We start from the raw sequence: 922,746 nt of genomic DNA, 5'->3' as shown, positions 1-922,746 counted from the left end.
GGCGATGGGGGCGGCGATCCGGGCGAGAGCGGCATGCTCTTCCACCATCCAGCTCGCGCGGAAATCCCACCAGCGCACCGACGAGAACACGCTGTCAAAGCCCGCGCCGTCGAGGCCGAGCAGGTCGCCACGGGCGAGACCCGGCGTGGCGGCGAGGAAACGTATGTGAGGATGCTTCGCGCGAACCGCGTCGCCGAGTTGCCGCCACACGGCGGCCGGCACGCGATGCGGCGAATCGAACCGGACGCCGCCAACCCCCGCGTCGGCCAGCGCCAGCAGTTGCTGCGTCCACCAGCCGACTAGCGCGGCGCGGCTGGCGGCGTCGTTGAAGTTGGCATACGCGACGTTGTCCTCGTGATGCACGTGGCGCGGATCGAGCCGCGCCTCTTCAGACTCGAATGGGTGGAACCAGCCGGTATGTTCGGCGTACAGCGCGCCATCGGCGGCCATCCGGTCGATCACCAGATCGATCAGCAAGGCCAGGCCGTTCTGACGGGCAGTGTGCGCAAGCGAGCGGATGGCCTCCGTAGCCGGTTGCCGGGTTTCGAACACCGGATGCATCCGGCCGTGATTGCCGACCACCTGTGCGTGACCCGCCCGGCCCGGCTCGAAAACGCCGCCGATCAGCGCGTGATCGAAACCCAGTCCGGCTGCGTGAGCGAACTGCGCGGGCCATGCATCGAGCGGCCCGACGAGAAGTGAATGAAGAAAATAAATCCGTGGCGCGTACCCGTTTGGAGATTCCATCGGTCGTTTCCAGATTCGTCCTGCTGCGGTGTGGATGCAATTGACATGCGATCACAGCGCTCATTGGGCTTCCAGAGCCGGATACCGCGCGACGCGTGAAGCCAGGGCGCGTACTGGTCAATGTAGTGCAAAGATCGTCACGCCGCTGGCCAGTTGCGGGTGCTTTGACGCCAGGCGTCGATGGCACGGGGCCGGCCAGAACTATTCGCAAGACGCAGCAAACGGTGTGCCAGTTGTGCCCGTGCGCTTTGGATTGAGGCGATGGAACGGGGGGAGGCGCGCCCAGCAGGAAGGGCGGAGGGAGGACGGCGGAGGGAGGCCCCAGGGCGGAGTAGCCCGTGGGCGCGGACGGCCCGCGTGTAAAACGGGCGGGCGTCGTCCGGGTTTTTACATGGCTAGGAGCCGAGCAAGCCCGCCGCGATGTTCACGCACAAGCCGAGCACGGCAACATTGAAGTAGAACGACAGGATCGACTGCGCGAGCGCCGCGCGGCGAATCGACCGCGAGCGCAGCACCACGTCCGAGGTCTGCGAGGCCACCGCGATGGTGAACGAGAAGTACAGGAAGTCCCAGTAGTTCGGCTGGAGCTTGTGGTCGGGAAACAGCAGGGCGGTCTCCGTGGCATCGGCGTCGTAGTAAAGCCGCGCGTAGTGCGACGTGAAAATAGTCGGGATCATGAACCATGCGCCGAACATCGTGAGGCCGGTCAGCAGGTAGTGCCATGCAGTCGAGGCACCGGCGGTGCCCTTCGCCGAAGCCAGTTCGAGCACGATCGCCGCAATACTGGCGACCGTCGCGACGCAGATCACGACCAGCACCACGCCCGCGTTTTCGTCGTCGCGCCGCGCGAATTCGCGGACATGGCCTTCGTCGGCGGCGGCCATGTGTATCCAGATCAGCACGAGATAGCTCCACACGGCGGCATCCCAGCCGGCCAGAACACGCACCATGGGGCGCGTGTGTTCGGGGAGCGCCAGCGCGGCCACGAGACCGACGGCGAGGCCGATCAGCATGCGTGGTCGATTGCGAAGAACCTGCGGATAAATTTTTGTGAGCATGGGATCAGGAGTGGAGGGCCGTCTGTTCGCGGATTCTACTCGCGCATCGGGCGCCGTTTGTCGAATGGGGGAATCACAGGCTATAGTCTTTCGCAACGGCCTTGCGTGTCGCTTTCAGTTGAAAGGCGATTGGCAGGCGGCGTGTTTTTTGTCGTGCGCGTTGAAAATGACCCACGATCGACTCACCATCTGGAGTCCCCATGACAGATGTTCCTGAGAGCAAAGAGACGCACCCGGCCGGGCTTTCGTCGTCAACTTCGTCTTCGCTGCGTTCTTCTCAGAGCTCTTCGCAGTCGCCCTCGTTTCAAGCTTCACGTTCGTTTTTGATTTCCGCCCCGCGCAGAGCATGGGTGCTCGGCGCATGCGCCACTGCCGCCGCGCTGGCATTTGCCGGCGCGGGCCGCTCGCTCTCGTGGATTGCCCCAGCGTTCGCCGATGCGCCCGCCGGCGGCGGCCTCGATGCCTTCCTCGCGCTCTCGCAACGTCTGACCGGCCGCACGGGCTTCGACGCCGTGCTCGGCAAACGTGTCTACGATGCCCTCGCCAAATCCGACAGCCAGTTCTCCCAGAACGTCGCCGCGCTCAACACGTGGCTGCAAGGTCATGGCGGTGTACCGTCCGATACGGTCACGCAGGCATTGCAGGTCGATCAGCCGGCGCTCGCCAGGTTCGTCAGCGCGATCACGCGTGCGTGGTATCTCGGTCTCGTGGGCGACATGCCGCATGTGGAGGTGGTCGCTTATGAAAAAGCGCTGATGTTCGAGCCGGTCAAAGACGTGCTGACGATACCGTCCTATTGCCGCGACGTACCGTTCTATTGGACACAGAAGCCGGTGAGCGCCTGAACGACGTTCCTCTCGCGCGTGCCGGTTTGTCGTAGCGTCGTATTGCCTGATTGAGCTGTTCGACGAAACGCCGGGACGCGAGCCCAGCAAGTAACGATAAGCAAGAAGAGGGCAGCAATGGCAAACTCAAATTCCGCCGATATCGTCGTGGTCGGGTCCGGCGTGGCAGGTGGGCTGGTTGCGTATCAGATGGCGCTGGCCGGCGCGTCGGTGATTCTGCTCGAAGCCGGGCCGCGTATTCCGCGCTGGCAGATCGTCGAGAATTTCCGCAATTCGCCGGTCAAGTCCGACTTCGCGACGCCCTATCCCTCCACGCCGTACGCACCGCATCCCGAGTACGCGCCCGCCAACAATTACCTGATCCAGAAAGGCGACTATCCGTACAACTCACAGTATGTGCGACTGGTCGGCGGCACGACGTGGCATTGGGCGGCCGCTGCGTGGCGGCTGTTGCCGTCCGATTTTCAGCTGCACAAGCTGTACGGCGTGGGACGTGATTGGCCTTATCCGTACGAAACACTGGAGCCGTGGTACCTGGCGGCTGAAATGGAATTGGGCGTTTCCGGGCCGGACAGCACGATCGATCTCGGTTCGCCGCGCTCCAGACCTTATCCGATGAGCGCGTTGCCGCTGTCGTACATGGATCAGCGCTTTAGCGATGTGCTCAACGCACAGGGCTTCAAGGTGGTACCCGAACCGGTCGCGCGTAACAGCCGCCCGTACGATGCGCGGCCCACCTGCTGCGGCAACAACAACTGCATGCCGATCTGCCCGATCGCCGCGATGTACAACGGCGTGGTGCATGCGGAGAAGGCCGAACAGGCCGGCGCGAAGCTGATTCCCCAAGCGGTTGTTTACCACGTCGAAGCGGACAACAAAGGGCTCATCACGGCCGTCCACTACAAGGACCCGAACGGCAACAGCACACGTGTGAGCGGCAAGCTGTTCGTGCTCGCCGCCAACGGTATCGAAACGCCGAAGCTGATGCTGATGTCGACCACCGACAAATTCGCGCACGGCATCGGCAACAGTTCGGATCAGGTGGGCCGTAACCTGATGGACCATCCGGGCACGGGCGTCACCTTCCTCGCCAATGAGCCGCTGTGGCCCGGACGCGGGCCCATGGAAATGACCTCGATCGTCAACTTCCGCGACGGCGCGTTCCGCTCGGATTACGCCGCAAAAAAGCTGCATCTGTCGAATGGCGTGCCGACCATGAGCGTGACCGCCGATTTGCTGAAACAAGGCCTTACCGGCGCCGAGCTCGACCGGCAAATTCGCGATCGCGCGGCACGCACGCTAAGCATCAACAGTTTTCACGAGCATCTCGCGGAGCCGCAGAACCGCGTGGTGCCCTCGGCGGATCACAAGGACGCGCTCGGTATTCCGCAGCCCGAGATCTACTACTCGATCAACGATTATGTGAAGAAGAGCGCGGCCAACACGCATGAAGTGTACGCACAGATTGCCGCGCTATTCGGTGGCGCCGAGGTCTCGTTCGACGATACGTTCGCGCCGAACAATCACATCATGGGCACCACGATCATGGGCAGCGATCCTGGGGATTCGGTCGTCGACGCGGACTGCCGCACGCACGATCACTCGAATCTGTTCATCGCCAGCAGCGGCGTGATGCCGACTGCCGCCTCCGTGAATTGCACGCTGACGATCGCGGCCTTGTCGCTGAAGCTGGCGGACAAGCTCAAGCGTGAAATCTGAGCCTGAACGGAGAGCCACAATGACGAAGAACACCTCTCGCGTGCAGCCGGCCGATGCGCTGGTTCAGAGCGCGCGTCGCCGCCGCTTCCGGGTGGCGACGCTGGCGGCGGCCTTCTCGCTGTTTGCGCTGTATGTCGCCTGGCACAAAGCGCACGTGCCGGCCGCGCGGCATAACGACGAGCTGCCGATCGCGCAGGCTCGCGCGGACGACGCCTCGCAACCGGCCAATGCAGCGGCCCAAACAGCGGCCACACCGACGGCGGCGACCAGCAGCGATCTCGTGAAACGCGGTGAATACCTCGCACGCGCCGGCGATTGTGTTGCCTGCCACACGGCCGACAAGACACGCCCGTTCGCGGGCGGCCTGCCGATCAACACGCCGTTCGGTACGATCGTGACACCGAACATCACGCCCGACCCGGATACCGGCATCGGCCAATGGAGCGACGCCGATTTTCTGCGGGCGATGCATGAAGGCATCGGCAAGAGCGGCGAGCGGCTGTATCCGGCCTTCCCGTATGCGGAATACACCAAGGTCACCGATCAGGACGTGCTCGCCATTCGCGCGTATCTGAACACGCTGACGCCGATCCACTACGCGCCGCCCAGCAATACCCTGAAATTCCCCTTCAACCTGCGCTGGCTGATGGTGTTCTGGAATCTGTTCAATTTCGACGAAGGCCGTTTCGTCCCCGACCCGAAGCAAAGCGCCGAGTGGAATCGCGGCGCGTATCTGGTCGTAGGACTCGCGCATTGCGAGGAGTGCCATACGCCGCGCAATTTCACGCAGGGTTTGAAGACGAGTTCGCGCTTTTCGGGCGCCGTACAGGCCGGCTGGCATGCGTACAACATCACGCCGGACAAGAACAGCGGCGTGGGCAACTGGAGCGACGACGAACTGGCCGCGTATCTGTCGACCGGCGCGGCGCCGGGCCGCGCCAATGCGGCGGGCCCGATGGCCGAGGTGGTGACCGACAGCACGCAGTACCTGACGCACGAGGACATCCGCTCGATCGTCACGTACCTGCGCTCGGTGCCGCCGATCAACGGTGGAGAATCGCGTCCGCGCGATCAGTGGGGCAATCCCGCCGTCGACGACGTCACCGCGATGCGCGGCACCACGATCAATGCGGTGAACGGCGCGCAGCTGTTTATCGCCAATTGCGCGACGTGCCATAACTGGACCGGCCAGGGCGTTGGCGCAAGCGCGCCGGGCGCGTATCCGTCGCTAATCCACAACTCGGCGGTCGGTGCGAGCGACGCCAACAATCTGGCGATGGTGATCCTGCACGGCGTAAGTCGTACGACGAAACAGGCTGACGTGCTGATGCCCGCGTTCGCCACCCAGCTCACCGACGATCAAGTGGCGGCTATCACCAATTACGTGACCAGACAGTTCGGCAATCCGCAGTCCACGGTGACGGTAGATCAGGTCGCCAAGCTGCGCACACAGCAATAATGACCGCGTCAATGGGGTATTTTCCGGTAACTTCTGCTGGGGATACACCATTTTTGCGTCGTTTTTACGTGATTTCGGCGGCGCGGGGCGCCAGGAAAAGATCGGCAACGCGCATACGCGTTTGCGGATGCCGAACTATCATGAGCGAATGGATTCCGTACTCGTCAACTCCGTTCAGCATCACCCGGCCAATCAGAGCGGCCGCGACTTTGTCGTCGGCGATTTGCATGGCTGCGTCGATGCGTTGCGCTATCTGCTGCGCGATATCGCGTTTGAGCCCGCGCGCGACCGGCTCTTTTCGGTCGGCGATCTGGTGGACCGCGGCGAGCATTCCGAGCAGGCGTTGGCCCTGCTCGACAAACCGTGGTTTCACGCAGTGCTCGGCAATCACGAAGACACCTTGTGCGCTGTCGCCGATGGGCGCATGCGGCGCCAGTGGTGGTATGGAATCGGTGGGATATGGGCGGCGGATGTGTCCGACGAACGCTTGCAGCACTACGCTGAACGTCTGCGCACGCTGCCGCTCGTGCGTGTGGTCGGCAGCGGTAAGGAGCGCTTCAATATTCTGCATGCCGAATTCTTCGGCACGGACGCCGAGCTCGACGCCGGAAATTTTTCCGACGAAACGCGCCAGCGGTTGCTGTGGGGGCGCGATCTGGCCTTGGGCAATGGTGATCCGCAGCGGCAGCAGGGCCTTTCGCTGACCTATTGCGGCCATACGCCGATGCGCGACATCCAGCAGATCGGCTCACAGATTTTCATCGACACCGGCGCATTCGGGCCTGGCGGCAAGCTGACGATCGTGGAGCCGCGGGCATTGCTGCGCTGGTCGATCACGGTCGAGGCGGCGCGGGAGAGCGGGGCGGCGGCGCTGGCCTTGCCCTGATTCTTTCGTGACGTTTCGTGACGCTTAGCCTACCTGATTGAGTTCGAACACGATATCGATGCTCGTGCCGTTCCAGTTGTATTCCAGATACGCCGCGTGATGGCAGTCGCGCAGCAGTGTGGTTCTGAACGCGGCAAGGCACTCGCCTTCGTCATCCCGCACCGACGGATACACGATGCCTGGCGCACCGGCCTCGCGCACGGCACGGCCGAGCGATTGTCCGGCGAGATAGTCGTCGGGCGACAGCACCGCGAGATCGAGCGAGACGTCGCCGCGAATATCGACCACGTTGCCTTGCGCCACCACGGTGTAGAGGCGCATTTGCTGCCGCATGGGCGGCTCGGCGGTTGCCTCCAGAAACTTCCCCGTGTGATAGCGCGTCTCGGCGATCGCGGTGGCACGCGAGCGGGCGCAATAGAACACGCCATATGTGCCGTCCGAGAAGCGGCTGCCGAGCGGATTCAGGTGCGTCAACGCCGCCATGATCGGTCCGTACCCCGGGCCGAAACGGCGCTCTTCGCGTGGCACGAGATCGAGCTCGCCGACTTCGGTGCGCAAGCGGTCGTTGGTCATTGCTTCGAGCGCGTAGAGGGCGTCGAAATCTTCTGGTGATGCAACCCGGTCGAACAGATTGACGGCCGGAAAGCGCGTCGGAATCACGCGGTACGCGGGCGGCCAGTCAAGCGGCGCGCTGCGCCAGCGGTCCTGCCAATGCGGTTGTGTCACGCCCAGCCGCCTCGCATCGCGTCGAGATACTGGCGCACGGCCACGAGGTCGCTGATATTACCGGCTAGCATGCGGTCCAGCGCGCGGCGGCCGCCGAACGGCGGCGCGCTGTTGGGGCGCTTGATCCAGGCGTCGGCGGCGCTGGGTTGCGGCAGCAGGATTTGCAGGGCCTTATAGATGCCAAGCAGCAGCGACAGGCGTTCCAGCGTGTCGCGCCCGAGACGGGCTGTTGCCGGGGCGGATTTCCATTTGAAGTAGGTGGAGCGGCCCGGCGAGCCAAGCAGCACGATCTGCTCTTCGGCGCTCAAGTCCCAGTCTCGCGCGATGTTGAAGAACGCGCGCAGGCCTGCCGCCGACATGTCCGTCAGCGTGGGTTCCGGAACCGGCCGGCGGATTGGCGGTTCGGGTTGGGTGGCGCGGGCAGCGTGAGCCATGATCGGGTGAGTCCTTATCTGTACTTGAAGTTTATATTAGTCTAAAAATGGATTTTTGCAAGAGAATATAATCCTGGCTCGTTATGAAGCCGAAGATCAGGAGAAGCAGGAGATGTGGGTTCGAGCAGTAGCAACAGCAGTTGCAGTGTGGTGTGTGTCTGGTGCGGCAATGGCGGCCGGTTATGCGGAAGTGTGGAATCCGCCCGAGTCTTCCGGGCATGCGGCGAAGCATGTCAAGAAAACGACGGGTGCTCCCAAGGTCAAGGCCACGGCTGGCGCGAAGCCGGGTTCGACGCACGCGACGAGCGGTCAGCATGGCGCGCAGCGGGTGGCTTCTGCGTCAAAGAACAGCGGCAAGCCGGTGGCGCACGGCGGCGTGAAGAAGGTTGCGGCCAGCAATGTGACCCACGGCGGCGTAGTCAAGAGTGCAGGCAAGCCTAAGTCGAAGGCAGCCGTGGTGGCGCAAGGTAAAAAGCCGCCCGCACACATTGCTCAGGCGAAACCGGGTCAAGCCAGGATCATGCGCGCCAACCTGGTTCAAGGTCATACAGCGCGTCCCCACGTGGTCAAGGTCGCGGCGAAAACCGGCGCGGCCAAACCGGCTGTCGTCCACACGAGCGCGCCTGCCAAGGCCGCAAACATCACAGCGAGTCCCGCGGCCACCACCGCCAATCCTGCTACCGCCAGCAGCGGCTCGTTGCCGCCGATCCTCCACTAAGCGCGGGTTCAGGCGGCGCGTTTGCGTTTGGTCCTGGCGCCCGGCTGACCCAGGGCCGCGCGGCCCAGTTCGACGATGCGTGCCGAGAGCTTTTCGAGCCGGGGTGACTGGACCTTCCAGGCGTGCCAGTACAACTCGACATCCGTGGGCTGCTTCGGCGCAAGGTCGACCAGTTCGCCGCGCTCCACGGCGTCGCCGAATTCCAGTTCGGGCACCATGCCATACGCCAGGCCGCGCTGGATTGCCATGTAGCGCGGCACCGGCGCGGGCACGTAATGGCACGGATAGGCTTCCGGCGGTAGGCCCGAAGCGCGTCTCCAGAAAGCGCGCCTGCAACGCGTCCTTGCGTGAGGACAGGATCACCGGCGCGCGCCGCGCGCTTTCTCGCGTCAATCCATTCGGAAACCATCGCTCGACGAAGGTTGCCGAAGCCACCGGCCGGTAGCGCATCGCGCCGAGCCGCTCCGCGAAACAGCCGCGCATCGGTGCCGGTTCAGTGGTGATGCAGCCGATCGCGAGGCCTGAGGCGAGGAGCGCGTGGGTGTGGTCCTGATCGTCGACGGTTAGATCCAGCAGGACGTTTTCCCGCAGCAGAATCTCGGAGAGCGCGGGGGAAAAACCATGTGGACAGCGTATCCGCGTTCACGGCGGCGGCAACGTTCAGCAGCGCTTCGTTGGCGCCCGCCAGATCGCTGGCGAAGTCGTCTTCAAGGAGGGCGGCGCGCCGTAAATACTGCAATAGACGCTGGCCCATCTGCGTCGCGCGGCGCGGGCGCGTGCGTACGATCAGCGGATTGCCCAGGCGCGTTTCGAGCGCTCGCACACGCTGCGATACCGCCGAGGACGTGATGTTCAGTCGCGCGGCGGCCTGCTCGAAGCTGCTGGTTTCGATGACCGCGCGGACGGCGGTGGTTTGTCGGGGGTCGAGGTCCACTGAGTGCCTTTGGGGGTGATAAGCCTCACGCAGCCTTTCGCGGACGGCCGCCTTTCTTGCCGTTCTCGCGGGCTGCCGCCGATTTCGCCTCGGATTTCGCACGGCCGCCGCTGCGGCCGATATCGCGCATCCATGCTTTGGAGCCGAATACACCGTCGATCAGGCCGTGCACCGACACGACCACGTCAAGCGCCGGAAAAACGAGCGCTGAACCGAGACCGAATATCTCGATCGAGCGTAAATCCGCTGCCGACGCGTTGTGCAAACCCTCGATATAGGCGGCTGGCACCAACAGCGAAATGTCATTGGTCAGCGTGATTTCGAGCCGTTTCGTGCGTGGCTTGTAGCATGCGCTGCGCGCGGCGGGACGCTTGGCGGTTTCGGCGCCACGTTCCCGCGCGAGCCGCCATTCTTCGCTGCTGTTCATGCGTGGATTCCTTTCCATGCGGAGCACAGGAATATACCGTAGCCGCTTGGGTTTTTATAATGAAGCGTCTGAATGTCTCAGCCGCTTGCCAATCCATTCGTCACCAACCGCAACGTTTCCATCGACCGCGTATCTCTCACCCGCGAATGCAAAGTTACGCGCGATTCCGGCAACTGAGGCAAACCCAGCCGGGCACCGACATCCACCAACCCTCGCGGCGCCACTCTGCGCGCCAGCGGCGACACGGCGAGACCCGCCGCAACCGCTGCACCGACCGCCGCCACTCCGCCGCCAACGAACACTTCCTGCCAGGCAATCCCCGCCTGATTCAGCGTGTGCAGCGCGATGTCGCGCACATTGCACGGCGGACTCAGCAATGCCAACGCCAACGGCTCGCCGACACGCGGCAGCCATTCCGGCGTCGCGAGCCAGCCAAGCGGCTCGCTGAACAGCGCCTGCGCGTCGTCACGCGGCGGCTCGTCGGCGCCATAGCGAACGATCACCGCGTCGAGGCGCCGTTCGTCGAATTGCGCGAGCAGCGCCGCTGACGTGCCCAGATGCAGTTCGACCACCAGACCCGGATCGTGCGCGTTGAGACGCGCAAGCAACTGCGGCAAGTTCGTACCCGCGACGTGCTCGCTCAGCCCCAGCGTGAGCCGCCGGCGCTCCACCGACAGCGCACCCAGCGCCCGCTCATGCGCGCTCAGCAGGTCGCGGGCCGCGCCAAGGAATGCGTTGCCGTCCGCGGAAAGACGCACGACGCGCGGTGTGCGTTCCACCAACTGCTTGCCGAGGTACGCCTCCAGCCGCTTGAGTTTCAGACTGACAGCCGATTGCGTGGTGTCGAGTGCGTCGGCGGCTCGCGTGAAGCTGTGCAGATCGGCGACCAGCACGAAGGCCCGCACCGCATCGAGATCGAGGACTTTCATTTCGAGTGAATATAGATGAAATAATCAATGATGACTGTTCATTATGACGGAGTGCGCCTAAGCTGTGTTTACCCAATCACTTCAACCAAGGAGTTTCACCATGCCGCTCACTCGAATTGCATTGCGCGCCGGCAAGCCGGCGGAATACCGGAAGGCGCTGACGGACAGCATTCAGCGTTCGCTGGTGGACACGTTCAATGTGCCGAAAGACGACATCTTCATGCTGATCAACGAGCACGAAGCCGCCAATTTTGTGTACGACAAGCAGTATCTGAACGTCGAGCGCAGCGACGATCTCGTGATGATTCAGATCACGTTGAACAATACGCGCACGCTCGAACAAAAGAAGGCGCTGTACAAGCGCATGGCGGATGAGCTGGCGAAGTCGCCGGGGCTGCGACGAGAGGACGTACTCGTCAATATCGTCGAAGTACTGAGGGAGAATTGGTCGTTCGGAAACGGGATCGCGCAGTACGCGCTGTGAGGTTGGCGGCGTGCCATGTGGGCAGCCGTTAAAGGACGGTGCGTCGCTATAATGATTCGCTGTCCTTTCCTCCCACATCGACCCCTGCCGCCATGACATCCGACCGCAACGATCCGTCTCACGAAGCCCTTGAACTCGGCGGCTCCCTCTGGTTTAAGGCGGGCGCGCAAACGCTCGGCGGCGCGGCGCGCATCGCGCTGCTCGCGGCGATCGGCGAGACCGGCTCGATTACCAGTGCGGCGAAAGCCGTCGGCATGAGCTACAAGGGCGCGTGGGACGCCGTCGATACGATGAACAACCTCGCCGGCGAACCGCTCGTCGTGCGCTCGACCGGCGGCAAAGGCGGTGGCGGCACCACGCTCACGCCGCGCGCGGTGAAGCTGATCGAGACGTTTCGGGCGGTCGAACGCGAGCATCGGCGTTTTCTCGAACGCGCGGGCGCGGCGATCGAAGGTTTCGCGACAGACTGGGATCTGATTGGCCGCATCGGCGTGAAAACGAGCGCGCGCAATCAGCTGTATGGCACGGTGTCCGCGATCACGCGCGGGACGGTCAATGACGAAGTGTCGCTGGCACTGCCGGGCGGCCATACGATCGTCGCGGTCGTCACGCATGAAAGCACCGAGACGCTGGGCCTCGCGAAGGGAGAGGCGGCGTTCGCGTTGATCAAGGCGTCGTGGGTGGTGCTGCTCGTGGAGAACGCAAGCGGTGCGCCGCTGAAACTGTCCGCGCGCAATCAGTTGCGCGGCACCGTGCTGAGCGTGAAGTGCGGGGCGGTCAGCGCGGAGGTGTCGTTGGTGCTGGACGGCGGTGCGGTGATCACCGCGGTCGTCACGAATGAAAGCGTCGATACGCTCGGCCTTGTGGAAGGCGGAACCGCCGTCGCGGCATTCAAGGCGTCGAGTGTGATTCTTGGGGTGAAGGACTGAATACTTTGCCGCTGTTCTCGCGCACGCACCCGTCGCTGACCTGCACGACCTGATCGCCGAAGGCGGCGACGTCGTCGGGATCGTGCGTGATCAACACCATCGGAATATCGAGCCGCGTTTGCAGGTCTGACAGCTCGCGCCGCATACGCTGACGCAGCGCGCTATCGAGCGCGGAAAACGGCTCGTCGAGCAAGAGCAACCGGGGTTGCGCGACCAGCGCCCGCGCCAGCGCCACGCGCTGCTTCTGTCCGCCCGAAAGCTGCGCCGGATGATTGCCTGCCACGCTTTTCAACTCGAGCGCATCGAGCCAGTAGTCGACTTGCGGGTGCGAGATCCGCGCGCGCGGATTGAGCCAACCCTGCTGCAGCCCGAAGCCGATGTTCTGCCGCACATTCAGGTGAGGAAACAGCGCGTAGTCCTGAAACAGATACGCGATCTTGCGCGCCTGCGGTTTCTGATCGACGCCGCGCGCGCTGTCGAATAAAGCGTTTCCATGCAGCGTGATCGCGCCTTCGTCGGGGCGCAGCAAACCCGCGATGGCCTGCAGCGTCAAGCTCTTTCCCGCTCCGGATGGCCCGAACAGCACGACGCGCTGCGTGGTCGTCCTGAACGAGACGTCGAGCGTGAAACGGCGCTCGGCGCTCTCGAAGGTCTTGCGGATGTCGACGGCGAGCGGCATATCAGCGGGACGACAAAAGCGTGTGCTGCGGCACCAGACGGCCCGCGAGCAACAGGATCACGACACACGTCACCGAAGTCACGAGCACGAGGAAATTGGCGGTGCTGTCGTCGCCGGCCTGCACGGCCGAATAGACCGCAACCGAAAGCGTCTGCGTGCGTCCTGGCAAGTTGCCCGCGATCATCAGCGTCGCGCCGAATTCGCCGAGCGCTCGCGCAAAGGCCAGCAATCCACCGGCGAGAATGCCGCGGGCGGCGAGCGGCAGCGTCACGCGAAAGAAGATGGCCGTTTCGCTGACGCCGAGCGTGCGCGCGGCCCGCTCGAGCTGCGGATCGACCGCTTCGAAGGCGGCGCGCGCAGACTTCAGCACGAGCGGAAACGCCACCACCGTCGACGCGATCACGGCGCCCTGCCAGGTGAACACTAACTGGATATCGAAGCGGTCGAGCCATGCGCCGATCACGCCGCGTCGGCCGAGCAGCACGAGCAGGTAATAGCCGAGCACGGTGGGTGGCATCACGAGCGGCAACATGAACAGCGAATCGATCACGTCGCGCGCGCCCGAGCGCCAGCGCGACAAACCGAAGCCGGCCGCGACGCCGAACACCAGATTGAGCGCGGTGGCCCAGCCTGCCACTTTCAGCGACAGCAGGAGCGGAATCCAGGCCTGTTGCATGAGCGTGCAGGTCCTAAATCAATGCGCGGGCTTGAAACCGTACTTCGCGAGCACGGCCTGGCCGGCCGGCGAGAGCACGAAGATCATGAAGGCCTGCGCGTCGGCCGCGTGACGGCTGCCTTCGACCTGCGCGATCGGATAGGTGATCGGCGTTTGCGTCGGCACGTTCATCGCGACCTTGACCTTGTCCGGCATGACCGCGGCGTCGGTGCTGAACACGAAGCCGGCGTCGACTTCACCGCGCGACACGTAGTCCAGGCTCTGGCGTACGTTCGATGCCAGCACAGCCTTCGCGCTGACCGCGTCCCACACGCCCGCGGCTTGCAGCGCGCCTTGCGCATAGCGGCCGATCGGCACCGAAGCCGGATCACCGTAAGCCACACGCTTCACATTCGCCGAGGCCAGATCGGTAAGCGAGGCCGGTGCGAAATGGCTGTCGGCCGGCACGATCAGCACCAGCGAATTCGCGGCGAAATCGCGGCGCGTGGCGGGAACGATCACTTTTTCCGCGACGGCCTTGTCCATCGCTTTCTGATCCGCGGAGGCGAACACGTCGGCGGGCGCTCCCTTGGCGATTTGCTGCATCAGCACGTCGGACGCGCCGAAGTTCAGCAGGACCTTGGTGCCGGGATGCTGCTGTTCGAACACCTCGCTCACTGCTTTGAACGCGTTGGTCAGGCTGGCGGCAGCGGAGACCACCAGTTCGTCGGCACGCGCATTTGCGCTGACGGCAACGGAGAGGGCGCTGGCGATGAACAGCGCATGTTTCGCGAGGTGGCGGGACAGTGTCATGAAGGTCGGGATGTCCGGCGTGCGCCGGAACGGTGGGTTAAAACGCTATCGTAATATATGAAAGGTTATAACGGTACCCATGACGATTATTCAATTGCGCGCATGACGTGGCGCGCGGATCTGCGGGCGAGGGCTTCAGTTGCCGGACCCGCGATCGGTGGACGTGCTTCAGACGCGCGAGGATTGCGGCGGCGTAAGCGTGTTGAGTGTCTGCGACAGCGGCGCCGTGGCGGGGTGGACGTCACGCACGGCTCTCCACTTGGCCCGGATGAACGGTCGCTCATGACCGGACACCTTCAGCGCGATATGCGTGACCCAGCGTTGTGTCGGCACATGCACGCCGTGCATCAGCACCGCGAGAATCATGAGACTCGCGGTGACGGGCAACGCCGACAACCGGCCCGGCTCGAGATTCCACGCCATGCGCACGAAAATCAGCGCCGCCAGCGCGCCGACCAGGCAGCCGGTGACGGCCTCGGACGGTGAGTGAGCGCTCAGTACGACGCGCGACAAACCGACCGCGATGCCCGCGGCCAGACCCAGCATGACGCCCAGCACACGAATTGCCGGACGCGCCGGTAGCAACATCAGGAACAGCGCGACCGGATAGACGGCGGTAGACAACATGGCGTGACCGCTGACGCCGGTGAAATCCAGTTCGCGTATGCCGACCCCCCAGCCGAGGAAGGCCAGCTTGGTCACGGTCACAACGCCGATGGCCGCACCCAGCAGCAGCAGCCAGCCTGCAGCCATGCGCCACGTGTAGCCGACCGCCAGCCAGAGTGCGATGGCGAACGCGAGCGGCAGCGTCATACCGGCGCCGCCGAAACTGGTGATCGAGTACCACAGATGGGCAGGTAAATCGGGCATGGCAAAAAGCGCGACCAAGGCCGCGTAGAATCGGGTTGGTAGTGGTTTAACGCGCGAACGGCGTGAATCGCCGACGGCGCAATGGCGTGTTCCGACATTATTTACCCGCCAGTATAGACGGGTGCTTCGGGCCAGGCTTGCCGCGCGCCAGGCTTTTTGTCGCAGGACGTTGGCTGGCGAACAAGCTTTGCAACGATTTGACGTTGTTGCTGCTGCAAGGTTCGCTGACCGGAAAAATCGGTGCTCGACAGGGGCTCAGGCTTCCAGCATCGCATGAGGAATGGTGTTATTGTGCATTGCACAACAAAGCGTCGTTCTATCGAGCGTCACCTGTCCCTTTTTGCGAGGTTACCCGCCGATGGCAAAAAGTCTCTCGAAAATCTGGCTGCGCGGTCTCAAGCGGTTGCTCGCCATTCAAACCGAGCATGCCCACGCAACCACCAAGCGTGCTCCCACGCGGCCGGCACGCGCTCCGACCAGCAAGCCTTCGGCCAAGGTCCGTCCTGTCAAGCCGGTGGCCGCTTTGCGCGCCTCCGCGAAACGCGAGGCGCCGCGCGCCGCCCCACGGGAGTCGCGGGTTCGTCCGCGCGCTTCGGCTTGGGCGAGCGGTTCATGGACGCGCTCGTTCCATTCGGCGCCTGTCTCGCCGGGGCGGCTCGTCAACCACCTTCAGTATGGTCTGTATATCCCGACCGGCCACGCGCACGAGGCGATGCCACTGGTGGTGATGCTGCACGGCTGCACCCAGTCGATTGAGGAATTCGCGGAAGGCACGCGGATGAACGTGCTCGCGGACCGGTTCGGCTTCGCCGTGGTTTATCCGGAACAGTCGAAGCACGTGCATTCGCATCGCTGCTGGCATTGGTACGACGCCAGCGATAACGCGGGCGGCGCTGAGACGCGTGCGGTTGTGTCGCTGGTGGATTCGCTGGTTGCCGAGCATGGCTTTGACAGCGAGCGTGTGTATGTCGCCGGAATCTCCGCAGGCGCCGGGCTGACCGCGCTTCTGGCCGCCAACTATCCGGAGCATTTCGCAGCGGTCGCGCTGCATTCCGGCCCCGCTTTCGGGGAGGCGCGTTCCGGCATTACCGCCATGGACGTCATGCGGCGCGGCACGCGACGCGAGCCCGCCGAGTTAGTCGACGAACTCGTTAATGTGGCGGATTACCCTGGCATGCCGGCCATCATTCTCCATGGCGATGCCGATCATGTGGTCGCGCCGGTCAATGCGGACCAGTTGGCGGAGCAGTTTCTCCGCCTGAACCGGATCGTCGACGAGAAAGGCGTGCGCAAATCGGGTGAGGTCAAGGAAGAGCGCAAGGGAGGCGTGGTGATGCGCGACTATTTGCGCGGCGGACGGCGTGTGGTGCGGCTGTGCCGTGTGCAAGGTCTCGCGCACGCCTGGAGCGGCGGCGACGACGCGGTACCGTTCCACTCCGCCAAAGGTCCCGACGCAAGCGCTATGGTGTGGGAATTCTTCCGGCACCAGCGCCGCACGGGCACCGGTTGTATCGCTGAAAGCACTGTCACAGAAGCCTCGGCGGACGAACGGTGAACTTGGAACAACACCTCGAAATGAGTGATGGCGCAATCCTAGGGTTTTCCCTATAATACGGGTTATTCCCTAGGCGTTAACGCCTAAACTCATTGTCGAGGTTGACCATGTATCTGCTTAGCCGCCTGTTTCTGTTCTTGACCAAATCGCCCGATCAACTCGCGAAAGAACGCGCTGACGCTTTCCTCGCAGAGGCAACCGATCTGTACGATCTGGAATTCCGTATGCGCAAGCTGGATCGTGAGGCGACCACCCGCCATCCGTCGTGGATGACCCAGCACTAAGCTGCGCGAGTTTGAAGCATCGGCGGGTATTGAAGAACGCCGGTGCTTGGGGCGGCGTGCCCAAGCGATCAGCGCTAAAACACGAGTAGCGACGGCAAACGGCGCTTTTTACAGCGCTTCTTACAGTATTCCCAGACACTCCGATCACAACAACGTGAGCGGGTACTTACTTGCCGAAAAGGGCAAACGTACGCTGCCGCGCTTCGTCGGGATCGACGATTGGTGCAGGACAATCCTTGCCCAATATCCCGCCGCATTCCTCTCGATTCCCGTTCCGCACCCGGCAGCCACGGCGCCCGCATCAGATGCGCTCGCATTGCTTGAGCGCATGGTATAGCGGGGCGTTGTCCATGCTGTACAGGTCATGGCGAACCCAGGCCAGGCCGATATCGAAGGCGTCGACGAGGCGCTGAACGCGTTTAATCGGAATTCCACATTGCATGCCGAGCCCGTAAAACGGCGCAGCGCCCATCCCCGTTTTGCAGGGCATGGGCGCTGTTTCAGGTGCCGCGATTCTGCCGCGCGGCGTCAACTATTCATCCGCGAGCCGTTCAGGCCACCGCTTACGCGATTTGCAGGCGCACTGCGACGTTGTTGCGCGTGGCGTTCGAGTACGGGCAGACCTGATGCGCTGCGTCGACCAGTTCCTTGGCTGCGTCGGCAGCGAGGCCCGGCAACGAGACGCGCAGATCGATGTCGAGCGCGAAGCCACCGTTGTCGTTCGGGCCGATACCCACTTCTGCCGTCACTTGCGTGTCAGCCGGCAAAGTTTGCTTGTGCTGGCTGGCGACGAATTTCATCGCGCTCAGAAAACATGCCGAGTAGCCGGCTGCAAACAGCTGTTCCGGGTTTGTGCCCGCTGCGCCGTTGCCGCCCAGTTCACGCGGTGCCGCCAGCTTCACGTCCAACGCATTGTCCGACGATACTGCACGGCCGTCACGGCCACCGGTGCTGGTTGCGCTTGCTTTGTAGAGGATGTTCATGGTGATGCTCCATTGTCTCGGTTATCAGGGATTGCATGCTTGCCGTTGCTTGCCCACCTTTCCGGCGGAGCCGCATCGAAGCGGCATGTGATAAAGATAGTACACAAATCATTTGTGTGCAAATGAATTTTTGTATCGTATCGATAGTGCGCTTTTCAGGCAGACCGGCTAGTGGTCCATGTAATCGTTGAGCGTGGTGCGCAGGCGCGTCAGATCGTTGCGCAGACGGAGCAGGAATTCAGGCGTCTGCTGGGTCGCGCAGAAGATTTCTGCCGGCACTTCGCGAGCCTGGCGCTTCAGGGCGGTGCCCGCTTTGGTGAGCCGGATATAGACGAGCCGCTCATCTTCGACACCGCGTACCCGTTCCAGGTATCCCTGCGCTTCGAGACGTTTGAGCAGCGGCGTGACCGTTGCCGAGTCGAGATTCAGCCGCGCGGCGAGGTCTTTGACCGCGACGTCGTCGGCTTCCCAGAGCACCAGCATCGCCAGATATTGCGGATAGGTGAGGCCGAGCTTGTCGAGCAACGGTTTGTACGCTTTCGTCATCGCAAGCGAGGTCGAATAGAGCGCGAAGCAGAGTTGTTCGTCGAGCGTGAAGGGCAAGGCGGGGCGCTGGGTCATGGTGCATCTCGCATAAAAAGAGCGTGCAAATCGATTGCGCGCAAACTATTGTGCCGCAAATCGAGGCAAGTTGACGAGTGCGGTTGGGATTTGGCGAAGCAACTGGCGGCGTGGCGCCCTAAGACAAAGCTACGGCAGAACTACGGCCGGGCGCCAGAAGAGCGCCCGTGCCTGCACAGGGTTCAGGCCGCCGGGGTGGTCGGCAGGTCCGGCGCTTCGGGCGTTTGCACGCCGAAGCAGCCGCGATAGGTCGCGTAGAACGAGCAATACAGCATGGTCGTGACGATCATCGTGGCAGGCATCAGAATCGCGAACGCGAAGTCGGCCGCGCCCAGCGCCTGCATCAGCGCGGTGAGGCCGAACGAGACCGTTGTCGCCACCGCGAACCACAATGCGCCGAACACGATGAACGCGCCACGATTGCGCCAGCAACTGACCACGCTGAAGAACATTGCCTTGACGGGCGGCACGTCGTGCCACGCGGTAAGAACCGGCGAGAACCAGAAAATCATCGCGACCGGAATGTAGAGCGCGAGCGCGGTGATCACCGCCAGCGGAATATTGCTGTTGGCGATCGCGTCCTGATCCACCGTGGTCACGCCGAGCATGACCTTCAACAGCATGCCGCCGTCGGCGAGCGCCGAGCCGGCCAGCACCAGCGCCATCGCGACGACGTACAGCACGCCCATCAGCAGCAGACGTTTGGCGACCGCCGGGCCGTACGAGTGAAAGCCGTCCACCAGAATGGTCGGGAACACCGGCTTGCCCGCGATGGTATTGCGGCATGCGGCCATGAAGCCGACCGCAACGCCTGGAATGAAGACCAGCGGCAGTACGCCGCCGACGACCGGAATCTGCGCCGCCAGCGTCATGACCAGCAGATAGGTAAAGAACAGCGTCAGAAACGCGAGCGGGTTCTTGCGGAACAGCCAGATACCCTGCCGGAACCAGATATAGCCGGTTTTCGCGGGGACTTCGATCAGTTGCATGAGGTATGAATGCCTGGAAGTGCAACGCCGGTCAGGCGTTCGCGCAGGATGCGCTCGAAATGGCCGGGGTCGTGCGGTTTGAGCAGTTCGGCCGCGCGCGGCAAATGAAAATCATACAGGCGCGAGACCCAGAAGCGGTAGGCGCCCGCACGCAGCATGTCGCCCCAATGGCGGTTTTCTTCAGCGGTGAACGGGCGCACGGTTTGGTAGGCGCGCAGCATGGCTTTGGTGCGCGCGTCATCCAGCTTGCCGGTGGCGAGGTCGACGCACCAGTCGTTGACCGTTACCGCGACGTCGAACAGCCACTTGTCGCAGCCGGCGAAATAGAAGTCGAAGAAGCCGCCCAGCCGCACCTCGTGGCCGGTTTCCGGCGCGGCACGCGCGAACAGCACGTTGTCGCGGAACAGGTCGGCGTGGCAGGGGCCCTCGGGCAACGCGGCGTAATCCGCCGACGCGAAGAACGCCTCCTGATGCGCCAATTCGGACGACAGCAGGTCGCGCTGCGCGCCGGCGAGGAACGGCAGGATGGTCGGCACGGTCTCTTGCCACCATGGCAGGCTGCGCAGATTCGGCTGATATCGCGGGTAGTCGCGTCCCGCCAGATGCATGCGCGCGAGCATTTGGCCGACTTCGACACAGTGTTCGACTTTCGGCGTCAGCTCCGGCCCGCCTTCGAGCTTGGTCACGATGGCTGCGGGCTTGCCGTGCAGCGTGCCGAACAGCGCGCCGTCTTCGCGTAGCATGGGATCCGGCACCGGCACGCGGTGTGCGACTAAATGCTGCATCAGATCGAGATAGAACGGCAATTGCTCGGCCGTCAGCTTTTCGAAAATCGTGAGGACGTATTCGCCGCGCGTCGTCGTCAGAAAGAAGTTGCTGTTCTCAATACCGGACGGGATGCCGCGAAACTCGACGACTTCGCCGAGATCGTAGTGACGCATCCATTCTGCTAGTTGGGGTTCGGTGACAGCGGTGAAGACAGCCATGCGGGAAACGTCGGATCAGGTTAGTCGGGCTGGCGCGATGCGACCAGTGCGAGATGTGGGGTGCTGGAAATCGGCAAGCAGGCTGAAAACCCGCGGGCGACGCCCGCGGGCCGCACAGAACCAGGGGAGCGGCTGACGCCGCGCCGCCACCCCAGCATGCATCAATAAGTCAGGTTCACCGACGGCAAACGCGTGCTTGCGCGGCCGTTGTCGCGCACGGTGGGCGACGTGTCGAGCGGCGCGCTCATCTGATAGCGCGTGCCGAGATTCGAGCGCACGTTGATTTCAACGGGCTTGCCTTTGTCGCGGTATTCGGTGATTTCGGTCCCGTTGGGGCTGCGTTCGTGAAAGCTTGGCGTGCGCGGGACGTTGATTTCGACCTTCGAGCTGACCTCGGCGGCCGGACGATTGATCTTCTCCAGGTCAGGCAGGCCGGCCCGTTCGTTGGCGGACTGGGGCACGCCGGGGGGCGGAGTGTCATCGACAGGCTGGGCAGCCATCGCGGCGTTGCCAAAGGCGAGGGCCAGTGCAACGGCGACGGGAAGGAGCGGCTTCATGGTGATTCTCCAAAATGGTGCCCCGATTCTAGCAAATCCAGCCTTGCCTACGGGCGCGATGGCCTTATTTTGCGCCGCTTTCGCGCCACGTGCGCGCAATCTTGCGGCCGCTGTCGAGGCGGTTGTGGTAGGCGCCGCGAGGTCATTTGGCGATCCCGGGTTCCGTGGTAATGTCATCTCATCAATAGGGGCGAACGAAGATGAACTACGATACCAATCAACGCGCGGTGCAGATTCCCGCCAACAGCTTCCCAACCGAATCCTTTGACGACGCGACCGAGGCCGTCACGCGTTTGTCGGCGATCTACGAAGCGAACACCTCGTTCCTGCGCGACGCCTTCGCGCGCTACCGCCGCAACGAACTGTTCGAGCGACGGGTACGCGCCTGCTATCCGTTCGTCAGAGTGCGCACCGAAGTCAACACGCATATCGACTCGCGCCGCTCGTACGGTTTCGTTGCGGGCCCCGGCGTGTTCGAGACAACTGTCACGCGGCCCGATCTGTTCGGCAACTATTATCGTGAACAACTGCGCCTGCTGGCGAAGAACCATCACGTGAAGATCGAAGTCGGGGTGTCTGAACAGCCGATTCCGATTCACTTTGCCTTTGCCGAAGGCATCCATCTTGAAGGCGATCTCGATCGCGAACGCCTGTTCCTGATGCGCGACGTGTTCGACACGCCGGACCTGGCGCTGCTCGATGACCGCATCGTCAACGGCACGTATGAGCCGCCGCCGGGCGAGCCGCATCCGCTTGCGCTGTTCACGGCGGCGCGGGTGGATTTCTCACTGCATCGGCTGAAGCATTACACGGCCACCTCGCCCACGCATTGCCAGAACTACGTGCTGTACACGAACTACCAGTTCTATATCGACGAGTTCGTCAAACTCGGCCGCACGATGATGGCCCATACCGACGACGAAGAACTGCGCGCCTATCGCAGCGAATATACGTCGTTCGTCGAACCGGGCGACGTGATCACGTACAACGAAAATCTCGGCGAGCAGGCGCAGGAAGGCACGGCGCCGCCGCGTCTGCCGCAGATGCCCGCGTATCACCTGAAGCGCGCCGACGGCAGCGGCATCACGATGGTCAACATCGGTGTCGGGCCCTCGAACGCGAAGACGATCACGGACCACATCGCCGTGCTGCGTCCGCATGCGTGGATCATGCTTGGCCACTGCGCGGGTCTGCGTAACACGCAGCGTTTGGGCGATTACGTGCTGGCGCACGGCTATGTGCGCGAGGATCACGTGCTCGACGACGACTTGCCGCTGTGGGTGCCGATTCCTGCACTTGCCGAAGTGCAGGTGGCGTTGGAGCGTGCGGTTGCTCAGGTCACGCAACTGGATGGTGTCGAGTTGAAGCGGGTGATGCGCACGGGCACGGTGGCGAGCGTGGATAACCGTAACTGGGAGTTGCGCGATCATCGCGAACCGGTGCAGCGGCTGTCGCAAAGCCGTGCGGTCGCACTCGATATGGAAAGCGCGACGATCGCCGCCAATGGGTTCCGCTTCCGCGTGCCTTACGGCACGTTGTTATGCGTGTCGGACAAGCCCTTGCATGGCGAATTGAAACTGCCCGGTATGGCGGATCAGTTCTATCGCGCGCAAGTCGATCAGCATTTGCAGATCGGTGTGAAGGCGATGGAGTTGTTGCGCATGAACGGTTTGCATCGTTTGCATAGCCGCAAGTTGCGCAGCTTCGCGGAAGTGGCGTTTCAGTAAGCGCTTTTCGATAAGGCGAGGGCGAGCGTCTGCTTCGCTCGCCCCGCCACCTCAAGACTCAAAACTGCCCAAACCCCGTCAGCCCAATCAAGCTCCCCGCCGCCAGCAGCCACAGCGGATGAATGCGCGTTTTCAACGCCAGCACAGCGGTAAAAACGGTGATCGCCCATGCAATCGACGTCGGGTTCGACGCTTCGGCGATCAGGGCCGCACTTGCCGCAACAATGCCCGCCGTCACCGACACCAGCCCCATTTGCGCGTAACGCCGCCACGGACGGTCCTTGAATCGATCCCACGCATGCAGCGCAAGAATCGTTACGAGCGAAGACGGTCCGAACTTCGCCACCGAAGTCACCAGCATCCCCGCCCAACCCGCCACGTGCCAGCCGACCAGCGTCACGATCATCAGATTCGGCCCAGGCGCCGCCTGCGCGAGCGCGAACAGCGCGCTGAATTCGCTGGCCGGCATCCAGTGATGCACATCCACCACCTGACGCTGCATCTCCGGAAGAATCGTGTTGCCGCCACCGAACGCGAGCAGCGAAAGCTGGCTGAAAATGATCGCAAGGGAAGCGAGTGTGTCGTTCATCGTGCGGCCCTCGACGCGATGTAGATGCTGAGCGGCGTGAGCACCAGCATCGTAGGCAGAAGCGGCAGGCGCATGATGGCGATCGCGATGAAACCGAGCGCCGCGATGAGCGCGGCCATGGGTTTGTCGCGTAACGGCAGCAGGATCTTCACGGCCATCGAGATCAGCAGGCCGGACGCCGCCGCCGCGAGACCGGCAAACAGATGGCGAACATGCGGGTCGTTTTGCGTGTGCTCATACAGCACGCCAAGGCCGATTACTATCATCGACGGCCCCGCGATCAATCCGAGCAAACCCGCCAGCGCACCCGGCACGCCGCGAAAGCGCATCCCGATCGCCACAGAAAGATTGATCACATTGCCGCCTGGCAGGAATTGGCAAAGGCCGAGCAGGTCGGTGAATTCCGCGCCGGTCAGCCAGCGCCGCTGTTCGACCACGGCGCGGCGCGCCAGCGGCAGTGCGCCGCCGAACGAGATCAGCCCGAGCCCGAGAAAGCCGCCAAAAATTTCCCGCAATGTGGGCGTGGGCGCCAAGGCGGCCCCGGCCGAGGTGAGATCGTGATCCATATCGCCAAGCTTCCCGTTCAAGCCCAGAAGGTTAGCGCCGAATACGTAGTGAGCAAAACGATTTTTGAGCACGCCTTTGTGATCTAGAATCACAAGCATGGCTCGTCAACTACCTCCTTTTCCTGCGCTGCGCGCCTTCGAAGCTGCGGCACGGCACGAAAGCTTCACTGCCGCGGCGAACGAATTGCATGTGACGCACGGTGCAATCAGCCGGCAAGTCGCGGCGTTTGAAATGTGGCTTGGCGTGCAGGTGTTCCATCGCCGCGGCAAGCGCGTGCGTTTGACCGACGACGGGCGCCGCTATCTGGCTACCGTGCAGGCCGCATTCGACAGCATCGCGCTTGCCACGGACCAATTGCGCGACACCGGCGTCGTTCATGTACTGCGGGTGAATGCATTGCCGACCTTCGCGATGAAATGGCTGCTGCCGCGGCTCCATCAGTTCCAGCGCAAGGTGCCGAATGCGGAGCTGCGCTTATCGACTTCTAACGCACCGGTCGAAACGCTGGATAGCTTCGACGTCGCGGTGCGGCGCGGTCCCGCGCATTGGCCTAATTGCGTGAGCGGTCATTTCCTGGGTGAGAGCGAGACTCCAGTGTGCAGTCCCGCGCTCCTGCAACGCTCGCCGATCAACACAGCCGACGATCTGGCGAAGCATGTGCTGCTGCATTCGGACACGCGTCCCGATGCGTGGGGCAACTGGTTATCCGCCGCGGGCGTAACGGCGAAATGCCGGAAGAAGCAGTCGTTCGATCACTTCTATCTGGCCTTGCAAGCCGCGGTGGATGGACTCGGCGTGGCGCTCGGCCCGTTGCCTTTGCTGGCGGATGAGCTGGCATCGGGACGGCTCGTCGTGCCATTGGCCGGACCGCGTATTGATGCACGCGGCTATTGGTGGGTGGCGAGGCGGGAGGTCGCGCAGGCGCCGCTAGTGGCGCAGTTCTGCGAATGGCTGCAAGCGCAGGGTGATCAGACCGATGTAGCGGAAGCGAGCGACCTGGGGGCCGCCCGCCAGAACTCGCGCGCGTTGTTCAATGCACATTCAACAACGCATACTTAATTCGCACACCGGGCGCGAAGGTTCAGCATTACAGATAGAACATCCGGTCTTCATCCGATTTGACCGGATGCGGTTCGGCTTCTTCGCGGTCTTCATAGAACTTCAACACCGCTTCGAGTACCTGGTCCGGATCGTCGATCACCTGCATCAAGTCCATATCCGTCGGATTGATCAGGCCCATTGGCGTCAGCGAGTTCTTGAACCACGCAAGCAGGCCTTCCCAGAACTCGCCGCCCACCAGAATGATCGGCACGTGGCGCGACTTCTTGGTTTGAATCAGCGTGAGGACTTCAGCGAGTTCGTCTAGCGTGCCGAAGCCGCCCGGCATCACGATCACCGCGTCTGAGTTCTTCACGAACGTGACTTTGCGCGTGAAGAAATGGCGGAAACGCAGCGAGATGTCCTGCCACTGATTGCCCGATTGCTCGTGCGGCAGTTCGATGTTCAGGCCGACCGACGGGGCCTTCCCCGCATGGGCGCCCTTGTTGGCTGCTTCCATGATGCCGGGGCCGCCGCCCGAGATGACCGCGAAGCCCGCGTCCGAGAGCTTGCGCGCGATTTGCGTGGCAAGTTTGTAATACGGCGAGTTCGGTTTCAGGCGCGCTGAACCATAGATGCTGACAGCCGGACGAATCTCCGAGAGGTACTCGGTCGCCTCGATAAACTCTGCCATAATCGTGAACATCTGCCACGATGCGCGGGCCTTCTTAGCCGTTGCGCGCTCTTGATCTGCGAGTGATCGCAGACTCGGAATCACTTTTCTCTTAGTCATAATGCCTGAAGAACGAAGCCTAGAAGGTAAGACCCTGCTATTGGTCGACGGTTCGAGTTATCTGTACCGGGCCTACCATGCGATGCCTGATCTGCGCGGACCCGAAGGTGGTCCGACGGGTGCGCTCTATGGAATGATCAACATGCTGCGGCGCATGCGCAAGGAAGTCACAGCAGAGTATAGCGCGTGCGTGTTCGACGCCAAGGGCAAAACATTCCGTGACGACTGGTATGCCGACTATAAGGCGAACCGCCCGTCGATGCCGGACGACCTCTCGCGTCAGATCGAGCCGATTCACGTCGCCGTGCGCGCGCTCGGCTGGCCACTCCTGATGATCGAAGGCGTCGAAGCCGACGACGTGATCGGCACGCTCAGCACCGAGGCGGAAAAACGCGGCATGAATGTGATCGTGTCGACTGGGGACAAGGATCTGGCGCAGCTCGTGTCGGATCATGTCACCCTCATCAATACGATGACTAATGAGAAGCTCGACCGCGAAGGCGTGATCGCCAAATTCGGCGTGCCGCCGGAGCGCATCATCGACTACCTGTCGCTGATCGGCGATACCGTCGACAACGTGCCAGGCGTCGACAAATGCGGGCCGAAAACGGCGATCAAATGGCTGACGCAGTACGAGACACTCGATGGCATCGTCGCACATGCGGACGAAATCAAAGGTGCGGTAGGAGACAATCTGCGACGTGCGCTCGATTTTCTGCCGATGGCGAAGAAACTCGTCACCGTCGAGCGTCAGTGCGATCTGACCGGCCATATCGTGTCGATCGAAGAAAGCCTGGAAAGCCGGCCGGAATCGCGCGAAGAACTACGCGACGTCTTCACGCGCAACGGCTTCAAGACCTGGCTGCGTGAGGTGGAAGTCGCAGAAGCCGTGGAAGGTCCCGAGACCGATGTGCCGCCGGCGCTCACTGTGGATCACGAACGTCACTACGACACGGTGCAAACCTGGGAGCAGTTCGACTCCTGGCTTGAGAAAATCAATGCCGCCGGGTTGACGGCGTTCGATACCGAAACCACCTCGCTCGATCCGATGACCGCGCAAATCGTGGGGTTGTCGTTCTCGGTCGAACCTGGCTATGCCGCTTATGTGCCGGTTGCGCATCGTGGTCCGGACGCGCCCGTGCAACTGCCGCGCGACGAAGTGCTGGCGAAGCTGAAGCCGTGGCTGGAAAGCGCCGAGCACAAGAAGGTCGGCCAGCACATGAAGTACGACGAACAGGTGCTGGCGAACTACGGCATCGAAATGCGCGGCGTCGAACACGACACGCTACTGGAATCGTACGTGCTCGAATCACACCGCACGCACGACATGGACAGCCTCGCGCTGCGCCATCTCGGCATCAAGACGATCAAGTACGAAGAGGTCGCGGGTAAAGGTGCGTCGCAAATCGGCTTCGACGAAGTCGCGCTGGAAACGGCCGCCGAATACGCGGCTGAAGACGCCGACATCACCTTGCGTTTGCATCAGGCCTTGTATCCGCAAGTGGCCGCGGAGAAAACACTCGACTACGTGTATCGCGACATCGAAGTGCCGACCTCGCGCGTCTTGCGCAAGATGGAGCGTACCGGCGTGCTGATCGACGCCGAGAAGCTGCGCGCGCAAAGCACTGAAATCGCCGCGCGTCTGATTCAACTGGAGAGCGAAGCGTACGTGCTGGCCGGCGGCGAATTCAATCTGGGTTCGCCGAAGCAGATCGGTCAGATCTTCTTTGAGAAGCTCGAATTGCCGGTGATCAAGAAGACCCCGAGCGGCGCGCCGTCCACCGATGAAGAAGTGCTGCAAAAGCTTGCCGAAGACTACCCGCTGCCGAAGATCCTGCTCGAACATCGCGGCTTGTCGAAACTGAAATCGACCTACACGGACAAGCTGCCGCGCATGGTCAACGCCACCACCGGCCGTGTCCATACGAACTATGCGCAGGCCGTGGCGGTCACGGGCCGGCTGGCGTCGAACGATCCGAACCTGCAGAACATCCCCGTGCGCACCGGCGAAGGCCGCCGCATTCGCGAGGCGTTTATCGCGCCTCCGGGCCACAGGCTCGTCTCCGCCGACTACTCGCAGATCGAGTTGCGCATCATGGCGCACATTTCCGGCGACGAATCGCTGCTGCGTGCCTTCTCGCAAGGGGAAGACATTCACTGCGCCACGGCGGCGGAAATTTTCAGCGTGACGCCGCTCGAAGTGTCGAACGATCAACGGCGTGTGGCGAAGGTCATCAACTTCGGCCTGATCTACGGCATGAGCGCGTTCGGCCTGGCCGCCAATCTCGGCATTACGCGCGATGCGGCCAAGCTGTATATCGATCGCTACTTCGCGCGTTATCCGGGCGTCGCGCGTTATATGGACGAAACGCGTCTGAGCGCGAAGGCCAAGGGCTACGTGGAAACAGCGTTCGGCCGCCGCCTGTGGCTGCCGGAGATCAACGGCGGCAACGGTCCGCGCCGTCAGGCAGCGGAGCGCGCGGCAATCAACGCGCCCATGCAAGGCACGGCCGCCGATCTGATCAAGCTGTCGATGATCGCGGTGCAGAAGTGGATCGAAGAGTCGAAGGTCGGTACGCGCATGATCATGCAGGTGCACGACGAACTGATTCTCGAAGTGCCGGACGCGGAATTGTCCGATGTACGCAAGCGCTTGCCGGAACTGATGTGCGGTGTCGCCGCGCTCAAAGTGCCACTGGTCGCTGAAGTGGGCGCCGGTTTGAACTGGGAAGAAGCGCATTGACGTGAATGTGACGGCGCGCTTGAAAGACGATAACGTCGTGCGCATGTCACATATGCGTTTTGATAGCTTGTGACAACCCGTGCCGCTCGCGGACAATCGCCAGAACAGACGGCGCGCGCTTCATGTTTCAAGCGCGGCTTCATGCGCGCCGTCGAGACGCACAACCCATCGGCAAATACGGAGAGTTCAATGCATCGATTTATCGTCGTTGGCGGGGGCGCGGGGGGATTGGAGCTGGCGACGCGCTTAGGCGACCGCTATGCACGCAATAAAAACAAAAGCGGTATACGCGCGCAAGTCACGCTCGTCGACCGTAATCCAACCCATATCTGGAAGCCGCTGCTGCATGAAGTGGCAGCCGGCAGCATGGACCCGTTCACCCAGGAACTCGAATATGCGGCACAAGCGCGCTGGCATGGTTTCGAGTTTCAGCAGGGTGAGCTGACCGGTCTGGACCGTGCGAACAAACGTCTGACGCTCGGCACGGTGCTCGACGACGATGGCGCAGAACTGCTGCCCGAACGCCAACTCGAATACGACACGCTGATCGTCGCGATCGGCAGCACCACGGCGTTCTTCGGCGTGAAGGGCGCGCCCGAGTTTTCTCTCGCACTCGATACGGTCAGCCAGGCCGAGCGTTTCCGCAAACGCCTGATCGCGGCCTGTATGCGGGCCGAGCATCAGGTGCATGAACCTGTCGAATCGAACCCGGGCACGACGCCTTCCTCCGAGCCGCGCATCCAGGTGGCGATCGTCGGCGGCGGTGCGACGGGCGTCGAACTCTCAGCTGAGTTGCGCAATACGGCTCAGGTGTTGTCCGCGTACGGCCTGCATAAGCTCGATCCGCGGCACGACGTCGGCATCGTGCTGATCGAGGCAGGCCCGCGCATTTTGCCGGCCTTGCAGGAGCGTGTGTCGACGGCCACCGCGGAATTGCTCACCAAGCTCGGCGTGAAGCTGATGATCGGCGAGACCGTGGCGGAGGTCGCGCCCGGCATGATCCGCACGGCCAGCGGCAAAACCGTGCGTGCCGATCTGACGGTGTGGGCGGCGGGCATCAAGGCGCCCGCCATCCTGAGTGAGCTCGACGGCCTGCCGGTCAACCGTCTGGGGCAACTCATCGTGCGCCGCACGCTGCAAACCGAGGTCGACGACAACATCTTCGCGCTCGGCGATTGTGCGGCCTGCCCATGGCCGGGCAACGAGCGCAACGTGCCGCCGCGCGCGCAAGCGGCGCACCAGCAGGCGAGCTTCCTGATGAAGGCGCTTGCGGCCCGGCTGGAGAACAAGCCGCTGCCCGAATTTACCTACCGCGATTTTGGCTCGCTGGTGTCGCTCGGGCACTTCAGCGCGGTCGGCAATCTGATGGGCGGTGTGATCGGCGGCAATATGCTGATCGAAGGGCTGTTCGCGCGCTTCATGTACATGTCGCTGTACCGGCTGCATATCGCGGCGCTGCACGGCTACGCGCGGATGGTGCTCGATACCTTCGCGCACTGGTTGCGGCGCACTACGCTGCCGCGGGTCAAGCTGCACTAACGTCCTGGCCGCGCTTGAGAAGGTTGGTTGCTTCTGCAACAGGATGCGGGTGAAGCGTATCCTGTTGCATCCAACCTTTGCCTGAGGAGCGCCGCATGCTGAAACCTGACATCGACAGCCTGGTCCCGCACGTTCCCTTCAATCGCCGTACCTTTATCAAGGCCGCACTCGGCACCGGATTCGCCGCAGCCGTGCTGCCGGTGTCGGCGCAAACCATCCATACCGATAGCGACGGTCTTGAAGCCGGCGAGATCGGCGTGCGTTCGGGCGATACGCTCGTGCCGGCCTATCGCGCGCAGCCGAAGGGCAAGACGCATCTGCCGGTGATCATCGTGATCCATGAGGCGTTCGGCGTGCACGAGCATATTGCCGACGTGTGCCGGCGCTTTGCCAAGCTCGGATATCTGGCGATCGCACCGGACCTGTTCGTCCGCGAGGGCGATCCGATGATGCTGCCGACCATCCAGCAGATCAGCAATCAGATTCTCAGCAAGGTGCCGGACGAGCAGGCGCTGGACGACCTCGACGCTACCGTCGCATGGGCGGGCGAGCACGGCGGCGACCTGAACCGGCTGGGCGTGAATGGCTTTTGCTGGGGCGGGCGGATTGCGTGGCTGTACGCGGAGCACAATCCGCGGCTCAAGACCGCGGTCGCCTGGTACGGACGCGTGAGCGGAGATCACAGCGCGACCACGCCCGCGAACCCGCTCGATCGTGTTGGCGATCTGCATGCGCCGGTGTTGGGGTTATACGGGCGGCAGGATCAAAGCATTCCGCAAGACACGCTTGCGCAGATGAAGCAGGCCATCGCGCAGGGTCCTCAAGCGGGCCGCGGCTCACAATTCGTCGTGTACGACGATGCAGGCCACGCGTTTTTCGCCGACTACCGGCCGAGTTACAAAAAGGCCGATGCCGAGGACGGCTGGCGGCGGGCGCTGCTCTGGTTCAAGCAGCACGGGGTCGCTTAGGGATTCGGACCCGTTGCAACCGGCCGCTTCGGATCGGAACTCCATTCGCTCCACGATCCCGCATAGAGCGCCGCGCCATGCATGCCGGCGACCTCCATCGCGAGCGCGTTCACGCATGCTGTCACACCCGAGCCACATTGCAGGACGACGTGTTCCGGTGACGTGTCGCCCAGCAATGCGCGGAACTCCTCACGCAGCGTGTGCGCCGGTTTGTAGCGGCCGTCGGCCGTGAGGTTGTCTTTGAAGAACCGGTTGAGCGCGCCAGGAATATGGCCGCCGACGCGATCCAGCGTTTCGTTCTCGCCGCGATAGCGATCGTTCGCGCGCGCATCGACCACGACGCGTTCTTTCGTGCCGAGATTGCGCTCGACGGTCTGCGCGTCGACGGTGACGGAAAGCGGTGCGCCCGCTTTGAAGTCGCCCGTGTTCTGCGCCGGTGCGTCTTGCGTCAACGGGTGGCCGGCGGCCTGCCAGGCTTGCAATCCACCGTCGAGCAGCGCAACCGCGTCATGGCCGAGCCAACGCAGCAGCCACCACGCGCGCGCGGCGTACATGCCGCCCTGTGCGTCATAGGCGACAACCTGCTGACCCTGCTTGAGCCCGCGAGACTCCAGTGTCTCCACTAGCCGCGCGCGGTCCGGCAGCGGGTGGCGGCCATTGAGGCCGTTCTTTGGCCCTGACAGATCGCGATCGAGGTGCAGATAATGCGCGCCCGGCAAATGCCCGGCCAGATAGGCTTTCTCGCCCGCCTCGGTGTCGGCCAGATCGAAACGGCAATCAATGACGAACACGCTGCCCGGCGCGGCGGTTAGCCGTTCCGCGAGGTTGGTCGCGGAGATGAGAGTGGTGTAGTGAGTGTGCGGCATGACGTCTCCGGTCCCATGCAAGATGGTTGTAAAGCGGGCGATTGCGGCGCTTGCCCGGCGGCTTGGCGCCGTTAGCGAATGGCCGAACGATACTGATAGTCTAAACAAAAAAAGACGGGCCGAAGCCCGTCTTTCCATGCTTTGATGCGCTTTGAGCAAAGGTCGGCTCAAACGCCGGTCAATGCGGAGCGCGCGGATCAGATTGCGCCGAGTTCGCGCCGCAAGAATTCATGGAAGTGCTGCATGCCGTCTTCCATCGGACTTTGATACGGGCCGACCTGGGATTCGCCGCGTTGCATCAGCGCGCGGCGGCCTGCGTCCATGCGCTCGGCGATCTCGTCGTCTTCGCGGGCCGTTTCCATATAGGCGGCGCGCTCTGCCTCGACGAACTCGCGTTCGAACAGCGCGATTTCCTCAGGGTAATAGAACTCCACCACATTGGTGGTTTTCTGCGGACCGCGCGGAATCAACCACGACACGACCAGCACGTGCGGATACCACTCGATCATGATGCCGGGGTAGTACACCATCCAGATCGCGCCGAAATCGGGCGGATTGCCGCCGCGGAAGCGCAGAACCTCGTCGTGCCATTTACGGTACGTAGGGCTGCCTGGCTGCTCCAGATCCTTGTGGACGCCCACCGTCTGCACGCTGTACCACTCGCCGAATTCCCACGTCAGGTCGTCGCAATTGACGAAGCTGCCGAGGCCCGGATGGAACGGCGCGACGTGGTAGTCCTCCAGATAGACCTCGATAAAGGTCTTCCAGTTGTAGTTGCACTCGTGCACTTCGACGTGATCGAACATGAAGCCCGAAAAATCGAAATGTTGCTTGGTGCCGAGGCGCGCCAGATCCCGTGCGACGTCGCGCCCCTGCGCTTCGAACAGCAGGCCTTGCCAGTTCTGCAGCGGCGTGGCGCCGAGATTCAGGCAAGGGTTATCCGCAAAATGAGGCGCACCGAGGAGCTGGCCGTTCAGGTCGTACGTCCAGCGGTGCAGGGGGCAGACGATGTTCTCCGTCTGGCCGCGGCCGTTGAGCATGATGGCTTGCCGGTGGCGGCACACGTTCGACAGCAGCTCGACTTGCGACTGCTGGTTACGGACGAGCACACGCCCTTCGCTCTCGCTCGGCAAAGCAAAATAATTCCCCGCTTCGGGCACCATGAGATCGTGGCCGATGTAGCGAGGACCTTTCTTGAAAAGGGTTTCGATTTCGCGCGTTAGAAGCGCTTCGTCAAAGTAAGCCGTGACTGGCAGCTGGCTGTGGACAGACCGCAACTGCAATGCATTGCTCAGATTGGACATTCCCACTCCCGTGAAGACGTGAAAGCAGTGAACAACCCAACCATCGATAGATTCGATTTAGGGAGCCCGCGATTATACCCGATTCCCCTTCCTTGGGGCGCTTAAGTGCCTGATTTGGGTCAAAAATGTCAAGGAAGTTCAAGGTTTTCGCCGCAGACCAATCGTTTTTTTTCTGCGAGACTGAGGGCCGGACACGGAGGGCAATAGCGGGGCCTGGGCTGGCCACCGGATCGGAAATGTCGCTTTTGCCGTAGAATGTCCGACTTGTTTTAATTTTGCGACTATTCATGGCGAAGACCGCGTCGAAAGATACTGCTGCCGCGCCTGCTGAAGGCGTCGATACCCCGCCGCTGCCCGAGAACTACGAGGCGGCCCAGGCCGAGCTGGAGGGGCTGGTTGCGCGCATGGAAGGCGGCAATCTCAGCCTCGAGGAGTCGCTCGCGGCCTACCGGCGCGGTGCGGCTCTTGTGGCGTTTTGCCAGCAGCAGCTCGAGAAGGTCGAGCAGCAGGTGCGCGTGCTCGATGGCGAGACGCTCAAGCCGCTGCCCATGAATACCGCAGGCACAGCCGCTACTGAAAGCGGGGACGACCTATGACATTCGAACAATGGACACGCGCGGTACTCGAACGTGTCGAATCGGCACTAGAACACTATTTGCCCACGGAGACGACCGAGCCGGCCAAACTGCACGAAGCCATGCGCTATGCGGTGCTGGGCGGCGGCAAGCGGGTGCGCCCGCTGCTGTGCCATGCGGCCGGCGAGCTGACCGGCGCGCGCCCCGAGTGCCTCGACGCAGCAGCAGCGGCGCTGGAAATGATCCACGTGTACTCGCTCGTGCACGACGACATGCCCTGCATGGACGACGACGCACTGCGTCGCGGCAAACCCACGGTACACGTCAAGTATGACGAAGCCACCGCACTGCTGGTCGGCGACGCGCTGCAGGCGCAGGCATTCGTCGCGCTGACATCGGACGTGCTGGCGCCGCAGCAGCAGGCATCGCTCGTGCGTGAACTGGCGTTGGCGAGCGGCTCGATCGGCATGTGCGGCGGCCAGGCCATCGATCTCGCGAGCGTCGGCCATACGCTGACGCGCCCGCAACTGGAAACCATGCACCGGATGAAAACCGGCGCCTTGCTGCGTGCTGCGGTGCGCATGGGCGCGCTGGCGGGCGAAACGCCGAATGCGGACGCAATGCGTTCGCTCGACGCGTATGCGGCCGCTGTCGGCCTCGCGTTTCAGGTTGTCGACGATATTCTCGACGTCACGACCGATTCCGCGACGCTTGGCAAAACGGCGGGTAAAGATGCGAAGGACGGTAAGCCGACCTACGTGTCGATTATTGGGCTAGATGCGTCGCGTGCGCTCGCAGCGCAACTGCGCAGCGACGCTCATGCTGCGATTGCGCCGTTTGGCGCGCGTGCGCAGCGTCTTGCCGAATTGGCCGACCTGGTGGTGAACCGGGTTAGCTGAACGCGAAAGCCCGCCGCCGCGCACCTTTTGCTACGGGGTGCATGTATGAAGTGCGGGCGCGTAAGTTTTCCTACAATGGAACGACGATGTACGACTTGCTGAAAACCATCGACGACCCGGCAGCCCTGCGCCGCCTTGATCGCCGCCAATTGCAACCGCTTGCCGACGAGTTGCGTGCTTTTGTGCTCGACAGCGTATCGCAGACGGGCGGCCATCTTTCGTCCAATCTCGGCACGGTCGAGTTGACCATTGCTCTGCACTACGTGTTCGATACGCCACGCGACCGGATCGTGTGGGACGTCGGCCATCAAACGTATCCGCACAAGATCCTGACCGGCCGCCGCGACAAGATGCACACGCTGCGTCAGCTCGGCGGCATCTCGGGCTTTCCGAAGCGCGACGAGTCGGAATACGACACCTTCGGCACCGCGCACTCCAGCACCTCGATCTCGGCCGCGCTCGGCATGGCGGTCGCGAGCAAGCTGCAGGGCGAAAATCGCATGGGCATCGCCGTGATCGGCGACGGCGCGATGACGGCCGGCATGGCCTTCGAGGCGATGAACAACGCAGGCGTTGAAGACGACGTGCCGCTGCTGGTCATCCTCAACGACAACGACATGTCGATTTCGCCGCCGGTCGGCGCGCTGAATCGCCATCTGGCGCGCCTGATGTCGGGCCGCTTCTATGCTGCCGCGCGTGCGGGCGTCGAACGCGTGCTGCGCGTCGCGCCGCCTATGCTCGATCTGGCGCGCAAGCTCGAAGAGCACGCGAAGGGCATGATCGTGCCGGCCACGCTCTTCGAAGAGTTCGGTTTCAACTACATCGGCCCGATCGACGGTCACGACCTCGATTCGCTGATCCCGACGCTGCAGAACATCAAGGAACTGCGTGGTCCGCAATTCCTGCACGTCGTGACGAAGAAGGGGCAGGGCTACAAGCTGGCTGAAGCCGATCCGGTGCTGTACCACGGCCCGGGCAAGTTCAACCCGGCTGAAGGCATCAAGCCGGCCACCACGCCGTCGAAAAAAACCTACACGCAGGTGTTCGGCGAATGGCTGTGCGACGCGGCGGAACTGGACGCGCGCGTGATCGGTATCACGCCGGCCATGCGTGAAGGCTCGGGCATGGTCGAGTTCGAGAAGCGTTTCCCGGATCGCTACTTCGACGTCGGCATTGCCGAGCAGCACGCCGTGACGTTCGCCGGCGGTCTGGCCGCGGACGGCATGAAGCCGGTGGTCGCGATCTACTCGACCTTCCTGCAACGCGCGTATGACCAGCTGATCCACGACGTCGCGCTGCAAAACCTGCCGGTGGTGTTCGCCATCGACCGTGCGGGTCTGGTCGGCGCGGACGGCGCCACGCATGCGGGCGCTTACGATCTGGCGTTTATGCGCTGCATTCCGAACATGACCGTGATGGCGCCATCGGACGAAAACGAATGTCGTCAGATGCTGTACACGGCGTTGCAACAGCCGAATCCGACGGCGGTGCGCTATCCGCGCGGCGCCGGCACTGGCGTGGCAACCGTCAAGCAGATGACCGCACTGCCGCTTGGCAAGGGCGAGATCCGTCGCGAAACCGCGCAACCGGCCGGCAAGCGGATTGCGATTCTGGCGTTCGGCACGATGGTTGCGCCGTCGCTGGCCGCTGCTGAGCAACTGGACGCCACAGTGGCGAACATGCGCTTCGTGAAGCCGCTGGACGCCGAGCTGGTTCGTCAACTGGCCGAAACGCACGACGCCGTCGTCACGGTCGAAGAAGGCTGTGTGATGGGCGGCGCGGGTTCGGCTTGCGTCGAAGCCCTGCTTGAAAGTGGGGTTATGCGGCCCGTACTACAATTGGGTCTTCCGGATCGCTTCATCGATCATGGAGATCCGGCCAAGCTGCTCGCCGCGTGTGGTCTCGACGCCGCAGGCATCGCCAAGTCGATTCGCGAACGCTTTCTTTCGAGCGGCGCGGTCGCCGGTCAATCCTCGGTGAAGCGCGTCGCTTAACGGCGTCGATTAGCTGCGTCGATTGACGGAGTCGTTCAGCCGCTCTGCCGTGCGCTGTGCCGCGGCTATGGCGGTCATAGCAATCTCCAACTTGAATCGATGGACCTTCGGGTCCATCATCCAACGCCGGCAGGGGCCGGCGTTCGCCGTTGTGCGCCCTGATTCGCACGGCCGCTGAGCGCCCCCCAATCTGTCGCTTTGCGACACTTCCCCAAGGGGCAGTCCCCTAATCCTCCAAGGACTTCCTTCGGGGCGGGGGATTTCCCGCGGAGCGGAAAACGTGGGACGGCCCGGCGTTTTCTTGAAAGGACAAGAATATGAACCAGATGAACCCCGCCTTTGTGATGCCCGACGTGCAGAGCACGCCCGATACGCGTCAGATTCCGATTCAACGAGTCGGCGTCAAGGCAGTGCGTCATCCGTTGACGGTGCGCACGCAAAGCGGCGAAGTGCAGCCTTCTGTGGGCACGTGGAATCTCGACGTACATCTGCCTGCCGATCAGAAGGGCACGCACATGTCTCGCTTCGTTGCGCTGCTTGAAGAGAACAAGGCGCCGCTCGAGGCGGCCACGTTCCGCACCATGCTCGCCGCGATGCTCGAAAAGCTCGAGGCCGAGGCGGGTCGCATCGAAGTGTCGTTCCCGTACTTCATGAATAAGACCGCGCCGGTGTCGGGCGTGCAAAGTCTGCTGGACTACGAAGTAACGTTGGCAGGCGAGACTCGCAACGGCGCGACGCGTTTGTTCCTGAAGGTGCTGGTGCCGGTCACGAGCCTGTGCCCGTGCTCGAAAAAGATTTCGCAGTACGGCGCGCACAACCAGCGTTCGCACGTCACCATCAACGCCGAGCTGGCGGGCGACGTGGCGGTGGAAGAACTGGTTCGTATCGCTGAAGAAGAAGCCTCGTGCGAACTGTGGGGCTTGCTCAAGCGCCCGGATGAGAAGTTCGTCACCGAGCGTGCTTACGAAAACCCGAAGTTCGTCGAAGACCTGGTGCGCGACGTCGCGCAGCGTCTGAATGCGGACGAGCGCATCGTCGCTTATGTGCTTGAAGCTGAGAACTTCGAATCGATTCACAATCACAGCGCGTATGCGGTGATTGAGCGGGATAAGCGGGCGGCGTGATTCGCTTGTCTGACACGACACGGCTCAAATAGAAAAGCCGCTCTTCCGAGCGGCTTTTTTTACGCCATCAGGTCGCGACTCAGCGTGCGAGGGACGTCAGATCCCAGCGCGGCTTCACCGTGAATGCGTAGTCTTTGCACGATTGATCGGGCCAGCGTTGCAATCGCAATGCGCCGGCCAGCGCGATCATTGCGCCGTTGTCCGTGCACAGAGAGAGGTCCGGGTAGTGCACGAAAAAATTGCGTTTCTTCGCCGCGGCGGAAAGTGCCTCCCGCAGTTGCCGGTTCGCACCGACCCCGCCCGCGACCACCAGTCGATTGAGCTTGGTCCGTTTGAGCGCGGCCAGCGATTTCGCCGCCAGCACTTCCACGGCCGCGTCGACGAAACCGCGCGCCAGATCGGCTTTCGCCTGCTCGCAGATATTCGTGCCGCCCAGCTTCTTGGCATGCGTGAGGACCGCGGTCTTCAGGCCGCTGAAGCTGAAATCGAGGTCGCCGGAATGCAGCATCGGGCGCGGCAGGACGACTGCGCCCGGGGTGCCGAATTCAGCCATTCGCGACACTTCCGGGCCGCCCGGATAACCGAGGCCGAGAAGCTTTGCGGTTTTGTCGAAAGCTTCGCCAGCGGCGTCGTCCAGCGTTTCGCCGAGCGTTTCGTAGACGCCCACGTCCGTTACGCGCATCAACTGCGTATGGCCACCTGATACCAGGAGCGCGACGAACGGAAACGGCGGCGGCTCGTCCACCAGCAGCGGCGACAGCAGGTGCCCTTCGAGATGGTGGATGCCGATGGTCGGCTTGTCCCATGCCATGGCTAGCGAATTGGCGACGCTCGCGCCGACCAGCAGCGCGCCCGCGAGGCCTGGGCCCTGCGTATAGGCGATCGCGTCGATGTCGCCGCGCACCGCGCCCGTGCGTTCCATCACCTCTTCGAGCAGCGGCAGCGCGCGCCGGATATGGTCGCGCGACGCCAACTCCGGCACCACGCCGCCGTATTCCCGGTGCATCGCAATTTGCGAATGCAGCGCGTGCGCGAGCAGGCCGCGCTCTGTGTCGTAGAGCGCGAGACCGGTTTCGTCGCAGGAGCTTTCGATGCCGAGAACGAGCATGATGGGCGATTTGAACGGGCGCACGAGTGAAGCCACTCCAGCGCCCAAAAAGTGAAAAGGCGAGCGTTAAAGTATAGCAGCGCGGACAGGGCGCCGCAGACGCGCGGGTACAATGCGGCCCCATGGAATCCTTTGATATCGCAGTGATCGGCGCGGGCGCGGCCGGCATGATGTGCGCGGCCGTGGCCGGGCAACTTGGCCGTCGCGTGGTGCTGATCGACCACTCGCAGCGCCTCGCGGAAAAAATCCGCATTTCCGGCGGCGGCCGGTGCAACTTCACGAATCTGTATGCCGGACCGGCCAACTACCTTTCGGCCAACCCCCATTTCTGCCGCTCGGCGCTGGCGCGCTATACGCCGCGTGACTTCATGGCGCTCCTCAAGCGCCATCACGTGACGTGGCACGAGAAGCATAAGGGGCAGTTGTTTTGCGATCAGTCGAGCGACGCAGTCATCAACGTACTGAAGAACGAATGCGACGCGGGCCGTATTGCATGGCGCACGCCGCTCGCGGTCGAACAGGTGCGCCATGATGCCGAAGGATGGTTCACGCTGGACACCCACTCGGGCCCGATCACGGCCCGCGCGCTCGTGGTGGCGACCGGCGGCCTGTCGATTCCCAAGATTGGCGCCACCGATTTCGCCTACCGCGTCGCCAAGCAATTCGGCCACAAGCTGATCGACACGCGTCCCGCGCTAGTTCCGCTGACCTTCGCGCCGACCGACTGGGAGCCGTTCTCGGCGCTCTCCGGCGTATCGCTCGACGTGCAACTGGCGACCGGCAACAAAAAGACCGGTGCCGAGTTCAACGAAGACCTGCTGCTTACGCACCGCGGCCTGTCGGGCCCGGGCGTGCTGCAGATTTCGAGCTACTGGCAGCCTGGCGAGCCGATTCACATCAATCTGCTGCCCGAGCAGGACGCCACGAGCGCCTTGCTGGAAGCCAAAACCGGCACCAGGCGCCAGATCGCCAATCTGCTCTCGGAATGGGTGCCGCAACGGCTCGCCCATGTCTGGCTGGAAACCCACCAGATTCCCGCCGAAGCGCGCGTGGCCGATCTGCCGGACAAGACGTTGCGCCGCGTCGGCGAGGCATTGTCGCGCTGGACGCTCACCCCGAACGGCACCGAAGGCTACCGCAAGGCCGAAGTCACGCGCGGCGGCATCGATACGCGCGACCTGTCATCGGCGACGATGATGAGCGCCCGGGCGCCCGGTTTGTACTTCATCGGCGAGGCGGTCGACGTGACCGGCTGGCTCGGCGGCTACAATTTCCAATGGGCGTGGGCCTCCGGTGTGGCGGCCGGCCAGGCGGCTGCGGAGTACGTTTTCTAGGGGCTTGACGGCGCATTAGCTTTGTGAGAAAGCTCTGCTATACTCCTGAACCTTTACAAAGTTCCGTTATTGAAAAATGACGATCATCCGCGTAAAAGACAACGAGCCGTTTGAAGTTGCCATGCGGCGCTTCAAGCGCACGATGGAGAAAAACGGGTTGCTGACGGAACTTCGCGCCCGCGAGTTTTACGAAAAGCCTACGGCTGAGCGCAAGCGCAAGAAGGCGGCTGCGGTTAAGCGTCATTTCAAGCGTCTGCGTGGCCAGATGCTGCCAAAGAAGTTCTACTGATTCTGGCGTTGCCGCGGTTCCCGTTGAACGGAGCGGCGACATCCAACGGTGACGGCGCAGCAGGTGCCGTCGCGGAAAACACGGCCCTTCGGGCCAGCCGGCAGGGTCGCATCCACTACGCAAATTCGCGCCAACCCGCTTGAGGAAGCAGTCCCAAGCGGGCGTTTGTGTTGGATGCGGCGTGTTGATACAGGGCTTGGGTGCAGTTAGCCGGCCGTTTTTAAATTTTCAACGCATTCAGGTGAGTGATGAGTCTCAAGGACCAGATCAACGACGATATGAAAGCTGCCATGCGGGCGCGTGAGACCGAACGTCTCGGCACGATCCGTTTGCTGCTCGCCGCGGTCAAGCAGCGCGAAGTCGACGAACGCGTCACCCTGGACGACGCGGCGATCACCGCCGTCATCGACAAGATGATCAAGCAGCGCAAGGACTCGATCAGCCAGTTCGAAGCCGCTGGCCGTACGGATCTCGCCGACAAGGAAAAGGCCGAACTGGCTATCCTGTCCGCCTATATGCCGGCGCAAATGTCCGAAGCGGAGATCGTTGCCGAAGTTCAGGCCGCGGTCGCGCAAACCGGCGCTGCCGGCCCGCAGGACATGGGCAAGGTGATGGGCGTGCTCAAGCCGAAGCTGGCGGGCCGCGCCGACATGACCGCTGTCTCGGCACAAGTCAAAGCCGCGCTCGCGAAGTAACCCCTGTGTTTCCGGTCTGCGCGCGCTGTTGATCGACGGCGCGCGCAGCCTTGAGTTTTTTTAGGTAGCGTCATTCACTGTGATTCCACCGTCATTCCTGCAGGACCTGCTCAACCGCGTCGATATCGTCGACGTGGTCGGCCGGTATGTGCAGTTGAAAAAGGGCGGCGCGAACTTCATGGGGCTGTGCCCGTTTCACAACGAGAAAAGCCCTTCGTTTACGGTTAGTCCGACTAAACAGTTCTATCACTGCTTCGGCTGCGGCGCCCATGGTACGGCGATCGGCTTCCTGATGGAGCACGTCGGCTCCACGTTTCCGGAGGCGGTCAACGAACTCGCGCAGTCGGTCGGGTTGACCGTGCCGAACGAACCTTCGCCGGGCTATGGCGGTGGGGGCGGCGGTGGTTCCGGCGGGTATTCGCCGGCCGCGTCCAAGGTGGTCACCACGGCGCTGTCCGATGTCATGCAAACCGCCTGCGATTTCTACCGCAAGCAGCTGCGCGGCGCGCCGGTCGCGATCCAGTATCTGAAGAAACGCGGCCTGACCGGCGAGATTGCCGCGCGCTTCGGCCTCGGCTATGCACCGGACGGCTGGCAGAACCTCGAGCCCGCGTTCCCCAACTATCGGGACGATTCGCTGGTCGAGTCGGGTCTTGTGATCGTCAGCGAAAAGGCGGATGCACAAGGCCAGAACCGCCGATACGACCGCTTTCGCGAGCGGATCATGTTCCCGATACGCAATGTGAAGGGGCAGGTGATCGGCTTCGGCGGGCGCGTGCTGGACGGCGGTGAACCGAAGTATTTGAATTCGCCGGAAACGCCACTATTTAACAAAGGCAGCGAGCTGTACGGGCTGTTCGAGGCGCGTCTGGCGATTCGCGAACAGCATTACGTGCTGGTGGTCGAAGGCTACATGGACGTGGTCGCGCTGGCCCAATTAGGGTTCCAGAACGCGGTAGCCACGCTCGGCACGGCCTGCACGCCGATTCATGTGCAGAAACTGATGCGCCAGACCGATACGGTCATCTTCAGCTTCGACGGCGATTCGGCGGGCCGCCGCGCGGCGCGCCGGGCGCTGGATGCCTGTCTGCCGCATGCGGCGGACAACCGAACCATCCGGTTCCTGTTTTTGCCGACCGAGCACGATCCGGACAGCTATGTGCGCGAATTCGGCACGGACGCGTTTGCCGAACAGGTCGAGCGCGCCATGCCGCTGTCGCAGTTCATGCTGAACGAGGTGCTGACCGGCAAGGAGCTGGACCAGCCGGAAGGCCGGGCCCGCGCGCTGTTCGACGCGAAACCACTGCTGCAGCAACTGCCGGCCAATGCGCTGCGCGCGCAGATCATGCATATGTTCGCCGACCGGCTCGATGTGCCGTTCGACGAAGTGGCCGCCTTATGCGAAGTCGATGCCCGGATCGCGGCGGCCACCCGATCGGCGCCCGCCCGCAAGGACCGGCGCAGTGTGACCGGGATCGAAGAAAAGACGCTGCGCAATCTGGTGATGTATCCGCGGACGGTGGCGGTGCTCGACGAAGAAGCCGAACAGGCGCTTCTGAGCGTCACGCGGCACGGCGAGTTGTTCGAAGAAGTGACGACGCATGCGCGCGCGCTGGGCGATTCGGCGGAGTTTCAGTTGCTGTCCGACCTATTGCGAAACGGCGCAAATGCCCCAACTTTCGAGGAAATCTTTCGCAAAATTCTAGACTATGATGAAAACGTCCGGGATTTGCTGCTGAAGGACCCGGAGGATGCGACCGTCATCGAGGAGCGGCGCGAGCAGGAACGGATCGTCGGAGAGGAACTGAAGGCGGCGATTCTGAAGATGCGGTACGACGCTTACTGTGATCGTCTCGAGCAGCTTTCGCGGCAATCCCGGCACACGCCGGAGGAGTTTGCGGAGCTGACGGGTCTGAATCAGAAGCGGGCTGAGATGAAGCGCCAGCTCGGGCTGTAAGCGGGATGGCAGGAACCTGGATGCTATAATAAAAGGTTTCTAGCGGTTTGTTTTTTCAATGGTTTTCCTAGCAAAGGCGAAAAGGCGATTGCGATGGCAAAGACACCAGGCGGAAAAAAAGCAACAGGCACAGGCTCGAACGAGCCGACCCGAAAGGTCACCGAGGCCAAGTTAGCTTCTTCCCCAAGGAAAACGTCTGCCGCAAGCGTCACACCTCCTGCCGGGAAGAAATCCTCGACCACTTCCGCTGCGCGAGCGGAGCCGGTCAGGGCGGCGAAAGCTGTACCACCACCGGCCGCAAAACGGCCGGGTGTCAGAAGCGCAAGGGAAGCGCCTGCCGTGCGGGATGAAGCGGTAGAGCGCGAGACTCCAGTATCCACGGTTCAACCGGCTGTTGTCCAACAGCCGCGAGTCGAGACTACAGCCGGTACGACGAACTCCATGACGAAAAAGCTGAACGAAACACCCGTCGAAGACGATGCAATCCAAAGCGAGGAAACCCCTGCGGCCGTTCCCGGCAAGGTGGAAAAGGTCAAGGCTCGCGATCGTCGCGCAAAGGAAAAAGCACTGCTGAAAGACGCGTTCGCGTCGTCGCAGCCGGGCACCGTCGAGGAACTCGAAGAGCGCCGCTCCAAACTGCGCGCGCTGATCAAGCTCGGCAAGGAGCGCGGCTTCCTCACGTACGCCGAAATCAACGACCACCTCCCGGACAACTTCACCGAGACCGAGGCGATCGAAGGCATCATCAGCACGTTCAATGACATGGGCGTGGCGGTGTATGAGCAGGCGCCGGACGCTGAAACGCTGCTGTTGAACGACAACGCACCCGCTGCTTCGTCGGACGACGAAGTGGAAGAGGAAGCGGAAGTCGCGCTCTCCACCGTCGACTCCGAATTCGGCCGCACCACCGACCCGGTCCGCATGTACATGCGTGAAATGGGTACGGTCGAGCTGCTTACGCGCGAAGGCGAAATCGAAATCGCCAAGCGGATCGAAGACGGCCTCAAGCACATGGTGATGGCCATCTCCGCCTGCCCGACCACGATCGCCGACATTCTGGCGATGGCTGAGCGCGTCGCGAACGAGGAAATCCGTATCGACGAACTGGTCGACGGCCTGATCGACGCCAACGCGGAAGATGCGGACGGCTTCTCGGTGCAGGAAGCGGAAGCGATCGAAAGCGAAGACGAGGAAGCCGAAGAAGAAGACGCGGACGACGAGGAAGAAGACGACGGCACGGCGCAAGCCACGGCCAACGCTGCGCAGATGGAAGCGCTCAAGCGTGCGTCCCTCGAGAAATTCGCCATGATCAGCGAATGGTTCGACAAGATGCGTCGCGCGTTCGAAAAGGAAGGCTATAAGTCCAGGTCGTATCTGAAGGCACAGGAAACGATCCAGAACGAACTGATGACGATCCGCTTTACCGCGCGTACCGTCGAGCGTCTGTGCGACACGTTGCGTGCGCAAGTAGACGAAGTGCGTCAGGTCGAGCGTCAGATCCTGCATACCGTGGTCGACAAGTGCGGCATGCCGCGTGCGGAATTTATCGCGCGTTTCCCGGGCAGCGAAACGGATCTGGAATGGGCCGACAAGATCGTTGGCGAAGGCCACGCGTATAGCGCGATTCTCACGCGTAACATTCCGGCCATTCAGGAACAGCAGCAACGCCTGCTCGATTTGCAGGCGCGTGTTGTGCTGCCGCTGAAGGACCTGAAGGAAACCAACCGCCAGATGGCGGCCGGCGAACTGAAGGCGCGTCAGGCGAAACGCGAAATGACCGAGGCGAACTTGCGTCTCGTGATTTCGATCGCGAAGAAGTACACGAACCGTGGTCTTCAGTTCCTCGACCTGATTCAGGAAGGCAACATCGGCCTGATGAAGGCGGTGGACAAGTTCGAATATCGTCGCGGCTACAAGTTCTCCACGTATGCAACGTGGTGGATCCGTCAGGCCATTACACGTTCGATTGCTGACCAGGCGCGTACGATCCGGATTCCGGTTCACATGATCGAAACGATCAACAAGATGAACCGCATCTCGCGTCAGATCTTGCAGGAAACCGGTCTCGAGCCGGATCCGGCCACGCTGGCGGAAAAGATGGAGATGCCGGAAGACAAGATCCGCAAGATCATGAAGATCGCGAAAGAGCCGATCTCGATGGAAACGCCGATCGGTGACGACGACGATTCGCATCTGGGCGACTTCATCGAAGATACGAACACGGTCGCGCCGGCCGACGCCGCATTGCACGCCAGCATGCGCGACGTCGTGAAGGACGTGCTCGACTCGCTGACGCCGCGTGAAGCGAAGGTGCTGCGTATGCGTTTCGGTATCGAGATGAGCACCGATCACACGCTCGAAGAAGTCGGTAAGCAATTCGACGTGACGCGTGAGCGGATCCGTCAGATCGAGGCGAAAGCGCTGCGCAAGCTGCGTCACCCGAGCCGCTCGGATAAGCTGAAGTCGTTCCTCGAAGGGAATTGATCGAGGTTGGCGGTTGCGGGAAATGACGTGAGAAAAGATGGTGCAGTTTGAAGGGGCCTCCCGGCTGTTTCGCTTGAGTGAAGCGGTTGCGGAGGCCCTTTTTTCGTGTAGTATGTCGGCCAATCAACGAATTGGCCCGGCCTTCATGACCGGGTCTTTTTCTTGGGCCGGACGCCGTGCTGGTTGCAGGCAGCGGACTCATAATCCGCCTCCGAAAGGACACCGTCGGTTCGACTCCGACCCGGCCCACCAAAGTTGTAGAGAAGGGTTCCGAGTTTTCGGAACCCTTTTTGTTTTATGGTGAGAAGCCAATATCAGATGCGGCAATATGTCGCTTATTAAGCGTCGTATGTCCCTCGCGGCAAAATATCGTGGTTCGCAATTTGGATGTGGCATTGGAATGAGATCAGCGAACTTGCTGCAAGCATGCGCTTGAGATTGACTCTCGCTCTTGCGCTTGGCCGGTTCCATGGCAAGCCATATGGAGCGAGCGGTGACCGGGAGTTAGGGAAACTCCGTGTAAAAAATGCGCACAGCTGTGCCGTTAAATGAATACGGAAGGCTGTTCGCTGTATGCCGTCCGCTTTCAGCACGGGTTATTGTCACGCGGCGGCCGGCGCCGCAACTCACCTCCGGGCAACGCCCGTGCTGAAGGCTTCACTCACTTCGCTTCATCAAGCCACGCGCCCGAGCACCGATTCGCGACCCGCCCCCCGCTTTTTTAATTGCAGTTAATGCGAATACCCGTTTTTATCTTTTCTATCTGTTCCCTCAGTATATTCAGCGCTAAATCGCCGACCGCATAAAATCAATTAAGTTCCCACTTTTCAGAAATAAATTTACAGTGCTTCGAATTGCGCCTCTCGCAATTGCCCGATTTTCGAGCAATCAGACGTCTTTCACTTTTCAATCGCTCCGACCCGATTACGTCACGCATATTAAATGCTGTTGCATTCACACAACTTTAATATTGAAATGTTGAAAATAATTTTTGGCCAGAGCAGGCACGTCGGTGCTGCCATTTTGCGATAAACGTCTGAAAAACAAAGACTTAATGCCTATCTTGATTTGATTATTGCGAATTCCGAAAGATCATGTTGCGTAAATTGCGGGCGTTGCTACTAGGGTCTCCACCTACACTCACGCTTCGTTTAAAGGGTGCCCGGCTGATCCGAAACGGTTCGGCGAACAGGGCGGCAGCGAGTGATGCATGCGCTGTCGAGGCAGGTCCCGCTCCCCGCGTAAATTTATCGAACTGGAGTCCCACGCATGAAAAAGAGTCTCATCGTCGTTGCAGTTGCCGCATCGTTCGCTTCCGTCGCTCACGCACAAAGCAGCGTGACCCTGTATGGTCTGCTGGACGCAGGCCTGACGTACACCAGCAATGTCAACCACAACGCAAAGTGGGCAGCTGGTAGCGGCGGCATCAACCAAAGCATGTTTGGTCTGCGCGGTTCGGAAGATCTGGGCGGCGGTCTGAAGGCAATCTTCACGTTGGAAAGCGGCTTCAACATCAACAACGGCAAGTTCGCTAACAACAACGGCATGTTCAACCGTCAAGCGTTCGTCGGTCTGTCGAGCGCGCAATTCGGTACGGTCACGCTGGGTCGTCAGTACGACGCAGCACAAGACTACCTGGCACCGCTGACCGCAACGGGCAGCTGGGGCGGTACGTACTTCGCGCACCCGTTCAACAATGACAACCTGAGCACGAACGGCGGCTACGCAGTCAACAACTCGATCAAGTACTCGAGCGCTAACTACGCTGGCTTCACGTTCGGCGGCACGTACGGCTTCTCGAACCAGGCTGGTGCATTCGCAAACAACCGCGAATACAGCGTTGGTGCTGCATACCAGTGGCAAGGCCTGCACCTGGGTGCTGCTTACGCACAGCAGAACAACCCGGGCGCAGCTAACGGCGGCGCTTCGGACGGTTCGTACGTCAACGCTCTGGCAGGCAACGTCGGCAGCTTCCGTCAACGTGAATTCGGCGTTGCTGGTTCGTACGCATTCGGCCCGGCTACCCTCGGTCTGGCATGGACGCAATCGCGTTCGGACAACTTCGTCGGTGGCACGCAATCGCTGCGCGCTAACAACTACGAAGTCAACGGCAAGTACAACGTGACCCCGGCTCTGGGCCTGGGCGTTGCTTACACGTTCACCGACGGCAAGGGCTATGGCGTTGGCGCGAACGGTGGTTCGGAGTCGGTTCGCTACCACCAGATCGGCCTGCAAGCTGACTACGCGCTGTCGCGTCGTACGGACGTCTACGCTCAAGCCGTGTATCAGCACGCAATGGGCGACGGCGGTGTCGCTTCGATCTACAGCGGCGACGTAACGCAACTGCCGTCGTCGTCGAAGAACCAGACGGCTGCTACGGTCGGTCTGCGTCACCGCTTCTAAGCTTCAGCAGAAGCAGGTTGTTGTATAAAAAGGTGCCGTTCGCGGCACCTTTTTTTATGGGCGCGCCACCTGGGTGGTCGTCGCCACTCATCCGTTGATGCGATAACGGATTGCGGTTTCTGACAATTGCGCACACGCGCCTGACAATAATTGACTTTCTTGAAAGCGTGCTTGGGGTAGTCTGAAAACGATCGATTTATACACACTACTTTTCGCAGCAACGCTAGCACGTGTGCTGCAGGTGCGCGTTTTTACTGCATGGATACTCCCTTTTCAAACCCGCGGGCTCGCTCGCCAGCCATTCAGGATCTCACCGACGAGCAATGGCATCGCATCGTGCCGCTCCTGCCTGAGATGAAGGACCACGGACCTCGGCGTGGCCGTCCCTGCATCGACATCCGTTGCGTGGTGAACAGCGTGCTGTGGGTGTTGCACACCGGCAAACCGTGGCACGCGATGCCCGACCGGTATGCGCCTTATCAGACTGCGCATCGCTACTATCTGCGCTGGAAGAATTCAGGTGTGCTGGCAAACATCGCTTTAACGCTATTCGACACGGATGCCATGCTGGCGCGGCCTATTACGCGCAGGAGCGACCCGCGCACTGTGTAACCTGCTCAGGGCTGTTCTGGCGTGACAAACAGAAGGCCGTCCACCCGATTAACGGATGACGGCCTTTTTCAATCGGCTGCACTAACCGGTTGCATCAGCTGGCTACCATAGCCGGCGCGCATAAGCGCGCTACTCAATCAAGCATGTTGTTCGATCTTGAACACGGCAACTGCATTTCGCAAACGTTCGGTTTGCTCATCGAGTGAACCTGCCGCGGCCGCTGCCTGCTCGACCAGCGCGGCATTGCGCTGCGTCACATCGTCCATCTGGCGGATCGCGAGATTGACCTCGCCGATACCCGAACTCTGCTCTTTCGAAGCGGCCGAGATCTCGTTCATTATCGCGGTCACGCGGTGCACGGCGTCGACCACTTCGCCGATCGTGCTGCCGGCCTTGCCTGCCAGAGTCGAGCCTTCGCCAACCTGCGCGACGGACTGATTGATCAATACCTTGATCTCTTTGGCGGCCGTCGCGCTACGCTGCGCGAGATTGCGCACTTCGCCCGCAACGACCGCGAAGCCGCGGCCTTCTTCACCGGCGCGCGCCGCTTCCACCGCTGCGTTCAGTGCCAGGATATTGGTCTGGAATGCGATGCCTTCGATCACGCTGATGATCTCGCCGATTTTGCGCGAACTATCGGTGATGCCGGCCATTTTCTCGACCACGTCGTTGACGACCTCGCCGCCGCGCGCGGCAATGTTCGATGCATTGGTCGCGAGTTCCGACGCGGTCGCAGCATTGTCGGCGTTCTGCGTGACGGTCTTGGTGAGCTCGTCCATGCTGGCGGCGGTTTGCTGCAATGAAGCCGCCTGCTCTTCGGTGCGGCTCGACAAATCCAGGTTGCCGGCGGCGATCTCTTTCGAGGCAACCGTGATCGTCTCGGCGGACGTCTTGATCCGCGCGATGGTTGCGGCCAGTTGATTTCGCATCTCGCGCAGCGAGAACAGCAGGCTTGATGTGTCGTCGCGACGCAGGTCGATGCGAGTGGCAAGATCGCCGCGTGCGATCTGCATGGCAATCGCCGCCGCAGTGGAAGGCTCTCCGCCGATCGAACGCGATACGTTGCGCACCACGCGCGAGGCCACGAACGACACCACCACACCCAGCAGCACCAGCATGCCGGCCGAGCGCGCGAGGGTTGCGTAGAACTGCGCCTGAATGTCGTCCATATAGGCACCGGCGATAAAGTCCCAATTCCATGGGCCGTAGCGTTTCACATAGCCGATCTTTTCGCTCGGCGCCGTCTCGCCGGGTTTCGGCCACCAGTAGCGCAGATAGCCCGCGCCGCCCGCGGAGCCGCCTGCCTGCGCGATGTCGTGGTACAGCGCATTGCCTTTGGCGTCGCGGAAACCGCTCATGTCCTTGCCGTTCAGTTTTGGGCTCATCGGATGAGTGACCATCACCGAATCGCTGCGCACGATCGTCACGTAGCCCGATGCGCCGTAACGCTGCGCGTTGATGCGGGCGATGGCCTGTTGTTTGGCCTCATCGACCGGGAGCTTGCCCGCGTCGGCCTGCTTCGCATAGTCCGCGCCGATCGACACCGCCATATCGGTGACGTCGGCCAGATCTGCGCGCCGTGCGTCCATCTGGGCGTTTCGCGCATCGAACGCGTTCACAACGGTAACGATCAGGAGCGCCGCCCAGCACAGCAGTATCGGCACCCACAGTTTCTGTTTCAGTGTCAGACGGTTCATTATCGGCTTCGACTATACGTTGGGCTCGGAATAGGGAGGGGCTGCAATCTGCGTTGCATAGTCGGCATAACGGCCGTTGCTGAGGATTCTTTATTCCGGCGTCCGAAATGCCGGCTTGGCAAGGGAGCGCGCAGACCGAGGCGGCAGGTGAAGCGTGGGGAACGTCGAGGAAAATCAGGGAACGTGGCGCCAAGTCCGGAGAAAATCGCGGGAAACCGCAGGCGAGCTATGGCAGGCGCACGCCTTCGCCCTGGAGGACCTAGATCTGCTCCTGACCAAACGCACTCAGGCGTTCGAGGTCCAGCACGTCGATCTGGTTGTACGAGAGGCGCAAAATCTGCAGCTTTTCGAGGTTTTGCAGCGCCTGGTTGATCCGTTGCCGCGACACGCCTGCTAGCAGGCCGACTTCTTCCTGCGAAATGGCCAGTGTGCGTCCGGTGTCGGGATAGAGGTCGGGATTGAACAGTTGCGCGAGCGACTGGGCGACGCGCGCCTCGACGTCCAGCAGACGGCTATTCTGGATCGTCGCGATGAATTCGCCCATGCGGTTGTTCAGTTGCCGGATCACGAATCCGGTGAATGGCAGACTCGACTCCAGGAGTGCGTGGAATGTCTCCGACGGCACGAACATCACGAGCGAGGGCTGAATGGCGGCCACGTCGTATTTGCGCAATTCACGCTTGATCACGCTGCCTTCGCCGAACCAGCCGCCGGGCGGCACGCCGGAGAGCGTGCAACTGCGGCCCGAGGCGTTGTAGATGGCGAGTTTGATGAGGCCGGAATACACGCCGATCCAGTAGTCCGACGGCTCCTGGCGGCGCGCGATCCATGCGCCCCCTTCCAGATGCTCCGCGTGTGCGCTGGCAAGGATCATGGCCTGATGTTCGGCGGCGAGTGCCCTGAACCACGCGCACGTGCCGAACAGTCGCGGCAGATCGGCGCGCGGCACCCGTTCAGGGCGGTGCGAGCGGGCGTCTGCGAGGGCAGTGAACGAAGTGTCATCCATAAGCGGTTGGCGGCGCGTAGGCGGGTGAAGCCGGTTGAGTAGCGTCAAGGCGTGTCACTCTGTCATTTGAATGACAGACAGTTCACCATGACAGTTGCTAGGCTAGTTCATCAATCAGAACGAGCGACGGCGCGGCCGACGCCTCAGGAGACAAAGCGATGAAGCACATGTTCGAAGAAGGCCTCCAGCGCCGCGAGGCCAATTATGTCCCGCTAACACCGATCGATTTCATCGTACGCGCAGCGGAAGTCTACGGTGAGCGGCCGGCGGTCGTCCATGGGGAGATTCGCCGCAACTGGCGCGAAACCTACGAGCGCGCAAGGCGACTGGCGAGCGCGTTGCGGCAGGCCGGTATCGAGCGCGGCGACACCGTTGCCGCGCTGCTGCCAAACATTCCTCCGATGATAGAAGCGCATTTCGGTGTGCCGATGGCCGGAGCCGTGTTCAATACGCTGAATACGCGGCTCGACGTGTCGTCGCTGTTGTTCATGCTGCGCCATGGCGAGGCGAAGGCGCTGATCGTCGACACGGAGTACAGCGAATTCGCGCACCGTGCGGCGCTGGAATTCCCCGAGTTGCGCGTGATCAGCGTGGCCGATGCGATGCCCGCCGACGCGGACAAGTTCATCCGCGCAACCGACTATGAAGCGTTCCTGCAAACCGGCGACCCCGAGTTCGCCTGGACCCTGCCTGCTGACGAATGGGATGCTATCGCGCTGAACTACACCTCGGGCACGACGGGCGACCCGAAGGGCGTGGTCTACCACCATCGTGGTGCTTATCTGAATGCGCTCAGCAATATTCTCGAATGGGATATGCCCAAGCATGCGGTCTACCTATGGACCTTACCGCTCTTTCACTGCAACGGCTGGTGTTTCCCGTGGACCGTCGCCGCGCGTGCCGGCGTCAACGTCTGCCTTCGAAAATTCGACGCGAAGACAGTGTTCGAACTGATTCGCCGCGAAGGCGTCACGCATTATTGCGGCGCACCGATCGTGCAAAGCGCGCTGGCGAATGCGCCCGTCGAATGGCGCGAAGGCATCACGCATCGCGTGTCGACAATGGTGGCGGGCGCAGCGCCCGCGCCGGCGGTGATCGCCAAGATGAAGGAGATCGGTTTCGATCTGACGCACGTGTACGGACTCACCGAGACCTACGGCCCGGCCGCGGTCTGCGCAAAACAGTCGGAATGGGACACGCTTGACGACAACGCGCGCGCCGAAATGAATGCGCGCCAAGGCGTGCGCTATCACTTGCAGGCAGCCGTCACGGTGCTCGACCCGGACACGCTCGCGCCCGTGCCTGACGACGGCGAAACGCTCGGCGAGATCATGTTCCGCGGCAACATCTGCATGAAGGGATATCTGAAGAACGAGCGCGCCACGGAAGCGACCTTCCGCGGCGGCTGGTTCCACACCGGGGACCTCGGCGTGCGGATGCCTGACGGCTATATCCGTATCCGCGATCGCAGCAAGGACATCATCATTTCGGGCGGCGAGAACATCTCGAGCATCGAGGTCGAAGACACGCTGTACCGTCACCCTGCGGTCTCGGTTGCCGCCGTGGTGGCGATGGCCGATCCGAAGTGGGGTGAGGTGCCGTGCGCCTTTATCGAGCTCAAGGAAGGCGCTCAGGTGAGCGAAGCAGAGATCATCGCGCACTGCCGGCTGTTTCTTGCGGGATACAAGTTGCCCAAAGCGGTGCGCTTCGGCGAATTGCCGAAGACGTCGACGGGAAAAATTCAGAAATTCGAACTGCGCGCGCGGATCAAGGCGGAACAAACCGAATAGACCGCGCGCGATGGTCTAGCGCACCGAATGGCGCGCTATGGGGTGCTGAACGATGCAAGCGCGGGGTTCCGCGCGCATCGGATTCGACTCGCGCTTAACCGCGCGTGTCGACCCAGCGGCGTGCCCAGCGTGCCGAGTGCTGCAGTGCCTGTTCTTCGTTCGGAAAGTAGTCGAGCGAATAGAACTGGTAGCGCCCTTCGGTACGCGCGCTGTCAGCGCGTTCGAGCAACAGGTTGGATGAAAAACTACCGTCGGGCAAACGATGCGCCGAGGGTTTGACGGCATAGCCGTTGTAATGATGAATATGTTTGTTTTGCATTTTATATTTTAATAATGTGCGAGTGCGCGCCTGCCGTGCGAGCCGTTATACGGGTCACGCGGACGAGCTGATTCAAGCCATTGCGAGCCGAATCCAGACGCAGTCGGAAAGCTAAAAAGGGCGTTAAAGCCGGAGGGGAGAATGAGGTGCAACGAGGCGTTTGGCGCTTGGGGCTTGCTGCTGAACAACGCATGCAGCTAAAAGCGATCGCGCCAACTGTGGGAGACAAAGCTCCGCGAGGATGTCGCTGCAACCCGATGTCCGTTGCCGGACACCGAGCCCTTCAAACTTACAGCGGCTTGATGTTAGCCGCTTGCAGACCCTTCGGGCCTTGCTTCGTTTCGAAGCTCACCTTCTGATTCTCAGCCAGCGTCTTGAAGCCGTCGCCGCTGATTTCGGAGAAGTGCGCGAACAGGTCGTCGCCGCCCTTGTCCGGGGTGATGAAGCCAAAGCCTTTGCTGTCGTTGAACCACTTAACGGTACCGGTATCCATGAAGAATCCTTGAGTAAAAATAGAAAAATTTGCTCTGTTGAGGAGCGCGTGAAGCATCAAGGAGGGAGAGGACAACGAATACCGCTGAGGAGCGAGACATTGATGAACAGCAATCGAACTTCTTGAACTTCGGACGCCACAGTAACCGCCGGGGCATATCAGCGTCAACATTTATCTTGTAACTGTTTTGTTATACGCGCGGCTTGCGCATGCCCGGCGCACGGCGATGCGGCCCTCGTTATCAGCTTGCCGTGTCGCGCGGCACGGCAAGCCGCTCAAACGGGGCTTCTGTTTCAGATACCCACTTTATGCGCTGTCAGGATGAGGCGTAATCCGAGCGCGGCAACTGCGGTTGCGGCGACGCGATCGATCCAGGCTTTCCATTGCAGATAGATTTCGCGTGGCCGTTTGCTTGAAAAGCACAACGCAACCACGGTGTACCAGCCGGCTTCGATAGCGAAGATCGCGGGCGGCAAGGCAAAGTAACACCACAGCGGCGGATGTTGCGGAAGCAGGGCCGCGAAGATACTGCCGTAGTAGACCGCAGTTTTCGGATTGCTGAGTTGTGTGCTCAAACCGATCCAGAAGGATTTACGCACATTGGTGGTGGCGGCTTGCGCGGCATCGAACGCGAGAGGTTTGGCCGCACCGCGCCAGATTTTCGACGCAAGGTAGATCAGATAAAAGCCACCGGCCACTTTCAAGCCGACGTACAGCCACTCTACGGTCGCCAGCAAGGTGTACAGGCCGAGCAACGCGATGCCGCTGAAGAACACGCCGCCGATGCCCATGCCCGCCGCTGTTGCGAGACCGTCGCCGCGCGAGAGTCCGATTGCATTGCGGGCAACGATGACGAAGCTCGGTCCAGGGCTCATGGCACCGAGTAGCAGTGCGGCCAGGATTGTGGCGATGGCTGTCGAGGCGGGCATTTTTGTGTGTTTCCTACGGTCGGCGATGCGGGTCCGTGAAACATAGCATGAGCGGGCGGGGTTTTGTTTTTGATCGGGAGAGGCATCATGCGTTCGATCGTGTGGATCCCATTGATTCGGTATCCATACTGATGGGCGCTCAGGCGTAAAAACAAAAAAAAGCCCGCGCGGGGCGGGCTTAACTACTCGGAGTTTCGCGATCCAGTCGCTAGACGGATCATCTCCAGTGTAGGTGAAAGCTATATGAAAGCATAGAAAATCCGCGATCACAGATCGAAAAAAACGGTTTCCTTGTCACCCTGCATATAGATATCGAACCGGTACACATTGGCCGCATTCGGCTCGCGGCGCGCGATCAGCGTGCCACGCCGGTCCGCCGGCACCGCTGCCAGCACGGCATCCCGTTCGTTAGCTTCGGTTTCGTCTTCGAAATAGATGCGCGTGAACGTGTGCAGCAGCATGCCGCGCATCGTCACGATCACATTCACGTGCGGCGCTTCATCCGGGCTCGAGCGGCCCGGTTTCACCGTTTCAACGACAAAACGCTTCTGCGGATCCGTCCCGGTACCGACGCGGGCGAAGCCGCGGAAGCCCGTCTTCAGGGTTTCCTCACGTGACTCCGGATAGTGGCCTTGCGCGTCCACCTGCGACATTTCCAGCATTGCATCGCCGATCACGTTGCCGTCGCCGTCGAATACCTGGCCGACGATCGTGATGTGCTCGGCGGCCGCTTCACGGTCCGCCAGAACCGGCGTAAACAGGCTCTTGAAGTCGAAGTCGTATTGCTGCGGGCACAGGCCATAGGCGAAGTACGGTCCAACCGTTTGCGAAGGCGTTTGCTTGAGGGTCGTCATGGCTTAGCGCTCCATCGGAGTTTCGTTGCGGCCGCGCAGCACGATGTCGAAGTCGTAGCCGAGCGCATAGGCCTCTTGCGTCGTATCGAGCGAGAAGTTTTGCGATCAGGCGGTCGCGTGCGTGCTCGGGCGTGCCCTGGAAAATCGGGTCGAAGGCCAGCAGCGGATCGCCGGGGAAATACATCTGCGTGACGAGGCGCGAGCCGAAATAGTCGCCGAACAGCGAGAAGTGAATATGGTTCGGACGCCACGCGTTCGGGTGATTGCCCCACGGGTAAGCGCCCGGTTTGATCGTCAGAAAGCGATAGCGGCCTTCGTTGTCGGTGATACAGCGTCCGGCGCCGAGGAAATTCGGATCGAGCGGCGCGTCGTGCTGATCGTTTTTGTGCACGTAGCGGCCGGCTGCATTGGCCTGCCAGATCTCAACCAGGGTATTGCGCACCGGGCGGCCGCCTTCGTCGAGCACACGGCCGGTCACGATGATGCGTTCGCCTAGGGGCTCGCCGTTACGCACCGCATTGCGCGTCAGATCGTGATCGAGCGCGCCGAGGTCTTCGGTGCCATAGACTGGCACGCGCTGGTCGCGCAGCTTTTCCTTCAGTGGAATCAGCGGACGCGTCGGGCCGCGTTTTACCGATGAACCGTAGCCGGGATAGACATAGGCAGGGTGGGACGCGAAATCGCGCGCGGTGAGAAAGGACTCGTCCATCAGTGTCTCCTTCGGGAATTGTGGGATGCAGCGTATGGAGCGACTTTATCCAACCTGAGAGGTTATGCAAAATGACGTTTTCGCCCATTTCGTATAACCTCTCGTTATGCAACGCAGCCTCGCGGACAGCCGCGTCAAATTCCGTCATCTCCAGTGCTTTCTGGCCGTCGCCCAGTTCGGCGGCGTGCAGCGGGCCGCCGAAAGCCTGTCCATTACGCAGCCCGCGGTCTCCAAGACGGTTGCGGAACTGGAGGCGATTCTCGGCGTGAAGCTGTTCGAGCGCGGCCGCCACGGCGCCGTGCCGACCCGCGAGGGGCAGCTCTTCATGCCGCATGCGAGCGCCTGCGTCAGTGCGTTGCGCCAGGGCGTCGATTTGCTGGCGTGCGCGGAAGGCGCAGCGGCCGCCACGCTGGAAATCGGTATTCTGCCGACCGTCGCGGCCGCGCTGGTGCCGCCGGTGCTGAAGCGCTTCGCCGCACTTTGGCCGCGTGTGATCGTGCGCCTGGCCACGGGCGCCAACCCCGAATTGCTCGAACGTCTGAAGGCCGGCACGATCGAATTCGCGATCGGGCGTCTGGCGGACCCGGAAAGGATGGTCGGGCTCAGTTTCGAGCAGCTTTTCAGTGAGCCGTTGATTGCCGTCGTGCGCGCCGGACATCCGTTGGCGCTCGTGGCCGGCTTGCCGGCCACGTCGCTGGAGGAATTTCCGGTGGTGCTGCCGCCGTTCGGCACACTGATCCGGCAATCGGCTGAAAGCCTGTTGAGCGCGTGGGGCGTGCCGCCGTTGTCGGGGTTTGTCGAAGTGCTGTCGGTGTCGACGGGACGCGCATTGACGCTCGAGAACGACGCGGTGTGGTTCGTGCCGCTGAGCGCTGTCGAATACGAACTGGCGCACGAGGTGCTGGTACGTTTGCCCTTGCCGTTCGCGGGCACCGGCGAGCCCGTGGGGCTGATCCGGCGCTCGGATACGCAGCCCACGCCGGTGGGACGGGCGTTCATCGATGCCGTGCGCGAGGTCGCGCAGCAGCGCATGGCGGCGGCTGCCGGGAAGCCTGCGGTCAAGCGGGCGTCCAAACGCGGCCGCGGCGGGGTGCTCAGGAGCTGATGCATCCGATGCAACGGTGCTGCGGTGCAAGAGGCTCGAGAGTTGCAAGCATGGCAAGAGACGCAAGGGAAGCATCCCCACTCACCACCCGTGAACCATCCAGTACAAAATGAAGATTGCGAACGCCCTGCTAGCCGGTGTACAAACACGGTGCGAAAGCCGTCGCGGGTTGCATCGCCGCGGCACATCGCGCCCGCGGTGTCACACTACAAGCGAACGACGCCTTGCGCCGAACGGCGGAAACACCACGAACACCCGGAACAGCGTACAAAGTTCTGTACAAGGAGATAGCCATGCCCAGCGACTTGCCCACTCCAGACGCCGCGCTGCGCGCCGTGTCGGCGCCTGAGCACAATCCGCTCGGCACCGCCGGCCTTGAATTCGTCGAGTTCGCCTCGCGCGAGCCGAAGGCGCTCGGCGAAACCTTCACGAAACTCGGCTTCAAGGCGATCGCGCGCCATATCAGCAAAGACGTCACGCTGTATCGCCAGGGCGAGATGCATTTCCTGATTAACGCCGAGCCGGATTCGTTCGCCGAGCGCTACGCCGAGGAATACGGCGCGGGCATTTGCGCGATCGGCATTCGCGTGGCCAACGCGCAGCGCGCTTTCGACCGTGCGATCGAACTCGGCGCATGGGCGTTCGAGGGCGAGCGCATCGGCGCGGGCGAACTGCTGATTCCGGCGATCCAGGGCATTGGCGATTCGCACATCTATTTTGTCGACCGGTGGCGCGGCCGTGGCGGCCAGCGCGGCGGCCTTGGCGACATCTCGATCTTCGACATCGACTTCCGTCCGGTCGAGATCGATACCGCAGAAGCCGATTTGAATCATGCCGGCACCGGCCTCATCGCGGTCGATCATCTGACACAAACCGTCGGTGAGGGTCGCATGCAGGAATGGCTCGACTTCTATCGCGACCTGCTCAACTTCCGTGAGATTCACGAGCTGCACGCGAACTGGCATGTGTCGGCGGAATCGCGCGTCATGGTGTCGCCTTGCGGCGCGATCCGCGTGCCTTTGTATGAAGAGGGCACGCGCCGCACGAATCTGATGCACGAGTATTTGCCGGATCATCCGGGCGAAGGCGTGCAGCACATCGCGCTCGCCACCGACGATATTTTCGCGTGTGTCGAGCAACTACTCGCGAACGGCGTCGAATTCGTCGAGCCGCCGCCGCGTTATTACGAACAACTCGATGCGCGCCTGCCGGGGCATGGGCTCGACGTCGAGCGGCTCAAGCGCACGCATGTTCTGGTGGATGGCGAGATCGACGCCAAGGGCGTGCCGTTGCTGTTTTTTCAAACCTTTGCGCGACGCGGTGCCAGCGAGATCTTCTTCGAGATCGTGCAGCGGCAAGGCCATCACGGCTTTGGGGAAGGCAATCTGAGCGCGCTGGCGCAGGCCCGCGAGCAAGCCGGCGCCTAGTGCGGAATCAATCAATCGGTATCGGGATCTCCGGCCAGCGCCGGATTCACCGCACCGTATGCGGCCGCTTCCCGCAACAGCCATTCGCGAAAGCTCGTGAGCGGCTTGCCGTGGCTCAACTCGGTCGGATAGACGAGGTAATACGCCGAGTCGGCGACTGCCGGCGCGTCGAGCGGCATGACGAGTCCGAGCTGTTCGAGCTGTGCGTCGACGAAAAAATGCGGTACAAGCGCGATGCCGAGACCGGCCGCGGCTGCGCTGATCAACATGGTGTGGAGTTCGTAGCGGACGCCTTGCATCGTCCGGTTATCGTCGACACCGAGCGTGTCGAACCACGACGCCCAGCCGTCCGGCCGGGTGGTGGAATGCAGCAGAGGGTAGTCCAGCAGATCGGCCGCTGTCTCGACGGGCCGCGTCAGCAGACTCGCCGCGCACACCGGCACGACTTCCTCGCTAAACAGAAAATCCGCCGACGTGCCTGGCCATGTCGGTTTGCCGTAGTGAATCGCTGCCTCGAAATGCGTATCGGCGAACGGAAAAGTGCCGGTGCGCACGCCCATATTGACCCGCACGTCCGGATACTGCGCGTTGAATGCGGCCAGCCGCGGAATCAACCATTGCGAGGCGAAAGTGGGCAGCACCGCCAGTTCCAGATAACCGCCGCCGCTGCCATGCGCGATGATCGATAGCGTGTCGCGGTCCAGTTGTTCCAGTGAACGCCGCACCTGCGCGCTATAGACCTTGCCCGCCTTGGTCAGCACCACCCGCTGCTTGACGCGCACGAACAGCCGCACGCCAAGATTGCCCTCCAGCGTATTGATCTGCCGCGACACGGCGCTTTCGGTGAGGAAGAGCTCGCGCGCCGCATGCGTGAAACTCTCGTGCCGCGCGGCGGCTTCGAAAGCCAGTAGCGCACCCATGCTGGGGATTTTGAACTTTCGCACGTTAATTCCAAAAACGCATCAAGTGGCGATTTTATCTCGCTTTACGGCGGCGCCGCGGATTTGAATAATCTCGCATCCAACGATGCCGTGTTTGCGTCCTGAAGGCGCACCGGCAGGCCATCTTCCAATACACGAACGCGTGCTCACCGCACCTCGCCCGGAACCGATATGCGAAACATCAAGAATGCGAATGTCGAACAACTGCTGCTGAAACTGCTCGGCGCCGAGAAAACCGCGAGGCTGTTCGCCACGTTGAACCATCCGCGGATTCTCAACGAATGGGAAGACGGCACCGTCACGCGGGCCGAACTGGCGCAAGCGATGAACATGGCGCTGTTGGAAGACCTGCTGGCGCGCTCGGCGAATGGCCGCCAGTACACCGAGGAGACGATCGCCGCCGGCGGCAGCGTCTATTTCGACCACGGCGCGTTGCGCACCGTGCGCTGGGCAGAAAGCGGCGCGCTGCCGCCGGGCGAAGCGGCTTTCGCGCGCATCCTGCGGCCGCTCGGCTTCAGTATCAACGGCCGCTATCCGCTCGACCGTCTCGGCATGACAGGTCGAGCTTGGGCGCACGACGACGCCCCCGATGAGATCGCACAGTTTTTCGTCAGCGAATTGCACCCTGAACGGTTTTCGGCGGAATTCCAGCAGGCGGTGACGAACGTGATCGGCGCCTCGCGCGATCCGTTGACGCCGCAAGCCGCCGGCCAGTTGTGGGAGCTCGAACGCGAAGGCGTGCTGCCGCTCGAGGCGGCTCATGCGTTGCTGCCGGCAATCGTCGGTGCGTTCGCGCGCCAGCACGAGACGCCACGCGAAGCCGATTACGCAGTATTGTTGAAGGAGTCGGCGGAAATGGCGTGGATCGCAACTGAAGGCAACGCCTTCAATCACGCTACCGATCGCGTCGCGGATGTGTTCAAGCTGTCCGACGACGAGAAGGCGAAGGGACGTCCGATGAAGCCCGAAGTCGAGCGTTCTCGTTCGGGCCGCGTGTTTCAGACCGCGTACCGCGCGGATATCGTGCGGCGCGAGTTCCGTGCGGCCGACGGCAGCATCGTGACGCGCGAGGTGCCGGGCTCGTTCTACGAGTTCATCACGCGCAAGCGGACTTTCGATCAGGACGCGCGCCGCTGGGAAACGGACCTGCGTTTCGACGCGGGCAATGCGCAGGGCATCTTCAAGATGACCGCGAGCCAGGCTGCGTGATGCGTCATTCAGGCCATCACGCGGGCGTTGGATACGAGACGTGAGGAGCGCGGTGGGAACGTCATTGGATGAAGAGCAGGGCGCGGGCGTGAACGCTTCGGTGAGCGGCGCAACTCACGACACCTTGAAAACGCCGCGCGTTGCCAGGCCCTTTACTGGCACCGCCGCCGTGATGCAGGCACTCGAAGCCGACTTGCGCCGCAACGTGCGCGGCGAAGTGCGTTTCGATCAGGGATCCAAAGCGCTGTATGCCTCGGATGCGTCGAACTACCGGCAAGTCCCGCTCGCCGTGATCGTGCCGTCAGATGTCGACGATCTGCTCGAAACGCTCGCCGCCTGCCGCCGGAATGACGTGCCCTTCCTGCCGCGCGGCGGTGGCACCTCGCAGAACGGCCAATGCGTGAACGTCGCCGTGGTGGCCGACGCGAGCAAGTATGTGAACCGCGTCGTGTCGGTCGATCCTGTAGCGGGTGTCGCGATCGTCGAACCGGGCGTGGTGTGCGATACCTTGCGTGACGCCGCCGAAGCGCACGGTCTCACGTTCGCCCCTGATCCCGCAACGCACAGCCGTTGCACGCTCGGCGGCATGATCGCCAACAACTCGTGCGGCGCGCATTCGGTGATGGCCGGCAAGACGGTCGAAAACGTCGAGGCGCTGGAAATCGCGACCTTCGACGGCGCGCGTTTCTGGGTCGGGCCGACTTCGGACGACGAACTCGAGCGCATCGTCGCAGCAGGCGGCCGCCAGGGCGAAATCTACGCCGCGCTCAAGCAACTGCGCGATACCTACGCCGATCAGATCCGCGCGAAATTCCCGCAGATCAAGCGGCGCGTGTCGGGCTTCAACCTCGATCAACTGCTGCCGGAAAACGGCTTCAATGTCGCGCGTGCACTGGTCGGCACCGAGGGCACGTGCGCCGTGACGTTGCAAGCGAAAGTACGGCTCGTGAAAAGTCCTGCGAAACGCGTGATCGTCGTGGTCGGCTTCACCGATATCTACACCGCCGCGGACGCCGTGCCGCATTTCATGCGCTTCGGGCCGATCGCGGTCGAGGGACTCGACCGCGCGATCATTCGCGGCTTGCAGGCGCGCGGTTTGAAGAAGGACGAGATTGCCTTGCTGCCGGACGGCGATGCATGGGTCGTGCTCGAATTCGGCGCGGATACGCAAGACGAAGCCGTGCGCCAGGCGCAAACCGCTGCGGCGTATTTTTCGTCGGGCGAAGGAGGTCCGAATGTCTCGGCGATGCTCGTTGAAGATCGCGCGTTGCAGGCGAAGGTGTGGTCGATCCGCGAGACGGGGGCGTCGGCGGTGGCGTTGTCGGTGGAGGCGGGCACGCCCGATCCGGTGGTCGGCTGGGAAGATGCGGCGGTCGATCCGCTGCGCCTCGGCGATTATCTGCGTGCGTTCCAGGCGCTGGTGGATCGCTACGGCTACGAGACGAGCCTGTACGGTCATTTTGGCGACGGCTGTGTCCACGCGCGCATTACCTTCGATCTGCGCAGCGTTGAAGGCGTCGCGACGTGGCGCAAGTTTCTGCGCGAAGCGGCGGAACTGGTGGTCGAATTCGGCGGCTCGCTTTCAGGCGAACACGGCGACGGCCAGGCCAAGGCCGAGTTCCTGCCGATCATGTACGGTCCTGAACTGATGCAGGCGATGGAGCAGTTCAAGGCGATCTGGGACTCGGCCAATCGATTGAATCCTGGCAAGGTCGTGCATGCGTATCGCGCCGATGAAAATCTGCGCATGGGTCCGGCGTACAAACCGGTGACCCTGCAAACGAAGCTCACGTTCGCGAGCCAGGAGGGTGACGGCTTTCAGCGCGAGATCGAACGATGCATCGGCATGGGCAAGTGCCGTTCGCTCGAAGGCGGCACGATGTGCCCGAGCTATCGCGCGACACGTGAAGAGAAATACTCGACGCGTGGCCGCGCGCATCTGTTCTGGGAAATGCTGCAAGGCGACGTGATCGCCGACAGCTGGCAAAGCCGCGAAGTGCAAGAGGCGCTCGATACCTGCCTCGCGTGCAAGGGCTGCAAATCCGATTGTCCGACGCATACGGATATGGCTTCGTACAAGGCGGAATTTCTTTCGCATTACTATGAGACGAATCGCCGGCCGCGCCAGGCGCTGTTCATGGGGCGAATCGGCGAATGGGCGCCGTGGGCGGCAAGATTTCCGCGTCTGACGAATTTTATGACGTCCGCGCCGGGATTGGCGGCGGTTGGAAAATGGGCCGCCGGGGTGGCGCAAGCACGGGAATTGCCGAAGTTTGCCACGCGGACTTACCGGCAGATTGCGCGGCGATCGCTTATGGCTGAGGGTGACGTTCAACGTCGTGAGGTTAAGAAAGTCATCTTGTGGGTCGATACGTTCAACGATCACTTCACACCCGAGATCGCGCAGGCCGCTGCCGATGTGCTGACGCAAATGGGTTGGCACGTCGTGCTGCCGAAGAAGCGATTGTGTTGCGGGCGTCCGCTGTATGACTACGGTTTGCTCGACCGGGCGCGTGAGTTGCTGACCACCATTCTTGATGGCCTCGGAGACGATATCGCCGCCGGCGTTCCGTTGGTCGGCCTCGAACCGGGTTGCTTGTCGGTATTCAAGGACGAGTTGCTGAAGCAGCTCCCCGGTCATGCGTTAGCGAAGCAGCTCTCGGCACAAACTTTTCTGTTCTCCGACTTCGTCGCGCGTCAGCCGTTCGAGTGGCCGACGCTTGCCGCGAACGTGATCGTGCATGGGCATTGTCATCAGAAGGCGCTGTTCGGTATGCAAGGCGATACCGCGCTGTTGAACAAGCTCGGCGTGAATTGGAAACTACTCGATACAGGATGCTGCGGGATGGCGGGATCGTTCGGCTTTAACGACAAGCATTACGCGCTTTCGGAGAAGATCGGTGAAGACAGCCTGTTTCCCGCGGTGCGTGCTGCGACCGCTGCAAACGCGGAAACGATTGTGCTGACCAACGGCTTCAGTTGTCGTGAGCAGATCGAGCAGGGGACAGGGCAACACGCGATGCATATCGCGCAACTGGCGCAGCGGGCGTTGGCGGCGCGCCGTTAGCGTGTGCACCGGCGGTGGCTTTCGTCTTTGCCTTGAGCGGCTGGGTTATTTCTTCGCCGGTTCTACTGCGGCCGATGTCTGCGGGATGTCGGCGCTGGTCGCCATCCACAACACTTCGGCGTCTTCTTCGCTCGTGGAAACCGCGGCGTGGCCGGTGCGGCTGTCGAAGTAAAGGCTGTCGCCGGCGTTCAGATGCGTCGGCGCGTACAACTCGGAATACAGGCAGACGCTGCCGCTGATCACGTACAGAAATTCTTCGCCTTCGTGACGGCCCCAGTCATCGAAGGCGTCCAGCGTGTGCGCCGAGATGCGGATGCGGAACGGCAACATCGCTTTGTGCGCCAGATCCGTGGCGAGTAACTCCATCTGATAGCCGCGGTAGGCGTGGCGCTGGCCTTCGTTTTTGCGGGTCAACGCGCGGCGGCCGCTGGCGCTGACTTTGGGTGTCGAGCCAAAAAGCTCGCCGATTTCGATCTTCAGGCCGAGTACGATTTTCTGCAGGACGTCGAAGGTGGGGGACATCAGGCCGTTTTCGACTTTGGACAGCGTAGAGCGGGAGACGCCGCAGAGGCGGCTCGCGGTTTCGAGCGTCAGGTCCTGCGCCTGGCGGGCGGCGCGCACGCGCCGGCCGAGGTCGGTTGTGGATGCGTCGGCGGGTTTGGTGAGGTGGGTGTCCATAAGCGTGTAGCTCGAATGCGCGCCCTGGCGAGGCGTCAGGTGTTTCCGATCATAACATTTGAGTGAGCGGGCAGAGGCTTGAGAGGCTTCCGTGGGGGACCGATGGCCGCTTTGAGGCGGGTTGTCCGCTCGGCCGAGGGTGGCCTGAATAGCGATGAACGGGTTAGGAAGGCATCGCTGGCGGAACCCCCCCCACGAATTTTTCCCATCGGAAACGAGCGAAAGGGAATATCTCGATCCGCTCGACGACCTGTCAGATCGAGTTTCGGCGAATACAGGTCATCCAGACGAACGGCCGGAGTTGACCGATCTGCGCCGAAGCGATCCCTTCGAATCGTTACAATCGTCCGGATGAATCAATCCTCTCAACCGCATCGCGTGCCAGACATGCTGACCTCCTATTTCTGGAGTGGCGATGCCATCCGCAGCCGATGCGTAAGCGACATCGTGCTCACAGGCACGGTCGACGTGCCTGCGCCCCCTGCACGTCTGCTTGCCGATTGGGAAAGGGAGATCTCGTCGCGCATGGTTCTCGAGCCTGGTGACGTCGAGGCAATGCCGTTGGCGCGCGCGCGGGCGCGCTGGCCGGACTACTCGCGCTGCGTGCAGGCGGTGTCCGATTGGACGGCCGCGCTTGGAATGCCCGCGGTGCTTGCCGCCAGCGACGTAGCCCTGATGGCCTGCCGCGGCGCGAGGTACCACCATGATGGTGCGCAATATGGCGGTGCGGCCTTCTGTAATCTTTTCCTGAGTGAGGATAGGGGGTTGGACGTGCATTTCCCCGCTTTGGACCTTCGCATTCCCCTGACCCGGGGCACGGCGGTGATATTCGATACTTGCCAGCCTCATGGCGTCATTCAGCGCCACAGCAGCGGTTTTGATGCGGCCGACTTCACGCCGGACCAGGATTACGTCCAGATATTCCTGACCTGGGAGCTTCCCATTGAAGACGCCCATGTTGGGAACGCACTTAAGGTCGCTTTCGACATCGCCCCTACGGCCTCGTTGCAACCGGACGCAGAGGATGCAGAGCAAGTTCGGCTGAACGGCGAATTGGTCACTGTGTGCCCCAATTCTGGTCGTTGGTGCCCAGTCGACTAATCGTCGGGATCACACTGCGGTAGTGCTCTGACAGGGCCGCAATTGGACGAGGGCCAATGACTGGCACCCCCGGCCGCCTGTATGATTGCGGGCTGGCGCGAGACCGAAAGCTCGCGCAGATCGCACACCGCCCGCTGCCGCCACGCGGCGCCAACATCCATTCACGATGATCCAGAGGAAGACCGCCATGACGGCCGCAACGCAATTCGATCAGGTTTCCGTTATCAAACGCGCCAACGTCTATTTCGACGGCAAGTGTGTTTCGCACACGGTTCTTTTTGCCGACGGCACGCGCAAGACGCTTGGCGTCATCTTGCCGGGCGTGCTCAACTTCGGCACTGACGCGCCGGAACTCATGGAAGTGCAGGCTGGCCAATGCCGTATCCGCCTCGAAGGCAGTGACGAGTGGAAGACGTATGGTGCGGGCGAGTCGTTCTCGGTGCCCGGCAAGAGCCGCTTCGATATCGACGTGATCGACACGCTCGACTACGTCTGCAGCTATCTGTAAAGCCGGACTTTAAGCCTTCAACTCAGGGCGCCGCCTTAAGAAGCCAAGAAGCACATTCGGCATTCAGCTACGCGCCATCGCCTTTCCGACATGTTCGGCGAAAGCTTTGACCTTGGCCGAATGCCGGCGCTCTAGCGGGCTCACCAGATGGATCGGGATGGGGATCGTTTCCCAGTCCGGCAACATCCGCTGCACTTCGCCACTGGCCAGTTCGTGATCGAACAGCCAGGTCGGCGAATAGCCGATCCCCATGCCCGCGAGGACCGACGCTCGCATCACCTCACTGCTGTTGGTTTGCAGATTGCCTTCGACCCGCACAATGCGCGTGGTTCCCACCGGATCCGAAGCGCCGGGCCCCGCCGTAAAACGCCACGCGTTGCGCATCGCCAGTTCGGTGTAGACGATACAGTTGTGCTCGACCAGGTCGTCGGGCACGCGCGGCGCCCTGGCTCCTTTGAGTCGCGAGCGGAGGTAATCGCGATGGGCCATCAGCATGCGTTGGGCCGTTCCTACGCGACGCGCGATCAGGCTGCTGTCCGGCAGATCGCCGAGCCGCACCGCGACGTCGATCCCCTGTTCCACGAGATCGACGAAACCGTCGTTCAGGCGTAGATCGATCTTCACATCGGGATGCTCGGCCAGAAAAGACTGAACCATGGGCATGAGCTTGAGGCGGCCGAAGCCGACCGAAGCGGCGATCCGCAGCCAGCCCGTCAGTTGCTGCTCCCCGCGCCGGAGTGTGGCTTCGGCCTCCGCGATCTCCGCGACCAGGCGCCGCGCCTGGTCGAAATAGTGTTCACCTTCTTCTGTCAGCGCAAGCGAACGCGTGGTTCGCGTCAGCAACCGCGCGCCCAGCTCGCGCTCGAGCGCCGCGACCTGTTTGCTCACTGCGCTTTGCGTGGTGTCGGTCTCGTGCGCGACCGCGGAAAAACTGCCCGCTTCCACCACGCGCACGAAAGTCTTCATGGCCCGCAGCTTGTCCATTTTGCTCGATATATTCCTGTGTGGAATGAGTGATAGGAGTATACACCGTCTATATCGCTGATCTGGAATCAGTCAAAGTTCAGTCATCGCAAACGCGATTCGATGCAACCCAACTCAAGGAGTACGGACATGAACTCACCCGTCGTTCTGATCACTGGCGCGCTGACCGGCATCGGCCGCGCTACCGCTCTTGCCTTCGCTCGCGAAGGAAACCGCGTGGTCGTCAGCGGCCGTCGCGAGGAGACCGGCCAGGCGCTTGCCGCCGAACTGCGCGCCCTTGGCGCCGAAGCCGAATTCCTGCGCGCCGATGTGCGCTTCGAAGCCGAAGTGCGCAGCGTCGTCGAGCAGACCGTGGAGCGTTTCGGCCGTATCGATGTGGCGGTCAACAACGCCGGGACCGAAGGTCAACTGGCGCCGATCGTCGAGCAGACGGCGGCCAACTACGAAGACACGTTCGCGGTCAACGTGCTCGGCACGCTGCTGTCGCTCAAGCATGAGATGCGCGTGATGCTGGCGCAGGGCGCGGGTTCGATCATCAATCTTTCGTCGATCGCGGGACAGGTCGGCATTGCGGGCGCGTCGGTCTATGTCGCCAGCAAGCATGCGGTCGAAGGCCTCACGAAGAGCGCGGCGCTCGAAGGCGCTACGGCGGGCGTGCGCGTCAACGCCGTGGCGCCGGGTCCTGTCGCCACCGAAATGCTCGACCGCTTTGCGGGCGGCAGCGAAGAAGGCAAAGCAGCTTTCCTCTCGACGATACCGGCGCGCCGCGCCGCGACTCCGGACGAGATCGCCCAGACCATCCTGTTCCTTGCGAGCGATAAGGCGCGCTACCTCACCGGGCAGAACATCGCAGTCGACGGCGCTTACACGGCGCAATAACGCACGGATTTTTCCACGCAGCTTTATTCGTCTTCTTGCCAGGGAGCATCACCATGACCACCATCAATGTCCCGACACGCGTACCGGTGGATTTCCCCGCTGCACCTCAACTCTCTGCGTGACAAAACCGGGCCGCGGCTACAGCCAGCGCCAGATGCCCGCGGCCCAACCGGTGAGTGGTATATGAGCCCAGGTCGCGACGAGCCAGACGACGAGGCCGCCCAACAGGGCATGTAAGCCGAACCCACCCAGCCGCGCGCGGCCGGCGGCGATCGCGGCGAACGGCAGGTAGCTCGTCTTCGATTCCCATACAGGCCAGAGATCGGGCTGGAGCCGCTCCTTCTTCCGATCCTGCAAGGCTGCGCCGACGAGCGCGAGGATGACGATAGCCGTCGCGACGATGATGCTCTTGGCCACCGGAAACACCGCGATGTGGCACAGCCCCCAAAGCGCGAACGACCACATCATCGGGTGGCGCGTCACCGCGTACACGCCGCGCGCCGTTTCCGGGAACGCGCCAGGACGGCCGCCGGTGGGGAGCGCCGGGTTGCGGATCAGCGAGCCCAGCAGGAGGATTGACGCAATCAGCATGACGACGGTCGCCACCGCCCAGAGCCCATCTCCTACCGGCCATAGTGGCGCCGTCAGCGGCGCCTTTCCGTAGGAAAAGATCAGCCAGCCGAGCGTCACGAACGCCACCAGCGAATAGATGCCCTGGAACCCCGCTTCGCCGATGGCGCTGACCAAACGCCCGCGCAGCGGATGGGACAGGAGAAAGTGACTACCCACGAAGGCGACTGCCGCCGCCGCAACTGCGTTGATGCTTCCCATTGGCCCGGCTCCTCAGGTTGTATCGTCGGCTGACCGTATTGCCCCTGTTTCACGTCCCGTACCGAAGAGTACTACTGACGCATGACGATCGGCCAGTTACGTGGGAATCGGCGGCCTGCGACGCGTCGAGCACGACCTGGAGCACTCTGCGCTACATTGATTACTATGTCCGATAGAGACGCCTCGCGACCGCTCCGTGGTTGCGAGGCGTCTTCGGGGCAATCAGCAGTGCAATGCCGTGAATGCGATGCCTGCCTGGTCAATCGGGCACGCCTTTCATTTTCATGTGCAAGGAGCGAGAGCTTGGACGATCGCGTTCATAAGGCGGCCAAACCGGCGACGAGAACCGAGCGCACAACGCTTGCGGTAAGAGAGGTATTGGAAGGCCGCCGCCGCGGCGCGCTGATGCTTCTGCCGTTCGCCGGACCGGCAGTGGTGGTTTCTGTTGCCTATATGGACCCGGGCAACTTTGCGACGAATATTCAGGCAGGCGCCAAATACGGTTACGCATTGCTCTGGGTGGTGCTGTTGGCAAACCTCGTGGCGATGCTGTTTCAGGCGCTCTCGGCGAAGCTCGGCATCGTCACCGGGCGGAACCTCGCGGAGCTGTGTCGCGAACGGTTTTCGAAACCCGTTCTGTTGGGCATGTGGGGTGTCAGCGAAATCGCTGCGATGGCAACCGATCTGGCCGAATTTCTCGGCGGAGCGATCGGACTGTCGTTACTGTTTCACATGCCCTTGCTCGCGGGCATGATGGTCACCGCGGTAGTGACATACGGCCTGCTGTTGTTCGAGAGCGCTGGTTTTCGTCCCCTTGAGCTGGCGATTGGCGCACTCGTCGGCATCATTGGGTTGTCCTATCTTGCCGAGTTGTTCATCACGCCGATTGCGTGGCCGAGTGTCCTCGCCCATACGTTTTCCCCCCAATTACCCGACGCGAATGCGCTGACGATTGCCGTCGGTATTGTGGGGGCAACCGTGATGCCGCACGCGCTTTTCCTGCACTCCGGGCTAACGCAACAGCGAGCACCCGCGCGAACGGAGCCCGAGCGGGCCAAGCTGCTGAAATTCTCGAATATCGAGGTCGTGATCGCACTGACCATTGCCGGTCTCATCAATATGGCGATGGTTATCATGGCCGCCGGTGCATTCCATCACGGGCACCCTGAAGTAGCGGAAATCGAAACGGCCTATCACACGCTGGCGCCGCTATTGGGGATTGGGGCGGCCGGGATTTTCCTGTTGTCGTTGATTGCTTCGGGCATATCGAGTTCCGTGGTCGGCACCATGGCGGGTCAGATGATCATGCAGGGGTTCGTGGGCTTTCGTATTCCGCTCTGGTTGCGCCGGGCCGTCACGATGGTGCCGAGTTTCGTCGTGGTTGCGCTTGGGGTCAACGCGACCCAGGCTCTCGTCCTCAGTCAGGTTGTATTGAGCCTCGCGTTGCCGCTGCCGATGGCGGCGTTGTTGTGGTTCACTTGCCGCGAAGACGTGATGGGCCCATACAAAAATCGCGCGTTCGTCGCTGTGCTCGCCACGCTGGCGGCATTCGTCGTCTTATCGTTCAATGTCGTGCTGATCCTGCAAACGTTCGGCGTTGAGATTCCTGGTTTGCCGGGCTGAAGCAACGGCGCGGCATCAGTTTGCCGCTGTGCGCATTGCCCGATATTCGCGTCGCACGATATCCATCAACTCTTCGACCGATGTGCTGGCCGCTTCCCGCTGGTAGGTGACACGTCCGCGCTGCATCAGCATCACACGATCCGCGATGTCGAGCGTCTGAGCGTAGTTGTGCATGATCATGACGATGGACAGCCCCCCTTTATTCTTGAGTCGAAGGATCAGGTCGATGATCAGTCCGGCCTCGCGGGCGCCCATCGCGGCGAGCGGTTCGTCAAGCAGCAGAATCCTTGAATTCGAATTGACCGCGCGAGCGACCGCGATGGCCTGCCGCTGTCCGCCGGAAAGTTGCTCGACTGGCAGATCGACTGAAGGCACGTGTACGCCGATTTCCTCAAGACACTCGGCGGCGCGCTCACGCATTGCGCGATGGTTCAACAGGCGAAATGGCCCCCGACGGATGATTTCCCGGTTCAGGAACATGTTGTGATAGATGCTCAGCGAATTGGCGAGCGCCAGATCCTGGTAGACGCATTCAATGCCGAGTGACCGGGCGTGGTCAACTGAGCGAAGCATGGTTTCCTCGCCACCGACAAAAAGCTTGCCGCTGGTCTGCTGATGAAATCCGGTCAGGATTTTGATCAACGTCGATTTGCCCGCGCCATTGTCGCCGAGAATGCCAAGGATCTCACCCTGTCTCAGCGTCAGTGATACGCCATCGAGCGCGGTGACCGCGCCGAAACGCTTGACTATATCTTCGCCGCGCAGCGCCTCCAGCACCTCGGACATCACAACTCCCCTTTGCGCGCGAGACGAACCACGTGGATGTTGAAGATCATGGCCCCGAGGATCGCCGCGCCGAGAATCATGTTGAAGGTGAAGGCGTTGATGCCGATCAGCGTGAAGCCGTCGTTAAGAATGCCAAGCACCGCCGCACCGATCAGTCCACCGATGATCGTGCCCGATCCACCGGCGAGCGGCGTGCCGCCGATCACGGCTGCGGCAACCGCAAGAAACATGATCTGGTTGCCGCCCGCTTGCGGATCGATCGACGTGATACGAAAGCCCTCCAGGATTCCAGTAAAGCCGGCTAGCACCGCGGCAAGAATAAAGTTGCCGAGCTTCAGACGCCTGACCTGTATCCCCGCTTCGCTCGCGCCCAGTGGATTCGCTCCTGACGCGATCGTATGCAAGCCCCAGCGTGTATGACGAAGCAGCACGTGCATGACTGCGGCAATCGCAATCGTCCAGATGATTTCGCTATATCCCCATCCCCCCATGAATGCTGAAAATGCCGAGTCCTCCGGCGGCGAAACCGGTGTGCCGCGCGAGATCGTCAGCGTAAGGCCGTTCACGAAGAACAAGGTACCGAGCGTCGTCACGAAGGAGGGGATGCGCAGGTAGACCGTCACCGCGCCGTTAATGAGCCCAACGAGGCCTGCCGCAATGACGCCGATGAGCATCGCGAGCCAGGCTGGCAAGCCGGCTTCGAGAGAAAAATGCATGATGAAAGGCGCAAACGCAAACACCATCCCGGCGGAGAGATCGATCTCTCCACCGATCATCAGCATGATTTCACCAAAAGCAATGATCGCCACCGGGGCGATGAACTGCGAGAGATTCTGCAGACTCGCACCAGTCAGCAGAAAGTCATGGTTGACCGTCTCGAAGTAGATGCAAAGGATCAGTGCGACTGCGAGGATGCGGATCTCGCTGGAACGTCCGAGCGCGCCTGACCAGCGCCTCGGACGTCTAGCGGTTTTTCGAACGTCCGTCACGGCAGAGGTCACCCTTTGATTGCGCCTGTGCGTGGCACGATCTGGGCTTTCGTGCTCTTGCCTTCATAGCGTGTCGACGTGTTCAGATAGGGATCGACTGTGCCCTTGGTGACGAACTTCAGGCCCGTGTTGATATTGGCCGGCCCAACGAGCCCACCGGACGCGAGAAAGATGAAGGCCTCAATCACCGTGTAGAAACCCTGTACGTAGGGCTGCTGATCGATCGTGAAGTCCAGGAAACCTTCGTGGATCAGGTCGACCGTGCGCGGCAACAGATCGAAGCCGCCGCCGTGGACACCTTTAGACGGCAGGTTGGATTCTTTCATCACCTCGGCGACGCCCTGGGTGCTGCCCGCATCCACCGCGAACATGCCTTTGAGATCCTGATGACCGAGATAGAAGGATTTGATCTTGGATAATTCTTCGTTGACGGTCGCGCCGGTAGCGATCGTCTGCACGTCGATCTTCTTGCCCGATTTCTTGATTGCAGCCGCTGCACCGTCAAGCCGCGGCTGAATGTTGAGCTGACCGGGTGTCGCGATAAAGAGTGCAACGAGACCGCTATCGATGAGGTTGGCGATTCGCTCGCCCATCTGGTAGCCGGACAGATAAAGATCCTGGCCGATATAGGCAAGGCGCGGATTCGTCGACCCCGAGGGCGCGTCGGCGTTATAGGCGAACACGGGAATGCCGGCGTCGAGCGCGGCCTGAATGGGTTTGTCGAACGCCTTGGGGTCAACGATCGGTACGGCGATTGCGTCGGCTTTCCCGGCAATCGCCGCGTTGACCGCGTTCACCATTTCGCTAATGTCGGCATTGGCCGAACCGGTCCATTGATAGTCCATGCCCAGCAACGCGGTCGCGTCCTGAATGCCGTATTGCGTCGGAACGAAGAACGGATTCGTGGTGACATGGTTGACGAATACGATCTTCCACCGCTTGTGCGCCGGAAACGAACCGGCTTCTGCCGCCTGGGCCGGCGTGATCATGCCACCCATTAGCGCCAGTGCTGCGGACAGGCCCGCGCCCTGCAGCAATCCCCGACGCGCGACCTGCACGTCGTCCTTGTCTTCCTTCGCTTGCGCCATGTCAATCTCCCGTCTCTCTGTTGTTGAACACTTCACTGTCCATAACGGCGCAAGCAGGAAAAGCCCCGGCAAGAACAGCACCGGAGCCGGGCATCACTTCCTTCATGAAACCCACTTGCATGCGCGTGCGCATGACTACCCTCCAGAAAATGCTATATCACGCCCTTTTGCCTACTAATCGATGTATACCCTTAACTAGTCCGACTAATTAATTTTTTGCGGTGCGGCGCAGCTTTCCCTATGCGTATCCAACCGTGCGGCGCGACACGATGACGGGATAGACCTGGCTCATTGGGCATGAGTCATCCGCTGAAGAAATGATCTGCACAATGTGCCGCTTGAATAGTATGACTATCGAATCAATGCCTGGAAGACGAGAGGCGTGAAAAGCGGTAAGCGCCCGCTATGCGCTGCCCAATGGTTCGGCTAATCCGCCACGCCCGGATTAGGGGTGTGTCTGAAATTGGCTGCCGGCTTCCAGAACGCTTTCGGCGTCCGCGCGCGCATTGTCGAGCTGGACGAGACTTGCGTGCCGCGCGCCCAGCGGGTCACGGCTCTGGATCGCAGTGAGAATCGCCTTGTGCCGCGGCAACGAAAGCGCATGCGTGTCAGGATGGCGACTCGTCAGCTTGATCGATTCCGACAGGGCAAGCGAGAGCATGTTGCCAATATAGGCCAGTAGATCGTTATGAGTGGCCGCCATGATCGCGCGGTGAAACTCGAGGTCGGGATCCAGTAGCGCGCTTGCGGTTTGCGCACGTTCCATCTGGTCGTAAGCCGATGCAATGCGCGCAACATCGTCGCTTGTGGCCGCGGTGGCGGCGAGTGCGGCCGCCGCGGGTTCGATAACGCGGCGCACGGTCAGGAGCGAACTGAAGAACTCGCCTTCCGGAACACTGTTGATCGTCCAGAACAGGACGTCGGGGTCGAGCATGTGCCATTCCCCGCGAGGCTTCACAACACTGCCGACACGCGGTTTCGACACGACCAGCCCTTTTGCCACGAGCACCCGGGTGGCCTCACGCAGCACAGGGCGGCTCACGCCGTAGCGCTCGCACAGGACCGCCTCAGCAGGCAACCGCTGGCCCGGCTGGACCTTGCCGCCGACGATATCCATGCCGAGCTCCTGCACAATGCGGCCGTGCAGGCTCTTGCGCTGTTGCAGATGACGGTAGTCCATGGTCAGCGATCGCGGTCGCGTCGGGCTCGTTTCTGTGCCGATCGGTGCAGCATTCTGGATGAAGCTTAGCTTGGCGTCGACACGGATACCGGCTTGTTTCGTTGAGAGACGTTGCCGATTTAAGCATAGCACGCGACATTGGGCATGACCCGGGCGTGCGCTCGACCAAGGCTGTGGTGTTATCGCCGTCGTGCCGCTTCACGACGAAGGTGTCGCTTGATCGCTGCATGAGCGCTGCTTGAGCGCTAATACACAATACAGCGCAGGATGGTGGCCCGTAGCGCCGGGCCACCGCATTCATCATCTGCAGAATGAAAGCTTGTTTTCAGTTCGGAAAGCTATCGATTCCCGTTTGCCTGGTTAGTGCCCGGAAAGCAGAACGTTGGCAATGACACCAGTGGCGACGGCGGCGAGTACATAGTCCCCGTTCACCCCGACCCACTGATACCCGCGCGGCGGTGGTTGCAGGCCGTGTTCGTGCCAGTTGTCGACAACGTAATTACGATCGCGGTATTCCGACGGAAGCCGCTCGCCCTTGTGCCAGTCGTTGTGCGGAACGGGACCGCCAGGACCGCCCAAAGACGCATCATGCGGCCCCTGCCCGTGACCATACCCATGCTGCGGGCCACCGTGACCCGGATTCTGTTTTTCGTGCGGAGGCTGACCGCCGCCGTGATTGTCGTCGTGTTTCTGCGCAAAGACGGCAGTGGACGTACCGAGTAGCGAAATGATCAAAAGTGGTGCGACGATTGTCAACTTCATGACTTTGCCTCAGAGAGAATGACTCGATAACGGTTTGGCGTTCGAAGGTGTGTCTGCCGCGAAGCGCATGCTGCGTGTTGAATGCATCGCTACGTGACGCGGTTCGCTCATTAACGCGCAAAACGTATGCGCCGGCAAATAATGTCATAAGAATACCCATTCGCCAAAACCGCGTGGTTGCGTGACAGGTTCGAGCCATGTGACACAGTGGCGTCACAGGATGGCGATAGCCGGACGGGGTCCGCAGCCTGCGTTTCTTACGATTCGATTTGCCCTGCTGCAATATCCTCGAGTGATCTGCCGCGAGTCGGCACCCCCATGAGTACCACGGCCATCGCGCCGGTCAGCAGCACAAGCGTCGTAGCACCGAACACGCCTGCAAAGCCCAGCAGCGGATAGACGTACCCGACGAGAATAGGCGCGGCAATCGCGCCCAGGCGGCCAATTGACGAAGCCAGCCCCGTGCCCGTTGCGCGCACGTCGGTGGGGAAAACCTCCGGGGTATAGGCATAAACGCCGGCATAGGTGCCGTTCATGAAGAACGAAAGCAGGATGCCCGACACCATGATGCCCGCATCCGTGCGCGTCAATGCAAGCCCAAGCGCCGATACGCCGCCCAATATCATGTATGTCGCGATCGTTGCCTGCCGGCCGATCTTTTCATTGAGCCACGCGCCTGAAAAATATCCCGGGATTTGGGCAATGTAAATCACGAGCGAATACGAAAAGCTCCGCGTGATCGTCATGCCGTTCTGAACCAGCAGGCCGGGAATCCACGTGAAAAAAGCGTAGTAGCTGAACGTGATGGATAGCCACATGAGCCATGTCATTGCCGTGATGCGCGCGAGCTTCGCCGCCCACAACGCCTTGACGTTCGCGACGATTGAGGCGCGGCCGGCTGCGAGTGGAACGGTGCCTTCGCGCACGGGAGGTAGCGGCTCCAACTGCATGCCCGTCTGGATTACATCCGCCTCCATCCGCGACACGATTGCATCGGCCTCCTCAATCCGCTCGCGTGCCTCGAGCCAGCGCGGCGACTCGGGCAATGCGCGGCGCCACCAGAGCAGCATCAGAATGGGCAGTGCAGTGATGACCATGACCGCGCGCCACGCATTGGGCGCGAGCGGGATCACGAGATAGCCGAGCAGTGCGGCCGCCACAAAGCCAAAGGAGAAGAACCCCGCAAGGCTGCCAGTGAAACTCCCGCGATACCGCCGCGCCACGAACTCCGAGAGAAACGGCGCGACGATGGCGCTTTCCGCTCCCGTCCCCAAGCCGGCGACAATACGCGTCGCAAGAAAAAATCCCCAATCGTTCGCCAGCGCGCTGGCAAGAGACGCTACACAGTAAATCACAAGCGCGTACATCATGACCTTGCGTCGGCCGATAATGTCGCCGAGCATCCCCGCGAGCATGGCGCCGAAGAAATAGCCCATGAACGTGCCGCTTCCCAGCACGCCCGTCTGAACACTCGTCAGCCCCCATTGCGTGCGTAGCACCGGCAGCAGGAACGCGAGCACGGCGGCGTCCATCGCATCGAAGGTGTAGCCGAGGCCGCCCATCAGCAGCAGGCGGCGGTGAAAACCCGAAAACGGCAAGCGCTCGATGCGAGCGGCGATCATCGACATGGGCAAGCTCCAGTAGGGACTGTGAGGCGCCAAAGATGCAGCGTCATGCGGCCAACAGCTTTAGAGCTCGTTGAAGAAGATCCGGCCGTCCTTCATCACGAGCGGAATATGCTCGCCCTGACCTAACAGGCAGTCGACGGACTTCAGCGGATTGCCATCGACCACCAGTACGTCGGCGTGGGCACCCGGCATGATTCTGCCGAGCTTGTCCTGCCTACCTAACACTTCCGCACCGACGAGGGTCGCGCTCGCGATCACTTCGGCGGGGGACATGACTTCAGCCAGAAGCCGGAATTCGTCGCTCTGCAGACGCTGCGCCTCGCCGAGCAAATCTGTGCCGAAGCCCATCTTGACCCCGGCGCGCTTCATGATTTCGATCGAGTGCATACCGGCGCCATGCACGTCCGCGACTTTGGCAATGCTTTCAGGCGGCAATCCATACTTTTCGCCTTCGCTTGCAAGGGCGTCGTAGGTGACAAGGGTTGGCACGACATACGCGCCGTGCTCCGCAACGAGGCGGGCGGTCTCATCGTCGATCAGATTGCCATGTTCGATCGTGCGCACGCCGCAGCGCACCGCGCGCGCGATCGTCGCAGGTGTATAGGCATGCGCCAGCACATAGGTGTCGCGCCCCTGAGCTTCGGCTACGATCGCGCGGATCTCATCTTCGGAGTAGCCGAATGCGCCGACCGGATCGGTTGGTGAAGCAACGCCGCCCGAAGCCATGATCTTGATCTGGTCGGCGCCCATCTGCAGTTCCTCGCGTACGGCCCGGCGCACTTCATCGACGCCGTCCGCCACGCGGCCCAGCGCGCCCACGCGCACGCAGCATCCGCAGGGTGAATCGGGCGGCATGTAGTCGGTGCGGGCGCGCGAATCGGCATGACCACCTGTCTGACTCAACGCGCGGCCGGAGACGAAAAGACGCGGCCCCTCGACGAGCCCCGACTCGACCGCCTGCTTGAATGGATGACCGGCACCTCCTGCATCTCGCACGGTGGTGAAACCGCGGCGCAGCATTGCGCGCATGATCGGCACGGCGCGCAGCGTAACCAGCACGTTGGGTAGCGTCGCGACGCGCGGCAGGTTGAACTCGACCGCAACGACATGCACGTGCAGATCGATCAGACCCGGCATGATCGTTTTGCCTTTGACGTCGATGACGTTCGCGATGCCGCTTTTTATCGGCTTATCGGAAACCTCGCGGACGAAGCCGTCCTCGATGAGGACTTCGAAGCCTTCTAGCAGATCAGGACGGGTGGGATCGAGAAGCGCGCCGTTACGTAGGAGGAAGGTGGTCAACGGTTGTCTCCTTCAGGTTTCGATCGTGGCGCCCGGCACCCGGGCTTCGGTTCGAGTATGCAGGCCGGCTAATGGAAGCGCTGCCAGGATATTCATCAGGATCAGACTGGTACGCATCAAGTATGTGCGCTGACGAACACGTCGCGCGACGCGATACGCAATCACTGGCCGACGGTTCATGCTGCACTGCGACGGCTTCATGGTGGTGCCGTAAAAATATCGAAAAAAGCTTTTCCCACATATTGATCTATTGGATACCTCAGCATTAAGATGGGCGCCTTGGCGCGCGATATGCCACCTGAAAATGAGGTGACAGCTCGCGGCAGCCATCCCCGAATTGATCCTGCTCGCGAAGCGCGGTCAACGGATCGGATTCCCAGCGAAGCACCAGGCTCAGCCAGGAGACGGAGATGCTCAGTCCACATGAATTCGCGACCCTCATGCTGCTCAAGGATGCGCCGGATCTGCTGAGTCTGGACGGTGCCGATCTGGAAGCGCTTCTGGATCGCCAGCTCGTTACGCTGGAAAACCTCCCCTCCGGGCAGCAACGCCCTCTCATTACCCATGACGGACAGATGTTTCTGAAGGCTGCCGCTCGTATCCTGAACGACGAATGACACGTATCGCTTGATCGGTTTTACAGTCAAGGAGTATTCCATGGCCGAATCGTGGACAGGAATCGTTTTGGGTCTATGTGGGCTAAGTGTTGCCGTGCTGCTGGTCGCCGTTCATTATTGGCGCGAAATGACGCGGCGGCGGAAACTCAGGCGGATGGATCATCTCGAGTGCTGGGAAGTGATGCGCCATAGGCGCTGAAGTCGCGCTTCCGGATTGATCGGCTGACGCGTTCAAACCTGTTTGATTCAATCGGACCCGCAGCGAAGCAGGTCACAAAAAAGCCGATCATGATCTGGCTAGCCAATACGGTGCTTGTCGTGCACGCGCTGCTTGCGGTTTTCATTGTGTACGGACTCCTCGCGATCTGGGTGGGTGCCGCTCTCGGCTGGAAGTGGATACGCCATAGGGGTTTCCGACTCACACACCTGTTCCTGATTGTTATCGTGTCGGCGCTCTCGCTGCTGGGTATCGCGTGTCCGTTGACGACGCTGGAGGACTGGCTGCGCACGGGTTCGCTGGAAACGAACGGATTCGCGCAAGGGTTTATCCAGCGTTGGGTGAGTCGTTTGCTCTACTACGATTTCCCCGTGTGGGTATTCACGCTCCTGTACGTCGCTTTCGGTCTGGTGGTGGTGCTGACCTGGCGTTTGGTTCCACCGCGGAACGCATCTCATGCGAAGGCAACACGCCGGTGAGCTTCTCGCGACCGTAACCGATTGAGGCAGTCGATTTCCATTTCTGTATTTATCCGCTGCCTATTCAAAGTCGCATTGAATATCTCTTGGAATATCTCTTTCACCGCGACGAATGAATTGTCGATGTCATCGAGAATCACCGGGAAGTGACATCGCGTTGGCGCCTCTCAGGAAACCGGAAAAATCGCTCGAATCTCGCAACCGCGGGCACTCACAACTGGAAAAAATTAACGCGCTTCTGACCATGGTTGTTATCGAAGCGTAAGCGAAAGCGCGGCCCTGAACGATGCATCGCCCGTTGACCTGATGCCACCCTCCAATACGCTGCGCAAAGCACGCGGCCTTTCTTGGGGTCAAAGTCAGAAAGATCCGATCATCCAATCCTCTGATCATCATGAGAAAGCAGAGATGTTTGCGATGTGACAAATTATTAGAAAGATTCTTACTATTTGTCCGAAAAGCACTATTCCTTGTGGGATCGAGCAGGTATTGCGGGTACGATTTACCCTGGTCACGACGACTGCGCGGAAGAAATTGCGAGTGGCAGCAGGAAGGCTATTCGTCAGGTGAAACGTTTGCGCATCGCGTGGTGACAGAATTTTGAGCAGCAGTGGGTATCGTAGTTACGTAGTCTTCCATCGTTTTCAAAAGCAGCCGGACGCGCACATCGACTCGCGTGGCGATCGGTGACGCTCGTTCGCTGATTGCCGCATCTAATCGAGCTCCACCTCGGACCGTTTAATCAGGCTTTGAGCTGCAACCTGGATACGTAAGAAAATCTTTCCTACGTAATTAGGATGACGAAGTAAAGCGAGCTACCTGTAAGTATTTACTCATTTGAAAACTTTAAGAACCAATATTTGTATTTTTTATCGACAGTGGAAAATAATTAGCCATGGTAAAACGACGTCAATTTATTGGTGGGCTAGCAGCCCTCAGTGGAAGTTATCTTTTGAGCGCCTGCGGTGGAGGCTCGCAAGACGGTAGCAGCGGCACCGCGGTATCTGCTGCCAGCAAAGCAACGGCCCATGCCAGTGCCGCATCCGCGAGCGGCACGTCAATGCCGCCTGCCGCCTCGATTACCGATAGCGCGGGCGCCGTATGGACGCTGTCGGGCGGGGTGGTCTATAAAAACGGTGCGGTAGCCGGAAATAACTACAATGTGTCGCTCGCGCTCTGGTACAACGGAAGCATCTACCACGAAAACACAAGCGGCAACTTCTACCAATGGACCGGCTCGGCATGGGTGAGCGCCATCGATCCGCGTCTGGGCAGCGTTTCTGCGGACGGTACTACTCTGCCTTCCGCACCGTACATTCTCGATAAGTCGGGCGCGAAATGGACCCTTGTTAACGGCGTCATTTACAAAAACGGCACGGTCGTAGGCACCAATTTCAACGTCTCGCTCGTACTCTGGTACGGCGGCAAGGTCTATCATTGCAACTCGAGTGGTCATTTTTACGCGAACGCGGAAGTGGCCGCTCAATGGTTGGCGTGCACAGATCCGCGTATCTCCGGCGCTCCGACCGCGGGTAGCTTCTATGGTGTCAACGGGCACTACGACTACACCTACTCGCCGACGCAACTGGTCTCGATTCTGAAGGCGATGGGCTGCACCAGTTATCGCGTCGGCTGCACGTCCGATCCGACCCAGATCAATGCGGTAGCCAAACTGGCGCAAACTTTCCAATCGGCTGGGATTCAGCTGCTTGTATTGATTAACCAGGGTCTCTACGACAGCAGCGGCAAACTCTTCAGCGGTGAGTCGACCGCCTACAGCGCGGGATACTCAGCAGGCTCAGCGGTTGCGCGTGCGCTGATGTCGTATGGCGTAACCATGTATGAGTGCGGCAATGAGCTGACACGCGACGGCGCCATCATTCTGGATTCCACCAACGCAGGGACGAAGGCTCTCGATTTCAACAATGCGAACTGGCCGGTCTTGCGTGGCGTGATGCGCGGCATGATCGACGGGGTGAAATCGGTTCAGTCTTCCGCGAAATGCGGCATCAACTTCTGCGTGAACGATGTTGGCGCGGCCGACGCGTTGTGGGAGGGTACGCAACCAGACGGAAGCAGCGGCTATTCAACGGTGCGCTGGGACATCACGACCTGGCACAATTACGAAGTCTACGGCGATATCTTCAACATCGGCACCGACGGTTCGGGTCCGGGCTTCGATCTGCCGACGTATTGCAAGGCCCGATACGGTGTGCCTTTCATCATCTCCGAGTGGAACACAGGACCGGAACAAACCGAGGCTTATCGGGCAAATTACATCACCACGCAACTGGGCGAGTTCTATCAAGCGCGAAAGACGCACAACATCCAGTCTGTGATGTACTACGTGCTCGATAGCGGAAACAATACGTTCGGCATTATGATGAACGGCTCGGCCATCAACCCGTCGTACAGTGCATTCACGAGCTTCACTTCGGGAAATCCGGACAACTAAGCCGGCAAGCATCTAATGGTGCCGTGGATCTGGTCTTCCATCCTGGATGGCTAAGGGGAGACCAGATACCTTCGTTCTTTCTGCAACTCAGGACTTCTACCCGTTTCCAGTAGTCGATCGATATCGATCGCATTGAACTGAGCGATGATCGCCTCCGAATCATTGACGCCGAACCCGACCGCTACGGTTCCATCGTGAACCGCCAACCCGCAGCAGAATTCCACGCCATATTCTTTCCAGTAGAACGGCTCAGAAAGGACAACATCCCAGCTCCGATCAAAATAGACAAACCGGTGCTTATAAAGATGCTTTTTCCCTCGACTGCGCTCGTGTACGACGCACAGCCAACCCTCCTTCCATTTGACTAGCTGAGATGAGCCGAGTAGATCTTTCGGTACCTTCAATGGCTTCCGGAGCGACACGGTTGCACCGCGCTCGTTGATCTCGAGAATCGTCAACGGATTCATGGTGTGTATTGCCATGAGCTTCCCATCGGAAACGAAAGGCATCCAGTTCTTCTCACGACTCGAACCAACCGGCGATTCTATAAGGTAACTTTCTACAATACGGTTTTCGGCTACTTTCTGCAGCGCCATCGTGTTCGTGTCGTCCGAGTTGCTGCGCGCGCTACTCAGGCACCACAAATCTTCTCTCCAGAAGAACGTTCGCAAATCTTCAAATCCGTCGCCTGACTTGCCGGATGCGCGCCTGAAAGCCGTGTCTTCCAGAGCATTCATGTTCAGAACACTCAGGTTCGTGGACAAGTTGCCGATGTAGTTGATGGTGTCGTAGCTTTCACCATGCAACCTGACGCCGCCGCTCTCCATTAATTCATAGTTAACGGATCTAACAACCACGGCATAGCCGTTCCCGTCAAAACACAATGATGGATTGCAGGGGCGGTATTCACCCGGGATCTTCATCGAAACGAACTTTGGGCGAAGTGTTTGGAACAGTCTTTCTTCCTGAGGACGCTCGGTAACATACCTGTATAGAAGGGTCTTGAGCCGTCCCGGAACCAGTTGTGACGTGAGCATTCGGGTCTTTCTCCTGCGGGCGGGTTTGCCGAATCTAAAATGGGAAACTTCAATGCCTTGCGGCAACAACGGTCACCGAACGAAGACCGCCTCGCCTTCGCTAAACAACGGGCTTTTGCACCGCGTTCCGGTGGCCCCCAACGGCTTCAAAGAACTGCTCGTAGCGCCGACGACAGGCATTCCAGCCGAATTCATCGATAGCCAGATTGCTCTCCTGACGAGCAATCGTCGGCCACGATTCGTTAATCGAATGAACGATCTTGGGAAGCTCGGAGATGTCGTCGAACAACATGACGTTGTCGAACTTTCTGGCGGCCCAGACCATGAATGGTGTGGCGCGCGCGATCAGCAACGGCACGCGTCCGATGGCCTCGAAAAACGCGCCACTCACCAGCATTGAATCGGCTGCGTGCGGCAGGATCAGCACGTCGCTATCGATAATGCTTTGTGCAAACTCCGCATCGGATAGGAACTTGGCGTCGAGGTGCACAACGTTCCGGAGCGATCGCTTGTCGATGATTTCATTTAGCGTCGCGAGGTAGGCTTCCGTGCCGTGCCCGGCGATATGCAGCTTGCACTCGTTCGGCCAGACATTGAGCAAAGCGTCGATCTGCTTGTACAGGCGAATCACGCCGAGCAGCGAATACAGTGGCGTCGCGCTATCTTTTTTAGGCGTGGTGGGTGCCTGTCCAGGCGCATCCCAATAGAGTGGATGCGGCAGATAGTGCGCGTTGTACTGCGCCTGGAAATCCGGCGCGTGAACCACGCGGAAGTCCGCAAGGCGACGAACGAGTGCCATGATCCGCATCGAGAGACGTCTGTTGAAGCCGATCGTATCGTGGACCACGTGATCGTGTACGAAATAAACAACCTTCGCCCGACCGATCAACATGAGCGAACAGTAGAACGCGAAGAGCAGGGATCCCGTCAAGCTCAACCGGGCAGTGCCTTTGTCGCGCTTGAATGGCCGGTACTCAAGCCAATGAAAAGCGAGAATGTTGTCGGGTTTGAACAGTTGGGAGAACCCGCCGTTCAGTAAGCCCTTGATGGAAAGCGGCACGACGTCATAGCCGATCGAGGCATAGAGATCTTTCTGAATCTGTATGTAGCGATTCGTGGGGTTGGTGAAGGGACACATCAGTACCCGGGGCCGCGACCCTTCTGCCGCTTTGTCGTCGATCGTGCTGCGTGCCTCCGTGGGTGCTTGCGTCATGGGTACTTCTCCGGTCGCGTTTGGGGGGGCGCAAAGACATTGGGTGAACCACGCACAGAGGTTGGAAAATGCCCGCTCAACTCAGCAGTTTTCCCCACTCGTAGTCAATGCTGTCAGGCGTAAAGGGCAGCACTCCGGCGCCCGGCGTGAAGGTCAGCTCGCCGAAGAAAACCTGGTTATCTGGCGCATATAAGTCCACGCGGACATAGTCGAAGTCTTCGCAAAGGGTGACTGCGGTGTCCAACACGGATTCCAGGTTATTCGGGCGCGGGGCCGGTGCGGCACTCCGCTTGTAGTGGCCGATGGCCACATCGAGATGATTCCAGTCGACGTCGTACACATCGCCATGCGTCGCGCTCCCGAACCTGTTGGATATCACCAGTATGTAGATGATGGGACGTCCCGGACGGCCGCCAAAGCAATGCAACTTGTAATCGGCGGGTATCTGACCCGATTGGTCCAGCAGCAGCTGCTCAAAGAAGATGCGCGGCTTGATAGTGCGGTAGTGCTTCTCGCGTGCGATGTAGTAGAAGTCGGTGGACAACCACTGCGCGGCGAGGAGTTGCAATGTCTCGAACGAGGTCTCGGACTTGTTTCTGACCACCTCGACGAAGCTGCTGCCGTGATTCGCCTTCATGACGAAGGAATCAGGCAGCGCGTCGAATACCTCACGCGTCAACACATCCGGCGCCGATATCAACGGGATGAGATGCCTCTCTCCTATCTTGGCCGCAACATATTCGCGTACCGAAAGTTTGTCGGTCAGGCTAATGTAGCGGGGATCCGGGCTGAGGCTTCGTTGCAGGATCTTTTCGTTGAAGGTGGCTGGACGGAGAAGATTCGGATAGCGGCCAATACACTTGTGATGTAGCAGACTCACGAAGACGGAATCCGGCAGCATGCACTTTGCCGCCTCCTTGAGCCGCCTGACTACGGAAACTGACTGCTGCGTTGGCCGACACGGATCTTCTGGCGTAGATGTAGCGATCTCCTGCTCGAACGGTGCGGACTTGGAGGTGGGCATATTTCGATCCATGGCGGGTGGAGTCGCGAAGCTGAAGTCGGGATCAGGGTGCTTATCGCGGACTCTCCGTCGCGCTATTCCACGCTTCTTCGGGTGTCAGCCATCGCTCCTCGGACTCGATGTGCTGCTGCGCACGGTATTGCGTGGGCGACACGCCGTAGCGCTCCTTGAACAGCCGGCCGAGTCGATTGCCGTCGCCCATTCCGCACCGTCTCGCGATTTTGTCGACAGGCAGATCGGTATTTCTGAGCATCGTGCGAACAACTTCAAAGCGCGTGCGCAGCAGATACTCGAGCGGAGTGATGCCAAACTCGCATTTGAAGCGCCGCTGAAAATTGCGTTTGCTCATCGCGGCGGATTCGGCGGCCTGCGCCACCGAGATGGCCTTGCTGTAGTTCTCCCTGATCCAGCGTGCCGACTCGCGGATTTTGTCGGTCGTCGTGACGATGCTCGCGTCATCCAATTCCGACTTGTTCTGCTCGACGTAATTCGTTTGCAGTTCACGGGCGATCTTTCGCGCAGTGTCCGAATTCAGGTCGCGCTCGATCTGCGCAAGGACCAGGTCGGTCGGCGTCACGCTGCTGCTGGCGCTTGCACCAACGCCGCCGTCGTCAAAGAAAAAGATGGGCACGGTCGATTGCAACGGGTTCCTGCATACGACGGCCAGACTCGCTCCTTGCTGAATACCACGTGAAGCGATCGATCCGTGGCGCGAGATCCACGAGAGAAAGCGGCCGTTGGACCCCATCGTTTCATTGCCGTCACGGCAAGCGACAAAGAACGCATGGAAATCGGCCAGGCTATATCGTTCGAGGTTCTGCGTCCAGATCAGGATGCTGGATGAGCTTGGCACCAGGCCGCCTTCGTCGGACAGCACCGAGAGCCGATAGGGAGGCTCATCGCCCCCTGCTTTTTCAAACTCGTTGGCAAGCCGGAAAGCATCTCCCACCGCTCCGGTGGTCAACATGGAACAGTTCTGGAAAATCAGAAGGCCAATGTGTTTCACCTCTTTCCATCCACTCTGACGGTCATTGACACACGACGTAAGAAAACCAGTGGAAGTCATCACGCTTACTTCTCCCAACACGTAATCACGATACGTACCGAGATTAACGCATTGAAACTTGCAGAACCGGTTTGGCCGTATTCCAGGGTGTTTTGGCGTAATTGTCATGATCGGGGAAATTCTTACCTTGAAATTCGAAGGAAAAATGTTTAAATATCAATTCTGGTCAGAAACTTTTTCCGTATGCAAGGAGCAAGATCGCGCCTGGCTGGATTGCCGGTTGATGGTGCTCCTGTCACACCAGGTAAGGAGTTCTGACCGTCACTCCTGTTCAAACGTGCGTTTTCATCGCGTGAACTGTCACTACGCTTTTGTTGCAGCACCGCCGACGAACTGTACAACTCTGTTACAGCGGTTACAGATGGCAACAACGCTTTCTAAATTAACCGTATTGGTAATGCGCTCAACTTAATCGGCCATTAATACCCGAATTTATGCCGTCGACGATATGACGCGTTTTTTGCGGGCTATGCTTCACCGCAACATGAATAGATAAATTCGCCTGGTGATTCGGCGAATTGTGAATCTGTTCACAGAGTAATTGGCTCGAAGATGTTGTCCGGCCGCTGTGGCAAAGACATACCCATGACCGCTTTGCGAGACCGCTGGACGCCTCGTAGAGCTGGCGTGCGCGATTGCGTGACGCTGGTTCGCCCGGCTCCAAGGGTGTTGCGTTCGTCGTATCGCGCTGGACGCCCATGACTTCGGGTGTCGGGCCTGCCACACCTGCCTACAAAAGATTGACCTTGCAAGTCGAGATCGGCAGGAGACGGCCGTCCGTGGTAAAGCTCGGGCAGCTCCGATAGCAAGGCTTTCTCATGAGATGTCCGCGCAACTGGGCCGACGTCGTCGATATCAGGTAGCTCAAAAAATATCCGTCCGTTCGAGAGACAGCGTGACCGCCTGTTCGTCATGCGCAGTGAGGCCGGATTCTGAATCTATTTTTTAAACATGTAGTAGTACGAATGCATAGGAGATTCATATGCAAAGAACTGACTATTTCATCGCCGCCAGGAACGAAGTGTTTCTGGGCGGATCGGCGCAACCGCCGACGAACGATCACAGGCCGTACCGCGCTGTGTCGCCCACGAAGTCCTGAATGCGGGCTCTTCGAGCCAACCTGACCCAGCACGTAACTCCGAGGTGCCACCGGCCATGCCACATTCAGGTTCGGCGGCGGTTCCAGATCTCGAACGGGTGGTGCAGTAGAGCGGCAACGCGTCGTTACTCTGCCCATCGAACATGCAAGGATCAAGCCGGTGGACTACTACCCTGCAAATTCGTTCTCTCCCGCTCCCAACACGGAGCGTGGTCAACTCAGCGCGGGTGCAATGCTGACGCTGATGCGGGATCACATCTGGGAAATCGTGGGTACAGCAGTCGTCGTGCTGGGCCTGGCGGTGGCTTATCTACTCATTGCAACGCCGATCTACTCCGCCGACGTGCTGTTGCGTGTCGACCCACCGGAACCTAATGCGCTCGGTCTTGCCTTGCAGAATCAGGAATCTCTGCCACCGCCCTCGCCATCGCCGGTGACTGAAATGGCCGTGATACGCAGCCGCGCGGTACTCGAGCCGGTCATTGAGAAATTCCGCTTCGACGTATCGGTGACGCCGCACAAGATTCCTTTACTGGGGGACATCGCGGATAAATTTGCCACGCCGGGAGAGCCGGCGGCGCCCTGGCTCGGTTTGAAGTCGTATGCATGGGGCGGAGAGCGCGTTCAGATCGGTTCGCTGGATGTGCCGCAGGATATCGAGGAAGAAAAACTGACCCTGATCGCCCGCGCAAATGGCGCGTACGAGTTGCGAGGTCCGTCGAATCATCTCCTCATAACGGGCACAGTGGGCGCGGCCGTCCGGAGCAATGGGATTTCCATGCTCGTTAAGCAGTTAGACGCGCGACCAGGCACGAAATTTCAGGTCATTCGCTGGAACGAGCTCGACGCAATCAAGCAGTTTGGCAACCTGGTGAAGGTCGGCGACAAGGTGAAGGACTCCGGCCTTATTCAGATTGAGTACGCGGACAAGAGTCAGGGCAAGGCCACTGAAGTCGCCAATGCGTTGGGAGAGCAGTACCTGACTTATGCCATTACCGCCCGGCAAGCCAATGACACGACCACGCTGGCCTTCATTAACGGCGAGCTTCCCGGTTTGCTGGCAGACCTCAGAAAGGCTGAGGATGCATTGAAGCGTTTCCGTGGGGCGTCGCAGTCCATGCAGCCGACGAGCGAAGCACAAGCGTATCTCCAGGGCGGTTTGGACATTGACAAGCAGATCGCGACGCTGCAGATACAGCGTACGCAACTTCTGGATCGCTACACGGCGGATAGCCGCTGGGTGCAGACTGCCGACCGGCAAATCGCGCAATTGCAGGATGCGAAGGCGCAATTCGACGGCCATTTTAATAGTATGCCGTCGTCCGAACGTCAGAGCGTCGATCTGCTCCGCGCGCAGAGAGTGGCGGAGACGATCTACCTCGGGATGGTCCAGAAAGCCGAGCAATTGCAGGTTCGGCGCGCCAGCACGACCGGTGGCGCGCATATCCTCGACGGCGCGATCAGACCTCATCGTCCGGTCAAGCCGCAGCCCGCAATCGTGCTTTCTGGGGGCGTGGTACTCGGACTCCTGGCCGGTGTCGCACTGGTTTTCATGCGCCGCCATGTGATGACCGGCGTGACCGATCCGAGGTACGTGGAAAGTCGCATGAGCGTGCCGGTCTTCGGCGAGATCCTGTTCAGTCAGCAGCAGTTGCTGCTTGACCGCCACGGCGCAGCGCGCAAAGCATTGCCGGGTTCGGGAGGACGTACTAGTGAGCCAATTCCGCGAAGTGCAGCCGATATTCAGTTTGTTGGCGGTGCAGCCGGAATGGGGGGCGCCGCATCTCGTATGGCCGACAACACCAGAGTTCTCGCTGCGCGGTTTCCGAACGACACGTCGGTCGAGGCGCTTCGCGCCGTGCGCACAGCGGTGGCGCGCGACCTTGCCCACGCGCGCAATAACCTTCTGATGGTTATCGGCCCGACCCCTTCCGCGGGAAAGAGCTTTGTTGCGGCGAACCTCGCGATCCTGCACGCGGAGATCGGCTCGCGCGTCCTCCTGATAGACGCCGATATGCGCCGGGGCCACCTTGCCTCGTTGTTCGGCGGAAGCAATCGTGGCGGTCTTTCGGAGGTGCTCTCGGGCCGGTTAGGTGTACGTCAGGCATTGCGCTCAACAGGCATCGACGGTTTGACGTTCCTGTCGTGCGGCATACGACCGGAGAATCCTGCCGCGTTGCTCATGAAATCGCATTTTAAAGAGCTATTGGCGCGACTCGCCGGGCAGTACGACATGGTGATCATCGATACGCCGCCATTTCTCGCGGTCACCGACGCTTCCATCATCGCGATTGAAGCGGGCTCGTCCTTGCTGGTCTTGCGCTCGGGGATGCAGAGCGAGCAGGAAATTGCGGACACAGTCAAGAAGATGGAGCGCGCCGAAGGGCGCATTGCCGGTGCCGTCTTCAATGGTATTCCGCTACTGCGAAGCACACGAAATTACGATTACGTGACGAACTATGCCAGCGATTTTGGCGATCTCGAAGCAACGCATTGATCGTGCCGGCCGCAGGTGATTTTCGGCCAGATGTTGCGTGACGCCGTCAAACGGAGAAGCCGATGTCCTTTGCAATTAACGGAAAGTTCACCTCTCAGGCCGTGACCGGCGTTCAACGTGTGGCGTACGAACTCACCCGGGCCATGCAGATGAGCGCAACGCCTGGAGGCGAACTGGACGTTTTCGTGCCTCAAAACGTAGTCGAGCCCGGCACGTCCCTCAAGCGGAAACGGTGCTTCCCGTGGCTGCGCGGCACGCTTTGGGAGCAGATCACGCTGCCCATTGCAGCGAGAGGAATGACGCTTCTCAATCTGTGCAATACCAATCCGCTTTTCAAGCGTGGGCAAGTCGTGATGGTTCATGACATGGCGATCTACGATGTACCGCAAGGCTTCTCCAGGAAGTTCCGGCTCTGGTACCGCGTTTGCTTCGCGATGCTGCGGCGAACGGAGCCGATGATTCTGACGGTCTCCGCCCACTCGAAGATGCGGATCTGCCATCACCTGAAGGTTGATGAGTCGCGTGTCACGGTTATAACGCCCGGTGCGGATCATCTGGACCGGGTCATATCGAATCCGGCCGTCATGAGGCGTTTGAACCTTGTAAAAGACGCGTACTGCGTCGTTGTCGGCAGCCTTGATCCACGAAAGAATCTGCAACGTGTTCTGGATGCGACCGATAGGCTTGGGCATTTGAAGGACGTGAAGTTCGTCATTGTTGGCGGTCGAAATCAATGCATCTTCAATAGCGAGGAAATGGAGCTTCGGACCCATTCCAACCAGATTGTCTGGGCGGGTTTTGTGTCGGATGGCGAGTTGAAATCGCTGTATGAGAACGCGGCTTGCCTAGTCTTTCCCTCCTTGTACGAAGGGTTTGGACTGCCGCCTCTCGAAGCGATGTACTGCGGTTGTCCGGTGATCGCTTCTTCGCGGACCTCGATACCGGAAGCGTGCGGCGACGCCGCCATGTATTGCGACGCGACCTCGGCGGACGATATCGCGGCGAAGATTTCCCGCATGATGGCCGATGCGGAACTGCGGCAGCGTTACCGAACAATTGGCGTGGCCCACGCGCGTGAGTTTCGCTGGGAATACTCCGCGAGCAAGGTGCTGCAGGTTCTGTACGGCCATGCCGGGGGGCGCTTGTCGGACCTGGCGCCCAGCGCGTCGGTGGGCTAGTTCATGTTCGTGGCCAGGCGAATGGACCGAGTCTCGAGCGTTGCCGGCAGACGGCGGGCGTTGCGCACACTCGCCGCACTCGCGGGAGCGGTGATACCGCTCGCAAGTAGCAAGACTGCGCTGTCATTGACGTCCGAGTCGCGGTCCTTGAGCGTGCGTGGTCGCAGGATGACGGAATTGATCGGCTCGAATGGTTGGGCTGGCGCGGCCAGCGATGTTCAGATGTGGCGTGCAATGGGTATCAGTTGGGGGCGAGGCTCGGTTGGCCCTGGCCAGCCGGATGGGCCACAAGACGTCATGCGCATCGACAAGACCAGTTCTGCGTTCGATAGCGAATTGCCGCCAGCCTTGATCGCGAATGACCGCAATGGAATCGGCTCGCTCCTGCAACTCGGCTATACGCCGGGGTGGAACGCGAGCGTGCCGGGTGACCCCAATTCAGCGCCGATGGACGTGGAGGTGTGGGAGCGATATGTCGATGCAGTAGTTCGTACGTACTCCGCACCGCCTTATAACCTGCGCCATTTCCAGATCTGGAATGAAGCAGCGGGCAGGTTGTCGGGCGGACTGGCTCAAGCGACATTCTGGCATGGCCCGGATGCCGATGGGAACGAAAAGAGCTCGAAGCCGTACGAGCGCGCCATGCAGGATTACGTCGAGCGCATTCATATTCCGGCTGCGCGCATCATCCGCCGTTATCACGCGTACGTTGTCTACGGTGGATGGCCGGACCAGGGCGGCCTCGACAACTTCCGGAGATGGCTTGAGTACAGGAGCCCGGTGCTGAAGGAGCGGATGCTGGATTGGGTCGATTACATCGACACGCACTATCTCCCCGTCGCCGATCTGGATTCCCTGTATCAGCAGTACGTCAGGAACGGGCCCGCGCGAGGTATCTGGCAAACGGAAATCGGTGACGGGTACATGAAGGATCCGCACTATTTGCCGCGCTATTTCTTCGACTTTGCGGTGTGGGCGCTCGACAGAAACTGGGACGACCCGAACAAATATCTGTCCATGGTTTACCACTGGGATGGTTATGAACCTTTCCGTCTGACGCATCGTGGCCCGCCCACGCGGACTTACAACGTATCCGGGCGAAGCCTGGTCGTTCTGAATCGGACGGCGAACGGATCGTTAGCAAGTTTTTCGAAACCGTTGCAATTCGATCCAGGCGCCTCTGGAAGTGCATTGCTTTCTGGCCATGACGTCGTGATGCAGGTCAGCGCGGATCCCGGTTGGCAATCGGTCACCGTTGGCGGACTCAAACCGCCGTCTTCAGGTAATGCACGAGTGGATTTCATCGACGCGCTGAACGGTACGGCAAGTGCCCGCGACGACGTTGCCCTGGCGTGGAACGACCAGAGCCTGAAGGTTCGCTTCAAGGTGCCGGATCGAGTCAATGGGGCCGACAACAAGCCGCCTAAGCACCTTGCCTATGTCGTTGTTCGTGGAGTCGCGTAGCGAATCGGATCACTCAAGGTGCTCCTCAACGCGTGTGCATTTGAGTGCTTGCAGCATGTGTCGGTCGTTTCACGGTCGTCGAATCTCGATTGATCGAACCTTTGGATGGCGTCGAAATATCATGAACCACGTCACTGTTGTGATCTGCAATTACAACTACGAGCGTTATCTGGCCATGGCGATCGAATCGGCGCTCGCGCAGGACTATCCGGCGACGCATGTCGTGGTCATCGACGATGGCTCGACCGACGGGTCGCGCGCGATCATCGAGAAGTTCGGGGCACGCGTCTCATCGATACTCAAGGAAAACGGCGGCCAGGTGTCCGCTTACAACCAGGCGATCGAGGTGCTTGCAACGGAATATGTGATTTTCCTCGATTCCGACGATGTCCTGTATCCGGGGGCGGTCTCCGAAGTGATGCGGCGCTTTGCAACCGGTGATTGGACAAAGGTGCAGTTTCGCCTGGACGTCATGGATAGCACGGGTGCGCTGACGGGCGCTTATGTGCCCCACGTCGAGCCCCCCGCGGATTGCGGAAAGCTGTTGCTGGGCGGCTGGCTCTATCCGTCGCCGCCTGCCTCGGGTAACGCATACAGGGTGAGCGCACTCAGACGCATTTTTCCGGTTCCGGAAGCGGACATCAATCGCTACGGCGCGGACTTCTACGCGATCTACGGCGCGGCACTGGTAGGTCGTGTCGCCGCGGTGCGAAAGTCGTTGGGGGGTTACCGCGTGCATAACGCGGGCAGCGCGACGGTGTCGTTCGCAAACTCGGAGCAGCTCAACAGAGCGCCGGAAGCCGTCAACCTGAGATGGGCAATCTTGCGGAATATCGCAAGGACCCGGCTCCAGATGGAGCTTGCGCCCACTTTTCACGATTTTGCACTCGAGAAGGCTCGCTTCTGTTCAGGCGTCTATCGGGCGACGCTCCAAAACCGGTGGCGCTGGATGATGCGGGATTCTCGTCACTATTTGCACACCATCGTTGCGAATCCATTCTGGAGTCGTAAGAAAAAGCTCGGCGCGCTTGTCCTGTCGAGTCTGTGTCTCGTCCCTTACTCGCCACTTTCTGACTTTGTGGTGCGGTATATCGCCAACCCGCTTGCCCGCCGTCGCGTGGCTGGGCGCTGAAGTCCAGAACGCGTGCATGGAGGGCGGCATGGATAGACGAAAGAGCGTTCGGATTATCGGGTTTGTCTACGGTGGCTATTTGATGAGGTACGTGTACCTCATCATCGTGGTGCCGTTTTACGGCAGGATGCTCGGTGTAGCCGGGTACGGTCGGGTACTGGCGTCGATGTCGCTCATGAACGTGATATGGATGCTCGTTAACTACGGCTTTAGCCCCGTCGGCATGCGCGACGTATCGAAAGCGCAATCGGAGCAAGAATGCAACGACATCTTCTCGTTGCATGTGAGCGCGCGCATTGTGCATGGCGTGGTGGGTGGATGCATAGGCGTGGTTGCCACGCTGTGTTCGCCTGTCATGTCCGAACGTCCTCTGATCGGTGTGCTGGCTACGCTGCTGGGGATCGTGTCCGGCATGAACCTCGGTTGGCTGTTTCAGGGGCGTCATCAGTTTCGAACCCCGATCATCATCGAGGTGTTTGGCTTTCTCCTGAGTCTTGTGCTGGTCTTGACGCTCGTAAAAGGACCCGATGACGCGGTATGGGTGCTTGCGAGTCTTCTGATCGCGGGTGTGGCGTCCTCGATCGTTTCCTACGGGCTCACGATCTATCAACTGGGCTGGCCGCGTCTCAGGTTGGCAGGCATCGTTCCTCTCGTGCGAAATTCGACGATGCTTTTCCTTTACTCGTCCGGGTCGGTCGTATTCACGGCATCGTCCACCTACCTGTTGACGTTGTTGTCCACGCCCGATCAGGTTGGCTATTTCGGCGCGGCTGAACGCTTCGCGACGATCGCGCTCGCGCTGATGGGACCGGCCGCACAGGTGTTCATTCCCACCATCACGCGGCAACTCGCACAGGGCGACGTGCAGGGCGCGCATGAAACGACCCGGCGTGGCGCGACCCTGCTGATGGGATACGGATTGCTGATTTTCTGTGGCGCGCTAGCGCTGTCACCGTTCGTGCTGCCTTTGATCCTCGGCGCCTCCTTTGAACCCAGCGCGCACGTCCTGCAAATTTTTGCGTGGATGTTCCCGTTCGCTGCGTTTAACGAGTTCGTGGCGGGTTACGTATTTGTACCGCGAAGGAAGGATCGTCTGCTTGCCGCCGTGGGCATTGCGTCGGGTGTGATCAATCTTGTTGCGGCGCTCGTCCTGGCGCCTCTGTACGGCGCGATTGGAATCGCACTCGCTCGAGTGATTGGCGAGGCGATGTTGTCGGTCATGCTGATGGGCGTCGTGATTCGCCTCGAGCTGGTGGGTCTCGTACCGGGCGGCGAGCGGGCGCTAGGAATGATTCGGGGTGCATGCGGTTTCCGACCCCCGACACGTGCTGCAAAAGACGAGTGAATTTCGGGGGTGGAAGGAAAAGGATGTCGGTCGCAATCTCACAGGAGGTCGAAGTGAAAGTCGCTATTGTTCACGATTGGTTGGTGGTTTCGGGCGGTGCGGAAAAGGTGCTGAAAAATATCATCGAGTGTTTCCCGAAAGCGGACATCTTTTCGATCGTCGATTTTCTGGAGGACCGGGATTGCGTGAAAGGGAAATCCGTCAAGACCTCCTTCATTCAAAACATGCCTCTAGCGCGCAAACGTTATCGTGCATACCTGCCGTTGATGCCGATCGCGATCGAACAAGTCGACCTGTCTGGCTACGATCTTGTCATTTCCAGTTCGCACGCGGTTGCGAAGGGTGTGCTGACGGGACCGAACCAGGTCCACATCAGCTACGTCCATTCACCCATTCGCTATGCCTGGGACCTACAGCATCAATACCTCAACGAATCTCATCTGAACAGCGGCATCAAATCTGTGATGGCGCGCATTCTGCTTCACTACATTCGTGGCTGGGATTCGCGCTCGGCCAATGGTGTGGATCATCTTCTGGCGAATTCGCAGTTCATTGCCCGGCGGATCAGAAAAACGTACCAGCGTGAAGCAACCGTCATCTACCCGCCGGTCGATCTGGCAAACATGACCATGGGCACGCAGAAGGATGATTTTTACGTGACGGCGTCACGCATGGTGCCGTATAAACGTATCGATCTGGTGGTACGAGCCTTTTCACAAACGCCTGAGCGCCGGCTCGTGGTGATTGGCGACGGCCCCGACATGAAGAAGGTCAGGGCGGCGGCTGGCGAGAATGTGACGATCCTGGGTCACCAACCGTTCGAAGTCCTTGTCGATCATTTGCGACGCGCTCGTGCGTTTGTGTTTGCCGCGGAAGAAGACTTCGGTATCTCCGTGGTGGAAGCCCAGGCATGCGGAACTCCGGTCATCGCATTCGGCAGAGGCGGTGCGCTCGAGTCTGTTATCGGTCTGCCGCTTGAACGGCCAACCGGCGTGTTCTTTGGTGAACAGACGCCGGAGTCTTTATTGGCAGCGGTCGGCCGGTTTGAGCGCAATGCCAATCTGTTCGATCCTCGGGCATGCCGTAGAAACGCGGAGCGTTTTTCGTCGGAGAACTTCAAGACGGCGCTGACGAACTTCATCGACTCCCGACTCCCATACGGGGGCCTCGAACACTTTCTCCCGTACCCGGTCATGGGCCAACTACCCGTCAATCAACGTCATCATGCCGACGTCGTGTCATGAGCGAAAATGAATGCGCTAGCGGATCCGACCCAGGATGGCCCTGACAGACGGCATATGGCGATGGATTGCTGGCGAGTGAGCATCGATCAAGCCCTGAAGCGGCGCCTCGTGCCCATAGGCAAGCGTTGAGACGAGCAAAAGGCTGAAGGTGAACCCGACCGGCCTGAAGCGCTCAAACTCGACGTTGATGGCGGCTCGCAAAAAGAATACGGCGACAAGCGTGCCGAGAACCCAGCCGGTAATTGCTTCCGGAAACGAATGGGAGTGATCCATGACCCTGGCGAAACCGGTAAGCGCCCCAATGGCCATACCGGCACCGACGCCTGGGAGCGGCGGCAAACGCCACCATTTCATCTGGAGGGTAATCGCTACCGTCCACACGGAAGTCGACAACATGGTGTGCCCGCTAATCACGCGGAAATCGGTAGCCGGGATGGATATGCCCCAACCGGCATAAAGCAGAGATTTTTTTGGTTGGCGATCGCGGCTACTGAGGCGTGAACTGGCCGGTCGGGGCCAGTCCGCGATCGGTAATCAAAAAAATGTTTGTGCTAAACCGCTCCGCATGCGTTCGCTTCTATGGGCATTGAATGAACGGCGCGGTGATTCGCGATAGCCGGCGCGTGGCCATCGCACGCCGGAAGTGGGCGGTCTGAGAGAGCCGGTTGCGCGAAGACAGCGGGAATGCGCGGGTCAGCGGGCAGACAGTGCGCAGTTTCGCGGCATTGTGATGGGGCGATGACGCCAACGCGCGAGCCGGTTCGCGTTGGCCGCAGGAGGAAGACCAACGTGCTGGGGGCTGATGCTGATGCCGGTCAGTGTCCATGGCTGGGATCGGGTGGCGCCCGCGGCATGATGCCAGGCGTGTCGCCAGGCAGCGCGCCTTCGATGCGGACCATGTGGCCCTTGCCACACACGGGGCAATCGCGCAGTGACCTGCCGGTGAGCCGCTGGTAATGGTCACGGTAGTCTTCTGCGAGGACGGGTGACGCAGCGGCGGGCGGCTCGACGCCGAGCAGCCGCCGGCAGGTGGCGAGGCGCGCCGCCCGGTGGCAGTTGGCGAGCCACCCGTAGCTGCGGATGCGCTTGAAGCCGGTGGGCAGCACGTGCAGCAGGAAGCGGCGGATGAACTCGTCGGCGGTGAGCGTCATGGTCCTGTGGCGGGCTTCATGACGGTAGTCCTTCCACTGGAACAGGACCGAATCGCCATCAAGGCGCAGCAACCGGTTATTCGAGATGGCGACGCGATGCGTGTAGCGGCCCAGGTAGTCGAGTACCTGGGCGGCGCCGCCAAACGGTGGTTTCGCGTAGACGACCCACTCCGCGTGGACAGCGGGCGCGAGCCAGGCGGCAAACGCTCGCGGTTCACGCAACGGCTCGAGCTGGCCATGCAAGCGCAGCGCGCCGGCGTCGAACGCGCGACGCAGCTGGTCGAGAAAGAGCCGCCGGAAGAGCCGCGAGAGCACCCGCACGGGCAGGAAGAAGCCTGGCCGGCAGGCGATCCAGCGGTCACCGTCCGGGGCAATGCCGCCGCCGGGTATCACGCAGTGCACGTGCGGATGGTGCAGCAGGTTCTGCCCCCACGTGTGCAGGACCGAGAGGAAGCCGATTTCCGCGCCCAGGTGCTTCGGGTCGGCGGCGATCGTGCGCAGCGTTTCGGCGCTGGTGCGAAACAGGATGTCATAGAGCACCTTGTTGTTCTGGTACGCGAGCGCGGCGACGGCCTCGGGGAGTGTGAAGACGACGTGGAAGTACTCGAGCGCGGGAAGCAACTCGGCGCGCCGGCGTTCGAGCCATTGCGCGCGGGCAAGCGACTGGCACTTCGGACAGCAGCGATGGCGGCACGAGTCGTAGGCAATGCGCTGATGGCCGCAGGTATCGCACTGCTCGACATGACCGCCCAGCGCGGCGGTGCGGCACAGCTCGATGGCGCTCATCGCGCGGCGCTGGGCACGACTGAGGGCGCCGGCATGGGTCTGCCGGTACTTTGGGCCGCAGCGGCGGAAGATGTCCGCCACCTCGAGCGCCGGTCGCATCGCCGGCCTCAGAAGTACTCGGGCGCGCTCGGCTGGGAGGGAACGGGTGCGGGATGCGGCAGCAGGTCGAAGGGACTGGTGGTGGCGCACACGGTGCTCGTGGCCAGTTTGAGATAGCGCGCCGTGGTCGCCATGCTGCGATGCCCCATGAGCAGCTGGATCCGGCGTACATCGGCACCGGTTTCCAGCAGATGCGTGGCGAACGCGTGCCTCAAAGAATGTGGCGTAACGGGTTTCGTGATGCCGCTGCGCTCACGTGCAAGCTGGCATGCGTCGCCCACGGCATGGCGGCTGATGGGCCGCCCCGGAATGCTGCCTGGAAAGAGCCATTCCCTCGGATGGGCGTCGTGCCAGTACAGTCGCAGCACCTCGAGCAGACGCGGCGAGAGCATTACGTAGCGATCCTTACGGCCTTTACCCTGACAGACACGGATCATCATCCGCTGGCTGTCGATATCGGTGACCTTCAGATGCACGACTTCGGAGACACGCAGGCCGGCCGCATAGGCCGTCATCAGGATGGCGCGCTGCTTCAGGCTGGGAATCGACTCGAAGAAACGCGTGACTTCCTCAAAGCTCAGGATGACGGGCAACTTCACGGGCCGTTTGGGCAACGGGAAATCCTCGTCACTCCAGTCCCGCCTGAGCGTGATGCGGTACAGGAAGCGCAGCGAGCCTACGGCCAGCTGGACACTGGCTGGCGCGAGCTTGCGTTCGTTGGTCAGGTGGATAATCCAGGCGCGGATCTCTTCGGGACCGAGCACCTCGGGTGAGCGCCGAAAGTGTCGGGCGAAACTGGAAACCTGCAGGAGATAGGTCTTCTGCGTGTTGACAGCAAGGTTGCGGATCTGCATGTCGTGCAGCATGCGTTGGCGGAGCAGTGTCATGGCGAACCTCCAGGAGACAGGGGATGGCATGCCCGGTCGGGCACCTCCATGCTGCTCCTGGCCGCCTGCTCGTCCCTTCCTCGTGGCCCGGCATCCGATAACCGTCCTGACCGAACGCCAGGCACTGACCTCCGCTTCCCTCCCACTACCGCGTCAGCGGTTTAGTACAGATAATCTTGGTTGCACCGACGATAGCCATTCCCCCGGCGAGCGCACCGACCAACTGCCATGCCAGGCGGACGTTGAACCGCGCCAGCCAGCAGATACAGATCGCGGCGACGGGCAACGTCACGGCGGCATCGCCTATGTTGGTGAACAGGGTCCACATGGGATTTTCTCTTCTGCGTTTTCGCCGGCGCGTGGTTGCGCTCAGCGTGGTACGCCGTCGTTCGACTTCTGCTGAAGATGGTTGATCGCGGCGGTGTTGACCGACCGCGCTGCCAGCAGCAGGGAGATAACGAGAGCAAGGATCAGTACATTCGACGGCGAGACTAGGCGATGTTCGGTCGCGGCCATGACAAGCAGGCAAACTGATGAAATTTCAACAAACCTGAAGGCGGCGAAGTTCTGTCCGCCGCCAAACAGCGCAGCGGCGGCTGCACCGTGTTTGCTCCATTCGATCAGTTTCCAGTAGAAGCTCAGCATCAGAGCAAGACCGACTACGCCAAGTTCCGCAAGGAAGTTCAGGTATGAATTGTGAGCGTGCGAGTCGCTATGTTCGATGATCATGTCCGACGGTACGCCCAACAGATGAAAGTAAGAAGTCACACTGCCGATATGATCGTCGAATGAGCCGAAACCGAGGCCTACGATCGGGCTCTGCTCGAAGTACGCAAGCGCCCGCGGCCATAGCCATTCGTAGCGAATGTCCAGGTTGGCGACCTTGGCATCCTGATTCTCGATGGTGAAGGTGTAGCCCATATAGTCGACTCTTGGATCCGTATGGTAGATCGCCATTGCGATAGACCCGGCGATCAGACCGGCAATCAGGGTTGCCAGCATCCAGCGTTTGCGGCCGAAGTAGAGGTAGGGAAGGACGACAAGAGCACCCAGCAACGAGCCTCGGCTATAGGTGGAGAACAACATGAGTGCATTGGCTCCGAGCAGGGCCAGCAGCAGCTTGCTGCGCCTGTGCAGGTAGCATGCGATACCCAGGCAGAACAGCATGGCGAAGAACCCGCCTGCCGCATTGCGTGCAATGAAGTAGCTTCCAAAACTGTCGTCGGGACGCGCCAGGATGCTGAGCAAGCCATTGTGGATGACGTAGTAAGCGTAGGGCGGCAGATTGATCAGCACCGCGAACACGAAAAACGTGCGAAGGACTTTATTCAGGTCCCAACGGTGCGTATACAGGCAGCCGGCAAAAATAGGTGCGTACGAGATGAGAAAATTGCCGTCGCGCCGATAGAAATCGAATTCCAGGAACGACCTGGGATCGTAGAGCAGCGTGGAGATCACAACCAGTAAAGTGAACGCGGCGAGCGGCGTCATGAACGTGGGGTAGCTGCGTCCAAAAAAGCGCCAGGGACAAAAGACGAGCGGGACGAGTCCGGCCGCGCTTACGGGGACCAGATTGGTGACCGTCAGGAACAGTGCAAGGAGCGATATGTAGGCCATTGCGGCTCCAGAGAATTGTCCAGATAAGCGTCAAGGTAAGCGTCCAGATAAGCCGGTGGCGTGCGGTCTTCGAAGGCCACGCCGAGCCCGTAGCACAAACATGGAGTCGGACGCCAAAAGTCAGCATGTTACGGACAACAGACAATATCGGTGCACTACCGTTCACACCAAAGTATCAACTCGTTCACATGAACGGTATCACGGCTATAAATTGATTTCCAACCCGCTCGTCTCGCGCAGCGTGTAAATCGAGCCTGTTTCGTGCGCTTGCGAAAGCAGGTCCAACGGCCACGGCCAAAACCTCCACGGTTCGCGCCAGAAATGTTGTGGTGCAGCGTAGCCTGACTATGATGAAACACATCGAGTACTGCTCTGCGGCGTCAGCTTGCCGGTAGAAAGCCGATGCGTGGCGTTACTGTTGAACGTCATGCAGTTGCGATCGGCCGCGATGCTGACCACGCTTTCCGGTCGGGCCAGATTGACGGTCAACGCGTGCACCTTTGTCACCGCGAACTGAACCGATGGCTTTGTCCGTCTGATACGGTCGTTCTGTCATTGATCACACAAGAAGCCTGCAGCGCGATTGACGATGCAATGCATCGCGCGTGGACGTGAGGATTTCGTTCGCCAGCGGGTTTCAATGTAAAGGAGCTTTAAATGAGCAAGGTTACGGTAAGTGCTGGCGAGATAGATCACGAAGCGATCGATCAGGTTGTGGCGGATTATCCGCCGCTCGTGCAAGTGATTCTTGCGGGTGGCTCAGGTACGCGTCTGTGGCCGGTGTCGCGTGAGCAGTTTCCGAAGCAATTGATCGACGTGATCGGTAACCAGACGTTGCTACAGGCCACGATGGGACGAATGGCGGGCTTCAGCTCGACGTGGGAGATCGCCGCGGATCCTCTCATCGTGTGCGGGGCAGAGCATTACTTCGCGACTTACGAGCAGGCTCGGGAGATTGGGGTGAATGCGCGCATTATCGTAGAGCCGGCTCGTCGGGATACGGCACCGGCTCTCACGCTTGCCGCGCTGGCGGCATGTACGGGCGGGCAGGATGCCATTCTGGTCGCCATGCCCGCGGACCACGCCATTGCGAATCTCGATGCGCTTCATCAGTCTATCGATATTGCCGCACGTCATGCGTTGAACGGCAAGATCGCGACGCTAGGCATTCCGCCCGATCGCGCCGACACGGGATTCGGTTATATCCGCCTCGGTGACGCGTTCCCGGATGGGGCGCATCGTATCGAGCGTTTTGTCGAGAAGCCGGCCGTGGAACTCGCTGCGCAATATGTTGAATCCGGCAATTACTGGTGGAACAGCGGCATGTTCGTGGTTCGATCGTCAGTCTGGCTGGCTGTTATCGAACGGTTCCAGCCCGAGATGCATGCTGCGTGTGTCCAGGCTTATCAAGGTGCCAAGAAGACGGACGAATGCGTCATTCCCGATGCCACTGAGTTCCTGCGTTCGCCATCCGATTCGATCGACTACGCTGTGATGGAGCAGGTTTGCAAGCCTGATTCGCCATTCAGCGCAATCGTGGTGCCGCTCGAAGCGGGCTGGTCGGATCTCGGTTCATGGGACGCGGTCTGGCAGGCGATGGAAAAGGACGAGTGCGGCAACGCTTCGAATGGGCGCGTGGTGTTCGAAGGCGCAACCGCCACTTATGCGCGCTCGCAGGGTGGCAGGCTGGTTGCGTGTGTCGGCACGAACAACATGATCGTGGTCGATACCGACGACGCCGTGCTGGTTGCAGACCGCTCACACGTGCAGGACATCAAGGGACTGGTGTCGCGCATCAAGCGCGAGAAGTCGCCAGAAGCCGACGCGCATAGAAAAGTCCGTCGGCCATGGGGCTTCTACGATTCGATCGACCATGGCGACCGTTTCCAGGTGAAGCGAATCGTCGTGATGCCGGGCGCGCGCCTGTCGCTGCAGATGCATCACCACCGCGCGGAGCACTGGGTCGTCGTGAGCGGCACGGCCCTTGTCACTCGCGGAGAAGAGCAGTTCCTTCTCGGCGAAAACGAGTCGACCTACATCCCTCTTGGCATACGCCATCGTCTGGAAAATCCCGGCTGCGTACCGCTTCAGATCATTGAGGTTCAGTCGGGCACGTATCTCGGCGAAGACGACATCGTCCGGTTTGACGACCAGTACGGACGGTGCGGCTGAATCAGCTCGCGTGACTAGGTGCGTGTCTTTAGGGGGCTGCGATGCGGTTGATTACTGGTCTAATGGCAAGACTGTTCGACGTGGCGATGATCCTGACCGGCGCACTCGTGGCCTCGCGGATCCGCTTCGACGATGCTTCTCAACGAGGTTTCTATTTTGCGTTCGTGGCTTTCGCCGCGGCGTTTTCGTTGGCGGTGTTTCCGACGCTCGGCGTGTATGAATCCTGGCGCGGGCGGTCCAAAAGGACGCTGGTGGGGCAAGTCGCGCTCGGCTGGCTAGTCGTGCAGGCCTGCGCGATGGTGCTGATGTTCTCGTTACATCGCATCGACTTTGTCTCGCGGCTCTGGTTTGCCTACTGGACGGGCATTTCCGGCGGGTTGATGATTGCCGGCCGCATGGCGACACATGCGCTGCTCGGCCGGGCGCGCAATGCGGGCCTGAATTTGCAGCAGGTTGCCGTGGCAGCGTGCGGAGAGCATTGCGACGAGGTCATTCGCAAGATGGAGAGGAATCCGGCGGCTGGCTTTCGGCCTAATGCGCTGTATAACGTACGGTCTGATACCACGGCAGCAACCACAACAGCGGTGCGTGTCTTTGACGAGCATGCGAGCTTTGCTCGACACGTTCGTGAAAAACAGATCGGCGAAGTCTGGTTGGCATTGCCGCTGACCGAGGAGCGCACGATTCTCAAACTGGTCAATGAGTTTCGCAATGATCTGATCAACATACGTTTCATGCCCGATGTGCGTACGTTGGCTCTGTTTGAAGGAAGCGTGACAGACCTGTTGGGTGTGCCGACCATCAATCTGGCCGCCTCGCCGTTGCCGCCCAATGCCATAGTGCAAAAGGAATTGTTCGATCGCCTCTTTGCACTGGGTGCGCTGATTGCGGTGTCGCCCATCCTGCTTGCGTGTGCAATCGCGGTTAAGCTCAGTTCGCCCGGACCGGTATTTTTCAAACAGCGCCGGAAAGGCGCGGACGGACGCGTCTTCACCATCTTGAAGTTTCGCACCATGCGCCTGCATGAACAGAAGCACGGCGTGCTCGAGCAGGCTACACGCGGCGACCCGCGTATCACCAAAGTGGGTGGATTCCTTCGTCGCACGAGCCTTGATGAATTACCGCAGTTCTTTAACGTGCTACGCGGCGACATGTCCGTAGTGGGGCCTCGCCCTCATGCGCTTGAACACGACGATCTCTACCAGAACATTGTCTCCGGCTACATTCATCGTTACCGCATCAAGCCCGGCATTACTGGCTGGGCGCAGATCAACGGCTTTCGCGGCGAGACCGATCGCCTCGAAAAGATGGAGGGCCGTGTCGCACATGATTTGTATTACCTCAGGAACTGGTCATTCAGACTTGACGTAAAAATCATTTTCGCGACTGTATTCAAGGGGCTTCATCATCCTAACGCTTACTGAGCTTAGATCGAGGTCCCAGTAATACAGTACAGGAAGTAGGCATGAGTCGAATAGCTGCGGGATCGAAATGATGTCATTCGATGTTGAGCGCGTAGTCAGACGGTCGTTAAAAAGGGCCGCGCAATTCAAGTTTCACCGGGATCAAGGCGCCCAGGCCGGGCGAGTTCTGCAGTCTCTGGAGCAGAAGTACGGAAAGGCCGACCCGGCGAATCTGAAGCTGGCCGATACCTATGCGCGCGACGTGTTTGGGAACGCCGTCTACGCGCCGTGGCTCCGCGTCTACACCGCGTTCAGTAGAACGTTCAAGGAAGGGTGGATTCCGGACAACTACTACGGGAGCGTGGTGGTGCCCAGCATGAAAGGCTCTTACGGAAAGCTATCCGACCTGAAGTCGATATCGCGGCCGATCTTCGGCAGCGACGCGTTTCCAGACGTCGCCTATTTCGCCAATGGCCTGTTTTTCACGGACAAAAACGTTGTGATTCCAGAGCGTGAACTCGAGAGCGTCGTGTTCGGGCAGGGCGAAAGAGTCGTGTTCAAGCTGGACGGCTCCGGGCAAGGCAAGGGTGTGACCATCTTCAATAGAGAGGACTTCGACCGCGAAGCCATCAAATCGCTTGGCAATGGCGTTATTCAGAAATTCATCACTCAGCACCGCGTGTTCAATGTCTTTGCTTCAAAGCCGGTTGCCACGTTGCGCTTTACCACGGTTGTGGACAACGCCGGCGGTATCACGATTCGAGCCTGTTTTTTGCGGCTCGGAAGAGCGGAAGATACGCATGTTCAAAGTGATCGCGATGTCTGCGTACCGGTCGATCTGACTACCGGCGAACTGGGTCGTGAGGGTTACATGAATGACTGGGGTGCGACTGAAGCGCATCCAGATTCCGGAGTCCGCTTCTCGGGCGTCAAAATCCCGGCATTTGCGCAATGCGTTGCGATGGTCCTCGATCTGCATCAGAAGATCCCCTTCGCCCGATGCATAGGATGGGATGTGACCGTCGATGCGGACGAAAATGTTCAGGTCATGGAATGGAACGGCGAACACAACGACGTGAAGTTCAGTGAAGCCACGCAAGGACCGTGTTTTTCGGACTTGAAATGGGAGCGGCTAATCACTGTGGCTTGATTGGGCAAGCCGCGAGGGCGTGGTCACTGGCGATTCAAAGCCCCATACGGAGACAGGACGTGAGCGAACGGTTATGGTGCGTCCATATCGAAGGACTAAACGATTTCATTGTCGCCGATTCTCAGCGAGCGGCCGAGCACGAGGCGTCGGCGATTAACGCGTACCTGGACAGCGCCGAGACGGGCCCGCGCGCGACAGTCTTGAGAGCGGTGGTGGTCGAGTGGCCATTCGACGCCGCCGATCATGCGCGTGCGTTGGAAGAAGACTGGCGTGACCTCCAGCAGATGCCGCACAGACGACCGTCTGTGAAGAAGTCCGACGGTGTGTTCGTGAACATGGCGCGACGTGTAAAAAAACTGGTGTCGGTGGCGCGTAGTAAGTAGCGCCTGACATTCATCCGCAATGCCGTTCTTTTCTGCAACGGCCTCGACGCTTGCCCGGCAACGCGCGGATAAAAAGGACAACCAGCATGGCCACATTCGATTTGAACTCCGGTGCAACAGCGCCCGTTGTTGACGAAGTCGAACTTGTCGATCTTCCCGTTATTGGAGCAATTCCGCGAGAACTGAACGGCGTACTGGTACGCAACGGGCCGAACCCCTTGCGTGGGCGCTTCATAGGAAACAACGTGCTGGACTGGTGGTCCGAAGCTGCCATGCTGCATGGCATCTCGTTTCAGGACGGTCGCGCAACGAGCTACAGGAATCGCTGGGCGCGCACACGGCGTTGGGCAGACGTACACGACCCGGATGCCGCACGGGCTCTGCTCGATACGAATCCAAACGTGAATGTGCTCAATCACGCCGGCGAAATACTGGCGTTGTCCGATGGCGGTGCCCCGCTCGCCATGACGGCCGAACTTGAAACGCTCGGCGCAACCCGCCGTCACAAGGGACTGGCAATCGGCATGACGGCCCATCCCAAAGTTGACCCACAGACCGGCGAGCTCATGAGTTTTCGCGTCGATTGGAAGAAACCGTTTTTGCGCTATGAAGTGACGGACGCGGAAGGTGTGCCAGGCGTCGACGTCGCCGTCGACATGTCATCACCCTCAATGATGCACGACATGGCCATCACCGCTACCCACAGTATCTTTCTGGACCTCAACGTCGGGTACGACTTCTCGATGCTATCCCGTGGCTTTCGGATGCCATTACGTTGGCGCGACGACCATAGGGCTCGGCTGGGTGTCATTCCTCGCCATGGCGGCGAGATGCGCTGGTTTGAAATAGCGCCGTGTTTTATCCAGCATGTGGTGAACGCATACGACGCGGATAAGGCGACAGTTGTTCTGGATGCCGTTCGATATCCGAAATATTTTCGTCTGGAGGCCGATGGCTTCGTGTTTGAGGAAAACCCACCTGGCGTTCTGTGGCGCTACGTCATTCACCTCGACAAGGGGACCGTGACTGAACGACAAATCGCGGATATCTGTATCGAACTGCCTCGCATCGATGAACGGCGAACCGGCCGTTCGTATCGATTTCTCTACGCTGCGGAGCAACCGACAAACACGGAGATTCGGGGTGTCGTTCGCTATGATCTCAGGTCCAATTCGATACAGCGGTACAGGGTCCCGGAAGGCGACCAGAACGGTGAACCGGTATTCGTGCCGCGCTCTGTATCCTCTGGCGAAGGCGACGGCTGGTTGCTCGTCTGCGTTTATCGCCAGGCAACGGATACCACGGATCTGGTCATTCTCGACGGCAAGAATATAAAGAGCGCGCCGATCGCAACCGTACCGTTGCCCAGGCGCATTCCCGCTGGTTTTCACGGGGTATGGTTGCCAAAGAGCTGATAAGCCGCGGCGACGTATGCCGGTCGGTTATGTGCGAATTCCTGAATGACCGCTGGCGGGAAAACGGGCGTCCGCCCTTCCTGACGGAGTCATCAGGAAGGACGAAAAACCACCGGGATCCGTTACATTAAGCCGTTGTCGACACCAGGCTCCCGACCGTTTGCATATGCGAATTTCCCTTAAGGTTGTTCGCGAGCGTCTGCACGAACGACTGCAACGACGTGCCTGAGCTGCTATCGCCGAGTGAGCTCAACAGCGCCTGAAAATCCGTCTGCAGCGTCGACGACTGTGAAGAAGACGAGGAGGAATTGCTGCTTGAGTCCGAGGTACTGGACGTAGTACTCGAACTCGCCGTGCTGCCAGAGCCTGACCCGAGTTCCTGCGCGAGCGCGTTCAGCGCCCCACCAATATCCCCATAGGAAGAAGTCGCGATCGAGTTCGTCGAGCCGCTCGTGCTGTTAGACATGGAACTGTCGCTATTGCCCGGTTGCTGAAGCGATCCTAGTGCCTGAAACAGCGCCCCGAGAAAAGCCTGTAATGATTCGGAAACCGAACTGGTCGACGATGAATCGATCGTGGCGGCGGTGGAAGCAGTGGAAGAGGCTGCGGTACTGGACGTGCTCGAAGAAGCCGTCGTGCTCGACGTACCCGACGTAGCCGTGGTCGACGACGTGCTGCCAATCCCGAGCGCCGACAACGCCGCCTCGAGTGCCGACAACAGCGGATTCGTGTCCGTCGAATTGGCCGAAGAAGACGACGAGGACGTCGCCGCTTCACAGCCACCGCTAGTCGAGCGACGCGTGGCGCCGACAGACAGCAGATTCGTGGTTGCTTGTGAACCACTCACACTTTGTATGCTCATGCTTGATCTCCTTACAAGTTGAGCACTCAGCGTAAGTGATGAAAATATTTCCAAATGCCTGGTAAGGAGGGGATTTCCCTCCCAACTCGGTCATCGGTAAGGCGCGGAAAGTTTCGGTTGGAAAATTCTACTTGCCACGGTATTTAACGTGCTCGATGAATGCGCGCAGTTTGGGCAAGACCTGGTGTCTTCCTGAGTGGTACAGAAAAATCCCCGGCGCTGTGGCGGCGAAGGGCGTCAGCAGCGCTTGCAACCGGCCGTCGGCAATCGGCGCAGCCGCAAGCGGCCCGGGCAATTGCGCAAGTCCCACGCCTTGAATCGCCGCGCCGAGGATCGTGGGGTAGTCGTGCGCGATTAGCGTCCCGGAGACGATTGCCTCAACGGTCTTATCGCCGTCGACAAAGGGCCAAGGTGCGATCGAGCCGTTCGAGCGACGTATGCGCAGGCAGGTGTGGTCACGCAGATCGTCGATGCGCTCCGGCCGGTTTCGTCGACGCAGATAATCGGGGCTGCCAACAACCTCGAATCGGAACGGCGGCGTCAGTCGTACAGCAACCATGTCGGCGGCAATGAACTGGCCCATCCGCACGCCTGCGTCAAACCCTTCGGCCGCGATGTCGATCAACTCCGCGCTGGCGACGATCTCAACCTCGACCTCGGGATAGGCCTGACAGAAGGATGCGATCAGGGGCTGCAACACAGTCGGCACAGCCGCGCTCGGCACCGAAAGGCGCAGCAGTCCGGTCGGCCGCTCCCCGAGTTCGCGCGCAACCCCGCTTGCCGCAACGAGTTCTTCGAAGGCGGGCTTGGCTCGCAAAAGGAATTGTTCGCCGGCTTCGGTCAGGCCGACACTCCGCGTTGTACGTATGAACAGCGCCACGCCTACGCGCGCCTCGAGTGCGCGTATCGTCTGGCTGATCGCCGAGGGCGTCACGCCGAGATCCGCAGCCGCTCTGCGGAAACTGCGGTGCCGGGCAACGCTCAGGAACGCCTCGACACCGTCGAGCGCGCCTTGGCGGACTGTGAAGTTTTGCTTCATAACCCATCAATATTATCGCGAATAGTCGCTCGTCGGATGCGGTCCTAGAATCGGCTTGTGAATCAGGAGTCTCGCCAATGTCGAGGCCGTCGACGCCGATGGCCTCCCAATAGGAGTTCTGCATGTCACCCGAAACCGTCTTCCAGATACATCTCGTTCTAGGTTACGTCGCGTGGCTGCTTTGCTTCGCCACGTACATGCTGCCCAAGCTTAAGTCGATGGACCGTCCCGACGCGCAACGCGCTATCGCTACGCTGCACAGCTTCCGCTTCTTCGGACTGATCTTCCTCCTGCCCGGCGTAGTCGGCCCCAGTCTGCCTGCCAGCTTTGCCCAGTTCGTCGCCTATGGTGACTTCCTAACCGGCGTGCTGGCCATGCTGGCGCTGCTCACCTTCAGGATGCGTCCGCTCTTCTGGTTTTTCGTGGTCGCCTTCAATCTCGCGGGGGCCGTCGACATCATCGTCGACTATTACCACGCTGTCCGGATTGACCTTCCTGCAATGGCGGGGCAACTGGGCGCCGCCTACGCGATCCCGATCATCTACGTGCCTCTGCTGATGATCACGCACTTTGTCGCGTTCTATTTGCTCTTGCGTCCTCAGCCCAAAGCGGCTTGGGCTTTCGCTGGCGATGCACCCGCATCCTAGATCGGACTAGACCTGCGGCATAGCTTACACGTGTACTGTGGCGTAGCCGGAGGTCCCACCGATGCCCGTGTCGTCGTGGTTGCTGATTCCAGCAGCGGCAAGCATGTCCCGCCGATCTCCAACCGTAAAGACGGCGACCGACTCCCGCAGCACGCTCGCCCGTCCGGCCATGATCTGCGCGCCCGCCGTAACCTGCTCAACCAGCACCGAATTCTGCTGCGTCACTTTTTCCATTTCCGCAACCGCCTGATTGACGTGCTCGATACCCGTTCTTTGCGTGGTGGATGCGAGCGCGATCTTGCTCACGAAGTCGCTTACTTGACGCACCGATCGCACGACCTGCTCGATCGTGGCACCCGCATCGGCCACCAGCTGCGAGCCGGCCTCAACATGATCGGCCGACTGGCCGATCAGCACCTTGATCTCCTTGGCCGCATCCGCGCTGCGCTGCGCGAGCGTGCGCACTTCGCTCGCTACCACGGCGAAGCCGCGCCCTTGCGAGCCTGCGCGAGCCGCCTCGACGGCAGCGTTGAGCGCCAGAATATTGGTCTGGAAGGCGATGCCTTCGATCACGCCGATGATCTCAGTGACCCTCGACGAACTCGTCGAGATGTCCTGCATGGTCGTCACCACCCGCTCGACGACCTGGCCGCCCTGGACCGCGGTGTCGGAAGCCGCGTTCGCGATTGCGCTGGCCTGCATCGCGTCCTCGGTGTTCTGCCTGACGGTGGAAGTCAATTCCGCCATGCTGGCGGCGGTCTGTTGCAATGACGCCGCCTGTTCCTCAGTGCGCTTCGAAAGATCGGTGTTGCCGTCGGCGATCTCCCCGGCGTGTACGGCGATCAATTCGGCCGAGGTCTTGATCTGCGTGACCATGGACATCAATTGCAGACGCATCGCCTCGAGCGACGCCATCAGGCTATGCGCGTCGCCCTTGCCCAGTTTGACCGTCACCGCGAGATTTCCGCCGGCGATCTCGCTGGCAAGGCGCTGCGCCTCGGCCGGGTCGGCGCCGAGCTGCCTGAGTATGCTGCGTGTGATCAGCACCGCTGCCGTGAGGCCGATCAGCAAGGCAACGATTACCGCACCCGTGGTCACCGCCTGCAGCGTGGCATAGGTTGTTGCGGCATCGTTCGCTGCGTCACGGCTGCGGGTTTGTTCGAGTGCGAGCAACGCGTTGAGGGTGGTCAGCCAGGCAACCTGCTTCGGACGCACTTCGTTGACGAGCACCTTGACCGTCGCGTCCGGATCGTTCGCTAGCGCCCAGTTCATGGCTTCCTTCTCGACCAGCGGCAAGGTCGCCGCTTCTTCCTGCTTCAGCTGGGCGAGGAGACGGCGCTCGTCGTCGGTCGTCAACGGCGACGCGCTGAACATGCGACCCAGCGCCTGATAATTCTCGGCATACACCGCTTCCTGCCGCTTGATGGACGCTTGCTCCTTGGCCACTTGATTCTCGTCGGTCAGCAGCGCCATGTTGCGGATCGAGATGGCGATGCCGTTGACCGCGCCGCGCAGGTTTGTCGCGAATCCCGTTTCGGCGTTGTGTACCTGAACGATGTCGTCGAGTTTGCCGCGAATGCTGGCAACGCCGGCCATGCCCATTAAGGAAGTGGCCACGAGCAGCACCAGGACGGTACCGAAACCGAGTGCGAGTCGGGTGGAAACGTTGATTTGAGCCATGGCAGGGTTTTTGTCGACGGAAATAGGGCGTGCGGATGCACACGCGTTGCTTTTTAAGTCAGCGAGCAGGTGAGTCTTCGAAATGCCAGAAGTGGCGAATGGAACCGCGCGATCGGCGCCGCGGCTCAGGACAGATAGCAGTGCGACCGCACGATGCAAAAAACGGCGATTTCCATCATTGCCCCCAAGATTCGTCGAGCGGCCGCGCGTCGATTGAGGTTCTTTAGTGCGCTACGCCGGCCGGATTATTGTTTTGTTCGGAGGCTATGCTAGTGCAGCAGTCGTAGCTGAAATAACTGTTTTTTTGAAGATTGCAGCAGGTAAACACCGTGGCCCGGAGGCGAAGCATTGCCGTGCGCGGCATTGGGCCAAGCTGAAGTCGGGGAGATAACCGAGCGGCCACGCGGTGCTCCGAGAATGGCCGCGCCCGCGCGCTAACCTTGCTGCGCTTGCCAGCCGATGCCGAGGCTTTTCTGTAGCGACACAAAGTCCTTGAGCAACTCGGCCTGTCCCGCGACGACATTCTGCTGCGCAGTGAATTCTTCGCGCTGCGTGTCCAGCAGATCGATCAACGTGGCTACGCCTGCGGAATAGCGTTGCCGCATCAGCGTGGCCGAGTGACTTGCGGATGCCTCCACCTTTTGCAGCGTGACGACACGCTCGCGCTGATGCCCATAGCGCGAGAGCGACGAGTTCGCGTCCTGCAGCGCGCCGAGCACGGCCTTCGTATAACGAGCCTCGGCTTCGTCACGCGATGCTTCAGCCGCGTGCACGCTGCCCAGCGTGCGCCCAAAATCGAGCGCGTTCCATTGCAGATATGGCGCGGCTAACCAGCTGAAATTGTTCTTTCGTACGAGGTGACCCGGATCGCCGGCGCTGAAGCCGATATCGCCAAACAGCGTTACCTTCGGGAAAAAATCCGCAATGTGTTCGCCGATCTGCGCATTGCTCGACGCAAGCCGCCGTTCCGCCGCGCGAATGTCGGGACGCTGCTGCAACATCGCCGACGGATCGCCAATGGCGACCGTCTCGGGCAACGCCGGCAGCGGCCGCGTGCCGGCCAGCTGTTCGTCCAGCGCGCCGGGCGCACGACCGGTCAGCACGGCGAGGCGGTCGAGCGAATCGGTCACTTGCGCGTCGAGCGGCATCAGCGTCGCGCGCGTGTTCTCAACCTGCGTGGTCAGGCGTTCGACATCGACATCCGCTGCCGTGCCGCGCTCCCGGCGCTGCTGCGTGAGTGTCAACATTTTCTGTTCGGTCTCCGCCTGACGCTGCGCGAGTTCAAGCCGCGTTTGCTGATCGCGCAGTTCAACGTAGGTCTGCGCCACCTCGGCCGCGAGCGACACCTGGGTGTCCGCAAGATCGGCATCGACAGCTTCCGCATCCGCCGATGCCGCTTCGATGGCGCGCCGCGTGCCGCCGAACAGGTCGATTTCCCACGTGGCATCGAAGCCCGCGGTATAGAGCTGCAGCGGGCCGTGACCCGACGATGTACTACTGGCGCTTCCCGAACTGAGCGAGCTCGGATCAGGCGAGCGCATGCGCAGCGCGGCAGCATCCCCGGAGACTTTCGGTAGAGCGTTGGCACGTTGCGTCTGCAACTGCGAACGCGATTCCCGCAGTCGCGCCTGTGCGATATGCACATCGGGACTGTGTGCAAGGGCTGCGGCGATGAGGTCGTTCAGCTGCGGGTCGTTGAGTGCGAGCCACCACTGGTTCGGCGCGGGCGTCGAAGTCGTGCCGGAGGCCGGCGCACGCACGAAGGTCGCGCTGCTTTGGGCGTCCCGCGCAACCGGCGGCGCCCCGTGATAATCCGGGCCGACCGTGCAACCCGACAAGGCGGACAGAAGCGCGGCGGCGGCCAGTGCGAAACACGAAAGGCGGTTGAACATCATGGTGTGATGAAAAGACATTAGTGTCCGGCGGACGGAGGCGGCGCATTCCTGCGCGGCGTTTTCAGAAGCAGCGCAAGCGGAATGCAGACGAGCAGCGCGATGCCGAGCAGATAGAAGGTTTCCGAATAGGTCATCACGATGGCCTGCTGCTGGATCTGTACCCCGAGTTGCCCAAGCGCGCGCATTTGCGAGTACGCCATGTCCCCCGTATGGGTGAACCAGTTCGCCGCGTTCGCCGCGAGGCTCTCCTGGCCGATCAGCGAATTTGCGCTGACAGACTCGCGGATCGCCGCGGTATGAAACGTCGTGCGCCGGTCGATCACGGTACCGATGATCGCAAGGCCGATCGACCCGCCGAGGTTGCGCGCCATGTTGTAGAGACCGGCGGCGTCGCCGGAATCTTCGCGCGACACGGCCGCCATCGACGCCTGATTAAGCGGCATCATCGCGAGCATCTGTGCGGTTCCGCGTATCAGTTGCGACCAGACGAAATCGTGCCCGACGCTCTGCGCCGTGAGGCCGATATCGATCATGCAACTGATCGCGTATAACAGCAGCCCGGTGATCACCAGCACGCGGAAGTCGACTTTGCCAAGCAGCCGGGGCAGCACCGGCATGATCATGAAGGCGGGCAGCCCGGAAAGCAGCATGATCGCGCCGGACTGTTCCGCGTTGTAACCCGCGACCACGCCGAGAAACTGCGGCACCAGATACGACACGCCATACAGCGCTGCGCCGACCGCCGATACGATCACGATCACGCTGGCGTAATTTGGATTGCGCATCAGGCTCAGACGCACGATCGGCTTCTTCGCGGTCACTTGCGAGGCGGCGATCAGGATCATGCCAAAGAGCGACACACAGGTGAGCGCCACGATCATCGGCGATTCGAACCAGCGCTCGCGCTGACCTTCCTCGAGCACGACCGTGAGCGAACTGAGGCCAATCGCGAGACCGACAATGCCGAGCCAGTCCGCCTTGAGAAACGCTTCCCAGTGAGGCCGGTCCGACGGCAGGCCGACGATCAACAGGGTCATCAGCGCAAGGCAGATCGGCAGATTCATGAAGAAGCACCAGCTCCAGCTGACGTTCTCCGCGAGCCAGCCACCGACAACCGGTCCAAGCAGCGGCCCGAGCAATACGATCAAGCCGAACATGGTCATGCCGACCGGCAACTGCGATAGCGGCAGGCGCGTGCGGATGATGGTCTGCGCCGTCGGGATTAGCGCGCCGCCCGTGAAGCCCTGCCCGATGCGGCCGGCGATCATCATGGGCAGCGTATGCGACCAGCCGCACATCATCGAGAATGCGATGAAAAGCGCTGAATTCGTCAGCAGGAAATTGCGCAGGCCGAATACGCGCGTGAGCCATGCCGCCAGCGGGATCATCACGATTTCCGACATCAGATAGCCGGTCGAAATCCAGGTGCCTTCGGTACCGGTGGCGCCGATTTCGCCCTGGATCTGCGGTAGCGCGGAATTCGTGATGGAGATGTCGAGCGTCGCCATCAAGGCGCCGAGCGCACCCGCGGCGACCGCGATCCAGTCGCCGACGCTGGCACGCTCTTCGGCGTGCGGTGCGGCTGGTGGTGCGGCCGGTGATGCGGCGGTCGAATCAGCCACGATGATTCTCGGAATCGATACGTGCGTCGCGATCGCGTGCGGAACGCGTGTCGACATCTACCGTCACCGACAGCCCCGGCAAGAGCACGCTACGCGTCTCCGCACCCGTGTCGACACGAATCCGCACGGGCACCCGCTGCACGATCTTCGTGAAGTTGCCGGTGGCATTTTCCGGCGGCAGCAGGGCGAATTGCGAGCCCGTGCCGGGCGAGAAACTGTCGATTACGCCGTGCAGGGTGTGACCCGGCAAGGCGTCGACGTGCATCTCCACTGGCTGACCGGCGCGCATCCGGCCTACCTGCGTTTCCTTGAAATTAGCCAGTAAATAGGTGCTTTGCACCGGCACGACCGTCAGCATCCGTGTGCCGGGTTGCACGTACTGACCCACACGCACGGTGCGATCGCCAACCTTGCCGCCGAGCATGCTGCGCACCACGGTGTTGTCGAGATCGAGTTGCGATTGCTGTGCGCTCGCCTCAGCAGCCTCGAGTTGCGCTCGTGCCTGCGCGAGCTGCGCGGTGGCCGAACCGATCTGCGAGCGTGCGGCTTCGACCGCCGCGGCGTTCGCGGCGAGCGTGGCATTGGCCTGATCGCGGCTACTGGTCAATTCCGCCAGCCGTTCACTGCTTTCAGCACCGGTTGCAACGAGTGGAGCGTAGCGCCGCACTTCGTCGCTCGCGTGCTGCGCGCTCACGCGCGCCACCTGCTGCTGCGCCTGTGCCTGCGCTATGTTGGACTGCTGCTGTTTGATGTCGGCCTGCGCGCGTTCAATGTCGGCTTTGCGTGCATCGATGGTGGCTCGCGCCTGGTCGAGCGCGACCTGATACTGGCGAGCGTCGAGATGCACAAGCGGATCGCCCGGCTTCACGACCTGATTGTCCGCGACGTAAACGTCCGTCACGTAGCCTGCGATCTTGGGGGCGACCGTGACGCTGTCAGCCTGCAGATAGGCATCGTCGGTGCTTTCAATGAAGCGCCCAACCGTCCACCAGCGGGCGAGCCAGACCGCTCCGACAATCAGCGCGACAACGCCGAGTGCGATCAGGACGGTTCGCCGGCTGGGACGCCGGGCCTGTGATGCAGGAGGGTCTTCAGCAGGTATTGGGCGGGAAGGAGAGCCTGCGGTCGTTGACATCTTATGAGTCCAATTATTTCCAGTTGGAAAAATTATTCCACTCGATACACTTGTGTCAAGTGATATATTTCGAAAGAAGTCTGTCAAGGGAATTTCCGTGGGGGTGCTTCCCAAGGGGTCTGCCTTCGGGGCTTAATGAAGAGAAACGAAGAGAAACGCGGAGAGCAATGCATGAACACCGCAAAGAAGCTGCGCCGTTCGCCGGAGGGCGGCTATGCGCGCGGCGACGAGACGCGTCAGCGGATCATCGAGGCGGCGATCGAGCTGTTTGGTGAGCACGGATTTGAGGGCGCGTCGACGCGCGATATCGCGGCCCGCGCCGGCGTCAACGCGCCCGCGCTGCAGTATTACTTCGAGAATAAGGAGGGGGTATATCGCGCGTGCGCCGAAGCACTTGCTGACGATGCATGGAAGATATTTGGGCCGGCCATCGAGCATGCGCGAGAAGCGTTGCTTGAAAACGCCAATACCGCGGTGTTGATCGATGCCTTCATCCGTATTCAGGAAGCGATCGCGGACGGCGCCTTCGCGAAAGTGAACAATCCCGGCCCGCGGCTTTTTTTTCGCGCGCGAGCAGGCTGGGCACGAACCCGAAAGTGCGACGCAGATTATTGCCTGCCGGATCCGCGCGCCGCTAAACACGACGAGCGCGGCGCTCGTGGCGCGAATTTCTGGACGCGCGGCCGACGATCCGGTCACGCTGATCCGCACCTTCAGTCTGCATGGGCAAATGGTCATTTTTCACGTCGCGAGCCCTTCGAAGCTGTCGATGCTCGGCTGGAAAAGCATCGATGCCGAGAAGGCCGAACTGCTCAAGTCGGTCATACTCGAACAGACGCGCACGCTGCTTGAGCAATGGGGCCGGCAACGTGACGAGGAGCGCGCCCCCGCCGTGCAAAGCACAGGCAAGGGAAAGTCACGCAAGCAACAGTGATCCCGTCGCCACGACAAAGGGATCGCACGGACGCGAGTTCAGCGCGTCCAGATTCGCTACGTTCGGGAATGCTAATGAAGCGCTACGATTTTCCTCCGACGCGCACCGCCGGCCTGAGTCCCTGGCCATGAATCCCGCCGACCTGCGAGCGCGTGCGGAGGTGAGTCGCTGGCTACCCGCCTACCTGGAAGGCTCACTCCCCTCGCAATTCGACCGCTCGTAAGCTTTTGATTCTTCAGAGGAAATCGTGGTCGGCCCACAAGGGTATACCCCGGTGAAGACCGCCCACTGCCGCGCGCCCTCACTGCTATTCTGTTGAAGATGATCGTCGGAGCCCATGGCACGAGCGGTCCTTTTCCCATTGGCGAACCCGGTATCGCGTTGATCCTTGCAGGCCATACATCGACCGGCAGCAATAGCCGTTCCACAAATTCCACTACTAGTGGCCACAGAAGCAAAAGGATTCCAACTGTACCTAACAAGTGAACAGAAGGAGTTTTCATGTCTTTACTTCAACGAGTTGGTCGACTACCCAAGAAGTCCTACGATTTGGTCAAGAACGCTACCGTTATTGACCAGCGAATGCTCTATGCGACTTGGGAACATATTCAACTGAAGAAACTGCTGGCCTATCTGGATGTCGATTGTGTTTTCGATATCGGTGCCAGCCAGGGCGAATACGCCGAGATGCTGAGAAAGAAGGCCGGTTATAAAGGCTATATTTTTTCGTTTGAACCCAATCCGCACGACGCCCTTATTGCTCGAAAACGCGCCCACGGCGATGACAAGTGGATAGTGACTGAGCTGGCCATTTCAGAATTGGATGGCGAAGCACAGTTCAATGTGATGCGAGCAAGTCAGTTCAGCTCGCTGAGCACGCCAAAGAATGATGATGTTGAGCTGTTTCGCCATGTGAATTCGATCGCGGAGATCATTACGGTGAAAACAGAGCGCCTGGAAACCACCCTAAAACGCTTGCGTGCCGAATACGGATTCAAACGACCATTTTTGAAAATGGATACGCAAGGCTTTGATGTCAAAATTGTTCAGGCCTCGGCCGACATCATGCGAGATTTCGTTGGAATGCAAAGCGAGTTGGCGATCGCGAAGCTTTACGAGACCTCAGTCGACTTTCGTGAGGCTATTACAGAGTATGAATGCTGCGGATTTTCGCTCAGCGCTTTCGTTCCGAACAATTCGGGACATTTCCCATGTCTTCTAGAGATCGATTGCGTGATGATTCGCTCCGATCTGGCGCCAAGTTGGCTCGCTCTCGGTCATGCACCCGAGAGTTCGACCTTCCCTGTGTTTGACCCCAACCACGTTTGGTGGACATCCTAAAAGGGCACTCTGGCTCGGGTGGAGCGCGGTCTGCCTTCGACGACAGATAAGGTCGGCGTTTCAACCGGCGCTCAACCATTGCCAACAATCAAGGTGCGACGAACGAGTGTCCGTTCCTGGCTGGATACTGTCCTATGCGAACGGCATGCTTCGCCTGATTCTCGGGGATTAACTCCGCCGGCGCACCAGTCCGTAAATGATCAGCAGGACGATCGCGCCAATCACCGACGCGACCCAGCCCGCCGCCTGGCCTGGTTGATACCAGCCCAGCGCACGCCCGACGTAACCCGCAATCAGCGAGCCGGCAATGCCGAGGATGATGGTCATAATGATGCCCATGCTGTCGTCTCCGGGCTTCACCGCCCGCGCAATCAATCCGACGACCAGCCCTACAATCACCGTAGCAATGAAGGAAAGCATGCCGACCTCCCAAGAGTGTGAGTACTAACGTTTGCTTTTATTGCTGGCTACTGTTTCGCTCCGATGCTTTTCGGAGCATACGCGCTCTATGCGGCAGTTGCCACCCTATCTGAATGTCCTCTAAAGGAGCCACTGGTGAACTCCGTCACTCATCTCATTCATGAATTTCGCGAACGTCAATCGTCTCGTCAATCGCCGCTTGGCAATGTTCTCCAGAACGGTCAGCAAATTGGCACTGCTTTGCAAAAATGCGCGTCCTACAACGCGCCGAGTGGGATTTTCAGATAACGCATGCCGTTGTCTTCCGGTTCAGGCAATAAGCCTGCACGAATGTTGACCTGGACAGCCGGAAGAATGAGCGTAGGCATATCAAGCGTCCGGTCGCGTGCGGTGCGCATCGCAACGAACGCATCTTCCGAGTTGCCGTCATGCAGATGAATATTGCCCTTGCGTTGCTCTGCCACTGTGGTTTGCCATTGTGGTTGACGCGACTGCGGCGGGTAGTCGTGACACATAAAAAGCCGGGTCTCGTCAGGTAGCGACAACAGGTTGCGTGCTGAGCGATAAAGGGTATGTGCGTCACCGCCCGGAAAATCGCACCGTGCGCTACCTATGTCCGGCATGAACATCGTGTCGCCGACAAAAACCGCGTCTCCGATCTGGTACGCCACGTCAGCCGGCGTATGCCCTGGCGCATGTATGGCACGCGCGCTCAGCTCGCCGATCTGGAACGTCTCGCCGGCAGTGAACAGATGGTCGAACTGCCGACCGTCGTCCGGCACGTGCTCCCCCAGGTTAAAGACGCGCCTGAATACACCCTGCACTGCGCGAATGCTCTCGCCGATGGCAATCCTTCCTCCGAGTCGTGTCTTCAGATATTGCGCGGCCGACAGATGGTCCGCGTGGGCATGCGTTTCCAGCAGCCATTCAACACGCGGCCCCCGCGCCTGTACAAATTCCACGACCTTGTCGGCCGATTGAGTCGAGGTACGGCCGGCCTTCGGGTCGTAGTCGAGCACCGAATCGATCACAGCACACGCAGAGCCATCGCCAGCATGAACGACATAGGTAACGGTACAGGTGGTCCGATCGAAGAACGCTTCTACCAGTGGCTTCATCGCATGCTCCAGTCGATACATTATATAACAATATATATTGTTATATAATGTTGGTAAATATATTGTCAGGCAGAGAGGCCCCCATCGATGACCGCGTCGTTATCTCCCGCCGCGCTTGACGCGCTGCGGCAATCCGCGACGAAATGCTGCGCCCTTCTCAAAGCCATGGCGCAGGAAGACCGTCTGCTGCTGCTGTGCCAGTTGATCGAAGGCGAACACAACGTCGGAGAACTGGAAGAGGCGGTTGGCGTGAGTCAACCGAGCCTTTCGCAGCACCTTGGCGTGTTGCGCGAGGAAGGTCTCGTCAGCACGCGGCGCGAGGGAAAGTACATGTACTACAGCCTTGCAAGCGTCGAAGTCCTGAGCATTATGCAGACCTTGTCGAGCCTCTATTGCGGCAAAGTCAAAGGGCGCCTGAAATGAGCATTGACCTCGTCCACTTCACGCCGCTTCCCGCGCTCGCCGGCGGCTTATTGATCGGCTTGGCGGCAGCGCTGCTCGTGCTCGGAAATGGTCGTATCGCCGGCATCAGCGGGATTCTTGGCGGCCTGCTCGACACGAGATCCAGCGATCATGTCTGGCGCGCCGCATTCGTGCTTGGACTCCTTGCCGCGCCCTGGATGTTCAGGCTTTTCACGGCACTGCCGGCTGTTACGATCGCGTCATCGCCACCTGTGCTCGTTGTGGCCGGCCTGCTCGTCGGCGTCGGCACCCGCTATGCGTCCGGTTGCACCAGCGGTCACGGCGTGTGCGGCCTCTCACGCGGTTCGGTCCGCTCGCTTGCCGCCACCGCGACGTTCATGGCAGTGGGCTTTTTCACCGTTTTCGTGACCCGTCATCTGCTGGGGCTTTGACATGCTGATTCTCAACGCGCTGCTGGCCGGTCTGATATTCGCCACGGGACTGATTGTTTCCGGCATGGCCAACCCAGCGAAGGTGCTGGGCTTTCTCGATATCGCCGGCAACTGGGACCCGTCACTGGCGTTCGTCATGGCCGGCGCGATCGCAGTTGGCAGTGTCGGCTTCGCGATTGCACGCAGGCTCAAGCGGAGCCTGTTCAACGCGCCCATGTCGCTGCCGACCGCGACGCGCATCGACCGCCGCCTGCTTGCTGGCAGCGCCATGTTTGGTGCCGCCTGGGGCCTGGCAGGATTCTGCCCGGGACCGGCCCTCGTGAGCGCCGGCAGCGGCGAGTTCAAAGCGATGTTGTTCGTCATTGCCATGCTCGTTGGCATGAAGATTTTCGCTCTGGCCGAGCGACGCGCTACCCAAACCAACTGACCGTCACCTCGCACACATTCGCGTGTTCGCTCGCAATAACGACGCGGCGGGCCGCCGTGACGGCGGGTTTCCTCAACGCTGGGGGCGAGAAAATATGTTGACGAGATTCCGGTCAGGGTCGCGCAGCAAGAGCGAGCGATTGCCCCACGGCATCAACGTCGTCGGCATCACGATGTTTGTCCCGGACCCATTCATCCGTTCGAACACCGCGTCAACGTCCTCCACTTCAAACTCCAGGATCGCCGACTGATTCGCAGCCGCTGTGGCAGCACCGACATTAAAAAGCTTAATCAGGTGCTCAGACGAAATCGCAAGCGTCGCTCCGTCGAACCGCATTTCGGCAAATCCATCAGCCGGACGTACAGCCTCGATACCTGAAAGCCTTTGATAAAACTCCACCAGCCCATCGATATCCCGGGTAACAACACGAACCGATGCGAACTTCATTTTGAGCTCCTCGCCAAGAAAGGAAGCTCAGTCTAATGGTCGATACTGTCAGATTCTGGCAGTATTGTGCGGCTCGCGAAGTGATTGAGCCTGCGCCACTCACGAAGCAGTGTTGACCGTCTTTTGGGGTAGCGCTCTTCCAACTGCTCGACGTTCGAGATCCGGTCCGAACGGAAATTCCGAAAATCAGCTCGAAGCTCGCACCAACACATCAGGACCCGCGCCTGGTCGAAATACACCAGGGCAAAGGGCCAAACGACACGCTGCGAGTGAATACCACTGGCGTCCACGTAGGTAATATTGAGCTTCTGCTCTTCTCGGACTGCGGCACGCAGAAGGTCAGGCGAGACTTTGTGGGCAGGTCTCTTCAACGGCGCGCCGACCAGCAGCGAAGACTCTTCCAATTCGCGACGCAGTTCAGTGGGCAGTATGGCGGCTATCTTCGCAAGCGCGCTCAGCGCACCGGATGATAGCGGCTTGTCGCAGCGATCGGCCACCCAGCGCATGCCAAGAACCAGGGCGTCGAGTTCCTCTGAGCGAAACATCATGGGCGGCAGCATGAAACCCGGTTTCATAACGTAACCAACGCCCGGTTCCCCCTCGATCATTGCTCCTTGCGCCTGCAAACTGGCGATGTCCCGGTATAGCGTGCGGATGCTCACGCCGAGCTCCTCGGCCAGGGCTTGGCCACGCACGGGACGTCGATAACGACGTAACACTTGCAGGAGATGAAGGAGACGTTCGGAGCGGGACATACGTGAATCCTGATATCGACACTAGAGTAAATCGACGACCGGTTCTCGATCTGAAACAGACACTGCAACTGTGCTCGAGCGCGTGTGTGAATTGGCCGGGATCAATACATCTTGAAGTTTTCGCTGCGTGCCATCCATGCCAGTCCAATAACGGCTATACCCGCGAAGAGCGCTGGCAGCAGGAAGACATTGGGAAGGCCCAGGAACGCGGCCCCGAAGCCGCCCGCGATGCCTCCTAACGCCGAGGCGAGAGCCGTCGAGCTCATGAAGATTGCCGACGCCGTCCCTACCGCGTTGGGGAGCAGGCGTTGAGCGACGATGATGCCCAGAACCATAAAGATGCCCCAAACACCACCCATGAGGATCTGTCCGGCGAACATGCCCGCTGCGGACGACCAGAGCGCAAAGCAAAGATTGGCAAGCACCCCGATAGCGGCCGCGATACACATCAACCACACGTTGCCAAGCTTGCGGCCCAGCCCGATGCTGAAGGGCATGATGAGTAGCTCGATGAATGGCTGTATCCCGATGACCGTTCCCCGTACGGCCGGACTTAGCTTGAGGTGTTCTTCCATGTAGATCAGCAGGAGTCCGTACTTTGCCGGCTCCCCCGCGTAGACCATGACGAAGAGTCCTGTGAACGTCAGCAGTGGAAGCATGGCACGTAGGTTGGAGTGGTGTGCGGGCTGACGCGCCGACTCCGGCTTGAGCTTGACAGTTGGGTTCAGCGTTCCGAGAGGTGCGATCTGTAGAAGCATTCAGAAGGCGGTCATCCAAAGCATGGATCGCAGGCCATAGGCCGCCGCCACCCACGCGCCTAATGCAGGCCCAACGATCCATCCGCCGGTGAGCGCCATACGGGCGATGGCAACGACACTTTCATTTGCGTCGTCGGGCTTGTCGTTGAGTTTATCGTGGCCAGCCGCAAAAATTTGCGAGGCGGTAGCACCGGAAACGGCCAGCAAAGCGACGGCGATGATGAACGGCATCCAGACCGAAGTGGAGAGGGCGAGGCCCGCCCAGCCCACAAAGCCCGCTACAGCACACAGGCGGAAAAGACCGAGGCGATTCCCTGTGTGATCGGAATAGTGGCCGACGAAATACCCCGCGACTGGCGTTGCAAGGCTGGTCAAGTAATAGAGTCCCGCCAACGGCAGCGAGGCGCCGAGTTCCTTCACCAGGAACGGAACAATCTGTGGTGCAGCAGCTGACGCGCCGAGACCCGACAGAAACATCGCAATCGTTGCGCCGAGAAAAAGCCTCGAAGCTGCAACTTGACGCAATGCAGATTGACTACCGGTTCGGTCAGACATCGTGACGGATTGACTACCGTTTTGGTCAGACATCTTAAAAGGAACCCCTGGTTATGTTCCTGAACGTGTTCGGTTTTCATGGCGCACTCCGACCGAAGAGAGGGGAGTGCGATTGTGTTGCTCGCCCCGGTCGTCCGCTCAAGGCGCATACGCATATTACGGGAACTCACAACCGGCCATGCCTTGATTCTATAAACCCCGGATCTGAGTGCCGCCAGCCCTACTCTCCAAACTCCACCACGTTCCGGCGCCTTAGCTGCACCACGTCGCGAAGGGGAGGCGCCCCAAACAGCCGGCTATATTCGCGGCTGAACTGGGAAGGGCTGTCATACCCGACTCTGATCGCCACCGACGCGACATCCCCGTTCTGTCCGAGTAACAATTTCCGGGCCTCATGCAGCCGCAGTTGCTTCTGATACTGCAGCGGACTCAGCGTCGTGACGCTCTTGAAGTGATGATGGAGCGACGACACGCTCATGTTCACCTCCTGCGCCAGCATCTCCACCCGCAAAAGCTCGGTGTAGTGATTCTGGATCCACTCGATCGCCCGCGCGATCCGGTACGTCTGGCTCCCGTTCACGGCGATGTGTCGCAGTCGCTTCCCCTGCTCGCTTGTCATCAGCCGGTAGAGCAATTCCTTCTCGATGAGCGGCGCGAGAACGGGGATGTCACCCGGAGTATCGAGCAATCGCACGAGCCGCAGCGCTGCATCGAAAACCGGTGCCGACAGCGAGCCCACGGCGATGCCTTCGCCCGCCGACACGGCACCCGGTTCCGGCAGATGCAGCTGCGTCGCCAGTTCGACAATGCGTTGCGGATCAAGCGTGAGCTTCACGCACAGATAAGGCGCGTCGGACGACGCTCGCGTAACCTGCGACGTCATCGGCAAATTGACGGACGTCACCAGGCAATGCAGATGATCGTAGTCGTAAGCCTGTCCCGCTACCACGACCCGCTTGGCGCCTTGTGCCGCGAACACGAACGCGGAGCTCGTTACGCCGCAGCCGAGATCGGCGCGCGCCGAGTATCGGTAGAAAGTCAGCGAGGGAATGGCCGTCTGATGCGCGCCGTCCACTGGCGCGAAGCGGCTGATGAGCGCGGCGAGTTCGCGACGCGCCGTTTCCCGCGAGGCCGAAGGATCGAACCATGAAGAATTCTGTTTCATGTGCATTGAACTCCGTGGACGGAATTGAGCATACCCAACCGCTACCGGGCAGCCACAGTTGACCGGTTCGATTTGCAGCATTGTTCAATAATTTTGCAGGATTGTGTAAGCGCAACGGCAGGCGGTCGGTCACACTCCCGCGTACACCCGGCGCCAAGTTCGGGCTTTCCCCACGGAGAGGTTCCATGTCTACATCGTTTGTCCTCAACGGCAAGAACGTTACGCTCGATGCCGATCCCACTACGCCGCTCCTCTGGGCGATCCGCGAGAATGCTGGCCTGCACGGCACGAAGTTCGGCTGCGGCATGGCGCAATGCGGCGCCTGCACGGTTCATCTGGAAGGCGAAGCCACCCGCTCGTGCGTGCTGCCGATCGCGGCTATCGCTGGCAAGCGCATTACAACTATTGAAGGCATCGAAGGACGGCCCGCAAAAGCCATCCAGGCTGCATGGGTCAAGCTGCAGGTCCCGCAGTGCGGCTACTGTCAGTCTGGACAGATCATGTCCGCAACCGCCTTGCTTGAACATAACGCGACGCCTACCGACGCTGACATCGATGCCGCGATGAACGGCAATCTCTGCCGCTGTGCGACCTACACCCGGATTCGCGCGGCCATCCACGAAGCCGCTGCCACCCTGATGGCCTGACCATGACGACCGATCTCGATCTCACGGATGCGGTACGCCCATCCCGCCGGACCTTCCTGAAGGCAGCCGGCGCCGTTGCGGCAGTCGGCCTCACCATTGGCTTCGAATGGGCGGGCACGGGCCGGCGCGCGCTCGCTGCCACGATGCCCGAGGCGACGTTCGCACCCAATGCATTCCTGCGCATCGCGCCCGATAACAGCGTCACGGTCATCGCCAAGCACGTCGAGATGGGCCAGGGCGCGTACACCGGTATCGCGACGATCGTCGCGGAAGAGCTGGATGCGAACTGGCAGGACGTGCGTGTCGAAAGCGCGCCAGCCGACGCGAAGCGCTACGCGAATCTTGCCTTCGGCACGATTCAGGGCACGGGCGGCAGTTCGGCGATGGCGAACTCGTGGATGCAATTGCGCGAAGCCGGCGCGAAAGCACGCGCGATGCTGGTCTCAGCCGCCGCTGCGCAATGGAAGGTCCCCGCCTCCGACCTGACGACGCGCGACGGCAGCGTTCATCACGCGGCCACGAACCGGACCGCGACCTACGGCTCGCTCGCGTCGGCCGCGGCCCGCTTGCCGGTGCCGGATAAGGTCACGCTCAAGTCGCCGAAGGATTTTCGATTGATTGGCCATCAACTGCCGCGTGTTGACGTGCCACCGAAAACCAACGGCACCGCGCAGTTCACGCTCGACGTGACATTCCCCGGCATGCTGGTCGCGCTGCTGCAGCGTCCGCCGCTCTTCGGTGCGACGGTCAAGTCATTCGATGCAGCGGCCGCGAAAGCGGTGCCGGGTGTCGTCTCGGTCGTGCAGGTGCCGGGTGGCGTTGCTGTGGTCGCGAAGGGCTTCTGGGCAGCGAAGCAGGGTCGCGATGCGCTGAAAGTCGAATGGGACGATTCGAAGGCCGAAAAGCGCAGCTCGGACGCGATCATGGCCGAGTATCGACAGCTCGCGGAGCAGCCCGGCGCATCCGCCCGAAAAGACGGTGATGCGACGCAGGCGCTCGCGGGCGCGGCGAAGAAAATCTCCGCCACCTATGCGTTCCCGTATCTCGCCCACGCGCCGATGGAACCGCTCGACGCGGTGATCAGGCTCACCGCCGACAGTTGCGAAATCTGGGCAGGCGATCAGTTCCAGACGGTCGACCAGGGCAACGCCGCACAGACGGCGGGGCTCGATCCGCAGCAGGTCAAGATTCACACGCTGTATGCGGGCGGCAGCTTCGGGCGGCGCGCGAACACGCGGTCGGACTATATCGTCGAGGCCGTGTCGATCGCGAAGGCGCTGGGTGCGAACGGCACGCCGGTCAAGCTGCAGTGGACTCGCGAGGACGATATCCACGGCGGCCTCTACCGGCCGATGTACTTCCACAAGCTCGACGCGGGCCTGAGCGCCGACGGCAAGCTTGTCGGCTGGCGACATCGCATCGTCGGTCAGTCGATCCTTGCCGGCACGCCGTTCGCGAGCGTGATGATCAAGGACGGAATTGACGGGACGTCCGTCGAGGGGGCCGCTAACGTGGCCTACGCGATTCCGAACATCTCGGTCGAACTCACTACCACGCAGACCGGCGTGCCCGTGTTGTGGTGGCGGGTAGTCGGCAGCTCGCACACGGCATTCGCGGTCGAGGCATTCATCGACGAAGCCGCACACGCCGCGGGCAAGGATCCGTTCGTGTTCCGCCGCGATCTGCTTGCGCATGAACCGCGCATGCGCGCCGTGCTCGAACTCGCCGCGGAGAAAGCGGGCTGGGATCCGGCCAAACCGCTGCCGAAAGGCCGCGGGCGCGGCATCGCGGTGGCCGAGGCGTTCAAGACGTTCGTCGCGCAGGTCGCGGAAGTCTCCGTCGACAAGGACGGTAACGTGAAAGTGGAGCGCGTCGTCTGTGCGGTGGACTGCGGCACGCCGATCAATCCCGACGTCATCGCTGCACAGATGGAAGGCGGTATCGGCTTCGGGCTCGGCGCGGCGTTGCACAGCGCGATCACGCTGAAGGACGGCAAGGTCGAGCAGAACAACTTCGACGGCTACCAGGTGCTGCGGATGGCCGAGATGCCCAAGGTCGAGGTGCATATCGTGCAGTCGGGCGAAGCGCCGACCGGCGTCGGCGAGCCGGGGGTCGCACCGGTCGGGCCGGCGGTCGCGAACGCGATTTTTGCGGCCACTGGCAAACGGGTTCACAGTTTGCCGTTTCCGGCCGCTGGGGAAAAGAGCGCCTGACGGTCGTTTCTTCAGGGCCGTTCGACATGCGCCGTTCCCCGTCGGGGGGCGGCGTTTTTTGTCGGGCATGCCCGGACCGCTTTCCTGTATCAACTGAATTCCGATGAGCCAGCGAACAAACGGGTGTACGTGCTGAGATACGAACATCGTTGCAGCTCGGTAAAAGTCGTGATTGACTCCGCTGGCTGTGTTTAGGTCGTGTTGACTTGGGCGAACTGGCGGAGTCTCTCACCAAAATTATGCTCGCCTCTTATAGAGCGTTTTCAACTGTGACAACTCTTCCATAAATTTATTCTTGAGTTCCTGCGGCCCTACGATTTTCAAATTTGAACCGTATTCCAGCAGCTTCCGCGCACCGTGCTCGATGGATTCGATGGGCATCAAAAACTCTTTCCATCCCAATGGCACCTCCGCACTACCTGCACCCTGCAAAACTGGAGCGGTTTTAATACGCGCGTTGACCAACCAATTCTCGCCGCGCGGCGACACGGCGATATGTGCCGTCAACCGATAAAGATCAGTCTCGTACCGGTTTATGGCGTCACGCCAATGCTTCGCCAGATCAAATCGAGCAGGGCGCTTGAAACGACGGCGGGAGGACTTGAGTTCACTAATATTCGCTAGCCGAAAGGTCAGTGCGCCGGGCTTGCCCACCATCCTGGCAATCAGGTACCAGGCACCTCCCTTGAGCACCAAACCGAGCGGCTCAAGTTCGCGGCGGGATAAACCACGCCAACTCTCATACTTCACTTCGATACGGTACGAGCTCCACACGGCATTGGCGATTTCACGCAGAAATAACGGCGTTTCTTGCGTACGGTACCAATCCACTGTGTCAACGTGCAGTCGGCTGGCGACACGATCGGCCTGCTCGCGCAAGTCCGGAGGCAGGCTGGCAATCATCTTTAGCCGCGCCGAGGTTGCCATGACGTCCAAGCCCAGTTCTGTCGCAGGCCCAGGCAAACCTGCCAGAAACAGCGCGTGCGCTTCGTGCTCCGTAAGCCCTGTGAGATCGGTACTCCAACCCTCGCGCAATTGAAATCCCCCATTGCGACCTCGATCCCCCCAAATGGGTACGCCAGCAGTGGAGAGCTGATCGATATCGCGCAAGATCGTGCGCTCGGATACCTCCAGTGCTTCAGCCAAAGCCGGTGCGGTCATACGCCCGCGCGCTTGCAGCATCATCATGATCGACAAAAGGCGGCTGGCTTTCATAAACGACACCTTATTTAAAATACATGCCATAAGGTGTCATGTTATCGGACTTATGATCTGCCACATCCCTAATCTGCGCGATGCGACTTGTTGATCGATCTCTTCGATCGTGAGTTTGTCGAGACGCAAGATCAAATGAAGAGAGACAAATGAAAATAATTTCCGGACTCCTGAGCATGTTCGGTGCCAAGGTCGAGATCGCGGCGCACGAGAAGGGCATCGACTTCGAACTGGTGATGGTTCCGTTTGACCAGCTGCGCGGTTACGCCCCCAAACATCCAGATGTATTGCGCGTCAATCCGAAGCATCAGGTGCCGGTACTGATAGACGGCAAACTTGAGATTTTCGATTCCACGCAAATATTTGAGTATCTTGAAGACTTGAAGCCCAATCCCGCCTTATGGCCGGCGCATCCAGAGGCGCGCGCCATGGCGCGTCAGCTCGAACACTGCAGCGATGAAATCTATTTTCCCCACATTGTCCGACTGATGGGTCTTGAAGATGCGCTGGACGATCCTGCGGCGCAGACTGCGCGCAACGAGGCGTTGCAATATTATCGACGCATGGAACGAGTTCTTGCGAATCGAGAATTTCTGGCCGAGACCTATTCCTATGCCGACATTGCGTTTTACATGGCGCAGTTGTTCGGCGCGCGCAAGGGCGCGCCGATGACAGGAGAAACGCCCAACCTGCTGGCTTGGCGTGAACGGATGACCACACGTCCTGCCGTGCGAAAAGTTGCCGGTGCTATGGCGGGATATCTTGCCTCGATTGGAAGTGCGATCCCCGATTTTCTTCAAGGACTTAACTAGTCTCACTGTGTCACAAAAATCATTTGCAGCGAAGCGATACCTGGTAGTATTGAATAATGCAGACTTCGGGCGATCGCGATGAGAGAAGATGTCGACGAATTTGACGTGTATCTGAATCATCTGGCGCAGGCGTTAGGGCACGCCGATCGTCATGCCGGCCTCAAGGGTTACTGTTCGGGCCTGGTGTTGCCGCTATCGCGCAAGAGCGTCGAGCCGATGGCCGCGCACATTGACCCACTTCACGCGAGTGCGAAGCACCAGTCACTCCACCACTTTGTGGCCAAGGCAGACTGGTCTGATCGTGCGGTCCTGCAGCGGGTACGCGAATGGGTGATGCCCGCGCTAGACGCACATGCTGCTGAAGAAACCGGCTACTACTGGATTATTGACGACACCGGTTTTCCAAAGAAGGGACGTCATTCGGTCGGGGTGGCACGTCAGTACTGCGGGCAGCTCGGAAAACAGGATAACTGTCAGGTCGCCGTGAGCCTGTCGATCGCGACGCAACGCGGCAGCCTGCCGATTGCCTGGCAGCTGCATGTGCCCAAGGAATGGATTGACGACCGGGAACGTGCCCGTCGCGCTGGCATTCCCGACGATCTGGCTTTTCAGACCAAGCCGCAGATTGCGCTGGCCCAGCTTCGCGAGGCTATAGCATCCGGCGTTGCGCCGGGCATCGTGCTGGCCGATGCTGGGTACGGCGACGAAACCGCTTTCCGGGATGGCTTAACGGAACTGGGATTGTTGTACGCGGTAGGGATCCGGCCGGGCACCTCTGTGTGGGCTCCCGGTACGGCGCCGCTTCCGCCCAGGCCCTGGAGCGGGCGCGGCAAGCCGCCAACGTTGTTGCGCCGTGCGCCCGGCCACGAACCGATCGTGGTGAAGGAACTGGCCATGCAATTACCCGTGAACGCCTGGCAAGCCGTTACCTGGCGCGAAGGCAGCAACGCCGCACTTTCCTCACGCTTTGCCGCCGTACGGGTTCGTCCCGCACATCGCGACTATTGGCGAAGTACCGTTCGCGACGAACAATGGCTGCTCATTGAATGGCCTGATGGCGATTCGGAGCCGCTCAAATACTTTCTCAGTACCGCTCCCGAAGAGGCGGCACTTGAGCAGCTTGTGTTCGTGACCAAGATGCGCTGGCGCATCGAGCGCGACTATCAGGACCTGAAACAGGAGTTCGGGCTTGGTCATTATGAAGGGCGAGGCTGGCGTGGTTTCCACCACCACGCCACACTGAGTATCGCTGCGTATGGGTTTCTGATGGCTCAGCGACTCCGAATGCAATCAGATGGACGCGATAAAAAAAACTTCCTTGAACGTGCGCTGCCTGCCCTTCCCCCGGATTACGTCCCCCGGGGCAGTCCAGCGCGCTCAACGCCACGTTCCTGATTCCATTACCACGTTGCGCATCCTGCTTGGACTACGCCTCATGCAACGATGGCATGCTTCCTGTACGGCAATCGAGCGCGCAACTAAATATGTGACACAGTGAGACTAGCCGCCTGTTGAAAAACCTCGTGCTACCGCCATTCCGATCCTTTGCGGACATCCGGCGCTCGGGAGACAATGCCCTTGCGAATCTCTTCCGAGGCTGCGCAACATGGCTAAATTTCAACCTGATGGATGGCATACCGTCACGCCCCGAATCGTCGTACGGGATCCGGAAAACCTGATCACATTCATCAAGACGGTGTTTTTGGCACAGGGCGAATTCCGTCACGGGCTGCCTGCCGAAATCATGATCGGCGATTCCGTCGTGATGGTTAGCGGCGGCGACGGCCTTCGCGATCCGATGCCGGCATTTCTGTATGTCTACGTTGAGGACGCCGATTCGACCTTCCAGCGAGCGATTGCGGCGAATGCGATCTCGCTCGAGGTTCCGGCCGACATGCCATACGGCGACAGGCGAGCGATGGTCAGAGATCCGTGGGAAAACACATGGCAAATTGCCACACATCAGCGCGACCTCTCGGCTGCCGAGATCCGGTCAAGGTTGGCCAACGAAGGATAGGGCGATATTGGGAGAGCAGGAGCGATCTGGGCGCCTCGTCTGCCGTCCGCAGGCCGGGAGCGGAAGATCCGCTCCTCGCCGCCTTTCGTCAGATGCCTTCGACGAGAACGGCCCGATAGCGCGCGCCCTTGAACCGGTGCTGCGCGCTCTCCTGATACGCCGGGCTGTCGTACCATGCGCGCGCGGCCGCCGTCGACGGAAACTCCACGATCACGACGCCTTCTGGCGCGTCGCCCTCAAGGACCTGCTGAGGTCCGTAAGCAGCGAGAATCTTGATGGGATGACCTTTAAAGGTCTCGCCCACCTTGCTTTGGTAGATGTCGAGTTCACCCTGATCCTGCGTGCTTTCCCTTGTGAATACAATATAAGTCGCCATGGCGTAAGCTCCTGCGGTGGTGTGAAGGTGCACACGATGATGCCATGGAACCGCATTGGACCTCGATACGCGGCGTCGGTGCAGGTGTTGCCCCGTTGCTTGGACGAGAGCCCCCGGTCCTCGCAAACAGACATTCGCGAGGCGATCGTAGGGGGCTGTTTCCCCGCCGATCTTTTAACTCGTGTCGGACGGGTATTGACCCTAAGGCGACGATCGGCTTTACCGAGAGTGGCCTCTCGCCGATGGTTAGCCTTCAGGCGTTGCCAGCGCAGTATTGCGTGCCTTGGCCAAGGCACCTCAATTTCTAACGGCTCACAAAACCTGCGTCGTTAGGCCGGCACGTTCACTCCAACGTCGCACCACGCCGTCTGAAACCTCTTAAAGCGAAACATTGAACCGTTGCGCAGGCTAGAAAAATCACGAATAGCGCCCCATCTATCATTTGCAAGGCTGGTACGTCGGGGTTTGCGAAAAGGGGGTTACCCGAAGGAAGTCGCAGTCCCGATTCAGTGATTCCCGGAATGAAGTGAAAGAGTATGGTTGCGCTGTAGCAGATCGTTTCTACATATCGCGACAGCGGCTTTGTACTGAATTTGCTTCCGGCCGCAGCAGCTACGACCAGAACAACCAACGTCAGGATACTTAGAACGTGCGGCTTACCAAACCCGCCATGATGAAATATAAATAGCCCCGTGGTGGCTGTTATGGCTGTGGTGAAGGCATAAGCCTTTCCCAGCCCAGTTTGAGTACGGATGTATCCAGACCGAAAAAGGGAAGCGAAGCCGCAAATCAGCGCCACAAGGCTCACGCACGTGTGAAATATACCGAACGGCGATAGCATTGACATCATTTTCTCCCAGTTGCACGCGCGCTTGGTCGCGGCTTCGATTCACAGCAGACGGGGACCTTTAGCCGGCCTGGACGAATTCAAGCAGTTCTGCGTTGATTTGCTCGGGGTGAGTTGTCGCCATGCCGTGCGGGAACCCCGGATAAATCTTCAGCGTTGCCCGTTTAAGTAGTTTCGCCGAAAGCAACGCTGAGTCGGCGATTGGGACGATCTGGTCGTCGTCTCCATGCAGGACCAACGTGGGCACTTCAATGCGTTTCAGATCTTCGGTGAAATCCGTTTCGGAGAAGGCCTTGATGCAATCGTATTGGGCTTTAGCACCTCCCATCATGCCCTGCCGCCACCAGTTGTCCACGATCCCTTCGGATATCTTCGCATTCGACCGATTGAATCCATAGAAGGGACCCGCAGGCACGTCGTGGAAAAATTGCGCCCGGTTTTGAATCATTGCCTGCCGGAAACCATCGAACACTTCGATTGGCAGTCCGCCCGGATTGTGTTCAGTCTTGACCATTATCGGCGGGACGGCACCTATCAGCACCGCTTTGGCGACCCGCCCTTTGCCATGCTGCGCTACGTACCGCGCGACCTCGCCGCCGCCGGTTGAATGTCCGATATGAATGGCATCGCGCAGATTGAGTGCCATTGCCAGTTCGGCGACATCTGCGGCATAGGTGTCCATCTCGTTGCCGCTCCAGGTCTGGGTCGAACGGCCGTGGCCCCTGCGGTCGTGCGCGATGACTCGATAACCATGCGCGAGGAAAAACAGCATCTGCGCATCCCAGTCGTCGGCAGAAAGCGGCCATCCATGATGGAATACTACCGGTTGCCCGGTGCCCCAATCCTTATAGAAGATTGTCGTACCGTCCTTCGTCTTGATACTTTTCATTTCGCTATCCTGTTGAAGTTGCGGGACACGCTCAAGCCCGTAAGCGTTCAGGACCGGCAATGCGCCTGCGGCCACTAAAGCAGCGCAGTCGACGAGAAAATTTCGCCTGCGTGGCTGATCCGGACTATCGCCGTCCGTCGCGGACATTTTCATTCGATGTTTCCTGCAAAGCTGGCAATCAGATCAGCGCAGAACTGCGGCTCCTGATGGTGCGGGCCATGTCCCGCTTGAGGAATCACGACGAGGTGCAGGGTGCGCCATGCCGGAATCACGGCGAACCAGTTTTGGACGGGAAAGACGATTTCGTGGTCCCCCGATATGACGAGGATTGGAATCGATGTAGAGGCCAAGGTGTCGCGATACCCACCTCGATCGATGAACAATTCGTCAGGCGGACCCGCGTCGCCGCCCAACAATCGAAGATAGGTTTCCTCCGGGACGACAGGGCTGCGCTCTGCTTTTCGCTGTGCGATGCGTTCCCGCGACGCGCTCGCGGCCGCACGGCTACGCTCGGATTTCGGTTCGAAAAAAAGCACCGTTTCGTCGTCGAGATCATTGTCGAACTTCAACGCGCGCTCAAAGAAGACTGCTTCAGGACCATGCTGTACTTTGCCGGGAGGGGTCGTCCCGATAAGAATCAGTTTTCGTACTCGCTCGGGGTGAAGTATTGCTGCCGCCTGCGCGGCCTGACCGCCAAGCGACCAGCCTGCAAGATAGAACGAATCGAGCCCGATCGCGTCCGCAAGATCCATCGCGTCTTTCGCGAGCGCACGTGGGTCGTAGCTCGCTTCTCCAGTCGATAATCCAAGGCCGGAATAATCGAACGTGATTACGCGGAATGTCTTTGCAAGCGCATCGAGAAACGCCGGGTCCCAAACGTCCAGGACGCCTCTGAAGCGAACACACAAAATTAGAGGCTCTCCGTTACCGATCGATCGGTACGCAAGAGTCCGACCGTTCGTTTCTGCATAAAGAGTCGGGGCGTCGACGGCTCCACTATGGTGGTTGGTCTGAATCATGTGCTTCTCCAGTCAGTGGTTCAAATGTCGCGAAAAGAACGCATAGGTGCGTGCGTTCGCTGTGGAGGCGGACAGTTCGTCGTAGTGGTTGCCACTGTGACGAGCGAACGCATGGTGACAACCGGGATAGGTGTGAATTTCGATGAGGGAATGGCCGCTCGCCGCTTCCCGGATCTGCGTCTGAGCTGGTTTCGGGATGAATTCGTCCTCATCTGCCAGATGCATGAGCAGCGGAGCACGAACCGCTTGCATCTCACCAATGTAGGCCTCAGTCCCGCCGCCATAAAAAGCACAGGCGGCATCGGAGTTAGTCCGCGCTGCGACCAGGAAGGTCATCAGGCCGCCAAGACAGAAACCCATAACGCCAACTCGCCCCGACCCGCCTTCCAGCTTGCGCGTTGACTGCACCGTAGCAGCAACGTCGCGAACGCCGCGGTCTCGGTCGTACCGGCCGTACAACTCCAATCCCCGCTGCCACTCTTCTTCGCTCCAACTGTTGAGATCGAGGCCGGGAGCGTCGCGCCAAAAAAGATCAGGTGCCACGGCAATGAAGCCTTGCTGAGCAAGCTCGTTGCATGCTGCGCGCACGTCGGCATTGACACCGAAAATTTCCTGTAGCACAAGGACCACTGCCGCAGTGGACGTCTGTGGACGAGCGACGTACGCCTTCATCTGCCCGTCGGGTAGGTCGATTTCTATATAGGCGCGGTTTGAGCCCATCGCTGCTCTCCTTAAGAATTGAGAACAGTATTTCCCGATGGGTGTCGCGCGTATTGCACGAATTCGCTAGTTTTGTACCAGAGCACTGTGACCTGACGTCACCTTCCCCGCATACGTCGGTAAGCACCAGGCGTCACGCCATGGGTGCCCGCGAAAACGCGATTCAGATGACTCTGGTCCGCAAAGCCGCATATCTGCGCAATCTCCGCCAGAGACAGCGCAGTAGAGTCAAGCAATTCGCGGGCGCGACGGGCGCGCTGGCTTAGGCGCCAGCGATGCGGCGGCATACCGGTCGTCGTCTTGAACGCCCGCTCGAACTGACTGCCTGAAAGTCCGCACGCAGCAGCAACTGCCTCGATGCTGACGTCTGCACCCAGGTCATCGAGCATGATTTCCTTCGCTCGCCGTTCCTGCCAGCCGGCGAGCCTTCCTCCCCGCCGCCTCTCAGTGATGCGCAAGCCGCCGTACCTCACGGCAAGGTGCAATCGCACAGCACCGAACAGGTAGTCCGCCAGAAGTGCTGAAGCTTCGTGCGGTCGGGAAAGGATAGGTTGCATCGTCGCCGCGAAGCCGAGAGCGTGTGGATCGACGTCCGCCTGAAGGGAAGCGGGACACGATAGCGAGTCGATACGGTGGCCGCCGAGTTCATCGGTCAACTCGTTGAATGAAGACAGCGGAACGAAGAAATTCATCGTTTCGAAAGGTGTCTGCAAATCGGCAGCCCAGCTTTGGCGCCAGTCCAGATAGCCGACCGACCCGGCCGGATGGGCCGGAAATTCGACCCGACGGCCATCCAGCCAGCCTCCATGCGCCGGCGTTGCCTGCATCGGAATCACCACCATGAAGGTTTCACTAACCGGATTCGGGTCGAGCGGCTTGGTGTCGTGCCAGGTTCGAAGAAAGTGGGCACAGGACATGCCTCGATATGCGAATGAGCTTGCTTCGATTGTCTGGAGTTCGTCCATGCGTTGGCTCGGGACGAAATTCGCAGCAGTTACCATGGCAAGGTCTCCTCGTGGTGATTTGCGAACAACTCAGGCCAACCGCTTCGTTTGTTTATCGAGTGATGGCGGGCCACCGGGATCGGCATTCTTATGCGCGGCAGTTCGAAACGAATTTCTTTAATCCGGTAGCCGATCTCTGGAGACGGCGACGTCTGTCAGGTACCACTGACTGGAAGCGATATCCATCCTTCCCGGTCCGTCAAACTTCCTTACAAACGAAAGCATCGAAACTTTTGCTTGTCCCATTGTGACGCCATTGCTCCCCTATTATCGCGCCATTGGACTTCTTTTTTATGACCCGCGGCGGGTCGTCTGAGCTGATACCGCGACCTAATGATGGCAACTCGCGGCAGCGCGTTGCTTCGATCGAACCCCGGCGGTCGCCACCGGAAGACCCCCAGCCACAATCATCCTGTTGGCGCTTTCGCAGCGGGGCGGATTGTCGACGATTTGGATCTGAGTATCCACCGTCGGCTTGTGGCCGCACCCGGTCCGACGTAGACGTCGGGGGATCGCCGTTACGCGAGTGAAATAAGGCGACCCGGAGCGGTCGGCCTCCCTGTCAAGGGGTTCAACGGCGGGTAACGGAGTGAACCTGACGTTTGAGTATCCGTCTGAGCGCTCTGGTGAAGGGCCGTCGTTGGCCGATGCTGTTGAAAAAGTCGCTGCACGGCTTTTTCAATCCGACGGCGAAAAAATCGACCTCTTAGATCGGTCTACAAACCGCTCGCGAACGTCGGCTAAGGGTAAGAAGACACCTGAAAACCTCGCGGGAAAGACGGTGATCGACTTTTTCAACAGCATCGACCACGCCCGGTCCCTCGCGAATTTCCAAGGCGACCTGTTTCAGCCGCTGAATGCCGTAATATCTGGCTGACGGCCACGCGGAACCAGGCGGCCATTCGTGCTGCTTCCCCGTCAACCAGCGAATTGCGGGTCGTTGTGCCGAGATTGGCATCCACAGCGCAGCCCATCGCCCGCATTAAAAAAAAGAGTAAATCCATGAAAAAATTGGCATTTTCAGATATTCGCTATTGGATTGCGTCGTTCATTCTTGGGTTAATGGCTATAAGCGCTCCGATAGTACGAGCCACTGAGCCAGCCCAGGCACTCGACTTCGAGACCCATGCGGCATTTTTCTCCAAGGAGACCAAGCAGAAGACAGCGTTGGATCCGCAAGTATTCGTCAAGGAATCATCGGCTGTAGCTGCAGTAGGGCCGCAGGGGATTCGCCATGTGGCAGGCTTGAGGAACGCGCTCGTGTCTGATGATGCCAGCCTTCCCCTTTTTAACGCAGAGGGCCGCTCTCTCAACATGTCCCTCGGCCAGTGGCTAGCTCCGAAAGGTCAAGCTGTGCTTTCTCCGCTGCCAACCGGGGCCGAGCGCATCACTGTTGCCTTTTCCCGACTCAAGCCTGGCGGCCACTATAGCCTGTTCGAGAACCATTTCGACCAGAAGCCGGTTGGATTCACTCCTCTAGATGCCAAAGGCACCGAAAACAGTTTCGTTGCCGACTCGAATGGCCGCGGTGTAGCTACGGTTATCGCGCCCTCCGCGCTTACTCACGACAATGCTGTGTTGCTTGTCTATCATTCCGATAACATGGCGCATGGCAAATCTCGAGGCGATATCGGAGTGAATGCACATCATCAATTAATTGCACGCCCGAAATAATTCGGGTGGTTTCTGCATAAATCATGATGAACGTATTGACCCTCCCCTCGACGGGAAAGCAACCGATAGGAAACGACCATGACCATGCAGGCGCTCGTCCTCAATCGCTACAACGGCCCGCTCGAATTGACCGAAATCTCGATGCCCGAGCCCGCACACGGCCAGGTGCGCGTGCGCATTGCCGCAAGCGGTCTCAATCCGCTCGACGCCAAGATCCGCGCTGGCAGCGCACCGCATGCGAAGCATCCGCTCCCGCTGGTGCTCGGCATCGATATGGCTGGCGTAGTCGATGCCGTGGGGCCCGGCGTGACCGCTTTCAATGTCGGCGACGAGGTCTACGGTATGACGGGCGGCGTTGGTGGCATTCAGGGCTCGCTGGCCCAGTATGCGGCGGTCGATGCTGACCTGCTTGCGATCAAGCCGGCCAACCTGTCGATGCGTGAATCCGCGGCGCTGCCCCTCGCGTTCATCACCTCCTATTCCGGCATTGTCGACCGGGCCCATCTGCAAGCGGGCCAAACTGTGCTGGTGCAAGGCGGAGCAGGCGGTGTCGGGCATGTCTCGGTGCAACTGGCGCGCGCACTCGGCGCCCGGGTCTTTGCAACAGCGAGTGCACGCGACCACGATCTCGTTACGCGTCTGGGCGCTACGCCCATCGACTACCGGTCGCAATCGGTCGAGCAGTATGTCGCATCGTTGACGCAGGACACAGGCTTCGACGTCGTGGTCGACACCGTCGGCGGCCCTTCGCTCGATGCGTCGTTTGCGGCAGTCAAGCATTTTGGCCATGTCGTCAGCGCCTTGGGTTGGGGTACGCATGCGCTAGCTCCCCTGTCGTTTCGAGAAGCGACGTACTCAGGAGTCTTCACCCTCTACCCGCTCCTGACGGGCATGCATCGCGCGCATCACGGAGCGGTGCTGCGCGAGGCCACACGGTTGACCGAGGCCGGCAAGCTCATGCCGAATCTCGATCCTCGCCGGTTCGACCTGCGGTCCGCGGAACTCGCCTACGACGCCATCACGAACGCCACCGCACGCGGGAAAATCGTGGTGGACGTCGCGTGAGATCGAACGTGCCAGCTTCGCTGTGTCGTCACGACTGTCCGACGGGACGGGTGCAGGCGGCCTTCAATCTATGCAGAAGCAAAAAGGGCGCTATCCGAATGAACCGGACATTCGAGTGTCCGTCGCAGCGCGCGAGCGGATGACCGAAACTGGCCGGCTACTGCCCCACGCGTTTGACGCTACCTGACCCGGAGCCGTCAAACGCGAACCAGAAAAGCGGCCATCCGCGCGGGAGTTTCCAAGAGGTGGGCACGGAAAAGGGATATGACAATTTAGTTCAGGTATATTCCGTGTCCCAAAACGCTACTGAGGTTGAGAGCATGGCGGTTCCGACGTTATGCCTTCCCACGGAGATAGTCCACACTGCGCGCTTGGTTCTGCGGGCTGCTAGCGAGCGCTACGCTTGCGATTTGCAAGCTTATTACCTTGAAAATCGGGAGCACCTTCAACCATGGGAACCGCTGCGACCCAGCGGTTTTTTCGAGGCCGATGCCATAGCCCAACGCCTTCGGTTAATGGAGCAGCACAACGCCGCCGGAAACGCTCTTTATCTACTGGTACACAGACCCGAAAGCGGCGAGGTGATTGGCGACTGCAACTTCACCAATATCGTCCGTGGACCGTTTCAAGCTTGCCACCTCGGCTTTTCGATCGCGAAGCAAGCCGAAGGTCAGGGGCTGATGCGTGAGAGTCTGACGTTTGCGATCGAGCATGTCTTCAAGAATTTGAAACTGCATCGAATCATGGCCAATTATCAACTGGAGAACACTCGCAGCGCGCGCCTGCTCGAACGAATTGGTTTCGAGCGCGAGGGACAAGCACGCTCGTACCTGAAGATCAACGGATCGTGGGCAGATCACGTTCTCACGTCGCTGCTCAATCCGGAGGAGGTCGAATGAGACGATACAGCTTAACGGCAGCATGGGCTCCCTTGAACGACTGCTTATAGCGATGCCGCTGGCTGGCCGGTGTTGGCCGCCTACCGCCTTAAATCATCAACCCCTGATATCCGTCGTCCGTCGCCGATCTGCCTCAAATCTTTTCCGGCGCGCCGTGTCCAACCCTCATGCATCGCATCGCGCACGAGGCTCGGCATGACACGGCGCAAATCGCGGGTCGGCTGTCCACATGAACGTCGCTTACACGTGTGGCGCTTCACGCTTACTTTTGCATTGACACTTGCCTTGAGCGCCTGCGTTCAACCATGGGATCGCTTCAAGGCCGGCGAGCCGGAATCCGCCGTGACTGCCGCACTAGGCCAGCCTAAAGAAACCTATGACCTTCCGAATGGCGGCAAGCGTCTGATGTGGCCGACGCAACCGATGGGCGAAACCACCGTCGCCGCGGATATCGACGCGGACGGCAAAGTCGTCGACGTCCGCCAGGTGCTGCAGCCGTTGGAGTTCTATCGCGCGGAGCCGGGAAAATGGACCCGAGCGGATGTACTCGTCAATTTCGGCCGTCCCGAAGAAACGATGTACCTGCCGCTCGTCAAGCGCGAAGTCTGGACCTACCGGTACCTGGAAGACAATACGTGGTACCAGCTCTTTCACTTCTATTTCGACGACGCAGGCGTGTTGCGCTCGACGCAAAAGAGCCCGGACCCGCTTCACGATCACGCCGACGATCATCCGTCGAATTGAGCGGCATGGGCGCCAGGCGCGTTGCCATGCGATCGCGAAGCGGTGGCGGGCGAAAGGCGTTCAATCGCTAATGGTTATCCGGCGGATGATTACGGTCTTCATTGCCGCCGCGCGCCTCGCCGCCGTGCTCACCGGACGGACCGCCCGGGTGCACGGCAGCCTGTCCCTGAGGACCGCCCATCATTTGCCGGGGCGGCTGCGCACGTCCGTGCGCGTATCCCGGCTGCGGCTGCACCGGCCCATGAGCGTACCCCGGCTGGGGTTGCGGCTGCGGGCCGCCGTGCATGACCGGCCTCGGGTTCATGGCCGGACCGCCCGCTGCCGGCGGACCACCATGCGGCGGCGGACCGCCCCGCATCGGCGGCGGATGATTCGCCCACCGGTCCCGGTCGTGATACCAAGGCTGGCCGCGATAGTAGTGATCCCAGTAAGTTCCGAACGAGAACGCCACGATCGGCAGCCCGATCTGCAAGCCGTAAGACATGATCGGCACCTCGGTACCCTGGTACGGATAGTCGAGATATTCGCCGTAGACCCAGCCGCGCAGTCCGGGCGCTCCGACGTCGCACCAGCTGTAATCGGAAACGCAGCCGTACACCGTAAGCTCCGAGCTCGGCGGCATTTGCGCGACCACCGGATAGTCCCCGGACGGACCCGCATAAACGTCCACGGGCTGATTCGAATACGCCAGCGATTGAGCGAACGCCGCGCTGGATAGCACCATCAGGCAAACGCCTCCCGCGATGGCTCGAATGACGATTTTCTTTTGCACGATTCCTCCCTCGGAAAGAGCGGCCCATGCCTGAGGTGCGCTATTCGTTTCGTCCCGGCCATAACGGCGCCTCGATAGCAGGGCCACATTGCTTGGACAAGCCTGGTGGCGTTTGAATTGCACCCGACTGGCTGCGCAATTACGGTTTGTCAGCGTTCTTACCGGTCAGCAACTTTCATGCTTTGCCGCTCGTGCGTCGAGCCGAGCAAAGAGCCGTTCCTGGAAGCTGCGCAGTTTGGGCAGGTCCGTGCGCGATTTGGGGTGCCCTTCTGCCCGACGGTTAGCGGCGAACGCGTGCTATCGACCCGGAGCTGCCATTCGGGCCAGTCTGGTCTCAACGGCAGGTTTCAAGGCGGAACGGCCGTCGTCACATTTGGCATCGTGGCCTCCGGTTCCGAAAAATGGGTCTTCGTTGCTCGGCGGCCCATCCTATACTGGTTCACATACCCAAGGTTTTGACCCTCGGGCAGTTACGCGCCTACTTCATTCGAACCACAACTACGGTCGTCTCGGTCTCACGGCTCGCGTTGTCTATTCCCGCGAAGGTCGCCAACGCCGTCGTTCCGTTTCTTAAATCTCTATTGAAACATGCTGATGTGCGGCCTGGTGCATGACAGGTTCATGCGCTCGCTCTAAGTGGAGGACGAGAGATGGCGCTTCCAGAGATCGATCAACATAAACCCTTCGCCCGAAAAAGCGAGGACATCACGAGTTTTTCGGACATCCTGCATCATTCGCGCAAGCCCCTTGATGGCGGTAGCGGCCCAGCCTATCTCGGAGACGTCTCCAGAAGCGACATTGAGAGGGCATCCGAGTCGATGCGGGGAACCGTGGTACGCGCCCCTCTGTTAAGGTACGCAGATGCCACAGATCGGAGCATCTTCCTCAAATCCGAGAACCTTCAGCCGCGCGGGTCGTTCAAGATACGCTGTGCGTTTAATGCCGTATCCAGACTCACACCTGCTCAATTGTCGAACGGTGTTTTCACCGCGAGCACGGGGAACTTCGCTCTTGGTGTGACGGAGGCAGCGAGGGTCCGAGGCGCGGAGGTCAGGGTTTACGTGACCAATACAGCAGGGCGAAGCAAGATCGAGGCACTTCGCACGCTGGGAGCCCGCGTTATTGAAGTCGATTACGAAAGCTGGTGGGCAATACTTCGCGGTGAAATACCTGCTGGCGAAACCGGTACGTTCTTGCATCCATGTGCGTGCCGCGACGTCGTCGTTGGTGACGCGACTATTGGCCAGGAAATATTGGAAGACTTGCCAGATGTTGATGTGATACTCGTACCCTTCGGAGGCGGGGGGTTGATCACAGGGATCGCGCTCGCGTGCATGAATTGGGGCTCGCATGCGCAACTCTATGCGTGTGAGACTGAGGCGGCGGCCCCGCTTTATTCTTCTCTTTCGGCTGGCGCTATTGTCGAAGTACCAGTCGACTCAACCCCCATGGTCTCGGGCATCGGTGTTCCGACCGTGCTCGATGCAAATTGGCCATACCTCAACGCGTTGGTGGACGGCGTTGTCGTATCGACACTTGAGGATACGGCAGAAGCCATCCGCTGCCTGGCGAAGAGCAATCACATCGTCGTCGAGGGCGCGGGCGCCGTCGCACTTGCCGCAGCACGGCATCCATACTTTGCTGGAAAGCGCATCGCCGCGGTATTGACTGGAGGGGGGATCGATATGCATGTTTTGGCTTCGGTGTTGAATGGTGAGCGATCGGGGTATCTCCCACCGTCACGGCTTCGTACTTTTGAGTGACACGGGGCCGTACCGCGGGCATAGCAACCGGCCTGGTTAGCAAGAGCGCAGCGGACAGCTAGAGACCCGCTTGTGCGGCAAGGGAAAACGCGCTGATGTCGACTGTTACCTTACATCAATGGGAGAGGTCCCCGTTCTGTGCGAAGGTGCGAAAGGTGCTGCGGCACAAGGAGATCGAATATTCGGTGGTGGACTATAACGGTCTGCTTGGTCGCAAGGCGGCATCGCTTTCACCTGTCGGGCAATTGCCAGTCCTGGACTTTGACGGAGAACGTGTACAAGACAGCACGGACATTGTCGCTTTTCTGGAAGCCCGTGTCCCTCTCCCATCGGTCATACCAACGGAACCAAAATCGCGCGCGTTCGCGATGCTGATAGAAGACTGGGCTGACGAGTCGCTCTTCTGGTACACGATGGCAACCTTTGAAATGGGTGACCCGATCGCGCTGGGCGAACATATTGAAGCCCTTTGCTTGGGCCGCCCGCGCTGGGAACGCTTCCCAGTCGGAGTTGCCGTTAAAGGTATGTATCGGAGAAAACTTCGCAATCAGGGACTCGGCAGGCAACCGTTGTCGAAGGTGCTCAAGCGGCTTGATACGCATCTCGCGTCGATTGACACACTCCTCTCGCAAAACCAGTGGCTTGCGGGTACCGCGAAATCGGTCGCTGACATTTCGGTTTCCTGTCAGGTCGACCTGCTCATGAGAACGCGGCTTGTAGCGCAGCGCATTCACGAATACCCAAACCTTATCGAATGGCTAGGGCGCTGTGCATGAGTGATCAATACAGCCTTTGTTGGCCAGTGGATTCTGAACGTCTGCGAGGAAGTAGATGCTTGCATAGTGCATCCGACGGCTTTCGAATGTACACCTGCCGATCGAATGACTGCTTTGTCATATAGGCGACCGGCAACAATTGGCCGGGTGCCACCTCATGCAATTTGCATATTCGCTTTGGCCTTGCACGACTACGACCGGCAGCACGCGACCCTTCTCGGCCGTTCACCGACCCGGCCTCCTTATTTGCGCTTTTGGAGCTGAAGCGGTCATTCGCTCTATAGACTGCTTGCGGGCGCGATATCGATGGATCACGTTATCGTGATTGATCTACTTTCGGGATCTTGCTGCCCATCGATCTCCGAATCGTCAATGTCTTCACGGTAGCCAACGCTAAACCTGTCCGACCAAAAAATTCTCAAGGGACGTCAACACCTCATTCGGCGCATCCTCGGGCAGCAGATGGCCGCCGGGCAATCCCTTGCCCGTCACGTTCGCTGCCCATCGGGACCACGCGTCGAGGGGCAGAGTGCTTCTCGCCTTCTGTTCGCTCTCGCTCCACAGTACCAGGACCGGACAGGCAAGCCTTCGGCCTGCAGCCAAATCGCTCGCATCGTGCTCCAGGTCCTCGGAAGCAGCGGCGCGATAGTCTTCGCACATGGCGTGGCGCACGTGCGGATTCCTGAACGCGCTTCGATAAACGTCGAGGGCCAAAGGATCGATCCGCTCCAGACCGCCCGCCATCTTCGCCAGTGCAGTGTCGAGATAAACATCCGGATCAGCCGCAAGCATCCGCTCCGGGAGATCGCCCGGCTGTGCCAGGAAGAACCAGTGCCAGGCGTTCAGCGCGAACGTCTTGTCGATAGTTGCGAATGCATCGAGCGTCGGTATCACGGTCAACGAGGCATACGCGGCGACGCGTCGAGGATGGTCGAGCGCAAGCCGGTATCCTGCCCGAGCGCCCCGATCATGCCCGACCACTGCGAAGCGCGCGTGCCCGAGCCGGCCCATCAGCGCGACCAGCGCGCTGGCTACGCGACGTTTGGTCCATCGCGGCTGATCGTTGCGGGTGCGGCTGTCGCCGTACCCTGGCAAATCCGGCACGATGACGGTGTGCGACTTCGCGAGCGTCGGCGCAATCAATCGCCACGCGACGTGAGTTTGCGGGTACCCGTGCAAAAGCAAAACCGGCGATCCGCTCCCGCCGATCCTGCCGCAAAACGAGACATCGTCTGCTTCGACGTCAAGCCTCGCGAAGCCCGGAAAGAAGTCCTTCCCGACTTCATGCTCCATGGTTATCTCCTCGTAAAACGTGACTTCATTGCTGCGACGCCGACCTGACGAACTCGGCCAGATCGCGATTGAAACGCTCGGCTTCCTCGATGAACGGCGCATGCCCCGAGTCCGCATAGACCTTGCTGACGATGTGCGGATTCAGCGCGGTCGCGCGGGCCAGCGTCGCGTGAGTGTCGACCAGCGCGTCATGACCGCCGTAGATAAAAAGCAGCGGCACACGCGCCTTGCCGAGCCCCTCCGCGGCAAAAACCGTCATCGTCGGCACTTCCTTCTGCATGTCCCACGATGCCATGGCGGCGTTCGCGAGCAGCCGGTCGAACGTGTCGGCGTCAGGCCGATGGTTGAAACAAAGGCCGACGAAGGTGCGCTGACCGTCCAGATGCGTCTTCAGATCGGGCGAATTCATTTCCCGATAAATGTCGGGCTGATCGACGATCTGACCCGGAGCGAGCTCGACCACGCCATCGACATACACGGCGCCCGCGATCGCGTGGTCGCCATACCTGGCGAGGTAGTTTGATATCACCACGCCGCCGAGCGACCAGCCGACTACGACGGGCTTGCGAGCGTGTGAACCCTGGATTACCGCTGCGAGGTCGTCCCCCCAACGGATCCCGTCGTGATATGCCTGCGGGCCGGATGGCTTGTCCGACAGACCGTGGCCGCGCAGATCGTATGTAATGATCCGGTATTGGCGTAATTCTGGACTGCGGACCTGCTCCTCCCAGTTCAGGCGGCTGCCAAGCAGACCGTGCACCAGAATAATTGGCGGGCCGTTCGGGTTACCGCTTTCCTCAACCGCCAGCCTTACGCCATCCGTCGATGCAATTGTATAGCTGGTCGGTGCTGCGATGGCGTCGGGTGCGGACGCGAACGAGGTCGCCGCCGAAAGCGTGGAAACCAGAAAGTGAGGGAACGTTCGTAAGCTCATTGCCCTTCCTTGGAGAGTGTCAGTGCGCCGAGTCTCAACCCTCACACTGATGTAAGAGTCAAGCGAATTGTGTTAGCCTGCTTTTCATGAAAGACAAGCCTCCACAGGAACTGCTGACGATCGGACAACTCTCGCAACTCACCGGCGCGAGCGTGCGATCGATCCGGCACTACGACGAACACGGTCTGCTCACCTCGGTACGTGCGAGCAATGGCTATCGCATGTTCCCCGGGAAGGCAGTCACGCAGGTCAAGCAGATTCAGCGCATGATCTCGACCGGTTTCACCATCGACGATATTCGCGGCTTTCCGGACTGCATGCTTCTGATCGAAGGCGCACGCTCGTGCGACCAGATCACCGACGTCCAGCGGATACGGCTCGAAGCCATCGATCGTCAGATCGCGGACCTCGAAAAGCGTCGCGCGCGGCTCATCAAGACCTTGGTCGAAGGTGCGGTACCGCCCGTCGACTGACGCGGACGGCGCTAACAGAAATCGCGTTAAACGGGAACGTTGGACGCAGTTTTCTTCCTGCGAATGTCCGTGCGCAGGCTGTCGTATTCCTCCTGACTGACCGGTGCTGCATCTCGCTGGCCGAGCGCGTTGACGGGCAGCCGGTAGGTTTCGCGCGCTGTCCATGCGCCTAGCGCGCCGATGCCGCAGACGACCAGCGTGATCGTCCCCACGATCAACGGGATGTGCTGTGTGCCGGGCGGCACGGCGGCCGCGATGAACGCCGGCAGGATCGCGGTAATGGCCGTGCCGATGTTCTGGCCGATCGCCATGGCGGTAACCCGGATACGCGTCGGGAACAGCTCAGGCATGAAGCTCGGATAGACCGCGTTGAAGCACTGATACACCACGCCCCACATCACGATCGCGATGACGATCGCCAGCATGGCATTGTGCAGACTGATCGCATAGAGATACGCGTAAGACAGCAGACCCGAGGCAAGCGCGCCGAATATGATGAGCGGCCGGCGTCCCCATCGATCGGACAGACTGCCTGCGAAGGGAATGAAGAACATCGCGGTCAGATTGGCGAGCAGCGGAATCCAGAGAAAGAATCCTTTCGAAAGACCGATGCCGTAAGCGGGCTGTACCGCATAGGCCGCGCCGAAGATAGAGGTCACCGCGAGGATGATCGCAATCAACGCGATTGCGGCGATGCGGACGATATCACGCCAGCCATCGCGCAATGCTTCCTTGACGGGGGACGCGGGAATCTGTCGCTGTTGCGCTTCATCGACGAAAGCCGGTGTCTCAGACACTTTCCGCCGAATCACATAACCGGCTACGAGCACGAGCACACTCAGCAGGAACGGTACTCGCCAACCCCACGCCAGGAACTGCTTCTCGGGGAGATAGTAGGCGAGCGGCATGAAGATGGCCGCCGCGAACACCTGGCCGGCGGTCACGCCCTGCATCGCGTAACTCGCAAAGTAGCCGCGACGGCCGAGCGGCGCATGCTCCAGCACGAGGGAACTGGAACCGGAGATCTCCCCGGCGACCGCGAAGCCCTGGATGAGCCGCAGGATCACGAGCAGGATCGGCGCTGCGAAGCCAACTTGCGCAAATGTCGGCAGAAGACCCACAGCGAGCGTCGACAACCCCATCATGAACATGCAGGTGAGAAGCAGGTTCCTGCGGCCATGCGTATCGCCACGACGGCCGAGCACAAATGCGCCGACTGGTCGTGCGAGATAGCCGACGCCATACGTCGCGAGCGACGCGGCGATCGCAACGCGACTGTCTTGGGAAGGAAAGAAAAGTTGCGGAAAAACCAGCGCGGCGGCTTGCGCATAAATGAAGTAGTCGTAGTACTCCAGCGCCGAGCCTATCCACGCGCTCGCGGTGGCGGTTCGTGCCTGATTACTGCTCTGCTGATGCGTTGCTGTCATTTCGTCTCCTGCGTGTGTCTTGTCGGCGGTCGGGAACAGGGCTCGCGTACCGTCGTGCGCTCAATACGTCGCGCGGCCGCCTGACAGGTCGAAGGTGAAGCCGGTCGTGAAGCTGCATTCGTCGCTTGCGATTCATGCCACCATGGCGGCGATTTCCGGAACGGTCAAAAACCGCCCCATCGGAATGCGTGCTTTACTGGCCTCGATGTGCTCCTCCGTCATCTCCCGGAAAAGATCCGTTTCGGTGATCGCAGGCGCGATGCCATTGACCGTGACGCCCGTTCCGGCCAACTCGCGCGCGATCGATTTCGTCAGACCGATGACACCCGCCTTCGCTGCGGCATAAGCGCAAATGTTCGGATGTCCTTCCTTGCCGACGATCGACGCCACGTTGACGATGCGTCCCGCGCCACGTCCGCGCATGTGTGGCACGCGAGGCGACAGGTGTGGAAGACGCTGTTCAGATCGACGGCGAGAACGCGGTTCCATGCGTCGACCGGATAGTCCTGGATCGGCACGACCGGTCCGTTGATGCCGGCGTTGTTCACGAGTATGTCGACATGACCGAACGACTTGAGCGTGACAGCGAACGCGGCCTCAACGGAACGCGCGTCGGCAAGATCGACGGCCTGAACAAGCGCCGCGAACGAGTCGCCGCCTGTTTCGAGCGATGAACAATCGATATCCCAACAGGCGATCCGGCAGCCTTCGTCCGCAAGACGCTCTGCGATACCGCTCCCGATGCCACGCGCGGCGCCCGTCACGATGGCCGTGCGTGATTCAAATCTTCGTTGTGTTATCGATTGGTTTTCCATGTCCGTTTGTTCCTATATATAACGTAGTTCCTATCCTAGAAACGATATTCCGGCTCGTCAACGGCAATCCCACCATTCATTCACATAGGGGAACAAACCAGGGAATGTCCCGGTTCGCGATAAAAACCGCTTGACCGCGCAGCGTCATGAGTACCAATATAGAAACGGATTCCTATACGGGAACACAGAGGAGCGATAGATGGAACAGGCGATGATTGATCGATTGACGATCCGCGAGACGATCGAAAACTGGGCGGTATGGCGAGATGCGGGAGACTGGGAGCGTTTCGCGACGCCTTGGCATCCGGACGGCCGCATGATGGCGACGTGGTTTCAGGGAAGCGGCCGCGAGTTCATCGAAGTGACGAAGGCCGGTTGGGCCAACGGCGTGAGCATCCTGCATTTTCTGGGCGGCTCGTCGATCGAAGTGAGCGGCTCGCGTGCCGTCGCGCAGACCAAGATGACCATTTCGCAGCGTGGAGAAGTCGAAGACACGTTATGCGACGTCGTGTGCACCGGCCGCTTCTACGACTTCTTCGAGAAGGTCGACGACCGATGGCTGCTGTTGCTTCGACAGCCCATCTACGAAAAGGATCGTCTGGATCCGGTCAAGCCGGACGCACGTCCCGTTCTCGATGCGGCGCTGCTGGCCGAGTTCCCCGTTGGCTACCGGCATCTCGCATATATGCAGACCCGAATCGGCTACAAGGTCAAACGCGACATGCCGACACTGACGGGCCCGGAGGTAGAAGCGCTCTATGCGCGCGGCCGCAAATATCTGCAAAACGGAGCGCTATGATGGAGGACGTCTCGCCGATGCGCTTCGATTACCAGGCGCTGCCGGCGCGCGTGCTGTTCGGCGCGGGCAGGCGTCGGGAAACGCCTGAAGTCGCCCGGCAACTGGGCTGCACGCATCCGTTGATCGTCTCCACACCGGAGCAGAAGGATTTGGCCGATGCCATCGCGTCGTTGTTCACCGGTTCGCCGGCGCATATCTTTTCCGAGGCCGCGATGCACACGCCGTGGAACGTGACATCGCGTGCACTCGCGGTCACGCAGGAGACCGGCGCGGACTCCCTGATTGCTGTCGGCGGTGGTTCGGCGATAGGCCTCGCCAAAGCGCTTGCACTGCGCACCGGCCTGCCGCAAATCGCGCTGCCCACCACGTACGCCGGCTCTGAAGTCACACCAATCATCGGCGAAACGCAGGACGGCGAGAAACGTACGCGTCGTACGCTCGACGTGCTGCCGGAGGCCGTGATCTACGATGTGGAACTCACCCTGACGCTGCCCGCGCGCTTGTCGGCGACCAGCGGTCTGAACGCGATGGCTCACGCGGTGGAAGCGCTCTATTCCGTCGACGCCAATCCGGTCACGTCGATCATGGCTGAACAGGGTATCGCGGCCCTCGCCGCTGCGCTGCCCGAGATTCTCGCCAATCCTGCCAGTCGTGATGCGCGCAGCCGCGCCCAATACGGTGCGTGGTTGTGCGGAACGTGCCTCGGCTCCGTCGGCATGGCGCTGCATCACAAAGTCTGTCATGTGCTGGGCGGCACCTTTGATCTGCCGCATGCCGACACTCATGCGATCATGCTTGCGCACGTCGTTGCCTACCAGGCTGGCGCGGCGCCGCATGCAATGCGCCGCATCGCACACGCGCTTGAAGCCGATGACGCATGGTCTGGGCTGCACGCGCTCGCTGCAAGGCTGCACGTTCCCCAGTCTCTTGCGGAGATTGGCATGCCGCACGATGGTATCGGGCGCGCGGCCGATCTGGTGCTGCAACAGACCTATGCGAATCCGCGCACGCCGGGCTATGACTCGATCAGGGCAATGCTCGAAAGGGCATGGCGCGGCGCGGCACCACAACCCGATTGCCTGTGAGGAACACGCGATGCGCAATTTCGACGAAGACAACATCACTGCAGCGGTCATCGAGCGCCTTGCGGGAAGCAAGAGCGAACGCGTGCACCAGATCAGCGACGCGCTGGTTCGTCACCTGCATGCGTTCGTGAAGGAGATCGAGCCTACCGAAGACGAATGGGCTGCCGCGATTCGCTTTCTCACCCAGACGGGGCAGATGTGCACCGACACCCGGCAGGAGTTCATTCTGCTCTCCGACACGCTCGGTGTATCGATGCTGGTGGACGCGATCAATCATCGCTATCCGGGCGACGCGACGCAAACTACCGTGCTCGGTCCGTTCTATGTAGAAGAAGCGGCTATTCTGCCGCTAGGCGCTTCGATCGCCGATGGCGAGCCGGGCGACCCTCTGCTGGTGGAGGGCACCTTACGCGATCTGAACGGGAAACCGATCGCGGGCGCACTGATCGAGACGTGGCACGCGGACAGCCATGGCTTCTATGATGTGCAGAAGGCGGCGGGCAAGGAGAACCTGCACATGCGCGCGCGCTTCCTGACCGATCCAGAAGGCGCATTCTGGTATCGCTCGATCGTACCCGCGGCCTATCCGATTCCGAACGACGGCCCGGTTGGCCGCATGCTCGATGCGCAGGGGCGGCATCCCTACCGCCCCGCTCACGTGCACTTCCGCGTCAGTGCACCCGGCTTCCAGACACTCGTTACGCACGTGTTCGTGAGCGGCGACATCTTCCTGGACTCGGACGTCGTGTTCGGCGTGAAGGACGCACTGATCGAACCACTGGTACCGCTCGCACCGGGCCTGAGTCCGGCCGGTCATCTCGTCGATGTTCCGAGTGCCCTGCTTGCCTATGATTTCGTGCTGCCGCTGCAGAACTGACCGCTGTGCGCCACGAGCCATTTTTATGTTACGGACGTGTTCCCATGCATGAACTGTCGTTGCATCATCTGACCATTCTGGGCGCGCGTCCGCTGCAACTCGTCGATGCGGCCGCCGCTGCGGGATTTGAGTTTTGCGGCTTGCGGCTGGTCGCGCCCACCGGTGCCGATGCGATCGAGGATGTCGCGAACCATCCCGCACTCATCCGCGAGTTAGGCGCGCGACTCCACGCAACCGGCGTCAGGCTGCTGGACATCGAGGCCATCTGGCTGAGTCCGCAGACGGATGTCGTGTCACTACTGCCTGCACTCGAAGCGGGTCGTATGCTCGGTGCGCGGCACGTGCTCTGCGTCGGCAACGACAACGAACGCGGTCGCCTGCGGGACAACTTCGGCCGCCTGTGCGAAGCGGCCGACGGCTTTGACCTTTCGGTCGGGCTCGAAGCGATCACATACTGCGCGGTGGGTACGCCCGCCGACGCGCTCGAGGTCGTGCGAGACAGCGGACAGGCGAACGCGCGGATACTCATCGACGCTTTGCAATTCTTCCGTTCGGGCGCGACGTGCGAGCAGATCGGTGCAATCGACCCGGCGCTGATCGAATACATCCAGATTTGCGATGCACCGAGCGTCGCACCGCAGTCCCTCGAAGCACGGCGACAAGAAGCGAGGACGGCCCGGCTGCTGCCCGGCGATGGTGAATTGCCGCTGCGCGAACTGCTGTCGAAACTGCGGTCCGATCTTCCACTCGCCGTCGAGGCGCCGACGCTCGCGCTGCGTGGCCTGTCGTTCGACGAACAGGCGAGACGCATCCACGCGCGCATGCGAACGTTCCTCGCTGATCCAGTATCCTGATGCTAGTATGTTTCCGTACGTAAACAGGAGCCGGATATGCTGTTGGAAGACGAATCGAATGCAGTGGTCAAATCGGCGGATCGCGTGCTCGACGTGATCGAGTTGCTCGCGAGATGGGGACGCGAGATGTCCCATACGGAAATCGCGGAAGCGCTGGATATACCGAAGAGTTCGCTGACCAAGCTGCTCAAGAATCTTACGGCTCGTGGTTTTGTCGAATTCGTCCCTGTCACCAAGGGTTATCGCCTCGGCGAAGCGCTAATCCGGCTTTCGCAGCAATCCACGCATAGCCGCTCGCTCGTCAGCTGCGCGCAGCCGGTGCTGGCAGAGATCACACAGCAGACGCTGGAGTCTTGCGCGCTCAATCAGATCAAAGGCGATCAGGTGGCAGTCGTTGCGACAGTGACCAGCCCGCAACGATTGGTATCGCATCTGCGACTCGGCGATCTTGCACCGCTGTATGCAGTGTCGGGTGGAAAGGTGATTCTCGCGTTTCTTCCGGATCAGATGCGTAGCGAGTACATCAAGACCGTGAAGATGCAAGCCATCACGCCGAAGACGATCACATCAAAGAAGGCGCTGCTTGCACAGATTGAAACCATCCGACAGACCGGGGTCGCCTATTCGATGGATGAATATACGCCGGGCATCGTCGGCGTCGGCGTGCCAGTGTTGTCATCGTCGGGCTTTCCGCTCGGCTCGCTGAACGTCGCGATTCCGTCGGTGCGTTTTTCGGAACGTGTCGGCGCGCGGGCCGTCGCCGTTCTCCAGGCCTCCGCGGAGCGCGTGCGCCGCGATTACATCGCCGCAAACGAACATACCAGGTAAGCGTACTGACACATTTTCGGCGGCCCTCGTCTTTGTGGTCGCCACTAAATTGATTGTGATTCTCTGAACTGTTGATCAAGGATATCGAATTTGATGAACGCGCGAATTTCAAAGCCGAATGGAATCGTTCAGTTTCCTCGGGTAGGAGTCGGAGCCGGCAGCCTCGCAAACGCGGCGGGCGAGCAGGCGTTCTTCAACATGATTCATGCCGCATGGGCGAGTGGCGTTCGATATTTTGATACCTCGGCAGCTTATCTTGGCGGTAAAAGCGAGCAACGGCTTGGCGCGGCGCTGGCAGCGTATCCGCGAGACGAGTTGTATGTATCGACCAAGCTCGGCAGGTACTTGAGTCAGCCTGGCGCAAGCTCCTTGCCAGGCGGTAGCGACTTTTACCTGGACTACACGTACGATACGACGCTCCGATCGGTCGAGCGCAGCCTGTCGCGACTCAATGTCGATCGTCTCGATATAGTTTTTATTCACGATCTCGATCCCGGTTTTGCCCGGACGGCGTATCGCGAAGAACTCAAAACGGCCGTCGAAGGTGCGTTTCCCGCGTTACAGCGCCTAAAGGATGAAAAAGTGGTCGGCGCGATAGGCGTCGCCAGTATGGACTGGCAGGCCTGCCTGGACTTCGCCGAACTGGCCGACGTAGATGTCGTCATGCCGGCGGGAGAGTACTCGTTGCTTCGCACGCGCAGCACCGCATTGCTGGATCACTGCGTCGAGAAAGGCATTGCCTGGATCGCGGCGTCGCCATTCAACTCGGGCATTCTCGCGACCGGTTCGCGTCCCGACGCCTTCTACAACATGCGGCCCGCGACGCGGCTAGCCCTGTTGCAGACGGAAGGACTCGAACGCATTTGCCGGCGCCATCACGTGTCGCTGGCTACCGCTGCCCTGCTTTTTCCTCTGCGACATTCTGCGGTCAGCACGATCGTTTTCGGGGCAAAGACCGCCGATGAATTCAAGCAGTCCTTCGCCCGTCTCTCTGAAAATCTTTCGGATCAGTTTTGGCAGGAGATGGACGCATTCCTGATCGAGACGAAGGATTGGGAAGGACGATTAAGCGGAGGTTGCGAGGGAGCTTAATCGCTTCCATTCGAGAAGGACACCGGTCAAGACGCTGTTTGCCGCAGCCCCGTCGACGGCGGCGCTCGCCAACCTGAGGCGGTGACTTTACGGCCTCTTCGGTCTCATGTTCGAGGCTCCGTAGCGGGCCTCTTCGCAGTCGCTACTTTCTCATTTCGGCTCCCCCCGACTGAACAACACGCGCTGGAATGTCTCCTTGCAGATGACATTCCGACGTTAGGACGAGTCCCCCTGCGGCAAGGTGAACGGCTGGAAATGGCCGGGTGCGGAAATTCAGCAGCAGCCGGCGATCGCCCGTTGTCACGCACGCTTACAAATTTCGAGTGAAAGTCGGTCAGCGTGAAGCATGTGCGGAACGTTGTCCCTTAGGTGGATTGCCATCGTCTGGAAATCCTTTATCTGGAGATTCACGTTTATGAAAGTCAAAACACTCCCCGTGCTCTTGTGCGCCGCTCTTGTCGCCAATGTCGCGTTTGCCGATGAACTTCACAATAAGGCGATGACTGCAACTCACGATTTGCAGAACGCCATTAATGAAATGCATGTTATCCAAGCCGAGCACGGCGGTCAGTTTGGTGGCCACATGGCTCGTGCTGAACAACTGGCTCGGCAAGCTGATCAGGAACGGAATGCCGCCTTGGAATACTATCGGGCCAGCCATCCCGGCTGGCAGTAAGCTACCGCTCAATAGCTAGTTTCCGCACTTAAGCAGGCGGCTACGCCGCCAAATGACAACGGCCGGGTCCTAAGCTTATAGGCGCTGCTCGACCGGTCACCGCCCCCATAGTGCCGTTCGGGCGCGTTGGCCAATCGGTAGCGTCCGATGTGCTTGGTCGAACCCGGAAGTCCGGCCGCCGCAGACGATCGCCGGTCGCACCGTCCTGTCGAACTTCCGTGGCCGACCCACAACGGCCTCTAAGCTTTTCCGGAAGCGGTCATTCGTTAACGCAAAATCGATTTTTCGAAAAGGTAAGATAACGCGCATCTCGTTAGATGCCTGCCCGCGACCGAGACAGAGGTTCTCACACCGGGTTACCAGGGCAATCGCATGAAAAATTGTTTACCCACAATGGGTTACGAATGGGGGTTGTAAGCTGCTGCGAAGAAGCGTTAGCTCCTGGTTTTGCCAGGAGCCGGGAGTGGTGTGGACGACGAATACGAGCCGTTGAGTTTGCAAGACGCGTTTGGGGACCTGAAGGACCCGCGTGTACGCACCCCGGAGCATGATCTGACGGAAATGCTGGTGGTTGCACTGGCGGCGATCCTGTCGGGCGCCGACGGCTGGGTGGGGATCGCTTTGTGGGGGCAAGGACAACTGGAGTGGCTGCGCCGGTACTTGCCGCTGCGCAACGGGATTGCCTCGCACGACACGTTCGGACGCGTATTCGCAGCGCTTGATGCGCGGCAGTTCGAGGCCTGCTTTGTGCGGTGGGTAAGCGGTATCTGTCCTGCCGTCGCGGGCCTGGTGGTGGCCATTGACGGCAAGACAGTACGGCGCTCGCACGGCATGGGGCGTAGCGCGATCCATCTGGTATCGGCCTATTGCGGCGCGTTAGGGGCGACCTTGGCTCAGGTCAGGACTGCCGCCCAAAGCAACGAGATCACCGCGATCCCGGTGTTGCTGGATGCCTTGCTGCTCAAGGGTGCGATCGTGACGATCGACGCGATGGGTTGCCAGCGGGAGATCGCGGCGAAGATTGTGGCTGGAGGTGCCGACTATGTGCTTGCGGTCAAAGGCAATCAGCCTGCCTTGCATGAAGCAATCGTGCAGCTGTTCGATGCACAGCGCACACAGCCTCTGCGCAGCGTGCGCTTCGTTGAGCACTGTCAGACAGGCAGGAAAGTGCACGGAAGAATCGAGACGCGCCGGTGCGTTGCGACCGACATGATTGACTGGCTGGATGAGGACGGTAAATGGGCCGGCCTGCGTTCGGTGGGGGTGGTTGAGGCCACCCGCGAGATCGACGGCCGCGTTTCGCTGGAGCGGCGGTACTACATCAACAGCCTGCCCGCTGACCCGAAACGGATCAACGAGACGGTGCGCGCTCACTGGGCCATCGAAAACAGCATGCATTGGGTGCTCGATGTCGCGTTCGGCGAGGATCAATGCCGCGCCCGGGTGGACAATGCAGCACAACACTTCGCGATCCTGCGCCGCATCGTGTCGAATCTACTGCGCGCTGACAAAGCCACCAAGGTCGGCATAAAGAACACGCGGCTCAAGGCCGGATTCGATGAACACTATCGGGCTCGAGTGCTTGGAATGCAGGTCTCCTGATGCGATTGCCCTGACCGGGTTACGCCGAAGCATTGACACTAGATGTGTACAACACCAAGTCTAGGGAGCGCGCATAGGATGCCTCCCAACAATTTATTCGAGAGAAGTACAACACGACGCGGCTACATTCTTCATAGGGCTACATGCCGCCCAACGAATTTGAGCAACGTCACCTCGCCTGGCAGTTGGGCGTCATGAGCGGGCTTCCACCAGGGGCGGCTTGTGCGCCGATATTCACCCGAACTGGCCTCTCAGGACATTTCAGCTCTTTTATGGACTTTATGTGCGGTGCCTTCTTTACACTGCACTAAACCTCGTCGGGCTGTTTTTCAGCGCGACGCAGGCCTCTATGGGACCGACCGCGGGCGCCCTCGCCAACGCGCTATTCGATGCGACCGGCAAGCGACTGCACGACGTCCCATTGGGCGGTGACAAGCTGCGCCGTCCTATCGACGCTTGAACATTCGACCCAACGTCTTCCACTGACAGGAGTATGCAATGCCCCACTTCACGACAACCGACGGCACCCATTTGTACTACAAAGATTGGGGCACCGGTCAGCCCGTGGTCCTCGTTAGCGGCTGGCTGGTGAGCGGCGACATGTGGGAATACCAGGCGCAATTCCTCGCCGCCAACGGTTTTCGCGTTATCACCTACGACCGGCGGGGATTCGGCCGCTCCAGCCAGCCATGGTCGGGCTATGACTACGACACGATGACGAACGATCTGAGCGAACTGATCGAAAGTCTCGATCTGAACGACATGGTGCTGGCCGGGTATTCGATGGGTGGCGGTGAGGTGGCGCGATATATTGGCACACGTGGATCGAGACGCGTCGCCAAAGTCGTTCTGCTCAGTTCGATCACCCCCTTGCTGATTCGCCGGGAAGACAATCCCGACGGCGTCCCTCCCGAAGTGTTCGATGGCCTACGTGCCGGCGTCATGAACGATCGCGCCGACTTTCTCGTCCGGTTCGGACGCGTCTTCACGGGCGCTGAACAACAGGAATCGGTTGTTTCAAAAGCCATGCTTGACTGGACGTTCGGCATGGCGATTCAAGCAAGCATCAAGGCCACGTATGATTGCATTGCTACTTTTTCGGAAACAGACCTCCGCGCAGACCTGAGGAAGTTCGACGTTCCGACGCTGCTCATTCAGGGCGGCGCCGACCCGGTCGTGCCGATTAATCTGTCGGGCGATGTGTCCGCGGCCCTGATTCCGGGCGCGAAGTACACGGTGTACGAAGGCGGTTATCACGCGCTTTATTACACCCACAAAGACCGGCTCAATCAGGACATTCTCGAGTTTGCGAAGTTCTGACCGGTAGCGGACCTGCGCCGTTCACCCGATCTTGCCACGCGGTCCGACTTAAAGATCGATGTCCATGATTTCGCGAGCTTCCATCGCGCTTGTTTCCAACACTCGCAAAGATGATCTTGGCTGCATGGCGAGCGAGGCTCGAAAGAATGCTCATACCAGAAGCGCCGACCTAGTGTCGTGACTTCCGTGAACTGTCGGTAAATATGGGGCCGGGGAAAGACGTTGTAACCACGAGCACGCTGCGCGAAAATCGGGGAATGGAAAAATACATCGTTACCCTGACGGCGAAAGAAAGAGAGCAACTCGAAGCGATTGTGAGCAAAGGTTCGCACCAGTCCCAGAAGGTAATCAACGCTCTCATTCTGTTGAATTGCGACACCTCTTCAGGGCGCTGCCGTCGCTCCGGGCAAGAGGTCGCAGCGGTGTTGCACGTGAGCGCGCGCAAGATCGACCGGGTGAAGAAACGTTTCGTGGAGGAAGGCTACGAAGCCGCGCTTGTCAGGCCGCCGGGCCAAAGGGTCTACGACAGCAAGATTGACGGCGAGCTTGAGGCCCGCCTGATTGCGCTGAGCTGCGGCGAGCCTCCCGAGGGCCAGGCGAACTGGTCGCTGCGGCGATTGGCGCAGCGTGCCGTAGAGCTGGAGTACGTGGATAGTCTCTCGCACGAAACGGTGCGGCGTGCGCTCAAAAAAACGAACTCAAGCCGTGGCGCAAGATAGGCTGGATTATCCCGCCCAAAGCGAACGCGGAGTTCGTGGCGGCCATGGAAAACGTGCTCGATGTGTACCACCGGCCCTACGACGCGACGCGCCCCGTGGTGTGCATGGACGAGACGCCGCGGCAGTTGATTCGCCAGACCCGCGAACCGATCAAAGCGGCACCAGGGCGTCCTGCGCGGGAGGACTATGAGTACGAGCGCTGTGGCGTGTGCAATGTCTTCATGGCATCGGAACCCCTTGCCGGACTGCGTCTGACGAAAGCCACCGACTCCCGGACCAGGGTGCAATGGTCCCGCTTCGTACAGGACATTGCCCAGGCCTACCCGGATGCGCAACGAATCACCCTCGTGATGGACAACCTGAACACCCACACGGCCGCCGCGCCCTACGAAACCTTCCCGCCATCGCAGGCCAAAGCGCTGTGGGACCGGTTTGAATTTGTCTACACGCCCAAACATGGCAGTTGGCTGAACATGGCCGAGATCGAACTCAATGTGATGATCAAGCAGTGCCTCGACCGGCGCATCGACAACATCGACACGGTGGCTAACTTTGCGCGGTACCCTTCGTGTTCCATTGGAACATCTCCTTCCTGTAGGTTCGGGAAGGCCTCATTTTTCCGGCCTCCGGGACGTGGATGCCGGTCAGAACGACGTCGTAGGCCTCAAATCACTATAGAGCAATACCGGCGGCACAATGGGCAGCTGAATACGCGTAGCGGAAGCCGCAAGTAAGCACAGTCTGAGCGGACCCCCGAAAGAAGTGCGGGTACAGCAACGCTGGGCCATAAATCACTGGCGATACTTCTTGCATGAATGTCCGGTGTCGCGACGGCGGCTGACGGTCGAGCGGCCGGCAGGCTGGCCGGTGACCCCGGCTGGCTGGACGTGGCCGAACTGAGTCGATTGAACGACCGGCTCAGGCCGACCCGCTCCGGCCGGTGGACTAAACCGCTCGCGCGGTAGGCGCTACGATCCGACGCTGGAGGTGAAGGTCAAGCCGGTCGCGCGGTTTATGTTGGCGAATGAGGCAATCCGCCTCGTTCTCCAGCAGGAGCCGAATCATGACCTCCTCACCGGCAAACGCCAGCCCACTGCGCCAGCGCATGATCGACGACATGCGCATGCGCCAGCTTGCCCCCAGGACGCAGGACATCTATCTGCACATCGTGCGTGAGTTCGCCCGGTTTCTCGGGCGCTCACCTGCCACCGCCACCGTCGAGGACCTGCGCCGCTACCAGCTCCATCTGGTCGACCACGGCACATCGGCCGTATCGCTGAACCACGCGATCACCGGCCTGAAGTTCTTCTTCACAGTCACGCTCGACCGCCCCGGGCTGATGGTCAGGATGCAACCGGTGCGCGTGCCCCGCATATTGCCCGTCGTGCTCAGTCCCGATGAAGTGCGGCGACTCATCGAGGCAGCCGGCAACCTGAAGCACCAGACCGCACTGTCGGTCGCATACGGTGCCGGGCTGCGCGCCAGCGAAGTGGTCGCGCTGAAGGTCACCGACGTCGACAGCGAACGCATGACACTGCGTATCGAGCAGGGCAAGGGGCGCCGTGACCGCTACGCCATGCTCTCCCCGGTGCTGCTCGAGCGTCTGCGTGTGTGGTGGCGCGTGGCCTGTGCGCAGGGCAGGATGCCCGATGGTGGGTGGCTGTTTCCCGGGCTCGATCCCCTCGACCAGTTAAGCACGCGACAGTTGAACCGTGCCATTCATGCCGCCGCCGAGGCTGCGAACATCGACAAGCGCGTATCCATGCATACCTTGAGGCACAGTTTTGCGACACACCTGCTCGAACAGAAGGTGGACATCCGCGTGATCCAGGTACTGCTCGGCCATGCGAAGCTCGACTATCTCCCGCGCGGAACTATGTCCCGTGACGCACGGGACTGACGGGACGACATCAGCCGGCCGTGCGCAGCGGGACATAGGCATGGCCTACAGGCCCTTCAAGAACGCCAGCAATCGGTCATCGGGTCGATACCGTCCTGGCTTGCCTTTAGGGGGCGTGGTCCTGTCCAGAACCGCCTGCTTTAATGTGAGGTTGGCGTCCAGGTAGACCTGTGTGGTTTCCACCGATTCGTGACCGAGCCAGAGTGCGATGACTGAGGGTTCGACGCCTTCTTGCAACAGATCCATCGCTGTCGTGTGTCGCAATACATGCGGGCTCACGCGCTTGTTCTTCAGCGAAGAGCATTCCTCCGAGGCCGCCAAGACATACTTGTGAAGCAGGTAATGGACGCCGTGTGCGCTCAGCCGGCCGCCGCGCGCATTTGGGAACAGTGGCTGATTCGCGGCCCGCGGTGGCTCTCGAACCCACGCGACCAATACGGCGCGAGTGCTCTTGCTCAATGGTGTGCAACGCTCCTTGCGCCCCTTGCCAAACACGCGAACATGCGCGCCGGCGCCAACGTGCAGGTCCTCGCGCTGAAGGCCTGTCAGTTCAGACAGGCGTAACCCCGTCTGCACCGCCAACAACAATAGAGCGTGATCGCGACGACCAGACCAAGTCTGCTGGTCCGGCGCGGCCAGCAATGCATCGACCTCTTGTCGGCTCAGGAATGGGACCAATGCGCGGCTAAAGCGCTTGGCCGGGATGGCCAGCACGCGCTGGATGTGCGCTGAGTGTGACGGCATCTCGAAGGCCGCATAGCGGAAGAACGAGTGCACTGCCGTCAAGCGGAGGTTACGCGTTCGAGCTGTGACGCCACGAACCTGCTCCTGTTCATCGAGGAAGTCCGCGACCAGCGGCGCATCGATGTCTTCCAGTGCGAGAATGGATGGTGTTTTATGCAGGCGTCGCTGTACAAATTCCAGCAGTAACCGGAATGTGTCGCGGTACGAGGCGATCGTATGCACACTGGCCTGGCGCTGGTGCATCAGGCGCTGGATGAAGAACTTCTCCAGCAAGGCGGCGAAGCTGGGCTCCCTAGTCATGATGACTCTCCCCAGCGGCGTTCCAGGAGATCCATCGCTTGTGCCATCAACTCGGGCGACCCGCTCAGATACCAGTACGTGCCGGCCACATAGATGTGCCCAAGATAGGTCGACAGCACCGGCATCAAGCGCCAGGCGTCCTCTCCAGACTGATACCAACGTATCAGCACTTCAACGGCGAAGCGATGCCGGAAGTCATGCAACCGTGGACCCTTGCTTTCGCCTTCGGCACGCAGTCCCGTTTGCCTTGACAGCGCGTAGAACGTCCGATGAACGCGTCCTATGTCGAGCCGGGTGCCGCGACTCGTGATGAACACGTTGGACGAGACCTGGCGTCCGAGGAACTGTTTGCGGCGCCTGAGGTAGTCAGCCAGGACGGTACAGGTGGTCGGATGAATTGGGACCAGGCGCGATCGACCGAGCTTGGCACCGCGAATCGTCAGGACGGCGTCTTCGAGGTCCACGTCACCAAGCTCGAGGTTTAGCGCTTCGCTGATACGCAGTCCTGTAACGCTGAGCAAGCCGATGAGGCAATGGAACACCCAGGGCCGCAGCGGCGTCGACGGCCACGCCACCGGCAACTCCAATGCCGCGTCCAGCAAGCGCCGTACTTCCACCTCCGTGTATAGATGAGGTCTGGCTCGCGTAGACCTATGGGGCAACATCCCGACCGGTGGAATTTCTGTGCGGATGTCGGTGGCACTGCGGTGGCGGGCAAAGCCGCGCACGAAGCAAAGGCGTCTGGCCCATTCTGCGGGTTGAACCGACGGATTTTGCGCCCACTCCAGAGCGAGGCCGGTGCTGATATGCTCGGCATGCCGCGTCTCCATGAAACTGACGAACCGGGGCAACAGCAAGCCGGCCTCGCGCATCTTGAAGCCGAGGCTGCGGCGCAGGTCAAGGTACTCCTGGAGTGCCTCTCGAAGCGTGTTCATCGTGCACCTCCTGGCCAGGCCATGGCTAATTTCCGGAGGGCGCTGACATCCACCCTCGCATAAAGGCTCGTGGACTGCGGGCTTCGATGGCGAAGAACCTGGCCGATCTCCGGGAACGACGCACCGAGTTGCAACATGCGAACAGCCAAGGCGTGCCGGAACTGGTGCGAGCCGCGGTGCGGCGCGTCGACTTTGGCGCGATTGAGCGCGTGGCGCACGATCGTGCCGATACCGTCCGACCCTTCCATCAGCCCGCGTATCGGTGCCAGGGATCGAAGGAAGAGGTGCCGATCTGGACTGGTAGGACGCCCGCGCTCGAGATAGGCGGCGATCGCCTCGCCCACGTCGGCGGTCAATGGCAGGAGACTCTCGCGGCCACCCTTGCCACGCACACGCAATTGAGCACAGTCCCAGTCGACGTCGTCCAGCGTCAGCCTGACGATCTCGCAAGCTCGTAGTCCCAGTCTTGCCAGAAGCAGCAGCACGGCTCGATCGCGTCGGCCCACCGCGCTCCGCCGGTCGCAACTGTCGATTGCGCGCTGCGCGTGCTCGCCGGCAATGGCTCTGGGGATAGGGGGTGTGCTTGCCCAACTGGCTACCGCTGGCACGCTTGCAGCAAGTCCCGCGGTGACCTCGCCGCGAAACTGGGCGTAACGAAGGAAGGACCTCAGTGCCGTGACAACGTTCTTCAGGGCGGCCGGCGCCATGCGCTTTGCCTCGCTCTTAACGAAAGCGCTGGCGTCGGTCACGCGAACGTCCCGCAAGCAGACTTCTCCTTGGCCGAACCGCCACACCAGAAATTTGCGTGTCCATCTTGCATAGGACTCAACGGTCACAACGGCCAAACCCTGATCGCGTTTTAAGGATTGCGCAAACCCCTCGACAACTTCGTCAGCGGCAATAGCGTGCGTTTGAGCGACATGACACACGCCGCGATCGCGCAAGAAACGCGTCAACAGTTCCAATGCGTGTAGTTCCCGGCGTCTCGTCTCGAAGCATCGCGATCGACGTCGCGAACGAAGGCGCTGATACCGCACGATGTCGTCGTCCTTCAAGGCATGGAAGGAAATGCAGCTATCCTCGCACCAGTGCCCAAACGCAAGCGCGTGTTGTGCCAACTGGCATACATAACTGACCGAGTATTGCTGCCCGATCAGCGAACCGACGAACGCATTAAGGTGCTCCCCAGTTGCACCTCTGATGGTGCAGACCAGCGCGGCAGCGCTCTCATAAGAATCACCCATGGTCTTCTCCTATCAGGCGAAAGTGCCTGCAAAGGGAGAATGCCAATGTCTAGCGTCGATGCGGGAAAGCCACACCGGACAGGGGTTCTCAGTGAGCACCGGACATAGTTTCGCGCGGGAGATAGTCAAGTTTGCCTGCAGTCAATAGGCTCGAGAACACCGCGCTCTACGTCCAGGTGGCCACCGACCTGCTGCACGAGGTCACGAGTCCGCTGGACCGCCTGCCTGCCGGGTAAGCTGCGCGCTGTAGCGCCTCATGCTGGAGGTTGCGGATATCTTCCGCAGCCACGGGCCAGCGTGGCGAGCCACGACACATCTGAGCCTGGGGCAGCTGAAGGTCATGTCGGCCATCGAACGGTGCCGCACGGCGGCACTGGGCGGACATGTGCTGCGCTGTTCAGGCTGCGCAAGGACAGAGGTGTCCTTCAACTCGTGCCGGGACCGCCATTGCCCAAAGTGCCAGGCCAGCGCCGCACACCGCTGGCTGGAGGCACGCCAGGTCGACCTGCTGCCCGTCGAGTACTTCCACGTCGTCTTCACGCTGCCCGCGCCCATCAGTGCGATCGCCTGGTAAAACAAACGGATCATCTACGGCCTGCTGTTCGACATCGCCGCTGACACGCTGCGCACGATCGCCGGTGATCCCAGGCATCTCGGCGCCCAGATCGGCGCCACGCTCGTACTGCACACCTGGGGCTCGGCGCTCACGCATCACCCGCATGTGCACGGCATCGTGCCCGGTGGCGGGCTGTCGCCTGACGGTGAGCGCTGGATCGCCTGCCGGCCCGGCTTCTTCCTGCCCGTGCGCGTCCTGTCACGCCTGTTCCGGCGCCGCTTCCTCGAGGCACTCCAGTCGGTTCACCCCCGCGGCGACCTGCAGTTCTTCGGCGAGTACACCGGGCTCGCTGACCCCGCCACCTTTGCCCGGTGGCTTGCGCCGCTACGTACCTGCGAATGGGTGGTCTACGCCAAGCGCCCGTTCGCCGGACCGAAGGCGGTGCTTGAGTATCTCTCACGCTATACACATCGCGTCGCCATCTCCAACCAGCGACTCGTCGCCTTCGATGAGCGCGGCGTGACGTTCCGCTGGAAGGACTACCGCGCGAAGGGACACACCCGCTACAAGACCATGACCCTCGAAACCGGCGAATTCATGCGCCGCTTTCCTGCTGCATGTGCTGCCGGGCGGCTTCCATCGCATCCGTCACTACGGACTGCTCGCCAACCCGGTGCGCCGCGCCAGCCTCGCGAAGGTGCGTGAGTTGCTGCACGTCGTACCCGAGGTCGCCACCCAGCCCGACGATCAAGAGGTCGCTGCCGCTCCGGTCTTCGTCTGCCGGCACTGCGGTGCACCAATGATCGTCATTGAAATACTGGAACGCACTGCTCCCATTCGCGGACCACCCATACGACGAGGCGAGACTTGAGCGGAACGCTTCCTGCACCTCCAACCCGACCGTCGGCTTTGCGGCAACGCGGCCCACGAGCGGACGTCTGCGCCTGTCGCCTCGCGCAGTCCCTCGCACGTCCGCTTTACCGTCACAACTGCGCCACTGCACCGCTTCATCGCTGCGTCAACGCGCATCCAGAATCCCACCGCACCACGCATCCATCAACTTTGCTGGCCATCCCGGCCTATCAATCGCCATAGCCCAGGACTCCGACCGTATCGGGGCACTCCGCGGTTTCCTCCATCGAGGCTCGTTCAACGCCTGCCAGCGAAGCGCGGTGGCGCAGTCACATTCCTGCGGGCGTTGGCAGGCATCGACCAACCCTAAACGAACTCAGCCGGATGACGAGCGACGCAGTTCGACCCAGTGAAGCGGACATTCTTGACCATCGGATCAATTCATACCGGGGGTGGCATGGAAACCAGACGTGAGCGAGCGTTGGTCCTCCATGGTGGTGGATCGGCCGGCAATGCGTGGGAGATCGGCGTCGTCGCCGGCCTGTTCGATGCCGGGTTGGATGTGACCGAGGCCGATTTGATCATTGGGACGTCGGCTGGATCGACGGCTGCGGCCCAGATCACTAGCGCGCCCCCGACCGAACTGTTTGCCGCCATCCTTTCCGCTGCATCCCAGCAACGGACTGGCCCGAGCGGACCCGAGGGCGGACGCGTTCCCATTGGGCCGGCAGCGAACCATATGGAAATAACGAGTCGGATCATCGCCGCCGCTGAGGATGCGGCCGACATGCGCCGCAGAATGGGTGCGGCGGCGCTCGAAATGGACGCGGCGTCGGACGGCTCCGGGCAAGCGCCGTGGCGCGCTGTCGTCGCCGCTCGGCTGCCCAGTCAGCGCTGGCCGGAACGACCGTTGCTCATCACAGCGGTCGATGCCCATACCGGTGAACCGATCGTGTTCGATCGCCACAGCGGAGTCGACCTCGTGGATGCCGTCGCCGCCAGCACGTCCAACGGCTTCGGTGTCCCTCCCTACAGCATCGGCGACAACAGATACATCGACGGCGGCTACCGACGCAACGAGAACGCCGATCTGGCAGCCGGATACGCACGGGTGCTGGTGCTGTCGCCCATCGGCGGCAGATCACGGCATCCGGTGGAGTGGGGCATGCACCTTGCGGCACAGGTCGACGAACTCCGCGCGGGCAACAGCAGAGTCGAGACGATCTTCCCGGACGGCGACTCGCTCAGCGCGTTCGGTGTCAACATGATGGATCTGTCGACCCGTCCGCCCGCCGCTCAAGCCGGTTACAACCAAGGCAGAGCCCTTGCCGATCAGCTCACCGAATTCTGGCGCTGACGCCTGACATCCGCTTTCGATCCTGAACGGTCGTCAGGCAGCTTCCAGGTGTACAGCGGCCGTTGCTACACCGTCGAGGTAGACGAAGCATCGGCCAAAGGTCTAGTCCCAAATGGCCTCAGCGACTCACGACGCCCGCAACTCACGTACCCCCTTACCTATCCGCCGCCGCAGCAACGTTCGCAAAGTGACGCCGTCCGCATACCCGACCTGCTCGGCAATGCGATCAACGCTGAGCTTGCTCGTCTTCAGCAGATGGACGGCGCGCTCGACTCGCAGATCCTGAATGTACTCGACAGGCGTTTTACCGAGCACTTCATTCAAACGTCGCGTCAATGTCCGCGTGCTGGTCGCCAATGCATCGGCGACGACGTTGAGCGCGATTGCCGTGTCGAGGTGTTCACGCACCCAACGGTCGAAACGCTCGACGAGCGGGTCCGAATGGGAAAGGTGATCGGAGATCGCATAGGCAGACTGCGACGGCCGCGAATCGAATACGAGGTAGTTGGCCACGAGCGCCGCAAGCTCAGGGCTGTTGTTGCGGATCAACCAGAGTGCAAGGTCGAGGTGGCCCAGGGCTGCCCCTGCCGTCACCGTGCTGCCGCTGGGGACGACGATGCGATGCGCATCCAGGTGCACGGCGGGGTAACGCTGCCGGAATACCGGTGAGAGCCACCATGTGGTCGTGGCTTCGTAGCCGTCGAGCAAGCCGCTTTCAGCCAGCACGAACGTACCCGTGCAGGCGGCTGCAATTTGGGCGCCGGCACTGCGCCACGAGCGCAAAGCGCCTAGCGCATCGATCACATCGTGTCGGCCAAGCGCAGGCACGAGCTCTTCGGCCGTCGTGCAGTTGAGCGCCGGCACGACGACCCAATCCGGGGCGGGGGCGTCGGCCATATCGCGGACGGGCACTTGCAAGCCAAGCGCGGTGCGCACCTGGGGCTGCATCCCCACCACGGTGATGTCGAAGCCCGGTGTCGCCATCCCCGTCGCGTCCGCAAGTCTGTTGGCCATCGTCAAGGCATCGAGCACGCTAGCGAGACCGGTATCGAACACCCCTTCGAGCGCGAGGACAAAAATTCGCATGGCGGAATTGATATCAAAGTTGTCGATTGAGACAGTGTTTCCCAACTCACTCCGTTTGTAAAGTGTGACTCACCGCATGAACCCCTCACGCGGACACTGGAGAACGAAGATGATCAAGCACGCACTATTTGTCCGACTTGAAGCCAAACCGGGAAAGGAGCAGGCGGTCGCAGACTTCCTTGCCGCAGGCCTTGAGATGACCAATCGGGAGGCGACCACGCCGATCTGGTTCGCCCTCAAGCTGTCGCCGACGACGTTCGGCGTCTTCGACGCCTTTGCAAGCGAAGAGGATCGCCAGGTACACCTGCACGGCAGTATGGCCAATGCCCTGATGACGCAGGCCGACGAGTTGCTGGCAAGCCCTCCGTCGATCGAGGCGATCGACGTCCTGGGCATGAAGAACAAACTCGGCTGACGTCTTCGCACTCCGGTACGCCAGCGCGCAAATGCGACCCGCAGCGTCCGTATGTCGATATGTCCGACGCCAGATGGCTTAAGCAAAACGTCGGGCACATAGTAATATCCATGGAGATTGAAATGTATGCACTACGAAATAAGCTTGTCGTTGCCTTCCTGCTTGCTTTGGGTGGCACGATGGCTCACGCCGAGACGAAGCCCGCGGCGAACGATATCGTCATTGTTCACGGAGCACTCGTGGATGGCTCAGGCTGGCGAGCCGTCTACGACATCCTGACCAAGGACGGTTTCCATGTGACGATCGTGCAGGAACCGCTCACTGGCCTCGCCGAAGACGTCGAGACCACCAGGCGCGCCATTGATCAGCAGAGCGGTCCGGTCGTGCTGGTCGGTCACAGCTATGGCGGCTCTGTGATCACGGAGGCAGGCGCCGACCCGAAGGTCAAATCGCTCGTCTATGTGGCTGCGCTCCAACCCGATAAAGGGGAAGCCAGTGGTCAACTGCTGTCGAAGTTCGCCGCGCCCAACGATGCCATGCGAGCAACACCGGACAAGTATTTCTTCATCCCTGCCGCAAGATTCCCTGGGACCTTTGCACAGGATGTCTCGCCGTCGGAGGCTCAATTCATGGCGGACTCGCAGGTGCAGCTTAATCAGCAAGCGTTGGGGACACCTGTTTCTGTGGTGGCATGGCGAACCAAGCCGAGCTACGCAATCCTGACTACCCAGGATCGTGTGGTGAGCCCTCAGCTTCAGCGCTGGATGTATCAACGCTCGGGTGCCAAGGTCACTGAAGTGAGCGCAAGCCACGCTGTCTTCATCTCACAGCCGGCCAAGGTCGCTCAAGTGATTGAGACGGCAGCAAGGCAGGCAAATTAACCGCTGATCACCTCAATAGGGGACGTTTCCCCTTTGAGGCGATGACCGGCATCACCGCAAATCGGCACGCCCCCATTGCAGGTACACACATTGGTTGTCGAATCGCGGCCGTGAGGCTGACCCAGAATCAGGGCCGTTCTGAAGTGTGATATCGACCACTGGAGTAAAGATCATGTCACGCACCCTGACGTCCTTGTTGCTTGTTGCTTGTTGCCGGCGCAAGTCTTGCTGCCACCGCGCTCGTTGTGGTAACTGCAGTCCTCTCAGCACCGGCATTCGCAAGGATTCTGCCGCAATAATGAGGCGAGGTAGCATTGGGCGGGCACCGCGAACGGCGGCTTCTGGCCGAACTCTGCTCAGTCATGGACGGATGAATCGAGCCGCCGCCCCAATCGCGGCGACTCAGGCGCATCGTCAATTCACGCTGAAGGGCGACACCATCATCGTCTTCGTCTTCGTCGCATTCACCCCGGTCCCGGTCAATGCAGGCGGCGTCCAGCGATACACCACAATGCTCGAGTTGTTGTAGTTGTCTTTCGTCACCTCATATTCGCCGGTCGAACGCCGATAGGCCCGAAGTCCATACATTGAGTCCACGTCGTTGCCGACGTCGACTTTGTTTGGATTGCTATTGACGAACGTGGTGTCGAGCTGTCCCGTCGTGAGGTTGAAGGCATCAATATTCGGCACGGTATGTACGTAGCCGACAAACAGATAATTGCCGGCGGCCACAATGGATTTGGCATTCGCGCTAGTGATATTGATCACTGGGTTCGGCGCGCTCCTGTTGCCGGCCAGCCAGCCGTGATAGACCTCGACGCGCGATCCGACCGCGGTCCAGTCCGTGCTGCCGGTTGCCCATTGCGTGAGAATCATCGTGTCGCTGTCAGGTAGGTAGATGATCCGCGTCAGTTGCGAGATTGTGCGCGGGATCGGCATCGTGATCGCGGCACCCCAGACCGGTTTGCCGCTCGCATCGAAACCGGTCAGCGGATAGTGAGAAATGACGTTGGTTTTGTCGAGACCCGCCCAGATATCTCCCTTGCTATCCAGGCAGAAACCATTGCGGACTTTCGCCGCCGTACCGAACGACGTTCCCGGCAACGTGCTATCCGGAATCGCAATGTACCCGCTCGCCCGGTTGAAGTGGAAAAAGTAGAAGGTATCCGGGTTCTGGCTCGCGGCGACGAGTATCCGGTGGTCGCCCACGCTGGCGATCTGAGCGAAATGTTCGCCGCGTTCGTGATCGGCGAGATTGATCCGGGGATCGGACGGATAGGTGATAGGATCGATTGTGTTCGCAATGAAGTTGCCTCCCACGGTGCCCGAATAGATGTTCGTTCCGCCGTAGAAGATCGCCCCGTCTGTGGCTGGGTCCGGTGCCGCGTTGCCCTCAAAGTTCACCGACTGGAGCTGCCAGCGCAGAACCCCGGTTCCGTCGTACGCGTGGATGTCGGTGCCGCCGTTGCGGCCGAGGTCCCATGACCCGCCCCACGGATTGTTCAGGACGTAGAGGTTGCGCGCGGAATCCCTGCCGATGCCGGTGACGCGCGTGAAGCGCCTGTCGCCTACCCGCCCCTTGATGCCAGTGACCGTATTGAGGAAGCCGCCTTGAACACCAAACGTACCCACGCCATAAGGTGCGCCGGACACGTCATAGATCTTGATGTTCATGTCCGGACCCTCGTCGCCGATCCATAACTGCCCGCTGGACGAGTCAAAATACAGCGAAGAGGGTTGCCCTTTGGCCGCCAACAGGATGGTGTTTCGCCGTTCGCCGGTCGGGCTGAACTGGATCACCGCGCCCGTGCTTTGTTGCGCGACCCAGATGTTGGCGTCCGCGTCCACCGCGAGCGCGCCCGGCGTTGCCACGCCGATATCGCGCAGCCAGACACCGGACGTCGTGAACACGCGCACGCGGTTGCCTGGGAAATCGCTCGCGTAGAGCAGCGAGCCGGACGTCGCGAGTCCGGTGACGACATCCGCGAGGCGTTCGGTGGTCGTCGCGCTTACCGTGATGAGCAGGTCGCGCGTGCGGCTTGTCCGGTTGTATCGGCCAACCGTGCCGCTTCCATACGTGGCGTTGAACTGCAGCGCAGCGAATAGCGAGGTCGAGTTGCCGGTGATCGCGCCACCCTGAAACTCGGCGTGCGCCCCGATTGAACCGATGTTCTGTCCATTCTGATAGATCGCGATGCCGCCTTCGTCTTCGTCCCACATTGACGCGGTATAGATCACCCCGTCTGATGCCACCCACATCGAGCGGGCCACATTGCCCACTCGCGTCGTGGCCGTGCCATGCGTGTTGGCTATCCAGCCGGTGGAGTATTGGGCTTCGCAAACGGACGCAGCCGCTGCGCTCAGCACTACCGCGACGAACGCGGTACAGAGTCGTTTGAAAACCATGAGGGATGTTTCTTTGATCGCTCGCCGTGCAGTACAGGCGTCCATAGTGCGGTGTTGCCAACCTTGGCAAACCTGGAGGCCGACCCTGACGAATTGAGCCAGTGCGTCGCGAAGCGTGCGACGTGACGCGTCGAATTGGTCTGGGATGTCGTCTGAGTTAACGGCGGTGCGCGGCGCGAGTTGAGCGATTTTTTATCGACTGGACCATGATGACGGCGTGCCAAGCGGGTGCCTTGCTGATCGCTGTCAGTCGGGAGGCGATAAAAAGGTAAAGCCCGAGGTCCAGGTCAAACGGCGGAGATGCGAGCTTTAAGGCGCGGTGACATGAAGTCGGGAAAAGCTCGCAACTTGAGCGGCAGCGGCGCCTGCCCGGCATGGACTAGATGGATCGGCAAAGGTGCCAACTTGAATCTCTCCAGTACGAACTGCAAGCGGCCTTCGCGTAAGACATCGGCAACCTGATATGACAGAACCCGCGTCAGCCCGACTCCGAGCGTCGCGGCGTCGATGGCCGATTCTGCCGTGTTCGTGACCAGTCGAGGGTGGACCTGCACGGTCTGCTCCGATTTCCCGGCGGAGAACGTCCACGCTCCCGGCGAAGTGAGTCCGTCGAAGCTGATGCACGCATGGTTTGCGAGTTCAGCCGGGGTGACCGGCGTGCCGTGAGCCGCCAGATAGTCGGGGCTTGCGCACACAATGGGACGCGTTTCACCGACGCGCATCGCAACGAGTGTGCTGTCCGGCAACTGACCGATACGTACCGCCACATCCACATGTTCTTCGAGAAGATGAACGTTGCGATCTGTCAGAAACAGGCGGGCGTCGATCTCCGGGTAATGTGCAAGGAACGCTGCCATGACGGGGACAACGTGCAACCGCCCGAAGACCACGGGAGCCGTGACCACCAGATAGCCTTTCGGGGCCGCGTATTCGCCGGTCGCTGCCCGCTCGACTTCCCCGACTTCCTCAAGGATGCGCCGGCAGGATGCGACGTAGGATTCGCCGGCCTCGGTCAGCGAAAGTTGCCGCGTAGTGCGATGGAGCAGCCGGGTCTTCAGGTGCGCTTCGAGCTCGCCGACTTTGCGGCTGACCGTCGCCAACGGGATGGCCAGCTGCCGGGACGCCGCCGACAGGCTGCCTGCATCAACGACCGCGACGAGGATGGACATCGCTTCGAGACGGTCCATGATCCTCTCGATTAATGGAAGAAAGATTCCCGATGTTAACGGATTCTCTCCAGATTCGGGAGTAGATAGCATACAGGTCAGTTGCTCCACTCCAGTGCAACTCAATCTCAAAGGAGAGAGTTATGACCCGTATTGCTACCCCGGCCACCGTCGCGGACGCCCCTGCTGCATCCCAACCGTTGCTCGAAGCTGTCAACAAGCAACTGGGCGTCGTGCCCAATCTGTTCCGCATGGTCGGCAACAGCCCCACCGCCCTCGAAGGCTATCTGAGCCTGATGGGTGCGCTTGGCAAAGGCGAGTTGTCTGTACAGACGCGTGAGCGCATCGCGCTCGCGGTTGCAGAAATCAATGGTTGCGACTACTGCCTGTCCGCTCACACCTACCTCGGAAAGAACGTCGCAAAACTCGACGACTCCGAAATCACCGCGAACCGCAGTGGTGGCTCGAACGATCCGAAAGCCGCCGCCGCCGTGCTGTTTGCGAAGAGAGTAGCCGACGCGCGTGGCCGCGTTTCGGACGCTGATCTTGGCGCGGTCAAGGCAGCAGACTATAGCGACGCTGCTGTAATCGAAATCGTGCTGAACGTGGCGCTCAACATCTGGACGAACTGCATCAACACGGTCGCCGGTACCGAGATCGACTTCCCCGTTGTACACGCTGTACACGCCAAACAGGCGTGACACGTCGGGACGGAGTGGATACCGCTGATGCGGCGAGCGACAGCGGTATTTCATGCAAGGCTGGGATTGAACGTGATGGAGGGCAAGATGAGCAATTCGCGCAGGTATCCCTGCGACGTGGTCTTCACGCCCTCCGTCAAGTCGATCCAGTCCCGTCGTGGATCGCGCTACGCTTACGTACGCCGCGAGCAGGACGGCGGATGGGAAGCATCCATCACACGGGAGTGCGCGGATTCGCGAACTGGAAACTGCGGTCGAGCGCCTGCGCAGCAAGGTGAAGAGTTGATATTGCGGGGTGCCGCGTACGGTGGCACAGGGGGTATCCGTCTGTTGAACATTTACGAAGCGGACATTCAACGGACGGCTCGAACTCGCTCGCGAAAGGCCGGAATTGGCTAAAATCACCCACTGGCAGGCGCGAAACGTAGCGGGATAGCGAATGGATAAACCACCTCGGGCGATGGCGACAATTAACTGTGTGTGCGGGCAGGTCGCCTATGAGGCTATCGGCGCACCGATTACCAGCGTCATCTGCTACTGCGACGATTGTCAGGAGCTCGACAGATTGAGTCGCTACCCCATGCGGCTTCAGTTCAGGACCCGGATGGAGGAACGGCATACCTCGTGTATCGGCGGGATCGGGTGAGGTGCCTGAAAGGCACCTCACTGTTGAGACATCACAAGATCAGAGAGGGCTCTGCGACGAATCGAGTGATTGCGACCTGCTGTAATTCGGCAATGCTTGTCACTTTTGATGATGGCAAACATTGGGTGGATCTGTATCGATCTCGATGCAAGGATGATGTCTTGCCCGTGCAAATGCGCGTTTGCACCAAGTTCAAACCCGACGGCCGGACAATTCCAACCGATGTTCCCTGTTACTCTCGCTATCCGATGTCGCTCATCATGAAGCTGGTTCTTGCCAAGGTGGCAATGTTGCTTTATCGAACCGCCGACGCTTGAACATCAATGCATCGGCCCTCGCATGCGATCAATCTGATCATTCAGGCGAGCGACCGATTTGGCAAGAAACACCACTCTGGCATCGAGTCGGGAAAGAACCAGTGTCACGGTGAGAATCGCGAACGCGAACGGAATGACGGCGGCCGCGAGCCATTGAGGCTTGACGCCATTCGCTGCGCCGCAAATCGATCCAACGGGGAAATTCGCCGCGGCCATGCCGGTGTAATGCATGCCTGCGATCGCAATGAGAATTGATCCAGCAAAGATTTTTGGCTCGTAGCGAATCGCGGGGTTCATTCCTGAGTCTCTTTTGCCGCCGAATCACATCCGCGATATAGGAAATGCCGAAAGTAGTTAACGCTCGTTCTTTTTTGCCTGTGCAGCGACCATCCAGCAGACCACCGCACCCGCAGCCCAGCCGCATGCGAACATCAGTTCGAGATCGAGCAAGCCTTGAAAATTCGACGCATTTTCGAAGCTGCATGTCTGATGAGTTCGGAACTGGATGCAGCCAGATTGCGCATCGTTTGCGACAGTGAACAATTTATACAGGCCAAGTGCCGTCAATGCCAGGGCAAGAAGAGCAAGTTTCTTCGATTTGTTCATCTCACGTTCCGTTAGTTCGGTCTGGCACGACGCCCATTGTCGACGATCGAGACTCCTAGGTCCACTGACCATCAACGGGCCGAACGCTTATTCAATTCCACCGCCGCCTGAATCAGTTGAGTCAGCGCTAACTGATTCACCTCTGCGCCTTCGCGGAAGTCGATGGCTCGACGTACCTTGCCGTCCAGGCTCGAATTGAAAAGGCGGGCCGGGTCTGGCAGCGAGGCACCCTTCGCGAAGGTGAGCTTGACGACCTGTTTATAGGTTTCGCCGGTGCAGATCAGGCCGTCGCTGTACCACGCCGGGGTGCTCCACTTCCATTCCTCGACGATTGTGGCGTGGGCCGCTCGGATGAGGCTCCGCAGGCTGGCGAGCAGATCGCCTCGCCAGTCGGCCAGCGACTGAATCCGGGCGTCGATGAGTTCGGACGCAGGCTCGTCGGTGCTCACTATAGGGGAGTTCTTCGTCACTGTGATACCTCCTGGTCACCTAGAGAACGCTTCGACGAACCATGACGGGCACGGTCGCGGCTGAAGTAGGGCAGCGCAAACAGATAGAGCCCCGTGAACAGCAGGAGGGCCAGCGGCAGCAGCGGCGCATAGGTGATCCAGGGCGGCGGGACGCCGTGCCGCACGGCCATGGCGACGAAGTTCGCGATCACCGTCAGCGTAAAGAGGATGGATATCCATCGGTGAAACTGACGAATCCAGGCGCTGGTGTTCATGCCTTGCTCCTCGGTGCCTGGATCATCTTCCAGCCGTTGCCGGCAGGGTCGCGGAAACCGGCATCGACGCTGCCGAAGCGGTCGACCGGCTCCTGCGTGAATTCCACCCCGCGGGCTTTCAGCTGGGTGTAGCTGGCGCGACAGTCGTCCACAGAGAGGACGAGAGGTGGCATGGCTCCCTTGGCGACCATCGCGCGCAGGATTTGCGCGGTGGCTTCGTCGTGGATGGGCGGGCCGGGTGTGAACAGGCCGAGCTGGAACGACGGCTGATCCGGATGCTGGACCGTGAGCCAGCGGTAGGGACCGTTGCGCACGTCCGTGTGGACATTAAAACCGAGCTTGTCGACGTAGAACGAGAGCGCTTCGTCCTGGTTGTCGACGTACAAACCCACCACATTGATACCTTGGTTCATGACTCCTCCCTGGTTGATGGCTGGAATGTATCTTCGGCCACGCGGCGGCGCTTCTCCAAAACTGCGATGTTGAGGTCGGGGCGCTGCGCGGCCTTCAGGACGCAAGCGGGCACGCGGTCGAGTTGAAGCACGTTGGCCTGGGACTCGCGGCGCAAGGCGCTGGGGCTTTGTCCCGTGATGTCGTGAAAGGTGCGGCCGAAAGCGCCGAGGCTCTCCCAGCCGGTGGCGAAGGCGATTTCCGTGATGCTGAGCTCGGTGTCGCGCAGCAGGGTGGTGGCCTGCTCGATGCGCCGCGTCAGCAGGTAGCGATGCGGTGGGAGGCCGAAGGCCCGTTTGAAGGAGCGCGCGAAATGGGCTTCGGAGACACCGCTGACCTCGGCTAGCCGCTTGACGGGCCAGGCCTCGTGCGATGCGGCGTCCATGCGGTCTTTGGCGCGTAGCAGACGGCGCAGCAGGGCGGGGTCTTGCAATGCCTCGGCACCGACCCATGCAGGCGGCGAGGCAAGTGGTTTGGCGTTAGGGGCGTCGCGAAGGGGCATGTGTTCCGAGCGGGCTGGCCGAATGCGGTAGTTTAGGCTGGACACGGGTGCCCGCATAGCGGCGCGCGGCCGTGATCCGCTTGCGCCAGTCCGCATCTTGACCAGGGTTAACCCATTCGAAACGACGCGGCAAAGCACGTACATTTCTGACATACCGGCTGGCTTCAGACGCGGGGGCATCTCGACCCAGGAGTGCCCGGCGGTATTTCCTCAGTTCCGCGAACTCAAAGGAGATGACAGATGGAAATCCGCGATCCTTCCCCCGGCCTCTACAACGAAGATCTCGCGCCCGCCAGGCAGCGCAACTGGGGCGCCTTCAGCATCTTCAACGTCTGGACCTCGGACGTGCACAGCCTCTGGGGCTACTACCTCGCCGCCAGCCTGTTCCTGCTGTGCGGCAGCTTTATTAACTTCGTGCTGGCGATCGGGCTCAGCTCGCTGGTGATCTTCGCGCTCATGAACCTGATCGGCTACGCCGGCGAGAAGACCGGCGTGCCGTATCCGGTGCTGGCGCGCGCCTCCTTTGGCGTGTGGGGCGCCAACCTGGCGGCACTCGTGCGCGCCGTGGTGGCCTGCTTCTGGTACGGCGCGCAGACGGCAGCCGCGTCGGGCGCGATGGTCGCGCTGCTGATCCGCAGCGATAGCATGATGGCGTTCCACAAGGGCACGCAAGTACTCGGACACTCAGGGCTGGAGGTGATCTGCTACGTGATCATCTGGGCGCTGCAACTGCTCATCATCCAGAAGGGCATGGAGACGGTGCGCAAATTCCAGGACTGGGCCGGTCCGGCGGTGTGGGTCGCGATGCTGATTCTCGCGATCGGCCTGTGCGTCAAAGCGGGCGGTTTCTCTTTCAGCCACGGCATTCCGATGGACGCGCTGCTCGACAAGACCCGGGACGCCGGCGTCAGCGGCGAGCCCGGTTCGTTCTGGGCGCTCATGGCCGTGGGCGCGACCTGGATCACCTACTTCGCAGCCCTCTACCTGAACTTTTGCGACTTCTCGCGTTACGCGAAAAATCGCGGCGCAGTGAAGAAAGGCAATCTGTGGGGCCTGCCGATCAACCTGGTCGCCTTCTCGCTGGTTGCCGGCGTGACCACCATCGCCGCCTTCAGGGTGTACGGCGAAGTGCTGCTCCACCCCGAACAGATCTCGGCCAAGTTCGACAGTTGGGTGCTGGCGCTCATCGCGGCGCTAACCTTCGCGGTCGCCACGCTGGGCATTAACGTGGTGGCCAATTTCGTCTCGGCCGCGTTCGACATCTCCAACACGTTCCCCAAGCAGATCAGCTTCAAGAAGGGCGGCTACATTGCCGCGGCCATCGCGCTGGTGCTCTATCCGTTCGCGCCGTGGGAAGGCAACGCCGCGCACTTCGTGAACGCCATTGGCGCGACGATGGGCCCGCTGCTGGGGATTATTCTGGTGGACTACTACCTGGTGGCCAAGGGCAACATCAACGTCGCGGCGCTCTATCAGGAGCACGGCGAGTACCGCTACGAAGGCGGCTGGAACGTCAACGCGCTGGTCTCCGTGGCGGTCGGCGGCGTGTTTTCGACCTTCCTGCCTAACTTCACCAACCTGCTGCCCGTCTGGTGGAATACCTATGGATGGTTCTTCGGCGTGGTGATCGGCGGCGGCATGTACCTGATCATGGCGACGCTGCGGCCGCGTGCCGCGATTGCGCCGACCCGCGCGTGAGCGCTAACTTGGGGAGCGGGCAGCGGTGATTCCCACCCGCTAGCGCGCGGAGCAGGTAGGGCAACAATGCCGATGGTTGACCGTCGGCAGTCATGCTAGGATTTCTCGCAAACAACTCCGGAGACTGCTATGCCGTTCATCTGCGAAAACGTTGAATGTCGCGCCGTGCTTGCCCGTGGGCAGGTCAGAACTGTTAGCGAGAACGAGGGGTGGTGCTTCTACTGCCCAGACTGCAAAACGAGGAACGCGTTGAACGATATCGGCGCGCCGGGCGGTCCAGTTGAGTTGAGGCAGCCGGAGAGACCCGATTTACCGCACAAAGTGATTGCAACGGCTCGACCCCTGGAGGACGGCAAGTACGCCGCGCAATTGCGCGTACAAAGGGCACTCGGTATAAGGGGCACTTACGCGGTCGAAGAGCATTGGGAACAGCTCGGCGTATTCCCTAATCCGAACGAAGCCGTCGCGCATGCGAAGTCTATTGCCGCGGACTTGCTGAACCAGAAGGCATAGTCCCGAGAGGAACGCTGGATTGATCCGCGCACACGGCGCGCGGATCTTTACGGTCGGCTTGCGACTGTCGATCCGCGCGACAACCGGATGCTTGTCGGCGCCGGTTCCGTGAAAGTTGGCATCACTTACGAAGCTTCGGCGGCAGTGAGTTTGACAAATAGTTTGGCCGCTTCGTTGCCATGAGACAAAGCGCGCTGTGCAAGAGCGAGCGCTAGCTGCGCGTCGTGGGTGGCTGCGCTACGGTCCTGATCGAAGAGCTTGACTGCGTGGCGCATATGCTGCGCCGCCTGCTCGTGAAGCTCCGCTGCCAGTTCGTGATGTTTTGCTGCGTTTGCGTTGTCTGCGCCGGAGCCGGGCGATGCAGGCGCGACCGGCGGCGTATTGGCGCTGTGTGCACCCGCAACGTGTGCCTGATCGATCGCGTGCAAGGTGTGACCATGGGCGATCATCGCCTGGTGTGCGGCGTGGGCATAGTCTTTCCCCGCCTCGAAATGCCGCGACGCTCCGTGGTGATATCGCGCTGCCTGCTCGTGATGTGACGCCGCGGCTTCAAGATGTTCTTTTTTGCTGTGCTTCGTGCTCATACAGGCTCCTGTACGACTGTCGGACCGACTCCGATAACGACCGATTCGAAGACGCTGTGGCGGGTCGGAAACCACTAGATCCGAATTTACACGCACTTGCACTCACGATCACGTTTTCGTCGAGCGGAAAACGAGCCGTGCCGCTGACGCAAGGTAAAACGGCGATGGCTGGCGACGGTCCTCGCAAAGACACGTGTAGGCCATCTTGATCACATGATCATCGTTCGATGCCACCGCCATCCGGCACACATCGCTCCAGCTAACGGTGACGTCAGGCGAATCTGTTTCGACGTTCGAGGGTCGGCGCACCGTTGCATATGCTGCGCACAGCGCAATCCACAAGCTGGGCAGCAGTTGCGCTGCAGCCGTGTCAGGCAATTGCGCCAGAAGGATTCGCGCCGCGTGTGTGGCTGTCACCGTATGAAGCACCGTAAAGTCTGGCGAGCGCCAGTAGGCGTGAATCGTCGCCCGCGCCAGATCGTCGAGTAAGGGCACCGCGGCTGGAGGCGCAAGGATGGCTTGCCTGAACCGCACATCGTTTGCAACAGTGCGCAAGCGTGACGTGATCGAGTTGCCCGGGACACCATCATTGCCCATTGCGCGGACGACGTGGTCAATCCCCGCCTCGACGCTTTCTGCCATGCGACTCTCGTCGAAATGGGCATCGATATGCAGATGCGACGAGATTAACGCGGCCAGGCCGGAGGCGATCTCGCCGGGATGCGCCGCCTGAATACCGTATGCCAACCGGATAAGCGCGTGAAAGGCCTGCGTTGCGGGTGCGAACGGCACCTCTTTCAGCACGGCCGCGATGACCGGGACGGAGCCGGCCTCGGCGATCCAGTCCAGAAAACAAACGCGCGAAGCGCCGAATGCGGCGGCATTGCCTAGTTGCCGCGACCATTCGTGGCGGCTGACGATTGTGTCGACGGGTGGTGCAGTCAACGCGTATTTGCGCTCCCACATATCGAAGAATTTCTGCAGTCGATCGGGCGACGCCCCCATTTCGGCCAATGCGACAAGCGCCATTGGACAATGGTTGGTCGTACCTCTAGCTATCAGATCGAAGCGAGCGTTTGCATCTAGAAGCTGGTTCAACTTGATCCTAACGGAGTCCTTACGCATCGTGCCGTCTCTCAATCAAAGGAACCAACGCATTGTGAAAGTTCAAGTAAACTTGAAGTCAAGCAAAAATTTGCGGGAGCGTCATGAACGAGACGGCGATTTCAATTGGTGAACTGACGAAGCGCTCGGGCGTAGCGGCGAGTGCGATTCGTTTCTATGAGGAACAGGGGCTGATTAGCAGTACCCGAACAGAAGGCGGTCAACGGCAGTATCGAAGGGATGTCCTTCGCCGCGTCGGGTTCATTCGCGCCGCACAGACTGTCGGCTTGAACCTTTCGGAGATTCGTTCTGCTCTTGAAACGCTGCCCGGGCAACGCACGCCGACCAAGCAGGATTGGCAACGTCTCTCGCGCGCGTGGCAACCGCTGCTTCAAGAACGGATCGATGGTCTGATTGCATTGCGCGATCAGCTTGCATCCTGTGTCGGCTGCGGGTGCCTTTCGCTGAAATCCTGTTCTCTCTACAACCCCGAAGATGTTGCCCGACGGCGGGGAAGCGGCGCGCGATATCTGATGGGCGACACCTCGCGCGCTGTGTTGGCAGACGATCAATAGCGGCAGCTTTCCGATTGCCGCCGGTGATCCAATCAGTTCGGCATTGCCCGTCTACGTGAAGCGAGCCTGTGCTGCGTGTTCGCGCTGGAGCAACGGCGCGTACTCGTGCAAATCGCGTGGCGCGATGTTGAAGGCGCGACGGAATGCACGTGTAAAGCTCGACGCCTCATTGAAACCCAAGCCCGCGGCAATGTCCTGCACCTCCATATGCGGAAAGCGCACCAGTTCATCGGCCGCCATTCGCAGCCTGCGGCTACGGATATACGCGGCCAGGCCACCTTCATGCTCAAAAATGCGATACACGCTGGCGCGCGAGAGATGCAGCGATGCCAACACGCTGTCAGGCGACAAATCCGGATCGTGCAGATGGGTCTCGACATACCGCCGCACTTGTCCATAGACTGCGGCGCGTACCGCCGCGCGGCTGTTGCCGGCAAGACCCGCTTGACGGCTGAAAGCGGCGACGAGTAGTTCTACCGCAGTGAGAAAGGACTGATGCGCTTCCTCCTTGCTCAGTCCGACGATTTGCCGCTTGAGCGCCACCAGATGCTCAATGATTAGGCGTGTCAAAGGCGTGGTGGCGTGGACCCAGCGGCCATGTAGCGAGGCAGCATCGGGGAACGAGCTTTCCACCAGCGCGCGCGGTACAAAAAGGAGCAGTAGCCGACCATGAAAACTCCGGATTGTGCACGGCTGATCCATGTCCAGCGCGAGGATGCTTGGCACTTGCGGTATGTGCGGCGCATCGAGTTGTGGCTTGCCGCCGACGAACTGCGACGGCGGCCCTTCAAGGAACACGCTGAAGCTGATGTCGCGAATGCTCTCGGTCGAAACCCGACCCAACGATCGCACGGCCAGGTTTGGCGCGGTGCGGAAGTCGAAGAGGCTCAGGTTGTCGATCGTGTAACGGGACAGCGATGAATCGAACGTGTCCGCAGCCTGCTTTGACGAAGGCTGGATGTCGTAGACCGGATTCATACGCTCCTGCCAGGCCAGGAAGCTTTGACGGGCGTCGCCTTGAACGCTGAAAGTGCTGTGCACGATGCCCGGAGCAAGCGTTGGCGGCTCCGGTGGCAACAACAAGCGGCTTAGCGGTATGGCAGTGTGTTGCGGGTCGTCGATCAATGCAGGGCTCGTCGCTGATTTTCGTCCAGTTTTGATCCGTCCCGTGCGGCTGAACTTTATTTTGAGCCACTAGCCCGCTCGGAACGCACTAGTGTCGTTATTCCAGCATATCAGGAACGAGCGCTTATTGAGACGGGTGGTCAAGTGCGTTAGAGTGTGGCTGCAATAATCGTCAAGGAACGACATGAAAAATATGAAAAAAAGGCCTGAGAGACTATGCATATCGAAAGCAAATGGGGACGGGGCATTCACCAAGGAAAAGTCATTTCCGTTGTGGACGGGAAGCGGCTTTTCATCCATCTACACTCCGCTGTTGAGACGCTCTCGCTGGGCAAGATAGCAACTCGTCGAAGCCAAAGTGTGCTGACCGTCGCGATCGACAATGTGCAGAAAATAGCGGATCACATGAGTGAGCCGTTTACTCATGCGAAACGAGATGATGTTGTGGTGCTGCTGTGTGCGAGTGATGAGACTCGGAGAGCGGCGCTGGCGGTGCTTGGGTTGGGTGATGCATGAGTTGGTGCGGCTGGAAATGATTGCAGCGGTTGCCAAGGGTTTGTTCTAGCGCGACTGGGTATTTTTGGTATCATCAGTCGGCATTTCGGCCGTTGCCGTCATTCAAGTATCGACGTTGGTCAGGCGGCTACCTCTGCACGTCTATATTTCAATGGGCGGCCCGTGGTGGGTCAGGGCAATCGCATCAGGAGACCTGCATTCCAAGCACTCGAGCCCGATAGTGTTCATCGAATCCGGCCTTGAGCCGCGTGTTCTTTATGCCGACCTTGGTGGCTTTGTCAGCGCGCAGTAGATTCGACACGATGCGGCGCAGGATCGCGAAGTGTTGTGCTGCATTGTCCACCCGGGCGCGGCATTGATCCTCGCCGAACGCGACATCGAGCACCCAATGCATGCTGTTTTCGATGGCCCAGTGAGCGCGCACCGTCTCGTTGATCCGTTTCGGGTCAGCGGGCAGGCTGTTGATGTAGTACCGCCGCTCCAGCGAAACGCGGCCGTCGATCTCGCGGGTGGCCTCAACCACCCCCACCGAACGCAGGCCGGCCCATTTACCGTCCTCATCCAGCCAGTCAATCATGTCGGTCGCAACGCACCGGCGCGTCTCGATTCTTCCGTGCACTTTCCTGCCTGTCTGACAGTGCTCAACGAAGCGCACGCTGCGCAGAGGCTGTGTGCGCTGTGCATCGAACAGCTGCACGATTGCTTCATGCAAGGCAGGCTGATTGCCTTTGACCGCAAGCACATAGTCGGCACCTCCAGCCACAATCTTCGCCGCGATCTCCCGCTGGCAACCCATCGCGTCGATCGTCACGATCGCACCCTTGAGCAGCAAGGCATCCAGCAACACCGGGATCGCGGTGATCTCGTTGCTTTGGGCGGCAGTCCTGACCTGAGCCAAGGTCGCCCCTAACGCGCCGCAATAGGCCGATACCAGATGGATCGCGCTACGCCCCATGCCGTGCGAGCGCCGTACTGTCTTGCCGTCAATGGCCACCACCAGGCCCGCGACGGCAGGACAGATACCGCTTACCCACCGCACAAAGCAGGCCTCGAACTGCCGCGCATCAAGCGCTGCGAATACGCGTCCGAACGTGTCGTGCGAGGCAATCCCGTTGCGCAGCGGCAAGTACCGGCGCAGCCACTCCAGTTGTCCTTGCCCCCACAAAGCGATCCCCACCCAGCCGTCGGCGCCCGACAGGATCGCCGCCAGTGCAACCACCAGCATTTCCGTCAGATCATGCTCCGGGGTGCGTACACGCGGGTCCTTCAGGTCCCCAAACGCGTCTTGCAAACTCAACGGCTCGTATTCGTCGTCCACACCACTCCCGGCTCCTGGCAAAACCAGGAGCTAACGCTTCTTCGCAGCAGCTTACAACCCCCATTCGTAACCCATTGTGGGTAAACAATTTTTCATGCGATTGCCCTGCGTGGTGGGGGAGCCGCAAGGCTCGCAGGTTCGTACGATCCCTGTCTGTCAACCCGACTACGTGCCCGCTCACCCCCAGCAAGCGAGTGTCGGGCGATCCAAGCAGTACCCGGGAGGTCGCACCATGAGCAGCAAACCAACAAAACAGACTCAACCCGCTTCACGCCCGCCTGTCGACGCGCTCCAGTACGAGAAACTTGCATTTCAGGCCTTCGATTTCTGCAACCGTCACGTCAGTCAACTGGAAACGCTTGTCACTTTTGCGGCCACAATATGTAGGAGTCCTGCCATAACAATAGAGGAACGTCGGAACCATCGAACGTTGCTTGAATTGCTGGTGCACACTGCGGAGCAATATCAGCAGCAGTTGGCCGGTGACCGCGAACTGTTCCAGGTGATCGCGCTTGACGCGAAGGGCGTGGCTCAGAGCCGCATCACAGCAGACCGAGCGGCGCGCCTGCTCGAAGAATCCGCGCAGATAGCAAACGGAACACCGGCCCCCGCAGAGCCCGGTGAACGCGATGAAGCGACTGAAACGTTCGCAACCGATGTGAGCGCAGACGCGCAACAGTTGACCGCCACCAAGCACTAAACGCTCAAGCGCGATCAACATCGCCACGTCAACAAGTTCCGCCGCAGTAGACAAACCGCTCCCCGTAAACTTTGGACATCTGTCCTCGCTAACGGGGGCGCGGTTAATCGCTCGCGCCACATTCTCCGCCTACAACGTCACCACCGCCGCAATCGCACCGACGCCACAACCTACCACTTAAACTCAACCGAAACAAAAACCTTCTTGCACGGTTCCACCACTTCCCACGTCCCCTTAAACCCCGCCGGAATCAAAAACCGATCCCCAGCGCGCACCGTCTTCGCCGTCCCGTCCGCATCGCGAATCACGGACACGCCCTCTAGAATCTCGCAATATTCATTCTCGGTGAAGTTCACCGTCCATTGACCGCAAGCCCCCTCCCAAACCCCCGCCACAAGCTGCCCACACGGACTGGCAAAATGCGTGTGAACGGCTTGCGAAGGATCGCCCGTCAGCACCGCTTCCGCCTTCGGCATGTACTCAACACTTTCCTTGGCAGGCTGCGCAAAATCTACGATGTTCAAAATGCTCATAATGGCTCGAATGCAAACAGAGTTAAAAATCAAAGCTTCAAAAAGGGCGTAGCGCACACACCCACTGCATGCGCCACGCTCAAAAGGAATCAACCAACTTCACCAAAGATCACCAAAGTTCACCCAGGCACAACACCACAACTCACGTTCAACCCCCCGACTTCAACTGCGCCCACAGCCGGTTCTCAAGCCGCATGATCGGCGCAGGCTGCGGCCGCATCAGTGTCATCTTGCGCAGCACCGCCTCCGGCGGATACACATTCGTATCCTGCTCAATCTCCGGCGTCACAAACTGCCGTGCAGCCCGGTTCGCGGTCGGATAGAAAACTTCGTTGGTAATCGCCGCGCTCACCTTCGGATCTTCGATGTAGTTCATCCACTTTATCGCCGCTTCCGGATGTGGGGCATCTTTCGGAATCACCATCACGTCCATCCAGAGCAAACCCGCGTCCTTGATGTTCGAGAACCGCACCTCATACGAGCGCTTCGCTTCCGACGAGCGTCGCCGCGCAATCCCCACATCGCCCGAATAACCGAGCGCCACGCAGATATCGTTGTTCGCCAGATCGTTGATGTAGCCGGACGAATTGAACTGCGTGATATACGGTCGCACTTTCTTCAGCACTTCATACGCGGCCTGGTAGTCGCCGGGATTGGTGCTGTTGGGGTCCTTGTGCATGTACTGAAGCACGGCCGGGAAAACATCCGCCGCCGCGTCGAGGAAAGACACGCCGCAGCTCTTTAGCTTCGAAAGATTCGCCGGGTCGAACAACAGCGACCAGTTATCAACCGGCGCATCGGCGCCGAGTGCTTTTTTAACGGCCTGAACGTTATAACCGATACCATCGGTGCCCCACGCCCAAGGCACGCCATATTGATTGCCGGGGTCCGCATCGGCAATCAGCTTCATCAAACCCGGATCGAGATTCGCGAGATTCGGCATCTTCGATTTGTCGATCTTCTGATACACGCCGGCTTCGATCTGACGCGCCATATAACTCGATGTGGGCACAACGATGTCGTAGCCGGAGCTGCCTGCAAGCAGCTTGGCCTGCAGTGTGTCGTCGCTATCGTAGCTGTCGTATTTCACCGTGATGCCGGATTGCTTTTCGAAGCCGGAGATCGTGTCTTTGGCGATATAGTCCGACCAGTTGTAGACGTTGATCGTCGTGTCCGCTGCGCGTGCAGCGTTCATGGGGGATAAAGCGGTCAGCGAGCACAGCATCGTACCGGTGAGCGAGAGAAGCTTGGCATGACGAATTTTCATTCTTCTATCTCCTTGGTTTCAATCTTCAGTTTTCGCCGCAGCGCAAGCGAAGATGCACGAGCGTGACGACCCACACGTCCGTCTATCCCGCATGAATGCGGACGAGAACGGGACGCGACGCGACGCGACGCGACGCCGCCTGCCGCAGCGCAAGCGCACAGCAGAGCTAATAGGGACGTGGATAGGCGAGCGCTATAAGCCGGCCAACGCTAGCAAGACACCTTGCAAAGCGCGGACGGACAAACGCATAGCAGGTGTTCGAGCGCTAGATAAAGCGGCTCAATCGCATGCAACACGGGCGCGCGAAAAGAGAGGGGGACTAAGGCAGAAGCGACGCGATTTCGTCAGTTCGCACCCCAATGGCTGCGGGGGCTGCAATGACGTTGTGCCGACGGACGGAGCGCCGCGACAACACGGTATCGATGGACAGGGGGCGGGATGGCGAAGCGCAGTTGCTCCCCTGATGAGCGATCGAACAGCCGGACAGGAAAGTTCTTTCCCGACCTGGCTGGTATCTCACCAATGGACCACGGACTTTCACGATGGAACCCGAAGCGACGTTGAGTAGAAGTCCTCGCTGATGCGAATTCACCGCACTGCGAGAACCACCAAACTGCCGCCCTAGGATATATGAGCCATTATTTTCGTCAAAGGATTTTCTGACACTGTGCCGTCATAGTCGCGCACAGTGCAGCGCGTTCATGCGAGCGCATGCTTCAACGAGCATGGCTCGCATCGAACTACGTAACGGCAAACACCAACACCGTTGGCGTTTTATTGACCGCCCATCGGCTCGGGCTGAACCGCGGGCGCAGCGGGTGTGGTCGTGCCGGTTTGCGACGACCCGTTAGCCGACGAACCATAGCCGGTGGCGTCATGCTGTGCGGCTACGCGTGCTTCGGCTGCCTGAATGTCGGCAGGATAGGTCGAGTCGGTTGCAACGGCGGGGTTGTAGCCGGCCTGTTCAATCTGGATCAGTTGCGCCTTGACCTCCGCGCGGGTCAACGGTTGTTCCGACTGCGCGAACGAAGCCACCGGCGCTGCGATGACGACGGCCAGGACGACTGCTTTGATCAGCGAATTCATGATGCTTCCCTCCGAGAATGGTTCTATCCGACACCGCAACATGGGTTCGGCGACCTATGGAGAGATTCTAGGAAGCGGGTGAGCTAGGGAAAACCCCTAAACCGGTAATTCAGTCTTGCCGCAAATGATAAGTCGGCAATCTGTAATGCTCTTCGTAAGATATGAAAAATTGCTTCAGACTCCAGAACGTACGCCCACGCGATACGCGGTCACCTGCCGGTAGGCGCTGCCTGGCCGTACGATCACCTGTTTCTGTTCGGCCATATTGACTTCGTTTGGAAAGCCGCCCGCTTCGAGACACAGTCCGGCGTGCGGTTGGTACTCGATGCCGCCGCGTCCGGTGTCGCCACTCAGAAAATTGCCGGTATAGAACTGTAAGCCGCGTTGGTCGGTCGAGACGATCAGTTCGCGTCCGCTGCCGGGGTCATAGGCGCATGCCACCCGGCGTACCGGCGTCTCGCGTCTGGCCATCGTGGCGTCAGGCGCGTCGCGCAGCACATAGCAGTGATCGAAGCCGCCAGCCCTCGCAAGTTGCGCATGCGGCCAATCGAGCCGTGCGCCGATCGGCGCGCTCTGCCGGAAGTCGAATGCATTGCCCGCTACGTCGGCAAGCTCGCAAGGAATCATCGATGCGTCGACTTCGAAGAATCGATCAGCATCGATCGACAGCACATGTCCGCGAATGTCCGAGCCCTGCCGGCCCGTCAGGTTGAAGTAGGGATGGCTCGTCAGATTGAGGGGCGTCGCTGCGTCCGTGATGGCTTCATAGGCGATCGTCAAGGTGCCGTCGTCGTCGAGCGTGTAACGCACTTGCACCGTGACGTTGCCGGGAAAGCCGGCGTCGCCTTCGGGCGATTCCAGACGCATAAGCAGCGCGCCGTTATCTTCGCTTACGTCCCACAGTGTGCGATGAAAACCCTGCGTGCCTCCATGCAGCAGATTCGCGCCTTCATTGCGGTCGAGCGTGTACTCGATACCGTCGAGCGTGAAGCGCGCATTGGCAATGCGGTTTGCCCACCGGCCGATCAGTCCGCCCATATAGGTGGTGGCCGCAACGTATTCGGCAGGCGTGTCGTGGCCGAGCAGGATGTCGCCGAGCCGGCCCGCGCGGTCCGGCGCGTGCCACGAGACCAGCGTCGCGCCCAGGTCGCTGATGGCGACCTTCATGCCGTGTGTATTGCGCAGCGTGAAGAGCCGCACGGGATCGCCGCCGGGCAGCGTGCCCCATGGCTCAGAAGAAAGAGGTGCAATGCTGATCATGTCGTCGGTGGAGATAGAAGATGAAGGGCATGCTCAGCCGGGCGTTGCGGTCGAATTCACACGTTCCTGGTATTCGCGCGGCGTACAGCCGAGTTCACGGCGAAATACCGCGTACATGTATTGCAGCGACGTGAAGCCGCAACGGATCGCCACTTCGGCGCTCGACGCATCGCGCTTCGCAAGCAGCGCTTTCGCGACGTCGAGCTTATGGCGCAGAATTTCCTGATGCACGGTGCACTGCCGTTCGCGCCGGAAGTACTCTTCGAGCGACGATCTCGACACGCCCACATAATCGGCAACCTGTTCGGTGCGAATACCCTGGCAGGCGTACTGCCGGATGAAATGCCGCGCACGCATCACATACGGACTCGCGAGCGGCTGGTGCTTCGTCGATTCGAGCACGTTGATGCCAACCGGCGGCACGAGAATGCGCCGCCCCGGAAAGCGTGCCCCATGCAGCATTTGATGTAGCAGGTGAGCCGCGGTGCGGCCCATTTCTTCCGTGCCTTGAATCACGGAAGAAAGCGGAATGCGGGTCAACGTACGCGTGAGCGGATCGTTGTCGATGCCGATGATCGCCACTTCTTCCGGCACGGGAATGCCTGCGATCAAACAGGCCTGCAGCAGATGCCGCGCGCGGGCGTCAGTGACGGCGATGATGCCGACCGGCTTCGGCAGTTGGCTCAGCCACGCGGTGAGCTGCTCGGTGGCCTGATTCCACGAAGGCGCGCTGGTCGACAAGCCGCGATAAATCTCCGTGCCGATCTGCTCGGCGCTGTGGCCATCCGCACTGCGCAGATGAGAAAACGCCAATTCACGTTGCTGCGCCCAGCGATTCTCCTGCGCTTGCGGGAGGCTATACAAGGCGAAGTGTTCGAGACCCGCGCCGATCAGATGCGTGTAGGCGAGCGAAACGAGCTTGGCGTTATCCGTGGCGATATAGGGTAAATCCGGGGGATAGTGCGCCGGATTTTCAAACGACGAACCGACCGCCACCACCGGCAACGGACAATCGCGTAGCGCTTCGCCGACAGCGGGATCGTCGAAATCCGCGATGATGCCGTCGCCGTCGAAACGCTCAATACCCGTCAACCGGCAACGGAAATCTTCTTCGAGGAAGAGATCCCATGCCACGCGCGTGGACAGCAGGTAATTGCCGATACCGGTGATGATCTCGCGGTCGTAGACCTTGTTCGCGTTGAACAGCAGCGCGATCCGGTGGGTCGTCTGGGGTGTTTGCGGACGGGTCATGGCGGTGGGCGGCGTGCGGGTCGGCGGGACTCGCAGTGCCTTCGTCTCCTGTTAGGTGCGCGCCGGAGGCGGCACCGTTTTTAAGCGTCTGGTTATTCTAGGCCGCGACGATCGCGCCGGTGTGAAACAAACGCATGGGCAGTAAGAAACATTACGCGCGCTGCGCAATTTCGCAATTGCCGATGCATCTTGCAAGCGGCAGCATGGCGTCACCTTGTCAACCGGCGCGGCGATGTCGCACGGGTTGCAGTGCAGCATAAAACTGGAGACGCAGATGTCCTATTTCGAACACATTCCCGCTATTCGTTACGAAGGCCCGCAATCGGATAACCCGCTTGCGTATCGCCATTACGACAAGAGCAAAAAGGTGCTCGGCAAGACACTCGAAGAACATCTGCGTATTGCTGTGTGCTACTGGCATACGTTCGTGTGGCCGGGCGTCGATATCTTCGGGCAAGGGACGTTTCGTCGCCCATGGCAGCAAGCCGGCGACGCGATGGAGCGGGCACAGCAAAAGGCCGACTCTGCTTTCGAGTTCTTCTCGAAGCTTGGCACGCCGTATTACACGTTTCACGATACCGACGTCGCGCCGGAAGGCGACAGCCTGAAAACCTATAGCGAGAACTTCACGCGCATTGCCGACTATCTTGCACGCAAGCAGCAGGATACCGGCATCAAGCTGCTGTGGGGCACGGCTAATCTGTTTTCGCATCCGCGTTACGCGGCCGGCGCGGCAACCAGCCCTGATCCGGAGATTTTCGCATTCGCGGCAACACAGGTCCGTCACGCGCTCGACGCCACGCAACGGCTCGGCGGCGAAAACTATGTGTTGTGGGGCGGCCGCGAGGGCTATGACACGTTACTCAATACCGACCTCGTGCGCGAACGCGATCAGCTTGCCCGTTTCCTGCACATGGTGGTCGATCACAAGCACAAGATCGGCTTCAACGGCGCATTGCTGATCGAGCCAAAGCCGCAGGAGCCCACCAAGCATCAATACGATTACGACGTGGCGACCGTACACGGCTTCCTGCTGCAATACGGCTTGGAGAAAGAGATTCGCGTGAACATCGAGGCCAATCACGCGACGCTGGCCGGCCACTCGTTTCATCACGAGATCGCCACCGCCTATGCGCTCGGTATTTTCGGCAGCGTCGACGCGAATCGCGGCGATCAGCAGAACGGCTGGGATACGGACCAGTTTCCGAACAGCGTCGAAGAACTGACGCTGGCCTTCTACGAAATCCTCAAGCACGGCGGCTTTGCGACAGGCGGGATGAACTTCGACGCCAAGGTACGGCGGCAGAGTGTCGATGCGGAAGATCTGTTTTTCGGCCACATCGGTGCAATCGATAACCTGGCGCTCGCCGTCGAACGTGCCGCGACGCTAATCGAAAACGACCGGCTCGAACAGTTCAAACGTCAGCGCTACGCAGGGTGGGAATCGGAGTTCGGTCGAAAGATTCTCAAAGGCGATTATTCGCTATCGACATTGGCCTCGGATGCATTGACACGCGGCCTGAATCCGCAGCACGCAAGTGGCCGGCAGGAGCAACTGGAAAACGTTGTGAATCAGGCGATATACAGCAGGCGCTAAAAGGCAGTCACGAAGTCACGCCCAAAACAGGGCACCCGGTAAGGCATAAAAATCGCGCGGCCACGCTGACCGCGCGAATAGAGAAGCTTTGGGTTGTCGCTTGTCCGGCTCTGTGGCTCGCAGCGCAGACCGTCCAATCCGGTATTCCGGCTATCAGAACAAGGAGTGAGACATGAAATTCGCAACGCGTCGTACCGTACTGAGTTCGCTCGTGTGTGGAGCGATGCTCGCCAGCCTTTCGCTTGTCGCGCCGCTCGCGCATGCAAGCAAGGATCATCCGGAAATTGGTTTCTGTATCGACGATCTGCGTGTCGAACGCTGGTCGCGCGATCGCGATTATTTCGTTGCAGCAGCAGAGAAACTCGGCGCCAAAGTATCGGTGCAATCCGCCGATGCGAGCGAAGAGCGACAGATTTCGCAAATCGAAAACCTGATCTCGCGCGGCGTGGACGTGATAGTAATCGTGCCGTTCAATTCGAAGACGCTCGGCAATGTGGTCGCCGAAGCCAAGAAGGCGGGCATCAAGGTCGTCTCGTATGACCGCCTGATTCTCGACGCCGACGTGGATGCCTACATCTCGTTCGACAACGAGAAGGTCGGCGAACTGCAAGCGCAAGGTGTCTACAACGCGCAACCGAAGGGCAACTACTTCCTGCTCGGTGGCGCGCCGACCGACAACAACGCGAAGATGCTGCGTGAAGGCCAGCTAAAAGTGTTGAAGCCCGCGATGGACAAGGGCGATATCAAGATCGTCGGTCAGCAGTGGGTGCCGGAGTGGAGCGCGTCAACCGCGCTGCGTATCGTTGAAGATGCGCTCACGGCGAACAACAACAAGATCGACGCCATCGTCGCGTCGAACGACGGCACCGCGGGCGGCGCGATCCAGGCGCTTGCCGCGCAGCACATGGCGGGCAAAGTGCCGGTGTCGGGTCAGGATGCCGATCTGGCGGCAGTGAAGCGCGTGATCGCCGGCACGCAAACCATGACCGTGTACAAACCGCTGAAACTGATCGCGGGTGAAGCGGCGAAACTCTCCGTCGCACTTGCGAAGGGTGAGAAGCCGTCCTTCAATGCACAGTACGACAACGGCAAGAAGAAGGTTGACACGGTGCTCCTGCAACCCACGTTGCTCACCAAGAGCAATGTTGATGTGGTCGTCAAGGACGGCTTCTATACCCAGGCCCAGCTCGCGAGCCAATGAGCGTAACGTGTGTGCGGTTCAAGCCGGTGTGCCGGGCAGGCGCCAGGCACATCGGCGCCACCGCGCGCCTTGCAGCGAGGCATAGCGAATGACGCAACCCTTACTGACGATGCGCGGCATCGTCAAAGCGTTTTCCGGCGTGAAGGCGCTCGATGGCATCGACCTGGCGGTGGCGCCAGGCGAGTGCGTGGGCTTGTGCGGAGAAAACGGCGCGGGCAAATCGACGCTGATGAAAGTGCTGTCCGGTGTCTATCCCCACGGCACCTGGGATGGCGAAATAATCTGGGAAGGCGAACCGCTGAAGGCGGCGAGCATCAAGGACACGGAACGCGCGGGCATCATCATCATCCACCAGGAGTTGATGCTGGTGCCTGAGCTTTCGGTCGCGGAGAATATCTTTCTCGGCAACGAGATCACGCTGCCCGGCGGCAGAATGAATTACGCCGCGATGTACCAGCGCGCCGATGAACTGCTGCGCGAACTCGGCATCAGCGGAATCAACTCGGCGCAACCCGTGATGAATTACGGCGGCGGCCACCAGCAACTGATCGAGATCGCGAAGGCGCTGAACAAGCGCGCGAAACTGTTGATCCTGGATGAACCTTCGTCGTCGCTGACCGCGACTGAGATACATATCCTGCTGGATATTGTGCGCGATCTGAAACGGCGCGGCGTTGCCTGCGTGTATATTTCGCACAAGCTCGACGAAGTCGCAGCCGTGTGCGACACCATCAGCGTGATTCGCGACGGCCGCCACGTCGCGACCGAGCCCATGCGCGCGCTAACCACGGATCGCATCATCTCCTTGATGGTGGGCCGCGAGATCAAGAACCTGTTTCCGCGTGAAGCGCATCCGATCGGCGACGTGATCTTCGAAGCGCGCCACGTGACCTGTTTCGATGTCACCAATCCGCGCCGCAAGCGTGTGAACGATGTGTCGTTTACGTTGCGACGCGGTGAGATTCTCGGCGTTGCCGGTTTGGTCGGTGCAGGGCGTACGGAGCTGATGCAGGCGATCTTCGGCGCGTATCCCGGTGTGAGCGAAGCGACCGTGTTGATGGAAGGCAAGCCGTTGAAAATCCGCGCGCCCGTCGACGCGATTCGCGCCGGCATCGGCATGGTGCCGGAAGATCGAAAGCGTCACGGCATCGTGCCGGGGCTGAGTGTCGGCCACAACATCACGCTTGCGGTGTTGCAACGCTTCGCGAAGGGGGGGCGGATCGATTCCGCCGCGGAACTCGATACGATTCACACGGAGATGAAGCGGCTTTCAGTGCGCGCCGCGAATCCGATGTTGTCTATTGCGAGCTTGTCGGGCGGCAATCAGCAGAAGGCCGTGCTGACGCGCATGCTGCTGACCGACCCGAAAGTGCTGATCCTCGACGAACCGACGCGAGGTGTCGACGTCGGCGCGAAATTCGAAATCTACAAATTGATTTTTCAGCTGGCACAGCGCGGCATGTCGATTGTGATGGTGTCGTCCGAATTACCCGAAGTGCTTGGCATCAGCGATCGCGTGCTGGTGATCGGCGAAGGCGAATTGCGCGGCGATTTCGTCAACGACGGCCTGACGCAAGAGGATATTCTCAGCGCTGCGATCCGTCCTGTGCAGCGATCCTTAAACCCACCCGCGTCAACCGCACCAACCACAGCGAGTGCCGCATGACTCCCGACGTCACTTCCCAATCCGCAGAAGGCGCCGTATCGCGAGGCGCATTCGGTGGCCGGCAGCGCATTCAGCAACTGTTCGCGCGCTACAAGATTCTCGCGTTGCTGATCGCCGTGGCCGTGATCTGGATTTTCTTTTCCTTCCTGACGCACGGCGCGTTTGTGACGCCGCGCAATCTGTCGAACCTGCTGCGGCAGATGTCGATTACCGGCATGCTCGCGTGCGGCATGGTGTTCGTGATCATCGCGGGTGAAATCGATCTGTCGGTCGGGTCGTTGCTGGGTCTGCTTGGCGGTGTCGCGGCGATTCTCGATGTGAACCGCCACTGGCCGATCGGCGTGACCGTGCCGGTGGTGATGCTGCTCGGCGTGCTAGTCGGCATGTTCAACGGATGGTGGTCGACATACCGGCGTGTGCCGTCGTTCATTGTCGGCCTGGGCGGCATGCTCGCGTATCGCGGCATTCTGCTCGGCGTTACAGGTGGTTCGACGATTGCGCCGGTTTCAGACAGTTTCGTGTTTGTCGGTCAGGGCTATCTGCCGCGTCTTGCGGGCGATACGCTTGCCGTCGTGCTGTTTGTGGTGCTCGCCTTTCTCACGGTGCGGCAACGAAGCAACCGCGAGCGTTATAAGTTGCGCGTCGTGCCGATCTGGCAGGACGTCGTGAAGGTGGTCGGTGCGGGCGTGATTCTGGCCGCGTTTGTCGCCACGCTCGATCGTTATGGTGGGATTCCCGTGCCGGTTCTGCTGCTGCTCGCGTTGCTGGGTATTTTCACGTGGATCGCGACGCAGACCGTGTTCGGGCGACGCATCTATGCGGTGGGTTCCAACCTGGAAGCGACGCGGCTCTCCGGCGTGAATACGAATCGCGTGAAGCTGGCCATTTTCGCGCTGATGGGGTTGATGTGCGCGTTCGCCGGGATCGTTAATACGGCGCGGCTCGCGGCTGGCTCGCCATCGGCGGGATCGATGGGCGAACTCGACGCGATCGCCGCGTGCTTTATCGGCGGCACGTCGATGCGTGGTGGCTCCGGAACGGTCTACGGCGCGTTGATCGGCGCGTTGGTGATGGCGAGCCTGGATAACGGCATGTCGATGCTCGACGTGGACGCGTACTGGCAGATGATCGTGAAAGGCAGCATTCTGGTGCTGGCTGTGTGGATCGATGTGGTGTCGGGGTCGAACCGGCGGTGATGAGGGGGAGGTGCGTCTGGCGAACGCGTGACGCACCTCCCGCTGCGCAATCAGACACGCAACGTTGCTAAAGCCTTGTTCAGTTCACGCCGAGAAGGGACTTCGGCTCCATGAAGGCTTCCAGTCCGAACGTGCCATATTCGCGTCCGATACCCGATTGCTTGAATCCGCCGAACGGCGCGGCCGGTTCGTGCGCCAGTGTGTTGACCATCACGCGCCCTGCATCGAAACGCGCGGCGACCGCGCGAGCACGCGCTGCGTCGGTTGAAAGCACGTACGCTTGCAAACCGTAACTCGTGTCGTTGGCAATGGCGACGGCTTCGTCGGTGTCGCGATACGCGATGATCGACAGCACCGGCCCAAAAATCTCCTCGCGGGCAATCGTCATGTCGTTGCTAACGCCGCTAAATACGGTGGGCCGCACGAACCAGCCGCTCTGCAAACCGTCCGGGCGGCCTTCGCCGCCGGCGATCAGTCTGGCGCCTTCGTCGATGCCGATTCGGATATAGCGCTGTGCACGTTCCCATTGCTTGGCGCTGACCATCGGGCCGATCTGCGTAACCGGGTCGCGCGGATCGCCGGCTTGTACGCGGGCCACTTCATCGCGTATGCGCGCTTCGAATTCCGCGAGACGGCTTTGCGGCACCAGAATGCGCGTGCCGGCGATGCACGCCTGGCCGCTATTCATGAAGCCGGCCTGGAGCGCCAACGGCACCGCTTCGGCGAAATCGGCGTCGTCGAGTATGAGCATCGGCGATTTGCCGCCCAATTCCAACGTGACGCGCTTCAATGTCTCGGCACCGGTGCGCAGAATCGTCTTGCCGACAGCCGTCGAGCCCGTGAAAGAAATCTTCGCCACGTCCGGATGCGCGCTGATTTCCGCACCAACGGTCTCGCCGCGACCCGTCACGATATTGAAGACGCCCGCCGGCAAACCCGCTTCGTGCAATGCCTCGGTGATGATCTGCGTCTGGATCGCGCTCATCTCGCTCGGCTTGATGACGGCGGTGCAGCCCGCTGCAATCGCCGCCGCCAGTTTTCCGCAGATAAAACCGCCATTGCTATTCCACGGCGTGATCAGACCGGCGACGCCGAGCGGTTGCATGACGACGTCGGCGGTGCCGGCGCGGCGCGTGAAATCATAGGTCCGCAAGACCTTGATGACGTTCGCCAGCACGTCGGCCGCATGTTTTGCCATCCAGCGCGCGCGTGACACCGGCGCGTCGTATTCATCGACGATCGCTTCGAAGAGGTCGTCTTCTCTCGCTTGAACGACGTCGTGCATGCGCTCGAGCAGCGCAATCCGTTCTTCTTTGCTGGTGCGGGAAAAGGCCGGGAAGGCGCGTTTGGCGGCGGCGATCGCGCGACGGGCGTCTTCCGCGTCGGCCAGACGCACCTTGCCGATTACGGTTTCCTTAGCCGGGTTGTGAAGATCGAACCACTCCTCGCCGTGCGGCGTAACGAACTCGCCGTCGATATAAACCTTGTCGATTTGCTGCATGAAAGCTCCTACCTGGAAGTTGTCTTGCCGCGAAGATAGGCTCAATGGATTAGGCTGACTAGCCATATAATCAAGGATGATTCGTTGAGCAGGATGGGATAATGAAAACGCCCGGTTTGAGCGAACTGGAAGGCGTGCTGGCTGTGGCACGCCACCGCAGCTTCCGCGCGGCGGCGACGGAACTCAGCGTGTCGACGTCGGCGCTCAGTCATGCTATTGCGGCGTTGGAGGCGCGCATCGGCGTGCGGCTTTTCAACCGCACGACGCGCAGCGTGTCGCTGTCAGAAGCGGGCGCGCAATTCGTCGACAGCGTGGCGCCCGCTTTATCGACCATACGCGTGGCCATCGAGCAGGCCGGCAGCTATCGCGACACACCGGCGGGCACGCTGCGCATCAACTCGTCGGCAGGCGCGGCGCGGCAAGTGATGCCTTTCCTGCTTGAATACCTGCGCCGCTATCCGGAGATGAAGCTGGATCTCGTCACCGAGGGGCGCATGATCGACCTCGTGGTGGAGGGCTTTGCCGCCGGCATTCGTCTGGCCGATTCCGTGCCGCAGGACATGATCGCCGTGCCGTTCAACCAGCCGCAGCGCTTTGCGGTAGTTGGGAGTCCAGCTTATTTCGTCGATCATCCGAAGCCGCGCACGCCAGACGATTTGCGAGCGCACCGCTGTATCCGGCTGCGTATGCCGAGCGGACGCATTTATCACTGGGAGTTCGAGCGACGGGGCGAAGCGACCAGTGTGGACGTGCAGGGCATGCTGACGCTCGATGAACCGTCGCTGGTGATGGAGGCGGCCCGCAAGGGCTTTGGGTTGGCGTATATGACCGAATGGAACGTGGCCGCGGACCTGGAAGCGGGCACATTGCAGCGCGTGCTGGAGGATTGGACGCCGCCGTTCGACGGGCTGTGTCTTTACTATCCGGGGCGCCGCCATGTGCCGGCGGGACTGAGGGCGTTGATTGAGATGATTCGGGGGAGTGGATGATTCCGGGTGCGTTCAGCGCCCGAGCGTATCGAGCCTTGACGGACAAGGCTCGATACGCATGTTCGCCGCTGCCGCCATATTGACCAATGCATCGAGCGCGAACAGATGATCTTGCCGCGCATGAGATCGGACACGCGTGGCTGGGTGACACAGAAATGCTGTGCGGCTTCTGCCTGGCTCATTCCGGCACGGGTGATGTGGTCCTTGAGTGCCATCATCAAGACCGAGCGAAGTTTCATGTTTTGCGCCTGTTCAGGCGTGTCTTCGATGGCGTCCCAGACGCTCGAATATGTTTGGTTGCTCATGGCTTTACCTCTTTCAAGTCTCGATAGCGCTTGGTCGCCAGATCCGGTTCTGCCTTGCAGGGGCTACCGCGGGATTGGTCAGTTCTGCCCCATCATGCACAAGGCTGGATAAGAATTTGTTTAGAAAGGTAATCGGTGACTTGGCCCGCTAGCAAAAATCCGCCATCTCCTGCATTTCTCTCCGTTCAGGCCAGTTGCACTGCAGCGTGCCGCCACGCGACGAATAACATTAAATGAACTGACGTACGGCACGCACCTGCCCGTTCCGCCAGCGCCGCACAGATCGACTGAACCGCTGGCTTTCAGTCCCACACTCGCTCTTCCGTCTTATTACTGTTCCGACGAAGCAAACCCCCGCGCCTGGCCGCGCTTTCACAGCTTCCCCGCCACCGCGCAAGCTGATCGAGTCACACGATGCTAAAGCGCAGAACCTTCCTGCTAGGCGGCGCCAGCGCGCTCGGTGCGTTACTGGTCGGCTGGTCGGTGCTGCCACCGGGGCAGCGCCTGACCACTTCCACGCCGCTGCCGGAAGAAGGCAACCAGGCCGCACTCAACGGCTGGGTCAAAATCTCCGCCGACAACACCGTCACGATCATGATGTGCAAAGCGGAAATGGGGCAGGGCATTCACACCGGCCTCGCCATGCTGCTGGCCGAAGAACTCGACGCCGACTGGTCGCAGGTTCGCGTCGAAAACTCGCCGATCGACAAGATTTACAACAGCGTGCAGAACGTCATCGACGATCTGCCGTTTCGTCCGGACGACGACAGCACGGTCAAGCGCGCCACGGTCTGGATGACCAGCAAGCTGGTGCGCGACGCCGGCACGATGATGACGGGCGGTTCGTCGAGCATCAACGATCTATGGGTGCCGATGCGCGAGGCAGGCGCCTCGGCGCGCGCGATGCTGATCGGCGCGGCGGCCGCGCAATGGAAGGTGCCAGCTGGTGAATGCCGTACGGAAAGTGGCTATGTGCTGCACGCATCAGGCCACAAGGCGAGTTTCGGTGAACTGTCCACGCTGGCCGCACAGCAACCGCTGCCCCGCAAGGTCGCGCTGAAAGATCCTGCGGACTTCAAATTGATTGGCAAGCCGATGCGGCGTATCGAAGCCGCATCGAAAATTAACGGCACGGCGCGCTTCGGCATTGACGCGCTACCCGACGGTCTCATCTATGCAAGCGTGGTGATGTGCCCCACGCTGGGCGGCACGGTAGCGCATTTCGACGCTTCGTCTGCCAGGACCATGCCGGGTTTCATCAAGGCCTTCGCGTTAGCGCCGTACGCAGGTGGCAGCGGCGGCGTCGCGGTGATCGCGGACAACGCATTTCGCGCGATGAACGCAGTCAGCGCCATCAACGTGGCGTGGAATGACGGGGCTGCAGCGAATCTGTCGAGCGCAGGCGTGGACACCCAACTTGCCCAAGCGCTGGACGACAGCGACGGCCACGCCTACTACGATCGCGGCGACGTCGACGCCGCATTGAGCCGCGCGGCGCGAACCCTCAGCGCCGAGTACCACGCTCCGTACCTCGCGCATGGCGCGGTCGAACCGGTGAATTGCACGGTGCAGGTCGCGGACGGCGCGGCCACCGTCTGGGTCTCGACGCAGATGCCGACCCTCGCGCGGCGGCACGTTGCGAAAGTGCTGGACATCGACGCCGACAAGGTCGACGTGCAAACACAACTGCTCGGCGGCGCTTTCGGGCGACGTCTCGAACTCGATTTCATCGCGCAAGCCGCGGCGATTGCGCGCGAGGGCGGCGGTCGTCCGGTGCAAACGATCTGGTCGCGTGCGCAGGATTTCACCCACGATTTCTATCGGCCAGCGTGTGTGTCGCGACTCAAGGCCGGTCTGGACAAAGACGGCAAGCTGGTCGCGTGGCATGCCACGTCCGCGAGTCAGGCGATCGTGCCGGAATCGCTCGTGCGTTACTACGGCGTGCCGCGCATGCCGATCGACAAGACCACGTGCGAGGGGGCGTTCGATCAGCCCTACGAATGGCCCACCGCGCGCGTGGCGCACAAGATCGTCGAATTGCCGGTGCCGGTTGGATTCTGGCGATCGGTCGGCCATTCGCATCAGGCGTTTTTCACCGAGTGTTTTACCGACGAAGTCGCCGTCGCTGCCGGCCAGGACCCGATTGCGTTTCGCGCGTCGCTGCTCGCGCAGCATCCGCGCCATCTGGCGGTGTTAAGGCGTGTTGAAGCTTTATCGGATTGGCGGCATCCCATGACGCATGCCGCCTACGGCACCCGGCGGGCACGCGGCGTTGCGCTGCACGAAGCGTTTGGCAGCGTCGTCGCGCAGGTTGCTGAAGTATCGGTCGGTCCGGACAAACAGATACGCGTGCACCGAGTGGTCTGCGTGATCGACTGCGGACTGCCGGTGAATCCCAACCTGATTCGTCAGCAGATGGAGAGTGGCATCGTATTCGGACTCTCGACTGCGTTGCAGGACGAAATCACCATCGAAGGCGGCGTGGTGACGCAGAAGAACTTCGTCGATTTCCCCGTCGTGCGGATGAACGATTGTCCGGTGATCGAAACCGACATCATGCCGAGCGGGATGCACCCGCAGGGCGTCGGCGAACTGGGCGTGCCGCCGGTCGCACCGGCGGTGGCCAACGCGGTGTTTGCGCTGACCGGCCAACGCTTGCGCAAGCTGCCGTTGAGGCTCGCATAAAAGCATCGGATTGACGGAGACAAGCATGGGATCGCTAAACATCAACGGCCGGGCGGTGGCCGTGACAGCAGAACCGGATATGCCACTCCTGTGGATACTGCGCTGTGACCTCGGCATGACCGGCACCAAGTTTGGCTGCGGCGTGGGCATTTGCGGCGCATGCACGATTCATCTGGACGGCAAGGCGAGCCTCGCCTGCCAGACGCCTATGTCGAGCTTGCACTTGCAGAAGATCACGACCATTGAAGGCGTGCAGGGCGCGGAAGCGCACGCGCTCAAAGCGGCGTGGATCGATCTCGACGTGGTGCAGTGCGGCTATTGCCAAAGCGCGCAGCTTATGGCCGCCTGCGCGCTGCTCAAGCAGAAGCCCAATCCCACCGATGCGGACATCGACGCGGCGATGTCTAACATCGTGTGCCGTTGCGGCACGTATCCGAGGGTGCGGGCCGCGATTCACCAGGCGGCCGCGAAGCGGCGGCCCGCTTAGGCACAGGTGCCTGGGAGCGGGTTGGTCGCGAGTGAATCGGGCTCAGTTCGCCAGCATCTCCATGACCGCGACGACTACCGTAAAAACGCCGATACAGCCGCCCAATGTGGCTGCGCCTTGCATGAAATTCGACATACGTGACCTCGTAACGTGGAGTTGAGGCTCGTATTTAACCTGAATTGAAAGGTAAAAGAAAGCTTGTCAATAATAGAGATTTACCCGAACGCGACAGGCACAGATGGCGGACGTAAGCCTGCAACACAGGAGTCGATCGAAACGTCAGTCAGGGTGCTTTGGTGGCCGCCGTCGGCACGGCCTTGGCCGGTGGTGCCACCGCAGCCCCGGGCGTCGCAGCGCTAGACACCGCTGCCCCAGGCGTCGTCCGCGCGTCGGTCTCCCAGCCGCCGCCGAGCGCGAGGAACAGGTTGACCTGATCGATCGCCACCTGACCTTCCGCGGCCGCTACCTGAGACTTCGTCGAAGTGAGCGTGCGGGTTGCATCCAGATCCGAAATGAAGGACTCGCGGCCGGCAAGATACAGCTGATGCGTTTCATCCGCCGACTCCGTGGCCGATTTCAACGCGGCACGCAACGCGTCGGCGCGTGCGGAGTCGGAGGCATAGGTCGCGAGGCTGGTTTCGGTTTCGCGCAACGCGGTCAGCACCACGCCGTCGAACTTGGCCAGCGCGACGTTGCTCGACGCTTCCGCTTCGCGCACGCGGCCGCGTGCGCCATTCGTCGGGAAGGTCCAGCTGATCAGCGGACCGAAGGCCCAGCGCGCTGTCGGCTGCGTGCCGAGGTCTTCCAGAATCCCGGTCAAACCCGCCGATGCACCGATGCTCACAGTCGGATACAACGCACCCGTTGCGACGCCGATGCGCGCCGTCGAAGCCGCCAGTTGACGCTCGGCCTCGCGCACGTCCGGACGGCGCTTGAGCAGCGCGGCGCCGTCGCCGACCGGAATCGGCTGACGGATTTCCGGCAGCCTGCTGCAGGCCAGCACGGCCGGCGGCAAATCGGACGGTGCGCGGGCGAGCAGCGCCGCGAGCCGGTATTGCGCGATCTGGCGGCGCGCCGTGTAGCGGGGAATATCCGCCGCCAGGGTATCGACCTGGGTCTGGCCACGCGTGACATCGGGCTGATTGCCGCGGCCCGCGTCGCGCAGGCGTCGTGACACATCCACGCGCTGCTTCTGCAATGCCAGGGACTGCTGCGCGATCCTGAGTTCATCGGCGGCCGAGCATTGCTCGACGTAAGAGCGCACCACATCCGCAACCACCGTGATCCGCGCGAGGTCGCCGGCCGCCTGCACGGATTCCGTATCCGCCGACGCCGCTTCGACGCCACGCCGAAGCTTGCCGAACAGATCGATTTCGTACGAGATGCTGATACCGATGTCGCCTTCGTTAGCGACGGGTAGTTTGTTGAAGAGCAGATACTGCTCGGCCGATTCCTGCGCGCGTTCGACGACCGCCGACGTCTTGCCGGAGAAGCCGCCCTGCGCCTGAGCCACACCCAGCGCTTCGCGCGAACGCGCGAGGTTCGCCGCCGCGACGCGCAAGTCAGTATTTGATTGCAGCGCTTCGTCGACGAGGTTGTTCAGCACCGGATCGTCGTAGAGCTTCCACCAGACCGCGGGCACGTTCTGCCGCGTGGTCAGCCTGGCGTCGGCGCCTTCAATCGGCGCATTGGCGAGCGGGGCGTTGACCAACGCCTGCTTCGGCAACGCGTAATTGGGGCCGACGTTCATGCAGCCGCTGAGCGCGACGGCTAATGGCAAGAGCGGCAATAAGGGCAGGGCGCGCGGCAGCTTCATTGCGAGGCGCCCGAGATGACGGCAGCAGATGCCGGTTGCGCAACAGAAGCAGCAGACGTAGCCGAAGCCGACGACGCATCCACCGCGCCCGAAGCGCCCGCAGCCGGACGCGGCTTGCCGGTCGGCGACAGATCGCGCACCGACACCGTCGCCGTGCGTCCGGCGATCAGGCGGAAGTCGGCGGGAACTTCGTCGAGCGCAACGCGCACGGGAATCCGCTGCGCGAGCCGCACCCAACTGAACGCCGGATTCACGTTCGGCAGCAGATTCGATCCTTGCGTGCGGTCGCGATCTTCAATCCCCGCGACGATGCTTTGCACGTGACCGCGCAGCACCTTCGGCTCGCCCATCACCTGGATATCGACTCGCTGACCGATGTCGATGCCGCGCATCTTGGTTTCTTCGAAATAACCGTCGACGCGGAACGAATGCATATCCACCACCGCCAGCACCGCCCGGCCCGCCGAGACGAACTCTCCGGTACGCGGCGCGCGGTCGTTCAGATAACCGTCGACCGGACTCACGATCGTGGTGCGTTGCAGATTGAGCCTGGCGGTATCGATCGCGACGTTCGCATCGGCGAGTGCGGCTTCCGCCGTTTCGACACGCGAGCGGCTTTCTTCGGCGACCTCCGCGGCGACGAGGTTGCCGAGCTTGCGATTGCGCACGTCTTCGCGGCGCGCCTGATCGAGCGTGGCGCGGCGTTGCTGCGCGGTGGCCTGAGCCTGACGCAGAGCGAGCGCATAGCGGGCCTGGTCGATCACGAACAGCACCTGGCCTTGCTTGACCTGCTGGTTGTCGGCCACCTCGACCGACGAGATCAGCCCAGAGATATCCGGCGCGACCTGGATCACGTCGGCGCGCACGTGGCCGTCGCGGGTCCACGGGGCGAACATGTAATAGGCGACCAGTTTCCACAGCACGAAGGCTGCCACCACGACGACGATCAGGGTCAGCAGGATTTGACCGACGGAGAACCAGGTTTTTTTCACGTTATTAGTCTGTGCGAAACAACGACGACAAGGCCCAGCACCAGCACATAGATGCCGAGATCGAGGATGGAACGGTGCCAGACGAAGCGGTAAAAACCGACGCGCGCGAGCACCGTGCGGATGGCCAGGTTGATCAGATAGGCGACGAACATCAGCACGAGCACGGCCGGCACGAACACGCCGAAGATATCGATTTCACCGATCATCGCGGGAACCGGGAAAGAGGTGGATCGGGTTGTGAGACGGGCGCATCAGGCGGCGGCCTCCGGTTCGGGCGGCGTCGGCGTGACTAGCGTGGCCGGAAACAGCGAAAGACGCAAGCCGACCAGCGCGTGCAACGCGTCGCGCAATCGGCGCGCCGAGAGTTGCGAAGTCGCGCTCGGGGCGCCGGCGTTGGCGACCCCTTGTGCGGTGACGCGCACCACGGCTGCGTCGATCGACGACATCAGGCTCGCCGGGACCGGTTGGCGCGCGTGCAGGTCGATGCAGGTTTCGTAGTATTGACGCACGTCTTCGAGGACATAGTCGATCGCGGCCGGCGCTTCGCCGCCGAGTTTGCGCATCGCGCGGCGCAGATCGAGCGCGTTGAAGGCGATGCGCAAATCGCGAAAACTTTCGATCGACGGATGGCGATGGTCGTCCGTCGCGGCAAGGCGCGGGATCAACTGCATCAGCCGGTCGAGCATGCGCGCGGCGAGATTGCGCGGGTCTTCGATGGTTCGTGTGGACGCGGTCAGCGCCACGTCGGCCCAGCTCGAACGCAACAGCCGGGAGGCAGCGAGTTCAGCGCCGAACGGCCGCGTCGCGCGGGTCCACAAATACGCATAGAGCAAGCCTGCGAGGCCGGCGAGATTGCTGTTCAGGAAGATCAGGAAGTCGGCCGAGTAGGCGTCCTGAATGCTGATGAAGGTGGCGGTATTCACGGCCACGAGCACGGTCACCATATTGAACTGCGGACGCGGGATCAGCGTGCCGACCAGAATGAACGGCGCGGCGAACAGAACGACGAGCATCGGGAAATCATGCACATGCGGCAGCACGGCGAACAGATAGATGCCGGCGGCCACCACGCTGACCGCCGTGGCGATGAAGAACTTGAACACCAGGGGCGCGGGTTCGTCGAGCGCCGCGAAGAAGCAGCAGGCGACCGCCGCCAGCGTCACCGCACTGGCGCCGTCCGCCCAGCCCGAGCTGATCCACAGACTGCACGCGAGGACGACCGCGGCGCCTGCTGAAACCGCCGAAAACAGCATGATGCCGCGGTCGAAAAACCGCTCGGTGCCGCCCAGCCGCCAATGGCGAAACCGCGGCCGCCACGAACCTTCTTCGCGCGTGATGATGATGCGCAGCGACCGGCAGTCCTGCCAGACGTCGATCACCTGTTTCATACGCCACAGCGCGTTCGAAAGCAGCGCGACGTCCCAGGCCGCCAGCGCGGCCGGCGGCGGCTGCATGGCGGCGATGCGCTCGCGTAACGCGTTGGCTTCCGGGTCGGGGTGATAGCCCTCGCTGACTGCGGGAAGCGGCGCATTGAACCACTTGATGACGTCGTTGAGCAACGCTTCGAGACCCTCTGGCCAGGTCTGGCGACCGCTGTTGTAGAGGGCGACCAGCGGATCGGCCAGCGCAGACATCATCGGCAGCAGCAGCTGCATGCGCCCGCGCAGCTCGTGGGTACGTGCCAGGATGTCCGGCCGGGTGTGGTCGTAGGCAAGCTGGCTCAGCAGCAGTTCCAGACCGTTGATCGTGGTCGCGATCCGCTGGCGAGCCCCCGAGATCGCCGCGCCCGCGATGCGGCCTGACAGTGTTTCGCTCGCATAGAACGCGGCATCGCGAAACCACGCGTCGGTCCGCTCGATGATGGTGGGCGCGAGTCGGCTAGGAAACAGTGAACTACCGACGATGCTCGCGCACACGATGCCTAGCAAGATCTCTTCGGTGCGGCTGATCGCGAGATCGAACACGCCGCCTGGATTGGTGACCGAGGGCAGGGCGATGATCGGCATGGTGTAGGCCGCCAGCATGAACACGTAGCTGCGCGCGGTGCGGTCGGCCACCGCCAGATACAGCAGCGCGCCGGTCCACAGCGCGACGACCACGCTGAACAGATAGGGCGATTCGACGAACGGCGGCACCAGCAGCACTGCGGCCGACGCGCCGAGCGCGGTGCCGAGCGCACGATAAAGCGCCTTGGAGCGGGTCGCGCCAACAAACGGATTCGATACGATGTAGACGGTGGCCATCGCCCAATACGGGCGCGGCAGCTCGAGCGAAAGACCGATGTAGAGCGCGATCATCGCCGCGGCAAACGTCTTGACGGAGAACAACCAGTCGCGGATGGAGGGATAGACCATAAGCGCTTACTCGGCATCCCCGGCGTTGTGCGGCGCAGGTGCTTCGGCCGTGAACGCGGCCAGCACCCGCAGGGTCGCTTCGAGATCGCTGCGCGAGATGCCTTTCAAAGCTTGCGCCCGCAACGTATTGAGCTCTCCTTCCATTTTCGCGGTGACGGCGCGGCCTTCGTCGGTGAGTACGACGGTCTTGGCGCGCCGGTCTTCGGGATCTTCGTCGCGGCGCATCAGGCCGGCCGCGCACAGTTGATCGAGCAGCCGCACGAGTGAGGGCCCTTCAATACCGATGTGATCGGCCAGCGTGACCTGCCGCACCGCTTCGCCAATCCGGCTGGCGGTGAGTAGCGGCGTGGCGCACGCTTCGGAGACGTTAAAGGCCGCGAGTACGCCATGGCTCGTGCGCCGCCATTTTCTGGCGGCGACGACCAGGGTGCTGCTGACGGTGCGGCGCAAGGCATCGAGATTCGACATGGCCGGTATTGTATTTCGAAAATATTCGTTAGCAAACTATTGAATTGTGAGTTTTGTGCGGATGGGCTTTGCAGCAGCCTGCCGCTGCAATGTGACAACATCGATGTTGAACAACGCGTGACGCTTGGCCTTCGCCGCCGGTTTTGAGCTTCGATGCTCTTCAACGACGGATTCGGCAATGCGCCGCGTTCAAGATAGAGCACCGTGATCAGGAGCGGCCTGCATGACATTCAATCTTTCACGACGTTTGGCGATGGGGTGCGCGGTAGCCGGTGCCGCTATGTTGGCATTGCTAGCGCAATCGGCATTCGCGGTGCATACCCACGATGCCCACGAGTCTCATCTGAAACCGGTGGCGACGATCTCGGATATACGGTTCGCGATCGACACGCCGCAAGGGCAAGCTGAATTCCCGCTGTATCTCTCGAAGGATTGGAACGTCGCGCAACCGCAGGTGACGCGTGCGGTGATCGTGATTCACGGCAAATTGCGCAACGCGGACGTGTACTTCCGCACTGCGCAGAATGCACGCGACGCCGCTCACGTGGACCCCGACAGCACGCTCCTGATCGCGCCACAGTTCCTCGCCACGCTCGACACACGCGAGCATCACGAACCGGCCGATCTGCTGCGCTGGAAGGGCGACGCGTGGATGGGCGGCGAAGCGGCGCGGGCACCGCTGCCCATCAGTTCATACGAAGTGCTGGACGCGATTGTTACGCGCCTCGCGGATCGCAAGCAGTTTCCGAATCTGCAGCACGTTGTGTTCGCGGGACATTCGGGCGGCGGACAGGTAGTGCAGCGTTACGCTGTGGCGGCGCGCAACATCGACGTGCTGACTAGTGAAGGCATCGACGTGCGCTACGTGGTGGCGAGCCCGTTGACGTATGCGTATTTCGATGCGCAACGGCCGAATGCGCAAGGCGTGGCGGCGCCGTTCGACGCCGCGCAATGCGTTGGCTTCAATCAATGGAAATACGGCATGGACAATCGGCCTTTGTACCTCGACGACCGCTCGCCCGCGCAACTCGAAGCGACGTATGTGTCGCGACGGATCGACAACCTGGTCGGTGGCGCGGACGACGATCCGCAGCAAAGCGCCCTCGATAGAACCTGTGCTGCCGAAGCGCAGGGTCCGCAGCGCGACGCGCGTGCGGAAGCGTATTACCGGTATATCCAGGCGCGTCATCCGGAAGGGCTGAAGCAGAGCTTTCATATCGTGCCGGGTGTGGGCCATGACGGCGCGCGCATGCTGACGTCGGTCTGTGCGCTGTCGGCGATATTTGACACCCGGGGATGTGAGCAATGAGTGAGGCGTTGTTGGTCGGGTGCGGCAGACATCGCGGCCGCCGTTACCGTGACGCCGGCCACCATGTCCAGCCGCGTTGCGAGCGTCGCAACTCGACCACCGAGAGTGGTGCGATCTCGATGCGCGGAAACACGGCCGGCAACGCTCCGAGTGCATGAACAATGGCGGCCCTGATTACCGGCGCGTGCGTGGCGGCGACGATATTTTGCGTTGTACGAGTTGGCACGCCGCTCAACGTATCGAGCCACTGTCCTATCCGCTTCACGAGTCGAGTGAATGACTCGCCGCCATGCGCGGCAGCGTCGGGATCGTGCGTCCATGCGGCGAGGTCTTGCGGCGCTTCGACGGCGAGATCGGCGAGGCGGCGGCCATGCCATCGACCGTAGTCCATATCTGCCAGCTCCTCGTGGACGGTTGCAACGAGGCCCAAGGCCGACGCCGTCTCACGTGCGCAAACCGCAGGGCTGACGAAAGCCGCCGCGTCGTCCGGAATCGACAGACGCGCACGCGCGGCGCCTGCTTCGGCGAGGCCGCGTGCGTCGAGCGGATCGTCGGCGGGGAAGCGTGCCGCCCGCATCGCCGCGGTCGATGCGTGGCTGATCAGTAACAGCCGTGTGTCCATTCAGTTGATTCCATCATAAAGGCCGGACTGAAGCAGGAGGCGTGCGACCATGCTTTGCCTTGCCGGGAGGCAAAGTTTAGCGCGTAGAATAGCGACACTGCGAAGCACGGAAGCCGGTGAGAGCCCGGCGCGGTCGCGCCACTGTAATCGGTATTTACAAGCCGAAAGCCAGACCTGAGCTTTGCACCATCCCTCTTCAATCGACTATCGGGGCGCGTTACCCCCAGGAGATGTCCATTATGTCCAACGCTGTTTTCGATTCCGCGACTCAGCCTGTCGCCCAACCCACGCCGATTCCGCTGCGTGAACTGCTGCCCTGGATCGTGTTCGGCGGTTTGCTGCTGTTGCTCGCGATTTATTTCGTGGGTGCCGAAGAAGGCGCCACGTCTCTGGTGCCTGGCATGTATGTGCACGAATTCGTGCACGACGGCCGCCATCTGCTCGGCTTTCCCTGCCACTAACGGAGTCGAACATGGTTGGTAAATTGTTGGTACGCGGGATGCTTGCAGGCATCGCCGCGGGGTTGCTCACGTTCGGCTTCGCCAAATTGGTGGGCGAACCGCAGGTTGATCAGGCGATCTCTTTCGAGGAAAAGGCCGATGCCGCCAAAGGCGACGCGCCCGAACCCGAACTGGTGAGCCGCGGCACGCAAGCGGGCTTGGGATTGTTGACGGGCGTCGTGACGTATGGCGCCGCGTTCGGTGGGCTGTTCTCATTGGTGTTCGCGTTTGCGTACGGCCGCGTCGGCGCATTGAGTGCGCGCGCCTTGTCCGCATGGCTGGCGCTTGGCGCGTTTATCACGCTGGTGATCGTTCCAAACATCAAATATCCGGCGAATCCACCCTCGGTGGGCGACCCGGAGACGATCGGGATGCGGACCGGCTTATTCTTCCTGATGATCGCAATCTCAATCGCTGCGATGGTGTTCTCCCTGAAGGTGCGGCGCCGCGCTGCATTGAAACTGGGTGCGTGGAATGGCTCGATCGTGGCCGGTGTGCTGTTTGTCGTGATCATTGCGGCCGTGCAACTGTCGATGCCCGTGATCAACGAAGTGCCGGCGGCCTTCCCGGCGGTACTGTTGTGGAAGTTCCGCGTTGCCGCGATCGGGATGCAGGTGATTATGTGGACGACCATTGGGCTGCTGTTTGGCGCTATGGTTGAGCGGAGCAAACTGATGGCTTCCGCGGAACGTGGTGTGGCGAAGTCTGCTTATCTTTGATGTGAGAGGTGAGGCGGCGTAGGTTGCCGCGAAGCCTTTTACTTTTTGGCGCGTGAGGCGTGACCGTTCATGCGGTCACGCCGACGTGCAGCGCAACAGAAACCAAATACATCAAGTACTTGGCGTGCTTGCCAGAATGTTATCCACAGGCTTGCGAACAAAAACTGGGGATAACTTTGCGGCCGCCGTTCGGACGGCTAGCCGGTGAGGTTTGGCCCGGTTTTTGACGGGGCTGATTTTTGAAATCGCACTTGGTATTGCGATTAATCTCGTAGCGCTTTCTTGCGCTACTCATCTCCCTTTCGGGCGACGCTCTACGCGGCCCTTCTCTTCCCTTCCAATCTGCCTTGGTTTGGGTGCCAGCGTCCAATTACTTCACGTACGGGTATCCAGCGTCTGACGTTCCAGTTTTTTTCACTGCGATGCGTTGATGACTGACGAGCTCTTTCGTAAATCCCTACGGACTGCGTAAGGGGCGTGACAGTAACGTTTGTACAGACACAGGGAAAATGTAATTTTAGGAATTGTCGGATAGCGACGATGGAATGCTCCTTATAGGGTGCTTGGGCTTCAAACAAGTACAACCAATAAGGATGACTATGAAAAACAAAAGAATCAATGAGGGACCGGCGGGCATGGCGGCCCGCCTGCTGGCCGCATTCATGCTGCTTATGGTCGCGTTCGGTGCAAACGCGGCCGAATACATGCAATGCATGCAGACGTATCAGAAGTCCCTCGGGATTCCCGGCACTCCGACCTGCGCTGTCCAGGTCGCAGGAACATCGCCTATGTCGACGGGTGCTGACGACCCGTATGGCCCAATGAATTACTACAACTGTCCTAATGCATCGAATTGGATAGCGGACTATTGCCGTGGCGTCCCGGTTCCGCCTCAGTCTGACGACTCTTGCCCGGTGGCGGACCCGGTGTTGCCAGCAAAGGGCATCGTCACGCTTTCCGAGGCTGATTTTGCCAGCGGCGATACGCTTCCACTCGTCTTTAAACGCACCTATCTTTCGAAGCCCTATGACGCCACGCAGACAACGATGGGGCACAACTGGGTCAACAACTGGCAGCGAAGGCTTGATCTGCTTGGTGCCAACGCGAGCGAGCCGCACATTGTTGCTTATCGAGGTGACCAACAAGTTCTGAATTTCAAGTGGATTGGCGGAGCTTGGGTCGTGCCAGGACATCGCGAGCTCTCCCTGACGAAAGCTGGCGGCGGGTACTTCCACCTGAGGGACGAACTGCTTGGTACGACGGAAGCCTACTCGGATGCCACTGGCAAGTTCTATTCCGAAACAACCCGTACGGGTGTGATCCGCAAGGTCATATATGACGGTAGGCAGCGGCCGTCAACTATCGCCGAGTGGCCAACCGATAACGTAATACAGGCAACGGCGACCTCAATCAGGTTGGAATACGACAGTAACGACCGTGTCGTTACCCTGGTCGATCCTTTGGGAATGCCCACATCCTATGCTTACGATGGAAAGGGCAATCTTGCTTCGGTAACTGCACCATATGGCTACGTTCGTCAGTTTTTGTACGAAGATGCCCGCTTCCCCAACGCATTGACGGGCGTAAAAAATGAATCCGGCTCGCGGACTGCAACGTGGACATGCGATGCCAGCGGACGTGCAGTTTCGGTCACCCATCCCGACACGACGCGTAATGTCTCATTCAGCTAAGGTCGCGGCGTGACGACGCTCAACGACATGTCCGGCACGACCACGTACAGCTTGGATGTCGTCGACACGTTGCGTCCTCGTTCAATTGCTACGCCAGGCGGCACGGTTTCGCGGACGTGGGATGCAGCAGGGAATCTGAAGCAGCGGCAGACGCCCGATGGAAGTGTCCAGTACACCTGGGATAGCGCCAACCGGCCAACGAAGGCAATTGCAACAGTTGCTGGGAATAAGACGGTAACGACGATTGAGTACACCGATGCTAGTTCGTTGCGTCCGCATTTCGTCGCAACGCCGGGCAAGATCCGTGCGTTCGTTTATGACGCGCAAGGCAACGCGACTGGCTACGCAGAGGTGCAAACGACTGACCTGACAGGCGAACAGGGGATGCAGGCGGTCGGGACGGGCAGCAAGATGACGGTCGGCGCTAGTTACGATGGAGCGGGGCGTCTCTTGTCAGCCACAGTCATCCAGGACGGCCAGAAACTTGAGGACTGGACCTATACCTACGACGCGAAGGGAAACATCGCAACGACGAACGATGCCGTGTCGGGTTGGGCGATGCGAACGCTTGAGCGAAACGCCGCGAACCGTGCAACACAAATAGCGGGTAACAGCGGTCAGGCAAGTATCGCTTACGATGAACGTGGCCGCGTAAAGTCTTTCCAGTACAACGAACCAGCAAGTTCGGTAAATGGCGGACTCTTCCGTGTACTGGCGGTCGACTATCAATATGCTGCGAATGGCACGGTGTCGTCACATTCAGCGAAGGTCTCAACTAACGGCGCGTGGCGGCAGCCGATCAGTGACGCTGAGCTAGGTGTGTGGCTGACCAACTGGGAGTTGGGCAATGATCCGGTTGGGCCGCCACCTATGCTTACAGGAATCAGCGCTGACGCCGGAGCCTTCGTTCCAAAAATGTGTGTTGAATGCTACATGGCGTGGAAGGCGAAGTTCACAGGGAAGCTTTTTGATAGTGACCTGAGCGATACACTGCCGGATTGGGGCGAGACAATGGAGCTGATGCTGAGCGATCAGTCGCAGGTTCCTTATCCTGCTCTTGTACCGGACCTGACTGGCTCAGCGAAGAGGTCAATGCTTTACAGCGCTCTCTTTGGAGCCGGAAGCGGCGACGCTGGAATGGTTAAATGTGGGAGCGGCGGTGGTAAGGAGTGGCGTGAGGGGGATTGCTTTGCAAAGTATCAGTACGATATGCAAATTTGCAATTCGCTTGGCACCATAATGGGCAAAAAACGAGGCCGTGCGCTGTGCAAGCAGCAGGGATTCCAAGATTACCAAGAGTGTAGAGGTCATTGATGGATAACTATCCCCCGCGTTCAGTGGTCGTAACCTACGACGAAGATAGTCAACAGTTGGTTTTACAGTTAGTTGACCCTGCAAAGCTGGCGCCGCTCTTGGCTCGAACGCTTAAAGCACCGATCCTGTTGGACGAATTCGATTTCAAGCTTGACGACGAATTCGCGCGTCGGTTTGGGGGGGGGCGTGCTCAATCTGATTGCACTGGGTCAGCCGGAGATCAAACAATACATGACGGTCACGCAGCACCCAATCGACAAGCCGTCAGAAGAGTAACAATCAGAGGGTAAGTACCATCCGACCGACGTTTTGTCATGGCACCGAGGGGACAGAAGCGGCGCCGCTGATGCCCGGAGGCGAAGTGCAATTGTCCCCTATCACGATCGTCCGGCGGCGCGCAATATCGTGCCTGCCGGATGCCTATCAATTTCCCGGAATAACTGGAACGGCACGGCCGTCGGCATCATCCCGTCTGGCTACCTGTTCTTGAAGACCCGTGTCGTTCGCTAAGGAAGTCGCTGGAGGATGGCGGTGCAGCGGGAAGCGCGCGCTTCTTTACCCACACAGCGTGGACAACTCACTTGTCTGAACAACAAATCACACCTGCACACCTAATTCCTTGGCGAACGGGAGGCGCGGCGGCCATGCAAAGGCCGTCATACCTCCCGCCTTGCGCTGCGCGCTTGCCGGAACGGTATGCCCTGAGTACCGGTGGTTGCGTGAAGGCTTGATGGCGTTTCGGACGGCCGGTAATTGAGATAGTCTTGAGTGAGCTGCCGATATATATAATGCGCCGCACCACCTATGTCACGAAGAGCCTTCATGCGAGTCGCCGTCATTAGCGCCTACTACAAAGAGCCGCGTCACGTCTTACGAAGATGTCACGAAAGAGTCCTTGCGCAGCTAGGCGACGTGACCCACTTTATGGTCGCCGATGGATTTCCCGCCTCCGAAGTTGATAGCTGGACGGGTGTGGTCCACATCAAGATTCCCAATCACGCCGACTACGGGGATACTCCTCGCGGTGTAGGTGCCGCTTGCGCAGCCGCCAATGGATTTGACGCGATTTGTTTTCTTGACTCCGACAACTGGTTTGAGCCAAACCATGTCGAAACGATGCGCATGATCGTCGAGAAAACGGGGGCGCAAGTCGTCACGGCGGCTCGAAATATTTTCACTGCAGACGGTCGTATGCTCGGCATCTGTAAAGAGTCCAACGGCGTCGATTTTAGCGACACCAATTGCTATCTCCTTACGCGCACTGCCTTTCCCGCATGCACGGCGTGGCTCTTCAAGGACACGCGCGAAAGCATCGTGGGCGACAGGCGATTCTGGGACGCCGTGCAAACCGGAGGCTACATGCGTGTCCACTCAACCGTTCCGACGGTCAACTACGTGAGTACGCTCGCATCTCACTACGAGATGTTCGGAGAAATTCCGCCTGACGACTCAAAGATGATTTTACGATTGACCGGCCGCCAGCATTTTCAGATGATCAGTTACGCGCAATTCAAGGCAATGGGCGGAGTGCCTGGTTGGTAATAGCGGTCGTGTGCCCCAATTCATAGTAGTAGCGAGCGTGTCGCGTCCGTCCGCTTCGCCGTTAGCTTGAGTCTCGCATGAGACACTTGTCTAATCCATAAGGCCAACAGACCCAAACCCCATCGCCACCTGCGCAAGACCGATGCATACCGCGTCGAACTCAATCAAGTCGCGTCATGAAAAATCACCCCAAGCGTGTGCCGGTGACCCGACCGCAACCGGCTCACGCCGTGCCGCAGATTCACGCGATACACGCCCCGCGTGCCCTGCACCGGCCGGTGATGAACCGCAAACACCACCGCGTCGCCCTTGCGGAGCGGCACGACTTCCGTGCGCGACTGCATCCGCGGACGCTGCTCCATCATGACGAACTCCCCACCCGTGAAATCCTCGCCGGGCTCGGATAGCAGAATCGCGACCTGAAGCGGGAAGACGTGCTCGCCATACAGATCCTGATGCAGGCAGTTGTAGTCGTCCGTGGCGTATTGAAGCATCAGAGGCGTGGGGCGCAGCTGACCGGCGGCGTGGCAGCGTTCGACGAATTCGTCGTGCGCGGCCGGATAGCGCACATCGATTTTCATCACCTCGTTCCAGCGATTTGCGACCGGTGCGAGGTGCGGATAGAGTTTCGTGCGCAAATCACCAATCAGATGCGGTAGCGGATACGCAAAGTACTTGTATTCACCACGGCCGAAACCATGCCGCGCCATCACCACGCGGCTGCGATACAGATCGTCGCGCGGATAGAGTGCGGTCAACGCGTCGCATTCCCGCGCGGTGAGCAGATTGCGCAGCATCGCGCAGCCATGTCCGTTCAGCTCTTCTTCGGCATCGAACCAGTCGATCGCGTCGACACGCTGCGTTAGCGAATCGGAGGCAGTGCCTGGCTCCAATACCCTCGCGTGTTTCGGATTGGGCTCGAACCCCAGGTCCAACTCGGGCGACAGCGAGTGCGGGTCCTTCGCGACCGTATTCATGAGCATTCTCCGTAAGGCGGTTCATCGAGTGATGACTGAGTGTAATGACGCAACTAAGATCATGCACTCCGACTCTTGCTCTTCAATTCCCGTATTGTTATGGCCGCACCGCTCGAAGTCTGAGCAAGAGCAAAGGCTTGACTCGACAATGCAAACTTCGCGAAACGTGCCGCGAGGTTCATAGTAAGACCCTATTTAGCGCAACACGCATATTCGGAGGCCTCACCCATGTCTGCCTCTCCAGAGAAACTCGACGACTGGCTCAACAAGGAGGCGGTGACCGAAGACGACATCACCGCGTTCCCGCTGACGGCAATGGCCGCGACCCTGGACCGGGAAGAAAGTGGCGATACGGTGCCACCGCTCTGGCACTGGCTGTACTTTCTGCCGATCGCGCCGCTGTCCGAGGTCGGTCCGGACGGACATCCGAAGCGCGGCGGATTTCTGCCGCCGGTGCCGCTGCCGCGCCGCATGTGGGCCGGCGGACGCCTGACGTTCCACGCGCCGCTCAAAGTTGGCGAGCATGCGAAACGCACGTCGACCATCGCCAATATCGAAGACAAGACCGGCCGCTCGGGCCGACTCGTGTTCGTGACGGTGCAACACACCGTCGAAGCCGGCGGTGAACTAAAGCTCGAAGAAGAGCACGACATCGTCTACCGCGATGCGCCGCAAGAGGGCGCCCGGCCGCCGCAAGCGGCGCTCGCGCCGGAGGGCGAAACGTGGCGTCGCACTGTCGATGCGGACGTGGTGATGTTGTTCCGCTACTCCGCGCTGACCTTCAACGGACATCGCATCCATTACGACTACCCGTATGTGACCGAGGTCGAAGGCTACCCTGGCCTGATCGTTCACGGACCGCTGATCGCGACACTCCTCGTCGATCTGGTGCGCCGGGAAAAACCGGATGCAACACTGGAAAGCTTCGCGTTCACGGCGCTGCGGCCCACCTTCGCTGGCCAGCCTTTTACGGTATGTGGCAGACCTTCTGCCGATGGCAGGACTGTCGACCTGTGGGCTAAAGACCACGAAGGCTATCTGACCATGCGGGCTACGGCGGCGCTTGCATGAACGCTGCGAAATGGGTTGTTCCGATCGCTACCTCAGAAAATTAAAAAATTCGAAAAGGGGGCAGCTTTCAGAGCGAGCCGCAGCCGAATCGCGTCCGTCGTCGGTCGTCGGCGAACTGCAACCTGGCCCAGGCTGGAACTATTAATTTCCAATAAGAAACGGTTGGGCGAGTTGCACGACGCCACCGAGGCCCCGGCGGCAGCGGCCTGCAGCACCGCCCGACGCCATGCCATCCCTACGGTGCATCAAACTCACAAACCCCTACAGCCCCACCCGGCGCCCCGCCCCGGGCAAATACCCTTGCCGCCATAAACGCCCGCGTGTATAGTTTCCGAACTTACTCTTGTTTCGCATCGGAAATTAAAGGGACTCTCATGAACGCTTCCACCATCCTCGCCGACCTCGGCATTGCCCACGCGGCGCAAGCCGGCGATATCGCGGTTCATTCGCCGATTACCGGCGAACTCATCGGCCGTGTGGCCAGCAACACGGTGGCGGAAGTCGATACGGCCCTCGCCAATGCGAAAGAGGCGTACACGGCCTGGCGCAACGTCCCGGCACCGCGCCGTGGCGAGCTGGTGCGTCTGCTCGGCAATCGTCTGCGTGAAAAGAAGCAGGCGCTCGGCAGCATCATCACGCTCGAAACCGGCAAGATCCTGCAGGAAGGGTTGGGCGAAGTGCAGGAAATGATCGACATCTGCGACTTCGCGGTCGGTCTGTCGCGTCAGTTGTACGGTCTGACGATCGCCTCGGAGCGCCCTGGCCATCGCATGGCTGAAACATGGCATCCCATGGGGACGTGCGTCGTCATCTCGGCGTTCAACTTCCCGGCAGCGGTGTGGTCGTGGAATGCGGCGCTGGCACTGGTGTGCGGCAACGCGGTGATCTGGAAGCCGTCCGAAAAGACGCCGCTGACCGCGCTTGCCGTCAACCAGATTCTCGGCGAGGCGCTGCAGGAATTCGGCGACGCCCCGGCCGGCCTGACCGCGCTGATCAACGGTGGCCGCGACGTCGGCGCGAAGCTGGTGGCCGACCCGCGTGCGTCGATTGTCAGCGCGACGGGCAGCACGGAAATGGGCCGCACGGTCGGCATTGAAGTGGCGAAACGCTTCGGCCGCTCGCTGCTCGAACTCGGCGGCAACAACGCCGGCATCGTCGCGCAAACGGTGGATCACGAACTCGCAATGCGCGGCATCCTGTTCTCGGCGGTCGGCACGGCGGGGCAGCGTTGCACGTCGCTGCGGCGTTTGTTCGTGCACGAGAGCGTGTACGACAAGACCATCGAACGTCTTAAGCAGTTGTACAGCAAGGTGCCGATCGGCAATCCGCTCGAAAAGGGCACGCTGATGGGACCGCTCATCGACAAGCAATCGTACGCTCGCATGCAGGAAGCGCTGCAGCAGGCCACGGCCGAAGGCGGCAAGGTGTTCGGCGGCGAGCGCGTCGAAGTGAAAGGCTATGAAGGCGGTTACTACGTGCGCCCGGCCATTGTCGAAATGCCGTCGCAAACGTCGGTGGTGCTGAAGGAAACATTCGCTCCGATTCTCTACGTGTTGCGCTATTCGGATTTCGCGGACGCGGTCGAGGCGAACAATGCGGCGGTTCACGGTTTGTCGTCGTGCGTGTTCACGACGGATCTGCGCGAAGCCGAACGCTTCCTGTCCGACTCGGGCAGCGACTGCGGTATCGCTAACGTGAACATTGGACCGAGCGGCGCGGAAATCGGCGGCGCGTTCGGTGGCGAGAAGGAAACTGGCGGCGGTCGTGAATCGGGTTCGGATGCATGGAAGGCCTACATGCGCCGCGCGACCAACACGGTCAACTATTCGTCGGCATTGCCGCTCGCACAGGGTATCGATTTCAACATCGACTGATCGGGTTAGTGGCAGTACGGAATAAAAGCAATCAAACAGTAGAGCATGCAGCAGAAAACAGCGGCGCATTCACGCGCCGCTGTTCACAACCTTCTTCAGCAATCCGTTTGCGCCGCCCGCCTTTTCTGAGCGGCCACGCTACTCGTGGAGTAAGACGTGAGTTCCAAAGTCGTGATCGTCGGCGGTGGGGTGATCGGTAGCTCGATTGCGTATTTCTTGCGCCTGTCCGATCCGACAGTCAGCGTCACGGTGATCGAACGCGATCCGACGTATGCGCGTTCGTCGTCGGCATTGTCGGCGGCATCCATTCGCCAGCAATTCTCCACCCCGCTTTCCATTCAGATGTCGCTGTTCGGTATCGAGTTTCTGCGCTCGATTGGCGAACGGCTCCAGATAGACGGAGCGAAGCCGACGATCGAGCTGCACGAAGGCGGTTATCTGTTTCTCGCCACGCCCGCCGGTGAGGCGACGCTGCGTGAAAATCACGCGCTGCAAAAGAGTCTCGGCGCCGATATCAGTCTGCTCGACCAGGGCGCATTGCAAGCGCGCTTTCCCTGGCTCAATACGGAGGATCTTGTCGCCGGTGCTTTGGGTGAAAGCGGTGAGGGCTGGTTCGACGGTTACGGCCTCGTGCAGGCGCTGCGCAAGAAAGCGCAGGCGCTCGGCGCGCGCTATGTTGCCGCCGATGTCACCGCGCTGCATCGCGACGGCAAGCATGTCACACAAGTCCAGACTGCGAATGGCGAGGTCTACACCTGCGACGTCGTGGTGAACGCCGCGGGCGCCTGGGCGCGCAAAGTCGCGCAGATGGCCGGCATTGATCTTCCGGTGTTCGCGCGGCGCCGCAGTATTTTCAATGTCACATCGCCCGCGCGGCTCGAGCGGTGCCCGTTGCTGATCGATCCGAGCGGTGTGTATTTCCGGCCTGAAGGCAAGTCGTTCATTTGCGGTGCATCACCGTCGGCGGACAACGATCCCGACGATTTGCCGCTTGATGAAGTCGATCACGCCATTTTCGACGACGTGATCTGGCCGGCGCTCGCGCATCGCGTGCCGCAATTCGAAGCGCTGCGCGTGCAGAACTGCTGGTCCGGCTATTACGAATACAACGTGCTGGATCAGAACGCGATCATCGGCCATCACCCGGACGTCGATAACTGCATTTTTGCCAATGGTTTTAGCGGGCACGGTTTGCAACAAGGTCCGGCAACCGGGCGCGGCATCAGTGAATTGATTCTGCATGGCCGCTACACGACGCTCGATCTGGGTTCGCTGAGCTTTACTCGCGTACTCGAAAACCGGCCGATCGTGGAGAAGAACGTGGTTTAGCCGATATCGAAATCGGCGTGCAAAGAATGCAGCAGGCATTCGCAAAGCAGTAAGAGCAATACTTGAAATAACCCGGCGAGCACGCGATGCGCAGCCGGGTTTTTTTATGCAAGTGCTAAATCGCAAGGATTTAGCACAAACATCCCGATCCGGCAAAGCGGCATAAGCTCACACGCGGGGCCGGCTATGCGCATGGGCTCTGCCCACGCCAGCAACCGGGCGCCTGCCGCCTTCTTCGCATCCCGTTTAAACTCAAGCTATTGCTTCGCATGGATGCATTTTTCTAATAGTTTAATTCCTCACGTTCCATATTTTCGTCAAACTCCTGAAACATGGGTGAATGTTAAATAGGGAGTGCCACTGGTTTTGCGCTAAAAATATCGGTTATCATCGCTGTCTGTCGCGAATGATCCTGATGAGTTAATCCATCGGGCCATCCACGTTAATACCGTCGCATCGAACCAGAAAAAATCAGATGAAGATGTCGCGCAAAAAAATTGCAATCCTGGTAGTCGGTCTTCTGGTCGTGGCTGGCGTGGTCATTCAGGCGGTGTGGCGTCCCTTCGCGCATCGCAAAGCAGCCGGGACCAGCGAAATCGTGCTCGATATTCATCACCCGGACGCGGTGATCGACAGCGAAGCGCTCTCGCGTTTGCCGCGCGACATCTTGCGCGTGTCGCTGCTGCACGACGTGCTGACACAGGACTTCGTTGACTATTACGAATCGAACGACACGCGGCTGTCCACGGAAGGCGCGCTGCGGCGTCTTGCATTCGAACATCAACTGGACTGGCGCGATGAGTTGATCCGCCGCGTATTCGACGAACCCGCGCATGTGCTGCTGTGGCGTTCGCCGGATGGCCGCCTTGGCTATTGGGTGATGTCGATGCACCGTAACGGTCTGGCGAAGTTGCTGCAAAGCTTCGGCAACGTCGCCGCGAGCGACTCGCAGTTGAGCCAGGTCGCCAAACTCTCCGGCGACGTGCCCGTCTATGCGTTGAAGCTGGCGGTCGGCCGCACAATCCTGTTCGCGACGAAAGACGACCGTCTTGTCGTGATGTCCGCACCCGGCGTGCTGCTCGACGCGAAAGGCGGCCTGCTGAACGAGCGCGCCGACGCCGTGTCCGAGATGCTTTCGTCAGACCGCGACGACGCAGCGCGCGCCTATCAACTGGACGCGCCCGGCGATGCGCCGAAGGGGCACCGGCTGGTGGTGTCGGCGAATTATTTGTCGTTTGGTTATCAGGCGTTTTTCTCCGGAATCGACGCACTGCGATTCGATTTTTCGCCGGATGGCAACTCAGCGGCGAACTGGCAAACTTCCGCGCTGATCGAGCCGGGCAAGTTGCCTCAGGCGTGGAATAGCGCCGACTTGTGGCGCGCCTTGCCGGCCAATCCGGCGGCGTGCACGAGCTTGCCGGCCGACTGGAAAGAAGCGTCGGGTCTGTTGGGCAAGGTTGCGGATGTCGGCGCGGAGGGCGCTGCAGCAATCGGCGATCAGCTCGCCGGCCCCGCGGCCGTCTGCTGGTATGCGAAGTCCACGCTGATCGCGCCGGTGTTCGTCGCTCGCGTGAAGACGCAGGACGCGGCGAGCATCGCTGCGCTGAAAACCGCGCTCGGCAAGACCTTTGGTGACGTGATCGGCGCGTACGAGGCAAAGGCCGCCAAATCCGGCGACGCCGACGCGAGCTATCGCCGCTTGCCGGTCACGAAGCATGACCAGGGCGCCAGCGTCACCGTGTGGCAGCGGCCGGTCAGTGCACGCTCGGGCACCGCGTTGTCCAGTGCGGCGTCGTTCGCGTCGCAACTGTCGGCGGAGCGTTATTTCCCGGTAACGCTCGCACTGGCGCACGGCTATCTGATTTTCTCGCCTGATTCGCGTCTGGTCGACGACACGCTCGCCGTGCTCGACAAGCGCTATCCGGCCCTTGCCGATACGCTCGCGCCGCAGCGGCTGCCGCGCACGATTCTGACGTTGACGCCTTCGTCTGCCGCCGCGTTGATCGAACGCGAGGCGGGCGCGGCGCTGCCGGCGGATCAGGAAGCAGTGTTCCGCAATGCCTCGCGCACGCATCTCGTGCCGAAGCTGCATGCACTCGCACACTACCCGCCGGTTTCGTTGACGCTGCCGGAGAACTTGCCAGGTTCGACGGGCTGGGTGCCGGTGGAGTGGTGGTTCGATCGCGCGAAGGCGGGTGCGGACGCCGGTATGGCCAATGCGCCCGTCGATCAGCCTGGCACCGAGGGCGATTGAATGCGCCGTCTTCACGTCTCTGAGGTGACATCCACGACGCATGGGCGTGTCATGGCGCATGCGCCTGAGCGTGCGCCCACAGCGCATGCAAGCGCTCACGTGTACGGCACGTCGTCCGCCGCTCGCCGTATGTGGCTCGCGTGCGCTGCGTCGGCGCTCCTCATGGCCGGCCTTGCGCCCTATGCGAATGCGCTGACCAGTACCACCGCATCGCCGGATCCCGACGCGCTTTCGCCGCAGCAATCTGCCGCATTTCGGGCCTGGTTCATCCGCATCGTCGACCAGCAAATGCGCCGTGGCCCGACGCCGCGCTGGACGCAACGCGATTGCGCGGGTCTCGTGCGCTTTGCCGTCGGCGAGACGCTCAAACCGCATGACAGCAAATGGCTGCGCGCCAACGGCATGACCAGTCTCGCGGACACCAGCAGCATGCCGCCCGAATTGCAGTTGTCCGCATCGCAACGCGGAATCGCGAATCGCTGGACTCAACTCGACGGTTCCACCGGCGCGTATGCCTCGGCGATCGCGCTGATTCAACGCAATAGCCGGTTCGTTTCGAAGGACGTCAACCAGGCGCTGCCCGGCGACCTGCTGTTCTTCGACCAGGGCGACGACCAGCATCTGATGATCTGGCTGGATCGCTACATCGCTTATCACACAGGCACCGTTACGCCGACCGATACCGGTCTGCGCGCCGTGGCCGTCTCCGACCTGATGCAATGGAAAGATTCCCGCTGGCAGCCGCTCGACGGCAATCCGAATTTCGTTGGCGTGTTTCGTTTGGACTTTCTGACACCATGACCCGAATGAATTCCGTCACCGCGTCGCGCGCCTGGCTCGGCAAGTTGCATCGTCGCATCGGTTTTACCGTGGTCGCGCTTGTCGCGGCCATGACGCTTGTTATCGCACCAACGGCCTATGCCGACGACGACGCATCCAGCACCGCCGCCGATACCAACATCGCCGCGAACCCGACGTTGCAAGCCGCGCCGTCGAGCAACTTCGCTTCGCAGAAGGTTGACGGCCAGCCGTTCTTCCTGCTCTCGGATGCGAGCTTCGGCAGCGATCAGTTGGCGCAGGTGCGGCTTGAGGCGCCCGGCCGCGAGTTCAAGGATGCGCTGCAAGCGTATGGCGGCGCGGACATCGTCGTATATCGCGTGCCGAAGCCGTTGGACTTTTTGAAGGCGCAGAAGAATCTGCATCGCTTGAATGTCGCGCCGAATTATCAGGGCGAAGGGCTGGCGAATACGCTGGCTTATCTGTGGGACCGTTGGTTCACCGAAGCACGCCGCGCCTGGCAGCGCGTGCTGTCGTTCGCGACGCGCAGCAAGGCGACCGAAGCCGCGCCGCAATTCAAACTCGGCGAGCAGACCGGCAAGCAGACGCAATTCCAGCAGAACTCGCAGTTCGCGCCGCTGAAAGGCTATGACATGGTCGCTCGCTTTCGCTATCCGATCTGGGACGCGAAGGTGATCGAGCCGCCGAAGGGCGTGAATCTCCAAGGCAGCAGCAGTAACTTCATCGAAGCGAGTTCGGGCAACGTGATGATTCCAGTCGGCAAACTGCCGCCGGGGCTGTATATCGTCGAGGCCGTGATCGGCAACTATCGTGCGCATACCTTATTGTTTGTGTCGGACACGGTCGCGGTCGTGAAAGCGGCGTCGAGCGGCATGCTGGTGTGGACTGCACGGCGCGATAACGGCAAGCCGGTCGCGAATACGGACGTGAACTGGACTGACGGTGTAGGCGTGCTGCAAAGCGGCACCACCGGCAACGACGGCGCGCTGATGTTGCAACACGTGAGCCCCGAGCGTAGCTACGTGCTTGGCATCGATCCGCAAGGCGGCGTGTTCGTCTCGGAGAATTTCTATTACGACAGCGAGATCTACAACACCAAGATCTACGCGGTGACCGACCGTCCGATGTACCGTCCGGGCGACGCGGTGCATGTGAAGTTCATCGGCCGCACGTTCCAGAACGCGACGCAATCCACCGCGCCCGCCGAGGCCGATATCAAGCTCGACGTACTCGATCCGAACGGCTCGCCGGTGGCGACCAGCAAGGTGCATTTTGCTTCCGACACTGGCGCGGATGCGTCCTTTACACTTCCCGCCGATGCCACCGCCGGCGGCTATACGCTGCGCTTCGACTACAACGGCGATGTATACGGCAGCGCATTTCGCGTCGCTGAATATGTGAAACCGCATTTCGACGCCAATCTGTCGATGGATAAAGCCGACTACGCAACCGGCGAGCAATTGAAGGGCAAAATCCAGTTGCGCTATCCGGACGGCAAGCCAGTGCGTGACAGCAAGGTCTCGGTCACGCTGCGTGCGCAGAAAGTGACGATTGTGGATGGTGAGCTGCGTTATGCAGGGTTGTTTCCGGTCAAACTGGAACAGCAGGAACTCACCACCGATAGCGACGGCAACGCGAGCCTCACGCTGCCCGCCGCCAAAGAACCGAGCCGTTATGCGTTGACGCTGTTCGCGCAGGATGGTGCGGCGTACAAGGTGCGTGTGACGCGTGAGGTGTTGATCGCGCGCGGGGCGACGCCTTATCGCCTGTCGTCTGCCAAGTCGTTTTCACAGCCGAAGGAAGCGGTCAATTTCGATCTGCAAGCGCTCGGGTCGATCGATCCGTCTGCGCATGCGCCGGCCAAGTGGGAATGGACGCGACTCGAATCGCAAACGCATGGCGAAGGCGCACTCAAAGGTGCAACGCCAGGCGGCAAGCTGTCATTCCCGGTGCAATTCGACGAGCCGGGTTCGTACATGCTGTCCGTCAAGGACGACACCGGCAATCTGCTCGCCGCCGCGAGCCATTGGGTGGCGGGCGATGGTCTGAAGGCGATTCCGGGCAGCGTCGAGATCGTATTCGATCGCGACAAGTACAAGATCGGCGATACCGCTGAAGCGCTGATCACCTTCCCGATCCCGGTCGACGATGCGTTGCTGACGCTCGAGCGCGACAACGTCGAACATCGGGCGTTGCTGACATCAGGCGGCGACTGGCTGCAACTGCAACGCGTGGCGCCCTCGCAATGGAAAGCACGCATCAAGGTCGGTCAGGAATTCGCGCCGAACATGACTTTCTCGGTGCTGTACGTGCATGCCGGCGAATACGTGTTCCAGAACGCGGGCATCGTGGTCGCGCAGCCGCAGATCGAACTGAACGTGAAGAGCGACAGGCCGGTGTACGGTCCGGGCGATACGGTCACGCTGAACTTCGACAGCACGCTGAACGGCAAACCGGAAGCGGCGAACCTGACGGTGAGCGTGGTCGATGAAATGGTCTACGTGTTGCAGCCGGAAATCGCGCCGAATATCGTCGACTTTTTCTATCATCCGCGTCGCAACAATGTGCGGACGTCGTCGAGTCTGTCGTTCATTACGTACGACCTTGCGCGCTCGCCATTGAAGGGCGCGCCGGGCGGCCCGCAACGCGCGAACTACAACGAGCGCGGCGTGAAGGTGCTCGAACGGCCGCGTCGTGACGATCAGGACACGGCCGCGTGGGAAGGCACGCTGAAGACCGACGCGAACGGTCACGCCACCATGACCTTCAAGATGCCGGACTCGCTGGCCCGCTGGCGCGTCACCGTGCGCGCGGCGGCGCCGGACGGCATGGTCGGTCAGCGCACCGCCTACGTGCGCTCGGACAAGGCGCTGTATCTCAAGTGGAGCGGGCCTTCGCATTTCCGCGTGAACGATCAACCGGCCATCGACATGATCGCCTTCAATCAGACCGACGCGGATATGGAGGCCGAGTGGGTGGTCGACGGCGGCGGTCTCTCGTTGAATCAGAAGGTCACGCTCAAGCGCGGCGCCCACTATCTGCGACTGCCGACGGGTGCGCTGAAGGCGGGTGAGGTCAACGCGACCCTGCGCCGTGCGGGTAAGGATGTGGATCGCTTGCAGACCACCATTCATCTCGATGCGAGCGGTTGGCTCGATCTGCATCAGAACACGGTGGCGCTCGACGGCTCGAATAAGCCGCTCAATCTGCCGCAAGATGCGCAGGACGTCAGCGTGCGGTTCATCGGCAGCGCTGCGAGCCAATTTGCGCGCGTCGCCGACGATCTGATCAATTACCCGTACGGTTGCGCCGAGCAGACGTCGAGCCGCCTGATTCCTTTGGCGCTGGCGCACGATGCCATTGGCCGCGGCGACAATTCGAGTTCGACGCAGGGGCTTGAAGCGCTGCTGCGCAATCAGCGCCAACGTCTGGCGATGCTGGCGGGTGTCGGCGGCACGTTCGGCTGGTGGGGCGATACGACCGGCGGCAGTTCGCTGATAACCGCCTATGCGTACTACGCGGACTGGCTCGCGAGCCGTAGCCTCGGCATTACGCTGCCCGCGGACAACTGGCAGCACGCGATGGACGTCTATCGCGATGCCGGTGCGAAAGAGCCGCTGTTGCATCGCGCGCTGGCGTTGTGGTTCATGCAGCAGATGGGCTTGCCGGTCGCGACGCCGGTTGCGGGTGTCGCGGCGGATTTGACGAGCGACGCAGCGGCTTCGGCCAAGGCTGCTACGCCTGCTCGCAATGGCACATATGGCGCGTCGGACAGCATCGTGTTCGCGCAAGCCGATTCGCCGCGCGGCAAGCAGATGGCGACGCTGCTGATCGCCAACTTGGCGCGCAGCGTGAGCGCTCAACTGCCGGATGGCTTCGATGCTGCGGCGAGCGCCGCGCGTATGGCGTTGGCTAACGATCCGGCACCGCTCGTACAGAGCTTGCTTTATATGACAGGTGGCAACGGCGGCGCGGCGGTCGATGCATCGGCCTTGCTCGCGAAGAGCAGCGCAGACTATCCGACGCTCGATCGTGCGCTGACATTGCTGTGGGTGCGTAAGGCGCTTGGCGGCGACGCGGCGCCGGCTTCGCTGCCGTCGCTGCAAGGCGCGGGTTGGACGCGCACTGTGACGCCGACCGGCACGCCGCTCTGGAAGTGGGTGGGTGTGGCGAGTTCCGGAGGAAATCCCAGTGGGGGATTACCAACCACGCTCGATGCAGGCGCCGCGCGCACCGACGTCAACGCACTGGTCTCCTTCCGCAGCCATACGAGCGAAGACAGCCGTCTCAACATCACCGTCGAACGCCGTTTCTACAAGCTGGAGCCGCTCGAAGTGAAGGTCGATCCGAAGAAGGCGGGGGGCGCCGAGAGCCAACTGGGTCGCTCGGCATTCACCGCGCGTCTCGTGAAGCAGGGTGATGCAATCGACAGCAATGCGCTGTACGTCGACGAAGTCACGCTCACGCCGCGCTCCGGCAACGCGTACCACTACGGTCTGCTCGATGTGCCGCTGCCGCCGGGCGGCGATGTCGAGGCGACGAGCTGGGGCGTGTCGATCGACGGTTTGCCTGGCGCGAAAGAAGGGGTAAGCGGTCCGCAGCCGTTCGCGCGTGCCGCGTCGTATGAGATGGGTGAGTTGGCCTATCACCAGCCGGTGCCCTTGCTCGATCGTCCGGTGACGCTGCGGCAACTGGTGCGCTTTGCGTTGCCGGGCACGTTTGCGTTGCCGCCAGCGCGCTACTTCCGCATGTATCAGCCGGACGCCAAGGCGTTCGAAGGCGGCAAGAGCGATCGCATGACGACTCTGCGTATTCAGTAAGCGAGACTGTTATGTTCTCCGCTCTCCGGCACTCGCGCGATCGTCTGGCAGCTACGCTGCGGATTGCGCTTGTCGTGGGAGCGGGGTGTGTTTTTAGTAGTGCGGGGGCGACGGCGGCGGCTGCATTGTCGTCGACAGTGTCTCCTGCGGCTGCGGCAAGCTCGTCGCCGATCGTGTCATCGAGATCGACGACGAACTCATCGTTAAATGTGCCGTCACAGTCGTCGCCAAGTTCATTGCCAAAGTCGACGTCAATCGCATCGCCAGGCTCGCCGTCAGCCGCTCCCTCGGCGCAATTGCTGCGCTTCGCCTGGTTGCACGACGGCCAATCGCAGTTGTGGCAGTTCAACGCCGGCGCCGCCGCAGACAGCCTCACGCCTCAGTCCGCACGTCCCTTACCTACAACGCTGGAGACGCCGCTCGGCAGCGTCTGGAAACTGTTCGTCTACGGCTATCTGGTTGACCGCAATATCGCCACGCCGGACTACACCTGCCGCGGCGGCGATCCGGAAGATGTGTATTGCTGCATGACGGGCGGCCACGTCGACCGTGAACATGCGCTGGTGCAATCGTGCGGACGCTTTTTCGAGCCCGCGCGCCTGCAGCTCGATCCCGCCGATTGGCGCAAATACTGGACAGCCGCGCATGCGCCCGCCTGGCTGCGCGACCTCCACGCGATGGCACCGACGCGCCGCGTGCCGGTAGCCGACCTGCTCGCCGCCTTGCAAGCGATGCCGGCACGGCCGCGCGAAGCGGCGGCGAGCACGCTGGTGTCGGTGCTGACCAGCGGACGCGGTGAGGGCACCGTGTCGCTCTACGGCAGCGTGCTGCGTGCCAAAACCTGGACCATGCCGGACCCGGCCCGGCCCGGCGCCTCGATCGGCGGTGCGGCAGGCTGGCTTGCCGACGGCACGCCGGTGTGGCTGGGCGGCCCCGGCGGCAGCGCGCGCGTGCTGGCGGACGCCGCGCCGCGCATCGCGCCGTTGCTCACGCAAGTCGCCGTGCCCGACGACAACGCGTGCGTACTGGTCGATTTCTTCAGCCGCTATCCGATTCGTCAGGTGCTCGGCGACAAGGGGCCGGCAGCGGTGCCAGACGGCCCGCTGCGTGGCGATTTCCGGATCGGCTTCGTCAACGGTAACTGGGCGCGTGTGGAAAGCCGCGGCGAGCTTCGGCTCGATCGTGACGACGCAGGTGCGCCACAAGTGGTTGGGCGCTTCGGCATGAATGACTACGTCGCGCGGGTGGTCGAGCGCGAAGGCGATACGAGCCAGCCGGAAGCGGCGAAAGCGTTGGCGGTGGCGGCGCGGTCCTACGTCGTGCAGCACGGCAACCACGATCACGGCTGTTTCCGTATCGACGACAGCAGCAGCACGCAGCGCGTCCTGCCGCGCGCGCCGACCGCTGCCACACGCCGAGCGGCCGATCTGACCGACGCGCTGGTGCTCACCGGCGTGCCGGTTCAGTATCACCACGACAAGGCCGCGCCTGGTCAGATGAGCTGGCTGGCCGCGAAGGCATCCGCGCAAACCGGTCTCACTTTCGACGCCATTCTCTCGCGTACCTGGCCGCAGGCGACCATGACGTCGTTCGAGAGCCCGCTGTCCGGCGATTGCGTCCAGGTGGCCGGCGCGCAGCAATGGCTGCAGCGCAATGCGCCGTTGTGGGCGAGGCGTATGGACGGCGCGGCGGGCTACGAGACGCCCGATTTGCCGGCCGTGTGCGCCGTGCGCGAAGGACGGCCCTATGCGGACGCGCAGCGCAATCGCGTGTACGTGTACCGCTTGCAGACCGAAGAGGACCGCATCGCGCTGGCGCATGAATATATCCACCTCGCGTTTCAGCATCATCCGCGTGGCCTTGATGAAGCGTTCGTCGAACGTACCGCGCGCACGCTGATTCGCACTGACAATCCGATCCAATGAACACGGTCTCGCGCCCGCGCCCGCTTTCGCAAATGCTCCCTGCGACGCTGCTTACGGCACCGCTTATTGCATCGCTTTTTGCGCCGCTTGTAGCACGGCGTGTCGCACCGCTTATGCGCCGCGTCCGATCTCGCACGGCAGTCGCCTTTATCGTGGCTACGCTATCGGCAACTACCGCAATGAACGTACAAGCAGCAGGCGCGGACGGCAGCAGCAGCGCGCTCGCCGATCTCACCGGCGCATTCGGCGGGTGGCGCCACAGCGGACTGACGAACGAAGGCGAGCACTTCGTCGCAGCGTATCCCCGGTTGCCAGTCGACCGCGGCGCGCAACGCTATCGCACGCTGATCGAAGGGCGCCTGAAGCGCTTCGACAAACACGCGCGCAAGCCGCCCACGCTGGTCGTCAACGGCAACCCCACGCCGCTCTATACCGACGACGAAGGCGCATTCGCGCGTCCGTGGGCCTTCGGCGCGGGCTCGAACAGCATCGAACTGATTTCCGCCGACGGCAAACAGCGCCAGCGCATGCAGTTCTACGAAGCCGACCGCAGCAAGCCGCAGGCCAAGCTGCGCGCGATCGTCACGTGGGATGATCCGAAAGCGCAGGTGGATCTGCACGTGATCACGCCGGACGGTCTGCACGCGTTCTTCGCCAACCCCACGCTCGAAGACGGCAGCGGCTTCGACGTCGATTCGGTGGACGGCGCGGGTCCGGGAATATTTTCGTCGTCGGCGCCCGAGCACGGTACGTGGCTGTTCTTTCTGAACTACTGGGGCAACTTCGATTCGACCGGCTATGACTTCGACGCCGCCGCGCACGAGCGCGACGTGATTACCGCGACGTTGACGCTGGTCTTCAATGAAAACACGCCGAACGAACGGCGCGAAACGAGAGTCGTGCCGCTGCGCAAGATCGGCGACCTGCTGCTCGTGAAAAGCGAGCGACTCTGACAGCGAGATGGGAGCAGTGACGATGAAGTTCAAGACGACGGGTTGGGTGAAGGCTTGCCGGGTGGTGCTCGCTGTCGCCTGTTTGCAGGCTGCGACGGCGGCGCACGCGAGCGATATCGACTTCGCCGCGCCGCTGAACGGCTGGCGCAACACCAGCGGCGACAGCGAGCGCTATACGCAGGATGTGCATTACCCGGCGGTGTCGGTGTCGACGCCGGAAGGCCAGTCGAAGTTCGCGCTGATCGAAGGACAAATCCGTAACGCCCCGAAGAAGAAGGGCACCACGGTGGGCACACTGGTGGTCGACGGTACGCCGTTGCCGCAGCGCGTTGAAGAAGACGGCAAGTTCTCGCGGCCTTACGCGTTTCCGTCCGGCAGCAACAGCGTTGAATTGCGGGCACCGGACGGGTCGCGCAAGCGCGTGCAGTTTTACGACGCGTACAGCGGCAAAACGCAGCCGAAGTTGCGCGTGCTACTCGCATGGGACACCGACGGCACCGATCTGGACTTGCATGTGGTCTCGCCGGACGGCGTGCATACCTGGTATGGCGACCGCGTTGCACCGAACGGCGGCGCGCTCGACGTGGATGTGACGACCGGCTATGGGCCGGAGATTTACTCGTCGTCGGCGCCGTTGAAGGGCACGTATCTGATCTACGTGAATTACTACGGCAACGGAAACAGCGGCAGCGATATGACCGTCGCTCAGGTGACGATCATCACGAACGAAAATGCGCCCAACGAGAAGAGCGAAACGATTCGGGTGCCAATGCGTAAGCCGGGCGAGCTGACGCTTGTGAAGACGTTCGTGATGCCTTGAAGCGGTTGGCGAGTCACCGCGTTTGACGTTTTTAAAGCTATGCGAAATGAGTTGGTTTGCCGGCTGACTATTCGTTCAACGAGGGGGTGAATGGTCAGATTTGAAGTCTGTTTAAATTTAAAGAGAAGCGTGTAATCATCGCGCTTATCGGCCTGCTACTCCTGCGAGCCGGATTGCAAATTTTCACACAGCTCAGTCAGTTTTACACGGGAAAGACCACCCGCCCGCGACGCCTACGCGCACGCGGGTCACAAAAACGTATATTGCCAGCTAGGGGAAGCAAAAAATGGACTCACTCGACCAGAAGCAGCCGCTGTTGAGCTACGACGGCACGATTGGAGAGCTCTACGGAATATTTGTCAAAAACCTGTTGCTGCAGATCATCACGCTCGGCATTTATCGTTTTTGGGCCACCACGAATAACCGTCGATATATCTGGTCGCGCATGCGTTTTCAAGGTGAGCGTTTTGAGTACACCGGAACCGGCGGCGAATTGTTCAAGGGCTTTCTGCTGGCGATTGCGATTATGTTCGGAGCGATCGTCGGTGCAGTCATTCTCAGCGGGATTCTGCGCGCAATCACAGGGAGCGCCGCGCTGGCCGTCTTGCCGATCATCGTCCTCTACATCGTGATTGCGGTGGTCGCGGCGGGAGCGTATTTCAGTGCGCAGCGATACCGCCTGAGCCGCACCCAATGGTGCGGGATTCGCGGGGGCATGACCGGCTCATCGTGGGTCTACGGCGTCTATGTATTGCTGTATGGCCTGCTGTGCATCGTCACGCTTGGACAGATGGTGCCGTGGGTGTCCATGCGTCTTGCGGAGCGCCGAATCAATGCGAGCAGTTTCGGCAGCCTGCCGTTTCATTTTGAAGGCCGTGCAGGCGCGCTGTATGGCGCGTTCGTCGGCACGTTCTTGGGCATCGTCGCGCTGCTCGTCGTGCTCGGAACCATTTTCTTCAAGAGCTTCGTGGCGCTGCTGCCCATCGGGCATGCGCCGATGAAGGCCCATGATCCCGCTGCGTTTGCCGCATTCGGTTCGCTGTTCCTGTTTTATGTGCTGTTCATCGTCGGCGCGTTGCTGATCCAATGCTTCTATCTGGCGTTGGTGACACGCCATGTGATGGGCAACACGACGCTCGGCACGCAACTGCGTTTCGGCAGCAGCATCACCGCTGGGCGTCTGCTCGGCATGGTGCTGGGCAATCTGGCGATCATCGTCTTTACGCTGGGTCTGGGTCTGCCGATCGTGTTGCACCGCGTGATGCGGTTCGCCGCCGATACGCTGCAGGTGTCCGGTCAACTCGACCCGCAGACGCTCGGTCAAAGCGATCAGACGCCGCCGCGCACGGGCGAGGGCATGCTGAACCTGCTCGATCATGGCGGCGCGTTCTGACGCGGTTTGGAACCTCCTGTTCCCACCGGCACACGCTATTACGACGGCCGCAGTGCCGCGCCTCACGCGGCAACGCTGCGCTGGAGCGAGGCGTTTCTGTCGATCGACGGCGTCGATGGGGAACTGGCGATTTGGCCGCGTGCACGGCTGATCGTCGGCGAGCCTGACCCGGAAGGACGAGTCGCGTTGTCGTGCAAGGGCGAGTTGGGCCGCGTGTTGACCGACGCCTTGTCACTGCCCGTGCAGATGCCGGTATCGCGCATGCAGCGCCGGCATTATCTGGGTTGGATCATGGTCGGCGTGGCGGCAGTGGCGCTTGCGTTCGTGCTCGTCGCGCGACTGCCAGCGGTTGGCGCGGCGCTTGTGCCCCGAAGCGCGGAAAACCGGCTTGGCGAGATGGTTGAGTCGGTCGTGGTCGGCAAACATCGCGTGTGCCGCGGCGACGACGGACAACGCGCGCTCGAGCAACTCGAAGCGCGGTTGGCCCATGCCGCGGGGATAGCGCAACCGGTACGCGTGGTGGTCATCGACAGCAAGACCGTCAACGCCCTGACGCTGCCGGGAACCCGCATGATAATCATGCGGGGCCTGTTCGAACAGGTTGGCAATCCTGATCAACTGGCCGGCGTGATGGCGCACGAGACCGGACATATCGCGCGGCGCGATCCGTTGACCGCGTTGTTTCGCGGCGCCGGTATCAGCGTGATCAGCACGATGTTCGGCATCAATCTTGGTTTTGCAGACGTGTCTTCGCTGGCAGGGCGATTGGTGGGTTTGTCGTACAGCCGCGATATGGAGCGACTCGCCGACGCGAACGGCGTTGCCTATCTGCAAGCGAGCGGATTGCGCAGTGATGGGCTTGCCGCATTTTTTGCATTGACCGAAAAACGTAGCGGCAGCGCCAGTCGTGCGATTGAATTCCTGTCGGATCATCCGCGTACGATCGATCGGGAAAATCGAAGTCAAGGATCGCCGCTCGGCGACAGCGCGTTGACGGCGCAGCAATGGGCGGCAGTTCAGGCGATGTGCGAGAAGCCGTGAGCCGTGCGAGCTGTTGGAAGCGCTGGTCTGAAAGCCAATAGACTCAACGACTTGGGTGACTCTTGCTCAGGATATCCACAGGCTTGCGAACAATTTCTGTGGACAGTTGGGGGAGGCTGAGAGGGAGGCGCGCTTGCCGTGCATGACGCACGACAAGCGCAACAGCTTGATTAACGGTCGAGGAACGACTTCAGACGGTCTGCGCGGCTCGGATGCATCAGCTTGCGCATGGCCTTGCTCTCGATCTGACGAATCCGCTCGCGCGTGACGTCGAACTGCTTGCCGACTTCTTCGAGCGTGTGGTCCGACTTCGTGTTGATGCCGTAACGCATACGCAGCACCTTCGCTTCGCGCGGCGACAGCGAGTCGAGCGCGTCGTCGATGGCAGCGCGCAAGTCGGCCTGCATCGCTGCGTCAGCCGGCGAGGAAGCTGCCGAGTCTTCGATCATGTCGCCGAGCGTGGCGTCGCCGTCGTCGCCGACCGGCGTTTCCATCGACACCGGTTGCTTGGCGATCTTCAGGATGCCGCGCACCTTCTCTTCCGACAATTCCATGCGCTCCGCCAGCACCGACGGATGGGCTTCCTGACCGGTCTGCTGCAGGATCTCGCGCGAAATGCGGTTGAGCTTGTTGATCGTTTCGATCATGTGCACCGGCACGCGAATCGTGCGCGCCTGATCGGCGAGCGAGCGCGTGACGGCCTGGCGAACCCACCAGGTTGCATACGTCGAAAACTTCCAGCCGCGGCGGTATTCGAACTTGTCCACCGCCTTCATCAAACCGATGTTGCCTTCCTGGATCAGGTCGAGGAACAGCATGCCGCGGTTGACGTACTTCTTCGCGATCGAGATCACGAGACGCAGATTCGCCTCGATCATCTCGCTCTTGGCCTTGCGCATCTTCGACTCGGCCGCGACCATCTGACGATTGATCTCTTTCAGATGCTTGAGAGGCAGCGAAACGGTGGCCTCGATGTCGATCAGCTTTTGCTGTTCCGATTGGATTGCCGGCAGATGGCGCTCCAGCGCGGCGCCAAATGACGATGCACCGCGCGCGGCACGATCGGTCCAACCCAGATCGGCTTCGTGGCCCTTGAACGATTCGATGAACTGCTCGCGCGGCATGCCGCTCTTCGTCACCACGATTTGCAGAATGTTGCGCTCGATCGCACGAACCTGAGCAACCTGGCTTTGCACGTCGCCGCACAGGCGGTCGATCGTACGAGCCGTGAAGCGAATCTTCGCGAGGTGCTGCTGGATCTCTTCGCGGGCGCGCAGGTAGGCCTTGGAGCTGACGTCGCCGCGCGTGTGCGAGGCGTTCATCTGATCGGACAGGATGCCGACCTGGGCGAAGATTTCGAGGCAATCGTTCGTGAGTTGCTTCAGACGTGCTTCGTCCGCTGCCGAGGAGTCGGCCGGACCGGCGTCGTCATCGTCTTCGCTATCGCTGTCGTCATCGTCGGTGCCTTCGGCGTCAACGTCCGCTGTGGCGTCCGTGCTCGCGTTGGCGTCTTCGGCGGCGGCCGTGACTTCGTTCAGGCCGTCGACCAGTTCGTCGATCCGCAGTTCGCCGTCCGCAACCTGTTGGGCGCTTGCCAGAATGGCGGAGATCGCGAGCGGGCAAGCGGCAATCGCCTGCACCATTTCGTGAAGACCGTCTTCGATGCGCTTCGCAATCGCAATTTCGCCCGCGCGGGTCAGCAGCTCGGTTGCGCCCATTTCGCGCATGTACATACGCACGGGGTCGGTCGTACGGCCAAACTCGGAATCGACGGTTGACAACGCGACTTCGGTTTCCTCGTCAGCCTGATCGTCCGACACCACGGCGGGGGCGTTCGAGTTGAGCAGCAGGGTTTCCGCATCCGGAGCCTGCTCGTAGACCTGCACGCCCATGTCGTTGAAGGCGCTGACGATGCTGTCGATCGCCGCCGTCTGCGCGAAGTTGTCGGGCAGGTGGTCGTTGATCTGCGCGTGGGTCAGGTAGCCTTGCTCCTTGCCCAGCTGGATCAGCGCGCGCATCTGGCGCTGGCGCTCTTCGGCTTGTTGCGGCGGCAGTTCGGCCGCTACGGGGATCGCTTTGCCTGCGCCCTTGCCCTTGGCTGTACGGCCAGCGGGTGCTTTGGCGGTGTATCCGGCAGTTTCGTGTTGCGAATCTTCGCGATCAAAAGGGTTCACGTATTCTCCTCTGGAGGCTTCGCTATGAGACGCAAGACGCGACCGTCAGGCGTTTCGAGCATGGCTCAACATCACCTGAGTGACTCAACGCGGTTGTTTGGCTGTGCTCTGGGGAGCAAAAAAGATGAGCCCGCACGAAGCGGGCCGATAGAAATGTGCGAAATTCGCGCGGCTCGCATTATATACGACCTTGCGCCTCCGCGCTCATTGTGAGCGCACCTTTCGTTGCGCGCTCGTGTCGCCGGTCCGTTCGCGCCCCGCCGGTGATAGGGCGGGCGCTCGTCACGGGCGGCGCGTCGACAGTTCGCCGCGCCTGACGGACAGGCTTCCTACTATATAGGTGAACTGGCGCGCCGTCACACGACGTGCTCGCAATCTGCTTCCTTGCTCTATATAGGGGCGCTAGACGGGGACGCAAGTTCTGGCGTTGATTGGCGCTTGCCCAAAAGAAAATTCACAAAAGGGGGTTGACGACGTGCCAGTCGTTCTCCATAATCTCGTTTCTCTGCTGCTGATGCAGCGACGCAGAACGAAGCGGTGCCGGGTGTTGTGATGGTTGCAGCGCGGTGCCGGTCTGGTAGTGGATGCGGACTCGATCTTTAAAAATTAACAGCCGATAAGTGTGGGCGCTTGATGCGCGACGCGAGCCGGATCTTTCGGGATCTGGCGTAAGCGAAAGTATCAAGTCTCACACTAGTATTAAAGGAAGGTTTTCCTGCTGGTATGGATTCATGCTGGCAGGATGATCATTCGTCAGTACGTTGAGTGAGCGACCGGTTTCGAAAGAGACCGAAAAACAGTAACAGGTTTGAACTGAAGAGTTTGATCCTGGCTCAGATTGAACGCTGGCGGCATGCCTTACACATGCAAGTCGAACGGCAGCACGGGGGCAACCCTGGTGGCGAGTGGCGAACGGGTGAGTAATACATCGGAACGTGTCCTGTAGTGGGGGATAGCCCGGCGAAAGCCGGATTAATACCGCATACGCTCTACGGAGGAAAGGGGGGGATCTTAGGACCTCTCGCTACAGGGGCGGCCGATGGCAGATTAGCTAGTTGGTGGGGTAAAGGCCTACCAAGGCGACGATCTGTAGCTGGTCTGAGAGGACGACCAGCCACACTGGGACTGAGACACGGCCCAGACTCCTACGGGAGGCAGCAGTGGGGAATTTTGGACAATGGGGGCAACCCTGATCCAGCAATGCCGCGTGTGTGAAGAAGGCCTTCGGGTTGTAAAGCACTTTTGTCCGGAAAGAAAACCTCCGCCCTAATACGGTGGGGGGATGACGGTACCGGAAGAATAAGCACCGGCTAACTACGTGCCAGCAGCCGCGGTAATACGTAGGGTGCAAGCGTTAATCGGAATTACTGGGCGTAAAGCGTGCGCAGGCGGTCCGCTAAGACAGATGTGAAATCCCCGGGCTTAACCTGGGAACTGCATTTGTGACTGGCGGGCTAGAGTATGGCAGAGGGGGGTAGAATTCCACGTGTAGCAGTGAAATGCGTAGAGATGTGGAGGAATACCGATGGCGAAGGCAGCCCCCTGGGCCAATACTGACGCTCATGCACGAAAGCGTGGGGAGCAAACAGGATTAGATACCCTGGTAGTCCACGCCCTAAACGATGTCAACTAGTTGTTGGGTCTTCATTGACTTAGTAACGTAGCTAACGCGTGAAGTTGACCGCCTGGGGAGTACGGTCGCAAGATTAAAACTCAAAGGAATTGACGGGGACCCGCACAAGCGGTGGATGATGTGGATTAATTCGATGCAACGCGAAAAACCTTACCTACCCTTGACATGTATGGAATCCTGCTGAGAGGTGGGAGTGCCCGAAAGGGAGCCATAACACAGGTGCTGCATGGCTGTCGTCAGCTCGTGTCGTGAGATGTTGGGTTAAGTCCCGCAACGAGCGCAACCCTTGTCCCTAGTTGCTACGCAAGAGCACTCTAGGGAGACTGCCGGTGACAAACCGGAGGAAGGTGGGGATGACGTCAAGTCCTCATGGCCCTTATGGGTAGGGCTTCACACGTCATACAATGGTCGGAACAGAGGGTCGCCAAGCCGCGAGGTGGAGCCAATCCCAGAAAACCGATCGTAGTCCGGATCGCACTCTGCAACTCGAGTGCGTGAAGCTGGAATCGCTAGTAATCGCGGATCAGCATGCCGCGGTGAATACGTTCCCGGGTCTTGTACACACCGCCCGTCACACCATGGGAGTGGGTTTTACCAGAAGTGGCTAGTCTAACCGCAAGGAGGACGGTCACCACGGTAGGATTCATGACTGGGGTGAAGTCGTAACAAGGTAGCCGTATCGGAAGGTGCGGCTGGATCACCTCCTTTCTCGAGCTAACGTGTCAATGCGTTGAGCGCTCACGCTTATCGGCTGTGAACAGGACAGACTCAGGGGTCTGTAGCTCAGTTGGTTAGAGCACCGTCTTGATAAGGCGGGGGTCGATGGTTCGAATCCATCCAGACCCACCACTGTTTCTGCGGTGGCTGAACTAACCAACCGGAGACACCTGAAGTACTTGTGTGACTGGGGGATTAGCTCAGCTGGGAGAGCACCTGCTTTGCAAGCAGGGGGTCGTCGGTTCGATCCCGTCATCCTCCACCAATCTTCAATGCCGGTTTTACTGCGGCAAACCCTGAAAGAGGTTTGCGGTGTAGTGAAACGGGCATTGGCGATTGAGCCAGTCAGAGTGATATGCGGTTATAGCAACCGCAATATCGGCTGTCGTTCTTTAACAATCAGGAAGAAGTAGTAAAGAGATTCACGAAAGATCGCCTGGAGATGGGTGATTGAGTAGGTGAATCAGGGTTGTGATTGTATCAATGTATGAAAAGAGGGATCGAGAGATCGCTTTTGGAATACGGCGCAACACGAATACTCAACCTGTAGCGATTGTGAGGAACACGTCATTCCCAGTGGATGAGGTGGGAGACACACCCGTTATAGGGTCAAGCGAACAAGTGCATGTGGTGGATGCCTTGGCGATCACAGGCGATGAAGGACGCGGTAGCCTGCGAAAAGCGGTGGGGAGCTGGCAAACGAGCTTTGATCCACCGATATCCGAATGGGGAAACCCGGCCCGAATGGGTCATCCATGACTGAATACATAGGTCATGTGAAGCGAACGCGGTGAACTGAAACATCTAAGTAACCGCAGGAAAAGAAATCAACCGAGATTCCCAGAGTAGTGGCGAGCGAAATGGGACCAGCCTGTACTCTTTATCTTCATTGTTAGTCGAAGGCTCTGGAAAGTGCCGCCATAGCAGGTGATAGCCCTGTAGACGAAAACAGCGAGGAAGAACCAGGGGTACGACAAGTAGGGCGGGACACGTGAAATCCTGTCTGAAGATGGGGGGACCATCCTCCAAGGCTAAATACTCGTGATCGACCGATAGTGAACCAGTACCGTGAGGGAAAGGCGAAAAGAACCCCGGGAGGGGAGTGAAATAGATCCTGAAACCGCATGCATACAAACAGTAGGAGCCTCGCAAGGGGTGACTGCGTACCTTTTGTATAATGGGTCAGCGACTTACATTCAGTGGCAAGCTTAACCGATTAGGGCAGGCGTAGCGAAAGCGAGTCCGAACAGGGCGATTCAGTCGCTGGGTGTAGACCCGAAACCAGGTGATCTATCCATGGCCAGGATGAAGGTGCGGTAACACGTACTGGAGGTCCGAACCCACTAACGTTGAAAAGTTAGGGGATGAGCTGTGGATAGGGGTGAAAGGCTAAACAAACCTGGAAATAGCTGGTTCTCTCCGAAAACTATTTAGGTAGTGCCTCGTGTATCACCTTCGGGGGTAGAGCACTGTCATGGTTGTGGGGTCCATTGCGGATTACTACGCCATAGCAAACTCCGAATACCGAAGAGTGCAATCACGGGAGACAGACATCGGGTGCTAACGTCCGGTGTCAAGAGGGAAACAACCCAGACCGCCAGCTAAGGTCCCCAAATATTGCTAAGTGGGAAACGAAGTGGGAAGGCTAAAACAGTCAGGAGGTTGGCTTAGAAGCAGCCATCCTTTAAAGAAAGCGTAATAGCTCACTGATCGAGTCGTCCTGCGCGGAAGATGTAACGGGGCTAAGCAATATACCGAAGCTGCGGATGCACATTGATGTGCATGGTAGGAGAGCGTTCCGTAAGCCTGCGAAGGTGCACTGAAAAGTGCGCTGGAGGTATCGGAAGTGCGAATGCTGACATGAGTAGCGATAAAGGGGGTGAAAGGCCCCCTCGCCGTAAGCCCAAGGTTTCCTACGCAACGTTCATCGGCGTAGGGTGAGTCGGCCCCTAAGGCGAGGCAGAAATGCGTAGCTGATGGGAAGCAGGTTAATATTCCTGCACCATTGTTAAATGCGATGGGGGGACGGATCGCGGAAGGTTGTCCGGGTGTTGGAAGTCCCGGTCCTTGCATTGGAGAAGGCGCTTAGGCAAATCCGGGCGCGCAATTCAAGGGTGCGAGGCCATTCACTTAGGTGAAGAAGCAATCGGAAGTGGTTCCAAGAAAAGCCTCTAAGCTTCAGTTTAACAAGACCGTACCGCAAACCGACACAGGTGGGCGAGATGAGTATTCTAAGGCGCTTGAGAGAACTCGGGAGAAGGAACTCGGCAAATTGGTACCGTAACTTCGGGATAAGGTACGCCCCTGTAGCCTGACTCGCCTGCGCGAGAAGGGTGAAGGGGTTGCAATAAACTGGTGGCTGCGACTGTTTAATAAAAACACAGCACTCTGCAAACACGAAAGTGGACGTATAGGGTGTGACGCCTGCCCGGTGCCGGAAGATTAAATGATGGGGTGCAAGCTCTTGATTGAAGTCCCGGTAAACGGCGGCCGTAACTATAACGGTCCTAAGGTAGCGAAATTCCTTGTCGGGTAAGTTCCGACCTGCACGAATGGCGTAACGATGGCCACACTGTCTCCTCCCGAGACTCAGCGAAGTTGAAGTGTTTGTGATGATGCAATCTCCCCGCGGCTAGACGGAAAGACCCCATGAACCTTTACTGTAGCTTTGCATTGGACTTTGAACCGATCTGTGTAGGATAGGTGGGAGGCTATGAAGCGTGAACGCCAGTTTGCGTGGAGCCGTCCTTGAAATACCACCCTGGTTTGTTTGAGGTTCTAACCTTGGCCCGTGATCCGGGTCGGGGACAGTGCATGGTAGGCAGTTTGACTGGGGCGGTCTCCTCCCAAAGTGTAACGGAGGAGTACGAAGGTACGCTAGGTACGGTCGGAAATCGTGCTGATAGTGCAATGGCATAAGCGTGCTTAACTGCGAGACCGACAAGTCGAGCAGGTGCGAAAGCAGGTCATAGTGATCCGGTGGTTCTGTATGGAAGGGCCATCGCTCAACGGATAAAAGGTACTCTGGGGATAACAGGCTGATACCGCCCAAGAGTTCATATCGACGGCGGTGTTTGGCACCTCGATGTCGGCTCATCTCATCCTGGGGCTGTAGCCGGTCCCAAGGGTATGGCTGTTCGCCATTTAAAGAGGTACGTGAGCTGGGTTTAAAACGTCGTGAGACAGTTTGGTCCCTATCTGCCGTGGGCGCTGGATATTTGAAGGGGGCTGCTCCTAGTACGAGAGGACCGGAGTGGACGAACCTCTGGTGTACCGGTTGTCACGCCAGTGGCATCGCCGGGTAGCTATGTTCGGAAGAGATAACCGCTGAAAGCATCTAAGCGGGAAACTCGCCTTAAGATGAGATATCCCCGGGGCTTCGAGCCCCTTGAAGGGTCGTTCAAGACCAGGACGTTGATAGGTCAGGTGTGGAAGCGCAGTAATGCGTTAAGCTAACTGATACTAATTGCCCGTAAGGCTTGATCCTATAACCGGTGTGTTTTACACACGCACGGTTGAGATCAGTGTTGTGCCGGAAACAACACAGCCCAGACTTCATCTGATGAAACCATCATCAGAAACTACTTCTTCCCGATTGGTTGTGCCGCCCGCCAGGGCGACACGGCAACAAGTCATGCCTGATGACCATAGCGAGTCGGTCCCACCCCTTCCCATCCCGAACAGGACCGTGAAACGACTCCACGCCGATGATAGTGCGGATTCCCGTGTGAAAGTAGGTAATCGTCAGGCTCCCCCGCAGCAAACAGAAACCCCACCCGCAAAGGTGGGGTTTCTGCGTTTACAGCCCGCAAAAAACAGCGGCAAGAAAGAAGCGGCGTCAGTACGCTTGCGGCATCATGACCCCGGCAAAGGCGCGTCCGTTTCCGCTGATCCGCCGCCTTTGCGTCACCCGTCAGCAGGACGGCCGGAAAAAACACCGTCAATACGGCCGGGAAGCGGCCGGCGAGGGTTGTGTCCCGGCGTCGTACGCTATCTGATCCGGCCAGGCCCATATCCGCAGCATACACGCCGCGCGGCTCTCCGCTTTCATCCCTTCCAGAGCACGCTAACTCTAGTTTTGTTCGCTTGATAGCAACGCCAAAGGACAACTGCTCCTGCAGGCGAAAAATCTGCAACAAAACAACTTCACCACCCCTCTTCATTTTCTTCCTTCGCGCGTTTCGTCGCCTCACCTCGTCTTAACATCCGCCTCAGAATACTGTATAAATATACAGTGAAAGCTCGTCGCCCCATGCTTGCCCGATGCCGGGCAGGGCGGAGTATTCCCTATTGAACGAGCGTGTCTATGGCAGCAGCGATTCATCTGGCGACAACAGCGCTGTCGTCGCAATTGCGGCGTCAGGTGTGGCAGGGCAATGAGCTTGCCGAGGCGGATTCGCGGGTGATTTCCAGCGGCTATGCTGCGCTGGATCGACTGCTGCCCGGACAAGGCTGGTCGGCCGGCGGCCTGACGGAGTTATTGATTGAACACGAAGGAGTCGGCGAACTGCGTCTGCTGGCCCGCGTGCTTCGGCATCTTACGGCACAAGCCGAACGGTACGTCATGCTCGTGGCGCCTCCTTACCAGCCCTGTGCTTCGGCACTGAGGGCTTGGGGTATCGATGTCGAACGCGTCTTATGGGTGCGCTCGAGTGAAGACCAGGGTCTGTGGGCCGCTGCTCAGGCATTGAAGCAGGATGGTGTGGGGGCCGTGCTGGTATGGCTGCCGAATGCCCGCGCCGATAAGGTTCGGCGTCTGCAGGTGGCGGCTCAGGAGTCGGCCTCGCTAGCATTTTTGATCCGGCCCGTCGAAGCCGCCACGCAATCTTCGCCGGCGCCGTTGCGAATGATCTGTGAACCGCTCTTGCCGGCTAATGCGCAGACGATCAACCGTCGTCAATGGTTGCAGGAGATCGGTATCTCGATCGATATCTTCAAGCGCCGCGGTCCGCCGCTAGCGGAGCCTCTGCGTCTCGTTTTGCCGTTACAAAGCGTCGTGCTGCCGGAAAGCGGAGTCGGCAGCAATCAAGGACGAGAGATCAAACATGTTGTGGATAGCAGTCACATTGCCACTCTTGTCGCTGGAAGCCGTGAAGCCTATCGAGCCGCTCCCGGATGGTTCACCCGCGAAGCCGTATCGGTGTGAGCCCGGCAACGAGGCAAACCAACCTCCCGGTGCGGAAGACGTCACCGAGGTGCGCTGCTATGCGTTGGCCGATCACGCGCACATCCTGATGCCGGATTTCGACGCATTGCGTGCCGGGGTGCATGCGGGTCATTCGCGCTCGTACGCATTGGCTTTGGCTCCTGGTCTCAAGATGCTTATCGCGGACACAGCCCGCGAAACCCAGGCGTTCGAGGCGATGGCGCTCGCTTTGCTGACGTACACCCCGAAGGTATCGCTTGCGCATGCGCATACCTTATTGCTGGAAGTCGGCGCTGGTTTGCGATTGTTTGGCGGCTTGCGCGCGTTGTTGTCACGGGTATCCGCGACGGTAGCTGAATTCGGCTATACGGCGCGCATCGCGTGCGCACCGACAGCATGGGGCGCGTGGCTGTTGGCGCAGGCGCATGCTGCTCGGCAGGGGCATCGTTGGCATGTGATAAAGGAAACCTCGCTGGCGCGGGTCCTCGATCGCATATCTGTCTCGTTGCTGCCGGTTGCGCAGGCGCATCGTGATGTGTTTACCCATGTCGGTTGCTCGACGCTGGCCGATTTGCGTCAGTTGCCAAGGTCAGGTGTCGTGCGGCGTTTCGGCAGTGGCATTCTGGATCTGCTGGCGCAAGCCTATGGCACGCGTCCGGATCCGCGCGAATCGTTTCGGGCGCCGGCATCGTTTCATGCGCAGTTGGAGTTGCCGTCGCGGGTCGATAATGCCGATGCATTGCTGTTCGCCGCGCGTCGGCTGATTGTGCAACTGGCCGGATGGTTGAGCGCACATCATGCGGCGCTCAGCGGTTATACGTTGTTGCTTGAACATGAATTGGCTTCCCGTCATGCGCCTAAGACGTCGAGTCTGAAGGTCGCGTGGGCCATACCGTCGCGCGATGCCGAGCATCTGATCTGGCTGTTGCGTGAGAAGTTGAATCAGACAGTTCTGGTGGCGCCCGTGATCGAGTTGAAGCTGGTCGCGGATCAGATCGACGAGCATGCAGGGCGGTCGGACACCTTGTTTCCAATGCCCGAATCAGACGGCGATTCGATCGCGCGTCTACTCGAACGCTTGAGCGCGCGTTTGGGACCGGAGAACGTGCTGCAGATGTCGGTGCAGGACGATCATCGGCCTGAGCGGGCAATGCGCGCCGAGGCCTACCAGGCGCAAGCGTTTTCACGCAAGAAGCGTTCGTCTGCGAAAGTCAGGAAAAAAATCAAAGCGGATAAAACCTGGCTGACCGATGAGTTGCAGCACGCTGCATTGGAGAGTGTGCGCGTAGACGGCGATGCTACGGAACAGGCAGAGGCAGAACGCACAGCACATCCATTGCACATATCGCAACAGTCTGACAAAACGAGTGACGCTAAAAGCCGCTGTATATCCGTAACGCCATCGGTTGATGCTCAAGCCTCATTCGATCTGCCCGACAGTGCATTGCCATCGCCGCCTCGCCCTGTCTGGATGCTCGACAAACCGCTGCGCCTGATGATGCGCGACCAGCGGCCGATCTATCGTCGGCCGCTGAAAATGCTCATACGTACCGAGCGGATTGAAGCAGGGTGGTGGGACGGTAATCGCGTCGAGCGGGATTACTACGTTGCGGCAGATGATCGTGGCCATATGTTCTGGGTGTACCGGGAACGTTTTAGCGGCGAGTGGTATTTGCAAGGTTTGTTCGGCTAAGCATCATGGCAAATTCCCAGCCCTCAATTTTATTGGAGCAGACGCTTGCGGCCCAACTGCCGCCGTATGCGGAGCTGCATTGTCTGACTAATTTCTCGTTTCTGCGCGGCGCTTCGCATCCGCATGAGCTGGTCGAGCAGGCGATGTCGCGCGGCTATAGCGCGCTCGCGATTACTGATGAATGCTCGCTAGCGGGTGTCGTGCGCGCACACACGGCGGTGAGAGAAATCAAACAGGAGCGGGACCGCCAACAGAAGGAGCGCGAAGACAAGGTGAAAGCCGCGCAAGCAGGAACGTCTCTAGAGGACGCGGCACAGTCAACGGCTACAAATCCAGCGGGCTCACAACAGAAACCTTCGCAGCAGGAAACCCCACAACAGGAGGCGCACAAACCCATCCCTCACCTCATCATCGGCAGCGAACTGAATCTGACGGACGATGCAGGTGAACCGTTCTGCACACTGGTTGCGCTCGCAACCAATCGCAATGGCTACGGCAATCTTTCCGAACTGATCACGCTCGCCCGCTCGCGTGCCGACAAGGGCAGCTATCGCCTCAGCCCGTCCGATTTCGCCGATACGTTGCCGCATCTCGAACATCTCAGGACCTTGCCCGATTGTGTCCTGATCCTCGTGCCGCAACGCACAGCGACGCTCGCACACACGCTGCGCTGCGCGCACTGGCTTGCTGCATGGGCTCCGCAACGCTCATGGATCGCACTCGAACTCTGGCAAACCGGCAGCGACGATCTTCAGATCGACGCGTTGCGAATGATTTCAGAAGCGAGCGGTTTGCCTCTGGTGGCGGCAGGTGGCGTCCTGATGCACGCGCGATCGCGCAAGCCATTGCAGGACACACTGACCGCGATCGGTCTCGTCACACCGCTATCGGCATGCGGCTACGCGCTCGAGGCCAATGCCGAGCGGCATATGCGCACGCGTGTGCGGCTTGGCAAACTGTATCCGCGCGACACGCTTGAAGAAACGCTGCGCATCGCCGCCCTGTGCCACTTCTCGCTCGACGAACTGAAGTACGAGTATCCGGAAGAACTGGTACCCGCCGGCGAATCGCCGTCGAGTTATCTGCGCAAGCTGGTCATGGCCGGCGCAGTCGAGCGTTGGCCGGACGGCATGGATCTCAAACGGATCGATCAGATCGAGAAAGAGTTGTCGCTGATCGCCGAGCTGAAATACGAAAAGTACTTCTTGACGGTACACGATATCGTGCGCTTCGCGCGCTCCAGAAACATACTGTGCCAGGGGCGAGGTTCGGCGGCAAATTCGATCGTGTGCTACTGCCTTCACGTGACGGAAATCGATCCGATACGCATGAACATGCTGATCGAACGATTCATCTCTCGCGCGCGCAGCGAGCCGCCTGATATCGACGTCGACTTCGAACATCAGCGCCGGGAAGAGGTGATTCAATATATCTATGGAAAGTATGGCCGCCATCGCGCCGCGCTCACTGCAACGCTGATCACCTATCACGCGCGCAGTGCGCTGAAGGATGTCGGCAAAGCGTTGGGGCTCGAAGCGTCGCTGATCGAACGGATCAGTAAATCGCAGCAGTGGTGGGACGGCACGGATGCGGTCGCCAAATATCTGGCCGAAGCGGGCTTCGATGCCAGCTCGCACATCACGCGAAATTTGATTCGCCTTACTAAAGAGTTGCGCAACTTTCCGCGTCATCTGTCGCAACACGTCGGTGGCTTTGTGATCGCGAAAGACAAGCTGTCACGGCTCGTGCCGATCGAGAACGCGACGATGAAAGACCGTAGCGTGATCGAGTGGGACAAGGACGATATCGATGCGCTCGGGCTATTGAAAGTCGACGTGCTGGCGCTCGGCATGTTGTCGGCAATCCGGCGCGCGCTGGAATTCGTCGCAATGCGGCGCGGCTTTCCGACATTCAGGGTGCAGGATATTCCGCGCGAGGATCGGGCCGTCTACGAAATGTGCGGCCATGCCGATACGATCGGCGTGTTCCAGATCGAATCGCGGGCGCAGCAAAGCATGTTGCCGCGATTGAAACCGAACAAATACTACGATCTCGTGATCGAAGTCGCGATCGTGAGGCCCGGGCCGATTCAGGGCGGCATGGTGCATCCTTATCTGCGTCGCAAGCAAGGTCTCGAGGCGGAGGACTACGCCAAGGACGAATTGCGGCCGGTGCTCGAGCGCACGCTTGGTGTGCCGATTTTCCAGGAGCAGGTGATGCATCTCGCGATGGTTGCGGCGAAATACACCGGTGAGCAAGCCGATCAGTTGCGGCGCGCGATGGCCGCGTGGCGGCGCACCGGCAACCTGGCGAAGTATCAGGCGGATCTGACCGAGCGCATGCTCAAGCGGGGTTATGAACGCGAGTTCATCGATCGCATCTGCAAACAGATTGAAGGCTTCGGCGAGTATGGTTTTCCGGAGAGTCACGCGGCAAGCTTTGCCTTGCTCGTCTATCTTAGTGCGTGGTTGAAACGTTATGAGCCGGCCGCTTTTCTGGCGGGGTTGCTGAACAGTCAGCCGTTGGGGTTTTATTCGCCGTCGCAACTCGTGCAGGATGCGAGGCGTCACGGCGTCCAGGTCTTGCCGCCGGACGTGACCTTGAGCGATTGGGAGTCGACCTTCGAAAGGCGCAATCATGAAGGGCTGCGGATTTCATCGAACGAGACCTGTTTGCATCGTCAGCAGGCCGTATTATCCGCGCAGCAATTACGCGATCTGTCGTTACGGCGCTTGACGGTGGCACGGACGATCCGGCGCGCGGCAAAAAAGCTGACCGCACGCATATTCCAATCGTCGAAAACTTATGGTGCGCGCGGTCCGGCAGTGCGCATCGGCATGCATCTGATCAAGGGGCTTTCGCAGGCGGCTGCCGAACGCGTCATGGCGGCCCGTCGCGACGCGCAGTTTGCCGACGTCGACGATCTGACGCGTCGCGCGGCATTGACGCGGCGCGATCTCGAAGCGCTCGCCGCGGCGAACGCGCTGGTCAGCATCGCGGGCCATCGGCGCGAGGCGTGGTGGGCGGTGACCGCGCAACACGCGGTGCTCAGGCTGCTGCGCGATGCGCCGATCGCCGAGGCGCCGTTGGCATTGCCGCAGGCAGCCGAAAGCCGCGAGATCGTCGACGATTACGCGAGCATTGGCCTCACGCTCAATCGTCATCCGCTCGCGCTGTTGCGCGAACGTCTTGTCAGGCAGCGTTTTCGCACGGCGGCCGAGCTGGCCGCATGTCAGCACGGCACGCTGGCGCGCGCCTGCGGCATCGTCACCGTGCGGCAGCGGCCAGGCACGGCAAAGGGCACCGTGTTCGTTTCCATCGAAGACGAAACCGGCTCGATCAACGTGATCGTCTGGCCATCGCTGGTGGAAAAGCAGCGCAAAGTGCTGCTGGGTTCATCGTTGCTGGCGGTGTATGGCGTTTTGCAACGAGATGACGGCGTTTCTACCGGCGGTGACAGCGCCGGCAATGCGGTGAACGCAAATAAAGCGGGCAAGGCGAAGCAGAAACAGAAGGGCGAGGTGATCCATCTCGTCGCGCATCGACTCGAAGATCGCAGCGAATGGCTTGGCGAACTGGCCACGGCGAGCCGCGATTTTCATTGATGGCAGACCTGCTATGACCAGGCTCGAATGTCCGGGCGCCATGTCGCCATGTCGCCATGTCGCCATGCCGACGTACCGGCGGCCATGGAAACGCGAGCGGCGTCTGCCGTGGCTCAGCTTGCAAGCCCGATGCCTGGCCGGCGTGTCGTCGAGCCGCGAAAGCACCACGGGCGGTACTTCCTGTGGCTGAGCGCGCGGCCCGGCGTCAGACCGGCGCCTCGCCGCGCCATGGAAACGCGCTCAGCACTTGCCGGATCGCAGCGTCGAACGACGTGCAGCGGCCAATGCCGAGCGCCTCGAGCCGGTCCGACGCCAGGTGACAATTATGAGGACGCGGCGTCGCATCGGTGGGCGTGTACTGTGGCGTCAGTTGCGCATCGAGTTGCAGCGCATCGGCAAGTCGCACGGCAATTTCGTACTTGTTCATCGGCTCACCGCCCGACCATTGCACGATGCCGCGGATCGCATCGCCATGCGCGTGCCGTTCGAGCATCTGCCGGATCACGAACGCGACGTCTGGCGTAAAGGTCGGATAGCGGATCGCCCAAGCATCCATGACGGCGGCCTTGCCCTCGCGCGAAGCCGACGCGGCAATCGCCGGCACGAGACTCGTCACCGCCGATTCTGCCCAATCGACGATCGGTCCATATAGCAGCGGCAAACGCAGTACGCAGCCAAGATCGGTGGATTCCGTCAGCGCGCATTCGCCCTCGAGTTTGCTGCGCCCATAGGCATTGAGCGGCGCGGGCGCCGAATCGTGCTGATAGGGCGGGTGAGTGCCGTCGAACACGTAATCGGTTGAGATTGAAAGCGTCCATGCGCCGCGACGCTTTGCCGCCGCGGCCAGAGTACGCACCGCATCGACATTCAACGCCCGGGCGAGCGCTGGGTCGTGCTCGCACACATCCGGCCGACGTTCCGCGGCGGCAATCACGAGCGCGTCCGGCGCTTCGCGCTTGACAAATTGCGCGACCGCCAGTGCATCGCGAATATCCAGTGCGACGGTGTTCGGACCTGGCCGGCTGAACGCCGTGGCGACAACTTGCCAGCCGGCCTGCTGCGCCAGTTCGTCGACGAGAGCCCGGCCGAGCAGCCCGGAAGCACCAATGACGGCAACTTTGAACATGACGGCCGCTCGCTTAGCGGGCCGAGCCGCCGGTCACCCCGGTCACTGTATAACCGGCCTCGTCGATCGCCGCTTTTAGCGCTTCAGCCGGTTGCACCGAATCGACCGCCACGCGACCGGATGCCAGATCGACCTGGACCTGAGCGGTTCCATCGTGTTCGCGGATCGCATTAGTGACCGCCGCCACGCAATGCTGACAGCTCATGCCTTCTACCTGGAATTCGATCGTCATCGGGATTGCCTCGGAAAAATGAATGTTGCGATGATTGAATTATGCCTGCCGATGCGCGATTAAGTGGCTGACCTTCCCACCATGGGAAGGTGTACGATCGACGCACACACTGGGGAAACGGTCATGAATATTGGTGAAGCGGCCCGCGCGTCGGGTGTCACGGCGAAGATGATTCGCTACTACGAAAGCGTGGACCTGTTGGCGGCGAAAGCGCGCACGAGCGCTGGCTACCGCGTATACGGGCCGCAAGAGGTTCATTCGCTGCGTTTCATCCGCCAGGCGCGCCGCCTTGGTTTTCTGGTCGAAGACATCCGCCGGTTGCTGGCGTTGTGGCATGACCGGTCGCGCGCCAGCGCCGAAGTGAAGGCGATTGCGTTGGAGCACGTCGCGGAACTCGATCGCCGCATTGCCGAGTTGACCGACATGCGCGACACATTGGCGCATCTGGCGGACCATTGTCACGGCGACGAACGTCCGGATTGCCCGATTATCGAGCGGCTAGCCGACACCGATCTGGTGTCGGGGAAGGGTTGTCATCCGATTTGAACGCGTTAGGTGCAACCTGTTGTGGGATTTGTCGAAACCGAACGCTGAAAAGCACAATAATGGTGCAAAATAATTTGGGGCGGCATCAGTCACCTCAAAGAAGCGATCCTGAATTTAGATAAATCAATGACTTACGTGCACCACAGGCGTGCACCATTCCAAAACGGAATGCACGTCATGCGGGCATTTCACTAGCAAGGTTGCACCATAAGGCTATAATCCGGGTTAACCCTTTTACGGGAAATCCCTGATGCAAAACTCGCCGGGGATTCAATCTGATCCTTGGAGAACATCATGTTTGCATACGTACTTGAAAAGCTGAGCACCTGGTTTGAAACTGCAGAACGCAGCCGTCGTGAAGCCTACTTGGCGTCGTCGTCGGATATCGTTCAGCTCGAACAGCGCATCCGTACGCTCGAAACCAACGGCTATTCGCTGTAAGTTTCAACTGCATCGAGTTCGACCCGGCAGCGCTCGTGCGCGGCCATCGCAGTAAAGTGTTGAGCCCCGTATAGACGGGGCTTTGTCACATCTGGAGCGCGAATATTTCACGGCAACTGGCGCTTCAAAGCGATTCATGGCTAAGAACGACTAGCCTGCCAGTGGCCGACGCGGTAAGGTAAGGCGTTTCTGCGCTATCCGGCATTCTCAAACTCAACCGGTCCGCCCATGCTTCCTGTCCGCCTGCTCAAATCCGTTCTGACCATGGTCGTTGCAGCCTCGCTGACAGCGGTTTTCGCAGTACCAGCGACTTTCGCTGCGTCGAGCAGCAACGCCCGCAAACCCGTGATACTCGACTCGCAAAACGGCATTAGCGACGGCCAAAGCGGCACCGTGCTGCAGACCGCGCCGCTCTCGCGACAGCCGATTGTAGGGGCGCAATCCATCGCCACGCCCCCGGAGCTGGCGCCGAATTCGTCGATACCGATCGTTGTCGCGCCCTACGTCCCGGTGCCAATCGGCGGTGGCACGCCGTCTCCACAACCGAAGCCGCAACCTCGTCCCGTGCCTCGTACGCAATAAGCGTCGCCGCGCGATATCTCCTGGCCGTTTCTTTTCAAGCTTTTGACGCTTCGAGCGGCGATGCCTCGGTCGCGCCGAGCCGGTAACGAGCCTCAATCGCCGCGATATTCGACCTTGAACTGCGCGGCTTTGTCCTCGCCGAGCGTTTGGACCAGCCAGGGCATCTGGTCTTTCAGCGTTTTTGCCAGCGTATACGGCGGATTCAGGATGAACATGCCGCTGCCGAACAGCCCGAAGCCGTCGGTTGGCGGATTGCTGACGGTCAGGCTCACATGCAGCCAGTTGCGCTCCTGCAGCTTCTTCAACTGATCGGGGAAGCGCTGCGATTCAAGGCGTCTTACCTGCGGATACCAGACCGCGTACGTGCCGGTCGGAAATCGCTTCAGGCTTTCTTCGACGCAACGCAGCGTGCGCGTGTAGTCGCGCTTGTCTTCGTACGACGGATCGAGCAACACCAGCGCGCGGCGCGGCGCCGGCGGCAGCAATGCGAGGATGCCGTCGAAGCCGTCGCCCGCATACAGCATCGCGCGGCGGCCTGCGTCGCGGAAGTTATGGCGCAGCACGTCGATTTCCGTGGTGTGCAACTCGAACAGGCGCATGCGATCCTGTTCGCGCATCTGCCGCCACGCGATATACGGCGAACCCGGGTAGAAGCGCAACTGGCCGTCCGGATTCAGCGCGCTCACTTCGTCGACGTAATCCGAGAAGATCGAAGGCAGGTCGTTACGCTCCCATAGCTTGGCGATGCCGGTCTGGAACTCGCCGGTTTTGGTCGCGTAGCCTTCCTTCAGCGAATAGACGCCGGCGCCCGCGTGCGTGTCGATATACCAGTAGGATTTGTCCTTCTGGCCGAGGTAGCGCAGTAGCTGCAACACGACGGCGTGTTTCAGAACGTCGGCGTGATTGCCTGCATGAAAGGCGTGGCGGTAGCTGAGCATGATGAGGAGACGCTGAAAGAGGGCGTGCCGGTCCAGGGCGGATTCGGCGATGCGAGTGCAATGCGGCGGCACAACTGAAGTGCAGCGCGGTCGCGTATTGTACGCGACGCCGCGTTGCGCTCCGCAGTGCGTTGCGCGGAGCACGGCCCTGATGATGCGCGGGCCATGTTCCGCGGTACGGCGAGCGCCCGGTCAGGCAGGCGCTCAGGAGTACGTGTCGCCGATGATCTCCTCGATCCTCTCCTTGATCTCCGGCGTGATCCGCTTGGCCACCTCGGCGGATTTCATGTTCTCACCGATCTGTTCGACGCGCGACGCGCCGGTGATGACCGTGCTCACATTGGGATTCTTCAGGATCCACCCAATCGCCAACTGGCCAACCGTGCAGCCCAGTTCGTCGGCCACTTCGCCCAGCTTGCCGACCACGTTGTTCTTGCCGGAATCGGTGAGCTGCTTGCGCAGCCAGTCGTAACCTTGCAACTGCGCGCGGCTATCCGCAGGTACGCCGTCGCGATACTTGCCGGTGAGCAGGCCGGACGCGAGCGGACTCCAGGTGGTGAGCCCAAGGCCGATATCCTCGTAAAGCCGCTTGTATTCCTGCTCGACGCGCTTGCGGTGGAACAGGTTGTACTGCGGCTGCTCCATGACCGGTTTGTGCAGATGATGCCGCTCGGCGATCTCGTAGGCCGCGCGAATTTCGTCGGCGCTCCATTCAGAGGTGCCCCAGTACAGCGCCTTGCCGCGCGTAATCATGTCGCTCATGGCCCAGACGGTTTCTTCGACCGGCGTGTTCGGGTCAGGACGATGACAGAACACCAGATCGACATAATCGAGTCGCAGGCGTTTGAGCGACGAGTCGATCGCGTTCAGCAAATATTTGCGGTTCAGCGTGTGGTATTGGTTCGGCGCTTCGTTGAGCCCCCAGAAGAATTTCGTCGATACCACATAGCTCACGCGCGGCCACGCCAGTTCCTTGAGTGCGTGGCCCATGATTTCTTCGGATTGGCCGCTGGCGTACACCTCCGCGTTGTCGAAGAAGTTGACTCCCGCGTCGCGCGCAGCCGCTAGCGACTCGCGCGCCGCGCGATGATCCACCTGATTGCCGTAGGTGACCCATGAGCCGATGGACAGTTCGCTGACTTGCAGGCCGGAACGGCCCAGACGTCGATAATTCATGCATTCCTCCTTGGTAGTGATGCCGCCGGAATCCCGCTGAAACGTCTAGTTTAAAGAGACAAGGCCCGATGTGCGTTTTACGGATGTAATTCACACGGTTCATGCACAATAGCAGCGTTGGTCGCAGTGCAGCATTCAGCCGAACGGCCTATGCCATTTGGCTGACTTCACGCCGCCTGCGGCCCGTGGTGTCATTGCTCATCAACTGCATGGAGGTTCTGGATGTCGTCACTGAACACGAATCTGAATGGCAAGGTCGCGGTGGTTACCGGCGCCGCGAGCGGTATCGGCAAGCAGATTGCGCTCACGCTTTCCGCCGCCGGCGCGGCGATCGCGATCGCCGACCTGAACCAGGACGGCGCGAACGCTGTCGCTGAAGAAATCAAACAGGGCGGAGGAAAGGCAATCGGCGTGGCAATGGACGTCACGAACGAAGACGCCGTCGACCAGGGCATCGACAAAGTCGCGGCCGAGTTCGGCTCGATCGACATTCTGATTTCCAACGCCGGCATCCAGATCGTCAACCCGATCGAAAACTACTCGTTTTCCGATTGGAAGAAGATGCAGGCCATTCACGTGGACGGTGCCTTTCTCACCACCAAGGCCGCGCTCAAGCACATGTACAAAGACGATCGCGGTGGCATCGTGATCTACATGGGCTCGGTCCATTCGCATGAAGCGTCGCCGCTCAAGTCCGCCTATGTGACGGCCAAGCACGCGCTGCTGGGCCTCTCGCGCGTATTGGCCAAAGAAGGCGCAAAACACAATGTGCGCTCGCACGTGGTGTGTCCGGGTTTCGTGCGCACACCGCTTGTCGACAAGCAGATTCCAGAGCAGGCCAAAGAACTCGGCATTAGCGAAGAAGACGTGATCAAGCGCGTGATGCTGGGCGGTACCGTAGACGGCATCTTCACCACGGTGGAAGACGTCGCGCAGACGGTGCTGTTCCTGTCCACTTTCCCGACTGCGGCGCTGACCGGCCAGTCCTTTATTGTGAGCCACGGCTGGTATATGCAATAAGGAGGCGCCCATGGCGCAACGCAATCTCAAGCGGGCGCGCGTCGGTGTGCCCGGCGGCGGGGAAGGCGAGGGCGCCGGTTCGGCGCCCTCCGCACAGCCCGGCCGGCAACTCCAGGTGCCCAACTACGAAACCGTCGCGTTGATGCTGCAGGGCGGCGGCGCGTTGGGTGCCTATCAGGCCGGCGTCTTCCAGGGGCTTTATGAAGCCGGCATCGAGCCGAACTGGCTTGCCGGCATTTCGATCGGCGCGCTGAACACGGCCATCATCGCCGGCAATCCGCCGGAGAAGCGCGTGGAGCGACTGCTGCAATTCTGGGAGACGATCTGCCAACCGGCGTTTGGGCCGCCGTTACCGGCCTTTATCGAGCACGCGCTGTTCAATTCCAGTGACGCCGTTCGGAGGGCCTTTACGGCAACTCAGGCAATGGGTGCGATCGTAGAAGGGCAAAAGGGATTCTTCGTGCCGCGTTTCCCGCCGCCGTTGCCTACTGTTTCCGGGCTGCCGCAAATGGCGAGCTACTACGACACCACGCCGCTCAAGGCCACGCTGGAAGCGCTCTGTGATTTCGACCGGATCAATTCCGGTGAGATACGCGTGTCGGTGGGGGCAGTGAATTGCGGCACAGGCAATTTCGCCTACTTCGATAACACGCATACGAAACTGAGGCCCGAGCATTTCATGGCGTCAGGTGCGTTGCCACCGGGCTTTGCGGCGGTCGAAATCGACGGCCAGTACTACTGGGACGGCGGCTTGATGTCGAACACGCCGCTCTACGAGGTGATTCAGACCACGCCGCGTCGCGATACGCTCGCGTTCCAGGTCGATCTATGGAGCGCGATCGGGCCGGTGCCGGACAACATCACCGATGTTCAAGGGCGCATGAAAGACGTTCAGTACTCGAGCCGCACGCGTCTCGTGACCGATATGCTGCAACGTTCGCAGCGCTTCCGGCATGTGCTGCGCGAGGTGCTCGATCGCGTGCCGTCTGACCAGCGCGAGGATCAATGGTGCAAGCTGGCGGATGAACTATCGTGTTCGAAGCGCTACAACGTGATCCATCTCATCTACCGTCAGAAGGAATACGAAGGGCAGTTCAAAGACTTCCAGTTCGGCCTCTCTACTATGCGTGAACATTGGAAAAGCGGCTTGGAAGACATCCGCGACTCGCTTGCTCAACCTGATTGGCTGGATATGCCTGACAACGACGCAGGGTTTGTCACGCACGATATCCATCGGGATGCGCGCTGACACAAATAAAAAACGGCGCCCGAAAGGGCGCCGTTTCTACATCTACAAGCGATTCAGGCAGCTTCAGCAAAGCAAAGCAAAAAAAGCGCGTGCAACCAACGCCTGCGCCCTGAAATGCCTTACTTCAACACGTGAGCAATCGCGCTAGCCACCACGTCGAGGTTGCGCGTATTCAGCGCAGCCACGCAAATGCGGCCCGTGCCCACAGCGTAGATGCCGAACTCTTCACGCAGACGGTCCACTTGCGGTGCCGTCAGACCCGAGTACGAGAACATGCCGCGTTGTGCGTTCACGAAGCTGAAATCGCGATCCACGCCGCTTGCCTTCAGACGTTCGACCAGACCGTTGCGCATTGCGCGGATGCGGTCGCGCATTTCGGCGAGTTCCGTTTCCCACGTGCCGCGCAGTTCAGCCGACGCGAGCACCGCCGCGACCACCGAGCCGCCGTGCGTGGGCGGGTTCGAGTAGTTCGTACGGATCACGCGCTTCAGTTGCGACAGCACGCGAGCGGATTCTTCCTTGCTTGCCGTGATGATCGACAGTGCGCCAACGCGCTCGCCGTACAGCGAGAACGACTTCGAGAACGACGACGACACGAACACGTTGAGTTCCGATGCCGCGAACAGACGGACCGCTGCAGCGTCGGACTCGATGTTGTCGCCGAAACCCTGGTAAGCGATGTCGAGGAACGGCACGAGATTGCGCGCCTTGACGACTTCGACGATCTGCTTCCATTGATCGACCGTCAGGTCGACGCCGGTCGGGTTGTGGCAGCACGCGTGCAACACGACAACCGTGCCTGCGGCATAGCCGTTCAGCGCGTTCAGCATGCCTTCGAAGTTCACGCCATGCGTCTGCGCGTCATAGTACGGATAGGACACGACCTCGAAGCCGGCGCCTTCGAACAGCGCGCGGTGGTTTTCCCAGCTCGGATCGCTGATCGCGACCTTGCAGTTCGGGTTCAAACGCTTCAGGAAATCAGCGCCGATTTTCAGTGCGCCCGTGCCGCCCAGTGCTTGCGCCGTCACGACGCGGCCCGCGGCGATCAGCGGCGAATCGTTGCCGAGCAGCAGCGTTTGCACGGCGGCGTCATACGCAGCGATGCCTTCGATCGGCAGATAGCCACGCGGCAGCGCGGCTTCGACACGTGCCTTTTCCGCCTCGCGCACGGCGCGCAGCAGCGGAATCTTGCCTTCTTCGTTGAAGTACACACCAACGCCAAGGTTGACCTTGGTGGCGCGCGCATCGGCGTTGAAGGCTTCGTTCAGGCCCAGAATCGGGTCGCGGGGAGCAAGTTCGACGGCGGAGAACAGAGACATGATGGGTGGGCAGCAGTAGTAAAAAGAGGGCGGCTTCAAGCGCGGGAGGCCCGGCCAACGGCGTCTGATGGAAGATTCGGACGGACGGAGGGCGAGCATCGGCGAGTGAGCGCAACTTGGCATTGTAGCGAATTCGCGGGCATTTTTCGGACGACAAAGCCCGCTGGGCCGAATTATTTGCTTGAAAAACAGGCACCAGGGCGCCATGTGCCTAGTCTCCCCGTTCTGCTCAACTCCTACGCAGACCCGCTCAGCCCGGGTTCCCGCAACCCGTTAGAATAGTTCTTTGCCCAAGGCCCGGTGCCGCTCCCCATGTCCGAACACCATCTGACTGAAGCCGACGAGACGCTCGACGAATCCAAATTCATCGCGTTCGAAGGCTCGCCGTTCCAGCTCTACCAGCCGTATCCGCCCGCCGGCGACCAGCCGACGGCGATCGACACGCTCGTCGAAGGCATTGAGGACGGCCTGTCGTTCCAGACGCTGCTCGGCGTGACCGGCTCCGGCAAGACCTTCACGATGGCCAACACCATCGCGCGGCTCGGCCGGCCGGCGATCGTGTTCGCGCCGAACAAGACGCTCGCCGCGCAGCTCTATTCGGAGTTTCGCGAGTTCTTTCCGCGCAATGCGGTCGAGTACTTCGTCTCGTACTACGACTACTACCAGCCGGAAGCGTACGTGCCGCAGCGCGACCTGTTCATCGAGAAAGATTCGTCGATCAACGAGCACATCGAGCAGATGCGGCTGTCGGCCACCAAGAGCCTGATGGAGCGGCGCGACGTGATCATCGTCGGCACGGTGTCGGCGATTTACGGTATCGGTAACCCGTCGGAATATCACAAGATGATTCTGACGCTGCGTACCGGCGACAAGCTCGGCCAGCGCGACATCATCGCCCGGCTGATCGCGATGCAGTACAACCGCAATGAAGCCGACTTCCAGCGCGGTTCGTTCCGCGTGCGCGGCGACACGATCGATATTTTCCCGGCGGAACACGCCGAAATGGCGGTGCGTATCGAATTGTTCGACGACGAAGTCGAGACGCTGCAACTGTTCGATCCGCTCACCGGCCGCGTGCGGCAGAAGATTTCGCGCTTCACCGTCTACCCGTCGTCGCACTATGTGACGCCACGCGATACCGTGGTGCGAGCGGTCGAAACGATCAAGACCGAACTGCGCGACCGGCTCGAGTTCTTTTACAGCAACGGCAAGCTTGTGGAAGCGCAGCGGCTCGAACAGCGCACCCGCTTCGATCTGGAAATGCTGCAGGAGCTGGGATTCTGCAAGGGCATCGAGAATTACTCGCGGCACTTCTCGGGCGCCGCGCCCGGTGAGCCGCCGCCGACGCTGGTCGACTATCTGCCGCCCGACGCGCTGATGCTGCTCGACGAGTCGCACGTGCTGATCGGCCAGTTGAACGGCATGTACAACGGCGACCGGGCACGTAAAGAGAATCTGGTCGACTACGGTTTCCGCTTGCCGTCGGCGCTCGACAATCGCCCGCTCAAGTTCAACGAGTTCGAGCGCAAGATGCGTCAGGTGGTGTTCGTGTCGGCCACGCCGGCGGACTACGAGAAGAAGACGGCAGGGCAGGTGGCCGAACAACTGGTGCGTCCAACCGGCCTCGTCGATCCGGAAATCGAGGTGCGCCCGGCGCGCACCCAGGTCGACGACGTGCTCGCCGAAATTAACGAGCGCGTCAAAGTGGGCGACCGCGTGCTGGTCACGGTGCTGACCAAGCGGATGGCCGAGCAACTCACCGAGTTTCTGGCGGACCACGGCGTCAAGGTGCGTTACCTGCACAGCGACATCGATACCGTGGAGCGGGTGGAAATCATTCGCGATCTGCGGCTGGGCACGTTCGACGTGCTGGTCGGGATCAACCTGCTGCGCGAGGGGTTGGATATTCCCGAAGTCTCGCTGGTCGCGATTCTCGACTCGGACAAGGAAGGTTTCCTGCGCGCCGAGCGCTCGCTGATCCAGACCATCGGCCGGGCGGCGCGTAACGTGAACGGCAAGGCGATTCTCTACGCGGACCGGGTGACCGACTCGATGCGCCGCGCTATCGACGAAACCGAGCGGCGGCGCGCCAAGCAGATCGCCTACAACCTCGCGAACGGCATTACGCCGCGCGGCGTAGTCAAGCGGATTCGCGACATCATCGACGGGGTGTACAACGTCGACGACGCCCGTGCCGAATTGAAGGAAGAGCAGGCTCGGGCGAAATTCGAGGACATGTCCGAGAAGCAGCTCGCCAAGGAACTCAAGCGCCTCGAAAAGCAGATGATGGAGCATGCCAAGAATCTCGAGTTCGAAAAGGCCGCGCAAACCCGCGACCAGCTGGCGCTGCTGCGCAAGCGCGTATTCGGCGCAAACGTCGGGGACCACGTGCCCGGCGTCTAAAAACACCTGCCTCCCAAGGCGCGGCAATGTGCCGCGCCTTGCCTCTCCTCGCCTTACAACCCACCATCACGCTCATCCGCGCTTTCCTTAAGACCGCCTTAAGCCCCTGTTCCCATAAGGCTTTGCGTGCGTCCACGTTTGTTCTCCCTGCCGATCGATGATAAACTCGACCAATATTGAGAATGGTTCGCATTAACGTTGGTAATCTCAGCAATGCGACTGACAGTCCGTTGTGTTTGCCAACCAAGCCCGCCGGCATGGCTGCATAAGGCAAGCGCACCGCACTGTTCCAATGAGTTTGATTCCAGCCTGATAAAAACAAGGAGTTTCAATGCGGATGTCTTCATTTGTGCGCGGTGGCGCAGCAGCGGTGGCCGCGATAGCGGCGCTTTCCGCAACGGCAGCGGAATACCCGATCGGCAAGCATCAGATTCAGGGCGGCATGGAAATCGGCGCCGTCTATCTGCAGCCGATCACGATGGAACCCGAAGGCATGATGCGCAAGGCGTCGGATTCGGACATCCACCTGGAAGCCGACATCCACGCGGTCAAGAACAACCCGACGGGTTTCGCCGAAGGCGACTGGATGCCGTATCTGCAAGTTCGTTATGAATTGACGAAAGCCGGTTCGAATCAGACCCAGAAGGGCGACATGATGGCGATGGTCGCCAACGACGGTCCGCACTACGGTGACAACGTCAAGCTGCAAGGCCCGGGCAAATACCACCTGAAAATGACCGTCGAAGCGCCGATGCAAACCGGTCACATGGCGTTCGGCCGTCACGTCGACAAGGAAACCGGCGTGGGTCCGTGGTTCAAGCCGATCACGCTCGAATACGACTTCACGTTCGCGGGCATCGGCAAGAAGGGCGGTTACTGATCGTTGATCGCCGCGGACGCGGATCATCACGGCTCGTCGCGCCTTGCTGCATGGCGAGCCGTGACTGAATGAATGCATGCAGCAGGCGGCGCGCGGAGGATGAAACCCGCCGCGCCGCGTTTTCCGGAAAGGCTAATGAGAATTAACCGAAAGATCGCGATCCTCGCCATGACCGCTTTGACGGTTGGGGCCGCGCACGCCGCGGATCTGCCGACCTTCAAGCTTGAAATGAACGACGGCAAGCTCAATCCTGCGCGCATCGAAGTGCCGGCAGGGCAGCGCATCAAGATTGCGATACGCAACACCGGCAAGGGCGCGGCCGAATTCGAAAGCGTGCAATTGCGTAAAGAAAAAGTGTTGGCGCCGGGCGGGGATTCATTCGTCGTGATCGCTCCGCTAGAGCCGGGCGAATACAAGTTCTTCGACGATTTCCATCAGCAGGCGCAGGGCGTGATCGTCGCGAAATAGCGGCTTGGGGCGCGAACGCATGCCTTGAACAGACGGGTGACGCGTTCGCCAAAGCAGTAGCAGGGTAGAAGGGAGAGCTTGAATGGGTCAGATTCTATTCATCGTGTGGCGGGAAAGTGTCGAGGCCTTGCTGGTCGTCGGCATCCTGTACGCGTGGCTGAAAAATGGCGACGACGACGCGCGCCGCGGATTGCCGTACCTGTGGGGCGGCGTCGCGGCCGGTTTGATTGCGGCGGTCGCACTCGGCGCAGCGCTGATCGGTTTTACCGAGGTGCTCTCCGGCGACGCGCAGGATTATTTCCAGACCGCGATGGTGCTGGTCGCCTGCGTGCTGATCGTGCAGATGGTGCTGTGGATGAAGCAGCACGGCCGCTCCCTCAAGCGCGACATGGAACAGTCGCTGCAAAAGAGCAAACACGATTCGAACTGGTGGGGCGTCGCGTTGCTGGTCGCATTGGCGATCGCGCGCGAAGGCAGCGAAACGGTGATCTTCCTTTACGGTCTCGGTTTCGGCCAATCGGGTCACGTGGACGGCGGCCAGATGCTCGCGGTGGCGATTGGCCTCAGTCTCGCGCTCCTGACCTTCTACGTGCTGCAGTTGGGCGGCAAGTATTTCTCGTGGCGGCTCTTCTTCCGCGTCACCGAAATCATGCTGCTGTTTCTCGGTGCGGGCCTGTTCCAGACCGGTGTCGACAAGCTGATCGACAAGGAAATCCTGCCGACGATCATCGGCCAGATGTGGAATTCGTCGGCCATCCTCGACGATTCGAGCACGTTCGGTTCGCTGGTTGCGACGCTCACCGGTTATCGCGCCCATCCGGCGCTGATGAATCTGATCGCCTACGCCGTGTACTGGCTGGTCGTCTATCTGCTGGTGCGTCGCGCGAATCGCAAGCCGGCGCAGCAGGCCGCAGGGCGCGCGGCATGAGTGCGGTCATGACCCGCCCGGGCCGTCTCGCCGCGGCCGGGCAGTGGATGCAGCGTCACGGCAGCCTGATCCGCGGCATTCAGTGGGTCGTGGTGGCGGTGTACGCGTTCCTGATTCTCGTGCCGGCGGTGATGCCGCTGCCGGACGACACCGCGCATCTGTGGACCAACCTGACGCTTGCCGCGCAGTTCGTGTTCTGGGGCATCTGGTGGCCCTTCGTGCTGCTCTCGATGGTCATGCTCGGCCGCGTCTGGTGCGGTGTGTTGTGTCCGGAAGGCGCGCTCGCGGAATTCGCCAGCAAGTACGGCCGCGGCTGGGCGATTCCGCGCTGGATGCGCTGGGGCGGCTGGCCGTTCGTCGCGTTCGGCATCACCACGATCTACGGTCAGATGGTCAGCGTCTACCAGTATCCGAAAGCAGTGCTGCTGGTGCTCGGCGGATCGACCTTCGCGGCAATGATCATCGGCTTGCTGTACGGACGCGAGAAGCGCGTCTGGTGCAAGTATCTGTGCCCCGTCAACGGGGTTTTTTCGCTATTGGCGCGTCTCGCGCCGTTCCATTACAAGGTCGACGAAGACGCGTGGCGCCATTCGTACAAGAACGGTGAACATGGGCATCGCGTGATTCCGATCAATTGCGCGCCGCTGGTGCCGCTGCGCAATATGAAGGGCGCGTCGGATTGCCATATGTGCGGCCGTTGCAGTGGGCATCGCGACGCGATCGCGCTGACGTGGCGTGCGCCGTCGTCGGAAGTCGTGCAGCTCGGCGACAAACAGGCGAACCCGTGGGACACCGCGTTGATTCTGTACGGCCTGCTCGGCATCGCGATCGGCGCATTCCATTGGACCGCTTCGCGCTGGTTCGTCGATCTGAAGATGTTCTTCGCGACGTGGCTGGTCGATCACGACATCACCTGGCCCCTCGACACCAACGCGCCGTGGTTTCTGTTCACGCACTACCCTGAGCAGAACGACGTGTTCTCGTGGCTCGACGGCACGATGGTGATCGGCTACATCCTCGCTACGGCGCTGATGTACGGCACGGTTTTGCTGGTGCTGCTGATGGGCGCGACGCGCATGCTGGGGCGCTTCAGCACCGTGCGTCTGCATCATTTGACGCAAGGCCTGATTCCGATTGCCGGCGCAGGTGTGTTCCTCGGCTTGTCGGCAACCACGCTGTCGCTGCTGCGCGCGGAACATCTGTCGTTGTGGTGGGCGTCGGATATGCGTATCGCGATCCTCGCGATCGCCAACCTGTGGAGCGCGTGGCTCGCCTGGCTCGTCACACGTCGCTATAGCGCGCGATTCGTTCAACGCGGCCTCGCGATGCTGTGGTTCGCCGCGGCGCTGGCCGTGGTCGATAGCGCATGGTGGCTGATGTTCTGGGGCTGGGCTTCGAAGTAAGTAAGTCATAACGCTTCGACGCACTAGCGAACCTCGATCCGCGCCGTGCAATACAAAAAGCCGTGGAGATGGTCACATCCCACGGCTTTTAAATTTTCTGCGCTTGTGCGACACACGTCGTTTCGTGCATCCGCATTGGGTGAGAACCAAAAAAGCGGCCTGGCTGGCTGCGACGGCTGGCTTGGTGTCTGCACGAAGGGGTCTAGTTCTCACGTGCAAGCCGTCGTGGCTGGCTAATGCCCAACACCCCTCGAGGAGGTGGTCCCCACAATACCCGGTACTGACTGCTGTTCGGTGTTGCCTGGACGTTGCCTGTTACTTGGTCAGGATCAGCTTGCCTAAACGCGTTGCACGCAACTGATAGGTCTCGCCGTTATGCACGATGCTGACGTGGCTATGTCCTTGCAGCAATGCGTCGCTGCGTACGACCCGATCCGACTTCTCGCCTGTGCCGTCGGCGCGATCCGCTGCGGGCTTCGCGGTGGTTGCCGTCGCCGTGGATGTTTTCGGACGGCTGGTCAGCGCGGCCGCCGGACGGCGCAGGCTGAGTGTTGAAGAGCGCGTGAGATCGGTCATTCGTTTTAGCTGTTGGTCGATTCGATGGATTAATTCTAAATGATAACCATTACCATTTACAAGAAAGAGAAATTCATCGGATCCGATTTTCGATAGCTGAATGGCGGGGAGTAGTAGGCTACGGAGGAAAGCAGGCCGCCTTCCACACAGCGGCCTAATACAGCACAACAGCGAGCACAACGGCGCGGGCAGGGCGCCCGCCCGCACGTCAATGCAACGAACCGGGTTCCTGCTTGCCCGCCACGTATTGGCGGATCAGCCGCACGGTATCGATATCGTTCTCGCGATACGCCGACTTCACGATTTCCTGCGTTTGCACAGCGTCCTGGTCGTCGGAGACGGGCAGGGTGGTTGCGTATTCGAAGCGCAGGAACAACTGCAGTTCGTCAGGCTGTTCGATCGTCATTGTCAGCGAGCCGCCGACATAATCCGCCGTCGGCAGAATGTCGTAGCGCACGCTTAGGCGATCCTGCAACGTGACTCGGTCGCGCACGGTGGCCTTGCCGTAGTGCAACTCCCGTTCGAGCGTGTCGCCTTCGCGCGAAAGGATGATGCAGCTGTCGAGTCCGATCACAAACAGTTGCGGCTGCTCGGCGCGCAGCACGAGACCCTCCCACAGCTGCTCGCGGGTCATCGAGTCGACAAATGGATTCAACGGGTCGTTGATCTGGATAAGGTGTTCGAAATTCAAAACGACGGCTTCCTATGAAAGCGTTGCAATACGCGCGGGTTCTGTTAGCCGGTGCCGGACTATTCCTGCTTCAGGCGATGGCAAGACCCGACCGGATCGTGATCGAATGCGTGAGGATCTTGTGAACTGGGCACGCATTGGCAATTTGCAAGAGCCGTTCCCGCTGCTGGTCGGACAAATCGCCTTCCAGCATGATCTTGCGGTCGATGGTCGAGCCCGCGTCGCCGGTTTCCAGCGACAGCGCCACGCGCACGTCGGCGAGCGGCCAGCCCTTGCGCTGAGCGTACATCTTCAGCGTGATCGACGTGCAGGCACCGAGGCTCGAGAGCAACAGCGCGATGGGCGCCGGCCCGCGATCGCCGCCACCAAGCGACTCGGGTTCGTCGGCGAGCCACGTGTGCTTGCCGTCGTCGAAATGGACCTGGAAATTCGTTGAGCCGATGTGGGCGGTGACGGTGGACTCTGCCATGCGCTCTCCTGAACAGGGACGGAAATCGCCGTGCGCCACGGTCCGTCATGGTTGGACGGCGTGGCGCACGGCATAAATTACTATTGTGAACGAATTTACCGGCCTTCGCGCCGATGCGGGCGGCTATGGAGCGGCTAAGTCAGCGGCCGCTCCACCGCGATCATGAGCGGCAACGCGCGCCGGAGCGGCCAGTCAGTGCGTGATCGCGCCCATGCGTCCGGCCTGATAATCAATCACGGCCTGGCGGATCTCGTCCTCAGTGTTCATCACGAACGGGCCGTAGCGCACCACCGGTTCTTTCAGCGGCACGCCGCCAAGCAGGAGCACCTCGAGCGGCTCCGCGCCGGCTGTCAGGGTGACCGACTCGCCGTCGTTCTGGAAGACGACCATCTTCTGCGCGTCGATTTCCTGGCGCGCATCGCCTTCGCCGTAAAAGCCCTTGCCCGACAGGCTGTAAGCGAACACGCGATAGTCGGCCGGTACCGGCTGCTGAATCGTCGCGCCCGGTTGCAGCGAGAAATGCTGATACAGGATCGGCGTGCGCGTTTCGATCGCCGCCTTTACCCCGAGCGCTTCGCCCGCGATTACCTTGACGCGCACCTTGCCGTCCGCGGACGTCGCGACCGGAATGCTGGCCGACGGCATCTCCTGATAGCGCGGCTCGATCATCTTGTCGCGACGCGGCAGATTCACCCACAGTTGCACGCCATGCACGCGCCCACCGCTGCGCACGAACGACGGGTCCGGCATCTCACTGTGCACGACGCCCGCGCCCGCAGTCATCCATTGCACGTCGCCGGCACGCAGCGTGCCCGAGTGACCCGCCGAATCCTTGTGGCCGAACTGGCCCTCGAGAGCGTACGTGACCGTTTCGAAGCCGCGATGCGGGTGATCCGGCGCGCCTTTGGCTTCGCCCGGCGCGTAATCGATCGGGCCCATTTCGTCGAGCAGCAGGAACGGATCGAAATCCATCAGCAGACGGGTTGGAAACGGGCGGTGGACGACAAAGCCGCCACCTTCGGTCGTGCGAACGGCGGGAAACGTGCGTTCGATCGTGCGTGTCGTGCTCATCAAAGTCACCTTGAAAAATGGGGAATAGCGTCATTTTTGAAACATAGCGCTATTATAGGGACCGTTTTCCTGCACGCCAGCCGCCCCTGCGCAATGGATTGTTCTATTACTGGAACGATGAGATGAAGATCGATTCACACAATCTGAATGACCTGATGTACTTTTCGCAGGTCGTCGAACATGGCGGCTTTTCCGCCGCCGAACGCGTGCTGGGTATTTCCAAGTCGCGCCTGTCGCGCCGCCTGACCGAGCTGGAAGCGTCGCTGGGCGTGCGTTTGTTGCAGCGCTCCACCCGCAAGCTGGCGCTCACCGAAGCCGGACAGCTCTTCTACCAGCACTGTCAGGCGATGCTGAGCGAAGCGCAGGCGGCCGTCAACGTCGTGCAGCAACTGCGCTCGTCGCCGCGCGGCACGGTGCGCGTGAGCGTGCCGGTGACGGTTTCGCAGACCATCCTGTCGCAGATCCTGCCGGAATTCATGCATCGCTACCCGGAGGTGCGCGTGGTGATGCGCGTGACGAATCGCGTGGTCGATCTATTCGAGGATTCGATCGACATTGCGCTGCGCGTACGTTCCGATCCGCCGGAAAACGCCAACATTGTCGTGCGCCCGCTGTGGCGCACGCAGCAGATGCTGGTCGGCGCACCGAGCCTGTTGCAGCAGAATGCGCCGCCGCTGTTGCCAGCCGATCTGAACCGCTTCGAAACGCTCGACGTGCCGAGCGGCGACGGGCGCCATGTCTTCGACCTGATCGCCCCCGACGGCACGCGCCACGCGCACGAACACGAGCCGCGGCTCGTCACCGCCGATCTGATGACGATTCGCGAAGCAGTGCTCTCCGGTGTGGGTATCGCCGCGTTGCCGGAGATGATGTACGGCAGCGCGTTGCGCGCGGGGCAGTTGTCGCCGGTCATGCCGGGCTGGAGTTTTCCGACGCCGCAGTTGTACGCGGTATTCGTGTCGCGGCAGGGAATGGTGCCGGCTGTGCGCGCGTTCGTGGACTATCTGGTCGAAATGCTCGACCCGGACGAAGGCAAACACATAATGGGCGAGTGTCCGACGCAGGCAACGCAAGACGTTGCGCAGTCCGCTCTCGCGGTCGCGTCATAGCACTTATTCTGCGCGACGACATCGCTTTTAGCATTTAAGCGCCGCTTGTCATGAGTACTTTCAATGACAGTTTGCTTGAATGCGCGCGCTCGCGGGCCTATAGTGAAATCCCTTCGCTAAGGAGTCTCTTATGCGAAAACTCATGGCCTCTATGATAGTGGGCCTGATAGGGCTGACCGCGCTGTCCGTGACAATCACGGCTGTCGCATGCGGTGACTCGAGCTATCAGTCATCTTCTGATGGTAAATGATCCCGCCGCCCGAAAGCGCCGAGTGCGCACAAAAAAGGCCTTCATCGTCAGATGAAGGCCTTTTACTTTTAGCCCCTGTTTCAGGGGATTTCCTGTTTTTTCGGCAGGCGCTGCTTAACAGTAGCCGTGCGTTGCTACGCGCGGATCGCTTGCCCGTATTACCTTTATTTCGCCTTCGGCTGCGTGACGAAGCCGATTTTGGTGAGTCCGCCGGCCTGCGCCGCCGACATCACTTCCGCCACTTTCTCGTACGCAACCTTGCGGTCCGCATCCAGATGCAGTTCCGGCTGCGGATTCGCTTGTGCGGTCTCTGCAATCTTCGCGCGCAGTGCTGCTTCGTCGACCTTCTTGTCGTCCCACAACACGTTGCCGTCCGCATCGACGGCGACCGTCACTTGCGCGGGCTTGGTGTCTTCCTTCTGACTGCTTGCGTGCGGCAGATCGATTTTGACCGCGTGACGGATCACCGGGATCGTCACCATGAAGACGATCAGGAGAACCAACATCACGTCGACGAGCGGCGTCATGTTGATTTCGTTCATCAGGCCGTCGTCATCGTCGCCGGCGAAGGGGCTCATTGCCATCGGAATGCCTCGTCGATCAGTTGGCGCGCGTGGCGAGGCGCAAACCGTCGCCGCGCCTGGACGACGACAGACGGGCGCCCGTCACGAAGAATGCGTGCAGACCGTGCGCAAAGCGGCTCAGCTTGGCGACGATGGCCTTGTTGGCGCGCGTGAGCGCGTTGTAGCCGAGCACGGCCGGAATCGCGACGAACAGGCCGAACGCGGTCATGATCAGCGCTTCGCCGACCGGACCTGCGACCTGATCGATCGACGACTGGCCGCTCGCGCCGATCGCCAGCAGTGCGTGATAGATGCCCCATACCGTGCCGAACAGGCCGACGAACGGCGCCGTGCTGCCGATCGAGGCGAGAATCGCCAGGCCGCTTTGCATGCGCGCGACGCTTTCATCCATCGTGTCCTTCAGGCAGCGCGTTACCCAATCCGACACATCCATGCGGTCGTGCAGATGCGGCTGCGTCTGATGATGGTGATCGGCGGCTTCCTGGCCCGACAGCGCGAGCGCGAGGAACGGATTGTCCTGCGGCGTCGACGATTCGGCGCCGAGCTTTTTCACGCCGTCGGCGAGGTCGTCCGAATGCCAGAACTGCTTTTCGGCGTTCTTCGTGAGACGATTCAGGCGCATCACATTCCAGCCCTTGATGACGATCACGCTCCACGACATCACCGACATGATCAACAGCGCGAGCGCGATGCCGCGCGTCACGAAATCCCCTTGCGCCCACACGTGCGCCAATCCGTAGTTTTGCATTGCAATTCCTATTTTTAAAATCTGCCTCAATCGTTCAGATTGAAGTTGTAAGGCTGGGTGTACGCGGCCCGAATCGGCTGGCCGTTCTCGAGATAGGGTTTGCAGACACTCGCGTGCGCTGCGGCAACCGCGGCATCGTCCAGACGGTTGAAACCGCTGCTCTTTTTCAGTTCGATGTTCTCGAGCTTGCCGGTCAGTCCGACCACGAATTTCACATAGGCGGTGCCGGTTTCACCGCGGCGCCTCGACAGCGACGGGTACTCGGGCGTGATCATGTTGCAGTCGATGTGCGAAACATTTTTCGGCGCGGTGATTTCCATCGCCGGACGGCCGATTGCCGGCGCGGCCTGGGCAGGGGGAGCCGCTGGCGCGGGCGGCGTCGGCTCAGCCGCTGCAACAGGCGTAGGTGACAGTGCGGCGGCCTCGGGCAATGGCGCAGGCGTTGGCTTGGGCGTCGGTGTCGGCTTTGGCTGGACTTTGGTCTTGGTATGAACCGGTGGCACCGGCTTGGGTGGTGGCGGTGCGATCGATTGCAGTGCGACGGGCGCGGCGACCGGTGCCGGCGCCAGCAACTGGGCGGTCATGACGCGCGATTCGAGTGACGGTTGCACGGGTTCATGACGCAACGTCAGGACCACAGCAAGCAACGCGATGTGAATCGCTGCAACCGCGGCAGTAGCGGTCAAGGCACGGGAATTCATTCGGACGGACGAAGCCGGCGTAGCGCCGGCTGAAACGGTATGCGAGGCCTGCATATTAGCGTGGCGACGCGCCGTCGATGCGGCGCGTCAGACAAGACATCGTCATGTTCGGAAGATCAGCAGCGAAATGAACAAAGTAGTCACGAAACCAATCAGCAATTCCAACTCGAAGTCCTTTTAACGGGTGAGCGGGTAGCTGGCTGGTAACGGATACTGGCTTGCTGACGGCAGTGGGATAAACGCGTGAAGCTGAGTGCTAGCGGCGCCAAAAATCAGCGCGTAGAGTCGTGTGAAGCAGTGAGGTGATGCCCCCGAGGCGCGGCATGGGCCGCGCCCTAAACCTGGCCTTAGGCGCCTGGCCTCAAGCGGCCTTGCGTTCGTAAAACGTCAGCGGCATAGCCTGCGGGTGAGACTCGAAGCCGCAGCGGCTCGCGCATACGCCGCTTTCCATCATGACGTCGCGCACGGATTCCGCGCACTTGCCACAGCAGGAAGCGACACCGAGTTCGAACTGGAGTTCGTCGAACGAGTCGACGCCTTCCGCGATCGAGGCACGGATCTTTCGGTCAGAAACAGACTTGCAGACACAGACAATCATGGTAGGGCGTCATAGATAACGTTAATGCGAACTATTATCATTTTGATTGACCCGTTTGGCAAGCGTCCTGCATGATTTTTTGTAACAAAACCAGACCCTTGGAAGGGTTTTGCTGGTAGGGAGCGATTGGGCGGGAGCGGCGGAAAGGGCACAAAATGCCTCAAAAGCACGCAGAAAGGCCGCGCAGCGGCCTAAAACGTAGCGCGGAAGGGCATTTATGCGGCTTGGGAATCTGGCGCTGCCGTGCGTCGCGATGGGATCACGACCTGCTCGACTGTGGCATCGATGTGCAGCAGGGTGGCGGCGAGCTGCTGCTGATGCGTGCCGTCGCCGGTCGAACAAAAGCGGGGCAGAACAGCAGCGGCGCTGTCCGGGGCGGCGCGCAGCCCGTGCTGGTCGAGTATCCGTTCCAATTGGCGCGCGATGGCCACGCTCGTATCGATCAACGTCAGCCGGTCGCCGACGATGTCGCGGATCGCCGCATCAAGAAACGGGTAATGGGTGCAACCGAGCACCAAGGTGTCGGCGCCGGCATCGAGCATGGGCTGCAGGTAGCCACGCAGCAGTGCGCGCAGTTCAGCGGACCCCACGTCGCAGCGTTCCACCGCCTGCACGAGCCCGTGGCCCGGCTGGCAAAGAAAACGGCAATCTGCGGCGTAGCGCTCCAGCAGTGCCTGAAAGCGTGCGCTGCGCAGGGTCACTTGTGTGGCGAGGACGCCGGCAATACGCGTTTTCGACTGCTGCGCGGCCGGTTTGATGCCCGGCTCGACCCCCACCAACGGAATCGACAGTTTTCCGCGAACCAGCGCGATCGACTGCGCCGTCGCCGTGTTGCATGCGACCACCAGTGCCTTCGCGCCTTGTCTTGCGAGCCACTCTCCAATGGCGAGGGTGCGGTCGGCGATGAAATCGTCGTCGCGTTCACCATAGGGGGCGTAGAGCGAGTCGGCGACATAGATGAGCGCTTCGCCGGGTAGTTGCGCCCGGACCGCCCGCAGCACCGACAAACCGCCCAGACCCGAGTCGAAAATGCCGACCGGCACCTGCGAACCGCCACTTAAGGTGGCGATCCCGGCACTCGAAGACGGCGATTCTGCGGGCATAGGCGATAAGGAGTCGCGCGGCACAGCGGTCACGGAAAACTCACAAAAACGGGGAAGTGCGCAAGTATATCGCCCGCGCGGGGCCGATCCTGGCGCACGGGCTGTTCCAACCTGGTTCGATCAGGACTCGACCGAGCCCATTGCAGTTTGCTGGTAGTTCTGGATGCCGACCTTATCGATCAGGTCCAGTTGCGTTTCGAGCCAGTCGATGTGTTCTTCGGTGTCGTCGAGAATCTTAACGAAGATTTCGCGCGAGATGAAATCGCGAACCGATTCGCAATACACGATCGCTTCTTTGCAGGTGCCCTGCGAAATCTGCTCGAGCTTCAGATCGCATTCGAGGATTTCTTTGGTTTCCTCGCCGATCAGCAGCTTGTGCAGGTCTTGCAGGTTCGGCAGGCCATCGAGCATGAAAATGCGTTCGATCAGCCAGTCGGCGTGCTTCATCTCGCCGATCGATTCGTCGTATTCATGCTTGCCGAGTTTCTCGAGACCCCAATGCTTGTACATCCGTGCATGCAGGAAGTACTGGTTGATGGCGGTGAGCTCATTTTTCAGTTGAGCATTCAGATATTCGATAACTTTCTTGTCGCCTTGCATGGGGTTTCCTTATGGGAACTTTGGGAACTTTGGGAGCTTTGAATTTTCAACAACAATAAACGCCAGACCAGAAAAAGCCAAGGAAACAGACGCATCATTTGACATTCTTCCCGGCTTCACGCGCCACGGCTCGCGCCGAAACGAAAAAGCCGGGACCGTAGCCCCGGCTTTCGACACACGTGACAGGCGTTAGCGGCGAATTAAACCGTCGCGACCGGAATCTTGCCGATCTTCGCTTGCCATTCCTTCGGGCCGGTCTGATGAACCGAGGTGCCGGTCGAATCGACGGCAACCGTCACCGGCATGTCCTGCACGTCGAATTCGTAGATCGCTTCCATGCCGAGGTCCTCGAATGCGAGAACCTTCGCGCTGCGAATGGCTTTCGACACGAGGTAAGCCGCACCGCCCACGGCCATCAGGTACGCGGCCTTGTGCTTCTTGATCGCCTCGATCGCAACCGGACCGCGCTCGGCCTTGCCGATCATCGAAATGAGGCCGGTTTGCGACAACATGGTCTCAGTGAACTTGTCCATGCGCGTGGCGGTGGTCGGGCCGGCGGGGCCGACTGCCTCGTCGCGCACCGGATCGACCGGGCCGACGTAATAGATCACGCGGTTCGTGAAGTCGACCGGCAGCTTTTCGCCCTTGGCGAGCATGTCGGCGATGCGCTTGTGCGCGGCGTCGCGGCCCGTCAACATTTTGCCCGACAGCAACAGCGTCTGGCCCGGCTTCCAGGCTGCGACCTGTTCCGGCGTCAGCGTGTTCAAATCGACGCGCTGGCTCTTTTCCGTGTCCGGTTCCCACTGGACTTTCGGCCATGCGTCGAGCGAGGGCGCCTCGAGCTTCGCCACGCCGGAACCGTCCAGCGTGAAGTGCGCGTGACGGGTCGCCGCGCAGTTCGGGATGATCGCGATCGGCTTGCTCGCGGCGTGCGTCGGTGCAGCCATGATCTTCACGTCGAGCACCGTGGCGAGACCGCCAAGACCCTGTGCGCCGATGCCGAGCGCGTTGACCTTCTCGTGCAGCTCGACACGCAGTTCTTCGATCCAGTCTTTCGGGCCGCGTGCGATCACGTCCTGAATGTCGATCGGATCCATCAGCGATTCCTTCGCCATCACCATTGCTTTCTCAGCGGTGCCGCCGATGCCGATGCCGAGCATGCCCGGCGGGCACCAGCCTGCGCCCATGGTCGGCACGGTCTTCAGGATCCAGTCGACGATCGAATCCGACGGGTTCAGCATCGCGAACTTCGACTTGTTTTCCGAGCCGCCGCCCTTGGCTGCAACCTGCACATCGACTTTGTCGCCCGGCACGATCTCGTAGTGGATCACGGCCGGCGTGTTGTCTTTCGTGTTCTTGCGCGCGCCTTCCGGCGGGCTCACGATCGACGCGCGCAGCACGTTGTCCGGGTTCAGATAACCGCGGCGCACGCCTTCGTTGATCATCTCGGTGACGCCCATCGTCGCCCCGTCCCAACGCACGTCCATGCCGACCTTCACGAACACCGTGACGATGCCGGTGTCCTGGCAGATCGGGCGCTTGCCTTCGGCGCACATGCGGCTGTTGGTGAGGATCTGCGCGATCGCATCCTTCGCGGCCGGGCTCTCTTCGAGCTCGTAAGCACGGCCCAAGGCCTGGATGTAATCGAGCGGGTGGTAATAGCTGATGTACTGAAGCGAATCAGCAATGCTCTGAATCAGATCTTCCTGTTTGATGACGGTCATGGCTAGCTCAGTGGGGACGATGGCGCTTGTTGTACGGACACGCAGGGCAGCGCGGTCAGTCGTGCGCCTTCAGGGGAGTGGAATCGTGCGAACTCACGACATGAAGCGCCGTGGGTTCCTGAAAATGTTTCGGATGCGTATGCGAGGTGAGGCGGTCGACCAGCGCCATCACTACTGCCGAGAGCAGGAACGCGACGTGAATGATCACCTGCCACATGATGGTGTGCGCCGAATTCTGGTCGGGGCTGATGAAGGTCTTCAACAGATGGATCGACGAGATGCTGATCAGCGCCATCGACAATTTGACCTTCAGCACGCCGGCGTTCACGTGGTCGAGCCATTCCGGTTCGTCCGGATGACCCTCTACGCCCAGGCGCGACACGAAGGTTTCATACCCGCCGACGATCACCATGATCAGCAGGTTCGAGATCATCACCACGTCGATCAGGCCGAGGACCACCAGCATGATGTTGGTTTCGTCGAGCGTCATGGACGCGGTGACCAGATGCCAGACTTCTTTCAGGAACAGGACGACATAGACAGCCTGGGCGACGATCAGGCCCAGGTAGAGCGGCACTTGCAGCCAGCGGCTCATGAAGATGATGGCGGGCAGCGGGCGCATCGGGCGGCGCGGACGGGCTGAGTCGGGTCGCGAGGCGGACATAGGCAAGAGTCAGATGAGTCGGACGAAATGCAGGTGACGGAACACGGACTAAATGCGCTGACCCGAAGCGCAAACCACACGCGCGGATCGGGCAAGCAAACCAGGGCGCAGACGGCGCGGGTCGCGGCCAGGGGAGACCGGAAAAGCTCGCGTCAGGCGCGCTATTGTACAGCGTCGGGTGAATTTGCTGCGGCGCGGCGGGCAGGGTGGCGTCGAAGCAATGAGAAGCAGGGGCAACGATTCAGGCTGGAACCCAGAGCGCTAGTTCAGTTAGCATTGCAAGAGGGCGTGCGAGGCGGCGGACAGGCGCGGCACGCGTGATGCTTCCCGTGTGCGTGATACCGGCTTGTCGATCCGGATGCATGAACGGAACGTCGCGCGTAACATGCCGCGACCGACCGGGCCGAACAGCGTAAGAGTTTTCGCTCGCTACGCGATGCGGTTCGCGTAAGTGGCCGGTAAGTTGCAAAGTTTATGTTTGAACGTGAGAGCGGAACGTCGGCCTTTCATCCATTTATGTTGCAATGCCGCATGAATGAAAGTGAAAGCCGAACGGACCGCGGCGCAGCGATCGGCGATCGGCGATCGATGCGCGAGGGTTGGAGACAGCGCGCCGTCTTTCGATCACGAACGGCGGCGGCATCATGACATGGCGCGCCAGAGGCGTGCCGGCACAGGTTTTACGTTTCATCTTCACCAAGGGGTTGTCGATGTCTGCGATTGAATCGGTTCTTCACGAACGCCGTGTTTTCCCGCCCTCCGCTGAAGCAGCGGCCGGCGCGGCCATCTCCGGTATGGATGCATACCGGGCGCTTGCCGTCGAAGCGGAGCGCGATTACGAGGGTTTCTGGGGGCGCCTCGCGCGCGAGACGCTAAGCTGGCATACGCCCTTCACCAAGGTGCTCGACGAATCGAAGGCACCGTTCTACACGTGGTTCGAAGACGGCCAGATCAACGCGTCGTATAACAGCATCGACCGTCATGTCGAAGCCGGCAATGGCGAGCGCGTTGCGATCATCTTCGAAGCCGACGACGGCACCGTCACCCACGTCACCTATAACGATCTGCTGCAACGCGTGTCGCGTTTTGCGAACGCGCTGAAAAAACGCGGCGTGAAGAAGGGCGATCGCGTCGTGATCTATATGCCGATGTCGATCGAAGGCATCGTCGCCATGCAGGCATGCGCACGGATTGGCGCCACGCATTCGGTGGTGTTCGGCGGCTTTTCGTCGAAGTCGCTCAATGAGCGCCTGGTGGATGTGGGCGCCGTTGCGCTCGTCACCTCCGACGAACAGATGCGCGGCGGCAAAGCCTTGCCGCTCAAAAATATCGCTGACGAAGCCATTGCGATGGGCGGCTGCGATGCGGTAAAGAGCGTGATCGTCTACAAGCGCACCGGCGGCAAGATCGCATGGGACGAAAGCCGCGACTTGTGGATGCACGAGCTCGCGCAGGCGGAATCGGATCAATGCGCGCCCGAGTGGGTCGGCGCCGAGCATCCGCTTTTCATCCTGTACACGTCGGGTTCGACCGGCAAGCCGAAGGGCGTGCAGCACAGCACTGGCGGTTATCTGCTGTGGGCCGCGCAGACCATGAAGTGGACATTCGACTGGAAGCCCACGGATGTGTTCTGGTGTACCGCCGACATCGGCTGGATCACCGGCCATAGCTACATCACGTATGGTCCGTTGACGCTCGGCGGCACCCAGGTCGTGTTCGAAGGCGTGCCGACCTATCCGAACGCCGGCCGCTTCTGGGACATGATCGCGAAGCACAAAGTCTCGCTGTTCTATACGGCGCCGACCGCGATCCGCTCGCTGATCAAGTCCGCCGAAGCGGACGAGAAGGTGCATCCGAAGAGCTATGACCTGTCCACGCTGCGCATCATCGGCACGGTCGGCGAGCCGATCAATCCGGAAGCGTGGGTGTGGTATCACGAGAACGTCGGCGGTGGCCGTTGCCCGATCGTCGACACGTGGTGGCAAACCGAAACCGGCGGTCATATGATCACGCCGCTGCCGGGCGCCACGCCTCTGGTGCCAGGTTCATGCACGCTGCCGCTGCCGGGCATCATGGCGGCGGTGGTCGATGAAACCGGCCAGGACGTGCCGAACGGGCAGGGCGGCATTCTGGTGGTGAAGCGTCCGTGGCCGTCGATGCTGCGCAACGTGTGGGGCGATCCGGACCGCTACCAGAAGAGCTACTTCCCCGAAGAGCTCGGCGGCAGGCTCTATCTCGCCGGGGATGGCGCGGTGCGCGACAAGGACACCGGCTACTTCACGATCATGGGCCGCATCGACGATGTGCTCAATGTGTCCGGCCACCGCCTCGGCACGATGGAGATCGAATCGGCGCTGGTGTCGAACCCGATCGTGGCTGAAGCGGCCGTGGTGGGCCGTCCTGATGCCACGACTGGCGAAGCCGTGTGCGCCTTCGTGGTGCTCAAGCGCGCGCGTCCTGAAGGCGAAGAAGCGGTGAAGCTCGCCAACGAACTGCGCAACTGGGTCGCCAAGGAAATCGGTCCGATCGCCAAGCCGAAGGACATCCGCTTCGGCGAGAACCTGCCGAAGACGCGTTCGGGCAAGATCATGCGCCGCCTGTTGCGTTCCCTCGCGAAGGGCGAAGAGATCACGCAAGACGTGTCCACGCTGGAGAACCCAGCGATTCTCGATCAGCTCGGCGAGTCGCTCTGAGCTTAGGTTTGCCTGGGTTTGTCGCAAGGGAATGCCGAATCAAGCGCCCTTGAGCGGACCCAGGCATCGACCACGCTAGTCAGGCCGTTAAAGCGACTGCGAGCCACCGCGCGGACAACCCCGATTGCCTGCCCGGTGGCTTTTTGATACATAGGCGCATGGCCGCGCCGCACCACACCTCTCACGCTACGCTCAATCCCGCGCCCGAACCCCCGGCGGTCTCGGCAGCGATGGCGCGCGCGCACCAGAAGTACTGGCGCTTCAATCTGACGTTGATCGCGACGTTGATGACGGTGGGCTTCCTGGTGTCGTTCGTTTTGCCGCTGGTGGCGCCGGCGTTGGGGCAGGTGCGCTTCATCGGCTTCAGGTTGCCGTTTTACTTCGGTGCGCAAGGGGCGATTCTGATCTACGTCGCGTTGATCGTCGTTTATATCGTGCTGATGCAGCGCGCCGACCGCCGTCTGCAACGCGCTTTCGATGCGGACGCGCGTTCGGGTGCCGATACCCGCGCCGATCCCACCGTGCCCACTGCGCACGGAAGCTGAGCCGATGAAGCTCACGAACCGGCTGATCCGCTCATACGCGCTCTATACGCTCGGCTTCCTGCTATTCATCTACGTGATGTGGCGTATCGAGCGGACCACCGGCCCCGGCGTGTGGATCGGTTATGTGTTCCTGTTCGTGCCGATCGCGGTATACGCGGTGATCGGGTTGCTGTCGCGCACGTCTGATCTGGTGGAATATTACGTGGCCGGGCGGCGCGTGCCTTCCTTCTTCAACGGCATGGCGACCGCGGCCGACTGGTTGTCCGCGGCATCGTTCATCGGTCTCGCCGGGTCGATCTATGCAACCGGATACGATGGTCTCGCGTACCTGATGGGGTGGACCGGCGGCTATTGCCTCGTTGCATTTCTGCTCGCGCCGTACGTGCGCAAGCTCGCGCGCTACACGATTCCCGATTTTCTCGGCACGCGCTTTTCGAGCAATGCGGTGCGTGGACTTGCGGCGTTAGCAGCGATCCTGTGCTCGTTCGTTTATCTGGTCGCACAGATTCAGGGCGTCGGCCTGATCGCGACGCGTTTTATCGGCGTGGATTTCGCGGTCGGCATTTTCTGCGGACTCGCGGGCATTCTCGTGTGCTCGTTTCTGGGGGGCATGCGTGCCGTGACGTGGACCCAGGTCGCGCAATACATCATCCTGATCGCGGCGATTCTGATTCCAGTGTCGATGATCGCGTATAAGGATGGCCTCGGCTGGGTGCCCCAGTTCAACTACGGCCGCCTGATGGAGCGCGTCGAGAGCCTGGAGAAGCAGGTGCGCGAGGCGCCGCTCGAGCAGACCGTTCGCGACGACTATCGGCGGCGCGCCGCGGTGATGCAGACGCGGCTCGATACGCTGCCGCAATCGTTCGTCGACGAGAAGTTGCGCCTCACGCAGGAAGTCGCGGATTTGCGCCGTCACAATGGCCCGCTGCGCGAGATCAAGGAGCGTGAACGCGCGCTGGAACAGTTTCCACGCGATGCCGCCGCCGCGCAGATCGTCTGGACCCAGCGACGCGACGAGATGCTGATGCGCGCGGCCGCGCCAGTGCCGATGCACGAGCCGTTTCCCGTCACGAACGAAGAAGACCGGCGCACGCACGAACGCAATTTTCTGTCGCTGCTGCTGTGCCTGTCGCTCGGCACGGCGAGCCTGCCGCACATCCTGACGCGCTACAACACGACGACCTCGGTGGCTTCCGCGCGACGCTCGGTCGGCTGGACCTTGTTCTTCGTCGCGCTGTTCTATCTGACGGTGCCCGTGCTGGCCGTGCTGATCAAGTACGAGATATTGACCCACCTGGTCGGCCATCACTTTGCCGATTTGCCACAGTGGCTTACGCAGTGGCGCAAGGTCGAGCCGAGTCTGATCAGTCTCGCCGATACGAATGGCGACGGCATTGTGCGCTGGAGCGAGATCCAGATGCAGCCGGATATGGTCGTACTCGCCGCGCCCGAGATTGCGGGGCTGCCGTACGTGATGTCCGGACTGATCGCGGCGGGCGCGCTGGCCGCGGCGCTCTCGACGGCGGATGGTTTGCTGCTGACGATCGCCAACGCGTTATCGCACGACGTCTACTATCACATGGTCGATCCGGCGGCATCGAGCCAGCGGCGCGTGACGATCTCGAAGATTTTGTTGCTGGGGGTGGCGCTGTTCGCGTCGTATGTGGCGTCGCTCAACACGGGGAATATTCTGTTTCTGGTGGGCGCGGCGTTTTCGCTGGCGGCCTCGAGCCTGTTTCCGGTGCTGGTGCTGGGCGTGTTCTGGAAGCGCACCACGCGGCTTGGGGCGGTGGCGGGCATGGTGGCGGGGCTGGTGGTGTGCATTTACTACATCGTCTCGACGTATCCGTTCTTCACGCAGATGACGGGCTTCGCGGGCGCGCGGTGGTTTGGGATCGAGCCGATCAGCTCAGGCGTGTTCGGCGTGCCGGCGGGGTTTCTGGTGGCGATCGGGGTGAGTCTGATCGACCGGAAACCGGACGCTTATACGCGGGCGCTGGTGGACTACATCCGGCATCCTTAGGCGGGTTTGCGCATGGGTGTGGCGCAGGGCGCGAAGTTTGCTATAATTCGGCTCCCCGCCGGAGAGATGGATGAGCGGTTTAAGTCGCACGCCTGGAAAGCGTGTATAGGTTAATAACCTATCCGGGGTTCGAATCCCCGTCTCTCCGCCAGAGGATTCAAAAAAGCCCTGCAAATTCAATGATTTGCGGGGCTTTTCATTTTCAGCCCATCGCATGGCCCATCGCAGCGTTCGCTGCCGCTCATCCTTGCATGGTCGCGCGTCTCTGAGCGTTCGCGCGTAGCCGACTGGTTCGGTGTGAACGACGATGCGGCGCGCAATCTTCTGATTACCGGCCTGATCGCCGTGAATCGAGTTTTGCGTGATCCCAAACCAAAGAATTTCGTTCGACAATCTCCAGAACTTGACCGTGCACTTGGATGCTTGCCTTCTCAGATAACCGCTGGCTCTGCGGCACACGTTTGCGCGCCGGATACGGCTACGCACACAATTTGCATACATGAGGTTTTTTGCGAAATCCGCGATAAGTCGTCGGGAGGGGATTCGAAGCTGTCAACGATCATTCATGAGGCAACACACTTTGCTGACACTTTCGGAAGCAAGGATTGGAAATATACGATTACGCGGTTCTTGCCAGAGTGGGGTCAGAAAAATCCGCAGTTGGCAATCAATAACGCGGACAGCATTGCGGGGTATGTCGTATATGAATATTAAACTGGCCGCTCTAGTGTTTGGGCTAATGGCAATCGGCGCACAAGCGTGTGAGTCGTCGCAGAACCTTCCCGGTCAGAACATCGACCTATATTTTGAAAAGAATTCGGCGCAGGTGTCGGCAGACCAAGTTTTAAAGTTGGCAAATTGGGCTGTCGATATGCGTCTTCTATATCCCATACAAGAAGTACTCTCCATAGGCGGATTGGCTGAGATGAGCGAAAAGGAGCCCAGGAACCTGGTGACGCAACGGGCCGAAATTGCAAAAACCATGCTGATGCAGTTCGGTCTCACCCAGGTTCCGTATGACGTCCGTGGACGGATCGACAAACCGTTTGGCTCAGTCGAGCCACCTGAAAAGGTGCGGCGCGCTGAGATTGAACTTTCCCCTGGCTGTCCAAACAATTGCTGCGATGGGCAGTGATCTGGCCGTTCCCCCAAGATGAAAAGCGTCCTGAACTTAGCTGATGCACTCGACTTGCGACGGCCCGGCGAGGTCTTCATTGATAACTGCGTCAGGCAGGAAATTGTTATCGACCCAGCTGTTGCACTTGGTATTTGAAACCGCCGTGCAAATAGATAGCTTCAGTGAGTTTATGTAAACAGATCAGAATACCTAATTTGTTTTATCACTCCGCCGCCACCGCACTCCCACCCAAATACGCCGCACGAACCCGGCTATCCTGCGCCAGCTCCCTCGCAGGCCCCGCAAGCGCGATACGCCCGCTTTCCAGCACATAGGCCCGATGCGCAATCCGCAGTGCCTGCCGCGCGTTCTGCTCGACGAGCAGTATCGAGGTGCCTTCATTGCAGATGTCGGCAATCATGCCGAAGATCACCCGGACCAGCTTTGGCGCCAGTCCCATGGAGGGCTCATCCAGCACGACGACGCGGGGCCGCAACATCAGGGCGCGTGCAATCGCCAGCATCTGTTGTTCGCCACCGCTGAGCGTGCCCGCCAACTGGCTGCGCCGCTCCCCGAGCCGCGAGAAAGTCTGATAGACCTCGGCCATCCGCTGTTCCAGCAAGGCGCCGTCGGCCCGGATCAGATAACCGCCGAGCCGCAGATTTTCTTCGACGGTCAGCGCCCCGAACATGCGACGGCCTTCCGGCACATGACCGAGACCCAGCGCCACGATCTGGTGAGCCCGCAATCCGGTGAGCAGTTGCCCGGCCATCGTGATCTGTCCGGCACGCGGGCGAATCAGGCCGGAAATGGCGCGTAACGTAGTGGTCTTGCCCGCCCCATTACTGCCGAGCAAGGCCACGATCTCACCTTCCGCGACGTCCAGCGAAATGCCGTGCAGAACCTCGACGTTCCCATAGCTCACATGCAGATCGCGGATTTCTAGGAGTCCCACAGCGATTTCTCCCCGGCGGCATCCTCAGCCGCTTCGTCTGTTTCGGCTGTACCGAGATAGGCGTCGATCACACGCGGATCGGCCTGGATCTCGCTTGGCGAACCCTCGGCGATGATGACGCCATGGTCCATGACGATGATCCGGTCCGATACGCCCATCACCAGCATCATGTCGTGTTCGATCAGCAGCACCGTCACGCCCAGATCGCGAATACGCCGGATCAATTCCATCAGCGCGTGCTTCTCGGTCGGATTCATCCCCGCAGCCGGCTCGTCCAGCAGCAGGAGATATGGATTGCTGGCGAGCGCACGCGCGATCTCCAGTCGGCGTTGATCGCCATAGGGCAGGTCCGCTGCGCGTTCGCCCGCCCGAGCGCCGAGGCCGACGAAGCTGAGCCAGCCCAGGCCTTCGGTCGCGTGATCGGCCGCCTCGGAGCGCGCTGAGGGCAGCGCAAGCAGTTCGGCGATCAGCTGCGTTCGGAGCCGATGATCCATGCCGATCAGCACGTTCTCGAAGGCCGTCATGTTGGCAAACAGGCGGATGCCCTGGAAGGTGCGCGCCATGCCGCGGTGGACGATGTGATGCGGTGCTCCGCCAGCCAGCGAAGCGCCGCGCCAGAGAACCTGGCCGCCGCTCAGACGGGTCACACCGGTGAGACAGTTGAACACCGTGGTCTTGCCGGCGCCGTTCGGGCCGATCAGGCTGAGAATCTCGCCGCTGCGCACCGTGAAGCTCACGCCGCCGACCGCTCGCACGCCGCCAAAGCGGCGCTGCATGTTGAGCACGTCGAGCAGGATTTCATCGGCGACGGTTTCCCGGGGCACGGGCTTGGCCGTGCCGATGCCCTCGCGCGGCGGCGCCACCCGGCGCAGTGGTGCCGGCCACAGGCCTTGCGGCCGGAGCAGCATCAGGATCACCAACCCGATCGCAAATCCGAAGATGCGCCAAAGGTTGAGGAAACGCAGCAGCTCGGGCAGGCCGGCAACGATGACGGCGCCGAGTATCACGCCAGGAATGCTGCCTCGGCCGCCCAGCACGACGATGATCAGGATCGTGACGGATTGCAGATAGGTGAAACCGGTCGGGTCGATCGTCCCGAAGCGCGCAGCGAACAGGCTGCCGCCAAAACCGCCGATCAATGCGCCCATGACGTAGGCCAGCAGTTTGACGCGCAGCGTCGGCACGCCTACGGCCTCGGCAGCCGCCTCGTCCTCGCGGATGCTGGTCCAGGCGCGCCCGAGTCTCGACTGGCCGAGCCGTATCGCGAACACGAGCACCAGCACGAGGAACGCGATACCCAGTTCGTACACCGCACGAGGCGAACTGATTTCGTAGCCGAACAGGCTGGGGCTGTCGATACCGTAGATGCCGTTCGGGCCGCCCGTAATCCGAAGGTTGGTGGCAATAATGCGCGTGATCTCGCCGAACCCAAGCGTGACGATCGCCAGGTAGTCGCTGCGCAGGCGCAAGGTGGGGTAGCCGATGACGATGCCCGACGCGCCGGCAAACGCCAGGCTAAACGGCAGTGTTTCCCAGAACGAGAAATGCAGCAGGGTTTCCAGCAGCGCCGTCGTGTAGGCGCCGATCGCAAAGAAGGCGGCATAGCCGAGATCCAGCAGCCCTGCATAACCGACTACGATATTCAGTCCCAGGCCGAGGATCGAATAGGTGGCGATGGTCAGGCCGACATCGACGATATAACTGCTGGCGACAGCCGGCAGCACCACGGCGGCCACAAGCAGCGCTGCGCCGGCAGGGCGGCGCCAACGCGCTGAAGCGAGCGTCGCGTTCATGGCCTACATTCTCTCGACGACGCGTTCGCCGAACAAGCCGGTCGGCTTGATCACGAGCACACCGATTAGCACGCCGAACACCAGCACATCGGTCCATTGCGACGAGACATAGCCGGCGCCGAAGGCCTCGAGCAGGCCGATCAGGATGCCGCCGGCCATCGCCCCCGGAATGTTGCCGATGCCGCCGAGGACGGCGGCGGTAAAAGCACGCAGGCCCAGCACGAAGCCCATGAAAAAATTGATCTGCGTGTAGTAGAGCCCTTCCATGACGCCCGCGACGGCGGCCAGCACCGAACCGAGCAGGAAGGTCAGCTGGATCAGCCGCTCGACATTCACGCCCATCAGACGCGCCGCATCCTGATCGATCGCCAGCGCGCGCATGGCCGTGCCGAGAAACGTGTGATGGACGAAGAAGTACAGCGCCAGCATCAGCGCAAGGCTCGCCACGATAATGCCGATCTGCGTGAAGCTCACCTGCACGCCGAGCAGCTCGAATCCTGCCTGGCTGAGCGCGTGCGGATAGGTGTCGAAGCCGGCGCCATAGAGCAACAGCACGCCGTTTTCCAGCGCGAGAGAAACGCCGAGCGCCGTGATCAGAATCGACAGCCGGGGCGCGCGCAATAGCGGCTGGTACGCCAGCCGCTCGATGGCGAGGCCCAGGGCGCCGGTGACGGCCATCGAGGCGACGAGCGCAATCAGTAGCGCGAGAGCGAGCGGCAGGTGCACCGTAGCGAGCGCCGTCAAAGCCGTCCAGCCGACGAACGCGCCGACCATGAACAAGTCGCCGTGAGCGAAGTTGATCAGCCGGATGATTCCGTAGACCATCGTGTAGCCGAGGGCGACGAGGGCATAGAAAGAGCCGGTCGTCAGCCCTTCGACGACGAACTGGAAAAAGGTGCTCATGGCCGGGCCCGGCGCGCGCCAGGGCCTACTTCATCGCTACCCAATGTCCGCTTGAATCGAGCCGCTGGTAAGGCGTGAAATTGCCGCCGCGCACGGTGATCACGATATACACCGCGTTGCTGCGGTCGCCTTTCGGGTTGAAGCCAATTGTCCCGGTCACGCCCTGATAGCCGGAGATCTTGTGCAGAGCAGCACTGATGGCCGCGGGCGTCGTCGATTTTGCGTTCGCGATCGCTTTTGCGGTGACCCCGACGGCATCGTATTCGTAGACCGAATAGGGGCCGGGCCCTTGCCCATAGGTCTTCGTATAGTCGTCGACATAGCCGTGCGCGGCGCTCAGGAACTGTGCCAGCGGCGCCGTGGTGATGACCATGTCGTCGGCCGCGGGGCCGGCTGTTTTCATGAGCGTGGGGTCGTTGGTGGCGTCACCGCCCATCAGTGTCATCTTCAGGCCCAGTTGCCGCGCCTCCTTCACCAATAGACCGGCTTCGGCGAAATAGCCGGTGTAATAGATCACGTCCGGCTTCAGTGCGGCGACGTGGGTCAGCGTCGGCGAGTAGTCCATCTGCCCGGGCGTGATCGCATCGTCGTAGACGACATCGACGCCGTTCTTCTTCAGCGCTTCCACCGTGTTGTCGGCGAGGCCCTTGGAATACGTCGTGTTGTCGTTGATGACCGCCGCGCGTTTCGCGTGCAGGAAGTTCTTGATGAAGTTGGCCGCGAACGGGCCTTGCTCGTCGTCACGGCCGATCGTGCGGAACACGTTCTCGTAGCCCATCTCCGTCAGCTTGGGATTGGTCGACGCGTCCATCACGTAGGGAATGCCGGCGCGGTGAAAGGTCGTCAATTCCGGCAGCGCCGCGCTGGAGCAGTAACCGCCTGCCACCGCGGCGACGCCCGCATCGACAAGTTTCTGCGCCGCCTGGACCGCCGTCTGCGCGTCGCAGGCGTCGTCTTCCGGCACGAGCTCGATCTGCTTGCCGAGCACGCCCCCGGCCGCGTTGATTTTGGCGGCGGCAAGCTTGGCGCCGTTGACGATGTCCTGGCCGGCATTGGCGCTGCTGCCCGACAGCGGCACGGGCACGCCGATCTTGATCGTGGCGCCCTGGCCTAGCGCCGAACCCGGGGCCGCGCCGGCGAGCACGGCCAGAGCGGCCACGGCTGCGATTGTCGTTAGCCGCAGGACGTGAACTGCATCGGGCGTGCCATTCTTCTGAGCAATCATGTTAGTGACTCCTTATTGTGAAAGGGATCAAAGCGATCCGCCACGCGGATAGACCGGTGACATCAGAAAGCGGACAAAACGTGCGTTCGCGTGCAATCCATGATCCGCTGGATCAATGGCGTGTCGGGCAGGCTCATCGCGGCGCAGTGACGAAAGTGCTCCTTTCATGATAGGTCTCGCCGCAGATTGGGCGGGATAGGGTATCCGCGTATAAACCACCATCCAATGTGCCGGCAGCGCTATATTTAAGCGATGGGTAGGGGAGTCACGCATGAAAAGCGTCGTGCTGGGGGGCGGAATCGCAGGCGTCACGGCCGCCTGGTACCTTGCGAAAGAGGGCCGCGAGGTCACGGTGATCGACCGTAGGCCGGATGTCGCGCTCGAGACCAGTTTTGCCAACGCCGGGCTGGTGGCGCCGGGGCATTCGTATACGTGGGCCTCGCCGCGCGCCCCGAAAATCCTGCTGAAGTCGCTCTTTGTCGAAGGGCAGGCGCTGCGGCTCAAGCTCAACGCGGACCCGCACATGTGGATCTGGTGCCTCAAGTTCCTGCGAAACTGCACGGCGGAGCGCTCCCGCGTGAACACCACGCGCAAGGTTACGCTTTGCCGCTACGCGCAGACGCAATTGCAACAGCTCACTGCCGCCGAGCACCTGCAATACGACCGCATCAGCCACGGCCTGCTGTATCTCTATCGCGACGAAGCATCTTTTGCGCGCGGCAGGCAGCACATGTCGATCCTCAAGGACAACGGCCTGCCGCTCGAAACGCTCGATGCGGCGCAGGTCGTCGCACGGGAACCCGCGCTTGGCGCTGCGCGCGACAGGCTTGCCGGCGCAATTTATTGCCCCACCGACGAAAGCGGCGATGCCCACCTGTTCACCCGTGCCTTGAAGACGGTGTGCGAGCGCCTTGGCGTGCGTTTCGCATTCGATACGCCGATCAATGCAATCGAGGCGTCGGGCGACCGGATCGTCGGCGTGCAGACGCCGGCGGGACTCGTGCGAGGTGACGAGTTTGTGCTGGCGCTCGGTTCCTGGTCGCCGATTATTGCGCGGCGCCTGGGCTATCGGTTGCCGGTGTATCCGGTAAAGGGCTACTCGGCCACCTTCCCGGTCGGGCCGGATCACCGTCCGCCGGAGCTTGGCGGCGTCGACGAGAATCACCTCGTGGCGTGGGCGCGTTTTGGCCAGCGGCTGCGCTTTACGGCGACCGCGGAATTCGCCGGCTATAACACCCGCCACACACCCGCCGACTTCACAACCATGCTGCAGGCCGCACGCGAACTGTTCCCCAACGGCGCCGACTATGACAGTCCGACCTACTGGGCCGGTCTGCGTCCGATGACGCCCGAGGGCACGCCGCTGATCGGCCGCACGCGTCACAGGAACCTGTATCTGAACACCGGGCACGGACACATGGGCTGGACGATGTCGTGCGGCACCGCGAAACTGCTGGCCGACATCATGGCCGGTCGCCTGCCCGAGATCGACATGACAGGGATGACACTGAAATGAGCACTGATGCACTGCGGGACGACGCCTACGCAAGACTCGATTTCGTGCTGGACGACGGTATCTGCCGGCGTGCCGCCATTGGCCTAGTGGTGCTCGCCACGGACCATACGATCGAACACGAATGGCGCAAGCTGCTCACGCAGAATGGCGTGGCGTTTTACGAAAGCCGCCTGTACAACTCGGCGGACATCATGCCCGAACGGCTGATGGAAATGGACGCCCGCATTGCCGCTGCGGTGGCGCTGATCCGGCCTGGCGAGCGGATCGATGTCGTGGCGTTTGGCTGCACCTCGGCGTCGATGGTAATCGGCGAGGAAAACGTGTTCGCGCGCATCCACGAAGCGCGCCCCGGTGTTGCATGCACCACGCCGATTACCGCTGCGCTCGCTGCGTTGCGCGCGCTCGGCGTGGAGCGCACCGCGCTGTTGACGCCTTATGTGCGACCGATCAACGACACCATGCGCCACTACATCGAGGCGCGGGGTATCGGCGTCACGCGGATGGCGTCGTTCGAACATGCGAACGACAATGAAGTTGCGCGGATTGACGCTGCGTCGCTACGAGCCGCCGTTGAGCACCTTGCACAGAACGTCGACGTGGACGCGGTTTTCGTGTCTTGCACGAGTCTGCGCATCGCCGGGCTTATTCCGGAACTCGAGGCAAGGATCGGCAAGCCGGTGATATCGAGCAACTTCGCGATGGCCTGGCACGCATTGCGCCGCGCGGGTGTGGAGGACAGCGAGCCTCATCTGGGGAGGCTGTTCGCGCTCGGCCTGCCGAACACCATTGTCCACGGGGCATAACAGCCCGCGTCCGGCGTAGGGCGCGTCGCCGTCGCGGATAATCTCGCAACGCAATGGGCCGGAGAGCCGAAAAGAAGCGGGGCATAATACGGAGATTCCTTTGTCAGGATGATGGAGGTAGAGATGACTACGTTTGCTATCGACGGTGTACGCATTAACCCTTCAACGGATCGTGTCACGCATGTGCGCTGGGCTCCCGTCGACCTGAGGACGCATGACTGGCTGTCCCCGACCGCGATTGTCGAGGTGGCCGAGGTGGTCAAGGCGATTCGCGCGGGCGACGCAGGGTGGTCCCTTTTTACCCTCGGTGGTGTGAGATTTCTGGGTCCGAAAATAAAGATCGTTGCGCACACCAACGGCCCCGATGGAATCGATACAGAGGAGCCCGACGGAAGTGTCGAAAAATCCATCGACGATCTTCCGCAGGTTTGACGAAGTGTCGGTATGCTCGCGCACGCTTGACTTACATGCCGCGGCACCTAAGAAAGATTCCTTAAAATTGCGGATGGAGACTGCCATGTGGGACAAGATCGAGCACAACGGATACGAAGTCTGGGTTCTTCCGATCCTGGCATACGGTCCGCCGTCTCCGGCCACCTTGTGGCATTACTCGGCCTACATCTGCCGTCACGGTGCCCATGCTCACGTCACCGGGCAGAGCATTCGCTTTGAGGAGCTTGTCGCCACTTTTCGCAGTGAAGAAGAAGCCCGCGAGGCGGGGTATGTCGAAGGCAAGCGGCGCGTCGACATGATTCCCGAAGGCGGGTGGGGTGCCGGCAACGGCTGACCATCGCTCAATTCATTCAAAAGTGGAACTCTGGATTCAGCCCTGTACGCCATGCGCCGACCTTTACGGACAGTCTTCTACTGTTGAACCACACGGCACGCTGACCCTGGTCGGCGCCGGTGCGGTGAAGGATGCGCGAGCGGAGCAGCATTACTCCTGCACGCGATGCGGCGCGGCGTTTGTGCGCCTCCTCGCGGGCGAAGCGCGAACGCAGACGTGGATGCTGTTGAATGCGGGGCAGCATTGACTTGAGCGTAGGTGGCGGCCACGCGACTCGGCCCCGCCATTTGCCTTTCCATCCGAAGCTCTACCAGTCAGATAGAAGGCCTCGCATAGGCATAAAAACAAAATAAACAAACTTGCTCTACACTACCTGCCGCCCCAGCCAGCCTAGTAGAGAGCAAGAAACCAATGCCCCCGCCTCCAGCCGAACCCATCGGCGACCCTGGTTTCAGTTTGCCAAAACACCCTGCATTCCAGCGTTTCTGGTGTACCCGCATTCTTTCTTCGCTGTCGTTCCAGATGCTCGCCGTGGCAATGGGCTGGCACATTTACGCGCTAACGCATAGCGCCTTCGCACTGGGCCTCGTCGGCCTCGCTCAATTTCTGCCGATGTTCGTGCTGACGCTCGTGGTCGGCCACGTCGCCGACCGCTACGACCGTCGACGGATCGCGGCTATCTGTCAGAGTCTTGAAAGCGTCGCTGCATTGCTATTTGCATTCGGCACCTTCGGTGGCTGGATCAGTGCGCCGGTGATCTATGTGCTGGCCGCATGCGTGGGCGCGGCCCGTGCCTTCGAATCGCCTGCGGTCGCGTCTCTGTTGCCGGGCGTCGTGCCCCGCGGGCAATTGCCCAAAGCGACCGCATGGGCCACCTCCGCGAATCAAACCGCCCAGATCGCGGGCCCGGCATTGGGCGGTTTGCTTTACGGCATCGGCCCGGGCGCGGCCTACCTCGCCTGCACGCTTTCGTTCGCGGCCGCCGCAGTCTCCGTGTGGGCTATCCCGTTGCAGGCCAAGCTGGCGAGCCGCGCGCCTGTCACGCTCGAGTCGGTGTTCTCGGGCATCGCTTTCATTCGTAAAGAGCCCGTGATACTTGGCGCATTGTCGCTGGATCTGTTCGCGGTGCTGTTCGGCGGCGCGACGGCGCTGTTGCCGGTCTTCGCACGCGACATCCTGCACACCGGACCGCTCGGGCTCGGCCTGTTGCGCTCGGGCACCGCCATCGGTGCGCTCGCGGGCACGATCTGGCTCGCGCATTTCCCTTTGCGTAACCGCCCGGGGGCCGCGATGTTCGGCGGCGTGATCGCGTTTGGCGCCGCCACGGTTGCGTTCGGCCTGTCGCATCAATTCCTTTTGTCGCTCTTTGCGCTCATGGTGCTGGGCGCATCGGACACCATTAGCGTTGTGGTGCGCCTGTCGCTCGTGCAACTGCGTACGCCGGACGAAATGCTGGGCCGTGTCAGCGCGGTCAATTCGCTTTTCATCGGGACATCGAATCAACTTGGCGAATTCGAATCAGGTGTGACGGCAGGGTGGTGGGGCGCACAGCCGGCCGTGCTGGTGGGCGGCATCGCAACGATCGCCATCGCCCTGCTGTGGATGCGGCTCTTTCCGGAACTCAAGCGCACGCGCTCGCTGGAGCGGGAAGAAGAACTGGCGCCAAGCAGTTGACGGAGGCGCATGAGGCGTTGTGTGCAACAAGATGTCGAGCTGATCCTCTCGGTTTTTGAAAATCTGGTTCCCGATTTCGCCGGGTTCTCTTTAAACACGGAAGGCAGTAAGGTTGAGCGTGCCACCTGCGGGGTTACCCGCGAGACAGGAGCCGTTCAATGAATCACCCGCACCTGCACCCACATCCGTATCCGAGCGATATCGCCTTCACGCCAACGGTGAAGGCGATGCAGGCCCGCCATGGCTCGCGTGACGCGTATGCGCTTATGGAAGCTGAGCGCGGCTGGGCGACACGTATCACGCCGGATGTGGCGAATTTCATCGAACAGCAGACGAGCGTGTTCTTCGCTACCGCGAACGATGAAGGCCAGCCCTACATTCAGCATCGCGGCGGTCCCGCGGGCTTTCTGCACGTACTCAACGACCACACGATCGCGTTCGCCGATTTCGCGGGCAATCGTCAATACATCACGCAGGGCAATCTCGCCGACAACCCGAAGGCGTATCTCTTCCTCATCGACTACGCGGGGCGGCGGCGCGTCAAGCTCTGGGGCAACGCGCACGTGGTCGAAGATGATCCCGAACTGCTGGCCAGGCTGATGCCGAAAGGATATAAAGCGCGCGGCGAGCGGGTGATCGTGATGACCGTCAGCGCGTGGGATGTGAACTGTTCGAAGCATATTCCGCAGCGTTTCGACGCGGCGGACGTTGCCGCCGCGCTTGAGGAACGGGATCAGCGCGTTCAGGCGCTGGAGGCTGAAATCGCGCAGTTGCGAGCGGCGTCGCGCGCTTGATTTGACGGGGGATTCGAGTTGCCGCCGTCCATCGCACCGTCGCGAGAACCGACGCCGCGACGATGAACGCCCCGCCGATCCAGGCCGTCGTTGAAATGCGTTCACCTAACCAGATGCACGCGAACATCGCGCCGAAAGCGGGTTCGCTGCCCATCAGCAACGACACGCGCGTTGGGCTGCTGCGTTTGATCGCGAAGTTTTGCGCGAAGAACGCGAACAGCGTGCATGCAAGCACCAGATACCCGACATAGCCCCAAAACATGGCGTGCCCGGCGAGCGACGGCACCGGCTGCCACTGTTGCGGCGCAAACAGCAGCGCCACCGCCGCGCTGCCGAATGCCACCACACCCGACTGAACCGCCGTCACCGATAAAGGCGGCAACGCGGAGTCGCGCATCACGCGTTTGGTCACACACATGGTCAGCGCGCGCAGCAGCGCGGCGAACAGAATCAGCGCGTCGCCGGGATTGAAACTCAGGGCGCCGTCGCCTGTCAGCAGCCAGGCGCCGAACAGTGAAAGCGCGACCGCGGCCCATTCGACGCGAGTCGGCCTGCGCTTGAGCAGCCACCATTCGACGAGCGGCGTCAGCACCACGCATAAGCTGATCAGAAACGCCGCATTGGCCGCGCGCGTCAGCAGAATGCCGAAGGTCTCGCAGAGAAAGATACCGAGCAGCAGGGCGCCCGCGATCAGCACGCCGCGCAGCGTGCGGGCGTCGGCGGCGCGCAAATGGCGCAAAGCGGGCGACAGGATCACGAAGGTGATGCCGAAGCGTATCGCCAGCAAGCCGAGCACCGGATAGAACACCAAGGCGCTTTTGACGACGCCGTAACTGGTGCCCCAGACCACGGCGACCGCGAGCAGCATCAGATCGGAAAGCAGAAGCAAGCGTTCTTGTTTCAACATGGCGGACCTCGAGCAGATGAGCGCCTATTGTCGAACTTTGCATGCGGGGCGATAATCTGGTCACCGTGCATAGCATTTATGTCGAATATGCATTAATCGGTTCAACCCGGCGAGCGTCACACGATGAACCCAACTGAGCTTTTCGCCTTGCTGCCGGACATGGCGGTTTTCGCGCGCGTTGTCGATGCCGGCAATTTTTCGGTGGCCGCGCGTCAGCTCGGCAGTACGCCGTCTACGGTCAGCCGTCAGATCAAGCGCCTCGAGGACGCCTTGGCGACACGCCTGCTCGAACGGTCCACGCGCACGGTGCGTGTGACGGAATCGGGGGCCCAGGTGGCGCGGTTCTGCCGCGACATGGTGAGCGCCGCGTCCGGCGCGGTGGATGCCGCCGGGCAACTGGCCGGGAGACCGCAAGGCAAGGTGCGCGTGAGCGCGCCGACCGCGTTCGCGAAGACGGTGATTCACCCATTGATCCCCGGCTTTCTGCGCGCCTACGACGAAGTCGATCTGCAACTGCTTTTCACCGACCACGACGTCGACCCGCTCGCCGACGATGTCGATCTGGTGATTCGTCTGACCGAGCATCCACCGCAAGGCCTCGCGGGACGCAGGCTGGGTACGGTGCGGTGGGTCCTTGGGGCATCGCCGGCTTATTTGCGGGAGCGAGGCACACCGGCGCAACCGCGCGATCTCCTCAAGCACGATTGCATCTATCTCGGCGAAACTGCGGACGACAACCGCTGGCGCTTCCGCCGTGGCATGGAGACGCAAACGGTGGATGTGAAAGGGCGTTACATCGCCAATCATGCCGGCGCGCGGCTTGAAGCCGCGCAGCAGGATTTCGGCATCGCGAACCTGCCCGAATTTGCCGCCGCCGATGCATTGCTAAGCGGAGAACTCGTGCGGGTGCTACCCGACTGGAATCTCGAAGCGCGCGCTTACGTGGGGTCGATGTGGCTGTTGTATCCGCCGAACCGTTTTTTGCCGCCGAAGGTGAGAGTACTGATCGATTACCTCAACGAGCATATTGACAAAGCGGCTTAAGCAGCGGTCCAACTTGTCGTGCAACGCGCTCGCTTACTGTGGTCGTCCTACGTCGATTTGGATTGAGCGAAAGACGAACGTAGAATCGCGCGCGTCCCTACGATTCATAACGCTATTCATAGCGATCGCGACGACAGAAGCGATCAGGAGGAGAACGAACATGACCTTGCGTGAACCCGGGCCGGTTGCGGCGACTGTCTACCGCGGCGAAGCAATCGAGAACACTCATATTGCCCATGTCGCCGTGGTTCAGGCCGATGGCCGCTTGCTGTATTCATTTGGCGATCCATCGCGCATCACGCTGGTGCGTTCCGCGGCCAAGCCCGCGCAGGCTCTGGCGGTGCTGGAAACCGGCGCGCTCGAGCGTTTCGGTTTCGACGAAACCGATCTCGCTCTGATGTGCGCTTCGCATAGCAGCGAGGCGCGCCATATCGAACGCACGCGGCAGATGCTGGCCAAGGCGCAGGTCAGCGAAGCCGATTTGCGTTGCGGCGGCCATCCCCCGTTGTCCGACGCGGTGTATGTCGACTGGCTGAAGCGCGATTTCAAACCCGATGCGGTGTGCAGCAATTGCTCGGGTAAGCACGCCGGCATGCTGGCCGGGGGCGCGTTCGATCGGCGCGGCGATAAGGGGTTATGAACTGCCGGAGCATCCGTTGCAGGTGCGCGTGAAGCACACTGTCGCCGAGGTATGCGACTTGCCGGACGACGCGGTGCAATGGTCGATCGACGGTTGCAATCTGCCGACGCCGGCGTTCGCCCTTGACCGCCTTGCCCGGCTGTTTGCGAAGCTCGCTGCCGCGGAGGATGAGACTTCTTCTTCCTCTTCGTCCATTTCGCCACGCACCGTTGCGCTCGCGCGCATCTATCGTGCGATGGCGGCGCATCCGGAGTGGGTGGGAGGCGAGGGACGTTTCTGTACCACGTTGATGCGGACGTTCGATGGTGCACTAATCGGCAAGGTCGGCGCCGACGGCAGCTATGCAATCGGCGTGCGGGCTTCGCGGCGGACCGCGCAGCTTGGCGCCGACGGTGCACTCGGCATTGCCGTGAAGGTGGAGGACGGCAACATTGGCGTGTTGTACGCGACCGTTGCCGAATTGCTCGCGCAGCTTGAAATTGGTAGCCCTGAGCAACGTGCGCAATTGGGCGCGTTTCATGCGCCGCCGATGTTCAACACCATGGGCGTCGAAATCGGTCATCTGGCATTTTCGCTTGCGCTCGAAGCGCATCCACGCCGCGAGGCGTGAGGGTATGGGGGCGGCGTCGGTTACGCGTCGTCTTTCTTGAAGCGATCTTGTATGGCCACCAGTTGATCGTCGCTGGTGGCCACGATCCACAGACGCGCGCGCTCGACCATCAGTCGATTGTGATCCTTTAGCGCGCCCATCGAGACGGCGGTTTTCCACGCGACGGGTGCGGCGCGGCTGGTTCTTCCTGACGGCGTACCGACCAGCAGGGCATAGGGTCCAAGGGGTAGCGAGACGAACGGCATGGCTGGCTTGACGCGCACACGCCAGTCGATGAATGGCGAATCGCTGAAGAGAAGCGGCGTGGGCAGGCCGTGCAGCACGGTGAAGTCATAGAGCGCGAGTTGTTCGCGCATTGGCGTATAGACCCGGCGAATATCGCTGACGAGCGCCGCGCGGATTTCGTCGTCGAACATGGCTTCTTGCGTGTAGCGGTCGACTGCTTGCAGCGCGTCGTGCTGATAGGCGCTGAAGATCGCCAGGTCGAGGCAATCGTGAACGGCGCGTTGGACTTCTGCGGCGGAGCCGGCTTCTTCGGGTTTGCCGAGTTGTGCTGCGCGGAGGAAGCGCGCGAGAGCGGCGTCCTGGGTTGATGGGCCGGTGGCCAGTGAATCGTCGGTGGCGTCTTTGTCTAGCGGGACGTAGAGGTATTTTTCTGCTGCGAAGCGGGATTTTTTGCCGTCATCGAAGCTGATTTCGCCGGTGGCGCAGTTGATGTAGCGAGTGCCGATGTGGCCGTGTTCCCACACGTAGTTTTTCAGGAAGGGGCGCAGGGGGTGGAGTGGGTCTGGTTGTAGCATTTTGGTTTTGCACTCCGTGCGGGTTGGGGTATGGGTATGGTCACATAGAAATTGGGTTTTTTGCCTGTTTGGCGCTTTATTTCTGTGTGTCTGCGGGGTTGGGCTTTTCTTGGTCTGGTTGCCTGCGCGGTGGTTGTTTGTCTTCTGTTTGCCTATGGCGTTGGCCTTTCCTTGTTTTGTTAGTGGTCTATTAGCGTTGCCCCTGTGCGGGGCGGCACTTACTTTCTTTGCCGCCGCAAAGAAAGATAAGCAAAGAAAGCGGCTCAAACCGCTAGCTCATAAGCGGGTCCCCCGCGCAGCCACGGTAGTGGTGCATCTGGAATCCGTGCCCCCGCACATTCGACGTGAGTGACTAAGGGCTCATCAGCTCCCACTCCGCACTGCGTGCGTCGCGGATGGGTTTGCCTGGGAAACCTAATGGTTTGATTGCGTGTGGTTTTATGAAGTACGCTACGGCGCGCGCAGCGCCGCCGGAAGAATGACTGCCTTGTCACCGGGGCTGAATGTGCGAGAACACGGATTCCAGATGCACCACTACCGTGGCTGCGCGGGGGACCCGCTTAAGAATTAGCGGTTTGAGCCGCTTTCTTTGCTTATCTTTCTTTACGGCAGGCAAAGAAAAGTAGGTGCTGCCCCGCACAGGGGCGACGCTAATAGACCACAAAGAAAACAAGGAAAGGCCAACATCACAGGCTTACAGAAAAAGCGCCGCGCAGGCAATCAGATCAAGGAAAGGCCAACACCATAAAACCACAGCCAAACAAAGCGCCGCGCAGGCAAAACCCCAAACATCAACCAACTACCCCCTCCACCGCAGGCACCCCCCCAAGCGCATTCCGAATAGCATCAGCCAGCTCAGAAGCTGCAAACTTCGCCACATACCCATTCGCCCCGGCGTTCTTAACATGCGCCTCATTAGCAGCGCCAGTCAAAGACGAATGAATAATCACCGGAATATCCCGGGTCCGCTCATCAGCCTTGATCTGACGGGTCAACATAAACCCATCCATCTCCGGCATCTCGAGATCGGTCAACACCAGCGCAATACTGTCCTTCACCCGCGCGCCGGTAGCCTGCGCTTCACGCGCGACCTGCTGCAAGGTATTCCAAGCCTCCTCGCCAGTCTTGGTCATCACGTAATCCGCGCCGATCGCGCTCAAAGCCTGCTCAATCAGCTTGCGCGCAAAACCTGAATCGTCCGCAGCAAGAATCTTGGCACCACGGCGAATGCCCAACGCCTCACCCACAGAGGTCGGATCCACACTCGGATGCTGCGACGGAAACACATCGCGCAACACCTGCTCCACATCGATCACCTGCGCGAGCCGCGAGTCGCCCGTGTTGCCGTCGATACGCGCAATGCTCGTCACCAGATTGCCACCAGCCGCGCCCTCGGCGGATAACACCTGATTCCATTCGAGCCGCACGATGTCATCCACTTCCTCCACCGCAAAAGCCTGCGTCGAACGCGCGAATTCCGTCACCAGCAAGATGTTCAATCCGCGCGTCGGCTCGCAACCCATCAGGCGCGGCAAATCGATCACCGGAATAATCTGCCCGCGAATGTCCACCGCGCCCATCACGTACGGCGACGAACCCGCAATCGGCGTCACCGGCGGCATCGTCGAGATTTCACGCACCTTGAAGACATTGATGCCGTAAAGCTCATGCGCGTCGCTGCCAGGAACAGATCCCAGCCGATACAGCAACAACTCGAATTTGTTGGAACTCGTCAGGTTGCTGCGTTCGTCGTTCGCGCGGTGATCGACTGCCATCGAAACTCTCCAGGGATTGCGGTGCGAGTGGTGCGCCATGCATACCGTGCGTTCGGCCCTGGCGCGGCCCTATCTTTCCGTTATCGGCGTAATCGCAGGAAAGTTCAGTGAATTCATGCGGTTTACTGATGCTTTCTGGTTAACACCCAGCCGCACCCAGCCGCACCCAGCCGCACCCAGCCGCTATTCGGGGCAGGAAGAAGGGCGCCGCCGTACAGCAAAGCCAGGTAATTTGTATGAAGGTTACCTAACGTTACAGAAGCGACAGCATGGTTTCACATGCCATGTAGTGCGCCTCCTAGAATGCACAGCGATAAGAGCGCGGCGCCGTTAGCCAGTCGCAAGCGACTTGCAAGGTTTCAATGCAATCGCACGCAATGGCCAGGGCGCACGCGCATCGCTGTTGTTTCGCTTCCACCTCAAGGAGAACGTATGATTCGCTTGCCTCTCGCCTCCCTCACCAGCGCCTGCGTGGCCAGCCTCATGGTCGTCGCTACCGCAGCCAACGCACAGACCGCGCCGGCAGCGCCGGACGCAGGTCGTCTTCATGCCGCCGACCAGGCTTTCATTGCCGACGCGACCAAGGCTGTCGCCACGCAGCGCGATGCCGCACGCATCGCCACCTCGCGCTCCACCGACCGGGACGTGAAGGCATTCGCCGAGCGCGTGTCGAACGACAACGCGAAAATCTCGGACGCGCTGCGCGCCGCGAGCCCGCGTGGCGTCGACGTCCCGAAGAACGATCCGGACACTGCGGTGCTCGCGAACATCAATAACCTGCGCGGCGCCGACTTCGACAAGACCTATATCGAGCAGGTCGCGCTCGTCGGCGAACAGAAAGCGCTGTCGGCTTTCCAGGCGGAAATCGCCTCGGGTCGCGACGAGCAATTGAAGGACGCCGCGAAAAAGGCACTGCCGACCATCCAGGAGCACTACGCGATGGCCCAGGATCTCGCCAAGCGTAAGCATCTGACGGCCCAGTAAGTAAGCCGCACGCCAGGCACAGTCTGAGCATCCGGTGCGCGTCATGTTGCGGCGTGACGCGCACCGCCAGGCGACATCAAGAACGCCTTTAAAGACACACCACCCAAACCCGCAGTAACCCTCTCATTCGCGGACGATCAAGGCCGCCTTCATACAGCAGGCCGAATGCGTTTTTTTCGGCGATAATCGGTTTCTTTCTTTCGGGTCCGGCCCGCGCGGTCTCCAGCGCGACTCACGCAGCTCGAAAGCGGTTTCCCGATTCCACGCGCATTCAATCAAAGCTCACCGCATGGGCAAGCCTTCCAATCTCCCGCAACAGTTGGAGCATATGCTTCAGCAAGCCGTCGCGCTTCAGCGTAACGGCGCATTCGCCGAAGCCGAAGAACTCTACCGCGAGATTCTTGAACTCAAGCCGCGCCATTTCGAGGCGCTGCAATTGTTGGGTTCGCTCGCGCTGCAAACAGGTCGTGTACAAGAGGGCATCGAGTTCATCAAGAAGGCGCTCGCCGTCAACGCGAAACTGGCGCCGCTTCATTCGAATCTCGCCTATGCGCTCAATGCCTTGCACCGTTTCGACGAAGCACTTGCGAGTGCCGATCGCGCGCTCGCATTGCAGCCCAAATTTCCGGACGCACTGAACAATCGCGGCAACGCGCAAGCCGGTCTGAACATGCCGCTCGAAGCACTCGGCAGTTTTGATCGCGCGCTCGCCTTGATGCCGGACTTCGTGCAAGCCTGGAACAATCGCGCCTGCGTGTTGCGCGATCTGGACCGTCCCGGCGATGCGCTCGCAAGCTGCGTTCATGCGCTCGCCTTGCAGCCGAACTATCCCGACGCATGGAGCAATCGCGGTAATGCGTTTAGCGATCTGAACCAGCCGCACGACGCGCGGCAAAGCTATCAACGCGCGCTCGAACTTGCCCCTGCGTTTGCCGATGCCTGGAACAACCTCGGCCTGACCCAGATCGATCTCGATGAGCACGCGCACGCGTTGCAGAGCTATGAGCGTGCGTTGGCCGTGAATCCCACTGCTGCCGAGACGCATTGGAACCGGTCGTTGTGTCTGCTGCAACTGGGACAGCTGGAAGCGGGGTGGAAGGAATACGAATGGCGCTGGGAGCGTAGCCGGATCAAGGCAGGCATGCACACTTTTGCGCAACCGCTTTGGCTGGGCGATTTTTCAATTGAAGGCAAAACGATCCTGCTGCATGCAGAGCAAGGTCTCGGCGACACGCTGCAGTTTTGCCGCTATGCCGGGATGGTGTCGAAGCTCGGCGCAAAAGTCGTACTGGAAGTACCGCGCGAGCTGATGCGGCTCATGTCCACGCTCGACGGTGTGGATCAGCTGATCGAAGCGGGGCACGCACTGCCGCCGTTCGATTGCCACTGCCCGTTACTGAGCCTGCCGCTCGCGTTTAGGACCGATCTCACGAATATCCCGTCAACGACGCCTTATCTGTTCGCCGAGCCGCAAGCAACGCGCGAGTGGCACGAGCGTATCGCTGCACAGGTGGATGGGCGCTTGAAGGTCGGACTCGTCTGGGCCGGCGGGAATCGGCCGCATGTCGCCGAACTCCGCAAGAACGACGCGCGCCGTTCGATTACATTCGAACGGCTTGCACCGATTCTCGACGTACCGAACGTGCGGTTTTTCAGCCTGCAAAAAGGGCCGGCTGCGCAGCAACTGCTTCGCGGTGAGGCGGCCGCGAGCGTCGTCGATTACACGGAAGAACTCGAAGATTTCGCCGACACGGCCGCGCTGGTTGCGAACCTCGACCTGGTGATATCGGTGGACACGTCCACCGCGCATCTGGCCGGCGCGCTGAACAAGCCGGTCTGGATTCTGAACCGCTTCGACACATGCTGGCGCTGGATGCTGGAACGCACCGATACGCCCTGGTATGCGCAGGCGAGGCTATTCCGGCAGCCGGCGCTAGGCGATTGGGAAAGTGTGATTCAAAGTGCACGCGACACGTTGGCCGCGTTGAGCGCCGCAGCCGCAGGAAAACCTGCGGCACAGTGAAGATAAAGCCGTGGCTGGGTGTTCGCAGGATAGGCCAGCGTTGCACGCTCCATGTCGCTTCCATGACAGCACGCTTTGATCGGCGCGGCATCCGTCACCACACTGCGAGCCGCCCGGCACGTTTTTCCAGACGCGCGTAGACTGAATCTCCGTTTATCGATGGCTCAGCTACGGAGATTCATCAATGGAATACAGATATCTGGGCGCATCCGGTTTCAAGGTGCCGGCACTGAGTTTCGGCACGGCTACGTTTGGCGGCAAGGGCGAATTTTTTCAAGCGTGGGGTGCCACCGATGTGGCCGAAGCACGTCGTCTGATCGACATCTGTTTCGATGAGGGCGTCACGATGTTCGACAGCGCGGACATCTATTCGAGCGGTGCTTCCGAGTCGGTGCTCGGCGAAGCGCTCAAGGGCAAGCGCGACAAAGCGATCATCTCGAGCAAGGCGACCTTCCGTTTCGACGACGGTCCGAACAATGTCGGCTCGTCACGTTTTCATCTGATCCAGGCGGTGGACGCGGCGCTCAAACGTCTGCAAACCGATTACATCGACCTGTTCCAGTTGCACGGTTTCGACGCAAAGACACCGGTTGCCGAAGTGATGTCGACGCTCGACGATCTCGTGCGCGCCGGCAAGATTCGCTATACCGGAGTGTCGAATTTCTCCGGCTGGCATCTGATGAAATCGCAGGACACCGCGGATCGTTACGGCTATCCGCGCTATGTCGCGAATCAGACTTACTATTCGCTGATCGGCCGCGATTACGAGTGGGAGTTGATGCCGCTCGGCGTCGACCAGGGCGTGGGGGCGGTGGTGTGGAGTCCGCTCGGCTGGGGGCGTCTCACCGGCAAGATCAAGCGCGGTCAACCGCTGCCGGAATCGAGCCGTCTGCATAAAACTGCCGACATGGGGCCACCGGTGCCGGACGAGTATCTGTTCCGCGTGCTCGACGCCATCGACGAGATTGCGGTCGAAACCGGCAAGACGGTGCCGCAAATCGCGCTGAACTGGCTGCTGCAACGGCCTACCGTATCGACGGTGCTGATCGGCGCGCGCAATGAAGAGCAGTTGCGGCAGAACCTCGGCGCGGTGGGCTGGAATCTGACGCCCGAACAGATGGCGAAACTCGACGCTGCCAGCGCTGTGCGTCCCGTGTATCCGTATTGGCATCAGGAAGGATTTGCGGAGCGTAATCCGGGCGCGGTTTAAGCGTGCTTCGTTGGTGTTTGCGCAAAGTAAAACCCGCTCCGGCCCGACGTCTATTTGACGAGTTCAACCGGAGCGGCGAACAATTCGCTGTAGTAGCGGCGGCCCGCGTCGAGATGCGAGTCGAATGCGAAACCTTGTTCGAGCATCGCGTCAAAGTCGGTGCGTTCGATCTTCATCACATAGCTGTGTTCCGTCGTGACGAGGCTGCATGACCGATCGGTCACCGCCGCGCTAAACCATTTCCCCGCGCTTGCATGGCCCGCCGGATACGACCGTTGGTCGTATTCGATTTGCCAGCCGCCGTCCAGAAGAATCCACATGCCTTGATCGCTCGCGGCACTGTGCGTGCCGCCGTCGCATTGCGCGATCACCGTGCCGGGTTGCGCTTCCCATTCATGCGAATGACCAATCACCCAACGCAGTTGCCCGGTCGTCAGGCTGGTGAAAAAGGTGTGTGCTTCAACAAATGAAGGTAAGTCACAGAGGGTTTCATTTCCATACTCCGCGTGATGACGGACGCATCCGGCAACTTCGGTTTTGCATCGCAGGCGGCGATCAGAAACGGCAGCAGCACGGCGCAGGCGACCAGGGTTGAGGGTTTCATGGGCGTGTAGCGTACAAATCGGGAAAGGAACGGTGGGACACCAGGGCTTATCGATCACCCTCGGTGTCCCTCACTGTCATGCTGGATTAACGCTTGATCTTCGCTTCGAGCAGATCGCCCGTGCCGATTCGCTTGGCGAACTCGATACGCACGCGCTCCGAGACCTCGAACACTTCACGCGCACCATCACCGACGAAGTCGATCACCGAGCGCATGGGCCGCTCGCCCGAAGGCAACGCGACGATCCGCACGATTTCATCGGCCACGGCTTGCGGATCGGCATCGTCCGGTGTGAGTTCGCACAGGCGCTCGCCGATCTGATCCATCACGCCGTCGTAGCGTGCATAGGCGGCAGCGCGTTCTGCATCGGCAGGCTTACCGGCGCTCGGAAAGTGTTCGGTACCGCGAGTGAACGCACCCGGCACCACGATCGACGTTTCAATACCGAAGCGCGCGATTTCGTAGGCGAGGGTGACCGCCAACGAATCCATCGCGGCCTTGGCAGCACCGTAGGGGCCGAGGAAGGGAGGAAAGCCGCCCTTGGTGGTCGTGCTGCTGATCCACAACATCAAACCGGCTTCCTACTGCCGCAGATACGGCAGCACCGCACGGTTCACACGCTGCGCACCGAACAGGTTGGTATCGAACGCCTTCACCATTTCTTCGGGCGTGAACGCTTCGGTCGGGCCGACCACCAGGTGACCCGCGTTCTGCATCACCACGTCGAGCCGTCCCTGCTCGCGGATGATCGTCGCGGTGGCGGCATCGGCGGATTCTTGCGACAACACGTCGAGTTCGAGCGGATGCAAGGGGATGTCCTTGGCTTTGGCCAGTGCCCGCATTTCGTCGGCGCGCGGCTTGTTGCGTCCTTCGACATCGCGCATCGTCGCGTAGACGATATGGCCGGCTTCGGCCAATGATTGCGCGGTGAGCTTGCCGATGCCCGTACCCGCGCCCGTGACCAGGATGACGTTCTTGTGCATTTTTCTTCTCCGATTCGTGATTCGTGAAAGTGATACGACGTTTAAACGTGCTGTGAGAAAGGCTCTTTACGCGTTTTCAAGCTCGGTTAAGCCACGCCGCCGTTGGCGCGCAGGATTTGACCGTTGACCCAGCCTGCATCCGGGCCGGCGAGGAAGGACACCACCGAGGCGATGTCGTCCGGCTGGCCGAGACGTTGCAGCGGGGGCATCTTGGCGAAAGTCTGGATCTGTTCTTCGGTCTTGCCATCGAGGAACAAGGAGGTTGCGATCGGACCCGGCGCAACCGCATTGACGGTGATGTTGCGGCCGCGCAATTCCTTGGCGAACACATGCGTGAAGGCTTCGACGGCGGCCTTGGTGCCGTTGTAGATCGCGTAGCCCGGCATGTTCAGCGCCAGCGTCGTGCTCGAGAAGTTGACGATGCGTCCGCCGTCGTTCATCCGTGCGGCTGCTTCGCGCAGAGTGTTGAAGGTGCCGCGCACGTTGATGTCGAAGGTCTGGTCGTACAGCGCGTCGCTGGTGTCGGCGAGCGGCACTGTCTTGAGCACGCCGGCGTTGTTGACTAGTACGTCCACTTTGCCGAGTTGCTGTTCGGTGCTCTCGAACATGCGACGCACGTCGTCGGCGTTCGACACGTCGGCCTTCACGGCGATGGCCTTCGTGCCCGCCGCCGTGAGTTCCGCGACGAGCGCATCGGCCTCCGTCGAATTCGACGCGTAGTTGACGGCAACCGCGAAGCCGTCCTTGGCGAGGCGTTGCGCAATGGCTGCGCCGATGCCACGGGATGCGCCGGTAACGATGGCGACTTGAGCGTTTTTGATCGTGTTCATGATTCGTTTCCTTCTGCGTGGTGGGTTGGTGAAACGAATCATGGTCGCTTTCTTCGCTGAGATAATCGGGTTAGACTTGCCATCATAATTCCATTTTCTTTAATAATTGGCTGGCTGGCCGCCGGATAGCCGGCCTCCGGATCGCCGGCCGCCCCAAAGGGTTCGACCATGGATCGTTTCGAGGAAATGCGGGTGTTCATCCGGATCGCCGAGCGGCAGAGTTTCACGCGCGCTTCGGACGACCTGCAGATTCCGCGCGCCACTGTCACCAACCTGATGAAGCGCATGGAGCAGCGGCTCGGCGCGCGGCTTCTCGAGCGCACCACGCGCTCGGTACGCCTCACGCACGACGGCGAGGCGTACTACCGTCGCTGCGTGCGGCTGATCGCCGACATGGAGGAGGCGGAGGGCTCGTTTTCCAACATTGCGCCGAAGGGCCTGTTGCGCGTGAATTTGCAGGGGACGTTGGCGCGGCACTTCGTCGTGCCGGCGTTACCGGCGTTTCTCACGCGTTTTCCCGACATCGAACTGACGATCGGCGAGGACGACCGGCTGGTCGATCTGGTGCGGGAGGGGATCGATTGCGTGCTGCGGGCGGGCAATCTGCAGGATTCGTCGATGGTGGGGCGGCGCGTTGCGCAGTTACCGCAAGTGACGGTGGCGAGTCCGGCCTATCTGGAGGCGTATGGCGAGCCGGACGATCCGGCGGCTCTGTCCACGCATCGTGCGGTCAATTATCTGTCCAGCGCGACCGGCAAGCCCGTGCCGCTCGAATTCAGGGTCGACGGCCGCGATACGGCCCTGTACCTGCCGTCGACGGTGTCGGTGACAGGCGCCGATCTCTACACGGGCTCGGCGGTGGCCGGCCTCGGCATCGTACAAGTGCCGCAATACCGTGTGGCGGATGAACTGGCGTCCGGGCGGTTGAAGATCATCCTCGCGGACTTCCCGCCGCCGCCGATGCCGGTTTCGGTGCTGTATCCGCAGAATCGCCAGTTGTCGTCGCGTGTGCGTGTGTTTGCGCAATGGTTGCGCGACATTTTCGAAGCGGCTGGGGCGTAGACGGGTACGCGGTAAACGTGTGAGTTCGGTGCAGGCATGCGGCGCGTGGAAAATAGCAAATGGCAAATGGCAAATAGCAAATGGCGCAGTGAGCGCATTGGTCGTGCGGCCATTTCGAAAGCGCTGTTCGCTGCTGTTTTGTCATTTACGTGAGGCCATTTCGCCATGGTGGACCCACGTTGCCGTCCGGCCGTACTATGTATTCCATCGAACATATTCGAAGGAATGGAACATGTTGTCAGAAGACGAACTGGCCTTGCTCGAAGCGATTCGCGAAACTGGCAGCCTGTCACGCGCAGCGGCGCGGCTGGGCAAGGCGCCGTCGACGATCTCGCATGCCGCGCGGCAACTGGAGACGCGATTCGACGCGTTGCTGTTCGACCGTCGCCGCTACCGGTTGCAACTGACGCCTGCCGGCCAGATGCTTGCTGACGAAGCGGCGCGTCTGATGCTCGACATGTCGCGTATGACACAGCGTGTGCGGCAGATTGCGAGCGGCTGGGAGGATCGCCTCTGGGTGGTCACGGACGAGATTATCGAATTCGAACTGCTGATGCCGGTGGTGCGCACGTTCGATGCGCTCGACTCCGGCGTCAAACTACGCTTCACGCACGAGGTGTTGAGCGGGACATGGGAGGTGTTGCGCGACGGCCGCGCGGATCTGATCGTCGGCGCGACCAACGAGCCGCCGGCGATTCCTGGCTTGCGCTGGTTCGAGTTGGGCGTGATGGAGTGGGTGTTTGCTGTCTCGCCGCGCCATCCGCTTGCGGGTGTCGAAGGGCCGCTTGGGCGCGAGCGCATCCGTGAGCACCGTTCGGTAGTGGTGGCCGATTCGTCACGCGCGACGGCGGGGCGTGCGTATGGTGTGATTGGCGGGCAGGCATCGCTGGCCGTGCCGTCCATGCGGGCGAAGATTCTTGCGCAGCGCGATGGCTTGGGGGTGGGCTGGTTACCGCGTCAGCGCGTGGCTTCGTTGCTGAAGAAGGGCGAACTGGTGGAGAAGGCCACAGCCGATCCGCGCGAGCCGAATGTGCTGTATGTCGCGTGGCGCGGCGATCATGAGGGACGCGCGTTGCAGTGGTGGCTTGAACAATTGCGGCAGCCGCGGTTAGCGAAGCGTCTCGTGCGCGGTGTGGATATGGTGATTGGCGCGTAGTGCGCGGGCGGTTCGTGCGATTGTGCAAGTTGCGTTGCGGATCGTGGGATCATACGGGCCGTGATGGGCGATATTGCTTTTTGCACGGGACGGAATAAGAGGAGCAGGACGATGATCGATGGACTGGTGGGCGGGCGCCTGTATGGCGAAGCGCAGATCCGCACGGGACAGAATGGCAAGCGCTTTGTGACCTGCAAGGTTCGGGCGACCACCAATGATGGCGATACGATTTTCGTCAACGTGATCGCGTTTGATGATGAGGTGCAGGCTGCGCTGCTGGCGCTGAGTGATGCGGATAGTGTCGCGTTGAGTGGGGCGTTGACGCCCAAGGTTTGGACTGACAAGAATGGGTTGGTTAAGCCTGCGGTGGATATGGTGGCGTATAAGGTGCTGGTGGGGTATCGGGGGGAAAGTTAATTACGGGTTTTTTTGCCTTTGGCGGCGGCGTTGTCTGTGTTTTTGTGGCGGTGGCTTTTTCTTGATCTGGTTGCCTGCTCGGACGTTGTTTTTCTGTGTTCCTGTGGTGTTGGCCTTTCCTTGTTTTGTTGGTGGTCTATTAGCGTTGCCCCTGTGCGGGGCGGCAACCTACTTTTCTTTGCCTGGGCGGCAAGGAAAAGTAGGCAAAAGAAAGCGGCTCACACCGCCAGCTCATAAGCGGGTCCCCCGCGCAGCCACGGTAGTGGTGCATCTGGAATCCGTGTTCTCGCACATTCGGCGTGAGTGACTAAGGGCTCATTTGCTCCCACTCCGCACTGCGTGCGTCGCGGATGGGTTTGCCTGGGAAACCTAAGGTTTCGATTGCGCGTAGCGGGAGCCATCGGCTTCGCCTCGGCGACGCGCCTCCGCACCCGGAGGCGAACCCCACTTCAAATGAAGTGTCGATGTGTCGCTCGCGCGCTTGCCTCGTAGTCATAGCCGACAAGCCTTAATCGCAATCGCAATCGCAATCGCAATCGCAATCGCAATCGCAATCGCAATCGCAATCGCAGTGGACGTGGCAATGGGTAAAACGCATGTGTTAAACGTAGCGCGTGGTTTTATGAAGTACGCTACGGCGCGCGCAGCGCCGCCGGAAGAATGACAGCCTTGTCACCTGGGCTAAATGTGCGGGAACGCAGATTCCAGATGCACCACTACCGTGGCTGCGCGGGGGACCCGCTTATGAGCTAGCGGTTTGAGCCGCTTTCTTTTGCCTACTTTTCTTTGCGGCAGGCAAAGAAAAGTAGGTGCTGCCCCGCACAGGGGCGACGCTAATAGACCACTAAGAAATCAAGGAAAGGCCAAAGATTCCAGATCAAGGAAAGGCCAACACCATAAGCGCACAGACAATAAACGCCGCGCAGGCAAAAAACCCTCACTTCCCACATCTAAGATACTCAACAAACCGATCCGCGACAGGCTCCGAGTCGCCCTCTCTGCGCAATAGCAAAACCTGCGACAAAAGCGTCTCGCCCTGCAAGGGCAAAAAGCAAACCCGCGGATCCTGCACCTGCCGTAAGGTAAAAGGCACCAACGCCACCCCCATCCCAAACCCGACCATCGTTACAACGGTTTGCCACAACCGCGCCTCATGACGAATCAAAGGACTAAAACCGGCCCCGACACACTGAGCGATGATCAAATCGTGATAGTGCGGCGACACCGTGCGCGGAAAAAGAATAAACGGCTCCTGCGCCAACGCCCGCAGATCGACCTTGCGCTTTCGCGCCAGCGGATGATCAACCGGTAAGCAGCACAGAAACGGCTCGGAAAAAATCGGCGTGGAAATCACATCCGACGGGAAATTGCCCCAATGCGCGCACCCCATGTCGATCTGCATCCGCTGGATCGCGTGCACCTGTTCGCTGGTGTTCATCTCCTTCAGGACGATCTCGACGCCCGGGTAGTCAGCCTCGAAGCGTCTCACCGCCTGTGGCATACCACGGTACAACATCGAATTCACGAAGCCGATCCGCAATCGGCCAGCGAGCCCGTGCGCCGATCGAACGGTGATGCGTTCGGCCTCGCCAGCCTGCAACAGCAAGCGGCGCGCCTCGCCAAGCAGCACTTGCCCCGCGTTCGTCAACGCAACTGTTTTGTTGGTGCGCGCGAGCAGTTGCACCCCCAACTGGTCTTCGAATTTGCGGATGTCGAAACTGAGCGCCGGCTGCGAAATGAACAGCCGCTTGGCCGCGCGGCCGAAATGAAGTTCCTCGGCGACCGCCACGAAATAGCGCAATTGCTTCAGGTCCACGGCAGTCTCCGGTTCTTTTATCGATAAGCTACGTCTATCGTACCGGATATAAGTTGTATTAGACGATTATCGAAGCCGCTTCTATGCTCCTTCCACAAAGGAGACAAGCATGAGCGAAATCACCGCGCAGCCGGCACCCGGCTCGTCCAATATTCCCGACAGCCGGGGCATCAACTTCTTCAGCAGCGACCCCGACTTTGCCCGTCTGATCAAACTGCATCTCGGCGATGCGCTGTATCAGGAACTTGAAAGTCAACTCGTTTCGCTAGGCCAGCGGGCGTCCGATGAACTCGACGTCTGGGCGTTGTCCGCCGACAAGAATCCGCCGCAATTGCGCCATCGCACGCGGCGCGGCGAAGCGCTGCAAAGCATCGACAAGCATCCAGATTACGTCGCGCTCGAACGCGTGGCCTACACGGAATTGGGCCTGGCGTCGATGAGCCACGACACCGGCGAAGGCAAAAAGACACCGCCGCCGCTGGTTAAATACGCGTTGACGTTCCTGTTCGTGCAAGCGGAATTTGGCCTGTGCTGCCCCGTCAGCATGACCGATTCGCTCACGCGTACGCTGCGCAAATTCGGCGCACCCGAATTGGCCGCACGATTTCTGCCGATGCTGGCGTCGCGCGATTTCGACACGCTTTTTCAGGGCGCGATGTTCATGACCGAACAGGCGGCGGGCTCGGATGTTGCCCGTATCGCGACGCGTGCAGCGCGCGAAACCGGCGTGAACGGTGAAGAAGCATGGCGTCTGTACGGCGACAAGTGGTTCTGCTCGAACGCCGACGCCGATCTCGCAATGGTGCTCGCGCGCGTGGACAATGCGCCGGCCGGCATCAACGGCCTTGGGCTGTTCCTGCTGCCGAAGACCTTGCCGGACGGTTCGCGCAACAGCTATCGGATCGTGCGTCTGAAGGACAAGCTCGGCAGCCGCTCGATGGCGAGCGGCGAGATCGTTCTGGAAGGGGCCGTGGCGTATTTGATCGGCGAAGTGGGGCGCGGCTTCCACCAGATGGCCGACATGATCAACATGTCGCGTCTGTCGAACGGCGTGCGTGCGGCGGGCTTGATGCGCCGCGCCCTGACCGAGGCGCTGCACATCGCGCACAATCGCGAAGCTTTCGGCCGCAAGCTGATCGATATGCCGCTGATGCAGCGCCAATTGCTCAAGATGATGCTGCCCGCGGAGCAGGCTCGTTCGATGTTCATGCAGATCGCGTTGCTGCTCGAAAAGGCCGAGGCCGGTGATCGGCAGGCGGCGAAATGCGTGCGCATTCTCACACCGTTGATCAAGTTCCGCGCGTGCCGCGATGCCCGCCGCGTGACCGGCGACGCGATGGAAGTGCGTGGCGGTACCGGTTACATTGAAGAATGGAGCGATGCGCGTCTCGTGCGCGACGCGCATCTCGGTTCGATCTGGGAAGGCACCAGCAACATCGTCGCGCTCGACATCGCGCGCGCGGCCAAACGGGACGGCGCGCTCGAACCGCTGCGCATGTATCTGCAGGATATGCTCGGCGCGGCGGGATTGCCAACTGAGAGCCTCAACGTGCTTCGCTCGACGTTGACGCGAGCTTGCGATGCCTTGGCGAGCGTCGCCGAGTGCGGACGCGATGAATCGGTCCGGCAGGCAGGAACGGGCCTGTATCACGCGAGCACGGCTGTCCTCATGGCCTGCGAAGGCGCGCGCCTCGCGCCGGATTTCCGGCGTCTCGCGCTGAGTCATCTGGTATTGCGGCACAAGCTGTTGCCGGTCGATCCGCTCGATGTGCAGACGTCTCCGGATGACAGCGATGTCATCGAGGCGCTGGTCAATGCCCGCAACGTGACACTCGGCCAGGCGCTGCAATTGCTGCCGGCGGGGAGTGGGCAATGACCGAGCACGTGAACGACGGACCGCAGGGCGCGCAAAACACACAGGGCGCCTTGCAAGGCATCAAGGTCATCGACCTCAGTCGCGTGCTTGGCGGCCCATACTGCACGCAAGCGCTGGCCGATCACGGCGCCCAGGTCATCAAACTGGAGCCCCCTGGCGGCGACGAAACGCGCGGCTGGGGGCCGCCGTTTTATGGCGACACCGCGTGGTACTTCGCCGGCGTGAACCGCAACAAGCAGGGCATCGCGGTCGATCTCTCGTGCGACGAGGGCCGCGACATTCTGTGGAAGCTCCTCGAAGGCGCCGACGTGCTGGTCGAAAACTTCAAGCCTGGCACCCTCGCGCGCTGGGGCATGGACTACGAGCGCGATTTGCGCGAGCGTTTCCCGAAGCTGATTCATTGCGCCGTATCGGGCTTCGGCCCCGACGGCCCGCTTGGCGGCTTGCCCGGCTACGACGCCGCGATTCAGGCGATGACCGGCTTGATGAGCGTGAACGGCGAACGCGACGGAGCAGCGACGCGCGTCGGCTTACCCGTCGTCGACATGGTCACCGGTTTGAATGCGCTGGCCGGCATTCTGCTGGCGCTCGCCGAGCGCACGAAAAGCGGGCGTGGCCAATCGATCGATATCGCGCTGTACGACTGCGGCGTGTCGCTGCTGCATCCGCATCTGCCAAATTATTTTGGCTCGGGCCGCACGCCCGAGCGCAGCGGTAACGCGCATCCGAACATCACGCCGTACGACAGCTATCGAACCGCGACTGCACCGATCTTTCTTGCAGTCGGCAACGACCGGCAGTTCGCGCGCCTGTGCGCGCATCTAGGCGCGCCGGAACTCGCGGACGACCCTCGCTACGTGGACAACCGCAGCCGCTGCGCGCATCGCGAGCCGTTAAAGGCCGCGCTCGAAGATTTGCTTGCGTCGCACGACTGCGAGCCGCTCGCGCAGGCGTTGATCAATGCAGGCGTGCCGTGCGGTCCGGTGCAAACCGTCGATGTCGTCGCGCGCCATCCGCATACGCGGCATCGCGGCATGGTGATCGAGATGGGCGAGTATCGCGGCACGGCGTCGCCGATCAAATTGTCGCGCACGCCGGCCACGTATCGCAGTGCACCGCCGACGCTCGGCGGCGACACGCGCGAAGTACTCAACGCACTCGGCATCGACACGGCAACCCAGCAGCGTTTGCTTGAAGCGGGCGTACTCAAGGCCTGACCGCAAGCAGGCGGTTTTCCGGCGACGGCACGCAGAAGCTGCGCCATCCAGAAGAACGACCTTGGAGACGAAGCACATGAATCGCGAGTCAGACAACCTCGCCGCAGGGCGGCAACCCACCCGTGCCGCAGCAGCGGCATTTGTAGGCACCACGATCGAGTGGTACGACTTTTATATCTACGCCACCGCATCCGCGCTGATTTTCGGCAAGCTGTTCTTTCCCGGCAGCGACCCGTTCTTCGCTACGCTGGCTTCGTTCGGCACCTTCGCGGTGGGCTTTTTTGCGCGACCGTTCGGTGGCCTCGTGTTCGGCCACCTGGGCGACCGCATCGGCCGCAAGAAGGCGCTCGTCGCGACGCTGGCGATCATGGGCGTCGGCACGGTCGGCATCGGTTTCCTGCCGACGTATGCGAGTGCTGGCGTCTGGGCGCCGGCGTTGCTGGTGCTGCTGCGCGTGGCGCAAGGCATCGCGATTGGCGGCGAGTGGGGCGGCGCGGTGCTGATGGCAAGCGAACATGCGCCGCAGGGACGGCGTACTTTCTTCGCTTCGTTCGCGCAGCTTGGCAGTCCGGCGGGATTGATCCTGTCGCTGCTTGCGTTTCGCGCAGTGGCGTCGATGGACAAGGAGGCGTTTTTCGGCTGGGGCTGGCGTCTGCCGTTTCTCGCCAGCGCGGTGTTGCTGGTGGTGGGTTTGCTGATCCGCGCGGGTGTCGACGAATCGCCCGAATTCAAGGCGCTGAAAGCGCAACGGCGGGTGGCGTCGTTGCCGGTCGCTGAAGTTGTGCGCGACGCGTGGCGCACGGTGTTGTTGTGTCTCGGTGCTAATGTGATTGGCGTGGCCGGTGCCTGGTTCGTCAATACGTTCATGCTGAATTACACGACGCAGACGCTTGGACTCGACCGTTCGCTGATTCTCGATTGCCTGTTCGTGGTGGCGTTCATTCAGTTGTTCACGCAACTGGGTTCAGGATGGTTTGCGCAACGGGTCGGTACCGGAAGGTTTTTGAAGGGCGCGGCGGCGTTGGCGATGCTTTCGCCTTATCCGATGTTCGCGCTGGTATCGACCGGGCGGCCGGTGGCGATTGTGTTCGGCATTGCGCTGGCGGTGATGTGCATGTCGAGTTCTTATGCGGTGATGGCCGGGTTTATGTCGACGGCATTCCCGGTGAGAGTCCGGTACTCGGCTATTTCTTTGTCTTATCAGGTATGCGCCGCATTGGCCGGCGGGTTGACGCCTTTGATCGGGACGTTGCTCGCGCATCGATATCCGGGCGCATGGTGGCCGTTGGCCGTGTTCTATAGCTGCCTCGCTGGGGTTTCGCTGATTTGCATCGGCACGCTGGAGCGCCGCAAGCGAGGCACGGCGCGAGGGGTCGTCGAAGCGGCCTAGGTTCAGGCGCGTTGCCATGTGACGCCTGTTTGTCCGTATGCCCCGAACAAGGGCAACGCCAATCAACCCATTACAAAACGCGGACAGGCGTCGCCGCAGGAAAACATTCAGTAAGCGCACTCAGCCAGGCATAAACCCGCTATTTCGTGATTAACAACATCCTGAATCCCCGAAAGCATCCTAATATCAAGGCGAACTGAAAAAACGACAGGGGAAAGCCATCATGTATCGTCATCGTTCGCTGGGTGTGGTGACGGGCGCGTCGCCGCTCGCCGGTGTCGACGTGTTGAGCAGAATGAGCGTGGCCTGGCGCTGGCCCGGCGCCGCCAAGCCGTTCGACTTCGTCCTCGAGCAACAGGCGTGGCAAGGACCGGCTTCGCCAGGCACAGCGAGTTCGCTCTTCAAGATCCATGTATTCGACACGATTCGCGCCTTCGAGAAACGCGGTGTCGACGCGATCGTCTTGCCGTGCTTCCTCAGTCACACTTTCATAGACGAACTCTCGGCGAACGTGGCGTTGCCGATCGCCAACATCATGGCTGCGCTCTCGGCGCACGTGCGGCAGGCTTTTCCGTCGGTCCGCCGTATCGGCGTGCTGACTTCCAGCACGATTCGCTCCAACGGCCTTTTCGAGCGCTATTTCGACAGTGCGCAGTTCAACGTGCTGCATCCGCGAAATGAAGAGGGCATGGATCGCGTAACGAGTGCTGTGTACGGCGTAGAGGGCATCAAATGCGGGCATCTGTATGGCCGGCCAGTTGAATTGCTACGCGCCGCTTGCGCGGACCTCATTGCGCAAGGTGCGGAGATCATTGTGCCCGGCCTCGCCGAAATCCCCCTGGTGGCGCGCGCACTCGGCACGCTGGAAGTGCCGTTTGTCGATACCAATCTGGTCTACGCGCGCTATGTCGCGGCGGCGCAATATTCGCAGCCGGAGCGGCGTTTCAAGGTGGGCGTGCTCGGCGGTGTCGGCCCGGCGGCGACGGTCGATTTCATGGCGAAACTGGTGCGTAATACGCCGGCCGCGCGCGATCAGGACCACATCAAGGTGATGGTCGAGCAGAATCCACAGATTCCGGATCGCACTGAAGCGCTGCTCGGCAACGGCGACGATCCTACACTCGCGCTTTACGCTGCCTGCAAGACGCTCGAGGAGGGCGGTGCCGATCTCATCGCGATTCCGTGCAATACGGCGCATGCGTTCGTCGAGCGGATTCAGCCTTCGTTGACCATTCCGATCGTCAATATGCTGACCTGTACCGCCGATTATCTGCGCGAAGCTTTCCCGAGCTTGCGCGAAGTCGGTGTGCTGGCCACGTCGGGCACACTGGCAAGCCGCGTCTACGAGAAGGTGCTCGACGCATGCGGCTTCGTGCAGTTCGCGCCGGCCGCGGCCGCCCAGGCGCGGCTCATGAATGCGATTTATGGGCCGGCCGGCGCCAAGGCGGGCTACACGTCGGGCGAGTGCTGTGACGACCTCGCCGCTGCGGTGGACGACCTCGTCGCGCAAGGCGTGCGGGTGATCGTGCTGGGCTGTACCGAGTTGCCGTTGCTGTTGCGCGCTTCGACGCTGGCGCGGCCAGGTGGGCCGACGGTGCGGCTTGTCGATCCGACCGAGGTGTTGGCAAAACGCTGCGTGGCTTATGCGCTGGGCGAAAGCGGAGCGACGCAGGCCGCTGCTGAACCGGCGGCGCCGGCGATGGGCCGGTTCAACGTGGAAAGCGTTTTCGGCTAAGGGCGGTCAGATCCGATCAGATCCGGCTGATTCCGGCTTGCGCGCGGTGCGCCGCCACGCTGCGCTGCGCAGAAAAACCTTGTAATTCCCCCTCTCCGCCGCCATTTCCTCAAGGCTGCGCGGCTCCTCTGAAACGGCACATCGCTTGCTGGTCGGCTGATCGGGGCGCCCTCGGCGTCGCTGTTTCAGACCCGAGACGCTGCGAAAGTGCAACCGTGCCGCGTCATGGAAAACTGTATAAATATACAGTATAGTATCCCCCTGCAGCCCGGCCTTTGGCGTGTCGTTCCGTCAGCCGGGTATCCCGAACTTGCGCGGTCGCGAGGCGTCCGTGAGAGGTGGTCCACTCATTCAGACGGTCGGAAAAATTGGCATCTAACGGAATTATCCGCATTCGCGGCGCGCGCCAGCACAACCTGAAGAACGTCGATCTCGATGTACGAACCGGCGAAATGACGGTCGTCACCGGTCCGTCCGGGTCCGGCAAATCGAGCCTCGTGTTCGACACCTTGTACGCGGAAGGGCAGCGGCGCTACGTCGAAACCTTCAGCGCCTACGCCCGGCAGTTTCTCGACCGCATGGACCGGCCGCAAGTCGACCGGGTCGACGGCGTACCGCCCGCCATCGCGATCGACCAGACCAACCCGGTGCGCAGTTCGCGCTCCACCGTCGGCACCATGACGGAGCTCAACGATCACCTGAAGCTGCTTTACGCGCGCGCGGCCGAACTGTTCGACCGCAAGACCGCGCAGCAGGTGCGCCACGACACGCCCGAGACGATCTACGCCAAACTGCTCAAGCGCACCGCGGAGCACGATCCGCGGCTGGTCGTCACGTTCCCGGTCGAGTTACCGGAGACGGCGTCCGAGCAGGAAGTGGAGCAATGGCTCTCCGCGAGCGGTTATACGCGTGTGCAGGCGCAGCGCGAGGTCGACTCGCCCACCGGCAAGCGCAAGCTGCTCGACGTGGTGGCCGACCGCTTCCGTTTGAGTTCGGTGGACAAGCAGCGGGTGGTCGAAGCCATTGAGGCATCGCTCAAGCGTGGTGGCGGCCGCGTCAATATTTACGTGCTGCCCGCAGCGCCAGAGGCACCGGAGGCCAAAGAAGCCGAGCCGCAAATCTGGCGTTTCTCCACCGGTTTGCACAGCCCCGAGAGCGACCTTCGCTACGCGGATCCGCAGCCGGCGCTGTTCTCGTTCAATTCGGCTTACGGTGCGTGCGAAGTTTGCCGAGGTTTCGGCCGCGTGATTGGCGTCGACCTCGGTCTGGTGATTCCCGACGCGCGCAAGACGCTTCGCGACGGCGCGATCAAGCCGATGCAAACGCCGGCCTGGAAAGAATGCCAGGACGACCTGATGCGCTACGCGGCGAAAGCCGATATTCGCCGTGGCACGCCTTGGGGCGAGCTGACTGACGCCGAGCGCGACTGGGTCATCAACGGTTCGCCGGACTGGAACGGCAAGTGGCAAAGCCATTGGTACGGTGTCAAACGCTTCTTCGAGTATCTCGAATCGAAAGCGTACAAGATGCACATCCGCGTGCTGCTGTCGAAGTACCGCAGCTATACGCCGTGCGAGACCTGTGGCGGCGCGCGTCTGAAAACGGAATCGCTGTTGTGGCGCCTCGGCAGCAAGCAGAATGCGGACGAGGTGCTGGCGCCCGAAAAGCGCTTCATGCCACGTGGCATTGAGTGGAAACGCGCTCAACTTGAAGCCTTGCCGGGCCTGACCGTGCACGATCTGATGCTGATGCCGATCGAGCGTATCCGGCGTTTCTTCGACGAGATCAACCTGCCGAGCGCACTGCTCGACGACGCACTCAAGCGGTTGCTCGCTGAGGTGCGTACGCGGCTTAAATATCTATGTGATGTCGGCCTCGGCTATCTGACGCTCGACCGGCAAAGCCGCACGTTGTCGGGCGGCGAGGTTCAGCGGATCAACCTGACCACGGCGCTCGGCACCTCGCTGACCAAAACGCTGTTCGTGCTCGACGAGCCGAGCATCGGCCTGCATCCGCGCGATCTGAACCGGATCGTGGAGGCGATGCATCGGCTGCGCGACGCGGGCAATACGCTGGTGGTGGTCGAGCATGATCCCTCCGTGATGCTCGCGGCGGATCGTTTGATCGACATGGGCCCGGGGCCGGGCGAGCGGGGCGGCTCAATTATTTACGACGGCGCGCCCGAGGCAATTCGCTCGTCCGGCACGCTGACCGGCGAGTACCTGGGCGGGCGCCGGCATGTGGCGGACGCGGCGCACTGGTCGCAACGTCCGGTGGATGACAGCACGCCGCGTATTGTGCTCGAGGGCGCGACCGAACATAATCTGCGCGACGTTACCGTCGAGATTCCGCTGCAGCGGCTTGTCTGCGTGACAGGCGTGTCGGGCTCCGGCAAATCCACCTTGCTGCAGGACGTTTTGTATCCGGCCATGGCGCGGCACTTCGGTCTCGCCACCGAATCGCCCGGCGCATTCAGGAGCCTGACCGGTGCCGACCAGGTCACCGACGTGGTCTTCGTCGACCAGTCGCCGATCGGCAAGACCGCGCGCTCGAATCCGGCCAGCTACGTCGGCGCATTCGACGAAATCCGCAAGCTCTTCGCCAAGGCGCCGCTCGCGCAGCAACGCGGTTACGGCCCTGGCATGTTCAGCTTCAACTCCGGCGACGGGCGTTGCCCGACCTGTGGCGGTTCGGGCTTCGAACACATCGAAATGCAGTTCCTGAGCGACGTCTACCTGCGCTGCCCGGATTGCGACGGCCGCCGTTATCGCGCGGAACTGCTCGAAGTGAAAATCGAGCGCGGCGTGCCGGCGCGTGCGTTGAGTATTGCGGACGTGCTGGAATTGACGGTGAGCGAAGCCACCGCCTACTTCGAGAAGGATGCCGAAGTATTGCGTGTGCTGCAGCCGATCGTCGACGTGGGTCTCGAATACGTGAAGCTGGGCCAGCCGGTGCCCACACTATCCGGCGGCGAAGCGCAGCGGCTCAAGCTTGCCGGTTTCCTTGCGGAATCGGCCCAGGCGCGCACCGCGCGCAGCGCGAAGCAGCCGGTCGCAAAACGCCTGTTCATGTTCGACGAACCGACCACCGGCCTGCATTTCGACGACATCGCCAAGCTGATGCAGGCGTTCAGCAAACTGCTGGCGAGCGGACATTCACTGATCGTGATCGAACACAATCTCGACGTGATCCGTGCAGCCGACTGGCTGATCGACCTCGGCCCTGAAGGCGGCGATGGCGGCGGCAGGGTGCTGTGTGCGGGCACGCCGGAAGACGTCAAACTTTGCGCGGGATCGCACACCGGCGAGGCGCTGCTGCAATACGACCGCGCCATGAACGCGGCGGCGGAACCGGCGTCGCAGGGCATTCCGCTGCAAAAGGCCTTGAGCGCTGCGCGTGCACGGCGGGCAATCGAAGGCGAAGATGTGGTGCGCATCGTCAATGCGCGCGAACACAATCTGAAAGCGCTGGACGTGGACATCCCGCACGGCAAATTCAACGTGATTACCGGTGTGTCCGGTTCGGGCAAGTCCACGCTGGCCTTCGACATTCTGTTTCACGAAGGGCAGCGCCGTTACCTCGAATCGCTCAACGCGTACGCACGTTCCATCGTGCAACCGGCCGGGCGGCCCGAGGTCGACGCGGTGTACGGCATTCCGCCTACCGTCGCGATCGAACAGCGTTTGTCGCGCGGCGGCCGCAAAAGTACCGTGGCGACCACGTCTGAAGTCTGGCACTTCCTGCGCTTGTTGTATGTGAAGCTCGGCTTGCAACATTGCATCCACGACGGCACGCCGGTCACGTCGCAAAGCGTCGAATCGATTGCGGCGCAATTGCTGCGCGATCACAAGGGGCAGCATGTCGGTTTCCTCGCGCCGCTGGTCGTGAACCGCAAGGGTGTCTATACCGATCTCGCCAAGTGGGCGAAAGCGCGTGGCAATACGCATCTGCGGGTGGACGGCGAGTTCGTGCCGGTGGACCCGTGGCCGAAGCTCGATCGCTTCCGCGAGCACACGATCGAGTTGCCGGTGACCGACCTCGTCGTGTCGCTGGATAACGAAGTCGCACTGCGCCAGGCGCTCGACCAGACGCTGGAAATCGGCAAGGGCGTCATGCATCTGCTGGCGCCGCTCGACGGTTTGCACGACGCGATCAGCGGTGGCCATACTACGGCGAAACTCGGCACGGTGAAGGTGCTGTCCACCAAGCGCGCCTGTCCGGTATGCGGCACGAGCTATCCCGAACTCGACCCGCGCATGTTCTCGTACAACAGCAAGCATGGCTGGTGCACGACCTGCGTCGGCACGGGCCTCGCGCTGACGCGCGAACAACGCGCGGCGTACGACGACACGATCATCGTCGACGACAACCGCGGCCGCGAGCAGAGCTTGCCTTCCGAGGAGCAGGAGCCGGAAGGTCTCGTCGACGAGCCGTGTGCGGATTGCGCCGGTACGCGTCTGAACCGAACCGCGCGCGCGGTCAGGTTCGGCGATCAGGCGATTGTCGACGTCGCGCAATGGACGGTGTCGGACACGCGCGCGTGGGTCGACGCGCTGGCGATGACCGGTCGGGACGCGGAAATCGCGCGCGACGTGGTCAGCGAAATTGGCAGCCGCCTGCAATTTCTGGAGGAAGTCGGGCTCGGTTATCTGAGTCTCGATCGCGCGGCGCCGAGCCTGTCGGGCGGCGAAGCGCAGCGCATCCGGCTCGCCGCGCAACTGGGCAGTAACCTGCAAGGCGTGTGCTACGTGCTCGACGAACCGACCATCGGCCTGCATCCGCGCGACAATCAGATTCTGCTCAACGCCTTGCGCAAGCTTGGAGAAAAGGGCAATACGCTAGTGGTGGTCGAGCATGACGAGGACACGATTCGGCGTGCTGATCACATCATCGATATTGGACCGGGCGCGGGCAAGCGCGGCGGCACGCTGATCGCACAGGGCAGCGTGGCCGATCTGTCGGCGCAGCCCGATTCGCTGACCGGGCAGTTTCTCGCCAATCCGATCGTGCATCCGTTGCAGCCGCGCCGTGAGGTGGTTGCGCCGACCAAACGCGCGGCCGCGGTGCCGGAGAACTGGCTGACGGTGAATGGCGGCAAGCTGCACAACCTGCAGAACGTCACCGTCGGTATTCCGCTGTCGCGGCTGGTGGCGGTGACGGGGGTGAGCGGTTCGGGCAAGTCGACGCTCGCCCGCGACGTGCTGATGGCCAATTTGCTGGATGCGGTGGGGCGCTCGGTGCTGTCGTCGCCGGCCACGCGGCGTGCGCGTGCGGCGGCCGAAACCCAACCGGCGGCGAACCGGCGTTCGAGCGTGTTGGCGCGCACAGCGCCACGTGCGCCGCTGAACGTCACGCATGCGTGGCAGGGGTGCGATTCGATCAGCGGTTGGGAAACCATCGACCGTGTGCTCGAAGTCGATCAGACACCGATCGGCAAAACACCGCGCTCCTGTCCGGCCACCTACATCGGCGTGTGGGACGCGATTCGCAAGTTGTTCGCCGGCACGCTCGAAGCGCGGGCGCGTGGCTATACCGCATCGCGTTTTTCGTTCAACACGGGCGAAGGACGTTGCCCCGCATGCGAAGGCCAGGGCGTGCGCACTATCGGCATGAGTTTCCTGCCGGACGTGAAGGTGCCGTGCGACGTTTGCCACGGGCAGCGCTTCAACCCGGAGACGCTCGCGGTTACGTGGCGAGGCAAGAATATCGGCGACGTGCTGACCATGGAAATCGATGAGGCCGTCGAGTTCTTCGCGCCGATTTCGAACATCGCGCATCCATTGCAATTGATGAAAGATGTCGGGCTCGGCTATCTCACGCTGGGGCAGCCGTCGCCTACGTTGTCGGGTGGCGAAGCGCAGCGTATCAAGCTCGTCACCGAGTTGAGCAAGGTGCGTGACGACATCACGCGGCGTGGTCAGAAGCCGCCTCATACGCTGTACGTGCTGGACGAACCGACTGTCGGCTTGCATATGGCGGACGTCGCCAAGCTGATTCGCGTCCTGCATCGTCTCGCAGACGGCGGCCATAGCGTGGTTGTTATCGAGCACGATCTCGACGTGATCGCCGAGGCAGACTGGATCATCGACCTCGGTCCGGAAGGGGGCGTGGGTGGCGGTACGATTGTCGCCGCTACGGACCCCGAAGGATTGTCTCGCGTCGCCGCCAGCCACACCGGTGCGGCGTTGCGTTCCGTGCTCGCTCGAACGCAAAACGACACGAGGGTGGTCGAGGGTGAAGGAACTAACGGCTGAGACAGCGGAGCGGCGCAACGCACTGCGCGCCGCGCCGTCTTGGTCGTTCAGCCTGGTGAGTCGCGCCCCCCCCCGGTTACTCGGAGTCAGTTGCTACTCGAATGCGAAGAACGTGTTGTCGAGGTGCCCGGCAGGCAAAGCCGGGCATTACCGGTGGCGTCGGCAATATGTAATTATTTAGAATGCTTTTGTAATAATATAAATGACGTAATTGAAATGCGGATTTAGTGTGTCGTAAATACCGCGAAAAAGCTTTTGAAGCGCTGTTTTTCTTCTGCTATCTTCCCGCCCTTGATGCCGGCCTCTGGCCGCCACTCGATCATCACGTCAAACGTGCTGTCCGCGGTCCGCCCAAGTTGCCATGCAACTATCGCGAAAGGCCCGTCCGTCAGGCTTTTGCGCGTTATGCCGCCAGTGATCCGCCAGCAGTTCAGGGCGTACCACGGAAGGCCGCGATAGCGGCTGCGTCCCACTTAGCGAGCCGCCAAAGGCGCGCTCGCATCTGCTCGAAACACGCTTATGCTTTTAAAGCGACGCGAATACAGCATTAGTTAGAGTGTTCTCTCTAAACTTAGTATGCTGCCATCAAAAAAAGTTTGACCCCGCATTTTTTGTCCTGCTATTGTTGCCTCCCATGAAATGCCGGTGACAATCGCGCAAAAAGTTCACGAACTGAAGCGTGCTTCGATCAAATTGTCTTCCGCTGCTCATGCCAGATGGAATTGGTGGATCGAATTTAATATATTAGTAGTTCTACTTAGATTGACGTCCGGCCAGGATAAAACGCCGTTGTGACGTCTCACTGTCGTACCCGTGCCATCGCACCAGGGTTGGGCCTTACAGCATAAATTTTGGACTGCAAATCAAGGCCATGGATGGTGAGTCTGATTGTCAGAAGTGAACGTTGTTGCCGTATGTAAGCGCGCCGCAGATACAGAAATGAACGGTTCACGCCGGAGGAGTAAAGGTGGGTACGAAAGTCGAAGGGCAATTTCCGGCAGCAACGGCCCGTATGGAAAGGCCAGGGCGCCCGCGTGAGTTTGGGCGCAAGCAGCAAAACCCAGTACGCCGCTTCGGCGGTATCGCGGTTGTTCTGCTTCTGCACATCGTGCTGATCTACGCACTTATCAATGGCCTTGCCACCAAGGTCGTGCAGGTCATCCAGCATCCTATCGAAACGAAGATCATCGAGCCGGTCAAACCGCCTCCGCCGCCGCCATTGCCCACCGTGCAATTGCCGCCGCCGAAGTTCGCACCGCCGCCGCCGCCATTCGTGCCGCCGCCGGAAGTGCAGGTGCAAACACCGCCCCAACCGACGATCACGCACCAGGCCGCACCAGTCGTGTCGGCACCGGCCGTGGCGCCCGCACCGCCGGCACCGCCCGCGCCGAGCAAGCCCGTGAGCGCTGAAGTTGGGGTTGTGTGCCCGAATTCGGATCAGGTCCGTTCGTCGATTCGCTACCCGAAGGAAGCGCAGGAGAACAACGTGACGGGTGATGTGCTGATTGAATTCGTAGTCGATCCGCAGGGCCATATTACGAATGAACGCGTTGCCAAGTCGGCGGACGATTCCTCACTCGATCGCGCTGCGTTTAACGCAGTCAAGCAGTTCACGTGCGTTTCCCAAGGCCAGGCTGTCCGTGTGCAAGTTCCGTTCTCGTTTAACCTGAACTGAAACACACGGGCTGTTCGGTACCGGTAGCGATTTATCAGTCTTGGTTTAGAAGTTGTACTAATGAACTTGGAGCAGGCATGAAGAAGCGTACTCTCGCCGCATTGGCGGCAACCATGTTGTTCGCCGTAACCACGGTGGATACCTTTGTGGCACCGCACATGGCCCACGCGCAAGCTAGCGACGCTACCGCGTCGGCTGCCGCCGCTGCCACCACCGCTACCGCCGCACCGCAAACGGCCGCCCCGGCTGCTGACGAAGCGACGCCGCCGCCGGCGCCGGCCACATCCGAAACCGTCAATAACCCGTACGGCCTCGGCGCGCTCTGGAAGAACGGCGACTTCGTCGCCCGCTTCGTGCTGATTCTGCTGGTGCTCATGTCGATGGGCAGCTGGTACATCATGATCACCAAGTTCCTCGAGCAGTTCCGTGCGAACCGTCGTGCGAAGAGTGCCGACGAACAACTGTGGAGCGCACCGTCGCTGGTCGAAGGCGCGAAGCGACTCGACGAAGCCTCGCCGTTCCGCTTCATTGCCGAAACGGCCATCGAGGCGGGCGAGCATCATGACGAAGCACTGCTCGAAGCCGTCGACCGCAACACGTGGATCGATGCGTCGGTCGAGCGTGCCATCACCAACGTGTCGAATCGTCTGCAGGACGGTCTGGCCTTCCTCGGCACGGTCGGTTCCACGGCGCCGTTCGTCGGTCTGTTCGGTACGGTGTGGGGGATTTATCACGCGCTGACGGCAATCGGTATCGCCGGACAGGCTTCGATCGACAAGGTCGCGGGCCCGGTGGGCGAGGCGCTGATCATGACCGCAATCGGCCTTGCGGTGGCCGTGCCGGCGGTGCTCGGCTACAACTTCCTGGTTCGCCGCAACAAGTCGGTGATGGAGCGTGTTCGTGCGTTCGGCGCACAACTGCACACTGTCCTGCTCGCCGGCAGCCGGCGCTCGACGCGCGCCACGGCTCGCGAAACCTCGCTGGCCCAATAAGCGGAGTCCGTCATGGCTATGAGCGTTGGGCAGGATGATAGCGACGAGGTCATCTCCAGTATCAACACCACGCCGCTCGTCGATGTGATGCTGGTTCTGCTGATCATCTTTCTGATCACGATTCCGGTGGTGACGCATACGGTGCCGGTGCAACTGCCGAAGGAGACGATCCAGCCGCTGCAAACCACGCCCAAAAGTATCGTCATCGCGGTCAACCACGACGGCGATTTCTTCTGGAACGAGAAGCAGGTGGACGGACCGACGCTGCTGGCACGCCTTAAAACCGTGTCGGTCATGACGCCGCAACCGGAAGTGCATGTTCGCGGTGACCAGAGCGCACGTTATGAATTCATCGGCCGGGTCATTACCGAGTGTGAGCGCGCCGGTATCGCGAAGGTTTCGTTTATTACTGAGCCGCCCGCGCGCGGCGGCTAGCGGAGGCGATTATGGGCATGAACGTATCTTCGGGCGGTGGCAGTTCCGAACCGGATGTGATGGTCGATATCAACACCACGCCACTGATCGACGTGATGCTGGTGTTGCTGATCATGTTGATCATCACGATTCCGATCCAGACGCATGCCATCAAGATGAACTTGCCGATCGGCAATCCGCCGCCGCCGATCACGCAGCCGGAAGTGGTGCAGATAGATATCGACTTCGACGGCACCACGACCTGGAATGGTCAGCCGGTGCCGGATCGCGCGGCGCTCGAGTCCAGGCTTGCGCAGGTGGCGGCCGAACCGGTTCAGGCGGAAATTCATCTGCGACCTAACAAGCTGGTGCCGTACAAGGACGTTGCGGCGGTGATGGCGTCCGCACAACGGCTGGGTGCGAGAAAAATCGGTCTGATCGGCAACGAGCAGTACATGCAATAGGGAAGTGGAATGCTAACGATCCATCAACGCTTCAAGCGCGCCGTCATTGCGGCCGCTATCGGAGGGCTGTCCGCGCTCGTCGTGCTGCCTGTCACGTCTCAAGCCGCGGATACCTTGCGGCCGGATGTGGCGAAGCCGCTGAACGCCGCGCAGGATCTGTATCGCGCGCACAAGTACAAGGATGCGTTGGCGAAGATCGATCAAGCCGACGCCGTGCCGGGCAAAACGCCCTATGAAAGCTATATGGTTCAGGAGATGCGCGGTGCGGCGGCCGTGGCGGCCGGTGAATCCGGCGTGGCCGCCCAGGCTTATGAAAACCTGCTGGGTTCAGGACACCTGACCGGCGCTGACGAGCAACGCACCACGGCGGCGCTCGCGGGCATCTACTTCCAGCAGAAAAACTACGCGCAGTCAGCAAAGGTTGCGCAACGCTATCTGAAGGCAGGCGGCGGCGATCCTGACATGCGTGTGCTGCTTGTGCAGTCTTACTACCTGTCAAACGATTGCGGCAACGTGGTGACCCTGCTCAAGCCAGGCGTCGATGCGCAAGCGCGTGCCGGTCATGCCCCCGACGAGTCGCAACTGCAATTGCTCGGCACATGCGCGCAACGTGTGAAGGACGACGCGACGTACCGCAGCACGCTCGAAAAGCTGGTTGCCTATCATCCGAAGCAGTCGTATTGGGATGACCTGTTCAATGCGATTCGCAGCAAGCCTGGCTATTCGTCGGCGCTCGATATCGACACGTACCGCCTGCGCCGTGTGACCGGCTCGCTCAGCACCGCCGACGATTACATGGAGATGACCCAGCTCGCGATCGTGGCCGGCACCACCGCCGAAGGCAAACAGGTCATCGATCAGGGCTTTGCGTCAGGCGTTCTGGGCCACGATGCGCAAGCGGATCGCGAGAAGCGGTTGCAGGCGCTCGCCGCGAAACGCGCGCAAGCGGCAGCCGATCCCGCGAACCCCATCGCGCCGGTCGATATTGCCTTCAACCAGGTCTTCGCGGGTCAGGCCAAGCAGGGTCTGACAGCCATGGACGCCGCGATTGCGAAGGGCGGAATCGATCACCCGGACCAGGCCCAACTGCATCTCGGCGAGGCGTACTACATGGCGGGCGATAAAGCGCGTGCGGTGCAAACCTTCCGCACGGTGAAGGGTACCGACGGTTCGGCCGACCTTGCCCGTTTGTGGGTGCTGGTGGCGTCGAAGTAGTGTCGAAATAACGGCATCCTGTTCCCGAAATGATCCATCTTGCGACGTGCCGCAGCGGTGCCCGTGCTTCGTGCCGGGCGGCACATTCTCACTGTATGGAGCGCGAGCCTTCGCTAATTGGAGGACGTGGTTGCGTGCGCAACCATCGCGCGGTTCGCGGCAAAGTTGAACGTGTCGCGGCGATCGCAGTGATTGAGCCATTCATGGCGGCAACCAGGCAGACATATGGTGCGTGTCTAAGGGAGGATGTGGCGCTCAATGAAACATAGTTTAGTTTCATCAAACTAATTTTGACTACGGGATTCTGTCTTGCTATGGTTTTGCCACTCGATAACAAGGCACAGGTCGCAGTTTCGATAGGAAGCAAAATCCGCGCGCTTCGCCAACGACTCAAGCGCACGCTGGATGAAGTGGCAACAACCGCGGGAATTTCCAAGCCCTTTTTGTCCCAAGTGGAACGAGGTCACGCAACGCCTTCGATTACGTCGCTAGTAGGCATTGCCCGAGCTTTAGGTGTGACGGTGCAGTACTTCGTCGACACGCCAACTGAAGACAAGTCGGTACGCAGGGGAAGTGAGCTGAAGTACTTCGGGTTCGACGGAACCGCGAATATTTTTGGACGGCTGACGAACCTGTCAGTCGGCAGCAAGCTGGAAGTGATTCTCGTCAGGATGCCGGTGGGGCAGAACCCGTCGGAGGTCACGACGCATGCAGGGGAAGAGTTCCTGTACGTAATGAGCGGCCAGATATCGCTCACGCTAGAAGGTACAACGTTCGTATTGCAGGCTGGTGACACCGCGCATTACGAGTCCACCGTGCCTCACGCCTGGTGCAATACCGCCCGCGAAGAAGCGGTGGTCGTGTGGGTGGGCACGCCACGATTGTTTTAGATGCCAGTGTTCCGTGCTTTCGTTGAAAGCGGTCTCCTCATATTTGTAAGCATTACTTAATATTTGGCTGGGAATTGATCTGGTGGAAAGCGCATTGCCTCGATAGCCAGAGCCAAAAGTCGTAGAAGTGAAAACAATTAGAAAGCGCTGCGCATTTCGTTTGTAATAAATAAGTAGTCCGATATTTGAAGGATCTGAAGTGTCCCGTCTTCCTGTTTGTCCGTGCGAACCGGTGTGCTGTTGACCGGTTTGCCGGGCATTCGAAGGACGGGTCAGCTTTAACGGAGCGCGGCGCAAGATCGCCGTATATCGAGTGGGGAGGTTCACAAGACCTCTCTTCACATACACAGCTGTGGCCTTATTGACGAGCGGGAAGGGGAAAAATGAAACAAAGGGCATTGGCGCTGGCCATCAAAAGAATAATCTGGGCTGAACTGGCGTTGTCGGCCGCAATCGCCGTACCGGCGTTTGCGCAAAGCCAGCCGGCCGCCACCGGAGCCGCGGCAGGTGCGACGACAACGGAAAGCGCGCCGGCGGCGCCAGCTCCGGCGTCGGGCGCAGCCGCTACGCCGGCTGCGGATAACAACACCGCGACGCCGGCTGGTAAAGGCGTCCAGCAACTGAAGAAATTCGAAGTGACCGGGTCGCTGATCCGCAGTTCAGACAAGGTTGGCTTCAATCAGGTTCAGACGGTTTCGCAGAAGGACATCGTGAATAGCGGTGCCACGACCGTCGCCGATTTTCTGCGTGACACCTCGGCCAACTCGGCTAATAGCTGGAGCGAAGGCCAGTCCGGCAACTTTGCTGCAGGCGCGTCGGGTATCGCCCTGCGCGGTCTCAGCGAAAAATACACGCTGGTGCTGGTGGACGGACAGCGTGTTGCACCGTTCGCGTTCTTCTCAAACAGCGTCGACTCCTTCTTCGACCTGAACACACTGCCGCTGAACTCGATCGACCGCATCGAAATCGTGAAGACCGGCGCCGTGTCGCAATACGGCTCGGACGCCATCGCTGGCGTGGTCAACATCATCACGAAGCATGACTTCCAGGGGCTGCAACTCGACGGCAGCTATGGCAGCGCCATCAACGGCGGCGGCGGCGCGGGCACGACCAAATTCGGCGCGCTCGGGGGCTTCGGCGATCTCAACTCCGATCGCTTCAACGTGACGGCTGCGGCGAGCTACTACAAGTCGAACGGTTTCACGCTCGCGGACCGCGACTCGACACGCAATCAGGATTTCACCAATCAACCGGGCGGCCTTTCGCTGCTCGCGCCGTCGTACTGGAATATGCCCGACGGCAGCGTGCAAGCTTTGAGCGGCTGTCCGTCCGGCGGCTCGGTGCGTCCCGCAGCCACCAATTCGCTGACTGCCGGCAAGGCGGGCACGATCTGCGCTTTCAATACCGCGGAAGGCACATCCATCGCGCCGATGACCGAGCGTCTGAACGCGAAGATTCACGCTGACTTCAAGATCAACGATACGACCACGGCATTCGGGGACTTCCTGATCAGCAGAAACTCGACCACCACCAACGACGGTCTGTGGGGCAACGTGGTCGGCAATCCGCAGAATCCGACCCTGGTGCTGAATCCGCAGACGAAGCTGCTTACCCCGTTCAACACGGTGGTGCCGGCGAGCAACCCGTACAACCCGTTCGGGGTTGCCACACCACTCACCTATGCTTTCCCGAACACGATTGCGGAAAAGACGGATGCCACGTACTGGCGCGCGTCCACGGGCATCAAGGGTTCGTTCAACCTGCCGAACGGTGAATGGGATTGGGCAACGTCGATCAGCCACTCGCAAAGCACGGTTGCGAACACCTACACGAACCAGATCAACTCAGACGTACTGAACAACATTTACCAGAACGGGACGCTGAACTTCGCGAATCCGTCGGCCACGCCCAATGCATTCAACGGGCTGTACATGGATGCGAACAACCTGGGTATCTCGAAGCTCGATACCGTTGACGCGACGTTGTCGACGCCGGAGTTGTTCCATCTGCCGGCGGGCGACGTGGGTCTCGGGTTCGGTGCGCAGTTCACGCACCAGAGCGAAGTGCTCACGCCGGGTGCTGCATTCGAACAGGGCCTGGTGATCAATCCGAATCTCCAGACCGTGAACGGCCAGCGCAACGTAGCGGCCGTGTATTACCAGGTGGACATTCCGATTGTGCACAACCTGACCTTCAGCCAGTCGGGGCGTTACGACCACTACAGCGATGTGGGCGGTGCGTTCTCGCCGCGCTTCGCGCTGCGCTATCAGCCGGTTCAGGCGCTGACGTTGTACACCTCGTACGACCGCGGTTTCCGTGCGCCGACGTTCGTCGAAAACAGCAAATCGCAAACGCTGGGGATCCAGGTGGATCCGAACACCGGCCTGAACTACACCTCGATCACAGAGGGTAATCCGAACCTGGCGCCGGAGCGTACGCGCAACTTCAACATCGGCTTCCAGTTGTCACCGACCCGCACAACCGATGTCGGCTTTGACTGGTACAAGATTCGCGTCGATAACGTGATCGGCCAGGGCTCGCCTACACAGGTTGCCACCGATCCGACAACGGGCGACGTGCTGTACAAGGTCATTCCGTATCAGAACCTCGGCTATCTCGACACCAACGGTTTCGAAGGCACGTTCCGCCAGGCGCTGCCGACGACGACCGCCGGTACGTTCACCTTGTCGGCTGACTGGGCCTATGTGAACAGCTTCAAGCTCGGCTTCCTGGGTTCCTCGCCGATCAACGGTGCGGGTAACAACTTCACCCTCACGCAACCGTTCGGCGGCAGCTTCCCGCGCTGGAAAGGCAACACCACCCTGGACTGGACGTACCACAAGTTTGACGCAGCGTTGACGTGGCAGTTCACGGGTCCGTACGCGCAGAATCTGAATCCCTCCGGGCCGAGCAAAGTGGGATCGTACAGCCAGTTCAACCTGATGATGACGTACACGGGCTTCAAGCACTGGACGATCTACGGCGGCATCGACAACATCTTCAACCGTACGCCGCCGTACGATCCGATCTTTGCGAATGGCACGTTGGATCAGAATGGGTACGACCAGTCGATATACACGTACATTGGCCGTTTCGCGCAGATCGGCGCAACGTACAAGTTCTGATATCCCGCAGTTGATCTGATGGAAGAACCGCTCCGGTTCCGTTCGCGCAAGGAACCGGAGCGGTGTGCTTTAAGCGGCGACTCATCGTAAGGCGGCGCAGGCCGCCTTACGATGCAATGGGCCAGCGTGCGCCAGTCAAGCCAACAGGCTGTACTTGTGCCGCAGGACGATTCGCGCGCAGGTCACGAGCCGGTGCGCACTGTATGGGCAAATGAGAAGAATGATGAATTCCGGACTGCTGCGCCTGCACGACGCGGTTGTGTGTTTGCTCGGCGCAGTACGCCGCGCCGCGAGCATCTCGTTCGCCATTGCCGCTGCGCCTGGCGTATTGGCGGTATGCGGAGCGATCCCGATGGCAGCGCAGGCGAAACCGTCGATCTCCCAGTACGACCAACCCAAATATCCCGACAATTTCACGCATTTCGACTACGCGAATCCGGACGCATCCGCTAACGGCTCGCTCAGTTTCGAAAACTATAGCGAACTGCAAACCTACGATTCCCTAAATCCGTTTTTGGTACGTGGCGCACCCGCGCCGGACATTCAGAATCTGATGTTCGATACGCTGATGCAGCGTAGCTGGGACGAACTGGCCTCCGAATATCCGCTGATCGCGGACGATGTCGATATCGCGCCGGATCTGACGTCGGCAACGTTCCATATCAATCCCGCCGCGCGCTTTTCGAACGGCGACCCGATCACCGCCGCTGACGTCAAGTACTCGTACGACACACTGACGAGTCCGCAGGCATCCCCCCTTTTCAACGCGCAGTTCTCGATCATAAAAACCGCGACGGTTATCGACAAGAACACGATCCGTTTCGATTTCAAGCATGCCGAACGCGATGCGCCCTTGATTGCCGGCGACCTGCCGATCTTTTCGCCGAAGTGGGGCATGCAGCCCAACGGCAAGCGTCTGCCGTTCGACCAGATCTCTTCCACGCCACCGATCAGCAGCGGCGCTTATCTGATCGACACGCGCAAGAACGACAAGCAGATCACGTATCGCCGCAACCCTGACTACTGGGCGGCGAATTTGCCGTCGCGACGTGGCATGTTCCGTTTCGAACGCATCACCTTCAATCTGTACCGCGACCATTACACGCAACTCGAAGCCTTCAAGGCGGGCGATGCGGACGTCATCGTTGAATACAGCGCGACGCAATGGGCACGCAAATATGTCGGCAAGAACTTCGATAATGGACTGTTGAAGCAGGGCGAATTCGCTGACGGTCCCGCGCAGATGCAAGGCATGCTGATGAATATGCGCAAGGCGATGTTCCAGGACCCACGCGTGCGCCACGCGCTGACTCTGGCGCTCGACTACGACTGGATGAACCGCATGATGTTCTATGGTCAATACCGGCGCACCAGCAGCTATTTCGAAGCCAGTCCGTTCGGCGCAACCGGCATGCCGGGGCCGAAGGAACTGGCGCTGCTCGAACCATTGCGCGGCAGCGTGCCGCCTGAAGTTTTCGGCCCGATGCTCAAGCAACCGACGACGATTGCGCCGGATTCCTTACGCGGAAATTTACGCGTTGCACGCGATCTTCTGGCGCAAGCCGGATGGCACTATCGCGACGGTGCCTTGCGCAACGCCAACGGCACGCCGATGACGATCGAGATCATGGACGACCAGCCCGGCATGGATCGTCTGATCCTGCCATATATGCAGGCCCTCGGCATGCTCGGCATTCAAGCTCATATGCGCGAAATCGACAGCGCGTTGTACGAGAAGCGTCTGGATAATTTCGAGTACGACATGACCACCTTCATCTATCCGCCGGTCACGATTCCGGGCGCCGAACTCACGCGCCGCTTCGGCAGTGCGGCCGCGTCCGAAGTCGGCTCCGAGAACTATACGGGCATCCGTTCGAAGGCGGTCGACTCGCTGATTCGTTCCGCGCTTTCCGCCACCAATCTCGACGATCTGGAAGCCGCGACGCGTGCGCTGGATCGCGTGCTGATCCATTCGTTCTATCTTGTGCCGGAGTACTACGCACCGGGCGCGCGGATCGGCTACAAGACCACGCTCGGCTTTCCGAAGACCGTGCCGAATTCCTATCAATACGAAGACTGGGTGATCAATTACTGGTATGTGAAAGCGCCGAGCGCACAGGCGACACAGAAACTCCAGGCCGAGCAATCCGCGGGCTCAACCACGGCCGCGGCCCACTGAGGAACAGCATGCTTGCCTACATTCTCAGACGATTGCTGTTGATGGTGCCGACCCTGCTCGGCGTGGTCACGCTGACCTTTGTCGTCACGCAGTTCGTGCCGGGTGGGCCGGTTGAACAGGTGATGACGCAACTCCGCCACGGCGCTGGCCGTGGCGGAGAGGCGGGGGCGGGTGGCGGCGGCTATCACGGCAGCCAGGGTGTCGATCCGCAGCAGCTCGAGCAGATCAAGAAGCAGTTCGGTTTCGACAAACCTCCGCTCGAACGCTATGTCCTGATGCTCAAGCGCTATGCGAGCTTCGATCTCGGCCAGTCCTATTATCAGCACGATAGCGTGTGGGACGTCATCAAATCGAAGCTGCCCGTGTCGATCACGCTCGGCTTATGGACGGTGATGCTCACGTATCTGATATCGGTGCCGTTGGGCATTGCGAAAGCGGTGCGTAACGGCTCGCGTTTCGATACGGTGACCAGTGTGCTGGTGCTCGCCGGCTACGCGATTCCCGGTTTCGTGCTGGGCGTGCTGTTGCTGATGCTGTTCGGCGGCGGCACCTTCTGGCAGGTGTTTCCGATGCGCGGCCTCACATCGGACAACTTTAGCGACCTCAGCACCTTCGGCAAGCTGCTTGATTACCTGTGGCACATCGTGCTGCCGGTCACGGCTTCGGTGGTGGGCAACTTCGCGATCGTCACGATCCTGACCAAGAACACCTTCCTCGAGGAGATTGGACGTCAATACGTATTGACCGCGCGCGCCAAAGGCGCACCGGAGCGCGACGTGCTGTGGAAACACGTGCTGCGCAATGCCGCGATTCCTTTGCTGACCGGTTTGCCCGCGGCCTTTGTCGGTGCTTTCCTGAACGGCAATCTGTTGATCGAAACGCTGTTCTCGCTCGACGGCATGGGTCAACTTTCGTATGACTCGGTGATTCGCCGTGACTATCCGGTTGTGCTCGGTTCGCTGTTTCTGTTCACGCTGATCGCCCTCGTAACCAAACTCATTGCTGACGTCTGCTATGTCCTCGTCGACCCCCGCATCCAATTCAACCGCCTGGACCGCTGACGCGTCCGGCGCGGCGCACGTGGCGTCGCCGTCTCCGTGGCGGCGCACATGGTGGCGCTTCAGGCAGCAGCGGCTCGGTTACTGGAGCCTCGTGATCTTCCTCTCGCTGTTCGTCATCAGCCTGTTCGGCGAGGTGTTGTCCAACGATCGTCCGTTGATTGTCCGCTACGAGGGGCACTACTATTTTCCGATCGTGAAAGACTATTCGGAGCAGATTTTTGGCGGCGATTTTCCGGCGCGTGCGAATTATCTCGATCCGTATATCCGTTCGCGGCTCGAGTCGAACGGCAACTTTGCGATCTATCCGCCGAATCATTTCCACTACGACACGATCGACTACTTCGCCGCGCATCCTTACCCGGCGCCGCCTACCCGCAGCAACTGGCTCGGCACGGACCAGTACGGCCGCGATGTGCTGGCACGGCTGCTGTACGGCTTCCGGCTCTCGGTGCTGATGGCGCTCGCGCTCACGGTCTCCGGCGTGCTGATCGGCGTATTGACGGGCGCGGTGCAGGGCTTCTACGGCGGACGCACCGACCTGATCGGTCAGCGTCTGATCGAGATATGGAGTTCGATGCCCGACCTGTACCTACTGATCATCTTCGCGTCGATCTTCGAACCGACGCTCTGGTTGCTCTTTATTCTTCTGTCGATGTTCGGCTGGCTCGTGCTCTCCGATTACGTACGCGCCGAATTCCTGCGTAACCGTTCGCTGGATTATGTGAAGGCGGCGCGCACCATGGGCCTCTCGAACTGGCAGATCATGTGGCGCCATGTGCTGCCGAACAGCCTGACGCCGGTGATCACGTTTCTGCCGTTTCGCATGAGCGCGGCGATTCTCTCACTGACCAGTCTCGACTTTCTTGGGCTGGGCGTACCGCCGCCCACGCCGAGCCTCGGCGAACTGCTTCAGGAAGGTAAGAACAACCTCGATGCATGGTGGATTTCGATTTCGGCTTTCGCTGCTTTGGTGATTACCTTGCTGCTCTTGACCTTCATGGGCGATGCACTACGCAATGCGATTGATACGCGAAAACGCGGGTCGGCTTTCGGCGGAGGTCCGCGATGAGTCAAGCCTCAATCAATCGGCCGCTGCTGGAAATCGACCGTTTCTCGGTGCGTTTCGGCGACAAGATCGCGGTGCATGAACTCAGCCTCTCGATCGCGCGCGGCGAGCGCGTTGCATTGGTCGGCGAATCGGGCTCCGGCAAGAGCGTCACCGCCTTGTCGATTCTGCGGCTCGTCGAGCATGCGGATCTGAGTGGCCGCATGTTGCTCGACGGCGAAGATCTGCTGCAGAAAACCGAGCAGCAGATGCGCGGCCTGCGCGGCGCCGACGTGGCGATGGTGTTTCAGGAACCGATGACGGCGCTCAATCCGCTCTTCACGATCGGCAAGCAGATCGCTGAAAGTTTGCGCCTGCATGAAGGCTTGCGGCCGAACGCGGCGCGCCGGCGCGGTATCGAGCTGCTCAGGCGCACCGGGATTCCCGAGCCGGAACGGCGCATCGACAGTTTCCCGCATCAACTGTCCGGCGGGCAGCGGCAGCGCGCGATGATCGCGATGGCGCTGGCGTGCCGGCCACGCCTCCTGCTCGCCGACGAACCGACCACCGCGCTCGACGTCACCGTGCGTCAGCAGATCGTCGATCTGTTGATCGCCTTGCAGGAGCAGGAAGCGGCCGAGCGCGGCATGGCCGTGCTGCTGATCACGCATGACCTGAATCTGGTGAAGCGTTTTGCGCAGCGCGTCGCGGTGATGGAGAAGGGCGTGCTGGTCGAAACCAACACCACCGAAGCGTTGTTCTCCAACCCGCAGCATCCGTACACCCAACGCCTGCTGGACAGCGAGCCGCAGCGCGCGGTGGAGCCGGTCGAGCCCGGTGCGCGGCGTTTGCTGGAAGTGCAAGGGCTCGCCGTCGACTACCGCACCTCCGCAAAAGGCTGGCGTTCCATGTTCGGGCACGTCACGTTCCGCGCGGTACACGATGTCGACCTGAGTGTGCGGCGCGGTGAAACGCTTGGCATCGTCGGCGAATCGGGGTCGGGTAAATCGACGCTGGCGGCCACCGTACTCGGTCTGCAGCAACCGGCGGCCGGTCATATCCATATCGACGGTTTGCCGCTTTCCACGCTGAAAACCGCGCGTTCGCGCCGGGCGTTGTATTCGCGCATGCAAGTCGTGTTTCAGGACCCGTTCGGCTCCTTGTCTCCGCGCATGACGGTGGAGCAGATCATCGGCGAAGGGCTGACCATGCATCAGCCCGACATGGATGCAAAGGCGCGGCGCGCGCGCGTGGGTGGCTTGCTGGAAGAAGTCGGCATGCCCGCGGACGCGATGCTGCGCTATCCGCATGAGTTTTCCGGTGGCCAGCGCCAGCGTATTGCGATTGCGCGCGCCCTGGCGGTCGAGCCGGAATTGCTGGTGCTCGATGAACCGACCAGCGCGCTCGACGTATCGATCCAGAAACAGGTGCTGAATCTGCTGACAAATCTACAGAAAAAGTACAAGCTAACCTATTTGTTCATTACGCACGATCTGGCGGTAATGCGAGCTATGGCGCATCGCGTGATCGTGATGAAGTCGGGGCGCATTGTAGAAGCCGGCGACACGCTCGACGTGTTGCACGCGCCATCGCATCCTTATACCCAGTCGTTGCTCGCGTCGTCGCTGATCATGTCGCAGGCGGGTGCAACGGAGCCTTAAACGGGAATTGCTAATGATTGACGAACGTTGGGCGCAAGCCGCCCGATTGCTTACGAGCCGCGCAGCCTTCTGGTCGCTGCGCATTGTCGATGAACAGATCGACGATCACGAGATTCGCAACGACATCGCGCAACCCATGCGAACGGTGCGCGACCGTGGCGCGATGCTGATCGCATGGGTGGGCGCGGGCGCCGGCTATGCAGCCACCGCGAATCTGAGCGCCGCTGGTCTGCAGGAAGCGCTGGATCTCGCTACGGCCCGTGCTGAAGCGAGCGCGGCCTTGTCGTTGATCGATCATCGCGAGGTGGCGCGTCCTGCCGTGAGCGGCCACTATGTGTCGCCGAATACGCAGCAAGCGTTGCCCGGCCGTGCCGAATGGTTGGACCGCCTGAGCGTGGAATGCGCCGGCGCGAATCTCGACCCACGCATTGTCGAACGCGTCGCGGCCATGCAGATCACGCATACCGATCAACTCTACATCACCGGCGATGGCGTGCGGATCGACCAGCGATTCCAGTTCATCATGCCGCAGTTGAGCGTGGCCGCGCACGCGGACGGCGATACGCAAGTGCGTACGCTCGGCGGTAACTATGGCACCTTGGGGCAGGGCGGCATGGAAGTGCTGGCGCGCTTCGGCTTTCACGGTGCGGGCGCGCGGGTCGCCAATGAGGCGCTGCAATTGCTGGCCGCGCCGAATTGCCCGTCAGGCAAGCGCGATTTGCTGCTAATGCCCGATCAGATGATGCTGCAGATTCACGAATCGATCGGCCATCCGCTCGAGCTCGATCGTATTCTCGGCGACGAGCGCAACTTTGCCGGCTGGAGCTTCGTCAAGAAGGAGATGTTCGGCTCGTACCGCTACGGTTCGGAACTGCTGAACGTGACCTTCGACCCGGAACTGCGCGAGGAGGCCGCTACGTACGCATTCGACGACGACGGCACCGAAGCGCACAAGCAATACCTGATCCGCGACGGCGTGCTCGAACGGCCGCTCGGCGGTGCGCTTTCGCAGCAACGCGCGCATATGGCGGGCGTGGCGAATTCGCGCGCTTCCAACTGGAACCGCCCGCCGATCGACCGGATGGCGAATCTGAACATCGAGCCTGGCGAGAGTTCGCTGGAGCAGATGATCGGCACCATCGAACACGGCATTCTGATGCGCACCAATACGTCCTGGTCGATCGACGACCATCGCAACAAATTTCAGTTCGGCTGTGAGTTCGGTCAACTCATCGAAAACGGCAAGCTCACCCAGGTCGTCAAACAGCCGAATTACCGCGGTATTTCGGCGAATTTCTGGCGCAGCCTGAGTGCGGTGGGGAACGCGGATACGCGCGAGGTGTACGGCACGTCCATGTGCGGCAAGGGTGAGCCGGCGCAGATCATTCGCGTCGGCCACGCCTCGCCGGCTTGTGTGTTCAGCAACATCGACGTGTTCGGAGGCGCCTGATGAGCCAATTCATGTCATCGCGCTCCACGGGTTCGCTCGACTGGCAACCGCATTTCACCTCATTGGCCGACGCCATCGAACGCCTGCAGCAAGGCGCGGAAATCACGCTGAGCTCATTTGCGGGCGAGCAGTCCGACTTTATCCGCTTCAACGATGGCAAGGTGCGGCAGATCGGCAGCGTGTCGCAAGGCAAGCTGACCTTGCGTCTGATCGACGGCGCGCGCCAGGCCTATTCGACGCTAACCGTCTGCGGCGATCTGCAACAGGATCTGGACGACGTGAGCGCGGCGCTGGCCACGTTGCGTGACAGCTTGCGCGGTGCCCCGGACGATCCGCATCTGTTGTTCGATACTTCGCAATGGCAGCGCGCCACACAACGTTCAGGCAAGCTGCCGGAGCCGGACCGCTTGTTACGTACCGTCGCCGAATGCGCGAAAGGGCTGGATTTCGTGGGCTTTTACGCGGGCGGCACGATCGTGCGCGGGTTCGCGTCCGCGAGCGGCAGCCGTGGCTGGTACGAAGTCAATAACTTCAATTTCAGCTGGTCGCTATACGACCCGAGCGGCCGCGCGATCAAGACGACTTATGCCGGCGACGACTGGAGCGACGCTGTTTTCGCGCGCAAGGTCGAGCAGGCCGCCGCGCGTCTGCCCGTGCTCGCGCGCACACCGCGCAGCTTGGCGCCGGGGCGTTATCGCTCGTATCTGGCGCCCGAGGCCCTCGCTGAACTGCTCAGCGTGACGGCATGGAGTGGTTTTTCCGCTCGCGCTCAGGCGAGTTCGCGCAGCGAGTTGTACAAGCTGCATGTGGGAGAAATCGTAGTCGACCCGCGCGTCACGATCAGCGAAGATCTGAATCTCGGCATTACGCCCGGTTTCAACGACGACGGCTACCTGCGCGAATGCGTCCCGTTGATCCAGGCCGGCCGCAGTGCCGAACGCCTGACCAATGCACGCAGCGCACGCGAGTATGGGTTGACGCCTAATGGTGCGCTGGCGAACGAGTCGCCAGCGGCGCTCTCGATGCAAGCGGGCGATCTGCGGGAAGAGGACGTGCTGGCGAAACTCGATACCGGTCTTTACATCGGCAATCTCTGGTACGTGAATTTCTCGGACCGGATGAATTGCCGCCTGACCGGCATGACGCGCTTCGCGACTTTCTGGGTCGAGAACGGCCAGATCGTCGCGCCGCTCGAAGCCATGCGTTTCGACGACAGTTTGTATCGTCTGCTCGGCAGCGAACTCGAACAACTCGGCTCGCAAGCGGAATTGTTATTGAGCGACTCGACCTGGGGCGAGCGTGCCACGGGCGGCATGCAACTGCCCGGCATCCTGGCGAGGTCATTCGAATTGACGTTATGAGCCTATGAATCAAGACATAAAAACAAAAACTGTATCTGGGAGCTTGCCCGAGGGTCTGACGCTGCGCGCATTGCGCGTGGCCGACGTGGAGCAATACCACGCCATGCTGCAGTTGCCTGTCGTGGTGAATGGCAATCCGCACGTGCCGTTTCGGACGGTCGCCAGCACGCGCGACTACCTCGAAAAACTCGCAGCCCCCGAGATCGCGATCGCGGCGATGGTCGGCGATACGCTGGTCGGCGAAGCGGAGCTCACACCTTTCAAGGGGCGCCGTGCACATGCCGCGTCGCTCGGCATTGGCGTACACGACGCATGGCACCGGCGCGGCATCGGCAATGCGTTGATGACCGAACTGCTCGATCTGGCCGACAACTGGCTCGGTCTGCGCCGCGTCGAATTGGACGTCTTCGCCGATAACCATGCGGCGCTCGCGCTCTATCGCAAGTTCGGCTTCGAGATCGAAGCGCATCGGCGCGGCGCGGTGTTGCGCCGTGGTGTGCTGATCGACTGCTATTTCATGGCGCGGCTGCGTGAAGCGGCGCCAGGGACGTCGACGCCATGAGTAGCCAACAGCCGCCAACTTCGCAGCGGAATAAGACCATGAAAGAAGAAACGTTGCAGAGCGATGCCGCGCTCGACAATCGTATTACACTTCGAGCGCTCGAATTGTCCGACATGGACGCGTTCGCCGATATCCTGAGCCAGCCCGGCGTGCGGCGCGGCACGCTGTCGGTCGGCTACCGCAGCCCCGAACAGCTCAAGGCATGGTTCGAGAAACGCTTTGAAAGCGGCGTAAGCGTGTGCGCGACCATTGGTGGGCGCGTGGTCGGCCACGCCGGATTGGAGGTTCAACGGCCCAGCCGCGCGCATTGCGCGTATTTAGGAATGGCCGTGCACGACGCGTATCATGGGCGCGGTATCGGCACGGCGCTGATGCAAGCGCTGACCGACTGCGCGGACGCGTCGCTCGGTTTGCGCCGCCTCGAACTCACGGTGTTTTGCGACAACACGCCTGCGATTGCACTCTATCGCAAGTTCGGCTTTGTCGAAGAAGGCCGCTCGCGCGGTTTTGCCTTGCGCGAAGGCGTATTGGCCGACGTGCTGCATATGGCCCGCCTCATCGACGCACCGCCCCTGCAGGCAATCTGAACGGATTTTTTGCGTGCCATTTTTTTTCATCGACCGCCCGGTCTTCGCATGGATTGTTGCGCTCGCCATTGTGGTGGCGGGCGCGCTCGCCATTCCGCAGCTGCCGGTGGCGCAGTATCCGCGTCTGGCACCGCCGCGCATCGTGATCAGCGCCACGTATCCGGGGGCCGCGACTGAAGTGGTCGATGCCAATGTCGGCAGCATCATCGAGGAGAGTCTCGATGGCGCCGACAATATGCTGTACTACGAAACGACCAGCGACAACCTCGGCGATCTCGAGATCGACGCAACCTTTGCGCCGGGGACCAATCCGGACCTCGCGCTGGTCGACATCCAGAACCGTCTCAAGCAGGTCGAACCGCGTTTGCCGCAACAGGTCGTGCAGCAGGGCATCAGCGTATTCAAGGCGGCCAACACGTTTCTCATGCTGGTTGCGCTGACGTCGACGGACGGCTCGCGCGATTCCGTGCAATTGAGCGACTATCTGAGCCGCTACGTTCTTCGCGAACTGAAGCGCGCACCGGGCGTGGGCGCGGCGGAGTTGTGGGACGCCGACGAGGCGCTGCGTATCTGGCTCGATCCGATGAAGCTGCGCGAGTACGGCCTCGGCGCCGCCGAAGTAAACGCCGCGATCGCCGCGCAGAATGCCACGGTAACGGCCGGTACGCTGGGCGACGCACCGTTCGTTCCGGGGCAGCAAATGACGGCCTCGGTGAGCGTGAAGGGGCAACTGATCTTGCCCGCCGAATTCGGACAGATCGTGCTGAAGGCGCAACCCGACGGCTCGGCGGTGCGCTTGAAAGATGTCGCGCGGGTCGAATTGGGGCGCGACAATTACTCGTTCTACTCCCGCCTGAACGGCAAGGCTGCGGCCACCGTCGGGATTCAACTCGGACCGCGCGGCAATGCGCTGGAGACGTCCAACGCGATCCGCGCGCGGCTCGCAGAGTTATCAAAGAGCTTGCCGCCAGGCGTTGCGATCGAAATTCCGTTCGACAACGCGCATTTCGTGCAGATTGCAATTCGAGAAGTGCTCATCACGCTGGCGGAAGCGGTGGTGCTGGTGTTCTTCGTGATGTGGCTGTTTTTGCGGGATCTGCGTTACACGCTGGTGCCGACGGTGGTGATTCCTGTCACGCTGATGGGCGCGTTTCTCGCGATGTACGCCTGCGGCCTGTCGATCAACGTGTTTACGATGTTCGGCCTGGTGCTCGCAATCGGTATCCTCGTCGACGATGCGATCGTGGTGGTGGAAAGTGTGCACCGCGTGATGGAAGAAGAAGGCCTGCCGCCACGTGAGGCGACCCGCAAAGCCATGTCGCAGATCGGCGGCGCAATCGTGGGCGTGACCGCGGTATTGACGGCCGTGTTCGTGCCGATGGCGTTCTTTCCGGGCGGTGTCGGCGGTATCTACCGGCAATTCGCGGTGGCGATGATCGCGTCGATGCTAGTGTCGTCGTTCATGGCGTTGTCGTTGACGCCCGCGCTGTGCGCGAATCTGCTGAAGGCGCACAAGCACCCGGTAAGCGAACGAGATGCCCGCCGCGGCCTGCTCGGGTTCGCGGCGCGCGCGGCGAGCCGCTTTACCTCCGGTTTCGATCGAGCCGCGAGTGGCTACCGTGGGTTCACCGCGCGTACGCTGCGCCGTATCGGCCCGATGCTGGCCATTTATGCCGTGCTGGTCGGCGTGTGTGCCGCGCTCTACTGGCAAATGCCCGGCGGTTTTTTGCCGAGCGAAGACGAAGGCCAGTTGCAGGTGATGGTGCAATTGCCGGCCGGCGCGACGCAGGCGCGTACGCTCGCGGTGGTCCAACGGATGGAAACGATCCTGCACGCCGAGCCCGCGATCGCGCACGTCACCAGTGTGATCGGCTGGAGTTTTACCGGCAGCGGTCAGAACGTGGCGATGGGTTTCGTCGAGCTGAAAGACTGGGGCAAGCGCGACACTGATGCGATGGCGTTGCGCGACGGGCTCAATGAGCAGTTCGACAAGATTCTCGACGGTAGCGTGGAGGCGCAATTGCCGCCTTCCGTGCCGGGACTCGGGCATTCGGACGGCTTCGTGTTCCGGCTCGAAGATCGCGGCGGAGTCGGGCTCGACGCGCTGAAGGCCGCGCGCGAGAAACTCTTCGCGCAGGCCAAGGCGAGCCCGGTGCTGGCGTCGGTGCATTCGGAGGATCTGCCGGATGCCCCGCGCGTCGAACTCATCATCGACCGCGCGAAAGCGTATGCGCTTGGCGTGCCGTTCGACCGCATCGCCGACGTGCTCGGCAGTACCTTCGGCTCTACCTATATCGACGACTTTCCGGCCGGTGGCCGGATGCGCCGGGTGATGATTTCCGCCGACGCCGCCACACGAATGACCGACGACGATCTGATGTCGCTCGCCGTGCCGAATTCGACGGGGGGCATGGTGCCGCTATCGGCGATCGCGGCACGCAATTGGACCATCGGTCCGGTGATGCTGAGCCGCTACAACGGCTATCCGACACTCGACGTAAGCGGCCACGCCGCACCCGGCTACAGTTCGGGCGCGGCGATGGCGGAGATGGAGCGGCTCGCCGCTTCGTTGCCGGTCGGTGTGTCGTACGACTGGGTCGACGCGGCGCGCGAAGAAACCGCGGCGGCACAGCTCACCCCCTTGCTGATCGGCTTGTCGCTACTGGCCGTGTTCATGGCCCTGGCTGCCTTGTACGAAAGCTGGACGATCCCGCTTGCCGTGCTGATGGTCGTGCCGCTCGGCGTGATCGGCGCAGTCGCCGCGGTACTGTTGCGCGGCATGCCGAACGACGTGTACTTCAAGGTCGGCATGATTACCGTCATCGGCCTCGCGGCAAAAAACGCGATTCTGATCGTGCAGTTCGCGCGCGATCTGTATCGCCAGGGCCTGCCGTTGACGCGCGCCGTGACCGAAGCCGCCGCCGCGCGCTTCCGGCCGATCGTGATGACCTCGGCGGCGTTCCTGCTCGGCGTCGTGCCCTTGGTGGTGTCGAGCGGCGCGGGCGCCGAAAGCCGCCGGTCGATCGGCACCGGCGTGTTCGGCGGGGTGCTGGCGGCCACGCTGTTCGGCCTCGTGTTCGCGCCGGTCGCATTTCATGCGGTCGCCTCGCTTACGTATAGCCGGCGGCGGCTCGCAGCGCTGCGCCGCAAGCGCGACGAACGGCGCGCGCGGCGAGAGGCGAACGAAAGCGGGCAGTTGACGAATGGCCGGTGACGTGACCGGGCACGTTCGCTAACTGCTTGTGCGTCACTTAGCCCGTGAGCTACTACCCGCTCGCAACGGGAATTCCTGACGGGCGCGACCCGGCGATGCAATTTCGCTCAAAGAAGCCGCTGGCACGATTTCGGCCATAGCGCTTAATCGTCTGATGTTTTCCGATATGGGACTAATAGCAGACGTATTTTGTCATACGTAAAAGAAGCCGGATGTTTCAATATAGAAACATTTTTAGTCGCTTGAAAATCCGGTCTCGAACTGCTTAATCATGAATGTTTCAATAAATGTGCGGTTCGCCACATTGCCACTGTCGATAAATTCCCACTTTGCGAATAAAAGGCGGATTGAATGTTCATTATTTGCGAGGTTTGGAGTTCATGTTTGAAACGTTTTCGGATGCGGATGTGATGAATCGACATCGCAAATCCGGTAATTCACGATAAAGCAGGGTGCTGGGGTAGTTGGCCTGAGAGCAAGGCTGTGTAAGGTTTTCTGGCTCATGACTGTCGATTGTCAGATATGATGAAGCGCTATGCCGAATCCTATGCGGACAGTCATATGAAACACGCAATAATGGTTTTCTTCATACGTTGACTTTCTCGATGCGGATTTGTTTTTCAAATTTACTCTGGCGAGCCGTTCCGCTAACATCACGCATAATCCGTTAAGTGGCGTTGCCGGCGGTATTCAGTCGCCGTTATTTGAACTCGACCATATCGGCCGACCGACGGGCAGCGGGGTCCACAACGTACGACAGTTTGGGGAAAGATCATGCCGCACATGCATCTGGATACTGCGAGGATTACCTGGTTACATACGCCGACGCTGAACGTACGTAGTGCAGCGCGGCGAATCGGCGTGTTGCTGTTCGACGGCTTCTGGCTGCTCGGGCCTGGCACGGTGGTCGAGATGTTTCAGACCGCCAACGAACTCTCGGGCTCGCGCGCGGGCGAAGAGCCGCCTTACGAAGTTCAGTTTCTGTCGATGGACGGCGGCAGCGTGGCGAGTTCTTCGTCGGCGCGAATCTGGACTGACCGTATCGACACACGTTACGGCAGCGGCTTCGACGTGCTGTTTATCGCGGGCGGCTACGGTGCGCTCGAGGCCGCGCGGGACGAACGGCTGCTGGGCTGGCTGCGATCGGTGCAAACGCGCACCCGCGCGATCGAGACGATCGGCGAGGGCCGTTTCGTGCTGGAAGCGGCGGCTCCCGCGGAGCATGACGGTCAGCAGGTGAACCGCTATCTGGGCGGCGCCGCGACCGAGGCCGCGCGCAACGCCGCCAACGATCGTAATGACTGTGCGCGCAGTGCGCTGATGTTCATCAAGCGCGACCTCGGTGCGGAGCTCGCGCGCAGCGTCGCCGATCGCGTCATGCCGGGCATGGCCGCCACCTGGGTGCCGCTGCCGGCTGAGGGCGGCACGCTCAGCGTAGCCGAGAAAATCCGTGCTGCCGCGCGCTGGATGGAAGCGAATTGCGATCGTCCGGTATCGGTTGCCGACGCGGCGCAAGTGGCGGCGATGAGCGAGCGCAATTTTTTGCGGCGCTTCAAGCATGAAATGCAGGTCACGCCATCCGACTATCTGCTGCAAGTGAGGCTGCGCATTGCCTGTAACTTTCTGACCGAAACCGAATTACCGGTCGACAAGATCGCGCGCCGCAGCGGCACAGGTAACGGCGATCGCCTCGCGAAGATATTCCGCAAGCGCATGGCGCTGTCGCCTACCGAATATCGCGCTCGGAGCAGGGTAGCGACCGAGGCATAGGCCTGGGCCAAGCGCCGTGCAGACGGCATACCTCATCGCCGGTGGGGGCATGCGTAACAGCATGCGCAGTCGCGTGCGCATCGGCGGCCGTGGTTTCTCCGGGCGGGCTTCTTACGAGCACAGTGGCCATGGGCAACAAGGTAATGGCGACGGCATTGCCGGAGGTGAGACTCATCGAGCCCGAGGTGTTTTGCGACGAATTCGGCTTCTGCTTCGAGAGCTTCAGCGCGGATGAGTTTATCGACGACATCTCGCAAGGTTTCCACTTCGTGCAAGACCGTCATTTGCGGGCGGTGCGTGGCGTGTTGCGTGGGCTGCACTATCAGGTTCACCGTCCACAAGGCAGGCTCGTGCGGGTGGTGGTAGGGGAAGTGTTCGATGTCGCCGTGGACGTGCGGCTCAATTCGCCGAACTTCGGCAAGTGGTGCGGCACCCATCTGAGCGCGGCCAATTTTCGGCAGGTGTGGGTGCCACCAGGTTTCGCGCACGGTTTCGTCGTGCTGTCCGACGTTGCCGAATGTCTGTGGAAGACCACGGAATACTGGTTCCCCGAACTCGAGCGCTGCATCTTGTGGCGCGATCCTGATATCGGTATCGAGTGGCCACTCGAAGTCGAGCCGATCCTCGGCGCGAAAGACGCAGCGGGCCGACGTCTTTACGAAGCGGAAAATTTCGCCTGAGCGCTGCACGCGCAGCGGCTCAGTGCCGTTCAGCACCGTTCAGCGTGTCGCCACCACGGCGCCCACGCTCGCGGCGACCACCAGCAGCGTGCCTGCTATCTGCGTGACACCCATGGGTTGATGCAGCACCACGAATCCGGCTAACGCGCCGATTGCAGGTTCGACACTCATCAGGATTCCAAACGATGCGGCCGGCATGTGCCGCAACGCCACCATTTCCAGCGCGTACGGTAGCAATGGGACCAGCACGGCGAGACCCGCGGTGGCGGCGATCTGCCCTGCGGCGATGTGGATGCCGGTTTGTGCAAGGCCGAATGGTGTGGCAACCAGCGCCGCTGCGATCAGCGAAACCGACAATCCTTCGAGTCCGGCGAACAGGGCGCCGGTCTTTTTCATCAGCACGATATAGCTGCCCCAGCCGAGCGCGGCCCCGAGCGCGAGCAGCACGCCGAGCGATTCACCGATCCAGCCCGCGCGATCGTGCGAGAGCAGCAGCACGCCGGCAATCGCCAGCGCCGGCCATAGCAATGCGCGCGCGCGGCGCACCGCGAAGGTGGCTACGGCGAGCGGCCCAAGAAAATCGATCGCGACAGCCAGCCCCAGTGGAATCCGCTGAAGCGCCGCGAAAAAGCACAGCGTCATGCCGGCCATGGCCGCCCCCAACGCGCCTGCCGCGAACCAATGCGATCGCGAGTAGGTAAAGAAGCGCGGACGCACCAGCAACGCCAGCACGACGGCCGCCCAGCACAGACGCAACCAGGTGGTGCTGAGCGAACCGTACGTTGCCATCGTGGGCGCGGAGAGCGCGGCGCCGAACTGCACGCTCGACATCGATAGCACGCACAGGAGCGCGGCGCCGGCCGCCGCACTGGCGGGCTTGATTGGCGTTTGCGCGGGATGCAGCGCTGGTTTGATTGTGGTGTCCTGCATGGTGGTCTCATTGCCGCTTTCTGGATGCGTTGAACGCTATCTTATCGGTGCGAGCGGTATTAAGATAAGTTGATATTTCTTATGACCACTTCAAGAAACGTGATGACTCGAGATCTCGACAGCAGTCTCCTGCGCGCATTCGTTACCGTGGCGGAGACCGGCGCCGTGGGCGTGGCGGCGGCGCGCCTTGCGCGTACCCAGGCGGCGGTGAGCATGCAATTGCGCCGGCTCGAAGATGAACTGGGGCAGCGTTTGCTCGACCGCTCGCCGCGTGGCGTGCAGCTCACCGAAGCGGGGCATCTGTTGTTGCCGTTCGCGCATACGATCCTCGGCGCGGGCGCCGACGCGCGGCGGGCGTTGAGCGCGGGGCAGGTGTCCGGTACGGTGCGGCTCGGCATGCTGGAAGACATCGCGGTTGGCCGGCTGCCACGCGCGCTGCGGCGCTTTTCGATCGCTTATCCGCAAGTGGCGCTGGAGATCGTTGTCGATACTAGTTCGGCCTTGTCGAACCGGCTGGCGGACGGTGGCCTCGACGTGGTCGTGGGGGACCCTGCGCTGGTCGACTCGGTGCCGCTTCTGACCTGGACACAGCCGCTTTTCTGGGTCGGCGCGCGCGGGTTTAGCCGCGACGTTGACGCGGCGTTACCGGTGGTTGCATTCGGGGGCACGTGTTTGTGGCAGCAGCAGGTGTTAGCGGCGCTGCGGCGTGCGGGGATTGCGTGGCGCATTGTGTGCACCAGCACCAGTTTGCCGGCGGTGCAGTCGGCCGTGGAAGCGGGGCTTGGCGTGTCGGTGCTGCTGGACGGCAATATCCGTTCAGAGTCGATGCGCGTGCTCGGCCAGGCCGATGGATTGCCCGATGCGCCCACCGCCGATTTCGGGCTTTTTATGCGTCCGGTTTCCGGCGCCCAGGCGGCTGCCGTGCAGACCTTGCAGACGTTCCTTTGCGAGGAATTGCATCTTGGTTTGCGGGAGAGCGAGCCGCTTGCCGTGTCGGCGGGGTAGTGCGTGGCGCGGGTAGTTAAAACCCCGGTGCAGGCAGCAACTATTGCAATACCGTGTGGCAAGTATTGCAATGCGCTTTGGGCCCTGGCACCGGGACGGGGGTTTCTTCGTTTGCTCGGTCGATGCGGGGGTCAGCGTCGCATGACGCCCATCAGCAGGGTGACGAGGAAGATCACCACGAAGATGAAGAACAGGACCTTGGCGATTTCAGTTGCGCCTGCGGCGATGCCGCCAAAGCCGAATACCGCGGCAATGATCGCGATGATGAAGAAGATGACTGCGTATCGAAGCATGGGGGCCTCCCCGCGGATGGGTCGCTGGAGTGAAGTTAAAAACGGCTGCTCGTTGTGGGCACGGTGTGCTTTGACGGTTTTTTTGCCGGCGAGCGATGTGGAGCAATAGGTGTGCCCAAAGGGGGCACGTGGTGGTTTTGATTGAGGCTGATCGGTCTGACGATTGTTGTTGTTGTGCTCTTGCTGCGTGACAGCATTCGGGTGGCTGGATGTTTCTGATTCCTAATCTAATGTTAGTGGTCTATTAGCGGTGCCCCTGTGCGGGACGGCACTTACTTTCTTTGCCGCCGCAAAGAAAGATAAGCAAAGAAAGCGGCTCAAACCGCTAATTCTTAAGCGGGTCCCCCGCACAGTCTCGGTAGTGGTGCGTCTGGAATCCGTGCTCTCGCACATTCCGCGTCAGTGACAAGGCCGTCATTCTTCCGGCGGCGCTGCGCGCGCCGAAACGGTACTTCATAAAACCATCCGCTACGTTTGGCACTCCCGCTTTACTCGTTGCCATTGCCATTGCCATTGCCATTGCCATTGCCATTGCTGTTGCTGTTGCTGTTGCTGTTGCTGCTGTCGTTGCCGTGACCCATGATCGCCTCGCCACTGCAATTGCGATCATGGGCTTTCGACTTTGGTCTCTGATGTGAGTACGAGGCAAGGGCGAGTTCGCGTGCGACACATTGGCATTTCAATGAGGTGGGGTTCGCCGCTGGGTGCGGAGGTGTATCGCCGAGGCGAAGCCGATGGCCCCGCCACGCGCAAACGAAGCCCCGGGTCTCCCATGCATACCCATCCGCGACGCACGCAGTGCGGAGTGGGAGCTGATGAGCCCTTAGTCACTAACGGTGAGTGTGCGAGGGCACGGATTCCAGATGCACCACTACCTTGGCTGCGCGGGGGACCCGCTTAAGAATTAGCGGTTTGAGCCGCTTTCTTTGCTTATCTTTCTTTGGACGGCGGCAAAGAAAGTAAGTGCCCCCGCACAGGGGCAATGCTAATAGACCACTAAGAACACAAGGAAAGGCCAACACCATAAAACCACAGCGCAAACAAAGCGCCGCGCAGGCAACCAGCCCAAGAAAAGCCCAACGCCCCACCTCCCAAACACGCGTTCAGCGCCCACCTAAATCCATCCCTGTCGCATTACAGCAACAGCACATCACCTGCATGTTCACGCACCCGCGGACCGCCGATCCGGCCATCAAACTCAAACACAAATCCAGAAAATGAGACGCTCAGTCAACTAAAGCAAATAGTTCATGATATCGCCCACACCGTGTCGAATCCGCCGATAACGTTTGCGCAGCCTTAATCAGCGGGCAATTCAAATTGAGAGAGTGCGAAGAGAGAATTGTTAATTAAAGTTTGACGTTTTCAGATTTATAAAATAATTGACCCCAATTTAACGTTTCCCTGAACATTCGGAAAACGTTTGCGCCGCCTTATTCCCCGGCTTCGTCGGCAAAAATACCCGATTAAAGCCCGGGAGGCGTTGCCCTGAAAGCCCCATATAGGGAAAAACCGTTATGAGATAAGCGAAAATACGCGCTAGAATGCGCTTCGATTCACCGTCAATGGCCGCTCGTTCAAACGACAACGACGCTCGCGTGAATCCAGTCGGCAGTTATTGCATCCGATCGATTCGTTCTCTGTGTATTTGGGAACCGCCAGTAGTTATCGGCGACGGGAAAGTCTGATCGGTAAATCTGGGGCACGATATTAACGCGTGCGCCGCACTGTCTGCCGCCAATAAAACATTCAAAAAATAGACCAGGGCATATGCAAACGAGGATTCTGTCGATTTTCGGCACGCGGCCAGAAGCCATCAAAATGGCGCCGCTAGTCAAACAACTGGAAGCCGACGCCGGCATCGAGTCGATAGTCTGCGTCACGGGGCAGCATCAGCAGATGCTCGATCAGGTGCTCGATCTGTTCCAGATCAAGCCGCACCACAATCTCGCCCTGATGACCGGCAACCAGACGCTCAACGGTCTGGCTTCGCGCCTCATCGCGTCGCTCGACGAGGTGCTCGCGACCGTGCAGCCCGATCGCGTGCTGGTGCACGGCGATACGACCACCGCCTCCGCGGCGGCGCTGGCCTCGTTTCACCGGCGGATTCCGATCGGTCACGTCGAAGCAGGTCTGCGCACCGGTAACCTGATGCAGCCGTGGCCGGAAGAGATGAATCGCCGCGTGGTCGACGTGATGAGCGACCTGATGTTCGCGCCCACCGCGAGCTCGAAAGCGAACCTCGCGCACGAAGCGCTGCACGGCAAAATCATTGTGACCGGCAATACGGTGATCGACGCACTGAACCTCACCACCGCCCGCATCGACCATGACGCGGCACTGCGCGTCGAACTCGACGCGCGCCTGCCGTTCCTCGACGGCGCGCTGCCGGTGCTGCTCGTCACGGGCCATCGCCGTGAAAGCTTTGGCGCGGGCTTCGCGAATATCTGCGCGGCACTCGCCGAGCTCGCGAAAACCAACACGGTGCAGATCGTCTATCCGGTCCACCTGAATCCGAATGTGCGCGGCCCGGTGCAGGAAACCCTCGGCACGGCGCGCAACGTTCATCTGATCGAGCCCTTGGATTACCTCGGCTTCGTGCGCCTGATGCAGCGTGCGTCGATCATTCTCACCGACTCGGGCGGCGTGCAGGAAGAAGCGCCCGCGCTCGGCAAACCGGTGCTGGTGATGCGCGACGTGACCGAGCGTCCAGAAGCGGTGGCGGCCGGCACGGTGCGCCTCGTCGGTACGGAGCGCGAAGCAATCGTGCGCGCGGTAACGGGCCTGCTCGATGACGCGAGCGAGCGCGACGATTTCGCGCATCGCGTCAACCCGTATGGCGACGGGCACGCATCGCAACGGATCGTCGCGGCGCTGACCGGACGTCCGTTCGCCGAGTTCGTGAGCGGCGGCGCAGGCGAGACCGGTCAGGTTCCGCACTCGCAACACGCGGAAATCTTGCAGTAACGCAGCGCCGGCCGCTGTTTCGCTGTTGTTCTGCCGCCGTGAAGAACGCCGGTAAAGCACGCCGGTAAAGCACGTCGGCAAAGCCGCCGGCCACGCAGCCCGAAAAAGCCGGATCGCAGTTCCAGACAATTGATGTGGCGCAAATCCGCTCGACCGTTTGCGCGCTAATGACGAGACAAGAAAACGTGACCTCCAATACGCCAATGACGCCGATGACACCAATACGCCGCCTCGCGCGTCACCGCCTGAACGCCTTTGCCGTGCTGATGCTGCTCGCCTCGATGGCGCACGCTCAACAGCCGGCCGATCTCGCCGCCAGCTTCGCGCAACTCGGTGGCGGCCGTCTCGCCACGCGCACGGTGTCGCTGGCCGAACTGGGGATGCGCGATCCGGTTGTGCTGCGTGCGCCGGATGGTCGTCAGGAACTGTATCTGCCCGTGCCGGCCGGCGTGCCATTGCGCGACGCGGCCTTGCAGATCGACGGCAGCTATTTGCGCGGCAACGGCGGCCGCACGACCATGCTGGTGTCGCTCGACGGCGCACCGGTACTCTCGCGCAGCCCGGCGCAGGACCAGGGCGACGCCTCCGTGAGTCTCGGCGTGGACGGCGCGGCGCGGCCGAGCGGCTTCGTGCGCGTGGGCCTCGACTGGTCGTCGGTGCTCAACGATAACGTCTGCGCCGATCAGAGCGCGATCGGCAACGTGTGGCGCATCGCGCCGACTTCGCGCCTGACCTATCGCTATGATCCGGACGAGATCGTCGACCTGCGCAGCGCGTGGAGCGCCTTGCCCTACAAACCGGTAGTGATGCTCGGTGCACGCACGCTGGCCGCACCGGCGTTCGACGCAGGCTGGCGCGTCGAAGCGCTGCTGCAACGCGAAGGCCGCGCGCCGGCCACGCGGACATGGCCGATGGTGGGCGACACGGTCGATCTGAGCGACATCGAGGTGCCGGCGCCGCTGCGCGCGGTGCCGGCATTTGCCGCGCTGGCCACGGGCGGTTCGCACAAGCTGGCGAGTCCGGCGGAAGCGGGCGCCTTGATCGCGCTGACGCCGCGCGCGGCGTTCGCGCCGGACGTCATCGTCGCCGACGACACGGTGCGCAACACGCTGAAGACCTCACTCGACGCCTTGCGCGAACAGGTTGTCAGCGCCGTGCCGGGCGCGAGCGACGCGTTCGACGCGTGGCGTGCCCGCGCGATCGATCCGGTGGCGAAGCCGCTCGCGGCAGGCGAAGTGCGCCTTGCCCACTTTGGCGGCCAAACGGCGATCGTGGTGGGCGATAACGACGGCGTGGCGATTCTCGCGCGCACGTGGCGTCCGATCGACGTCACGAGCCGTCTCGTCGTGCATCAGCTCGACTCCGCGCCGAACACGCGCGCCGACGAACTCGCGCTGTCGTTGCTGGGCGGCCAGCCGCGCACGCTCGACGTGCAAGGCCGCGCCACCTGGGACGCGAGTTTCGATCTGGGCGCGGCATCCGGCAACGGCAAGCTGCCGGGCTCGGTGGTCCTCGACGTAGCCGCCTCGCCGACGCTGAATAACACCGCGCAGACCGCCTCGATTTATTTCAACGACGTGCTGATCGGCTCGCAACTGCTGAACGCCAACGGCAAGCCGCAGCGAATCACCGCGCGCGTGCCGCATTACGCGCTCGCGCCGAACAATCTGCTTCGCGTGGTGTTCCAGCGTCAGCCGGAAGGCGGCTGCCAGCCGCGTGGCCAGGGTCATCCGATTGCCGTGCTGCCGAGCAGCCATCTGACGCTCGCCGACGCGACGCTCGGCGACGACTTCACCGGCATGGTGGCGCGTTTCGCGTCCGAAGCGAATGTGATCGTGCCGGCCTCGTATCTGAACGACGTCACCCAGGTGCTGCCGCGCGTCGCGCGACTGGCGAACGCCAGCGGTATCGCGCCGACGCGTGCGAGCTTCAGCGTCGCACGTGACGGCGAAGCGGTGAACCCGAAGGGCGCCTTCCTCGCGGTCGACGTCGCGCTCGCCGATGAAAAGAGCCTCGCGCGTCTGTCGAAAGACCGCCTGTCGCTCGCGGATGCATCCGGCAAGGTTCTCGCGGACGTGTCGGGTCTGAATCGCGTCGGCGTGATCGAAGCGGTGAAGTCGGGCACTGTCCCGGGCATCGCGTATCGCACGGTGGGAGATACGGCGGCGATCTTGCCGGCGTCGCTGCAGCTCTCGCGCGGCGACGTCGCGATCGTCGACGCCAGCGGCACGCTGCGCCAATTCGATACGCGTCATCCGGGCGACGTGGTCGACGCCGAAGACGTGCAGGGGCCGTGGTTCATGCAAAGCTGGGTGCGTTTGGGGCATCCCGGCCGGCCTCGTCGGCTTGCTGATCGTCTTGCTGCTGGTCGCCAACGTCGCGCGCCGCAGGAATCGGGACAAGTCGTGAGCATCGCGCTGATTAAATGGTATGCGGGCTACGCGGTGGCCCACTATTACCTGGGGCTCGAATACGTCGCGGCGCTGGTGGCATTCGTCATTCTGCTGTCCAGCCTCGACGATCTGTTCATCGACCTCTGGTATTGGACCCGCACGCTCTATCGCCGCTTCACGGTGCAGCGCACCTACAAGCCGCTCACCAGCGCGCAGCTATATCAGCGCGACGAGCAGCCGATCGCGATCATGGTGCCCGCGTGGCACGAGTACGACGTGGTCGCGGCGATGATCGAAGACATGGTGCGGGTGATGGATTACCGCAACTATGTGGTGTTCGTCGGCACCTATCAGAACGACCCGCAGACCATCGCCGAAGTCGAACGGATGCGGCGCCGCTACAAACAGCTGCGCCGCGTGGAAGTGCCGCACGACGGTCCCACCTGCAAGGCCGACTGTCTGAACTGGGTGATCCAGGCGATCTTCAGGCACGAGCGCGAAGCGGGCATCGAGTTCGCGGGCGTCGTGCTGCACGATAGCGAAGACGTGCTGCATCCGGTCGAGCTGCGCTTTTTCAATTACCTGTTGCCGCGCAAGGACATGATCCAGTTGCCGGTGGCCTCGCTCGAGCGCAACTGGTTCGAACTCGTGGCCGGCACGTATATGGACGAGTTCGCCGAATGGCACGCAAAGGATCTGGTGGTGCGCGAGAGCCTGGTCGGATCGGTGCCGTCAGCAGGCGTGGGCACGTGCTTCTCGCGTCGTGCACTGCTTGCGCTGATCGCCGAGACCGATAACCAGCCGTTCAACACCGAAAGCCTGACCGAAGACTACGACGTCGGCGCGCGCCTGGGCAAGATGGGCATGCAGTCGATTTTCGCGCGCTTCCCGGTGCAATTCGCGACGCGCCGCAAGTCGTGGTTCGGCTTCGGCCGCGAACGCGATATCACCGTGACGATGCCGCTGTGCGTGCGCGAATTCTTCCCCGATACCTTCCGTACTGCTTACCGGCAGCGTGCGCGCTGGACGCTCGGCATCGGCTTGCAAGGGTGGAAGCAGACCGGGTGGACCGGTTCGTTGGCCAATCGCTATCTGCTGTTTCGCGACCGTAAGGGCATTGTCACCGCGTTCGTCGGCATCATCGCGTACGTGCTGGTGGTTCAGTTTCTGCTGTTCGCCGGCGCCGATCTGGTGGGCTGGATGCCGGACCTGATCGCCTCGCCGTTCGCCGATTCGCCGTGGCTGCAAGTGCTGTTGTGGGCCAACGGGTGCGCGTTGCTGTTGCGCGTCGTGCAACGGATCTATTTCGTGACCCGCCTGTACGGCTGGGAGCACGGCGTGCTGTCCGTGCCGCGCATGGTGGTGGGCAATTTCATCAACTTCATGGCCGTTTCGCGTGCGTGGAAGATGTTCCTCATGCACCTCGTGACCGGCAAGCGGCTGGCATGGGACAAGACCATGCATGACTTCCCCTCCGCCGACGGCTTTAACAATCGCCGTCAGCGTCTGGGTGAATTGCTGCTGTCGTGGCAGGCCATCGATCCGGACAAGCTCGAACAGGCGCTCGGCGAAAGTCATGCGCGCGAGGCGCCGCTCGGCCGCGTGCTGATGGCCAAAGGTTGGCTCGACGAGGAAACGCTCGCGGAAGCGATCGCATTCCAGTCAGATTTGCCGCGTGGCCGCGTGGTGCTCGAACGCATCAAGGACGACGCCGGGCGCCTGCCGCTCGACGCGATCGTGCGTCATCGCGTGTTGCCGCAGGCCGACGTTGCAGGTGGCCGCACGATTCTGCTGACCGCGAGTCCGCTCGCGGAACCGGTGTTCGCGGAACTGAGCGCGCTGGTCGAGGGACCGGTGGTTCAGGAGATCGTCCGTGAGGGCGAGATCGCGGCGGGCCTGCGGGTGTTGCGCGGCGTAGGGGTCGCGGCGCCCGGTCGGTGAGGGCGGTGAGGGTGCTGAGGGTGTACAGGCGGGCGCGGTGGATGGTGCATCGGCGGGCGCCTTGACGGGCGACGGCGCCGAGTCTGTGCCGGCACGCAGCGTGCCGTTGATCGGCGATCTGCTGATCGAGCATGGCCACGTGCGCCGCGAGGCCTTCGAAGCGGCCATGCAGCACTACCGCCCGGATCGCCACGGCCGTATTGGCGACTACATGGTGGCGCGCGGCGTGATCTCGCGTGCCGCGCTCGAGAACGTAATCCAGCAACAGCGCCGCCTTCAGGGCGCTCTGGCGGCATCCGAATGATCGATTCATTTTCCTTCACCTTGCGTGCCATTGCCGCTGCAATGGTGGCGGGCGCATTGAGCGTGAGCGGCGCGGCGGCCTTTGCGCAGGGCACGGCGTCCGCGCCGCAATCGGCCGGCTCCGGGTTGAATGCGCTGCCATTGAGCGGCGCCGCCTATCGCGTGGCGCAGGACGCATATGCCGCCTACGCGCGCGGCGACTACACCGGCGCGATCGCCCGGGCGCGCGAGGCGATTCGCCAGCGCCCCGATGTCGTGTCGCTGCGGGTGCTGCTCGCCAACTCGCTCGCAGCGCTTCGCCGCTATAGCGAAACGAGCCGCTCGCTCGGCGACGCGATCGCACAGATCGGCCGCGATCCTGCGCTGATTTCGCGCCGCAAGCAGATCGACGCGCTGAACGCGTCAACCCGCGCGGTTGCACGCAGCGGCCGCCAGCAGCCGGGCGACCCGGATGCGTTGACCGGCGCCGCGTTGACGGCCGCGCAGCAGGCCTACAAGGCCTATGCGGCGAAGGATTTCACGGGCACCGTCAAGTACGCGAACGAAGCGATCTCGCTGCGTCCCGACCTGCTGCGCCTGCGCTTGTTGCTGATCGACGCGGCGAGCGCGGCCGGTCAGGATACCGAAGCATGGAACGCCGATCTCGATGCAAGCAAACGCTTTGGCGACAGCGACGAACTGCGCTTGCGGCGCAGCTTCATCGGCAGCCGTCTGGCGCCGAAGTTGTCCGATGCGTCGTATGCCGCGCGCAAGAAGGGCGACTACGCGCAGGCCGCCGTGCTCGCGCGTGAGGCGGTCGCCTATGCGCCGGACCAGGTCGGCTATCGCATCCAGTTGATCGACACCTTGTTCGCGACCAACGATCTGCCGGGCGTGCAAGCGGCGGCGAGCGACGCGATTACCGCCGACGATACGGAAATCATGCCGCTCACGCTGCGTGGCTACGTGCTGACCGCGCAGGGCAAGACGGCGGAGGCCGACGCGGACTTCGCCAAAGCGCTGCACGCCGACGATGCAACCCAGCGCAACAAACGCGTGGCGCGCGTAATCATCGCTGATGTATGGATCGCCGAAGGACAGCCGCAGCGCGCGCTCGATCTGCTCGCGCCGTTGAAGATGGACGGCGACGACACCGATCCGCCGATCGCACTGCGTCGCGCGCAGGCGCGGCGGGAGTTGGCGCAAGCGCCAGGGGTTGGGGCGAATGCCGCGAGCGCGTCGAATGCGATCGGCGCGGCGAGCACGACGACCGCATCGACACCTTCATTCACGCCTACCACGCCGATCGATCCCGCGCACCGTCCGTTGATCGACTGCGTGGTCGATCAGTTCGGCGCGAGCTGCGACGTGTACGCCGCCGATCCCGGCTTCGCGGCGGCGCGTGCCGCGGCGACGGCGGCCGCCGCGAACGACAAAGCCGGCGCACTGGGCTATGCGCGCGAAGCCGTGAAGGCCGCGCCTGACGATCCGCACCATCGGGTGGAGCTGATCAACGCGCTCAGCACGGCTGGCGACGACCGCGCCGCGGCGCGCGAAGCGCAGCACATGGTCGACGCCGGCATGCTCGATGCGATGCCCGACATGACCGCCGCGTACATCGCGCAACGGGCGGGCAACAACAAGGTCGCGTACCAGCGCTTCGCCATGGCCGACAAGTCCGGCACCATGCCGGACAGCGCGTATGCCGACGCGGGCTATGCGGCCGCGGACGCGCACCGCAATCGCGAAGCCGCGCAGTACTTCGAGCGCGCGATCGACGCGAGCGCGAAACCGTCCGACGACACGCCACCCGCCACGCCGGCGCAACTGAACGAGATGCGCAGCGCGCACGCCGAGGCCACCCGCGACTGGGGCTTCGACGCATCGATCAACTATCGCGGCGCCGGCATGCAGCCGGGCTATGCGTCGTCGCCGACCCCGGGCACATCGAACAACTGGCAGGCCGGCGTGGAAGCCTACTGGCGTCCGTTCGGCAGTCTTGGCGACCGGATGTTCGAGCTCTACGCGCGCGGCTACGAAAGTTTCGGCGTGAAGAACGGCGGCGCGAGCGGCGTGGATACCTTGCAGGCCAGCGTAGGCGCACGCGCCAAGCCGTTCTCGCAGATCGACGCGATCGTCGCCTTCGAACGGATCATTCCGATCGGCTCGCAGGTCAATCCCGACTGGCTCGCGCGCCTCGCGTATTCAGGCGGTTATGGCATCGAGCGACGGGTGGACGTGCCGTCGTGGTGGACCGCGCAGATCTACGCCGAGACGGGCGCCTATCTGAACGCAGGGTCGGTCTACGCGACCACCAATCTCGAACTGGGCCGCACCTTCCGCATGGACCGTTACAGCCCGAAGTGGACCGTGTTCCCGTATGTCGTGATCGGCGCAGATTACGACTCGAGCGTCGACCACAGTATTCCGCTCGGCGCGGGTGTGGGGATTTCGACGCGTTACTGGTTCCGCGACAGCAAGTACGACGCGCCGCGTTCGTATGTCGATCTGTCGGTGCAGTACCGCTTGAAGATCACCGGCGACGATCGCGCGCGCGGCGTGTTCTTCGGCGCGATCTACTCGTATTGAATCCGGATGAATCAAATGAAAAAAATCAGCTTGGGTAGTTCGAGGGTTGCCGTGTCTTTGGTGGCGCTATTGTCGGCAAGCGTGGCGCATGCCGCTGCGGACGATGTCGCGAGTCTCTATGGACCGCAACCGCCCGCCAACGCGTCGTATCTGCGCGTGCTGAACGCATCGTCGCAAGCGGCGCGCGTGGCGCTTGCCGGCAGCGAGGCGCCACAGACGCTTGCGCCTAACGCGGTCACGCGTTTCAGCGTGCTGACGCCGGGCACGTCGGCACGTGTCACGGTCGATGGGAAGGTTTTGACCAATGCCGCTTCGGCCGATGCGGCGGCGAATGCAGCGACCCGTGCAGGCGACGCCGTTACAGTCGCGCTGCGGCATGACGCGAAGGGTTGGCATGCAACGCGGATCGTCGGCCGTTACGAGCGCGTCGACGGTTTGAAAGCGACCCTGCGGGCGTTCAATTTCGCGTCCGGTTGCAGCGCGAAGATCGGTGTGGACGGCAACGGTCCGACGGTGTTCGCGCAGGTGACCGCGGGGGCGCAGGACACGCGCGCCATCAATCCGGTCAGCGCGAAGCTGGTGGGGCAGTGCGGTGCGGCGGCCAGCGCGGCACTGCCGCTGCCGGCGCTCGCTGCCGGCGACAGCTACAGCCTGTTCGTCACCGGCGATGCCACGAAACCGGTGTTGAGCGGCGCTCGCGATGTGCTCGCGTGGCCGCCGGCCGCCAATTGATCGCCGGATGATCGCGATACGTTTGCCGCGCGCGGTGAAGGTGCTGCTTCACTGCTTCATATAAATCACGGGGACCCCACACAATGACCGATGCCAGCCGTTCGTTCATCCAGGCGCGAGCCCAACCGAAACCGCTCAACCGCGTTCGCCGCCGTCTGCTGCTCGCTCTGGCCGCGGCGCCGCTCGGCAGCGCGTTGTCGTTGCTGCCGCGCCGCGCGTTTGCCGCGGCGTCGACCAGCGTGATCGAAGGCCGCAATCTGTGGCTCTATCCCGGCTGGGAAAGTCTCACCGACGACGCCACGTCCGCCTGTCTGAAAGCCGTCGATCTGATTCATCAGGCAACCGACAAGCTCGCGGCGCGCGGCATTCGCAGCGTGATCGTGATCGCGCCGCTGAAAGCCCGTTCGTGCCCGGAGAATCTGCCGGCCGGCACCGCGATGTCCACGAGCGTCGCCGGCCGCTATGCCGCGATTCACGCGCATGCCGGCTCGCTCGGCCTGCAGATAGTCGATGGCGACGGTGCGATCGCCGCGGTCGACCCGGCACAGGAAAAATACATTCGCGCCGACTACCACTGGAGCGCCCATTCCGCGGAAGCGGTCGCGGCGCGCGTCGCCGAACGCCTCGCCGCGGCCGGTCCGTTGAAGGGCGCCGACGGTGGGGGCAGCCGGCTCGGCAAGTGGAACGAGGAGGTCCGTTATGGCGACCTCGCGGCCTTGCTGCCGCCCGAGCGCAAGAAGGCCGTCGGCAAGGATCATTTCATCGTGCGCACGGTGGTGGCGTCGCCGGGCCTCGTCGACGGCGGCCCGCCGGTCGTGCAGGTGGTCGGCAATAGCATGGTGCAGCCGTACCTCGGCTTTCCGCAGAAGCTCTCGAACGCGATCGATCGCCCAGTCGGCTTGACGTGGACCTTCGGCGACACCGGTCCGTGGAAGACGCTGCTCAACTATGTGGAATCGGCGGACTTCAAGGCCAATCCGCCGCAAGCGATCGTCTGGCAATTCAACGAAGGGCAGATGATGAATCTGCCGAGCGCGGGCGGCCAATGGGACGCGGCGTCGGTGATGGCCGACGATGCATTCCTCGCGCGTCTGAGCAAGGCTATCGCCTGATGAGCGAGTCAATTGGAGGCACGGCGGAGCGCGCGGCGGTGGGCGCAGCGGCAAGCACGGCAGCGGGCAATGCGGCGGCCACGGCAACAGGTGCAGCGGCAGCCGCTGCGGCAGGCACGACGACAGGCACTGCGGCGGGAACGACAGTCCGCACGACCGCAGGCACAGCAGCCCATACCGCGGCACCCTCGACGCGCAAGGACAGCGGCGCGGTAGCGGCGCCAGAGCCCCTCGCTCAGCCGCGCGCGCATCGGCGCATCGCCTGGCTGATCGCGCTCCTGCTCGGTTTCGGTTGCGTCGCTGCGTTGGCTTCGCTTGTTACCCAGTCGCGCAACGGCGCATCGTTCGACCTGCATGGCTGGCGCGATGGCAGCCTCGGCCACCGCCTCGATCGCGCGATCGACGTGCCGTACGCGCGGTCGCTGCATCGCTGGCAGGCGGCGGCGCGTTACCGCCTGTTCGGCGACCTCGGGCATCAGGTGCGCGAGGGCTGTCCCGGCTGGCTGTTCTATGCGGACGGTCTTCGCGCGCCGGTGCAGCCGGGCCATGATCCCGTCGAACGCGCCGATGGCGGCGATGCGTTGACCGATGCGCGCATCGCCGCGCTGCATCGTTACGCGAACGCGCTGCGCGGCGCCGGGATTCAGCTGGTGGTGGTGACGGTACCCGACAAAGCGCGCGTGGAAAGCGAGGCGCTGTGCGGGCTGCGCCAGGACGCGCGGATGACGCAGCGTCTGAACGTCTGGAACCGCGCCTTGACCGCGAGCCAGGTCGCGCATGTCGAATTGCTGCCGGCGTTGCAAGCCGCGCGCCCCGCGTTTTTCCGCACCGACGTGCACTGGAATGCACAAGGTGCGCAAGCCGCCGCACAGGCGGTCGGCGCTGCGGTGCTGCCGTTGCTCGGCAAACCCGGCGACACAAAATTCACGCATACGACGGCGCAAGCCGCCCCGCGCATCGGCGATCTGCTGACGCTCGCGAATCTGAATGACGTGCCGGACGCATGGCGGCCCGCGCCGGATGTCGTCGCGGAGGAAACGTTGCAGGCGCAACGCAGCGGCGGACTGCTCGACGACGGTCCGGCCGCCGACGTACTGCTTGCGGGCAGCTCGTTCTCGCGCCGCAGCGCGCTTGCAGAGCGCCTCGGCGAACAGCTCGGTCGCGAAGTCTGGAACGTCAGCCTCGACGACGGCCAGTTCGATCACGCGTTGCAGGCATTCTGGCGCGAGCGCGCCGCATGGCCGAAAAGCGTGCGCGTGGTGATCTGGGAAATGTCGGAAGACGCGCTGTCGATGCCGGCCGATGCGTCGGCGTCTGGCGAGGCAACAGCCGCCAACGCTGCCGTGCCTGTCACGCCAGTTGCCGCACCGGCGCAGCAGGACTGATCCCGATGCTATTCAACTCATTCATCTTCCTCACGCTGTTTCTGCCGCCTGCGCTGGCCGGCTACTACCTGCTTGGCCAACGTATGCCGCGCGCCGCGGCGGCGTGGTTGTGCGGCGCGTCGATCGTGTTCTACGGCTGGTGGAATCCGGCTTTCGTCGGCTTGCTGGCTGCGTCGATCGTGTTCAACTACGCGATGAGCTGCGCGATCGTTGCGGCGCCCGCGCAGTCGGCACGCCGCCGATGGCTGCTCGGTCTCGCGATTGCCGCCGATCTCGCGCTGTTGGTGCGTTACAAATATCTGGCGGCGCTGCTCACCGCGCTCGTGCACGCGAGCGGCATTGCGCCGGCCGCCTGGCTCGCGCACGGCATGCAGGACGTGATCCTGCCGCTCGGCGTGTCGTTCTTCACCTTCACGCAGATCGGCTATCTGCTCGATTGCAATGCGGGAATCGTCAAGGAGCGCGACCCGCTCGGTTACGTGCAGTTCGTCACGTTCTTTCCGCATCTGATCGCGGGGCCGATTCTGCATCACAAGGAAATGATGACGCAGTTCGCGCAGCCGGCCACGTATAAGCTGCGCGCGGAAAATCTCTCGATCGGCGCGTTCGTGTTCACCATCGGTCTCGCGAAGAAGGTGCTTTTCGCCGATACCATCGCGCCCTTCGCCGACGCCGGTTTTGCCGCACCCCACGAATTGCAGTGGCTGGCGGCGTGGTGCACCTGCCTTGCGTACGCGCTGCAGCTTTACTTCGATTTCTCCGGTTATTCGGACATGGCCGTGGGCCTCGCGAAGATGTTCGGCGTGCGCTTTCCGTTGAACTTCAATTCGCCGTTCAAGGCAGCGAGCATCATCGATTTCTGGCAGCGCTGGCACATGACGCTCACGCGTTATCTCACGGCATACCTGTACTACCCGATGGCGATGCGGATCAACCGCAGCCGCGCGTTGCGTGGCCTGCCGATCGGCCGTCTCGCGCAACGTTCGACGCGTGGCTTTCTTTCGACCGTCGCAGTGCCGACTTTCTACACAATGGCGCTGGCCGGCATCTGGCACGGCGCGGGGTTGCAATATCTGATTTACGGCTTGCTGCACGCGTCGTATCTCACCGTGAATCACGCTTATCGTGCGTGGCGGGCGACGGGTGCGACGGCTGCGTCGGGCGCATCGGTCGGTGGGGCGCGCGCAGTCGGAGCGGTCGGAGCAGGGACGGCGGCCGGTCCGGCTCGTGCGATAGGAACGGCAGCGACCCCAGCAGAACCGGCTCGTACGATAGCAACGACAGGGGGCGTCGCAGCATTCACAGCAAGTTTCAAAGCACGCATTCACCATGCGGCGAATGTCTTGCTGACCTTTGTGGCCGCGCTGGTCGCGTTTGCGTTTTTCCGTGCACATGGCGTGGGCGATGCGCTCGCGTTACTGCAAGGCATGGCAGGTCTGCACGGTGTCGAAACGCTCGACTGGCCCGCGTGGGGCGCGGCGAACATGAACCCCGCCGAGTGGCTGCATCTGGTCGCGGGCCGCTCGACACTCGCATTGCAGATCGTCGCGCTGCTCGCGATCGTCTGGTGCACGCCGAACTCACATCAATTGATGGGCCGCTTCTCGCCGGCGCTCGAACGCGCGGCCGAGGGCCTGCCCGTCGCATTGACATGGCGGCCGTCGCTGCGCTGGACCGTCGCGATGCTCGGCGTGCTCGTATTCTGCGTCGCACAGTTGCATGGTGAAGTGCGTTTTCTCTATTTCCAGTTCTGATTACCGGAACGACGTTTGCGCAAGGACAACACAATGACTCTAAACGAAACGCTGCACGCCGACGTAGCGGCGCTGGTCGAATCCGTCGTACTGCGCCTCGTGCGCGATGACGAACTGCTGCTCGAAACGGGGCTGGTCGATTCGGTGCTGGTCGTCGAAATCGTGATGGGTGTCGAGATGCAATTTGGCGTGCGCATTCCGCCGACCGAGATCGCCGAACATCTGGCATCCGTGGACGCGCTTTGCGCGTTCATCGCCGTCAATCGTTAGGCATCCCATGCGATTCGATCTGAACGCGAACCGCTTTGTCGATACCGGTGTGCGCGCCGACGCATGGGCGGTGATCGGCGCCGATCGCGCGTTGCGCTGGCACGAGTTGGCGGAACAGGCACACGCATGGGCCGGGCAGGCGCGCGAGCATGGCTTTGCCGCGGATGTGCCGGTGATCGTACGCGGGCATAAGGAGGCGGGTTTTTTCGTGGCAATGGCGGGAGCGCTTCTGCTCGGCGCACCGTTTGTGCCGGTCGACACGATCTACCCGGACGAACGGAAGCGGCGCATCGCGAGCACGCTTGGCGCGCACACGTACTTCGACGCGCATAGTGGCCGCTTCGTGCGTTTGAATGGGCAGGGGCAGGGGCAGGGCGCGGAGATGGAACCGGTCGCTTCGGAGGTATCGGCTTCACCTTCGACGGCTTCAGCTTCGGCATCGGCATCGCTTTCACCTTCGACGGCTTCGCCCCCACCGCCATTACACGAGAAAAACCTCGCGTACGTGCTATTCACCTCGGGCACGACCGGCGAGCCGAAGGGCGTGCAGATCGGCCGCGAAAGCGTCGCTGCGCTCGTCGACTGGATGGCGGCCGACTTCGAACTTGGCGACGCACCGGTGTTCCTGAACCAGGCGCCGTTCAGCTTTGATCTATCGATGTACGAAGTGTTTGGCACGCTCGCGCTCGGCGGCACTGCCGTCCTCGCTTCACGTGCCATGACCGCACAGGGCGCACCATTTCTCGTCAACCTCGCCCGGCATGGCGTGACAACCTGGGTGTCGACGCCGTCGTTCGCGCAGCAGCAGTTGCTCAATCCGCAGTTCTCGCAAGCGGGCTTGCCGACACTCGGCACCTTCCTGTTCTGCGGCGAAGTGCTGCCGGTTGCTCTCGCGCGGCAACTGCGCCAGCGGTTTCCGGCTGCACGGATCATCAACACCTACGGCCCGACCGAGGCGACGGTGGCGACCACCTGGATCGTCGTCGACGATGCGGTGCTCGCTCATCATCCGCGGCTGCCAATTGGCCTTGCCAAGCGCGGCGCCGAAGTTTTCGTCGATGACGGCGAGTTGTGCATTGCCGGCACGCATGTAATGCGCGGCTATCTGAATCGTGAAGACCTGAACGCAGCGCGCATGTTCACCCATCGCGGCGAGCGGGCGTTTCGCACCGGCGATCTGGGCGCGGTCGATGCCGACGGGCTGCTGTTTTGCCAGGGACGCATCGACGACCAGATCAAGATGGGCGGTTACCGGATCGAACTGATGGAGATCGACGCGGCTTTGCGTGCGCTACTGGGTGCGGCGAGCGCCGCCGCCGTGCCATTGCGGCGCCCGGATGGTTCGGTCGCGCGGATCGTCGCGTTCGTGGCCACCGGCAGCGACGACGACCGTCTGCCCGGCGCGTTGCACGAGTGGAAGTCGCTGCTGGCCGCACGCTTGCCGTCGTATATGATCCCGTCAGAATTGCTTGCGTGCCGGAGCTTGCCGGTTTCGGTGAACTTCAAGATCGACCGCGCGCAGCTCGCTCAGGATTATCGTGATGTTCATCTCAAAGCACAGCGCCAGCACAATGGGTGATTCAAAACGCGTTCAGATTCGGGTACGCGAACCGGAGCCGGTCTCGCCGCGCCGGCGCGTGCTGCTCGCCGCGGGCGCGTATGCCGCGCTCTTATATGGCTGCTCGGCGCCGGGTTCCGCCGACGCCGGCGCGTTGGCCCAGGGCGTGGTCTGGCAGCTCGACGACGATCATGCCAACCCGCATGGCGACTGGAATCGCCTCGGCGTGACGGATCTGCTGGTGCAATGGACCGCGGTGGACGGTACGTCGTTTCTGCCCGGCACCGCGATGCAAACGGCCCAACGTCTGCCGGACTGGACACGGATTGCCGGCGAGCCGTGGGCGCGCAATGTGATCGTCGGTCTCGCCGGACGTTTCGACGAAACCGCGGCCCGCGCGCAAGCGGCGCAACTGGTCGAGCAATCGAAACAGTTGGTGGCCGTGCGGCCGCCGGTTCACATCGACGGCTACTACTTTCCAGTTGAAGTCGATCCGACCTGGAAGGATGCCGCCGCGCTCGCGTCCTTACTCAATAAGCTGCCGCGGCCGTTGTGGATCAGCGTCTACGACAACTCTAATATCGGCGGTCCGGCGCTGGCGGCGTGGCTGGATGGCTGGCTGCCGCACGACGTCGGCGTTTTTCTGCAAGATGGTTGCGGTGTCTACGCGCGTGGCCCGGCGGTGGCGCGTGAGTATGCGGATGCGCTGGCGGCACGGCTCGGCAAAAACCGTGTGCGAATCATCGCCGAGGCATTTCGTCCGGCCCAGGGCGGTGCGTTCCGTGCGGCGACGGCGGCGGAACTATCGCCACAATTGCTGGCGTATCGCGGCTACCGGACCTATCTGTTCGACGGGCCGCATTATGTATCGGCCCAGCTCGTGCAGGATCTTCTGGGCACGCAGCAGGCGCAGAAGTAGGGCGCCTACCGGCCCACAAAAAGTAGACCGCCTGCCGTCGTTCAGCGTAACTGCGTCACCGCCAGCAGCAACACCATGCTGCCGATCGCGCCATCCAGGACGCGCCACGCACTCGCCCGCCGAAACAGCGGCGCCAATGCACGGGCGCCATAACCGAGACCGATAAACCAGACCCCGCTCACCGCCATCGCGCCGAGGGCGAACGCCACCCGTGCGCCGGCAGGTTCGCGTGCGCCGGCCGTGCCGATCAGCAGGAAGGTGTCGAGATACACGTGCGGATTGAGCCACGTGAAGGCCAAAGTCATCAGAATGATCGGCATGGCGCGCTGCGCGGGCGCCGCACTGCCCGCATTGGCGTCCAGCACCGCATGGCCCGGCCGCACCGCGCGGCGCAACGCGTTGACGCCGAACCACGCCAGGTAAGCGAGCCCCACATACAGCATCGCGTGGACGAACACCGGATAGCGTTCCACCAGAACCGACGCGCCACCCACCCCCGCGCCGATCAGGATGAAGTCCGACAGCGCACACAGCGCGACGATCTTGCCGACGTGCGAGCGCATGATGCCCTGACGCAGCACAAAGGCGTTCTGCGCGCCGATTGTCACGATCAGCGATGCGCACAGGGCGGCGCCGTGGGAAAAAGACAGCCAGTTCATAATCGATCCAGTAGACGGGGGAAGCGAACGAGGCTAGTCTGCGCTTTTGCTGATCGTAAGAGAAGCTAATTTACTTAATGCCGATTAAGGAACGCTAATGCTCGACTATGCATTGCTCGATGCACTGGCCGCCGTGGTGCGGCACGGTTCCTTCGACCGGGCCGCCAGCGAACTGAATGTAACGCCTTCAGCCGTATCCCAGCGGGTCAAGCTGCTGGAGGAGCGGGTAGGGAGTGTGCTCGTGAAGCGCGGCCAGCCGTGTGTCGCGACCACCTCGGGCGCGCTGCTGTGCCGTCATACCGAACGCGTGCTGTTGCTGGAAGCGGAACTCACCGGCCGGCTGCCGACGCTGCCCGGCGCGCTGGTGGAGCCGTGGCCCGCGTTGCGCGTGGCGGTCAACGACGACAGCGTGGGCACCTGGTTCATCGACGCGGTGGCGCAATTCTGCGTCGAACGGGAGATGCTGCTCGATCTGGTGATCGACGACCAGGACCACACCGCGCAGCGAATCCGCGATGGCAGCGTGCAAGGCGCGGTCACCACGCAAGCCGAGCCGGTGCAGGGCTGCCGCTCGACGCGCCTCGGCCGGATGCGCTATCTGGCGGTCTGCACGCCGGCGTTTCGGGCGCGCCATTTTGCCGACGGCGTGACGCGCGAGTCGTTGCGGCGCGCGCCGTGCGTCGATTTCAATCCGAAGGATCAGCTACAGAAGCGCTTCATGCGCCGCATCACGCGGGCCGAACTGGACCCGCCTTTGCACTGGATTCCGCACGTTGCCGGTTTTTTGCGCGCCTGCGTGACGGGCCTCGGCTGGGGCATGTGTCCGGAACGCGTGATCGCGCCGCATCTGGTCAGCGGCGAGCTGGTGGACATGGCGCCGGGCAAACACATCGATGTGGATCTCTATTGGCAGAGCTGGCGATTGTCGATCGGATGGCTCGACGATTTCAGCGCGGTGCTGCGCAAGCGGGCGACGGAGTTTCTTGATTAAGTGCGGCGCGGGCGGCGTTATCTGAAGAACGCCGCCCGCGTTGGCCGAATTGCATCTGCCGGATTCAATGCAGCCGGATCACCGGATGCACGCGCCGGCGCAACCAGTGGCTTGCCGAATCGAGCGCCATCCGTGCGAAGCCGGTCAACGTCATCACATGGCGGCGATAGATCAGCTTGTAGACGACAGTTGCCAGCCAGCCGTCGACGAACACCGGCTGCGTGAGCAAACTGTTGCTCAGGCTGCCGATCGTGCCTTCGCGGCCGAAACCGACCAGCGTGCCGGCGTCGCGATAGACAAACTCAGGTAAGGGCTCGCCCGCGATCCTGCACCTCAGCGCACGCGCCAGAAACAGCGCCTGTTGATGCGCGACCTGCGCGCGCGGCGCCAGAAACGCGTCCGCGTTGTCAGACGAAGGGCAGGCCGCGCAATCGCCGAGTCCGAATATGTTCGCGTTGTTCGTGCATTGCAGCGTGCGGTTCACCTGTACCTGCGCGTTGCGATTCACCGCGATGCCGTCCAGCGTGCGCAACACCGGCGGCCCCGCGATGCCGGCAGTCCAGATCGCGATGTCGCTGGCGAGCGGCGCGCCTTCATTCGTCAGCACGGCGTCGGCGCGCACTTCGGTGACACGCGTGGCGCTCAACACGTCGACCCCGAGACGGCCGAGCATTTTTTGCGCGCGCGCCGAGATCGTTTCGGACAGCGCGGGCAGCACGCGCTCGCTGCTTTCGATCAGACGAATGCGAAAGTCGCGCACGGGGTCGAGGGAAAACGGACTGTAGCGGTTCAGCAGACGTACCGTATCGCGCACCGCGGCGGCGAGTTCAACGCCTGTTGCGCCCGCGCCGATGATATTGATCGAGACCGGCGTATCCGCTTGCGCGGTCCGCGCGCGGCGTGCATGGTTCGCACGCAGGCAGGCGTCGAGCAGCCGGCGGCGAAACGCTTCCGCATGCGCGACCGATTCGAGCGGCAAGGCGTGTTCGGCTGCGCCTGGCACGCCGAAATATTGCGTGACGCTGCCCATTGCCAGCACCAGCGTGTCGAATGCAAGCTGCCGTGACGGCAGGATTTCGCGACCGTCGGCGTCGTGGAGCGCATTCAGCGTGATGTGGCGGTTCGTGCGATCGAGCGCGGCGAATTCACCCTGTTCGAATTCGAAGCCATGCCGTTGCGCCTGCACCGCGTATTGCAGCTGATGTGTGGCCGGATCGAGTTGGCCCGAGGCCGCTTCGTGCAGCAAGGGTTTCCAGAAATGCGTCGGCCAGCGATCCACCAGCACGATCTGCGCGAGACCGGCGCGTCCGCGCGTTTCCGACAGCCGCGTTGCAAGCCCCAGGCCGCCGACTCCACCGCCGACGATCACGACGCGATGCGCCGCCGCGTTTGTTTCCGTTTCCGCTACTTCCGCCATGTGCAGCATGGGCTGCGCGCCTTGCGTGTCAGAGGGTGTTTGCTGATCGATTGCGGCCATGATCCTGATCCTCCTGAAGTTATCGTTGCTCGGCCGGCGAAGGTGTTCCGGGCTATATCCGGGATTCATCAGCCTCATCTGTCGGGGTCAGTATAGAATCGGCTAAAACCGCAGCACAATTTAATGTTTATACAGAACATATAGGTTTTCACTTATGTTAAAAGTCGCCACGTTCCGTCAATTGAAAGCCCTGCACACGGTCGCGAAGCTCGGCAGCGTGTCGCGCGCGGCCGAGGAATTGAAGCTCACGCAACCCGCGGTGTCGCTACAGGTGCGTCTGCTCGAAGAAGCCGCGGGGGCGCCGCTATTGCAACGGGTGGGCCGTGGCGTGCAGTTGACCGCAGCGGGTGAAATCCTCGCGCGCTATGCGCTGGAAATTCTCGATTTATGGAACGGCGCGGCGGACGATCTCGCCGCATTGCAAGGCGAGCAGGGCGGCACGCTGCGCATCGGCGCGATCACCACCGCTGAATATCTGATCCCGCCTTTTCTGGTGCGCTTCACCGAGTTGCGCCCGCAAGTGAAGGTGCAATTCAAGGTGGGCAATCGCGCGGACATCATCCGCATGCTGGCTACGCACGAAATCGATCTTGCGGTAATGGGCAGCGCGCCGCGCGAATTGCGCACGGTGGCGACCGCCTTCGCGAAGCATCCCATGGCCTTCGTCGCCTCGCCGGCCCATGCGCTCATGAAGAAAAAGCGCCTCTCGTTGGACGATCTGCAAACCGCGAATCTGTTCGTACGGGAGCGGGGTTCGGGCACGCGCTCAACCGTCGAGAATCTGTTTCGGCTGGCCGGCCACAAGCTGCATATCGGCTCCGAACTCTCGAGTAACGAGGCGATCAAGCAACTGGTCGAGGCTGGCTTGGGCGTGGCGTTTCTGTCGCTGCATGCGTGCTCGCTGGAATTTCAGGCCGGCTTGCTGGCGCTGCTGCCCTTGCCCGCGAATCCGATCGAGCGCGACTGGTACGTGATGCATGTGTCCGATAAACGCCTGCCGCACGTCGCCGGGCTGTTCCGCGACTATCTGATCGAGTACGGCATGTCCGGCGCGGTGCGGGTGCCGCTGCCTGCTGTCGCCGCGGCGAAGCGGCGCCGTCAGGCGCGTGAGGCAAGTTCGGTCTGAGGCACGGATTCTCGCTATTCGCTTCGACGTTTGCACTCCGCAAGGTCCGAAGGAAGACCTCGCGCGGCCTTTCGCTGCATCCGGAAATCGTTGTGGGACGGGCGTCTCAGGTTACATCGTCCGAGATCGAAGTAAAGGTTGGGCGGGCGATATTTTTGCCCGCGCCGATTGTCTTTACAGTGACGTCCAGACATCTCAGAAAAGTGGACGCCGCATCCCGGTGGCGAGCCATTGTGATTGACCTGGCCGTTACAGGAGTTGGAGACAATGAGCAGCAACAGCATCACCCAAGTCGAAACATTCGGTTTTGAACGCATTCCGGATCGCTCGCGTTACGCGCGGCCGATCGATCTGTTCCGCTTGCTGTTCGGCGGGTGCAATACTTTTTCCACGTCGGTGCTCGGCAGTTTTCCGGTGCTGCTCGGTTTGTCGTTCAAGGCAGGCGTTTACTCGATCGTGCTCGGCGTGGTGATCGGTTCGTGCATTCTGGCGCCAATGGGCCTGTTCGGTCCGCGCAACGGCACGAGCGATCCGGTTTCGTCGGGCGCGCATTTCGGTATTCATGGCCGGATTGTCGGCTCCTTTCTCGCGGTGTTGACCGCGGTCGCTTTCTTCTCGCTGGCGGTGTGGAGTTCGGGCGACGCGCTCGTGGGCGGCGCGAATCATCTGCTCGGCCTGCCGGTCAACTGGATGACGCTGAGCTTCGCGTACGGTCTCTTTGCCGTGCTGGTGCTCACCGTTTGCGTCTACGGCTTCCGCTTCATGCTGTGGGTCAACAAGATTGCGGTGTGGGCGGCGAGCCTGCTGTTCGTGGTCGGTATCGTGGCGTTCGCCGGGCCGTTCAATAGCGCGTACGCCGGCAAGGTGGCGCTCGGCTCCGTGGGTTTCTGGCCGGCGTTCGTGAGCGCCGTGCTGGTCGCGATGAGCAATCCGGTGTCGTTCGCCTGCACGCTCGGCGACTGGGCCCGTTATATTCCGCAGAACACGCCGAGGAAACGCACGATTCTCGCGGTGATGCTCGCGCAACTGGCCACGTTCGTGCCGTTCTTCTTCGGTCTCGCCACCGCGACGATCATCGCTACCAAAGCACCGGATTTCATCGCCTCGAATAACTATGTGGGCGGTCTGCTCGCGATCTCGCCGAACTGGTTCTTTCTGCCGGTGTGCCTGATTGCGATCATCGGTGGGATGTCGACGGGAACGACGGCGCTGTACGGCACCGGGCTCGATATGTCGAGCATGTTTCCGAAGTTCCTGAACCGGGTGCGCGCCACGTTGCTGATCGGCAGCCTCGCAATCGGTTTCATCTTTCTGGGCCGCTTCGCGTTCAATCTGGTCGAAAGCGTGTCGACATTCTCGGTGCTGATCAATGTCTGCAGTTGCCCGTGGATGGTGATCATGATCATCGGTTTCATAACGCGGCGCGGCTTCTATCTGTCCGACGATCTGCAGGTGTTCAATCGCGGCGGCCGGGGCGGTCACTACTGGTTCACGCACGGCTGGAACTGGCGCGCGATGGGCGCGTGGATTCCGAGCGCGGTGATCGGCCTGTGCTTCGTGAATTTGCCGGATCAGTTTGTCGGTCCGCTTGGGCCGCTTGCCGGTGGTCTCGACATCAGCATGCCGGTGTCGCTGACGCTCGCCTGCGCGTTGTATATCGCGTTGCTGCAGGGCTTTCCTGAACCGGATGGCGTATATGGGCCGCTCGGCCGACGCTGGTTGCGCGGTGGTTCGCAGCGCAATGTGATCGTGCATCCGGTGGTGCCGGCGACTAAGCTTAAGGCTGGCGGGGTGCAGATGAACACGCAGTTGAACACGCAAACGAACACGCAAACGAACACGCAAACGAACACGCAAACGAACACGCAACCGGTATCGAAAGCGCGGCAGTCTGCCGTGCAACGCGAACGCGAGGAAGCGCTGGATACGCAGGACGCGGGTTGAATCGTGCGGTTCGAGGCGGTGGGGCCGGGCGAGGTCAGGCCGCACCGAGACCGCACCGAGACCGCACCGAGGCAACCGTCACGCAGCAAATGCAATGAGTTTCAAGTTAAGTAGGCAAACAAGATGAGCGAGTCAGTAAAGCGCGCGTTTGAAGGTGTAAAGCTGTTTCCGTTCTGGCTGGACAATCCGCGCGCGCCGGCTGTCGAACGGGAATTGATCGGTCCGACTTCCGCGGATCTGGTGGTGGTCGGCGGTGGCTTTACCGGGTTATGGGCCGCGATTCAGGCGAAAGAAGCGGACCCCTCGCTCGACGTCGTGCTGGTCGATGCGGGGAAGGTGGCCTACGGTGCGTCGGGCCGTCCGGGCGGGATCATTTCCACGTCGGTGATGCATGGTCTGCCGAATGCGACGCGGGTCTTTCCGCAAGACCTCGACGTGCTGGAAAAGCTGGGCCAGGAGAACCTCGACGGCTTCAAGGAATCGCTAACGCGTTACGGCATTGAGGCAGACGTCGAATGGAACGGCGAGATGACCGTGGCGGTCGATCCAGGCCACCTCGATCATCTGAAAGGCGATTACGAGTTGCATGTGGCGCATGGGCACGACGTCGTGCTGCTCGACAGCAAAGGCGCACGGGAACAACTCGATTCGCCCCTGTTCGCAGGCGCAATGTGGTCGCGTAATCGCAGCGGCACGATTCATCCGGCGAAACTCGCGTGGGGCCTGAAAGCGGCGGCACTGAAACTCGGCGTGCGTTTGCATGAACACTCGCCGATCACGCGCCTGGAAGATCTCGGCGCGACGATGATCGTGCATACGCAGGCGGGCCGTATCGAAACGCGGCGCGTGCTGCTTGGCACCGGCACGGCGGATGTGGGCGTGACCGACATCAAACGCCGCGTGATGCAGGTGCGTGATCACATCGTCGCGACCGCGCCGTTGAGCGACGAGCAGATGGCGCGCATCGGCTGGAACAATCGCCAGGGCATCTACGATACGCGTACGCAGCTCAACTATTTCCGTCTCACCAAAGACAACCGGATCATCTTCGGCGGCCGTGTGAGTTATCACTTCGGCGGCGATCCGAATCCGGCAGCGGATCGTGACGAGAGCACGTATTACAAGCTCGCCGAAGCGTTCTATCGCACCTTTCCGCAACTGGACGACGTGCGCTTCACCCATGCATGGGGCGGCCCGATCGACTATTGCTCGCGCGGCGCCGTGTTCGCGCGCCGCTATCACGGCGGCAAGAGCGTGTTTGTCGCGGGCTATACGGGCTTTGGCGTGGCAGGCAGCCGATTCGGTGCGAAGATGGGCCTCGACATGCTGTGGAATCGCGAGACGCTGATTACGTCGCTGGATATTTCGCGCAAAGGACCGTCGTACATTCCGCCGGAACCGCTGCGCTGGATCGCCGCGAAGATCACCTTCAACGCATTCGACGGCGCCGACGATCGGGGCGGCTGGCGGCGTCTCTGGATCAATTCGATCAAGGCGCTGGGTTTTCCGATGTAGTGGCGGAGGGTGTCGGGAGGTTGTCTATGTGTCTGGCGGTTTTTTATTGATTGCCGCCAGAATAAAAAAACCGCACCTTAAGGGGTACCGCACCTTAAGGTGCGGGGGTGCGGTTCCTGTTGAAGCAACAATGTGATGCAGGGTGAATCAACCGCAGTACACGATGCTGTACTTCTTGGTCGCCACCGGCATGTGCCACGTGCCCGAGAAGCCCTTGTGCAGAATGAAGGCGTCGCCGGCGGCATAGCGTTCGCTGCGGCCGTCGTCGCTGGTGATGACGACTTCGCCTTCGATCAGCACGCAGACTTCGTGGATCGGCAGGTCCGCCAGCTTCAGCGTGCCCGCATCGCATTGCCATACGCCGGCGGACAGCATGTCGCTCGCGTCGGAAAAGGCGTTGAGGGCGTGCGGTGCCTTGGCGCCTTCCAGAATGACGTCGGCGGGGTCGTGCAGTGCCGGGTTCAGGCCGGAAGCGCCAGGGCCTTTAGCGTCGATGCGGGTGAATGTGATGGTGCTCATGTGTCTCTCCTGGTTAATGGAACTTGAAGCAGATTCAATGTCGACGGATTCGATGACGAAATCGAAGCAGAACCGGAGTCTGAGCCAAAGGTGCGTAGCGATGAATTTCGATTTGAAGACATTCAGATTGAGCGGCGTCGATGTAAGGCCTTCGACACCGCTACGGGCGCGATCCGCGACCCACGGTCTGACCTAACACAATTCATGTAAAGGACTAAGCCATGCAACTGCAACATGCCAGGCAGTTTTATATCGACGGCCAATGGGTCGAACCGCAAGACTCGACCAACGCGGCCGGTGCTGCCACGCTCGACGTGATCGATCCGTCCACGGCCACTGCGTTCGCGCAGATTTCGCTTGGCGGCGCGGCCGATGTCGACCGCGCCGTGGCCGCGGCGAAGCGTGCTTTTCCCGCCTACAGCGAGACGACGATCGCGCAGCGAATCGATCTGCTGCAAGCGATCCTCGACGTCTACCGCAAGCGCTACGACGACATGGTGCATGCGATCAGCCGCGAGATGGGCGCACCGCTGCAATATGCGAACGACGCGCAGGCGTGGACCGGCGTCGCGCATCTGGAGACGATGATCCGCACGCTCGACACGTTCGAATTCGAGTGCGTGAAGAACAGCATTCTGATCCGTAAGGAAGCGGTCGGCGTGTGTGGGCTGATAACGCCGTGGAACTGGCCGGCCTTGCAGATCGCCACCAAGGTCGTGCCCGCGCTCGCGGCCGGCTGCACGATGGTGCTCAAACCCTCGGAACTGGCGCCGCTCTCCGGCATCATCTTCGCCGAGATCCTCGACGAAGCGGGCGTGCCGGCCGGCGTGTTCAACCTCGTCAACGGCGAAGGCGCAACGGTGGGCGAGGCGATGTCGCGTCATCCGGACATCGACATGATGTCGTTCACCGGTTCGACGCGCGCGGGCGTGCTGGTCGCCAAGGCCGCGGCGGATACGGTCAAGCGCGTGCATCAGGAACTGGGCGGCAAATCGGCCAACCTGATTCTCGAAGATGCCGATCTGAAGCAGGCCGTGATGCGCGGCACGCGTGCATGCTTCGACAACAGCGGCCAGTCGTGCGACGCGCCCACCCGCATGTTCGTGCCGCGCGCACATTTGGACGAGGCATTGGCCTACGCGAAAGAAGCGGCTGAAGCGCTGGTCGTTGGTCCCGCGGATGCCAAGGGCATCGATCTAGGGCCTGTTATCAGCGAGCAGCAGTTCGACAAGATCCAGCGGCTGATCGGCGTGGGCATCGAAGAAGGCGCCACGCTGGTAGCCGGCGGCCCGGGCCGTCCTGAAGGATTAAAGGAGGGTTACTTCGTACGCCCAACGGTATTCGGCAACGTCACGCCGACTATGACGATCGCGCGCGAAGAGATTTTCGGACCCGTGCTGTCGATTCTCGGCTACGACTCCGAAGACCAGGCGATCGCGATGGCCAACGACAGTCTCTATGGTCTCGCGGGCTATGTGCAATCCGCTTCGATCGAGCATGCGCATGCCGTGGCGAAGCGCCTGCGTACCGGCACGATCTATCTGAACTACGCGGACTACAATCCCGATGCGCCGTTCGGCGGCTTCAAGCAATCGGGCAATGGCCGCGAGTACGGCGAGTTCGGTCTCGAGGATTTTCTGGAGATCAAGGGCGTGGTCGGCTACGCGGATTGAGGCATGCGTCATGCTGCGTCGGATCACCGTGACGGCAGCTTTCCGATGGCCGTTCCGAACCTGTGAGGGCCTGTTGCGGGCGTCTATAATCCTCACCGGAATTGGCCATCGGATCTTCAAGCTGTGAAAACGACTATTGCTATTGCGCTTGCCGCGCTTGCCCTGAGTGGCTGCATGTCCGCCGAAAAGCAGGAGGCCCAGGCGCGTGACTTCACCCGCTCCGAGAGCCTGCTCGATGCCGCGCAGCGTAATGCTGCGATTGCGTGCGCGGATCAGGCGCAATGCGACAAGGCCTGGTCGCTCACGAAAGACTACGTGGCGGCGCACTCTTACACCTCGATCGTCCGCGCGGACGCGGTAGCGATCGAGACCGACGTTCCGAGCCGCTCGGGGCACGCGGTCTATTCGGCCACGCGCGTGGCCAAGGGCAGCGGGGCGACGATCACGCTGTATGCGCAGTGCCGTGGCATGTATGGCCAGGATCGCGCGATGGGCTCCGACTGCGATGATTGCGTCAAGCAGATCGGTCCGACGCAAAACGCCTTCGTGCCGTTTTTGCGCCAGCATTTATCCAGCCAGTAACGGCGGACATTCAGCCCGGCGTGTGACGCGTCATCATCTTCTCGAACGCGTCGACGATACGTTGCACGTAATGATTTTTGTGGGCGAGCGCGCCGGTCTCGCGCTCGAAATGCGCCAGCATGGTCGCGTTTGCTTCGAAGACCAGCACCTCGCCTCCGGGCAGCACGGTGAAGTCGATGCCTCCGTAGTCCAGATCGAGCCGCCTGCCGATTGCCGCGATGGCGCTCATCGCGCGCTCGCCGAGCACGTCGTGCGGATCGTCGAGGAAGCGCCGCTCTTCTTCCAGCTTCCACGGGTGCTGTTCCATGTCGGCGGAGTAGTAGTGCACCATCCAGTGCGGCGAAATCGCCAGATGGTAGGCAAACGGCGCCCGGTCGACAAAGATGATCCGGTATTTGCGGTAGAAACCGTCGGCGCTGCGATAGTCGCGAAACGCTGCCAGATACGACACGCCAATTTGTCCTGAGAGCCATGCTTCGAGCGCCGCACGGTTCTCGCATCGCGTCAGCCCTTCGCCGCCGTGTGTGGCGGCAGGACGCGCCAGGACCGGAAAGCCGGTGGCACCCTGGGCGAGCAGCGCGTCAAGCGTGGCGCGTGAATCCGGAGCGGCATCGCTTTGCACGCACGGCGCCACCTGCACGTCCGCCAGCCCGCCGAGCAGGCTCGCGGTACGGTGCCGTTGCGTCAGGGCGACCATGGCGGGCGGATTGAGCACGGGCCGCGTCGAGCGCGAGACGAAGCGCGCGAGCCGCCCGGCGAGCGGGGCGGCGATATCCGCATCGCCAATCGCGTTGAACACGAGATCGTAGGCCGGCAACTGTTGGTCTTCTTCGTCGGCGGCGTAGTCGATCGCGTACTTGATGCGGCAGCAGGTCGTGCCGGGCAACAGGGCATCGAACGGCACATTGCCGGAAGTGCTCGCCGCGCAGAGGATCAGCACGCGGCGCTGTGCGGCGCCGCTTCCTTCGACAAAGACACGCTGGATCCGATAGGCACGGTCCCGAAACGCGGCGGCTTCGCTCACGTCTCCAACGTCGGTGAGGATGGCGGCCAGATTCTGGCAGGCAACCGCGGTATGCGGCTCGAGCGTGAGAACGAGGCGGTACCAGTACTCGGCGGGCACATGATCGCCTTTCATGAAGTAACCGGTCGCGACATCGCAGAGATTGGAGGCGCTGGCGCTGGTGTCGACTGTCTCAGCGGCGAAGGCGTCCAGCGTGTGGGCGGCGATCAGATGTGCGACGGCGCTTAACTCATCGCCGTCGGCGCGTCGCCTTTCAGCGAGGGCGCGATGACACGACGGATCGAGTGAGGCGCTGTTGCCGGCATGTCCCGCTGAGGCGCTCGGAGGCGCTGCCTTGCGGTCGGCTTCGTTGAGGGGATTCTGGGTCACGGTCGCTCGGGATGGCTGCGCGGCGACGTGCCGCTGCGCACTCGAAGCATAGCGGGCGTGGTTGCGATTCGGCTTACAGCGCTGCGGGCCGGTGCGGATGACTGAACTGCGCGTGGCCGTACTTCGCCTGTTTGAATGCGGCGAAGTGACGTGCGCCTGTAACGCCGCTCAACTCCGCCATCCAGTCACGTCACTACAGCAGCAGTTCAATTGAATGAAACAGGCGGCGCAGTTCTGAGTCTTGCGAGCGCGCGCCTTCGTCGATCACTTCGCGCAAACAGTCGAGAAAACACGTGGCCGCCGGACTGGTTGGCGCGCCGCGCCGCGACGTAATGCTGACGATGGTTTCATCCACTGTTTCGCGCAAGGGCAGCGCCCACAGATTCTCCTTCGCGCTGATCACCTCGACGAGCGGCCACGGAAAAATACTGAGCATGTCCGTCTGGGCGAGCAGGCCGAGCACGACGGCGAGCGAGTGCGCGAGGTGAATTGTGTGCGGCACCTTCATGCCGCGCTTGCGGAACACGTTGTCCGAGATCGACTCGCGGCTCGCGGGATCCCAGTTCAATATCCATTCGGCGTCTTCCAGTTCGAGCAGCGTGCGGCAACCGGCCTTTGGATGATCGCGGCGCGCGACCACGGCCGAATGCGTCGAAAACAACGGTGCGTTGTGAAACTCCGATTGCGGCGACGCCGGCGGCGGCCGGCCAATCGAAAAATCGAGGCTGCCGTCGCGCAAGCGCGGTTGCACGACCCCCAACAGGCCCTCGAAGAATTCCAGTTGGACTTCCGGCATGCGTTGGCGGAACCGCTGCACCGTAGGTGGCAGAAAAGTCAGCGCCACCCACGGCGTGACGCCGATCGACAGTTTGCCGGCCGCCGCGCCACGCATCGCCTCGATCTCCGCTTGCGCGCGTTGCAACTGGCCGAGCACCAGCCGGGCATGCACGACCAGCGCGCGGCCGAACTCCGTGAACGCGACGCCGCTTGCGCCACGCACCAGCAAAGGCGCGTGCAGATCGGCCTCCAGTTCGCGCATGGCCTTGGTGACAGCGGCCGGTGAAAGGTCGAGAGAACGGGCCGCGGCCCGGATACTGCCGGTATCCGCGATGGCCGCTAAGGTGCTGAGTTTGGTGCAATTTCATCTGGAAAACCCGTAGATCGGTGGCAACCATTGGTTGCCGCCGAAACGATTCTACGCCTGTCGCTGGAAAATCGGCGTCGTTATGCTGGGCTCACGCTTTCATAGACGGAGACGACATCGTGAACACCATGGCCATCCCGGCGGGCATCGCCGAACTCGAAGACGAAATGATCGCGCTGCGCCGGCGCATCCATGCGCAGCCCGAACTGGCTTACGAAGAGTTCGCCACGGGCGACCTGGTCGCCGAGCGCCTGCAGGCGTGGGGCTACACGGTGCATCGCGGAATGGGTCAAACCGGCGTTGTAGGGCAACTGAAAGTAGGCAGCGGTACACGCAAACTCGGCCTGCGCGCCGACATGGACGCGTTGCCGATCCACGAGACTACCGGTCTGCCGTATGCGAGCACGGTGCCCGGCAAGATGCACGCATGCGGCCACGACGGCCACACGGCGATGCTGCTGGCCGCCGCCAAGTACCTCGCCCAGGAAAAGAGTTTCGACGGCACCTTGAACCTGATTTTTCAGCCTGCTGAAGAAGGTCAGGCCGGCGCGAAAAAAATGCTCGAAGACGGGCTGTTCGACACATTCCCGTGCGACGCGGTCTTCGCGATGCACAACATGCCAGGTTTTCCGACGGGCAAGTTCGGCTTCATGCCGGGTTCGTTCATGGCGTCGTCCGATACGGTGATCATCAAGGTGACCGGCCGTGGCGGTCATGGCGCGGTGCCGCACAAGGCGGTCGATCCGGTGGTGGTGTGCGCGCAGATCGTGCTGGCGTTGCAATCGATTGTGTCGCGCAACATTGCCCCGCTCGACATGGCGATCATCACGGTCGGCGCGATTCACGCCGGTGAAGCGCCTAACGTGATCCCTGAAACCGCGGAGATGCGCCTGTCCGTGCGCGCGCTGAAGCCTGAGGTTCGCAACTATTTGCAGGAGCGCATCACGGCGGTTGCCTGCGGGCAGGCGGCGGTGTTCGGCGCGCGGGCGCACGTGGACTATCAACGCCGTTATCCGGTGCTCGTGAACGATGCGCACATGACAGGTCTTGCACGGCAGGTCGCGCTCGACTGGCTTGGCGAAGACGGGTTGATCGCCGACATGCAACCGTTGACCGGCAGTGAAGACTTTGCGTTCCTGCTGGAGCGTTGCCCGGGCAGCTACCTGATCATCGGCAATGGCGACGGCGAGGGCGGTTGCATGGTCCACAACCCGGGCTACGACTTCAACGACGACTGCCTCGCTACCGGCGCGGCCTACTGGGTGCGGCTCGCGCAGACGTTCCTCGTCTGAGACTGGCCGGTTATTTGCCAAAGCGGCCGCAGAGCCGCGCATCGGCAGGGGGACACCATGGAGACACAGATGGACTATTCCGCTACACCGCAACCCGCAGGCACTGACACGCTGAATCTCGCTGATGCGTCGGCCATGCAGCCTGCTAAGCGCACGAGCCACGCCAAAGCGATTGCCGCGATCACGCTCGGCAACGGCCTCGAGTTTTTCGATTTCACGATTTATAGCTTCTTCGCAACGATCATCGGCAAGCTGTATTTCCCGGTGGAAGGACAGCTTGCGCAACTGATGCTGGCGGTCGGCACCTTCGGCGTGGGTTTCATCATGCGGCCGGTGGGCGGCATTGTGCTCGGCGGATATGCCGATCGTGCCGGACGCAAGGCCGCGATGAGTCTCACGCTGTGGATGATGACGCTCGGCTCGGCGATCATCGCGTTCGCGCCGACGTACGCGGCGATCGGCGTTGCCGCGCCATTGCTGATCATTCTTGCGCGTTTGATTCAGGGTTTCGCGCTGGGCGGCGAGGTTGGCGCATCGACCTCGTTGCTGCTTGAATATGGTAGCGACAAGACGCGCGGATTTTATGGAAGCTGGCAGTTCGTGAGTCAGGGGTTGAACACTGTCTGTGGTTCGCTGCTGGGTGTTGCGCTGGCGGCGGGGCTGTCCACTGCCGCGCTGGAGAGTTGGGGCTGGCGTGTGCCGTTTGTGATCGGCATGGCGATGGGGCCGATTGGTATTTACATCCGGCGGCATCTGAATGAAACCTTGCCGGGTGTGGAAGACGGTACTGTTTCGGCGGCGCAGGCGCCTGATGCACAGCCGGTTCGCAAGTTGTTTCGCGAGCATTCGCGCGTGATTACGACGGGTGTGTTGACGACGATTGGCGGCACGGCGGCGAACTACATCGTGCTGTTTTATCTGTCTACTTACGCGATCCGGATTTTGCATTTGCCGATGTCGTCGGCGCTATGGGCCGCGTGGACCGCGGCGGTCGTGACGGTGATTTGCTCGCCATTTGCGGGGTCATTATCCGATCGGGTGGGGCGTAAGCGTGTTTTGTGGATTTCGCGGATGATGCTGATTGTTGCCGTGTATCCGGCTTTCATGATTATTAATGCTTCGCCTACGGTGCCGGTGTTGTTGTCGGTGGTTGCTGTGCTGGCGGTGTTTGTCGCTTTTACGGCTGTGCCTAATATCGTCATGCTGCCTGAGTTGTTTCCGCGCAAGATTCGCGCTACGGGGATGTCGATTGTTTATTGTTTGGGGGTTTCTATTTTTGGTGGGTTCGCGCAGTTTTTTGCTACCTGGTTGATTCAGATTTCCGGGAGTAATCTGGCGCCGGCCTGGTATTTGATTGGGTGTGGGGTCGTGTCGTTGTTGCCGTTGCCGTTTATGCGGGAGACGGCTGGGAAGGCCATAGATTAGGGCCTGCGGCGGCTTTCTTTCGGGGTTCGGTTTTGGGCTTTTCTTGTTTTGTTTGCCTGCTCGGCGCTTTGGTTGGTTGTGGTTTTATGGTGTTGGCCTTTCCTTGTTTTCTTTGTGGTCTATTAGCGTCGCCCCTGTGCGGGGCAGCACCTACTTTTCTTTGCCTGCCCTCCATGTCAGCCTAGTTGTCGGTGTGCCAAGAAGGAAAGCGACAGTACGTCGCTGTACATGCTGTATCCGTGATGAGGGCCGGCCCCTCGGTGTCGCCGATCAGGCGGTGATACCAAACCACCCAGAGCTGCACTCGTTAAGAGCGGGTGTGGTGAGCGTCTGTGGAAAAGGCGGGATGAATCCCGTCAGGTGTGCAGTAAGGAGGCGAACGAAAGTGAACCATCGAAGAAGTGTCGATAATTGCAATGATGTCAAAACCGAGGACTCGACAACGCCTCGGGATCAGTCAAACGGCAACCTGAAGGTGGGTTTGACGGCATCCGGCATAGAGGTGGCGCGACCTTTCTGCAGGCGTGGATATGGAACTTGGGAACCTGTCGTCTCGATGTCAAGGGAGAAACTCAAGCGGAGAACCCGTGAGAGTGAGAGTACCGATGCGAGGCACAGGGGCGGAGTCATGCGTAGTAGCGTTGAAGGGGTTGTAATGACTTCCGGAGCGAAGGCATGACCTTGTCTGGTGGAGATCATGGAACAACTGCGACGCGGGATGATTCCGGGGTTGACGCCAAGTCGTTCGAGATACCCAAGCGATTGATCTGGGAAGCCTGGAAACGCGTGGCTGCCAATCAAGGCGGTCCGGGCGTGGACCGGGAGAGTATTGAAACCTTCCGCAATCGTTTGGCGAGAAATTTGTACGCTCTGTGGAATCGAATGAGTTCGGGGAGTTACTTTCCTCAACCGGTCAAGGAGGTGCTGATTCCGAAGGGGGACGGGTTTCGTCCTCTCGGGGTACCGACCATCACTGACCGAGTGGCTCAGATGGCAGTCAAGTTACTGGTTGAGCCGGGAATCGATGCGATATTTCATTCATCATCGTTCGGCTATCGTCCTAACAAATCGGCGAAGCAAGCTGTGGCGCAAGCGAGAAGGAACTGTTGGCGCTACGACTGGGTAGTCGATATTGACTTGAAATCCTTCTTTGACACCATCGACCACGGGCTTCTCAGACGTGCGGTCGAAAAGCACGTTTCGGAGCCATGGGCACGACTCTACATCAGACGCTGGCTAGAGAGTCCGGTACAGAAGCAAACCGGGGAGCTGGTTGCTCGGGATCGAGGCACTCCGCAAGGTGGAGTGATCAGTCCGCTATTGGCTAACCTCTTTCTTCACTACGCGTTTGATCGATGGGTTCAGACTGAGCATCCGGATGTGCCGTTTGAACGGTATGCCGACGATGTTGTCTGTCATTGCAGGACGAAGCAGCAGGCGGAAAAGTTTTTGTCTGCCTTGCGGGAGCGGCTTACCGCATGTGGGCTTTTGCTACATCCGGAAAAGACGCGCCTAGTTTACTGCAAAGATGGCCGGCGTCGAGGGGAACATACCCACACCAAGTTCGATTTCCTTGGTTTCAGCTTTCATGCTCGGACAGTCCAAGACCGAGCGGGAAACCTGTTCACCGGATTCGGACCTGCGGTAAGTCAAAAGGCGCTAACGCGAATGTCTCTGGCCATTCGAAGCCTGAGTCTCAATCGAAGTACCTCATTGACGCTGTCCGAACTGGCGCGGCGCATAAACCCGATGGTCAGGGGATGGGTGAATTACTACGGTGCCTTCTATCCGGAGCCGTTGAAACGGTTCTTGGTCAGAATAGACTTGCGGCTTGGCGGGTGGGCGCGAAATAAGTACAAGCGACTGAGAGGACACAAACGACGATCTTGGGCGTGGCTCAAACGATGTCGGGAAAGTCTTCCCCAGCTGTTCGCGCACTGGGATTTCTGTTTCGAAGAACGGCGGACAAGAGGAGCCGTATGAATCGAGAGATTCACGTACGGATCTGTGAGAGCCTGAGGGGGCAGGTCCCTCGGGCCACTCGACCGTCGCCCGAACCGATCGATGTAAAGATGGAGGGCGGACAGCGAATGGAAGATGAGACGCTATTCAGCAGAGACGCGGCAATGGGTAGTCAGACAGATGATGCCGCCGTTCAATCGTGCGGTGATCGAGCTGGCGGGGGCGACGGGCATCACGACGGTGACGCTGCGCGCCTGGCGGCAGAGCGCAAGACAGGCTGGGGAATACATGCCGGATAACGGCAGTGCGATGAAAGGCGCCACGATGCGCGCGGCCATGATCGATCTGGGCGTACAGCCTTCGTTCAGCCGGCCGCGCGTGAGCAACGACAACGCGTTTGCCGAGTCGCTGTTCCGCACGGCGAAGTACTGTCCGCTGTGGCCCGAGCAGCCGTTCGACACGCTGGAGGCTGCCCGCGCCTGGGTACAGCGCTTCGTGCAGTGGTACAACGAGGAGCACCGTCACAGCGGCCTGAAGTACGTCAGTCCGGTGCAACGGCACCGCGGTGAAGCCAACGAACTGCTGGCCCGACGGCATGCGCTCTATGAGGACGCGCGCATGCGAAACCCCGCACGCTGGTCAGGCGCCATCCGCAACTGGCATCTCGCGGATTCGGTCTATCTGAATCCGGAGAGAGTCCACGCCTCGGCCGGAATGTTTAAGCACGCAGCGTAACGGTTCATGCGACAACTGGCTTGACACACACCGCCGCAAAGAAAGATAAGCAAAGAAAGCGGCTCAAACCGCTAGCTCATAAGCGGGTCCCCCGCGCAGCCACGGTAGTGGTGCATCTGGAATCTGTGGTCTCGCACATTCGGCCTTGGTGACAAGGCAGTCATACATCCGGCGGCGCTACGCGCTCCGAAGCGCATTTTATAAAACCGATCGCTGCATTTTCGCGCTCACGCCTTTTTTCGCCCCTACGCCCGGATGCCCGGATGCATAATTCGAAGTACGAACTTTGAACTGTGCGGGTTGGCGCGACTTGCTGGCAGGTCGAAGTGAAGCGACGATACTTACCAAGCGCGGCCGTATTTGCGCATTCGGCGTTTCGCCGAGGCAAAGCCGATGGCTCCCACCACGCTAAACCGAAGCCCCTGGTTTCCCATGCACACCCATCCGCGACGCACGCAGTGCGGAGTGGAAGCGAATGAGCCCTTAGTCACTCACGCTGAATGTGCGGGGGCACGGATTCCAGATGCACCACTACCGTGGCTGCGCGGGGGACCCGCTTGAGAATTAGCGGTTTGAGCCGCTTTCTCTTGCTTACTTCTCTTTGCGGCGGCAAAGAGAAGTGAGTGCCGCCCCGCACAGGGGCAACGCTAATAGACCAATAAGAAAACAAGGAAAGGCCAACACCGTAGGTGTACAGACAAACAGGCGTCGAGCAGGCAAACAGATAATCGACCGCCGCCCAGGCAAACAAAAACACCCAAACCCCACGCCCCGCAGGGCACCATGCCAAATACAGCCGCCAAAGGCAAAGAACCCCAATCACCTGGCAGCCGACTCCCCACCATCAGTCAAAGGCGCAGCCTCATCCACACTTGCATCCCGCGTCTCGGGCATTGCCGCCCACACCAGCAAAACAGCAAGCGCGCCCGCAGCGGCGAGCCCAAAAAAGCTTACGGCATTGCCAAAATGATCCGCCACAAACCCAGCCGCCGTCGTACTCAAAGTCGCCCCAATCCCAGCAGCCAACCCAAACAACCCAATACAAAGGTTATACCGCCCCTTGCCGCCAGCGACATCGGCGGCAATCAACGGCAGCATCACGCCGAACACCGCCGCGCTCAGGCCGTCGAGCATCTGCACCGGCACCAGCAAATAAGGGCTGCTGATCCCGGCAAACAACAACGCCCGTACCGGTAGCGCCGAAAAGCCAAGCAGCAAAATCGGCCTGCGTCCCCACCGCTCGGCAGAGCGCCCAACCCATGGAGACATCATCGCCACAATCGCCTGCGGCACGATAATGCACGCGGCAATCACGAGCTGCACGTTGTCACCCATGCCGGCCGTCACTTCGCCAGCAGCAAGATTCAGCATCGCCGCATTCGACAAGTGGAACAGCACAATACAAGCCGCAAACAGCAGCATCCGCTTGTCACGCAACAACTCACGCAAACTCTCGCGCCGTTCGATCTGTTCAGGTGTCGGCCCGGCTTTCGGCAACTCGATCGTATCGGTGCGCTGAATCATCGTCAGCGCAAACAGCGCCGGCACGGCTAGCGCCGCGGTCAGCCAGAACACCGCGCGCGGCGAATAGTATTCGCCGAATACGCCCATCAACCCGGCCGCGACGGCGCTGCCGATCGAAGCCCAGCGCGCATTGCGTCCCAACCGGTCGCCCAGATTCGCGCGCCCCACCAGCGCGAACGAGATCGCGGCCAGCGCCGGCGTCAACATGCAGCTGGCAAAGCCGTGGAACACCTCCGCGGCAATCACCGGCAGCACCGTCGGGCTCGCGGCCAGCAGCACCGCACTGAAAATGATCGCGAAGATCGCCCATGCGGCCGCGCCTTTCTTGTTGCGCAACGCGTCGACGGCAGCGCCGCCCGGCACCTGGCTCACCATCGCACTGATGGTGCCGACGGAGAGCGCCATGCCGATCTCGCCCTGGGTCCACTTGTGCGAAGCAAGGTACGACGCAATGAACGGCCCGAAACCCGTCTGCACATTGGCGACGAAGAAATTCAGCCAATCGAGTGCGCGCAGACTGCGCGCGGTGACCAAAGTGCGGCCTGTCATCGGGCCGCCCGTGTGTTGGAACCCGCAGCGGCCGTGGCCGGTGCGGCAGACGCCGCAGCAGCGGGAGCAGGCGCCGGCGTGGCGGCCGGAACCGGGGCCGGCGACACGGCACGGATCGGCTTGTCGCTGGCGTACGGCGGCGTGGCGTTGATCTGGGCGTCGCTCAAATCGATCAGCGGATGCAGCTCCTTGTCTTTCGTAACGAAACGCAGCGCCGACCAGTTGGCGGCAATCGTGCGCCGCTCGGTGCTGACCATGCCGTTGACGTCAAGCACGACCGCCTGCGGCTGCGCGTTGGCGTCGATCAGCACGTCGATCACGCGGCCGACCTTGGCGCCGTTCGAACGCTCGACGTCGGCGTCGATCAGCGGCAACTGCACGCCAGCGGATTTCGCCGCGGGACTCGGCACGGCCGCCGCGTTGAGCGTGATCGGCGCGGTCTTCGTATTCGGCGTGAAGCGGAACGCGTTCCACGGGAAATTGACCTTGCGGTCGCCGACGCCGAGGAAGCCTTGCAAATTGACCACCATCTCACGCGGCTTGCCGCTCGCATCGGCGATCATATCGACCGCGCGGCCCACGACCTTGCCGTCGGGCTTCTGCACTTCGCTATCGAGCAAGGTGCGCGCCTCGCTGCGCTCGATCGTGCGCAGCACGATCAGCGGCGGGGGGGCGGGCGGCGGCGGCGCGGGTGTGGCGACCGGTGGCGGGGGTTCAACCTTGCGTGGCTTGACGACGGGCTTTTTGGGCTTCTTCGGCTGTTCGGGCTCGGCTGCTTCCGTCTCGACGGGTTCCGGCGCGGAGGCGGCCACAGGCGCGCTCGCGGGCTCGACGGGCATCACGGTTGCATCGACAATCGGCGCCTGCTGCGGGCCCCACAGCAGGCTGCAACCGGACAGCGCGGACAGCGCGGACAGCACGAATAGCGCGAACACAGCAAGTATCGGAAGACGCCAGGCAGGACGCGAAAAACCGCCGCTCATCAAGAAGGACTCCATGGGCCAGTGCAAACGGGCGCTGTGGACCGCCGCCGTTAAGCACGCTTTATATCGGGTAAGGACCAGAGTGTAACCCGCGGCGCCGCGGCGGCCCGGTTTTGCAGGCTTTCCGGCAGGTATTCCCCACGCACGGTTCATGCCGCATGGCGCGCTTCTGAGCGCGACGAAGGCCGCCATCAATGCCTGCTTTTGCGCGCCAAACCCCTCAAAACCCTTTCACAAATTCATGACAAACCGTAGGTGTAAACGCTCGGAGCGTCCCCATGGTTTGCCGTCCCTTAAACGATATAAGCATCGTGACATGTCGGGCATGCCATTCATGCGATGGGAGGCATATTCCTGTTGGCCTACATTTCGGGACAGCAAAAGAAGAACGGAGCATGCGGATTAGTCCGAAACGCAGCGCAAGCCGACGTTCAAACCTTGCCACACCACATTAGATCAACGCAACGAGACGAACCTGATGGCGGCCGGAATACGGGCCGTTTCAGCACGCTGATAAAGGAGGCACCCATCATGATGGAACCCACCGCCCAACCGATTTCCGAAGTCGGCGCCGAATCATTCGACGGAAAGGGCTTTCTCGACCGCTACTTCGAAATCTCTTCACGCGGCAGTTCGCAGCGTACGGAAATCGTTGCCGGTATCACGACCTTCCTCTCGATGGTCTATTCCGTGTTCGTCGTGCCGGGCATGTTCGGCAAAGCGGGCTTCGACACCACCGCCGTGTTCGTTGCGGTCTGTCTGACCACGGCGTTCGGCTCGCTGCTGATGGGCGTCTGGGCGCGTCTGCCGATCGCGATCGGCTGCGCGATTTCGCTGACCGCGTTCACCGCCTTCGGTCTGGTGCTCGGCAAGGGTCTGCAGCCGAACGTCGCGCTCGGCGCGGTGTTCCTGATGGGCGTTGTATTCACGGGAATCTCGGTGACTGGCGTGCGCTCGTGGATTCTGCGCAATCTGCCGACCGGCATCGCGCACGGCACGGGTATCGGCATCGGCCTGTTCCTGTTGCTGATCGCCGCGAACGACGTGGGTCTGGTCGTGAAGAATCCGGGCGCCGGTTTGCCGGTGGCACTGGGCAACATCACGGCGTTGCCGGCGATCATGTCGGTGGCGGGTCTTGCTGCGATCTTCGGTCTGGTGCGCCGTCGTGTGCCGGGTTCGATCCTGATCGTGATCGTCGCGATCTCGGCGATTTCGCTCGCGATCGATCCGGCGGTGGCGTTCCACGGCGTGTTCGCACTGCCGTCGCTGAGCGCGCCGGGCCATGCCTCGCTGATCGGCGCGATGGACATCAAGGGCGCGCTGTCGATGGCAGTCCTGCCTAGCGTGCTGGCTCTCGTGATGACGGCTGTGTTCGACGCAACCGGTACGATTCGCGCCGTTGCCGGACAAGCCGGTCAACTCGACGAAAACGGCCGCATCATCAACGGCGGCCGTGCGCTGACGGCGGATTCGCTGAGCTCGATTTTCTCGGGCCTGCTCGGTGGCGCACCGGCGGCGGCTTACATCGAATCGACGGTCGGCGTTGCAGCCGGCGCGAAGACGGGGATGGCCGCGGCCGTGGTCGGTCTGCTGTTCCTCGTGGTGATGTTCTTCTCGCCGCTGGCCAGTCTCGTGCCTTCGTATGCAACGGCGCCGGCGCTGATGTACGTCGGTCTGCTGATGCTCTCGAACGTGAGCAAGCTGCATATGGACGACATGGTTGACTCAATGTCGGGCCTGATGTGCGCCGTGTTCATCGTGCTGACCGCCAACATCGTGACGGGCATCATGCTCGGCTTCGCGACACTGGTGATCGGTCGCGTGGTGAGCGGCGAGTATCGCAAGCTGAACGTGGGCACGGTTGCCATCGCTATCGTGCTGGTCGGCTTCTATCTCGGCGGTTGGGCGATCTGATTCTGCCGTGTAGCGTTTTGCGCATTTTTTTGCAGTAACGCGGGAGCAGGGCGGGCTATTCCTGACGCTTTGCTTGAACGTGTAGTCGGTTGTTCTCCACCTTGACGCGGCGTGTTGCAGGGTTTTATCTGCGATGCGCCGCGTATCTTTTTTTGCGGCATCCCTTTCGTCCTCTTTGTCCCCTTCGTCCCTTTGTCTCTTTCCTCGCGTTGAAAAAAGCACGCACCTGTCCTTGACATCTTCACGTGCGTTTCTATACTTAACCTCATGGTTAAGTTTAATGAAACGTTACTCGATCGCACCTTTGCCGCGCTGTCCGATCCGACGCGGCGTGCGTTGCTCGTGCGTCTGTCCGGACTGCGCGATCTGTCGGTCAGCGAACTTGCCGAGCCGTTTGCGATGTCGCTGCCCGCGGTGATGAAACACCTCGACGTATTGTCCGAGGCCGGTCTGATCACGCGCAGTAAAACCGGGCGCACGGTGGCGTGCCGCCTGTCCGCCGGACCCATGGAGGAAGCCATGGCGTGGCTCACCCGCTATCAGCGCTTCTGGTCCGAATCACTCGATCGTCTGGCCGTTTTCGTCGAAGAGGAAACCCCATGTCCACCAAGCCCAGCCTCACCCTCCAGCGCCGTCTCGACGTCACGCCCGCCAAAGTCTTCCGCGCCTGGACGGAAGCGGCGCAACTCATGAAGTGGATGCATCCGGCCGATGCCGAAGTGACCCGTGCGGAACTGAATGCCCGCGTGGACGGGCGCTACTTGATAAGGTATCTGAAGGCGGACGGCCGGGAACTCGAGGTGAGTGGCCAGTATCTGGAGGTGGTGCCGGACGCCAAACTGGTGTTCACATGGGCATGGCGTTCAAGTCCCGAGCAGGAGTCGCTCGTCACGGTGCTGTTGCGCCCGGACGGCAACGGTACGTTGCTGACGCTCACGCATGAGCAGTTCGTCGACGAAGAAACGCGCGACCACCACCAATCCGGCTGGAGCGGTGTCCTCGATTCGCTGGAACGCTACTTCGCCTGAATTCGTTGGACTTTGCTCTATCGAACCTGCACGACGCAGAGAAGGAGATGCATATGGACCCGCAACACCGGATTGGCACCAGGGAAGAATGGCTTGCCGCAAGCAAGGCGCTACTCGCTGAAGAGAAAGCGTACACACGCGCCGGCGATGAACTCGCCCGCAAACGCCGCGCACTGCCGTGGGTGAAGGTCGAGAAGACTTACGTGTTCGAGACGCCGGACGGCCGCAAGACGCTCGCCGATCTGTTCGGCGGGCGCAGCCAGTTGATCGTTTATCACTTCATGTTGGGCCCGGATTGGGAAGAGGGGTGCTTCGGCTGCTCGTTCGTGTCCGATCACATGGACGGCATCCTGACGCACCTTCAACATCACGACGTATCGTATGTGGCAGTCTCACGTGGGCCGCTCGCAAAGATCGAGGCCTTCAAGAAACGCATGGGATGGAAGTTTCCGTGGGTGTCGTCGAGTGAGAGCGATTTCAATTTCGACTATCACGTGTCGTTTACGCCGGAAGAGATCGCCAGCAAAGAGGCGTTCTACAATTTCACCGAACAGGATGTCGGCATCGACGAGCTACCCGGTCACAGCGTGTTCTACAAGGATGAAGCGGGCGACATCTATCACACGTATTCCACCTACGGTCGTGGTGGCGAGCAGTTCCTCAGCACGTATGCGCTGTTCGACGTCACGCCGAAAGGCCGCGACGAGAAGAAGAATATGGGCGATTGGCTCAAGCATCACGATCGTTACGAAGAAGCGGCCAGTGGTTGCGCCGCGTGCGGCTCGTGACGCGCACCGACAATAAATAAATGAGGGGGACGTCATGCTCCTTTGCGTCCCGCTTCATAAAACAGCGCGAACAACTCCGATTGCGAGTTGACGTTGAGCTTCGTATAGATGTGCTTCTTGTGCGCGCGCACCGTCTCGAACGAAATCGTGAGTTTCTCCGCGATTGCGCGCGTCGAAAATCCGCTCAAGCTCAGCATCGCCACCTCGACTTCGCGCGTGGTGAGTGGCGAGCGACCGCTCGTCGACGATACCTGCTCGAAGCGCGCGGCATAGGTGGGCGTGTCCACGGAGGCGCTTGTGTCTATGGCTGCTTCCGTTGCTGTTTGCGTCGCCGCCTCGTTCGAGGACGGCTCCGGCGCGTCGAAACCCTCATACGGCAAGCGCTGACGCAACAGCGCGATCACCCATGGCGCGCAAAGCGCGAGCACCGCGAGATCGCGCTCGCCGTAGCGATGCGTTGCGCCCAGCGAAAACGCCAGCGTGTGCCGCGCATCGATCATGTAGTTGAAATGCACCTCGTCGCCGACGATGTTTTTCCTGAAGTACCGCTGGTAGTAGTCGGTCATCGAGAAGTTGTCGGGCGCGACATCCGCAAGCGTGACAAAGCCGGATGCCGGCTTCTCAGTCGCGGCGATATAAAACGGATCGAGTTGATAGAGCGCGGCGAGATAGTCCTGGAACATCACATCCACGGTGCCGTCGGGAGTGGGCGATTCGGCGCACACTAGTGGCGCAACGCCGGGTGTGAAGCGCAGGGCGACCCAGTTGTCGAACACGACATAGCGTTCGAGCGCGCGCGTGAGGCGAGTCCAGAATTGCGCGCTGTCGAGTGCGTCGATAACCGCGCCGATCTCGCGATGAAAGGCCAGGTCGCGCCATTCGAGTTCCATGCGTGCTCCGTTGAGGGTAACCCAGCCGGGTGATTACGAACAAAAATATGTCTGGTAATAATAGGCCCAACCTGAAACGCGGGCGTCTGACAACAGCCGCTATTTAACGCCAGGCAGACCGGCAATGGGACCAGAGTAAGTGCTGGGGCACTAACTCTGGTCGACAGCTTTGCATGGGACCAGAGTAAGTGATTTGCATGGGACTAGAGTAAGCGCTAAAGCGCCAACTCTAGTCGACAGCTGAAGCACTAGCTCTGGTCGACATAGGAGACACAATGCTTCAACTCGAACTGGCACAGATCCCGATCGTGGACGGCGCGGCGGGCGTCGGCGGGGCAAACGTGCAACGCGTGCTGCAAACCATCGGCCAACGCACACCCGGGACCGATCTGATCGTGTTTCCGGAGACCACGCTGTCGGGCTTTCCGACCCGGGACACCATCGGCACCGTGGCCGAACCGATCGACGGGCCGTCGCTCACCGCCGTCCGCAATGCGGCACGCGAAGCGCGTGTGGCGGTTGCGGTGGGTCTCGCCGAGCGTGACGGTAACCGCTTTTTCAACACGACGGTGCTGGTCGACGAACGCGGCGAGATCGCGCTGCGCTATCGCAAGACGCATCTGTGGGCGTCGGACGTCGGGGTTTTCGAACCGGGCGACCGTTACGAAGTGTGCAGCTTCAAAGGTCTGACCGTTGGCATTCTGATCTGCTACGACATCGAATTTCCCGAAACGGCGCGTGCGGTCGCCTCGCTCGGCGCTGATCTACTGATCGTGACCAACGGCAATATGGAGCCGTTCGGGCCGGTGCATCGCCGCGCGATCGTGGCGCGCGCGATGGAGAATCAGATGTTCGCGGCGCTCGTGAATCGTATCGGTTCAGGCGACGACAACCTCACGTTCCCCGGCGAATCTGCGCTGATCGATCCGTTCGGCGACGTGGTGTGCGATGCCGGGCAGAAAGAAACGGTCCTGCGCACCACGCTCGATCCGGCGCGTCTCGAAGGCGCGCGCGAACACTATCGTTATCTGCATGACGTGCGCATCGGACTCGACCTCGCCACGCAAGACGGCGAGCACGGGCAACGTACGCGCGTGATACGCAGGGGCTAAGTGCGCTCCAGGTACGTGCGCAGGTGCGCAGATGCAGGCGGACGTAACGGTACCTAAGCGCACCTAAGCACCCACGCGCACTAAGCCAGGCAAAGAACCATCGGCGCGGCATACGCGCTTCCAGCAGCAGGTCTGATCGACAAAGCTCGACCGGGGCGCGTTCAACGTCGCCCCCGGCGAAGCTCGCCCATTCGCAAGAGGAGACACAGCATGACCCCAACATCGCCCACCGAGCGCCCCGGCACACCCGTCGCGTCCCAAAGCGCGCATCTGAAGCGTACGCTCGGCCTGCCTTCAGTCCTGCTATTCGGCCTCGCTTATATGGCGCCGCTGATCGTCTATGGCACTTACGGCGTGCTGGCGAGCGCCAGCAACGATACCGCCGCGCTCGCGTATCTGATTGCCCTGATCGCGATCGTGTTCACGGCGCTCAGTTACGGCAAGCTCGCGCGGCTTTTCCCGGTGGCGGGTTCGGCCTATACGTACACGCGCAAATCCTTCAATCCGCATCTTGGCTTCATGATCGGCTGGGCCACCTTGCTCGATTACTTTTTTCTGCCGATGGTGATCTGGCTGATCGGCGCCGCGTATCTCAGCGCCGCGTTTCCGAGCATTCCGAGCTGGATCTGGATTGTTGCGTTCATCGTGTTGACGAGTGCGCTGAACATTCTCGGCATTGAACTCGCGAACCGTTTCAACATCGTGCTGATGGTCGTGCAACTCGCGATCGTCGCATTGTTCGTCGTGCTGTGCTGCCACTATGTGACCGCGGCGGCCGGCCCCGGCGGTCTGATTTCGGCCGAGCCGTTCTTTAAGCCGCATGTGCCGCTCTCGGCGACGATGGCGGGCGCCGCGATTGCCGCCTATTCGTATCTCGGCTTCGACGCGGTGTCGACGTTGACCGAAGAAACCATTGCCCCTGAAAAGACCATGCCGCGCGCCATCCTGCTGATCGCGCTGATCGGCGGCGCGATCTTCGTGATCGCCGCATACACGGTGCAACTCGCGCACCCGGGCGCGGTGTTCAAGGACCCGGATTCGGCCGCTTTTGAAGTGGCGCGCAAAGTGGGCGGCGATATCTTCGTGACGGTGTTTCTGGCCGGCCTGATCCTCGCGCAATTCGCTTCGGGCATCTCGGCGCAGGCCAGCGTGGGCCGCTTGTTGTACGCGATGGGACGCGATGAAGTATTGCCCAGGCGTCTCTTCGGTTTCGTGCATCCGAAGTTCAAGACGCCGGCGCTGAACATCGCAATCGCGGGCGCCATCGGTCTGATCGCATTGAAGCTCGATGTGGCGACGTCGACCTCGTTCATCAACTTTGGCGCGTTCCTCGCGTTCACGGCGGTCAACCTGTGTGTGATCCGTCAGTTCTTCAACGCGAAGGGCAGTGCGAATGCGATGGGCGTGATCGGCGGCCTGCTGTTTCCGCTGGCCGGTGCGATTACGGATATCTGGCTGCTGGTGAGCCTCGAGAAAACTGCTCTGGAACTTGGCGCGGTGTGGTTTGTGCTGGGGTTGTGCTATCTCGGCTGGATCACGCGCGGTTTCCGCCAAGCGCCGCCGGAAGTCGCGGTTTGATGTGTTCGATGCAGCCGCTCGCGCTCGCGCTTGTGCTTGCGGTTGTTTGTTGGCGGGTTGGCCTGCGTTGCTGTCAGCGGTGGGGCGAAGTGCGAGTTCACTTTGATGACGCTGCCTTGCGCAGCGTCGAACTCACAGCGCCATGTCGAAAGCGGGCTTAATAAACAGCTCGATCGCCATGACCACGAGACCCATTGCGGCTGCTGACAGCGTCAACGTACCGTACTCGTCGTAGCGTGAATCGTAGAGGCACGCCACGACGAAAATGATCGCCAGCAGATTGGTCAGCCAGTCGAAGTTCAGCGCCAAGTTCATCGATTAAATCCGGGCTCACGCGCGACTCATATCGTCGAGTCACGCTATTACGTGAGCCGGATTCTAGCGAGTGGAGCTTACGGATTCGCAACGCCAGCGCTTACACAAATTACGCCCAGGAGGGAGCCTCCGGCTCCCGGAAGAAGTCCTCTCGGGGGGGGGCCTGGAGGGAGCCCACCGGGCTCCCGGGAGACATCACATCATCTCGCGCTCGATCCACTCGATCACCGAGCTGCGCTCAGGCTGCCAGCCGAGCAGATTGCGTGCGCGCTCACCGCGTACGCGGCTATTCGAACCGAGCCCATACGAAGCCATTTCATAACCCCATTCCTTCTGCGCTTCTTCAATCGGCCAGTCTTGCGGCTCGCCGAGTTTCATCACGCGGGCGATCGCGGCGCTCATGTCACGAAACGACGCTTCACCGCTTTCGACGAAGTAGAAGGTGCCCGCCGGCGTCTTCTCCAGCGCAAGACGATAGAGTTCGGCGACGTCGTCGATATGCACGTTTGACCAGATATTGCCGCCGCTGCCCACATGCCGGACCACGCCGCTCTTTTGCGCCTGACGCACGAGCCGCGGCAACTGCACGCTTGCGCTACCCGGCACGGCGCCGTGACCATAAATCAGCGTGTTGCATAACACTGCCGAGCGGATGTTCTGTTGTGCCGCATCGAGCACGCGCTGATCGATCGCGACGCGTGCCGCTTTATCCGCGGTCGGCTCAGGCAGGGCATCCTCGTGATAGATACGTGCCTGGCCCGCTTCGCCACCCGACGCATCGCCGACAATGCTCGAACCGCTCGTATGCAGAAACGGCTTGCCGGAACCGGCAAGGCCGTCGATCAGCGCTTTCACCGCGCCTTCATGGTCGCTGCTCGCGGCGTTGATGACCGCGTCGGCGGCTTTTGCTTCGGCGATCAGCAGGTCACGGTCGTCGAGCGTGCCGATGACGGGTCCGATACCGAGGCGTTGCAACTCGGCACTGTGTTCGGGCTTGCGGATCAAACCGCGCACCTGATGGCCGGCACGCACGAGGTGCGCCGCGATCGAACCGCCAATAAAGCCGCTTGCGCCGGTAATGCAAATCTTCAAGACGTTCTCCTAAGGTGGAAACACCGGAAATACGATGCAATGCAAGCAGTATCCGCCGTCTTGATTCTCGCAAAAAGCGTGTTAGTCTCAAATCAATCTTGATTTGAAATCAACAATGAAGACTTCCACCGACGAGTTACTGGTGTTCGTCACGGTGATCGACAGCGGCTCGATCACCGCGGCGGCGGAAAAATTGGGGCAGACCGTCTCCGGCGTCAGCCGCGCGCTCACGCGTCTGGAGAAAAAGCTCGACACTGCCCTGGTACGGCGCACCACGCGCCGTCTGCAACTGACCGAAGAGGGCGAGGCGTTTCTGCGGCGAGCGCGGGCGATTCTCGACGCCATGGAAGAGGCCGAGGAATCCGTCACGCGCGGGCGCGAGCGGCCCTCGGGGCGTTTGCGGGTCGATGCGGCGTCGCCGTTCATGCTGCATTGCGTGGCGCCGCATATGAAGGCGTTTTCGGCGCTGTATCCGGAGATTCGTCTGGAACTGACCAGCAACGAGCGGATCGTCGATCTGCTCGAACAGAAGGTGGATATCGCGATCCGCATCGGCACGTTGCAGGATTCGACCCTGCATGCGCGCACCTTGGGCAGCAGCAAATTGAGGGTGCTTGCCAGTCCGGCGTATCTGGCCGAATACGGCGAACCCAGGTCGGTGGAAGCGTTGCGCGAGCATCGCCTGATCGGCTTCACGGCGCCGGAGCATCTGAATCGCTGGCCCTTGAAGCGGGGCGGGAAGGGCAAGTCCGAGCCGCAGAAGATCGAGCCGTCGATCACCGCATCGAGCGGCGAGACGCTGCGCCAGTTGGCCCTGTCGGGCTGGGGCATCGCCTGTCTTGCCGACTTCATGACCGCGGCCGACGTGCGTGAAAAGCGATTGGTGCCGATTCTCGGCAACGTGCTGGCGGATGAGCGGCAACCGGTCAGTGCGGTGTATTACCAGAGCGCGTCGCTGGCGGGGCGCGTGCAGTGTTTCCTGGATTTCATCGCGGCGCGGGTGACGCTTTAGCGAATCCTTCGCCAGTCATAAGCCTGACAAAGGCCCGCGGCTCGTCTTTGAGAGAGCGCGGGCTTTTTTGCGCCCTCAGCGGGCTCTCCTATAACTCAATGAGAGGCGCGCTGAATCTTTTTGTCCGCTTGCTGGCGCCAATTTTGAACGTGTATATACAAGTTGTTTGCCACGATGAACGTTTGCGGTGCGGCGTGTGTGGGCACCTGAAACCCCGTCGCAACCGATATGCATGCCACGCCAGCCAATCATCCCTAATGGAAACCCCTAGGCCCGAAGCTGCAAAAACAAGTTGTATATACAAGGCGGCGGCGCTAGACTTCTCTCGAATTGTATAGACAAGACAGGACGACACCATGATGATTCTGAAGCCCGGCTATCTGACCCTCCCGCAACTGCGCCAGATCGCACGCGAACACGTTTCGCTGCAACTCGATCCCGCCAGCCACGCCGCCATCGACGCCTGCGCCAAAGCCGTCGCCGACATCGCTGCGAAAGGCGAGCCGGCGTATGGCATCAACACGGGTTTCGGGCGTCTCGCCAGCACGCACATCCCGCGTGACCAGCTCGAACTGCTGCAACGCAATCTGGTGCTGTCGCACGCGGTCGGCGTGGGTGAGCCGATGTCGCGTCCGGTAGTGCGTCTGCTGATCGCGCTCAAGCTGTCGAGCCTGGGCCGCGGTCACTCGGGCATCCGCCGCGAAGTGATGGAAGCGCTGATCACGCTGTACAACGCCGACGTGCTGCCGGTGATTCCGGTCAAGGGTTCGGTCGGCGCATCGGGCGACCTGGCGCCGCTCGCGCATATGTCGGCCACCTTGCTGGGCGTCGGCGACGTGTTCGCGAAGGGCGAGCGCATGTCGGCTACCGAAGGCCTCAAGCTGGTCGGCCTCAAGCCGCTCACGCTGCAAGCGAAGGAAGGTCTGGCGCTGCTGAACGGCACGCAAGCCTCGACCGCGCTGGCGCTCTACAACATGTTCGCCATCGAAGACCTGTACCGCACCGCACTGGTGGCGGGCGCGTTGTCGGTGGATGCAGCGATGGGTTCGGTCAAGCCATTCGACGCGCGCATTCACGAACTGCGCGGCCATCAAGGTCAGATCGAAGCGGCGGCGGCTTACCGTTCGCTCTTGGAAGGTTCGGCAATCAATGTTTCGCATGCCGATTGCGACAAGGTGCAGGACCCGTACAGCCTGCGCTGCCAGCCGCAAGTCATGGGCGCGTGTCTGGATCAGATGCGTCATGCAGCTGACGTTCTGCTGATCGAAGCGAACGCTGTCTCCGACAATCCGCTGATTTTCCCGGACACGGGCGAAGTGCTGTCGGGCGGTAACTTCCACGCTGAGCCGGTTGCATTCGCTGCCGACAACCTCGCGATCGCTGTCTCTGAAATCGGCGCATTGGCCGAACGCCGCATCGCGCTCCTGATCGACGCGACGCTGTCGGGCCTGCCGCCGTTCCTCGTGCGCGACGGTGGTGTGAATTCGGGCTTCATGATCGCCCACGTGACGGCTGCCGCGCTCGCGTCGGAGAACAAGACGCTCGCGCATCCGGCTTCGGTGGATTCGCTGCCGACCTCCGCGAACCAGGAAGATCACGTGTCGATGGCAACGTTCGCTGCGCGCAAGCTCGGCGACATCGCCGAAAACGTCGCGAACATTCTGTCGATCGAACTGCTTGCCGCTGCGCAGGGCGTCGATCTGCGCGGGCCGTTCAAGACCAGCCCGAGCCTGCAGAAGGTGATGGACGCGGTGCGCAAGGATGTCGCGCATTACGAACTCGATCATTACTTCGCACCGGATATCGAGGCAGTGACGCGTCTCGTGCAGAACGGCACGATCGCGAAGCTGAGCCCGTTCTCGTTCGCCTCCGAACAGTAAGCTAGACCATTACGTTGCAAGCACGCAGATCAAGCCAATGAACGCACCGGCCTATCAGGGCATCAAGGACTTCATCCTCGGCCGCATCCATGCGGGCGAATGGGCTGAAGGCGACCAGGTGCCCTCCGAAAACGAGCTCGCGCGCGAATTCAACGTCGCGCGCATGACGGTCAACCGCGCGTTGCGCGAGTTGACCTCGGAGCAGGTCCTCACGCGTGTGCAGGGCTCGGGCACGTTCGTGGCCCGGCCCAAGTACGAATCGACGCTGGTGGCGATCCGCAGTATTTCCGACGAAATCGTCGCGCGCGGTCATCGCTATCAGGCGAACGTGCTGCACATCGGCGCGAGCATCGCCGACGAAGCGCTCGCCGAAGAAATGCGGGTGAGCGCGGGGAGTCCGGTGTTTCATTCACGCGTGCTGCATTTCGAAAACGACGAGCCGGTGCAACTCGAAGAACGCTGGGTCAACCCGGCGGTCGCGCCCGAGTATGCATTGCAGGACTTCACGAACACCACGCCGAATCAGTATCTGGTGCGTGTGGCGCCGCTGCAGCGTGTGGAGTACCGCATCGAAGCGTTGGCCGCGGATGCGGATACGCGCGAGCTGCTGACGATGGATGAATTCGAACCGTGCCTCGTGCTGCATCGGCGCACGTGGTCGCAAAGCCAGGTCGCCTCGATCGCCAATCTCTGGCATCCCGGCAGCCGCTATCGCTTCACCGGACATTTCTGATTTCGCCGTTTTTTTCGACTGATTTTTCGACTCATTTTCCCGATTCATTTTCCTGACTTCTCCCGAACATTTTCACGCTTTCCGAGGGCCACCATGAACAACCCGAAACACATCGACCCGCGTCTGGACCCGACTCGCACGATCCGCGCACCGCGCGGCGCGGAAAAAACCTGCAAGACCTGGATCGCGGAAGCCGCGTACCGGATGATCCAGAACAATCTGGACCCGGAAGTCGCCGAGCATCCGCACGCTTTGGTCGTATACGGCGGCATTGGCCGTGCCGCGCGTAACTGGGATTGCTTCGATCAGATTCTCACGTCGCTGAAGGACCTGAACGAAGACGAGACGCTGCTGATTCAATCGGGCAAGCCGGTCGGCGTGTTTCGCACGCATGCGGACGCACCGCGCGTGCTGCTGGCGAATTCGAACCTGGTGCCGCATTGGGCGACGTGGGAACACTTCCACGAACTCGATCGCAAGGGCCTGATGATGTACGGCCAGATGACGGCGGGCAGCTGGATCTACATCGGCAGCCAGGGCATTGTGCAAGGCACCTACGAGACATTCTTCTCGGTGGCGAACCAGCATTTCAACGGCGATCCTTCGGGCCGCTGGATTCTGACGGGCGGCCTGGGTGGCATGGGCGGCGCGCAACCGCTGGCCGCGACGATGGCCGGCTTCTCGATGATCGCGGTGGAATGCGACGAGACGCGCATCGATTTCCGTCTGAAGACGCGTTATGTCGACAAGAAAGCGGCCACGCTCGACGAAGCGCTCGGCATGCTCGAGGAAGCGAAGAAAGCGGGCAAGCCGGTCTCGATCGGCCTGCTCGGCAATGCAGCGGACGTGTTCGCCGAATGCGTGACGCGTGGCATTACGCCGGATTGCGTGACCGACCAGACCAGCGCGCACGATCCGATTCACGGCTACCTGCCGCAAGGCTGGAATGTCGAAGACTGGCGCGAGCGTATGAAGACGGTGCCGGACAGCATCGTGCTGCCCGCCAAGCAGTCGATGGCCAAGCAGGTGCAGGCCATGCTGACGTTGCAGGAACGCGGCGCGGCCACGCTCGACTACGGCAACAACATCCGTCAGATGGCATTGGAAATGGGCGTGGAAAACGCGTTCGATTTCCCGGGCTTCGTGCCGGCGTATATCCGCCCGTTGTTCTGCGAAGGCAAGGGTCCGTTCCGCTGGGTCGCGCTGTCGGGCGATCCTGAGGATATCTACAAGACCGATGCGAAGGTCAAGGAACTGATCCCTGACGATCCGCATCTGCACAACTGGCTCGACATGGCACGCGAACGCATTGCGTTCCAGGGCCTGCCGGCGCGGATCTGCTGGGTCGGCGTGAAGGATCGTTACCGTCTGGGCCAGGCGTTCAACGAAATGGTCCGGAACGGCGAGCTGAAGGCGCCGATCGTGATTGGCCGCGATCACCTCGATACCGGTTCGGTGGCAAGCCCGAATCGCGAAACGGAATCGATGAAAGACGGCTCGGACGCAGTCAGCGACTGGCCGTTGCTCAACGCACTGCTGAACACCGCAGGCGGCGCGTCCTGGGTCTCGCTGCATCATGGCGGCGGGGTCGGCATGGGCTTCAGCCAGCACTCGGGCGTCGTGATCGTCGCTGACGGCACGGATGCCGCGAAGGAACGCCTCGGCCGCGTGCTGTTCAACGATCCGGCAACCGGCGTGATGCGTCATGCGGATGCGGGCTATGAACTCGCGCAGGAAACGGCGCGCGAGGCAGGTCTCAATCTGCCGATGCTGGGTCGTTGATCGTGGCGCTTCACGGCTCGCCTGTCGATAACAGGGCAACCATCACGCTCATCCGCGGCGCCGACCTCGTGGCGGCGCCGTGGAAGAATGGCGGCGGCGTCACGCGTGAAGTCGGGGCGTTTCCCGCAGGCGCGGGGCTTGACGCCTTCACGTGGCGCGTAAGCATCGCCGATGTGGCGCAGGCCGGGCCGTTCTCGCGTTTTGCGGGTATCGATCGTACGTTGGTGTTGTTGTCGGGCGCGGGCATGTTGCTCGACGAAACAGACGCCGGCGGCGCTCACTCCGTGCAGACGCTCGCGTTGACTCAGCCGCTCGATATCGCGCAGTTTGCGGGCGAAGCGCAAATCGACGCACGCCTTGTGAACGGTGCCACGCGCGACTTCAACCTGATGGTTCGTCGTGGCGCGGCCGTGGGCGAAACAGAGGTGTGGCGAGGCGCTACGCAACGCACTTTGTCCGCCGACGTAGTGCTGTTGTTCTGCGCAAGCGGTTCGGTTTCGGTCACGCTCGGTGGCGAAGGCCAACCGCACGTGCTTCAGGCCGACGACACATTGCGAATCGACACGCCGAGTGCACTGTCATGCACGGTCGAGGGCGCGGACGCATTGCTCGCGATCAGCATCCGCAATACATGATGTTCGCAACGATGACGACGATTCGCGGGCGCGCTTGAATCCAGGCAAAAGATTTACCGAAGGCCCGGCAAAGCGCGCCGCGAACCACCACAGACACGCAACGAGCTGCAAAGAGCACGCGATGAAGCAAACCGTCTGGCATCACCTGAAATTGTGCCCCCAGGGCGATCCCCAACACACGCTGCCCGATGCCGCGATTGCCGTTGAAAACGGCAAGATCGCGTGGCTCGGCGCGGCCTCCGAATTACCCTCGGACTACGCCGCGTGGCCGCGTGAAGATTTGCACGGCGCGTGGGTGACGCCGGGTCTCGTCGATTGCCATACGCATCTGGTGTACGGCGGCCAGCGCGCGGACGAATTCGCGCAGCGCCTCGCCGGCGTCAGTTACGAAGAAATCGCGCTGCAGGGCGGCGGTATCGTTTCGACGGTGCGCGCCACGCGTGCCGCCGACGAAGCGTCGCTGTTCGGTCAATCCGCCGCGCGTCTTGAACCGCTGCTAGCCGAAGGCGTCACGGCGGTCGAAATCAAATCCGGCTACGGCCTCGATCTCGCCAGCGAGCGCAAGATGCTGCGCGTCGCGCGCCAGTTGGGCGAGCGCTATCCGGTATCGGTCTATACGACGTTTCTCGGCGCTCATGCCTTGCCGCCCGAATTCGCGGGAAGAGCCGACGCGTATATCGACGAAGTCTGCAACACCATGCTGCCCGCGCTCGCCGACGAAGGCCTGGTCGACGCGGTCGACGTGTTCTGCGAGCGCATTGGTTTTTCGCGGGAGCAAAGCGAGCGTGTGTTCAAAGCAGCGGAGCGCTACAAGCTGCCGGTGAAGATGCATGCCGAGCAGTTATCGAACAGCGGCGGCACGGCATTGGCTGCGCGTCACCATGCGCTCTCCGCGGATCACCTCGAATTCCTCGACGAAGCCGGCGTTGCCGCGATGAAAGCGTCCGGCACCGTCGCCGTGCTGCTGCCCGGCGCGTACTACTTTATCCGCGAGACACAGTTGCCGCCGTTGGACTTGCTGCGGCGCCATCAGGTGCCGATCGCGATTTCCACCGACAGCAATCCCGGCACGTCGCCCACGACCTCGTTGCTGCTGATGATGAACATGGCGACCACGCTGTTCCGCATGACCGTGCCCGAAGTGCTGCAAGGCGTGACCTCGCATGCGGCACGCGCGCTCGGCAAGGCGGACAGACATGGCTCGCTGGAAGCCGGGCGCGCGGCGGATTTCGCGGTGTGGTCGGTGGATTCGCTGGCTGAGCTGGCTTACTGGATTGGGCGTCCGTTGTGCGCGCGCGTCGTGCGCGCGGGCGAGACGGTTTATACGCGGCGTGATTTGAGCTAGGGCCTGAGAGATGACGCAACCGATGACGCAACCGATGATGCAATCAAAACAATCGCTATTCGCTGATCACGCGTATCTACCCGACGGCTGGCGCCGCAATGTGCTGCTGGAATGGGACGCCAACGGCACGCTGACGTCGGTTACGCCCGATGCGGCGGCTGTTCCTGACGGTGTGCAGAAAGCCGCCGGCCCCGTGTTGCCTGGCATGCCGAACCTTCACTCGCATGCGTTTCAACGCGCGATGGCCGGTCTTACCGAATATCGTGCCGCATCTGGCACAGGCGCTACCGATAACTTCTGGAGCTGGCGCGACCTGATGTACCGTTTCGCCGCGCGGATCACGCCTGAAGGGCTCGCTGCTGTGGCGCAGTGGTTGTACATCGAGATGTTGAAGGCGGGCTATACGTCGGTCTGCGAATTCCACTACGTGCACCACTCGCAGGATGGCAGCCGCTATGCGAACCCGGCGGAACTGGCGCAGCGTGTGGTGGATGCGGCCTCGGCGAGCGGCATCGGCATGACGATGCTGCCCGTGCTGTATCAGTACAGCGGCTTTGGTTCGCGCGCCCCGCGTGACGATCAGCAGCGCTTCATCAATACGCCGGAGAGTTTGCTCGAACTGCTCGGCACGGTGCGGGCGGCGCGTCCCGAGAGCGCCGCGCTGCGTTATGGCGTGGCGCCGCATTCATTGCGGGCGGTATCGGCCGATTCGCTGCATACCTTGTTGAGCGGCATCGAAAGAAGCGCGCCGGTTCATATCCATATCGCCGAGCAAACCGCTGAAGTCGAGGCCTGCCTTGAAACCGAAGGCGCACGCCCGGTGCAATGGCTGCTCGATCGCTTCGATGTGGATAGCCGCTGGTGCCTCGTGCACGCCACGCATGTCGATGCGAACGAAACGCTGGCGCTCGCGAAAAGCGGCGCGGTCGCCGGTTTGTGCTTGACCACCGAAGCCAATCTCGGCGACGGCATTTTTCCGGCGCACGAATATCTCGACGCGCAAGGGCGCATCGGCGTCGGTTCAGACAGCCATATCGGCGTCGACTGGCGCTCGGAATTGCGTTTGCTCGAATACGGCCAGCGTCTCACGCGCCGGCAGCGCAATGTGCTCGCATCGTCGCAGGCTACGCATGTGGCCGATCGTTTGTTCGACGCCGCGCTCGAAGGCGGCGCGCATGCCACGGGCCGCGCGGCCGGCGCATTGCAGACGGGGCGCCGGGCCGACTGGCTGGTGCTCGATCCGGATCATTCGAGCATCGCCGAGCACGCGCCGGACGCGTGGCTCTCGGGCGTTGTATTCTGCGAGCATGGCGAGTCGCCGATTCGCGACGTCTACGCGGGCGGCGACAAGGTTGTCGACAACCGCCGCCATCGCGACGAAGAGGGCGCTTACGCGCGTTATCGCGGGGCGCTCGCCGATTTGCTCAGGTGAATGGCCAATGCCGCTTGCCGGCGCGAGATGCTCGCGTGCATTGTCGAGTAAGCTGAGCCCTCGACTTTTATCGATTCCATCGATTCCGGACTGACATGACTGCTTCGTCTACTGCCACTACTCCGCCGGTTTTATCGCTGCATCAGGGAAGCTTGCCGTTGCTGATTTCGATCCCGCATCTGGGCACGCAAATCCCCGCCGATATCGCCGCAACGATGACGCCGGTCGCCGGGCGCACCGACGACTGCGACTGGCACCTCGACCGTCTCTACGCGTTTGCGAAACGCATGGGCGCGTCGATCCTGTCGCCGACCTACGCGCGTTATGTGATCGACCTGAACCGCCCGCCTGATGGCGCGAATCTCTATCCGGGGCAGGACACCACCGGTTTGCTGCCGGTCGATACCTTCAACAAGGAGCCCCTGTACCTGGAAGGCCATTTTCCGACCGACGCCGAAGTCGCGCGCCGGCGCAATGCTTACTGGAAGCCCTATCACGATGCACTCGCGGGCGAACTCGCCGCGCTGAAGGCGAAGCACGGCAAGGTGCTGCTGTGGGAAGCGCATTCGATCCGCTCGCACGTGCCGCGTTTTTTCGAAGGACGTCTGCCGGATTTCAATTTCGGCACCTCGAACGGCGTCAGCGCGGTGGCGGGATTGGGCGAGGAATTGGCCGCTGTGGTCGAACGGCATGGCGGCTATTCCGCTGTCGCCAATGGGCGGTTCAAGGGCGGGTATATCACGCGGCAATATGGGCAGCCGTCGCAAGGTGTGCACGCGGTTCAGCTCGAACTGTCGCAGATTACGTATATGGAGGAGCAGATGCCGTATGCGTATGACGAAAGCCTGGCCGTGAAGGTCGAGCCGCTGCTGGAGGCGCTGGTGAAGACAGCGCTGACGCACGTCGCCGCGGCGTAAGCGCTGAACGCGCACCTGTCGGTGCGCATTCGTTACGAGCAGGTCTGCCGTCGTTTCACTGCGCGGCCTGATCGCTGACGGCCTTCACGAGATCGAGTTGCGCCTTCAATGGATCGGGCTTGCCCGCCGTTGTCGCGACCCCGCCAGCGGCAAATTCGAGCAACGCATCCTGCCCTGCGGCATAGGCGGGCCAGGCGGGCCGGCCGTCGCCGTTCGGGTCGCCTGTCTTCGCAAAGGCGACCCAGTAGGCGTTCGCCAGTTGCGCGACCTGCGTGTCCTGAGCGGTGACCGCCTGGCCGTAGCGGGCTCCCAATGTATCGAAGACGAACGGAATCTCGCTCGCGTGCCGCGCGCCGCTCCATTGGTCGCGCATCGATTGCGCAACATACGAGAAGCGATACACATAGACCGGATCGTGCTGGGCCGAGAGCGTCTGCGCGACGAAGCGGGCCGGCTCGATCATCATCAGATCGCGCGCGACCTGCATGGCTACATCGTCGACACTGTTCGTGCCCAGCGGATCGAACGCGGCCCGCGCCGCACCCAGATTCTGCGCGCCGAAGATCGCGAACACGTCGTCTTTCGTCTGGGCCGGAACGGGGAAGCCGATGTCCTGGTCGTTCGCTCCGACCATCAGCGGCACGCGGTTGTATTGCCCCTGCGCGTAGAGGCGGCCGGGGTCGTCCGGCACGATTTGGCCGTCGATCATCGGGCCGGCATACGTCGTCGTATTGATCATCGTTTCGAGGTTGAGCCCGGCGACCACCTGGTCTGCCGGCAACGCGCGCAAACTAGCCAGCGCTGCCGCGTCGCTGCCGGCAATGCCGACGCTTTGCGCAAAGGCCGTGCCGAGCTGCTCGCCGGACGGGACGCCGTTCTGTCCCGTATCCCGCAGATAGCGCCCGGCGGTGATATTGGTGCGGCCGCCGCCGGATTCGACGATCGCTTTCTGAAACAGCCCCTTCGTGAGCGGCGACGTGATGAGCGCATGCACCGAATAGCCGCCCGCCGATTCGCCGAACAGCGTGACGTTGCCCGGATCGCTGCCGAATGCCGCGATATTGCACTGCACCCATTGCAGGGCCGCGATCTGATCCATGTAGCCGTAGTTGCCAAGCTGTCCGCGTGGGTCTTCGGCGCTCAGCGCAGGATGGGCAAAGAAGCCGAAGCGGCCAAGCCGGTAGTTGAAACTGACGAATACCACGCCTTGCTTCGCGAACTGGCTGCCGTCGTACACGGCAGGGGACGACCCGCCGTTCACGAAGCCGCCGCCGTAGATCCACACCATCACCGGCAACTTCTGTGCGGTTGAACCGCCCGTAGCGGCGGGCCGCCAGACGTTCAGCACCAGGCAATCTTCAGCGGGAGCGGTGCCGAGCGGCGCGGCGTCGCTGGGGAAGGGTTTCTGCATGCAGTCGTGGCCATAGACGGTGGCCTCGCGCACGCCGGCCCATGCCGCCACTTTCTGTGGCGGCCGCCAGCGCAAGTCGCCCACCGGCGGCGCGGCAAACGGGATGCCCTTGTACGACAGCACGCCGTCCGCCGCCGCACCTTTCACCGCGCCGCTGTCGATGACGGTCACGGCCGGGTCCGGCGCGTTCACGTTGCCCGAGCAACCGGCGAGCAGCGCGGCCGCGCCTGACCATCCGACCCACGTCGTCCATCGGCCCGGCTTCGATGCGGTGCGTGCGAGGTACGGCGCGATTGTCGCTATCATGTTCAGTTCCGTCTCCATGGTTGTGATCGGAGGACTGTAGGCGCCTGAGTCCGACGGCGTTTGATCTCGGGTAGCAGCGTTTGACCGGCTGGCATCGAGGAAAACCCTGGCGCGCGTGCGAACCGCGGCATGCCTGAGCGAAGCAAGGCAGGCGCATGTCTTGCAGGTGCACGCCGCGCAGGCCGGGTGCGCCCGCGGCAGTTCGCGACGAATGGAACGCGGCATCGGTACGGGAGTCAACAATGAAGGACCACGACGCCTGACGAAGGCCCGTCTGGTTCGGACGCGCGGGCTGCTGGCTGCGAGCGACGCCGGCATGGCGCGGCTGAGCTCCTTGACATGGCGGTTGCGTGCCGCACGGCGAAGCGGCTACCCTTTCACGAAGATGACGCGCGGGCTCTGCCGCAGCGGCATCCTGAAGATATCGGGCGAGAAAGATGGAAGACCCAGCGATGGAAGATTCCGACGAACCCCTGCTCCCCGTCTGGCGGGCAAACCTGGTGGTGCTGACCCAGGAGGTGGGCGCGGCGACGCGCCTTGCGCGGATGATGACGTTTTCCGCGAGCTACCTGAAGCTGATGCTGTCGGGCCAGCGAGAATTCAGCGAAGAGTTTGTCCGTGGCGTCGAGGCGGTGACGGGCTTGCCTGCGGGCTGGATGAACAAGCCGCACGACGAGCACGACATACCGGCCAATGCGCGCGAAGCGATCGACAACGAACAGCCGCTGGCGCGGTTTCGCGGCACGGCGCATCCGGTGCGCAAGAAGACGGTGCTGCGGCCGCCCGAGCCGATATTCGGCCAGGCGGCTCCGTCCAAACGCCTGGAAGAAGAAACGCTCGACGCCGAAGCGCATCGGCGTCAGGCTCACTTTCGCAAAGTCCGCGATCTGGCGATGCAGGACGTGCGGCGCTTCGAGCGGCATTTGAGTCATGCGCCGGTGGAGCTTGCATCAATGCGCTCGAAAGTGGAGGACGTGATCGCCGCCGCCGATCTCGACGATCCGATCCAGTCCGACCTGGCTGGCCGGCTGGAGCAGATCGAAAAGCATCGGCATTTATTGCTCAGGCATGTGGAGCGGTTGCAGGCTTTGCTTGGGCAGATTGGGGAAGGGGATTGATGCCTGACGTCACCTGACGTGACCTAACGTCACCTAACGCCTGCGCCGTGCGTGAAACTCACCTTCGAGTGTCCATGTCACGCCATCCTGCGCCAACGCAACCCCGGTCCAGTGGAACGAATCCCTCGTGATATCGGTGAAATTCCAGCGGATCGGCGTGCCGTCCGCATGCGTGCCGATCTGCACGAGATCATCGCCGACGCGCCGGCCCGTCAGTTCATCGCGCTGACCGGTCTGCGGATTCATGTAAGTCACGCGCCACGCCCGCAGCGCCGGGTCCCACACCCGCAGCGTGGTGCCGTACATGGTCTCCGCGGCCGCGAGCCCCGCATGACGCTCGCCGCGTGGCGGCATGATCCACACGTCCTGCACGGCGCGGCCCTCCAGTACCCAGCCGAAATGAATTTCGCCGCGGCGGCGCGCGTGGCGAAGGTCGACGCGGTAATGCAGCACGTCCATGTCCCAACTGCCGATCAGCCAGCCGTAGAGGTCGTCGGCGGCATCGATGTCGGCGGCGCGCGCCGGGGCGCCCAATGCGGCGTGAAAGCCGCGCTCGACGGTGTCGTCCAGCATGTTCATCGTGTGTGCTCCTTCGGGTGTTCAGTGAAAGCGCCATCGCCGGATCGGACAAAACCGCGCCGGCCGCCGATGTGCTAAAACCACGATACGGACTCGGCCGAGGTGCATCTTGGGGAAAATTGCCGTCACTTTGCAGCAGGCGCTCGCGCAACGTGCCCGCGAAGGCGTGCGCGGCAGCACGACCGCGCGTCCGTTGGCCCAGGGCGCGAACTGGCATGTCGAGGACGTTCTCTGCACCTTCGGCCCGCGCGACCAGCCGTTCGAAGAACGGCACGCGGGCGTGTGCATCGCCATGGTGGTCGCCGGTTCGTTCGGCTACCGGAGCGCGACCGGACGTGCGTTGCTGACCCCGGGCGCACTGATGCTCGGCAATACGGGTGACTGTTTCGAATGCGGCCATCGGCATGCGGCTGGCGATCGCTGCATTGCGTTCCGCTATGCGCCGGCGTATTTCGAGCGGCTTGCCGCGGACGCGGGGATCGCGAGCGGTGATCCGAATTTCAAACGCGGGCGCATTCCGTCGCTGCCCGCGTTGTCGCCGCTGATCGCGCGGGCCTGTGCCGGCGCGCTGGAGGCGGACGGCGCGGTGTGGGACGAACTCGCCGTCGAGGTGGCCGTCTCGACGCTCAAGGCGGCGGGTGCATTGACGCGTGCGGAACCGCCCGCCAGCGCCGCGGCCTGGGCGCGCGTGGCGCAGACGGTGCGCCTCGTCGACGACACGCCCGGCGCACCGCATACGCTGACGAGCCTCGCTGCCGCGGCGGGCTTAAGCGAGTTCTACTTCCTGCGTACATTCCAGCGCGTGACCGGCGTGACACCGCATCAATATGTGCTGCGGGCACGCTTGCGGGCAGCGGCGCTGCGCCTTCGCGACGATAGCGCGAAGGTCGTCGATATCGCGCTCGACTGCGGCTTCAACGATCTGTCGAATTTCAATCATGCGTTTCGCGCGGAGTTTGCGTCGAGTCCGCGTGCGTGGCGCGCGAGGGGCGGGGCGCGTCGCGCATGACCCCGTGCGCCGCGTTCATGAAGGTGGCCGCCGCATTGGCGCTGGTTGCGTGCGCAACCGCCGTGCAGGCTGAGGGCATTGCTGAAAGCACCACCCAAACCCCCGATGACCGACCTCTCCCCCTCGACAATGGAGCGCGACGTCCATCTCTTCGTAATCCAGAAAGACGGTTCCGTCGAAGAACATGACGATACGGTCCTGCGGGCCAACACGACGAGCGGCGTGGACGATATCGCGCAACGCTACGTGTGGTTCAGCAAGGACATCGAGCAGGTGCAATTGCTGGCCGCGGAAACGATCGATCCGAATGGCGTCGCGCATCCGGTCGGCCCCGAGGCGATCCGCGACGTGCAGGAACCTCGCTCGGCGGGCGCGCCGAGTTTCGAAGACGGCGTGTTGCGCACGGTGATCTTTCCGGGCGTCGAGCCCGGCTCGCGCGTGCATCTGGCGTTTCGCAAGACCCGCACGAAGCCCTTGCAGGCCGGTACGTTCGCGTACCTGGTCGAACCGACGCGCGACCCTGTCGAGATGCAGCGCCTGATCTTCGACCTGCCCATCGACGTGCCGCTCTATGCCGATGCGCGCGGCTATGTCGCACTGCCGCCCGTCACGGCAAACGGTCGCACCCGTTACGAGTTCGACTACCAGCATGGCCCGTATGCGCCGCTCGAAGCGGGCGCCGTGGGCTATGCGAACTGGGGCGACCGGCTGATGGTGTCCACGGTGCCGGACTTCGCGAGTTTCGCGGCGCGTTATCGCGGCCCTGCTGCCGACGCGACGAAGAGCGACCCGGCGATCGTCCAGCTCGCGCAGAGCCTGACCGCCGAGGCCAATGACCCGCGCGCGAAAGCGCAAATCCTCTACGACTGGATGCGTTTGAATATTCGCTACGTCGCGCTGTTTCTCGGCGAGACGGCGGCGATCCCGCACAAGGCGATCGACATCCTGCACAACCGCTATGGCGACTGCAAGGATCACGTCGCGCTGTACGGCGCGCTATTGGCCGCGGTCGGCATCCGCAGTGAGGCCGTGCTGCTCAATCTCGGGCCGTACTACAGTTTGCCGTCGGTGCCGGGATACGGCGGAAGCGCGATCAATCATGCAATCGTCTGGATTCCTGATCTATCGTTATTTGCCGACACCACGGCGGGCGGCGTGGGTTTTGGTTATTTGCCGCCGAGCGTGATGGACCGGCCCGTTCTGCTGGTCGACGACGGCGTGCTGGCGCGCACGCCGGCCACCCAGGTGCGCGAGCGCGCGGTGCGTCTGCAGATCGACGTCGACGAGAGCGGGGCGGCGAACTACGCGTATCGGGTGGAAGATGCCGGCTATACCGCGGAACTCGAACGCAATGTGTTTCGACGGGCAACGCGGCAGCGTACGCAACAGATCGCGGCGAATCGTCTGTTGCAGACCGGCTTGCATGGCACGGCGAACTTGCGTACCGGCGACGTGGCCGCCACGCAAGGACCGTTTTCCACGTCGATGCAGGGACGGGTGGAACATCTCGTCTGGGCCGATGGGACGACTGCTGTGCCGGCCTTGACGAGCTTATCCGGCGGAATGGCCGGGCAGGTGCAGGCGTGGCTCGCGGAGCCTGCGAGGACGCAGCCTTGGGCCTGTATCGAAGGCGCGTTCGACGAGACGCTGGAAATGACGCTGCCGAGGTTCGCCCGCGTGACGGAGGTGCCGCCGGATGCCACGGTGAAGGATCGATTCTTCGAGTTTTCTTCTCACTACGTGTTCGATCCCGCCACGCGGGTCTTGCAGGTGAGGCGGCAGCTTCGGGCCGCGTTCGGGCATCAGATGTGTTCCGCCGATGAATTCGCCGCCGTGAAGGATGATCTGGTCCGGATCGAGCGCGATCTCGATGCCGAGGTGGTGGTGAAGGCGATGAAGTAGAAGAGGGTGCCTCTGCGACGCGTGGCGTCTGTGCGTGTGCCTGCTGCGATCCATTTCCATCGCAGCAGGCGCATACGCTCATACCGGCGCTAGAGGTAAATAGGCCTTAAGTCCCACTCTTGGTGACGACAGGCACCCAGTTCCCGCTCTTCACCTGGTAGAGCGTAGAAGCCCCGCTTTTCAATGCCCCGGTGTTGTCGAAAGAAATCTTTCCGGTGACGCCGTCATAGTCGATCGCCTTGAGTACAGGTCGATAAACCGCCGGCGAGGTGGATTTGGCCTGCTGCATCGCCTTGATCGCGGCCCATGCGCCGTCATACCCAAACGGTGCGTACGACAGGATATCCACTCCGAACCGCTTCTTGAACTTCGCGGAAAAGTCCTTGCCGCCCGGCAACTGGGCCAGCGGCCGGCCGTATTCCCAGGCCATCACGCCTTCGGCCGAGTCGCCGGCGAGCTTGATGAAGTCCTGGTCCATCACGCCGCCGCCGCCCACCAACTGCGCGTTCATCCCCAATTGCTTCATGCGTTTCGAGAAGCCCGCCGCCTGAGTATCCAGACCGCCGAAGAAAATCAGATCCGCGTTGGTCGCCTTGATCTTGGTGATTTGCGTGCTGAAGTCGACCGCGTGATTGTCGGTGTATTCGCGTGTCACGATGTTGCCGCCGTGCGCCTTCACCGCCTTCTCGAACTCGTCGGCTTCGCCCTGGCCGAACGCAGTGCGGTCGTCGATGATCGCAATGCGTTTGGCCTTCGTCACCTCGACGGCGTAGACGCCCGCATTGCCGGCGTTTTGCGCGTCGGTGGAAATCACCATGAAGGTGTTCGCGAAGCCTCGTCCGGTAATGATCGGATTGGTCGCGGCCGGGTCGATCATCGGAATGCCGCCCTGTTCGTACACCTGCGAGGCGGGAATCGTCGTGCCCGAATTGAAGTGGCCCACGACGCCCGATACGCCCGCGTCGACCAGCTTCTGCGCGGCCTGCACGCCGATGCGCGGGTCGGCCTGATCGTCTTCGGAGACGAGCTGGAATTGTGCAACCTTGTCGCCGATCTTGATCTTCTGCGCGTTGGCTTCTTCGATTGCAAGCCGGACACCGTTCTCCAGATCCTTCCCGTAGCCGGCGTTGGCGCCCGTCAGCGGCGCGGCGAAGCCGATCTTCACGGGCAGGTCGTCGGCGAAACTGGCCAGCGGCGCGATCGCGAAGGTAGCGCCAACCAACAGAGCAAGCGGTTTCAGCGTGTTGCGAAGACTCATGGTGTCTTTCTCCATCGACAGTTTCAGTGTGAAAGCGGCAAGACGGTAACGCTGGATCGACTCACAGTGGCGTTCACATGCTGGTCAATCTGGCGCGAATATAGAAAGCCAATTTGCGACCGTCTTGGCAGTTCGCGGCGCTTTGAATGAGAATTTCGGCATAGGCTGCGCAGCGCATTGGCTGGCGGCTTGTCAGCAACGGCGCGCGGGTGCGGATTGCTGCATATGCTTAAGAAAGGGGATGGCCCGTATTTGCTGAAGGAGCGACGGGGAGGCGGTCCGGAGAAGCCATTCGGGAAACCGGCGCGAGTGCGCCGGCTTTACTGCGGCGGCACAGTCGCAGAAGCAGACTTCCGCGAAGCGCCGGCAAAAATGCGAGGAACGGCCAAATACGGCCAAATACGGCCAAATCGCCAGGTGGGATTGGCCGCGAGTTAAAACAACGCCTTTAGTGCTCGCCTTGCTGGCGCAGCAACTCTTCGCGCAGACGCAGAAGGGGCGCCTTGGTTTCTTCGTCGGCCCAGGTGTCGAGGTCGTCGATTGCACGCTGACAGCCGTCGAGCACCAGGTCGAGGTCCACTGGCACGCCGTTGTTCAACGCAAATTCGATCGTCTCGGCGAACTGCTGGCACTCGTCTTCGCCATATGAAATGTCGAGGTTGTCGGCGATGACTTCGGCGATATTGCTGCGCGCCTTGTCGTCGGGCGTCACCATGTCGACGATGCCGCGCGCCACCGCCGGCGAATAGTAAAGCGCGATGTCGAGCCACTGGGCGGGATCGAAGTCGGCCTGGTCGAACTGGCTCTCGAAGTACTCGATCGCTTCCTGCTCGTGCGCTTCGTCCGCGTCGACGCTCATGCACAACTGCTCAAAAAATTCTTCCCGCTCGCTGCGGATATAACCGTCCATCGATGCCTCGTCTGCTGAATGCCGGATGCCCGTATGTCTGAAAATTGCGGCGTAGGCGGCTGGCGGTCCGGGCCTACGCGGCACGCATTATAGGACGCCCGGCTGACAAACGTGGGTCACATGCCGATCGCGGATTCGGTTAGTAATTGACGCGGGTTGCACGGGTGCGAGTCGAGCCGTGCGTGCGTGCTGGGCGCCAGGCGCCTATGCCGTTTCCGCCACCCAGGCGTCGAACCATTCGCGCGGTTGCGCGATTTCGTTTTGTGCGGCCACCAGTTCCAGCTCATAGCGCCCGGCTTGCCACGTCGCCTTGACGACAGCGTTCACGGCGGCCAGCGTGTGCTCGAAAGCCGCGCGGATCGAGTCGCCCAGCAGCGTGCGCGCGACAAATACGGCGCTCGTCAGATCGCCGACGCCTACCGGCTGCCGCGCGAACGGGTAGAGCGGACGCTGCCCCATCCAGGCCTCGCGCTCGGTGACGACCAGCATGTTGAAGCGGTCGGCGGGACTGTTGCGATCGAGCAGATGTTTGACCAGCATGAGTTTCGGTCCACGCGCGATGACCTCGCGGCACGCGGCCACGGCTTCTTCGAGTGTCTCGATCTCACGGCCCACGAGGCGCTGCAACTCGGTATGGTTCGGCGCCATGGCGTCGGCGACCGCCGGCATGGTGCGCACGAGAAATTCCTGAATGCCCGGTTCGACCCTGCAGCCGCTCGCGGCACCCATTACCGGGTCGCAGAAGTACCACGCGCGCGGATTGGCGGCCTTCACGGCCTTGACGATCTCCAGCACCGCTTGCGCCTGCTCGGGCGTGCCCAGATAACCGGACAGCACGGCGTCACAGCGCGGCAGCATGCCGATCGCGCCGATCCCTTCGACCAGATCCTCCATCTGCGATGCCTGAATCGCACCGCCGGTCCAATGACCGTACTGCGTGTGGTTCGAGAACTGGACGGTATTGAGCGGCCAGACAGTGACGCCGAGCCGGCGCATCGGAAACACGGCCGCACTGTTCCCGGCGTGCCCGAAGACGACATGTGACTGGATGCTCAGAACGTTTTTCGTCATGGTGTGGCCCGCGCAAGCGGTGATGCGCGATCAAAGAGAACGGACGGATGGCCGCGCGAACGAACCGGCCTTGGCCGGGCGCCTGAAGCGGCGTAACTGATTCAGATAGTGTAAGAAAAACGCGCGATCTGCATAGTCAGGAAACAATGCATGAGTTTGTCACATGCGAGTTGATCCGTCCCCGCCTTGTTGCGTCCGGTGTTGCGTCGAACCATCAAACGGATGGGAGATCAGGCGAGTTCGCGGTACAGCGCCAGATAGCGCTCGGCCGAGGCGCCCCAGCCGAAGTCCTGTTGCATCGCGCGCCGCTGCGTGGCTTTCCACTCGGTGCGGCGGTCGTAGAGCGCGAACGCGCGGCGGATCGCCGCCGCCAGACCCTTCGGCTCGAATCGTTCGAACACGAAGCCGGTGGCGAGATCGTCGGCGAGATTTTCAAGCGATGCGTCGACCACCGTGTCCGCCAGGCCGCCCACGCAATGCACGAGCGGCAGCGACCCATAAGCCAGCGCATACAGTTGCGTCAGCCCGCAGGGTTCGAAGCGCGACGGCACCGCGATCACGTCGCTGCCCGCGACGATCGTATGGGCGAGTGTTTCGTCGAAACCCAGTTCGACCGCCACCGATTCCGGATGCATGTGCGCAACGCGTTTCAAGCCGTTTTCGAGCGCCGGGTCGCCGGTGCCGAACACCACCAGTTGGCCGCCGCGCTTGACAATCTCGGGCACCGTTTCGAGCAGCAGGTCGAGGCCTTTCTGTTCGGTGAGCCGGCTCACCACGCCGAATAGCAGCGCATCGCTTTTCTGCGCGAGGCCGAAGCGCTTCTGCAGCGCTTCCTTGCAGGCCAGTTTGCCGGCCAGTCGGGTGGCGGTGTAGTGATCGTCGAGGAGCGCGTCGGTGGCGGGGTTCCACACCGAATAGTCGACGCCGTTCAGGACGCCGCTCAGATCGTGCGAGCGATGGCGCAACAACGCGTCGAGCCCGCCACCCTGGGCGAGGGTCTGGATTTCACGGGCGTAGGTCGGACTCACGGTGGTGATGCGGTCGCTGTAGTAGAGGCCCGCCTTGAGGAACGACAACTGCCCATAGAATTCGACGCCATGCATGCTGAAGAAGTCGTCCGGCAACGCCAACTGGCCGAACTGATGCGCCGGGAAGACCCCCTGATACGCGAGGTTGTGCACCGTGAAGACGCTGCGCGCGAACGAGCGGCCGTGCTGCCGCTCGGCCGCTTTCAGATAGGCGGGTGCGAGCCCGGCGTGCCAGTCGTGCGCATGGACGATCTGCGGCGCCCACGCCGGGTCGAGGTGCTGCGCCAGTTGGGCGGCAACCCAGCCGAGCAGGGCGAAGCGCTGCGCGTTGTCGCCGTACGGTACGTGCTCGTCGTTCAGATACGGATTGCCGGGCCGGTCGTACAGCGTGCCCGCGCGGATCACGTAGACGATCAGGCCGTTCGACGGCAGCGTGCCCTGTTCGAGCGTGACACCCGGCGAGTCGAACCGGCGGCCCAGCTGCGCGATGGGCCGCAAGTCGGTCAAGCCCGCGACCACCGCCGGAAAGCCGGGCAGCAGCACGCGCACATCGGCGCCGCGCTCGATCAGCGCGGGCGGCAATGCGCCCGCGACGTCGGCGAGACCGCCCGTTTTGAGGAGGGGATACAGCTCGCTTGCGACGTGCAGGGCGCGAATCGTCATAGGCTCGGTCTCGTTCCTGTTAGGGCGGGTGCGTAAGGTCCAGGTCTACACGGGCAAAGCGCGGGCAAAGCGGGCAGCGGCGTCAGCCCCGTTCGTTTTGCCGTTCCGGCGCGCGACACGTGCTTCAGGTGCCTTTCTGCCGCAGTGCATCGGGCGTGACCAGCACGACGCCGTCGTCGGTGCGATAGAAGCGTTCGGCGTCGGCCGTCGGATCTTCGCCGATCACTGTGCCGTCCGGAATGGTGCAGCCGCGGTCTATCACCACTTTCTGCAGCCGGCAGCTCGCGCCGACGGTGACCTGCGGCAATAAGACTGCCTCATTGATATTACAGAACGAACTCACTTTCACATTCGACGACAGCACGGAACGCGAAATCTGCGAGCCCGAGATCACGCAGCCGCCGCACACGATCAGATTGTTGCCGGTGCCTTGCAAGCCTTTCAGGTCGCGTACGAATTTGGCGGGCGGCAATTGCTCCTGATACGTCCAGATCGGCCAGTTGCGGTCGTACAGGTCGAGCGTCGGAATGGTGGAGGCAAGGTCGAGGTTGGCTGCCCAGTAGGCGTCGATCGTGCCGACGTCGCGCCAGTACGGCTCCACGGTCGGGTCCGACGACACGCACGACATACTGAAGGGATGCGCGATCGCCGTGCCTTGCGTGACGACGCGCGGCAGGATGTCCTTGCCGAAGTCGTGATCGGTGTCGACGCTCGAGATGTTCTCTTCGAGCAGCGCGTACAGGTAATCGGCGCTGAATACGTAAATGCCCATGCTGGCCAGCGCCGAATCCGGGCGGCCCGGCATGGCGGGCGGATCGGCGGGTTTCTCGACGAAACCGGTCACGCGGCGGTTTTCATCGACGGCCATCACGCCGAAGGCCACCGCGTCCATGCGCGGCACCTCGATGCAGCCGACCGTGCAATCCGCGCCGCTTTCCGCATGGTCGGCAATCATGCGCGTGTAGTCCATCTTGTAGATATGGTCGCCCGCCAGCACCACCACGTATTTCGGCCGGATCGAGCGGATGATGTCGAGATTCTGGAACACGGCGTCTGCGGTGCCGCGATACCAGTGGGCGCCTTCCACACGTTGTTGCGCCGGCCACAGATCGATGAATTCGCCGAATTCGCCGCGCAGGAAGCCCCAGCCGCGCTGCAAATGGCGCAATAGCGAGTGCGCCTTGTATTGCGTGACGACCGCGATGCGGCGGATGCCGGAGTTCAGACAGTTGGAGAGCGCGAAGTCGATGATCCGGTATTTGCCGCCGAAGTGCACCGCCGGTTTGACTCGCTTGTTGGTGAGCGGCCCGAGCCGCGTGCCCCGTCCGCCCGCGAGGACGATGGCGAGGGTGGTGCGTTGCAGATCGTTCAGCCGTGCCGGAGTTTCCATGTTTGTCTCCTTTCTCGGCCAGAGATAGCGTTTTAGCTGTCGATCGGAGTGCGAGCTTTAGCTGTCGATCAGAGTTCGCGCTTTATTTAGCGCGTTACTCCGATCTCATGCAAAGCTCGTTACTCCGATCCCCTGCAAAGCACTGACTCTGGTCCCATGCAAGATGGTTGCTGGTTAGTATGCCCCGGATGGTCTCGTGCTCTCGCTCCGCGCCATTGATTCGTGCTGCCAGGCGGCACCGTCTTCGCGGGCCCGTCTGCTAGTTCTAGCACCGATTTGGCGCGGACGAATAGTGCTGATTGTGCGGATGCCGCTTGGACGGGCGCCTTTCGAACGATCAACCCTTGCATGGGACGCATCCGTGCGGCACGACACATAGAGCGCTAGATGCAGCGCCGCAATATGCGTGCCAAACCGGCCGATGCCGCCGTGAGCTTGCGCGCGCGGCAGCAAAGTCTGGCGGCGCGTCGTAGAATCGTGCGCTCTGAACGGGGTTCGGGCGTTGGCTTGCCGGCGCGCGGCCTGCACGCTTTACGCTGATTTCTCTTGGCAAAAAACATTCGATGAATCTCCGCCGCCAGTCTCTGTTTGTCATTTTGAGCGCCTGTATGCTAGCCGCAGCGCCCCGGGTTTTCGCCACCACGCCGGCCAGCGCTGCTGCTACGGGGAATCCGGCTAGTTCTGGTCTTTCGGGTGTTTCGGGTGTTTCGGGTCTCTCGACTACCAAGCCTGGTTCCGCGGCAGCCGGCAGCGCGCCGGCAGCAACGGTCGACAACAGCGGTCCGGCGTACGGCCCCGAGTTGCAAGGCTTCAACTATCCGGCGCCGGTCGGGCAATTCGACTTCACCTCGCAAGGTGTGACGTTGCACATGGCGTATATAGATATCAAGCCGGAGCACGCGAACGGCCGCACGGCCGTGTTGCTGCACGGCAAGAACTTCTGCGCGGCGACGTGGGACGTGACCATTCATCGTCTGAGCGACGCCGGCTATCGCGTGATCGCGCCGGACCAGATCGGTTTTTGCAAATCGAGCAAGCCGGAGCACTATCAGTACAGTTTCCAGCAACTGGCGCGCAATACGCATGCGTTACTCGAATCGCTCGGCGTGACCGATGCGACCGTCATCGGCCATTCGACCGGCGGCATGCTCGCGATACGTTATGCGCTGATGTATCCGCATGAGACCCAGCAACTGGTGCTGGTCAATCCGATCGGCCTCGAGGACTGGAAGGCGAAGGGTGTCCCGTCCTTATCGGTCGACCAATGGTACGAGCGCGAACTGAAGACGACGGCGGACAGCATTCGCCGTTACGAACAGGCGACCTATTACGCCGGCCAGTGGCGCGCCGACTATGAGCCGTGGGTGCAGATGCTGGCGGGGATGTACCGCAGCCCCGGCAAACAGATCGTGGCGTGGAATTCCGCGCTGCTGTACGACATGATTTACACGCAGCCGGTGGTGTACGAACTGGGCCACCTGAGCATGCCGACGCTGCTGCTGATCGGCCAGAAGGACACGACCGCGATTGCCAAAGACGCGGCCCCGCCCGAGATACGCGCGAAGCTCGGCCACTACCCCGAGCTGGGCAAGGCCGCGGCAAAGGCGATTCCGCACGCGACGCTCGTCGAATTCGCCAATTTGGGGCATGCGCCGCAAATGCAGGATCCGCAGGCGTTTCATCAGGCGCTGCTCGATGGGCTGGCGGCGGTGCCGGCAAATCGGTGAGTGTCAGCGCGCCGTCTGAGCTTTGCCCGAGGTCAGAGCCTGGGCGTGCGCTCGAGTTGAAGTCCTTTGGTCGCGGTCCGAGCTTGGCACGAGCTTGAGTTCAAGCCTGGAAATGAGTTCGAACTCGCACCGCGCTGACTGGGCGCGGTGAGCGTGGCGGTTGAGTAACCTGATGTTCGTGCGCCAAGGGCGGCCGACCGATCGACGCAAAAAGAAGGGCGACCTGTGCTGATACAGGTCGCCCTTTTTGCTGCTTGCCGGTGTTGTTATTTACCGGCGCTCAACTCTTCGCGCACTTGCGCGGCGATCTCGAACGAACGCAGCCGTGCTTTGTGATCGTAGATTTGCGCGGTCAGCATCAATTCATTTGCGCCGGTTTGATCGATGATGGACAGCAGTCCTTCGCGTACCACGTCGCGATCGCCGATCACGGAGCAGGCGAGCGAATGCGCGACGCCGTTCAACTCCATCTCCGACGCTTCAATCCGCTCGACCGGCGGCTGCAACTGACCGGGCGTGCCGCGCCGCAGATTGACGAACTGCTGCTGGAGCGAGGTGAAGAGACGCCGCGCTTCGTCGTTGCTATCGGCGGCGAACAGATTGACGCCGACCATGGCGTAGGGCTTATCGAGCGTCGCTGACGGACGGAATTGCTCGCGATAGACCTTCAGCGCGGTGAACATATGGTCGGGCGCGAAGTGCGACGCGAACGCGAATGGCAGACCGAGTGCCGCGGCCAGTTGCGCGCTGTACAGCGACGAGCCGAGCAGCCACAGCGGCACATGCAGACCCGCGCCGGGGACTGCGAGAATGCGCTGGCCTGGCACGGGGTCGGCGAAATAGCGTTGCAACTCGACGACGTCGTCGGGGAAGGAATCCGCGCTATTTTGGAGATCGCGGCGCAGCGCGCGGGCGGTGTTTTGATCGGTGCCGGGTGCGCGGCCGAGGCCCAGGTCGATGCGATCTGGATAGAGCGAGGCGAGGGTGCCGAACTGTTCCGCGATGACGAGCGGTGCGTGGTTCGGGAGCATGACGCCGCCCGAGCCGACGCGGATGGTTTTTGTTCCGCCTGCGACGTGGCCGATTACCACTGCGGTGGCTGCACTGGCGATGCCGGTCATGTTGTGGTGTTCTGCCAGCCAGAAGCGGCGGTAGTGCCAGGTTTCCGCGTGTTGGGCGAGGTCCAATGTGTTTCTGAACGCGTCCGCGGGGGTGGCACCTGCGGTGACGGGCGATAGGTCGAGGACCGAGAAGGGGATCATTTTCTGTTCATGTGATGTTTCGGGCGCTTTCGCGCGATGGGGCATTGTGGCAAAGGTTTTGGTTTTCTGCTGATGGTTGGGGGATGTCCACGTTCGTGGAAGGGGGTTGTTTTTGCCTGTTCGGCGAGGGGTGCCTGCGCGGCGCTTTTTCGGTGCGCCCGCGGTGTTGGCCTTTCCTTGCTTTGTTAGTGGTTTATTAGCGTTGCCCCTGTGCGGGGCGGCACCTACTTCTCTTTGCCGGCCGCAAAGAGAGTAGGCAAGAGAAAGCGGCTCAAACCGCTAATTCTTAAGCGGGTCCCCCGCGCAGCCACGGTAGTGGTGCATCTGGAATCCGTGTTCTCGCGCATTCGGCGTGAGTGACAAGGCAGTCATACATCCGGCGGCGCTTCGCGCGCCGCGGGGCACCTCCTAAAATCGCCCGCTGCGTTTTGGTGCTCTCGGTTTTTGTTGGGCACCATGAATCACGGGCACGGGCAACAATCTCGGCATCGGCCTTAGCTGCAGGCAACAGCTACAGCCATTGCAGTACGCCGACATTCATTCGGCGGGGATGAGTGCAGAGGCACTTCACCGAGGCGAAGCCGATGGCCCCCACCGAGCGAAAACGAAGCCCCTGGTTTCCCATGCAGACCTATCCGCGACGCACGCAGTGCGGAGTGGGAGCAAATGAGCCCTTAGTCACTCACGTCGAATGTGCGGGGGCACGGATTCCAGATGCACCACTACCGTGGCTGCGCGGGGGGACCCGCTTAAGAATTAGCGGTTTGAGCCGCTTTCTTTACTTATCTTTCTTTGCGGCGGCGGCAAAGAAAGTAAGTGCCGCCCCGCACAGGGGCAACGCTAATAGACCACTAACAAAACAAGGAAAGGCCAACACCATAAAACCACAGACAAACAAAGCCCCGCGCAGCCCAACCCATTACACTCAAACCCGATAAACATATACCCGATCAATATTTAACAACCGCATGTAGCACTGCTACCTTAAACCCCTCAACCAGAGCAGCAAATCCAGCCAGCAAAAAGCCACCGCCCCGCCGGGCAAAAAACCCCACCTAGGGAGACACACACCGTGTCCATCGAATTCATCGGCATGATCCAGACCCGCAAGGTGTCTGAAACCCACACACCGCAAGGTCCAATCATCGACATCGACTATGTCGAACAATTCGCCCGCGCACATGAAGCCGCAGGCTTCGATCGAATCCTCGTGCCGCATCATTCGACCAGCCCCGACGCGCTCCTCACCATCGCCCACGCGGCCAGCGTCACCAGCAAAGTGCACTTCATGCTCGCGCATCGCCCAGGCTTCGTCGCGCCCACGCTCGCGGCGCGCCAGCTGTCAACACTGGATCACTACTCGGGCGGCCGGCTCGCCGTGCACATCATCTCCGGTGGCGACGACGCCGAACAGCGCCGCGACGGCGATTACCTCTCGCATGACGAACGCTACGCCCGCACCGACGAATACCTGCATATCCTGCGCCGCATCTGGACCGAAACGAAACCCTTCGATCACAACGGCCCGTACTACCGCTTCGAACAAGGCTTCTCCGAAGTGAAACCGGTGCGGCAACCCCATATCCCTGTGTATTTCGGCGGCGCATCCGCGCCCGCGCTCGAAATCGCCGGACGTCATGCGGACGTCTACGCGCTCTGGGGCGAATCGAAGGCGCAAGTGCGCGAGCAGGTCGCCCGCGTGCGCGCGGAAGCCGCCAAACACGGCCGTACCGTGCGTTTTTCAGTGTCGTTCCGGCCCATTCTTGCCGCCACCGAAGCAGCCGCCTGGGAACGCGCGGAGCACATCCTTGAAGAAACCAAGCGGCTGCGTGCGGCGCAAGGACTCGGTGTCGGCGGCCCGGCGCAAAGCGAAGGCGCGCGGCGGCTGCTCGCGGCATCCGGTGAATCGGATCGCGTCGATGAACGTCTGTGGACCGGCGTCGCCAAGGAAATCGGCGGACGCTCGAATTCGACCGCGCTGGTCGGTACGCCTGAACAGGTCGCCGACACGCTCGCGGAGTATTACGCGCTTGGCGTCTCGACCTTCCTCGTGCGCGGCTTCGATCCGCTCGAAGACGCCATCGACTACGGCCGTGAACTGATTCCGGCCACCCGCGAACGCATCGCACGCGTCGAACGCGTCGAACGCGCGGCAGCCTGAACGGAGCCACGATGACTGATCTGTCCGCAGCACGGCAAAGCACCCTGGTGCAGCAAAGTGCCCCCGCACGGCCAAATACTCAGGTGCAGCAAAGTGCCGTCGCACTGCAAGACACCCGCGCACTGCAAAGTACCCCGGTACTTCACAGTGCCCCAACGCTTCAAAACACCTCAGATACACCGCCGCTCCAGCGTCACGCGCCACTCCAAAAATTCTGGTTCGACGACGTCCCGCCGCGCGAAAGCATCGCAGCCGAACGGCGTTATCGGCAAGAACGGCTCGCCGTGGCGTTTCGCCTGTTCGCGCGCTACGGTTTCGATCAGGGGCTCGCCGGCCATATCACCGCGCGCGATCCGGAGTGGCCCGATCACTTCTGGGTCAATCCGTTCGGCAAGCATTTCGGCCGCATTCGCGTGTCCGATCTGCTGCTGGTGAATGCACAAGGGGAAATCGTAGTCGGCGACGGGCCGCTGAATCAGGCGGCTTTCGCAATTCACGCGGCGATTCACGAGGCGCGCCCCGATGTGGTCGCTGCCGCGCACACGCATTCGCTCTACGGCAAGGCATGGTCGACGCTTGGCCGTACGCTCGACCCGTTCACGCAGGACTCATGCGCGTTCTATCAGGATCACACCTTGTTCGACGACTTCCGCGGCGTCGTGCTCGATACCGGCGAAGGCGCGCGTATCGCCGCAGCGCTGGGCGAGAGAAAGGCAGTCATCCTGAAGAATCACGGCATCCTCACGGCGGGCCCGAGCGTCGAAGCCGCGGCCTGGTGGTATATCGCCCTCGACAACGCCTGCCATGCGCAACTGCTTGCCGAAGCCGCCGGCACGCCGCAAGCCATCCCGCACGACGTCGCCACACTCACGCACGAGCAGGTCGGCCGCCCGGGCGGCGCGCTATTTGCGTTCCAAAGCCTGCTGGAAGGGCTGGTCGAAGTCGAACCCGACGTCCTGACCTGAGTACTCCCTTACATGATCCAACGTTTCGAATCGCCGGTTTCGCTCCGGCGCCGCCGGCTCGTGTCCGTGCTGCCCGCAGCCGCATTGCTCGGCGCAGCAGGCACAGGCCTGTTTCCGATTGCCGCCGATGCAGCCACACCGGCCGCCGGCGAGAAAGCCGATTCGCACGCCGATCCGCACGCCGATCTCAGCAAGGTCCGGTTGCGCGTCGCCACCTACAAAGGCGGCGACGCAACGCTGCTGAAAACCGCCGGGCTCGCGAATACGCTGTACACCATCGACTGGTCCGAATTTCAGTCCGGCAACGCGATGATCGAGGCGATGAACGGCGGCTCGCTCGACATCGCCTCGGGTAGCGAGATCCCACCGATCTTCGCGCAGATGCAGAACGCACAGGTACGCGTGATCGCCGTCTACAAGGACGACGTCAACAATCAGGTCGTGCTGGTCCCCAAGGGCTCGACGATCCGCTCGATAGCCGATCTGAAGGGCAAACGCGTCGGCTATCTGCGCGCCACCACGACGCATTACTACCTGCTGCGCATGCTCGACGAAGCAGGGCTATCGTTCAACGATATTCAGGCCACCTCGCTCGCGCCGCGCGACGGTTTTGCCGCGTTCAACGCCGGTTCGCTCGATGCCTGGGCGATCTACGGCTACAACGTGCCGCTCGCGATCTCGCAAGCGGGTGCGCGCGTGCTGAAAAACGCCAACGGCTATCTGTCCGGCAACTATCTTTACTACGGTCATCCGGCGGTGCTCGCCGACCCGCAAAAGTGGGCCGCATCGGCGGACTTGCTGGTGCGGCTGCAGCGCGCCTGCACGTGGTTCGGCCAGCATCAGGATGTCTACGCGAAGGTGTTGTCCGCGGAATTGCGCGTACCCGAGGAGGCGATCCGCTTGTTGTATCGCAACCAGAGCCAGGCGCGTCGCGTCACGGGCGTCACGCCGGCGGACATCGCGAGCGAGCAGCAGGTTGCCGATACGTTCGCGCGTGCAGCGGTCATCGACCGGCACGTCGATGTCGCACCGTTATGGACCGACACCTTCAACGCCGCGCTCGCCCACGGTGCGTGACCGGTTCAAGCCACTCCACTTTGTGACCATTCGATGACTCAAGCTTTGAGGCCGGACCGGCTGCGCGCGTTCGTCGGCCGGATTGCGTCGCTCGTCGACGAACGCGTGCCCGAAGCGCATCTGCTCGACGCAGGCGGTGACGCACTGCGCGAGCTGATCGCCCACGACGACTGGCTGCCCGACGCTTTCGCGCAGCCCGATCCCGAGCGCTATCAGCAATTCCTGCTGCACGCCGATTCGCAGCAGCGTTTTTCAATTGTCAGTTTTGTATGGGGACCGGGTCAGTCGACGCCGGTGCACGATCACACCGTATGGGGTTTGATCGGCGTATTGCGTGGTGCGGAAATTGCTCAGGAATATCGCATCACGTCAGGGTGTTTACTGGAGGAAGAGGGCGCGGCGAGGCGCCTCGATACCGGCGCGGTGGATGCCGTGTCGCCGCGCATCGGCGATATCCATCGTGTGAGTAATGCTTTTCACGATCGTGCGTCGATCAGCATTCACGTGTACGGTGGAAATATTGGCGCAGTGACGCGTTCCGTCTACCCGGCCGACGGCGGCCGCAAACCCTTTATCTCCGGTTACTCGAACGACGTGTTGCCCAATATCTGGAATGTTGCAAAGGAGTTTCCGATCCCATGAGTTTCGCTACAGAGTTTCGTATCCGATCATTCAAAGACGTGCGCCGCGCACTGCTCGAACGCGAGGAAATCGCGCTCGTCGACGTGCGCGAGGAAGATCCGCACGCGCGCAGTCATCCGCTGTTCGCGGCCAACCTGTCGCTGTCGCGTCTCGAACTGGAAGCGCCTGTGCGTTTGCCGCGCCGCGACGTGCCGGTGGTTGTATTCGACGACGGCGAAGGGCTTGCCGAGCGCGCCGCGCGCCGTCTGAGCGAGCTGGGTTATACCGATGTCGCGTTGCTCGAAGGCGGTTTGCAAGGCTGGCGCGAGGCGGGCAGCGAGTTGTTCCAGGACGTGAACGTGCCGAGCAAGGCATTCGGCGAGCTGGTCGAAACCGAACGTCATACGCCCTCGCTGGCCGTGCAGCAGGTGCTGGCGCTGCTCGACCATGAAGCCGATGTCGTGGTGCTCGACGCGCGCCGCTTCGACGAATACCAGACCATGAATATTCCCGGCAGCATCAGTGTGCCGGGCGCGGAACTGGTGCTGCGCGCCCGGCAGCTCGCACCGAATCCCGCAACACGGATCATCGTCAATTGCGCGGGGCGCACGCGCAGCATCATCGGTGCGCAGTCGCTGATCAATGCGGGCGTGCCGAATCCGGTGGCGGCGCTGCGCAACGGCACCATCGGCTGGACGCTGGCCGGTCAGGCGCTCGCACACGGCAGTTCGCGCCGTTTCGATCCGATCATCGACGACACACACCGTCTCGCCGCCGCCGATTCCGCGCGCGAGGTGGCCGATCGTGCAAGGGTAGGCCGCACGTCGCGCGACGAAGCGCGTCGCTGGGCCGACGAAGCGGTGCGCACCGTCTATCGCTTCGATGTGCGCACGCCGGAAGAATACGAAGCGGGACACGTACCCGGTTTTCGCAATGCGCCCGGCGGTCAGCTCGTTCAGGAGACCGACATGTTCGCGCCGGTGCGCGGCGCGCGTGTAATCCTCGCCGACAGCGATGGCGTGCGTGCGAACATGACAGCGTCGTGGCTCGCGCAGATGAACGTCGAGGTGTACGTGGTGGATGGCTTGGGCAACGCGGACTTCGGCGAAAAAGGCCCGGCGCCCGCCGCGCGTTACGCACCCGCGCCGCCGCCTGTCGATGAGATCACGCCGTCCGGGCTGGTTGCGCTTCTGCAATCGCCTGGCACCGTCGTGCTGGATTTCACGACCAGCGCGAATTATGTGAAGCGCCATATTCCAGGCGCGTGGTTCGCGATTCGTGGGCAACTCGATCAGGCGTTGCGCAAGCTGCCGGATGCGCAGCGTTATGTGGTGACCTGCGGCAGCAGTCTTCTTGCTCGCTTTGCGGCGCCCGAGTTGGCGGCGTTGACGGATAAGCCGGTGCAGGTGCTAAGCGGTGGCACGAATGCGTGGATCGAGACCGGCCTCGCCGTGGAAAGTGGCGAGACGCGTCTGGCGTCGCCGCGGATCGATCGTTATCGCCGCCCGTATGAAGGAACCGATAACGCGCGCGAAGCGATGAACGCGTATCTGGAATGGGAGTACGGGCTCGTTGCTCAACTCGGACGCGACGGTACGCATGGTTTTCGCGTGCTGTGAGGTGCGGGTTTGCGAATTTCGTCGATCTCCATGATAAGCGGTGACTCGATTCGATAAGTGCGGCAGGGGTGCAGGATTCGTGCGCTCGATGACACCCGCATCGATGCACGCGCATCCCTCGCTGCTCAATAAAATTCGCATATTTGCTTAGCAGAATAATGCGTTTGTCTTATACAGATGCGTGCCTTATCGTCGATAGCACTTCACCTGGATGCCACGACGACATCGCCGCTATGACGACTTCCCGCTCTTCTTTTTCCATGTTGCCACGCGCGTTCCTCAAACCGCTCGCCGTGGCAATGCTCGCACTGTGCGCGACCGTTTGCGCAACGCAGTCCTATGCAGCGGATCTACCGGTACTCAAAGTCGGCGACCAGTCCTTGCAAACGCGCGGCATTCTCGAAGCATCCGGTCAGCTCAAAGACCTGCCGTACAAGATCGAATGGTTCAACTTTCCAGCCGCGCAACCGCTCGGCGAAGCACTGAATGCCGGTGCCGTGGATGTCGGCGGCCTGGGCGACGCCCCACTGGTGTTCGCCCTCGCTGCCGGCGCGCGGGTACGTGCCGTCGCGGCAACCCGGTCGACTCCGCTGGATCTGGCGATCGTCGTCGGCGCGCATTCGCCGTTGAACGATGCAGCGAGGCTGAAGGGCAAACGCATCGCCACGACACGCGGTTCGATTGGCCACTATCTCGCGCTCGCGGCCTTGAAGAAGGCCAACGTGCCGCTGACCGACGTGTCGTTCGTTTTCCTCGCACCCGCCGATGCGAAGGCGGCGCTTGCGTCGGGCAGCGTCGATGCATGGTCGGTGTGGGATCCGTACACCGCACTCGGTGAAGCACGCGATCACGACCGCATCATCGCGAACGGCGTTGGCTTGTCCGAAGGACTCAGCTATCAGGTTGCAACCGAACGCGCGATCACGGACAAGCGCGCGCAACTCGCCGACTTCCTGCGACGTGTGGCGATTGGCCAGCGTTGGGCGCTTTCGCATCCCGACGAGGTGGCGGCCATGCAGTCAAAAGTCACCGGCCTGCCGACCGATGTGCTGAAGACCGACTATCAGCGTGGCCAGGTGCATCCGGTAGCGATCGACGACAGCGTTATCACTGCGCAGCAGCGTACGGCCGATACCTACGAAGCCGCCAACGTGATTCGTGCGCATCTCGACGTGCGCACGAGCTTCGATCGCAGCTTCCCGCTGCCTTGACGCGGCTTGCCGGAGTCCTCGTATGAACGCCCCGATTGCCGAAAGTGCGGTGACGCGCCGTCATCCACCGCTCGATAGCGATGCGTTCGACGCGCTGCTCGCGCTGCTCACGAGCAAGTTCGCGGACAGTGCGGCTCACTACGACCGCACGGCGGAATTTCCGCACGCCAATCTGGCGCGCCTGCACGAATTCGATCTGCTTTCGTTGACGGTGCCCGCATCGCTTGGCGGTGCGGGGGCGAGCTTGCCGCAGGCCTTGAACGTGGTGCGCGCGGTGGCGCGCGGCGAGCCATCCACGGCACTGGTGCTGGTGATGCAATACCTGTTTCATCATCGCTTGCAAGGCAACCCGCATTGGCCTGTCGAGCTGCGTGAACGCGTGGCGCGGGATGCGGTGCGCGATGGCGCACTGATCAACTCGCTGCGGGTCGAGCCCGAACTGGGTACGCCGGCGCGCGGCGGCTTGCCGTCGACGATCGCGAAGCGCAGCGCTGGCGGTTGGATCATCGACGGCAGCAAGCTGTACTCGACCGGCAGCCCTGGCCTGACCTGGCTCGCGGTGTGGGCGCGCAGCGACGAGACGCCGCCGCGCGTCGGTGTGTGGCTGGTGCGTCGCGATACACCCGGTGTGCGGGTCGGCGGCGAGTGGAATCATCTGGGCATGCATGCCACGGGCAGTCACGAACTCGTGTTCGACAAGGTGTTCGTGCCGGCTGCGCATGCGGTTGACGCCCATCTGGCTGGCGAGCCGGGTGCCGGTCTCGACGCACTTGGTCTTGCGTGGATGAGCGTGCTGTTGTCCGCGGTCTATGACGGCGTCGCGCGAGCCGCGCGCGACTGGTTCGCGCAATGGGCCGCCAGGCGCAGGCCCGACAATCTCGGCGCGCCGCTCGCGAGCCTGCCCGCGTTCCAGCAGACGCTCGGACGTATCGACGCGCTGCTGTTCAGCAATCGCGTGTTGCTCGATGCGAGCGCGCATGCCGAACGTGTGACGCTCGACGAAGCGCCGCTCGTTAAATACACAGTGACGAATCAGGCCATCGAGGCGGTGCAACTGGCGGTCGAGGCGAGCGGCAATCCCGGCTTGAGTCGTGACAATCCGCTCGAGCGTCACTATCGCGACGTGCTGTGCGCGCGGATTCATACGCCGCAGAACGATTCGGTGCTGCAGGGGGCGGGGCGCGTGGGCTTCGCTGCGTTTATCCACGCGTGAGGCGAGCCGCGCCAGCACTGCGTAAGCCGGGTGCGAAGCCGGTGCCGCGAGCCGCAAATCCTCTGCCTATTCGGTGTAAACGCGCTCTCGTCTAAATCCGCCAATCCGTTTAGATTAGCTGCACTTGGAAGGCTTATCGAGGGACCAGGGCGGCCAATCAAGCAGCGGTCTGCCATTCCGGCGATGGCGCAAGGTCAGAGGCCAAGGTCTCTCACTGCTTCGCCGGAACCGGACCGCTGCGCGTCGTCCACGGTGCTTCGCTTCAAGCGGCCATTCGGCTATCTGGCCGTTATCCCGTTCCCGGTTGACCGTATCGACCGATTCCGGCGACGCTTTGCACAGCGTCGCCTTTTTCCTTGTGGCGCCCGTTTTCGCGGGTTTCGCCCCCTTCAGCCGCAAATCCACTCCGCATAACGGTCGATGGCGCCTTGCCAGCCTCGCTCGCGGATTTTTTCGTGCGCGGTTATCCTGTAGGACGCCCCGAAGGAAGCCCCGTTGAGGGTGCCCCGGAGGAAAGCCCCCTTGGGAGGCATCTGTAGGAAGTCCCCTTGGAGGACACCCGACACAACAGGATGCGAGCGGATTGCCGCTTCGTGTCCATACAGGAAACTCGCTGTGAGCCTCAAACTGCTTACTGTCGCGATGCTGGCCGCGTGCGTTGCGCTGACCGGTTGCGACGACCAACAGAGCGACCGCGCCGTGCAAAAACTCAAGGAATTCTTTAACGCCGTCAAACCGGACGCGTTACTACTCAATAATATGACGCCGGGCACCACGACCGAGGCGCAGATTCGCGATCAGATGGGCAAGCCGGAAACCGAGCGCACGTTTACCGACGGCTCGAAGCGTTTCGAATATCCGCGCGGCCCGCAAGGACTGAACACGTACATGGTCGACATCGACCGTGATGGCAAATTGCAATCGATCACGCAGGTGCTGACCGCCGAGAACTTCGCGAAGATTCGTATGGGCATGACCGAAGACGAGGTGCGCCGCCTGCTCGGCAAGCCTGGTCAGATTGCCGTGTTTCCGCTCAAGCCGGAAACCGTATGGAGCTGGAAGTGGCGCGAGGGTGGTGTGACTGAAGAAGGCATTTTCAACGTGCACTTCGATCAATATCTGAAGGTGTACACGACATCGCGCTCGGATGTGATACGTGGGCGATAGCGGATAAAAGGCAGGGAACAGATGATACATCGACGTCGATACAGCCGTATCGGGCTGGTGTTGGGTGGGGGTGCTGCACGTGGCTGGGCGCATATCGGCGCGATTCGCGCGTTGCACGATGCGGGTATCAAGCCGGATGTGGTGTGCGGCACGTCGATCGGCGCACTGGTGGGCGCCGTGTATGCCAACGGCGATCTCGACTGGCTGGAGGAATGGGTTTCCAAGCTCACCTGGCAAACCGTGGTGAGGCTGCTCGATCTGCGTTTTTCGGGCGGCTTGCTTGGCGGGCGCAAGGTGATCCAGATATTCGCGGACAAATTCGACGGCCGCTCGATCGCGCAATTGAACATGCCGTTCGCGGCGGTGGCCACCGAACTCGATTCGGGCCGCGAGAGCTGGTTGCAGGACGGCAGCGTGGTGGACGCGGTGCGCGCTTCGATTGCGATTCCGGGGATTTTCACGCCGGTGTTTTACAACGGCGTGTGGCTGGTGGACGGCGGCTTGAGCAATCCGGTGCCGGTTTCGGTGGCGCGCGGCATGCGGGCGGACTGCGTGATCGCGGTCGATCTGAACAACGACATTCTGAATGGGCGCGATTTTGGTGGCGCGGCGGTCGAGACGCCGGCACTCGACCCGGATGTGCCGCCGCCGGTCGCGCTGCGGCGTAATGGGAAGCCCTGGCCACGCTGGCTGGCACCTGCTGAAGGACGCGCTTCCGATGATGTGCGTGTGGCGCCGGCGCCGAGTGCTCGGGTGCCGTCGATGCTGAGTTCGATTGCACAGAGCATCGACATCATGCAGGTGCGGATTTCGCGGAGCCGGCTGGCGGGTGAGCCGGCGGATATTTTGATTCAGCCGCGGCTGGGGGGAATGGGGATTTTTGATTTTCATCGGGCGGGGCCGGCGATTGAGGAGGGGCGCGCGGCGGTGGAGTATATGTTGCCGGCTATTCGGGCTCGATTAGGGATTGAATGAGGGCCTTTTTTGCCTGCGCGGCGCTTTGTTTGGTTGTGGTTTTATGGTGTTGGGCTTTCCTTGGGCTGGTTGCCTGCTCGCCGCTTGACTTCCAATACGGTTGCTTCTCTTTGCGGCCGGCAAAGAGAAGTAGGTGCCGCCCCGCACAGGGGCAACGCAAATAGACCACTAACAAAGCAAGGAAAGGCCAACACCGCAGGCACACCGAAAAAGCGTCGCGCAGGCAAAACCCCCCACTGAGGCCTATCGCAAAAGCGACCCAAAACTTGCTAAATCACGGCGGCGCGCAGCGCAAACTCCGGACCTTACAAAACCCCACCGCCCCCAAAACCAAGCCCTACAAGCCCCCAGCCACAGCAAAAAGCCCAATTGCTGCACAGCAACATCCCACCCATTCCCCTTTGAGAAAATAATTTCCGCTTGCGAGACTCCGCGCCATGCCGGATGAGTCGGGCAGGCCTAACCCGCCCCCATCCATGACATCCTCAATGAAACCTGGATGGAGACACGCGTGTTCCTTTACGGCTTTGGTCCGGTGTTGCTGGCCGGCACGATCCAGACGATCGAGCTGTCCGTCCTGTCGCTGGCAGCCTCCGTGCTGCTCGGCCTCGCGGGCGCGGCGGCGAAACTCTCCTTCAATCGCCCGCTCAGGGCAATCGCAACCGGCTATACGACCCTGATCCGCTCAGTACCCGACCTCGTGCTGATGCTGCTGCTGTTCTACAGCATCCAGATCGCTGTCAACAATCTCACCGACGCGCTCGATCTCCCCCAGTTCGATATCGATCCGTTCGTTGCCGGCGTGCTCACGCTCGGCTTCATCTACGGTGCGTACTTCACCGAAACCTTCCGCGGCGCGTTTCTCGCGGTGCCGCGCGGTCAGCTCGAGGCAGGCAGCGCCTACGGCATGAGCGGCGCCCGCGTGTTTACGCGCATCCTGTTTCCGCAGATGATGCGCTTCGCGCTGCCCGGCATCGGCAACAACTGGCAGGTGCTGGTCAAGGCCACAGCGCTGGTGTCGATCATTGGTCTCGCCGATGTCGTCAAAGCCGCCCAGGACGCCGGCAAGAGCACGTTCAACATGTTTTTCTTCATTCTGGTCGCCGCGCTGATCTATCTGGCGATCACCACCGCGTCGAACCTCGTGCTGATCTGGCTGGAAAAGCGCTACTCGATCGGCGTGCGCCACGCGGAGCTCTAAGACCATGATCGACATCCTCAATCAATTCTGGCGCGCATTCCTGTACTGGGACGGTCAGCGTATGTCGGGTCTGGCCGTCACGCTGTGGCTGCTGGTGGCGTCGATCGGGATCGGCTTTTTCATGGCGATTCCGCTTGCGGTGGCGCGGGTATCGAAGAAGCGCTGGCTGTCGACGCCGGTGCGTCTCTACACCTACGTGTTTCGCGGCACGCCGCTGTACGTGCAACTGCTGCTGATCTATACCGGCATGTACAGCCTCGAATTCGTGCGCTCGCATCAGTTGCTCGACGCGTTTTTCCGCAGCGGTTTTCACTGCGCGATTCTCGCCTTCGCACTGAACACCTGCGCGTACACAACCGAGATTTTCGCCGGCGCGATCCGTTCGACTTCACACGGCGAAGTGGAAGCGGCCCGTGCCTACGGCATGAGCTGGTTCACGATGTACCGCCGCATTGTGATACCGTCCGCGCTGCGCCGGGCGCTCCCGTTGTACAGTAACGAAGTGATCCTGATGCTGCACGCCACCACGGTCGCGTTCACGGCTACGGTGCCGGACATCCTGAAGGTGGCGCGCGATGCGAATTCCGCCACGTATCAGTCGTTCGACGCATTCGGCCTCGCCGCGCTGATTTACCTCGTGGTGTCGTTCGCGCTGGTGGCCCTGTTCCGCCGCGCCGAGCGTCATTGGCTGGGTTACCTTGCGGTGCGCACGCACTAAGCGGGCCACTGAGCAGGCATGTTTCGTTGCAGCGGCGCGGCCGGTCTGCGCCGTCACCTAGATTGATCCGTATTTTCACAGGGAGAGCATCTTGCTCCACACGACTCAAACCGAAGCTTGCAAGCTCGCCGTTCAGGACATCCACAAGCGCTACGGCGACAATGAAGTGCTCAAGGGCGTCTCGCTGAACGCGAACAAGGGCGACGTGATCAGCATCATCGGCGCGAGCGGGTCGGGCAAGAGCACCTTCCTGCGCTGCATCAATTTTCTGGAGCGGCCGAACGCGGGGCAGATCGTCGTCGACGGCGAAACGGTCAAGACCAAACCCGATCGCGCCGGCAATCTGGAAGTGGCCGACCACAAGCAGCTGCAACGCATTCGCACGAAACTCGCGATGGTGTTCCAGCACTTCAACTTGTGGGCGCACATGAACGTGATCGAGAACATCGTCGAAGCACCGATTCATGTGCTCGGCATGTCGCGTCGCGAAGCCGAAGAACGCGCGCGTGAATATCTCGAGAAGGTGGGGCTCGCGCCGCGCCTCGAGAAACAATATCCGTCGCATCTGTCGGGCGGTCAGCAGCAGCGCGTGGCCATCGCGCGTGCGCTGGCCATGAACCCCGACGTGATGCTGTTCGACGAGCCGACTTCCGCGCTCGATCCGGAGCTGGTTGGCGAAGTGCTCAAGGTGATGCAGAAGCTCGCCGAAGAAGGCCGCACGATGATCGTAGTCACGCACGAAATGGGTTTCGCGCGCAACGTGTCGAACCACGTGATGTTCCTGCACCAGGGCCGCACCGAAGAAGAGGGCCTGCCCGCCGAGGTGCTGACCACGCCCCGCAGCGAACGGCTCAAGCAGTTCCTGTCCGGTAGTCTGAAGTAACGCGCGGCTCGCGTCTTACTGATAAGCGATGGCTCGTACGTCCAACCCGGCTCGCACCACGCAGGTCGCAATCGTCGCCTTGCCGCCGGTGTCCATGTCGGGCGTCGGGCCGATTGTCGATGCGCTCAATCTCGCCAACGAAATCGACGGCCGGGCGTTGTACCGCGTGCAGGTCTGTTCATGGGACGGCCGCGCGGTGCCCTTGTCGGGCGGCGCGCAATGGCCGGCCGATGCCGCCTTCGGCGATGCGATCTCGTGCGACTGGCTGATCATCGTCAGCGAACGGTTCCAGCAATTCGCCGACTATCGTCTGTTTCTCGCGAGTCTTTCGCGCGTTGGGCAACGCACACCGCTCGTCACCGGCATTCATCACGGCGTCTGGTGGCTCGCCATGGCGGGGCAACTGTCCGGCTATCGCGTGAGCGTCAACTGGGAAACCTATCAGCAGTTCTCCGAACAGTTCGAGCGCTCGATCGTCACCCAGCAGATCTTCGAAATCGACCGTGATCGCGCCACCTGCGCGGGCGGGCAGGCAACCGTCGACTTCATGCTCGCCATGATCGGCCGCGATCACGGGCCGGAGTTGGCGGACCGGATCGCCGATACGCTCGGCGTCGGCGTGTTGCGCGCGGGCGAAGAGCGGCAGCGTATTCCGTTCGTGACCGCGCCGGGCGAGCGGCATCCGCGTCTGAACGACGCGCTGATGCTGATGGAAGCGAATATCGAAGACCCGCTGACCACCGATGAAATCGCGGGTCTCGTTGGCGTATCGCGGCGTCAACTGGAGCGGCTGTTTCGCCAGTATCTCGGCTCGATGCCGTCCAAATACTATCTCGGCCTGCGGCTTTCGAAAGCGCGCACGCAATTGCAGCGCACCAGCAAATCGGTGGTGCAGATCAGCCTTGCTTGCGGATTTTCGTCGGCGGCGCACTTTTCGAATGCTTACCGCGAACGCTTTGGTGTCACGCCGCGCGAGGATCGTCGTAACTGGATCGACAAGCAGACCGGCGCAAGCGGCGCCGCGGCCAGTGAGCCGCGGCCGGCCGCGCTGATCGAACGGCCCGATCAGGCGGATTGAGCACCATGAACGGGCGCAAAACGCGGCATGCGCGCCCCACTTGCGACAAACCCGCCCGGAAGCTCATAGAAAGCGTCGCGTATGCGCAAGACGTATCGCCTGCGGTTTCCTACACTACGTGTATTACCTCTCACCTGTAACGAGGATTTGCCATGAACGACCTGACTGTGACTCGCCAGACCTTCGACGAAGTGATGGTGCCGGTGTTTTCGCCCGCCGCCTTCGTACCCGATCGCGGTCTCGGCTCACGCGTCTGGGATACGCAAGGCCGCGACTATATCGACTTCGCCGGCGGTATCGCCGTCACCGCGCTCGGTCATGCCCATCCTGAACTGTTGAAAGTCCTGCACGAGCAGGGCGGCAAGCTGTGGCACATCGGTAACGGCTACACCAACGAACCGGTGCTGCGTCTCGCCAAACGTCTCGAAGACCTGACCTTCGCCGACCGCGCGTTCTTCGCCAACTCGGGTGCGGAAGCGAACGAAGCGGCCTTGAAGCTGGCACGCCGCGTCGCGTTCGAGCGCCATGGCGCCGACAAGGTCGAAATCATCTCGTTCACGCAGTCGTTCCATGGCCGTACGTTCTTCACCGTGAGCGTCGGTGGCCAGCCGAAGTATTCGGAAGGCTTCGGCCCGGTGCCGGCCGGCATCACCCATCTGCCGTACAACGATATTGAAGCGGTCAAGCAGGCGATCGGCGCGAAAACCTGCGCGGTGATCGTCGAGCCGATCCAGGGCGAGGGCGGTGTGATCCCGGCCGATCCGGCGTTCCTGAAGGCGCTGCGCGAAGCCTGCGATCAGCACGGCGCACTGCTGATTTTTGACGAGGTACAAACGGGTGTGGGCCGCAGCGGCTATTTCTACGCGTACCAGGACACGGGCGTGACGCCGGACATCCTGACCACCGCGAAGGCGCTCGGCAACGGTTTCCCGATCGGCGCAATGCTGACCACCAACGAACTGGCCGCGCACTTCAAGGTCGGCGTGCATGGCACGACCTACGGCGGCAATCCGCTGGGCTCGGCAATCGCCGAGAAGGTGGTCGAGTTGGTCAGCGATCCGAAGCTGCTCGAAGGCGTGCGTACTCGCAGCGAAGCATTGAAGAGTCAACTCGCCAAGCTCAACGAACGCTTTGGTCTGTTCACGGAAGTGCGTGGCAAGGGTCTGTTGATCGGTGCTGAATTGACCGATGCGTTCAAAGGCCGCGCGAAAGATTTCGTTACCGCCGCAGGTCAGCACGGCGTGATCATGCTGATGGCGGGTCCGGACGTGCTGCGTTTCGTGCCCTCGCTGATCATGCCGCTCGACGATATGTACGAAGGCTTCGCGCGTCTCGCGAAGGCGATTGAAGAGATCGTCGGCGCGAAAGCCGAAACGGCATCGAAGTGAACCACGGCGCTGAGCTAAAGCATTGAATCATGCGTCACATTCAACAGGAACGATGATGCTCTTCGTACGCCCCGGCCGCCTCGCCGATCTCGACGCGCTTGAACACATGGCGCGCACCGCGCAACCGGTGCTGCATTCGCTGCCGCACGACCGGCGTGCGCTCGAAGCGCGCGTCGCGTTGTCGGAAGACTCATTTCGCGCGGATGTCGATTTTCCGGGCGAGGAGTTCTACCTGTTCGTGCTCGAGGACGCGGAGAGCGGCAAGCTGATGGGCACGGCGAGCATTGTCGCCGCCGCCGGTTATTCGGACCCGTTCTACGCGTTTCGCAACGACGCGCTGATTCATGCGTCGCGTGAGTTGCACGTGAATCGGAAGATTCACGCGCTGACCATGTCGCATGAACTGACCGGCAAAAGCCGCTTGGCGGGCTTTTACATCGACCCGTCGCTGCGTGGCGATGCGGCCGCGCAATTGATGTCGCGGGCGCGGATGATGTATATCGCCGCGAATCGCAAGCGCTTCACGCCGGAAGTGTTCTCGCTGCTGCTCGGCGTCACCGACGACTCAGGTGTGTCGCCGTTCTGGGAGGCGGTGGGGCGCAAGTTCTTCGGCCGCAATTTTGCCGACATCGAAATTGAATCGGGTGGCCGCAGCCGCACCTTTATCGCTGAGGTAATGCCGACCTATCCGATCTATGTGCCGTTGCTTCCGGAAGCGGCGCAGCGCGTGCTCGGCGAGCCGGATTCGAAAGCGCTGCTCGCGTACGAGATTCACCTCGAAGAAGGCTTCGAGACGGATCGCTTTATCGATATTTTCGACGCGGGTCCGGTGTTGACCGCGCAGGTCGATCGCAGCGCCTGCGTGACGCGCAATGAAACACGCGTGGTGCGCGAAGCCGGTACGGCTGCCGACGGTTCGACGTATCTGGTCGCGCATAACGGTGCGGATGGCGAGTTCCGCTGCGTGCTCGGCACCTTGGCCGGCGGTAAAGCAGGCGGCGCGTCGTTGTCGCATGCGGCGCGTGCCGCGCTCGGCGTAGCGGAGGGCGACACGGTACGCTGCGTGCCGTTGCACCAGCCGCATCAGGAAGAATTTTCGGGAGACGCACAATGATCGTCGTTCGCGTTGTGCAACGAGGCGATGTGGACGCGCTCATGCGGCTCGCGCAGGAGACCGGCCCCGGTCTCACCACCTTCAAGCCGGATCGCGATGCACTCGCGGCGCGCGTTGAACGTGCGCGCCGCACGATGGAAGACAAGGCCGAGCCGCACGAAGCCGGTTATTTCTTCGTGATGGAAGACACCGGTACCGGCGACGTGGCCGGCGTATGCGGGATTGAAACCTCGGTCGGCCTGCAGCAACCCTTCTACAACTACCGCGTGAGCACGGTCGTGCACGCAAGCCAGGACCTCGGCATCTGGACGCGCATGCGCGCGCTGAACATTTCGCATGACCTGACGGGTTATGCCGAAGTGTGTTCGCTGTTCCTGAGCCCGCGTTATCGCACGAGCGGCGTCGGCGGCTTGCTGTCGCGTTCGCGCTTCATGTTTCTGGCGCAATTCCGCGAGCGTTTCCCGCAGCGGTTGTGCGCGGAATTGCGCGGCCATTTCGACGCGGAAGGCACTTCGCCGTTCTGGCGCGCGGTGGGCTCGCATTTCTACCAGATCGATTTCAACGCGGCGGACTATCTGAGCTCGCATGGCCGCAAGGCATTCCTTGCCGAGTTGATGCCGCGTTATCCGGTGTATGTCGAACTGCTGCCGGAAGAAGCGCAAGAATGCGTCGGCCTCACACATAACGACACGATTCCTGCGCGCCGCATGCTCGAATCCGAGGGACTGCGCTACGAGAATCACGTCGATATCTTCGATGCAGGCCCGGTGCTCGAATGCCATATCGCCGACTTGCGCACCGTGCGCGAAAGCGCGGTGGTGCGGGTCGAGATCGCTGATGTGCCGGCGGGCGCGCCGCAGGATGCACCGCGTTCAATGGTATCGAATACGTCGCTGGGCGATTTTCGCGTGGGCGTGGCTGCGGGCGCGCCGCGAGACGGCGTGTTCCGCATGAGCGCAGCCGAAGCGGCCGCGCTCGACGTCAAGGCAGGCGACCCGGTGCGGGTCATGCAGCTGAAACACAAACAAGGATGATCATGAGCGAGCTTTTCATCGACGGCGAATGGGCCGCCGGCACAGGACCCGCATTCGCGTCGCGCAACCCGGGTACGGGCGCGACGGTGTGGGAAGGCAACAGCGCTTCGGCGGCCGACGTCGATCAGGCGGTGCGCAGCGCGCGCCGTGCGTTCGCGGCATGGTCGGCGTTGAGCCTCGACGAGCGTTGCGGCGTGGTGCGCCGCTTCGCTGCGCTCGTGACGGAGCGCAAGGAAGCGCTTGCCGAAGCGATCGGCCGCGAGACCGGCAAACCGCTGTGGGAAGCGCGCACTGAAGCGGCTTCGATGGCGGCGAAGGTCGAGATTTCGATTCAGGCCTATAACGAACGCACCGGTGAGAAACGTTCGCCGATGGCTGACGGCACCGCCGTGCTTCGGCATCGTCCGCATGGCGTGGTGGCGGTGTTCGGACCGTATAACTTCCCGGGGCATTTGCCGAACGGGCATATCGTGCCGGCGCTGATCGCGGGTAATGCCGTGGTGTTCAAGCCGTCGGAACTCGCGCCGGGCGTGGCTAAGCTTACTGTGCAGATCTGGCACGATGCAGGCTTGCCCGCCGGCGTGCTGAACCTCGTGCAAGGCGAGAAAGAGACGGGCATTGCGCTCGCCAACCATCGGCAGATCGACGGCCTGTTCTTCACGGGTAGTTCGGATACCGGAACATTTCTGCACAAGCAATTCGGCGGCCGTCCGGAGATCGTTCTCGCGTTGGAAATGGGTGGCAATAACCCGCTCGTGATCGGCCCCGTGGCGGATGTCGACGCCGCCGTGCATCACACGATTCAATCGGCGTTTCTGTCGGCAGGGCAGCGTTGCACGTGCGCGCGCCGTATTTTCGTGCCGAACGACGCGTTCGGCGATCGTTTCGTAGCGCGCCTGACCGAAGTGACTTCGCGCATCAGCGTCGGCGAATACAACGCCGATCCTCAGCCGTTCATGGGCGCGGTGATTTCCGCGCGTGCGGCTTCGCGTCTCGTCGCGGCGCAAGAGCGTTTGCTGGCCGACGGCGCGAAAGCGCTGCTGAAGATGGAGCAGCGCGATCCGAAACTCGGCTTCGTCACGCCCGCGATTCTCGACGTGACCGCCGTGAAGGACCTGCCGGATGAAGAGCATTTTGGACCGCTGGCGCAGATCATTCGCTACAACACGTTCAGCGAAGCGCTCGATAAAGCCAACGACACCGAATTCGGCCTCTCCGCTGGCCTGCTCGCCGACGACGAAGCGCTGTGGACGCATTTTCAGGGCACCATCCGCGCGGGCATCGTCAACTGGAACCGGCCGACTAACGGTGCCTCGTCGGGCGCGCCGTTCGGTGGCCCGGGGCGTTCGGGCAATCACCGGCCGAGCGCGTACTACGCGGCCGACTACTGCGCGTATCCGATGGCGTCCGTCGAAAGCGCGCAACTGCAAATGCCCGCGAGCGTCTCGCCGGGCCTTCAATTCTAAGGATCGACGATGCAAGCCACTGAAGCCAATTTCGACGGTCTCGTCGGCCCGACCCACAACTACGCAGGGCTCTCGTTCGGCAACGTCGCCTCGCAGAACAACGAGAAGTCGGTTGCGAATCCGAAGGCCGCTGCCAAGCAGGGCCTGCGCAAGATGAAGCAGTTGGCCGATCTCGGCTTTCATCAAGGCGTGTTGCCGCCGCAGGAGCGTCCTTCGATGCGTCTGTTGCGCGAACTCGGTTTTTCGGGCGACGACGCGACGGTAATCGCACGCGTGGCCAAAGACGCGCCCGAGTTGCTGGCCGCGGCGAGCTCGGCTTCGGCGATGTGGACCGCGAATGCGGCGACGGTGAGCCCCTCGGCCGACACGCCCGACGGCCGCGTGCATTTCACGCCGGCCAATCTGTGCAGCAAGCTGCATCGCGCGATCGAGCATGAATCGACGCGCCGCACCTTGCGCGCTATGTTCAGCGACGCTGACCGGTTCGCGGTGCATGAAGCGCTGCCCGGCACACCGGCGCTCGGCGACGAAGGCGCGGCGAACCACACGCGTTTCTGCTCGGAATACGGCACACGTGGCGTCGAATTCTTCGTGTACGGCCGCAGCGAATATCGCCGCGGACCTGAGCCGAAGCGCTTTCCCGCGCGTCAGACGTTCGAAGCGAGCCGTGCGGTTGCCCATCGTCACGGTCTGAAAGAAGCGGCCACCGTGTACGCCCAGCAGAACCCCGACGTGATCGACGCGGGCGTGTTCCACAACGACGTGATCGCGGTCGGCAATCGCAATACGCTGTTTTGCCATCAACTCGCGTTTGTCGAGCAGAACGCGGTGTACGACGAACTGCGCACGAAGCTCTCCGGGCTGAAGGCCGAGTTCAACGTGATCGAAGTGCCGGACGCGCAGGTGAGCGTGGCCGACGCAGTCACGTCATACCTGTTCAACAGCCAGCTGCTGACGCGCCCCGACGGCAAGCAGGTTCTGGTGGTGCCGCAGGAATGCCGCGAGAATCCGCGCGTGGCCGCGTACCTCGACGATCTGACGTCGCACACCGGACCGATCGACGACGTACTCGTGTTCGATCTGCGCGAAAGCATGAAGAATGGCGGCGGTCCGGCATGTTTGCGCCTGCGCGTCGTGCTGAACGATGCCGAGCGCGCAAGCGTCACGCCGGGCGTGTGGATCAACGATCAGTTGTTCGGCCGCCTCGATACGTGGATCGAAAAGCATTATCGCGACCGCCTCGCACCGGCCGATCTGACCGATCCGCAACTGCTCGCCGAGTCGCGCACCGCGCTCGACGAACTGACGCAGATTCTCGGTCTGGGTTCGCTGTATGACTTCCAGCGCTGAGCGCGGCATGAGCGGTTCGATGCTCGACGATTTTTTGGCGTACACGCTGGCGGGCTCGCGGCCCGAAGCGCACGCCATGAAGGGAACGTGTGTCAGCGGCGTGCGGTGGTCGTGGCTCGACGACGGCGTGCTGCAGCTCGAACCCGCCACGCAGGAAGAGGGCACGCGAAGCGTGCTCGCCTCGGCCGGCGTGCATGGTGATGAAACCGCGCCGATCGAATTGCTGTCGTATCTCGTGCGCGATATCGCAAACGGCGCCGCCGCATTGACCTGCCGCCTGCTGGTGATTCTCGGCAACGTCGACGCCATGCGCGACGCCTGCCGTTATCGCGACGACGATCTCAACCGCCTCTTCAGCGGACGTCACGCGCAGGTGCCGGACAGTCACGAAGCGCCACGCGCCGCGGCGTTGGAACGCGCGGCGACGCAGTTCTTCGACATTGCATCGGCTGAACGCGGCGCGCGCTGGCATATCGACATGCATACGGCGATCCGCGCTTCCGCTTTCGAGCGGTTTGCACTGCTGCCGCATACAGGCAGGCCGTTTTCGCACGCGATGTTCGAATGGCTCGGCGAGGCACGCATCAGCGCGGTACTGCTTCATACGACCAAGGGCAATACGTATTCGCACTTCACCGCGCAAGCTTGCGGCGCGGAGGCGTGTACGCTGGAACTCGGCAAAGTGCGTCCGTTCGGCCAGAACGACTTGACGCGTTTTGCGGGTGCGGACGAGGCGCTGCGGCATCTTCTGGCGGGTATCAACGCTGCCAACGGCGCAAAGGGTGACGCAAACGCAGCGCTGCCGCGTGCGTTCACCGTGATCGACCAGATCACCAAGCGCAGCGAAGCATTCGAATTACGGGTTGCCGCGGATGTGCCGAACTTCACCCCGTTCGTGAAGGGCACCGTACTCGCCTGTGACGGCGATTATCGCTATGTCGTCAGTCGCGACGAAGAACGCATTGTGTTTCCAAACGCGACGGTCAAGCCGGGCTTGCGCGCCGGCTTGATGGTGGTCGAGACGACGCAGGACACACTGTCCAGTCTCGTGTAACCGCGCCGCGGATGAAACGTTGCGCACCTCGGCGCGCAACGTTTCATTCCATGCACGCTTCGCGTAGCTTAAGCCGCGTTCGCCTTCAACAAACCCTCCGCCATCATCGCCTCACGCACCTTCGGCCGTGCCGCGACGCGCGCCAGATAGGCACGCAGATGCGGATACGCGCTCAGATCCATCGACAGCATCCGCGCCCAGCTCAACACCGTGAACGCATACGCATCGGCGACCGTGTACTGTCCGGTCATATATTCGCGTTCCGTGAGCACGCGATCGAGTTCGCTGAATCGCGTGGCGAGTTTCGCGCGGCATTCCGCTTTCGTCGATTCGGCTGTCTCCTGATGCCAAAGCCACGGGCTGAACGTCTTGTGCAACTCCGTGCTGATATAGGTGAGCCATTCGAGCACCGCGAGCCGTTGCGGCGAGCCGGCGGCGGGCAACAGGGCGTGCTCCGGCGCGAGGTCGGCGATGGTTTGCAGCAGTGCCGCGCCTTCGGTGTGGCGTGAGCCGTCGGCGAATTCGACGAGGGGCACATAGCCGCGCGGTGAGATCGCGTAGTAATCGTCGCCGTTGGCAAGCTTGTGCGTTTGCAGGTTGACCTGGACGGTTTCGAAGTCGAGCTCCGCTTCGCGCAATGCAATGTGAACGGCCAGCGAGCAGGCGCCCGGCGAGTAATAGAGTTTCATGGTGTCACCGCTATAAACGAGAGTGAAGTCCCGGCAGGTGCCGGTGGCAAGGCTCGTCGGCCGACAAGTCGATGTGGTAAAAGTAGCCCGGATCGCATTCAGAATAAACAGGCGGCTTGCCAAACCATGCGTGCAAAAACGCAATACGAACTGACGTCGGCGGATACCCAGACCATCCTCGCGCTGGTGCGCGCCGGCACCCTGGCGGAAGCGGCGCAGCGTCTGGCCATCGACGCGTCGACGATTTTTCGCTCCGTGCAGCGGATCGAACGCGGGCTTGGCCAGCGCCTGTTCGAACGCTCGCGCAGCGGCTATCGCGCGACACCGCTTGGCGCGCAACTGGCGCGCCATGCCGAACGCATCGAAAGCGAACTTGCGGCGGCACGCTCCACGGTGCGGGCGAGCAGCGACCGCGTGTCCGGCAGTGTTCATGTGACGACCACCGATACCGTGCTCTATGGTCTCTTGCTGCCCGCGCTGCATGATTTTGCGGCCCTGCACCCTGCCTTGTCGTTCGAGCTGACTGCTGCCAACAGCCTTGCAAGCTTGACCAAACGCGACGCCGACATCGCTGTGCGCGCCACGCGCCGCGCGCCGGATCATCTGGTGGGCAAACATGTGGGCCCGCTGCGTATCGCGGTGTTTGCCGCGAAGGGGAGCGGCATCCACGCGAGCGATGCCGATGCGTTGTCGCGCTGCGACTGGGCGGCGCCGGACAGCTCGCTCGGCGATCATCCTTCGGTTCTGTGGCGCAAGCGTCATTGTCCGACGGTCGAGCCGCGTTACCGGACCAATAGCGTGATGGCGGTGTTCGAACTGGTGGCGCGCGGCTTCGGCGTTGGCATCTTCCCGACCTTCCTTGCGCGCGGCCGGAACGATCTCGTGCAATTGACGCCGCCACTCGACGAAGCCGAATCGCAGGTCTGGGTGCTGGCGCATCCGGAGTCGCGTCATCTGCCGCATGTCGCGGCGGTCTATACGCATCTGTCGCGGCGGCTCGGCGGCGATTTCGCGGCCGGCGACGGTGCGCTCTAACGCGGATTGGACCGCGCATCTGCTTGCCTGAGCGCGACACAAAGTTGCACCTTTGAGCGCGCGTTACCCGGGTCGCCTGGCAGGCTGCGCAAAAGAGCGCCCGCAGGGCCGCGATTCGACGCCTGTACAATCGCGCCCTCGCGGCTGTTGCGCTGCACCACACCGGCCGCGCGAGCTTGAATCGGTTTTTTGGCGCGGCAACCATGCTGGCCCGGATTCGGCTCCGTCTTATTCAATACCGTAGAGGAACACCCGTAATGAAGATGAATTGGCGAAACATGGCTGCGCTCGCGCTGTTCGCGACGGCAACGGTAGCGGCAGGCACGGCATCGGCCACCGCAGCAGCGGCGGATATCAAGGAAGTGCGTTTCGGCGTCGAGGCGTCGTATGCGCCGTTCGAATCGAAGTCGCCGTCGGGCGAGCTGCAGGGTTTCGATATCGACATCGGCAATGCTGTCTGCGCAAAGCTGAAGGCGAAGTGCGTGTGGGTCGAGAATTCGTTCGACGGCCTGATTCCGGCGTTGGAAGCGCGCAAGTTCAACGCGATCAACTCGGACATGACGATCACGGACCAGCGCCGCCAGGCCATCGAATTCACCGATCCAATCTATACGATCCCGAATCAGATGATCGCGAAGAAGGGCAGCGGTTTGCTGCCTACGCCGGCCTCGCTCAAGGGTAAGCATGTCGGCGTGCTGCAAGGCACGATTCAGGAAACGTATGCGAAGGCGCGCTGGGCGCCGGCGGGTGTGGACGTCGTGCCGTATCAGACGCAGGACCAGATCTACGCCGATCTCGCGTCGGGTCGCCTGGACGCCGCGTTCCAGGACGCGGAAGCGGCTTCGAAGGGCTTCCTGAAGAAACCGCAAGGCGCAGGCTTCGAATTCGCCGGCCCGGCCGTCACCGACGAGAAGCTGCTTGGCGCGGGCGTGGGCTTCGGCATCCGCAAAGGCGACAAGGCGTTGAAAGACGCGTTGAACCAGGCGCTCAAGGAACTGAAGGCCGACGGCACGATTGACCGCTTCGCCGCGAAGTACTTCGATGTGAAGGTGGTGTTGAAGTAAGGCGTTGTGGGTCTTGCCTGATAGGTTTTGCTTGATGCAAACGGCCGCTGACGCGGCCGTTTGCATTTTGGGCGGTGCTTGAAGTGTCTTTTACTTCATGCATGCCAGGCGCCTTGCATCATGCGCGTCGCGATCGTCGCTTAGCGAACGCTGGCCGTGGGCTGATCGAGATAATCGAACACGACCTCACCGAGTCCGAGCGTTAGATCGGCCATCAGATGCCGTGCCTCGACGATTTCGAGCACCGGCAATTCCGCGACCGGCGCCAACGCGTGGTGTGCCAGTTCGAGCGAGACGGGCCCCGTCCATGCGCCTTTGAGCGTGATGTCCTGCAGGTAGTAGCGCACCAGCTCGCAAATGCGCGGCGTGCCGTCCACGTGCGGAATCACCTTCAGCAGGAAGTTCGGCGTTTCCAGGCGTTTCTGCTGCTGCGCGAGATCCAGTTGCCGATGCTTGTAACCCATCGTGCCGGTGGCGATGCGAATCGGACCGTAATCGAGCGTGCCGACCAAGGTGTCGGTATGGACTTCGAGCACGGGCTTCGCGAGCTTCTTCGGAAAGCCCCACAGTTCACGGCCGCCGGCGATCGGCGGATGGTCGTCCAGATACATGGCCAGCGTGTAGCCCCCTGCAACACCGTTGTACGACACCGGGATCACCTGGCCGCTTTCCGTGTAGTCGCCGAAACCGGTCGAATCCGGCATACGAATGAATTCGTAATGCACCAGCGGCTCGCCGATCTGGAGCGGCTCGGGCACCACGGCGCGCAGTTTGTCCGGATCGGTGCGGTAAGTGATGATCAGGAATTCCCGGTCGATGAAACGATACGGGCCCATCGGAAACGCCGGGCTCGTGATTGGCATCGCGAAGGCATTTGACAGCACGCTTTTGACGTCCATGATTTTCCTTGATGGTTAAAGGCGGGGTAGCGCAGGGGGCAACGCTTTTGCACTGCACAAGAGTATCGTCGATTCTTTCCTGACCTTCAGCGAGACATGTATCCAATTATTTCGAGATATTGCGGCGTTGACATGTCCGCGTGCGGCGGCCTGCGATAAAATTGCGTGGCGCATCGTAGGCACATCGTAGATGCCATGGGCCTCGGGGCCTCGTACGCACGCTGTCGGTGCGGCGAAAAACGGTGCAGCAAAAACCAAAATACAGCAGGAAGCGCCTGGGCGGCGCTTAGCGGGGGATTGGAATGACCACCATCGCGATCGAGCATCCCGGCCAGACAGGCGCCGCGGACGATGCGCAACTAAACGTGAGCTTCGCGCGTCAGCCGATTCTGAATCGTGACGGCATGCTGTGCGGCTATGAAATCAAAGTGCGCGCGCCGCACGTGCCTGCGGGCGCCGAATCTGACGCAGGCACGGCGGCCGCGGTTCATCCCCCTGCGGATCAGGATGCAAACGCCGATGCCTCGCCGGGCCGCGCGCCCGAGCCGGCGCAACGCGTGGCGCGAGCCGTGCTTCGCGGTCTGATGCAGGGCAATGTTCGCGGTGCGCTCACCGGGCATCCCGCTTACGTCGATGTAAGCCGCGAGATGCTGTTCGACGACTCGATCCTGTATTTGCCCACCGACCGCTTCATGTTCGAACTGTCGCCGTCGATCCAGGTCGACGATGCGCTGATTGCGCGCATCGTTCAACTGCACGGGCGGCGCTATCGCTTCGTACTCGACGAAGTGACGCAGCCCGATGAAACGTTTGCGAAGCTGCTGCCCTACGCGGAAGTGGTCAAGATCGATTTCACGCACGCGCCGAAAGCGCTGTTGCCCAAATTGACGGGCGTGCTCAAATCGGCGGGCAAGCTGTTGATCGCACTGGGGCTCGATGCGCAGGCGGATTTCGAGGAGGCGCATGGTCTCGGTTTCGACCGTTTCCAGGGTTACTTCTTCGCGCGTGCGCAGACGTCGATAACGCGGCGCGTCAGTGCGCCGCGGCATGCACTACTGAACCTGCTGCAACTGTTGTCGGGCGACCCGACCGTCGCGCAACTCGAAGCCGAACTCAAGCTGAACCCGGTGCTGGTGATGCATCTGATGAAGCTCGCGAATTCGAGCGGCCTCGCAGTCGGCCACAAGGTGACGACGCTGCGCGAAGCGATCAACGCGACCGGTACGAACCGGATCGCACGCTGGACGCAATTGCTGTTGTACGCGGACGGCCGCAAGGTCGCGCTCGAGGACGATCCTCTACTGCAACTCGCGGCGACCCGGGCGCGTTTCATGGAACTGGCGATCGAACGCTTGCCTGAAGCCGGGCGCGACGAAGCCGATGCGGCGTTTCTGACCGGCGTGTTTTCGTTTGTCGATGCCGTGTTCGGCGGTTCGCTCGAAAGCACGTTGAATGTGCTGACGCTGTCGCGGCCGATTCAGGCGGGTATCTTGCACCGGCAGGGCGTGCTGGGCTTGCTGCTGACGGCGGTCGAAGCGCTCGAGCGTGGGGCGTGGGATGAACTCGATGCCTTGTGCGCGCGCTTGCAGCCTTTGACGGTGGAAGAGATCGCGCTGCTGGGGTTGGCGGCGGGTGCGTGGGCCGGGGTGGCGGATCGGAGCGCGGAGGGGTTGGAGCGGATTGAGGATTGAGGGGTGAGGTATGAATCAGTGGCCGGCATGCTGAGCATGCCGGCCTTTGCACATCTGAGATTCTCGACTTAGGGCAAATACAAAACCGGTGAGAGTGAAGCACCGTGATCAACGATCACGCCACGTCTTCACATCGTCTCCATTTCCTGCATCTGCCCCAAGCCGAAAAAACGTCCTAACTCCTTGGCCAGTTCATTCAACGCGCTCATTTCCTTCTGCGATATCCGGCGTGGCTCTTGCGTATGAGACCAGTCGCCGTATAACAGCGCCACCGTCTGATCGGTTTCGTCGACGACTGGCAGCAGCACAAAGGCGCGGGCATCGTCGAACGAGCGCCGGAACCATTCCGGTAATCGCGCGACCATCTTCGGGTCGCGTGCGTTCTCGATGAAGATGCCTACCGAGTTCGCTATCGCGAGATGAAACACGTCGGGCTCGAACGCGGTGTTGAACGACAGCGTCGGCAGCGCCGCGTCGATCTTCGGACCGAGCCCGAGACGCGCCTTGAAGGTGCCGTTGCTGTGCTTGACGAACACCACGGTGCGCGCAAAGCCGAGCGCCGCCAGCACGGTTTCCGCGGCCAGCGCCAGGGCCGGCGCGAGCGCACTGCCGTCGGGCAGGCCGCGCAGATCGCCCACCCCTGCGGCGATGCGCGCCTCCGGGTCGAGTGCCTCGCGCGCGATCGCGTCGGCATTGGCGCGCAACTCGACGATCTCGCGCATCACGCCGTCGCCGCCTTCTTCGCGGGCAAGCGCGACGCTCATCTCATGCAGCACTTCCGGGTCGGTGTTCAGCGCGTGGCTGTATTGCCGCGCCAGTTCGGCGATGCGTTCCTCGCGCTCCCAGTCCGGCATGTTCTGCTGGGTCAGCACGTCGGCGACCGCCGTCGAATAGTTGGTGATGGCGCGCAGCCACTGCACCTGGCGCGGCTGTTCGACATCCAGCGGGTCGAACTCGCCCATGCCGGAGCGGATCATGTCGGGCAAGCGCCAGCGCACCGCGGCCTCGGCGCCGATTTCGTCGAACGTGACGCCGAGCACCAGGATGCAGGCATCGGTTTCGAGCGTGCCGTCTTCGATATGCCGACGGATCTGATCCCATTCGGCGTCGAGGTAGAACACCACCAGCAGCTTGCCGATCTGCCGCATCAGCGTGCAGACCACGGCTTCTTCGCCGGCGCGCAGATCGCCGCGCTCGGTCAGCTTGCGCGCGACGCAGCCCGACAACAGCGTGCGGTTCAATTCGAGTTTCGCGTCGATGCGGCGCGGCGCGCTGTGATGAAAGTGATCGACGATTTTCAGGCCGACCACCAGATGGCCGACCGCATCCATGCCGAGCACCATCAACGCGCGCGAGACGGTGGTGATATTGCCGCCGAACGCCATGTACATGGCCGAATTGGCCAGCCGCAACACTTTTTGCGTCAACGCGAAGTCCGACAACACGACCTGTACGAGGCCGGTGAAGTCGAGGTCATCGTTGTTCATCGCCGCCATGGTGGTGCGCAGCGACTGCGACAGCATGGGGAAATCGCCGCGCTCGCTCATTCGCGTCCAGAGCCGGTCGAGCACCGCCGCCTTTACCATGTGAGTCCCGCCAAAGCCATACATATTCCAATGAATGCCACACCGGCACGAGGCCGGCATCTTCCGCTGCGCGCGAGGTTCGCCTGCATTGCTATGCGGTGTGCAGGTGAAGCGTGCGCGCTTCGAAACGCTGCGCGAGTTCGTCGGAAGGCAACGCCTTGCAGACGAGCCATCCCTGAATGTGGTCGCACCCCATCTCGGTGAGCAGGGCGCGCTGGGCTTCCGTTTCGACGCCCTCGGCGACCAGTTCGAGATCGAGCGTTTGCGCGAGTCCGACGACCGCGCTAACGATTGCCTGATCGTTCCGGGAGGTTAGCAGATTCTCGACAAAACTCCTGTCGATCTTGAGCTTGGCGAGCGGGAATCGTTGCAGGTAAGCCAGGCTCGAATAGCCGGTGCCGAAATCGTCGACGGCGAAGCGGATGCCCATCGCCGTCAACTCTTCGAGCAAACCCTTGGCGTGCGCCGGGTCGTGCATCAGCAGGCTTTCGGTGATCTCGAACACGAGGCGGCGCGGATCGATGCCCGTCAACTCGATCGCTTCGCGCACGGCGTCCTTGAAGCGCGGATCGCGGAACTGCTGCGGCGACACGTTGACGGCCACGTATTGCAACACGATGCCCTTTGCGTCCCACTGGATCAACTGCATGCAGGCGACCTTCAACACCCAGTTGCCGAGGAAGTTGATCAGGCCGATCGATTCCGCGAGCGGAATGAACATCGAAGGGGGGACGAGGCCGTGCACCGGATGCGCCCAGCGGATCAACGCTTCGACGCCGACCACGCCGTGCGTGCGGCTGCTCGTGATCGGCTGGAAGTGCAGCGAGAACTCGCCGTTGCGCACGCCGTCGTAGAGGTCGGCTTCGAGCTTCAGGCGTTCGGCGTCGGCGGGGTTGTCGTCCGGGACGTAGAAAGCCAGCGTGTTGCCGCCGGCCGCCTTGGCCTGCAGCAGGGCATGGTCGGCCCAGCGCAGCAGGTGCGTGTCGTGGGCGGCGTCGTCGTTGGCGTGGCGCACGTCGGGGTAGAGCGCAATCCCGATGCTTGCCGACAGATGCACCTGCTGGCCGTTGAACACATACGGCTGCTGGATCGCGGTCAACAGGCGCCGCGCCAGCGTTTCGGCCGCGGCGGCCGCGTCGGTGCGGCTCGCGGCGGGCTTCACGAGGATCGCGAACTCGTCGCTGGCGACCCGCGCCACCGTCTCGCTCGGGCTCGTCATATTCAATAGACGCCGCGCGGTGTCGCGCAACATCTCGTCGCCGGCATCGTAGCCGAGCGCGCGGTTCACGCGCTGATAGTCGTCGAGGTCGAGCAGCAGGAGCGCGGCCGGCGTGCCGTGGACGTCGGCTTGCTGTTGCGCGTCGAGCAGCGCGGGGATCAGCGCCGGCTGATTCGCCAGATTGGTCAGGCGGTCCAGGTGCAGCGCCTGGGTCAGACGTTCCTCAGTGGCGCGCCAGGCCGACACGTCGAAGCCGGCGATTGCATAGCCGTTGACGCCGTCGTGGCTGCTGCGCACCACGCGCAGCTCGACCGTGATCGGATAGGTCAGCGACTTGATGAGGCCGAGCGTGGCTTTCTCGACGTTACCCGTGGCGGTGGCGCGCGTCAGCAGCGCGTCGAGGCGCGGCACGTCGGCGGGCGCCACCAGATCGTGCAGCGTGATGGTCTCGAGGTATTCCCGGTGATAGCCGATGAAGCGCAGGCTGGCGTCGGAAACATAGAGGAAGCGTAGTTCTTCATCGATGTGCGCCAACAGGTCGACGGCGCCGACCACCTGTTCCAGTTGTGCGGTACGGCTTGCGCGTGCCTGGGGTTCGCTGGGGGCGCGCCGGCCGAACGCACGAAACCGGTCGATGACCGTGCGCAAGGAGCCCCGGCGGGGCGCGGTGATCCTGTTCGCTTCCATGTTTGTCGCTGGCAACCTGTGTTCGTCTGCAGGCGGGGCGGCTCGCTGCCCGCCGTGTCCGGGCGGTTAAGAGGTATCAGGCCGCCCCATCAGAACGAGATAACGACCCGCGGCGGGAAATCTTTAGCGCCTGCTGCAAAAAACAAATGGTAAGGGAGCCGGTGGGAGGCCCGGCGTTGAGGCGGGAGTGATTCAGTTAAAGTGCAATGGCCTGGCGTCCGTTAATACGTCTAACCTGTCGCGCAGTGCCGGCTATGACGTCGCTGCGTCGTTTTTCCGAACACTTGCACCGATGATCCATGTCTGAACGTCACTTTGTCGGGGCTACCCCCCGGCACGTCGAGGTGCTTGAACAATGTGCCGAAGACGCCGACCCGGCGGCCGGAGCACAGTTCGTCTATCTGGGCCGTCAGCCGATTCTCGATCGCGATGGCGCGCTCAACGCTTATGAATTGTTGTTTCGAGCCAGCGCGCATAACTATGCCGAGGTCACCGACGACGCCCAGGCAACAGCGCAGGTCGTGGCGCGCGCGATCGGCGGGATCGGCGTGGCGGCGGTGCTGGGCCAGCACCGCGGCTTCGTCAATATCGACCGTGCGATGCTCTTTGACGACATCGTCCATTTGATGCCACCCGAGCGCTTCGTGCTCGAGATCCTCGAAACCGTCAAGTTCGATGCGCATCTGGCTCGCCGGCTGACCGAATTGCGCCGCGCCGGCTTCCAGGTGGCGCTCGACGACGTCAGTGAACTGTCGGACGAGCTGCTCGCCGTGCTGCCGTATGCCGACATCGTCAAGATCGACTTCCTGCAGACCGAACGGTCCGCGCTTGCCAAACTGGCCTCGACGGTGCGCGGCCATGGCAGGACACTGATCGCGGAGAAGGTTGAGACGCGCGAAGACTTTGCGCTGGCTCGCGACCTCGGCTTCGATCTGTTTCAGGGCTACTTCTTCGCGCGGCCGCAAGTGCTGGCCGCGCCGCGCAATCGTTCGCCGCGCCCTGGTCTCCTGCGTTTGCTGGCGCTGTTGTCGCGCGATGCCGGGATTGTCGAGTTCGAAGCGGAACTCAAGCTGAACCCGAGCGTGGTGGTGCAACTGCTGCGCCTCGTCAATTCGGGCGCGTTCGGGCTGGGGCGCAATATTGCCTCGCTACGCGAGGCCATCATCGCCACTGGCACGCGGCAGATTGCGCGCTGGGCGCAATTGCTGCTGTACGCGGACAGCGGCGATCTGCCGTGGCGCGCCGATCCGCTGGTGCAACTGGCCGGCACGCGCTCGCGCTTCATGGAATTGGCCGCGGGCTGGCTGCGCCCGTCCGATGACGATTTTGCCGATGCCGCTTTCATGACCGGTATTTTTTCTCTGATCCACGTGGTGGTCGGCAGCACGCCCGCGGTTGTGCTGGAGAAGCTCGGCCTTGCGCCGCAGATTCGCGAAGCGATCGTCTCGCGCGGCGGCGCGCTCGGCGCCTTGTTGCGAATTGCCGAAGTGGCCGGCGAGGGCGGCGACGCCACCTCGATCGCGGCCGGACCCGATGCGCCGCCCGGCTTCGCGACGCTTACGCCCGAAGTGCTGGCGGAGCTGAATCTATCCGCTGCGGCGTGGTTCGGCGCGCATATCGAAGAAGCGGCCTGACGCATCCTTTCTGCAGGTTCTGACGTACCTTCTCTGCACGTGGTCCAATAGCGTATGGAGGTTGCCGGCGTTCATCCGAACGTCGCGACCTTCATCCGACCGCGCCAACAGCGTGAATAAACGTTTCGAGGAACTGCAGATGAAGAGGAAACTTATACCGGTAGCGCTGGCTGCCGTCCTGTCGGTGGGATTCGCAATGCATTCGCTGACGGCCTCGGCCACGCTCAAGCCGGGCGATGCCGCGCCGCAGTTCACCGCGGCGGCTTCGCTGGGTGGCAAGACTTACACGTATTCGCTGGCTGACGAGTTGAAGAAGGGGCCGGTGGTGGTGTATTTCTATCCGGCGGCCTTCACGAAAGGCTGCACGATCGAAGCTCACGAGTTTGCCGAAGCCGTCGACGAATACAAGAAATATGGCGCGACAGTGATTGGCGTGTCGCACGACAACATCGACACGTTGACGAAGTTTTCGGTGAGCGAATGCCGCAGCAAATTCCCGGTGGCGGCGGATGCCGACTCGAAGGTGATCGGCGCCTATGATGCCGGTTTGCCGATGCATAGCTCGATGGCCAATCGCGTGTCGTACGTGATCGCGCCGGACGGCAAGATCATTTACGAGTACACGAGCCTGTCGCCGGAGAAGCACGTCGAGAACACGCTGAAGGCGGTGAAGGATTGGGCTGCGACGCACAAGCAGCCGTAACGGCCTGGTTCGCGCGGTTGCGTTTTCTTCGCGATGGTCCTTGGTCGTGAGGTTTGGGGCTGCGCCGCGCGAGGCTGATTATTTGTCTAGCGGGTTTGTGTCTAGCGAGTTTGCGATGCCGATTGTTGTTGCGTTCATTGCGCTGACCGCGCTGGTGTATGGCGCGGTGCGCGCGTTTTATGCCTTGCAGGCGGCTTTTGGTTTGGCCGTTGCGGTTGGGGTGGCTGTTCTTGTTGGTTTGCTTTTGATTGCCGCGCTTGCTTATTGGTGGCGGCGTCGGAAGGAAGTCGCTCCCAATATTCGCGATGGCGATTGGACTCATGAGCTCAAGGGGAACTGGGGGGCGGTCCGGCTTGCCGGCGGTAAGCGGCTATGTGAGATTCGCCTGGGCGGCGAGCAGGGCGCTTATATCTTTGCCGATCTGCTTGGTGCTGAGGTGGATGGCCATGGTGCTCAATGGCAGGTCGCTTTGACGGTTAAAGACGCTAAGCATCAGGTTTGGGTTTTGCCCATGGCGGGAGAGCGGCAGGCCAGGCAGTGGAGGCGGATTTTTTTGCTTGCTGTTGAGCAGAGGCTTTGAAGGTGGTTGCCTGCGCGGCGCTTTGTTGGTCTGTGGTTTTTTGGCGTTGGCTTTTCTTTGATCTGGAATCTTTGGCCTTTCCTTGATTTGTTAGTGGTTTATTAGCGTTGCCCCTGTGCGGGGCGGCACCTACTTCTCTTTGCCTGTCGCAAAGAAAAGTAGGCAAAAGAAAGCGGCTCAAACCGCTAGCTTATAAGCGGTTCCCTTGGCTTGGAGGGGGTAGTGGTGCATCTGGAATCTGTGTTCTCGCACATTCGGAGTGAGTGACAAGGCAGTCATGCTTCCGGCGGCGCTGCGCGCGCCGAAACGTACTTCATAAAACTACCCGCTACGTTTAGCACATGGGTTCTACCGATTGCTATTGAGGCTTCTCGGCTTCGTCTGTGACTACGAGGCAAGCGCGTGTGCAACACATTGACACTTCATTTCAAGTGGGCTTCGCCTCCGGGTGCGCAGGCGCGTCGCTGAGGCGAAACCGATGGCTCCCGCTACGCGCAATCGAAACCGTAGGTTTCCCAGGCAAACCCATCCGCGACGCACGCAGTGCGGAGTGGGAGCGAATGAGCCCTTAGTCACTCACGCCGAATGTGCGAGAACACAGATTCCAGATGCACCAATACCGTGGCTGCGCGGGGACCCGCTTAAGAGTTAGCGGTTTGAGCCGCTTTCTCTTGCCTCTCTCTTTGCGGCCGGCAAAGAGAAGTAGGTGCCGCCCCGCACAGGGGCAACGCTAATAGACCACTAACAAAACAAGGAAAGGCCAACACCACAGGCACACAGAAAAAGCGCCGAGCAGGCAAAAACATCAAGAAGCCGCCATCCCCGATCTCCGAGCCTTCCGCGACTCCCACCGTACCCGAATCCGATCCATATAAAGATAGACCACCGGCGTGGTATACAAAGTCAGCATCTGACTAACGATCAACCCACCCACAATCGCAATCCCCAACGGGGCACGAAGTTCCGCCCCTTCCCCGCGCCCAAAGGCCAGCGGCAACGCCCCAAGAAGCGCAGCGCAAGTCGTCATCATGATCGGCCGGAATCGCAGCATACAAGCCTGATAAATCGCATCCCGCGACGACAACCCCTGCCGGGAGGCTTCAATCGCAAAGTCCACCATCATGATCGCGTTCTTCTTCACGATGCCGATCAGCAAGATCACCCCGATCAGCGCGATGATGCTGAACTCCGTCTTGAACAACAGCAAAGCAAGCAATGCCCCGACACCTGCGGACGGCAGCGTCGAGAGAATCGTCAGCGGATGGATATAGCTCTCGTACAACATCCCCAGCACGATATACACCGCGGCCAACGCGGCCAGAATCAGAATCGGCTGGTCGGACATCGACTGCTGGAACGCCTGAGCAGTCCCCTGGAAACTGCCGTGTATCGTCCCCGGCATGCCGATCTGCGCCATCGTGTCGTAAATCGCCTGCGTTGCTGTCGAAAGAGACACACCCGGCGGCAGATTGAACGAAATCGTCGAGGCCACGAACTGGCTCTGGTGATTCACCGACAACGGCGTATTCCCCGGACCGAAGCTCGCGATCGCCGACAACGGCACCATCGTCTCCTTCGAAGTCGACACCGCCGCGCCCGACGAAGCACTCGATTTGCCGCTCGCCGCAATCGAGTTGATCGCCTGGTTGCGCGCGGAGTCGGCAGCGATGCTCGCCGTGCTCGATGCCGTCGTACCGGCCGTGCCGCCAATCGTCGCGCTGCTCGTACTGGTGCTGGTCGTAGCGGTTGTATGCGCGGTCACCGTGCCGGCCGGCGCATTAGTGGTTTGCGCGCCGCTCGCGCTGCCACCCGAAGTGCTGATGTAAATCTGCTTCAGCATGTCCGGGCTCTGCCAGTATTGCGGCGCCACTTCCATCACCACGTGGTACTGGTTCAGCGGGTTGTAGATCGTCGACACCTGGCGCTGGCCGAACGCGTCATACAGCGTGTTATCGATCTGCACCGGCTTGATGCCGAGGCGCGCGGCGGTTGCGCGGTCGATCGTCACCATCGCCTCGAGGCCGCCTTGCTGCTGGTCGGAATTCACGTCGGCGAGTTCGGGGCGCGCCTGCAGCGCCTCCGTGAGCTTCGGTCCCCACAGGTACAGATCGGACGTCGAATCGGCCAGCAGCGTGAACTGGTACTGCGCGTTCGATTGCCGGCCGCCGACGCGAATGTCCTGAACCGCCTGCAGGAAAGTCCGCGCGCCGGCCACGTCGCCGAGCGGGGCGCGCAGTTGCTGGATCACCTGGTCGGCGGATAGCTTGCGCTCGCTCTTCGGCTTCAGCGAAACGAACATGAAGCCGGAGTTGGTCTGCCGCCCGCCGGTGAAACCGGCCACGCTGTCCACCGCGGGATTCTTGCCGACGATTTCCATCATCTCCGCGAACTTGCCCTTCATCGCCTGGAACGACGTGCTCTGGTCGGCCTGAATGCCGCCGATCAGCCGCCCGGTGTCCTGCTGCGGGAAGAAGCCCTTCGGCACGACGATGTACAGCCAGATATTCAGGCCGATGGTGGCGATCAGAATCGTCACGATCAGGCGCGGATGCAGCAGCGCCCAGCCGAGCGTGCGCTCATAACCGCGATGCATCGCCGTGAAGCCGCTTTCGAGCCAGCGGCCAAAGCGTCCTTCTTCCGTTTTTTCGTGCGGCTCGCGCAGAAGGCGCGAACACATCATCGGCGTCAGGGTGAGCGAGACGATCAGCGACACGCCGATCGCGAGTGACAGCGTCAGCGCGAATTCGCGGAACAGCCGCCCGACAATGCCGCCCATCAGCAGAATCGGCAGGAACACGGCGACCAGCGAAATACTGATCGACAGCACGGTGAAGCCGACTTCGCGCGCGCCGAGAAATGCGGCCTTCATGCGCGGCACGCCGTTTTCTATATGCCGTGAGATGTTTTCCAGCACCACGATCGCGTCGTCGACCACGAAACCGGTCGCGATCGTCAACGCCATCAGCGAGAGGTTGTCGATCGAAAAGCCCAGCATATACATCGCGGCGAACGTGCCGATGATCGAGATCGGCACGGCCACGCTCGGAATCAGCGTGGCGCGCCAGTTGCGCAGGAACAGAAACACCACCATCACCACCAGCGCCACCGCGATCATGAGCGTGCGCTCGGTGTCTTTCAGCGAAGCGCGGATTGTCGTGGAGCGGTCGGCGGCCGGCGCGATGTCGACGTCGGCGGGCAGCGACGCGTGCAACTGCGGCAGCATGCCCATCACGCGGTCGATGGTGTCGATAATGTTCGCGCCCGGTTGACGGTACAGAATCACCAGCACCGAACGCTTGCCGTTGAAGAGGCCCAGGTTGCGGAGGTCTTCGACCGAATCGACCACTTCCGCGACATCGGATAGTTTCACCGCCGCGCCATTACGGTACGCGATGACCAGATCTTTATACTGCGACGCCTTGCTCGCCTGGTCGTTGGTGTAGATCTGCACGCGGTTGGGGCCGAACTCGATCGAGCCTTTCGGGCTGTTCGCGTTGGCCGCCGCGAGCGCCGCGCGCACGTCTTCGAGACCGATACCGTAGTGCGACAGTGCATGCGGTTCCAGTTCGACGCGCACCGCCGGATTGGCCGAGCCGCTCACGTCCACTTCGCCGACACCGTCCACCTGCGAGAGTGACTGCTGCAACACGGTGGCCGCGGAGTCGTACAACTGGCCGGCGGTCAGCGTCTTCGACGTCAGCGCGAGAATCAGAATCGGCGCGTCGGCGGGATTCACCTTGTGATAGGTGGGATTGCTGCGCAGGCTCGCCGGCAGATCGGCGCGTGCGGCGTTGATGGCCGCCTGCACGTCGCGCGCGGCGCCGTCGATGTCGCGGTTCAATCCGAATTGCAACGTAATGCGCGTCGAGCCGACCGAGCTCTGCGAGGTCATTTCGGTGACGTCGGCGATCGAACCGAGATGCCGTTCAAGCGGACTCGCGACACTGGTCGCCACGGTGTCCGGGCTTGCGCCCGGCAACGTGGCCTGCACCGAAATGGTCGGAAAGTCGACCTGCGGCAGCGGCGCGACCGGCAGCTTGGTGAACGCAAAAATCCCGGACAGCGCGATGCCGATCGCCAGCAGCGTGGTGGCGACCGGGCGGGAGATAAACGGACGCGACAGGTTCATCGCTTAGTTCCCTGCATCGATGGCGGGCGGCGTCGGCCTGCCGCGATTGAAGCGCTCGCGCGCGCGGCGGGCGAGCGAATCGAACCCAAGATAGATCACCGGCGTGGTGAACAGAGTCAGCAACTGGCTGACGATCAACCCGCCGGCAATCGCGATACCGAGCGGGCGGCGCAACTCCGAACCCGCGCCGGTGCCGAGCATCAGCGGCAGGGCGCCGAGCAGGGCGGCGAGCGTGGTCATCAGAATCGGCCGGAAGCGCAGCAGACACGCCTGATAAATGGCCTCACGCGGCGACTTGCCTTCCTCGCGCTCGGCATAGAGCGCGAAGTCGATCATCATGATGGCGTTCTTCTTCACGATACCGATCAGCAGGACGATACCGATAATGCCGATGATGTCCAGATCGTGCCCGGTGATCAACAGCGCGAGCAGCGCGCCGACGCCCGCCGAGGGCAGCGTCGAGAGAATTGTGATCGGGTGAATGAAGCTCTCGTACAGCACGCCGAGCACGATATACATCGTGACGATCGCCGCCAGGATCAGGAACAGTTCGTTCGACAACGACGCCTGGAACGCCAGCGCCGCGCCCTGGAAGCGCGTCTGGAACGATGCCGGCAAGCCGATATCTTTCTCCGCCTGATTGATCGCTTTTACCGCCGCGCCAAGCGACGAGCCGGGTGCGAGATTGAACGAAACGGTCGTGGCGGGGAACTGGCTCAGATGCGTGACCAGCAACGGCGCGGGCTTCTCGATGAACTTCGCAATCGACGACAACGGCACCTGGCCGCCCGACGAGGTGGACGAGGGCAGGTAGATCGAATTCAGCGATTCCGTGTAGTGCTGCATCTGCGGCTGTGCTTCCAGAATCACGCGGTACTGATTCGACTGCGTGAAGATGGTCGAGATGATGCGCTGGCCGAAGGCGTCGTACAACGCGCTATCGACGGTAGCCGGCGTGATGCCGTAACGCGATGCCGTAGCGCGATCGATTTCGATGTAGACCGACTGGCCGTTGTCCTGCAAATCGGTGGCTACATCCGCCAGTTCCGGCGACTGCTTCAGCCGTTCGACGAGCTTCGGCACCCACGTAGTGAACTCGCTGATGTTCGGGTCGGTCAGCATGAACTGGTACTGTGTCGGGCTGACCGTGGAATCGATCGTCAGATCCTGCACCGGCTGCATATAGAGCGACGCGCCCGGAATATGCGCGACGTCCTGTTGCAACTGGCGGATCACGTCGCTCGCGGTGTTCTTGCGGTCGTCGCGCGGCTTTAAGTTGATCAGCATGCGGCCGCTGTTCAACGTGATGTTGCTGCCGTCCACGCCGATGAACGAGGTGAGGCTTTCCACGTCCGGGTTCTTCAGGATCTGCGCGGCGAGTTCCTGCTGACGCTCGGCCATCGACGCATACGACACCGACTGCGGCGCCTGCGTGATTGCCTGGATCACACCGGTATCCTGCACCGGGAAGAAGCCCTTCGGAATGTACACGTACAGCACGCCGGTCAGCACCAGCGTGAGCACGGCGACGAACAGAGTGGCGCGTTGGCGGTTCAGAACCCAGGTGAGCGCGACCGCGTAACGGGCGATCACCCAGTCGATAAACCGGTGGGCCTTCGCTTCGAACCGGTGGCTTTCATGCGGCGGCGAGTGGCGCAGGAGCTTCGCGCACATCATCGGCACGAGCGTGAGCGAGACGACGGCCGAAATCACGATCGTCACTGTCAGGGTGATCGCGAATTCGTGGAACAGGCGCCCGACCACGTCGCCCATGAAGAGCAACGGAATCAGCACGGCGATCAGCGAAACCGTCAACGAAATGATCGTGAAGCCGATCTGTTTCGAACCCTTCAGCGCGGCCTCCAATGGAGACTCGCCGTCTTCGACATAGCGCGCGATGTTCTCGATCATCACGATGGCATCGTCTACCACAAAGCCGGTTGCGATGGTCAACGCCATCAGCGACAGGTTGTCCAGCGAGAAGCCGCACAGGTACATCACCGCGAGCGTACCGATCAGCGAGAGCGGCACCGACAGGCTCGGGATGATCGTAGCGTAGATGTTGGCGAGGAACAGGTACATGACCAGCACCACCAGCACGACCGACATCAGCAATTCGAACTGCACGTCGCGCACGGAGGCGCGGATCGTGGTGGTCCGGTCGGTGACGATCTCCACCTCGAGCGCGGCGGGCAGCGACTGTTGCAATTGCGGAAGCAGCGCCTTGATGCTGTCGACCACCTGAATCACGTTCGCGCCCGGCTGGCGCTGCACGTTCAGAATGATCGCCGGCGTGTTGTTGACCCATGCGCCGAGCTTGGTGTTCTCCGCGCCCTGCACGATGGTGGCCACGTCGGTCAGCATGACCGGGCGGCCGCCCTTGTACGCGACCACGGCGCTCTTATAAGCGTCGGCGTCGGTCAGCTGATCGTTCGCGTTGATCGTGTAGTTGCGCGTCGGGCCGTCGAAGTTGCCCTTCGGCGTGTTGACGTTCAGGTTCGAAATCGTGGTGCGCAGATCGTCCAGATTCAGACCGTACGCGGCAAGCGCGCGCGGGTTCGCCTGAATCCGCACGGCCGGGCGTTGACCGCCTGACAGGCTCACGAGACCCACCCCCGCCACCTGCGAGATCTTCTGCGCGAGACGCGTGTCGGCCAGATCCTGCACCTGCGTGAGCGGCATCGTTTTCGAGGTGATCGCGAGCGTGAGGATCGGTGCGTCGGCGGGATTGACCTTTGCGTAGATCGGCGGCGCGGGCAGATCGGACGGCAGCAGGTTGCCCGCGGCGTTGATCGCCGCCTGGACTTCCTGCTCGGCGATGTCGAGCGGCAGATCGAGGCTGAACTGCAGCGTGATGATCGACGAGCCGGCCGAACTTTGCGACGACATCTGATTCAACGACGGCATCTGCCCGAACTGACGTTCGAGCGGCGCGGTGACCGACGAGGTCATCACGTCCGGGCTCGCGCCCGGGTAGAAGGTCTGCACCTGGATTGTCGGATAGTCGACTTCGGGCAGTGCGGAGAGCGGCAGAAAGCGCAGCGCGACGAGACCGACCAGCATGATCGCCGCCATCAGCAGCGCGGTGCCGACGGGTCGCAGAATAAAGGCGCGGGATGGATTCATGCGGTAGTTGCCGTGCCTTTATTGCGAGGCTTGCGCCGCGTGTTTGCCGTGATGCCCACGGGCGCCGGATGCACCCGATGCCGCAGCAGCGCCACTCGCGCCGCTCGCCCCACGGGCGCCCGAAGCGCCGCGCGGCTTGTCGGCCGGAATCGTGATCTTCGCGCCTTCCTTCAGCCGGTCGGAACCGTCGATCACGACGCGCTCGCCGACTTGCAGGCCGGATTTGATGCTGGTCCGTTCGCCATCCACTGGGCCCACCTTGACCGGACGCACCGTCACCGTGTTGTCCGGCTTCACGACGTAGACGAACTGGCCCATCGAGCCGTTCAGCACCGCCGGCGTCGGCACGATCACGGCGTCCTTGATCGTATCCACGAGGAGGCGCGTATTCACGAACTGATTCGGGAACAGCAGGTTCTTGTCGTTCTGGAAGACCGCACGCAGCTTGACCGTGCCGGTGGTGATGTCGATCTGGTTATCCAGGGTTTCGAGCGCGCCGCCTTCGAGCGACATAGTGTTGCTACGGTCGTATGCGGTGACCGAGAGCTTCGCGCCCGTTTGGGTCTGCTGGATGATTTGCTGCAGGTTGTCTTCGGAGGTGGTGAAGATCACGCTGATGGGCTGCAACTGCGTAATCACCACGATGCCGTTGGTCAGGCTCGGCGTCACATAGTTGCCCGGATCGACCTGGCGCAAACCGACGCGCCCCGACACCGGCGCGGTGATGCGCGCATAGACGAGATCGAGTTTGAAGGTATCGACGTTCGCCTGGTCGGATTTCACCGTGCCTTCATATTGCCGCACGAGCGAGGCCTGCGTATCGACCTGCTGGCTGGCGATCGAGTCTTGTGAGAGCAGCGTCTGATAACGCTTCAGGTCGAGGCGGGCGGTCTGCAGCAGCGCCTGGTCGCGCGCGAGGGTGCCTTGCGCGTTTTCCAGCGAAATCTGATAGGGGCGTGGGTCGATCTGGGCGAGCACGTCGCCTTTCCTGACCATCTGGCCTTCCTTGAAGTACACGTCCTGCAGCACGCCGCTCAACTGCGGCAGCACGGTGACGTTGGCAAGCGGCGTGACCGTACCGAGCGCGGTCAGCACGACCGGCATCTCACCCAGTTTGGCGGTTGCCACATGAACGGGCTGCGGCATGTTGGCGAGGCCGCCGGCGCCACCGCGGCCGGGGCGGCCGCCGTTCGCACCACTCGCACCGGCAGCCGCGCTTGCGCCGCCGCCCGACCCGCCCCACGGATGCCAGCGCCACACCACAACCCCGAGGATCACCAGCGCCGCCACGATCAGGGCGATGGTGCGGCCGCGACGGCGTTGGGGTGCGCCGGGCTCTTTGCCGGGACCGCCAGCAGGCTTGACTGTAGAGGGCGGTTTCGAACCGGGCTGAGAGTCGTGCTGCGAACCCGGTTGAGAACCCGGTTGAGAACCCGGTTGAGAAGCCTGAGCGGCAGGGCGTGAGGTTTCCGGAAGCTTTTGTTGTTCGTCCATCGGTTCGGTCAGGTGACTGGCTTTGATGTGAGCCGCTCATGCGATTACGCCGCTTCGACAGTTCGGCGGGCCGGCGGGCCGGCACGCCGGCGGCATGACAGGCGGTTTCGACAGTGGACGCGCTGCAAATGTTCAGCGCGATGCTACCCGAGGCGCGGGACAAAGATGTTAACGCATTGCGCCATCGTGGCAGGTCGGCGGGACGCTATCGAAGGGTGATAGCGGCAAGCCGGGCGAGCGCCCCGCGACGGGAATGCATGATCCTACGTTGCGGGCGTTGTAACAGTCCACCCGTGTATTTTTCTGTTAATTACGAAAGTTACAGGACGCATGGAGGATGGGTTGACAATGCGGTGGCCAGCCGAACGGCGAGCGTCCGCGCGTTTCAGTTATCCAGGCGTCGCCCAGGTGTGCCGCCGATCTCGATAACGATTTTACTGATGCATTCGAGCAGCGCCGGCGCCGCGCGCGATATCAGCCAATCGCGCGGGCACTGGTTCGCGGAGCCGCCGCAATTGACGCCATAGCGCTCGCCCGAGGGGCCGATGAACCCTGCGGCGATGGCGTTCAGGCCGTTGTACCATTCGCCCGTCGCGATCGAGAAGCCTTGCTCCGCCGTTTCCCGTAATGCGCTTGTCAGACGGTCGCTAATGTGCCCCCAGTCGTCGCCTTCGGCGGCTTGCAAGCCGATTAGTAATTTTTCCCGCTCCGGTTCGGTGAGTGCCGACAGATAGGCGCGACCGACTGCGGTGCGGCTCAGGTTCATGCGCGAGCCGATCTCGAGGCGCGACACGAGCACCGCTGAACGCGGCCGGATCGCGTCGATTACCACCATGTCGAGGCGGTCGCGTACGGCCAGATGCACGGACAATGCGGTGCGCTCGGCGAGTTCGATGAGAAAGGGGCGTGCTCGGGCCCGGATGTCGAAGTTGCGCAGAAAACCGTTGCTCAATTCCAGGACCGATGAGGTCAGCACAAATCGCTCGCTTTCGGGCAAGCGGAACAGGAAACCCGCGCTGACGAGCGTGGCGGTAATCCGCGAAACGGTGGGTTTTGGGATGCCGGTTAGTTCGGTTAACTCGCGATTACTGAGCGGCGCGTCGGCTGCGGCGATCGAGCGCAGCACGGTCAAACCGCGCGCCAACGCGGTGACTTCGTCGCCCGGGCCGTCTTTGTCTTTGACTTGGGCCGCGGCAGTTTGGGGGAGCGTCGGTCGGTTCATATCGTTTTTTTGGAACCATATTTCAGTTTTTTTGTTCGCTGGCTTGCCAGCAACCGTTCCACACAGACTTGACGGGGAGCCCCAAAATGGGGCGCGCAGTCCATTTTTCATCTGAAGATTCATTGTATCGGAATATTTTGCCGAAACGAATGCGGCCTCGTTAGATTTTGCTTGACTTAGTCAGCATAACCATAAAAAATGGAACCTCATTTCGAAAGACGGGTTCAGGTTCTGCATTTTGAAGTTTTGAACCAACCGTGGCTCGCGGAGTGTGTGGTCGAGTGTCTAGAACAGTCCCCCGTAACAGTCCACGCAATGCCTGCCTCGAATATCGAGTCCGGCGTCCAGCCTCGCGCCCGTCCAACTTTCGAATACCGTCTCTCAGGTTCTAGCACGGCCCTCGGAATGGCTAGAACTTTTTAAGGCGTCACGGCAACGTGACGCCTTTTTTTTCGTCCCTGATTTTTAGAAGTTTGAGTGCACGAGCACAGCCGTGTTCGTGCGGTAGCGCTCGTGCGTGCGAACTCCGGTGCGTATCCGACATGCCGCTTATGGCGCCGCGCTGTCGCCCTGTTTTTTGTGCTGCGACGCGATCCGCTCCTGCTGGGCAGGGGACACCGGATCGTAGTGGCTGAGCTCGATGCTGTAATGACCGTGCCCACCGGCGATGGCGTTCAGACGCGACTGATAGTCGTTGAGTTCGGACATCGGCACCTGCCCCGCAACGACCATGGCATTGCCCGCGGCCGCGCGCGTGCCATGCACCTGGCCGCGCTTGGCGGACAGGTCGCCGATGATGTCGCCCATCGTGGCTTCCGGCGTCATCACCTCGATGTCCATGATGGGCTCGAGCAGAATGGGCTGGGCCTTCAGCACGGCATCGATGAAGGCCTTGCGCCCGGCGGAGACGAATGCCACTTCCTTGGAGTCGACCGGATGGCTCTTGCCGTCGAAGACGGTAACGCGCACGTCCTGCATCGGGAAGCCGGCAAGCGGTCCGCTATCGATAACCTGCAGAATGCCTTTCTCCACGGCCGGCATGAACTGGCCGGGGATGGCGCCGCCCTTGACCGCGTCGACGAACTCGAAGCCCGTGCCGCGCGGCAGCGGCTCCACGCGCAGCATCACTTCGCCGAACTGCCCGGCGCCGCCGGTCTGCTTCTTGTGGCGATGATGCCCCTCGGCCTTGGCGCTGATGGTTTCCCGATAGGCGATCTTCGGCGGCCGGGTCACGACTTCCAGCTTGTACTGCTCGGCGAGGCGCTCCAGCATCAGGCGCAGATGCAACTCGCCCAGACCTCGCACCACCGTCTCGTTGGTGCCGACCGGGTGTTCGATGCGCAGGCATGGGTCTTCCGCGCTCAGCTTTTGCAGGATCTCCCACAGGCGCTGCTCATTGCCGCGGCGTGCCGGTTCGATCGCGAGGCCATAGATGGGCGTGGGGAAGTCGAGCGGGGTCAGGTGGATATTGCCGTCCTCGGGGGCGTCGTGCAGCACGGCATCGAAGCCGATTTCGTCGACTTTGGCCGTGGCACAGATATCGCCTGGACCGGCTTGCGTCACGTCCACGTGCTCCTTGCCCTGCAGCATCATGAGATGGGCGACCCTGAACGGCTGGCGCCCGTCACCGATATAGAGCTGGCTGTCGCGCTTTATCGTGCCCTGATGAATGCGAAACACGGCCATCTTGCCGATGTAAGGGTCCATGACGACCTTGAAGGCATGGGCCAATACGTGTTTGTCCGCGTCCGGTTCGGCGCGCATGACTTGCTGGCCACTGTCGGTCTCGCGATAGAAGAGCGGCGGGTTACCTTCCATCGGGTTGGGCAGGAGCCGGACGAACACGTCGAGCAATTCCACGATGCCGGCGCCGTTGGCCGCCGACGTGAAGCACACCGGCACCAGATGACCTTCGCGCAGCGCGCGCTCCAAGGGTTCGTGCAACTGCTCCGGGCTGATGTCCTCGCCTTGCTCCAGGTAAAGCTCCATCAGGGCAGGGTCGATCTCGACCACTTGATCGACCAGCGCATTGTGCATGGCCGCAACTGACAGGAAGTCGGCGTCGCCGGCCGGGTTGAAAAAAGCAGTCCACCACCTGGTGTCCGCGCTGCGCCGGCAGGTTGATGGGCAGGCATCTCTTGCCGAAGGTCTCCTGAATTTGCGTCAGCAGCCCTGGAAGATCGACCTTTTCGCCATCGATGCCATTCACGACGATCATTCTGCAGAGCTTGCGTTCCTCCGCCCACGCCATCATGCGCCGGGTGGTCATTTCGATGCCGGTCTGTGCATTGATGACAATGGCAGCAGTTTCTACCGCAGGCAGGGCACTGATCGACAGTCCGGAAAAATCTGGATAGCCGGGCGTATCCAGCAGATAAATGCGGGTATCCCGGTAGTGCAGGTGGGCGATGGCGGAACTCAGGGAGTGGCGATATTTGCGTTCGAGCGGGTCGAAATCGCAGACCGTGGTGCCGCGCTCCACGCTGCCGGGCGCGTGTATCGCGCCGCCCTGATGCAGCAGGGCTTCGACAAGCGATGTCTTGCCGCATCCGGCATGCCCGACCAGGGCGATGGTGCGGATGGCGTCGGGGGTGTAACGCATGGCCGCCCTCGTCCAGTAGTGGATGTGGGGCCATTATTGGCGAAAACGGAGCATCGTGCTACCCGCGTTCTACCTGTGTTCTACCCATATGCCCTAAGCAGGCCATACGAAGTGATCGTGCCCTTCGCTGTCACGCCCGCGTAGTCACGGCGCTGCTGTTCCGCATGTTTTCACACGCGCGCTAAAGCGACCTATCCTTAAGGAATCTTGAGCAACCGTTTTCCATTTCCTTCCTTCCAGAGGAGGTGCGTCATGGCAATGTCGGCCACGCTTCAGAACTGCCTGCGCAGCAAAGGCACCCAGTACGAAATCGTGCATCATCCGTATAGCCATTCCAGCATTGAAACTGCGGCGGCAGCGCATATTCCCGGTGATCGTCTCGCCAAAACCGTGCTGTTCGAAGACGAACACGGCTACGTGGCGGCGGTACTGCCATCGACCTACGCCGTGCGGTTGTCCGAGCTTTGGGCAAAGACCGGACGCCGCCTCCTGCTGGCCAAAGAGGTGGATCTGCGAGAGCTGTTCAAGGATTGCGATGCAGGCGCGCTTCCGCCGGTATGCACGGCCTATGGCATGCGAACCTATCTCGACGAGAGCCTGGCTCAGCAGCCGGACGTCTATTTCGAGGCCGGCGATCATGAAGAGTTGATTCATATGGGCACGGATCAATTCCTCGATCTGATGGACCGCGCCGAGCGGACACGCTTCGCGCGTCGCATGCAAGGTATGCCAATGTGACCGGCGTTCCCTCGTAAGATAAGGCACGGTGCAGCGCCGCATGAAGGGCGCTGCGTCATCCCACTTTGCGCGAGGCAGATCATGCAACGCAGCGATACGGTCTTGAAGCAGGTCATCGCAGCCTTCGAACACCAATCACACCTGAAGCTCCGCAATCATCCCATTCATATGAGCTTCGACGACGGCGCCCTGACCGTGACGGGCGAGGTGCCGGACGTCGCATCCAAGAAACGCCTTCTTCAGTTGACCCAGATGCATTGCGAGGGCACGCATCTGGTCGACCATCTGCGTGTTACCGCCAACCCGTCGGTCGGTGACGGCGAGTTGCGCGCGCGTCTTTGCGAACGGCTGGCGCAGGCGGTGGAGTTTCGCAACTGCGTGATCTGCGCACGCGTCAAGGGCCAACTCGAAGTGCTGCACGGCACCATGGACGAGGCGGGCAACGAAGGCACTGGCGTCGTCGAAGTGACGGTCGAGGACGGTGTGGTGACCTTGACGGGGCAGGTGATCAGCCTGTCTCACAGGCGCCTTGCGAGTGTGACGGCCTGGTGGGTCGGCGGCTGCCGCGACGTGGTGAACCTGTTGGAGTTGGCGCCCGCCGAAACGGACGGCGACGACGAGATTTCCGATGTCTTGCAACTCGTGCTCGAAACCGACCCGCGTGTACGCGCCGAGCAGATCACCATCAATGTGGAAAATCATAAGATCACGCTGGCAGGGTGGGTTGCGACCGACGCCGAAAGGCGGCAGGCGGAACAGGACGCCTGGTGTCTGGATGCGATCGAGGGTGTCGTCAATCAGATCCAGGTGCGGGCCTGATCAGACCGGGGACTCGTTTCGTCGTGCTTCTTTAGCCGCTTGAACGTACCCCGCCTTTGTACATGACGACCATCGCATCCACGAGCCGGGTCATGAATCATCTTTGGTCTTCCACGGAGCCCATTCGAAAGACTGAGATGCCTTCCATCGGGTCCAATGTTTCGCGCCAGGGGGCACGGTCCAGTAAGCGGATCGTGTCTTCATACCCTACGTCCCAGCGCCGCGCGATGCCGCTCGACGAAAAGTCGATATCCCTGTTCAAGTCGTCGTTATTGAATGCCGGTGCGTCGAGTTCCAGGACTTGCATCGTCGTGCCACAGCCCCAGCCGATGAGGGCCTGAACCTCCGGCGTATCGAGTTTCGCTTCGGGGATGTGCTGACTGAGTTCGCGAATCACGTGACGCAGCCGGTGAATCTGCTTCTGTCGATCGAGATGGCTTTCCGCGCGACTCGAATACTGAATATCGCGCTGCCGGCTCATGACCTGCAAGATGGATTCGGGTTCCGGGCCGCTTGACGGCCACAACTGCACCGAAAAAATCACTGAACTGCGTCGCGGCCGATCATCGAGCACGGCTTCTAGCGGCGTGTTCGAGTAGATGCCGCCGTCCCAGTACGATTCGCCTTCCAGTCGCACCGAAGGGAAGCCAGGTGGAAAAGCGGCGGATGCCATGACGTGCTCGACGTCCATCGGCGCGTCGCGATTGGTGAAATACCGCATACGTCCGCTGCAGACATTGACCGTGCCGACCGTCAATCGCGTTGTCTTGTGATTCAGGTATTCGAAATCGATCAGTGAAGAGAGGGTTTCACGCAGTGGCGCCGTCGAATAGAACGCCGCTCGCTCCGCGCCGACGCGCGCCTGAATATTCGCCCATGATCCCGGTTGCGGCGTGAAGAACGACGGCACGCCTTGCGTGACGATCGCCAGGTCGCGCGACCAGTTTGCGAGCCCTGGCAACAACCAGCTTGCCGCATCGACGCCATGACGCGCCACGCCGTTCCAGAACTGCGTTAATCGCGCCATGCGGTTTTCGGGCAGATTGCCGGCGATGATCGCGCCGTTTATCGCCCCTATCGACGTACCGATCACCCAGTCGGGTTCGACCTTGCGCTCATGCATCGCCTGATACACGCCTGCCTGGTATGCACCGAGGGCACCGCCTCCCTGAAAGACGAGCACAACCTGTCCAGGAATGTCCGATGCGGCCTCCGGCTGGCCGGCCGCGTGAGTCTTGCGTTCGCCGTGCGTCTTGTTGCCCATTGCAGGTCTCCCGGTCGAATACCGCGGTGCCGGTGATTTTGCCACGGGTGAGGGTGCTTGCGGGCAGCTTCAGCACGCTGCTGCAAGGAAGGGGACCGAGGGATCGCGTTCTACCGCCGGGGCGTGACGGACTGAACCCGATTGCGTCCCGCACGTTTCGCGTCGTAGAGCGCGGCGTCTGCTGCCTGAAGCAGTGCGTTGGGCGTGCCCGGCGTGTTCTGTTCGTTCGTCGCGCACCCGGCGCTGACGGTGACCCGACCGCCAGGTATCGGCGCCGTCAGGCCCAAATCCATGATGGCGAGCCGGGCCTGCTCGGCAATATCCAATGCCTCTTGCGATCCCGTATCGGGTAGCACCAGGGCGAACTCTTCGCCGCCGTAACGCGCGACGAAATCGCTCGACCGACGCGCTGTTCCTGCCAGCGCTTTGGCAATTGCGCTCAGGCAGGCATCGCCTCGAAGATGGCCGAACGCGTCGTTGTAATCCTTGAAATTGTCGACGTCGAACATGACGAGCGAGAGCGGCTGACCGTTGCGTGCCGCACGGTCGAATTCCCTGCGAAATTGATCGTCGAAGTAGCTACGGTTATAAATGCGCGTCAGGGCATCGCGTATGGACGTGTGCAACAGGGAAGCGTGCGCCTCGGACAACTGACGGTAGAGCACGGTCACTTCCCAGACCAGGACGCATACCAGGAAGCCAGGAGCCAGCATGCTGAAGACCCGCGCGACATACCAGCCCAGGGTGAACTGCTGCATGCTCAACAGGTTCAGGCTGGCATCCGCAAAGGACGCCAGCAGGGCAAGGGTAATCCATAGATCGAGTACAGTCCGTAGCCGCCCTTTGAACAGGACCACGGCGATCGCGAGAACGTCAAGCGAGCAGATGACAAGTCCGGTCAGGCCGCCTGAGAGCGCGTTCGTCTCGGACGTGACCTGAAAGGGCGCCGACAGATTCGCATGAATGGCGAGAACGCCTAGTGCCGCGGCAAGCGCAGTGGGAACACCGATCAAGGCCCATGTCCAGCGATCGATAGAGGGCAGATCGATCGGCTTGCTCGGGAAGCGGTCGCGTGTGAGCGCTGCCAGAATGACGAGCAGTGGAAATCCCGCATGCCAGAAAACCCACATCCACGCCGCACTATGAGGTCCGGCGCCGAACAGGCCCGTGCGCGTGAAAACACCCGGGAACATCAGCAGTTGCAACGCGACGGTAATTGCCGTGAATGCGTACGCGCCGCCGAGCGCGCCGAGCATCGGTTGTGGCGTCACCGTAAAGCGGGCGCCGAGCAGGAACGCGGCGATGCCCGACGTGGTGAACACCGTGAGCGCGCACATCGGCATGAAGGGCGTGACGGCAGGCAGCGTCTGGTGCGCGCGCGGACCCGCGATGATCAACGCGAGCAGAATGAATAACGCACATGCACCTGCAAAGGTGACCTGTTTGCGCGTCGCCGGCCCTATAAGCAAGCTGTTCATTCTGACCCGTTCGGTTGATGTTCGATCGTCTCAGTGCATCCGCGTTGCCCACTGTTCGATGTGTATGCCGTATCGGCTTCACATCGCGGAATTCGCTACGGACCGCATTGATGCTTTCCCGGCAAAGCGCGATGGCGCAACGCCGCCGGTCTGAACATATTGTCCTACAGTTTGGCTCCGATGATCAGCTAGTCACCGTTCGCGATAGTGCTCGGCCATATGGTCGACGAAGGCTCGCACCTTGGGCGCGACATACCGCGTTTGCGGGTAAAGAGCGTAGTAGTGGCGCACGCCGAGGGAGTAGCCGGGAAGGAGTTGGACCAGTTGGCCGCGATCCAGATCGGTCTGAACGGTGTGCCGCGTGAATGCAGCGATGCCCGCGCCTGCCAGCGCGGCGGAGTAGAGCGCGGTGATCGTGTCCGATGCCAAACTGCCGTTCAGTTCAACGTGGGCTGGTGCGCCTCGCGCGGGCGTCAGCACCCAATGGTCCGCCGCATTGGCACCCGAGAAGGTCAGCAAAGCGTGTTTGACGAGTTGTAGGGGTGACCGCGGAAGCCCGTGTTGTGCCAGATACGCGGGTGACGCGACGAGGACGATGTCGGATACCGCTAGCGTCCGCGTAACCAGGCTGGTGTCGGACAATGGCTCGCTGATACGCAGGGCAACGTCGAAGCCCTCTGCAACGAGATCGACAAATTGATCGCCACAAGACAGGTCGAGCTGGAGGTCGGGGTAGCGTCGCTGAAAGGCCGGCAGCCAGTCCTGGAGTTCAAGCGTGCCAATGGCAAGGGGCACGCTGACGCGCAATCGGCCGGCCACCCGTTGATGCTCACCGGCCATCGCCTGAGCTGCCGCGTCCACGCGTTCGAGAATGTCGACGCTGGACGCGAAGTAGCGTTCGCCTGCGGCAGTGAGCGCAAATCGCCGCGTGTTACGGTTGATCAACTGGACACCGAGCGCGGCTTCAAGCTGCTTCAGCTGGCGCGATACGGTTGAATGCGAAGTGCCGAGCCGTTCGGCCGCGGCAGAAAACCCCTTGGCATCCACGATGCTGCGGAAGACCCGCATGGCGAGCAGTTGATCCATGAATCGAGCGCGTTGTCGAAGCGTCGGATGCTACCACGACGCGGTATTCGAACCGCAGGGCATCGCGCCGGACATGGCGGGCACGGCCGGCTTCGCAAGGCGCATTACGAAGTCAGCGACAGCACATCCCGCGTATTCAACACGGAGCCAAAGGTATCCGCTATTTCGGCTAACGCACTCAGATGCAACGTGTCGTGCGAGACGTTATACGTGTCGTTGAACTCGATGTCCCGGGTCGCGCACGCGTCGGCTACCACGACAACTTCAAAGCCCGCGGGCACAGCGTCACGCGCAGCGCCGGCAACACAGGCGTGTGTCATCAGACCGCATATCACGAGGTGAGTGACACCATCGGCTTTCAGCGTCTGCGCCAGATCGGTGCTGGCAAAGACGCTCACGGAAGTTTTCCTGACCAGCAGATGGCCGGCTTTCGGCTGGATATCGGAGCAGATTTCGGCATTCTGGCCGCTAGCGGCGAACAAGGGCGACTCTTCCGGCGCAATGTGCTGCACGTGCACGACTTGCCAGCCATGACGATCGGCGCAATCGACGAGGGCGAGCGCGTTTTGCAACGCACTCGTGCCATTGGGAATCGGCAACGCGCCGGTGAAATATTCGTTCTGGAAATCAATCACCAGCAATGCGGTGGTGCGGGCCGGCAAAGAAGGTGGCGTACCGGCACCGAGGATGCTACGCAGTGTGCGCTTCGACATGATGAGGTTCCTTTCGACTGACTGAGAAGGAACGAAGTCTAGGGGCTGCAGAGTGCTGCAACAACGCCGTGTGCGTCACAAGATTTGTGCATGAGTTGCACAGTGCCGGCGGCGATTGCCGCAGCCTACCGAAGACCCAGCGCCAGCTCGACAAACTGCATCGCCCGAGCCGTCATGCAGCCGGCGCCGCCGGCGCACCCGGCGTGTATTTCCGGAGTCGCTGGGAAATCAGATGGGAAGGCTTTTCGACCATCCGGTAAAACGCATAGCTGATGGCGAACGCCAACGCCACCTGGACGAACCATGCGAATGGGGATGTTTCGTCGAACCGGGTCATTTCCAGCAGTGCAAGCGCCATCTTGTGGCAAAGATAGAGGCTATAGGACCACGCGCCGAAAGCAGCCAGTCTGGACCACGCGCCGCCTTTGGAAGGCGTGGCCGTCTCCGCCGCGATCCAGACTGCCGCGAGGAACTGAAATAGCGGAAGCGTGATATCGGGTGTAATCAACGGGACGATTGCCGGTTTGAGATTCGATTCGGACAACAAAATCATAATCGCCGCGCCGGCCGCGACAACCGCCACTCTCAGCGCCATCAGATGGTTTGCCAGGTAGCGAGTACTCCGATCCAGGCCACGCTTGATCATCAGCGTGAGCGGCGAATACGCGCCGCGGACCTGGAACTGCTCCGCGTTGCGCTGGCTCTCCGCGATCAGACAGCCAAAAATCCACCCAGCCGCATACAGCAAAGCCGTACCTGGAACACCATACGTCTCAATGACGCAGCCGTGGCAAACCGGATGCCCTACCAGACGAACCACGGCCACCATCACGCCTGCCGCAACCGCGCAGCCCACTATCATTTCGCCGATGTAGCGAAAACGGGCGCGCAAGATCGGATAGACGGCGTAGTACACCATCTCGCAGTAGAGCGACCAAAGCACGGACTCGAGATAATTTTGCCCCGTCGGCAAAGGTTGGACGACGCACAGCAGAATGACCAGCGGCAATCCAATGCGAATAAATCTGGACGCGTAATAGTTGATCGGTTTGAGCGTCACATCCTTTTGATATGCGTTATGGATGCAATAACCCGAAATGACAAAGAATACGATGACAGCCGCGGGGCCCGCGAACAGCGCGGTCGACCCTGACCACAATGCGCCGCCGAGGAATGCCAGCCGATGCGGCAGAAGTTCTTTAAATGCGGGCGGCCGAAAGTGGTACATCAGGACCCAGAAGGCCGCAAGAAATCGAATGGCGTCTATCTTTAACGACTTGTTCGGATTTGCGGACGCGGACAGATTCAAGCTGATTGCCATTTTTTGCCCCTTCTTCTATTCAGGCTGCGGCGATCTTACCTCCGTGCCCAGCAACAAAAATCACAACAAAAATCGAAAAAAATGGAGAAACTAATGCCTATCCAGGCCACCAACAGGAAGCGTAACGATCCAATGAATCCATCGGAAAAGATTGACCAACTGATCGCGGGAATCACGGACTGGCGTGGCAAGACGTTCGCCGGCGTCCGCAAGACCATCCTCGGGGCCGACCCGGAGATCATCGAGGAATGGAAGTGGATGGGAAGCCCGGTGTGGTCCCGCGACGGCATGATCGCGGTCGCCAACGCCCACAAAGGGAAGGTGAAGCTTACCTTTGCTCACGGAGCGAGCCTGCCGGATCCCGACAAGCTTTTCAACGCGGGCCTCGAAGGCAATGCGAGACGGGCGATCGATTTTTTCGAGGGCGATAAGGTCAATGCGCGTGCGCTAAAGAGTCTCGTCCGAGCCGCTATTGATCACAATCTGAGCAAATTGAAGAAGAACGCACCGGCGAGTACTCGAGCGAAAGTACACAAAAGTAAAGAGACGTGAAGCGATAGGGCTATTGCTTTTGCTCGTGTGTGTTTCGCTGATTCGAGTCAGCCGCCGTGCCGCGCACGCGAATCTTCAGGCCAGACGCTTTTCAGCGCGACAGCAACGAAACGGTGGCGATGCCCAGGATCGTCATCACGAGCGAAGCCGCCACGTGAATGACGATCTCGCCGGCCGCCCAGCCGAGCCGGCCGTCCTGCAAGCGCTGCACGACTTCCGCGGAGAAGGTCGAGAACGTCGACAGGCCGCCCATCAAGCCCGTGATCACGAAGAGCCGCCATTCGGGCGCGATCTGCGGCGCCCGTGCGAACCCCGCGACCGCGACGCCGATAACGTAGCCGGCGATCACGTTAGCGGCGAAGGTGCCGAGCGGCAAGCCCGTGAACAGGCCGTTCAGACGGATACCGAGAAACCAGCGGAACAGCGAACCGAGCGCGCCGCCAATGCCGACCGCGAGAATGGACAGATACATGCAAAAGTACTCTGGCGAAGCCGAAAGGTCGACAAACCGGACTGAAGCTGGCGGCGCGATCCCGCGTCCGCAGTTGTCCGGGCGAAGCAGGCGTTATCAGCCGTCAAGGGCGGCTAGTGGACAATATGGAGAATTTGAAGAACAGGGAGAATGCCATCTCCAGCGCGCAAGTCTAGCACCGGCGGGGCATTGGGGACAGGTGAGCGCGGTCGCGGCGCGCGCATGGTTTGGGGCGTGATCTAGAATGAATGAAGGACCTGCGAGCGCTTGCCGCGGGTTCACTGCAACCGCGCGGGAGGCCGCCATGATGAAGGGCTACCAGCTCACGTTCTATACCGAGAAGAACCGGCGCCACGGCCATCAAACGGTCGTGGAATGCCTGCTGTCGATCGCGAAGATCGTCGGCGTTCATGGCGCGACCGTCGTGGCGGCGGCCGAAGGTATCGGCCACGCGGGCGCGCGGCACGCAGCGCGCTTCTTCGAACTGGCGGATCAACCGCAGCAGGTGATTTTCGCGGTCACCGAAGGGGAGGCGGAAGCGTTGCTCGAGGCGGTGCGTGCGGGCAACATCCCCGTGTTCTACACGCGTTGCCCGATCGAATTCGGCCTGCTCGGCGCGCATGCGGACGCGAAACATCCGGCAGGTCGCTAACCCTGTTCGCCGGTTTGCGGCTAACCCCAATACTGTTAACAAGCTCAAATTTGTGTTAACTTTCAAGCCTCTGAACCAACAAGAAGAGCTTGAAGGATGGCAAGAACGGAAGCAACGCTGCCAGGCGGGGCGCGGCTCGCGGACTATCTGGCGGTGGGGTATCTGGCGCTGAACTGCTCCCTGGGACAGGTCAAGGAGGCGCTCACGAAGTGCGGCGTGCAGACGCGCGTGCGCCGCGACATGCCGCGTGAAGTGCTGGTGTATTTCGTGATGGCGATGTGCCTGTATCCGCGCGTGGCCTATGAGGAAGTGTTTCGTCTGGTGATCGAGGGACTGCGGCGCATCTACGGCGACCAGGTACGCGACGCGCAGGTCAGCAAGGCGGCGATCTCGCAGGGTCGCGCACGCCTGGGATGGCAGGTGATGCGCGAGCTGTTCGCCCGGCAGGCGGCGCAACACCCACGAACCGCAGGCGGCGACTATGCGGGCTATCGGGTCATGAGCGTGGACGGCTCCACGCTGGATGTGCCCGATGAGAAGGCCAATGCGCAAGCGTTCGGATATGCGCAGGGAGGGCGCGGTGAGGCCGCGTATCCGCAGATTCGCTTCGTAGCGCTGGCCGAATGTGCGACGCACGCGCTGTGTGAGGTCCAGATGGGCGGGGTATGCGAGCACAGCGAACAGGCGCTCACACGCCAGCTGTTTCCGGCATTCTCGGACGACATGCTGGTGCTGGCCGATCGCCTGTTCTATGGCTATGACATGTGGCGCGACGCGGTGGCCACCGGAGCGAAGCTGCTGTGGCGCGTGAAGTCGAATTTGCGGCTGCCGTGCGAAGTGCCGCTGGCAGATGGTTCGTACCTGAGCACTGTCTATGCCAGTGACACCGACAGGCGACACCAGTGCAACGGCATGCAGGTGCGGGTCATCGAGTATTGCCTGGAAGGTGTGCCTGATGCCGAGCCGCAGTATCGCCTGATCACCAATCTGCTGGACGCAGCGGTGGCGCCTGCCATAGAACTCGCGGCGCTGTACCACCGGCGCTGGAAAATAGAAGAGATGTTTGACGAGATCAAGACACATCTGTGCGACGGCAAGAAGGTGCTGCGTAGCAAGACGCCTGATCTGGTCCGTCAGGAGTTCTATGCGTTAATGCTTACCCACGCGGCGATCCGTCGACTGATGTATGAGGCTGCCCAGGACAGCGGGCAGCACCCGGAAGACTTATCGTTCGTTCATGCCGTACGCGTGTTGAACCGACGCCTGCCCGAGGCGGCGGCCGTTCCCCCCTGAGCAGTGGCAAAGTTGGAGGCTCAGCTTACTGCGGGAAATCGCCAGTGGGCGTGCCGTGCAAAGCCGCGGCAAGCGTAATCCCCGCGGCGTGAAGCGAAAGATGTCGAACTTCCGGATACGCCGACGATCGGAGCCGCTGAATCAGCGAATTTCACCGAAAGCGGTCATCAAGTGAACAGTATTGCGGCTAACCCCTAACCCTTTAGCCGACGCTTTCGCGCTCCGGCGTCGCCGAAATCTTGTGGATCGAGAGGTCCGCGCCGTTGTATTCGTCTTCCTGGTCGAGCCGTAAGCCCACCGTCATCCGAATGGCCCCGTACACGAGCGTGCCGCCGAGCGAGGCCACCACGATGCCGCCCAGCGTGCCGACCAGTTGCGCGCCGAACGAAACGCCGCCCAGGCCACCGAGCGCATGCAAGCCGAAGATGCCGGCCGCGACGCCACCCCACGCGCCGCACAGACCGTGCAACGGCCACACGCCGAGCACGTCGTCGATGCGCCAGCGGTTCTGCACGCAGGTGAACATGTAAACGAACAGCACGCCCGCGATGCCGCCCGTCACGAGCGCGCCGAGTGGATGCATCACGTCGGAACCGGCGCATACCGCGACCAGCCCGGCGAGCGGGCCGTTGTATGTAAAGCCCGGGTCGTTGCGGCCCGCAAGCCACGCAGTCAGCGTGCCACCGACCATCGCCATCAGCGAATTGACGGCCACGAGGCCGCTGATTTTGTCGATGGTCTGCGCGCTCATCACGTTAAAGCCGAACCAGCCGACCGCCAGCACCCACGCGCCCAGCGCGAGGAACGGAATATTCGACGGCGGATGCGCGGCAATGCCGCCGTCGCGGTGATAGCGGCCATGGCGGGCACCAAGCAGCAGCACCGCCGGCAACGCGACCCAGCCGCCGAACGCATGCACCACCACTGAGCCTGCGAAGTCGTGAAACGGCACGCCGAATACCTGGGTCAGCCAGTTCTGGATACCGAAGCGGCCGTTCCACACGATCCCTTCGAAGAACGGGTAGACGAAGCCGACCAGCACGAAGGTGGCGAACAACTGCGGATTGAATTTCGAGCGCTCGGCGATACCGCCCGACACGATCGCGGGAATCGCCGCCGCAAAGGTCAGCAGGAAGAAGAAGCGCACCAGCGCGTAGCCGTTGTGCGCGGCCAGCGACTCGGCGCTGCCGAAGAACTGCACGCCATAGGCGATCGTGTAGCCGATGAAAAAATACGCGATCGTCGAGACTGAGAAGTCCACCAGAATCTTGACCAGCGCATTGACCTGATTCTTTTTGCGTACCGTGCCTAGTTCGAGAAACGCGAATCCCGCGTGCATGGCCAGCACCATCGCGGCACCCAGCAATAGGAAGAGGGTGTCGGTGCCGGTTTTCAGACTTTCCATCGAGGGTTCCCGCTTGTGCCAAAAAAGCGGGCATTGAATGCAAGAAGCGGGCCAAACTTGTGCCTGAACGCGTCGATCAGGTGCAAAACCGCACCGGGATGGGTTTCATATCACACGTTACCGATTAGAGGTCGCGCGACCTCTTGCACTTCGAATGACAGAAATGCACACATAAAGTGCATTTCTGTTTTATATCGGTCGTTACGATCCAAATATGGGCGAAATATTCGATTTGCATTACGTTTAATTCAAAAGCCTGACATTTATGCGTAATCATTGCGCACGGGGTGGCCGCCGACCGCAGGCATGCGGTTCGTCGCGCATCGTCTTTGTCTTCCTGTGCAAACGCCGACATAATGTGCCGTCCCCGTGCACGATCTGCCGGCCATCGACCTCCAATGCGTACGCATGAGACTGACCACCAAAGGCCTGTTGCTGATCGCAATTCCGGCCCTCTTCGAACTGGCGTTGTTGTCCGGGCTGGTCAAGGCGCAGTCCGACGCGGCGCAAGCCGAGCAGTGGGCCATCCATAGCGAAGACGTGCTGCGCCAGACCACCGCGATTCTCGATCCGGTGCTGGGTGAGTCTGTGGCGCTGCGCGGCGCGGTGCTCGCCAACGATACGCACTTCACGACGCCGGTCGCTTTGTGGATGGACGTCGATCGCCGCATCGATCAATTGGCCGAACTGGTTGCCGATAACCCGGCGCAAGTCGAGCGTGTCGTGCAGGTGCGCCAGGCGGTGCAGGGGTATCGCCAATGGTCGGACCGCGTTCAGGACATGCTGCACTCGGGGCGGCGGCGCGATCTGCTCGATCGCTTCCGCGACCTGACGTCGACCGACGTGCTCGATAGCTTCCGTCAGCAGGTAGTGGCCTTCCAGACCGAGGAGCGGCGCCTCGACACGTTGCGCTCGAATGCCGCCGACGCCGCGCGTGAACGGCAACAGACGCTGGTCGTCGCGGCCGTGTTGAGCTCCTTGCTGTTCGTCGCGCTGGCTGTCTGGTTGTTCACGCGTGGTGTACGCGGGCGGCTCGCGCTGCTGTCCGACAACGCCGGGCGCCTCGCGGGCAACGAGCCGCTCGCGCCGATCACGCCGGGCCGCGACGAAATCGCCCGGCTCGATCTGACCTTGCATGAAACCAGCCGGCGCCTGCTCGAAGCCGAGCGCATTCAGGCGCGTTTCCAGTCCGATCTCGCGCGGCGCACCGGTGAACTCGCACGCATCAACGAGACCTTGCGGCAACAGACTCAGGAAAACGAAATGTTCATCTACAGCGTATCGCACGACCTGCGTGCGCCGCTGGTGAATCTGCAAGGCTTCTCGAAAGAGCTGACCCGTGCCTGCGACGAACTGCGCGCGGTGCTGCGCCAGTCGTCGCTCGCGGCGGAACCGCGGCAGCGTATCGAACGGGTGGTGGACGAGGATATCGGCGAGGCCTTGCACTTCCTGCAGACGGCCGTGCTGCGGGCCTCTCATATCATCGACGCGCTGTTGCGGCTGTCGCGTGTCGGCCGCGTCGAGTACCGGCAGCAAAAGGTCGAGGTGCGCGATATCGTGCCGCGCGTGGTCGATGCCATGCAAGGGTCGATCCGGGCGCGCCGGGCACATGTGATCGTCGACGAGTTGCCTGCGGTGTGGGGCGACCCGACCGCGCTTGAACAGGTGTTCGCGAACCTGATCGGCAACGCGGTCAATTATCTGGACCCGGCGCGCGAAGGCCAGATCGAAATCGGCACGACGCCGGCGCCGCCGGGCGTGCATTCGCTACGGATTTTCTACGTGCGGGACAATGGGCTGGGCATTCCGGCGGTCGCGCTGCCGCGGCTTTTCAATGCCTTTCAGCGGCTGCACGGCAATGTGGCGGCGGGCGAGGGTATCGGCCTTGCGCTCGTGCGGCGGGTGGTGGAGCGGCACGGCGGGCGCGTGTGGGCGGAGTCGAAAGAGGGGAAGGGCACGACGTTTTATCTGTCGCTGCCCGAAGCCGAGGCGCGGACGGCGCAACCGGCTGTCGACACGCGCGTCAAGGTGGCGGACGGCGTTCGCGCGGGTCGCGGCGCGCGTGAAGTGCGGGCGGGCCTCGCCGAGTGTGATGGCCCTGAACTCGGCGGCGGGGAGGCGGCGCATGCCGCCAAGGCCGTGCCCGGCATCAGTACGCAGTAGCCAGTACGCGGTAAAGAGCCGGCGCGGTTTGAGCAGTTTGCTGCCGCGAATCGACCAGTAGCAGCCGCAGACGATCAGGATAGTGACGCCGGTCAGCGCCTCGAGCGGCGCCGGGTGCAAGCTCGGCAGGCCGTTCAGCGCGAACAGGCCGTGCGCGACGATCAACAGCGCCGCCCACAACGAACACGCGGCTTGCACCAGCATGCGCGTGCCTGCCAGACGCCGCGCGCGGTTTTCTCGCGACCAGTTGGCCGGTGTGCGCGCGCAGAAAAAAGTAATTGCCATCAGCGTGACGGCGAGGATGACGATCCAGTCAGTCAGTTCCATCGAAAGAGGCTCCCAAGTCAACCGGCGACTATAGGAAAGCCTTGCGCTGCGAACTATCAGACTAGTCTCAAAATGCGGGTGCGTTTGAGCGAGCGCGCGTTGCCGCAAGGGCCACGCGCTCGCCTCGGGATCAGAGTTCGATCCGGGTGCCGAGCAGCACGAGGAATTGACGCAGCCACTCAGGATGAGCGGGCCATGCGGGAGCGGTGACAAAATTGGCGTCGGTGATCGCCGCATCGACCGGAATATCGGCGTACTCGCCGCCGGCCAGTTTGACTTCGGGCGCGCAAGCCGGGTAGGCGGAAATGCGTTTGCCGCGAATCACGTCGGCGGCGGCCAGCAGTTGCGCCGCGTGGCAGATCGCGGCGATTGGCTTGCCCGTTCCGGCAAACTGCCGGACGAGTTCAATGACCTTGTGATTGAGCCGCAGGTACTCGGGCGCGCGGCCGCCTGCGATGGCCAGCGCGTCGTATTGACGCGGATCGACGTCGTCGAACGTTGCATTGAGCGTGAATTGATGGCCAGGCTTTTCGGTGTAGGTCTGGTCGCCTTCGAAATCATGAATCGCGGTCTTGATCTTATCGCCCGCTTTCTTGTTCGGACAGACCGCGTCGACCACGTGGCCGACCGACTGCAGTGCCTGAAACGGCACCATCGTTTCGTAATCCTCGGCGAAGTCGCCGGTCAGGAACAGGATCTTCTTTGCTGCCATCACATGCCTCCAGTTGATCAATGGAACACATCGAGCGGGCAGTCAGTCTACTCCACCGCGTTTGACAGAACCGCGACGGAGGCGCGACGCCAGTCTCAGCACGCGCCACAGCGTCGAGCGTGCGGGCTTCCAGATGCTCGCCGGGGAGACTGTGCGGCGCAACGGCGTATCATTGGCGCGTTTTCGCATCCGGAAAGCCGCTCGATGCGGCTCACACTCAGCCATGACTTTATCTATTCGTTCACCGTTGTTGCGCCGCGTTGCCGTGGTCGCCTTCGTGTTCGGCGGCCTCGCGGCTTGTCAGAAGAATGATGCGTCGGCAGGTCAGGTCGCCGGCAAGCTTGACGATGCGGCGCAAGCCGCCGGTCAGAAGCTCGATCAGGCAGCCAGCTACGTTGGCCAGCAGGTCGATGCGACCAAAGCCGCCGCGCAGCAGAACCTCGACTCGGCCTCCGCGCCGTCAATCAAGATCGATCCAGCCGCGCTGGCATCGACCGCGCAAGCCAATCTGCAAGGCGCGGCGAGCGCGACAAATGCCCAACTTGGCAAGGCTGCGGCGTTGACCGGCCAGAGTCTCGAGACGGCGGGGCGCAAGCTGCAGGAATGGTCGGCGCAAAATTCGGCGTCGTCGGCTGGTGGTTCGGCTTCCTCGTCGGCCTCGAGCGATTCCAGCGATGCGCAAAAGCAGATGGACAAGTGAGATGGCGGCCCATGCGGCCGTCCGTTTGACAGCGGGATTAAATGTAATTACTATGGTTACACATTGTTGCCGCAAGGCAGGTTTGCTGTGAATACGAGTAGCCGGTTTGCGTTTGCGGTGCATGTGCTCGCGCTGCTGTCTTTGCAGGAGGGCGTGCCGCTCTCGTCGGAGATGATCGCGGGCAGCGTGAATACGAATCCTGCGCTGATCCGGCGTTTGTTGACCATGCTGGCCGAGGCGGGTCTCACGACCTCGCAACTCGGCGCGGGCGGCGGCGCGCTGCTCGCCCGTGCGCCCGGGGACATCACCTTGCTCGAGGTGTATCGTGCGGTGGACGACGCGCAATTGTTCGCCATGCATCGCGAGGAGCCGAATCCAGCGTGCATGGTGGGGCGAAATATCCAGAGCGTGTTGCGCGGCATTATCGACGAAGCGCAGCAGGCCATGGAGGCGTCGCTCGGTGCACGCACGCTCGCCGATGCCACGGCCGATCTGGAGCGCGCCGAGCGGGCGCATGAACGCAAGCGGCGCCCGCAGGGGTGACGCAGCAATGAAGCAATGAAGCAATGAAGCAATGAAGCAATGAAGCAATGAAGCAATGAAGCAGTACAGAAGGGCGCGCGTGGCGTAGTCGTTTAGTTGGGACGCGCGCCTGAAAAACGGACGGGGGCTGATGCCCCTCTTTTTTCCGCGTTATATGTAATCAATACGGTTACATATAACCTTATAGCAGGAGTATCGAAATGAGCAAACAGTTGAAAATCGCGTTGTTCGGCGCCACCGGCATGATTGGTTCGCGGATCGCTGCGGAAGCGGCCCGCCGCGGGCATCAGGTGACGGCGCTGGCGCGCAATCCGGCGCGCGTGCCGGCAGACGTGGCGAATCTGAAAGCCGCGCAGGCCGATCTGCTCGATGCCGCGAGCGTCGGCGCCGCGGTGCGCGGCCACGATGTGGTGGCGAGTGCCTATGCGCCGCCGCAAGACGATCCCGCGGCGGTGTCCAAGGCAACCCATGCACTCGTCGACGGCGTGCGCGCGGCGGGCTTGAAACGCCTCGTGGTGGTGGGCGGCGCGGGTTCGCTCGAAGTGGCGCCGGGCAAGCAGCTGGTCGACACGGACGGCTTCCCGCAGGCCTACAAAGCGGTTGCACTGGCCCACCGCGATGCATTGAACTATTACCGCGGCATCACCGATCTCGACTGGACTTTCTTCGCGCCGGCCGCGCTGATTGCCCCAGGCGAGCGCACCGGCAAGTTCCGTACGGGCGCGAACACGCTTCTCGTCGACGCCGAGGGCAATAGCCGTATTTCGGCGGAAGACTATGCGATCGCCTTCGTCGACGAATTGGAGCAGGGCCGTTTGCTCCGTCAGATCGCGACGGTGGCTTATTGAGCTTGAGCGGGCCTCGCGTGCCTGGTGCCGCGCTGGCCCGTTGCGCGCATTTCAGCGGCTGCCCGGAGGATGAGGGCGGCCCGCTAATCTTCGACTTTGCGCCAGCGTCCTAACATTCGGTTACGCATGGGCGGGCGCGGGCGGTAAAACTGCGGCTACACTGGCGACTCCCGTTTTCTTACGGATCGCCATGCAGTCATGCCCATTGGGGCGTGAGTCCGGGGCCGCGCCGTCTAACGGCGGGCAACCGGCGACTCACGCCGCCTTTCAGTTTTCTTCCAGTTATGCCGGATGCAACGCTCGACGCGGCATTCGCGCTCCTGTTGCCACGCGGCTTTGCGCATGGCTGGCCACAGTCTGCCTCGCGCTGATCCTCGGCGTCATCGGGTGGTTGCCCGCGACTGCTGAGGCGGCCGGCACCAGCACGCCGGTCATTCCGGCCTTGCAGAGCCTGATCAATAGCGCGACGGCGACGGCAACGCCTGCGTCTGCCGCCTCGGGTGCCTCGGCCGCGGAAGCGGCCTCTGCGCCGTCGCCCGCGAGCCAGGCGGAACTGGCGCGCTCGCTCGACAGCGTGATCGCCACGCTCGACAACGACCGGCAGCGCACCGCGCTTGTCGCCCAGCTCAAAAAGCTGCGCGACGTTTCGCAAACGGTCGCGCCGCCTGCGCCCGCGCAACCGAGTCCGGGCTTGCTCGGCGCGATCGCGTCGGGCATCGCGTCGTTCGAATCCGATGTGCATCAGGGCCGCACCCCGGTGCGCTATTGGGGCGGACGCTTCAACGCGGCCGGCAACGAGCTCTACACGATCATTTCGGGGCAGGGGCATGAAAGCTTCGGGCGCGTCATCTTTTCGATGATCGCCATGCTGGCCGGCTGGGGTGCCTGCGCCGGCGCGCTGATCTACGTGCAACACCGGCTATACCGGCGCTTCGGCATCCTCTTGGGGCTCAACCCGAATCCCACCACGCGCGAGTTGCTGATCTTCGCGCTGCGCCGCGTCGGACCGTGGATCATCGCCTTTCTCGCGGCGCTGCTGTTCGTGCGCGCCATGCCCGATGCGCTCGGCCGCACGCTCGGCATGGTGGTCGCCTATGCGATTGTTGCAGGCGCGATATTTTCGGCGATCTGTCTGATCATGTTTTCGCTGTTCGGCTCGGGGCATCGGCGGATTGCGGTGCGCCTGCTGATCGATCACGCGCGCCGCGTGCTGTTCGTGGTGGGCGTATGCGCCGCGCTCGGCGATGCGGCGGTCAACTACGATGTCGCGCATCAACTCGGATCGAATCTCGCCGCGCTGATTTCGACGGCCGCCAATATGACGGCCGCCGTGCTCACCGGCTATTTCGCGCTGGCGTTTCGCCGGCCCGTCGCGCATCTGATTCGCAACCGGCCTTACGAGCAGCGCCACGATCACAGGGCCGCGACCGACGCGTTCGACGTGCTCGCCTCGCTCTGGCACGTGCCGGTGCTGGTGCTCGCCGCCGCGTCGGTGGTGGCCACGCTCGGCGGCTCGGGCTCCAGCGAAAACGTGCTGCAGATTTCGGTGGTGACCGCGCTGCTACTGGTGCTCGCATTTTTCCTCTCGGCCGTCGTGCTGCGCGTGACGCGCCCGCGCAGCCCGCGCGCGCGGCGCCGCTCGCCTTATCTGTCGCGCTTGCTGCGCTTTTGCGGCACGCTGCTGACGCTGTTCATCTGGCTGTTCTTCTTCGAACTGGCGGCGCGTTTGTGGGGCGTGTCGCTCGCGGAAGTCGTGGAGGAAAACGTGGCGGCGCGCGGGATCGCGCACGCGGTGACGGCGATCATCGCGACGGTGTTCATTTCATGGCTGCTGTGGATTCTGGTCGACACGGCCATTACCGAGGCCCTCAATCCAGGCGGTCCGCGCAACAAGTCGCGCAATCCGAGCATGCGGGCGCGCACGATGCTGCCGCTGCTGCGCAACGTGCTGCTGGTGTCGATCATGACGATTGCCGGCATCGTCACAGCGGCGAATCTGGGCATCAATGTGACGCCGCTGCTGGCGGGCGCCGGGGTGATTGGTCTCGCGATCGGCTTTGGCGCGCAGTCGCTCGTGACCGACCTGATCACGGGCCTGTTCATCATCATCGAAGATACGATTTCGGTCGGCGACTGGATCGACGTGGACGGCGGGCATGCGGGCACCGTCGAGCATCTGTCGATCCGCACCGTTCGTTTGCGCGACGGACAAGGCGCGATTCACGCGATTCCGTTTTCGCAGATCAAGATCGTGAAGAACCTGTCGCGCGACTTCGCGTACGCGGTGTTCGAAGTGCGAATGGCGTTCTCGACCGATGTCGATCAGATCACGCACCTGATTCGGGAAGTCGGCGCCGATCTGATGGCCGACTTCCGCTATCGGCGCGAAATGCTCGGCCCGATCGAGGTGTGGGGGCTCGACCGCTTTGATCCGAACTGGATGGTCGTGAAAGGGCAGATCAAGACGCGGCCGTTGCAGCAATGGAGCGTGGCGCGCGCCTTCAATTTGAGGCTCAAACGCAAGATGGACGAAGCCGGTATCGAGATTCCGGTGCCGCAAATGCGTGTGTACACGTCGTCGAAGGATAGCGAAGGGCAGTCTTTGCCGGACGATGAACTGCCCGAGGCCGGTCCGCATGGACATGGGCACGCGCATGCGGGGGCGGAGGCGGGAGGCTCGACGCGGGCCGTGCACGTTGCCGTGGCGCGCGATGTGTCGCATGAACCGCGACCGGCACCGCCGCCGACCGGGCAGACCGCGCCGATTCCGCCGCAGATTCCGACGGCGGGTGAAGCGGGCGGTAAAAGCTGACTACGCTACGTGCGGGGGCATCGGCCCCGCGCACAATGCTCGGTTTTTAGACCAGCGCCGGTGCCCCGGCTGTGCGTACGATATCGTTGACGTGCGTGGAGATCTGCGCGCCCGAGACACCGTAAATATGCAGAGAAACGGCGGGCGCGTCGCTGCAATTTCCCAACTGGTGAATGCCGCCCCGGCCGCCGCGCACGAACGACGCGGCTCCGGCATTGCGTGCTTGCGTACGGGTGGCGCTCGCACAATGCTGTGCGCCATTCCATTCGAAGACCGTTTCGCTCAGCGTGCCGTCGAGCACCGCGTAGCCGCACCACGTATGGTGCGCATGCACCGGGCTTGCCTGATGCGGCAGCCATACCAGTGCGGCGATCGCATAGCGACCCTGCGGATCGGCAGCCAGCAGATGACGCCGGTAATTTTCAGCAGAACCCTCACGTTGCGCCGGTGTGAGCAATGCGGGATTCGCCGCGGCTTCGGTCAGCGCGATGCGCATGCTGCGCGCGAAGAAGGTCGAATCCGAAGGTTCAGCGAACTTCACGCAGGCTTCGAACATCGCGTCGAGCGTGTCGCACAGGTGCGCGAGCGGCACGGTGCGATGGGTGCGCGAGGGCATTTCGTTCGCCCCGGCTAACTGGACGGCGTGGGCGGAGGAACGGGCAACGCGGGCGACGGATTCGGAACGGAGGTCTTGGCTCATGATCGCTGTGCAGCTGCATCGCTGCTTATCGGCTATTTTTGGATAGACATATTTATACCTGTTTGCTCGGAGAAAGAGTTTCCATATAATTCCACTCGGAATCTTAAAAGTAGAATAATTTTCTATGGGGGTGTCACGATGGGAATGGATATCATCGATCGGAAGCTGCTCGAGATCCTGCAGGAAGACGCAACCATGCCGATCGCCGAGCTGGCGCAACGGGTGAATCTGTCGCAAACGCCGTGCTGGAAGCGGCTCCAGCGCCTGAAAGAAACGGGCGTGATTCGAGCCCAGGTGGCGCTGTGCGATGCGCGCAAACTCGGCGTGGGCACGACCGTGTTCGTGGCGGTGCGAACGAATCAGCACACCGAGGCTTGGGCGCAGACCTTCACGCGTGCGGTGCAGGAGATTCCGGAGGTGGTGGAGGTGTACCGGATGAGCGGCGAAACCGATTACCTGCTGCGCGTGGTGGTGTCCGATATCGACGACTACGATCGGGTCTATAAGAAGTTGATCGCCGCTGTGCCGTTGTACGACGTGAGTTCGAGTTTCGCGATGGAACAGATCAAGTATTCGACGGCGCTGCCGGTGCGGTTCAATGGCTGAGCGCGGCTATATGGGCTTCTCATTGCCTGGCGGACGTTCTGAGCCGATTACTGCACCTCTAATTCTATCGGTTTATCTCGCTTTTTCTCTTGTTTTTGCGGTGCCACGGCTCCAAAATGGGTGCCATTTCCACGTGGCACCGCGAAGGCGAGTAAAGGAGCGCAAATGGCAGCGATTACGCCCAGAACGAACAGGGATGGTAGCACCTCCTATAAGGCGCAGATCCGCATCCGGAAAGGCGGCAAGGTGATCCACCAGGAGACCAGGACCTTCGAGCGCAAACAGGCCGCGCAGGCTTGGGCGAAAAAGCGCGAAGGCGAGCTCGCGCATGCCGACGGGCTGAAGGCGGCACTGCAGGAAAATCCGCCAGTGAAAAAAATGATCGAGCGATACACCGAAGAGCTTGGCAAGCCGCTGGATCGGACGAAGAGGATGATCCTCAGCCAGATATCGAAATCCGCACTCGGCGAAGTCAAGGCAGCTCAGCTTGCAAGTGCGGACGTCGTCGGATATATGCGGACGGTCGACGTCGCGCCGTCGACGCGCGGGCACTATCTTGCGCACCTCTCCAGCGTGATCACGCTCGCCCGGCCGGCATGGGGATATCCGGTGGATGCATCGGTCGTTGCGGATGCGCGTATCGCCCTGACGCGAATGGGGCTCGTAGGCCGCTCGAAGCATCGCGAGCGACGCCCGACGCTGGAGGAGCTGGATCGCCTGATGGCCGAGTTCGGAAAGGTGCGGGAGGGCACGCCAGAGAGCATTCCGATGCAGGCGCTGTCGACGTTCACGATCTATTCGCTGCGGCGCATCAGCGAGATCTGCCGATTGGAGTGGCGGGATCTGGATGAGGAAGGGTGCCGCGTGATGGTGCGCGACCTGAAACATCCGAACACTAAGATCGGCAACGATACCTGGGTAGACCTGACTCCAGAAGCGTTGAGGATTGCACAGGCGCAGCCGAGATCAGGCGACCGCATCTTCCCCTACCGGGCACTCACGGCAAGTACAGCATTCACGAATGCCGTGCAGCTGCTCGAAATCGATGACTTGCATCTGAATGACCTGCGGCACGAGGGAGCGAGCCGGCTGTCAGAGATAGGATGGACGATCCAGCGCGTGGCAGCCGTGAGCGGCCACCGCAGCTGGAATACCTTGAAGCGCTATACACACGTTCGCAAGGTGGGAGACAAGTATGAAAACTGGAAATGGCTCGACGTGATCGCGCCGCTACCGGCTCAGACCGTGCCGGCGAGCTGATTACATTCCTTCTGCGCGGCGGCGCGCCGCTCATCGATATAGTTCGCCAGATCCTGCACGTAGACGCCCTTGGCGCTCTTCTGTGAGGCCTCGATGCGCACGAGTGGCAGCACGATCTCGCCATAGGCGATCTTGCGCAACAGCTTGTCCAGTTCGAGGTGCGAGAAATATTCGCGCCGTACCTCGTCGATCGGGATCACTGCGCGGGCGCCGAACTGCGCCATCAGCAGAAAAACAGTATTCATTTGATACTCCATGCGCGTCTGATTGTTTCGATGATGCGTGCTGCTGCGTCAATCATCGACGCTTCCCATCTTCAATTTTGTGCTGAGCGATCAGCTCGGCGACTTCAGCCGGAAGGCCACCCATGCGCACAACGGTCACGCGCGAATGTACCCAGCCGGCGCATGGCTCGGAATAGCCCTTCGAGCTGTCGAGCGGCTTGGAGTGGTGACAGGTGAACCGAATGCCTTCGGCCGCGCATTTCAGCGCATCCAGAACGGTTTCCGGGCAGCCGTTCGGGAACGTGCCGCCCTTAAATGCGCATGACGCACAGCGGCGGGGCGCTTCGCCGTCTTCTGCAAGCAGAATTCGTTCACCGCGGTCGGACAGCTTCGCGAGCACGGAGCCCAGCTTGTAGCCTTCAGGCGTCGGACGGTTCGGCACCATGCCGTCAGCTTTGTTGTTTACGGGCTTCATAGCATTCCACCGAACTTATGCGCGGCTTGCCAGAATTCCCATGCGCAGGCTTTGAAGTTTTCGTACAGATCGCGCCCTTGCGCCTGCCAAGCGGCTTCAAACCGTATGCGATCGATTTCGACCTTTTCGGTGGGATCGCCGATATGGCTGGGAGCGGCAGGTAACGGCATCCAATGCGTCGGTGCGTAAATGTCGTCGCCGGTATCATCGAAGAAAAACAGGCTACCGTCATAGTTACATACTGCATAGAAGCGCTCGCGACGCGGGTCGCCGGCATAGTGGGAACTGACGATTACAGTGGCGCCCACGTCGGGCATCGCGTCTTCGACGCAGGTCCATTGGCTCTTTGTCATACGGAACCTCGGTAGGTCTTTGTCAGTGCATGATTGACGGCGTGACCGCGGCGGCGTGCTGCATTAGCGAGCTGAGCCCGATCGTGATGGCTGCTAGATGCCTGTCCGACAAGGCCGAAGTAGCTGTTCGACAGAGCGAGGAAGTCGGCCGCGCCGACGGTGCCGATACGCCTGACGGCCTCGTTGACAGTGCGGCGGCGCGTTGATCGCGTCCATGGCTTGATCACCTGCCCGACGAAGTCAACGCCGCGCGCGACCGGTTGCAGGATCGTCTTGCTTGGATTGAGCTGGACACCGAGGTTCACCGGTAGGAACTCGTCGACGTCAGCCAGCGCGGCATTCAGCCATTCGGCCGATTCATGCAGGAATAGGAAGTCATCGACGTAACGGATGTAGTGCCGCGCGCGCAGCTGGTGCTTCGCATGCTGATCCAGCACATCGAGATAGACGTTGGCGAAAAACTGCGAAGAAAGATTGCCGATCGGCAGCCCACGATTGGCGGTCTGCTCCATCAACCGCTTGTGCGGTGGCACGCGTGCCAGCAATTTCCGGTTGCCTCGGAATTCGAAGTCCGTCCGTGGATCATGCATGAGCACGAGCTCGGTGAGCGAAGCCCAGAATGGCTCGTCAATTTTCGCGAGCAGCAGGGAACGCAGGATCTCCTTGTCGATCGAGACAAAGAAGTTCGCCAAGTCACACTTGAGGTAGTACGCCGGCCGCGACCAGTTCTGCGTGACGCTGCGGATTTTCGCCTCGAGGCGGCGCGCGGCGTAAAGCGTGCCGCGGCCCTTGATGCAGGCGCATGAGTCGGCGATGAATGAGCGCTCGAAGCCCGGGGCGATCCGGTTGTACAACAGGTGATGCACGATGCGATCGCGGAAATCCGACGCCCATACCTCGCGGGGTTTCGGCCGCGTGATCACAAAGCAGATCGAGCGGCCTGGCGCATAGCTGCCGTCGGCCAGATCGTCGTATAGTTTCCGGAGATTGCGCTCCAGATTCGCTTCGAATGTCAGTGCGCTGGCGCTATTGCGCTTCGTGCGGCGGCAGTCTAAATACGCCTCGACCAGTTCGAGGAAGGTGAAATCAGCACTCCCGTTCCAATCTGCGGACGGCACGCGCGCGGAGCGCGTTGTTCTTGTGGTTGTTGTTCTGGTTACCGTTGTTGAAGTTCTGATACCAGGCCCAACCGCATTAATCGTGCTATCTACGTCGCCCGGCCGATCGCTCAGCGGGGAAACTGCGCCGGACCGTGCCGCACGCTGGCGGGCGGTGTCCGTGGTGCGCATGGCGGTGGCCTCGTGAGCCAGCGGCACGACCAGATTGAAAGATCGCTCAGTCATGACGGCCTTGACCTCCATGAAGCGGGCGATTTGCGGCGCGACGCCATCCATTTGCCTGTTTGCCGATGCTGGTGCTGAATTCGATCGTCTTGGCGTAAGCGGGCTTCGAAATCAGGCGCTTATCCATGGCGAGTCTGACCAGCAGCTCAATGACCTGCAAGCGCTCGAGCAACTCCATTAGATGCGGTTCCTTGTTCTCCGCGACGTTGGCGCGAAAAACAAGGACCGTGATCTCGATGCACTCGGTGTTGATCTTCTCGCCGATGGAGCGCTTGAAGTCGCGCTGCATGTTTTTTACGAGGTCAGTAACAACGTCGAGCATGTCGTAAGCGACCTTGTAGATCGGCAGTTGCGTGTGGATGGCCATGCTGATAAATGACTAAATTATTGAAGGATCAATCTGCGGACGGCACGCGCGCGGAGCGCGCTGACCTTGCGGTAGCCGTGCTGGTAACCGTCGTAGAAGTTCTGACACCAGGCCCAACCGCTCTCTTTCTCATGCTGCTGGCCGGACCAGTAATAGGCTGACTGGAACTCACCCTTCAGGTTCGCGAATAGCAGTGACTGCTCGCGTCGAGTCGGCAGTACGCCGCCGCGCTCTGCTGCCCATTTACCGGCCGCTTCCCAGTTGGTGTCTTCGACTTCACCAGGCAACAGGATTAGGTGATAGTCGGCGTCGCCGTTCTCGCCGAGGACCAAACCGGCATAGCGCTCGCCCGGTGCTAGCGTGATCGATGCAGCGGCGACGTGATACACGGTGGCTGCGGCCTGTTTTTCGAAAGCCGCGATCATCTCGGCGAACTTCGTGTGTTCGGCCTTAATGGCCTCAAGCGTAATCGTCATTGCAAACGCTCCTGAAAATTACTGAATTGTTAAATTGGCAATCTGCGGACGGCACGCGCGCGGAGCGCGTGGCCCTTGCGGAGGGTGCTCTGGTTACCGTGGCTGAAGTACTGATACCAGGCCCAACCGCATTCGCGATGGTGGATCTCGTTGCTCCAGTACCATTCCTTCTTGAACTGCTCGCGGAAGCCGGACCACAACATCGCCTGCTCGACGCGCGTCGGAAGATCGCCGCCGATGCTTTTCGCCCACGCGAGCTGTGCTTCGAACGTGGCGTCATCGTTGTCACCCGGTAGAAGCACCACGTGATAGACGTCACCATTCTTGTCGCCAATCGCGCCGACGTAGACTTCGCCTTCTGCCAGTGGGGGAATCTGAAGCTGTTGCATTGCAACTCCTTTGAGAAAAACTGACGTCAGTCAGAAATAGTCGTCTGATGGCTCATCGGCAACGCGCTCACTGAAACGGATGTCGATCGCCGCGAGATTTCCTTCGCTAGGCTCTACGTCCCTCACTTCACGAAAATCGCTGTGCGTGCGCACCGCGACGGTCATGTCCGGATCAAGGCGCCGCAGCGCGTCCATCAGGTCGGAAACGGTCATCGCGTGATTACTCCGTGTGGCGTTTCAGCGTTTCGAGAACCTCGTCCAGCCGCTCGACGGACACACGCGAGAGATCCGCGGTCGAGGTAGCCTTGTCGAGTGCATCCTTCCAGTTCCGGACCGTCTGTACCCCCCCCTGAGCGATGTGTGGCGGAATCTTGCTGGCGCGCAGTTCAATCTGCATGCGCAGTTCGGTCTTGCGGGCTTCACGTGCGGCACGCTTCGCCTCGACGCGCGCCCGTTGCTTCGCGGCGCGCTCTTCATCGGTCATTGGGGTGCGTGGCATGTCAGGCTCCAGCGATCTTTTCGATGTTGATGGCATCAAGGAAATCAATCATCTGGGACGCCTCAGCGCGGGTGAGCCTGATCTCCTTGCTACCTTTCGAGATAGACAGGGTGCCGTTCGAAAAGAAGCCGAACGTGAAATCGGATGCGGCACCTGGCAGTGCCTGAGGTTTCGGGCCGGTCTTGCCAGACGTCGTCGTGGCGCGCTTCACGCCATCCACTTCCTGAATGAGCGATTGCCCAGGGAAGTAGGTGAACACCGTCCTGCCGCCATCGACCGCCTTCAGATCCTTCTTGACCTTGCCTGACTCGATGTGCTTCACCAGTCGCGACTGGACGTCCGACGCAACCAGATCGACCTCGTCGGCGATTTCATTTGCCGTCAGGCCGGGTCGGTCGACGATCAGCTGCAGAATGCTTTCGATGGAGGCCATCGCCTTACTCCAGATCGTTGGCGGCGCGAGACTTGGCATCGCGCTCGACGGGCCGCGCCGCGCCCGCTTCGCGCGCGGCGCGTACCTTCGCACCCAGCTCGAGCACGCGGCGCACTGCCGGGTTTGTAATCGCCGCCATGGCAGAGCCGCGGCAGCGTTGCAGGCGAAACTCGCGAGCAATCATGTCGTCGGTAACAGGGATGGCGGCGCGCATATCAACGCTTCCTCAGGTAGAGCAACCCCAACGCCACACCGGCCGCAGCTGCGGCAACGATGGCAATGGCGAAAAGAATGATTGCGTCCACGATGAATCCAAGAAAAAGCCGCACATACAGGCCGGCATCAAAACGCTCCGGACCAAGGGAGCGCGGGGGGTCATTCGAATTTGTGCGCGTCCAGCATCTGCTGATCAGAGAGCGCGGAGACGGCACACAACCCTCCAATAATTACGCCGAGGGCCGTTCCTGCCAGAAAAGCGCAGAGGATCACTAAACTTGATTGAAAGAGAGTCATCGGTGAGCCTTTTCGGGATCAGGTGTTACGCATCGAAGCGCGGACTTGCTCGGTCTGAGCTTCATCCCATTTCTGAGCCGGCGCGAGAATCAGCACGATCGCGACGAAAGCCGCGCACATGCGCAGGCCGAACTTGAGCGTTTCCATCAGAGCACCCCGGCGCGAAAGGCGACGCAGAGATACCAGAGGCCACCGATAGCAACGCCGGCAGCGAAACAGGCGCAGATCTTCGCGAGCAGCCCAAGGCCGACATATGTCGCCGCGAGCAAATCGTTGTCGTGATAGGTGCGGTTCATCTCAGCACCACACGATCTGGTCATACCCGATCGAGCGCACGAAGCGCGAATTCAAGTATTGGTCGAAATGTGCGGCGAACCGCAGGATGTAATTCGAAGCGTGGACCCGGTAGGTCCTGACGCCATAGTCGCTATAGAACATGGCTGCTCCTCAGATGAACAGCGGGCCGGTAACCTGGCCGATGACGCCGCGATCGCTCGTCGCCGAGAATTCACAGTCACGAAGTACTTCGGCGTAAGAACCGCCCGAAGCATCTTCGATGGCCTGCTCGCGTGCGTCTTCGTAATGCTCGGCTTCCGCGCAAGCGACCTCAGCACCCTGGAAAAGAATCGTGAAGTTAAACATCAGGTCGCCCCTCTTGCGTCGATCTGTGACGCTGTGAGGCAAATATACCCAACAGGTAGATGCTGGTCAATACCCGAGGGGTATATATTTTGAACAGCAAAGAGCCCGCTCGTGGCGGGCTCGTTTTCTTCTGTGGTGAATTCAGGTCTCAGGTTCGCCAACAACCCTGCGTCGTGCGACAGGGAATCTGATGATGACGGCGCCGGGCGGTCCCCTTATCCGGCCTTGCGCGCGTCCCGGGCCTGTGTCGCTTCCCATGTTTCCACGGTGTCTTTGACAAAGCGCCCGATGCGCTCCTGTTCCTGCGGTGGCAGCGCATCAAACCGTCTGCGCTCAACGGCAAATGGCCAGATCGATGAATCAGGTGCGGGCGCTTTCTCCTCTGTTCCATGCAGTCTGTCCATCCATCCGCGGGGCAGCTCGAAAGCGTCTTCAGCCCGATGCACGGGCACATCGCCGAGCTTCTTCGTGGGGTTCTTTCCGATGTAGTTCTGCAGCAGCGGATAGGCCATTTCCAGCTTGCGCGCCAATGCCGCACCGCTCCCCGCTTTCTGAGCGAGGAGCCGCATGTTGGCGAGGCGGATTTCCCAAATGTCCATGCCGCAATTAGACGTGTTTATACCTATTGGGTAAATGTCCCTCGCAGGTATATGTTCGCTTGCAAACATATACCCGGGAGGTATATGATCTGTAGGAAGTGATCGCACAGGTGACCTCTCATGGATTTCAAGTCGTTGTATCAAGGCCTCGCGACGGAAGAGCGCGGGCGTTTCGCAGAGATCGCCGGGACCACCCGGGGCTACATCGAGGTTCACCTGATGACGCGCCGGAAGATCCCGAAGCCTGCGCTCATGGCTGGTCTGGCGGCGGCGTGCAAGGCGTTCGGCTGGCCGGTTACCCAGAAAGAGCTCCTTGCATTTTTCTACCGAACCGCGTCGCCAGAAACGGCGACCGCTGCTTGAAACAAACTTTATTGGTGCTCTGCAGCAACAGCACTCAACTTGTATTGCTAGGGGTTGCCAGCCATGGCCAAGCCGAACATAGAACAGGCGCTGCGGGACGTGCTCACAGGTCCCGACAGAAAGCGTGCAGCCGAACAGATCGGCTGGGATGCATCCGAAGTCAGTCGCTTTCTGAGCGGCCAGCGGGGCGTACTCATTTCCGAGATCGACAAGGCGATCGATGTCGCGGGCTATGCGCTCGTGAGTCGGCCGTATCTCGATGCAATCGCAACCCTGTGCAAGGTCGGCGCGGCATGCGAATGCGCGCGGCAGGGCGCGGGTGAATGTGGCTTGCGATAGGGCGTCCAGATGCTCGAGCAAATCGGTATTGGCTTATTCGGTGTCGCCGCCGTGTTCCTGTCGCAGGACGTGAACATGAACCGTCGTCGCTACGCCTGCCTTTTCGGACTGGTCGCCCAGCCGTTCTGGTTCTACGCCACGTGGAAAGCCCACCAGTGGGGCATTTTCGCGCTGTCGTTTCTCTATGCCGCCAGCTGGCTGCGCGGTTTCGCCAACCACTGGCTTGGGATCCGCATATGAGTTTGCATCACGAAAACATCGCCTGGCGCTTCGAGATCCCGGGCCTGAAGAAGATCGTGCTGCTCGCGATCACGCGTAATGCTCACCTGACGACGCTGGAAGGCTTCATTACGCACCAGCGCCTGTCGCACGAATGCGGCGTCAGCGAGTCGGCGGCGCGCAAGTTCGTTGCCGAGCTGGAGCGCGACGGCTACTTCGTCCGCATGCGCGTGCCGGGCCGCGGTGTTCAGTATCGGCTCACCCTACCGCAGGGGGAGCCGCGCGCATGAGGGCAGCAGACGTTCTCCGCGAGCTGGGTCGGCCGATCGCCTATTACCCGTTCCTGAGCCGCTACCTGGGCGGCGTGAACGCGTCGGTGCTGTTCTGCCAGATCTTCTACTGGCAGGACAAGGCCGCGAGCGACCTGGGCGTGCACAAGACCGTGGAAGAGCTTGAGGAGGAAACGGGTCTGTCCTATGAGGAGCAGCGCAGCGCTCGACGCTCATTGCGGGCCAAAGGCGTGCTGATCGAGACCGCTAAACGAATCGAGCACAAGACCTATTTTCGCATCGATGAAGACGCGCTCGAACTGCTCCTTTCGTCTGATCCGGTGACCAAAAAGCAGGGTTCGAAGTCCGCTGGCACCAAGTCGGAAAAGTCCATTTCCCGAAATGGGAAAAGTCCATCTCGGGAAATGGGAAAAGTCCATCCCGCCAAATCGGGAAACCCTGATTCGCGGGATGGGCAAACCCTCGCTCGCGGGAGTGCAGATCCCCATTCCGTTAACAGTACAGAGACTACTACAGAGACTACAGCAGCAACGCGCGCGACGGACGCTGTGGATAAGTCCGTTGCTGCTGCTGCTGAAAATGAGAAACCGAACCCTGAACCCGAACGCGAACTCACCGATTTGCTGATCTCGCTCGAGCGCGCCCGAGGCAAGGACCTGTCGATCGACCGCAGCCGGGACCGGGTGCACGTGCTGACATGGGTCGGGAAAGGCATTACGCCCCAGCGGCTTCGCGAGGCACATGCGCTGGCGGTGGCTGCGCGTGGCCGCGATGGCGATGATCGGCCGACGTACGCGGGGTTTGTGACGACGTTCATCGATGCCGAGGCAGCACCGGCTGCCGTTGGACAGCCAGATATGGCCGAGTGGTTCCGGTCACCGGAAGGTGTAGATGCACATGGCGCTGAATGCGGCATGCGAGAGCGCAAGGCCGACGAGGACTGGCGCTACTACCGCGTGCTGGTCGCCCGGGCGGCGCGTGATACCGCTGCTGTCGAGTTCGTTCTTTCCGATGCCCAGCGCTTCAACGCTGCGGACCTTTACCAGTTTGCGCGCGTTACCTTTGGCGATGCGCTCATGCCTGTGGACGACTACGCATCATGAGCAAGAACAGGCTCCGCTTCCCGGAAGGCTCAATCGCAGGCGGCCGTGTCGGAACTGCCCGCGTTCGCAGCGAGATCGCCGGCGCGGCGGCGCGTCTTGCATCCGTCGAACCGGTATCGCTCGAATCGCCAATCAAGCAGCTGATCAGCGAAGTGCAGGGACCTCGTACGAAGTACGGCAATCGGAAAGAAATCGTCGACGGGATCAAGTTCGACAGCGAGCGCGAGGCAGCGCGCTACCGCGTGCTGGCGGCGCGCCACAAGGCTGGTGAAATCGCGAACCTGAAGATTCAGGTGCCGTTTGTGGTCGTGCCGGGCACGACGATCGCCGGGAAGAAGCTTCGCGCCCGGCTTTACATCGCCGACTTCGTGTACGAGATGCCGCGCGGCACACCAGTAATCGAGGACGTCAAGGGCATGCGCACGCCGATGTACCTGCTCAAGCGCCATTTGATGAAGGTCGTGCACAACATCGAGATTCAGGAGATCTAGCATGCGCAGAGTCTGGACCGTTCCCGAGCTGAAGACGCTTACCGAGATTTACACCTCAGGCCGCCCGCTCGCCGCGAATCTGCATCTCTTCGGCGGCCGCAGCATCGAGACGATCCGCGCCAAGGCCCGCGCGATCGGGCTGGTGCATCAGTCGTTGCCGACAAAGATCCGTGAACTGATGGCCCCGAAGGATGATGCCGCGGCGGTACCGCGCACGGCGGCCGAGGTCGCAGAGCTGCTCAGCGCTGAGAAACGGTCTGTCCGCGACGTGCTGTCCGCGATGGTGCTGCGCGAGACCGCTCACATCGTCGAATGGCGCGGCTCGTATCACGAGATCGTGTACGTCTTCGGCCCGGGCGAGAACGCGCCGAAGCCCTTGTCGGCGACGCCGGCAGCATACCGAAAGCGCCTCATCGAAAAGCGCAGGAAGGCGGCTGGCATGCCGGCGGGCATGAGCGATACCGAAGTCGACGAGATGTATCGCGCTGGCGATAACTGGTGGCCGCGTGCCGATCCGGTTGTGGTCAGTTCGATCGATGCCATGGTTCGGTCCAAGTGGAGCAATCATGCATGACGCTTTCGTTGGCCCTTTCGTTGGCCTTGCGTTCGGCTGTGCCGCATGTGTGCTATCTACGCGGCGGATCGGTATGCATGACTGGCGGTTCTGGGCCATCTTGGTGTTGATGGGAACGGCCTACGTATTAGGGACATTGGCATGAAGCGCACAGGATTCGTTCGCAAGCCGGGCAAAGCGTACGTGGTGCTGTCGCGCGGCACACCGATGAAGCGCAGCGGCCCAATCAAGTCGCGTCGCAAGCGGCCGACCGTTACCGAAGGTTCGAAGTTCATCGACGCGTGCCGCGGCGAAGAATGCTATCTGCGCGTGCCGGGTATCTGCTGCAGCATCGGTTGGGCTCATCAGTCGGTAGTCGATTGCCATTCGAACCAGAGCCGTCACGGCAAAGCTGGCGCCAGGAAGGCCGACAACGTCTACACCGTGCCTGGCTGCAGCCCGTGTCATGCATGGATCGACCAGAACCGCGTCGGCACACCGAGGCAGGAGAAATACGACGTGTGGGACCGCGCATATGAGCGTTGGGAGCCTGTTCGAGCGGAAAAGATGGGATTGCCATTGCTGGAGGCAGCGTGAGGCTATTGGTTCGCATGTCTCTAGATTTTGAAATTGTGGGTGCGACGCAGGAGTCATCGCAGCAATTCGAGTGTCTGGTGAGCCGCGTGCGACTCCCGATCCACGATGCTGGGAAGCGCGCATATCTGTGTGTCGATGTCGATTTGCCGCCGCAATATCGCGATCTGGCGGCGCGCCGGCTCTTTAATGCTGATGGCACATGCCGCGTCGAGGCGCTGCTGAAGGACAACCGGAAGTCGCTGGCGCCGTTCTTCGAGAGTGGCGACGCGGAGTGGGACGTGCGAGGTATGGAATGAATTTCGACGAGCTGAAAGGCGCTGAACTCGATTACTGGACCGCACGCGCAGAGGGATTCATCGCCGAGCTGCGCACGATGTACGGACAAAGCTATTGCCGGATCGATGTCGTGCCATCTGGCTATTCGATCTACGAACCGACGAAGAATTCGCAGCTCGCGGCCGACATCGCATTCCGCTGCAAGTACACGCTTTACCCGCATCCGTGCCTGGACGAAACAGGCATTCAAAAAACTATATGGCTTGCCGAAGCGCAAATGAACCGGCGGTATCACGGGATGTTCACCGACGAGTCGCCGCAAATTGCGATCTGCCGCCTTCGCGTCGCGGAGCAGTTTGCTGTTGGCGAGATTGAAATCGGCGCCGCGGCGGCGCGCTTGCCAGATCACGTCTATGAGTCCCGCGCGCTTCGTTTCTTGACAGATGTGCAGGCTGAACAGAGCTATTTTCGGTGGCGCGCGCGGTCGACAAATCACTCGGAGTATTTCCATCATGTATGAGCCATTCATCTATCCGGCGCTTCACATTCTTTACGGTGCTGCGCGGCAGCGCAATGAAGAAATAGCGGCGGCGCGCACCACTTTTGATCCCAACGTAATCGATCTGCCGCCCGAGGCAGTGCGGGAGATCAAGGAAGTGCCGCTTCTAGCGCTCGAAGATCATCGGCGGCGCGATTGACTGCTTTACTCACCACCAGGAGAGGCACGTGACGAAGAACTATATTGGAACCAAGATCATCACCGCATGGCATGAAGAGCGGGACGGCAGAGAAGGCTATGCCGTGAAATACGAAGATGGCTACATGAGCTGGTCGCCGAAAGAAACTTTCGAAGCGGCATATCGGGTCATCGAGGGTGACGCACAGTCTCTGACGTTTGGTGATGCGGTCGCGATGCTGAAGGCCGGCATGAAGGTCGCGCGCTCCGGATGGAACGGTAAGGGCATGTTCCTGTTCCTCGTACCTGGCAGCACGTTCTCGGTGAACCGGCCGCCATTGCTCGGTATCTATCCGGAGGGCACGCAGATCGATTATTGCCCGCACATCGATATGAAGACGGCGGACGGCAAGATTGTGCCGTGGCTCGCCTCGCAGACCGATGTGATGGCTGAAGACTGGCAAGTTCTCGGCTAGGCGCGCTTATGAATGCCCCACTGCGCTCGCATGGTCTGGAGGTAACAGCAATTGTTCGGCGTTGTGCCGGCAAGAACCGATATCCGGATGAAGCGACGGCGCGTGCGGCGGGGCTGCATTACATCGAGGTCGGGCAATCGCCTGAGTTGTGGTTTTACCGGTGCCAGATTTGTAACGGGTATCACTTGAGCAGCAAGGACAACGGCCGTAAGTCCAACGTCAAATACGGCATGAATCTACCCATCAAGGAAATATCGTGAGCGACCCTGTAGCCGAAGCATCAGCAAAGATCGCCGCCGACGCGGCGCCCAGCAGCAGCGAGCCGAGCATTATCAGTGAGATCGTCGATGAGTTCAAAAGCCTCGGCGAGAAGGTCGAGCACCTGATTCACCCGGGTGCTGAGAGCGCGGCTGCCGAATCGAACGCGCCGGCGGTCGCGCAGCCGGGGGAACCCATTGCGGCGGCTGCGGATGCCGCGCTGAGCTCCAAGCCGGTCGGTGCCTCGTCTGTCGGTTCTACGGAGAGTTCGGCGACTGTGAGTGAAGCGGGAAACGTCCAGGCGGCGATAACCGCTTTATCACCGGCGCCGAGTTCCACGCCATCTGCGCCGACATCGCCCGAGACATCAACACCGTCTGCGGAGGGTATGGCTGAAGTCCCAAACGTCGCTGCATCGCCTGCGGAAAGCACGTCCGCAAGCGACACCTCATCGTCTGTGAGCAATGCCTTGCAAGACGTCGGCACATCGACCGTGGCCGTGGTCGACTCGGCTAAGAGGGAAGCCGCGAGGAGCGCGCTCGCGCGCTTGCGCTCGCACCTATGGACATTCGAATCTGGAGCCGTGGCGAGCCTGCATGCGGATCTCGATAAGCTCGAATCGATTCTTTAGACCGTGTCGAAGTTTCGCGAAATTCTGGCTCGGCGCCGCGCCGAGGTTGCTACCCAGTGGCAGCTGTTCAATGCGGTTTTCGAGTCAGAGCTTGCTCCCGATCGCATCCCAGCCGAGAGACTGGAGGTTCTCCGAACCGTGATGTGGTCGGCATGGCGCGCTTGCGCCTATACCAACGGAATCATCACGGAGCCAAAAGATGACCAGAAAACCAGCAATGTCAGCTGAGGATAAGCGCTGGCGCGCTGAGTCCGATGCGGAGACGCTCGCGCGTGCCGAAGAGATCAAAGCCGATCGCATGCGTCATGGCGCCGCGAAGCAGCATGCGGCCAAGAAAGCTGAGCGCTATGCGAGCGTAACGAAATCTGGAGGGAAGAAGTGAAAGACAAACCCGCCAAAAAGATGACCCTCAAGACAGCTGAGCGCAAATATGAAGGCTCGCCGGCTGACAGGAAGGCCGATAAGGCTGGCGCCGAGAAGCTCATGAAGCGGGCCAATGGCGGCAAACCGAAGGGCAAGGAAAAGCCGTGATCCAAGTTCTCGAAGTATTCATATTTCTGTTCGTAATCTATCTCCTGACGGGACGATAGATCATGGGTCGCAAGTCTGCTTTGACGCCGGAGCAGTGGGCTGAAGTCGAGCGGCGCCTCATCGCGGGTGAGGCGCGGCGCGCGCTCGCGCGGGAGTTTGGAATCTCCGAAGCGGCCATCCGGCAGAAATTATCATCCCGCGTAGATTCAATAAAAACCGTTGCAAATCAATTGGCTACGGCCAATACGGCTTTGCAACGCCTTCCAATAGCTTCGCAGATAACTGCGCAAAACCTCGCAGCGCGCCTCATGTCGGTGAGCGAGCATCTGCTCGCGGCAGCGGATTATGGCGCGGCGACCGCACGACGACTCGCGGGCATTGCGCACACGAAGTCGGCTGAGATCGACGATGCTAATCCGCTGACACCTGAGGGCGTCGAAGCGCTCAAGGGAATCTCTGCGCTGACGCGAATGGCGAACGACGCCAGCGAGATCGGCGTGAACCTGTTACGTGCAAACAAGGAAGCTGTCGAGGACATCAACAAGCGCAATGCCGAGGGCAGTCGCGTCGAAAACTATACGGATGAACAACTTGACCAGCTCATCGCCCAGCACAGCGCAGCCCTCGGAATCGATCCGGCTCGCCAAGGCTGAGCTGCTCGCCGCGCTGCTCGAGAAAGCGGAGCGACGCGCGAAGAACCGACTCGCTTTTTACACGCCATATGAATGGCAGGCGAAATTCTTTGCCGCCGGCGCGGAGAACCGCCAGCGTCTGCTGATGGCCGCGAACCGCGTCGGCAAGACGGAGAGCGCGGCGTTTGAGATGGCAATGCACCTGACCGGCCGCTATCCGGACTGGTGGGAAGGCTATCGCTTCAAGCGGCCTATTCGCGCTTGGGCGCTAGGCGTTTCAGGTGAGCAAATACGGGACGTGATCCAACGCAAGCTGCTCGGCGACTTCGATGGTGATCGCCCGAACGGCAAAGGCACGATCCCGGCTGAATGCATTGGCGACTTCATCCGCTCGCCACAGACGAAGAACCTGATCAAGGATGTGCAGATCAAGCACGTGAGCGGCGGCTGGTCGAGCCTGTCGCTGAAGGCCTATGAGCAGGGCCAGCATGTGCTGATGGGCGACTCGATCGATTACATCTGGATCGACGAAGAGCCACGCGATCAGGATATTTACCCGCAGTGTCTGACGCGCACGCTGACTGGCGACGACAACCGCGGCGGCCTGGTGACGCTGACGTTCACGCCGGAAAACGGCATGACGCCGCTGGTGTCGCAGTTCATGGAGGACATCAAGGAAGGCCAGTTCCTCCTGAATGTCACCTGGGCCGACGCGCCTCACCTGACAGAACAGGCGAAGGCGCAGATCCTCGCGGCGTATCCGGCCTACCAGCGTGAGATGCGTTCGAAGGGCGTTCCGGCTGTCGGCGCCGGGTTGATATTCACGGTGCCCGATGAACAGATCACCATTCAACCTTTCCAGATTCCGCCGCACTGGTTCGTACTGAACGGCCTCGACTTCGGCTGGGATCACCCGCAGGCGCATGTGCAGCTGGCGCATGATCGCGACGCCGACGCGATCTATGTCACGCATGCATGGCGGGCCAGCCAGAAAGACGCCTCGCAGGCCCGCATCGCGACGCAGGGCTGGGCGAAGGACGTGCCATACGCATGGCCGCACGATGGTCTGCAGCACGAAAAAGGCGGTGGCGAAGTGCTGAAGAAGCAATACGCCGACGCGGGTTTCAAGATGCTCGGCGTGCACGCGACCTGGCCTTCTGGCGGTTACAGCGTCGAGGCTGGCTTGTGGGAGATGCAGAACCGGATGGAGAACGGCACGTGGAAGGTTTTCGCGAACCTCACCGACTGGTTCGAAGAGAAGCGCCTATACCACCGCGACAAGAACGGCCAGATCGTGAAGGAGCGCGACGACTTGCTATCAGCCTCGCGTTATGCCTACATGATGCGGCGCCTCGCCGTCATCAACAAAGCGGCTGAGCCGAAAGGCTCGATTGCCATTCCTCGAACTGCGAGTCATTGGAACAACCTGCGATGAAATATATCGATGACGCACTGCTAATGCGTCCCTGCAATGTCGGCCTATGTATCGACGAGCGCGTGTATCTGCGCGAGATGCGGCGGTTCAAGATTAAGTCCCCGAGCCCATTTGTCATTCCGGGGATGGCAGCCACCATGCATTGGCTTGACGATACGACGGGCGTCGGGGAGAGCGTGGCGATCGTATGCGTTGATATGGAGCGCATGAGGGGCACAGATGGCATTCAGTTGGCCTGCATGCTCGTGCACGAGTGCGTGCATATCTTCCAGAATATTTGTAAGCATTGGGGTGAAGAGGCGCCGAGTGCTGAGTTTGAGGCGTACGCGATCCAGCGCCTCAGTCAGCAACTGATGTATATGTTTTGCGAACTTCGACCGGAACTGCGCATAACCGTTTGACGTTAAAAGCGCTATCGATTAGCTATATGCAATTGGATAATTCTATCAATTGCGGCGGAAAAGATGGCAAAGACGAAGGCAGAGATTCATGCGGCGGTCGTTGAAGAGTCGCTGACCAGCTTCGACATGGCTTACAAGTCGCAGCAGGAAATCCGGCTCAAATGCCTTCAGGATCGCCGCTTTGTCTATGTCGACGGTGCGCAGTGGGAAGACGCGCTTCGCCTGCAGTTCGACAACAAGCCACGCTTCGAGGTCAACAAGCTGCACATGGCCTGTGTGCGCATCTTCAGCGAGTACCGCAACAATCGCATCTCGGTTGACTACCGGCCCAAGGATGACGATGCGGACGATGAGACCGCCAATCTGCTGAATGACCTATACCGCGCCGATGAGCAGCGCAGCGGCGGTCAGGAGGCTTACGACAACGCGTTCGACGAGGGCATTGCTGGAGGCTTTGGCGCCTGGCGTCTGCGCAACAGCTACACCGACGAATACGATGAGGATGATGAGACGCAGCAGATCTGCTTCGAGCCGATCTACGATGCCGACTCATCGGTTTTCTGGAGTCTCGACGGCAAGAAGTACGACAAGAGCGACGCGTCGCGATGCTGGGTGATCAGCTCGATGGACCGCGAGGAATATGCGGAGAAGTACGGCAGCACGGGCGATGCCGATCCGTTTGGCGGTGCAGCAATGGGCCAGCCGGCGACGTTCCGCAAAGTCCAGAAGATGACCGAGTTCGACTGGTACACGCCGGACGTCGTCTACATCGCTGAGTATTACCGCATCGAGGATGTGAAGCGCAAGCTGCACGTGTTCCGGTTGCTCAACCAGAACCAGAAGGACATCAAGGTCGAAGACGCAGACCTCACCGACGAGTATCGTAAGGATCTGGAGGACCAGGGTTATCAGCACATCCGTGAGCGCACCGTCAAGAAACGCCGCGTGCGCAAGTGGATTCACGATGGCGGTGTCGTGCTGGAAGACTGCGGCTTCATCGCTGGTCCGAATATCCCGGTTGTGCCGTATTACGCCAAGCGGGCATATATCGACAATCAGGAGCGCATCATGGGCCACGTGCGGCTCGGCAAGGATGCGCAGCGCCTGTTCAACATGCAGATCTCGCTGCTCGCGCTGATTGCCGCGCTGTCGCCGCGGCAGAAGCCGATCTTTACGCCCGAGCAGATCAAGGGCCACGAAACCACGTGGGCCAACGACAACATTGATGACAACCCGTATCTGCTGATCAACGCCATCACGAACATGAATGGCGAGGAAATTCCGGCAGGCCCGATCGGTACAACGCAGCCGCCTGCCATTCCGCCGGCGATGATCGCGCTCACCGAGCTCACTGCATCGGCAATTCAGGAAGTGACCGGCGAGCAGGAAGCGGGCGAGCAGGTTGTGTCGAACGTCAGTGCCAAGGCTGTCGAGCTGGTGCAGAACAAGATCGACATGCAGGCCTTCATCTACATGGACAACATGGGCAAGTCGATGAAGCGCTGCGGCGAGATCTGGCTCGGCATGGCCCGCGAGCTGTACGACGAGGAAGATCGCCGCATGACAACGATCGGTAAGGACGGAGCACAGGGCGTCGCGCGCCTGCATCAACCAAAGATCATCGACGGTGCCGCGCGCGTGACGAATGACCCATCGAAGGGGAAATATGAGGTCACTGTCGACGTCGGCCCGAACTTCACCAGCCGGCGCGATGCCACCGTGCGAGCGCTCACCGGCATGCTGCAGTTCGTGCAGGATCCGCAGCTGGCGTCGATTCTGTCGTCGCTGATCCTGTCGAACATGGACGGCGAAGGCCTCGACGACCTGAAGGAATATCTGCACAAGATGCTCGTCAAGCAGGGCGTCATCAAGCCCAATGAGGCTGAACAGCGCGAAATGGCCGCGGCCGCACAGGCGCAGGCGAACCAGCCGCCCGATCCGCAGAGCCAGTTCTACATGGCGTCCGCGCAGGAAGCGAGCGCGCGCGCCGGCAAGGCGCAGGCCGATACGGTCAAGACCTATGCGGATGCCGCAAACAGCCGTGCCGATGCCATTGCGAAGCTTTCTGATGCCCACACGAATCGCCTTCAGGCGGCAATGGACATCCTCAATACGCTGATCCAGCAAACCAACCAGGACGCGACAGCCGCCGCCGGTGCGCCGGCTGCTGCAGCTCCGGTTCCTCCGCAAGCCGCTTCCGCGATGCAGCAACCTGCTATGGCGCAATAGCGTCTTGCTTTTGATTTGCAAAAGCTATAGAAATACGCAATCAGGCCACCGCAGCGCCTCAAGCTGTGAGTTGACACGGGATTTTCATGGACACAACGGCAGAAACGCCCAACGAGAATGAACATGTAATCGCTGAAATTGAGGTCGATCTGGAAGGCCAGACGGCCACCACTGCCGAAGTAACGCAACCCGCCCATGGCGATGGCGTTGCTGCGGAAGGTGAAGAAGACAGCGAAGCAGTCATTCAGTTTGGCGACGAGGAAGCGCCGGCCTCAGGCGAAGAAGGGCAGGAAAACGCCCCGCAATGGGTTAAGGATCTCCGGAAGCAGAATCGCGAACTCACACGGAAGCTCCGTGAGAAAGAAGCGAGCGAAGCTGTCTCCCGGCCAACGCAAGCACCTGCAGTTCCCACGCTCGGCCCGAAGCCGAAGCTTGAGAACTTCGACTACGACGAAGGCAAGTTCGATGCGGCAGTCGGCAAGTGGTACGCCGATAAGGCCGAAGTCGATGCTGCTGCGGCGAAGGTCAACGCAGAAGCCGAAGCGCGCGAGCGTGGCAACCAGGAACGTCTGGCGGCCTACGAGCGCGGCGCGAAGGCGCTACGCATCAAGGACTTCAAGGAACTGGAAGCGACGGTTGTTATCGAGCTTTCGCCGGTGCAGCAGGGCATCTTGCTGGCTGGTTCCGACAAGCCTGAAGTACTGGTAGCTGCGTTGGGCAAGTATCCGAACAAATTGCGTGACCTCGCCAAAATCACAGATCCCGTCCGGTTCGCATTCGCGGCAGGCAAGCTCGAAAAGGAGTTGAAAGTGTCCACCCGCAATGCAACCAAAGCCGCGCCAGAAGCGCGCGTTTCGTCATCGGCTGCTGCTCCGGCGGCTGGCGGTGGCGAGAAGAAACTGGAGCAGCTGCGGGCCGAGGCGGAAAAGACTGGCGATTATTCGAAGGTCCTCTCCTACAAGGCACAGCTTAAACGGGCGCAACAACAGCGCTAGTTCGCCGCAGTTGCTCTCTGTCAACTCGGGATAGAGGACAAGCAAAATGAGCAACGCATTTTCGAAGGAAGAGCGTGTCGCGTTCGAGCAGCTGCTCGAAGGCTTCAATGACATGCTCGTCATGTCGCGTCTGGTGAGCAAGTACACGACCGACCAGCAAGCAATGGAACGGTCGGCGAACATCATCTGGCGCCCGATGCCGTATATCGCCCAATCGTATTCGGGCACCGATATGACCGGCAACTTCAACTCGTATACCCAGCTGTCCGTGCCGGCGTCGATCAACACGCCGCGCTCGGTGCCGTGGACGATGACTGCGCTCGAGCTGCGCGATGCGCTGCAGGAGAACCGTCTCGGTGACGCTGCGAAGACGAAGCTGGCCTCGGACATCAACATCGCTGTGAATGGCGCTGTGACGTCGCTCGGTTCGCTGGTCGTGAAGCGCACATCGGCTGCCAGCGGCTTCGATGACGTTGCCGCGGTGGACTCAATCTACAACGAACAGGGCATCGGTGCTGACGACCGTTATGCCGCGTTCTCGTCGCGCGACTACAACTCGATGGCGAGTAACCTCGCTGGCCGTCAGACGATGGCCGGTCGTCCGGAAACTGCCTACGACAAGGCATACATCGGCGACGTGTCGAACTTCAGCGTGTTCAAGATGGACTACGCACCGCGCATCATCGCGGCCGCAGGTGGTGCCATCACGATCGGCGCGGCGAACCAGTATTACGTGCCGCAGGCGACAGTCGCTGCTTCGTATGGAGAGGTGACCAATGTCGACAACCGCTTCCAGACGATCCAGGTCAGTGCGACCGCTGGCGTGCAGCCGGGTGATTGCTTCCAGGTGGCGAACGTCGATTCGGTGCATCACATCACGAAGCAGGACACCGGCCAGCCGAAGACCTTCCGTGTGGTGACCGTCGTCGACGGAACCCACCTCCAGATCACGCCTCCGTTCATCAGCGGTCAGGGTGGTTCGAACGCCGAAATCTGCTATCAGAACATCAGCGCGACGCCGGCCAACGGCGCTGCAATCACCTGGCTGAACACGGCTGCGTCTGCGCTCAACCCGCACTGGAAGAAGTCCGCTGTCGAGCTGCTTCCGGGCCGCTTCGCACCGCCGACCGATGCTGGCGTGCAGGTGCTGCGTGCGACGACCGAGCAGGGTATCGAAATGGAGCTTGAGAAGTTTTACGACATCAAGACCAAGACGATCCTGTACCGCGCGGACGTGTTCTTCGGCGTCGCTGTGCTCAATACCGAGATGTGCGGTGTTGAGCTCTTCAATCAGGTCTGATCGCCGGCCAAATCAGGCCTTACAGGAGTTCGACATGCAAATCACCCGATCCACCGACTACGGCCAGAGCCCGGTCGGTCCCGGCGGCGGCGCCGGATACACGTACGAGCCGATTACGAAGCTCGTCGCAGCAGCGGCCGATGCCAACCCATCGCCCTATGCCGCGCAGAACAACGACTTCCTGATTGAGGTCGATGCTTCGAGCCAGAACGTGCAGGTTACGCTGCCTGCTGCGTCCGGCTCTAAAGGCCAGCACAAGATGATCAAGCGCAGCGACGCGGCGTTCGCGGCCGCTAACGCTGTCACGGTCATCACGGCTGATGGCTCCCTGATCGAAGGCGCGGCATCGCAGTCTCTGAACGCCCAGAACTCGGTCATTGAGCTCAAGTCGGACGGCACCGTGTGGCAGGTTATCGGTGGCTCGAACAGCGCCGCGTGGGGCCATGTGCAGCCGATCGCCAACATCGCGCCTGGCGCGTCGCCCTACACCTATACCGCACAGGCAGCGGGATCGGTGGTGGTGACGGGCGGCACGGTCAGCAACATTCAGCTCAAGCGCGGCGCAACGACCATCGCAATCGCTGCGGTATCGCCAGGCGTTGTGCCAGTGAGCACCGGTGACCAGGTCATCACGACGTATAGCGTTGTGCCAACGATGAGTTTCGTTCCGCGTTAAACCTCGCGGCGGCCTTCGGGCCGCTGCTCCCATTTCGGAGATCACAGGATGAATGGCCTCAAGTCAGCGACGATGCTTTATCGCAAGGGCACCGAAGAGCGCATTCACGGTGTGCACGTCGACAAGATCATCGTCGATGAACATGAGGTTCCGGATTACCTCGAGCAGGGCTGGTATCTGACGCCGACGGCTATGAAACAGGCGGCTGAAGCCGAAGCTGAGGCAGCGCGGATCGTCGTCGAGGCTGAAGCTGCGAAAGCGGCCGGCAAGCAGAAGCAGGCTGCCGGCGGCGATAAGCAACCTGCATAGAGGCGCGCGTGTCGACAAAGCTCGAACTCATCGAAGGGGCCTATGAGGAACTGGGCCTCGCTGGGTATGTGTTCGACCTTTCGCCTGACGAGATTACGACTGCGCTAAAGCGCTGCGACCGGATGGGTACCCAGTGGGACGCGCGCGGGATCCGGATTGGCTACAACATTCCGCCATCCGCAGATGCCAGTAGCACGAACGATGATGCTGGCATTCCTGACTGGTCGGAACAGGCATTCATCACGAATCTTGCTCTGCGTCTTGCGCCGACCATCGGCAAGCAGGTATCGCTGGACACGCGCATCGCTGCGCGGGACGGCTACAAGACATTGCTGATGGGCAATTACGAGATTCCCCAGATGCAGATGCCACGGCAGATGCCGATCGGTATGGGCAATCGGCGCAACACCAAAAACCAACAGTTTTTCGCGCCCGTCGATCGCGTCACCACGACGAACGACGCATTGCTCGAACCGAGCGGCGATCCGTGGCCGGATAGCAACTGAGGACCGCACATGTCGAACATCAATCAGCTGTCGTCGGATACCACGCCGCAGCTATCCGACCAGATCGCGATCTGGAATCAGAACTCTGGCCAGCCGCGCAAGGCCAGCCTGAGTTCGGTTCTGGCGCTGCTGCAGAGCGCGCTGACGTTGCCGAGCGGCATCCTCAGCGCTGCGAGCCTGTATGGACTGCGACGCACGCAAGCCGAGAATCTCGCACTCACGACGCTGCCCGCTGTCGTCGCGCCGTATGACGCGAACGGCAATAGCATCGTGAAAGTAGGTGGACAGGCGCTGACGCTCAATGTCGTCACGGGCCTGATGCAGGCAACGCGCACCATTCAGGCGCTCGACTTCTGGGTCGCGCTCGATGGCTCACTGCCGAATCCGCGTGTGCTCACGCTTCAGGTTCAGACGGGTCCGGTCGGCGGCACGTTGTACACCTCAGAGTTCCAGGCAGTGAAGGTCGGCACGGGTGTGGCGGACTGCTACAACTTCGCCGGCGTGCTGCAGAACCCGAACAACGTCAACAGTGTGATCAACACTGGCGACATCATTCAGCTTGTCGCGTCGGCCGATCAGGCGACGACGCTTGCAATTAACCGCGCGACGTTCGTCGTGCAGCCTCTCGATGGAGTCTGAACCATGCTCAATCAGCCTTTCTCGCCGGCCTATGAGCAGACCCAGGCAGTCACGGTGAGCTCGACGTCATCGCTCATCGGTATTGACCCGCTCGCCAAGGCGGTGCGCGTGCTCAACCCGAATGCGTTCCCTGTCTTCGTGCGCTGCTCGAACACTGCCGACGATTATCCGGCGACCATCAAGGATTATCCGATCGGCCCGAACTCGTCCGAGGTGATCACCAAGGCCGACACGCACGGTGCGATGTCGCTGTTTGCGACCGGAGCGAACACCGGGACCGTCTATGTGACGCCGGGTGAGGGCTTCCAGAGCGCGGCAGCCTGACGCGTTATGCAGATCCCGATCGCGAGCGGCGCGTATACGGACAGCGGGGCAGAGTTCCGCACGTCCTATCCGCGCAACCTTGTTCCCGTACTCAAGGAATCCGGTATCTCCCGGATGTTCCTGCGCTCGGCAGAGGGCCTGACGCGGTTCGATGTCGGCGCGGCCGCGCTCACCGGGTTTGACCGTGGCGGCATCAACTGGCAGGGCATGTGCTACCGCGTGATTGGGACAAATTTCGTCTCGGTGAGCTCAACCGGTGCAGTAAAGGTGCTGGGCCAACTTCCAAATGACGGTCTTCCTGTCTCGATGGCCTATGGATTTCCGAACCAGGGCATCGGAATCGTCAGCGCGAAGACCCTGTTTTTCTGGACGACGCAATTGCCTAGCGGGTCAACGCAAGGGTTGCCGACGCTTCAGCAGTGCATGGATGGAAACGTTGGGTCTCCCATTGATCTGCTCTGGATGGGTGGCTACTTCGTCCTGTTTGATGGCGCGTTTTCGTACGTCACCGACCTCAACAACCAGTTCAGCATCAATTCCCAGAAGTATGGGAGCGACTCGAACTCGCCAGATCCGCTCAATGGTGGACTGAAGTTCCGCAACGAGCTGTATCTGTGCAACCGGTACACGATCGCGGTGATGGACAACGTGGGCGGCACTGGATACCCGTTTCAGGAGAACGTCGGTGCGACGATCCAGAAGGGGGTCATCGGCCCGCAGGCCAAATGCATCACAAGCCAGGGCTTCGCCTTCGTCGGCAGTGCTGCGGACGAAGCGCCGAGCGTGTTCCTGTCCGTGGGCCTCGGAATTGCTCAACCGATCGCAACACGCGAAATCCAGATGGTGCTGGCCGGATACACTGAGGCCCAGCTGTATGGCGCGACGCTCGAATACCGCGCGGAGAAGGAACAGCAGTTCATCTATCTCCACCTGCCGAACCAGACCTTCGTCTACGACGTGATGGGCTCCCAGAACGCCAAGATGCCGCTCTGGTACATGCTCGATTCATCGGCAGACGGTAGCGGCGCGTGGCGCGCGTGGCACCCGGTCTATTGCTACGGCAAGTTCATATTCGGCGATAAGACCGATCAGCGCATGGGGTTTGTCGATCCGACTACCGCACAACAATATGGCGCTGATGCGCGCTGGCAGTTCGATACCGTCTTCGCCTACAACGGCGCGCGGGGGATCGTTGTCAATGCGCTCGAGCTGATCGGCACGTATGGTCGCTCGGCACTCAGCGAGAATGACACGATCAGCATGCAATACACGGACGACGGGCTGGTGTGGAGCAGACCGCAGTTCAAGTCGATGGGCATTCAGGGGCAGACCAAGAAGCGCGTCCAGTGGCGCCCGAAGCATTTCTTCCGCAACTTCCGTGGCTATCGGTTTGCGGGTTACAACGCGGCCCCGATCTCATTCGCTTCGCTCGAAGCTACCACTGAGCCGTTGGCAGCATGACCGATATCACGATCGCGACGTCGGCAGCGAACCGGAAAGAGCTGGCCGAGGCCTTTGGGCAGAACCAGTCCGCCGTGCGTCGCCTCGAGGCGATGACGACAGACATCAGGACAAACCTGCCCAATGCAATCGAGCAGAGCGGCGGTGCGGCGCTTCTTCTCTCGCTGCTCGTAAATGGTCAGGTCGCTCCGGTGCGCGGTGCACGCGATAGCCTGACTACGGCTCTGCTGCTCGCGGAATCGATGGCGAAGACGTCAGCGAGGCCGGATAGCGGGATGCAGGCGCTCATGCAGGGCAATGCATTCATCGCGCAGGCTCCCGGCGCATACAAGGCCACATCGCCCGGCGGCGTCTACCAGAAGGCATCCAGCACGGGCAATGCGCTCACTTCGGGCGTCATTGCGAACGCATGCAGCATTCCGCTTGCGGCCGGTACATGGGACGTCTCGGGCATCGTCGTTTTCAACTCTGGCGCGGCGACTGTTGTCGAGTCGATCACCGCCGGCGTTTCGTCGAATTCTGCAACGCTGGGGCCGCCCGATACCTATCAGCAGCAGCAGATGGCATTGAGCGGCACGCCCGCGTTCAACCTCTGGGCGCCATTGCTACGGATCGTGCTGGCCAATGCCGCCACGGTCTATCTGGTTGCCGAATCGACATTCACAACCTCGACTATGTCGGTCGATGGATACATTCAGGCGCGGCCCGCGTTCTAGGAGATCAACATGACCACGCAAGTGAACTGGGCCCAGCTCTGCCAGGTAGTCAACGCCGCGGCGCCGGCTCTCGTCTATGGTCCGGTGCCCGCGGGCTCGCAGGTATCGATCACTGCGGCAAGCGCATGGAACCCTGCCGGCGCGGCAGGATCGGCTGTCGTCGACCTCTTCATCATGCCGAATGGCGGCACTGCAGCCGATGCGACGCACGTAGATCGCGTATCGGTACCACCCGGCGCAGCGCTGTCGCTGACTAACGCGATCAACCAGAAGTTGACGGCAGGCATGGAACTATTCGCAGAAACCAACGGCGCGACGCTCACAATTTCGGGTGCGATCGCTTCGTAATACGCTATCGGTATTGAATTAACGATAGAAATGCAATATCGTTCGTGAGGCTGCCCATAGCCGCGTAATGGGCGTCGATTCCCTCCAGATTGCCCACGCGAGTTCAGTTCAACGGGCGGCGCGCCAATCCGGCAGCCGCGAAAAGCCATCACGAGATGGCGCGAACGGACTCCGTCGGCACGCATGCATTACTTCACCAAACTCGATTCAGGCATTGACGTCGCCCCGCTCGTTGCGGCGCTCGACGCGCATCCGGAACTGTGGGACGCCAACGGCTTCCGCAAGAACGGGCAGGGCACGCCGCATGCCCGCATGTCCGATATCTGGGTGCGCTACAACGACGTCGCGCCCTACGCCGCACGCGGCGATTACGCGGGCTTCAACGATGCCCACGTGCCGATCTGGTATCCGGCCTATGACGTCCTGCGCGCGGCGCTCGATCCGCTGCTTTTCCCGCTGATGCAGCGCGTGTCCGGCGAGATGCTGGGCGGCATCCTGATCACCCGCATTCCCGCCGGCGAAGCGATCGCACCGCACGTCGATCGCGGCTGGCATGTCGAGTACTACGACAAGTTCTATCTGTCGCTGCGCAGCGCCCCGGGCGCGATTTTCCAGTGTGGCGATGAGTTCATCAATCCCGAGCCGGGCGATCTGTACCACTTCGACAATCGCCTCGAGCACTGGGTGAAGAACGAAAGCGACAGCGATCGTATGACGCTGATCGTGTGTATCCGCGCAGATCGCCGCCGGTGGTCGCCATGCTGAATCTCGCTATCTCCCAGGCAGTCGTTGAGGCGATGGCGCAGTCGCGCAAGCCGGAAGTCGATCTGCACATCAAGCATTACTTCTCTGGTCGTGAGTATGCCAAGCAGATGACGCTTGAGGCTGGTAACTACGCCGAAACCCACGAGCATCTCTACGACCACATTTCCATTCTGGCGCAGGGAATCGTGACGGTAGAGATCGACGGCGCTGTGTCATATCACATCGGCCCGACTGCGATCGTCATTCCCGCGAACAAGAAACACCGGATCGACGCGATCACCGATTCGGTGTGGTTTTGCGTTCACGCCACCGACGAGACCGATCCCGACAAGGTCGATCGCGTCCTCGTTAAGGAGGGCTGATCATGCCATGGGGATTTGCAGCGGCCGCCGTCGGATCTGTCGCTGGAGCCGCAATCAGCTCGAGCGGTGCGCAAAGTGCTGCCGATACGCAGGCGGCGGCATCGCAAGCAGGCCAGCAGGTTCAACTTGGGGAATTCAACACCGTCCAGGGGCTGCTCGCGCCATATGTCAGTGCTGGCACCGGAGCAATGACGGGCTACAACAACACGCTCGACCAGTACGGCAACACGCTTACCCAGCTGGGCAACCTGACGGGCGCAAACGGAAGCGGGGCGCAGCAGACTGCAATTCAGGGTCTCACGCAGAACCCGATGTACACCAACGCGATGCGGCTTGGGCAGCAATCCATTCTGCAGAACGCGAGCGCGACCGGCAGCTTGCGTGGGGGCAACACCATCGCGTCGCTCGGCTACCTGCCGGGACAGGTTCTTTCGAACACGATGCAAACCCAGATCGGGAACCTTGGCGCATCGCTGACCGGTACGCAAGGACTGCTATCCGGGTATGGGAACCTGATCCAGCAAGGCGAAAGCGCTGCGGCCGGCACCGGCACGGCAGCGATGTCTACCGGCAACAACATCACGAATCTTCTCGGGCAGGCCGGTGCTGCGCAGGCTGGCGCGACGCTCGCGGGCGCAAATGCCGGCGCTGGTTCGCTCAACACCATTCTCGGCGGCAGCACGGGTTCGAGCGCGCTTGCAGCTATTCAGGCGGCAGCGGGCGGTCTTGGTAACGGCAGCGGCGGGAGTGGCGGATACGGCTTCACAAATCCTGGCTTCACGATGCCGGCGAACGACCCGACCTACGGGCTAAGCCCTACCTACGGATTAGGTTAAGGAACGTCCATGTCCGACATTTCGGCGACGCCGCCGCAGCCAGTCAATTACAGCGCGATGCTTCCGGATATCGATCCGCAGGCCGCGCTGCTGAAGTCCGCCAACATCCAGAATGTGCAGGCGCAAACCGGGCTGCTCGGTCAGCAGGCAAATCTCACGGGCGCACAGGCGAATCTGGCTGGCGTCCAGGGTGCTGTTCAGACCGTCGCCCTTCAGCGGCAGATGATGTATCCGCAGATGCTGCAGCAGGCGCTGGCAAATCCGACGCCGTCCAATTTCGCTGCGCTGACGTCGATGTTTCCCGACCAGCATGCCGGCCTTGCGGAAGGTTGGAACATGATCCATCAGCAGCAGCAACAGCAGCAGCTTGACGGCCCGAGCCGCGCATATGCGGCGCTCGTGAATGGGCGCCCGGATCTCGCGCAGCAGATCGTCGGGCAGCAGGTCACGGCACTCCAGAACTCCGGCACCGATCCGAGCAATCCGGTCTTCGCGAAGCAGATGCAGGATGCACAAACGATCAGCAAGCTGATCGATAGTGATCCGAAGGCGGCGCAGGGCTATCTCGGCGCCGCGCTATCCGCCGCGATGGGTCCGCAGGACTTCGCGTCGCACTTCTCGACGCTGATGACCGAGCCCGCGACGATCGGCAAGACGGCGGCCGAAGCGACGACGGCACAGGCGAATGCATCCGTCGCACCTGAGCAGGCGCAGGCCAACCTCGCGCAGACGCAAACGAACGTCCAGAACATCCAGAACCAGGTGCAGCAGCGCGTCGCCGCGTTCGGTCTTGATCAGCAGAAATTCCAAACCGATACCGCGATCCGTATGCAGCAGCTGCGGTACCAACAGATGGTGCCGAATATGGCATCCGGGATGGCCGAGCAGCAGGCGACTGCGGTTGCGCAATCGCAGCAGCTTCAGCAGTCTGCTGATCGCGCTACAGGCATTGCGAATCAGATTCAAGGTCTCGTGAGCAACGGCGCGTGGCAGCATGGCGGCATCGCCGGCAACGTGCAGATGACCCTGCAGGACGTGCTTGGCGGTCAGGACTCCGTCAACGACCTGAAGAAGGAATATGCATCGATGCGCGCGAGCGCAATCTTCGGGCAGATTCAGGGCGGCCGCACCACTGACAAGGATGCATCGATCATCCAGAAGGGCTTCCCTTCGGACAACGCCGATCCTGACCAGATCACGGCGTGGCTGAACTCATATGCGAACGTGCAGCGCCGTATGGCGCAATACAACGACGCGAAGGCCGACTGGATAAGCGCCGCTGGATCGATGGGCAAGTTGCCGCGCGATGGCAATGTGCTGGGCGTTCAGGTGCCAGCCGGAACCTCGTTCAACGACTTCATGGCACGCGGCCTGAAGGGCGCAACGAGCAATGTGACGCCGCCGAACGCAGCGCCTGGCGCAATGCCGCGCTATATGTCTTACGGGCAGTGAGATGGCCGACCAAACCGTCTTTCCGACCAGCTATAGCGACCCGGTCTATGCCGCAGCCGATCAGTCGGCATCGGCTGCCGTCGGCATTCCTAACGGGTGGCTGCAGAACATCCGCACTTTGGGCGAGAAATCGAATGCTGATCAGGTGAGCAGCGCAGGCGCGCGCACGCCGTACCAGATCACGCCGGATACACGGCAGGCGATCCTCAAGCAGACGGGCGTCGATCCGTATCTGAATCCGCAGACGGCGGCCTATGGCGCGGCCTATCTTCTCAAGCAGTCGATGGACCGCAACGGTGGAAATCCGATTCTCGCGACGGCGGAATATCACGGCGGCACGGATCCCAGCAACTGGGGCAATAAGACGATGGCCTACGTCAAGCGTGTGACGGGTGCATCGCCGAACAATGCAACGGCGACGCCATCGTTCATGCAGGATCAGGGCGGCGGCGCGCAGGGTGCTAACCCGTATCAGCTTCAGGCTGCGCCCGACACGTCGAACCTCGGTGTCGGCATGCCGAACACGAACGCACCGAGTCTCTCGAAGGTCTTCGCTGCCTATAAGGCAGGACAGATGGACCCGCAGTCGGCCGCCGAGTTCGAGCAGGACGTGCGGGGCGGCAAGGTGATGTTGCCGCAGGGCATGCAGCTCAACCCGACGGATACCGGCACTCAGGCGCCCGGCACGATCATCCAGACCGGGCCGAACGGACAGGACATTGGCGAGACGCCGCCGGCGGGACAGCAGCCGCAGCAGGGCACGCCCACGGTGCCACAGTCTGCCGGACAGGTGATACAAATCCCGGCTGGCGCCGTCTCGGCATTCAACAATGGACAGATGCCGCCCGACGTACGCGCGCAGATGCAGGCGGATATTCAGGCTGGCCGCGCGCAGCTGCCGCAAGGCGCGACGCTGACCGACCCGAATCAGGGGCCGCAATCACAAGGCTTTGCCGGTGACGTCGGGCGCCAGCTCGGGCTGACAGCACGCGATGCGATTCAGGCGGTGGGCAATACGGTCGGCCTGGGCTATGACCCGATCGCCGCGACGCTAAATCAGGTGGGTGCGCTGGTAGGCCATGATCCACAGATTGCACCACTTGGCGCGCAGGCAGCGGCGCTCGCGAACAAGCTCGGATTGCCGCAGCCGGTGGGCAATGTCGAGCGTGGCGTAAATGCGGCCGCGCAGGGCGTCGCGGAAGCTGGCACGTTTGCTGGTGCCGGACGTGCAGCGGCGGAAGTGCCGGGCATCGTTGGGCAGCTCGGCAAGACGTTTGGAGCCGATGCTGGCAAGCAGGCGGCAGCGATGGCAGCCGGTCAGGCTGCTTCGCAGCATGCCGCCGATGCAGGCTATTCGCCGGCGGCGCAGCTCGCTATCAATCTGGGCACGATGGCCCTCACCATGGGCGGCGTGAGCGCGCTCGAGGGGATGGCCGGTCAAGCATCGCCGGCAGTAGCCGCAGTTGCGCAGCGCATGTATGGCGCGACAAAAGCAGAAGCGCAAGCAGCAGCAGGCGGCGCTGAACGCGTTGAGCCGACGATGGGAAGCACCGCGCCTCAGGAGGGTGCGCCCGCAGCGCCGCCGACGGCCGCTCGCCCTGCAACGGCAAGTGCTGCGCCTGGGCAATTCAATGAGGTTCCGCCAACCGCGGCACCCATCAACGTCAATTCGAATGGCGTCGCTACGCCATCGCCCGCGACGGAAAGCGCCACTGCGGCCACTGCTGCTGCGCCCGTGCCAGCTGCCCAAGCGACTGCCGAAGCTGCGCCCGGACTTGGACCCGCAGCCAATGTCCAGTCACCGGAGCTCATGCAGCCGTCCGAGCTGGCCGCGCAGACCCGCAAAGCGGTCGGCGCTCAGGGCGCGCCTTTTGGACTCGGCAAGAATGCGGCGCGAGACATACTGGCAACACAGGCCGCGCCAGATCAGGCTGTCGTCGAAGCCGCGAACCGGCTCGGCGTGACGGATCTGCTCGATCCCGATCACATGACGACGAACCAGTCGTATCGAGAGCTCGCGCAGGCGATCAAATCAAACCCGGGTAGCCTGGCGGGTCAGGCGCAGACCGAGAACCTGCAGTCGCTCGGCCAGCGCGCGCAGGCGCTCATCGAGAAGGCTGGCGGCACGACTGATCTGAGCGAGCTGTCTGCCGAAGTCAAGAACCAGCATCAGGCGATCATCGATGGCCTCGGTGACACCGCAGAAAGCCTCTATGGCGAAGTCAATAAGGGAATTCCGGCTGGCACCGCCGCGCCGGCGCCGAATACGCTCGCCTTCATCAATCAGCGCCTCGAGGATCTCGGTGGGAACGCCAGGAACCTGACGGATGGCGAGCAGCGCCTATTGGCGCGCCTTACCCCGAAAGAGCAGCCGATGACCGTCGGCGGCCAGATGATCGACCCGCGCGATCTCGGGCTTGAGCCCGAGCTGCAGCAGCCGACGTACGCGCTGCTCGACAACGAGCGGCAGCATATCGGCATGGCGCTCGATGGGCAACTGAGCCCGTTTTCCAAATCGCCGGTACCGCTGCTCAAGAAGCTCTATGGCGAGCTCGCGCAGGATCAGGAGCAAGTCGCGGACGACATGGGTGTCGGCGATACCTACCGCACGGCCACGGCAACCGTGGCGATGCGCAAGAGCTACGAAGACGACATGACGAAGCTCTTCGGTCGCCAGCTTGGCGACTCGATCGTGGGCAAGCTCGGCACGGCCGTGCAATCTATGTCGAAGGGCGACGAGACGAAGTTCGTCAACCTGATGAAGCAGATCCCGGAGAACCTTCGCCAGAAGGCGGCGACGAGCGGCCTGCAATATGCCTTCGGCAATGCCACGAAAAACGGGACGCTCAATTTCAAATCGTTTGCTGACTGGATGGATGGCGTCAAGAAAAATTCAGGCGCCTTCAATGCGCTGATGGCGAGTCTGCCGGCCGACAGCCGCCGTCAGTTTCTCGACCTCGCGACGGTCTCGCGCGGCGTGGCGAACTCCCTGCGCGAAAACATTTCCACCGGGCGGATCATGGCCGCCCGGCAGGACCTCGGTACCGCTCCGGACGGCCTGATGTCCAAGGTGCTCGACAAAGGCCGTCAGGCGGCGATTGGTGCGGCGGTGACAGGCGGCGCGCACGTGGGTGGCCCGGTTGGCGCAGGCCTCGGTCACGCGATTGTCAGCGCGCTCACGCACGGCAAGCCAGACGTGATGAAGGCCGCCGACGAGCTGCTCGTATCGCCCGAGTTCACGCAGCTAGCGAAGTCCGGCGGCGCGCCCACCGAGCAACAGATCAAGGCTGCAGCGAACTCAGGCGCGATGCGGCGGTTTTACGCCCTCGCGAAAGAGGCTGCAGCACCAAACGATTCGGGGACGCGCGAGCGCTGGCTGGCTGGCGCGATCAATTCGGTACGGCAGGAAAACAATTCAAAATCGAACAGGTAAGCGATGAACGCGAGCGAACTAGCCAATCCGATCCAGTTTTTCCCTAACCTTGCGGGCCTTCCGCTCGACGGGGGCAGCATCTACATCGGGCAGCCGAACGTCAACCCGGTTACAAACCCGCTGACGGTTTATCAGGACATCGGCCTTACGATCCCCATGGCGCAGCCGCTCGGGACCGTGCAGGGATCGATCTCGCTCAACGGCTCGCCCGTTGCCGCATATCTGCCGTCCGGCCAGTATTCGATGCTGGTGCTGGACAAGAGCGGCAACACCGTGATGTCGCTGCCGGTGTGCTCGCCGACGACACTCGCGCTGAACTACGGGCAGATGACGGACTATGTTTTCAACTCGGGCGTTGATTATGTAGAAGGGACCACCGTTCAGCTTCCGATACCAGTTTCGCCGGGCAGTGCTGCAAATGTATGGGCCTATTTCGCTGGCGTCCCGCAGTTTGGCTTCACTGTGCCGGCTGGCTATATCAACTTTGGCGCGCCGATTCCCGTCGGCATCAAGCAGGTGGTGGTAAAGGTCGGACAGTCTGTCGCCGTCGGCACGCCTGGAAACGGCACTGTCACAGATTCGTCTGTCGCGGCAGGATCGAAGCTGTCGAACCGTATCAACGATTTCATCGATTTGCGCGACCCCGCCTACGGCGCGAAGTGCGATGGCGTCACAGACGATACGGCTGCTGTGCAGAACGCCATCGCTGCCTTGGGCAGCACAGGAGCGACGCTGATCATCCCGGGCCCGACGCTGATCTCTGCCGCACTGACCTTCAACCCGAACACGCAGCTGTTCCCGATCAACGGCGGCTATTTCATTGGGAAGGCCGGCACAGAGCTTGTGCAATTGCAGTCTGCGCCGCTTGCCGGGCCCGTCAAGCTGCTCATGAACATGGCGGCGCGTGCGACCAATGGGATGACGATCTATCCTGAATGGTTCGGCGCTGCCGCAGATGGCGCGACGGATGATTCGAGCGCGATCCAGAGCGCGATTAACTTCCTGCAGAACACGGGCGGCATCGTCCAGTTCGAGGCGCGTACATACCTCATCGGCACGCTGGTTCAAATCGGGACTGGCGTGGGAAGCGTCGGACAAAACACGATTCTGCAAGGCAAAGGACGGCATTCGACGGTCATCAAGAGTACCGGTGCTAATCAATCGGCTATTCAGGTAATTGGTGCTGCGGGCTCGACGCTTCAGGGAGTCGCAATTCGCAATCTTACGGTTGATAAGACGATTGCTGGAACTGGTGGTGTTGGGATTACCGGTCAGTACACAGCTGTACTTGAACTGACCGATCTGCAGGTTAACAACCATCTTTATGGCGTGAGCCTGATGGGCGCCGGCAATACGATCGCGAACCAGATCATTGTGTCACCTCCCAATGGTGTCAGCAATTGCCGGGGCTTCGATATCAACGGCGGCGGCACAAATCCGGGTGGCAACAAATCGAGCGTGTTCCGTGATTGCTACGTAGTGGGTTCGTCAAGTACCGGTTCTATCGGCTTCTTCGCCTATGGGGCTTATGTTTCGGATCTCATGTTCATTGCCTGCGAAACGCTCGCAATGCCGATTGGCTATGAATTGGACATGTCCGCGTCGGCAAATACCGGTAATGAGGATGTGCAACTGATTAATTGCCGCGCGGACAACGTTTCAACATATGGTGTCTATGTGAACGCGGCTGGCGGTTCTGGTTCGGCTGATTCAATGGTGACGATTCTAGGTGGATGGTTCGATATGGGTAACGTCGTTACCCAAGTGAATCTCATCTACCTGAATGGTTGCCAAGGCGTCGTTATCGAGGGCGCTCAGATCTACAACGCGCCCGCCGAAGCGAATGCCTATGGCGTCTATATGCAGAACTGTCAGGGCTGCACGATTCTCGGCAACACCTTCCGCGAGATGAAATACAGCGTCTATTCGACCGGTGGGCGCAACAACATGGTGAAGGGCAACAACATTTATAACGCTGCCGCGACGCCCGGCATCCAGCAAGCCGTGATGCTCAGCGAGAGTTATAGCTCGATTCAGGGCAATACATTCCGTGGTTATGCGACAAACGGCGCGGTGATCGATGCTGCTTCAGTGGCATGCAGCATGATCGACAACATCGCTGATCCCGCCAATATCACGACTCGCTATAGCAACAGTTCAACAGGCACGGCATTCACGGCCAACAATATCGGGGCATAAGAATGGATAACTACAAAGACGCGCTCGTCGCCGCGCTAAAAACGGTTCCGGCGTGGCTAGGTCTTGCGATCGGGCATGCCATCGACAGCATCACCCTATCGGGAATTGCACTCATTGCATCGACGGTCTACAGCGTCGTGCAGACCTACGTAACGATCAGGCGCGAGCGCCGCGCGAGGAGCATCGAATGAGCGGCTTTGACGACACGTTCGCATATGTGATCGGCATCGAGCGCGGGTACGTCGTGGACGACGGCGGCCCGACGATGTGGGGAATCACACAGGCGGTCGCCCGCGAATGTGGCTTCCAGGGCGACATGCACGATCTCACGCTGGATCAGGCGAAACAGATCGCAAAGACGAAGTACTGGGATGTATTTCACTGCGATGATTTCGATCCCCGCATTGGTCAACAGGTGTTCGACGCTGCGTACAACGGCGGCCATCCGGTCCTGTGGCTTCAACAGTGCACCGGTGCGACTCCAGATGGGCAGTTTGGACCCGCCACGCTTGCTGCAGTGAAGGCCGCGAATGTGGACAGGCTGATCGCGAAGTTTGACGCATATCGCCTGCTGTACATGTGTGGACTCGATGTCTGGCCAAGCTATTCGAAGGGCTGGGCTCGCCGCATCGCAAACAACATTCTTGCAGGAGAATCGCCATGAGCGGATGGACAGATGCGCTAAACGTCGTCAAGACGCTCGCGCCAACGATCGCGACGGTATTGGGCGGTCCGCTCGCTGGCGGCGCGGTGACGGCACTTGAAAGCGTGTTCGGCATTACTCCGCAGCCAACCGCGTCGACTGACGACCGTCAGGCCACGCTCGCCGCGGCAATCAGCGGTGCGACGCCGGAGCAGCTCGCCGCGATGCGTAAGGCCGATCAGGATTACGCAGTTGCGATGGCGCAGGCCGGGTTCAAGGATACAGAGACGCTTGCGAGTCTGACCGTGCAGGACACGGTGAGCGCGCGCGATATGCAGGTGTCGACAAAGTCATGGACGCCCACACTGCTCACGCTCGCGATTACGGCCGGCTTCTTCGCCATGCTGGTGATGCTGATGTATGTGAATGTGCCCGACGCCAATAAGGCCATTGTGTACGGTTTCACGGGCACACTCGGCACAGCATGGCTCGTCGCTGTGCACTTCTGGTTCGGCACCACGCAGAGCAGCGATCGCAAGACCGAGTTGCTAGCGCAATCGCTGCCACCGGGGAGCCAATCGTGATTATCTGGATCTACGTTTCCAATCTTGCGATCGCGCTATGGAACGTCGCCCGCGCGGTGATATTCGTCTATCACCCGAACGGTGATGGATGGGCGCATAGCGTTGCTTACTGCGTCGACTGTCTCGGCAACGCTATCACAGGTGGCGACCCGCGCGAGACGATCAGCAGTCGCTCCGCAAAGGCGCGGCTTGAAGGGAAGGAATGGGGCTGTGCGATGTGCGCGTTCCTCGGCTGGGCCGCGACGCTCATTGCAGGGAAGCCAACCGACCACTGTGCCGAATCAATCGAACCTAACGAAGGCTCCCGAGCCATCATCAAGGACTGAAAAATGAAAAATCGAATCTCCAGAGTCTTGGCGGCGGTTGCCGGACTGCTCGCTGCGGCATCCGTGTTTGCCACCACTACGGTCCCAGTCCAGCTTCTGAACACTTCGGGATCGTCTTCTGGACAGGCCATCATCTCGACCGGACCGTCGAGTGCCGCCGGATGGGCTAATGTGCCCGGCACTGCGCTGACAGGCATTGTGCCGGTGGCAAACGGTGGCACGGGCCTGAACGCGCTGACCCAGTACAATGTGATGGTTGGCAATGCCACAAGCGCTGTTTCTTTAATTGGGCCTTCAGCATCGGGGACGATCTTCGCCTCGAATGGCGCCAGCGCTTACCCCTCTTTCCAGACGAAAGCAGCGCTCACCATTGCATCGAGCGGCGCAAACACCGATATCACCAGCCTGAACGCGCCCGCACTTGGCGCCGCGACTGCGACGACTGCGGCAGCCGGAACGAATACAATGCAGGTCGCCACCACGCAATTCACGAATACCATCTTTGCGGCGCCGCCATGCCTGGGTTGCACGACTGCAGCGGCCGTCAAGGCCACAACGTTCAATGCTTCCGGCACGATCACGCCATCGACGACAGCTGGAATTGTCGGCACGACACTCGCCGATAGTGCAAGCGCTGGAAGCATCGGTTATTTCGCAGCGAACTCGACGGCCGGTACGTCTATCACTTCCGGCGCAACAGTCAATGCGACGAGCATTTCCCTAGCGGCTGGCGATTACGATTGCTGGGGGCAGGCGCTGTTTTTACCGGCTGCATCGACCGTCGTCGCGAATATCGCAGCCGGTATCACGACGACGTCAGCCACGCTTCCTGCGAGCCCGGACACCACTTATCTGGGAACGACGCTCACCACTGGAACAAACGGTACGACAGCCATTAATGCGATGGTCAAGCGCATCAATATCAGCTCAACCACAACGGTTTATCTCGTCGCCGAGGCCGGCAGCGTGACGACCAGCACGGCAACGGTCAACGGGTACTTACAGTGCCGCGTGCGCCGATAGATCGGACGCGTGGAGACAGCAGCCTGCGGAGGAATCGGCGCGCGGGCTGCTCGAAATATCGGTGTGTGCCGAGCGAGATTACCGCGATGGCCGCCAGAATGATCACCGTGCGGCCGATGAAGATCGCGATGTTTTCCGGAGTGGCGTCGACGGAAACGCCCGGCGCCGACTTCTCTATCACGATCATATGCAGCAGGTACATCGAATAGCTGGCCTCGCCGAGCGCAACCAGCGGGGCATACGACAGTGGCTTCACGCTGTAGCGGGCACAGCAGAAAATTACCGTCGCGATCGCCGGCAGCAAGCCAACGATGCCCACCACTGCGGCGAGCCGCGGTGAGCCCAGCTCGTTGCGCAGCACGAATAGCGCGATGTTGACAACAGCTATCGCGATCGCGAGCCTGGCAAAACGCAATTCCCTAATACCTACGCTGCGCCGCGCCAATACCATATGTGCCTGGGCAATCGCGCACCCCGTAAGGAACTCAAGCACGCGCGAGTACGGCGCGATGTAATTAAACCAGTCCGAAAACAGCGTGCCCGGATTTGCCTTCGGGTTCTCGACGATCCCGATCAACGCGCCGACATGATCAATAAACGCCGTATGCTGCTTCAGCAGTGACAGCGCGACAGCCGCCATGGCACCGATGGCGAGTGCGCCGACGACGGCGCGGCGTGGCGTACCGGCGCGCAGCATCAGCAGGCAGATTATCGGATACGTCAGATACAGGAAGAACTCGGTACTGATCGACCAGGCGACGAAGGTGTAATGGAACGCGAACGCGATCGGGCTATCGCCGATGAAACCGTATACCCAGCTCTGCACGCCTGCCAGTAGGTAGGACAGCGCCTCCAGATCCTGCAGGCGATAGGCGTCGGGCGCGTAAAGAAAGAAGTTGCCGCAGATAACGTCGAAGGCCGCTAGCGCGAAGAATAGCGGGTACAGGCGGCTGAAGCGGGCGACGGCAAAGTCATATAGGCCGCGCGTTGAGCCGACGGTATCCGAATAGTTGTAATGGATGATGAAGCCGCTAAGCACGAAGAACAGCGACATGCCGAGAAACGACAACTGGTGAAATGGATCGGCGAACGGTACACCCGGATTCAGCTTGAATATCACTGGCCATAGATGATCGAGCACGATCGCGGCGGCGGCGACGAAACGTAATCCTGTGAGTGCTGGAATAGCCTGTTTTTTCACGGTGCCCCTCGATATTATTTTCGGGTGAATTCTACATCAGGGAAAAGATTCGGTAAGGCACACGCTACTAAATGCCCGCGTTCTGTAGCTCACAGGCGTGCCGCTGCTTCCGCGATCTCGGCCGCCAGGCATCGTCCTAGCCAGCATATGTTTTGTTGATGCTTTCCAAGCAGATCGGCCGATATCGAGTCTACTGTCATCAGGGCGAGCAGTGACTCGAGCTGCGCGGCCTTGCTGAGGACGATATCGAGCGCATCGCTTGTTTTTTGAGCGGTTGCCAGTACTGCGTCTTGCCTGTCCATCGCGCGCTTGTTCCTCGGATGTCACCGGGCGATATGCCGGCCTGAGATGCATTTTGGCGGCGATTCTCGCGTTTCGATCCGCCGATCAGGAGTGTAAATCGGCGTCATTTCGGCTGCAAACAGTTGCGATCTGGCGCCTTATTTAGGGCATCGATAGAATCGCGCGCATGCCCAAAGACCAAGAACCGATCAAGACCTCGCTGCGCATACCGCCTCTGCTGCACGCCGAACTGGAAAGGGCAGCGCAGGCGGCTGGACTGACATTGAACGCCGAAATGCTGATCAGGCTACGGCGCGACCCGACAGCTAATGACGCTGCGGCAATCCTGTCCGAGATCGAGATGCGCGATCAGGTGATCGTCGAATCGCTGCGTAGGCAGCTCGGCGCGCTATGGGGCGTGCTGGATCGCACGGACGGCGTGATCGAACGAGTAGTCGAGGCGATGACTCAGGTTGCGCCCGGCAGCGATGCCGCCGATCTGAAGCGCGAACTTCAGTTCATGCGCGAGCTGATCGGGACAGCGCGCGCACACCGGTAGCGCCTCGCGGTGCCATGGCGGTGCCGCACTTCATGAGAAATCACATAGGCCATTGATCTTGTTCAGGTAATTTTTTTCTTAGAACAGATCAAGTATTCGACGGCGCTGCCGGTACGACCTGCGGCGGTGGTGGAAGGGCGCTGACTGCAAGCCGTGTGCAAGCTCAGTGGGCGTAGAATGCCGCCTTCCCAGACACTATCCGCGATTGCCTCGCGAACCGAGCCCGCCTCATGAACACACCGCCGCGCAAGAAGAACCCGACCTTTGGCATTGCTGTTTTCATTGTGGTCGCGGTCCTGCTGGTGATCGCCACGCTCTTCTATAACGCCATTACGGAAAAGCGCGATTTCGATCGCCAGAACGCGCCGGCACCGACCGTTGCGTCAGACGCGGCGGCTGTGGCGTCCGCGGCTACCGCCGCGAAGCCTGCAAGCGGCGCCGCACAATAAGGCAGCGCCGCAATAAGGCGCCGCGATCGTCTCACTCTTCCGGCAGACGAATCATGCTCGCATCTTTGCGAATCTGCACCGACGCCGTCAGCATCTGCTTGCACTGATGGGCGAGCAATTTCATGTCGTTCACGGCGTCTGCCGAGTGGTCCGGCGATTTCTCCGTCTCGACCACCATCGTGTCCAACTCACGCATCAGTAGTCTGATCTGTTCGCCCTGATCGGCCGGCGGCGCGCTGCCCGCTTCGGCCTCGGTCAGATTGTCGCGGACCACGCTCAGCGCGCGTTGCAAGGGCTGTTGCGAGACGCTGTCGGCGTGCTGCGCAGAAGTGCGCAGCAACGGCGCGGCCGCCGTGATCTGCGAGGCGAGCACGTGGCTGCGCACCAGCAGGTCGTTCAATTCCGGCACGAACTTCTGCGCGGACCTCGGCTCGAGCATCATGCGCTGGAACGCCTGGCCCAGATTGGCAAACGCAACGTGGACGTTCTTGCGCGCGAGCCGGTAGCGATAATCGCGATCAAGCGCTGTTGCGGCCGCGACGGCGGCAGCGGATGCGCCGCCGGCTGGCTTGGCGGCTGCATGGTTGACCGGACTGGCGCTGGCGCTGCTTGAGCCAGCATTGGTAGCAGCGGCCACACTCGTGTTTGCGCTGGCGCTTGCACCGGCTTTCGGAGCAGCGTTGCCGCTCGCATTTACACCGGCGATTGCCACCGCCCGCGCCGGCGTGCCGAATTCGATCGCCGGATCGGCCATTGCCGCGGCGGGCGCAAACGCACCGGCCTCGGTCACCGTGGCAACCACCGCGGCGGCCGGCTTGCCGCTCCACCACCAGCTCGCTTCCAGATACTGCCGCGTCGCATTGATCATGGTGTTGACGAGCTTGCCCATCAGCCGGTATTCCCAGTAGGGAAACAGGTGGCTCGCCGCAATCGCGATCGCGCAGCCCACCACGGTATCGATTGCTCGCTCGCCAATGATGCGCATGCTGCCTGGCGCGAGCAGATGGAACATGAGCAGCACGTACGAGGACGTGAACACCACGCTCGCCGTGTAATTGAACAGCAACAGGCTGTAGCTCATCACCATCGAGGCGAACATCACCACGAGCAGGATGTGCGGTTCCTTGACGAAAATCATCAACGCGATACTCGCCGCACAGCCGATCAGCGTGCCGATTATCCGCTGCCCATTGCGCTGCTTGGTCAGGGAATAGCCCGGCTTCAGAATGATGACGGTGGTCATCACGATCCAGTACGCATTGGTGAGCGGCAACAACCGGCCGAGCCAGAAACCCACGGCGACCGCAATCGTCACGCGCAGCGCATGGCGGAAGCTCGGCGAGGCCATGGTCAGATTCGAGAAGATCTGCCCGAACGGCACGCGGCGGCTCGATACGAAGCGGGAGAGCGCCTTGTCGAGGCGCAGTTCGGTCTCCGTCTCGCTCGCGCCCGGATCGCTCGACAGGCTTTTGCGCATCCTGTCGATCAGACGCGTGGCGCTCCAGATACGCCGGAAGGTGGACGATATTGCCGAATAGGCCTCAGGATTTTTGGCCGGGAGGTCCTGCTTGCGCATCAGTTCGATCTCGAACTCGATGGCGCGCAATTCGGCTTTGACATTCACGCGCACGCGGGGCGGCTGGTTTTGCAATACCGCGAGTCCGATTTCTTCGAGATCGGCGGCGGATTTGCGAATCAGATCGCGGTAGAACACCAGCAGGTCGGAGCCGCCAAACGTGTTGCGCACCAGCGAGTAATCGACATGCGCGCCGACAAACAATTCGTGCAGATCGACGGTATTGATGAACAGATTGAACAGCATTGCCCGGCGCGGTTCGAGCCGGCCGGTTTTCAATTTCGGCAGGTTGCGCAGCACGATGTCGCGCGCGGCATCCTGACGATCGACCGCGGCGATCTGTTTGTCGACCAGATTGCGATAGCACTCGTCGAGATCGTTATCGAGATCGTAGAAGGCGGCGCGCGCGAGCAGATAGTCCGCGCACGCGAACACACTTTCGGCGAGCGCCTGCTGTTCGATGCGATGCATCATCCAGCGGCTAACGAAGGTCGACCAGTACGTGTACCAGAGACCGCCCACCAGAATCCACGACGCATTGACGAGCGCCTGCATCGGCGTGAAATGCTCTTCCAGCGTCATGATCATCATGAACAACGTGGCGAAGCTGATCTGCGGCCAGCGGTTGCCATACACAACGATCAATGAGAGCAGGAACGTGAGCGGCACGACCGTGCACCATAGCGCCACCGGATTGATCGTGGCGAGACCGGTGGCGAGCGCGGACAGGAAGCCGATCACCGTGCACGCCAGCATCTCGTTGTGCTTGTACTTGAGCGGGCCCGGCATATCGACCACGCATGCGCCGAGTGCGCCGGTCGCGATGGTGAAGCCGAGTTCGCGATCGTGAAATACGATCAAACACAATATGGCCGGTAACGACACGCCGACTGCGATGCGCAGGCCGCCATAAAAGTACTGGCTGTAAAGGAATTTCTTTATTTCAACCGAATAGCGCATCGACTGCCTGAATTCCATTCACTGAGAAAACGCGGTTGAAGGAGCCAACCCGGGGCAGACTCAAACTGCCGTCGAGTCTAACTGATTTTGTGCCTGATCTGACCTCGTCCATTCGGCCAGGTTCTGCCGTGGGAGCGCGTTTGTTATGCTGTCGCTTCAATGTCTGTCGCGGCCCGGGCGTTCCGCTCGCGTCGCATGTTTCTTCGGAATCCATGCTCCAGCTTTTCTACTCGAACCGCTACGAAACCCTTGTCGGCGCGCTGCTCGACGACCTGGCACAAGCGCCGTCCGATCCCTGGACGGCGCAGCCCGTGATCGTCCCGAGCGCGGCGGTGCGGCGGCGGCTCGAACTCGACATCGCGGCGCGCCAGGGTATCTGCGCGAATGTCAACTTTGGTTATCTCGCGCAGTGGCTATGGGCGCAAATCGGCGGCGTGATCGAGGTGCCGAAGCATTCGCCATTCGCACCGGACCGGCTCGTGTGGCGTTGCTACCGGCTGCTGGGCGAGGCGGACGAAGCATCGCCCTGGAACGCCTCGCCGCGTCTGCGTACTTATCTCGATGCGGCGGACGCGTCGATGCGCTACGAACTGGCGCGCCGCGTGGCCACCGTGCTCGACCACTATCTGACTTATCGCCCGGAATGGCTGTTGCAATGGCAAAAGGGCGGTTCGATCTTCGCGAGCGGCGCCGCGGACGACAACGGTCCACGTCTCGTCGGCGCGAGCGTGGCGGCGCGTGAGGACGAGCGTTGGCAAGCGGCATTGTGGCGCGCCGTGCTTGCCGAAGTGGCGGGCAACGCGCAAACGCCCGCGGCTGCCTTGCCGCCCGCTTATCGCTTTCTCGAAGAAATCGGCACGCTCGATCTGGAAGCCATCTCGAACGCGCAGTGGCCCGAGGCCGTCAGCGTATTCGCACTGCCGACCATGCCGCCGCTGCACGTTGCGTTGCTGCGCGCGCTGTCGCGCTGGGTCGATGTGCGCCTGTATGTGATGAACCCGTGCCGCGAGTTCTGGTTCGACGTTGTCAGCGCGGGTCGCGTCGAAGCGCTCGATGCCGCGGGCCAGCTCGATTATCAGGAGGTGGGTCATCCGCTGCTGGCCGAGTGGGGCCGCCAGACTCAGGCGCAACTGCATATGCTGCATGAACTGACCGAGAGCGCGGCGTCCGGCGAGACTGGTGACTTCACCGAGAATCCGGAACCGAGCTGGCTCGCCGCCGTGCAGAACGGCATCCTCGATCTGCGGGCGGAAATCGGAACAGACGCGGACACTGACGAATTGCCGATCGAGAACGGCATTGAAGTCCATGTGTGTCACAGCCTGTCGCGGCAGCTCGAAGTGCTGCATGACCACCTGCTCGGCTGGTTCGACGAGTTCGACGATCTGCAGCCCTCCGACGTGCTGGTTGCCGTGTCCGATCTCGCGGCCGCCGGGCCATTGATCGATGCGGTGTTCGGCACCGCGCCCCCAGGCGACACGCGCCGCATTCCGTATCGGATCACGGGCTTGCCGCCCTCGCAGGCCAATCCGGTCGCGCGTTTGTTGCTGGACTGGCTGGCGTTGCCTGAGCGCAGCGTGGGTGCGCCGGATCTGATCGAATGGCTGCGGGTCGATGCGATCGCCGTGCGTTACGGAATCGATGCCAGCGCGCTTGAAGCCGCGCAGGAATGGCTCGCCGCAGCCGGTGCGCGCCGTGGCCTTGTGCCGAGCGAGCCGACCGGCGAGCACGTGCCTGTCGCGCGTCATACGTTCGCCGATGCGCTGACCCGGCTGTACCTCGGCTACGCGATGCCGGATGGCGGCGAGCCGGTCGATGCCTGGCTGCCCGTTGAAGGCGCCGATGGATCGGACGCTGAACTTCTCGGCCGCCTGTCACGTTTCGTCGACGATATCGAAACCTTCGCGCAGCGCTGCGAGGTTGAGCAGACCCCTGCCGAATGGACGCAACTGCTGCTCGAAACGCTCGCGCAGTGTTTCGACGGCGGCGTGGAGTTTGCCGATTCGCTCGCAGCCGTGCGCGACGCCATCGACAAGATGGGTGACGCGATGCAAGCGGGCGCGCAAGACGTGGTGCTGCCGGCCGCCGTGGTGCGCGGCGCGCTCACCGAGGCGCTCGACGACCCGGCGCGCGGCGGCGTGCCTTGGGGCAGCGTGACGTTTTCGTCGCTGACCAGCTTGCGCGGGTTGCCGTATCGCATCGTTTGCCTGCTCGGCATGGACGACGGCATATTGCCGAGTCTCGCCCGCGCCGACGAATTCGACCTGATGGCCGCGTTCGGTAAGGCAGGCGACCGGCAACGCCGCGACGACGAACGCAATCTGTTCCTCGATTTGCTGCTGGCTGCGCGCGACCGGCTGTTCATCGCCTATACGGGCCGCAGCATTCGCGACAATGCACCGTTGCCGCCGGCCGCGCTGGTCGACGAATTGCTCGATCACCTCGCGCAAGTGTCGGCGGGGGAAGGGGCGAGTCCTGCGGAAATCGAAGCCGCACGGCACGCGTTTATCATCGATCATCCGCTGCAGGCGTTCGCGTCGGACTATTTTTCCTCGCAGCGAGGCCTCTTCACTTACGACATGGATCGCGCGGAACTGGCTAGTTTGCTGGCCGCGCCGCAGCATCCGGCTGCCGCGCCGTTCTTCGATCAGCCATTGCCCGCCGAAGATGCAGCCCCTGTCGCATTCGACGAATTCGTGCGCTTCTGGCGTCATCCGTCGCGTGCGTTGTTGCGCGACCGCCTGGGTATCGTGTTGTCGGATGCGCAGGGCGAATTGCTCGACACCGAGCCGTTCGAACTCGATTGGGCCGGTCGCGATACGCTGGCGGAGCGACTCCTGCCGGTGCTGTTGAATAGCGATACCGAAGACGACGACAGCATGTTCGAGCGTGTGCGCCGCGTTGCCGCGGCCAGTCCCGAACTGCCGGGTGGCGCAACCGGCGCGGTATGGCGCTCGCGTGAACTCGGCGCGCTGCGCCAACTCGCCGACAGCGTGCGCCGCGAAGTCGCTTCAGGCGTCGAGCGTTTGCCGTTCGTGCTCGATATCGTGCCGCGCTGGCCCGATCGCGCCGACATCGCCGATACGCTGTTCGGCCCTCATGACGCAGCGCTCCGCAAAGCGGCCGAAGCACCGCTGCAGCTGCACGGCACCTTGAATTTGCTGACCGAAACAGGACAAGTGATTTTCCGCTACGCCAAACCGGCTGCGCGCGACTATCTGTCGGCGTGGCTTGCCCATCTGGTCTATTGCGCGGCACAGCCGAACGGCCCGCGCCGCACGGTCTGGCATGGTAGCGGCGAGAGCTTTGAACTTACGCCGGTCGCCGCGCCGCTCGACGAACTGGCGCCGCTTGCCGCATTGTTCAGGGCAGGGCGCATGCTGCCGCTGCGCTTTTTTCCGAAGAGCGCGTGGGTGAAGGTCAGCGAGAGCGATTCCGCGGCGCAAGGCGTGTGGATCAACGACCGTGTGCGCGGCGAATCCGACGACCCCGCCTTGCGCATCGCGCTGCGTGGCACGCCGCTTTCGCTCGACGAACCGTTCGGCAGTCTTGCCTCGATTGTCTTCAAACCGCTCGTCCAACATCTGCGGAGCGCATCATGAGCGGCGCTGTTCACAACCACGCGCTGGTCGCAGAAGAGCTCGACGTCTTCGCCTGTTCGCTCGAGGGCGTCAATCAGATCGAGGCGTCGGCGGGAACCGGCAAGACCTGGAACATCTGCGCGTTGTACGTGCGGCTGCTGCTCGAAAAGAACCTGAACGCCGACCAGATTCTGGTCGTGACGTTTACGAAGGCGGCGACTGCGGAGTTGCACGAGCGGATTCGCGGCCGGCTCGCGGAACTGGATCGGGCGATCGATACGGACGACGACGGCGGCGATCCGTTCATCCGGCGTCTCTTTGAAACTACCCTTGCGCCGGAGCGCGGCATCGATCGCGAGACCGCGTTGAAAGTCGTACGCCGCGCGCTGCGCACGTTCGACCAGGCCGCGATCCACACCATTCACGCGTTCTGTCAGCGTGCGCTGCAGGAGGCGCCGTTCGCTGCGGCTATGCCGTTCGCCTTCGAAATGGAAGCCGACGACGCCGCCTTGCGTTTCGAAATGGCAGCCGATTTCTGGCGTGAGCAAGTGGAACCGGTGGCTTATGCCCATCCTGCTTTCGCTGCATGGCTGGTGGCCAAACGCGCCGGTCCCGCGTCGCTCGACGAGCAACTCGCGCGACGGTTGAAGAAGCCGTTGGCTCAGCTACGCTGGGGCAAGGTCGATGCAGGAGGAAGTGGCGCCGATCCGCAGGCGGGCTTCGATGCTGCTGGCGAAGTCTGGCAGGCAGAGCGCGATACGATCGTGAGATTGCTTGCAGAAGCGCAAGACCGTCTGAGCAGGACCTCGCACAAGCCTGATCTTGTGAGCGCAGCGATTGCCGCGTGGACCGAGTACTTCGCCCAGGGCGATTGTCATGCGCCACCGCCAAAGGCGGCCTTGAAGCTGACGGCCTCCGCGCTGAAAAAAGCCACCAAGGTCAAGCTCGAGCCGCCCGAGCATCCGTTCTTCGAGCACGCCGAAGCGCTGGCCGCAGCCGTGGTCGCGGCCGAAGCCGCACAACGCGCGCGCTGGCTCGCGCTCATAGAAACCTGGCTCGACTACGCGCCCGCCGAACTGGTGGCGCGCAAACGCACGCGCCGGGTGGTGTCCTTCGACGATCTGCTGTCCAACCTGTATCGCGCGCTCGCGGCCAACCCCTGGCTTGCCGATGCTTTGCGCACGCGGTATCCGGCCGCGTTGATCGACGAGTTTCAGGATACCGATCCGTTGCAGTTTGCGATCTTCAGCCGCATCTTCGCGCCGGACGGCCCGCTGTTTCTGGTCGGCGATCCGAAGCAGGCGATCTACAGTTTCCGCGCGGCGGATCTGCATACCTATCTGGCGGCGCGCGCGGCGGCTTCGGCGTGCTACACGCTCGCGGTCAATCAGCGTTCTACCGCGCCGATCGTCGAGGCCTGCAACCGGTTGTTCGAAGCGAACCCGCAGGCGTTCGTGCTCGATGGTCTCGACTATCAGCCAGTGAGGGCGGGCGAGCGGCGTCGTCCGCCGTTCGTCGAACCCGATGCAAGCGCGGGCGACTTCCGCATCTGGACCCTGCCGCAAGGCGACGCCGCGCTGACCAAACGCGACGCGCAGCGCGCGGCGAGCGAAGCCTGTGCGGCCGAGATCGTGCGGCTCCTGCGCGGTGCGCGCGCAGGGTCGGTGACGATCGGCGACGCGCCGCTCGCGCCGGGCAATATCGCGGTGCTGGTGCAAACGCATAAGCAGGGCAGCCTGATCAAGCGCGTGCTGGCGTCGTGGGGCGTCGGCAGCGTGGAACTGGCGCAGGCCTCGGTGTTCGCGACACTCGACGCCGAGCAGATCGAACGCGTGCTGGCCGCGGTCGATACGCCGGGCGATTTGCGCCGGTTGCGCACCGCGCTCGCGACCGATTGGCTCGGTCTCGACGCCGCCGCGCTGTGGCGTCTCGAACAGGTCGCCGACGCGCCGGTGCCGGCCGACGATCCCGCGCATGCCGCGGACGCGATGGGCTGGGTCGAACGTTTCTCACGCTATCGCACGCTATGGCACGAGCGCGGCTTCGCCTTGATGTGGCGCACGCTGATGCGCGAGCTGCGCGTTGCGCAACGGCTGGTGGCCGGACCGGACGGCGAGCGCCGTCTGACGAACGTGAATCATCTGGCCGAACTCGTGCAGGCGCGTGCCGCCACGCAACCCGGCATTGCGCCGACTTTGCGCTGGCTCGCCGCGCAACGCACGCAAGGTGGTGGCGAAGACGCGCAGTTGCGGCTCGAGTCGGATCGCAACCTCGTTCAGATCGTTACCGTCCACAAATCGAAGGGGCTCGAATATGCGGTCGTGTTCTGTCCGTTTCTGAACGACGGTGCGCTGCGCGAGCCGCCATCCTCCGGCTTGCCCGACGCACGCGAGTATCACGACGAAACGGGCGGCGCGGTGCTGCACTACGGTTGCGATGACGACGAAGCTGAACGTGCGTCACGTTACGCGGCGCGCGAACAGGCGGCGGAGCGGGCACGGCTCGTCTACGTGGCGCTGACACGCGCGGTATACCGCTGCTATCTGGTTGCCGGTACGTATCTTTCGTCGCGCTCCACCAAGGAGTCGCGCCGTAGCGTGCTGAACTGGCTGGTGGGTGGCGGCGCTCATAGCTTCGACGATTGGCTTACCGATCCACCCGACGAAGCCGCCTTGTCCGAGCGATGGCGCGCGTTGGCGGGCGGCCCGATCACGTTGCAGGCGTTGCCGAAAGTGGAGCGCCGTGTGCCGCTTGAAAGCCTCCAGGACAGCGGCGCGCGGATGCAGGCGCGCGCCAACCGGCGGCCGTTGCGCGATCAGTGGCGCATGGCGAGCTTCAGCGGTTTGATTGCAGTCGGCAGCAAAGCCGAGGAGGCGCGTACGCCGACGGAAGAAGTGCGTCCCGATCACGATGAAATTGCCGATGCGCTCGCGCCGGCGCTGGTGCCGGTACCGCAAGCGCCGTCCTACGCCGAGGACGACATTCTCGCGTTTCCACGCGGCGCGGCGGCGGGCGAGTGTTTGCACCGCATGTTCGAACTCGCGGATTTCACTGATGCGCAGACGTGGCCGGACGCAATCCGGGGCGCCTTGCGCGAACGCCCGGCGCCGGCTGTGCCTGAACTCGCGGCGCGCTTGCCCGCCATGATGCATAAGTTGATCGCTGACGTCGTGAGCACCGAGCTCGTGCCCGGCATGGCGCTCGCGAGACTAAATCCGCAGCGGCGCCTGAATGAACTGGAGTTTTTGTTTGCCGCGCCTTCGCTTGATTTTCCGGCGTTGCGCGCGCTGCTGATCGAACACGGCTACCCCGACGTTGCGCTGGAACCTGGCGTGTTGCGTGGTTTCGTCAAAGGATTTATCGACATGATCGTCGAGCACGACGGCCGCTTCTGGATCGTCGACTGGAAGTCGAACCATCTGGGCGACACTGCCGCCGACTACGCCGCGGCGCCGCTCGAAGCGGCCATGGCGAGCCACGCCTATCACCTGCAGGCACTGCTTTATACGGTGGCGCTGCATCGCTATCTGAAAACGCGGGTGCGCGATTATGCCTACGACACGCACATCGGCGGCTATCTCTATCTGTTCGTGCGGGGCGTTCGCCCGCAGTGGCGCGATGCCGACGGGGCGGCGGGCGTGCATATGCGACGCCCCGCGTTCGAACTGGTGGCGCTCATCGACGCGGCAATGATTGGAGGTGTCGCATGAGCGCGTGCGAGCAGAATTCCTCCGCGCCGCCGGAGCTCGACGACATCGGCGTGAATTTACCCGCGCCGGCCGATTTCAGCACCGCGCTTGCTGAGGGGTTCGCGCGGCGCATTGGCACGTTGGCGCGGCGGGGCGGGGCCTCGGGCGAGGCGGTGAAGTGGGCGGCGCGGGCCGCCTTCGCCGCGAGCCGCGCCACCGCCGAAGGGCACGTGTGCCTGCCGCTTGCCGTGCTGGCGCGACGCTTCGATGCGTCGAGCGCGGAGGTGCGCGCGGCGTTGTTTGCAAGCGGCATGGCCAGCGACGGTTCGCAAAGCGCGGCGGCGCTGCGGCCGCTGGTGATCGACAGGCAAGGGCGACTGTATCTGGCGCGCTACTACGACTACGAGCGGCGTCTCGCGCGCTCGCTGGTGATGCATGCGGGCGGCGGGCAGGTGGAGGATGTAGGGGCTCGCGAGCGTGCGCAGGATGCGGCGGGTGCCGACGCCGCGGCCCAAACGCTCCATGAACGTCTGCTGCGCTACTTCGGCCCTCCGCAGGATGACGAGGTCGACTGGCAACGAGTCGCCGCAGTCATGGCGCTGTCCGGTCGGTTGACTATCGTCAGTGGTGGCCCGGGCACGGGCAAGACGACTACGGTGGTCGGCGTGCTTGCCTGTTTGCTGGATGCCCGCGCCGATCTGCGAATCGCATTGGCGGCGCCCACCGGCAAGGCCGCGCAACGAATGCAGGAAGCCTTGCTTGCACGTGCCGGCGAATTGCCGCCCGAACTCGCCGCGCGCTTGCCGCAGACGTCGTACACCTTGCATCGGCTGCTCGGTTCCGGGCCGGGCGGGCGGTTCCGGCATCATCGCGATAATCCACTGCCTTACGACGTCGTCGTGATCGACGAGGCGTCGATGATCGACGTCGCGATGGCGGCGCATCTGCTCGATGCCATTGCACCGCAGACGCGTCTCGTGATGCTGGGTGACAAGGACCAACTGGCCGCGGTCGAGGCGGGTGCAGTGTTCGCCGAGCTCAGTGCGCGGCCTGCTTTTACGCAAGACGGACTGCAGCGGATCGCTGAGGCGCTTGGCATTCAAGCGGCGCGGTTGTCGCAAGCGCTGCCAAACGCATCGAGCGGCTTCGACGAAGCGCATGACGATTTTTTCGCGCATGCGGGTGCGCCGGACGATTTCGATACACCGCCTGACGACTTGTTCGACGATGCTGATGCGCACGGCGCCTTCGGTGGAATACCTGGCGACGATCTTTTTGCGATTCCGGCGGCGAGTGAAGGAGCGGCATTGCCGCCGTTGCCATCGCCATTGGCTTCGTCTTCGCGATCGGCACTGGCAGCGGCACCAGCATCTGCATCAAGCTCGCCTTCACCGGCTCAAAACCCGCTCGCCGACTGCGTGGTCTGGCTTGAGCGTAACTATCGATTCGGCCTCGAATCGCCGATCGGCCGTTTGTCGCTGGCAATTCGCAACGGCGCGGCCGGTGTGGCGCTCGACGTCCTGCGCGTCGACCCTGCCGAACCTTGCGCCGCGGCGCTGTACGAAGACACGCACGCGACGCTTGCCGAGCGCACCGTCACGCGGCTCGCCGCAGGTTTTGCGGCGTACGCGGAGGCGCTTGCCGAAGCGCTAGCCGCCGATACACCGGACCCCTTGCCGCTCTTCGACGCGCTGAACCGTTTTCGAATTCTGTGCGCAACGCGTTCGGGGCCACGTGGCGTCGATCAGGTGAATGCTGCAATGGCGGCGCAGGTGAGGCGCGCTGCAGGCGTGACACTGGCGGTGGGCGCACAGTGGTTCGCCGGACGCCCCGTGATGGTCACGCGCAACGATTACGCGCTCGGTCTGTTCAACGGCGACATCGGTATTGCGCTGCCGGGCGCGGGCGGCGCGTTGCGTGTGTATTTCCGTACCGGTGACGGCGGTCTGCGAGCCGTATCGCCTGCGGCGCTGCCGCCGCACGATACGGCATTCGCGCTCACCGTTCATAAGTCGCAGGGCTCGGAATTCCAGCATGCGGTGTTGATGCTGCCGTCGGTGTTCAGCCGCGTGTTGTCGCGCGAACTCGTGTACACGGCAATTACCCGCGCGCGCGAGCGGGTGGAGGTGATCGGCGCGCGCGCCGTGCTGGCGCAGGCCATTGAGACGCCGACTCAGCGTGACTCGGGCTTGGCCGCGCGAATTGCGGAGGCGTGGCGCATTGCCGGGTAGCATGCTGCGCCCGGGCCATGCTCAGTTCGCGATCCCGTCCGGCTGCACGTGCGCCTCGGCGCGACTTCGCATGGTCTTGCGGTACCACGCCGTCCATAGTGCCAAGCCGCCGTAAATGGCATAGCCGATGAACGGCGAGACCACCAGAAAGCGCTCGATCGGCCAGGTGAGCGCCATCCATGCGCGCAGCGCCGTTTCGCCGGTCAGGCCGACGCCCCATACCAGCGTCATGAACCGCATCGCACTGACAAGCGCTGGCCGCTCGCGCCACAAGGATTCGAAGCGCGCGGCGCCGCCTTCCATCTCACGGGCGACGGTGGCGCGCGCGAGATAGAAGATCAGCGGTCGGCGCATCGGCAACGACACCAGAAACGCCACGCCCACCGCGCCGGACACGAGCGACTCCCGTAGCAACAACATGCGGGGACTGCCGCCCAGCGCCATTGCCGCGACCGACAACACGATGCCTGCCACAACGATCACGCTGAGCGCGTCGACGCGTCGAAAGCGCACCAGTTCGATCAGGCTCCAGACGATTGGCGGCACGGCGGAGGCGATCAGTGCGCCGGTCTCGCTCATGTGCGGCAGCGCGAGGCGGTAAGCAAGCCACGGCAGCAGAAAGTTGACGGCCAGTTCCAGCACAAAACCCGGACGGAGCTTCATGTTAATTTACGCTGTAAGCGAAAACGGCAGTATCCGTGAACCGGCTGGGCCGATGCAAATAGTTTTTTGCATCGGTGGCCGCGCCCGATAGTCCGTAGTCGGTGGTCGACTGCGCCCTGTGTACACTTGCGTCTCCAAGCTCAATCCCGTCATGACATCCCGCTATCCGATCCCGCCGAACGAAATCGAATTGACCGCAGTGCGCGCGCAAGGAGCGGGCGGTCAGAACGTCAACAAGGTTTCGAGCGCCATCCATCTGCGTTTCGACGTGCAGGCGTCGTCGTTACCGGAAGTGCTGAAGATGCGCCTGCTCGCGCTGTCCGATCATCGGCTCACGCGCGACGGGGTGGTGATCATCAAGGCGCAGGAACATCGCACTCAGGAGATGAACCGCGCGGCGGCGCTGGCGCGGCTCGATGAACTGATCGAAAGCGTCAGCGTGACGCGCAAGCCGCGCGTCGCGACCCGGCCGACGCGCGCCTCGAATCGGCGTCGCCTCGACAGCAAGGCCAAGCGCAGCGAGATCAAATCCGGCCGCGGGCGGGTAGAAGATTAAAGGGGATTGAATGGGGATTGGAGGGAGATCAAAGGCGGAGCCGGTCGGGCTCAGCGTTTGCCCCCGCGTCCGCCGGAACGCGTATCGGCCGGCGACGTCGCCGGCACAAAGTCGACGCAAAGCACATGCGTGCCGTCACGGTCGAATGCAATTGCCGCGGTATAGCAGTCCTGGCCGTCCGCGAGCGAATAGTGCGGCCCCATCATGGCGACGCGCCCCGGCGCGGCGAGCGCATGCTTGAAATACGCCCGCCGCGACCAGTTGCAGCGCGTATCCATGTAGAGCGGCGCGAGCCGCGACGGCGGCGGCGGCACCGAGGCGGCCGCGATCGATGGTTGCGTCTGTTCACCTTGACCGTCGGTGATGAACACCCGGCGCGCCTCGCGCAGATGCCACACCTTTTGTGCCGCCTGCTGCAGATCGCCGGTGGCTTTGAAAGCATCGGCGGCGTCGAGCACGGCTTCGGCGAACCCTTCGAAACCGAGCCGCTGGTGGCCGGCGTGGGCGAGTTCGTACGCGGCGAACTTGCTCCACATCGACTCGATCAGCGCCGGCACCCTGGCGCACGCCGCCTGCACCGAACTCTGCGGCTGGCCGAGCCAGAAACCCTGCACGAAATCGACGTCGGCCTGCATCAGGATCATCAATTCTTCGTCGGTTTCGACGCCTTCGGCCAGCACCAGCGTGCCGGATTGATGGAGCATCGCGATCAGATGGCTGATCATCGAATCGTCGCCTTCACGCTTGCCCGCACGGGCGACCAGCGAGCGGTCGAGTTTCACGATATCGGGGCGAAAGCGCCACACACGGTCGAAGTTCGAAAAACCGGTGCCGAAGTCGTCGATCGCAATCAGGAAGTCGCGTGGCTGCGACGCCGCGAGCATGCTGGCGACGGCGGATTCATCGTCGGCGGGTTGTTCGAGTACTTCGATGACGATGCGCTCCTGCGGCAGGCCGAAGTGCGCCGAGAGTTCGTCGATGAAGGTGCGCTGCGGCCAGCCGGTTTCGAACACCTGCGGCCGCGTATTCAGAAACAACCACCCGGTGCTGATGCCTTGTTCCATGAAATTCGCCACATGCAGGCAGCGTGCGATGCGGTCGAGTTCGCGCGCGTCGGCGGCCGAACGTGTGCCCGAGAAGAGTACTTCCGGCGATACCGGCAAGCCCACCGGATCGAACGCGCGCAGCAGGCCCTCATAGCCGACCACACACTGATGCGTGACCGACAGCACAGGCTGGAACACGCTGTGCAAAGTCAGTGCGCGCCATGTCGCGGTCCAGCCGGACTCGTCCCGGACCAGATGCGGAAGCAGGCCGCTCAGGGTCAGTTCGCTGACGGTTGGCATAAAGGCGGGCATGAGAGCGGGCATGGTGACATCGCGGCAATCGGGTGACGGGGCGCGCGAACAGATTCAGCGCGCAACGGATGCACAGCCCAGGCCTCAGCAGGGTAAGACGGGCACAGCCCGGGAACGCGGAGAGCAATGCCAGCCATGCTGGACTCCGGCGGGATTAGTCAAAACCAGTCTAGCAGTTTGCACTTTGCATGAATGTGCGGGTTATCACAGACGCGGGACGTGGCCGAATGCCCGGCAAACAGGCTGAAGCGCGGTAGTCGCCCCCGGCGTCGTGGGCGTTTCGCGTGAGCTGCGCACGCGCTTACTTCGCGCAAGATCGTTCGTTTTAAACGTATTTCATCGCGCGGATGAAGCCGAGGGTAGCAGGGTGGTAAGTGCCCGCCCGCCAAACTCCAGGCAAGGACGGTGCTCAGACGTTTTGCGCCCGCTTTGCGCGTGTCCTGTGCCTGTTCCGCGCACGCAGCCAGGCATTGCATCAGGATAATTCCGCCATCGCCGTGTGAGCTCGCCCGCCGCGCGTGGCCGCCTGCAGGTTTGGCGGGGCGCGGGTAAGCTGCTGTTTTTCGTGAAAAAACGGAGGACAGGCATGGCGGAAATCGCAGTGGTCGCAATCTCGGTGGCAAAGCCGGGCTATGAAGAGCAACTGCGTGAGGCGCTCGAAGGCATCGTCGGGCCGACGCGCAAAGAGCAGGGTGCGCTTCAATACGATCTCCATCGAGACATGAAGGAGCCGCGCCGGTTCGTGTTTGTCGAGCGTTGGGAAAGCCAGGAGGCGCTGACGGCGCATGCCGGATCCGCGCACATTGTGGCTTACAAGAAAGCCGTGGCGGATTGGGTCGAACACGCGGAAATTCGAGTTGTGTCGAAGATCGCGTGAGCGCTTGAGAGGGCAACAACGAAGGTCGAACAACGAGGGTCAAACTACGGCGAGTGAGTTGCCGGGCCGGATCCGGCCCGTGCGGCGCTCGCCGTTTATCTTTAATGCGTGGCCTGCGGGACGTCGAGGATCAGGATGATGGTCCAGTCGGCATCGCCATCGTGGTGATACTGGCGTTCCGCGACGATAAACGGTTGCTGTTTGCCGTCCGGGCCAAGAAACAGCACGTCGCCTTCCATCGGCAGGCATTCGACGGGCGGCAGCGCGAGGAACGCTTCCTGACCACCGCGCGGCATCAGTTTTTCGATTTTGCGAGATGCGGCTTCAGTCCATTCGATATCTAGCTGAATGTTGCTCATGCTGTCCTCCGCACCAAAGTGCGTACAGGTTAGGGGGAGTCCGGCCGGGCGACGGTCGCCGGGCGCCGGTTGGTGCGCGACTTTAGCATAACGTCGGCCGGGCGCAGCGGGCCTGCAGCAAGTTCATTAGACAACAAAAAAGCCGAAACCGGCGGTACCGGCTTCGGCTTTTCATCTTCGCGGCAAGACCGCGAGTGATGCGCTCAGTTGCGCTTACGAACTGGCGGCCATCGGCTTCGCGGCCTTCTTATGATGCGGGGCCATCTTGTGATGTTTTTCCGGCATAGCCGGCGCACTTTCCATTGCTTGCTGGCGGTTTTGCAACTCTTGCGCGCGTTGCTCGACGTCGGCGGCCTTGGCCGGATCGGTGCTCATCATGACGCCGTTGTCCTGCGCATAGGCTGCGCCCGTTACGGCGCCGAGCGAAACGAGGATCGCCAGGGACACTTTCTTCATTGTTACCTCCGCAGAGTGGTTATGGACCCGAGATTTGCCTGTCCAATCGGAAAGACAATGCATTCTAGCGAGCAATATCCGCTCCAGCGGACGTTTTGTAACTGCTATGACAATTGGTTACATCTTGTTACGTTCGGCCCACGGTCGCTTTCGATAACGATCTCGCGTCAAACACAAAAGCGCGTTGCCGACATCAAGAATATTCGCATCTCTAAATAAATTTTCGTGTCATGACGCATGAGATTCAGAACCATCCTATTGCACGATAGACATGAAATTGTGCAATTCCAATCAGTTCGTGCAGCGCAATCTCCGCGCTCACCAGATTGTCATAGCGCGGCAGTATACCGAGACGTGCGCGCCGCGCGCTCGAGATCAACGGCTGCGGCGTGAGGCCGAACCGATGAAAGTCGAGCAATGCGCGCGGCATCTGATAGGCGGAGGTGACGAGTATCAGGGAATCGTAACGTGATCGTTCGAGGATCGCCGAGACGTTGCGCGCGTTTTCGTAAGTCGTGCGGCTGCGGTTCTCCAGCACGATGTCCGTACGCGGCACCTGTTTGCGCAGCAGGTAAGGCAGATAGGTGTCCGCTTCGGTTGCGGCTCGCCTCTGCGGATTGCCGCCGCTCACGATCACCTGACATGTGACTGCTGTACGCTTGCATGCGGCATAGTTCTCGGCGCTCACCGCAATGCGCGCGAGCACGTCGGGTGGCGGTACGAGGATGTTGTCATCGTAGGCGGTGCCGCCGCCGAGCATGATGATCGCGGTGCGCGGCGCGAAGCTGGCAGGTGTGTCGCTCTGCCGCTGCGGTTGCGCTAAATCCAGCAATGGCGCAGTGAGCCAGCCGGCGGCGAGCAGCCAGAACAGGGCGATCGTGACAATGGCGAGAGGCGGGCGGGCGCGTTTCCATAGCACGATTGCTGCAAAAAAAAGCGCTAATAAAGTGAATAGAATCAATTTAAATGCGGTAACGTATGTCTTTCGGGATGAATCTATGGGCTTGCTATCGCGCCGCAGCGGTTGCATCGTCGGCCCGTAGACAGAACGCTAACATGCCGTTCCGACGGGGGTTCCGAAAAATAGACCAGGCAGCACCTGGCGGAATTCGGCTGCATGCCATGCAGCCAGCTTCCAGCCAAGGGCGGGTGCCATGCGCGTCACTGGTGGCGCGGTGACGTGTTGGGCATAAATGTGTCATAGCTGCACTTTAAGAAAGAAGTGAGATGACCACGTATTCCAACGAAGCGGTACTTGAAGCGCTGCGGCGGGCGCAATATCGCCAGGTCCCATGGGCCAGACGGCCGGGTGTATTCCAATATCTTCGCGCGCTAGGCCTGATGGACACAGTTCGGCAGCGCACTGTCGCTCCGGCTCCGGGTTTTCATGCGCCTGTCGATATCGCCGTGCTCACCGAGCGGGGCAGGGCCGAATTCGCGAGACTGGCGCACGACGAGCGCCTGTTGAGCTGGACCGCACAGCGAATGAACGACTACGTCGTCGCTACAGCCGAAACGCGGCCCACGGCCGCTCTCGAAGCCCGGCCTTAGGACGGCGCGGGCAGGCTGGTGGCGCAGCTTTTCCATCCGCGTTGCGCGGCTGGCGGTGATCTTATTGCTCCGCTTCATGGCTCGGGTTATGCGCCCGGGTACGGTATGCACCGCCCGCCCGTCCACGCAAAAAAAGCCCGTATCGCGAAGATACGGGCTTACCGGAATTACTACTGCCACGCTGTGCTAATGGCGTTGAGTCAGACTGGCGCAGCGCCGGGTGGTTCCCCGATCGTTCAATTCGCCGTGCAGTGCGCGTGCAGTGCGTTGTCTCGCGGTTACGTGAGCGCTGCTTACAGCGGACAACAGCAGCGGTTCATCTCCAGTAGACACCACCATGCGGTCTGAAGCGCCCCGGCTGCGAATTGGCGCGCCGGCGGCGCATACCTAGCGGCGGCGCGTGGGATCTTCGCGCGGCTGATCCGGCCGCGCGCGTACATTACTCGCGATATCGCCGCGCAAGTCGCCGCGCGGCGCCGGCGGCGTGAACTCGCGGCTGCGCGGATCGCTTTGCTGCCAGGCTTCAACCGTGGCTGAGTGATCCGGCCGCCAGTTCCAGCCCTGTGGACGTTGCTGTGCGAGCACCGGTGCGGCCATTGATGAAACGACAATGCCGCACAGAAGCAGTGACATTGGTTTCATGCTGAGCTCCCGTCAAGCCGATCGACTCAAGGCCTGTTTGCATACACATAAGGTATGCCGGGTGACGAAAGCACGCTGTAAGTAATGGTAAATGGATGTTTCACCGGCAACAATCGAGCCGCGTCAGATGTCTGAGGCGGCTCAGCGGTGAAGTCGGCCAAGTCGGTGAAGATGGCCAACCGGCAAGGGACGACCGCATTGGGCGCGCCAGGAAGCGATGCCCATTGCAGGTCGGGCGGGCGTCGACATACGGCGCACGGCGGCCCAGATACACACCGGGCGCCCGCAGGCGCCCGGAGGCAAAACAATTCGCGTCAGGCCATCTTGACCGGCGCGCGCCACGATTCCGGATTGGTCCAGAATGCGCCACGCAGGCGGTCGCGGCTCGGCGGTGCCGGCGGCTTCGCCGCGGTCGCGCCAATGCGACCACGCAGCGAAATCTCACGGCCGCTCGTGCCGAGTCGCTTAACTATTTCGGCGAGCGTACCATCGGCTTGCCATTCGTCGAAGCGACGGCGGCAAGTCGGCGGCGACGGATAGCGGCCCGGCAGCTTGGACCAGCCTTCGCCCGTCGACAGCACCCACAGCACGGCATTGACAACCGCGCGTGCTTCCACGCGTGGCCGACCGCGCCGTTCGCTCCGTGCTGGCTCCGCACAGAACAACGCCTCGACCAGCGCCCACTCGTTGTCTCTCAAATCGTCGAACAGCATCATGTTTCACCTCAGCGAAGCTAACTCCGGTGCGCTGCCCCGCGCCGCGCACTCTCCATGCACTCGATAGGCGAGTGCCAAGGGGGGTCGGGCTTGCCACGGTTTCATGTCAGTCAGAAGTCATGGCGCCGACCCTGTATGCATGTAAATGCAGGAAGTGTGCCAAGTTGAGTCCAACTACCTGAAAGCCCTGTGACAGCGGGCCAGCGCGGGCGCTAGCTAGGGGCGTATAAGAATCCAAAAAACCCATCTCGCAAATCGGGACAATCACCAATCTTGTGCAATCAAGCCCGGCCAGCGTGCGTTTGCGCCTTATTGCTGCATTGCAGCGACCTCGCTAAATGCAGTTGTGGTGCGGCATTTCGCCCTACAATGCGCATCAAATGAGGTTATTGATGAGGTCGGCAAATGAATGTGACGCTGCGCCAGCTAAGGGTTTTCATTGAGGTCGCCCGTTTGCAGAGCTTCAGCCGGGCCGGCGATGAGATCGGCCTGACGCAATCGGCGGTCAGTCGCTGCGTCCGCGAACTGGAGGGGGAAATCGGCCTGAAGCTGATCGACCGCACCACGCGCGAGGTGCAGCTCACGGATGTCGGCGGCAACCTGGTATCGAGCGTGTCACGTCTGCTGACGGATCTGGACGACGCCTTGCGCGAGATCCGCGAAATTGGCGAACAGCGCCGCGGGCGCGTCGTGGTGGCCGCGAGCCCGACGATCGCCTGCCGGCTGATGCCCCGCGTGGTGTCGTCATGCGGACGCCAGTTTCCCTACATCACCCTGGGTCTGCGCGATGACGTGCAAAGCGATGTGGTGCGCAAGGTGAAGTCGGGCGAAGTCGATTTCGGCGTGATCATCGGCCCGTTTTCCGCCGACGACCTGCTCAGCGAATCGCTCATGACGGACTCGTTTTGCGTCGTTTCGCGCGATGACCACCCCTTGGCGGCGCAGGAGCGGGTGGCATGGACCGACCTGGATGGCGAGCAGCTCGTCATGCTCGATTACGCGTCAGGCAGCCGGCCGATCATCGACGCCGTGATGCAGGAGTACGGCGTGAGCGCCACCGTGGTGCAGGAGTTGGGGCATTCCGCGACCGTTTTTGGGCTGGTCGAGGCGGGTGTCGGCATAAGCGTGCTGCCCTGGCTGGCGCTGCCGTTGCCGGCGGGCGCCTCGCTGGTGGCGCGGCCACTCGTGCCGCGCGCCGAGCGCACGGTCGAACTGGTGCGGAGGCGCGACCGCTCGCTGTCGCCGGCGGCGGAGGCAGTGTGGGGCCTGATTCGTCAATTGCCGGGGCGGGCGGAGGATCTGGGCTGATGAACTGGGCGCGGCTTCTTCATCCGGTGACTGCACTTCGCCGTTCCAAAAACAGGCGCCGCGCTAAACTGTCGCCTTCCCCAAGCGTCAACCTTTAGCCGTTACCCGTCGATTAACCGGCCATCACCCGTCTGGAAGCCTTGATGAGCGAATCGGATCTGCCTGTGCCCTCCATCCCCAACGCGCGCGATGCCGTGCGCGCACTGCGTCCTTCGCAGATTCGTGAAGTCGCGAATGCCGGTTTCGGTGTCGCCGACGTGCTGCCGTTCTGGTTTGGCGAGTCTGACCGGGTGACGCCGGCCTTCATCCGCGACGCCGCCAGCGCCGCCTTGGCCGCCGGCGCGACCTTCTATACGCATAACCTCGGCATTGCGCCGCTGCGCGCGGCGCTCGCGGACTACGTCAGCGCGTTGCACGGGACGACATCGCCCGATCACATCGCGGTGACGAGCGCCGGTGTCAACGCGCTGATGCTGGCCGCGCAGCTGGTCGTGGGCGCGGGTGACCGTGTCGTCGCGGTCACGCCGTTGTGGCCGAATCTGGTCGAAATTCCCAAGATTCTGGGCGCGCATGTGGACACCGTCGCGCTGGGCTACGGCGAACGCGGCTGGCAACTCGATCTTGAGCAACTGCTGGCAGCGTTAACGCCGGACACGAAGATGCTGCTGATCAACTCGCCGAACAATCCGACCGGCTGGGTGATGAGCCGCGACGAGCAGCGCGCCGTGCTGGCGCATTGCCGTCGCCACGGCATCTGGATCGTCGCCGACGAAGTCTACGAACGTCTTTATTATGCCGACGCCGGTTCCGATCCTGCTGCGCGCGGCGCCCACTCGCGCACGGCGCCGTCGTTTCTCGATCTGGCCTCGCGCGACGAGCGCATGATCTGCGTGAACTCGTTTTCCAAGGCGTGGCTGATGACCGGCTGGCGGCTCGGCTGGATCGTCGCGCCGGCCTCGCTGATGGACGATCTCGGCAAGCTGGTCGAATACAACACGTCGTGCGCGCCTGATTTCGTCCAGCAGGCGGGCATCGCGGCCGTTCAGCAGGGCGAGCGCTTTACGCAGGAGCTGGTGCTCGACCTGAAGGCATCGCGCGACCATCTGGTGCATGCGCTGTCCACGGTGCCGGGCGTCGACGTGAAAGCGCCGCCGGGCGCGATGTATCTGTTTTTTTCGATGCCGGGTGCGTCGCGCAGTCTCGAGCTATGCAAGGCCATGGTGCGCGAAGTGGGCTTGGGGGTGGCGCCCGGCAGCGCATTTGGGCCGCAAGGCGAGGGTTTTGTGCGCTGGTGCTATGCCTGCGACACGGCCAGGCTCGACGCAGGTGTTGAGCGCCTGAAGCGGTTCCTGGTTCGACACGGCGCGTATTGAGCAGTGGCGCAACGGGCAGGTAGCCCGGTTTAATGCGCGATTGAGGGGCCAAACCGGTCCGATTCCCGTCCATTTCCGCCAGCTTTTCCTTTTACGCAGGCGCGTTGAGGCATAACTGAAAAATGCGCCGGGGATTTCGTCTTTACGCACCGATTGTTTTTGCGTAATATGGCGCTCAGTCACGCGATTCCTTTCAGGAATATCGCTGCTCCGTCCGGCTGGGTTTGGCTCGATTGCCTGTTTCGCCTCCCCCCGGTGCGTGCTCCCATCAATATGACCGATCAGAATCGGGCGAGCGCGTCTTCAGTTCCACATCGTCTGTTTGATCCGGTTCTTTGACCACAGGGTCTGACCTAGCTGCATGAATACCCAAGAGGCGAAGATCGTCCTCGAGACTGCCTTGATCTGCGCGCAGGAGCCGTTAAAGCTCGGCGATTTGCGCAAGCTCTTTGCCGACGGCGTGTCGGCAGACACTGTCCGGAATTTGCTCGAAGACCTCAAGCAGGATTGGTCTGGGCGCGGTGTGGAGCTGGTCGGGCTGGCATCGGGCTGGCGATTTCAAAGCAAGCCCGCGATGCGTTCGTACCTGGATCGTTTGCATCCTGAGAAGCCGCCGAAATATTCGCGCGCGGTACTCGAGACGCTTGCGATCATCGCGTACAGGCAACCGGTCACGCGCGGCGATATCGAAGAGATTCGCGGCGTCACGGTGAACACGCAGGTCGTCAAGCAACTCGAGGATCGGGGCTGGATCGAGGTGATCGGCCATCGTGATGTGCCAGGCCGTCCGGCGCTCTACGCGACCACGCGGCAGTTTCTCGACGACCTCGGTTTGAAGGCGCTCGACGAGTTGCCGCCGCTCGCCGATCCGTCGGCGCAGCTGAACGCGGATCTGCTCGGTCAGCATGCGATCGAATTTTCCGAGGTCGAAGCCGTGCAGGCGTTGGCTTCCGGCGAAGAGAGCGCGCCCGCAGAGCAGGTGGATGCCGCCGCGGGCGAGTCGGCAGGAACGGAAATCGGCGGCGAATACGCCGAAGAGCACCAGGCGCCGGTCGATCAGGCGCAGCACGCGGAGTCGACTGAAGCGAGCGGGGCAGCCGAATCAAGCGAGGCAACTGAACTCGCCGAGGCCGCGCATGGCGCCACGAACGTCGCGCCGGCACCCGAGCCGCATCAGGATGCCGCTGAAGTCCCGGCCGCACAGGAACATGCCGAAACGGCAAATGATGTACCGCAGGCCGGCGCTGCCGAGCCCGCACTGAATCACGATCCGGTCTCCCAGGCCGATCCGGCAATACCCGCGCACGACTCGGGCGTACTCCGCGATACGGAGCACGCCGCCGAGCCGAACCCGACCACGGCGGCGCACGGCGATCCTGAGGATCGTCGCGATGCCGCGCAGGACGCAGGCATTCTGACCGACGACGAACCCGAGTCGCGCAGCGCCTGACGTAACCGAACTTTTTTGCCACGCCCGCAATGGGCGTGCGCGACCTGACATTTTGAGGTTGTTTTGACACATACCCACGACACCGATTCGTCCGAATCCGAGCGCGCCGTGCCGTCGGCACGCGCCGACGAAGCGCGCACCACGCAAGCGTCGGCAGGCGAGGGCGAGCGCCCGGCGCAGGCCACGGAAGCAGACGGCGAAGACCGTCCGCGCCGCGGCCTGCGTCGCGGACCGCGCAGCCTGATCGCACGGCGCCGTGCCGGCGCGAAGACGAAGGGCGCCGAAGGCGCGCCCGCGCAAGGAGCGCCGGTCGTCACCGAAACGCCGCCGGACGGCGAGGTGGTCGCGCAGGTGCGCATGCCGCGCAAGGATGCCGGCGCCAAGGGCCAGGGCCCGCGCCGCAATGCGGGCGGCGCGAAGCGCGAGGGCGGTCAGCGTGAAGGCGCTCCCCGCGAAGGCGGACCTCGCGAAGGTCAACGTGAAGGGCAGCGCGATGGCGCGCCTCGCGAGCGTCAACCGCGCGAAGGCGGTCGGCGTCAGGATCGCCGGGGTGGCGAAGCACCGGTGGCAGTCGCAACCGAAGCGACCCCGGACGACCTGTTCTCATACGTCACCTCGCCCGCATTCGATGCGGACAACAGCGCCACCGGCGGCGTGCGCGCCCCGATGCTGCGCCGTGGCAAGCCGGCCGCGCCCAAGCGGGTCCTCGCCGCGGACGACGACGCGCCGAAGCTGCACAAAGTGCTGGCCGAAGCCGGCATGGGCTCGCGCCGCGACATGGAAGAATTGATCGTTGCCGGCCGCGTGTCGGTGAACGGTGAGCCGGCTCACATCGGCCAGCGCATCATGCCGACCGACCAGGTCCGCATCAACGGCAAGCCGGTCAAGCGCAAGCTGGCCAACAAGCCGCCGCGCGTGCTGCTGTATCACAAACCGACCGGCGAAATCGTCAGCCATGCCGATCCGGAAGGCCGTCCGTCGGTGTTCGATAAGTTGCCGCCCATGAAGACCGCCAAGTGGCTTGCGGTTGGCCGCCTCGACTTCAACACCGAAGGTCTGCTGATGCTGACCACCTCGGGCGATCTGGCAAACCGTTTCATGCATCCGCGTTACAGCGTCGAGCGTGAATATGCGGTGCGCGTGGTCGGCGAACTGGCCGAAGGCATGCGTCAGAAGCTTTTGCATGGCGTCGAGCTGGAAGACGGCCCGGCGAATTTCCTGCGCATCCGCGATGGCGGCGGCGAGGGCACCAATCATTGGTATCACGTCGCGCTCGCCGAAGGGCGTAACCGTGAAGTGCGTCGCATGTTCGAGGCAGCCGGCCTGATGGTCAGCCGCCTGATCCGCACGCGTCACGGCCCGATTTCGCTGCCGAAGGGCTTGAAGCGCGGCCGCTGGGAAGAACTCGAAGACAATCAGGTGCGCGCGCTGATGGCGTCGGTCGGTCTGAAGGCGCCGTCGGAAGAAAAGGGCGGCCGCAGAGAGGCGCCGGAGCGCAAGCAGCCGGATCCGATGCAAACCTCGATGGGCTTCATCAGCCGCGAACCCGTGTTGATGTCGCATGGCCGCTTCGATCAGCAGCCGCCGCGCGGTCAAGGCCGTCGCGGGGCGGCGGGTGGCGGCTTCGGCGGCGGTGCGGGTGGTGGCGCGGGTGGCGGTTTTGGTGGCGGTGGCGGCTATGGCAATCGCGGCGCTGGCCGTGGCGCCGGTGGCTTCAGTGGGCCGATGAGCGGCGGTGGCGCTGCGTCTGGCCCGCGTGGCGGCCGTGACGTCGACGGCAATCGCGCGCCGTCGGGCAATGGCAACCGCGCGGCGGGCGGCGGCAAGCGTGCCGGCGGCCCCGGCGGCAATCCGGGCGGCGGCGGTGGCCGCGGGCCGGGCGGCAATCGCGGCGGTAATGCCAACCGCGCCGGTGGCGGCAACGCTGGTACAGGCGGCGCCAATCGTGGTGGTGGCGCGCCGCGCGGTCGCACGCGTGGTCGTTAAGCTGCAAAAGACGTCAGCATGACGGTCGGCTGTTGATCGTTTTTCAACGATTTACGCTTTGCCACCGTCAAAATCGATCGACGAGCGCCGTGGGTTTCATCGCAGGTTTCATGTAATGCATAAAACCGCGGCGTGTGCATAAGTAGGGGCAGAGTTTCCTTGCCCCGCGTGTCCGGTGCGGACCTGGGGCGGCGCAAGCCGCCTTGCAAAAGGCCCGAAGCGCCGCCATATCGTCGAAAGATTCCCATGAAATCAAGCGGAAATGCGCTTCGCGCGGCGTTCTGCGGTTTGCGTTTGTCCCGAAAAATGGCTACAATCGCGAAGTCGCTGGGCGTGCGGCTTTTCATGTGCGGCTCAGGTGCGACCACCGGTAATAAGATGATGGGCGTTTAGCCCATTTTTTTTTGCCGATCAGTTCTCAGTGGTTCGGCATCTCGGGTAGCACGAACGTGCGCCGGCTTGGCGCGCGGCCCGCATTGGTGTTTGCAGATAAACCCGGCAGGTCTCGCCGCGCGAACATCTTAGAGGGCACTGTGCAACTGACGGAACTGATTGAAACCACGGTCGTGGGACTCGGCTACGAGCTCGTCGATCTCGAGCGCACCGGGCGCGGCATGTTGTGTATTTATATCGACCAGCCGGCCGGCATCGCGATCGAAGACTGCGAGAAAGTCACGCGTCAGCTCCAGCACGTTCTGACGGTCGAAAATATCGAATACGAGCGGCTTGAAGTGTCGTCGCCGGGTCTCGATCGCCCGCTGAAAAAACTGGCGGATTTTGAACGCTTCGCAGGCAGCGAAGTGGTAATCACATTGAAAAAGCCATTGGACGGACGGAAATCGTACCGGGGCATTCTGCATGCTCCGCAAGGCGAGACGATCGGTCTGGAATTTGAAGGGAAGGAAGGCGCCGCGATGCTCGATTTCACCGTCGCGGATATCGATAAGGCACGCCTCGTTCCGAAAGTTGACTTTAGGAGCCGCAAACAATGAGTCGCGAAGTGTTGATGCTGGTGGATGCGCTGGCACGCGAGAAGAACGTCGATAAAGACGTGGTATTTGCCGCGCTCGAGGCGGCCCTCGCTTCGGCCTCCAAGAAACTCTTCGAAGAAGACGCGGACATCCGCGTCCAGATCGACCGTGAAAGCGGCGAGCACGAAACGTTTCGCCGCTGGAAAGTGGTGCCGGACGAAGCCGGTCTGCAGGAGCCGGATCAGGAAATTCTGCTGTTCGAAGCACGCGAACAGAAGCCGGAAATCCAGCTCGACGAATACATCGAAGAACCGGTGCCGTCGATCGAATTCGGCCGTATCGGCGCACAGGCTGCCAAGCAGGTGATCCTGCAGAAGGTGCGCGACGCTGAACGCGAGCAGATCCTGAACGACTTCCTCGAGCGCGGCGAGCACATCATGACCGGCTCGGTGAAGCGCCTGGATAAGGGCAACTTCATCGTCGAAACCGGCCGTGTCGAAGCGCTGCTGCGCCGCGACCAGCTGATTCCGAAGGAAAATCTGCGCGTGGGCGACCGCGTGCGCGCCTACATCGCGAAAGTCGATCGCACCGCTCGCGGCCCGCAGATCGAGTTGTCGCGTACGGCGCCCGAATTCCTGATGAAGCTGTTCGAAATGGAAGTGCCGGAAATCGAACAGGGCCTGCTGGAAATCAAGGCGGCGGCCCGCGATCCGGGCGTGCGCGCCAAGATCGGCGTGGTTGCTTACGACAAGCGCATCGATCCGATCGGCACCTGCGTCGGTATCCGCGGTTCGCGCGTACAGGCCGTGCGTAATGAGCTTGGTGGCGAAAACGTCGACATCGTGCTATGGTCGGAGGATCCCGCACAGTTTGTGATCGGCGCGCTCGCGCCGGCAGCCGTCCAGTCGATCGTCGTCGATGAAGAAAAGCATTCGATGGACGTCGTCGTAGACGAAAACGAACTGGCGGTCGCGATCGGCCGTAGCGGCCAGAACGTGCGTCTTGCCAGCGAACTCACCGGCTGGCAGATCAACATCATGACGCCGGACGAATCTGCGCAAAAGCAGAATCAGGAACGCGGTGTACTGCGTGACCTGTTCATGGCGCGTCTCGATGTCGACGAAGAAGTCGCCGACATCCTGATCGACGAAGGCTTCACGAGCCTCGAAGAGATCGCCTATGTGCCGCTCAACGAGATGCTCGAAATCGAAGCATTCGACGAAGACACCGTTCACGAATTGCGTAATCGCTCGCGCGATGCGCTGTTGACGTTGGCGATCGCGAATGAGGAAAAGGTCGAGAATGTTGCCCTTGACCTGAAGAGCCTGGACGGCATGGATGCCGACCTGCTCGCCAAGCTTGCCGAACATCAGATCCAGACGCGCGACGAACTCGCCGAGCTGGCTGTGGATGAACTGGTCGAGATGACCGGAATGGAAGAGGATGCCGCTAAGGCGTTGATCATGAAAGCACGTGAACATTGGTTCCAGTGAGAAATGACCATGGCGCACTAAATTGACCGCGGCCGTTAGGCCGCATGACAAGATGCTAACCGCAAGGAATCGGTCCTTGCATTAAGAGGAATGAATGGCGAGTAACAACGTAGCCCAATTTGCCGCGGAACTGAAAATGCCTGCAGGCGTGCTCCTTGAGCAGCTTCAGGCAGCAGGCGTCACTAAAGCGAGCGAAGACGACAGCTTGTCCGAAACGGACAAGGCGCGTCTGCTCGACCACTTGCGCAAGTCTCACGGCTCGACTGATGCGGACAAGCGCAAGATCACGCTGACGAAACGGCATACGTCGGAGATCAAGCAATCCGACGCGACGGGCAAAGCTCGCACCATTCAGGTCGAGGTGCGTAAGAAGCGCACTTTCGTCCGCCGCGACGAATCCGCCGCTGAAGGCGGCGATGCATCGAATCATGTGGCCGAGGCCGACGTCGACGATCTCGAACTCCAGCGTCGTGAAGAGGAAGCTCGTCACGAAGCCGAGCTGCTCGAAAAGCAGGCTCAGGAGTTGAAGGCGCGTCAGGAACAACTCGAGCGCGAAGAAGCCGAGCGTCAGGCGCGCGAAGCGGCTGCTGAAGCCGAGCGCCGTCGTGCGGAAGAAGAAGCGGCGAAGAAGCGCGCGGCGGCTGCGGCCGAAGCGGCTGCCCGCGAGCAGGCTCAAGCTGCGAAGCCGGCGCAGGCTGCCCAGCCGGCGGCGAAAGCTGAACCGGTAGCGGCCAAGGCTGCGGAGCCGGCGGTTGCCAAGGAAAGCGAGCAGGACGACGAGCGTGCCGCGGCAGAACGCGCGGCACAACGCGAAGCAGCGAAGAAAGCGGAAGACGCAGCGCGTCAGGCCGCCGAGAAAACGCGCGCCGAGCAGGAAGAAATCAGCAAGCGCCGCGCAAAGGCAGAAGCCGAAGCGCGTGCGATTCGCGAAATGATGAACACGCCGCGCAAGGCGCAGGTCAAGGCGCCGGAACCGGCACCGAAGCCCGCTGAGCCGGTCAAGGCGGCGGAAGCCAAGGGCACGCTGCACAAGCCGGCCCGTCCGGAAGGCGCAGCACCGGCGCGTCCGGCAGCCAAGAAGCCGGTTGCTGCGGCTCCGGCTGCTACGACCACGCCGTCGGCTGGCGACAAGAAGAAGCCGGGAGGCGGTAAGGGCGGCTGGCAAGACGACGCAGCGAAGCGCCGCGGCATCAAGACGCGTGGCGATACGAGCGGCGGCGTCGATCGCGGCTGGCGCGGTGGCCCGAAGGGTCGCGGCAAGCATCAGGATCAGAACACCACGTTCCAGGCACCGACCGAACCGATCGTGCGTGAAGTGCACGTGCCGGAAACCATCACCGTCGCCGATCTGGCGCACAAGATGGCGGTGAAGGCCTCGGAAGTCATCAAGTCGATGATGAAGCTCGGCCAGATGGTCACGATCAACCAGATGCTGGACCAGGAAACGGCGATGATCATCGTCGAGGAACTGGGCCACCACGCGGTTGCGGCCAAGCTGGACGATCCGGAAGCCATGCTGGTCGAAGGCGAAATCACGGACGCAGAAGCACTGCCGCGTCCGCCGGTCGTCACGGTCATGGGCCACGTCGACCACGGCAAGACCTCGCTGCTCGACTACATCCGCCGCGCCAAGGTGGCAGCGGGCGAAGCGGGCGGGATTACGCAGCACATCGGCGCCTATCACGTCGAAACGCCGCGCGGTGTCATTACGTTCCTCGATACGCCGGGCCACGAAGCCTTTACGGCCATGCGTGCTCGCGGTGCGAAGGCAACCGATATCGTGATTCTGGTGGTTGCAGCCGACGACGGCGTGATGCCGCAAACGAAGGAAGCAATCGCTCACGCGAAGGCAGGCGGCGTGCCGCTCGTCGTTGCGATCAACAAGATCGACAAGCCGGATGCGAATCCGGAGCGCGTGAAGCAGGAACTCGTCGCGGAAGGCGTCGTGCCGGAAGAATACGGTGGCGATTCGCCGTTCGTGTCGGTGTCGGCGAAAACCGGCACGGGTATCGACGAGCTGCTGGAAAACGTGCTGCTGCAAGCCGAAGTGCTCGAACTGAAGGCACCGGTCGAAGCGCCGGCCAAGGGTCTCGTCATTGAAGCGAAGCTCGATAAGGGTAAGGGTCCGGTTGCAACGATCCTGGTCCAGTCGGGTACGCTGAACCGCGGCGACGTGGTGCTGGCAGGTAGCGCTTACGGTCGCGTGCGAGCCATGCTCGACGAAACCGGCAAGCCGACCAAGTCGGCGGGCCCGTCGATCCCGGTTGAGATTCAAGGTCTGTCGGAAGTGCCGCAAGCAGGCGAAGAAGTTATCGTCATGCCGGACGACCGCAAGGCGCGTGAAGTCGCGCTGTTCCGTCAAGGCAAGTTCCGCGACGTCAAGCTGGCCAAGCAACAGGCCGCGAAGCTCGAGAACATGCTGGAACAGATGGGCGAAGGCGAAGTGGCGTACATGCCGCTCATCGTCAAGGCCGACGTGCAAGGTTCGCAGGAAGCTTTGGTGCAGTCGCTGCTCAAGCTGTCGACCGACGAAGTCCGCGTGCAGATCGTGCACGGCGCAGTCGGCGGCATCAGCGAGTCGGACGTCAACCTGGCTACGGCGTCGAAGGCGGTCATCATCGGCTTCAACACCCGTGCGGATGCACAGGCGCGCAAGCTGGCGGAAACCAACGGCGTCGATATTCGCTACTACAACATCATCTATGACGCAGTAGATGAAGTGAAGGCTGCGATGTCGGGCATGCTGGCACCGGAGAAGCGCGAAGTCGTGACGGGTACGGTCGAAGTGCGTCAGGTATTCAAGGTACCGAAGATCGGCGCGGTGGCCGGCTGTATGGTCACGGACGGTTTCGTCAAGCGTTCCTCGTCGGTGCGCGTGCTGCGCAACAACGTCGTCATCTTCACGGGCGAGCTCGATTCGCTCAAGCGCTTCAAGGACGACGTGAAGGAAGTCCGTCAAGGCTTCGAGTGCGGTATGTCGATCAAGAACTTCAACGATATCGTCGAAGGCGATCAGTTCGAAGTCTTCGAAGTTACCGAAGTCGCGCGTACGCTGTAATTCACGCGGCATTGGCTCAACGGGCGGAGCGGGCTTAAGCGCCCGCCCCGCCCGTTGTTTTTGGGCCCGCGCATGTGTCGCGTACTGTGCCCCGCGGTAGGTTGCAGTCGGGCTATCAAGCCACGCTTTGCCGCAGAGGCAACAACCAACCGCCACGGCTCGCGTGAACCACCTTTTTGCATCCGTCAGAACGGATTACACAAACATCATGCCTAAAAAACGTTCTTCTCCTAATCGCAACGTGCAGATCGCCGATCAGATCCAGCGCGACCTGTCCGAGCTGCTGCGCGAGGTCAAGGACCCGCGCATTGGCATCGTCACGATTCAAAGCGTCGAGCTGACACCCGACTACGCGCACGCGAAGGTCTACTTCACGACGCTGACCGGCGACCCGCAACAGACGCTCGAAGCGCTTACGCACGCGGCCGGCCATCTGCACAATCAGCTGTTCAAGCGCCTGCACATTCATACCGTGCCGACGCTGCATTTCCATTACGACCAGACGATTGAACGAGCCGTTGAAATGTCCCGTCTGATCGACGAGGCGAACGCCAATCGCGCGAAAGAAGACTGAGCGCGCCGTTATCCGCGTGCCGGGCTGCAATACTTCCGGTGCAAAGCCTCAGTTGCAGTTCATTTAGCGCAGTTTCCGTCCACTTCGAAGACACTGTCTTTCTGACATGACCGCACCTCAACGCCCCCGCGTGCCGCGTCGCGCGCTCGACGGCGTGTTGCTGCTCGACAAGCCGCTCGGCCTGTCGAGCAACGACGCGCTGATTCGCGCGAAGCGTCTCTACCTCGCCAAAAAGGCGGGCCACACCGGCACGCTCGATCCACTCGCCACGGGTCTCTTGCCGCTGTGTTTCGGCGAGGCGACCAAGTTTTCGCAAGATCTGCTCGAAGCCGACAAGACCTATGAGGCGACCATGCGCCTCGGTATCCGCACGACCACGGGCGACGCCGAAGGCGAGCCGATCGACACGCGCGACGTGACATGCGATCAGGCTGCGGTCCAGGCGGCGATGCAAAAGTTTCTCGGTGACATCATCCAGGTTCCGCCAATGTATTCGGCGCTCAAGCGCGACGGCAAACCGCTGTACGAATACGCGCGCGCCGGCCAGACGGTCGAGCGGGAAGGGCGTCAGGTGACGATTCACGCCCTCGACATGCTGGCCTGTGCGTTGCCCGATGTGACGTTTCGCGTGACGTGCAGCAAAGGCACGTATGTGCGCACGCTCGCCGAGGATATCGGCGAGGCGCTCGATTGTGGCGCGCATCTGGTCGCGCTGCGGCGTACCGGCGTCGGCGCGCTGACGCTGGAAAATTCGGTGACGCTCGACGCGCTGTCCGATGCGACGGAGAGCGAGCGTGATGCATGGCTGCAGCCGGTCGATGCATTGCTGTCCACCTTCCCGCTCGTCACACTGGACGAAGACGCGACTCGTCGCTTCCTGCATGGTCAACGTCTGAAACTCTCCGAATTGGCCATCTCCGGCGATGCCGTGAATGCGCCCCGTGTACGTGTGTATGGAGCGCAAGGTCGCCTGCTTGGTGTCGCGAAGCAAGGCGAGGGCGTATTGGCGCCTGAGCGCTTGGTCGTCACCGCGGAGAGCTAGAGGCCGCTAGCTCGCCGGTCGACCTGCGAACCTGCCGACGCGCCTCTAGCGCCACAAACAAAAAGGCGGGACCGCTACCAAGCGGTCCCGCCTTTTTCCTCATCATCATCTACTGCTGCGTGCTGCGTGCTGCGTGCTGCGTGCTGCGTGCTGCGGAAAGAGACTAAACCCTCAATGCGCCGCCGCAGCCGCTGCGCCCGCGTCACCGCCGGCGCGTTCCGGCTTTGCCATCCAGATCAGCGCGATCAGCGCGACAAAGATCCCCGCCGATACAAAGAACAGATCATTCACGCCCAACTGCGCGGCCTGCTGCGTGGCCATCGTATTGAACAGACCATACGCCTGCGGCTGACTGAAGCCCGCCGCACCCATCTGCCGGATCGACTGATCGAACACCGGGTTGTACGCGCTCGCCTGTTCGGCCAGTTGCGCGTGATGCATGATGGTGCGGTGATCCCACGCGGTCTGGAAAATCGACGTGCCAATACCGCCGCACATGATCCGCACGAAATTCGACAAGCCCGACGCCGCAGGAATCCGGTTGCCCGGCAAGCCCGACAGCGTGATCGACACCAGCGGGATGAAGAATCCGGCCATGCCGATCCCCTGAATCAACGTGGGCAGCAGCAGCGAATACGTATCGACGCCGGTCGTGTAGCGTGAGCGCATCCAGAAACACAGCGCGAACACGAGGAACGACAATGTCGCGATATAGCGCGGATCGGTGCGCGGCAACACCTTGCCGGTGATCGGCGAGAGCAGCACGGCGAACACGCCGACCGGCGCCATCACGAGTCCGGCTTCCGTTGCGGTGTAGCCGATATCGGTTTGCAGCCACAACGGCAACAGCACGAGGTTACCGAAGTAGAGCCCGTAGCCGATCGACAACGCAATCGTACCGCTCGTGAAATTGCGCCGGCTGAAGAGCGATAGATCGACCACCGGATGCTCGGCCGTCAATTCCCACACAATGAAGAACGCGAGCGAAATGACCGCGACCAGCGCCAGCACGACAATGGTGGTCGACGAGAACCAGTCGAGGTCCTTGCCCTTATCGAGCATGACTTGCAACGAACCGACCCAGAGGATCAGGAGGCCGAGACCGACACCGTCGATCGGCGCCTTTTTGATGACCGAATCGCGGTTGCGGAAGATCATCCACGTTGCCGCGGCCGCGATCGCACCGACCGGAATGTTGACGTAGAAAATCCACGGCCACGAGATGTTGTCCGAGATCCAGCCGCCGAGAATCGGACCGGCCACTGGCGCGATCAGCGTGGTCATCGCCCACATCGACAAGGCCATCGGTGCCTTGGCGCGGGGATAGCTGGCGAGCAGCAGCGTTTGCGACAGCGGGATCATCGGGCCGGCCACGGCGCCTTGCAGCACGCGCGAGGCAAGCAGGAACGGCAGGGTGGGCGCGAGGCCGCACATCCACGACGAGATCACGAACAGAATGATCGACGCCATGAACAGGCGTACCTGACCGACGCGTTCGGTGAGCCAGCCAGTCAGCGGCACGGAGATCGCGTTCGCCACCGCGAACGACGTGATCACCCATGTGCCCTGGTCGGACGACACACCGAGGTCGCCCGAAATGGACGGGATCGACACGTTCGCAATCGACGTGTCGAGCACGTTCATGAACACGGCGAGCGACACCGCGATGGTGCCGATCACCAGTTGCGCGCCCTCGAGCGGCGGATGAGGGACTTGCGCCTGAGCCTGAGCCATTGAGAAAGCCTTTATGAATCGTCGCGCCGCTTACATCAACTTCGCAGCGGCCTTCGCGGCGCCGGCTTGATCCGATTTTTGCGAGCCGCCGTTCGGACCTGCATTTGCCGAAATGATGCGAGCGATTTCAGCGTCGGCCTCATCACCGTACTTGTCGAACACATTGGTCTGATAGACCGTATTCGGCGCCTGGCCCAGCTCGCCGCCGTTGCCGTCCTTGATGTTCACGTCGGCTTGCATCGACAGGCCGATGCGCAGCGGATGCTTTTCAAGTTCCTGCGGGTCGAGCGCGATTCGCACCGGCAGGCGTTGCACCACCTTGATCCAGTTGCCGGTTGCGTTCTGCGCGGGCAGCAGCGAGAACGCCGAACCCGTACCCGCCGAGAAGCCGACCACCTTGCCGTGGTACACCACCGACGAACCGTACACGTCGGCCGTCAGTTCGACCGGTTGACCGATGCGCATGTGCTTCAGTTGCACTTCCTTGAAGTTCGCATCCACCCACACGCCACCCAGCGGCACGATAGCCATCAGCGGGGTGCCCGGCGAGACGCGCTGGCCGACCTGGACCGAGCGCTTCGCCACGTAGCCCGTGACTGGCGCCGGCAGCTTGTTGCGCGCGTTGGCCAGATACGCGTCGCGCACCTTCGCGGCGGAAGCCTGCACGTTCGGGTGATTCGCGATCGTGGTGTTGGCGGTCAGCGCGCGGTTCGAGGCCAGTTGCTGCTGGGCGGCATCGACGGCGGCTTGAGCGCTCTTCACGGCGTCGCGGGCGTGCGAGATTTCTTCCGCCGACACGGCGCCGGTTTGCGCGACCGTCATGCGGCGCTTCAGGTCGTCCTGAGCGCGCGACAGATCGGACTGGCGCTGGGCAACTTGCGCCTGATACTGGTTGTCGTCGGCGAACAGGCCGCGAACCTGGCGCACCGTCTGCGCGAGATTCGCTTCGGCTTGCTGGAGCGCGACGCGCGCGTCGGCCGGATCGAGCACGACGAGCGGGTCGCCGGCCTTCACGGTTTGCGTGTCGTCCGCATTCACGGCCACGACCGTGCCGGTGACTTGCGGCGTGATCTGGACGACGTTGCCGTTCACGTACGCGTCGTCGGTGTCTTCATGGAAGCGTGCGTCGAGGAAGTAGTAAAGGCCGTAGGCGACCGCGGCGATCAGGATCACCATGACGAGCAGCGTCATCATGCGCTTGCGTTTGCCGTTGTTTGCCGGTTGTGCGGGGGCCGCGGGCTGCTGGGGGGTGCTCATTGATGTGCTCCGGGTTCTCTCAAGCGTCGTCGTTTATATTCGGATGTTCGTGCGAGTGCGGGTCGCGCCGATGTGGCTTCAGTTTGCAGCGGCGGTCGCGGCAGTGGCCGATGCCGGGGCATCGGTCGGCACCACGAGGCCGGTCTGCGTTGCGTCGAAACCGCCACCGAGCGCCTTGATGAGACCGATCTGCAAATCGCGGCGGCGCATCTTCAGGCCCGTTACCGTCTGTTCGGCGTTAAGGCGGTTCTGGTCGGCAGTCAGCACCTGGAGTTGTTCCGACAATCCGGCCTTGTAGCGGATCACCGCCAGTTGATAGGCCTTGGTCGACGCGTCGAGCGCGCGCTGGGCGTCGCCCGATTGACGGTCGATCGAACGGATCGACGACACTTGCGTCGCGACATCCGAAAGGGCACTGATCAGCGTCTGGTTGTAGTTCGCCACATCGAGATCGAAGTCTGCATAGCGGCCCTTCAACTGCGAACGCAGCGCGCCGGCGTCGAAGATCGGCAGGTGAATCGCCGGGCCGAATTGCATCTGGCGGCTGCCTGACTTAAGGAAGCGGCCCCAGCCGAATGCATCGAAACCGAAGCCGGCGGCGAGGTTGACGTCCGGGAAGAATTCGGCTTTTGCTTCCTTCACGTCGTGCATCGCGGCCTCGACCTGCCAGCGTGCGGCGACGATGTCCGCGCGGCGTGCCACGAGGTCGGCCGGCAGGTTGTTCGGCAGCGCAACTGTGTCGCCCGTGGTCAGAACCGGCGTGGCGATCTGCAGGCCGCGATCCGGACCCTTGCCGAGCAGCGCGCCCAACTGATAGCGCACCACGGTGATCTGACCGTCGAGATCGGTCAGGTTCGCCTGGCTGGTTGCAATATTGCCATTCGCGGTTTGCCGTTCGACGTTGGTGTCGAGTCCTGCGGTGACGCGGCCGTTGGTGATGCGGCCGATATCCTGGCGGTTGGCGATTTCGCGCGCGGCGATGTCGCGGAATGCGTACAACTGGGCGAGCTGGTTATAGGTGGTCGCCACGGAGGCGGCAAGCGTCACGCGCGCCTGCTGCATGTCGGCCTCGGCCGCCTTTTCTTGCGACACGGCCTGGCCCAGGCGCTGGCGATTCTTGCCCCACAGGTCCAGGTCCCACGACGCGCTCGCCAGCACGTTGTTCTCGCTATACCAGGTGCCACCGTACGGAGGCGGGTAGAGCGCGTTGCCCGAGAACAGTTCGCGGGTCCATGAGTAGCTGCCGTTGACTTTCGGGTACAGCGCCGAGCGCGAGCTTTCAATGTACGACGAAGCCTTGGCGAGGCGTGCCTGCGCCTGCGCGATCGAAGGGCTGCCTTCCAGCGCCTCCGCGATCAGCTTGGGCAACTGCGGATCGCCGAACTGGCCGGCCCAGTCGAGCGACGGCCATTGGGCGCCCTGGCCGGCGAGGCTCTGGGCGGACTCGTACTGAGCCGGCGACGAGATCTGCTTGTCGCTCTTCATACCGAAGTAGTTCGCGCACCCCGTGAGGGCGAGCGCCGTCACCGCGGCGGCGACAGCGGCCCGGCTCGAAAGCGCGGGCGCGGACAGGGAAAGGGATTTCATCGCTCGACTCTTTGAGTGGAATGTAATGATGGACACTGCAAGCAATTTATTACGATTTACTGTCAAAATTGCTCGTTGCATCACGGGTGAGTCCCGTTTGTTCGCCGGAATTGACGAGTACGCGGCGCAACATGCTTTTCAGGAAGCCCACTTCTTCAGCGGTGAATCCGCCCAGCAGACTGTCCAGCACGCCGTTGAAAATGGCGGGCATTTTTGCCGCGATTGCATGGCCTTCCGGTGTCAGCGCGAGCCGGACAACCCGCCGGTCTTCGTTGCTGCGCACTCGCGTGAGTAGCCCGCGCTTCTCGAGGCGATCGACCAGACGCGTCACGGCGCTTGCATCGATGCCGTATTCACGCGCCAGTTCGGCCGCCAGCAGGCACTTGCCGCTTGCCACCATGAACAGGATGCTGCCTTGCTGGCTGGTGATGCCCAGTTCGGCCATGCTGCGCTGTGTGACCAGGTTGGACATGGTCGATTTCACTCGCGAGATCAGATAGCCGACGCTTTCGCCTAGCTGGTACTCGCTAACGATCGGGTTGGGCGTTGAGGACGGATCCGTCATGATTCTCGTGCGAATGCAATGGTTGACTATGCAGGATTATAGACAGCGGTTGATTGACACGACAAGCATTATTACAGCTTAGGCAAGGAACTTTTCCTGCTCAAGGAAGAATGCGAGCGGTTTTGCGTAGGGCAATGCCGATGCGCGGCGAGATCATTTCCTACGTGCCGCTGCATGGAAGATGGCAGGGCTATCAGGGAATACCAGAAAGCTTCATTTGGGCGTGCTATAATGTTGGGTTCCCAAAAGTGCGCTTTGGGCTTTGTTGGCTTCGTACACAATGCTGCTGCTGGCGCACTCAACTGCCCCCAGGTTCCTATGACTCGCGCCCTACGCAACATCGCCATCATTGCTCACGTCGACCACGGCAAGACCACGCTCGTCGATCAGCTGCTCCGCCAGACCGCCACATTCCGCGACAACCAGCAGGTTGTCGAGCGCGTGATGGACTCGAACGACATCGAAAAGGAACGTGGCATCACGATTCTTTCGAAGAACTGCGCGGTCGAGTACGAAGGCACGCACATCAACATCGTCGACACCCCGGGCCACGCCGACTTCGGCGGTGAAGTGGAGCGCGTGCTGTCGATGGTCGACTCGGTGCTGCTGCTGGTCGACGCAGTCGAAGGTCCGATGCCGCAAACGCGCTTCGTGACCAAGAAGGCGCTGGCGCTCGGCCTCAAGCCGATCGTCGTGATCAACAAGGTTGACCGGCCGGGCGCGCGGATCGACTGGGTGATCAACCAGACGTTCGACCTGTTCGACAAGCTGGGTGCAACCGACGAACAACTCGACTTCCCGATCGTCTACGCGTCGGGCCTGAACGGTTATGCCGGTCTGACGGCGGACGTGCGCGAAGGCGACATGCGCCCGCTGTTCGAAGCCGTGCTGCAGCACGTGCCGGTTCGCCCGGCCGATCCGGAAGCGCCGCTGCAACTGCAGATCACGTCGCTGGATTACTCGTCGTACGTTGGTCGTATCGGCGTGGGCCGTATCACGCGCGGCACGATCAAGCCGGGCATGTCCGTCGCCGTGCGTTCGGGCCCCGATGGCGCGATCCTCAACCGCAAGATCAACCAGGTCCTGTCGTTCAAGGGCCTGGAGCGCGTGCAGGTGGACTCGGCTGAAGCCGGCGACATCGTGCTGATCAACGGTATCGAGGAAATCGGTATCGGCGTGACCATCTGCGCACCGGAACAGCCGGAAGCGCTGCCGATGATCACCGTCGACGAACCGACCCTGACGATGAACTTCCTCGTCAATTCGTCGCCGCTGGCCGGCCGCGAAGGCAAGTTCGTCACGAGCCGTCAGATCCGCGACCGCCTGATGAAGGAACTGAACCACAACGTCGCGCTGCGCGTGAAAGAAACCGGCGACGAAACCACGTTCGAAGTGGCGGGCCGCGGGGAATTGCACCTGACCATTCTCGTCGAAAACATGCGTCGTGAAGGCTACGAGCTGGCCGTGTCGCGTCCGCGCGTGGTGATGCAGGATATCGACGGCGTGAAGCACGAGCCGTACGAAAACCTGACGGTCGACATGGAAGACGGCCACCAGGGCGGCGTGATGGAAGAGCTGGGCCGCCGCAAGGGCGAAATGCTCGACATGGCGTCGGACGGCCGTGGCCGTACGCGTCTCGAGTATCGTATTTCGGCTCGTGGCCTGATCGGCTTCCAGTCGGAATTCCTGACGCTCACGCGCGGTACGGGCCTGATGAGCCACACGTTCGATTCGTATCAGCCGGTCAAGGAAGGCGCGGTGGGCGAGCGTCGCAACGGCGTGCTGATTTCGCAGGACGACGGTGCGGCCGTTGCGTACGCACTGTGGAAGCTGCAGGACCGCGGCCGTATGTTCGTGTCGCCGGGCGAGCCGCTGTATGAAGGCATGATCATCGGCATTCACAGCCGTGACAACGACCTGGTTGTGAACCCGATCAAGGGCAAGCAGCTCACCAACGTGCGTTCGTCGGGTACGGACGAAGCGGTGCGCCTCGTGCCGCCGATCCAGATGTCGCTGGAATACGCGGTCGAATTCATCGACGACGACGAACTCGTCGAAGTCACGCCGCAATCCATCCGACTGCGCAAGCGTTACCTGAAGGAACACGAGCGCCGCAGCGCGAGCCGTAAGGGCGCAGTGGACTAAATCGGCACCGGCCCCAATCCTGGGTAAGCGGCGCGATGTCAGGCAAAAGCCACCTCCGGGTGGCTTTTGCCGTTTCTGGCGTCCCATTCGCGTTGCGGGCAGTTGCCCGCAGTTGGCCGTCGGTCTGTCGTGTTTGTCCCTGTTTTTTTGCATAAGACCTTTGCGAGTCCTGACAGTAGCGCTGAAAGCCCGTCGCGACGGGCTCGAGCGGCAATCCGTCTGCTATCTGCACTATCCGTTCTGTGATATGCTCCCCGGGTGCAAAGTTTTAGGTCCTTCCAAGCAAGACTTGATTCGCGCAATCCGCTAAACGGTCAGGCCGTGTCGCGGAAGGTTCTGTAACCCGCTATTTCTCGAGAAACTCGAAGAAAGGTGAGCGTAAAAATGATGAAGCAATTCCAGTCGAACTCTTATCTGTTCGGCGGCAATGCTCCGTACGTAGAAGAAATGTACGAAGCGTATCTCGATAATCCGGCGTCAGTGCCCGAGAACTGGCGCAGCTATTTCGATGCGTTGCAGAACGTCCCTGCATCGGATGGCAGCAATGCCAACGACGTGGCCCATGGCCCGATCGTCGAATCGTTTGCGCAACGGGCCAAGGCGAACGCCTTCATCCCGCGCACGGCGGCCGGCGGCGAAGACCTCGCTACCTCCCGCAAGCAAGTCTACGTGCAGTCCCTCATCGGCGCATATCGCTTCCTCGGCTCGCAATGGGCCAATCTCGATCCCCTGAAGCGCCGCGAACGTCCCGCTATCCCCGAACTTGAACCCGCGTTCTACGACTTCACCGAAGCCGACATGGACCAGGAGTTCAGCGCAACGAATCTGTATTTCGGATTCGAGCGCGCTTCGCTGCGCGAGATCGTCAAGGCCCTGCGTGACACGTACTGCGGCACGATCGGCGCCGAGTACATGTACATCAGCGATCCGGAACAGAAGCGCTGGTGGAAAGAGAAGCTCGAGTCGATCCGTTCGACGCCGAACTTCTCCAATGACAAGAAGAAGCACATCCTGAATCGCCTGACGGCCGCTGAAGGCCTCGAACGCTTCCTGCACACCAAGTACGTCGGCCAGAAACGCTTTTCGCTCGAAGGCGGCGAAAGCTTCATCGCCTCGATGGACGAAGTCGTGCGTCATGGCGGCGCCAACGGCGTGCAGGAAATCGTCATCGGCATGGCTCACCGTGGCCGTCTGAACGTGCTGGTCAATACGCTCGGCAAGATGCCGGCTGACCTGTTTGCCGAATTCGAAGGCAAGCACGTCGACGACCTGCCGGCCGGCGACGTGAAGTACCACAAGGGCTTCTCGTCGGACGTCTCGACCGAAGGCGGCCCGGTTCACCTGTCGCTCGCGTTCAACCCGTCGCACCTCGAAATCGTCAACCCGGTGGTCGAAGGTTCGGCGAAGGCCCGTATGGACCGTCGCGGCGACGACAGCGGCCTGCAAGTGCTGCCGGTGCAGATCCACGGCGACGCGGCTTTCGCAGGCCAGGGCGTGGTGATGGAAACGCTGAACCTCGCGCAAACGCGTGGTTACGGTACGCACGGCACGCTGCACATCGTCATCAACAACCAGATCGGCTTCACGACGTCGGATCCGCGCGACTCGCGCTCCACGTTGTACTGCTCGGACGTCGTCAAGATGATCGAGGCGCCGGTGCTGCACGTGAACGGTGACGATCCTGAAGCGGTCGTGCTGGCTACCCAGCTGGCCATCGACTTCCGGATGCAGTTCCATAAGGACGTCGTCGTCGACATCGTCTGCTTCCGCAAGCTGGGTCACAACGAGCAGGACACGCCGGCGGTTACGCAGCCGCTGATGTACAAGACGATTGCGAAGCACCCGGGCACGCGCGCGCTGTACGCTGAAAAGCTGGTGCAGCAAGGCGTGATCACGGCGGCAGAAGGCGACGAATTCGTCAAGGCCTACCGCAAGGCAATGGACGAAGGCCATCACACGATCGACCCGGTGCTCTCGAACTACAAGAGCAAGTACGCGGTGGATTGGGTCCCGTTCCTGAACCGCAAGTGGACCGACGCAGCCGATACGGCAGTGCCGCTGGCTGAGTTGAAGCGCCTCGCTGAGCGCGTCACTACGATCCCGGAAAACTTCAAGGTGCACCCGCTGGTTGAGCGCGTCATCAACGACCGTCGCGCGATGGGCCGTGGCGAGGCCAAGCTCGACTGGGGCATGGGCGAACATCTGGCATTCGCGTCGCTGGTCGCATCGGGCTATGCAGTGCGCCTGACCGGTCAGGACTCGGGCCGCGGCACGTTCACGCACCGTCACGCGGTGCTGCACGATCAGAACCGCGAACGCTGGAACGACGGCACCTACGTGCCGCTGCAGAACATCGCCGAAGGTCAGGCGAAGTTCACGGTGATCGACTCGGTGTTGTCGGAAGAAGCGGTGCTGGGCTTCGAATACGGTTACTCGACCGCTGAACCGAATACGTTCGTCGCTTGGGAAGCGCAGTTCGGCGACTTCGTGAACGGCGCGCAGGTCGTGATCGACCAGTTCATCTCGTCGGGCGAAGTGAAGTGGGGCCGCGTGTCGGGTCTCACGATGCTCTTGCCGCACGGCTACGAAGGTCAAGGTCCGGAACACTCGTCGGCACGTATCGAGCGTTTCCTGCAGCTGTGCGCAGACCACAACATGCAGGTCGTTCAACCGACCACGCCGGCGCAGATCTTCCACCTGTTGCGCCGTCAGATGATCCGCCTGTTCCGCAAGCCGCTGATCGTCGCTACGCCGAAGTCGCTGCTGCGTCACAAGGAAGCCGTGTCGGATCTGTCCGAACTGGCGAAGGGCGCATTCCAGCCGATCCTCGGTGAAATCGACGAAGCGATCGAGCCGAAGAAGGTCAAGCGCGTGGTGGCCTGCTCGGGCCGCGTGTACTACGACCTGCTGGCGCATCGCCGTGAATCGAAGTCGAACGACGTCGCGATCATCCGTATCGAACAGCTCTATCCGTTCGCGCATAAGCAGTTCGAAGCGGAAATGAAGAAGTACGACAACGCGACCGACGTGGTCTGGGTGCAGGACGAGCCGCAGAATCAAGGCCCGTGGTTCTACATCGAGCACCACCTGAAGGAAGGCATGAAGGAAGGGCAGAAGCTGGCGTACAGCGGACGTCCGGCTTCGGCCTCGCCGGCAGTCGGCTACTACGCGAAGCACTACGAGCAGCAGAAGGCGCTGATCGAAGGCGCTTTCGGCCGCCTCAAGAGCGCGTCGATTGCTAAATAAAACAGACGAACCGGGAAAGCGCGCTGCGCTTTCCCGTGCCGCGCCTAGTAACCACGTGATGGTTCGTTGCCGGCAGTTATGGTTCGCAGGCGGTCGTCGGGTCCATAGATCGCGCGCCGTCACCCGATACGTATTCAGGATATTCAAAATGGCTATTGTTGAAGTCAAGGTTCCCCAGCTGTCCGAGTCGGTCTCGGAAGCCACCATGCTGCAGTGGAAGAAGAAGCCCGGCGAGGCTGTTGCGCAAGACGAAATTCTCATCGAAATCGAGACCGACAAGGTCGTGCTCGAAGTGCCGGCACCCTCCGCCGGCGTGCTCGCACAAGTGATCTCGAACGACGGCGACATCGTCGTGGCGGATCAGGTGATCGCCAAGATCGACACTGAAGGCACCGCAGGCGCCGCTGCTGTCGAAGCCGAAGTGAAGCCGGCTCCCGTGGCCGCACCGGCACCGGCTGGTGCACCGGCCGCTCAGGCTGCATCCGCAACGGGTGCGAACACCGCTGCTTCGCCGGCTGCCGGCAAGCTGATGGCTGAGAAGGGTCTGGGCGCGGGCGACGTCGCCGGCACGGGCCGCGACGGCCGCATCACCAAGGGTGACGTGCTGACCGCGGGTCAAGCCGCACCGGCACCGGTTGCCAAGGCTGCACCGGCCGCCGCACCGAAGGCTGCCAAGCCGTCGCTGCCGGACGTCAAGGCGCCGGCATCGGCCGAGCAATGGCTGAAGGATCGTCCGGAACAACGCGTGCCGATGTCGCGTCTGCGCGCGCGTATCGCCGAGCGTCTGCTCGAGTCGCAGCAAACCAACGCCATCCTGACCACGTTCAACGAAGTGAACATGGCGCCGGTGATGGACCTGCGCAACAAGTACAAAGACAAGTTCGAAAAGGAACATGGCGTGAAGCTGGGCTTCATGTCGTTCTTCGTGAAGGCGGCTGTTCATGCGCTGAAGAAATTCCCGCTCGTGAACGCGTCGATCGACGGTAACGACATCGTCTATCACGGCTACTTCGACATCGGTATCGCGGTCGGTTCGCCGCGTGGCCTGGTGGTGCCGATTCTGCGTAACGCAGATCAGCTGAGCCTCGCCGAAATCGAAAAGAAGATTGCTGAATTCGGCCAGAAGGCCAAGGACGGCAAGCTGTCGATCGAAGAAATGACGGGTGGTACGTTCTCGATCTCGAACGGTGGTGTGTTCGGTTCGATGCTGTCGACCCCGATTATCAACCCGCCGCAATCCGCCATTCTGGGCGTGCACGCCACGAAGGAACGCGCTGTGGTCGAAAACGGCCAGATCGTGATCCGTCCGATGAACTATCTGGCGCTCTCGTACGACCACCGGATCATCGACGGCCGCGAAGCGGTGCTGTCGCTGGTCGCGATGAAGGATGCGCTGGAAGACCCGGCGCGCCTGTTGCTCGACCTGTAATCGACGGTTCGGCCGGCGTCGGCTTGCTATCGCGCAAGTCGACGCCAACTAGGCAGCATGTCTTCAGCATTCCGCAGTACTTGAACGACGCGCGCCACGAAGCGTGGCCGCACGTCCTTCCGTCATCAAAAGGATTGTCATGTCCAAAGAATTTGACGTCGTCGTGATCGGCGCCGGCCCCGGCGGCTACATCGCCGCAATCCGCGCAGCGCAGCTCGGCAAGACCGTCGCATGTATCGAAAAGTGGAAGAACCCGGCCGGCACGCTCAAGCTCGGCGGCACGTGCCTGAACGTGGGTTGCATTCCGTCGAAGGCGCTGCTCGCGTCGTCGGAAGAATTTGAAAACGCATCGCATCACCTCGCCGACCACGGTATTTCCGTGGAAAACGTGACGGTCGATATCGCGAAGATGCTGGCCCGCAAGGAAGGCATCGTCGAGAAGATGACCAAGGGTATCGAATTCCTGTTCCGCAAGAACAAGATCACGTGGCTCAAGGGCCATGGCAAGTTCACCGGCAAGACGGACGCCGGCGTGCAGATCGAAGTCAGCGGCGAAGGCGAAACCGAAGTGGTCACGGCAAAGAACGTCATCATTGCAACGGGCTCGAAGGCGCGTCACCTGCCGACCGTTCCGGTCGACAACAAGATCGTTGCCGACAACGAAGGCGCACTGACGTTCGACTCCGTGCCGAAGAAGCTCGCCGTGATCGGCGCCGGCGTGATCGGGCTGGAACTCGGCTCGGTGTGGCGCCGTCTGGGCTCGGACGTGACCGTGCTCGAAGCGCTGCCGGAATTCCTCGGCGCGGCTGACCAGGCACTGGCCAAGGAAGCCGCCAAGCAATTCAAGAAGCAGGGTCTGGACATCCACGTCGGCGTGAAGGTCGGCGAAGTGACGACGACCGACAACAGCGTCACGATCAATTACACGGACAAGGACGGCAACGCGCAAACGCTCGAAGCCGACCGCCTGATCGTGTCGATTGGCCGCGTGCCGAACACCGACAACCTCGGTCTCGAAGCCATCGGCCTGAAGGCGAACGAGCGTGGCTTTATCGACGTCGACGACCACTGCGCAACGGCGGTGCCGAACGTGTACGCGATCGGCGATGTGGTGCGTGGCCCGATGCTCGCGCACAAGGCTGAAGATGAAGGCGTGATGGTGGCCGAAATCATCGACGGTCAGAAGCCGCATATCGACTACAACTGCATTCCGTGGGTGATCTACACCGAACCGGAAATCGCGTGGGTCGGCAAGACCGAGCAGCAACTGAAGGCCGAAGGCCGTGAAGTCAAGACGGGCCAGTTCCCGTTCATGGCGAACGGCCGCGCGCTGGGCATCAACAAGGCGGACGGTTTCGTCAAGATGATCGCCGACGCGAAGACCGACGAACTGCTCGGCGTGCATATCATCTCGGCGAACGCATCGGACCTGATCGCGGAAGCTGTAGTGGCGATGGAATTCAAGGCGGCCTCGGAAGACATCGGCCGCATTTGCCATCCGCACCCGTCGCTGTCGGAAGTCATGCGCGAAGCGGCTCTGGCCGTGGACAAGCGCGCGCTGAACATGTAATCGCGCACGCCTGACTGAACGCAATTCTGGCATCACCACAAAGGCGGGCGGGTTCACTCCCTCCCGCCTTTCTTTTTGCAGCAACACAATGAACGTCACCGAATACTACGAAAAAGAACTGCAGACGCGGGGTTATCAATCGGACCCGGCGCAACGCGCGGCGGTCGACCGTCTGCAGCGGTGCTATGAAGAGTGGGTCGAGTACAAATCGCGCCGCTCGAACGCGTTCAAGAAGCTGATCATTCACCCGGACTTGCCGCGCGGCGTGTACATGTGGGGCGGCGTAGGGCGGGGCAAGAGCTTTCTGATGGACAGCTTCTACATGATCGTGCCGGTGCAGCGCAAAACGCGGCTGCATTTCCACGAGTTCATGCGCGAGGTGCATCGCGAACTGGAAGATCTGAAGGGCACGACCGATCCGCTCGACGAACTCGCGCGCCGTATCGCCAAGCGCTACCGGTTGATCTGTTTCGACGAATTCCACGTCTCGGATATTGCCGACGCGATGATCCTCTATCGTCTGCTCGACAAGCTGTTCGAGAACGGCGTGCAATTCGTGATGACGTCAAACTACGATCCGGATACGTTGTATCCGGACGGTCTGCATCGCGACCGCATGCTGCCGGCAATTGAGCTGATCAAGTCGAAGCTCGACGTGATCAATGTCGACGCGGGTATCGACTACCGCAAGCGCACGCTGGCCCAGGTCGAGGTGTATCACACACCGCTCGGCGCGGCGTCGGACAAAGCGTTGCGCGACGCGTTTTCGCGCCTCGCCGCGGTTCCTGATGAGAGTCCTATCCTGCGTATCGAGAAGCGCGAGTTGAAGGCGCTGCGGCGCGCTGACGGCGTCGTATGGTTCGATTTCGCCACGTTGTGCGGCGGTCCGCGCTCGCAGAACGATTACCTGGAACTGGCGAGCCGCTTTCACGCGGTGATCCTGTCCGGCGTGCCGCAGATGTCAGTGCGCATGGCCTCGGAGGCGCGCCGCTTCACCTGGCTGATCGACGTGTTCTACGACCACAAGGTGAAGCTCCTGATGTCGGCGGCGGTGCCACCCGATCAGTTGTACGTCGACGGTCCGATGGCCAACGAATTCGCCCGCACGGTGTCGCGCATCATCGAAATGCAATCGAAAGAATATCTCGACGCACCGCGCCGGATCGTCGATACGTCGCTGACTTAAAAAGCCGTGTGAGGCGGGCGCGGTTGCTTTTGCGATAGATCACAGTCCGCTCAGCGAATAGGCGGAGTCTGACGGCGTATTTTCAAAATTCGGATTGATCTTATATTCCGTCTGCGGACGACTGGATATCTTCTTTGTGATGGTTCTGACAAAGGAGAAACCATGAATCCTTACCGTGATATCAATGATGAAGAATGGCAACGTGTTGCACCGTTGCTCCCCGAGTTGCGTCCGCGCTCCGAACTGCGTGGCCGGCCGCTTGCCAACACGCGCTCCGTGCTCAACGGCGTGCTGTGGGTGAGGTACAGCGGAGCCACCTGGTCCGCCATGCCGCGCAAATACCCGTCGTATCAAACTTGCCATCGCCGCTTCACGGCATGGTATGAATCCGGTGTGCTCAAGCGCGTCATGGAACAACTTTTCGGCGCGGCGAGCGAAGAACTCTGCAACCTGATGGAAGCACGCATGCGCACGCATGTGGGCGCGGAACAAAAGAGCGTTGACGAAGGTAAGGTTCCGGCCACGGCGCCCGCGGTGTACAGCCCAGCACCGGTCAAACCGTTGCCGTCGTCGCCGTTCGCGTACGCGTCGCCTTTCAAACACGCGGCATGACAACCGCTGCATGACAACCCCAACCAGCCAGACTCAAACAAAAAACGGCCGGACGATGGCGATCGTCGGCCGTTTCTTCTGATTCCATCAGAGCTGCGATAGTGGCCCTGATGGAAAATCATCTTCACGCATCAGGCACCGCGCTGCCTGAACGGTTCGTCCGCTATTGCTGGCGAACCCAGGTTTGCGAGCGGCCCAGCAGCGACACGCCAATGTAGCCGCGCACCACCAGCTTGTTCCCACCGTCTTCCAGGTGCATCTTGCACTTGTAGACCTTGCCGTTTTCCGGGTCGAGAATCTGCCCGTGATCCCAGCCGTCGCCGTCCTTTTGCATATCGTTGATGATCGTCATGCCGAGAATTAACTGATCCTTGCGTGCATCGGTACATTCAGTGCAGCGGCGATCCGGTTTATCGTTCGCATTGAGCCCCTTGATCACCTTGCCGCTCAACGAGCCATTGCTGTCCTGTGCAATTTGCACGAGGGCTTTGGGCTGGCCGGTGTGATCGTCGATGGTTTGCCACGTGCCGATCGGGGAATCGGTCTGCGCCATCGCCGTGACGGCGCTGGCGAGCAGCACGCCGGCGAGGGCGGCATGTTTGGCTGTGCGAAGCGCGATTGCGCGCGCGCGTTGAGTGAATTGCATCATTGTCTTCCTCCTTGATTAAAGACGGCGCGATCATGGTCGCGCGGCGTTATTGGCATCTCGGGCAGCTTTCATCTGCAGGCCGCCGTGATGCCCTCTGGTCGTACCCCTCAGGTTCGACTTCGGCTACATCGGTCTGCGGCTCGCGGCTCGGGTGCCGCGGGTCGCACATCGTCAGCGCAGAATACGTGAAAGTGCGCGCGCCGTTTGATAGTGGAACCTCTAATCAGGACGCGGCGCTTTTGATCCTCAGTTCAGCTGATAGGAGAACGTCGCGTTGATGCGCGGGCTGCGCGACGCGCTCTCCACCGGTGCGTCGCCGATCGGCTTGGCCACCGACAAGTCCAGGCTGTAATACTTCGCGTCCGAGATCCGGAAGCCGAATGCGATCGACGACAGCCTCGACGGCGACGGCGTCCCCGCATGCAGAAAGACGCGGGCCATGTCGAACGAAATATAGGGTGTGAAGGTGCGCAGATAGGTAAATCCTGGCGTGAACGCCCGGTTGACTTCGAAGATGGCGCCCCAGCCCGAATCGCCCGATGCCTCTCCCGGTTCATAACCCTGCGCAAAGCGTTGCGCGCCGAACGAGATCTGTTCCGATGTCGGCAGCGAGACGCCGCTGTATTGGCCGGTCAACGAAACCGAGGTGCCGATCTTGAGCGGCCACTCGTTGGTTTGCGAAAAGCTTGCACCGGTCCGCACGAAATTGATCGACGCCGGATTCGTGACGGGCGCGCCGGGAACGTTCGAGTCGCCGGATTTCGATGCGCCGAGAATATCGAATGCCTTCGCCACCGTGATGCTCGCGCGGCGCACCTGGCCGGTTTGCGCGCTGGCGTAGTCGGCCTGCAATTGCAATACGCGCACCTGCGAACGGAAGCCAATCTGCGCGCCGGTGTCGTGGTTGTTATAGCGGTCCTCGTCGTGCGACGCATAGACGGAGGCCGTGCCGATCACGCTTTGGGCGTTGCTCAACAGGATCGGATAGGCCAGCGAGCCGCCAATCTTGTCGTTGATGACCGTGCGCTCGATATAGGAGGGCAGGCCGGGATTGTCGACCGGATTGCCGCGATAGTGCGACGCGTCGATCTTGCCGATCAGTCCGTTGCTGCCGATCGGCACCGCAGCGTGTGCCGCGAGATAGGTGACGTTGTCACGCCCCTTCGGCAGCAAGGCGGACACGCTCAACTGTTCGCCGAGGGCGGTCAAACCGTTTTCGGTGGCAGTCAGCAGGCCTTGCACGCCGGGGTGATTGAAATCGATGCCGGTGCTGAGGTCGACCGGTTTGCGGTCTACGTTCAGTTCGAGCGTCGTGGCGCCGTCGGTGTTTTGCGGCGGCGCTACGTTGGCCGCAACCTTCACGCCGGGCAGCAGGCCCAGCACATTGATGTAACGCTCGAAGGTCGCGCGCTTGAGCGGCCGGTCGGCGACGATGTGGTCGGCGATCGCGCGGATCTTGTCTTCGATCGCGCCTACCTTGCCCGTCACCTTGACCGTCGATACATAGCCTTCCACCACGGTCACGCGCACCACGCCTCCTTCGAACGTCTGCGCGGGAATGAACGCGAACGAGAGCGCATAGCCGCGATCCTGATACAGCTTCGTGACGCCGTTGGCAACCTGAATCAGATCGCCGATGGTGGTGTCCTTGCCGACGAGCGGCGTGAAGCGTTGCGCGACTTCGTCGAAGGGAATGGACTTCACGCCCTCGACCTGAATCCTGGAGGGCGTCAGATGGCGGGCGAGCAGTTCCTGAAGTTGGGGGGCTTGCGGTGCAACCTGCACGGTCACGTTCGGGCCTTTGTCAGGCGCCTTGATCTGCGGCAGCGAATCGAGCGGATTGCCGCCGACAACCGAACCGGCGGGGCGCGACTGCGCTTGTGCTTCTGCCTGCATCGCGCTTGCCGCTATCGCGGCGAGCACGAGGGTCCATTTACTACCGTACCCGAGTTTCATCGGATTTTCCTCGTATGCCGTTCTTGTGTTGCGGACGCGCCGCCAGGCCGGGCTGGTCGCGATCGCTTATGTGTGGCTCGACGCATACTGCCATGCTTGCATGTATTACGTCACGTGCTCCGTCGGGCTTGAGCATTGTCTGCACAAGCGCGGAGCACGTGATAAGACGGACTGCCATGCACACGGTGTAACGGGACGTCCGAAGGGACGTCCTATGCACGTGGCATCGATGAAGCCGTTTATGCGGACTACTTATGGCTCACCGGCACGAGGCCGCTGAGTAGTGTCGTCAAGCCGCCCGTCGAACTGCTCGAGCTGCTCGTCGAGCCGGCCGCCGAGCCGAGCGCGCCGGTCAACGTGCCGACGAGAGCCGTCACGGGGGCGAGCGGGTTGCTACCGCCGCTGCCCGAGGCGCTGCCGGTGACGCCGGAGAGTGCGCCGGTCAGCGTCGACAGCGGGTTCGATGCGCTACCCGTGCCACCCAGCACCGAAGTCAGCGAACCCAGCGGCGAGCCGCCCGTCCCCGAAGTCAGTGCGCTCAAGGGCGTGCTACCCAGCACCGAGGTCAGGCCGGACAGCGGTGTGCCGCCGAGCAGCGTCGACAGTGAGCCGAGCGGGTTGTTGCCGAGCCCGAGACTCGCGAGCGAGTTTTGCAGCGGGCCGAACGGGCTGCCGTTGGCGGGCGGTCCATTGACGACGGCCACGTTGGTGCTGCCGACGAGGCTCGTAATCAGGCCGGGAATCGGATTCGCGCCATTCGGGCCGTTCGGATTGACGAGTCCGCCGGCGTTCGTCACCGTGTTGCCGAGCGAGCCGACCAGGTTGCCGAGATCGGCGCCGACCGGATTCTTCGTTGCCGTGCCGACTTGCGAGCCGGCCGAGTTCAACGCGCCGCCGATTTGCGCGAGCAGGCCGCCGACCGGTGCGCCGAGGCCGGTCTGCGTGCCGACCGTCTGCGTCACGAGTCCGGCGGTCTGCACGATCGGTGTGATCGCGGTGCTGAGCGGCTGGGTGAGCTGTTGCACCGGCGCGGAGGCCAACGAATTGCCGAGCGTCGCGCCGCCGGCGTTCAATGCGCCGGCAGTCGTGGACAGCACGGTTGCAAGGGGTGTGGTGAGCGGCGACAGCGGCGCGAGATTGCCGGTGCCAAGCCCGCCGACCGTGGTGCTCAGACCTTGCACGACACCGCTTGTCGAACTGACCACCGAGCCGAGTCCGGCGACCGTGGTGCCGACCGGGTTGGAGGTCGTGCCGATTTGCCCGAGACCGCCGCTTACTGCGTTGGCGAGCGAGTTCAGGGTGCCGCTCGCACTCGACACCGTGTCGCCGAGACCTTGCGTGACTTTCGGGCTGAGGCCCGGGATGGTCAGGGAGCCGATCGTGTTGCCAAGGTCGCTGGTGGTCTGTGCGGCGGCGGTGGCGAGGCCATTGGTGCTCGACGTCGAGGCGGTGGGCGTGTTGCCACTGGTCGAACCGCCGCCGCCGGCGCTACCGGCGGATGCACTCGATGGCGTGGTGACGCCATTGCCGCCACACGCGGCGAGCAAGCCGCCGACCGCGATGGCGATCAACGGTGCGCGCAACGACAACACGGTCTCGCACGCCGCATGGTGAGTAAAAAAACGTTGGGTGGACATGTGTGCTCCTCAGTGTCTTCTAAGTGTCGCGTGTGGTGTTTCCGTGCGCCGGTGCAACGGGTGTCTGAGCGGCGCGGCTCAATTCAGCCGGGTTCCAGCACAGCCGGGGCGCTGCTGGCGGGCCGCGCTCCGGGTCTCCGGACGCCGGGTTTCCGATTACTGTGCTTCCTTCGATCGCTGCAACGGTATTGCTTACTTCTTCGACAGACCGCCGAGCAGGCCGCCGAGGAGCGACGTCACCGGGGCGAGCGGGCTGCTGCCCGATCCTTTGCCGCTCGTGCTCGACAGGGACAGGCCGGGGCCCGAGCTGGTCGACGTGGTCGTCGTCGTGGCCGGCGTGTTGGCCGCCGTGGTCGTGACGCCGCCGAGCGCGCCGGTGACGCTCGAGAGCAAGCCGGTCACCGGGGCGAGCGGGCTGCTGCTGCCGCCGCTCGCGCCGCTCAGGCCGGTTGTCAAGCTCGAGAGCAGGCCGGTGACAGGCGCCAGTGGGCTGCTGCTGCTCGAGGCGCCGCCCAGGCCGCCCGTTACGCTGCTCAGTGCGCCGGTGAGCGGAGCGAGCGGGCCACTGCTGGTGCCACCGGTCAGGCCGCCGAGTAGGTTGGTGAGCGGAGCGAGCGGACCGCTGCTGGTGCCGCCGGTCAGGCCGCCGAGTACGCTGGTGAGCGGAGCGAGCGGGCCGCCGCTGGTGCCGCCAGTCAGGCCACCGAGTGCGCTGGTGATCGGAGCCAGCGGATTGCTGCCGGTGCTGCCGGTGAGCGGGCCGCCCACCGACGCGACTGTGGTGCCCGTATCCGTGACCGTATGGCCAAGAGCGGCCGTGATCGGATTTCCGCCAGTTGCGCTGATCAGCGTGCCGGCCTGACCCAGGCCGCCGCCGAGGGTCGAGAGCAACGTGTTCAGCGGTGCGCCGAGGCCCGTGGTGTTGCCGACCGTCTGCGTGGTTGCCGCGACCATCGACGTAATCGGCGTGATCGCGGTGCTGAGCGTTTGCGTGATTTGCTGGACCGGGCCCGTCGAGAGCGCGGTGGTGAGCGTGTTGCCACTGTTGGTCACTGCGCCGCCGAGCGTATTGACAACGCCGCCGAGTGGCGTGGTGATGGCTGCCAACGGCGCAAGCGGGCCGCTGCCGAGGCTCGTCACGAGGCTGCCTGCCTGCGTTACTGCGCCGCCGACATGACCGACCACGCCACCGAGGCTCGAAACGGTCGTGCCGACTGCGTCGCCACCGGTGCCGAGTTGGCCGAGCCCTTGCGATACACCGTTGCCGAGCGTCGAGACTGCCGAACCGACTTGCTGCACGATGCCACCGGCAGCCTGGGTGGTTTGCGCGCTGACGCCTGGGAGGTTTTGCGAGCCGATTACGCTACCGATGCTCGAGACCGTCGAGCCGAGATCGCTGACCACACCGCCGCCGTTGCCGACTACCGTGCCGAGTGCATTCGCGACCGGAGTCGTGCCGGTTCCTGTGCCTGAACCGGAACCGCTTCCGGAACCGTTGCTGCTGGTATTGCTGCCGGAGCCGCCAGAGCCCATCGAACCGCTGCCGCTGCCGCTGCCGGTAGTAGTCGAAAGTGCGCCGCCGGCGGAACCGCTACCGCTGCCGCCGCCAGTCCCGGAACTCAGGGTTCCGGAGCCGCCGCAAGCACCAAGAGAAAGCATTGCTGCCACGCTGGCCGCAATCAGGGTTGTTCGTACTGTCGTGTTGGCCGTTTGAATGTTCATGTCGCCCTCGCATCGCATGTGTTATTGGGTGTTGCTGCGTGCCTATCTCTGCATGAGCCGTGCCATTTCGACTGAGTAATGCAGATTATTTTTTTGCCGAGGGGCGTGAAACCATACGTGATATGGCTTTGCGAGGAATTGATGAAGTGTCCGCTAACCCGGATATACCCCGCGAGAATGAATTCGCTAAACGTTTGCGAGGGTTGCGTAACGTAACGAACCGCGTGCGCCGTTACGAAACGCCGCGTAACGCAGGCGCAATGAGAGGGTGCCGGGCGCTTGAAACGTTCTGTTCAAACAAATATTTAGTGCAGCGAATCTAACTCATGGTTATTCCTATGTGCTGCAACGCACGAACTGCCGTTAACCTGAGTACGGCGCGAAAACGCATACTGTGCCGAGCTAAGGGCAGCGGACAATTGCTTAAATATGATTGTTCGGCTATAAAACCCGAAAGCATCAAGGATTGACGCGGGAGGTGCGTAATCGAACAGACAGCGAATAGACATCTGTTTTATTGAAGCCGGCTGCAAGGCGGTGCTTCTGCAGCGCAACACGCAGGACCAGGAATGAGAGACCAATGGTTCGCAGCGCTCAAGACTCCGTCATCCGAAGTGGTACGTAAACAAACGAAATAAATGAAAGTCCGAGGGTAAAAATGAAAAAGTTCACACAACGCTTCCTGAGAGATAACGAGGGCGTGACGGCCATCGAGTATGGTTTGATCGCGGGGTTGATGGCGGCATCGCTTGTAATCGCGGTCGGCTCTATCACCGGCGCGCTTCAGACCTCATTTGCAGCCATTGCCCTCTTAATTAAGGGCTAAGGGTCTGGCGGCGGCGGTTCCAGTAGGGGAAGTTTAGGGGCGACCGGGCCGACCTGGTTAGTCTCGCGCCCTTTCTGGAACAAGGCCAATTGAGTTTTCAGTGCGGACTGCTCATGCAGTCCGCACTGATATGTCTCGCCCGTCGAGTCCATCATGAATTTACCAGTCGCCGACATTCTATTTGTCGTGTGGGCCGCGGCTATTGCTATATGTGATTGCCGCAGTCGACGCATTTCCAATTCGTCTGTCGTTGTTGGATTGGCAGCGGCATTTGCGTGCGCGCTATTCCAGCGCAGCCCTTTTAATATTTCGGCCGGACAGGCAGCATTGGGCGTTGTCGTCGGGCTGGTCGCATTGCTGCCGTTTTTTGCGCTGGGTGCAATGGGTGCCGCCGACGTCAAAGTTTTTGCCGCACTAGGTGCCTGGTGCGGTATGCACACGCTGCTCGGAATCTGGGTCGCCGCGAGCCTTGCAGCCGGAGTGCATGCGCTCTGGCTGCTCGTCACGACCCGCACGCGACTCGCTACGATCGGGCGGCACGCCGGTCCGACTTTCGAGGTGGGCGGTAAAGCATCGACCCCCTATGCGGCGTGTCTGACAGTAGCGGCCTGTGCATGGCTGGCGCTGCAAATGTCCACGGGTGTGCTGCGATGAGATCTTCCATGACCCCGTCCATGAAATCGCAGAAAGGGCTCGCGTTTGCGCGCCGCCAACGTGGCGCCACTGCCGTCGAATTCGCGCTGGTGTTCCCGCTGTTCTTCACGATCGTCTACATGATCATCACCTTCAGCCTGATGATGGTGGCCCAGCAGAACCTGACACTGGCGGCCGAAGAAGGCGCGCGCGCTGCGCTGAATTACCAGCCCAACACGTCTTTGCAAAGTGCGCTCACCAATCGCGCCGCGGCAGCCTGCGTCGCAGCCCAGGCCGTAGTGGCTTCGATCGTCAGCGCCGCGACCTGCACGTCGACTGCGAGCGCTTGCAGTCCCACTAACGGGATGCAGTGTGTGCAAGTCGCAATGGCTTACGACTATCAGAACCACCCGATCGTGCCATCGATAGCACTTCTGAGTATTACGCTGCCGAAGACGCTGACGAGCAGTGCGACGGTCCAACTCAACCCGGAGAATATTCAGTGACGCACGCGCTGGTACTCAGCCTTCCCGTCCGCCGACGCGCGTATGAACGCTCGCGCTGTAGGGAATCGTTCAATCGAAGCGGCGAGTCATCATGCCGAATCTAACCAAAATTCTCGCCGGTGTTCTGATCGCGGTCGCGTTGCTGCTCGGCCTGTTTGCCTGGACGCTGTCGCGCCGCCCAGTGCCGGTGGCCGTCACGGCCGCCATGCAAGCCACTTTTCCGGTGGTGGTGGCGACCCGTACGCTGCCGGCGGGCAAGGCGATTACCGTCGACGCTTTGCGCGTGCAGTCGCTGCCGATCAATCCGAACGGCGCCTTCACCGATCCGGCCCAGTTGACAGGCCGGGTACCGAATGCGGATATCAGTGCGGACTCGCCGGTGCTGGAAACGCAATTGTCGTCGGGGCTGGCGGAGCGTATCGAACCGGGTGAGCGCGCCCTCGCAGTACGCGTCGACGAAAGCAATGCAGTGGCCAACCGGCTGCGGCCCGGCAATTTCGTCGACGTGTTTTTTACGCTCAAGCGCGATAACGCCGGCGTCGGCAACTCCGAAGTCGACCGCACCCAGGCGCGCCTGCTGATGTCGAAAGTCCGAGTGCTCGCGTTCGGTAATGCGACCGCGAGCGGCGACACCGCGGGCGACCCGAACGGCATGGTGCGGACAGCGGTACTGGCGGTGCCGGTTGCAGATGTCGACCGGCTGACGCTAGCGGAAAGTGCCGGCCGGTTAGTTTTCGCGCTGCGCAATCCAAAAGATACCGAAGTGGCCGACGAAAGCGCTTTTGCCGCGTTGCCAGGCGTGCTGAAGACTTCCGCGCACGCCGGTTCCGGCGACGCGCTGCAGGACTCGACAAAGGCCGCAGCCGGCGTTGCCCTCGACACCTTGTCCGGCACCGCAAGCCTGCCGGGTGTCGCGCCGCGGTTCGCGCCAGCGCCGCATATGCTGGTTGCGCCGACCCGCGTCGCAGGCAATACAAACAGTACAAATAGCGGTATCGAAGTGATACGGGGTGGGCGCGCCGAAACGGTCGCCTGGTAGCGGTTTTAGGGAGCGGGCGGCCGGACGCGTCCATGACTACATGACAAAACGGATTTTTGCACTTGGGACGGCGACGTACGTCGGATTTGCGTTGTTGGCTGCGTCAGGCGCGGGGCACGCGGCCGATGCTACCCAGCACGCGCGAAAGGCGCGCCCGGCACAGCCTGCCTCATCGGCCGAACCTGCGCAGCTGGTGGCCGGGCAAACCATTGGACTGACGGTCGGCGGCCAGCAACAGGTGGCGACAGGCCACGTGCTGCAGCGCATAGCGCTCGGCGACCCATCGGTGGCCGACGTATTGATCATGAAGGGTAGCGGCCGTGGAGGTGTACTGCTGGTCGGCAAGGCCGCGGGAACCACGAGTTTGATGCTGTGGGAGCGCGGCCGCGATACACCATTGACGTACACGGTGAACGTCATTACGCAAGCGGCGGCTTCGCTGCTCGGCCCCGATACGCCGAGTGTCAAGGTGCTCGGCGGTACTGCGCTGGTGTCCGGTTCGTCGGCGACGATGGAAGCGCATCAGCGCGCTGTTGTCGCAGCGGAAGGATCGGTTGCAAGGGATGGCGCGGCGGGTAAGGACGGGGCAGCGGCGAAAGATGGCGCGGTGTTCGATACGTCGACCGTTGCCAGCCGTGCTGTCGTGCAGGTTGACGTGCGCGTCGTCGAATTCAGCCGTTCTGTGCTCAAGCAGGTCGGCTTCAACTTCTTCAAGCAGAACAACGGTTTTACGTTTGGCTCTTTTGCGCCATCTGCATTGACCTCGGTTTCGGCGACGGCGGGCCAGGCACCCCAGATGACTAGTACGACGCCGCTGTCGTCGGCGTTCAATCTGGTGTTCAACTCGGCAACCCACGGCCTGTTTGCCAACCTGAGCCTGATGGAAAGCAATAATCTGGCTCGCGTGCTGGCCGAACCGACCCTCGTGGCGTTGTCGGGACAGAGTGCAAGCTTTCTCGCTGGCGGCGAAATCCCTGTGCCGGTGCCGCAAGGGTTAGGGACGACATCGATCGAATATAAGCCTTACGGCATCGGTCTCACGTTGACGCCGACCGTACTGGGTCCGCAACGCATCGCGCTGAAAGTCGCGCCGGAGGCGAGCCAACTCGACTTCGCGAACGCGGTGACGATTAGCGGTGTGTCAGTGCCAGCGTTCACGACACGGCGCACGGACACCACGGTCGAACTCGGAGACGGCGAGAGCTTTGTAATCGGTGGGCTGGTTGACCGCGAGACCACATCGAATGTATCCAAGGTGCCCTTGCTGGGCGACCTGCCGATCATCGGAACGTTCTTCAAACAACTGAGCTATCAGCAGAACGAGAAAGAGCTGGTAATCATCGTGACGCCGCATCTCGTGTCGCCGCTGGCGAAGGGAGCGACCATGCCGTCGACGCCGGGTGAACAGTCTGAGCAGCGCAACGGTCCGGTGTGGCGCTCACTGGTCGGCGGTTTCATTGCGGGCGATGCAGCGCCGGGGTTTTCGAAATGAGGGCGCCGAAGCTTCGCTCGACGCACGCAGTAATCGGATTACGCGAAGCAAACAGATGCATGCGCACATGGCCTGTGCGCGGCAGTATGCAGTACGACGCGGCGGCCTGGCTGCCGATGCCGCAAAAGGATGTCCAACATGAACGCGAGAACGCATTCATTGACTGAACGGGCGGTCACCGATTATTTTGTGTTCGCTTCGCTAGCCGACGAACACGTGCATTGGCTCTCCAATACGCTGGTAGGCGCTGGCGCGGTCGAAGCGGTCACGCTCGACCCGGCAATGCTCATCCAGCGCATTGGGGCGCTTAACCCGTCGCTGGTGTTCGTCGACTTTTCCGGCGGCCGTGCCGCCGCGGCGAGTGCTGCTGCGAGCGCGGTGCGCAGCGCCTATCCAGGTATGCAGATCGTCGCGATCGGTTCGCTCGCCGAGCCGGAAAGCGCATTGGCCGCGTTGCGTGTCGGTGTGCGAGATTTCATCGATCTGTCGGCACCCGCTGAGGATGCTTTGCGCATCACGCGCCAGGTGCTCGACAACCTGGTCGAACCGGTCAGCCGCCATGGCCAGGTGACCGCACTGCTTGGGGCGCGCGTCGGCATGGGTGTGAGCACGCTGGCCGCGAACCTCGCGGTAAAGTTGCAGCGGCGTGACGTCGCGAAAGGGCGGCAAGCCGCATTGATCGACCTCGGCTTGCCGGCGGGCGATGGCTCGCTGCTCCTGAATACCCGCAGCGAGTTCAATTTCGTTGAAGCTGTGCGCAATCTGCGCCGCTTCGATCAAACCTTCGTGCATACCGCGCTATCGCACCACACGAGCGGCCTCGCACTTACGACGCTACCGCCGAACCTTGCCGATATGCGCGAGGTGTCATATTCGTCGTCGATCGGTTTGCTGAACCGGCTGCGGGCGTTCTTTGACCAGCAGATCTTCGATCTGGGCGGATTCAGCAATGTCGAATTCATCGCCCATGTCGTGCAGGCCGCGGACGAAGCGTGGCTGCTGTGCGATCAGGGCGTCGCCTCCATCGTATCGGCAGTGGGTGTGCTCGACGCATTGCGCGAAGAGGGCGTCGATACTGCCAACGTGCGGTTGATCGTCAACAAGTTCGACAGCGACCTCGGGCTAGCCGCCGTGCAGATCGCTCAGCGTCTGGAGATTCCATTGCTGACGACACTGCCGGAGCGGCGAGTAGCGCTCGGCCAGGCTGTCAACCAAGGGCATCTGCTGGCGGACACCGCGGCACGCGACCCCTATGTGCGTGCGCTGGAGCCGTTGATTGAACGGCTCGGTGGCGCCTCGAGAACGGCCGCGCAACCAGGCGGAAAATCCGCGCTTGGTGCGCTCAAGCGCTTCATTCCAACCACTCAAAAGCGGTCATAAACGATGGCAAAAGAAATTGAATTTGCCGACGACGCGCCTTCGTTCGCGCATAGCCAGCAGTTCCAGGACATCAAGAACGCTGCGCACGAACATCTGCTGACGCGTATCGAAGAGCTTGGCTCGGAGTTCGGCCGCTGGTCGCGTAACGCGATCAACCAGTTCGTCGATCTGGAGATGGACAGCTTTGTGCGGCTGCGCCGGATTCCGATCAACGAAGGCGAAGTGCGGCTGATCGCCGAGGCGCTGACGAAAGAACTGGCAGGGTTCGGCCCGATCGAAGATCTGCTCGCCGATCCGGCCGTCGAAGATATTCTGATCAACGGCTACAACGACGTGTACGTGTCGCGGCACGGGATCCTCACGAGGATTCAGGTGCGTTTCGCTGACAACGCCCACTTGCTGCGTATCGTGCGGCGGATTCTCGCGCCAATCGGACGACGCCTGGACGAATCGAATCCGATGGTGGATGCGCGTTTGCCGGACGGCGGTCGCGTGAATGTGGTGATCGAACCATTATCGATCGACGGGCCGATCGTCTCGATCCGCAAATTCCGCAAGGACCCACTGCGTCCCGACGATCTGCTGGCCAATGGCACTTATAGCCCCGAAGTCGGCGCGCTGCTCGAAGCAGCGGTGGCAGCACGGTGCAACGTGCTGGTGTCGGGCGGTACGAGTTCGGGCAAGACCTCGCTTCTGAATGCGCTCGCGTTCCACATCCCCGAACCGGAGCGGGTCGTGACGATCGAGGACACTGCCGAACTGTCGCTTAACCATCCACATGTGGTGCGGCTCGAAAGCCGACCAGGCGGTTTCGATGGCGCGGGCCTCGTGACGATTCGCGACCTGCTGCGCAATACCTTGCGGATGCGCCCGGACCGCATCATCGTCGGCGAAGTGCGTGGCGGTGAGGTGCTCGAAATGCTGCAGGCGATGAATACCGGCCACGACGGTTCGATGGGCACCGTTCACGCGAGCTCGCCGCGCGAGTGTCTGTACCGGCTGGAAATGCTGGCGGGCTTTGCTGGCTTCCAGGGCACGGAATCGAGCCTGCGGCGGCAAATTGCCAATGCGATTGACTTCATCGTGCAGATCGGGCGCCTCTCGAATGGGCGCCGGCGGATTCTGTCGATCACCGAAGTGACGGGTCTGTCGGACAACATCATCGCGACCCAGGAGCTGTATCGCTACGAACCGGTCGTGACGGCAGAGGGCGACGAGCTCGATAAGTGGGTGTCGCTCGGTATCCATCCACACTCGCCGAAACTGACACGTTTCCGTCAGGCCCTGGGCGGCGGGGCGCAGGACAATGCATTCGGTAACGCGGGCTTCGGAGGCGGTGGCGCTGGCGGCTTCGGCGGAGGCTTCAATGTCTAGCTCAGTGCTGGTCTTCGCGGCGCTCGCGCTGCTGTGCGCAGCAGGCGCGTTATTGCTATGGCAACGCGGCGCACAACGTAAAGACCAGATGAGCGCCGAACGCTTCATCGATAGCCGCATGGCGTCGGGCGCTGTTGGCGCAGGCGGTTTCGTGGCCAGCCCCCGTGTGGCGCAGTCACGCGCTGGTTTGCCCCCCGTGGCTGCGCCACAGGCGCCGCAGGCCGATGCCGGCTGGTTCGCCCGCGCGCGCTATCTGAAAGCGCGTGGCAGCTTCATGTTGCAGCATGCGATGGCCCGCGCGGGGATCAACAATGCGCGGGTGCCCGCCATACTGATGGGGGCGGTCGTACTCGTGTTGTGCATCTGGGCTGCGAGCGTCGGTGGCGTGTTGGCCGCCGCTGCCGTCCTGGTTACGTGCGGGGCGTTCATCTATTTTCTGGTGACGATGCGGGCCAACAAACGCCGTCAACAGATTGTGAGGCAATTACCGCTGTTTCTCGACGGTATCGTTCGCCTGATCACGCTCGGCAACAGCGTGCCCGCCGCTTTTCAGGCATCACTGCAGACCACGGAAGCGCCACTGCGCGAATGTCTCGACCACGTCTCGCGGATGTTGCGCGCCGGTGTCGAAATCGATCGTGCGCTCTCTCAGGTCGCAGTCATCTATAGCACGCGCGAGCTCGAACTGGTCGGCGCGGTGCTGCGTCTGTCGGTCAAATACGGCGGCCGTGCGGACGTGATGCTCGACCGGATGTCGTCGTTCATGCGTGATCTCGAACAGGCCGAACGTGAGCTTACTGCGATGTCGGCGGAAACACGCCTGTCGTCGTGGGTACTGGGCTTACTGCCGGTAGGTATTGGTGGTTTTCTGATTCTGTCCAATCCGAAATATTTCGCGTCGATGTGGTTCGACCCGACCGGCCGCAATGTCGTCTACCTGGCGTTTGCGTTGCAGGCGCTGGGCTCCTATCTGTTGCATCGAATGGCTCGGCTGAGGAACTGAAGATGCAAGCTCAACACGTTGCCGCCATCGCGCTTGCTCTCGCAGCACTCGGCCTGTTGCTGATTGCTGCGGTGCTGGTCGTGCGTTTCGCGGCGGCGCGGCGTAGTGAACGCACGCTGACGCATGCACTCGACGAGCGCGCGCTGCAGAGCGCGGCGCTCGCCGCTGCGGCGCGCGGCGGTGAGCGGGCGGACACCGGCGTCCCTGCCCGAAGTGGCCGGCCCGTGGGCTGGAAAGGCCTGTTCGAGCGTTTCGCACACGCCGGGGTGCGTTGGCTCGATACACCGCTCGGTCGGCAGATCGTCGCCGAGGAAGATCGCCGTCTGCTCGAACAATGTGGATTCGTCGACACGCGCATGCGTGGCCTGTTTCTGATCGCGCGCCTCCTGGGCATGGCCATACTGCCGTTGCTGGCTGGAACGCTCGCACGCGGGCATGTCTCGGCATCGACCTGTGTGGAGGTCGTTATTGTGGCCGCCCTGGCCGGTTTCATGGCGCCGAAGATTTACGTGGCGCGCCGCGCCAGCCGACGTCGCAACGGCGTGATTGACGAATTGCCGCTGTTGGTCGATCTGCTGCGTCTGCTGCAAGGCGTTGGTCTCTCACTCGATCAGAGCCTGCAGGTAATGGTGAGCGATTTTCGTACGGTGCTGCCGGTGCTGTCTCACGAACTGGAAATTGCACAGCGTCAATTCGCGGCCGGCCGCTCGCGCGACCAGTCGCTTAATCGCCTCGCGGCGAGTTATGACAACGAGGATTTGCGTGCGGTGGTGCGACTGCTGATACAGGTAGACAGGCACGGTGGCGCGGTGCAGGAGCCGCTCAAACTGTTCGGAGATCGCTTGCGCGAAGCGCGCCGCGCGATGCTGCGCGAACGCATTGGCCGCCTCACTGTAAAGATGACCGGTGTGATGATCGTCACGCTGTTGCCGGCCCTGATGATTGTCACAGCCGGACCGGGTGTGCTTGCCGTCACGAAGTCACTGCGCTCGACGCAACGCTGAGGATTTTGCAATGACTCACAGTTTTTCGATCGAATACCAGAAGTGCATCAAGCCACGAGGCGTGCGCGTGGCGGCTTTGTTATCTGTGTCGTTGGTGGTGTCGATGTGGCTTGGCGGGTGCGCGTCGAAGGATCTCGGGTATGGCGTGGGCCCGCAAGCCGAGCGCGCGGCGCTCGCCCAGCAGGCCAACCGCGACCCTGCGCCGGATACGCCGGGCATGTATCTCGGGCTGATCGATCAGATGCAGTCGCAGGGACTTTACTACGCGTCGCTCGCGCATATCGACGCCTATGAAAAGCAATACAGCGTGACGCCAGACACGATTCTGCTGCGCGCTGACGCGCTGCGTATGACCGCTCAACCGGCGGCCGCCGCGACCGCATATACACAATTGCTGAAGACACCGTTGGCGGCGCGGGGTTATCGCGGCCTCGGTTTGCTCGCCGGCGGGGCGGGCGATTTCGCGCGCGCCGCGCAGGAGTTGGAGCAGTCGGCGCAACTCGCGCCGACCGATGCGGTGACTTTGTCAGATCTTGGCTATGCACGCATGCGCAACGGCGATGTAAGCGGCGCGCGCGTGCCGCTGATGCAGGCGGCTCAACTTGATCAGAACAATCCGAAGATCGTCAGCAATCTCGTCCTGTTTCTGCTTGCCAACGGTGAGCAGGCGCAGGCGCTGGCGGTGATGAATCAGCAGAAGCTGGCGCCCGAAGTGCGCGCGGCGATTCGCGGCGACGCGGCCAAGGTGGCCGTGGCGGAACGCACGCAATCGCAATCTTCAGCGCCGGCGGTCCAGCAGTCAGGTGGACCGGCCGGCGCCATCGCGAGCGTGCAGGGGATCGAGCCGGCACCGCGCTTATTGCAGCGGTTTGCGCAATGAGCAACGGCGCAATCAGGGGACGGGATATGAAAAACAAACAGATGGAACGGGGTTGCATGGATTCAGTGGCACGTATTGTCATGAGTGCAGGGCTCGCGTTCGGCTTGACCGCGGGCTTGGCCGACGTGGCACTTGCTCAGACCAGCACATCAATGGAGACGGCGCCGGCTGCGAGCGAAATCGGTCATTCGGCACGTGCCTGGATCAGTCTGCAGAGCAGCAACGCGGAAGCTGCGCCGGCGCTGCCGATGCTGGGTGCGGAAGCGGGCCTTGCATATCGTCGCTATCTGGAATCGTTCAAGAGCAAGATTCCCGATCTTTACGAGTCAGCGTTAGGTTCTGGCGGCAACGGCAGCGGCACCACCGGCTCGCAATTCAGTTCCGGTTCGAGCGGCAGTAGCGGTGAGCGATGACATGCCCGGACGTCAATCTTCAGTGATCCTAGCCAGACGAAGGACGCGTGCGGGCTACGCACGTCGTGCCGGCGGCGCAGGCATGCTTGTGCTGCGCCGGCAGCATGGAGCGGCCGCGGTGATGGCCGCGATCTTCCTGAGCCTGGCGCTCGCGGCGCTGGGCGCACTCGATGTCGGCAATACGTACTATGCGCGCCGGCAGTTGCAGCGCACGGCGGATCTGGCGGCGATGGCCGGTGTACAGGTGATCAGCAGTCCGGCAGGTTGCGCGACGGTAACGACCGTCGCGCAGCAGAATGCGACGGCCAATGGATTCACTGCCGATGGATCCACCAAAACGCTTACGACTACGTGTGGGCGTTGGGATACCAGTACCAGCACTTATTTCGGCACGAGCGGTAATCCGCTCAACGCAGTGCAGGTCAAGGTCGCGCAGCAAGTGCCATTTTTGTTCCTCGGACCGGCGCGTAACGTGACTGCGACGGCCACCGCGCTGGCCTCCAATATCGATGCGTTCTCGCTCGGTACCGGCATCGCCACGATCAACACGCAACAATCGGCACTGCTGAACGCGATCCTGGGTGGCTTGCTGAAGACTAGCGTATCGCTGAGTATCGGCGATACGCAAAGTCTCGCGACGGCACATATCAAGCTTTCGGATCTGATGGTGGCGCTCGGCGCATCGTCGATGCAGGGCCTGCTCGCGACCACTGTGACTTACCAGAACCTGATGGTCGCGATGGCCAATGCGCTGCAAGCCGGCGGCGATACCGTCAACGCGGCGATTCTGCGAACGCTGGTCGTTGCGATTCCTGGCGGTCAGGACATAACCGTCGGCGATGGCGGTACGTCCGCGCCTGGGCTACTGGCGCTCGGACTCGCCAATCCGAATGCCGCAGCGACAGCGACGATCAATGCGTTCGATGCGTTGATGGTTGCCGCGCAGATCGCGGAGCGTCCGGACCCAACTACCGGCGTTGCGCCAGTGATCAACGTGACGGCAGGCCTGGCCGGTGTGGCGGGTATTTCGTTGCAGATCATCCATCCGCCGGTGCTGGCGGTGGGCGAGGGCGGTACGGTAGGCACGGGAGCGAATGCCGTGTACCGCACGCAGGCGAGCACGGCGGCGGTCAACGCGACCATCAATTTAATGCCGGTGACATTGCCTCCGTTGAATCTGGGCATTGTCTCAATATCAGCGCTCAGCACGCCGTTAGTGCTGACATTGACGGTCGCACAAGGCACGGCGGGACTGAGTTCGGTCGATTGCGAAAGCACCAAGGCGGCTACCAACGCCACGATTCAGGTTAAGCCGAGCATTGCATCGATTTGCCTCGGCGCCAATGCGTCCGGCGGCGGATCCGTCAATATCGCGACGATCTCGGTGGTGTTATTGGGTAATGTCGCGAGCATCGTATTGAACGGCATTGGACCGTTGCCGCTCACGCCCGGTTCGACGCCACTGGTCTTCGACGGCTCTTCGGGCAGCTTCGACGTGAGCAAGAGCGCCAATTCCAACGCGATCGGCAGCGATGGTGCAGCGTTGACCACGGCGTTATTTACGCAGTTGCCAGGGGCTTTGCACATTTCGCTCGGCTCTTACGATCTGTCCGGTCTCACGACTTCGATTCTCTCGCTCGTGACGACAGCCTTAACACCGCTGCTGCAGCCCGTGTTCAACCTCCTCGACACCGTGCTCGTCCCTACACTCTCGCTGTTAGGCGTACAAGTCGGCACCGCCACGGTCCACAATATGTCGCTGACATGCGGCGTCTCGCAACTGGTCAACTAGCGTAACCAAGACAAGATGAGAACCAACCCCAAAATCGAGGAACTCGATATCTACGTCTGGGAGGGCAAGGCCGACATCGTCGACCGGGTCGCGCGCTGCATGGCGAGCTTCGACGTCGAAGTGATCCGCGCGGACGATATCGCGATCTCGCCTGAACGGACGGCGCTGCGGCCGTCGCTCGCGATCATAAGCGTCTCGGTGATCGACAGCGGCGCGCTGCTCATGCGCGACTGGCAGGCCGCGCACGGCATTCCCGTCGTGTGGGTCGGCGCCGCGCCGCGCGACCATGACCCAGCGACTTACCCGTCCGACTATTCGCACATCCTGCCGCTCGACTTCACCTGCGCCGAACTGCGCGGCATGGTCATGAAGCTGGTGTTGCAACTGCGCGCGCACAGCGCCAAGACGCACGAGTCGGATGCGATGATCGCCAACTCGGAGTGCATGCAGGCGCTGCTGCACGAAGTCGACACGTTTGCCGACTGCGACACGAGCGTGCTGGTGCACGGCGAAACCGGCGTCGGCAAGGAGCGCATCGCGCAATTGCTGCACGAAAAACATACCCGCTACGGCCAGGGGCCGTTCGTCGCGGTGAACTGCGGGGCGATTCCGGACGGTCTGTTCGAATCGCTGTTCTTCGGCCACTCGAAAGGCTCGTTTACGGGCGCGGTGGTCGCGCACAAGGGCTACTTCGAACAGTCCGACGGCGGCACGCTGTTCCTCGACGAAATCGGCGACCTGCCGCTCTACCAGCAGGTCAAGCTACTGCGCGTGCTCGAAGACAGCGCGGTCACGCGAATCGGTTCGGCCACGCCGGTGAAGCTCGATTTCCGGCTGGTGGCGGCGACCAACAAACATCTGCCGCAACTGGTCAAGGACGGCACCTTCCGCGCCGATCTTTACTATCGGCTTGCAGTGATCGAGTTGAAGATTCCGTCACTCGAAGAGCGGGGCGCGGTCGACAAGATTGCGATCTTCAAGGCGTTCATCGCGCAGATCGTCGGCAACGAGCGACTCGCCGCGTTACCGGATCTGCCGTACTGGCTCGCCGACGCGGTGGCCGACACGTATTTCCCCGGCAATGTGCGCGAGCTGCGCAACCTGGCCGAGCGGATCGGCGTGACGGTGCGTCAGATCGGCGCGTGGGACGCGGCGCGCCTGCAGCGGCTGCTCGCGCTTGCGCGCACCACCCAGCCGGTGCCCGCCGAGAGCGCCGCCGAGGTGCTGGTGGACCGCAGCAAATGGGACATGGCCGAGCGCAATCGCGTGCTGGCCGCGCTCGACGCAAACGGTTGGCGTCGTCAGGACACGGCACTTTATCTGGGCATCAGCCGCAAGGTTTTGTGGGAGAAGATGCGCAAGTACCAAATTTTTGACGAAGAGCCCGAAACGCGCGAAAGTGAGTAATAATGAGACGGTTGTACTAAAACAAAAACTGTTCGAGCAGGATTTACATGGACCGAAAGTCGAAACTACGGCAGATTGCCCTGGCTGCATTGATCGCGATGGGGGCCGTGCAGGGCGCGGGTGCGCAGGCTCTGCCGGATAGCGGGTCGAGTGCTGGCGTTGTTTCCCAGCCGGGCACGACGACGGCGTTGCCGGCCAATTCAGTGGCTGGACAGGCGCAGACGAGTGCGTTGACGCCGGACGAGGCCAAGCAATCCGCTGCGGGGAATGTGGCGGAATTGCAGCAGATGATCCGCGGCTCGGATCTGAGCGAATTGCGCACGACGTACAACGGTAGTTACGGAGCGAGCTTGCTGTTTTATGGCAAGGAGATGACGTACTACGTGGCGTTGTTCCAGCAGAAGAACTTCTGGCGTGTGATCAAGACGCAGGACGCCACGCGTGCCGACATGATCTACAAGGATTTTGTTCGTCAGACGCTGCAGCTGTCGGACGTCGAGATTCGCCGCACGCAACTGGAGGCGCAGAAGGCCTTCACGGAGCGCATGATCGCGTTGTCACAGGACCGTGCAAACCGCTTGCAGGCCGACCTCGACATCGCGCATCAGCAGCAGACGATTGTCACGAATCAGCAGCAGCAGACCCGAGCCGAAGCAACGGCGCTGGCGCAGCAGAAGGCTGCCGCACAAGACCAGCTGCGCGCCGCGCAGCGCCAGGTTCGCGAACTGCAGCGTCAACTGGAAACCGGCCTGCCGTCGCACTAAGCGCGACAGCGGGAAGACCGGAAGATGGGAGGGCGGAACACGGCGCCGAAAGCGCCGCCCGCCCCATTTACCCATTGGAGGTACAAGCCGTTTAAAAACGCAAGTCACCCTCCGCAGTAAAAAAACCGATTTCCCCAGTATCCCAGCCGCCAAGCGGCCACCCCCACCCCCCGATTTCCCACGCACACCTATCCGCGACGCACGCAGTGCAGAGTAGGATCGAATGACGCCTTTGTCACTGACGCGGAAGGTGCGAGAACTCGGATTCCAGATGCACCACCACCGTGGCTGCGCGGGGGACCCGCTTAAGAATTAGCGGTTTGAGCCGCTTTCTTTGCTTATCTTTCTTTGCGGCGGCAAAGAAAGTAAGTGCCGCCCCGCACAGGGGCGACGCTAATAGACCACTAAGAAAACAAGGAAAGGCCAACCCCGAGGGCAAACCAAAAAAACCGCCGCGCAAGGCCAAAAAACCCCTCACCATCAATGCGGCTTCTTCCGCCCCGAAGACTCATCTTCAACTGGCAAGCGCCGCGGCCCCCCCACATCAACAGCGATCGGATCACTTGCAGGAAAGCTTTCCTCGAGAGCCTCATCGAGCCGACTCTCCACGGACTCAGCGGACTGTGGCGTTTCCTTCGGGCGAGGTACCTGTTGCTTCTGCTTGGTCATGACATGCTCCGATAGAAGAAGAAAGCTGTCAGTTCAGCATAGCGCAAAGCGGACAAGGACGAACATCAGCCGAACGGCCAAAGCCCTCACACCGTAAGCATTTCCTTCACACCCCAAGGCGCAAACGCCCAAAAATCAAACCAGAAAACTACGAAGAAAAAAGCAAACGTTAAAACCATCCCGCATCAAGTCGTTCTCCGAGTGTCGCCTGAGAACAAAAACAACTCCGGCCAAACCAGCTGGCACACACCACGGCACACCGTGAACGGGCAACATCCAGGCTCAGGAGGGGAGCAAACAAAAAGTAGCGAACAACAAGGCAGCGACCAACATGGACCGAAAAAACCCTGCACGCGCGCAGCGCTTCAAACGCCTCACACGTAGTGGAAGCCGAACTGGAACATCTGGATTGGGCGACACGGCAACCGGCGCTACGCATGCTTGACGCCGTGTACTGGCGGCGCCGCGTGCTGGCGGTCAAATGCGGATTCGAGCTGACGGACTTGCAGGTGATGCGACTAGAGAAGATTTTGCAGCGGCTCGGCTATCCGTCGGAGTAGCCGGCCGCCGCGGCGGTGCTTTATTCGTTGCCGCCGCTGGTGCCGCCGTTGCCACCATGATTGCCGCCGCCATGGTTGCCACCGTCGCCGCCGCCCGTGCCGAACAGACGCCGGCGGCGTGTGACGACCACTGGCCCGTCGGACGTGCTGCTGCTACGATCGGACGCAGGGCGATCCGAGGCCGGCGCACCGTACGACTCGCGCGGTTCGCGGGTCTCACGATGTTCGCGCGGTTCACGCGAACCGTGCGGGCCGCGCGTGGTGTGCTCGCCGTGCGAAGGCCGCCCGGCGCGCGGCGCCGGACGCGTGCCGGTGTCGAGCTGGATCGTTGAGATCGCGCGCTTGTAGATGCCTTGCAGGCCGACAGGCGTGCGCAGCATCACCAGGTACTGATCGAACGACTCGATGCACCCTGTCAGGCGAATGCCGTTGACAAGGTAGATCTCGACGCGCTTTCGTTCTTTGCGCGCAGCGTTCATGAAATCGTTTTGCGGATGCGATTCTGCGGAAGCCATGGACAATTCAAGTTAGTAAAACGGTTGTTCGCCGCGATTCTACCCTGTGTGGGGGCGGAACGCGTCGGCGGCCGAACTGCGTCCACTATAACGGCTTGCGCGGACATAAGCATCTGATAACTATTGACTGTAACGTTGAGTTACGAATCTGCGTACGAATAGCGTCTTCTTCGGCCACGTTTGAGCACGCCGGATGCGGGTGGCGGAAAAAGAAGGGGCCTGACGCTGCCGCGCGTGGAATAAATCACAGCCCGCTCGCGTTATTTCAGACATGGCAGCGCTGCATTTTGCACGTTGCCGGTCGTGGCCAATCGGATTCCCGGCTCGCAGACGCCAGCCGGGCGCTCATCAGGAGACTCACTATGAAAGTATCCCGGATTCTTTCCGCCGCATTCGTGCTGCTCGCGCTCGCGCTAGGCTCGCTCGCCACGAGCGCCTGCACCTCCGCGACCGACAGCGGCGCTTCAAGCACCAGCGGTGGCTCAGGCAGTGGCGGCGGCTACTGAGCGTTGCCACGCCGGGTGAGTTTCGAAGCGGAAGTAATCTCGTGGCTCCCGCAGTTGCGTCGCTACGCGCGCGCACTGACGGGCGACCGGGCCTGGGCCGACGACCTCGTGCAGGATACGGCGGAGCGCGCGCTCGCGCGCTCGTCGGCGTTCCGTCCGAACAGCAACCTGCGTGCGTGGCTCCTGACGATCCTGCGGCATCTTTACATCGATCAGCTGCGCGGCCGCCGCGAGATTGCCGTCGACGACGAAAGCGCGCCGTGGCGCAATCTCGAAGCGCCGCATGGCGAAGTCGACGGTCTGGTGTTGCGCGATCTGCAGCGCGCGCTGTATTGCCTGCCGGTCGAGCAACGGGAAGTGCTGCTGCTCGTTTGCGTGGAGGAACTGTCTTATCAGGAAGCGTCGAAAGCGCTCGGTGTGCCGATCGGCACAGTGATGTCGCGGCTGTCGCGCGCGCGGGAACACATGCGCGTGCTGATGACGGAGGGCCCGGTCGAAGGGGGCGCTGCGGGGTTGGCGCGTAAGGTACCTCCGCTGAAAGTAGTGAGAAATCCGTGATGAATAACGACCACGAATCCAGCTTGCCTGAGGGGCCCGATCTGCGAGCGCTGTCGGCGTATGTCGACGGCGAGTTGCCGGCTGCGGCGCGCGCCGAAGTTGAGGCCGAACTGGCGCAGCAACCGCAGGCTGCCGCGAGAGTGGCTGCGTGGCGCGCGCAGAAAGCGGCGCTGCGGGCGCTGTACGGTGCGCCTCAGCGCAACGAGCAGGGCGAGCGCAATGAGTTCCGCGAAAGCACGGGGAGCCAGGGGCCGAGCGATACCGACGAGCCGGCCTTCATCGTAGTGCGGCGGCCGACACCATGGTGGCAACGCGTCGGCCTTGCGGCGTGCTGGCTCGCGGCCGGCGCGGGTCTCGCGCTCGCTTTGGGACCGCTCGCTCCGCGGCTGACGGGCGGCGCGTGGAACGGTCTGGGCGGCCAGCCGCCGAGCTTTGCCGAGCGCGCCGACATCGCCTATGCGGTGTACACGCCCGAGCGGCGTCATCCCGTCGAGGTCGCCGCGAACGAGGAAGAGCATCTGGTCAGCTGGCTGTCCAAGCGCCTGAACCGGCCGCTTTCGGTGCCGTTGTTGCAGGAGTACGGTTACTCGCTGGTCGGGGGGCGTTTGCTGCCCGGTGAAGCGGGGCCGGCCGCGCAGTTCATGTACGAAAATAGCAGCGGCGCACGGCTCACGCTGTACATCACGGGTATTTCTCGCGACGAAACCGCGTTCCGCCTGTTCCGCGACGGTAACCGCCGAACCTTCTACTGGGTGAGCGACCGCATGGGCTACGCGCTGTCCGGGCCGATTGCCGAAGACAAGCTGCGCTCGATTGCGATCGAGGTGTGCAGCGCGCTCGGCGGCAAACCGGAAACCTGGCAGTAGCGCGGAAAGCGCCGGATTGTTGCGAGTCGCAATGCCGGCGCGTGGCGGCGGCGAAATCATGCTGACTCTTTATCGGTTCGGCACGAGGCTGTGTTTCGGTGTAGCGTGTCTGTGCCTATGCACCGCCCGTGCAGCAAAGGAGCCACCTTGACGCGCAGCTTGCCGCCGGAAGTTTCCGCCGCCGCGTTCGATCGCGCGCTCGCCGGCTGGCGCTCGATTGTCGGTGAGCCGCAAGTCGTGACCTCGGCCGCCGGGCTCGCCGCGTATCTCGATCCGTTCGCGCCCGGCGAGCGCGAAGCGTTCTCTGCGTCCGCCGCGCTGCTGCCCGCATCCGTCGAGGAAATTCGCGCGGTGTTGCGGATTGCCAATCAATTCCGGATTCCGTTGTGGACCGTCTCGACCGGACGCAACTTCGCGTACGGTGGCGCCGCGCCGCGGCTGGCGGGTTCGGTGGTGCTCGACCTGCAGCGGATGAACCGCGTCATCGAAGTGAACGAGACACTCGCTTACGCGCTAGTCGAACCGGGCGTTAGCTATTTCGATCTCTACGCGCATCTGCGCGAGAAAGGCTACAAACTGTGGGTCGATCCGCCGGCGGCGGGTTGGGGCAGCGTGGTCGGCAATACGCTCGAGCGGGGCTTCGGCTATACCGCGTACGGCGACCACGCGGCGGCGCAGTGCGGCATGGAAGTCGTGCTCGCCAACGGTGACGTACTGCGCACCGGCATGGGCGGCATCGAAATCGGCACCGCGTGGCAACTGTATCAACCGGGCTACGGGCCGTCCTTCGACGCGATGTTCATGCAGTCGAATTACGGCATCGTCACCAAGCTCGGTGTCTGGCTGATGCCGGCGCCGCCCGCGTATCTGCTCGGCGAAATCCAGTTTCGACACGAAGCGGATCTCGAAGCGATTGTCGAAATCCTGCGGCCGTTGCGGCTCGATGAAACGATCCGCAATCACGCGGTGATCGAAGGCGGTTTGCGCCGGGCCGCGGGACTGTCGGCACGTCAGCAGTGGTACGAAGGCAAAGGCGCGATGCCCGAGAACGCGGTGGCGGCGATGCTCGACAAGCTGAACGTGGGTCGCTGGAATCTGCATTTCGCGCTATACGGTACGCCTGAATCGATCGACGCACGCAATGCGATCGTGCAGCGCGTATTCGCCCGCGTGCCGCAGGCGAAATTTTCGGCGGCTCGCTATGCAGGCGATGCGCAACCCACCGCAGGCGGCGATCGCAATATGGCCGGCATCCCCGCGATGAGCGCGTTCCGCATGCTCGACTGGCGCGGCGGCGCGGGCGCGCACGTGGACTTCGCACCGGTGTGCCCGGCGACCGGGCGCGACGCGCTGCGCCAATACACCATGGTGAAGACGCGCGCGGCGGAATACGGCTTCGATTACTACGGCGGTTTTACGGCTGGCGTGCGTCATCTGCATCACATTTTCGCGGCGATTTTCGACCGCGACGACGCGAATCAGGTCGAGCAGGCCGGCGCATTACTGCGTTCGCTTATGAGCGATGCGCGCGCCGCGGGTTACGGCGAATATCGCGCGCATCTCGCGTATATGGATTTCGCCGCGGCGCAGTACAGTTTCAACGATGGCGCGTTGCTGCGGCTTTCGGAAACGATCAAGGACGCGCTCGACCCGAACGGCATCCTCGCGCCGGGTAAGCAGGGGATCTGGCCGGCGGCGTGGCGCGACCGGCGGGGTTACACGTGAAGCCATGGACCGGCGCGCATTCATGATGACCGGCGCATGGTTTTCGACCGCGGCAGGTGGCGCGTGGCCATGGCTCGCGCATGCGGCCGCTCGCCAGGACACGCTCGCCGTGATCGATTCCTCCCTCGCGGGCGGCCCCGCGTTCGCCGGCTACGTCGCACACATGAAGCTGCCTGTGTTCGAAGCCGGCGATGACATCGGCATGCTCTGGTATACGACGCTGGCGCCGCGTCTCACGCAAGCGCCTGCGTCGCTGATCGGCCTCACCCGCGCATCCGATTACTTCGTGCTCAGGCAACTTGCCACCCGTGCAACGCGCATGATCGAGCACAGCTACGAGCAAGGCGCGGGCCCCATCGCGCATGTCGCCTTCGCGCTGACGCCACGCCTGGTCCGCCAGAACCGCTAGAACTTATAGGCTTTGTTCTTCGGATCGAAGGTCGAGTCGTCGAAGGTTCTCGGCGTAATGCTTTCGAAGACGATCTTCTCGAAGATCTTGCTGTCGTTGTCAAAAGACTCGACCGTGCGGAAATACGGATGCCGCAGATCGAGCCCGAGCGTTTCTTTCTTCGCATAGAACTGTGGCTGGCCATTCGGCGCTTCGAAGGTGAAGGCCACCACTCGCACGCCGTCGACCGTTTTCACTTCCACCTGAGTCGAGCGAGGCAGTCCGGCTTCAATGTATTTCCTGCCTTCAATGAGGTACTCATTGGCAATGTACTCGGTGCCGAGATCGCGCACCTGGTGGTTCGACTGTGCGCGGGCGAGGGCGCCCCTTAGCGAGGTCCACACCGGCATCACATTCATGATGCCGCCCAGGTGGCCATACATTTCGTCGGTGCGTTTGGATTCGTCGTAGATGCTTTCCTGGCCGGCGTGCGCGCCGTCGGGCAGCCACTTCGCGTAGATTCGCAGCGGATCGTGGGCGATGCGTACCAGCATGTGGTCCGGTTTGTCGGGCCACTGGCCGTGAATGCGTTCCGAGCGCGACATGACGAACTCGTATGACGGGTAACCGTTCGGCCCTTCCTTGATGTAACGCGGCAGCGCCAGCGGATCGAGCGACTGGAACAGGGCGACCAGTTGCGCGTCGTCGAGCTTCTCCATGGCGCCGCTTTGTTGCGCGGCGCGCAGCCACTTCACCTGCTGATCGAGCGTGAGCTTGCCGACCTGCGAGGACGACGTGGTGGGCGCCTTTACGACGTTGGCGGCGGCGGTCTCGAGCGCGGGTGGCGTGTCGTCGTTCTGCGCGAATGCCGGCGCTGTTGCCACTGCGGCAGCGCCGGCTATTAGCGCACCAATCACGAGTCCGCGTGATGAAGCAGTCAGGGACGTACGCAATGTTGCGCTCTCCGACGAAAAACAACGGGCGAGGCGCATGAATACCGGTGAGCGGCGCGAGCGTGCGGACATGCTGTGCTTCATGAATCTCTCCGAAAGGATAGCCGGCGCGATATCGAACGCCTTGCCTCTCAGGCAGGTTTTTGCTTCGCGAGTTCCTCGTCGCGCAGCGCACGGCGCAGAATCTTGCCGACATTGGTTTGCGGCAGCTCGTCGCGAAACTCGACGAGCTTCGGCACCTTGTAACCCGTAAGATTCTTGCGGCAGTGGGCGATCACCTGTTCCACGGTCAGCGACGGATTGCGCTTGACGATGAACACCTTCACCCGTTCGCCTTGCGCCTCGTCGGGCACGCCGATTGCGGCGACTTCGCGCACATCCGGAAGCGTGGCGATCACGTCTTCGATTTCGTTCGGATAGACGTTGAAGCCCGACACCAGGATCATGTCTTTCTTCCGGTCGATCAGACGGATGAAGCCGCGCGAATCCATCACGCCGATGTCGCCGGTGGCGAGCCAGCCGTCGTCGTCGATCACCTTGGCGGTTTCTTCTGGGCGATTCCAGTAGCCTTTCATTACCTGCGGCCCCTTCACGCACAGTTCGCCCGCTTCGCCGATGTTCGCCCACGTGCCGTCGTCTTTCTTGAAGCGCACTTGCGTGGACGGCGCGGGCAAGCCGATCGAGCCTTCGAAGTCGCGTATATTGCTCAGGTCCACCGGATTCATCGACACGATTGGCGAGCACTCGGTCAGCCCATAGCCTTCAATGATGGGCTTGCCGGTGACCGCCTTGAAGCGATCGGCGACCGATTTCTGCGTGGCCATGCCGCCGGCCATCGCGAGCTTCAGGTTCGAGAAGTCGCGCTTGCAGAACTCTTCGTTGTCGAGAAATGCGTTGTAGAGCGTGTTTACCGCCGTCATGCCGGTGAATTTCTCGTGACGGATGATCATCATCACGCGCTTCATATCGCGCGGATTGGCGATCAGGATATTGCGCCCGCCGAGCCCCATGAAAATCAGCGCGTTCACCGTCAGCGAATAGATGTGATAAAGCGGCAGCGGCGTGAGCACCGTTTCGATCTCGCCGCTCAATTGGCCTTCGGACCACGCCTTCGCCTGCAACAGGTTGGCGATGATGTTCCTGTGCGTAAGCATCGCCCCTTTGGCGACGCCGGTGGTCCCGCCGGTGTATTGCAGGAAGGCGATATCGTTGTGAGTGGGGCGCACGGGTGTTAGCGGCCGCGTGTAGCCGATCGCGAGCGCTTCGAGAAGCGGCACCGCTTTCGGCAGGTTGTACTTCGGCACCATCTTCTTCACGTGGCGCAGCATGAAATTGAGCAGGCGTCCCTTCAGATTCAGGCCGTCGGCGAGCAGATCGCCGAGGCCCGTCACGATCACGTTCTGCACCTTGGTGCCCGGCAGCGCGTCTTCAACAGTCTTGGCGAAGTTCTCGAACACGATGATGGTTTGCGCGCCGCTGTCCTTCAGCTGATGCGCAAGCTCGCGCACCGTGTAGAGGGGATTGACGTTGACCACCACGCCGCCGGCCTTGAGTACGCCGAACAGCGACACCGGATACTGAAACGTGTTCGGCAGCATGATCGCGACGCGTTCGCCGGGCTTCACGCCGATGCTTTGCAGATACGCCGCGAACGCAGCCGCCTTGCGGCCCAGTTCGCCATACGTCATGTTCGCGCCCACGCTCACATACGCCACGCGCTCGCGGAACTGCGCGATGCATTCGTCGAAGAACTGCACGAGCGATTCGTACTGGTTGACGTCGATCTCACGCGGTACGTCTGACGGATACGACGCGTACCAGATGCCGTCGGTGTTGGGCGCGCGATTCGCTGCTTGACCAGGCATCTGACCGGGCATCGGGTCCGCTACGTTCGCGAGCGGTGCGTTTCCGGCGGCGGGCGAGAGCGGGGCTTTCGTGGGCTGGGTCATCGGTCGTCTCCTGAAGCAAGGGTTTCATCTGTTTGTGTGCGTTCCAGAATGGCTACCACGCCCTGGCCGCCCGCCGCACAAATCGAAATCAGTCCGCGTGCGGTGCCGGCCGGCTTGTCGAGTTGCGCGAGCATTTTCGCGAGTCCGGCGACGATGCGGCCACCCGTGGCGGCAAACGGATGGCCGGTAGCGAGCGAGCTGCCGTTCACATTCAATTTTGCCCGATCGATCGCGCCGAGCGGCCCGGGCAAACCGAGCTGCGTGCGGCAATATTCGTCATCCTGCCATGCCGCCAGCGTGCACAACACCTGCGCGGCGAAGGCTTCGTGAATTTCGTATAGATCGAAGTCCTGCAAGGCGAGCCCCGCGCGCGCCAGCATGCGCGGCACGGCATAAGCGGGCGCCATCAGCAGGCCTTCTTTCTTGTCGAAAAAGTCGACGGCGGCGGTTTCGGACCAGCTTAAATACGCCAGCACCGGCAGTCCGTGCCTGGCCGCCCATTCTTCGCTTGCAAGCAGCACGGCGGAAGCGCCATCCGTTAGCGGCGTCGAATTGCCGGCGGTCAGCGTGCCCGCGTCGCGGTCGAATACCGGCTTCAGGCCGGAGAGTTTTTCGAGCGTCAGATCGGCGCGCAGATTGTTGTCGCGCGCAAGGCCACGGTACGGTGTCATCAGATCGTTGACGAAGCCGCGCGCATACGCTTCGGTGAGCTTGCGGTGGCTGTCGTAAGCGAGCACGTCCTGCGCTTCGCGCGAGATGTTCCAGCGCTTGGCCATCAGTTCGCAATGCTCGCCCATTGAAAGGCCAGTGCGCGGTTCGCCGTTGCGCGGCAAAAGCGGCTTGAAAAACATGCCCGGCCGCAGTTTGGCCAGCGCGCCGACGCGCTGGCCGGTGCTCTTGCCGCGATTCGCTTCGAGCAGGATCTTGCGCATGCGCTCGTTGACGCCGATCGGTGCGTCGGATGTCGTGTCGACGCCGCCCGCGATACCCACCTCGATCTGCCCGAGGGCGATTTTGTTGGCAACGAGAATGGCCGCTTCCAGCCCGGTTCCGCAGGCCTGCTGCACGTCGTAGGCCGGTGTTTCTTTCGCAAGTGTGGTGGACAGCACGGATTCGCGCGTCAGATTGAAATCGCGCGAGTGTTTGATGACCGCGCCGGCCGCCACTTCGCCCAGCCGTTCGCCATGCAGGTTGTAGCGGTCGATCAGGCCTTGCAGCGTGAAGGTCAGCATGTCCTGATTCGACGCGGTCGCGTAGGCGGTGTTCGAGCGGGCAAACGGAATCCGGTTGCCGCCGATAATGGCGACGCGGCGCACGGCGGGCTGCGGGTTGGACATGCTCGGCTCCTTTTGGGTCGTTCCCTGGTTATTCAATGGTGCGAATCAAGCGATCGATGCGAATGACAATTAAGGCTTCGTTGCGTCGACGGTTCTGTTAGCTCAACAACGATTTTCAGGCGGCTTCAATTCCATGCGGTGACGAAAACGGGCATGCGCGTGCGGGTGCGTGCGTTTGCCTCATAACAACCTCCACTGCATGCGGCCGCGCAAATGCGGCTTTTCTCCAGCGATATCGCGTACTTCGATGTCGCGCTCGATCAGCGAGGGCGACGCGCTCCACAGCGATGCCTCGCCCGGCAGCAGCATCGGTAATTTGAATTCGGCGGAGAGCGTGGCTTCGGCGAGCGGTTTCGGCGGTTGCAGCGCGGAGGCGGCGCGCGCCAGCGTCCACATGCCATGTGCAATCGCGCGCGGAAAGCCGAATGCTTTCGCGGACAGCGCAGTCAGGTGAATCGGGTTGTAGTCGCCGGACACGCTCGCGTAATCGCGGCCCAGTTGCGGCGGCAGTTGCCAGCGCGAGATGCGCTCCAGTGCGTCGTGCCCGAGTTCCAGCGGATCGAGCGGACTGCCGCGCGCCGGCACGTCGCGTTTCAGATAGACGCTGTCGCCGTCCCATACCGCTTCGCCGCGGCGGTACATGCGGGTATGCAGCACGAACGCCTGGCCCTTGTCGTGACGCAGCAGCGCGCCGAATTCCACCTCGACGCGCAACATGTCCTTATAAGCAAGCGGCCGGCGCAGGCGCACGTGGTTCGCCAGATGCACGAGGCCGAGCGCCGGCCAGGGAAACGCCGGGTCGGTCAGCATCAGCAGATGCAGCGGGAAGGCCAGCAGATGCGGATACGTGAGCGGCACACCGTGCTCGGGGATGAAGCCGCAGACCCGCGCATAACGCCAGACCGGCCCGGCATCGAGCGCCACGGCGGGACGCACGAGGCGCAATGCCGGCAGCTGCGCGTCGCGCCCGGGTTTGATGATGCCGGACAACGCGCGCCCATACAGCTTCGCCGGCGCGGGCAACTGGTCGATGACGACGGTCCTCGGACGGACCGCGCTCGCTCTATGATCACTCGTGAACGGATCACCCGGCTCAGCCATGCTCACGCTCCAATCAGGCTTTGTCCGCACACACGCACGATCTGGCCGCTCACGCCCGCCGATCCCGGATGCGCGAGCCACGCGATGGTCTGGGCGACGTCCACCGGCTGGCCGCCCTGGCTCATTGAATTCATCCGGCGGCCGGCCTCGCGGATGGTCAGCGGAATCTTCGCGGTCATCTGCGTTTCGATAAAGCCCGGCGCGACCGTGTTGATCGTGATGCCGCGCGCACGTAGATGCGGCGCCATGCTTTGCACCCGGCCGATCACGCCGGCTTTTGAAGCGGCGTAATTGGTCTGGCCGAGATTGCCGGCAATGCCGCTGATCGACGACACGCCGATAATGCGGCCGCCGTCGCGCAAGATGCCCGCCGCGAGCAGGGCGTCGTCGATCCGTTCCTGCGCGGACAGGTTGATGTCGATCACGCTCTGCCACGCCGCGTCGGTCATCTTCGCGATGGTTTTGTCTTTAGTGATGCCCGCGTTGTGCACGACGATATCCACGCCCTGTTCGTCGAGCGCCGCGGCGATCTGCGCGGGCGCTTCAGGCGCGGCGATGTCGAAGGCGAGGGCGGTGCCGTTCAACTGGCGCATGGTCGCGTCGAGCGCCTCGCGCGCCGACGGGATGTCGATGCCGATGACGTGCGCGCCTTCCGCAGCGAGCACGCTCGCAATCGACGCGCCGATCCCGCGCGCGGCGCCGGTGACCACGGCACGTCGGCCAGCTAGCGGCTGATGCCAGTCGAACGCCGGCACGGCATCGGCGCCGGCCCGCACGCCGATGCGTACCACCTGGCCCGACACATAAGCGGAGCGCGGCGATAGAAAGAATCGCAACGTCGCTTCGATACCGTTCTCGGCGCCTTGCTCCACGTAGACGAGATTCGCGGTAATGCCGCGCCGCGCTTCCTTGCCGAGCGAACGCGTGAGGCCTTCGAGCGCGCGCTGGGCCGTCCATTGGCGCGGCGTCGCGCAGGCTTCCGGCGGCCGACCCAGTACAACGATGCGGCCGCACTTGCCGAGCGAGCGCAACGTATCGTGGAAGAATGCGTGCAGCGGTTCGAGCTGGCTGCTGTCTTCGATACCGCTTGCATCGAATAGCAGGGCAGTGAGCTTGCCGTGCGAACCGGACTCCGCCGCCTCGAAACGGCCCGTCATCAGACCATGGCGATTTGCGAGCGGCACCCACAGCCCCGCGCTTTCATGCGCCACGCTGGTCATGCCGATGCTCGCGACGAGACTCGCGAGCGCATCAAGCAGATGCGGCTCGCGACCCGCGCCGATCGCGATCAGGCCGTCGAACTCGGGCTGGTCCGCGCGATAGCGGCGCAGTACCTCGGGTTTCGGTAGGCCTAACGAGCGCGCAAGGCGCGCGCCGAATGGCGAATTGACGAAGTTCAGATAAGAGTCGTTCATTTTTTTCGTTGCTCCGCTGGCCACGGTCGAAGGAAGTCCCCGGGGGACGTCGAACGTGTGTCAGTGTGCACCCAGTTTGGGGCATCTGAGTGTGCCCCGCCGGGATGTTTTTTTAAAGGCACTCAGGCCGCGAGTTCCAACGCTTTTTCGAGCATATCCTTACGCTTTTGCAAATGGGCGAGCATGTCGAAATCGGGCGGGAAGTCGTCGACCTGAACGACTTGCGCGCCGTACCGCGCGTAGTCTTCCAGCACGCGGCGATCGTCGGCATCGATCAGGCCTTTCTGCTCGGCCACTTCGGTCCATGCGGCCAGTTGCGGCAGGCTCTGCGGCATCGGTTCGAGCAGGCCTTGTTTGACCGCTTCACGCAGTTTCTGGTCGATCTGCGTGAAGCGCGGGTTCAGCTCGAACACGAGTTCGCCGTAGCCGAGCGCATCGACATCCGGATGCGGCACGTACGAGTCGGACACGAGGCGGTTGCGCGCCGCACCCGGCGTTTGCATCAGTTCAGCGATCTCGGTGCCGAGGCTATCGGACGGCTCGCGATATGGCAGGCCGAACGGGAAGGCCAGTACGCGCACGAGACCCGCGGCGAGGCGGTTCGGGTAGTTCGCGAGCACGCCGTCGAGCGCGCGTTGCGCCTTGTACAGCGAGTCTTCGACGCCCCAGCGCACCAGCGGCAGATCTTCTTCCTGACGGCCTTCGTCTTCGAAACGTTTGAGCGTCGCGGAGATCAGGTAGAGCTGCGAAAGCACGTCGCCCAGACGCCCGGAAATGCGCTCACGCCGTTTCAGATCGCCGCCGAGCACGAACATGGAGACGTCGGCGAGCAGCGCGAATGCGGTCGACATGCGGGTCGCCGCGCGGTAGTACGGCAGCAGCGGCGCGTACGCCGTACGCGGCCTGACGATGAATGCGCCGCCCGTGATGCCATAAACAAAACTGCGCACAACGTTGGAGAGCGTGAAGCTGACGTGGCAGAAGAAAGCCGCATCGAAATCGCGCAGCGCCTTGGCGCGATCCGTCTCGCGCGTGGCCGCCATTTCCTTCAGCACATACGGATGGCAGCGAATCGCACCCTGGCCGAAGATGATCAGGCAACGCGTGAGGATGTTCGCGCCTTCCACGGTGATCGCAATCGGCACCTGCTGATAGGCGCGCGCGAGAAAGTTCGACGGTCCCATGCAGATGCCCTTGCCGGCGGCGACGTCCATGCCGTCGTTGATGACCATGCGGGCGCGTTCGGTGATGTGATACTTCGCGATCGCCGAAATCACCGAGGGTTTTTCGCCGAGGTCCACCGCATGCGCGGACAGGCGGCGCGCGGCGTCCATCACATAGAGATTGCCGCCCATGCGGCCGAGTGCTTCCTGCACGCCTTCGAACTTGCCGACGGCGGTGCGGAACTGGCGGCGAATCGCGGCATAGGCGCCGGTGCCGCGCACGGCGATCTTCGCCATCCCCACATTCGACGACGGCAGCGAAATCGCGCGGCCCGCCGCAAGACACTCCATCAGCATGCGCCAGCCGTTGCCGACTTGCGCGCGACCGCCGATCACCCAGTCGAGCGGAATGAAAACGTCTTTGCCCGAGTTCGGACCGTTCTGGAACACCGCGTTCAGCGGCCAGTGACGGCGGCCGATGTTGACGCCTGGATGGTCGGCCGGAATCAGCGCGCAGGTGATACCGGGTTCTTCATTCGAGCCGAGCAGATGGTCGGGATCGAGCGCGCGGAACGCGAGGCCGAGCACGGTGGCGATCGGTCCGAGCGTGATATAGCGCTTGTCCCAGGTGACGCGAAAGCCCAGCGTTTCGCGGCCTTCAAACGTGCCTTTGCAGACGATGCCGACATCGGGAATCGCTGCCGCATCGGAACCCGCATAAGGGCTCGTCAACGCAAAGCAGGGGATGTCGTCGCCGCGAGCGAGGCGCGGCAGATAGTGATTCTTTTGCTCTTCGGTGCCGTAATGCATCAGCAGTTCAGCGGGGCCGAGCGAGTTCGGCACCATCACCGAAACGGCGGCGGCCGAGCAGCGCGTGGAGAGCTTCATGATGACCTGCGAATGCGCGTACGCGGAGAACTGCTTGCCGCCGTACCGCTTCGGAATGATCATGCCGAGAAAGCCTTGTTCCTTGATGTATTGCCAGGTTTCCGGCGACAGGTCCTGCCACACCATGGTGGTTTCCCAGTCGTTCGCGAGATCGCACAGACGCTCGCATTCGACATCGAGAAACGATTGTTCCTCGGCAGTGAGCGTAGCCGGGCCGTAGCCGAGCAGGGTGTCCCAATGCGGACGTCCGGAGAACAGTTCGGCGTCCCACCAGACGGTGCCGGCTTCGATGGCGTCGCGCTCGGTCGGCGACATTTCCGGCAGGATCTTGCGGAAGACGTCGAGCACCGGCTTCGTGAGCCACGCACGGCGCAGCGGTTTGATCGTGAGGACGAGGGCAGGGAGGACGAAAACGATCGCGAGCGCTGCAGTCGCTACCAGACCCGCTCCGCTGACATGCGCGGCCGCCACCCAGGCGATCATGAAGGCTAGCCACCATGAAGCGCGCGCCTGAACGTAGACGAGCGCGAGCGCGGCAATGACGAGCACTAGGATGAACCACGGCATGACGTTTCCTCCTGTTTCGATGGTGCGTGCGAACGCATCCACGGGTCGCGGACGGCTCGCGTTCTGTTGGTCTTCTAACTGGCGGTGTTGCTGCTGCGCTGCGCGCTCGGAGCGGTTTCAAGTCGCCTTGGGCGGCTTCGAGTCGCGCCTGCTTCGTTTTTCGTGTCGTCTTTGCAGTTCGACAGCGTGACGTTGCTTAGGTGCGGGACTTAGACGTGCTGCTCGGGTGTGCGGTATTCACATGATGTTTTGTTTGCGCGCGGACGGTCTATGGCAGCGCCGCCCGCGCGGCCCCCGGTTCAAGCCGTGCCGTGCAACGCGGGCTGAAACGAACTCGCTTCCATGTTGTTGCCGCCGTGTCGTTCACCGTCCGAGGCTTCCGGCGACGACGCTTCAAGCCCGCCCGACACCTGCTGCGTATCCGCGGCCGGGGTCGCGCATTCCATCGGGCTTTCCGGGCCGCCTTCGGTTGCATCGCCGAGCACGGCAGCGAATGTGGCCAGTTGCGAGCCGTCAGGCAAGGGCGCTTTCAGCGCGGCTACCATCAGCGAAGCGAGACGCGCGATCAGTTGCAGGTCGTTCATCGACTTGCCCTGCGAGAACTCGGAAATCAGGCTGTCGGTATCGGTGCCGGCGAGCACGCCGGACAGCGCGCCGATGGCGAAGTGCAGACGCCAGCCGAGCTCTTCACGCGGCAGATGCGGTAGCGCACGCTGGAACGCGTCGAAAAAGCGTATCGCCACCGACTCGTAATGCGCGTTTAGAAAGTCTCGAATAAACGCGGACGGATCCGTATAAGCGCGCCCCAGCAAGCGCAGAAACGCCTTGCCGCCAACGCGCGGATCGCGCGACAGCCGCAGCGCGGGAATGAACATGGCGCCGAGCACGTGCTCGCAGGTCAGCCGCGCGCCAAGCATTTCGTCGAAGCGATCGAGCAGCTTGAGCCGCTCCTGGTTGAGCCGGTCGAGCCGGCGCGACAGCATCGAGTGAATCAGCGATTCCTTGCTGCCGAAGTGATAGTTGACTGCCGCGAGATTCACTTCGGCACGCGAAGTAATCTGGCGCAGCGACATGGCCTCATAGCCGCATTCGATGAAGAGTGTTTCGGCGGCGTCGAGGATGCGGGACTTCGTGTCGCCGGCATGCCGGCCTGTTGTGCGAACTGCCATTTTGCGTCTCCCAGTTGCCGGGCATCCGGCCCGCAAACAAGCGATTCAATTGACTATTTGAAACAGTCGTTTTTTTCAGGATAAAGAAGGATTGGGACTGCGATCAAGGGCTCTGTGTGGACTAACTCCTCTAGAAGACCTGACGAAGGTCCGTTTTTCCAATGCGAGCGGGCACGTCAACCCGCGCGGAAATAAAAAAGGCCGTTCCGATCGAAATCGGAACGGCCTCGTATTGCTTGTTACCTGTGTTTGGCCTTGCGCTTGCTTTTTTTGCCGGCGGTTCGAGCCGCCTTTGTTTCTATTGTGCCCGATAACGCGCCGGCGAAAAAGCCGTTTAGTTCGAACGCTTAAAGCTGTCTACCAATCCCCCGATCCCAGGGGACTTCCTCAGGCGCGTGCTTCGACCTGTTTCGCCGACTGCGTCATGTCGATGCCGCGGCGTTCGCGGCTGAACGGAATCAGCGCGGCGATCACCACCGCCACGATACCGATTACGACGGCCATGATCAGCGCGTAGTTGTTGCCGTGTGCTTCGGCGGCGCTCGCCTGCAGCGGGCCGTTCACCGACGCGATCAGATTGCCGAGCTGGTACACGAGGCCCGGGAACGTCGCGCGAATTTCATCGGGCGAGATCTCGTTCAGGTGCACCGGAATGACTCCCCATGCGCCTTGCACGGAGATCTGCATCAGGAACGCGCCGGCCGCGAGCAGCACGGGCGTGGACGAAAATGCCCACAGCGGCAGTACCGGCAAGGCGATCAAGGCGGCGATGAAGATCGCGCGCTTACGGCCGATCTTCTCCGAGAAATAGCCGAAGAACAGGCCGCCGCAAATCGCGCCGATGTTCAACGTGATCGTGATCAACGACACGGTATGCGCGTCGAACCCATGCTGCACGCGCAGGAAGGTCGGATACAGATCCTGCGATCCGTGCGAGAAGAAGTTGAACGCGGTCATCAGCACGATTGCATAGAGCGACAACCCGATGTTCTGCTTGAGCGTGGCGACGAGACCCAGATGCTCTTTCTTCTCGAGTGTCTTGAAGGCCGGTGACTCCGGCACGTGCGCGCGGATATACAGCACCAGCAACGCGGGCAGCACGCCGACGAAGAACATGCCGCGCCAGCCGATGTATTGGTAGAAGACCCCGAACACGACCGAGGCGAGCAGGTAGCCGCTCGGATAGCCGGCCTGCAGGAGACCCGAGACGATGCCGCGCGACTTCGCCGGCACGGTTTCCATCGTCAATGCGCCGCCCACGCCCCATTCGCCGCCCATCGCGATGCCGAACAGGGCGCGCAGCACGAGCAGGGTGGTCAGGTTGGGCGAAAAGCCGGACAGCAATTCCAGCAGCGAGAAGCACGCGATGTTGACCATCAGCGTGGGACGGCGGCCGTATTTGTCGGCGAGCCAGCCAAAAATCAATGCGCCGAGTGGACGCATCGCCAGGGTCAGCGTAATGCCGAAGGCGACCGTCGGGATTTTTGTATTGAACTCCGCCGCGATATCTTTCAATACGAACACCATTAGAAAGAAATCGAATGCGTCGAGAGTCCAGCCCAGATAGGCGGCGATCGTGACGTTTCTCTGTTCCCGTGTCCAGCTCATTGATTGTTCTCCTGAGTCTCCAATAACCCGTGTTTCACAACGGGCGGCTCTGCAGCCCCGTTCGGCCTGTGCTGTGGGCTCCGAGCGAGTGTACGCCGAGTGTTAAACGCTTGCATGATTGAACCCGCGTTTATCCGTGTTAATCCCTGGGGCGAATTTCGTGCTGAATTTCGCGAAGCGGAAAATGTTTGGTAAATGTAATTATTGTATTAATCGTGTTTGATATTCTGTTTGTAATTTGTAATGTTTATTCCGTGGCGGCGAGCGGCTATCCGGTCAATCCGACTTCCAGCTTTCGCGTGACATATATGCGTACGACGCATCAGTCGAGCAGAAAAATCAATTTGATTCATGTTGCGGTGCGGAATAAGATGACTGCCATCCTGTTAATGCCGCCGGTCCCGACGCACCATGTCACTCAAATCACTCACCTCAGCGCCTGTGCGGCGCGGGCAAAAACCGCTTGGCGTATTGGCCGCGGTCACCCTGCTGACCGGCCTTGGCGCCGGCCTCGGCGGCATGTTGCTTGCCTTGCTGCTGCATGGCATTCAGCACCTCGCCTACGGTTACAGCATGACGCACGTGATCGGCAGCGAGAGTTTTCTGCAAGGCGTCACCGCCGCCGCGCCTGAGCGTCGCCTGCTGGTTCTGACAACGTGTGGACTGGTGGCAGGGCTCGGCTGGTGGTCGCTGTATCGCTTCGGGCGGCCGCTCGTGAGCATTCGGCAGGCCGTCAAATCCGACGATCCGCGCATGCCTGTGCTGAGCACCGTCGTGCATGCGGTGCTGCAGATTGTGACGGTGGCGCTCGGCTCGCCGCTCGGGCGTGAAGTCGCGCCGCGCGAGGTTGGCTCGGCGCTCGCCGGGTGGCTGTCGCAACGCGCGGGGTTGTCGGCCGAGCAGAGCCGCATCATGGTTGCGTGCGGCGCCGGCGCGGGTCTGGCCGCCGTCTATAACGTGCCGCTCGGCGGCGCGGTATTCGTGCTCGAGGTCCTGCTGGGGACGTTCGGCTGGAAGGCAGTGGTGCCTGCCGTCGTGACATCCGCGGTGGCGGCGCTGGTCGCGCAATCCGGTCTGGGCGACGAGTATCAGTATCTGGTGCCGTCGCTGACGGTGAGCATGTCGCTGGTGGTCTGGTCCGTGGTGTGCGGGCCGATTTTCGGTGTTGCCGCATGGGGTTTTACGGAACTGACGAAGCGCGCGCGTGCACAGGCGCCGAAGGATTGGCGTTTGCCGGTGTTGTCGCTGTTGAACTTCGCGGTCATCGGCGTGCTGGCGATGCACTTTCCGCAATTGCTCGGCAATGGCAAAGGACCCGCGGGACTGGCATTCGACGGCAACCTGACGATCGCGCTCGCGGCCATGCTGCTGGTGCTGAAGGTGGTGATTACCGTGAGTAGTTTGCGCGCGGGTGCTGAAGGCGGTTTGTTGACGCCGGGGCTCGCGAATGGCGCGTTGCTGGCGATCGTGCTCGGCGGGGCATGGAGTCTGTTTTGGCCGGGCGCTTCATTAGGCGCGTTTGCCGTTGTCGGTGCGGCGGCGTTTCTGGCTGCTTCGATGCAGATGCCGATAACGGCGGTGGTTCTCGTCTTTGAATTTACCCGGGTGAGCCACGACTTTCTGATTCCGGTTCTGTTTGCCGTCGGCGGCGCTGTGTTGAGTTTTCAGGCTTGCCTGAAGTGGGTGCCGGCAATGCAGTCTGGTTTTGGTTTTAATTTGCGGACCTGAACTTCGGAGACCGGCCGTGAGGGTGCAAATAATTTTTTTGCAAGCTGTGTCGCAATCCATCGTATCGAAGTCGCTTAAGCACAAAGCTTCCGCACTCGCCTTGTCGTTATCTCGTCCACACCGCTGACGATCGCCGTGCCCTCTGAGCACGCGTTTGTCGTTCGTCGTTCGTGAACCCGATACCTCATCCGCCGCCGACCGCGTTTCGATCGCCGGCCAAAGGCGCCTTAATGCGAAAACAGCTCACCATCCGCGGCGGCCTCGCAGCGACGATTGCCGGTTACACCGTGCTGCTCATCCTGGTTGTCGGTGCGTGTATAGCCGGTCTCTACGCGGGCAATGCGTCGCTCCAGGCGATGTACAGCGACGACACGGCATCGCTGCTGCACCTCAAGACGAGCTCCGAGCGCATGCTCGTTGTGCGCGAGCGCTTTAGCGACGTCGCGCAAATCGTCAGCGCCGGTCAGCCCGCGAAGAAGGAGATCGCGCAACTCCACACGCTTCTCAAGGAAAGCAACGGCGAACTGGACGAATACGCGCACCTGCATGCTCGCGATGCGCAGGAGCAGGCTCTCTTCGACACGCTCCAGAAGAGCCGCCAGGTTCTGCTCGACCAGCTTTTCCTGAAGGCGCTGTCCCAGCTCGATAGCGACGACGTATTCAATTTCCTCGACACGCAGCGCACTGCGCCGCCCGTGCTCTTCGCGACATACCATGACGCGATCGGCGCCCTCGAAAATTTCCAGGTCGCCCGCGAGAAGGCTCGCTACGACGAGGCTGCCGCGCGTTTTCACAGGATTGTCTGGGCGATGGGCGCGATAGCCGCGCTCGCGCTAGTCGTCGGCTTCTTCGCGCAGCGTGCGCTTGCGAAGGCGATCGTCGAGCCGATCGATCTCGCCGTCGATCACTTCGACCGGATCGCGAAGGGCGACCTGACGGGCACCGTCGTGGTCGCTCGCGAGAATGAGATGGCCTATCTGCTGAACGCGTTGAAGCAGATGCAGGCGGGCCTTACCGAAACGGTGAAGCAAGTGCGTGCGAGCACGGAGACGATCGTAGGCGATGTTCGCGCGATCGCGAGCGGCAACGTCGATCTGTCCGCGCGAACCGAGCAGCAATCCGTGTCGCTGCAGCAGGCCGCGGCGAGCGTCGAGCAACTGACGGCGGCCGTGCGCCAGAACGCGGACAACGCGCGGGATGCGCGCAGCTACGTCGAGGGCGCAGCCGATATCGCGTCGCGCGGCGGGCAGGCGATGCAGCGCGTCGTCGCGACGATGTCCGCGATCTCGGAAAGCGCCGCGCGGATCGCCGGCATCGTCGGCGTGATCGAGAGCATCGCGTTCCAGACCAACATCCTCGCGCTAAACGCGGCCGTCGAAGCCGCGCGCGCCGGCGAGCAGGGCCGCGGCTTCGCGGTGGTCGCGACCGAGGTCCGCGGGCTCGCGCAGCGCAGCGCGTCGGCGGCGAAAGAGATCAAGGAGCTGATCGGCGATTCGACACGCCGCGTCAAGGACGGCAGCGGTTTCGTCGCCCAGGCGGGCTCGACGATGGCCGAGCTCGTCAACGCGGTCGAGCGCGTCAATACGATCATGGGCGAAATCAGCATCGCGTCCGACGAGCAGTCGTCCGGCATCGAGCAGGTCAACGCAACCGTCACGCAAATGGAGCAGACGATGCAGCGCAATGCTGCGCTCGTGGAGGAGGCGTCGGCCGTCGCGCTTTCGCTGGAGGATCAGAGCGCACGGCTCAACGAAGCGGTCGCGCAGTTCCGTCTGCGGGAGGAGCCGAATCGATGAAACGCTCCAGGTATCGGCTCCGCTATGCGGCGAGCGCGGCGTCGACCGCAGGCAGATAGCTGTTGAAGCCGGCTTCCACGAGAGCCGCACGCACGCGCTCGAGTTCGAGCTGCGTTTCTTCGCCCGAATGGTCTTGCAACGCGCGAGCAAGGGCGCGGCCGCGCGCCACAAAGAGGTCCGCCCACGGCAGCGGCTCGGCGCGCGTATAGCCTTCGAGGGCGGTGACATAGCGCAGTGCGCCGGCCGCGTCGCCGGCGGATAGCATCGCTTCGATGGCGTCGCGATAGAACCACAGATGATTGTGACCCACCGCGCCGCGCTCCAGCATGTCGACACCCTCAGCGAGCAGACGCACGCGTTCGCCGTCGTCCTCGATGGCGCGGCTCAGTGCGCCCACCGCCTTGGGCGCGCTGAACTGCGTGCCTACCTCGCGGCAAATCGCCAGCGCTTCACGCAACAATTTCGTGGCCTCGCGCCGATGATCGTTCGCGAGCAGCACGCGCGCCCGCATTTCCCTATTTTGTGCCTCGAAGCGGCGAGCACCCAGTTGAAGGATGATCTGCATCTCGCGTTCGAGATGAGCGAGCGTAGCCTGCATGTCGCCCAATTCGTAGCTGGAAAAAACACCCAGCGTTTCGCATAGCATCTGCGCGCGCGGCTGGCCGACCAGCGCGGCGGCGCATGCAGCGGCGTTGACGTCGTCGTGCGCCGCCCGTGCCTCGTTGAGGTAGATCCTGCTGAAACCCGCCATCGAACGATTCGCGACCTCGATGCGGCCGAAGCCGTGTTCGCGGCTGAGCGCAACGCAGCGGCTAAAGTGCTCGTAAGCCGTGTGCATGCGCCCTTGCGCGTAGGCCGCATCTGCCAGGCCGCCAAGCGCGCGCGCCTCCGCTTCCGGCGAGCCGAGGCGCCGCGCATAGGCGAGCCCGCACTCATGTTCGGTGCGGCAAGCGTCGATCCTGCCAAGCGGAAAAAAGATGTTGCCGCGCAGGTGATGCAGGCGCGCGAGTTCAGGTACCTGATCCAGACGTTGCGCCACGTGCTGGGCCGCGTCGAGCACCGAGAGCGCTTCAGGGAGTCCTTCGCTCACCCGCAGACCTTCGGCGAGGCCAAGCTGGGACCGGCAGAGACTGGCTTCGTCTGGAGCGGCCGCCACCGCCGCACGGTACGTCGCGATCGATGCGGCGATATCGCCGAGATCTCGTTGGAGTTCTCCCCTGAAACAGATCAGCGCGTGGCGATCCCCGTCTGTTTGCGCGATTTGCAGACCACGCTCGACGAGCCGCAATGCCGCATCGACAAAGTAGGCCGCGCGTTGTGCGATCGCGGCGTCCAGGTAGGCCTGCGGTGCCCGCTCGTCTTCGGCGCGGTCGAGATGCTGGGCGCGCAGTACGGGGTCCGTCGCGGCAAACCAGTCGGCGGCGCGGCGATGCAACTCGCGCCGGCGCGCCCGCAGCAGTGTCGAGTAGGCGCTTTCCTGGATAAGCGCATGGGCGAACAGGAAATCTTCGCCCTCCGACAAAACGAGTGCGTTGGCGACAAGCCCGAGACAGACGTAGTCCGGCGCATCGATTAACCGCCGCAGCAAGGGGAGGCCAAAGCGCTGTCCAATGACCGCGGCCGCCTGGAAGGCCTCGCGATCGCGCGCAGTCAGCCTGTCCATGCGCGCCAGCACGAGACTCTGGATCGTTGCGGGGACTGCCTCCTCACTCCCTTCTTCGGCGTTATGCAGAAGCTGTTCGAGAAACAGCGGATTGCCACCGGCTCGCTCGATGCAGGCACGCGCGACCCGTTCGCTCGCATCGATAAAGCCGCCGGCAAGATTCAGCGCCTCGTCGCGGCGCAATGGGCCAAGGTCGATTGTGGCGAAGGGCGTGCCGCGGCAACCGGCCCGCCATGCCGCGTCGAGCGGATCGCCGTCCACGCGCGACGTCATCACAAGCAGGCCCGGGCCGTTCGCGATCGCCACGGCGAAGGCGGCCAGGTAACCGAGTACCTCCGGGTCCGCCCAATGAAGGTCTTCGACGATAATCATGGCGGGCCCGTGCCGGCAGACATCTTGCGCGAGTGCCGCTGCGACCATGCGCTTGCCGCGCGTACGTGCGGTGTTGTCCATGGCGTTGTAAAGCGTGCGCCGTTCGCCGGTTTGCGCAAGGTCGAGGATGTCGTGGAGAAACATCGACTGATCGGGGCCGACGGCACCGGACGTGGCAAACCGTTCGGCGGCCGCGCGCCGCTCGTCGGCGCCGGCCGTGGCCGGCAGGCCCAGCAGACTGCCGACAATGGTGCAAATGGGGTCCTGGCCTTTGCCCACGCCGAAATCCAGCACGAGGCCGCGGTGGCTGGAAAAGCCCAGGGTTTCGACGAAACGGCGCATCTCGTCGACGAGCCGCGTCTTGCCGATACCCGCCTCGCCGCGGACATAGACGACGTGACCGGCTCGCTGCTCGAGGCACGTGCGGGCGACGCCCTTGAACTGCTCGAGTTCAGCCTTGCGGCCGACAAACACGCTGCGGTTCGCCATGACGGGTTCAAAGGCAAGACCGCGCAGACGCCACACCGGCACGGGCGAGTCGATCCCCTTGAAGCGCATTGTGCCGATGGCGTCGCTCGTCACGCCGTTGCCCAGCGCGCGATGCACACTATCGGAGAGCAGTGTTTCCCCGGGACCCGCGGCGGCAACCAGCCGGGCGGCGAGGTTCACGGAGTCGCCGAGCACCGTGTAGTCCTGAACGTCCGCGCGTTCGAGCGGCCCTGCGACCACCTCTCCGCTGGCGATGCCGATATGTGCCTTCAACGGGGACGACGCGTGCTGGCCCAGTCCGTTAAGCGCCTCATGAATCTCCAGCGCGGCACGCGCCGCGCGTAGCGGATCGGTATCGTGCGCGCGCGGTGCGCCGAAGATTGCCATCACGGCGTCGCCGATGTGCTTGTCGATCGTGCCGCCGTAACCGAGAACGATCCCATCGACGAGCGCGGTGTAACGACCGGTCAACTCGCGCAATTCTTCAGGATCGAGCGTTTGCGACAGCGCGGTGAAACCGCACAGATCGGCGAAGAGAATGCTGACCTGGCGGCGCTCGCTTGCGGGTGCGTTTGCGGGCGCATTCACTGGCGTATTCACAGCAGGCGCCGCCGCGCACAGTGCGGCGTCGTGCTGATCGGCGATCGCCGCCAGCAGCCGCTTGCGGTGGCCGAGTGAGAGGACGCCGAGCTCTTTCAGGTCCGCGTCGTCGAGTTGCGCCAGCATTGCGAGATCGATGTCGTTCCCGGCAAATGCGGGTGCGTATTGCTCAAGCCCCAATGCATGCAGCCACTGATCGATATCCATCGCCGCCGCCCAATCCGGTGCGTGCGAACACGCATGCCGCGTCGCAGCGCATTGCCGCGCGGGTTGTCGAACCGCATGCCCGAACCGGGCGCGTTGCATCGACAGATCATACGAATCGACGCACCGCCTGTTGCCGCGCTGTGACGGGCGCAACGTGCTGCGTGTTCAAGTCCTTCCTGCTGAAAATACAGTGTACGTCGAGCGTGAAGGAAACGGATACCGGACCTGAGCGACGAGGTGGAGGCCGATTCGGCCAGGAGCGCGGCGGCGTGCCGCGTGCGTTTGACACTGCGTTTGACACTGCTTATGGCCACGGCGGATACTGCATAACGTATCAGCCACGGTGTCGGGTGAGCGGGCAAGGGCAACGTGCAGTCGTTCGTCATCCAGAACGATGGGTGAGGTTCGAGCAGGACACGACAGCAGCGCGCCGCGTGAACCGCACGGCCCAGGCGAGACTCCATCCGCCCTCAGCGGGAGGCACCGTGAAGCCAGCTACGACAGGTTCCTCGCTCCATGCCCGAGCCGGACCACGGATCACGGGGCTGGTTGGGGACCTGTCGGCCGGCTTGGTGTCGACCCTGGTCATGCTTTGCTATGCAATGAGCCTGGGCACCCTGATCTTCAGCGCGGATCTCGCCCGTTACGCCGAGCTTGGCGTACCTACGGCCTTCATCAGTTGCGTAGTGACGGCCCTGGTGATCGCCTTGACGAGTTCAATGCGGATGAATATCGCCGGACCCGACGGCAACGCGACGGCGTTTCTTGCCGGTGTGGCGGCCGGCGTCGCGAGCAGCGTGCGGGCTGACGGCGGTACGCCTCAGACCATTCTGTTGACCGTGCTGATCGCCATCGCGCTGTGTTCTGTGGTGACGGGCGTCATTCTGTATGCGGTGGGTTCGTCGAAGCGCAGCCGTTCCCTGCAATTCCTGCCTTACCCGGTTGTAGGCGGCTTCCTTGCCGGTACGGGCTACCTGCTGCTAGCCGGCGCGTTTCGGGTTGTGACCGGCGAGCCCTTGAGCTGGCACACCCTGGCGCTGGCCACGCACCTGAACTGGCTGGTGTGGGCACCTGCTGTGCTGGTGTGCGCGTTAGCCACGCTCCTGTCGCGCACGTGGAAACACGCTGCGGCGCTGCCGGTCACGCTTGCATTCGGCGTCGTGCTGTTTTACCTGCTCCTGCTTGCTGCAGGTTTGTCGATCGGCGATGCCCGCGACTCGGGATTATTGCTTCCGCGCGTGGCGCTGCACCCGATCAGAATTCCAGAATTGCATCTGCCGGCGGCGCTGGCGCACGGGGGCGTTGACTGGTCGGCGATCGCTGCGCACTTGCCGGAGACGCTCATGGTCACGTCGATTTCGGCGATCACGATCCTGATGAATTCGACGGCGATCGGCGCCGCCACGGGCGAAGACATCGATCTGAACCGCGAAATGAGGGCGGCCGGCATCGCCAACATCGCGAGCGGCATGTTAGGCGGGATGGTCGGCTATCAGTCGTACAACCGATCGATGCTCAACGCACGCACGGGCGCCACAAGCCGTATGGCGGGTGTATTCGCCTCCCTCGCGTGTCTGTTCGTGCTGGCCGTGTGGCCGGACCTGGTCGCGCTGTTTCCGGTGCCGGTGCTGGTCGGGCTGCAGCTCTTCATGGGACTGCGCCTGTTGATCCAGTGGCTGGTCGGCGCCTATCCCCGGCTCAACTGGCACGAGTATTTACTTGTGCCGCTCATTCTGGGCGCTATCGCGTTCTACGGAGTCGTCGCGGGCGTGGTGGCCGGCGTCATTGCCGCATGCGTGATGTTCGCGCTGTTGTACGGCCGTGTCAGTTGCGTTCGGATGGAGTTCGATGGCAGCACGCGCACATCGAATGTCGAGCGCAGTATCGAGGCAACCGGACGGCTTCACGAAATAGGCGCACAGATGTGCGGAACGTGTTTGCAGGGGTTTCTCTTCTTTGGCACTGCCAATTCAATCTTGCAGCGCGTTCGCGAACGCCTAAGTTCGCGCGGGCCATTACCTGTTCGCTTTGTCGTGCTCGACTTCGCTTCGACCAGCGGCATGGACGCGTCGGTATCCGTTAGCTTCGTCAAGCTCAGGCAACTGTGTGCCACATTTGATGCGGACCTGGTGTTGACGGGGCTGCCGGCACGCTCGCGTGAACTGCTCATGAAGACCGGCACGCTGAACCTCCGGATCCACGAGTTCGCTACGCTGGATGCCGGGCTCGAATGGGTCGAAGATACGCTTCTCGCGTCGGATTCACGCGCGCTGCCGCGTGGCGAAGAGGATTTTCAGGCGATGCTCGCGCCGCATTTCACGTCGCGCGCGCTCGCCAGGCTGTTGGCCCTTCTGGAAGTGCGCGAGCTTGACGCGGGGCAGCCGGTGTTCCGTCACGGCGAGCCGGGGGATGCCATGTACTTTGTCGAGCGCGGCCGTGTCAACGTTTTGCTGCCGCTCGCGGACGGCAGATCATTGAGGTTGCGCTCGTTCGGGCCGGGTACGATCGTCGGCGAAATGGCGGTGTACACGCAGCAGACGCGTAGTGCCGATGTGCTTGCGGAGGGCCCGGCGCGAGTCTGGCGTTTGACGCTCGCGTCGTTGCATGCGCTCGAGCACGACGATCCTGTCACCGCGCAGCAAATTCATCGTTTTGTCGTCAAGGTCATGGCGTCGCGGTTAGCTGTTGCGGACGAGGCGTTGCGCGCGGCTCATTGACAGGCTTGTCAATTGTCACGCGCGGATACTTCACTTGCCTGTTGGGAGGAAACCATGCTGACAATCGACGACATCCGGGCGATTCCACTGTTCTCGACACTCCCCAACAACGAACTGGAGCATCTCGCGCGCACGTCCGCAGACCTGCATCTGTGCGCAGGTGAGTTCGCGGTTCATGAAGGCGGGGAACGCGCCCTCTACGCCGTTCTGGCCGGCAAGATGGAAGTCGTCAAGACCTTCGACGGTATCGAGCGCACGCTTGGCTGGCGTCTGCCCGGAACCCTCTTTGGCGAAGTGCCGCTCGCGCTGAGTTCCCCGTTTCCAGGCGGCTATCGGGCTGCTGAGCCGTCGCGTGTCATGCGTGTGGATGCTCAGCATTACTACACGCTCGCTGCCGCATCGCCGGATATTGCGTTGAAGATGGGCGCCCTCGCGCGCGAGCGCATCGGTGGGCTGCAGGGCCTCTCCGCCGAGCCGCCCACGCCACGCGTGATCATGGTCGGCAATCGCTGGGACACCGCTTGCACAGCGTTGCGCCATTTCTTGGCCCGCAACCAGATCAGCTGCGACTGGATGACACCCGATGCGTCGGAACTGTCGGCGCGCTGGCCTGGAACCTGTCCGTCGGAGGAGGACTGCCCGGCGTTGCGACTGGTCGACGGCACGGTGCTTAACCGGCCCGCGCCACGCGAACTCGCCGGATTGCTGGGATTGCAGACGCAGGCGCGCCTGGCCGTTTACGACACGATGATTATCGGCGGCGGCCCGGCCGGTCTCGCCGCGGCTGTGTATGGTGCGTCAGAAGGCTTACGCACTGTGGTGGTGGAGCGCGAAGCGCCGGGCGGGCAAGCCGGGACTTCCTCGCGCATCGAGAATTACCTCGGCTTCCCCAACGGGGTGTCGGGCGATGAACTCGCGAGTCGGGCCCTGCAGCAGGCAAGGCGGCTGGGCGCGGAGATTCTGGTGACACGGGCGGTCGCCCGAATCGATGTCGGTGGGCGTAACGTTCACCTCGACGGAGGCGACGTCATCCGTGCGCGAACCATCATTCTTGCGACCGGGGTCACGTGGCGTCGCCTCGCGATCGACGGCTTCGACCGGTTTATCGGCAAGGGAATTTACTACGGTGCGTCACGCAGCGAAGCGAGCGCTGCGCACGGACTCGACGTCTATCTGATCGGCAGTGGAAACTCGGCCGGCCAGGCGGCTTTGTATTTCGCCAATCATGCGCGCATGGTGACGCTCGTTTTGCGAGGCGATTCGCTTGAGAAAAGCATGTCTCGCTATCTGATCGAACAGCTTCGCGGGAAGTCGAACGTCGCGGTGCATCTGCGAGCGGAAGTTGTCGGCGCACACGGCGATACCCATCTGACGGCGATCGATCTGCGCGACGGATTGACCGCAGAGGTGACCCGGCACGACTGTGGTGGATTGTTCGTGTTCATTGGCGCCGATGCGGAGACCGAATGGTTGCCAACGGAAATCGCGCGCGATGTGCGCGGATATGTTCTCACTGGGGACGACGTGGTTAAGGCGGGGCGCTGGTCTCATAGCCGGGATCCCTACCTCCTCGAATCGAGTGTTCCGGGCGTGTTTGCCTGTGGGGATGTGAGATTGAGCCCGGTCAAGCGCGTTGCTTCCGCAGTTGGCGAGGGCAGCATGGCGATCGCGTTCGCCCACAAATATCTGCAGCATGACGCCGGATAGTATTGGGTGCGGCCCTGAGGGCAGCATCATGTTACGTTAGCCGGCACGCGAGACACGCTTTGTTTCGCGGGGGCCAAGAGCAAGCACTTCGATGCCCGCGAAATCCAGCGCTTCCAGGCGATCGCTCTCCTGGTGACTACTTGCTCGCTCCGGGCGTGACGGATATCGCAACCGCTTCGGTGTGCACAATCTCAACCTGATCACCCTCGCGAATGTTCTTCAGTTGCTCGGGGTCCACCAACACATCCACCGTGCCCTGCGGCCCCTTTATGGTGAGGTGTGTTCCCTGTGCATCAACGGCAACGACGTCGCCCACTACCGTCACCTCACGACTGATCGTGCCGCCCGGTTTGGTCCCGGACGCCGCCGGCTGCAAGATCTGCCGCTCCCTGGCAGACCGCGGGCCGCTTGTTTTTGTGAGACTCAGAGACCTCGCCTCCCGGTACTCGGTGGTGACCACATCGCCAACCTTGAGCTGATCAAAGTTGCGCACTTCCTCGTCCGCGTCAAGTTTTTCGACCCGGCCGTTCCTGTCCTTGAGCGTGACGGTCCGGGTAGCGGAATCAATGGCGATGACCGTGGCAATTACCGTTGCCGTTCCCGTCACAGTGGTCTTGTCTGTTCCCTCTTTGATCTCCACAGACGTCTGTGGCTGGGCAAATGCCGGCCAGGTCATCATGGCGACGGCGGCCACCACAAAAAAATACTGGGTCTTCATTGCCGTACTCCTGGATCGGCTCCGGAAAGATTCAATTGGACTTTCTCTCATATCCCGCTACGGCGCGCATAGGGACATGTCGTGGAACGCGCGCAAACCGGGACAGCACGCAATCTCGCACATGGTGTGTAGAGAGCAGCAAACCCCGTGCCCGTAAGCTTTCGACAGATAATCACGCTGCTTGTGCGTGGAGCATGCTGGCCCGCGCCGCTCTGGCGCATTCAACGGGTGGCGAGTCATTCGAGACTGAAGAGGATCACGATGGCGATGTCGCGATCATGCGCTCGAAGCTGGAGTCGCCGCATACTCGGAGAAGGCCAACTATTGACTTGTGACTGAACGCGGTTGAGAGAAGGAAACAGGCTTAAGAATCTGATTTTCCATATCGACAAGCGTATCTTCTTCCAGCGCGACGCGCCGGTATGCTTGCCAATCCGGATCTGCTTCCATGGCGTCGCGGCGTTGCTCGCGATCTGCCCGCATTCTCGTGAGCGGCGCGAGCACCACACGGTGCGACAATTCGATCGCGCCGATGCGGATCGGTGAGAAAAGCTTTGACATACAGGTTCCTGTAAATAACGTGGACAGCGGCGCTTTCCAGTGGCGTCAAAATCGAATCGACTATCGTCAACTTGCTGTCTTGCCGCCGTTTACTCTGATGATTTGTCCGGTGATAAAGGCTGCCTTGTCTGATGCGACAAAGACGATGGCATTAGCGATTTCCTCAGGCGTCGCGCCGCGCTTGAGCGGTATGGCGGAGTAGAACGCTGCGCTCTTTTCGGTTGAACCCGTGAGGCGGTCCAGCATTGCTGTCTCGGTCGGTCCAGGCGCCACCGCATTGACGCGGACACCGTAAGCCGCGGCCTCGATCGCGGCGCTCTTCGTGATCCCTTCTACAGCATGCTTACTGCCCGCGTAGAGGGAGAAGTTGGCGGCGCCACGCTCTCCGAGCGTCGAGGAAATGTTGATGACGTTCCCGCTGCCCTGAGGCTGCATGACGCGCAAAGCGTGCTTAAGTCCCCACAATGTCCCTAGCACGTTGGTGTCGAACAAGGCCGTGTAGGCGTCGGCAGAGACATCGGTAACGGGGCCCGGCTTGCCCTCGACGCCCGCATTATTGACGACGACGTCGAGCCGGCCGAAGCGCGCCACCACCTTGTCAACCAGAGCGCTCACTTCGTCCTCGCGACGTACGTCAGCAATGACGAACTCGGCCTCGGTACCGAGGCGGCGCAATTCCTCTTCCAACGCTTTGCCCTCGGCCTGCCTGCGACCAGAAACCACCACCCGTGCCCCGTCCTGCGCAAAAGCGATCGCCGCGGCTCGGCCAATTCCCGTCAGGGCGCCAGTAATTAAAACAACAGGATTCGTCACGTTAAGTCCTTAGAGGTATGGGTAGCCATTGCTGCTCGGGTTCGCATAGAGCGTCACCCAGCCAGATTCGCGGTCAATTCCGGGTTGAAATTCAAATTCGGCTTAAGCGTAGAATGTTTTGGCGCCCCGGAATAAGACTTTGTATATCTAGAGCCATAGTCGGCAGGCATGGAGAGAGCAATGGAGCTTCGACATCTTCGCTACTTTATCGCCGTCGCGGAGACGGGTAGCTTCACGACGGCGGCCGAACAGCGACTGCATACGGCTCAACCTTCCCTCAGCCGTCAGATCCGTGATCTTGAAGAGGAAGTGGGTGTTGATTTGCTGATACGCGGCGCCCGCGGAGTTGAATTGACAGCGGCAGGTCGCGCTTTCCTCGAGCACGCTCGTGGCGCGTTAGCGCAAGCGGAATCCGCCATTGAAGCGGCTCGACGGGCGGCGCGTCGGTTAAAGCCCGTATTTGCGCTTGGATTCCTGACAGGGGAGGAGATAGAGTGGTTGCCGGAGGCGATGCGGGTTCTTCGCGACGAACTCCCTCAAATTGAGGTTACGGTCTCCAGCCAATACTCGCCGTCGCTTCGCGATGCCCTGGTGAAAGGCGATCTCGATCTGGCATTCATGCGGCCGGAGCCAAACGTGCCGGACCTGGAGTACCGGCTTGTTGTCAAGGAGCCATTGTTTGTGGTTTTGCCAAGTGATCATCCTCTCGCAGCTTGCGAAAAGATCGGTCTTCGGCAGTTCATCGGCGAGACGTTCATCACCGTTTCGCACACGGCTCCTACTGTCCGGACCGTCATCGACGAGTTTATCCTGCAGTCAGGTCTGGACATACAGGCAAGCCACGAAGTGGATAACCTCGCGATGGCGGTGTCATTGGTGGCATCGACGCGCGGTCTCGCGTTGCTTCCGTGTTACGCCAGGAATTTCCTTCCCGGGTCGGTGACAAGCCGTCCGCTTGCAGGTGAACCGCCGACTATCGACCTGGTCATCGGCTATAGCAGGGCCAACACTTCGCCGATATTGAGTTTGTTTCTTTCCAGAATCGACCATCTACTCGCCCGCTGCAGATCGATAGCGGCCGAAAATCAGGCGTCCGTAGGATAGTCGCCACGACATAGCGACGTGGGAGAGCCGACTGCCTTAGCTCGTCAACTCTCCGTTGCGTCCGCACGGACGTTGACCTTCTTCAAACCCGAAGGTCGAGTAATTGACCGGACTCAGGCATTCATCCCGCCATCCACCGTAAGATTCGCCCCGGTAATGTAGGAGGCCGCCGGGCCGGCGACGAACGCTACCATTGCGGCGATCTCCTCAACGCGCCCGTAGCGGTCGAGTGCTGTGGCGGCCTTCTGCGGCACCGCCCAATCGCCTGAGGCGGGGTTCAAGTCTGTATCGATCGGCCCCGGCTGGACGTTGTTGACCGTGATACCCCGGCCTCCCAACTCTCTGGACAGCGCCTGGGTGAACATCCTGACGGCCGCTTTCGTGGCTGCGTAGGGCACCAGCCCGGGCGCAATGGCACGCTCGCCCACCGCCGAACCGATCATGATGATGCGCCCACCATCACTCAGGTGCTTCAGCGCCGCCTTGGTCGTAGCGAAAACGCCGCGGATGTTGATGTCGATCACTCTATCCATCTCTTCCAGCGTCGTGTCTTCGAAACGTTTCGGAATGGCCGTGCCGGCATTGTTCACCAGCACATCCAGCCGGCCGAAGGTCGCAAAAGTTTTTTTCGACAGCGGCTTCGACAGCGTTGACGTTAGTGGCGTCCGCCTGGATTGCAACAGCCTTTCCGCCATTGAGTTCGATCTCTTTGACCACCGCCGTTGCCGCGCTCGCGTCCTTCGCGTATGTAATGGCCACACTTGCTCCATCCGCGGCCAGACGTTTCGCAATTGCCGCACCGATGCCGCGTGAGCCACCGGTAACGAGTGCCACTTTTTTGGCTAAATCAGACATTTGATTTCCTGGTGTATCCGTGAGCGATTCATCGCATCACTGATTCAGTTGATGATTCATTGACTGTTCATCCTGCGCTGAGCATTTTTAGAACGAGCCACTTCTCTAAATAGATTCGTAGTACAAATTTTCGATGCATGGTGCTGAAACGATTATAAGTTTGCGAGAAGGGTGCGACAAAGACCTTGTAAGCAGGGCGGCATGCGTTTTGAGCATGGCAGGAGAGGGCATGCCATCGTGGTGGCGCTGAAAACTTCCGGACTCGGCTGCATGCTCGTTCCGTTCAGATATCCCGCCTGACAAAGTTACAGACCTGTCCGTAATATAAAAAATATTTACAGATCAGTCACTTTGTGATGAATAGCCTTGCATAAGGCTGGGACGGGATCATGGATCAGTTGAACGAGCGCTATCTGGAAGATTTTGCAGTGGGGCAGACGTTCGGCTCAGGGCGGCTGCGCATCGACAAGGAGCGGGTCCTCGCGTTCGCTGCCGAGTTCGATCCGCAGCCCTTCCATCTCGATGAGGCGGCGGCGCGCCACTCGATTTTCGGTGGTCTGGCCGCCAGCGGCTGGCACACCGCTGCCGTGACGATGCGGTTGATGATTGAGACCGAACTCAAGCCGGCTGGCGGCTTTGTCGGCGCTGGGCTCGACGAGTGCCGCTGGCCCCGGCCAGTGCGACCCGGTGACGAGTTGCGCGTCGGGTGCGAGGTGATCGAGGTGCGGCCGTCAAAGTCCCGTCCGGAGCAGGGCCTTATCAAGCTCCGAACGACCACGCTGAACCAGCACGACGAGGCCGTGCTGGTGCATGTCGTGAACATGGTCGTGCCGCGCCGTACGCAACATTTGTCTTGATACCGGAAGGCGGGGTATTCATGGACATCGGTTTCATCGGCTTAGGCGTCATGGGACAGCCCATGGCGCTCAATCTGGTCCGTGCGGGCACACAACTCGTTGTCTGGAATCGCTCCCCTGACAGATGCGAGTCGTTGCGAGCGTCCGGCGCAACCGTCGCGACGAACCCTGCTGAGATATTTAAACGGACTCGCGTAGTATTCCTGATGTTAGTCGATGGCGACGCAGTCGACGCCGTCCTCGGCCGCGGCACATCGCAGTTCAGCGCGAACGTTGCGCACCACACGATCGTCCACGTGGGGACGACCTCGCCCGACTACTCGCGCGGACTCGAAGCCGACATTCGCAACGCCGGTGGCCGATATGTGGAAGCGCCTGTCTCGGGCTCGCGCAAGCCCGCCGAGGCGGGCAAGCTCGTGGCGATGCTGGCGGGCGAAGAAGCGGCCGTCGAAAGCGTTCGCCAGCTGCTCGAGCCCATGTGCCATCAGACGATGGTGTGCGGCCCGGTTCCGAGCGGGCTCCTCATGAAGCTCGCGGTGAACCTGTTTCTCATGACCACGGTCGCGGGCCTTGCAGAAGCGGCTCATTTTGCCGAGCGGCATGGTCTGGACATGCAGCAGTTCCGTGCCATCGTCGACGCCGGTCAGATGGCGAGCGACATCTCACGCGTGAAAATTCTCAAGCTGGTGACGCGTGACTTCGATGTTCAGGGGTCGATCACCAATGTGCGGGAGGTCAATCGACTGATTGCGGAAGCGGCGAGAGAAGCCGGGGTCACGTCGCCGCTACTGGATGTCTGCTACACGCTATTCGGCGAGACGCAGGCATTGGGGCATGGACAGGCCGACATTGTGGCCGTCCTCCACGCACTCGAGGCAAGAACCAGTTCCGGCAAATGATCGCGTTCGACTAGACCAGCAATTTCGTGGCAGCGTCGATGAGATCGCCCCTTAGATCACCCGACTCCGCGATCAAACCAGTGACGTAGGCGCCGTTGATGATCAGCGCGATCTGAGACGCGGTGCGCTTGGGATGACTCACGCCCAGCCTGGCAACGATCGCGGTGAGCCTTGCCAGCATTTCCGCCTTGTTGTCTCGGGCGATAACCCGGCCTGGATAGTCGTCGTCGGGAAACTCCGTCACCAGGTTAAGAAAGGGGCAGCCGCGATAGGCGGGGTGCGCGATCCGTTTCGCGATTCCAGATAGCAGCGCGTTTAACAAGGCGCGCGGGTCCTCAGCATGCTTCTCTTCAACGTCGTCCCACCACGCCCAGAACAACCGGTCTTTCTCGGTGGCGAAGGCGGAGATCAACGCGTCCTTGGACTCAAATACGCGATAGAGGCTCGTCTTCGATACCCCGGATTGCTCGACGACCGTGTCGACGCCGATGGCACGGATGCCTTCGCGGTAGAACAGGTCGCTTGCTGTCGCGAGGATACGCTCGCGTGCGCTTACTTCGCCCTTGGGTGGGGCTCCCCGCCGGGGTCGGGCTCCTGCCTTCATAGCCGTCAACTCCTTCCATTCGGATTGTCTGGTTGACAAAGTAACAGATCTGTACCTACTATGAAAGGTACGTACAGGTCTGTTACTTTAAAGGATGATACCCATGCGTGTAATCGAAGCGGAAACCTTTTCGGGCTATGACGGATTGCGGCAGATCGAACTACCTAAACCGCAACCGGTGAAGGACCGGGTGCTGGTTCGCGTGACCGCCGCCGGCGTCACGCCGCTCGAACACACGGTCCTCTCGGGTGGACACCCTCGAGCCAGGGCGCCGCTGGTGCTCGGCAATGAGGGCGCCGGGGTCATCGAGGACGCAGGCGACTCCGGGCTTGCAGTGGGAAGCCGTGTGATGTTCACGGGACCCTATGGCGTTGGTGAGAATGGCACATGGCAGGAATGGTTGCTGGTGAGGCCGGAACATCTGGCATCGGCTGATGCGATTGGGGACGTCGTCGCGGCCAGCCTTCCGGTAGCCTGGCTGACGGCGCAGATCACGCTGACGCACGCCGGGTTCAAGCCGGGTATGACGGTGCTGGCGCCAGGAATTGGCGGGTCGGTCGGCAACGCGACCTATCAGCTCGCGCGGGCGCAGGGCGCCGGCAAAGTGATCTCCACGGCGGGTAGCGCGCAGAAAGCCGCGAGAGCGCGCGAACTGGGCTTCGAGGACGTGATTGACCTCAGCGCGGAAGGTCTCGCCGACGGCGTTCGTCGGATAACGGCCGGCAAGGGCGTCGATATCGTCATCGAGAGCATCGGCGGCACGGTGACGAGTGAGGCGTTGAACAGCCTGGGTCTCGGCGGTGTCCTGATCACCTTGGGCTATTCCGCAGGACGCAAAACCACGATCGATGTCACTGACCTGATCTGGAAGCGCGCGCGGATGGCTGGCTTCTCCCTGTTCGCCCAGTCACCGGCCACAATCGCCACTGCGTGGCAGGACATCATCCCGCTAGTCGTAAGCGGATCAGTCAAGCCGATCGTCGAGCGGGTCTACCCCCTCGCCGAAGCAGGCGAAGCCCTGCGTCACCTGATCGAGGATAGGCCGTTTGGCAAAGTCGTTTTAACGATGTAACCGACATGACAAACGGATAGTCGCGGCTCCCAGCCGGGCCCGTTTCATTGAGGCGATTTCCTTATCCTGGCGCCAGGCAGTCAGATGTTGCGCGGACGAAATTTTCTCGACGCGATGTAACCTTTAGGAGAGCGTAATGCTGAATTGGCAGGTGGGCTCGGTGAAGATAACCTGTGTGGTCGAGATTTTGATGTCGGTTCCCTACGATCCGGAGAGCTTCTTCCTGCGGGACGCGACGCCGGACGCGCTGAGGGCCAGCCCCTGGCTCTATCCGCACTTCGCCAACGAGGACGGTTCGCTCAACGTGTCCGTCCAGGCCTTGCTGGTGGAGGCGCCTGGGCTGAGGCTGATGGTCGACACCTGCATCGGCAACGACAAGCCACGCGGTCTGGTGGACGGAAACCCGCTGGCGACGTCGTTCCTGCAACACCTGGCGGATGCGGGCTGGAGCCGTGACAGCGGACGCCGTGGTCTGCACTCACCTGCATGTAGACCACGTGGGCTGGAACACCCTGTTGGTGGACGGCAAGTGGGTCCCGACCTTTCCCAAGGCACGCTACCTGATTGGCAAGCGCGAATTCGAGCATTGGAGCAACGAGGGCGACGAGGAACAGCAGGCGATCATGGGAGACAGCGTGCGGCCGATCTTCGACGCGGGCCTCGCCGAACTGGTGGAGATGGATCACCGCATCTCGCCTGAGGTGCGTCTGAGGCCAACCCCTGGCCACACGCCGGGCCATGTCAGCGTGGTGATCGAATCGGAAGGGCATAGCGCGGTGATCACCGGCGACCTTGCCCACCATCCCTGCCAGATGGCGCACCCCGATTGGGCCACGAGCCTCGACAGCGACACCCAGACCGCGACGACCATCCGCGCGACGTTGTTCGCCGAATGGGCCGACCAGCCGATCCTGGTCATCGGCACCCACTACGCTGCGCCGACAGCTGGACATGTGAAGCGCGACGGGGCGGCGTTCCGGTTCGAGGTCTAGCCGCAGGGCACCGCACTCAGTTCCCAGGGTAGTGACCGGCCGCAATGTCTTCCAGCAGCGTCCCGAGCGTCGGCTCCCAGCCAAGCTGCGAACGCGTGTGTGCGCTGGAGGCCGGGGCGTCGGCACCGAAGAACATGCCCAGCCAGTCAAAGTGAGCTTGCGCGCGGTCAACGGGAATCGATTCCACGGGCACGTCCAGAAACTGGCCCAGCGCCGTCGCGATGTCACGCGTGGCGACGCCTTCTTCGGCGACGGCGTGCAGCACGCTGCCCGGCGTCGCTTTGTCGATCGCGAGTTGCACGAGCTTGCCCGCATCGAGCCGGTTCACCGCCGGCCAGCGGTTCTGGCCCTCGCCGATGTAGCCCGACATGCGCTTTTCGCGAGCGATGCGCGCCAGCACCGCGACGAATCCGTGGTCACCGCCCGCGCCGTGCACCGTCGGAGCGAAGCGCACGACCATCGACCGGATGCCGCGATCGGCCAGACCCAACGTGTAGGCCGCGTTGGCGATGCGCGGGTGGACCCCGGCACTCGGCACGTCCCCCTCGGTGCCTACGCGGCCCGGGGCCAGCCCCACTGTGCCCGAGGCGATCAGCAGCGGGCCGCCAGTGCCTTGCAGCACGTCGGCGAATGTGTCGATGGCCGTGCGATCGGTCTGCGCCGCGGCTGCCATCTGCGAGAAATCGTGGTTGTAGCCGAGATGCACGACGCCCTCGGCCAGCGTCGCCGCGCCGCGCAGGCTGGCAAGGTCGTCCAGGCTGCCGCGCACCACTTCGGCACCGAGCCTGGCGATCCTGGCTGCGGACTCGTCGTTGCGGGCGAGGCCGAGGACGTGGTGTCCTGCAGAGATGAGTTCCTTGACGCTGGCCGAGCCGATCCAGCCCGAGGCACCGGTGACGAGAATTCGCATGAGACACTCCACTGATGTCATTGAGTGACATCAGTATAGGCCTATGATGTCACTCTGTGTCAACACAAGAGAGAAAATATGGGGCGCTGGGAGCCTGATGCCGAGAGCCGTTTCCGTGCTGCGGCCCTCGAACTGTTCGGAGAGATCGGCTACGAGCAGACGACCGTGGCAGCCATCGCGGAGCGCGCGGGGCTGACTGCGCGCACGTTCTTTCGCTACTTCGCCGACAAGCGCGAAGTGCTTTTCAACGGATCCGAACGTCTTCAGCAGACGATGGTCGATGCGCTCGCCCAGGCGCCGGCCGAGGCTTCAGCGATAGATGCGACCGCCGCCGCTTTGACGAAGGCCGGCGATTTTTTCGATGACGACCTGCGCCCGTTCGCTCGCCTGCGCAGCACGGTGATCGCGGCCAACACGGACCTGCGCGAGCGCGAGCTGATCAAGATGGCGAAGTTGTCCGCGGCGCTCGCACAGGCGTTGCGCGAGCGCGGTGTCGGCGAGCCGGACGCGAGCCTCGCGGCGGAAGCGGGCATCGCCGTCTTTCGGGTCGCGTTCGCGCAATGGGTCGGCGAGTCCGAGCGACGCGACTACGGCGGGATCGTGAAGGAATCGCTTGCGCGACTGAGAGTGCTCGCGGCCAGTTGACCAAGCCGTTATTCATGCCGGCTTCGTTCAATGTGTTTTTGTTCTTCGCCGGCAGAGCGTGCTTAGTTGAACGTAAGCTGCTGATCCACTGCCACCAGGGAGAATCTCGAGCGCCGTACAAGATTGCGCGCGGTAGCGGCTGGCCGTCGCGCCTCAACAACCGGCGTGATATCGGGGTAACGGCGCACTGAATCCAGGATCCATGGGTATCGGCGGACGCAAGGGGATCCGAGCGAGGCTCGGCGTTGGTTTGCGGCAGGTGGTTGTCAATCGGGTGGGAGTAGAATTCCCGCCGGGAAACATCATTCGCTAGTTGATTGGCTGTTGAAGCCCTGTTTTTTACAGGGCTTTATATTGTGCGCCGAGCATGCGCAACAGCTTGGGGGTGTGAGTCCCTGTCCAACCTGATGGTGGTGAAGGACTAGCGAAACGCAAGGGCGTCGTCGTGAGGCGGGGTCTGAAGGAAGCGTGTAGCAAAGCCATGACCTGACGAACAGAAACCAGATGCGAGGCCTACCTGGCCGGACGAGCAAGCAATTGATTGCGAAGTCCATAGCCATCAAGGGCTGGGGTGGTAGATCTGGCAGGTGTGTGGGGAAGGCGGTTGCGCTTACCTCGGGAGGCCTGCACGGCGTCCTGAAATGAGGACTGAGCGGCTCGCAAGGGCCGTTGACCACCGTGCAGGAGTCAGCAGAGGGCATATTAGGGCGGCGACGCCTGAAGGCCCGAACGGAAAGGAGCGGCGAGTAAGCCGGAGAACTCGACATGGGAGCGCAGCAGAAAACGCATCGCGTCCTCGACAGCGGAGGTAGGGGTGAAGCTCCGATGGCTGCTGATCGAGGGGCTGAACCTATGGCGGCGAACCCCGAGTCTGAAAGCCCGTCGGCATATGACCGACTGATGGAAGAAGTCTGCGAAAGGGGGAACCTGAAGCAGGCGTTGAAGCGTGTGAAAGCTAACAAGGGCGCACCGGGCGTGGACGGGATGACCGTTCAGGCATTACCGGCGTACCTGCGGGAGCATTGGCCGTCGATACGGGCCACGCTGCTGAACGGCACATACCAGCCTCAACCTGTGAGACGGGTCGAGATACCCAAGCCGGATGGCGGTGGCGTGCGCAAGCTCGGCATCCCTTCTGCGCTTGACCGATTCGTCCAGCAGGCGGTCTTGCAGGTGTTGCAAAGGCAGTGGGACCCGACGTTCTCGGACTCCAGCTACGGTTTCCGTCCGGGACGCTCGGCGCATCAGGCAGTGGCGCAGGCGCAAAGCTACATCCAGTCGGGGTATCGATGGGTTGTAGATTTGGATCTGGAGAAATTCTTCGATCGCGTGAGCCACGACATCTTGATGAGTCGGGTGGCAAAACGGGTTAGTGACAGACGCGTTCTGAAGCTGATTCGCTCCTTCCTGACGGCGGGCGTGATGGAGCACGGGCTGGTTGGTGCGACGGACGAGGGCACCCCCCAGGGTGGTCCCCTGTCGCCGTTGTTATCCAATCTGATGCTCGACGATCTTGACCGGGAGCTTGAGCGACGCGGGCTGCGTTTCGTGAGGTACGCCGACGATTGTAACGTCTATGTACGCAGCGAACGCGCGGGCCAGCGGGTGATGGCGGGGCTGAAAGCCTTCCTCACCGGCAAGCTGAAGCTGAAGGTCAATGAAGCGAAGAGCGCCGTCGCACGGCCACACACGCGGAAGTTTCTGGGCTTCACCTTCTCGGGGCGGGAGCAGATCAAACGGCGCATTGCGCCCAAGGCACTGGCTCGCTTCAAGGATCGGGTCCGGGAACTGACTCAACGCACGCGCGGGGTCAGCGTCGACCAGATGATCGGCGCGCTGAAACGTTATCTGGCAGGGTGGCGGGGCTACTTCGGTTTCTGCGAAACGCCCAGCGTTCTGCAACGCCTGGATGAATGGATACGCCGCCGCATCCGCTGCTTCTTCTGGAAGCAGTGGAAACGGGGCCGCACAAGATTCCGGGAGCTGACAGTACGCGGCGTCAGCCGAAACCTTGCTGCCCAGACGGTCGGTTCGCCACACGATGCGTGGCGGCTGAGTTGCAGTCCCGCGCTGGGCATCGCCTTGTCAAACCGTTACCTTCGCTCGCTGGGGCTTCCATCACTAAGGCCATAGTCGATTAACCGATCCGAACCGCCGTGTACGGACCCGTACGCACGGTGGTGTGGGAGGGGTCGGGCCGCGAGGCCTGCCCCTATCCCGATTTGTTTTGAGCACCATTTTTTGGAATTTCCCCATGGAAATTAAAGTCAATTTTCTCGATAAGCTACGTCTTGAAGCGAAGTTCGATGACTTCACGGTAGTGAGCGACCAGCCTATCCGTTACAAGGGCGATGGCTCGGCGCCTGGTCCCTTCGATTATTTTCTGGCCTCATCGGCCTTGTGTGCAGCTTACTTTGTGAAGTTGTACTGCGTAACCCGCAATATTCCTACCGAAAATATCCGCCTGTCGCAGAATAATATTGTTGATCCGGAAAACCGGTACCAACAGATTTTCAAGATTCAGGTTGAGTTGCCGGCGGACATCTCCGACAAAGACCGCCAGGGTATTTTGCGTTCCATCGACCGTTGTACGGTCAAAAAAGTGGTGCAAACCGGGCCCGAGTTTGTGATTGAAGAGGTGGAGAATCTGGACGCCGATGCTCAGGCGTTGCTGATTCTAAATCCGGATTCCGATTCCCACACCTATATTCCAGGCAAGGACCTGCCGCTAGAGCAAACCATAGCCAATATGTCCGGCTTTCTGGCCGGCTTGGGCATGAAGATTGAAATCGCTTCGTGGCGCAATATTGTTCCCAATGTCTGGTCACTGCACATCCGCGATGCGCACTCGCCGATGTGTTTTACCAATGGCAAAGGATCGACCAAAGAAAGCGCGTTGGCGTCAGCGTTGGGTGAGTTTATCGAGCGATTGAATTGCAACCATTTCTATGGCGGTAGTTTTTGGGGCGAAGACATCGCCAACGCGGCGTTTGTCCATTACCCGAACGAGCGCTGGTTCAAACCCGGCCGTAAAGATGCACTGCCGGCTGAGATTCTGGATGAGTACTGCCTGCAAATTTACAACCCCGATGGCGAGTTGCGTGGCTCGCATCTGATCGACACCAACTCCGGCAATGTGCAGCGTGGTATCTGTTCGCTGCCGTATGTGCGCCATTCGGATGGCGAGGTGGTGTATTTCCCATCCAACCTGATCGAAAACCTGTACGTCAGCAATGGCATGAGTGCTGGTAATACGCTGGCCGAAGCGCAGGTGCAATGTCTGTCAGAAATTTTCGAACGGGCGGTAAAGCGCGAAATTCTGGAAGGTGAAATTGCATTGCCTGATGTGCCGCACGAAGTGCTGGCGAAATACCCTGGCATTCTGGCCGGGATTCAGGGATTGGAAGAGCAGGGCTTTCCGGTGCTGGTAAAGGATGCGTCGCTTGGTGGGATCTACCCGGTGATGTGCGTCACCTTGATGAACCCGCGGACAGGCGGTGTCTTTGCGTCGTTCGGCGCGCACCCAAGCTTCGAGGTGGCGCTGGAACGGAGTCTGACGGAATTGCTGCAGGGGCGTAGTTTTGAAGGCCTGAACGATTTACCTCAGCCCACCTTTGTCAGTAACGCCGTGACTGAACCCAATAACTTTGTCGAGCACTTCATTGATTCGAGCGGTGTAGTGTCGTGGCGCTTTTTCAGCGCGAAAGCGAATTTCGAGTTTGTTGAGTGGGATTTTTCTGGCCAGGGTGAAAACTCCAACGCAGAGGAAGCAGCAACCTTGTTCGGCATTCTCGAAGACATGGGCAAAGAATCTTACATGGCGGTGTATGACCAGCTGGGTGCCGTAGCCTGCCGGATTCTGGTGCCCGATTATTCGGAAGTTTACCCGGTAGAGGATTTGATCTGGGATAACACAAACAAGGCCCTGTTGTTCCGCGCCGATATTTTGAACTTGCATCGACTGGACGATGCCAGTCTGGCAGCACTGCTTGAGCGGTTGGAGAACAGTGAGCTGGACGAGCACGCCGATATTGCCACTTTGATCGGCATCGAATTTGACGAGAATACGGACTGGGGGCAGCTAACAGTTCTCGAGTTGAAGCTGCTGATTCATCTCGCCTTGCAGCAATTTGAGGCGGCGCAAGAACTGGTGGGAGCTTTCCTGCAGTACAACGACAACACGGTCGAGCGCGGATTGTTTTACCAGGCCTTGAATGTCGTGCTGGAGGTGCTGCTCGATGACGACCTGGAACTGGACGACTACGCGGTCAACTTCCGTCGGATGTTCGGCAACGCTCGGATGGACGCGGTAATGGGGGCAGTGGACGGCAGCGTGCGCTTCTTTGGGCTCACGCCAACGAGTATGAAGCTGGAAGGTCTCGATAGGCACCACCGCCTGATCGACAGCTACAAAAAATTGCATGCGGCGCGGGCCAATGTGGCAGCTATAGCCAGTTAGGGTTAAGAGTTATGGCTGGATGCGATGATGCCATTCATCCCTTGGCACAGACGCATGTTCGTTACCAGAGCGACCATCTGTGAACCGCCACCGGTTTCCCGGGGCGGTTCACGTACAAGATTGCGTGCGGCAGTGGCCGACCGTCGCGCATCGGCGAGTGTGATATCGGGGTAGGGGCCGAGGCTGAGGAACTTCTCCTTGCCCGTGCCCGGTCGTCGATAGTGGAACGCACAGGAACTGCAGGCAACAAAAACCCCGTAAGACTTTGATCTTACGGGGTTTCTCGGACTTCTTCGGCTTATTTTGAAACTAGGCCGGAACAACTGTTGGTGCCAGGAGAGGACTTGTATTTGTCTTGTAATATATTGATTCTTAAAGGTATTGTTGTTTTTACGCCGTGATAATGTACTTGTTTATGTACTCATTTGCGGTTCGTTTCATATTGTGACGCTTTTTGCGCAAACGCAGCGCTGGGTCGACGTCACAGTGATGGTTGTTTCACGTTGCGGTTCCCGCGCCCGGACGCGGCGCGGGAATGTCCGGGGTGTTCAGACGGAGCTGTTGTTCATAAAGTATGAACAAGTAAAAAAGTTGAACGGCCCGGGCCCGTCGTTCATAATGGCTACGTGTTCACGATTTATGAACAAGCGAAAATTATGAACGACCACGATCCATATGGCCTTGCGGACTTCGATCGCCCGACACAGGCATTGCTCACTCACCTTATCAGCGACGCAACCCGGCGCAGCCGTGTTCCCTTGAGTGTTATAGGCTTTCGTCCGGCTGAGCGAAGTGATGGTTTGACCGAGGAGGGGAAACTGACGCTCGATGTGAACGGCGCCGTCCAGCAATACACACTCGCCACCCGACGCCGGATGAGATCGCGGGCGGAAGTGAGCGCACTCGTCGCGAAGAACCGCGCCGCGGCTTTTCCAGTCCTGCTGGCCACTGCCTATTTGACGCTCGCGTTAGCGGACGAATGCGTCGAGCAAGATCTGCAGTTCATCGACCTTGCCGGCAATCTGTACGTGCACGCGCCTGGCCAGTACATACTTGTAACAGGCAGGCCCGCGAATGCCGAGATCAGGCGTTTGACATCGAAATCGGGGAAGCCCGCCATCTCCGCGAGCGCCTCTGCGCTCAGAATGATTTTTGTGTTGTTATCTGCTCCAGAGTTGCTTAACCGTCCATACCGGGAAATTGCCGCGGCGGCGGGTGCGGCGCTTGGCACTGTTGGCAGTGTGCTGGATGACCTGCGTGAGCGCGGCTTGCTGGCGGGCGCGGACGACCGGCGATTGCTCGATTCCGCAGCGCTCAGGGAAGAGTGGGCGATCAACTATCCGCTTCGTCTGCTGCCGAAGCTCAACGTGCAACGGTTCGCCGTAGGCGATCCATCGTGGTGGCAGCATGCCGAGCTTCCTGCAGGGCAGGCGTGGTGGGGCGGGGAGGTTGCTGCCGCAAAACTGACCGGGCAGCTTCGGCCGGCCGCGCAAACGCTTTATGTCGAACCGTCGGCAAGACCGGATGTGACGATGGCACTCGCGAAGCGTCACCGCTTACGTGCCGATCCCGCCGGCACGCTGGAAATCATTGATGCCTTCTGGCATCTCGACGAATCACGGACGGAAAAAGTGACGGCGCCACCTCTGCTTGTGTATGCGGATTTGCAGCGTACAAGGGAACCCCGTAATGCGGAGGCTGCGGTGTTGATTCGCAACCAGATGGAGCAGGCGGATGACTTGAGTCCAACTTAAGACGCCGCTGCCGGAAGGAAAGCAGGTTTTGCTGACAGTCATGGATCGCGTGGCCCGGCTGACGAACCTGCGGTACTTCGTTGTCGGTGCGACGGCGCGCGACATCCTGATGTATCACCTCCACGGATTCCCTCTCAACCGCGCCAGTCCCGACATCGACTTCGCCATGGCCATCGAGAACTGGACAGTGTTTGAGGCGCTCAGGGCGACGCTTCTTCAGGAGCCGGGCTTCCGGCCGGACGCGAAGGTCCTGCATCGGCTTCACTATTCGCCAGCCGTTGGAGATGGCTTTCCGGTCGATCTGGTCCCGTTCGGCGTCGTCGAGATCTCTCCCGCGCAAGTGGCGTGGCCTCCGGACATGGCAATCGTGATGAACGTAGCGGGCTACGCCGAAGCGCTGGATAGTGCGGTGACCGTGTGCATCGCAGATCACTGCGAGATCCCCGTTGCATCGATACCGGGTCTCGTGATAACGAAATTGATCGCGTGGCTGGACCGTGGGCAGTCCAATCCGAAAGACGCGGTGGACTTCCGGTATCTGCTGGAAAATTATGCTGCTGCAGGCAACGCCGACAGGCTGTATGGAGAGGAGTTGCCACTGCTGGCTGCATGCGATTACGTGTTCGAGCGCGCCGGTCCCAGATTGCTGGGATTGGATATAGCGTCTAATGTTTCCGCGGAAAGCAGGCAACAAATCGTCGGCATTCTGGATGCCCCCGACCTGCATGATCGGCTGGTGATGCATATGTTGCTGGGCGAGTCTCACTACGGCGACGCGGTAGGGGAGATTGAGAACCGGCTTGCTGAATTCAGGATCGGGCTCGTGGATTGGCCTGGGCCGTAGTTTCCTGACAGTACCCGAGGGAGAACCGTTGCAACGGCGCGGAAGATCTATGTCGCGATGGGACGGGCATATGGCAGTCTGCGCTTCGTAATTCTGGTGCCGAGCGTGACTCCACTTAACAGAACTTCGGACGACCACAGTTGCCCGCTTGCGTGAGATGCACCACTGAGTTTCGGGTTGGTGGCCGTTGTCCTTTTTCGATACGATATCTGTCGAGATCGTGGGAAATGCGTCGGACCGGAGCCCCTACCGCACGAGCGGTTTCGTTCGACCGACCCTGAACGAACGGTCTCTTGCATATGTCGAATGTCGCTTCATTCGCCCATGACGGACAATCAACTGAAGTCACATCACAGATTGGAGCGATGACCCGTCTGCTCCGACAGGCAGCGCAGAGGAACGTGGCGGTGATGCCACGTTTCAGCCAGCTGCATTGATAACATCTAGACATCAATGCTTCGAAAAAATGCACTTATCGCGTAACTCCATTTGCGTGAGTATCTGTACTCAAGATTCCAGCGAGATTGGGACGAAAGTAAGACGCATCGGAGACAAGGCTATGTACAACGCAAGGCGCACCTGGGGCTAACGATCGCCCCTTGGGCCGGGTAGTCTCGAGCCCCAGCCGGTTCGAGCACCGGACAACTCAACACACGTCAGCCACACATTCCGAACGCCATCGGCGTCACGGCCGCTTGTCACGCCTGGCGCTTTTCGCGTAACGGCCAATCTGAACACCCGTTCTTTTTATATCGCTATGCCCTTCAGGAGACAACTTCATGCAAATCACCGGTATGTTGCACGGCGCGTGCCTGTTGCAATTCGTCGGATTCCCGGCGAGTGAGATCCTCGGCCCGAGCGCCAGCGAGGAGGAGATCAAGACTTTGATCGATCGTCATCGCCAGATATTCATCAAGCCCGTCTTCAAAGGCGGAGTCGGAAAAAAGGGGAAGGCTGGTTTACTCGGCCGCGCGACCGATCTCAAGACTGCGTTGATCGAAAAAGAGCGGTTGTACTTCGCCGAGCATTCCGTCGGCTACCTGAAAGCAAAGTCGAATGGCGTGACGTTCGAAGCCGGCGTTCCGGCCCAGCATGAGGTCTATTTTTCGATCACCGACTCCACGCGTTTTCGTGCGCCGACCATGACGCTCTCGCATAAGGGCGGCATGGATATCGAAGAGGTCGACCCGAGGCATGTGGCGATGGTGCCCTTCGACGCGTTGACGGGCCTGAAGGCGTTCGTCGTGGCCAACGCGCTGAGCGAAATCGGTGCGCCGAAGGAGATCATCTCGCCGCTCGTGCAGCAGTTGCCGAAACTCTGGGAGCTCTTTCACGATTTCGGCATGACGACACTGGAGTTGAATCCGATCCGCATGCGCGAAGACAAGAACGGACGACTCACACCCGTCGCCTGCGACTTCAAGTGCGGTTTCGATCGCGACGATCCGCGATGGACGCGCCTCGGGCTGCCGCAACACCTGTTCGCAGCGGACTACTCCGACTTCGAGCACGAGATCAATCAGTTGCGCACGCACCAGGGCCAGAGCGACGTGTATGTGATCAACGAGGAAGGCACGATTCTCGCACCGACGTTCGGCGGCGGCGCCAACTCGCTCGTGACTGAAATGCTCGGCGACGCCGCGATCATCTCGTCGGATTTCGGCGGCAATCCCCCGTACGCGAAGATGAAGGAAGTGGCCCGTATCTGCTTCAAACACTGGCTCAAGCAGTCGAATGTGCTCTTCATCATCGGCGGCAAGTCGAACAACACCGACATCTTCGAAACGCTGCGAGCGATGGCCGACGCTCTTCGCGAACACTTCAGCGAGTATGGGCCGACACCGCTTTACGTGGTGCTGGGCCGGGGAGGCCCGAACCTCGTGCGTGGGATGGCCGCGCTGAGAGACACATGCGAGTCGCTCGGTCTGCCCTATCGGCTCTTCGGATTCGATTCCGACATCAGCGAGGTCATCCAGTACGCTCGCAAGGCGGATACGTGGATGCGCGAGGGTGGCCGGGACGAAATCGCAGCACGGATCGGCGCGACCTCGATTAAAACCGACACGGCTCAGGCCTGAGGAGAACGACGTGTACAAACAACACAGCAGCCAGTTCAAGTATTTCGTAGGCGTCAGCTCGCTGGCGCAGATCGCCACGCGCGACGATCGCGTGTGCGTGCTCAATATCCTGGGCGGTGAGTCCTCGGACGTGACGCCCGTTAGTCATGCGTTCTCAGGCGGGAATATTGTCTTCGGCACGGCGCCGGGCAAAGGCGGGCAAGTGCTCACCACATCGATCGGAGATATCCCGGTCTACAACAACGTCCGCGAGGGTCTGGAAGCGGGGCATCGGTTCAACTGCGGCGTGGTCTATCTACCGCCATCGGCGGCCCGCGACGGCGTCGCCGAACTGATCCGCGTCAATCCTGATCTGAAGAAGATTTTCATCATCACCGAAAAGATCGCCGTACACGATGCCCGCGAAATTCGCGTGATGGGTCAGCAAGCGGGCATCGACATCTTCGGTGCGAACGGGCTCGGCGTCGCTGACTCGTGGAATCGCGTGAGAATCGGCGGGGCACTCGGCGGCGATAGTCCGGACGATTCAATGCGCAAGGGATCGATCGCCATCTTCTCGAACTCCGGCGGCTTCAGTACGACGATCGCGCAATACCTGCGCATGAGCGGCTGGGGCACGTCGACCGTCATCTCGAGCGGCAAGGACGTCTACATCCACTATGCCGCGCCGGAATTTGCGTTCGCACTCGCCAACGATGCTCGAAGCAAGGCCGCTGTGCTCTATTGCGAACCGGGTGGCTACTACGAGGCCGACGCGGCCTTCACGAAACCGGTGGTCGCCTGTGTGGTGGGCCGGTGGAAGAGCCGCCTCACGCGTGCGGTCGGCCATGCGGGCGCGATGGCCGGCGGCTCCGACGACGCGCAAGCCAAGGAGCGCTGGTTCATGGAAAAGTTTGGCGTCGACCACCTCTTCACGCCTGACGATCCGTGCTGCTCCGCCAAGGGCGCGGTCGTCACGAACATCGCGCATATCCCGGCGGCGCTGAGCGCCGTCATGCGCGCCAACGCGACGATGCCTGACTTCGAGCCCGAAGGCAGCCTTGCGCTCAAGCCGTGGTTCGGCTCCGACCAGGGAATTCAGCTTCCGTCCGACCTTGCGATCCCCGTAGTGAAAGCAGTGGCGCCCTACGACGAGCAAGTCCTGCAGGTCAATCGACAAGTCGGTGCGATTGCGCCACGTCAGGCGTTGAAGGATGCGTCGGGAGCATCGCAGATGGATGCGAAAACGCAAGTGAGCAGCCTGTATGGCGCCTCGATGCTCGAAGCGGCGACGCATTCGCTCGAAGCCAACGTCTGCCTTGCCCTGCTTCACGAGTTCGGCGGAGAAAACGACGAGAAGCTCATCAATGTCGCGATCGCTGCGTCCGTCAATCTGCACGGAACGCCGGAACTCGCGGCAGCGCAAGCCGCACGAGAGGCCGGCAACGCACCCAACGCCATCCTGGCCGCCGCGGCCTCGATCATCGGGCCGAATCGTCAGCGCGCGGCGCGGGATGCCGCGAAATGGATGATCGATCGCTTCTCGGCAGCCGGCCTTACGAGCGCGCTCGACGAGAACTTCGACATCACCCGGATCGACGCCGGCGGCTGTGAAAAGCTCTTCGCCGACACCCGCGACTCGCGCGCCGAAGTGATGCTCGCGGGACTCGACGAGCGTGGGGTCAGGTCGGTCCTCGTGCGTTGGCTCACGTCTCAGCCCGCTCACCCGACGGCGGATGCCATGCTCGCTGCGATCACCGTGACGCTCGCGTGGGGGCCTCTGATGCGCAAGCGCATCTCCCGCGTCACTGCCGAGAGCCTGCCCTGGTGGACCATGTTGTTCGGGACGCTGATCGGTGCATCGGCGGACGCCTCGCGACACCGTCCCGACGGCTTTTGCGGCTTTACCACGCAAGCGCTGCTGAACGAACGCAGCCTGACAGAAATCTGTTTTGCCGCGTTGCTCAACCTCGCGCCGGGGCCCGACGATCTGTTCGCCTTCAAGACGCTCGTCGGTCTGCTGCTCACCAACGGCCCAGGAGCCATCTCGGCGCAGGGAGCAAAGGGTGCGGTATCCGCTGACGGTCCGGAAAGCCCCGAGCGCGTGCAACTCAACAAGGCGCTGGTCGGCTTTCTCACCCATACAGGCTATACGCACGGCGGCAATGGCTATGAAGGCATCGCGTTCCTGATCGAAGCGTTCAGGGACAGCGGGCTTGCCGATCCGTCCGACCCCGCGCACGGCGTGGACCTGCGCTCGCTGGCCGAGCGCTCGGTCGAGCGCTATGCGCAGTACAAGGCCCGACAGAAGCATGCCGGCAGCCTCGATATCGCGAAGCTGCCGGGCGTGAACCATCCCGTCTTCAAGGACAGGCCGGTCAACTACGACCCGCGCGAAGTGTTCATCGCGGAACTGTGCGGGAAGCGTGGGGAATATAACGTGTTCCATGCTTTCTATCGCGAACTGGTGCAGGCGTTATTTGATGCCGGCGTCTCCCGCAACGTGTACTGCGTAAACGTCGATGCCGTGATTGCGGCGCTGCTGCTGAAGATGCTGTGGCAGCCGCTGCAACGTGGTGAATTGACTGAGACCGATCCGGAAACCGCCGCATTCACGATCTTCCTTTATCCCCGCATGCTCGGATGCGCGGCGGAAATCGACGATCACCTGAACCGGGGGCGCAACATGGACACCCGAACGCCAGCGTCCCAGTGCCGCTTCGTAGCTTGAGCGTTTCGCCGACACTGATAACCTACGGACATCAATCGTTTCAAAAATAGCACTTATCGTTTCGTGTGGTTCGGGCGAGTATTCGACAAATAACAAATCGCCCGAACACCGCAAGTTCAAAATTTCTGGAGACACCTCGATGCATTCCTCCTCACCCCCGCTGGCCCCCGGGCAATCGAAGGCATCCGCCGTGCTACGCGTGACGGCAGGCAACTTCCTGGAGCAGTTCGACTTCTTCCTGTTCGGCTTCTATGCCACGCAGATTGCCGCGGTCTTTTTCCCGGCGGGGAGCGAGTTCGCTTCACTGATGATGACGTTCGCAGTGTTCGGCGCGGGCTTCCTGATGCGGCCGCTCGGCGCGATCATCCTCGGCGCGTATATCGACGATGTCGGTCGCCGGAAGGGCTTGATTGTCACGCTGTCGATCATGGCGAGCGGCACCATCCTGATCGCGTTCGTGCCCGGCTATGCGGCGATCGGACTATTCGCACCGGCCCTGGTTCTCATTGGCCGTCTGCTGCAGGGCTTCTCCGCGGGTGCGGAACTAGGCGGCGTATCGGTTTATCTCGCCGAGATGGCGACGCCGGGGCGCAAGGGTTTCTTCACGAGTTGGCAGTCGGCGAGCCAGCAAGTGGCGATCGTCATCGCTGCCGCGCTCGGCTTCGCGCTCAATCAGTGGCTCGACACGGCGGCGATCGCTGCGTGGGGATGGCGCGTGCCGTTCTTCGTCGGCTGCATGATCGTGCCGTTCATCTTCATCTTGCGGCGCAATCTCGAGGAAACGCAGGAATTCAAACAGCGCCAGCATCGCCCGAGCATGAAAGAAGTCTTTTCGACGCTCGTCCAGAACTGGACTGTCGTGATCGGGGGCATGCTACTGGTCGCAATGACCACCACGAGCTTCTATCTGATCACAGTGTATGCGCCGACCTTTGGCAAGACGGTACTGCATCTGAGCACCGCCGATAGCCTGCTCGTCACGCTGTGCGTGGGGATCTCAAACTTCATCTGGCTGCCGATTGGTGGCGCCCTCTCGGACCGGATCGGACGCCGTCCGCTCCTTCTCGGAATGACAATCCTGGCAATTGCGACCGCCTACCCCGCGCTATCGCTGCTGGCTCACGCGCCGAGCTTCGTCAACATGCTGCTTGTGCTGCTCTGGCTCTCGTTCATGTACGGCATGTATAACGGCGCTATGGTCGTCGCGCTCACCGAAGTGATGCCTGTCGAAGTGCGTGTCGCTGGATTCTCGCTGGCCTACAGCCTCGCGACGGCGGTCTTTGGCGGTTTCACGCCCGTTATCTCGACCGCGCTCATTCACGTGACGGGCGATAAAGCCGCCCCGGGCTACTGGATGAGCTTCGCCGCGGTGTGCGGGCTCGGTGCCACACTCGCACTGTATCGGCGCCGTTCCGTTCCGCTGCATGCGGCTTCCTGAAGCATCGCTTCGCTCCTCGAACTTTAGCCTGACGTTCTTTCAACCATGAAATCCATCCTTCTGAAACTCTGCACCGCGGCGCTCCTCGGCAGCGCCGCCGCTGCGGCGAACGTGCAGGCCGCCGATTTGCACGTGATGAGCTCTGGTGGCTTCACCGCCGCCTACAAGCTGCTCGGCCCGAAGTTCGCGGCGTCCACGGGCAACACGCTCGATACCGCGCTCGGACCGTCGATGGGCAAGTCGCCGGAGGCCATTCCGAACCGGCTTCAGCGCGGCGAGCCTGCCGACGTGGTAATCATGGTCGGCTATGCACTCGACGACCTCATCAAGCAGGGCAAGGTGATTGCCGATTCGCGCGTCGAGCTCGCGGATTCGCGCATCGGGATGGTCGTGCGCGATGGCGCGCCGAAGCCCGACATCGGGTCTGAGGCGGCGCTCAAGGAAACCTTGCTGCATGCCCGGTCGATCGCTTACTCGGATAGCGCGAGCGGCGTCTATATCGAGCGCGAGTTGTTCAAGCGGCTCGGCATCGAGGAACAGGTGAAGACCAAGGCGAAGATGATCCCGAAGATCCCGGTGGCGTCGGTGGTTGCAACCGGCGACTTCGAAGTGGGATTTCAGCAGGTGAGCGAGTTGCTCCCGGTGAAGGGCGCGGCTTACGTCGGCAAGATTCCGGAGTCGATGCAGTCCGTCACGCGCTTTGCGGCCGGCATCCCGGTCGGCGCGCAGCATCCGAAGGAGGCGAAGGCGCTGCTCGACTATCTCGCGTCGCCCGCCGTGCAGCCGGAGGTGATATCGACCGGGCTCGATTCCGTCGCCACGCATTGAGACGACGGCAACGATTCAACCCTGCAGGTCGGCGGGCCGTTCGAAGGCTTTTTCGGGCTCATGCGCCAGGCTCAATGCATCCTTCAGACGCGTTCGGTCGCAGGCGCGCTCCCACATCGATACGAAGATCACCGCGCAGGCGTTGCTGATCACGCTCGTCAGTGCACGCGCCTCGGACATGAAGCGGTCGATGCCGACCAGTAGCGCGACGCCTGCAACCGGCAGATCGGGAATGACGGCGAGCGTCGCGACGAGCGCAACCAGTCCGCTGCCCGACACGCCCGCCGCGCCCTTCGACGTGATCAGCATGACCACGAGCATCGTCGCGATCTGGCTACCCGAGAGGTGTACGTCGCACGCTTGTGCGATGAACATCGAGGCGAGCGTCAGATAGATCGCCGTGCCGTCGAGATTGAAGGAGTAGCCGGCGGGCAGCACGAGACCCACGATGCCCTTGTCGCAGCCAAGCGCTTCGAGCTTGACGATGAGGCGCGGCAGCACCGGTTCGGTCGACGACGTCGCGAGCACGATGACGAGTTCCTCGCGAATGTAGCGCAGCAAACGCCAGAGGGAGAAGCGATGCAGGCGCGCGAGAGAACCGAGCACGCAGACGACGAACAGCAGGCACGCCGCATAGAACGACAACATCAGCATGCCAAGCGAGCCAATCGAATGGATGCCGAAACGGCCCACCGTGAACGCCATCGCGCCGAATGCCCCGACGGGGGCAAGCCGCATGATCAGCGCGAGGATGCGGAACAGCACGTGTGCGACGCTATCGATGAATTCCTGCACTCGCCGTCCGGCGCTTCTGCTGGCGTTCAATGCGAAGCCGAACAGAAGGGCAAGCAGCAGGACCGGCAGAACCTCGCCGTTCTCGAAGGCGCCGACGAGCGTCTCCGGAATCAGATGCAGTGCGAACTCGACGAGCCCGTGCGACCGCGTGCGCGTCGAATACTGCGCCAGGATGGCCGTGTCCAGATGGTGCGCGTCGATGTGCAGTCCCGCGCCCGGATGCAGCGCGAACGCGGTCGCGAGGCCCAGAACGAGCGCAACGATGGTGAAAACGTAGAACAACGCGAGCGCCTTCAGGATGGTCAGGCCGATCTTCGAGCCGCTCGCAAGCGACGTGATGCCGGTGACGATCGTGCAGAAGACGATTGGCGCGATCATCATGCGAACCAGCGCGACGAACGCATCGCTGAGCGGCTTTAGCGACGCACCGACCTGTGGCCAGAAGTGGCCGACGGTCATGCCGAGTCCCATTCCAAGCAGGACCTGGACGTAAAGCAGCCGCAATGGCCTTGGCCGTGTCATTTCGAGGTCTTCTTCGCCGCGCGGGCCATGCCGCTGCGCTTCGTGTCGAGAATCGTTTGATAGAACTGCTGCGCGGCCGGCGTGAGCGGACGCCCCCGGCGTCTGACAATACCGACTCGCCTCGTCACGACCGGATCGACGAGCGGCACGCTGGTCAAAATCGGATGGTCGCGCATGGGCATTGCCATTGAAGGCACCGCTGCCACGCCGAGTCCCGCTTCGATCAGGCCGAGCAAGGTGGTGACATGGCGAGTCTCGCAGACGCTCGGCACTGCCGGCGCCACGTTGGTCAACGCCTGATCGAGCAGCAGGCGGTTGCCGGAAGTCTTGTCCACGGATACATATTCGTGTTCATAAAGCTCGTTCCAGGTCACCTGCTTTTTTCGAGCAAGGAGATGATCGCGACGGCACGCGGCGACGAACCGTTCCTGCAGCAGGACTTTGAACTCGACCTCGGTTTCCTGGCTGCCCATGAAGCTGACGCCGAAATCGGCTTCACCGCTGATGACCGAGCCGAGCACGTCGTTGGCGCTCGAGTCCAGCAGCTTGACCCGGATCCGCGGATAGCGGCTGTGATAGGCGGCAACGACGCTCGGCAGGAAATAGTAGGCGACCGACGGCACGCATGCGATGGTCACATGACCGAGGCGGCTGCTGGAGACGTCGCGGATGCCGAGCAATGCGACATCGAGATCGTCGAGAAGTTGTTCCGCGCTTGGGGCGAACACGCGACCTATGGTGGTGAGCGTCACGCTGCGGGTGGTCCGCTCGAAGAGCCGCACGCCGAGCGCCGCTTCGAGCTTCTCGATGCGCCGGCTCAGCGCTGGTTGCGAAATATTGACCGCCTCCGCTGCTTTGCGGAAGCTACCCAACTCCACGACGGCTCGAAACGCCTGCAAATCGTTCAGGTCGAAATTGACACTCACCGGCCATTCTCCGCATTTTCGATGCGGCTATTTTGCATGATGCGGGTGAAAGCGCCCATCGAGGACAACACTCGGTGATAGCCCGCGAGGGGCTGCCGAACGCGGGATCGAGGGGCCGACCCGATACGATAAGCGATGGTCAGGCACAGCGTAGCGGGTTCGACACTTGGCCATCCATCTCACGACAATGACTGATATGTCGCCGGGCTCCGATGTGATGGACGACTCCCGCCCTTCGGGGCGACTTTTTACGCGACCTCCAGGGAGGTGAAATTTCGGGGGAAGCTCAACCCAGTCGTACGCGGCCAGCTTTACCGTCCGTATCGTTGGGCGCGATTTTCTTGATGTCACTTCCGACCCAACGCTCTTCAGAAGCTTTCAGATGCGATCGCATCGCTGCTTCCGCGGCAAGCGGGTCTCCCGCTTGCAGTGCATGCAGGACTTTATCGTGCTCTTCAACGGCAGCCATCCATGTGGCCGTATTTTCGGCGAGTTCGCTAATCCTTGCCCCGATCGGATCCCGCCTCGCGTCAAACAGATCGGCCACGTACCGGCTCAACACCGTGTTGCCAGCCGTTTCCGCGATGATGAGGTGGAATTGCCGGTCTGGTTCCAGAGGAGATTTGCCGGCGGAGGCGAGGCGATGCATCGCATCCACGCTGCGCCGCAACCGGTCCAGAGATGCGGCTGTGAGCCGCGTGCTCGCGAGCACGACGAGGCTGCCTTCGATCACGGCCCGCGCCTGCATGATTTCCGTCGGGCTTTCGCCTAGTACCGCCAGCGATCCTTCGCTTTCGTTTGCAGTGTCGCGCACATAGACGCCCGAACCCATGCGGGTCTCGACGCTGCCGCCGATTTCGAGGGCGATCAACGCCTCGCGCAGCGACGGGCGCGAAACACCCAGTTGCTGCGACAAGTCGCGCTCAGCTGGCAGTCTCGAGCCCGGAGGGAAATCCCCTCCGTGGATGAGGCCGCGAATCTGGTCGGCGACCAACTGGTAAAGCCGCTTTGGCTCGGTCTGTTTCATCTTGCTGCCAGAAGTAAAAAGTGGCCCGGTCGTCCGTCGACCGGCAATCAAGTCTACCACGCAGGCCCGGCAAGGTTTTCCGCGCATTCAGTAGGAAAGATGCGGGTTTATACCCGGTAAGGCCAATCTAGGTGCAACGCAAATTGGCTTGACCAAACGTGATTTTTATTTTCTAATCTGTCTCAGATTGGCCTGACCAACACTGGCGCCGTATATCAAAGAAGGAGACACGCGTGACAGATTTGAGCGCTGAACTGGCCCCGCGCGCGGTGGACGGCTTCGCTTCGAAGGAACCTCCGGAGCTATTGAAACTCAGCGGGCTGGGCAAGCGGTTCCCCGGTGTCGTTGCACTGGAGGACGTGCACTTCGAATTGCGCCGCGGCGAAGTGCACGCGATTTGTGGCGAAAACGGCGCGGGCAAGTCGACCTTGATGAAAATCGTCAGCGGCCAATACCAGCCGGATGCCGGCACGATCGTTTTTCGCGGCATGGAAAGGCGGTTCGCGTCCTCACTCGAGGCACAGGAAGCAGGCATTGCGATCATTCACCAGGAACTGAATCTGGTGCCGCACCTGTCGATTGCGGAAAACATTTACCTGGCACGCGAGCCCAAACGCGGACCGTTCATCGATCGCGCACGACTGAATGGGAACGCCCAGCGCGCGCTCGCCCGCATTGGATTGTCGTTGCCACCCACCAGGCTGGTGGGGACGCTGTCGATCGCCCAGCAACAGATGGTCGAAATCGCCAAGGCTCTCTCGCTCGACGCCCAGGCGCTGATCATGGACGAGCCCACTTCGTCGCTCACGGAATCCGAAACCATGCACCTGTTCCGGATCATCAAGGAGTTGCGCGAGAGTGGGGTCGGCATTGTCTACATCTCTCATCGTCTCGATGAAATGAAGCAGATCGTCGACCGCGTGACGGTGCTGCGCGACGGACACCACATTTCAACGAACGATTTCGCGGCGACCAGCATGGATGAGATCGTCGCGCGGATGGTCGGCCGGGCGCTGAATGATGCGTACCCGCCGCGCCGCTCGGTCCCGACGCAGGAGGTGCTGTTGCGTGTCGACAATCTGTCGCGCGCACCGGCATTTGGGCCGGTTTCGTTTGAACTGAGGCGAGGCGAGATTCTCGGCTTCGCCGGTTTGATGGGCGCAGGCCGGTCCGAAGTGGCACGGGCGATTTTCGGCGCTGACCAGCCGGACGGCGGCGAGATTCATATCGGGAGCGAGCGCGTCTCGATCCGCTCGCCTATCGATGCGATCCGCCACGGTATCGCGTATCTGTCGGAAGACCGCAAGAGCGACGGCCTCGCGCTGAAGATGCCGGTCGCGACCAACATCACGCTGGCAAATATCGCGGCGGTGTCGGGTCGCGCCGGCTTCATCCGCTTCGCCGAAGAAGCGGGCATCGCACGGCGTTACGTCGAAACGCTCGGCATCCGCACGCCGACGGTCCATCAACTCACGCGCAACCTGTCTGGCGGCAATCAGCAGAAGGTTGTCATCGGCAAATGGCTGTTTCGCAAATCGAAGATTCTGTTCTTCGACGAGCCCACGCGTGGGATCGATGTCGGCGCGAAATACGCGATCTACACGCTGATGGATCAGCTCGCCGCGCAGGGCATTGGCGTCGTGCTGATCAGTTCGGAATTGCCTGAAATTCTCGGCATGTCCGATCGCGTCGCGGTATTCCACGAAGGCCGGATCGCCACGATCCTGGAGACGCGCCACACCAATCAGGAAGAAATCATGCACTTCGCATCGGGACGAAACCATGCTTGAAATAACATCCGAACAGACCGCTAGTGTCGACACCAGCGCGAAACTCCGCCGTCGTGACCTGATCCAGAAATTTGCCGCGCTCGGCAGTCTGATCATGCTGGTGGTTGTCTTTTCATTGACCAGCTCCGCTTTCTTCTCGGTCGACAATGGCATGACGGTCGCCTTGCAGGTGACGTCGATTGCCTATCTCGGCGTGGCGGCAACCTGCGTGATCATTACGGGCGGAATCGACCTGTCCGTGGGTTCCGTACTCGCGCTGTCCGGTGTGGTCGCCGCGTTGCTGGTCAAGGCTGGCGTGCCGATTCCTCTCGGCATGCTCGGCGGCGTCGTGGTGGGCGGCCTGTGCGGACTCGTTAATGGCCTGTGCGTCACGCGTATGGGTCTGCCGCCTTTTATCGCCACGCTCGGCATGATGCTGGTCGCGCGTGGTCTCGCGCTTCAGATCACTGGCGCGCGCCCGGTTTCGGGACTTGGTGACGCTTTCGGCGAACTCGGAAATGGCGCGTTGTTCCGCATCTCGCATATCGGGGCAGACGGGTTCCCCGATACGGTATTTCCGGGGATACCATATCCCGTGATCATCATGGTCGTGCTGGCGGTGGCCGTGTCGATCATGCTGACGCGTACCTCGCTTGGCCGCCACATCTACGCAGTCGGATCGAATGCCGAAGCTGCGCGGCTCTCCGGCGTCAATGTCCGACGCGTCACCTTATTTACCTATGTGCTGTCCGGCGTGCTCGCCGGTCTGACGGGTTGCGTGCTGATGTCGCGCCTCGTCACAGCGCAACCAAACGAAGGCGTCATGTACGAGCTCGATGCGATCGCCAGCGCCGTGATTGGCGGGACGTCCCTGATGGGCGGTGTCGGCACGATTTCGGGTACGGCCATTGGTGCGTTCGTCATCGGCGTGCTGCGCAATGGCCTGAACATGAACGGCGTATCGAGTTTCGTCCAGCAAATCATTATCGGACTGGTCATTCTCGGAACGGTCTGGATCGACCAGATCAGAAACCGTCGATAAAGCACATCGAATGATGCTATTCGAGAAGTCCAACAAAGCAGTGCAATCACCAACCCAAGGAGTGAGACATGAGAAAGACATATCTGGCATTGGCCGCCGCAGTTTTGACCGCTGTGATGGCGCATGCGAATGCGGCGGGCGGAGAGATCGCCGTAATCGTCAAGACGGCCAACTCGAATTACTGGCAGAACGTGCAAAAGGGTGCAACGGAGGGCATGAAAGGGCTGAACGGCTACACGATGACGTTTCAGGGACCGGCGACCGAGTCAGCCGTGGCGGACGAGGTCAATATGGTCGAGAACGCGGTGAACCGGCATGTCGCGGCGATCGTGCTCGCGCCGTCCGATCCCGATGCACTGGTCCCGGCAATGAAGAAGGCCTGGGAGGCAAAGATTCCGGTTGTCCTGATCGACTCGCTCGTGTCCGATTCCGGCAAGCAGTATTACCAGTCGTTTCTCTCGACCGATAATGCCAAGGCCGGCGAGTTGTGCGCCAAAGCGATGATTGACCGTGTCGGACAGACAGGGAAAGTCGCTGTGATGTCGTACGTCGCCGGCGCGGGTTCCGAGATTGGCCGCGTGGGCGGGTTCCGGAAGTATCTCGCGCAGCACTCGAAGCTGCAGATTGTCGGACCGTTCTACTCGCAGTCGCAGATGGCGACCGCGCTCAATCAGACGACCGACGTACTGTCGGCCAATCCGGATCTGAAGGGCATCTTCGGTGCGAATGAACCGACTGCTGTGGGGGTGGGGCGCGCGTTGGCGCAGTCCGGGAAAGCCGGCAAGGTCGTCGCGATCGGCTTTGACGGCAACCAGGACCTCCAGGGCTTCGTCAAGGACGGAACCATCCAGGCAATCGCTGTTCAGGGCTCCTATCAGATGGGCTACAAAGGCGTCAAAACGGCGGTGGAGGTCATCGAACACAAGCCGGTTACGAAGCAACTGGATACCGGTGTCGTGATGGTCGACAAGAGCAACATCGATCAGCCGGCCGCGAAGAACGTGTTGTATTGAAGCGCGGCGCGGACGACGCCCGACGGCGTTGTCCGCCCTTGAGGACTGCGCCGTTCAGGACGCGCGGTAAGGCGTTGAACATCCAGAAACGAATCCTTGGAGGCGGAATTTCTGATGAAAGCAGCTGATCTGCGTGATCTGTCGCGTGGGGCAGTGCAACTGAGCGCACTCGGTATGGGCTGTTCGCAACTTGGCGGCCTGTATCGCACGATGCCGCCGGAACAGGCGCGCGCGCTGATGGACGAAGCATGGTCGCTCGGTCTGCGCTATTTCGACACTGCGCCGTACTACGGGTACACGCTGTCGGAGCGCCGCGTGGGCGACGCGCTGTCAGCGCGGCCGCGCAACGAATTCGTGCTGAGTACGAAAGTCGGCAGGCTTCTTCGGCCGGACCCGACTGTTCAATGCGGCGATGACGGCTGGGCCGAGCCGCTTCCTTTCCGGCCGCATTACGACTACACCTTCGATGGCGTCACGAGGTCTTTCGAAGACAGCCAGCAGCGTCTCGGCTTTCCGCAGATCGATCTACTGTATGTGCATGACGTCGGTCGAATGACACATGGGGACGCAAACGTCGAATTCTGGAGACAGCTGACCGAGGGAGGGGGCTTTCGCGCACTCGACACGCTGCGAAGTGCAGGGCAGGTCAAAGTCATCGGTCTTGGCGTGAATGAATGGCAGATTGTGCATGAAGCCATGCAGGAGATACAGCTCGATGTGGCGTTACTCGCGGGCCGTTATACGCTCCTCGAGCAGGATTGTCTGTCGCCGTTTCTCGACGATTGCGTACGGCATGGGAATTCGATCGTGGCCGGCGGTGTGTTCAATTCCGGCGTGCTGGCAGGTAATGGCAAGTTCAATTACGGGGACGCCCCCGCCGCTGTCGTGTCGCGCGTCCACCGGCTGGCTGAGGTTTGCCGCGAATTCGAGGTCCCGTTACCCGCTGCGGCACTGCAGTTTCCGCTTGCGCATCCCGCGGTTGTGTCGCGCGTGGTGGGCGCGCGCAGTGTCGAACAACTCCGGCAGAACGTCACGTGGTTTGAGCAGGTGCTGCCAGCCGGATTGTGGCAGGAGCTGAAGTCGAATGGTCTGATTGCGGACACCGCACCTGTGCCCGAGGGTGTCCAGTGAGCCTGCGCATCGACGCACATCACCATTTCTGGCACCTCGCGGCGCGTGTAGGGCATTGGCCACCTGCCAGTCTCGGAGCGATCTATCGAGACTTTGGGCCGGCCGATTTTGAACCGCTGCTTGAACGATGCGGCATCGACGGAACCGTCCTGGTTCAGTCCTTACCGGACAGCCAGGACACCGGGTTCCTGCTCGAACTGGCGGAGCGTCATTCTTTTATTCGCGGGGTGGTGGGATGGATCAACCTGAAAGCACCGGACGCGCCGCAACAGATCGATGCTTTAGCCCGCCACCCGAAGCTGAAAGCGCTGCGGCCGATGCTGCAGGATCTTGCAGACGACAACTGGATCGACGACCCGGCATTGCGACCGGCGATTACCGCGATGCTCGCAAATGACCTTGCATTTGATGCTCTGGTTGTTCCGCGTCAGCTCCCCGGTTTGGTCGCGTTCGCGAGGCGTTACCCCGGACTTCGGATTGTTATAGATCATATGGCCAAGCCACTGATCGCTATCGGCCAACTGGAGCCGTGGCGAACCGACATGGCGGATCTGGCCAAACTCGCAAACGTACATTGCAAGCTGTCCGGCTTATGGACGGAAGCGCCGCCGGATACCGATATTGCCGCTTTCGAGCCCTACGTAGAAATGCTATTCCGACTGTTCGGCACATATCGTCTTCTGTGGGGAAGTGACTGGCCGGTCCAGCGTCTCGCAACACATTTCGGCGACTACGCCGGTTGGCTTGCCACCTGTGAAGATTACTGTGACCGGTATGCGGGCGATGAGAACAAAGACGCTGTATTCGGTGGCAACGCTTATCGCTTCTACCGGCTCGAAGAATAGGGAGAATGTCATGCAACGCATGGGAATGGTCATCGGTATCGATCCGCAGCACATCGACGAATACAAACGCCTGCATGCGCAGGTGTGGCCGGCAGTGCTCGATCGCCTGAAACGTTCGAATGTCACCCGCTACTCGATTTTCCTGCGGGAGCCAGAGAACCTGTTGTTCGGTTACTGGGAATACGTCGGAACTGACTATGAAAGCGATATGGCCGAGATTGCCAACGACCCGGCAACACAACGCTGGTGGAGCCTGTGCAGTCCGTGCCAGAAACCGTTGCCGAGTCGTGCGTCGTCGGAACACTGGGCACGGATGGAAGAGGTCTTTTACCTCGAATAGTGTTGTCCCGCTATCGCACTCGTTGACCTCGCCATTAAGAGACGAATTAATCGAACTCGCATCGAAACCGCACCATGGTTTCGCGGGTTCTGTACCTGAAAAAGGAAACTTCATGCTCACCGTTATTTGTGAAACTCCCGGCGTACTACGCACTGAGACGCGCTCAAGGCCATTGCGCGACCGCGGCGAAGTGTTGCTACGAGTGCGACGCGTCGGCGTATGCGGCACTGACCTGCACATCTTTACCGGCAATCAGCCATTTCTCGCCTACCCTCGCGTGATGGGACACGAACTGTCGGGGACGGTCGAAGAAGCCGATGCGGATTCCGGCCTCGCCGTCGGCGACCCGGTCTACGTGATGCCCTATCTGTCATGCGGTCAGTGCATTGCCTGCAGGAACGGAAAAACGAACTGCTGCGTGAATATTCAGGTATTGGGCGTGCATCGGGACGGCGCATTGACGGAGTATCTAAGTTTGCCGCGTCAGTTCGTTCACAAGGCTGAAGGAATCACACTCGATCAGGCGGCAATGATCGAGTTTCTCGCCATTGGCGCGCACGCGGTTCGTCGCGCAGACGTTCAGACTGGACAGCGCGTGCTGGTAGTCGGTGCAGGTCCGATCGGTATGGCCGCAATGATCTTTTCACGTCTGCGCGGGGCCACGGTGACGGCACTCGATACACGACTCGATCGTCTGAACTTCTGCGCCGAGAAAATTGAAGTGACGGCTACCGTGCAAATCGGTGATGCCGACGTCGACGCGCTGACGAAACTCACCGACGGCGAATTCTTCGACGTGGTCTTCGATGCGACGGGCAATCCGGCTGCCATGGAGCGCGGCTTCGAGTTTATTGCGCACGGCGGGAAATACGTGCTGATTTCCGTGGTGAGAGACCAGATCACTTTCTCCGATCCGGAGTTCCACAAACGCGAAGCCACCTTGATCGGAAGCCGCAATGCGACAGCGGAAGATTTCGAAACCGTGCTCAGGGCCATGAGTGCCGGTCAGGTGCCCGACGCGGCACTCAACACACACCGGATGAAACTTGCCGATGTACCTACGGAATTTTCGAAACTGCTCGAACCGTCCGCAGGCGTAGTGAAAGCCATCATCGAATGCTGACCCTGACGCATACCGGATATTTGCCATGAGCCAGCCAATTCTCCAGTTCGGCACGAGCCGCTTTCTTCAGGCACATGTCGATCTGTTTGTTTCTGAAGCGATTACGCGGGGTGCCGCGCTCGGCGGCATCACGGTCGTGCAGACCACCAGCAGCGAGTCCAGTCAGAAGCGTATTGCGGCGTTGGCAGCGGGCGGGCGATATCCGGTACGGGTTCGAGGTATGCGCCACGGAGTGCCGGTGGACGAGATGCTGAGCGGCAACGCGGTGCGCGCAGCATGGCACGCCGAGACGCATTGGGCACAAGTGCGAGATGCCATAGCAGAACACGTCGAGGTGATTGTTTCCAATACGGGAGACAGGGGATTCCGGCTTGATGACCGGGATACCGCGACGCTCGTGAACCATCCGGAGTGCGTGCCACATAGCTTTCCGGCCAAGCTGCTGGTGTTGCTTCATGCCCGTTGGGAACGAAATCCTGATGCGCCGCTCTCCCTCTTTCCATGCGAACTCGTTGTCAATAACGGCGATACGCTGCGCGGACTTGTTGTGACTCTCGCGACAAAGTGGCGGCTGCCGGAGCCGTTTACTACCTACCTTCGAACGCGTTGCATATGGGCCAATTCGCTCGTCGACCGCATTGTTTCGCAGGCGATTGAACCGGTAGGCGCGGTGGCCGAACCGTATGCGCTCTGGGCAATTGAGCAGCAGGCGGGGCTGGTTCTACCCTGCACACACGAGAACATCGTTTTGACTGACGATCTGCAGCACTTCGAGCGTCTGAAGCTGTTCCTGCTCAATCTCGGTCATAGCTATCTGGCGGAACGCTGGCTGGAGGACCGCAGGCCGGTTGACGAGACGGTATGTCAGGCAATGAACGACCCCATCCTGCGCGCTAGCCTGGAAACCGTCTGGGCGGAAGATGTACTTCCGACATTTACGGCCTTAGGTCAGCGCGATCAGGCTCTCGCCTATCTCGTCGAGTTACGCGATCGCCTACTCAATCCGTTTCTCGAGCACCGGATCGCGGACATCGCGCAGAATCACACGGAAAAATTGCAGCGGCGTTTTCTGCCGCTCGTGCAACTTGCCGACAAACTCGGCGTGAGTCCTGGACCGCTGCGAATACGCGCGACGCTGGAGCGTGTCGCATCGGTTTAAGAACTGCCTCGGGAAACTTATGAACACGGAATCGGATTCTTTTATTCTCCTGCGCGAACAGGACAATGTCGCGGTCGCACGTCATGCAGTGCCGGCCGGGGTCGAGGTGAATCTCGGGGCGGCGACATTGCGCACGCGTGCGTCGATCCCGTCTGGCCACAAAGTGGCTGTGCGCCCCATTGAAAAGGGCGCTGCCATTCTGAAGTACGGGCGGGTCATCGGTATCGCTATGCACGATATTGAAGCGGGGGAGCATGTTCATACCCAGAACGTCGAGATGAGCGCGGTCGGGAACGAACCCACCAGCGGTACCGCTTATGAAGCGACAGAAGTGAACGGGTCGCCGGCAACGTTTCAGGGATATGTGCGTGCCAATGGAGACGTCGGTACACGAAACTTTATCGGCGTGATCGCGAGCGTAAATTGCTCGGCAACCGTATGCCGGCATATCGCCGAGGCCTTTAAGGACAATGCGCTCAAGGCGTTTCCATCGGTCGACGGGGTCGTGGCTATCACACATGGCAGCGGCTGCGGCATGGCCGGATCTGGCGAGGGTATCGAATTGCTGCGCCGTACCTTGCGCGGGTACGCGAACAATCCCAACTTCGCAGGCGTGGTGCTGGTTGGCCTCGGTTGCGAGGTGAATCAGATCGCACCACTGGTCGATATGCTGGCCGCCAGAGAGGAGGGTTTGATTGCAACGCTGACGATTCAGGAAGAGGGCGGGACGCGTGAAACCATTCAAAGGGGCATCGAGATCGTCGGCGACATGCTGACGCTCGCCGATCGCGCAAACCGCAGTACTGTGTCGGCCGCGCACCTGAAAGTCGGGCTGCAGTGCGGCGGTTCGGACGGGTACTCGGGGATCAGCGCCAATCCCGCACTGGGTTGCGCCGTTGATCTTCTGGTGCGCAATGGAGGAACGGCCATACTTTCCGAAACGCCGGAGATCTATGGTGCGGAGCACCTGCTTACGTCGCGTGCGGCCTCGCCACGGGTGGCGGACAAGCTGTTGGAAAAGCTGCGCTGGTGGGAAGCGTATACGCGCACCCATCACGGTGATATGAACAACAACCCCTCGCCGGGAAATCAGGCCGGAGGGATTACGACCATCCTGGAAAAATCGCTGGGTGCGGTCGCGAAGGGCGGCAGTACCGGTTTGATGGAAGTTTATGGATACGCCGAAGCTGTCGGGCAGCACGGACTGGTTTTCATGGATACCCCTGGCTATGACCCGGTATCGGCGACGGGGCAGGTCGCTGGCGGGGCGAACCTGATCTGTTTCACCACGGGCCGTGGGTCAGTGTACGGGTGCAAACCGACGCCCTCGCTGAAGCTCGCCACGAACACCCGGATGTTCGAGCAGATGAGTGCGGATATGGATTTCAACTGTGGAGCGATCGTTGACGGAACGCTTGGCATTGCTCAGGCTGGAGCTCAGATATTCGAGTTGATGCTGGACACGGCATCAGGAAGAAAAACCTGTAGCGAGCAGCATGGCATGGGAGACAGCGAGTTTGTTCCGTGGCAACTCGGCTCGGTGATGTGAAAGCAGGCGAGTTTCCCGGAGATGTGAAATTTACGGTTCGTGGATCGATACCGTTTTTAGACAGAGGTGTCACATGCCCATGACCCGATCTCCCGACAGCCTGATCGTGACAGAGGCTGACTACACGTTGCTGGTGGATGCGTTGTCGTCGCTTTTGAGAGAACGGTCTTCTGCGCTGCAAATTGCTACTGAAGTCGCGAAAAAAAGAGGACTTGCGGCGCCGAACGTGTGGGACTTCGGACTCCCCGACATCCTGCGTCTGCGTCGCGTGTGGGAAGTAGCCAGTCGGACTTCCACCTGATTTCACGTTCGGCCCGCCGGCGTCAGGATAGTTATCGTGCCTTCCAGCGGAGGAACAGCGACGCATAGCCTCAATTGGCGTTCTGTTTTCCTCCAGCCCCGGTGTGATGGCGGAGCGGGAAGGGCAGAACGCGTCCCCGTCGACGGGTTGGCCGACGAGACGTCTCTCTCGTCGAGCGCAAACAGACCTTCCCCCATTTGCTGGAGAGTGGAGCAGCCCTGCTGAAAATCGACCTGCGTATGCCGACTTCGAACTCTCGATATACTCAAAAATGTACTCAGCTGCACTCGGCTTGCTTGGTTCCGGGGCGCACAGGTTTGAATAAAAAGACCCGCAAATTCAAAGATCGTCGACCTCGGCGGCGCACACTGCTGCCCATCCGAAGTCGCGCGCCGACGGTGCCGCGGCACTGCCGGGCGACCTCGGCGGCGATGGCCGGATGGTCAGCGTGTCGTCCGGTCCTTCCATCGACCACTTTGCGATTTGCCGTGGATAGTGCTCCTCGACGAACGCCGGATTCCACGCATGCATCATCGATGCCGTCCAGAAATCGGTCCATGGCGCACCGTTCGGCGGAGTGATCACTCTGCGCTCCTTCTCCAGGATCATCATGTTGAAGTGACCCGTACCGTCCAGTACACCGAAGTCGGACCAGAAGCGGCGCGACAAGACTGCAGCGAAGCGCTTCTTCAAACGCGTACTCACCTCATGTGGCGAAGTGCCACGCAAGATCGTCACCGATCAGTTGCGCAGTTATCTGGCAGCCAAAGCGGAGATCCCCGAATTGGCAAACGTCAGGCACGTGTTCGTCAAAGCCAGCGCTCGGGTCAACAACCGAGCCGAGAATAGCCACCAGCCTACCCGAGAACGCGAGCAGCACATGCGGGGCTTCCGTGCTCCTGACCGCACGCAGGCTTTCCTCTCGAACTTTGGTCCGATCCGACAACATTTCGCCCTGAAACGGCACCTCCTGCGCGCTTCGCTTTATCGCAAACACCTTGCCGCCGCTCGCTTCACGGCCTGGCGCGACTTCACCGAAGTGGCCCAAAATCCGTCAACCGCCTTCTGAGCCATGCCCGCCTCTGCCAACAGTTTGCCTCACGACCGGTAAGTGACAGCGCCCGTCAAATCGCTGACTACAAATCCGTCAATTGAAGGAGGTCAACCTCACAGATCTCGAACGATCACAGTCTGCGGGGTCGCCAACGTAATGGCCGCCGCACGCAACCGCTTGAGAATGTCGAACAGCAGGTCGCTCTTCGTATCGGCTGTTATCCTGGGGCTGCGAACATAGCCGGTGACACTCAATGTGATGCCGTCGGCGGCGAGCTGACTGAACATGACCGACGGTACCGGATGATCAAGTATCGACGGGTGCGCTTCGTACGCCGCGAGCAGCAGATCGCGCACCCGTTCGGGATCGATGTTCAACGGGAAGGTGAGCGTGAGGGTCGTGACGCCTTGGGTCCGGTTTCCCATCGTCACGTTGCGCAGGTTCTGCGAGATGAGGTGGGAGTTGGGAACGATGACCGTGGACCGATCGGCGAGCTGGATTTCGGTTGCGCGAGCGTTGATGCGACGGATGTCGCCCTCGACGCCGGAAATACTCACCATATCGCCGACCTTGACCGGGCGCTCGGTCAGCAGGATCAGACCGGAGATAAAATTCTTGACGATTTCCTGAAGCCCGAAGCCGATGCCAACCGACAGCGCGCTGACGATCCATGCGAGGCTATCCCACCGCACACCCAGTATCGACAGCGTCAGCAGCGTGATAAGCACGCGGCCCGTGTTGACGAATAGCGCGAGGAGCGTGGCTCGCATGCCGACGCTCATACCGGTTTTGGGCAGGAACTCGTGATCCAGCCATTTGCGCACGGACCGAAGCAGGTACAGGCCAACACCCAGTGCGAGGAGCGCGTTGAGGATGTGATCCGGAACGATGTTCAGCCCGCGCAGCCGGTTGCCGCCGAAAATTTCGAGGATGCTGCTGGCCAGGTCTGCTGGAGTCGTGCCGAAGCCGCCGGTCAGCAGCGCGATGACCGTGATCGCCAGCAGCAGGCTGCGGCCCACCGCGGACATCACCGTCGAAGCCTGTTCGAGGTGGATGTCGTCCAGCCCTAATAGCTGCTTGATGGTTTTGCCGCTGGCATGGTGCGCCGAGAAGAGGTTTTCGCAGACGTCCTGGGTAAGCCTGCTCAGCAGGTAGAAGCTGCACAGGACGAGGTCAAACCAGACGAGTTCATAGGTCAGGAATCGTGCAACCGAAATGTAGCCGGTCAGCAGCGAAAACAGCGAGCCCACGACGGCAATGATGACACCGGCGTGGATCAACCCGGCGACGGTCGAACGGGCCTCCGGCGGTTCTCCTGCGGCGGCCAGCGCATTATGCACGCGGTCTGCGCGCAGCAGAGCGGCGCCGATGGTCAGTGCGACCACCAGCGAGACCACTCCGCGTCCGAGCAGAGTCATCTGCAGACTGGTATCGACTGTTCTGTTGAACTGCTCCACCGTGCCGGAGAGCATGAGCAGGGCGGCAAGTATCCGGGGGAATGGCTGGATGGCGCGCGCCACCGGATCGGCTATGACCATCAGGCGCCACGAGGGTCGGTCACTGCACAGCAGCGCCCGGCCCAGTCCCGCGATCATTGCGCAGGTCAGGGCAAGCGTAATCAGTTCGCTGGCGAAATCCTGCAGGCTGGCGTTTAGTGGCTGCTGATGAGTCAGGGCAAGATAGATGAGCCGGACTGCGCATGCAGCGGACGCCACACTGGTGAGCGTGGTCGACAGCGCGATAGCGCTGCGTCGCAAACGGCCCCCGGGAAGACGGTGCAGGCAGAACCATACCAGTGCCCGTTCGAGCAGATGGGCGCCTGCTGTCCATGTTCCGAGCGCGAGCAGCAGCATGAGTACGATCGTGAGTCGCTCGCCCGGTTGCCACGCCGACTGCAGTTGACCGGTAATCAGCGAATTGAATACCTTCAGCCGTTCAAGGTCTGTCGGTTCGGTATGTAACAGCGGTGCCCAGAACGGAGCGCCCAGAATGCTTCCGGAGCGAAAGGCGAGCTGGTTCTTCAGATGGTCATGCTGCAGCCGGCCAATCTGGGTAGTCAGGTTCGGCAGGTTCTCCCTGATGTTTTCCGCCTGCCTGAATTCGGCGTCAAGCTGCGCCCGCTGTGCCGCAATAGCGAGGCGCTGCTCGGCGACCGCCGGTGTTTCGACGGTGGTGCCCGCAGCCGGCGTAGGACCGAGCACGTCAAGCTGGGCCTGTAATTTCGCGCGCCCGGGCACCAATGACGTGGCCAGGAGGTTGTCCACCCGAGCTGAAAGCTGCTGGATTGCTGTCTGCAGCTCGACGAATTGCGCGTCGCTTGTCGCCGTCGATGCCCGCTGCTTGATCTGGTCCTGTTGACCCTGCAGTTCCCCCAGAGTTGTCAGGGTCTCAGTGTCGTCGCCAGGCGATGCCAGAGGCGCAATTGCGATGGATTCCGACGGAGTGGCTGCCCAGACTGCCGGGGGAATCAGACTGAATAACGCCAGCAGGGCGAGACGAAAGACGAAGTCCGGTACTTTGCGCATGATGGTGCACCCGGCAAGGGCATGTAATTGCGTATGGGGTGTGATGGCTCAGGCCTGTGGCGTGCAGCCACGCTGTCGCGACTGCGCCCAGCCTCGCGCATCCTCCGCAATGCGGCCGGCCAGGCTGGCAATGGCGAGTTGCTGCGCGCGCACCAGGTCCGCGTAGCCACCCGGCGCCGCCTCCTGCAACTGCGTATGGCAGGTCAGGCGGACACCGTTGGGGTCTTGCGCGAAAATGAGGCTCCAGTCAGCCTCGAGCTGCACTGCGTGCCCCGGCCAGGCGTCGAGGCGCCGGATCTGCAGCCTGATGCCCAGCACCGGTTGATTGATCGGCCGGGTGAGACCGGCCACGTCCTGGGTGCCCAGGCGGCGCACCAGCTGGGTGGATAGCGCGGCGCGCAGTTGATCGCCCAGCGGTGCGACCCAGCGCTCGTCGTCGAGCACGGCAACGCCGCTGTCGCCCTGCCGTATGACCATCGCCTGCTGGTCGAGCTCGGCGGGAACGCCCACTGGCAGCACGTCGATCGCGAACGGCGCGGCTGGCTGGGCCGAAGCGGGCTGTGCTGCCGGGGAAACCAGCGTGTAGTAGTGCACCGGCGCGGACGCGCAGGCGCTCAGGGCCAGCGCGACGGTGAGCGTGACTGAGCGCAGGCTGGCGCGGGCTGAAAAACTCATTGTTTCGACTCCTGTGAAGCAGAGGGGCTGGCCGCGGTTACCGGGGCCACGGCGGACTGATCGGCTGCATGGCCGCGCAGCAGCGCTTCCGGATGGCGGCCGAGCAGATCAGTGAGCGTGCGCAGCGAGCGGGCAGTGCGCTGCACTTCCTGCAGCGTCTGGCCCAGGTTTGCCTGGAGCGGCCCGTCTTCGGCCAGCATGCCCTGCGCGGCGCCGAAGGTCTGGCGAGCCTGCTGCAGGGTCTGCGTGGTCGCCGGCAGCACCTGGCCGTTGATCTGCTTCAGGGTGCTGTCCAGGTCCGCCAGACCCGTGTCGAGATGGCGTGCGATCGAGTCGAGCGGCATTTTATCAATCTTGCCGACGATGCTCGCCACCTGTTCCTGCAACTGGTCGAACCCGCCGCTCGCGGTCGGCAGCGTAAGCGGTCGCGCATCGGCGTCGTATGAGACCTTCGGGGCGTTCGGTACGAAGTCGAGCGAAATATAGAGCTGTCCGGTCAGCAAATTGCCGGAGCGCGCCTGTCCGCGCAGGCCGTGCGCGACCATGGTGGACAGGAATTGCGCTACCTTTTCGATATCGCCATTTATTCTGGGCAGCTTGTCGAGCACCGGTCCGAGCCGCTGCGGATACACCTCGATGCCGACGATCATCGGGAAACGCTGCGTGGCCGGGTCGTAGTCGAGTTTCATGGAAACCACGCGCCCGAAGTTGATTCCCGAAAACACCACGGGAGCACCCATAGACAGGCCGCGCAGCGACTGTGCGAAGCGCAACTCGATGTACTGGGCCGGACCGTCTGGCGGCGCCATCGCCGTCTCTTCATCTTTCGCCAGATTGAACCGACTGCCGCCTGGGCTGGCGGTCGTGCTACCGACGGGCGTGGCGAACGCAATTCCGCCGCCAACGATCGCGGCCACGGATTGCGTCTTGAGCTTGAAACCGTCGGCGCCCAGCGAGAGGTCGACCCCGCTCGCATTCCAGAAGCGGGTATCTGCAGTGACAAACCGGTCATACGGTGCATCGACGAAGATCTGCACGCTGACGCCGTGGCCATCGGCGTCGAGCCTATACGACGCGACGCGGCCGACCTGAATGCGCCGGTAGTAAACGGGCGAGCCGACGTCGAGCGAACCGAGGTCGTCCGCATGAATCGTGAAACTTGTTCCCGGCGTTCCACTGATGACGGCGGGAGGCGTTTCCAGCCCCGTGAACGCTGTGTGCGCGACCTCCGAAGTGCCGGTGTCTACACCGATATAGGCGCCGGACAGCAGCGTGTCCATACCCGAGACACCCGTCATGCCCAAACGAGGCCGGACGACCCAGAAGCGGCTGTTTGCGCGCGCCAGGCTCCGCGCGCTCCTGGCAAGCGAAACAGAGGCGACCACGTGTGAGCCATCGTCGCTGAGCGCGACCGTAGATACGGTTCCGACCGTCACGTCCTTGTATTTAACAGGGGTCTTGCCGGCCTCCAGCCCCGCAGCGGTCCTGAACGAGATGGCGATTTCCGGGCCAGCCGAGAGCCACGCGTGGATCACCATCGACAGCCCGATCAGCGCGGCGATGAGTGGAACAAGCCAGACCAGGGATAGCCGCCATCGGCTACGGGTGACGACAGGATCGCGGGGTTCGGCTAGCGGTTCGTTTGTTAGGGGATTCATGTTTCCTCAGCGTCCCATATGAGTCGGGGGTCGAAATTGATGGCGCAGAGCATGGTGAGGATCACCGCGAGGCCGAAGAAAAGGATGCCGATGCGCGGCTCGCTGTCGGACAGCGCGTGGAAGCGGACCAGCGCGCAGACGAACGCCACGACCATCACATCGAGCATCGACCAGTAGCCGACCACCTCGACGAGCCGATAGAGGCGGGCACGCTCGCGCATCGCCCAGCGACTGCGCCGCTGGGTGGTCGCGAGCAGCAGGCCGAGAACCAGGAACTTGGTGCACGGCACCGCCACGCTCGCGACGAAGATCACGGACGCAATGCCCCAGGATCCTGCTTTCCAGAACTCGACAATGCCGTGCAGGATTGTGCTGTCGCTCACGCGTCCAAGAAGGCTCGCGTGCATCACCGGGAGCACGTTGGCAGGGATATAGCAAATCACGGCAGCGATCAGGAACGCCCACGCGCGTGCGATGCTGTCCGGGCGCCGCCGATGCAGGGCTTGTCCGCAGCGCGGGCATTGGCAGTCTCCGCTCAGGCGCGGCGCATGCGCGCAAACCAGTCCGCATCCATGGCAGGCAACCAGGCCGAGTTGTCCCGCGCCAGGAGGTGGCCTCATGCCGCCTTCTGCCGGGCCGCCCCCAAGGGAGGCAGCCGCCCCTTGGGAGGGCTGCGATCGAATGTGATCGTTGGGGCCGTCGTTCATGCTGTCTCCGCGTCGGTCCATTCCCACAGCAAGTAGACATCGCGGCTGGCGATCATTGTGATCAGCACCATGAGCGTTGCCGTGGCCCAGATGCCGGGGCCGGCAGCCACCTGCACGAAGCTGGAAAGTTTGATGACGGCTACGAGCATGCCAAGTACGCCGACCTCGACGATGCTCCACGGGCGCAGCATCGCAAGCAGCCTCATGCTCCATGCGAAACCCGGCGCTCGTCGTGCGGCGCGGGCAAATGCCAGCACCCAGCCGAGCAGCGCGATCTGGAGAAGCGGCACCACGACGATCATCGCCGCAGTGGCGACCGCAATCGGTGCAACCGCGCCGTGCGCCAGCGCTGCCGCGGACTGCCAGAGCGTCGTCTCGCTGTGCAGGCCCTGCAGGGAGATTCGAATCACCGGGCAGACGTTGGCGATCACGAAGACGATGGCTGCGGCGACGGTTAGCGCGAGCCACCGATCGACATCGAGCTGGCTCGCGCGATACAGGACGGCCGAACATTGTGCGCAGCGCGCCACCTCGCGCGGGGCCAGCGCGCGGCGGCGGTACACGCTGTCACAATGCTCGCAGACGACGAGAGTAGGGAAGGTTTGCATGAGCATCCAGCAATCAGGACGGCCTGCCACTGCCGGCGGCCACCGTCTTCGGCCGCTGTTGCGCGTCGCCTACCTGAGCAGCGCGCGCGTCGAAGTACGACGTCGCATAGTCGATGAACGCCCGGACCTTCGCCGTCATCAGGCTCCGGTCCCGATATGCGAGCCTGAGTTCGGCGTCCCCGCTTATGGGTTCGAAGTCGGGCAGCAGCTGTACCAGCCGGCCGTCGTCCAGCTCCTTGCCGACCATCGTCAGCGGCAACACGCCGAGACCAGCACCGCTCATCACCAGTTCCTTGTTCAACGCGGCGTTGTTGGTCGACACGTCGTGTTCGAGTGGCACGGCAATCTGTTCGCCACCGCGCCGGAACCGCAGTTGTGGTTCGCTGATCGAGGCGAGGATTGTGATGAAGCGGAATGCGGCGAGATCGTTGGGCCTTTGCGGCAGCGGACGCCCCCGCAGATAGCTGGGCGAGCCCACCACGGCGAGGGGCAGGCGGCACAACGAACGGGTGATCGTGAGTTCACTCGTGAGCATGAACGGCAGAACGATGCCGAGATCGAAGGCTTCCTTGATCAGATCGACTGGCCGTTCCGCCAGCGTCAATTCGAGCTGCACGGCTGGGTACCGGGCACGGAACCCGGCGATCAGCGGTGGCAGCTCTATCAGCGCCGCGGTGGTGTGGGCGACGAGCCGCAGTACGCCCGCAGGCTCCCGTGCGCGCTCCCCGGTACCGGCCTCGAGCACGTCCAGTTCAGCAACCACGCGCGAGCAGCCGCCGTAAAACTCTTCCCCGGATTCAGTGAGTGCGAGGTGTCGGGTCGTGCGCTGAAAAAGACGCACGCCGAGCCTGGTTTCGAGCCCCGTTATCGCGCGCGAGACGACTGTCTTTGAGATGCCCAATGCATTCGCGGCGTGCGTGAAGCTCTGCATTTCGACGACGGTACAAAAGGTTCGCAGCGTTTCGAGATGGTCCATAAGTGTTCGCAATCCAGAGTCAAATCAAAATTCAAAACCATACGGTTCAGTATAGTGAAACATACTGTTGCCGTCAACGTAAATAAACCAAACAGTTCAGTTATGATAGAGTTCAAACCGTAAATGGAAGATCAGTCAGGTGCGTTGCCGCCGGCGGCGTCGTCGATCGATCTCATAAACAAAAGGAGAGCCCGGGATGAGGGGGAAAACGGAAGCAAAGCGGCAGGCGATTGTTGACGCCGCGTTTGAGGTGTTCAGTGAGGTGGGGTTCGAGCACGCGTCGATGTCCGAGATCGCGGCACGGGCAGGAGGGTCGAAAGCCACGCTCTACAGCTATTTCGAGTCGAAGGAAGAGATGTTCACTGAGTTCATGACCGCGGCCGCGCAGGAGGAAGTCCGGGAGGGGTTCGAACTGCTCAAGACCTCCACGCCGGTTCGCGATGCACTGGTGAGCTTCGGCACGCACTATCTGGTTGCGGTGCTGAAACCGCAACTGCTCGCGATACGCCGTCTCGCGCATCGCGAAGGCGGCCGGTCGAATGTCGGCGCCCTGTTTTATGAGCGCGGGCCGAAGCTCGGCTGGCAAACGGTGGCTGTCTTCCTGCAGCAATTGATTGACGCCGGGCAGTTGCGCAGCTGTAACGCAGCCATCGCGACAGCGCATCTGCGCACGCTGTATGAAGCGGAGTTGATGGAGCTCTGCCTTTTTGGCGTGCCGGCCGATACCAGCCCCCGCAACATCGCGAAGGTCGTCCAGAGAGCGGTCGACGTGTTCATGGCCGCGTACGGGTCGACGGACGCCGCACAAACCACGCACTGATTGTTCGGCTGCCGCCCGCGTTGCGCGGGCAGCAGATCGACATCCGGGGCAAACCGGCGGTCAATCCTTATAGAGCGCACTGGCCACATAGCGGCGCCGCAGATCGCCCAGCAGCGCCGCAAGGATCGCACTGACCGGCAGCGCGAGCAGCACGCCAAAAAAGCCAAAAAGTTCGCCAAATGCAAGCAGGGCGAAGATCACCGCGAGCGGGTGTAGACCGATGCGGTTACCCACGAGTCTGGGAACAAGAAAAGAACTTTCGAGAACCTGCCCAACTCCGTACACGGCTGCGACTGCGCCGATGCCGTACCAGCCGCCAAATTGCAGAAGCGCGGCAAGAAGGGCAAAGGCGAGTCCCAGGGCGAAACCCACGTAGGGGATGAACACCGCGAAGCCGGTGAAGAGTCCGATGGGCAACGCAATGTCGAGGCCGGCCAGAGTCAACGCTACCGGGTAGAACACGGCGAGCACGCCCATCACGAGCAACTGGCCGCGCAAGTATTGCGACAGCATGTGGTCCATCTCGGTCACGAGTCCCCGGACCTTGCAGACCCAGCGCCGCGGCACAAGACTTTCCATCCGCGCGAATATCTGGTGCCTGTCGTAAAGCTGATAGAAAAGGACAAGCGGCACCAGTATGAGGTTGCTGACAACAGGAAGCACGACGTTGCTGCCTGTACGCACGTACCGCCCGGCGGCGAGTATGACGGTCTGGCCGTCGCCGATCGTGTCGCCCGTCAGCAGGTGGCGGACTGCGGGCAGGTCGAGTGGGTAGCTGACGCCCAGCAGTGCCAGCTTCGGTTGCAGCCACGCGTTCAGGCCGGCGATGAAGACGGGAATGTTCTTCGCGAGCTCGGGTCCTTCCTTGTGGATCACGGCGAACGCAAGCAGCGGCAGCAGGGTCAGGAGCGATGCGAACAGGAGCATCATCAGGAGCACGGCCACCGTACGCGGCACACGCTGGCGCACCAGCCACTCGACGCCTGGCTGCAACATGTACGCGACGAGCGCGCCGAGCAGGAATGGCGTGAGAACCGGTCGCAGGATCCATAGAAGAATACCGAGGCCAGCGGCGATGGCGCTCCAGACGAGAGCCTGGCGTTGATAGGAGGTCAGGGGCATGGTTGAGAGTCGTATTCGGGCGGCCCGCAACTGACAGCGCAAAAAAGACTGCGGCGTATCGAGCAGGGTCATCAGTGTCGCCATTCAAATAAGCGGGGGCGCACGCGCGCCCCCCCCGCGTTCAGTGCGCCTGCGACGTATCGGCCACACGCGTCGGTTTGGGCGCAATCCAGATCGCAAGTGCGCCAATGACAAAGCAGCATGCGATGCTGAAGAAAAGCTGGTTGGTGGCGAGCATCACCGCTTGTGACTCGACCATGCTGCTGATCTGAGCCTGCGCCTGATGTGCGCTCCAGCCTGAGCCCGTTAGCGAGGCCGCATAGTGGCCAGCCTGATCGACCAGGCCCGACAATTCCGCGCGGTTGTACTTGGTCTTGTTCTCCCACAACGTGTTGACGACCGACGTGGCAATCGCTCCGCCGAAGGTCCGGCAGAAGCTCATCAGCCCCGCCGCCGAAGCCGTTTCGGGCTCGTCGACACTGCTCAACCCGAGGCTCGTCGTCGGGACGAAGAAGAACGGTAGTCCCACGCCTTGCAGCAACAGCGGCAACGCCACCTGCCAGAAGTCCATATCCGAATTCGCATGGGTGCGGAACAGCGTCACCGAGCCAAGCCACATCACCCCGGCAAACACGAGCCAGCGTCCATCGAACTTCGTTGACAGTTTGGCCGCAAGCGGCGCGGAGACGACCGCGAAGATGCCGGTGGTCGCCGTCGCGTAGCCGGCCCACGTGGCCGTGTACCCCATATTGCTTTGCAACCACAGTGGCGTGAGCACGGTGGCGCCGAAGTACGCGCCGAACGCCAGCGTCATGGTCACCACGCTCGCACCAAAGCCACGATGTCGGAACACCCGTAGATCGACGATGGGGTTACGCTCGGTCAGCTCCCAGATGAGGAAAGCCAGGAAGCCAATCACCGCAGTCACCGCCAGTACGCGAATTTCGAGCGAGCTGAACCAGTCCTGGTCCTTGCCCTCATCGATCATAATCTGCAGCGCCGAGACCCAGATGACCAGTAACACCAGTCCGACCGTGTCGATCCGCATCCGTATCTTCTCGGATTCGTAGCGCTTGAGCAGCATCCATCCGGCGTATGCGCAGATCAGCGACACCGGCACGTTGATGAAGAAGATGTAGGACCAGTGGTAGTCGTCGCAGATGACACCGCCCAGCACAGGCCCCATCACCGGCGCCAGCAGTGTCGTCATGCTCCACAGGCCGAGCGCAGCGGCCGTCTTCTCCTTCGGGAAGATGCGCAGCAGCAGGGTTTGCGAGAGAGGCATGAGCGGGCCGCCCGCGAGGCCCTGGAGCACACGGAACAGCACCAGCGTGGTGAGCGACGTCGCCATTCCGCACAGTGCCGAACCCAGTCCGAACATGACCAGCGCCGCGATGAACACGCGTACCGTCCCGAAGCGACTCGCCAGCCAGCCGGTCAGCGGAACCGTGATCGCTTCGGCCACCGCATACGACGTGATGACGTACGTGCCCTGGCTGGTCGAGGAGCCGAGTGCACCGGAAATGGTCGCCACGGACACGTTCGCAATGGTGCTGTCCAGCACCGCGACAAAGTTGGCGGCGGCGATCATCACCGCCGCGAGAATCAGCATGGGGCCGGACAGCGGCGGCAATGCGATGTCATTGACCTGACTGGAAGACATGTTGGCGCATCCTTAGTGAGCGGGCGCGTCGTTGCCGCCGCGCGTGTCGACCGTCGCTTCCATCGACAGGTTGATGCCGAGCGGGTGCGCGCGAAGCTCGGCCGGATCGATCCTGACGCGCACCGGCAGACGCTGCACCACCTTGATCCAGTTGCCGGTCGCGTTCTGCGCGGGAATCATTGCGAACGCCGAGCCTGAGCCGCCGGCCAGGCCCGTGACCTTGCCGTGATAGACGACCTTGCTGCCGTACAGGTCCGACTCCAGTTCCACCGGCTGACCGATGCGCACCTTGCCGAGCTGCGTTTCCTTGAAATTGGCATCGACGTAAACGGATTCGATCGGCACGACCGACATCAACGCCGCGCCGGTCTGAACGCGCTGCCCCACCTGAACCTGGCGGCTCGCGACGACACCGTCGACCGGCGCGCGCAGCACGGTGCGCTCGAGATCGACGCGTGCCTGATCGCGCTTCGCACGTGCGAGCAGGACCTCCGGATTGGTTTCGACCGTCGTGTCCGCAATCAGTACCTTGTTCGCTTCGAGCGAGCCGACTGCGGCGTCGCGGCTTGCCTTCGCCTGCAAGGCCGCAGCGCGGGCTGCGTCGAGCGCCGCCCTGGCGGTGGCAAACGCAGCACGCGCGTTGCTCAGCTCTTCACCGGATACGCTCCCGGTGTGGGTCAGCACTTCGCGGCGCTGCAGGTCGATCGCCGCGCGGTCAAAGTCGGCCTGGGCCGATGCGATCTGCGCGGCCATCCGGGTCTGGTCGGCTGCGCGCGCACTGACTTGCGCGCTCAGTTGCGTGTCCGTCGCGATATAGCCGCGAACTTTGCGTTCGGCGCGGCCCACATCGGCCTCAGCCTGCGCGAGCGCAATCTTTGCGTCGGTGTCATCGATGACGACCAGTACGTCGCCTTTATGGACCCGCTGCGTATTCACGACCGGAACGCTCCTGACGATCCCGCTCACCGCCGGCGTGATCGACGCGACTTCGGCTGCGGTATAGGCGTTATCGGTCGACACGTGGTGCGACGCGATGAAGTGCCAGTAGCTTGCGTAGGCGAGACCGGCGACGAGAATGGCGCCGCCGAGCAGCGCGAACAGCTTCTTGCGGTTCGAAGGGGGAGCGGGGGCCGCAGCGCCGGTATCGGCGGAAGCAGCGGAAGCAGCCGAAGAGGGCGAGTCCGGCATCAGCGACTCGCTGGTTTTGACGAATTGGGTTTCAGACATGATCGGAGTCCTTGAAATCAGCTTTGCTTGTTGGGATGGGTTGCGTCGGTCGCGGCCGGCGTGCTGGCCTGATATCCGCCGCCGAGAGCGCGCACGAGCGCGACATCGAGCGAGAAGGTGCGCGAGCGGATATCGGCGAGCTGGCGCTGTGCCGAAGTCATCGTGTCGGCGGCGTTCAGCACCTCGAGATAGCCGGCAAGGCCGGCGCGATAGCGATCGAGCGCGACCTGGTGCGCCTGGGCTGCGTCGTCGTAGGCGGCTTGCGTCGCTTGCAGCCGGTCCGCCAGCGCGCGTTCGCTTGCGGCAACGTCGGCGACGTCGTGCAGCGCCTTCGTCAGCGTTTCGTCGTAGTTCGCAACCGCCTCGTCGTAAGTCGCCCGCGCGCCGCGCAGTTCACCGCGCAAACGTCCGCCATTGAAGATGGGCAGCGTGATCGCCGGACCGAAGTTGCCGGCCAGCGAAGCTGCGTTCGTCAGCATGTTCAGGCCAAGCGACTGGAAGCCGATCGACGCGCCGAGCGTGATGTCCGGATAAAACCCGGCTCGCGCGACGTCGATCCGCTTCGCCGCCGCTTCTACGCGCAAGCGGGCAATGACCACGTCCGGGCGGCGGCCAAGCAGGCCGAGTCCAAGGTTGGCGGGCATGCCGGCAGGCTGCGTCAGATCGACGGCCGGCCGTGCGATGCGCAAGCCGCGGTCGGGACCGGCGCCCATCAGCGCGGCGATCTGGTTGCGCTCGAGTGCAACCGATTCATCCAGCGCGAGCAGGTCGGCCTGCGCGCTTTGCTGCTTCGACTCGGCCTGCTTGACACCGGCCTGCGTTTCGAGCCCGTTGGCGAAACGCTCCCTGAACAGCTGCGCGGATTGCGTGCGCACCTGCAGCGCCGCCTGCGCACTGTCGCGCTCGGCGAACAGACGCGCGAGGTCGGCATAGGCTGCGGCGATCGACGCGGAGAGAACCATGCGGGCCTGTGCCGCATCGGCGCGCGCAGCTTCAAGTTCCGACGTGGCGGCGGCCAGCGAAGCGCGATTCTTGCCCCAGAAGTCGATTTCGTAGCTGAAATTCAGCTCGGCGCTGCCGTAGGGGCGCCATCCGTGGGGAACGAAATCCGAGGGAATACCGTTGTTGTAGCTCTGCTTTTTCTTCTGGATCGAGCCGTCCGCGTCGATTTCGGGCAGCAGCGCTGCGCCCGCCACCTGCGCCGACGCCTCGGCGTTATGCAGCCGCGCCTGGGCGGCCGCCAGTGTCGGCTCATCCTGGAGCGCTTCCCCGATCAACGCGTTCAGTTGCGGATCGTTGTAGCCGAGCCACCACTGATCGGTGGGCCACGCGAACGCCGTGCCGGCCTGCTTGCCGCCGTCCGCACCAAGACTCCGCGCCGTCTCATACCTGCTGATGTCTTTCGTGACCGGCTTCTGCGGCATGTCGGGCAGTTGCGCGCAGGCGCTCACCACCATCGCGAACGCGAACGCGACGGCCAGCCTCACCGGTTTCACCTGACTCCGAATGTCCGTGCTCTCTTGCATGATCTCCTGCTCCCTTGCGCTCTTTTACAATACTGGGCAGTTTAGTTATCCAGATCGCCAATGTCAACCGAAATAAACTGTACAGTTCAGGTATGGTAAGATCACACCATTGGAAGTCGAAAGCCGGACACGGGCGTCGCCGCCGGCCATGTCGTTGATCGGTCTTGCAGAGAGAAGGAGGGCATTGAAAATGAGGGTGAAGACAGAAGAAAAGCGGCAGGCGATCGTCGACGCCGCGTTCCAGGTGTTTTGCGAAGTGGGGTTCGAACGGGCATCCATGTCCGAGATCGCGGCGCGGGCAGGCGGATCAAAAGCCACGCTCTACAGCTATTTCGAGTCCAAGGATCTGATGTTCGCGGACGTCATGATGGCCGCCGCGGAGGAAGCCAAAGTAGCGACGGAGCTACTCAAGACCTCGCTGCCGATTCGCGAGACACTGCTGAGGTTCGGCAAACACTATCTCGCCGCCACGCTCAAGCCGCAGATACTGGCGGTGCGCCGTCTGGCAAATCACGAAGGCGGCCGCTCGCACGTCGGCGCCCTGTTTTATGAGCGCGGGCCGAAGGTCGGCTGGCAAATGGTGACTGACTTCCTGCAGCAGGCGATTGACGGCGGGCAGCTGCGCAGCTGTAACGCAGACGTCGCGACCGCGCATCTGCGCGGGCTGTATGAAGCGGAGTTGCTGGAGCTTTGCCTGCTGGGTGTGCCGGCGGACACCAGTTCCCGCAACATCGCCAAAGTCGTTCAAAGAGCGGTTGATGTCTTCCTGGCCGCATACGGGCCCACGGACAAAGGTGACGCCGCATAGGCAGGGCGCCTGGACGGGTCGCGGAACTCGGGAGACGGCGGGCGAACCGCCACCGTGTCGCCAGGTGGGCGGTTCAGCCTGCGCAGCGTCGGCGAAATCCGCCGCTTGCAACGCCTGACATGGGTAACAGCCTGCTAGCCCGTACCGGAGCCAATCGTCCCTTGAAACGGCCAGTGGATGGCTACTCTGAAACATGCCAGGACGGCGGGCCACGCCGATGGCGGTCCATGCGACCGCCGAAACCCGCAGGTAGCCGGCGAAGATGCAGCGCCTCCGAATTGCTGGGCAAGCGTTGAGAGCAGTCTATTGCTCGACCAGTCACGGTCTCACGGCCAGCGATTTGCGGACGTCATAGATGAATCGCCGGCAAACGCCGTCATGCATCGCATCATGCCTACCGCGACGAACAGAATTGGGGTAGCCGCGATAATCGCCGGTCTCTCGGGCATGGCTGCGTGGATTGCGCAGCCACAGGGTTATTTCGGAAGCTGGGTCGGGACTTGCGTCGACGCTTGTGTCGGAAGCTGCGGAAGCTGTGGAGGGTGCGAAAGCTGCGGCCCACCCTGTGAAAGCTGCTTCGCGGAGGGTCGTCCGGCGGACGCGGGCTGCTGCGACGGTAATTGCTGCGGCAGATTGCTTTGCGCAAGCACGGATGCGCTGGTAAGGAATGCGAACAGTACGAGGAAGGTCTTTTTCATTTCAATTTTGTTCAGTTGGTTGTCTTGATTTTGATGCGATTGGTAGCCGCAGGCCATATCAACGCGCGGCCAGGATTGCCTTGTAACGCCAGGACGCTGTTGCGGTACTGAAGTCGACGGGGCTGCCCGATGTTACGTTGTCTGACGGGAGGGGGGCGGACGAACTATTCACCCCACCACAGCTGTTGAACGCCTGTCGTCGGGCTTCCACGCGGGCTAACACCGCCTGAAAGTCCATTGCATGTTGTGTATTGGCGCTCGTGCGGTCATGGTAGCCGACCGTTTGACGCTGAACCGGTTGAGCAGCCGCTTGCTCATACGCTTGGGAACCACTGCTGCTAGCGAATGCGGCGGTAGAAAGGGACAAGATCGACGCGACAACAGGGACAGGGATGAAGGTTTTCGACTTTTGCATGATCAGACTCCATATCGAGCGTCGGATGCAGGAGACGCGGTGTTTGGGGAACAACGGTCTGGGGAGGCATGAGTGCTGTTTGCCAGTTCGTTGGTGCCAGTTTAGTCACTTACCGTCTGCTTACAAGCACCTCCGGGGCAACGGATAGTTGCCGTCGCTGGAAGGTTGTAGCCGATTGCCCTGGAGCGGTGCGCAGTTCTTTAGGGTGTGCGGAGGCAGCGGCCGTGCGTACCATCTGAATGACACGCGGCAAATTGGCTTCGACGCTATCCAGATGGGCGTTACGCAAGCGGGATCAGCCGTCAAATGTGCAAGCTCCAATCGAAGTCCGTTGCCAAGACGCTACGTGAATATCGGAATGCGTTGCGCTTGTTGTTCTGATGTCAGCGAATCGCGGTTCGCACAAACCCGTATGTTGGAGATCTCGCAACTCATAATTGCGCGCGTCAAATGGCGCGCGCTTTGCTTATACTGCATCCATCTGACACGCACTTCGCTATTTACGCAGGAATACTTATGGCACACCAACTGACGTTCCAGAGCGGTTCATCGAACACAGAAGTCATTCATGAAATCGTTCAGCACGCGTTGCGCAGCGCTGCTACGGCCTCCACCACGAATGGGGCTATCGATGTGCTGGGCGAGGCGCTACTCGAAGTCGAGCGCCTCGCCGCGCACACGACCGTCCTGACGCACTGAGCCCTCTGCGCGCAACGACGAAGGCCCCTCGATCACTCGCCCAATGGGGCGCTTATGACGGTTCTGTTGGCTGGTAGAGATACCGCCATTCCCCCTTGACTCGGATCAAGCGACGAACGCGGCCCATGCTGGGGTTCAACACTTTCGCTGTGCCCGGACCGTGGACCGACATCAGATTGGCAACTTTTTTGCACGATCCATTGCCGGTTTCGCCTTCGTGACCATTTGCCCACGCGTCTATAACGGCGCGATTCGGCGATCGTGACAATCACTTTCGCATGGGGGGCGGATTTGACCAGACGATCTCGACAGCTGGACACGTAGCGCGCCGTCCAACACAAGCTCCGTTCGACACGCTCAAGCTGCAAACTAAATTAAACACTTCGAGTCGTTCGCGCAAGATTCGCAAGCGTCCCTTGCACACCTGTTAAGCGACATTCGCCCGCATCGGCGACGTCCTGGATGTGGCTCGAGGATACAAGTTGACTGATCGCTCGCGGGCAGAAACTTCGCTGTCGCGGAGTGTTGATCCGGGAAGGATAGAGGTGGCCCCGTTCGTTCGGACAGTTTTTCCGATTTTTAAGTGGAGCGCTGGGTGTCACGCTGCCATTGGAATCGCGGGCAGCATCGCGAAGTAGGCTTCATCTGGAGTCTGGTCTGAGAGACTTGAATGCGGCCTTTTCTGGTTGTACAAGCCGTCAACACAACGCCCATATCACCGAGTCAAGGGAAGTTCTCTATCGTTGGCACCCGTGGTACGGGCACACGGTATGGATTTTCACCACGATAGAGAGGAAGAACACCGAGTCAGTGCTGCGCTGTGGGCGAGAGCCGTTCGACACGGCGGGCTTGCTGGAGGTGCCGCAATGGATGTTCGATCCCGTTGCCTGCTGTCGCATTACCTCGGCAACGTCTCCCGCCGTCAGCTGTGAAGCATTGAGGGAACTGAAGTACCTGCTGGCGCAGGCGCCTGCTGCCACGCCGCGCGGTGTGGTACAAGGCGAGCACCATCCTTTGCTCCGTACAGGAGGTGCTGATGCGACGCCAGACAAATCCACAACCGGGCGGTCAACTCGAGCTGTTCCATCCTTTTCCGAAGACACCACAATGGGCGCACCTGCCGCAAGAGGTTCGGCAGGAAGCGGTGCATCTGCTGGCGCAATTGCTGAGGCAACACCGTCGCGGGCTGCTCGCCGCCGTACACGAGCCGGAGGTGCGAGATGAGTGACAAGATTCGGGCGCAGCATCTGGCGCGCAAGGCCATGCTGTACGTTCGTCAGTCATCGGCCTACCAGGTCAGCCACAATCTGGAGAGCCAGAAGCTGCAGTATGCGATGCAGGATCGTCTGCATCAGTTGGGCTGGAACGAGATCGAAGTGATCGACGAGGATCTGGGCCGCTCTGCGGCCGGAACGCAAACGCGCACGGGCTTCGAACGGATGGTGGCAGAGGTCTGTCTTGGGCACGTCGGCGCAGTTGCCGCTCGCGAGGTTTCGCGATTCGCGCGCAACAGTCGCGAGTGGCAGCAGTTGGTCGAGGTGTGCCGCGTCGTCGACACGGTGCTCGTCGACCAGGAGACCGTGTATTCGCCGAGGCAGAGCAACGATCGTTTGCTGCTTGGCCTGAAGGGCAGCCTGAACGAATACGAGCTGGATCTGTTGCGTCAGCGTTCGCTCGAAGCTCGTGGGGAGAAGGCCAAACGCGGCGAACTCATTGTCGCGGCGCCGGTGGGTTACTGCAAGACCGAAGACCAGCGCCTGGAGAAGGATCCGGATTTGCGCGTGCAGGACGCCATCCGCTCAGTATTCCGCCAGTTCGGCGCGATTGGTTCGGTGCGTCAGACGTTGTTATGGTTCCTGGAGCACGGCCTGCAGTTGCCGGCATGCATGCCGCGCGGCGAAATCCAATGGAAACGGCCGAGCTACGGCACGGTGTACCGGATCCTGACCAACCCGATCTACGGTGGCACGTATGCCTATGGCAAGACCGAATGCGCGATCCATTACGAGGCTGGGGAACCGCGCAAACGTGATCGCCGCAAACCGCGGGATCAATGGCTTGCGCTCATTCCGAATGCCCACGAAGGATACGTTGACTGGGACGAATTCGAACGGATCCAGTGCGCCATTAGTGGCAACCTGCGTCTGGCCGGACACGCTGGCGCCCCGAAGAACGGTGAGGCCCTGCTGGCGGGACTGTTGCGCTGCAGGCGCTGCGCGAGCAAGCTGACGCTACACTACACGGGTAACAGGCACGACGCCTTGCGCTATAGCTGTCATCGCGGCTGGATGGACAAGGGACAACCGCGTTGTATTGCGTTCGGTGGCACACGCGCGGACGCGGCCATCGCCGGGGCGGTCTTGCAGGTCGTTCAACCGGCGGCAATTGAGGCAGCAATCGTGGCGCGCGAAGAAGAGACCCTGAAGCAGGACGAAGTGCTGGCCGCGTTGCAGCGGGATCTTCAGGCTGCAAGCTACGCCGCGCAACGCGCGCAGAAACAGTACGATGCCGCTGACCCCGAGAACCGGCTTGTCGCCGACGAACTGGAGCGGCGCTGGAATCATGCGCTACTACGCGTAGAGGAACTGGAATCGCGTATCGGGCAACAGTCGCGCACATCCGGCCAGATACCGCCTCCCCAGCCAGAGGAGTTTGCCGATCTCGCCACCGCGTTGGAATCGATCTGGCCGCAGGCCGACGCCCGCCTGAAGAAGCGCATAGTGCGCACCTTGATCCACGAAGTCGTCGTTGACGTTGACGACGCAACGAGCGAGATCGTGCTCGTCATTCACTGGAAGGGCGGAGTACATACCGAGATTCGCGTGCCGCGGCGGCGCCGCGGAGAGAACACTACGCATACGTCACGTGAAGCAATTGATGCCGTGCGCCAGCTCGTCCGTATCTGTCCGGATCTGGTGATCGCCGGCGTACTCAATCGCAATGACCTGCGAACCGGCCGGGGTAACTTCTGGACCCAGGAGCGAGTCACCGCGTTGCGCAGCCACCATCAGATCCCGGTCTATTCGAGCGAGCGACGTGCTGCTGCAGGATGGATGACGTTGACCGAGGCATCGGCGTTCATCGGTGTGAGCCTCGGAACGCTCAGGCTCGCAGTTGAGCGCGACAAGATCCCAGCCGAACATCCGTTGCCCAACGGGCCATGGATCTTCAATCGCAATTCGCTGACCGGCGACGCAGTTACCGAACTCGTCGGACGGGCTCGCGCACGGCGCGGACACCCCACAATACCAACGACACAACAGGGCTCTCTAGATTTATCAACAACATAGCGAGGTTGGGCAGTATGAAACGCACTTGCTTTACTACGCAACCTAGAACGCATTCGAGAGACGCTACATCTGCCCGCCTCAGGTCACCCGTCAACGCGAGACGTATGGATTCGCGTAAGTCGATTCCCAGCCGCCGCCGAGTGCCTTACAGAGGGTGATGAGATTCGCGGCAGCGGTCGCCTTGCTTTGTTCGAGGTTGCTCTGGGCGTCGAGCAGTTGCTTCTGCACGTTCAGCACGTCGAGATAGTCAAGTGCCCCAGCCTTGTAGCGCTGCTGCGCTACCGAGAGCGCGCGCTGGTTCAGAGCAACTACCGCCGTCAGCCGATCGCGGCGCAACTGCTCGGCATCGTAGACGACAAGTGCGTCGTCCACCTCGCGCCAGGCCTCAAGTACAGTGCGTTTGTAGACGATCGCGGCCTCCTGTTGTTGTGCCTCGCGCAGGTGCAGTGTCCCCTTGAGGCGACCGCCCTCGAAGACCGGTATTGTGATGGAGGGTCCGACAACAAACTGTCCCGACGCCCAGTTGGCCAGGCTCGAAAGCTGAAGACTCTGGAAACCTGCGCTGCCATTTAGCGATATGCGCGGGTAAAAGTCGGCTTTTGCCATACCGATCGACGCCGTGGCCGCATGCAGTTGCGCTTCCGCCTGCCTTATATCGGGTCTGCGTTGCACAAGCTCAGACGGAAAGCCGATGGGCACCTGTCCAGGCAGCTCGGGCACGTCATGCGGCTCGCCGAGCGTTTGCTGAAGCGCGCCCGGTTCCTCGGCGAGCAAGACGCCAATCGCGTTGATCGTAGTCTCGCATCGCGATTCGAGCGTCGGAATCTGACTTTCGATTGACGCTGCCTGCGCGGAAGCGTTGGCCACGTCCAGATCCGTCGTTACGCCGTCGCGCGCCCGTACCTGCGTGAGCTTCGTGGTATCGCGAGCAATCTCAAGGTTTTGTCTCGCGATCCGCAGCAACGACTGTGTGTCGCGTAACTCGAGATAGTCTCGCGCGAGTTCGGCGCGAGCAGACAACAAAACTGCGTTTCGGTCTTCGTAAGAAGCTTCCGTCAAGGCAGTCGCGGCTTCGACACCGCGTCGATTGCGGCCCCAGATATCAAGTTCCCAGGATGCATCGAAGCCCGCTTGATAGAGGTTGTAAGCCGGCGAACCCTTGGAACCCGGCAGCGGCGCCACGCCAAGAGGCGTATTACCCGAAGCGGATTGCGATTGGGTTTCGGTTGGGCTCACCCCAAGCAGTCCCAGAATGCCGTTCGGGCTTCCGCGCTCGCGGTTGTACGACGCAGCGCCATCAAGCGTGGGATATTCTGCGGCACCTGCCACGCGCTGTTCGGCCCGGCTTTGCCGAAGGCGCGCCGACGCCGCGGCGACATCGAGGTTCGCATCGGCAAGTTGCCGCTCGAGCGCGTTCAACGTCGGATCGCTAAACAGTGTCCACCAATCTGAATTGAAACCGGATTCGACGGCCTTGCTCGGTGCTTGCGCAGATTGGGTTCGATCAAAGACTTGCGCTGGCGTGGACGCCGTGGGACGTTGGAAATCCGGTCCGACGGTGCAGCCCGCCATCACAAGGCACGCCAATATCTCCAACGCTAACGCGCGGTAGGAAAAGTCGCTGGCATTCATTTTCGCTCCCCGCCTTCGGCCGGCGCATTGCCACGCTGACCGACGGCAACATCTGTTTCGACAGAAAGCCCCACGCTCAACGCGGAAGCCGCCTCTTGACCCTGGTCAATGGTGATCCTGACCGGTACGCGTTGGACGACCTTCGTGAAGTTGCCCGTCGCGTTGTCGGGCGCGATAGGCGCAAAGCTCACACCGGTTGCAGGAGCGAGACTATCGACACGGCCGTGAATCATCACGCCAGGAAGGCTGTCGACCTTGATCCGCACGCTTTCGCCAGGCCGCATGTGGGTGATCTGGCTTTCCTGGAAGTTGGCGACGACATAGGCATCGGAAAGCGGCACGATCGCGAGAAGCGGCGCACCGGGCGTCACGAAGGCGCCCACCCGCGCAGAGCGCCGCCCGACCTTGCCGTCGACTGGCGCGCGAATCTCCGTATAGGACAGGTTGAGCCTGGCCTGCTCGAGTGCCGCCTCGGTGCGTGCGAGCGCGCCGGCCGCCTTGTCGCGCTGGGTCTGCAGTACGCTCAGGTTCTGCTCGGTCGACGCCAGTACGGCCCCATCGTGGGCCTGCTGCGCGAGCTGCTCGGCAAGCGTGCTCGAAGCGTGCTGTTGCTCCTGAGCCGTTCCTGCACCGGCTACCGAAAGGTTCTGGTACCGCGCAGCGTTGGCTCGCGCAAACTCGACCGACGCGTCGTCGGACTTAAGCGTCGCGCGCGCCTGCTCGACGAGCGAGGGCTGCCGCGCGATCTCGGCATCGTAGTTCGCGATAGACGCTTTTGCCGCGGCCACGTCCGCTTCCGCACTCATCAATGCGGCCTTGAAGTCACGGTCGTCAATCCGAACCAGTAATTGCCCGGCTTTAACTGATTGGTTATCCTTGACGAATACGTCAGATATTTCACCGGCGATACGCGGTGCCACGAGCGTGAAATCGGCCTCGACATAAGCATCATTGGTGGATTCGGTATTCGAGCCGCCTGCTAGACTTGAGTAAGCCCATGCGCCAACGCCGACTGCGACAGCCAGAGCGGCAACACGAATAATTTTGAGAGGACATCGAGCAACGGATGACATGATTACCGTCCCTTAACGAGAAGAGGGGGGCGTAGTGCACCACGGCGGGTAAATACGCACGGGTAACACGAGCACTAGGAAAAGAAGGGCGATGGCAACACCCGCCATTACCCGATAGAGATCCGCCGAGGCGAGTACCACTGCCTGCTCGTGGATCCGGTGTGCAAGTTCGCCGAGACCATGCGCGGCGTGGATGCTTTGGCTCGTCACAAGTGCGTGATTGCCCAAGTGGTCCACGAGCATGTTCGAATGAAGGCGTTCGCGATCGGTACCCAGCTCTTCGATGAGACCGGTCGCCACGGCCGCGGAAAATGTTTTAAGCGAGTTGAACATCGCCGACGCAAATGGACCCTCCGTCGGGGGCAAGCCCGTCGTTACGCCCATCAGGATCGCCAGGATCACCATCGGTTGCGCGACGATCTGTATGGATTGAAGCCAGTAGAAATTGTCGCGAATCCACTCGGACGTGATGAAGGTCCCCATCAGGCACGTGGTGACCATGAGGCACAATCCCATCGCCATGACCCACCGGTGGTCAACCCGCCGTAGATTCAGGACCGCAGCCGTCAGAGGAAGCGCGATCAATAGCGGGATCGCAACCAGCAAGGATAAGGGCGCGGTTTGCAGTGGCCTGTAGGCGTGAACCTTGGCGAGATATTGGCCGGGTATTGCGGCCACGCCAACCAGCAGTATTACCGCGCCCACGAGTGTCGTCAGTCCGTGCGTAAAGTTTCTGCGCGAAAGCAACTGCAGCTTGAAAAAGGGAAGCGGGTGAAACCACTCGTTGACGAGAAATGTCACAAACAGCAGCGCTCCTCCAACAAACATCACGCGAATGAAATCGGAATTGAGCCAGTCAAGACGATCACCTTGCAGAAAGCCCATCACGAGCATGGCGACGGCCGGAAATCCCGTCAGAAACCCGGTCCAGTTGAATGCCCGGAGTCGTTCGAGTTTGAGCGGATCTGGCGGAAGCCCCTGCTGGATCGCCACGCAGACTACGATGCCAAGCGGCACGATTTGCCAAAAGGCCATTTGCCAACCGACATATTCGGTCCACAAAGCGGCGAGTGGTGTGCCGAGCGCCGGTCCAAAGGTCGCCGTGAGCGCGTACCCGGCGAGCCCGTATAGCTTCACTTTGGGCGGGAGATAGCGCAGCGCCACGATGATCAACATCGGCGGAAGGCATCCGCCAGCAATCCCCTGCAGGACGCGCAACACATAGAGTGCAGGCAGGTTCGGTGCGAAGGGGCAAAGGAACCCGAGGAGCATCGTCGCGATCACGGCGCCGATCGTAAAACGATTGAGCGTGAACGTGATCCCAAACCACGGAGCAAACACCATCGTAGCGACATTAGCCGCCTCGAACAGAGCAGTCAGCCAGGTTCCCTCATCATGACCAATCAAGAGTGCGCCCTGAACATCCGCCATCGACTGTGCAGTGACCTGCTCGTTGAGAATCGCCAATAGAGACGCTAACAACATCCCAACGAGGCCGATAATGAGACGAAGCGAAAGCGCGGATTGTGCGGGCGTCCGCTGCCCAGGAGCCTCTGCCCCAGGCACAGAAGCGGGTGCCGGCGACTGTGCGACGATCGGCACTTCCATACCAGTCGTTAGGGGGTTGCCTGTAGTCATAGGAGTCCCGTTGCTACTCATGTTCGATAGGGTATCTAAATATCGTGGTCGGAGGCCGCATGAAAAGAGAAGACCCTCCAACCATCGATAGTGGAATGCGACCGCTTTACGCCTTCGGTTGCACCTCTTTAAAGTACTGCGGTGCTTCCCGGCGATCGAACATTCCGTACTCCCGGATGATGCGGATATTCCGCAGGCGCAAAACATCCGTCGTCACCGCATTGCGTTCGAACGCTTCAGCTGCCGCATGGTCGCGCCACGTCACCACCGCGATAACGTCTCCCGGTGCCATCAGTGCGTCGAATACGTCCCAAGAAACGAGGCCAGGCGCGCTTGTATCCACTCCAAGTGATTTCGCTGCCACTTCTGCGCCAGCCTGCTTGACCCACTCCGACGAGAAGTTCCCGTCATGCAGCGTTACCGCCGTACCTTGGCCCACCTCGGTAACATCCAGGCGCTGCTCACGCAACACCTGTCCTTCGGGCGGTCGGGTATCGCTGACGACTTGGCCAATGCGCAAGCGATAGTCGGAAAATACCCGATCACGCGCGGCTTGCATTGTCTTGTTATGCGTCGTCTGAGTACGCCAGCGTATGAGCGACTTCTCGTCGCGCCAGCTCGACAGTGAAAGAAGCCATCCCTCGCGCGTGAGACTTGCATAGCGGTTGTTGTCGATAAACCCATCGATCTTCTCGAGTTCAGGGCGCAGCATCTTGGCCATGCCGAGATAAGCATCGAACTGTTCTGGTATGGGGTGAACTTCAAGCATTGCGGAGAACATGAGTGCCTCTTTCGTTTAGTTAGCCATAAGGCGTGTAGTGATTGTCCAGGATAGGCGCAATTCATTGGAACCCAAGCTGGTTGGTATTGGGCCAATGAGTTGGCGAATTCTGCCAACCGGCTACGAATGTCCTGATAACCATCGCTACCCGAAAGAGTCTTTTTCCAACTGATAATGCGAGCTTTTTCGACGTCGAAAATCATATACAGCCGCTTCCTGCCATCTCGAACGATTTCAGCGTGGGAGCTTGAGTGTCTTCTTTGAGCCATTCGATGACGCGGATCGTCACCATGTGGATCACAACGCATAGAATGACGACGTGTGGACACGGCGATCAGGATGGGAAGCGAATGGACAAATTGCGTGAGATGGAGATTTTTCGTCGCCATCGTGGACCGAGGCAGCTTTACTGGCGCTGCCGAAAAAGTCGGAATGTCGGCCGCCGCAGTCTCGCGGGCGGTCAATTCGCTGGAATCCCGTCTCGGCACACATCTGCTTGCCCGGACAACGCGATCGGTTCGTCCGACGGATGCAGGCATGGCATACCTCGAAGCCTGCAGGAAGGTGTTGGATACCATCACGGATGCGGAAGCAAACATTGCGGCCGATCAACTCAATCCGGTAGGTACGTTGACCGTTTCTGCACCGGTCCTGTTTGGCCAGCGCTACGTTGCGCCTCTGCTCAATGCCTTCACGCTGCGCTATCCGGATGTCAGCGTCAATGCGGTGTACGTCGATCGAACCACGCGGCTTCTAGAGGAGGGTGTGGATATTGCTATCCGTGTCGGCCACCTTGGCGACTCCTCGACATTCGCCATTCCGTTGGGCTTTGTGCGGCGCCGAACGTATGCGGCTCCCTCTTATCTCGCCGCGCATGGGGAACCCCTTCACCCCAAAGATCTGACCAATCACCGCTGTGTGTCTTTCACTGGCGTCTCGCCTCCGCTTGAGTGGGTGTTCAACGAGAACGGTTCGAGGTTGCCTGTGAGACTTCAGCCACGGATGATTGTCGACCTGGGTCCCGCTGCCGTTCTCGCCGCCGTCGACGGTGTGGGGATCATCCAGTTGCTGTCGTATCAGGCGGCTCCTGAGGTACTCGATGGCAGGCTCCAGCCCGTCCTGACGTCATTCGAGCCCGAGTCGATCCCGGTAAGCCTGCTTCATGTAGAGCGGCGAAGCACCAGCGGCAAGATTCGCGCTTTCGTGGAATTCGTTACCGAGACACTACGTAAAAACGCGCATCTTCAGGGCATGGACGCGACTGCAACGCGAACTTCCCGGTAGGCGGCTACCAGCGCATCGAGGTCGAACGCCCTATTCAGTCCACTTGGATTGGGTACGACCCAGGCGCGTGTGCCGCCGAATGGCTTGGTTTGTGCTCCCCAATCGATGTTGCGCGTGCCGGAGATCGCCGAGAGCGCCATCTTTCCAAGGAACACGATGTGCCGTGGTGCGTACTGCTCGATTTTCCGGCGAAAAGCATCCCCGGCCAGTTCAATCTCCGATCGCGAGAGCTCGGCGGCCTGCGCTGTCGATCGCGGGACCACCGTTGTGAGACCGCAACCATATCGAAGAATCGTGTGGCTGTCTTCGGGACGAATCTGTTCGGGAGTGAAGCCTGCAAGATGCACGACCCGCCAGAACCGATTGCCTCTGCCCGCAAAGTGATGACCTGTCGACGCCGCACGCATGCCTGGATTGATTCCGCAAAAGACTAGCGACAAGCCCGGTTCAAGGACATCAGGAAGAGATTGATGGGAATTGACGTCGGTCACAGATGAGACAGTCCTTGAAAAGAGACCTGCTTGTCGACACCGTTATCCATCCATGGCTGCTTGCCTAACTCGCCGCGGAATCGTTGCCGATATTGTTTTGGTGTTACCTCTAACCGTCGGGAGAAAGTCGTGCGCATATGCGTGGCACTGCGGAAGCCGCATTTAAACGCTACGGTCTTCAGCGGCGCATCCGAGTCTTCGAGCAACTTCCTCGCGGTGTCGACGCGAACCTGCTCAACAAACGCGGATGGTGTTACCTTTGCATACTTCGCAAATACTCTTGAGAAGGTTCGTCGGCTCACTGCAACTGCACCCGCGAGCTGTTCGATCGATAGCGCTTCGGTTATATGCTCAGTCACATATTGGTGCACTTTGCCGATAATCGGATCTTCGTCCCTTCCTGTTCCAACATACGGGCTGTACTGAGACTGGCCGCCTTCCCGCTGGATATAGACGACAAGACGTTTTGCAACACGCACCGCCAGCTCGTGCCCCCAGTCTTCGGCGACAAGCGACAGGCACAGATCGATGCCAGCCGTCACGCCTGCCGAGGTAAAGAGGCGTCCGTCACGAACGAAGATCTTGTCGGGCTGCACGCACGCCTGCGGAAATTCCTGAGCGAGGCGCCCCGCATCCGCCCAGTGAGTCGTCACTTCCTTGCCGTCAAGCAGTCCCGCATGTGCGAGCACGAATGCCCCGTTGCAAACGGAGCCGAACCGCGTCGCCTCTCGTGCCTGATTTTGCAGCCACGTCAGAAAGTCACTGGACGGTTGAGCGTCGGGCAATTGCGGCCCTCCTGCGACCAGTAGCAGGTCCCATTGCGTATCGAGATCCGCATAGCCAAACGGTACCGAAAGTTGCATCCCGTTCGAGCAGGTCACGGTGCCGGCCCGCGGTCCCACAAGGGAGACTTCATATTTCTGGTGTTCGCAAAGGGACGTGTTTGCTTCCGCGAACACGTCGAGGGGGCCCGCAACATCGAGCGACTGCACACCATCGAATATAACAATGGCGACTTTCATGCCGTGACCTTCGTGGAGTGAGTAGGCCCGTTTCCGATACCGGCGATTCGATTGGCTTCGTCCGAACAACTGGATCAAGGCTACTAACCTGTATTGACGAGCGGTGTTCCAGCTTACCGCAATAGTCCGAAAACAGGGACGTACTAACCGGTAATTGACTTTTGCGTCTGTGTAACAAGACGGGACCCGAGCGGTGCCCAACGGACATTGACCTTGCGCACGCAAGGCAGCCTACGACATTACCGCAGGGGCGCCGTTGGCCCAAATCTCACGTTGATTGGCCCAGCATGGCGACATCAACGTGTTTCCTCTTCCATGCCGGCTGATTAGACTTGGTCTCGTGGATGCGGGACGATAACCAAGGACAGATTCATCATGTTGAAAGAACGCAATACCTCGCACCGAGTGGTAACCGGGTGCGGTCGCTGCGAACGCGCGACGCTCGCGTGCAGTGCATTCTCGGAGTGACGGTGCATGCATGTCGCGATGATGCTCTACGCAGGATTTCGGCTGCTCGAAGTGACGGGCCCGATGGATGTCTTCCACGAAGCGAACCGTCTGTGCGGCGCAAGGTTGTACGAGCAGCATCTCGTGGGGCCGTCCCCGGGGCCCGTCGTGTGCTCGAATGGCGTAGCGGTGGGCACGACAGAGTGTCTGTTGGATGTGCATGCTTTATTCGACATCGTCGTGGTGCCAGGCTCCCCGGTCATTGGCCCGAGGCGTGAGCATCGGGAACTGGTGGACTGGCTCAGTGATGCCGGGCGCAGGGTGCGAAGGCTCGCGTCGGTGTCAAACGGAGTTTTTTTAATCGCGCGCGCCGGCCTTGCCGACCATCGCTCGTTGACCACGCATTGGCGCGACGCGCAACGTCTTTCCGCCGAATATCCCTTGGTACACGTCATGAGCAATCAAAGCTGCTTGAAGGATGGCAACCTGTACTCGTCGCGCGGCGTGAGTGACGGTATCCACGTGGCCTTGGCCCTGGTCAGGGAGGACCTTGGCGACGAGTTCGCCAGAAGCATTGCAACGTCATTGTCGGGGCAGCGCAAGTGAGCACAAAGTTAAGGCCGTTCGACGAGCCGGGATGCCGCTCACCATGATGCGGTGGCATCCACCTGATTCGTCTCACGAGCGCCGGTCATGGCCCGGATGCAGCTAATTTTGGCCCATGCACCACCGTCAAGAAGGGAGCGCGCCGTTCCAATCGTTGGCAGAATCATTCCCTCCTTCCTCACAATTCTTCCAGAAGAAAAAGCACCTCATGAGCGTGCTAGATGGACGAGGCTTGGTACGGAGAACCCGTCTAAGCAATCGTCCATACGCTGTTCTCGAGTTGGAAGGGAAATCGTCCTTTGAATTTAACCGCTGCTCTTGTCAGCGTCGCTCTCCCACGCGAGCCAACCATGACCCAAAACCCAATCATTGCTTCACAAGCCGATCTGACGTCAACGAATGCGAGAGAAACGCTGTCGGGGGCTGACATTATCCTGCGCGTACTCGCCGAGCAGGGCGTCGACACGCTGTTTGGATATAGCGGCGGTGCGATTTTGCCAACGTACGACGCCGTGTTTCGTTATAACGAAATGAACGCGGCACATGCTGAGCGTCAAATCAAGTTTATCGTACCGGCCAATGAGCAGGCCGCGGGTTTTATGGCCGCCGGTTATGCGCGGGCCAGCGGAAAAGTCGGCGTCTTCATGGTGACGTCCGGCCCGGGTGCGACAAATGCCGTGACGCCGATTGCCGATTGTAATGGCGATTCAATACCCGTCGTCCTCATCTGCGGGCAGGTGCCACGTGCTGCGATCGGCAGCGATGCGTTTCAGGAAGCGCCCGTCTTCAACATCATGTCGGCGTGCGCTAAGCAGGTGTTTCTGATAACCGACCCGACGAAGCTCGAGCAAACGGTGCGAACTGCTTTCGAAGTTGCCCGCACCGGCCGGCCGGGCCCGGTCGTCGTGGACGTGCCAAAAGACATCCAGAACTGGACGGGACCCTATCATGGGCGCGGCACGCGACATTTTCGCGGCTACTCCGACCGTCTCCGAATGGTGGCGAAAGGCGCGCGTCTTGAAGGGGAAAAGGCCGACGCCTTCTTCGATCTTCTGCGGCAGAGTAAGCGGCCGCTGCTCTATATCGGTGGCGGTGTTATCACGGCCCGCGCGACTGCTGAGCTGCGCGAGTTTTCCGAGCGCAACGGAATTCCGATCGTGACGACGCTCATGGGTCTTGGCGCCATACCTGCAAATCACCAACTGTGTCTCGGCATGCTCGGCATGCATGGTGCCGCCTGCGCAAACTACGCAGTTGAAGACTGCGACTTTCTCATCGCGGTGGGCGCCCGATTCGACGATCGGGTCGCCGGTGGCCGGCCTGAATCATTCGCTCCCAATGCCCGCTATGTCGCTCATATCGACATTGACGAGGCGGAGATCAACAAGGTCAAGCGCGCGCACTGGAGTCACGTGGGAGATGCGAAAGACGCGTTACTGTCTTTGATAGAGCACAGTCCGGCGACTCAGTTGCCTTCGGACTGGCTCGAGCAAGTGATGGAGCTAAAGCGGACGTTCGGAATGAACTACGACCGAAAAAACCCCTCGATTCACCCGCAGTTGGTTATCGAGAAGCTCAGCGAAATCACAGGCGGACGAGCGATCATTAGCACGGGCGTCGGCCAGCATCAGATGTGGGCCGCGCAGTTTTTCGCATTTATCGAGCCTCGAAGCTTTCTGGCATCGGGAAGTATGGGAACGATGGGTTTTGGCCTGCCTGCGGCGATTGGCGCGCAATTGGCGCGACCGGATGCCCTTGTGATCGACATCGACGGCGACGGAAGCATTCGGATGAATGTCGGCGAACTGGAGACGGCAAGCACGTACGGCGTCCCCGTCAAAGTACTGCTGCTCAACAATCGCGGTGACGGAATGATCCGGCAGTGGCAGCGTCTCTTTTATGAAGGGCGGATGTTTGTCAGCGACAAGGCGCTGCATCGGAAGAACTTTGTGATGGCGGCACAGGCCGATGGTTTTGAGTTTGCCCGTCGCGTTCAAGTGGTATGCGAACTTGAGGGCATGCTGAGGGAGTTCGTGGAATTTGACGGACCCGCCTTCCTCGAAGTGATGATCGACGAGAACGCCGATGTTTTTCCGATGGTAGGCCCGGGCCAAAGCTACTCGAGCATGATCACCGGTCCCTTTATCCCGTCTCGAACCGAGCAAGAAACACACAGTCAGAGCGTAGGACGCAAAAGTGCTACGGATATGTTCTAGCGAAGGTGAGTTCCGGTGTCGCAAAGAGTGACACGATCATGGGCGCGGCACGATGGGGCTATGCGTTTCATGGCGGCCTCTCGCCTATTTGTTCAGCTTCTCTCGAGGCGCTTGTCGAAATCTATGGTTGACGAGAATTTAATTCATAAGGCACTTGCGAACCCGTTCCGGCGCGAGATCTTGAGGTGGTTAAAAACGCCGAACCAATACTTTGTCCAGGGACACGTCAATTCCGGTTGCGGGGTACCGTCAAATGCAATCCACGCGCGCAGTGGGCTATCTCAATCGACCGTATCAGCGCACGTCGCAGCATTGGTCGAGGCGGGACTGCTTGTTTCGACCCGCGTTGGTCAGTGGATGTTTGTAGCGCGAAATGAAGAGGTGATTCGCGCTTTTGCGACACAGATCAGGTTGCACCTGTAGCCGTTGGCTTTATCGACCGAGGTGTCGGTCACCCAGGCAGCCCTTCGACAGTGCGGCGGTCCATGCTCACTTCGAGCGTGACGAGATGGCCATCGTGGATGCGGCTCGTGGACAGTTCGTCGTGACTGGTCCGATATTTGTTCTGTCGCGTGCTGCCTTTGCGTGATGCGTCGAGTTCTAGCCCGTACGAAGCGAACCTGATTGTCACCCAGTCGTACCGCGTGTCGGCCTCCCGGATGTCGACGTTCGCGGGTTCTTCAGAAAATGTTGTCATTCTGGCTCCCGATCGGTTTTGCCGCGCCGTCCGCAGCCTCGCCCAAGCGGGCGAAGATTATTTCCAAGAATGAAGTACCTGTTACGTTGTCAGAGTAACTCAGTAATGCCGGCTGATCAGGCTAGTGGCAAAGGTTGAATAAAAAACGAATGGGTATCCTAATCATAGGATTTTCAGAATCTTGGATAGTCTGTCAATCGTTCGCACCTCATCCGACGGGGCTCCGTTGGAAATCCACTGCATAAAAGTTACAGCATGCAGACTTGACTAAAGTCTACAGTCCGACGGTAGACGTTCCTGTTGAGCCAGGGCACGAACGTGTATTCGTCGTATGCGTTGCTGCCGACAAAAATCCAATTGCTGAGAATGTTGAACATCGCCGTCTCCCATTCCATTTGCCATTGACAGGCACCGCCCCAGCTTCGCTGCGAAAGCCGCTCCCAGCCACCTCACGCCTTCCGATGCCATGGAGCCCGGATGCTGCTCGATCGTCTGCAGTACGTCGTTACCAAAATCCAAGACCGCGCATTGCATCAATGCCCCATTTGCTCAAAGGCCACTCGAAGCTGGTCCTCGCGGCCGTTATCCGCCTCGTGGATGTATGCAGGTGAGCGCTTTTGACGCGACACCGCACTTGCGCCACCACTAGCGAGGTGCAGATATACGAGATGACCATGTTTATAGTACATAAAGACTAAGATAGGTATGTTTACAAATTAAATCAAGAGAATTCGGGCGCCACGTCCATTGTCATCCGTCCCCGAAGACGGGGTCTCGATCGCCCCCGCCTGCTTGCAGGCACAGAGGCCGGGCCTACTTCAAACCATGGGTCGGCACCCTGGTGTCGAACTTTGTGAAGGCAGGGAATTCCCTCTCTTTTTTCTTTGTTTTTATTTTTGTATTGTGACCTAACTTTGGTAGTATTTTCTATGAAGGCGCCGCGGGAAGCGTTTGCAACCAGATCGCCGATTGACGATTCAGGAGTTCAGCCATGGATGAAGCCACGCGCAAGGCGTTCGTCGAGGACGGCGCCATTCTGGTCAAAGGTCTTCTCAGCGAGCAGCAGTTGATCCGGTGCCGGCAGGTCTTCGACTGGGGCATAGAGAACCCCGGGCCTATGGCTTGCAGCCTGTTCGAAGGCACGGTACACAAGACCCACAACGACAACGCCAATCCGTATGCGAAGGGGCGTCTAGACGAGCTGGTTGGCCAACTGCCGTTCGGCCGACTGCTCGCGGACCTGTGGGCCTCGGATCACGTCTGGTATTTCGCGGAGGAACTGTTCCTGAAAAGCGGAGGCAGGAGCGGTCGCTCGCCGTGGCATCAGGACACTTCCTACCTGCCATGGGAGGGCATGCACTTCGGCAATGCCTGGATCAGTTTCGAGGCCGTACCCAAACAAAATGCGCTCGAGATCGTGCGGGGATCGCATCGAGGTCCGCGTCACGATGGCACGACCTTTCAAAATGCTGAAGATCCGACTGATCCTCTACATGGCGGCGATGTCTGGCCGCGCCTGCCGAATATCGAAGCTGAGCGCCGCGATAACCCGGCTGCTTACGACATCGTTTCGTGGGCGACGGAGCCCGGTGACGTCCTGCTGCTGCATCCGGGCGTGCTGCACGGCGGCGGCGCGGTGGACAGCGCGTTTCCGGAGCGCCACACGCTCGTGCTGCGCTTCTTCGGCGACGACGCGGTTTTCAGTCCGCTGCCGCAACCGAGCGTCTCGGGCTTCACGTCGTCCGGTGTCTTGTTCCTCGAAGAACTTGCCGCGTTGAAAGAAGGGGATCCGTTTCGCGCACCGTGTTTCCGTCAACTCGTCTGACCAAAAGGGCCACCATCATGACAATGTCCACTACGCGGCAATCGATCATCCCGCCGCCGTTCCAGGCGTTCTACGACGCTTACCATTTTTCACCCGCGACCCGCGTGGGGGACACGATCTGGGTCTCCGGCCAGGTCGGCATCGGCCCGGATATGAAAGCCGGCGAGGGCATGCCGGCGCAGGCCCGCATCGCCTTCGAGTCCCTCAAAGCCGTGCTCGAGACGGCGGGCGCGAGCCTCTCCGACGTGGTGGAGCTGACCACCTTTCACACGGACCTACGCGGCGAAATCGAGGCCTTTTCGGCGGTCAAGGACGCGTACTTCCCGGCGCGCTATCCGTCGTGGACCGCGGTTGGCGTGACGCAACTGGCGCTGCCGGAGCTGTGCATCGAGATTCGGGCTGTGGCCGTGTCGGGGTGCGGCGAGGGCTAAACGGTGCGGCCCCGATGCGTCAGGTTTGAATCTAACAGTACGTCTTACTAATTAGAGTGGGATCAGAAGGAGAGTCATGATGAGGAAGCAAACCGTCGGCGCCGTGTCTGCCATCGCGGCCGCCTTAGCGCTCGTAGCCGGGTCGGCCGTTGCCGACGACCTCACGCCGGTAGGCGCCGAGCGCGCGGCCAGCAAGGATGGGCTCGTGCCGGCGTTTTCCGGCAGGGGAGCGACGCCGGCCGGCTGGCAATGGGGCAAGGTTCGCGGCGACTTCTGGCAGCACAGGAGCGAAAAGCCCCTCTACTCGATCGACGCGTCGAATGTCGACAAGTATGCGGACAAGCTGGCGCCGGGCCAGATCCAGCTCGTCAAGCAGTTGAAGGGCTACCGCATGGACGTGTACCCGTCACATCGCGAATGCCAGTTGCCGGATTTCGCTGAACAGAATTCGCAGGCTAACCTCACGGCGGCGAAACTCGCGTCGGATGGCCAGACGGTGCAAGCCGCGACGCTTCCCGGCGTGGCCTTCCCCCAGCCCAAGACCGGGGCCGAGGCGATCCTCAACTACGAGACGCGATATCGCGGCGAGGGCATCGAATGGGCGCCGGTCGTCACGACCATTTCTCCGCGCCCCGGCAGCAGCGACTGGATCGATGCAGTCGGTCCTCAGGCCTTTTACTTGCCGGCGGGCAAGGAAGGCAAGACCACGCCGGCGGACGTCGACCAGTTCAGTCTTGGCGCTTACTTCACGATCGACTCGCCGGCGGCACTGGCCGGACAGGCCTTCGTGCAGCGGCAGTACTTCGACAAGGACTCCGAAACCTACTACTACTTCCCCGGCCAGCGCCGCGTGAGACGCATGCCGGCCTATACGCACGACGCGCCGCTGATTGGCTTCGAAAATCAGTATCTGATCGACGAATCCAACATGTTCAACGGTTCCATCGACCGGTTCAACTGGAAGCTGGTGGGCAAGAAGGAAATGACTGTTCCTTACGACGACTTCGGCATGTACACCTTCAAGGACAAGCTGCATGACGTCGCCACGCCCAATGGCATCGCACCCGACCATCGTCGCTACGAGGTGCACCGCGTCTGGGTGGTCGAGGCGATGCTCAAACCCACGGCGCGCCACGTTGCGTTGAAGAAGGTGTTCTATCTGGACGAGGACAGCTGGCTTGCGCTCGTGGGCGAGGACTATGACGCGCAGGGCAAGCTCTGGAAGGTGCGCGAGAGCTACGCGATCCCGGTGTGGGAACTGGGTGGCGCCTGCGATAACGAGCCGTTCGTGCAGTACGACGTCAACAACGGACGCTACGTGTTCGACGCCTCGTCGATTGGGCAGGGCAAGGACATTCACTGGTACCAGCAGATCAACGACCCGCGCTTCAAGGCGGACTTCTTTACGGCCGAATCTTTGCGGTCAGTAAGCGAGCGCTGAAGTTCGGCGAGGTACCTGGGGACTGGCGCGCGCCGGGGGCGTGCGTCGGAATTAAGGGTGACGGCAGGGGAGAACCATGAAAACGAAGATCATCGGAAGATATGTTGCGGCGTCGCTGGCCATGTTCGGCGCGGCTGCGACGAGTGCGTACGGCTACGAGTTCACGACGGGTCTGGGAGATCTCACGGGCTCGTGGGTGACCAACCTCACGGGAGGCGCGGGCATCCGCACAAAAAACCCGAGCTGCTCGCTTACCGGTGACCCGAACTCGTTCGGTTGCGGCGCGGCAGCCAACACCAATCAATGGGGCGTGGGTGACGACGGTAATCTGAACTACCGCAAGGGTCAGCCCTTCAGCACCTACATCAGTGCGACGAGCGAACTGCTCTTCAAGATGCCAAGCGAGGGCCTAAAGTTCATGATCCGTGGCACGGGTATGTACGACTTCCTCGCCGGCGACACGAACCGCACGCCGCTGTCGAGCACCGCTGCGGCGCAGGTCGTCTACAACGCACAACTGCTCGACCTGTGGGGCGAGAAGGATTTCACCATCAACGGGCAGAGCGCGCACGTGCGCCTCGGCAACCAGGTGATCAACTGGGGTGAGAGCGTGTTCGCGCAGGGCGGCATCAATGCCACCAACTCGCTCGATGTGCAGAAGTTGCTGATTCCAGGCTCGCAGCTGAAGCAGGCGCTGCTGCCCGCGCCGATGATCAGCTTTGCGGCCGATCTTTCTCACGGATTCAGCACTGAGGATTACTATCAGTTTTCTTGGAACGGCAACCGCTATCCGCCGGTGGGCTCGTTCTGGTCAGTATCGAACAGCCTGGGCCGGGGAACCGACCCGTATACGGTGAGCACCACGAATCTGAACGTGGCTGGCCCCAGCGCCGGTACCATCGCGGGGGCCAGCAGCGGCAACAAGAACGTGCTCAACGGGATCAACTCCGGCCTCGTCAACGGCGCCTACGCGGGGCCGCCATGGAACGATATCGGCCTGCCTGTCAACTGGCGGGCACCCTCGAAGTACCATCCGCAGTTCGGCATGAAGTTCAACTATTCGCCGCGCTCCTTCGATGCGAACTTCGCGTTCTACTACGTCAACTATACCGACAAGTCGCCGGTGCTTTCGTCGCTGGCCAATGGCACGCTCGACTGGTCGTATCTGCAGAACCGCCAGCTCTTTGGCGCCAGCGCGAACTTCGGGATCGGCAACTGGGCGATCGGTACCGAGCTCTCGTACCGGCCGCACGATGCCGTGGCGCTGTCGAGCTGCTATGGCGCGGGTGGCCCACTGGACCTGAACACCAACGGCGTGGCCGGCGTGAATTGTCGGCAATGGGCCGACATGAAGAAGTTCCAGTACGACATCAACGGGCTGTTGGCGCTCACGCGCAGTGAGTACCCGTTCCTCAAGCTGATCGGCGCGGATGCAGCGACGCTGACCTGGGAACTCACATGGATCTACTACCCAGGTCTGAGCCAGCGCGGCGTCACGCGCTCGGTGGATGGCCAGACGGTCACGCAGGTGCCTCAGGCGGGCTACCTGCCCTGGCTGAACAACGGCTCCAGCCTGGGCTACCCGATCGGCATGGCGCAGGGCACGTCGAGCTCCGTGGGCGCAACCATCGATTTCAACTGGACCTACGACGGCACGCTGATTCATGGCTGGCAAGTGACGCCAGGCGTGACGTTCGCCGACGGACTCTACGGCTATACGCCGACGCTTACCGCGAACTACCTGCAGGGCTCGAAGTCGCTGAACCTCTACGTGCTGTTCAACCAGAACCCGACGGTCTGGCAGGCGGGCATCAATTACACGCTGTTCTGGGGCGGACACAACACCGTAGGCAATCCCTACGCAGACCGCAACTTCGTCGGCATGTTCGTCACCCGGAACTTCTGATGGGCGGAGCGCCAGTGTGGGGTCCGATGCCGTTTGTCGCCGGAGCTGCCGAAACACTTGAAGGGAAAATGCCGTGTTAAATCGTCTGGTAAAAACGCTGGAAAGGGTGTTCTTCGGTCACCGCATGGTCGTGCTGGTGAGCATTGGCCTGTTCACCGCGGTCATGGCATTTTTCGCCGTGCAGTTGCGGATGGATGCGGGCTTCGAGAAGCAGATGCCGATCGGCCACGAATACATTCAGACCTTCCAGAAGTACCGCTCTGACCTCCTCGGCGCGAACCGGATCACCGTGGTCGTGCGTGCACGCAAGGGCTCGATCTGGACGAATGAAGGGCTTACGCGACTGTACAAGGTGACCCGGGCGGTGACGTACCTGCCGAACGTGGACCGCATTGGCGTGCAGTCGCTGTGGACGCCGAACGCCTACGTGAACGAGATCACCGACGAGGGCTTTCGCGCGGAGCCAATCATCTCCGGCACGATCACGCCCGACCAGCTCACGCCCGACGTTGTCGGGAAGGTCCGCCGTGCGACGGCACTGGGCGGCTATATCGGCACGCTCGTTTCGCACAACGAAGACAGCGCCATGATTACGGCCGAGCTCAACGAGCGGGACCGCAATGGCGAGGTGCTCGATTACGTGGCGTTCAACCACCTGCTCGAAGCCCAGATCCGCAAACCGTTTGAAGATGCGGGCTATGAAATCCAGATCATTGGCTTCGCGAAGCAGATCGGCGATATCGCCGATGGCGCGACCGCGGTGCTCGGCTTTTGCGGCATCGCGTTGCTGCTCACGGCGCTTGCGGTCTACTGGTACTGCCATTCGGTGCGCTTCACGGTGCTGCTGATTTCATGCTCGCTGACATCGCTCGTCTGGCAGTTCGGCACGCTGAAGCTGTTGGGCTTCGGACTGGACCCGCTCGCGGTGCTGGTGCCATTCCTGGTCTTTGCGATTGGCGTCTCGCACGGCGTGCAGCAGGTCAACTTCATCGTGCGTGAGATCGCGCACGGCAACAGCTCGTTCGACGGGGCGCGGCACAGCTTCAGCGGTCTGCTGATTCCGGGCGTACTGGCACTTGTCACCGCATTAGTATCGTTCATCACGCTGCTGCTGATTCCGATTCCGATGGTGCGGGAACTGGCGATCACGGCGTCGCTCGGCGTTGCATACAAGATCGTGACGAATCTGATCCTGCTGCCGGTAGCGGCGTCGTGCTTCAACTTCACGAAGCGCTACGCGGACTGCGCGCTCAGGCGCAGCGAGCGGCGCTCGGCGTGGCTGCGCGGGCTCGCGCGCATCGCCCAGCCGCGTTATGCAGGCGTGACCGTTGCATTGACGCTGGTGGTGTTCGCACTGGCCGCCTGGCAAAGCCGCGACCGCGTGATCGGCACTCTGCAGCCGGGCGCGCCCGAACTGCGTGCGGATGCGCGTTTCAACCGCGATGCCACGTCGATCGCTTCGAGCTACGACATCGGCCTCGACTGGCTCACGGTCGCGATCGAGTCGGCGAAAAAGGGCTGCGACAACCCGGCAGTCGGACTGTACGAGGACGACCTCACGAGCGCGATGCGCACCGAGCCAGGCGTGGTGTCGGTCGAGTCCTACCCGGCGATGCTGCGCCGCTACAACCAGGGTTACAACGAGGACTACCCGAAGATGAATGTCGTGCCGATCGACCCTGAGAACTACGGCGCGGTCTCGGTGGATGTGGGCCGGGTGAAAGGCTTCATGAAGGCGGATTGCAGCATGACGGCCGTGCATCTGTTTCTCACCGACCACAAGGCCACGACGATCAGCCGGATCCTGGACGATGTGAAGACGTATCGCGCTACGCATCCGTTCCCGGGCATCACCGTGCGTCTCGCGGCGGGCAATGCGGGCGTACTCGCCGCGACCAACGAGGAAGTGGCAGCGAGCGAGTTGCCCATGATGCTCTACGTATATGCAGCGATCCTGATACTGGTGTTCCTCGCCTACCGCGACTGGCGCGCGATGCTCGCGTGCTGCCTGCCGCTTTCGGTGGCGACCTTCATCGGCTACTGGTTCATGAAGGAGTTGCAGATCGGGCTCACGGTGGCGACGCTGCCCGTCATGGTGCTGGCGGTGGGTATAGGCGTGGATTACGCGTTCTATATCTACAACCGGCTGCAGGTGCATCTGGCGGGCGGCCAGAACATCGTGAAGGCGGTGCAGCACGCAATGCTGGAAGTGGGTGTGGCGACGATCTTTACGGCTATCACGCTGGCCATTGGCGTGGCGACGTGGAGCTTCTCGGCGCTCAAGTTCCAGGCCGACATGGGCAAGCTGCTGGCGTTCATGTTCCTGGTGAACCTGCTGATGGCAATGACGGCACTGCCGGCGCTGGCCTCGGTTCTGGAGCGGTGGTTCCCGAGGCGCAAACCGGCGCGTGCGCCTGGACTCTTCAGCCATTGAACAGGGGAGACGCAGTCATGATCAAGATGCTTGTTACCTGTGCCGCGCTGTGCGTGAGCGCTGCAGTCTGGGCCCTCCCGCCCGGAACCGTTGCGGACTGGGCTGCCAGGCCCGCCCATGCGTGGACCGCGCCAGCGCACATGATGTTGATGGACGCGGCGCGCGCCGGTTTGCGCATCGTCGCGGTGGGCGAGCATGGTGTCATCATCCTTTCGGATGACGAAGGAAAGACGTGGCGCAAGGCGAAAGGAGTGGCTGTTTCGGCGACGCTCTCAGCCGTCACCTTTACCGACGCGCAGCACGGCTGGGCGGTCGGCCAGTGGGGCGTGATTCTCGCAACGGGCGACGGCGGCGAGACCTGGCAGAAGCAGCGCATGGACCTCTCGGTGGACCAACCGCTCTTCTCCGTGCTCTTCACGGGCGAGAAGGACGGCATTGCGGTAGGCCTGTGGTCGCTGATGCTCGCCACGCACGACGGCGGCAAGACGTGGACGAAGGTGATTGTGCCGAAGCCGCCGGGTGGCACGAAGGCGGACCGCAACCTGTACCACATTTTTGCCGACCGCCAGGGCGCGCTCTATATCGATTCGGAACAGGGGATGGTGCTGAAGTCCACGGATGGTGGCGCGAACTGGAGCTATCAGGCAACGGGCGGCAAGGGCACGCTGTGGACGGGCGTGGCGCTGCCCGACGGGCGGATCGTGGTGGGCGGGCTGCTGGGCAGCCTGTACCAGAGCAGCGACGGCGGGGCGACGTGGGCGGCGCTGAACACGGGCACGAAGAGTTCGATCACCGATCTCGTAGCGACTCGAAACGGACTGATGGGCGTCGGGCTCGATGGCCTTGTGTTCCGGCAACGCGAGGGCAGCACGTCATTCGAGGTTCATCAGCGCGATGATCGCGCAACGCTCACCGCTGCATTGATTGATGGCGCCGGCAAACCGGTGTTGTTCTCGCAGGAGGGGGTACTGACGGTCCATTGAGAAACGCCAGTCGCTACCTTGTTAGAACGTTCTCCGTAAGAGCAGAGAAGAAAGGGGGAGAAACAATGAAACTGAATTGGGCATGAAAGATGGATCGGAAACGTAAGCCGGATACACAGACCCGGCGCCAGCTGCTACGCGTTACAGCGATGGGCGCGGCGTCACTCGCGGCCGGCGGCATGTCGCTGGCACAGGCCGCCGTAACGAAGCCCAAGAACGGCGACATTCTGGACGTCGCGATCATCGGCGCGGGTCTCGCTGGATTGACCGCGGGCCGTGACCTCAAACTGGCCGGATGCGATTCGTTCGTCGTGCTCGAGGCACGCAACCGCGTCGGTGGGCGCACCTATAACCACGACCTCGGACACGGCGTCGTTTCCGAAGCCGGAGGGCAGTGGATCGGTCCCGGCCAGACCGCGATCTTCGATCTGGCACGTCAACTCGAGATCGATACGTTTGCGAGCTGGTACACGGGTAAGACCGTCGTGATGGCGCAGGGCGCTACGGTGGCGCAGGATTTTCATGGCGGCACTGGGGGTGACGACACGATCGGCAACCGGCTTGCCGAACTGTCGCGCGGCGTGCCGTCCGGCGCGCCGTGGAAAGCATCGCATCTGGCGGAACTGGACAAGCTCTCTTACGGCGAGTGGCTCTTGCAGCAGGGCGTGAAATACGAGGACGGCTACTTTCTCGCGCTAGCCGCGAAGCTGACCACGGGCGGTGCGCCGGCGCAGCTGGGTCTGCTGCACTACTTATCGATGATCAACAGTGCAAGCTGCAACTACACGCAGCTCGAAGCGTTCAGGGGCGGCGCGCAGGAAACGCGCATCATCGGCGGTTCGCAGCGTCTGAGCATCAAGATGGCCGAGCAACTCGGCGACAAGGTCAGGCTGTCCTCGCCCGTGCGCAAGGTCACCGGCTGGGATCGCGACGTTGTCGAGTTGCACACCGATCAGGGCGTCGTCAAGGCGCGTCGTGTGATCGTTGCGATGAATCCGGCCCTGTGCAATCAGGTGGTTTTCGATCCGCCACTGCCCGGCGGGCGGACGCAACTCCAGCAGAACTGGCCCGCGAACGCCCCCATGCGCAAGACGGTCCACGTCTACGACAAACCGTTCTGGCGCGACGCCGGTTATTGCGGAACGATCTTCCAGGTCGGTGGCCCCGTCTTCATGGCGTACGACAACTCGCCTCCCGATGCATCGCTCGGCGTGATCGCCGCATTCGTCGCGCCGGGGATGTTGCCGGACGATTCCGCGATGGCCGAAAAGACGCTGTCGACCACTTTTGCCAAGGCATTCGGGGACCGCGCGCTGCATCCGACGCAGTTCCACGACTACGACTGGGGCCGGGTCGATCCATGGACCCTGCATTGCATCAATCCCATGCCGCCGGGCTTCTGGACGAAGTGGGGCAAGTATCTGCATCCCGAAGTGGGGCGCCTGATCTGGTCAGGGACCGAAACCGCCGACATCTGGGCCGGCGCGATGGACGGTGCCGTGCGTTCGGGCCACCGTGCTGCCTTGCAGGCGCTGGCCGGTTTCACTCGACGCGGCGAGGTGGCGTGAATGAAACGGGCATGGATCGTAAGCGCAGTCGTCGTGCTGGCAGGCGTCGTGGGCGTGGGAGCGCTCTACGGACGCGATTACCTCGACGGTATGCGCTTCGAAAAGACGATGAGCGAGATCGACAAGACGGCAGTGGCAGACGGTAGCCCATGGCCGCAACCGCAGGAGACCTGCTACTTCTGCCACGGTGCGCACGGGCAGTCCGTCAACGCGTGGTATCCGGCGCTGTCCGGACAGCCAGAAGCTTATCTCGTCGCCCAGTTGCACGCGTTTGCTGGCGGCCAGCGACCCAGCCCCTACATGGGGGCGATTGCGAGGGAGCTTACGGACGAGCAGATCAAGTCGATGGCTGTCTATTTCGCGCGGCAGGCGCCTGCCCAAAGCGAAGCGGTGCACGGCCAGGCGGCGCTCGAAAAGCGCGGGATGGCGCTCGTAGCGGCGAAAAGCTGCCAGGTCTGCCACGGGGCGTCGTTCATGGGCCGGGATCAGGCGCCGCGTCTGGCGGGCCAGGGCGAAGCCTATCTCGCGAAGCAGCTTGCTGCCTTCAAAACGGGCGAACGTCATGACCCAAACGGTGCAATGAACGGGATGGCGGCCACCCTGTCGGGCGAAGACATCCAGGCGGTGGCCAGCTATCTTGCGAGCCTGACGCCGGGTAGCAGCGCCGCAGGCACGCAATAGCTGCCATGTCGTAATGGTCAGGAGCAGTGGGGAGACAGGGGAATACCCTGTCTTTTCTCAGCATCATATATTTGTCAACATTAACTAAGTTTTGTATTGTGTTCTATAAAATGCATGTGTTGTCGCGACATCGACCGACAGAGGAGTTCTTCAGCCGCGGCGACATCCAGGCATTTGTCAGACGCAACATTCGGCCAATCACGTTTCAGGAGACAAGCATGGCAAAGCATCCCGTCGTCGTTTATGGCGCAAGCGGTTACACCGGCATGTTGATCATGGACTGGCTCATCGACCAGGACATTCCCTTCACCGCCGTAGCGCGCAATGCGAAGCGTACGCAGGAGATGATGGCGCAGCGGGTCGTGCGCCTCGAATCGGCAAACTACGAAGTCATTGAGGCCGAGCACAACGTGAATTCGCTCGAGAATGCCTTTCGCGGTGCAAAGGTCGTGTGCAATACGGTCGGGCCTTTCTTCAATTTCGGCCTCACTGCCGTGGAAGCGGCGCTCAAGGCAGGCTGCCATTACCTCGACACCACTGGTGAGCAGCACTATATCCGTCAGGTCCGCGAACAGTTCGGCGAGCAGTTCCGGCAGGCCGGGCTGCTGGTGTCGCCGTCGAATGCCTACATGTACACGTTCGCCGAAATCGCCGCCGAACTGGCGCTCGAAACACCGGGCATCGATGCGCTGGAGACCGCCACGCTCACGCGCGGCCCGCGAGGCGCCGGCGCCGGTGTGAGCGTGGGCTCCACCGCGACGATCTTCGAAGGCTATCGTCAGGAAGCCTGCTATCTGTGGGAAAAAAAGCTGATGCCGCATGACAGGCACGCTTCGTTCACCATCGCCTCTCCGGATTTCCTTCAGCCAGTGTTCGCGCTGCCGTGGGGCGGTACGTCGCTGCCGGTGTCTTTCGAGCACGATCCGCGCGTGCGCAGCTGTGTTTCCTGCGTGGGCTTCTACGACAACAATGCGATGCAGATGGTGCATGCGCTCGGACAGAAATGGGACGCCGAGTATGCGAACTTGCCGCGCGAGCAGCAGGATGGGGTGCTTAAACAGCTCGTCGATTCGACCACGCCGGCTATGCCGCCGCGCGAACGCACGTCGCTTCATCGCACTGTTGACTTCGCGATCGGCCGTGGCCAGCTTTCGGCCGTTCGCGCGACCGTGCACGGTATTACGCCATACATCGCGACTGGCGCCATCCAGACGGCCGCGGCCATCAAGCTCCTCGACGGTGAGACTGCGAAAGTGGGCTTCGCTTCGGGTTCCAAGGCATTCGGGCATCGCTATCTGCTCGGGTTCCTCGAGCAGCGCGGACTCGCGCGCGCGACCGTCGCGCCGCTTTAAGCGCCGCGACGAGCAGATTCAGCACAGATTCAGGGAAACATGGGATATGGCAATCATTGATTTCTTCGACCGCGGTTGGCACATCAACCCCAACGGCATCGCGTATATCCAGGACGAGCGTGGCTATTCGTTCGATGAGGTGCACGCGTTGTCGTGCCGCATCGCCAACGGCCTGCTCGCCGCCGGCTTCGAAAAGGAAGCGAAGGCAGCGGTCTGGGCCGACAACGACGTCACGGCATGGACCTGCACGCTGGGGCTGTGGCGTGCGGGCGTGGTGTGGATCCCGGTGAACGGGCGCAACGCGCCGCAGGAGAACCAGTACCTCCTCGACGCGTTCGATTGCGAAGCGCTGTTCTTTCATCAGGCGTTCGCACCGGCGATCGAAGCGCTGCGTCCCAGCCTGCCCAAGGTCAGGCTCTGGATCTGTATCGATGCCGATCTGCCGTGGGCGCCGTCGCTCGAGAAGTGGAGCGCGGCACAACCTGCGACAGAGCCGCGCGTCGATTACGACATGGACGACATCGTGACCCTTTCGGCCACGGGTGGAACGACGGGTTTGCCGAAGGGTGTGATGAACACGCATCGCGCGTTTCAAACCTACTTCGCGCAGTTCATGATGGCGTTTCCGTATGGCGTGGAGCGTCCGGTCAATCTCGCCGCCGCGCCCATGACGCATACCGCGGGAATGCTCTCGCTGCCGTGCACCGCGCGCGGCGGCACGGTGGTCGTGTTGCCCAAGCCGGAGCCGGCGCTTCTTCTCGCGGCGATCGCGAAGCATCGGGTCACGGAGTTCTTCCTGCCGCCGACGGTCATCTACCGTCTGCTCGATATCCCCGGCATCGAGGACCAGGATTTTTCGTCGCTCAAGTGCTTCCTGTATGGCGCCGCGCCGATGTCGGTGGAGAAGCTCAAGCGCGCGATCGAAGTGTTCGGTCCGATCATGGCGGGCGGCTACGGACAGACGGAAGCCCCGGCGTCCATCTCCTATCTCACGCCTGCCGAGCACTTCGTCGACGGCAAGCCTGCGCCGGACAGCCGGCTCTCGTCGGTCGGCAGGCCCAACCCGCTGATCCGCGTCGAAATCATGAACCATCGCGGCGAGATCCTGCCGCAGGGCGAGACCGGCGAAATCTGCGTGCGCGGCGACCTCGTCATGAAGGGCTACTACAAGGCGCCGGAGAAGACTGGGGAAACGATCATCGACGGCTGGCTGCACACGGGCGACGTCGGTCATCTGGATTCCGAAGGGTATCTGAACATCACCGACCGCAAGAAGGACATGATCATCAGCGGCGGCTTCAACGTCTATCCGAGCGAAGTCGAGCAGGTGATCTGGGCCCATCCGGCGGTGCAGGATTGCGCGGTGATCGGTGTGCCCGACGAAAAGTGGGGGGAGGCCGTGAAGGCGGTGGTGGAGCTCAACGCGGGTCAGAGCGTCAATGCCGAAGATCTCGTGGCGTTGTGCAAGGAGAAGCTCGGCTCGATCAAGGCACCGAAGACTGTGGACTTCGTCGCGGCACTGCCTCGCAGCGCGGCCGGCAAGGTGCTGAAGAAGGATCTGCGCGAGCAGTACTGGCAGGGTCAAACCCGTCGGATCTGAGTCAGCAACGTTGAGATAAAACACCATGAGCGACATTTACATCGCCGGCATTGCGATGACCGTGTTCGGCCGGCACTTCGAGCGCAGCATCGACGATCTCGCGGGCGAAGCGCTACGCGGAGCATTGAAGGATGCGGGCTGTGGCGCAGAGGCGATCGGCGCGGCTTTCTATGCTGGCATCACCAACGGGCCGCTGCAGGGCCAGCTGTCAATTCCGGGGCAGGTCGTGTTCAGCAAGATCGGGATTGAAGGCATTCCGGTCTACAACGTCGAAAACGCCTGCGCATCGGGCAGCACCGCGGTGCATCTCGCAGCCCAGGCACTTCGGTCGGGCGCCTGCGATGTGGCGCTCGCGCTCGGCGCGGAGAAGATGAACGTAGCGGACAAGGCGAAATCATTCGCTCTCTTCGAGGCGGGCTGGGACGTGTCGCGCGTCGACGAGAACTTCGCCAGCCTGATGAAGCTCGGCGAAGGCATGGAGCCGCCGCCCGGATCAGAGTCCGATCGGCCCTATAGCCGCTTCATGTCGGTCTACGCCGCGCTGTGCCGGTATCACATGAAGATCTACGGCACCACGCAACGCCAGATCGCCGCCGTGTCGTCGAAGAACCATCTGCATTCGGTGCACAACCCGTATTCGCAGTTCCGCCAGCCGTTCACGATCGATGAAGTGCTTGCGGCACCGCCGATCACGTATCCGATCACGCTGCCGATGTGCGCGCCGGTCACGGACGGTGCGGCAGCGGCGATCCTCTGCACCAAGGAGGGACTGCGGCGCATCGGCGCCGACCACGAGCGTTGCATCCGGATTGCGGCGAGCGTGATCCGCAGCTTCACGCATCGACGAGCCGACGAGCCGGAGAAGAATATCGGCCGCCTCGCGGCGCTGCAGGCCTATCAACAGGCAGGCCTCGGCCCCGAGGACATAGATGTCGCAGAAGTGCACGACGCGTCGGCAATGGGGGAAATCATCCAGGCCGAAAATCTGCAACTGGTCCCGATCGGCCAGGGCGGCCCCGCAGCCGAGCACGGCGAGTTCACCCTCGGGGGGCGCATTCCAATCAACACATCCGGTGGCCTCGAATCGAAAGGTCATCCACTGGGTGCGACGGGAATCGGTCAGCTATACGAACTGGTGACTCAGCTGCGCGGCGAAGCGGGCGCGCGTCAGGTATCCGGCGCGCGGCACGCAATTCAGGAAAACGGCGGCGGATTTCAGGGCATCGAAGAGGCGGCGCTTGCCGTACACATTCTGAGCAAGACTTGATGGAGCGAGCATGAGCGAGACAACGGAAGCACAGGCAGGACAACAAGACGGCTCGCGTTCCGGAGTCAGCCGCCGCACCTTCATCAAGGGCGCGGCGGCCGCAGCCGTGGTGGTGCCGGCAGTGGCGGCCACGCAATGCTCACGCGTCGAATCGCCTGGACCCGTGGAGGAGGCCAGAATGACCGCTGACATGGAGAAGTACCGCGCGCTTGGCGGCTGGGTTGAAAGGCCGGGCGACATGCAGCCGGAACTCGTGGGCGACGCGAGCGCGGATGTGGTCATCGTCGGCGCCGGGTTTGCCGGGCTGTCGGCTGCGCTGGAACTGGTCAGGCACGGAGCGAAAGTGATCGTACTCGAGCGCGAGTTTGCCGGCTTTGGTGCAAGTGGACGCAACGCGGGCTATCTGGCCGGCGCACTCGCGCTCGAGTACGATCTTTTTCTCAAGAGCATAGGCAACGAAAAAGGGAAGGAGATCGTCCGCTACTACGAGGACGCCGTCCCTTTCGTGGAGGGCAAGCTCAAAGAGTACGAGATTGACTGCGACTACAACCAGACCGGCATTATCCGTGCAGGCATTGATCCTGCGCAGGAAGAGAAGGTGCGCGAGGACATGCGAACCGGCGCCGGGTTGGGCTTTCAATCAGAGTTTCTCGATCAGGCTGAGATGCGTGCTCGTGGCATTCCGCCGGCGTTTCTGTTTGGCAACTACGTGTCGCGCGGCGGCACGCTCCATCCCGGCAAGTACGTGATGGGGCTCAGGCGCGCGGCGCTGCGCTCGGGCGTCAAAATCTACGAGAATACGCCGCTGCTCTCTTACACGGAGGGACCGGTCATCAAGGTGCAAACCCCGCGAGGCAGTGCGAGCGCCCCGGCTCTGATGCTGGCGACCAACGCCTATACGCCGCAGCTCGGCCTGCTTGCAGACAAGGTCGTGCCGTTGCGAGTTTCGGCGATCGAGACCGAGCCGCTTTCCGATGCCCAGCGCAAGGCGTTGGGCTGGCCGCGACGCGAAGGCATCGTGACGGCACACTGGACCATGGAAAGCCACCGCCTGACCGTCGACAACACACTCGTGGTGACGACGAAGCGTATCCACTACCCATACGGCTCCAAAACGCCGAACGTGCCCGACTACGAGTCGTATCGCGAGCTGCGCACGGCTCTGCATGACCGCTTCCCGACCCTCAAAGGCATCGCGCTGCGGGCGTGCTGGAGCGGCTATATCAGCCTGGCCAATGACGCGCTGCCAGTCGTCGGGGCAACGGGGGTACATCGGAACATCTTCTACAGCGCCGGGTGCTCCGGGCATGGTGTGGCCGCGCAGTCGATGGTGGGCAACATGATTGCCGGGCGCATTCACGGCACCGAAAATCCGCTCCTTTTGGCGCTGGATCACAAGACGCCATCCACGCTGCCCGAGCCGTTGCGATGGTGCGTCATCAATGGGGCGTTGGGCGTGACGAACGCGCTGGACGACCGCGTGAACGACAAGGTGCGCGCGGCGCAGGTGTTGCGTGCATAACGCGCGTAGCGCCAGGGGACGCCTGCAGCGAACGTACCTCGACCTGGCCCGATTGGGGCATTGGGCGAGTGGCTCGACGATTGGCTCCTGTAAATCGAGGCGATGAGGAGGGGGCTCGAACCCTGCGGTGCGCCATATGGATGTTCAGCCTCGTGTAAGGTATAGTCATGTTTACCTAGGAAGCGGTTCGTGTGACCGCGTTGCCTCTCCTCGGCGAGGCGTCTACCTCACTCAAGGCGGAAAGCGATGACAGTGCCAAAAGAGCCAAGCACCCGTAAGCGGCGCACGTCGGGCGCAGCACCCTCCACGGGAACCGCACCCGACGGTTTGCGAGCCCAGGGCGTACGTACGCGCAATGCCATTATTCGTGTGGCAAGGAAGCTCCTGCTCGAGAGTGGCCCCATGGACTTCTCGCTGCGCGCCGTCGCCCTGAAAGCGGGAATCAGTGTCAGCAACCTCCAATACTACTTCCCGACGCGGCCTGCCGTCCTACGGGCGGTCATGGCGCCTGTAATCGACACGTATCTCGATGCGCTAAAACAGGCGCTCCAGAGCAATGCCTCGCCGCGCGCGGCGATCGAAGCCATTCTCGATCTGGGGCTACAGGACGCGAAGGACGCGAAGAACATCCCGCTGTGGTGGCATTTCTTTTCGTTTGCGTCTACCGATCCCGAATGCGGACAGATGCGGGACGAGTGGTACGACACCTTGACGAGCGAACTTGCCAAGCTCATTCGCGCCGTGAATCCGGAGCGTGGGGCGGCCGAGAGTGCACATATTGCCGTGCTGCTCATTTCGATGGTCGACGGCATGACACTTCATCTGGGCACCACGCGCAGCAAGCGCGCGTACATGCGAGGGTTCGAGGCGATGTACTTCGAGACCGCGCGTAACCTGGTGTGGGGGAAGACGGTGGACGCCGAGACGGCCTAGCAGCCACGGTGCCATGCCGGCTAAGAAAGGACGGGGGAATACCCTGTCTTTTTTTTTCACCTTTTGTTTTGTATTGTTACCTATGTTTGGTACGTTGATCTACAAGCTGGATGACTGGGCTGCGAGGCAGTCCGGTCGACATGCATCCACGAGAGGAGGAATACCGAAATGATTCGACTGCACACGTCTGTAGGGTTGCCGCTGGCCGGATTGAGCGGCTTCGAAACGCCGATGAGCGAGGAGGAGCGTGCGATCCAGGATACGGTTCACCGTTTTGCGCGCGACGTGCTGAAACCCGTCGGCCGCGAACTCGACCGCATGACGCCGGAGGAAGTGATCGCGCCCGGCTCGCCGTACTGGGCGGCCATGATGGAGAGCGCGAAACTCGGCCTTGATCCGCAGTTGCTTGCGCAGCTTCCGCCAGACATGGCGGTGCGCATTGAATCGTTGATCGGCGAAGAACTCGGCTGGGGTGATGCAGGGCTTGCCGTTTCGATCGGCGTGGCGCCCGCTCCGTTGATGATGGCGCAGTCGATCGGTAATCAGGAGCTCATCGACATGTGCACCGGCAAGATTGGTTGCTGGATGAACACTCAGCCCGACCGTGGCACCGATGCCGCGATCCTCTACCGCGATGAGATCAGCGCGGGCGGCAAGCAGCCGGTGGGTAACCTCACGGCAAGGGTGGGTACGGATGAAATCGTCATCAACGGGCAGAGTTCCGCGTGGATCTCGAACGGCTCAGTCGCGCAGGTGGCGCTCGCGTACATGGCGGCGGATTATGGCGATGGGTTCTATGGCACCGGGGAACAAAGTGCATTCACGAACGGCATCGGCATGATTCTTCCGCTCGATCTGCCGGGTATCTCGCGCGGCAAGCCGCTCGACAAGATTGGCCAGCGCTCGCTGCCGCAGGGCGAGATCTACTTCGACAATGTGAAGGTGCCCAAGCGCTTCGCCATAGCACTGCAGGACGAATATCTGGGCAATCTTGCCTCTATCTGGTCGTTCGCCGGGACGCACATGTGCCAGGTGTTCGTGGGCGTGGCCCGCGCCGCGTTCGAACTCGCGCTGGCGTATTGCCACGAGCGCAAGCAAGGAGGGGCGCTGTTGATCGACCACCAGATGACGCAACTGCGCGTGGGCGAGATGCTGCGGCGCCTCGAGATGGCGCGTGCGATTGCGCGACGCAGCCTCGCATTCTCGCGTCTGTCTCCAAAGAGTCATCCGTATGCGACTGCCCAGGCCAAGGTCAGCGTGACCGAAGAAGCGATGAAGATCACGCACGAGGCGTTTCAGCTTTTCGGTGGCAACGGCACTACCCGCGAATTCCCGATCGAGAAGCTGTTCCGCGATGTGCGCTCCGCGCTGATCGAAGACGGCGAGAACTACCACCTCACGTTGCGTCTGGGTGTCCTGGCAGGAAAGCTCTATCAGAACGGGTGGACGAAGGAGTAACCAGACCGTCGGCGCCGCTGTATTGGCCTCGCGTTGATGCACCGTCTATCTTGGCTCGAATTCGTTTATTGATTGGAAGTGCGACGTGAACGCTACCGCCATATTGAGTCGTGCAGTTCTCGCGGCTGCGCTAACGGCCGTCGCCGTTTCGGCTTAGGCGCGTGGCGGCGGCGTTCGCACGCCCGAGCAGACGACGTCGCATTCCGTGTCCGTCTCGAATCGAGTGCCGGATGATCCGGGTGCGCAGACCAATGCGGCTCGATTGGACGGGCGCCCGGTCACGGACGTCAGCCCGGCGCGGGCAAAACCCGGGCGCAAGTCCGGGCCGAGCTCCTGCAGGCCGGAGAGGAGGGGATGCGTCTGCCGCGCTGGGTTGACTATCCGCCCAGTGCCGCGACGAGGACGCCTAACCGGGAAAACTTCCTGCGCATGGAACAGGTGTGGAAGGCAAAAGGGATCATTCCGGCGACGAGCGTAAGCAGCACAAATGGATTGAACGAGGAGCAGCAATGAAACTGTTGGTGGCGGTGAAGCGGGTCGTGGATGCCAATGTGAAGGTCGGCGTGAAGTCTGACGAAACGGGTGTCGATATCGCTAATGTGAAGATGTCGATGAACCCGTTCGACGAAATCGCCGTGGGAGAGGCGGTGCGTCTGAAGGAGGCAGGCGTGGCGACGGAGGTCATCGCCGTTTCCGCTGGTGTCGCGCAAGCTCAGGAAACGCTGCGCACGGCGCTCGCGATCGGAGCGGATCGCGCGATCCTCATCGAGTCGAATGAAGACCTGCCGCCGCTTGCCGTGGCGAAGCTTTTGAAAGCGCTCGCCGATAAAGAGCAGCCGCAGCTCGTGATCCTCGCCAAGCAGGCTATCGACGACGATTCGAACCAGACCGGCCAGATGCTCGCCGCTTTGGCAAACCTGCCGCAGGCCACCTTCGCTTCGAAGATCACCGTCGCCGATGGTAAGGCCACGGTCGCGCGTGAAGTCGATGGCGGTGCGGAAACGCTGTCGCTCAAGCTGCCCGCCGTTGTGACCACCGACCTGCGCCTGAACGAGCCGCGCTACGTCACGCTGCCGAACATCATGAAGGCGAAGAGGAAGCCGCTGGAAACGATCAAACCTTCGGATCTGGGTGTAGATGTCACGCCGCGTCTGAAGACCCTGAAGGTTGCCGAGCTGCCCAGGCGTAGCGCAGGCGTGAAGGTCGCCGACGTGAAGACGCTGGTCGAGAAGCTGAAGACCGAAGCCAAGGTGTTGTGAGGAGCGAGAGAGAAATGACGAATCTGGTTATTTCCGAACACGAGAACGCAACCATCAAGGCTGCGACGCTGAACACCGTGGCTGCCGCACAGAAGATCGGCGGCGACGTGCATGTGCTGATCGCGGGCCACAACGCCCAGGCCGCCGCCGACGCAGCAGCGAAGATCGCCGGCGTTTCGAAGGTGCTGCTGGCCGACGCACCGCAACTCGAAGTGGGCCTCGCCGAAAACGTCGAAGCGACGGTCCTGAGCATCGCGAAGAACTACTCGCACATCCTCGCGCCGGCCACGGCAGCGGGCAAGAACGTCACGCCGCGTATCGCAGCGAAGCTCGACGTCGCGCAGATCAGCGACATCACCGCAATCGATTCATCGGGCACGTTCGAGCGTCCGATCTATGCAGGTAACGCGATTGCGACGGTTCAGTCGCAAGACCCCATCAAGGTGATCACGGTCCGTACCACGGCATTCGATGCAGTCGCAGCAGAAGGTGGCAGCGCAGCGGTTGAAAAGCTCGACGCGGCAGCAGACAGTGGCCTCTCGCAATTCGTCGGCCGCGAAGTCACGAAGCTCGACCGTCCAGAACTCACGAGCGCGAAGATCATCGTTTCGGGTGGCCGGGGTCTGGGCAGCGGCGGGAACTACACGAAGGTTCTGGAGCCGCTGGCGGACAAGCTCAACGCGGCTCTTGGCGCTTCGCGTGCTGCGGTAGATGCCGGCTACGTGCCGAACGATTATCAGGTCGGTCAAACCGGCAAGATCGTGGCTCCGCAGCTGTACATCGCGGCGGGCATCTCGGGCGCGATCCAGCACCTGGCGGGCATGAAGGACTCGAAGGTGATCGTGGCGATCAACAAGGACGAAGAAGCACCGATCTTCAACGTGGCCGACTACGGCCTCGTGGGCGATCTGTTCACTGTCGTGCCGGAGCTGGCGTCGTCAATCTGAGCGCCCAGCCGGAGGTGCGCCCGTGATGCCGGGCGCACGCTGGTGTAATCCCGCTCACTTGCCAGGATCGTCGAAATTTTCTATGACGCGGTGTTTCGGTGCCCGGTGGGGCGTGCGAAAGTGAAACATCGCGAGACATGTTTGAAGATACAGAGGAAAACCCTTTATTTTTTTTGACTTTATCTTGGTATCATGACCTATGTTTGGTTGTATGTACAATTAAAGAGCCGCTGAAGCAGCCGATCTCACGGTCTCCGAAGAGGCTCGCGCATGGTTATGAATAAGGAATGCAAAGCAGCTGCGCAGCACCGTGTATCGACCGGATATTGGGTCTGGCGCCTGAGCGGGGCAGGTTCGGTGACCTGCGAGCAGCGGGGACCTTCATCACGTAGACAGAGACACTATGGCAAAAAAATCTTCCCCTGACGGCACTGCAAACCTGCAGCGCAGGCAATGGCTCAAATATGCCGGTGCCTCGGCTGCCGTGGGTACGCTCGCCATGGGCACCCAACAGGCGTATGCCGCAGTCACCAAGGCCGCGCCAGGCGCGGACGGCGTTCTCGACGTCGCCATCATAGGAGCGGGGCTGGCCGGACTGACCGCCGCGCGAGATCTGCGCCAGGCGGGCTGCGAATCCTTTCTGGTGCTGGAAGCACGGGATCGCGTGGGAGGGCGAACGTTCAACTACAGCATCCCCGGCGGGTACGTTTCGGAAGTCGGCGGGCAATGGATCGGGCCTGGCCAGACCGCCGTCGCGGATCTCGCACGCGAACTGGGTGTCGGGACCTTCCCGACTTACTATGACGGCAATACGGTCATTCTGGGCGGCGACGGTCGCGTGACAGTCGATCTGAAGGGCACGTTCGGCACCGACGAGGCGATCGGGGCAGAGCTCAGCAGGCTCTCGCGCGACGTGCCTTGTGGCGCACCGTGGACGTCCCCGAAGGCCGGCGAACTGGACAAGCTCTCGGTAGGTGACTGGCTGGAAAAGCAGGATATCAAGCCTGAAGACCAGGTTGCATGGAATGGCAGCATTACTCTTTCGGGCGGCGCGGCGCCAGCAAAGATGGGGATGCTGCACTTCCTTTCGATGGTTAATTCAGCCGATTGCGATTACTCGCAGCTCGACAGCATCAAGCACAGCGCCCAGGAGACCCGCTTCATCGGCGGCTCGCAAATTCTCAGCATCAAGATGGCCGAGCAACTGGGTGACAGGGTGCGCCTGTCTTCTCCGGTCTACCAGATTTCCGGATGGGACGGCGACGTCGTCACCCTGCACACAGACCTTGGCGAAGTGCGGGCACGGACCGTAATCATGGCCATCCATCCGGCTTTGTGTCATCAGGTGCAATTCGATCCACCCCTGCCAGAAAAGCGCGCTGCCCTGCAGCGCGCCTGGCCCGCGCATTCCCCGGCGCGGAAGACGGCCATGGTCTATCGGCGTCCATTCTGGCGCGACAAGGGCATGAATGGCAGCATCTTCCAGGTCAATGGCCCGATCCTCTGGGCCTACGACAATTCCCCTCCCGCCTGCGAGATCGGGGTCATCAACGCGTTCATCCAGAATGCGATGGTCCCGTCCGAGCGGGACGCGGCAATGGCCATGCATAAGCAGTTCTACGCGCAGGCATGGGGTGACGAAGCACTGTCGCCCATCGCCTACCACGATCAGGACTGGGGCCGGGTGGATCGCTGGACCTTGACCTGCGTTTCCGCCATTCCGCCGGGCTTCTGGAGTGCTCACGGCGAGGCGCTGCGCCCGTCGTGCGGGAAGCTGATCTGGTCGGGGACGGAGACTGCGAACATCTGGGCCGGCTACATGGATGGCGCCGTGCGCTCGGGCCGCCATGGCGCGCTTCAGGCGCTGAATGTCCTGCGTCAGGCGTAGGAAGGCAACGATGAAAAAAAACCTATTGATTGGCATTCCTCTAGTTGTTGTCTTGCTGCTGGCCATTTTCGGTGCCGATCTGCTGGGTCTTTACCGGCTTCAGAGCTATATCACGACGTCGACCACGGCTTACCTGGCTGATGGCGGCGCCTGGCCGCATGTGACCGATGTCTGTATGGGCTGTCACGGAGTCAAAGGCAATTCGCTCCATCAGGGGTATCCGAGCCTGGCGGGGCAGCCAGCGCCTTACCTGGAAACCCAGCTTCACAACTTCGCTAGTGAGGCGCGGCGCAACCCGAACATGGGGCCTCTCGCGATGACGATGAGCGATCCGCAGATCAAAGCGCTGGCGGAATATTTTGCCGGTGTGACCCCTATCGCGAATCGCTACTTCAAGCCGGATGCACAACTCCGCGAGAAGGGGCGGCACCTGGTGGCCGCGGGCAACTGTGTTGCATGTCACGGTGCCCAATTGACGGGTCACGACCAGTTTCCGCGTTTGGCTGGTCAGGGATACGACTATCTGCTCGCGCAGTTCGACGAGTTCGCTTCCAGCGCCCGCAGCGAGCCCACCGGCGTCATGAAAAACCTTGTGACGGGCTTTTCCCCGGAAGACCGCAAGGCCATCGCCAGCTATCTGGCAAGCCTTGACCCGAAAAAAAATTGACCAATCAGATGCAACCGGAATTGGGAGTTTAGCGATGGACCTCAGATCTTTAGTTCTTATGCTTTCTAGTGCCTTGCTGGCGGTGAGCTCATTTTTCTACGGCTGGAAGATCGTCAGGAAACGAAACTATCTTCTCGGGCTGGAGATGTGGATCGTCGGTACCTCGGCTACGAACGCCATTGGATTTTTTGCCACCGGCAATGCAGTTTCCTATGAGGCAGCGCACTTTTTCGATGCGTTTTCTCGCGGATTCGGTATGCCGATCATTGCCGTCGCGGGTCTGATGGCGATTACGCACGGCTACAAGCCGTCAATTCGCCAGGACGTCGCGGTATTCGTCGCTTCCTTTGCGCTCACATTCGTCCTCGTGGGGGCGGATTTCATCGACGGCGTTTTGCCTTACTACTATCTGGCGATGTGGATCTGGCTGTCGATCTATCTCGCTTATTTCGTCAAGCGATTGCTGAACATCGGCGCAATGCTTGAAGCGTTGGGGGTAGCAGGGGCGCTGGTGACATCACTCACGATTGCCGGCATTTACGACTTCTACAAGATCCCTGGAGAGGAAACCAACGTCGTGCTCAATTTCTTCACGCTTGCGCTGTGCACGTGGGCCTACTTCATGCCGGCGATCTATTACGGCTATTGCGCCCTGGAGCGTGCCCGAAGCGGGAGTGTCGCGTCAAATAACCCCGTTCCATACGGTAATTGAGCAAAAGCCCTCGCTGTTGCCGCGCTCCGATGCAACTGGACGTCCAACGCGGGCAACGCTGAACGTTTCTCAGGGAGATTTGTGATGAATCAGACCTCGCGCAGGGTAATGCGCTTCACTGCCTGGAGTGCCATCATCGGCGGCCTGCTGGCGTACGCGAATGTTGGATTGTCGGTGGCGGTGACCGGCCCGGATGCGGATATGGTGCTGCACGGTGCGTCGATGCTGGCATTGCCTCCGAACACCCGCGACCTGTTCCGCTGGTGCATGGCTGCCGACGTGTTCGGCTTCTACCTGCCCTTCCTCGCCATCGGTGGATACTTTGTGCACGCATTTCGTGAGGAGTTGGGCGCACTCGGCAACATGGTGGCGATGGCCGTCGTGCTGTACGTCGTGGTGGGCGTGACCGGCGCTGTCATGCAGTTTGCAATTCTTCACCCACTGGCACATCTATATGCGGGCGGCGACGATTCCACGAGAAACGCCGCGGCGGCGGTATGGACGGCGATAGCCAATGGGACGCAAAACGGCCTCTGGTGGATTGAGGGTCCCCTCGTGCTCTTCTGGACACCGATTGCCGCCAACGTGCTCAAAAAGGCGGGTTGGAAGGGGGCGATTCTGCTGAAAATCGTCGGCTGGGCTTTCGGGGTCTTCTTTTTGTTCGGTTTTTTTCCGGATCTCGACGCGCTTTCGAATGCGAGCGAGATGGTCGTGGTGCTGGTTCTGCCGCTGTGGATGTTGTTGTTCGGCTGGCAGTTGCTGCGCCGCGCACGAACGTTGCCGGCAGGCTTGCAAGGCGTTGGCGCAACCACCTGAAACAATAACTCTCAAACACATCTCAACACGGAATTGAATATGACTACCCTGATCGTGAGCTACCCGAGCGCAGAAGGTGCGACGTTTGACCGCGAGTATTACCTTTCGACCCATGCCCCGCTTGTCCGCGCGGCTTGGAGTGAGTTCGGTCTGCAATCGGCCGAGGTGCTGTTTCCATCACCAAAGCCGCAGCCCTTCGCATGCGTAGCGATACTGCGTTTCAGCGATGAGGTCGGGATCAATATGGTCCTTTCATCCGCCAAAACTGCCGAGGTGATCGGCGACGTGAAGAACTTTACCAATATCACGCCGACAATTTTCTGCGCGGACGACTGACCGATCGCGCGGCTGGCCTGTCTTCGCCATTGCCGCGAGGCGTGCATCGCACGACTGCGCTTTCTAATGCCTGAACGGGCGGTCGACTCGCTCAACCCCATCCTGCAAGGGAAGCTTCAGTGATTATTGAGCCTGGTAATCTAAAACACAGGCCGAGCATCCTCGCGACGAACGTACCAATGTAAGCAATCAATTTGCCCTATGACATTACTGATTGGCATTCCTCTGGAAGTGGCCACCGGAGAGCGACGCGTAGCGACGGTACCCGAGGTGGTCGAGAAACTGATCAAGCTGGGGTTCCCGGTGGCCGTGCAAAGCGGTGCGGGCGCCGCCGCGAACTTTGACGATGACGCCTACCGTGCGGCCGGTGCCGAAGTCGTGGCGTCGGCTGCCGAACTCTGGACTCGAAGCGACATCGTGCTCAAGGTGCGCGCCCCGGCAAGCCGCGTCGCTCGAAGAAACCGCGGCAAGCATGGGTGAACTTATATTGTCAGTTCGACGTAACTCGGATCGTGTGCGGCAGGCAGCGGAGTTGGCCAACGCGACATCGCTCGCGGCCGATACCAGTATGGCCGCGGTCGAGCAGATGAGAAGCACTATGGACAACATCTCCGTGAGGTCGGCGAAGATCGTGGAAATTACCGCGCTCATCGAAGGCATCGCTTTTCAGACGAACATTCTGGCTCTGAATGCGGCTGTTGAGGCTGGGCGTGCGGGCGAGCATGGGCGGGAGTTCGCGGTTGTCGCCGGAGAAGTCCGTAACCTCGCGCAGCGCGCAGCTATCGCAGCGAAGGAAATCAAGGTTCTGGTCCGGGTCTCGGCGGAGGCGATTTCCGGGGGGGGGGGGACGTGCATGCTGACCGCGTCATGCAGGCCATGGTGGACGTTCGGGGAGCGGTCAAGCGCGTGGTTGAGATCAACGACAATTTCTTCGACGCTTCAGAAGAGCAGCGCGGGGGAATCAGGCAGGTCAACGAGGCCGTGGGCCGTATGGACCAGGTCGTTCGCGAGAACGTGGCGGTAGTTCAACGAGCGGCAGAAGCGGCGGCCTCGCTAAAATAGCAGGTGGCCGCCCAGCGGCGCGCCATTGCCGTATTGGAGGTCCATTCGCAAAAAGGACAAAGTGACCCGTCATCGGCCTGATTCGCTTCTGCCAGCACGTACCCAGCCGGTCAGGCGAACGGATGGCGCGTGCCCGGTCCCGACGGCCAGATGGACGCGCAGTTCATCCGCATGACTTGATCGTCGCAACAATCGACATTTTTGGCACCTACGGCGAGGCGTTGAGCGACAAAGGGAATGGCCAATGTCAGCGTTTATCGACGCCTGAATAATGTTTTGCCAAGAAAAAACCAACAGGAACCGTTGCGTCGCACACGTGGCTGTTTCTGTTGCGCGGAATCCGGCCGGAAGCATTGAACTGCCGTCGCCGGATGCGCGAAAAACACAACGCCTGCAAACATACCAATTGTCGAGGCCAGATTTAAATGTCCGGGTTTGGACTTTTTAGATGGAATGGTCGCCTCCCGCCTTAACGGTCTGTCCGGCGCCGCGGTCTCGCTTCCGGAACGTGCGACATTGCGGATTCGGCAGTCCTGCCGCCAAGGAGAATCAAATGGACCCCACGGTCATTGCCATCGATCTGGCTACACGCGTCTAGACTGCGAACGATCGGTGGGCAACGCGTTTCCGTCTTTGGGGCCGCAAGGTGCGTCCCCGTTTCGACGCCCGCAAAAGGGCCGCCGCCCCGGTTGCGATTCCGGGGAGATGACGATGGGCAGCGGCGATAGGATCTGTTGTACGAAACCGCTGACGCGGTAGCAGGTGGTCGGCGGCGTCTTCGACATCGTTCATGGAGTGTCTCCCCTTGAGTGCCCGCAGTTGGAGGAGAGGGGCCGTTTGCGATGCTTATGAGCCAATGGTATCTCGCAAAGAACATGTCGAAGCATTACGCGACGAAGCGCAAGGGCCGACCTGCAAGATATTCGCCGACCTTGGTCGGAGGGGCAGCAGTGGTCGACGGCTGCGATTGTGGCGAGATAAAGGAACGCATTGTCGAGATCGCCTGGCCGGCGCAGCAGTTCGTCAGCGAGTTCTCGCGAAGCGCGGCGTGTCGGCCTACGCGGCATAGTGGTGGAGAACCAACTTGGCTCCGTCTCCGTATATGGCGCGCGGCTGTCGGGAAAGATGCTCGGCGCGCGGTGAGTACGCTTCCATGGACTCGAACTCTCATGTACTCAAAAACGTACTCATTCGACGTCGGCTTATCGTGGGATGGGAGCATCTTCCAAGCGTCCCCAAAAACAAAAAGCCCGCAAAGCGGGCTTTTCATTAACATCAGATCCAGCAACTGATCTGGACCTATTTTTATGGTGCCCAGGCGAGGACCTGGACTTCACATCTATGTATTTGATATCTAATGTTATTTGTCTGGCGTTGGTCTCCTCGTGTACTCATCGATGTACTCATTCGCCGCCAGCTTAAAAAATCTAATATGTAGGTGTGGCGCAAATGCGACGACAGATCGACCATCAGTAGGTGTGAACGCCGTCGTTTAGTGTCGGATTTAGACCAGCGTTCACAAGCAAAGCTCGTCGAAGGCAAAACTCAACGCGATACCGGCGAGCTTTAGCTTGATACGGTGAAAAAATGGCACCCGCAATGCGGGTGCCCAACTCCGAGGAGCACAACCCCTGTTCTGCGTTTCGGTTGCGATGGACTTGGGAACCAGTGGTCCACCGCCTTACTACGGAATCCAGCGTTCAGCCAATTCCTGACAAGGTCTGAGCCACTTAGAACTTGTGACGCAGGCCGACGCGCGCGACCACCTGATTGCGATTCGACGATACGTCATCGGCCACCGGCACAAAGGCGAAGTCGAGGGCGCTGCCAGTACGGTCACCACCGACATGCTGATACGCACTCTGTACATATACGTCCGTGCGCTTTGACAGTGAGTAATCAGCCATCAGCCCCGCAGTTTCGTAATTCGGCTTTAGCTTTCCAGTGGTGGCATTGAAACCGCTCGGGGTGTACGTATACATCGCGCCGACGAAGAAGGCTGGCGTGAACTGGTACTTGCCGTTGATTTCGAAATTCTGGTAACGCAGGTTGGAAAGCGTGCCCGAGGCTGGCGTAATCTTGCCGACGTATCCGGAAGACACCGGATTGGCGACGAAGGTATTCGAATACGAGATGCCCACGTTTGCCGAACCAAACGTGTAGGTTGCCCCTGCGCCGAAGATGCGCAGCTTGTTCCCCAGGAAATTTTCATCCGCAGCGGGATTGTTCCCGATTGCACCACCGGCGGTGGACGACTGGTTGTTCGCCTGCAGATAGGCGGCTTCCAGCAGCAGTCCACCTATAACGTATTGGACGCCCATGCTGTACGCGCGATTGTTGGCGAAGTTGGTGTCGTTGCTGAAGCTGTACGTGCCGCCAAATTTAAAGCCAGCAATCTCAGGGCTTGTGTACTTGACAGTATTGTTGACGCGGAAGGTGTTGTCCGTGTTGTCGTTGTCGTAGGGATGGGAGAACATGCCCCCGCCCCATGTGCCATTCGCCGTCGTTTGAGCCAGATAGTTGACGACGGAGTCGTACTGTCGACCGAGAGTAACCGTCCCGTATTGGTTGGATGCGATGCCCACCCACGCCTGTCGCCCAAACATCAGGCCACCCTGACCGAGCTTGCCATTATTGACATTAAAGCCGCTCTCCAGCTGGAAAACTGCCTTGAGATCGCCGCCGAGATCCTCTGCTCCCTTCAAGCCCCAACGACTCCCTTGGACCGTACCGCTCTGGAGCTCGAAAAGCTTGTTGCCACCGACGTTATTCGTATAGTTGATTCCTTCATCGATCAGACCATAGAGCGTCACGGTACTTTGGGCCATTGTGGGAGCTGCGGCGGCCGACATCACGAAAGCTGCAAGAAGTTTCATTTTCATTAAGGTCTCCGAAGTTTATATTGTGAGTCCCGATTACTACTTTGTGCGCACCCCTGGGTCGGGCACGCGGTCTGTTTTGCTGGGCAGTTGACGTCGATTAACCGCCGTAAATATCGAACGTGAAGTACTTCTTCGCAATTAGGTCATACGGAATGGCCGTTGCGCACAGGGCGACCAGCAGCGTTTTAATCTTCATTTTGGTTTCTCATAAACTCCAAGTCTGGATTTTCGGCATAGTACTTCTGCTTTTATTGCGTCGGTGGCGTCGGACTCGGACGCCCCTCGAGCGCAGCGCCGGACGTAAATGGCATCTAGGTTGGAACGGCGTAGCCGTCGACTACAAGCCTCTTGAGGGTGTCGATTTGAAGCGGTCCAATCTCGGGAAGAATGTCGTTGTCCGCCACAAAGTCCCGACCGTAACAAGCGCCGAGAATTGCCACGCCGCCCTCGTGCAAGGGCGCTCTCACCCCAGCCAGTTCGGCGAGTCGAAGTGTCGGTACCAACCCGAACGGCACGTCTTCGAGCACGTAGCGTGTGGCGATGTCTCTCGGGCCGGGCGGATCACTCCCTTGCCGGACAAGTTGCTCCGATATTTCCGAAAGTGAGTCACCAACCACGCCAAAAGACAGCCTGCAATGATCAAAGGTTGTTCTCACTGACTTTCCGAATGCTGTTGCAATGGTAAGTCTCTCCTGGTCTAGAGCCTCAAGGAGTCTCCCGACTGTTGGTGTCAGATTGGAGTTTTGGCTCCAGCTTTCGCCCTTCTCAATGCGGGTCAAGTTGGCTAGCGCAATACCCATGTGATCTTGCGGATTAATGTTGCTGAGGGTCAGCGTCAGCATGTCGTCCTTCAGTGCGAACCGGTCTCCGAAGAGTGAAACGCAAGTGGTATGAATCCGGTGGCTATGGCGGGGTGGAAATGCGGCCATGTCGACCTTGGCGCGGATCGTGCCTACCGTGATAGCTCTCGCAGACTGAGTTTTGGACGTTAGCACCGTGGTGCTCCAAGCTGCTATCGGGATGACGAGCCCCCGCGCCACAAGGCGCTGGGAAATGTAGAGAGCGGCAAATGAGAGATGAGCGCTGATGATTACGCTATGGTGTGCGCGGATATAAGGGATGATGCTGTCGAGGACGAATCGGTATCCGTAGGCCGGCAATGCCAAAATAATGACATCGGCGTCGCCAACATCTTCCGCTTTCCCGCAGACTTCCAAGTAGAACTGCCCGTCGACCGCACCCTTCACGTGAAGGGGCAGTCCAGTAACGAAGTCTGCAGTCCGGGCTCCCGATGGAGACCAAACTTTCGGTTTATGTCCGTTCTGGATGAGATACGCCGCATAACCCAAAGCGATTGCACCGGCTCCCACGATTGTCACTTGCATGTGCCTACTACCTTGAAATAGTCCACTGGCCGTGCACGACCTAGGCGGTTATGTACTAAATTTCTCAGCCCAAGCCCGAACCCATCGTTTTTAGGAGAGGGCAAACGAAACGTCACCTAGACGTTCTTCGCATATGAGATTGCATCGATCTGCAAAACTACATCGAGTGTGGTGGGTTTTGATGCTCAATGCGATGCTCATACGTGCGAAAACATTGGCCGCATCAAACTGCGGCAGCAAAGGCACGTTCCGTCTTATCCAGTGAGAAGAAAAGTTAATGGGGTTCAGAATAGAGAGGCAAAAATCTCGTGTCAAAGTCGGGTTTGATCGTGGATGTATTCTGGGAGGTTATGGGTGCAGAGTTCCTTTTTAGGGAAGCGAGCAACTCAGGCAGTTCACGTCGCACCTTTGCTCCAAGCCATTTGTCTTCAACGTTTCAGCAACGTTTTGCAGCTCCGTGATCTCCCGCGCTGGACGTCGAGCTCAGTGCATCATTCGGTACGGTGCGCGTGGATAGGGGCTTCGGTCCCGGACAAAAGCGGATCCCGTCCGTAGTGCGATGTTTTGCGTATGGTCAAGCTCTCTTCCTTGCGCGCCCAGACCCGGTCATTGTGCATCGACATATCCCGTCTCTTTCTGGCGTTTATGCTGAGACGATGTACTCGCCGACAGACCCTGCATTTCGTAAAATGCTCGGGAGAAAGCAATGCAGCGCTATAACCTTCTGGAATGTTGACGTTTTAAAAGCGGACTTTGATTTTTCGATGAGGCGCGCCTAACATGTCTCGTCACTCGAGGTAGCATCGGGAGGATCGGCAGTAGCATCAGCGCACAATTGCTATTAAGGACGGTCGGGCGTCGCAGATCAGCCTAGCTGTTCCCAGAGATGGTCGGTTCGGGTTACTTGCGAAAAGCGGCATTCTGATTTTTCAGGACAGGTACTCGCATGCTTATTGACAAAGCTTCGAGTCCCCTTGGAGACGTTGCGACCCGTCCGTCGTATCCGTGGCGACGACCAGGGGTTCCATCGGATCCTTGGGCGGTCGCACGCGGTGCAATCATTTTCAACATAGATCTGTGCGTTACACACGTTTGGTCGTCACATAATTCTCGAGCGTCATGAACAATCCTTCGCCTGATGACGAGCTTGCTCTGCAGCAAAGCACGATTCATCGTATTGCATCTTATGTCGTCGAAGCTCGCGGTAAGCGGGTGTCCGGGGTTGCCAGGGAATCTGCGCTAAAACGCATCCTCGACCTCTTATGCGCGGTGGGGGCAGGGGCTAACGAGCCAGGCGTTGTCGCGATTCGCGCGACAGCATGTAAATATCTGGGATCGGGCGATATACCGATGTGGTTCACGGGAACGAGCAGTTCGGCCGTCGGTGCTGCGTGGGCGAATAGCGCGGCCGCGTCGATGCTAGATCTCGACGACGGGCATCGACGCGCGCGCGGGCACCCGGGCGCGGCGGTCATTCCGGTGGCCTTTGCGGTTGCGGCTGAAATGAGAGCCGGGCTGGAAGATTTGATTGCGTCAATCGTCATCGGTTATGAAGTCGGCGTATCGATCGCTGCGGCCCGTACAACATATGGTACGACAGGTACGTGGTCTTCCTACGCAGTTGTCGCAACAGCCGCGGCCTTGAGGTGTGTCCCGTGCAGCGTAGTCGAGCACGCGTTGGCTATCGCAGGCGAAAGCGGGCCCAATTCGTTGTTCATGAGCGCGCCACCGCTCTCCTTCCCAACACCGGAGAGCAGCGACATTAAGGAGGGAATACCATGGTCCGTAGTGACCGGGATGCTCGCGCTCGACCTTGCAGAAGGCGGGTTCACCGGTCCCCGGAATATACTTGACAGCGGTCTGCTCTATAGGTTTGCCGACGTATCGCCCCTCGGGGAGTCTCTACATATCTGCAACGCCTACTACAAGCTCTATTGCTGCTGTCGGCACGTTCACCCGCCCTTGGAAGCGACTCTGAGGCTGATCGAGCAATATCAACTCGACGCGAAGGCGATTGAGGCGATCGACATCGAGACGTACGGCGGGGCGCTGCGCATCGCGAATCAGACCTGCCCAGCTACCCTTGTTGATGTTCAGTACAGCATCCCTTATTGCGTGGCCCTCGCCGCCCTCGCGGGGCGAGAGTCGCTGTTGCCCCTCACGATAGACTGCTTAACTTACGAGGGAGTGAGCGCACTCGCCAAGAAGGTTTCGCTAACGGTCGACGCCGAATTTGATAAACAATTCCCTGCCAGAACACTCGCGCGAGTCACAATCGTGTGCGGGGGGCGTCGGTATGTATCGGAGGTTACCGAGCCACGCGGCGAAGCCGGTGACTCCCTCTCCTGGGAAGAACTCAAGGCAAAGTACGTTGCGGCGACGCGGTTTCACGCCACTGGTGTTCAGCAAGAGCAACTGCTCGCCGCAGTTGAAGAACTGCGCTCAAAAGCTGACCTGGAGCCGTTAAAGGTCTGTATGAGTACTTCGCTCGAAAATAATATTGCGCGTGCCGGATGCCTAAGAAGCTCCAATAATATGATTTCTGGGGGGGATAACTTCAACGATTGAGGTTAACCTCATCATCGTTTCGGTGATGAAATGCGTGCGGATCGGCGAGGACAACAAGAAGAAGCTCGACTACACACCGGATGTATTTACGTTAGAGGGGCATCTCAGGGGCAAATAGGTATGCCGCCTGGGGCTACAGGCGTGCGAGCTTTGTGCACTTTAACGCTGGCGGAGACGCGCGTATCGGCCGGTGGCTTACTACGCTCCGCGCACTCAATAGGCAAGACCGCACGCAATCTCAAGGACATCCTCACGCGCTTGCCCACGAGGGCCAGCGCATCGCCGCATTATTGCCGCAGCGCTGGCAGCCGAGGCAAGCCAGCGCCTAACTTCGCCCGTCAAGAGGGGAATCAACGGTGGCTTATGACATTCGCAGTCAAATTGCGGGCGCCATGCCGATCGGCCGAACGCAAATGAAAACCTTGGAACGATTCGACTCCTCAAGCGATCGTTAAATGGACCGAAGAGTAAAAGGGGCGCTATCACGGAAGGTTCTGTGATGTGTTGGCGCCCGGAGGCGGCCATTTTCCGAGGCGTGCGACGGTGTGCCCAAATCCGGAGCGGCCACGCGACCGGACTCTTGCGGCGCGACCGCAACACGCGCTCGTGCGACCCGCAACTACGACCGATGTGACGCGAGGTATGTATAACCCGAAGGAATACTATCGTGTCTCAACTCGACTTTGACACCCAATTTGGGCGTACGTATTCTGAGCTTACCCGCAATCTCTGGGCGCTGAGACGGGCGTAAATCGAGCGAACGACCGGCCGGTCGCCTTGATTCGTCCGTCGAGTGTGCTTAGCGCTTCCATCGCGTTCATTGAAGGCCGGACAGCGCAAGGCAGTACAACGTTTAATGAATATCTATAACGATAATTCTTCTCAGGATGACATAAATGTCAAGCCTGAGATGTTCAGTCATGAGGAGATGAGATGAAGGTGGTCAATGCGCTTCGATCGGCGTACCAATCTGCGGGTCATGCGGTGTCAATGACCCCAGAGGCGGGCGGAGCCACGATCGGCATGGTGGGCCATAAAACACCGGCGCTCATAGCCGATGGCATATTCAAAAGTTACGGCGTTCACGAAGTGCTCAAAGGGGTCTCGCTTCAGGCTGAGCGGGGCGACGTTATCTCGTTAATTGGCAGTTCTGGGTCGGGGAAAAGTACGTTTTTGCGATGCATGAATCTCCTGGAGGTCCCTACCAAAGGCCGCATCGCGGTGGGGCAGCGCGAGATCAGCGTGGAAACCGACACAACCGGTCGCGTCGTCGGGATGGATCACAAGAAAATTGACCAGATGCGCATGCAGCTCGGTATGGTTTTCCAGGGCTTCAATCTGTGGTCCCATATGACCGTGCTGCAAAATGTGATGGAAGGGCCAGTCCATGTGCTGAAGCTGCCAAAGAACGAAGTGCACGATAGGGCAATGGATTTCCTTGGGAAAGTTGGCGTTGCGGACAAGCACGCCTGTTACCCATCCGAGTTGTCTGGTGGGCAGCAGCAGCGAGTAAGCATCGCGCGTGCGCTCGCGATGCAGCCGGCTGCGCTCCTTTTCGACGAGCCGACCTCCGCACTCGATCCCGAATTGGTGGGAGAAGTGCTGAAAGTCATCAGGAAGTTGGCGGAAGAGGGGCGCACTATGATAGTCGTTACTCATGAGATGGGTTTTGCTCGTGATGTCTCCAACAAGATGATCTTTCTTGAAAGGGGACGCATTGAGGAAGAAGGGACGCCAGAAGAGGTTTTCAAAAATCCTGCATCGCCGAGATGTCGTGAGTTTCTCTCGCGTGTACTTTAACCGGCTTCAAACGCGATATTGAAATCCAGAGAATCGCAAAACGAAGAAGATAGGACATAGTCCAGGAGATGTTCATGAAGTTCCTAAAAATCGGCGCGCTTATTGGAATGCTGTCTGCTGCATTGATGCTCTGCGACCCTGTTATGGCCAAGGAGTACAAGAGAATCACGATTGGTACCGAAGCTTCGTATGCTCCGTATGCCTTCAAGGACACGAGCGGCAAGATGGTTGGCTTTGAGATCGATGTAGCTAGCGACTTGTGCCGACGGATGGGATTGCAGTGCGAAATCGTCGATCAGGCCTATGACAGCCTAATTCCCTCTCTCTTGTCCGGTCGGTTTGATTCAATTATGGCTGCAATAGGGATCACACCTTCGCGAGAAAAGGTTATCTCATTTTCCAGACCGTACGTAACCACTCCGATGGTTTTCGTCGCCACATCGGCGAGCGATCTAATCGCTGTCAAGATATCGCCATCAAATCTGAATTTGGACAAATTTGATGCTGATGAGGAGTCAGCGATAAAAAAAATCACCTCCGCTCTGAAAGGAAAAACCGTTGGGGTACAGGTGGGCAGCAACTTCGAGACATTCATGAAGAAGTTCATGCCGACCGTGAGACTTTCGACATATGACACCACGGATAACATGATGCTCGACTTGACGGCGGGGAGAATCGATGCGGGAATGGTTTCCTTCAATTTCCTCAAGCCGTTGATGGACAAGCCTGACGGCAAGAACCTGCGGATATTTGGCCCCAGTATGACGAACGGGCCGTTCGGCAGCCGAGTGGCCGCTGGATTTCGCAAAAATGACGATCAACTACGCGCCATGTTCGACAAGGCGATCGGGGAAGCAGTTTCGGATGGCAGCCTGCGCAGACTTGCCATCAAGTGGTTCGGCTTCGACAATTCGCCGAAGGAATAGGTAAGTGAATACGGTCGTTTATGCATAGCCGAACTCAATTTGATGGGGAATGAAAATGGATATTTCAGTGCTTGCATGGGGAAGCACAGCGTGGGTTGATGAATTTGCGCGTGGCACCGTTATGACGGTTGCCGTCGCGGCGTGTTCATTTCTCGTCGGCATTTTGCTCGGATCGGTTTTTGCCGCGGCAAAACTCTCTCGCTTCAGTTTGCTGCGTTTTCTAGCTGACGTGTATACGACGGTCGTACGCGGAATTCCCGAGCTGCTGATAATTTTTCTGGTGTTCTTTGGTGGGGGTACGTTGCTCCGGTATGTCGCGAACGCTGTTTTCGGATTCGAAGGTTATATAGAACTGCCGGTGTTCGCAGTCGGTGTGCTCTGCATCGGCATCAGTGCCGGAGCCTATGCGACAGAGGTCATACGGGCGGCGGTCATAGCCATTCCAACAGGACAAATTGAAGCGGCAGTGGCAATGGGAATGGAGCGGGCAGTGCTACTTCGTCGGATTCTTATTCCACAGGCGGCGAGATTCGCGTTGCCCGGTCTGGGGAATGTCTGGCAACTGGCGTTAAAGGATACCTCGCTCATTTCCGTTGTTGGGTTGGTTGAAATCATGCGCACAGCTGCCATCGGAGCTGGATCTTTCAAAGAACCGTTCACGTTTTATCTGGCCGCCTTCGTGATTTTCCTTTTGCTTTCTTCGATTTCTAACCAGGGATTTCTGAGAGCAGAGAAGTGGGCTAACCGCGGCGTAAGGAGTCGGTGATGGATTTTCAGCTGATATATGAGTCGTTTCCAAAGCTTCTTGCGGCGGTTCCTGCGACCGTTGCATTGGCTTCCGTGTCGCTTTTTGTTGGTTTCCTGCTTGCGGTCCCAGTTGCATTGGCTCGGCTTTCGAACAGTAGACTTTTGGCTTCTCTCGGTTATGGTTACGTATATGTGGTGCGGTCCACGCCGCTTCTGGTGCAAATGTTCCTGATTTATTATGGATCGGGGCAGTTTAGAATTGTCTTGGAACACCTCGGCCTGTGGGCGCTATTTCGCGATGCGTGGTTTTGTGCGATTTTGGCTCTGTCGCTGAACACTGCGGCCTACACCAGCGAAATCATTCGCGGTGGTGTTCAGTCAGTACCATGGGGACAAATTGAAGCGGCGCGGTCAATTGGCATGTCGAGCGTTCTTTTATTCCGCAGAATTGTCTTCCCGATTGCAATGCGGCAAGCACTCCCAGCTTATGGAAGCGAACTTATGATTATGATCAAGTCAACGTCACTTGCGTCAACAATCACCATAGTCGAAGTGACAGGAGTGGCTAAGCAAATCATCTCTAACAGCTACCGCCCCGTAGAGGTCTTTCTCATAGCCGGCTTCATATATCTCAGCATGAACTTTCTTATCAGCAGAGTCATATTCATGATCGAAAGGCGGATTAGTCCGAAGAAACGCGATCGCCGCACGTTCGGATCTTCTGCTGCAGCGGCCATGCATTAAGCATTTCGGCACGGTGTCTGTCGCCCATGAACGCATCAACAGTTCGACGACGTACAAGTGGCCTGACGGCACGAACCGACATTGTCCCGTTATGGGCGGCTCGGTCCGGGTACACAAGGGTAATTGGCCCTTGCGCACTGTTTTTTTCTCATGGCCGACGGCTTGGTGTTTGAAGAGTCTCTGGCTGCGTTGACTACGGCATGCCGACAGCAAAACTGGATCGTGAGAGGACATCGCGGTATTGCGAATTAACGTGTCACTTGCAGCCAACTATCAAGTTCGAAAGTGTTCAATTGATGTTATCGAGGCACCATGACGAGTAATGTAATCGACGACGAGCGTTATCCTCAAGGCGGGATTGTTCAAAAATTCTCCGCTTATATCGTGGAGGCGCGGGAAAATCGAGCTCCAGAAGAGTCGCTGGAGTTTGCGCTCAAATGTATCCTGGATCTGCTCAGTGCTGTTGGCGCTGGAGTTGGGCAGGCGGGGGCCCTTGCGATCCGAAAGACGGCTCACGAAACGCGACCTCCTGGCGACATTCCTATCTGGTTCACGGGAGAGACCAGTTCCGTCATTGGAGCTGCTTGGGCAAACAGTGCCGCTGGTTCTGCGCTAGACCTCGACGATGACACGCCGGCATCTCGGGGCCATCCTGGAGCTGCTGTTATTCCAACAGCCATCGCCGTTGCCAAAGAGACGAAAGCTACCTTTGGAGAGCTATTAAATGCGATTGTCATCGGTTATGAAGTTGGTACAGCGATTAGCGCTGCGCGCGCCTACGGAAGTAGTGGTACGTGGGCGCCTTATGCGGTCGTCGCGACGGCTGCGGCGCTTCGCCGGTCCTCCCGCGAGGTGATTGAACACGCTTTGGCGATTGCTGGGGAAAGTGCACCCAATCAGTCGTTGGCGAGCGCTCCCGCTCCCCGAAAACCGCATCCCGAGCCAAACCATGTCAAGGAGGGCATCACGTGGGCTGTTGTGACCGGCCTGGAGTCGCTTGCGTCAGCGCAGAACGGATTCCACGGCGCCCGCAATATCTTGGACGCAACGCGTTACTACAATTTCGCGGACGATCTAGACCTCGGTTCCTACCAGTACATTCGCACGACGGGCTTTAAGCCATATTGCTGTTGCAGGCATCTGCACGGTGCGCTTGATGCATTAATCGAGCTGATCAAAGAACATCGGTTAGTGGGCCGAAATATCGACAGGATTGAGGTCGAAACATACGGGCCGGCCTTACGCATTTCGAACCGGAAAGAACCTCGAGATATAATGGATATTCAGTATAGTCATCCCTACTGTCTCGCGTTGGTCGCGCACTACGGTCACGAGGCTCTGTTGCCACTGACTGGCGATGTCCTAAACAATCCCTCTGTCACTGCGCTTTCACACAAGGTGGAACTTTCGCTAAGTCCGGAGCTGGACAAGATCTATACGGAAAGCGGCATGCTGCCGGCCCGTGTCACGGTCACATGCGAGGATCAGCGCTTTGTTTCACCTGTAACCTTCCCGAAGGATAACGGTCTTCCGTGGGATAAACTTGAGGACAAGTTTCGACAGGCCACGCGTTTCGTTGCCACTCCCGAGCAGCAGAACATTGTGGTCAGGGCCATTTTGGACGCCAGACGAGGCGACATGTGTGGTTTGACGGAAAGCTTGTCGGAGATCCAGTTCGTTTAAGAACGGTATTCGCGTAGCCCGCGTAGTTCGGAAAGTCACGGATCGTCGATGTAAGGAAACGAATAGATAGTCTCAGCTTGTGGAGGGTCGTCCGCAAGCTGTGGCTACCGTTACCGCGCATACAGCTCGGGAGTTGCATTGTCCGACGTGGCCGTGGGCTCTGTCGCTGAGGCTTGCCTGCGTACAGATGGTCGGCGCGAAGGCGCAGGGTAATTCCGCGCCAGGCGCCGCTGATGCCCGCCCGAACCGGATGTCGGATATCCGTGCCTTCGGCTGCGAAACCTTGTATCCCCGGTCCCGGTCGATGGCGACGATCTTCGGCTGGACAATGTCCGGAACTGCTGTTCTAACGCCTTCTTTGGCGCGTTCGACTCATGCGCTTTACCCGGCATCCAACGAGCTGAAAATGGGTCGCATATGGAAGTGACTGCGAGCAAGGACGCTCAACCATTCGGGGGGGACGCCGCGACCGTCAGAGCAAGCATTCTTCAGAGCTTCAAAAGGGCGGATCCGGGCTTTAATCGATGCTACCGCTGGACGTGTCCTTTCAGGGAATGTTTCGCGCCCGATGTCATGAGCGCGAGCCCTGTTGACCTCCTGCAAAGCGGCCGATGCAACTTCGACTTTGTTGGCGAGGGTCGGCCCCATAATCCTCGCGTATATGGGTGAGAACTGGCGTTTTCCAAGCTGCGACGTCGTGTACAGTGGCGACGTGGGTGCAACGGCGGGTGCCAGTACGCTGTTTCGCCAGCGACCTACTAAAGCAGGAATGAGATTTTAAAAGCGGCGGCATATGAAAAGACAACTTCAACTACGGCAGATAGAGGCATTTAAAGCTCTCATCGAGCAAGGCACGGTGAGTCGAGCAGCCGAGGTTCTTCACGTGACCCAACCTGCCGTGAGCAAGCTGCTAGTCCACCTTGAGGAGGAGACCGGTCTTGAATTGTTCGAACGAGTCAAAGGCCGACTTGCTGCGACGGCGCAAGGCATGCGCTTGTATGGCGAGGTCGATCGAGTGTTTGCGGGCCTGAGACAGATTGAAGAGGCGATCGCCATCATCCAGCGGAAGGAGATGAGTCACTTTGCTATCGGAGTGCTTCCGGAATTATCCGGATCATTCATCAGGCGAGCGACGATGATGTTCCTCTCTCGGTGTCCAGACGTTCGTCCGACGATCCATATGCGAGCGTCCAACATTGTGTCGGACCGCGTCGCCACGCGTCAGATGGATGTTGGATTCACAACGAGCTTGATGAGTAGCCCAAATTCGGTGGTGACTCCTATTATGGAGAGCCCGTTAGTTTGCATCATGCCGAAAGGGCACCCCCTGAGCAGACGCGAATTCGTCAGCCCGGAGCACGTCGAGGGAATCCCTTTCATCGGATATGCGGCTGATAACCGGACGACCAATGCTTTCAATGACGCTATCCACTCTTACGGGGTCGATCTCAACGTCGTGCTGGAAAGCGAGACCACGCCGACTCTGTGTGAATTCGTCTCGGCCGGACTCGGGATTTCATTGGTACACCCGCTATCTGTCATCGACATGCAAGGTCGTTTAGATATAAGGCGATTCAAGCCCGATATTCCTGAGTATTTTCATTTCTGTCATGCGAGGTCGGCGAAAAACATCGAGCTTGTGCAGGAATATGAACGATGCGCCAAAAAGATTGCAGAAGAGGCGTGGGCGGAGATATTTGGCGAGTCGGCCGCAAAGCAATCCTAGCAGAACGCTGAGATGGGTCATCTTAACGGATCCGCCTTTCGCCGTTTTCGGATCTCGCTGCGGTTTTTTGCATTGGACAATTGCAACGTTCAGTGCCCGTTCGACTTTTCTTTTAGCGCTCAGGATCGTCTGTTGTCCTCGCCGGAAACTTCCAGTTTAAAGCGAACGGCCCGGATTCTGGGTCAGCTTTATTATAGTTGTCATTGGTCGCTACTATATGCTGACCTGTGTCTTGGATCGCATGAACACGAGATCGTAGGGGCTACGTTGAGCGCGAACATCCTGTCTACCTTCTTCAACGTGCACACTGTCGCCTCGCGAATGCCCCCGCGATGCTCCCCCAGCCGAAGCCCTGCTTGATCAAGTTACCCTTTTTTCTGCGAGATGGCGCAACTCAGACTGAAGCATATTTTCTTGACCGCGGCCGAACGCCGCAGCAGATAGTCGTTGGCCGCTGAATCAGTGCCGCTGAGCAGGTAGTCGCGGGGCCTGATTGCAACGCAGCGCAATGCACGTTCGACCGGCAGATTGTCGAATTTGAGTTGTCCGTCGTCGCAATAAAACGTGAGCGCTTTCCATCAGTTTAATGTATGGAGGATCGCCCAACTCGTGTCGGATTTTCGCGTCGGCGGCACGTTGGCCGCTTTGTGTTCGAATCGCCGGTCAGCGCACGTCACGTGCTCGTTGACGATAGGCGGTATCAATTCTCGGTCAGCCACGGCCGCGTAACACAGCGCATTGACCGTATCGCCGTGGCAATGAAGTTGTGCATTGGGACCAGTCATGGCATGGGGGTCTCGTTGCTGAGCTTGGGGCTTTTGCGAGCGCCCGTGCTGCCGAGTTGTTGTCATGATGGAAGCCATCGTCGCACTCTATTCTCGTATGCCATAGGCACGCATGGTTTAGCGTGTCGTCCACGCTGGTTTGTTTGCCTGAGAGTCGGCCCGTGCCCTCAGCGATGGCTACCACCTCGTCGAAAAATCCGATGGGCGGGCGTTGCTCGATAAATCGATCACGGCTTTTCGTGGAGATCTGTCGCCTACCGGCGGTGTGCGCGTTTGAACATAACCACTGGGAATACCTTGTACTTCAAATTCGACTTTGACGCCTTGCGGCGACGATCATAGAGTTAACCAAATCATTCAGGAAAAGAGGCGGGCTTGATACGCGAAAACCATGACGTCGTCATAGTCGGCGGCGGTGTTGTCGGCTGCGCATTGGCGCACGGGATGCTGGGGCGAGGGAGGCGTGCGCTTGTGCTCGACGGGGGTGATTGCGACCCGCGCGCGTCGAAAGCGAATTTCGGTCTTGTCGGCGCGTACGGGAAGGGATATGGCGCGCCCCGCTACCAGCAGCTGTCACGCGAGAGCGTCGCACTTTGGTCCGTTTTCGCAACAGCGCTGCACGATGAAACTGGCACTGATGTCGAGTATGAAAACGATGGATGCTTGCGCTTTTGCCTAAGCGAAGCGGATTTTGAAGAGGAAGCCGAATTCCTCGCGAGCTGGAATGCGCAAAGCCAGAAAATCGACCCGTGTTCGCGCATGATCGATCGTTCTGTACTAGAAAAGCTGCTGCCAGGTACACGGCTCGGGCGGGAAGTGGTGGGGGCTGGAATTGGCGTTGGCGATGGCCATTGCAATCCGCTTAATCTGTTGCGGGCGCTGCAGCAAGCCATTGGGTTACGCGGCGGCACTCTAGCTGGCAATCACACGGTGTCGAAGATTGAGCCATGTCATGACGGTAGTTTTCGTGTTCATGTGCAAACCCCGACAGGTCCGCGTTGTTTCGAAACGGGACAGTTGATCATTGCGGCCGGGCTTGGTTCCACAGCCCTGGGGGCAATGGTGGCGCTCGACGTACCGTTGCGTCCCCAGCGTGGCCAGTTGCTGGTAACTGAACGGCTCGACCCAATTCTGCGCCTCCCCGCTAGCGGCATTCGCCAGACTCGCGACGGTACAGTAATGATAGGCGTAAGTCATGAGGAAGTCGGTATGGATCTCGGTACCACTACCTTCACCGCTGCCAGGATGGCAAAGCGCGCCCTACGGATTTTACCGGACCTTGCTATGGCTCGCCTTGTCAGGCATTGGGCATGTCTGCGCATCATCACCCCGGACGAGCATCCTGTGTACGCACAATCTTCAACGTATCCTGGTGCTTGGATCGCGCTCTGTCATTCCGGCATCACCCTCGCGGCGGTTCATGCTGGACCAGTTGCGGATGCTCTCGCGCGCAACGTACTGCCAGAAAACTTCGAGTTCTTCCATCATAGGCGCTTTGATGTTTCGCAAGTTATCTAGTCCCGCCGAGGACGCCGTGGTCATGGTATCGATCGACGGCAGGCGTGTGACTGCCGAGCGAGGCGAATCCGTGGCGGCAGTCCTCGTGCGCGAGGACAACCCCGTCGCTCGCACCACGCCGCGAAGCGGCAGTCCACGCGGACCTTTTTGCATGATGGGTGTGTGCTTCGAATGCCTTGCTGTCGTCGATGGTGTAGCGTCCACGCAGACCTGTCTGACGATCGTGCGCGACGGGATGCGCATCCAACGCCAACACGGTCGCCGCAATCTCAGTGTGGCGGTCGCTGAGTCAGACGACGGTAGTGGCGATCTTCCTGGTGGCGAGGTGCATTTGTGATGCGAAGGTTCGATATTCTGATTGTAGGTGCAGGACCTGCCGGCATGAGTGCCGCAATACGTTCTGCTCGTCTTGGAATGACCACGATCCTCGTGGACGAACAGCCTGCACCGGGCGGTCAGATATGGCGCGCCGTCGAAGAAAGCGTCCGGCGAGGTGTTCATCAAGGGTTAGGCGCTGCGTACAGCGCAGGCGCGGCGGTGGTGCAGAACTTTCGCGAATGCGGTGCGCACTACCTGCCGGAGACGCGTGTATGGCAGATCGAGCGAACGTCTGGCCTAGGAAAACCGGCCGGTTCCATGGAATCGATCGTCTTTTTGAGCCGCGCGGATGGAGCTGAAAGTATTCGCGCTCGCCATGTGTTGCTAGCGACGGGCGCACAGGAACGGCCCATGCCTTTCCCAGGTTGGACGCTTCCGGGTGTGATGACAGTCGGCGCCGCGCAGATTCTGCATAAAAACGCTCACCAGATACCCGATCAACCCGTCTGGATAGCCGGTAGTGGGCCATTGCCACTGCTTTACATGACGCAGCTGCTCGACGCCGGCGGTAGGATTGCAGGTTGGCTTGACACGACTCCCCGCGGCGCCCTGCGTCGGGGCATTCCGACTCTACGTGGCGCAGTTGACGGCTGGCATGATCTCCTTAAAGGGCTACTGTGGTCGGCAAGACTGCGCGGGAAGGGGTTCCCCATTGTTCGAAACGTCAGTAGCCTTCGCGCTTTGGGTATCGGCCGTCTTGAACAGATTGTCTATCGCACCGAGAATGGGTTGTCGGGCGATGTGGCTGCCGACATTCTTCTGGTTCATGAAGGCGTGGTGCCGTCTATCCACTTCACTCAGGCGATGGGATGCAGCCATCGATGGAACGAAGCACAACTTTGCTTTGAGCCCGAAGTCGATACATGGGGTGAAACCAGCATGACTGGTCTCTTTGTCGCAGGCGACGGCGCTGGAATCGGCGGCGCAAAAGCTGCGTGCACACGCGGTGAACTTGCTGCTATAGGCGTCGCGCTTTCCTCGGGCGTACTCTCAGCCGGGCGCGCAAGCGAGCTTGCAGCGCCGCTGCGTCGGCGGCTCGCACATGAGCTGGCGATGCGGCCTCTGCTTGATTCGATCTATCGGCCGCGTACGGAGATTTTCACGCCGCCCGATGAGACGATTGTCTGTCGCTGTGAAGAGGTAACGGCTGGCGATGTGCGGCTGGCTGCGGAACTCGGCCAGCCGGGGCCGAACCAGCTAAAGGCGTTCACGCGCGCGGGTATGGGCCCGTGTCAGGGTCGTCAATGCGGCTACACCGTTGCTAATTTGCTTGCGTCTGCACAATGTCGCTCTGTTGCTGCGGTTGGTTTCCAACGCGTGCGGCCGCCACTAAAGCCGATAACGCTCGCGGAGCTCAGTGCATTTGAAGAGTCGTCATGAGGGCGTGTAGGCATGCCTCGGAGCTCACGACATGGCAATGAGAGAGTATGGTGCAGACGTTTCAGGTCCCGGAAAAGTGGAGCATGTCGCGAGACTAATCGGATTTCCCCCTTTCTGAGTAGCCTACTCGGTCGCATTCTGCGCCGCCGATCCCGGCATGAAGATAGCGCTCGGCGAACGGTATTCGGCGTTGGGCTGCAAGTGCCTGAACGTTGTTTGTATTCTGTCGAAGGCGTCGCTGCACACGGCGCTCCTCGTCGAGGAAGCGGAAGCGCTCGCGTCGCACGGCATCTCGTTTCGCAAGCTCGAGATCAATCTCTACAAGCTGCGTGACTTCAAGTCCGGCGTCGTCAGGAAGCTGAAGCCCGGCCTCGCCGGCAGGCGAAGGCGCGCAAGGTCGAAGTCGTGACGGGCGTCGGTGCGTTCGTCGATCCGTATCACATGGAAGTGCAGGGCGAGGGCGGCAAGAAGGTCGCCCGCTTCAAGCAGGCGATCATCGCGGCCGGCTCGCAGTCGGTGAAGCTGCCGTTCCTGCGGGAAGACCCGCGCATCGTCGATCCGACTGGCGCGCTCGAGCTGCGCCAACAGCCGAAGCGGATGCTCGTAATCGGCGGCATCATCGGCCTAGAAATGGCCACCGTCTATACGACGCTCGGCGCCGAGATCGACGTGGTCGAAATGCTCGACAACCTGATGAACGGCGCGGACCTCGTCGAGGTCTGGGAGAAGTACAACGCGAAACGCTTCGGCAACGTGATGCTGTAGACCAAGGGGGGCGGCGTGGAAGCGAAGGCGGACGGCATCTACGTGAAGTTCGAGGGCGAGAAGGCGCCGACAGAGCCGCAGCGCTACGACCTCGTGCTGGTCGCCGTCGGGCGCAGCCCGAACGGCAAGAAGATCGGCGCAGAAAAGGCCGGCGTCGCCGTCACGAATCGCGGCTTCATCGAGGTCGACAGGCAGATGCGCACGAACGTCCCGCACATCTTCGCGATCGGCGACATCGTCGGCCAGCCGGTGCTCGCGCACAAGACTGTGCACGAGCGTCGCGTCGCTGCGGAGGCGACGCACGGTGAGAAGGCCTACTTCGACGCACTCCAGATCCCGTCGGTGGCCTACACCGATCCGGAAGTCGCGTGGGCCGGCAAGACCGAAGAGCAGTGCAAGGCCGAAGGCATGAAGTACGCCAAGGCCGTGTTCCCGTGGGCGGCATCGGGCCGCGCGATCTCGAACGGCCGCGACGAGGGTTTCACGAAGCTGATCCTCGACGAGGAAACCCATCGCGTGATCGGCGGCGGCATCGTGGGCCTGAATGCGGGCGAGCTTTTCAGCGAAGTGCGCCTCGCGGTCGGGATGGACGCGGACGCGGAGGACATCGGCAAGACGATCCATCCGCACCCGACGCTCGGCGAATCGATCGGCATGGCGGCCGAGCTGTACGAAGGCGTTTGTACCGATTTGCCGTCGAAGCGGAAAAGGGCAAGTCGGAAGTAAATCGAGGTCTGGGTGGGGCTGCCGAACGCGTGTTGCCGCGAGCCAGTCACTACCTTCGCTCGTCAGGATCGCGGAACCGTAACCTTCACGGAATGAGGAAGACTATGGCGATTGGGGGAACGTCGCTGAGAAGTATGGTGCAGGACTGGTTGGCGCCCGACCCGAAGAGAGGGTTTCGGGTCAGCCACTACGGACGATCCAGCAGGGGGCGATATGTGTGCGTCGTCGCAGACAATGGAAGCGGGTCGAAGGCGATGTTCTTTTTTCGTCATCGGGACGGAAAATGGCGCGTTTTTCCACCCGATCCTGAGAGGCCTGCCATGCGCATCGCTGAAGTTTCGTATGCCCGAGGCGTGCAGCGAAAAGTACGTGTGGACCTTTAGTATACCGAGGTGATTGTGGCATCCAAAGATCCTGCTCACGAGCTGCTCAGAGCCGCGTCGAGCCGGCCTGCCGGGCGGGGGGCCGGTGATAGTTTGCGAAGCGTGCAAGGAGAGTTTCGATGATCAGCGACAGACGGAAGATCGTCCACGGTCTTACCTGTGGTCGATGTCCACTCGAACCGACGCGCAAGCGGAGCCTGCCGGATGGGTCGGGGAGCTCTGCGTCGTCGCAACGATCGCAAATCTGCGCGAGATCGAGCAGGTGTATGGAGAGACGACTGCACTTGGCGTGCGGCATGCCGTCTATGAGCGGGCCCGGGCGCTCTCACGATCAAGGAGGGCTGCCGTTGCAACAACGGGTGCGCATATCGTTTTTATCTTCGACCTGTCCTGCACGGACGACGCATCGAAGCAGTTTTGCGGGGCCATCATCGAGCACCGGATAGTCAAGGTACTTGGCGCGCACGCTGTTCGACGAGCCGACGTCGGCACTCGACCCGGAGCTCGTCGGCGAAGTGCTGAAGGTCATGCAGAGATTGGCTGGAGAAGGCCGCACGATGATTGTCGTCACGCACGAAATGGGCTTCGTGCGAAACGTATCGAACCACGTGCTGTTCTTGCATCAGGGGCGCGTCGAAGAAGAGGGGGCGCCGGCGGAGGTTTTCGGTAATACGCGGACTGAGCGCCTGAAGCAATTCCCGTCGGGCAGCCTGAAGTAAGCTCCGCAGGCTGCGCATCATGCCTTGCGAACGCGTCTCGGCCCCCTCCGTATTGCACCTCGTGGGGCGTAATCGAGGGGAAGAAAAGAGGTTGGATGCAGTAGTGGTATCCAGTGAGTTGCTGCGATCGCTTCGGCTAGCAACTCGTCAGCGGTCTTTCACGACCATGGTTTGTGGCTTAAGCGGCGTAGTAATGGAGCGCGCACCTGGGGCTCTGCGCGCGGTGCACACCCCTCGGCAGAGAGGCGACGTGTGCTGCCAGTACATTTCCACGAACTCGAACTTTCATGTACTCAAAAACGTACTCATTCGACGTCGGCTTATCGCGGAACGCGAGCACGTTTCAGGCGCCCGAGAAGCAAAAAAGCCCGCAAGAGCGAGCTTGATCGCGAACATCATCCAGCAAACTGATCTGGAACTATTTTTATCGTGTCCAGGAGAGGACTCACGTTTTCTTTGTAGGCAATTGATTTTTAATGATATTTACTCGGGTTTATCTTGATTGTGTACTCGTCAACGTACTCAGTTGCGCTTTGCTCTAAAACCTGGCGTTTGTCGCGCAAATGCAACGCTGGGTCGACGTAAGGTAGGGACGTAGTGCCGCCTACGGACCGCTGTTTTGCGGCGAATCGATGCGTCTCGTTGATGCGTCGATTGAAACCACCCGGAGAGGAACCGGATATCGCAATCAGGTCAACCGCGGCGTCGGACGCTGCCTGTGTTGGCGTGGACCGCCGTGCGTATAGAGCGATCGTGGGGGGCGGCGGTTCTTCGGCATTTCCACGCTGGAATGGCCCTCCAACGCCACTATTGGCGTGCTGAACGTCGCGACTGCACTGCGTACAGCCGCAGTTCGAAAAAACACGCAAGCGTCGGATCATCGGCCGTCGCGGACGATAGCGCAAGGCATCGGGCCCTGAGTTGATGTCATTTCCCTTGGAACCTGGGCGAGCGCTTCTCCAGGAAGGCCAAGGTTCCTTCCGTCTTGTCTTCGGTCGCAGCGCATATCGCGAACAATGAACTCTCAATGCGCAAGCCTTCCGATTGGCTCGCGTTCATTCCGGAGTTCACTGCCTCGATGGCGAATTTGATGGCGATCGGCGCATTAGCCGCGATCTGCCTAAGGATCGCTTCGGCACGGGAGATGAGATTCGCACTGGAAACGATCTCGTTGACTAACCCGATCCGATAGGCCTCTTGCGCGTCGATCATGGCGCCTGTGAGGATCAGTTGCAGGGCCAGGCCCTTTCCGACCAACCGTGGAAGGCGTTGTGTTCCTCCAAAGCCGGGAATGAGTCCCAACTTGACTTCGGGTTGGCCAAACTTCGCGTTCTCTGTCGCCAGCCGGATCGTGCATGCCATTGCCGTTTCGCAACCGCCGCCGAGAGCTAGCCCGTTGACGGCTGCAATGACCGGCTTGCCAAGTGTCTCGATGAGATCTAGAACGCCTTGTCCGTTCCGGGACGACTGTTCCGCCTCTATTGTGGAGATATCGACGAACTCGCTGATATCCGCGCCAGCGATGAACGATCTATCGCCCGCGCCGGTCAGGATGATACCCTGCACCTCGGAATCATCCCGAGCGTCCTCGAACGCCGTTCGCAGATCGGCGAGAGCTCGCTTGTTGAGAGCGTTGAGCGCCTTTGGCCGGTTGAGCGTCACATAAGCGATGCCGTCTCTCTTTTCGTAGAGGATCGTCTCGAGAGGCAATGCAGCAACTGCGGGGCTTGTGGAATGCTCCAGTTCGGAGTATTGGCTATTTGTCACTTGTGCTGTCCCATTGGATGGTGATGGTCAGAAATCCGCTTAGCGGTAATTCAATGAGCAAGGTGTCGTCTGCTCGACGTAGGTTGATGCCTGTGTGGCTTGTCACCTCACGCGCACTGCCGGATGCGACCAGCACGCCATTGATACTGAACTTCCAGTTGCCGCGATTCCAATGATTGCCGATCGAAAGCGTAGCCACAGGTGCCAGCCCGGATGGCGGGCCAAGCCTCAGTGTCAGGAGTGACTCGTCTTTGTTGAACCAGGCGCTGCGAACGTCGAGAGCAGGGCTCATTTCGACGAGCGCCGGCTCATCGAAATGAGCGGTGGTCGTCCAGGGATCGTCATAAAGCTTGCGCAGACCATGGGGAACATTCAGCCGCGCATAGGACAGCAAGGCGTTGCCGGTATGCGGATCCATTGCGATCGGCCGCCCGGCGCCGTCGAGCGCTTCGTCGCGGCGGGGATAGAAATACCCGCCGTCCCTCCATATGGGCTGAAGGAAGTGGTCCGCGTAGGCAAGCAAACGTCCCAACGTGTCGTGGTCGCCGACCTCGGAGGCGCACACTGCCGCCCATCCGAAGTCGCGCGCCGACGGTGCCGCGGCACTGCTGGGCGACAGCGGTGGCGATGGCCGGATGGTCAGCGAGCCGTCCGGTCCTTCAATCGACCACTTCGTGATTTGCCGTGGATAGTGCTCCTCGACGAAGGCCGGATTCCACGCGTGCATCATCGATGCCGTCCAGAAATCGGTCCATGGCGCACCGTTCGGTGGTGTGATCACTCTGCGCTCCTTCTCCTGGATCATCATGTTGAAGTGACCCGTACCGTCCAGCACGCCGAAATCGGACCAGGCTCGCAGATACCCATCGGTCACTTCTTTCGCCAGCGATCCACCGTAGACCATGTCGTGAAGACGAAAGCCGAGAATGGGTATCTGGTTACACACCTGAAACACGCAGTTCGGTTCGCAGGCGATGCCAAGGTAGCCGCGCTCGACCATATTCCAGTAGAGATGTCCATTCAGCGAACGCTCGTCGTAAGAGAAATGCTTGCCGCCCGAGGCCCAGAACAGAGGATTGACCGAGAAGGTCAGCGCGCCCGGTGCCGCATATTTTGGGTCGCGGAACAGGTAGTGATACAGAAGGGCCATCGATTGCACATAGGCGCTATACATGATGTTGTCGGTAGCGACGGGGTCCCATTGCGGCGGCAATTCGCCAAGCGAGCTATTGAAGGGACCGTTGCCGGTGCTCACGTAATGCCAATATGTCCAGACGTCTGGCGACAACATCTTCTGCACGAGTGCATCGAATGCGGGGCGAAACACAGCGGGCGCCGCGGGCAGGCGGTGTACATGGGTCAGCGCCAGTGCGTACGACATGTAGGCGAGCTGGAACCGGAGCGAGCCGAAGTCCTCCTGTAGCGAGGTTTTGCCTTGCATGCCGGACCAGTCGTCAGGCAGTCTGGCGGCAAGATTGAGGATGTGCTGCAAATGGCCAGCCTGAAGTTCATCCAGCATTGGCACCGTCGCTGATTGGCAGCGTATCGTTTCGTTGCTCATTTGTCTCCTGAAGATCTGGGCTGCAAGGCTCGCTTCTGGTTGTCATGTGACCAGTGGATGTCAATTAATAAACGCGTTCAATTAAAAGTACACAATGCTGTCGCTTCTGTCAATGCAGAGATGGGCATGGCGGCTGCATGCTCGCTCCGGCAGAGCTAACTGATCGGGAATGGGGATTGGATTCCGTGGCGCGCTGGAATAGGCACCGGAGTAAGGCGGGAGGCGCCTAGCGCGGCTTGCGTTTCGCCGGGCTCCTGACTTCGGCGTTACCGTTATGGACGCCGCTGGCCAGCCAACTGTCGATGATCGCGTTGACGGTTAATTCGACCATCTTGTAGGTGTCGGACCAACGCTTCGTCGGGGTTGTGCGAGGCACGAGTACTACCCCATAGATTGCGGCGATCAGCGTGTCCCCCGCAAGCCGATTAGGCAATGGTGGCTCCGCGAGCGTATCGAATAGCGCGTCCACGGCGTGGTAATACACGTTGAGTGCGCGCAATACGACGGGCGATTCTCCGAAGCGCATGTCGCCATCTTCCGCTGTGCCAGGACTTTTTCCCACCATGGAAAAAAGGAAGTCGAACTGTTCGGGGCGGCTGAGCCAATAGTCGACCGACCGTATCGCCACCTGGCGCACGCGCTCGATCGGATCCGTCGCGCCCGATGCAACCTTCTCGAAATACTCGGCAGCAGCAGTCAGATCGTTTTCACGAACGGCTACGAAGAGCGCCCGGTGATCGTTGAAGTACTGGTAAATGGACGCCGGCGAATAGCCGGCCTCGGCCGCTATGCGTCGAAGCGAAACTTGGGATGGGTGCTCTTGCGCCAGAAGGCGGCGGCCGGCGTTGATGAATGCCCGCCTGACCTGTGCCTTGTCTTCGGGTGTCTTTGCGCGACTCAGGCTGCCGCTTCCAGGGATACGTTTGCTCAACTTGGATGTTCAACGAAAGGCGTCAGGGAAGTATAGCGCAGACCCGTGGACCATTGTGTCTGGCGCCGGCTCGTCGGAGATCGCGCGGGAAAACCACTAGCAGAGACTTTCTTGACCGGCGCGGGAACCGATGCGATAGTGTAACTAATCGCGTTAAATTAGTCGAGCGAACGCGAGTGCTGAACCCCACAGCGACTACGCATTCAACCGAGGATGGAGTAAATGAAGCTTTCCGCTGCAGAGCTTGCGCAACTGACCTATGCGATAACGATCGATGGCAAACGAATTTCGTCTACAGAAACTGGTGCGGTAATCAACCCCGCCACTGAACAGGAATTTTGCCGCTACCCGTTAGGTTCGAGAGACGACCTCGAAGCGGCCGTTTCGGCCGCTCGCCGCGCCTTTCCGGCGTGGAGCGCGATGCCGATCGAGGAGCGCCAGCGGGCAGTTGCTGGGCTCGGCGATCTTATCGAGCGCAACTGTGAGGCATTCGTGCAGTTGCTGAGCACGGAGCAGGGCAAGAGTCGTACAGCGGCCGAATGGGAAATTGGCGGATCTGTTCACTGGTGTCGGGAAATCGCAAAGCAGCGGCTTGATGACGAGGTGTTCGAAACGGACGGCAACGAGGAGATCGTCACGCGGCATACACCTATCGGTGTGGTCGGTGGCATCACACCGTGGAATTTCCCGCTTCTGCTGGCAATCTGGAAGATTGCGCCCGCGCTGGTTGCAGGCAATACGATGGTACTCAAGCCATCGCCCTATACGCCGCTGTGCACGCTCTGGTTTGGCGAACTAGCGCAGGAAGTGTTGCCGCCCGGCGTATTGAACATCGTGTCGGGAGGTGACGATCTGGGTCGCTGGCTCAGCGAGCATCCGCAGATCGGCAAGATCTCGTTCACTGGCTCCACGGCAACCGGCAAGAAAGTGATGCAAAGCGCTGCGAGCAACCTGAAGCGGCTGACGCTGGAACTGGGCGGGAATGACCCGGGCATCGTGTTACCCGATATCGATCCAAAGGCGATCGCAAAGGATCTTTTTTGGGCATCGTTCGCAAATAGCGCGCAATTTTGCGTCGCATGCAAGCGACTCTACGTTCACGAATCCATTTACGACGACGTCACGGCCGAACTCGTCGCCTATGCGAAGGGCGTGAAGATGGGCCTGGGGCTCGAACCCGGCGTCGAACTCGGGCCGCTGCAAAACCGGATGCAATACGAGAAGGTGCGTGATCTGATTGCCGACTCGAAGTCCCAGGGGCACACGTTCCTGCTCGGCGGCGATGTATACGAGAAGCCAGGCTATTTCATTCCCGTGACGCTGATCGACAATCCGCCCGAGGATGCGCGCTGCGTAACCGAGGAAGCATTCGGGCCGGTGCTGCCATTACTGAAATGGCGCGACGTCGACGACGTCGTCGAGCGTGCGAACCGCACCATTTACGGCCTTGCCGCGTCGGTCTGGAGTCGCGACACCGAGGCCGCACAACGGATCGCCGCACGTCTGGAATCAGGGACCGTCTGGATCAACCAGGCACACGCGTTTTCACCGCATGTTGCGTTCGGCGGTCACAAGCAGTCGGGAATGGGCATCGAGAATTCACTGCACGGACTCTCGGAGTACGCCAACTTGCAGACCATCCGGCGCAAGTTGCCGATGGCGTGAAGCAGACCACGGCGCAAAAATTGGAGAACACCACCATGCGAGCTATCAGAGCTGCTGTAGTAAGGGAGAAGTCGGGCCTGTTCGAACTCGAAGAGATCCAGCTCGATGCGCCGCGCGAGCACGAGGTGCTTGTCGAGATACGCGGTACCGGCATATGTCACACCGACATGGTCGTGCGCGACCAGTACTTCCCGACGCCATTGCCGGCTGTACTCGGCCACGAAGGGGCCGGCGTCGTGGTGCAGGTGGGCGCGGCCGTCACGAAGGTCGCGCCGGGTGATCACGTCGTGCTTACCTATGCGAGTTGTGGTGTGTGCGCGAACTGCCAGAAGGGACTGTACGGCTACTGCCCGGATCTTTACGCACGCAACTTTTCAGGTGCGCGGCCTGATGGTTCGTCGCCCTGCTGTTCGGCGCACGGCGAAAAGCTCGCGGGGTACTTCTTTGCCCAGTCATCGTTCGGTGAATTCGCTCTTGCGACCGAGCGCAACGTCGTCAAAGTGCGCCACGATGTACCGATCGAGATCATGGGGCCGCTTGGCTGCGGCATCCAGACCGGTGCGGGGGCCGTGATGAACGCACTCAAGCCTGGCGCCGGGTCGAGCATTGCGGTGTTTGGTGCCGGGTCGGTCGGGCTGTCCGCGATCATGGCAGGGCGAGTGGTGGGATGCACGACGATCGTCGCAGTCGATCTCAACGCCAGCAGGCTCGCGCTCGCCGAGGAGTTGGGGGCAACACACACGATCAACGCCGCCGACGGCCATCCTGTAGAGAGAATCAAGTCGCTTACTGCGGGAGAAGGCGTTCAATATTCGCTGGAATGCACAGGGATTCCGAAGGTTGTGCGTCAGGCTGTCGATTGCCTGCGGCTGACCGGCACCTGTGGCGTGATCGGTGTCGCTCCACTGGGGACTGAGGTCGTGCTCGATCTGAATTCCATCCTGTTTGGGCGGAACGTCAGGGGAATCATCGAGGGCGACAGCATCCCGGACATCTTCATTCCGCAACTCATCGATCTATGGAAGCAGGGGCGCTTTCCGTTCGATCGGCTGATCAAAAAGTACCCACTTTCGCAAATCAACGAGGCCGTTCAAGCATCGGAGCAGGGCGAAGTATTGAAGGCGATCGTTATTCCGTGAGGGGCAGATCCGCATCTCAACATTGAAGGCCGCTTGGCAGGAACGCCGAGTGCGATTTCGGTCGCGCCGGCGTGAGGTCGGTCTTCGTCGCGGAATGGAGGAGAAGCACAATTGACCCGTCACTCGCCGTCCATCAAATAGTACTTCTAAAATCGGACGGGATTCCCGGAGGAGACATATGAAGGTCCACGCAATTCACAGCATGTGCGAGGCCGACGCACGCGCACGCAAGATTCGGTGCGCGCTCACGCTGCTGCTGGCTACCGGCGGGGTCGCGCATGCCCAGTCGTCCGTGACGCTCTACGGAATCATCGATTCAGGTATCGAGTACGTAAACAACGTCGGTGTCGCGCGTACGTCGGTATGGCGGATGCCTTCGCTTTCGGGCAACTATCCTTCCCGATGGGGGCTGACCGGAACGGAAGATCTCGGCGGCGGAAATCGGACCATTTTCACGCTCGAGAGCGGTTTCTCTCCATCGCAATGCACGTTGAATCAAGGCGGACGACTATTCGGGCGCCAGGCGTTCGTCGGTATTTCGGGCGACTGGGGTAGCCTTTCGTTCGGGCGTCAATACACGATGAGCTACCTCGTTTTCGCCGGCTCAGACGTCATGGGTCCCAATGCTTACACGTGGGCTGCGGTCGATCCGTACCTCGCGAACGCGCGGGTCGACAATTCGATCGTGTATCGCGTACGGTACAAAGGCCTCGACTTTGGCGCAACGTATAGCTTCGGGCGCGATAGTGCGGCGGCCCCGGCCGGCTCGAATTGCGGGGGGCGTTCGCCGGACGATGCCAATGCGTGCAGGGATTATTCAGCAATGCTAAAGTATGATGCGGGTTGGGGCGGGGTATCGACCTCCTACGAGCGAATCTACGGTGGACCTGGAGCAGCGGCCAGACTGACCAGCAGCAAGCTGCACGATTCCCGCGCAACGCTTAACGCATACGTAAAGATCGGGCAGGCGACGATCGGCGGCGGCTTCGTACGGCGAATCAATGACGGAAACCCAACCGAACGGCAGAGCGATGCGGTATACGCCGGTGTCAGCTATTGGTTCACACCGGCACTCATATTTGTCGTGCAGGGCGGACAGTTGACATACAAGGAAACGGACAACACGTCCAGGGTAGTCGCGCTGCGCCTGTCCTATCTCCTCTCCAAGCAAACGTCGGTTTATGTCACAGGCGGCCATGTATGGAATCAGGGACAAGCGGCCGTTGCGGTCAGTGGTACGAATGCGACCGGTGCGGATCCAGCGCCTGGACAAGGGCAATCGGGCTTCCTGTTCGGCATAAGACACAACTTTTGATTCGTTCGCGCCGTTGTCACCATTCAAGTCAAATTCGCCGGACTTCCATCTGATCGTCCGCGTGAATGCAAATGCGGGAGAGGGCCCGACGGCCACCAGGCCACGCCCCTCCGCGCATGCGCCGTATACACCAATGCCGGACCTTCGGCGCAGGGAGTTCACATGCACAATTCTGTCGGCGAATTCATCACCCGGAGCGCGCAGCGCCAACCAGACAAGGTCGCACTGATATTCGAAAGTCGAAGCTGGACGATTGCCGAACTCGATAGCGCGTCATCTGCACTGTGCGCGGGACTCGAGCGACTGGGGCTCATGCGTGGCGATTGCATCACACTGTACGCGCAGAATTGCCCCGAGTGGATAATCGGGTACTACGCCGCAGTGAAGATTGGCGCGGTGGTCAATCCGTTGAACTCGATGCTGACTGCCGACGAAGCCGCGTACGCGATGAACGATTGCGGTGCACGTGCGGTGATCGGTGCGGCCGAGAAGATCAGTGCCTTGCAAGCGGTGTCGCACAGGACCCGACTGGAATGGCAGATTGCATTCGGCGACGACGTACCTGCCGGCGCGATATCGTTCGCTGAGCTTCTTGCAGAGGAGCCGCTCCCGTCGAGGCGGTATCCGGTGGAAGGCATCAGCCTCGACGATCCGTGCTCGATCGGCTATACCTCCGGTACGACCGGGCATCCGAAAGGAGCGTTGCTGTCGCACAGAGCCATTGTCATGAATACAGCGATGACTGCCGTCATGCACGTGCGCACCGCGCATGACATCGTTGTCAGCGCGCTGCCATGCACGCATGTCTACGGCAACATCGTGATGCATACGATGTTCGCGTATGGCGGCACGCTGGTGCTGCATCGGACGTTCGACGCGGCACGGATGCTCGAAAGCATTCAGCGCTATCGCGCGACATTGTTGGAGGGAGTTCCGACGATGTACATGTACATGCTCGATTTCCCGCAGCTCGGAGAATATGACCTATCGTCTCTGATCCGGGCTACCGTAGGTGGGCAGGCAATGCCGGAAGCGAAGATGCGCGCCGTGGAGGCAGCATTCGGATGCCCACTGATCGAACTTTGGGGCATGACCGAACTCGGCGGTTTGGGCACTACACAAACGCTCTACGGACCAAAGAAGCACGGATCGATCGGAACTGCACTGCCGCACCTGCAGGCACGCATTGCCAACAGCGACGACGGCCAAAGCGTCCTCGCCGCGGGTGAAGTCGGTGAACTGCAGATACGCGGCCCGGTCACAATGCAAGGATATGTCGGGAATTCCGTTGCAACTGCTGAAACGCTGCTCGATAACGGATGGCTGCGCACGGGTGACCTGGCGCGAATGGATGAAGACGGGTTCATCTTCATCATGGACCGATCAAAAGACCTCATCATTACGGGCGGGTTCAATATTTACCCGGCGGAACTCGAGCGCGTGCTTGCTGAGCATCCGGGCGTTGCCATGGCGGCCGTCGGTCGCATCTTAGACGAGACCAAGGGTGAGCTGGCGAAGGCATATGTCGTCGCCAGATCCGGAGTAACGCTTGATGTGGCAGATCTCGAGCGGCACTGTCGTGAGAGGCTGGCCGCTTACAAGGTTCCGCGGCTCTATCAGATTGTCGATGATTTGCCCAAGACAAGCACCGGCAAGATTCTTCGAAAAGAACTGTACAAGCTCGATGAGTAATGTGCATGTCAGTGGATGGTTTCGGCAAGACGCTTATTGCAGTACTGGGCGAAACACGTACCTGCATCCGGCGCGTAAATCCGAAAAGTTTGCCAGAGCCAGTTTTTGAACAGATCGCGCGGCCTGATGTGGTGCTGCTTGTACCACGCCACGCTTGCGCAGTAGCGGTCGAGGACGTGAGCACGGATAGTTGCGAAGTCCCGCAATGTCTTTTCGACATGTCGTCCGACATGAGAGAACAGGAGAAAGAAAATGCACAGCGTCAAACAAATGATGATCCTCTTTGCCTTGGCCTCTTTGGGCGTCGGCGCGGTTACGCCCGCGTCTGCGCAAAACGCCGAAGCATCAGGCACAAACGGGACGGCCGCGGCAAAGGCTGCTGCATCCGCCACGCAGCCCACGAAGGCGCAGCGCAAGCAGGCCCGCAAGGAGGCGCGCGCGAAAAAGAACGCCGAGTTGAAGAAGCTTGAAGATTCGGGTTATCAGCCTTACCGCAGCGATCCCGATTACCCGCAGAATCTGCAAAATGCCCAGAAAAAGGCGGGGATTGGACAGGGCGCTAGCCAATAAGTTTTGTTCAATTGAATGGACCGCACACAGTACTCAGTTTCGATTCGCGAGACGGACGCCCTTGGCCTATCCCGGTTAAGCGTGCCGCACCGTCCAGCTAAACGAATATCGACGGTATTCTCTGGGCGCTCCGATTTGAATCCGCGCTGAAGCCGAGCAGAGCGCCGTTCGGGCAAACGAACATCGGCTTATTGTGCGTGTTGCGGCCCGACGCCAACGTCCCACGGATCCGGGACCGATACGTATTCAAGCATCGTGCAGGCCTGCATCTTGCGATGCGCGCTATCAGTCGGCAACCTTCCCGACACCTTCAGGTGAGTCCTTCGAGTCAGCCCGATCGTTATCGACCGTCGCTTCGTCGGCGTAATCAAGGACCGCCTTTGCTCGCGCAACCGTTCGGCGCCGCCCAGGTGCACGACGGGAATCGATGTTATGACGTCCATGCCATTGCAGAGGATGTCGAGGTACGCTTTTCTCTCGCGGAGATGTTCTTGCGATACCCGTCATAGCGCATCGAGTAGCAGGGCGATATGAAAGTTCACGACTGTGGAGCGCATGGATGACATGCGTTTTCCGCATGCGGTTTTCCGTTCTGCTATCGATGAGGATCAGGCAGAATGCCATCGCATTGGCCCTCGGGACATGGCTCGGCGTCAAGTGACGCAGATGCCAGGACCCAACGTAAGCGAGCAGGCCAATGACAAAAACAAGCTTGGAGCGGTGACATGCGGTACCTCAGAGAAGGATGGATGATGGGCGTGAAGGGAGCGGCCTGCGGCGCTGCCCTGCTCGTGAGCGGCTGCACCGACGCGCCGTCTATCAACGTGCTTGGCGCTTACTTTCCCGACTGGCTGTTTTGCATTGTCGTCGGCGTGGTGCTCACGGTGATCGTCTATCTGATTCTCGAACGCACGCAACGCAGCGATAGTGTGGGCCCCGCCGCGTTGGTCTATCCGGCTCTATTGGCGGTGCTGTCGCTTGTGGTCTGGTTGCTCGCCTCTCACTAAAACATCGTGCATTTGGCTTTATGACGACGACCGCCGGCAAAGTATCGAAGAAGAAGACCTGGCCCGCCATCGCGCTGGTATTGATCGCGACCGCGCTGCTGATCTTCGTGATCGCGCTGCTCGATCGTTCGCCGCGAACCGACGATGCGTATGCCTATGCCGACACGACAGACGTCGTGCCGGAAGTCAATGGCCGCATCGTGGCGCTTGCCGTGCACGATAACCAGGCCGTCAAGCAGGGCGACTTGCTGCTCCAGATCGATCCGCGTCCGTACCAGGACGCGCTGGCCCGCGCGAAGGCGTCCCTTGTCGCGCTGGACCGGCAGATCGAGCTCACACAGCGCACGGTCAATGCGCAGCAGTACAACGCGAAATCCGTGCAGGCCGCGGTCGAAAGCGCCCGCGCCGCCGCTGTCCAGGCGGACGATACCCTGCACCGGACCGAGCCGCTCTTGTTGCAGGGCTATGTTTCCTCCGAGGACGTCGACCGCGCGCGCACCGCCCAGCGCGCGGCCGCCGCGCAACTGAACGCCGCACGGCTGCAGGCGCAGCAGGCAGCGGCGGCCGTGAGCGGCGTCGATGCCATCGTCGCCCAGCGTGCTGTGGTCATGGCCGAGATCGCGATTGCCGAACTCAATCTCGAATACGCCACCGTGCGCGCGCCGTTCGACGGGCGGGTCGTGTCGCTGAAAACCTCCACGGGACAATTCGCGTCCGCGCTCAAGCCGGTGTTCACGCTGATCGATACGCGTCACTGGTACGTGGTGGCGAACTTCCGCGAGACCGAACTCAAAGGCGTGCACACCGGCACGCCGGCTACGGTCTATCTGATGAACGACACGAGTCAGCGGTTTCGCGGGGTGGTCGACTCCGTGAGCTACGGCGTGCTGCCGGACGAGGGCGGGCTGGCGCTGCCGGGCGGCCTGCCGCGCATTCAGCGCAGCCTCAACTGGGTGCACGTTTCGCAGCGGTTTCCGGTCAAGATCCGCGTGGAGAATCCGAACCCCGAGCTGTTTCGCGTCGGCACGTCGGCGGTTGCCGTGCTGAATCCCGGGCGTGGCAACGCAGCGGAACACGGCTGAGGGGCACCATGCGAGTCGCAGACTATGTACCGGACAGCCTGCTTCATGCAGGATCGTTCCTGCGCGGCCAGCTCGCGGCTTATCCGGGACGCACCAACATCATGCTGCGCTGCGTGCTCACGAGCGCGATCGTCATTGCGACGTCCATGGCGCTCGAGGTGCCGGAACTCCCGCTTTCGCTGTTGGTCGTGTTCTACGTGACGCAGGCGAACGTCGTGGTCACGAGGCTGGTGGGCATCATGTTCATTGTTGGCTCGACGCTCGCCATCGGCACCTCGATCCTGCTGCTGAAGTTCACGTTCGATTACCCGCTGGTGCGCATCGTGGTGGCGAGCCTGCTGTTTCTGGGCAGCGTCTATCTGATGCGCGTCCTGAAGATCGGGGTGGTGTTCTTCATCGTAGCGATCGTGATCATCTATGTGCAAACCTTCGTGGACCGGACCGACCAGGCGGAACTTCTGATTCGCGCGGTGCTGTGGGTATGGGTTGCCGTGAACTATCCGATTGCACTTACGCTGCTCATCAATTCGCTGCTGTTGCCTGCCGAACCGGAACTGCAGCTCAACGAGGAGATTCACCGGCAACTGATGGCCGTCGATGCGTCACTGGTCTGGGTGATCGACGGCGGCCCGCAGCCCGAGCCGATTTCGCTGCTTTCGGTCCAGCAAGGTGCGCTGACTCTTCAGAAGCTGCTGAAATTCGCGGCGATGCGCAGTGCGCGCGTTCGCGAGGAGCAGGTCTACCGGCTAGCCTGCATCGCAACCGTTTCGCGTCTTTATCGTGCAGCGAGCGAGCTTCAGGCGGAATCCCCCCGTGCGTCCTCGTCCTTGGCGTTCGGGGCAAACGTGTTGAGCGAGGTGGGTGCAAATTGCCGCGCGCTCGATTCGATGGTGGCGGCCGGGCAGCCATATCGTTTAGTGGGCGCCGCGTCCGTGGGGCAGCGCGATCCAGTGGCCGTGCCGGCCACGGTTGAAGAGATGCTGCGGGCACTTCACGCGTTGAGTGACGCCCATGCGCACGATGCATCCGCGCACGGCGCGCCGGCCGAGGAGCCGATGGTGGCGCCGGACGCACTGAGCAATCCGGCTTACGTGCGCTTCTCGCTGAAGACGCTCCTCGCGGTGCTGATTTGCTATGTGTTCTACAACGCGGCCGACTGGCAGGGCATTCACACGATCATGCTTACCTGTGTGATCGTCGCGTTGCCGAGCCTGGGTGCGTCCACGCAGCGCGCGATGCTGCGCATCGGCGGAGCGATGGCCGGCAGCGCGCTTGCGCTGTTCATGGTGGTGTTCGTGGTCCCGCACCTCGACAGCATCACCGGCCTGCTGCTGATGAGCTTGCCGGTGTTTGCAGCGGGGGCATGGGTGGCGGCCGGCTCCGAGCGTATCGCCTATGCGGGCATTCAGATCGTGTTCACGTTCTCGCTCGCGTTGCTTGCCGGGTTCTGGCCCACCACGAACCTCACCGAAATCCGCGACCGCATGGTGGGCATCCTGCTGGGCGTGGCCGTCTCGACGGCGATCCAGATGTCGTTCTGGCGCGAGGGCGAGGGCGATGTGCTGCGGCGGAAGCTGGCGGCCACGTTGCGTTCGGTGAGCGCGCTGCTTGCCGAGCCGGTTGCAGCCGACGCTGCAGCGGGCCAGTTGCCTTACGCGCAGCTTCAACTGCAAACGTGGATGTCGCTCGGCGACTGCGAGGCGATGCTTGCGCGTGTCGCGCTGGAGCCGAGCTGGCAGGAAGCGCCGCAGGCGCAATTGACGGTGCTCGCGCAAACGGTGCTGGGCGAGGCGCGCGAGATCATGCTGGCCGGCAATGCGCTTCACAATGCGCTCGTCGTGCGGGATCCGCGCGTGCGCGACGCTGCCTATGACGCGGCGCGGGCGGTTCTGCTGCAGGCGTCGGCCGATCTTGCGCGCTATGCGGACGGGCTTGCTGCCCAGCCGTCGGCGGCGCGCTCGCCGCGTGCGGCGGCAGCCTCGGAGGCCGTTCGTGCACTGGAGCAGGAAGCGGCACTCGACGAGCCGAGCGAGGCACAGCAGGGGCCATCGCCGCATGCATGGCTGATGGCGTGCGCGCATAACCTCATGCGGGAAATATCCGCGTTGCCGGACTGGCACGGCGAGGCGCGGTTTTCGCCCAACATTCGGGAGTCAAACGAACGTGATCCAGCCTGACCGCGTCGGTGTGAGTGGGTTGCGCAGCGTCGGCACCTGGGCCGCCGCACTAGGCTGCGCGGTAGGCTGCTTTCTGGCCGGCTGCGCGCTGATCCATGAGAATGGCAAGCCAGACGCGACCATCGCACCCGAGCAGATCCGTCTCGCCGACGATATTCATCTGGCGCGCGATGGTTGGCCTTCGGCGCGCTGGTGGACCGGCTATGGCGATCCGCAGCTCGATGCGCTCATCGATCGCTCGCTCGCCGGGGCGCCCACCATGGTGATCGCGCGTATGCGGGTGGCGCAGGCAAAATCGGATGTTCAGCTCGTGAAGGCCGGCTCAGGTCTGCAGGTGGTCGCGCTGGGCGCGATCGACCGTGAGCATGTCTCGGCGAACGGTTTTCTCGGGCCATACGCGTTGAACGAACCCGCGCTCGGGTTGACCGGTCCCTGGTACACCGAGGGTATCGTCGGATTCGGCGCCAGCCTGAACGTCGATATCTGGGGCAAGCAGCGCGCGCAAGTGGCCGCGTCGCTCGGCGTGCACAACGCGCGGATTGCAGAGACATCCGCGGTCGAGCTAGAAATCTCCACCGACGTGGCGCAGCTCTATTACGGCATTCAGACCACCTATCAGTTAATCGATCTGTTGGAACAATCGCAGGAGGTCGCGGCGTTTGCCGTCGAATCGCACAGTGCGCGTGCGGCGCGAGGCCTCGAAGCGCGTACGCGCACGGAAGAAGTACGCGCGCAACAACTCGCCGTGCAACGGCAGATCGTTGCCGCGCAAGGCCAGATCAGGCAGTTTCGCGAATCGTTGCGCGCGCTCATCGGCGCCGGAGCCGGTAACCTGCCCGATATCGAGCCGGTATCGCTGCCGCAATCGCAGGCGAGCCTGCCGCCGACGCTTGCCTACGAACTGCTCGCACGCCGTCCCGATCTGCAGGCGATGCGCTGGTACGTCGAGTCGTCGTTTGACCGGATCGACGCGGCCAAAGCCGCGTTCTATCCGACCTTCGATATCAAGGCTTTTTTCGGCTTCAACGCATTGCATCTCGCTGATATCTTCACCCATGCGAGCCAGCAGATCAATCTGATTCCCGGCCTGTACCTGCCGATTTTCGACGGCGGCCGCCTGAACGCGAACCTCAGCGGCACGCGCACGGCGAGCAACACGCTGATCGAGCAATACAACCAGGCGGTGCTCAACGCGGTGCGCGATGTGGCGATGACAGGCAGCCGTTTGCAGGACCTCGACGCAGAAGCTCGTCTGCAGCAGCAGAAGGTGGCGGCCATTGTATTTGCGAAGGACAGTGCCGAAGCGCACTATCAGCGCGGACTCGTGAGCCGGCTCGCCGCCATGGAGGCTCGGCAGCCGTGGATTGCCGAGCGCGTTGGACTGCTCGATCTCGATGGGCAGCGGATCAGCCAGCAGATCGCGCTGGCGAAGGCGCTGGGCGGTGGCTATCGCGCCGACCGGCCGGTGGAGTTCGAGCTGCGCTGAGCGCTCAGTTTCGCGGGCCCGGCAAAAGGGTCGTCCGCAACGCCACCGGGGCAGGTCGACGCGCGCGCGGGCTGCGCACAATGGTTTGCCGATCCAGGTGCGCAGACAAGCAGATCGCGCAGCGGCTCCAAGCGCAAGCGCTGGAACTGCCAGTCCAGATCCGCTGCTCCATAGTGCGCCAGTTTTAGCACGAACGCTCTTAAATGGACCCAGCCAACAAGTTGTGTCGAAACCTGGTCGACTCCCTGCTCGCGGAGCCAGATCCAGGCAACGAGCGAAGGCAGATGCGTCGTCGAATTCTCCATGTAGGATCCGCGAACCGCACCTTACCTGATGGCGCATGCAATTTTGGAATTCGCTCCATTAGCGAGTGGCTATGGCGGATTGCCTGCACCGCTTCCATACTGCTTCTCAAGCCTGCTGACGTACCCCTTGGCACTGACGCCATGCAGACGCTTCATCGAGCGGAGGACTCTATGGGAACCAGCCTGATTCAAGGCGCCATCACGTTGCCCTATGCAAGTCAACGGCCTAGGGCGACGTTGACATTTTCGTCAAGGTTATCGCTCAGCATTCCATCAAGAACAGCATGTTCGACGACGGCCGGATTCCGATTCATCACCTGCTTTCCGGAACGCCGACGGCAATTGGGCACGGTCATCCGCACGCTCCTGTCTATCGGACGGTGCTTTGTTTTCTTATGGTCCGCACGCCGCACGCCGCACGCCGCACGCCGCACGCCGCACGCCGCACGCGACCGGCTCTCCGACACGGCGGTGTGACGGTTTAGACGACAGTTGAACTCGTAGCTTCAATCTCTGCGAACGCAGTCTTGTTTAGACTGCACTTCGCAGTTGCAGGATTGGAAATGAATTCAGAAGAGAAGTCCTTGCGTCGGCTTATCGAAAAGTGGCTGGCGCCCACCCCGGCTTATCCGGTCCGCGTGACGCGAGTCGGGCGTGCGAATTTGAATCAAAGTCGGGTAGTGCTGGCCCAGACGTTCGGATCGGCAACGCCAATCGAAATTTTTTTCCGGCACGATGACGGTGCATGGCGTGTGTTCCCGCCGGCCCCAAAATGCGCCGCAATGCGTGCGTACGTGTAGCGAGATGGGGAAACAGTGTGACGGATTGCTTGCCATAGTATGTCCTGCCGCAGCAGGACGCCGTCTAACAGGACCCGCGCATAAGAGGTCCGGTCCGATGCCTGTGAACCACGTTTGGCAACGCAGTGTCGACGTGCAATGTGGTAACGAGGTCGATTATCCTCAAACGCAAGGAGAAGATGCGTTGTTCCTCACCTATCGAAAAAACAAGCCCGTTTATCTCCATGTTCGACCCGAGGACAACAACAAGCATCTCGATTGCCGGGCTCCATGTGATCACGCGATCTTATTGGGCGACTCAATCCTTGGTATGAATCCCACTACATATGAAGAGAGGCGACGGGCAGCTTCCGGAGGCGGCTTCGAGGGGCCACTTTGTCCGCTGCGCTGCATTCCATTCCTTCATCCGGAATATGTATAGCCCGTCATCGTCATTATCCGACGTCCTTATCGGGGCAACCCCGTTGACCGGGCTTGCAAGATAGTTTCGGCGCAACGCATGAATGCGTGGATTACGCTCGATATTTTGTCCGTCCGATGATGCGCAAGCCAGAGCATTGCAGTGGGTGCAGGAGGTGAGATACGCGCATAGGACACACCTTCGGCGTGCAGTTGGCACATGGAACGGGGCACTAGCGCGACGCCCACGCCAGCGGCGACGAAGTTAACCATTGAAGCCATTTGCGGAGCTTCCTGGACGACGTTAGGGCTGAAGCCGACGCTGCGGCATGCCGAGATGATGGTGTCGTAAAGCAGATTTCCGTTGCGGCGTGGATACAGGATGAATGGAGTGCTCGCCAATTCAACCAATCTCAACTCGGTACGTTCGGCCAGCGGATGTCTCGCTGGCAACGCGATCCATAAAGGTTCGTCAGGCAGGGCCACTGTGGTCAATGCACTTCTTTCGACAAGGGCTGCTCGCAAAAATGCGATGTCGAGCTTGGTGTTGGCGAGGTGGGTGAGTAACGATGAGGAAGTTTCCTCAACCAGGTTAATTTCTACGTCCGGATTGACTTCGCGGAAACTGCTGATGATGGCGGGTACCAACGGGTTGAAAGACGCCGAGCTGGTGAAGCCGATGTGGATATTGCCTTGCTCTCCGCATGCGACGCGCCGGACCGCAAGCTCCGCACGCTCAGCTTCGCGTATGGCGGCTTCGGCGTGCGGCCTGAATGCTTCACCTGCTGCAGTCAAGGCCACTCCGCGGGCCGTGCGTAGGAATAAAGGGGCCCCCAACTCCTCTTCAAGCTGCTTGATTTGCTGGCTCAGAGGAGGCTGTCCGATGCCCACGCGTTCTGCCGCCCGAGTGAAATGCAATTCCTCAGCAATCGCCAGGAAGTATCGCAGGTGTCGTAGCTCCATGTTCATATCCAGATCTAATGATTCGATGCTCTGGAATATATTGGACGACTAATAGATTGACCATTAGTATTTTCACAGGAGTCGGAGGTCACTTTGCTACTGACTTCGACCCGAAGTGAGTCTTCGAAGCGATCAAGGCGCAGGCAACATGCGCCAAAGAGGGGTAAGGGTGTGACCTCCATATGTAAGACCATCCGTCGAGCCGCGCAGTTTTTGGGTTTGATATTCGAACACTTTACGTTCCGCGGGATCAGGTGCGGGTAGGAGTATGAATTTGGAGTCCAGCAAAAATTTCATCGATGGCGAGTGGCGAGCGCCGCACAGCGAGGCGACTTTGCCAACCATAGAGCCGGCAACCGGCCGGTCATACGGCCAGATTGCCGACAGCGACGCACGGGATGTCGACGCGGCCGTCGCAGCAGCCCGAGCAGCCTATGACGTAGGGGCATGGGGACGCACCAGTGCATGTGAACGTGGTCGGCTTCTCAGTCGTTTTGGACAGCGAATAGCAGATCTCGCCGACGAACTTACGACGATGGAATCCCGTGATACGGGTAAGCCGATTCAGGTCGCAAAAGCAGACATCGCTGCATTGGCGCGCTACTTCGAGTTCTATGGCGGTGCCGCAGATAAGCTGCACGGCGAGACCATTCCCTATCAGACAGGCTATCAAGTGTCCGTGCTGCGGGAGCCTCACGGTGTCACCGGTCACATCCTGCCCTGGAACTATCCGGCGCAAATGTTCGGCCGTACGCTGGCGCCGGCGCTGGCTGCCGGGAACGCCACCGTGCTTAAGCCTGCCGAGGACGCTTGCGCTACCGCTTTGCGATTGGCGGAGGTTGCAACAGAGATCGGCTTTCCACCGGGAGCAATCAACGTCGTCACGGGAGCCGGTGCGACCGCCGGCGCGGCCCTGGCCGCGCACGGCGGGGTGGATTTCATGTCCTTCACCGGCTCGCCCCAGGTAGGGCAGATCATACAGAAGCTGTGTGCTGATCACTACATTACCTGCACGCTGGAACTGGGAGGAAAATCGCCGCAACTTGTGTTTGCCGATGCCGACTTCGACTCCACCGTTCCCGTCATCATCAACGCGATCATCCAGAATAGCGGGCAAACCTGCTCGGCTGGAAGCCGTGTGCTGGTTCAGCGTAGCGCTTACGACACCTTCGTGAAGCGTTTGGCCGATGCCTTTGTCCGCGTGCGGGTGGGTGCGCCGGAAATGAGGCGCGATTGCGGACCGATCATTACGCACAAACAGCAGACACGAGTGCAGGGCTTCATCGACGCCGCTGTACGGGCCGGCGTACCGGTGCTGGCGCAAGGGCTGATTGAGGATGGTGTCGATCCGCATGGTTTCTACACCACGCCGACGCTGTTTGGGCCGGTACCGCGCGACAACTCGTTGGCGCACGAGGAAGTCTTTGGCCCGGTGCTCTGTGTGCTGCCTTTCGAAGACGAGGCGGACGCCATTGAATTGGCCAATAGCACCGAGTACGGCCTGGCCGCCGGCATCTGGACCCGCGATGGGGCACGTCAGATTCGGGTTGGCAAGCGTCTGAGGGCAGGACAGGTTTTCATCAATTGTTACGGCGCGGGTGCTGGAATCGAGCTACCTTTCGGCGGGTCGCGAAAGAGTGGCCATGGGCGAGAAAAAGGTTTCGCCGCTCTCCACGATTTCACTACGACGAAAACCATGGTCCAGCACCACGGTTAAGCGCTGTCATACCTACATATGAGACAACCCTATGAGTCTGCAAGATAAGATCGCCATCGTGACAGGTGCAGCTGGCGGATTTGGCGCGGCTATTGCGCGACATTTTGCTGATGGTGGCGCTAAAGTCGCGCTGCTCGACCTGAATGAAGAGAAGGCGAGTGAAGTAGCCGCGCGTTTAGGCCGGGGGCGGGCCATCGCCGTTCGTGTCGACGTATCTTCGCGTGCGGAAATCGACGCTGCACTCGCGAAAGTGAGCGAGGCGTTCGGTGTACCTGACATCGTAGTCAACAATGCTGGATATACCCACCGCAATCAGTCACTTCTCGACGTGGACGAAGCGACTTTCGACCGCGTGTTCAACGTCAACGTCAAGTCGATTTTCCACATGTCCCAGGCTGTGGTGCCGGCGATGCGTGAGAACGGTGGGGGAGTAATCATAAACGTTGGTTCAGTGGCTGGCATTCGCCCTCGTCCCGGTCTGACTTGGTATAACGGTTCCAAGGGGGCGGTCAATATACTTTCCAAGTCACTCGCAGTCGAATTGGCGCCGTGGAAAATTCGAGTCAATGCGATCTGCCCGGTGATCGGGGCCACTGGCATGTTGGAGTCGTTTTTAGGCGTACCTGACACGACGGAGGCGCGCAAGAAATTCGTTGACACAATTCCGTTAGGGCGTTTGTGCGAGGCGGACGACGTTGCGCAAGCCGCTTGCTATCTCGCAACCGCCAATTTCCTTACCGGCATCGAGTTGCCGGTCGATGGTGGTCGGACGATCTGAATAGAAAAAAGACAGATAGACACGGAGTAGACAATGACCAGAGATGACGCCGATGCGGTCAATCATGCACCTTTCGATGTTTCCGGTTTGGCTGTGCTGGACGATCAGCAGGTCGGCCACATTCGCAATATACATAACCTTGCCAACCAGTTTTCAGGCGATTGGTCGTACATGGGCGGGCCCGATTCATGGCATGCAGGCGGGACCATTTTCAAGCAACTCGGTGCGCTGTACTGGGCCCTTGCCCTCGCGCATTATCACCATCTGCCCGCAGCCCCAGGTGCATTTCGCGAAACGTCGATCAAGCTCATTGAGAAGATGCGCCGCGTCGATGTCTGGAATTATTGGCGAGACATGAGTACATCTGGGCCCTGGTATGACAAGACACTCAGCGGGCCGCGTCAAGGTTGGATTGATCCCGTCGTCAAAGAAAATATCATGTATAGCGGTCGATTGGCGGTGATGGCCGGTCTGCATGCCGTCCTGTTCGACGACGACCGCTACGAAAAACCAGGTGGTCTCAATCTTGAATATCCCTTCCCCTATGGCGGAGGGCCGCTGACTTTCGAGTACGACCTTGGCTCTCTCAACGAGAGGATCTATTGGCAAATGGCGGAGACTGGGTTCCTCGGCGTTTCGTGTGAGCCGAACATGACCTTCGTCGTCTGCAATCAGTACGCAATCATTGGCCAGCGTCTCAACGACATCCGGCGGGGAACAAATATAACGACGGATCTCACGCGAAGCTTCCAGTCGGCATGGGAGCAGAAAGGTTGGATCACCGATAAGGGTAAGTTGGTCGTCTTCTATAAACCGACTGAGGATTTCAAACTTGAACCCGGTTATGCGAGCGTTTGGGATGCCTATTCCCTGACATTCATGAACACATGGAATCCGGTAATCGTACGGGAGTTTTACGCACGGAACTTCGATGAAGTCTTCAGGGAAGGCCCCGATGGGACAATCTCGATCTGGCCTATGCAATTGGCCGAACAGGTGCACGCAGCCATTGCATCAGACAAGGATCCGGAGGTATGCGTAGATTTTCGTCGGCATGTTTTCAACACCGGCTATTACGATCTCGCCTTCATTCTCCCGTTCATTTCCGAGGTCGGCGACAAGGAACGCCTCGCCGGACTCCTCGCTCATGCCGATCGTTTCATGCAGCCGTCGTGGCGTGACGGAGGGCTTTATTATCCGCGCAATGACGTCAGCTGGAACGACGAAGGCCACCTCACCTATATGGATCCATGGTGCGGAAACGGGTCGATCGCTCACGCGCGTCTTAACGTGAAGGATGGGTTGCGCACGCTTTACAACCATCCATGGGAGGAGGAGCATTTCAAGCAGCCTGCGTTACACGGGCTGAGCGAAAAGATCGACGTCCTGCGCGCGATCTTCTCGAGGGAACGCGACGCGCTGGTCTTGACGTTGAGAAGTATTGGGGCCGATCGGACCGCCCGCCTGGAGATCGGCAACGCGCGTGGTCGTTCGGGCAATTGGACGCTATACAGGAACGCGATGAAAGTTGCGTCCGGCAACGCGAGTCGAATCGACGCTTGTGATGCTGTTCATGTTCAATGGCAAGATGAGTTGCTGCTGATCGAGGCGTCTGTGGGTGAGACAACGAATTTCATTTTGATGTGGAGTTGAACGATGAGTGCACCTGTAGGGGGCGCCTTTGCGCTCACCAATCATTTCAGACAGCCAGTGACTGATGCTAGTTTTCACGGAAAGTATGCGCTACTGTTTTTCGGCTTCACGCATTGTAAAGTGGTATGTCCGCGCGCACTTGCGCGGATCTCCCAGGCGCTGGATTTGATCGGGGACCTGGCTGACGAGATTCAACCTCTCTACATCACCGTCGACCCCGAGCGCGATAGCCCAGAAGTTATGCAAGCCTTCCTCGAACGGACTAATCCGCGTTTCCTTGGCTTGACGGGGGATCGGGAGCATATAACTGCTGTCAAAAGCACGTACAAAGTTTACGCGGAACGCAAAGATGATCCTGATGCGCCGGACGGGTATGTGGTGCCGCATACCGCATTCTCTTTCCTCCTCGACCGGAAGGGCGCTTACCTGGCCCATTTTGTCGATGCGGGTAATGCGCAGGAGCTTGCGGAAAAATTAAAGCAGTTGGTTCTGCCAGAGAGGGCGGGATGACACGGCGTGTCACCTCTCCGTGGTCTTGTACCGCTTTTTCTGTGACATTCATGGTTTTGGGATTTTACGTCGATATATTGAGGAATCCAACAGGATCGGTGATCGCCGTTTGTAGCTCGTCGAATTCGCTGGTCGATAGCTTTCGCCTGCACATTGCCATGATGCCAGCTGCACACCTTGGCATGCTGCTTGCACCTTTCTTCCTTGTAGCGACGGATTTTGGTCGGACCGCCAGAAATCCGATCGGTACGATGGTCCGTACGGGGGGCTTTCTGCTGGAAATGTTGTCTGCCGAGATCGTTGTGCTTTACTTCATAGACGGCGCACAGAGTCCTATCTTCATGATGCTCGCAATGGCGGGCATTATGAGCGTGTTTGCCTGCATCAGGAGTATTTTGAAAAACTGCGGCCGAAGCAACCGCGCAGTTGGTGGTGAAAGAACGATCGGCTACGAAGTGTACTCCTGCGGTGACTAGTCCGCAGAATCGACCGCGCGCAATTCCAGTTGAATAACCAGTATCGGGAACGAAACACCTTGCACGCTAATGGTCGACGAGTTTCCAGCGGAATGAAAAAGACTTGTGATGGAGTAGTCGCCGTACAAAGCTAGTGTCTGTTTATATAAAATAATTAGTAATACTATAAATTAAATGGAGACATATCGACGATGAAGATAAGCAAAATGAAACTCGCGACGAGCGCCATCTTCGTTGCAATGGCCAGTACATCGCACGCTCAGTCCAGCGTTACGCTATACGGGATCGCTGGCGCCGCAATTCAATTTTCCAGCAAGACGGTGAATGCGTCGGGTGGCAATGCAGGCAAGACATTCGCCGTGGCCGACGCCGGCAATGGGCCGTCGTTGTTCGGCATTCAGGGTGTCGAGGACCTCGGCTCAGGAATGAAGGCGGAGTTTAAGATCGAAAGTGGTATCAACATGACCAATGGTGGTTTCAACAGCTCCAATGGAAACTTCTTCGGACGGCAGGCCTGGGTTGGGCTCGAGGGAAACTTTGGTATGGTCAAGGCTGGCTTGCAATTTTCTCCGTTTTTCACCGCCCTGTACGCATCCGATCCCCGTCAGCATTCCGAATTCGGCAGCGGTTTGGTGCTCTATGGCGATAACGTGGCCGTCACCGGCGCCTTCAATTCCAACGCGGTGTCGTACACGAGCCCAAAGCTTGCGGGTTTCCAGGGGCAAGCGATGCTCGCGCTCGGTGGGAAGGCGGGCGATTTTTCGGCTGGACGTCAGTGGTCAACCAGTCTCAAGTATGAAAATGCCTCGCTCATGATCAACGCGGCGTTCTATGACGGAAATAGTGGAGGCACAGTCCAGACTCCCGTCCCAACCACCGTTGCGTTCGAAGGGCGAACCGTGGGAGCCGCGTATACGTTCGGACCTTTGATCGTCAAGGCTTCCTTTGTCAATTACAAAGTGGCTCACTCTTTCAATGCCAATGTCTATGGGGGCGGAGCCAAATATCAGATCACGCCTTTTGTCGATGTGAATGGTGGCGTGTGGTACACCAGTGACCGAAACGACACATCGAATCACTCGGTGCTAGCCGCCGTGGGGACGGACTACTATGCTTCCAAGCGAACGTCACTTTATGCTCAGGTCGCGGTTGTGAACAATCACGGTGCAATGAACACCGGACTGGCCGTGAACAACGTAAGCTTTATCAGAGAGGTATCAGGCACCTCCGTCGGCGGCAACATCGGGATACGGCATTCCTTCTGAGAGGCCGTTTGAAAAGACTCATCTTTGTGATCGGTCGTTCTCCAGAATTCCGGAGGGCGGGGGATTTTTTGTCGCCATGCTGTCCGTGGCCGGCGGCAGCACTGAGATGTCGGCGAAATTCTGGGAAGGTTATTCGACGATGCGCGGCAGTGCGCTGCTGGCGTGATTAATCGATACCAGCGCGTGCTTTTCGACTGAACACCATTCAAAAAATTTAACGCAACACTTGGAAATCCAGACTTTCATGGCCGATCACCCAAGCCTCGCCCTCGCGACATTTGCCGCGCAACTGGACTTCGAAAGCATCCCGTCGGGTGTCGTCGAACGTACTGTGAATCTGTATGTGGACTGGCTTGGCGCGGCGCTTGCCGGCAAAGGCGCGCGGCCCGTCGAAACGATCGCGCAGTTTGCGCGCGGGGCGGGCGGCGGGTTGGAAGGTCCATCGGAAGTCTTGATCGACCGCACGCGCGCAACGCCGTATTTCGCGGCGATGGTGAACGCGGCGGCTTCGCACTTTGCCGAACAGGACGACGTGCACAATGGATCGGTGTTCCATCCGGCGACCGTCGTGTTTCCTGTCGCGCTCGCGTTGGCACAGGCGCATCATGTGTCGGGCCGCGGGTTTATCGCTGCTGTCGTGGTGGGTTATGAAACCGGTATCCGCATCGGTGAGTTCCTCGGGCGCTCCCACTACAAGGTATTTCACACGACCGACACTGCCGGCACGCTGGCCGCAGCGGCGACCGCGGGACGGCTGCTTGGCCTCACGCCGTCACAGATGGTCGACGCGTTCGGCTCGGCGGGCACGCAGGCGAGCGGACTATGGGAGTTCTTGCGCGACGCGGCCGATTCGAAGCAGTTGCATACGGCGATGGCCGCTGCAAATGGGCTGATGGCCGCGCAATTTGCCGCCGACGGCTTCAAGGGCGCGACGCGAATTCTCGAAGGCGACAAGGGGGTGGCTGCCGGCATGTCGACCGACGCCGATCCGGCACGTCTCACCGATGGTCTCGGCACACGCTGGGCGACCGCGGAGACGTCGTTCAAGTATTACGCCGCGTGCCGCCACACGCACCCGGCCGCCGACGCATTGTTTGCGGTGGTCCGGCAACATGCCCTCGCGCCGGACGACATCGTGAACGTCACGGCGCATGTGCATCAGGGCGCACTCGACGTGCTTGGCGTGGTAGTTGTGCCGAGCACCGTGCATCAGGCGGAGTTCAACATGGGCACGGTGTTGGGTCTTGTTGTGCATCACGGCTATGCGGGCGTTTCGGAGTTCGAAAATGACTTTTCTGCGGACACGATTGCCACATTTCGCGACAAGGTGCCGATGGTCTACGACGATGAAGTCGACTACGCGTATCCGGCGCGCTGGATCGGCAAGGTGACGGTGACGACTCGGGACGGGCGCACGCTCGCAGGCCGCGTCGATGAACCGAAGGGGGATCCGGGCAACACGCTGTCGCGCGACGAACTGGCGACGAAGCTGCGACGTCTCGTGGCGTTCTCCGGTGCGGCATCGCAAGAGGAAGTGTCGCGGCTGCTGGATCGCGCGTGGCAGATCGTATCGCAGCCACGTGTGACGGGAGTGCTCGAGGGGGGCGGTGTGGCTGAGCTCGATGCGAGTGCTCAGGCAGCCGCTAACGTCAGCGAGACAGCCAGGGGGGCTGCGTGAGCGCCGGGTTGCCGCGATCGTATCTGTTCGTGCCGGGCAACCGGCACGAGCGGTTCGACAAGGCGCGCGCCGCGGGTGCCGATGCAGTGATTCTCGACCTCGAAGACGCTGTGCCCCCGAGGACAAACCCGCTGCGCGCACGGCGGTGGTTCGCGTGCTCGACGCGTTGACCGTGGCTGGTGCGTCCGGTGAGGCGCGATGCGTGATGGTACGTATCAACGCCTTCGATACACCGTGGTTCGCCGACGACGTGGCCGCGCTCGCCGGTCACGCCGGCGTTGCCGGTATCGTGTTGCCGAAAGCCGAAATGCGGACGCAGATAGAAGCGGTGCTCGCGCACGCACATGGCGGCTTAACCGTGCTGCCGATCATCGAAACCGCGCGTGGCATCGCGAATGTGAGCGAGCTATGCGGCTCGCCGCACGTCACCCGCATGGTATTCGGCACGCTGGATTTTCAGATGGACCTCGGGATCGAAGGCGATGACGAAGTGCTGAACGCATTCCGCTCACAGATCGTGCTGGCGTCAAGGCTCGCGAATCTTGCGGCACCGGTCGATGGCGTGAGCACTGCACTTGACGACGCCGCCGTCATCGAAGCTGACGCACGACGCGGACGCCGCTTCGGCTTCGGTGGCAAGCTGTGCATTCATCCAAAGCAGATCGACCCGGTGCATTGCGCGTACGCGTGGAGCAATGCGGAGCAAACGTGGGCGCGGCGTGTGCTGGAAGCGATCGAATTGAGCGGGGGTGCGGCAGTCCAACTCGATGGAAAAATGGTGGATTTGCCAGTAATTCGTAAAGCAAGGCAGATCATGGGTGCCACGTGAGATAGGGCACTTGGCTCGTTGCCCACGTGTGTCGATAGCGAGGCCGCGACCCGCTCGTGGCGGTTCGCGGCTCCATTCACAACAATGTTTGCAACTGGCCGTGGGTTTCCATCGAAGCCTTCATGCTGAAATGCCGGTGGTTGCCCTTCTTGGTCTGATGCATCTTGGCGTCGCGCTCTCCGTCATGGTTCTTCGTCGAAATCGGCGCAGCAATCAGCGTAGCATCGAGCACCGTGTCTTCCTTGAGCAGGTAGCCGTTGGCACCGACTTGCGCATTCTCTGTCTTCAGAAATTGGTCGGCATTGGGGACATTCATGGCGAGGTCGGGGAACCAAATTTTCCGCGCGCAGGGGTCCGCAGAATCGCGGTGGCCGTGGACGGGGTGTCGACAATTTTTTCCGATGCGTCGACGATTGGAATGCAAGCGCGAGACGGACGCTGCTTCGGTGTCGCCGGCAAGCGATTTATCGAACCGCAGCTAAAGACGCGGTGCATCGCGCTGCTGTGTGAGTCGGCGCCGAACGAAACGGGTTCTCAGCGTTGACATGTCGGTTCGATTTGGAACGTCTTCATCAGGCGCCCCATATCGTGTAGTCGGCACGCGGCAGCACGTACGAAAGGCTGCCACGAAAAAAAGTTCGTGCAACGCCAGACGTCTTCCTATGGAAGAATAAAATGCTGAGCAGCCTTACTGCTGCTCGGCCTGGACCAGGCGCTCCAGCATCCGCCTCGCCGCACGCGGAGCCCGATCAAAAACAGCCAGATCGATCATCTTGACGCCCTCGCCATCGCCGTGCCAGTTGCGCTGCTGGTCTTCCATCAGCACCTTATCCTCCAGAATCGGCCTTTGAAACTCCTCAGCAATGGTTTCGGTCAAGGATGCGTTGTCGAGTGGAAAGTCGCGATTCATGGCGGAGAATTTCAGGTGCGTTGTATCGGTTTCTGGCGTGCAAGGACCGACCACTCGCAAATGCCGAACCTGCGCAGGATCGGTGTTGCCGACGGGCTCAAAGGTCATCTGAAGCCTCAGGGGTTATCGGTGAAACAGGCGTATGCGATACATGAGAGGTACAACGAAAAAGTTGCCAGCAGACGTGGTTGTGCAGGAGGAGGCAGGCCAGCGCGGGGAAGGGATCACGCGGATATCGAAGAAGCGTGCACGCTCGCCCACAGAAAAAGCAGCGGTGCGCCAGGCGCTGATCGAGGCCGGCCGACGCGTTTTTGCGACGCGGGACTACGCCAAGGTGTCGTTGCGAGGCATTGCCGCTGATGCTGGTTACGCCCCAACTATCGTCTATCACTACTTCGCCGACCGGCAAGCGCTGTTTGTCGCTAGCAGGGAAACGGATCTGGCGGACGCAATCGCCGAGATTGCCGCGGTGGCACAGCGCGGGACGGACCCTGCCGCGCGCCTTCGCAAATTGTTAGTCACCATGCTGCGTCATTGGCGCGCGCACTTCGAGCAATACGAGATCCTGCTCTCTGGTTCGCCCCGAACCGGCGAGATGTCGAAGTCTGGCGATGGCGCCCCATTTGGACAATCCGAAGTGGCCATTCGTGCGTACGAGCAGTATCGAGCCGCTGTCCGTGATTTCTTCGATACGCTGCCGTGCTACCCGATGCCGCTAAAGTTAGCCACCGACAGCTTTGTTGTGGCGATTCACGGCGCGGTAGCCGTTCCGATGCACCTGGAGACCAGGAAATGGTCGTCCGGGGAGAAACTGGCAATCACGATTGCCGATACGTTCATCGCGGCGTGGACCGCAGCCGCGAATCAGCCGTCGGAATAGGCACATCGCCATCCCCGGCGGAGAGGGGGCTGTTACGTTGTTGGCAGCGAAGCGGGCGCAGCCCGTTCCGCATCAACGCGACGACTTGAGCAATGCTGCTTTCTCGCCGCAATCGTTCCTGTTCGTGCCGGTTATCCCGCCCATCGAAAGCGCAATCGGGGACGACCGGCGACCAGCTCAGACTGTGCCGGTCCGGTGCAACTCCTGAATGCGGTCCTCGGCGTACCCAAGCTCCTGCAAAATCATGTCGGTGTGTTGGCCAAGCGCGGGTACCGGGTCCATGCGGGGGCCGTCTTCCTGCGTGAGGCCGGGGGGATACAGGGCGGGGATTTCACCGGCCGGCGTAGCGACCCGGGTCCAGCGTTTTCTCGCGACGAGTTGCTCGTGCGCCCAGACCGCCTGCATGTCGTTCATATGGGCGTTTGCAATCCTGGCCTCCTCGAGACGTTCAATGACCTGTCGCGCTGTCAGGCTGGTGAACGCTTCCTTGATGAGATGGCCGAGTTCGGCGCGGTTCGCGACGCGGCGGCTGTTTGAGCAGAAACGGGCGTCGACCGCGAGGCCCGGCTTCTGGATCACCGTTTCGCAGAAGCTCTTCCATTCCCGTTCGTTCTGGAGGCCGAGCATCACCGTTTTGCCGTCGCCGGCCTTGAACGAACCGTACGGATAAATCGTCGCATGCGAGGCGCCAGTGCGTTCGGGAGGCGTCTGGCCGTCCATCGTGTAGTACAACGGGTAGCTCATCCACTCGACCATGCTTTCCAGCATCGATACATCAATGCGCCGGCTGCGCCCGGTCTTCCCGCGTTCGATGAGCGCCGCAAGAATGTTGGTGTACGCATGCATGCCTGCCGCGATGTCGGCGATTGAACAGCCCGCCTTCGCTGGCTCACCTTCTGAGCCAGTGATGCTGAGAAAGCCCGACTCACTCTGAATAAGCAGGTCGTAGGCCTTCTTGTCGCGGTAGGGGCCGTCGAGCCCATAGCCGGAGATGTCGCAGACAATCAGTTTCGGGTAGCGTGCCTGCAGGGCCTTGTAGTCGAGCCCGAGGCGCTGCGTGGCGCCAGGCGCGAGATTCTGCACGAACACATCGGCGTTGGCCAGCAGGCCATGGACGACTTCCATGGCTTCCGGTCGCTTGACGTCCAGGGTGATGCTTTCCTTCGAGCGGTTTGTCCACACGAAGTGCGACGCGAGCCCGTGGACGCGCTCGTCGTAGTTACGTGCGAAGTCGCCGGTGCCGGGGCGTTCGACCTTGATGACGCGGGCTCCGAGGTCTGCGAGTTGGCGTGTACAGAACGGCGCCGCAATCGCGTGCTCGAACGTGATGACCTTGATTCCTTCGAGAGGGCGCATGGTCGGAGACTCCTTGTTAAAACGGGCGGGGCAGACCGAGGATGTGCTCGGCGACATAGGAGAGAATCAGATTTGTCAAGATCGGCGCAACCTGATAGAGCCGCATCTCGCGGAACTTGCGTTCGACGTCGTACTCAGATGCGAAGCCAAAGCCGCCATGGAACTGCAGACAGGCGTTCGCGACTTCCCACGATGCGTCAGCGGCGAGCAGCTTCGCCATGTCCGTCCGTGCGCCACACGGCTCGTGTGCATGGAAGCGCGCAGCCTCAAAACGCATCAGGCTTGCCGCTCCGACATTGATGACCGAGCGCGCGATCGGGAACTGGACACCCTGATTTTGTCCAATCGGATGTCCGAACACGACACGATCCTGTACGTAAGGTGATCCGGCCGTCCGCGGCCATGCGCCGCGGCAGCCTGAGATCGGGGAGGAACCCGCCTTTCTGCGGATGCCCCTTGCTTCCCAGTTTCGCTTGCGGTGAGGGTGCCCAAAAATAGAGCCAATGCCAGATGGGAGGCATCGGGTCGCCGCTACGGGAAACGTCACGACAGTCGAGTGTGGCGCTGAGCATGGCAGCCGGCGCAGGGGAAATGATGACAGTGACCGTCTGAACCGGCTGCGAATCGGGGGCCGGCAGAGGAGTATTCATTGGGGGCGTCTCTACCGAGGGGCAGCATTTTCGAATTGGAATGAGACGACTCTATGTGAATAGTCCGTACTCTGGAAATATCGATTGAATCTGCGGGGCATAGGCGTATCCTATGGCTCTTCGCTTTCTGCAGCCTTCGATCATGGACATACGCCAGCTCCGTTACTTCGTGAACATCGTCGATTACGGGAGCCTCGGCAAGGCCGCGGAAAAGCTGTACGTCGCGCAGCCGTCACTCAGTCAGCAGATCGCGAAGCTGGAGGACGACGTTGGTGTGCCACTGCTCATCCGCAGTTCGCAGGGTGTGAGGCCGACCGCCGCGGGGCAGGCCATGTATCGGCATGCGCGTCTCGTGCTGCATCAGATGGAGCAACTGCGGCAGGAGGTTCGGGAAGGTGTCGGGGCGGAATCGGGAACGGTTGCTATTGGGCTTCCCACCACGATGGCGTCAATCCTGGCGATGCCGGTATTTGAGCGTGTCAGGCAGCGTTACCCGGGCATCCGGTTGCAGTTTTTTGAAAGCATGAGCGGCTACCTGAACGAGTTGCTCGCCAATGGCCGCCTCGATCTTGCGATACTGTTCCGTGATACGAACACCCCGGGCATCAGTGCCCTGCCAGTGCTCGACGAGGAGCTGTATTTGATGGGCGAGCCCGGTGGTGCGGTGACGGGACGCTTGCGCACCTGCGCGCTGTCGGAATTGGCCGACGTACCACTTGTGGCGCCTGGCGTGTCGAACGGATTGCGACTTCTGATCGAACGCACCTTCGCTCGCGAGCAGGTGCCGCTGAACATCATCGCGGACGTGGATTCGCTCCCTATGTTGCTGTCGATTGCGCAGTCCGGGGCGGCCTCCACAATTCTGCCTGCTTCGGCGCTTGCGCTGCGTGGGCCGGCAGATCGGCCCAGGAGGCGTCGCCTGGTCGACCCGCTTATCCGTCGGCCGGCCAGCCTCTGCTGGCCAAATGCGCTTTCTGTCAGTTCCGCATCGCTTGCGGTACGTCAGACCATCTGCGAACTGATCGCGGAGCTTTGCTCGAGCGGCGTTTGGACCGGAATCGAACTGCGTGAGGTTTCGCCTGTTGCTGTCTAGGCAAGGCATTATCCAGACGACATCACTCTCCCAGCCAGCGCGCAGAAGGCCAGTCTCCGCGCTCGACCGCGATTTTCATTTCGTTCGCAAGTGATGTTGACGAAGCTAGACGGGGCGGTTAGCCGGTCGGCGTTTTCGCCAGGATCGTCACGGATTCTCACCACCTACACGCTGCCGGCGGACCGATGCACCCAGTACGGGTTCCGCAGCCTTTATCAAAAGCGGTCTTCGGGCTGTTCAAACGCGTGCTACAGACACGGCAAGCCCGCGATCAGTCGGGCCGATGCCGTGGGTCGGTCTTTGCACGACATTAGAGGCTCTCTGAAAGGCGCATCCGGCCGCTCCGTCGCTGTCCATCTTCGAGTCAATCTGCACATCATCGGGAATTGCTGGATCTACGCATGGGATGCCAAGTTGCTGCAATTCACACGACGCCCTGGCAGCCAGCACGCTGCCGCCCCACTGGGCAAGGCTCTTTGGAGAGTGAGGTTCCGATCAGGTAGGGGCTAGCTGTGGGCCGCGTCCCGCTCATGTGCACATGGCGTATAGGCATCGCCTGCTCGTGGCGATCGCTGTCGCCGTAAGCCTAACCAAACCCAAACAAACAGGATACCTACTGAAAACCAACCAGCTCCGACAGTCATAGACAATGCCTGCCCAATTGCGCTTGCCTTATCGCCAATGATTCCAGCAATCGATGCGACCAACGAAGGACCAAGCCCGAGACCAACAAGGTTCAGGCAAAGGAAACACGCCGCCGACATCTTTCCGATCATTCGCCCCGGCGCGATCTGGGCCAGAACGACGATGAGCGCGAGTTGCACTCCCATGGAAAAGAAGGTGGAGATGCCGAGGCAAATCCAGGTCGGTGCAGGCCAGAGCGCAAGTGGCCCGATCGCGGTCGGCACGGCGACCACGAGGCACGCGACGCCAGCATACATTGGGATTCGACTGGCACGGCGAGCCTGCACTAGCCTATCGAAAAACAGGGAAAATAGCACCGCGGCGAGCGGGGCCAGGCACATGGTGACAAAGCCGTATTTCGGACCGACGACAGTCGCGGGCACTTGCCATGTGCGTCCAATCGCGGTTGGCAGCCATGCTCCGTAGGAGTACACACATATCCCCCAAATCGCGTAGACGGCAAGGAGCGGAAAGTAGATGCGCCGATTCAGGCGCACGTGTCTGAGCACATCGGCGATTCGTGGCGATTCGCCCGCTTCGGAGTCGCGCCGAATCGGTTCCCGGATAAGCAAGCCAAGCGCAGCAATCGGAAAGCCGGCCGCTCCGATGACAAGGAGAACATATTGCCAGGTCGAAAGACCCGAAAGCACGGAGAAATGACTTGAATTCGCTCCGTCGAACAGATGCGCAAGCCCTCCTGCGACGACGAGCGAGGCGCCAATCCCGACCGAAGATCCAAAAACATAGACACCGTACGCACGGCTGCGGAGATTCTCGGGAAATGCGTCTTTGATCAGCGAATAGGCAGCTGGCGTAAGCACGGCCTCGCCGAAACCGACGCCCATGCGACCGATGAACAGGACAGTGAAGTTGTGTGCGATCCCGCTGAGTACCGTCATGGACGACCAGATCGCAACGCCGGCTATCAGCAGGTTGCGGCGGTTGTAGTTGTCGACCAGGTAACCGAGCGGCAGGCCGACGCAGCTGTAAAAGACGCCGAATGCCGTGCCGAGCAGGAGACCGATTTGTGTGTCGGTCAACTGCAGGTCATGCTTGATCGGTCCAACGAGCACGGTCAGCGCATAGCGATCGATGAACGAGAGCAGAATCATCAATGCAAGGATCGCCACCATGGACCAGGCGCGCCCTGGGCGAAAGGCGAGTGCATCATTCTCTTGCAACTGTGCTGTTGTTTCCCGCCCAGTGGGTAACGAAGCGTCGATTGACGTCATTTTTTTACTTTCTCCTGATGCACGGCCTTGTCGTTGACGCGTGGATTTCGATATGTAACTTGACGTCTTTTGGCGCCGCACGGGCGCCGACTATCCTTTTCCGTACCGAGCCCGTTCTCATGCGCTGTCGAAGAATCAGCACTTGGGGGTTTGGTTCGAAGTATGAGAGTCGCAGGTCAGATACACCACGATGAGCGAGTAATAGACTACATGCCGAATCCGCATATGGGTCATTCGGCACTGGCCATATTTGTTGCACAACTGGACTTTGAGCAGCTGCGTTGGTCGCACGTGCGCATATCGGGCGTCGGATCCGCGCACCGAATCGGGTTATCTTGCGGCTAATTCGCGACTGTCGAGGCGCGCGGACGACGACCGAAATATGCGTCCTCCAGCAGTGCACGAATTGCTTCGCGTTGCAGCGGGGCGCGGATTCGGGTAGCGCGCGGCATGGGCGGCATCGGCTACGCGCTCAAGATCGGCGGTTTGCATGCCCGCGGCCTCGCGCGACGATGGGCGTGTCGCGGCGCACAGCGAGATCGAACAGTCCCTGTGGTGCATCGTCGACTGCCAGAGCACTCGCTACGCGCGCCATCGCCAGAGGAGTCGCGGGAGCGTAGTACGCAGCCGCGCGGGGCAGGATGATCGCGTGTGTCTCGGCATGCGGCGAAATCCCCAGAAAGGTATCTGATGATGCGCGGCAGTGCGTTGCTACGCAGGCGAGCGGTCTATGGGAGTTCTTGCGCGACGCGGCCGATTCGAAGCAGTGGCATTGCTGCGAACGGGCTGATGACCGCGCAACTTGCCGCCGACGGCTTGGAGGGCGCGACGCGGATTCTCGAAGGGGAAGGGGATGGCCGCCGGCATCTCGACCGACGGCGATCCGGCGCGTCTCACCGATGGTCTCGGCACACGCTGGGCGACCGCGGAGACGTCGTTCAGGTACTCCGCCTCGTGCCGTCACACGCGCCCGGCCGCCGACGCATTGCTTGCGGTGGTCCGGCAACTTGCCCTCGCGCCGGACGAGATGGTGAATGTCACCGGGCATGTGCATCGAGGCGCACTCGACGTGCTTGGCGCGGTAGTTGTGTCGAGCACTGTGCATCAGGCAAGTTCAACGTGGGCATGGACTGGCGCGAAACCATTGCCACGGCGCTAGCTGCACCAGTTCGTGCTTTAGATTGATGAACCTGTTCAAGCCGCGCGCGGAACTGACCGCCGATTCTGACTGGAGGCCGACAGGGGCATCAAAAGCGCTCCTTTCGAAACGGGGGAGGATTGCCGCAAGGTATCTGCAACAGGTCATAATATTCCGTGCAGGACTTTATCTTCCCCGCTGGGCTAATTTCCAAGATCACCGCGCAGCGACCGGAGAAGGGCTTACCGGTCGGTCGGACCGGATTCTCAGCTGGTCCTAACGGCTCTCCATCAAAAACCCCTACGCACAAATATTGAGCAGCCGCGCTGGTATCCCCGACGACGACATTCTCAACCGTTATTTTGCAGTTGCTCACCGCTGCATGCCACCGTTGATGATGCAGGCGGACTTGCGCCTTCCCCAGCCTTTCGATACCGATGATGGGATCGATATAGGCCCCATCCTCTTCAAAAATCGCTACAAAGGCATCGGAATCGGGCGACGCCAGCAACTGCGTCCACTCGACGGCAAGTTCGTAATGGTTTTGCGTCATAGTAACGTCCTCTGAACACCGGTCAACTATAAATCGATAGAAATGTGGCCGCTTCCATTTCTAACCGTCCCTTTCCATATCGAGCCCGTTCTCATGCGCTGCCGAAGAATCGGCGCTTACGGGCGTGCTTCGAAGTATGAAATGCGCAGGTCCGATACAACAGGACCAGCGACTAATAGACTACATGCCGAATCCGCATATAGGTCGTTCGGCACTGGCCGCATTTGTGTACAACTGACGCACAACTGAACTTCGACATATCCTGACAGAAGCGCATGGGCGTCCCGTCATAGGCGGCACAAATACCCACCATCCCGTTCCGGGCGTGTCGGTGTACTGAGTTAGTCGCTTGTGCGCATATCTGGCTTCAGATCCACGCACCGCGTCCGGCTCATCCCGTGGCTAGTTCATGACTGTCGAGGCGCGCGGCCGACGGCCGTAATATGCATCCTCTAGCAGTGCGCGAATTGCATCGCGTTGCAGCGGGCGCGGATTCGGGTACGGTGCGGCAAGGGCGGCATCGGCTACGCGGTCAAGATCGGCGGCTTGCATGCCCAAGGCTTCGAGCGACGTCGGCGTATCTAGACGCACAGCGAGATCGAACAACCCCTGTGGTGCATCGTCGACTGCCAGAGCCATCGCTACGCGCGCCATCGCCAGAGGAGTGGCGGGGGCGTTGTACGCCGCCGCATGGGGCAGGATGATCGTGTGTGTCTCGGCATGGGGAAGATTCAACATGCCGCCCAACGTATGGCACAGCTTGTGATGTAGCGCGACTGAGGTAGCAGCAAGCACCGAGCCAGCGAGCCATGCACCATAGAGGCATTCGGTGCGCGCATCAAGGTTTTCGGGATGATCGGCAACGCGTGGCAAGCCTCGCGCGAGACTCCGAATCCCTTCTTCGGCCATCATCGAAGTGATCGGGTTCGCGTTGTCCGCATAGAGCGCTTCGACGCAATGCGCGATTGCATTGATACCGCTTGTCGCGCTCATCCTGACGGGCAAAGTGAGTGTCAGGAAGGGATCATAGATAACAGCGCGCGGCAAGACCTTGAGAGAACGTCCCGTTTTTTTCTCGCCGTTCTCTGTGATGCCGTAGATAGGCGTCATTTCAGAGCCCGCGTAGGTCGTCGGAATGGCGATAATCGGGATGCTGGACTCCAGCGCGATCGCCTTTCCCACGCCGATCGTCGAGCCGCCTCCGATCGCTACGATGCAGTCTGCGCCGACCTGCTTTGCGTATGCGCGAGCTTCGCGGGCCACCTCTATGGGCACATGCATCACAGCTTTCGGAAACACGCCTGCGCATTGGTCGGAGAGACGCAAGGCGAGTTCTTCTGTCAGACCTGACTGCTCGGGTGTGGAGATCAATAGCGCGCGGCTGACTTGCAGCTCACGAAATTCGCTGGAAAGCTGGTCGAGGCTGCCGGCACCGAAAACAACGCGCGCGGGAAGCGGCGAGTAAGTAAATGATGGTTGGAACATCGGAGATCCATGTGAATCGTAGCGGCGATCTTTGGGGACTTGTTCGCCTGTGATGGCGGAGAGGCAGCCACTTCGAACCGCATAGCCTGCATACGGCCGTGCCGCGCCCAGCCGCATGACTGCGGCTGGGCGGAGGCGCTGTTGTACGCAATGCCGTTACGCGTGCTCCTGGGCCGCCGGAGCTGACGCTTTCCCACTGACCGCGCCGACGTATCGCTCGAGCTCGGATAGTGTCGCCGCCGGTGTTTCGATCATCGGGTAATGCCCGGCGCCACGCAGCACCTGCAGCGTCGCATGCCGATACCATTGCAGCGTCGTCTCGCGAGCGGCCGCTTCCGTGCAGTTGGGATCGTTTTCACCCACCAGTACCAGGATAGGCGTGTCGAGCTGCTGCACTTCGGCGTGGACGTCCGTGCGACTGGCGTCGAGCGCGTAGCTCGCGAGCGCGTGACCGTCGATCTCTTCCCACGTCTGTGCGACGAGTGCACGCGCCATTCCAGATCCGTAACGGTTCCCAGTACCAGCGGCCACGAGCGCTTCGCGCTTCTCGCGCGACGCCGCTAGTGCCTGCATGAAGGCGACCCGTTGGGGATCGTCGCTCGCGCCTTTCGCACTCAATCCCGCGATCGAAACGATAGCTTCGACGCGGTTGGGCAAGGCAACCGCGAGCATTTGCGCAGAAAGCGCACCAAGCGAATGACCGGCCACGGCGAATTTGCCCCAGCCGAGAAACTCGACGAGTCTCACTGCGTCGATCACCACCTCGCGCAGCGTCAGCAGGCCCGGCTCGGCTCGCGCATTGCCGTAGCCGCGATATTCGGCCACTGCGTACTGAAATGCGTCGAGATCGGCATAGCGCAGCATGTCGTCAAACGAATCTCGTGTACCGATCAAGCCGGGGAACAACAGCACCTTGCGCGGCCCACGGCCAAAGAGCTTGAAAGATTTCACAGTGTCCTCCTCGCCACGTTGACTTCACTTACGAGGTTGTGCCGATCATACATGGATGGGGTCCTCCACTTGCATCAGAGCGCGCAGTTCTTCGTGCGAAACGTCGAATTGCGGTGCAATCTTCAACTCGCTACCGAGTCTGGATTCCTCTTCGTCCATCTTGAAGCCGAGCGATTTGGTCGCCTCGAACATCACGCCGCCCGGCGTGCGCACGTAAACCGACTCGAAGTACCCGCGATTTTTACGGTCGGAGAAATCGGTGAAGCCCATGCCTTCCGTGTCGAATTTGACGCGAGCTTGCGCGTCGTAGTCCGGCACATCGAACGCGCCGTGGTGGATGATGCCTTCCGCCAGCGTCCACATTCCTTGCCGCATGTCGGGCTCATGCAGAATGTCGATGCGGCGTCCGGCACCGCCCACACCCGCTTCATAACGCGTGAACTTGCCGTCGCTCATCGTCGGGCGGAAATACCACGCGTTCTTCAAGAAGATGTCCATGTCCTCGAACTCGCGGACTGTCGCCGTCCAGTTGTGAAAGCCACGGACAGCGTATTGCTCGGGCACATACTCCGATTTCCACGGTTTGCGGGTGTCGCTCGGATCCTCGACGACTTCGAAGTCGATGCCGGCATGTACGACGCGCAGATACTTTTCCCCGAAGCGCTCCGATTCCTCGACAATTTTGACGCCGCTTTTACCAAAATGCTCGCGCCAGAAGTCGATCGAACCTGTCGGGATCGAATAGGCAATCGCGGTAAACTGACCCGAACCCTTGCGGCCCGCGAGGCCGGTGCGGCGCATCGGGAACGTCGTCATGACCGTGCCAGGCGTGCCGTCGGCATCGCTGAAATAGAGGTGGTAGATGGGAATGCGTCCGTCATAGAACAACGTACGCTTAATAAATCGCTGGCCAATCACCTTGACGAAAAAATCCACGTCTCCTTGCGCAGTCGATGTGCACAGCGTGATGTGGTGGAGCCCATGAATCAGCCCGGTTTCCATTGTGTCTCCTGATCAGTGAAAAGCCCGGTCGGCGGCAGTCACGGTGTTTGCCGGCGGGGTTGGAGGCAGTATGGAGGGCGGGGGTGCGAATAACCATCGTCACCCGGTAATTGAACGAATGCAGAATCGGCATATAGCGCTGGCAGGTGCGCCACCAGCGCATTACTGTCCCGAAGAATCGGCCTCGAGGGTTCCCTCGGTCGGCGCCTCGCCGTCATGCGCCAGTAGAGAATAGATCAGATCGCGAAACCACTTGTTGGCCGGATCTTTTTGAAACCGTTCATGCCAAAACTGACGTGCGACGAAACCGGGGATCGAGACCGGTAGTTCGAGGATCTGTGCCTTCACCAACTCAGCCATCTGTTCGCCGGCGCGCCGCGGGAGAGTGAAAAGCGCATCGGAACTCGGCAGCGTCGTGAGCACGGCGAGAAAGTTCGGGACGGTTACGGTGAAGTTGGCAGCGGGAACGTTGTCCAGAAGAAAGCGTTCCAGTGCCTCGTATCCGCTGGGCAGCGGGGCGACGAGCGCGTGCGCCGCGGACAGATAAGCATCTTGCGTCAGCGGACTTCGTATGGTCGGATGCCCGGCGCGCACAAGACAAACATAGTTCTCGTCGAACAGACGCCGCTGGTAGAACGGCAGCCTGTTGATCGCGAAGCTGCCTATGGCGAGATCGACTTCGCCTTCCTCCATCATTTCCTCAACACCGTGCCGTGGGGCGTGGGTCGCCCTCACGCGAATACCGGGTGCATGCTTCGCCAAATATTGCAGGAGCTTGGGTAGCAGGAACGCTGCGCCGAAATCTGTCGCCGCGAAGCTGAAGGTGCGCGCGGACGTGGCCGGATCGAACTCGCCAGGGCCTTCGAGCGCTTCCTGCATCAGTTGAATCATTGCGGAGATCTTCGGAGCGAGTTCGTGTGCGCGCGGCGTCGGCGACATGCCGCCGGAAGTTCGCACGAATAGCGGATCCCCGAAATATTGCCGCAGCTTTGCAAGCGACTGGCTCATGAGCGGCTGGCTCATGCCGAGGCTATCGCCCGCCACTGTCACGCTATTTTTCCGCATGACAGCGTCGAACACCGCAAGCAACCGCAAGTCGAGCGGCGCGCCGATACCATTTTGCACCACCACAGGTTTCATTCCTCACTCCTGGCATAGAAAGGATGATCGTGCGCGCACTCGCCCGCGTCAATCGGGAGCGGCCATAGGCGAACATGCTTGCATGCACCGTTTCATGCAGATTCGGAATGGCCGGAATGCGGTTTCTGGCGTGGACATTGCGCAAGCCAGTCGCTACTTTACACGGGCAGCAAACGATAGCCACGCGCTATTGCCGTTGGCCGAGCTGGGTCTTACGCCTGCTCCGAAGCAGGCAAGCGTGCCCTTCGTCTTACGACCTGATTTTTAAACGCGCCGACATAGCTCGGCGGAACAAGCCAACGTATAACCCAGGAAGGGAAGATGCCCTACGAAGAAAGAATCGCCATCATAGGCGCGGGCCCGGTCGGCTTGACCACAGCCCTTGGCCTCGCCCGGCGCGGAGTGCCCTGTGTCGTGTACGAGGCTGGCGAAACGATCGCCCGCGAACAACGCGGCGCGGCGTTTCACCCGCCGACGCTCGAGATGCTTCGTTCGCTCGGCGTCGAATCGGCTTTAATGGGGATGGGGCTGCGCATTCCGGTGTGGCAGATGCGCGATCGTGTCGACGGCGTGTATGCCGAGTTCGACCTTGGCTTGCTCGCTGACGTCACCGATTTCCCGTTTCGCTACCACTTGCCACAGTACTACCTGTCGAATGTGCTCCTCGACGAGCTACGCCGCCAGCCCGATGTGGAGTTGCGGTTCGGCGAAACGCTCCAATCGGTCGAGACGGATGGCAATTCGGCGCGTCTCGTCCTTTCAACTGCGGCAGGTCAAAGTGAGACGCACGCGCCGTGGGTGGTGGGCGCAGATGGGGCGCGAAGCACTGTCCGCAAGACGGGTGGATTCACGTTCGACGGTTTTACCTGGCGCGAGAAGTTTCTCGTCACGAACGTACGCGGTTGCCTTGAGGACCTGGGTTACACCGGGACGGCATATGTTTCGGATCCCGACGCATGGGCCGTCGTGCTCAAGCTCTATGACGAATCATGTGACGATCTCTGGCGCGTCGCCATGCCAGCCGATCCAGACACGGACGACGACGCGCTGCTCACCCCAGAAAACGTACAGGAGCGCCTAAAGGAAGTGCTCGGCACAGACAAGTCGTTTTCGCTTGTCTACTCGGGTACGTACCGGGTGCATCAACGTGTTGCCGACACGTTCGTCAAGGGGCCCATCCTGCTTGCCGGCGATGCCGCTCACATTAACAATCCGATCGGCGGTTTCGGTCTCAACGGTGGCGTTCACGATGCGTTCAACCTGGCGAACAGGCTGGCGGACGTGTGGCAAGGTAAGGCCGGACCGGAACTGCTGGAACTGTATTCGCGTCAGCGGCGTACGGTTGCCCTGGAAGTTGTACAGAAGAACAGCATTCGCAACAAAAACCTGATGGAAGAACGCGACCCGGAAGTGCGCCGCCGCAATCAGAAAGCACTGCGCGACATCTCACTGGATACCGAGAAGAGCCGAGAGTATTTGATGGAGACTTCGATGATCAGTTCGATTCGCCGTGCCGAGCAAGTCAATTGAGACTGTCGGGCAAGGTGAAAACTGATCGCTGCGACCGGTGTACGCCGGCACGCGGTACGGCATCTGGATCAAGCCTGACTGCTGCCTTTTAATCGCACCGCCGTGCGTCCCTTATAAGGGGATGCTGCGGCGCGTCGCTTTGCTGGCACCTTGTCGGCCAAGGCGGAGGTCGGGCGATGATGCCACCAACCGCCTCGCAAGAAGAGTCGTGAATTTGATGGACAAGTAGCCATGCTTACGAATACCCCTGAAATCAGCAGCCGCTTACGTGAAAAGACAGGAGCGCTAGCGGCGGACCTGTCGCCAATCGTCGATCGCACATTTGCAATATTGACCTCGATCGACGGGTATCGCTCGCTCGCGCCTGCAGTAAGACGTGACGTGTCCGAGTCGGTCGGCCTGGCTGCCCGCGTATGGTTCGAAGCTCTGCTAACCGGTGAGCCCCTGTCTGCGCACGACGCCGACGCTTTTCGACAGATCGGCCGCAGGCGTGTGCATCAACGGGTTCCACTGCCTTTCACGCTTCACGCGGTGCGTATCGGCCTGCGCGAAATCTGGCACACGTATGTCGCGCTGGGCGAGGCGGATGAAGTGCTCGCCGGCGAGCTGCTGTTCAAAGTCTCACCGTTCCTGTTTGATTATTTCGATCTCGTCGCGCAGGCCATTGTTCAGGCTTACCTTGCCGAGCAGTATGAGCAGGCGGGCTGGCGCGAATCGCTTCTACATCAGCTCTACAGCATCGTTTTTCATTCGCCCGGCGACGTGGACGGCTTTCGGGCGACGGCGGAGGCGCTGGGCATGGACTTCGCGGCGCCCCGTATCGCGCTTGCCATCGACACCGACGTCGAGGAGCACGGACTCGTCTCCAGGGAAGACGCACTTGACCGCATCGTGCTGGCCGCAGCGCGGCACCTAAGCACGACGCCGGACAATCTGGTGCGCGCCTGGCATCGCCAGCGACTGATTCTCTGGGTGCCGTGCCTGCTGGGTGACTCGGTGAGCCGCAGCGACCGGCTGGTCACGCAGGGCGCGATATCGCTCGCGAGCGCGTTGCCGCAGGTCCGCCACGTGGGCGTTGGCTTGATGAACGAAGGTCCGGCCGGCTGGGCAGCGTCGGTGGAGGAGGCGATCAGGGCGCTCGATTTCGCGAAAAATGAAGGCGCTCGCGATCGCGTGCACTCGTGGTCATCCATCGTCATCGAAGAAGGCGTGCGCCGGGCAGACAACGTGCGGCGCTATCTCGCCTCACTGCTGGATCAACTGTCGAACGAGTCGGGTCTTCTCTCCACGCTCGAAACCTATTTCGCGAAAGGGCAGCGCCGCGGCAAGACGGCCGACGCACTAAACATCCATCCCAATACCTTGAACTACCGCATCGAACGCATTGAGGCACTGCTGGGCGCGAGCCTCGACGACGTATCCTGGGTCGCGAAGCTCAACGTTGCGCTCAAGCTGCGCCACACGGCGCCGAACGGATGTTGAAGGCTCGATCAGGTCCCGCATCGGCGTGCGCCAGTTGATGAAGTGGTCAAGCTGGTGGGGCTATACCGGCGCGACTACGCGGGCTGAAACGTGCGGCATTTCCGCAGATCGGGCTACGGTACATTCTTCTATCTGAACAACGAGCAAGGCGCATTCGGTGCGTCGAATCTGTCGCCGAAGCCTGAAGCAATGGCGTTTGCCACGATGACCCGAGCGTCATGCCATCTCACCGGGACAAGCAGTCGTTCGGCGTCGACTTTCCGTCAAATCTCTCTGCGATCCAGCGCATCTGGTCTTTCAGAGAACCATAGACAACTGCATCGTGTCCGAGCCCTGGATACACCTTCCACTGCAACTGTCCGCCGGCTGCACAGATGCGATCGACAGTCTTGCGTCCGGCGGTTTCCGTGAATAGCACGTCGTCACCGCCAGTGACCAGAAGCATTGGCCCGTAAGTCGGCAGCGATCCTGGCCGGTTGCGTTCCGTGAACTGCTTGACGTAGCGGTTTTCGCGCCAACCGGGGACAAGCATGCTCCGGGTCGGCAAGGCTGCAAATGCGCCGCTTGCTGCACTGCACCCGTCGTCGACCGACTTGGTGTAAGTCGAGTACGCCGCCGGTGTCAGTACGTCCTTCGGCTGAAATTCCGGATATACGGTCTCGACACCATAGATCCAGAAGGCGACGAGTCCGTTCAGTACCGGCAGGTTGACTTTGAGGATACTGTCGATGGCATCACCGAGATCGCTCGCTCCCGCAAGCGCGACAGTGCCGAGAAAACCGGGATCCTTGAGGCGGGCTTCCAGTTCTGCGACACCAAGGGCGGACAGGCCTCCTTGCGAATGGCCGACGACAATCCAGTTGCGGCTCAGGTTCGGCACGGCCGCATGGGCCGCTGACACCGAATGCACGACGTCGGAGGCATTGCTCAGGATGTCGAGGTACGCATGACGGCTTGTCGTACCCAGCCCTGTATAGTCGGTTGCTACGACGGCATACCCCAACGTCACGTACTCGTAGAGACCCTGCCAGTCATAGAACAGGGACTTCATGAGTGAGGGCGCACAAGTCATCGCCACACCGCTTGTGCCGTGCGACCATGCGAGCAACGGCCATCCGCCGGGAGGTGGATGGCCATAAGGAACAAGTACGACGCCCGTGGTCAGCGTGTCGGTATTGTCCGCGGTACGGCTGTGGTACATGATGCGGGTGGCCGTGACTCCCTGAGGCAACGCGAAATCGGTGGCTGGCTCCGCGCGAACCAGTGTGCCTGGCGGGGCGGGTGATTCTGCTGCCGGTTTGGTGTAGAACGGCGTGACAGGCAACTTCCGGCCTGCGTCGATTGCCCGGCCTGCCTCCAGCGATGGTGCAAACAAGGACGGGCCCCACTCAGGCGGCTGTTGGGCGTGTGCATTGGCGGTACCCAATGCAATTGCAATAGCCGCTGTTGCTATGCGCATGATATTGCTGACGGCACGACCGCTGAGCGGTCGCGCTTGCGCAGACGGTCCGAATCCTTGGGTGCGATGTTTTTTCATGATGATAAACGCTACGCCATCGACAGGACGCAAACTGGCACGTGCAGCCGCACAGTTGCCAGGACGACCAGGGCGGTCCGCGCAGACCAACATTCGTCACGCGGTTCCTTAATGTATAGCATTGGATATGCTTATACGTGACCACCAGCTTCCGGCTGGTCGCCGCTTTGACGCAACTTCAGCAGGCGGAGCAGCATCTGGTCGCGTTGCGCCGCAAGCTCGTCCACTGACTGGCCCGATGCTTCGAGACGCGCGCCCTCGACGATCATCTGCTGCACGCTGGGCGTCAGTTCAGGCGACCCCAGCACCTTCCACCATGCGGTCATCGGTCCGGTGAACTGATCGAGGAAGTGCTCGATACCACCCTGGCCTCCGCCGAGATGAAACAGCAATGTCGGCCCCATCAACCCCCAGCGAAGGCCCGGGCCCCAGCATACCGCGGCGTCGGCGTCGGCCACGCTCACGACGCCTTCGGACACAAGATGGACTACCTCGCGCCACAACGCCGCCTGCAGCCGGTTCGCGACGTGGCCGGGCACTTCCTTGCGCAGGCGGATCGTGCGCTTGCCGAGCGACGTGTAGAAAGCGGTGACCTTGTTCACCGTGTCCTCTGACGTCCTCTCGCCGGAGACGATCTCGACGAGCGGGATGAGATGCGGCGGGTTGAAAGGATGTCCGATTACACAGCGTTCCGGATGCGATTTGCAGCTCGTCTGGATTTCGCTCATCGTGAGGCCCGACGAGCTGGAGGCAATGGGGACGTCGGCGGGAAGGAGGGTGTCGAGCTGTTCGTACAGCGTGCGCTTGAAGTCTATCCGTTCGGGACCGTTCTCCTGGACGAACCTGACGCCCGTCACGGCCTGCTGCAAGTCGCGCGTGAACGTGAGACGTGAGCGCGATGCGTGCGGAGCCAGGCCCAGTGCTTCAAGCGCCGGCCACGCGGCATCGATATATTGCCGTAATTGTCTCTCGGCGTCGGGTGCGACGTCCGTGGTGATAACGTCGAGTCCCTTCGCAAGAAACAGTGCGGTCCAGCTTGCGCCGATGACGCCTGTGCCGATTACCGCAACACGATCAATTTGAGTCATGATGGAAACACCTCTTGTAGTCAAGTGCGCACCCGCGGTTACACGAACGCGCTGAAACCCGTAATTGCGCGCCCTACGATCAGCGAATTCATCTCACGCGTGCCCTCGTAGGAATAGAGCGCTTCGGCGTCGGCGACGAAGCGGCCGACGTGATGGTCGAGCAGGATGCCGTTGGCGCCGAGCAGTTCGCGCGCCCAGCCTACCGTCTCTCGCATGCGCACCGTACATACGCCCTTGGCCATGGAGGCATGCTCGTCCTGCATGATGCCTTCGTCCTGCATCTGCGAGAGCCGGTAGCACAGCGCCTGAGTGGAGGTGATATTGCCGAGCATGCGAAACAGCAAGTCCTGAACGAGCTGGAACTGCGCGATGGGGCGGCCGAACTGTTCGCGTTGTTGCGCATAGCGCAGCGCATGCTCGTAGGCGCCTGTCGCGCAGCCGACCGATTCCCAGGCCACCGCGGCGCGCGTCATCTTTAGCACCTGTGCCGTGTCCTTGAAGGAGTTCGCGTTTTGCAGGCGATTGGCTTCGCTGACCTGACAGTCGGTCAGCGTGATCAGGCCGTTCTGCACGACGCGCAACGCCATCTTGTGCTGGATCTTGTCGACGTGGAAACCAGGCGACTTGTTTTCCACGATAAAGCCCTTAACCTGATTGTCCGCGACGTCGCGCGCCCAGATGATCGTGAGGTCGCCCCAGGTTGCGTTGCCGATCCACTTCTTCTGGCCGTTCAGGATCCACTTGTTGCCTTCACGGCGAGCCGTTGTCGCCAGGCCGCCCGCCGCGCCCGAACCGACGTCTGGTTCTGTCAAGCCGAACGATCCGATCTTGTTCATCGCGGCCATCTCAGGCAGCCACTCGCGCTTCTGCTCCTCCGAGCCGCAGATCGCAATGGACCCCATCGCAAGGCCGGTGTGGACGCCAAAGAACGTCGAGATCGACGCATCCACTCTCGCAAGCTCCATCATGATGAAGCCCATCAACATGGTGCTTTTCCCCGGGCAACCGTAGCCCTTGATTGGCAACCCGGAAATTCCCAACGTCTTGAATTTCGGCAACAGTTCGAACGGAAACTCGTCGCGGCTCCAGAATTCATTGATGATCGGCTGGACCTCCTGCTCCATGAACTTTCTCACCTTGAGCCGGAGCTGGTTATCTTCAGCGGAGAGTGACCTTGACAGCTGATAGAAATCACCATTCGGTTCCGGAAGGGCGTGCGGTGCTTTAGAAGAAGTGGTCATGACAGTCCTGGCAATGGGTAGGCGGATACCGCCGAGGGGTGAGTGAGGCGATAATTCAGGCCGTGGCGTGCAGATAGTCGTGAACGACCTCGCCGTTGCCGAGCGAGAGGTCGGCCAGCACGTGCACGGCGGAGAGCACTTCGAGCACGGGAAGCTGCGAGACACGCGCAAGGCAGTGCGGATGCAGTTCGAGCGATGCCGGTCCTGCCCACGCGCCCTTGACGGTCAGATCGAAGGCGCGATAGCGGACCAGCTCGCACAGGCGCGCCGAACCGTCCACGTGCGGAATGATCTTCAGCAGGTAGCCCGGGCTTTCGAGCGACTTCCTGACCGCGGCTTCATCAAGCGCGTGGTACTTGTAGGCCATGGTCGCGGTGGCCACGCGCACGCCGTTGTAGTCGAGCGTGCCGACGAGGCTGTCGTTGCGGACCTCAAGCCTGGGGGACGCGAGCACCTTTGGAAAGCCCAGGATCTCGCGTCCTGCCGCGATCCCCGGCAGATTGTCGAGGTACATGGCGTGCGTATAGCTGCCCGCTTCACCGTTGAACGTAACCGGAATGACCTGGCCGGATTCTGTGTAGGAACCTAGTCCGGTCGAGTCCGGCATCCGGATGAACTCGTATTTGACGATGGGCTCCGCGACCTTCAGCGGCGCTGGCACAACGCGTTCCAGCGCGGCAGGGTCCGTGCGGTAGGTGATGATGATGAACTCCCTGTCCACGAACCGGAACGGCGGCCTGGGGTAGGCCGGACTGGTCAGCGGCATGGCGAACGCGGATGCGAGTACTTCGTCTTGTGTCATCGTGAACCCTTTATTCATGGGGCAGGGTGGATGTGGGGGCAATGCCCGACGCTTGCGCGCCGTGGAATAGATCCGCGAGATGAGCGTTACATTTCAGGATGTGGCATCTTTCGCGACGACGCCCAACCTCATAAGATCTCCGACCTCGTCGGCCGAATAGCCGAGCGACGCCAGCACGACCTCGCTGTGTTCGCCGAGACGCGGCGCACGGCGCGGCGATTCCTTCAATGCGTCGGCCACCTGCAGCGGGCTGGCGACCGTGTATCGGGCGCCGACCTCCGGATCGTCGACAGGCAGGAAGACGCGGTTTGCATGCATCTGGGGATCGTTGATGATCTCGCTCGCTACCTGGACGACCCCGTAGATGACGCGCGCTGCGTCGAACGTTTCCTTCCAGGCCGCCAGGTTTTTGCTTGCAAAGACCGGATCAAGGATTTCGACGAGATCCGCGGCGTGTTGTGCGCGCAGCCGGGCGTCCGCGAAGCGCGGATCATCAAGCAGCCCAGGCATGTGCATCGCGTTCGCGAACCCAGTCCAGTCCTTCTCCTGAGCGGCCACGAGCAGCAGCCAGCGCCTGTCCGCAGTGCGATACGGATTGAGGAGCGCGTTGGGAGGCGTTTTGCGGTCGTGCTGAGGAAAGAAGCGAGCGCCATTGAGGCCGCCTTCGATCCACGTCGCGGCGGCCCATGCACCTTCCGCGATCAGGGACGTGCTCACGTGTGAGCCCTTGCCGGTCTTCTCCCGGCGATAGAGGCCCGTCACGATTGCGGAGTACAGCGTGCTCGCCGTCGCGTGATCGCCGATGCCGGGAATGGGCAGCGTGGGTGGACTGTCCGCGTCGTGCGTCACTTCCATCAGGCCGGTGCGTGCCCAGTAGGCGGTGATGTCGAAGCCCGGCCGGTCCGCTTCTGGTCCTTCGGCACCGTAACCCGTTATGTCGGCATAGATGAGGCGAGGATTGAGCGGTCCAACCTGCTCATAGGTGAGCCCGAGGCTCTGTTTCACCTTTGGCGGAAAGTTCGTAACGAGTACGTCGGCCCATTTGACGAGACGTGCGAGTACGTCTCGAGCGGCGGGATGCTTGAGGTCCAGGGCCACGCCACGCTTGTTGCGGTTGGTGAGCTGCCAGGAGTAATTACGCTCGCAGACGGGATTTGGAGGCGTCGCGTAAAAGTAGCGGTATGGGTCACCCTTGCCGGGCGGCTCGACCTTGATGACGTCTGCGCCGTAGTCCGAAAGAATTGTGGTTGCCGCTGGTCCCGCGATGTAGCTGGCAAGGTCGAGGACCTTGAGGTCGGAAAAGATATTGCCTTGCTGCACTGTACGGTGCCTCCTTGAGCTGTCACTTCGTTAGGGAGACTGGCAGGGTTCGCCAGTCGTATCGATTCAATTTATCCAGACCGTGCCCTTAAAGCATTGGAGAAATTCAAGAATATTGTTGGGGGTTTCAACAGTTCCATAGCGCCTCGTGGCCATATAAATTCGACGTCATACGGTTGAACCAACCAGGCAGGTGCAATGAATCGTCGACCAGCGTTTCGCGAACCACGGCGACACTTCTTCGCATGAGCGACGTCGCCATCGACGATCTTTCATTCGAGAGTGATGTTTTGTATTTGCCGCGATAACCCCTACGAGGTAGCTAGTGACGCATCGCATCACATTGTTCATTGTCGTGGTGCTCGGGCTCTCCCTGATAAGCGTGTCCGTGCTTCTGTCGAGCGTGTGCGCGTTTGCAGCCGAGCCGACAATAGAACCTGCGCCCGACACCATGCATGCGCGCGTGCTCGGTTGCGCCGCGTGCCACGGCGCCCATGGCGAGGGGACCGACAACGACTACTTCCCGCGCCTCGCCGGCAAGCCTGCCGGCTACCTGTACAACCAGTTGCAAGCGTTTCGTGACGGCCGGCGCAAATATCCGCCGATGAATTATCTGCTCGCGTATTTGCCCGATACCTATCTGCACCAGATCGCCGAATATTTCGCTGTTCAACGCCCGCCGTTTCCGGCGCCTTCGGCGCCGACCACCAATGCGCAATCGCTCGCGCTCGGCAAAGCGTTGGTGACGGGCGGCGATCATACGCGCGGTATCCCCGCATGTGTGCAATGCCACGGTGCGTCGCTCACGGGCATGGAGCCCGCCATACCGGGCCTGCTTGGGCTTCATTCGAACTACATCAGCGCACAGCTCGGCGCCTGGCGCTACGGTACGCGCCACGCGGCGCAACCCGACTGCATGCAGGAGATCGCTGCGCGTCTTTCCGATCACGACATTACCGCTATCTCCGCGTGGCTCGCGTCGCTGCCCGCGCCTGCGAGCGTATCGCCCGCGGCGGCGGGGACGTCGACGTTGCCGCTCAGGTGCGGCAGCGTGTCGACGGGCACAGACGAACCGCAACCGGCGAAGCAGATGACACAACAGATTACGGGTGGCACCGGGCTCATTGCACGTGGTGAATATCTTGCGCGTGCTGGCGACTGCATCGCATGCCACACGGTGCCGGACAGCAAGCTGTTCGGTGGTGGCCGGCCGATGGATACGCCGTTCGGCACGCTGTACTCGCCGAACATCTCGTCGGACAAGGAAACGGGTATCGGCAACTGGACGGCAGACCAGTTCTACACGATGCTCCACGAAGGCAAGTCGCGCGATGGCTCGCTGCTGTATCCGGTCATGCCATTCGCGTCATATACGAAAGTCACGCGCGCTGACTCCGATGCGATCTACGCGTACCTGCAGTCGGTACCGCCTGTCCGTCAACCGAACCGTCCGCACGAGCTCAAATTTCCATTCAACCGGCGCCAACTGCTGGTCGGCTGGCGCACACTATTTTTCCGGCAGGGTGAGTTTCGGCCGGACCGGACACAGTCGGTCGAATGGAATCGCGGTGCGTATCTTGTCGAGGGGCTCGGCCACTGCGCGATGTGTCATACGCAGATCAACGCACTGGGCGGCAACACCACGTCAAAGCAGTTCCAGGGAGGATTGATTCCAATGCAGAACTGGTATGCGCCGTCGCTCACGTCGAATCGCGAAGCCGGGCTCGGCGACTGGAGCATTGACGACATCGTGGGCCTGCTCCACGCGGGCGTGTCGAACCGGGGTGCGGTGTACGGGCCGATGGCCGAAGTCGTCTACGACAGCTTCCAGTATCTGAACGAAGACGATGTGCGCGCGGTCGCGGTCTATCTGAAAGCGTTGCCTTCGCACTCTGGCGAAGCACAGACAGCGCCGCCGAGCGTCGCGCAGACCGACCAGTTGACGAGCCTCGTGCCGCTCGGCCGCAAGATCTACGAAGCGCAATGCGTGCTCTGTCATGCGAGCGAAGGGCAGGGCAAGCCGCCGAATTTCCCGCCGCTTGCCCAAAACCAGTCGATAGAAATGAGTTCGGCTGTCAATCCGATTCGCATGGTGCTCAACGGCGGCTATGTGCCCGGCACGCGCAAGAACCCGGCGCCGTATGGCATGCCGCCGTTCGCGCAGTCGCTCTCGGATGTCGAAGTGGCCGCCGTGGTTACGTATATCCGCACCGCGTGGGGCAATCGTTGCGCGCCGGTGAGCGTGAAGGAAGTGAACACTCTGCGCTCGGCGCGCATCTTCTGAGGCAACGATGATCAACTCACCGGTACCGGACGACAGCGAAGCGGCTACGCAGGCGCCCGAAGAACGCATCGATGAAATCGTCCGCCGCGGCCCGGGTGGTGCCATCGCGCTGGCGGGCACGGCAACGGCCATCGTGTTCGCGTTATGGTTCGCGTTTTATTTCCTGGTTTTCCTGCCTCGCGGCGTCATTCATTAAGGCAGGCAAACTTCATGACCAATCCTTCCACCTCGGGCAATCGCGGTTCGGCCGAAATCGCCGCGCGCATCGAACGACGCTGGGCGATGCTGGCGGTCGGGCTGATCGCGGTGCTCGTCGCCATGGTGATCTTTAGCGGACTGCATTGGGCGGCGATGCCGCCGTCGCGGGTCGAGACCGTGCGACCGGAGACGCTCAACGTGTCGGGCGAGTTCGTCGAAAGCAATCTGGGCAGCGCGGTGGAATCTGACGGTTCCGTAACCGTACGTATCGTGGCGCAGCAGTACTCTTTCACGCCGCAGTGCCTGCTGGTTCCCGCCGATACGCCGATTACTTTTCGTGCGACCAGCGCGGATGTCGTGCACGGATTTCTCGTGACCGGCACCAACATCAATTCGATGGTGGAGCCTGGCTATGTCTCGACATTCAGAACCACCTTCCCGAAGCCCGCCGATCACCTGATGCCGTGCCACGAATACTGTGGCACGGGCCATCAGGGAATGTGGGCGCATGTGAAAGTCATCGACAGGGCCGCATTCATGCAGATGTCCACTCATTCGCGGAGACTCAGTTGTGTTAAATAACAGGCGACTTGTGCTCGCGCATTTCTGGCTGGCGTTCATTGTGTTTGGCATCGCGCTCGTGCTGGGCGCGTGGCAGATGTATATTCGCAGCCCGCTCCATGCATGGTTGCATAACCCCGGGATCTATTACCGCTCGGTAACGGAACACGGCACCGTGATGGGCTACGTGTTTCCAACGCTCGTTGCGATGGGCTTTGGTTATGCGGTCACTGAACTGTCGCTCAAGCAGGCGCTCGTCGGCGCGCGCTGGGCGTGGACGGGATTCGTGCTGCTCGCGCTCGGCGCCGTCACGGCCAGCGTGCCGGTGGCGATGGGGCGCGCATCGGTGCTGTACACGTTCTATCCGCCGATGATCGGCAACGCGTTCTATTACATCGGTGTGGTGCTGGTCGTGGTGGGCTCGTGGATCTGGGTGGCGCTGATGTCGATCAATCTTGCGGCATGGAAGCGTGCGCATCCTGGCAACGCCGTGCCGCTTCCGATGTTCGCGACTGTCGCGGGCGCTTATCTGTGGGGTTGGACCGCAGTGGGCGCGGCGCTCGAAATCATTTTCCAGATCCTGCCGGTAGCGCTCGGCTTCAGGACGACGATCGACGCCGGTCTTGCACGTGTGTTCTTCTCGTGGACACTGCACGCGATTGTCTATTTCTGGTTGATGCCGGCCTATATCGCGTTCTACACGATCGTGCCGCGCGCGATCGGCGGACGGCTCTACAGCGACACGATGGCGCGCATTTCGTTCGCTCTGTTTCTCGTGCTGGCGATGCCGATCGGCCTTCACCATCTGTTCGCCGATCCGCAGGTGGGTGCCGGCTTCAAGTACGTGCAGTCGGTGTTCACGGCGATGGTCGCGGTGCCGACGCTGCTGACCGTATTCACGATCTGCGCATCGGTCGAGATTGCGGCGCGCCTGCGCGGCGGCAAGGGCGCCTTCGGCTGGATTCGCGCGCTGCCATGGGACAACCCGCAGATGCTCGCGCTCGCGTACTCGTTCGTCATGCTCGGATTCGGTGGTGCGGGCGGCCTCATCAACATGAGCTACCAGCTCGACGAGACAATCCACAACACGCAGTGGATCACGGGGCATTTCCATCTGATTTTCGCGGGCGCGATCGTGATCATGTACTTCGCGATTGCGTACGACCTGTGGCCGCAACTGACAGGACGCGCGTTGACGAACTGGCGCCTGATGCGCTGGCAGCTCACGCTGTGGTTCGTCGGCATGATTGTGCTGACCTTTCCGTGGCACTGGGTCGGCATTCTCGGTATGCCGCGCCGCATGGCGTACTACGACTACACCGATCCGCAGATTGCGGCGCAGGCAATCTGGGTGGTGATGTCGGTGGTCGGCGCGTTGATTCTGGTGACCTCGGCGCTTCTGTTCTTCCTCATCCTGATCCAGGGGCATCGTGGCGAACCGGTTGCACCGCAAGCGTACCGTTTCAGCACGGCGGTCCATGAACCGCGTACGGTGCCCGTGGCGCTCAACGGTTTCGCGCTTTGGCTCGTGCTGATGATAGGGCTTACGGTGGCCAACTATGGCTACCCGATCGTCCAGTTGATGTCCCGGGGCGATACCTCGGTGCCGGCTATTCCGATTGGAGCGCCGCGATGAGCGACGAACGCCTGTTCTCGTTGCGCAACCGTTGGTTCACGGTGAGCGTCGGCGTAACGGCGGGGCTCTTCGCGTTCGCCTTCGTGGTGGGTTTTGTGTGGTTGCCGTCCGTGCAGCGCGACACGCAGTTTCAGGGTATCTGGAACGCGATCTGCAGTGCCGCCGGCGTGCCGCGCAAGTGGCTGGTCGATGAGCCTGTCGAACCCACGTGGCAGGTCAGCACGGTACCGGTGACACCGCAGTTGCTGTCGGACGAAACGCCGTTGTCGGTCGGGCGCGGCGCGACGTTGGCGCTGCGCTGCACGATGTGCCATGGTGAGCGCGGAATAAGCCAGGCAAACTCACCAAACCTGGCCGGCCAGTACGTTGTCGTCACCTACAAGCAGTTGCGTGACTTTGCGAATGGCGCGCGGCAAAACGCAGTGATGTCACCAATGGTTCACTCTCTGAGCGATCAGGACATGCGTGATCTGGCTGCTTACTACGCGTCTCTGCCGCGCTGGGAGCCGAAGCAGCATGTGGGCAGTTCTCAGGCGCCGGATGTCGTGGCACATGGGGCGCCGCTACGCAATATTCCGGCGTGTGCCACCTGCCATGGCGGTATCGACAGCAAGGTGGGCAGCCCGTGGCTCGACGGTTTGCCGGCCGCATACACGAAAGCACAGTTGCAAGCGTTTGCGGAGGGTTCGCGACGTAATGATATTTCTGGCCAAATGCGCAATGTCGCACGGAACATGACGTCTACGGAGATCGCCGAGGCAGCGTCATGGTACGCGAGCCCGACACGCTAATCCGATTGCCGCCACGCGGGGCAGCGCTTTTTGCGTCACCCGAGCGTCGATGTTAGGTCGATTCACGATCGAACGCGGTGTGTGTTCGCGCATCGTGACGCTCCATCGGCAAAGTTTCCGGTCCGATTGTTCGAGGAAAGCATGTGGATCTTTCGTATTGACGAGCCGCGTCTTGGCGCCATCCGGATTCGCGAGTGGCGGCGGCGCGCGCGGCACACGGTCGGCATGCTTGCCCTGCTATTGGGAGGCACAACACTTGGACTTCTCCTGCTGGACCAATCGAATACTCCATTCGCGAAGAAAAGCTTCACGGCCTTGTGGGATGGACTGAACCTCGTGACTACACTCGGCAATTTCTCCGAACTTGACGAGCATCAGAAAGTATTCATGCTGCTGGCTATGTTCGCCACGTTGCTGATCGGCGGGTTTGCGTTGTCAAGGCTCACAGGAATGCTGTCTGGCGACGACGTGATGATCTACAGGGAAAACAGGGCAATGGAATACAAGCTCGAACATCTCTCCAACCATGTTGTGGTCGTCGGATTCCACTCACTCGGCGAGCTTGTCGCAAAGCACCTGCGAGAGGCGGAGGAGGCGGTGCTCGTCCTTGTCGCTGATCAGACTCAAGCGGACCGAGCAGCGGATCGTGGCTACATGGTCGTGCTCGGGTTGCCTGGGGTATTCGACGATGTGCTCAGGCATGCGCGGTTGGATCGCGCCAGGGCGCTTGTCGTGACGACCCCTGACTCCAACAACAATCTCGCTATCACCCTGATTGCACACAGAATCAACGCCTCACTCGCCATCGCGGTGCCCGGGGAGAACGCGTTGAGAAAAGACCTGCTCGAGAGCGCTGGTGCAACCACCGTGCTGATCGCAGACGAACTCGTTGCGAATGCGCTGGTTGGCAAACTCGCCGCCCGCGTTGGGACCATGAAATGAATCCCGCTGCTCCGGCAATGGGTGCTCGCATTGTATTCCTGTCCAATAGGGGATTCTTCCCGTTAAGTCAGCGCAACTGCCGCATCGCCTGGCTGCAGGCACTGCGGTCGGGATACGCCGAGATCGTGCGCGTCGCCGTACATGCACCGTAGCGGTCTTCGCTCGGATTATTTGAGGATCAAGAATTGGATATTCAAAAAGAACGGTGTGCCGGTATCAAACTGAACTTAGTCACATACGATAGAGCGGTCTTTGGAAGCGCAATCAGTACATCGCGCCGCGCCGACGGGGTTAGGGATGAGTCTGCATCTATTGACATCGGTGGTCGGTTGGGACGAGCGACGACAATGACTTTGCTTCGGTCAGAAGTTGTAATAGTGGAAACCAGTGCGAATGCGAGCGGCGACCGGGAGTGCAGATCACGGATCGCACTGTGGCACCGCTCGGCCGCGCCAGACTCTGCAACGGAGCGGGATAGATGACCAGTCACGCTGAAGACGACATCGTTCGACGCGCGTTAGTCGGCGTACTGATGCCGGAGTCCAATAGTCTTCAAGCCACAATTAAAACGCGTCAGGTCCGAACGGAAAGACTTCGTTTGACGAAGCGGCTACCAAATGACTTATTCAAACCCGTCGATGTTGTACCGCAGCCGCTAAATGTTTCCGTCCTGGAGCGTTTGTCGTCGAAATCACTGATCGTGTCATGGAGCGATCCATGTTCAGGAAAATATGGTAATCCGGTATGGAGATTCGGACTTGCACGCGTTGACTCTTTTTGCGTACTAACGGGAATGCCAATTTGTCGCGGTGATCCAGTGTTTAGGCCTCGCGTAAGCCCGACATCTATTCCAGCCAATCACAACTGGATGATTCTTGTTTCTGAGATATCGGCCATACCCGTGTGACACCGTTCGATCACGTGATTTTCTGCGCGGACGGTCCATCTGCCCTTGACCAACAGCGACTGTTTTATGGCTTCAGCGTGCTTGGTCGATATTGCGCATGGACATTCGAGCTTGACGTGCAGAGGCTCCGTCGCCAACGAATGACCCGTGACCGTCGTTTGTCCCGATGTAAAGTCCTGCATTCAATGCGGGCATCTCCTGCAACTTTCGACGGGGCGGGTGTGCCATGCAACTACCGCATGACGCTTGAATCGCATCACGCATTTTTCGAAATGACCATGATAGGGAAAGGTAGCCCTCCTTTCATATCGTGTGATGTTGCCGCCGTCGGTCGACTTTCGTAGCGCGGCATGAGTGTGTTCAGTGAGGTCAGTATGACAACTTTCATGGAATATTTCGCAGTATTTATGGCGCTGGTACTGACGATCCTGGTTGGAATCGACAAGTGGTCCGAGCGTCGTCAAAAATTCAGTATCGATTGGTCACTCGCCGAAACTACCTGTTGGCGGCATAAGGCGTGACGTTGAAGGGGAGCCCGTGTGCTATCCGACTGTTGCGAACACCGGGTCGATCAGCTAATGCCTTGTGGCACTACAAAAAACTTGGTGTCTGTCATTGAGGGACTGGATGCATTTCGGGAAATTCTTCCTTGCGGCTGCAACCAGCTTCGCCATGACAGGCGCGAAAGCAGCAGATCTTCACGCGTTCCGGCGAGCTTCCGTCCGAACATGAGCGTGAGTCTGGAACCGGCTTCGTGCCGACGCCAGCGAGCCGAGGCAGGGCACGGCACGTCCGGCACGCAGGATCTGCTCGTCCGCCCAGAGCGCGGCTCTCGGCGCTTCCTCCATCATCACGACCCGCCGTATGCGACTGTCCGGGACGTTCGCGCCAGCGGCGGGAAGTTTATCCGGCCGACCGCCGCTCCGAATATGCAAAAAAATTAATTGGGGAACGAACCGGGAGGCCCTTTCAACGCCTCTTAGCTTTCAGAGAGGCCCTCTCTCAACTTGATAAAGGAAGGAAACATGTTTTACATAAAGAATGTTCCCGGATGGGAACGCGTTATCCGTATCATTCTCGGTGTCGTCGGCACGGTGCTTTCGATCTTGTTCTTGAAAGGCATCGTTGGAATATTTGTAGCACTGGCCGCTGCCGGTATTGTCATTTCCGGCCTGGTCGGGTTCTGCCCTGCCTGTGCGATGGTGGGGCGGCGCCTCGCCAAACCACAGAAACGGTAATATGCCTATCGATGAACAAAGACAAGCGGCCATTGAGGCCGCGCGCTCGGGCGACCCGGTTGCGCTCGAGCGTCTGCTGCGCCTCTGTCAACCCGACATACGCCGCTATGCGCAGCGCAATTGCTTTATTTCAGACATTGACGATGCGGTCCAGGAGGTACTGCTGATCGTGGCGCGCAAGTTCGAGTCCGTCCGCGCCGTTGCAGCATTTTCCGGCTGGCTCTTCAGCATCGTACGCCACGAGTGTCGGCGACTTGGCCGCAAGGCCTTCAACTTCGATCCCTACAACGAAGAAGAGGTTGACCGGTGGCTGGAGAGGCACGATACCGACTCGCTGCGTCGCGAACTCGTCGACGCACTGGAATCGCTACCGTCCCATTACCGCGACGTACTCCTGCTGCGCGACTTCGAAGAACTCTCCATCGGCGAGATCGCCGAGAGCATCGGCTTATCCGCCTCGGCTACGAAAAGCCGGCTTCATAGGGCGCGTACGCTGGCACGCGAGTATCTGCTCGCTTGATGGCAAGCTCTCTATTCCCGGTAATTTCGCCCTGGATGCGAAAATCAGCATCATGACGCAAATACGAATTTGAGTGTAAGCCCATTTTTGCATCGGACACCAGAGGATATGAGATTCGGCCGGGATTCGTGAATATTTGAAGCTTCGGACAGTTGCGATTACCCACAGCGACCGATTAGGCGAAGCGCCCGCCGGGCAGCCTTCTCGATAACATCCACCTCCGAGACATAACGATGCTGTCCTCTCTGACGTTGCAGCACAACACGACCGCGAATCCGAGTACACTAAACACCTCGAAGTAACGGTCGAGCAGTGGCAGGATTGGGCCGCGAGCGAAGCGGCGGCGACTTCGTCAACGAAATGATTAAGGCCGGTAGTCCCTTCGCGGGGCTACCGGCCTTTTTGTCGTTTGGGGTCATGGAATCAGGCTATCGCCGCTTCGCGTGGCAATACTTCAGTTTCGATTTCGCGCCCGTGCTGCTGCAATGTCACTTGCAGATCATAGGTTTGTTGCAGGTTGAGCCATGACTCGGCATCCCCTCCGAAATACCGGGCGAGGCGGATCGCCGTGTCCGGGGTAACTCCGCGTCGTTCCCTTACCACGTCATTGATACGGGTCGGGGTTACATGCAGCGCGTTCGCGAGCGCATTCGGCGTCATGCCGAGCGGTGCTAGATATTCTTCCCGGAGAATTTCCCCGGGATGGATGGGGCGCATCCCATTGTGAAAGCGTGCCATGTCTAAATCCTCTCAGTGGTAATCGATAATCTCGACGGCTTCGGGGCCGTCGGGCGTCCATACAAAACACACTCGCCATTGATCGTTGATGCGAATGCTGTACTGTCCCTCGCGATCGCCGTGCAGCGCTTCGAGCCGATTTCCGGGCGGGGAGCGCAGCGAGTTGATAGACGCCGCAGTATCCAGCATCAGCAATTTGCGTTCGGCGACGGCGCGGAAGTTGACGAATCGGCGGACGGTACGTCCCTCGAAGAGGGCTTGTGTGTCGGCGCTTTTGAATGACTGGATCATGTAACGCATTGTATATCGTTTGCCGATAAGCGGCAAGCGATGGGCGTCATGATTTTCCCGATGCGTTGGTACAGTCGCTTGGTACAGGGCTTGGCTGGGGTGCTTGGTGCAGCGCGAGGACCGGGCGTCGGTCGGGAAGCGGGAGGGGAGAATTGGCCGAAGTGACAAAGCTCAGGATAAAATAAAACCGGCAACGGTGGCCGGTTTGTATTTTCCCTGCTTGGCTTCTATGCGTGTGTACCTAATTCGTACCAATCGCCTTCAAAGCCTTACCCCATAAGGGTTTGTGGTGCAGGAGAGGACTCGAATAAAGCGTATAAGTTATTGAATTTAAGATGGTTTAATTCATGTCAAGTCGCGAGTATACGCAAACGAAGCGGATCGAGTTGGCTCAGCCCGGTAAGAGCCCGCTTCTATGTGCCAAAGCTGCGTTTCGACGAACACCGCAAGTTGCTGGAACCGGCTGGAAGCACTGGCGATGGATCAGTTCCTTGGAAAAACGTGTTGGAACTCCGCTACCGGCAAGTGGTGGGGCTCTCCACCGACTCCCGAAGACGAAGTACTGTTGATCTATGTCGGCCGTGAACCGTCGGCGGTTGACAGGAGGGATGCTGAGACACTGATTGCCCGCTTGCAGAAGCGGATTGCCGACAGGGCGTCGCTGCGAAGTGTTTTCGTGCCGTGGGTGGTCAGGCGGACGCCTGAGCTTCCGGGCGCTTCTGCGATGACGAGTCTCTTACTGGATGTCGTCAGCAAACGACACCTCGTCGTTTGCACCGTCGCTCCTCCGGTGTGCGCTACTCTTTGACGAGCTGACGTCCGTTCCGACGGTAGCGGTCGACATCAATTTCCGCGCTCGCAATGTTGTCCATCCCAATCGCGCGAAACGCGCAATCCAGTTCACACCAGGCAGCGATAAACGGTTCTGTCGCAATAAGGAAGCAGGCCGGCAAGTGCACCGAAATACAGAGGAATGCTTATGCAAATAGCGAATAGAATTGCTGGGCGGGAGAGAGTGCCTTACCGCTGTCGTTCATCTGACTTTTGCGAATCATATGCATGGTCTCGATTCCGCCCAGAATGATGCGTGCGCAACGAAAATTCTTGAAGCCCATCATTGGACGGGTTCGACGCTTGATGGCCCGGTGATCCTGTTCGACAATGTTGTTCAGATACTTTTTCTGGCGGACCTTGATCGGCGCTTCCCGCTTGGCGTTGATCGCTTGCAAGGCAGCCAGATTCGATCCGCTCTTATCGATCGTCACGGTCTGGGGCTCACCATTCTGGTCGATTGCCTTTTCGAAATAAGCCCGGGCCGCAGCCTTGTCCCGTCGGGCTCGCAGCAGAAAATCAACGGTGTTGCCTGCCTTGTCGACAGCTCGGTAGAGATACCGCCACTCACCCCCTGATTCGAATGTAGGTCTCATCCATCCTCCAGCTCTTGCCGCCCGCCCGTTTGCACCGTCGAAAGGCCTTTTCCAGGACCGGCAACAGTTTGATTGCCCAACGATGAACCGTCGAATGATCGACCGCAATCCCGCGCTCGGCCGTCATCTGTTCGAGATGACGCAGGCTCAGAGGATATGCCACGTACCACCGAACGCAGAGCAACATCACGTCCAGGGGATAATGCAACCGATTGAGCACTTTTGCCGCCGCCGGACTCAGCTTCTGGTTCATCAATCACGTCACGCATTCAAGGCCCATCAGCATAGCAGACGGCCTTATTGCGACAGATCCGAGATTTCAGCTTCATCCTGTTCGATGCGCCGGTCGAGGCACCGGAATGGGACAGCAAATCACTGAACGACAAGACATTCGCCCGCTTTGCAAGGTATTTAAGACGTCCCTGATTGCTGCGCTTCTGTTGTGATTTTCAGTTTCGAATGCCGTTTTTGTGATGCAAGCCGGGAGTTCACTTCACCTTCAAATGGAGCGTGTCATGTCACAAGTCAATATTCTGGTAGCGGTCAACGTAGCTCAGGCAATTGCGACCGGGGAGCTGGGGAACTATGTCTATATGATGGACGACTCTCTGACGGGGCAGTCGGCCGGTGAGGGTGGCGATGAGCTGAGCACGGTCTGCGAGAACGGCGATAAGATCGTGTGGAGAGTCGACTCGATCGATCCGGATCAGCATGTTTCAATCGATCACTTCGAGGGCGACATCAAGACGACGGGCATGATCAATCCGGCTCCGTATCCGCAAACGGATAGCGACACCTGGGGTGGGAAAATAAATTGCGCGGGCAACAAAGTCGAGTACCGGATGTATCTGAAACTGAACAACAAAATCGTACAGGGCTTTGATCCGTTTATCACCGCTACCAACGCGCAGCGGTGAGCGCCAGCAAAAAAAGCCTGAAAGCCTGTGACAAAGCGGCGTTCAGGCGACGAGACCGCCGCGGCAGAAGTACCGCGGCAAGAATCCCTTCGAATCAGATGAACACCGCGCGGCTCTGAATCGCGGCCGGCGCCGACAGGAAAGTCTGCACCGCTTGCGCGTGCGCGCCGTCGAGCAGCTCCTTCATCGCCTTTTGCATCGGGTGGCCGCTGCGGCCGTAGCTGAGCGTCACGCGACGCGCGTCGTCGGCAGTCAGCCAATACGTATCGAGCGGCTGCAGGATGTTCCAGCGGCATGCGATCGCGCGGTTGTCGTGCGCACCGTACTCAACTATTGACGACAGATTGCCAGGTGCCGGCCTGAGCCCCGCGAGATCCGCCACGCAAGTGAAGATATCGTTGGCCGGCGTTTCCGGGTCGTTGACCCTGAAGCTCCACGCGTCGACCCAGTCGGGTTCGAAAACAGACACGCCGGCTTTGCGTACCGGATTGAACGACGGCAGATTCACACCGAACGTGGTCTTGAACTTCGGCTCGCCGAACAGCTCGATGCCGGCCTGAATCGCGTTGTCGCTGTCGCACGGCACGAACACGCGATGATTGCCCATCAGCTTGCTCTGCTCGTCTCCCATTACCCATTGCTCAAAGCTCACTTCGGGCAAGAGCGCAGCCTGCGCGGCTGGATAGGCGACGATATTCAACTCGAGCTCCTGCGTGACGCCGATGCAACTGGCCGGCCACTGCGCGGCTGGCACGCCGCGGCCACCGGAAAACTGCGCCGAATACGCCTGGAAGTTGAACGCGACCGACGCGCGGCCACCGAACAGCGCGGCCCTGAGTGGCGTCTTCACCAGGAACGGCTCGACGTGCCGCGCGTCTACCAGATAGTGCACAACGCAGTTGACGAGCGACGCATAGTAGAACGGCAACGCAAGCGGCGCAGGTACTGAAGGAAGGGTGGTCGGCATTGCGATCTCCTGTTTGGAGCGAGGGGAGTGGACGTCAGCGCGCTGGGGACACCGATGGCGGCGCATATTCGAAGGTCGGTGCGGCATGACGACCTTGCGGGTCGCCGGGCAGCGGGGTGTTGATGAGCCGCTGGAACAGGTCCTTCAGCCTGAACATGCCGCCGATGCCTTGCTGCAGCAGCCCCGGCTCGCCGTCGAACGCGCGTTGAATCATGCGCAGGAAATCCCAGTACGCGACGTTGAACGCCGCGGCGCTCTCGTGAAGCTCCGACGCGTGCCGGAAATCGGCCAGCTTGCAATTCGGCTTGACCGGAATCGCGGCCGACCAGTCGACTTCGAAGGGCGCGCCGCGCGGGCCGGTCTCGACCGTGTCGTTCCATTGATACTGGCGTCCCGCGAGCAGCTCGCTGAAGCGGAAGTAATGCGCGACTTCAGGAAAGCCCTTGAACTGTTCGCGGTTGCCTGTCCAGATTTTGTCGGTGACGCCTTCGCCCTGGTTGCGTATGGTCTGTAGCGCGAGCAGCGCCGACACAATATCGGTAACAGGAAACGCCCCACCGGCGCCGTCATAGTAGTAGTCCGCGGTGACCTGGCGCGACGGATGCCCGCTGAACACGAGCGCTTCGCCGTAGCGTTCGACGAGCGCGCGCAGTTTCGCTTCGATGCGCAGATAGAACTCGCCGATCGTCATGTCGCCGTCGGCAGGTTCTGCCGAGAACAGCACCTCGGGGCGGATCGTACTCGGCCGTTCGATCGCGCAGCCTTGCTCGACCGCTTCACGTGAAAAACCGTACAGGTTGACAACGATTCCGTCGATGTCGAGCGGTAATGGTGACGGATAGTCCGGCATGAACGAGGGTTCGCCGGTGCGCGGCGTACCGCCCAACGCATTGATCAGGTTCGCGACCAGCGTCAGGTGCAGCATTTCTTCGACGGCAACCGAGCGCAGCACCTCGATTGCCTGCCAGCTGCTCTTCGGCGCAAGCGTGTAGAGGGCAGTCAGGTAGGGCGGAATCGTCGCGTGCTCGAGCTTCAGTGCATGCTGCAAATCGTTCAGCAGATCCGCACGGTCGGCTTCGAAGCTGGTCGAACCGATCGCATCGGCCAGTTCGCGGAAGCTCCGGTCGAGCGTCGGAATGGTTGCATCGAGACCGGGGCTGCGGCAGTGTGGGCGGCAGATCCGAATGCTCAGGGTCGTAGGCGCTGCGCGCCTTCGATTCCTTGTAGCCGTCCAGCAGGCGGACTTGTTCGATCAGTTTCATGCGGTCTCTCCCGTAACTAGCTGTGCGTGGCGGCCCAGTGCCGCGTCGATCCGGTCCGCCGCGAGGCAGCTCAACGCGGCGGCGGTCAGCGTGGGGTTGGACGTGCCGCTGGTGGTCATGCTGCCGCAGCCTACCAGGTAGAGGTTTTTGTGATCCCAGCTGCGCAGATCGGCGTTGACGACCGACTCGTTGGGATGATTACCCATTCGGTGACCACCCATGAAATGACCGGCGCCCTGATAGTTAAAAGGTGTACCGCCATAGTCGAAATGGGGGTACTGATCGTTATATTTCGTATGGTTCGCTATTCGGCAATGGTGGAAAATCCGCTCGACCACCTTGCTTGCCAGCGCGAAACCGCCGCGCGTGTAGTCGCTGATGTTGTAGTGGATCACCGGCCTGTAGTTGCCGAGCGCGTCGCGATAGCGGTCGTCGAGCGTGACCTTGTTGCCCGCTTCGGGCAGTTGCTCGACAAGGAACGACAGATGCACCTGTCGCGTCACGCGATCGACCAGTGCGCGCTGCATCTCTCGTCCCCACAGCTTTGCATCGAGGCAGTCCTGCACGTCTTGCGCGGGGGCGCCGGTCGGCCATGCCCATCCGTCGTTGCCGATCTCGATGCGAAACGACGAGTGCCGACCACGAAAGCGGCCCCAGCGCAGCCCCTCGATGCCGGAGGTCGCGAGCGGTCCGCGGAACGGCCAGACCTGGCGCGGCAATAACCCCCACGTCAGAAACACCGGGTGGTCCATCAGCCCGACGCCGACGAGGCCGCTGGTGCGCGCGGCGCCCGATGCGAGCAGCAGCTTCGCATTCTCGACGGGTGCCGCGCACAGCGCGACCGCGTCGCCGTGCGCAACGTAGGTCTGATGCTCGGGTTCGCCGGGCTTCGCATAGCTCTTCACACGCACACCGGTGATGCGGCCGGTGTCCGGATCGATCAGCAACTCGCTCGCGACGCATTGGGTGACGAGCGTAACCAGATCGCCCTGGCTCGCAACGAGCGTCTTCATCGCGTTGTACTTTGCCTGTATCGGGCAGATCGGCACGCAACTCGTATTGCCCATGCAGCGATGGCCGACTGCCCGGGAGCTGACCGAACCGACCGGCTGGTAGCCTTTGCCGCCGTCGTAGGCTGCATTCGGCACGCCATTGCGCCCGGCCGGCGTGGATATCACGCCGAGCGGATGCACATCGCCGTCGATCTCATAGGTGCGGCCGTTCAGCGATTCGGCCATAGTCTGGTCGACGACACTCTGCGGCAGACCGTGCATCGGGTACACATAGCCATGCGGGAAAAACTGGCCGTGATATGCCTGCTCCTCGACATTCGCCGACACACCGATCTCGCGCTCGGCCTCTTCGTAGTAGCGAGAAAACGTCTCGTATTGCAGCGGCCAGTCCTGCGCGACGTTGTACAGCGAGCGCATCCGAAAATCGTCGGGCAGCATCCGCAACGACGTGCCCAACCAGTGCAGCGTCGTGCCGCCTGTATAGCGCGTATAAGAACTGCGGTAGGGATGCGGGCCGCGCTGAACGAAATAGCCGTCGCCGGGCTCCTCGTTCTCTCCAGTGATGGCGGTTTGCAGTTCGTTCGGCTGCGGCGCGTTCGGGTTGTTCGGATAGGGCGCCTGCGGAATCTTGATCTGCTCCTGATAGAAAGTCTCCAGAAACTGGGTGTAATGCGTGAAGTTCAGGCCCGAACCCGTGCCCGCTTCGAGCAGGAGCACACGGCGCCGGCGCTCGGCCAGACGCCGCGCGAGGATCGCCCCCGAAATGCCCGCGCCGACGATCACGACATCGTAATGGCGCGCGAGCGCAGTTTGAGCCGCTTCGATTTTCATCTGAATCCCCGGTTTGGAGCCAGGTGGTGCCTGGCGGTAGACGCCCGGAGGCGTCCGCAATGACATGCGCTGTGATGTGCGCCGCGACGTACGCAGTGACGCGCGTAGCGGCTTTGCGTCAGCGCAACGGCGACATGGAAGGCGGCCGGGACCATGCATCCCAGCCCTGTTGCTTCGCGCCGCCCGGATGAGCGCCGATGAGCGGCCACACGAGCGCCTCCTGGTACGCGCGCGACGAAATCACGCGGGTCGCGTCGTTGGGCACGCCGGGGATCGCGTTCCATGTGCCGGTGTACCACGCGTACATCAGGTTCCTGGTTGGCGGGCCGTCCGCGGGGTCGGCGAGCAGCGCTTCGACTTTTTGCGCCTTGTCCGGGCCGCCGGGCGGCAGCGCCGCGAGACGCTCGCTCCATGCGTCGAATCGCTCTTGCCCAAGCTGCTCGATGAAAAAGTCGCAGAGCGTCGACCCGATGCCCGTGCCCAGCAGTGTGATCGACGAGAACTCGAGAATTCTGGCGCTGCCTCTCAGAAATATCGAAAGGCGCTGCGCGTTTTCATCGACGGAGTCGGTATTGTGGGAATCCATGTTTTGCCCGCCACGAATTGAAATGGAACGGAAACCAACACTTCACGTTTCCATTGGATTTTTTAGAAAAACGAATCCGATATTTCTCGCCGGATGCTAATTTTTATGCAAAAAACATTTTTTCTCTTTTTCATTAGCATTGCTTGCAATAATGTATTGAGGCTAGGAGCAGATTGGTACCTGCCAAGGTTGACAGGTATTGCAAGCGGCTTCGCAGCCGTTAATGTTGTTCATTTTCGATCTTCTGAAAAAAGATAAACGCTATAAAAATAGGGGGATTTTATGTTATTTGCATCCGTGCGTATCTTGCCTGCATCGAAAACGATGATTTCACTCGGCGTGGCGACAGCGACCGCCGCGATCGTGCTGACTGCGCACGGGCAGACCATTGCGCAGCCGACGGAAAAAAACTGCGATACGCCGACGACCCCGTTTTGCGATGCGCTCATGAAGCCCATCGCCGGCTGGAGCGGGCATATCTTCAGGTTGGCGCAAAACTATCCGTCGACTGCGCCGACCGATGCGCAGCCCTGGCTGAAGCTCAACCCCTACACTGAACCCGGGCAATATCTTCAATCCGTGCTCGGGTACTTCTATGAAGGGAACATCCGCTCCAGCGTCGAAGACAGCTTCGATCCAGCGCTGAATTCCGTGCGCGGCTGGTATAACGCGCCATGGCAGGACCATGGCGTGAACGGCCGGGAATTCGTCCACGGACTGACGCGCGAGCGGACGTCGCTCAGCCAGGAGCTGGATCCGAAGCAGACACTGCAATGGAGCAACTATGCCGTCGGCTTTTACAATGCGCCGGGCGGTGTAACGATCGGCAAGGTCTGGGCGAAGCATGGCGATCCCAACCCCGATCTCGCCGATATGCCAGAGGGAACGGTGGCGGCCAAGCTGCTGTTTACGACGGCACCCGTTGATCAGGTTCCGTATCTGGCAGGTTCGCCTGAATGGCAGGCCTACGTCTACACCGGGGTGGGTGACTCACGCTTGCATCCGCTGAACATACGCTCGATCCAGAAGGTGCGTCTGCTTCAGATTGATATTGCCGTGAAAGACAGCCGTGCGAAAGAAACTGGCTGGATATTCGGCACGTTCATCTATGGCGGCGGTCCGGGACACGCATCGGATCCGGCTGTTACTGGCTGGCGCAATGTCTTTCCCGTGGGTGTGATGTGGGGCAACGATCCTGAATACCCGAACACCGGTCAGTTGAAGCAGACCTGGTTGAACCCGGACGTCCACATGTCGCACGTCGGATACCAGGGGCGACTGAACGGCCCCGTCGACAACCCGAATTCGTCCTGCATGTCGTGCCACTCGACGGCTGAGCTGCCGCAAGGCCAGATGGTGCCTTCAGGCAGCGACAATGTCGCACGATGGTTCCGCAACATTCCATCGGGGGAGCCGTTCGATTCCGGCCGTAAGCCGCTTGACTACTCGCTGCAGCTCGAAGTGGGGTTGGTCAATTTCCTGCAGACACACCCTAATATTTTCCCGACGTCGATGCCGGCGGCACAAGTCAAGCAGGTACACAACGACAAGAACAAACCATTGTCGCGCGCGGGCGTTCAGTGACGTCCGGCCACCATTCTTTTTCCCGGAGGTAAAAAATGAGCGAAGCAACAGAGAACGATGCGTCGGATGCAGCTACAAATCAGCGATCCGCGATTCGGGCATACAAACTCTATATGGGTCGAGATAATGCATCGCACGTGCTTAAGGGAACGGTAAGTGAGAATTTCCGTACCGAAGTCGTGGCCGTGCACTTCAAGGAGACGCCCGCATACGGATCATTCGCCTGGCACAACGCTCCCGAGGCACAGTTCGTTATTACCCTATCGGGGACACTGCAATTCAAAACCCGAGATGGTGAAACTTTTCTGTTGCAAACCGGCGATGTGCTTATCGCCGAGGATACTGCCGGCAGCGGTCACGAGTGGCGCATGATAGGCGATCAACCCTGGAAACGGGCCTATGTCGTACTGAAGCCGGGTGCCAAGGACTTGTTTATCCCAGACCCTTGCTCGGCAGGCGGTTGAATTTCGATGCGAGTGGACGGGGTTCGAGGGACGAAGCCTCGACTGAAGATGCTGTATCGTAAACATCTCCCTTGCCCAGAGACTGAAGTTGACCCGCAAAAACGGACGCCTATCCTTTTGAAGAGGAGGTGCCGAAATGGGCAAGCATCGTACCCCGTACCCGGCGGAATTCCGGGCGCAAATGGTTGAGCTGGTGAAGGCCGGGCGCACGCCGGAGGAACTGGAAAAGGAGTTCGAGCCGACCGCGCAGAGCATCTATAACTGGGTGGCGCAGGCCGGGCGTGACGCGGGCACGCGCCATGACGGGCTGACCACCGCCGAGCGGCAGGAGCTTTCGCGGCTGCGTCGCGAGAACCGGCAACTGAAGATGGAAAGAGACATCCTCTCTCACGCAGCGGCCTGGTTTGCCCGGGAGACGGGAGCCGTATCGCCGAAGGATACGGATTCATGAGAGCGAACCGGGCCCGCTGGCCCATCGCCACGATGGCGCGGCTGCTCAGGGTCTCCACGAGCGGCTATTACGGGTGGCTGGCAAGGGAGCCATCGGCGCATGCATGCAGTGACGCGCAGCTGCTGGGGCGCATCCGCACCCTGCATGCGAGCTCGCGCGGCACATACGGCGCACCCCGTATTCACGCGCAGCTCGCGCGTGAGGGAGTGCACGTGGGACGCAAACGGGTGGCGCGTCTGATGCATCTGGCTGGTCTGTGCGGGGCCAGTCGCCGGCGCTGGAAGCTCACCACACACCAGCGTGCGGGAGCGCGGCGCGCGCCCGATCTGGTGCGCCGCCACTTCAGCGCCGCCGCGCCGAACGTGCTGTGGGTGGCTGACGCCACCTACATTCCGACAGGCGAAGGGTTCCTGTATCTGGCCGTAGTGCTTGATGTATTCAGCCGCCGTATCGTGGGCTGGGCAATGTCGAACCATCTGTACACCGAACTGATGCTACGTGCACTGGACATGGCATTGTCGCAGCGGCGGCCCGTGAGCGTGATTCATCATTCGGATCAGGGGTGCCAATATGCGTCGATTGCCTTCGGACGCCGCTGCCGCGAGGCAGGTGTGCAGCCATCGATGGGCACCGCAGGCGGTTCTGTTGCAATAGCGGAGGCTGGTATGCTGCGGGACCTTCTTGAGGAAATGATGGCCGAACGGGGGATCGCGGTCGATCATTCGACCGTGCACCGCTGGTCCATCAAGCTTCTGCCGGTGCTTGAAAAGGCGTTCCGTCGCTGCAAGCGCCCGGTCGGTAAGAGCTGGCGGATGGACGAAACCTATGTGAAGGTCCGTGGCACATGGAAGTATCTCTACCGCGCCGTCGACAAGGCCGGCAACACAGTTGACTTCCTGCTGCGAGCCAAGCGGGACAAGCAGGCGGCCCGACGGTACTTCGAGAAGGCCATCGATCAGAATGGCGCCCCTGAAACCGTAACCATCGACAGGAGCGGTGCCAATCTGGCCGGGTTACATGCCGTGAATACTGAGCGTGAGACGCCCATCAAGATCCGCCAGGCCAAGTATCTGAACAATATCGTGGAACAAGACCATCGGGCGATCAAGCGCCGTACCCGGCCCATGTTGGGATTCCATGATTTTCGTTGTGCCCGCATCTTGTTGAGTGGCATCGAACTCATGCATATGATCGCCAAAGGGCAGATGAAAGACGCACGCAAACTCAAGCCATCGGCCGCCCGGCAATTCTACTCGTTGGCGATGTAAGCAATCCTTATCATATCGATATCGTTCGCCCAAATCGCCTTGCCGCGACAGAACCTGCTTCGATAACCACTCCAACCAGATCTTCGCGATGCGGTGCCAGCGCTGCCCGGATCTGCACCGGATCGTTCGGTAACCGCCGCTGGTAGACAACCCGGTCCGCTTCATCGCAGACTACGACCACACTGTTGTTCGAGTGCAGGTCAATTCCACTAAACTTGTTCATGCCGGCCTCCTGTGCGTCACGTCGCTGTTCGCACCTCGACTCTACGCTCGCCGTTCTACCTCAACGGAGGGAGGCCGGCTATATGATTATCAAAACCGGAAATTCTACTCACCGGATATGGTTCGAAATTGCAAGTAGTTTTTTCGTGAACACTTAGTCGCAAACCCGATTGCAGCCCCCCGCTTTGGCGCGGTCTCCGCTTTCTACGCTTCTCCGGCTCGAGTGGCGAAATTTCATGATTTGGCTGAGAATTCACATTTAGGTGAATCAGCGGAGTAGGGAATATCTCTGCTTGGAGAGCCCTAAACTTGGCGGCGACTCAGCTATCGGCGTATTGTCCTACCGATTTATCAAGCGGATAGCGTGCGCTTGACGAGGCCGAAGTCGATAGGGTCGGCAACCCGGCGATCTACGGCAATCTACGGCAATCTACGGATGCTAGCCGCATCCCGCGACACACATCCGAATGGGATGGTCGGCGGCAGTTTATGATGCTTCCCGGAGACCGCGCCAAAGAACGGTTTGAGGGGGAAATTGCGCGAACCGGTGACGTACAGATGCTCTGAGCAACACACGCTGCCTTTCATCTGTTTCTTTTTCCACCTTCTGCATGCAATTGGCATCTTCAATATCGCGAATCGACCGAACTAGCTACGCATTACGTTGCGTCACATCGGATGCTTTTCATAACACTTAGCCGGGATTTATTCGAAATCGATTCATCAGGCATATTTATATTGCAGCCAAAACGGTCGGCATGAAGTGACACGTCGATTACCTTGACAACAGTCGAGGCACACAGTATTTTATTCTTCATATCATAGTGGCAAGTTGTCACGAATATCTGAAAAGGAAAGACGGCCATGTTCGATTTTTCCATTGCGCCCTCCGCCCGCCGGAGGCGCACCATTATGTTGATGGCGAGTGTAACTTTCCTCATGGCTCACCCTCGAACGGGAATTTGCGAGAGTTCTAATAATGGCGAACCGAATATTAAAATTTCAATAAGTTCGAATTTTCCTTCCGATATAGTTGGTGGCGCATCGAACGCAACGCCGCAGCAGGCTGCGCAGTTCGCGTGGGAAGAATTCATCGCGTTGAACTGGCCGGCAGTCGCCAAAACCGATAATCTTTCTCCGAGAGATACGCCCGATACATCGAAGCTGTTTGGGGATCCTGCTCCAAATCCGCTGGTATGGCATACCTTTCGCGGAAAGGTTGAGATCTTCCCGGGTGGTTTGGTTGATCCACCAGGATATGAGAATAATAGTGCGACCGATTATGGCTACGATGTCCGCCCGGCCTACATTTATGAAAATGGGTTGATAAAACCAGCTGGGCCGGCTCCATGGATCAACCTCGATGAAAATAGTCAGATATCCCTTGACCAAATATATGCCGGCGTTGTATCGGGGAAATTGAAGGGAAGCGATAGTCAGATCTTGTTCATGGCGAAGGCGAATCGCGTAGAATATAAATATATTGCATCCAAGCGCCTTTGGGATGAGGCTAACCGTATTAAAATGTTCAAGGCCACGAAAAACTATATTAATTCAAAATCCGCAGATCCGCCGGCTGGATCCAAGAGCTGCGTGAGCTTTCCATACGGTTCTGTTGAGATCAAGGCAGCCTGGCGCAAATTGACATCGGGTGAGAAGTGGTCTGGACGTTTCTACACAACCCGTGTGCGGTACTACATGGGAACGGGTAAGAATATTCGTTACGTTGACGATGAACTGGGCCTCGTCGGATTGCATATCATTCAGAAGACGCATTCGGCGCCATACTTCATTTATGCGACGTTCGAGCAAGCAGATAACATCACGGATTCGAATGGGAATGCCTTGGAGGACGAGAACGGGAAATTCAAATATGATTATTCTCTTGAGGCGTCGCTAAGGCCGGACATTCATTCAGTAAATGCCAAACCTGGGGCGACACAATACCTCTATCCTCTTGGTCTGTTCTTGACTAATCCAGGTGGACGACTTTACTACCAGAACACGCCGAATACCGGACTTCCTGCTGATGGCATAATTTTCGTTAATCAGAGAATTAATCGAATACCTGACGATATCATTGCTGTCAATAAGCTCGCTCATGAGGCAATTTCTGCATATACAAAAGAGAAGTTCGGGAAATGGGCTCCAAATTCGGTGTGGTCATATTACAAACTCATAAATGTGCAGGCTACTCCTCTTCCAGGCAAGATGTCTAGTATTGATTATAGCAAACCGGATGCTTCAACCTATTATCAATCCAATAGTGTAATTGAAACCGATTACAACCTCCAGAAATTTAGTGGTGTGTTTGATGGTTTTAATGACACGCCAAAAAAATTAACCATTAGTGACTTCGATAAATCGCCCCCCTATAAAGCACTTGCTAACGTGCGTTATAACGGCAGTACGGTAAACATGGGTGGCTGTATGGGGTGCCACGGCAATGCCCAGGGAGCTGGGGCTGGATTTAGCTTTATTCTGCTTGACGGGAGAGTCCAGACGCCAGAGGCGGCAGGGGTTCCCGTAACACAGGAGCAAATTGCTCGATTACTGAAATACCTCCATAAGCCTGAACCTGCCGTTGGCCTTGGCTCCGCCTCGAGCCAACAATACTGTCCCGATTGAAGCTGACTAGTACAACATCCCGTAAATACGTTTAATAATTATCAGGCTGCAAATAAGGCTGCAGGAGCGTGACGACCACATCGGCCATTTCGTCGAGCGAACCCGTGCCCGGCAGCGGTTCCCAACGCCCACTATGGCTGCGAAAGGCGGCGCCATATCGATTGCGGCCGAGCTCGGTGAGGCGCGCCACGACGGTTGGCTCGTCATTATCCAGACGTTTGATCAGCAAGTGGCGCCCGTAGGCTTGCGTGACGATCTGCTCATGACCGAGCAGGCTGCGCAGTTGACGCTGCAGTTCAGCAGCGTGGTGTTTGGCGGGTACAGCTGGCATCTGCGTTCCTCGATTACGATGCACCGCTTTGCAGCGGATAGCCCCGGAAACTCCATTTGAAGGGGCGTGCGGCCTGATTGTGCTCGCCGACGAACTGCCCGGTGCGCTCGCGCAGGTGCGCGGTGCTGGTGTGGCTGGCATGGCGCAGCACCCGGCGCGTATAACGGGCAAACCAGAGTTCGATCTGATTGACCCAGCTTGCGTGCAACGGCGTGAAGTGGAAGTGAAACCGCTTGCCATGCCGCGCATTGAACGCCTGCCAGACGGCCTGCGCGCGATGCGTGTTCAGATTGTCCCAAACCACGTGCACCTGTTTATCTGGGTACGCGCCTGCCACGCGTTCCATGAAGGCTACCAGATCGTCCTGGGTGCGCCGCTCGCGGCACTCTGCCAACACCTTTCCGGTATGCACATCGAGCGCAGCAATCAACGCCTGGGTGCCGTGACGGATATATTCGAATTCACGGCGACGCAGCCGTCCTGGCGCGGGTGCCCGTCCCGGGTGCTTGCGCTCAATGGCCTGAATGCCAGTCTTCTCGTCGATGCTGAGCACTACCGCGTTTCGCGGCGCCTTGCGCTACAGCTTGCAAATCACGTTGACCTTCTCGCGAAAGGCCGGGTCTGGACTGTGCAGCCATTGCCGGACCCGGTGCGGGCGTACGTCGCCGGCCTGCAGAATGCGCTGCACGTGACTGCGGCTGATCTGCCCGACGACGCCGCGCTCCACGGCACGCGCCGCAATCTCGTCGAGCGTCGGCGTGACCCGTCCCTCAGGCTCCTGCGCTTCACACGCCAGCGCAATCAACTGCAGTCGCGCTTCGTGCGTGATGCGTGGCGGACGGCCACTGCGCTCGCCCTCACGAATACCCTGGACACCTTGCCGGGCAATGCGCTTGCGCCACAGGCAGACCGTTTGCACCGAGACACCCAGTTCCCGCGCAATCACCGTATTGGAGTGACCCTCGTGGGCCCACAACGCGATACGCGCCCGCATCACATCTCGCTGCATAGCCGTCTTCCGCTCAATCAGCGATAGCAGTTCCTGTCGTTCTTTATTCGCCAGCTTCACTGGCGTTGCACGGCGGCCTCGGCTCATCCGGTCATGATAACCGGGGCAGTTTATTATTCAATCTATTTTCGGGATGTTGTACTAGGTGGAAACGCCGTCCCCACAAGGCTCCAGCCATTGAATTGACGATCGAGTGGGCATGGTGCTCAGGTTCGCTTGCTTGATCCCACTTCTGTCGTTGGCACGCTTAGGCGGTCAATATAATCGGCCCACTCCTGCATGACCCTGCGACGATCATCGTCAAACGTTGTTCTATCGTAGGCCTTTTGCACATCGCCACGCTTGGCGTGTGCCAGTTGCGCTTCCAGAACATCGATATCCATACCGAGTCGTTCTCGTCCGACAGTACGAAGCATGCCCCGGAAACCGTGCGTCGCGTGTTTCCCTTGGAAGCCCATCTCTCGCAGTGCTTTGCTCAATGCATCTCGATGTAAATGAGGAGTCTTCTGGCGGGCAGGGGACGGAAAGACGTAGTGCCCCTTACCGGTAAGTAACTGCAACTCGTTCAGGACGGCGATCGCCTGCTTCGGCAATGGCACGATGTGATCATGCCGCATTTTCATCCGCTCGGCAGCGACGTGCCATTCGCCTGTTTCCAAGTTCACTTCGTCCCACGGCACTGAGGCAACGACGCCGGGCCGAAGGCCAGTCAGCATGGTGAGTTTGAGGGCGGCACGGGTAAGGGGTGACTTGTACGCATCGATAGCAATAACGAGCGGGGCGATGTCTGTCGGTTTGGTTATCGCTGGTATGTGGCCTTTCTTGTGACGCGGCGCAACGCCACGAAGTGTCAAGGCAGCGCCATCTTCGCGTAGTCCGTTCTGGACTGCGTATGTCACGATGCCACCGAGAAACTGACGTGCTTTGGTTGCGAGGTTAGGCGCGTGCGTGGCAATCGCTTCGAGTACGGGCTTAACCTCCGGCGTGGCAAGTGTCGAGATGGGCTTGTTGCGTAGCGCGGGAGTCAGATATTCGCGTACAACGAACTCCGCTTTCCGGTAGGTCTCGTCTGCCCATTCCTTGTGCTTGAAGTCGAGCCAGCGCTGGGCCACGAGATGGAAGGCGCCTTCGGCTACACGTCTGCGGGCGGCGAATTCGGCCCGGCGATGTTCGACCGGATCTGTGCCTTCACGTACAAGACTACGTGCGGTAGCGGCTGACCGGCGCGCATCCGTGAGCGTGATATCGGGGTAGGGGCCCAGGCTGTGGAAGTTCTCCTTGCCTGTGCCCGGTCGTCGATAGCGGAACAGCCAGGTTTTGGTGCCGTTCGGCTGAACCCTCAGGGCGAGTCCGTTTCCATCCGCGAGAAGGTAGGAACGGACGCGCGCTTTGGCGGCACGGAACACTAACTCTGACTTTGGTTCGACGCGTCTGGGCATGGGTTTGCCCCCCGAATCTGGTATACGCAACAGTATACGCAAAAAACGTCGATGTCAGTGGAACGCAAGGGATCTGTAGAGAACAAAAAACCCCGTAAGACATTGATCTTACGGGGTTTCTCGGACTTCTCCGGCTTACGCCGGAACAACTGTTGGTGCCCAGGAGAGGACTCGAATGAAAAATCATAACCATATGATTTATAAAAAAGTATAAAGTTTTTATCGAGCCAATGTACTCATTAACGTACTCAGTTGTAGCACGCTTGAAAATTCTCGTTTGGCCGTCGCGAAAACGAGACGTTCGCTTGCGAGACTTGAGTCTTCACGAGGGGCACATGGATCGGGCGCAGGTAATAGGAGGTTCAAATCCTTTCGCCCCGACCAAAGAAATCAAGGCCTTATGGACGCATGTCCATAAGGCCTTTTTCGTTTGGAGCGGATTTTGCCCCCACGTTTGCCCGCACACGATGGACGGCTCTCGCCGGTACAGAGTGGAATTTTCGGCGGGGCGACGTGCCGGCAGCGTTCGTGCGCGTTCTGTTTCCACGGGGACCCCTTACCGATAGGGCATGACGATTTCTGGTTGTTTCGGAGCACCTACACGTGGCAGCACGGTTTTAATCAGAAGCCCACGCACTACCCCGAACTGATGGCAACAGCACTCCCGCCGGGCCCGCTGAAACGCCGGGCGCGCGATGAAGCCCGGCAGCTGGCCCGGCACGCAGCCGTGGCTCGGGAGGCACAGGAAATCTGGCAATGCGTACGGCCGCTGGGTCTGAAAAGTCCGTATCTGGTTCGCAAGCATCTCGAGCCAGCGCCGGCACTGTGCCTGCTCGAAGCTCCCGAACTGCATGCGTTGCCGGGTTACGCGGCCCGTGTACTTGCCCTCCGCTTTCGCGAGCGCTACTCTGCGTCGCTGTATCTCGGCCCGGTCGCGATAGTCAGGTCGCCCTGTGCTGCCATGAGCGCCAGCACTGTTTCTCGCGTAGTCTTTTCAATCGGGTCCTTTCCGTTCCCGTCGAATACCAGTCAGTTGAGCCTACATTCGAGGCGGGTCCCTGACTGCAAGACTAGAGCGCGCACTGTCCGGCGCGATAAATGCCGCAGCCAACGCGCGAGGGCGCGACTGGCGACTAGGTGTTCGCGCGAGCTTGCCGTGCGGATATCCGGCCTAATGAAGCACCGCGGCAATTACTGAAAGGTCAGCGCAGCGGCTCGCCCGAAGCATGCTAGCAGGTAAGGTTCATGCAGATGTGTGCTTTTGCGCAGCGTCAAGAGTGCATGCCTCGCGGCGTTGCGCCCGTGAAATATTGCAAGGTAGTTTGGTGTTGTCATCTCGGTGAAGTTCCGGTCGATACAAGTGAGACGACCGGCCAGCCGTTGTACCTCCGTTTTTTCGTCGATAGGCAGAAAAGGCGCACTTCGCGCAATCAATCTGGCGACGTGCGGGGAACAGGACAGAAATCTCCGACGTTCCTTGAAAAGAAAAGTAGGCCACATACTATAAAGGCGCGCCGACGGCCGATCAGGGCCACCAGTCTGCGCATTTTCGTCACGTTGAACTTCATCGTCGCGCAGGTAGGAGTTCATACAAAGGAATACGCCGGATACACGAGAGCGAACATGTCGCGTTGCAAATAGTTCGACTACATTCGCATATCCTTCGCACGCCAGCCCAACTGCGATACGTCGGCAATCATCGCTCATCCTCGGCAAACTGTCGTCGAGCATCAAGCCGTACCTGTCCGCAACGAAATGAGCCGATTCGTGCAGTAATGGATTGGCAGCAGACCCCGACAAAAGCGGAATGGCATGCGGGCTTTCGACGATTTGACTAGGCAACGCCGTCAGCGCACGCACAGTGTTTCGATACGGCACTACTCCCGATTCGAGAATTTCACCGAGACCAAGCAACGGAAGAACCGGGTAAGCGTGCTCGAGTCGGCTACGTCCTGTGCAGCGAAAACGCGCTCCTGAAAGTAGGGATAGCCCGGCTTTTTGCTGCTCTTACGGTTTGCGTGCTCTCAGTGTCACCTATCATCGCGCGGTCCCAAACTTCAGGGTCATTACCGCACGTTGCAGTGCTTGCAACCGGTGGCACGATTGCAGGTAGCGCTGGGAGTGAGACGCAAACGACGGGCTACAAGCCGGGCGTACTCACGGCTGACGCCCTCCTCACATCGGTACCGTCGCTGGGCAAGATTGTCCATGTATCCGGAAGCGAGAACATCATCAACGATATCCTCCTGAAGCTCGCCAGGCGCGTGAATCAGCTTCTCGCCCAACCGGATATCGCAGGTGTTGGGATTACCGATCCGCCGGACTTTTATCAAATCAGGAAGTGTGTGTGTTCGAAATGACGATTTTTACGGCACAGGACGATAGCTAGACTGGCGTCATTCATCGCCCGCATGTCGTGGACCCTGCAGAACGCCAAGCTATCCGGAGGTAAGTGTTGTGAGAACGAAGTCCGCCAATCGAATTGTTGCTGTTGCCCTCGCCGCTGTACTGCTTGTTCCAGCGATATTATTCGCCGAAACGACGCCGGCCTTGACCCGCGATCAGGTCCGCGCGGAATTGCGTCAGCTAGAACAGGCCGGTTATGAACCGGCCGCTAGTCACGACGCCCGTTACCCTGCGGATCTGCAGATTGCTGAAGCCACGGTTGCGGCGCGTAACACGGCCGTCCAGGCTTCCGCCGCAGGCTTGAGCTATCGCACATCAATGAGCGCCTGGGCGGAAGCGGGCGCTGCGCCGACACAGTCGTCAGTTTCAAAGTAGGTCATTGCCGACCGTCGCGCCGGTGGGTTACGAGACGGTCGTGCCGCTTTCCGCGAGGAAGATCAAGCCGGTGGTGACACGCGCCTCTTCCGAGGCCAGAAACAGTGCGGCATAGGCGATATCAATGGGCTCTGCCGCGCCGAGCAGGTTCTTCGCGGCAAGATCGCGCATGCCCTGACTTCCCTGCAGGCGCTCGATAACCCGTGGCGAAAGCGTGGTGGAGGGCGCGATTGCGTTGACACGAATCCGGTCAGCCGCGTAGGTCACGGCAAGGGAGCGCGTCAGCGCGGCGACACCGCCCTTGGCCGACGTGTAGCAGTCCACGCCGGGAACGCCCATCAGCGCGACATTCGATACCATGTTGACGATCGCTCCGCCGCCATTTTTGCGCATATGCGGTATCGCGAAGCGGCAGCCAAGGAAGGTGCCCCACAAGTCGACTTTGACGACGCGCCAGAACTCGCCGAGATCCGCGTCGACTACCGTGTTATCGCGCGGCGTCGAGCCGCCCGCGTTGTTATAGAGGACGTCGAGTTTGCCAAACTCAGCCACGGTTGCCTCGATCGTCGCAGCGATACTATCGCTTTGCGTGACGTCGGTTGTTATCGCGATCGCCTTGCCGCCGTCCTCCCGAATGCTAGTCGCGACGGCCGCCGCCGCAGCGGCGTCGATATCGGCCACCACGACGCTTGCGCCTTCACGGGCAAACAACTCCGCTGCGCTACGCCCGATGCCGCTTGCGGCGCCCGTGATGATCGCTACCTTGTCGTTAAGCCGGAGCATGTCAGAACCTCTTTTCTCGCTAACTGTGGCGGATACAAACAAGCGTCATTGCGGTACGGGTGGCACCGCAGGGGTGGCGGAAAAATGATGATGAGCAATCAACCATCGTCCGCTGCGCCGCACAAGAAGCCACGTGGTGCGTAAGGTGGCAACCGACGGTTTGCCACTGGCGAGCGTAAAGCGGAAGTTGCCGTAACCCTGAGCGAGAAACGCGTCGGGGCCGAGCTCGGTGATCCTCTGGTCGACGAGTTCGAGCTGCGTCGAACTCAGCATGCCGATGTACGACGCGAAGTATCCGCGCACACCTTGCGTGCCGGTGGCCATGCCGGGCCGACCCGCGAACATCGTGGCGTCGTCGCTATACAGCGCGGTCAGGCCGTCGACGTCCCAATGCAGCGCTGCAGCATTCCATGCGCTTTCCGTGGAACGCAGCGCCTCGCCTGCAGCGCTGGGCGCCTCTTTCACTGTGGTTTCTATAGCGGACATGCTTCTTGTCTTTTCAAAGCGGAGCGACAAACCGTGTCTGCGTCACGCATGGTTCGGTCGCGATGGCCAGCGTACATTCATTTAACTTTGTGTTGACTGAAATGTCAATGGTTTGTCTAATATGTCAAATACAAGCAGTGCAGCACGCGAGTCCACGCGATCATTGAGTCAGGATGATCCCGCGAATGCTCCGCGCGCGCCGACAACGCATTCAGACAAACGGAGGAAGACATGAGTGACAACGAGAACGTGACATGCGACGTGCTGGTGGTCGGCACCGGTGCGGGTGGCCTGGCGACGGCCATCACCGCAAAGAAGCAGGGGCTGAACGTCATAGTGGTCGAAAAACAGCCCGTATTCGGTGGCAGCACAGCGCTATCGGGTGGCTGGCTATGGGTGCCGAACAACCCGCTAGCACGCAGAGCCGGCATTGAAGACACGGTGGAGGCGGCACGCGGCTACGTCGAGAGCGAAGCCGGCCAGCACTTCGACGGCCCGCGCGTCGATGCGTTCCTCAGGAATGCGCCCGCTATGGTCGAATTTTTCGAGCGCGAGACGGCGGTCAGGTTCACGCTCGGCGCGGCCTTCCCCGACTACCACGCGGAGACGCCCGGCGCTTCGCACGGCGGCCGACCGATCTGCGCTGAACCGTACGACGCCAATGAACTGGGCCCTCACGCAGCATTGCTGAGCCCGCCGATTCGCGGCATGACCTTTGTCGGCCTCACCTTTGGCTCCGGGCCGGACATGCGGCACTTTCTGAATGCGCTTTATTCGGTGAATTCGGCCTGGTACACGGCCAAACGCCTTGTCAAATATGGCCGGGACCTGCTGCTTCACGGGCGCAGCATGAAGCTCTTCAACGGTGCCGCACTGGCCGCGCGCCTGTACAAGTCGGCGGTCCAACTCGACATCCCGATATGGTTAAGTACGCCCGTGACAGATCTGCTCGACGAGGGAGGCCGTGTCTTTGGTGCCGTGATCACGCACGAAGGGCAGGTGAAGCGGGTCCGGGCGACCCGCGGCGTCGTCCTCGCGACGGGCGGTTTTCCGGGCGACCTCGCACGCCGCGAGGCTGTGTTTCCACACGCACCCGGTTCGGCCGAACACATCACGATGGCGCCGGCAACCAACACCGGCGACGGTCTGCGTCTCGCGGAGTCGATTGGCGCCGCCACCAACATGACGTATCCGCACCTCGGCTCGTGGATGCCGGTGTCGCGCGTGCCACTCGGCAATGGCCGGGAAACCGCTATCACGCACATTCTTGATCGCGGCAAACCCGGCATCATCGCGGTGCGCGCAGACGGCCGGCGCTTTACCAATGAAGGCGCCAACTATCACGATTTCGGCGCCGCCATGATCGGCGAGGCACCCGGGCAGCGTCAGGCTGTTTTTCTTGTCGCCGTTCACCGGGCGGTGCGCAAATACGGCCTTGGGTTTGCCAAACCGTTCCCTGTACCGCTCAGTCCTTACCTGCGCTCCGGTTATCTGTTGCGCGGTGCGACCATCGAGGCTTTGGCGAAACGTGCGGGGATCGACGCCGGTGGCCTCGCGCAGGCGATTCAGCAATTCAATCTGCACGCGCGCGACGGTCGCGATCCGGCGTTCCACAAGGGGGAGGCTGCCTACGACCGCTTCCAGGGCGATCCACTGCATACGCCGAATCCATGCATTGGACCGCTCGACAAAGGGCCGTATTACGCCGTCCGGCTGATGCCCGGCGATATCGGCACGTTTGGCGGCCTGCGCACCGATACCCAGGGGCGTGTACTCGACGAGCAGCGCGAGCCGATTGCGGGGTTGTACGCCGTCGGGAACGACATGGCTAGCATCTTCGGCGGCAGCTATCCGGGCGGCGGGTCGACCCTCGGGCCAGCGATGACGTTTGGCTATATCGTCGGTCGACATCTTGCCGGGATCGACGACTGACAGAGAAAAAGGCCGTTTGCGTCCCCCGCAAACGGCCTTTTTCACCGATGGCGCCGGAGTAGTGGCCTTCAGGCCGCTCCGAACCGCGCTTACATGCAGTTCTCGAAATTGAAGAACGACTTGCGCCACTGCACGACTTTCACCTCCTGAAACAGACCGCCTTTGTTGAAAGGATCACCGGCGGCGAATGCCTCGGCAACGGACTTGTCGTCAGTATCGATGATGATGATGCCACCGTGCGGCACGCCCTCTGGATCGAGCATGGCGCCACCCGCGAGCATCAGATGTTTTCGCTCGCTCAGGTAGGCGACATGTTGTGGCCGAAGTTCAGTGCGCAGCGCGCCGCTGTCGGGTTTGTCGAAAGTGAGCATGGCATAGGGCATGAAACTTTTCTCCTGTAGATAGGTGACCACGTAAGCATTGCGTGAATTCTACGATGTCGTCAAAAAACAGACATACAAGATAACCCTTGAAGCTGGCCTTTAACGCCGACTCCTGACGTTAACCCTTCCGGTATCAGGGTAAAAACGGACCATCGCTCGCTTGACGGTTTGACAATAGTGTCGAAATAATTGCATAAACGACAACCAAACATAAAATCAACTGGAGACACAGTCATGAACTTTCCCCCTTGCCTTGCGAGCATCGGTAGGTCTTGTGCGATACCGCTGATGGTGTCCGCAGCCTTGACCGCGGCATGGCCCGCTGCCGCCCAGTCGAATGGCCCGCTGAAGATCGGCGTGCTGACCGACATGTCGTCGGCCTATAGCGACCTGGCCGGTAAGTACTCTGTGGCAGCCGCCCAGATGGCGATCGAGGATTTCGGCGGCACGGTCAACGGCCGCAAGATCGAACTGGTGACGGCCGACCACCAAATGAAACCTGCCGTAGGCTCGGCAATCCTGACGCAGTGGTTCGATCGCGACAACATTGCCGCCGTATTCAGTCTCGCGGGTTCGTCCGTCGCGATGGCTGCCTCGGCGATTGCGAAGACGCGTCCAACGCGCACTGTGGTTTACACGATCGCCCAGACCTCTGATCTGAACGGCAAGGTGTGCCTGCCGAATAGCATTCACTGGTCGCCCGATTTCTACGCGCTCGGTGTCCCGTCCACTCGCTATGTGAGCCAGAAGCTTGGCAAGGCGTGGTATGTCATGGTGCAGGACACCGCCGCCGGTACGCCTGCCTACAACGCCGCGATCGAGGGCATCAAGAGCGGCGGTGGGCGCCTCGCGGGTGAAGTGCGTGTGCCGGTTAATGCCGGCGATGTGTCGTCATTTGTGTTGCAGGCGCAGGCGTTGCGACCTACCAGTCTTGCGGTCGGCTTCGGCGGCACTGACATGGTCAACGTCGTCAAGGCGGCGCACCAGTTCGGCATGACACAGGGCGGCGTCACGCTGGTCGCAAACGGGGGGTTGTTCGCGACGGACATCAAGGCGATGGGACTCGACCAGGCGGCAGGCATTGTATTTGCCACGCCTTTCTATCCGGAGATGAATGCCGATGCACTTGCCTGGTCGAAGCGTTTCATGGCGAGAACGGGCGTCGTGCCCGCGTTTTCGCACGTCGCCGAGTATGAGGCCGTCACTCATTACCTCAAGGCAGTTCAGCAGACGAAAAGCGACGACGCCACGGTTGTCGTGCCGGAGATGAAAGCCATGCCGGTCAACTCCTTCGCCGTCAAGAACGGTCATATCCGCGCCGACACCGAATTGATCCGTCCGATGTACCTCGCGAGAGTGAAGGCGCCATCGCAATCGAAATCGGTATTCGACTATGCCGAATTGCTCGCCGTCGTACCGCCTGACGAAGCGTACTCACCGCTAGCGCGTAGCGAATGCCCGTTGGTGAAAAAGTGATCTCGGGGCTTACGTCAACGCTTTCTCCTGGCGCATCCGGCGCACGCTACGACACAGAGGTAATTTCATGAGTCAGTACATTCTCGAAGCACGGGGGCTCGTCAAGCAATTCGGCGGCCACCTTGCGGTGGGAGGCGTGGATCTGCGTATTGAACGCGGCCACATTCATGCGCTGATCGGACCCAATGGGGCCGGAAAGACGACAGTATTCAACCTGCTGACAAAGTTCCTCCAACCGACCGCGGGCACCATCAGCTATCGCGACAACGACATTACGCATGCGCGGTCTGCCGAGGTTGCCCGTATGGGTATGGTGCGTTCGTTCCAGATCTCGGCGATCTTTCCGCACCTGACGGTGCTTGACAACCTGCGTCTTGCCCTACAACGCAAGCTCGGCACGGCGTTTCATTTCTGGCGCAACGAACGCAGCCTCGACGTACTCAACGAACGCGCCGAAGAATTGATCGCTGCAGTGGGCCTTGCCGATTACATGCACGCGGTAGCGGCCGACCTGTCGTATGGCCGCCGGCGCGCGCTCGAAATCGCCACAACGCTGTCGATCGAGCCGGAGTTGCTATTGCTCGACGAGCCGATGGCCGGCCTCGGCCGGGAAGACATCGGCACCGTCTCGAACCTGATCGCCAAAGTCGGTGAACGCTATACGGTGCTGATGGTCGAGCACAACCTGTCCGTAGTCCAGGCATTGTCGAACCGTATCACCGTGATGGCGCGTGGCAAGGTGTTGGCCGAAGGAGCATACGCTGAGGTATCGAAAGATCCCGACGTTCGAGCCGCTTATATGGGGTATGCCCATGACTGACGATACGACGCGCATCAAGGCTGACGACGTTCTGCTGACAATACGGAACCTGCGTGCCTGGTATGGCGAATCACAGGTGCTGCATGGCATTAACTTTGAGATCGGACGTGGCGAGGTTGTCACGCTGCTCGGCCGCAACGGCGCAGGCAAATCGACGACGCTCAAGACCATCATGGGGATCATCGACCGTCGTGACGGTGAAATCCGGTTCGACGGCCGCGAATGCACGCTGCTGCCTTCTGAACGGATTGCGAAGCTGGGCATTGCCTATTGTCCGGAGGAGCGGGGGATCTATGCCAGCCTGACAGTCGGAGAAAACCTGCTGCTGCCGCCGGTGGTGGCCGGCGGGGGCATGTCCGTCGACGAGATATACCAGATTTTCCCGAACCTGTACGAGCGCCGTCAGAGCCAGGGGACCTGCATGTCCGGCGGCGAACTGCAGATGCTCGCGATCGCCCGCATCCTGCGCACCGGCGCGCGGTTGTTGTTGCTCGACGAGCCAACCGAGGGTCTCGCACCCGTGATTGTCGAGCAGATCGGGACGCTTATCGGCACCCTCAAACAACGCGGTATCACCATCCTGCTGGTCGAGCAGAACGCTCACTTCGCAGCGGGCGTCGCCGATCGCCACTACATCGTCGAGCATGGCCGCGTGGTCGACATGATCTCGCGTGCCGCTTTCGACAGCAGTAGCCAGCGTGTCAATCAATACCTGTCGGTTTGAGGGCGGCGAGCCCCGGCATCGCAAGACATTTGATACGGACTAGGAGCAGAAGATGGACTCGTTACTCCAGGCTTTGCCGCCGCCCGCGGCGTTTTTCGGACAGTTGCTGATTGGTCTCATCAACGGTGGTTTTTACGCAATGCTTAGTCTCGGCCTCGCGGTGATCTTCGGATTGCTCGGGATCGTGAACTTTGCGCATGGCGCGCAGTACATGCTCGGGGCGCTAGGCGCTTATGTATTGCTCGATACATTCGGCCTCGGTTACTGGCCCACGCTAATCATCGCTCCCGTTCTGGTCGGCGCATTCGGCATCGTGCTCGAACGCACACTCCTCAAGCGCATGTATCGGCTGAATCACCTGTACGGCATGTTGCTCACGTTCGGCATGTCGCTCGTGATCGAGGGACTCGTGCGCTACAGGTTCGGCTCGACGGGTGTGCCTTATCCGATACCGCCTTCGCTTGGCGCGGCGTGGGATCTGGGCTTCATCTTTCTTCCCGCTTACCGCGTGTGGGTGATCGGTGCGGCGCTGTCGGTCTGCCTCGCGACTTGGTACATGATCGAGCGTACATCGCTCGGCGCGCACCTGCGGGCGGCGACCGAGAATCCCAGGCTGACCCGCGCGTTCGGCATCAACGTGCCGCGCCTGGTCACGCTGACTTATGGGTTCGGCGTGGGCCTCGCGGCACTCGCAGGCGTGATGGCCGCGCCGATTTACCAGGCCAACGCGCAGATGGGCTCGGACGTCATCATCGTCGTATTCGCGATCGTCGTGATAGGTGGCATGGGATCGATCATGGGGGCCATCATCTCGGGATTCGCACTCGGTGTGGCCGAAGGCCTGACGCGGGTCTTCTACCCCCAGGCCTCAACGACGGTCGTGTTCCTCATCATGGTCGTCGTGCTGCTGGTGCGACCGGCAGGACTCTTCGGCAATGCGTTGCTGACCAGCCAGGGGCAGGCGGTGCACTGCGAACCGCCGCGGCCGTTTTTTCTCGCCGGCCACAACGCGCGTGCTGATCCTGCTTCTGCTCGCACTCGGCCTCGTGGCGCCTGCGCTCATCTATCCGGTGTTCCTGATGAAGGTGCTGTGCTTTGCACTGTTTGCCAGCGCATTCAATCTGTTGCTTGGCTACGGCGGCCTGTTGTCGTTCGGTCATGCGGCTTTCTACGGCTTCGCCGGCTATGTGACCGCGCATTGCGTGAAGGAGTACGGCTTCGACCCGTTGCTCGGCGTGCTGGCCGGTGCAGCCGTCGCGGCGATGATGGGACTGGCGTTCGGCTTCGTCTCGATTCGCCGGCAGGGCATCTATTTCTCGATGGTGACGCTTGCGCTCGCACAGCTTGTCTACTTCTTTTCGTTGCAGGCGCCGTTCACGCATGCCGACGAGGGCATCCAGGATGTGCCGCGCGGCATGCTGTTCGGGAGGATTGACCTCAGCAACACCACGGCTCTGTACTACTTCGTGTTCGTCACCTGCGTGGGTGGGCTGTGGGTCATCTATCGCGCAATTCATTCGCCGTTCGGTAACGTGCTGAAAGGCATCCGGGAGAACGAGCAGCGTGCAATCTCACTGGGCTACGAGACGCATTACTTCAAGCTGCTCACGTTCGTGCTGTCAGCGACGATGGCCGGAGTGGCCGGTTCGCTCGATTCGTTGGTGTTCCAGTTGGCGTCGCTCAACAACGTTCACTGGTCGATGTCAGGACTCGCGATCCTGATGGCGATTCTAGGCGGCGTGGGTACGTTCTCTGGGCCGATCGTGGGCGCGATGATCGCGGCGGCGATGGAGAACTACCTGGCGGCGCTGGGCGCGTGGGTGACGGTTATTCAGGGCGCGATCTTTATGGTTTGTGTGCTGGTGTTCCGGCGCGGGATCGTGGGCGAAGCTGCCCGGTTGTTTAATCGGCGCGCGCCGGTACCGCCGAAGGCGAGTGAAGAACTCGTCGCCAAAACGTTGTAGACGCGCGCTGTGTCTTTCGTGATGTGGCTGATGTTTCCTTGGCCTTTTATGGAGTCGATGAGATGACAAGTGTGGGAAATAGCACGATCGACGACATCTCCTCCGGGATGCGCCGTCGCGCAGTCGTCACGGGGGCGGCGCGTGGGCTTGGCCGTGCGATGGCGAATGGGCTGCTCGACGCTGGCCACACCGTGCTGTTTATCGACCGTGATGCCCAGCAGGTCGCGGAAGCGGTCGCTCAGGCAAATGGGCAGCGCGGCGCGGCCAATGCCTTCAGCTTCGAGTGTGACCTGACGCAACCCGGTGCAGTCGCCGACGTAATGTTCAGGGCAGACGAAACGCTTGGCGGCATCGACATCCTGGTCAACAACGCGGGTGTGGGGCCGTCGCTTGTCACCCCTAATTACTTCGACAATCCACCTTCGTTTGTCGATCTATCCGATGACATGGTGCGGTTGTTCTTCGAGATCAATGCTGTCGCGCCGTTTCTGCTCGCGATTCACGCCGCGCGGCGCATGCGCGCGCAAAACTGGGGGCGTGTTGTGAATGTCACAACTAGCCATGAATCGATGATGCGACGCGGCTTCGCACCATACGGCGGCTCGAAGGCAGCGCTCGAATCGCATTCGGCCATCATGGCCCAGGACCTTGCCGGCACCGGCGTTACCGTCAATGTACTCGTGCCGGGCGGTCCTGCGGATACGCCGATGATTCCCCCGGAGGCGGGTTTCGACCGATCGAAGCTGGTGCCGCCGCAAGCGCTGATCGCGCCGCTCGCGTGGCTAGTGTCGGAAGGCAACGCGGCGCCAAACGGCAAGCGGGTGCTGGCCGCCACCTGGACACCCGAGGCGGCCACTGCAGCCGGCGATGCTTCGGTTGCGCCAATCGGTTGGCCGCTCATCGGCAGGACGATCATGCCGAACCCATAGCCGTTACACCCATTACCCCACTACGCAACGCATCGCAGTGTCATCGAATTCATCACAGGAACCAGCATGCAGACATTTCAGGAAAAGGTTGTCATCGTCACCGGCGGCGCCCGCGGCATGGGCCGCGTCGAGTCGACCTTGTTCGCCGAGGGTGGCGCTTATGTTGCGATCTGTGACGTCGCGCCCGAGGAAGGCGAGCAGAGCGCCTACGAGTTGCGGGAGCGAGGGCTGCAAGCGCGGTTTTTCAAGCTCGACGTGACATCGCAGGAAAACTGGAGCCAGGTGATCGCAGCGGTGCTGCAGTGGCGCGGGCGCATCGACGTGCTGGTCAACAACGCTGGCATTCTCTATCGCAAGACGATCTCGAACTATCCGCAAGCCGAGTGGCGCCAGGTCCTCGACGTCAATCTCACAGGCACCTTTCTCGGCGTGAGCCAGGTCGCACCGACTATGTGCGCGCAACGCAGCGGTGCGATCGTCAATATCGCGTCCAATGCGGCGTTGTCCGGGCATGCGGATCCCGCCTATACGGCGAGCAAATGGGGCGTGCGCGGTTTGACGAAGTCGGCCGCGCTCGAATTCGCGGCCTTCAACGTGCGCGTCAACTGCGTTTGCCCTGGACTTGTCGTGACGGACATCAATCGCCATGCACCGCACCTGCAGCCGATGATCGATATGACACCGGTCGGCCGGGCGGTCGAAGCCGATGAAATCGCGTCAGTCGTCGCGTTCCTCGCGAGCCCGGCGTCCGGCGGCATCACAGGTGAGGAAATCGTCGTGGACGGTGGCTTTACAGCAGGTGCGGCCTATTGGAAGGTGGCTAGCCAGGCCGGCCTGTATCAGGTACCAAGATGAGCGCGGTACGCATCCCACCATTTCAATCAACACAAGGGGTTCGTTGTGAGTCTATCCACTTTCGAAGGCAAGTCGATGTTTGTCGTTGGCGGCGGTGCGCGCGAGGGCATTGGGTTTGCAACCGCGCAGATGCTGGCGGAGCAAGGCGCCCGCGTTGCGCTGGCTGATCTCGATGGCGCACGGGTGCACGAACTCGCGGCCGATCTGCCGGGGCGCGAGCGGCATTCGGCCCATGCGCTCGATGTCACGAACGAGGCCTCGATTGCGCACGTCGTCGAGGCGGTCGTACAGAACCACGGCGCGATCGACGGTCTCGTCGTTGCGGCCGGCCTGTATTCGCCGGAGTCTTTCACGACGACTTCGCGCGCCACCTGGGATCGCATGTTTGCGGTCAACACCACCGGTGCGTTTCTGGTCTCGCAGACCGTCGCGAATCACATGCTGGAGCGGGGCAACGGCCGCATCGTTCTGGTCGCTTCGATCGGCGCGCGCCAGCCGCAACTGACCGCGGCGGCCTACGGTGCGTCGAAAGCCGCGGTGATCCAGTTGGGTCGCTATATGGCGCTTGAACTGGCCCGCAAGAACATCACGGTCAACATCGTGTGTCCAGGCTCGACTGCCACTGCGATGATGGGAACAGACCCGGTGCGGCACGAGATCGCGATCAACGGCAACCTTGCACAGTGGCGCCTTGGTATTCCACTCGGACGCATGGCGCAGGCGGCCGATCAGGCGGCGGCCATCACGTTTCTGCTCGGCGAAACCGGCCGCCACATCACCGGACAGGTTGTAACCGTTGATGGCGGACAGTCGTTTTTCTAAACCGGGTCGGATGTGATAAGTGTTCACGAAAATCTGATTTGAAAATCTGAGCCGAATCCGTCGAGCAGTTTTTTGACCTCGGCATCGATGGTTTCCTTGGTCCAGGTGACGAAGCCGCGCCAGTGATACTTGGCGTGCTTCCAGAGGATTTCGATGAGATTCAGTTCGGTAGCGCCAGGCGAAGCCTGGGATTGGAGGAAGTGTGTATTGCGGAAACCAGTCATTGGAATCCAGAGGGTTCGACTCCCTCCCGGTAAAGGCTAGCCACCAGCCGGAAGCGAGCCTTGCATGCGAGTGCGGTGACGCACTACTTGAAGCGTAGGCAGCAGGTACCGAAGCCATGTGATTGAGCCTCGAGATAATCAACTGTTGGTGTCTTCACTTTCCGAACACTGGGGACAGCACTGTGCGAGCCGTAATGGTGAGGCTCGCCAGACCGACCGGGGTCCGAGAGCAGGGCAAAGGTGCGAGGATGGATTCCCCAGGAACCTGGGAGGTCCTGTGTTCGACCGATCTTGTAGGGCCCTGAGGCACGGGGCGATATAAACCGGGCCACACCTTGCGGGGCTCTCCGCCGCAAGGAGCAAAACGAGGAGAGGAAGGATTGGAGCGAGCAAGCGAATCCATAAGCGACCTCGTATTCGGCACAGGAAGTCTTAGCGCCTTCATAGTACTGATGACGCCGGGGAACGCCGCTCGGGCGGACCCGGTCGAGGAAAGGGAGGCGTCGTTGTACAGAATCGTTCATGAGAAACACGGAGGAACATTGAAGCCTGAAAGCGTGTCAACGAAACAGGAACGAATAGCCGAGCTGGCGAGAAACAACCCGGCGATGACATTGACCACCTTGGCCCATCACATCGACTATGAATGGGTCAGGTATGCATACGACTGCACGCGCAAGGATGGCGCGGTGGGAGTCGACGGTCAGACCGGAGAAGATTACGCTGCCAATCTGGAGCAGAATCTGACCAGCCTGATCGACCGGCTCAAATCGGGCAGCTACCGTGCGCCGCCGGTTCGCCGTCATTACATCGACAAGGCAGATGGCAGCGGTCAACGCGGTCTTGGAATTCCTTCTTTTGAGGACAAGGTGGCACAGCGTGCCATCGTTCTGCTGATGGAGCCGGTCTATGAGATCGACTTTAGCGACAGTTCCTTCGGCTACCGCCGTGGACGCAGCGCGCACGACGCGCTGCAAGCGATCAGAAGCGGGATCACCAAGAATGGTGGGCGATGGGTGTTAGATGTGGATGTTCGGAAATTCTTCGACAGCATCTCGCACGCAAAACTGAGGGAGTTTTTAGCCCGACGGGTCACTGACGGGATAGTCAGAAGGCTGATCGATAAGTGGTTGAAGGCGGGTGTAATGGAAGGTGGACAGTTGTCCTTTTCCGAAACGGGCGCGCCTCAAGGCGGTGTTGCTTCCCCATTGTTATCCAATGTATTCCTGCACTATGTGCTCGACGAATGGTTCAGCAATGAGGTGCAGCCACGCTTGAGAGGGCCGAGCACGCTGGTGCGTTTCGCGGATGACTTTGTCATGCTATTTGCATATAAGGATGACGCGCAGCGAGTGCTGGAGGTGCTGGGTAAGCGGCTTGGGAAATACGGGCTGGAGCTTCACCCGGACAAGACCGCCATGGTCGATTTCCGCTACAGGCCGAAGTCTGCGAAGGAAGAGGACGATAAGGCGCTAGCGACGAGTTTTAACTTCCTCGGGTTCACGCATGTCTGGGTGAAATCGAGGAAGGGAGGGCCGATGCCAGGGCAACTGACGGCCAAGGATCGCTTGGCTCGCGCCCTGAAGGAGATCAACCAGCAGTGTCGCGCCATGCGGCACTGGCCGATCAGGGATCAGCATCAGAAGCTCGGCAGGATGCTCAAGGGGCATTACGCCTACTTTGGCATCAGCGGTAACGCCAAGCGCATCGGGAGGCTAAGATATTTCGCCGCCCACTGTTGGCGCAAGTGGCTATCGAGCAGATCGTCCAAAAGCACCATTCCATGGGCCGCATTCAAAGAGATACTCACGAGGTTTCCCTTGCCACCCGCTCGAATTGTGCACTGCTATACCCATAAATAAGTGAGCGAATCTGTGCAATGAAGAACCGGATGCCTTAATTGGGCTCGTCCGGATCTGTGAGGGATGGGGGCGGTAACGTCCCCGTCTACTCGGAGGCTGTAGGGCGGCAGATAGAACAGCACCATGCGATGTTCGAGAAACCATCGGTCGATTGTTTCCTGATCGATGTTGTGATGGATCGAGGCGTTGTCGAGCACCACTACGGTCGTCAGACCGGGCGTGCTTTTCCGCGCGATCTGCTCAAGGAATTGCACGACATCGGGGCGTTTGATCGTGGTCTTGCTGGTGTGATACGTCAGCAGGTTGGCGCCGAAATCCAGTGCACCAAGGACGGAGCGTTTGCAGTGCGGTTGCGGGAACACACGATGCGGTTCGCCGATGGGCGACCAGCCGCGCTGCACCGGGGGCGAAGCACTGAACCCCGATTGATCGAAGTAGAACAGCTGGCACGCACCGTCGAGTGCGGCCTGCTGTAGCTTCGCGAGGGTGGAGGCCTTCACGGCGAACTCCTCGGGGTTACGCTTTTTTTGAGCGAATAGCGACCACGCTTGTAGGAAAACCCCGCTCGTTTGAGCGCAGTCGACAAGGTATCCAGGCGGCAGGGAAACGGCACACCATGAGCTTCTTCAACGCGCTGCGCAATCTGTCTGAGCGTCATCAATTCGGCGCTGGCCGCCTCGATGGCGGTGGCGATCATGGCTTCAGACAACGAACGGGGACGTCCGCCTTTATGACCGACCAGCAGCCCACATATGCCGGATTCCCGCCACGCGCGCGCCCAGTTGTAGACCGACTGCCCGCTCACGCTGAGCTGCGCAGCCACTTCAGTCAGTTTGATCTTGCGGCCGAGCATCATCACGCCCGCGGCCCGGATGCGCATGTCGCGATGCTGGTGGTTCAACGACATCTGTTGCAAGGTCTTTTCCTCGGCTTCGCTCAGCTCTACAACACACTTCATCTGGACTCCGGCGCAATGGGTTCGCCGAAGTTAACAAAATTCAAACGCGTTTACCAGCAACACTTAACAGGTACGGCCGCTGTCCCGCCGGACAGTGCCGGAACAGCACGACGGGCTTCGAAGAATACGGCCGGCTCGCCGAACCTGAGAGATCCGTCAGGGTTGTTATCCGATGTTTAACCAAAATGTGAGGCAATGTTGAATACAAGCACTTCTTCGGCTGCAACCCTCGGCCGCATTCTCATGAGCTCGCTCTTCCTGATGAGCGGTGTTGGCAAGCTGGCCGACCCCATTGGCACCCAGGCCTACATTGCCTCGAAGGCGCTGCCATGGCCCGAGGCCGCCTACGTCATCGCTGTTGTAATTGAGATCGGGTTCGGAACGGCACTCGTTCTCGGCTATCGCACCCGTGTCGTGGCCGCAGTAATGGCGATCTTTACGTTGGCGACGGGGCTGACCTTTCACGATAACTTTGCCGATCCCAAGCAACTGATTAGTCTCATGAAGAACATTGCGATTACGGGTGGATTTCTACAGGTGATCGTATGGGGTGCCGGTTCTCTGAGCCTCGACGCATTCATTGCGGCAAACCGGCGACGTGCGCAAACGTAGCAGCCGGTAGTTCTCTATGACTTGAGATCTCTCAATTGGCTATGGCACGAAAGGATCCATTTATAAACGGGTCAATAATAAATAGTAATACTAAGTAATATTGGAGACAATTCGTGAAAAAGGTTTATATTGGCTGTTTCCTCGGTGGGTTCGTTTGTACGGCACATGCGCAAAGCACAATCACCCTCTACGGCATTGTGGATCTCGGCGTCACTTACGTGAACAATGCACAAACCAGCAAGGCCGGCGGTGCGTTTTCGGGGGCACACCAGTTTGCTCTTACGGATGGAACGGCGACGGGCGTCAGCGGGAGTCGCTGGGGCCTGCGAGGAACGGAGGATCTTGGCGGAGGACTGAAATCCCTGTTTGTCATCGAGAATGGTTTCAACGCGAATACCGGCGTATTGGCGCAGGGTGGAACGGAGTTCGGCCGCCAGGCATACGTGGGTATCGGTGGCGGACCGGGAACCGTGACGCTCGGCAGACAATATGACGCGCTGGTCGACTTCTTGCAGCCGCTGGCTGTCGTGGGGCAGTGGGCGGGATACATGGGAACCCATCCAGACGACGTGGACAATCTGGCCAATTCGAATCGTATCAACAATGCAGTCAAGTTCACGAGCGCTTCATACCACGGCTTTAGCGCTGGTGCAGCCTATAGCTTCAGCGGCACGGCCGGGAGCATCACTCAGAACCAGATCTGGTCACTCGGCGCCGGTTATGCTGGCGGTGCCCTGTCGCTGGCTGCCGGTTACCTGAATGCGCGCGATCCGAATATTTCGTTCTATGGCAATACGCCGAACAAAGGCGGTGTGACGGCAAACAACATGGGGGCGCTGGGTTCAGCGACGTCGGCCCAATTGAATCCCGTGTTTGCCGGCTACGCGTCGGCTAAAACGACCGAGATTTTTGGTGCCGGTGCGGCGTACACAATCAGTTCCACTACGCTCGGATTCGTCGCTACCGATACGCGTTTCGAGTCTCTCGGCTCTGCCTCGGGTCCCAATCCGTTTGGCTATTCCGGAACAGCCCAGTTTACAAACGTTGAATTCAGTGTGAGATCCCGGCTGACCCCGGCGTTATTGATTGGTACCGCATTCGACTATATGCGACGAAATTCGGTCAAAGGTGATGGTGGCGCCCGGTATTTTCAACTCGACTTCGGCGCCGATTACAACCTCTCCAAGAGAACGGATCTTTACGCGCTCACCGTCCTGCAGCGCGCAAGCGGCCGTGACTCGCTCAATCAGGCGGCGGTCGCCTCCATCAGCGGTTTTAGCCCGTCGACCACCAGCAGGCAGGTTGGTGTCCGCGTTGCATTGCGACACAAATTCTAGCGGTGGAGGAGCAGCCGGGCAGCGCACGATGAACCTATGCGAAACATGAGAGTCTTCGTGCGCGTGGCGGAGGCGGGCAGCTTCGCCGCGGGCGCGGAGCAGTCGGACGTGACCACGGCGCAGGCTTCCCGCTTTGTCTCCGATCTGAAAGTCCATCTGCATACTCGGCTGTTCAATCGGACGACCCGGCGTATCGCCTTGACCGACGTGGGCAACCGATATTTACGTCGCTGCAAGGAGATCCTCGCGCCGATCGATGCATCCGAAGCTGAAGCCGGAGAGGCCGGGATGCTTCTTATACACGCTCCGCTGAGCTTCGGGCAGATTTATGCCGTGCCTGCACTCACGCGGTATCTGGAAGAGCATCCGTTAGTCCGTGCTGAAGTCACGCTTTCGCAGCGAAGTCCCGACCTTCTCGACGAGGGCTTCGACGTTGCGCCCCCAGGTCGCCACGGCTCATTTGCCCGACTCCGCCTCGTCTCTGCCAGAATCTGCACGATGCCAACGTGCTTTGCGCGTCGTCGAAGTACATTGGGAGCCACGGCGCACCGAGGTCGGTGTCAGAGCTGCATCAGCATGCGTGCCTCCAGTTGGTCACACCGCATTTTCCGGTCGATCGCTGGAAGTTTGAAGGAAGGGACGGTGCGGCGGAAATCGAACTGCGCCTTGGAAAATTGCGTGTGAACTCGGCCGAAAGCATTGGCGGTTGCCTTGATCGAGGGATTTGGCATCGGGCCGTTGCCAATGCTTTCGGCGCTGTCCGCGCTGCAAAGTGGCGCACTGGTGCCAGTGCTGCCGGAGTATGAGATGCAGGGCACAACCGTGTACGCCACTTACTTGTCGCGAGAATACATGGACGCGAAAATCAAAACATGGATTGCTTTTCTACGCGAGTTTGTGACAGCGGCGCTTTCTGCCCGTCATGCCGGACACTCGTGCAGCGACGCATGACGAGGACGCGCGAGTTGGGACTGGCCGCGAGGGGTTGAACGGAATGGCCTGAGCGTTACAATCACGCAAACACAACACTACGGTAGGGCGGCAATCTGGCCGTCGACCGCTATCAGGAGTGGTTTCGTGGCAAAGGTGAACGCTGAGGGACAAAAAGAACAGATCCTGAACGCCGCGGCCGCGCTCTTCATCGAGAAGGGTTTCGGCGGGGCGTCGATGCAGGAAATCGCTGAGGCGCTCGGCGTGACGCGCACCGCGGTCTACTACTACTTCAAGAACAAGGACGAGATACTCACGGCTCTGGTCGAGGAGGTCACCTTAAGAGCGAGGCGGCTGTCAAGCCAGGCGGTTGCCGAGCCTCATGCAGATCCGAAAGAGCGCCTGCGTCTGCTGGTTCATCAGCATACGATGCTGATTCTGAGCCACTACAACGAATTTCGCGTAATCCATCGGACTGAACAGCAGTTACCCGAAAGAGCGTATCGCGCGAACGAAGATGCCAAGCGAGCTGTGTTGAATAACTTTACCGCGGCAATCGAAGCAGGGGTGAGGGCCGGGGTTTTCCGTGTCGTTGACGCCAAGGTCACGGCGTTCACGCTGATCGGCATGTGCAGTTGGCCTGCGTTCTGGTACAAGCCGGAAGGAGCGAGCAGCGCGATCGAGATTGCTGACACGATCGCGGAGCTTGCCGTGCAATCTGTCGTACGACCGGCCAAACGGCAACTGAAAGGCACCAGCGCCGTAAGCGAAACGTTGGCGCTGCTGCGCGAGGATCTGGATCATCTGTCTCTGATGATCGAAAAAACACCGAAGGCGGGCTAGTTATTTATCCGCCTACGGTTTTACGCTCCCGTTGTCCGCAACCGGTGTCCAGTTAGCAGGCGGTGTGAGGAAATGAAGGTCGAAACCACGTTCAACGAACGCCCAGCGACCGTCGCTTGGTCGCTAGCGAGGTACAGGACGCCTTTGGCGATGTCGTTGGGATTACCCATGCGACCCATTGGCGGTTGTGCAATAACCCACGCGATCTTTTCCTCATCCTGCAGATCGACGATCGGATCGGTGTCCGGATCAGGCCCGGATGAATCGAGTTGCCCCGAATTCCCTGTTTCGCATAGGTCATCGCGGCGTACGCACGGCCGCTTTGGTTGCGTGGTAACTGGCGGCGGCGCCGGCAGCGACACTGCGCCAGATCGAGGAGATGTTGACGATCGATCCGGCGCCCCGTGACAGCATCGTCGGAATGACAGCGCGCATGCCGAGCATGACTGCCGTCTGATTGACCGCGATTGGGCGTTCCCAGTTGGCGAGTTCGATTTCGTGCACGACCGCATGGTCGATAATGCCCGCGTTGTTGACGAGAATGTCGATGCGGCCGTGTGCGGCGATGGTGTCCGCGACCGTCTGCTCCCAGAACAAGGAATCGGATGCGTCCCGTTGCTTGAATTGCTGATGCTCGTGAAGTGCGCTGGCGGGTTCATCACGGTCAAGAATTCAGACATCGGCGGCCTTCGGCCGCGAGTGGTCGGCAATTGCCCGCCCGATCCCACGACTGCCTCCGGTCAGGATGGCGACCTTTTCACGTGCTCTCATGAGTCTGTCTCCTTGCTTGATTTGCGTGTTCTCATGCTCAAAGCCGAACGAGGCCACCGTCGGCCATAATCGTTTGACCGGTCACAAAAGCGCTATCGTCTCCGGCGAGAAAGAGCACCGTGCCGACGATGTCTTCTGCCGTGCCGGGACGTTTGATCACCTGGGTTCGCGCCAGTTCCTCGATGTGCTCCGGCTTGATATGCGCTTTCCCGCCTGTCGTTAGCGATGCGGTTGGACCGACTGCATTCACCGTGATGCCGTATTCGGCGACGTCGGTTGCGAGGCCTCGAGTGAAGCCGATCACACCGGCTTTGCTCGCTATGTAATGCGACAAGCCGGGGACAACGAGCGCGACCGAATTGGACGTGATGTTGACAATTCGTCCCCACTTGCGGTCCATCATCAACGGCAGGACTGCCTTGACCATCAGGAATTGCGAGTCGAGATTGATGCGTTGTACGCGTTGCCACAGCGCATAGTCGACCTGGGTGATCGGCACGTTCGGATAGATGCCGGCGTTGTTGACGAGAATGTCACACCGTCCGAAGTCTTTCCTGAGCAGGGCCTCGAGTCGGCCGGTCGTGTCCGGATCCGACACGTCGGCAATCAGGCCGACGCCGCGAGTGCCCGCATCTTCCACGGCCCGGATCGTCTCGTCCGAGGCGGCCAGATCGACCGCAACGATATCGACCCCTCGCTTCGCCAGACCAATGCTGATCGATTGGCCGAATCCCTGTGCGGCGCCTGTTATAACGGCCACTTTTCGGGTTGTAGTCATGAATGTTCCTTTGCCTGTTGGCACTGAAAAGAGGAGAGCAGGCCCCACGCATCGTGGGACCTCGGGAACAGAGCTAGGCGGCGGTTGCCTGCCTGACGGTACGCGACGGTTGCTTTGCCGCGTCGCAGCCGGCGAGATACCCCATCGTGATAATCGGACCGAGGGTCGCACCACCGGCCCAATAGCTGCCCGCTGACATCGCACCCGCGCAATTGCCTGCAGCGTAAAGTCCAGGGATTGCTGCGCCGTTGCGCGCCAGCACCTGGCCACGGGGATTGGTTCTCGGGCCGCCCTTGGTGTCGAGCGTGGCTGGGCAAAGCAGGGTGGCGAAATAGGGGCCCTGGCTTGCAATGGGCCACATGGTCTCGTTTTTATCGTTGCCCGGGCGGCCACCCATATTGAAGTAACGCTCGATGGCCGCCTCACCGCGATGGAAGTCCCCATCAGTACCAGCTTCGGCGAAGCGGTTAAAGCGCGCAATGCTGCCGGGCAGCGTCTCTGCGAAATGCGCGTCCAGATTCCATCCGCCCGTGTGTTCGGCATAACCGGCGAGACGCACGCGTAGCGCTTCAGTCAACTCTTCGAGTGTGTTGCCGCTCACAATATGCGACTGGTCACCGCCATCAGGCACAATCGGATTGCCGTACTTGACCCCTGAGTGATGGTGCTTTGTGGCGGCATCCCAGAGCATCACGAGAATCAGGTTCGGATATTCGGCACGTTGCGACTCCCACGTCCAGAATGCCGTGACCAGGTCCTGGTACGGTGATTTCTCGTTGACTACCCGGCGTCCAAACCGGTTAACGAAGATCATGCTGTCGCCCGGGATGCTGAAGGAGCAGGTCGCGTCTGGCCGATTCGCGATGGCGCGATCGAGCACCATCGGTGCGAGCCACGAACCATTCATGTTGACCAGGTCCGCTCCCAGCGCCTGGGCGATCGGAATGAAATCGCCAGTATTCGTCTTCGCTGCGCAGCCCCCAAATACCGGTCCTGGCAGTGAGTTCGTGCGCAATTCGACGTTGTGTGTGAAGCCGCCGCTCGCGAAAACCACCGCTTTGTGAGCGCGGACCGCGACCTCTCGCGTTCCCGTGCGCGCGATGACACCGACCACTTCGTCGTCTTCACTAATGACTGCCCGGGTGACGGCATGACCGGTGTGAAGTTCGACGCCGAGTGCCTTGGCTGCAGCGGCGAAAACCTTGATCATGTCCGCACCATCACCAACTTCGCCGGGCGCACCGCCGTACAGGTGGGGATAGATAATGCGCCCGAACGGTGCCTTGTTCTCCGGCATCTCAGCGTAGTAATCCGGCTGGACGTCCCATGGCACGGGCTCGAGTGCGCCCCACGAGGTAAGCTGCTCGATTGCGTCGCCTGCGTGATCGAAGAACGTTTCGATCATCGAGAACTCCCATTCGCTGAGTCCCAGATGCGGCTTGTCCGGGGCATAGCTGGCAGGGCGTGTCAGGCGTGCCATGTGACGCATCGCGTCGGGTTTGGGGTCGGTCCGTCCATCGCGGCGCATGAAATGATTATTGGGTGCCCAATAGGCTGCGGCAGCTTTCCCCGTGGTGCCGCCTATCTCCGCAGCTTTCTCCAACTGAATGACGGAGGCACCGTTTCTTCTGGCGCTTATGGCCGCGGAGAAGGCGCCAGCGCCGGAACCGACCACAACGACATCAGCCTGCATATCGAACTGGACGTCGGTTTCCCGGCATATCTCCGGGCTAAAGAGTTGATAGGCCATGTCTTCCTCCATTTTCGTATTGGTCCTGCGAGACTTCATGGCGCCCTCAGGCGCGATAAATCAAAACGGGTAGGGGGATTTGCGCGCGGATCGTGAGCCATTGCCACTCGTAAAACTGATCGGCATTGGTCAGCGTATTGCGGTTGTATCCGTTTCCAGATGCGCCAATGCCCCCGATTGGTCCATGGACCTCGTGCAGTACGGTTTGATCGTCGATGTGAACCATGCCAATACGCAGTCGGTCGGCGATGCGTTGCGCGCGCGAAAGATCTGCGCAGGCAATAGCGGCGACAAGTCCGAAACTCGTTTGATTAGCGAGGCGGACCGCTTCGTCGTCGTTGCGAAAGGTGGTGATGGGAGCGACGGGGCCGAATATCTCTTCATCGAAAACAGGCATGCCTGGTGCGACACCAGTCATGACGGTCGGTTCGAAAAAGAGACCGGTCCGCGATCCGCCGGTTAGAACGTTCGCGCCTTGCGATCGCGAATCGGCGACGATCCGCTGCGCATTAGCAGCCTGACGTTCATTCACGATGGGTCCGGGGCTCACGTCGTCCCTGAACGGGTCGCCGACGCGCAGTGCTTCCGCACGTCGCAGCAGCGCCGCGGTGTAAGCCTCTGCGACCCGATCGTGCACCAGATGCCGACCTGCACAGTCAGGCAGATCTGCCCCGGGTGGAAGAGCGATTCCTAGGCGCCGGCACTGGCGGCGGCCTCGACGTCGACATCGTCGAGCACGATGTAGGGACTGTTGCCGCCCAGTTCGAGCGAGACACGCTTGAGCAGACCACCAGCAATCGAGCCGATTTCGCGCCCGACGCGGGTGGCCCCCCGTAAAGCTGATCATGTGCACGAGCGGATCTTTGACCAGCGCTTGCCCTGTATCTGCACCGCCTGGTAGCACATGCAGAAGATTCTCAGGCAGCCCGGCCGCCTCGAACAATTGCGCGAACATGGCGCCACCACAAATCGGCGTTTGCGGATCGGGTTTCAGAATCACCGCGTTACCCATGGCCAATGCGGGCGCGATGGCTCTTGCCGCAAGCAGAAACGGTGAGTTCCAGGGTGTGATGACCCCGATCACGCCGATCGGAAGCCTGCGTGCAATGCTGTGACGTCCAACCTCGGCGCTCGCAGTCACGATGCCTTGAGGCTGGCTGCCTAGCGCGGCGGCCTCAAGAATCTCACGGGAAGTCATGTGAACCTCCCACTGCCCTTTAGGCCGGATGGAGCCGGTTTCGCACACGATTTGCTGCGAGATCTCTTCACCATGTTTCAGAATCAGTCGCGACGCTTCGCGCAAGATGTCGCCGCGTTGTCGGTCAGGCAGTGCCGCCCATTCGCGCTGCGCTACTTGAGCCAGCGCTGCCGCTGCTGCAACGTTGTCGGCTGATGCACTTCTGACCTCGCCGAGCATCTCTCCGGTGGCTTTCTCTGTGACAACGACCGTACCCGTCATGGCTTCGCGCCATCCACCGCTATATATCTTCCTGTCCCAAGGCGCTGGCGACGCAGGTTGTGCATTGCTCATGTCCCGCCTCCTGTTTCTGGTCATGCCGCACGACAAGAAAAGCACGTCCGACGGTTGCTAGCACTGGTGACATGACGCGATCATGCGCTCCGTCGTGGATACAGTCAATCATATGCGTAAATAATTTGACGAAATAGTCAGAATCAATTATGAGTCGGGTAATGACGGCAGTGATTACCTGCTCGCGCTTGCGCTGATATCAGTGATTGTTGGCAGCTTGCCCGACGGGGCATTCAAGCGTACGCACCTCGGCTCTTTCGCCTTGAGCAGGAATGGCTGCGACGAACGGTGATCACCGACATTGTCGGTAGAGCTTGAATGCGACATCCGGTGATTCGCAAGCAGTTCTATTCGTATGCAGCGCGTAATGGACTATACCGCCATCAGTTTCGTTGTGTCGCGGCTGATCTACAGGTTGTCGCTCTGGTTGGTCCATTGATACACGGCCTGCGGATCTGGTTACAACGCATCGAATATCAACAGAACGTCCATTCTGAATGGAGCGCCGACCCGATTGATTCAGGTAACCTGAGCGAATAGATTTGATCCCGCATGAACTGGCTTGTCACTAACAGGTTGAAGACCTGTGGCAGGCCCACCCTTGATCAAACTCTCTACTCAGGAGAACACGATGTCGAATACTCCCAGAACCTATGTCGTTACGGGTGCTGCTTCAGGGATCGGACGGGAAACGAAGCGGCTTCTGGAATCGCAAGGCGACCGCGTCATCTGCGCCGATATTCGCGATGCGGAGGTAATCGCCGATCTGGGCACGCCGGAAGGACGCGCCGCCCTGGTCGAGCAGGTGACGCAAATCAGCGGCGGTGCGATCGACGCCGTGCTGGCCATTGCGGGCGTGGATCTGGGCGGCCCCCCCACCGTGGCGGTCAACTACTACGGCGCGATTGCGACCTTGGAAGGACTGCGGCCTTTACTGTTGCGCTCCAATGCGCCGCGCGCCGTCGCTGTCTCGTCGATTACGTCGGTTCATCCGTTCAACGACCAGTTGCTGAATGCGTTGCTGGACGGCACGGAGGCCATCGCGCTCGAAAAGGCGCAGGAGGTGCCGTTCGTGTATGCCACGACCAAGCGTGCCTTATCGCGGTGGATCCGACGCAACGCGCTGAAGGCTGAATGGGCCGGCTCGAACATTCCACTGAACGCCATCGCACCCGGCCTCGTCAGGACGGAACTGCTCAAGCGGCTTTTCGACGATCCGGAGACCAAAAAGAGGATCAGCGCGGGTACGCCGATGCCGCTCAGCGGTCCGTATGAACCGGTCGCGGCGGCGGAACTGCTGGCGTGGCTCGCCAGCGAAAAAAACGGGCATATGACTGGCCAAACCATCTTTATCGATGGCGGCGCGGACGTGATGATCCGCGGTGACTCCGTCTGGTGATCGCGACAGGTCAGGGCTAGCGTGCGGCGGCCCGGGTTCTCGCCTTGACCTTGCCAGCCGTCGTGGCATCCTTTTCGTTCGCCCCTTCCAGCACCAGCTGCGCGGTTCGCGCGAAGTGCTCTTTCGGGAGCGTGCAAGCCTGATCGGCATCGCGCGCAAGAACGGCCCGCACGATGGCCTCCTGCTCCCTGGCAACATCACGACTCGGGGCATGGCGCGCACGGATGGACTGATGGCGGTACCGCGCGGTCTGAACCCGTAATGTCGCGGCGAACTGCTTGAGCCACTTCGACCGGCATCCGATAGAAGAGGAAAATTACGTGGAATGGCCGGAACAATGGCCGGCAGGTCGAGCCGATCCGTCGCTTCCAGGTTTCGCGGAAGCGACACGTACCGTTCATTTGTGTAGAATATTTGACGAACATGTAAATATGTGCTGGGCGCCTCGAGGCGACGGCCGCTGGCGGCAACCTCGGCGCTCCAGGTACAATTGGGGTAACAACAATGCGGTGAGGCGGATGCCTGGCCCGCCCGTCAACGGGAGTATTTTTGTGGCAAGGGTCAATGCAGATGCGCAAAAGGAGCAGATCTTGAACGCTGCGGCCAAACTCTTTATCGAAAAGGGTTTTGGCGGCGCGTCGATGCAGGAGATTGCGGAAGCCCTGGGGGTGACGCGCACTGCGGTCTACTACTACTTCAAGAACAAGGACGAGATTCTCACTGCGCTGGTGGAAGAAGTGACGCTGCGGGCGAAGCGGCTATCGAGCCGGGTCGCTGGCGAAGCCGATGCCGATCCGAGGGAGCGGCTGCGCGCATTGGTCCATCAGCATACGATGCTGATTCTGACTCATCACAACGAATTCCGGATCATCGACCGGACCGAGCAGCAGTTGCCCGACCGGGCTTACCGTGCCAATGAAGACGCCAAGCGGACCGTGCTGAACAACTTCACTGCGGCGATCAAGGCGGGTGTGCAGGCCGGTGTGTTCCGTGTGGTCGACGCAAAAGTCACAGCGTTCACCATGATCGGCATGTGCAGCTGGCCGGCCTTCTGGTACAAACCTGACGGCGCGAAAAGCGCAGCGGAGATCGCGGATACGACCGCCGAACTTGCAGTGCAATCGGTGATCCGTCCAACCAAACGCCAGTTGAAGGGCGCGGGCGACGTATCCGAAGCCTTGGCCTTGCTGCGCGAAGATCTGGGCCATCTGTCCCTGATGATCGAAAAATCGCCGAAGTCCGGCTAGAATTTTTTTGCCGCGTATTTGACATTGACGTCAAAAAACATATAATGACGTCAAATGACGGAGGCAACCCCATGAACAATATGTCAACCGGTGCCGTCAGCGAGCGTACTCACGCCCTGACGATCGACTGGTTCCCCGAGCCGCTGCCAGCGGCTACCCAGCAGACCAGCGTCAGCCTGCGTACCGAAGATGGTGCGGCGACGTCGGGCATCCTGTACCGCGGAGCGTCGGCCCGCACGGTCGTGTGTCTGATGCATCCCCGCGAGAATTTCACGTTTCATTACATGATTCCGAGTCTGCTGCGAGCCGGTGTGTCGGTTTGGGCACAGGCGGCGCGCTCGGTAGGCAACGATCTGCGGCTCGAACACGAACTGGCGCTGCACGACGTCGCCGCGGGGCTGCGGTATCTGCGCGATTCTGGGTTCGAACGTATCGTCCTGCTTGGCAATTCAGGCGGCTCGGGCTTATACAGCCTCTATCACCAGCAGGCAACGCTACCGGGGGCGGATCGGACTTCCCGTACTCCGGGCGGGCGGCCAACGCACCTTGCAACGGCCACCATGCCCGAGGCCGACGGAATGATCTACCTGGCGCCGCACCAGGGCCAGGGGCGTCTGTTACTGGGGTGTATCGATCCGTCCGTGACGGATGAGACAGATCCGCTGTCGGTCGATGAGAGTCTGAATCCGTTCAACCCAGCGAACGGCTATTCGCGTGAGGCGGGGGCAACGCGTTACAGCGCGGAATTTGCGACGCGTTACCGGCAGGCACAGCGTGACCGGGTGGCCCGGCTGGACCAGATTGCCCGCGCACAGATCGCTGCGCGCCAGGAGGCGCGTCAGGCGGTGAAGGAAAAACGTGCGACGCCTCGCCAGAAGATCGAGGCGAACCACACGCCGATCATCACCGTATGGCGTACCGACGCCGATTTGCGTTGCCTCGACCAGACGCTCGATCCTTCGGACCGCCATGCCGGCTCGCTGTGGTCGCAGAACCCGGTCATATCGAACTATGGATCGGTTGGATTTGGACGGCTGTGTTCGCCGGAGTCGTGGCTATCGACATGGTCGGGCCTCTCCTCGAATGCAGCCCTCGAGCTCACCGCGCCGGCGCTCGACGTGCCGACGCTGCTCGTCGAATACACCGGCGACCAGACCACGTTTCCGCTAGCGATCGAGGAGATCTTCGCGCACATCGGCGCGGTCGATAAAACGCATCTGCGGGTTCGCGGCGACCACCATGGCAGGCCGCTCACGCCGGATGAAGAGGCTGGCCGCTACGTCGCCGGACGTCTGATCGGAGAATGGCTAAGGGATCGCTCTTTCATCTAGGCAAGGAGTTAAATCATGACTGAATCACCAGCGCTCCGCTTCAGCGGCGTCGACCACACGGCACGGCCCACGTGGAAGTTGCGCGAGACCGTCGAGTTCTATCGCGACACACTGGGTTTGCCGCTCGTTCATACCATTTCGGCGCGCGGCTGGGGGCCGGAAACTCATCCGGACTTCCTGCACTTCTTCTTCGATAGCGGGAACGGCAGCACGATCGCGTTTTTCTACTATCTGGGCGACGCCAAGCCAGCAGAGCGGCCGCTGATGCCGCCGACGCCGGACGACCACGTATTTGACGCGACGCACACCGCGTGGCTCGCGGACAGCGCGGAGCAATTGCAGGCGTGGAAGGACATGCTGGAGTCGAAAGGTGTCGAAGTATCGTCGACCACCCAGCACGAAGTGATCGAATCGATTTACTTCCGCGACCCTAATGGCTACTTCATCGAGATCACGGTCAAGCTGCGCCCGTTGCAATTGCTGGATGCACAAGACGCGGCCTGGACGTTGCAGGCGGCCATGGATGCCGAGGCGGCAACGAGCCAGCAGGCGCACGCGGTGCACAAGATCGATACTGTCTGGCGCGAAAAGGGAAAACTGCTGTGTGGGGAGTTCGGTATTACAGGCGACAGCCCAGGGATCTTCATCCCCGCGCTGGATGAATTCGCGAGCGTCGTGGAGGCAGCGCAGCAAAGCGCGGAATACAAGGTGTCGCAACCGTCGCCGGGATATTTCCTGATCGAAGGCAAGACGGCGCTCGAGTTCCGGCGTAAGGAACTGGGGCTGAAACCCGCCGTATGGTACGGGCTGTTCACGGGCGGGCTGCGCGGACGAATCGACGCATTCGACAAGGATCGTGTGCGCGTCGTTGCGGCATAACGGAAGGCTGACTGGAGAAGACAGAAATGGCTGGAATCCATTTTCGTATGGACGGCGTCGCGTACTGCGACCCGTCCGGTGCGCAGCTGTACCTCAGTGCCGGCGCGTGGATCGACAGGACGTTTGGCGAAGCCCTGGCGGAAACCGCGCGGCGTCTGCCGGACAAGCTCGCTTTGATCAGTGACGAACGAAGCATCACATTTCGCGAGCTGGATGAACTGAGCGACAGGCTTGCGGCGGCGTTGGTTCGTCTCGGTCTTGAACGCGGCGCTCGCGCGATGTTCCAGATGGGCACGACGATCGACACGGCGCTCGCGCTGTGCGCCTGCTACAAGAGCGGCGTTGTGCCGGTGTGCTCGCTTCCGCAGTACCGTGAAGTCGAGATCGGAAAACTGGCCGACCTGGCGCAGCCGCAGGCGTATTTTGTGCAAGCCGATCTGGGGCGGTTCGACCTGGTCGAATTCGCGCAGACGATGTGCCGTGAGCATCCGTCGTTCAGGCATCTGATCGTCGCGCGTGGGGAAGCGCCGGCCGGCGCGCAGTCGATGTCCAGGCTCGCCGATTCGATTTCTCTGAGCGAAGCAAAAGCGGTTCTGGCCGATGTGCGGATCGGTTCCGAAGATGTGTTGAGCTTTCAGCTTTCCGGCGGTACGACAGGCGTGCCGAAGATCATTCCGCGCTTTCACGCGGAGTATCTCGGGCATTCGATCGCATGGTCGAAGCACGTGGACGCCGGCGAGCACGCCACGCTGATCTGGTCATTACCTTTGTTGCACAACGCGGCGCATCTGTATGCACTGGTCCCGACGATCGCGATGGGACAGACCACGGTGCTGATGCCAAACGTGGACGTGGTCCGCATGGCCGAGTTGATCGAACAACATCGGGTGACCCATGCGGTTTCGATCGGCCCGGTCGCGCCGCAAATCATGGCGAATCCGCAGGTGCTCAAGCACGACTTTTCTTCGCTGAAGCTGTTTTTCTGCCTGACCCGCGCGGACAACCTGCAGTCGTATATCGGGGTGCCTTGCTCGAACATGTTTGGCACCACAGAGGGCCTGTTGATCGGCTCCGGCGCATCTGTGAACGAGTACGCCCGTCATCATACCCACGGACGGTCCGGTTGCGAACACGACGAACTGGTCCTGCTCGACCCGGAAAGCGAAACACCGGTTCCAGCGGGTCAGACTGGCGAGCTGTGTTTTCGCGGCCCGTCCAGCCTTCGCGGATATTACAACGCTCCCGAGGCGAACGCATCGGCGTTCACGAGCGGCGGCTTCTTTCGCACGGGCGACATGATGCGAGCGCACGTGGTTGACGGCGCGACGTACTTCTCGTTCGAAGGCCGCTTGCGCGACAACATCAATCGCGGTGGCGAAAAGATCGGTGCAGAAGAAGTCGAGGCCTTTTTGAGTCACCACCCGGCTGTGCTGGACGCCAAGCTGGTCGCCATGCCCGATCCGCTCTACGGCGAAAAGGGTTGCGCATTCCTGATTCTGCGGCCGGGCCAACCGGTACCGACGATTCCGGAGATGATCGATTTCCTGAGTTCGAAAGGGCTCGCAAAATTCAAATGTCCGGAACGCATCGAGGTGGTGGACGAGTTTCCGGTGACGCGCGTCGGCAAGGTCGACAAACCGGCAATGCGGCGGGTGATCGCGAGCATGCTCGAAGCGGAGTCCACCGCGAGCGCAGCACCTTCCAGGCAGGAGCACTGAGATGAGCAAGACCTTTTACCGGATCGGCCAGATTGTGCCGAGTTCGAACACAACGATGGAAACGGAAGTACCCGCGCTGCTGCGCAGCCGCGAAGCCGTCGCGCCCGAGCGCTTCACCTTTCACTCCAGCCGTATGCGGATGCACAAGGTGACGAAGGAAGAACTTGTCGCGATGAACAGAGAAGGGTTGCGTTGCGCTGCGGAACTGGCGGACGCGCGCATGGATGTCATGAGCACGGCCTGCCTCGTGGCGATCATGGCAATGGGGCCGGGCTACCACCGGACCGTCGAAAAGGAACTCGAAGGGGTGGTCCGCGAGAACCATTGCGACGCCGCAGTGATGACCTCGGCCGGCGCGCTGATCGAAGGTTTGCATATCATGGGTGCGCGCAGGATTTCGTTAATGGCGCCCTATATGAAGCCGTTGACCAGGCTGGTGGTGGAGTACATCGAAAGTGAAGGCATTGAGGTCGTCGACGCGCTGTCGTTCGAGATTCCGGATAACCTCGACGTGGGTCGGCGCGATCCGATGCAATTGATCGAAGACGTCAGGAAGCTGAACATCTCGAACGTCGATGTTGTCGTGGCGTCCGCGTGTGTGCAGATGCAATCGCTTCCGGCAATTGAAGCGATTCAGTCGGCCATCGGCATTCCCGTGACCTCGACAGCGGTATGTACGACGCGCCGCATGCTCGACAAACTCGGGCTCGACGCCAGGATTCCCGGCGGCGGAGCGCTTCTGACCGCGCAGTTCGCCAGCAGTCTTTCCAGCGCGGCGGCCTGAGATGAGCGCGCTCCAGGGGTTCGATACCGGTCCGTCGGAATGGTTGGTCAGCGGGCGGCCATTTGTCGTGCGACGCCAGGTCAGGTGGGGAGAGTGCGATCCGGCCGGCGTCGTCTACACGGTTAATTTCAGCGAGTACGCGGTGGCGGTCGCTAACCGGTTTTATGCGTACCTGCTGGGCGGCCCGGTTGAGGCCGCGAAGGACGATAACGGTTTCGGTACGCCGATAAAGGCATTGAGCTTTGTGTTCAACAGGAGCTTGCGCCCGGATGAGTTCTTTGACATGTGCGTCACCGTGACCGGAGTGCGCGAGCGCTCGTTCGATCTGTCGGTCGAAGCGACCGACATGTCAGGCGCGAGCGTATTTTCGGCGAAGCTCAGCCCGATCTGCATTGCACGTTCCGAGCGGCGCTCCATACCGATTCCGCCGGTGTTCAGGGCGAAGTTGCAGGAAGTAGCCGCCGTCGCGGCAGAACAGGCGTCGTAGAGGAGAGAGACATGAAAATCGACATTGTAGGTGGCGGCCCTGGAGGATTGTTTCTGTCCTACCTCGTCAAGAAGCGCTTCCCGGCATGGACGGTCCGCGTGTTCGAGCAGAACGACGCTGATGCGACTTATGGATGGGGTGTCGTCTTTTCGGATGTCGCGCTCAAGTTTCTCGAAGAGGCGGATCGCGCATTCTTCAAACGGTTTACCGCCGAACACGTGCGTTCCGATCACATGGAGGTCGTGCATCGCGGCGTACATGTGCCGATCGACGGCCACTCGTTTTCGAGGGTTTCACGCATCGCCCTGCTGAAGTTCCTGCATGCGGAATGCCGTGCGGCGGACGTCGAGTTGCTGTTCAACACCCGCGTCGACGATGTAACCGCGCTGCACGGCGCGGACCTCGTGGTGGTGTCGGACGGTGTCAACAGCCGGAGTCGCAGCCAGCTTGCCGACGTCTTCAAGCCGTCGTTCGTGCAACGCCGCAATAAGTTCGCATGGTACGGCACGGCCCAGCTGATCTCCGCTGTTTCACTGATTTTCCGCGCAACGCAGCATGGCGTTTTCATCGCGCACAGCTATCAGTACAGTGCAGGGAAGAGCACGTTCCTGATCGAAACGGATCCGCAAACCTGGCAGCGCGCGGGATTCGACCAGATGAGCGATGAGCAAAGCCGGGCATTGTGCGGGCGCATCTTCGCGGATGATCTGGGCGGACATCCGTTGTTGTCCAACAAATCGAGCTGGTTTGAAGCAGTGACCGTGAAGAATGAGAAGTGGCATGACGGAAACATTGTATTGCTCGGCGATGCGCTCCGGTCCGTGCACTTCTCGCTAGGTTCCGGAACGCGGATGGCGATGGAGGACGCGATCGCGCTCTGTAACGGACTCGTCCTGCACCAGAAGGATCTCGGCGCTGTATTTGACTACTTTGAGACAACGCGCCGGCCCGTGTCCGATCGCTTTCAGGACGCTGCTGCGAAAAGTCTCGACTGGTACGAGAACGTGGCGGACCAGATGCATCTCGAGCCGATCGACTTTGCGTACAGTTATATGCGCCGAACTGGCCGGGTGACGCACGATGATTTGCGCCAGCGCGCTCCCGGGTTCGCACGGCAGTATGAGCTGATTCATGGCGAGCCGGTAAGCTGAAGCGGATCTTCGCACCGTAAAAATTTGCTCCAAGTTTGACGAAATAGTCAAATTAGAGTCAATTACGAATGTTTCTCTGGTAGGCATGCGCTGATGGCTCAATCAGTTACCAGCAGAACAAGCATAAGCGCGCAACGTTCGGATCTGGAGAAAATCATGGCACTGCCGGCAGGAGAACCCGTCGCTTCGGTATTCGACTCGCGACCAATCGGATTCCTCCAGTGGGTTGCGTTAGCGATTTGCGGGATGTGCATGGTTATCGACGGATTCGACGTGCAGGCCATGGCCTATGCGGCGCCGGCGCTGATCAGGGCGTGGGGCGTGGACCGCTCCGTACTCGGTCCTGTGTTTAGCGCGGGCCTGCTTGGCATGTTCGTCGGTTCGCTCGCGCTGGCAGGCCTGGCGGACCGTTTCGGACGTCGTCCGATGCTGATTGCGGCGACCCTGTGGGTAGCACTCTGGATGGTGTTGACGCCGTTTTCGGCAACGATCAATCAACTGATTGGCATCCGCTTTGGAGCTGGCGTGGGTATGGGCGTGATCATCCCGAACGCGATGGCACTTGCCAGTGAATATAGCCAGGCACGCGTCAGGATGACGTTGATGATGATCGTCTCATCGGGCTATGTCGTGGGAGGCGTGGTTGGCGGCGCGGTGGCCGGGCTCGTCATCGGACCCTACGGGTGGGGGGGTGTGTTCTACGCCGGAGCCTTGCTGACTGCGCTGCTTGGCTTCACGATGGTGTTCGTGCTGCCGGAGTCGCTTCAATACTATTTACTCCATCAGCCTGGCAAGCCGAGGACATGGCAGTTGCTTCAGCGCCTCGCACCGGGTGCAGCGATGCCGGGCGAGGCGGTTGCGTCGCACATCGACGAGCGACGCACAAGGCACGAACAACGGACACGGACTGCGCTGTTTGGCGACGGCCGCACGATGGTTACGCCGCTGCTGTGGGCCGCCAATTTTGGCAACATGCTGTGCGCCTATTTTCTCGCGGCGTGGATCCCCGTCCTGATGAGCAAATCCGTCGGTTCAGCTGAAGGCGCAGTGATGGCTGGCACGATCTTGTGGATCGGCGGCCTGGCCGGCAATGCGTTGCTCGGCACACTGATCGACAGGTGGGGCTTTGCGGCGGTATTGCTGATCAACTTCGTCGTCGGCGGCCTGGCGATTGCCGGCATCAGCCTGTTCCATGCCGCGCCCCATGCAGCCATGCTGTTTGTCGCGCTCGCTGGATTTTGCGTGCTGGGTGGCCAGTCCGGCCTGAACGCGCTGGCCGTAACGCTGTATCCGACTCAGTCGCGTGCCACCGGCGCCGGCTGGGCACTTGGGGTCGGCCGTCTGGGTGCGGTGCTGGGCCCGCTTGCCGGCGGCCATTTGATGGCAATCGCCTGGACGGCGGACCAGACGCTGCTCGTGTCCGCGATTCCCGCTGCGTGTGCAGCAGCGGCGATCGGCGCGCTGGGCTTGCTCTTTCGCCGGCGTATCGAGGCGCGGTCGGTATGCGTTCCCTGCACCGGCGATCAGCAGGATCAATCTGGACTGCCTGACGGGGCAGCGTAATAAAAATTCACAAAGGCGCGTTCCTGAATCACCGAACGTGTACGCGTTTCTATCCGCCCCTATTTGACATGTGAGGTATTGCTTTGAATACAGGCACTTCTTTCGCTGCGACGCTCGGCCGGATCCTGATGAGTTCGCTATTCCTGATGAGCGGGTTCGGCAAGCTGGTCGATCCAGTCGGCACCAAGGCCTATATTGCGTCCAGGGCGTTGCCGTGGCCGGATGGCGCCTTTGTCGTGGCTGTCATCATCGAGATTGGCTTCGGTACAGCGCTCGCGCTTGGTTATCGCACCCGTATCGTGGCACTCGTCATGGCTGTGTTCACATTGGCCACGGCGTTGACCTTCCACGACAACTATGCCGACCCGAAGCAATTGATCAGTTTCATGAAAAACATCGCGATTATCGGCGGATTTTTGCAAGTGATGGTGCTGGGCGCCGGCTCCGCGAGTCTGGATGCATGGTTAGCGGCACGTAAGCAGCGGGTTCCGGCGCGCGTATGACGATGCAGCCTGTCACCGGATTCCCGTCGGGCCAAGCCGGGTGCCTGGCAAGCGGCAGGACGAACTGCACAGAGCGTACGAGCAAACGGGGACTCTTCATGAGGAAGTCAGATGAACAAGCTAGCCAGACCCCTGCGTGTTCAGATCGATAAGCGGCTAACCCCGGTCCCGGCGACGCCGGTCCGGGTCACCCGGCTCAGGGCAGGTCCCGGCGGAACACGGTGCGTGCGTGTCGACGCGTTGCGCAGAGAAGGCGCAGTCGCATTGCTCTTCTTCAGGCACGATGATGGGGCGTGGCGCGTTTTCCCACCGGATGTGCAGCGCCCTGCGATGCGGGTGTATGTTCGCGCCGCATGAGGTTGCGTCATGAACATCCTGCGGAACATGAAAATATTCGTGCGTGTGGCCGAAACCGAAAGTTTCACGACGGCCGCGCATCAGTTGGGTCTTAACACGGGGCAGGCGTCTCGCGCCGTCGCCGAACTCGAGACTCACCTGCGCACGCGGCTGTTCAACCGCACGACTCGCCGGGTCGTGCTCACGGACGCGGGTGGTCGCTATGTGCAGCGGTGTCGCGAGATTCTGGCACTGGTCGATGTATCCGAAGCCGAAGCCGGCGCGGCGAAAACTTCACCTAGTGGCGTTCTGAGAATTCATGCGCCGTCGAGTTTCGGCGAAATCTTTGTCGTTCCGGCACTCGCGCAGTACCTGGAGTCGAATCCTTTCGTACGGGGTGAACTCACTCTGTCGCAAAGCGTGCCTGATCTGCTGGAGGACGGATTCGACGTCTCCCTGCGAGTGACAGACACACAGTTGCCGGATTCCGCGCTGGTGTCGATGAAAATCTGCCAGATGCCGAATGTGCTTTGCGCGTCGCCACGGTACCTTGAGCGAAGAGGGCTTCCCGGGCAAATATCGGATTTGCGCCGGCATGCATGTGCGCAACTCGTCACACCCTATTCATCGTCGAGTCTCTGGAAACTCGCAGGCCCGGAACAGGGCAACGAGATTGGGTTGCCGCCCGCGAACCTGAGAGTCAATTCGGCCGGCGCGCTGGCGGTGGCGTTGACCGAAGGGGCGGGCATTGGATCGTTGCCGCTGATTACCGCGTTGCCGCTGCTGCGCAGCGGCGCACTGGTCCGTGTATTGCCCGAATACACATTGCCGAGCGTCACGATTTACGCAGTCTATGCGTCTCGCGAGTATCTCGATGCAAAGATCAGGACGTGGGTCGCATTCCTGCGCGACTACGTCGCGCAGGCGATCTCTGCCGATTACGCTGAAGCCGGCTTGAGCGACGCCTTGTGCCAGGCGACCTCCTGACGCTGCACGCACTTTGCCGGACATTCCCATGCTTCATCGGGTAGGGCACTTTGGATATCGTTGGTGCGCGCAACCGACGCCGGATCGGCGGTTTGCGTTCAGGCTCAGGAGACGTTGCGAGCGGCGACCTTGAGCAGGCGCGAACCCGTATAGCTGCCGATATAAAGCGCGTCGCCGACCGCCAGTGCTACCGAAGCACCACCCTGTAACAGTCCGGCATCACCGTGAAATAGCGGCGTTGTGCGGAAGGTTGCCGGATCGAGCCTCGCGACCGAGAATGCCAGCTCGTCCTGGCAAGGACCGCCTGCTGCTTCGGTACGTTCGCGCCAGTCATCCAGATCGTCGATGCCGGCTACGATCAGGTCACCGTGGCTGTCCACCGTCAGGTTGTCCGCCTGAAACGGCAGGTTGGCGATGCGGGTGATGCGCAGCGCGCGGCGGTCGTATTCGAGCACTTCACCGCTGATCCAGGCGGCGAACCAGACGAAACGACCGTCTGCGCTGAGCTGTACGCCGTTATTGAGTGCGGCTTCGCTGCCGGGCAGACGTTTCCAGCCAGTTTGAGTCTGCCATTCGGCGACATAGCCGCATTTGGCTCCGCTGAACATGTAGGCCATCGGATCGCGTTCGCCGACCAGTTCGTGGTCCAGCATCACCGTCGTGATGAAGCCGCCCTCGGGGGTGGCAACGACATCGTTGAGCAGGCCGCCCTTGAATACCACCGCGCCTCGCCACACCGCCTCGTAACCGTTACCTTCGCGCAACAGTTCGAACATCTCGACGGATTCACGCCCAGCATGGTTCACCGCCAGAAGCTGGGTGCGCCCGTCCGGACGCTTCGACACGTGCAGGCCCTGGGTCCCGAACTCGGTTGGCGGTTCGCAGGCGGGGTCACCCCAGCCCGCCTCCGGTTGCCGGTGGATCTTCACGGGCCTCGTGCGATCGTTCGCCAGGTCGACCAGCATCAGTGCCGGGCCCGTCGGATTGACGAAATCGGGTGGCAGTGCGCTGACCAGCAGATGCGTGCCGTCTGGCGTCAACACGATGTCCTCGGGACCCGTGAAGCCGTGGATATGGGTGTGCGTTGTAGTCATCGAAATTGCTCCTGTTGACTCAGGTATCCTGAAGATGCTTTCGTGTTGCGTGCTGCAAGGAATTCCGCGCGGCTGGAATAGACACCGTAAATCGCCAGCTTGAGCAGCATTGCGGCAAGCGCCAGAGCGGCGAACGCGATTCCGCATCCGATCGCTCCCGGCATGCCGAGATGTCTGATCGCAACGCCTCCCGCGAAGGAGCCGCCCACGACGCCAAGGTTGGCGGCGGTCAGATACAGGCTGGTGGCGAAACTGTGGGCGTCGCGTGAGACCGAGCGCAGCCACATCTGGCTGGCGACCAGGCCACACGCGTGGATACCACCCCACATCAGCGCGATCGGTGCCATCGCGGGCATCCAGTTGCGAGCGAGCCCGAAGAGGATCAGGTAGATAGTGCCCAGCGCAAGCGGTTGCAGAAGGACGACCTTAACCAGATGGGAATCGAGCAGTTTGCCGATCAGCAGGTTCGCGGACACGCCGCCGATCCCCAGGATGAGGAGCGCGAGGCTGACATGCGGGTCACTCAGGCCGACCTGATGCTTCAGATACTCGGCCGCATAGCCGTAGACGGAGAAGAGCGCCGTGAAGATGAGCACGACGGCCGCGATATTCATCCATAGCGCAGGCTTGCGCAGAATCGACAACTGCTCGCCGTAGCCCGGCGGCGTGACTTTTGGCGTTGGCGGCAACATGACGAGCAGGCCGAGTCCCGCGACGGCGCATACCGCGGCGCAGAACAGAAAGGCATTCTGGTAGTTCGTCGCGGAAGCAATGCCGCTCATCATCGGTACGCCCACGACCAGCCCTAGCGTCGTGCCGATCACGGCTCGCGACACTGCGTGACCGGTCTGCTCCGGTGGATATAGCGAGGTCGCCGTTTCAAGCGCGGCCGCATAAAACATCGGGTGAAAGAGCGCGGCAAACATCCGCAGCGCGAGGATCCAGTTGAACACGTGAACGAGGGCCGACAGAAGGCTGCATCCGGCGAACACCGCGAGGGAGACGACCAGTACCTTCTTGCGCGAGAGCCGCGAAGAGAAGAGCACAAGAGCTGGCCCGAAAATCGCCACTGTCAGCGCGAACAATCCGGTGAGCTGACCGGCCCGGGCGACCGTCACGTGGAAACTCTCGATGAGCGCCGGCAGGATGCCGATTACGCCGAACTCGAGCGTGTACAGCCCAAACAGTCCGAGAACGACAAAGGGCATTGCGCGTGCGGGTCTCATGGCTGATGCTTCCGAACGGTGGCTCATGCGGGCACCGAGGTAGTCTGGTGCGCGACCAGTCGCCATGTGCCGTCCTCAAGACGCCAGACCACCGTGAAGAGCGAATGCAGATCACGTTCGATACCTCGAACCGTCGCTTTCATAGTGACGTCGCCGGTTGCGATGAATGCCCGGTCATTCAGTGATGTGACGGTTTCAATGCGGCTGGAGGCGCTACGATAGATCACGGTACCCGTGCGGATCGTGTCGAGGTACGGTTCCTTGCTGTCTTTGAGGCCGCTCGAATGAATGAACTGCAAATCGTCGGAAAGCAGGCCGGCCAGCGCTTCCGTATCTGCATTCAGCATCAGTTCCCAGCGTTTCGCTTCGTGTTCGGAAGCAAGTTCGAAAAGAGGTTGTCCGGTGACCATGATGAATTCCTGTTCCAGGTTGCGTCGGCCAGTCGGCTGACGTGATAGAAGGCGTGAGCGACAAGTGCACGCAAGGCGCCGGTCTGGGCCTGATCGATTGCAATACGGGCCCAGGGGGTCTTTCACGCGTCTTCGCTCAATGCTTGTGACGGGTTCAACGGTACCGGCTTTTCAGGCGGGAATTAAGTAGGTTACAGTTCCCGGCAGAGCGGACAAACCGTCCGGAAAAATGGGTCGACAAATATGGACAGCCTTGCTCTCAACATCTTCGTTCAGGCCGCCGATACGCGCAGCTTCGTCGCCGCCGGCCGGATTCTGGGTATCTCCGCTTCGGGCATTGGCAAAAGCGTAACGCGGCTCGAACAAAGTCTTGGTGTCAGGCTGTTCCATCGCAGCACGCGTAGCGTCACCCTGACTGCGGAGGGCGAGATGCTGCTCGAGCGCGCACGGCGGATACTCGCTGAGGTCGATGCCGCGCAGGCAGAATTGTCGGCGGTCAGCGAGGTTCCGAAAGGGCGATTGCGAATCGGCTTGCCGATGGTCGGCGAGCCTTTTCTTTCGGTGCTGGCTGAATTTCGCCGGCGCTATCCGGATGTCCAGCTCGATCTCGAGTTCGACAATCGCAAAGCCGACGTCATCGAGGAGGGCTATGACGCCGTCGTGCGTAGCGGTGGCGTCGAAGATTCCCGTTTGACCGCACGCTGGCTTGGCCGCTTCCGGATGCTGCTGGTCGGTTCGCCGGCTTACCTTTCACGTCGCGGAAAGCCGCAGCATCCGAGGGAACTCTCCCAGCACGATTGCATCCAGTTCCGCATGTATAACACGGGGAAATTGCAGGTCTGGCAACTTCGACGCGATGTCGAGCCACCCGAACAGGAACTGCAGTTGCCGCCGACGATCACGTGCAATACCAATGAGGCGCGCCTGCGCTTCGCGCTCGAAGGGCTCGGCATCGCGTATGTTTCGGAATTCCTGGTACGCAACGCACTCGCTACCGGGCAGCTGGTTACGGTGCTGGACGAATACACGACCGAGCAAAACACCTTTCAGCTGTTGTGGCCATCTGGCCGGCACGTGACGCCAAAGCTGCGCGCGTTCATCGATTTCGTCAGCGAACATGTGCCGCTCGACAGGACACGGCCGTGACCGCTCCGAGCCGGCCGTCGACGGGTTGATCCTACTGGACCACCTCAACCTCCTCGGGTCGATGCGAGGGAAAATGCGGTATCACGTGAGAGCCGATCTCATCGAGAATATCCTCAGCAGGCCGAAGCGTGGGCTTCAGGTTGAGCACGATATGGGAGATGCCGGCCAGTTGCTGGCTTTGCCAGAACTCGATCAGCGCATGCCGGCCGCCGCGCAACACCCGGCCGTGCTGGATTGGGGCGTCAGGGTCACGGTCGAGATCGAACCAGGTGCCGTACCCGTAAGGTTTGAAGCCGTGGGTCGCAGTGACGTCACGCCATTGCGGAATGATGTCAGTCATGCGCCTGGCGTCCGAGCCATGCCATATCCAGGCGTCCATGTTCGCGCCGAGCCATGGCAATTCCTGCCCCGCACGGCCGATCGCGATGGTTGGAAGACGCGACGCTGCCGGTTTGGGAACGAGATCGAGAGAGCCGTCGAGACGGCCGTAACGCCTGGACTCGTGCAGCGGGAACGGCTGCTCGGTCACCGTGCGGATAATGTCGAGCGCCTCCCGATAGCGCTCAGCCCGTGTATGAAACCCAATGCCAAATGCCGGATATTCGGCACTGCGATCTCCTGAGGCAAGACCCAGCAGAAACCTTCCGCCGAACAGCTGATCCGCGCTTGCCGTCTGCTTGGCGACGATAAGCGGATCACGAAGCGGTGCAACGATGCGGGCAGTACCGATAGCAATATTGCGCGTCACTGCGGCGAGCCAACCCGCGTAGACCATGTGGTCCAGGATTTGCGCAACATCGCCAGACTGGGGATCGTAAAACGGAACGTCCCGAAGCCATAGTGCTGAAATACCAACGTCGTCGACGAGGCGAACCATCGCAGCATGATTGGCGAGCGTGGGGGCTGGGCCATGGGGATACCCCTCGAGCGGCGCGACGAAGCCCAATGTCAGGCGACCTTGCGAAAAGGTACGGGAGAAAGCCCGATGGCCAGTCAACTGGGCAGGCGTGGACGAATGGCCTGTCATGCGTTTCTCTGTCTGGATCGGGGTCGCGCACGGATGGCGTCGCCGATTTCAGCAGCAGTGCTTCGCATATGGCGAGGATTGCTGGTGCTGAGCGTTGAAACGGCTGCGACGATCCTTCGTTGCGATCGATGCGAAGGTCCGTATGGAATCCGCGACCTGCCCAGCTATCCGGATCAGGTCTGGGGAGCCGCCTCGGTTCCAGCCACAGGCTTCCAGTTCGCGAGCGGAGTCAGATAGTGCAGTTCGAACCTGCGCTCGGTGAAAGCCCAGCGCCCGTCGCGACGCTCGAACCGGTCGTGATAGAGGCCACTGATCTGAACCGGGCCGAGCTCCACGTGAGTCACCAGCGCGTGGAGTGCCACCTGACCCGTGGCGCCATCGCCGTCAATGTCGATCAGGGGGTTGGCCATCCAGTGGTGCATATATGGCATCTGTTGCCAGTTCTTGTGAGCCGATTCAATGATGGCCTCGATCCCGGTGTAGTTGCCAAATGCATCACCCAGCAACAGACTTGCATCGCTATGCCATATGCTGCGTAGTAGCGCTTCGTCCCGATTGTCGAATGCCTGGTTATAGGCAGCGCTGAGACGTTCCAGGGCGAAGCGGCTTTCCAATGCGTCGAGCCGTTCGACGATATTTTGCGTGTTCATGGTGGTTTTCCTTGAAAGATCAGAAGTCAGTGGACAAGGTCAGGTCGCGCCATGCGGCGGTTTCCGCGGCGACGGCCGCCAGTTTCTCTTCGACCACTTTCAGCGCATCCGCGCCGGCGACGAAGCGGAAGGGGGGCGCTGGATTGTCGGCCAGCTTGACCAGCGCGCTGCCGAGCTTGTCGGGGTCACCGACCTGCTGATGGTTGCGGGATTCGAAGACGGCTTTGGCTTTGACCCAGAAGTCCGCGTAGTCCTCCAGTTCCTTGCCGCCGTACCTGAGCGTCTGATTGTCGAGAAAGTTTGTGCGGAACGCACCGGGTTCGACAACGCTCACCTTGATGTTGAACGGGGCAACCTCCAGCGCGAGCGATTCGGAGAAGCCTTCGATGGCGAACTTGGACGCCGAGTACATCGACGCACCCGAAACGCCTTTGAAGCCCCCATTGGACGACATATTGATTACATGGCCCTCGCGCTGACGACGCATGACAGGTAACACCGCACGCGTGACGTTCAGCGTGCCGAAAACATTCGTCGCGAATTGGCGCTCGACAGCTTCGGGCCCGATGGTCTCGAAGGGACCGAACTGTCCGTAACCCGCGTTGTTGACCAGTACGTCGATCCGTCCAAAACGGGTGAGCGCGGACGCGACGCCGGCTTCGGCTTCGTGGCTTTCGCGGATATCGAGGCGCGCCGTCAGAACCTGATCGCCATACGGGCCATACAGCTCGCTGAGCCGTTCCGCGTCGAGATCGCTTGCAACGACCTGATGACCGGCAGCAAGCGCGGCTTTCGCGATTGCTGCTCCAAGACCGCTGCCACTGCCGGTAACAAACCAGACCTTGCTCATGCTGTCATCTCCTGCTCGATCCATGACTGCGCCGAGGTATGCACAGGACTCCAGCCGAGGTCCCTGCGTGCACGTTTCGCCCGCACGCGGCTGTTCGTTCCAAAGGTGTAATGGGTATGCATTTCGCCCCAGTGCGGAACGGCTTCTTCCGCGCTCCACGACTGAACGGGGCCCATCCCCATCCGCTTCGCGATCGATGCCCCGATTTCCGCGAATGAAGCCTCGCCGTTCTCGATGAAGTAATAGGCTCCGGCGGGCGAGTTACGCAAGGCGAGGAGATAGAGTTCAGCGAGATCGTCGACGTGCACGTTGGACCAACGGTTCACACCTTCACCGACGATTCGCACAGCCCCGGACTTGCGGGCGTGCTCGACCAGAAAGGGAATCTGGAAACTGCCTTTCGTCAGGCCGGAGCCGGTGCCGTAGATGTTGCTCGGGCACATGACGATGGCGCGAATGCCATGCTCCTTCGCAGCGAGAATACGCAGTTCGTTGTCGCGGCGTGGCTGCTTGAAGGGCAACACGACGAAGGGCGTATCTTCGTCGTAGACCTTCGCGGAAACGGCGTTGCCGCGCGCATCGTCTGCAATGACACTCGACCCGCTCGTATGGATGAAGGGCTTGTTCGAATCCTTCAAGCCCTCCAGCAATGCGTCGATTGCACCTTCGTGGTCGCTGTCGGCGGCGTTGATCACGCCTTCGGAGCGCGACGCCTCCTGCACCAGCAACTCGTAGTCGTCGAGATTACCCAGGACCGGCTGGATTTGCATGGCACGAAGACCTTCTGCCTTTTCGCGGTCACGTACCAGTCCGCGTACCTCGTATCCCGCCTCCACAAGACGGCGCGCAACGGTTCCACCGACAAAGCCGCTCGCCCCAGTGATAAAAATAGTCATATCGATATTCCTCATAAAAAAAAGATGTTTAACGAAAAAAAGCGCCACCATTGATATCCAGTATGGCGCCGGTGATGTAGCCCGCGGCCGGAGAGCAGAGGAATGCAAAGGGCCATGCCACCTCATCGCACGTCCCCTTTCGCGGGATAGGCTGCCCCTCGGCAGGCTGGTATTTCACGGCTGCCACCATCGGTGTGTCGATCACGCCCGGAGCGACCGCATTGACGCGGATATGCTCGCCGCCCCGTTTGGCTAGCCAGCGCACGAGCGTATGGATGGCGCCTTTCGAGAGGGCGTACTGCGGTGGCGTGGAAGCAAAGAACCCGCCGTCAAGCGCGGCAATCGAACCGGTCAATACGAAAGCGCCATGCTGTCGTTCCTGCATGCCAGGTAGCAGTGCACGAACGAAATTCACCGGTCCGAGCACGTTGATATCCATGATGTTGCGGAACGAGTCGTTCCAGCTGGCCGATTCCCAGTCGTCGTACGGATTGGCGCCGGCGTTCAGAACCGCCGCGTCGACTGGCCCGATGCTTCGGCACACCTGTTCGACAGCGGCGCGGTCGCTAACGTCGCAAACATAACTGCTGGTGGATACGCCCGCGTCGGACAACTCCCGGACGAGTGCGTCCATCGGTTGCCGATCCACGAGGATGGGCTGCGCGCCTAGCGTGGCACATGCTCTTGCAACGGCCGAACCGATACCTCCTGCTGCACCTGTAATCAGGATCCGCTGACCGTCAAGGCGGAAAAGATTGTTCATTGTGAAACTCCGTGGCTATGTGACGAGCGGTGGATTACCAGGTTTCCGGAGAAAGGATTGTGTGATGCGCGAGCAATCGCCAGACACCACCTTCGCGGCGCCAGGCGGTGGAGAGGACGCAACGAATCTGCTTGCGCACGCCTGCGACAGTCGCGTCGATATCACCGTAGCCATATGTCGTGAAAGCATCGTCGCCCGATGAGGTGACACGTTCTATCCGTCTTTGCACACTGTGATAGGCAAACACGCCCTTGCCAAACTTGTTGAGGTAGCTGGCCTTGTTGTCGACGACTCCGCTTGAGTGCACGAACACGAATTCATCAGAAAGGAGAGGCGTCAACGCCGTTGAGTCGTTCTCCAGCGTCGCAGCCCAATGCTGACGCTCCAGTTTGTTCGCCAGGGTTTCAAGATCTGTTCTGCTAAGTGCTGTCATGTTCGACTCGTCGGCAATTTTCAAAAAAGAGGGCGTTGCGATAAACCTGTGAAGATCGCTCTGTCTGATTGACAGACTACTACCGCGGTCAGCCGGGAAAAACAGGCTGGACTTCCTTTAAGAACGGACAGGACGTCCTGACTGGAGCACCTGGAAGCCCGGCTTTATCGAATCAGGACAGCGTCAGTGCAGTTTGATCGACGGCCGGATGCGGGCGCGTAACCACTGGCTCACGGTTTCGATTGCCATGCGTGTCAGACCGGCGAGCGCGAACAGATGTCTGCGGTACACGAAAGCGTATAGACCACTGGCGGCGCGGCCACCCACGATGAGCGAGCGCAATCCAAGACCAAAATCGCCTTGATAGAGAGCGCCAGCGCGACCCAGCGAAACGACTGTTCCCGCATCGCGGAAGGTGAACCGGTCGACGCGCTTGCCGGTCAGACGGCGAAGAAAAGACTGGCTGAGGTAAACCGCTTGTTGATGCGCGACCTGAGCCCTGGGAGGCAGGAACACGCCAACGATCGATGAGGGACAGGCGGCACAATCGCCAAACGCAAAAATGCGTGGATCGCTCAGCGTCTGCAGCGTTTTATCGACCAGCACCTGGCCCTGGCGGTTCAACTCAACGCCGTCCAGTGCCTTGAGCAGAGGTGGGCCAGCAACGCCGGCGGCCCAGACGGTAATGTCGCTCGCCAGCTCCGTGCCCGTAACCGTTACGATCGAATCGGCCCGGACCTCGGAGACCGGGGTTGCAGTGAGCACGTCAACGTGAAGGCCCGCGAGGCGCGCATGCGTTTGCGCGGACACGCGCTGATCGAGGGCTGGCAGAATGCGTGGTCCACCTTCGATCAGGCGCACGCGAACGTCTCGCTCAGGTTCTAGCGAATTCAGCCGGTAGGTGGAAAGCAGATTGATTGCATTGCGCAGCGCCGCGGAAAGTTCCACGCCGGTTGCGCCGGCGCCGATCACATTGATGTTGACCGTTGGCTCCGGCAAGGCTGCACCGGCTTCTCGCAAATGATTGGCCCTTATGCAGGCAGTAAGAAGTTTTTGCCGGAATTCCTCGGCATGCTTGACGTTCTCCAGCGGCAACGCATACCGTTCAGCACCGGGAACGTTGAAGAAATTCGTCACGCTGCCGACTGCGAGCACCAGGCTGTCGTAGCGCAGCAGGCGTCGGGGAAGGACATCATTGCCATTCAGGTCCAGGATAGGACCGACCGTCGCCAGACATTCGGAGCGGTCGAGCGCTTCGAGTTCGCCCTGAACGAAGTGAAAACCGTGTCGCCTTGCCAGCGCAGCATATTCGATGTGGTGGCTCGCGGGATCCCGGTGGCCCGACGCTGCTTCATGCAAGAGGGGTTTCCAGAAGTGGGTCGGATAGCGGTCTACGAGTGTCACTTCGGACAATCCGCGCCGGCCAACCGTGTTGGCGAGCCGGGTGGCGAGCTCCAGACCGCCTGCGCCGCCGCCTACGATCAGAATCCGATGCAAGCCAGCGCGCTGCGGGTGGGTGGGTGGAGTGGTCGTACTCATGATTCGGTTCCTTTGTGAGCCGCGGTGCGGCGGGTAGTGACAAGCATTCGCCCGGCGTAGCACAGCAACCCGGCCACGCCGATGGTGATTTCCATGCCTTGAGGCGCCCCACTTTTCCAGAGCCCCACAGTCAGACTCGAGGGTCCCACCCCCGTCACGATTGCCAGCAGGGACAGCACGCGTGCTGCATCTGCCGGCTCATAGATATCGCGGGCAATCGTGCTTGCCAGCACCGAGGCGGCGCCCGCGCCAAGTGCCTGGAGGAAGCGAAAGGTCACCAGCGAGCCGATCGAGAACGACAGCACGCATGCGATGCTCGCCAGTGCGTAGGCCACGACCCCGCCGAACAACACCGGACGCGGCCCGATAGAGTCCGACAACGGGCCATACAGAAACATGCCAATTGAGAAGCCGAACATGAAACTCGTGAGCGTAGCCTGAGCGGCAGCCGCGTCGACCGAGAACGCGCACAGCCGGCGAGCGCCATAACGGCTACCGCAACGGCGAGCGCACGGCAGCGCGACATGCGCGGAGTGGACCGCGAGAGAGGTTTCATCGCTCAGCTCTTTGAGAGTGAATGGGAACAAACTGCTTTGCTGTGCAGGTACCAGGCTTGGGTAAAACTTGATGACGACTGCTGTATCACGGCTTAATCCGGGTAACCCTCAGGAGTTAAGATAATCGGCTCCTGGATCTGAATAAAGTGGGGCAATGCTCCTGATAATCTGGACAAAACGGCTATAGCGTTTCCGTGAGGCGATGTACCAGCGCAACACAAAGACGTGGCCGGCGAGTACATCGCGGTGTGGAGTCGGTGTACACCCGGCGTATCGACGATTTCGCCATGGCTTGCCTGGCGATTAACGTGACGGAGTCGTGCCGTGATCCTTCGCTACCACGCGGGCAAATTGACCGCTGTTGAAATCCGCCACAGCCTGCCGGATTTCCGCCGTTGTATTCATCACAAACGGTCCATATGCGGCGATGGGTTCGTCGATCGGTTCGCCGCTGAGCAGAAGTACCGTTGCATCATCAAGCGCTTCGACTTCGATGTCAGTGCCGCCGCGCCCAAGCAGGATCAGGTGCGCTACGTCAACCTGCTGGTCACCGTTGACGCGGATCCGGCCACGCAGCGCGACCAGCGCGAGGGTTCGGCCTTCGGGCAGCGTGAAGTGCGTCGTATGCCCGGCGGCAAGCCGCAGGTCCCATACGTCCATCGGCGTGAAGGTGCGCGCCGGTCCGCGCCTGCCGGCATACTCTCCGGCGATCACCCGTACAACGCCGATGCCATCGGGCAATGCGACCGACGGAATCTCGTGCGTGAGTACCGATTGATAACGCGGGTCGGTCATCTTGTGTCGTGCGGGCAGGTTGACCCACAACTGGACCATATCGAGCGTCCCGCCCGTCTTTGCGAAGTCGCGCGAATGGAATTCCGAGTGCAGGACCCCGGAGCCCGCGGTCATCCACTGCACGTCGCCGGGGCCGATTCGGCCACCGCCGCCCGAGGTGTCGCGATGCTCCAGTTCGCCCTCGTAGAGGATCGTCACCGTTTCGAAGCCGCGATGGGGATGCTGGCCAACACCGAGGCGCCGCCCGATTGGTGGGAAGTACTCGGGGCCGGCGAAATCCAGCATCAGGAACGGGCTCAGCTGTTGTCCCAGTGTCTCCGGCGAGAACAGCGTGCGCACAGGGAAACCGTCGCCAACCCAATGCGATTGAGCATTGGTGTAAGTGCCGAGAATTGTCTTGTTCATGTCAGGTCCTGTTGGACGGCCACGCAGGCCGTGTTGCGATATCGGACCCGGTAGACGGCGGCGAGGACCTGCGATGGCCGCCCGCCCGCGTCGCCGGGCTACCTGGAGGGCGTCTCAGAACGACGGCTTGTCCTTTGGCGCGAGGCGGGGAAAGAGTGTCCAGGCATTGGCATGATTGACCCCGGAGCGCTCTTCAGCCGTGAGGTCGTTATATGCGTCCAGTTGACTGGTGAAGGTGTCGGCGATATCTGCTGAGACGTAAGGAAAGTCGCTTCCGAACAGAATGCGCCCGCTTCCTGCAAATGCCTTGAGTGCCGGTATCGCAGCCGGGCTGGCCGACAGCGCCGTGTCGAAATAGAAGCGCTTGAATTTCGCCAGAATATCGGCTGGACTGTCGGCTTCTGGGCGGAATACGCGCGCGAGCTGGGCGAAGCGGTGAGATGCGTAAGGCAGAAAGCCACCCGCATGCGCGAGGATAATTCGCACGCGCGGATACCGGTCCACGACCCCGTTCACGACCAGTTGGACGGCTGCACGTGTGGTATCGAAGGGATAGTCGACCATCGGCGCGGCGACTCCCGCCAGCCCCTGAATCTGCGGGAGCCCCGGATGGATAAAGACCACGGCGCGGCGGCGATCGAGTTCCGCCCACAGTCGGTCGAAAACCGGCTCGGCGAGATAGTTGCCGTCGTAGTTCGAGAGCAGAATCACGCCATCGGCGTGGAGCGTGTCAAGCGCGTAGTCCAACTCGAGAAGCGCGTTATCGATGTCGGGGAGCGGTAGCGTGGCGAAATTGCCGAAGCGATCCGGATGCTTCGCGACCAGATCCGCCGTGTATTCGTTGACGCGTCTGGCCATGGTCCAGCGCTCGACTGCCTTCCAGCCCGCGACGCTGGGCGCCGTCAGTGAAAGGATGCCGGTGGCGATCTGCTGGGTGTCCATCATGTCGAGCGCGCTTTGTGGCGACCAATGGGGAACGACGGTACCCGAGCGGTCGCCACCATGCGAGGGAAGCCCGGCTGCCCAGAAGGGTGGTACGACGTGCTGGTGAACATCAATGCGATGAGCAGTAGTCATCTTATGCTCCGTATGCGTAGATAGTGATCAGGTGGCTCGCGGAGCAACCGGGGAGGTGGCTGCTCCGCTGCCGTGGTTCAGAACGGATAGGCGGGAAGTTGAGCGTGCACCGTGATCCATTGCCACTCGGTGAACTGGTCCGCGTTGCTCGACGCGCCGTGACCGAAACCGTTGCCGGAAATGCCAACACCGCCAATGGGACCGTAGATGCCATGCACGACGGTCTGGTCGTTGATGTGAATCACGCCGGAGTGCAGCGCATCGGCGATGCGTTGCGCGCGGGCGAGGTTAGGTGACACCACAGCCGCCGACAGCCCATATTCGGTTGCATTGGCCAGGGAGATAGCCTCCTCGTCGGTGCGGAAGGTTGTGATCGCCGCTACTGGCCCGAAGATTTCCTCTTCGAAGGCCGTCATGCCGGGCGTCACGCCAGCGATAACGGTCGGCTCCACGAACAGCCCCTTGCGCGAACCGCCGGTGAGCAGCTTTGCACCCTTGGCGACGGTCTGCGAAATGATCCGCTCGACATTGGCGGCCTGGCGTTCGCTGATGATCGGCCCGACCTGGACCTTGTCGTCGACGGGATTGCCGACGACGAGAGCCTTGGCCTTTCTCACGAGGGCCTCCACGTAGGCTTCGGCGATGTCCTCGTGGACGAGATGGCGGCCGGTGGTGAGACAGATCTGGCCCTGGTGGAAGAAGGAACCCCAGGCGCCGGCGCTCGCTGCGGTCTCGATGTCGGCATCGTTCAACACGATGAAGGGATTGTTGCCACCCAGTTCCAGCGAAACGCGCTTGAGCTGTCCGCTGGCGACCGAGCCGACCTCGCGGCCGACGCGGCTGGAGCCGGTAAAGCTGATCATGTTGATGAGCGGTTCCTTCACCAGTGCGGCGCCAGTCTCTGCCGCACCCGGCAGGACGTGGAACAGGCCTTTGGGCAGTCCCGCCTCCTCGAGCACACGGGCAAAGGCCACGCCACCGATAATCGCGGACTGCACGTCTGGCTTGAGCAGCACGGCGTTACCCATTGCCAGCGCCGGGCCGATTGCCCGCACGCCCAGGATGAACGGCGAATTCCAGGGGGTGATGATGCCGACCACGCCGAGCGGAATGCGACGCGCGATGCTCTGAAACCCGGGCTCCATGGTCTGGGTCAGGATGCCCAGAGGCTGGCTGCCCAGCGCGGCCGCTTCGAGAAGCTCGCGAGCCGTGACCTTCACTTCCCAGTGCGCCTTGGCGCGAATCGAGCCGGTTTCGCGGATCAACTGTTCCGTCAGTTCGTCGGCGTGCGCCAACACCAGACGTGCCGCTTCCCGAAGGACGTCCCCGCGCTGAGGCCCGGCCAGTTTGGCCCAGGCCTTCTGCGCTTCGCGTGCCGAAGCTGCGGCGGCAACGATGTCCTCAGCGGAGGCGATGCCGATCGTGCCGAGCTTCGCGCCGGTGGCTTTTTCGGTCACCTCTTCGCTACCGAGGCCCGGATGCTTCCATCCGTTGCTGTAGATCCTGCCATCCCATGTGTCTGCAGGCGTAAGTAATGTCGTGCTGTTCATTGAATATTCTCCAGAGAGCGATAGTTAATTTCAAAGTGATTTGGAATGCTAATTAACTAGCGAAGTGCTAATAGAATGGTTTGAAAAACGAATCCTCACTCTTGTCGGCTTTTCATGTCGTCCACTGTCGCGATCCCGCCTGTCGCGGCAGTGCGAGTTCAGGCGGAGAGTTTTGCCGCGATACGCTCTGCCATCATGATGGTTGTCACGTTGGTCGGGGCGGAGGGGATCTCCGGCATGATCGACGCATCGACCACGCGAAGCGAGTCGATATCGCGTACCTTGCCCCATGCATCCACCACCGCAGTCGGATCGGAGGCGCTTCCCATGGGTACAGTAGAGGTCGGATGGAGGTACGCCGCGACGTTCGCAACGATGTTTGCACGTAGCGTGGCATCGTCAACGGCAGCACCGGGCGCCATTTCATGATCGATCAGATCCGAGAACGGCGCGGTGCGACCGATGTTCCTTGATAGTTTTACCGCCTCCACCAGCCGGTCGAGATCGTTTGGGTCGTCGAAGAAATTGTAGTGAATCTGTGGTGCCGCGCGCGGATCCCGGCTTGCGAGGCGCAACTGCCCTAGCGACTTTGGCAGTGTCACCGCGCACGCGAGGACAATTGCGCCACCGGTTGGACTGACCTTCGGATCGATCAGGTGCGTCCCCGAAATCTGCAGGTCGAGCTCGTTGGGGCCGGCGCTCTGCGAACCTGTCCAGACGATCGCGCCCGAAGCGGGCGTCATCGCATTGGCTTCGCGCTTGAGCGCATAGACATTGTAGAAGAACGGATGGTCCTGAAGCCGGTTGCCGACGGGGAGGTCAGCAACGGTTGTGATGCCCAGGTCCGCCAGGTGCCGGGCAGGACCGATGCCGGAGCGCATCAGGATCGCGGGACTGCCGAACGCGCCTGAGGCAAGAATGACTTCACCTGCAGCAATGAACTCGCCATCGACCAGGTTCACGCCGACGGCGCGCTTGCGCTGAATCACGACATTGTTGACTTCGGCTTCGCCGCGGATCGTCAGATTCGGGCGAGCCCGCACGGCGGCGGTCAGATAGGCCATGCCCGTGTTGATCCGCACGCCGTCGATGACATTCAGCGTATAGAAGCCAACGCCGCGCGGATCCGGGCCATTGAGATCCGATACGTGCTTCAGTCCCTGTGCCTGCGCGCCTTCGACGAAGGCGCGCATCGAGGGCGTGTCTTCCGCGCCTGTCTGCTGACGAATCGGGAACGGCCCGTTGCGTCCGTGCCACGCGTCCTCGCCGGAAGGGGTGTTTTCCATCGCCTTGAAGGCAGGTAACACGTCGTTCCACGTCCACCCTTCGATGCCGCGTTGGGTCCAGCGCGCAAAATCAGCGGGCCGGGCGCGCATCGCAACGGCGGCGTTCACCGCCGAACTGCCGCCGACCACGCGGCCACGCGGTACTGGAATATCGTGGCCAAGCCGTGCGGCATCCTCGGTGTGGTAGTGCCAGTCGTAGGCGGGCGAACCGGCGACGATGTTCGCGTTCCTGAGCACCGGCGGATAGCTGTCGGGGGCAAAATTCGGCCCCGCTTCCAGCAGCAGTACGTTGCGCTTGCGGTCGGCGCTCAAGCGGGCGGCCAGCACCGCACCGGCTGATCCGCCACCTACGATCACCACGTCGAATGCTTTTCCGGTCTTCCCGGTCTGTACGCTTGCCGCAGCCTTGAGACCTGTGATTGCCGTCATCGCCGCAGCGGCTCCGGCGACGAGAACCTCACGTCTGGACATCTTCATTGTCGTTCTCCTGGACATATTTCCGACGCACGATGGCGCCCGGAAAGTTAGCCGGGCGTTATCGACCGGCTGTGCATGCAGGATGGCCCCGGATCGAAGGTTCAACAAGCCGGATAGATTGGAAGCTATGTCCAACTCAGTGGACAACCCCGGTCAGCAAACGACTTTTGGAATTCGCTCGGCCAGGAAATCGAGGAATGCGCGCACCGATGGCAGCATGCCGTTGCGAAACGGAATGACCGCTGTGATCGTGGCCTCACCGGCGAGCCAGTCGGGGAGGATCCGTTCGAGGGCCCCCGAGCGCACGGCGTCGCTGCAAACGTAGTTGGGCAGCGCGACGATACCGAGGGCGTCCTCCGCAGCCTGTTTGAGCGTGACGATGTCGTTGCCAGCCAGACGGGGCTTGAGCGGCACGACGACTTCTCCCTGCGTTGCATGCTTCAGCTTCCACGCGAGCGGATTGCCGTGTCTGAGCATCACCAGCGTTTCGTGTCCTGCGAGGTCGTCAGTCGTAAGCGGCACGCCACGGCGCTGGAGATACCCCGGCGCGGCGAAAAGGTGCCATGGAGCAGGCGCCAGACTACGCTGCACCAGCGTCGAGTCCGATAGCGGCCCGGTGTGAGCACGTAGCGCAAGATCATAGCTGCCGCCGACAATATCGACCTGGTCGTCACTGACGTGCTGGATGACATTGATCTTCGGATAACGTCTGATGAAGTCGGGCAGTATGTGCCGCATGGCAAACAGGGAGGTCGCCACTGCGGTGGTGAAGCGAATCGTTCCGCTCGGTTCGGCGAGCCGTTCGCGGACGGCACTTTCGGCAAGTTCCGCCCGTTCCAGCGTGGCGACCGCGTGACGATAGAACAGGTCGCCCGCATCCGTCATGCTCAGACTTCTTGATGTCCGGTTCAACAAACGGACCCCTAGCGAGGCCTCGAGCTGCTGCAGACGATGACTTACCGTGGACTTCGGAACGTCAAGATTGCGGCTTGCGGCGGTGAGGCCTCCACATTCCACGATGCGGACGAAATAACGGAAGTCATTGAGATCTAGCATATGCGCCCCTGGTAGTCCAATGGAATAGACAATGTCATTCTATCCGTGACGTCTGTTGGACATCGGCGAGTGGCGCAGTCCTATCTTCATGATCGGGTGGCAGACGCGCGGCGGTCGGAAGCTGCGCGACGTCGATTCATGGCGACAAATCCCGCACTCAGAAAGTCGATGAGTGGTCCGCCCTGCGATGGGTCTCCCGACTTTGCGCCGTGCCTGGACAATCGTTCGACCCGTCTATCGGCAATCGTCATGAGCAGCGCGCCTAGCGCGTATTCGTATTCCCAGATGATCTGGTCGCGCGAGCATTCGGGCAACGCACGCTGCATGGCGTCGACGAATGCGTTCGCCAGCGGATCATAGAAAGTCTTCCCCGGTGAGATCGACCCGGCCGAGCAGTGCCGCTGATGCCGCGAAATTTGTGTAGGGCACGACCGGTCATCGTCCACGATGAGCACCGCGTCACGTTCGCCCAGTTGTTCAACAACATAACTCCCGTAGTACATCGCGGGCGGCATCGGCATCCCACTGTGCCCGCTCCAACAGGTGCTGCACGCTGTCGGGTGTCGCTTCGCCGATCCATTCGGCAACCTGCCAGCCGTTCTTACGTTCGACCGTGCCCAACAGGCCCTTCAGGTACGCGAGCGAGCGCTGTCGGGGCTCGGGACACCCGAACAGTTCTCCGAGCCGCTGGTGCAGCGCCTCTAGTTCGTGCTCCCACGCCTTTGCAGTCGAAAGCATAACTTGATTAAATAGTTATACTAAATATTTATTGGTATGGTAAAAGATCTACGGCTGCAGTACTAAGAGGGATGCGATTCCCGACAGTGCGGACAACATGTCCGGTTCGCGCATGTCTTCTGTGCACGTGCGAATTTCCACGGATTAACGGACGGCCTGCCAGTTGTTCAATCTGCTTGCGTAGTCTTCGCACTGCCTAATGCCAGGCTCACGAATTGGGTCGCTCGTGCATTGGCGTCGCCGTAACGATGCGCGATATACAGCGTGGTGGTGGTGTCGGGTTCGTCGAGTGTCCGGAAGACAACACCCGGAACGGCGATGGCTTGTAAAGTCGCCGGCACGAGGGCAATACCGAGGCCGGTTGCAGTCAGTCCGATGAGCGTGGAAGCTTGCTGCGCTTCCTGCACGACTTGCGGTTCAAAGCCGCGTTTCGCGCACAGTGCGAAGGTCGTGGAGACTACAGGCACCACCAGAAAAAACGCGTCCCAGAGATGAATCGGTCCTTTCGTGATCTGAGTGACGTTGAGGTTGCCCTGCAGTAGGTTTACGAACGCGCTGAGGCTGCCGGAAAGCGGTTTCCAGGCCGCCACGACGAAAGCCTGATGGAGCTTCATTGCCGCGATGAAAACGTCGCGCCGCGCCTCGAACAGCTCCGGAAAATCGTAGGGGGCGGCGCGATGCAACGTCTCGCGTTCCAGCTTCGACAGATCCCATTGCTGCATCTTGTCACCAGGAATCTGCGAGGCGGACAGCGCACGTTGCACCTGATTCAGGTCCACCTCGGCCTGCATCATTTGAGCCTGAGCTTTATCAACCTGTCGCTGTGTTGCGTCGACGAGGGCTTGCGCCTCGGTTCTGTTGCAATAGCGGAGGCTGGTATGCTGCGGGACCTTACGGAATGACGTGAACGACAATGAAAGCGCTGAGTCCGACGGTAGCCAAAGTGCTGAAGCGGTTGCACTATCCGCTCGAGATAATGTTGGTGTGCGTGCGTTGGTACGTGGCCTACCCGCTCAGCTTGCGCAATCTTGAGGAAATGATGGCCGAACGGGGGATCGCGGTCGATCATTCGACCGTGCACCGCTGGTCCATCAAGCTTCTGCCGGTGCTTGAAAAGGCGTTCCGTCGCTGCAAGCGCCCGGTCGGCAAGAGCTGGCGGATGGACGAAACCTATGTGAAGGTCCGTGGCACATGGAAGTATCTCTACCGCGCCGTCGACAAGGCCGGCAACACAGTTGACTTCCTGCTGCGAGCCAAGCGGGACAAGCAGGCGGGCCGACGGTACTTCGAGAAGGCCATCGATCAGAATGGCGCCCCTGAAACCGTAACCATCGACAGGAGCGGTGCCAATCTGGCCGGGCTACATGCCGTGAATACTGAGCGTGAGACGCCCATCAAGATCCGCCAGGCCAAGTATCTGAACAATATCGTGGAACAAGACCATCGGGCGATCAAGCGCCGTACCCGGCCCATGTTGGGATTCCATGATTTTCGTTGTGCCCGCATCTTGTTGAGTGGCATCGAACTCATGCATATGATCGCCAAAGGGCAGATGAAAGACGCACGCAAACTCAAGCCATCGGCCGCCCGGCAATTCTACTCGTTGGCGATGTAAGCAATCCTTATCATATCGATATCGTTCGCCCAAATCGCCTTACCGCGACAGAACCCCGATGAGCGCCCACATTGGCCAATTCCTTCGTTGCGCAATGCCTCGCGGAGGGGGAAGATCGATATTGATTTGTAATCCTTGCTATTAAATCGCCTGTTTTTGGCGGCAACATGTAGGCTCGCCAGCTTGCGCTGCACCTCATTTCTGTCTCCAGGACGATTGGTCTCGCGGAAGCATGGTCTGCGGGTCATATACTGCGAGCTGATCGTCGGGTCCGAGCTCATCCACGTACAGGACAAGATTTACGCCATCCGGTGACAGGCGTGACCGAAACAGGATTCCCTTTCCGCCAGCTGCAATTACTTCGTCACCGATTATCCAGCTCGGCGGTTCGATGCGCTGGTTAAACCAGCAAGCGCGCCAGTCACAATAAAAATCCTCCCACATCTCAGACCAGATGCCACTTTGATACCCGCTGGTGAAATCCACGACCGGATCAAGCGTCATTCGATAACTGACGAGCGTGCCAGGAGGCATTAACGGAGAAACCTGCTGATACTCCAGCACGGCGGTGTTGACGTCGAGCGCGAGATACAAGGCGTTAAGCCCAATGCGGTTAGCGCGACCGCCATGCCGTCCGGCGCCGGCGCCGCTTGTCGGTGCAACCGCCCACTTCGGCACGTGCATACGATATGCCGTCACTTCGGAGAAGCTTTTCAGAATCATCCTGCCGCGCCTGCCTCGAACGATGAAACGTAGCGAAGCAGGTCGTCGGTGCGGCCGGCGGATACCAGCTGTTCTGCTGTCTTGTAATCAAAAACAGCCAATGGCTCGTTTCGATACCAGAAAAGCGCCTGGTTGACGTCACCCGAGATATCGGTCGCCGCCCGGATAACGCGAAGTGCTTCCCGCAAAAACCGCTGGACGCTCTCCGAGGCAGGCTGACGGCTCAGCGTATTGCGATGCACGTGCGCCTGCAGGGCGAGCGTTTGCAGGTCAATATGAAGAGCCTCGCCAAAGCGACGGGCAGACACGATTGGCGCAGCGCTGTCTGGATCGCGCAGCGACGCCATAAACTGTTCAAAGCTAACGCCGACGTTCGGCCGTAGGACGGTCTCGGGGCTCATCACGGAGGCTCCATGCACAATTTGTGCACAATAATAGCACAAAAGTGGCGAGGGATCAGAGCACGCCAGGCGAATCGATCACTCGCGGTCTGGCGGTGAGCAGGTCACGACGTGATGGTCAGCTTCATGTCTATGTTGAACCGCGATATACCGACCGCAGAGCGCGCGCCGGCATCAACTCGACCGAAATAGCCTCGATGATCCCGGAGCGGTTCACTACATGTAGGCGCCGGTCCTTGGCGCTGCAACCGCTCGTGTCACAGATCTCGCGCGTGCACCGACGCAGGTTCGGCCAATGAAAGCAAAATTCCTGCGAAAATCGGCTCGGGCCATTGATAGCAGCATAATTTTTCAGTTCTACCGCCGCGAGAAATTCCGGGGATCAAACGTCATCGGCGAGGTCCCTGATCTCGAGCCTGAATTGCCAGCCTTCAAAGGCAGCGAGCATTCGCCCGAAGTCGTCCCAGCCGATTTCCCTGCCATCCACGACCACGACCGGAACTTCGCCGGGCCCTGCCGGATCGGATGAAATAAGTCCCCGCTCGGTTTGGTCACGGATCTGAAACTGGCTGCCGTTGATTGCCAGATACTTGACTGCCAATGCGCGCCTCATTTTTTCAACGAGGCGGCCAAGCAGGGCCAGCACGTCATCTTCCGGTTTGCCGATGATCCGGAATTCATAACCCCGGCGCGGAATCCGTCCTGAATCTCGAAGGCATCAAGGACGAGCATGGTGGCCAGCAAACGCATCTGGAAATGGAACTGATGCGCGGCGCCGCTACAATCGATCATCCGGATGGGTTCCAGCCGCACGTTTTCGAAGTCGGTCACGCCGCTGCGCTTTGCGACTTCGGCATTGAAACACTGGGTGCAAAGCAGGCGATAACCTCCCTCGACAGAGCCGTAGTGGATTGCATCATACGAAGCAGTAGGCTGCGCACACTGTTCGCATCGGTCTTTTTTCATTTGACGCTCCGTGGCCGGCGGGTCGGCTTTCCGGCAAGGGGACGAAAGCGATGCAGTTCAGGAGGTTGGTTGCGGCCAGCATCACGTACCTGTCACTGTCTTCCGGGTCTATACGTTCGAGCCAGTCCGCCGTCCGTGCCCCTATGCATGCCAGCAGATTCTGCTCAGGATGATTTCGCAGGTATTGCTGCATCAGGCGATCCTGCTGCGGCGGGCTCAGGTCTTCGCCCGGCCTGATGGTGGTCACGTGGATCCGCTGCTGCAATTCCTGATCGTCTTCTGTGATCAGCGGCCACGTCCAGGCCGATTCTTTCATCGCCTGAAAGCAGAGAAGCAGAAGCTCGATGGCGAACCCCGTCTTTTCCATCAAGACACCGAGCTTCGGAAGGACGAAAACGGAGCCGAGCATATGAGGCTGGGCAAGGAATATTTCGTCGGTCAAGGCCTCTTTCTGTTGGAGGTTCATAGCCTCGACGGCTCTCATGGCCCGTGCCACTGCGTCCAGAGAAATGCGGGTCATTCGGGTTTTCTCCCTCATGCTGGATGGCGATGACCGCGCGCGTGCCGGTGCCGCGGCAGCGGAAGCCGGCGGGGCCGGGAAGTTCGAGACGAATATGGACGTCGAATGCTTCACGGCGACCGATGGAATGAGGATGCTCGACCATCGTGACAGAGACTGTCCGGGCTGCGGTGCCCGCTGCTCTCCCACGGCGAGTGCATGACGGCGGTCGTGCTCGACGTGCAGATGGATGCCGGTCGTTGCGATCAACCGGTGCCGCAGGTTTTGCCGGATGAAGGGCAGGTTGGTGTCGCCGCCAGACCAGGCTCGTGGCCGACGATACCGATGGCGGCTCCTGTATCCGTAGAAGCGATCGGCCCACATGGCGTTCCTGAAAAATCTCACCATAACGACGATTGTCATCCATCAATACGCAACTAACTGTCTAGGCCAACGATGCAAACGTCCAACCCAAAACCGTCTGCAAGGGTGGATGACCTGAATCCTGGTCTGGGACTAATTTATCTCCGTCGATCGTGACCCAGCGGCGGAAACCGAACGGTTTTTCGGTTGACGATTGCGCAGCCGCCGTCTCGCCGGATGGGCGCGCCGTGGTTTTCACGCTGTCGGTCCGCGGCCGCGTGGTCGAAGGCGCCGTTGCGCGTGACGCGCTCGAACAGCATTTCTGGCTGACGCGTGACGCCGACGCGGCGCCCACGCTCAGGACATTCGGCTACGGTCGGAATCGCATCGTGGCGCTCGCGCAGAGAACGCACCTTGCGCGGCCGGACGTGCAGCGGCTTCGATAAACGCACGACCGTTGTGTTGTCGAGACCATTCTGAAGTGTCGTAGCGCTGGCCAGATAGAGATGTCGGTTTTTGACGTTGAGTTTGACTCTGTCTTTAACGGTTTTAATCTCACGCAGCGTTGAAGGACAGCGCGTGAACGGGCAGGGCGTGTCAGTCCGTTCAGCCAGATCCTGCAGACCGACGGCCAGGTTTGCGCAGTTGCTTCGGCTGATTGCGTTGCGCCAGCTGCACGATCACTTCATCGACGTCGGCCTTTGTGAACTCGCGCTGCTTCTTCGTGCCCGGTTTGCGCCGGTCACGTTCGGCCGCCAACCCACGATTCGTGCGTGACGGCGAACCCGATGCGCGCCGGTCATCACGCTGCGCCTGCAACGCCTGCGCGACCTGCAGTGCATGACCGTGCCGCTTGTGTTCGATCACCGCGCCCTGATCGATCGCGGAGAGCCGGTCATAGGGGATGCAGGGAAGGGCAGTGCCGTTCGCCCTCACCTCAATCCGGCCGTCCGGATACTCCCACACGTCGATATACCGGTGAATCAGCCTGCGGTTCGCCGGCGTGTCCGCCAGCAGGTACATCACGCGGTCGTACTGCACCGTCAGCGACTTCGGCACGCGCCGCAGTGTCGGGTAGCAGCGACGCATTACTGCGCCGCCGCCCCCTTGGAACTGTACGTGCGACTTTCGCCGCATACAGCTCGAGCCTTTCAAAGCCCATGTGAATGAGCCGGTTTCACAACTGAGAGTCCGGGAGCACGCGCGACGCGGTGACATTCCGGATGCAACATCATCAGATTGCCTGTCGTGTCCTTACCGCCATCGATTTTCCGAACCACGTGGTAAAGACGTCAGCCACTGGATTTCGTGATCATCTGCTGACAGACCGGACACGACCGGGCCTGATCAAGCCACAGCCGGATCAGCCGCACCCGACCTTTGAACGAGTCCAGCATCGCGAAGCCCAACCGGTCTTCGAAATAGGTTTCCCACTGCGGGTCGAAAGGATTGGCGGCACCGTTGATTTTCCGGTGCCGCCGGATCGGCGTGCCTGCGATGTCGTATAGCGTCAGGAGTGCAGGCTTTCCTGTGCTGAGCGTTTTTCTAGTCTCCGTGCCAAAGGCCCAGTGCCGTGCACCAGCGGTACGGAAATACTTCCGCCGGATCCAGCGTGCGCCTTTGTTCGGATGTCGGCGCTTCGCCCAGCGCCACAGACATCGCCAGATTTCGTGACCGACTTTGCCAAAGGTGTGCTTCGCCACGACATGTCGATAGTAGTTCGCCCATCCGCGAAGCAATGGATTGAGCTTGTGTATCAACTGATCATGTCGCATCGTCGCACCGTCTTTCACGGTCTCCCGCAGCTTGCGCAGGAAGCGCTGAACGCTTGCTCGGGCAGGCTTGATCAACAGCTTGCCGCCGTACTTGCGCACGTTCATGCCGAGGAAATCGAACCCGTCGTCGATATGCGTTATCCGGGTCTTTTCTGGCGACAGCGATAAGCCGCGTTCCGCCAGAAACTGCCCGACCATCGGACGAACTTCATCAGCCAACACTTCACGCGTTGCACCGGTAATGATAAGGTCATCCGCATAACGAACGATGTTGACCTTTGACGGATTGTTATTGCCTTTGCGATACTTTGCACGTAGCATTTTTTCCAGCCCGTCGAGAGTCATGTTCATCAACGTGGGCGAAACGATACCGCCTTGCGGTGTACCAGCCTGCGTTGAGTGAAGGACACGGTTATGAAGGTAGCCAGCCTTCAACCATCTTTGAAGGATCGCCTTGTCCGTAGGGATGTGGGCGACCAGCCAGTCGTGCGAAATTTCATCGAAGCAGCTTCGGATGTCGGCCTCAAGAATCCACGGCGCACTATTCGAACGTACAAGAACCTTGAAGCACTGTTCGATGGCGTCCGCAGTTGACCGGGCAGACCTGAACCCATACGAGTTCGGGTCCGCCGTTGTCTCCGCGATGGGTTCGAGAGCCAGCAGATGCAGCGCCTGCTGAGCCCTGTCGACCATGCAGGGGACGGTCAACGCGAACTGCACAGGGGCTCAGCGAGCATTTGGGTTGGGCTGAGATCCGCCATCCCTTTCATCCCCTCAGAGGCCAACGCTTTCCGGTCCTAAAGACCCGTCGCGTCGCCGGCACCGACACGCTGCTCCTCGGCCATGAGGAATGCGGCAGCTTTAGCATTGCGCGCGAATGGACGGACTGGGGGGCACCATCCGCTCACGACGACGCGAGCATCACCGCATGCCGATTCGATCTCGACATGCTGCTTGAACTGGTCGCGTTGATCGACCTGCTTGCCCCGTCCAGGAAGTCTTTAAACAAAGGAGCTTGATCAATGCGATTCCTTGACCTACTATCAGACCAGTTTTTGACGTGGTCCGAAAATGGAAGATATTCCGTCATCCACTTTACGCAGACGCCGCGCGCAATTGCTCAAGCAAATGCCGGCATTGGAGACGCTCTTGCGGGGCTCGCTTATCGAGCGTTACAAGCGCTGCGGCAAACCTGGCTGCAAGTGCGCCGACGGTCCCGGCCATGGCCCCAAGTACTACCTGTCGGTGAGTTTCCCGGGGCGCCGACCACAAATGGACTACGTGCCGCAGGCCGACTACGCCGACGTCACCGAACGCCTGGCGAACTATCACCGCGTCCGCGAGATCATCGAGGAGATCTGCGAGATCAACCGCGAACTATTGCGCCGCCGCGAGGCGCTCTGAGGGGCGCCGGTGAGCCAGTCGCCGCTGTCACTCACCCACATCATCGATCCGCAATCGGCCGGCGTACTCATCGCCAACATGCTCGAGGCCTGGCTCACCGCCGAGCCCGCGCTGGAGCTGACCGAGGAGGCCTTCGATGAACACCAAGATCACCCCGCAACATCAGAGCAAACCGGCGTACATCTATATCCGCCAAAGTACGCTGGCCCAGGTACGGCACCATCAGGAGAGCACCGAGCGTCAGTATGCGTTGCGCGACAAAGCGCTGGCACTGGGTTGGCCGCAGACGGCGATCCGGATCCTGGACCGCGACCTCGGTCAATCGGGAGCACAGATGACGGGCCGCGAGGACTTCAAGACCCTCGTGGCAGACGTCTCGATGGGGAACGTGGGTGCTGTATTCGCACTGGAAGTTTCCCGTCTGGCACGCTCGAATCTGGACTGGCATCGCCTGCTCGAGTTGTGTGCGCTCACACATACCCTCGTGATCGATGCCGATGGTTGCTACGACGCAGGCGACTTCAACGACGGCCTGATACTGGGTCTCAAAGGTACGATGGCACAGGCGGAGCTACATTTCTTGCGCGGGCGCCTCCAGGGCGGCAAACTCAACAAGGCGAAGAAAGGTGAGTTGCGCTTTCCACTGCCCGTCGGCTTGTGCTATGACGATGACGGTCGCATCGTCCTGGATCCCGATGACGAGGTACGCGGCGCCGTGCAACTGGTGTTTCGTCTGTTTCAGGAAACCGGCAGCGCATATGCCGTTGTGAAGCGATTTGCCGAAGAGGGCCTGCGCTTTCCGAAGCGTGCCTATGGCGGTGCCTGGGCAGGCCGACTCATCTGGGGGCGCCTGAGCCACGAACGCGTACTCGGTCTGATCAGGAATCCTTCCTATGCGGGCGATTATGTCTTTGGACGCTATCAGTATCGTCAACGCATAACCGCACAAGGAGAGATCCAGAAGCGCGTACAGCCGGTACCCAAGGCTGACTGGCGGGTCCATCTTCCCGACCATCACGGAGGGTATATTACCCCGGAGGAATTCGAACGCAACCAGGTACGCCTGGCGCGCAACAGGACCAACGGCGAAGGTACCGTGCTCAGCGGCGCGGCGCGCGAAGGTCTGGCGCTGCTTCAAGGGATGCTGATATGCGGCCACTGTGGCCGGGCGCTGACCGTGCGGTACCAGAGTCACGGTGGCCTTTATCCACTGTACCTGTGCAGCAGGCGTCGCCGCGAGGGTCTGGCGACCACCGATTGCTTGAGCATGCGCAGCAATCTGCTCGACAACGCGATTGGCGAGGCAGTACTCACCGCGCTACAACCTGCCGAACTCGAGCTCGCGCTCACTGCCCTGAACGAACTCGAGCAGCGCGATCATGCCATCATGCGTCAGTGGCACATGCGCATCGAGCGAGCCGAGTATGAAGTCGCACTCGCCGAACGCCGCTACCAGGAATGCGATCCGGCCAACCGTCTGGTCGCGGGTACCCTCGAGCGGCGCTGGAACGACGCGATGCTTCGGCTCGATGAGATCAAGACGCAAGCCGCCGAATTCCAGAGCCAGAAGGCACACGTCGCCACATCCGAACAGAAGGCCCAGGTCCTCGCACTGGCGCGCAATCTGCCGCGCCTGTGGCGTGCGCCGACGACGTCAGCGAAGGACCGCAAGCGCATGTTGCGACTACTCATCCGGGACATCACGGTCGAGAAACTATCTGCCACGCGACAAGCCGTGCTGCATATCCGCTGGCAGGGTGGCCCGTGCACCGACATCACCGTCGATCTGCCCAGGCCGCGCCCCGAAGCAATACGCTATCCGGCGGAGACCGTCGACCAGGTCCGCAAACTGTCGCAACGTCTGTCCGACCCACAAATCGTTGCGCACCTCAATCAGGAAGGCTTGCGCAGCGCGACTGGCAAATCGTTCACGCTCTCCATGGTCAAATGGATACGCTACCGATACGAGATTGCGGCAACCAGCTTCAAACGCCCCGACGAGCTTACCGTACAGCAACTCGCTGACCGGCTGGGCATCAGTACACACATGGTGTATTACTGGATCGAGCGCCAGGTTGTCCAGGCCCGCAAGCTCGATGGACGCGGTCCTTGGTGGATCACGCTCAATCGCACCAAAGAACAACAACTGCGGCGTTGGATACGCACTTCAGGACATCTTCAGCGGTAACATTCCAACACTCAACTGGCAGAGGTGCATTATGAAATCACCGTCGGAATTCCAAGGGGCCGCATGGTTGTCCCGTTGGCCTTCGGGATGTATATCCGTCTCAGCGGACGCGGCTGGTAACCACGTCGTTTGAGCAACGACACTGCTTCGAGTCTGGACTTCGGGGTGGACCAAGTGATGCCGTCCACGCCCGGCGTCCGTCTGCCCTTGTTCTCAGTCACCCGTCTGACGGCGAGTGCCTTGCCGCTGAACGAGTGGGTTAGCAACCATTGCAAAGCTTTCACCCTGCCGTGTTTGCCGCCCTGTTCGGCCTTCACGATACGCGCCTGCAGCCGTCGAATCTCACGATAGCATCTGGCCCAGTCAATGCCGTGCCAATGCGTCGCGTGATCGGAGGACGCACCGGTGCCGGGCTGCTGCACTGTCATCTGCTTCTCCTCCTTTGAAGGTTGATCAAACTCTCTCGTGATGAAAGACCAGACGGAAGTGGGCCTACTTTCGCATGCGGTGATGTTGCAACCGCTATGCCACCCATTACAGGCAGCCGTTCGCTTTCTCCGTTCTCCTCTATCCGCACTGCCAACGGTTTCCCTCGCGGGTTACCTGCCCGGTGGGCAGCAATACGGACTTACCATGTTCCGCTCGAAAAACACGATGGGTTAGGTTCTGCCTTATCCGCCGGTAGCTCTGTTGTCCGCGTATTCCCATAGCCAAGAGGAATATCCAGCTACGATGCCTTTTGGCTACAGCCTGTCAGTACCTTTGGCTGTTTGCAATTGACGACGTTTACTAGCAGTTCACATGCGTTAACCGTACCATCAAGCGCTGGCGCGCGAACCGCGTTGGTACTCGCAGTCCTTGCTGCTTTGTCCCGATCGCTTCAGACCAGATAGTTACCCATCTCGCCTGGGCCGGTAGGCTACCGTTGACGGAACAACGGGCTTTGTCACCGCAGTGCTTTGCGGGCAAAGCAATTTTTCAAGCGACCTCATGTCGCACTGGCTATTTTTGCCCATCGCCCGAAATAGCTACTGCACTGCATACTTCGGGCGTTGGGCGCCGTTAGCCAACATCACAGGGGCTGGCAAATCCGTTGGCTGGACACCCATCCGATGCGCGACTGGTTGCGCCGTAAGCCTTGACGCACAGCCAGACAGTCGCGTCGGACGGGTTCCGTGACAGCGCAAGATGCGCACTGGCGCCGCAGATGGGCGCCCGCAAGCAAAGCAGGTGCGCATGACCGATGACACGCGGCCATCGGGGTGTACTATCCTCTTCGCAGGGTCACCCTGCGCACGGCATCTGGGTACGTCGTCAACGGCGGTCAATCGACCCCGCTGGGGCCCTTGGGGAACAGCATGAGGGGCTTGCTTCTGGCATGGGCATGCGCGTGCATGCTGTCGGTTGCCGCGGCGCAGGGTCTGCCGACTGCCCCCGTGCCCCGGACCACGGCCGCCGCGAAGGACTACCTGGCCGAAGCGAAGCGCGTCGTCGATGCCGCGGCGCAACCCGCTGCACCCTGGAACGGGCCGCGCAACGGGCCGCGCGCCCAAGCTGGGAAACGCGTCGCCATCGTCGCCGAGGATTTGCGCAACGGCGGCATCGTCGGCGTGGTCGACGGTGTGCTGGAGGCGGCCAGGGTCATCGGTTGGAACGTCAAGATATTCGACTCCGGCGGCACGCCGGACCTGCGGCTGAAGATGCTTGCGAATGCGCTGGCAAGTCGTTCAGACGGTCTGATCATCGTCGGCGGCGACGCGCGCGCCCTGCTGCCCGGGCTGCGACCGTTTGCCGAGCGCAGCATTCCGATCGTCGGCTGGCATGTCGCGGCCCAGGCGGGACCGGTGCCTGGCACGCCCGTGGCAATGAACGTGGCGACGGATCCGCTTGAGGTCGCGCGCGTGACCGCGCTAGCGGCCATCGCACAGTCTGGCGGGCATGCAGGAGTCGTCATCTTCACCGACTCCAATTTCCGGATTGCGCAAGGCAAGGCGGATGAAATGGCTGCCGTCGTGCGCGCGTGCAGCGGCTGCACCTTGCTCGAAGTGCGCGACGTGGCGATCTCGCGCAGCCAGGAACTGATCCCGATCGCGACACGCGCCTTGCTCGCGCGATATGGCAGGCGCTGGACATATGCGCTGGCCGTCAACGACATCTACTTCGACTACGCCGCCCCGGTGCTGACCCAGGCCGGAATGCCAAACGCCGCCATGGCCATGTTGTCGGCTGGCGACGGCAGCGAGTCCGCCTTCCTGCGTATCCGGGCGGGCACCTTCCAGACAGGCACCGTGGCCGAACCGTTGAATCTGCACGGCTGGCAGTTGGTCGACGAGATGAATCGGCTCTTCGCCGGAGGAGACGTCACCGGTTACGTGTTTCCGGTGCATCTCGTGACGGCGGACAATATCGCTGCGGACGGCGGCGATCGTCTGCTTTACGACCCGGCCAACGGCTATCGAGACATCTATCGCCGCATCTGGCAGCGCCCATGAAACTTCCCCTCCCACAGTCGCTCGCCGCGCAGTTCATGCTCGTGGTTTCTTGCCTGGCCGCCCTGGTGGTCGCGGTCGGTGCCACGACCATTTACTCGTTGGCCGGTTCGGCCCATGCGATCCACCAACTGGCCGAAGAGCGGCTGGCGCGCCAGGAGGATGCCCAGGACCTGGCGCAGCGCACTCTGATGATCGAGCGCCTGGCACTTCAGTTGTCCAGTGACGATACGGTGGACGCTGTGCGCGAGACGCATCGGCATATCATCGAACAGCTGGCGTCTTTCGACCGCCTCGTGGACCGCCTCGCCTCCGCGACCACGAGCGAAGGCGTCGGTGTCGACGCGCTGGAGCTGCATCGATCGAGCCAGCGATTCCGCAACACGGTCAACATCGAGGCGCAGGTGCGCGAGACCGCGCTGGGCGCTGGCGCCGCGCCGCGGCACGGCGCGTCATTGGCCAGGCTGGACGACGATCTGCGCCGCCAGGCCGACGCTCTGGCCGCCGCGGCGCGCCAGCAGTCGGATTATTTCACGCGCGATTACCGTGCAGCGGTTCAGGATCTGGCCGAAGACCTAGGCCGCACGCGCAGGTGGGTGGGCGGCGAAGTCGCGGTGAGCCTGCTGCTGGCTTGGCTGATCGCCCACGCATTCCTTGGCCGCCACGTCGTGGCACGGCTGCGCCGGGTCAGCCACTTCCTGCGGCACGGCGATGTCGACACCGTGCAAGCCGGCGTCCCCGTTCACGGCCGCGATGAGATTGCCGATATGGCGCGCGCAGTCGAGCAGTTTTTCGAAGACCGGCGCCAGCGCAGGCAGGCCGAGGATGCGCTGAAGGAACTCAACGCCGAACTCGAGGCACGCGTCACGCAGCGCACGGCCGAACTCAACACGGCGCTTGCGGGCCAGACGGCCGAGATCATCGAACGACAGCACGCCGAAGAGGTGGCGCGAGCGAGCGAGCACTTCCTGGACAGCATCATCGAGAACATCCCCGACATGATCTTTGTCAAGGATGCGGCGACGCTGCGCTTCGTGCGCTTTAACAGGGCGGGCGAGCAACTGCTCGGCGCCCAGCGCGAGGAACTCATCGGCAAGTCCGTCCACGACCTGTTTCCGGCGCAGGAGGCCGATTTCTTCGCGCTGAAGGATCGTGACGTGCTGAAGTCGCGGCAGCTGGTCGACGTGCCGGAGGAGCCGGTTCATACGCGTCACGGGCAGCGCGTAGTGCACACGATGAAGATCCCGATCCTCGACATGCACGGCGAGCCGCAGTTCCTGCTCGGCATCTCTCGCGACATCACGGAACAGAAGCGTGCCGAAGAGGAACTGCGGCGCTATCGCGAGCACCTTGAAGACATGATCCGCGAGCGAACCGCTGAACTGGCCGTCGCCAAGGAGCACGCCGACGCGGCCAACCAGGCCAAGAGTGACTTTCTTGCGCACATGAGCCACGAGGTGCGCACGCCGTTGAACGGGATTCTGGGCTACGCGCAGATCCTTAGCCGCGACAAGAGCCTCGATCAACGCCAGGTCGACGGGATCACCGTGATCCAGCGCAGCAGCGAACACCTGCTTGCGATCATCAACGACATCCTGGATATGGCCAAAATCGAGGCCGGAAGGGCGGAGCTCAGCGTGTCCGATATTCCGCTCGACCGGTTCATCTACTTCATCGCCGAGACGATTCAGGTGAAGGCAACGGAAAAGGGATTGTCCTTCGCTTGCGAGATGGCACCCGATCTGCCCGCGGGCGTGCGGGTCGACGAAAAACGGCTGCGCCAGGTGCTGCTCAACCTGCTCTCCAACGCAATCAAATTTACCGAGGAGGGGAGCGTGCGCCTGCGCATCGATTTCCTGCCGCCCGTGCGGCTGCGTTTCGAAGTGCAGGACACCGGCATCGGCATAGACGAAGCGCGTCTGGAGGCGATCTTCCGGCCTTTCGAGCAGGTGAGCGATGCCCGGCACCGGGTTGGAGGCACGGGGCTGGGACTCGCCATCAGCCGGCAGTTCGTGCGCCTGATGGGTGGCGAGATCCACGTCGAGAGCCGCCGCGGTGCTGGGAGCGCCTTCTCGTTCGAGCTGAACGTCCCGGTGGTGGCGCCTCAGGCAGCTGTCGTCCCGCCCGAATGGACGGTAAGCGGCTATAAGGGGCCGCGCAAGACCGTCCTCGTCGTGGATGACGTAGCGGCAAACCGTGCCGTGGCGGTCGATATGCTCGGCCAGCTCGGATTCGACATGGTGGAGGCCTGCAACGGACTGGAAGCTTTGGAGAAAGCCAAAGCGCTGCGGCCGGCGCTCATCCTGATGGATGTCGTCATGCCCGGGATGGACGGGCTCGAAGCCACGCGGCGCCTGCGCGAAATGCCGGAGTTCGGGGGTCTGCCCATCGTTGCAGTCTCCGCCGACGCCTCGGGGAGTGATGCGGCGAAAAGCCTGGCGGCCGGTGCAAACGCCTTTCTGTCAAAACCGGTTGACTTCAGTGGACTGTTGTCACAGATCGCGGCCCTCCTGAATATCGAGTGGAGCGACGAAGTTCCGCAGACGCAAGCCACCGGAGCGGGCCGACCGGCTGTACGCACCGCCGATCCCTCCGCGGGGACCCTGATCGTGCCGCCGCCGGGGGAAATCGAAGCGCTGCACCACCTGGCGCGACTGGGCGACATGCGTGCCATCTTGCAACACGCCACGCACCTGACCGAGCTTGACGAGCGCTATCGTCCTTTCGCCGACCACCTTTGCCAGCTAGCGAAGCATTACCGGTCCAAGGCAATCCTCAGCTTCGTCGAGCAATATCTGGAAAGGAGGCAAGTCCCATGACGGGGACCGCAGAATCCGCGTCCTCAAGACTCCCAGTTGTGAAACCGGGTCATGCAAATGGGCTTTCAAACTCTCGAGCTGTATGCGGCGAAAGTCGCACGTACAGTTCCAGGGGGCGGCGGCGCAGTAGTGCGTCGCTGCTACCCGGGTTTTCGTCCGGCGCGGTCCGAGCGCGGTCCGAGCCACAACGCGGTAAAAAATGACGGCTGCTCCTTCGGTCATATCGATCCGAGCGGATCCCCACGATATACTTTCACCTGATCATTCCACGCAAGTGGACGAACCGTAGCTCATGGCATTCGGGCAGCGTTTCTATTCCAGTTTAAAGAAGAACGGGCCAGGCTCTTCAGCTTGCTCATCGTCGGTTCTCGATTTGTTCAGCCCGACACCTTAACCGATTCGCCCCCGCGCTATTTGCACCAGAGCCACACGATCTCCGCGGTGCACAGTGAGCACCGGCGGATTGAAGCGCATCTGCTCGATGATGACCTGGTACGTTGAGCCTGCGGCTTCGGAAATGCTGGCCAGCGACGTCGTCACGATCGCTACGAAAGCGTAGGCAAGGATAAAAGCGCCGGTGCGTAGCTTGCCTCGGCGCTGCCCGGCTGCGCAAGGTGTCGGATTGCCCACCGCTATTGCCCAGCTCGGCCTGCAGATGCTTCGCGTGCTCGAGATGCGCGACAAAGGCCGGACGCACCTTGACGAGAAGCGCCTTCAGTTCGGCGTTCTGCGCATCCGGAATCAACGTCTTGTCCAGCGCGTCGAGAACGCTTTCGTGGTACGTCACCTCGTGGTCGATATACGCCCGGTCGAACTGTGGGCCCTTCAGCGTTTTCAGGTTGGCGAGGTTCGCGTCACCGCCTTGCTTGAGGCTCTGGCTCGTCGGATTGTCTTCCGGCGTCACGCCGAGTTTGTGCACAAGGTCGGCGGCGGCCTTGTTGACGCCGCTGTGATCGGTGACCATGCGTTGCGCGAACGCTTTGACATCCTTCGACTTCGTTTTCGACTCGGCGAGCTTGCCCGCATCGATATCCGCCTGGTTGGCGGTCACGACGATGGCTGCGATCTGAGGATCGGTGGGGCCGGCGCTCTGTGCTCAGGCCGGGAGGCTGGCAAATGTGAGTGCACTGGTGAGTGCGCCGAATAGTGCTGCGCTGATTATCTTCATGTCGCGTCTCCTGAATAATCATGGCAAGTCCGAGTCGGTCCGCACGCGATCTGCGGCCGATTCGATCCTGAATATGGAGTTGGATGTCACGTGTGCGAACCGCGTTCCCGTTTTCGTTCCCGGGCGCGTCCTGCGGTGCGTGTTTCTTTGACACAGTTGCGGAATAGCCATGAGGAGGGCGACATGGCTTCGCAGCGTGGGTACGATATTGTCCAGGGAATGGGTGCTGAAACAGCGGGAAAGGCAGAAATTGCGTGCGTTCCCGAAAGGGCACGGAACAAGCGCGTCTCTGTTCCGGTCGCCGACCGGCCCCCGACTTAAGGAGCCGGTGGGAAGTGCCGTTTGCCGGGGTTGATCCGCAAGCGCCGGAAGCGTTCCTTCTTGTGCTCTTCGTCGAAGTGGGCAAGAGACGGCTTGACCAGATCACTGCGCGACACAATGCCGACCAGTTGCAAGGTTTCGGAGTCCGTGACCACCGGCAACCGTTCGAGACCGTGCACCGCAAGCCGCGTTGCAACGAGCCGGCAGGTTTCACTTGGCAATGCAAATGCCGAGGAACGGTGGCGCAATACGTCAGCGAGGCGCGAATCGAGCGCATCCGCCGCCCCGTCATCGCGTATTTTTTCCAGTAGCGCGCGATCGACCATACCCGCCAGAACACCCTGGCGCACGACCGGGTAAGCCCGATGTGTCTGCGTCGCACCGAAGAACGTTGCTAGCGCTTCACCCACGGATATATCCCCATCGATTGTTTCGACCGTACGCGACATCACCTCGTCGACGTGGTGGCGCTCAAGCGGATCGACGCCGTATTCCCGGTAGATGTGATATCCACGCCGGGCAATTTTCTCGGTCATGATCGATCGCTTCATGACGACCGTTGCAAACCCATGCGCGATCAGCGTCGCGGCGAGCAGCGGCAGCAATGCGTTGCTGTCGTGTGTGAGGCCGAATGCGAACACGATTGCGGTCAACGGCGCGCCCAAGGTAGCGCCAAGCGTGGCCGCCATGCAAACGAGCGGCCACAGGGCAGGTTCGCCGCCCGGAAGCACGTGGCCGAGCACGACGCCGAGCCCCGCACCCAGCATGAGCAACGGCGCCAGGACGCCGCCTGAAGTGCCCGAGCCCAACGCCACGACCCAGATGATCGCCTTCACGACCAAGATCGCCAGCGCGATCTGGATGGCAATGTGCTGGTGCAACAGATCGCCAATCACGTCGTAGCCGACGCCCAGCGCGCGAGGCTCGAGAAAGCCGCCGATGCCGACGACAAGGCCGCCGAGCGCGGGCCACCACATCCAATGGATGGGCAGCTTGCCGAACAGGTCTTCGGTCTTGTACAACGCGGCTGACAGACCCGACGCGAGCGCGCCGGACAGCAGGCCTGCGATGACGCAGGACAACAGTGACAGCGCGCCGGGAGGCGCCGTTTCAAGCGGAAACAGCGGCCCCGTGCCGAAGAATGCCGCGCGTGCAAAGCCCGCAACCGCGCACGCAAGGGCAACCGGCAGAAAACTGCGCGGACGCCATTCGAACAGCAGCAGTTCGACCGCCAACAGCACGGCCGCCACCGGCGTGCCGAAGACCGCCGTCATGCCCGCCGCTGCGCCGGCAACCAGCAGCGTCTTGCGTTCCGCGGACGTGACCTTCACGCACTGCGCGATCAGCGAGCCCAGTGCGCCGCCTGTCATGATGATCGGGCCTTCCGCGCCGAACGGCCCGCCACTGCCGATCACAATGCCGGACGACAGCGGTTTGAGAATCGCCACTTTCGGCGACATACGGCTCTTGCCGAACAGGATGGCTTCGATCGCTTCGGGAATGCCATGCCCACGGATCTTTTCCGAACCGTAACGGGCCATGAGCCCGACGATGAGTCCACCGATAACCGGGATGATCACCACCCAGATACCCAACGTATTGAGGGCCGGTGAGCGCTCCGCAAACGAAAATTCCTGGAAGAAAAACAGATTGGTGAATAGATGGATCAGGCTCAGCAGCTCGAACGCCGCAAGCGTGCTGAGGGCACCAATTGCCGCGGCGAGTGCGGAAATACCGGGAAGCCGCGTGTTGGTGGAAAAGTCGCGCTTATGGGTATCGAGACTCATGGTGACTCAAACATCGATCTGGGGGACATTGAACGTGCCTTTGAGCGACTTCAGTTCGGCACGGTGCATCTCGGCGAGACGGGCCAGCAGTTGCTCGCCTGCTTTCAACAAATGAACCTCGACCTGGCGACGGTCCGTCTCACTGACCTTTCTGCGGACCAGTTCGAGCGCCTCGCAGCGGGACACGAGCGCGACCACGCCGTGATGCTGTGCCTGAAGCCGTTCCGCAAGCTCGCCGACGGTCGCCCAGTCGCGCTCCGGATAACCCCTGATATGCAGGAGCAACAGATACTGCAGCGGTGTGATGCCTTCGCCCTGCGCGGCCTGCTCAGAAAAACGCTCGAAGCGACGCATCTGGTAGCGAAACTCGGACAGTTGCTCGAAGTTCGCCTTGGTCAAGCCGCGGGTGAGTGTTTTCATCGGAGTACCGTGAAGAAATAGGTAAAGCGAAATAATATCACGTCGTGATATTTATGTTCGTATTGAGCCTAGGTGGCTTTGATACTGCTATGCCGCGCTTCGCTGCTTCGCGTAAGCCTGACGATACAGTCCCGCGATGAGGTCGGCCTGCGTGATCATCCCGGCAAGCCGCTGATTCGAGTCCAGAACCGGGATGTGGTGGTGCCCGTAGTTCGCGAACACCGGCACCAGTTCGACGATCGGTGTCGTCGCGTCGACCGTGTGAACGTCGACGTTCATCAGTGCACCGACAAGCGGCGCCGGCGTGATGCTGCGCCGGAACCAGCGTTGCACGGGGGACGACAAACCGGCCCCTTTGCTGAACGCCCGTTTGTCGACAAGGTCGACGCGGGTCACGATACCGATCACGTGCTGTCTCTCGTCAGTGACTGGGAGCGCTTTGATATGGCGCTGTTTCAGCAGACTCCATGCTGCCGACGCCCTCGTGGTTGCCGACACGGCTACCAGCGAACGCGACATGATGTCAGCGCACGTCAGTTCATTGAACGTGCGGGCGTAGGCCTGCAACTGAACGTCGCGCAGCAGGGATTCCAGATCGTCCGTGTCGATATCGAGCAGTTCTCCGCGCCGGTTCAGCACTGACTCGAGGTCGGCTCGCGTGAAACCTTCGCTCGCCGGCGCCGCGGATGCCGGGCCTTTCACTGAACTCTGGGCGACGTGCGGGTATCGATGCCCGGTGGCTGCGTGGTAGGCGATGGCCGCGCCCAACAGGGCGACCGATTGGATCGCGATCGGCTCGAGCACGTAGCGGTAGCCCAGAGCGTGGACGACGGGACCGCCCAGCACCGCGGTGAGGGCAACCGCGCCCGACGGCGGGTGCACGCACCGCAACGCGAACATCGCACAGATTGCCAGTGCGACGGCCAGCGCGGCGGCGCCCACCGGATCGGCGATCCAGCTTGCACAGGCAACACCCACCGTCGCGGAAACGAGATTGCCACCGATGATCGACCACGGCTGCGCCAGAGGACTGGCAGGCACTGCGAACAGCAGCACGGCCGACGCGCCCATGGGCGCCACGAGCAGCGGAATGTTTGCGGCCGGCCCGAGCAGGACGTGCATGCTCCCGCCGGTGAACGCGATGCCAAGCAACGCACCGAGACACGATCTGAAGCGTTCCGGCCACCGGACGGCAATAGGGTGGGGGGCAAAGCTGGAAAACCAGCGGATGAGGGCGTAGCGGGACAAGATTTGAATAGGAAAGTAAGGGGGCGGTATAACATGGGACGAGGCCGCACCTTACGGCAAAATCCTCGTGAAACAAAAAAACGCGTCGTCACGATTATATTTCATTGTGATATAAAAATGCGCGCCGGGTCGCCGACGCCCGGCAGTGCCGGGCTGCCCAAGGGTCAAGCCTGGTCCTGTGGGCTCTGGTGCAAATGGCTGGTCAGGCCGAGATTTTTCCAATAGATATGGATACCTTATCGATTGAACAGGACAGCATTCCAGACAGCGAGCGCAGCTGTATCTTTAAGCCCGAGCATGGAGAAGTTGAACTGACCCTTGCGAATGCGATGCATCAATTCGATGCCTGAAATCGTGGTCACGGCATTCCTGAATCGTTTGAAACCGAGCATCACGTTCGTTCTGGACTTGATGTTTCGATGGTCCTGCTCGATCAGATTGTTCAGGTACTTCGAGGACCGGATATTCGTGTCCTCAGGCAGCAGGCCATCGGCCTTCATCTCGCGCACCGCCCGGTGTGAGGCGACATACCCATCGAGCGTGATCGTCTGCGGCGGCTGGCCCTGATGTTTGATTGCCTTGCTGAAAAAGGCTTTGGCCGCGGCCACGTCGCGCTTCGCTCTGAGCATGAAGTCTACCGTCTGGCCGGCTCGATCTACTGCACGGTACAGATAAACCCATTTGCCACGAACCTTCAGGTAGGTTTCGTCAACACGCCATGACCGCCCTGTGGGTATGCCAAAACGATTCCAACGCTTGACGAACTCCGGCGTGAAGCGCTTCACCCAGCGCATGATCGTGGTGTGCACCAGCGACAAACCGCGCTCGGCCATCATCTCGACGATATCGCGCAGGCTGAGCTTGTAGCGAAGGTACCAGCGCACGCAGAGAATGATGACCTCCCGATCAAAATGCCGCCCATCAAACAACGCCTCCAGGCCTTTGCGCTTGCTCATCACCGACCACCAGATTGTTAGGCTGGATACTTTAACCGATTCGCCGAGCCTATTTGCACCAGAACCCGCGCCCGTCGGTCGATTCGACGGCGACGCGGCCCGGGGTAAAAATGGAGTGTCGATCGGGCGCTGTGAACGGCCGCATTCCGACACGCTGGGCGTGCGTATCCATTGCGACGACGCTGTGCCTGAAAATATCCGGCTTCTGCATGACATGCCAGATGCCGCCTGTAATCGACATTTCGGCGTCGAGCGTTCTGAACGCATTCCAGCGCGCAAGGCCTCCATGGGCCTCGATAGCAAGTTCCAAAAGATCATTCGTCATGCCGCGGACCTCGTTGAAGGTTCAGGTGTCGATGCGCTCAGGAGTCAGATAGCCGTTGTGCCCCTGCTGCCTGAACGTTCAGGTAAAGCAGGCCGTACTTAAAACAATTGTGAATGACATTGTCATCGCAGTGGATTGTGGGCGTCCGCTTCATGAATGTCGATGGTGATCGACATTGTATTTTTCGATCGGTCGCATTGGGGCGTTGCCTGGCGTTTCGCGCGGTGGCAGGTCGTACCCAGCAGGTCGTCCCCAAATGGCCCGCCATGCGTGGTTGAGTTCGATCAGCGAGCGCACGTCGCCAATTGAAACCGCCATCGGTCGAGATTGTCCGGATGGTCCACTGTCGCTTTCTGGATGTCGCCTCGAATCAGATGGCAGATCGTGAGCTTTCCCTTGAACGTCTCCAGTATTTGCACGAGCCTCACGCGCTCCGCGTGGCCTGAAAATCCCAGATCGAAATAGATCACGCGACGCCGCGTGTCGCCAGTCACGAGACTATCGCCACCGCCGCCGCCCGAACCGCCCGCGATTCCCATCGCCGGCACGTCGCGAATCGCCAGGTTCCACGAGAAACCGTTCTCCGCAATCCACTTTCGCGCTTCGTCATCGCTTTTCATCGCCTTGAGCGCGGCTGGTGGATGGTTGGTGTCGTCCGTTGCCATCAGATACCGGTACGAATGCCAGATCCTGAACGTGTTCGAGGTCGGCTTGAACGCATACATGTCTTTGGCGACTTCGTCGACAAACTCCCATTGCTGCGTCGAATCATCGTAGCGGAACCATTCGATGCGCTCGTTCCATTGCAGCACCGGACTGTCGATGTCTGTGCCCGACAACTTGCCGAACAGACGTGGCTTCACGTTGACGCGAAAACTCAGATCGAAGTGATGGCCGGCAGGCTCGGTCGAAAGGCGGCCTCCAACCGTTGTAATTTTTTCGTAGGGAATCGACAGGTTGTCGATGGTCATTTTCGCTTTCATTTCATCTCCGGCCGGCGGTTTCTACATGTGCAAGGAACAGCCGGGAAACGCTGCTTATTCCATCGGTGGCCCGGCGGAGAGATTTCTGAACGACATGGAATAGATCGCAATGACGAACTGTTGTGTCAGCAGGCCGGATGAACCGGTCGCCCACACAACAACAGGTTCAGACATGCTCAATTCCCTCATTTCACGGCGGCGCCTGATGGCGGCAGGGTCCGTGGCCTCGTTCAGCGTGCTGCTTTCGAAGATTGCCTACGGCGCGACCGCCCACGACGCCGAGCCCGCAGCAAGCATGGCGACGAGCGTCGTTCCGGCATTTCTCGGCTCGTCGCGGCAAACGCTGCCGCCACTGCCATGGGCCGACAATGCGCTCGAACCGGCTATTTCGGCGCGCACCATCGGCATTCATCATGGCAAGCATCACAAGGCCTATTTCGACAATCTGCACAAGCTTCTTGCCGGCACGCCGCTCGAACAGGCATCGCTCGAGCAGATCATCATGCAGTCACATGACCAGCCCGCGCTTGCAGACGTCTTCAACAACGCCGCGCAGGCATGGAACCACAACTTCTACTGGAACTCGCTGAGCCCGGCGCCGAGCGCGCCCAGCGAGAAGCTTCAGGCGGCAATCGTCCGCAAGTTCGGTTCGGTCGATGCACTCGCGAAGACGCTCGTCGCGACTTCGGCATCGCAGTTCGGCAGTGGCTGGGGATGGCTCGTGCTCGATCGCGGCGAACTCGCGATCGTCAAGACGAGCAACGCGGAAACGCCGTTTACTCGCGGACTCGTGCCGCTGCTCACCGTCGACGTATGGGAGCATGCGTACTACCTGGACTATCAGAACCGCCGGCCGGACTATCTGGTCGCGACGGTGTCGGGCCACCTGAACTGGGCGTTCGCCTCGGCCAATCTCGACCGCGTCTGAGGAAGGGCGGGCAGGTTGCAGGCTTTCATCGTATCGGGTCAAAAGGGAGCATCGCCATGATTCGCTTGTCACGCAGAACGCGCCGTTCGATCAGCGCCGGATGGCTGTTGGCCGTAGTCAGCACGTCGGCCGGCGCCGCGTCGATCGACCCACCCGATGCGCGAGCGCTCTTGAGCACAACCGCGTCCGGCGTCCAGATTTACTCGTGCGAATACGATGCGAACCACACGCTAGGCTGGGTGTTCAGCAGTCCGCGCGCCACGTTGTTTGACGCGGCCGGGGCGGCGGTGGTCGAGCATTCGGCGGGACCCTCATGGGAAGCCCGTGACGGTAGCCGGATCGTGGGCCATGTCCTCGCACAGATGCCGAGCGAAACGCCGAACGGCGTGCCGCAACTCCTGCTGGAAACACGCTCGACGGGCGGGAAGGGCATGTTGAGCGAGGTGCGCTACGTGCAACGCACGAGGACCGCAGGCGGCGCCGCGCCGAGCGCGCCGTGCACCGTCGAACATGCGACGGGCAGTTCGCCGTATATCGCCACCTATACTTTTTTCAAGTAGCAAGCGGCGGCGGAGGATACATCTTGTGAATCACGACCAGTTGCATTAATTTGGATAACTACATTTATAGAGCGATGGAATAGATGAAGCCTTCCGCGTGTTGTCTGAAGCAAGAGAAACAAGCGAGCAGGCGAAGCGACTACCCGAGTTCCATGTGCCATGCAAACCATGAAAACTGAATTCATCGCTCATCAGGATTGGACGAAATGGCTGGACGCGCTATCGGATGAAGCGCCGTGCGGACCCGATCTCGAATACGACCCACGATTCCGCGAACTCGAGGAAGCCGTTAGCGGACGTCCCGAAGCGGAATACGGTGCGACGCTCGTCGCCGCTGTACCGCCCGACTGGGCCGCGGCGGACGCCCTGAGCGCTGAGTTGATGGCGCACACGCGAGACCTGCGTGTGGTCGCGTGGCTTGCGCGAGCGCGGCTTGCTCGCGAGGGTATGGCAGGGCTCGCAGATGGTCTCGCGCTCGCCGCGACGCTTCTCGATCACAACTGGGATCACGTGCATCCGCAACTCGATGCGAGCGACTGCAACGATCCGACGGTGCGGATCAACGCACTCGCCGAATTCGTGGATGCAACCGGTCTGCTCGCGGAGCTGATGGATTCCCGGCTCGTGCCGCATGACGTGCCTGTCACCTTGCGCGAGTGGTTGTATGCAAACGGCGAGTCCGTTGCTCCCGACGGGCGTGTGGTCATGATCCTGTCGGAGATCGAAGTGGCCGCTGCCGCGTCGCTGGATGACGCGATGCGCACGAAGACCTCGGCCGACACGGCACTCGCCAATGCCGAGTGGCTCGAAAGCGTGTTGACAGAGCGCGTGGGCGTGACCCAGGCGCTCGAACTGGACGGGCTCAAGACCTTGCTTCGCCGCGCGGGCGCGCTATTGGGCGGGTGTCTGAAGAAGCAGGGCGTTGCCTTGGACATCGCCACGCCGACGGACGGTCGCGCCACCGAAGCGCGGCCCATGGCGGCAGGCGACGTGATATCGAGCCGCACGGATGTCGCCGCGACGCTGGACCGCCTGTGCGCGTATTACGCAAGGCATGAGCCCGCGAGTCCGGTGCCGCTCCTTCTCGCACGCGCGCGCGGCCTGATCGACAAATCGTTCGTCGATCTGCTCAAGGAACTCGCGCCGGAGGGGCTCGCGCAATTGACTCAGGTGATTGGACCGGCGGCCGCCGATTTGCCGGCCAGCTGAATCGAATCGCGTCGCGCTACACCGCATCGCATTGTTTTCATCGAGGAGGATCACAGAATGGCCAAGGAAAGCAGTCAGAAGTTCATCGCGCGCAATCGCGCGCCGCGTGTGCAGATCGAATACGACGTCGAGGTCTATGGCTCGGAAAAGAAGGTCAATCTGCCTTTCGTGATGGGCGTGCTTTCGGACTTGTCGGGTCAGGCGCAAGAGCCGCTGCCGCCGGTTGCCGAGCGCAAGTTCGTCGAAATCGATATCGACAACTTCGACGAACGGCTCCGCTCGATGAAGCCGCGCGTCGCGATGCACGTCGACAACACGCTGACGGGCGAAGGAAAGATCGGCGTCGACATGACCTTCGAGAGCATGGACGACTTCTCGCCGGCTGCGATCGCCCGCAAGGTCGAGCCGCTCGCGAAATTGCTGGAGGCGCGCAGCCAGCTCCAGAACCTGCTCACCTACATGGACGGCAAGACCGACGCCGAAAAGCTCGTCGGCCAGCTGCTCGAAGACCCGGCGCTGCTGAGCGCGCTCGCTGCCGCGCCCAAGCCGCAAACGAGCGAAACCGACGATTCGGAATAAAGGAACCGTGATGGCAGATACCAACCTGGAGCAATCCACTAACGGGCAGCAGCCGGCCGACCAGCAACTCGACGACGCCAGTTCCTCCGGCGAGTTTCAGAAGCTGCTGCAAAAGGCGTTTCGCCCGCGCACCGACAAGGCCCGCGAGGCCGTCGAGAACGCGGTGCGCACGCTGGCGGAGCAGGCCCTGCTCGACACGCATCGGGTGTCGGACGATGCGCTTGCGAGCATCGGATCGTTGATTGCGAAGATCGATGAAAAGCTCAGCGCACAGATCAACGTGATTCTCCACACCGATGAATTCCAGAAGCTGGAGAGCGCGTGGCGCGGCCTGCATTATCTGGTCACGAACACGGAAAGCGACGAAAGCCTGAAGCTGCGGGTCATGAACATCTCGAAGCGCGATCTGCATCGCTCGTTGCGCAAATATAAAGGCGTGGCGTGGGATCAGAGCCCCATCTTCAAGAAGCTTTACGAGGAGGAATACGGACAGTTCGGCGGCGAGCCGTACGGCGCGCTGGTCGCGGACTACTACTTCGACAACAGCAGCCCCGATGTCGATTTCCTGACGCAGGTGGGCAAGATCTCCGCGGCGGCGCATGCGCCGTTCATCGCAGGCGCGGACCCCGCGGTGATGCTGATGGATTCATGGCAGGAGCTCGCGAACCCGCGCGATCTGACGAAGATCTTCCAGACGCCCGAGCACGCTGCATGGCGCTCGCTGCGCGACTCCGAAGATTCGCGCTATATCGGCCTCGCCATGCCGCGCTTTCTCGCGCGCCTGCCGTATGGGGCCAAGACGAGCCCGGTCGAGGAATTCGACTTCGAGGAAGACACCGCGAGTACCGATGCGTCCAGGTACGCATGGTCGAATGCCGCGTACGCGATGGCGGTCAACATCAATCGCTCGTTCAAAACCTATGGCTGGTGCTCGCGCATTCGCGGTATCGAGTCGGGCGGTGCGGTGGAGAACTTGCCGGTGCATGCATTCCCCACCGATGACGGCGGCGTCGACATGAAATGCCCGACCGAAATAGCGATTAGCGACCGGCGCGAAGCGGAGCTGGCGAAGAACGGCTTCATGCCGTTGGTTCACAAGAAGAACTCGGATTTTGCGGCCTTCATCGGCGCGCAGTCGCTGAACAAGCCGATCGAATATGAGGATCCGGATGCGACCGCAAACGCGAATCTCGCCGCGCGGTTGCCCTACCTTTTCGCATGCAGCCGGTTCGCGCATTACCTCAAGTGCATTGCGCGCGACAAGGTCGGCAGCTTCAAGGAAAAGGACGACATGCAGCGCTGGCTGCAGGACTGGATTCTCCAGTACGTCGATGGCGACCCAGCGAACTCGTCCGAAGAAACCAAGGCCCGCCGTCCGCTCGCAGCGGCGGAAGTGGTGGTCGAGGAGGTGGAGGGCAATCCGGGTTACTACACGTCGAAATTCTTTCTGCGTCCTCACTATCAGCTTGAAGGGCTGACTGTGTCGCTGCGGCTTGTCTCGAAGCTGCCGTCGGCAAAGGCCGCCTGATCTACACGATTTCTTCCACTGCAGTCATCTACATAGGGAACCATCATGGCAGTCGATATTTTTCTGGATCTGGGCACCGTCAAGGGCGAATCGCTCGATACCACGCACAAGGACCAAATCGATGTGCTCTCGTGGAGCTGGGGTCTTTCCCAGTCGGGCACGATGCATCTTGGCACGGGCGGTGGAGGCGGCAAGGTAGCGGTCCACGATCTGTCGATCACCAAGTACACCGACCGGGCCACGCCGTCGATCATCACGTCCTGTTCGAACGGCAAGCATTTCCCGACCGGCAAGCTCACCGTACGCAAGGCCGGTGGCACGAAGCCGCTCGAGTACTACACGATTGAAATGGACAAGGTTCTCGTGACGAACTATTCGACCGGCGGCTCGGATGGCGAGGACCGTTTCACGGAAACCGTGACGCTCAACTTCGAGAAGTTCCACGTAACGTATCAGCAGCAGGACCCGACCTCGGGCTCGGCGCTCGGCGGTGTCGTCGAGAGCAAGTGGAACATCCCGGCGAACGCGACGGCGTAAGCGGACCATGCGACTGAAAAACGCCGAACGTGTACAGCCTTCGCTGCTGGACAGGCTGACCGACCACGAGCCCGATGTCGCGCGCGAAGTGCGCGAGCACCGGTCGAGTTCGGCGCGCTCGCTGCGCCGCAGCGTCATGCGCGATCTCGGCTGGCTGCTCAATGCGCAGGGAATCGCGTCGTCGCAGGACATCACGCGCTATCCGGGCGTCGCGGAGTCGGTGCTGAATTTCGGCTTTTCCGACCTCGCGGGCAAGAGTGCATCGAATCTCGATGTCGGGTGGATCGAGAGCCTGATGGTTGACTCGATCCGCGCGTTCGAGCCACGCATTCTGCCAGGCACGCTGCGCGTTCGCGCGGTCCGCCCGGGCGGGGCTGACGAAATGAGCGGCCAGCACAACGCGATTGCGTTCATCGTGGAAGGCGATCTTCATGCGCATCCCGTGCCGGAGCGCCTCTATTTGCGCACGGAACTCGACCTCGAAGCGGGCAAGGTCGACGTCTCGGAATGGTCGCACGCGTGACCCGGCCGGCGCGCCGTTGCCTCGAAGCGATACCAGGACATTCCACGCTATGAATCCGGACCTGATTCAGTACTACAGCGAAGAGCTTCAGCATGTCCGCGAGATGGGCGGCGAGTTCGCGAAGGCGTTTCCGAAGATCGCGAGCCGGCTCGGGCTGGAAGGCTTCGAGTGCGCCGATCCCTACGTGGAGCGCTTGCTGGAAGGCTTCGGCTTTCTCGCCGCGCGCGTGCAGATGAAGATCGCCGGCGAGTTCCCGCGATTCACGGAGCATCTGGCCGAGCTGGTCTATCCGCACTACCTCGCGCCCACGCCGGCGATGACCATCGTCGAAATGCGGCCCGACATGACGCATCCGGCGCTCGCGGACGGTGTGATGATTCCGCGCGGCACGGCGCTGTTCGGCAGACTCGACGGCGAGCGCTCTACGCGTTGCGAATTCCGCACCGCGCATGCGCTCACGCTGTCTCCGATCGAGCTCGTCGAGGCGCGTCTCTTTACGCACAGCGGTGTGCTGCCCGGTGTCGATGCAAGGTTGCCGCAGGGCGTGAAGGCTAGTCTGCGGCTCAAGCTGCGCGCGCTGAACAAGCTGAAAATCAGGGACGTTGCGCTCGATCATCTGCCGATCCATCTGCGCGGCGGCGAGGGTCTGGCCGCGCGGCTGTATGAATTGCTGCTGGGCTCGACGCTCGGCGTGGCGCTGCCCGATGCGGTATTGCCGCCTTCGGCCCTGCGCCCCCTTGGATTCGCCGACGACGAAGCCTTGTTGCCCGTGAGCGGGCAGTCGTTTCCCGGCTATCGCTTGCTGCAGGAGTATTTTGCGTTCGCGCAGCGCTTCATGTTCATCGGTATCGACGGGTTGCGCATGCATTTCCAGCGCTGCGAGCGCGATGAAATCGAGGTGATCGTGCTGCTGTCGAAGATCGACCCGGCGCTCGAACAGCTCGTCGACGAGGCCAATTTCGCGCTGCATTGCACGCCGGCGATCAACCTGTTCGCGCGCCGCACCGATCGCATTCCGGTCACGGGTGAGCAGTTCGAGCACCACGTCGTCGTGGATCGCACGCGCCCTCGGGACTTCGAGGTGTACCGGGTCGAAAGCGTCACCGGCTATCGGTCTGGCGGTGGCGGGCAGATCGAGTTTCAGCCGTTCTATCGTGTGCGGGATTTGGGGGGCAACGAGCCCGGTCGTGTCTTCTATCAAGTACGGCGTGAAAAGCGGCTGCTTCCCGCGCAGCAGGACGAACGTAGCGCACGCTCGTCGTACACCGGCAGCGAAGCTTTTCTCGCCCTGGTTGATACACACCATGCGCCCTATCCGGCCGACCTGCATCAGCTGGGACTGAGCGTGCTGTGCACCAATCGCGACCTGACGCTGACCATGCCGCGCGGGCAGGGCGAGACGGACTTCACGCTCGAACTCGAGGCACCCGTGTCGAGCGTGCGATGCATCGGTGGTCCCAGCCGTCCGCTGGCGTCGTATGCGGAAGGACCGGTCGCGTGGCGTCTGTTGAGCCATCTGTCGCTTAACTATGCGTCGCTCGTGGACGATGCCAACGGTAGCGGCGCGCGCGCCATGCGCGATCTTCTCGGGCTGTACGCGCCCACTGGCGACAGCGTGGCGGCGCGGCAGATCGACAGTTTGCGCTCCATCCGTTCGGTGCCGGTCACGCGGCGCTTGCCCTCGCGCGGACCGATCGTATTCGGCCGCGGCCTCGCGATCGAGGTGCTGCTCGACGAGAACGGCTTTGATGGTGCGGGCGCATTCCTGTTCGGTGCGGTGCTTGCGCGCTTTTTCACGCAGTACGTGTCGATGAATTCATTCACCGAAACGATCGTGTCCAGTGCGACGCGCGGTGAACTCATGCGCTGGGCGCCAGGGAGCGGGCAATGCCGAACGCTCTGACCTTGCTCGACCGTTTCTCTTCCGATGCGAACCGGTTCGACTTCTTTCAGGCGGTACGTCTCGTCGAATGCGCGCATCCTGGCTTGCCGCGCGTGGGTTCGTCGCTGCGTCCGCGCGAAGACGCCGTGCGCTTCGGGCAGGAGCCCGAACTGATCTTCTTCCCGACCACGCTGCGCCATTTCGCGACCACGGGCGAGAGCGCACCGAAGCTCGTCGTCAATTTCCTGGGCCTGCTCGGACCAAACGGCCCGATGCCCACGCACCTGACCGAATACGTTCGCGACCGCGCGCACAACGCCGGCGATCCTACCTTCGCGCGCTTTCTCGACGTCTTTCATCATCGGATGGCGTCGCTGTTCTATCGTGCTTGGGCGGTAGCGCAACCGGTGGTGAGCCTCGATCGCGACAACGGCGACCGGTTTTCCGCCTATGTCGGCACGACCTTCGGTCTCGGCGAGCCAGCGCTGCGCAACCGCGACACCGTGCCCGATTTCGCCAAGCTGCATTTCGCGGGACTGCTCGCCGGCGGGACGCGTCACGCCGCGGGTTTGCGGCTCGTCCTGTCGCGCTTCTTCGGGATGCCGGTCGACGTGCTCGAAAACGTCGGCCAATGGATGAATTTGCCCGCGGGTTCGATGAGCTGTCTGGGCACGCGCGACGAAAGCGCGCGACTGGGTGTCGGCACGATGCTCGGCGCGCGCGTCTTCGACCGGCAGCATAGGTTCCGCGTGTTGCTCGGGCCGCTCTCCCTGCGCGACTATCAGCGCTTCTTGCCAGGCGGTGCGAGTCTCGCGCGCCTCACCGATTGGGTGCGTCTCTACGTGCGCGATCCGCTCGGCTGGGACGTCAATCTCCAGTTGCGACAGGCCGAAGTGCCGCGTCTCGCGCTCGGCCGCCGTCAGCGGCTCGGCTACACGACCTGGTTGCATGCTCGCGCGGCGACCTCTGACGCGAAGCAACTGATGCTCAAACCACCCGCCTCACCACCCGTCTCACATCGCGCAAAGGACTAAGGAAATGGCAGAGATCAGCCGCGCCGTCATGTTCGGCAAACTCGACACGCTTAGCTTTCGCGCGATGGAAAGCGCGACCACCTTCTGCCGGCTGCGTGGCAATCCGTATGTGGAGTTCGTGCACTGGCTGCATCAATTGCTGCAGTTGCCGGATTCGGATCTGCATCGCGTGATCCGGCATTTCGGCATCGAGATCGCGGCGCTCGCGCGTGACTTGACCGATGCGCTCGATCGTCTGCCGCGCGGCTCGACGTCGATCACGGATATCTCGTCGCAACTTGAGGAAGCCGTCGAACGCGGGTGGGTGAATGGCTCGCTGCTCTTCGACGCACAGAAGGTCCGCAGCGCGCACGTGCTGATCGGGGCGCTCCAGACACCCGCATTGCGTAACGCGCTGCGCGGCATCTCGCGCGAATTCGATCGTGTGAAGCTCGACGAATTCGCTGACGATTTCGCAAGCGTGCTCGACGGTTCGCCGGAAGCGGCGCTTGAGCCTGTCGTGACGCGCTCACAACCGCTAAACACGCCATCCGGCACGCGGGACGCCTTGCAGCGTTACACGATCGATCTGACGGAAGAAGCGCGCACAGGCAAGCTCGATCCGATCGTCGGCCGCGACGACGAGATTCGTCAGGTGATCGATATTCTCATGCGCCGCCGGCAGAACAATCCGCTTCTGACGGGCGAGGCTGGCGTGGGCAAGACGGCCGTGGTGGAGGGTCTCGCACATCGGATCGTGGCGGGTGACGTGCCGCCAGCGCTGCGCGACGTGACGCTGCGTACGCTCGATGTCGCGCTGCTCCAGGCCGGTGCGGGCGTGAAGGGCGAGTTCGAAGCGCGCTTGCGCCAGGTGCTGGAAGAAGTGCAGTCGGCAGAGCGCGCGGTGATCCTCTTCATCGACGAAGCTCACACGTTGATTGGCGCGGGCGGCGCGGCGGGCACGGGCGACGCTGCGAACCTGCTGAAGCCGGCGCTCGCGCGCGGCAGCGTGCGGACAATCGCGGCGACGACGTGGTCGGAGTATCGGCGGCACATCGAAAAGGACCCGGCGCTCACGCGGCGCTTTCAGGTCGTGCAGGTTCGCGAGCCCGACGAGGCGCGCGCGGTCACGATGATGCGCGGCATCGCGCTCGCGCTGGAGGCGCATCACGGCGTGCAGATTCTCGACGAGGCCGTCGAGGCGGCCGTGCGGCTTTCGCATCGGTATCTTCCCGCGCGGCAATTGCCCGACAAGTCCGTGAGCCTGCTCGATACTGCATGCGCGCGCGTCGCGGTCAGCCAGCACGCCACGCCGCCGGAGGTGGACGACGCCCAGAAGCGCATCGAGGCGCTGCAGACGGAACTCGACGTGATCGCGCGCGAGGGTGCAATCGGCATCGATACGACTGCGCGTTACGAGACCGCATCGGCCGCGTTGCAGCACGAAACCGAGCGGCTGGCCGCGCTCGAGGCGCGCTGGCATGTCGAACTCGAGATGGTGAAGGATATCCTCGCGCGCCGCGCCCAGTTGCGCGATGGCGCGCCCGATGCCGATCTCGCCACGCTGCGCGAGCAGCAAAGGCGCCTCGCGGAGCATCAAGGCGCCGCGCCGCTGATTCTGCCGGGCGTCGATCGTCACGCGGTGGCGGCGGTCGTTCAAGACTGGACGGGCGTGCCCGTGCTGAACATGCTGAAGAACGAAATCGGCAACGTGTTACGGCTGAACGAACTGCTCGACGGCCGGATCATCGGCCAGCAACACGCGACGCAGATGATCGCCCGGCGAGTGCAGACTTCGCGCGCGGGCTTGGACAACCCGGACAAGCCCGTGGGCGTATTCCTGCTCGCCGGCACGTCCGGTGTCGGCAAGACCGAGACCGCGCTGGCGCTGGCCGATGTGTTGTATGGCGGCGAGCAGAACCTGATCACGATCAACATGAGCGAGTATCAGGAGGCGCACACGGTTTCGCTGTTGAAGGGCGCGCCGCCCGGTTACGTTGGTTTCGGCGAAGGCGGCGTGCTGACCGAAGCCGTGCGCCGCCGCCCGCATAGCGTCGTGCTGCTCGATGAAGTCGAGAAGGCCCATCCCGATGTGCACGAACTGTTCTTTCAGGTCTTCGACAAAGGCCGGATGGAAGACAGCGAAGGCCGCTCCATCGACTTTCGCAACACGCTGATCCTGTTGACGACGAACGCGGGCACCGACTGCATTGCCGAACTGTGCCGCGATCCGCTCGCCTTGCCGCCGCTGGACGCCATCGAACAGGAACTGCACACGCAATTGCTGCACACGTTCCCGCCCGCCTTGCTCGGGCGCATGGTGACGATCCCGTATTACCCGCTCTCCGACAACATGCTGCGCGCGATCATCCGCCTGCAGCTCGGGCGCGTGGCCGAACGCGTGACGCGCACGCATCAGGTGCCGTTCACCTACGACGAGGCCGTCGTCGCACAGATTGCGCAGCGCTGCACGCGCCTCGAAAGCGGTGGTCGCATGATCGACGCGATTCTCACCAACAGCGTGTTGCCGCGCATCAGCACGGAGTATCTGTCGCGCGTAATCGACGGCAGAACGCTCGCGCGCGTGCACGTTGGCGTCGAAGAAGAGGAGTTCACCTATGCCTTCGACTAGCACGCGCCACGTACGCATGCAGTGCGCGCCGCTCGGCGACGAGGCGGTCTTTCTGCGGATGTCCGCGAGCGAGGTCCTGGGCCGCCTGAGCCGCTTCGAGCTCGCGTTCCTGAGCACGCGCAACGATATCGACCCCGGCGCGGTGCTGGGGGAGAACCTGTCCGTCACGCTCGACTATCCCGCCGGCGGTCAACGCCAGTTCAACGGCATCGTGACGACGCTGCGTCTGATCGCTCCGGGCGACACCACCCACAACCGCATGGCGCGTTATGACGCTGTCATGCACCCGCGGCTGTGGCTGCTCACGCAGGCGTCGCACCGGCGGTTCTTCTATCAGCGCACGGTCCCGCAGATTGTCACGCAGGTGCTGGAGTCGTTCGATATCGACTTTCGCAATGCCTGCACGGCGAGCTATCCCGCGCTCGAACATTGCGTGCAGTACCGCGAGACCGATTTCGATTTTGTCAGCCGGCTGCTGGAGCGTGAAGGCATCCACTATTTCTTCGAGCATGCGGGCGGCAAGCACACACTCGTGCTGGCGGATTCGAGCGCCGAGCATCGGCCGATCGCACACTACGAGTCGATTCCGTTTCAGGCCTGGGATACGCCCGAGCAGGATGAAGAATGCGTGTACCGCTGGATGTCGGGTGCGACGCTCCAGACCGGCCGCTACGAGGTGAACGACTACGACTTCGAGAAAGCCTCGGTCAGCAACAGCGAAGGAATGGTCGCGCGCGCGACGCGCAGTGCGCCCTTCGATCCGCCGCGCTATCTGATGCAGGAGCACCTGACGGGGCACGTCAAGGCGGGCGATGGAGAACGGCTTGCACGCGTCAACGCCGAGATTCACGAAACGCAGAACGATGCGATCGAAGGGCGCTCCACGTCGCGCGGCATTGCGCCGGGCGGACTGTTCCGGTTGCGGGATCATCCGGGCAGCGCGCAGAACCGGCAGTACCTCGTGATCGAAAATTGCGCGGAGATCGTTTCGGACGCTTATGTGTCGACGAGCGATTCCACACAGCCGATCTTCGATTGCAGCTTCCGCGCGATTCGCAGCGACAACACCTTCCGCTCGCCGAGGACCACGCCGGTGCGGCGTGTGGCGGGACCGCAGACGGCCGTCGTGATCGGCCCGCCAGGCGAAGAGATTCTCACGGATCAGTACGGCCGGGTGAAGGTGCAGTTTCACTGGGAGCAGCTCGCGCAGCCGGACAATGGGAACCGGCTCGACCGCTGCTGGGTGCGCGTCGTGCAAAGCTGGGCGAACCGGCGCTGGGGCACGATGTTCCTGCCACGCGTCGGGCAGGAAGTGCTGGTCGAGTTCATCGAGGGCGATCCGGACCGGCCCGTGATCACGGGCGCGGTTTACAACTCGACGAACATGCCGCCGTACGAGCTGCCCGCCGCGAGCGCGGTATCGACGTTGAAGAGCCAGTCCACCAAGGGCGGCAATGGCTACAACGAGGTGCGCTTCGACGATCGTAAGGGCGACGAAAAGTTGTTCTTCCACGCCGAACGCGATCACGAGACCTGGGTCCGGCACGACGCGCTGATGAACGTATCCGGCGAGCGGCATCTGAGCATCGGCGGCGACGAATTCCGCGAGACGCGCGGCACGCGCAACGACACGGTGCTTGGCAGCAGCAAGTCCAGCGTGCTGGGTGGCGTGTCGGCCGCGACCATGACCACGCACAACCAGTTCGTCGGCGAAGCCTATTCGCTCGACGCGGGCGTGGCGGTGCAGATCAAGGCGGGCGTGTCGGTCGAGATCGAGTCGAGCGCGACCATCGTGCTGCGGGCCGGGGCGTCATACATCCTCATCGGTCCGGAAACGATCGAGATGTCGAGTTTTCCGATTCCGCTCGGCCCCGGCGTTCCCCCCGTGCCGCTCGCGGTACCGCCGCCGCCGCCCACGCCGCCGCGCGACGCTGACGACGGCACGCATAAGGTCCGCAAATAGGAGAGAACGCGATGACTCTGACATTGACGGTGCAAAGCGGCGAGGGCGCGTCGCCGCGCGCGATCGAGATCGAGGGCGAGAGCGCCACGCTCGGCCGCGCGCCGGATTGCACGATGGTGCTGAGCGATGGGCAACGCGGCATCTCCCGCATCCAGGCACGCATCGAGCGACGTGAGAACGCGTACGTGCTCGTCGATGCGGGCAGCAATCCGACGCTGCTCAACGATCGCGCGCTTGACGGCACGCACGAGGCACTTCTGAAGGAGGGCGATCGCGTGGGGATCGGCGCGTACACGCTCGTCGTGTCGGTGAGCGGGGAGGCGGATGGGCGCTTCGTGGTCGACGAAACCATCATGACGCAGTCGATGCCCGACGTCGGCGCTGACCCCGACGCGTGGTCGTCGGCGAGTTCGCAGGCCAAGCCAGGCACGCCGGAATTCGAAGCGCCGCCGCCGACACCCCTGATTCCCGACGACTGGAACGGGCCGCACGATGCGGTACCCGCCGGCGGGGCGGATGCGCTTTTTCTGCCGGATCCGCTGGCCGCGACGCCACTCCTGCGCGAGCCCGGACACTTTCGCGGCAACGCCGGTGAGGCGCTGATCGACGCGCTCAGTCCCGGCGATCCGCTGCGCGATATCGGCGCGCGCGCGGTGGAGAAACCGGTGCCGTTTTCGCGGAGCTTCGAGCATGTGTCGCCGGAACACGCTGTGTCGGCGATACCCGCGGTGCCGCAGCCGCAGCCGCAGCCGCTCTCGCGAGACGCCGAGATGCCCGGCCTGCGTTCGCCGAATGCAGAAGTCGCGTCGAGGCCGGCGCGCTCGCCGGTTCATGAAGCGCGCGAACGCCGCAAGCAGGACGCCGAGCAGCGCGCCACCCCGCGCACCGATCACGCTTCCTTGCTCGACGCCCTGATCGAAGGCCTCGGCATCGAGCCCGCCGCCGTGAGCCACGTCGAGCCTGCGGATCTGGCGCACCTCGTGGGCGCGATGCTGCGCGAAGCGACACAAGGCACCATGGCCGCCTTGCGCTCGCGCGCCATGATCAAGCGCGAGACGCGCATGGCGATGACGATGATCGAAGAGCGCGACAACAACCCGCTCAAGTTCTTCCCCGACGCCGACCGGGCGCTTGCGCAAATGCTCGGCGCGCGCGACAACGGCTACCTGCCGCCGCAGGACGCTATGCGTGCGGCGTTCCGCGATATCCAGGCGCACGAACTCGCGATGGTTGCGGGCATGCGCGCCACGCTCGCTCATGCGATGGAGCGCATCGACCCTGGAGCGATCGAACGTTCGCTCGACCCGCCGGGCCGTCTCGACGCGCTCATCGGCAATCGCCGCGCCCGGTTGTGGCAGCGGTTCGTCGAGATCTGGGAGCACGTGGCGCGCGATGCCGGCGACGACATCCAGCGCAGCTTCGGCGAACCGTTCGGCCGTGCCTATCAGGCGCAGCTCGACGCTCTGCAATCCTCAAAGAACTGACGCCATGTACTGGAATAACAAGGTTATCTGGTCGGAGGGCATGTTCCTTCAGCCACAGCATTTGCAGCAGCATGACCGGCACATCGAGACGCAGCTTGAAGGCCGCGCGGGCGGCCTGCGCGCGTATGGCTGGGGCTTCACGAAGCTCGAGATCGACGAGGCGCTCCTGAAGCTCGGCAAGCTCGCGCTGCGCGCGGCCGCTGGCGTGTTGCCCGACGGCACGCCGTTCAACCTGCCTGCCGACGGCGATTTGCCCGCACCGCTCGACATTCCGGAAGGCACGTCAAACCAGTTGATCGTGCTGGCCTTGCCGGTGCGCCGGCCGGGCGCGCCGGAGTCTGGCGGCCCCGACAGCGCGGAAAATCTCACCCGCTACGGCGCGGGCGATTTCGAAGTTCACGACAGCAACGACCCGGATGCGCTCGTCACGCTGTTGCAGATCGGCAAACTGCGCCTGCGTCTCGCGCTCGAGCCGGACGTGGCGAACGCGCACGCGTATGCGGGCGTCGCGCGTGTGACCGAGCGCATGAGCGACTCGCGCATCCTGCTCGATGGCGACTATTGCCCGCCGTGCCTCGACTACCACGTCGCGGACCGGCTCGCGCGCTTCGCGGTGGAACTGAGCGGCCTCCTGCAACAACGCGGCGAAGCGCTCGCGGGTAGGCTTGCACAACCCGATGGCGCGGGTATGGCGGAGATCTCGGACTTTCTGCTGCTGCAGATCGTCAACCGCGCGCAGCCGCTGGTCGCGCATTTCTGCGCGATGACCGGCCTGCATCCCGAGTCGCTGTATCAGGCGAGCGTGGCGCTCGCCGGCGAACTCGCGACCTTCAGCCAGCGCGAGCGGCGGCCGCCGCTGTTTCCGGCTTACCGTCAAGAGCGCCTGAAGGAGACCTTCGCGCCGGTGATCGACGCGTTGCGGCTGGCGTTGAGCCGCGTGGCGGACCCACAGGTCGTGTCGATCCCGCTCGAGGAGCGCAAATACGGCTTGCGCGTGGGACAGGTCGCGGATCGCTCGCTCTTCACGAGTGCGACCTTCGTGCTCGCCGTGCGCGCGCAAGTGCCCACCGAGACGCTGCTCTCCGCGTTCAGCAGCCAGGTGAAGATCGGCAGCATCGAGAAGATTCGCGATCTCGTCAATTTGCAGTTGCCCGGCATTCGGCTGCGCGCGTTGCCCGCGGCGCCGCGGCAATTGCCGTTTTACGCGGGCTACACCTATTTCGAGCTCGACGACAAGAGCGATGCCTGGGCTTCGCTTGCCACGTCGGCTGGGATGGCGCTGCACGTGGCGGGCGAATTCCCCGGACTCGCGATTGAATGCTGGGCGATTCGCCGCTGATCGTGCCAACGATGCCACGCCCCTGACGCTACGCCATTCGAAGGCGGCGAAACAAGGACTCTGCCATGACCAACGACACCGATCCGACGCTTGACGACGCGGCTTTTCTCGACGCCGCGCGCACCATCAGAATGCCGACGCCGGGCCGCGGGCGCGAGTCCAGAAAGCCGGAGGCGGGGCTGCAAGGACGGCCGGAGACACTCGCGCCGCTCGATGCCTCGCTCGCCGGGCGCAATCCGCTCCTGCGGGCGGCCAATCCGCTGCTTGAGCTCGCGCTGCCGCTGCGACGGCTCACGCGTCATCCGGATCTCGACGCCTTGCGCATGCAACTGATCCAGCTGATGCGCCGCTTTGAAACCGATGGCCGTGCCTTCGGCGTGCCCGACGCGCAACTCGGCCCCGCTCGCTATTGCCTGTGCACGTTCATCGACGAGGCGATCGCGGCGACGCCGTGGGGCGCGGGCGTATGGGGCCGGCGCAGCCTGCTCGTGACGTTTCATAACGAAGCCTCGGGCGGCGAACGGCTCTTCGTGATCCTGCAGCGCCTCGTGCAGACACCGGCGGCCGACATCGATCTGCTCGAGTTGATCTACTTGATGCTCGCCCTCGGCTTCGACGGACGCTACCGGCTGATCGACGGCGGCAAGTCGCAGCTCGACGTGATCCGCGAACGGCTCGAGCAGATGATCCGCACGCAGCGCGGCACGATCGAACGGGCGCTCTCGCCGCACTGGCAGCCCGCGGCGCGCGAAGCCAGGCGGCTGCTGCAGTTCGTGCCGCTGTGGGTCGCCTTGGCGCTCGCCGGGCTCGTTCTGATGACAACGAGCCTCGTGCTCGGCATTCGCATCAACGATTTCTCCGACCCGGTCTTCGCGTCCATGCGCACGATTCGCGTCGCGCCGGCGCCCGTGCTGGCGGCAAAGACGAACGCCGCGCCCAGGCTCTCTGCAGCGCTCGCCGGGTTCCTTGCGCCGGAGATCGCGCAAGGCCTTGTCTCGGTCGGCGAGTCCGCGGACCGGACCACCGTGACGATCAACAACGCAGCCGAAGGCACGCAGCTCTTCGCGTCGGGCAGCGCGGAGCTCGACGCGCACTTCGCGCCGTTGATGCAGCGCATCGCGCAGGCCTTGCAGAACAAGCCGGGCAACATCGTCGTGGTCGGGCATACGGACAACCAGCGCATCGTGTCGGTGCGCTTCCCGTCCAATGTCGAACTGTCGCAGGCGCGCGCGGACACGGTGCGGGCCATCATCGCCGCGAAGCTCGACACGCCGTCGCGCGTGAGCGCCGAAGGCCGCGGCGACACCGAGCCGATCGCATCGAACGATAGCCCGGCCGGACGTGCGAGGAACCGGCGCGTGACCATTGACATTCTTTCGCCAGGAGCGGCGCCATGAATTTGTTGAATGGGTTGAATGGGTTAATAAGCGGATTGAGGAGACCGGCCGTCGTCTCGCTGGCCGGCGTGTTGGCGCTGTCGGCGCTCGTGTGGTTCGAAGGCCCGCTGTTCGCTTTCGACGGCCGCGCGCCGCTTGAAAGTGAGTCGCGCCGCTGGCTGGTCGTCGCGATCATTTTTGCGTGCTGGGCGCTCTGGTGGGGGACCCGCTTCGTGAAGACGCGCATCGCGAGTTCGAACTTCGTGCGCGGGCTCGTCGCCGATGCGCTCGATCCGGCGAATCGCGAGCCGAGTCCGGCGCGCAAGGCCGCAGCTGCCGATCTCGAAGTCTTGCGCACGCGCTTCGAGGAGGCCATGAAAACGCTGCGACACGTGCAGGGCCCATCCGAAGGCAAGGGCAAAGGCGAAGGAAAAATGCGCGGCGTTTTTTCATGGCTGAACCTGTGCCGCCGGACGCTTTACGACCTGCCCTGGTACATGTTCGTCGGCGCGCCAGGCGCGGGCAAGACGACCGCGCTCGTCCACTCGGGTCTGAACTTTCCGCTCGCGGACCGGCTCGGCGCGCAGGCGATCGGCGGCGTCGGCGGCACGCGCAACTGCGACTGGTGGTTCACCGACGACGCCGTGCTCCTCGACACCGCGGGCCGCTTCACGACGCAGGACAGTCACGAGGAAGCCGATCGCGGCGCATGGCTCGGCTTTCTCGCCTTGCTGCGCAAGTACCGCCCGCGTCGCCCGCTGAACGGCGTGATGGCCGTCGTGTCGGCGTCCGATCTGTTGCAGCAGTCCGACAAGGCTCGCGCCGTGCATGCTGCGTCCGTGCGCGAACGCCTCGCCGAATTGAACCGGCAACTGGGGGTGCAATTGCCGGTTTATGTCGTCGTCACGAAAAGCGACATGCTCGCCGGCTTCGCCGAATTCTTCGACGACCTGGGCCGCGACGAACGTGAGCAGGTCTGGGGTGTGACATTCCCGCTCGCGGACCGTGAAAACACGGGGGACGCCGCGAACGTCGATTCTCCGCTGCAGCGCTTTCCCGATGAATTCCGCTTGCTGCACCGGCAGTTGCAGGATCGCGTGCTGCAGCGCATGCAGCAGGAGACCGATGTTCGCCGTCGCGCGCTGATCTACGCTTTCCCGCAGCAGTTTGCAGGCATCGAGAGCGCGCTGCAGCGTTTCCTCGACGATGCGTTCGGCGAGTCGCGTTTCGCTCGCGCCGCCATGCTTCGCGGCGTGTACTTCACGAGCGGGACGCAAACCGGCAGGCCGCTCGACCGGATGATGAGCGCAATGGCGGCGTCGCTCGGACTTCAGCGCGAGGTGTTGCTGACGGATTCGTCGAGCGGGCGCGCTTACTTCGTCAAGCGACTGCTTCGCGATGTGATCTTCGAGGAGGCGGGCATTGCGGGCAGCAATCCGCGCGTGGAGCGCCGCCGTGCGCGCTTTCAGCAGGTGGCGATCGGCGTGATCGGCGTGTTGCTGGCGGCGGGGCTGATCGGCCTGTTCGCGAGCGACCGGGCGAACCGCCGCTTTGTCGAAGAAAGCCGCCAGCAGATCGCCGCGCTGACCCAGCGCGCGCAGCAGACGACGGCCGGCGACGATCCGCTGACGATCTTGCCGCTGCTCGACGCCGCGCGCGATCTGCCCGGCGGTGAGGCTGAACGCGCGGCGGGTCACGACGCGTGGTGGGCAAAGCTCGGCCTCGACCAGCGGCAGAAGCTCGGGCTGGAAGCGCAGCGCGTGTATCAGCGCCTGTTGCGCCAGACGTTGCTGCCGATCGTCGTGCAGCGCATGGAAGAGCAACTGCGCCGCGGCGACGCCGACAACCCGGCCACGCAATACGAAGCGCTGCGGGCGTATCTGATGCTCGGCGATCCGACGCACTTCGATCCGGCCGCGCTGCGCGTCTGGGCGATGCACGCCTGGCAGGGCGGCGCGCTTCAGAACGCGACGGACGCGCAGCGCGCCAGCATCGACCGCCATCTGGAAGCCCTGTTCCGCCCGGGGCAATTCGATGCGAACCTGCCGCTCGACCAGAACCTGATCGGAGAGGCGCGGGCCACGCTAAATCGCGTGCCGCTCGCGCAGCGTCTCGATGGCCGTATCGAGCAACAACTGGCGCAGCTTCGTCTGCCGGACTTCACAATCGCGAAAGCCGCCGGATCGAGCGGCCTGCTGGTGTTCGTGAGGAAGAGCGGAGCGCCGCTCACGCAAGGTGTGAATGGGGCCTACACGCGTGCGGGCTTCGACGCGTTCGTGCGTTTGCGCGAAGCCGCGCTCGCCGACCTGTCGAAAGACGACTGGGTGCTCGGCCGTGCGGAGGCGCGTCCCGATCCGGGCGGTACGGATGCGCTGCGCGCCGCATTGACGCAGATCTACAGCGAGCAGACGATTCGCCAATGGGACGGCCTGCTCGCCGATGTGGCCGTCGTGCCGTTTTCCGCGCCGGATCAGGGCGCGCGCATCGCGAATCTGCTGGGATCGCCGACCTCGCCGTTGCGCGGCCTGATTCAGGCCGCCGCGCGCGAGACGACCTTCACCCCGGCACCCGCGCCGCCGGGCAAGCTGGATGCGCTCAAGCAGAACCTCGGCAACACGCTCGGGACGGGAGGCGGAGCGGCGGCAGCGCCGGCGCCCACACTCGTCGATACGCATTTTCAGCCGCTGCACGAACTGGCCGGTCCGCCGCTCGACGAAGCCATCAACGCGTTCAAGGACGCGGCCGCCACGCTGCAGGCGGAAGACACCGCGCGCAAGCAGTCGTTGCCGCTGCCCGCGACCGGCCCGCTCGATCGCCTGAAGCTGCTTGCCCAGAACGCGCCCGCGCCGCTCGCAGCGGTGCTGCAAGGCGTGGCCGGCAATTCGGACACTGTCGAGCTTCAGAGCCAGCGCGCGCAACTGCGTGCGCTCTGGGCGGCGAGCGTGGCGCCCGCGTGCAGACAGGCGCTCGACGGGCGCTTTCCGCTCGTGAGGACGTCGACGCGCGACGCCGCGCCGGACGACTTCGCGCGCATCCTGGCGCCGGGCGGCCTCATCGACGACTTTTTCCAGAAGAACCTGCAGAATCGCGTGGATACCTCCGGCGCGGTGTGGAAATGGCGGCCGGAAGCAAAATCGCTCGGCATTCCTGACGATGTTCCAGTTCAATTCCAGAACGCGGCCATGTTGCGCGACGCCTTGTTCCGCGACGGCGGCCGGGATGTCTCGGTGCGCTTCACGGTGAAGGTCGCGTCGCTCGATCCGTCGCTCAAGCGCTTCGTGCTCGATATCGACGGTCAGCAACTCACCGCGACGAGCGACGCGCCGAACGCCACCGCCGCGTTCCAGTGGCCGAGCGGAAAAGGCACGGCGCAGGCGCACGTCGAGCTCGACCCGGCGCAAAGCACGCCGCCGCGCGCGGACGGGCCATGGGCGCTGTTTCATCTCTTCGATGCCGCGCGCATCCAGCAGTCGGGTCAAGCGGATCACTTCAACGTGTCCTTTGATGGGGGCCGCGTGTCGCTCGCGCTCGTCGCGAACAGCGTGAACAATCCGTTTCGCGCGGGCGTGCTCGACCGTTTTCGTTGCCCCGCGTCGCTATGAAACCTGACGATCTGGCGGGCGCGGGCTTCTACGGCAAAGTCCGCACGCATGGCGATTTCGTCGGGCGGGGCTTGTCCGCCGGATTCGTGGCGCTTTGGGATGCATGGCTGCAACGCGGCCTCGTTGCCGCGCGCGAACGCTATGCCGAGGACTGGCTGAACCGGTATCTCGCCATGCCCGTGTGGTGCTTCGCGGCACGGCGCGGCGTGGTCGCCGAAGACGCGCACACCGGCGTGCTGATGCCGGGCATCGATGCGGTCGGACGCTACTTCCCGTTCGTGATCGCGCAGCCGGTCGACGGCGATGCCTGTGTGTCCGCTTCATCGTGGCATGCCGATGCCGCTGAACTTGCGCTATCCACCTTGAAGCCGGACTTTTCACTGACGGAGTTCGAGACGTCATTGACCACGTTGCGGGCGCAATCGTCCGGTATCGCGCCGCGCAAGGCAGACAGCGTATGGTGGTGCGATGCGGGTGAGATCGTGCATCGGCATGACGGGCCGTTCGATGCCGCGCTGTTCCTGCGTCTGCTCGAGGGCGATTAGTCGTGGTTAATCGTGGTTAATCGTCGTGTTCTTTTTCCACGCGCGGCGCAGTGCGTCCCGGTCTTTTTGTTGCGGCACGGTGTCGAGCAGACGTGCATGGAACGTTTGCAGATCGGGGGCGCTCGCGGCCGCACGGCGTGCGATCACGCGTGCAATCGGGCCC

General features: G+C 61.2%; 790 protein-coding genes, 4 tRNA genes, 3 rRNA genes, 43 pseudogenes and 2 riboswitches (2 of these 842 only partly in view). Of the genes and pseudogenes, 505 read left to right on the top strand and 335 right to left on the bottom strand.

Annotated elements, in window-relative coordinates:
• Together B0G76_RS16350 and B0G76_RS16345 are read right to left on the bottom strand one after the other, a co-directional pair.
• Positions 1 to 747: the start of an alpha-1,4-glucan--maltose-1-phosphate maltosyltransferase gene (locus tag B0G76_RS16350; protein WP_120293534.1), read on the bottom strand. It extends 2,712 nt beyond the left edge of the window; the window shows 747 of its 3,459 coding nt (coding positions 1-747); its start codon is at positions 745 to 747; the stop codon falls past the left edge of the window.
• A 395-nt stretch (positions 748 to 1,142) separates the two neighbouring features.
• The gene (locus B0G76_RS16345) at positions 1,143 to 1,805 is read right to left on the bottom strand and encodes a DUF1345 domain-containing protein (protein ID WP_120293533.1); all 663 of its coding nucleotides are present in this window, start codon (positions 1,803 to 1,805) and stop codon (positions 1,143 to 1,145) included.
• Between the two features lie 200 nt (positions 1,806 to 2,005).
• Between B0G76_RS16345 and B0G76_RS16340 the strand changes: the two genes are divergently transcribed.
• The 4 genes from B0G76_RS16340 (at position 2,006) to B0G76_RS16325 (ending at position 6,714) form a co-directional block, all read left to right on the top strand.
• Positions 2,006 to 2,650, top strand: a complete 645-nt coding sequence (locus B0G76_RS16340; protein WP_183082070.1) for a sugar dehydrogenase complex small subunit — start codon at positions 2,006 to 2,008, stop codon at positions 2,648 to 2,650.
• 117 nt (positions 2,651 to 2,767) lie between these two features.
• Positions 2,768 to 4,369: a GMC family oxidoreductase gene (locus B0G76_RS16335; RefSeq protein ID WP_120293531.1), complete on the top strand. Its 1,602-nt coding sequence runs from the start codon at positions 2,768 to 2,770 to the stop codon at positions 4,367 to 4,369.
• 19 nt (positions 4,370 to 4,388) lie between these two features.
• A complete protein-coding gene (locus tag B0G76_RS16330; protein ID WP_120293530.1) occupies positions 4,389 to 5,828 on the top strand; it encodes a cytochrome c in 1,440 nt (479 codons plus the stop codon).
• Between the two features lie 148 nt (positions 5,829 to 5,976).
• Positions 5,977 to 6,714: a metallophosphoesterase gene (locus B0G76_RS16325; protein WP_120293529.1), complete on the top strand. Its 738-nt coding sequence runs from the start codon at positions 5,977 to 5,979 to the stop codon at positions 6,712 to 6,714.
• A gap of 24 nt (positions 6,715 to 6,738) precedes the next feature.
• Here B0G76_RS16325 and B0G76_RS16320 read toward each other — a convergent pair whose 3' ends face one another.
• Both B0G76_RS16320 and B0G76_RS16315 read right to left on the bottom strand, forming a co-directional pair.
• A complete protein-coding gene (locus tag B0G76_RS16320) occupies positions 6,739 to 7,440 on the bottom strand; it encodes an RES family NAD+ phosphorylase (RefSeq protein WP_120293528.1) in 702 nt (233 codons plus the stop codon).
• Positions 7,437 to 7,874, bottom strand: coding sequence for an MbcA/ParS/Xre antitoxin family protein (locus B0G76_RS16315; RefSeq protein ID WP_120293527.1), 438 nt, complete (start codon positions 7,872 to 7,874; stop codon positions 7,437 to 7,439). Before B0G76_RS16315 ends, B0G76_RS16320 begins: the two co-directional genes overlap by 4 nt.
• Positions 7,875 to 7,986: 112 nt before the next feature.
• Between B0G76_RS16315 and B0G76_RS16310 the strand changes: the two genes are divergently transcribed.
• Positions 7,987 to 8,592, top strand: a complete 606-nt coding sequence (locus tag B0G76_RS16310; protein ID WP_120296437.1) for a hypothetical protein — start codon at positions 7,987 to 7,989, stop codon at positions 8,590 to 8,592.
• Between the two features lie 8 nt (positions 8,593 to 8,600).
• On the opposite strand, the pseudogene argP reads toward B0G76_RS16310, so the two are convergent.
• The 3 genes and pseudogenes from argP to B0G76_RS16295 all read right to left on the bottom strand — a co-directional run bounded on the left by argP (position 8,601) and on the right by B0G76_RS16295 (position 10,882).
• A pseudogene (gene argP, locus B0G76_RS16305) lies at positions 8,601 to 9,526 on the bottom strand (HTH-type transcriptional regulator ArgP).
• Between the two features lie 25 nt (positions 9,527 to 9,551).
• The gene (locus B0G76_RS16300; RefSeq protein ID WP_183082069.1) at positions 9,552 to 9,953 is read right to left on the bottom strand and encodes a DUF2442 domain-containing protein; all 402 of its coding nucleotides are present in this window, start codon (positions 9,951 to 9,953) and stop codon (positions 9,552 to 9,554) included.
• A 77-nt stretch (positions 9,954 to 10,030) separates the two neighbouring features.
• Positions 10,031 to 10,882: a LysR substrate-binding domain-containing protein gene (locus B0G76_RS16295; protein ID WP_120293525.1), complete on the bottom strand. Its 852-nt coding sequence runs from the start codon at positions 10,880 to 10,882 to the stop codon at positions 10,031 to 10,033.
• A gap of 100 nt (positions 10,883 to 10,982) precedes the next feature.
• Between B0G76_RS16295 and B0G76_RS16290 the strand changes: the two genes are divergently transcribed.
• Both B0G76_RS16290 and B0G76_RS16285 read left to right on the top strand, forming a co-directional pair.
• Entirely contained in the window at positions 10,983 to 11,366 is a 384-nt protein-coding gene (locus tag B0G76_RS16290; protein ID WP_120293524.1) for a tautomerase family protein, read from the top strand.
• A 92-nt stretch (positions 11,367 to 11,458) separates the two neighbouring features.
• A complete protein-coding gene (locus tag B0G76_RS16285) occupies positions 11,459 to 12,295 on the top strand; it encodes a TOBE domain-containing protein (RefSeq protein WP_120293523.1) in 837 nt (278 codons plus the stop codon).
• Here B0G76_RS16285 and B0G76_RS16280 read toward each other — a convergent pair.
• From B0G76_RS16280 to B0G76_RS16265, 4 genes are all read right to left on the bottom strand, one after another.
• Positions 12,258 to 12,974, bottom strand: a complete 717-nt coding sequence (locus tag B0G76_RS16280) for a sulfate/molybdate ABC transporter ATP-binding protein (protein ID WP_120293522.1) — start codon at positions 12,972 to 12,974, stop codon at positions 12,258 to 12,260. The genes B0G76_RS16285 and B0G76_RS16280 overlap by 38 nt on opposite strands.
• 1 nt (position 12,975) lies before the next feature.
• A complete protein-coding gene (gene modB, locus B0G76_RS16275) occupies positions 12,976 to 13,650 on the bottom strand; it encodes a molybdate ABC transporter permease subunit (RefSeq protein ID WP_120293521.1) in 675 nt (224 codons plus the stop codon).
• Between the two features lie 18 nt (positions 13,651 to 13,668).
• Positions 13,669 to 14,442: a molybdate ABC transporter substrate-binding protein gene (gene modA / locus B0G76_RS16270; protein ID WP_120293520.1), complete on the bottom strand. Its 774-nt coding sequence runs from the start codon at positions 14,440 to 14,442 to the stop codon at positions 13,669 to 13,671.
• Between the two features lie 168 nt (positions 14,443 to 14,610).
• On the bottom strand, positions 14,611 to 15,312 hold the full coding sequence (locus tag B0G76_RS16265) for a phosphatase PAP2 family protein (protein ID WP_120293519.1): 702 nt from the start codon (positions 15,310 to 15,312) through the stop codon (positions 14,611 to 14,613).
• Positions 15,313 to 15,670: 358 nt separating this feature from the next.
• Here B0G76_RS16265 and B0G76_RS16260 point away from each other — a divergent pair, with 358 nt between their 5' ends.
• Both B0G76_RS16260 and B0G76_RS16255 read left to right on the top strand, forming a co-directional pair.
• Complete coding sequence (locus tag B0G76_RS16260; RefSeq protein WP_120293518.1) at positions 15,671 to 16,867, top strand: PHB depolymerase family esterase; 1,197 nt, start codon at positions 15,671 to 15,673, stop codon at positions 16,865 to 16,867.
• Between the two features lie 107 nt (positions 16,868 to 16,974).
• Positions 16,975 to 17,151, top strand: coding sequence for a DUF3563 family protein (locus B0G76_RS16255; RefSeq protein ID WP_120293517.1), 177 nt, complete (start codon positions 16,975 to 16,977; stop codon positions 17,149 to 17,151).
• 301 nt (positions 17,152 to 17,452) lie between these two features.
• Here the strand turns inward: B0G76_RS16255 and B0G76_RS16250 are convergent, their stop codons facing one another.
• The 6 genes from B0G76_RS16250 to B0G76_RS16225 all read right to left on the bottom strand — a co-directional run bounded on the left by B0G76_RS16250 (position 17,453) and on the right by B0G76_RS16225 (position 21,287).
• Positions 17,453 to 17,641, bottom strand: coding sequence for a hypothetical protein (locus tag B0G76_RS16250; protein WP_120293516.1), 189 nt, complete (start codon positions 17,639 to 17,641; stop codon positions 17,453 to 17,455).
• Positions 17,642 to 17,714: 73 nt separating this feature from the next.
• Complete coding sequence (locus tag B0G76_RS16245; RefSeq protein WP_120293515.1) at positions 17,715 to 18,134, bottom strand: organic hydroperoxide resistance protein; 420 nt, start codon at positions 18,132 to 18,134, stop codon at positions 17,715 to 17,717.
• Between the two features lie 168 nt (positions 18,135 to 18,302).
• On the bottom strand, positions 18,303 to 18,755 hold the full coding sequence (locus tag B0G76_RS16240; RefSeq protein ID WP_120293514.1) for a MarR family winged helix-turn-helix transcriptional regulator: 453 nt from the start codon (positions 18,753 to 18,755) through the stop codon (positions 18,303 to 18,305).
• 182 nt (positions 18,756 to 18,937) lie between these two features.
• A complete protein-coding gene (locus B0G76_RS16235; RefSeq protein WP_120293513.1) occupies positions 18,938 to 19,744 on the bottom strand; it encodes a BPSS1780 family membrane protein in 807 nt (268 codons plus the stop codon).
• Positions 19,735 to 20,730 (bottom strand): homoserine kinase, encoded by a 996-nt coding sequence (locus B0G76_RS16230; RefSeq protein ID WP_120293512.1) that lies wholly within the window; start codon positions 20,728 to 20,730, stop codon positions 19,735 to 19,737. The genes B0G76_RS16235 and B0G76_RS16230 overlap by 10 nt, the downstream gene beginning before the upstream one ends.
• Before the next feature lie 161 nt (positions 20,731 to 20,891).
• Complete coding sequence (locus B0G76_RS16225) at positions 20,892 to 21,287, bottom strand: hypothetical protein (protein ID WP_120293511.1); 396 nt, start codon at positions 21,285 to 21,287, stop codon at positions 20,892 to 20,894.
• Positions 21,288 to 21,487: 200 nt separating this feature from the next.
• Between B0G76_RS16225 and B0G76_RS16220 the strand changes: the two genes are divergently transcribed.
• A complete protein-coding gene (locus tag B0G76_RS16220) occupies positions 21,488 to 23,014 on the top strand; it encodes an AMP nucleosidase (protein ID WP_120293510.1) in 1,527 nt (508 codons plus the stop codon).
• Positions 23,015 to 23,072: 58 nt separating this feature from the next.
• Here B0G76_RS16220 and B0G76_RS16215 read toward each other — a convergent pair whose 3' ends face one another.
• Both B0G76_RS16215 and B0G76_RS16210 read right to left on the bottom strand, forming a co-directional pair.
• The gene (locus B0G76_RS16215; RefSeq protein WP_120293509.1) at positions 23,073 to 23,603 is read right to left on the bottom strand and encodes a chromate transporter; all 531 of its coding nucleotides are present in this window, start codon (positions 23,601 to 23,603) and stop codon (positions 23,073 to 23,075) included.
• Positions 23,600 to 24,169, bottom strand: a complete 570-nt coding sequence (locus B0G76_RS16210) for a chromate transporter (RefSeq protein ID WP_120296436.1) — start codon at positions 24,167 to 24,169, stop codon at positions 23,600 to 23,602. Before B0G76_RS16210 ends, B0G76_RS16215 begins: the two co-directional genes overlap by 4 nt.
• Before the next feature lie 97 nt (positions 24,170 to 24,266).
• Here B0G76_RS16210 and B0G76_RS16205 point away from each other — a divergent pair, with 97 nt between their 5' ends.
• Positions 24,267 to 25,229 (top strand): transcriptional regulator GcvA, encoded by a 963-nt coding sequence (locus tag B0G76_RS16205; protein WP_259460600.1) that lies wholly within the window; start codon positions 24,267 to 24,269, stop codon positions 25,227 to 25,229.
• 28 nt (positions 25,230 to 25,257) lie between these two features.
• Here B0G76_RS16205 and B0G76_RS16200 read toward each other — a convergent pair whose 3' ends face one another.
• The gene (locus B0G76_RS16200) at positions 25,258 to 26,001 is read right to left on the bottom strand and encodes a TIGR00730 family Rossman fold protein (RefSeq protein WP_063498463.1); all 744 of its coding nucleotides are present in this window, start codon (positions 25,999 to 26,001) and stop codon (positions 25,258 to 25,260) included.
• 1 nt (position 26,002) lies between these two features.
• Between B0G76_RS16200 and polA the strand changes: the two genes are divergently transcribed.
• From polA to B0G76_RS16185, 3 genes are all read left to right on the top strand, one after another.
• Complete coding sequence (gene polA, locus B0G76_RS16195; RefSeq protein ID WP_120293508.1) at positions 26,003 to 28,744, top strand: DNA polymerase I; 2,742 nt, start codon at positions 26,003 to 26,005, stop codon at positions 28,742 to 28,744.
• 189 nt (positions 28,745 to 28,933) lie between these two features.
• Positions 28,934 to 30,283, top strand: coding sequence for an NAD(P)/FAD-dependent oxidoreductase (locus tag B0G76_RS16190; RefSeq protein WP_120296434.1), 1,350 nt, complete (start codon positions 28,934 to 28,936; stop codon positions 30,281 to 30,283).
• A gap of 95 nt (positions 30,284 to 30,378) precedes the next feature.
• Positions 30,379 to 31,251 (top strand): dienelactone hydrolase family protein, encoded by an 873-nt coding sequence (locus B0G76_RS16185; RefSeq protein WP_120293507.1) that lies wholly within the window; start codon positions 30,379 to 30,381, stop codon positions 31,249 to 31,251.
• On the opposite strand, the gene B0G76_RS16180 is transcribed toward B0G76_RS16185, so the two are convergent.
• Together B0G76_RS16180 and B0G76_RS16175 are read right to left on the bottom strand one after the other, a co-directional pair.
• Complete coding sequence (locus tag B0G76_RS16180; RefSeq protein WP_120293506.1) at positions 31,248 to 32,117, bottom strand: sulfurtransferase; 870 nt, start codon at positions 32,115 to 32,117, stop codon at positions 31,248 to 31,250. The two genes, B0G76_RS16185 and B0G76_RS16180, sit on opposite strands and share 4 nt — an antisense overlap.
• A gap of 197 nt (positions 32,118 to 32,314) precedes the next feature.
• A complete protein-coding gene (locus tag B0G76_RS16175; protein ID WP_120293505.1) occupies positions 32,315 to 33,421 on the bottom strand; it encodes an SRPBCC family protein in 1,107 nt (368 codons plus the stop codon).
• A 287-nt stretch (positions 33,422 to 33,708) separates the two neighbouring features.
• Here B0G76_RS16175 and B0G76_RS16170 point away from each other — a divergent pair, with 287 nt between their 5' ends.
• The 4 genes from B0G76_RS16170 (at position 33,709) to folE2 (ending at position 38,013) form a co-directional block, all read left to right on the top strand.
• Positions 33,709 to 34,017 carry an exodeoxyribonuclease VII small subunit gene (locus B0G76_RS16170; RefSeq protein WP_120293504.1) on the top strand — a complete coding sequence of 103 codons (309 nt, stop codon included), beginning with the start codon at positions 33,709 to 33,711 and terminating at the stop codon, positions 34,015 to 34,017.
• Complete coding sequence (locus tag B0G76_RS16165) at positions 34,014 to 34,895, top strand: polyprenyl synthetase family protein (RefSeq protein WP_120293503.1); 882 nt, start codon at positions 34,014 to 34,016, stop codon at positions 34,893 to 34,895. Before B0G76_RS16170 ends, B0G76_RS16165 begins: the two co-directional genes overlap by 4 nt.
• 86 nt (positions 34,896 to 34,981) lie before the next feature.
• A complete protein-coding gene (gene dxs / locus B0G76_RS16160; RefSeq protein ID WP_120296432.1) occupies positions 34,982 to 36,889 on the top strand; it encodes a 1-deoxy-D-xylulose-5-phosphate synthase in 1,908 nt (635 codons plus the stop codon).
• A gap of 317 nt (positions 36,890 to 37,206) precedes the next feature.
• On the top strand, positions 37,207 to 38,013 hold the full coding sequence (folE2, locus tag B0G76_RS16155; protein ID WP_120293502.1) for a GTP cyclohydrolase FolE2: 807 nt from the start codon (positions 37,207 to 37,209) through the stop codon (positions 38,011 to 38,013).
• 79 nt (positions 38,014 to 38,092) lie between these two features.
• Here folE2 and tsaD read toward each other — a convergent pair whose 3' ends face one another.
• Positions 38,093 to 39,121 (bottom strand): tRNA (adenosine(37)-N6)-threonylcarbamoyltransferase complex transferase subunit TsaD, encoded by a 1,029-nt coding sequence (tsaD, locus tag B0G76_RS16150; protein WP_120296430.1) that lies wholly within the window; start codon positions 39,119 to 39,121, stop codon positions 38,093 to 38,095.
• Between the two features lie 122 nt (positions 39,122 to 39,243).
• Here tsaD and B0G76_RS16145 point away from each other — a divergent pair, with 122 nt between their 5' ends.
• The 8 genes from B0G76_RS16145 to B0G76_RS16110 all read left to right on the top strand — a co-directional run bounded on the left by B0G76_RS16145 (position 39,244) and on the right by B0G76_RS16110 (position 48,895).
• Positions 39,244 to 40,455 (top strand): NAD(P)/FAD-dependent oxidoreductase, encoded by a 1,212-nt coding sequence (locus B0G76_RS16145; RefSeq protein ID WP_120293501.1) that lies wholly within the window; start codon positions 39,244 to 39,246, stop codon positions 40,453 to 40,455.
• Between the two features lie 76 nt (positions 40,456 to 40,531).
• On the top strand, positions 40,532 to 40,744 hold the full coding sequence (gene rpsU, locus B0G76_RS16140; protein ID WP_120293500.1) for a 30S ribosomal protein S21: 213 nt from the start codon (positions 40,532 to 40,534) through the stop codon (positions 40,742 to 40,744).
• 248 nt (positions 40,745 to 40,992) lie between these two features.
• Positions 40,993 to 41,439: a GatB/YqeY domain-containing protein gene (locus B0G76_RS16135; protein ID WP_028196181.1), complete on the top strand. Its 447-nt coding sequence runs from the start codon at positions 40,993 to 40,995 to the stop codon at positions 41,437 to 41,439.
• 79 nt (positions 41,440 to 41,518) lie between these two features.
• Positions 41,519 to 43,396, top strand: a complete 1,878-nt coding sequence (dnaG, locus tag B0G76_RS16130) for a DNA primase (protein ID WP_120293499.1) — start codon at positions 41,519 to 41,521, stop codon at positions 43,394 to 43,396.
• Positions 43,397 to 43,489: 93 nt separating this feature from the next.
• Positions 43,490 to 45,880, top strand: a complete 2,391-nt coding sequence (rpoD, locus tag B0G76_RS16125; protein WP_120293498.1) for an RNA polymerase sigma factor RpoD — start codon at positions 43,490 to 43,492, stop codon at positions 45,878 to 45,880.
• Positions 45,881 to 46,044: 164 nt separating this feature from the next.
• Positions 46,045 to 46,132, top strand: a tRNA-Ile gene (locus B0G76_RS16120).
• 1,017 nt (positions 46,133 to 47,149) lie between these two features.
• Positions 47,150 to 48,283, top strand: coding sequence for a porin (locus B0G76_RS16115; RefSeq protein WP_120293497.1), 1,134 nt, complete (start codon positions 47,150 to 47,152; stop codon positions 48,281 to 48,283).
• Positions 48,284 to 48,541: 258 nt separating this feature from the next.
• Complete coding sequence (locus B0G76_RS16110) at positions 48,542 to 48,895, top strand: transposase (protein WP_120293496.1); 354 nt, start codon at positions 48,542 to 48,544, stop codon at positions 48,893 to 48,895.
• 137 nt (positions 48,896 to 49,032) lie between these two features.
• Here the strand turns inward: B0G76_RS16110 and B0G76_RS16105 are convergent, their stop codons facing one another.
• On the bottom strand, positions 49,033 to 50,592 hold the full coding sequence (locus B0G76_RS16105) for a methyl-accepting chemotaxis protein (RefSeq protein WP_120293495.1): 1,560 nt from the start codon (positions 50,590 to 50,592) through the stop codon (positions 49,033 to 49,035).
• Between the two features lie 259 nt (positions 50,593 to 50,851).
• Positions 50,852 to 51,598 (bottom strand): Crp/Fnr family transcriptional regulator, encoded by a 747-nt coding sequence (locus tag B0G76_RS16100; protein WP_120293494.1) that lies wholly within the window; start codon positions 51,596 to 51,598, stop codon positions 50,852 to 50,854.
• 158 nt (positions 51,599 to 51,756) lie between these two features.
• On the opposite strand from B0G76_RS16100, the gene B0G76_RS16095 reads away from it, so the two are divergent.
• The gene (locus tag B0G76_RS16095; RefSeq protein ID WP_120293493.1) at positions 51,757 to 53,388 is read left to right on the top strand and encodes an acyl-CoA synthetase; all 1,632 of its coding nucleotides are present in this window, start codon (positions 51,757 to 51,759) and stop codon (positions 53,386 to 53,388) included.
• 94 nt (positions 53,389 to 53,482) lie between these two features.
• Here the strand turns inward: B0G76_RS16095 and B0G76_RS16090 are convergent, their stop codons facing one another.
• From B0G76_RS16090 to pcaH, 5 genes and pseudogenes are all read right to left on the bottom strand, one after another.
• Complete coding sequence (locus B0G76_RS16090) at positions 53,483 to 53,707, bottom strand: hypothetical protein (RefSeq protein ID WP_025495857.1); 225 nt, start codon at positions 53,705 to 53,707, stop codon at positions 53,483 to 53,485.
• A gap of 289 nt (positions 53,708 to 53,996) precedes the next feature.
• Complete coding sequence (locus B0G76_RS16085) at positions 53,997 to 54,200, bottom strand: cold-shock protein (protein ID WP_012428559.1); 204 nt, start codon at positions 54,198 to 54,200, stop codon at positions 53,997 to 53,999.
• A gap of 293 nt (positions 54,201 to 54,493) precedes the next feature.
• Complete coding sequence (locus B0G76_RS16080; RefSeq protein ID WP_120293492.1) at positions 54,494 to 55,129, bottom strand: LysE family translocator; 636 nt, start codon at positions 55,127 to 55,129, stop codon at positions 54,494 to 54,496.
• 266 nt (positions 55,130 to 55,395) lie between these two features.
• Positions 55,396 to 55,983, bottom strand: coding sequence for a protocatechuate 3,4-dioxygenase subunit alpha (gene pcaG, locus B0G76_RS16075; protein ID WP_120293491.1), 588 nt, complete (start codon positions 55,981 to 55,983; stop codon positions 55,396 to 55,398).
• Between the two features lie 3 nt (positions 55,984 to 55,986).
• Positions 55,987 to 56,692: pseudogene (pcaH, locus tag B0G76_RS16070) on the bottom strand (protocatechuate 3,4-dioxygenase subunit beta).
• A 106-nt stretch (positions 56,693 to 56,798) separates the two neighbouring features.
• Here pcaH and pcaQ point away from each other — a divergent pair.
• Both pcaQ and B0G76_RS16060 read left to right on the top strand, forming a co-directional pair.
• Positions 56,799 to 57,797, top strand: coding sequence for a pca operon transcription factor PcaQ (gene pcaQ / locus B0G76_RS16065; protein ID WP_120293490.1), 999 nt, complete (start codon positions 56,799 to 56,801; stop codon positions 57,795 to 57,797).
• A gap of 293 nt (positions 57,798 to 58,090) precedes the next feature.
• Complete coding sequence (locus B0G76_RS16060; RefSeq protein ID WP_120296428.1) at positions 58,091 to 59,224, top strand: 4-hydroxyphenylpyruvate dioxygenase family protein; 1,134 nt, start codon at positions 58,091 to 58,093, stop codon at positions 59,222 to 59,224.
• 11 nt (positions 59,225 to 59,235) lie between these two features.
• Here B0G76_RS16060 and B0G76_RS16055 read toward each other — a convergent pair whose 3' ends face one another.
• Positions 59,236 to 60,168 carry a LysR substrate-binding domain-containing protein gene (locus tag B0G76_RS16055; RefSeq protein ID WP_183082068.1) on the bottom strand — a complete coding sequence of 311 codons (933 nt, stop codon included), beginning with the start codon at positions 60,166 to 60,168 and terminating at the stop codon, positions 59,236 to 59,238.
• A gap of 168 nt (positions 60,169 to 60,336) precedes the next feature.
• Between B0G76_RS16055 and B0G76_RS16050 the strand changes: the two genes are divergently transcribed.
• On the top strand, positions 60,337 to 61,374 hold the full coding sequence (locus B0G76_RS16050) for a DUF1338 domain-containing protein (protein WP_120293488.1): 1,038 nt from the start codon (positions 60,337 to 60,339) through the stop codon (positions 61,372 to 61,374).
• 52 nt (positions 61,375 to 61,426) lie between these two features.
• A complete protein-coding gene (locus B0G76_RS16045; protein WP_120296426.1) occupies positions 61,427 to 64,441 on the top strand; it encodes an FAD-binding and (Fe-S)-binding domain-containing protein in 3,015 nt (1,004 codons plus the stop codon).
• A gap of 45 nt (positions 64,442 to 64,486) precedes the next feature.
• Here B0G76_RS16045 and B0G76_RS16040 read toward each other — a convergent pair whose 3' ends face one another.
• Entirely contained in the window at positions 64,487 to 65,119 is a 633-nt protein-coding gene (locus B0G76_RS16040; protein WP_120293487.1) for a helix-turn-helix domain-containing protein, read from the bottom strand.
• A 387-nt stretch (positions 65,120 to 65,506) separates the two neighbouring features.
• Between B0G76_RS16040 and B0G76_RS16035 the strand changes: the two genes are divergently transcribed.
• Both B0G76_RS16035 and B0G76_RS16030 read left to right on the top strand, forming a co-directional pair.
• Positions 65,507 to 66,220 (top strand): hypothetical protein, encoded by a 714-nt coding sequence (locus B0G76_RS16035; protein ID WP_120293486.1) that lies wholly within the window; start codon positions 65,507 to 65,509, stop codon positions 66,218 to 66,220.
• 187 nt (positions 66,221 to 66,407) lie between these two features.
• Positions 66,408 to 66,728 carry a pyrimidine/purine nucleoside phosphorylase gene (locus tag B0G76_RS16030; protein WP_120293485.1) on the top strand — a complete coding sequence of 107 codons (321 nt, stop codon included), beginning with the start codon at positions 66,408 to 66,410 and terminating at the stop codon, positions 66,726 to 66,728.
• A 63-nt stretch (positions 66,729 to 66,791) separates the two neighbouring features.
• Here B0G76_RS16030 and B0G76_RS16025 read toward each other — a convergent pair whose 3' ends face one another.
• On the bottom strand, positions 66,792 to 67,712 hold the full coding sequence (locus tag B0G76_RS16025) for a LysR family transcriptional regulator (RefSeq protein ID WP_120293484.1): 921 nt from the start codon (positions 67,710 to 67,712) through the stop codon (positions 66,792 to 66,794).
• 129 nt (positions 67,713 to 67,841) lie between these two features.
• Between B0G76_RS16025 and B0G76_RS16020 the strand changes: the two genes are divergently transcribed.
• Entirely contained in the window at positions 67,842 to 68,591 is a 750-nt protein-coding gene (locus B0G76_RS16020) for an SDR family NAD(P)-dependent oxidoreductase (protein WP_120293483.1), read from the top strand.
• A 138-nt stretch (positions 68,592 to 68,729) separates the two neighbouring features.
• Here B0G76_RS16020 and B0G76_RS16015 read toward each other — a convergent pair whose 3' ends face one another.
• Positions 68,730 to 69,422 (bottom strand): NnrU family protein, encoded by a 693-nt coding sequence (locus tag B0G76_RS16015; protein ID WP_120293482.1) that lies wholly within the window; start codon positions 69,420 to 69,422, stop codon positions 68,730 to 68,732.
• 303 nt (positions 69,423 to 69,725) lie between these two features.
• On the opposite strand from B0G76_RS16015, the gene B0G76_RS16010 reads away from it, so the two are divergent.
• Positions 69,726 to 71,045 carry an Nramp family divalent metal transporter gene (locus B0G76_RS16010; protein ID WP_120293481.1) on the top strand — a complete coding sequence of 440 codons (1,320 nt, stop codon included), beginning with the start codon at positions 69,726 to 69,728 and terminating at the stop codon, positions 71,043 to 71,045.
• Between the two features lie 15 nt (positions 71,046 to 71,060).
• On the opposite strand, the gene B0G76_RS16005 is transcribed toward B0G76_RS16010, so the two are convergent.
• The 8 genes from B0G76_RS16005 to B0G76_RS15975 all read right to left on the bottom strand — a co-directional run bounded on the left by B0G76_RS16005 (position 71,061) and on the right by B0G76_RS15975 (position 78,780).
• Positions 71,061 to 71,831 carry an ATP-binding cassette domain-containing protein gene (locus B0G76_RS16005; protein ID WP_120293480.1) on the bottom strand — a complete coding sequence of 257 codons (771 nt, stop codon included), beginning with the start codon at positions 71,829 to 71,831 and terminating at the stop codon, positions 71,061 to 71,063.
• Positions 71,831 to 72,820, bottom strand: a complete 990-nt coding sequence (locus B0G76_RS16000; RefSeq protein WP_259460599.1) for an ABC transporter permease — start codon at positions 72,818 to 72,820, stop codon at positions 71,831 to 71,833. Before B0G76_RS16000 ends, B0G76_RS16005 begins: the two co-directional genes overlap by 1 nt.
• Before the next feature lie 8 nt (positions 72,821 to 72,828).
• Positions 72,829 to 73,908 (bottom strand): sugar ABC transporter substrate-binding protein, encoded by a 1,080-nt coding sequence (locus B0G76_RS15995; protein ID WP_120293478.1) that lies wholly within the window; start codon positions 73,906 to 73,908, stop codon positions 72,829 to 72,831.
• Position 73,909: 1 nt separating this feature from the next.
• Entirely contained in the window at positions 73,910 to 74,041 is a 132-nt protein-coding gene (locus tag B0G76_RS43810) for a hypothetical protein (RefSeq protein ID WP_259460598.1), read from the bottom strand.
• Positions 74,042 to 74,353: 312 nt separating this feature from the next.
• On the bottom strand, positions 74,354 to 75,088 hold the full coding sequence (locus B0G76_RS15990; RefSeq protein WP_120293477.1) for a FadR/GntR family transcriptional regulator: 735 nt from the start codon (positions 75,086 to 75,088) through the stop codon (positions 74,354 to 74,356).
• A gap of 360 nt (positions 75,089 to 75,448) precedes the next feature.
• Positions 75,449 to 75,850: an RcnB family protein gene (locus tag B0G76_RS15985; RefSeq protein ID WP_120293476.1), complete on the bottom strand. Its 402-nt coding sequence runs from the start codon at positions 75,848 to 75,850 to the stop codon at positions 75,449 to 75,451.
• 257 nt (positions 75,851 to 76,107) lie between these two features.
• Positions 76,108 to 77,478, bottom strand: a complete 1,371-nt coding sequence (locus B0G76_RS15980) for an MFS transporter (protein ID WP_120293475.1) — start codon at positions 77,476 to 77,478, stop codon at positions 76,108 to 76,110.
• 60 nt (positions 77,479 to 77,538) lie between these two features.
• Complete coding sequence (locus tag B0G76_RS15975) at positions 77,539 to 78,780, bottom strand: amidohydrolase family protein (protein WP_120293474.1); 1,242 nt, start codon at positions 78,778 to 78,780, stop codon at positions 77,539 to 77,541.
• Positions 78,781 to 79,190: 410 nt separating this feature from the next.
• On the opposite strand from B0G76_RS15975, the gene B0G76_RS15965 reads away from it, so the two are divergent.
• From B0G76_RS15965 to B0G76_RS15955, 3 genes are all read left to right on the top strand, one after another.
• Entirely contained in the window at positions 79,191 to 79,397 is a 207-nt protein-coding gene (locus B0G76_RS15965) for a hypothetical protein (RefSeq protein WP_120293472.1), read from the top strand.
• A 288-nt stretch (positions 79,398 to 79,685) separates the two neighbouring features.
• Positions 79,686 to 80,093 (top strand): DUF2784 domain-containing protein, encoded by a 408-nt coding sequence (locus B0G76_RS15960; protein ID WP_120293471.1) that lies wholly within the window; start codon positions 79,686 to 79,688, stop codon positions 80,091 to 80,093.
• 895 nt (positions 80,094 to 80,988) lie between these two features.
• Positions 80,989 to 82,548, top strand: coding sequence for a hypothetical protein (locus tag B0G76_RS15955; RefSeq protein ID WP_120293470.1), 1,560 nt, complete (start codon positions 80,989 to 80,991; stop codon positions 82,546 to 82,548).
• 50 nt (positions 82,549 to 82,598) lie between these two features.
• On the opposite strand, the gene B0G76_RS15950 is transcribed toward B0G76_RS15955, so the two are convergent.
• The 4 genes from B0G76_RS15950 to B0G76_RS15935 form a co-directional block, all read right to left on the bottom strand.
• A complete protein-coding gene (locus B0G76_RS15950) occupies positions 82,599 to 83,585 on the bottom strand; it encodes a hypothetical protein (protein ID WP_147394055.1) in 987 nt (328 codons plus the stop codon).
• 100 nt (positions 83,586 to 83,685) lie between these two features.
• The gene (locus B0G76_RS15945; RefSeq protein ID WP_120293468.1) at positions 83,686 to 84,798 is read right to left on the bottom strand and encodes a glycosyltransferase; all 1,113 of its coding nucleotides are present in this window, start codon (positions 84,796 to 84,798) and stop codon (positions 83,686 to 83,688) included.
• 76 nt (positions 84,799 to 84,874) lie between these two features.
• On the bottom strand, positions 84,875 to 85,822 hold the full coding sequence (locus B0G76_RS15940) for an ATP-grasp fold amidoligase family protein (RefSeq protein WP_120296424.1): 948 nt from the start codon (positions 85,820 to 85,822) through the stop codon (positions 84,875 to 84,877).
• A 52-nt stretch (positions 85,823 to 85,874) separates the two neighbouring features.
• Positions 85,875 to 86,789: a GlxA family transcriptional regulator gene (locus B0G76_RS15935; RefSeq protein WP_183082066.1), complete on the bottom strand. Its 915-nt coding sequence runs from the start codon at positions 86,787 to 86,789 to the stop codon at positions 85,875 to 85,877.
• 1,430 nt (positions 86,790 to 88,219) lie between these two features.
• On the opposite strand from B0G76_RS15935, the gene B0G76_RS15930 reads away from it, so the two are divergent.
• The 6 genes from B0G76_RS15930 to B0G76_RS15905 all read left to right on the top strand — a co-directional run bounded on the left by B0G76_RS15930 (position 88,220) and on the right by B0G76_RS15905 (position 96,847).
• Positions 88,220 to 90,484 (top strand): polysaccharide biosynthesis tyrosine autokinase, encoded by a 2,265-nt coding sequence (locus B0G76_RS15930; RefSeq protein WP_120293466.1) that lies wholly within the window; start codon positions 88,220 to 88,222, stop codon positions 90,482 to 90,484.
• Positions 90,485 to 90,546: 62 nt separating this feature from the next.
• Positions 90,547 to 91,662: a glycosyltransferase family 1 protein gene (locus B0G76_RS15925; RefSeq protein WP_120293465.1), complete on the top strand. Its 1,116-nt coding sequence runs from the start codon at positions 90,547 to 90,549 to the stop codon at positions 91,660 to 91,662.
• Positions 91,663 to 91,683: 21 nt separating this feature from the next.
• Positions 91,684 to 93,126 (top strand): hypothetical protein, encoded by a 1,443-nt coding sequence (locus tag B0G76_RS15920; protein ID WP_183082065.1) that lies wholly within the window; start codon positions 91,684 to 91,686, stop codon positions 93,124 to 93,126.
• A gap of 121 nt (positions 93,127 to 93,247) precedes the next feature.
• The gene (locus B0G76_RS15915) at positions 93,248 to 94,258 is read left to right on the top strand and encodes a glycosyltransferase family A protein (RefSeq protein ID WP_120293464.1); all 1,011 of its coding nucleotides are present in this window, start codon (positions 93,248 to 93,250) and stop codon (positions 94,256 to 94,258) included.
• A 28-nt stretch (positions 94,259 to 94,286) separates the two neighbouring features.
• Entirely contained in the window at positions 94,287 to 95,603 is a 1,317-nt protein-coding gene (locus B0G76_RS15910; RefSeq protein WP_120296415.1) for a lipopolysaccharide biosynthesis protein, read from the top strand.
• Positions 95,604 to 95,656: 53 nt separating this feature from the next.
• Entirely contained in the window at positions 95,657 to 96,847 is a 1,191-nt protein-coding gene (locus B0G76_RS15905) for a glycosyltransferase family 4 protein (protein WP_120296414.1), read from the top strand.
• A 15-nt stretch (positions 96,848 to 96,862) separates the two neighbouring features.
• Here B0G76_RS15905 and B0G76_RS15900 read toward each other — a convergent pair whose 3' ends face one another.
• From B0G76_RS15900 to B0G76_RS15880, 5 genes are all read right to left on the bottom strand, one after another.
• Complete coding sequence (locus B0G76_RS15900) at positions 96,863 to 97,261, bottom strand: phosphatase PAP2 family protein (protein WP_409076716.1); 399 nt, start codon at positions 97,259 to 97,261, stop codon at positions 96,863 to 96,865.
• Positions 97,262 to 97,662: 401 nt separating this feature from the next.
• Entirely contained in the window at positions 97,663 to 98,883 is a 1,221-nt protein-coding gene (locus B0G76_RS15895; RefSeq protein WP_120293462.1) for an IS91 family transposase, read from the bottom strand.
• 8 nt (positions 98,884 to 98,891) lie between these two features.
• Positions 98,892 to 99,770, bottom strand: a complete 879-nt coding sequence (locus B0G76_RS15890; protein ID WP_120293461.1) for a site-specific integrase — start codon at positions 99,768 to 99,770, stop codon at positions 98,892 to 98,894.
• A 145-nt stretch (positions 99,771 to 99,915) separates the two neighbouring features.
• Positions 99,916 to 100,098 (bottom strand): hypothetical protein, encoded by a 183-nt coding sequence (locus B0G76_RS15885; protein WP_120293460.1) that lies wholly within the window; start codon positions 100,096 to 100,098, stop codon positions 99,916 to 99,918.
• 41 nt (positions 100,099 to 100,139) lie between these two features.
• Positions 100,140 to 101,387 (bottom strand): O-antigen ligase, encoded by a 1,248-nt coding sequence (locus B0G76_RS15880; protein ID WP_120293459.1) that lies wholly within the window; start codon positions 101,385 to 101,387, stop codon positions 100,140 to 100,142.
• 657 nt (positions 101,388 to 102,044) lie between these two features.
• Between B0G76_RS15880 and B0G76_RS15875 the strand changes: the two genes are divergently transcribed.
• The 5 genes from B0G76_RS15875 to B0G76_RS15855 all read left to right on the top strand — a co-directional run bounded on the left by B0G76_RS15875 (position 102,045) and on the right by B0G76_RS15855 (position 107,910).
• Positions 102,045 to 103,559: a mannose-1-phosphate guanylyltransferase/mannose-6-phosphate isomerase gene (locus tag B0G76_RS15875; RefSeq protein WP_120293458.1), complete on the top strand. Its 1,515-nt coding sequence runs from the start codon at positions 102,045 to 102,047 to the stop codon at positions 103,557 to 103,559.
• A 41-nt stretch (positions 103,560 to 103,600) separates the two neighbouring features.
• Positions 103,601 to 104,983, top strand: coding sequence for an undecaprenyl-phosphate glucose phosphotransferase (locus B0G76_RS15870; protein ID WP_120293457.1), 1,383 nt, complete (start codon positions 103,601 to 103,603; stop codon positions 104,981 to 104,983).
• Between the two features lie 67 nt (positions 104,984 to 105,050).
• The gene (locus B0G76_RS15865; RefSeq protein WP_120293456.1) at positions 105,051 to 106,112 is read left to right on the top strand and encodes a sugar-transfer associated ATP-grasp domain-containing protein; all 1,062 of its coding nucleotides are present in this window, start codon (positions 105,051 to 105,053) and stop codon (positions 106,110 to 106,112) included.
• A 59-nt stretch (positions 106,113 to 106,171) separates the two neighbouring features.
• Positions 106,172 to 106,495, top strand: a complete 324-nt coding sequence (locus B0G76_RS15860) for a hypothetical protein (RefSeq protein ID WP_120296412.1) — start codon at positions 106,172 to 106,174, stop codon at positions 106,493 to 106,495.
• A gap of 86 nt (positions 106,496 to 106,581) precedes the next feature.
• Positions 106,582 to 107,910, top strand: coding sequence for a carotenoid oxygenase family protein (locus B0G76_RS15855; protein ID WP_120293455.1), 1,329 nt, complete (start codon positions 106,582 to 106,584; stop codon positions 107,908 to 107,910).
• Positions 107,911 to 108,037: 127 nt separating this feature from the next.
• Here the strand turns inward: B0G76_RS15855 and B0G76_RS42475 are convergent, their stop codons facing one another.
• Both B0G76_RS42475 and B0G76_RS15840 read right to left on the bottom strand, forming a co-directional pair.
• Positions 108,038 to 108,772 carry a hypothetical protein gene (locus tag B0G76_RS42475; protein WP_147394054.1) on the bottom strand — a complete coding sequence of 245 codons (735 nt, stop codon included), beginning with the start codon at positions 108,770 to 108,772 and terminating at the stop codon, positions 108,038 to 108,040.
• A gap of 127 nt (positions 108,773 to 108,899) precedes the next feature.
• A complete protein-coding gene (locus tag B0G76_RS15840; RefSeq protein WP_120293452.1) occupies positions 108,900 to 109,811 on the bottom strand; it encodes a LysR family transcriptional regulator in 912 nt (303 codons plus the stop codon).
• Positions 109,812 to 109,933: 122 nt separating this feature from the next.
• Here B0G76_RS15840 and B0G76_RS15835 point away from each other — a divergent pair, with 122 nt between their 5' ends.
• Entirely contained in the window at positions 109,934 to 110,458 is a 525-nt protein-coding gene (locus tag B0G76_RS15835) for a hypothetical protein (RefSeq protein ID WP_120293451.1), read from the top strand.
• Positions 110,459 to 110,482: 24 nt separating this feature from the next.
• Here B0G76_RS15835 and B0G76_RS44560 read toward each other — a convergent pair whose 3' ends face one another.
• The 4 genes from B0G76_RS44560 to B0G76_RS15815 form a co-directional block, all read right to left on the bottom strand.
• A complete protein-coding gene (locus B0G76_RS44560; protein ID WP_120293450.1) occupies positions 110,483 to 112,138 on the bottom strand; it encodes a methyl-accepting chemotaxis protein in 1,656 nt (551 codons plus the stop codon).
• A gap of 434 nt (positions 112,139 to 112,572) precedes the next feature.
• Complete coding sequence (locus B0G76_RS15825; RefSeq protein WP_120296410.1) at positions 112,573 to 114,033, bottom strand: efflux transporter outer membrane subunit; 1,461 nt, start codon at positions 114,031 to 114,033, stop codon at positions 112,573 to 112,575.
• Between the two features lie 17 nt (positions 114,034 to 114,050).
• Positions 114,051 to 115,712: an MDR family MFS transporter gene (locus B0G76_RS15820; protein WP_409076715.1), complete on the bottom strand. Its 1,662-nt coding sequence runs from the start codon at positions 115,710 to 115,712 to the stop codon at positions 114,051 to 114,053.
• Complete coding sequence (locus B0G76_RS15815; protein ID WP_259460597.1) at positions 115,648 to 116,790, bottom strand: HlyD family secretion protein; 1,143 nt, start codon at positions 116,788 to 116,790, stop codon at positions 115,648 to 115,650. Before B0G76_RS15815 ends, B0G76_RS15820 begins: the two co-directional genes overlap by 65 nt.
• Before the next feature lie 135 nt (positions 116,791 to 116,925).
• Here B0G76_RS15815 and B0G76_RS44825 point away from each other — a divergent pair.
• The 3 genes and pseudogenes from B0G76_RS44825 to B0G76_RS15805 all read left to right on the top strand — a co-directional run.
• Positions 116,926 to 117,114: pseudogene (locus B0G76_RS44825) on the top strand (TetR family transcriptional regulator); the annotation flags it as partial.
• 217 nt (positions 117,115 to 117,331) lie between these two features.
• Positions 117,332 to 117,724, top strand: coding sequence for a CerR family C-terminal domain-containing protein (locus B0G76_RS44820; protein ID WP_409076758.1), 393 nt, complete (start codon positions 117,332 to 117,334; stop codon positions 117,722 to 117,724).
• Between the two features lie 501 nt (positions 117,725 to 118,225).
• The gene (locus tag B0G76_RS15805; RefSeq protein ID WP_120293448.1) at positions 118,226 to 119,065 is read left to right on the top strand and encodes an FkbM family methyltransferase; all 840 of its coding nucleotides are present in this window, start codon (positions 118,226 to 118,228) and stop codon (positions 119,063 to 119,065) included.
• 168 nt (positions 119,066 to 119,233) lie between these two features.
• On the opposite strand, the gene B0G76_RS15800 is transcribed toward B0G76_RS15805, so the two are convergent.
• Entirely contained in the window at positions 119,234 to 119,485 is a 252-nt protein-coding gene (locus tag B0G76_RS15800; protein ID WP_120293447.1) for a GlsB/YeaQ/YmgE family stress response membrane protein, read from the bottom strand.
• Positions 119,486 to 119,742: 257 nt separating this feature from the next.
• On the bottom strand, positions 119,743 to 120,603 hold the full coding sequence (locus B0G76_RS15795) for an MBL fold metallo-hydrolase (RefSeq protein ID WP_120296408.1): 861 nt from the start codon (positions 120,601 to 120,603) through the stop codon (positions 119,743 to 119,745).
• Between the two features lie 87 nt (positions 120,604 to 120,690).
• Between B0G76_RS15795 and B0G76_RS15790 the strand changes: the two genes are divergently transcribed.
• The 3 genes from B0G76_RS15790 to B0G76_RS15780 are packed head-to-tail and all read left to right on the top strand — an operon-like array spanning position 120,691 to position 121,884.
• Positions 120,691 to 121,026 (top strand): helix-turn-helix transcriptional regulator, encoded by a 336-nt coding sequence (locus B0G76_RS15790; RefSeq protein WP_120293446.1) that lies wholly within the window; start codon positions 120,691 to 120,693, stop codon positions 121,024 to 121,026.
• Entirely contained in the window at positions 121,023 to 121,457 is a 435-nt protein-coding gene (locus B0G76_RS15785) for a YeeE/YedE family protein (protein WP_120293445.1), read from the top strand. Before B0G76_RS15790 ends, B0G76_RS15785 begins: the two co-directional genes overlap by 4 nt.
• A 1-nt stretch (position 121,458) precedes the next feature.
• A complete protein-coding gene (locus B0G76_RS15780) occupies positions 121,459 to 121,884 on the top strand; it encodes a YeeE/YedE family protein (protein WP_120293444.1) in 426 nt (141 codons plus the stop codon).
• A 72-nt stretch (positions 121,885 to 121,956) separates the two neighbouring features.
• Here the strand turns inward: B0G76_RS15780 and B0G76_RS15775 are convergent, their stop codons facing one another.
• From B0G76_RS15775 to B0G76_RS15760, 5 genes are all read right to left on the bottom strand, one after another.
• Positions 121,957 to 122,331, bottom strand: a complete 375-nt coding sequence (locus B0G76_RS15775; RefSeq protein WP_120293443.1) for a glyoxalase/bleomycin resistance/extradiol dioxygenase family protein — start codon at positions 122,329 to 122,331, stop codon at positions 121,957 to 121,959.
• A 32-nt stretch (positions 122,332 to 122,363) separates the two neighbouring features.
• Positions 122,364 to 123,086, bottom strand: coding sequence for a YafY family protein (locus tag B0G76_RS15770; RefSeq protein ID WP_120293442.1), 723 nt, complete (start codon positions 123,084 to 123,086; stop codon positions 122,364 to 122,366).
• Positions 123,087 to 123,187: 101 nt separating this feature from the next.
• The gene (locus B0G76_RS43310) at positions 123,188 to 123,844 is read right to left on the bottom strand and encodes an MFS transporter (protein ID WP_220700757.1); all 657 of its coding nucleotides are present in this window, start codon (positions 123,842 to 123,844) and stop codon (positions 123,188 to 123,190) included.
• Entirely contained in the window at positions 123,845 to 124,432 is a 588-nt protein-coding gene (locus B0G76_RS43305; RefSeq protein ID WP_220700756.1) for an MFS transporter, read from the bottom strand.
• Between the two features lie 187 nt (positions 124,433 to 124,619).
• Positions 124,620 to 125,564, bottom strand: a complete 945-nt coding sequence (locus B0G76_RS15760) for an AraC family transcriptional regulator (protein WP_120293441.1) — start codon at positions 125,562 to 125,564, stop codon at positions 124,620 to 124,622.
• A gap of 185 nt (positions 125,565 to 125,749) precedes the next feature.
• On the opposite strand from B0G76_RS15760, the gene B0G76_RS15755 reads away from it, so the two are divergent.
• Complete coding sequence (locus B0G76_RS15755; protein WP_120293440.1) at positions 125,750 to 126,211, top strand: (2Fe-2S)-binding protein; 462 nt, start codon at positions 125,750 to 125,752, stop codon at positions 126,209 to 126,211.
• 2 nt (positions 126,212 to 126,213) lie between these two features.
• The gene (locus tag B0G76_RS15750) at positions 126,214 to 128,424 is read left to right on the top strand and encodes a xanthine dehydrogenase family protein molybdopterin-binding subunit (protein WP_120293439.1); all 2,211 of its coding nucleotides are present in this window, start codon (positions 126,214 to 126,216) and stop codon (positions 128,422 to 128,424) included.
• 237 nt (positions 128,425 to 128,661) lie between these two features.
• Here B0G76_RS15750 and B0G76_RS15745 read toward each other — a convergent pair whose 3' ends face one another.
• On the bottom strand, positions 128,662 to 129,639 hold the full coding sequence (locus B0G76_RS15745; RefSeq protein ID WP_120293438.1) for a YafY family protein: 978 nt from the start codon (positions 129,637 to 129,639) through the stop codon (positions 128,662 to 128,664).
• Positions 129,640 to 129,788: 149 nt separating this feature from the next.
• Between B0G76_RS15745 and B0G76_RS15740 the strand changes: the two genes are divergently transcribed.
• The 3 genes from B0G76_RS15740 (at position 129,789) to B0G76_RS15730 (ending at position 132,468) form a co-directional block, all read left to right on the top strand.
• Positions 129,789 to 130,451 (top strand): glutathione S-transferase family protein, encoded by a 663-nt coding sequence (locus B0G76_RS15740; RefSeq protein WP_120293437.1) that lies wholly within the window; start codon positions 129,789 to 129,791, stop codon positions 130,449 to 130,451.
• Between the two features lie 78 nt (positions 130,452 to 130,529).
• Positions 130,530 to 131,846 carry an IS701 family transposase gene (locus B0G76_RS15735; RefSeq protein ID WP_120293436.1) on the top strand — a complete coding sequence of 439 codons (1,317 nt, stop codon included), beginning with the start codon at positions 130,530 to 130,532 and terminating at the stop codon, positions 131,844 to 131,846.
• 211 nt (positions 131,847 to 132,057) lie between these two features.
• Complete coding sequence (locus B0G76_RS15730) at positions 132,058 to 132,468, top strand: VOC family protein (protein ID WP_120293435.1); 411 nt, start codon at positions 132,058 to 132,060, stop codon at positions 132,466 to 132,468.
• 88 nt (positions 132,469 to 132,556) lie between these two features.
• On the opposite strand, the gene B0G76_RS15725 is transcribed toward B0G76_RS15730, so the two are convergent.
• The 5 genes from B0G76_RS15725 to B0G76_RS15700 all read right to left on the bottom strand — a co-directional run bounded on the left by B0G76_RS15725 (position 132,557) and on the right by B0G76_RS15700 (position 137,284).
• A complete protein-coding gene (locus B0G76_RS15725; protein WP_120293434.1) occupies positions 132,557 to 132,844 on the bottom strand; it encodes a DUF1330 domain-containing protein in 288 nt (95 codons plus the stop codon).
• 908 nt (positions 132,845 to 133,752) lie between these two features.
• The gene (locus B0G76_RS15715; RefSeq protein WP_259460836.1) at positions 133,753 to 134,580 is read right to left on the bottom strand and encodes an alpha/beta fold hydrolase; all 828 of its coding nucleotides are present in this window, start codon (positions 134,578 to 134,580) and stop codon (positions 133,753 to 133,755) included.
• A 149-nt stretch (positions 134,581 to 134,729) separates the two neighbouring features.
• Positions 134,730 to 135,599, bottom strand: coding sequence for an alpha/beta fold hydrolase (locus B0G76_RS15710; protein ID WP_120293432.1), 870 nt, complete (start codon positions 135,597 to 135,599; stop codon positions 134,730 to 134,732).
• A gap of 12 nt (positions 135,600 to 135,611) precedes the next feature.
• Positions 135,612 to 136,319, bottom strand: a complete 708-nt coding sequence (locus B0G76_RS15705) for a dienelactone hydrolase family protein (RefSeq protein WP_120293431.1) — start codon at positions 136,317 to 136,319, stop codon at positions 135,612 to 135,614.
• A gap of 98 nt (positions 136,320 to 136,417) precedes the next feature.
• On the bottom strand, positions 136,418 to 137,284 hold the full coding sequence (locus B0G76_RS15700) for an AraC family transcriptional regulator (RefSeq protein WP_183082064.1): 867 nt from the start codon (positions 137,282 to 137,284) through the stop codon (positions 136,418 to 136,420).
• 628 nt (positions 137,285 to 137,912) lie between these two features.
• Here B0G76_RS15700 and B0G76_RS15695 point away from each other — a divergent pair.
• The 5 genes from B0G76_RS15695 (at position 137,913) to B0G76_RS15675 (ending at position 141,705) form a co-directional block, all read left to right on the top strand.
• Positions 137,913 to 138,200, top strand: coding sequence for a hypothetical protein (locus B0G76_RS15695; protein WP_147394053.1), 288 nt, complete (start codon positions 137,913 to 137,915; stop codon positions 138,198 to 138,200).
• A gap of 125 nt (positions 138,201 to 138,325) precedes the next feature.
• Positions 138,326 to 138,997, top strand: a complete 672-nt coding sequence (locus tag B0G76_RS15690; RefSeq protein WP_259460596.1) for a hypothetical protein — start codon at positions 138,326 to 138,328, stop codon at positions 138,995 to 138,997.
• A gap of 78 nt (positions 138,998 to 139,075) precedes the next feature.
• Positions 139,076 to 140,062: a zinc-dependent alcohol dehydrogenase family protein gene (locus B0G76_RS15685; protein ID WP_120293428.1), complete on the top strand. Its 987-nt coding sequence runs from the start codon at positions 139,076 to 139,078 to the stop codon at positions 140,060 to 140,062.
• Between the two features lie 320 nt (positions 140,063 to 140,382).
• The gene (locus B0G76_RS15680) at positions 140,383 to 140,961 is read left to right on the top strand and encodes a GNAT family N-acetyltransferase (protein WP_120293427.1); all 579 of its coding nucleotides are present in this window, start codon (positions 140,383 to 140,385) and stop codon (positions 140,959 to 140,961) included.
• Between the two features lie 195 nt (positions 140,962 to 141,156).
• On the top strand, positions 141,157 to 141,705 hold the full coding sequence (locus B0G76_RS15675; RefSeq protein ID WP_259460595.1) for a hypothetical protein: 549 nt from the start codon (positions 141,157 to 141,159) through the stop codon (positions 141,703 to 141,705).
• A gap of 67 nt (positions 141,706 to 141,772) precedes the next feature.
• Here the strand turns inward: B0G76_RS15675 and B0G76_RS15670 are convergent, their stop codons facing one another.
• Positions 141,773 to 142,477, bottom strand: a complete 705-nt coding sequence (locus B0G76_RS15670) for an SH3 domain-containing protein (RefSeq protein ID WP_259460594.1) — start codon at positions 142,475 to 142,477, stop codon at positions 141,773 to 141,775.
• Positions 142,478 to 143,127: 650 nt separating this feature from the next.
• On the opposite strand from B0G76_RS15670, the gene B0G76_RS15665 reads away from it, so the two are divergent.
• Both B0G76_RS15665 and B0G76_RS15660 read left to right on the top strand, forming a co-directional pair.
• Positions 143,128 to 144,240 (top strand): threonine/serine dehydratase, encoded by a 1,113-nt coding sequence (locus B0G76_RS15665; protein WP_120293425.1) that lies wholly within the window; start codon positions 143,128 to 143,130, stop codon positions 144,238 to 144,240.
• Between the two features lie 95 nt (positions 144,241 to 144,335).
• A complete protein-coding gene (locus B0G76_RS15660; RefSeq protein WP_120293424.1) occupies positions 144,336 to 145,016 on the top strand; it encodes a glutathione S-transferase family protein in 681 nt (226 codons plus the stop codon).
• A gap of 393 nt (positions 145,017 to 145,409) precedes the next feature.
• On the opposite strand, the gene B0G76_RS15655 is transcribed toward B0G76_RS15660, so the two are convergent.
• Complete coding sequence (locus tag B0G76_RS15655; protein ID WP_120293423.1) at positions 145,410 to 146,309, bottom strand: alpha/beta fold hydrolase; 900 nt, start codon at positions 146,307 to 146,309, stop codon at positions 145,410 to 145,412.
• Positions 146,310 to 146,334: 25 nt separating this feature from the next.
• A complete protein-coding gene (locus tag B0G76_RS15650) occupies positions 146,335 to 147,243 on the bottom strand; it encodes an alpha/beta fold hydrolase (RefSeq protein ID WP_120293422.1) in 909 nt (302 codons plus the stop codon).
• An 86-nt stretch (positions 147,244 to 147,329) separates the two neighbouring features.
• Between B0G76_RS15650 and B0G76_RS15645 the strand changes: the two genes are divergently transcribed.
• Positions 147,330 to 147,716, top strand: coding sequence for a MerR family transcriptional regulator (locus tag B0G76_RS15645; protein ID WP_120293421.1), 387 nt, complete (start codon positions 147,330 to 147,332; stop codon positions 147,714 to 147,716).
• Positions 147,717 to 147,742: 26 nt separating this feature from the next.
• On the opposite strand, the gene B0G76_RS15640 is transcribed toward B0G76_RS15645, so the two are convergent.
• Positions 147,743 to 149,143 (bottom strand): MFS transporter, encoded by a 1,401-nt coding sequence (locus B0G76_RS15640; protein WP_120293420.1) that lies wholly within the window; start codon positions 149,141 to 149,143, stop codon positions 147,743 to 147,745.
• A 132-nt stretch (positions 149,144 to 149,275) separates the two neighbouring features.
• Positions 149,276 to 149,958: pseudogene (locus B0G76_RS15635) on the bottom strand (SDR family NAD(P)-dependent oxidoreductase).
• A gap of 211 nt (positions 149,959 to 150,169) precedes the next feature.
• On the opposite strand from B0G76_RS15635, the gene B0G76_RS15630 reads away from it, so the two are divergent.
• From B0G76_RS15630 to B0G76_RS15580, 11 genes and pseudogenes are all read left to right on the top strand, one after another.
• Complete coding sequence (locus B0G76_RS15630; RefSeq protein ID WP_259460593.1) at positions 150,170 to 150,757, top strand: nuclear transport factor 2 family protein; 588 nt, start codon at positions 150,170 to 150,172, stop codon at positions 150,755 to 150,757.
• The gene (locus B0G76_RS15625; protein ID WP_120296405.1) at positions 150,757 to 151,842 is read left to right on the top strand and encodes a maleylacetate reductase; all 1,086 of its coding nucleotides are present in this window, start codon (positions 150,757 to 150,759) and stop codon (positions 151,840 to 151,842) included. The genes B0G76_RS15630 and B0G76_RS15625 overlap by 1 nt, the downstream gene beginning before the upstream one ends.
• Positions 151,843 to 151,852: 10 nt before the next feature.
• Complete coding sequence (locus B0G76_RS15620; protein ID WP_120293418.1) at positions 151,853 to 152,719, top strand: intradiol ring-cleavage dioxygenase; 867 nt, start codon at positions 151,853 to 151,855, stop codon at positions 152,717 to 152,719.
• A gap of 44 nt (positions 152,720 to 152,763) precedes the next feature.
• Complete coding sequence (locus tag B0G76_RS15615; protein ID WP_120293417.1) at positions 152,764 to 153,573, top strand: sugar phosphate isomerase/epimerase; 810 nt, start codon at positions 152,764 to 152,766, stop codon at positions 153,571 to 153,573.
• A gap of 36 nt (positions 153,574 to 153,609) precedes the next feature.
• A complete protein-coding gene (locus tag B0G76_RS15610; protein WP_120293416.1) occupies positions 153,610 to 154,401 on the top strand; it encodes an IclR family transcriptional regulator in 792 nt (263 codons plus the stop codon).
• A gap of 93 nt (positions 154,402 to 154,494) precedes the next feature.
• Entirely contained in the window at positions 154,495 to 155,493 is a 999-nt protein-coding gene (locus B0G76_RS15605) for an aldo/keto reductase (RefSeq protein WP_120293415.1), read from the top strand.
• Between the two features lie 415 nt (positions 155,494 to 155,908).
• The gene (locus B0G76_RS15600; protein ID WP_147394052.1) at positions 155,909 to 156,169 is read left to right on the top strand and encodes a hypothetical protein; all 261 of its coding nucleotides are present in this window, start codon (positions 155,909 to 155,911) and stop codon (positions 156,167 to 156,169) included.
• 468 nt (positions 156,170 to 156,637) lie between these two features.
• Positions 156,638 to 157,771 carry an ISAs1 family transposase gene (locus B0G76_RS15595; RefSeq protein ID WP_120293390.1) on the top strand — a complete coding sequence of 378 codons (1,134 nt, stop codon included), beginning with the start codon at positions 156,638 to 156,640 and terminating at the stop codon, positions 157,769 to 157,771.
• Positions 157,772 to 158,269: 498 nt separating this feature from the next.
• The gene (locus B0G76_RS15590) at positions 158,270 to 159,091 is read left to right on the top strand and encodes an alpha/beta fold hydrolase (protein WP_120293413.1); all 822 of its coding nucleotides are present in this window, start codon (positions 158,270 to 158,272) and stop codon (positions 159,089 to 159,091) included.
• Between the two features lie 257 nt (positions 159,092 to 159,348).
• Positions 159,349 to 160,355: pseudogene (locus tag B0G76_RS15585) on the top strand (IS630 family transposase); the annotation flags it as partial.
• Between the two features lie 518 nt (positions 160,356 to 160,873).
• The gene (locus tag B0G76_RS15580) at positions 160,874 to 161,710 is read left to right on the top strand and encodes a site-specific integrase (RefSeq protein ID WP_120293412.1); all 837 of its coding nucleotides are present in this window, start codon (positions 160,874 to 160,876) and stop codon (positions 161,708 to 161,710) included.
• Between the two features lie 45 nt (positions 161,711 to 161,755).
• On the opposite strand, the gene B0G76_RS15575 is transcribed toward B0G76_RS15580, so the two are convergent.
• The 3 genes from B0G76_RS15575 to B0G76_RS15565 are packed head-to-tail and all read right to left on the bottom strand — an operon-like array spanning position 161,756 to position 164,933.
• Positions 161,756 to 162,754 (bottom strand): site-specific integrase, encoded by a 999-nt coding sequence (locus B0G76_RS15575; RefSeq protein WP_120293411.1) that lies wholly within the window; start codon positions 162,752 to 162,754, stop codon positions 161,756 to 161,758.
• The gene (locus B0G76_RS15570; protein WP_120293410.1) at positions 162,751 to 163,689 is read right to left on the bottom strand and encodes a tyrosine-type recombinase/integrase; all 939 of its coding nucleotides are present in this window, start codon (positions 163,687 to 163,689) and stop codon (positions 162,751 to 162,753) included. Before B0G76_RS15570 ends, B0G76_RS15575 begins: the two co-directional genes overlap by 4 nt.
• On the bottom strand, positions 163,686 to 164,933 hold the full coding sequence (locus tag B0G76_RS15565; protein WP_120293409.1) for a site-specific integrase: 1,248 nt from the start codon (positions 164,931 to 164,933) through the stop codon (positions 163,686 to 163,688). The genes B0G76_RS15570 and B0G76_RS15565 overlap by 4 nt, the downstream gene beginning before the upstream one ends.
• Positions 164,934 to 165,189: 256 nt before the next feature.
• Here B0G76_RS15565 and B0G76_RS15560 point away from each other — a divergent pair.
• Positions 165,190 to 166,360, top strand: a pseudogene (locus B0G76_RS15560) (IS91 family transposase).
• 405 nt (positions 166,361 to 166,765) lie between these two features.
• Positions 166,766 to 167,698, top strand: coding sequence for a patatin-like phospholipase family protein (locus B0G76_RS15555; protein WP_220700755.1), 933 nt, complete (start codon positions 166,766 to 166,768; stop codon positions 167,696 to 167,698).
• Between the two features lie 126 nt (positions 167,699 to 167,824).
• Here B0G76_RS15555 and B0G76_RS15550 read toward each other — a convergent pair whose 3' ends face one another.
• Entirely contained in the window at positions 167,825 to 168,784 is a 960-nt protein-coding gene (locus B0G76_RS15550) for a GlxA family transcriptional regulator (protein WP_120293407.1), read from the bottom strand.
• A 109-nt stretch (positions 168,785 to 168,893) separates the two neighbouring features.
• On the opposite strand from B0G76_RS15550, the gene B0G76_RS15545 reads away from it, so the two are divergent.
• Both B0G76_RS15545 and B0G76_RS15540 read left to right on the top strand, forming a co-directional pair.
• The gene (locus B0G76_RS15545; RefSeq protein ID WP_120293406.1) at positions 168,894 to 169,199 is read left to right on the top strand and encodes a putative quinol monooxygenase; all 306 of its coding nucleotides are present in this window, start codon (positions 168,894 to 168,896) and stop codon (positions 169,197 to 169,199) included.
• A 122-nt stretch (positions 169,200 to 169,321) separates the two neighbouring features.
• Entirely contained in the window at positions 169,322 to 170,080 is a 759-nt protein-coding gene (locus B0G76_RS15540) for an alpha/beta fold hydrolase (protein WP_120296404.1), read from the top strand.
• A gap of 414 nt (positions 170,081 to 170,494) precedes the next feature.
• Here B0G76_RS15540 and B0G76_RS15535 read toward each other — a convergent pair whose 3' ends face one another.
• Both B0G76_RS15535 and B0G76_RS15530 read right to left on the bottom strand, forming a co-directional pair.
• Positions 170,495 to 172,486: an SMP-30/gluconolactonase/LRE family protein gene (locus tag B0G76_RS15535; RefSeq protein WP_120293405.1), complete on the bottom strand. Its 1,992-nt coding sequence runs from the start codon at positions 172,484 to 172,486 to the stop codon at positions 170,495 to 170,497.
• A gap of 287 nt (positions 172,487 to 172,773) precedes the next feature.
• Positions 172,774 to 173,673, bottom strand: a complete 900-nt coding sequence (locus tag B0G76_RS15530; RefSeq protein ID WP_120293404.1) for a LysR family transcriptional regulator — start codon at positions 173,671 to 173,673, stop codon at positions 172,774 to 172,776.
• 122 nt (positions 173,674 to 173,795) lie between these two features.
• Between B0G76_RS15530 and B0G76_RS15525 the strand changes: the two genes are divergently transcribed.
• A complete protein-coding gene (locus B0G76_RS15525) occupies positions 173,796 to 174,353 on the top strand; it encodes a carboxymuconolactone decarboxylase family protein (RefSeq protein WP_120293403.1) in 558 nt (185 codons plus the stop codon).
• 966 nt (positions 174,354 to 175,319) lie between these two features.
• Here the strand turns inward: B0G76_RS15525 and B0G76_RS15515 are convergent.
• From B0G76_RS15515 to B0G76_RS15490, 6 genes are all read right to left on the bottom strand, one after another.
• Positions 175,320 to 175,613, bottom strand: coding sequence for an MHYT domain-containing protein (locus B0G76_RS15515; RefSeq protein WP_120293402.1), 294 nt, complete (start codon positions 175,611 to 175,613; stop codon positions 175,320 to 175,322).
• 57 nt (positions 175,614 to 175,670) lie between these two features.
• Positions 175,671 to 175,922, bottom strand: coding sequence for a hypothetical protein (locus B0G76_RS15510; RefSeq protein ID WP_120293401.1), 252 nt, complete (start codon positions 175,920 to 175,922; stop codon positions 175,671 to 175,673).
• Positions 175,923 to 175,993: 71 nt separating this feature from the next.
• Positions 175,994 to 176,392 (bottom strand): DUF1801 domain-containing protein, encoded by a 399-nt coding sequence (locus B0G76_RS15505; protein ID WP_220700754.1) that lies wholly within the window; start codon positions 176,390 to 176,392, stop codon positions 175,994 to 175,996.
• Entirely contained in the window at positions 176,389 to 176,646 is a 258-nt protein-coding gene (locus B0G76_RS15500; RefSeq protein ID WP_120293400.1) for a hypothetical protein, read from the bottom strand. Before B0G76_RS15500 ends, B0G76_RS15505 begins: the two co-directional genes overlap by 4 nt.
• Entirely contained in the window at positions 176,643 to 177,059 is a 417-nt protein-coding gene (locus B0G76_RS15495; RefSeq protein ID WP_120293399.1) for a VOC family protein, read from the bottom strand. The genes B0G76_RS15500 and B0G76_RS15495 overlap by 4 nt, the downstream gene beginning before the upstream one ends.
• Positions 177,056 to 177,598 (bottom strand): helix-turn-helix domain-containing protein, encoded by a 543-nt coding sequence (locus B0G76_RS15490; protein WP_120293398.1) that lies wholly within the window; start codon positions 177,596 to 177,598, stop codon positions 177,056 to 177,058. The genes B0G76_RS15495 and B0G76_RS15490 overlap by 4 nt, the downstream gene beginning before the upstream one ends.
• A 240-nt stretch (positions 177,599 to 177,838) precedes the next feature.
• Here B0G76_RS15490 and B0G76_RS15485 point away from each other — a divergent pair, with 240 nt between their 5' ends.
• Together B0G76_RS15485 and B0G76_RS15480 are read left to right on the top strand one after the other, a co-directional pair.
• On the top strand, positions 177,839 to 179,296 hold the full coding sequence (locus tag B0G76_RS15485; RefSeq protein WP_120293397.1) for an NCS1 family nucleobase:cation symporter-1: 1,458 nt from the start codon (positions 177,839 to 177,841) through the stop codon (positions 179,294 to 179,296).
• 129 nt (positions 179,297 to 179,425) lie between these two features.
• Positions 179,426 to 179,809 carry a hypothetical protein gene (locus B0G76_RS15480; protein WP_120293396.1) on the top strand — a complete coding sequence of 128 codons (384 nt, stop codon included), beginning with the start codon at positions 179,426 to 179,428 and terminating at the stop codon, positions 179,807 to 179,809.
• 125 nt (positions 179,810 to 179,934) lie between these two features.
• Here the strand turns inward: B0G76_RS15480 and B0G76_RS15475 are convergent, their stop codons facing one another.
• Positions 179,935 to 180,393, bottom strand: coding sequence for a hypothetical protein (locus B0G76_RS15475; RefSeq protein WP_183082063.1), 459 nt, complete (start codon positions 180,391 to 180,393; stop codon positions 179,935 to 179,937).
• Positions 180,394 to 180,501: 108 nt separating this feature from the next.
• Entirely contained in the window at positions 180,502 to 181,422 is a 921-nt protein-coding gene (locus tag B0G76_RS15470; protein WP_259460592.1) for a questin oxidase family protein, read from the bottom strand.
• A gap of 179 nt (positions 181,423 to 181,601) precedes the next feature.
• Here B0G76_RS15470 and soxR point away from each other — a divergent pair, with 179 nt between their 5' ends.
• Positions 181,602 to 182,072 (top strand): redox-sensitive transcriptional activator SoxR, encoded by a 471-nt coding sequence (soxR, locus tag B0G76_RS15465; RefSeq protein ID WP_183082062.1) that lies wholly within the window; start codon positions 181,602 to 181,604, stop codon positions 182,070 to 182,072.
• 51 nt (positions 182,073 to 182,123) lie between these two features.
• Here the strand turns inward: soxR and B0G76_RS15460 are convergent, their stop codons facing one another.
• Entirely contained in the window at positions 182,124 to 183,197 is a 1,074-nt protein-coding gene (locus tag B0G76_RS15460) for a helix-turn-helix domain-containing protein (protein ID WP_259460591.1), read from the bottom strand.
• Positions 183,198 to 183,413: 216 nt separating this feature from the next.
• Between B0G76_RS15460 and B0G76_RS15455 the strand changes: the two genes are divergently transcribed.
• Entirely contained in the window at positions 183,414 to 183,713 is a 300-nt protein-coding gene (locus tag B0G76_RS15455; RefSeq protein ID WP_147394051.1) for a hypothetical protein, read from the top strand.
• A 184-nt stretch (positions 183,714 to 183,897) separates the two neighbouring features.
• Here the strand turns inward: B0G76_RS15455 and B0G76_RS15450 are convergent, their stop codons facing one another.
• The 7 genes from B0G76_RS15450 to B0G76_RS15415 form a co-directional block, all read right to left on the bottom strand.
• A complete protein-coding gene (locus B0G76_RS15450; RefSeq protein WP_120293390.1) occupies positions 183,898 to 185,031 on the bottom strand; it encodes an ISAs1 family transposase in 1,134 nt (377 codons plus the stop codon).
• A gap of 268 nt (positions 185,032 to 185,299) precedes the next feature.
• Positions 185,300 to 185,758, bottom strand: a complete 459-nt coding sequence (locus tag B0G76_RS44815; protein ID WP_183082061.1) for a hypothetical protein — start codon at positions 185,756 to 185,758, stop codon at positions 185,300 to 185,302.
• Between the two features lie 143 nt (positions 185,759 to 185,901).
• Positions 185,902 to 186,321 carry a cupin domain-containing protein gene (locus B0G76_RS15440; RefSeq protein WP_259460590.1) on the bottom strand — a complete coding sequence of 140 codons (420 nt, stop codon included), beginning with the start codon at positions 186,319 to 186,321 and terminating at the stop codon, positions 185,902 to 185,904.
• A gap of 91 nt (positions 186,322 to 186,412) precedes the next feature.
• Positions 186,413 to 187,489: a polyamine ABC transporter substrate-binding protein gene (locus B0G76_RS15435; RefSeq protein ID WP_259460834.1), complete on the bottom strand. Its 1,077-nt coding sequence runs from the start codon at positions 187,487 to 187,489 to the stop codon at positions 186,413 to 186,415.
• A gap of 816 nt (positions 187,490 to 188,305) precedes the next feature.
• Complete coding sequence (locus B0G76_RS15425) at positions 188,306 to 188,617, bottom strand: DUF4148 domain-containing protein (RefSeq protein WP_120293387.1); 312 nt, start codon at positions 188,615 to 188,617, stop codon at positions 188,306 to 188,308.
• Positions 188,618 to 188,791: 174 nt separating this feature from the next.
• On the bottom strand, positions 188,792 to 189,877 hold the full coding sequence (locus B0G76_RS15420) for an aldose epimerase family protein (protein ID WP_120293386.1): 1,086 nt from the start codon (positions 189,875 to 189,877) through the stop codon (positions 188,792 to 188,794).
• Positions 189,878 to 189,910: 33 nt separating this feature from the next.
• Complete coding sequence (locus tag B0G76_RS15415) at positions 189,911 to 191,128, bottom strand: DNA-binding transcriptional regulator (RefSeq protein ID WP_120293385.1); 1,218 nt, start codon at positions 191,126 to 191,128, stop codon at positions 189,911 to 189,913.
• A gap of 274 nt (positions 191,129 to 191,402) precedes the next feature.
• Between B0G76_RS15415 and xylA the strand changes: the two genes are divergently transcribed.
• From xylA to B0G76_RS15395, 4 genes are all read left to right on the top strand, one after another.
• A complete protein-coding gene (gene xylA, locus B0G76_RS15410; protein WP_120296402.1) occupies positions 191,403 to 192,725 on the top strand; it encodes a xylose isomerase in 1,323 nt (440 codons plus the stop codon).
• Positions 192,726 to 192,897: 172 nt separating this feature from the next.
• The gene (gene xylF / locus B0G76_RS15405; RefSeq protein WP_120293384.1) at positions 192,898 to 193,926 is read left to right on the top strand and encodes a D-xylose ABC transporter substrate-binding protein; all 1,029 of its coding nucleotides are present in this window, start codon (positions 192,898 to 192,900) and stop codon (positions 193,924 to 193,926) included.
• Positions 193,927 to 194,014: 88 nt separating this feature from the next.
• A complete protein-coding gene (gene xylG, locus B0G76_RS15400; protein ID WP_120293383.1) occupies positions 194,015 to 195,592 on the top strand; it encodes a D-xylose ABC transporter ATP-binding protein in 1,578 nt (525 codons plus the stop codon).
• Positions 195,589 to 196,788 carry a sugar ABC transporter permease gene (locus B0G76_RS15395; protein WP_120293382.1) on the top strand — a complete coding sequence of 400 codons (1,200 nt, stop codon included), beginning with the start codon at positions 195,589 to 195,591 and terminating at the stop codon, positions 196,786 to 196,788. The genes xylG and B0G76_RS15395 overlap by 4 nt, the downstream gene beginning before the upstream one ends.
• A 79-nt stretch (positions 196,789 to 196,867) precedes the next feature.
• Here B0G76_RS15395 and B0G76_RS15390 read toward each other — a convergent pair whose 3' ends face one another.
• Complete coding sequence (locus tag B0G76_RS15390) at positions 196,868 to 198,289, bottom strand: aldehyde dehydrogenase family protein (protein WP_120293381.1); 1,422 nt, start codon at positions 198,287 to 198,289, stop codon at positions 196,868 to 196,870.
• 101 nt (positions 198,290 to 198,390) lie between these two features.
• Here B0G76_RS15390 and B0G76_RS15385 point away from each other — a divergent pair, with 101 nt between their 5' ends.
• On the top strand, positions 198,391 to 199,278 hold the full coding sequence (locus B0G76_RS15385; protein WP_120293380.1) for a LysR family transcriptional regulator: 888 nt from the start codon (positions 198,391 to 198,393) through the stop codon (positions 199,276 to 199,278).
• Positions 199,279 to 199,290: 12 nt separating this feature from the next.
• Here the strand turns inward: B0G76_RS15385 and B0G76_RS15380 are convergent.
• Positions 199,291 to 199,583, bottom strand: a pseudogene (locus B0G76_RS15380) (helix-turn-helix domain-containing protein).
• A gap of 414 nt (positions 199,584 to 199,997) precedes the next feature.
• Here B0G76_RS15380 and B0G76_RS15375 point away from each other — a divergent pair.
• Positions 199,998 to 202,268: a xanthine dehydrogenase family protein molybdopterin-binding subunit gene (locus B0G76_RS15375; protein ID WP_120293379.1), complete on the top strand. Its 2,271-nt coding sequence runs from the start codon at positions 199,998 to 200,000 to the stop codon at positions 202,266 to 202,268.
• Between the two features lie 25 nt (positions 202,269 to 202,293).
• The gene (locus B0G76_RS15370) at positions 202,294 to 202,755 is read left to right on the top strand and encodes a (2Fe-2S)-binding protein (protein ID WP_120293378.1); all 462 of its coding nucleotides are present in this window, start codon (positions 202,294 to 202,296) and stop codon (positions 202,753 to 202,755) included.
• Positions 202,756 to 203,038: 283 nt separating this feature from the next.
• On the opposite strand, the gene B0G76_RS15365 is transcribed toward B0G76_RS15370, so the two are convergent.
• Genes B0G76_RS15365 through B0G76_RS15345 form a run of 5 tightly spaced genes read right to left on the bottom strand, consistent with a single transcriptional unit; the run spans position 203,039 to position 208,385 of the window.
• On the bottom strand, positions 203,039 to 204,571 hold the full coding sequence (locus B0G76_RS15365; RefSeq protein WP_120293377.1) for an efflux transporter outer membrane subunit: 1,533 nt from the start codon (positions 204,569 to 204,571) through the stop codon (positions 203,039 to 203,041).
• Entirely contained in the window at positions 204,568 to 205,563 is a 996-nt protein-coding gene (locus B0G76_RS15360; RefSeq protein WP_120293376.1) for an efflux RND transporter periplasmic adaptor subunit, read from the bottom strand. The genes B0G76_RS15365 and B0G76_RS15360 overlap by 4 nt, the downstream gene beginning before the upstream one ends.
• On the bottom strand, positions 205,560 to 205,769 hold the full coding sequence (locus B0G76_RS15355) for a DUF1656 domain-containing protein (RefSeq protein ID WP_120293375.1): 210 nt from the start codon (positions 205,767 to 205,769) through the stop codon (positions 205,560 to 205,562). The genes B0G76_RS15360 and B0G76_RS15355 overlap by 4 nt, the downstream gene beginning before the upstream one ends.
• 45 nt (positions 205,770 to 205,814) lie before the next feature.
• Entirely contained in the window at positions 205,815 to 207,917 is a 2,103-nt protein-coding gene (locus tag B0G76_RS15350; RefSeq protein ID WP_120293374.1) for an FUSC family protein, read from the bottom strand.
• A gap of 6 nt (positions 207,918 to 207,923) precedes the next feature.
• Positions 207,924 to 208,385 carry a MarR family winged helix-turn-helix transcriptional regulator gene (locus B0G76_RS15345; RefSeq protein WP_120293373.1) on the bottom strand — a complete coding sequence of 154 codons (462 nt, stop codon included), beginning with the start codon at positions 208,383 to 208,385 and terminating at the stop codon, positions 207,924 to 207,926.
• Positions 208,386 to 208,608: 223 nt separating this feature from the next.
• On the opposite strand from B0G76_RS15345, the gene B0G76_RS15340 reads away from it, so the two are divergent.
• A complete protein-coding gene (locus B0G76_RS15340; protein WP_120293372.1) occupies positions 208,609 to 209,694 on the top strand; it encodes an alpha/beta hydrolase in 1,086 nt (361 codons plus the stop codon).
• Between the two features lie 43 nt (positions 209,695 to 209,737).
• Here the strand turns inward: B0G76_RS15340 and B0G76_RS15335 are convergent, their stop codons facing one another.
• Positions 209,738 to 210,316: a histidine phosphatase family protein gene (locus tag B0G76_RS15335; RefSeq protein ID WP_120293371.1), complete on the bottom strand. Its 579-nt coding sequence runs from the start codon at positions 210,314 to 210,316 to the stop codon at positions 209,738 to 209,740.
• A gap of 57 nt (positions 210,317 to 210,373) precedes the next feature.
• A riboswitch (cobalamin riboswitch) is annotated at positions 210,374 to 210,513 on the top strand.
• A 42-nt stretch (positions 210,514 to 210,555) separates the two neighbouring features.
• On the opposite strand from B0G76_RS15335, the gene B0G76_RS15330 reads away from it, so the two are divergent.
• The 6 genes and pseudogenes from B0G76_RS15330 to B0G76_RS15310 all read left to right on the top strand — a co-directional run bounded on the left by B0G76_RS15330 (position 210,556) and on the right by B0G76_RS15310 (position 216,082).
• On the top strand, positions 210,556 to 210,777 hold the full coding sequence (locus B0G76_RS15330; RefSeq protein ID WP_120296401.1) for a CbtB domain-containing protein: 222 nt from the start codon (positions 210,556 to 210,558) through the stop codon (positions 210,775 to 210,777).
• Positions 210,778 to 210,788: 11 nt separating this feature from the next.
• Positions 210,789 to 211,535: a CbtA family protein gene (locus B0G76_RS15325; protein ID WP_120293370.1), complete on the top strand. Its 747-nt coding sequence runs from the start codon at positions 210,789 to 210,791 to the stop codon at positions 211,533 to 211,535.
• 599 nt (positions 211,536 to 212,134) lie between these two features.
• The gene (locus B0G76_RS43800; RefSeq protein WP_259460589.1) at positions 212,135 to 213,226 is read left to right on the top strand and encodes an RHS repeat domain-containing protein; all 1,092 of its coding nucleotides are present in this window, start codon (positions 212,135 to 212,137) and stop codon (positions 213,224 to 213,226) included.
• 9 nt (positions 213,227 to 213,235) lie between these two features.
• Positions 213,236 to 214,540 (top strand): hypothetical protein, encoded by a 1,305-nt coding sequence (locus B0G76_RS43795; RefSeq protein ID WP_259460588.1) that lies wholly within the window; start codon positions 213,236 to 213,238, stop codon positions 214,538 to 214,540.
• Positions 214,540 to 214,816, top strand: a pseudogene (locus B0G76_RS44810) (hypothetical protein). Before B0G76_RS43795 ends, B0G76_RS44810 begins: the two are co-directional and overlap by 1 nt.
• A 546-nt stretch (positions 214,817 to 215,362) precedes the next feature.
• Positions 215,363 to 216,082: a glycosyltransferase family A protein gene (locus B0G76_RS15310; protein WP_120293369.1), complete on the top strand. Its 720-nt coding sequence runs from the start codon at positions 215,363 to 215,365 to the stop codon at positions 216,080 to 216,082.
• A gap of 164 nt (positions 216,083 to 216,246) precedes the next feature.
• On the opposite strand, the gene B0G76_RS15305 is transcribed toward B0G76_RS15310, so the two are convergent.
• Positions 216,247 to 217,059, bottom strand: a complete 813-nt coding sequence (locus tag B0G76_RS15305) for a 2OG-Fe(II) oxygenase (RefSeq protein WP_120296400.1) — start codon at positions 217,057 to 217,059, stop codon at positions 216,247 to 216,249.
• A 228-nt stretch (positions 217,060 to 217,287) separates the two neighbouring features.
• Between B0G76_RS15305 and B0G76_RS15300 the strand changes: the two genes are divergently transcribed.
• The 11 genes from B0G76_RS15300 (at position 217,288) to B0G76_RS15250 (ending at position 235,337) form a co-directional block, all read left to right on the top strand.
• On the top strand, positions 217,288 to 218,130 hold the full coding sequence (locus tag B0G76_RS15300; RefSeq protein WP_120293368.1) for a MaoC family dehydratase N-terminal domain-containing protein: 843 nt from the start codon (positions 217,288 to 217,290) through the stop codon (positions 218,128 to 218,130).
• A 374-nt stretch (positions 218,131 to 218,504) separates the two neighbouring features.
• Positions 218,505 to 220,004 (top strand): aldehyde dehydrogenase family protein, encoded by a 1,500-nt coding sequence (locus tag B0G76_RS15295; RefSeq protein WP_120293367.1) that lies wholly within the window; start codon positions 218,505 to 218,507, stop codon positions 220,002 to 220,004.
• 156 nt (positions 220,005 to 220,160) lie between these two features.
• Positions 220,161 to 221,333 (top strand): FAD-binding oxidoreductase, encoded by a 1,173-nt coding sequence (locus tag B0G76_RS15290; RefSeq protein ID WP_120293366.1) that lies wholly within the window; start codon positions 220,161 to 220,163, stop codon positions 221,331 to 221,333.
• 475 nt (positions 221,334 to 221,808) lie between these two features.
• Entirely contained in the window at positions 221,809 to 223,587 is a 1,779-nt protein-coding gene (locus B0G76_RS15285; protein WP_120293365.1) for a DUF2138 domain-containing protein, read from the top strand.
• Positions 223,588 to 223,716: 129 nt separating this feature from the next.
• The gene (locus B0G76_RS15280; RefSeq protein ID WP_183082208.1) at positions 223,717 to 224,388 is read left to right on the top strand and encodes a DUF1175 domain-containing protein; all 672 of its coding nucleotides are present in this window, start codon (positions 223,717 to 223,719) and stop codon (positions 224,386 to 224,388) included.
• Positions 224,385 to 229,205, top strand: a complete 4,821-nt coding sequence (locus B0G76_RS15275) for an alpha-2-macroglobulin (RefSeq protein WP_120293363.1) — start codon at positions 224,385 to 224,387, stop codon at positions 229,203 to 229,205. Before B0G76_RS15280 ends, B0G76_RS15275 begins: the two co-directional genes overlap by 4 nt.
• A 296-nt stretch (positions 229,206 to 229,501) precedes the next feature.
• A complete protein-coding gene (locus B0G76_RS15270) occupies positions 229,502 to 231,130 on the top strand; it encodes a DUF2300 domain-containing protein (RefSeq protein WP_183082060.1) in 1,629 nt (542 codons plus the stop codon).
• A 179-nt stretch (positions 231,131 to 231,309) separates the two neighbouring features.
• A complete protein-coding gene (locus tag B0G76_RS15265) occupies positions 231,310 to 232,083 on the top strand; it encodes a YfaP family protein (RefSeq protein WP_120296399.1) in 774 nt (257 codons plus the stop codon).
• Between the two features lie 22 nt (positions 232,084 to 232,105).
• Complete coding sequence (locus tag B0G76_RS15260) at positions 232,106 to 232,903, top strand: YfaP family protein (RefSeq protein WP_120293361.1); 798 nt, start codon at positions 232,106 to 232,108, stop codon at positions 232,901 to 232,903.
• 286 nt (positions 232,904 to 233,189) lie between these two features.
• A complete protein-coding gene (locus B0G76_RS15255; protein ID WP_120293360.1) occupies positions 233,190 to 234,296 on the top strand; it encodes a YjgN family protein in 1,107 nt (368 codons plus the stop codon).
• Positions 234,297 to 234,302: 6 nt separating this feature from the next.
• The gene (locus B0G76_RS15250; protein ID WP_120293359.1) at positions 234,303 to 235,337 is read left to right on the top strand and encodes a M48 family metallopeptidase; all 1,035 of its coding nucleotides are present in this window, start codon (positions 234,303 to 234,305) and stop codon (positions 235,335 to 235,337) included.
• A 170-nt stretch (positions 235,338 to 235,507) separates the two neighbouring features.
• On the opposite strand, the gene rpoD (B0G76_RS15245) is transcribed toward B0G76_RS15250, so the two are convergent.
• Positions 235,508 to 237,511: an RNA polymerase sigma factor RpoD gene (rpoD, locus tag B0G76_RS15245; protein ID WP_120293358.1), complete on the bottom strand. Its 2,004-nt coding sequence runs from the start codon at positions 237,509 to 237,511 to the stop codon at positions 235,508 to 235,510.
• Between the two features lie 810 nt (positions 237,512 to 238,321).
• On the opposite strand from rpoD (B0G76_RS15245), the gene B0G76_RS15240 reads away from it, so the two are divergent.
• The 8 genes from B0G76_RS15240 (at position 238,322) to B0G76_RS15205 (ending at position 250,305) form a co-directional block, all read left to right on the top strand.
• A 16S ribosomal RNA gene (locus B0G76_RS15240) occupies positions 238,322 to 239,852 on the top strand.
• Between the two features lie 64 nt (positions 239,853 to 239,916).
• Positions 239,917 to 239,993: transfer RNA gene (locus B0G76_RS15235), tRNA-Ile, on the top strand.
• Positions 239,994 to 240,050: 57 nt separating this feature from the next.
• Positions 240,051 to 240,126, top strand: a tRNA-Ala gene (locus B0G76_RS15230).
• Between the two features lie 342 nt (positions 240,127 to 240,468).
• Positions 240,469 to 243,348 (top strand): 23S ribosomal RNA (locus tag B0G76_RS15225).
• 150 nt (positions 243,349 to 243,498) lie between these two features.
• Positions 243,499 to 243,611, top strand: a 5S ribosomal RNA gene (gene rrf, locus B0G76_RS15220).
• Together the 16S, 23S and 5S rRNA genes with 2 tRNA genes alongside form the textbook arrangement of a ribosomal RNA operon.
• Before the next feature lie 556 nt (positions 243,612 to 244,167).
• Positions 244,168 to 245,007, top strand: coding sequence for a translesion DNA synthesis-associated protein ImuA (gene imuA / locus B0G76_RS15215; RefSeq protein WP_120293357.1), 840 nt, complete (start codon positions 244,168 to 244,170; stop codon positions 245,005 to 245,007).
• A complete protein-coding gene (locus B0G76_RS15210) occupies positions 244,907 to 246,700 on the top strand; it encodes a DNA polymerase Y family protein (protein ID WP_120293356.1) in 1,794 nt (597 codons plus the stop codon). Before imuA ends, B0G76_RS15210 begins: the two co-directional genes overlap by 101 nt.
• Before the next feature lie 5 nt (positions 246,701 to 246,705).
• On the top strand, positions 246,706 to 250,305 hold the full coding sequence (locus B0G76_RS15205; protein WP_120293355.1) for an error-prone DNA polymerase: 3,600 nt from the start codon (positions 246,706 to 246,708) through the stop codon (positions 250,303 to 250,305).
• A gap of 205 nt (positions 250,306 to 250,510) precedes the next feature.
• On the opposite strand, the gene B0G76_RS15200 is transcribed toward B0G76_RS15205, so the two are convergent.
• Both B0G76_RS15200 and B0G76_RS15195 read right to left on the bottom strand, forming a co-directional pair.
• Positions 250,511 to 251,431, bottom strand: coding sequence for an SDR family oxidoreductase (locus B0G76_RS15200; RefSeq protein ID WP_120293354.1), 921 nt, complete (start codon positions 251,429 to 251,431; stop codon positions 250,511 to 250,513).
• Positions 251,432 to 251,444: 13 nt separating this feature from the next.
• A complete protein-coding gene (locus B0G76_RS15195) occupies positions 251,445 to 251,663 on the bottom strand; it encodes a heavy-metal-associated domain-containing protein (protein WP_120293353.1) in 219 nt (72 codons plus the stop codon).
• 123 nt (positions 251,664 to 251,786) lie between these two features.
• Here B0G76_RS15195 and cueR point away from each other — a divergent pair, with 123 nt between their 5' ends.
• The 3 genes from cueR (at position 251,787) to B0G76_RS42890 (ending at position 253,232) form a co-directional block, all read left to right on the top strand.
• Positions 251,787 to 252,209 carry a Cu(I)-responsive transcriptional regulator gene (gene cueR / locus B0G76_RS15190; protein WP_120293352.1) on the top strand — a complete coding sequence of 141 codons (423 nt, stop codon included), beginning with the start codon at positions 251,787 to 251,789 and terminating at the stop codon, positions 252,207 to 252,209.
• Positions 252,210 to 252,503: 294 nt separating this feature from the next.
• Positions 252,504 to 252,650 (top strand): DUF3563 family protein, encoded by a 147-nt coding sequence (locus tag B0G76_RS15185; RefSeq protein ID WP_120293351.1) that lies wholly within the window; start codon positions 252,504 to 252,506, stop codon positions 252,648 to 252,650.
• A gap of 228 nt (positions 252,651 to 252,878) precedes the next feature.
• Positions 252,879 to 253,232: a hypothetical protein gene (locus B0G76_RS42890; protein WP_183082059.1), complete on the top strand. Its 354-nt coding sequence runs from the start codon at positions 252,879 to 252,881 to the stop codon at positions 253,230 to 253,232.
• Positions 253,233 to 253,324: 92 nt separating this feature from the next.
• Here the strand turns inward: B0G76_RS42890 and B0G76_RS15175 are convergent, their stop codons facing one another.
• Positions 253,325 to 254,170: a 23S rRNA (adenine(2030)-N(6))-methyltransferase RlmJ gene (locus B0G76_RS15175; RefSeq protein ID WP_120293349.1), complete on the bottom strand. Its 846-nt coding sequence runs from the start codon at positions 254,168 to 254,170 to the stop codon at positions 253,325 to 253,327.
• 204 nt (positions 254,171 to 254,374) lie between these two features.
• Positions 254,375 to 255,346: an aldo/keto reductase gene (locus B0G76_RS15170; protein WP_120293348.1), complete on the bottom strand. Its 972-nt coding sequence runs from the start codon at positions 255,344 to 255,346 to the stop codon at positions 254,375 to 254,377.
• A gap of 222 nt (positions 255,347 to 255,568) precedes the next feature.
• Here B0G76_RS15170 and B0G76_RS15165 point away from each other — a divergent pair, with 222 nt between their 5' ends.
• Both B0G76_RS15165 and B0G76_RS15160 read left to right on the top strand, forming a co-directional pair.
• Positions 255,569 to 256,366, top strand: a complete 798-nt coding sequence (locus B0G76_RS15165; RefSeq protein ID WP_120293347.1) for a 3-hydroxybutyrate dehydrogenase — start codon at positions 255,569 to 255,571, stop codon at positions 256,364 to 256,366.
• 10 nt (positions 256,367 to 256,376) lie between these two features.
• On the top strand, positions 256,377 to 257,615 hold the full coding sequence (locus tag B0G76_RS15160; RefSeq protein WP_120293346.1) for a patatin-like phospholipase family protein: 1,239 nt from the start codon (positions 256,377 to 256,379) through the stop codon (positions 257,613 to 257,615).
• A gap of 119 nt (positions 257,616 to 257,734) precedes the next feature.
• Here the strand turns inward: B0G76_RS15160 and B0G76_RS15155 are convergent, their stop codons facing one another.
• Positions 257,735 to 258,934, bottom strand: coding sequence for an amino acid aminotransferase (locus B0G76_RS15155; RefSeq protein ID WP_120293345.1), 1,200 nt, complete (start codon positions 258,932 to 258,934; stop codon positions 257,735 to 257,737).
• Between the two features lie 312 nt (positions 258,935 to 259,246).
• Here B0G76_RS15155 and uvrB point away from each other — a divergent pair, with 312 nt between their 5' ends.
• From uvrB to B0G76_RS15130, 5 genes are all read left to right on the top strand, one after another.
• Positions 259,247 to 261,337 (top strand): excinuclease ABC subunit UvrB, encoded by a 2,091-nt coding sequence (uvrB, locus tag B0G76_RS15150; RefSeq protein WP_120293344.1) that lies wholly within the window; start codon positions 259,247 to 259,249, stop codon positions 261,335 to 261,337.
• A gap of 331 nt (positions 261,338 to 261,668) precedes the next feature.
• Entirely contained in the window at positions 261,669 to 262,217 is a 549-nt protein-coding gene (locus tag B0G76_RS15145) for an iron transporter (protein ID WP_120293343.1), read from the top strand.
• Between the two features lie 135 nt (positions 262,218 to 262,352).
• Positions 262,353 to 262,685: a cupredoxin domain-containing protein gene (locus B0G76_RS15140; protein ID WP_120293342.1), complete on the top strand. Its 333-nt coding sequence runs from the start codon at positions 262,353 to 262,355 to the stop codon at positions 262,683 to 262,685.
• An 82-nt stretch (positions 262,686 to 262,767) separates the two neighbouring features.
• Positions 262,768 to 263,613: an FTR1 family protein gene (locus tag B0G76_RS15135; protein WP_120293341.1), complete on the top strand. Its 846-nt coding sequence runs from the start codon at positions 262,768 to 262,770 to the stop codon at positions 263,611 to 263,613.
• A complete protein-coding gene (locus B0G76_RS15130) occupies positions 263,610 to 265,016 on the top strand; it encodes a 4Fe-4S binding protein (protein WP_120293340.1) in 1,407 nt (468 codons plus the stop codon). The genes B0G76_RS15135 and B0G76_RS15130 overlap by 4 nt, the downstream gene beginning before the upstream one ends.
• Positions 265,017 to 265,331: 315 nt before the next feature.
• On the opposite strand, the gene hemP is transcribed toward B0G76_RS15130, so the two are convergent.
• From hemP to B0G76_RS15110, 4 genes are all read right to left on the bottom strand, one after another.
• The gene (gene hemP / locus B0G76_RS15125) at positions 265,332 to 265,592 is read right to left on the bottom strand and encodes a hemin uptake protein HemP (protein WP_120293339.1); all 261 of its coding nucleotides are present in this window, start codon (positions 265,590 to 265,592) and stop codon (positions 265,332 to 265,334) included.
• 208 nt (positions 265,593 to 265,800) lie between these two features.
• The gene (locus tag B0G76_RS15120; protein WP_120293338.1) at positions 265,801 to 266,283 is read right to left on the bottom strand and encodes an SRPBCC family protein; all 483 of its coding nucleotides are present in this window, start codon (positions 266,281 to 266,283) and stop codon (positions 265,801 to 265,803) included.
• Positions 266,284 to 266,353: 70 nt separating this feature from the next.
• Positions 266,354 to 266,752: an OsmC family protein gene (locus B0G76_RS15115; protein WP_120293337.1), complete on the bottom strand. Its 399-nt coding sequence runs from the start codon at positions 266,750 to 266,752 to the stop codon at positions 266,354 to 266,356.
• A 192-nt stretch (positions 266,753 to 266,944) separates the two neighbouring features.
• Positions 266,945 to 267,823, bottom strand: coding sequence for a pirin family protein (locus tag B0G76_RS15110; protein ID WP_120293336.1), 879 nt, complete (start codon positions 267,821 to 267,823; stop codon positions 266,945 to 266,947).
• A gap of 122 nt (positions 267,824 to 267,945) precedes the next feature.
• Between B0G76_RS15110 and B0G76_RS15105 the strand changes: the two genes are divergently transcribed.
• Positions 267,946 to 268,932, top strand: coding sequence for a LysR family transcriptional regulator (locus B0G76_RS15105; RefSeq protein ID WP_120296398.1), 987 nt, complete (start codon positions 267,946 to 267,948; stop codon positions 268,930 to 268,932).
• 414 nt (positions 268,933 to 269,346) lie between these two features.
• On the opposite strand, the gene B0G76_RS15100 is transcribed toward B0G76_RS15105, so the two are convergent.
• The 8 genes from B0G76_RS15100 to B0G76_RS15065 all read right to left on the bottom strand — a co-directional run bounded on the left by B0G76_RS15100 (position 269,347) and on the right by B0G76_RS15065 (position 275,862).
• On the bottom strand, positions 269,347 to 269,766 hold the full coding sequence (locus B0G76_RS15100; RefSeq protein ID WP_120293335.1) for a biopolymer transporter ExbD: 420 nt from the start codon (positions 269,764 to 269,766) through the stop codon (positions 269,347 to 269,349).
• Between the two features lie 16 nt (positions 269,767 to 269,782).
• Positions 269,783 to 270,514, bottom strand: coding sequence for a MotA/TolQ/ExbB proton channel family protein (locus B0G76_RS15095; protein WP_120293334.1), 732 nt, complete (start codon positions 270,512 to 270,514; stop codon positions 269,783 to 269,785).
• 26 nt (positions 270,515 to 270,540) lie between these two features.
• Positions 270,541 to 271,269 carry an energy transducer TonB gene (locus B0G76_RS15090; RefSeq protein ID WP_120293333.1) on the bottom strand — a complete coding sequence of 243 codons (729 nt, stop codon included), beginning with the start codon at positions 271,267 to 271,269 and terminating at the stop codon, positions 270,541 to 270,543.
• 307 nt (positions 271,270 to 271,576) lie between these two features.
• The gene (locus B0G76_RS15085) at positions 271,577 to 271,813 is read right to left on the bottom strand and encodes a bacterioferritin-associated ferredoxin (protein ID WP_120293332.1); all 237 of its coding nucleotides are present in this window, start codon (positions 271,811 to 271,813) and stop codon (positions 271,577 to 271,579) included.
• Between the two features lie 215 nt (positions 271,814 to 272,028).
• Complete coding sequence (gene murI / locus B0G76_RS15080) at positions 272,029 to 272,916, bottom strand: glutamate racemase (RefSeq protein WP_120293331.1); 888 nt, start codon at positions 272,914 to 272,916, stop codon at positions 272,029 to 272,031.
• Between the two features lie 120 nt (positions 272,917 to 273,036).
• Positions 273,037 to 273,516 (bottom strand): bacterioferritin, encoded by a 480-nt coding sequence (gene bfr / locus B0G76_RS15075; protein ID WP_120293330.1) that lies wholly within the window; start codon positions 273,514 to 273,516, stop codon positions 273,037 to 273,039.
• A 200-nt stretch (positions 273,517 to 273,716) separates the two neighbouring features.
• Entirely contained in the window at positions 273,717 to 275,240 is a 1,524-nt protein-coding gene (locus B0G76_RS15070; protein WP_120293329.1) for a fumarate hydratase, read from the bottom strand.
• Between the two features lie 55 nt (positions 275,241 to 275,295).
• Entirely contained in the window at positions 275,296 to 275,862 is a 567-nt protein-coding gene (locus B0G76_RS15065) for a TIGR00645 family protein (protein ID WP_409076714.1), read from the bottom strand.
• A gap of 752 nt (positions 275,863 to 276,614) precedes the next feature.
• Between B0G76_RS15065 and acs the strand changes: the two genes are divergently transcribed.
• From acs to B0G76_RS15030, 6 genes are all read left to right on the top strand, one after another.
• The gene (gene acs / locus B0G76_RS15055) at positions 276,615 to 278,597 is read left to right on the top strand and encodes an acetate--CoA ligase (RefSeq protein ID WP_120293326.1); all 1,983 of its coding nucleotides are present in this window, start codon (positions 276,615 to 276,617) and stop codon (positions 278,595 to 278,597) included.
• A gap of 158 nt (positions 278,598 to 278,755) precedes the next feature.
• Positions 278,756 to 279,142 (top strand): DUF4212 domain-containing protein, encoded by a 387-nt coding sequence (locus B0G76_RS15050; protein ID WP_120293325.1) that lies wholly within the window; start codon positions 278,756 to 278,758, stop codon positions 279,140 to 279,142.
• A gap of 4 nt (positions 279,143 to 279,146) precedes the next feature.
• Positions 279,147 to 281,165, top strand: a complete 2,019-nt coding sequence (locus B0G76_RS15045; RefSeq protein ID WP_120293324.1) for a sodium:solute symporter family protein — start codon at positions 279,147 to 279,149, stop codon at positions 281,163 to 281,165.
• Positions 281,166 to 281,225: 60 nt separating this feature from the next.
• A tRNA-Ser gene (locus B0G76_RS15040) sits at positions 281,226 to 281,316 on the top strand.
• A gap of 146 nt (positions 281,317 to 281,462) precedes the next feature.
• On the top strand, positions 281,463 to 281,879 hold the full coding sequence (locus tag B0G76_RS15035; RefSeq protein ID WP_259460587.1) for a M35 family metallo-endopeptidase: 417 nt from the start codon (positions 281,463 to 281,465) through the stop codon (positions 281,877 to 281,879).
• A complete protein-coding gene (locus B0G76_RS15030) occupies positions 281,860 to 282,300 on the top strand; it encodes a hypothetical protein (protein WP_183082058.1) in 441 nt (146 codons plus the stop codon). Before B0G76_RS15035 ends, B0G76_RS15030 begins: the two co-directional genes overlap by 20 nt.
• 205 nt (positions 282,301 to 282,505) lie before the next feature.
• Here B0G76_RS15030 and B0G76_RS15025 read toward each other — a convergent pair whose 3' ends face one another.
• Genes B0G76_RS15025 through B0G76_RS15010 form a run of 4 tightly spaced genes read right to left on the bottom strand, consistent with a single transcriptional unit; the run spans position 282,506 to position 287,092 of the window.
• Positions 282,506 to 283,237 carry an ABC transporter ATP-binding protein gene (locus B0G76_RS15025; RefSeq protein ID WP_120293319.1) on the bottom strand — a complete coding sequence of 244 codons (732 nt, stop codon included), beginning with the start codon at positions 283,235 to 283,237 and terminating at the stop codon, positions 282,506 to 282,508.
• Positions 283,225 to 285,030 carry an ABC transporter permease subunit gene (locus B0G76_RS15020; RefSeq protein ID WP_120293317.1) on the bottom strand — a complete coding sequence of 602 codons (1,806 nt, stop codon included), beginning with the start codon at positions 285,028 to 285,030 and terminating at the stop codon, positions 283,225 to 283,227. The genes B0G76_RS15025 and B0G76_RS15020 overlap by 13 nt, the downstream gene beginning before the upstream one ends.
• 3 nt (positions 285,031 to 285,033) lie before the next feature.
• Entirely contained in the window at positions 285,034 to 285,933 is a 900-nt protein-coding gene (locus B0G76_RS15015; RefSeq protein ID WP_120293315.1) for a branched-chain amino acid ABC transporter permease, read from the bottom strand.
• 25 nt (positions 285,934 to 285,958) lie between these two features.
• On the bottom strand, positions 285,959 to 287,092 hold the full coding sequence (locus B0G76_RS15010) for a branched-chain amino acid ABC transporter substrate-binding protein (protein WP_259460586.1): 1,134 nt from the start codon (positions 287,090 to 287,092) through the stop codon (positions 285,959 to 285,961).
• 337 nt (positions 287,093 to 287,429) lie between these two features.
• Between B0G76_RS15010 and B0G76_RS15005 the strand changes: the two genes are divergently transcribed.
• From B0G76_RS15005 to B0G76_RS43790, 7 genes and pseudogenes are all read left to right on the top strand, one after another.
• Entirely contained in the window at positions 287,430 to 288,674 is a 1,245-nt protein-coding gene (locus B0G76_RS15005) for a D-amino acid dehydrogenase (protein WP_120293311.1), read from the top strand.
• The gene (locus B0G76_RS15000; RefSeq protein ID WP_120293309.1) at positions 288,671 to 289,477 is read left to right on the top strand and encodes an aspartate/glutamate racemase family protein; all 807 of its coding nucleotides are present in this window, start codon (positions 288,671 to 288,673) and stop codon (positions 289,475 to 289,477) included. The genes B0G76_RS15005 and B0G76_RS15000 overlap by 4 nt, the downstream gene beginning before the upstream one ends.
• A gap of 123 nt (positions 289,478 to 289,600) precedes the next feature.
• Positions 289,601 to 289,909: a hypothetical protein gene (locus tag B0G76_RS14995; RefSeq protein ID WP_120296397.1), complete on the top strand. Its 309-nt coding sequence runs from the start codon at positions 289,601 to 289,603 to the stop codon at positions 289,907 to 289,909.
• 85 nt (positions 289,910 to 289,994) lie between these two features.
• A complete protein-coding gene (locus B0G76_RS14990) occupies positions 289,995 to 290,264 on the top strand; it encodes a hypothetical protein (RefSeq protein WP_120296396.1) in 270 nt (89 codons plus the stop codon).
• A gap of 411 nt (positions 290,265 to 290,675) precedes the next feature.
• Positions 290,676 to 291,938: an MFS transporter gene (locus tag B0G76_RS14980; RefSeq protein ID WP_120293306.1), complete on the top strand. Its 1,263-nt coding sequence runs from the start codon at positions 290,676 to 290,678 to the stop codon at positions 291,936 to 291,938.
• A 21-nt stretch (positions 291,939 to 291,959) separates the two neighbouring features.
• The gene (locus B0G76_RS42885; protein WP_183082057.1) at positions 291,960 to 292,100 is read left to right on the top strand and encodes a hypothetical protein; all 141 of its coding nucleotides are present in this window, start codon (positions 291,960 to 291,962) and stop codon (positions 292,098 to 292,100) included.
• A pseudogene (locus B0G76_RS43790) lies at positions 292,097 to 292,504 on the top strand (pyridoxamine 5'-phosphate oxidase family protein); the annotation flags it as partial. The gene B0G76_RS42885 and the pseudogene B0G76_RS43790, both read left to right, overlap by 4 nt.
• Positions 292,505 to 292,586: 82 nt before the next feature.
• Here B0G76_RS43790 and B0G76_RS14970 read toward each other — a convergent pair.
• The gene (locus B0G76_RS14970) at positions 292,587 to 293,639 is read right to left on the bottom strand and encodes a DMT family transporter (RefSeq protein ID WP_259460585.1); all 1,053 of its coding nucleotides are present in this window, start codon (positions 293,637 to 293,639) and stop codon (positions 292,587 to 292,589) included.
• Between the two features lie 123 nt (positions 293,640 to 293,762).
• Between B0G76_RS14970 and B0G76_RS14965 the strand changes: the two genes are divergently transcribed.
• Entirely contained in the window at positions 293,763 to 294,683 is a 921-nt protein-coding gene (locus B0G76_RS14965; RefSeq protein ID WP_120293302.1) for a LysR family transcriptional regulator, read from the top strand.
• A 160-nt stretch (positions 294,684 to 294,843) separates the two neighbouring features.
• Positions 294,844 to 295,933 (top strand): annotated as a pseudogene (locus B0G76_RS14960) (asparaginase).
• Positions 295,934 to 295,953: 20 nt separating this feature from the next.
• Here the strand turns inward: B0G76_RS14960 and B0G76_RS14955 are convergent.
• Both B0G76_RS14955 and B0G76_RS14950 read right to left on the bottom strand, forming a co-directional pair.
• Positions 295,954 to 296,733, bottom strand: coding sequence for a hypothetical protein (locus B0G76_RS14955; protein WP_120293300.1), 780 nt, complete (start codon positions 296,731 to 296,733; stop codon positions 295,954 to 295,956).
• A gap of 791 nt (positions 296,734 to 297,524) precedes the next feature.
• Positions 297,525 to 298,508 (bottom strand): chemotaxis protein, encoded by a 984-nt coding sequence (locus B0G76_RS14950; protein ID WP_120293298.1) that lies wholly within the window; start codon positions 298,506 to 298,508, stop codon positions 297,525 to 297,527.
• A gap of 432 nt (positions 298,509 to 298,940) precedes the next feature.
• On the opposite strand from B0G76_RS14950, the gene B0G76_RS14945 reads away from it, so the two are divergent.
• The 3 genes from B0G76_RS14945 to B0G76_RS14935 all read left to right on the top strand — a co-directional run bounded on the left by B0G76_RS14945 (position 298,941) and on the right by B0G76_RS14935 (position 302,725).
• Positions 298,941 to 299,492, top strand: a complete 552-nt coding sequence (locus B0G76_RS14945) for a DUF4142 domain-containing protein (RefSeq protein ID WP_120293296.1) — start codon at positions 298,941 to 298,943, stop codon at positions 299,490 to 299,492.
• Between the two features lie 289 nt (positions 299,493 to 299,781).
• On the top strand, positions 299,782 to 301,515 hold the full coding sequence (locus B0G76_RS14940) for a tetratricopeptide repeat protein (RefSeq protein ID WP_120293294.1): 1,734 nt from the start codon (positions 299,782 to 299,784) through the stop codon (positions 301,513 to 301,515).
• 184 nt (positions 301,516 to 301,699) lie between these two features.
• Positions 301,700 to 302,725 carry an aldo/keto reductase gene (locus B0G76_RS14935; RefSeq protein WP_120293292.1) on the top strand — a complete coding sequence of 342 codons (1,026 nt, stop codon included), beginning with the start codon at positions 301,700 to 301,702 and terminating at the stop codon, positions 302,723 to 302,725.
• A gap of 50 nt (positions 302,726 to 302,775) precedes the next feature.
• Here the strand turns inward: B0G76_RS14935 and B0G76_RS14930 are convergent, their stop codons facing one another.
• The 3 genes and pseudogenes from B0G76_RS14930 to B0G76_RS14920 all read right to left on the bottom strand — a co-directional run bounded on the left by B0G76_RS14930 (position 302,776) and on the right by B0G76_RS14920 (position 305,142).
• Entirely contained in the window at positions 302,776 to 303,387 is a 612-nt protein-coding gene (locus B0G76_RS14930; RefSeq protein ID WP_259460584.1) for a hypothetical protein, read from the bottom strand.
• Between the two features lie 28 nt (positions 303,388 to 303,415).
• Positions 303,416 to 304,312: pseudogene (locus B0G76_RS14925) on the bottom strand (SDR family oxidoreductase).
• 86 nt (positions 304,313 to 304,398) lie between these two features.
• The gene (locus tag B0G76_RS14920) at positions 304,399 to 305,142 is read right to left on the bottom strand and encodes an SDR family oxidoreductase (protein ID WP_120293290.1); all 744 of its coding nucleotides are present in this window, start codon (positions 305,140 to 305,142) and stop codon (positions 304,399 to 304,401) included.
• Between the two features lie 168 nt (positions 305,143 to 305,310).
• On the opposite strand from B0G76_RS14920, the gene B0G76_RS14915 reads away from it, so the two are divergent.
• From B0G76_RS14915 to B0G76_RS14905, 3 genes are all read left to right on the top strand, one after another.
• Positions 305,311 to 306,204, top strand: a complete 894-nt coding sequence (locus tag B0G76_RS14915; RefSeq protein ID WP_120293288.1) for a LysR family transcriptional regulator — start codon at positions 305,311 to 305,313, stop codon at positions 306,202 to 306,204.
• A 232-nt stretch (positions 306,205 to 306,436) separates the two neighbouring features.
• The gene (locus tag B0G76_RS14910) at positions 306,437 to 307,360 is read left to right on the top strand and encodes a LysR family transcriptional regulator (RefSeq protein ID WP_120293286.1); all 924 of its coding nucleotides are present in this window, start codon (positions 306,437 to 306,439) and stop codon (positions 307,358 to 307,360) included.
• 111 nt (positions 307,361 to 307,471) lie between these two features.
• Positions 307,472 to 307,777 (top strand): single-stranded DNA-binding protein, encoded by a 306-nt coding sequence (locus B0G76_RS14905; protein WP_120293284.1) that lies wholly within the window; start codon positions 307,472 to 307,474, stop codon positions 307,775 to 307,777.
• A gap of 937 nt (positions 307,778 to 308,714) precedes the next feature.
• Here B0G76_RS14905 and B0G76_RS14895 read toward each other — a convergent pair.
• The gene (locus B0G76_RS14895; RefSeq protein WP_120293280.1) at positions 308,715 to 309,593 is read right to left on the bottom strand and encodes a LysR family transcriptional regulator; all 879 of its coding nucleotides are present in this window, start codon (positions 309,591 to 309,593) and stop codon (positions 308,715 to 308,717) included.
• Positions 309,594 to 309,702: 109 nt separating this feature from the next.
• Here B0G76_RS14895 and B0G76_RS14890 point away from each other — a divergent pair, with 109 nt between their 5' ends.
• The 5 genes from B0G76_RS14890 (at position 309,703) to uvrA (ending at position 322,065) form a co-directional block, all read left to right on the top strand.
• A complete protein-coding gene (locus B0G76_RS14890; protein WP_120293278.1) occupies positions 309,703 to 311,469 on the top strand; it encodes an acyl-CoA dehydrogenase family protein in 1,767 nt (588 codons plus the stop codon).
• Entirely contained in the window at positions 311,466 to 312,686 is a 1,221-nt protein-coding gene (locus B0G76_RS14885) for a CaiB/BaiF CoA-transferase family protein (RefSeq protein WP_120293276.1), read from the top strand. The genes B0G76_RS14890 and B0G76_RS14885 overlap by 4 nt, the downstream gene beginning before the upstream one ends.
• 76 nt (positions 312,687 to 312,762) lie before the next feature.
• Positions 312,763 to 314,076: an MFS transporter gene (locus B0G76_RS14880; protein ID WP_120293274.1), complete on the top strand. Its 1,314-nt coding sequence runs from the start codon at positions 312,763 to 312,765 to the stop codon at positions 314,074 to 314,076.
• 223 nt (positions 314,077 to 314,299) lie between these two features.
• Entirely contained in the window at positions 314,300 to 315,811 is a 1,512-nt protein-coding gene (locus B0G76_RS14875) for an aspartate/glutamate racemase family protein (protein WP_120293272.1), read from the top strand.
• A gap of 368 nt (positions 315,812 to 316,179) precedes the next feature.
• Positions 316,180 to 322,065, top strand: coding sequence for an excinuclease ABC subunit UvrA (gene uvrA / locus B0G76_RS14870; protein ID WP_120293270.1), 5,886 nt, complete (start codon positions 316,180 to 316,182; stop codon positions 322,063 to 322,065).
• A gap of 224 nt (positions 322,066 to 322,289) precedes the next feature.
• On the opposite strand, the gene B0G76_RS14865 is transcribed toward uvrA, so the two are convergent.
• Positions 322,290 to 322,538: a hypothetical protein gene (locus tag B0G76_RS14865; protein ID WP_120293268.1), complete on the bottom strand. Its 249-nt coding sequence runs from the start codon at positions 322,536 to 322,538 to the stop codon at positions 322,290 to 322,292.
• Positions 322,539 to 323,077: 539 nt separating this feature from the next.
• Between B0G76_RS14865 and B0G76_RS14860 the strand changes: the two genes are divergently transcribed.
• The 18 genes from B0G76_RS14860 (at position 323,078) to rfbC (ending at position 346,410) form a co-directional block, all read left to right on the top strand.
• Positions 323,078 to 323,740, top strand: coding sequence for an energy transducer TonB (locus tag B0G76_RS14860; RefSeq protein WP_054043139.1), 663 nt, complete (start codon positions 323,078 to 323,080; stop codon positions 323,738 to 323,740).
• Positions 323,741 to 323,817: 77 nt separating this feature from the next.
• Positions 323,818 to 324,732, top strand: coding sequence for a MotA/TolQ/ExbB proton channel family protein (locus B0G76_RS14855; RefSeq protein WP_120293266.1), 915 nt, complete (start codon positions 323,818 to 323,820; stop codon positions 324,730 to 324,732).
• 12 nt (positions 324,733 to 324,744) lie between these two features.
• Positions 324,745 to 325,167 (top strand): biopolymer transporter ExbD, encoded by a 423-nt coding sequence (locus tag B0G76_RS14850; protein WP_120293264.1) that lies wholly within the window; start codon positions 324,745 to 324,747, stop codon positions 325,165 to 325,167.
• Between the two features lie 11 nt (positions 325,168 to 325,178).
• The gene (locus B0G76_RS14845; RefSeq protein ID WP_120293262.1) at positions 325,179 to 325,610 is read left to right on the top strand and encodes a biopolymer transporter ExbD; all 432 of its coding nucleotides are present in this window, start codon (positions 325,179 to 325,181) and stop codon (positions 325,608 to 325,610) included.
• Between the two features lie 9 nt (positions 325,611 to 325,619).
• The gene (locus B0G76_RS14840) at positions 325,620 to 326,825 is read left to right on the top strand and encodes a lipopolysaccharide assembly protein LapB (RefSeq protein WP_120293260.1); all 1,206 of its coding nucleotides are present in this window, start codon (positions 325,620 to 325,622) and stop codon (positions 326,823 to 326,825) included.
• Positions 326,826 to 327,139: 314 nt separating this feature from the next.
• Positions 327,140 to 327,715, top strand: a complete 576-nt coding sequence (locus B0G76_RS14835; RefSeq protein ID WP_120293258.1) for a helix-turn-helix domain-containing protein — start codon at positions 327,140 to 327,142, stop codon at positions 327,713 to 327,715.
• Between the two features lie 383 nt (positions 327,716 to 328,098).
• Positions 328,099 to 330,840, top strand: coding sequence for a TonB-dependent receptor (locus B0G76_RS14830; protein ID WP_120293256.1), 2,742 nt, complete (start codon positions 328,099 to 328,101; stop codon positions 330,838 to 330,840).
• A 223-nt stretch (positions 330,841 to 331,063) separates the two neighbouring features.
• Complete coding sequence (locus B0G76_RS14825; RefSeq protein ID WP_409076757.1) at positions 331,064 to 333,019, top strand: extracellular solute-binding protein; 1,956 nt, start codon at positions 331,064 to 331,066, stop codon at positions 333,017 to 333,019.
• Between the two features lie 8 nt (positions 333,020 to 333,027).
• Positions 333,028 to 334,080 (top strand): microcin C ABC transporter permease YejB, encoded by a 1,053-nt coding sequence (locus B0G76_RS14820; RefSeq protein WP_120293254.1) that lies wholly within the window; start codon positions 333,028 to 333,030, stop codon positions 334,078 to 334,080.
• Positions 334,034 to 335,149, top strand: a complete 1,116-nt coding sequence (locus tag B0G76_RS14815; RefSeq protein WP_120293252.1) for an ABC transporter permease — start codon at positions 334,034 to 334,036, stop codon at positions 335,147 to 335,149. Before B0G76_RS14820 ends, B0G76_RS14815 begins: the two co-directional genes overlap by 47 nt.
• Positions 335,146 to 336,786: an ABC transporter ATP-binding protein gene (locus tag B0G76_RS14810; RefSeq protein ID WP_120293250.1), complete on the top strand. Its 1,641-nt coding sequence runs from the start codon at positions 335,146 to 335,148 to the stop codon at positions 336,784 to 336,786. The genes B0G76_RS14815 and B0G76_RS14810 overlap by 4 nt, the downstream gene beginning before the upstream one ends.
• A gap of 13 nt (positions 336,787 to 336,799) precedes the next feature.
• A complete protein-coding gene (locus B0G76_RS14805; protein ID WP_120293248.1) occupies positions 336,800 to 338,236 on the top strand; it encodes a TldD/PmbA family protein in 1,437 nt (478 codons plus the stop codon).
• Positions 338,236 to 339,597 carry a TldD/PmbA family protein gene (locus tag B0G76_RS14800; protein WP_120293246.1) on the top strand — a complete coding sequence of 454 codons (1,362 nt, stop codon included), beginning with the start codon at positions 338,236 to 338,238 and terminating at the stop codon, positions 339,595 to 339,597. The genes B0G76_RS14805 and B0G76_RS14800 overlap by 1 nt, the downstream gene beginning before the upstream one ends.
• Positions 339,598 to 339,601: 4 nt before the next feature.
• Positions 339,602 to 340,159, top strand: coding sequence for a GNAT family N-acetyltransferase (locus B0G76_RS14795; RefSeq protein WP_120293244.1), 558 nt, complete (start codon positions 339,602 to 339,604; stop codon positions 340,157 to 340,159).
• 38 nt (positions 340,160 to 340,197) lie between these two features.
• A complete protein-coding gene (locus B0G76_RS14790; protein ID WP_120293242.1) occupies positions 340,198 to 340,746 on the top strand; it encodes a GNAT family N-acetyltransferase in 549 nt (182 codons plus the stop codon).
• 13 nt (positions 340,747 to 340,759) lie between these two features.
• Positions 340,760 to 343,960, top strand: a complete 3,201-nt coding sequence (locus tag B0G76_RS14785) for a multidrug efflux RND transporter permease subunit (RefSeq protein WP_120293240.1) — start codon at positions 340,760 to 340,762, stop codon at positions 343,958 to 343,960.
• Between the two features lie 774 nt (positions 343,961 to 344,734).
• Positions 344,735 to 345,730 (top strand): GlxA family transcriptional regulator, encoded by a 996-nt coding sequence (locus B0G76_RS14780; protein WP_120293238.1) that lies wholly within the window; start codon positions 344,735 to 344,737, stop codon positions 345,728 to 345,730.
• 128 nt (positions 345,731 to 345,858) lie between these two features.
• On the top strand, positions 345,859 to 346,410 hold the full coding sequence (gene rfbC, locus B0G76_RS14775) for a dTDP-4-dehydrorhamnose 3,5-epimerase (protein ID WP_120293236.1): 552 nt from the start codon (positions 345,859 to 345,861) through the stop codon (positions 346,408 to 346,410).
• 39 nt (positions 346,411 to 346,449) lie between these two features.
• On the opposite strand, the gene B0G76_RS14770 is transcribed toward rfbC, so the two are convergent.
• Entirely contained in the window at positions 346,450 to 347,340 is an 891-nt protein-coding gene (locus B0G76_RS14770) for a DMT family transporter (protein ID WP_120293234.1), read from the bottom strand.
• A gap of 102 nt (positions 347,341 to 347,442) precedes the next feature.
• On the opposite strand from B0G76_RS14770, the gene B0G76_RS14765 reads away from it, so the two are divergent.
• Complete coding sequence (locus tag B0G76_RS14765) at positions 347,443 to 348,345, top strand: LysR substrate-binding domain-containing protein (protein WP_120293232.1); 903 nt, start codon at positions 347,443 to 347,445, stop codon at positions 348,343 to 348,345.
• A 131-nt stretch (positions 348,346 to 348,476) separates the two neighbouring features.
• Here B0G76_RS14765 and B0G76_RS14760 read toward each other — a convergent pair whose 3' ends face one another.
• The gene (locus B0G76_RS14760) at positions 348,477 to 348,638 is read right to left on the bottom strand and encodes a DUF1328 domain-containing protein (protein WP_035551387.1); all 162 of its coding nucleotides are present in this window, start codon (positions 348,636 to 348,638) and stop codon (positions 348,477 to 348,479) included.
• 1,770 nt (positions 348,639 to 350,408) lie between these two features.
• On the opposite strand from B0G76_RS14760, the gene wecB reads away from it, so the two are divergent.
• The 10 genes and pseudogenes from wecB to B0G76_RS14700 all read left to right on the top strand — a co-directional run bounded on the left by wecB (position 350,409) and on the right by B0G76_RS14700 (position 366,540).
• A complete protein-coding gene (wecB, locus tag B0G76_RS14750; protein WP_120293230.1) occupies positions 350,409 to 351,605 on the top strand; it encodes a non-hydrolyzing UDP-N-acetylglucosamine 2-epimerase in 1,197 nt (398 codons plus the stop codon).
• Between the two features lie 2,405 nt (positions 351,606 to 354,010).
• Positions 354,011 to 356,243 (top strand): annotated as a pseudogene (locus tag B0G76_RS14740) (glycosyl transferase family protein).
• Positions 356,240 to 358,810, top strand: coding sequence for an NfrA family protein (locus B0G76_RS14735; RefSeq protein WP_120293228.1), 2,571 nt, complete (start codon positions 356,240 to 356,242; stop codon positions 358,808 to 358,810). Before B0G76_RS14740 ends, B0G76_RS14735 begins: the two are co-directional and overlap by 4 nt.
• Positions 358,811 to 358,825: 15 nt before the next feature.
• Entirely contained in the window at positions 358,826 to 359,542 is a 717-nt protein-coding gene (locus B0G76_RS14730) for an alginate O-acetyltransferase AlgF (protein ID WP_183082055.1), read from the top strand.
• 83 nt (positions 359,543 to 359,625) lie between these two features.
• Positions 359,626 to 360,654 (top strand): alginate O-acetyltransferase AlgX-related protein, encoded by a 1,029-nt coding sequence (locus tag B0G76_RS14725; protein WP_120293224.1) that lies wholly within the window; start codon positions 359,626 to 359,628, stop codon positions 360,652 to 360,654.
• Positions 360,654 to 362,039, top strand: coding sequence for an alginate O-acetyltransferase AlgX-related protein (locus tag B0G76_RS14720; protein WP_183082054.1), 1,386 nt, complete (start codon positions 360,654 to 360,656; stop codon positions 362,037 to 362,039). The genes B0G76_RS14725 and B0G76_RS14720 overlap by 1 nt, the downstream gene beginning before the upstream one ends.
• Before the next feature lie 5 nt (positions 362,040 to 362,044).
• A complete protein-coding gene (locus B0G76_RS14715; RefSeq protein ID WP_120293222.1) occupies positions 362,045 to 363,793 on the top strand; it encodes an MBOAT family protein in 1,749 nt (582 codons plus the stop codon).
• Between the two features lie 33 nt (positions 363,794 to 363,826).
• Positions 363,827 to 364,063 (top strand): acyl carrier protein, encoded by a 237-nt coding sequence (locus tag B0G76_RS14710; protein WP_120293220.1) that lies wholly within the window; start codon positions 363,827 to 363,829, stop codon positions 364,061 to 364,063.
• A gap of 7 nt (positions 364,064 to 364,070) precedes the next feature.
• The gene (locus tag B0G76_RS14705; protein ID WP_120293218.1) at positions 364,071 to 365,642 is read left to right on the top strand and encodes an AMP-binding protein; all 1,572 of its coding nucleotides are present in this window, start codon (positions 364,071 to 364,073) and stop codon (positions 365,640 to 365,642) included.
• A complete protein-coding gene (locus tag B0G76_RS14700) occupies positions 365,635 to 366,540 on the top strand; it encodes a hypothetical protein (protein ID WP_120293216.1) in 906 nt (301 codons plus the stop codon). Before B0G76_RS14705 ends, B0G76_RS14700 begins: the two co-directional genes overlap by 8 nt.
• A 41-nt stretch (positions 366,541 to 366,581) precedes the next feature.
• Here B0G76_RS14700 and B0G76_RS14695 read toward each other — a convergent pair whose 3' ends face one another.
• Positions 366,582 to 367,199 carry a LysE/ArgO family amino acid transporter gene (locus B0G76_RS14695; RefSeq protein WP_120293214.1) on the bottom strand — a complete coding sequence of 206 codons (618 nt, stop codon included), beginning with the start codon at positions 367,197 to 367,199 and terminating at the stop codon, positions 366,582 to 366,584.
• Positions 367,200 to 367,296: 97 nt separating this feature from the next.
• On the opposite strand from B0G76_RS14695, the gene B0G76_RS14690 reads away from it, so the two are divergent.
• Positions 367,297 to 368,190, top strand: a complete 894-nt coding sequence (locus B0G76_RS14690) for a LysR family transcriptional regulator ArgP (RefSeq protein ID WP_120293212.1) — start codon at positions 367,297 to 367,299, stop codon at positions 368,188 to 368,190.
• 64 nt (positions 368,191 to 368,254) lie between these two features.
• On the opposite strand, the gene B0G76_RS14685 is transcribed toward B0G76_RS14690, so the two are convergent.
• Positions 368,255 to 369,616, bottom strand: coding sequence for an NAD(P)/FAD-dependent oxidoreductase (locus tag B0G76_RS14685; protein WP_120296393.1), 1,362 nt, complete (start codon positions 369,614 to 369,616; stop codon positions 368,255 to 368,257).
• Positions 369,617 to 369,821: 205 nt separating this feature from the next.
• On the opposite strand from B0G76_RS14685, the gene B0G76_RS14680 reads away from it, so the two are divergent.
• From B0G76_RS14680 to B0G76_RS14670, 3 genes are all read left to right on the top strand, one after another.
• Complete coding sequence (locus B0G76_RS14680; protein WP_120293210.1) at positions 369,822 to 370,793, top strand: LysR family transcriptional regulator; 972 nt, start codon at positions 369,822 to 369,824, stop codon at positions 370,791 to 370,793.
• Between the two features lie 267 nt (positions 370,794 to 371,060).
• On the top strand, positions 371,061 to 372,737 hold the full coding sequence (locus tag B0G76_RS14675; RefSeq protein WP_259460582.1) for a cytosine permease: 1,677 nt from the start codon (positions 371,061 to 371,063) through the stop codon (positions 372,735 to 372,737).
• A gap of 123 nt (positions 372,738 to 372,860) precedes the next feature.
• The gene (locus B0G76_RS14670; RefSeq protein ID WP_120293208.1) at positions 372,861 to 374,252 is read left to right on the top strand and encodes an FAD-binding oxidoreductase; all 1,392 of its coding nucleotides are present in this window, start codon (positions 372,861 to 372,863) and stop codon (positions 374,250 to 374,252) included.
• A gap of 147 nt (positions 374,253 to 374,399) precedes the next feature.
• On the opposite strand, the gene B0G76_RS14665 is transcribed toward B0G76_RS14670, so the two are convergent.
• Complete coding sequence (locus B0G76_RS14665) at positions 374,400 to 374,771, bottom strand: cupin domain-containing protein (protein ID WP_120293206.1); 372 nt, start codon at positions 374,769 to 374,771, stop codon at positions 374,400 to 374,402.
• Between the two features lie 227 nt (positions 374,772 to 374,998).
• Here B0G76_RS14665 and B0G76_RS14660 point away from each other — a divergent pair, with 227 nt between their 5' ends.
• Both B0G76_RS14660 and B0G76_RS14655 read left to right on the top strand, forming a co-directional pair.
• Positions 374,999 to 376,444 carry an aldehyde dehydrogenase family protein gene (locus tag B0G76_RS14660; protein WP_120296392.1) on the top strand — a complete coding sequence of 482 codons (1,446 nt, stop codon included), beginning with the start codon at positions 374,999 to 375,001 and terminating at the stop codon, positions 376,442 to 376,444.
• 123 nt (positions 376,445 to 376,567) lie between these two features.
• A complete protein-coding gene (locus B0G76_RS14655) occupies positions 376,568 to 377,026 on the top strand; it encodes a hypothetical protein (protein WP_120293204.1) in 459 nt (152 codons plus the stop codon).
• A 10-nt stretch (positions 377,027 to 377,036) separates the two neighbouring features.
• On the opposite strand, the gene B0G76_RS14650 is transcribed toward B0G76_RS14655, so the two are convergent.
• Positions 377,037 to 378,419 carry a RimK family alpha-L-glutamate ligase gene (locus B0G76_RS14650; RefSeq protein ID WP_120293202.1) on the bottom strand — a complete coding sequence of 461 codons (1,383 nt, stop codon included), beginning with the start codon at positions 378,417 to 378,419 and terminating at the stop codon, positions 377,037 to 377,039.
• 193 nt (positions 378,420 to 378,612) lie between these two features.
• Positions 378,613 to 379,564, bottom strand: a pseudogene (locus B0G76_RS14645) (LysR substrate-binding domain-containing protein).
• Between the two features lie 118 nt (positions 379,565 to 379,682).
• On the opposite strand from B0G76_RS14645, the gene B0G76_RS14640 reads away from it, so the two are divergent.
• The 5 genes and pseudogenes from B0G76_RS14640 to B0G76_RS14615 form a co-directional block, all read left to right on the top strand.
• The gene (locus tag B0G76_RS14640; RefSeq protein WP_120293198.1) at positions 379,683 to 380,855 is read left to right on the top strand and encodes a M20 aminoacylase family protein; all 1,173 of its coding nucleotides are present in this window, start codon (positions 379,683 to 379,685) and stop codon (positions 380,853 to 380,855) included.
• 69 nt (positions 380,856 to 380,924) lie between these two features.
• The gene (locus B0G76_RS14635; RefSeq protein WP_120293196.1) at positions 380,925 to 382,280 is read left to right on the top strand and encodes an MFS transporter; all 1,356 of its coding nucleotides are present in this window, start codon (positions 380,925 to 380,927) and stop codon (positions 382,278 to 382,280) included.
• Positions 382,281 to 382,955: 675 nt separating this feature from the next.
• Positions 382,956 to 384,263, top strand: a complete 1,308-nt coding sequence (ltrA, locus tag B0G76_RS14620) for a group II intron reverse transcriptase/maturase (protein ID WP_120293190.1) — start codon at positions 382,956 to 382,958, stop codon at positions 384,261 to 384,263.
• Positions 384,264 to 384,377: 114 nt separating this feature from the next.
• Positions 384,378 to 384,530: pseudogene (locus B0G76_RS43780) on the top strand (transposase); the annotation flags it as partial.
• A 6-nt stretch (positions 384,531 to 384,536) separates the two neighbouring features.
• Positions 384,537 to 384,977 (top strand): annotated as a pseudogene (locus B0G76_RS14615) (transposase); the annotation flags it as partial.
• Between the two features lie 819 nt (positions 384,978 to 385,796).
• Here B0G76_RS14615 and B0G76_RS14610 read toward each other — a convergent pair.
• Together B0G76_RS14610 and B0G76_RS14605 are read right to left on the bottom strand one after the other, a co-directional pair.
• Positions 385,797 to 387,050, bottom strand: a complete 1,254-nt coding sequence (locus B0G76_RS14610; RefSeq protein WP_120293186.1) for an MFS transporter — start codon at positions 387,048 to 387,050, stop codon at positions 385,797 to 385,799.
• Positions 387,047 to 388,033 (bottom strand): PRC-barrel domain-containing protein, encoded by a 987-nt coding sequence (locus tag B0G76_RS14605; protein WP_120296391.1) that lies wholly within the window; start codon positions 388,031 to 388,033, stop codon positions 387,047 to 387,049. Before B0G76_RS14605 ends, B0G76_RS14610 begins: the two co-directional genes overlap by 4 nt.
• Positions 388,034 to 388,564: 531 nt before the next feature.
• Here B0G76_RS14605 and B0G76_RS14600 point away from each other — a divergent pair.
• The 4 genes from B0G76_RS14600 to B0G76_RS14585 all read left to right on the top strand — a co-directional run bounded on the left by B0G76_RS14600 (position 388,565) and on the right by B0G76_RS14585 (position 391,763).
• The gene (locus tag B0G76_RS14600) at positions 388,565 to 389,947 is read left to right on the top strand and encodes an NCS2 family permease (protein WP_120293184.1); all 1,383 of its coding nucleotides are present in this window, start codon (positions 388,565 to 388,567) and stop codon (positions 389,945 to 389,947) included.
• Positions 389,948 to 390,214: 267 nt separating this feature from the next.
• Positions 390,215 to 390,640 carry a helix-turn-helix transcriptional regulator gene (locus B0G76_RS14595; RefSeq protein ID WP_120293182.1) on the top strand — a complete coding sequence of 142 codons (426 nt, stop codon included), beginning with the start codon at positions 390,215 to 390,217 and terminating at the stop codon, positions 390,638 to 390,640.
• Positions 390,547 to 390,975 carry an SRPBCC domain-containing protein gene (locus B0G76_RS14590; protein WP_120293180.1) on the top strand — a complete coding sequence of 143 codons (429 nt, stop codon included), beginning with the start codon at positions 390,547 to 390,549 and terminating at the stop codon, positions 390,973 to 390,975. Before B0G76_RS14595 ends, B0G76_RS14590 begins: the two co-directional genes overlap by 94 nt.
• Positions 390,976 to 391,028: 53 nt before the next feature.
• Positions 391,029 to 391,763 carry a thioredoxin family protein gene (locus B0G76_RS14585; protein WP_120296390.1) on the top strand — a complete coding sequence of 245 codons (735 nt, stop codon included), beginning with the start codon at positions 391,029 to 391,031 and terminating at the stop codon, positions 391,761 to 391,763.
• A 32-nt stretch (positions 391,764 to 391,795) separates the two neighbouring features.
• Here B0G76_RS14585 and B0G76_RS14580 read toward each other — a convergent pair whose 3' ends face one another.
• Positions 391,796 to 392,653, bottom strand: a complete 858-nt coding sequence (locus B0G76_RS14580; protein WP_120293178.1) for a helix-turn-helix transcriptional regulator — start codon at positions 392,651 to 392,653, stop codon at positions 391,796 to 391,798.
• 275 nt (positions 392,654 to 392,928) lie between these two features.
• On the opposite strand from B0G76_RS14580, the gene B0G76_RS14575 reads away from it, so the two are divergent.
• Together B0G76_RS14575 and B0G76_RS14570 are read left to right on the top strand one after the other, a co-directional pair.
• Positions 392,929 to 393,765, top strand: coding sequence for a carbon-nitrogen hydrolase family protein (locus B0G76_RS14575; protein ID WP_120293176.1), 837 nt, complete (start codon positions 392,929 to 392,931; stop codon positions 393,763 to 393,765).
• A 210-nt stretch (positions 393,766 to 393,975) separates the two neighbouring features.
• Positions 393,976 to 395,343: an APC family permease gene (locus tag B0G76_RS14570; protein ID WP_120293174.1), complete on the top strand. Its 1,368-nt coding sequence runs from the start codon at positions 393,976 to 393,978 to the stop codon at positions 395,341 to 395,343.
• A gap of 132 nt (positions 395,344 to 395,475) precedes the next feature.
• Here the strand turns inward: B0G76_RS14570 and B0G76_RS14565 are convergent, their stop codons facing one another.
• Both B0G76_RS14565 and B0G76_RS14560 read right to left on the bottom strand, forming a co-directional pair.
• Positions 395,476 to 395,658: a hypothetical protein gene (locus B0G76_RS14565; protein ID WP_120293172.1), complete on the bottom strand. Its 183-nt coding sequence runs from the start codon at positions 395,656 to 395,658 to the stop codon at positions 395,476 to 395,478.
• Between the two features lie 195 nt (positions 395,659 to 395,853).
• The gene (locus B0G76_RS14560; RefSeq protein WP_120293170.1) at positions 395,854 to 396,750 is read right to left on the bottom strand and encodes an NAD-dependent epimerase/dehydratase family protein; all 897 of its coding nucleotides are present in this window, start codon (positions 396,748 to 396,750) and stop codon (positions 395,854 to 395,856) included.
• 115 nt (positions 396,751 to 396,865) lie between these two features.
• Between B0G76_RS14560 and B0G76_RS14555 the strand changes: the two genes are divergently transcribed.
• The 8 genes from B0G76_RS14555 (at position 396,866) to hutG (ending at position 406,486) form a co-directional block, all read left to right on the top strand.
• The gene (locus tag B0G76_RS14555) at positions 396,866 to 397,762 is read left to right on the top strand and encodes a LysR family transcriptional regulator (RefSeq protein WP_120293168.1); all 897 of its coding nucleotides are present in this window, start codon (positions 396,866 to 396,868) and stop codon (positions 397,760 to 397,762) included.
• A gap of 356 nt (positions 397,763 to 398,118) precedes the next feature.
• Positions 398,119 to 399,642 carry a histidine ammonia-lyase gene (hutH, locus tag B0G76_RS14550; RefSeq protein WP_183082053.1) on the top strand — a complete coding sequence of 508 codons (1,524 nt, stop codon included), beginning with the start codon at positions 398,119 to 398,121 and terminating at the stop codon, positions 399,640 to 399,642.
• 37 nt (positions 399,643 to 399,679) lie between these two features.
• The gene (gene hutC, locus B0G76_RS14545) at positions 399,680 to 400,375 is read left to right on the top strand and encodes a histidine utilization repressor (RefSeq protein ID WP_120293166.1); all 696 of its coding nucleotides are present in this window, start codon (positions 399,680 to 399,682) and stop codon (positions 400,373 to 400,375) included.
• Positions 400,376 to 400,468: 93 nt separating this feature from the next.
• On the top strand, positions 400,469 to 402,157 hold the full coding sequence (hutU, locus tag B0G76_RS14540; RefSeq protein WP_120293165.1) for a urocanate hydratase: 1,689 nt from the start codon (positions 400,469 to 400,471) through the stop codon (positions 402,155 to 402,157).
• A gap of 2 nt (positions 402,158 to 402,159) precedes the next feature.
• Positions 402,160 to 402,792 carry a HutD family protein gene (locus tag B0G76_RS14535; RefSeq protein ID WP_120296388.1) on the top strand — a complete coding sequence of 211 codons (633 nt, stop codon included), beginning with the start codon at positions 402,160 to 402,162 and terminating at the stop codon, positions 402,790 to 402,792.
• Between the two features lie 121 nt (positions 402,793 to 402,913).
• Positions 402,914 to 404,137 carry an imidazolonepropionase gene (gene hutI, locus B0G76_RS14530; protein ID WP_120293163.1) on the top strand — a complete coding sequence of 408 codons (1,224 nt, stop codon included), beginning with the start codon at positions 402,914 to 402,916 and terminating at the stop codon, positions 404,135 to 404,137.
• 34 nt (positions 404,138 to 404,171) lie between these two features.
• The gene (locus B0G76_RS14525) at positions 404,172 to 405,569 is read left to right on the top strand and encodes a formimidoylglutamate deiminase (RefSeq protein WP_120296387.1); all 1,398 of its coding nucleotides are present in this window, start codon (positions 404,172 to 404,174) and stop codon (positions 405,567 to 405,569) included.
• A 95-nt stretch (positions 405,570 to 405,664) separates the two neighbouring features.
• A complete protein-coding gene (hutG, locus tag B0G76_RS14520; protein ID WP_120293161.1) occupies positions 405,665 to 406,486 on the top strand; it encodes an N-formylglutamate deformylase in 822 nt (273 codons plus the stop codon).
• Positions 406,487 to 406,541: 55 nt separating this feature from the next.
• On the opposite strand, the gene B0G76_RS14515 is transcribed toward hutG, so the two are convergent.
• Positions 406,542 to 408,203, bottom strand: a complete 1,662-nt coding sequence (locus B0G76_RS14515) for a carboxylesterase/lipase family protein (RefSeq protein ID WP_120296386.1) — start codon at positions 408,201 to 408,203, stop codon at positions 406,542 to 406,544.
• Positions 408,204 to 408,655: 452 nt separating this feature from the next.
• Here B0G76_RS14515 and B0G76_RS14510 point away from each other — a divergent pair, with 452 nt between their 5' ends.
• Positions 408,656 to 409,321: a hypothetical protein gene (locus tag B0G76_RS14510; RefSeq protein WP_120296385.1), complete on the top strand. Its 666-nt coding sequence runs from the start codon at positions 408,656 to 408,658 to the stop codon at positions 409,319 to 409,321.
• A 33-nt stretch (positions 409,322 to 409,354) separates the two neighbouring features.
• On the opposite strand, the gene B0G76_RS14505 is transcribed toward B0G76_RS14510, so the two are convergent.
• Entirely contained in the window at positions 409,355 to 409,900 is a 546-nt protein-coding gene (locus B0G76_RS14505; RefSeq protein WP_120293159.1) for a hypothetical protein, read from the bottom strand.
• 109 nt (positions 409,901 to 410,009) lie between these two features.
• On the opposite strand from B0G76_RS14505, the gene B0G76_RS14500 reads away from it, so the two are divergent.
• Both B0G76_RS14500 and B0G76_RS14495 read left to right on the top strand, forming a co-directional pair.
• Positions 410,010 to 410,909, top strand: coding sequence for a helix-turn-helix transcriptional regulator (locus B0G76_RS14500; RefSeq protein WP_120293157.1), 900 nt, complete (start codon positions 410,010 to 410,012; stop codon positions 410,907 to 410,909).
• Positions 410,906 to 412,811: pseudogene (locus B0G76_RS14495) on the top strand (DUF3857 domain-containing transglutaminase family protein). Before B0G76_RS14500 ends, B0G76_RS14495 begins: the two are co-directional and overlap by 4 nt.
• Positions 412,812 to 412,917: 106 nt before the next feature.
• On the opposite strand, the gene B0G76_RS14490 reads toward B0G76_RS14495, so the two are convergent.
• The 5 genes from B0G76_RS14490 to glgC all read right to left on the bottom strand — a co-directional run bounded on the left by B0G76_RS14490 (position 412,918) and on the right by glgC (position 419,131).
• Positions 412,918 to 414,069, bottom strand: coding sequence for a branched-chain amino acid ABC transporter substrate-binding protein (locus tag B0G76_RS14490; protein WP_120296384.1), 1,152 nt, complete (start codon positions 414,067 to 414,069; stop codon positions 412,918 to 412,920).
• A gap of 448 nt (positions 414,070 to 414,517) precedes the next feature.
• Positions 414,518 to 414,979, bottom strand: coding sequence for a hypothetical protein (locus B0G76_RS14485; RefSeq protein ID WP_120293155.1), 462 nt, complete (start codon positions 414,977 to 414,979; stop codon positions 414,518 to 414,520).
• 204 nt (positions 414,980 to 415,183) lie between these two features.
• Entirely contained in the window at positions 415,184 to 416,050 is an 867-nt protein-coding gene (gene pdxY / locus B0G76_RS14480) for a pyridoxal kinase PdxY (RefSeq protein WP_120293153.1), read from the bottom strand.
• 230 nt (positions 416,051 to 416,280) lie between these two features.
• On the bottom strand, positions 416,281 to 417,741 hold the full coding sequence (gene glgA / locus B0G76_RS14475; RefSeq protein ID WP_120293151.1) for a glycogen synthase GlgA: 1,461 nt from the start codon (positions 417,739 to 417,741) through the stop codon (positions 416,281 to 416,283).
• Between the two features lie 124 nt (positions 417,742 to 417,865).
• Positions 417,866 to 419,131: a glucose-1-phosphate adenylyltransferase gene (gene glgC / locus B0G76_RS14470; RefSeq protein ID WP_120293141.1), complete on the bottom strand. Its 1,266-nt coding sequence runs from the start codon at positions 419,129 to 419,131 to the stop codon at positions 417,866 to 417,868.
• Between the two features lie 608 nt (positions 419,132 to 419,739).
• Between glgC and B0G76_RS14465 the strand changes: the two genes are divergently transcribed.
• On the top strand, positions 419,740 to 420,858 hold the full coding sequence (locus tag B0G76_RS14465) for an alpha/beta fold hydrolase (RefSeq protein ID WP_259460581.1): 1,119 nt from the start codon (positions 419,740 to 419,742) through the stop codon (positions 420,856 to 420,858).
• 266 nt (positions 420,859 to 421,124) lie between these two features.
• Here the strand turns inward: B0G76_RS14465 and B0G76_RS14460 are convergent, their stop codons facing one another.
• Positions 421,125 to 422,120, bottom strand: coding sequence for an LLM class flavin-dependent oxidoreductase (locus B0G76_RS14460; RefSeq protein WP_120296383.1), 996 nt, complete (start codon positions 422,118 to 422,120; stop codon positions 421,125 to 421,127).
• A gap of 1,072 nt (positions 422,121 to 423,192) precedes the next feature.
• Here B0G76_RS14460 and B0G76_RS14455 point away from each other — a divergent pair.
• From B0G76_RS14455 to astE, 19 genes are all read left to right on the top strand, one after another.
• Positions 423,193 to 424,281, top strand: coding sequence for an LLM class flavin-dependent oxidoreductase (locus tag B0G76_RS14455; protein WP_120293137.1), 1,089 nt, complete (start codon positions 423,193 to 423,195; stop codon positions 424,279 to 424,281).
• Between the two features lie 11 nt (positions 424,282 to 424,292).
• Positions 424,293 to 425,246 carry a class II aldolase/adducin family protein gene (locus tag B0G76_RS14450; RefSeq protein ID WP_259460580.1) on the top strand — a complete coding sequence of 318 codons (954 nt, stop codon included), beginning with the start codon at positions 424,293 to 424,295 and terminating at the stop codon, positions 425,244 to 425,246.
• Positions 425,247 to 425,258: 12 nt separating this feature from the next.
• Complete coding sequence (locus tag B0G76_RS14445) at positions 425,259 to 426,323, top strand: ABC transporter substrate-binding protein (protein WP_120293135.1); 1,065 nt, start codon at positions 425,259 to 425,261, stop codon at positions 426,321 to 426,323.
• A 33-nt stretch (positions 426,324 to 426,356) separates the two neighbouring features.
• Positions 426,357 to 426,965 (top strand): cysteine dioxygenase, encoded by a 609-nt coding sequence (locus B0G76_RS14440; protein WP_120293133.1) that lies wholly within the window; start codon positions 426,357 to 426,359, stop codon positions 426,963 to 426,965.
• On the top strand, positions 426,962 to 428,563 hold the full coding sequence (locus B0G76_RS14435; protein WP_120293131.1) for a rhodanese-related sulfurtransferase: 1,602 nt from the start codon (positions 426,962 to 426,964) through the stop codon (positions 428,561 to 428,563). Before B0G76_RS14440 ends, B0G76_RS14435 begins: the two co-directional genes overlap by 4 nt.
• A gap of 233 nt (positions 428,564 to 428,796) precedes the next feature.
• Positions 428,797 to 429,774, top strand: a complete 978-nt coding sequence (locus B0G76_RS14430) for an ABC transporter substrate-binding protein (protein ID WP_120293129.1) — start codon at positions 428,797 to 428,799, stop codon at positions 429,772 to 429,774.
• 22 nt (positions 429,775 to 429,796) lie between these two features.
• Positions 429,797 to 430,987: an acyl-CoA dehydrogenase family protein gene (locus B0G76_RS14425; RefSeq protein WP_120293127.1), complete on the top strand. Its 1,191-nt coding sequence runs from the start codon at positions 429,797 to 429,799 to the stop codon at positions 430,985 to 430,987.
• Positions 430,988 to 431,602: 615 nt separating this feature from the next.
• Positions 431,603 to 432,154: a hypothetical protein gene (locus B0G76_RS14415; RefSeq protein WP_120293123.1), complete on the top strand. Its 552-nt coding sequence runs from the start codon at positions 431,603 to 431,605 to the stop codon at positions 432,152 to 432,154.
• 21 nt (positions 432,155 to 432,175) lie between these two features.
• Positions 432,176 to 433,129 (top strand): patatin-like phospholipase family protein, encoded by a 954-nt coding sequence (locus B0G76_RS14410; RefSeq protein ID WP_120293121.1) that lies wholly within the window; start codon positions 432,176 to 432,178, stop codon positions 433,127 to 433,129.
• 511 nt (positions 433,130 to 433,640) lie between these two features.
• A complete protein-coding gene (locus B0G76_RS14405) occupies positions 433,641 to 434,330 on the top strand; it encodes an ABC transporter permease (protein WP_120296381.1) in 690 nt (229 codons plus the stop codon).
• A gap of 4 nt (positions 434,331 to 434,334) precedes the next feature.
• A complete protein-coding gene (locus B0G76_RS14400; protein WP_030102580.1) occupies positions 434,335 to 435,048 on the top strand; it encodes an ABC transporter permease in 714 nt (237 codons plus the stop codon).
• A gap of 91 nt (positions 435,049 to 435,139) precedes the next feature.
• Positions 435,140 to 435,931 carry an ABC transporter ATP-binding protein gene (locus tag B0G76_RS14395; RefSeq protein WP_120293119.1) on the top strand — a complete coding sequence of 264 codons (792 nt, stop codon included), beginning with the start codon at positions 435,140 to 435,142 and terminating at the stop codon, positions 435,929 to 435,931.
• A 28-nt stretch (positions 435,932 to 435,959) separates the two neighbouring features.
• Positions 435,960 to 437,009, top strand: a complete 1,050-nt coding sequence (locus B0G76_RS14390; RefSeq protein ID WP_120293117.1) for a GlxA family transcriptional regulator — start codon at positions 435,960 to 435,962, stop codon at positions 437,007 to 437,009.
• 152 nt (positions 437,010 to 437,161) lie between these two features.
• Positions 437,162 to 438,397, top strand: coding sequence for an aspartate aminotransferase family protein (locus B0G76_RS14385; RefSeq protein ID WP_120293115.1), 1,236 nt, complete (start codon positions 437,162 to 437,164; stop codon positions 438,395 to 438,397).
• 55 nt (positions 438,398 to 438,452) lie between these two features.
• A complete protein-coding gene (aruF, locus tag B0G76_RS14380) occupies positions 438,453 to 439,511 on the top strand; it encodes an arginine/ornithine succinyltransferase subunit alpha (protein ID WP_120296380.1) in 1,059 nt (352 codons plus the stop codon).
• Positions 439,508 to 440,545 carry an arginine N-succinyltransferase gene (astA, locus tag B0G76_RS14375; RefSeq protein ID WP_120293113.1) on the top strand — a complete coding sequence of 346 codons (1,038 nt, stop codon included), beginning with the start codon at positions 439,508 to 439,510 and terminating at the stop codon, positions 440,543 to 440,545. Before aruF ends, astA begins: the two co-directional genes overlap by 4 nt.
• Before the next feature lie 2 nt (positions 440,546 to 440,547).
• Positions 440,548 to 442,011 (top strand): succinylglutamate-semialdehyde dehydrogenase, encoded by a 1,464-nt coding sequence (gene astD / locus B0G76_RS14370; RefSeq protein WP_120296379.1) that lies wholly within the window; start codon positions 440,548 to 440,550, stop codon positions 442,009 to 442,011.
• Positions 442,012 to 442,020: 9 nt separating this feature from the next.
• Positions 442,021 to 443,361, top strand: a complete 1,341-nt coding sequence (astB, locus tag B0G76_RS14365) for an N-succinylarginine dihydrolase (protein WP_120293112.1) — start codon at positions 442,021 to 442,023, stop codon at positions 443,359 to 443,361.
• Positions 443,345 to 444,415 carry a succinylglutamate desuccinylase gene (gene astE, locus B0G76_RS14360; protein WP_259460579.1) on the top strand — a complete coding sequence of 357 codons (1,071 nt, stop codon included), beginning with the start codon at positions 443,345 to 443,347 and terminating at the stop codon, positions 444,413 to 444,415. The genes astB and astE overlap by 17 nt, the downstream gene beginning before the upstream one ends.
• A gap of 68 nt (positions 444,416 to 444,483) precedes the next feature.
• On the opposite strand, the gene gstA is transcribed toward astE, so the two are convergent.
• Positions 444,484 to 445,104 (bottom strand): glutathione transferase GstA, encoded by a 621-nt coding sequence (gstA, locus tag B0G76_RS14355; RefSeq protein ID WP_120293110.1) that lies wholly within the window; start codon positions 445,102 to 445,104, stop codon positions 444,484 to 444,486.
• Positions 445,105 to 445,230: 126 nt separating this feature from the next.
• Between gstA and B0G76_RS14350 the strand changes: the two genes are divergently transcribed.
• Complete coding sequence (locus B0G76_RS14350; protein WP_120293108.1) at positions 445,231 to 446,139, top strand: LysR family transcriptional regulator; 909 nt, start codon at positions 445,231 to 445,233, stop codon at positions 446,137 to 446,139.
• A 257-nt stretch (positions 446,140 to 446,396) separates the two neighbouring features.
• Positions 446,397 to 447,203, top strand: coding sequence for an ABC transporter substrate-binding protein (locus tag B0G76_RS14340; RefSeq protein WP_120293105.1), 807 nt, complete (start codon positions 446,397 to 446,399; stop codon positions 447,201 to 447,203).
• 140 nt (positions 447,204 to 447,343) lie between these two features.
• Here the strand turns inward: B0G76_RS14340 and B0G76_RS14335 are convergent, their stop codons facing one another.
• A complete protein-coding gene (locus B0G76_RS14335) occupies positions 447,344 to 448,102 on the bottom strand; it encodes an acetoacetate decarboxylase (protein ID WP_120293103.1) in 759 nt (252 codons plus the stop codon).
• Between the two features lie 302 nt (positions 448,103 to 448,404).
• On the opposite strand from B0G76_RS14335, the gene B0G76_RS14330 reads away from it, so the two are divergent.
• A complete protein-coding gene (locus B0G76_RS14330; protein WP_120293101.1) occupies positions 448,405 to 449,793 on the top strand; it encodes an EAL and HDOD domain-containing protein in 1,389 nt (462 codons plus the stop codon).
• A 128-nt stretch (positions 449,794 to 449,921) separates the two neighbouring features.
• Here B0G76_RS14330 and B0G76_RS14325 read toward each other — a convergent pair whose 3' ends face one another.
• Together B0G76_RS14325 and B0G76_RS14320 are read right to left on the bottom strand one after the other, a co-directional pair.
• Entirely contained in the window at positions 449,922 to 451,379 is a 1,458-nt protein-coding gene (locus tag B0G76_RS14325; RefSeq protein WP_120293099.1) for an HDOD domain-containing protein, read from the bottom strand.
• Positions 451,380 to 451,470: 91 nt separating this feature from the next.
• Positions 451,471 to 453,285 (bottom strand): bifunctional diguanylate cyclase/phosphodiesterase, encoded by a 1,815-nt coding sequence (locus B0G76_RS14320; protein WP_120293097.1) that lies wholly within the window; start codon positions 453,283 to 453,285, stop codon positions 451,471 to 451,473.
• Positions 453,286 to 453,584: 299 nt separating this feature from the next.
• Here B0G76_RS14320 and B0G76_RS14315 point away from each other — a divergent pair, with 299 nt between their 5' ends.
• The 3 genes from B0G76_RS14315 to B0G76_RS14305 all read left to right on the top strand — a co-directional run bounded on the left by B0G76_RS14315 (position 453,585) and on the right by B0G76_RS14305 (position 456,202).
• Positions 453,585 to 454,919, top strand: coding sequence for an EAL and HDOD domain-containing protein (locus B0G76_RS14315; protein WP_120293095.1), 1,335 nt, complete (start codon positions 453,585 to 453,587; stop codon positions 454,917 to 454,919).
• 139 nt (positions 454,920 to 455,058) lie between these two features.
• Positions 455,059 to 455,622, top strand: a complete 564-nt coding sequence (locus B0G76_RS14310; RefSeq protein ID WP_120296377.1) for a peroxiredoxin — start codon at positions 455,059 to 455,061, stop codon at positions 455,620 to 455,622.
• Between the two features lie 115 nt (positions 455,623 to 455,737).
• A complete protein-coding gene (locus B0G76_RS14305) occupies positions 455,738 to 456,202 on the top strand; it encodes a hypothetical protein (RefSeq protein ID WP_120296376.1) in 465 nt (154 codons plus the stop codon).
• A gap of 805 nt (positions 456,203 to 457,007) precedes the next feature.
• On the opposite strand, the gene B0G76_RS14300 is transcribed toward B0G76_RS14305, so the two are convergent.
• From B0G76_RS14300 to fusA, 5 genes and pseudogenes are all read right to left on the bottom strand, one after another.
• Complete coding sequence (locus B0G76_RS14300; RefSeq protein WP_120293093.1) at positions 457,008 to 460,331, bottom strand: efflux RND transporter permease subunit; 3,324 nt, start codon at positions 460,329 to 460,331, stop codon at positions 457,008 to 457,010.
• Positions 460,332 to 460,334: 3 nt separating this feature from the next.
• On the bottom strand, positions 460,335 to 463,457 hold the full coding sequence (locus B0G76_RS14295; protein WP_120293091.1) for an MdtB/MuxB family multidrug efflux RND transporter permease subunit: 3,123 nt from the start codon (positions 463,455 to 463,457) through the stop codon (positions 460,335 to 460,337).
• An 18-nt stretch (positions 463,458 to 463,475) separates the two neighbouring features.
• A complete protein-coding gene (locus B0G76_RS14290) occupies positions 463,476 to 464,951 on the bottom strand; it encodes an MdtA/MuxA family multidrug efflux RND transporter periplasmic adaptor subunit (protein WP_120293089.1) in 1,476 nt (491 codons plus the stop codon).
• A gap of 385 nt (positions 464,952 to 465,336) precedes the next feature.
• Positions 465,337 to 466,173, bottom strand: a complete 837-nt coding sequence (locus tag B0G76_RS14285) for an IclR family transcriptional regulator (RefSeq protein WP_120293087.1) — start codon at positions 466,171 to 466,173, stop codon at positions 465,337 to 465,339.
• 549 nt (positions 466,174 to 466,722) lie between these two features.
• Positions 466,723 to 468,775: pseudogene (gene fusA / locus B0G76_RS14280) on the bottom strand (elongation factor G).
• Between the two features lie 252 nt (positions 468,776 to 469,027).
• On the opposite strand from fusA, the gene B0G76_RS14275 reads away from it, so the two are divergent.
• On the top strand, positions 469,028 to 469,513 hold the full coding sequence (locus B0G76_RS14275; protein ID WP_120293085.1) for an aminoacyl-tRNA deacylase: 486 nt from the start codon (positions 469,028 to 469,030) through the stop codon (positions 469,511 to 469,513).
• 81 nt (positions 469,514 to 469,594) lie between these two features.
• Positions 469,595 to 470,332 (top strand): BON domain-containing protein, encoded by a 738-nt coding sequence (locus B0G76_RS14270; RefSeq protein ID WP_120293083.1) that lies wholly within the window; start codon positions 469,595 to 469,597, stop codon positions 470,330 to 470,332.
• A 97-nt stretch (positions 470,333 to 470,429) separates the two neighbouring features.
• Here B0G76_RS14270 and B0G76_RS14265 read toward each other — a convergent pair whose 3' ends face one another.
• The 5 genes from B0G76_RS14265 to B0G76_RS14245 form a co-directional block, all read right to left on the bottom strand.
• Entirely contained in the window at positions 470,430 to 471,596 is a 1,167-nt protein-coding gene (locus B0G76_RS14265; protein WP_120293081.1) for a patatin-like phospholipase family protein, read from the bottom strand.
• 110 nt (positions 471,597 to 471,706) lie between these two features.
• Positions 471,707 to 473,074: a sensor domain-containing diguanylate cyclase gene (locus tag B0G76_RS14260; protein ID WP_120293079.1), complete on the bottom strand. Its 1,368-nt coding sequence runs from the start codon at positions 473,072 to 473,074 to the stop codon at positions 471,707 to 471,709.
• Positions 473,075 to 473,266: 192 nt separating this feature from the next.
• Entirely contained in the window at positions 473,267 to 474,160 is an 894-nt protein-coding gene (locus tag B0G76_RS14255; RefSeq protein WP_120293077.1) for a LysR family transcriptional regulator, read from the bottom strand.
• A 104-nt stretch (positions 474,161 to 474,264) separates the two neighbouring features.
• Complete coding sequence (locus B0G76_RS14250) at positions 474,265 to 474,873, bottom strand: cysteine hydrolase family protein (RefSeq protein ID WP_120293075.1); 609 nt, start codon at positions 474,871 to 474,873, stop codon at positions 474,265 to 474,267.
• Between the two features lie 172 nt (positions 474,874 to 475,045).
• The gene (locus tag B0G76_RS14245) at positions 475,046 to 476,194 is read right to left on the bottom strand and encodes an acyltransferase (RefSeq protein ID WP_120293073.1); all 1,149 of its coding nucleotides are present in this window, start codon (positions 476,192 to 476,194) and stop codon (positions 475,046 to 475,048) included.
• Positions 476,195 to 476,326: 132 nt separating this feature from the next.
• Between B0G76_RS14245 and B0G76_RS14240 the strand changes: the two genes are divergently transcribed.
• Entirely contained in the window at positions 476,327 to 476,746 is a 420-nt protein-coding gene (locus B0G76_RS14240) for a DUF1801 domain-containing protein (RefSeq protein ID WP_120293071.1), read from the top strand.
• Positions 476,747 to 476,837: 91 nt separating this feature from the next.
• Here B0G76_RS14240 and crcB read toward each other — a convergent pair whose 3' ends face one another.
• Positions 476,838 to 477,218, bottom strand: coding sequence for a fluoride efflux transporter CrcB (gene crcB / locus B0G76_RS14235; protein WP_120293069.1), 381 nt, complete (start codon positions 477,216 to 477,218; stop codon positions 476,838 to 476,840).
• 80 nt (positions 477,219 to 477,298) lie between these two features.
• Positions 477,299 to 477,388: riboswitch (Fluoride riboswitch) on the bottom strand.
• A gap of 134 nt (positions 477,389 to 477,522) precedes the next feature.
• Here crcB and B0G76_RS14230 point away from each other — a divergent pair.
• Together B0G76_RS14230 and B0G76_RS14225 are read left to right on the top strand one after the other, a co-directional pair.
• Positions 477,523 to 477,870, top strand: coding sequence for a DUF190 domain-containing protein (locus tag B0G76_RS14230; RefSeq protein WP_259460578.1), 348 nt, complete (start codon positions 477,523 to 477,525; stop codon positions 477,868 to 477,870).
• 96 nt (positions 477,871 to 477,966) lie between these two features.
• Positions 477,967 to 479,163: an IS4 family transposase gene (locus tag B0G76_RS14225; protein ID WP_120293067.1), complete on the top strand. Its 1,197-nt coding sequence runs from the start codon at positions 477,967 to 477,969 to the stop codon at positions 479,161 to 479,163.
• Between the two features lie 202 nt (positions 479,164 to 479,365).
• Here B0G76_RS14225 and B0G76_RS14220 read toward each other — a convergent pair whose 3' ends face one another.
• Positions 479,366 to 480,568, bottom strand: coding sequence for an ammonium transporter (locus B0G76_RS14220; protein ID WP_120293065.1), 1,203 nt, complete (start codon positions 480,566 to 480,568; stop codon positions 479,366 to 479,368).
• Between the two features lie 408 nt (positions 480,569 to 480,976).
• On the opposite strand from B0G76_RS14220, the gene B0G76_RS14215 reads away from it, so the two are divergent.
• Positions 480,977 to 482,731, top strand: coding sequence for an ATP-binding protein (locus tag B0G76_RS14215; protein WP_120293063.1), 1,755 nt, complete (start codon positions 480,977 to 480,979; stop codon positions 482,729 to 482,731).
• Between the two features lie 6 nt (positions 482,732 to 482,737).
• Here B0G76_RS14215 and B0G76_RS43775 read toward each other — a convergent pair.
• Both B0G76_RS43775 and B0G76_RS14205 read right to left on the bottom strand, forming a co-directional pair.
• Positions 482,738 to 483,058 (bottom strand): annotated as a pseudogene (locus B0G76_RS43775) (hypothetical protein); the annotation flags it as partial.
• A 130-nt stretch (positions 483,059 to 483,188) separates the two neighbouring features.
• Positions 483,189 to 483,770 (bottom strand): DJ-1/PfpI family protein, encoded by a 582-nt coding sequence (locus B0G76_RS14205; protein WP_120293061.1) that lies wholly within the window; start codon positions 483,768 to 483,770, stop codon positions 483,189 to 483,191.
• A 223-nt stretch (positions 483,771 to 483,993) separates the two neighbouring features.
• Here B0G76_RS14205 and B0G76_RS14200 point away from each other — a divergent pair, with 223 nt between their 5' ends.
• From B0G76_RS14200 to B0G76_RS14185, 4 genes are all read left to right on the top strand, one after another.
• The gene (locus B0G76_RS14200; protein WP_183082052.1) at positions 483,994 to 484,470 is read left to right on the top strand and encodes a hypothetical protein; all 477 of its coding nucleotides are present in this window, start codon (positions 483,994 to 483,996) and stop codon (positions 484,468 to 484,470) included.
• Positions 484,471 to 484,557: 87 nt separating this feature from the next.
• Positions 484,558 to 485,013 (top strand): Rrf2 family transcriptional regulator, encoded by a 456-nt coding sequence (locus B0G76_RS14195; protein ID WP_120293059.1) that lies wholly within the window; start codon positions 484,558 to 484,560, stop codon positions 485,011 to 485,013.
• A 200-nt stretch (positions 485,014 to 485,213) separates the two neighbouring features.
• Positions 485,214 to 485,861: an NAD(P)-dependent oxidoreductase gene (locus B0G76_RS14190; RefSeq protein WP_120293057.1), complete on the top strand. Its 648-nt coding sequence runs from the start codon at positions 485,214 to 485,216 to the stop codon at positions 485,859 to 485,861.
• A gap of 190 nt (positions 485,862 to 486,051) precedes the next feature.
• Positions 486,052 to 488,673 (top strand): mechanosensitive ion channel family protein, encoded by a 2,622-nt coding sequence (locus B0G76_RS14185; protein ID WP_120293055.1) that lies wholly within the window; start codon positions 486,052 to 486,054, stop codon positions 488,671 to 488,673.
• 46 nt (positions 488,674 to 488,719) lie between these two features.
• On the opposite strand, the gene B0G76_RS14180 is transcribed toward B0G76_RS14185, so the two are convergent.
• A complete protein-coding gene (locus B0G76_RS14180; protein WP_120293053.1) occupies positions 488,720 to 489,289 on the bottom strand; it encodes a cysteine dioxygenase family protein in 570 nt (189 codons plus the stop codon).
• Positions 489,290 to 489,511: 222 nt separating this feature from the next.
• Here B0G76_RS14180 and B0G76_RS14175 point away from each other — a divergent pair, with 222 nt between their 5' ends.
• Positions 489,512 to 489,979 (top strand): Lrp/AsnC family transcriptional regulator, encoded by a 468-nt coding sequence (locus B0G76_RS14175; RefSeq protein WP_120293051.1) that lies wholly within the window; start codon positions 489,512 to 489,514, stop codon positions 489,977 to 489,979.
• 165 nt (positions 489,980 to 490,144) lie between these two features.
• Complete coding sequence (locus B0G76_RS14170; RefSeq protein WP_120293049.1) at positions 490,145 to 491,239, top strand: site-specific integrase; 1,095 nt, start codon at positions 490,145 to 490,147, stop codon at positions 491,237 to 491,239.
• On the opposite strand, the gene B0G76_RS14165 is transcribed toward B0G76_RS14170, so the two are convergent.
• From B0G76_RS14165 to B0G76_RS14105, 16 genes are all read right to left on the bottom strand, one after another.
• Entirely contained in the window at positions 491,218 to 491,484 is a 267-nt protein-coding gene (locus B0G76_RS14165; protein WP_120296373.1) for a pyocin activator PrtN family protein, read from the bottom strand. The two genes, B0G76_RS14170 and B0G76_RS14165, sit on opposite strands and share 22 nt — an antisense overlap.
• Before the next feature lie 52 nt (positions 491,485 to 491,536).
• Positions 491,537 to 491,908, bottom strand: a complete 372-nt coding sequence (locus B0G76_RS14160; RefSeq protein WP_147394049.1) for a hypothetical protein — start codon at positions 491,906 to 491,908, stop codon at positions 491,537 to 491,539.
• Between the two features lie 26 nt (positions 491,909 to 491,934).
• Entirely contained in the window at positions 491,935 to 492,291 is a 357-nt protein-coding gene (locus B0G76_RS14155; protein ID WP_120293045.1) for a DUF551 domain-containing protein, read from the bottom strand.
• Positions 492,288 to 493,307, bottom strand: a complete 1,020-nt coding sequence (locus tag B0G76_RS14150) for an RNA-directed DNA polymerase (RefSeq protein WP_259460831.1) — start codon at positions 493,305 to 493,307, stop codon at positions 492,288 to 492,290. Before B0G76_RS14150 ends, B0G76_RS14155 begins: the two co-directional genes overlap by 4 nt.
• Positions 493,308 to 493,626: 319 nt before the next feature.
• On the bottom strand, positions 493,627 to 494,001 hold the full coding sequence (locus tag B0G76_RS14145; protein ID WP_120293043.1) for a four helix bundle protein: 375 nt from the start codon (positions 493,999 to 494,001) through the stop codon (positions 493,627 to 493,629).
• Positions 494,002 to 494,018: 17 nt separating this feature from the next.
• The gene (locus B0G76_RS14140; RefSeq protein WP_120293041.1) at positions 494,019 to 494,477 is read right to left on the bottom strand and encodes a DUF1566 domain-containing protein; all 459 of its coding nucleotides are present in this window, start codon (positions 494,475 to 494,477) and stop codon (positions 494,019 to 494,021) included.
• Between the two features lie 29 nt (positions 494,478 to 494,506).
• Positions 494,507 to 494,866 (bottom strand): DUF1566 domain-containing protein, encoded by a 360-nt coding sequence (locus tag B0G76_RS14135; protein ID WP_120293039.1) that lies wholly within the window; start codon positions 494,864 to 494,866, stop codon positions 494,507 to 494,509.
• Between the two features lie 30 nt (positions 494,867 to 494,896).
• Positions 494,897 to 495,079, bottom strand: a complete 183-nt coding sequence (locus B0G76_RS14130; protein ID WP_120293037.1) for a hypothetical protein — start codon at positions 495,077 to 495,079, stop codon at positions 494,897 to 494,899.
• Between the two features lie 7 nt (positions 495,080 to 495,086).
• Positions 495,087 to 495,365: a hypothetical protein gene (locus tag B0G76_RS14125; RefSeq protein ID WP_147394048.1), complete on the bottom strand. Its 279-nt coding sequence runs from the start codon at positions 495,363 to 495,365 to the stop codon at positions 495,087 to 495,089.
• A gap of 1 nt (position 495,366) precedes the next feature.
• Positions 495,367 to 495,798 carry a hypothetical protein gene (locus B0G76_RS14120; RefSeq protein ID WP_120293033.1) on the bottom strand — a complete coding sequence of 144 codons (432 nt, stop codon included), beginning with the start codon at positions 495,796 to 495,798 and terminating at the stop codon, positions 495,367 to 495,369.
• Positions 495,799 to 495,802: 4 nt separating this feature from the next.
• Positions 495,803 to 496,012, bottom strand: coding sequence for a hypothetical protein (locus tag B0G76_RS14115; RefSeq protein WP_120293031.1), 210 nt, complete (start codon positions 496,010 to 496,012; stop codon positions 495,803 to 495,805).
• Positions 496,013 to 496,329: 317 nt separating this feature from the next.
• The gene (locus B0G76_RS43770) at positions 496,330 to 496,458 is read right to left on the bottom strand and encodes a hypothetical protein (protein WP_259460577.1); all 129 of its coding nucleotides are present in this window, start codon (positions 496,456 to 496,458) and stop codon (positions 496,330 to 496,332) included.
• Positions 496,458 to 496,607, bottom strand: coding sequence for a hypothetical protein (locus tag B0G76_RS42880; protein ID WP_183082050.1), 150 nt, complete (start codon positions 496,605 to 496,607; stop codon positions 496,458 to 496,460). The genes B0G76_RS43770 and B0G76_RS42880 overlap by 1 nt, the downstream gene beginning before the upstream one ends.
• Position 496,608: 1 nt before the next feature.
• Positions 496,609 to 496,749, bottom strand: a complete 141-nt coding sequence (locus B0G76_RS42875) for a hypothetical protein (RefSeq protein WP_183082049.1) — start codon at positions 496,747 to 496,749, stop codon at positions 496,609 to 496,611.
• Between the two features lie 9 nt (positions 496,750 to 496,758).
• Positions 496,759 to 496,953, bottom strand: coding sequence for a hypothetical protein (locus B0G76_RS14110; protein WP_120293029.1), 195 nt, complete (start codon positions 496,951 to 496,953; stop codon positions 496,759 to 496,761).
• 215 nt (positions 496,954 to 497,168) lie between these two features.
• Positions 497,169 to 497,552, bottom strand: a complete 384-nt coding sequence (locus B0G76_RS14105) for a hypothetical protein (protein ID WP_120293027.1) — start codon at positions 497,550 to 497,552, stop codon at positions 497,169 to 497,171.
• A 120-nt stretch (positions 497,553 to 497,672) separates the two neighbouring features.
• Here B0G76_RS14105 and B0G76_RS14100 point away from each other — a divergent pair, with 120 nt between their 5' ends.
• The 42 genes and pseudogenes from B0G76_RS14100 to B0G76_RS13910 all read left to right on the top strand — a co-directional run bounded on the left by B0G76_RS14100 (position 497,673) and on the right by B0G76_RS13910 (position 527,949).
• Positions 497,673 to 497,915, top strand: coding sequence for a hypothetical protein (locus B0G76_RS14100; RefSeq protein ID WP_120293025.1), 243 nt, complete (start codon positions 497,673 to 497,675; stop codon positions 497,913 to 497,915).
• Positions 497,916 to 497,978: 63 nt separating this feature from the next.
• A complete protein-coding gene (locus tag B0G76_RS14095; protein WP_120293023.1) occupies positions 497,979 to 498,254 on the top strand; it encodes a DNA-binding protein in 276 nt (91 codons plus the stop codon).
• Positions 498,255 to 498,263: 9 nt separating this feature from the next.
• On the top strand, positions 498,264 to 498,494 hold the full coding sequence (locus B0G76_RS14090; RefSeq protein WP_120293021.1) for a hypothetical protein: 231 nt from the start codon (positions 498,264 to 498,266) through the stop codon (positions 498,492 to 498,494).
• Positions 498,491 to 498,763: a winged helix-turn-helix domain-containing protein gene (locus B0G76_RS14085; RefSeq protein ID WP_120293019.1), complete on the top strand. Its 273-nt coding sequence runs from the start codon at positions 498,491 to 498,493 to the stop codon at positions 498,761 to 498,763. The genes B0G76_RS14090 and B0G76_RS14085 overlap by 4 nt, the downstream gene beginning before the upstream one ends.
• Complete coding sequence (locus B0G76_RS14080; RefSeq protein WP_120293017.1) at positions 498,760 to 499,866, top strand: hypothetical protein; 1,107 nt, start codon at positions 498,760 to 498,762, stop codon at positions 499,864 to 499,866. The genes B0G76_RS14085 and B0G76_RS14080 overlap by 4 nt, the downstream gene beginning before the upstream one ends.
• On the top strand, positions 499,863 to 500,357 hold the full coding sequence (locus B0G76_RS14075) for a DUF1064 domain-containing protein (RefSeq protein ID WP_120293015.1): 495 nt from the start codon (positions 499,863 to 499,865) through the stop codon (positions 500,355 to 500,357). Before B0G76_RS14080 ends, B0G76_RS14075 begins: the two co-directional genes overlap by 4 nt.
• A gap of 1 nt (position 500,358) precedes the next feature.
• Positions 500,359 to 500,931 (top strand): hypothetical protein, encoded by a 573-nt coding sequence (locus B0G76_RS14070; protein WP_120293013.1) that lies wholly within the window; start codon positions 500,359 to 500,361, stop codon positions 500,929 to 500,931.
• A 141-nt stretch (positions 500,932 to 501,072) separates the two neighbouring features.
• On the top strand, positions 501,073 to 501,507 hold the full coding sequence (locus B0G76_RS14065) for a DUF1364 family protein (RefSeq protein ID WP_120293011.1): 435 nt from the start codon (positions 501,073 to 501,075) through the stop codon (positions 501,505 to 501,507).
• Positions 501,508 to 501,521: 14 nt separating this feature from the next.
• Positions 501,522 to 501,803, top strand: coding sequence for a hypothetical protein (locus tag B0G76_RS14060; RefSeq protein ID WP_120293009.1), 282 nt, complete (start codon positions 501,522 to 501,524; stop codon positions 501,801 to 501,803).
• Positions 501,800 to 502,303 carry a DUF2591 family protein gene (locus B0G76_RS14055; protein ID WP_120293007.1) on the top strand — a complete coding sequence of 168 codons (504 nt, stop codon included), beginning with the start codon at positions 501,800 to 501,802 and terminating at the stop codon, positions 502,301 to 502,303. The genes B0G76_RS14060 and B0G76_RS14055 overlap by 4 nt, the downstream gene beginning before the upstream one ends.
• The gene (locus B0G76_RS14050) at positions 502,296 to 502,481 is read left to right on the top strand and encodes a hypothetical protein (RefSeq protein WP_120293005.1); all 186 of its coding nucleotides are present in this window, start codon (positions 502,296 to 502,298) and stop codon (positions 502,479 to 502,481) included. Before B0G76_RS14055 ends, B0G76_RS14050 begins: the two co-directional genes overlap by 8 nt.
• Before the next feature lie 28 nt (positions 502,482 to 502,509).
• Complete coding sequence (locus tag B0G76_RS14045; RefSeq protein WP_120293003.1) at positions 502,510 to 502,935, top strand: DUF2829 domain-containing protein; 426 nt, start codon at positions 502,510 to 502,512, stop codon at positions 502,933 to 502,935.
• Positions 502,936 to 502,943: 8 nt separating this feature from the next.
• Positions 502,944 to 503,195, top strand: coding sequence for a hypothetical protein (locus tag B0G76_RS42470; protein WP_147394047.1), 252 nt, complete (start codon positions 502,944 to 502,946; stop codon positions 503,193 to 503,195).
• Positions 503,192 to 503,824 carry a hypothetical protein gene (locus B0G76_RS14040; RefSeq protein WP_120293001.1) on the top strand — a complete coding sequence of 211 codons (633 nt, stop codon included), beginning with the start codon at positions 503,192 to 503,194 and terminating at the stop codon, positions 503,822 to 503,824. The genes B0G76_RS42470 and B0G76_RS14040 overlap by 4 nt, the downstream gene beginning before the upstream one ends.
• 199 nt (positions 503,825 to 504,023) lie before the next feature.
• A complete protein-coding gene (locus B0G76_RS42465) occupies positions 504,024 to 504,206 on the top strand; it encodes a hypothetical protein (protein ID WP_147394046.1) in 183 nt (60 codons plus the stop codon).
• On the top strand, positions 504,203 to 504,355 hold the full coding sequence (locus tag B0G76_RS42870; RefSeq protein ID WP_183082048.1) for a hypothetical protein: 153 nt from the start codon (positions 504,203 to 504,205) through the stop codon (positions 504,353 to 504,355). Before B0G76_RS42465 ends, B0G76_RS42870 begins: the two co-directional genes overlap by 4 nt.
• A gap of 62 nt (positions 504,356 to 504,417) precedes the next feature.
• Positions 504,418 to 504,537, top strand: a pseudogene (locus B0G76_RS43765) (helix-turn-helix domain-containing protein); the annotation flags it as partial.
• A gap of 126 nt (positions 504,538 to 504,663) precedes the next feature.
• A complete protein-coding gene (locus B0G76_RS43760; protein ID WP_259460889.1) occupies positions 504,664 to 505,008 on the top strand; it encodes a hypothetical protein in 345 nt (114 codons plus the stop codon).
• A complete protein-coding gene (locus B0G76_RS14025; protein ID WP_183082047.1) occupies positions 504,947 to 506,422 on the top strand; it encodes a terminase large subunit domain-containing protein in 1,476 nt (491 codons plus the stop codon). The genes B0G76_RS43760 and B0G76_RS14025 overlap by 62 nt, the downstream gene beginning before the upstream one ends.
• On the top strand, positions 506,419 to 506,823 hold the full coding sequence (locus B0G76_RS14020; RefSeq protein WP_120292993.1) for a hypothetical protein: 405 nt from the start codon (positions 506,419 to 506,421) through the stop codon (positions 506,821 to 506,823). Before B0G76_RS14025 ends, B0G76_RS14020 begins: the two co-directional genes overlap by 4 nt.
• A 63-nt stretch (positions 506,824 to 506,886) precedes the next feature.
• Positions 506,887 to 509,052, top strand: a complete 2,166-nt coding sequence (locus B0G76_RS14015; RefSeq protein WP_120292991.1) for a portal protein — start codon at positions 506,887 to 506,889, stop codon at positions 509,050 to 509,052.
• Between the two features lie 86 nt (positions 509,053 to 509,138).
• Positions 509,139 to 510,047 carry a hypothetical protein gene (locus B0G76_RS14010; RefSeq protein ID WP_120292989.1) on the top strand — a complete coding sequence of 303 codons (909 nt, stop codon included), beginning with the start codon at positions 509,139 to 509,141 and terminating at the stop codon, positions 510,045 to 510,047.
• A gap of 46 nt (positions 510,048 to 510,093) precedes the next feature.
• Positions 510,094 to 511,347, top strand: a complete 1,254-nt coding sequence (locus B0G76_RS14005) for a P22 phage major capsid protein family protein (RefSeq protein WP_120292987.1) — start codon at positions 510,094 to 510,096, stop codon at positions 511,345 to 511,347.
• 34 nt (positions 511,348 to 511,381) lie between these two features.
• Positions 511,382 to 512,023 (top strand): hypothetical protein, encoded by a 642-nt coding sequence (locus B0G76_RS14000; RefSeq protein WP_120292985.1) that lies wholly within the window; start codon positions 511,382 to 511,384, stop codon positions 512,021 to 512,023.
• Between the two features lie 48 nt (positions 512,024 to 512,071).
• Entirely contained in the window at positions 512,072 to 512,332 is a 261-nt protein-coding gene (locus tag B0G76_RS13995; RefSeq protein ID WP_120292983.1) for a hypothetical protein, read from the top strand.
• A gap of 8 nt (positions 512,333 to 512,340) precedes the next feature.
• A complete protein-coding gene (locus B0G76_RS13990) occupies positions 512,341 to 512,838 on the top strand; it encodes a packaged DNA stabilization gp4 family protein (protein ID WP_183082046.1) in 498 nt (165 codons plus the stop codon).
• 9 nt (positions 512,839 to 512,847) lie between these two features.
• On the top strand, positions 512,848 to 513,477 hold the full coding sequence (locus B0G76_RS13985; protein ID WP_120292979.1) for a hypothetical protein: 630 nt from the start codon (positions 512,848 to 512,850) through the stop codon (positions 513,475 to 513,477).
• Positions 513,478 to 513,480: 3 nt separating this feature from the next.
• On the top strand, positions 513,481 to 513,801 hold the full coding sequence (locus tag B0G76_RS13980; RefSeq protein WP_120292977.1) for a hypothetical protein: 321 nt from the start codon (positions 513,481 to 513,483) through the stop codon (positions 513,799 to 513,801).
• 6 nt (positions 513,802 to 513,807) lie between these two features.
• Positions 513,808 to 515,262 carry a packaged DNA stabilization protein gene (locus B0G76_RS13975; RefSeq protein WP_120292975.1) on the top strand — a complete coding sequence of 485 codons (1,455 nt, stop codon included), beginning with the start codon at positions 513,808 to 513,810 and terminating at the stop codon, positions 515,260 to 515,262.
• Positions 515,259 to 515,978 (top strand): hypothetical protein, encoded by a 720-nt coding sequence (locus B0G76_RS13970; RefSeq protein WP_120292973.1) that lies wholly within the window; start codon positions 515,259 to 515,261, stop codon positions 515,976 to 515,978. Before B0G76_RS13975 ends, B0G76_RS13970 begins: the two co-directional genes overlap by 4 nt.
• Before the next feature lie 9 nt (positions 515,979 to 515,987).
• On the top strand, positions 515,988 to 516,326 hold the full coding sequence (locus B0G76_RS13965) for a hypothetical protein (protein ID WP_120292971.1): 339 nt from the start codon (positions 515,988 to 515,990) through the stop codon (positions 516,324 to 516,326).
• 183 nt (positions 516,327 to 516,509) lie between these two features.
• Positions 516,510 to 517,091: an aspartyl/asparaginyl beta-hydroxylase domain-containing protein gene (locus B0G76_RS13960; protein WP_120292969.1), complete on the top strand. Its 582-nt coding sequence runs from the start codon at positions 516,510 to 516,512 to the stop codon at positions 517,089 to 517,091.
• Positions 517,085 to 517,453 carry a hypothetical protein gene (locus B0G76_RS13955; RefSeq protein WP_120292967.1) on the top strand — a complete coding sequence of 123 codons (369 nt, stop codon included), beginning with the start codon at positions 517,085 to 517,087 and terminating at the stop codon, positions 517,451 to 517,453. Before B0G76_RS13960 ends, B0G76_RS13955 begins: the two co-directional genes overlap by 7 nt.
• Before the next feature lie 2 nt (positions 517,454 to 517,455).
• Positions 517,456 to 518,289, top strand: a complete 834-nt coding sequence (locus tag B0G76_RS13950) for a hypothetical protein (protein WP_120292965.1) — start codon at positions 517,456 to 517,458, stop codon at positions 518,287 to 518,289.
• A gap of 9 nt (positions 518,290 to 518,298) precedes the next feature.
• Complete coding sequence (locus tag B0G76_RS13945; protein ID WP_120292963.1) at positions 518,299 to 519,741, top strand: hypothetical protein; 1,443 nt, start codon at positions 518,299 to 518,301, stop codon at positions 519,739 to 519,741.
• Position 519,742: 1 nt separating this feature from the next.
• Positions 519,743 to 523,174, top strand: coding sequence for a lytic transglycosylase domain-containing protein (locus tag B0G76_RS13940; RefSeq protein ID WP_120292961.1), 3,432 nt, complete (start codon positions 519,743 to 519,745; stop codon positions 523,172 to 523,174).
• Positions 523,175 to 523,177: 3 nt separating this feature from the next.
• The gene (locus tag B0G76_RS13935; protein ID WP_120292960.1) at positions 523,178 to 525,373 is read left to right on the top strand and encodes a NosD domain-containing protein; all 2,196 of its coding nucleotides are present in this window, start codon (positions 523,178 to 523,180) and stop codon (positions 525,371 to 525,373) included.
• Positions 525,374 to 525,375: 2 nt separating this feature from the next.
• Positions 525,376 to 525,564 carry a hypothetical protein gene (locus B0G76_RS13930; protein WP_120292958.1) on the top strand — a complete coding sequence of 63 codons (189 nt, stop codon included), beginning with the start codon at positions 525,376 to 525,378 and terminating at the stop codon, positions 525,562 to 525,564.
• Positions 525,561 to 526,037, top strand: coding sequence for a glycoside hydrolase family 108 protein (locus B0G76_RS13925; protein WP_120292956.1), 477 nt, complete (start codon positions 525,561 to 525,563; stop codon positions 526,035 to 526,037). The genes B0G76_RS13930 and B0G76_RS13925 overlap by 4 nt, the downstream gene beginning before the upstream one ends.
• Positions 526,034 to 526,600 (top strand): hypothetical protein, encoded by a 567-nt coding sequence (locus B0G76_RS13920; protein ID WP_120292954.1) that lies wholly within the window; start codon positions 526,034 to 526,036, stop codon positions 526,598 to 526,600. The genes B0G76_RS13925 and B0G76_RS13920 overlap by 4 nt, the downstream gene beginning before the upstream one ends.
• Entirely contained in the window at positions 526,597 to 526,926 is a 330-nt protein-coding gene (locus B0G76_RS43755) for a hypothetical protein (RefSeq protein WP_259460576.1), read from the top strand. Before B0G76_RS13920 ends, B0G76_RS43755 begins: the two co-directional genes overlap by 4 nt.
• 27 nt (positions 526,927 to 526,953) lie before the next feature.
• Positions 526,954 to 527,949 carry a hypothetical protein gene (locus B0G76_RS13910; RefSeq protein ID WP_147394045.1) on the top strand — a complete coding sequence of 332 codons (996 nt, stop codon included), beginning with the start codon at positions 526,954 to 526,956 and terminating at the stop codon, positions 527,947 to 527,949.
• Here B0G76_RS13910 and B0G76_RS13905 read toward each other — a convergent pair.
• A complete protein-coding gene (locus tag B0G76_RS13905) occupies positions 527,915 to 529,150 on the bottom strand; it encodes an acyltransferase (protein ID WP_183082045.1) in 1,236 nt (411 codons plus the stop codon). The two genes, B0G76_RS13910 and B0G76_RS13905, sit on opposite strands and share 35 nt — an antisense overlap.
• An 89-nt stretch (positions 529,151 to 529,239) precedes the next feature.
• Positions 529,240 to 529,452, bottom strand: coding sequence for a hypothetical protein (locus B0G76_RS13900; RefSeq protein ID WP_120292948.1), 213 nt, complete (start codon positions 529,450 to 529,452; stop codon positions 529,240 to 529,242).
• Positions 529,453 to 529,619: 167 nt separating this feature from the next.
• On the opposite strand from B0G76_RS13900, the gene B0G76_RS13895 reads away from it, so the two are divergent.
• A complete protein-coding gene (locus tag B0G76_RS13895) occupies positions 529,620 to 529,991 on the top strand; it encodes a toxin-antitoxin system HicB family antitoxin (RefSeq protein ID WP_120292946.1) in 372 nt (123 codons plus the stop codon).
• Positions 529,992 to 530,221: 230 nt separating this feature from the next.
• Positions 530,222 to 530,440 carry a hypothetical protein gene (locus B0G76_RS13890; RefSeq protein ID WP_120292944.1) on the top strand — a complete coding sequence of 73 codons (219 nt, stop codon included), beginning with the start codon at positions 530,222 to 530,224 and terminating at the stop codon, positions 530,438 to 530,440.
• A gap of 31 nt (positions 530,441 to 530,471) precedes the next feature.
• On the opposite strand, the gene B0G76_RS13885 is transcribed toward B0G76_RS13890, so the two are convergent.
• Entirely contained in the window at positions 530,472 to 532,976 is a 2,505-nt protein-coding gene (locus B0G76_RS13885; RefSeq protein WP_120296370.1) for an FUSC family protein, read from the bottom strand.
• A 212-nt stretch (positions 532,977 to 533,188) separates the two neighbouring features.
• On the opposite strand from B0G76_RS13885, the gene recC reads away from it, so the two are divergent.
• Genes recC through B0G76_RS13870 form a run of 3 tightly spaced genes read left to right on the top strand, consistent with a single transcriptional unit; the run spans position 533,189 to position 542,477 of the window.
• Positions 533,189 to 536,578, top strand: a complete 3,390-nt coding sequence (gene recC, locus B0G76_RS13880) for an exodeoxyribonuclease V subunit gamma (RefSeq protein ID WP_120292942.1) — start codon at positions 533,189 to 533,191, stop codon at positions 536,576 to 536,578.
• On the top strand, positions 536,575 to 540,267 hold the full coding sequence (gene recB / locus B0G76_RS13875) for an exodeoxyribonuclease V subunit beta (RefSeq protein ID WP_120292940.1): 3,693 nt from the start codon (positions 536,575 to 536,577) through the stop codon (positions 540,265 to 540,267). The genes recC and recB overlap by 4 nt, the downstream gene beginning before the upstream one ends.
• On the top strand, positions 540,264 to 542,477 hold the full coding sequence (locus B0G76_RS13870) for an AAA family ATPase (RefSeq protein ID WP_120292938.1): 2,214 nt from the start codon (positions 540,264 to 540,266) through the stop codon (positions 542,475 to 542,477). Before recB ends, B0G76_RS13870 begins: the two co-directional genes overlap by 4 nt.
• A gap of 21 nt (positions 542,478 to 542,498) precedes the next feature.
• Here B0G76_RS13870 and B0G76_RS13865 read toward each other — a convergent pair whose 3' ends face one another.
• A complete protein-coding gene (locus tag B0G76_RS13865; RefSeq protein WP_120292936.1) occupies positions 542,499 to 543,140 on the bottom strand; it encodes a VC0807 family protein in 642 nt (213 codons plus the stop codon).
• A gap of 151 nt (positions 543,141 to 543,291) precedes the next feature.
• On the opposite strand from B0G76_RS13865, the gene arfB reads away from it, so the two are divergent.
• Positions 543,292 to 543,696: an alternative ribosome rescue aminoacyl-tRNA hydrolase ArfB gene (gene arfB, locus B0G76_RS13860; protein WP_120292934.1), complete on the top strand. Its 405-nt coding sequence runs from the start codon at positions 543,292 to 543,294 to the stop codon at positions 543,694 to 543,696.
• A gap of 50 nt (positions 543,697 to 543,746) precedes the next feature.
• Here the strand turns inward: arfB and B0G76_RS13855 are convergent, their stop codons facing one another.
• Entirely contained in the window at positions 543,747 to 545,066 is a 1,320-nt protein-coding gene (locus B0G76_RS13855; RefSeq protein ID WP_259460575.1) for an EAL domain-containing protein, read from the bottom strand.
• A 574-nt stretch (positions 545,067 to 545,640) separates the two neighbouring features.
• On the opposite strand from B0G76_RS13855, the gene B0G76_RS13850 reads away from it, so the two are divergent.
• Positions 545,641 to 545,931 carry a putative quinol monooxygenase gene (locus B0G76_RS13850; protein ID WP_120296368.1) on the top strand — a complete coding sequence of 97 codons (291 nt, stop codon included), beginning with the start codon at positions 545,641 to 545,643 and terminating at the stop codon, positions 545,929 to 545,931.
• Positions 545,932 to 546,032: 101 nt separating this feature from the next.
• Here B0G76_RS13850 and B0G76_RS13845 read toward each other — a convergent pair whose 3' ends face one another.
• From B0G76_RS13845 to B0G76_RS13835, 3 genes are all read right to left on the bottom strand, one after another.
• Positions 546,033 to 546,290 (bottom strand): hypothetical protein, encoded by a 258-nt coding sequence (locus tag B0G76_RS13845; protein ID WP_007182306.1) that lies wholly within the window; start codon positions 546,288 to 546,290, stop codon positions 546,033 to 546,035.
• A gap of 213 nt (positions 546,291 to 546,503) precedes the next feature.
• Positions 546,504 to 546,746, bottom strand: coding sequence for a hypothetical protein (locus tag B0G76_RS13840; RefSeq protein WP_120292932.1), 243 nt, complete (start codon positions 546,744 to 546,746; stop codon positions 546,504 to 546,506).
• A 244-nt stretch (positions 546,747 to 546,990) separates the two neighbouring features.
• On the bottom strand, positions 546,991 to 547,707 hold the full coding sequence (locus B0G76_RS13835; protein WP_259460574.1) for a YdcF family protein: 717 nt from the start codon (positions 547,705 to 547,707) through the stop codon (positions 546,991 to 546,993).
• 266 nt (positions 547,708 to 547,973) lie between these two features.
• Between B0G76_RS13835 and B0G76_RS13830 the strand changes: the two genes are divergently transcribed.
• Positions 547,974 to 548,297, top strand: coding sequence for a hypothetical protein (locus B0G76_RS13830; protein ID WP_120292928.1), 324 nt, complete (start codon positions 547,974 to 547,976; stop codon positions 548,295 to 548,297).
• A 387-nt stretch (positions 548,298 to 548,684) separates the two neighbouring features.
• On the opposite strand, the gene B0G76_RS13825 is transcribed toward B0G76_RS13830, so the two are convergent.
• Together B0G76_RS13825 and B0G76_RS13820 are read right to left on the bottom strand one after the other, a co-directional pair.
• Positions 548,685 to 548,939, bottom strand: coding sequence for a hypothetical protein (locus B0G76_RS13825; protein ID WP_120292926.1), 255 nt, complete (start codon positions 548,937 to 548,939; stop codon positions 548,685 to 548,687).
• A gap of 317 nt (positions 548,940 to 549,256) precedes the next feature.
• Positions 549,257 to 549,652: pseudogene (locus B0G76_RS13820) on the bottom strand (transposase); the annotation flags it as partial.
• Positions 549,653 to 550,060: 408 nt separating this feature from the next.
• On the opposite strand from B0G76_RS13820, the gene B0G76_RS13815 reads away from it, so the two are divergent.
• From B0G76_RS13815 to rluB, 4 genes are all read left to right on the top strand, one after another.
• Positions 550,061 to 550,963 carry a LysR family transcriptional regulator gene (locus B0G76_RS13815; protein WP_120292924.1) on the top strand — a complete coding sequence of 301 codons (903 nt, stop codon included), beginning with the start codon at positions 550,061 to 550,063 and terminating at the stop codon, positions 550,961 to 550,963.
• A 143-nt stretch (positions 550,964 to 551,106) separates the two neighbouring features.
• Positions 551,107 to 552,336: a pyridoxal phosphate-dependent aminotransferase gene (locus B0G76_RS13810; RefSeq protein WP_120292922.1), complete on the top strand. Its 1,230-nt coding sequence runs from the start codon at positions 551,107 to 551,109 to the stop codon at positions 552,334 to 552,336.
• A gap of 361 nt (positions 552,337 to 552,697) precedes the next feature.
• A complete protein-coding gene (gene scpB / locus B0G76_RS13805) occupies positions 552,698 to 553,786 on the top strand; it encodes an SMC-Scp complex subunit ScpB (RefSeq protein ID WP_120292920.1) in 1,089 nt (362 codons plus the stop codon).
• A 63-nt stretch (positions 553,787 to 553,849) separates the two neighbouring features.
• Positions 553,850 to 555,772 (top strand): 23S rRNA pseudouridine(2605) synthase RluB, encoded by a 1,923-nt coding sequence (rluB, locus tag B0G76_RS13800; RefSeq protein WP_120292918.1) that lies wholly within the window; start codon positions 553,850 to 553,852, stop codon positions 555,770 to 555,772.
• On the opposite strand, the gene B0G76_RS13795 is transcribed toward rluB, so the two are convergent.
• Positions 555,769 to 556,119, bottom strand: coding sequence for a hypothetical protein (locus B0G76_RS13795; protein ID WP_120292916.1), 351 nt, complete (start codon positions 556,117 to 556,119; stop codon positions 555,769 to 555,771). The two genes, rluB and B0G76_RS13795, sit on opposite strands and share 4 nt — an antisense overlap.
• A gap of 186 nt (positions 556,120 to 556,305) precedes the next feature.
• Here B0G76_RS13795 and rimP point away from each other — a divergent pair, with 186 nt between their 5' ends.
• The 5 genes from rimP (at position 556,306) to truB (ending at position 562,910) form a co-directional block, all read left to right on the top strand.
• On the top strand, positions 556,306 to 556,764 hold the full coding sequence (gene rimP, locus B0G76_RS13790; protein WP_120296367.1) for a ribosome maturation factor RimP: 459 nt from the start codon (positions 556,306 to 556,308) through the stop codon (positions 556,762 to 556,764).
• Positions 556,761 to 558,236 (top strand): transcription termination factor NusA, encoded by a 1,476-nt coding sequence (gene nusA / locus B0G76_RS13785; protein ID WP_115782614.1) that lies wholly within the window; start codon positions 556,761 to 556,763, stop codon positions 558,234 to 558,236. The genes rimP and nusA overlap by 4 nt, the downstream gene beginning before the upstream one ends.
• Positions 558,237 to 558,330: 94 nt before the next feature.
• Positions 558,331 to 561,294 carry a translation initiation factor IF-2 gene (gene infB / locus B0G76_RS13780; protein ID WP_120292914.1) on the top strand — a complete coding sequence of 988 codons (2,964 nt, stop codon included), beginning with the start codon at positions 558,331 to 558,333 and terminating at the stop codon, positions 561,292 to 561,294.
• Between the two features lie 208 nt (positions 561,295 to 561,502).
• Positions 561,503 to 561,868: a 30S ribosome-binding factor RbfA gene (rbfA, locus tag B0G76_RS13775; RefSeq protein WP_120292913.1), complete on the top strand. Its 366-nt coding sequence runs from the start codon at positions 561,503 to 561,505 to the stop codon at positions 561,866 to 561,868.
• A gap of 106 nt (positions 561,869 to 561,974) precedes the next feature.
• Entirely contained in the window at positions 561,975 to 562,910 is a 936-nt protein-coding gene (gene truB / locus B0G76_RS13770; protein ID WP_120292912.1) for a tRNA pseudouridine(55) synthase TruB, read from the top strand.
• A 171-nt stretch (positions 562,911 to 563,081) separates the two neighbouring features.
• On the opposite strand, the gene B0G76_RS13765 is transcribed toward truB, so the two are convergent.
• The 4 genes from B0G76_RS13765 to B0G76_RS13750 all read right to left on the bottom strand — a co-directional run bounded on the left by B0G76_RS13765 (position 563,082) and on the right by B0G76_RS13750 (position 568,053).
• Complete coding sequence (locus B0G76_RS13765; RefSeq protein ID WP_120292910.1) at positions 563,082 to 564,644, bottom strand: DHA2 family efflux MFS transporter permease subunit; 1,563 nt, start codon at positions 564,642 to 564,644, stop codon at positions 563,082 to 563,084.
• Between the two features lie 30 nt (positions 564,645 to 564,674).
• Positions 564,675 to 565,901: an EmrA/EmrK family multidrug efflux transporter periplasmic adaptor subunit gene (locus tag B0G76_RS13760; protein WP_120292908.1), complete on the bottom strand. Its 1,227-nt coding sequence runs from the start codon at positions 565,899 to 565,901 to the stop codon at positions 564,675 to 564,677.
• Between the two features lie 78 nt (positions 565,902 to 565,979).
• On the bottom strand, positions 565,980 to 567,488 hold the full coding sequence (locus tag B0G76_RS13755; RefSeq protein WP_120292906.1) for an efflux transporter outer membrane subunit: 1,509 nt from the start codon (positions 567,486 to 567,488) through the stop codon (positions 565,980 to 565,982).
• A gap of 49 nt (positions 567,489 to 567,537) precedes the next feature.
• A complete protein-coding gene (locus B0G76_RS13750; protein WP_120292905.1) occupies positions 567,538 to 568,053 on the bottom strand; it encodes a MarR family winged helix-turn-helix transcriptional regulator in 516 nt (171 codons plus the stop codon).
• Positions 568,054 to 568,371: 318 nt separating this feature from the next.
• Between B0G76_RS13750 and typA the strand changes: the two genes are divergently transcribed.
• The 6 genes from typA to B0G76_RS13720 all read left to right on the top strand — a co-directional run bounded on the left by typA (position 568,372) and on the right by B0G76_RS13720 (position 578,241).
• Positions 568,372 to 570,198: a translational GTPase TypA gene (gene typA, locus B0G76_RS13745; RefSeq protein ID WP_120292903.1), complete on the top strand. Its 1,827-nt coding sequence runs from the start codon at positions 568,372 to 568,374 to the stop codon at positions 570,196 to 570,198.
• Positions 570,199 to 570,582: 384 nt separating this feature from the next.
• Positions 570,583 to 573,444, top strand: a complete 2,862-nt coding sequence (locus tag B0G76_RS13740; protein ID WP_120292901.1) for a 2-oxoglutarate dehydrogenase E1 component — start codon at positions 570,583 to 570,585, stop codon at positions 573,442 to 573,444.
• Between the two features lie 148 nt (positions 573,445 to 573,592).
• The gene (gene odhB / locus B0G76_RS13735) at positions 573,593 to 574,873 is read left to right on the top strand and encodes a 2-oxoglutarate dehydrogenase complex dihydrolipoyllysine-residue succinyltransferase (RefSeq protein ID WP_120292899.1); all 1,281 of its coding nucleotides are present in this window, start codon (positions 573,593 to 573,595) and stop codon (positions 574,871 to 574,873) included.
• A gap of 139 nt (positions 574,874 to 575,012) precedes the next feature.
• Complete coding sequence (gene lpdA / locus B0G76_RS13730; RefSeq protein WP_120292897.1) at positions 575,013 to 576,443, top strand: dihydrolipoyl dehydrogenase; 1,431 nt, start codon at positions 575,013 to 575,015, stop codon at positions 576,441 to 576,443.
• An 88-nt stretch (positions 576,444 to 576,531) separates the two neighbouring features.
• Positions 576,532 to 577,629, top strand: coding sequence for a cell division protein ZapE (gene zapE, locus B0G76_RS13725; protein ID WP_120292895.1), 1,098 nt, complete (start codon positions 576,532 to 576,534; stop codon positions 577,627 to 577,629).
• Positions 577,630 to 577,791: 162 nt separating this feature from the next.
• Entirely contained in the window at positions 577,792 to 578,241 is a 450-nt protein-coding gene (locus tag B0G76_RS13720; RefSeq protein ID WP_120292893.1) for a transposase, read from the top strand.
• A gap of 163 nt (positions 578,242 to 578,404) precedes the next feature.
• On the opposite strand, the gene B0G76_RS13715 is transcribed toward B0G76_RS13720, so the two are convergent.
• The 4 genes from B0G76_RS13715 to B0G76_RS13700 form a co-directional block, all read right to left on the bottom strand.
• Complete coding sequence (locus B0G76_RS13715; RefSeq protein WP_120292891.1) at positions 578,405 to 578,890, bottom strand: DUF2147 domain-containing protein; 486 nt, start codon at positions 578,888 to 578,890, stop codon at positions 578,405 to 578,407.
• A 246-nt stretch (positions 578,891 to 579,136) separates the two neighbouring features.
• Positions 579,137 to 580,846 carry a ShlB/FhaC/HecB family hemolysin secretion/activation protein gene (locus tag B0G76_RS13710; protein ID WP_120292889.1) on the bottom strand — a complete coding sequence of 570 codons (1,710 nt, stop codon included), beginning with the start codon at positions 580,844 to 580,846 and terminating at the stop codon, positions 579,137 to 579,139.
• 248 nt (positions 580,847 to 581,094) lie between these two features.
• Positions 581,095 to 582,483 (bottom strand): collagen-like triple helix repeat-containing protein, encoded by a 1,389-nt coding sequence (locus B0G76_RS13705; protein WP_120292887.1) that lies wholly within the window; start codon positions 582,481 to 582,483, stop codon positions 581,095 to 581,097.
• 192 nt (positions 582,484 to 582,675) lie between these two features.
• A complete protein-coding gene (locus B0G76_RS13700; protein ID WP_120292885.1) occupies positions 582,676 to 584,205 on the bottom strand; it encodes a collagen-like triple helix repeat-containing protein in 1,530 nt (509 codons plus the stop codon).
• 658 nt (positions 584,206 to 584,863) lie between these two features.
• On the opposite strand from B0G76_RS13700, the gene B0G76_RS13695 reads away from it, so the two are divergent.
• From B0G76_RS13695 to B0G76_RS13630, 14 genes are all read left to right on the top strand, one after another.
• Positions 584,864 to 585,031, top strand: coding sequence for a Flp family type IVb pilin (locus B0G76_RS13695; protein ID WP_120292883.1), 168 nt, complete (start codon positions 584,864 to 584,866; stop codon positions 585,029 to 585,031).
• A gap of 153 nt (positions 585,032 to 585,184) precedes the next feature.
• Positions 585,185 to 585,685, top strand: a complete 501-nt coding sequence (locus B0G76_RS13690; RefSeq protein WP_120292882.1) for a prepilin peptidase — start codon at positions 585,185 to 585,187, stop codon at positions 585,683 to 585,685.
• A gap of 20 nt (positions 585,686 to 585,705) precedes the next feature.
• Positions 585,706 to 586,170, top strand: coding sequence for a TadE/TadG family type IV pilus assembly protein (locus B0G76_RS13685; RefSeq protein WP_259460573.1), 465 nt, complete (start codon positions 585,706 to 585,708; stop codon positions 586,168 to 586,170).
• Positions 586,171 to 586,261: 91 nt separating this feature from the next.
• Complete coding sequence (gene cpaB / locus B0G76_RS13680) at positions 586,262 to 587,209, top strand: Flp pilus assembly protein CpaB (RefSeq protein ID WP_120292878.1); 948 nt, start codon at positions 586,262 to 586,264, stop codon at positions 587,207 to 587,209.
• A gap of 40 nt (positions 587,210 to 587,249) precedes the next feature.
• Positions 587,250 to 588,701 (top strand): type II and III secretion system protein family protein, encoded by a 1,452-nt coding sequence (locus B0G76_RS13675; RefSeq protein ID WP_120292876.1) that lies wholly within the window; start codon positions 587,250 to 587,252, stop codon positions 588,699 to 588,701.
• A gap of 138 nt (positions 588,702 to 588,839) precedes the next feature.
• Positions 588,840 to 590,081: a fimbrial protein gene (locus B0G76_RS13670; protein WP_120292874.1), complete on the top strand. Its 1,242-nt coding sequence runs from the start codon at positions 588,840 to 588,842 to the stop codon at positions 590,079 to 590,081.
• 3 nt (positions 590,082 to 590,084) lie between these two features.
• Positions 590,085 to 591,455, top strand: coding sequence for a CpaF family protein (locus tag B0G76_RS13665; protein WP_120292872.1), 1,371 nt, complete (start codon positions 590,085 to 590,087; stop codon positions 591,453 to 591,455).
• Entirely contained in the window at positions 591,448 to 592,458 is a 1,011-nt protein-coding gene (locus tag B0G76_RS13660; protein WP_120296366.1) for a type II secretion system F family protein, read from the top strand. Before B0G76_RS13665 ends, B0G76_RS13660 begins: the two co-directional genes overlap by 8 nt.
• A gap of 2 nt (positions 592,459 to 592,460) precedes the next feature.
• Positions 592,461 to 593,462 carry a type II secretion system F family protein gene (locus tag B0G76_RS13655; RefSeq protein WP_120292870.1) on the top strand — a complete coding sequence of 334 codons (1,002 nt, stop codon included), beginning with the start codon at positions 592,461 to 592,463 and terminating at the stop codon, positions 593,460 to 593,462.
• A 10-nt stretch (positions 593,463 to 593,472) separates the two neighbouring features.
• Entirely contained in the window at positions 593,473 to 594,342 is an 870-nt protein-coding gene (locus tag B0G76_RS13650) for a tetratricopeptide repeat protein (protein WP_120292868.1), read from the top strand.
• 56 nt (positions 594,343 to 594,398) lie between these two features.
• Entirely contained in the window at positions 594,399 to 594,755 is a 357-nt protein-coding gene (locus tag B0G76_RS13645) for a DUF3613 domain-containing protein (protein WP_259460572.1), read from the top strand.
• An 82-nt stretch (positions 594,756 to 594,837) separates the two neighbouring features.
• The gene (locus B0G76_RS13640; RefSeq protein ID WP_120292866.1) at positions 594,838 to 596,547 is read left to right on the top strand and encodes a TadG family pilus assembly protein; all 1,710 of its coding nucleotides are present in this window, start codon (positions 594,838 to 594,840) and stop codon (positions 596,545 to 596,547) included.
• A 15-nt stretch (positions 596,548 to 596,562) separates the two neighbouring features.
• Positions 596,563 to 597,954, top strand: a complete 1,392-nt coding sequence (locus B0G76_RS13635; RefSeq protein WP_120292864.1) for a sigma 54-interacting transcriptional regulator — start codon at positions 596,563 to 596,565, stop codon at positions 597,952 to 597,954.
• Positions 597,955 to 598,001: 47 nt separating this feature from the next.
• Positions 598,002 to 598,718 carry a DUF2968 domain-containing protein gene (locus B0G76_RS13630; protein ID WP_120292862.1) on the top strand — a complete coding sequence of 239 codons (717 nt, stop codon included), beginning with the start codon at positions 598,002 to 598,004 and terminating at the stop codon, positions 598,716 to 598,718.
• A 480-nt stretch (positions 598,719 to 599,198) separates the two neighbouring features.
• Here B0G76_RS13630 and B0G76_RS13625 read toward each other — a convergent pair whose 3' ends face one another.
• The gene (locus B0G76_RS13625; protein ID WP_120292860.1) at positions 599,199 to 599,387 is read right to left on the bottom strand and encodes a hypothetical protein; all 189 of its coding nucleotides are present in this window, start codon (positions 599,385 to 599,387) and stop codon (positions 599,199 to 599,201) included.
• Between the two features lie 331 nt (positions 599,388 to 599,718).
• Here B0G76_RS13625 and B0G76_RS13620 point away from each other — a divergent pair.
• Positions 599,719 to 599,947: pseudogene (locus B0G76_RS13620) on the top strand (hypothetical protein).
• 20 nt (positions 599,948 to 599,967) lie between these two features.
• Here B0G76_RS13620 and hfq read toward each other — a convergent pair.
• Positions 599,968 to 600,462, bottom strand: a complete 495-nt coding sequence (gene hfq / locus B0G76_RS13615; RefSeq protein WP_120292856.1) for an RNA chaperone Hfq — start codon at positions 600,460 to 600,462, stop codon at positions 599,968 to 599,970.
• A 362-nt stretch (positions 600,463 to 600,824) separates the two neighbouring features.
• Between hfq and B0G76_RS42865 the strand changes: the two genes are divergently transcribed.
• From B0G76_RS42865 to B0G76_RS13595, 5 genes are all read left to right on the top strand, one after another.
• A complete protein-coding gene (locus tag B0G76_RS42865) occupies positions 600,825 to 600,968 on the top strand; it encodes a hypothetical protein (RefSeq protein WP_183082044.1) in 144 nt (47 codons plus the stop codon).
• A gap of 15 nt (positions 600,969 to 600,983) precedes the next feature.
• The gene (locus B0G76_RS13610) at positions 600,984 to 601,526 is read left to right on the top strand and encodes an RNA polymerase sigma factor (protein ID WP_120292854.1); all 543 of its coding nucleotides are present in this window, start codon (positions 600,984 to 600,986) and stop codon (positions 601,524 to 601,526) included.
• Positions 601,526 to 602,392 carry an anti-sigma factor gene (locus B0G76_RS13605; protein WP_120292852.1) on the top strand — a complete coding sequence of 289 codons (867 nt, stop codon included), beginning with the start codon at positions 601,526 to 601,528 and terminating at the stop codon, positions 602,390 to 602,392. The genes B0G76_RS13610 and B0G76_RS13605 overlap by 1 nt, the downstream gene beginning before the upstream one ends.
• Before the next feature lie 147 nt (positions 602,393 to 602,539).
• Positions 602,540 to 604,117 (top strand): FAD-binding oxidoreductase, encoded by a 1,578-nt coding sequence (locus B0G76_RS13600; RefSeq protein ID WP_120292850.1) that lies wholly within the window; start codon positions 602,540 to 602,542, stop codon positions 604,115 to 604,117.
• A gap of 4 nt (positions 604,118 to 604,121) precedes the next feature.
• Positions 604,122 to 604,526: a hypothetical protein gene (locus tag B0G76_RS13595; protein ID WP_120292848.1), complete on the top strand. Its 405-nt coding sequence runs from the start codon at positions 604,122 to 604,124 to the stop codon at positions 604,524 to 604,526.
• Here B0G76_RS13595 and B0G76_RS13590 read toward each other — a convergent pair.
• The 8 genes from B0G76_RS13590 to B0G76_RS13555 form a co-directional block, all read right to left on the bottom strand.
• Positions 604,523 to 605,542, bottom strand: a complete 1,020-nt coding sequence (locus tag B0G76_RS13590) for a DUF1571 domain-containing protein (protein WP_120292846.1) — start codon at positions 605,540 to 605,542, stop codon at positions 604,523 to 604,525. The genes B0G76_RS13595 and B0G76_RS13590 overlap by 4 nt on opposite strands.
• Before the next feature lie 47 nt (positions 605,543 to 605,589).
• Positions 605,590 to 607,407 (bottom strand): AMP-binding protein, encoded by a 1,818-nt coding sequence (locus tag B0G76_RS13585; protein ID WP_120292844.1) that lies wholly within the window; start codon positions 607,405 to 607,407, stop codon positions 605,590 to 605,592.
• Positions 607,404 to 608,744, bottom strand: coding sequence for an acetyl-CoA C-acetyltransferase (locus B0G76_RS13580; RefSeq protein ID WP_120292842.1), 1,341 nt, complete (start codon positions 608,742 to 608,744; stop codon positions 607,404 to 607,406). The genes B0G76_RS13585 and B0G76_RS13580 overlap by 4 nt, the downstream gene beginning before the upstream one ends.
• Before the next feature lie 180 nt (positions 608,745 to 608,924).
• The gene (locus B0G76_RS13575) at positions 608,925 to 609,845 is read right to left on the bottom strand and encodes a MaoC/PaaZ C-terminal domain-containing protein (RefSeq protein WP_120292840.1); all 921 of its coding nucleotides are present in this window, start codon (positions 609,843 to 609,845) and stop codon (positions 608,925 to 608,927) included.
• A 2-nt stretch (positions 609,846 to 609,847) separates the two neighbouring features.
• Positions 609,848 to 611,260, bottom strand: coding sequence for a 3-oxoacyl-ACP reductase (locus tag B0G76_RS13570; protein ID WP_120292838.1), 1,413 nt, complete (start codon positions 611,258 to 611,260; stop codon positions 609,848 to 609,850).
• Between the two features lie 122 nt (positions 611,261 to 611,382).
• A complete protein-coding gene (locus B0G76_RS13565; protein ID WP_120292836.1) occupies positions 611,383 to 613,878 on the bottom strand; it encodes an acyl-CoA dehydrogenase in 2,496 nt (831 codons plus the stop codon).
• Positions 613,879 to 614,177: 299 nt separating this feature from the next.
• Entirely contained in the window at positions 614,178 to 615,047 is an 870-nt protein-coding gene (locus B0G76_RS13560) for a TetR/AcrR family transcriptional regulator (protein ID WP_120292834.1), read from the bottom strand.
• 387 nt (positions 615,048 to 615,434) lie between these two features.
• Positions 615,435 to 616,655, bottom strand: a complete 1,221-nt coding sequence (locus B0G76_RS13555) for an MFS transporter (RefSeq protein ID WP_120292832.1) — start codon at positions 616,653 to 616,655, stop codon at positions 615,435 to 615,437.
• A 411-nt stretch (positions 616,656 to 617,066) separates the two neighbouring features.
• On the opposite strand from B0G76_RS13555, the gene B0G76_RS13550 reads away from it, so the two are divergent.
• Together B0G76_RS13550 and B0G76_RS13545 are read left to right on the top strand one after the other, a co-directional pair.
• Positions 617,067 to 618,383 carry a chloride channel protein gene (locus B0G76_RS13550; protein ID WP_120292830.1) on the top strand — a complete coding sequence of 439 codons (1,317 nt, stop codon included), beginning with the start codon at positions 617,067 to 617,069 and terminating at the stop codon, positions 618,381 to 618,383.
• A gap of 230 nt (positions 618,384 to 618,613) precedes the next feature.
• Positions 618,614 to 620,179 carry a methyl-accepting chemotaxis protein gene (locus B0G76_RS13545; RefSeq protein WP_120292828.1) on the top strand — a complete coding sequence of 522 codons (1,566 nt, stop codon included), beginning with the start codon at positions 618,614 to 618,616 and terminating at the stop codon, positions 620,177 to 620,179.
• Positions 620,180 to 620,201: 22 nt separating this feature from the next.
• Here B0G76_RS13545 and B0G76_RS13540 read toward each other — a convergent pair whose 3' ends face one another.
• The gene (locus tag B0G76_RS13540) at positions 620,202 to 623,510 is read right to left on the bottom strand and encodes an adenylate/guanylate cyclase domain-containing protein (RefSeq protein ID WP_120292826.1); all 3,309 of its coding nucleotides are present in this window, start codon (positions 623,508 to 623,510) and stop codon (positions 620,202 to 620,204) included.
• Positions 623,511 to 623,995: 485 nt separating this feature from the next.
• Here B0G76_RS13540 and B0G76_RS13535 point away from each other — a divergent pair, with 485 nt between their 5' ends.
• Entirely contained in the window at positions 623,996 to 626,227 is a 2,232-nt protein-coding gene (locus B0G76_RS13535) for a SulP family inorganic anion transporter (RefSeq protein WP_259460571.1), read from the top strand.
• Positions 626,228 to 626,281: 54 nt separating this feature from the next.
• The gene (locus B0G76_RS13530) at positions 626,282 to 627,934 is read left to right on the top strand and encodes a cyclic nucleotide-binding domain-containing thioredoxin-disulfide reductase (RefSeq protein ID WP_120292824.1); all 1,653 of its coding nucleotides are present in this window, start codon (positions 626,282 to 626,284) and stop codon (positions 627,932 to 627,934) included.
• Between the two features lie 136 nt (positions 627,935 to 628,070).
• On the opposite strand, the gene B0G76_RS13525 is transcribed toward B0G76_RS13530, so the two are convergent.
• From B0G76_RS13525 to B0G76_RS13515, 3 genes are all read right to left on the bottom strand, one after another.
• Positions 628,071 to 628,652: a hypothetical protein gene (locus B0G76_RS13525; RefSeq protein ID WP_120292822.1), complete on the bottom strand. Its 582-nt coding sequence runs from the start codon at positions 628,650 to 628,652 to the stop codon at positions 628,071 to 628,073.
• 321 nt (positions 628,653 to 628,973) lie between these two features.
• On the bottom strand, positions 628,974 to 629,213 hold the full coding sequence (locus B0G76_RS13520) for an NIPSNAP family protein (protein WP_120292820.1): 240 nt from the start codon (positions 629,211 to 629,213) through the stop codon (positions 628,974 to 628,976).
• Positions 629,214 to 629,279: 66 nt separating this feature from the next.
• The gene (locus tag B0G76_RS13515; protein ID WP_120292818.1) at positions 629,280 to 630,026 is read right to left on the bottom strand and encodes an SDR family NAD(P)-dependent oxidoreductase; all 747 of its coding nucleotides are present in this window, start codon (positions 630,024 to 630,026) and stop codon (positions 629,280 to 629,282) included.
• 180 nt (positions 630,027 to 630,206) lie between these two features.
• Between B0G76_RS13515 and B0G76_RS13510 the strand changes: the two genes are divergently transcribed.
• Positions 630,207 to 631,130 carry a LysR family transcriptional regulator gene (locus B0G76_RS13510; protein WP_120296363.1) on the top strand — a complete coding sequence of 308 codons (924 nt, stop codon included), beginning with the start codon at positions 630,207 to 630,209 and terminating at the stop codon, positions 631,128 to 631,130.
• A gap of 113 nt (positions 631,131 to 631,243) precedes the next feature.
• Here the strand turns inward: B0G76_RS13510 and B0G76_RS43750 are convergent.
• Positions 631,244 to 631,985, bottom strand: a pseudogene (locus B0G76_RS43750) (SDR family NAD(P)-dependent oxidoreductase).
• Between the two features lie 389 nt (positions 631,986 to 632,374).
• Between B0G76_RS43750 and B0G76_RS13500 the strand changes: the two are divergent.
• Both B0G76_RS13500 and B0G76_RS13495 read left to right on the top strand, forming a co-directional pair.
• Positions 632,375 to 632,842 carry a MaoC family dehydratase gene (locus B0G76_RS13500; RefSeq protein WP_120292816.1) on the top strand — a complete coding sequence of 156 codons (468 nt, stop codon included), beginning with the start codon at positions 632,375 to 632,377 and terminating at the stop codon, positions 632,840 to 632,842.
• Positions 632,843 to 632,862: 20 nt separating this feature from the next.
• Positions 632,863 to 633,741, top strand: a complete 879-nt coding sequence (locus B0G76_RS13495; RefSeq protein WP_120292814.1) for an NAD(P)-dependent oxidoreductase — start codon at positions 632,863 to 632,865, stop codon at positions 633,739 to 633,741.
• A gap of 10 nt (positions 633,742 to 633,751) precedes the next feature.
• Here B0G76_RS13495 and B0G76_RS13490 read toward each other — a convergent pair whose 3' ends face one another.
• The gene (locus tag B0G76_RS13490; protein WP_120292812.1) at positions 633,752 to 634,345 is read right to left on the bottom strand and encodes a TetR/AcrR family transcriptional regulator; all 594 of its coding nucleotides are present in this window, start codon (positions 634,343 to 634,345) and stop codon (positions 633,752 to 633,754) included.
• Between the two features lie 103 nt (positions 634,346 to 634,448).
• On the opposite strand from B0G76_RS13490, the gene B0G76_RS13485 reads away from it, so the two are divergent.
• Entirely contained in the window at positions 634,449 to 635,417 is a 969-nt protein-coding gene (locus B0G76_RS13485) for a zinc-binding alcohol dehydrogenase family protein (protein ID WP_120292810.1), read from the top strand.
• A gap of 452 nt (positions 635,418 to 635,869) precedes the next feature.
• Complete coding sequence (locus B0G76_RS43290) at positions 635,870 to 636,409, top strand: MBL fold metallo-hydrolase (protein ID WP_220700751.1); 540 nt, start codon at positions 635,870 to 635,872, stop codon at positions 636,407 to 636,409.
• 16 nt (positions 636,410 to 636,425) lie between these two features.
• On the opposite strand, the gene B0G76_RS13475 is transcribed toward B0G76_RS43290, so the two are convergent.
• Positions 636,426 to 637,319 (bottom strand): SDR family oxidoreductase, encoded by an 894-nt coding sequence (locus B0G76_RS13475; RefSeq protein WP_120292808.1) that lies wholly within the window; start codon positions 637,317 to 637,319, stop codon positions 636,426 to 636,428.
• Between the two features lie 78 nt (positions 637,320 to 637,397).
• Between B0G76_RS13475 and B0G76_RS13470 the strand changes: the two genes are divergently transcribed.
• The 3 genes from B0G76_RS13470 to B0G76_RS13460 all read left to right on the top strand — a co-directional run bounded on the left by B0G76_RS13470 (position 637,398) and on the right by B0G76_RS13460 (position 642,423).
• Positions 637,398 to 637,964 carry a TetR family transcriptional regulator gene (locus B0G76_RS13470; protein WP_120292806.1) on the top strand — a complete coding sequence of 189 codons (567 nt, stop codon included), beginning with the start codon at positions 637,398 to 637,400 and terminating at the stop codon, positions 637,962 to 637,964.
• 765 nt (positions 637,965 to 638,729) lie between these two features.
• Positions 638,730 to 640,097 (top strand): group II intron reverse transcriptase/maturase, encoded by a 1,368-nt coding sequence (gene ltrA / locus B0G76_RS13465; RefSeq protein WP_120292804.1) that lies wholly within the window; start codon positions 638,730 to 638,732, stop codon positions 640,095 to 640,097.
• 121 nt (positions 640,098 to 640,218) lie between these two features.
• A complete protein-coding gene (locus tag B0G76_RS13460) occupies positions 640,219 to 642,423 on the top strand; it encodes an OsmC domain/YcaO domain-containing protein (protein ID WP_120292802.1) in 2,205 nt (734 codons plus the stop codon).
• Positions 642,424 to 642,425: 2 nt separating this feature from the next.
• Here the strand turns inward: B0G76_RS13460 and B0G76_RS44805 are convergent, their stop codons facing one another.
• Entirely contained in the window at positions 642,426 to 642,746 is a 321-nt protein-coding gene (locus B0G76_RS44805; RefSeq protein WP_409076713.1) for an Arm DNA-binding domain-containing protein, read from the bottom strand.
• 303 nt (positions 642,747 to 643,049) lie between these two features.
• Here B0G76_RS44805 and B0G76_RS13450 point away from each other — a divergent pair, with 303 nt between their 5' ends.
• The 6 genes from B0G76_RS13450 to B0G76_RS13425 all read left to right on the top strand — a co-directional run bounded on the left by B0G76_RS13450 (position 643,050) and on the right by B0G76_RS13425 (position 652,075).
• Positions 643,050 to 644,177 carry a type IV toxin-antitoxin system AbiEi family antitoxin gene (locus B0G76_RS13450; RefSeq protein ID WP_259460570.1) on the top strand — a complete coding sequence of 376 codons (1,128 nt, stop codon included), beginning with the start codon at positions 643,050 to 643,052 and terminating at the stop codon, positions 644,175 to 644,177.
• Between the two features lie 28 nt (positions 644,178 to 644,205).
• On the top strand, positions 644,206 to 645,021 hold the full coding sequence (locus B0G76_RS13445) for a nucleotidyl transferase AbiEii/AbiGii toxin family protein (protein WP_259460569.1): 816 nt from the start codon (positions 644,206 to 644,208) through the stop codon (positions 645,019 to 645,021).
• 779 nt (positions 645,022 to 645,800) lie between these two features.
• A complete protein-coding gene (locus tag B0G76_RS13440) occupies positions 645,801 to 647,099 on the top strand; it encodes an ATP citrate lyase citrate-binding domain-containing protein (RefSeq protein ID WP_120292800.1) in 1,299 nt (432 codons plus the stop codon).
• Between the two features lie 10 nt (positions 647,100 to 647,109).
• On the top strand, positions 647,110 to 649,809 hold the full coding sequence (locus B0G76_RS13435; RefSeq protein WP_120292798.1) for a CoA-binding protein: 2,700 nt from the start codon (positions 647,110 to 647,112) through the stop codon (positions 649,807 to 649,809).
• 139 nt (positions 649,810 to 649,948) lie between these two features.
• Entirely contained in the window at positions 649,949 to 651,247 is a 1,299-nt protein-coding gene (locus tag B0G76_RS13430) for an MFS transporter (protein WP_120292796.1), read from the top strand.
• Between the two features lie 45 nt (positions 651,248 to 651,292).
• Positions 651,293 to 652,075 carry a substrate-binding domain-containing protein gene (locus B0G76_RS13425; protein WP_120292794.1) on the top strand — a complete coding sequence of 261 codons (783 nt, stop codon included), beginning with the start codon at positions 651,293 to 651,295 and terminating at the stop codon, positions 652,073 to 652,075.
• 15 nt (positions 652,076 to 652,090) lie between these two features.
• On the opposite strand, the gene dctA is transcribed toward B0G76_RS13425, so the two are convergent.
• From dctA to B0G76_RS13410, 3 genes are all read right to left on the bottom strand, one after another.
• A complete protein-coding gene (gene dctA / locus B0G76_RS13420) occupies positions 652,091 to 653,392 on the bottom strand; it encodes a C4-dicarboxylate transporter DctA (protein ID WP_120292792.1) in 1,302 nt (433 codons plus the stop codon).
• The gene (locus B0G76_RS13415; protein ID WP_120292790.1) at positions 653,389 to 654,318 is read right to left on the bottom strand and encodes a LysR family transcriptional regulator; all 930 of its coding nucleotides are present in this window, start codon (positions 654,316 to 654,318) and stop codon (positions 653,389 to 653,391) included. The genes dctA and B0G76_RS13415 overlap by 4 nt, the downstream gene beginning before the upstream one ends.
• Positions 654,319 to 654,604: 286 nt before the next feature.
• Positions 654,605 to 655,345, bottom strand: coding sequence for a FadR/GntR family transcriptional regulator (locus B0G76_RS13410; RefSeq protein WP_120292788.1), 741 nt, complete (start codon positions 655,343 to 655,345; stop codon positions 654,605 to 654,607).
• A gap of 242 nt (positions 655,346 to 655,587) precedes the next feature.
• Between B0G76_RS13410 and B0G76_RS13405 the strand changes: the two genes are divergently transcribed.
• The 10 genes from B0G76_RS13405 (at position 655,588) to B0G76_RS13360 (ending at position 665,617) form a co-directional block, all read left to right on the top strand.
• Positions 655,588 to 657,135 (top strand): sugar ABC transporter ATP-binding protein, encoded by a 1,548-nt coding sequence (locus B0G76_RS13405; RefSeq protein ID WP_259460829.1) that lies wholly within the window; start codon positions 655,588 to 655,590, stop codon positions 657,133 to 657,135.
• A complete protein-coding gene (locus tag B0G76_RS13400; protein ID WP_120292786.1) occupies positions 657,128 to 658,156 on the top strand; it encodes an ABC transporter permease in 1,029 nt (342 codons plus the stop codon). The genes B0G76_RS13405 and B0G76_RS13400 overlap by 8 nt, the downstream gene beginning before the upstream one ends.
• Before the next feature lie 68 nt (positions 658,157 to 658,224).
• A complete protein-coding gene (locus B0G76_RS13395; RefSeq protein ID WP_120292784.1) occupies positions 658,225 to 659,169 on the top strand; it encodes an ABC transporter substrate-binding protein in 945 nt (314 codons plus the stop codon).
• Positions 659,170 to 659,283: 114 nt separating this feature from the next.
• Positions 659,284 to 660,300, top strand: a complete 1,017-nt coding sequence (locus B0G76_RS13390) for an aldo/keto reductase (protein ID WP_120296361.1) — start codon at positions 659,284 to 659,286, stop codon at positions 660,298 to 660,300.
• Positions 660,297 to 661,145, top strand: a complete 849-nt coding sequence (locus tag B0G76_RS13385; protein ID WP_183082043.1) for an amidohydrolase — start codon at positions 660,297 to 660,299, stop codon at positions 661,143 to 661,145. Before B0G76_RS13390 ends, B0G76_RS13385 begins: the two co-directional genes overlap by 4 nt.
• A gap of 10 nt (positions 661,146 to 661,155) precedes the next feature.
• Complete coding sequence (locus B0G76_RS13380) at positions 661,156 to 661,485, top strand: L-rhamnose mutarotase (protein WP_120292782.1); 330 nt, start codon at positions 661,156 to 661,158, stop codon at positions 661,483 to 661,485.
• A gap of 112 nt (positions 661,486 to 661,597) precedes the next feature.
• A complete protein-coding gene (locus B0G76_RS13375) occupies positions 661,598 to 662,608 on the top strand; it encodes a zinc-binding alcohol dehydrogenase family protein (RefSeq protein WP_120292780.1) in 1,011 nt (336 codons plus the stop codon).
• Positions 662,609 to 662,633: 25 nt separating this feature from the next.
• Entirely contained in the window at positions 662,634 to 663,767 is a 1,134-nt protein-coding gene (locus B0G76_RS13370) for a mannitol dehydrogenase family protein (protein WP_120292779.1), read from the top strand.
• Positions 663,768 to 663,786: 19 nt separating this feature from the next.
• On the top strand, positions 663,787 to 665,316 hold the full coding sequence (locus B0G76_RS13365) for a UxaA family hydrolase (protein ID WP_120292777.1): 1,530 nt from the start codon (positions 663,787 to 663,789) through the stop codon (positions 665,314 to 665,316).
• Positions 665,317 to 665,395: 79 nt separating this feature from the next.
• Positions 665,396 to 665,617 (top strand): hypothetical protein, encoded by a 222-nt coding sequence (locus tag B0G76_RS13360; protein WP_120296359.1) that lies wholly within the window; start codon positions 665,396 to 665,398, stop codon positions 665,615 to 665,617.
• 339 nt (positions 665,618 to 665,956) lie between these two features.
• Here the strand turns inward: B0G76_RS13360 and B0G76_RS13355 are convergent, their stop codons facing one another.
• A complete protein-coding gene (locus tag B0G76_RS13355; protein WP_259460828.1) occupies positions 665,957 to 666,226 on the bottom strand; it encodes a hypothetical protein in 270 nt (89 codons plus the stop codon).
• A 43-nt stretch (positions 666,227 to 666,269) separates the two neighbouring features.
• On the opposite strand from B0G76_RS13355, the pseudogene B0G76_RS13350 reads away from it, so the two are divergent.
• Positions 666,270 to 666,686: pseudogene (locus tag B0G76_RS13350) on the top strand (DDE-type integrase/transposase/recombinase); the annotation flags it as partial.
• 98 nt (positions 666,687 to 666,784) lie between these two features.
• Here the strand turns inward: B0G76_RS13350 and B0G76_RS13345 are convergent.
• From B0G76_RS13345 to B0G76_RS13320, 6 genes are all read right to left on the bottom strand, one after another.
• A complete protein-coding gene (locus B0G76_RS13345; RefSeq protein ID WP_120292773.1) occupies positions 666,785 to 669,196 on the bottom strand; it encodes a DUF3772 domain-containing protein in 2,412 nt (803 codons plus the stop codon).
• Between the two features lie 48 nt (positions 669,197 to 669,244).
• Positions 669,245 to 669,871 carry a membrane integrity-associated transporter subunit PqiC gene (locus B0G76_RS13340; protein WP_120292771.1) on the bottom strand — a complete coding sequence of 209 codons (627 nt, stop codon included), beginning with the start codon at positions 669,869 to 669,871 and terminating at the stop codon, positions 669,245 to 669,247.
• Entirely contained in the window at positions 669,868 to 671,529 is a 1,662-nt protein-coding gene (locus B0G76_RS13335) for an intermembrane transport protein PqiB (protein ID WP_120292769.1), read from the bottom strand. Before B0G76_RS13335 ends, B0G76_RS13340 begins: the two co-directional genes overlap by 4 nt.
• Entirely contained in the window at positions 671,526 to 672,149 is a 624-nt protein-coding gene (locus B0G76_RS13330) for a paraquat-inducible protein A (RefSeq protein WP_120296358.1), read from the bottom strand. Before B0G76_RS13330 ends, B0G76_RS13335 begins: the two co-directional genes overlap by 4 nt.
• 83 nt (positions 672,150 to 672,232) lie before the next feature.
• Positions 672,233 to 672,844 carry a paraquat-inducible protein A gene (locus B0G76_RS13325; protein ID WP_120296357.1) on the bottom strand — a complete coding sequence of 204 codons (612 nt, stop codon included), beginning with the start codon at positions 672,842 to 672,844 and terminating at the stop codon, positions 672,233 to 672,235.
• Between the two features lie 13 nt (positions 672,845 to 672,857).
• Entirely contained in the window at positions 672,858 to 673,820 is a 963-nt protein-coding gene (locus B0G76_RS13320) for a LysR family transcriptional regulator (protein WP_120292767.1), read from the bottom strand.
• 196 nt (positions 673,821 to 674,016) lie between these two features.
• Here B0G76_RS13320 and B0G76_RS13315 point away from each other — a divergent pair, with 196 nt between their 5' ends.
• Positions 674,017 to 674,640, top strand: a complete 624-nt coding sequence (locus B0G76_RS13315) for a TetR/AcrR family transcriptional regulator (RefSeq protein WP_120292765.1) — start codon at positions 674,017 to 674,019, stop codon at positions 674,638 to 674,640.
• 60 nt (positions 674,641 to 674,700) lie between these two features.
• Here the strand turns inward: B0G76_RS13315 and B0G76_RS13310 are convergent, their stop codons facing one another.
• The 4 genes from B0G76_RS13310 to B0G76_RS13295 all read right to left on the bottom strand — a co-directional run bounded on the left by B0G76_RS13310 (position 674,701) and on the right by B0G76_RS13295 (position 680,178).
• The gene (locus tag B0G76_RS13310) at positions 674,701 to 675,777 is read right to left on the bottom strand and encodes an AI-2E family transporter (RefSeq protein WP_120296356.1); all 1,077 of its coding nucleotides are present in this window, start codon (positions 675,775 to 675,777) and stop codon (positions 674,701 to 674,703) included.
• A gap of 106 nt (positions 675,778 to 675,883) precedes the next feature.
• The gene (locus tag B0G76_RS13305) at positions 675,884 to 677,425 is read right to left on the bottom strand and encodes a DHA2 family efflux MFS transporter permease subunit (protein WP_120292763.1); all 1,542 of its coding nucleotides are present in this window, start codon (positions 677,423 to 677,425) and stop codon (positions 675,884 to 675,886) included.
• 12 nt (positions 677,426 to 677,437) lie between these two features.
• Positions 677,438 to 678,613: an HlyD family secretion protein gene (locus B0G76_RS13300; protein WP_183082205.1), complete on the bottom strand. Its 1,176-nt coding sequence runs from the start codon at positions 678,611 to 678,613 to the stop codon at positions 677,438 to 677,440.
• A 56-nt stretch (positions 678,614 to 678,669) separates the two neighbouring features.
• The gene (locus B0G76_RS13295; protein ID WP_120292759.1) at positions 678,670 to 680,178 is read right to left on the bottom strand and encodes an efflux transporter outer membrane subunit; all 1,509 of its coding nucleotides are present in this window, start codon (positions 680,176 to 680,178) and stop codon (positions 678,670 to 678,672) included.
• 190 nt (positions 680,179 to 680,368) lie between these two features.
• Here B0G76_RS13295 and B0G76_RS13290 point away from each other — a divergent pair, with 190 nt between their 5' ends.
• A complete protein-coding gene (locus B0G76_RS13290) occupies positions 680,369 to 680,986 on the top strand; it encodes a TetR/AcrR family transcriptional regulator (protein WP_120292757.1) in 618 nt (205 codons plus the stop codon).
• 756 nt (positions 680,987 to 681,742) lie between these two features.
• On the opposite strand, the gene B0G76_RS13280 is transcribed toward B0G76_RS13290, so the two are convergent.
• Positions 681,743 to 682,099, bottom strand: coding sequence for a hypothetical protein (locus B0G76_RS13280; protein WP_120292753.1), 357 nt, complete (start codon positions 682,097 to 682,099; stop codon positions 681,743 to 681,745).
• A 516-nt stretch (positions 682,100 to 682,615) separates the two neighbouring features.
• Here B0G76_RS13280 and B0G76_RS13275 point away from each other — a divergent pair.
• The 3 genes from B0G76_RS13275 to B0G76_RS13265 all read left to right on the top strand — a co-directional run bounded on the left by B0G76_RS13275 (position 682,616) and on the right by B0G76_RS13265 (position 686,088).
• On the top strand, positions 682,616 to 682,798 hold the full coding sequence (locus B0G76_RS13275) for a hypothetical protein (RefSeq protein WP_120292751.1): 183 nt from the start codon (positions 682,616 to 682,618) through the stop codon (positions 682,796 to 682,798).
• Positions 682,799 to 683,834: 1,036 nt separating this feature from the next.
• On the top strand, positions 683,835 to 684,026 hold the full coding sequence (locus tag B0G76_RS13270; RefSeq protein WP_147394043.1) for a hypothetical protein: 192 nt from the start codon (positions 683,835 to 683,837) through the stop codon (positions 684,024 to 684,026).
• A complete protein-coding gene (locus B0G76_RS13265; RefSeq protein WP_120292747.1) occupies positions 684,019 to 686,088 on the top strand; it encodes a recombinase family protein in 2,070 nt (689 codons plus the stop codon). Before B0G76_RS13270 ends, B0G76_RS13265 begins: the two co-directional genes overlap by 8 nt.
• A gap of 90 nt (positions 686,089 to 686,178) precedes the next feature.
• Here the strand turns inward: B0G76_RS13265 and B0G76_RS13260 are convergent, their stop codons facing one another.
• The 4 genes from B0G76_RS13260 to B0G76_RS13245 all read right to left on the bottom strand — a co-directional run bounded on the left by B0G76_RS13260 (position 686,179) and on the right by B0G76_RS13245 (position 691,212).
• Positions 686,179 to 687,720, bottom strand: a complete 1,542-nt coding sequence (locus B0G76_RS13260) for an efflux transporter outer membrane subunit (RefSeq protein WP_120292745.1) — start codon at positions 687,718 to 687,720, stop codon at positions 686,179 to 686,181.
• A complete protein-coding gene (locus B0G76_RS13255; RefSeq protein ID WP_120292743.1) occupies positions 687,717 to 688,793 on the bottom strand; it encodes an HlyD family secretion protein in 1,077 nt (358 codons plus the stop codon). Before B0G76_RS13255 ends, B0G76_RS13260 begins: the two co-directional genes overlap by 4 nt.
• 12 nt (positions 688,794 to 688,805) lie before the next feature.
• Positions 688,806 to 690,431 (bottom strand): MFS transporter, encoded by a 1,626-nt coding sequence (locus B0G76_RS13250; protein WP_120296355.1) that lies wholly within the window; start codon positions 690,429 to 690,431, stop codon positions 688,806 to 688,808.
• Between the two features lie 106 nt (positions 690,432 to 690,537).
• Positions 690,538 to 691,212, bottom strand: coding sequence for an antibiotic biosynthesis monooxygenase (locus tag B0G76_RS13245; RefSeq protein ID WP_120292741.1), 675 nt, complete (start codon positions 691,210 to 691,212; stop codon positions 690,538 to 690,540).
• 350 nt (positions 691,213 to 691,562) lie between these two features.
• On the opposite strand from B0G76_RS13245, the pseudogene B0G76_RS13240 reads away from it, so the two are divergent.
• Positions 691,563 to 692,496: pseudogene (locus B0G76_RS13240) on the top strand (LysR family transcriptional regulator).
• On the opposite strand, the gene mug reads toward B0G76_RS13240, so the two are convergent.
• Together mug and B0G76_RS13230 are read right to left on the bottom strand one after the other, a co-directional pair.
• Positions 692,457 to 692,987, bottom strand: coding sequence for a G/U mismatch-specific DNA glycosylase (gene mug / locus B0G76_RS13235; protein ID WP_120292737.1), 531 nt, complete (start codon positions 692,985 to 692,987; stop codon positions 692,457 to 692,459). The pseudogene B0G76_RS13240 and the gene mug sit on opposite strands and share 40 nt — an antisense overlap.
• Positions 692,984 to 694,009 (bottom strand): GlxA family transcriptional regulator, encoded by a 1,026-nt coding sequence (locus B0G76_RS13230; protein WP_120292735.1) that lies wholly within the window; start codon positions 694,007 to 694,009, stop codon positions 692,984 to 692,986. The genes mug and B0G76_RS13230 overlap by 4 nt, the downstream gene beginning before the upstream one ends.
• Before the next feature lie 474 nt (positions 694,010 to 694,483).
• On the opposite strand from B0G76_RS13230, the gene B0G76_RS13225 reads away from it, so the two are divergent.
• The 3 genes from B0G76_RS13225 to B0G76_RS13215 all read left to right on the top strand — a co-directional run bounded on the left by B0G76_RS13225 (position 694,484) and on the right by B0G76_RS13215 (position 697,701).
• The gene (locus B0G76_RS13225; protein ID WP_120292733.1) at positions 694,484 to 695,062 is read left to right on the top strand and encodes an AraC family transcriptional regulator; all 579 of its coding nucleotides are present in this window, start codon (positions 694,484 to 694,486) and stop codon (positions 695,060 to 695,062) included.
• Between the two features lie 350 nt (positions 695,063 to 695,412).
• Positions 695,413 to 697,278, top strand: coding sequence for a biosynthetic-type acetolactate synthase large subunit (gene ilvB, locus B0G76_RS13220; protein ID WP_120292731.1), 1,866 nt, complete (start codon positions 695,413 to 695,415; stop codon positions 697,276 to 697,278).
• 123 nt (positions 697,279 to 697,401) lie between these two features.
• On the top strand, positions 697,402 to 697,701 hold the full coding sequence (locus B0G76_RS13215; protein WP_120296354.1) for a helix-turn-helix transcriptional regulator: 300 nt from the start codon (positions 697,402 to 697,404) through the stop codon (positions 697,699 to 697,701).
• A gap of 28 nt (positions 697,702 to 697,729) precedes the next feature.
• On the opposite strand, the gene B0G76_RS13210 is transcribed toward B0G76_RS13215, so the two are convergent.
• Positions 697,730 to 697,975 (bottom strand): hypothetical protein, encoded by a 246-nt coding sequence (locus B0G76_RS13210; RefSeq protein WP_120292729.1) that lies wholly within the window; start codon positions 697,973 to 697,975, stop codon positions 697,730 to 697,732.
• Between the two features lie 991 nt (positions 697,976 to 698,966).
• On the opposite strand from B0G76_RS13210, the gene B0G76_RS13205 reads away from it, so the two are divergent.
• From B0G76_RS13205 to B0G76_RS43745, 25 genes and pseudogenes are all read left to right on the top strand, one after another.
• The gene (locus B0G76_RS13205; protein ID WP_120292727.1) at positions 698,967 to 699,800 is read left to right on the top strand and encodes a phytanoyl-CoA dioxygenase family protein; all 834 of its coding nucleotides are present in this window, start codon (positions 698,967 to 698,969) and stop codon (positions 699,798 to 699,800) included.
• A 17-nt stretch (positions 699,801 to 699,817) separates the two neighbouring features.
• A complete protein-coding gene (locus B0G76_RS13200; protein ID WP_120292725.1) occupies positions 699,818 to 700,231 on the top strand; it encodes a RidA family protein in 414 nt (137 codons plus the stop codon).
• Positions 700,232 to 700,307: 76 nt separating this feature from the next.
• A complete protein-coding gene (locus B0G76_RS13195; RefSeq protein WP_120292723.1) occupies positions 700,308 to 701,672 on the top strand; it encodes a DUF1329 domain-containing protein in 1,365 nt (454 codons plus the stop codon).
• A 76-nt stretch (positions 701,673 to 701,748) separates the two neighbouring features.
• Positions 701,749 to 703,578: a DUF1302 domain-containing protein gene (locus B0G76_RS13190; protein WP_120292721.1), complete on the top strand. Its 1,830-nt coding sequence runs from the start codon at positions 701,749 to 701,751 to the stop codon at positions 703,576 to 703,578.
• Between the two features lie 73 nt (positions 703,579 to 703,651).
• Complete coding sequence (locus tag B0G76_RS13185; RefSeq protein ID WP_120292719.1) at positions 703,652 to 706,012, top strand: RND family transporter; 2,361 nt, start codon at positions 703,652 to 703,654, stop codon at positions 706,010 to 706,012.
• 17 nt (positions 706,013 to 706,029) lie between these two features.
• Positions 706,030 to 706,995, top strand: a complete 966-nt coding sequence (locus B0G76_RS13180) for a YCF48-related protein (RefSeq protein ID WP_120292717.1) — start codon at positions 706,030 to 706,032, stop codon at positions 706,993 to 706,995.
• Between the two features lie 89 nt (positions 706,996 to 707,084).
• On the top strand, positions 707,085 to 708,563 hold the full coding sequence (locus B0G76_RS13175; RefSeq protein WP_120292715.1) for an FAD-dependent oxidoreductase: 1,479 nt from the start codon (positions 707,085 to 707,087) through the stop codon (positions 708,561 to 708,563).
• Positions 708,564 to 709,244: a cytochrome c gene (locus B0G76_RS13170; protein WP_120292713.1), complete on the top strand. Its 681-nt coding sequence runs from the start codon at positions 708,564 to 708,566 to the stop codon at positions 709,242 to 709,244. It begins immediately after the preceding gene.
• 218 nt (positions 709,245 to 709,462) lie between these two features.
• Complete coding sequence (locus B0G76_RS13165) at positions 709,463 to 710,596, top strand: trans-acting enoyl reductase family protein (RefSeq protein WP_120296353.1); 1,134 nt, start codon at positions 709,463 to 709,465, stop codon at positions 710,594 to 710,596.
• 46 nt (positions 710,597 to 710,642) lie between these two features.
• Positions 710,643 to 712,196: a class I adenylate-forming enzyme family protein gene (locus B0G76_RS13160; protein ID WP_120292712.1), complete on the top strand. Its 1,554-nt coding sequence runs from the start codon at positions 710,643 to 710,645 to the stop codon at positions 712,194 to 712,196.
• A gap of 25 nt (positions 712,197 to 712,221) precedes the next feature.
• Positions 712,222 to 713,463 (top strand): thiolase family protein, encoded by a 1,242-nt coding sequence (locus tag B0G76_RS13155; RefSeq protein ID WP_120292710.1) that lies wholly within the window; start codon positions 712,222 to 712,224, stop codon positions 713,461 to 713,463.
• Positions 713,464 to 713,641: 178 nt separating this feature from the next.
• Positions 713,642 to 714,985 carry an FAD-binding oxidoreductase gene (locus B0G76_RS13150; RefSeq protein ID WP_120296352.1) on the top strand — a complete coding sequence of 448 codons (1,344 nt, stop codon included), beginning with the start codon at positions 713,642 to 713,644 and terminating at the stop codon, positions 714,983 to 714,985.
• Between the two features lie 246 nt (positions 714,986 to 715,231).
• Entirely contained in the window at positions 715,232 to 715,918 is a 687-nt protein-coding gene (locus B0G76_RS13145; RefSeq protein ID WP_120292708.1) for a TetR/AcrR family transcriptional regulator, read from the top strand.
• A gap of 168 nt (positions 715,919 to 716,086) precedes the next feature.
• The gene (locus B0G76_RS13140) at positions 716,087 to 717,376 is read left to right on the top strand and encodes an acyl-CoA dehydrogenase family protein (protein ID WP_120292706.1); all 1,290 of its coding nucleotides are present in this window, start codon (positions 716,087 to 716,089) and stop codon (positions 717,374 to 717,376) included.
• A 261-nt stretch (positions 717,377 to 717,637) separates the two neighbouring features.
• Positions 717,638 to 717,889, top strand: coding sequence for a DUF4148 domain-containing protein (locus B0G76_RS13135; RefSeq protein WP_120292704.1), 252 nt, complete (start codon positions 717,638 to 717,640; stop codon positions 717,887 to 717,889).
• Positions 717,886 to 718,635: an electron transfer flavoprotein subunit beta/FixA family protein gene (locus B0G76_RS13130; RefSeq protein WP_120292702.1), complete on the top strand. Its 750-nt coding sequence runs from the start codon at positions 717,886 to 717,888 to the stop codon at positions 718,633 to 718,635. Before B0G76_RS13135 ends, B0G76_RS13130 begins: the two co-directional genes overlap by 4 nt.
• A gap of 14 nt (positions 718,636 to 718,649) precedes the next feature.
• Complete coding sequence (locus tag B0G76_RS13125; protein WP_120292700.1) at positions 718,650 to 719,582, top strand: electron transfer flavoprotein subunit alpha/FixB family protein; 933 nt, start codon at positions 718,650 to 718,652, stop codon at positions 719,580 to 719,582.
• 403 nt (positions 719,583 to 719,985) lie between these two features.
• A complete protein-coding gene (locus B0G76_RS13120; RefSeq protein WP_120292698.1) occupies positions 719,986 to 721,470 on the top strand; it encodes an FAD-dependent oxidoreductase in 1,485 nt (494 codons plus the stop codon).
• Between the two features lie 10 nt (positions 721,471 to 721,480).
• Positions 721,481 to 722,137 (top strand): c-type cytochrome, encoded by a 657-nt coding sequence (locus B0G76_RS13115; RefSeq protein ID WP_120292696.1) that lies wholly within the window; start codon positions 721,481 to 721,483, stop codon positions 722,135 to 722,137.
• 34 nt (positions 722,138 to 722,171) lie between these two features.
• Complete coding sequence (locus tag B0G76_RS13110; RefSeq protein ID WP_120292694.1) at positions 722,172 to 722,849, top strand: hypothetical protein; 678 nt, start codon at positions 722,172 to 722,174, stop codon at positions 722,847 to 722,849.
• An 84-nt stretch (positions 722,850 to 722,933) separates the two neighbouring features.
• Complete coding sequence (locus B0G76_RS13105) at positions 722,934 to 723,665, top strand: hypothetical protein (protein ID WP_120292692.1); 732 nt, start codon at positions 722,934 to 722,936, stop codon at positions 723,663 to 723,665.
• A gap of 39 nt (positions 723,666 to 723,704) precedes the next feature.
• Positions 723,705 to 724,001, top strand: a complete 297-nt coding sequence (locus tag B0G76_RS13100; RefSeq protein WP_120292690.1) for an EthD family reductase — start codon at positions 723,705 to 723,707, stop codon at positions 723,999 to 724,001.
• A gap of 201 nt (positions 724,002 to 724,202) precedes the next feature.
• Positions 724,203 to 724,469, top strand: a pseudogene (gene pntA, locus B0G76_RS13095) (NAD(P)(+) transhydrogenase (Re/Si-specific) subunit alpha); the annotation flags it as partial.
• 4 nt (positions 724,470 to 724,473) lie between these two features.
• Positions 724,474 to 724,812 (top strand): annotated as a pseudogene (locus B0G76_RS44800) (methyl-accepting chemotaxis protein); the annotation flags it as partial.
• A 56-nt stretch (positions 724,813 to 724,868) separates the two neighbouring features.
• Positions 724,869 to 725,063, top strand: coding sequence for a hypothetical protein (locus B0G76_RS43745; protein WP_259460567.1), 195 nt, complete (start codon positions 724,869 to 724,871; stop codon positions 725,061 to 725,063).
• 1,730 nt (positions 725,064 to 726,793) lie between these two features.
• Here B0G76_RS43745 and B0G76_RS13085 read toward each other — a convergent pair.
• A complete protein-coding gene (locus B0G76_RS13085; protein WP_120292686.1) occupies positions 726,794 to 727,945 on the bottom strand; it encodes a porin in 1,152 nt (383 codons plus the stop codon).
• Between the two features lie 311 nt (positions 727,946 to 728,256).
• The gene (locus B0G76_RS13080; protein WP_120292684.1) at positions 728,257 to 729,330 is read right to left on the bottom strand and encodes an NAD/NADP octopine/nopaline dehydrogenase family protein; all 1,074 of its coding nucleotides are present in this window, start codon (positions 729,328 to 729,330) and stop codon (positions 728,257 to 728,259) included.
• A gap of 1,119 nt (positions 729,331 to 730,449) precedes the next feature.
• Between B0G76_RS13080 and B0G76_RS13075 the strand changes: the two genes are divergently transcribed.
• From B0G76_RS13075 to B0G76_RS13045, 7 genes are all read left to right on the top strand, one after another.
• Positions 730,450 to 731,898 (top strand): MmgE/PrpD family protein, encoded by a 1,449-nt coding sequence (locus tag B0G76_RS13075; RefSeq protein WP_120292682.1) that lies wholly within the window; start codon positions 730,450 to 730,452, stop codon positions 731,896 to 731,898.
• Between the two features lie 1,023 nt (positions 731,899 to 732,921).
• Positions 732,922 to 733,698 (top strand): ABC transporter ATP-binding protein, encoded by a 777-nt coding sequence (locus tag B0G76_RS13070; protein WP_120296351.1) that lies wholly within the window; start codon positions 732,922 to 732,924, stop codon positions 733,696 to 733,698.
• A 74-nt stretch (positions 733,699 to 733,772) separates the two neighbouring features.
• Positions 733,773 to 734,624, top strand: coding sequence for a transporter substrate-binding domain-containing protein (locus tag B0G76_RS13065; RefSeq protein WP_120296350.1), 852 nt, complete (start codon positions 733,773 to 733,775; stop codon positions 734,622 to 734,624).
• Positions 734,625 to 734,679: 55 nt separating this feature from the next.
• Positions 734,680 to 735,390: an ABC transporter permease gene (locus B0G76_RS13060; protein ID WP_120296349.1), complete on the top strand. Its 711-nt coding sequence runs from the start codon at positions 734,680 to 734,682 to the stop codon at positions 735,388 to 735,390.
• Positions 735,390 to 736,115, top strand: coding sequence for an ABC transporter permease (locus tag B0G76_RS13055; protein WP_120292680.1), 726 nt, complete (start codon positions 735,390 to 735,392; stop codon positions 736,113 to 736,115). Before B0G76_RS13060 ends, B0G76_RS13055 begins: the two co-directional genes overlap by 1 nt.
• A gap of 312 nt (positions 736,116 to 736,427) precedes the next feature.
• Positions 736,428 to 737,798, top strand: a complete 1,371-nt coding sequence (locus B0G76_RS13050; protein WP_120292678.1) for an MmgE/PrpD family protein — start codon at positions 736,428 to 736,430, stop codon at positions 737,796 to 737,798.
• A 793-nt stretch (positions 737,799 to 738,591) separates the two neighbouring features.
• Entirely contained in the window at positions 738,592 to 739,524 is a 933-nt protein-coding gene (locus B0G76_RS13045; RefSeq protein ID WP_120292676.1) for a LysR substrate-binding domain-containing protein, read from the top strand.
• Between the two features lie 365 nt (positions 739,525 to 739,889).
• Here B0G76_RS13045 and B0G76_RS44795 read toward each other — a convergent pair.
• Positions 739,890 to 740,090: pseudogene (locus B0G76_RS44795) on the bottom strand (IS66 family transposase); the annotation flags it as partial.
• 594 nt (positions 740,091 to 740,684) lie between these two features.
• Between B0G76_RS44795 and B0G76_RS13035 the strand changes: the two are divergent.
• The 5 genes and pseudogenes from B0G76_RS13035 to B0G76_RS13010 all read left to right on the top strand — a co-directional run.
• Complete coding sequence (locus tag B0G76_RS13035) at positions 740,685 to 741,827, top strand: FAD-binding oxidoreductase (protein WP_259460566.1); 1,143 nt, start codon at positions 740,685 to 740,687, stop codon at positions 741,825 to 741,827.
• The gene (locus tag B0G76_RS13030) at positions 741,808 to 742,164 is read left to right on the top strand and encodes a (2Fe-2S)-binding protein (RefSeq protein WP_120292675.1); all 357 of its coding nucleotides are present in this window, start codon (positions 741,808 to 741,810) and stop codon (positions 742,162 to 742,164) included. The genes B0G76_RS13035 and B0G76_RS13030 overlap by 20 nt, the downstream gene beginning before the upstream one ends.
• Positions 742,164 to 743,585: an NAD(P)/FAD-dependent oxidoreductase gene (locus tag B0G76_RS13025; RefSeq protein ID WP_120292673.1), complete on the top strand. Its 1,422-nt coding sequence runs from the start codon at positions 742,164 to 742,166 to the stop codon at positions 743,583 to 743,585. Before B0G76_RS13030 ends, B0G76_RS13025 begins: the two co-directional genes overlap by 1 nt.
• Before the next feature lie 124 nt (positions 743,586 to 743,709).
• Positions 743,710 to 745,076, top strand: a pseudogene (locus tag B0G76_RS13020) (dihydrolipoyl dehydrogenase family protein); the annotation flags it as partial.
• A gap of 850 nt (positions 745,077 to 745,926) precedes the next feature.
• Positions 745,927 to 746,178, top strand: a pseudogene (locus tag B0G76_RS13010) (histidine/lysine/arginine/ornithine ABC transporter ATP-binding protein); the annotation flags it as partial.
• Positions 746,179 to 747,105: 927 nt separating this feature from the next.
• Here the strand turns inward: B0G76_RS13010 and B0G76_RS13005 are convergent.
• The 3 genes from B0G76_RS13005 to B0G76_RS12995 all read right to left on the bottom strand — a co-directional run bounded on the left by B0G76_RS13005 (position 747,106) and on the right by B0G76_RS12995 (position 750,437).
• Positions 747,106 to 747,945 carry an enoyl-CoA hydratase-related protein gene (locus tag B0G76_RS13005; RefSeq protein WP_259460565.1) on the bottom strand — a complete coding sequence of 280 codons (840 nt, stop codon included), beginning with the start codon at positions 747,943 to 747,945 and terminating at the stop codon, positions 747,106 to 747,108.
• Positions 747,935 to 749,506, bottom strand: coding sequence for a hypothetical protein (locus B0G76_RS13000; RefSeq protein WP_120292669.1), 1,572 nt, complete (start codon positions 749,504 to 749,506; stop codon positions 747,935 to 747,937). Before B0G76_RS13000 ends, B0G76_RS13005 begins: the two co-directional genes overlap by 11 nt.
• Before the next feature lie 226 nt (positions 749,507 to 749,732).
• Positions 749,733 to 750,437 carry a TetR/AcrR family transcriptional regulator gene (locus B0G76_RS12995; RefSeq protein WP_120292667.1) on the bottom strand — a complete coding sequence of 235 codons (705 nt, stop codon included), beginning with the start codon at positions 750,435 to 750,437 and terminating at the stop codon, positions 749,733 to 749,735.
• Between the two features lie 222 nt (positions 750,438 to 750,659).
• Between B0G76_RS12995 and B0G76_RS12990 the strand changes: the two genes are divergently transcribed.
• The 9 genes from B0G76_RS12990 to B0G76_RS12940 all read left to right on the top strand — a co-directional run bounded on the left by B0G76_RS12990 (position 750,660) and on the right by B0G76_RS12940 (position 762,570).
• Positions 750,660 to 752,102: an aldehyde dehydrogenase family protein gene (locus tag B0G76_RS12990; protein ID WP_120292665.1), complete on the top strand. Its 1,443-nt coding sequence runs from the start codon at positions 750,660 to 750,662 to the stop codon at positions 752,100 to 752,102.
• A 35-nt stretch (positions 752,103 to 752,137) separates the two neighbouring features.
• Entirely contained in the window at positions 752,138 to 753,241 is a 1,104-nt protein-coding gene (locus B0G76_RS12985; protein ID WP_120296346.1) for an NAD(P)-dependent alcohol dehydrogenase, read from the top strand.
• Between the two features lie 202 nt (positions 753,242 to 753,443).
• Positions 753,444 to 754,556 (top strand): porin, encoded by a 1,113-nt coding sequence (locus tag B0G76_RS12980; protein WP_120296345.1) that lies wholly within the window; start codon positions 753,444 to 753,446, stop codon positions 754,554 to 754,556.
• Between the two features lie 162 nt (positions 754,557 to 754,718).
• A complete protein-coding gene (locus tag B0G76_RS12975; protein WP_120292663.1) occupies positions 754,719 to 756,248 on the top strand; it encodes a class I adenylate-forming enzyme family protein in 1,530 nt (509 codons plus the stop codon).
• Between the two features lie 252 nt (positions 756,249 to 756,500).
• The gene (locus B0G76_RS12965) at positions 756,501 to 756,818 is read left to right on the top strand and encodes a DUF4148 domain-containing protein (RefSeq protein WP_120292659.1); all 318 of its coding nucleotides are present in this window, start codon (positions 756,501 to 756,503) and stop codon (positions 756,816 to 756,818) included.
• Between the two features lie 725 nt (positions 756,819 to 757,543).
• A complete protein-coding gene (locus B0G76_RS12955; protein ID WP_259460564.1) occupies positions 757,544 to 757,825 on the top strand; it encodes a YtcA family lipoprotein in 282 nt (93 codons plus the stop codon).
• Between the two features lie 20 nt (positions 757,826 to 757,845).
• Positions 757,846 to 758,907: a multidrug transporter subunit MdtN gene (mdtN, locus tag B0G76_RS12950; RefSeq protein WP_120292655.1), complete on the top strand. Its 1,062-nt coding sequence runs from the start codon at positions 757,846 to 757,848 to the stop codon at positions 758,905 to 758,907.
• A gap of 8 nt (positions 758,908 to 758,915) precedes the next feature.
• Complete coding sequence (locus tag B0G76_RS12945; RefSeq protein WP_120292653.1) at positions 758,916 to 761,084, top strand: FUSC family protein; 2,169 nt, start codon at positions 758,916 to 758,918, stop codon at positions 761,082 to 761,084.
• A gap of 19 nt (positions 761,085 to 761,103) precedes the next feature.
• The gene (locus B0G76_RS12940; protein WP_120296343.1) at positions 761,104 to 762,570 is read left to right on the top strand and encodes an MdtP family multidrug efflux transporter outer membrane subunit; all 1,467 of its coding nucleotides are present in this window, start codon (positions 761,104 to 761,106) and stop codon (positions 762,568 to 762,570) included.
• A 523-nt stretch (positions 762,571 to 763,093) separates the two neighbouring features.
• Here the strand turns inward: B0G76_RS12940 and B0G76_RS42860 are convergent.
• A complete protein-coding gene (locus tag B0G76_RS42860; RefSeq protein ID WP_183082042.1) occupies positions 763,094 to 763,231 on the bottom strand; it encodes a hypothetical protein in 138 nt (45 codons plus the stop codon).
• 891 nt (positions 763,232 to 764,122) lie between these two features.
• Positions 764,123 to 765,037: a LysR family transcriptional regulator gene (locus B0G76_RS12915; RefSeq protein WP_120296342.1), complete on the bottom strand. Its 915-nt coding sequence runs from the start codon at positions 765,035 to 765,037 to the stop codon at positions 764,123 to 764,125.
• Between the two features lie 274 nt (positions 765,038 to 765,311).
• On the opposite strand from B0G76_RS12915, the gene B0G76_RS12910 reads away from it, so the two are divergent.
• The 8 genes and pseudogenes from B0G76_RS12910 (at position 765,312) to B0G76_RS12875 (ending at position 773,943) form a co-directional block, all read left to right on the top strand.
• Positions 765,312 to 766,754, top strand: a complete 1,443-nt coding sequence (locus B0G76_RS12910) for an aldehyde dehydrogenase family protein (protein WP_120296341.1) — start codon at positions 765,312 to 765,314, stop codon at positions 766,752 to 766,754.
• A 31-nt stretch (positions 766,755 to 766,785) separates the two neighbouring features.
• Complete coding sequence (locus tag B0G76_RS12905) at positions 766,786 to 767,532, top strand: SDR family oxidoreductase (protein WP_120292643.1); 747 nt, start codon at positions 766,786 to 766,788, stop codon at positions 767,530 to 767,532.
• 33 nt (positions 767,533 to 767,565) lie between these two features.
• Positions 767,566 to 769,185, top strand: a complete 1,620-nt coding sequence (locus B0G76_RS12900) for a hypothetical protein (protein WP_120292641.1) — start codon at positions 767,566 to 767,568, stop codon at positions 769,183 to 769,185.
• A 3-nt stretch (positions 769,186 to 769,188) separates the two neighbouring features.
• Positions 769,189 to 769,695 carry an SCO family protein gene (locus B0G76_RS12895; protein ID WP_120292639.1) on the top strand — a complete coding sequence of 169 codons (507 nt, stop codon included), beginning with the start codon at positions 769,189 to 769,191 and terminating at the stop codon, positions 769,693 to 769,695.
• The gene (locus tag B0G76_RS12890) at positions 769,692 to 770,171 is read left to right on the top strand and encodes a hypothetical protein (RefSeq protein ID WP_147394042.1); all 480 of its coding nucleotides are present in this window, start codon (positions 769,692 to 769,694) and stop codon (positions 770,169 to 770,171) included. Before B0G76_RS12895 ends, B0G76_RS12890 begins: the two co-directional genes overlap by 4 nt.
• 191 nt (positions 770,172 to 770,362) lie before the next feature.
• Positions 770,363 to 771,436 carry a porin gene (locus tag B0G76_RS12885; RefSeq protein WP_120292635.1) on the top strand — a complete coding sequence of 358 codons (1,074 nt, stop codon included), beginning with the start codon at positions 770,363 to 770,365 and terminating at the stop codon, positions 771,434 to 771,436.
• A 244-nt stretch (positions 771,437 to 771,680) separates the two neighbouring features.
• Positions 771,681 to 773,114, top strand: a complete 1,434-nt coding sequence (locus B0G76_RS12880) for an MmgE/PrpD family protein (RefSeq protein ID WP_120292633.1) — start codon at positions 771,681 to 771,683, stop codon at positions 773,112 to 773,114.
• Positions 773,111 to 773,943 (top strand): annotated as a pseudogene (locus B0G76_RS12875) (HpcH/HpaI aldolase/citrate lyase family protein). Before B0G76_RS12880 ends, B0G76_RS12875 begins: the two are co-directional and overlap by 4 nt.
• A 115-nt stretch (positions 773,944 to 774,058) precedes the next feature.
• Here B0G76_RS12875 and B0G76_RS12870 read toward each other — a convergent pair.
• Together B0G76_RS12870 and B0G76_RS12865 are read right to left on the bottom strand one after the other, a co-directional pair.
• A pseudogene (locus B0G76_RS12870) lies at positions 774,059 to 774,184 on the bottom strand (IS5/IS1182 family transposase); the annotation flags it as partial.
• Between the two features lie 447 nt (positions 774,185 to 774,631).
• Positions 774,632 to 774,961, bottom strand: a complete 330-nt coding sequence (locus tag B0G76_RS12865; RefSeq protein ID WP_120292629.1) for a hypothetical protein — start codon at positions 774,959 to 774,961, stop codon at positions 774,632 to 774,634.
• A gap of 166 nt (positions 774,962 to 775,127) precedes the next feature.
• Between B0G76_RS12865 and B0G76_RS12860 the strand changes: the two genes are divergently transcribed.
• Complete coding sequence (locus B0G76_RS12860) at positions 775,128 to 775,733, top strand: TetR/AcrR family transcriptional regulator (RefSeq protein ID WP_183082040.1); 606 nt, start codon at positions 775,128 to 775,130, stop codon at positions 775,731 to 775,733.
• 177 nt (positions 775,734 to 775,910) lie between these two features.
• Here the strand turns inward: B0G76_RS12860 and B0G76_RS12855 are convergent, their stop codons facing one another.
• A complete protein-coding gene (locus tag B0G76_RS12855; protein WP_120292625.1) occupies positions 775,911 to 777,089 on the bottom strand; it encodes a CaiB/BaiF CoA-transferase family protein in 1,179 nt (392 codons plus the stop codon).
• Positions 777,090 to 777,105: 16 nt separating this feature from the next.
• A pseudogene (locus B0G76_RS12850) lies at positions 777,106 to 777,474 on the bottom strand (acyl-CoA dehydrogenase family protein); the annotation flags it as partial.
• Positions 777,475 to 777,881: 407 nt separating this feature from the next.
• Here B0G76_RS12850 and B0G76_RS12845 point away from each other — a divergent pair.
• Positions 777,882 to 778,832: a LysR substrate-binding domain-containing protein gene (locus tag B0G76_RS12845; RefSeq protein ID WP_120296340.1), complete on the top strand. Its 951-nt coding sequence runs from the start codon at positions 777,882 to 777,884 to the stop codon at positions 778,830 to 778,832.
• Between the two features lie 506 nt (positions 778,833 to 779,338).
• Here the strand turns inward: B0G76_RS12845 and B0G76_RS12840 are convergent.
• Positions 779,339 to 780,748 (bottom strand): MFS transporter, encoded by a 1,410-nt coding sequence (locus B0G76_RS12840; RefSeq protein ID WP_120292623.1) that lies wholly within the window; start codon positions 780,746 to 780,748, stop codon positions 779,339 to 779,341.
• A 713-nt stretch (positions 780,749 to 781,461) separates the two neighbouring features.
• Here B0G76_RS12840 and B0G76_RS12835 point away from each other — a divergent pair.
• Positions 781,462 to 781,859, top strand: a pseudogene (locus tag B0G76_RS12835) (MmgE/PrpD family protein); the annotation flags it as partial.
• A gap of 136 nt (positions 781,860 to 781,995) precedes the next feature.
• Here B0G76_RS12835 and B0G76_RS12830 read toward each other — a convergent pair.
• The 6 genes and pseudogenes from B0G76_RS12830 to B0G76_RS44790 form a co-directional block, all read right to left on the bottom strand.
• Positions 781,996 to 782,439: a nuclear transport factor 2 family protein gene (locus tag B0G76_RS12830; protein ID WP_120292621.1), complete on the bottom strand. Its 444-nt coding sequence runs from the start codon at positions 782,437 to 782,439 to the stop codon at positions 781,996 to 781,998.
• 402 nt (positions 782,440 to 782,841) lie between these two features.
• Entirely contained in the window at positions 782,842 to 783,924 is a 1,083-nt protein-coding gene (locus B0G76_RS12825; RefSeq protein WP_120292619.1) for a maleylacetate reductase, read from the bottom strand.
• A gap of 156 nt (positions 783,925 to 784,080) precedes the next feature.
• On the bottom strand, positions 784,081 to 784,875 hold the full coding sequence (locus tag B0G76_RS12820) for an alpha/beta fold hydrolase (RefSeq protein ID WP_120292617.1): 795 nt from the start codon (positions 784,873 to 784,875) through the stop codon (positions 784,081 to 784,083).
• A gap of 45 nt (positions 784,876 to 784,920) precedes the next feature.
• Positions 784,921 to 785,877 carry a VOC family protein gene (locus B0G76_RS12815; RefSeq protein ID WP_120292615.1) on the bottom strand — a complete coding sequence of 319 codons (957 nt, stop codon included), beginning with the start codon at positions 785,875 to 785,877 and terminating at the stop codon, positions 784,921 to 784,923.
• Positions 785,878 to 786,039: 162 nt separating this feature from the next.
• Positions 786,040 to 786,768: a LysR substrate-binding domain-containing protein gene (locus tag B0G76_RS12810; protein WP_259460563.1), complete on the bottom strand. Its 729-nt coding sequence runs from the start codon at positions 786,766 to 786,768 to the stop codon at positions 786,040 to 786,042.
• Positions 786,769 to 786,807: 39 nt separating this feature from the next.
• Positions 786,808 to 787,017, bottom strand: a pseudogene (locus B0G76_RS44790) (LysR family transcriptional regulator); the annotation flags it as partial.
• Positions 787,018 to 787,338: 321 nt separating this feature from the next.
• Here B0G76_RS44790 and B0G76_RS12805 point away from each other — a divergent pair.
• On the top strand, positions 787,339 to 788,547 hold the full coding sequence (locus B0G76_RS12805; RefSeq protein ID WP_120292611.1) for an NAD(P)/FAD-dependent oxidoreductase: 1,209 nt from the start codon (positions 787,339 to 787,341) through the stop codon (positions 788,545 to 788,547).
• A gap of 231 nt (positions 788,548 to 788,778) precedes the next feature.
• Entirely contained in the window at positions 788,779 to 790,029 is a 1,251-nt protein-coding gene (locus B0G76_RS12800; protein ID WP_120292609.1) for a CdaR family transcriptional regulator, read from the top strand.
• A gap of 226 nt (positions 790,030 to 790,255) precedes the next feature.
• Here the strand turns inward: B0G76_RS12800 and B0G76_RS12795 are convergent, their stop codons facing one another.
• The 5 genes from B0G76_RS12795 to B0G76_RS12775 form a co-directional block, all read right to left on the bottom strand.
• Positions 790,256 to 791,080: an alpha/beta fold hydrolase gene (locus B0G76_RS12795; protein ID WP_409076756.1), complete on the bottom strand. Its 825-nt coding sequence runs from the start codon at positions 791,078 to 791,080 to the stop codon at positions 790,256 to 790,258.
• A 617-nt stretch (positions 791,081 to 791,697) separates the two neighbouring features.
• Complete coding sequence (locus tag B0G76_RS12790) at positions 791,698 to 792,654, bottom strand: 3-hydroxyacyl-CoA dehydrogenase NAD-binding domain-containing protein (protein WP_120292605.1); 957 nt, start codon at positions 792,652 to 792,654, stop codon at positions 791,698 to 791,700.
• A gap of 38 nt (positions 792,655 to 792,692) precedes the next feature.
• Positions 792,693 to 793,895, bottom strand: a complete 1,203-nt coding sequence (locus tag B0G76_RS12785; protein ID WP_120292603.1) for an acyl-CoA dehydrogenase family protein — start codon at positions 793,893 to 793,895, stop codon at positions 792,693 to 792,695.
• Positions 793,896 to 793,950: 55 nt separating this feature from the next.
• Complete coding sequence (locus tag B0G76_RS12780) at positions 793,951 to 794,697, bottom strand: acetoacetate decarboxylase (protein WP_120296339.1); 747 nt, start codon at positions 794,695 to 794,697, stop codon at positions 793,951 to 793,953.
• Between the two features lie 93 nt (positions 794,698 to 794,790).
• Positions 794,791 to 796,017, bottom strand: a complete 1,227-nt coding sequence (locus B0G76_RS12775; RefSeq protein WP_120292601.1) for a CaiB/BaiF CoA-transferase family protein — start codon at positions 796,015 to 796,017, stop codon at positions 794,791 to 794,793.
• Between the two features lie 451 nt (positions 796,018 to 796,468).
• On the opposite strand from B0G76_RS12775, the pseudogene B0G76_RS44785 reads away from it, so the two are divergent.
• The 10 genes and pseudogenes from B0G76_RS44785 to B0G76_RS12730 all read left to right on the top strand — a co-directional run.
• A pseudogene (locus B0G76_RS44785) lies at positions 796,469 to 796,942 on the top strand (c-type cytochrome); the annotation flags it as partial.
• Positions 796,934 to 798,301, top strand: coding sequence for a c-type cytochrome (locus B0G76_RS12770; RefSeq protein ID WP_409076755.1), 1,368 nt, complete (start codon positions 796,934 to 796,936; stop codon positions 798,299 to 798,301). The pseudogene B0G76_RS44785 and the gene B0G76_RS12770, both read left to right, overlap by 9 nt.
• Positions 798,302 to 798,308: 7 nt before the next feature.
• A complete protein-coding gene (locus B0G76_RS12765) occupies positions 798,309 to 798,497 on the top strand; it encodes a hypothetical protein (RefSeq protein ID WP_120292599.1) in 189 nt (62 codons plus the stop codon).
• Between the two features lie 14 nt (positions 798,498 to 798,511).
• Entirely contained in the window at positions 798,512 to 799,081 is a 570-nt protein-coding gene (locus B0G76_RS12760) for a cytochrome C oxidase subunit II (protein WP_120292597.1), read from the top strand.
• Positions 799,071 to 800,696, top strand: a complete 1,626-nt coding sequence (locus B0G76_RS12755; RefSeq protein ID WP_120292596.1) for a b(o/a)3-type cytochrome-c oxidase subunit 1 — start codon at positions 799,071 to 799,073, stop codon at positions 800,694 to 800,696. The genes B0G76_RS12760 and B0G76_RS12755 overlap by 11 nt, the downstream gene beginning before the upstream one ends.
• Positions 800,693 to 801,487: a cytochrome c gene (locus tag B0G76_RS12750; RefSeq protein ID WP_120292595.1), complete on the top strand. Its 795-nt coding sequence runs from the start codon at positions 800,693 to 800,695 to the stop codon at positions 801,485 to 801,487. The genes B0G76_RS12755 and B0G76_RS12750 overlap by 4 nt, the downstream gene beginning before the upstream one ends.
• A gap of 141 nt (positions 801,488 to 801,628) precedes the next feature.
• Complete coding sequence (locus B0G76_RS12745) at positions 801,629 to 802,429, top strand: TrkA family potassium uptake protein (RefSeq protein WP_183082037.1); 801 nt, start codon at positions 801,629 to 801,631, stop codon at positions 802,427 to 802,429.
• Between the two features lie 478 nt (positions 802,430 to 802,907).
• Complete coding sequence (locus tag B0G76_RS12740) at positions 802,908 to 803,336, top strand: DUF3331 domain-containing protein (protein WP_120292594.1); 429 nt, start codon at positions 802,908 to 802,910, stop codon at positions 803,334 to 803,336.
• Positions 803,337 to 804,361: 1,025 nt separating this feature from the next.
• A complete protein-coding gene (locus B0G76_RS12735) occupies positions 804,362 to 804,574 on the top strand; it encodes a DUF2892 domain-containing protein (RefSeq protein WP_120296336.1) in 213 nt (70 codons plus the stop codon).
• 1 nt (position 804,575) lies between these two features.
• The gene (locus B0G76_RS12730; protein WP_120292592.1) at positions 804,576 to 805,094 is read left to right on the top strand and encodes an RNA polymerase sigma factor; all 519 of its coding nucleotides are present in this window, start codon (positions 804,576 to 804,578) and stop codon (positions 805,092 to 805,094) included.
• Positions 805,095 to 805,517: 423 nt separating this feature from the next.
• On the opposite strand, the gene B0G76_RS12725 is transcribed toward B0G76_RS12730, so the two are convergent.
• The 3 genes from B0G76_RS12725 to B0G76_RS12710 all read right to left on the bottom strand — a co-directional run bounded on the left by B0G76_RS12725 (position 805,518) and on the right by B0G76_RS12710 (position 807,803).
• Entirely contained in the window at positions 805,518 to 805,832 is a 315-nt protein-coding gene (locus B0G76_RS12725) for a HigA family addiction module antitoxin (RefSeq protein ID WP_120292590.1), read from the bottom strand.
• A gap of 12 nt (positions 805,833 to 805,844) precedes the next feature.
• Positions 805,845 to 806,132, bottom strand: coding sequence for a type II toxin-antitoxin system RelE/ParE family toxin (locus B0G76_RS12720; protein WP_120292588.1), 288 nt, complete (start codon positions 806,130 to 806,132; stop codon positions 805,845 to 805,847).
• Between the two features lie 968 nt (positions 806,133 to 807,100).
• Positions 807,101 to 807,803, bottom strand: a protein-coding gene (locus B0G76_RS12710; protein WP_120292586.1) for an IS6 family transposase whose coding sequence is annotated in 2 segments (ribosomal slippage) — positions 807,101 to 807,529 and positions 807,531 to 807,803 — 702 coding nt in all. Because the reading frame shifts where the segments join, the coding sequence is not laid out codon by codon here.
• Between the two features lie 262 nt (positions 807,804 to 808,065).
• Here B0G76_RS12710 and B0G76_RS12705 point away from each other — a divergent pair.
• Entirely contained in the window at positions 808,066 to 808,467 is a 402-nt protein-coding gene (locus tag B0G76_RS12705; protein ID WP_147394041.1) for a hypothetical protein, read from the top strand.
• A 94-nt stretch (positions 808,468 to 808,561) separates the two neighbouring features.
• On the opposite strand, the gene B0G76_RS12700 is transcribed toward B0G76_RS12705, so the two are convergent.
• From B0G76_RS12700 to B0G76_RS42460, 5 genes are all read right to left on the bottom strand, one after another.
• Positions 808,562 to 809,434, bottom strand: a complete 873-nt coding sequence (locus B0G76_RS12700; RefSeq protein WP_120292582.1) for a hypothetical protein — start codon at positions 809,432 to 809,434, stop codon at positions 808,562 to 808,564.
• Between the two features lie 34 nt (positions 809,435 to 809,468).
• Positions 809,469 to 810,482, bottom strand: coding sequence for a ferritin-like protein (locus B0G76_RS12695; RefSeq protein ID WP_183082036.1), 1,014 nt, complete (start codon positions 810,480 to 810,482; stop codon positions 809,469 to 809,471).
• 210 nt (positions 810,483 to 810,692) lie between these two features.
• Positions 810,693 to 812,540 carry an FAD-dependent oxidoreductase gene (locus B0G76_RS12690; RefSeq protein ID WP_120292579.1) on the bottom strand — a complete coding sequence of 616 codons (1,848 nt, stop codon included), beginning with the start codon at positions 812,538 to 812,540 and terminating at the stop codon, positions 810,693 to 810,695.
• Between the two features lie 118 nt (positions 812,541 to 812,658).
• Positions 812,659 to 813,126, bottom strand: coding sequence for a hypothetical protein (locus B0G76_RS12685; protein WP_120292577.1), 468 nt, complete (start codon positions 813,124 to 813,126; stop codon positions 812,659 to 812,661).
• Between the two features lie 230 nt (positions 813,127 to 813,356).
• A complete protein-coding gene (locus B0G76_RS42460) occupies positions 813,357 to 813,575 on the bottom strand; it encodes a hypothetical protein (protein WP_147394040.1) in 219 nt (72 codons plus the stop codon).
• Here B0G76_RS42460 and B0G76_RS12680 point away from each other — a divergent pair.
• From B0G76_RS12680 to B0G76_RS43730, 5 genes and pseudogenes are all read left to right on the top strand, one after another.
• Entirely contained in the window at positions 813,574 to 814,710 is a 1,137-nt protein-coding gene (locus B0G76_RS12680) for a hypothetical protein (RefSeq protein ID WP_147394039.1), read from the top strand. The two genes, B0G76_RS42460 and B0G76_RS12680, sit on opposite strands and share 2 nt — an antisense overlap.
• Positions 814,711 to 814,745: 35 nt before the next feature.
• The gene (locus tag B0G76_RS12675; protein WP_120292573.1) at positions 814,746 to 815,174 is read left to right on the top strand and encodes a cupin domain-containing protein; all 429 of its coding nucleotides are present in this window, start codon (positions 814,746 to 814,748) and stop codon (positions 815,172 to 815,174) included.
• Positions 815,175 to 815,310: 136 nt separating this feature from the next.
• Positions 815,311 to 815,625 carry a transposase gene (locus B0G76_RS12670; protein ID WP_120292571.1) on the top strand — a complete coding sequence of 105 codons (315 nt, stop codon included), beginning with the start codon at positions 815,311 to 815,313 and terminating at the stop codon, positions 815,623 to 815,625.
• Positions 815,622 to 816,251, top strand: a pseudogene (locus B0G76_RS43735) (IS3 family transposase); the annotation flags it as partial. The gene B0G76_RS12670 and the pseudogene B0G76_RS43735, both read left to right, overlap by 4 nt.
• A gap of 54 nt (positions 816,252 to 816,305) precedes the next feature.
• Positions 816,306 to 816,893 (top strand): annotated as a pseudogene (locus B0G76_RS43730) (IS6 family transposase); the annotation flags it as partial.
• 10 nt (positions 816,894 to 816,903) lie between these two features.
• Here B0G76_RS43730 and B0G76_RS12660 read toward each other — a convergent pair.
• Positions 816,904 to 817,116, bottom strand: a complete 213-nt coding sequence (locus tag B0G76_RS12660; RefSeq protein WP_120292567.1) for a hypothetical protein — start codon at positions 817,114 to 817,116, stop codon at positions 816,904 to 816,906.
• 863 nt (positions 817,117 to 817,979) lie between these two features.
• On the opposite strand from B0G76_RS12660, the gene B0G76_RS12650 reads away from it, so the two are divergent.
• Positions 817,980 to 819,743, top strand: coding sequence for a hypothetical protein (locus tag B0G76_RS12650; RefSeq protein ID WP_147394038.1), 1,764 nt, complete (start codon positions 817,980 to 817,982; stop codon positions 819,741 to 819,743).
• A 31-nt stretch (positions 819,744 to 819,774) separates the two neighbouring features.
• Here B0G76_RS12650 and B0G76_RS12645 read toward each other — a convergent pair whose 3' ends face one another.
• The 4 genes and pseudogenes from B0G76_RS12645 to B0G76_RS42455 all read right to left on the bottom strand — a co-directional run bounded on the left by B0G76_RS12645 (position 819,775) and on the right by B0G76_RS42455 (position 824,382).
• Positions 819,775 to 820,074 (bottom strand): hypothetical protein, encoded by a 300-nt coding sequence (locus tag B0G76_RS12645; protein WP_120292024.1) that lies wholly within the window; start codon positions 820,072 to 820,074, stop codon positions 819,775 to 819,777.
• Between the two features lie 13 nt (positions 820,075 to 820,087).
• Positions 820,088 to 821,170 (bottom strand): annotated as a pseudogene (locus B0G76_RS12640) (IS630 family transposase).
• Between the two features lie 119 nt (positions 821,171 to 821,289).
• Positions 821,290 to 822,522, bottom strand: a complete 1,233-nt coding sequence (locus B0G76_RS12635) for an integrase arm-type DNA-binding domain-containing protein (RefSeq protein ID WP_120292561.1) — start codon at positions 822,520 to 822,522, stop codon at positions 821,290 to 821,292.
• Positions 822,523 to 823,713: 1,191 nt separating this feature from the next.
• Positions 823,714 to 824,382 (bottom strand): hypothetical protein, encoded by a 669-nt coding sequence (locus tag B0G76_RS42455; protein WP_147394037.1) that lies wholly within the window; start codon positions 824,380 to 824,382, stop codon positions 823,714 to 823,716.
• Between the two features lie 221 nt (positions 824,383 to 824,603).
• On the opposite strand from B0G76_RS42455, the gene B0G76_RS12625 reads away from it, so the two are divergent.
• Together B0G76_RS12625 and B0G76_RS12620 are read left to right on the top strand one after the other, a co-directional pair.
• Positions 824,604 to 824,882, top strand: a complete 279-nt coding sequence (locus B0G76_RS12625; RefSeq protein ID WP_220700749.1) for an asparaginase domain-containing protein — start codon at positions 824,604 to 824,606, stop codon at positions 824,880 to 824,882.
• A gap of 97 nt (positions 824,883 to 824,979) precedes the next feature.
• Positions 824,980 to 825,303, top strand: a complete 324-nt coding sequence (locus tag B0G76_RS12620) for a DUF4148 domain-containing protein (protein WP_259460562.1) — start codon at positions 824,980 to 824,982, stop codon at positions 825,301 to 825,303.
• A 27-nt stretch (positions 825,304 to 825,330) separates the two neighbouring features.
• Here B0G76_RS12620 and B0G76_RS12615 read toward each other — a convergent pair whose 3' ends face one another.
• Positions 825,331 to 826,086, bottom strand: coding sequence for an SDR family NAD(P)-dependent oxidoreductase (locus tag B0G76_RS12615; RefSeq protein ID WP_120292555.1), 756 nt, complete (start codon positions 826,084 to 826,086; stop codon positions 825,331 to 825,333).
• A 45-nt stretch (positions 826,087 to 826,131) separates the two neighbouring features.
• On the bottom strand, positions 826,132 to 826,572 hold the full coding sequence (locus B0G76_RS12610) for an SgcJ/EcaC family oxidoreductase (RefSeq protein ID WP_120292553.1): 441 nt from the start codon (positions 826,570 to 826,572) through the stop codon (positions 826,132 to 826,134).
• Positions 826,573 to 826,803: 231 nt separating this feature from the next.
• Here B0G76_RS12610 and B0G76_RS12605 point away from each other — a divergent pair, with 231 nt between their 5' ends.
• The gene (locus B0G76_RS12605; RefSeq protein ID WP_120292552.1) at positions 826,804 to 828,504 is read left to right on the top strand and encodes an FAD-dependent oxidoreductase; all 1,701 of its coding nucleotides are present in this window, start codon (positions 826,804 to 826,806) and stop codon (positions 828,502 to 828,504) included.
• 89 nt (positions 828,505 to 828,593) lie between these two features.
• Here B0G76_RS12605 and B0G76_RS12600 read toward each other — a convergent pair whose 3' ends face one another.
• Positions 828,594 to 828,887 (bottom strand): YciI family protein, encoded by a 294-nt coding sequence (locus B0G76_RS12600; RefSeq protein ID WP_114224795.1) that lies wholly within the window; start codon positions 828,885 to 828,887, stop codon positions 828,594 to 828,596.
• A gap of 234 nt (positions 828,888 to 829,121) precedes the next feature.
• On the opposite strand from B0G76_RS12600, the gene B0G76_RS12595 reads away from it, so the two are divergent.
• From B0G76_RS12595 to B0G76_RS12560, 8 genes and pseudogenes are all read left to right on the top strand, one after another.
• Positions 829,122 to 830,363 carry an ABC transporter substrate-binding protein gene (locus B0G76_RS12595; RefSeq protein WP_120292550.1) on the top strand — a complete coding sequence of 414 codons (1,242 nt, stop codon included), beginning with the start codon at positions 829,122 to 829,124 and terminating at the stop codon, positions 830,361 to 830,363.
• Between the two features lie 67 nt (positions 830,364 to 830,430).
• Positions 830,431 to 831,183, top strand: coding sequence for an ABC transporter ATP-binding protein (locus B0G76_RS12590; RefSeq protein ID WP_120292548.1), 753 nt, complete (start codon positions 830,431 to 830,433; stop codon positions 831,181 to 831,183).
• Positions 831,176 to 831,907, top strand: coding sequence for an ABC transporter ATP-binding protein (locus B0G76_RS12585; protein WP_220700748.1), 732 nt, complete (start codon positions 831,176 to 831,178; stop codon positions 831,905 to 831,907). The genes B0G76_RS12590 and B0G76_RS12585 overlap by 8 nt, the downstream gene beginning before the upstream one ends.
• 52 nt (positions 831,908 to 831,959) lie before the next feature.
• A pseudogene (locus tag B0G76_RS12580) lies at positions 831,960 to 832,841 on the top strand (branched-chain amino acid ABC transporter permease); the annotation flags it as partial.
• Positions 832,842 to 832,920: 79 nt separating this feature from the next.
• Positions 832,921 to 833,871, top strand: a complete 951-nt coding sequence (locus tag B0G76_RS12575) for a branched-chain amino acid ABC transporter permease (RefSeq protein WP_259460561.1) — start codon at positions 832,921 to 832,923, stop codon at positions 833,869 to 833,871.
• A gap of 62 nt (positions 833,872 to 833,933) precedes the next feature.
• Entirely contained in the window at positions 833,934 to 834,800 is an 867-nt protein-coding gene (locus B0G76_RS12570) for an SDR family oxidoreductase (RefSeq protein WP_120292542.1), read from the top strand.
• A 66-nt stretch (positions 834,801 to 834,866) separates the two neighbouring features.
• Positions 834,867 to 835,655, top strand: a complete 789-nt coding sequence (locus B0G76_RS12565; protein WP_120292540.1) for an SDR family NAD(P)-dependent oxidoreductase — start codon at positions 834,867 to 834,869, stop codon at positions 835,653 to 835,655.
• A 45-nt stretch (positions 835,656 to 835,700) separates the two neighbouring features.
• On the top strand, positions 835,701 to 836,477 hold the full coding sequence (locus tag B0G76_RS12560) for an SDR family NAD(P)-dependent oxidoreductase (RefSeq protein ID WP_120292538.1): 777 nt from the start codon (positions 835,701 to 835,703) through the stop codon (positions 836,475 to 836,477).
• 23 nt (positions 836,478 to 836,500) lie between these two features.
• On the opposite strand, the gene B0G76_RS12555 is transcribed toward B0G76_RS12560, so the two are convergent.
• Positions 836,501 to 836,701 (bottom strand): hypothetical protein, encoded by a 201-nt coding sequence (locus tag B0G76_RS12555; RefSeq protein ID WP_120292536.1) that lies wholly within the window; start codon positions 836,699 to 836,701, stop codon positions 836,501 to 836,503.
• A 542-nt stretch (positions 836,702 to 837,243) separates the two neighbouring features.
• Here B0G76_RS12555 and ltrA (B0G76_RS12550) point away from each other — a divergent pair.
• Positions 837,244 to 838,563, top strand: coding sequence for a group II intron reverse transcriptase/maturase (gene ltrA / locus B0G76_RS12550; RefSeq protein WP_220700747.1), 1,320 nt, complete (start codon positions 837,244 to 837,246; stop codon positions 838,561 to 838,563).
• On the opposite strand, the gene B0G76_RS43285 is transcribed toward ltrA (B0G76_RS12550), so the two are convergent.
• Positions 838,548 to 839,063: a transposase gene (locus tag B0G76_RS43285; RefSeq protein WP_220700746.1), complete on the bottom strand. Its 516-nt coding sequence runs from the start codon at positions 839,061 to 839,063 to the stop codon at positions 838,548 to 838,550. The genes ltrA (B0G76_RS12550) and B0G76_RS43285 overlap by 16 nt on opposite strands.
• Positions 839,060 to 839,521 (bottom strand): helix-turn-helix domain-containing protein, encoded by a 462-nt coding sequence (locus B0G76_RS12540; RefSeq protein ID WP_259460486.1) that lies wholly within the window; start codon positions 839,519 to 839,521, stop codon positions 839,060 to 839,062. The genes B0G76_RS43285 and B0G76_RS12540 overlap by 4 nt, the downstream gene beginning before the upstream one ends.
• Positions 839,522 to 839,716: 195 nt before the next feature.
• Here B0G76_RS12540 and B0G76_RS12535 point away from each other — a divergent pair, with 195 nt between their 5' ends.
• From B0G76_RS12535 to B0G76_RS12520, 4 genes and pseudogenes are all read left to right on the top strand, one after another.
• The gene (locus B0G76_RS12535; protein ID WP_120292534.1) at positions 839,717 to 840,133 is read left to right on the top strand and encodes a DoxX family protein; all 417 of its coding nucleotides are present in this window, start codon (positions 839,717 to 839,719) and stop codon (positions 840,131 to 840,133) included.
• A gap of 113 nt (positions 840,134 to 840,246) precedes the next feature.
• Positions 840,247 to 841,470, top strand: coding sequence for a porin (locus B0G76_RS12530; RefSeq protein WP_120292532.1), 1,224 nt, complete (start codon positions 840,247 to 840,249; stop codon positions 841,468 to 841,470).
• Positions 841,471 to 841,506: 36 nt separating this feature from the next.
• Positions 841,507 to 842,421, top strand: a pseudogene (locus B0G76_RS12525) (LysR family transcriptional regulator).
• A gap of 126 nt (positions 842,422 to 842,547) precedes the next feature.
• The gene (locus tag B0G76_RS12520) at positions 842,548 to 843,243 is read left to right on the top strand and encodes a TetR/AcrR family transcriptional regulator (protein WP_259460560.1); all 696 of its coding nucleotides are present in this window, start codon (positions 842,548 to 842,550) and stop codon (positions 843,241 to 843,243) included.
• A 297-nt stretch (positions 843,244 to 843,540) separates the two neighbouring features.
• Here B0G76_RS12520 and B0G76_RS12515 read toward each other — a convergent pair whose 3' ends face one another.
• From B0G76_RS12515 to B0G76_RS43710, 6 genes and pseudogenes are all read right to left on the bottom strand, one after another.
• On the bottom strand, positions 843,541 to 843,915 hold the full coding sequence (locus tag B0G76_RS12515) for an SDR family NAD(P)-dependent oxidoreductase (RefSeq protein WP_120292528.1): 375 nt from the start codon (positions 843,913 to 843,915) through the stop codon (positions 843,541 to 843,543).
• Between the two features lie 136 nt (positions 843,916 to 844,051).
• A complete protein-coding gene (locus B0G76_RS12510; protein WP_120292526.1) occupies positions 844,052 to 844,792 on the bottom strand; it encodes an SDR family NAD(P)-dependent oxidoreductase in 741 nt (246 codons plus the stop codon).
• 73 nt (positions 844,793 to 844,865) lie between these two features.
• Entirely contained in the window at positions 844,866 to 846,581 is a 1,716-nt protein-coding gene (locus B0G76_RS12505) for an FAD-dependent oxidoreductase (protein WP_120292524.1), read from the bottom strand.
• 7 nt (positions 846,582 to 846,588) lie between these two features.
• Positions 846,589 to 847,179 (bottom strand): aldehyde dehydrogenase family protein, encoded by a 591-nt coding sequence (locus tag B0G76_RS43720; RefSeq protein ID WP_409076754.1) that lies wholly within the window; start codon positions 847,177 to 847,179, stop codon positions 846,589 to 846,591.
• 53 nt (positions 847,180 to 847,232) lie between these two features.
• Complete coding sequence (locus B0G76_RS43715) at positions 847,233 to 847,328, bottom strand: aldehyde dehydrogenase family protein (RefSeq protein ID WP_259460823.1); 96 nt, start codon at positions 847,326 to 847,328, stop codon at positions 847,233 to 847,235.
• A gap of 109 nt (positions 847,329 to 847,437) precedes the next feature.
• Positions 847,438 to 847,959 (bottom strand): annotated as a pseudogene (locus tag B0G76_RS43710) (aldehyde dehydrogenase family protein); the annotation flags it as partial.
• A 745-nt stretch (positions 847,960 to 848,704) separates the two neighbouring features.
• Between B0G76_RS43710 and B0G76_RS12490 the strand changes: the two are divergent.
• Positions 848,705 to 849,472 (top strand): SDR family oxidoreductase, encoded by a 768-nt coding sequence (locus tag B0G76_RS12490; protein ID WP_120292520.1) that lies wholly within the window; start codon positions 848,705 to 848,707, stop codon positions 849,470 to 849,472.
• A gap of 16 nt (positions 849,473 to 849,488) precedes the next feature.
• Here the strand turns inward: B0G76_RS12490 and B0G76_RS12485 are convergent, their stop codons facing one another.
• A complete protein-coding gene (locus B0G76_RS12485) occupies positions 849,489 to 849,776 on the bottom strand; it encodes an FCD domain-containing protein (RefSeq protein WP_120292518.1) in 288 nt (95 codons plus the stop codon).
• Positions 849,777 to 850,062: 286 nt separating this feature from the next.
• Here B0G76_RS12485 and B0G76_RS12480 point away from each other — a divergent pair, with 286 nt between their 5' ends.
• The 10 genes from B0G76_RS12480 (at position 850,063) to B0G76_RS12430 (ending at position 860,458) form a co-directional block, all read left to right on the top strand.
• Positions 850,063 to 850,719 carry a TetR/AcrR family transcriptional regulator gene (locus B0G76_RS12480; protein ID WP_183082034.1) on the top strand — a complete coding sequence of 219 codons (657 nt, stop codon included), beginning with the start codon at positions 850,063 to 850,065 and terminating at the stop codon, positions 850,717 to 850,719.
• Positions 850,720 to 850,790: 71 nt separating this feature from the next.
• A complete protein-coding gene (locus tag B0G76_RS12475) occupies positions 850,791 to 852,050 on the top strand; it encodes an alpha/beta hydrolase (protein WP_120296333.1) in 1,260 nt (419 codons plus the stop codon).
• A gap of 15 nt (positions 852,051 to 852,065) precedes the next feature.
• On the top strand, positions 852,066 to 852,929 hold the full coding sequence (locus B0G76_RS12470; RefSeq protein ID WP_120292514.1) for a VOC family protein: 864 nt from the start codon (positions 852,066 to 852,068) through the stop codon (positions 852,927 to 852,929).
• 26 nt (positions 852,930 to 852,955) lie between these two features.
• Positions 852,956 to 854,647, top strand: a complete 1,692-nt coding sequence (locus tag B0G76_RS12465) for an AMP-binding protein (protein ID WP_120292512.1) — start codon at positions 852,956 to 852,958, stop codon at positions 854,645 to 854,647.
• Position 854,648: 1 nt separating this feature from the next.
• Positions 854,649 to 855,431: an Asp/Glu racemase gene (locus B0G76_RS12460; protein WP_120292511.1), complete on the top strand. Its 783-nt coding sequence runs from the start codon at positions 854,649 to 854,651 to the stop codon at positions 855,429 to 855,431.
• Between the two features lies 1 nt (position 855,432).
• A complete protein-coding gene (locus tag B0G76_RS12455) occupies positions 855,433 to 855,918 on the top strand; it encodes a thioesterase family protein (protein ID WP_120292509.1) in 486 nt (161 codons plus the stop codon).
• 11 nt (positions 855,919 to 855,929) lie between these two features.
• The gene (locus tag B0G76_RS12450; RefSeq protein ID WP_120292507.1) at positions 855,930 to 857,069 is read left to right on the top strand and encodes an FAD-dependent monooxygenase; all 1,140 of its coding nucleotides are present in this window, start codon (positions 855,930 to 855,932) and stop codon (positions 857,067 to 857,069) included.
• A gap of 156 nt (positions 857,070 to 857,225) precedes the next feature.
• Positions 857,226 to 858,632, top strand: coding sequence for an MFS transporter (locus tag B0G76_RS12445; RefSeq protein ID WP_120292505.1), 1,407 nt, complete (start codon positions 857,226 to 857,228; stop codon positions 858,630 to 858,632).
• 83 nt (positions 858,633 to 858,715) lie between these two features.
• Positions 858,716 to 859,135: a DoxX family protein gene (locus B0G76_RS12440; protein WP_120292503.1), complete on the top strand. Its 420-nt coding sequence runs from the start codon at positions 858,716 to 858,718 to the stop codon at positions 859,133 to 859,135.
• A gap of 366 nt (positions 859,136 to 859,501) precedes the next feature.
• A complete protein-coding gene (locus tag B0G76_RS12430; RefSeq protein ID WP_120292499.1) occupies positions 859,502 to 860,458 on the top strand; it encodes a LysR family transcriptional regulator in 957 nt (318 codons plus the stop codon).
• 104 nt (positions 860,459 to 860,562) lie between these two features.
• Here the strand turns inward: B0G76_RS12430 and B0G76_RS12425 are convergent, their stop codons facing one another.
• The 3 genes from B0G76_RS12425 to B0G76_RS12415 are packed head-to-tail and all read right to left on the bottom strand — an operon-like array spanning position 860,563 to position 863,188.
• Positions 860,563 to 861,552: a hypothetical protein gene (locus B0G76_RS12425; RefSeq protein WP_120292497.1), complete on the bottom strand. Its 990-nt coding sequence runs from the start codon at positions 861,550 to 861,552 to the stop codon at positions 860,563 to 860,565.
• Positions 861,549 to 862,778, bottom strand: a complete 1,230-nt coding sequence (locus B0G76_RS12420; RefSeq protein WP_120292495.1) for an MFS transporter — start codon at positions 862,776 to 862,778, stop codon at positions 861,549 to 861,551. Before B0G76_RS12420 ends, B0G76_RS12425 begins: the two co-directional genes overlap by 4 nt.
• A gap of 23 nt (positions 862,779 to 862,801) precedes the next feature.
• Positions 862,802 to 863,188 (bottom strand): nuclear transport factor 2 family protein, encoded by a 387-nt coding sequence (locus B0G76_RS12415; protein WP_120292493.1) that lies wholly within the window; start codon positions 863,186 to 863,188, stop codon positions 862,802 to 862,804.
• 243 nt (positions 863,189 to 863,431) lie between these two features.
• On the opposite strand from B0G76_RS12415, the gene B0G76_RS12410 reads away from it, so the two are divergent.
• Positions 863,432 to 864,334, top strand: a complete 903-nt coding sequence (locus tag B0G76_RS12410; protein WP_120292491.1) for a LysR family transcriptional regulator — start codon at positions 863,432 to 863,434, stop codon at positions 864,332 to 864,334.
• Between the two features lie 31 nt (positions 864,335 to 864,365).
• Here the strand turns inward: B0G76_RS12410 and B0G76_RS12405 are convergent, their stop codons facing one another.
• The 16 genes and pseudogenes from B0G76_RS12405 to B0G76_RS12335 all read right to left on the bottom strand — a co-directional run bounded on the left by B0G76_RS12405 (position 864,366) and on the right by B0G76_RS12335 (position 879,347).
• On the bottom strand, positions 864,366 to 865,361 hold the full coding sequence (locus tag B0G76_RS12405) for an LLM class oxidoreductase (protein ID WP_120292489.1): 996 nt from the start codon (positions 865,359 to 865,361) through the stop codon (positions 864,366 to 864,368).
• Between the two features lie 173 nt (positions 865,362 to 865,534).
• Positions 865,535 to 866,011 carry a nuclear transport factor 2 family protein gene (locus B0G76_RS12400; RefSeq protein ID WP_120292487.1) on the bottom strand — a complete coding sequence of 159 codons (477 nt, stop codon included), beginning with the start codon at positions 866,009 to 866,011 and terminating at the stop codon, positions 865,535 to 865,537.
• A gap of 19 nt (positions 866,012 to 866,030) precedes the next feature.
• Positions 866,031 to 866,861 carry an SDR family oxidoreductase gene (locus tag B0G76_RS12395; RefSeq protein ID WP_120292485.1) on the bottom strand — a complete coding sequence of 277 codons (831 nt, stop codon included), beginning with the start codon at positions 866,859 to 866,861 and terminating at the stop codon, positions 866,031 to 866,033.
• Positions 866,858 to 867,757, bottom strand: coding sequence for an NAD-dependent epimerase/dehydratase family protein (locus B0G76_RS12390; protein WP_120292483.1), 900 nt, complete (start codon positions 867,755 to 867,757; stop codon positions 866,858 to 866,860). Before B0G76_RS12390 ends, B0G76_RS12395 begins: the two co-directional genes overlap by 4 nt.
• Positions 867,758 to 867,785: 28 nt before the next feature.
• Positions 867,786 to 868,520 (bottom strand): SDR family NAD(P)-dependent oxidoreductase, encoded by a 735-nt coding sequence (locus B0G76_RS12385; protein ID WP_120292481.1) that lies wholly within the window; start codon positions 868,518 to 868,520, stop codon positions 867,786 to 867,788.
• Positions 868,521 to 868,554: 34 nt separating this feature from the next.
• Positions 868,555 to 868,953, bottom strand: coding sequence for a nuclear transport factor 2 family protein (locus tag B0G76_RS12380; RefSeq protein WP_147394036.1), 399 nt, complete (start codon positions 868,951 to 868,953; stop codon positions 868,555 to 868,557).
• Between the two features lie 183 nt (positions 868,954 to 869,136).
• Positions 869,137 to 870,492 carry an NAD(P)/FAD-dependent oxidoreductase gene (locus B0G76_RS12375; RefSeq protein WP_120292477.1) on the bottom strand — a complete coding sequence of 452 codons (1,356 nt, stop codon included), beginning with the start codon at positions 870,490 to 870,492 and terminating at the stop codon, positions 869,137 to 869,139.
• A gap of 113 nt (positions 870,493 to 870,605) precedes the next feature.
• A pseudogene (locus tag B0G76_RS12370) lies at positions 870,606 to 870,956 on the bottom strand (MFS transporter); the annotation flags it as partial.
• A gap of 396 nt (positions 870,957 to 871,352) precedes the next feature.
• Positions 871,353 to 872,249, bottom strand: coding sequence for a pirin family protein (locus tag B0G76_RS12365; RefSeq protein ID WP_120292475.1), 897 nt, complete (start codon positions 872,247 to 872,249; stop codon positions 871,353 to 871,355).
• Between the two features lie 114 nt (positions 872,250 to 872,363).
• Positions 872,364 to 873,326 carry an amidohydrolase family protein gene (locus tag B0G76_RS12360; RefSeq protein ID WP_120292473.1) on the bottom strand — a complete coding sequence of 321 codons (963 nt, stop codon included), beginning with the start codon at positions 873,324 to 873,326 and terminating at the stop codon, positions 872,364 to 872,366.
• Between the two features lie 77 nt (positions 873,327 to 873,403).
• Positions 873,404 to 874,876 (bottom strand): benzaldehyde dehydrogenase, encoded by a 1,473-nt coding sequence (locus tag B0G76_RS12355; RefSeq protein ID WP_120292471.1) that lies wholly within the window; start codon positions 874,874 to 874,876, stop codon positions 873,404 to 873,406.
• Positions 874,877 to 875,034: 158 nt separating this feature from the next.
• On the bottom strand, positions 875,035 to 876,639 hold the full coding sequence (locus tag B0G76_RS12350; RefSeq protein WP_120292469.1) for a GMC family oxidoreductase: 1,605 nt from the start codon (positions 876,637 to 876,639) through the stop codon (positions 875,035 to 875,037).
• A 153-nt stretch (positions 876,640 to 876,792) separates the two neighbouring features.
• Positions 876,793 to 877,695 carry a LysR substrate-binding domain-containing protein gene (locus B0G76_RS12345; RefSeq protein WP_120292467.1) on the bottom strand — a complete coding sequence of 301 codons (903 nt, stop codon included), beginning with the start codon at positions 877,693 to 877,695 and terminating at the stop codon, positions 876,793 to 876,795.
• A gap of 86 nt (positions 877,696 to 877,781) precedes the next feature.
• Positions 877,782 to 878,198 (bottom strand): hypothetical protein, encoded by a 417-nt coding sequence (locus tag B0G76_RS44780; RefSeq protein ID WP_409076753.1) that lies wholly within the window; start codon positions 878,196 to 878,198, stop codon positions 877,782 to 877,784.
• Positions 878,173 to 878,433 (bottom strand): transposase, encoded by a 261-nt coding sequence (locus tag B0G76_RS12340; RefSeq protein ID WP_409076712.1) that lies wholly within the window; start codon positions 878,431 to 878,433, stop codon positions 878,173 to 878,175. Before B0G76_RS12340 ends, B0G76_RS44780 begins: the two co-directional genes overlap by 26 nt.
• A 167-nt stretch (positions 878,434 to 878,600) precedes the next feature.
• Positions 878,601 to 879,347, bottom strand: a complete 747-nt coding sequence (locus B0G76_RS12335) for a LysR family substrate-binding domain-containing protein (protein ID WP_147394035.1) — start codon at positions 879,345 to 879,347, stop codon at positions 878,601 to 878,603.
• On the opposite strand from B0G76_RS12335, the gene B0G76_RS12330 reads away from it, so the two are divergent.
• On the top strand, positions 879,347 to 880,048 hold the full coding sequence (locus tag B0G76_RS12330; protein WP_120292464.1) for an IS6 family transposase: 702 nt from the start codon (positions 879,347 to 879,349) through the stop codon (positions 880,046 to 880,048). The genes B0G76_RS12335 and B0G76_RS12330 overlap by 1 nt on opposite strands.
• Before the next feature lie 195 nt (positions 880,049 to 880,243).
• Here B0G76_RS12330 and B0G76_RS12325 read toward each other — a convergent pair whose 3' ends face one another.
• The 5 genes from B0G76_RS12325 to B0G76_RS42850 form a co-directional block, all read right to left on the bottom strand.
• Positions 880,244 to 880,771, bottom strand: a complete 528-nt coding sequence (locus B0G76_RS12325; protein WP_120292462.1) for an RES family NAD+ phosphorylase — start codon at positions 880,769 to 880,771, stop codon at positions 880,244 to 880,246.
• Positions 880,768 to 881,172, bottom strand: coding sequence for a DUF2384 domain-containing protein (locus B0G76_RS12320; protein ID WP_120292460.1), 405 nt, complete (start codon positions 881,170 to 881,172; stop codon positions 880,768 to 880,770). Before B0G76_RS12320 ends, B0G76_RS12325 begins: the two co-directional genes overlap by 4 nt.
• 382 nt (positions 881,173 to 881,554) lie before the next feature.
• On the bottom strand, positions 881,555 to 881,818 hold the full coding sequence (locus B0G76_RS43705) for a hypothetical protein (RefSeq protein WP_259460559.1): 264 nt from the start codon (positions 881,816 to 881,818) through the stop codon (positions 881,555 to 881,557).
• A complete protein-coding gene (locus tag B0G76_RS43700; protein ID WP_259460558.1) occupies positions 881,782 to 882,138 on the bottom strand; it encodes a hypothetical protein in 357 nt (118 codons plus the stop codon). Before B0G76_RS43700 ends, B0G76_RS43705 begins: the two co-directional genes overlap by 37 nt.
• Positions 882,089 to 883,021 (bottom strand): hypothetical protein, encoded by a 933-nt coding sequence (locus B0G76_RS42850; RefSeq protein ID WP_183082033.1) that lies wholly within the window; start codon positions 883,019 to 883,021, stop codon positions 882,089 to 882,091. Before B0G76_RS42850 ends, B0G76_RS43700 begins: the two co-directional genes overlap by 50 nt.
• A gap of 152 nt (positions 883,022 to 883,173) precedes the next feature.
• On the opposite strand from B0G76_RS42850, the gene B0G76_RS12300 reads away from it, so the two are divergent.
• Positions 883,174 to 883,446, top strand: coding sequence for a DUF1488 family protein (locus B0G76_RS12300; RefSeq protein ID WP_120292456.1), 273 nt, complete (start codon positions 883,174 to 883,176; stop codon positions 883,444 to 883,446).
• Between the two features lie 160 nt (positions 883,447 to 883,606).
• Here the strand turns inward: B0G76_RS12300 and B0G76_RS12295 are convergent, their stop codons facing one another.
• From B0G76_RS12295 to B0G76_RS12290, 3 genes are all read right to left on the bottom strand, one after another.
• A complete protein-coding gene (locus B0G76_RS12295) occupies positions 883,607 to 884,089 on the bottom strand; it encodes a hypothetical protein (RefSeq protein WP_183082032.1) in 483 nt (160 codons plus the stop codon).
• A gap of 62 nt (positions 884,090 to 884,151) precedes the next feature.
• Positions 884,152 to 884,280, bottom strand: a complete 129-nt coding sequence (locus tag B0G76_RS44775; RefSeq protein ID WP_220700744.1) for an HNH endonuclease — start codon at positions 884,278 to 884,280, stop codon at positions 884,152 to 884,154.
• 12 nt (positions 884,281 to 884,292) lie between these two features.
• Positions 884,293 to 885,495, bottom strand: a complete 1,203-nt coding sequence (locus B0G76_RS12290) for a reverse transcriptase domain-containing protein (protein ID WP_220700743.1) — start codon at positions 885,493 to 885,495, stop codon at positions 884,293 to 884,295.
• Here B0G76_RS12290 and B0G76_RS12285 point away from each other — a divergent pair.
• The 3 genes from B0G76_RS12285 to B0G76_RS12275 all read left to right on the top strand — a co-directional run bounded on the left by B0G76_RS12285 (position 885,408) and on the right by B0G76_RS12275 (position 888,367).
• Positions 885,408 to 885,794 (top strand): Y4bD/Y4pK family protein, encoded by a 387-nt coding sequence (locus B0G76_RS12285; protein WP_310793934.1) that lies wholly within the window; start codon positions 885,408 to 885,410, stop codon positions 885,792 to 885,794. The genes B0G76_RS12290 and B0G76_RS12285 overlap by 88 nt on opposite strands.
• 52 nt (positions 885,795 to 885,846) lie before the next feature.
• Positions 885,847 to 886,179 carry a DUF6788 family protein gene (locus B0G76_RS12280; protein WP_120292452.1) on the top strand — a complete coding sequence of 111 codons (333 nt, stop codon included), beginning with the start codon at positions 885,847 to 885,849 and terminating at the stop codon, positions 886,177 to 886,179.
• A 136-nt stretch (positions 886,180 to 886,315) separates the two neighbouring features.
• Positions 886,316 to 888,367, top strand: a complete 2,052-nt coding sequence (locus B0G76_RS12275) for a recombinase family protein (protein ID WP_120292450.1) — start codon at positions 886,316 to 886,318, stop codon at positions 888,365 to 888,367.
• A 29-nt stretch (positions 888,368 to 888,396) separates the two neighbouring features.
• Here the strand turns inward: B0G76_RS12275 and B0G76_RS12270 are convergent, their stop codons facing one another.
• Positions 888,397 to 888,795 (bottom strand): reverse transcriptase N-terminal domain-containing protein, encoded by a 399-nt coding sequence (locus B0G76_RS12270; protein ID WP_120292448.1) that lies wholly within the window; start codon positions 888,793 to 888,795, stop codon positions 888,397 to 888,399.
• A 930-nt stretch (positions 888,796 to 889,725) separates the two neighbouring features.
• Here B0G76_RS12270 and B0G76_RS12265 point away from each other — a divergent pair.
• Both B0G76_RS12265 and B0G76_RS12260 read left to right on the top strand, forming a co-directional pair.
• Positions 889,726 to 890,859: a substrate-binding domain-containing protein gene (locus B0G76_RS12265; protein WP_120292446.1), complete on the top strand. Its 1,134-nt coding sequence runs from the start codon at positions 889,726 to 889,728 to the stop codon at positions 890,857 to 890,859.
• Positions 890,856 to 893,675, top strand: a complete 2,820-nt coding sequence (locus tag B0G76_RS12260; protein WP_120292444.1) for an ATP-binding protein — start codon at positions 890,856 to 890,858, stop codon at positions 893,673 to 893,675. Before B0G76_RS12265 ends, B0G76_RS12260 begins: the two co-directional genes overlap by 4 nt.
• A 625-nt stretch (positions 893,676 to 894,300) precedes the next feature.
• Here B0G76_RS12260 and B0G76_RS12250 read toward each other — a convergent pair.
• From B0G76_RS12250 to B0G76_RS12230, 5 genes and pseudogenes are all read right to left on the bottom strand, one after another.
• Positions 894,301 to 894,843: pseudogene (locus tag B0G76_RS12250) on the bottom strand (DUF4142 domain-containing protein); the annotation flags it as partial.
• A gap of 317 nt (positions 894,844 to 895,160) precedes the next feature.
• On the bottom strand, positions 895,161 to 896,951 hold the full coding sequence (locus tag B0G76_RS12245; RefSeq protein ID WP_120292442.1) for a chloride channel protein: 1,791 nt from the start codon (positions 896,949 to 896,951) through the stop codon (positions 895,161 to 895,163).
• 6 nt (positions 896,952 to 896,957) lie between these two features.
• The gene (locus B0G76_RS12240; RefSeq protein WP_120292440.1) at positions 896,958 to 897,371 is read right to left on the bottom strand and encodes a MarR family winged helix-turn-helix transcriptional regulator; all 414 of its coding nucleotides are present in this window, start codon (positions 897,369 to 897,371) and stop codon (positions 896,958 to 896,960) included.
• An 87-nt stretch (positions 897,372 to 897,458) separates the two neighbouring features.
• Positions 897,459 to 898,619 carry an HPP family protein gene (locus B0G76_RS12235; protein WP_120292438.1) on the bottom strand — a complete coding sequence of 387 codons (1,161 nt, stop codon included), beginning with the start codon at positions 898,617 to 898,619 and terminating at the stop codon, positions 897,459 to 897,461.
• Between the two features lie 236 nt (positions 898,620 to 898,855).
• Positions 898,856 to 899,575, bottom strand: a complete 720-nt coding sequence (locus tag B0G76_RS12230; protein WP_120292436.1) for an IS6 family transposase — start codon at positions 899,573 to 899,575, stop codon at positions 898,856 to 898,858.
• Here B0G76_RS12230 and B0G76_RS42450 point away from each other — a divergent pair.
• Positions 899,568 to 900,002 carry a hypothetical protein gene (locus tag B0G76_RS42450; RefSeq protein WP_147394034.1) on the top strand — a complete coding sequence of 145 codons (435 nt, stop codon included), beginning with the start codon at positions 899,568 to 899,570 and terminating at the stop codon, positions 900,000 to 900,002. The two genes, B0G76_RS12230 and B0G76_RS42450, sit on opposite strands and share 8 nt — an antisense overlap.
• 182 nt (positions 900,003 to 900,184) lie before the next feature.
• Here the strand turns inward: B0G76_RS42450 and B0G76_RS12220 are convergent, their stop codons facing one another.
• Positions 900,185 to 900,883 (bottom strand): hypothetical protein, encoded by a 699-nt coding sequence (locus B0G76_RS12220; RefSeq protein WP_147394033.1) that lies wholly within the window; start codon positions 900,881 to 900,883, stop codon positions 900,185 to 900,187.
• A gap of 295 nt (positions 900,884 to 901,178) precedes the next feature.
• Between B0G76_RS12220 and B0G76_RS12215 the strand changes: the two genes are divergently transcribed.
• From B0G76_RS12215 to tagF, 16 genes are all read left to right on the top strand, one after another.
• Positions 901,179 to 901,811: a superoxide dismutase gene (locus tag B0G76_RS12215; protein WP_259460822.1), complete on the top strand. Its 633-nt coding sequence runs from the start codon at positions 901,179 to 901,181 to the stop codon at positions 901,809 to 901,811.
• A gap of 56 nt (positions 901,812 to 901,867) precedes the next feature.
• Entirely contained in the window at positions 901,868 to 902,371 is a 504-nt protein-coding gene (locus B0G76_RS12210; protein WP_120292428.1) for a DUF3455 domain-containing protein, read from the top strand.
• A gap of 159 nt (positions 902,372 to 902,530) precedes the next feature.
• The gene (tssA, locus tag B0G76_RS12205; RefSeq protein WP_259460557.1) at positions 902,531 to 903,580 is read left to right on the top strand and encodes a type VI secretion system protein TssA; all 1,050 of its coding nucleotides are present in this window, start codon (positions 902,531 to 902,533) and stop codon (positions 903,578 to 903,580) included.
• A gap of 57 nt (positions 903,581 to 903,637) precedes the next feature.
• On the top strand, positions 903,638 to 904,159 hold the full coding sequence (tssB, locus tag B0G76_RS12200; protein ID WP_120292424.1) for a type VI secretion system contractile sheath small subunit: 522 nt from the start codon (positions 903,638 to 903,640) through the stop codon (positions 904,157 to 904,159).
• Between the two features lie 10 nt (positions 904,160 to 904,169).
• Positions 904,170 to 905,687, top strand: a complete 1,518-nt coding sequence (gene tssC, locus B0G76_RS12195) for a type VI secretion system contractile sheath large subunit (protein ID WP_220700742.1) — start codon at positions 904,170 to 904,172, stop codon at positions 905,685 to 905,687.
• A 45-nt stretch (positions 905,688 to 905,732) separates the two neighbouring features.
• Positions 905,733 to 906,224, top strand: coding sequence for a type VI secretion system tube protein Hcp (locus tag B0G76_RS12190; RefSeq protein ID WP_120292422.1), 492 nt, complete (start codon positions 905,733 to 905,735; stop codon positions 906,222 to 906,224).
• Positions 906,225 to 906,231: 7 nt separating this feature from the next.
• Positions 906,232 to 906,747 (top strand): type VI secretion system baseplate subunit TssE, encoded by a 516-nt coding sequence (tssE, locus tag B0G76_RS12185; protein WP_120292420.1) that lies wholly within the window; start codon positions 906,232 to 906,234, stop codon positions 906,745 to 906,747.
• A gap of 49 nt (positions 906,748 to 906,796) precedes the next feature.
• Positions 906,797 to 908,650, top strand: coding sequence for a type VI secretion system baseplate subunit TssF (gene tssF / locus B0G76_RS12180; protein WP_120292418.1), 1,854 nt, complete (start codon positions 906,797 to 906,799; stop codon positions 908,648 to 908,650).
• A complete protein-coding gene (gene tssG, locus B0G76_RS12175) occupies positions 908,635 to 909,663 on the top strand; it encodes a type VI secretion system baseplate subunit TssG (RefSeq protein WP_120292416.1) in 1,029 nt (342 codons plus the stop codon). Before tssF ends, tssG begins: the two co-directional genes overlap by 16 nt.
• 4 nt (positions 909,664 to 909,667) lie before the next feature.
• Positions 909,668 to 912,274, top strand: coding sequence for a type VI secretion system ATPase TssH (gene tssH, locus B0G76_RS12170; protein ID WP_120292414.1), 2,607 nt, complete (start codon positions 909,668 to 909,670; stop codon positions 912,272 to 912,274).
• The gene (locus tag B0G76_RS12165) at positions 912,261 to 914,237 is read left to right on the top strand and encodes a type VI secretion system Vgr family protein (protein ID WP_120292412.1); all 1,977 of its coding nucleotides are present in this window, start codon (positions 912,261 to 912,263) and stop codon (positions 914,235 to 914,237) included. The genes tssH and B0G76_RS12165 overlap by 14 nt, the downstream gene beginning before the upstream one ends.
• Positions 914,238 to 914,248: 11 nt before the next feature.
• Positions 914,249 to 915,721, top strand: a complete 1,473-nt coding sequence (tagH, locus tag B0G76_RS12160; protein WP_120292410.1) for a type VI secretion system-associated FHA domain protein TagH — start codon at positions 914,249 to 914,251, stop codon at positions 915,719 to 915,721.
• Positions 915,722 to 915,725: 4 nt separating this feature from the next.
• Positions 915,726 to 917,060 carry a type VI secretion system baseplate subunit TssK gene (tssK, locus tag B0G76_RS12155; RefSeq protein ID WP_120292408.1) on the top strand — a complete coding sequence of 445 codons (1,335 nt, stop codon included), beginning with the start codon at positions 915,726 to 915,728 and terminating at the stop codon, positions 917,058 to 917,060.
• A 65-nt stretch (positions 917,061 to 917,125) separates the two neighbouring features.
• A complete protein-coding gene (gene tssL / locus B0G76_RS12150) occupies positions 917,126 to 918,457 on the top strand; it encodes a type VI secretion system protein TssL, long form (protein ID WP_120292406.1) in 1,332 nt (443 codons plus the stop codon).
• On the top strand, positions 918,454 to 922,038 hold the full coding sequence (gene tssM / locus B0G76_RS12145) for a type VI secretion system membrane subunit TssM (RefSeq protein WP_120292404.1): 3,585 nt from the start codon (positions 918,454 to 918,456) through the stop codon (positions 922,036 to 922,038). The genes tssL and tssM overlap by 4 nt, the downstream gene beginning before the upstream one ends.
• A complete protein-coding gene (gene tagF / locus B0G76_RS12140) occupies positions 922,035 to 922,583 on the top strand; it encodes a type VI secretion system-associated protein TagF (protein ID WP_120292402.1) in 549 nt (182 codons plus the stop codon). Before tssM ends, tagF begins: the two co-directional genes overlap by 4 nt.
• A 6-nt stretch (positions 922,584 to 922,589) precedes the next feature.
• Here tagF and B0G76_RS12135 read toward each other — a convergent pair whose 3' ends face one another.
• Positions 922,590 to 922,746, bottom strand: partial view of a serine/threonine-protein kinase gene (locus B0G76_RS12135; protein WP_120292400.1) — the 3' end only. Its footprint extends 1,235 nt past the window's final position; only the last 157 of its 1,392 coding nucleotides appear in the window; its start codon lies off the right edge, out of view; its stop codon occupies positions 922,590 to 922,592.

It is taken from the genome of Paraburkholderia sp. BL23I1N1, assembly GCF_003610295.1.
In the GTDB taxonomy this organism is placed as follows: Bacteria; Pseudomonadota; Gammaproteobacteria; order Burkholderiales; family Burkholderiaceae; genus Paraburkholderia.
Note: the sequence above shows the minus strand (reverse complement) of the source record. Positions and strands in the feature narration are given on the sequence as shown.

Excerpts from the sequence above, each read along its gene's own strand:
- B0G76_RS13625 (WP_120292860.1), bottom strand. The coding sequence starts at position 599,387 with ATGACCAAGCAGAAGCAACAGGTACCTCGCCCGAAGGAAACGCCACAG.
- B0G76_RS13300 (WP_183082205.1), bottom strand. The coding sequence starts at position 678,613 with ATGCCGGACTCGCCCTCTTCGGCTGCTTCCGCTGCTTCCGCCGATACC.
- B0G76_RS14320 (WP_120293097.1), bottom strand. The coding sequence starts at position 453,285 with ATGGAAGCGAACAGGATCACCGCGCCCCGCCGGGGCTCCTTGCGCACG.
- acs (WP_120293326.1), top strand. The coding sequence starts at position 276,615 with ATGTCTGCGATTGAATCGGTTCTTCACGAACGCCGTGTTTTCCCGCCC.
- B0G76_RS13540 (WP_120292826.1), bottom strand. The coding sequence starts at position 623,510 with ATGGATATCGATCAGTGGCTGCATGCATTGGGGCTTGAGCAATACGCA.
- B0G76_RS15140 (WP_120293342.1), top strand. The coding sequence starts at position 262,353 with ATGAGAATTAACCGAAAGATCGCGATCCTCGCCATGACCGCTTTGACG.
- B0G76_RS12445 (WP_120292505.1), top strand. The coding sequence starts at position 857,226 with ATGGCACTGCCGGCAGGAGAACCCGTCGCTTCGGTATTCGACTCGCGA.
- B0G76_RS15620 (WP_120293418.1), top strand. The coding sequence starts at position 151,853 with ATGCGCAATTTCGACGAAGACAACATCACTGCAGCGGTCATCGAGCGC.
- B0G76_RS15480 (WP_120293396.1), top strand. The coding sequence starts at position 179,426 with ATGCCGTTCATCTGCGAAAACGTTGAATGTCGCGCCGTGCTTGCCCGT.
- B0G76_RS13850 (WP_120296368.1), top strand. The coding sequence starts at position 545,641 with ATGGCGGAAATCGCAGTGGTCGCAATCTCGGTGGCAAAGCCGGGCTAT.
- B0G76_RS12955 (WP_259460564.1), top strand. The coding sequence starts at position 757,544 with ATGCGGTACCTCAGAGAAGGATGGATGATGGGCGTGAAGGGAGCGGCC.
- B0G76_RS15700 (WP_183082064.1), bottom strand. The coding sequence starts at position 137,284 with ATGGACGAACTCCAGACAATCGAAGCAAGCTCATTCGCATATCGAGGC.
- B0G76_RS14410 (WP_120293121.1), top strand. The coding sequence starts at position 432,176 with ATGATACATCGACGTCGATACAGCCGTATCGGGCTGGTGTTGGGTGGG.
- B0G76_RS12790 (WP_120292605.1), bottom strand. The coding sequence starts at position 792,654 with ATGACTCAAATTGATCGTGTTGCGGTAATCGGCACAGGCGTCATCGGC.
- B0G76_RS15415 (WP_120293385.1), bottom strand. The coding sequence starts at position 191,128 with ATGACCCGTCCGCAAACACCCCAGACGACCCACCGGATCGCGCTGCTG.
- B0G76_RS12675 (WP_120292573.1), top strand. The coding sequence starts at position 814,746 with ATGAGCGAAGCAACAGAGAACGATGCGTCGGATGCAGCTACAAATCAG.
- B0G76_RS16250 (WP_120293516.1), bottom strand. The coding sequence starts at position 17,641 with ATGCCCTGCAAAACGGGGATGGGCGCTGCGCCGTTTTACGGGCTCGGC.
- B0G76_RS14085 (WP_120293019.1), top strand. The coding sequence starts at position 498,491 with ATGAGTTTGCATCACGAAAACATCGCCTGGCGCTTCGAGATCCCGGGC.
- B0G76_RS13985 (WP_120292979.1), top strand. The coding sequence starts at position 512,848 with ATGTCGAACATCAATCAGCTGTCGTCGGATACCACGCCGCAGCTATCC.
- B0G76_RS13830 (WP_120292928.1), top strand. The coding sequence starts at position 547,974 with ATGACCACGTATTCCAACGAAGCGGTACTTGAAGCGCTGCGGCGGGCG.
- B0G76_RS14070 (WP_120293013.1), top strand. The coding sequence starts at position 500,359 with ATGCGCAGAGTCTGGACCGTTCCCGAGCTGAAGACGCTTACCGAGATT.
- B0G76_RS12855 (WP_120292625.1), bottom strand. The coding sequence starts at position 777,089 with ATGCGCCCTCTCGAAGGAATCAAGGTCATCACGTTCGAGCACGCGATT.
- B0G76_RS14680 (WP_120293210.1), top strand. The coding sequence starts at position 369,822 with ATGTTAAAAGTCGCCACGTTCCGTCAATTGAAAGCCCTGCACACGGTC.
- B0G76_RS14430 (WP_120293129.1), top strand. The coding sequence starts at position 428,797 with ATGACGACTTCCCGCTCTTCTTTTTCCATGTTGCCACGCGCGTTCCTC.
- B0G76_RS12720 (WP_120292588.1), bottom strand. The coding sequence starts at position 806,132 with ATGCGTTACATGATCCAGTCATTCAAAAGCGCCGACACACAAGCCCTC.
- B0G76_RS16260 (WP_120293518.1), top strand. The coding sequence starts at position 15,671 with ATGGCAAAAAGTCTCTCGAAAATCTGGCTGCGCGGTCTCAAGCGGTTG.
- B0G76_RS14290 (WP_120293089.1), bottom strand. The coding sequence starts at position 464,951 with ATGGACGAACAACAAAAGCTTCCGGAAACCTCACGCCCTGCCGCTCAG.
- B0G76_RS15110 (WP_120293336.1), bottom strand. The coding sequence starts at position 267,823 with ATGAGCACGACACGCACGATCGAACGCACGTTTCCCGCCGTTCGCACG.
- B0G76_RS13025 (WP_120292673.1), top strand. The coding sequence starts at position 742,164 with ATGCGAAGGTTCGATATTCTGATTGTAGGTGCAGGACCTGCCGGCATG.
- B0G76_RS12645 (WP_120292024.1), bottom strand. The coding sequence starts at position 820,074 with ATGCCAGCTGTACCCGCCAAACACCACGCTGCTGAACTGCAGCGTCAA.
- B0G76_RS16085 (WP_012428559.1), bottom strand. The coding sequence starts at position 54,200 with ATGGATACCGGTACCGTTAAGTGGTTCAACGACAGCAAAGGCTTTGGC.
- hutC (WP_120293166.1), top strand. The coding sequence starts at position 399,680 with ATGAACGCACCGGCCTATCAGGGCATCAAGGACTTCATCCTCGGCCGC.
- B0G76_RS14565 (WP_120293172.1), bottom strand. The coding sequence starts at position 395,658 with ATGAACTTGGCGCTGAACTTCGACTGGCTGACCAATCTGCTGGCGATC.
- B0G76_RS13920 (WP_120292954.1), top strand. The coding sequence starts at position 526,034 with ATGAGCGGATGGACAGATGCGCTAAACGTCGTCAAGACGCTCGCGCCA.
- B0G76_RS13510 (WP_120296363.1), top strand. The coding sequence starts at position 630,207 with ATGGAGCTTCGACATCTTCGCTACTTTATCGCCGTCGCGGAGACGGGT.
- B0G76_RS13870 (WP_120292938.1), top strand. The coding sequence starts at position 540,264 with ATGAGCGCGTGCGAGCAGAATTCCTCCGCGCCGCCGGAGCTCGACGAC.
- B0G76_RS14465 (WP_259460581.1), top strand. The coding sequence starts at position 419,740 with ATGCTAGCCGCAGCGCCCCGGGTTTTCGCCACCACGCCGGCCAGCGCT.
- B0G76_RS14245 (WP_120293073.1), bottom strand. The coding sequence starts at position 476,194 with ATGGCAATCAGCTTGAATCTGTCCGCGTCCGCAAATCCGAACAAGTCG.
- B0G76_RS13410 (WP_120292788.1), bottom strand. The coding sequence starts at position 655,345 with ATGAAACAGACCGAGCCAAAGCGGCTTTACCAGTTGGTCGCCGACCAG.
- B0G76_RS15885 (WP_120293460.1), bottom strand. The coding sequence starts at position 100,098 with ATGTGGACCCTGTTCACCAACATAGGCGATGCCGCCGTGACGTTGCCC.
- B0G76_RS15760 (WP_120293441.1), bottom strand. The coding sequence starts at position 125,564 with ATGAAACAGAATTCTTCATGGTTCGATCCTTCGGCCTCGCGGGAAACG.
- B0G76_RS13495 (WP_120292814.1), top strand. The coding sequence starts at position 632,863 with ATGGACATCGGTTTCATCGGCTTAGGCGTCATGGGACAGCCCATGGCG.
- B0G76_RS14460 (WP_120296383.1), bottom strand. The coding sequence starts at position 422,120 with ATGATCCCCTTCTCGGTCCTCGACCTATCGCCCGTCACCGCAGGTGCC.
- B0G76_RS12470 (WP_120292514.1), top strand. The coding sequence starts at position 852,066 with ATGACTGAATCACCAGCGCTCCGCTTCAGCGGCGTCGACCACACGGCA.
- B0G76_RS43770 (WP_259460577.1), bottom strand. The coding sequence starts at position 496,458 with ATGGAAACGCTCAAGTTCGGCCTGCGCATGTGCGCGGCTTTCGTCGCG.
- B0G76_RS13720 (WP_120292893.1), top strand. The coding sequence starts at position 577,792 with ATGAATCCTTACCGTGATATCAATGATGAAGAATGGCAACGTGTTGCA.
- B0G76_RS13865 (WP_120292936.1), bottom strand. The coding sequence starts at position 543,140 with ATGAAGCTCCGTCCGGGTTTTGTGCTGGAACTGGCCGTCAACTTTCTG.
- B0G76_RS13885 (WP_120296370.1), bottom strand. The coding sequence starts at position 532,976 with ATGCGCTATTCGGTTGAAATAAAGAAATTCCTTTACAGCCAGTACTTT.
- B0G76_RS12680 (WP_147394039.1), top strand. The coding sequence starts at position 813,574 with ATGAAGCCCATCGCCGGCTGGAGCGGGCATATCTTCAGGTTGGCGCAA.
- B0G76_RS15575 (WP_120293411.1), bottom strand. The coding sequence starts at position 162,754 with ATGACTAGGGAGCCCAGCTTCGCCGCCTTGCTGGAGAAGTTCTTCATC.
- B0G76_RS14090 (WP_120293021.1), top strand. The coding sequence starts at position 498,264 with ATGCTCGAGCAAATCGGTATTGGCTTATTCGGTGTCGCCGCCGTGTTC.
- B0G76_RS14450 (WP_259460580.1), top strand. The coding sequence starts at position 424,293 with ATGACTGATCTGTCCGCAGCACGGCAAAGCACCCTGGTGCAGCAAAGT.
- B0G76_RS13230 (WP_120292735.1), bottom strand. The coding sequence starts at position 694,009 with ATGAAAGTCGCCATTGTTATATTCGATGGTGTGCAGTCGCTCGATGTT.
- B0G76_RS15295 (WP_120293367.1), top strand. The coding sequence starts at position 218,505 with ATGAACGCTTCCACCATCCTCGCCGACCTCGGCATTGCCCACGCGGCG.
- B0G76_RS14255 (WP_120293077.1), bottom strand. The coding sequence starts at position 474,160 with ATGGATCAACTGCTCGCCATGCGGGTCTTCCGCAGCATCGTGGATGCC.
- B0G76_RS14135 (WP_120293039.1), bottom strand. The coding sequence starts at position 494,866 with ATGCAACAGCTTCAGATTCCCCCACTGGCAGAAGGCGAAGTCTACGTC.
- B0G76_RS12425 (WP_120292497.1), bottom strand. The coding sequence starts at position 861,552 with ATGACTACAACGCACACCCATATCCACGGCTTCACGGGTCCCGAGGAC.
- B0G76_RS14225 (WP_120293067.1), top strand. The coding sequence starts at position 477,967 with ATGGCAAGAACGGAAGCAACGCTGCCAGGCGGGGCGCGGCTCGCGGAC.
- B0G76_RS14105 (WP_120293027.1), bottom strand. The coding sequence starts at position 497,552 with ATGGACATTTGGGAAATCCGCCTCGCCAACATGCGGCTCCTCGCTCAG.
- B0G76_RS13980 (WP_120292977.1), top strand. The coding sequence starts at position 513,481 with ATGCTCAATCAGCCTTTCTCGCCGGCCTATGAGCAGACCCAGGCAGTC.
- B0G76_RS12660 (WP_120292567.1), bottom strand. The coding sequence starts at position 817,116 with ATGAACAAGTTTAGTGGAATTGACCTGCACTCGAACAACAGTGTGGTC.
- B0G76_RS13320 (WP_120292767.1), bottom strand. The coding sequence starts at position 673,820 with ATGGACCATCTCGAAACGCTGCGAACCTTTTGTACCGTCGTCGAAATG.
- B0G76_RS12795 (WP_409076756.1), bottom strand. The coding sequence starts at position 791,080 with ATGAAGTCCCTGTTCTATGACTGGCAGGGTCTCTACGAGTACGTGACG.
- B0G76_RS14440 (WP_120293133.1), top strand. The coding sequence starts at position 426,357 with ATGACTCAAGCTTTGAGGCCGGACCGGCTGCGCGCGTTCGTCGGCCGG.
- B0G76_RS16090 (WP_025495857.1), bottom strand. The coding sequence starts at position 53,707 with ATGCAAAACAAACATATTCATCATTACAACGGCTATGCCGTCAAACCC.
- B0G76_RS13120 (WP_120292698.1), top strand. The coding sequence starts at position 719,986 with ATGGCAAAAAAATCTTCCCCTGACGGCACTGCAAACCTGCAGCGCAGG.
- hemP (WP_120293339.1), bottom strand. The coding sequence starts at position 265,592 with ATGACCGATCTCACGCGCTCTTCAACACTCAGCCTGCGCCGTCCGGCG.
- B0G76_RS13330 (WP_120296358.1), bottom strand. The coding sequence starts at position 672,149 with ATGAGGCCACCTCCTGGCGCGGGACAACTCGGCCTGGTTGCCTGCCAT.
- B0G76_RS15100 (WP_120293335.1), bottom strand. The coding sequence starts at position 269,766 with ATGGCAATGAGCCCCTTCGCCGGCGACGATGACGACGGCCTGATGAAC.
- B0G76_RS16180 (WP_120293506.1), bottom strand. The coding sequence starts at position 32,117 with ATGCCGCACACTCACTACACCACTCTCATCTCCGCGACCAACCTCGCG.
- B0G76_RS15455 (WP_147394051.1), top strand. The coding sequence starts at position 183,414 with ATGCATATCGAAAGCAAATGGGGACGGGGCATTCACCAAGGAAAAGTC.
- B0G76_RS12690 (WP_120292579.1), bottom strand. The coding sequence starts at position 812,540 with ATGAAAATCGAAGCGGCTCAAACTGCGCTCGCGCGCCATTACGATGTC.
- B0G76_RS12295 (WP_183082032.1), bottom strand. The coding sequence starts at position 884,089 with ATGCGTCGCTGCTACCCGACACTGCGGCGCGTGCCGAAGTCGCTGACG.
- B0G76_RS14835 (WP_120293258.1), top strand. The coding sequence starts at position 327,140 with ATGGTTTTGCCACTCGATAACAAGGCACAGGTCGCAGTTTCGATAGGA.
- B0G76_RS14600 (WP_120293184.1), top strand. The coding sequence starts at position 388,565 with ATGATGGAACCCACCGCCCAACCGATTTCCGAAGTCGGCGCCGAATCA.
- B0G76_RS15255 (WP_120293360.1), top strand. The coding sequence starts at position 233,190 with ATGGACTCACTCGACCAGAAGCAGCCGCTGTTGAGCTACGACGGCACG.
- B0G76_RS12605 (WP_120292552.1), top strand. The coding sequence starts at position 826,804 with ATGAGTGACAACGAGAACGTGACATGCGACGTGCTGGTGGTCGGCACC.
- B0G76_RS13270 (WP_147394043.1), top strand. The coding sequence starts at position 683,835 with ATGCGACGCCAGACAAATCCACAACCGGGCGGTCAACTCGAGCTGTTC.
- B0G76_RS14155 (WP_120293045.1), bottom strand. The coding sequence starts at position 492,291 with ATGACAAAGAGCCAATGGACCTGCGTCGAAGACGCGATGCCCGACGTG.
- B0G76_RS12410 (WP_120292491.1), top strand. The coding sequence starts at position 863,432 with ATGGACAGCCTTGCTCTCAACATCTTCGTTCAGGCCGCCGATACGCGC.
- B0G76_RS14970 (WP_259460585.1), bottom strand. The coding sequence starts at position 293,639 with ATGTTGAAACAAGAACGCTTGCTTCTGCTTTCCGATCTGATGCTGCTC.
- B0G76_RS15355 (WP_120293375.1), bottom strand. The coding sequence starts at position 205,769 with ATGATCGGTGAAATCGATATCTTCGGCGTGTTCGTGCCGGCCGTGCTC.
- B0G76_RS13965 (WP_120292971.1), top strand. The coding sequence starts at position 515,988 with ATGACCACGCAAGTGAACTGGGCCCAGCTCTGCCAGGTAGTCAACGCC.
- B0G76_RS13395 (WP_120292784.1), top strand. The coding sequence starts at position 658,225 with ATGAGAAAGACATATCTGGCATTGGCCGCCGCAGTTTTGACCGCTGTG.
- B0G76_RS12375 (WP_120292477.1), bottom strand. The coding sequence starts at position 870,492 with ATGAGTACGACCACTCCACCCACCCACCCGCAGCGCGCTGGCTTGCAT.
- B0G76_RS15665 (WP_120293425.1), top strand. The coding sequence starts at position 143,128 with ATGGCGCTTCCAGAGATCGATCAACATAAACCCTTCGCCCGAAAAAGC.
- B0G76_RS13950 (WP_120292965.1), top strand. The coding sequence starts at position 517,456 with ATGCCATGGGGATTTGCAGCGGCCGCCGTCGGATCTGTCGCTGGAGCC.
- zapE (WP_120292895.1), top strand. The coding sequence starts at position 576,532 with ATGAACGTCACCGAATACTACGAAAAAGAACTGCAGACGCGGGGTTAT.
- B0G76_RS15870 (WP_120293457.1), top strand. The coding sequence starts at position 103,601 with ATGCGGTTGATTACTGGTCTAATGGCAAGACTGTTCGACGTGGCGATG.
- B0G76_RS14060 (WP_120293009.1), top strand. The coding sequence starts at position 501,522 with ATGTCTCTAGATTTTGAAATTGTGGGTGCGACGCAGGAGTCATCGCAG.
- B0G76_RS15615 (WP_120293417.1), top strand. The coding sequence starts at position 152,764 with ATGCATGAACTGTCGTTGCATCATCTGACCATTCTGGGCGCGCGTCCG.
- B0G76_RS12340 (WP_409076712.1), bottom strand. The coding sequence starts at position 878,433 with ATGCTTTCGACTGCAAAGGCGTGGGAGCACGAACTAGAGGCGCTGCAC.
- B0G76_RS13055 (WP_120292680.1), top strand. The coding sequence starts at position 735,390 with ATGGATTTTCAGCTGATATATGAGTCGTTTCCAAAGCTTCTTGCGGCG.
- nusA (WP_115782614.1), top strand. The coding sequence starts at position 556,761 with ATGAGTCGCGAAGTGTTGATGCTGGTGGATGCGCTGGCACGCGAGAAG.
- B0G76_RS16315 (WP_120293527.1), bottom strand. The coding sequence starts at position 7,874 with ATGGCTCACGCTGCCCGCGCCACCCAACCCGAACCGCCAATCCGCCGG.
- B0G76_RS13340 (WP_120292771.1), bottom strand. The coding sequence starts at position 669,871 with ATGAGTTTTTCAGCCCGCGCCAGCCTGCGCTCAGTCACGCTCACCGTC.
- B0G76_RS43760 (WP_259460889.1), top strand. The coding sequence starts at position 504,664 with ATGTCGGTGAGCGAGCATCTGCTCGCGGCAGCGGATTATGGCGCGGCG.
- B0G76_RS14915 (WP_120293288.1), top strand. The coding sequence starts at position 305,311 with ATGGATCGTTTCGAGGAAATGCGGGTGTTCATCCGGATCGCCGAGCGG.
- B0G76_RS42880 (WP_183082050.1), bottom strand. The coding sequence starts at position 496,607 with ATGAACCGCACCTATCACGACAACGATTTGCTCGCGGCGACATATGTC.
- B0G76_RS15385 (WP_120293380.1), top strand. The coding sequence starts at position 198,391 with ATGAAAACGCCCGGTTTGAGCGAACTGGAAGGCGTGCTGGCTGTGGCA.
- B0G76_RS13050 (WP_120292678.1), top strand. The coding sequence starts at position 736,428 with ATGACGAGTAATGTAATCGACGACGAGCGTTATCCTCAAGGCGGGATT.
- B0G76_RS12900 (WP_120292641.1), top strand. The coding sequence starts at position 767,566 with ATGACCAGAGATGACGCCGATGCGGTCAATCATGCACCTTTCGATGTT.
- B0G76_RS14100 (WP_120293025.1), top strand. The coding sequence starts at position 497,673 with ATGGATTTCAAGTCGTTGTATCAAGGCCTCGCGACGGAAGAGCGCGGG.
- B0G76_RS13315 (WP_120292765.1), top strand. The coding sequence starts at position 674,017 with ATGAGGGGGAAAACGGAAGCAAAGCGGCAGGCGATTGTTGACGCCGCG.
- B0G76_RS13810 (WP_120292922.1), top strand. The coding sequence starts at position 551,107 with ATGAGCGAATCGGATCTGCCTGTGCCCTCCATCCCCAACGCGCGCGAT.
- B0G76_RS14295 (WP_120293091.1), bottom strand. The coding sequence starts at position 463,457 with ATGAATCCATCCCGCGCCTTTATTCTGCGACCCGTCGGCACCGCGCTG.
- B0G76_RS13520 (WP_120292820.1), bottom strand. The coding sequence starts at position 629,213 with ATGTCAAAGCTTTTCTCACCGATCCGCATCGGCGCGATCGAATTGTCG.
- B0G76_RS14300 (WP_120293093.1), bottom strand. The coding sequence starts at position 460,331 with ATGAACCTGTCGCGTCCGTTTATCTCCCGCCCGGTCGCCACCACGCTG.
- B0G76_RS13295 (WP_120292759.1), bottom strand. The coding sequence starts at position 680,178 with ATGCAAGAGAGCACGGACATTCGGAGTCAGGTGAAACCGGTGAGGCTG.
- tssG (WP_120292416.1), top strand. The coding sequence starts at position 908,635 with ATGCCGAACGCTCTGACCTTGCTCGACCGTTTCTCTTCCGATGCGAAC.
- B0G76_RS16025 (WP_120293484.1), bottom strand. The coding sequence starts at position 67,712 with ATGGACAAGCTGCGGGCCATGAAGACTTTCGTGCGCGTGGTGGAAGCG.
- B0G76_RS14525 (WP_120296387.1), top strand. The coding sequence starts at position 404,172 with ATGATGCAATCAAAACAATCGCTATTCGCTGATCACGCGTATCTACCC.
- B0G76_RS12765 (WP_120292599.1), top strand. The coding sequence starts at position 798,309 with ATGATCAACTCACCGGTACCGGACGACAGCGAAGCGGCTACGCAGGCG.
- cpaB (WP_120292878.1), top strand. The coding sequence starts at position 586,262 with ATGCCGAATCTAACCAAAATTCTCGCCGGTGTTCTGATCGCGGTCGCG.
- B0G76_RS13215 (WP_120296354.1), top strand. The coding sequence starts at position 697,402 with ATGGTTGACGAGAATTTAATTCATAAGGCACTTGCGAACCCGTTCCGG.
- polA (WP_120293508.1), top strand. The coding sequence starts at position 26,003 with ATGCCTGAAGAACGAAGCCTAGAAGGTAAGACCCTGCTATTGGTCGAC.
- B0G76_RS15935 (WP_183082066.1), bottom strand. The coding sequence starts at position 86,789 with ATGTTGACCACCGGAGCGGTGGGAGATGCTTTCCGGCTTGCCAACGAG.
- B0G76_RS15095 (WP_120293334.1), bottom strand. The coding sequence starts at position 270,514 with ATGCAAAACTACGGATTGGCGCACGTGTGGGCGCAAGGGGATTTCGTG.
- B0G76_RS15740 (WP_120293437.1), top strand. The coding sequence starts at position 129,789 with ATGAAAATAATTTCCGGACTCCTGAGCATGTTCGGTGCCAAGGTCGAG.
- B0G76_RS15780 (WP_120293444.1), top strand. The coding sequence starts at position 121,459 with ATGCTGATTCTCAACGCGCTGCTGGCCGGTCTGATATTCGCCACGGGA.
- B0G76_RS15015 (WP_120293315.1), bottom strand. The coding sequence starts at position 285,933 with ATGAGCACCTTTTTCCAGTTCGTCGTCGAAGGGCTGACGACCGGCTCT.
- B0G76_RS42460 (WP_147394040.1), bottom strand. The coding sequence starts at position 813,575 with ATGAGCGCATCGCAAAACGGGGTCGTCGGCGTATCGCAGTTTTTTTCC.
- B0G76_RS14555 (WP_120293168.1), top strand. The coding sequence starts at position 396,866 with ATGAAGACTTCCACCGACGAGTTACTGGTGTTCGTCACGGTGATCGAC.
- B0G76_RS14240 (WP_120293071.1), top strand. The coding sequence starts at position 476,327 with ATGAATCCATCGGAAAAGATTGACCAACTGATCGCGGGAATCACGGAC.
- B0G76_RS15495 (WP_120293399.1), bottom strand. The coding sequence starts at position 177,059 with ATGAACCAAGGTATCAATGTGGTGGGTTTGTACGTCGACAACCAGGAC.
- B0G76_RS13060 (WP_120296349.1), top strand. The coding sequence starts at position 734,680 with ATGGATATTTCAGTGCTTGCATGGGGAAGCACAGCGTGGGTTGATGAA.
- B0G76_RS13080 (WP_120292684.1), bottom strand. The coding sequence starts at position 729,330 with ATGCAAGTGACAATCGTGGGAGCCGGTGCAATCGCTTTGGGTTATGCG.
- B0G76_RS16145 (WP_120293501.1), top strand. The coding sequence starts at position 39,244 with ATGGAATCCTTTGATATCGCAGTGATCGGCGCGGGCGCGGCCGGCATG.
- imuA (WP_120293357.1), top strand. The coding sequence starts at position 244,168 with ATGGCAGCAGCGATTCATCTGGCGACAACAGCGCTGTCGTCGCAATTG.
- B0G76_RS14425 (WP_120293127.1), top strand. The coding sequence starts at position 429,797 with ATGAACGCCCCGATTGCCGAAAGTGCGGTGACGCGCCGTCATCCACCG.
- B0G76_RS15550 (WP_120293407.1), bottom strand. The coding sequence starts at position 168,784 with ATGCGAATTTTTGTCCTCGCGCTCGAAGGGGTGTTCGATACCGGTCTC.
- B0G76_RS15955 (WP_120293470.1), top strand. The coding sequence starts at position 80,989 with ATGGTAAAACGACGTCAATTTATTGGTGGGCTAGCAGCCCTCAGTGGA.
- B0G76_RS14445 (WP_120293135.1), top strand. The coding sequence starts at position 425,259 with ATGATCCAACGTTTCGAATCGCCGGTTTCGCTCCGGCGCCGCCGGCTC.
- B0G76_RS13360 (WP_120296359.1), top strand. The coding sequence starts at position 665,396 with ATGACCCGATCTCCCGACAGCCTGATCGTGACAGAGGCTGACTACACG.
- B0G76_RS13490 (WP_120292812.1), bottom strand. The coding sequence starts at position 634,345 with ATGAAGGCAGGAGCCCGACCCCGGCGGGGAGCCCCACCCAAGGGCGAA.
- B0G76_RS14055 (WP_120293007.1), top strand. The coding sequence starts at position 501,800 with ATGAATTTCGACGAGCTGAAAGGCGCTGAACTCGATTACTGGACCGCA.
- B0G76_RS13935 (WP_120292960.1), top strand. The coding sequence starts at position 523,178 with ATGAACGCGAGCGAACTAGCCAATCCGATCCAGTTTTTCCCTAACCTT.
- B0G76_RS15545 (WP_120293406.1), top strand. The coding sequence starts at position 168,894 with ATGATCAAGCACGCACTATTTGTCCGACTTGAAGCCAAACCGGGAAAG.
- aruF (WP_120296380.1), top strand. The coding sequence starts at position 438,453 with ATGCTCTTCGTACGCCCCGGCCGCCTCGCCGATCTCGACGCGCTTGAA.
- B0G76_RS14250 (WP_120293075.1), bottom strand. The coding sequence starts at position 474,873 with ATGTCGAAGCGCACACTGCGTAGCATCCTCGGTGCCGGTACGCCACCT.
- B0G76_RS13605 (WP_120292852.1), top strand. The coding sequence starts at position 601,526 with ATGAATAACGACCACGAATCCAGCTTGCCTGAGGGGCCCGATCTGCGA.
- B0G76_RS15965 (WP_120293472.1), top strand. The coding sequence starts at position 79,191 with ATGCTCAGTCCACATGAATTCGCGACCCTCATGCTGCTCAAGGATGCG.
- B0G76_RS15335 (WP_120293371.1), bottom strand. The coding sequence starts at position 210,316 with ATGGACACACGGCTGTTACTGATCAGCCACGCATCGACCGCGGCGATG.
- tssK (WP_120292408.1), top strand. The coding sequence starts at position 915,726 with ATGTACTGGAATAACAAGGTTATCTGGTCGGAGGGCATGTTCCTTCAG.
- B0G76_RS12350 (WP_120292469.1), bottom strand. The coding sequence starts at position 876,639 with ATGAAGATGTCCAGACGTGAGGTTCTCGTCGCCGGAGCCGCTGCGGCG.
- B0G76_RS12700 (WP_120292582.1), bottom strand. The coding sequence starts at position 809,434 with ATGCCGACCACCCTTCCTTCAGTACCTGCGCCGCTTGCGTTGCCGTTC.
- B0G76_RS13975 (WP_120292975.1), top strand. The coding sequence starts at position 513,808 with ATGCAGATCCCGATCGCGAGCGGCGCGTATACGGACAGCGGGGCAGAG.
- B0G76_RS16345 (WP_120293533.1), bottom strand. The coding sequence starts at position 1,805 with ATGCTCACAAAAATTTATCCGCAGGTTCTTCGCAATCGACCACGCATG.
- B0G76_RS13750 (WP_120292905.1), bottom strand. The coding sequence starts at position 568,053 with ATGACGGATCCGTCCTCAACGCCCAACCCGATCGTTAGCGAGTACCAG.
- B0G76_RS15580 (WP_120293412.1), top strand. The coding sequence starts at position 160,874 with ATGACCTCCTCACCGGCAAACGCCAGCCCACTGCGCCAGCGCATGATC.
- B0G76_RS16325 (WP_120293529.1), top strand. The coding sequence starts at position 5,977 with ATGGATTCCGTACTCGTCAACTCCGTTCAGCATCACCCGGCCAATCAG.
- hutG (WP_120293161.1), top strand. The coding sequence starts at position 405,665 with ATGACTGCTTCGTCTACTGCCACTACTCCGCCGGTTTTATCGCTGCAT.
- B0G76_RS13140 (WP_120292706.1), top strand. The coding sequence starts at position 716,087 with ATGATTCGACTGCACACGTCTGTAGGGTTGCCGCTGGCCGGATTGAGC.
- B0G76_RS12990 (WP_120292665.1), top strand. The coding sequence starts at position 750,660 with ATGAAGCTTTCCGCTGCAGAGCTTGCGCAACTGACCTATGCGATAACG.
- B0G76_RS14265 (WP_120293081.1), bottom strand. The coding sequence starts at position 471,596 with ATGGGCAACAAGACGCACGGCGAACGCAAGACTCACGCGGCCGGCCAG.
- B0G76_RS13995 (WP_120292983.1), top strand. The coding sequence starts at position 512,072 with ATGAATGGCCTCAAGTCAGCGACGATGCTTTATCGCAAGGGCACCGAA.
- recB (WP_120292940.1), top strand. The coding sequence starts at position 536,575 with ATGAGCGGCGCTGTTCACAACCACGCGCTGGTCGCAGAAGAGCTCGAC.
- modB (WP_120293521.1), bottom strand. The coding sequence starts at position 13,650 with ATGCAACAGGCCTGGATTCCGCTCCTGCTGTCGCTGAAAGTGGCAGGC.
- B0G76_RS15285 (WP_120293365.1), top strand. The coding sequence starts at position 221,809 with ATGAAGATGTCGCGCAAAAAAATTGCAATCCTGGTAGTCGGTCTTCTG.
- B0G76_RS14955 (WP_120293300.1), bottom strand. The coding sequence starts at position 296,733 with ATGCTACAACCAGACCCACTCCACCCCCTGCGCCCCTTCCTGAAAAAC.
- B0G76_RS15260 (WP_120293361.1), top strand. The coding sequence starts at position 232,106 with ATGAAGTTCAAGACGACGGGTTGGGTGAAGGCTTGCCGGGTGGTGCTC.
- B0G76_RS13380 (WP_120292782.1), top strand. The coding sequence starts at position 661,156 with ATGCAACGCATGGGAATGGTCATCGGTATCGATCCGCAGCACATCGAC.
- B0G76_RS14115 (WP_120293031.1), bottom strand. The coding sequence starts at position 496,012 with ATGCGCGCCGCCATCCCTGTTACCGACGACATGATTGCTCGCGAGTTT.
- dctA (WP_120292792.1), bottom strand. The coding sequence starts at position 653,392 with ATGACACGGCCAAGGCCATTGCGGCTGCTTTACGTCCAGGTCCTGCTT.
- B0G76_RS15435 (WP_259460834.1), bottom strand. The coding sequence starts at position 187,489 with ATGCTGTGCTCGCTGACCGCTTTATCCCCCATGAACGCTGCACGCGCA.
- B0G76_RS15800 (WP_120293447.1), bottom strand. The coding sequence starts at position 119,485 with ATGCTTTCCTTCATTGCTACGGTGATTGTAGGGCTGGTCGTCGGATTG.
- B0G76_RS14335 (WP_120293103.1), bottom strand. The coding sequence starts at position 448,102 with ATGGACGTCAAAAGCGTGCTGTCAAATGCCTTCGCGATGCCAATCACG.
- B0G76_RS16185 (WP_120293507.1), top strand. The coding sequence starts at position 30,379 with ATGCTGAAACCTGACATCGACAGCCTGGTCCCGCACGTTCCCTTCAAT.
- B0G76_RS14390 (WP_120293117.1), top strand. The coding sequence starts at position 435,960 with ATGGCTCGTACGTCCAACCCGGCTCGCACCACGCAGGTCGCAATCGTC.
- B0G76_RS12985 (WP_120296346.1), top strand. The coding sequence starts at position 752,138 with ATGCGAGCTATCAGAGCTGCTGTAGTAAGGGAGAAGTCGGGCCTGTTC.
- xylA (WP_120296402.1), top strand. The coding sequence starts at position 191,403 with ATGTCCTATTTCGAACACATTCCCGCTATTCGTTACGAAGGCCCGCAA.
- B0G76_RS15590 (WP_120293413.1), top strand. The coding sequence starts at position 158,270 with ATGCCCCACTTCACGACAACCGACGGCACCCATTTGTACTACAAAGAT.
- B0G76_RS14190 (WP_120293057.1), top strand. The coding sequence starts at position 485,214 with ATGAGCAAACAGTTGAAAATCGCGTTGTTCGGCGCCACCGGCATGATT.
- B0G76_RS13365 (WP_120292777.1), top strand. The coding sequence starts at position 663,787 with ATGAACACGGAATCGGATTCTTTTATTCTCCTGCGCGAACAGGACAAT.
- B0G76_RS14350 (WP_120293108.1), top strand. The coding sequence starts at position 445,231 with ATGCGTGCAAAAACGCAATACGAACTGACGTCGGCGGATACCCAGACC.
- B0G76_RS16265 (WP_120293519.1), bottom strand. The coding sequence starts at position 15,312 with ATGCCCGATTTACCTGCCCATCTGTGGTACTCGATCACCAGTTTCGGC.
- tssM (WP_120292404.1), top strand. The coding sequence starts at position 918,454 with ATGAATTTGTTGAATGGGTTGAATGGGTTAATAAGCGGATTGAGGAGA.
- B0G76_RS12705 (WP_147394041.1), top strand. The coding sequence starts at position 808,066 with ATGTCACAAGTCAATATTCTGGTAGCGGTCAACGTAGCTCAGGCAATT.
- xylG (WP_120293383.1), top strand. The coding sequence starts at position 194,015 with ATGACGCAACCCTTACTGACGATGCGCGGCATCGTCAAAGCGTTTTCC.
- B0G76_RS15485 (WP_120293397.1), top strand. The coding sequence starts at position 177,839 with ATGGAAATCCGCGATCCTTCCCCCGGCCTCTACAACGAAGATCTCGCG.
- B0G76_RS15135 (WP_120293341.1), top strand. The coding sequence starts at position 262,768 with ATGGGTCAGATTCTATTCATCGTGTGGCGGGAAAGTGTCGAGGCCTTG.
- B0G76_RS13945 (WP_120292963.1), top strand. The coding sequence starts at position 518,299 with ATGTCCGACATTTCGGCGACGCCGCCGCAGCCAGTCAATTACAGCGCG.
- B0G76_RS12215 (WP_259460822.1), top strand. The coding sequence starts at position 901,179 with ATGGCGACGAGCGTCGTTCCGGCATTTCTCGGCTCGTCGCGGCAAACG.
- B0G76_RS13795 (WP_120292916.1), bottom strand. The coding sequence starts at position 556,119 with ATGAAAAGCCGCACGCCCAGCGACTTCGCGATTGTAGCCATTTTTCGG.
- B0G76_RS13280 (WP_120292753.1), bottom strand. The coding sequence starts at position 682,099 with ATGCAAAAGTCGAAAACCTTCATCCCTGTCCCTGTTGTCGCGTCGATC.
- B0G76_RS12595 (WP_120292550.1), top strand. The coding sequence starts at position 829,122 with ATGAACTTTCCCCCTTGCCTTGCGAGCATCGGTAGGTCTTGTGCGATA.
- B0G76_RS13555 (WP_120292832.1), bottom strand. The coding sequence starts at position 616,655 with ATGAGCTGGACACGGGAACAGAGAAACGTCACGATCGCCGCCTATCTG.
- B0G76_RS12280 (WP_120292452.1), top strand. The coding sequence starts at position 885,847 with ATGGAAGATATTCCGTCATCCACTTTACGCAGACGCCGCGCGCAATTG.
- B0G76_RS14310 (WP_120296377.1), top strand. The coding sequence starts at position 455,059 with ATGAAGAGGAAACTTATACCGGTAGCGCTGGCTGCCGTCCTGTCGGTG.
- B0G76_RS15420 (WP_120293386.1), bottom strand. The coding sequence starts at position 189,877 with ATGATCAGCATTGCACCTCTTTCTTCTGAGCCATGGGGCACGCTGCCC.
- B0G76_RS15030 (WP_183082058.1), top strand. The coding sequence starts at position 281,860 with ATGTCGTATATGAATATTAAACTGGCCGCTCTAGTGTTTGGGCTAATG.
- B0G76_RS15525 (WP_120293403.1), top strand. The coding sequence starts at position 173,796 with ATGACCCGTATTGCTACCCCGGCCACCGTCGCGGACGCCCCTGCTGCA.
- B0G76_RS15920 (WP_183082065.1), top strand. The coding sequence starts at position 91,684 with ATGGACCGAGTCTCGAGCGTTGCCGGCAGACGGCGGGCGTTGCGCACA.
- astD (WP_120296379.1), top strand. The coding sequence starts at position 440,548 with ATGAGCGAGCTTTTCATCGACGGCGAATGGGCCGCCGGCACAGGACCC.
- xylF (WP_120293384.1), top strand. The coding sequence starts at position 192,898 with ATGAAATTCGCAACGCGTCGTACCGTACTGAGTTCGCTCGTGTGTGGA.
- B0G76_RS12430 (WP_120292499.1), top strand. The coding sequence starts at position 859,502 with ATGAACATCCTGCGGAACATGAAAATATTCGTGCGTGTGGCCGAAACC.
- B0G76_RS12895 (WP_120292639.1), top strand. The coding sequence starts at position 769,189 with ATGAGTGCACCTGTAGGGGGCGCCTTTGCGCTCACCAATCATTTCAGA.
- B0G76_RS13065 (WP_120296350.1), top strand. The coding sequence starts at position 733,773 with ATGAAGTTCCTAAAAATCGGCGCGCTTATTGGAATGCTGTCTGCTGCA.
- B0G76_RS14130 (WP_120293037.1), bottom strand. The coding sequence starts at position 495,079 with ATGACCGTTTCCGACCTGATGGACGCGCTGCGGCGCCTTGATCCGGAC.
- B0G76_RS14880 (WP_120293274.1), top strand. The coding sequence starts at position 312,763 with ATGAATCGCGAGTCAGACAACCTCGCCGCAGGGCGGCAACCCACCCGT.
- B0G76_RS13640 (WP_120292866.1), top strand. The coding sequence starts at position 594,838 with ATGCTTGTGCTGCGCCGGCAGCATGGAGCGGCCGCGGTGATGGCCGCG.
- B0G76_RS15000 (WP_120293309.1), top strand. The coding sequence starts at position 288,671 with ATGAGCACTGATGCACTGCGGGACGACGCCTACGCAAGACTCGATTTC.
- B0G76_RS13955 (WP_120292967.1), top strand. The coding sequence starts at position 517,085 with ATGCTGAATCTCGCTATCTCCCAGGCAGTCGTTGAGGCGATGGCGCAG.
- B0G76_RS13200 (WP_120292725.1), top strand. The coding sequence starts at position 699,818 with ATGACAATGTCCACTACGCGGCAATCGATCATCCCGCCGCCGTTCCAG.
- B0G76_RS14160 (WP_147394049.1), bottom strand. The coding sequence starts at position 491,908 with ATGGTGCCGAACCGTCCGACGCCTGAAGGCTACAAGCTGGGCTCCGTG.
- B0G76_RS15185 (WP_120293351.1), top strand. The coding sequence starts at position 252,504 with ATGTTTGCATACGTACTTGAAAAGCTGAGCACCTGGTTTGAAACTGCA.
- B0G76_RS14140 (WP_120293041.1), bottom strand. The coding sequence starts at position 494,477 with ATGACGATTACGCTTGAGGCCATTAAGGCCGAACACACGAAGTTCGCC.
- B0G76_RS12275 (WP_120292450.1), top strand. The coding sequence starts at position 886,316 with ATGAACACCAAGATCACCCCGCAACATCAGAGCAAACCGGCGTACATC.
- tssC (WP_220700742.1), top strand. The coding sequence starts at position 904,170 with ATGGCAGATACCAACCTGGAGCAATCCACTAACGGGCAGCAGCCGGCC.
- B0G76_RS13070 (WP_120296351.1), top strand. The coding sequence starts at position 732,922 with ATGGTGGGCCATAAAACACCGGCGCTCATAGCCGATGGCATATTCAAA.
- B0G76_RS14095 (WP_120293023.1), top strand. The coding sequence starts at position 497,979 with ATGGCCAAGCCGAACATAGAACAGGCGCTGCGGGACGTGCTCACAGGT.
- B0G76_RS15825 (WP_120296410.1), bottom strand. The coding sequence starts at position 114,033 with ATGATGTTCAACCGCCTTTCGTGTTTCGCACTGGCCGCCGCCGCGCTT.
- B0G76_RS13940 (WP_120292961.1), top strand. The coding sequence starts at position 519,743 with ATGGCCGACCAAACCGTCTTTCCGACCAGCTATAGCGACCCGGTCTAT.
- B0G76_RS44780 (WP_409076753.1), bottom strand. The coding sequence starts at position 878,198 with ATGTACTACGGGAGTTATGTTGTTGAACAACTGGGCGAACGTGACGCG.
- B0G76_RS16020 (WP_120293483.1), top strand. The coding sequence starts at position 67,842 with ATGAACTCACCCGTCGTTCTGATCACTGGCGCGCTGACCGGCATCGGC.
- B0G76_RS13545 (WP_120292828.1), top strand. The coding sequence starts at position 618,614 with ATGCGAAAACAGCTCACCATCCGCGGCGGCCTCGCAGCGACGATTGCC.
- B0G76_RS15660 (WP_120293424.1), top strand. The coding sequence starts at position 144,336 with ATGTCGACTGTTACCTTACATCAATGGGAGAGGTCCCCGTTCTGTGCG.
- B0G76_RS12565 (WP_120292540.1), top strand. The coding sequence starts at position 834,867 with ATGCAGACATTTCAGGAAAAGGTTGTCATCGTCACCGGCGGCGCCCGC.
- hfq (WP_120292856.1), bottom strand. The coding sequence starts at position 600,462 with ATGGCTTCCGCAGAATCGCATCCGCAAAACGATTTCATGAACGCTGCG.
- B0G76_RS14050 (WP_120293005.1), top strand. The coding sequence starts at position 502,296 with ATGTATGAGCCATTCATCTATCCGGCGCTTCACATTCTTTACGGTGCT.
- B0G76_RS13755 (WP_120292906.1), bottom strand. The coding sequence starts at position 567,488 with ATGAAATCCCTTTCCCTGTCCGCGCCCGCGCTTTCGAGCCGGGCCGCT.
- B0G76_RS16080 (WP_120293492.1), bottom strand. The coding sequence starts at position 55,129 with ATGCCCGCCTCGACAGCCATCGCCACAATCCTGGCCGCACTGCTACTC.
- B0G76_RS14020 (WP_120292993.1), top strand. The coding sequence starts at position 506,419 with ATGAAATATATCGATGACGCACTGCTAATGCGTCCCTGCAATGTCGGC.
- B0G76_RS12505 (WP_120292524.1), bottom strand. The coding sequence starts at position 846,581 with ATGAAGTCTCGCAGGACCAATACGAAAATGGAGGAAGACATGGCCTAT.
- B0G76_RS13150 (WP_120296352.1), top strand. The coding sequence starts at position 713,642 with ATGACCGCTGACATGGAGAAGTACCGCGCGCTTGGCGGCTGGGTTGAA.
- B0G76_RS15790 (WP_120293446.1), top strand. The coding sequence starts at position 120,691 with ATGACCGCGTCGTTATCTCCCGCCGCGCTTGACGCGCTGCGGCAATCC.
- B0G76_RS13900 (WP_120292948.1), bottom strand. The coding sequence starts at position 529,452 with ATGGACAGGCAAGACGCAGTACTGGCAACCGCTCAAAAAACAAGCGAT.
- B0G76_RS13160 (WP_120292712.1), top strand. The coding sequence starts at position 710,643 with ATGGCAATCATTGATTTCTTCGACCGCGGTTGGCACATCAACCCCAAC.
- B0G76_RS13695 (WP_120292883.1), top strand. The coding sequence starts at position 584,864 with ATGAAAAAGTTCACACAACGCTTCCTGAGAGATAACGAGGGCGTGACG.
- B0G76_RS12540 (WP_259460486.1), bottom strand. The coding sequence starts at position 839,521 with ATGAAGTGTGTTGTAGAGCTGAGCGAAGCCGAGGAAAAGACCTTGCAA.
- B0G76_RS16240 (WP_120293514.1), bottom strand. The coding sequence starts at position 18,755 with ATGACCCAGCGCCCCGCCTTGCCCTTCACGCTCGACGAACAACTCTGC.
- B0G76_RS15535 (WP_120293405.1), bottom strand. The coding sequence starts at position 172,486 with ATGGTTTTCAAACGACTCTGTACCGCGTTCGTCGCGGTAGTGCTGAGC.
- B0G76_RS15540 (WP_120296404.1), top strand. The coding sequence starts at position 169,322 with ATGTATGCACTACGAAATAAGCTTGTCGTTGCCTTCCTGCTTGCTTTG.
- B0G76_RS15890 (WP_120293461.1), bottom strand. The coding sequence starts at position 99,770 with ATGACACTGCTCCGCCAACGCATGCTGCACGACATGCAGATCCGCAAC.
- B0G76_RS12210 (WP_120292428.1), top strand. The coding sequence starts at position 901,868 with ATGATTCGCTTGTCACGCAGAACGCGCCGTTCGATCAGCGCCGGATGG.
- B0G76_RS14585 (WP_120296390.1), top strand. The coding sequence starts at position 391,029 with ATGGACCCGCAACACCGGATTGGCACCAGGGAAGAATGGCTTGCCGCA.
- B0G76_RS13550 (WP_120292830.1), top strand. The coding sequence starts at position 617,067 with ATGTCACTCAAATCACTCACCTCAGCGCCTGTGCGGCGCGGGCAAAAA.
- B0G76_RS13105 (WP_120292692.1), top strand. The coding sequence starts at position 722,934 with ATGAATCAGACCTCGCGCAGGGTAATGCGCTTCACTGCCTGGAGTGCC.
- B0G76_RS15275 (WP_120293363.1), top strand. The coding sequence starts at position 224,385 with ATGACCCGAATGAATTCCGTCACCGCGTCGCGCGCCTGGCTCGGCAAG.
- B0G76_RS12915 (WP_120296342.1), bottom strand. The coding sequence starts at position 765,037 with ATGGAGCTACGACACCTGCGATACTTCCTGGCGATTGCTGAGGAATTG.
- B0G76_RS16230 (WP_120293512.1), bottom strand. The coding sequence starts at position 20,730 with ATGGCTGTCTTCACCGCTGTCACCGAACCCCAACTAGCAGAATGGATG.
- B0G76_RS42890 (WP_183082059.1), top strand. The coding sequence starts at position 252,879 with ATGCTTCCTGTCCGCCTGCTCAAATCCGTTCTGACCATGGTCGTTGCA.
- B0G76_RS12450 (WP_120292507.1), top strand. The coding sequence starts at position 855,930 with ATGAAAATCGACATTGTAGGTGGCGGCCCTGGAGGATTGTTTCTGTCC.
- B0G76_RS12845 (WP_120296340.1), top strand. The coding sequence starts at position 777,882 with ATGGACATACGCCAGCTCCGTTACTTCGTGAACATCGTCGATTACGGG.
- B0G76_RS15195 (WP_120293353.1), bottom strand. The coding sequence starts at position 251,663 with ATGACGATCGAATTCCAGGTAGAAGGCATGAGCTGTCAGCATTGCGTG.
- B0G76_RS15365 (WP_120293377.1), bottom strand. The coding sequence starts at position 204,571 with ATGAAGCTGCCGCGCGCCCTGCCCTTATTGCCGCTCTTGCCATTAGCC.
- B0G76_RS13845 (WP_007182306.1), bottom strand. The coding sequence starts at position 546,290 with ATGAGCAACATTCAGCTAGATATCGAATGGACTGAAGCCGCATCTCGC.
- astB (WP_120293112.1), top strand. The coding sequence starts at position 442,021 with ATGCAAGCCACTGAAGCCAATTTCGACGGTCTCGTCGGCCCGACCCAC.
- B0G76_RS12890 (WP_147394042.1), top strand. The coding sequence starts at position 769,692 with ATGACACGGCGTGTCACCTCTCCGTGGTCTTGTACCGCTTTTTCTGTG.
- B0G76_RS12390 (WP_120292483.1), bottom strand. The coding sequence starts at position 867,757 with ATGACTATTTTTATCACTGGGGCGAGCGGCTTTGTCGGTGGAACCGTT.
- uvrB (WP_120293344.1), top strand. The coding sequence starts at position 259,247 with ATGTCCGAACACCATCTGACTGAAGCCGACGAGACGCTCGACGAATCC.
- B0G76_RS43745 (WP_259460567.1), top strand. The coding sequence starts at position 724,869 with ATGCAGGCCATGGTGGACGTTCGGGGAGCGGTCAAGCGCGTGGTTGAG.
- rbfA (WP_120292913.1), top strand. The coding sequence starts at position 561,503 with ATGCCTAAAAAACGTTCTTCTCCTAATCGCAACGTGCAGATCGCCGAT.
- B0G76_RS13740 (WP_120292901.1), top strand. The coding sequence starts at position 570,583 with ATGATGAAGCAATTCCAGTCGAACTCTTATCTGTTCGGCGGCAATGCT.
- B0G76_RS15145 (WP_120293343.1), top strand. The coding sequence starts at position 261,669 with ATGCGGATGTCTTCATTTGTGCGCGGTGGCGCAGCAGCGGTGGCCGCG.
- B0G76_RS15610 (WP_120293416.1), top strand. The coding sequence starts at position 153,610 with ATGCTGTTGGAAGACGAATCGAATGCAGTGGTCAAATCGGCGGATCGC.
- B0G76_RS13685 (WP_259460573.1), top strand. The coding sequence starts at position 585,706 with ATGAAATCGCAGAAAGGGCTCGCGTTTGCGCGCCGCCAACGTGGCGCC.
- B0G76_RS16095 (WP_120293493.1), top strand. The coding sequence starts at position 51,757 with ATGAAGCACATGTTCGAAGAAGGCCTCCAGCGCCGCGAGGCCAATTAT.
- B0G76_RS14515 (WP_120296386.1), bottom strand. The coding sequence starts at position 408,203 with ATGATAGCGACAATCGCGCCGTACCTCGCACGCACCGCATCGAAGCCG.
- B0G76_RS12455 (WP_120292509.1), top strand. The coding sequence starts at position 855,433 with ATGAGCGCGCTCCAGGGGTTCGATACCGGTCCGTCGGAATGGTTGGTC.
- B0G76_RS16030 (WP_120293485.1), top strand. The coding sequence starts at position 66,408 with ATGACGGCCGCAACGCAATTCGATCAGGTTTCCGTTATCAAACGCGCC.
- B0G76_RS12780 (WP_120296339.1), bottom strand. The coding sequence starts at position 794,697 with ATGACACAAGACGAAGTACTCGCATCCGCGTTCGCCATGCCGCTGACC.
- B0G76_RS13650 (WP_120292868.1), top strand. The coding sequence starts at position 593,473 with ATGACTCACAGTTTTTCGATCGAATACCAGAAGTGCATCAAGCCACGA.
- B0G76_RS13370 (WP_120292779.1), top strand. The coding sequence starts at position 662,634 with ATGAGCCAGCCAATTCTCCAGTTCGGCACGAGCCGCTTTCTTCAGGCA.
- B0G76_RS15600 (WP_147394052.1), top strand. The coding sequence starts at position 155,909 with ATGAAAGTCAAAACACTCCCCGTGCTCTTGTGCGCCGCTCTTGTCGCC.
- B0G76_RS16285 (WP_120293523.1), top strand. The coding sequence starts at position 11,459 with ATGACATCCGACCGCAACGATCCGTCTCACGAAGCCCTTGAACTCGGC.
- B0G76_RS13565 (WP_120292836.1), bottom strand. The coding sequence starts at position 613,878 with ATGCCGTGGTTCATCCTAGTGCTCGTCATTGCCGCGCTCGCGCTCGTC.
- B0G76_RS14730 (WP_183082055.1), top strand. The coding sequence starts at position 358,826 with ATGAAAAAAATCAGCTTGGGTAGTTCGAGGGTTGCCGTGTCTTTGGTG.
- B0G76_RS15175 (WP_120293349.1), bottom strand. The coding sequence starts at position 254,170 with ATGCTCAGCTACCGCCACGCCTTTCATGCAGGCAATCACGCCGACGTT.
- B0G76_RS13290 (WP_120292757.1), top strand. The coding sequence starts at position 680,369 with ATGAGGGTGAAGACAGAAGAAAAGCGGCAGGCGATCGTCGACGCCGCG.
- B0G76_RS15375 (WP_120293379.1), top strand. The coding sequence starts at position 199,998 with ATGCTAAAGCGCAGAACCTTCCTGCTAGGCGGCGCCAGCGCGCTCGGT.
- B0G76_RS14725 (WP_120293224.1), top strand. The coding sequence starts at position 359,626 with ATGACCGATGCCAGCCGTTCGTTCATCCAGGCGCGAGCCCAACCGAAA.
- B0G76_RS13590 (WP_120292846.1), bottom strand. The coding sequence starts at position 605,542 with ATGAAGCACAGCATGTCCGCACGCTCGCGCCGCTCACCGGTATTCATG.
- B0G76_RS12320 (WP_120292460.1), bottom strand. The coding sequence starts at position 881,172 with ATGAGCCCCGAGACCGTCCTACGGCCGAACGTCGGCGTTAGCTTTGAA.
- B0G76_RS15325 (WP_120293370.1), top strand. The coding sequence starts at position 210,789 with ATGGTTGGTAAATTGTTGGTACGCGGGATGCTTGCAGGCATCGCCGCG.
- B0G76_RS12165 (WP_120292412.1), top strand. The coding sequence starts at position 912,261 with ATGCCTTCGACTAGCACGCGCCACGTACGCATGCAGTGCGCGCCGCTC.
- astE (WP_259460579.1), top strand. The coding sequence starts at position 443,345 with ATGACTTCCAGCGCTGAGCGCGGCATGAGCGGTTCGATGCTCGACGAT.
- B0G76_RS14980 (WP_120293306.1), top strand. The coding sequence starts at position 290,676 with ATGCCCCCGCCTCCAGCCGAACCCATCGGCGACCCTGGTTTCAGTTTG.
- B0G76_RS12815 (WP_120292615.1), bottom strand. The coding sequence starts at position 785,877 with ATGGAAACCGGGCTGATTCATGGGCTCCACCACATCACGCTGTGCACA.
- B0G76_RS14580 (WP_120293178.1), bottom strand. The coding sequence starts at position 392,653 with ATGGAACTCGAATGGCGCGACCTGGCCTTTCATCGCGAGATCGGCGCG.
- ltrA (WP_120292804.1), top strand. The coding sequence starts at position 638,730 with ATGGGAGCGCAGCAGAAAACGCATCGCGTCCTCGACAGCGGAGGTAGG.
- B0G76_RS14965 (WP_120293302.1), top strand. The coding sequence starts at position 293,763 with ATGAACCCAACTGAGCTTTTCGCCTTGCTGCCGGACATGGCGGTTTTC.
- B0G76_RS12360 (WP_120292473.1), bottom strand. The coding sequence starts at position 873,326 with ATGACTACTGCTCATCGCATTGATGTTCACCAGCACGTCGTACCACCC.
- B0G76_RS16205 (WP_259460600.1), top strand. The coding sequence starts at position 24,267 with ATGGCTCGTCAACTACCTCCTTTTCCTGCGCTGCGCGCCTTCGAAGCT.
- B0G76_RS13375 (WP_120292780.1), top strand. The coding sequence starts at position 661,598 with ATGCTCACCGTTATTTGTGAAACTCCCGGCGTACTACGCACTGAGACG.
- B0G76_RS12475 (WP_120296333.1), top strand. The coding sequence starts at position 850,791 with ATGAACAATATGTCAACCGGTGCCGTCAGCGAGCGTACTCACGCCCTG.
- B0G76_RS14815 (WP_120293252.1), top strand. The coding sequence starts at position 334,034 with ATGTCCTCGTCGACCCCCGCATCCAATTCAACCGCCTGGACCGCTGAC.
- B0G76_RS13575 (WP_120292840.1), bottom strand. The coding sequence starts at position 609,845 with ATGGCTGAGCCGGGTGATCCGTTCACGAGTGATCATAGAGCGAGCGCG.
- B0G76_RS13425 (WP_120292794.1), top strand. The coding sequence starts at position 651,293 with ATGAAATCCATCCTTCTGAAACTCTGCACCGCGGCGCTCCTCGGCAGC.
- B0G76_RS15490 (WP_120293398.1), bottom strand. The coding sequence starts at position 177,598 with ATGCCCCTTCGCGACGCCCCTAACGCCAAACCACTTGCCTCGCCGCCT.
- B0G76_RS15940 (WP_120296424.1), bottom strand. The coding sequence starts at position 85,822 with ATGCCCACCTCCAAGTCCGCACCGTTCGAGCAGGAGATCGCTACATCT.
- B0G76_RS12380 (WP_147394036.1), bottom strand. The coding sequence starts at position 868,953 with ATGACAGCACTTAGCAGAACAGATCTTGAAACCCTGGCGAACAAACTG.
- B0G76_RS14205 (WP_120293061.1), bottom strand. The coding sequence starts at position 483,770 with ATGGCAGCAAAGAAGATCCTGTTCCTGACCGGCGACTTCGCCGAGGAT.
- rfbC (WP_120293236.1), top strand. The coding sequence starts at position 345,859 with ATGGGCAACAAGGTAATGGCGACGGCATTGCCGGAGGTGAGACTCATC.
- B0G76_RS13960 (WP_120292969.1), top strand. The coding sequence starts at position 516,510 with ATGCATTACTTCACCAAACTCGATTCAGGCATTGACGTCGCCCCGCTC.
- B0G76_RS15500 (WP_120293400.1), bottom strand. The coding sequence starts at position 176,646 with ATGAACACCAGCGCCTGGATTCGTCAGTTTCACCGATGGATATCCATC.
- B0G76_RS13500 (WP_120292816.1), top strand. The coding sequence starts at position 632,375 with ATGGATCAGTTGAACGAGCGCTATCTGGAAGATTTTGCAGTGGGGCAG.
- B0G76_RS15170 (WP_120293348.1), bottom strand. The coding sequence starts at position 255,346 with ATGAATTATCGACGTCTGGGCCGTTCCGGCCTGCAAGTCAGCGAACTG.
- odhB (WP_120292899.1), top strand. The coding sequence starts at position 573,593 with ATGGCTATTGTTGAAGTCAAGGTTCCCCAGCTGTCCGAGTCGGTCTCG.
- B0G76_RS15340 (WP_120293372.1), top strand. The coding sequence starts at position 208,609 with ATGACATTCAATCTTTCACGACGTTTGGCGATGGGGTGCGCGGTAGCC.
- B0G76_RS13355 (WP_259460828.1), bottom strand. The coding sequence starts at position 666,226 with ATGATCCTGGAGAAGGAGCGCAGAGTGATCACTCCGCCGAACGGTGCG.
- B0G76_RS14065 (WP_120293011.1), top strand. The coding sequence starts at position 501,073 with ATGAAGCGCACAGGATTCGTTCGCAAGCCGGGCAAAGCGTACGTGGTG.
- B0G76_RS13245 (WP_120292741.1), bottom strand. The coding sequence starts at position 691,212 with ATGTTCTCCGCAATGCTTGAAGTTCACCCCATACCAGAACAGTTCGAT.
- B0G76_RS15640 (WP_120293420.1), bottom strand. The coding sequence starts at position 149,143 with ATGACAGCAACGCATCAGCAGAGCAGTAATCAGGCACGAACCGCCACC.
- B0G76_RS14950 (WP_120293298.1), bottom strand. The coding sequence starts at position 298,508 with ATGGCAGTCGATCACCGCGCGAACGACGAACGCAGCAACCTGACGAGT.
- B0G76_RS15910 (WP_120296415.1), top strand. The coding sequence starts at position 94,287 with ATGGATAGACGAAAGAGCGTTCGGATTATCGGGTTTGTCTACGGTGGC.
- B0G76_RS14770 (WP_120293234.1), bottom strand. The coding sequence starts at position 347,340 with ATGCAGGACACCACAATCAAACCAGCGCTGCATCCCGCGCAAACGCCA.
- B0G76_RS15350 (WP_120293374.1), bottom strand. The coding sequence starts at position 207,917 with ATGGTCTATCCCTCCATCCGCGACTGGTTGTTCTCCGTCAAGACGTTT.
- folE2 (WP_120293502.1), top strand. The coding sequence starts at position 37,207 with ATGAACCAGATGAACCCCGCCTTTGTGATGCCCGACGTGCAGAGCACG.
- B0G76_RS14185 (WP_120293055.1), top strand. The coding sequence starts at position 486,052 with ATGCAGTCATGCCCATTGGGGCGTGAGTCCGGGGCCGCGCCGTCTAAC.
- B0G76_RS12420 (WP_120292495.1), bottom strand. The coding sequence starts at position 862,778 with ATGAGACCCGCACGCGCAATGCCCTTTGTCGTTCTCGGACTGTTTGGG.
- B0G76_RS12555 (WP_120292536.1), bottom strand. The coding sequence starts at position 836,701 with ATGACTGGTTTCCGCAATACACACTTCCTCCAATCCCAGGCTTCGCCT.
- B0G76_RS13075 (WP_120292682.1), top strand. The coding sequence starts at position 730,450 with ATGAACAATCCTTCGCCTGATGACGAGCTTGCTCTGCAGCAAAGCACG.
- B0G76_RS14170 (WP_120293049.1), top strand. The coding sequence starts at position 490,145 with ATGGCAGCGATTACGCCCAGAACGAACAGGGATGGTAGCACCTCCTAT.
- cueR (WP_120293352.1), top strand. The coding sequence starts at position 251,787 with ATGAATATTGGTGAAGCGGCCCGCGCGTCGGGTGTCACGGCGAAGATG.
- B0G76_RS13430 (WP_120292796.1), top strand. The coding sequence starts at position 649,949 with ATGCATTCCTCCTCACCCCCGCTGGCCCCCGGGCAATCGAAGGCATCC.
- B0G76_RS15605 (WP_120293415.1), top strand. The coding sequence starts at position 154,495 with ATGAACGCGCGAATTTCAAAGCCGAATGGAATCGTTCAGTTTCCTCGG.
- B0G76_RS13630 (WP_120292862.1), top strand. The coding sequence starts at position 598,002 with ATGGACCGAAAGTCGAAACTACGGCAGATTGCCCTGGCTGCATTGATC.
- arfB (WP_120292934.1), top strand. The coding sequence starts at position 543,292 with ATGACATCCCGCTATCCGATCCCGCCGAACGAAATCGAATTGACCGCA.
- B0G76_RS14700 (WP_120293216.1), top strand. The coding sequence starts at position 365,635 with ATGGGTGATTCAAAACGCGTTCAGATTCGGGTACGCGAACCGGAGCCG.
- B0G76_RS13325 (WP_120296357.1), bottom strand. The coding sequence starts at position 672,844 with ATGCAAACCTTCCCTACTCTCGTCGTCTGCGAGCATTGTGACAGCGTG.
- glgC (WP_120293141.1), bottom strand. The coding sequence starts at position 419,131 with ATGGAAACTCCGGCACGGCTGAACGATCTGCAACGCACCACCCTCGCC.
- ilvB (WP_120292731.1), top strand. The coding sequence starts at position 695,413 with ATGACCCAAAACCCAATCATTGCTTCACAAGCCGATCTGACGTCAACG.
- hutH (WP_183082053.1), top strand. The coding sequence starts at position 398,119 with ATGATGATTCTGAAGCCCGGCTATCTGACCCTCCCGCAACTGCGCCAG.
- B0G76_RS14690 (WP_120293212.1), top strand. The coding sequence starts at position 367,297 with ATGCTCGACTATGCATTGCTCGATGCACTGGCCGCCGTGGTGCGGCAC.
- B0G76_RS15330 (WP_120296401.1), top strand. The coding sequence starts at position 210,556 with ATGTCCAACGCTGTTTTCGATTCCGCGACTCAGCCTGTCGCCCAACCC.
- B0G76_RS13930 (WP_120292958.1), top strand. The coding sequence starts at position 525,376 with ATGGATAACTACAAAGACGCGCTCGTCGCCGCGCTAAAAACGGTTCCG.
- B0G76_RS15390 (WP_120293381.1), bottom strand. The coding sequence starts at position 198,289 with ATGCAGCAAATCGACAAGGTTTATATCGACGGCGAGTTCGTTACGCCG.
- B0G76_RS12385 (WP_120292481.1), bottom strand. The coding sequence starts at position 868,520 with ATGAACAATCTTTTCCGCCTTGACGGTCAGCGGATCCTGATTACAGGT.
- B0G76_RS12750 (WP_120292595.1), top strand. The coding sequence starts at position 800,693 with ATGAGCGACGAACGCCTGTTCTCGTTGCGCAACCGTTGGTTCACGGTG.
- B0G76_RS13890 (WP_120292944.1), top strand. The coding sequence starts at position 530,222 with ATGAACACACCGCCGCGCAAGAAGAACCCGACCTTTGGCATTGCTGTT.
- B0G76_RS16175 (WP_120293505.1), bottom strand. The coding sequence starts at position 33,421 with ATGTCCAATCTGAGCAATGCATTGCAGTTGCGGTCTGTCCACAGCCAG.
- B0G76_RS12830 (WP_120292621.1), bottom strand. The coding sequence starts at position 782,439 with ATGACGCAAAACCATTACGAACTTGCCGTCGAGTGGACGCAGTTGCTG.
- B0G76_RS14710 (WP_120293220.1), top strand. The coding sequence starts at position 363,827 with ATGACTCTAAACGAAACGCTGCACGCCGACGTAGCGGCGCTGGTCGAA.
- B0G76_RS12880 (WP_120292633.1), top strand. The coding sequence starts at position 771,681 with ATGGCCGATCACCCAAGCCTCGCCCTCGCGACATTTGCCGCGCAACTG.
- B0G76_RS13475 (WP_120292808.1), bottom strand. The coding sequence starts at position 637,319 with ATGCGAATTCTCGTCACCGGTGCCTCGGGCTGGATCGGCTCGGCCAGC.
- B0G76_RS13255 (WP_120292743.1), bottom strand. The coding sequence starts at position 688,793 with ATGTCATCCGTTGCTCGATGTCCTCTCAAAATTATTCGTGTTGCCGCT.
- B0G76_RS15745 (WP_120293438.1), bottom strand. The coding sequence starts at position 129,639 with ATGAAAGCCAGCCGCCTTTTGTCGATCATGATGATGCTGCAAGCGCGC.
- B0G76_RS13530 (WP_120292824.1), top strand. The coding sequence starts at position 626,282 with ATGCTGACAATCGACGACATCCGGGCGATTCCACTGTTCTCGACACTC.
- B0G76_RS14890 (WP_120293278.1), top strand. The coding sequence starts at position 309,703 with ATGAGCGAAATCACCGCGCAGCCGGCACCCGGCTCGTCCAATATTCCC.
- B0G76_RS15805 (WP_120293448.1), top strand. The coding sequence starts at position 118,226 with ATGTCTTTACTTCAACGAGTTGGTCGACTACCCAAGAAGTCCTACGAT.
- B0G76_RS14765 (WP_120293232.1), top strand. The coding sequence starts at position 347,443 with ATGACTCGAGATCTCGACAGCAGTCTCCTGCGCGCATTCGTTACCGTG.
- B0G76_RS15130 (WP_120293340.1), top strand. The coding sequence starts at position 263,610 with ATGAGTGCGGTCATGACCCGCCCGGGCCGTCTCGCCGCGGCCGGGCAG.
- B0G76_RS13670 (WP_120292874.1), top strand. The coding sequence starts at position 588,840 with ATGAACGCGAGAACGCATTCATTGACTGAACGGGCGGTCACCGATTAT.
- B0G76_RS12395 (WP_120292485.1), bottom strand. The coding sequence starts at position 866,861 with ATGAGCAAGGTCTGGTTTGTTACCGGCAGTGGCAGCGGTCTTGGAGCA.
- B0G76_RS15990 (WP_120293477.1), bottom strand. The coding sequence starts at position 75,088 with ATGGACTACCGTCATCTGCAACAGCGCAAGAGCCTGCACGGCCGCATT.
- B0G76_RS14935 (WP_120293292.1), top strand. The coding sequence starts at position 301,700 with ATGGAATACAGATATCTGGGCGCATCCGGTTTCAAGGTGCCGGCACTG.
- B0G76_RS12400 (WP_120292487.1), bottom strand. The coding sequence starts at position 866,011 with ATGAACACGCAAAATATCGTCGAACGGCTCGACGCATTGGAAAGCCGC.
- B0G76_RS13170 (WP_120292713.1), top strand. The coding sequence starts at position 708,564 with ATGAAACGGGCATGGATCGTAAGCGCAGTCGTCGTGCTGGCAGGCGTC.
- B0G76_RS16340 (WP_183082070.1), top strand. The coding sequence starts at position 2,006 with ATGACAGATGTTCCTGAGAGCAAAGAGACGCACCCGGCCGGGCTTTCG.
- B0G76_RS14845 (WP_120293262.1), top strand. The coding sequence starts at position 325,179 with ATGGGCATGAACGTATCTTCGGGCGGTGGCAGTTCCGAACCGGATGTG.
- B0G76_RS15085 (WP_120293332.1), bottom strand. The coding sequence starts at position 271,813 with ATGATTGTCTGTGTCTGCAAGTCTGTTTCTGACCGAAAGATCCGTGCC.
- B0G76_RS14825 (WP_409076757.1), top strand. The coding sequence starts at position 331,064 with ATGAATTCCGGACTGCTGCGCCTGCACGACGCGGTTGTGTGTTTGCTC.
- B0G76_RS14575 (WP_120293176.1), top strand. The coding sequence starts at position 392,929 with ATGCTTCAACTCGAACTGGCACAGATCCCGATCGTGGACGGCGCGGCG.
- B0G76_RS14385 (WP_120293115.1), top strand. The coding sequence starts at position 437,162 with ATGAACGACCTGACTGTGACTCGCCAGACCTTCGACGAAGTGATGGTG.
- B0G76_RS13390 (WP_120296361.1), top strand. The coding sequence starts at position 659,284 with ATGAAAGCAGCTGATCTGCGTGATCTGTCGCGTGGGGCAGTGCAACTG.
- B0G76_RS14675 (WP_259460582.1), top strand. The coding sequence starts at position 371,061 with ATGAGCAGCAACAGCATCACCCAAGTCGAAACATTCGGTTTTGAACGC.
- B0G76_RS15370 (WP_120293378.1), top strand. The coding sequence starts at position 202,294 with ATGGGATCGCTAAACATCAACGGCCGGGCGGTGGCCGTGACAGCAGAA.
- truB (WP_120292912.1), top strand. The coding sequence starts at position 561,975 with ATGACCGCACCTCAACGCCCCCGCGTGCCGCGTCGCGCGCTCGACGGC.
- B0G76_RS12730 (WP_120292592.1), top strand. The coding sequence starts at position 804,576 with ATGCCTATCGATGAACAAAGACAAGCGGCCATTGAGGCCGCGCGCTCG.
- B0G76_RS15070 (WP_120293329.1), bottom strand. The coding sequence starts at position 275,240 with ATGACCGTCATCAAACAGGAAGATCTGATTCAGAGCATTGCTGATTCG.
- B0G76_RS16050 (WP_120293488.1), top strand. The coding sequence starts at position 60,337 with ATGCGAAACATCAAGAATGCGAATGTCGAACAACTGCTGCTGAAACTG.
- B0G76_RS13400 (WP_120292786.1), top strand. The coding sequence starts at position 657,128 with ATGCTTGAAATAACATCCGAACAGACCGCTAGTGTCGACACCAGCGCG.
- B0G76_RS12260 (WP_120292444.1), top strand. The coding sequence starts at position 890,856 with ATGAAACTTCCCCTCCCACAGTCGCTCGCCGCGCAGTTCATGCTCGTG.
- B0G76_RS15425 (WP_120293387.1), bottom strand. The coding sequence starts at position 188,617 with ATGAATTCGCTGATCAAAGCAGTCGTCCTGGCCGTCGTCATCGCAGCG.
- B0G76_RS15395 (WP_120293382.1), top strand. The coding sequence starts at position 195,589 with ATGACTCCCGACGTCACTTCCCAATCCGCAGAAGGCGCCGTATCGCGA.
- B0G76_RS12220 (WP_147394033.1), bottom strand. The coding sequence starts at position 900,883 with ATGAAAGCGAAAATGACCATCGACAACCTGTCGATTCCCTACGAAAAA.
- B0G76_RS13335 (WP_120292769.1), bottom strand. The coding sequence starts at position 671,529 with ATGAATCCCCTAACAAACGAACCGCTAGCCGAACCCCGCGATCCTGTC.
- B0G76_RS15005 (WP_120293311.1), top strand. The coding sequence starts at position 287,430 with ATGAAAAGCGTCGTGCTGGGGGGCGGAATCGCAGGCGTCACGGCCGCC.
- B0G76_RS16105 (WP_120293495.1), bottom strand. The coding sequence starts at position 50,592 with ATGAACCGTCTGACACTGAAACAGAAACTGTGGGTGCCGATACTGCTG.
- B0G76_RS14885 (WP_120293276.1), top strand. The coding sequence starts at position 311,466 with ATGACCGAGCACGTGAACGACGGACCGCAGGGCGCGCAAAACACACAG.
- B0G76_RS12240 (WP_120292440.1), bottom strand. The coding sequence starts at position 897,371 with ATGAAAACACTCACCCGCGGCTTGACCAAGGCGAACTTCGAGCAACTG.
- B0G76_RS15200 (WP_120293354.1), bottom strand. The coding sequence starts at position 251,431 with ATGTTCAAAGTTGCCGTCATTGGTGCTTCCGGGCTGCTCGGCCGGGCT.
- B0G76_RS14820 (WP_120293254.1), top strand. The coding sequence starts at position 333,028 with ATGCTTGCCTACATTCTCAGACGATTGCTGTTGATGGTGCCGACCCTG.
- B0G76_RS14670 (WP_120293208.1), top strand. The coding sequence starts at position 372,861 with ATGAGCGAGTCAGTAAAGCGCGCGTTTGAAGGTGTAAAGCTGTTTCCG.
- B0G76_RS15925 (WP_120293465.1), top strand. The coding sequence starts at position 90,547 with ATGTCCTTTGCAATTAACGGAAAGTTCACCTCTCAGGCCGTGACCGGC.
- B0G76_RS13345 (WP_120292773.1), bottom strand. The coding sequence starts at position 669,196 with ATGCGCAAAGTACCGGACTTCGTCTTTCGTCTCGCCCTGCTGGCGTTA.
- soxR (WP_183082062.1), top strand. The coding sequence starts at position 181,602 with ATGAACGAGACGGCGATTTCAATTGGTGAACTGACGAAGCGCTCGGGC.
- B0G76_RS13125 (WP_120292700.1), top strand. The coding sequence starts at position 718,650 with ATGACGAATCTGGTTATTTCCGAACACGAGAACGCAACCATCAAGGCT.
- B0G76_RS14000 (WP_120292985.1), top strand. The coding sequence starts at position 511,382 with ATGCAAATCACCCGATCCACCGACTACGGCCAGAGCCCGGTCGGTCCC.
- B0G76_RS14275 (WP_120293085.1), top strand. The coding sequence starts at position 469,028 with ATGGCAATGTCGGCCACGCTTCAGAACTGCCTGCGCAGCAAAGGCACC.
- B0G76_RS16200 (WP_063498463.1), bottom strand. The coding sequence starts at position 26,001 with ATGACTAAGAGAAAAGTGATTCCGAGTCTGCGATCACTCGCAGATCAA.
- B0G76_RS14325 (WP_120293099.1), bottom strand. The coding sequence starts at position 451,379 with ATGGTAAAGGCGGCGGTGCTCGACCGGCTCTGGACGCGAATGAGCGAG.
- B0G76_RS15735 (WP_120293436.1), top strand. The coding sequence starts at position 130,530 with ATGAGAGAAGATGTCGACGAATTTGACGTGTATCTGAATCATCTGGCG.
- B0G76_RS12760 (WP_120292597.1), top strand. The coding sequence starts at position 798,512 with ATGACCAATCCTTCCACCTCGGGCAATCGCGGTTCGGCCGAAATCGCC.
- B0G76_RS12610 (WP_120292553.1), bottom strand. The coding sequence starts at position 826,572 with ATGTCCGCTATAGAAACCACAGTGAAAGAGGCGCCCAGCGCTGCAGGC.
- B0G76_RS12230 (WP_120292436.1), bottom strand. The coding sequence starts at position 899,575 with ATGAGCAAGCGCAAAGGCCTGGAGGCGTTGTTTGATGGGCGGCATTTT.
- B0G76_RS15950 (WP_147394055.1), bottom strand. The coding sequence starts at position 83,585 with ATGCTCACGTCACAACTGGTTCCGGGACGGCTCAAGACCCTTCTATAC.
- B0G76_RS14795 (WP_120293244.1), top strand. The coding sequence starts at position 339,602 with ATGAATCAAGACATAAAAACAAAAACTGTATCTGGGAGCTTGCCCGAG.
- B0G76_RS16235 (WP_120293513.1), bottom strand. The coding sequence starts at position 19,744 with ATGCAACTGATCGAAGTCCCCGCGAAAACCGGCTATATCTGGTTCCGG.
- tssL (WP_120292406.1), top strand. The coding sequence starts at position 917,126 with ATGACCAACGACACCGATCCGACGCTTGACGACGCGGCTTTTCTCGAC.
- B0G76_RS14875 (WP_120293272.1), top strand. The coding sequence starts at position 314,300 with ATGTATCGTCATCGTTCGCTGGGTGTGGTGACGGGCGCGTCGCCGCTC.
- lpdA (WP_120292897.1), top strand. The coding sequence starts at position 575,013 with ATGTCCAAAGAATTTGACGTCGTCGTGATCGGCGCCGGCCCCGGCGGC.
- B0G76_RS13760 (WP_120292908.1), bottom strand. The coding sequence starts at position 565,901 with ATGAGCACCCCCCAGCAGCCCGCGGCCCCCGCACAACCGGCAAACAAC.
- B0G76_RS15515 (WP_120293402.1), bottom strand. The coding sequence starts at position 175,613 with ATGAACCCCGCGATTCGCTACGAGCCAAAAATCTTTGCTGGATCAATT.
- B0G76_RS14270 (WP_120293083.1), top strand. The coding sequence starts at position 469,595 with ATGCAACGCAGCGATACGGTCTTGAAGCAGGTCATCGCAGCCTTCGAA.
- B0G76_RS14910 (WP_120293286.1), top strand. The coding sequence starts at position 306,437 with ATGTTGTCAGAAGACGAACTGGCCTTGCTCGAAGCGATTCGCGAAACT.
- B0G76_RS14230 (WP_259460578.1), top strand. The coding sequence starts at position 477,523 with ATGATGAAGGGCTACCAGCTCACGTTCTATACCGAGAAGAACCGGCGC.
- B0G76_RS15115 (WP_120293337.1), bottom strand. The coding sequence starts at position 266,752 with ATGGCAGAGTCCACCGTCACCGCCCACATCGGCTCAACGAATTTCCAG.
- B0G76_RS14075 (WP_120293015.1), top strand. The coding sequence starts at position 499,863 with ATGAGCAAGAACAGGCTCCGCTTCCCGGAAGGCTCAATCGCAGGCGGC.
- B0G76_RS12980 (WP_120296345.1), top strand. The coding sequence starts at position 753,444 with ATGTGCGAGGCCGACGCACGCGCACGCAAGATTCGGTGCGCGCTCACG.
- B0G76_RS12965 (WP_120292659.1), top strand. The coding sequence starts at position 756,501 with ATGCACAGCGTCAAACAAATGATGATCCTCTTTGCCTTGGCCTCTTTG.
- B0G76_RS15855 (WP_120293455.1), top strand. The coding sequence starts at position 106,582 with ATGGCCACATTCGATTTGAACTCCGGTGCAACAGCGCCCGTTGTTGAC.
- B0G76_RS12615 (WP_120292555.1), bottom strand. The coding sequence starts at position 826,086 with ATGCTCCGGCTTAACGACAAGGTAGCGATCATCACGGGCGCCGCAAGC.
- B0G76_RS12740 (WP_120292594.1), top strand. The coding sequence starts at position 802,908 with ATGACCAGTCACGCTGAAGACGACATCGTTCGACGCGCGTTAGTCGGC.
- B0G76_RS15960 (WP_120293471.1), top strand. The coding sequence starts at position 79,686 with ATGATCTGGCTAGCCAATACGGTGCTTGTCGTGCACGCGCTGCTTGCG.
- typA (WP_120292903.1), top strand. The coding sequence starts at position 568,372 with ATGACTCGCGCCCTACGCAACATCGCCATCATTGCTCACGTCGACCAC.
- B0G76_RS13305 (WP_120292763.1), bottom strand. The coding sequence starts at position 677,425 with ATGTCTTCCAGTCAGGTCAATGACATCGCATTGCCGCCGCTGTCCGGC.
- B0G76_RS13895 (WP_120292946.1), top strand. The coding sequence starts at position 529,620 with ATGCCCAAAGACCAAGAACCGATCAAGACCTCGCTGCGCATACCGCCT.
- B0G76_RS13110 (WP_120292694.1), top strand. The coding sequence starts at position 722,172 with ATGGACCTCAGATCTTTAGTTCTTATGCTTTCTAGTGCCTTGCTGGCG.
- B0G76_RS13195 (WP_120292723.1), top strand. The coding sequence starts at position 700,308 with ATGATGAGGAAGCAAACCGTCGGCGCCGTGTCTGCCATCGCGGCCGCC.
- B0G76_RS14760 (WP_035551387.1), bottom strand. The coding sequence starts at position 348,638 with ATGCTTCGATACGCAGTCATCTTCTTCATCATCGCGATCATTGCCGCG.
- B0G76_RS13655 (WP_120292870.1), top strand. The coding sequence starts at position 592,461 with ATGCAAGCTCAACACGTTGCCGCCATCGCGCTTGCTCTCGCAGCACTC.
- B0G76_RS16190 (WP_120296434.1), top strand. The coding sequence starts at position 28,934 with ATGCATCGATTTATCGTCGTTGGCGGGGGCGCGGGGGGATTGGAGCTG.
- B0G76_RS12735 (WP_120296336.1), top strand. The coding sequence starts at position 804,362 with ATGTTTTACATAAAGAATGTTCCCGGATGGGAACGCGTTATCCGTATC.
- B0G76_RS12770 (WP_409076755.1), top strand. The coding sequence starts at position 796,934 with ATGCAGGAGATCGCTGCGCGTCTTTCCGATCACGACATTACCGCTATC.
- B0G76_RS14780 (WP_120293238.1), top strand. The coding sequence starts at position 344,735 with ATGCCGCACATGCATCTGGATACTGCGAGGATTACCTGGTTACATACG.
- B0G76_RS14165 (WP_120296373.1), bottom strand. The coding sequence starts at position 491,484 with ATGAATACTGTTTTTCTGCTGATGGCGCAGTTCGGCGCCCGCGCAGTG.
- B0G76_RS16060 (WP_120296428.1), top strand. The coding sequence starts at position 58,091 with ATGCCCAGCGACTTGCCCACTCCAGACGCCGCGCTGCGCGCCGTGTCG.
- B0G76_RS16245 (WP_120293515.1), bottom strand. The coding sequence starts at position 18,134 with ATGAACATCCTCTACAAAGCAAGCGCAACCAGCACCGGTGGCCGTGAC.
- B0G76_RS12905 (WP_120292643.1), top strand. The coding sequence starts at position 766,786 with ATGAGTCTGCAAGATAAGATCGCCATCGTGACAGGTGCAGCTGGCGGA.
- B0G76_RS15280 (WP_183082208.1), top strand. The coding sequence starts at position 223,717 with ATGTGGCTCGCGTGCGCTGCGTCGGCGCTCCTCATGGCCGGCCTTGCG.
- recC (WP_120292942.1), top strand. The coding sequence starts at position 533,189 with ATGCTCCAGCTTTTCTACTCGAACCGCTACGAAACCCTTGTCGGCGCG.
- B0G76_RS15470 (WP_259460592.1), bottom strand. The coding sequence starts at position 181,422 with ATGGCGCTTGTCGCATTGGCCGAAATGGGGGCGTCGCCCGATCGACTG.
- B0G76_RS13665 (WP_120292872.1), top strand. The coding sequence starts at position 590,085 with ATGGCAAAAGAAATTGAATTTGCCGACGACGCGCCTTCGTTCGCGCAT.
- B0G76_RS13225 (WP_120292733.1), top strand. The coding sequence starts at position 694,484 with ATGCATGTCGCGATGATGCTCTACGCAGGATTTCGGCTGCTCGAAGTG.
- B0G76_RS15645 (WP_120293421.1), top strand. The coding sequence starts at position 147,330 with ATGAAAGACAAGCCTCCACAGGAACTGCTGACGATCGGACAACTCTCG.
- B0G76_RS15475 (WP_183082063.1), bottom strand. The coding sequence starts at position 180,393 with ATGAGCACGAAGCACAGCAAAAAAGAACATCTTGAAGCCGCGGCGTCA.
- B0G76_RS13470 (WP_120292806.1), top strand. The coding sequence starts at position 637,398 with ATGGGGCGCTGGGAGCCTGATGCCGAGAGCCGTTTCCGTGCTGCGGCC.
- B0G76_RS15630 (WP_259460593.1), top strand. The coding sequence starts at position 150,170 with ATGATTGATCGATTGACGATCCGCGAGACGATCGAAAACTGGGCGGTA.
- B0G76_RS12270 (WP_120292448.1), bottom strand. The coding sequence starts at position 888,795 with ATGACAGTGCAGCAGCCCGGCACCGGTGCGTCCTCCGATCACGCGACG.
- B0G76_RS12635 (WP_120292561.1), bottom strand. The coding sequence starts at position 822,522 with ATGCCCAGACGCGTCGAACCAAAGTCAGAGTTAGTGTTCCGTGCCGCC.
- astA (WP_120293113.1), top strand. The coding sequence starts at position 439,508 with ATGATCGTCGTTCGCGTTGTGCAACGAGGCGATGTGGACGCGCTCATG.
- B0G76_RS13970 (WP_120292973.1), top strand. The coding sequence starts at position 515,259 with ATGACCGATATCACGATCGCGACGTCGGCAGCGAACCGGAAAGAGCTG.
- B0G76_RS15565 (WP_120293409.1), bottom strand. The coding sequence starts at position 164,933 with ATGGGTGATTCTTATGAGAGCGCTGCCGCGCTGGTCTGCACCATCAGA.
- B0G76_RS15680 (WP_120293427.1), top strand. The coding sequence starts at position 140,383 with ATGGCGGTTCCGACGTTATGCCTTCCCACGGAGATAGTCCACACTGCG.
- glgA (WP_120293151.1), bottom strand. The coding sequence starts at position 417,741 with ATGACGATTCGCGCCCTGCACGTCGCAAGCGAGCTGTATCCCCTCCTC.
- B0G76_RS13815 (WP_120292924.1), top strand. The coding sequence starts at position 550,061 with ATGAATGTGACGCTGCGCCAGCTAAGGGTTTTCATTGAGGTCGCCCGT.
- B0G76_RS14945 (WP_120293296.1), top strand. The coding sequence starts at position 298,941 with ATGATTCGCTTGCCTCTCGCCTCCCTCACCAGCGCCTGCGTGGCCAGC.
- B0G76_RS42860 (WP_183082042.1), bottom strand. The coding sequence starts at position 763,231 with ATGACCGTGCCCAATTGCCGTCGGCGTTCCGGAAAGCAGGTGATGAAT.
- B0G76_RS14665 (WP_120293206.1), bottom strand. The coding sequence starts at position 374,771 with ATGAGCACCATCACATTCACCCGCATCGACGCTAAAGGCCCTGGCGCT.
- B0G76_RS13765 (WP_120292910.1), bottom strand. The coding sequence starts at position 564,644 with ATGGCTCAGGCTCAGGCGCAAGTCCCTCATCCGCCGCTCGAGGGCGCG.
- B0G76_RS14635 (WP_120293196.1), top strand. The coding sequence starts at position 380,925 with ATGGACTATTCCGCTACACCGCAACCCGCAGGCACTGACACGCTGAAT.
- B0G76_RS13855 (WP_259460575.1), bottom strand. The coding sequence starts at position 545,066 with ATGCCCGCTCTCATGCCCGCCTTTATGCCAACCGTCAGCGAACTGACC.
- tagF (WP_120292402.1), top strand. The coding sequence starts at position 922,035 with ATGAAACCTGACGATCTGGCGGGCGCGGGCTTCTACGGCAAAGTCCGC.
- bfr (WP_120293330.1), bottom strand. The coding sequence starts at position 273,516 with ATGCAAGGCGACAAGAAAGTTATCGAATATCTGAATGCTCAACTGAAA.
- B0G76_RS12785 (WP_120292603.1), bottom strand. The coding sequence starts at position 793,895 with ATGACCACTTCTTCTAAAGCACCGCACGCCCTTCCGGAACCGAATGGT.
- B0G76_RS15205 (WP_120293355.1), top strand. The coding sequence starts at position 246,706 with ATGGCAAATTCCCAGCCCTCAATTTTATTGGAGCAGACGCTTGCGGCC.
- B0G76_RS14990 (WP_120296396.1), top strand. The coding sequence starts at position 289,995 with ATGTGGGACAAGATCGAGCACAACGGATACGAAGTCTGGGTTCTTCCG.
- B0G76_RS42865 (WP_183082044.1), top strand. The coding sequence starts at position 600,825 with ATGAAAGTATCCCGGATTCTTTCCGCCGCATTCGTGCTGCTCGCGCTC.
- B0G76_RS12585 (WP_220700748.1), top strand. The coding sequence starts at position 831,176 with ATGACTGACGATACGACGCGCATCAAGGCTGACGACGTTCTGCTGACA.
- B0G76_RS13525 (WP_120292822.1), bottom strand. The coding sequence starts at position 628,652 with ATGAAGACCCAGTATTTTTTTGTGGTGGCCGCCGTCGCCATGATGACC.
- B0G76_RS13580 (WP_120292842.1), bottom strand. The coding sequence starts at position 608,744 with ATGTCCAACCCGCAGCCCGCCGTGCGCCGCGTCGCCATTATCGGCGGC.
- B0G76_RS14080 (WP_120293017.1), top strand. The coding sequence starts at position 498,760 with ATGAGGGCAGCAGACGTTCTCCGCGAGCTGGGTCGGCCGATCGCCTAT.
- B0G76_RS14340 (WP_120293105.1), top strand. The coding sequence starts at position 446,397 with ATGAAGATGAATTGGCGAAACATGGCTGCGCTCGCGCTGTTCGCGACG.
- B0G76_RS16225 (WP_120293511.1), bottom strand. The coding sequence starts at position 21,287 with ATGAAGCCGCTCCTTCCCGTCGCCGTTGCACTGGCCCTCGCCTTTGGC.
- B0G76_RS12945 (WP_120292653.1), top strand. The coding sequence starts at position 758,916 with ATGCGAGTCGCAGACTATGTACCGGACAGCCTGCTTCATGCAGGATCG.
- B0G76_RS15725 (WP_120293434.1), bottom strand. The coding sequence starts at position 132,844 with ATGGCGACTTATATTGTATTCACAAGGGAAAGCACGCAGGATCAGGGT.
- B0G76_RS15945 (WP_120293468.1), bottom strand. The coding sequence starts at position 84,798 with ATGACGCAAGCACCCACGGAGGCACGCAGCACGATCGACGACAAAGCG.
- B0G76_RS12365 (WP_120292475.1), bottom strand. The coding sequence starts at position 872,249 with ATGAACAAGACAATTCTCGGCACTTACACCAATGCTCAATCGCATTGG.
- B0G76_RS15865 (WP_120293456.1), top strand. The coding sequence starts at position 105,051 with ATGATGTCATTCGATGTTGAGCGCGTAGTCAGACGGTCGTTAAAAAGG.
- B0G76_RS44560 (WP_120293450.1), bottom strand. The coding sequence starts at position 112,138 with ATGGCTCAAATCAACGTTTCCACCCGACTCGCACTCGGTTTCGGTACC.
- B0G76_RS14145 (WP_120293043.1), bottom strand. The coding sequence starts at position 494,001 with ATGGCCATCCACACGCAACTGCCGATCTACAAGGTCGCTTACGACATG.
- B0G76_RS15510 (WP_120293401.1), bottom strand. The coding sequence starts at position 175,922 with ATGAACAAATCGAAGAAACTTGCTCTTCTTGCCCTGGCATTGACGGCA.
- B0G76_RS15835 (WP_120293451.1), top strand. The coding sequence starts at position 109,934 with ATGTCACCCGAAACCGTCTTCCAGATACATCTCGTTCTAGGTTACGTC.
- B0G76_RS13675 (WP_120292876.1), top strand. The coding sequence starts at position 587,250 with ATGACAAAACGGATTTTTGCACTTGGGACGGCGACGTACGTCGGATTT.
- B0G76_RS15895 (WP_120293462.1), bottom strand. The coding sequence starts at position 98,883 with ATGCGACCGGCGCTCGAGGTGGCGGACATCTTCCGCCGCTGCGGCCCA.
- B0G76_RS15310 (WP_120293369.1), top strand. The coding sequence starts at position 215,363 with ATGCGAGTCGCCGTCATTAGCGCCTACTACAAAGAGCCGCGTCACGTC.
- B0G76_RS14120 (WP_120293033.1), bottom strand. The coding sequence starts at position 495,798 with ATGGCCTCCATCGAAAGCATTCTGCAGCTGATCGTCGACCGACCCGGC.
- B0G76_RS13155 (WP_120292710.1), top strand. The coding sequence starts at position 712,222 with ATGAGCGACATTTACATCGCCGGCATTGCGATGACCGTGTTCGGCCGG.
- B0G76_RS16335 (WP_120293531.1), top strand. The coding sequence starts at position 2,768 with ATGGCAAACTCAAATTCCGCCGATATCGTCGTGGTCGGGTCCGGCGTG.
- B0G76_RS14005 (WP_120292987.1), top strand. The coding sequence starts at position 510,094 with ATGAGCAACGCATTTTCGAAGGAAGAGCGTGTCGCGTTCGAGCAGCTG.
- B0G76_RS13460 (WP_120292802.1), top strand. The coding sequence starts at position 640,219 with ATGGAAATTAAAGTCAATTTTCTCGATAAGCTACGTCTTGAAGCGAAG.
- B0G76_RS12825 (WP_120292619.1), bottom strand. The coding sequence starts at position 783,924 with ATGTTCCAACCATCATTTACTTACTCGCCGCTTCCCGCGCGCGTTGTT.
- B0G76_RS14735 (WP_120293228.1), top strand. The coding sequence starts at position 356,240 with ATGATCGATTCATTTTCCTTCACCTTGCGTGCCATTGCCGCTGCAATG.
- B0G76_RS43810 (WP_259460598.1), bottom strand. The coding sequence starts at position 74,041 with ATGCGCACGCGCATGCAAGTGGGTTTCATGAAGGAAGTGATGCCCGGC.
- B0G76_RS12840 (WP_120292623.1), bottom strand. The coding sequence starts at position 780,748 with ATGACGTCAATCGACGCTTCGTTACCCACTGGGCGGGAAACAACAGCA.
- tsaD (WP_120296430.1), bottom strand. The coding sequence starts at position 39,121 with ATGCTCGTTCTCGGCATCGAAAGCTCCTGCGACGAAACCGGTCTCGCG.
- B0G76_RS13570 (WP_120292838.1), bottom strand. The coding sequence starts at position 611,260 with ATGAACGACTCTTATCTGAACTTCGTCAATTCGCCATTCGGCGCGCGC.
- B0G76_RS15675 (WP_259460595.1), top strand. The coding sequence starts at position 141,157 with ATGACACGGCGCAAATCGCGGGTCGGCTGTCCACATGAACGTCGCTTA.
- B0G76_RS12245 (WP_120292442.1), bottom strand. The coding sequence starts at position 896,951 with ATGAGTCTCGATACCCATAAGCGCGACTTTTCCACCAACACGCGGCTT.
- B0G76_RS13165 (WP_120296353.1), top strand. The coding sequence starts at position 709,463 with ATGGCAAAGCATCCCGTCGTCGTTTATGGCGCAAGCGGTTACACCGGC.
- pcaQ (WP_120293490.1), top strand. The coding sequence starts at position 56,799 with ATGCAACGCAGCCTCGCGGACAGCCGCGTCAAATTCCGTCATCTCCAG.
- B0G76_RS13130 (WP_120292702.1), top strand. The coding sequence starts at position 717,886 with ATGAAACTGTTGGTGGCGGTGAAGCGGGTCGTGGATGCCAATGTGAAG.
- B0G76_RS15715 (WP_259460836.1), bottom strand. The coding sequence starts at position 134,580 with ATGAAAAGTATCAAGACGAAGGACGGTACGACAATCTTCTATAAGGAT.
- B0G76_RS16170 (WP_120293504.1), top strand. The coding sequence starts at position 33,709 with ATGGCGAAGACCGCGTCGAAAGATACTGCTGCCGCGCCTGCTGAAGGC.
- wecB (WP_120293230.1), top strand. The coding sequence starts at position 350,409 with ATGCAAACGAGGATTCTGTCGATTTTCGGCACGCGGCCAGAAGCCATC.
- B0G76_RS16210 (WP_120296436.1), bottom strand. The coding sequence starts at position 24,169 with ATGGATCACGATCTCACCTCGGCCGGGGCCGCCTTGGCGCCCACGCCC.
- dxs (WP_120296432.1), top strand. The coding sequence starts at position 34,982 with ATGTACGACTTGCTGAAAACCATCGACGACCCGGCAGCCCTGCGCCGC.
- murI (WP_120293331.1), bottom strand. The coding sequence starts at position 272,916 with ATGCCCGCAGAATCGCCGTCTTCGAGTGCCGGGATCGCCACCTTAAGT.
- B0G76_RS13635 (WP_120292864.1), top strand. The coding sequence starts at position 596,563 with ATGAGAACCAACCCCAAAATCGAGGAACTCGATATCTACGTCTGGGAG.
- B0G76_RS14605 (WP_120296391.1), bottom strand. The coding sequence starts at position 388,033 with ATGAGCGGCGGTTTTTCGCGTCCTGCCTGGCGTCTTCCGATACTTGCT.
- B0G76_RS15160 (WP_120293346.1), top strand. The coding sequence starts at position 256,377 with ATGGCGCAACGCAATCTCAAGCGGGCGCGCGTCGGTGTGCCCGGCGGC.
- B0G76_RS16165 (WP_120293503.1), top strand. The coding sequence starts at position 34,014 with ATGACATTCGAACAATGGACACGCGCGGTACTCGAACGTGTCGAATCG.
- tssB (WP_120292424.1), top strand. The coding sequence starts at position 903,638 with ATGGCCAAGGAAAGCAGTCAGAAGTTCATCGCGCGCAATCGCGCGCCG.
- B0G76_RS14720 (WP_183082054.1), top strand. The coding sequence starts at position 360,654 with ATGAGCGAGTCAATTGGAGGCACGGCGGAGCGCGCGGCGGTGGGCGCA.
- B0G76_RS12570 (WP_120292542.1), top strand. The coding sequence starts at position 833,934 with ATGACAAGTGTGGGAAATAGCACGATCGACGACATCTCCTCCGGGATG.
- B0G76_RS15840 (WP_120293452.1), bottom strand. The coding sequence starts at position 109,811 with ATGAAGCAAAACTTCACAGTCCGCCAAGGCGCGCTCGACGGTGTCGAG.
- B0G76_RS13115 (WP_120292696.1), top strand. The coding sequence starts at position 721,481 with ATGAAAAAAAACCTATTGATTGGCATTCCTCTAGTTGTTGTCTTGCTG.
- B0G76_RS42475 (WP_147394054.1), bottom strand. The coding sequence starts at position 108,772 with ATGAGCATACAAAGTGTGAGTGGTTCACAAGCAACCACGAATCTGCTG.
- tagH (WP_120292410.1), top strand. The coding sequence starts at position 914,249 with ATGACTCTGACATTGACGGTGCAAAGCGGCGAGGGCGCGTCGCCGCGC.
- B0G76_RS12535 (WP_120292534.1), top strand. The coding sequence starts at position 839,717 with ATGTTGAATACAAGCACTTCTTCGGCTGCAACCCTCGGCCGCATTCTC.
- B0G76_RS16295 (WP_120293525.1), bottom strand. The coding sequence starts at position 10,882 with ATGAAAGTCCTCGATCTCGATGCGGTGCGGGCCTTCGTGCTGGTCGCC.
- B0G76_RS14715 (WP_120293222.1), top strand. The coding sequence starts at position 362,045 with ATGCTATTCAACTCATTCATCTTCCTCACGCTGTTTCTGCCGCCTGCG.
- B0G76_RS14490 (WP_120296384.1), bottom strand. The coding sequence starts at position 414,069 with ATGAGTCTTCGCAACACGCTGAAACCGCTTGCTCTGTTGGTTGGCGCT.
- B0G76_RS15710 (WP_120293432.1), bottom strand. The coding sequence starts at position 135,599 with ATGATTCAGACCAACCACCATAGTGGAGCCGTCGACGCCCCGACTCTT.
- B0G76_RS13260 (WP_120292745.1), bottom strand. The coding sequence starts at position 687,720 with ATGAATGCCAGCGACTTTTCCTACCGCGCGTTAGCGTTGGAGATATTG.
- B0G76_RS13030 (WP_120292675.1), top strand. The coding sequence starts at position 741,808 with ATGTTTCGCAAGTTATCTAGTCCCGCCGAGGACGCCGTGGTCATGGTA.
- B0G76_RS15655 (WP_120293423.1), bottom strand. The coding sequence starts at position 146,309 with ATGGAGCATGAAGTCGGGAAGGACTTCTTTCCGGGCTTCGCGAGGCTT.
- B0G76_RS13825 (WP_120292926.1), bottom strand. The coding sequence starts at position 548,939 with ATGAAACCAATGTCACTGCTTCTGTGCGGCATTGTCGTTTCATCAATG.
- B0G76_RS14800 (WP_120293246.1), top strand. The coding sequence starts at position 338,236 with ATGAGCCAATTCATGTCATCGCGCTCCACGGGTTCGCTCGACTGGCAA.
- B0G76_RS15020 (WP_120293317.1), bottom strand. The coding sequence starts at position 285,030 with ATGAACGCGACGCTCGCTTCAGCGCGTTGGCGCCGCCCTGCCGGCGCA.
- B0G76_RS14110 (WP_120293029.1), bottom strand. The coding sequence starts at position 496,953 with ATGTTTAACTTCACGATTCTTTTCCAGGGTGCTGAGGTCGCTTGCGCG.
- B0G76_RS12465 (WP_120292512.1), top strand. The coding sequence starts at position 852,956 with ATGGCTGGAATCCATTTTCGTATGGACGGCGTCGCGTACTGCGACCCG.
- B0G76_RS14435 (WP_120293131.1), top strand. The coding sequence starts at position 426,962 with ATGAGTTTCGCTACAGAGTTTCGTATCCGATCATTCAAAGACGTGCGC.
- B0G76_RS14125 (WP_147394048.1), bottom strand. The coding sequence starts at position 495,365 with ATGCCACGCACCCCAATGACCGATGAAGAGCGCGCCGCGAAGCAACGG.
- B0G76_RS14810 (WP_120293250.1), top strand. The coding sequence starts at position 335,146 with ATGAGTCAAGCCTCAATCAATCGGCCGCTGCTGGAAATCGACCGTTTC.
- pcaG (WP_120293491.1), bottom strand. The coding sequence starts at position 55,983 with ATGACGACCCTCAAGCAAACGCCTTCGCAAACGGTTGGACCGTACTTC.
- B0G76_RS43305 (WP_220700756.1), bottom strand. The coding sequence starts at position 124,432 with ATGTCTGACCAAAACGGTAGTCAATCCGTCACGATGTCTGACCGAACC.
- B0G76_RS15305 (WP_120296400.1), bottom strand. The coding sequence starts at position 217,059 with ATGAATACGGTCGCGAAGGACCCGCACTCGCTGTCGCCCGAGTTGGAC.
- B0G76_RS13705 (WP_120292887.1), bottom strand. The coding sequence starts at position 582,483 with ATGTCCACCCAACGTTTTTTTACTCACCATGCGGCGTGCGAGACCGTG.
- hutU (WP_120293165.1), top strand. The coding sequence starts at position 400,469 with ATGAACAACCCGAAACACATCGACCCGCGTCTGGACCCGACTCGCACG.
- B0G76_RS42465 (WP_147394046.1), top strand. The coding sequence starts at position 504,024 with ATGACCAGAAAACCAGCAATGTCAGCTGAGGATAAGCGCTGGCGCGCT.
- B0G76_RS15300 (WP_120293368.1), top strand. The coding sequence starts at position 217,288 with ATGTCTGCCTCTCCAGAGAAACTCGACGACTGGCTCAACAAGGAGGCG.
- B0G76_RS16330 (WP_120293530.1), top strand. The coding sequence starts at position 4,389 with ATGACGAAGAACACCTCTCGCGTGCAGCCGGCCGATGCGCTGGTTCAG.
- B0G76_RS15650 (WP_120293422.1), bottom strand. The coding sequence starts at position 147,243 with ATGAGCTTACGAACGTTCCCTCACTTTCTGGTTTCCACGCTTTCGGCG.
- B0G76_RS14840 (WP_120293260.1), top strand. The coding sequence starts at position 325,620 with ATGCTAACGATCCATCAACGCTTCAAGCGCGCCGTCATTGCGGCCGCT.
- B0G76_RS15690 (WP_259460596.1), top strand. The coding sequence starts at position 138,326 with ATGAAAAAATTGGCATTTTCAGATATTCGCTATTGGATTGCGTCGTTC.
- B0G76_RS12460 (WP_120292511.1), top strand. The coding sequence starts at position 854,649 with ATGAGCAAGACCTTTTACCGGATCGGCCAGATTGTGCCGAGTTCGAAC.
- B0G76_RS15090 (WP_120293333.1), bottom strand. The coding sequence starts at position 271,269 with ATGCAGGCCTCGCATACCGTTTCAGCCGGCGCTACGCCGGCTTCGTCC.
- B0G76_RS12345 (WP_120292467.1), bottom strand. The coding sequence starts at position 877,695 with ATGCTAGATCTCAATGACTTCCGTTATTTCGTCCGCATCGTGGAATGT.
- B0G76_RS43800 (WP_259460589.1), top strand. The coding sequence starts at position 212,135 with ATGAAAAACAAAAGAATCAATGAGGGACCGGCGGGCATGGCGGCCCGC.
- B0G76_RS15625 (WP_120296405.1), top strand. The coding sequence starts at position 150,757 with ATGGAGGACGTCTCGCCGATGCGCTTCGATTACCAGGCGCTGCCGGCG.
- B0G76_RS14705 (WP_120293218.1), top strand. The coding sequence starts at position 364,071 with ATGCGATTCGATCTGAACGCGAACCGCTTTGTCGATACCGGTGTGCGC.
- B0G76_RS13700 (WP_120292885.1), bottom strand. The coding sequence starts at position 584,205 with ATGAACATTCAAACGGCCAACACGACAGTACGAACAACCCTGATTGCG.
- B0G76_RS12805 (WP_120292611.1), top strand. The coding sequence starts at position 787,339 with ATGCCCTACGAAGAAAGAATCGCCATCATAGGCGCGGGCCCGGTCGGC.
- B0G76_RS12600 (WP_114224795.1), bottom strand. The coding sequence starts at position 828,887 with ATGCCCTATGCCATGCTCACTTTCGACAAACCCGACAGCGGCGCGCTG.
- B0G76_RS12670 (WP_120292571.1), top strand. The coding sequence starts at position 815,311 with ATGGGCAAGCATCGTACCCCGTACCCGGCGGAATTCCGGGCGCAAATG.
- tssE (WP_120292420.1), top strand. The coding sequence starts at position 906,232 with ATGCGACTGAAAAACGCCGAACGTGTACAGCCTTCGCTGCTGGACAGG.
- B0G76_RS13585 (WP_120292844.1), bottom strand. The coding sequence starts at position 607,407 with ATGACCCAGCCCACGAAAGCCCCGCTCTCGCCCGCCGCCGGAAACGCA.
- B0G76_RS13440 (WP_120292800.1), top strand. The coding sequence starts at position 645,801 with ATGCAAATCACCGGTATGTTGCACGGCGCGTGCCTGTTGCAATTCGTC.
- B0G76_RS42850 (WP_183082033.1), bottom strand. The coding sequence starts at position 883,021 with ATGTGGGCCGATCGCTTCTACGGATACAGGAGCCGCCATCGGTATCGT.
- B0G76_RS14315 (WP_120293095.1), top strand. The coding sequence starts at position 453,585 with ATGTCTGAACGTCACTTTGTCGGGGCTACCCCCCGGCACGTCGAGGTG.
- tssF (WP_120292418.1), top strand. The coding sequence starts at position 906,797 with ATGAATCCGGACCTGATTCAGTACTACAGCGAAGAGCTTCAGCATGTC.
- B0G76_RS16110 (WP_120293496.1), top strand. The coding sequence starts at position 48,542 with ATGGATACTCCCTTTTCAAACCCGCGGGCTCGCTCGCCAGCCATTCAG.
- B0G76_RS15775 (WP_120293443.1), bottom strand. The coding sequence starts at position 122,331 with ATGAAGTTCGCATCGGTTCGTGTTGTTACCCGGGATATCGATGGGCTG.
- B0G76_RS15570 (WP_120293410.1), bottom strand. The coding sequence starts at position 163,689 with ATGAACACGCTTCGAGAGGCACTCCAGGAGTACCTTGACCTGCGCCGC.
- B0G76_RS14570 (WP_120293174.1), top strand. The coding sequence starts at position 393,976 with ATGACCCCAACATCGCCCACCGAGCGCCCCGGCACACCCGTCGCGTCC.
- B0G76_RS14010 (WP_120292989.1), top strand. The coding sequence starts at position 509,139 with ATGGACACAACGGCAGAAACGCCCAACGAGAATGAACATGTAATCGCT.
- B0G76_RS13000 (WP_120292669.1), bottom strand. The coding sequence starts at position 749,506 with ATGAGCAACGAAACGATACGCTGCCAATCAGCGACGGTGCCAATGCTG.
- B0G76_RS14805 (WP_120293248.1), top strand. The coding sequence starts at position 336,800 with ATGATTGACGAACGTTGGGCGCAAGCCGCCCGATTGCTTACGAGCCGC.
- B0G76_RS15880 (WP_120293459.1), bottom strand. The coding sequence starts at position 101,387 with ATGGCCTACATATCGCTCCTTGCACTGTTCCTGACGGTCACCAATCTG.
- B0G76_RS13100 (WP_120292690.1), top strand. The coding sequence starts at position 723,705 with ATGACTACCCTGATCGTGAGCTACCCGAGCGCAGAAGGTGCGACGTTT.
- scpB (WP_120292920.1), top strand. The coding sequence starts at position 552,698 with ATGAATACCCAAGAGGCGAAGATCGTCCTCGAGACTGCCTTGATCTGC.
- crcB (WP_120293069.1), bottom strand. The coding sequence starts at position 477,218 with ATGTATCTGTCCATTCTCGCGGTCGGCATTGGCGGCGCGCTCGGTTCG.
- B0G76_RS15045 (WP_120293324.1), top strand. The coding sequence starts at position 279,147 with ATGAAGCTCACGAACCGGCTGATCCGCTCATACGCGCTCTATACGCTC.
- B0G76_RS12330 (WP_120292464.1), top strand. The coding sequence starts at position 879,347 with ATGAAAGCGCTGAGTCCGACGGTAGCCAAAGTGCTGAAGCGGTTGCAC.
- B0G76_RS12405 (WP_120292489.1), bottom strand. The coding sequence starts at position 865,361 with ATGACAGGCCATTCGTCCACGCCTGCCCAGTTGACTGGCCATCGGGCT.
- B0G76_RS16100 (WP_120293494.1), bottom strand. The coding sequence starts at position 51,598 with ATGGATGACACTTCGTTCACTGCCCTCGCAGACGCCCGCTCGCACCGC.
- B0G76_RS12865 (WP_120292629.1), bottom strand. The coding sequence starts at position 774,961 with ATGACCTTTGAGCCCGTCGGCAACACCGATCCTGCGCAGGTTCGGCAT.
- B0G76_RS12510 (WP_120292526.1), bottom strand. The coding sequence starts at position 844,792 with ATGACTACAACCCGAAAAGTGGCCGTTATAACAGGCGCCGCACAGGGA.
- B0G76_RS14175 (WP_120293051.1), top strand. The coding sequence starts at position 489,512 with ATGGGAATGGATATCATCGATCGGAAGCTGCTCGAGATCCTGCAGGAA.
- B0G76_RS12685 (WP_120292577.1), bottom strand. The coding sequence starts at position 813,126 with ATGGATTCCCACAATACCGACTCCGTCGATGAAAACGCGCAGCGCCTT.
- B0G76_RS13645 (WP_259460572.1), top strand. The coding sequence starts at position 594,399 with ATGGATTCAGTGGCACGTATTGTCATGAGTGCAGGGCTCGCGTTCGGC.
- B0G76_RS16005 (WP_120293480.1), bottom strand. The coding sequence starts at position 71,831 with ATGTCCGAGGTGCTGGAGGCGCTGCGCGGCGAAGATATAGTCAAGCGT.
- mdtN (WP_120292655.1), top strand. The coding sequence starts at position 757,846 with ATGACGACGACCGCCGGCAAAGTATCGAAGAAGAAGACCTGGCCCGCC.
- B0G76_RS13175 (WP_120292715.1), top strand. The coding sequence starts at position 707,085 with ATGGATCGGAAACGTAAGCCGGATACACAGACCCGGCGCCAGCTGCTA.
- infB (WP_120292914.1), top strand. The coding sequence starts at position 558,331 with ATGGCGAGTAACAACGTAGCCCAATTTGCCGCGGAACTGAAAATGCCT.
- B0G76_RS12800 (WP_120292609.1), top strand. The coding sequence starts at position 788,779 with ATGCTTACGAATACCCCTGAAATCAGCAGCCGCTTACGTGAAAAGACA.
- B0G76_RS14590 (WP_120293180.1), top strand. The coding sequence starts at position 390,547 with ATGTCCACCAAGCCCAGCCTCACCCTCCAGCGCCGTCTCGACGTCACG.
- B0G76_RS16310 (WP_120296437.1), top strand. The coding sequence starts at position 7,987 with ATGTGGGTTCGAGCAGTAGCAACAGCAGTTGCAGTGTGGTGTGTGTCT.
- B0G76_RS15785 (WP_120293445.1), top strand. The coding sequence starts at position 121,023 with ATGAGCATTGACCTCGTCCACTTCACGCCGCTTCCCGCGCTCGCCGGC.
- B0G76_RS14830 (WP_120293256.1), top strand. The coding sequence starts at position 328,099 with ATGAAACAAAGGGCATTGGCGCTGGCCATCAAAAGAATAATCTGGGCT.
- B0G76_RS16115 (WP_120293497.1), top strand. The coding sequence starts at position 47,150 with ATGAAAAAGAGTCTCATCGTCGTTGCAGTTGCCGCATCGTTCGCTTCC.
- B0G76_RS12325 (WP_120292462.1), bottom strand. The coding sequence starts at position 880,771 with ATGATTCTGAAAAGCTTCTCCGAAGTGACGGCATATCGTATGCACGTG.
- B0G76_RS15770 (WP_120293442.1), bottom strand. The coding sequence starts at position 123,086 with ATGTCCCGCTCCGAACGTCTCCTTCATCTCCTGCAAGTGTTACGTCGT.
- B0G76_RS14505 (WP_120293159.1), bottom strand. The coding sequence starts at position 409,900 with ATGAACATGCTGGACGACACCGTCGAGCGCGGCTTTCACGCCGCATTG.
- B0G76_RS16290 (WP_120293524.1), top strand. The coding sequence starts at position 10,983 with ATGCCGCTCACTCGAATTGCATTGCGCGCCGGCAAGCCGGCGGAATAC.
- B0G76_RS14200 (WP_183082052.1), top strand. The coding sequence starts at position 483,994 with ATGACTTTATCTATTCGTTCACCGTTGTTGCGCCGCGTTGCCGTGGTC.
- B0G76_RS13145 (WP_120292708.1), top strand. The coding sequence starts at position 715,232 with ATGACAGTGCCAAAAGAGCCAAGCACCCGTAAGCGGCGCACGTCGGGC.
- B0G76_RS14215 (WP_120293063.1), top strand. The coding sequence starts at position 480,977 with ATGAGACTGACCACCAAAGGCCTGTTGCTGATCGCAATTCCGGCCCTC.
- B0G76_RS12885 (WP_120292635.1), top strand. The coding sequence starts at position 770,363 with ATGAAGATAAGCAAAATGAAACTCGCGACGAGCGCCATCTTCGTTGCA.
- B0G76_RS43700 (WP_259460558.1), bottom strand. The coding sequence starts at position 882,138 with ATGAAAAAAGACCGATGCGAACAGTGTGCGCAGCCTACTGCTTCGTAT.
- B0G76_RS14855 (WP_120293266.1), top strand. The coding sequence starts at position 323,818 with ATGAAGAAGCGTACTCTCGCCGCATTGGCGGCAACCATGTTGTTCGCC.
- B0G76_RS43310 (WP_220700757.1), bottom strand. The coding sequence starts at position 123,844 with ATGCTTCTACAGATCGCACCTCTCGGAACGCTGAACCCAACTGTCAAG.
- B0G76_RS15795 (WP_120296408.1), bottom strand. The coding sequence starts at position 120,603 with ATGAAGCCACTGGTAGAAGCGTTCTTCGATCGGACCACCTGTACCGTT.
- B0G76_RS13925 (WP_120292956.1), top strand. The coding sequence starts at position 525,561 with ATGAGCGGCTTTGACGACACGTTCGCATATGTGATCGGCATCGAGCGC.
- B0G76_RS15750 (WP_120293439.1), top strand. The coding sequence starts at position 126,214 with ATGACGACCGATCTCGATCTCACGGATGCGGTACGCCCATCCCGCCGG.
- B0G76_RS14285 (WP_120293087.1), bottom strand. The coding sequence starts at position 466,173 with ATGAACCGACCGACGCTCCCCCAAACTGCCGCGGCCCAAGTCAAAGAC.
- B0G76_RS14220 (WP_120293065.1), bottom strand. The coding sequence starts at position 480,568 with ATGGAAAGTCTGAAAACCGGCACCGACACCCTCTTCCTATTGCTGGGT.
- hutI (WP_120293163.1), top strand. The coding sequence starts at position 402,914 with ATGAAGCAAACCGTCTGGCATCACCTGAAATTGTGCCCCCAGGGCGAT.
- B0G76_RS16040 (WP_120293487.1), bottom strand. The coding sequence starts at position 65,119 with ATGGACACCCACCTCACCAAACCCGCCGACGCATCCACAACCGACCTC.
- B0G76_RS13265 (WP_120292747.1), top strand. The coding sequence starts at position 684,019 with ATGAGTGACAAGATTCGGGCGCAGCATCTGGCGCGCAAGGCCATGCTG.
- pdxY (WP_120293153.1), bottom strand. The coding sequence starts at position 416,050 with ATGACGAAAAACGTTCTGAGCATCCAGTCACATGTCGTCTTCGGGCAC.
- B0G76_RS14860 (WP_054043139.1), top strand. The coding sequence starts at position 323,078 with ATGGAAAGGCCAGGGCGCCCGCGTGAGTTTGGGCGCAAGCAGCAAAAC.
- B0G76_RS13595 (WP_120292848.1), top strand. The coding sequence starts at position 604,122 with ATGGACCGGCGCGCATTCATGATGACCGGCGCATGGTTTTCGACCGCG.
- B0G76_RS16215 (WP_120293509.1), bottom strand. The coding sequence starts at position 23,603 with ATGAACGACACACTCGCTTCCCTTGCGATCATTTTCAGCCAGCTTTCG.
- B0G76_RS15995 (WP_120293478.1), bottom strand. The coding sequence starts at position 73,908 with ATGGCGCAAGCGAAGGAAGACAAGGACGACGTGCAGGTCGCGCGTCGG.
- B0G76_RS13190 (WP_120292721.1), top strand. The coding sequence starts at position 701,749 with ATGAAAACGAAGATCATCGGAAGATATGTTGCGGCGTCGCTGGCCATG.
- B0G76_RS16135 (WP_028196181.1), top strand. The coding sequence starts at position 40,993 with ATGAGTCTCAAGGACCAGATCAACGACGATATGAAAGCTGCCATGCGG.
- B0G76_RS13715 (WP_120292891.1), bottom strand. The coding sequence starts at position 578,890 with ATGATGCAATTCACTCAACGCGCGCGCGCAATCGCGCTTCGCACAGCC.
- B0G76_RS15730 (WP_120293435.1), top strand. The coding sequence starts at position 132,058 with ATGGCTAAATTTCAACCTGATGGATGGCATACCGTCACGCCCCGAATC.
- B0G76_RS12590 (WP_120292548.1), top strand. The coding sequence starts at position 830,431 with ATGAGTCAGTACATTCTCGAAGCACGGGGGCTCGTCAAGCAATTCGGC.
- B0G76_RS15985 (WP_120293476.1), bottom strand. The coding sequence starts at position 75,850 with ATGAAGTTGACAATCGTCGCACCACTTTTGATCATTTCGCTACTCGGT.
- rpsU (WP_120293500.1), top strand. The coding sequence starts at position 40,532 with ATGACGATCATCCGCGTAAAAGACAACGAGCCGTTTGAAGTTGCCATG.
- B0G76_RS14180 (WP_120293053.1), bottom strand. The coding sequence starts at position 489,289 with ATGCCCTCGCGCACCCATCGCACCGTGCCGCTCGCGCACCTGTGCGAC.
- B0G76_RS15165 (WP_120293347.1), top strand. The coding sequence starts at position 255,569 with ATGTCGTCACTGAACACGAATCTGAATGGCAAGGTCGCGGTGGTTACC.
- B0G76_RS13690 (WP_120292882.1), top strand. The coding sequence starts at position 585,185 with ATGAATTTACCAGTCGCCGACATTCTATTTGTCGTGTGGGCCGCGGCT.
- B0G76_RS12650 (WP_147394038.1), top strand. The coding sequence starts at position 817,980 with ATGTTCGATTTTTCCATTGCGCCCTCCGCCCGCCGGAGGCGCACCATT.
- B0G76_RS12725 (WP_120292590.1), bottom strand. The coding sequence starts at position 805,832 with ATGGCACGCTTTCACAATGGGATGCGCCCCATCCATCCCGGGGAAATT.
- B0G76_RS12415 (WP_120292493.1), bottom strand. The coding sequence starts at position 863,188 with ATGGTCACCGGACAACCTCTTTTCGAACTTGCTTCCGAACACGAAGCG.
- B0G76_RS13205 (WP_120292727.1), top strand. The coding sequence starts at position 698,967 with ATGGATGAAGCCACGCGCAAGGCGTTCGTCGAGGACGGCGCCATTCTG.
- ltrA (WP_120293190.1), top strand. The coding sequence starts at position 382,956 with ATGACCTTGTCTGGTGGAGATCATGGAACAACTGCGACGCGGGATGAT.
- B0G76_RS16280 (WP_120293522.1), bottom strand. The coding sequence starts at position 12,974 with ATGCCGCTCGCCGTCGACATCCGCAAGACCTTCGAGAGCGCCGAGCGC.
- B0G76_RS14015 (WP_120292991.1), top strand. The coding sequence starts at position 506,887 with ATGGCAAAGACGAAGGCAGAGATTCATGCGGCGGTCGTTGAAGAGTCG.
- rpoD (WP_120293498.1), top strand. The coding sequence starts at position 43,490 with ATGGCAAAGACACCAGGCGGAAAAAAAGCAACAGGCACAGGCTCGAAC.
- B0G76_RS15265 (WP_120296399.1), top strand. The coding sequence starts at position 231,310 with ATGAACGTACAAGCAGCAGGCGCGGACGGCAGCAGCAGCGCGCTCGCC.
- B0G76_RS14485 (WP_120293155.1), bottom strand. The coding sequence starts at position 414,979 with ATGGACGGTTATATCCGCAGCGAGCGGGAAGAATTTTTTGAGCAGTTG.
- B0G76_RS16220 (WP_120293510.1), top strand. The coding sequence starts at position 21,488 with ATGAACTACGATACCAATCAACGCGCGGTGCAGATTCCCGCCAACAGC.
- B0G76_RS15820 (WP_409076715.1), bottom strand. The coding sequence starts at position 115,712 with ATGTCGACACGCGTTCCGCACGCGATCGCGACGCACGTATCGATTCCG.
- B0G76_RS15065 (WP_409076714.1), bottom strand. The coding sequence starts at position 275,862 with ATGCGCCCGCTGCCCGCCATCATCTTCATGAGCCGCTGGCTGCAAGTG.
- B0G76_RS15210 (WP_120293356.1), top strand. The coding sequence starts at position 244,907 with ATGTTGTGGATAGCAGTCACATTGCCACTCTTGTCGCTGGAAGCCGTG.
- B0G76_RS15980 (WP_120293475.1), bottom strand. The coding sequence starts at position 77,478 with ATGTCGATGATCGCCGCTCGCATCGAGCGCTTGCCGTTTTCGGGTTTT.
- B0G76_RS13210 (WP_120292729.1), bottom strand. The coding sequence starts at position 697,975 with ATGACAACATTTTCTGAAGAACCCGCGAACGTCGACATCCGGGAGGCC.
- B0G76_RS14610 (WP_120293186.1), bottom strand. The coding sequence starts at position 387,050 with ATGACAGGCCGCACTTTGGTCACCGCGCGCAGTCTGCGCGCACTCGAT.
- B0G76_RS14695 (WP_120293214.1), bottom strand. The coding sequence starts at position 367,199 with ATGAACTGGCTGTCTTTTTCCCACGGCGCCGCCCTGTGCGCATCGCTG.
- B0G76_RS15755 (WP_120293440.1), top strand. The coding sequence starts at position 125,750 with ATGTCTACATCGTTTGTCCTCAACGGCAAGAACGTTACGCTCGATGCC.
- B0G76_RS15155 (WP_120293345.1), bottom strand. The coding sequence starts at position 258,934 with ATGTCTCTGTTCTCCGCCGTCGAACTTGCTCCCCGCGACCCGATTCTG.
- B0G76_RS14400 (WP_030102580.1), top strand. The coding sequence starts at position 434,335 with ATGATCGACATCCTCAATCAATTCTGGCGCGCATTCCTGTACTGGGAC.
- B0G76_RS14905 (WP_120293284.1), top strand. The coding sequence starts at position 307,472 with ATGATCGATGGACTGGTGGGCGGGCGCCTGTATGGCGAAGCGCAGATC.
- B0G76_RS14330 (WP_120293101.1), top strand. The coding sequence starts at position 448,405 with ATGACCACCATCGCGATCGAGCATCCCGGCCAGACAGGCGCCGCGGAC.
- B0G76_RS14305 (WP_120296376.1), top strand. The coding sequence starts at position 455,738 with ATGCCGATTGTTGTTGCGTTCATTGCGCTGACCGCGCTGGTGTATGGC.
- B0G76_RS14790 (WP_120293242.1), top strand. The coding sequence starts at position 340,198 with ATGAAAGAAGAAACGTTGCAGAGCGATGCCGCGCTCGACAATCGTATT.
- B0G76_RS13485 (WP_120292810.1), top strand. The coding sequence starts at position 634,449 with ATGCGTGTAATCGAAGCGGAAACCTTTTCGGGCTATGACGGATTGCGG.
- B0G76_RS13560 (WP_120292834.1), bottom strand. The coding sequence starts at position 615,047 with ATGGCAGTTCGCACAACAGGCCGGCATGCCGGCGACACGAAGTCCCGC.
- B0G76_RS14940 (WP_120293294.1), top strand. The coding sequence starts at position 299,782 with ATGGGCAAGCCTTCCAATCTCCCGCAACAGTTGGAGCATATGCTTCAG.
- B0G76_RS12190 (WP_120292422.1), top strand. The coding sequence starts at position 905,733 with ATGGCAGTCGATATTTTTCTGGATCTGGGCACCGTCAAGGGCGAATCG.
- B0G76_RS13085 (WP_120292686.1), bottom strand. The coding sequence starts at position 727,945 with ATGAAAATGAAACTTCTTGCAGCTTTCGTGATGTCGGCCGCCGCAGCT.
- B0G76_RS15345 (WP_120293373.1), bottom strand. The coding sequence starts at position 208,385 with ATGTCGAATCTCGATGCCTTGCGCCGCACCGTCAGCAGCACCCTGGTC.
- B0G76_RS15930 (WP_120293466.1), top strand. The coding sequence starts at position 88,220 with ATGCTGACGCTGATGCGGGATCACATCTGGGAAATCGTGGGTACAGCA.
- B0G76_RS16300 (WP_183082069.1), bottom strand. The coding sequence starts at position 9,953 with ATGAACAGCAGCGAAGAATGGCGGCTCGCGCGGGAACGTGGCGCCGAA.
- B0G76_RS14685 (WP_120296393.1), bottom strand. The coding sequence starts at position 369,616 with ATGCTGCACATGGCGGAAGTAGCGGAAACGGAAACAAACGCGGCGGCG.
- B0G76_RS16255 (WP_120293517.1), top strand. The coding sequence starts at position 16,975 with ATGTATCTGCTTAGCCGCCTGTTTCTGTTCTTGACCAAATCGCCCGAT.
- B0G76_RS15105 (WP_120296398.1), top strand. The coding sequence starts at position 267,946 with ATGAAGATCGATTCACACAATCTGAATGACCTGATGTACTTTTCGCAG.
- B0G76_RS14995 (WP_120296397.1), top strand. The coding sequence starts at position 289,601 with ATGACTACGTTTGCTATCGACGGTGTACGCATTAACCCTTCAACGGAT.
- B0G76_RS12745 (WP_183082037.1), top strand. The coding sequence starts at position 801,629 with ATGTGGATCTTTCGTATTGACGAGCCGCGTCTTGGCGCCATCCGGATT.
- B0G76_RS42470 (WP_147394047.1), top strand. The coding sequence starts at position 502,944 with ATGAATGCCCCACTGCGCTCGCATGGTCTGGAGGTAACAGCAATTGTT.
- B0G76_RS14850 (WP_120293264.1), top strand. The coding sequence starts at position 324,745 with ATGGCTATGAGCGTTGGGCAGGATGATAGCGACGAGGTCATCTCCAGT.
- B0G76_RS15705 (WP_120293431.1), bottom strand. The coding sequence starts at position 136,319 with ATGGGCTCAAACCGCGCCTATATAGAAATCGACCTACCCGACGGGCAG.
- tssA (WP_259460557.1), top strand. The coding sequence starts at position 902,531 with ATGCAAACCATGAAAACTGAATTCATCGCTCATCAGGATTGGACGAAA.
- B0G76_RS16015 (WP_120293482.1), bottom strand. The coding sequence starts at position 69,422 with ATGGGAAGCATCAACGCAGTTGCGGCGGCGGCAGTCGCCTTCGTGGGT.
- B0G76_RS15530 (WP_120293404.1), bottom strand. The coding sequence starts at position 173,673 with ATGGACCGTCTCGAAGCGATGTCCATCCTCGTCGCGGTCGTTGATGCA.
- B0G76_RS14920 (WP_120293290.1), bottom strand. The coding sequence starts at position 305,142 with ATGAACACGATCAAAAACGCTCAAGTCGCCATCGTTACCGGCGCATCC.
- B0G76_RS15050 (WP_120293325.1), top strand. The coding sequence starts at position 278,756 with ATGGCCGCGCCGCACCACACCTCTCACGCTACGCTCAATCCCGCGCCC.
- B0G76_RS15815 (WP_259460597.1), bottom strand. The coding sequence starts at position 116,790 with ATGTCAACGACCGCAGGCTCTCCTTCCCGCCCAATACCTGCTGAAGAC.
- B0G76_RS16035 (WP_120293486.1), top strand. The coding sequence starts at position 65,507 with ATGCTGACCTCCTATTTCTGGAGTGGCGATGCCATCCGCAGCCGATGC.
- B0G76_RS42875 (WP_183082049.1), bottom strand. The coding sequence starts at position 496,749 with ATGTTCTATAGCGACTATGGCGTCAGGACCTACCGGGTCCACGCTTCG.
- modA (WP_120293520.1), bottom strand. The coding sequence starts at position 14,442 with ATGACACTGTCCCGCCACCTCGCGAAACATGCGCTGTTCATCGCCAGC.
- B0G76_RS12490 (WP_120292520.1), top strand. The coding sequence starts at position 848,705 with ATGTCGAATACTCCCAGAACCTATGTCGTTACGGGTGCTGCTTCAGGG.
- B0G76_RS15685 (WP_120293428.1), top strand. The coding sequence starts at position 139,076 with ATGACCATGCAGGCGCTCGTCCTCAATCGCTACAACGGCCCGCTCGAA.
- B0G76_RS13710 (WP_120292889.1), bottom strand. The coding sequence starts at position 580,846 with ATGAAACTCGGGTACGGTAGTAAATGGACCCTCGTGCTCGCCGCGATA.
- B0G76_RS13840 (WP_120292932.1), bottom strand. The coding sequence starts at position 546,746 with ATGAAGAAAGTGTCCCTGGCGATCCTCGTTTCGCTCGGCGCCGTAACG.
- B0G76_RS12810 (WP_259460563.1), bottom strand. The coding sequence starts at position 786,768 with ATGATTCAACTGATGCAGGAAGCGCTCGAAGGCCCTGGCGAGTTCGAT.
- B0G76_RS13275 (WP_120292751.1), top strand. The coding sequence starts at position 682,616 with ATGGCACACCAACTGACGTTCCAGAGCGGTTCATCGAACACAGAAGTC.
- B0G76_RS14260 (WP_120293079.1), bottom strand. The coding sequence starts at position 473,074 with ATGAACAGCTTGCTTATAGGGCCGGCGACGCGCAAACAGGTCACCTTT.
- B0G76_RS12355 (WP_120292471.1), bottom strand. The coding sequence starts at position 874,876 with ATGAACAGCACGACATTACTTACGCCTGCAGACACATGGGATGGCAGG.
- B0G76_RS13045 (WP_120292676.1), top strand. The coding sequence starts at position 738,592 with ATGAAAAGACAACTTCAACTACGGCAGATAGAGGCATTTAAAGCTCTC.
- B0G76_RS12975 (WP_120292663.1), top strand. The coding sequence starts at position 754,719 with ATGCACAATTCTGTCGGCGAATTCATCACCCGGAGCGCGCAGCGCCAA.
- B0G76_RS13180 (WP_120292717.1), top strand. The coding sequence starts at position 706,030 with ATGATCAAGATGCTTGTTACCTGTGCCGCGCTGTGCGTGAGCGCTGCA.
- B0G76_RS15875 (WP_120293458.1), top strand. The coding sequence starts at position 102,045 with ATGAGCAAGGTTACGGTAAGTGCTGGCGAGATAGATCACGAAGCGATC.
- tssH (WP_120292414.1), top strand. The coding sequence starts at position 909,668 with ATGGCAGAGATCAGCCGCGCCGTCATGTTCGGCAAACTCGACACGCTT.
- B0G76_RS14510 (WP_120296385.1), top strand. The coding sequence starts at position 408,656 with ATGGAAGATTCCGACGAACCCCTGCTCCCCGTCTGGCGGGCAAACCTG.
- B0G76_RS15915 (WP_120293464.1), top strand. The coding sequence starts at position 93,248 with ATGAACCACGTCACTGTTGTGATCTGCAATTACAACTACGAGCGTTAT.
- B0G76_RS13250 (WP_120296355.1), bottom strand. The coding sequence starts at position 690,431 with ATGACTACAGGCAACCCCCTAACGACTGGTATGGAAGTGCCGATCGTC.
- gstA (WP_120293110.1), bottom strand. The coding sequence starts at position 445,104 with ATGAAACTCTATTACTCGCCGGGCGCCTGCTCGCTGGCCGTTCACATT.
- B0G76_RS14595 (WP_120293182.1), top strand. The coding sequence starts at position 390,215 with ATGGTTAAGTTTAATGAAACGTTACTCGATCGCACCTTTGCCGCGCTG.
- B0G76_RS12265 (WP_120292446.1), top strand. The coding sequence starts at position 889,726 with ATGAGGGGCTTGCTTCTGGCATGGGCATGCGCGTGCATGCTGTCGGTT.
- B0G76_RS13660 (WP_120296366.1), top strand. The coding sequence starts at position 591,448 with ATGTCTAGCTCAGTGCTGGTCTTCGCGGCGCTCGCGCTGCTGTGCGCA.